Source organism: Flavobacterium sp. 20NA77.7 (assembly GCF_031326205.1).
Classification (GTDB): domain Bacteria; phylum Bacteroidota; class Bacteroidia; order Flavobacteriales; family Flavobacteriaceae; genus Flavobacterium; species Flavobacterium nakdongensis.
On record NZ_CP133721.1, the window covers coordinates 519,045 to 1,441,790 of the forward strand.

Sequence of the window (922,746 nt, forward strand, 5' to 3'; positions counted from 1 at the left end):
ATAATAACTACCTGCTTGACTAACTGTAATTGTAGGAGTTGTAGCTCCTGTAGACCATAAGTAGCTTACCGCATTAAGTGTATTTGTTACGCTTAAAGTTGAAGAAGCTGCACTAGTACAAATATAATTTGAACCTGTAATTGCAACTCTATTTGGGCCACAATCTTTATAGTTTAAGATTACATTGTCTAAGTAGTTTCCGCTACCTGGGAACATTGATGCAATTGTTTGTAATCTTACTCTAACCGAAGTTTGATTAGGACCAGTCACATAGCTGCCTGTTACTTTTTTCCAAACACCATAAACAGCTGTTACGTCAAATGTATATACGTTGCTATTGTCTGTTGGATCAGAAAGAGTAACGCGTAATTTTTCTACACCTACAGCACTTTCTCTTGCTCTATGCATAAAGCTTAGGTCCAGTGATTTGTTTGGTAATACAGCAACATCTTGGTGAATGTTTCCTCGGTTATTTGCATTTAATTCAATAAATTGGATACCGTCTGATGGAGCTGTCCAACATCCAACACAATATAAATTAGCTCCCATGATTTCAACTTTATTTCCATCGGCTGCATTTGTCCAATAAGGCATTTGTTCGAATCCATAATAACCATATTTTGATGGATTTTCAAATGAACCATTTTGTAATAAATTGTTAGTTGAAGGACAAGCAGGAGTGCAATTATTTGCATTTATTGCTAATGAAGCAGTTGCTTGACAACCATTGCTATTTGTAACTGTTACAGAATATGTTCCACTAACTGCAACAGAAATTGTAGCGGTTGTAGCACCTGTATTCCATAAATAAGAAGCTCCATTTGAAGCAGATAGCGTAGTAGTTTCTCCAAAGCAGAAAGAATTCCCTTTTGAAGAGGTAATTGACGCTGTAAAAGCGGCAGGTTCAGTTAATGTTACAGTAGTAGAAGTTGTACAACCATGAGCATCAACAATTGTGAATTCATGTGTTCCTGCTGTTAAACCTGTTTGCGCAGGAGTAATTGTATAAGGTGCAGTTCCTCCTACTACATCAATTTCAACACTTGTTGTTCCACCGTTACATAAAATTGTTCCAGCGTTAACTGTAACAAATAAAGATTTTGGCTGTGGAATATCTATTGTAGCCGTAGCTGTACATCCATTAGCATCTGTAACTGTAAAGTCATGTAATCCAGCAGATAATCCAGCTTGTTCAGGTGAAATTGTGTATGGTGCTGTTCCCCCTACAGGTGTTACTACAACATCGGTTACACCACCATTACAAGCAATTGTACCTGTAGTTGTTGTTAAACTTAAAACAGCTGGTTCAGTAATTGTAACTGAAACTGTAGCTGTACATCCGTTAGCATCAGTAACAGTAAAACTGTGTGTGCCAGCTGCTAAACCTGTTTGAGCAGGAGAAATTGTATAGGGTGCTGTTCCACCATTAGCAGAAACAGTAACATCAGTTGTTCCACCATTACAAGTAATAGTTCCAGCAGTTGCAGAAGCTGTTAATGTATCAGGTTCAGTAATTGTAACTGAAACTGTAGTTGTACATCCATTAGCATCAACAATTGTAAATTCATGTGCTCCAGCTGCTAAACCTGTTTGAGCAGGAGAAACTGTATATGGCGCTGTTCCACCAGTAGCAGAAACAGTAACATCAGTTGTTCCACCATTACAAGTAATAGTTCCAGCAGTTGCAGAAGCTGTTAAAGCTGTTCCTGTTACATCCCACGCACAAGTAGTTGTATTAAACGTTGCTGTTTCATAACAAGCTAATGTTGGTTGCTCAGGTTGTGTTCCTGTTACGTCCCATCCACAAGTAGTTGTATTAAACGTTGCTGTTTCATAACAAGCTAAAGTAGGTTGAGCAGGTTGAGTTCCTGTTACGTCCCACGCACAAGTAGATGTGTTAAACGTTGCTGTTTCATAACAAGCTAAAGTAGGTTGAGCAGGTTGTGTTCCTGTTACGTCCCACGCACAAGTAGATGTGTTAAACGTTGCCGTTTCATAACAAGCTAAAGTAGGTTGAGCAGGTTGAGTTCCTGTTACATCCCACGCACAAGTAGATGTGTTAAACGTTGCTGTTTCATAACAAGCTAAAGTAGGTTGAGCAGGTTGAGTTCCTGTTACATCCCACGCACAAGTAGTTGTATTAAACGTTGCTGTTTCATAACAAGCTAAAGTAGGTTGAGCAGGTTGTGTTCCTGTTACATCCCACGCACAAGTAGATGTGTTAAACGTTGCTGTTTGATAACATGCTAAAGTAGGTTGAGCAGGTTGAGTTCCAGTTACGTCCCACGCACAAGTAGATGTGTTAAACGTTGCTGTTTCATAACAAGCTAATGTTGGTTGCTCAGGTTGTGTTCCTGTTACGTCCCATGCACAAGTAGATGTATTAAACGTTGCTGTTTCATAACAAGCTAAAGTAGGTTGAGCAGGTTGTGTTCCTGTTACGTCCCACGCACAAGTAGATGTGTTAAACGTTGCCGTTTCATAACAAGCTAAAGTAGGTTGAGCAGGTTGAGTTCCTGTTACATCCCACGCACAAGTAGATGTGTTAAACGTTGCTGTTTCATAACAAGCTAAAGTAGGTTGAGCAGGTTGAGTTCCTGTTACATCCCATGCACAAGTAGCTGTGTTGAACGTTGCTGTTTGATAACATGCTAAAGTAGGTTGTGCTGGTTGCGTTCCAGTTACTTCCCAAGTACATGTAGCAGCATTTAACGTTGCCGTTTGATAACATGCAATTGTAGGTTGAGCTGGCGCTGCAGTTATTTTAATTGTACTTGTTGTAGTACAAGTTGGATATGAAGTATTAGGGGTATAAGTAATAGTATACGTTCCAGCCGTAGATGTCGATGGATCAATTTCACCTGTAGTAGCATCAATTGTTAATCCTGATGCACTTGTGAAAGTTCCTCCTGCAGGGCTAAATGTAGGTGTAACAGCTGCACTTGCAGAACATACTTCTGTGTTTGGATATGATAAACTTGGGTTGCACGTATAACAACCACTTAACGTAAGTACCATTGTACAAGTAGTGTTTGGACTGTTTGGACTTTGGTCACTTACAGTAAAGGTAATAGTGTGATTTCCATTTCCTAAAGTACTTAATGACGTTCCAGGAGCTGGAGATTGCGTAATAGTGAAATCACAATCGTCAAAAGCAGCAATTAACGGTCGGTAATCAGGTAAAGTACCTGAACAAGAAGACAACGTTTGATTTGGTGCACAAGCAGTAATTACTGGCGCATTGGCTTCAGTAGCACAGTTTACTGCAATTGTACATCCTGCAATAGTTGTACCACAACTTGCTGTTGCATCTGAAGTTGCTACTGCTGAATTACTTCCAGTAGTTAATGTTCCTGATAAAGAAAAGTTATTACCTGTAACTCCATCGCGATTAGCTGTTGCAGATGCTCCAGAATTAGTAACAATTACTTTTTGAGTAGTGTTGTTTAAAGTACCTGATATAAAGATGTTTCTTGCTTTAGAAGCACTAAGATTTGTTAAGTCATTAGCAAATTTACAGTTATTAATAGTTAATAACATAGCTCCGCTAGGTTGTACATAAAAATCTAAACCATTGTCAAAATTTAGAGCTGGCATATTTGAATTATCAAATAAACACGTATCAAATGTAAAAGTACCTGAAGTTCCTCTTAAAGAAAATGCAGCACCATCATTTGATGTATTAGTACTTGATTCACATAAATACCCGGTTGGATTTGTAGTAGCACAAAAGAAAGCCCCTTGAAATTTACAATTGGTAAAACTAGCAATTAGGTTTGTATCTGTACTTACAGCATAATAATGACCACCACCATTTGTACTACTTGATGAATCACCTTGAATGTAATTTCTGTTAAAACACGAGTTAGTTACGTATAATTTTCCTTGGTTTTGCGCAATGGCACCTCCGGCACGAGCCGAGTTTCCATCAAAAGAAGTGTTGTCTACAGTTACTACAGAAGTAGTTCCAGAGATTTCAATTGCTCCTCCTTTACCATCTGCATCACGCGATTGTGAAAATGCAGAATTTTTAACTTCTAAAGTACAAGAGTTTACTTTAATAGCTCCCCCCGAAGCACCATTAAATCCTGAACAACTGAAAAATAATCCGTCAAATGTAGAGCTAGATCCACTAGATAAATAAATACTTTCTCCAGTTCCACTTGATCCGTAATTCTTTTTCATTACTACATTAGTAAGTTTAAAACCGGTAACGTTTGCATTGACTAACAAGGCTTGTCCATTTCCTGTTGCAAGGAAAAAGTCATACAACTGTAAGTTTTGAATACTCACGTTGTTTGCTGCAATTGTAGCAAAACGATCATCAGTGTGGCTGGTAAAAATAGTATTTCCAGTTCCTGCGCCAATAATAGTAATGGCTTTATTTAATGTTAAGGATTTGTTACCTGTGCCTGTAAAAGTTCCTTTGTCGACATAAATAATGTCTCCAGAAGCCGCAGCTGTATATGCAGCGCCTAAAGTTAATTTTGGTGCACTAGCAGATGTTCCTGCATTGGCATTGTTACCGATTGCGGTAGTATAAATGTCTCCACTCGTGGAGTTGTCATTTACATACCACTTGGTCTGGGCTTGGAGCGTGACGCTCGCAAGCATTAGGAAAAACAAATACTTTGTTTTCCTAATCGTGTCCTTAAGACTAGTAAAAAATTGATTCATATAATAATTGTTTAAATGTTTCAAAAGTTGAATTTTTTTATTTGTTTTAAGGCGAATAATGACTATTTATTTAGTTGTGCGCGAAAGTAATTTGGATATTGTGTAATTGTTAAATATTATTTTTAAAAAATAGTAAGTCAGAATAAGTGCTTAAAAACTTACAATTGCATAATGTATTGAAAAGTAAGTTATTAAGTGTTTTGCCAAATGTAAAAAATCAATATTCAGAAAAAAATATTTTGTTAAAAAAAGATAAAACATTTTGATGTGTAGTTAAAATTCTACAAAAAAAGTATATGTTTTTTTAGGAAGTTAATTTTGAAGTTTGATATATTTGTCAAAGTAAAATTTCAGTTAAAAAAAATAATTGTAATTATCCTTTACCCAAATGAGAAATTTTTTTATTGTTAGTGTTGCTTTTATTAGCTTTTTTAGTTTTGGTTTTGAAAACTATTCAAGTTCAAGTTGTACCATACATTTAAAATCGGGAAGTTTTACGAAAGGGACAAAGGATATTAATTCAATTTTTACTTTCAAAGCTGTCTATTTTGATAAAGATAGTTATGAATTAAGAGAAGAAGCTAAAGCAGAATTGCAAAAAGTTCTTGAAGTAATGAAAGCAAATCCTTCTATAAAAATAGAAGTACGCTCACATACAGATAGTAGAAATTCTGAAGAAGAAAGTATGAAATTATCTATTCAAAGGTCATATGTTATTGTCAATTGGCTAGTAGCAAATGGAATAGAAGCAAATAGATTAATAGCAAGAGGATTCGGTAAATCCCAGCTTATAAATACATGTACTGATAGTGTTCCTTGTTCAGAAGAACAACATCAGGAAAATAGAAGAAGTGAGTTTGTTATTTCTGAAATATAAAAATAGAGATTTGGGGAAATACTCTATTGATGCTTGTAAAACTTCACTCATTTAATGACAATTATTTCTACAATTGTAACAAGCATCTAAAAAAGGGATAGGATATTTAATCCGATTCCCTTTTTTTTATTTATAACGATTAAATTGTACTTCGCTAAAGAAGTTTTACCTTTGTAAAAAAATATTCATGATGCATAAAGCAGGTTTTGTAAATATAATCGGAAATCCAAACGTAGGTAAATCAACTTTGATGAATGCTATGGTAGGCGAACGTTTGTCTATTATCACAAGTAAAGCACAAACAACACGTCATCGTATTTTTGGTATTGTAAATGATGAAAATTACCAAATCGTGTTTTCGGATACACCAGGAATTATCAAACCTGCTTACGAGTTGCAAAGTTCTATGATGGATTTTGTTAAAACTGCCTTTACGGATGCAGATATTTTAATTTATATGGTTGAAATAGGCGAAAAAGAACTTAAAGATGAAGCTTTTTTTACCAAAATTATCCATGCAAAAATTCCAGTGTTACTTCTTTTAAATAAAATTGACAAATCGAATCAGGAATTGTTAGAATCTCAAGTAGCACTTTGGAAAGAAAAAGTACCTAATGCAGAGATATTTCCCATTTCGGCATTAGAAAATTTTAATGTAGAAGAAGTTTTAAATCGAATTTTAGAATTATTACCTGTTTCACCTCCTTTTTATCCAAAAGATCAATTGACAGATAAAACCGAACGTTTTTTTGTTAATGAAACCATTAGAGAAAAAATTTTATTAAATTACGATAAGGAGATTCCGTATGCTGTGGAAGTTGAAACAGAAGAATTTAAAGAGGAAGAAACTATAATTAAAATAAAAAGTGTCATTATGGTCGAAAGAGAAACTCAAAAGGGAATCATCATAGGTCATAAAGGAAGTGCTTTAAAAAAAGTAGGTATGCAAGCACGTGCCGATTTAGAGCAGTTTTTTGCCAAACAAATTCATATTGAAATTTTTGTAAAAGTAAATAAAGATTGGCGAAATAGTTCGTTTCAACTAAGACGATTTGGTTACAATCAAAAATAAGTAATTCTTTTTTCTTCAAGCGCTAGGGTTAAATGAGGATACCACTATTCATGTTTAATTCCAAAAACTGTTAGTTGAATATGATTTCCTCGAATTTTCATTAGATAATCATAAACGAAGTATTATGTCGGAATGGGTCTCTATGGTACGTTCGGTTAAAATAGTTACGTCTAATGTACTAAAAATATTGATAATACGGGATTAAATAGTAACTTTGTACACAAGTTTAGAATAATATGAATAATATAGTTGCCATTGTTGGAAGGCCTAATGTAGGAAAATCTACTTTTTTTAATCGTTTAATACAACGAAGAGACGCTATTGTGGACTCAGTTAGTGGTGTTACTCGTGATAGAAATTATGGAAAAAGTGAATGGAATGGAAAAGAGTTTTCTGTCATTGATACGGGAGGATATATTAAGGGCTCTGATGATGTTTTTGAAGCTGAAATTAGGAAGCAAGTAGAATTGGCTATTGATGAATGCGATGCTATTATTTTTATGGTCGATGTAGAGGAAGGTATTACGCCAATGGATGCAGAAGTTGCCAAATTATTAAGAAAAGTAACTAAACCTGTTTTAATTGCAGTAAATAAGGTAGATAATTCGAAAAGAGTAGCAGATGCAGTTGAGTTTTATAACTTAGGACTTGGCGAATATTTTACAATTGGCGCAATGAATGGAAGTGGAACAGGAGACTTGTTAGACGAATTGGTAAAAGTATTACCAGAAATGCCGCCCGTTGTAGAAGAAGAAAATCCGTTACCAAGATTTGCCGTTGTAGGCCGCCCAAACGCAGGTAAATCATCCATTATTAATGCGTTAATTGGTGAGGATAGATTTGTAGTTACAGATATTGCTGGAACAACAAGAGATGCTATTGATACTACATACAACCGTTTTGGATTTGAATTTAATTTAGTTGATACTGCAGGAATAAGAAGAAAAGCCAAAGTAAAAGAAGATTTGGAATTTTACTCGGTAATGCGTTCAGTTCGTGCTATCGAGCATAGTGATGTATGTATCTTGGTTATTGATGCAACAAGAGGATTTGAAAGCCAGGATCAAAATATTTTTTGGTTAGCAGAAAAAAATAGAAAAGGAATTATAATCTTAGTTAATAAATGGGATTTAGTAGAAAAAGATACCATGACAGCTAGAGATTATGAACGTAAAATTAGAGAAGAAATAGCACCTTTTACTGATGTGCCTATTCTATTTGTATCCGCTAAAGAAAAACAACGTTTGTTAAAAGCCTTAGAGGCAGCTGTAGAGGTTTTTGAAAATAGAAAACAGCGGGTTGCTACATCAAAATTCAATGAATTAATGTTGCCTATTATAGAAGCTTATCCGCCTCCAGCATTAAAAGGAAAATATGTAAAAATAAAATATTGTATGCAATTGCCTACACCTGTGCCACAGTTTGTATTTTTTGCAAATTTGCCACAATATGTAAAAGAACCGTATAAGCGTTTTATAGAAAATAAACTGAGAGAACATTACAATTTTAGTGGTGTACCCATTGATATTTACTTTAGACAGAAATAATATAAAAAAACCGATAAGTATTTATCGGTTTTTTTTGTATTAGAACCCCTCAAGGTTTTATTTTTTTAAAAGTTTATAAACTGAACACTAAAAACTGCCAACTGATTACTAAAGCTACCAACTCCCTCCAGCACCTCCACCAGAAAAGCCGCCTCCGCCAAATCCACCACCGAAGCCTCCGCCAAATCCACCACCAGATGATGAACCGCCGCCAAAACTTCCGCCTCCACGACCCAAACTACTTAATATAATAATATCCATTAAGTCAGGACCACCCATTCCACCAGAATTGCCGCCGTTATTCCCTTTGTTTTTAGAAGCTATGATTAAAAATAAAATTACAAAAACTATTATGATTAGCATTGGAATACTACTTCCTTTATCTTTTTTTCGTTCGCCTTTGTATTTTCCAGTTAATACTTTAAAAATGGCATCAGTACCTTTGTCTAATCCATTATAATAATTTCCTGCTTTAAATTCCGGAATTATAACATTTCTAACAATTTCACCAGTCATACCGGCTACAAGTTGTACTTCGGTTCCATAACCTGGAGAAATCCAAATTTTACGATCGTTTTTTGAAAGCAAAATTACAATTCCATTATCTTTTTCAGCATCTCCAATCCCCCAAGCTTCTCCCCAATTTGGCGTTAAAGTTTGGATATTGTCTCCGTTTAAATCTTCAATTATAATAGCAACAATTTGTGTAGAAGTGGAATCAGAATATCTAACTAATTTTTCTTCTAATTGTGTTTTTTCAACGTCAGATAAAAGTTTTGCATAATCATAAACTGAAGTTTGTAAACTGGGTTTTTCAGGAATTGTAAATTGTCCTAACGAAAATTGAGAAAACAATAAAAAAGCAAAAAAGGCAATACAACTACTACTTTTTAGAATTTGGAACTTAAATTTTCGAATTTCCATATTAACCTTTTGAAATTTCATTAGACAATTCATTTGTGTCGGTTTCATCATCATATGGAAAATGTTTTTTCAATTGTATACCAGCTTCTAAAATCCCTTTAATTAAACCGTCTTTATATTGTCCAGCTTTGAATTTTTCAATCACTATATCTTTGGTAGAATTCCAAAAATCGGGTGCTACTAAATCATTAATGCCTTTATCACCAAGAATTGCAAAACTTTTTGTTTGTGTGCAAATGTAAAAAAGCACTCCATTTTTCAATTCGGTGGCATCCATATTAAGGATATGAAACACCTCTTTCGCTCTTTCCATTAAAGGTTTGGTGCTATTTTCTTCAATATGTACACGAATTTCACCCGAAGTGTTTTTTTCGGCAATCACAATCGCTGCAACAATTTCTTGTTCGTCAACTTTAGATAAAAACGCTGTGCTTTCTGGCATTATTTGAATGTTTAAACTGAATTAGAATTTTACTTTCGGAGCATTTTCTGCTCCAGCAACTGCTTTAAAGTACGCTTTTTCAGTGTAACTACCTAAAAATATATTTTGCGGCATAGCTAAAACATAACCATTATATGCTAATACGGATTCGTTAAAACGAGTTCTTGCAGTTAAAATTTGGTTTTCTGTACTCGCTAATTCATCTTGTAATTGCTTGAAATTTTCTGTTGCTCTTAATTGAGGATACGCTTCAACGCTAACTAAAAGTTTCGATAATGAACTCGTAATACCACTTTGTGCTTGATTAAATTGATCTAATTGCGCAGGAGTAATGTTTTTCGGATCGATAGTTACCGATGTAGCTTTTGCTCTTGCTTCTACAACTGCTGTTAAGGTACTTTTTTCAAAATCCGCAGCGCCTTTAACGGTATTGACTAAATTGTCAATTAAATCAAGTCTTCTTTGGTATGCGGTATTTACATTTCCCCATTCTTTTTCTGTGACTTGACTAAATAGTAACGCTTTATTTTTTACATTCATAAAGTATAAAAAGCCTAAGATAAGAATACCTACGACAACTAATACGGGAGCAAATTTTTTCATAATTTTTTATTATTTTAAGTTAATTTATTTTATTGTTAATTTTTTACTGTTTACTAATCACTGAACACTGATTACTTAATCAAAGTCCTTTTTTCAATTCTTGCAATTTATTTTTGATGCCCTCTAATTTAGTAACAATACCAAAATTATCTAGTGTTTTTTTCTTGTTTTCTTTTAAATGCACTTTTGCACCTTCAAGTGTAAACCCTCGCTCTTTAACTAAATGATAAATGAGTTGTAACGTTTGCACATCATCAGGCCTAAACATTCTATCGCCCTTTGCATTTTTCTTTGGGTTAATTTCGTCAAATTCTTTATCCCAAAAACGAATTAACGACGCATTTACATTAAACGCTTTAGCTAATTCGCCTATGCTGTAATATCTTTTTTCAGGTAAGTTTAATAACATATTATATGTTTTATTCTATAGTATTAGTCTTGTTAGTTATAAATTGTTACACAAATTTAGCATTAATCTAGTGACTGATTTTCTTGATTCGCTAATTTAGCCAAAAGTACATATTCTTTGGCAGAAATGGAACCATAATAAAAGTTAAGCGGATTGACCACTTCACCATTCTTATGAACTTCATAATGCAAATGTGGTGCTTCACTACGTCCTGTACTGCCTACATAGCCAATTATGTCACCTCGTTTTACACGTTGTCCTGCACGTACTTTGTATTTGCTTAAATGCGCATATAACGTCAAATAGCCATATCCGTGCAAAATTTCAATATGATTTCCATAACCCGAAAGTGAACCATCTGCTTTTTTTACAACACCATCGCCCGTTGCATAGATAGGCGTGCCATTTCTTGCAGAAAAGTCCATACCCTTATGAAACTTCTTAATTTTTGTAAAGGGATCGCTTCGGTACCCAAAACCTGAGGCCATTTGCTTCAAATCTTCATTTTTTACTGGTTGTATTGCAGGAATAGCCGCTAGCAATTGCTCTTTTTGTTTGGCAAGTTTTGTTATTTCATCTAAAGAAACAGATTGAATAGCAAGCGCTTTCATCAATTCATCTACTTTTTTAGAAGAAGCAATGACTAATTCACTCGTGTTAAATCCTTCCAAATCTTTATACCTATTTGCACCACCCATGCCTGATCTTCGCTCTTCTTCCTTGATAGGTGCACTGTTAAAATATACGCGATATATGTTGTTATCCCGTTCTTCAATAGCGGTTAATGCCTCGTCCATTAATGCCATTTTATTGCGCAATAATTGGTAATTTAATTGCATCGTTTCTAATTCTCTAGCCTGTAATTTCGTTTTTGGCGTTTCAAAAAATGACGTGTTAGCTAAAATGAAAAAACACAGAAAACCAAATAGGGCAGAGGCTACTAAAAATAATAATACATATCCAAATTTTTGCCCCCTTTTAGGAATAATCCTTTTAAAAGCTAATTTTTCAGAATCGTAATAAAATTTTACCTTCGCCATTACTAAAAATATACTATTTTTGTGCTCGTTACCACAAAGTAACAACTATTATACGGAAAAACTATAAAAATGTTTCAATTTTGAAGCAGATATTTAGTGAATAAAGTACTTTTAGTCCTGCTGTCCGCTATACAAGGTGCCGCTACCATCAGGGCTATACTTGCCGTATAGTATTAAAAACATAATTTGTTTGAAGGCTATACTTTAAACACATAATTTTTTAAACACATAAAAATGACATCACAAGATATCAGAAAAGCCTATTTACAATTTTTTGAAAGCAAAGGACATCTTATTGTTCCTTCTGCACCCATTGTTTTAAAAGACGACCCCACCTTGATGTTTAACAACTCAGGAATGGCGCAGTTCAAAGAATTTTTCTTAGGAAACGGAACGCCAAAGAGTCAAAGAATAGCTGATACGCAAAAATGTCTTCGTGTTTCAGGAAAACACAATGATTTAGAGGATGTAGGTTTTGATACCTATCACCATACAATGTTTGAAATGTTGGGCAACTGGTCATTTGGCGATTATTTCAAAAAAGAAGCATTAGCATGGGCATGGGAATTTTTAACAGAAGTGCTGAAGTTAGATAAAGACCGATTGTATGTTTCTGTTTTTGAAGGAAATCCTGCTGAAAATGTTCCGTTTGATCAAGAGGCATTTGATATTTGGAAACAATACGTTTCGGAAGACCGCATCATTCTTGGAAATAAAAAAGACAATTTTTGGGAAATGGGTGATCAAGGTCCGTGTGGTCCGTGTTCTGAAATTCATATTGATTTGCGTTCCGATGCTGAAAGAAATGAGGTTTCTGGAAGAAGTTTAGTCAACGCCGATCATCCGCAAGTAGTGGAAATTTGGAACAATGTATTTATGGAATTCAACCGTAAAGCTGATGGTTCGTTAGAAAAATTACCTGCACAACACGTAGATACCGGAATGGGATTTGAGCGTTTGTGTATGGCAATGCAAAACGTAACTTCTAACTATGATACCGATGTTTTCACACCGCTTATCGCGAAAGTAGAGGAAATTACAGGATTTAAATATACTTCAAACGAAGTTAAAAATATATCAGAAGAACAAAACAAAACCAACATTGCCATTCGTGTAATAGTTGACCACGTTCGTGCGGTGGCTTTCGCTATTGCCGATGGTCAATTGCCCTCTAATACTGGTGCTGGTTATGTAATTCGTAGAATTTTACGCCGTGCTATTCGTTACGGATTCACATTTTTAGGTACAAACGAACCGTTCATTAATAAATTGGTTGAGGTATTAGCCAATCAAATGGGTGAATTTTTCCCTGAAATCAAATCGCAACAACAATTGGTTACCAATGTAATTCGTGATGAAGAAGCTTCTTTCTTGAGAACATTAGAGCAAGGATTACAATTGTTAGACAAAGTAGTTGCGGAAACATCTGGAAAAGAGGTTTCTGGTGAGAAAGTATTCGAATTGTACGATACTTTTGGTTTCCCGAAAGATTTAACGGCTTTAATTTTAAAAGAAAAAGGCTATTCATTTAATGAAACTGAATTTGAAACTGAATTACAAAAACAAAAAGCCCGTTCTCGTGCGGCTTCTGAAGTAATAACTGATGACTGGATATATTTAAATCAAGGAAATGTTGACTCGAGCGGTAGTGAACAGGCGAAGCAAACGTTTGTGGGATATGACCAAACGGAAAGTGAAGTAAAAATCACTCGTATTCGTAAAGTAGATTCTAAAAAAGACGGCATTTTATACCAAATTGTTTTAGACAATACGCCTTTTTATCCAGAAGGTGGTGGACAAGTAGGAGATAAGGGAATTTTAATTAGTCGAAAGTCAAAAGTCGAAAGTCAAAAGTCAGATGAAGAGAGTCAAGAAGAAATTATTGAAATAATCGATACAAAAAAGGAAAATAATTTAATTATTCATTATTCAAAATATTTGCCTGAAGATTTGAATCAAACATTTATTGCAAAGGTAAATACCGATTTAAGAACGTCAACTTCTAAGAATCACTCGGCTACGCATTTAATGCATTTGGCTTTAAGAACTATTTTAGGAACGCATGTTGAGCAAAAAGGTTCGTTAGTAAATCCTAATTACTTACGTTTCGACTTTTCGCATTTTTCTAAAGTTTCTGATGAAGAATTACGTCAAGTAGAAGCAAGTGTCAATGCGCAAATTGAAGCCCAATTGCAATTAGTGGAGCACCGAAATATTCCAATCAAAGAAGCATTAGACAAAGGTGCAATGGCTTTATTTGGTGAAAAATATGGTGATTCTGTAAGAATGATTGAATTTGGTGACAGTAAAGAATTATGTGGAGGCATTCACGTAAAAAATAGTGCTGATATTTGGCATTTCAAAATTATTTCGGAAGGTGCTGTAGCGGCAGGTATTCGAAGAATTGAAGCCATTACAGGAGATGCTGTTAAAGATTTTTATAAAAACCAAGAAAATACCTTGTCGGAAATTAAAGAAGTTTTGAAAAATCCGCAAGATGTATTAAAATCGGTTGCTTCGTTACAAGACGATAACGCAAAATTGAAAAAACAACTAGAGCAATTAGTAAAAGAAAAAATTGAAGGATTAAAAAATACTTTAGTTGCTGAATTTCAAGAAATAAACGGAATTAATTTCATAGCCAAACAAGTTGATTTATCGATGGCTGCTACGAAAGATTTAGCACAAGCTATCGGAACTTCAAAACCAAATGCGTTTGTGGTTTTAGCTTCAATTGAAGATAATGCGCCAAATATTCACTGTTATATCGCTAAAGAATTAGTGGCAAACAAAAGTTTAAATGCTGGAACTGTTATCAGAGAATTAGGAAAATTCATTGATGGAAATGGCGGTGGACAACCGTTCTTCGCATCTGGAAAAGGGAAAAATGTAAATGGAATTAAAGAGGTATTGGAGAAAGTGGTAGATTATATCAAGTAAAGATGAAAAAAATTGTTGTTGTTTTTTTATTAGTTGTAACACTAATATCATCTTATTTTGGATACAACTATTTTAGTAGTAGAAATTTAGATTTTGATGAGGTTTCACATTATGTAATTTCTGATGATGTTTTGCCAATTCCTACAATTACGCATAGTATTACTAAATTAGAAAATCTATTAGTATATAAAGAATATCCTTATAGTTTGGATATTTCAATTCATAACGAGTTAATTAAAGTTGGATACAGGAAAAAAGAAATTGATAAAGCAAAATTTTCTAAATTAATTGAAGTTTTAGAATATGAGATTAATTTCAAGTTTGGTATTAGCAAATGTGAAACAACTTATAGAGATGTTCTAGTTTTTCAAAAAAATAAAAAAATCGTTGGCATTGTTAAAATCTGTTTTGATTGTGGCAAATATTATTCAATTGGAGAAAATCTACCCAATTTTAATTTTGAAAACTATGATCAATTGGAAAATTTGTTAGAAAAATAATTTAAACCCATAAATTTAGCTGTTTGCAATAGATAAAAACTAAAACAAGTTCAGCTTGACACAAATAGATTTTTAAATAGCCTTGCTTTTTTTGTATTACATTTGAATAAAATTGGCAAATTTTCAAATTTTCAAATTGGCACATTAATCTATGAACTTCACCACAAAAATTTCTATTCAAAAACACAACCATTCGATAACCTATGATTCTAAAATCATGTTGTTGGGCTCGTGTTTTGCAGAAAGTATGGGAAAGAAATTTGACTATTTTAAATTCCAAAATACAACGAATCCGTTTGGTATTATTTTTAATCCGATATCATTGGCCAAAATTATTGAAAGAAGTGCTCAAAAAGAATATTTTACCGAAGATGATATTTTTTTTCATAATGACTTATGGCAGTGCTATGAAGTGCATTCTGAACTTTCGCATCCAGATAAAGCAATATTTTTACATTCTTTAAACGAATTAATCAATTCGACACATACACAATTAAACGATTTAACACACCTTATCATTACCTTAGGAACATCTTGGGTTTACAGAAATATTGAAACCAATGCTATTGTTGCTAATTGTCATAAAGTGCCGCAAAAGCAGTTTACTAAAGAATTGTTGTCAATTAATCAGATTGAAGAGAGTTTAAAAAGTATTATTTCTCTAATTCAAGAAGTAAATCCAAATTGCAACTTCATTTTTACCGTTTCGCCTGTACGACACATCAAAAATGGATTTGTAGAAAATACACTTAGCAAATCCCATTTAATTACAGCATTACACAAAACAATCACCCATCACCCATTATCCATCACCTATTTCCCGTCATACGAAATCATGATGGATGAATTACGTGATTATCGCTTTTATGCCGAAGACATGTTACATCCAAGTCAAACGGCTATTGATTATATTTGGGAACAATTTAGTGATTTTGCTTTTAGTGCCGATACAAAGATACTACTTAAAGAAGTAGAGGGTATTCAAAAACGAATGGCTCACAAATCGTTTCAACCACAATCGGAGGGCCATAAACTATTTAAACAGAAATTAGCAAGTGATTGTCAATCATTACAAGCTAAATTTCCTTTTATGCAATTTGAATTATAATTTTTGCGCTAAGCTATTCCAGCCACCACCATTAATGCATTCTATTCCGTTTTGTTTTAAAATAAACGTAGCTTGACCACTTCGCATACCAGAACGACAACAAGCAATAACTGGCTTGTTTAATTTCTTAATGTCATTAATTTTAGACGAAATAAGTTGCAAAGGAATGTTTTTCGAATCTTTAATATGCCCTTCGACAAATTCTTCATACGTTCGTACATCAATAATAACAGCGCCTTTTGCTACAAAATCTGTAATTTCATTGGATTTATTTCCTAATCCTAAAATATCAAGTAACCCCATGTGTATTGTTTTTTATCAAAAATACACGGAATCTAATTAATGCAATGTAACAAAGGTTACATTTATACTAATTCTGGAAAAATAAGTTCAATTCCATTTGAAATTAGAAGGGATACTTCTGGTCTAATTTTCTTTAGATGTTCTAAATAGTGAAGTACTTTTTCGAGTAATTCATTATTGTTTTTTGTATGTGCTATCTCAGCTATTTCAACACTTAACAGCCAATCGTTACTGTGTTTTGAAGTTACTTCAGAAAATAATTGTTCTAGCGTTAGTGGAGCTGTTTTGTTCTCTCTTAAATTTCTAACATGCTGATACAATTGTTCCAATTCTTCTCTCGCTGCAGATTTTTTTTGTTTGATAGTATGACTTGAAGGCACATGGCTAATCATGTCAAAACTATTTACATCTGCAGGCCCAGCAAAGGCAGAAATTACTTCTTTACCTACGGCCATATCATAAATTCCCCATTCAGGTTGAAATAAAATAGTATTGCCTTGAGAAACAGTACAGTTTTTAAATTTGATGAGTACAATTTTCCCTTGAATATTTCGAGTTCCAGTAATAATTTCGCCCGTTACTTTAATATTTCCTTCAAATTCTAACGTAACTTGTTCGCCTTCATAAATAGCATAGGCACTTAAATCTCTGGGACTCATGTCTTCAATGGCAATATTAATGCCTTTTAGTTTTCCTATTGGAGAACCAAAACCTTCTGCGTGGTATTCCGTTCCATGACCTACAAGTTCTTTTTCACGATAGGCTAGTGCTGTTTTTCCTGTTGTTTGAACATATGCAGGTTTTCCATCATGTGCAATAACATGAGAAAAAACACCTGAAACTTGTAAGCCTGTGCTTAATTCAATTGTGCCTAAAGATTTAGAATCTATTAATTTTTGAATGCCGCTCAATCCACCTTTTCGTAAAGCCATTGAATTTGCAAATTCTTCCAATACCATACTTAATTTTGCAAAATCTGGTGTAACAAAAAGTTGCGGTTGCGGTTTAGTAATATCAAAGCTCACATCGGCAGCTTCTATTGAATAAGGTATTTTTTTTACATTATCTGTCATGCACCACGCACTTTCTCCAATAGAAGATAATAATCCAGCGCCATAAATTTTAGGGTTTTCTAATGTGCCAATTAAGCCATATTCTACGGTCCACCAATGTAAGTTTCTAATGCGAGACATCTCTGAAAGTTCGCCCATGTTATTTTGTAAAAAATCAACCTGTGCTTCTGCTTTTTGTATTTCTGTTTCAGGCGTGTCTTCCGCTTCTTTTAGTATAGATAACAAACGTATAGCTTCGTATAATTCATAATCTCTCGCTGAAGAAATAGCTTTGCAGCCGATCTCTCCAAAACGTCTTAAATATTCAGCATATTCGGGATTAGCTATAATTGGAGCGTGTCCAGCCCCTTCATGAATAATATCTGGAGCGGGTGTGTATTCTATGTGTTCTAATTGACGAATATCGCAAGCAATAACCAAAACATTATAGGCCTGAAATTCCATAAACGCATTGGGTGGAATAAAACCGTCAACAGCTACTGCAGCCCAACCAATTTCTTTTAATATTCTATTCATTCCATACATGTTTGGAATGTTGTCAATAGAAATACCTGTTTGACGTAAGCCATCAAGATAAGAATTGTGTGCTACTTTCCCCAGATAAGAAACATTTTTTCGCATGACATAGCGCCATACGGCTTGGTTTATGGGCGTATAATCTTCATAATGCTGTGGAATAATAAATTGCTTTAAATGAGCTGGTAATCTATCAATCAATGGATTACTTTCAAACTGTGCTTCCATAATGGGTTAATGTTGCGTGTTGTAAAATTACGAATTTTTCATAAAAATAAAAAATAATTACCATATTCATAATAACTCTTTTTATTTAGCTTGTTTTATTGCGTAATTAAAAGTGTCTTTTCTAAAATTAAAAAGAAAAAAGCTATTTCTGTTAACAGAAATAGCTTATAAGTAATACTTTATGTGAGGCTAATTATTTTACTTGCGGAGGATATTGCGCTAAAATTTTGTCAACAAATTCTTTGATACGCTCATCTTTTTGATTTACATCTTTGGTTAAATAACCCGTCCCTTCACCTTGCCAAACTAGTTCTTTTGTTTTAGCGTCGATAATGTCAATAAATAGAGTTCCTTCTGGTGTAGTGTAAGTTCTGTTGTAACCCATTCCCCAATAAGGATTCCAGCCCCAACCCATTCCAAAACCATAGTTTTGGTATACATCTACGCGTTCTCTTTCTTTAGTGAAAATACTAACCAAAACATCTGGAGTCTCTGATTTTGAGAATCCTTTTGTAGGCATTACTTCGTCAATAGCATTAAGAATTCGTTTTTTATCTAAATCAGAAATTTCAGCTTTATCTATACCGGCTCTTAAATAAGCATAGGTTTTATATCCATTAAAATTTGCTTTTTTATCATAATCAGCATTTACGCTAACGGAAGCACACGAGGATAAAATGAATAATCCTGCTAATGTAAGTAGTTTAATTGTTTTCATATGTTTAAATTTTAATTGTTAAATAGGTTTTCGTCAACTAAATTTGGCAATGTAACGCGTAATAAAGGTTGCGTTTCCATCGCTCTTTTAATAGCAAAAATAGCTCCTTCATTTCTCGCCCAACTTCTTCTTGATATTCCATTATTTACATCCCAAAACAACATAGATTCTAATCGTCTTGATGCTTCTTTAGTTCCATCAAGAACCATACCAAATCCACCATTAATTACTTCGCCCCAGCCTACACCACCACCATTGTGTATAGAAACCCAAGTAGCACCTCTAAAGCTATCTCCAATAACATTGTGAATAGCCATATCGGCTGTAAATCTTGAACCATCATAAATATTAGATGTTTCTCTGTATGGAGAATCAGTACCCGAGACATCATGATGGTCTCGGCCTAAAATCACAGTTCCAATTTCGCCTTTTGCAATAGCTTGATTAAAGGCTTCTGCAATTTTAATGCGACCTTCAGCATCGGCATATAAAATACGAGCTTGTGAGCCTACGACTAATTTATTTTCTTGTGCCCCTTTAATCCATTGAATGTTATCGGCCATCTGCTGTTGAATTTCGGCAGGTGCAGTTTGCATCATTTCTTCTAATACTTCACAGGCTATTTGATCTGTTTTAGCTAAATCTTCTGGTTTTCCTGAAGCACAAACCCATCGGAAAGGGCCAAATCCATAATCAAAGCACATGGGCCCCATAATGTCTTGAACATAACTAGGATATTTGAAATCTACGTTATTGGTTGCCATTACATCAGCACCCGCTCTAGAAGCTTCTAATAAAAAGGCATTTCCATAATCAAAGAAATACGTACCTTTAGCCGTGTGCTTATTTATAGCTTGGGCATGTCTTCTTAAGGTTTTTTGTACTTCTTCTTTAAATTTATCAGGATTATTTGCCATTAATTCGTTTGATTTTTCAAATGTATAGCCAATAGGGTAGTAGCCACCAGCCCAAGGGTTGTGTAAAGATGTTTGATCAGAGCCTAAATCTATATGCAAATTTTCTTGGTCAAATCGTTCCCAAACATCTACAATATTTCCTAAATAGGCTATAGAAACAATTTCTTTAGTATCAAGCGCTTTTTTTACTCTTGCAACTAATAGATTTATGTCTTCCACTATTTCGTGAATCCAGCCTTGTTCGTGTCTTATTTTTGTAATTTTCGGATTTACTTCAGCACATACTGTAACACAGCCTGCAATAGTTCCGGCTTTTGGTTGTGCACCACTCATTCCGCCTAGACCAGAGGTAACAAATAAGCCACCTTTGGGAGATTTTTTAATTTTTCGAAAACCATTTAACACTGTAATAGTAGTTCCGTGAACAATACCTTGCGGACCGATATACATATAACTTCCCGCCGTCATTTGTCCGTATTGTGAAACACCTAATGCGTTAAATTTTTCCCAATCATCGGGTTTAGAATAATTAGGAATCATCATACCGTTTGTAACAACCACTCTTGGTGCTTCTTTATGCGAAGGAAATAATCCCATAGGATGCCCCGAATACATGACCAATGTTTGTTCATCTGTCATTTCAGACAAATATTTCATCGTGAGTCTATATTGTGCCCAATTTTGAAAAACAGCTCCATTGCCACCATAGGTAATTAATTCATGCGGATGTTGCGCTACAGCATAATCCAAATTGTTTTGAATCATAAGCATAATCGCTTTTGCTTGTTCACTAGTACCTGGATAGTCTGAAATTGGCCTTGCTTTCATTTCATAATCGGGTCTGAAGCGATACATATATATGCGGCCATAATTTTCTAATTCGGTCTTAAATTCAGGAAGCAGTGTAGCATGATGCTTTGCCTCAAAATAGCGTAGCGCATTTTTAAGGGCTAATTTTTTTTCATCATCTGAAAGAATTTCTTTTCGTTTAGGCGCATGATTAATGGTTGTATCGTAAATTTTTGGTTGCGGCAGCACCGCTGGAATACCTTCTGCTATTTGTTCCTTAAATGTCATATGTGGGTGTATATTTTTTTATAAATTACTTTTTAATGGTTCCCGTTTTTTTATCAAATCCATAAGGGCAATGTTTACAACCGCTTTTACAGCAATACCCTCTTTTTAGATGATAATTAGCTGTAAAACATTTATAACCTTCCGGAGTAAAATAAAAATCTTCTCCTTCTTTTAAATTTTTTGGATCAAGTTGCTTGTTCATAGTTACAAAATTAGCAACTTTGCATCAAATTTATTTAAAAAACTCAAGAACTTTATCTTGAAATTAGTTTTATGCCTGATATTTTTAAAATAAACCTTCCTAATACAAGTGATGTCAATCTTTTTATTAAAAGAGAAGATTTAGTACATCCTATCATTTCAGGTAATAAATTTAGAAAATTAAAATATAATTTAGAAGAAGCAAAAAATCAAAGCCACCACACGTTGCTTACTTTTGGTGGGGCATTTTCAAATCATATAGTAGCGGTTGCAGGAGCAGGAAAGGAATTTGGCTTTCAGACCATAGGGATAATTAGAGGAGAAGAATTAGCCTCGAAAATAGAATATAATCCTAGCTTATCATTAGCTGCTTCATTAGGCATGCAGTTTAAATTTGTGGATAGAACCACCTATCGAAATAAGACAGATGAATTTTTTACTGCTAAATTAAGTAACGAATTTGGACCTTTTTACCTTATTCCTGAAGGAGGAACAAATAGTTTAGCTGTAAAAGGGTGTGAAGAAATTCTTTCGGATGAAACGAAAATATTTGATTATATCTGTGTAGCGGTAGGAACAGGAGGTACCATTTCAGGAATAATAAATGCTTCCCAGTTGCACCAAAAAATAATTGGATTTTCTTCTTTAAAAGGTGATTTTCTAACGAATGATATTAGTAAATTTGTATCCAAATCAAATTGGTATATAGATTGCGAATACCATTTTGGTGGGTATGGAAAAGTTTCAGATGAATTAATTTCATTTATTAATCAATTTTATCGTGAACAACAAATTCCTTTAGATCCTATATATACTGGAAAGATGATGTTTGGAGTTATGGATATGATTGAAAAAAAGCAATTTCCAAAAGGCTCTAAAATACTAGTTATACATACGGGTGGATTACAAGGAATTGAAGGGATGAATCGCAAATTGCAAGCAAGTAATAAAACAATAGTAGTGAAATGATAAAGAAAATAATTTATATACTTATAACAATAATTCTCGTAAGTTGTGGAGGGTCTAAAATTAGAACTCAAAAAACGACTTCAACAAAACCACATACTCCTACAAAACCAGTCACAAGTAGTGAAACGCCAAAATCACCAACAATAAAAACGAATGAAGCAGAGGTTTTAGTAGCTACATCTAAAGTAAAAGCTACAACAGAAGATGTTAAAAAATACATTGAAGATTTTAAAGAAATTGCAAAAAATAATATGAAGCAACACGGAATTCCGGCTAGTATTATTATGGCTCAAGGAATTTTAGAATCAGGAGCGGGTTTTGGTCGTTTGTGTATAGAAGCAAATAATCATTTTGGAATAAAATGTCATACAGATTGGACTGGTGAAACCGTTACACATGACGATGATGCTGTTGGCGAATGTTTTAGAAAATACATTCATCCTTCAGAGTCTTATAGAGATCATGCCTTGTTCTTAACAAAAAGAAAGCGATATGAATCCTTGTTTAAGCTTGATAAAGGGGATTATTATGCTTGGGCAACTGGCTTAAAACAGGCAGGGTATGCTACGGACACATTGTATCCTTCTAAATTAGTTGGAATAATAGAACGTTATGAACTATATAAATTAGATAATGAAGTTCTTGGGAGATCTTATGTTCCAAAACCAAAAGCTGAAATTATCACCCTTGATGGTGAGTATATAGTTCAAAAAGGAGATACATTATATTCTTTATCAAAAAAGTTTAATATTACAGTAGACGAATTGAAAAGATTAAATAATATTGTTGATACAGCAATCTCCATAGGTCAAAAAATAAAAATAAAGTAATATGTTATACCAAAGAAGCAGTCAATTATTTGTAGAGTCATCAAAGGTTATACCAGGAGGAGTTAATTCGCCTGTAAGAGCGTTTAAAGCAGTCGGAGGAACACCAATATTCATCAAAGAAGCAAAGGGCGCTTATTTGTATGATGAAGATGGCAATAAATACATAGATTACATCAATTCATGGGGGCCGATGATTTTAGGTCATGCACATGAGCCTGTAATTAATGCTATAACCGAACGGGCAAAAAAAGGAACTTCCTTTGGTACCCCAACGGCACTAGAAACTGAAATTGCAGCTTTGGCAGTTTCAATGGTGCCTAATATAGATAAAATACGTTTTGTTAATTCAGGAACAGAAGCTTGTATGAGTGCCATTCGATTAGCAAGAGGATATACAAAAAGAGAAAAAATAGTCAAATTTTCTGGTTGTTATCATGGTCATTCCGATTCGTTTTTAATTGCCGCAGGAAGCGGATTGAGCACATTTGGTGTGCCCAATAGTCCTGGAGTTACAGAAGGCACAGCAAAAGATACCTTACTTGCAACATATAACGATATTGAAAATGTAAAAGCGCTATTTGAAGCTAATAAAAATGAAATAGCCGCAATTATTATTGAACCTGTAGCAGGTAATATGGGGTGTGTACCTCCAAAAGAAAATTTTTTAGAGGAATTACGTGAAGTATGTACTACTAATGGAACGTTATTAATTTTTGATGAGGTAATGACAGGATTTCGTTTGGCAAAAGGAGGCGCGCAAGAAGTATTTAATGTAAAAGCTGATTTAGTTTGCTTTGGTAAAGTAATAGGAGGCGGATTGCCTGTTGGAGCATTTGCAGGGGAAGCAAAAATTATGGATTATTTATCTCCTTTAGGACCCGTTTATCAAGCAGGAACGTTGTCTGGTAATCCTTTAGCTATGGTAGCAGGTTTACAAATGCTTAAAGAAATAAATGCTGATGAAGAATTATTTACGAGATTAGAACAAAAAACAGCTTATTTAGAAAAGGGAATTCGTGAGGTTTTAGTTGCTACAAAAGTTCCTTTTACCATAAATAGAGTAGGATCTATGATTTCGGTTCATTTTGATACTAGACCAGTAGTTGATTTTGAAACAGCTAAAAATGGTGATAATGATAGGTTTAAACTGTTTTTCCATGAGTTGTTGAAAAAAGGAATTTACATTGCGCCTTCTGCTTATGAAACATGGTTCATTACAGATGCACTCACTTATGAAGATTTAGATTTTACTATACAATGTATTAAAGAAGTGTTTTAAAACTAAAAAAGCCCGATATCGGGCTTTTTTCTTATTTTCTACTTCGTTTTATTAATGCGTAAGTTTTTTCAATAACTCCGTATTTTTTTCTAACTTTTGCATCTTATCTGCAGGTAAAGTAGCTCTTAATTTCATTTCAATAATATTAGCTAATTCAGCTTTACGCTCAGTAGATAAATTATCATTCAATACAGTAAATTTGTATTCAAATAAACGTTTTAAATCTTCGGCCATTGTTCCTTCTAAAGCAACAAACTCTGTTAATGCTTTAATGTCTTTTTGTGCTTCTACTGCGGCATCTACTTTTTTAAATTCTTTATCTTGAGCGTTTGCATTGATCGTAAAAGCTAAAAATAATACAAATACACTTAGTAATTTTTTCATCTTTTTTATTTTATAGTTTTATCAAAAGTAAAAAAAAAAAGAATTAAACAAAACATTTATCATATTTTTTATTTAAATATTATAGCTATTTTTGTCATGTGAAATATTTTATTATCATAATTGCTTTATCATTTATAACAAAACCGCTAATTCCATTAGTTGATTATGTTATTAATCATGAGTATATAGCTACTGAATTGTGTGAAAATATTGCAAAACCAGAAATGCATTGTGATGGAAAATGCCATCTTAAAAAAGAATTAGCTAAAGCTGCTTCTGATGAAAAACCAATTTCCAATCAAAAATCTTCCATATCAAAACAAGAAGTAGAGCTATTATTTTGTCAGTTTGTAGATGCAATTTATTTCCGAACTTTATTTTCCACATTAAAAAATAAAATTTCAGACAGGTATCAAAATTTATACTTCCATAACTCAATTGATACTGTTTTTCACCCACCAACTATTTTAAATTTTTTGAAACAATAAGCCGTCTTTCATGATGGCTAATGCTTTGTGTTTCTAGATAATAAAATGTTCCTCTATTTAGCAATAGCTTTAGATGAGGCACATGTATTGTTATACAAAGTAGTTATGGTATTGTAAGTTACTATTACTTATTGCATTTATGTATTTTTTGCAATTTGAAAGAATAGTTATGACTAAAACATACGATAAAAAATAATTCAATTAATTTAAATTTATTAAAAATGATATTAAAACATATAAAATTTGCGGTAGTAGCATGTGCCTCATTATTCATCTTTTCTTGTTCTAAAGATGATGCAGAGGGAATTACGGGGCAAGGTAATTTAAAAGTAGAATTTGATAATATTTATGGAGGAGCAGATATTTTGCCTACTGCTACTTATACAAACAGTAATGGTGAAGTAATAAAAATAACTAGAGCACAATATATTGTAAGCAATATAGTGTTGATAAGAGAAGATGGTTCTACTTATACAGTGCCAAAAAGCCAAAGTTATTTCATTATTAATGAATTAACCGCTTCAAGTTTACTACTTAATTTGCCAAATATTCCAGCAGGAAATTATAACAAAATTAAATTTGGTATTGGTGTAGACCAAGAACAATTTAATCTTGGCGCAACAGGTCAAGGCGATTTTTTAGCTCAAGCTCAAAACGAAGGTATGATGTGGTCATGGAGTGCAGGGTATAAATTTGTTGCATTTGAAGGTAAATTTACCTCATCAACCGTCACTTCTGAAACGACCTTTATGGTGCATACCGGAAAAACAGGAACAGATTATAATTATACAGAAGTTACTTTGAATTTTCCTGATTTAGCAAAAGTAAGAACAACTATTACGCCACAAGTTCACATTATGGCCGATTTAAAGCATATTCTTGATGGCACTAACAAAGTTAGCCTAACAGAAAGTAACGCAATGGGAATGGGAGCCATGATTATGAGTGGTACAAAATTACCCTTAATTACGGGAAATTTGGTTAATATGTTTAGTGTGCATCATGTACATAATGATTAATTTCTAAAGCTATTCCTGCCATTCACTTTAAGTCCTCAGTCTTATAGAGGCTTTCTGTTACTGCCAGGGCTATAATAATTTACAAAAATGATAAAAAATATTAGTTATCTTTTAGTTTGTGCGCTGCTACTTAGTTGTGCGTCAGATTATGATGATGCAGAACAGTATCAAAATATACCCATAGATTTTCAAGTGCCCAGTAATTTTCCACCTTTGCAATATGATTTAGCAAATAACCCACTTACAGAAAAAGGGTTTGAATTGGGAAAAAAACTATTCTATGATGGTCGATTAGCCTCCGATGGTGTAGTTTCATGCGGATTCTGTCATATTCAAGCTGATGCTTTCACACATCATGGACATAGTGTAAGTCATGGTGTAGGCGATAATATGGGCACAAGAAATACGCCTCCTATTCAAAATTTGGCTTTTCAAAATATATTCATGTGGGACGGAGCAGCAGATCATTTAGATTTACAACCTATAATTCCATTTACCAGTCCAATAGAAATGAATGGTAATTTCTCAAACGCCATTGCAATGATGAAAACAGATCCTGTTTATGTCAAATTATATAAACAAGCTTTTGCAGACGGTCAAATCAATACAGAAAATATGCTAAAAGCATTAGGTCAGTTTATGGTGTTAACAGTCTCTTCTAATTCTAGATTTGATAAATATAGAAGAAATGAGCCAGGAGGAATTTTGACAAACGATGAATTACAAGGATATGCTCTTTTTAACCAAAAATGTGCTACTTGTCACGCCACAGATTTATTTACAGACAATTCGTTTAGAAATAACGGATTGCCTATAAATCCAAATGTAAATGATGTTGGAAGATATCGTGTAACAGAGCAAGTTCAGGATAGGTATAAGTTTAAAGTGCCAAGTTTACGAAATGTTGAAAAAACAGCGCCTTATATGCATGATGGTAGGTTTTATACTTTGGAAGCTGTTTTAGACCATTATTCAAATGGAGTGCAAAACACACAAAATCTCGATCCGATATTGAATACTAATTCAACATTAGGTATTTCTTTGACTCAAACTGAAAAAAATAAACTCATAGCATTTCTTAAGACTTTAACAGATAATCAATTTTTAACAAATCCTCGATTTGCAGAATATTAAAAACACATTAGATGAAAACTATTTTACTTGCTTGTTTTATTTTTTTAAACGTTCAAGCGCATGAAAAACCAAAACAGCTAACAAAAAAAATAATTAATTATGAAAAGAAAGATTTTAAATTCAATTATCTTGACTATTGCGACGCTTGTGGGTGTTCTGCAAATGGCGGAAGCATGGGATTTGGTTCTGTTGTAAGTGCTAATTTTTTTGGCGTTAGATATATTAATCAAAATTACGAAACAAATGATGGTTTATATACTAATTCACCTTGGTTAAAAGAAAAATTTAATACATACCAACTTTGGTCTAAAATACCTATCAACAAAAAAATTCAGCTTTCAACACTTATTCCTTATCATGCGCATAGAAAAGAAGTAGCTACAGGTCAAAATTCTATAAAAGGGCTCGGAGACATTACCGTAATGGGATTTTATACATTGTGGAATAAAAAGAAAGATTCCATAGGTTTATCACAAACTATACAAGTAGGAGCAGGATTAAAAATGCCCACAGGGACTTTTGATGAAACTACGGCAGGTACAGTAAATCCAAGTTTTCAATTAGGAACAGGTAGTTGGGATTACCTGTTTTCTACAGAATATGTCATAAAAAAACATGGTTTTGGATGGAGTAATTTACTAAATTATGTTATTAAGTCTACGAATGCGAATGCATATCGCTTTGGAAATCAACTAAATTATAATTCAACATGCTATTATCTTTTTGAAAAAGATAAAATGATAATAGCGCCACAAATAGGCTTAGCCGGAGAAGTTTATGCAAGTAATTATAAGCACCAAGAAAAAATCCGTAATACAAGTGGAGATGTGCTTTTTACCAAGCTTGGCGCTGAAATAGCTTACAAAGAATTTTCTGTTGGCGCTTTTTTTCAAACGCCTTTGCACCAACATTTAATGTCAGATTTAGTGAAAGCAAAAAACAGGTTGAGTATAAGCTTTAATTATAAATTATAACAAAAAAACCTCGCTCAAAATTTGGGCGAGGTTTTATATCTAAAGTCTTGTAAACAAATTTACTTAATTATTTCAATTTTTTGACTTTCTTCGTTATTTACACTGTCAAAAAAGCCTTGTTCACTCATCCATTCATCACTATAAATTTTACTCATATAACGTGATCCATGGTCTGGAAATATGACTACTACATTACTGTTTTTAGTGAATTCACCTTCCTCAGCAAATTGTTTTATTGCTTGAAAAGCAGCGCCAGAAGTATAGCCTACAAATAAACCTTCTTTTTTAGCTAATTCTCTTGCGGTATGCGCGCTGTCTTCATCAGATACTTTAGTAAACTTATCAATAACGTCAAAATCGGTTGCGGTAGGAATTAAATTTTTACCTAATCCTTCAATTCTGTAAGGGTAAATTTCAGCTGTATCAAATTCTTTAGTCTCATGGTATTTTTTTAATACTGAACCATACGCATCCACACCTAAAATTTTAATGTTTGGGTTCATTTCTTTCAGATACTTAGCCGTGCCTGAAATAGTTCCACCCGTGCCACTACATGCTACTAAATGCGTAATTTGTCCATTAGTTTGTTCCCAAATTTCAGGACCTGTAGTTTTATAATGCGCGTCTATATTTAAATCATTAAAATATTGGTTGATATAAATAGAGCCTTTCGTCTCTTCGTGCAATCTTTTGGCTACATTATAATAACTTCTTTCATCATCTGCAGAAACATGTGCGGGGCAAACATATACTTTCGCACCCATAGTGCGTAACATGTCAATTTTGTCTTTTGAGGATTTAGAGCTTACAGCAAGTATACATTCATACCCTTTAATAATACTTACCATAGCTAAACTGAATCCAGTATTGCCAGATGTTGTTTCTACAATAGTGTCTCCAGGTTTTAGAATGCCTCTTTTTTCAGCTTCTTCTATGATATAAAGTGCAATTCTATCTTTTGATGAATGTCCGGGGTTAAAAGCCTCTACTTTTGCATAAAAATTACCAACCAAACCGTCAGTAATCTTATTTAATTTTATAAGTGGCGTGTTCCCAATTAATTCGAGTATAGAATGATTTGCTTTTATTTCTTTTGCCATAAATAATCACTTATGTTAACATCGGTATGTGATGTTTTAACTACTGCAAAGGTACAAAAAAACTTGAATTACTTGTCAATTTTTTCTAAATCAAACAAAAAGGTAAACTCTTTTGCTAGTTCTTTTAATGCCTCAAAGCGTCCCGAAGCACCTCCGTGTCCAGCATCCATATTGGTGTCTAAAAATAACTGGTTTGTTCCTTTCTTCATGACTCTTAATTTTGCTACCCACTTCGCAGGTTCCCAATATTGTACTTGAGAATCATGCAAACCTGTAGAAACATACATATTAGGATATACTTGTTCTTTAACTTGGTCATAAGGAGAATAAGACAACATGTAATCATAGTATTTTTTGTCATTTGGATTTCCCCATTCATCATATTCCCCAGTTGTTAAAGGAATAGAGTCGTCTAACATTGTTGTAATTACATCTACAAAAGGAACTTGTGCAATTACACCATGGTATAACTCGGGTGACATATTAACAATAGCGCCCATTAATAATCCTCCTGCTGAACCTCCTTCGGCATATAAATGAGCAGCAGAAGTATATTTTTCGGCAATAACATGTTTTGAACAATCTATGAAATCAGTAAATGTATTTTTCTTCTTTAATAATTTTCCGTTTTCATACCATTCTCTGCCTAAATCTTCCCCTCCTCTTATGTGTGCAATCGCATAGATAAACCCTCTGTCTAACAAGCTTAATCGAGTACTTGAAAAGTATGGGTCCATAGATGCACCATAGGATCCGTAAGCATATAACAAAAACGGATTTTTACCTTCTTTTTTCATGCCTTTTCTGTATACCATTGAAATTGGAATTTTGGTACCGTCTTGAGCAGTTGCCCATATTCTTTCTTCAGCATAATTATTTTTATCAAACTTTCCGCCTAAAACAGCTTGTTCTTTCAATATCGTTTTTTCTTTAGTTCTCATGTTAAAGTCGATTACTGAAGAAGGTGTTGCCATAGATTGATAAGCAAAACGTAACACTTCAGTATTAAAATCAACATTTGTAGTCGTGTAGGCAGTATAGGTTTCGCTTTCAAAAGGTAAATAATAATCGCCTGAACCATTCCATGGCTTGATTTGTATTTTATTCAACCCATTTGAACGTTCTTCTACAACCAAATAGTCTTTAAAAATTTCAATCCCTTCTAGTAATGTTTCTTTTCTGTGAGGAATTAAATCTTTCCAATTGTCAAAGGATGTAGCCGTTTCAGGTGTTTTCATCAATTTGAAATTAGTAGCTTTATCTTTATTGGTTACAATGTAAAAGCTGTCTCCATAATGTGAAATAGAATATTCAATTCCTCTTGTTCTAACTTGAAAAATTCTAAATTTTCCATCAGGATTACTAGCTTCTAAAATTTGATATTCTGAAGTTAAGGTGCTTGATGATCCTATAACAATGTATTTTTTTGATTTTTCTTTGTAAACAAAAGTCGAAAACGTATCGTCTTGTTCATGAAAAATTAATTCATCTTCACTAGGATTTGAACCTACCTTATGTTTGTAAATTTTATCAGATCGTAACGTTTGTGCGTCTTTTCTTGTGTAAAAAAGCGTTTTGTTATCACCTGCCCAAGTAGATCCACCTGTGGTATTTTCAATTTTTACGGGTAAAATTTCTCCAGTTTCTAAGTTTTTTATTTGAATAGTGTATTGCCTTCTAGAAACTAAATCTATCCCAAAAGCCGCCCATTTGTTATCCTCGCTGATGTTGATGCCTGATAAATTAAAGTAAGATTGCCCTTTTGCCATTTCATTACAATTGAATAAAATTTCTTCAGTCGCATTTAAATTTCCTTTTTTACGGGTATAAATAGGGTAGTCTTTACCGGTTTCAAAACGTGTAATATACCAGTAACCATTATAAAAATAAGGTACAGAAGTGTCGTCTTCTTTTATTCTGCTTTTCATTTCTAAGAACAAATCTTCTTGAAATTTTTTAGTATGCTCAGTAGATTTTTGGTAATATTCGTTTTCTTTATTTAAATAATCAAGTACCTCAGGATTTTCTCGTTCGTTTAACCAATAGTAATTATCAATTCTAACATGGCCGTGTTTTTCAAGTTTTTTTGGAATAATTTTGGCTACAGGTGGTTGTATTTCGTTCATTTTAGGGTTCTTTTTTTGAGCATGAAAAGTGGTGCTAAAAAGAATAACGATTATAAAAAAATAGTTTTTCATGCTTTGTTTGTGTTTAATTAGTTCTTATTGATTCACTTTTAGTTCAAATAATTTATCCCAGTTTTTACCCGTAACAAAAACGGTTTTAGTAGCTGGGTTATAGGCAATACCATTTAAAACATCGATGTTTTCATGTTGTTTTACTTTAGTTTTTAATTCTGATAAATCTATTACCGCTTCTACAGCACCGTTCTCGGGATTGATGATGGCAAGAGCGTCTTTTTGGTAAATATTGGCCCAAATTTTACCGTCTATCCATTCCAATTCGTTAATTTGATCAATTTTAGAAGTATCCGTATATACATTTATAGAGCGAACCAATTTTTGTGTCGTTGGGTCTAAAAAATGAATGGTATTTGTACCATCACTCATGATGAGGTATTTGTCATTGTGCGTAAGTCCCCAACCTTCCATATCTTTAAAATAGGTAAAGGTTTTTTCACGTTGTAACGTTTCCGTATTATAGATAAATCCTGTTTTTTCTTGCCAGGTTAATTGATACACTTTGTTATTAAAAATCGTTAATCCTTCACCAAAATATTGAGGTTCTAACGTGCTATTTTGCGTAACGTTTCCAGTTTTATAATTTATTTTTCGCACTTTAGATTCACCTCTTTGTCCTGTACTCTCATATAAAATTCCATTATAAAATTCTAATCCTTGCGTGTAAGAGGTAAGGTCGTGTTCGTAGGTGTTTACAATCGTATAAGATAAAATTTTAGGTGTAATTTCTGAAACGAGTTCAAAAGAAGTAACACATTCATTAGGTTTTCCTTCTGTAAAAACGAGTGCTTTAATTTCTTGTGTACCAAAGGAAAGTTGATTGAGTTTGAATGTGGTTTTTTGGTTTTGCTTTACAGCTGCTATTTTAGTTTCATTTGCATAATAAACGACCGAATCAATTGCAATATTTTCCGTATTACTAATTTCTAAATCAATACTCTCGGAAGGTTTATAAATTTGTTTTAAGTTTTTAGATTCTATTGTAAATGCGTCTTTTGTTTCGCTACAATTAACAAAAAATAAGCCTAAAGTGATGACTAATAAATAATTATGTTTTTTCATTAGAGTTTTTATTTTCTACTACAATATTACAATTTATTTTTAACTAATTTTTCATTTGTAAAGATAATAAAAGATTGTATATTTGCCTCGGCAAGTCCTACACGACCAGCTCCTGCAAAATCCTCCAGGGTGGGAACACAGCAAAGGTATGTGGTTGTAGCGGTGCGATGTAGGTCGCTTGCCTTTTTTTATTTCTTCACATTTCTTAAAAATCTTATAATTTTTATCTAAATTTCACTTTTTTGGTTAGATTTGTGCATCTAAATTCAATCAAAAATGAAAAAAATCTTTGTATTAGTAGTTTCTGGAGCATTTTTTATTAGTTGCTCAACTTCAAAAACAGTTACACAAGCTCCTAAAAAGGAAGTGGATGTTGTAAAGTACATGAACACCATCAGTGAGTCAAATCTTTCTAAAAATCTATATGTTATCGCTTCTGATGAAATGGAAGGTAGAAATACGGGCGAACCAGGACAAAAAAGGGCAGGGCTTTACATTATTGATCAATACAAAGCATTAGGTATTTCTAATCCTCCAGGTTCAACAGATTTTTATCAAAAAGTGCCTTCTGAATTTATGAAAAGAGGATTTGCACCAAAGTTAAATGATTCGGAAAATATATGGGCCTTCATTCCAGGATCAGAAAAGCCAGAAGAAATAATTGTAGTTTCTGCCCATTATGACCACGTAGGAATGAAAAATGGTGACGTATTCAATGGTGCCGATGATGATGGTTCGGGTACTGTTGCGTTAATTGAAATTGCTAAAGCATTCATGGAAGCTAAAAAAGATGGTTTTTCACCTAAACGTTCTATTCTTTTTTTACATGTAACAGGTGAAGAGCATGGTTTACATGGGTCTCGATATTATTCAGAAAATCCATTATTTCCTATAAAAAATACCGTTGTTGATATTAATATTGACATGATTGGTAGACGTGATGATTTAAACGGACACAAAGAAAATGGTAAATATGTTTATGTTGTAGGTGCAGATCGTTTGAGTTCAGAATTACATACTATTAATGAAGAAGTTAATGCTAAATATGTAGGCTTAAATTTAGATTATAAATACAATGACAGAAAAGATCCGATGAATATTTACAAACGTTCAGATCATTATAATTTTGCAAATAAAGGTATACCAGCGATATTTTATTTTAATGGATTACACGAAGATTATCACAAATCTACCGATACACCAGACAAAATTGAGTATGATTTATTAGCACAACGTGCCAAATTAGCCTTTGTTCTCGCTTGGGAATTAGCGAATAGAGAAAATAGAATTGTGGTTGATAGAGACGGTAAATAATGAAGCTTTTAATTCTAAATGGTCCTAATTTAAATTTACTAGGCACTAGAGAAACTTCAATATATGGAAGTCAAGACTTCAATTCTTTTTTTGAAGAATTGAAGTCTCAATTTCCTGAAGTTGAATTAGACTATTATCAATCGAATGTTGAGGGGGAAATTATCACAAAATTACAAGAAGCTGGTTTTACTTACGATGGAATTCTATTAAATGCGGGGGCTTACACGCATACTTCTATAGGAATAGGCGATGCTATTAAAGCCATCACAGCCCCAGTTGTAGAAGTCCATATTTCTAATACATTTTCAAGAGAAACATTCAGACATCAGTCTTTTATTTCACCTCATGCAAGAGGAGTAATTATTGGTTTTGGCCTGCAGAGTTATACTTTAGCTATACAAAGTTTTTTGTAAAAACATACAACCTTTTTCACGTTTCCAAGTCTATACTATATTAACCTTAATTCTTTTGCTATGAACAAAATTTATATCTTTTTTTTACTTTTATTTTCGGTATGTACAAGTGCACAAATTAAGGGAAAAGTTACTGATAAAGAGGGAAAACCAATCGCTTTTGCAAGCGTTTCAATTGAAAAAACATATTTAGGTACTTCTACTAATGAAAACGGACTTTTTGAACTCAATTATACAAAAGAAAAGCAAGTTGTTTTAGTAGTTAAAACCTTGGGTTACAAAACAAAGAGAGAGCAAGTTGTTTTGCCAATTGCTGCCCTTACAATAGTATTAGAAGAAGAGAATAATGTAATTGAAGAAGTAATTGTTCAAAATAAAGAAAATCCAGCAAATGCTATTATTAAGAATGCAATAGCGGCAAGAAAATCTAATACTTACAAAACAGATAAATTTGAAGCTAACTTTTATTCTAGAGGACTATTTAGAGTGAAAAATATGCCAAAAAAAATATTAGGCATTGAAGTGGGCGATTTAGAAGGAAACCTAGATTCTACGGGTACAGGAATCATCTATCAATCCGAAACGGTTTCTAAAATTAGTTTTGAAAAGCCAAATAATTTAAAAGAAGAAATTATAGCAAGTAAAGTCGCAGGAGATAACAATGGTTTTAGTTTTAATACGGCACTTGATACAGATTATGATTTTTATCAAAACACGATTTCTTTTAATGTACCTATGATTTCGCCCATTGCGTCAAATGCTTTTGCATACTACAAATTTAAATTAGTGGACACGTTTTATGATGCGTATGGTAATTTTGTTACTAAAATTCAAGTAACCCCAAAAAGGGATAAAGAACCTGTTTTTGAGGGGTTTGTTTATGTTGTAGAAGATTCCTGGGCATTGTATGCTATAGATTTAGATATTAAGGGATATCGTTCACAGAATGAGTTTTTAGAGACCTTAAAATTGGTACAAAACTATAATTTTAACCCCGAAACTAAATTGTGGGTAAAAAACCTGCAATCTTTTGATTTTCAAGCTGGTTTTTTTGGTATAAAATTCAATGGAAAATTTACCCATGTATTTAGCGATTATGTGTTCAAAGAAGCTTTTGATAAAAAGACATTTTCAAGAGAAGTCGTTACAATAGCTGCGAATGCCAATAAAAAAGAGGCAACGTTTTGGGACAGCAATAGGCCTGTTCCTTTAACTGAAGAAGAATCGTCAAATTACATTAAAAAAGACAGTGTATTTAAAGTTAGAAGTTCAAAAGTATATTTAGATTCTATTGATGCTAAAACGAATAAATTTAAATTGCTAAAACTTATTACGGGCTATACCTATAAAAATTCGTTTAAAAAGTCAAGTTTTACATACCAAGGTCTTTTCAATTTGGCTTCTTTAAATTTTAACACTGTTCAGGGGTATCATATTAGTTCAGGATTTTATTTTTCAAAGTACAACGAAGAAAAACAAAAAACAACACGTATAGGAACAGATTTCGAATATGGTTTTTCTGATTTAAGATTACGTCCAACCGCTTATTTTTATCACAAATTCAATAATACAAACGATTTGTATATTCGCCTAGCAGGAGGAAATAAAGCGGCTCAATTTAATAGAGAAGAACCTATTGGGGGGATGGTAAATACGGTGAGCACTTTATTTTTTAAAAATAATTTCATGAAAGTATATGAAAAAGAATTTGCCGAAATTAGTGCGGGAAGAGAAGTTATCAATGGTATTTTTCTGAATGCTAAATTCGCCTATGAAAACAGAAAGCCGTTATTTAATACAACAGATTATACGCTTATTAAATCTAGTGACGCTTACTCTTCAAACAATCCTTTCTTGCCAAATAATGATGATGTTGCAGCAATTTCAAAACACCATTTACTGAAATTTAATGTTGGTGCAAGATTTGTTTTTGGTCAAAAATACATTACGCGCCCTGATGGAAAACTAAATATAAACGATGGCAAGTTCCCTGTGCTACAACTTAATTATGAAAAAGGTTTTTCGGGGAGTTCAAAAAATTATGCATTTGATTATGTAGAAGCCAAAGTGTCTTATGCTACGAATTTGAGTAACAAGGGCGAAATTACATCTTCAATAAAAGGCGGGAAATTTTTTAATGCTTCGGCTATTTCTTTTGTAGACTATAAACATTTTAACGGCAATCAAACACATGTTAAGCTTGATGGTAGTTTGTCTAGTTTTAATTTGTTGCCATATTATTCGCACTCCACAAATAATCAATTTGTAGAAACACATGTTTTGTATAACGACAATGGGTTTATAAGTAATAAAATACCATTAATCAATAAATTAGCTGTCAATATTGTTGGAGGATTTCATCAACTAAATCTTTCGAATTCTAAACCTTATCAAGAAGTTTCTGTAGGCTTAGATCGTTTAGGATTTGGTAAATTCAAATTATTTAGAGTAGAATACGTAAGAAGTTATCAAGGCGGATTTAGAGGAGACGGTGTTCTATTTGGTTTAAGATTCTAATTCGTTTTTGAATAGTAATAAAAAAGCTGTCTAAAAAGACAGCTTTTTTATTGAATATTAATTTAAAACTACAGTTTTACTATCTCCTTCAACTACAACTTTGGTTAAGCCATGTTTTGCTAATCCTTTCATTGCAGCATCCCATTTCTTACCACTTAAACCTGTTTTTTCTTTTAAAGTTCCTAAAGCTTGATTGTTTTCAGCTTTTAACAAACCAATGATTAATTTTTCATCCTCACTTAACTCTATTTGTTTTTTCTCTGGTCGCATTTGCGGGAAGAACAATACTTCTTGAATAGAAGCATTATTGGTTAAAAACATAATTAAACGATCCATGCCTATCCCTAAACCAGAAGTTGGAGGCATACCATATTCTAAAGCTCTTAAGAAATCTTGGTCGATAAACATAGCTTCATCATCGCCTCTTTCAGAAAGTGCTAATTGTGCTTCAAAACGTTCTCTTTGGTCAATTGGGTCATTTAATTCAGAATAAGCATTTGCAATTTCTTTTCCGCATACCATTAATTCAAAACGCTCTGTTAATTCAGGATTATCTCTGTGTGATTTGCAAAGCGGAGACATTTCTTTTGGATAATCTGTAATAAAGGTAGGTTGAATAAAATTTCCTTCACATTTTGCTCCGAAAATTTCATCAATTAATTTTCCTTTACCCATAGTATCATTTACTTCAATACCCATGGATTTAGCCGCTTCAAACAGTTCTGCTTCTGTTTTACCAGAAATGTCAAAACCAGTAAATTGTTTGATGGCATCTGTCATCGTAACACGAGCATAAGGTGCTTTAAAGTTAACTTTATGTTCTCCAAAAGTTGCTTCTGTTGTGCCATTTACTTGAATAGCACAATATTCTAATAAATTTTCAGTAAACTTCATCATCCAGTTGTAGTCTTTGTAAGCTACATATATCTCCATTGCGGTAAATTCTGGATTATGGGTTCTGTCCATTCCTTCATTACGGAAGTTTTTTGAAAATTCATATACCCCATCAAATCCGCCAACAATTAATCTTTTCAGATACAATTCATTAGCAATTCGCATATATAAAGGAATATCTAAACTATTATGATGAGTGATGAATGGTCTAGCCGAAGCACCACCAGGAATCGATTGTAATACGGGAGTTTCGACTTCCATATAACCTGCATTATTGAAAAACGAACGCATGGCATTAAATAGTTTAGTTCTTTTTACAAAAACCTCTTTTACTTGAGGGTTTACAACTAAATCGACATAACGCATTCTATAACGCAATTCAGGGTCGGTAAAGGCATCAAAAACATGACCTTGTTCATCTACCTTTGGTAAAGGTAGCGGGCGTAGCGTTTTGCTTAAAAAACTAAATGTTGAAACACGAATACATTTTGCACCAACTTGCGTAGTAAATAATTCGCCTTCTACACCTATAAAGTCACCTAAATCGGTTAATTTTTTAAAAACTTGATTATATAGGGTTTTATCTTCGCCTTCGCAAATTACATCACGGTTAAAATACAATTGTATTCTACCTTCGCTGTCTTGTAATTCTGCAAAAGAAGCTTTTCCTTGGTCACGAACACTCATTAAGCGACCTGCAACGGTTACCTTCTTGCCTTCTTCAAACTGTTCTTTAACTTGCTTTGAAGTATGAGAAACTGGATATAAGTTTGCAGGATAAGGATCTATACCCAATTGGCGTAAAGCGTTTAGCTTGTCTCTTCTAATAATTTCTTGTTCTGACAATTGCATAATTTTATTTTTAATCGCGCAAAGATAATTTATTTTGTTTCAAGTTCAAAAGTTTCAGGTTTCAAGTTTAGCTTCGCTCTGTTCGACTTCGTCTCGAGTTAGTTGTTTAATTCTAAATTCGAAAATCATTTACTTGCCCCATCATCTATCACCTAGTGCCCATACACCAACAGCCAACAGCCATGCCTAGCATTAAAAAACTATTTGTATCTTTGTAAAACTTTATTTTAATACAACTTCATTCAAAAATGAACAAAAAAGTCCAACTACAAGATTTAGGTAAAAAAGATTATAAAGAGACTTGGGATTATCAAGAAACGCTGTTCAAAGAAATTGTTGACATTAAAGTGCAGAATAGAAATGCAAACGCCAAACTCCCAACTCCCAACTTTCTGCTATACGTAGAACATCCTCATGTTTATACCTTAGGGAAAAGCGGCGATATGTCTAATTTATTGTTATCAGAAAAACAACTTCAAGAAAAGGGAGCAACATTTTACAAAATAAATAGAGGAGGAGATATAACCTATCACGGTCCTGGTCAAATAGTGGGCTATCCTATTTTAGATCTAGAAAATTTTTTTACGGACATACATAAATATTTACGTTTATTAGAAGAAGCTATCATACTTACACTAGCTGAATACGGATTAAAAACGGAACGTAGTCCCGGAGAAACAGGTGTGTGGTTTGATGTTGGTACCCCCTTTGCAAGAAAAATTTGCGCTATGGGTGTTAGAGCTTCTCGTTGGGTAACCATGCATGGGTTTGCTCTAAATGTAAATGCAAATTTAGGTTATTTTGATAATATTGTTCCTTGTGGTATAAGAGGAAAAGCTGTTACGTCTATGCATGTAGAGTTAGGTAAAGAAGTAAACGAAGACGAAGTAAAACATAAAATAGTAGCACATTTCCAACATTTGTTTCAAGCAGAAATTGTAAGTTAGTAGCAAATCGTTTTAGATGAATAATAAAGCTAATCGAAAATTAATTTGAAACTTGACCCGAGGCATAGCCGAACAGAGCGAAGCTAAACTTAAAAAAAACGATAACAAATCGTTAAGGCCTTCAACTTTCGATTTTGGACTATTCACTAATTACTAGATAAAATCTTCCAACTTAAAATTCTAAACGTAATTGTTCAGGTAATAATCTGAAACTCATACGATGGTATTTACAGGGACCATATTTAGCAATTGCTTCTCTGTGTTCTTTGGTGGGATATCCTTTGTTTTTTTTCCAATTGTACATCGGAAACTCCTCATGAATTTGATCCATATACTCATCTCTATATGTTTTTGCTAAAACAGATGCCGCTGCAATACTTAAATACTTAGCATCACCTTTAATAATGCTCGTATTAGGGATTACCTTTAAGAGTTCAATTTCATCGGTTGAAAATTGTTTACCAATTTTATTTTTCAAGCCAAGTTTAGCATTTAGTGCTCTATTTCCATCTACAATAATATATTCGGGCGTAGTTGTTAGTTTTAAAATACTTTCTTGCATCCCTTTCATAGATGCATTTAGGATATTAATTTCGTCAATTTCCTCATTATATATATGTGTAACTGCAAAGCTCAGCGCAACATTTTCAATAAGAGGCCTTAATACAAATCGCATTTTTTCTGATAGCTGTTTGGAATCATTTAGAAAATCTAAACCTTTTTCGTTTTTTAGCATAACGGCAGCAGCAGTGACAGGACCAGCCAGACACCCTCTTCCTGCTTCGTCAGTGCCGCATTCTAGTTTGTGTGTGCTATAATTAAATTTTAACATTTCATTTTTTTACAAAAATAATAATTTTCAACGCAACCTTTAACACTTTTATGTAGCTAATATATAGTTATTTCAATGAACGAAAAATTTGGTCAAAAAAAATTTAACATAAATAAATTGATAATATTCCGAAGTATTATTTGTTTATTTAAGAAATAATTAAGAAGTTTGCGGAATAACTAACTCAAATAAATTTAATATGAGATCGAAGTTCAAATGGATTTTTACGCTTTTAGTAGCGTTTACAATGCAGTTTTCTTTCGCGCAACAGAAAACTGTTACAGGTACAGTTAGCAGTGAAGGAGTAGCTTTACCGGGTGCTAGTGTTAAAGTTAAAGGTACACAACAAGGTACTACAACTGATGGTGCTGGTAAGTATTCTATCAAAGCTAAAGAAGGTGACGTTTTAGTGGTTACTTTCGTTGGTAAACCTGAGCAATCTGCTACGGTAGGTGCTTCTAATCTTATCAACTTTACATTGTCAGGTGATACTACAATTGAAGTTGTGAAAATTGAAGGTGCTTTAGGTATCAAAAAGAGAAAAGATGCAATCACATCTACTCAACAACAAATTGGTAACAAAGAGTTGACACAAGCTGTTAACCCTAATGCAATTCAAGCGTTAACTGGAAAAGTTTCTGGTTTACAAATTAATGCAAGTACAAATGGGGTAAACAAAGAGTCAAGAATTGTATTAAGAGGTAACAGATCGTTAACAGGTGATAACCAAGCGTTGATTGTTATTGATAATGCAATTTCTAACGCTACAGTATTGTCTCAATTACCTCCAGACATCATTGAAAACGTTAACGTTATCAAAGGTGCTCAAGGTTCTGCATTATATGGTGCACAAGGGGTAAACGGGGTAATCATTGTTACTACTAAAAAAGGATCTAAAAAAGAAAAATTCACTTTTGGTGTAACTTCTGCTGTAGATTTTGAATCAGTAAACTTTGTGCCTCAAAGACAAAACAAGTATGGTCAAGGATGGATTACAGATACTAACTTTGATGGTTCTGCATCTGGTATTCCAGCAGGTAACGGTTTCGTTCCTTTTGAAAATGGTGCTTGGGGACCTGCATTTAGTGACCCTACAATGCCATCAATGGTACCAGTAGGTTTACCACAAGCAAATGGTCAGTTTTTAATGACACCATGGGCTCCGATTAAAGATAACGTAAAACAATTCTTTAACACAGGTGTAACGTATCAAAACGGATTCAACTTTAATTTTGGTGGTGCAGATTCTTATGCATTTTTATCTGTAAATAGATTAAACCAAGATTTCGTTGTTAAAGGTGATAAATTAACGAGAAACTCATTCTTGTTCAAAGCAGGTAAAAAAATTGGTAAATTCAACATTGATGGAAATGTAAACTATATTTCTAGTACATCTTCAGAAACAGATGCTGATTTATACTATGACTTATTACAAACAGCTTCTAATATTCCTGTAGGTCAGTTAAACTCAGGTTTAAATGAGCATAACTGGACGGTATATTACAAATCTCCTTACTGGAAAAGAAATGCAATCAGAAATGATTACAATAACAATTTCTTAAACGGTATTGTAGCTTTAGGATACGAGTTCAATAAAAACATTAGTGTTAATTATACAGCTAACTTACAATTAAGAACTACTGAAAGTCAATCACATAATGATGGATTTACTAACATTGGTTATGAATATAACTTTGGTAGTTACACATATGGTGGTACAAATGTCTTAACATATGAAGATATGGGAGGTTCTCCAGTAACATCTAACTTCTATGCAAATCAATCAACAACTAGAAATTTCTATGGAGATTTATTAGTTAACTTTGATTATGATTTAACAAAAGACATCAATTTCAAAGCAAACATTGGTAACAACGTGCAAGATAGATATTTCCGTGTTATGACTCAAGGAGGTACTAATTTAGATATTCCAGGTTTCTACCATATCAATAACGTATTAAATCAAGATTTAGCCTCTGCTTTAGATAACAGAATGGTGCGTTCAAGAGTAGTAGCTGGTTTTGCTAACGTTGATTTATCATACAAAGATTATTTATTCTTAAATGCTACAGGACGTGTTGAGCAATCTTCAGTGATTAAAAATTCTTTCTTCTATCCATCTGTTGGGGTGTCTTTCATTCCTACTAAAGCAATTGCTGCTTTAAAAGATAATAAAGTATTGAACTATGCTAAATTAAGTGCTTCTTATACATCTGTAGGTAATGCTTCTGCTGTCGCTGCTTATGCTATTAATCCAGTAGCTACTCCAGCAACTAACTATCCTTTCGGAACGTTAAATTCATTAGCATATAATGCTTTCCCTACAGATCCTAATATCAAACCAGAGTTCGTAAATACAAAAGAGATTTCTGCTCAATTAGGATTCTTTAACGATAGAATTACTTTAGAAGGTTCTTACTATGTAGCTGATACAAAAGATTTGATTACAAATATTACAGCTTCTAGAGCTTCTGGTTTATCTACATTAAGAGGTAATGCAGGTGATTTACAGAATAAAGGATTTGAAATTGATTTAGGTGTTACACCAGTTAAAACGAATAGTTTCAAATGGGATATGAGAGCAAGTTATACACATTATAAAACTGTAGTTAAAGCTTTAGCTGCGGGTGTAGATGAGGTTAACTTACAATCTAATACATTTGTTGGTGTATTCGCAACTGTTGGTGAAGAATTTCCATTAATTAAAGGTACAGCTTTCGTAAGAGATGCAAACGGAAATGTTGTTGTTGATGGTAATGGTTTACCACAAAGAACATCTGCTTTCCAAAAATTAGGAAAAGCGACTCCAGATTACATCATTGGATTTACAAACTCTTTTGAGTATAAAGGATTCAAATTAACTGCTGTAGCAGATTTCAGAACAGGTCATTCTATCTATTCTGAAACAAAGAGAAACTTAACTTGGTCTGGACATTTAGTAGATTCTGCTGAAAATGACAGATATACAGGTTATGTATTCCCAGGTGTAACTTCTACAGGAGCTGTAAATACTACTCCAGTTAATGGTGGTGGTTATGCAGGTACATTAAACTTCTTCTCAGGAGTATATGACAGAGTAGGTGAGGCTCAAGTAATTGATGCAACAGCATTAAAAATTAGAGAATTATCATTAAGTTATTCTTTACCTAAGAAGATGATTGAAAAAACAGGATTGACTTCATTACGTGTTGGAGTTAATGCTAGAAATCCATTTGTATTCTTAGCTGATGGTAAATTTATTAAGCCTACACATGGTGGAGCTAACTTAGGTTACACAGATCCAGAGGCTAACAATTTATCTACAGGTAATAACTATTCTACATCTCAAAGTAGTGCGTTAGGTATAGCTAATATCGGTCAATACCCAACTACTAGAACATTAGGATTTAGTGTTAATTTAACATTCTAATAAATTGTATATGAAAAAAATAAAATTTTTAGCGCCAATTCTAGCTTTTGCTATGTTTTCGTGCGACCAGTATTTGGATGTAAATGAATCACCAAATAATGTGTCTTTTGATCAAATTACTCCAGATAAATTATTGCCTGGGGCACAATCTAATACATATGCGGTTCAGGTAACAACTATGAACCAATTAGGTAACGTATTTATGAACTCTTGGGCTGGTAACGTTCAGTCATTTACAGGAGGGTATGCAAAAGAGTATCAATTAAATATTGATAATGCTTTTTACAATGGTATTTGGGATGGTTTGTATAGAAATTTAATGAATTTCCAAGCAATCATTAATTATCCTAATCCTAATCATCAATATGATAACTATGTAGCTGCTGCAAAAATTTGTAAAGCACATTACATGCAGTATATTGTTGACTTGTATGGAGATGCACCGTATTCTCAAGCTTGGCAAGGTTCTGCAAATACTACGCCTACTTATGACGATGACTTTAACATCTACAAAGGCTTAATTGCTGAGTTAGAACAAGCAAGAGCTTTAATCGCTGCTGCAAATGCAAATGCTGAAGATATTGCTGAGTTTGACATTATGTTAGGTGGTGATATGGCTGAGTGGGAGAAATTTGCAAACACTATCGAATTGAGAATGTGTTTAAGAATGTCTGAAGCTACAGGTGCTGTGGCTACATATAGAGATACAAAATTAGCTGCTATTGCTGCAGGTCCTTTTGTTGATGCTAATGTAACTATTAATCCTGGTTATGATTTATCTACTGATGGTCATATGAATCCGTCATTTTTTACTTTTGCATATGATTCTGCTGGTAACTTACAATCAAATAGAACATTTATTACAATGTCTGGTCATGCATATAAGTCTTTACAGTCTTATGCTACAACTAACTGGCCAACAGGTACTACAAATTTTGAAGTTATTACTGGTTCTGGTGTTTCATATCCTAATGTAACTGATGGTCGTTCTGCAAGATTATTTACAGGAGCTCCTGGACAGCCAAGAAGAGCGGTTACTCAAGGTTCTAACCAAGTTGATGTTGGATTAAATACAGCAACTTTTCCTGGTTTACCTTGTCGTTTAGGCTTATTAGGGACATACGGTTTAAATGGTCAAGTTATCAATGGTACTTTAGATGAGTATGCTGCTGCAGATGGTTATGTAATGACTTTGTCTGAGTCTTGTTTCTTACAAGCTGAAGCGGCGGTTAGATATCCTTCTTTATTTACTGGAGCGCAAACTTTATTTAATACAGGTGTAACTTCAAGTTTTACATTGAGAAATGCTGCTATTGGTACGTATTTAACTACAATCAATACAAAACCTAACTTTGGTTTCACAGCTTCTACTACAACAGCTCAAAAATTACATGCTATCATGTATCAAAAATGGATTGCATTAATGAGTATTCACGGTATTGAATCATTTATTGATTACAACAGAACAGGATATCCATTAACTCCACTAGCTACAACAGCTACTCAAACACGTAAACCATATAGATTAATCTATCCAGTTTCTGAGTACGTAGCAAATAGTGCAAACGTTCCTTCAGTAAGTACTTCTGAGGCGTTCACTATCAATGCAAAAACTCCTTTCTGGAGACAATAATTAAAACGTAGTTTTTAATATATTTAAAAACCCCGACATTGTCGGGGTTTTTTTATTATATCTTTTCTCATTACATTTGTGCTTTAAAATTCTAGGATGAAAAAAATTGCCTTTTTATTGTTTTTTATGGTCTTTTGCGTTGAGGCACAAGAAAAAGATACCCTTTCGGTAAAAAATGTAACGGCATCTATAGAACTTTATAAATATTATAATCTTAAGAAAGATACCATTCAAATAGATACTTCTTTAACTATTCAAGATGAATATAGGTATAACTACTTGCGTAAAGATACCTATGGATTGCTACCTTTTGCAAATGAAGGTTATTTATACACCCAATTAGATTTTTCTAAAAAAAAATCAGTCATTTTGCCTCAATTTGGCTTTCAGGCAAAACACATTACCTATTTAGAAGCAGATGACATCAATTACTATTCTGTTCCCACGCCTTACACCGATATATATTTCAAAACTGTTATGCGTCAAGGGCAGAGTTTAGATGCGTTATTGTCTGTAAATACAAAGCGTAATTTAAATTTTACAATTGCTAATAAATCCATTCGTTCTATAGGAGATTATTATAATAATTTAACAAGTTCTGGTCATTTTAGATTTAGTTCAAGTTATTATACGTTAAATAAAAAATATTATCTTAATGCGCACTTTGCGGGACAAGATATATTTAATCAAGAAAATGGAGGAATTAGTAATTTAACTCAATTTGAAATTGAAAATCCAGCCTTTACACAACGTGAACGCTTAGATGTATATTTTAATGATGCCTCTTCTAAGCTTAAAGGGAATCGATTTTTCATTGATCATTTCTATAAGTTCAGAGAAGTAAATAGCTTAGTGTTTAAGCATCAATTTTCATACGAGAATAAATTTTATGAGTTTATTCAAAACACACCCGTTGCAAGATTAGGAGTCGCAACGACACAACTTATCAATAATAAGACAAGATTTAATGCTTTGTATAACAAATTTGGTGTGAGTTTTTTAACTAAAAAGTTAGGCGAGCTTCAGTTTTTTATTGATCAATACGCTACAAATACTTTTTATAATACGTCAAACGTGTTTACGCCAATTGCGTCTTTACCATCTAATCTACGCAATACAATTGTTACTTTAGGCGGACAATATGAGTTTTATCGTGCAAAGTGGCGCTTTGTTGTTTTGGCTCAAAATGGGTTGTCTTCTAAGCCTACTTCAAATTTTGAAGTTACAGCAACCTATAAAATAGATCAATACAACGCAATAACAATTAGTGGACAACAAACTAGTAAAATTCCCGACAATACTTATGTATTGAGCCAAAGTAGTTATCAAAATTTTAATTGGTATAACTCTTTTGCTAATGAAAAAATAAGTAAGCTAAATTTTGAGGCAAAAACGAAATGGCTAAATATCTCTGGACAATATTCATTATTAACGGATCATTTGTATTTTTATAATACACAAGAACGAATAGATTCTTTAATGGTTAAGCCTTTTCAATACGGAAAAACCATTCAGTATTACGCAGTAGAAATTGCAAAAGAAATTAAATATAAAAAGTTTGCTTTAGATAATAGAATAAAATTTCAGCAGGTAACGCAAGAAGATGCTATTTTAAACGTGCCTAAATTTATCATCCGTAATACGTTTTATTATACGAATGCTGTGTTTAAAAAAGCAATGCTACTTCAAATGGGAGTTACATGTAATTATTTTACAAAGTATTATGCTGATGACTATGTGCCTGTTATTGGCGAATTTTTTGTGCAAAAAACTACTAAAATAGGAGACTTTCCTTTATTAGATTTTTTTGTAAATGCACGTGTAAAACAAACGAGAATTTATTTAAAAGCGGAACATATTAATGCATTGTTTGGTAAAAATGATTACTATAACGCTCCGAATTATCCTTACAGAGATTTTAAAATTCGATTTGGATTAGAATGGAATTTCTTTAAATAATTAGCTTTGCAGAGTTAGTGTATTCCTAATAAACACATTATCTTTGTGATTTAAATTGGAAAAGTAAAAAGTAAGAACTCTGTAACTTTGGTACTCAGTAACTTTGAACTCAAAACTCTAAATTCAAAATGAAATACGCAAAAAACATATTAGAAACCATTGGAAATACACCGTTGGTAAAACTAAATAAAGTAACTGCTGAGTTAGATACACTCGTTTTGGCAAAAGTGGAAACATTTAACCCAGGAAATTCTGTGAAAGATAGAATGGCGGTCAAAATGATTGAAGATGCTGAAGCGGATGGTCGTTTACAACCTGGCGGGACAATTATTGAAGGTACTTCAGGAAATACGGGTATGGGATTGGCATTAGCAGCTATTGTAAAAGGATATAAGTTAATTTGTGTTATTTCAGATAAACAATCCAAAGAAAAAATGGATATTCTGCGTGCAGTTGGCGCAAAAGTAGTGGTTTGTCCTACCGATGTTGAACCTACCGATCCACGTTCTTATTATTCAGTATCTAAGCGCTTAGCAGAAGAAACGCCTAATGCTTGGTATGTAAATCAATATGACAATCCGAGCAATGCAATAGCGCATTATGAACAAACGGGCCCAGAAATTTGGGATCAAACAGAAGGTAAAATTACACATTTTGTAGTAGGAGTAGGTACAGGTGGAACAATCTCCGGTGTGGCAAAATATTTAAAAGAGAAAAATCCTGCAGTTAAATGTTGGGGGATAGATACTTACGGTTCTGTATTTAAAAAATACCACGAAACAGGTATATTTGATGAGAATGAAATCTATTCTTATATTACTGAAGGCATTGGTGAAGATATTTTACCAAAGAATGTAGATTTTTCACTTATAGATGGTTTTACAAAAGTAACCGATAAAGATGCAGCTGTTTTTACGAGAAAATTAGCGTTAGAAGAAGGTATTTTTGTCGGCAATTCTGCTGGAGCAGCTATTAAAGGCGTATTGCAGTTAAAAGAACATTTTAATCCAGAAGATGTAGTTGTGGTATTATTCCATGATTCGGGGAGTAGATATGTAGGTAAAATGTTTAATGACGATTGGATGCGAGAAAGAGGTTTTCTTGATGAGGAAATTACAACAGCCCAAGACTTAATTAAAGACCATAAAGATAAGCCATTAGTAATAGTTCGTACAGAAGAATTGGTTTCTCATGCTATTGAACGCTTAAAAAAATATAATATCTCTCAAATTCCAGTGATTGATACTACTGGTTTTGTAGGAAGCGTTGATGAGTCTGATTTATTTAGAAGTTATTTTGAAAATAAAGATATTGCAGAAAAACCTATCAAAGAGGTAATGGGTAAACCTTATCCAATTGTACAAGCTACTACTTCAATCGAGGAAATTTCTAAATTAATCAATAAAGATAATCAGGCCGTATTGGTAGACTTAGGTAAAGGAAAGCACCATATTGTCACTAAGCATGATATTATAAGTTCGATTAAATAAATAGCATTAGCGTATAAAATTAACAGTTGGTTTTCATTTTGGGAACCAACTTTTTTTATATTTGTACTTTATATACGCCAAAAAATAATTATACGCCATGAAAGAAGATTTTCTACATTATTTGTGGGTACACAGAAAACTGCCGTTTACCCAATTAAAAACACATCAAAATGAAACCTTAGAAATTATTCATTTTGGAAATTACCTGCAGCTTTCAGGTCCGGATATTTTTAATGCTCAAATTCGAATTTCAAATCAAAAATGGGCTGGAAATATTGAAATTCATGTAAAATCGTCAGATTGGTATTTACATCATCACGAAAATAACAAAGCGTATGATAGCATAATTCTTCATGTGGTTTGGGAACATGACGTGCCTGTATTTAGAAAAGATAATTCCGAAATTCCTACGTTAGAATTAAAAAATTGGGTTACCCAAAAAGAATTAACGTCTTATAAAAATTTAATGTTAAAAAAGTCCTGGATAAATTGTGAGGGCGAGATACATGCAGTTGATTCGTTTTATTGGGAAAATTGGAAAGAAAAATTGGTTCTCGAACGGTTGGAACGAAAAGCTATAGCAATCTCAGAAAGACTAGAAGCAACAAAAAATGACTGGGAACAAGTTTTTTTCGAATTAGTAGCTAAAAATTTTGGATTACATACAAATGGAGTTGTGTTTTTAAAAATGGCTCAGCAACTTTCTTTTCAAATTGTCCGAAAAGAGAAAACAAACCTATTGCATTTAGAGGCATTGTTTTTTGGACTAGTAAATGCTTTAGATGCAACACATGAAGACAACTATTTTAAGGAACTTCATCAAGCGTGGCATTACCTTAAATCGAAATACAAATTAAAAGAAATTATTGGAGCAGAACTTTCTTTTTTTAAGCATCGCCCCGATAACTTTCCTACCATAAGATTAGCCCAGTTAGCTATGGTCTTGTTTACTGCTGAAAATTTATTTTATGACTGCATGCATACGGGTTCAAGTGAAAAATTAAAGGAAAGCTTCAGGCATGCAACTTCGCTATATTGGCAAAACCATTATGTATTTGGAACCCCTTCGATAACAAAGAAAAAAGTAGTTACGGATTCATTTTTAGACTTAATTTTTGTAAACACCATTGTACCTATGCGGTTTTGTTATCAAAGCACGTTGCATGATATGCCTTTAGAGCAATTATTACAAGGACTGAAAGGAGTAAAAGAAGAAAAAAATTCAATCATTGAAAAGTTTAAAACATTAAAAATAGAAGTGTCTAATGCATACGATTCTCAAGCGCTTTTACAGTTAAAAAATGAATATTGTGATAAATCTAAATGTTTACAATGCGCTGTTGGTTTGAATATTTTAAAAAAGTAAGTATCTTTAACCAAAAATAAAAAGGCATACTATGTTACATTTTTTTGAAAAACACGGTTTTTTTGTAGCATCGCGACTAGCAGATAGGTTAGGAATGCGCGCCACAAATGTTCGTCTTTTTTTTGTATATATTTCATTTGTTACTATTGGAATAGGCTTTGGGTTATATCTTACCTTGGCTTTTGTATTAAAGCTTAAAGATATGATTTATACTAAGCGTAGTTCTGTTTTTGATTTGTAAAATAATGTCAAAATTTCGTTGGATTTTCACTTTTTCTAAAGGGCATTACCTAGGGCTGTTGCTATTGATTTTATTAATAACTTCAGCACAACTGGTCATTTATTTTTTACAGCATCAAAAAACGGCTTCCTGCGTGATCTTAAGTAAAGAAGAGCAAAATTGGTTAGCTGTTCAATCCGAAATAGACAGTGTTAAGTCTGCTCAAGCAGAAGAACAAGGAAAAATTTATCCATTTAATCCAAATTTCATAACCGACTATAAAGGATATAAATTAGGAATGTCCCTAACGCAACTAGATAAATTACATCAATATAGAGCACAAGATAAGTATGTAAATTCTGCAGAAGAATTTCAGAAGTTAACAGGCGTTTCTCAAGATTGGTTAAAAAAATATGCGCCCTATTTTAAGTTTCCTGATTGGGTTTCAAAGTCAAATGCTAAAAAATCTTCACATAACGAGTTTGTTCAAAATAAGACCATCAAAAAGAATACTGTAAAAGATATCAATACGGCAACCCAAGAAGATTTAGAAGCGGTATTTATGATTGGAGAAAAATTAGCGCAAAGAATTATTCTTGAAAGAACAAAACTAGGGGGCTTTGTAAGTATGGAACAGCTAACATTGATTTGGGGAATTTCTGAAGAAGCATTACAAGATATAGCTAAAAAATTTATAGTTAAAGGAAATCCTGCATTACATAAAATCGATATCAATAATGCATCTATGAAAGAATTGTCCCAATTTCCGTATTTTAATTACACTATTGCTAAGAATATAGTGACCTATAGAAGTATGCATGGAGAGATTAAAAATAGCGAAGATTTAACAAATGTTAAACAATTCCCTGTGGATAAAATAAAAATAATAACCTTATATTTGACCTTTTAAAAAATTATACAAACCTTGGTTTTATGAATTCATTGTATTTTACTGAAGAACATGAAATGTTCAGAAAAAGCTTTAGCGATTTTCTTCAGAGAGAAGTTGTTCCACATATAGAAAAATGGGAAAAGACAGGAACGATTGAGCGTTTTATTTGGAAAAAATTCGGTGAAATGGGTTTTTTTGGTATCAATTATCCTGAAGTTTATGGAGGAATGAACCTCGATTTGTTTTACACAGTTGTTTTTTTGGAAGAATTACAAAAAATTAAATCATCTGGGTTTGCTGCGGCCATGTGGGCACATGCTTATCTCGCTATGACACATTTAAATGCAGAAGGAGATGAAAGAATTAAGCAAGAATATTTAGCGCCAAGTATCGCAGGTGAAAAAATAGGAGGATTATGTATTACTGAGCCGTTTGGCGGAAGCGATGTAGCAGGAATGCGAACTACAGCGACTAAACAAGGTGATAAATATGTTATCAATGGTTCAAAAACATTCATAACAAATGGGGTATATGCAGATTATTATGTTGTGGCAGCAAAAACGTCTCCAGAATTAGGAAACAAAGGAATTAGTGTTTTTTTAGTAGATACAAATACAAAAGGAATAACTGCTACTAAATTAGATAAATTAGGTTGGAGAGCTTCAGATACTGCTGAAATTTCATTTGATAATGTAGAAGTACCGCTTCAAAATTTAATGGGTGAAGAAGGAAAAGGATTTCCATATATCATGCAACATTTTGCGTTAGAACGTTTAATTATGGCTGTTAATGCACACGCAAGAGCTGAATATGCGCTAGATTATACACTTGAATACATGTCTCACCGTGAAGCTTTTGGAACAACTATAAATAAATTTCAGGCTTTAAGACATACCTTAGTTGAGCATGCTACTGAAATAGAGCATTGTAAATTATTTAATTATGTTACTGTAGCTCGATTAAATAAAGGAGAATATGTAGTAAAAGAAGCTACAATGGCTAAACTGAAATCAACCAAAGTTGCTGATTTAGCTATATATGATTGTTTGCAAATGCTAGGCGGCTACGGTTATATGGAAGAGTATCCATTAGCTCGCTTATTAAGAGATAGTCGTTTAGGACCTATTGGTGGAGGAACTTCAGAAATCTTAAAAGAAATCTTGTCTAAAATGATTATTGACAATAAAAATTACAAGCCTGTAGTATAATTATTGAATTATCCTTTGATATTAAAAATAATTTAGTACTTTTGCAGTCCTAAAAGAGAGGAGGTGTCTAGATTATGTTAATTATACCAATTAAAGACGGAGAAAATATCGATAGAGCATTAAAGCGCTATAAAAGAAAATTTGACAAAACTGGAACTGTTCGTCAGTTAAGAGCGCGTCAAGCTTTCACGAAACCATCTGTTTCTAGAAGAGCAGAAATTCAAAAAGCACAGTATATTCAAAAATTAAAGGATTCTGTTGAAGGATAGTCTTTTTTTTTTTGATTAATAGTATAAACCGTTAGATTATAAATTGTAAATTTGTGTCTAGCGGTTTTTTTATGCGTACAAATTTTCAAGCACATCAAGAATACTTAAGAAAAGAAAAAAACTATTCTTCTCATACTGTCAAAGCATATGGTGAAGATATTCTTTCATTTCAAGATTTTTTAAACTTAAATCACGGAAGTATTTCATTGGAAGAGGTTACTTATCCTATAATAAGAACCTGGATTGTTGCGCTTTCAGATAGTCAAATGGCTGCTGTTTCTATAAATAGAAAAATGGCTTCGTTAAAATCATTCTACAAATTTTTACTAAAAACTAAACAAATCACCTTTAATCCTTTTTTAAAACACAAATCCTTAAAAACGGCTAAAAAAGTCCAAATACCATTTTCTGAAACCGAAGTGAATCAATTATTTGAAGTTTATTTTTTAGATGATGATTTTGAATCTGTTAGAAATAGATTGGTAATTGAGCTTTTTTATGCGACGGGTATAAGACGCGCAGAGTTAATTAATCTTCAAGTACATGCCGTGGATTTTTATTCAAAATCAATTAAGGTATTAGGAAAAAGAAATAAAGAACGCATTGTGCCTTTGTTAGAAACAACTATTCAGTTGTTGCAATCTTATTTGTCTCATAGACAGCAGCTTGAAAAAATAGAAAATTCTGAACTGTTAATTTTATCTAAAAAAGGAAATAAAGTAAGCGAAACATTTGTTTACAGATTAATAAATGATTACTTTAGTGGTATATCTGAAAAGGTAAAAAAAAGTCCACACGTTCTTAGGCACACGTTTGCAACCCATTTGCTAAACAATGGTGCCGATTTAAATTCAGTTAAAGAGCTGCTTGGTCATGCAAGTTTATCTTCCACTCAGATTTACACCCATAGTAGTTTGTCTGAACTAAAAAAGGTTTATCAAGATACGCATCCAAGAAACAAGTAGCTGTTGTTTAATTTAATATCTTTATAGTATTATGAAAGTAAATGTTCATGCGGTCAACTTTAATGTTGACAAAAAATTGGTAAATTTTATTGAAGAAAAAGTGATTAAATTAGAAAAGTTCTATGATAAGGTAGTGGCTTCTGATGTTTTTCTTAAGGTAGAAAATACAAGCGATAAAGAAAATAAAATTGTAGAATTAAAAATAAGTGTGCCAGGGGATGAATTTGTTGTAAAAAAGCAAAGCAAATCATTTGAAGAAGCAGCTGATTTAGCGACAGAATCTTTAGAAAGATTGTTAGTGAAACGCAAAGAAAAAGTTCGTGCACATAGCTAAAATAAAAAAAAATATAAAAAAGTTTTGATTAATAAATAAAATCCCTACATTTGCAGTCCGTTAGAAATAGCGGACTTTTTTTATTATTGCCGGTGTAGCTCAGCTGGCTAGAGCAGCTGATTTGTAATCAGCAGGTCGTGGGTTCGAGTCCCTCCATCGGCTCTTTGAAAGAGAGTGTTGTGATATTTTTGTTGAATAGTACGGCGCTTGGTGATAATAAAAATGGTTTGGGGAGATACTCAAGCGGCCAACGAGGGCAGACTGTAAATCTGCTGACTAAGTCTTCGCAGGTTCGAATCCTGCTCTCCCCACAGAAATGAATTTAGAATTCTGAATTTAGATATTTATTCTAACTTCTAAATTCTAACTTCTGATTTACACTAGCCGGTGTAGCTCAGGGGTAGAGTGCTTCCTTGGTAAGGAAGAGGTCACGGGTTCAAATCCCGTCATTGGCTCAAGTTTGAATTAATTTTTTGAACACTAATATATAACTAAGATTAAATTTTAAAGTCATGGCAAAAGAAACATTTGATCGTTCGAAGCCCCATTTAAATATTGGTACTATCGGACACGTAGACCACGGGAAAACTACGTTAACAGCTGCAATCACTAAAGTATTAGCTGATGCAGGTTTATCTGAAGCAAAATCATTTGACCAAATTGATAACGCTCCAGAAGAAAAAGAAAGAGGTATTACAATTAATACTTCACACGTTGAGTATTCAACTGCTAATCGTCACTACGCTCACGTTGACTGTCCAGGTCACGCGGATTACGTTAAGAACATGGTTACAGGTGCTGCTCAAATGGATGGTGCTATCTTAGTAGTTGCTGCTACAGATGGTCCAATGCCACAAACTCGTGAGCATATCCTTTTAGGACGTCAAGTAGGTGTGCCTAGAATGGTTGTATTCATGAATAAAGTTGACATGGTTGACGATGCTGAATTATTAGAATTAGTAGAAATGGAAATCAGAGATTTATTATCTTTCTATCAATATGATGGTGATAATGGTCCTGTTGTTCAAGGTTCTGCTTTAGGTGCATTAAACGGTGATCCAAAATGGGTTGCTACTGTAATGGAATTAATGGAAGCAGTTGATAATTGGATTGAATTACCAGCTCGTGACGTTGATAAACCATTCTTAATGCCAGTTGAAGACGTATTTACAATTACAGGTCGTGGAACTGTTGCTACAGGTCGTATCGAAACTGGAGTTGCTAATACTGGAGATCCTGTTGAAATCATTGGTATGGGGGCTGATAAATTAACTTCTACAATTACAGGAGTTGAGATGTTCCGTAAAATCCTTGACAGAGGTGAAGCTGGTGATAACGTAGGTTTATTATTAAGAGGTATTGACAAAGCTGATATCAAAAGAGGTATGGTAATCTGTAAACCAGGTTCAGTTAAACCACATGCTAAATTCAAAGCAGAGGTTTATATCTTGAAAAAAGAAGAAGGTGGTCGTCATACACCATTCCACAATAACTACCGTCCTCAGTTTTATGTACGTACAACTGACGTAACAGGTACAATTTCTTTACCAGCAGGTAGAGATATGGTTATGCCTGGAGATAACTTAACTATTGAAGTTGAATTATTAAGTGCAATTGCATTATCAGTAGGTTTACGTTTTGCTGTTCGTGAAGGTGGTAGAACTGTAGGTGCTGGTCAGGTAACTGAAATTTTAGACTAATTACAAGTTTAAATTAATATAAGAATCAGTGTCGTTTTGACGGCACTGGTTTTTTAACATACGAGCGTAGTTCAAGGGTAGAATAGTGGTCTCCAAAACCATTGATGGGGGTTCGAATCCCTCCGCTCGTGCTAAATAAAGTAAAATATCATGTTAAAATATTTTTCTGAAGCTTTCGAAGAATTAAAGTCTAATGTAACTTGGCCTGCTTGGGACGAAGTCCAAAAGTATACCATTATAGTTGCATTGTTTTCTGTTATTTTCGCTTTAGCAACATGGGGAGTTGATGTATCTTTCACTAAGATATTAAACGGTTTCTTTAATTTATTAAAAGGTTAATATACAATGGCTGATAATAATGTAAAGAAGTGGTATGTTGTAAGAGCTGTAAGTGGCCAAGAAAACAAGATTAAGTCTTATATCGAACAAGAGATTAATCGTGTTGGAATGGCTGATTATATTTCTCAAGTACTTGTGCCTACTGAAAAAGTTGTGCAAGTAAGAGATGGGAAAAAAATAGCAAAAGAAAGAGTGTATTTTCCTGGTTATGTTATGATAGAAGCTAACTTAACTGGAGAAATTCCTCATATAATAAAATCAATTACGGGTGTTATTGGATTTTTAGGTGAGACTAAAGGCGGAGACGCAGTTCCTTTAAGACAAGCTGAAGTAAACCGTATGTTAGGTAAAGTTGATGAGTTATCTGTTAAAACAGAAAACATCAACATTCCATATACTATTGGTGAAACAGTAAAAGTTATTGATGGACCTTTCAATGGATTCAATGGAACTATTGAAAAAGTAAATGAAGAAAAGCGTAAACTTGAAGTAATGGTGAAAATTTTTGGAAGAAAAACACCTTTAGAACTAAGTTTTATGCAAGTTGAAAAAGTATAATTTTCGTTACATATATAAATCACATCAATCGCTTCCAATTGATAGATGTGCTAAATTTTTTTAAAAAATGGCAAAAGAAGTTAGTAAAGTAGTTAAACTACAAGTTAAGGGAGGTGCTGCGAATCCATCGCCACCGGTTGGACCTGCTTTGGGGGCTGCTGGGGTTAACATCATGGAGTTCTGTAAGCAGTTTAATGCAAGAACACAAGATAAACCTGGCAAAGTTTTACCAGTACAAATTACTGTGTATAAAGACAAGTCTTTTGACTTTGTTGTTAAAACGCCACCTGCTGCAATTCAATTATTAGAGGCAGCAAAATTAAAGTCTGGTTCAGGTGAACCTAACCGTAAAAAGGTTGCAAGTGTTACTTGGGATCAAATTAAGACTATTGCTGAAGACAAAATGCCAGACTTAAACGCTTTTACTTTAGAAAAAGCAATGAGTATGGTTGCAGGTACAGCAAGATCTATGGGTATTACAGTAACAGGAAATGCTCCTTTTTAATCGTTAAAAAGAATTAGACATGGCAAAATTGACAAAAAAGCAAAAAGTGGCTGCATCAAAAATTGAGAAGAATAAATTATATTCTTTAAAAGAAGCTTCGGCTTTAATTAAAGAAATAGCTTCTGCAAAATTTGATGAGTCTGTTGATATCGCAGTACGTTTAGGTGTAGATCCTAGAAAAGCGAATCAAATGGTTAGAGGTGTGGTTTCATTACCTCACGGAACTGGTAAAGATGTAAGAGTGTTAGCACTTGTTACTCCTGATAAAGAAGCTGAAGCTAAAGCAGCTGGTGCAGACCACGTTGGGTTAGATGATTATCTTCAAAAAATCAAAGACGGTTGGACAGATGTTGATGTAATCATCACAATGCCTGCTGTTATGGGTAAATTAGGTCCATTAGGACGTGTTTTAGGACCAAGAGGTTTAATGCCTAATCCTAAAACAGGTACAGTAACTATGGATGTTGCTAAGGCTGTTCAAGAAGTAAAAGCTGGTAAAATTGACTTTAAAGTTGATAAAACTGGTATCGTTCATGCAGGTATAGGTAAAGTATCATTCGATGCAGATAAAATCTATGACAATGCACACGAAATTGTTCAAACATTAATCAAATTAAAACCAACTGCAGCTAAAGGTACTTATATTAAGTCTATTCACTTATCAAGTACACAAAGTCCTGCTATTGCTTTAGATCCTAAAGCAGTATAATTGGTAGTTAAAAATATTTAGTATGACTAGAGAAGAAAAAGCAATTGCTATTCAAGATTTAACTGCACAGTTAGAAGGTGTAAATGTTGTTTATTTAGCAGACATTTCAGGACTAGATGCAGATACTACCTCAAATCTAAGAAGAGCTTGTTTCAAAGCAGGTATCAAATTAGAAGTGGTAAAAAACACATTGCTAGAGAAAGCATTGGAAGCTTCGGCTACAGATTACGGTGATTTATCATCTGTTTTAAAAGGAAATACATCAATGATGATTGCTGAAACCGCAAATGGACCAGCTAAAATTATCAAAGAATTCCGTAAAAAAGGAGATAAACCAGTTTTCAAAGGAGCTTTTATTAATCAAGAAATCTATATCGGAGATAACTTATTAGATAGCTTAGTAGCTATTAAATCTAAAGAAGAAGTTATTGGCGAAATCATTGGATTACTTCAATCTCCTGCTAAACGAATCCTTTCTGCTTTATTAAATAATGCAGAAACAAAAGGTGAAGTAGCAGAATAATACAAACGCACTATAAATTATTATATTTTTTAAACACATTAAAGATAGAAAAAATGGCAGATTTAAAACAATTCGCAGAGCAATTAGTTAACTTAACAGTTAAAGAAGTTAACGAATTAGCAACAATATTAAAAGATGAGTATGGTATCGAGCCTGCTGCTGCAGCAGTAGTAGTTGCTGGAGGAGCTGGTGCTGGTGATGCTGGTGCTGCTGAACAAACAGAATTTACAGTAGTATTAAAAGATGCTGGAGCTTCTAAATTAGGAGTTGTTAAAGCAGTTAAAGAATTAACTGGTTTAGGACTTAAAGAAGCTAAAGATTTAGTTGATGCTGCTCCAACAAATGTTAAAGAAGGTGTTTCTAAAGACGAAGCAGAAGGTCTTAAGAAAGCACTTGAAGAAGCAGGAGCTGTTGTTGAGTTAAAATAAGCTAACTTATCAAAAAAAGCTAGGTTTAGACCTTGAGATTTCCTCTCAAAGGTCTAAACCATTTTGCGTATATTAAATTTTTTAATTTTACAAAAAAAGTAACCATAAACGAAGAAAGAAAATAATCTAACTTTCCTGGTTTATTTTCAAAGATGTTATGGTTATTAAAAAAGGAAGTATAATTAAGCATGTGTTTTACACAAAAAAATTACTTTTTTTAATCAAAATTTTGTCCATTGATGATTGCTAATCAGACTGAAAGAATCAATTTTGCCTCAACGAAAAATATTCCTAATTATCCAGATTTTCTTGATATACAAGTAAAATCATTTAGAGATTTTTTCCAGTTAGAAACTAAATCTGATGAGAGAGGTAACGAGGGTCTTTACAACACCTTCATGGAAAATTTTCCAATAACTGATACTAGAAATCAATTCGTTCTAGAGTTTCTAGATTATTTTATTGATCCTCCTAGATATACTATCGAAGAATGTATCGATAGAGGCTTGACGTATAGTGTGCCTCTAAAAGCACGTTTAAAATTATATTGTACAGATCCTGAACATGAAGATTTTGAAACAATAGTTCAAGATGTTTATTTAGGAACTATTCCATACATGACGCCAAGCGGAACATTTGTTATTAATGGCGCAGAACGTGTTGTAGTGTCTCAATTGCATAGATCACCTGGAGTTTTCTTCGGACAATCTTTCCATGCAAATGGAACTAAATTATATTCAGCAAGAATTATACCTTTTAAAGGTTCTTGGATTGAATTTGCAACAGATATCAATAACGTAATGTACGCGTACATTGATAGAAAGAAAAAATTACCTGTAACTACTCTTTTCAGAGCGATTGGTTTTGAAAGAGATAAAGATATTCTTGAAATTTTTGATCTTGCAGAAGAAATTAAAGTTTCAAAAACAGGAATCAAAAAATTCATCGGTAGAAGATTAGCTGCTCGTGTGTTAAATACTTGGCATGAAGATTTCGTGGATGAGGATACAGGAGAAGTAGTATCTATTGAGCGTAATGAAATTATTTTAGACCGTGATACTATCTTAGATAAAGATAATGTAGAAGAAATTTTAGAAGCGGATGTAAAATCTATTTTATTACACAAAGAGGATAATAATCAAGCAGATTTTGCTATTATCCATAATACATTGCAAAAAGACCCTACTAACTCTGAAAAAGAGGCTGTAGAACATATATATAGACAATTACGTAATGCAGAACCACCTGATGAGGAAACAGCTCGTGGTATCATCGATAAATTATTCTTCTCAGACCAACGTTACAACTTAGGTGATGTAGGTCGTTACAGAATGAATAAAAAGTTAGGCTTAGATATCCCGATGGATAAACAAGTATTAACAAAAGAAGATATTATTACGATTGTAAAATACTTAATTGAATTAATTAATTCAAAAGCAGAAATTGATGATATTGACCACTTATCGAACCGTCGCGTTAGAACTGTAGGGGAACAATTGTCAGCTCAATTTGGTGTTGGTTTAGCGCGTATGGCTCGTACAATTCGTGAAAGAATGAATGTGCGTGATAACGAAGTGTTTACACCAATCGATTTGATTAATGCAAAAACATTATCATCAGTAATTAATTCATTCTTTGGAACAAACCAGTTGTCTCAGTTTATGGATCAAACGAATCCATTAGCTGAAATTACACACAAACGTCGTTTGTCAGCTCTTGGACCTGGTGGTTTATCGAGAGAAAGAGCAGGTTTCGAGGTTCGTGACGTTCACTATACGCATTATGGTCGTTTATGTCCAATTGAAACACCTGAGGGACCAAACATTGGTTTGATTTCATCATTAGGTGTGTATGCTAAAGTAAACGGAATGGGATTCATTGAAACACCATATCGTAAAGTTGATAATGGTAAAGTGGATTTAGTTTCGGAACCAATTTATTTAAGCGCAGAAGAAGAAGAAGGTAAATTAATTGCGCAAGCAAATATTACCATGGATGCAAATGGAAAAATTACTGCAGATAAAGTAATTGCAAGAGAAGAAGGAGATTTCCCTGTAGTAGAGCCAAGTGCTGTACATTATACAGACGTTGCCCCTAATCAAATTGCATCTATTTCAGCTTCATTAATTCCATTCTTAGAGCATGATGATGCGAACCGTGCCTTGATGGGATCTAACATGATGCGTCAGGCTGTACCTCTTTTAAGACCACAAGCACCTATTGTAGGTACTGGTTTAGAAAGACAAGTTGCGTCTGATTCTAGAGTGTTAATTAATGCGGAAGGTTCTGGAGTTGTAACTTATGTTGACGCCAACATGATTACAATAAAATACGACAGAACAGAGGAAGAAAGAATGGTAAGTTTTGATGAAGACGAAAAAACATATCAATTAATCAAATTTAGAAAAACAAATCAAAGTACTACAATTAACTTAAAACCTATTGTTAGAAAAGGAGATAAAGTAGTAAAAGGTCAGGTACTTTGTGAAGGATATGCTACACAAAACGGAGAATTAGCTTTAGGTAGAAATTTACAAGTTGCCTTCATGCCTTGGAAAGGGTATAACTTTGAGGATGCAATTGTAATTTCTGAAAAAGTAGTTCGTGATGATATTTTTACCTCTATTCACGTAGATGATTATTCATTAGAAGTTAGAGATACAAAATTAGGTAATGAAGAATTAACTAATGATATCCCTAATGTTTCTGAAGAGGCTACTAAAGACCTTGATGAAAATGGTATGATCAGAATTGGTGCAGAAGTAAAACCTGGTGATATCTTAATTGGGAAAATTACACCTAAAGGAGAATCAGATCCTACACCAGAAGAAAAATTATTACGCGCTATCTTTGGAGATAAAGCAGGTGATGTTAAAGATGCGTCATTAAAAGCTTCACCTTCATTAAACGGTGTGGTTTTAGATAAAAAATTATTTGCGAAAGCAGTAAAAGATAAACGCAAACGTACTAAGGATAAAGAAGATTTAGATAAACTTGAAATGGAATTTGAAGTAAAATTCAATGAACTTAAAGACAAGTTAATCGATAAATTATTCTTAATTGTTGACGGAAAAACATCTCAAGGTGTACTTAATGATTTAGGTGAAGAAGTATTACCAAAAGGTAAAAAATTCACTAAAAAAATGCTACAAGCCGTTGAAGATTTTGCTCATTTAACAAAAGGGCAATGGACAACTGACGAGCATACAAACTCATTAATTAACGACTTAATTCACAACTATAAAATCAAATTAAATGATTTACAAGGGGTATTAAGAAGAGAGAAATTTACCATTACAGTAGGTGATGAATTACCATCAGGAATCTTAAAATTAGCTAAAGTTTATATTGCTAAAAAACGTAAGCTAAGAGTAGGGGATAAAATGGCAGGACGTCACGGAAATAAAGGTATCGTTGCAAAAATTGTACGTCAAGAAGATATGCCATTCTTAGAAGATGGAACACCAGTTGATATCGTATTGAATCCACTTGGAGTACCTTCTCGTATGAACATCGGACAAATTTATGAAACTGTTCTTGGATGGGCAGGATTAAAATTAGGGAAGAAGTTTGCTACGCCAATCTTTGACGGTGCATCACTAGATGAAATCAATGAATTTACAGATGAAGCGGGAATTCCTAGATTTGGTCATACGTATTTGTATGATGGAGGAACAGGAGAACGTTTCCATCAAGCAGCTACTGTGGGTGTAATTTATATGCTTAAATTAGGTCACATGGTAGATGATAAAATGCATGCACGTTCAATAGGTCCATACTCATTGATTACACAACAACCATTAGGTGGTAAAGCACAATTTGGTGGTCAACGTTTCGGAGAGATGGAGGTTTGGGCACTTGAAGCTTATGGTGCTTCTAGTACGCTTAGAGAGATCTTAACGGTTAAATCTGATGACGTAACAGGTAGAGCAAAAACTTACGAAGCAATCGTTAAGGGAGAAACTATGCCAGAACCAGGATTACCTGAATCATTCAATGTATTAATGCATGAATTAAAAGGTCTTGGATTAGACATTAGATTAGAAGAATAATAAAGTTTGCAGTTTCAGTCGCGGTAATCAGTTTCTGCGACTGAAAACTGAAAAACAAAACAAAAAATTTAAATAAATCGATAGTATTCATATCATGACAAAATTAAAAGATAAAAATACCGTTAAAAGATTTAACAGAATCACAATAGGTTTAGCATCACCTGAGTCAATTTTAGCTGAGTCAAGAGGTGAGGTTCTAAAACCGGAAACGATTAACTATCGTACGCACAAACCAGAGCGTGATGGCCTTTTCTGTGAAAGAATATTCGGACCTGTAAAAGACTATGAATGTGCTTGTGGAAAATATAAAAGAATTCGCTACAAAGGAATCGTTTGTGACCGTTGTGGGGTTGAAGTAACAGAAAAGAAAGTACGTAGAGATAGAGTAGGACATATTAATTTAGTTGTGCCTATCGCTCATATTTGGTATTTCCGTTCACTTCCAAATAAAATTGGTTATATATTAGGCTTACCGTCTAAAAAATTAGACATGATTATCTACTACGAAAGATATGTAGTTATTCAAGCGGGTATTGCTAAAGGTTTAGATGGTGAAACATTAAATAGATTAGATTTCTTAACAGAAGAAGAATATCTAAATATTTTGGATTCTTTACCAATGGAAAACCAATATTTAGACGATTCAGATCCAAATAAATTCATCGCTAAAATGGGTGCTGAATGTATTATGGATTTATTGTCTCGCATTGATTTAGATGAATTATCTTATTCATTACGTCATGCTGCAAACAATGAAACGTCTAAACAAAGAAAAACAGAAGCATTAAAACGTTTAAATGTTGTAGAATCATTCCGTGAGTCTAACAATAACAGAGAAAATCTTCCAGAATGGATGATTCTAAAAGTTATCCCAGTTATTCCACCTGAATTACGTCCACTTGTGCCACTTGATGGAGGACGTTTTGCTACTTCAGATTTAAATGATTTATACAGAAGAGTAATTATCCGTAACAATCGTTTAAAACGATTAATGGAAATTAAAGCCCCTGAAGTTATCTTGCGTAATGAAAAACGTATGCTTCAAGAAGCAGTAGATTCATTATTTGACAATACAAGAAAAGCATCAGCGGTAAAAACAGAATCAAACAGACCATTAAAATCTTTATCAGATTCATTAAAAGGTAAACAAGGACGTTTCCGTCAAAACTTATTAGGTAAACGTGTAGATTATTCTGCTCGTTCTGTAATTGTTGTTGGACCAGAAATGAAATTGTTTGAATGTGGTTTACCAAAAGATATGGCTGCAGAATTGTACAAACCATTCGTTATTCGTAAATTAATCGAAAGAGGAATCGTTAAAACAGTTAAGTCGGCTAAGAAAATTATTGATAAAAAAGAGCCAGTAGTATGGGATATTCTTGAAAATGTAATCAAAGGACATCCAGTATTACTAAACCGTGCTCCTACACTTCACCGTTTAGGTATTCAAGCATTCCAGCCTAAGTTAATTGAAGGAAAAGCAATCCAGTTACACCCATTAGTATGTACGGCGTTTAATGCCGATTTCGATGGTGACCAGATGGCCGTTCACTTACCATTAGGACCAGAAGCGATATTAGAAGCGCAATTATTAATGTTAGCTTCTCACAATATCTTGAATCCTGCAAATGGTGCACCTATTACAGTACCATCTCAAGACATGGTTCTTGGGTTATACTACATGACGAAAGAACGTTTGTCAACACCTGAAGTGCCTGTTAAAGGTGAAGGGTTAACGTTTTATTCTGTAGAAGAAGTACATATTGCTTTAAATGAAGGAAGACTTGATTTAAATGCAAGAGTAAAAGTACGTGCCAAAGATTTTAATGAAAACGGAGAATTAGTATACAAAATTATTCAAACTACAGCTGGTAGAGTATTATTTAATGAAGTAGTGCCTGAAGCAGCTGGATACATCAATGAAGTCTTAACTAAAAAATCGTTAAGAGATATTATTGGTAATATTTTATCTGCAACTTCAGTTCCTGAAACGGCTGCTTTCCTTGATAATATTAAGGATATGGGATACAAATTTGCCTTCAAAGGTGGATTGTCATTCTCGTTAGGGGATATCAAAGTTCCAGAAAAGAAATTTGAATTAATTGCTGATGCAAACGGACAAGTAGACGCAATTACGATGAACTATAACATGGGTCTTATTACAAACAATGAGCGTTATAATCAGGTAATTGACGTGTGGACTTCTACAAATGCACAATTAACAGAATTAGCTATGAAAAACATTAGAGAAGACCAACAAGGGTTCAACTCGGTGTATATGATGCTTGATTCTGGAGCAAGGGGTTCTAAAGAACAAATCCGTCAGTTAACAGGTATGCGTGGTTTGATGGCTAAGCCAAAAAAATCAACTGCTGCGGGTGGAGAAATTATTGAAAATCCAATTCTTTCTAACTTTAAAGAAGGATTATCGATTTTAGAATACTTTATTTCTACGCACGGTGCACGTAAAGGTCTTGCCGATACCGCTCTTAAAACTGCCGATGCAGGATATTTAACAAGAAGATTACATGACGTTTCTCAAGATGTTATTATCAATTCAGTAGATTGTGGTACATTAAGAGGTATTGAAGTTTCTGCGTTAAAGAAAAATGAGGAAATCGTTGAAACGTTAGGTGAAAGAATTTTAGGTCGTGTAGCGTTACAAGATGTAATCAATCCATTAGATTCTGAAGTATTGGTTCATGCAGGTGAGCAAATTACAGAAGCTATTGTAAAACAAATAGAAGCATCACCATTAGAAAAAGTTGAAGTACGTTCGGCCTTAACTTGTGAAGCTAAAAAAGGAATCTGTGCAAAATGTTACGGTAGAAACTTAGCTACGGGTAAAATGGCCCAAAAAGGGGAAGCAGTTGGTGTTATTGCAGCACAATCAATTGGTGAACCAGGAACTCAGTTAACCCTTCGTACATTCCACGTTGGTGGGGTTGCAGGAGGTATATCTGAAGAGTCTAGTATTGTAGCACGTTTTGCAGGTAAATTAGAAATAGAAGACCTTAAAACAGTTAAAGGGGAAGATAACGAAGGAAATACAGTTGATATTGTAATTTCTCGTTCTACAGAATTAAAATTAGTAGAACCAAAAACAGGTATCGTCTTAAATACACACAACATTCCTTATGGATCTACCATTTTTGTTAAAGACGGAGACACGTTAGAAAAAGGTGCTACGATCTGTAAATGGGACCCATATAATGGGGTAATTATTTCTGAATTTACAGGTAAAGTAGGGTACGAAGATATTGAACAAGGACAATCGTTCTTAGTTGAAATTGACGAACAAACAGGTTTCCAAGAAAAAGTAATTTCAGAAGCAAGAAATAAAAAATTAATTCCAACCTTACATATTTATGGTAAAGATGGTGAATTAATTAGATCGTATAACTTACCAGTAGGAGCGCACCTTATGGTAGATGACGGAGAAAAAATTAAAGCGGGTAAAGTTTTAGTTAAAATTCCACGTCGTTCTTCTAAAGCAGGCGATATTACCGGAGGTTTACCAAGAATTACAGAGTTGTTAGAAGCACGTAATCCTTCAAACCCAGCGGTAGTTTCTGAAATTGATGGTGTAGTTACTTTTGGAAAAGTAAAAAGAGGAAATAGAGAAATTTCTATTGAATCTAAATTTGGTGAAGTGAAGAAATATTTAGTAAAACTTTCTAACCAAATCTTAGTTCAAGAAAATGACTTTGTAAGAGCAGGTATGCCATTGTCTGATGGAGCTATTACACCAGATGATATCTTAAGAATTCAAGGACCTTCTGCTGTGCAACAGTACTTGGTAAATGAAATTCAAGAAGTATATCGTTTACAAGGGGTAAAAATCAATGACAAACACTTCGAAGTAGTGATTCGTCAAATGATGCGAAAAGTTCAAATTCAAGATCCAGGTGATACCTTATTCTTAGAAGATCAATTAGCTCATACACGTGATTTTATTGAAGAAAACGACAAGTTGTATGGTATGAAAGTAGTAGAAGACGCAGGTGATTCAGCTACATTAAAACCAGGACAAATTATTTCTCCTAGAGAATTAAGAGACGAAAATTCTTTATTAAAACGTGAAGATAAAAATTTAGTAGTAGCAAGAGATGTAGTTACGGCAACGGCAACTCCAGTACTTCAAGGTATTACTAGAGCATCGTTACAAACTAAATCATTTATTTCAGCGGCTTCGTTCCAAGAAACAACTAAAGTATTAAATGAAGCAGCAGTAGCTGGTAAAATAGATACGTTAGAAGGCTTAAAAGAAAATGTAATTGTAGGTCACAGAATCCCTGCTGGTACAGGTATGAGAGACTACGACAACATTCTTGTAGGTTCAAAAGACGAGTACAGCGAAATGATGGCTGCGAAAGAAGAATTTAATTATTAAGAGTTCTTCTTGCTATACCTATAAAAACCTAACAGATTTTTTCTGTTAGGTTTTTTTTTAATCAAAAGGTTTTAGTAATATTGTGGTAGGAGTTAAGAGTAATTAGTAATTAGTAATATGTGAAAAGTTACCTATAACCTATTAACAACTCCTAACTCATTTTTTGTGTAACTTTGTGAAACCTTCGTGATACTTTGTGATACAGCTTTAAAAGGTGTAAGGTAATAGGTAAATGGTTAAAGAAAAACATATACTTATATTCCTAATATGCCTTATATGTTTAAAAAAAATAAAAAATTATACGTTAATAGTAACCCATAACTCGTAAATAAAAAACTAAATTTATAAAATAATGGAAAACAACAATCAAGACGGACAAATTAATATAGAATTAGACGAACAAATTGCAGAAGGCATTTACTCTAATTTAGCAATAATTAACCATTCTAATACAGAGTTTGTATTAGATTTTATTAGCATTATGCCTGGGGTGCCCAAAGCAAAAGTAAAATCACGTATTGTATTAACTCCTCAACATGCCAAACGCTTACTAAAAGCACTAGGCGAAAACATCCATCGTTTTGAAGCTACACACGGTGAAATCAAAGAAGGGGAGCAACCCACCATTCCTTTAAATTTTGGACCCGCAGGACAAGCCTAACATTGAAAACTCTTTAAGAAATTAAAGAGTTTTTTATTTTTTGTTAATTATTTAGCATTATTATCTAAAATTTAGTAAAAATAAAATAAAAATGATGTAGAGGTGTTATTTATTTAAAAAAACAAATATATTTGTAAATTACATATAATAAACTAAATTAATTCTTATGATAAACAATTACGATTCGGTTGATACCCGTTTTTCCTCGGGTTCATCAACTTCTACAAAACAAGAAGACACGTCGTACACAGGTAAAAAACGAACCTGGATTTCGTTAATTACGCTGTTTGTGGCATTGTTTTCTTTTGTTTCTGTACAAGCACAGGTAACAACAAATGGTGGTTCAGGTTTAGCAACAACCTATACATCTTTAGCAAATGCTATTACTGCACTAAATGCAGCGACTATTAACGGACCTGTAGTAATTACCCTTACAGGTAATGAAACAGCACCCGTGGGAGGTTATAACATAACAGCTTCTGGTACTTCTGTGAATACAATTATTATTCAAGGTAGTACAAGTGTAATTACAGCACCAGCACAAACAAGTGGTTCTCTTGTTGATGCTATTTTCAAAATTTCAGGGGGAGATTGGATTACGATTCAAAACTTCACAATGAATGAGCGTGCATTTACACCTGTAGCAGCTGACACTACTGCTGGTACTAACACTATGACAGAATTTGGTGTAGCGTTGTTTTATGCCACTACTACTAATGGTGCGCAAAACTGTACCATTCAAAATAATACGATCACTTTAAATAGAACGTATACAAACACGTTTGGTATTTATAGTAACTCAACACACAGTGCAACTGCTGCAACTACATCAGCTACAGCTACATCTACAGCTGGTGGAAACAGTGGTTTAAAAGTATATGGAAATACAATTAGTAATGTAAATCAAGGAATTGTAGTTGTAGGACCTACAGCGGCTGCAGATTTAATTTCAGGTGTTGATATCGGGGGTTCATCAATAACAACAGGTAATACCATTTCTAATTTTGGTACAGCAGTGCAAGCTTCGTCTTATGCGAATGTATCAGGAACAATTAATGGTATTTTAATTAGAAATGTTATTGGATTTAATGTTTCATACAATACTATTACCAGTTCAAATGGTGGAGTGAATGCAGCAAGTACAACCTTAAGAGGTATTTTTATAACATCTGCTTCAAATGCTCCAACAGGTACTTTTATAAATAATATAAACAATAATACCGTAGCTTTAACGCATGGTTTTACTTCTGGAACAATTCAAGGTGTTACAGTTGAAGCTACTACAGGTACAGCAACATCAACGCAAAATATTAATAATAATAATTTTACTGCATTCGGAACTAGTGCAGCATCTACATCGGGTGCTATCACGGCTATTTCTTGTGTAATGCCTAATCTAATTACTAATATCAACAACAACACCTTTACGAATATTACTTCTAATACAACAGGTAGTTTTACGTTTATTAGTAACAGTTTTACTAGACCTGCAAATGGTACTGCTACAGTTAATAATAACTCCATTGTTACGGCTTTCAATAAAACAGGAGCTGGAGGTACCGTTACTTTTTATAATTCAAATAGTACATCACCTGTTACGGCTACTGAAACAAATACAGGTAATAATTTTTCTAATATTGCTGTAACAGGGGCAACTACAATTGCGGGGTGGGTTTCTACTGATGGTAGTACAACAAGTCCATTTGGTTCAAATAAAGTAGTAACCAATAACACTTTTAATAATATAGCTGGTGGAACTAGTCCAGTTACACTTTTAAATGTTGCATATTCTAATAATGGAAATACTGGTAATAATGTATCAGGTAACACTATTAGTAATATTTCAGCGGCATCTTCAATAACTGCACTTACTTCTGCAGGAGGAGCTCAAAATTTCTTTGGAAATACAATTTTTGGATTGAATTCTTCAGGAGCTTCAGCGGTTACAGGTATTAATATTGGAGGTGGTGCTGCAACAAATGTATATCAAAATAAAATTTACAATTTGTTGGGTACTAATGCAGGTTCAACTGTAAATGGTATTGCAATTGGTGGTGGTACAACTATTAATACGTATAATAATATTATTGGCGATTTGCGTGCAACAGCTGCAAGTGGTACCGATGTGATTAGAGGTATTAGTATTACTTCAACTACCGCTACTTCAACTCAAAAGGTTTATTACAACACAATATATTTAAATGGAACTTCATCCGGAGCTAACTTTGGTTCTTCGGGTATTTTCCATACTTATTCTGCTACAGCTACTACAGCTGCCTTAGATTTAAGAAACAACATTATTGTAAATGCATCAACTGCTAATGGAACAGGTTTAGCAGTTGCCTTTAGAAGAAGTGCTGCAACAGATTTGAATAATTATGCAAGTTCTTCAAATAACAACTTATTCTATGGAACAAGTGGTTTATTTAATAATGGAACTAATTATGCAACATTAAGTGCTTTCCAAACGTTAGTAAGTACAAGAGAAACTGCTTCTAAATTTCAAAATCCAACGTTTGCCAGTACAACAGGTTCAGATGCAACGTACTTGCACTTTTTACCAGGTGCTACTAACTTAGCTGGTTCTTATGGACAGGTAATTTCAGGATTTATTACAGATTTTGATAATGATTCTCGTGATACAACTTCTCCAGATATTGGAGCAGATGAATGGTCAAATGGTGTTATAGTTGCGCCAACTGTAACTAGTTTTGCACCAACTGTTTTATGTTTAAATGGTGGACAATCTATCACATTTACAGGTACTGGTTTTGATACTGTAACATCAATTTTATTTAACGGGCCAACAGGTGTTAATTTACCAGGTGTAGTAACAGCTAGTACTTCTACAACGTTAACGGTAACTATTCCGGTTGGAGTAGTTGATGGAGGAGTAATCATTACCAATCCAGCAGGTTCAGTAGACACTACTGGCACAGCAAATGTATTTACAACAGTTGCGCCGCCTACAATTTCGGCTACAGCAGCAACATCAACAATTTGTGCAGGGGCAAGTACTACTTTAACAGGTACTGGTGGTGTAACGTATAGCTGGTTCCCAGGAACTGGTTTATCTGCTACAACAGGTACTACTGTAACGGCTAGCCCAACAGTAACAACTACTTATACTGTAACAGGTGTTAGTGCAGAAGGTTGTTCTTCTACAGGCACGGTTACAGTAACAGTTCTTCCTGCGGCAAGTGCGATTACAATTACAAAAAATCCAGCTTCAATTTGTCAAGGTGGAATTACTACTTTAACAGCTACTGGTGGTACTGTAGATTCAAGAGCTTCTTTATATAGTTTTGCTGGATCAACAGGTACTTATACGCCTATTACAGGAACAGCAGTTTCTTCAGCTATAGGTGATGATTATGGAATTGGTAATTTACCTATAGGTTTTACATTTCCTTACAATGGTTCAACGCAAACTGTTTTTGGTGTTTCATCGAATGGAATGATTCTTCTTGGAAATACATCAGCAGCATGGACGACTGGTTTTTCTTCAAATGCATTGGCTACAACAGCAAATATAATTTCTCCTTTGTGGGATGACAACAATACAACAGGTGGAAGTGTACTATATAGTACAACTGGAACTGCACCTAACAGAGTACTTACTGTACAATGGACAGGTATGCACGTAGCTGGTACAGGTAGCTCAACTAATCCAACAATTGATATGCAGGCTTTATTATATGAAAATGGAACTATTCAATTCATATATGGAGCCCAAAGTGCAACATTATCTTCACCTACAGCCTCTATTGGAATTTCTGGAGCAATTGGTAACTACCTTAGTGTTTCACCACTTTCTCCAATTACTACATCTACTGTTTCTTCAACTACTGAAAATACAGCTGTAGTTACTGCAAATATTCCTTCAGGAACGATACTTACTTTTACAAGACCATTACAACCAGTAATGTTATGGACGCCAGCAACAAATTTATTTACTGATGCTGCGGCAACTGTACCTTATGCAGGTGAATCAACTGCGGTGGTTTATACTAAGTTAACGACTCCGGAAACTTATACGCTAACATCAACTTTAGGTACCTGTCCGGTTTCAAATACGGTTACAGTAACACCAAATTTATTACCTACAATTACTTTAGGTACAGCTGCTCCAGTATGTCTTGGAGGTTTAAGCTCATCATTGAGTTTTACTGCTACAACTGACGCACCAAATCAATATACTATTGATTTTGATGCAGCTGCCAATACTGCAGGTTTTGCAGATATTACAACATTTACCGCATTTACTACATCACCTATTGCTTTAACAGTACCAGCAAGTGCAGTAGCAGGTACGTATAATGGTACTATTTTAGTTAAAAATTCAACAACAGGTTGTGTTAGTGCAACGCCACAAGCGTTTTCAATTACAATTAATACACCAGTAGCTATTACTACGCAACCAAGTAACTCTGTTTCATTAGAAAACAGTAACGCTTCGTTTACAGTTGCAGCTACAGGTTCAGGTTTAACCTATCAATGGCAAGAAAGCACTGATAATGGTGTAACTTGGACAAATATATCAGGTGCAACAAGTGCAACCTATACGGCTGTATCAGTTACAAATGGTATGAACGGAAACCAATACAAATGTATTGTTTCTGGTGCTGCGCCTTGTACATCAGTTACATCAAATGTGGTTTCATTAACCATTAGTACAACGGCTATTACTACACAACCTACTTCTACAACTATTTGTAGTAATGGTAGTGCAACATTTACAATTGCAACTTCAGGTTCTACACCAACATACCAATGGCAATTAAGTACTAATAATGGTACTTCATGGACAGATATTTCAGGGGAAACAAACACTTCCTTGACCGTATCTGGTTTAACTGCTGCTAATTCATTACAGCAATACAGATGTGTGTTGAGCCCAGGTCCAATTTACTCTAATGCTGCAATTTTAACAATAAATGATGTTGTAGCAATTACAACACAACCAGCAGATGCTACAGTTTGTTCAAATGCTACAAATGCTACATTTACTGCAGTTGCTACAGGTACTGGTTTAACATATCAATGGCAACAAAGAGCAAATAGCTCAGGTACATGGGCAAACGTGGGTACAGGTACTACAGGTGGTACAACGGCTACATTAACGGTTACTCCTATTGCTTTAGCATTAGATGGATACCAATACCAATGTATTATTACAGGTACTGCACCATGTGTGGCGCTAACTTCAGCAACAGCTACATTAAGCGTAACTGGATTTACAGTGGCTACCTCAGCTGCGAGTATTTGTATTGGAAGTACGTTTACTTTAACGGCTACACCTACAACGAGTTCGCCTACGCTTTCTTACAGTTGGTTATGTGCTACTGTAGGAAGTGGTGCAACAACTGCTGTTACAGGAAATTCTGCAACAATTACACCTACTCAAGCAGGTACTTATGTATATACAGTAACTGCAACAGATGGTACGTGTACATTAACAACTACTCAAACAATTGTTGTTAATCCGTTACCAGTTATTACAACTGCAACAGCTAATCCAACGGTTGCTTGTGCAGGTAGTATTATAAATTTAGCAGCTACTATTAATCAAATATTACCTGGTAATTCTACTTCTTCAGGTTCTGGAACTTCATATACTTCTTCTACGAGTTATCCAACATTCTTTGGAAATTATTGGTATCAAGATTGGAATCAAATGGTATATACTGCTTCAGAATTACAAGCAATGGGTCTAAATGCAGGCAATATTACTTCTTTGACAATTAATATTGGTGCATTACCTTCACCTACTACAATTAATGGATATACTATTAGATTGGGTTCAACAACTAATAGTGCATTGACCACTTTCCAAACAACAGGTTTAACTACTGTTTATGGTCCGGTTAATTATACTGTATCGGCAACAGGTAATATTACCATTAACTTCACAACACCTTATGCTTGGGATGGAACGTCAAATATTATTGTTGATGTTAGAGGTACGGGTGCTTATGGTTCTGCTAATGCTACAACGCAATTTACTGCAACAACAGGAAATACAGTCGTTTATGCATATTCTTCTGCTTCAAATACAAGTTTTTGGACATCAAATCCTACGGCAACTGCATCTACAAGTAGACCAAATATAAGATTTGGTGGACAAATCTTGACAAATACAACATCTAATTTCACATGGTCTTGGTCTGATGGTACTTCAACGGTATTGACAAGTGCTTCAGGTACAGTTACGTTACCTAATGCTACCACAACGTATACGGTAACAGCAACTAATCCAACAACAGGGTGTACTTCTTCACAAAATGTAACAGTTACATCAAATCCATTGCCTACTGCACCTACAACTACTAACTCAACGCAATGTGGTACGCAAGTACCTTCGGCTAGTGTTGTAGATCCAAATGCATTTACTACGCCAACGTTTAAATGGTATGCAGCAGCAACAGGAGGTACAGCTTTACAATCAAGTACTTCAACGACTTATACCACTGCTATAGCTACAACTACAACTTTTTACGTTTCTGTAATCAATCCTACTACAGGATGTGAAAGTGCACGTACAGCTGTAACAGTTACAGTTAATACACCAGATGCTATAACTGCAACATCTAGTAATACTACAATTTGTTTAGGACAAAGTGTAACACTAACTGCAGCTAATAGCGCTAATACACCAGTACAAAATTATGCGTATTCTTGGTTATCAACAGCAAATAGTGGCGTAACAACTGCACAATCAGGTGCTTCTATCACAGCTACGCCAACTGCAGCTGGTACATATACTTACACCGCTTCTGCTGTAGATGGTTCTTGTCAAACAACAAATACAGTAACTGTTACGGTTTATCCGCTTCCAGTAATTACTACAGCAACTGCAACTCCAAATGTGGCTTGTGCAGGAAGTACAATTAATTTAGATGCAACTATAGTTGAGAATGTTAATGGTACTATTAATTTAGGTACTGGAGTTGCAACTTCAACATCTTCTGGAGCTAATCCATTTTATGGAGGTTATGGTGGTGTTAAAACGCAGTATTTATTAACAGCTTCAGAGCTTACAGCGTTAGGATTAGCAGCTGGAAATATTACCTCTATAGGAATTGATGTTACTTCTGCAGGGTCAACTTTAAATGGTTTTGGAGTTAACATAGATACTACATCATTAACAGCCCTAACAGCTAACATTGAAAATGTTACCAATAATGTTTATTCGGGAACATTTACTCCAACTGTAGGTATTAATACAATTACATTTAGTTCTCCATTTAATTGGGATGGAACATCAAATATTATTTTGAGTTTTTGTTGGAGTAATGCTAATACTTCTAATACAGCCTCTACTATTAAAGTAAATACTACATCATTTGTTTCGGCAAATGCTCGTTACGTAGATTCTCAATCAGCTATAAACGTTTGTGCATACACTGGTAATACTCTTCCTTCAGGTTGGAATGGAGCTGCAACATCGTTATCAACTCGTCCAAACTTCATAATTAGCGGAGTAAAAGCTACAAATGTAACATCAAGTTACAATTGGACATGGAAAATAGGAACTACTTCTGTTTTAAGTACAGCAGCAGGTACTACTGTGGTGCCAACAGGTGCTTCTACAACGTATACAGTTACTGCAACTAATCCAACTACAGGTTGTAGTGCATCACAAAATGTTACCGTATCTACCAATGTAGCACCATTAGCAATGTTCGCTATTGCACCACAAGCGTCTAGTATTTGCGTGGGAGAAACAGTAACCATGTATGCCAACCCAACAGGAGGATGTATTCCTTATACGTATTCTTGGAGTGATGGAACATCAGTTGTAGGAACAGCTTCTACATTAGCGGTAACACCAACATCTGATAAAACATATACGTTAACCATTACAGATAATGCAGGTACACAGTTAGTAAAAACTGCTACAGTAACTGTAAATAACCCTCAACCTCTTTCGGTAGTAGGTCAAACAATTTGTGCTAATAGCGCAGCGTTTACGCTTTCAGCTACGGAGTCTACTGCGGGTAATGCAATAAAATGGTATGCGGCACAAACAGGCGGTACTGCATTAGCTACGGGTAATACATTTACAACGCCTTCTATTTCGGCATCTACTACTTATTATGTGCAAGAAAATGCTTTAGATCCAGAATTAAGCGGGAACGGTTTAGATACATCAACTGTTCCAAATTCAACTGGTGCATCTGCTGAAAGAGGTTTAGTATTTACTGCGACTAAAGCATTTACGTTAGTTTCAGCTCAATACTACTCGCCAACGACTTCAGTGACAAATACGGTTACTGTAAGGTTAGTTGATCACGCTACAGGTACACAAATAGCAACTAGAACATTACCTATTGCACAAGGTACAACAGCAGATTGGTATACAATGAACCTTGGATTTGATATTCTTCCAGGAACTTATAGATTATTAGCTTCTTATTCTCAATCAGTTAATAGAAGTACTACAGGATTTACATATCCTTATGCTTTAGGTGCTTCAGGTACAATTACTTCAGGATATGATTCAGGAGTTTCGGCTACTACATATAGTTATTTCCATAACATAACCATCCAAGAGTTTTGTTCAGGAGTTCGTGTGCCAGTTACGGCTACATTGACTAACCCTACTGCTATTACATTAAGTGGTGCTTCTGCTACAATTTGTAATGGTCAAACAACTGCTACAGCAGTAACAGTTGCAACAGGTGGTTCTAATTATGATGTGTATGCTTGGTCACCTTCAACAGGTGTAATAGGAAACAGTTCTACGGGATGGACATTCAACCCAACAAGTACAACTACCTATACATTAACAGCTTCTCAGTCTGCAGGAACATGTAGTACTACAGCTACTTATGTAGTAAATGTAAATCCTATACCTACGGCATTAACAATTACACCTTCAAGCTTAGGACAATGTATTAATCAAAGTCAGAGTTTATCAGTTACGGGTGGTGCTATTGGTGTTACTGGAAAAGTAGGTGCTGGTACGTCAACAAATACAACTTCAACACCGTTCAAAGGATTTTATGGTGGGTCTAAAACGCAAGCTTTATATACAGCTGCTGAATTAACAGCACTTGGTATGGCAGCTGGACAGAAAATTAATACTATTGGATGGGTCGCTCTTTCGGGTACTCCATTAGCTTTAAATAATTTTACTGTTAATATAGGTTTTGTATCTAACACAACTTTAGGGTCTAACTTTATTAGTGGTGCAAATACAGTAGTTGTAGCACCGGCAAGTTACACTCCAACAACTGGAACGGGTAATATTGATTTTACTGTTTCACCTGGATTAACATGGGATGGTACATCAAGTTTGTTAGTTGAAACGTGTTTTAATAACAATAACGGAGGTGGATCTTCAGCTAATTCAATTTCAGTGGAGTCTTCTACAGTTGCTTCAGGATTAAATTTATACCGTTCGCAAGATAGTACAGTTGATGTATGTACAAATACAACAGCTCCTACTACAACTACAACGAGACCTAATTTAAGAATTTCAACGTTAGAAACGGCGACTACTACTTGGACTCCTGTAACAAATTTATTCCTTGATTCAGCAGCTACTATTCCTTATACTTTAGGAGGAAATGCAACTACAGTGTATGTTAAATCTGCGACGCCAGTTTCTACTACATATACTGTTACTTCTACATCCACAGCAGGCTGTACAAATAGTACTACTGTATCAGTTGATATTGTTGCATTACCTACTGTTGTAACGGTTAACCCAGCGGCTGTATGTTCGCCTAATACAGTTGATTTAACAGCTTCAGCGGTAACAAATGGTTCAAGTGCAGGTTTGACATTAACTTATTGGACAAATGCTAATGCAACAATTGCTTTAGCAAATCCAAATGCAGTAACGACTTCAGGTACCTATTATATTAAGGGAACTAATGTTAATGGATGTTCTACAGTTTCTCCAGTAACAGTTACTGTGAATCCGTTACCAGTAGTTACAACTGTAGCGCCAGCAACAGTTTGTTATCCAAATACTGTTGATTTAACAGCAGCTGCGGTAACAACTGGTTCTGCTTCAGGATTAACATTTACGTATTTTACAGATTCAGCTGCAACAACTGCTTTATCAAATCCAAATGCAGTAACAACTTCTGGTACATACTATATTAAAGGTACAAATGCAAACGGATGTTCATCAATAGCTTCAGTTGTAGTAACTATTAACGTTACAAATGTACCAACTGGTTCAGCTACACAAACATTCTGTGGCTCTGGTAATTTATCTCAATTAGTGGCTACAGGAAGTAATATTAGATGGTATAATGCAGCTACAGGTGGTACAGAGTACCCAGCTTCATTATGGTCACTTGTTGGTCTTGTAAATGGATCTACTTATTATGCTACACAAACAGTTAATGGTTGTGAAAGTGCAACAAGATTAGCGGTGACAGTGGTTGTTAATTCAATTCCAACTGCGCCTAATGCTGCAGCTCAAAGTTTCTGTAGTGCTCCATTAGTTTCTAATTTAGTTCCAAGTGGTACTGCTTATACTTGGTATGATGCAGCAACAGCTGGAAATGTTTTAAGTACAACTACGCCATTAGCTGCTGGTACATATTATGTATCTCAAACAATTAACGGTTGTGAAAGTCCAAGAACTTCAGTAACTATTACAATTTCACCAATTGCAGCGCCTACAGGTGCAGCTATACAAACTATCTTTGGCGGTGTGGCGGCTGATGCAACAATTGAAGATATTTCAGTAAGTGGTGCTGGTGTAGTTTGGTATCCAACTGCAGCTGATGCAGCAGCAGGTACAAATGCAATTGCTGCCGGAACTCAATTAGTTGATGGAACTACATATTATGCAGTTTCAGTAGTTGGTTCTTGTAGAAGTAATGCATTAGCTGTTACGGTAACTGTAACACTTGATAATAGAACATTTGATTTAGAAAACTTGAAATTCTATCCAAATCCAGTTGTGGATCAATTAACTATTGTTTACACAAAAGAGATTACTTCAATTCAAATCTATAATCTAAATGGTCAATTAGTAAAAGTGGTTCAACCAAATGCAACTAATGTTCAAGTAGATATGACTGAATTATCAACTGCTATGTATATAGTAAAAGTATATGCAGAAGATAAATCAGCAGAATTAAAAGTTTATAAAAAATAATTAATTCTTATATTAAACTAAAAGGGCTACTCATCAGTAGCCCTTTTTTTATTTTTAGTATTTTTGTATAAAACGATTTATAGTAATGATTTCAATACACCGAGTTGCACTAACAGAGTTACCCATTATCCAACATTTGGCACATGAAATTTGGCCACAAACCTATGCGGCTATTTTGTCTGTTGCACAATTAGAGTATATGTTAGCGAAGTTTTATGCATTAGATGTATTAGAAAAGCAACTGGAAAAAGGGCAACAATTTTTTCTGGCTGAAGAAAATGGTTTTCCAGTTGGGTTTTTAGCTATTGAACATGATTGTAAGGCTTCTCTGCTTACAAAAATTCATAAATTGTATGTCTTGCATTCGTGCCAAGGAAAAGGCATTGGTAAGCAGTTAATTGATTTTGCAAGTACGGAGGCAAAAGGACACAAACAAAAAGGTTTGTTTTTAAATGTAAATAAATACAATTCGGCGCAATTGTTTTATGCTAAATTGGGTTTTTCGATTATACAAGAAGAAGTTATTCCAATAGGGAATGGTTATGTAATGGATGATTATGTAATGCAATTGTTGTTTTAGTCTTGTTTGATTTTGGTGTAGTATTTTTTGATGGAAAACAAGGTAAAAAGCAACCAAAATTCTACAAGTAGTAGCTTGGATAAGCCTATAAATTCTATGGTGTATAAATAGACTGCAATCAAAATAAATAACACATTTTGAAACCCAGCAAATAAAACGCCTAGTTTGTTCTTTTTGTGATAATAATAAGTAGCTACTACGGATAGTGCAAAAATAAAAAGCAAAACTAATTGAGTAAAAAGCGTTTCCGATTTTAAACTTAAAGTGAGTAACAGTAAAGAAGAAAGAAGTAAAAATAAAAACCCTGGAAAAAAGGATAAACTATTATCGCTGTTGTTGTGTAAAGTATCAAAATGTTTTGAAAAAGGTTGTAGTTCTTCTGCTGTAAAACCTTCTCTTTTTAACAATTCAAAAGCAACTTTTTTAGAATAATTTCCTTTTAAATACTTGTTTATTTCTGTTTCAATATCTTTTTTTGGTGTCATATAATTATCTATTTCTTTTATCGTAGTTTCGAGAACCGTAGTTTGTTTTTACTCCTTTGGGAATACTTGCTTCTTCGGTCTTACTTGAAGGGGCAATAAGTTCGTTTAACTGTTTGATTTCTTCGGATGTTAAATGGCGGTATTTTCCAACAGGCACATCTAATGAAATGTTGATTATTCTAATTCTTTTTAAAGCCAAAACGTCATAGCCTAAATAATCACACATTCTACGAATTTGTCTATTTAAACCTTGCGTAAGGACAATTTTAAAAACAGTATTGCTAATGCGTGCTACGCTACATTTTCTTGTTATAGTGTCCAAAATAGGTAAGCCGTCGCCCATGCGTTGAATGAACTCGTCAGTTATGGGTTTGTCAACCGTCACAATATATTCTTTTTCGTGATTGTTTCTAGCGCGAAGAATTTTATTTACAATATCGCCATCATTCGTCATGAAAATTAATCCTTCACTAGCTTTGTCTAAACGTCCAATGGGGAATATTCGTTCCGGATAAGCAATGAAATCAATAATGTTGTCTTTCGTTTTTTGATTCGTAGTACATTCAATACCTACCGGTTTGTTAAATGCTAAATAAAGGTGTTCTTTCTGGTTGTTTGTAATTGTTTTCCCGTTTACAACAACTTCGTCACCTGGTTCAACTTTTGTGCCTAATTCTGGAATTTTGCCATTGATGGTAATGCGACCTTGTTCCAAAAGTTTATCTGCTTCTCTGCGAGAGCAAAATCCACATTCAGATAAATATTTATTAATACGTATACCTCGTTCTTCCATAGTCACAAAAGTAGTTTTTTTAGTAATTGTTTTCAAAAAAAAATCCCGAATAAATCGGGATTCTGTATCTTACATTTTAGAAAATAATTGCTCCATTTTTTGTCTTTCTTCATCTGCTAAAGCGCTATCGACTAAAATTCTTCCACTATGCTCATCCGTAATGATTTTTTTTCTACCTGCAATTTCCATTTGTGTTTGTGGTGGAATAGTGAAGAATGATCCAGCAGATGCACCTCTCTCAATAGATACAACAGCTAATCCATTTCTTACGTTAGTTCTAATTCTATCGTAAGCTTCTAATAAACGTGCTTCAATTTTTCCTCTAAATTCTTCAGACTTACTTAATAAGAAGTTTTCTTCTTTTTCAGTTTCAGACATAATATCGCTTAATTCAGCTTTTTTATGTTTCAAATGATTTTCTTTAGAAGCTAGTCTTTCTTTTGTTTCAGTAACGATAGCTTTTTTACCTTCTAAAGAAGCTTTCATTTCTTTGATATGTTTTTCAGCTAATTGAATTTCTAATTCTTGAAATTCAATTTCTTTAGATAAAGAGTTGAATTCTCTATTGTTACGAACATTCTTTTGTTGATCTGTGTATTTTTTAATTGAAGCTTTGTGGTCTTCAATATTATTTTTTTTCTCTTTGATTAAGTTGTCAATGTTTTCTAAATCTTCATTTAACTTATCTAAACGTTTTGAAAGACCAGTTACTTCGTCTTCTAAATCTTCAACTTCTAAAGGTAGTTCACCTCTCACATTTCTGATTTCATCAATTTTAGAATCAATAAGTTGTAAAGAGTATATTGCTCTTAATTTTTCTTCTACGTTTAGTTCTTTTTTGTTTGCCATGATTGTTAAAAATATTTAACCGGATTTGTATTTACTTCTGATAAAATGATTGCAAAATTAGTGATTTTTTCTTTAAGATAATCAACAATATAATTTTTTGTAAATCTTTCGCTTTCAAAGTGACCAATATCAGCTAAAAGTAATTGATTTTCAGCTTCATAAAATTGATGATATTTTAAATCAGCAGTTAAAAAAGCATCAGCACCTTCTCGAATTGCCTGTGGAATAGCAAAACTTCCGCTGCCGCCTAAAACAGCTACTTTTTTTATGGGTTTATTTAAAAATGTGCTATGTCTAATGCCTCCACATTGCATTTTTTCTTTGACTAACTGAAGAAAATCATTTTCGGATAGCGGAGTATCCAATTCACCAATCATGCCTAAACCTATATTTTGATGTTTATTTTCTAATTGGTATAATTCATAAGCCACTTCTTCATAGATGTGATTTTTGAATAATGCATTTAAAATTTTTCCTTCTAAATGTTTTTCAAAAGTGACTTCAATTTTTATTTCTTCTGATTCTACAAATTCAAATTGATTACCAAATACGGGATTACTATGTTCATTTCCCATATAAGTCCCAAGACCTTTTGTGTTAAAACTACAATTTTCATAATTGCCTATGGCACCAGCTCCAGCATTAAATAAGGCGTTTCTAACGGTATCGGCGTTTTCAAGTGGGGCATAGGTAATTAATTTGTGTATATAGTTTGTCTTTGGAATTAAAATTTTACCGGTTTTTATCCCTAAAGCGTTACAAAATAGTTTGTTTACACCTTCTGGGTGATTGTCTAGTGCAGTATGAACGGCATATATGGCGATGTTGTTTTGAATCGCTTTTACAATAGCTCGTTCTACGTAAGTAGCACCCGTAATTTTTTTTAATCCCGAAAATAAAATGGGGTGAAAGCAAACAATTAGGTTACATTTTTTAGCAATGGCTTCATCAATGACTTCTTCTAATGCGTCATGAGTGACTAAAACACCACTGATATCTTGATTTTTGTTTCCCACTAGAAGCCCTACATTGTCAAAATCTTCGGCATATCCTAGTGGTGCCATTTCTTCTAAAACGGAAAGAATATCAGTTAATTTCATGGTTTAAAATAAAAAAGTAGTGCAAATTAATCTAAATCATGACATAAAAAAATAAAAAAGTGATAAAATTTAGTAATTTCGTGCAATGAATTTAGTTAGAAAAATACTATTCCCTGTGTCCATCATTTATTGGTTAGTCACATTTATTCGAAATTGGCTATATGATAAAGGTGTTTTTAAAAGCACATCTTTTGATGTGCCAGTTATTGCTGTTGGAAATTTAAGTGTAGGTGGAACGGGAAAGACACCTCAGATAGAATATTTAATAGACTTGTTAGCAGATACGTATAAAGTTGCTGTTTTGAGTAGAGGATATAAGCGTAAATCGAAAGGGTTTGTGCTAGCTGATGAGCAGGCTACAGCAGAGTCGATTGGCGATGAACCTTTCCAGTTCTTTACTAAATTTAAAGATAAATGTTTGGTTGCTGTTGATGCGGATAGAAGAAACGCAATTAATGCTCTAATGAACTTACCTAATAAACCTGATGTTATACTATTAGATGATGCGTTTCAACATAGAAAGGTGAAAGGAGGGTTTTATATATTGTTAACGGCTTATAATGATTTATTTGTAGATGATTTTATTTTGCCCTTTGGTAATTTAAGAGAGCCTTCTTTAGGTAAAAAAAGAGCAGACATTGTTGTGGTTACAAAGTGTCCAACTAATTTAGACGGGCTACAACAACAAAATATAATAGATAAATTACAAGTTGAATGTCCTGTTTTTTTTAGCTCTATTGTGTATGATGATTTTGTTTACAACAATGTGTCAAAAATAAATGTAGAAGCCATTAAAAATGAAAGTAAATTGCTTGTTGCAGGGATTGCAAATCCAACACCTTTTTTTGATTATTTGCAGGATAAAAACGATCAACTTTTAACCTATCCTGATCATTATTTTTTTACAAAAAATGATTGTATTAAAATAGCTGAAAAAGCAACTACTAAAAAAATTGTTACAACAGAGAAAGATTTTGTAAGATTGAATGGGTTACTGCCTCAAAATCAACTGTTTTATCTTCCAATAAAATTAAAAATTCTTAAAAAATCTGATTTTGATACCGTGATTTTCAATTGTATAAATGTAAATAATTAATTAATGAATTTTTACATATAATTGAATTTTCTGATTTTTTTTGCTTTATTTTTTGTTATTTTTTTAATATTCTATAACTTTTTATTTGTAAGTAATTATTTAGCAATAACACATCTTAATGCGTATTGTTTTTGTTTATTTAATAGATTCTTCTAATTATATTTGCATGTTAATTTTTTAATCTTTTATTAGAGAGGTTAACATAATAATAATTAATAATGCGGATATTTATTATAGTTATGTTGTTATCTGTAGGCAATGTTGTTTATGGTCAACAGCTTCATCATGAGATGTTAAGTTCCCAAGGGGGCAGTTCAGTTACATCAAGTGGTTATTTAGTTCGTTATACGGTTGGTCAACAATCGGTTACGGGTACTTCTACAACAGGTTATGTTGTTCAGCAAGGTTTTCAGCAAAGTAATTGGGGAAGAATACTTTCACAGAATACAATTTCTGTTGTTACTACTGTTTATCCAAATCCGTTTGTTGATTTGGTTAAATTTTCCTTTTCAAGTTCCCCGGGTAGTACTATCGATGTTTTAGTTTTTGATATTTTAGGTCGTTTGGTTCATTCGGAGTCGGTACAAAATGATTCGAATTTAATTTCGCTAGATTTAAAAAAATTATCCAGTGCTGAATATTTAGTAAAACTATCTTCAGGAAGCTATATTCATTCAGCAAAAATTATAAAACAATGATGCAAAGAGTTATGTTGATTTTGGTTTTACTAGTAAGCCAATCTCTATTTTCACAGGAGTTATTTTTCAATTTAGGGAGTAATTCTACGGTTTACAATTACAAAAATTCCTTAGGTCAATCTAATCCTAATTTACGTTCTTCTACAGGTTCTTTTTATGAATTTGGTTATGAGTTTTTATTTGGAGGAGCAAGTTCTAGTATGGAAAGTAATTTTTCTTATGCTGCCAGTTTGACCTTAAATCAATTTAATGCAAAAGGTGGAGATTTTAATAACACGTATTCTTGGAATACGAGTTATTTAGGTATACAGAATGCTGTTTTGGGTACGGTAGTGCGTTCTTCTAAAAACACTTTTGTTGTTAAGCTTAAAGCAGGCTTGAATACAAGTACTATTGTTAAAGGGGAACAAACCCTTAACAATATGGTTTATGATATTAAGAATCATTCCGAGTTTAAAGGCTTGTTAGTACAACCTATGGGTGGAGTTGATTTACGATTAGAGCTTACCGAATCTATTTTATTAAGTGCAGGATATAATTATTCTAAAGCCTTTAATGTTTCGAATAAATCCTCGGAGAAATTAGGTTTTTCAACCCATCAAATTCAATTAGGTCTTCATTATAATATAAATTAAGAAAGAAAAGAATGAGAAAGATATATTTATTTTTAGTAGTACTGGTATCGTTTGTTGGATTTGCTCAAAATGGCATTTCCTACCAGGCATTAATAGTAAATCCTGCTGGCGAGCAATTACCAGGAGTTAATAATACAAATACCCCTTTATCAAACAAATTGGTTTGTTTACGTTTTGCTATAATTGATCATACAAATCAAATAGAATACCTAGAAACTCAGAAAGTGACTACAGATGCTTATGGTATTGTGAATTTAGTTATTGGTACAGGTCAACAAGTAGGAGGGTATGCGTCTACCTTTTCGAATGTTGTTTGGGGTAATAATCCAAAAAGTTTACGTGTTGAATTAGATGTTAATGGTATTTGTACCTATTTTACAACGATAAGTAATCAACCTTTCACCTATGTTCCTTTTGCGTATTATGCGGCCAATACTGATGTTGAAAATGCTACTACCATTAGTACAGGTTTGGTTCAATTGGCAGGAGATTTAGGCGGTGTTGGGACTACAGCTACTGCACCGATAATTTCAAATAATGCGATAACTACAGCAAAGTTAAATAATGGTGCTGTTACTCCGATAAAGATAGCTTCAGGAGCGAATAATACGGTTTTAGTTACTGATTCGACTGGGAATGTGGCTTGGATAGATAGCGCTTCGTTTGGTGCAGTTGCCGATCAAACCACGATTCAGGGAGCGGGAACAACAGCGAATCCCTTCAAAGTAAAAGATTTAGGAATCGTAACAAATAAAATTGCAGATTTAGCGGTGACTAATGCTAAATTAGCAGCAGATGCTGTAACCACTGATAAGATATTAGACGGGGAAGTTCAAACGGTTGATATTAAAAATTTAAATGTTACAACACCAAAACTTGCGGATGCTGCTGTAACTACTGAAAAAATAGCTTCAGGCGGTAACAATAAAGTATTAGTAACTGACAATTCAGGTACAGTAGCATGGATTGATAAAGATGCTTTCGGTGTAATGGCAGATCAAATTACTATTGAAGGCGCCGGTACAACAGCTAATCCATTCAAAGTAAAAGACTTAGGAATTGTAACAAATAAACTTGCAGATTTAGCAGTAACCAATGCTAAATTAGCAGCCGATGCTGTAACCACTGATAAGATATTAGATGGAGAAGTTCAAACAGCTGATATCAAAAATTTAAATGTAACTACTACTAAATTAGCTGATGCAGCAGTTACAACTTCAAAAATAGCTTCGGGTACAAATAATACCGTATTAGTTACTGACGCAACAGGTGCGGTGGCCTGGATAGATAGCGCCTCATTTGGAGCAGTTGCCGATCAGACTACGATTCAGGGAGCCGGTACAACAACTAGTCCATTCAAAGTAAAAGATTTAGGAATCGTAACAAATAAAATTGCAGATTTAGCAGTTACTAATGCTAAATTAGCAGCCGATGCTGTAACCACTGATAAGATATTAGATGGAGAAGTTCAAACAGCTGATATCAAAAATTTAAATGTAACTACTACTAAATTAGCTGATGCAGCAGTTACAACTTCAAAAATAGCTTCGGGTACAAATAATACCGTATTAGTTACTGACGCAACAGGTGCGGTGGCTTGGATAGATAGCGCTTCATTTGGAGCAGTTGCTGATATGACTTCCATTGAAGGAGCTGGTACAACTGCAAGTCCATTCAAAGTAAAAGATTTAGGGATAGTTACCAATAAAATTGCAACTGCTGCAGTAACACCGAATAAGATTGCACCAGGTTCTAATAATACTGTTTTAGTAACAGATTTTATGGGAAATGTAGCATGGATTGATAGCGGTTCTTTCGGTGCAGTTGCAGATATGACTTCTATCGAAGGTTTAGGTACTACTGCAAGTCCATTTAAAGTTAAGGATTTGGGAATAATTACCGCTAAGTTAGCCGATGGCGCAGTGGTAACTTCTAAAATAGCTAATGCTGCGGTAACTACAACAAAAATAGCTTCTGGTGGAAATAGTAAAGTACTGGTTACAGATAATACAGGTGTAGTAGCATGGATTGATGCGACAGCGTTTGGAGCAGTAGCAGATATGAATACTATAGAAGGCTCAGGAACTACAGCAAGTCCCTTTAAAGTAAAAGACTTAGGTATAATCACAGCTAAATTAGCCGATGGCGCAGTTACAACAGTTAAAATTGCAGATTTGAATGTAACGACTTCAAAAATTGCGGATGCCAACGTAACTACTGCAAAGCTTGCTGATTTAAATGTTACTACCAATAAATTAGCTAATGCAGCCGTAACCACTACAAAGATAGCTTCAGGTGGAAATAGTAAAGTACTGGTGACAGATAATACAGGTGTAGTAGCATGGATTGACGCAACAGCCTTTGGAGCAGTGGCCGACATGAGTACCATAGAAGGCGCAGGAACTTCAGCAAGCCCCTTTAAAGTAAAAGATTTAGGTATCATTACTGCTAAAATCGCTGATAATGCTGTAACAACTGACAAAATTGCGGATTTAAATGTAACAACAAATAAAGTAGCCAACAACGCCATCACCACTTCAAAGCTAGCGGATTTAAACGTAACGACTACCAAATTAGCTGATGCTGCGGTAACCACTACAAAGATTGCATCAGGAGGTAACAATAAAGTATTGGTCACAGATAACACAGGCGCAGTAGCTTGGATAGACGGTACAGCTTTTGGGGCAGTAGCAGATCAAAGCACTATAGAAGGCGCAGGAACCACTGCAAGCCCATTTAAAGTAAAAGACTTAGGAATCATCACTGCTAAACTAGCCGATGGTGCAGTAACTACAATAAAAATAGCGGATGCCAATGTAACCACCGCTAAGATAGCAGACAGTAACATAACCACCGCAAAAATAGCAGATGCCAATGTTACCAATGCCAAATTAGCTACCGATGCGGTTACTACAGGCAAAATATTAGACGGAACGATTATCGTAGATGATTTAGCAAACAACGCTGTTGAAACAGCAAAAATTAAAGATTTAAATGTAACGACTACCAAATTAGCTGATGCTGCGGTAACGACTACAAAGATTGCTTCAGGCGGAAACAACAAAGTATTAGTGACGGATAACACAGGCGCAGTTGCTTGGATAGACGGGACATCCTTTGGCGCCGTAGCAGATCAAACAACCATTGAAGGTGCAGGAACCACTGCAAGTCCATTCAAAGTAAAAGACTTAGGCATCATCACAGCTAAGTTAGCTGACAACGCTGTAACAACTATTAAGATAGCCGATGCAAATGTAACGACTGCAAAAATTGCAGACTCCAATATAACGACATCAAAAATAGCTGATGCTAATGTTACTAATGCCAAACTAGCAACTGATGCAGTTACTACCGGCAAAATATTAGACGGCACGATTATCGTAGATGATTTAGCAAACAACGCAGTTGAAACAGCAAAAATCAAAGATTTAAACGTAACCACAACCAAACTAGCCGATGCAGCTGTAACTACTACGAAAATTGCTTCAGGAGGTAACAATAAAGTATTGGTCACAGATAACACAGGCGCAGTGGCTTGGATAGACGGAACAGCTTTTGGGGCAGTAGCAGACCAAAGCACTATTGAAGGCGCAGGAACTACAGCCAGTCCATTTAAAGTAAAAGACTTAGGCATCATCACAGCTAAACTAGCAGACAATGCCGTAACTACTATTAAAATAGCTGATGCAAATGTAACCACAGCAAAAATTGCAGATTCCAATGTAACGACATCGAAAATAGCTGATGCAAACGTTACCAATGCTAAACTAGCAACTGATGCAGTTACTACAGGCAAAATATTAGACGGCACGATTATCGTAGATGATTTAGCAAACAACGCAGTTGAAACAGCAAAAATCAAAGATTTAAATGTAACCACAACTAAATTAGCCGATGCAGCCGTAACCACTACGAAGATTGCTTCAGGAGGTAACAACAAAGTATTGGTAACAGATAATACAGGCGCAGTAGCTTGGATAGACGGGACGGCCTTTGGGGCAGTAGCAGACCAAAGCACCATTGAAGGCGCAGGAACTACAGCCAGTCCATTTAAAGTAAAAGACTTAGGCATCATCACAGCTAAACTAGCAGACAATGCCGTAACTACTATTAAAATAGCTGATGCAAATGTAACCACAGCAAAAATTGCAGATTCAAATGTAACGACATCAAAAATAGCTGATGCTAATGTTACCAATGCTAAACTAGCAACTGATGCAGTTACTACAGGCAAAATATTAGACGGCACGATTATCGTAGATGATTTAGCAAACAACGCAGTTGAAACAGCCAAAATCAAAGATTTAAATGTAACCACAACCAAACTAGCCGATGCGGCTGTAACCACTACGAAGATTGCATCAGGAGGTAACAATAAAGTATTGGTCACAGATAACACAGGCGCAGTAGCTTGGATAGACGGTACAGCCTTTGGGGCAGTAGCAGACCAAAGCACTATTGAAGGCGCAGGAACTACAGCCAGTCCATTTAAAGTAAAAGACTTAGGTATTATCACTGCTAAACTAGCAGACAATGCCGTAACTACTATTAAAATCGCCGATGCAAATGTAACGACTGCAAAAATTGCAGACTCCAATATAACGACATCAAAAATAGCTGATGCAAACGTTACCAATGCTAAACTAGCAACTGATGCAGTAACTACAGCCAAAATATTAGACGGCACGATTATCGTAGATGATTTAGCGAACAACGCTGTTGAAACAGCAAAAATCAAAGATTTAAACGTAACCACAACCAAACTAGCCGATGCGGCTGTAACTACTACGAAGATTGCTTCAGGAGGTAATAATAAAGTATTGGTGACGGATAACACAGGTGCAGTGGCTTGGATAGACGGTACAGCCTTTGGGGCAGTAGCAGACCAAAGCACTATTGAAGGCGCAGGAACTACAGCAAGTCCTTTTAAAGTAAAAGACTTAGGCATCATCACAGCTAAACTAGCAGACAATGCCGTAACTACTATTAAAATAGCTGATGCAAATGTAACCACAGCAAAAATTGCAGATTCCAATATAACGACATCAAAAATAGCTGATGCAAATGTAACGACAGCCAAGATAGCCGATTCAAATGTAACAAATGCTAAATTAGCTACTGATGCTGTAACAACAGATAAAATAATTAATGCAACAATTATAAATGAAGATATTGCAGATAATACTATCACAACTGAAAAAATAGCAGGTCAAATTGCTGTTACTGAAGGCGGCACTGGGTCAGATATGAGTACAACTACTGGATATGTTAAACAAGCCAGTACGGGTGCTAGTTTTACAACTGTAACCACAATACCAGTCGCTGATGTAACGGGAGCTGTCAGAAAAGTTAACGGAACGTTGCCTAATTCTAATGGTGAGGTAACAATAAATTGGGGTACTGTCTATTCAGGTACTTTATCAAATATTGCGACGGTTGTGCCAAATCCAGCTAATGGGGATACTTATGTAATTGCAAATGATTCTTCTACAAATAATGGTAGAACATTTATATATGATGGTACAAATTGGTTAGAAGTAACTCCAAATCAAGCTGCTTTAGACGCAAGGTATTTGAGATTAACGGGCGATTCTATGCAAGGAAATATTATTATTCCTTCTAATAATAAAATCACACTAACTGATACACCAACAAATGCAACAGACGCAGCAAATAAAGCATATGTAGATGCTCAAATTGCCAATGGTGCTCCTGATGCAACAAGTGCAGTTAATGGTAAAGTAAGATTAGCAGGAGATTTAGCAGGAACAGGTTCTACGGCGGCTACTCCAATAATTTCAAACAACGCCATCACTACTTCAAAGCTAGCGGATGTAAACGTAACCACAACCAAACTAGCCGATGCGGCTGTAACTACTACGAAGATTGCATCAGGAGGTAATAATAAAGTATTGGTGACGGATAACACAGGTGCAGTGGCTTGGATAGACGGAACAGCTTTTGGGGCAGTAGCAGACCAAAGCACCATTGAAGGCGCAGGAACTACAGCCAGTCCATTTAAAGTAAAAGACTTAGGCATCATCACAGCTAAACTAGCAGACAATGCCGTAACTACTATTAAAATAGCTGATGCAAATGTAACCACAGCAAAAATTGCAGATTCAAATGTAACGACATCGAAAATAGCTGATGCAAACGTTACCAATGCTAAACTAGCAACTGATGCAGTTACTACAGGCAAAATATTAGACGGCACGATTATCGTAGATGATTTAGCAAACAACGCAGTTGAAACAGCCAAAATCAAAGATTTAAATGTAACCACAACCAAACTAGCCGATGCGGCTGTAACCACTACGAAGATTGCATCAGGAGGTAACAATAAAGTATTGGTCACAGATAACACAGGCGCAGTAGCTTGGATAGACGGTACAGCTTTTGGGGCAGTAGCAGATCAAAGCACTATAGAAGGCGCAGGAACCACTGCAAGCCCATTTAAAGTAAAAGACTTAGGAATCATCACTGCTAAACTAGCCGATGGTGCAGTAACTACAATAAAAATAGCGGATGCCAATGTAACCACCGCTAAGATAGCAGACAGTAACATAACCACCGCAAAAATAGCAGATGCCAATGTTACCAATGCCAAATTAGCTACCGATGCGGTTACTACAGGCAAAATATTAGACGGAACGATTATCGTAGATGATTTAGCAAACAACGCTGTTGAAACAGCAAAAATTAAAGATTTAAATGTAACGACTACCAAATTAGCTGATGCTGCGGTAACGACTACAAAGATTGCTTCAGGCGGAAACAACAAAGTATTAGTGACGGATAACACAGGCGCAGTTGCTTGGATAGACGGGACATCCTTTGGCGCCGTAGCAGATCAAACAACCATTGAAGGTGCAGGAACCACTGCAAGTCCATTCAAAGTAAAAGACTTAGGCATCATCACAGCTAAGTTAGCTGACAACGCTGTAACAACTATTAAGATAGCCGATGCAAATGTAACGACTGCAAAAATTGCAGACTCCAATATAACGACATCAAAAATAGCTGATGCTAATGTTACTAATGCCAAACTAGCAACTGATGCAGTTACTACCGGCAAAATATTAGACGGCACGATTATCGTAGATGATTTAGCAAACAACGCAGTTGAAACAGCAAAAATCAAAGATTTAAACGTAACCACAACCAAACTAGCCGATGCAGCTGTAACTACTACGAAAATTGCTTCAGGAGGTAACAATAAAGTATTGGTCACAGATAACACAGGCGCAGTGGCTTGGATAGACGGAACAGCTTTTGGGGCAGTAGCAGACCAAAGCACTATTGAAGGCGCAGGAACTACAGCCAGTCCATTTAAAGTAAAAGACTTAGGCATCATCACAGCTAAACTAGCAGACAATGCCGTAACTACTATTAAAATAGCTGATGCAAACGTTACCAATGCTAAACTAGCAACTGATGCAGTTACTACAGGCAAAATATTAGACGGCACGATTATCGTAGATGATTTAGCAAACAACGCAGTTGAAACAGCAAAAATCAAAGATTTAAATGTAACCACAACTAAATTAGCCGATGCAGCCGTAACCACTACGAAGATTGCTTCAGGAGGTAACAACAAAGTATTGGTAACAGATAACACAGGCGCAGTAGCTTGGATAGACGGGACGGCCTTTGGCGCCGTAGCAGATCAAACAACCATTGAAGGCGCAGGAACTACTGCAAGTCCATTCAAAGTAAAAGACTTAGGTATTATCACTGCTAAACTAGCAGACAATGCCGTAACTACTATTAAAATAGCTGATGCAAATATAACAACAGCTAAATTAGCTGACGCTTCTGTTTCAACTGCAAAAGTGATTGACGGAAATATAACTACAAGCAAATTAGCTAATGCAGCCGTAACCACTACGAAGATTGCTTCAGGAGGTAACAATAAAGTATTGGTCACAGATAATACAGGCGTAGTAGCTTGGATAGACGGCACAGCTTTTGGTGCAGTAGCAGACCAAAGCACTATAGAAGGTGCAGGAACTACAGCAAGTCCATTTAAAGTAAAAGATTTAGGTATCATCACAGCTAAGCTAGCTGACAATGCCGTAACGACTATTAAAATAGCGGATGCGAATGTAACCACAGCAAAAATTGCAGATTCAAATGTAACGACAGCAAAAATCGCCGATGCTAATGTAACAAGCGCCAAGATTGCAGATTCTAATGTAACTACGGCTAAAGTAGCCGACTTAAACATTACAACAACTAAACTAGCCGATTCAGCCGTAACTACTACGAAGATTGCATCAGGAGGTAACAATAAAGTATTGATAACAGATAACACAGGCGCAGTGGCTTGGATAGACGGTACAGCCTTTGGGGCAGTAGCAGACCAAAGCACCATTGAAGGCGCAGGAACTACAGCCAGTCCATTTAAAGTAAAAGACTTAGGCATTATTACAGCTAAACTCGCAGACAATGCGGTAACCACTATTAAAATAGCTGATGCGAATATAACAACAGCTAAACTCGCAGACGCTTCTGTGTCAACTGCAAAAGTTATTGATGGTAATATTACGACAGCTAAGTTAGCAGAGGCAAATGTGACCACTGCAAAATTAGCCGATGCTAATGTAACGACATCAAAATTAGCTGATGCATCAGTTACAACTTCAAAAATTGCGTCAGGAGGAAATAGTAAAGTTTTAGTAACGGACAACACAGGTGTAGTAACTTGGATTGATGGTAATACTTTTGGTGCCATTGCAGATATGACTACTATAGAGGGCGCTGGAACTACAGCTAGCCCATTCAAAGTAAAAGATTTAGGCATCATCACAGCTAAATTAGCTGATAACGCGGTAACTTCAGCTAAAATACTTGACGGAACAATACTTGTTGATGATTTAGCAAACAACGCAGTTGAAACAGCAAAAATTAAAGATTTAAATGTTACTACAAGTAAGCTTGCAAATGATGCTGTAACAACAGGTAAAATTTTAGATGGAACTATATTAAATGCTGATATTGCAGATAATACTATTAACACTTCAAAAATCGCAGGTCAGATTGCTGTGTCAGATGGAGGAACAGGTTCTGATATGAGTGCAACAACTGGATATGTTAAACAAGCTAGTATTGGTGCTAATTTTACAACAGTAACATCAATACCTGTAGCCGATGTAGCTGGTGCTGTAAGAAAAGTTAATGGTGGTTTACCAGATGGCAATGGAAATGTAACGGTTGATTTTGGAACAGTATCAACAGGTATTTTATCCAATATTCCTTTAGTAACAAATCCTGAGCTAACAAATGGGGACATTTATGTAGTATCAGGGGATTCAAATCCTTTGAATAATGGATTAACCTATATTTTTGATGGTTCTCAATGGCAAGAAGTAACTCCTAATCAAGCCGCATTAGACGCTCGTTATTTGAGATTGGCTGGGGATACAATGCAAGGAAATATTGTAATTCCTGCTACTAAAAAAATTACAATAACAGATGCTCCAAATACTGCAACAGATGCTGTTAATAAAGCCTATGTTGATGCGCAAATTGCTAGTGGCGCCCCAGATGCAACTACTAGTTTAAAAGGTAAAATACAATTAGGAGGAGATCTTGCAGGTACAGGTACTACAGCTGCAGCACCTATAATATCAGATAATGCAATAACAAACAATAAAATAAATTCAGACGCTGTTACTACGGATAAAATTCAAAACGGAACAATTATTGGTTCAGATTTAGCAAATGGTATTATTACTAATGCCAAATTAGCAGAAACGATAACCGTTCCAAATGGAGGGACTGGAGCAACAACACTTACGGGTTATGTAAAAGGAAACGGAACAAATGCAATGACAGCTGTTACTTCAATTCCTGTGGCAGATATTGTTGGTGCACAAACAACAGCGAATTTAGCTACTGATATTACAGCAAATACAGGTTCAAATACATTATATCCTTCAGTTGCTGCGGTAGAAAATTTTGTTGCAAATAGTGCTACACCAGATGCTACTACTTCAAGTAAAGGAAAAATAAAATTAGCAGGAGATTTAGCGGGTACCGCTGATTTACCTACGGTTCCGGCTTTAGCAACAAAAGCCCCAATTTCTTCACCGAGCTTTACAGGTGTCCCTTTAGCACCTACAGCATCAGCTGGAACTAATTCAACGCAAATTGCTACAACCGAATTTGTTACAACTGCAGTGGCAGCAGCTACAATAGCAGATGCTTCAAGTTCTGTGAAAGGTAAAATTCAATTAGCAGGTGATTTAGGAGGTTCTAATGATGCTGCAAATCCAACGATTTCAACTGGTGCAGTATCCACTTCAAAATTAGCGGATAATGCGGTTACAACTATAAAAATTACAGATGAAAATGTAACTACAATTAAAATTGCAAATGATGCCATTACTAATGCTAAACTAGCAGATAATGCAGTGCAATCTGAAAATATTGTTGATGGAAATATAACGACAGCTAAATTAGCAAATACTTCGGTTACTACTTCTAAAATTGTATCAGGTTCAAATAATACTGTTTTAGTTACAGATAACTTAGGTGCTGTGTCTTGGATTGACAGAAGTGCTTTTGGTGCAGTGGCAGATCAAATCACAATAGAAGGCGCAGGAACGACACTTTCTCCTTTTGCCGTAAAAGATGGTGCTATTACGACAGCAAAATTAGCAGATAATGCAGTTACAACAATAAAAATTAATGATGATGCTGTTACTACATCAAAAATTACTGGAAGTGCTATTACCACTGTAAAACTAGCTGATAATGCTGTAACTACAGTTAAGATTGCAAATGCTTCCATAACGAATGCTAAACTTGGTGAAATTGTTTCTGTAGAAAAAGGAGGTTCCGGTACAAATATGTCTTCTACCTCTGGGTATGTTAAGCAAGCAACTGCAGGTGCTAATTTTACAACTACATCAACAATACCAGTTGCAGATGTAACAGGAGCAGTAAGAAAAGTTAATGGTTCTAGTCCTGATGCCAATGGAAATGTAACAGTAACATTTGGAACTGTATTTACGGGTACTTTAGCGAATAGACCAACTGTAGTTTCTAGTCCTAACAATGGAGATATTTACGTGGTTTCGAGTGATTCAAATGCATTAAATAACGGTATTACATATATTTATGATGGTTCTGCATGGCAAGAAGTAACAGCGAACCAAGCTTCTTTAGATGCGCGATATTTGAAATTGGCAGGAGGAACCATGCAAGGCGATTTAGCAATTCCTACCGGAAAAGATTTAACAATTGCCGATGCACCTACAAATGCAACAGATGCTGTAAATAAAGCATACGTAGATAGTCAAATAACGGCTAATACTACGCTAGACGCAACTTCTACAGTAAAAGGAAAACTGCAATTAGCAGGAGATTTAGGTGGGACGGCTGTAGCTCCTTCAGTTATCAAATTACAAGGAACGTCAGTTAGTAGTACAGCACCGATAAATGGGCAATTGTTGCAATATGATGGTGCTAATTGGAAGCCAGTAAATGTGAATACAATTGTTAAAATGGAGACTGATGAATTTGTAGCTACTGCTGCACAAGGTTCTTTTACATTGACAGCTACTCCTATCGGAAAAATTGCTATGTATATTAATGGAGTTAGAGTTCCAAAAGCAGCAATATCAGTATCAGGAACTACTGTGACATATACAAATTCAAATAATGGAGGGTACGTAGTCTTGGCTAATGACAGAATAACATTTGATTATATTACTAATTAATATATTTGTAAAAAATACATGTTACCATATCGCCACTACTAAAAGTTAGTTTAAACTAGTATATATAGTTAAAGAGGCGATTTAATATGTTACCACTAAAAAATAAAATTTAAACATATGAAAAAAGTATTTATTTTAGTTTTATTCTTTAATTTTATTTTGGCATACGCCCAAGATAAAGTAGTCAGTAAAAATGGTAAAGAAATAGAAGTCAATAAAGATGCTTCAACAACCTCAAAGGGAGTCGTAAAATTAGCTGGTGACCTTGGCGGAACTGCTGATTTACCAACTGTCCCTGGATTAACAACAAAGCAAGATGTATTAACGTTAACAACAACGGGAACTGGAGCGGCTACGTTAACAGGATCTACTTTAAATATACCCACTCCAAGTCAGGGTTCTCCTTTTACTCTGCAAGGAACTACTACTGATGCGGGTACAGATAAAACGAGTGTGATAGATAGATCAGGTAGTATTGAAGTGAAAAGTGGTTATTTAAAGGCTATTGGAAACGGAAATACTTTTACAATAGATCCAACTGATGCTACTGGACCTAGATTAAAATTAGGGCCAGTGGCTGTTCCAAATGGTTATTTTGAATTAGGCTCGTACAATTCTATAAATAATTTTGACACTAAAACAAGAGATTTTAATTTGATGAGTACGGCTAAAAATAATGCCTTTTATTTAAAAAATGATACTGGATTTATTGGAATTGGAATAGGAAATCCACTTTCTCTTTTTTCTAATGCTGCCAGTACTACAAATTTTGTTTCCTCAAATAATTCTACCCAAAGTACAACAGGTATCTCTTGGTTAACAAATACAACGGGTTATAATACTTCTTTATATAATTCTAATAATGTAGTTGGATCAAATGGACTTCAAATAAAAGTAGCCAATACCTCAAATCAAACAATAGCTTTAGAAGTGGGACAAAATACTACATTGAGTGGTACATCAATCCCTTTGTTTAATGTATTGGGTAATGGAAATGTAGGCATTGGCACCAATACTCCAGCTACTAAATTAGAAATTACATCAGGTATATCAGGTACATCAGGATTAAGATTTACTAATTTAACTAGTGCAGCTACGCCTTCTTCAAATAGTAACTTTTTATCCTTGGACGCTTCAGGAAATGTTATTTATGCTACAAGTGGAACTACATTACCTTTAATTACTGCTAATGGAATAAATTCTGCTACAACAGAAGTAAGGGATTATAATGTGTGGGCAAACCGAGGAAATGGTTTCTATATTACTGATTCAGCTGGTGCAATTGGTAATGCCATTCCTAACAATGGTGCATGGTTTGCCTTGTCTCAAGTAGCAAATGGGTCAAATTATTTTGGGCAAACTTCTTTAAACGATCAAGGATTTTGGTTTAGAGGAGGGCCAACTTCAACTATTGTTTCAAATACATGGTTTCGAACACTTTCATTAAATGCTAATTCAAGATTTGTAGCTCAATGGGATAATACCACTAATAATACGGTTACATTGAATAATAGAGATAATGGTCCTTTGGCTTTTGCAACTAATGATTTAGAACGAATGCGAATATTAGCTAATGGAAATATAGGTATAGGAACCACAACACCCTCAGCTCAATTAGAAGTGGCTACAAACAATGCATTATCTACAATAATCAGAAGGGGCGGTACGGCAGATCTTACACCCGCTAATTTAGTTTTACAGAAGACTATGGGAGCTGATGCCGCAACGCATGGTGCTGTAACTAATGGAAATTTTGTAGGTAGAATTTTATTCAGTGCTTCAAATGGGACTACTTATCCTACAAACGGAACTGATATTGTAGGTTACACTGCCGGTTTACAATCTGCAACTAACAATGGTGGTGGAATATTGTTTAGAACGGTACCACAAAATAGCATTGCACCGTCTATAGAAAGAATGCGAATTGAACATAATGGTAATGTAGGTATCGGCACGCCAAATCCAACTACAAATTTAGATATTGTAGGTGGAATGAGTTTGAGAAATGTAGTTGGAGCTACAGGTTCTAATTATGGAATAGAGTTTAATACCAATTCAAATTCTCCTCGCATTGATTGGATATATAATGGATCGTATACGGGTTCTTTTGCGGGAGATTCTGATTTTTTCTTTCGCCTTCAAAATAGTAAGCAAGGTTCAGGAGGATTTAGGTTTATGACCAATCCAAGTGGTACTGCTTTGGAAAGATTGACTATTTTAAATAATGGAAACATTGGTATTGGGAACACTGCACCTTCTCAAAAAATGAATATTGTAGGAATCAATAATCAACCTGCTACGACGGGAACTGCATCAAATGCTATCTTGCGTATAGAAGGAAGCACTAATCATGTATTGGATTTTGGTACTTATGCTAATAGTCCATTTGGTTCATATGTTCAATCAGTCGATAAATCAAATTTAGCGACGGGCTTACCTCTTACTCTTAATCCTGTAGCGGGTAACGTAGGAATTGGGACCTCAAATCCAACCTCTAAATTAGAAGTTAATGGTGCGGCAACAAATACTACTGCATTCAATGCAGCTGCTGGCACAAGTATTGATTTTTCTAAAAGTAATTTAGCTTATACCACTGCCAGTGCAGGAGCGTTTACTTTGACAAATTTGAAAGATGGGGGAACGTATACGTTAGCAGTACAAGGTGCTACTTCGGGGACTTCTAGTTTTACAGCAACAGGTTTTACTTTTAAATCTCCAAATAATAGCGCTACAATTGCAAGTAAACACACTTTATATACTTTTATAGTAATGGGAACTACGGTTTATTATTATATGACAACCGGATTATAATAGGATATATGCAGAAAATAGTAGTTTCCTTTTTATTGTTTGTTGTTACAAATGCTTTTGGACAAATTATGGGGACACCTTATATTGTTCCACTGGCTACTTTTCAAAATAATGTTACTTTTAATTATACGGGTGCTCAACAATCATGGGTTGTTCCTTTAGATGTTACGAAGATTGGAGTTGAATTAGTAGGCGCTCAAGGTGGGGGTACAAATGCGGGTAAGGGAGGAAAAGTAACTGCTGAATTAACCGTTACGCCCGGAACTACTTTGATTTTAATTGTTGGTGGACAGCCCATAAATGCTAACGCTGTATATGGTGGAGGTGGTATAGGAGGATCAAATGGTGCAACAACTACTAGAAATGGTTTTGCTGGTGGAGGACTAGCGGGAATATATTTAACTTCTGAGAATCAAGCGAATGCATTTGCTATTGCAGGAGGTGGAGGCGGAAATTCTGGGTTAAGCGCATTGCTTGGCGGTGTGGCCGGTGCACCAAATGGTACAAGTGGAGGTCAAGGAAATTATGCAGGATATCAAGAAGGAGGAAAAGGCGCTACTCAAAGTGCAGGAGGAGCAAGAGGAGTTTCAATAGATCCAGCCACCGTGGCTTCAACTGCTGGTACAGCATTGAATGGAGGGAAAGGAGGTTCTATTAATTCTTCTACATGGACAGCTGGTGGAGGAGGTGGAGCAGGATATTTTGGCGGTGGTGGAGGAGCTGGAGGCGGATCTTCGGTAGGGGCAGGAGGAGGAGGCTCTTCTTTTGTGAGTGCTACTGCTGGTACTAATATTGTATATACCAGTGGATTTAATGTGGGTAATGGTAAAATAATTATTTTCTATTAATATGACTAAATATAAATTAATTTTTGCTTTTATATTAATTCAATTCTTAACGGCTAATAGTACCGCACAAGTAGTAGGTACGCCTTATATTATACCTGTCGACAATAGGCCTATATTGGATCAGGTTGGCTTAACCCCTTCATTTGCATTTAGTACTAGAAAATTACGTGAAGGATATACTGGGCCTGCTATTCGTTTACGTAGAGCAACTGACAATTCAGAAATCGATGTTGCTTTTGATAGCGATGGAGTAGTTAGTGGCAATAGCATAGTTACATTAGTGGTTGTTGGTAGTAGTGGCGCTGCATTAGGGCAAACCACTACTTTGTCTATTTATAAAGGAGCTAATCCTTTATATGTTACTATTTGGTATGATCAAGGAGCAAATGGCTATAACGGAATACAGGCAACGACTGCTAGGCAACCTGTGTTTGCATTAACTTCAGCGGGTGCGACTAATCAATATGCAACTTTACAGTTTACGGGTACATCTAAGCATAGTGTTGTTGTAAATAAGTCTATGAATACCTTATTGACAAGTGGAATAAGAGGTAGTGTTTTAACTATAGCAAAAGTATCAAATGGTACTTCTACTAACAACTCCTTTGGACATTCAGATGCAAATGACAATAGTATCCGTTGGTCAGCACACATGAACTGGCCAGACGGTGCAAACCAAATGTATACTGATTTAGGTTCTATGGAAGGGGTAAGAAATTTTTTAAATGATGGAACAGTAGGCCTCAATAAATATAAGCAATATTCTATAGTTAGACTTGTAAACAGCAAAATCGTTAGGGTAAGTGGAATTGATAGAAATAATACTTCACTTAGCTTAACATCAAGAACTTGGCAGGCAAATTCAACTTTTGGGGTAGGCTTAACAACGGGTTCGCTTGATACCTCGTTTGGTCAAAATGGGTTTACAGGAAATATTCCTGAGTTTATACTATATAATATTGATCTTTCATCTTCTCAATTTCAATTGTTAGAGAATAATCAAATTTCATTTTGGGGAGCAAATTAATTTTTTTGTGTGTAATTTCTTAATTAATTAATACTTTGTGTAACTATTTGATAAATAAGTGTTTAAAATTATGTAGTACATATTCTACACATCTTTATGTGGTTTTTTAATATTTTTTTTAGTTGTATTATAACTATATTTGCATTTTAATTTTTAGTCTTTAATGAATTGTTAAAGATTTACATAATTCAAACAATAAATGCGGATATTTGTTACAATTATGTTGTTAGCTTTAGGATTTAATTCTTATTGTCAACAACTTCATCATGAGATGATAAGTTCTCAAGGGGGTAGTTCAGTTACTTCTAGTGGTCATTTAGTTCGATATACGGTTGGTCAACAATCTGTTATTGGTACTTCTACGAATGGCTATGTTGTTCAGCAAGGTTTTCAGCAAAGTAATTGGGGTAGAATAGTGTCAGAGAATACAATTTCTGTTGTTACTACTGTTTATCCAAATCCGTTTGTTGATTTGGTTAAATTTTCCTTTTCAAGTTCCCCGGGTAGTACTATCGATATTTTAGTTTTTGACATTTTAGGTCGTTTGGTTCATTCGGAGTCGGTACAAAATGATTCGAATTTAATTTCGCTAGATTTAAAAAAATTATCCAGTGCTGAATATTTAGTAAAACTATCTTCAGGAAGCTATATTCATTCAGCAAAAATTATAAAACAATGATACAAAGAGTTATGTTGATTTTGGTTTTACTAGTAAGCCAATCTCTATTTTCACAGGAGTTATTTTTCAATTTAGGGAGTAATTCTACGGTTTACAATTACAAAAATTCCTTAGGTCAATCTAATCCTAATTTACGTTCTTCTACAGGTTCTTTTTATGAATTTGGTTATGAGTTTTTATTTGGAGGAGCAAGTTCTAGTATGGAAAGTAATTTTTCGTATGCTGCTAGTTTGACCTTAAATCAATTTAATGCAAAAGGCGGAGATTTTAATAACACGTATTCATGGAATACGAGTTATTTAGGTATCCAGAATGCTGTTTTGGGTACGGTAGTGCGTTCTTCTAAAAATACTTTTGTTGTTAAGCTTAAAGCAGGGTTGAATACAAGTACTATTGTTAAAGGAGAACAAACACTTAACAATGTGGTTTATGATATTAAGAATCATTCCGAGTTTAAAGGCTTGTTAATACAACCTATGGGAGGCGTTGATTTGCGATTAGAACTTACCGAAGCTATTTTATTAAGTGCAGGATATAATTATTCTAAAGCCTTTAATGTTTCGAATAAATCCTCGGAGAAATTAGGTTTTTCAACCCATCAAATTCAATTAGGTCTTCATTATAATATAAATTAAGAAAGAAAAGAAAAGAATGAGAAAGATATATTTATTTTTAATAGTACTAGTATCGTTTGTTGGATTTGCTCAAAACGGCATTTCCTATCAGGCATTAATAGTAAATCCTGCTGGAGAGCAATTACCGGGAGTTAATAATACCAATACCCCTTTATCAAACAAATTGGTTTGTTTACGTTTTGCTATAATTGATCATACAAATCAAATAGAATACCTAGAAACTCAGAAAGTGACTACAGATGCTTATGGTATTGTGAATTTAGTAATTGGTACAGGTCAACAAGTAGGAGGGTATGCGTCTACCTTTTCGAATGTTGTTTGGGGTAATAACCCAAAAAGTTTACGTGTTGAACTAGATGCGAATGGTGTTTGTACTTATTTTACAACGATAAGTAATCAACCTTTCACTTATGTTCCTTTTGCGTATTATGCAGCCAATACAGATGTTGAAAATGCTACGACCATTAGCACAGGCTTGGTTCAATTGGCAGGAGATTTAGGTGGTGTTGGTACTACAGCTACTGCACCGATAATTTCAAATAATGCGATAACTACAGCAAAGTTAAATAATGGTGCTGTTACTCCGATAAAGATAGCTTCAGGAGCAAATAATACGGTTTTAGTTACTGATTCGACTGGGAATGTAGCCTGGATAGATAGCGCCTCATTTGGTGCGGTTGCCGATCAGACTACGATTCAGGGAGCTGGGACAACAGCTAATCCCTTCAAAGTAAAAGATTTAGGAATCGTAACAAATAAAATTGCAGATTTAGCGGTGACTACGGCAAAACTTGCAAATGGAGCGGTTACTAATGCTAAAATTGGGGAAGTAATCTCTGTTCCAAATGGAGGTACGGGTGCGTCTACCTTAACAGGATATGTAAAAGGAAATGGAACAGCTGCGATGACAGCTACTTCTTCTATTCCTGTAGCAGATGTAATTGGTGCCCAAACAACAGCTAATTTATCAACAAATATAACTTCAAACACAGGATCGACAACAATGTATCCTAGTGTGTCTGCTGTTGAAACTTTTGTTGCCAATAATGCTATGCCAGACGCTACTACTACCGTAAAAGGGAAAGTGAAACTTGCAGGAGACTTAGGCGGAACAGCCGATTTGCCAACAGTTCCTGGATTAGCAAATAAAGAAAATACGATTTCTGCAGGAACTACTTCGCAATATTGGAGAGGGGATAAAACGTGGCAAACATTAGATAAAACGGCAGTTGGGTTAGGAAATGTTGATAATACCGCAGATGCTGATAAGCCAGTTTCTACAGCTGTTCAAACAGCGTTAAATGCTAAAGAAGATGCAGTAAATAAATCTACTACTACGACATTAGGAACAAGCGATGTATTGTTTCCAACGCAAAATGCAGTTAAAGTTTATGTAGATAGCCAAATTTCTAACGCTACTATTCCAGATGCTACTACTACCGTAAAAGGGAAAGTGAAACTTGCTGGAGACTTAGGCGGAACAGCCGATTTGCCAACAGTTCCTGGATTAGCAAATAAAGAAAATACGATTGCTGCAGGAACTACTTCGCAATATTGGAGAGGGGATAAAACGTGGCAAACATTAGATAAAACGGCAGTTGGGTTAGGAAATGTTGATAATACCGCTGATGCTGATAAGCCAGTTTCTACAGCTGTTCAAACAGCATTAAATGGTAAGGAAGATGCAGTAAATAAATCCACTACTACGACATTAGGAACAAGCGATGTATTATTTCCAACACAAAATGCGGTTAAAGTTTATGTAGATAGTCAAATTTCTAATGCTACTATTCCAGATGCTACTACTACCGTAAAAGGGAAAGTGAAACTTGCAGGAGACTTAGGCGGAACAGCCGATTTGCCAACAGTTCCTGGATTAGCAAATAAAGAAAATACGATTGCTGCAGGAACTACTTCGCAATATTGGAGAGGGGATAAAACGTGGCAAACATTAGATAAAACGGCAGTTGGTTTAGGAAATGTTGATAATACCGCAGATGCTGATAAGCCAGTTTCTACAGCTGTTCAAACAGCATTAAATGGTAAGGAAGATGCAGTAAATAAATCTACTACTACGACATTAGGAACAAGCGATGTATTATTTCCAACGCAAAATGCAGTTAAAACATATGTAGATACTCAAATAAATGCTAATGCTACTCCAGATGCTACTGCAACCGTAAAAGGTAAACTACAGTTAGCTGGAGATTTAGCCGGTACAGGTTCTTCTGCAGGAAGTCCAGTAATTTCAAATGCCGCAATCAATACAGTAAAAATTGCGAATGCCGCAGTTACTCCAGTAAAAATTCAACCAGGATCTAATGATTCGGTTTTAGTTACCGATGCCACTGGAAATGTTACTTGGTTAGATAAAAGTGCTTTTGGAGCTGTAGCTGATTTAACTACAATTGATGGGGTAGGTACTACAGCCAATCCTTTTAAAGTTAAAGACTTAGGAGTTGTGACTGCAAAATTAGCTAATAACGCGGTTACGACAGCTAAATTAGCAGATGATGCTGTTACGAATGCAAAAATTGGAGAAATAATTTCTGTCGAAAATGGTGGTTCAGGAGCAGATATGAGCATAACTGCAGGATATATAAAACAAACCACAACAGGAGCAAACTTTTCAACGGTTTCTTCTATTCCCGTTACTGATGTTACGGGTGCAGTTCGTTCAGTAAATGGAGTTGTACCAGCATCAGATGGTAATGTTGCAGTGATTATTGGTAGGGTTTTTACGGGTTCCCCAGTTAATCCTGATTTGGCAACATCTATCATAAATGCAAGTCCAGCGAAACAATCTTCAGATATTTATATTGTGGCTTCGACAGGTAATCCAAATAATGGACGTACATTTATTTATGACGGAACCAATTGGCTTGAAGTAGCTACCGATTTATCTACAACGGATGCACGTTATGTGAATGTGGATGGAGACACAATGGAAGGGAATTTAACAGTTCCTACAGGAACAAAAATCATAATAGCTGATGCGCCAACAGGTAGTACTGATGCCGTAAATAAAGCTTATGTTGATGGATTAGTGGCCTCTTCAGCAACACCTGACGCAACTTCTTCTGTTAAAGGAAAAATAAAACTGGCAGGAGATTTAGGAGGAACAGCTGATGCTCCCACAGTTCCAGATTTGGCGTTGAAAGCACCGTTGGAATCTCCAAGTTTAACAGGAACACCTTTAGCACCTACAGCAACACCAGGTACAAATACAACACAAATTGCAACTACTGCGTTTGTAACAGCAGCTACTTCAGGTATGCAGGAAGCAATAACATTAACAACTACGGGTACAGGTGCGGCATCATTAGTAGGTTCTACCTTAAATATACCAACACCAAATAATGGTACAGTAACCAATGTAGCAGCCTTAACTATTGGAATTTCAGGAACTGATGTTACATCAACAGTAGCAAATTCTACAACTACTCCAGTAATTACATTAAATGTACCAACGGCTTCAGCAACAAACAGAGGTGCTTTGAGTACAGCTGATTGGACCACTTTTAACAATAAAATTGGAGGTAGCGGAACTACTAATTTTGTTCCAAAATTTACAAGTTCAAATGGACTTGGTGATAGTAATATTTTTGATGATGGCACTAATGTGGGGATAGGAACTAGTTCACCAGTCAGTAAATTTGAGACTGTTGGAGATATTAAATCTAGAAACTCTGCAAATACAAATTCAATTGTACTTAACACATCTCTTTCATCTGTGGATGTGACCAGTTCAAGTAGAACTTTTAGATTTGCAAGTTATTCAGGAGCAACATACAATAGTTTAATTAATGGAACTGTGTATGCTGCGGGTCTATTAGGAACTACTCAACTATCATTGAATACTAATGGAAATCAACCAATTACATTTGCTACAAATGATTGGCTTGAGCGAATGAGAATTCAACCAACTACAGGAAATGTTGGTATAGGTACAAATGCCCCAGCTACAAGGTTGCAAGTAAATTCTTCAATCTCAACAAATACGATTAATACAGAAGGTATATTCAGAATGCAACGTCCTCAAAATCCAGGTGTAAAATGGGAAAATATTGCTCAATTTAATTTAGGAAGTTATGCTGTTACATCTGGTAATACTAATGCTACCAGTAGATTAGATTTAGCTATGAATGATGGTGATGGAGTTGCTACTAATAATGTAATGACATGGCAAGCTAATGGATATGTCGGTTTTAGCACCACTTCACCTCTTTCACTATTGTCAAATGCAGCAGCAGGAACTAATTTTGTATCATCAAATAGCGCTATACAAAGTACAAATGGAATTAGTTGGTTGACAAATAATGCTGGTTACAATACCTCGTTATATAACTCAAATAATGTAGTAGGTTCTAATGGTTTACAGGTTAAAGTTGCAAATACTTCAAACCAAACTATTGCATTTGAAGTAGGACAAAATTCATCAATAACTGGAGTTTCAACGCCATATTTTAATGTCTTAGGGAATAGCTATGTTGGTGTAGGTACAAATACACCAATTAGTACTTTTTCTAATACAGCGAATGCAATTCAAGGAACCAATTCTACAAATGCATTTAATGGAGGTTTAACCTGGTCTACTCCTGGAACTGGTTTTGTTGGGTCTTTTTATTCTCAACCTGCAACGGGTAATGGATTACAAGTTAAAATTGCAGGTAATACAAGTTCAAATAATGCATTAGAAATATCAACTGCAGCTACACAAACAGGAATGCCAACGCCATTATTCAATGTGTTAGGAAATGGTTTTGTTGGGGTAGGAAATAATTCTCCATCTGGAGTATTTGAAATAGCCACAACTAATGGTTTAAGTTCAATCATAAAAAGATATGGAAATTCAACACAAGCAGCAGCTAATTTAATTCTTCAAAAAACTTATGGATTAAGTCCAACAGCTCATGGTTCAGGAATATTAAGTACAGATTATGTGGGTAGAATCTTGTTCAGTGCCTCAAATGGGACTTCTTATCCTTTAAATGGTACAGATATTGTTGGTTATGCAGCAGGTAATCAAACTGCCACAAATAATGGAGGTGGAATTTTTTTTAGAACTGTTCCTCAAAATAGCGTAGCACAATCAATAGAGAGAATGCGTATTGATGATCAAGGAAATATAGGTATAGGTACATCAGCTCCTGTAGCACAATTACATACTACAGGTACAGTTAGATTCGATGGAGCGGGTACGCCAGGTGCTGGAAAGGTATTAACTTCAGATGCATCAGGAAACGCAACTTGGCAAAATGCAGTTGGTTCAACTACAGTATCAAATAGAACAGCTAATTTTACATTAACTTCCTCTGACAATGCCGGATTTATTGTTGTTAATAGCGCTTCATTAGTTACCGTAACCGTTCCTTCAACACTACCAGCAGGGTTTTATTGTCAAATCATTCAACAAGGAGCAGGACAGGTTCAAATAGTAGGATCTGGTGTTACTATGAATAGTGCTTTAGGTTTTTTTACTCGAGCACAAGGATCGTCTATAGGAATTATGATGTCAACTAGTACAACAGGCTTTGTGTCTGGAGATACTGGATTATAAAAAAATAAAAAAATAATAGTAAAATGAAAAAACTAATTTTAGCACTTTTTTTTCCGTTTTTTATTTCGGCGCAAATTGCTCCCGAGTTTATTCATTTGAAACCAATGTTTACTAAAACAGCTCAGTTTAGTTACACAGGAACAGATCAACAATGGGTGGTTCCCTTGGGAGTTACTCAAGTTTTTATAGATGTTTTTGGTGCACAAGGAGGCACTTCTACCTCTCCAGGAGCAGGAGGTTTAGGCGGAAAAGTTAGAGCAGTATTAAATGTTACACCTGGCGAAACACTATTTTTAATGGTTGGAGGCCAACCTACTTCAAGATTAGCAGTTTACGGAAATGGAGGAAATGGAGGTACAAATACATCTAACGTTAATAATCAGAGTATGGCAGGCGGAGGTATGTCAGGAGTATTTAGAACATCAATTAGTATGGCTAATGCTTTGTTGATTGCCGGCGGCGGCGGCGGCGGCGCGAAAGGTAGAAATGGCGGTGCTGGAGGTGGTTTGACGGGTTTGGTATCAACTGATGATGCTACTAGAGGTGGTAAAGGTGGTACACAAACTGCAGGTGGAGCAGCCGGTAGTCCATTAGATGGACAGGTTACAAATCCAACTGCGGGGCAATTAGGCCAAGGTGGCGCAGGGGGTGTAATTAATTCGGGTACTTGGAATTCCGGCGGCGGTGGCGGTGCAGGTTATTATGGCGGCGGTGGCGGTGCAGGCGGTGGAAATTATTTTAGTGGTGGTGGTGGCGGTTCATCTTGGGCACATTCATCTTGCTTTCAAATATCCACAATAGCTAATTTTAATTCTGGACATGGCAAAATTGTAATTTATTATAATTAAGAATTATCCTCATCTTTTATATCATAATAATATTGTATTTTTGATAGATAAATAATATCAATTATGTGGGATAAAGTTCAAGAATCTGTTTTTTATATTCAATCACAAACAAATTCTTTTATACCTGAGTTTGGTATAATACTTGGCTCGGGATTAGGAAATTTTGTAGAAGATATTGATGTTATTTACACAATTGATTATAAAGATATTCCTCATTTTCCTATTTCTACAGTAGAAGGTCATAAAGGGACATTAGTTTTTGGTACTATTGGTTCAAAAAAAGTTGTGGCTATGCAAGGTCGTTTTCATTTTTATGAAGGATATGATACTAAACAAATTACTTTCCCTGTTCGCGTATTAAAACATCTTGGGATTCATTTATTAATTGTTTCCAATGCTTCAGGAGGTGTTAATCCAAAATTTATAGTGGGTGATATTATGGTGCTAAAAGACCATATTAATATGATACCTGATCATCCCTTAAGAGGAACTAATGATGAACGATTTGGTCCTCGATTTGTTAACATGAGTGAACCTTATAATAGATTCTTTATTGCTAAAGCTAAAGAAATTGCTAACAGGTTATCTATAGATTTAAAAGAAGGAATTTATTTAGCCTTGCAAGGCCCAACATTTGAAACCTTAGCCGAATATAAATATGTTAAAGCTGTAGGTGCAGATTGCGTAGGTATGTCAACCGTTCCTGAAGTGATTGTAGCTCGTCATATGAATTTAGATTGTTTCGGAATTTCTGTAATTACTGATATGGGTAATGAAGAAGAAATTCAGGAAGTAAATCACAATGAAGTTTTAGAAGCTGCAAAAAAAGCTGAACCTAAAGTTAGAGCTTTGATAAAAAACTTAATTCTTGAAGCATAACTAATACACGTATGTGATTAAAAAAATGAAGCAATTACTTCATATAAATGTTCGGGTTTAAAAGGCTTTGTAACTACATCACTCATTCCAAATTCCAACAAGGTTTCTCTATTTTCATTTAAAGAAATTGCAGTCAAAGCAATTATAGGTGTATGTGCGTTAAAGGTTCTAATTTGTTCTGTTGCTTCTGTCCCATTTATACCTGGTAAATGAACATCCATTAAAACTAAATCATAATTATTTTTAGCTAATTCACTAATAGCTTCTTCTCCGTTGTCAATAATGGTGCAAATCATGCCTTTGTTTTCTAGCATTTTTTGAGTTATCATTTGGTTTATCTTATTGTCTTCAACTAATAAAACACATTTTCCATTTAAATTTTCTAAAGATTTTACGTCGTTTGAAAGGAGCGCTTCGGAAGAACTAATTGCAGATTTTTCTAAAATTAAATCAAAACAAAACACACTTCCTTGGTTTACATCGCTTTCAAGTGTAATTTCGCTACCTAATAATTCAACTATTTTCTTTACAATAGATAATCCTAGTCCAGTTCCGCCATACGTTCTATTAATTTCCACGGAGCCTTGTGTGAAGCTATCAAAAATAGTGGCAATTTTTTCTTTTGGAATTCCTATTCCATTATCCTTGATAGTAAATGCTAATTTTATATTTTCATCTCGCTCTTCAATTTGCTTTATTGTTAACCATACATCTCCGTTTTTAGTAAATTTAATAGCATTATTAATTAAATTTATTAATATTTGAGAGAGTTTTGTGGGGTCTCCAATGTAATTAGTTAAACCATTTAACTGAATGTCAGTATGAAAATTTACGTTGTTTTTGATGATGAATTCATTAAATGATTGTTTAATATTGGTCACTAATTCATTCAAATTAAAATCAATTTTTTCTACTTGTACTACATCTGATTCTAATCGGTTAATTTCAAGAATATCGTTAATGAAATTCAATAAATAGCTTCCTGAAAACTCCAAAGATTTTAAATAATTTAATTGACTTGCTCTTGGTTTTTCTTGCAAGAGTAAGTAGGTTATGCCGTTTATAGCATTAAGAGGTGTTCGTAATTCATGACTAACGGTAGACAAAAATTCCGCTCTAGCTTTTGAAGCTTGTTCGGCTTTCTCTTTTTCTTTTGTAAGTTCTTTGTTTTTGTCTTCTAAGAGTTTGAATGTATTATTTCTAATTTTATTATTTTTATATAATGAAAAACTGAGCAAGGACAATATAGCAATTAGGGCAATGCTCAAAATACTAATTAATTTTGAAAATTTCATTGATTTGAGTTGGTCTTGTTTTTCATTTTCTAATTTTTCAACTAAATCAAGTTGGCTATCATATTCTTTTTTATTTAAAAGATAATTTTCATCAGTAGCGGAGTTGCTTTTTTCTTTTAAATCATTTATTTTTCTTAAATATTGATTTGCACTTTTAAAATCGCCGTTCTTTTCACTCAAAAGAATTAATTTTTTAAGAATTTTATTTTTGATTAAAAAATTAGGATTTTTTTCTGCTAGCTCATATGCATTTTGAAAGGCGGGGTAGGCTTTTTCGTCTTCATTTTGTAAGGTATAAATTTCTCCCAATTGAAAAAAAGCTTCCACTTTTGTGTTTTCAAATTCATTATTTTGAGAAACAATGGTGTTGAAAACAGTAATGGCTTCGTCAAATTTTTTATTTGCTTTAAGTACTAATCCTTTTTGTAGTTCAACTAATAAAAAGGCATCTGAAAGCGGTAAATTATTGTAAATTTCAAATGATTTAGTAAAATATAAATTAGCTAGTTTTTGATTGTTTTTTAGTAAATAACTTTTGCCAAGTGAAAAATACGTTTTGGCTAATTTTGAATTTGAAATATTTTTCGTTTGAAAATAATTGGTGCATCTAATAAAGTAAACTAAAGCTTCTTCAGGTTTATTATTTTCTAAATAAAGAGTTCCTAAAAAATAATAAGAATCTATTTTTTTACTTTCATTTTTTGTTTTCTTAGCAAAAGAAACGGCTTTACGAGCATACTTAATTGCATTGTCAATTTGAAATTGCTCTTCAGCACTATAATTAGCTAATTCTAAATAATAGTCAATACTATCTTGTGTAACTTTCTTTTCTTGCGAGTAGCAAAATAAGGTAAGTAAATAAATAAAAATAGCCAATTTTTTCATATGTAGATAATCATTTGTTTTTCATAGGTCATATGTTATCGCTTTATCTTCATTGGTGTTTGTTTGCAACAAACTACTTGTTAGTGGCGATTTCATAGGTCAATTTGCCTGAAAACATTTAAAATAAAAATAAAAGTACAATTATTTTTTAGAAATAAAAATGATTAAATCAATTAGGCGAGAGGAATAGCCAATTTCATTGTCATACCAACCTACAATTTTAACTAAATTATCGATAACAGACGTAAGTTGCGCATCAAAAACACAGGAGTGTGTATTGCCAATAATATCTACAGAAACTATAGGGTCTTCGGTATAGGCCATGATGCCTTTTAACGATGTTGTTGTCGCTTTTTTAAATGCTGCATTAATGGTTTCAATAGAGACTTCGTTTTTTACATGGCAGGTTATGTCTGTTAACGAACCGTCTGGTACAGGAACACGTATGCCACAGCCACCTATTTTACCTTCAAGATTGGGGAATATTTTGGTTAAAGCTTTAGCTGCTCCAGTTGTGGTAGGTACAATAGATTGTGCCGCGCCTCTTGCACGTCTTAAGTCTTTATGTGGCTGGTCATGTAAACTTTGGTCGGTGGTATAAGAATGAACAGTAGTAATATAGGCTTGTTTTATACCACATAATTCGTCAATAATTTTGAGCATAGGTGCAGCATTGTTCGTTGTGCAACTTGCATTAGAAATAATACCTTCAGAACCATCTAAAATATGTTCGTTTACACCCAATACAACAGTTTTAATCACTTCATCTTCGGGGGGAGCTGATAAAATAACTTTTTTGGCTCCTGCCAAAATATGCTGCTGCGCTAATTCATACGTTTTAAATTTTCCTGTTGCCTCAATTACAATATCAACATGTAAAGTTTTCCAAGGTAAGTTTGAGATATTTTTTTCGTGATAAAACGCAAATTTTTGATTTGAAATAAGTAGGTTTTGTTCGTCAAATGAAACATCATGAGACAAGACTCCATGTATGCTGTCATATTTAACCAAATGACTCATTGTTTTTGTGTCAGCAATGTCGTTAATGGCAACAATTTCTATATTTGGATGATTCAGAAGTAATCTGAATAGATTTCTTCCAATTCTTCCAAAACCATTAATGGCTACTTTTATTTTTGTTTCAGGTTTCAAGTTTCAGATTTCAAGTTTAGCTGCGCTCCGTTTGGCTGCACCTCGGGTCAGGTTGAAAAGTTATAGTTTCCAAAATAAATTTGTTACTCACTAATTATTTTTTACTAATTACTAAAATTAATGAATATGTTTTTCAGCATGGTAAGAAGAACGAACTAAAGCACCACTTTCTACATGTCTAAAACCTAATTTTTTACCTATTTCTTCATATTTTGCAAATTGTTCGGGAGTAATAAATTCTTTTACAGGTAAATGTTTTTTACTTGGTTGTAAATATTGACCAATAGTTACAATATCTACTTTAGCAGCGGATAAGTCATGTAAGGTTTCAATTACTTCTTCTTCGGTTTCACCTAAACCAAGCATAATACCTGATTTAGTTCTGTTAATCCCTTGGTCTTTTAAATAGCGTAATACGTCTAAACTTCTTTCATATTTCGCTTGAATACGGACTTCACGTGTCAATCGTTTTACCGTTTCCATATTGTGAGAAACTACTTCGGGAGCCACATCAATAATGCGATTTAGTATTTTTTCATTTCCTTGAAAATCAGGAATTAATGTTTCCAAAGTAGTCGTTGGATTCATTCGTCTAATTGCTTTTACCGTTTCTGCCCAAATGATTGACCCCATGTCTTTTAAATCATCTCGGTCTACACTCGTTATTACAGCATGTTTAATGTTCATTATTTTTATAGAACGGGCTACTTTTTCAGGCTCTTCCCAATCAACTTCTTCGGGACGCCCAGTTTTTACACCACAAAAGCCACATGAACGGGTGCAAATATTTCCTAAAATCATAAAGGTTGCTGTGCCTTCTCCCCAACATTCACCCATATTTGGACAACTACCAGATGTGCAAATTGTGTTTAGTTTATATTTGTCAACTAATCCTCTTAATTCGGTATATTTTTGACCCGTAGGTAATTTTACGCGCAACCATTTTGGTTTAGGCTGCGGAGGAAAAACATTTTCAGACGCCATATTAAATAGTAATAATGAATGACAAAGATACAAAACGTTCAAAAAACAAATCATAAAAAAACCACAAAATGAATTCACTTTGTGGTTTATAGTAAGTACTACTAAATTTAGTCTTCTATTTCGGTTACCATTATTTTTATAGGTAGCATTTTTTCAGATCGAACAGCAATTCCATTTGATTTTCCAGGTTCCCATTTTTGTTTCATAGATTGTAAAACTCTAATGGCTTCTTTTTCTAATTTTTCATCGCCATTATTCAGCATTTTTATAGAAGAAATACTGCCGTCAGTTTCAATAATAAAAGATAATTCAATATACACATATTCTTTATTGAAATCGCTTGGAATTTTAAACTTTGAAGCCACATATTCTCTGAATTTATTAATGCCACCAGGAAACGATGCGGACTCTGAAACAATATTCATACTGCCTCCTCCGCCATTTCCTCCACCAGATGTTCCACCTGAGCTTGTAGTTATTGTTGTAAATGGATTACCTTCAGTTCCGGGTTTTTTACCATTTTCACTGCCATTAGGATTGAATGGTTCCTTTCCTGGAATTTCTACTGGCTTAGGGGTTACTATATCACTGATTCTTGGTGTGTCGTGAATATTTGGCCTTGTGTTTTTTTTAGTGTTTTTTTCTCCATGTTGCTTTTCTGTTTTAGGTTTCATTTTGCTAGGTTCCACAAATACTACTGATGGTTCTAATTTTGGACAGGCATGAATAATTGGTTCTTCATATTTAGTAGTCGAAAAAGAAACTAATCCTAATCCTGTTGCAACTAAAACGACTGCTATGCATAATGCTTTAAGTGTAGTGCGATCATTTTCTTGTCTTAATTGATACGCTCCATAGGCTTTGTTTTTTCCTTCAAAAACAACTTCTAGCCAACTGTTTTTTTCTACGTTGAAATTTGACATAATAATATAGTTTAAGGTTAATGATTAAGAATAATACAATACCTTATGAAATTATCGTGCCAAAATGCAATAAAAAGTTAAATTTAATGTAAAAAATAAAAATTTATTTTTTAGTATGGATGATTTCTGCTAATAATTTTTTAGCTCTCAGAAGTTTAATTTTGATGTTATTCAGTGGCTCATCAATATGATTTGCCATTTCTTGGTAACTCATTTCTTGGAAATATCTAAGTTGAATAACTTCTTGATAAGCAGGCTTTAATTCTTTAATGTGTTGCAGTAATTGAGATAGATTTTGCTCGGTAATGATTTTATCTTCAGCAGAAGGTGTTTCGTCTGCTATAGCATATGCATATTGATCATTTGCCTCTGAATTATCAATAAAAAGTGATGTTTTCTTCTTTCTTAGTAAATCAATATGTACGTTTTTGGCAATAGCAATTAGCCATGTATTAAAACCAAAATCAGGATTATATGTTTGTATTTTGTCAAATGCTTTGGCAAACGTTTCTATAACAATATCCTCTGTATCGGTTTCGTTTTCAGTTCGTTTAAGCATATAGCCATAGACTTCATTCCAATAATGGTCTAACAAGAAGGTAAAGGCAACTTGATCGCCTTGTTTTGCTTTTTGAATAAAAGCGCTAATATGTTCTTGTTTTAATTCCAATTTGTTTTTTTTGAAAATAAACTTGCAATGGCAATTCGAATATGTGTAAATAAAACTATAAATTCAAATAGGGGATATCCAAAAACAATGTCTTTTTCTTTTAATTTTGAAGCACCATACCCAATTACAATCCAGTTAAAAATATACCTAAAACTCAACAAAATGGTTACTACAATCCAATTGTATTGAAACGCAAGTAATACAATGGCTAAACATATAAAAAAGAACTGGGAGATGAAATGTGTGGCCAATTGAAATTGGTCAAATCCTTTATAATATTTTGCAGATGTAATTTGATCTTTCTTTAACTGCAGCCAAGACGAATAACTTGTTCTGCTATCTGAATAGGTAAAACTAGTCGTGTTTATTGTTGTATTTTCTGCTGTTGAAGCTTGATTGATAAATAGGTCATCATCACCTGTTCTAATTTTCATGTGGTCCATGAATCCTCTTACATTGAAAAATTCACTTTTTTTATAGGCTAAATTTTTACCAATTCCTTTATATGGTTTATTTATTTTAGCCCATGAAAAATATTGAATAGCAGCTAAAGCGCCATCAAAACGAATTAATTTATTTAAAAACGAACCTTTGATTTTATAATAGGAACTATAGCCTAATACAATTGTTTTTTTCACAGTAAAGTGTGCCGTCATATCTTCAATCCAATTTTCATTTTCGGGTCTGCAACTAGCATCTGTAAAAAGTAAATATTCGTATTTAGCGGCTTTAATTCCTAATGTTAAGGCATATTTTTTATTTCCCCAGAATGCTTCATTATTTTTAACTTTAACTAGTTTAATAAATGCATATTGTTTTTCATAAGCTTCTAATAGGTCTAGTGAATCATCACTTGAATCGTCATCAATCACAACTAATTCAAAATGGGGGTAATTTTGAGAAAGTAAAATAGGCAGTAGTACTTTTAAATTTTCACATTCATTTTTTGCCCAAATAATAACTGACACAGGAATTTTTTTAGGTGTGCCTGCTTGAGGTTTAGCAAATGCAAACCGACTAAAGACAAAGCCATAGTAACAAAATTGAATGCTAAAAAAAACTATAAATGCTATAAAAAGTATGCTTAATATCGTTTCCATATTCCTTACTAAAAGTTGTGCAAAGGTACTTTAATTTTGCTAAGTTTCAAATGAAAAGTAAAATGTAAAAAGTTTCAGAGTTGCAAAGTTGACTTCTAAACTGATAATTTGTAATTCCCCGCATCCCCCACCAAACATTCAGACTTAAAGTTAAAGAGTTCAAGTTTCAAAATTAAATCACATTAACTTCAGCTTCAATACTTATACCGAATTTTTCTTTTACAGTTTGTTGAATGTTCTGAGCAACCGCCCAAATTTCACTTCCAGTTGCATGGCCATAATTTACTAAAACTAATGCTTGTTTAGCATGGATGCCAGCATCGCCAAATCGTTTACCTTTAAAGCCTGCTTGTTCAATTAACCATCCTGCAGGCACTTTAACTGTAGTTTCTGAAACAGGGTAGTGTGGAATAGTTGGATAATCTAATTTTGCTTTTTCATAAATTTCTATAGGAACTACTGGGTTTTTAAAGAAGCTTCCACTGTTGCCCAATTCTTTTGGATCAGGAAGTTTACTTTGTCTAATCGCAATTACAGCGTTACTAACGTCTTGTATAGTCGGATTTATAATGCCTGTTTTTTCTAATTCTAAATCAATAGCACCATAAGAAGTGTTTATTTTGTGATTTTTTTTAGTCAATTTAAATGTTACCGTTAAAATGATGTATTTGTTTTTTAAACGGCCTTTAAAAATACTTTCTCGATAACCAAAATTACAGTCTTCTTTAGTAAAAGTTACTGTTTTTTGAGTGGCAATTTCCATTGCTTCACAAGAAACAAACGTATCTTTTATTTCAACACCATACGCACCAATATTTTGAACAGGTGTAGCACCTACATTCCCCGGAATGAGAGATAAGTTTTCAATGCCTCCAAAATTACGTTCCATGCACCAAACGACAAATTCATGCCATACTTCACCTGCTTGTCCTTTTACCCAAACAAAATCATCATTTTCATCTATAACTTCAATTCCTTTATTGTTGATATGTAGTACTAAAGCATCAATATCTTTGGTTAAGAGCATGTTGCTTCCACCAGCTAAAACAAATAATTTTTTCTGTTGATTTTCTTTTAAAATAGTAGCCAAATCAGCTTCATTTTGAATGGCTACAAATTCTTTTGCTGAGGCTTCAATGCCAAAAGTATTATACTTTTTTAAGGATTGATTTTGTATGATGTTCATGGGTTTATTGTAAAAAGTAAAAAGTAAAAAGTAAAAAGAACTATTTTTAATTTATTTCTTTTCTCAAATCTTCTTCGCTTACAAATTCGTTTTTCTTAAAGGTTTCTTTGCCATTTTTGTAAACTAAAATAACAGGCAATCCTTGATAACCTAAGTCATTAAATAACGATTTGTTTTTGTCAGCATCTATACGATAAATAATAACTTTGTTTGCCAATTCAGTATTCATTTTTTCTAAATAAGGAGCCATTTTTTTGCATGGTGCACACCATTCTGCATAAAAATCAACAACTACAATTTTATCAGAAATTAGTAATTTGGCATATTCTTCTTTAGTCATTCCTGTCCAAGCTGAATTTGTTTGAGGATTTGCTTTGCTCCATGCTAAATAGCCGCCATTTAATTCAATCACTTCTTTGAAACCTAATTCTTTAAGTTCAGAAGCTGCTCTTTTGCTTCTTCCGCCACTTAGGCAATAAACAAGAACAGGTTTTGTTTTGTCTAATTCACCCACTAATGGACGCCAAGTTTCGCTTGACAAACTAATATTTTTAGCATTAGTTATGTGACCACCTTTAAATTCATCTTCCGTTCTTACATCAATAAGCTGTATTTCTGAATTTTTTTCTAATGTAGATTTAAATTCTGCTACGTCTACACTTTTAAAATTTTGACTATTGGTACAACTTATAGATAATGTTACAACTACAGTTGCAATAATTGATTTTAAATTTTTCATCTTTTTAAATAGTAAATATCTTATAGGCTTTATGTGTTTGTTTGATTATTTCTTCTGTTCGTTCAGGATGCGTATCGGATATAAAAATTTGTCCAAATACATCATCATTAACCATGTTTACAATTTGTTGTACTCTGTATGCATCTAATTTATCAAAAATATCATCAAATAATAAAATAGGCAAGGTTTTACTTTGATTTTTTACAAATTCAAATTGCGCTAGTTTTAAAGCAATTAAAAAAGATTTTTGTTGCCCTTGAGAACCAAATTTTCTTACTGGATATTCATTTATCTCAAAACGTAAATCATCTTTGTGTATTCCGCAAGTACTAAATTGTGCTATCCTATCACGTTGTAAATGTATTTCCAAAAGCTCCTCGAGCGAGGCTTCATGTAGCTGACTTTCATATACAATGGTAACTTGTTCGGCATTTTCAGAAATAATTTCGTAGTACTTTTGAAAAATAGGTACAAATTGTTGTAAAAATGAATTTCGTCTTTCAAAAATGAGTTGACCTAAATACGAAATTTGTTCGTTGTAAATAGCCAAGTTATCTTTGTCAAATGTTTGATTAAGTGCAAAATATTTTAACAATGCATTTCTTTGCGCAACTGTTTTTTGATAATTTATAAGATGTTGTAAATAAGCAGGGTCTGATGTTGAAATGACATTGTCAATAAACTTTCTTCGCGTTTCACTACCTTCAATTATCAAATCCACATCACTTGGAGAAATAATAACTATTGGAATTAAACCAATATGTTCAGAAAACTTTTCATAGGCTTTGCCATTTCGTTTTAAAACCTTTTTTTGCCCTTTTTTAAAACTACAGACAATGTGTTCGTTTCTAAGTTCTTTGTCAAAAATACCATCAATTACAAAGAAATCTTCGCCATGTTTAATGTTTTGTGTAGCTAAAGGATTAAAGTAACTTTTTCCAATTGCCAAATGATAAATTGCATCTAGGATAGTGGTTTTGCCTACGCCATTTTTACCTACAATAGCATTAATCTTGCTTTCAAATTCAAATGAATTTTCGGCAATATTTTTATAATTAATAAGAGAAAGCGACTTTAAATACACCTTAAAATTTAATTTTTAGCATACAAATGTAAGTTCAATTTTTAAAACTTGTATATAGAATACTAAAATTGTTTAAAGTCTTTGTTTTATCCTTAAATTAAATCAATTGTATTATTTTTTTAAATAACTCGTAAAATACCCTAAAAAATTTATGCAAATTTCAATAAAAGTTATATTTTTGCACCTCTAATAAAAGTTTAGACAAATGGCAACGTATAATAAAAGAGGATTTAAGGCGGCTAAAGAGAAAGAAGCAAAAGAGCCAGCATTTGACACAACTGTTGAAGATATCAACGTTAACGAAAATGAAAGCACCACTGCAGGTGTTTTTAATGCGTTAGACGAAAAAGCAAATAAGACAGAAGAATGGGTAATTAAAAATCAAAAAGCTATTCTTACTGTTATTGGAATTTTAGCTTTTATTACTTTAGGCTACATATTATATAATAAATTTGTAGCTACACCAAAAGAAGAAGAAGCTTTCAAAGAAATGTTCCAAGCACAAACGTATTTTCAACAAGCCGTTGATGCTACGGAGAAACAAGATTCATTATATAAGTTAGCCTTAAAAGGAGGAGAAGGTAAATTAGGTTTTGAAGGTATTATTAATGAATATTCAGGTACTAAAGCAGCTAAGTTAGCAGAATATTACGCTGGAATATCATTTTTGAATTTAAAAGATTTTAATAATGCAATAAAGCATTTAGACCAGTTTACTTCATCGGATAAAGTATTAACTGCTTTAGCACTTGGAGCAAAAGGCGATGCGAATGTTGAATTAAATAAAAATGATGAAGCGCTTAAATTGTATGTAGAAGCTGCAAACTTAGACGATAACGATTTTATTACACCTAGATTTTTATTTAAAGCAGCAAACTTAGCTATCCTAGCTAATAAAAAAGAAGAAGCATTAGGATATTTGAAAACAATTAAAGAAAAGTACGAAACTTCACAAGAAGGTTATAATATTGATGCGTTAATTGCTACATTAGAACAATAATGGCTACTGAAAATAAAAATTTATCTAATTACGATAAAAACACAATCCCAAACGCGAAAGACTTTCGGTTTGGGATTGTTGTTTCAGAATGGAATGAACAAGTAACCGAAGGTCTTTTTCAAGGCGCGTATCAAGCATTAACTGATTGCGGTGCGTTGCCTGAAAACATTGTTAGATGGAATGTTCCAGGAAGTTTTGAGCTTATTTTTGGTGCCAAACAGATGCATGAGAAACTACAACTAGATGCTGTAATTGTCATAGGTTGTGTAATTAAAGGAGAGACCATGCATTTTGAGTTTGTTTGTGAAGGCGTTACACATGGAATAAAAGATTTAAATTTGAAATACACTATTCCTACAATTTTTTGTGTATTAACAGATAATACGATGCAGCAATCTATAGATAGGAGTGGAGGTAAACATGGAAATAAAGGTGTTGAGGCCGCTATCGCTGCCATAAATATGGTCGAATTAAATAAAAAATAGTTTCACAATATTTAGTGTAAAAACCTAACAGAATAAATAACTGTTAGGTTTTTTTATTTTTATGATTTTGTAAACATAAAAAGCCAATAGATTTTCACTAAATTTGTCCTATAATAAAAAATAAAGACTAATGTCTGGGATTATTCAATTATTACCTGATCATGTAGCTAATCAAATTGCAGCTGGAGAAGTCGTACAACGACCAGCCTCTGTTGTTAAGGAATTGGTTGAAAATGCCGTTGATGCAAAAGCAAGTGAGATAAAACTTGTTGTTAAAGATGCCGGAAAAACATTGATTCAGGTGATAGATAATGGAGTAGGTATGAATGTAACTGATGCACGTTTGTGCTTTGAACGACACGCTACTTCAAAAATTAAACATGCTGAAGATTTATTTGCCTTACACACTAAAGGTTTTAGAGGAGAAGCTTTAGCATCTATTGCTGCTGTAGCACATGTAGAAATGAAAACCAAGCAAGATCAGCAAGAATTAGGAACACATATTATTATTGAAGGGAGTAAATTTGTTTCTCAAGAAGTAGCTGTTGTGCCAAAAGGAACTTCATTTTTAGTTAAGAATTTATTTTTTAATATTCCGGCTCGTCGCAATTTTTTAAAGTCAGATAACATAGAGTTAAAACACATTATTGATGAATTTGAGCGTGTGGCAATGGCCCATCCGTCTATTCATTTTATAATGATAAGTAATGGATCAGAAGTCTTTAATTTACCTAGTTCTAATTACCGTCAACGTATAGTCAATATTTTTGGTGGAAAAACAAATGAAAAATTAGTTCCTGTTAATGAAGAAACAGAAATTGTCTCAGTTACTGGTTTTGTTGGTAAACCAGAATTTTCTAAGAAAACAAGATCAGAGCAGTTTTTCTTTGTCAATGATCGATTTATAAAGAGTGGGTTTTTACATCATGCTATAATGAGTGCCTATGAAGGCCTATTGAGAACCAATGATCAACCGAGTTATTTTTTATTTTTGCAAGTTCCTAGACATACCATAGATATTAACATTCATCCTACAAAAACAGAAATTAAATTTGATGATGAGCAAGCTCTCTATGCTATACTTCGTTCTACAATTAAACACAGTTTAGGTATGTTTAATGTTGTGCCAGCACTAGATTTTGAAAGAGATGCAACATTAGATACGCCGTATAATTATAAAAATAAAGAGGCAGATGTGCCAATTATTCAAGTTGATAGTACATATAACCCATTTACAGCTTCTAATGAGTCGGTAAAATCTTCAGTATATTCGCGTAATGTAAATAAGAATGAAAATAATGGCTCTTGGGAAAGTTTATACGTTGGATTAAAACGAGATACATTTGAAGTCGAAAAAAGCATATTAGAAACAGATGGTGTAATGAGTAAGTTATTTGATGAGGAAACAACAGAATCAAAATCATTACTCTATCAATTAAACCGAAAATATATAGTCAATAGTATTAAGTCAGGCTTATTGATTATTCATCAAAGTAGGGCACATCAACGTGTTTTGTATGAGCAATTTTTAACTAACATTACGTTACAACAAGCTTCTAGTCAGCAATTGTTATTTCCTTTATCATTAATTTTTGCAAAAGATGAGTTGCGTTTACTTAAAGAGTTACAACCTACATTAGAAGGAATAGGTTTTTTGTTTGAAGCAAGTAAACAAGATGCACTTATCATTTTAGGTATTCCTGCTCAAGTAACAGAATCTGAAGTAGCACCTATTTTACAGGATTTGATTTATAACCTACAGAAAGAAGTACCCGAAGATAGTTTTTCGTTAAGCGATAGTATTGCCAAATTTATGGCAAAAAGTGTAGCTGTAAAGTCGGGAAAATTATTGAACGAAACAGAATTAAGTAATTTGGTCAATGCCTTATTTGCTTGTAAAGAACCCAATTTTTCGCCTTATAATAAACCTATATTTATTACATTAACTACAGAAGATTTAGATAAAAGATTTTAACTATGTTCAATAACATGACACCAGTAGTGAAACAACTACTGATTATTAATATTGTTTGTTTTATAATGAGTCAAGTTGTGCCTCAGGCTTACGATTTATTCTCTTTATATTATTTTGAAAACAGTCAATTTAGAATTTGGCAACCCTTCACACATCTATTTATGCATTCTAAAGATAGTTTGATGCATATCTTTTTTAATATGTTTGCTTTAGTTTCATTTGGTTCGGCTTTAGAACATTTTTGGGGAGGTAAACGCTTTTTAATTTTTTATTTTGCTTGTGGTTTGGGAGCTGCAGCCTTACATATGGGTATGAATTACTATGAAATTCATCAAGTTACAGACGCTTTAGGTTTAAGCAGTCAAGATATACAAACGCTATATGCACATTCTTATCGTTCATTATTTAGTGCCGATGGGCAAATGACTAATGAAGCGGTTGTGCATATTTTAAATAAGGTTCAATGTTCTCAAGAACAATTTAATGTACTAACAAATGGATTTATTCCAGCGGTAGGTGCTTCAGGTGCTATATATGGTTTATTAGTTGCGTTTGCATTTATGTTTCCAATGGCTGAATTAGCTATGTTATTTATTCCAATTCCAATCAAAGCTAAATATTTTGTACCAGCTATTGTGCTTTTAGATTTATTTTCAGGTATAACCGGCTTTTCAATTTTTTCAGGAGGAAATATAGCACATTTTGCACATGTTGGTGGCGCAGTAACAGGATTTTTAATAATGCTACTTTGGCGAAATAGTAAATTTAATCATAGACGTTGGAATTAATATATGAACGAAATTTTTAAAGATATAAAAGAACAATACCGTTACAATGATGTTTCCCAAAAACTGATTTTTTGGAATATTGCTATTTTTATCCTTTCGTTAGCGATGTTTTTTCAATTTAAACTGGGTATTTTTAGTTTTCCTAACTATGTGGCACTAAGCTCGAATCCTGAACAATTCCGTTTTTTTCCTTGGACATTTATTTCCTATTCCTTTTTTCATGCTGATTTTTTACATTTACTCAGCAACATGTTGTTTTTGTTTTTCGCCGGACGATTATTTTTTACGTTTTTCAATGCCAATCAATTTTTAGCTACCTATTTTTTTGGCGCAATTGTTTCAGGAATTGTATATGTTTTAGTGCAACATTTTTATTTTTCTGATAATCAAATTGTTGGTGCAAGTGGCGCTGTGCTAGCTGTTTTTTTTACCGTTGTTTTTTATTCGCCCCTTTATTTGATTCGAATTCCATTAGTTGGAATCGTGAAATTATGGCATATTGGCTTCATTATCTTGTTGTTAAATGTTATTTATTTTGCCGTTGAGAACACTGGTGGACACGTGGCGCATCTCGCAGGTATTGGCTTTGGCTATCTGAATTTATTTTTATTAAATAAAGGAGTCGATTTGAGTAAATTATTTGTTTTTAAAAAGTCAAAAAAAAATACTACCTTTAAAAAAGTTTATAAAACTAAATCTAATGTTTCTGCTATTCCCCAAATCAAGGAGAAAGACATCACTCAAAAACAAATAGATGATATATTAGATAAAATTAGTAAATCGGGTTATGATAGCCTAACCAAAGAAGAGAAAGAGTTTTTATTTAAAGTGAATCAATAGAGTTGTTTAAAGGTATATCTTTGATATCAAAAATCATGTTATTTCTTAATGTTATAGTGAGTACTACAACGTTATTAGCCTATTTATTGCCTTTTTTAGCCCCTAGATGGTTTGCTTTTTTAAGTGTTTTAACCTTATTCTTACCATTTTTGTTAATTGTTAATTTATTGTTTTTTTTATTTTGGTTTATCCAATTAAAAAAATTCATTTTTGTCTCTGGTATTACACTTTTATTAGGTATTACTTTTATTAATAAGTTTTACAATTTACAAGAAACAATTTTGCCAAAAGAGGAAAGTGATTTTACAGTGATGAGCTATAATGTGCGCCTTTTTAATAAATTTAAATGGTATTCAAAGGCAAATATACCTCAGCAAATTGCCCAATTTGTTTCTGAAAAAAATCCTGATATTTTATGTGTTCAAGAATATTCTGAACTTGAAAAAACGCGTTTTTCGACCTATCCTTATAAACAGGTTTTTAAAGAAGGGAAAAATATTATTGTAGGAAATGCTATTTTTTCAAAGTATAAAATTATTAATAAAGGTAAAATTTCGTTTCCAGGATCTAGTAATAATGTTGTTTTTGCAGATATTCTAAAAGAAAAAGATACGTTACGTTTATATAGCATGCACTTACAATCCATTAAAATTAGTACAGATATTGAAGATGAAGCTATTGAAAAGATGGATGAATCTAAGTCTAAGTATATTTATAAACGCTTAAGTAACGCGTTTAAGAAACAGCAAGAACAGGCCGAATTGATAAAAAAACACTATAGAGCTTGTCCCTATAAAAAAATTGTGTGTGGTGATTTAAATAATAGCGCTTTTTCTTATGTGTATAGAGCAGTTAAAGAAACGATGCAAGATACATTTGAGACAAATGGTTCAGGATTTGGGAAAACCTATAATTTCAAGTATTATCCTGCTCGAATAGATTATATTTTGGTGGATAAAACTATGCTTGTAAAACAATTTGATACGTTTAATGATTTTTATAACAGCGACCATTTTCCGCTATTGGCTCGTCTAAATTTAAAGCATCGTAGGTAACGATTGGTTTTTTAGATAATCTACCGCATAACGACCTTCGTTAAACAATAGATCTAAAATTGACAAGTTATTTATAAAACCGTGTTTATCGTCAAAAACTTGTATGTAAGGTTCAATTTGTGTGGTATCTTTTTTTCCATTTACTAGGTTTCTAAAGTCAACAAAATCTTTATTTTCGTGATGGTATTCTGTGGTTTTATCAAATGCTAGTTGAAACCCTAGACAGTTATTTAGTATTTCCATTATTTGAAAATTTAAATCCTGCATGAAAATAGTTTTTCTTTCAAAAATAGGGCGAATGTCATCTTCAAAATATTCAAAAAATGGGGAAGTACGATAGGCAGCTTCTAACGATTTAAAATGATTTTTTTGCCAGTCAAAAGCGTATTCAATTTTTACATCCTTAAATTTTTGTCTCTCTAAAGCATGTTTAATAGGAATATTAAGCATTTGTAATCCATTTGGACTATAGATATACATTCTATTTCTATTGGACTGCTTTTGAAAGGTATCTTCCACTTCAAATTTTACACCTTCTGCCTGAACCATAGCAACGTAATGACTAATTGAAGGAAAATAAGTAGGATACAGGAGAATGTTCATTTAGAAAAATCGTTTAATATTGACAAATACAAAAAAATTAATTGTCATTTCGACGAAGGAGAAATCACATGAAATTATTCTCTTTATGATATTTCTCCTTCGTCGAAATGACAAAATGGAATAATATTAATTGTTTATTTCTTTTTCTTTCTTCTTTTTATTTCTGAAATAATCAAAAGCGTAATAGGCAATTACTAATCCAAGGAAATATTTAAAATAAGATTTTGGTTCTCCTTCACCACTAACGGTTGTAAATATACGTTCAGGTCTAAATTTATTTAATAAGCCAGGTGTATTCCAATCTATGCTCATCCAAATAAAAACAGGTTTTCCTACAATATGATCTTCTGGAACAAAGCCCCAATAGCGTGAATCTTCAGAATTGTGTCTGTTATCTCCCATCATCCAATAATAGTTTTGTTCAAAAGTATAGGAAGTGACTGGTTTACCATCAATTCTAATTTCGTTTCCATTTACTTGAAGTTTGTGGTGTTCATATTCGGTAATAATCATTTTATAGAAAGGTAAAGTTTCTGTGTTTAGCTTTACCGTTTCTCCCGCAGTAGGAATTTTTATAGGACCTAAGTTGTCCTGTGTCCAATTCTTTGTATGTGGAAAAATTCTAAAATCTTCATTTTTTTCTATAAATTTTGTGATAATTTGAAATTGATTAGGTAACTGTTTAATCAAATTAACTTTTTCAGCTGTTAAATTTAGCATGGCATATTCTAGCTTGTTAACATCAACATTTACTGTTTTTAATTTTTCAGCTTCTTCTATATCAACATCTCCAAAGGCTAGAGTAATTAAAGAGTCTTGATATGTTTTTATGAATCCACCTTTATTGTTTCTTTTAATTTCAGACAAATATTTTTGGAAATTAATATCTTCCCATAATTTTGTTTCAAACTTTACTATTTTTCTGCTTTCTGTAATGTCATTTTCAATTAAAAAATTATTCAAATTATCTGAAGAAACTTTTACAATATAATTAAACTGAGGTTTTGCTCTTTCTGGTAAGTGCACTAATTTATTGTTAACATATAAGTCGCTATTTTTAATTGTAATAACATCACCAGGTATTCCCACGCAACGTTTTACATAGTTGGATTTTTTGTCAATGGGTTTGTAATATTTAATTCCAGAATTGTCTCTAAACTTTGCAACAGTATCAACAGGCCAATTAAATACAACGATATCATTGCGTTCAATTTTTTGTAAGCCTGGCAATCTGAAATAAGGTAATTGAGGCCAACTAGAGTAGGATTTCTTCTTAATTAATGGAATAGTGTCATGTACCATTGGTGCAGCAACTGTAGTCATGGGTGTTCTTGCCCCATAATGAAACTTACTTACAAAAAGAAAATCGCCAACTAATAATGATTTTTCTAAAGATGAGGTTGGAATAACAAAAGGCTGTATAAAATAAGAATGCACTAGGGTAGCTACAATAATAGCAAAGCTCAATGATCCTAAAGTGTCAAGAGCTTTCGTAGCAGGTTTTGTGCTTCTGTTTGCTTCATAGCTAACTTGTTGGGTATAATTAACATAAGTAATGTAAAATCCTAGTGTAAGTACACCTAGCCACATGTCTTTGGTAGATTTTTTACCAAATGTGCGTAAGATTTCTATCCAAATTACAGGAAATAGCAATAGATTAATAATTGGAATAAAAATTAGTATTACCCACCATTTTGGTCGATTTATGAGTTGCATTAATGCAAATCCGTTGTATACAGGAATAAATGCTTCCCATGCTTTTTTACCCGCGACAGTGTATAATTTCCACGTAGAAATACCATGTAATGTACTAAGTATGATAATAGCTAAAATCCAACCTGTTGTTTCCATTTTTTATATCGTTTAATTGTTAAATTATCAAATTGTGTATGCTGTTTTATTTTAATTCAAGTACGTCTTTCATTGTAAAAACACCTTTTTTGCCAACTAACCATTCAGCAGCAATTACTGCGCCTAATGCAAAACCTTCCCTGTTATGTGCGGTATGTTTTATTTCTATTTGATCCACATTGCTGTCATAATAAATGCTATGTGTGCCAGGAACATTTTCAATTCTTTTGGCTGTTATAGGAATTTGTTTTTCGGTAGTAGTAGACGCCTCATTATCCCTTAAAACCCAACTGGAGTAATTTGAGTTTTCTATAATTCCATGGGCCAATGAGATTGCAGTGCCACTAGGTGCATCTAACTTTTGTGTATGATGAATTTCTTCCATGGATACATTATATTGTTTCAAGTTTGTCATCATTTTAGCTAAATAACTATTCAGTTCAAAAAAAATATTGACACCTAAACTAAAATTAGATCCATAAATAAAACTTCCATTCTTTTCGTTACATAAAGCAACCATTTTGTCATAGTCAGCTAACCAACCCGTTGTGCCGCAAACTACAGGTATTGAATTATTTAAACACTCTGAAATATTTGTTGCTGCCACACTAGGAATACTAAAATCAATAGCTAAATCAGCATTTAAAAGGCCTTCAAAAGAGCTATCACTCCCTTTTTTTAGCACAATTTGATGTCCGCGTTCTAAAGCAATTTTTTCAATTACTTTTCCCATCTTTCCGTATCCTAATAATGCAATTTTCATCTTCTATGATTTAAAACTATTGATAAGTAGTATTACAAACAAAATTGTTAATTAATTTTTTGTTAAAATTGATAGCTTAAACACAAACCTACTTCGTGTTTCTTGGTTAAGAAATTTTGATTAATTTGTGGTTTTAAGGTTAGGTCATCACTTACATTATATTGAAGTAAATGGGCATCTACATTAGCATCTATAATGTTTAAAATGTATAAACCTGCAGTAATTAAAATGGATAAGTCTCTATTTTTTTGATAAAATTTTTGACCCCTAATCACACTTTCTGTAGACAATCTGCCAAAATTTGGATCAGCTGTATTGTTTGTTCCTAGAAGTCTTGCTTTATATTCATTTCTATAACTAGTGTATTTTGTATTATTATCCACAATAAAATAAATACCTGTACCTATTGCAGCAAAGACAATGGGTATCTTCCAATATTTCTTATTATACGCTTGACCTAAACCAGGTAGAAGAGCTGAATAAAAAGCTGCTTTTGAAGGTGCTAATGGATTAATTGAATCTTTAACTTCTTTTTTTGTTGTAATTTTTAATTCATCTTTAGTCTGTGCATGAAGGGTTTGCCAACTTACGCAAAAAAATAAAATGATATGTACTAAAAATTTCACTTAAGATTGAATTAATTTAATGATTCTATTGAAATCTTCTTCGGAATGAAAAGGAATAGTAATTTTACCTTTACCATTAGAAGTAACATCAACGGCTATTTTTGCACCAAAAAAATCAGCAATTGCTTTTTTCTCTTGTACCGAAATAGCATATGATTTTGAAGCGGCTGATTTTGAAGTTTTTGGTTTTAAACTTTCTTGGTATTTTTTTACAACAGCTTCAGTTTCTCTTACAGAGAGATTTTGAGTGATAATTTTATGGTAAATGTCACTTTGAACATCTAAGTCTTCAATGTTAATTAGCGCTCTTCCGTGACCCATAGAGATGAAACCATCTCGCATGCCCGTTTGAATAATTGGGTCTAATTTTAACAAACGAAGGTAATTGGTAATAGTTGAACGTTTTTTACCCACGCGGTCACTTAATTCTTCTTGTGTAAGATTTATTTCATCAATAAGTCTTTGATACGAAATAGCAACCTCAATAGGGTCAAGATCATGACGTTGAATATTTTCAACAAGTGCCATTACTAATGATTCGTTATCGTTTGCAATTCTTACATAAGTAGGAATGGTAGCTAAACCTATCAATTTTGAAGCACGTAAACGGCGTTCTCCCGAAATAAGTTGGTATTTATTAAAATCAATTTTGCGAACCGTAATAGGTTGAATTACACCAACTTCTTTAATTGATTTTGCTAATTCTTGTAATGTTTCTTCGTTGAAATTAGTTCGCGGTTGAAACGGATTAATTTCAATCGTATTGATATCAAGTTCAATAATGTTTCCCACAACTTTATCTGCACCTTTATCTTCAACAGATTTTATGTCATTTGAAGGGTCACTCAAAAGGGCTGATAATCCTCTTCCCAGTACAGGTTTTTTTACTGCTTTTGTCATCTGTATTAATTATTTTTCTTGATAATTTCTTCTGCTAAATTAATATAATTTGAAGCACCTTTACTTGTTGCGTCATAATTTATGATACTTTCACCAAAACTTGGTGCTTCGCTTAGTTTTACATTTCTTTGAATTATAGTATCAAAAACCATATTGTTAAAATGTTTTTGTACTTCATCAACTACTTGATTTGAAAGTCTTAAGCGCGAATCATACATCGTTAATAAAAGACCTTCAATGTCTAAATTAGGATTGTGAATTTTTTGCACACTCTTAATTGTGTTTAATAATTTTCCTAACCCTTCCAAGGCAAAATATTCGCATTGAATAGGTATAACCACACTGTCTGCTGCGGTTAATGCATTTAGTGTTAATAAGCCTAAAGATGGTGCACAATCAATGATTACGTAGTCATACGCTTCTTTAATAGTTTTTAGTGCTTCTTTAAGCATGTATTCTCTATTTTCTTTATCAACTAACTCAATTTCTATGGCTACTAAATCAATATGTGCAGGAATTACAGAAACATTTGGTGCCGAACATCCTATTATGGCTTCTTCTGGTGCATTGCTATGTTCTAAAATTTGATACGTTCCAATTTCAACTTGTTCTACATCAATACCTAATCCAGAAGTAGCGTTTGCTTGTGGATCGGCATCTATTAATAATACTTTCTTTTCCAAAACACCTAATGCTGCTGCTAAATTAACAGAAGTAGTTGTTTTTCCTACACCACCTTTTTGGTTTGCAATTGCAATGATTTTACCCATTTTATTCTTAAAATTTTCGAATGGTAAAAATACAATTATTTATGGTATTCGCAACCCAAATTTATTAACAATGCGTTAAAGTCTTGTTTTCGTTTTAACTGGCCCTTTTTAAATGTATTTTTTGTAATTTTACAACAAAATTTAAGACTGTGATAGAAGAAAAAGTAATATTAGTGGATGAAAATGATTGTCCCATTGGGCTTATGAATAAACTTGAAGCACATGAAAAAGCAGTGCTTCATAGGGCTTTTTCAGTTTTTGTCTTAAATGATAAAAATGAAATCATGTTGCAGCAACGTGCACATCATAAATACCATTCACCTTTGCTTTGGACAAATACATGTTGCAGTCATCAAAGAGAAGGAGAAACAAATATACAAGCTGGAAAACGTAGGTTGCGAGAAGAAATGGGATTTGAAGTTGAATTGAAAGAAATGTTTCATTTTATTTACAAAGCTCCCTTTGATAATGGATTAACGGAACATGAATTAGACCATGTCATGATTGGTTATTCTAATGCTACACCTGATATCAATAAAGATGAAGTGGAAGATTGGAAATGGATGAGTATTGAAGCGGTAAAACAAGACATCACAAATCAACCTCAGTTATATACGGTTTGGTTTAAAATAATTTTTGAAGAATTTTATCATCATTTTGAAACCGAAATAAAATAAAGCGATTATGAATGTAACTGTAAGTAGAAAAGCCCATTTTAATGCTGCACATCGTTTGTATCGCAAAGATTGGACTATGGAGCAAAATGATGCTGTTTTTGGAAAGTGTAATAACCCAAATTTTCATGGGCACAATTATGAATTGATTGTAAGTGTTACAGGAGCAATTAATCCAGAAACGGGCTTTGTAATCGATGTAAAAGTGCTTTCAGATTTGATAAAAATTCATATTGAAGAGGCATTTGATCATAAAAATTTGAATTTAGATGTACCAGAATTTAAAGAATTAAATCCAACTGCCGAACACATAGCTGTTGTCATTTGGAATAAATTAAGAATGCATATTTCAAATGAATTGGAATTAGGGGTTGTCTTGTATGAAACACCACGAAATTTTGTAACTTATAACGGAAACTAATATGGCAATTCAAGTAGGAGATTTTTTGCCTGATTTTCAAGGTATAGATCAAAATAATCAACTTTTTGATAGTTCAAGCTTAAAAGGGAAACAGGCTGTAATTTATTTTTATCCTAAAGATCATACACCAGGTTGTACCGTACAAGCATGTAGTTTTCGTGATGCGTATCAAGATTTTCAAGATTTAGGTGCGGTTGTTGTAGGGGTAAGTAGCGATTCTGTTGCTTCGCATCAAAATTTTCAAGAAAAACACCAATTACCCTTTACACTTATTGCTGATTTGGATAAAAAAATTAGGAAATTGTTTGGCGTACCAACAGCATTTTTTGGACTATTACCAGGTCGGGTAACCTATGTTTTTGATAAAAATGGAAAAGCTATCTTTGTGTTTGATAGTATGCGTGCAAAACACCATATTGATAAAGCATTAGAAGTTTTACAAAATGAATTAAAATAAGATGAAGTTATATCCACTATCATTCACGCCCATTTTAAAAGAGCGCATTTGGGGAGGTACTAAATTACAAACAGTACTTCACAAATCTTCTTTATCTAAAAATATGGGAGAAAGTTGGGAACTATCAGCTGTTTCCGACGATATAAGTGTGGTTAATAATGGCGCTGCTAAAGGTAAAACATTAACGGAATTAATTGATTTATTTCCAGAAGAGTTATTAGGTGAAAAGGTACTATTAAAATTTGGGAAACAATTTCCTTTGTTATTTAAATTTATTGATGCTAAAGAAGATTTATCGATTCAAGTACATCCAAATGATCAGTTGGCACAGGCAAGACATAATTCTTTTGGTAAAACTGAAATGTGGTATATTATGCAAGCTGATGAAAATGCTCGTTTAATCGTAGGCTTCAATAAAGAATCAACCCAAACAGACTATCTTTCACATTTGCAAACTAATTCACTTACTGAATTATTAAAAGAATATCCCGTACAAACAGGGGATGTATTTTTTTTAGAGACAGGAACAATTCATGCGATAGGGGCAGGCATATTATTGGCAGAAATTCAGCAAACAAGCGACATTACATACCGTTTATATGATTGGGGACGAGTTGACGATAAAGGAGTTTCCAGAGAACTACATACCGATTTAGCCCTTGAAGCTATAAATTACAATACTACAAAATCTAAAATTACGTATGATAATGTTATTGAAAACAAGTCGGTTACTGTTGTAGATTCGGTTTATTTTAAAACAAATTATTTACAGTTGTCTACTTCTTATTCTTGGATAAAAAAAGAAGATGCTTTTACTGTTTTTATGTGTGTGGAAGGAAAATGTACACTTACGTATGAAGGAGAACTATTTTCTTTAGTAAAAGGTCAAACCATACTAATTCCGGCTTCTATAACACATTTTTTACTTGAAGGAAGTGCAACTTTACTTGAAATTTCAATTTAACTATTGCGGTGTCAATATATTATTCTAATTTTGCAACATAATTTTTAAAGATAAAAAAATGGCAAGCGTTAAAAACTTGAAAAAAGAGATTAACTATGTATTAGGTGACATCATCAACATAGTTTACATTTGGGAAATGACAACTACAGGAAAACCAACTGAAGCTTCAGATGCATTATTAGATGATATTATGGATACTTTTGATTCATTAATGACAAGAATTAGTGAAAAAAAGGTTGAAAATAAAAAATCACATTTCAAACAAATCCAAAAAGATTTTGAAGATGCTGCAAATCAATTTGTTGCAAAAGTAAATGCATTAAACTAAAAAAAAGTTCTTAAAAAAAACTTTTATTTTTTTGGAATATTGAAATAGGGCTGTATATTTGCACCACAATAATTGAGTTGCCGGTGTAGCTCAGCTGGCTAGAGCAGCTGATTTGTAATCAGCAGGTCGTGGGTTCGAGTCCCTCCATCGGCTCAAAAAAAGGAAAGTGAAAACTTTCCTTTTTTTATTTCTATTATTCTATACTAATCTTATAGAATTCAAGTAGTCCTTTTAGGTTGTCTGCACTAAATTTTGCTCCTTTTACTTTATTTGAAGCTAAATTAATACTAAAGTTTGTTGCGGTTTTAAAATTTGTTTTTTCTAAATTCGTTTGTTCAAAAATACTTCGGGTTAAATCGCACGAATCAAAAACAATTCCACTTACATCACTTTCAGTAAAATCAATTTCTTGCAACGTACTTTTCGAAAAAGAACAATACTTTAACTTCATTTTATAAAATGAACATAATTGTAAAGCACAATTTTCAAAAGCGGCTTCAAATAGAAATGTATTGCAATGTTCAAAATGAAGCCCAACTAATTTACATGAAGTAAATACTACTTCTTTAAAAGCTGTTAACGATAGGTTAGGGCTTGTAAATATACAATCGGTAAATTGACAATTTGAAAATTCTATTTTACTTATATCAACTTGGTTAAATTGACATCCATTAAAAATACAATTTTCATAAATGCCTTTTGCTATGGGTTGCATAGCAAAATCTATTTTGCTAAACGTTTGGTCGTAATAGGTTTGCATAGGTTATAAAAAAACTGCCCTATTAGGAGCAGTTTATTATTTTATTTTTCAATTTCTCTTCGTTCTTTAATCCACTGGGTTAGCCTTTTACCATATAAAGATTTAGCTACTTGTGGACTCATAGATTTTTGTATGGTGTCTAATAATTTCAAATTAGCATCTGGAATTTCACTTAATGCTAAGTAAGGAGCTACTTCGCTTTTTCCATTTACAACAGCAAAATTAGCTGTGTATAAGTATTTTCTAATAGTAAGTTTGTCTTTATCAGCTTTTATTTTTTCAGAAATACTTGTGTTATTTGTTTTAAGATTTTTTAATTCCTTTGCTACTAATTCTATTTTATCATTAGCAATATTGTTTTTAATTTTTTGGTATTCTTCGTATACTTTTTGATTTTTAGAACCTGTAAATCTTGCACTTGCATAAAATTCTTTTAACGTAGTTTCAAATTTCATTACGCCAGGTTCTGCAAAAAATTGTAAGGTATTGTCAATAGATTTAGTTTGTCCTCTGTCAAGAAAAATGTATAACATTTGAGGTTCTTCGAGTTGTAAATAGGTGTCAAATGATGATTTTCCCTCAAATTGAATAGTATCTAAATTGATTAAAGAAGTATCTTTTAGTTGTTGAATGTATATTTTGCCTTGTTTTAATCCATCAATGTTTCCAACTAAATGTAAATTCCCTTTTTTAGTATTTTCTTTTGAACAAGCCAATGCTAAAACAAGAATGGCCAATGCTACTATTTTTTTCATTTTTCATTTAAATTTTGATGTGCAAAGTAATAAAAAAATCCTCAAACAATAAGCTGTTTGAGGATTAGATTTTATTTAAATTATCGAAATTAGCCTTTTAACCAAGCATTTTTCAAATTTTCTTTAGATTTATCAGTTGCCATAAATCCGTCTTTTTCAGTTTTTGGTAATACAATTTTACCCGTTAAGGTTTGTTCTTTACCATCTCGACTAATTTTGACTGTAATGTTATCTCCTTCTTTAAAATCTTCACTAGCCATGATTAAATCATAAATATTATCAAAATTATAAGCTGTTCCATTTATGGCTAATATGTGATCTTCACCTTTAATGCCTAACGTGGTCATAAAGCTGTTTTCATTTACCATCGGCAATGCTATAATTTCTTTTGTGCTTTGGTCAACTCTAATATAAGGTGTTCTTTCATCTTTCAAGAATGCATTTCCAGGTACTTGAATTTTAGCATTTTTTACACCCATTTTAGCAAAGTAAAAATCGTAAGGAATTGGCGTTTCACCAGCCACATATTTCTCTAAAAAGGCACCAATTTCTGGATATGTGATTCTTGTGATAGTGGCAAATAATTCATTATCATTAAATGGTTTTTGGCTTCCAAACTCATTTGACAAATCTTGCATTAAACTTAAAATTCCTCTTTTACCACCGCTTAATTCTCTAAGTTGAATATCTAAGCACATAGCAATTAATGCCCCTTTTTGATACACATTGATGTATTGATCTTTATAAGGAGGGTTTAAAACGTTTTTACTCATTTTAGTAAAACTCATTTTGTCATTCATTGCGTTGGCTTGTTCAATTTTTCCTGCCATTCTTTTATAAAAATCTTCTTCAGATATAAGTCCTTGATTGATTTGGAATAAATTTGCAAAATATTCTGTAATACCTTCATACATCCATAAATGTTCTGACATTTTTGGACTATTATAATCAAAGAAATGAATTTCTCTAGAATGCACACTTAATGGCGTTACAATGTGAAAAAACTCATGTGAAACAACATCTTTTAGTTGTTCTTTAAGTGCTTCTAACGGCATCATTTCTGGCATAACTACTGTAGTTGAAGTAGTATGTTCTAAAGCACCAAATCCTTTAGCATCTTTACCCATTACATCAGATAAATATAATAAAATAGTATATTTTTTTGTACTATTAAATTTGCCTAAAAATCTTTTTTGTGCACGCATAAAGTTTTCCATTTCCGGAGTAATATCTGCTGCTTTATACTTGCCTTTTGGAGAATATACACTAATTACAATGTCCATGCCCTCTACATTAAACGCGGTATAATCTGGTTTTGAATACATGATTGGATGGTCAACCAATTCAGCATATCTAGATGTGTTAAATTGGTCAATTTCATTACTAGCGTTTGTGTCAATCATAGAAGTTGCTCCCCACAATGTAGCAGGATGTTTAATCTCAACCGAATAAGGTGTCTCTAAATGTCCATCAAAATACCCAACAAAGCCGTGTGTGTTTAAAACAAAATTTTCACCGGCAATTATGTTTGTACCTGCTGGAGAAAAAATATCATCTCCTTTTCCAAAACCTTCACCCGCTTCTGTGTCATAGGTGTCGTTTACCCAATAGGTTATTTTTGCAAGTGCTTTAGCATCTGAAATGGTATAAGAGTTATCATCCATTTTTGCAATTTTTAATGGATTTCCTTTTTTGTCAAATGCTTTTACGTTTTCTACAAATCGTCCATAATCATCTTCAGAATAGGTGCCTGGGACTATTTTAGGTATGTTGAATGTTATTGTTTCTGTTGTAAAAGTTGGCGGCATAATAGTAACTTGTACTTTGTCTTCTTTTACATTAACTAAATCAATACTTACTGAGACTGTTTTTTTGGGTGTTTCAGCAGCAAAAGTTGGTTTACAAGCTAAAATTAATAAAGCTAAACCGAAAGATTTAAGAATTTTTTTCATTTTTTTGATTTCAAATGTTTACTACTCATAAGTAGCAATTAGGTTGGTATTGTTACAAAAAAATCCCGAAATTTTCGGGATTATATTATTTAGTCAAATTTATTTTTAAAATAATACTTGCTGTCTAATTCATCATCGTCATCAAAGGCATTAAATTTTTGTGGTTTTGGCTTGGGTTTGCCTGCAGCAATTTTCTTTTTCCACAATTCAAAATTGTCTTTAGATAGACGTTTACGCATAATTTCAGTAACTTCACTTTCTGAAATTCCAAATTCTTCTTTAATTACTTCAAAAGGTTTTTTTTCCTCTTGAGCCATACTAACAACTCTATCTATTTCTTCGTTGTTTAGTTCTACTCTTTTACTTTTTTTCATTAGTCGAAAAGCACAATTAATGTTGGTTATAATTTGTTATATTTTAAATATAGTTCAATATTAATAAAAAAAAATAAAAAAATAAAAAATGAATATATTTTTTTCAAAAATAAAATAAGTCTAAAAAACGGTTCGAAAAGTTAGATTAATTCGTGTGTTTTTAGGTTGAGTCGCTTTGGGTAATTGATGTTTGTAATGTACTTGAGCACCTTCTTTCATAAGTAATAAACTGCCATGTTCGAGCAATATATCACATTTTATATTTTTGTTTGTAGTATGTTTAATTTGAAATTTTCTGGTTTCACCTAAACTAAGTGATGCTATTATAGGATCCTGGCCTAACTCTTTTTCGTTATCTGCATGCCACCCATTGCTATCTTTTTCATTTCTATATAAGTTTAAAAGAACTGAAGTAAATGAATGTTGCGCAATAGTTTCCACTTCTTCTTTTAGTAACCACACTAGGGGACTCCACGCTATTGGGTGCATTGTTATACCTGAATAGGAGTAGGGCTTACCTAAATTTCCATAGAGTGCGGTTAATCTGGGTTGGGCAATTTTCTTTCCAAAAATAGTAATATCGTCTTGTTGCCAAGGCGTTTCTTGAAGCAATTTTTCAAAATACAAGTCTGCTTTTTCTTGATTTAAAAAGTTAGGATAATAAATAAAGGTAGCGTCTGGTAAATCAAGATGTATGGGATCTAATGAAAATAAGGTTTCCATATAGTTTTAGTCACAAATTATTTTTTTTGAACATTCATTAATACAATAGCTATTAATATAAGTATAATACCAACCCATTGTAAAAATACTACTTGCTCATTTAATATAAAGAATGCCATTAATACGGATACTGGTAATTCTAAAGAGGAAACGATACTACCGAGTCCTATACCTGTTAATGGAAAACCAGCATTCATCAAAAGTGGAGGTATAATGGTGCCAAAAAGTGCTAAAAACAGACCGTATTCTAAAAAAATAGAATAGTTAAAAGATGTTTGTTGTGTAAATAAGGCAAACAAAAATACAATAACAGCACCACCTAAAAGCATATACAAACTTCTTTGCGCAGATGAAAGTTCAAGAGCAACTTTGTTAGCCGTAAACATAGTAGTTGTAAATGATGCTGCCGCTAATAATCCCCAAAGGATACCTTTCCAATCTATTTGTACTGTATTAGAGATTATATTAGTTGCCAATATAGTTCCAACAAGTACTATACTAACCGCAAGTATTTTTTTACTTGATGGTGCTTTTTTATCAAGAATCCATTCAAGTAGTACTCCCATCCATACGGTTTGCATAAGCAGTACAATGGCAATAGATACATTTATGTACTTTACACATAAATAATAGAAAACACTTGTCATCCCTAAAGAAGTTCCTGCTAACATTAATTGAAAAATATTTTTTCTAGAAACTACTTTAAATGTATTTCTCGCACTGTTTTTTTGAAACAAGTTTATAAGTACTATCCCAATAATACCTATGACAAATTGCGAAGTAGTTACTTCTGCCGTAGTATATCCATTTTTATAGGCTAACTTTACGAATGTAGCCAACATGCCATAACTTGTTGCGCCAAGTCCAACAAGCGTAACGCCTTTAACTAGTGAATTGTTTGTCATAATCAATTTTAAAATTTTGTAATCCAATGAAATTGTTGTTGAATTACCTTAGTTTTATTTGTGCTAATAAATTGTTTGTATGCTTCTGCAGCAGGAGATAAACTTTTGTTTTTTAAATGGATTAAATACCAGGTCGATATACTAGGTAAGTTTTTGACATTTAGTATTTTAAGTTCATTATTTAAAAGTTCATTTTTCAGACCTATAATCGGCATTATTGAAATACCAAGTTTTGCAATTACGGCTTGTTTTATCGCTTCATTAGATGCTAATTCAGTTGTTTTTTGATGCGATATTTTATTTTTTTTCAGAAAATTCTCCATTGCTTTTCTAGTAGCAGAACCTTGTTCTCTAAATAGGAGATTATAATTTTGTAATTCATCAAAATTTAGGTCATTTTTTTTAATGGAATTAGAACCAACAAAATAGAGTTTATTTTCCATTAATTCAATGCTTTCTACATCTAAATTTTCAGGTAATACTGAAACTAAGGCAAAGTCTATTTTATTTTTTTGCAGATCATCAAGCACTTGTAATCTATTTGTAACATCTAGTTTGAAATTTATTTGAGGATGTTCTTCAAAAAAATCTGTCAAAAAATAAGGCATGATATATTTACCAGTAGATACGACTGAAATATTTATATCTCCTGTTAATAGGCCTTTATAATTTTGGGTTTTGTAATTGACTAATTTTAATTCGTCAAGAATTTTTTTCGCAGATTCAGCGATTTCATAACCAAAATCAGTTATATAAATTTGTCTACCAATGGTTTCAGTAAGAGGAATATCAAACTGATCTTGAAAATTTTTTAACTGGATTGAAACAGCAGGTTGAGTTAAATTTAATTCCTCAGACGCTCTGGTGATGCTTTTTGTTTCCGTAATTTTTAAAAAAAGAATTAGTTGGTGTAGAGTATAATTCATAAATAATATTTATAATTATAATTGCAAAATTAAATAAAAATTTATAAAAACAAAGTCTTTATTTTGTAAAAATTTTTTGAATGCATCCAACATTTATTAATAGAACACTTTTTATTGCTACCAAGCATGGAAAGGAACATGCTTTAGCGCCATTATTATTAGATAAATTAGGAGTAGGAGTAGAAGTCGCATATATTGATACCGATATATTTGGAACTTTTTCTGGTGAAATTAATAGGAGTAAGTCTGTATTAGAAACATTGAGAGATAAGTGCAATAGAGCTAGGGAAATATATGGAATAGACTTAGTGCTTTCAAGTGAAGGTTCTTTTGGCCCCCATCCACAAATTGGTTTTATGCCTTGTAATGAAGAATATTTGATGTTAATAGACTTTTCTAATGATCTTGAAGTCGTAGCAAAAGTTTTTTCTATAGAGACAAATTTTTCGTCAATGATTATCAAAACACAAGAAGAATTGATAAATTTTGCAGATAAAGTTCATTTTCCGTCACATAAAATAATTATCCGAAAATCCCTAACAGATTTTACGGATATAAAAAAAGGCATTGGAAATTTTGATGATTTAATTTTTTATTTTAATGAAATTAAATCCCAACAAGGTTATGCTTATGTAGAAACAGATATGAGGGCTTTGCATAATCCATCACGAATGAAAGTGATAGAGCAAGCAGGTGAAAAATTAATAGAAAAGTTAAATAAATTTTGTCCAAATTGTTCTACACCAGGTTTTGATATCACTAAATTTGAAAAAGGATTGCCTTGTAGCTGGTGTGGAAATCCTACACAATCAATTTTATACACAATTGCTACTTGTTCTAAATGTTTATTTTTAGAAAAACATAAGTTTCCAAATGGGAAACAAGTAGAAGATCCACAATATTGTTCCTTCTGTAATCCATAAATTATTATGATAACTAAAGACATTAATTTAGTCAAAAAGTATTTAAGAGATGGAAAAAATGTAGTTATTCCTACCGAAACTGTATATGGTTTAGCTGGGTCAATATTCTCTGATGATGCTCTAAAATCTATATTTAGCATAAAGAAAAGACCATTCGAAAACCCTCTGATTGTTCATGTATCTAATAAATCTCAAATTAGAGATTTAGTTACAGAAATTCACCCCAAAATTGAATTATTAATCGATACATTTATGCCCGGACCTTTAACCGTAGTTTTGCCGAGTAATGAAAAAGTTTCGAAATATATTACAGCTGGGAAATCAACTGTTGCTGTTCGTATTCCAAATCATGAAATAACTCGAAAATTAATTGAAGAAATAGGTTTTCCTATCGCAGCGCCAAGCGCAAATCCGTTCCAACAAATTAGTCCAACAACCGCTGAACAAGTAGCGCATTATTTTTCAAACTTAGATCTCCCTATTTTAGATGGAGGTCAGTGTAACTGTGGAATAGAATCTACTATTGTAGGTATGGATAAAGATACGCCTATAATCTTCAGAAAAGGAGCAATTTCAATTGATAGAATAGAGCAATTAGTAGGTAAAGTTTTTCATCATTTGCCAAAATCTATACACATGCCTGGAATGTATAAAAAACATTATTCGCCTTTAACACCATTAAAATTAGTTAAAGAATTATCAGAATTATCACCAGAAGATATGAGTAAATATGTAGGTCTTTTGACATTCTCTGAAAGACCTATTTTATCAGGTTTTAGAAAAATTAAAGTTCTTTCTGAAACAGAAAATGAAATGGAAGCTATTAAAAATTTATACACTTATCTATTCGAACTAGATCAAGCAAAACTCGATTTGATAGTGGCAGTTAAAATTTCAATTAATTCAGAATTTGCTACATTAATTAATGAAAGATTAGAACAAGCATCAAATTAAAACTATTTTATTATGAATTTAAATTTATTAGTAGAAAACCTTACAAATCCTGCTTTATTATTTTTTGTTTTAGGATTGTTATCAGTAAGATTTAAAAGTGATTTAAAAATTCCTGAAAATTCATCGAAGTTTATTTCATTATACTTATTATTTTCAATTGGATTTAAAGGTGGTCAAGAATTGGCTCATAGTACATTTAATTTGGAAATTATTTGGGCTATAATTTTAGGATTTTTAATTGCTGTAGTAATTCCGTTATATACTTTTTTTATCTTAAAACAAAAATTAAATATAGAAAATTCTGGAGCCATAGCAGCGTCATATGGTTCGGTTAGTGCTGTTACATTTGTTACTGCAGTATCTTTTTTGGAAGCACACAAAGAAACTTTTGGAGGTCATATGGTAGCTGTTATGGCCTTAATGGAAGCACCTGCAATAATAATAGGAGTTTTATTAATAAAATTGTATGCCAAAGAGCAGAACGTGGTCTTAAGTTTTGGTTCAGTTATCAAACATGCTGTTACAAATGGAAGTGTTTTTTTAATACTAGGCAGTTTAGCAATTGGGTTTTTTGCAAATGAAAAAGAAGCTATGGGTATTAAACCTTTTACAACAGATATTTTTAAAGGTTTTCTCGCATTATTTCTGTTAGACATGGGAATAATTAGTGGTAAAAAAATTGGAGATTTAATAAAAAACGGAAAATTCACATTGATTTTTTCAATACTTATACCATTACTAAATGGTTGTGTAGTTGCTTATGTTACACAATGGTTTTTAGCTTCAACAGGAGATCGTTTTATGCTTGCAGTTTTAGCGGCAAGTGCTTCTTATATAGCTGTTCCAGCTGCAATGAAAATTGCTGTTCCAAAGGCAAATCCAGGTTTGTTTATTCCCATGGCTTTGGCGATTACTTTTCCAATTAACATTACGATTGGAATGCCAATATATTATTTGATTATAAATTAGTAGATTCTTCTAAATCTTTTAAATGAATACGAAGTGCCGTGACTGATATACTAACTTCCCAAAAAGATATACCTAAAGAAAGCAATAATGACAAAAGACTTGCCCCAAATGTATAGATACCAAAGCTGGATTTATTTAAATATAAGAGCAACATGGCAAAAACGGATAAAAATAAACTTAAAACACCAAAGAGTTGCATATAACGTATTAATGTTATCCTTAAATTCAAATTCTTTATTTCTAAAAGAATGCTTTTATTTTTATGGTCATCATAATTTTTCTTCAACCCACGAACAATTTGTGCAATCGTTAAAAAACGATTTGTATAAGCTAATAAAATTAATGAAGTGGCTGAAAAAAGTAAGGCAGGAGTTTCTAAAGATAAGTTCATGTAAGATTATTTTGTGGTTCAAATTTACAAAATATTGAGCTTTGTAATAAAAAAAAATCCTGACAGGCTTCAAAAATCTGACAGGATTAATTTGACTCTGAAATAAATTCAGAATGAAAATTTAGATTACTTCAACGTATCAAAACTTCTTTTTACAAAAGCAGTCAATTCTTCTCCTTTTAATAAACCTTGAGAAAGTTTGGCAATATCAAGAGCTTGTTTAACTAATTCTTTTTGGGCATCTTCATTGCTATTTAAAATAGAAGTAGCAAATTCAGAGTTTGTATTAACTACTAAATTATACATATCAGGCAAATTACCCATGCCAAACATGCCGCCACCACCTGTAGCACTCATTTCTTTCATTCTACGCATAAATTCTGGTTGTGTAATGATGAATGGTGAAGCATTGCTGTCTAAAGCTTCCATTTGAACTGTATAGTTTTCTTTAGGTATTACGGCTTCAATAGCCAATTTTAATTTCTCTTTTTCTTCGTCAGATAACTTTGAAATAGCTTCATCTTCTTTCTGAATTAATTTATCAATGTGATCGGCATCTACTCGCACAAAAGTTATATTTTCATTATCAGCCTCTAATTTTTGAATTAGATGAGAAACAATTGGAGAATCCAATACTAAAACTTTATAACCTTTTGCATTTGCTTCTGCAATATAACTGTGTTGGGTTTCTTTATTAGAAGCATACAGCACAACTAATTTCCCATTTTTATCGGTTTGGTTGTCTTTTAAATCTTCTTTTAATTCCGTTAACGTGTAATATTTGTCATCGGTTGTTGGATATAAAACGAAATCGCCTGCTTTTTCATAAAATTTAGGTTCAGAAAGCATGCCATATTCTAAAACAATTTTAATATCATTCCATTTTTTTTCAAAATCTTCACGATTTTCATTAAATAAAGATTTTAATTTGTCAGAAACTTTACGTGTGATATAATTTGAAATTTTCTTAACATTTCCATCAGCTTGTAAGTATGAACGCGATACGTTTAATGGAATGTCTGGCGAATCCACCACACCTTTTAACATCATCAAGAATTCAGGAACAATACCTTCAACATTATCTGTTACAAACACTTGATTTTGATACAATTGAATTTTGTCTTTTTGAATTTGTAAGTTGCTATCTAATTTTGGGAAGTATAAAATTCCTGTCAGATTAAATGGATAATCTACATTCAAATGTATGTTGAATAAAGGCTCGTCAAATTGCATTGGATACAATTCGCGATAAAAATTTTTATAATCTTCTTCTGATAAATCGTTCGGTTGTTTTGTCCAAGCAGGATTTGGATTGTTGATAATGTTATCTACATCAATGTATTCTGTTTTGTAGTCTTCACCAGCGTCTTCTGGTTTTGGTAAAGCTTCTTTTTTAGTTCCAAATTTAATTGGTACAGGCATGAATTTATTGTATTTAGTCAATAATTCACGAATTTTGGTTTCTTCTAAAAATTCTACTGAATCTTCAGCAATATGTAATATAATTTCTGTTCCTCTTTCTGTTTTGGAATGAGTTTCTAGAGTAAATTCAGGACTTCCGTCGCAAATCCAGTGTGCTGCTGGCTCATTTTTATGAGATTTTGTAATGATTTCTACTTTTTCAGCAACCATAAACGCAGAATAAAATCCTAGTCCAAAATGACCAATAATCCCTGAATCTTTGGCAGAATCTTTATATTTTTCCAGAAATTCTTCGGCACCTGAAAAAGCTACTTGATTGATGTATTTCTCTACTTCTTCAGCAGTCATACCTAAACCTTGGTCAAGAATATGCAATTTTTTAGCCTCTTTATCAATTTTTACTTCAATCATTGGATTGCCATATTCTACTTTGGCTTCACCAATACTAGTTAAATGTTTTAATTTTAAAGTAGCGTCGGTTGCATTGGATACTAATTCACGAAGAAAAATTTCGTGGTCGCTATACAAGAATTTTTTAATTAGGGGAAAGATGTTTTCTACTGAAACGTTAATTTTTCCTGTTGCCATATCTGTACTATTTTAATTTATTTTTACATCTACTTTTAGTCAAATTAAGTACCAAACTCATTAAAATGACAAATTGACATTTAGAAGTAAATTCATAAGTCTCTTTTTGTATTGGTATTATTTTTAATATATTTACCACTTAATATAAAAGAAAATTAAATGAGACAATTATTTTTAGCATTAGTATTTTCTATTGCAGCATTCGGTCAAAAAATTCAAATTAAAAAAGATAAAATACTATATGATAAGGCAGAAATTGCTGTCATAACAGAGCCGTTCAGAGATCATTATGATTTTGCAACATTAGCGGGGGAGAAAAAATTTTCAGTTGATTTTAAAGGTTTAAACGTTAATGCTTCTCAATTTTATCAATGGTTAGAAGTAACTTCTGCAGATGGTAAGCAAAAAACAGAAATACCTCACGATGTTTTAATTACGGCATTTGATGTAAAAAGAATTATCGCACACAATTTATCAGTTAAATATAACCTAATTGACGCAAATGGTATAAATGATAAGTCATTACAATCTTTTTTTGAAACTTCAAGAGAAAGTTTAAGCGATAAATATGGTAAAATTGTTGCTGCATCAAAATTTGAAGCAGATGAACAAAAAAGAAAAATTCAACAAGTTAAAAGTCAGTATAATCCACAAATTCAAAATGATAAATCAATTACCTTTTATATTAATGGAAAATTGACGATTGTAGGTAGAATGACAGCTAATCCTTATATAGTTGGTAATGGTGCTACAACCTATGTGTATGTAACCGATTTAGATGGAAATCAAGTTGCTTCATTAGCTTCTACAAAATCATTTGACAATTACGCCATTTCAACCTTTGATGGTAAAAATTATGAATATTATACGAAGAGCATGTATAGCCATACTAATTCAACTTTTTTATATGAATTTTTATGTGACTTAGTAGCTAGAGGTTATACACTAGGACATCAAGTTAGGGATGAAAAAAATAAATTATATCAAGCAAAAGTTAATTTAGCAAAAGAGAGAAGTGTAAATATCTATAAACGAAATGGTTATTTAATTGATGAAGATGGTAAGCGATTAGATGGAATCATAAGTATTAATTTTCAAATGTTAGATATTAATGAAACGGGCCAAGTATTGCCAGAAGAAACTGCAGATAAATTTGGAAAGACGGTTTCAATAACTTATTTGAATGAGAAAAAACAAGAGCGTACAAAAACATTTAAAGCTAATTCTAAAGTATATTTTTGCATAACCGATGGCGCAGCTCCTATATTTTATTATGGAATGCCAGTAAAAGGTGATTCTATGAAAAAATTACAAAACATGACAAATTTTAGTTTTGACAATTCTTATTTTTATCAATTAATTCACAAAGAAACTAAAATAATGGTACTACAAGATCCTGTTGAAACAGAAAGATATGTGTTTAAAATTCCTTCTGAAGATAAAGGGCAAATGATTGATAAAAGAAGTACGGAAGAATTAAATCCTGTTCTTGCAGATTACTTAAAAGCTTGCAAAGCTTTGGCAACAGATATCAAAGGAAATCAATTTGATTTAAAAATAGAGTCAAATTTAATTACTATTGCAAAAGAATATCAAAACTGTAAATAATAAGTAGAATATTTTCATGCTCCAAGTCACTATTCAGGAATTTGCCTACCAAGATAAGCCTATCTTAAAAGGAATTGATTTTGTTTTGAATGAAGGCGAACAAATGGCAATTATTGGCGAAAGCGGATGCGGAAAAAGTACGTTGCTAAAATTAATATATGGCTTGTATGATTGTGATTCTGGTAATATTTTTTGGAAAAATGAACAAATTTTAGGCCCAAAGTTTCACCTCATACCTGGAATGTCATTTATGAAATATTTGGCACAAGATTTTGATTTAATGCCTTATGTTACAGTTGGAGAAAATGTTGGAAAGTTTTTATCTAATTTTTATCCTGAAGCAAAACAAAAACGTATTGACGAACTTTTAGAACTCGTTGATATGTTCGAATATAAACATACAAAGGCAAAACTTTTAAGTGGAGGACAAATGCAGCGCGTTGCTCTAGCAAAAGTATTAGCACAAGAGCCAGAAGTATTACTTTTAGATGAGCCTTTTAGTCATATTGATAATTTCAGAAAAAATGCATTACGAAGAAAGATTTTTGCCTATTTAAAAAATAAAAGAATAACAACGCTCGTTGCCACACATGATAGTAATGATGTGTTATCTTTTTCTGATCAAGTAGTTGTTTTAAAAGAGGGTAAAATTGTAGTACATACAAATCCTAAAGAACTATTTCAAAACCCTAAAAATAAGTATGTTGCCTCACTTTTTGGAGATGTAAACGAAATTAGGATTGATGGAACAATACATTTAGTATATCCTCATCAATTACAAGTGGTATCAAATTCAGGATTGAGTGTAATTATAAAAAACTTCTTTTATAAAGGAAGTCATTATTTATATGAATGCTCTCATAAAGATAGTGTCATCTATTTTGAAGATGAAAAAGAGCATCAAATAGAAAGTGAGTTATATTTAGAAATTAAAAAATAGAATATGTATCATTCAAAAATATCTGGTTTAGGCTATTATGTGCCTGAAAATATAGTAACCAATGATGATTTGTCTAAAATTATAGATACTAATGACGAATGGATTCAAGAGCGCACAGGAATTCAAGAACGCCGCCATGTAATTAGAGGAGAAGATACCACCACTTCAATGGGTGTAAAAGCAGCTAAAATTGCAATTGATCGTTCGGGTGTGGCTAAGGAAGATATTGATTTTGTCATTTTTGCAACGTTAAGTCCAGATTATTATTTTCCAGGTCCAGGTGTTTTAGTACAAAGGGAATTAGGTCTACGAACAGTTGGTGCATTAGATGTTCGTAATCAATGTTCGGGATTTGTTTATGCTGTTTCTGTTGCCGACCAATACATCAAAACAGGTATGTATAAACATATTTTAGTTATTGGTTCAGAAGTACATTCAACAGGTTTAGATATGACCACAAGAGGTCGTGGCGTTTCTGTAATTTTTGGTGACGGAGCAGGGGCAGCAGTGCTTTCAAGAGAAGAAGATGTTACAAAAGGAATACTCTCAACACACTTACATTCAGAAGGGCAGTTTGCTGAGGAACTAGCTTTAATTGCACCAGGAATGGGAAAACGCTGGGTAACCGATATCATTAGAGACAACGACCCTAATGATGAAAGTTATTTTCCTTATATGAACGGACAATTTGTATTTAAAAATGCAGTAGTACGTTTTAGCGAAGTCATTAACGAAGGTTTACAAGCTAATAATTTACAAGTTTCTGATATTAATTTGTTGGTGCCACATCAGGCGAATTTGAGAATTTCACAATTCATTCAACAGAAATTTAGATTAAACGACGACCAAGTTTATAATAATATTCAAAAGTATGGAAATACAACGGCAGCATCAATTCCAATTGCATTAACAGAAGCTTGGGAACAAGGGAAAATTAAATCGGGTGATTTAGTTGTTTTGGCTGCTTTTGGTTCTGGATTTACATGGGGAAGTGTGATAATTAGATGGTAATTTTTAGAGAAAAAATATATAGATAAAAAGTAATCTAGAAGAATTTTAAAAGACAAATGGAAATTAAAAATAAGTTTTATATAGTATTTTTTAGTGTTTTATTGTTAATCTCATGTAAAAAAGAAACAAATACAGAGGTTAATAGTTCTCTTAACGATAATAAAGCTATAGTTAGTTTGAAAGATAAAGAAGAAGAAAACCATATAGTAGTTAATAAAGACAGTATTAATATGAGATCTATTTTCAATAAATTTGAGAAAAACATTAAATTAAGCACAAATGAGTATCGTTTTTTTTGTCATTATATTATAAATAATAACGATGAGTCTTTATCTGAAAACACTGGATATTTAGTATTTCAATACTTTTTGAATAATAAAAGTTATTGTAATGATTTTCAAGTTTATTTGAAAACAGAAAAAGATCAGATAAAAGATAAAGTTTTAGTTGTTTTAGTTCAGTCTATGTGTATCGATTTAGCAGATGAAAAATATGATTACTATAAACTAATAAATGATTTTTCATTTTTTAAAGAAAGTAGATTAATAAAAAAAGAACTAGAAGAGTGTGTTAGTAATTATTAAAAAGACAATAAAAAGGTAATGTTTAACCTTTGGTGCACGAAACATATAGCGAGGTAGTTGCCTGCTTTAATAAATAACTATATATGAAAAATTATATTATAATTATCGTTTTAACTACTCTATTGTTTTCTTGTAAGAAATTTAACTACAATAAAAATGATGATTTGAAATTTATTTGTGATAAACCCCCTATTCTTTTAAACATATCTGTTATTGATAGTTTGTCAAGAAATGAAAATAAACTATCTGATTTTAAGGTAAATGATAGTGTTGGTTTATACAAGGTTTTAAAAAAAGCTTTTAATTTTTATGATATTTATTATTATTCTAAAATCAATAAAAACACTTATGTAATGTTTTATTCATATGATTACTCAAAAGCTTTCTTTCTTTTATCTCTGATTGATAATAAAGTCAAGGATTTTTATGAATTGGCATACATAAGTGGAGATGGTGAAGATTTTGATTTTAAAAAATCTGTTTATAGAAATGGGGTTTTTTATTCTAGCTTTGTTGGAGGAGAAAGGACGTTTACCTCGCCAAATGATACAATAAGATATAGATTTAGGGGTACATCAAAGATTTCCATTTCTAAAGATGGCAATATAACAGAAGACACACTTCGGATTGAAAGAAATTTTTTTGAAATAAAACCAAATGAATACAGTATTGAATCAAAATATTAGGTAATGTCGTAATGTTTCAGATTTAGTGATAAACCCCGCTAGATCACGGATTCTTTCGCTTGGGAACAAGGAAAAATTAAATCGGGAGATTTGGTGGTTTTAGCTGCTTTTGGTTCTGGATTTACTTGGGGAAGTGTGATTATTAGATGGTAATACCAAATTGAAAAAGTATAAACAGAATATAGATAAAAAACGCTCTGAATTTTCAGAGCGTTTTTGCTATTTACTAATCACTAACGACTAATTACTAAAATTAAAACATTCCGCCACTTTGTGTTTCGTTTTTATCTCTTTGTTTGCGTTGCAATTCTTTATTTTTTCCGCCTCCAAAATTGTAATTGAAACCTAAATAAAATGTTCTGCTTTCCCAATGAAATTCTCCAACTTGCTTATAAGGGATGTTTCCGTCAAATCCAAAATGCATCATGTTAAACATGTCATTTAATCGAGCAGAAAGAGTTCCTTTTCCTTTTAAAATGGTATAATTTGCCCCAAAATCAATTCTATACATAGGAGTTCTGGCATATTGTAAACTTAAATCTCTACCTCTATACATTCCAAATAAGTTGAATTTAAGATTTTTAGTTGCTGAAAACGTATTGTTTAATCTAGTATTAAAAGTTGTTACGTTTACTTCTCCGTTTTCAGGTAAATTTGTAGTAAGATTAGTTACTGTTCCGCGAACTGTTTTAAAGTAAACATCTGCACTCGCATTGGTAAACCACCACTTAGTTAAACGAAGATTGGCACTAATCTCTGCACCAACCGAATGATTGTTCTTAAAATTATCAAAAGATAAAATGTTGTAATTTGGATTCGTAGCATCTGAATAGATAACTCTTGAAATTTCAGCATTAATCATTCTATAAAAAACAGCTGAAGTTATAGAACCTATTTTTGTATTTTTAGTATAATTTACTTCAAATGAATTTGTAAATTGAGGTTCTAATGCAGGATTTCCTCTAGATTCCATTTGAGGTGTACGCCATTCTCTAATAGGGTTTATTTGTCCGTTACTTGGCCTGTCAACTCTTCTCGTATAATTTAAATTGAATGTATTGTTATCATCCATTTTATACGTTAAATAAGCAGAAGGATAAATGGTAAAAATAGCATCTTTTATATCTGCATTTTGGTTATTTGCACTATTTGATGAAATTTTTACAGGATGTGCAAACAAATCATATTGCTCTGCTCTAGCACCAACTTGTGCATTAAATTTCCCGAATGATTCACTGAAATTAGCATAAATAGCATGAATGTTTCTATTAAAGTCAAACGTGTTTAAATCAGAATAGGTGTTAGAAAAATCGATGAAATTGTTTTTACCTCCTTGAATTCTACTTTCATATCCTAATTCTAATTTTGAAGTTTCAGATAATGGATTTACATAATCAATATTAAATTGACTATATGATGTTTTCCCAGAAATATCATTTGTACTTGAAACAGAATTGTCTAAAAAATGAGATAAATCCGAATTGTCTGTTACAGAATGATTAGCTTGAAATTCAATTGTTTCTCCTTTTTTCTTAAAATTATGTTTGAAATTTAAGTCATAGGTGTATGTAAAATTACCACTATTGTTCCAGTTTTTTTGATATACATCTGTATTACTTGTGTTATTAAAATAATCTACAATGGTATTAGAATCTCCTTTTCCGTCAAAGAAATTTAAATTAGTAAAAAAAGATAATGTGTTGTTGTCATTGATGTAATAATCAGCACCTAATTTTAATAAATGTGAAGTGTTTACATTAGTAAAACCAAAACTTTGATAGTTTTCTAAAGAAGGTCTTTCACTATTTACATACCCATAATTTCTGTTTTTCCCGTGATTAAATCCATAGTTAGAATAAAAATTCACTTTACCTACTTTATAATTTAAATTTAGAGATTGGTTAGTTTTTGGTGTTACCCCAAAGGTTACACCTGAGGTTAAACTACCATTAAAACCAGTTCTTGAGTTTTTATATAAAATTATATTAATGATACCACTATTACCATCTGGATTGTATTTTGCAGAAGGATTAGTAATAAGCTCTACTTGCTTGATTGATGCAGAAGGAATTTGCTGCAATAATTGTGTAGCATCAATATTTGTAGGTTTACCATCTACAAATACACGTACATTACTATTGCCACGTAAACTTAGTTCTTTTGTTTGTGGGTCAATGCTTACCGTTGGAATATTATTAAAAATCTCTGATGCTGTAGCTCCAGAAGCAATTAAATCTTTCCCCACATTTACTACTTTTCTGTCTGCTTTTTGTTCTATTGTGGAGCGCTCTTTTACAATAGTTACCCCTTCAATTTCTTTTGACTCGCTTTCTAACGTAATCGTCCCAATAGAAGCCGTTTTCTTTGTTGCGCTTAATTCAATATTTTCTACATATTTTTTATACCCTACAAAATTGATTTCTAGTACATAAGGTTTTAATTCTAAGTTTGAAAACGAAAAACTTCCATCTTCTTTAGTCATTGCGCTAGCAATAATTTGAGTTGCATTTTTAATTTTTACTGTAGAAAAACCAATACCTTCTTTGGTTTTACTATCAATAATTTTGCCTGTAACACTTCCTGATTTTTCTTGGGCAAACAAGTTGCTAATAGTTAAAAAGAGGGCAAATACTACTAATTTAATTTTCATAATTGATGTTTAAAATGTTTTGCTTTTATAAAATTCACATTGGTTAGACATATATTTCTCTTTTTTGTTACAAAACAATTTAAGTAATCATCAAAATATGTATCTTTGCACGTTTAAAAAATGAGACTATGACCCTACACCAAATTCTTACTCCACAAATTCAAAAAGCAGTTCAAGAACTGTTTTATTTATCTATTGATAAAGTTGAATTTCAGGCTACGAGGAAAGATTTTGAAGGCGATGTTACTATGGTAGTTTTTCCTTTAGTAAAAATGCTAAAAGGAAATCCAGCTGAAATAGGAACAAAAATAGGGACTTATCTAGTTGAAAATGTTTCTCAAGTAGCTAAATTTAATGTGGTTGCAGGTTTTTTAAATTTAGTAATTGCAGATGATTATTATGTGTCTTTTTTACAAACAATTAAAAACGACGAAACATTTGGTTTTGTAGCGCCAAAAGCAAATGAAAAGGCCGTTATGGTAGAATATTCTTCGCCAAACACAAATAAACCCTTGCATTTAGGTCATATTCGAAATAATTTATTAGGTTATTCGGTTGCTGAAATATTGAAAGCAGCTGGAAAAAAAGTGTATAAAACGCAAATCATTAACGATAGAGGAATCCATATTTGTAAGTCAATGTTGGCTTGGCAAAAATTTGGTAATGGTCAAACCCCTGAGTCAACAGGCTTAAAAGGAGATAAGCTGGTAGGAAACTTCTATGTGGAATTTGACAAACAATATAAAAAAGAAATTTCAGAATTAATTACACAAGGTAAAACAGAAGAAGAATCAAAAAAGCTAGCACCTTCTATTTTAGAAGCACAACAAATGCTTTTAGACTGGGAAAAGGGAAAACCTGAAGTAATTGCGCTTTGGAAAACGATGAACCAATGGGTTTATGATGGATTTGCTGAAACTTATAAAAATTTAGGTGTAGATTTTGATAGCTACTATTACGAATCGAATACGTATTTGCTTGGAAAGGAAGTTGTTCAATTTGGACTTGAAAAAGGAATATTTGAAAAAGATCCAGATGGATCCGTTTGGATTGATTTAACGGCTGATGGTTTGGATCGTAAAATTGTCCTTCGTTCAGACGGAACCTCAGTGTATATGACACAAGATATTGGAACGGCTATACAACGTGTTAAAGATTATCCAGATGTTGGAGGAATGGTATATACTGTTGGTAATGAACAAGATTATCATTTTAAAGTATTATTCTTAATCTTGAAAAAATTAGGATTTGATTGGGCCCAACATTTATATCATTTATCTTATGGAATGGTAGAATTACCTTCAGGAAAAATGAAATCTAGAGAAGGTACAGTTGTTGATGCAGATGATTTAATGCATGAGATGACTGCTACAGCACAAGCAATTTCTGAAGAATTAGGAAAATTAGACGGATATTCAGAACAAGATAAAAAAGCATTATATAAAACAATAGGATTGGGTGCACTTAAATATTATATGTTAAAAGTAGACCCTAAAAAACAAATGCTATTCAATCCTGAAGAATCTGTTGATTTTAATGGAAACACAGGGCCATTTATTCAATATACTTATGCTCGTATTCAATCTATTTTGAGAAAAGCTACTTTTGAATATAAAACGGTTGTTATTGATTCCGTTGAATTGCATGAAAAAGAAAAAGAGCTAATTAAGCAATTAGAATTTTTCCCCGAAACGATTCAACAAGCAGCGGTTCAACACAGCCCAGCTTTAGTAGCAAATTATACTTACGACTTAGTAAAAGAATTTAATTCGTTTTACCAAAACGTTTCAATTTTAGGTGAAGATGATGAGAATAAAAAAATTTTTAGAGTACAATTAGCAAATCTAGTGGGGCAAACAATTAAAAACGCATTTCGTTTATTAGGTATTGAAGTGCCTGAGCGAATGTAAAATAATCTTAGAATTTTGAATTAAGCGTATAAACTTAAGGTGTAAAATCTCAAATTTCTATATTTTGAATAATTAAAATAATGAACAATACGAATAAATCCTATTTTTTTCAATCTTGGCTAATAGTTTTAGTAGCTATTGCTTCATTTATTGGGTTTAAATCATTTTTACCCAAAAAAATATTTCCCGATTCAAAATTAGACGGAAAAAATGTAGTAGTAGATAGTTTATTACTTGAAGCGGTTTCTGAGGCTAATCAAGGAGAAGAAAAAGATACGCTTTCTAATACAACCATAAAATTCAATTCCAATCCATTAGGGGTTAAATTTCCTGATGAAAAATTTGAAAATTTTAAAGGGTATCAATATTTAATCCCGTTTTTTGAAAAATTATATCAATTAGAAACCAAAAAACAAGGGAAAGCACGTATTGCTTATTTTGGGGATTCTATGACAGATGGAGACTTGATTGTACAAGATGTACGAACTATGTTTCAGGATAAATTTGGAGGTGAAGGAGTTGGCTTTGTAAATGTCACTTCTGAATCGGCAGGCTCAAGAGGAACAATTGTTCATGAGTTTTCGCCTAATTGGAAAACACAATCTTATTTAAAAGTAAAGTCCCCAAGCCGTTCTTTTGGGGTCAACGGACATGTGTTTTTTGCAAAAGATACAGCACACGCTACTTGGGTAAAATATAAAGCATCGGGCAAAAAATATTTGACTACCTTATCTAATCCGACATTGTTTTATGGTAAGTCACCACAAAAAAATGCAAGTATTTTTTATAAAAACGGTAAAGATACAATCTTTAAAAAGCTGAGTCCAAGAGCAATATTAAATACGTTGCAAGTAGCCCCTTCAGTTAATTCATTAAAAATTAATTTTTCTAAAGCTGATTCTATTCCTTTTTATGGCTTTAATTTTGATAATGGCAAAGGTATTCATGTAGATAATTTTTCATCAAGAGGCAATTCAGGTCTGCCACTCGGAAATTTAAATAAAGATTTAATGAATGCGTTCCAACAAAAATTGGGTTACGATTTAATTATACTTCAGTTTGGAACCAATGTTTTAAATTATGGCTCATTAAATTATTCTTGGTACGAAAGAAAAATGAAAACAGTGGTCGCGCATTTGAAAGAATGTTTTCCTGGAGCTGCCATTTTAATTATTTCTACAGCAGATAAATCGACAAAATATGATTTAGAAATGAAAACAGATTCTGCAGTTGTGCCACTTTCAAGCGCTCAAAAACGTTATGCGGTTCAAGCAGAAACAGGTTTCATAAATCTGTATACACTTATGGGTGGTGATGGTTCTATGGTACAATGGGTAGAAGATGTTCCTGCAAGAGCTAATAAAGATTATACGCATTTTAATCATAGAGGTGCTAAACAAGTGGCAGGTATGATTTACAATCAATTAAATGCTGGCTATCAAGAGTATAAAAAACTGAGATCTAAAGCTATTTTAAGCCGAAATAATGCACCTGTATCTAATGAGGCACAACCTACAAATTCTTCATTACCAAAAGATACTATTAATGAATAAATGGCTAGTTTATATAGTGGTACTAAGCGGTATACTTACTGCGCAAGGTCAAGTTGATTCTACAAAACAAATATTGGACTCAATTCGGGTTGCCAAAGATTCTGTGATTGTGTCAAGTGACAGCATTGATTTTCCGTTAGATGTGTCTAATTTTGAACCTTTTAACAATGTTGTTTTAAATGAAACTGCATTGGAAATTTTTTTTCAAAAACTACTTGATTTACAGCAAAATAAACGTAAAAAAGTACGTATAGTTCATCTGGGTGATTCGCACATTCAGGCCGATTTATTTACAGCTATGATGCGAAAAAGAATGCAAAGTATTTTTGGTAATGCTGGTTTTGGATTTACATTTCCCTATAGTGTAGCTAATACGAATAATAGTGCGCCAATTCGTTATCATGCTTCAGGAGTTTCGTTTACTGCGGTAAGAAATTTATTCGCGGATACCTCTAAACCAGTTGGACTTAGTGGAATTGCGTTACAATCAAAATCTTCAAATTTTGCTATTCAGTTGCAAGTAAAAGATCCACAATACTACTTTACAAAAGTGCAACTTATTACCCCTCAAAATCAAAATTTATTCTCCCTTTCATTTGAAGAAAAAAAAGAACTAATTACAATTGCTGTACCCAAAAAAATCACACATCAAGTGAAGTCAGGCGAAGTATTGGGCAGTATTGCTGAAAAATATGGTGTTACATTAAAGCAATTAAAAAAAGCTAATAGTCTTAAGAATGATTTTATTAGAGATGGAAAACTATTAACTATACCTTCAAAACAAACTAAACCTCAATCGATTGTTAAAACGTCATATGTTCCAGTTGCTCTAGAGTCAGCGTTTATTGGCTATCAATATAAGGCGTCAAAACCTTTAGATCAAGTTACTCTAATTCCAAATGAGGGTAAATTAGATTTTGCTTTAAATGGAATTGTATTGGAAAACGATGCTGCAGGAGTGATTTATAGTGGTATTGGTGTAAATGGCGCAAAATGTAGTGATTACAATAAATTCCCTATGTTTTTTGAGCAATTACCAGTCTTAGAAGCCGATTTAGTTATTATTTCATTAGGAACGAATGAAAGTTTTGATAGGCAAGAGGCGCTAGTTTATATGAATCAACTTCAAACTATGCTAAACGCTATAAAGAATCAATTGCCTAACGCAGCTATTCTTGTTACAACACCTCCGCCGTCATTATTGCATAGAAAAGAGCAAAATAGTTATATCGAATCGTATAGTCAAACTATTCGTAATCAAGCGCAAGAAAGTCAGTATGCGGTTTGGGATTTGTTAGCTATTTTTGGAGGAAATAAAAATATTCAATTAAATACACGAATGGGTTTATTAGCAAAGGATAAAGTTCATTACTCTAAACTAGGCTATGAAAAACAAGCAGAATTGTTTTTTGAAGCTTTAATGCAATCTTTCGAATTATATAAATCAACAAAATAGATAGCATACCATGATACAAGAGTGGTTTTATAAAAATATTGGAACAATAACACCAGAACAAATTAAAAGCTGGTTCATTTTTGATGAAAAAGCACCGTTATTGTTTAATACAGGGCTTTTTTTAGGCTTGTTTTTGGTTTTTTATTTTTGGTATATCTTACTAAGAAAAGCAACTACCGTACGAATGATTTATGTTATTGCATTTTCGTTGTTTTTTTACTATAAATCAAGTGGTATTTACTTTCTTTTATTAATTGCTTCCTCTATTGTAGATTATAATTTAGGTAATTTAGTTCATCGTACCCAAAGTGAAATCAACAAAAAACTATGTTTAGCATTTAGTATAGTGCTGAATTTAGGTTTTTTAGGGTATTTTAAATACAGTAACTTTTTAGTTGAAGGAATTAATAATTTGACTGGTTCAAAATTTGCTTTTTTTGATGTTATCTTACCTGTAGGTATTTCTTTTTATACCTTTCAATCCATCAGCTACATTATTGAAGTATATCGTAAGGAGATTGAGCCTACCAAAGGATATATCGATTATCTGTTTTTTGTGTCGTTCTTTCCTCAGTTAGTCGCAGGACCAATTGTAAGAGCCAAAGATTTTTTACCACAAATTTATCAAAAACTACATGTTTCTCAAGAAGATATAAACCGTGCATTTTTATTAATTATTGGAGGTTTAATAAAGAAAACAGTCATTTCAGATTATATTTCTATTAATTTTGTTGATCGTATTTTTGATTTGCCAAATAGCTATACGGCTTTTGAAAATCTGATGGCTTCTTATGGCTATACCATTCAAATATATTGTGATTTTTCAGGATATTCTGATATGGCAATAGGCGTTGCTTTATTGTTAGGGTTTAAATTACCAACAAACTTTAGAACACCCTACCAGTCAGCTTCAATTACAGAATTTTGGCGAAGATGGCATATTTCATTATCCACCTGGTTAAAAGACTTTTTGTATATTTCTGTAGGAGGGAATAGGAAAGGAACCTTTGCAGGATTCTTATTCCCTGCTTTATTCTTTTCGGGATTACTAGCATGGGGAGCCTATTATTATGAAACAAGTGTTATACCACTTTACTTAGCAATGGCTTCAGTTCTCATTTTTTGTTGTACTTTTTTATTTTCAAAGGATAGAAACAAAACGATGTTTACTAATGTTAATTTACTTACCACAATGTTACTAGGAGGTTTATGGCATGGGGCAAGTTTACGTTTTATTATTTGGGGTGCTTTACATGGTATTGCTTTAGCCGTTCATAAAATTATTTTAGAGTTTTTCCCAAATAGAGAATCTAAAACATCATTTGCAACATCAGCGTATCGACTATTTTCTATTCTGTTAACGTTCCATTTTGTAGCTTTTTGTTGGATATTCTTCCGAGCAAAAGATTTTACTACAGCGCTACAAATTATAACTAATATTGGTAAAATTACTTTTGATTACGAACAATGGTGGGTAATTATTCAAGGCTATAAAAACGTGTTTGTTTTGATGTTTATCGGGTATTTTTGGCATTATATACCAGAAAAAGTAATGCTTGCAGTACAAAATGTTTTTGTTGCTTTACCACTAATAACAAAAGCTATCGTTTTAGGGTTTATTTTCTGGTTAGTCTATGCTACAGCTACGGCAGGCCCCCAACCCTTTATTTATTTTCAGTTTTAAATGAATGTAATAATTGTTACAATTTTTTCATTTAAATTGACTTTACTTTGCTTTATAAAGTTAGTGCTATGAAGAGATTATTAACAATTAATTGGCATTTTATGCGATTATTTAGAATGGCTATTGCCTTATTTTGTTTTTACACCGCTTTTGAACAGCGTGAATGTACTTTCGGAATATTTGGGTTGTTTTTTTTACTTCAAGCAGTATTCAATTTAGGATGTGGTTCTCGAGGTTGTAATGTTCCACTAAAAAAGAAAAATGATGAGTAAATTTAATGAATTAATCAATGGCGACAAACCTGTATTAGTTGATTTTTATGCTACTTGGTGTAGTCCATGTAAATTGCTTGCGCCTAATTTAGTTGCAGCAAAGGAAGAACTTGGCGATAAAGTTTCTATTGTAAAAATAGATGTTGATGCTAACCAAGAAGCAGCCGCTGTTTATCAAGTTCGTAGCGTTCCTACATTACTTTTGTTTAAAAACGGAAAAGTACTTTGGCGTCAATCAGGGGTTGTTGCAGCAGAAGAAATAGTCTCCATCATTAAACAAAAAATGTAGAGATATGTTTAATAAATACAGTTTAACGATACTTGGAGTTTTAATTGGTGCACTTGGTGGATACGCATATTACCATTTTGTAGGTTGTACATCAGGTACTTGTACGATTACTTCAAAACCTCTAAATAGTACTCTTTATGGGGCAGTAATGGGAGGCTTACTATTTAATTTGTTTGAAAAGAAATAGCTTTTTTATGTAACAATTATTACATGCTAATGTAACTCTTGTTACCAACAATAGATTTTTGACATTGTACTTTTGTTCGCAAATAAATTATGTACGATGAAAAAAATCAAGTTACTATTAATATTAAGTATTTTGTTTGGAGTTGGAAAACTTCAAGCGCAAGATACATTGTCCATTTCAAAAAATGAGTTGCTGCAAAAAGTCATTGAGAAAAATCTCCAAATCAAAGCAACAGAAAAAGCGTTTCAGTCAGCTCGTGCAGATTATCGTCAGTCAAACGCACTTTTTTTACCAAACATCAATGTTTCGCATACGGGAATTTCCACTACAAATCCTTTAATGGCTTTTGGTTCAAAATTAAATCAGGAAATTTTAACCGCCTCCGATTTTAATCCAGCGTTGTTAAATGACCCTGCTAAAACGCAAAACTTCGCTACTCGTATTGAAGTACAACAACCCTTAATCAATTTAGATGGTTTATACGGTCGTCAAGCGGCTAAAGCTAAAATGGATGCTTTTCAATTACAAACCGAACGTACTATAGAATATTTGAAACTAGAAGTGTCAAAAGCTTATATGCAATTGCAATTGGCTTATAAAGCGGTTTCGGTTTTAGAAAAAGCAAATTCAACAGCAAAAGGAAACTTAAAATTAGTTGAAAACTATTTCAAAAATTGCATGTTGCAAAAAACAGATTTGCTAAACGTGCAAGTTCGTGTAAATGAAATTACAAATCAATTGCAGTATGCCAAATCGAATGTGCAAAACGCATCTGAATATTTAGCGTTTCTTCTGAATGAAGATATGGCTGGAAAAACCTACAAGCCTACCGAAGCTTTAGATAACGTAATTGCCATAGAAAGTATAAATTCCACAATTTCTGATTGCAGAAAGGATATTCAAGCAATGCAAAAATCTTCGGAAGCGTACAAAAAAATGCTACAATCTTCAAAATTTGGATTCTTACCAAGATTAAATGCTTTTGGAAGTTATGAATTGTATGACCAACATGTGTTTCAAACTTCAGCAAAAGGTTATGTAGTAGGCGCACAATTATCATGGAATGTTTTTGACGGATTTAAATCTTTTGGAAAAACACAAAAAGCAAAAGCTGATTTTGAAAAAGCCGAAATTGAAACCAACCAATATAAAAAACAAAGCCAATTAGAATTGAACAAAACCAATCGCCAATTGGTAGATGCTGAAAATAAAGTGAATTTATCCAAATTAGCCTTTGAACAATCGCAAGAAGCTTTTAGAATTCGCCAAAACAGATTCGCACAAGGATTAGAAAAAACAACCGATTTATTACTAGCTGAAACGCAAATGGCACAAAAAGAATTAGAGCATTTGCAAGCTGTTTTTGAATATAACTTTACCAAACAATACTTACAATTTTTAACTAAATAATCTTCCTGCAAGGTTTTTTAACCTTGTAGGTATAAACAAACAAATAAATATGAAAAAAATAATAACAATCATCACTTTATCATCACTAATCTTAACTTCTTGTGGAAGTGATAAAAAAGAAAATGTAGCTGATTTACCTGCAATTCCAGTAAAAGTAGCTGGAAATACTGAAAATTCAAACAGCGCATATATAACAGCAAGTGGTAAAATCGAATCGGAAAATAGTGCGAATCTAAGCACAAGAATGATGGGATATGTAACCAAAGTGAATGTAAAAGTGGGACAAAATGTTTCGGCTGGACAACTTTTGGTAAGCATCAATAATACTGATTTACAAGCAAAAAAAGCACAAGTGGATGCTTCAATCACACAAGCAACTGCGGGTTATAATAATGCTAAGAAAGATTATGATCGTTTTGTGAATTTGTTTGCACAACAATCGGCTTCGCAAAAAGAATTGGACGACATGACGGCTCGCTATGAAATGGCAAAAGCAGGTTTAGAAGCAGTCAAACAAATGCGTAATGAAGTGATGGCGCAGTTTTCTTATTCAAATATTACGGCTCCCTTTTCAGGAACGGTAACCAATACTTTCGTAAAAGAAGGTGATATGGCTAATCCAGGAATGCCTTTAGTAAGTATTGAAGGCGCTTCAAGATTACAAGTAACAGCAATGGTTTCAGAAAGCGATATTTCGAATGTAAAAAATGGAATGTCGGTTAAAATCAATGTAAAATCGTTAAACAAAGAAGTTGCTGGAAAAGTATCCGAAGTGAGTTTATCCGCAAAAAACACAGGTGGACAATATTTGGTGAAAGTAACTTTGGACAAAATGGATAAACAAATTTTATCTGGAATGTTTGTCAATGTGCAATTTCCAACGGCTAAAAAAGAAGTAACTTCTGTGAAATCGGATGTAGTTATGATTCCTGAGAGCGCATTAGTAAGACAAGGTCAATTGTCAGGAATTTATACTATTGGGAATGATAATATAGCTATTTTAAGATGGTTGCGTATTGGTAAAACATTTGGCAATCAAGTAGAAGTGTTATCAGGATTAGCAGCAGACGAACAATATATCGTTTCAGCTGAAGGAAAATTATTTAACGGAGCAAAGGTTAGTGTTCAGTAATTAGTAATCAGTTTTCAGTCGCAGTTTTCAGTTTTAAGCATTGCCTTTTAAACTTTTAAACTCATAAACTTTTAAACAAATAAATATCATGCAAGAAGGTATATCAGGTAAAATAGCCAATTTTTTCATCAACTCAAAACTAACCATTTTATTAATGGTAGCGTTGATGATTATTGGTACATACAGTTCGTTCTTAATTCCAAGAGAAGAAGAACCGCAAATTAATGTTCCAATGGCCGACGTAATGGTGGGTTATCCAGGGGCAAGTCCAAGCGAAGTAGAAAGTAGAGTAATTAAACCACTTGAAAAAGTAATTTCAAACATCAAAGGAGTAGAGCACATTCACAGTATGGCAATGAACGGTCAAGCCATGATGGTGGTTCAGTTTTATGTAGGACAAAATAGTGAAGATTCCTATGTGAAATTATATGACGAATTGATGAAACATCAAAATATGTTTCCGCAAGGGGTGTATCAACCTATGGTGAAAACACGTGCTATTGATGACGTTCCTATGTTGGGATTAACGCTTTGGAGTGAAAAATATGATGATTTCCAATTGCGTCAAATTGCAGAAGAAGTTACTTCGGAAGTTGAAAAAGTAAAAGATGTTGCTATTACCAAAGAAATTGGAGGAAGAACCCGCGAATTGAAAGTGGTTTTAGACAAAGATAAAATGGCTGAAAATGGGGTAGATGCTTTAAGCATTATGCAGATGATTCAGGCCAATAACGGAAGTTCGCAATCAGGGAGTTTTGTTCAAAATGACACGGAATATTTAGTTACAACCGGTAAATTTTTAAATACTTCTGAAGATGTAGAAAATTTGGTAGTGGGTGTAAATAACAATATGCCAGTTTATTTAAAACAAGTGGCTGCTATTCAAGATGGTCCACAAACACCAAAGAATTATGTGTCTTTTGGTTACGGAAAAGCGAATGAAAAATTTGCTAAAAACAATTCTGAATATCCAGCAGTAACCATTTCTATTGCAAAAGTAAAAGGTGCCGATGCAATGAAAATTTCGGAGAAAATTCTGGATAGAGTAGAAGCCTTAAAGAAAACCATTATTCCAACAGATGTTCATGTTGAAGTTTCTCGAAATTATGGAGAAACAGCATCGCATAAAGTAGGGGAGTTGTTAATGCATTTAGGTGTCGCAATTCTTGCTGTAACAGTATTAGTAATGCTAGCTATGGGCTGGAGAGGCGGATTAGTAGTGTTTTTCTCAGTGCCATTAACGTTTGCCTTAACTTTATTTAGTTACTATTTACTGGGTTATACGTTAAACCGAATCACACTTTTTGCCTTAGTATTTGTAGTGGGTATTGTGGTGGACGACAGTATTATTATTGCCGAAAACATGCACCGCCATTTCAAGATGAAGCGACTACCATTCAAACAAGCTGCTATTTATGCAATTAATGAAGTAGGAAACCCAACAATCTTAGCAACCTTTACTGTAATTGCAGCTATTTTGCCAATGGCTTTTGTGTCGGGAATGATGGGACCTTACATGATTCCGATGCCAATTGGCGCTTCTATTGCCATGATGTTGTCATTGTTTGTAGCTTTGACCGTTACCCCTTATTTAGGGTATCATTTATTGCATGAGAAAGACGAACAAGAACACAAAGAAGAACAAGGTTTAGAAACGTCTTGGATTTATAAAATCTACAAGAAAGTTGAACAACCACTTTTAGATAATTCTAAAAAACGTAACTCAATGTTCCTTATTACGATTGTTCTTTTGTTGGGTTCCGTGTTGATGTTCTTTACGAAATCAGTAGCAGTAAAAATGTTACCATTTGACAATAAAAACGAATTTCAAGTGGTAATCGATATGCCTGAAGGAACTACTTTAGAGCGAACTGCAGCAGTTACCAAAGAAATTGCGCAATATTTGTCAACCATTCCAGAAGTGGTAGATTACCAAAACTATATCGGTGCATCTGCTCCGATAACATTTAATGGTTTGGTACGTCATTACGATATGCGTGGCGGAAGCAATATGGCAGATATTCAGGTGAATTTACTACACAAAGAAGATCGTGATTTACAAAGTCATGATATTGCAAAAATCGTTCGTCCACAGGTTCAAAAAATTGCCAAAAAATATGGTGCAAATGTTAAGATTGTTGAAGTTCCACCAGGTCCACCTGTTTTATCAACCTTAGTTGCTGAGGTGTACGGACCAAATTATAATGAGCAAATCAAAGTGGCAAATCAAGTAAAAACAATTTTAGAAACCACTTCAGATGTGGTTGATACCGACTGGATGGTAGAAGCTCCACAAGTAGAATACAAATTAGAAATAGACAGAGAAAAAGCCATGTTAAACGGAATTGCTCCGCAGCAAGTAGTTGGTAACTTAACTTATTTGTTAAGAGAAATGCCAGTTTCTAATTTGTATGATGAACGTTCAAATAATCCTGTGGGCATTACACTTTCATTAGAAGACAAAGACAAAACTTCGATTCAAGATATTCAAAATTTGAAAATCAAAGGCAGTCGTGGAAACGTAGTTCCTGTGAGCGATTTGGTAAAAGTTACCACAGATACTTTGCAAAATACGATTTATAGAAAAGACCAAAAACGTGTGGTATATGTTTTAGCTGATATGGCTGGAGCATTAGAAAGTCCGGTGTATGCGATTTTAGGAATGAATGAGAAGTTAGAAAAAATGCAATTGCCAAAAGGCTATAAAGTAAACGAATTATACATGGATACGCCATCTGATGAAAGTGATTTCACGGTGAAATGGGATGGAGAATGGCAAATTACTTTAGAAGTATTTAGAGATTTAGGAGCAGCTTTCTTAGTGGTTATCATTATCATATATATGTTGATAGTAGGTTGGTTCCAAAACTTTAAAACGCCAATTGTGATGATGGTTGCCATTCCATTATCTTTAGTTGGAATTGTATTAGGACATTGGGTTTTAGGAGCATTCTTCACCGCAACTTCATTCATTGGAATGATTGCTTTAGCAGGTGTAATGGTTCGGAATTCAGTCTTACTGATTGACTTTATCGAAATACGTTTAAATGATGGCATTCCAATGAAACAAGCGATTATTGAGGCTGGAGCAGTAAGAACAACCCCAATTCTATTAACCACTGGAGCAGTAGTAATTGGAGCATCTATCATCTTGTTTGACCCAATTTTCCAAGGATTAGCGATTTCGTTAGTAGCGGGTGCAATTGTTTCTACGTTATTGACATTAATTGTAGTTCCATTGATTTACTACATCACGGAACGCAAAAAATGGGAGAAAAATAAATAACAATCAACCTGCAAGGTTTTAAAACCTTGTAGGTTTAAAATTAAAAACAAAAATTATGATAAATAGATTAATTAGAGCAATAGCAGGAACCTTTGTTATTTTAAGTGTGCTGTTAGGAATGTATGTTAACGAAAATTGGTTTTGGTTTACAATTTTTGTGGGAGCCAATTTGTTTCAATCATCCATTACCAAGTGGTGCTTGATGGAAGATATTTTAAGAAAAGTGTTTAAAATTAAGGACTAATAAAACAATATTTTTCATAATTTTGCGTTATATAAAAAAGTAATTAAACATTAATCTTATGAAAAAAATTAAATTTTTAATCGTGTTAGTATTGATTTTTACTTTGAATGTAGCATCTATGTGTAGTGATGATAATGATTCGCCTACAAATGTTAATCAAACACAGGTTGTCAATACAGTAATTTCAGGCACATGGAGAATCACAAACTATGTTGATTCCGGTATTAATGAAACAACAAATTTTACTGGCTACAATTTTACATTTGCATCAAACAATCAGGTAACAGCTGTTGGTAATGGATTAACTGTTTCTGGTACTTGGTCTGTAACGGATTCAAATAGTAATGATGACTCTTTAAATGACTTAGATTTTAATTTGGCATTTTCTACCCCAGCAAATTTTGTCGAATTAACAGATGATTGGGATATTGTTTCAAGAACAGATACGAAGATTGAATTAAGAGATGTGAGTGGCGGAAATGGAGGAACAGATTATTTAACTTTCGAAAAAAATTAAGAAAATATTATCAATTTGGTAAAAAATAATTTTTATCTTTGGTACAAGAATTAAAATAATTTAAATATAAACATTATGAAAAAAGTATTATCAGTAGTTGCTTTAATGGCATTTTTGGTTTCTTCTGCTTCTGTAGTTGATTTCAAAGAAAAAGAGAAAAAAACGACAAAAACAGAAAAATCTTGTTGTTCAGATAAAAAAGCAGCAGACAAAAAATCTTGCTCTACTACAGAGAAAAAATCTTGTTGTTCAAAAAAATAATTAGATTTAAGATAAGTACGAAACCGTTTAAGTAATTAAACGGTTTTTTTATGCCAATAAATGGCGAAACTTACAAATCAAATTCTTAAATTTGCCCTTCATTAAATCTTAAAAAACTATGTTTGACAATCTTACCGATAAGTTAGATAAAGCATTCCATATATTAAAAGGACACGGAAAAATTACCGATGTTAATGTTGCCGATACACTTAAAGAAGTACGAAGAGCATTACTAGATGCCGATGTTAATTTTAAAATTGCAAAAGATTTTACCACAAGAGTAAAAGAAAAAGCACTTGGTCAAAATGTATTGACAACCTTACAACCAGGCCAATTAATGGTCAAGATCGTTAAGGACGAATTAACTGAATTAATGGGTGGAGAGGTTACAGGTATAAACTTAGCGGGTAATCCATCAGTTATTTTAATGTCAGGTTTACAAGGGTCAGGTAAAACGACTTTTTCTGGTAAATTAGCTAATTTCTTAAAAACAAAAAAATCAAAAAAGCCATTATTAGTAGCATGTGATATTTATCGTCCTGCAGCGATTAATCAGTTGCACGTTGTTGGCGAACAAATAGGTGTTGAGGTCTATTCAGAACCAGAAAATAAAGACGCTGTTTCTATAGCACAAAATGCTATTAAACATGCAAAAGCAAATGGGTTTAACGTTGTTATTGTCGATACAGCTGGACGTTTAGCTGTTGATGAGCAGATGATGAACGAAATTGCAAATGTGCATCAAGCTATACAACCCGATGAAACACTTTTTGTTGTAGATGCCATGACAGGTCAAGATGCTGTAAATACTGCAAAAGCATTTAATGACAGATTAAATTTTGATGGGGTTATCTTAACAAAGTTAGATGGAGATACACGAGGTGGAGCAGCTATTTCAATTAAATCCGTTGTAAATAAACCTATCAAATTCATTGGTACAGGAGAAAAAATGGATGCTATTGACGTGTTCTATCCTTCCCGTATGGCAGATCGAATTTTAGGGATGGGCGATGTGGTTTCTTTAGTAGAACGCGCCCAAGAGCAATATGACGAAGAAGAAGCCAGAAAATTACAAAAGAAAATTGCTAAAAACGAATTTGGTTTTGATGATTTCTTAGCCCAAATTCAACAAATTAAAAAAATGGGAAGCATGAAAGATTTAGTCGGCATGATTCCTGGTGCAGGTAAAGCGCTAAAAGATGTAGAGATTAACGATGATGCCTTTAAGCATGTTGAAGCCATTATTCAATCCATGACACCAAAAGAAAGAAGTAAACCTGCAATTATTGATGTAAAAAGAAAGCAACGCATTGCTAAAGGTTCGGGCAGAAAAATGGAAGAAGTAAACCAACTAATGAAACAGTTTGAACAAATGAGCAAAATGATGAAAATGATGCAAGGTGGTGCGGGAAAAAATTTAATGAAAATGATGGGCAGCATGAAAGGCATGAGCTAAAAAAAGTCTAAGGTTTAAAGGTTCAAGTTCGAATTTTTAAACCTTTTTTTATAAATCTAACTACTCGTTTCAGGTAATACACAACGATACACCTGAAACATAAAACAAAAAAAAATGCAACTACTAGACGGAAAAAAAATCTCAGACGACATCAAAAATGAAATTACTGCTGAGGTATTAAAAATGAAACAACGAGGGGAAAAAGTACCCCATTTAGCCGCAATTATTGTGGGAAATGATGGGGCAAGTTTAACCTATGTTAACAGTAAAGTTAAATCCTGCGAGCGTGTTGGTTTTGAGTCAACATTAGTTAGAATGCCAGGCACTACTTCAGAAACAGAACTGTTAAAAAAAATCGATGAATTAAATAACGATAAAAATATTGACGGTTTCATTGTGCAATTGCCGCTACCACCACAAATTGACACACAAAAAGTAATTATGGCTATTGATCCCTCTAAAGATGTAGACGGTTTTCATCCAGAAAATTTTGGAAAAATGGCCTTAGATATGAGTACGTTTATACCCGCCACGCCTTTCGGAATTTTAGAGTTATTAGAACGTTATAATGTTCAAACGCAAGGGAAGCATACCGTAGTAATTGGGAGAAGCCACATCGTAGGTCGTCCAATGAGTATTTTAATGGGAAGAAAAGGATTTCCGGGTAATTCAACTGTGACGCTAACACATACACATACTAAAAACATCAATCAAATTACGTCACAAGCAGATATTATTATTTCAGCTTTGGGTGTACCCAATTATTTAAAAGCCGAAATGATTAAAGATGATGCGGTAATTATTGATGTGGGAATTACGCGTGTACCCGATGAAACCTCAGAAAAAGGATATAAAATAGTAGGTGATGTAGATTTTGAAAATGTATCTAAAAAAGCCTCTTACATTACGCCTGTTCCAGGTGGAGTAGGGCCTATGACCATAGCAATGTTATTAAAAAACACCTTACTCGCTAGAGAAAATGGAATAAAATAAAAAAAGCCCAAAAGGGCTTTTTTTAGTAAAACGGTTACTTGCAACCAAGAATGTCAAAATTAAGTTAATATGTAGCAATATACTTGTTTAATTACAATCATTTCCTATTTTTGTTAATTAACAAAATCATAAGAACAAAAAATGAAGTTTAAAACTATTTTTTTAGGCGTTTTACTAGTAGTGGTAAGCCAGCTTTCAGCGCAAAATGCTAAAGAAGTTCTATTTAAAATTGACGACAAACCTTATTACACAGATGAGTTTATTCGTATTTATAAAAAGAATTTAGATTTAGTAAAAGACGACTCTCAAAAAGATTTAAATCATTATTTTGATTTGTTTTTAGGGTATAAATTAAAAGTAGCCAAAGCCTATAAGTTAGGGTTGCAACATGGTACAAAATACCAAAACGAACTGAATTCCTATAGAAATCAATTAGCAAAAGCGTATTTAAATGATTCAAAAGTAACTTCAAAATTAATTGAAGAAGCATATACTAGAAATTTAACGGAATTAAGAGCTTCTCATATACTTATTTCTTTTGATGAAAGCGTTAAAGGAGCGGATACCATTCCGTTTTACAATAGAGCTTTAGCGTTAAAAAATAGAATTGAAAAAGGAGAAAAATTTGAAGATGTTGCGGTTGTAGAATCTCAAGATCCTTCAGTAAAAGACAATAAAGGCGATTTAGGTTTTTTTACAGCTTTCAGAATGGTGTATCCTTTTGAATGTGCTGCTTATAAAACGCCAGTTGGTCAATTGTCAAATCCTGTTCGCACACGTTTTGGTTACCACATTATAAAAGTAACAGATAGTAGACCAAATAAAGGAGAAGTAGCTGTTGCTCATATTATGTTAGCAAAACCGGCAGACAATAATGTTGCATTACTTGAAAAAAATCAAAAGACAATAGCCGAGATTTATGCAAAAATTCAACAAGGCGAAAGTTTTGAAGCCCTTGCGGCTCAGTTTTCAGAAGATAAATCTACCGCTTCTAAAGGAGGTGTTTTGCAACGTTTTGGAGCTGGACAATTAAGCGCTGAGGAATTTGAAAACGTTGCATTTTCGCTTAAAAATAAAGGAGATATTTCACAGCCTTTCGAAACGCAATTTGGCTGGCATATTGTTAAGCTAATTGATACGTATCCCATACAGTCCTTAGATCAAATGAAAGTAGAGTTGGAAAGCAAAATTAAAAGAGATGAACGCTCATTAATCATTACCAATACATTGGCACAAAAATTAAAATCTAAATACAGTTTTGAAACGAATACTAAAGAATATAAAAATGCAGAAAAAGCAGTAACAGAAGAAATTTATAGTCAAACGTATGAATTGCCAAAAGACAAAGAAAATTTAAGAGGTGATATTGCAACTATTAATAAAACAAAAAAAATAGGAACGCCTTCTTTTATGAATTATATCAATTCCCAGCAAAAAAATAAATTGACCACTAAGCCGCTTAATAAATTGGTTGCTGAACTATATGATAAGTGGAAAGACGAACAATTGATTGCATATTATAATGAAAATTTAGAAAATGAGTTTCCAGATTTTAAATATATTATGGATGAATATAGAGATGGTTTGTTATTATTTGAATTGATGGAGCAAGAAATTTGGAATAAATCAAAATCAGATACGCTAGGTTTACAAGCTTTTTATGAATCGAACAAAGGGAATTATCAATGGAAAAAAAGATATGATGTAGCTATTTTATCTAGTACAGATGAGCAAGCTATTCAAAAAGCTTCTTCCTATTTGCAAAAAGGAAAAGATATTGACTTTATCAAACAAAAATTAAATAAAGACAATAAAGTGGTTTTGATGTCAAAATCAGGATTGTATGAGGAAGATTATGACGTGTTAAAAAAAATGACATCCGTGCAATCTGGTGTAAATCCAGTCTTTAAAGATGGTAATTATTATTTTGTGGTACAAGTCAAAAATATAAAATTGCCCGAAAACAAAACTATTAGTGAATGTAAAAGTAAATTAGTAAACGATTACCAGCAATTTTTAGAATCACATTGGGTAGATAATTTGAAAAAGGAATTTACAATTACAATTGAAAATGGGACTTTTGAAAAAGTAAAAGCCCAATTAAAGTAAATGAAGAGAGTTGTTGTTTTAGTTGGAATTATATTTTTGTTGGGTTGTGCTGAAGCATCAAAGGGAGATAATTCAGATGCTATAGCTCGAGTAAATGATGCCTATTTATATCCTGCAGATATTCAAAATTTAGTACCTGCTGGAACATCAAAAAAAGACAGCATAACTTTGGTTAAAGACTTTATTACACGATGGGCCACACAGCAACTGTTAATGAATAAAGCTGAAAAAAACGTAAATAAAACACAACAACAAGAATTTGAAGAATTAATCAACCAGTATAAAATTGATTTATATACTAAAGCGTATTTGGAAGGTCTGGTTCAAACAAAAATAGATACATTAATTACTGAGCAAGAAATAGAAACGTATTATCAAAAAAATAAAACTAATTTCAGAGCAACAGAGCCTTTGGTAAAAATGCGTTACATTAATTTAGTGAAAGGTTCGTCTAAATTTTCAGCCATAAATACTAAATTTTCGAGATTTTCAAAAAAAGATAAGCAAGATTTACAAAAACAAGCTATACAATTTAAAAGTTATGCGTTAAATGATAGTCTATGGATTGATAGCAACCAAGTGTATGAAAAGCTACCCTTTATCAATCAGGAAAATAGAGATAAATATATCGCATCAGGAATGGCTTATCAATATACTGATTCGAGTTCCGTTTGGTTAGTCAAAGTAAAAGATATGATAAATAAAAATAACATCTTACCTTTGCAATATTGTAAGCCAACAATTAAACAGATTTTATTAAATAATAGAAAAACAGATTTAATCAACAAAATTCAAAAAGAAATAACAAATGACGCCATTAAAGACAATGATTTCGAAATTTTTAAATAAGCAAAACCTTATCCTATTAATCACTCTATTTTCGTTAGTTGCGACAGCACAAAAGAAACAAAAAGTGGATGGAGTTGCTGCTGTAGTAGGTGATTTTATCGTATTAGATTCTGATATAGACTTAATGTATATAGAAATGCAATCGCAAGGTATTGACACCAAAAACATCACCAGATGTGAACTGTTAGGAAAGCAATTAGAAGATAAATTGTATGCGCATCAGGCTATTCAAGATAGTATTGTAGTAACAGATGAAGAGGTGACTAGCTTTATGAATGAGCAAATTAATTCAATGGTTGAACAAATAGGTTCTAAAGAAAAGTTATATGAATATTATAAAAAGAAAGACGAACAAGATTTTAAGGCTTACTTTTTTGATATCATTAAAATGAATAAATTAACTTCTCAAATGCAACGAAAAATTATTGATGGGGTTTCTGTAACACCAGAAGAGGTAAAACAATTTTTCAATGGCATTCCTAAAGATGAGATACCTACTATTGGCGCAGAAGTTGAAATTGCTCAGATAATTGTGAAGCCTGTCATTACTAAAGAAGATAAACAAGCTGTTATTGATAAATTGAATGGTATTAGAAAAGATATTTTGGGGGGCACATCGAGTTTTACTAGTAAAGCTGTAATTTATTCAGAAGATCCTGGATCAAGTTCAAATGGGGGGTATTACAAAATTAATAAGAAAACACAATTTGTTAAAGAATTTAAAGATGTCGCTTTTCGTTTAAATGAAGGTGAAATTTCGGAACCTTTTGAAACAGAATTTGGCTACCATATCATTCAAGTTGATAAAATTATGGGACAAGATATTGAGTTGAGACATATTGTAATTAGCCCTAAAGTATCTTCAAAAGCAGTAGCAGAAGCAAAAGAAAAAATGGAGTCTATCAGAACGAAAATTGTCAACGGAGAAATTACTTTTGAAGATGCTGCAAGGTCTTCTTCTGATGATAAAGATACCAAAAATAATGGTGGGTTATTATTGAATCCTAGAACATCAGAACCTAAATTTGAGGTTTCAAAATTAGATCCAGCCCTTTACAATCAAATTAATACACTTAATGAAGGGCAAATGACCAATGTTTTTGTAGATCAAGAACGTCAAGGTGCTAAGTTTTTCAAAATTTTAAAAGTGGTTAAAAAAACAGCAGAACACAAAGCAGATTTTTCAACAGATTATATTAAAATTAAAGAATTAGCACTTTCAGATAAGCAATATAAGACCATTGCAAAATGGACCGAAGAAAACATTGAAAAAAATTATATAAAAATCAACGGGGAATATAAAGATTGTGTATTTACAAATAATTGGTTAAAAAAACAATAACATGTCTGACGTAGCCGCTTTAGAAAAATTAGTCCAAAAACAAAAGTTATTAAAACAAGAAATTGCAAAGATTATTGTAGGACAAGACGAAGTTGTTAATCAAATTGTTTTGAGTATTTTTTCAGGAGGTCATGCTTTACTCATTGGCGTTCCTGGATTAGCCAAAACATTAATGGTAAATACAATTTCACAAGCGTTAGGATTGCATTTTAAACGCATACAGTTTACACCAGATTTAATGCCTTCTGATATTTTAGGAAGTGAAATATTAGACGAAACACGAAATTTTAAGTTTATAAAAGGACCTGTTTTTGCAAATATTATTCTAGCAGATGAAATAAATCGTACGCCCCCAAAAACACAAGCCGCTTTATTAGAAGCCATGCAGGAAAAATCAGTTACTGTAGCAGGACATCATTATAAATTAGAGCTTCCATTTTTTGTATTGGCTACACAAAATCCAATTGAACAAGAAGGGACTTATCCGCTTCCAGAAGCGCAGTTAGACCGATTTATGTTTGCTGTAAAACTTGAATATCCTTCCTTTGAAGAAGAAGTTCAGGTAGTGAAAAGCACGACAACAGAACAGAAAGTAGAAGTATTACCCTTATTTACCGCCGAGGAAATAATTGAATACCAAAATTTAATTCGAAAAATACCCGTAACAGATCATGTCATTGAATACGCGGTAAGTTTGGTTGCAAAAACCCGCCCAACGAATCCTTTAGCTACAGATTTTGTAAAAAGTTATTTAGATTGGGGAGCGGGACCAAGAGCGTCTCAAAGTTTAATATTAGCTGCTAAGGCACATGCTGCTATGAATGGAAAATATTCACCTGATATTGAAGATGTTCGAGCAGTTGCAATAGGCGTATTAAGACACAGAATAGTGAAAAATTATAGAGCTGATGCTGAAGGAATTACTGAAGAAACAATCATAGAAAATTTATTTTAATAGTCTTTATTTTAAAAATAATTCTTAATCCTAATCAATCATCGTAAGATTTTAAGGTTGATTAGGATTTTTTTATTCTTTATTCCACTAAATCAATTGTTTAATGCGTCTTTGTTTTGCCGATTTAATAAAAACAACTCGTGTTTTTTTAGGAATTCGTATTTTAAAATAAAAAAATTAACAATTCTTAAATAAACAGGTAAATTAATCTTTTTTTTTGAATTAAATTTAGTGAAATAGAATAATTACAAATAATAATTTCTTTATAACGTAAATTCATTAAAAATTTTTTAATCTCAATCGAATTCGTTAAATTTGTACCACAAAAAATAAAAACAAACTATTTAAACCTATTTATATTATGGCTTTTGATATTGAAATGATTGAAAAAGTGTATGCAAATATGGCAACTCGTGTGGATAAAGCACGTGAGTTAGTGGGACGTCCACTTACACTTTCTGAAAAGATTTTATATGCTCATTTATGGGAAGGAACACCTTCTCAAGCATTTACAAGAGGAAAAGATTATGTTGATTTTGCTCCAGATAGAGTAGCTTGTCAAGATGCTACTGCTCAAATGGCATTATTACAGTTTATGCATGCTGGAAAGTCTAAAGTTGCCGTACCTACAACAGTTCATTGTGATCACTTAATCCAGGCAAAAGTTGGTGCAAAAACAGATTTACAAGTTGCTAATTCACAATCAAAAGAAGTGTTCGATTTCTTATCGTCTGTTTCAAATAAATATGGCATCGGTTTTTGGAAACCAGGTTCTGGAATTATTCACCAAATCGTTTTAGAAAATTATGCTTTCCCAGGAGGAATGATGATTGGTACAGATTCACACACTGTAAATGCAGGTGGTTTAGGTATGTTAGCGATTGGTGTTGGTGGTGCAGACGCAGTGGATGTAATGTCTGGAATGTCATGGGAATTAAAATTTCCGAAATTGATTGGTGTTAAATTAACTGGAAAATTAAGTGGCTGGACAGCTCCAAAAGACGTTATTCTTAAAGTAGCTGATATTTTAACTGTAAAAGGTGGTACAGGTGCTATTGTAGAATATTTTGGAGAAGGAGCTGAAGCGATGTCTTGTACAGGTAAAGGAACTATTTGTAATATGGGTGCAGAAATTGGTGCAACCACATCTACATTTGGTTATGATGATTCTATGAGAAGATATTTAGCAGCAACAGGTCGTCAAGATGTTGTGAATGCAGCCGATAAAGTAGCAACTTACTTAACGGCTGACGCTGAAGTATATGCTACACCTGAGAAATACTTTGATCAATTAATAGAAATTAATTTATCAGAATTAGAACCACATATTAACGGTCCATTTACGCCAGATAGAGGAACGCCAGTTTCTAAAATGAAAGCAGAAGCAGAAGCTAATGGATGGCCGTTAAAAGTAGAATGGGGATTAATAGGTTCTTGTACAAACTCTTCCTATGAAGATATGTCAAGAGCAGCTTCAATTGTTGAGCAAGCTGTAGCACATGGAATTACACCAAAAGCTGAGTTTGGAATTAATCCAGGTTCTGAACAAATACGCTATACTATTGAACGGGATGGTATTATTGCAACATTTGAAAAAATGGGTACAAAAGTATTTACAAATGCTTGTGGACCATGTATTGGACAATGGGATAGAGAAGGAGCTGATAAAGCAGAAAAAAACACTATTGTACATTCGTTTAACCGAAATTTCTCAAAAAGAGCAGATGGAAATCCAAATACACATGCCTTTGTAACATCGCCAGAAATGGTAGCTGCATTAGCAATTTCAGGACGTTTAGATTTTAATCCAATCACAGATACTTTGTTAAATGATAAAGGAGAAGAAGTGAAATTAGTAGCGCCAAATGGTGATGAATTACCAAAAAGAGGTTTTGATGTAGAAGATGCTGGTTTTCAAGCACCGGCTGCTGACGGATCTTCTGTTCAAGTTGTTGTTTCGCCTACTTCTGAACGATTACAATTATTAGATCCTTTCCAACCATGGGATGGTGAAAATATTACAGGTGCTAAATTGTTAATTAAAGCCTTCGGAAAATGTACTACTGACCATATTTCTATGGCAGGACCTTGGTTGCGTTTCCGTGGTCATTTGGATAATATTTCTAATAATATGTTAATTGGCGCTGAAAATGCCTTTACAAGTAAAACAAATTCAGTAAAAAATCAATTAACCAATGAATATGCAGAAGTTCCTGCTGTGGCAAGAGCCTATAAAGCAGCTGGAATTCCTTCAATCGTAGTGGGAGATCATAACTACGGAGAAGGTTCTTCACGCGAACATGCAGCAATGGAGCCACGTCATTTAGGAGTGAAAGCAGTTCTTGTGAAATCTTTTGCACGTATTCATGAAACCAACTTGAAGAAACAAGGAATGTTAGCCTTAACATTTGCTAACGAAGCAGATTACGATAAAATTCAAGAAAATGACACTATTAATTTCTTAGATTTGAAAGAATTTGCTCCTGGAAAACCACTGACATTAGAATTCGTTCATGCAGATGGAACAAAAGATGTTATTATGGCTAACCATTCATATAATGAAGGGCAAATTGGTTGGTTTGTTGCAGGTTCTGCATTAAACTTAATCGCTGCTGGAAAAGCATAATTAGTTGAAATAATTAGTAAAGGCGGTTAGGTGACTAACCGCCTTTTTTTATAATATAATGTTAAATCAACCTAACAATTCTTTGTAATTTTTTATCTTGCAAAGCCTTTACATAAATCTTCCTAATATACGCGATATGAGATTGAAGTACATTTTTATTTTTTTATTTTTTATTTGTAACTATTCATTTGCACAGCAAACCCTTAAACATAAAGTAGTTAAAGGAGAATCTGTTTATACGATAGCAAAAAAATATGATGTATTAGAATCTGAAATTTTAGCTTTAAATCCACAAGCAAAAGGGCTTTTACAACTTGATATGGAATTGCGAATTCCAAAAAAATCCAAAAAGAAGGAATTAGAAAAGAAAAAATTTGTTCCAAAAGGCCCTTCACATACGATAGCGCCAGGTGAATCCCTATCAACTATTGCAGATAAATATAACATTTCCATTGAAAAGCTTCGAGATGCAAATCCACATATTGTCAATGATCAAATTCAAATGGGCGAGTTATTGGCTTTGCCTAAAGGAATAAAAAAAGAAATTCCTAAAAAAGAAAGTAAAAAAGAGGAAAAAAAGGAAGTTAAAAAAGAAGAAAAAAAGCTACTTCAAAAACAAGATATAGCTACCACTAAGCATATTATTTTGTCTGGCGAATCTTTTTATGTTATTGCAAAAAAATATCAAATTTCAATAGATGAATTACGAACTGCCAATCCGCAAATAAGTAATGATAAGCTAAAAGTAGGTGATGAGTTAACTATTCCTAGTTCAAAAGAAGTTAAACCTAAAGAAATACTTCCAAAACAAAAACTGGAATCAAAAACGGTAGTGGTAAAAAATGACTCTAATACGACAACTGTAAAACCAGTAATGGAACCCATAAAGCAAAATCGAGTAATTGAAAATAAGTCTGAGGCCATTGTTAATTCTGTGGGACAGACAAGTGTTTATGAAGATTGCGAAATATTAATTACTACACATTTAGTAACTCCAAAAGAAACTAAATTTGGAATTTCAAAGAAATACGGTCTCACTGTAAAAGAATTAGATGCACTCAACCCTAGTATTACTAAATTGATACCAGGCGAAGTATTGATAATTAAAAAGAAACAATTATCTGAAATATTGCCTCCAAATCCAACTGATTCTGAAAATCTAACCATTATCACTCCCGTGAATTATATTCCAGTTCCGCCAATGGATGCTGCAGCAGAAGAAAAAGCGAATTACTTAATTGCAAAAGCTTCAGAATATATTGGAATTAGATATAGAAGTGGAGGAACAGATCCTAAAGGTTTCGATTGTTCTGGTTTTATGTTCTATATGTTCAATCATATTGAGATGAAATTACCACATTCTTCTCAAGATCAAGCTACATTAGGTGTAAGAATAGATCCTTCTCAGGCTCAGAAAGGGGATTTAATATTCTTTAAAACTACTAGACGTGGTATAGGTCACGTGGGAATGATTACTGAAATCAATGGTGATGAAATCAAATTTATACATTCCTCTACCAATAGTGGTATTGTCATTTCTTCTACTAAAGAAGGCTATTATGCCAAACGTTTTGTACAAATTAATAGAGTGCTTTAGGTTTTGTTTTTTCCTCTATTTTTAAAATTCTTATAATCTAAAAAATTACTATATTTAGCCATAAATAAAGTAAGTATGGAAAACCAACAGGAGTTTAAGAAAGAACTTAATTTGCTAAACGCAACTAGCATTGTTGCTGGGTCAATGATAGGTTCGGGAATTTTTATTGTAACTGCAGCTATGTCAAGAGATTTAGGATCTTCGGGCTGGTTATTGTTTGCGTGGTTACTGACAGGATTACTAACAATGTCTGCTGCTTTAAGTTATGGAGAATTAGCGGGTATGATGCCTAATGCAGGTGGACAATACGTTTACATTCAACGCGCCTATGGGAAATTAGTTTCTTTTCTGTATGGTTGGACCGTATTTACGGTAATTCAAACTGGTGTTATTGCAGCTGTTGCCGTTGCATTTGCTAATTATACATCCGTATTTATTCCTCAATTGGAAACAAAGTTAGTTACTATTAGCGATGCTTTTAGTATTTCATATAAGCAAGTCATGGCTATTGTGAGTATTATATTACTCACATATATCAATACAAACGGGGTTCAAAGTGGAAAAAAAGTACAATTATTATTTACAATTGCCAAACTTTTTGCCTTATTTGCTTTAATTGTTTTAGGATTATATGTTGGACTTCAAACAGATATTTTTTCGCAAAATTTTGCACATCCTTGGGACGCTTTTAAAACAGTAGTCAATGAGCAGGGCACTACAACAATCACAGAATTATCAGGATTAGCATTAGTAGGCGCAATTGGTGCTACAATAATTAATTCTTTGTTCTCAAGTGATGCATGGAATAATGTTACTTTTATTGCTGCGGAAATTAAAGACCCTAAACGAAATATACCAAGAAGTTTATTCTTAGGAACTTTAATAGTGACAGTTATTTATTTATTAGCTAATGTTGCTTATTTAGCATTGTTGCCCATGCAAGGAACTCCTGAAGGAATAGGAGTCTTAGAAAAAGGAATTATGTTTGCAAGTGAAGACAGGGTAGGGGCTGCAGCAGCTAATGTTATTTTAGGCAATGTGGGTGTTTTTGTAATGGCAGGTCTTATTATGATTTCAACATTTGGTTGTAATAGTGGATTAATATTAGCTGGTGGTCGATTGTTTTATGCGATGAGTAAAGATGGCTTATTTTTTAAACAAGCTAGTGAATTAAATAAAAATAATGTACCAGAAAAAGCATTATGGGTACAATGTATTTGGGCTGCGGTATTATGTTTGTCTGGAAAGTACGGTGATTTATTAACATACTCCACTTTTGCCTCTCTTTTGTTTTATATTTTAACCATTTATGGGATATTTATTTTAAGAAAGAAAGAGCCTCATGCAGAACGACCATATAAGGCTTTTGGTTACCCAATTATTCCTGCGTTATATATTTTTATAACCTCATTAATTTGTATTACTTTGTTAATTTATGACACAAAGAGTACTGGATTAGGCTTACTAATTGTATTGTTGGGAATACCTGTTTATTTTTGGTCACAACATAAAAAATAAAAAAAAGACCGATTTGTTTGAATCGGTCTTTTTACTTATGTATTTAACTATTAATAATAAGTATATCTTCTTACTTTAGCAATATACTTTGCTAAACGAATTACTTGATGACTATAACCATATTCATTATCGTACCAAATATACAATACAATATTTTTTCCGTCATTAGAAACTAACGTGGCATTGCTGTCATAAATTGAAGGTTGTGCTGTGCCAACAATATCTGATGAAACCAATTCATTGTTTAACGAATATTTAATTTGCTCTACTAATTCGCCTTCTAAAGCATATTTTTTCATAATAGCGTCAACTTCTTCGCGCGATGTTGTTTTGCCTACTTCAAGGTTTAGAACAACTAAAGAACCATTTGGTACAGGTACTCTAATAGCATTTGAAGTTAATTTGCCTGCTAAACTAGGTAAAGCTTTAGCAACAGCACTTCCTGCACCGGTTTCAGTGATAACCATATTCAATGCAGCAGAACGACCTCTACGGTATTTTTTATGCATGTTGTCTACTAAATTTTGGTCATTTGTATAAGCATGTATCGTTTCGATATGTCCTTTTACAACACCAAGAGTGTCTTCAACAGCTTTTAAAACAGGCGTAATTGCATTGGTTGTACATGACGCAGCAGAATAAATAAGAACTTCATCTGGGTTGTATTCTTCATGATTTACACCATACACAATATTTGGTACACCTTTTCCAGGAGCTGTTAATAAAACTTTTTCTACGCCTTTAGATGTTAAATGACGTTTTAGAGCTTCTTCGGTTGTAAATGCTCCTGTATTGTCAATTACTAATGCGTCTTGAATGCCATATTGTGTATAATCAATTTCTTCTGGTCCATTTGCAGTAATTATGTGAACGGTTGTTCCATTTATTAGTAGGGCTTGATTTTCAACATCAGCTTGAACGGAACCTTCAAAATCTCCATGAACAGAATCATAACGGAGCAATGAAGCGCGTTTTTCTAATAACACGGCATCATTTTTATCACGTGTAACAATAGCACGTAAACGCAATTGTTGGCCTTTACCAATTTTACTCATCATTTCACGAGCTAGTAAACGACCAATACGGCCAAAGCCATATAAAACTACATCTTTTGGTTTTATTTCAGATGTGTTTTTTGCATTTTTTAATTTGTCAATTACAAAAGCTCTAGCATCATTGTATTTATTGTCTTCTAAATGATATTCGTAAGTAAGTTTTCCAATATCAATTCGTGATGGAGGTAAATCCAGGTTTTCAATTGCTCTAGCAATTTCAACCGAATCAAAAATATTAATTGGTTTTTCAACAAAAGCAACGGCATATTCGTGTAAGTTGATGATGTCACTTACATTTCTGTCAATTAATTGATTTCTAAATAATACTAGTTCGATGGATTTGTCATACCATAAATCACTGATGATTCTAACAAATTCCACGCATGCTTTTCTTCTGTCTGCTTGAAAAGCGAGTTCTTTTTCGTAAATGGTGTTGTTGTTCATGAAAATGAGTGTTGTTTATTTGGTGCAAAAGTATAGATTTCAATCGTTTTCGTAAAGGATTTTTTTATTTTTTTTATAAAAAAAATATCCAATCGTAAAGACTGGATATTGACTTGTTTATATGGTATACAATTTTATAAAATGAAACGGTATACCCGTCCGTTTTTTCCAATTATTTCATATTGGGTTTTCTGTTTTTCTTCTTTTTTTGCTAAATAAGCAGATACAGTTTCCATATTAGTAGCCAAAATACCATCTACTCGTCTAACAATGGAACCTTTTAAATATTCTGCATATTCTTGAAACTCTTCATTAGTTACCACTTTTATTTTTATCCCACTTGTAATATTAAAAGTTCTTTTATCTTCTTCTGTTACATCTTCAAATTCAATACCGTTATATTCATATTGAATTAACTCTTTTTTAGTTAGTTTTACGGGGACAACTACTAATTTACCTTCTCGCATTAAAGACACTTTTATAACATCATTAGGTCTTTTTGTATTTACAATAGCACTTAATTCGGCATTGTTAGTTACTTTTTTGTCATCAAGTTTGATAATGATGTCACCTTTTGTAATTCCTGCTTTCTGCGCTCCCGAATTTTTATTTATTTTATTTACAAAAATACCTTCAGTTTCTTTTATGCCTAATTTTTTTGAAGCCTCCGCATTTAATTCGCTTCCATCTACTCCTAAAACACCACGTTGTACATTGCCAAATTGTACTAAATCTTCAATAATTTTTTTAGTGATATTTGAAGGAACAGCAAAAGAATATCCAGCATAACTTCCTGTTGGTGAAGAAATCATCGTGTTGATGCCAATTAGTTCACCTCGAGCATTTACAAGTGCGCCGCCACTATTACCAGGATTTACAGCTGCATCTGTTTGAATGAAGGATTGTATACTTGCTTTGTCTAAATTTCTGGCTTTTGCAGACACAATTCCCGCCGTTACTGTTGAATTTAAATTATATGGATTTCCAACAGCTAATACCCATTCGCCCACTTTAATTTGATCTGAATTTCCAAAAACAATAAAAGGTAGTTTTTCATCCGCATCAATTTTTAATAATGCAATATCCATTTTTGAATCAGTACCAATTAATTTTGCTTTATAGGCTTTATTATTATTTAAAGTTACTTCAAGCTCTTTAGCATCTTTTATAACGTGATTGTTAGTAACTATATAACCATCTTCAGATATAATAACTCCTGAACCTGTTCCAATTTGTTCATATTGTTGGGTATTGTTTCTACCATAAAAAAAGGATGACCAAGGATCTGTGTAAGTAATGACAGAAACATTTTTTACGTGAACGACACTATGTACCGCTTTTTCGGCAGCGACAGTAAAATCGACACCTTCGGGGGTTAGTCCAACAGGTAGGGCATAGTCAGGCGCGCTCGTAACAATAGATTTGTTTGATTTTTCAATAAATAACTTGTATCCACCTAAAGTGAAGGCGCCACTTAGCAATGAAACTAAAAAAAGACTTTTTACGTGTTGCATATTCATCATTTCTAATTATAGTTTGAGTTGTAAATTTAATAGGTTTTTTGTTTCGTTTTAATGCTTTAACGCATGGTTAACAATCTTTAACATCATTTTAATACTTCTTGCTGTTCATAAATTTGAAATTGTTTATTTTTGTTTTTCAAATATAAAAAATGCAAGTAACTTTTTATAAATACCAAGGAACAGGAAATGATTTTATTATTATAGATAATCGTCAGCTTGATTTTCCCAAAAATGATACCAAATTAATTGCTCGTCTTTGCGACCGACGTTTTGGCATAGGTGCTGATGGTCTTATGCTGTTAGAACAACATGAATCGTATGATTTTAGAATGATTTATTATAATGCTGATGGGAGTACAAGTACTATGTGTGGTAATGGAGGCCGTTGTTTAGTGGCATTTGCTAAAAAATTAGGGCTAGTTATTTCTGAGGCACATTTTGAAGCTTCTGACGGCTATCATTATGCTAAAATAAATGGTGACACTATTGCATTACAAATGATAGATGTTACTGAAATTAAGATGAATGATACCTATCAATTTGTATATACAGGTTCGCCACATCATGTAGAATTGGTAACAAATTTGAATGATTATGATGTAAAAATGTGCGGCGCAAAAATTAGATACTCAGATTTATATGGTGCTTCTGGTAGTAATGTTAATTTTGTAGAACAAGAAAATGAAAATACATTCAAAGTGCGAACATATGAGCGTGGTGTAGAAGACGAAACCTTATCTTGTGGAACAGGAGTTACTGCCGTGGCAATTGCTATGCATCAATTGCGTAAAACTTTATCAACTAGTATTGATCTACTAGTGCCTGGTGGAAAATTACAAGTGCGTTTTTCAAAGGAAGGACAACACTATAAAAATATTTTTTTAATTGGCCCTGCTGAATTCGTTTTTGAAGGAAATATAAAACTATAGAATTATTTGTTTTTCACTTCATCTTTTTCAATAATTCCATCTTTAACGCGAATAATTCGGTGTGCATGAGCTGCAATGTCTTCTTCGTGAGTTACAAGAATTACCGTATTTCCATTCGCATGAATTTCATTGAAAAGATTCATAATTTCAACCGATGTTTTACTGTCTAAATTACCCGTAGGTTCATCGGCCAAAATGATAGAAGGTTTATTTACCAATGCTCTAGCAACGGCTACACGTTGACGTTGTCCTCCTGATAATTGATTAGGTTTGTGGTCCATTCTATCAGCTAAACCTACTTGTGTTAAAACTTCAGTAGCTCTTTTATTCCTGTCTTCTTTAGAATACCCTGCGTATACCATTGGAAGCGCTACATTCTCTAAAGCAGTTGTTCTTGGCATTAAATTAAAAGTTTGAAAAACAAATCCTATTTCTTTATTTCTAATTTCGGCTAATTCATCGTCGTGCATTTCACTAACAACTTTGCCATTTAAAATATAAGATCCAGCTGTTGGCGTGTCTAAACAACCTAAAATATTCATCAACGTTGATTTTCCAGATCCCGAAGGCCCCATTAGTGCAACATATTCACCTTTGTTTATGACTAAATCAATTCCTTTTAATACATAAACTGTTTCACTACCTAAGGGGAAATTTCGAGTAATTCCTTTAATTTCAATGATTGGTTGAGCCATAACTTTACTATTCTAGTACTAAATAAGTACATTAATATATTAAATTGTTACACTTAAATGCGTATTTTTTTTGTAAAAAGTGAAAATAATGAAGGTTTTGTTTTCAAAATGAAGTGTTCTTTTTTCTGTTCTTTACGAATAAATAGTAGTCCTAAATTAAAAGTTTCTATACTAACGGTAATACGATGGTCTGTGTGAAATTTTTTCCAAACTGCTTTGTTTTTTTTTGTTTGGTGAATATTTTCTATGAAAATACATGTTTCATTTGTACAAAGTGGTATTATTTTTTCAATTGAAAAATTTTTTAAAGAATCACCCGATACAATTAAACCATCTACTGTTGTTTTTAATTCTTGTTGGGCATCAAAACGCACACAATTCTTTAAATTTAAATAGTGTATTGTTTTTAAAATGAGTTTGTTAGTTGAAGGATAATTTGAATTTTCAAGGGGAAAGTTGGAAACATAAAAACATTTGGTTACTAAATCAAACACAAAAGGCGAATGCACTCCATGTTCGTTTTTGGAATGTAAGATGAATTTAAGGTATGATTTAATAATATGTTGCATAGTTTCACGCAAAGTCGCGAAGGCGCAATTTTTCTTGGTATCTTTGTGCCTTTCCGAGCTAAAATTATTCCATTTTACTTGATAAATCAAACCAACGTTCCTCTTTTTCTTCTAAAGATTGAATGATTTTTTGTAATTCGTTTGCTTTGGCTTCAATCTTATCATCAGAAACTTTTCCTTCGGAAAATTCTTGTTCAATTTGTTTTTTTTGATACTCTAAATCTTTAATTTCTTTTTCAATTTTTTGAAATTCTTTTTGCTCGTTAAAAGTTAAACCCGCTTTTGTTTGTTTTTCTTTCCAATTTGATTTTTCGGTACTAACCGATTGTAAAGCTTTCGGTTCAGCAGAATCCTCATACGCTCTAAAATCAGAATAGTTGCCCGGGAAATCTTCAATTTCGCCTTCTCCTCTAAATACAAATAAGTGATCCACAATTTTATCCATAAAATAGCGATCATGACTTACCACAACTAAACATCCGGGATAATCTAATAAAAAACTTTCCAATACATTCAAAGTTACAATGTCTAAATCATTTGTAGGTTCATCCAAAATTAAGAAATTTGGATTTTGTATTAAAACGGTACATAAATACAAACGTTTCAATTCCCCACCACTTAATTTTTCAACAAAATCGTATTGCTTTTTGGCATCAAATAGAAAGCGCTCTAACAATTGCGAAGCCGATATAATTTTTCCTTTTGTCAACGGAATATATTCGCCATATTCTTTGATAATATCGATTACTTTTTGTCCCGGTTTCGGATTGATGCCGCTTTGTGTATAATAGCCAATTTTAATGGTATCACCAATAATTACTTTGCCAGAATCAGGCTGTAAGGTTTGAGTTAAAATGTTTAAAAAAGTAGATTTTCCTGTACCATTTTTTCCGATAATTCCAATGCGTTCGCCTCGTTGAAAGGAATAAGAAAAATCTTTTAAAATGGTTTTTCCTGAAGTTTCTGGATGAAAGCTTTTGCTCAATTTTACCATTTCAATCACTTTACTGCCCATTCGTTCCATATTGATTTCGAGTTCCACTACATTTTCTTTTCTACGACTTTCGGCTTTTTCTTTAATTACATAAAAATCATCCTGACGTGATTTTGATTTGGTAGTTCTTGCTTTGGGTTGGCGACGCATCCATGCCAATTCTTTTACAAATAAATTTTGCGCTTTGTCGATACTCGCATTTTCAGAAGCAATTCGCTCCTCTTTCTTTTGTAAATAATAGGAGTAATTTCCTTTGTATTGGTATATTTTTCCATTGTCTAACTCTATGATTTCGTTACAAACACGTTCTAAAAAGAAACGGTCGTGCGTCACCATAAACAACGTAATATTTTCTTTGGCAAAATAATCTTCTAACCATTCAATCATCTCTAAATCTAAGTGATTTGTTGGCTCGTCTAAAATTAATAAATCAGGTTTACTAATTAAAATAATGGCTAATGACAAACGTTTTTTTTGCCCACCAGACATGTTGTTGACTTTCATTTTCAAGTCTTCCAACTTTAGTTTGTATAAAATTTGCTTGAATTGTGTTTCAAAATCCCAAGCATTATGACGATCCATATCATCAAAAGCCTTTTGATAAGCTTCTTCATCGTTTGGATTTTCTAAAGCTTTTTCATAGCGTTCTATTATTTTTAAAACTTCATTATCACTCGCAAAAATAGATTCTTCAATAGTTAATTCGTCTTGCAAATTATTGTTTTGTGATAAAAAAGCCATTTTAATTTCTTTTCTAATCACAACTTGCCCCGTGTCAGGTTCATCAAAACCATTTATTATGTTCATAATGGTTGTTTTTCCTGAACCGTTTTTTGCAATAAAAGCTATTTTTTGATCTTTATTAATTCCAAACGAAACGTTGTCAAACAACACGCGTTCGCCATAAGATTTAGAGATATTTTCGACTGATAAGTAATTCATTCTTTTAATTTAGAATTCTGAAATTAGAATTTAGAACTGCAAAAATAGTTTATTGTATTTAAAGATTATAGATTATTTCTTAACTTTGTGAAAATGCATTTTATGACTTCCAAAAAGAAAAATAGAATAGAAGAACCAACAGAGGCTTATGAAGTAACCCCGAAAAGTCAGGTTTTTACTGGTAATGATGCTTGGGACCAATTGCCAGAACAGGTTCAAAAAGCAATTGAATTGGGTGTTAAACAAGCCGATGAAGGTCATATTTTTACTCATGAAGAAGTTATGTCTAATTTGAAAAAGAAATATCCTTTTTTGAATGGAATATAAGATTGTTTGGGTTCCTTTAGCTGTTGAAACTTATATGAAAGAAATTGATTTTATATTTTTAAAATGGAATCAAAAAGAAGTTGATGATTTTGTCATGTTAGTTGATGAAAATTTAAAAAGATTATCAATTAACCCTTTAATTGGTCAAACTCACAAGAACGTTTACAAATTAGTTATTTCCAAACAAACATCTTTATTTTATAGAATTATTGAGAAGGAGAAAAAAGTTGAATTAGTGTATTTTTGGAACAACAAAAAAGATTCTCAATAAATAATGCAACTATCCGTAATCATACTCAATTACAATGTGCGCTATTTTTTAGAGCAATGCATTCTTAGTGTTCAAAAAGCATTGGAAGGTATTGATGGAGAAATTATTGTGGTTGATAATGCGTCATCAGATGACAGTTGCGAAATGATGAAAACCAAATTTCCTCACATCAAACGTATTGAAAATACAACAAATTTAGGTTTTCCAAAAGGAAATAATATCGGAGTTGTACAAGCCAAAGGTGAATACATTTGCATTTTGAATCCAGATACCGTTCTTGCGGAAGATACGTTTTCAAAAATTTTTAACTCCCAATTCGTAACTCATAATTCGCAACTCGGAATAATAGGTTGCAAACTTATAGATGGCTCAGGAAATTTTCTTCCCGAAAGTAAACGTGGCGTTCCAACTCCTTGGGTGGCATTTACAAAAATTTTTGGATTGTATAAATTATTCCCAAATTCATCTTGGTTTAATTCATATTATGCGCAACATTTGTCTGAAAACGAATCTGGAGAAGTGTCTATTTTGGTTGGTGCTTTTATGGTAATGAAACGAGAAGTATATGTCAGTCTTGGTGGTTTTGACGAAAATTGCTTTATGTATTCAGATGATATTGATTTGAGTTATTTAGCCATTAAATCAGGCAAAAAAAATTATTATTTTGCAGATACTACTATTATACATTACAAGGGAGAAAGTACAATTCGAGACGGAATGTACATGAAACGTTTCCGTGAAGCCATGCAGTTTTTCTATAAAAAACATTTTAAAAAATCATTGTTTTTTGATGTTATGATGAAAATAGGAACGGTGTTATTTAGTTTTTTTAAAAAAAATCAGCAACAAAATGAAAAAAGAAAAATTGACGAATATGTTGTTTTTTCTAGCCAACCTCATTTAAATATATTAAATGTAGAAAATGATAAAGTGATTTATAAAACTGATTTTAAGCAATTTAAAAATGACATAACAAAGAAAATTGAAGTTGTTTTTGATGTTTCATCGTATGATTTTAAATCAATTATTCATTTTATGGAGACAAATAACTTTAGGAATATCAGTTTTAAAAATTATTTTTCAGGATCTAATTATATGATAGGAAGTTTAAATTCCAACGACAAGGGAGAAGTAAAAAAAATAAAATAAATTATCATATTCTTAAAAAAAATGATAATAATTAGTATTTTTGCAATCAAATTTAAAGAACACAACGTTACGTTAAAAATATGGCAAGATTTGAATTGAAACTTCCAAAAATGGGAGAAAGTGTTGCAGAAGCAACCATTACAAATTGGTTAAAAAAAGTGGGCGAAACTATTGAAATGGATGAAGCAGTATTAGAAATTGCTACAGATAAAGTGGATAGCGAAGTGCCATCAGAAGTAGCCGGAACACTTGTCGAGATTTTATTCAATGTGGATGATGTTGTTCAAGTAGGACAAACTATTGCTATTATAGAAACAGAAGGAGTTGCTGTAGCTGCAACTGCAGAAGTTAAAGCAGAAGCTCCAGTTGCTATTGATGAAGTTGTGAAAACAGTGAATCCCGAAGCTTCGGGAGCTATTGAAACTGTAAGTCCAGCAGATTTTTCAGGTTCAGACAAATTCTTTTCGCCTTTAGTTAAAAACATAGCTAAACAAGAAGGAATTTCTTTAGCGGAATTAGAATCTATTGCTGGTTCGGGTAAAGATGGACGCATAAATAAAGAAGATTTATTAAATTATATTAAAAATAGAGGAAGTCGAACTAGTGTTCAGCCTATATTGGAAACAAAAACAATTTCAAACTTGAAACCTGAAACTTCAACAGCTCCAATATCTTTGAATGGCGGTGACGAGATTGTAGAAATGGACAGAATGCGTAAGTTGATTTCGGGTTATATGGTGGCTTCCATACAAACTTCAGCTCACGTTCAGTCGTTTATTGAAGTTGATGTTACTAACATTGTAAAATGGAGAGATAAAGTTAAAAACGCTTTCGAAAAGAGAGAAGGCGAGAAGTTAACTTTTACGCCAATTTTCATGGAAGCAGTTGCTAAAGCGTTAAAAGATTTTCCAGGAATGAATATTTCTGTTGATGGTGAGTTTATCATTAAGCGTAAAAATATTAATTTAGGAATGGCAGCAGCGTTACCAAACGGAAATTTAATTGTTCCTGTAATTAAAAATGCAGATCAGTTAAATTTAGTAGGAATGGCTAAAGCCGTAAATGATTTAGGAAATCGTGCAAAAGCGGGAAAACTAAAACCAGACGATACACAAGGCGGAACTTATACAGTAACGAATGTGGGGACTTTTGGCTCTGTATTTGGTACACCAATTATCAATCAACCCCAAGTAGGTATTTTAGCTTTAGGCGCTATCAGAAAAGTACCAGCGGTTATTGAAACTCCAGAAGGTGATTTTATCGGAATTCGTCAAAAAATGTTTTTATCACATTCTTATGATCATCGCGTTGTTGATGGAGCTTTAGGTGGTAGTTTTGTTAAACGTGTAGCCGAATATTTAGAAGCTTTTGATGTGAATAGAGATTTTTAAGAAAAAATAATAAATTAGTAAACCCGATAGTTTTTGTAAGCTATCGGGTTTTCTTATATTTGTCATTTATAAAATCACTATGGAATTAAAATTAAATCGTCCAATTTGTTTTTTTGATCTAGAAACAACAGGAATTGATGTAGGTAAAGACCGAATTGTAGAAATCGCTATTTTTAAGGTGTATCCAAACGGAACCAAAGAAAGCAAAACATGGTTAGTAAATCCTACGATACCTATTCCCGCACAAGCTACAGCTGTACACGGAATTTCTAATGAAAAAGTAGCAAATGAACCAACTTTTGCAGCGTTAGCTTCCCAAATATACAATATGATTAAAGATTCAGATTTGGCCGGATTTAATTCAGATCGTTTTGATATTCCGTTATTGGCAGAAGAAATGCTTCGTGCAGGAGTTGATTTTGATATGAAAAATCGCGTTTCTGTTGATGTACAAACTATTTTTCATAAAAAAGAAGAACGTACTTTGTCTGCCGCATTAAAATTTTATTGTGGTAAAACTTTAGAGAATGCCCACTCTGCAGAAGCGGACACAATGGCAACTTATGAAATTTTATTGGGACAATTGGAAAGATATCCTGATTTACAAAATGATATGAAAGTTTTATCTGAATTTACCACTCGAAAAAAATCTGTAGATTTTGCAGGTATGATTGTAATGAATGATAAAGGTCAAGAAATGTTTAGCTTTGGAAAATATAAAAATGTTTTAGTAGACGAGGTTTTTGATAAAGATCCAGGCTATTTCGGTTGGATTCAAAATGCCGATTTTCCGCTTTATACTAAAAAAGTATTAACAGGTTTGAAATTAAGAAGATTAAATACAAAATAGCGACTTCGAGAACCTCAGTTGCCATTTGGTTGGCTCAAGTTTTCTAAGTTAAGGGTTAGCTGAGGCTCTTGAAGCAAACTAAAAACAGAGATAAATTATACATATGAAAATCATTTGCATCGGAAGAAATTACGCAGATCATATTTCTGAATTAAATAACGAAAGACCTTCGGAGCCTGTTATATTTATGAAACCTGATACGGCTATTTTACCCAAACAGACGCCATTTGTTATACCAGCATTTAGTAATGATGTGCATCATGAAGTAGAGATTTTGGTAAAAATAGCTAAAGTAGGTAAATATATTGATGAAAAATTTGCACATAAATATTATGAAGAAATCGGTTTAGGAATTGATTTTACAGCACGTGATGTACAAACTAACTTAAAAGAAAAAGGTTTGCCTTGGGAAAAAGCTAAAGCATTTGACCATTCAGCGATTATTGGTGACTTTTTGCCGAAAAAAGAGTTACCTTCTTTAGAAAATATTAATTTTGAATTGAGAAATAACAAACAAATTGTCCAAGAAGGGAATAGTTCTTTAATGTTGTGGAAAATAGATGAATTAATTGCCTATGTTTCACAATATTTTACTTTAAAAAAAGGAGATATTATTTTTACGGGTACCCCAAAAGGTGTTGCCAAAGTTCAAGAAAAAGATGTCTTAGAAGGATTTTTAGAGGGCAAGCAAGTATTTAAAATTCAAGTGAAATAATATGGCCTTACAGTACAATCTTTCAAAGGTGTATGAAATATCAGAAAACGATAAAGAATTTGCATTACAAATATTGTCATTGTTTTTGCAAGAAGTTCCTGTTGAAATCAAGATAATAAAAGAAGCTATTGAAGACAAGCAATATGATAAAAGTTATGCCGCTGCTCATAAAATCAAACCTACTCTAGACTTATTAGGCATGGATTTGGCTTATGAAGATAATTTACTAATTATGAATTGGTCTAAAGAAGCGGGTAAAAGAAAAGAAATAAAAGATGTTTATAAATCTTTAAAAGAAAAGATTGATGCTGCTGTATTAGAAATAAAAAAAGATTTTAAGTTATAATTTAATAGATAAAAATGATTGAAATAAAACATGGTTAACGGCCATGTTTTTTATTTTTACAAAAATATGCCATATGAAATCGCCATTAACAAAAAGTTTGAGCAAGCAAGCACAGATAAATAAAAAGGCGATAACATATATGGCCTCTTACAAATAAAATTAAACATATATGAAAGCTAGCATAATAACAATAGGAGATGAAATATTAATAGGTCAAATTGTAGATACAAATTCGGCTTATATTGCTAAATCGCTAGATAAGATAGGAATTGCAACACATGAAATGGTGTCTATTTCTGATGAGAAAGATCATATTTTGCAAACGTTATATGGGCTACAAAATAAAGTCGATGTTGTTATAATTACTGGAGGCTTAGGTCCAACCAAAGATGATATTACAAAAAAAACATTTTGTGATTATTTTGATGATGTTTTAGTTGAAAATGATGCTGTTCTAGTGCATGTCAAAGATATGATAGAACGAATTTTTAACAGACCTTTGACGCAATTAAATAAAGATCAAGCCCTCGTTCCATCAAAGTGTAAGGTGCTTTTTAATGCGGTTGGTACAGCACCAGGAATGTTGATGGAGCAAGATAAAACTGTTTTTATTTCATTACCAGGCGTACCTTATGAAATGAAATATTTGATGGAAAATGAAGTGATTCCCTACTTAGTAAATAAGTTCAAAAGACCATTTATTGTGCATCAAACGATTATGACTTATGGAAGAGGAGAAAGTTTGTTAGCTGAACAAATAGAATCTTGGGAAACCAATTTACCAACGTTTATTAAATTGGCTTATTTGCCCAGTCCTGGTAGGGTAAGATTACGATTAACGGCAAGAGGAAATGATGAGTTGAAATTAAAAGAAGCTATACAAAAAGAAATTGAAAAATTAGATGATTTAATAGGAGATTGTATTGTAGGGTATGATGAAACGGAATCTATAGAAGTTGTAGTTGGTAAAAAGTTAAAAGAATTTGGACAGTCTATTGCAACAGCAGAAAGTTGTACTGGAGGAAAAATAGCCCAACAATTGACGTCAGTAGCTGGTGCTTCGGCTTATTTTAAAGGTGCTATAGTAGCGTATGAAACCAAAATGAAAGAACAGTTACTACAAGTAAATCATAAGACTATTACAGATTTTTCAGTAGTTAGTGCAGAAGTAGCTTCAGAAATGGCTGTAAATTGTAAAGAACTCATGCAATCTGATTTTGCTATAGCTACAACAGGAAATGCAGGCCCACTACAAGGCGATTCTAAAGCAAAAATTGGAACAGTATTCATAGCGATTGCCACACCTAGTAAAGTTTTTGTGGAGGAATTTGATTTTGGTCAACCCCGCGAAAAGGTTATAGATAGGGCGGTTAGCAAAGCTTTGGAAATGCTTTATAAAGAAATTTCTAAAAACTAGTAAAAAATAGTTGTATAGTATTATAAAAATTTGTTTCTTTGCACCCTGATTTTGAATAACGATAAAAAGTTTTGTAATAATGTCAAGAGTTTGTGAACTTACAGGTAAAAGAGCGATGGTTGGGAACAACGTATCGCATGCTATGAATAAAACAAAGAGAAAATTCTCTGTTAATTTAGTAAAAAAACGTTTTTACATAGCTGAAGAAGATAGATGGATAACATTGAAAATTTCTACAGCTGCATTAAAAACAATTAACAAAAATGGTATTGCTGCGGTTTTGAAACAAGCTAAAGCAAACGGATTTGTAAAATAATCTGTTAATCATTAAAAAATAATCAAGATGGCAAAGAAAGGTAATAGAATTCAAGTTATTTTAGAGTGTACAGAGCATAAAGAATCTGGTATGCCAGGAACTTCTCGTTATATCACTACTAAAAACAAAAAAAATACACCAGATAGAATGGAAATTAAAAAATTCAATCCTATCTTAAAAAGAGTAACTGTTCACAAAGAAATTAAATAATTATTAGTCATGGCAAAGAAAACCGTAGCAACTTTACAGACATCTTCTAAAAGATTAACAAAAGCTATTAAAATGGTTAAGTCTCCAAAGTCTGGTGCTTATACGTTTGTTGAAGCAGTTATGAATCCAGAAGAAGTAGATGAGTTCTTAAAAAAGAAATAATCTTAAAATAAAGATATTTAAAAAGCTATTTTCTCATGAAAATAGCTTTTTTTATTTATTTTTGTTTTTCATAATAAAGCAGAGAAAAAAATATGAATTTTTTTAAAAAAATATTTTCATCTGAAAAAAAAGAAACCTTAGATAAAGGATTGGAAATTACTAAAACCACTTTCTTTTCTAAATTAACTAAGGCGGTAGCTGGAAAATCTAAAGTTGATGATGAAGTTTTAGATAATCTAGAAGAGGTTCTTATTTCTTCAGATGTAGGAGTAGCTACTACATTAAAAATCATCGAAAGAATTGAAAAGCGAGTGGCTCAAGATAAATATTTGGGTACAGAAGAACTAAATGAAATACTAAGAGAAGAGATCGCTTCTTTATTAGCAGAAACTAATACTGGAAATGACTCTGAATTTATTGTGCCGTCAACTACTAAACCGTATGTGATTATGGTTGTAGGTGTAAATGGAGTGGGTAAGACCACCACGATTGGTAAATTAGCGCATCAATTTAAAAATGCAGGTTATAAGGTTGTATTAGGTGCCGCTGACACATTTAGAGCGGCTGCTATAGATCAATTACAAATTTGGGCAGATAGAGTAGGCGTGCCTATTGTAAAACAACAAATGGGAAGTGATCCTGCATCTGTTGCTTTTGATACATTACAATCAGCTGTTTCTCAAAATGCTGATGTAGTTATTATTGATACGGCAGGAAGGTTGCATAATAAATTAGGTTTAATGAATGAATTGTCTAAAGTAAAACGAGTAATGCAAAAAGTTGTGGAAGACGCACCACATGACGTATTATTAGTTTTAGATGGTTCAACTGGACAGAATGCATTTGAACAAGCAAAACAATTCACTGCTGCTACAGAAGTTACTAGTTTGGCTGTTACAAAATTAGATGGTACAGCTAAAGGAGGAGTAGTTATTGGAATATCAGATCAATTTCAGGTTCCAGTAAAATATATTGGAGTAGGAGAAGGGATAAAAGATTTACAAGTATTTAATAAATTTGAATTTGTTGATTCATTTTTTAACTAACCATATAATAGTATTATACAATGAATTTTTTTAAAAATATGACAAACTCAAAACTGTTAATAATAGGAATTATAGCTGCTTTATTAGCTTTTCCTTTTGATTTAGATTTTTTGAGATTTATGAAAAGTGAAAATATCTTTTTAGGGTTACGTTTAATTTCTTTTGTATTAATTTACTACGTAATCATTAAAGTAATTGAAAATAAAATTAAACCAAAGGCAAAAAAATAAATTTAATTTTACATATAAAAAAAACCAGATGATTCATCTGGTTTTTTTGTTTTATTTAATAACTCTTTTTTACTTGGCAATATTTACTACACGCGTTTCTCTAATTACTGTAACTTTAACTTGACCTGGATAAGTCATTTCGGTTTGAATTTTGTGTGAAATATCAAAAGAAAGGCTCGCTGCCATTTCATCGCTTACTTTTTCACTTTCTACAAGGACACGTAGTTCTCTACCAGCTTGAATAGCATACGCATTTTTCACTCCTTGGAACCCATAAGCAATTTCTTCTAAGTCTTTTAAACGTTGTATGTAAGAATCTAAGACCTGTCTTCTTGCGCCTGGTCTTGCTCCAGAGATAGCATCACAAACTTGAATAATAGGAGAAATTAAATATTTCATTTCAATTTCGTCGTGGTGAGCTCCAATAGCGTTACATACTTCTTCTTTTTCACCATATTTTTCTGCCCATTGCATCCCTAAAATAGCATGTGGTAATTCACTTTCTGTTTCAGGCACTTTACCAATATCGTGTAATAAACCTGCTCTCTTTGCAAGTTTTACATTTAAGCCTAGTTCAGCGGCCATTAAACCACAAAGTTTAGCCACTTCTCTTGAGTGTTGAAGTAAGTTTTGACCATAAGAAGAACGGTACTTCATTCTTCCTACTATTTTTATTAATTCAGGGTGTAATCCGTGAATTCCTAAATCAATAACGGTTCGTTTACCTACTTCTATAATTTCTTCTTCAATTTGTTTTTGCGTTTTAGCAACAACTTCTTCAATTCGCGCTGGGTGAATACGTCCATCGGTTACTAATTTATGAAGTGCTAAACGAGCAATTTCTCTTCTAACTGGATCAAAACAAGAAAGAATAATAGCTTCAGGAGTATCATCAACAATAATTTCTACACCTGTGGCTGCTTCTAAAGCTCTAATGTTTCTACCTTCTCTACCAATAATTCTCCCTTTTACATCGTCAGATTCTATATTGAATACAGAAACACAATTTTCTATTGCCTCTTCTGTTCCTACACGTTGAATCGTATTAATGATAATTTTTTTGGCTTCTTGTTGTGCAGTAAGTTTGGCTTCTTCAATAGTTTCTTGAATATGAGCCATTGCTTCTGTTTTAGCTTCCGCTTTTAAGCTTTCAATAAGTTGATTTTTTGCATCTTCAGCCGATAAACCAGAGATAGTCTCTAATTGCTCTACTTGACTTTTATGTAATTTTTCAACTTCTTGTGTTTTCTTTTCGTAGAATTCAACTTTAGTGTTATATTCTTCAATTTTTTCTTCTAAATCGTCATTGACTTTTTTAGTTTTTGCCAATTCATTGGAAATTTGAGACTCTTTGTCTCTTGTTCTCTTTTCTGCTTCTGCAATACGTTTGTCTTTAGCTAAAATCTCTTTTTCATGTTCAGATTTTAGTTCTAAAAATTTTTCTTTTGCCTGAAGCAATTTGTCTTTTTTAATTGTTTCTGCCTCTGTTTTGGCATCTTTTAATATAGAAGCGGCCTCTTTTTTTGCATTTTTTATTAAATTTGAGACATTGCTTTTTTCTAAAAATTTAGCAACTCCAAATCCACCTGCAATTCCGGCGACGATACATAAAATAATTGTTAGTGTCATAATTTAATTGTTATATATAAAAAAAGCCTACATTAGGAGTTTGAATAAACTCGTAAAAACAGGATTTGAGCTAGCGCATTGTTCAAGGATTTCCGCAAGGGAACATGCTTTAGTAATGCAGATTTACTCACTTTAATAGTTAGTGTTGAGTTTATCAAAATTATACTAATGTAGGCAGTATCTTTAGTTTATTTTTAAGAACGTATTTCTTTATTTATTTTAAGAAACTTTCGATTTTATCGTCTAATTTTTTTAATCGTTCAAAAGCATCGTCCAAATCTGTACTTTTATCTATTTGCTTTTGTTCAATTTGAGAAGCAAATTGTAAGGCGCACATGGCTAATACATCTTGCTTATCTCTTACGGCATAGCTTTCTTCAAATTTACGTATCGTAGCATCAATTTTTTTTGAAGCGGTACGTAACCCTTCTTCTTGTGAGGTTTCCACTGTTAATGGATACACCCTGTCTGCAATCGATATTTTAATTTTTAACTTTTCTGTCATTTTATTCAGAAAGTTGTGCTATACAATAATCAATCTCTCTAATTAGAGCGTTTATTTTCAGCTTGGTTTCTCGTTTATATTCTTCACTGCCTAGAAGAGAATTGGTAATTTTTAAGCTTTCAAGCTCTTGTTCTAATGTGCGAATAGTTTTTTGTTTCTCTTGCATCATCTCTTTTACAGCATTGACCTCTTGGGTTAAATCTTGATTTAACTTCTCTAAATTCTCCAATTTTTTTGATAATTTGAAGAATTTAACTTCAAGAGAATCAATTACTTTTGATAATTCACTCATTACTACCAAATTTCTTTTCTTGATTTTACAAATTTAGAATTACTAATTTAAAATTCAATGTTTTTTTAGAAAAATTTACATCTTTTTTTTAAATAAGTACTAAATGTTTAGTAATCAGCAGTATGTTTGCTTTTTATAAAGTCTACAATTAGGGTCGCTATTAATTTTCCTGTTAAATGATTGTTGTTAGAATGGTCTAAATCTGGTGCTCCTTCACAAATATGAAAATAACTTGCTTGTTCTTCTTTGCCAAAGAAATGAATGAAATGTCGGGCTTTTTCTATGCTAAACCCGCTTAATGTCATAGCACTACTGTAAATACCTGGCAACGCATCCAGATCTAATTCTATTCCAAAAGGTGTATCATTTATGAATTTTAAAGCGCTACTTAATTCTGAGGTAAAACTCTTTTCTTTTCTAACAGCAATTTCTTCGTAGGTGTTGTATTTTATGCGTTCGGTTATAGATTTAATTGTATTGAAAACGCTTTTTGAAACAAAATTTTCATGTAGTCCAAAAATGAAATATTTTTTTAAAAATCCATCTTCAAAGGCGTAAGTAAAACCATTTCCGCTATGTCTACCTTCCATAATTCTAAAATCAGTATGGGCATCAAAATTTATAGCATTAATAGGTTTTCCTTTGGCTAATGCTAATCCTTTGATATTGCCATAGGCATTGTTGTGACCGCCGCCAATAATTATTGGAATTTTTCCAGCTTTTACTACTAAGCAAATTAAATGAGAAACTTCTTTATCTATTCGCTCTACGAGTTGAAAAAGTTGTTTTCGTTCTTCTTTATTACTTGTACTTAGTTTTGAAGCAATAGCCATTTCTTCTGAAAAATCTAATTCGCCTAATGCAATTAGTTCGCTTCCTTTGCAAAATTTATTATGCTGGAAGTTTACTAAGCTTTTTAGTGCACTACTAAATGCTGAAGCTGTTCCAATTCGGCCTAAATTTGCTTTTACACCGATATCTTCGGGCAGACCTATTAGGGCAAATTTTGCTTCACAATTTTTTAAAGATTCAAAAATATCTTCATCCTTAGGTAATGTAATTATTTTTTCGCCAAATTTTACTTCACCGCTTCTGTGTTGGGTAATTTTAGCTAAATCAGTGCTACTAAATAGTTTTAATTTTTCCATAGGAGAATGTTAAATCTGTTGACAAATATACTATTTCAATAAAGAATACGTTTATATTAGTAGTAAATTTAAAATTAATTTTATTTTTGCAATTAACACAATCAAATCTAAAAAAATGAATCTATCACAATCAAATTCTAGAAACTCTGGGTTGAAAGCTATCATAGTTATTCTACTTTTATTATTGTTAGGTAGCTTGGCTTATACGTATAAGTTGCAAACAGAAACTACAGAAGCAACTACTAAGTTAACTTCTGATAAAGAAAAATTACAAGCTGAGTTAGAAGCTAAAATTGCAGAATATAACACCGCTATTGCCGATAATACGGCCTTGAAAGGGGAATTAGAAGAAGAGCAAGCAAAAATGGTTGAATTGTTAGAGAAATTAAAAAAATCTGAAGGAGATGCATCGTCATTAGCTAAATTTAGAGTTCAATTTTCACAATTAAAACGTGATATGAACAATTTAGTTGCAGAAAACAATTCTTTAAAAGAACGAAATACGAAGCTTTCAAAAGATTTAGACAGTACATCTACTGAATTAAATGTTGCTAAAACGTTAAATGATACATTAAAGAACAGTAATAGTAAATTAGCTAAAACAATTGAAAAAGGACAAAAATTAGCTTTATTAAATTTACAAATGCTGGCCGTTAAGCAAAAAAGCTCTGGAAAACAAATACCTACCGATAAAGCAAGTAAAGCAGATGTGCTAAAAGTAAGCTTTTCCATTGCTGAAAATCAAATTGCTAAAAAAGGAGATAGAACCTTTTACGTACAAATAATTGACAGTAAAAGTAATGTGTTAGGGGATAAAAAAGGTGAAAATTTGAATGGAAATTTCTTATCCTATAGTTTTTTAAAAACGATTAAGTATGAAAATAAAACTACTCAAATTCAAGAGGATTTACCTGTTAAGAATTTGAAAGAAGGTACGTTTTTTGTAAATGTATTTGATAAAGAAGGAAATGTAGTAGTTAAATCTTCATTTGATTTAAAATAATTTCCTTGGAATAACCTATAAAAAAAGGGAGCAATTTGCTCCCTTTTTTTATTCTGTTTTTGGTTTAATCTCATTAAACTTTTCATTCACTTTTTTCCAGTTGATGACATTGTAAAAAGCCTCAATGTAGTCTTTACGTTTATTTTGATATTTTAAGTAATATGCATGTTCCCATACATCTAATGCTAGTATTGGTTTTCCTTTTTGTTCGGCATTCGGCATTAATGGATTATCTTGGTTAGTAGTTGTTGTAATTGCTAATTTACCATTCGTGTCAACAATTAACCAAACCCACCCTGAGCCAAAAATTTTGTTTGCCTTTTCTGAAAATTGTTTTTTAAACTCATCAAATGAACCAAAATCTAAAGTGATTTTTTCTGCTATTTCATCAGTTGGTTCGGTAGCATTTTGACCTAAAATTTCAAAAAATAAATTATGGTTATAATATCCTCCGCCGTTATTTCTTACGTCTGAATTTTTAGGATCTAATTTTGCTAGAATTTCTTCAATGTTTTTATTTTCTAATTCAGTCCCTTTTACGGCAGCATTTAATTTGTTGCAATAATTTACATGGTGTTTCGAATAGTGAATTTCCATTGTTTTAGCATCGATGAAAGGTTCTAGTGCATTGTAAGCATAAGGTAGTGGAATCATTTGAAATGGGCCATCTGGATCTTCAGCTTTTACATCATCTGGGTCTCCAACTTGTTGTGAGACTGCTTTTTCTGGTTCGGGAATGGTTACTTCTACCAAGTCTTTATCTTTTTTGCAACCCCCAAAGGATAATAGAGATAAAAACAATATTCCTGTTTTTAGTATGTTTTTCATTTTAAGTAGTATTTAGATTCTTTACAAAATTAAAAAAAGATATACATTACTGTCTATCTTTTAACAATTGATTTATAATTTCAATGTATTTTTCTTTTGCTTCGTCAGGAGAAATGTGTTTGACTTGCATCCATGCATTTATTTTAAATGCATTTCTTAAGTCATTTGGTTCTAAACCGTAATGTGAATGTGTTATAGTTTCTGAAAGCCCTTGCTTGTAATAGCCATATAATACCAATTGAATGTCTTGAGGAACACTCTCTTTTGGTATTTTATTAGCATTTTCCAATGCTTCGTGGAATAATTCGTCTAATGTTTTTTTTGACATTAAGATAATTTTGATATGATAGTTTTATTTCCAATGGCTTTATCACCTAATTTTACTTCTATTGGAGTGCCAATGGGTAAATATAAATCTACTCTTGAACCAAATTTGATAAAACCTGCGTCTTGACCTTGTACTACGCGCATTCCTTCTTGGGCATAATTAACAATTCTACGTGCTAATGCCCCAGCAATTTGTCTATATAGAATTTCACCATATATTCTGTTGTCAATAACTACTGTCGTTCTTTCGTTTTCTTCGCTGGCTTTTGGATGCCAAGCAACCAAATATTTTCCTGGATGATATTTACTGTATTTAACTATTCCATTTGCAGCATATCTAGTAACATGTACGTTTATTGGAGACATAAATATAGAAACCATTAAGCGCTTGTCTTTAAAATATTCTGGTTCATATACTTCTTCAATAACTACAACTTTACCGTCAACGGGTGCCAAGATGTGCTTGTCACTATTGTCTGCTTTCCTTACTGGGTTTCTAAAAAATTGTAATATCAAGATTAAAAAAGCTACAATTATAAGTTGGAAAATTTTACATAATACGGGATAGGTATCATTTAAAAAATAATCAAGTATAAAAATACTGCCTGTTGAGAAAAACGTTGAAAATAAGATTATTTTAGCTCCTTCTTTATGAAACATAGTAAAAATAAATTAAATAAAATAAATATATAAAAGGTGTAACAAAAATTACACTATCTAATCGATCTAAAATGCCGCCATGGCCAGGCATAATGTTTCCACTATCTTTAATTCCAGCTTCTCTTTTGAATTTAGATTCTACTAAATCACCAATAGTACCTAATGAAGCAACTAATAGAGCTGTAATAAGCCACAAAGTTACACTAAAAAAAGTAAAATAATAACTAATTATGATTCCCGCTAAAAGAGTGAATAATAGTCCACCAATAAAGCCTTCTATCGTTTTTTTTGGTGAAACACGTTCTAATAGTTTTGTTTTACCCCACGTTTTCCCAACTAGATAAGCAAAAGTGTCATTGCACCAAATTAGAATAAATATGGAAATAACAATTTTGTATTCTGCAGGACTTTTGAAATTAGGAAGAAGAAGTAATAATATAAAAGGAAGCGTTATGTATAAAAATAAGTGACTATATGTTTTATGGTTTTGCGTAAAGGACTTGTTTTTAAATAAATTAGTAATTAACAGTAAATTATACAAAAAGCACCCAATACTTATATATGTAAATTGGATAGGAGAGGGAGGCGCTATAAAAACAGCTAAGGCTAATAAGGTGCCTAAGCCTATAAATATATAAGGGTATTTATAATTTGTCATTTTTGAAAATTCAAAAATACTCAAACACATAAAAATAGTAAAAATGATATAAAAACTAACTGACGAAAAAAGTGTGCAAAAAACTAATAGAGCTACATAAACAGCTCCTGACAGGGTTCGAGTTAAAGTTTCATTCATTTTATAAATCTTCTAGTAGGAGTAGGTAAAGATTTTTGTGACAACTTCCATAATTTAAAAAATCATCTTCTGAGGTTTTTTCAAAATATTTTATAGCCGTAATATTTGTTGGGTATTCCTTGTCATATTTAGATTTAATACTTCTTAACCCATCGCCTTTTGACATTAATATTTGACTAGTTGATGCAAAGACTACAACATTCGCAGGTAACTCGTCTATTTTAAATTGCTTTAATTGTTTTGAAGAAAAAAGAATAGAACCTTCATCTGCAATTAGATTTTCACAAGAAGTGAAGAAAAATGAAGGATTTTGAATGTCAGTAAAGTTTAGTTTGTTTTCTTCTAAAAAGTTATATAATCTACTGTCAAAACAACAAACATCCCTTTCAAACCAATCATTTTCTTCTAAAATATTTTCAAAGTTTTCGTGTACTTCATTTATGTTTACACAATATATGAATTTACCGCCATTTTCTCTGAATTTGAAAGTAAACAATTCGTCAACAGGTAATATTTCGTCTGGCAAAAATTGACTTTTATTGTCTATTTTCTCCTGATTTTCATTTTCGCTTTGAGTACCAAATATTTTTTTAAAAATATTCATGTTTTTCTTCTAAATGATTCTTAACTTCCAAATATAAAAAAATCTTAGTTCCAAAAAACATTTGAACTAAGATTTTTTCATTTTCGAACTAAATTTTATTCAATTATAGGTTCTTCTGCTATTTCGAAAGGTCTTTTTCCAAAAATATTTTCTAAATCATCTTTGAAAATCACTTCTTTTTCAATTAAAATGGAAGCTAATTCTTCTAATTTTTCTCTATTTTCTGTCAAAATTGTAATGGCTCTTTGATATTGCTCTTCAATTAGCGTTGAAATTTCACTATCAATTACCTTGGCAGTTTCTTCAGAATAAGGCTTAGAGAAATTATAATCACTTTGACCAGTAGAGTCATAATAGGTTATATTTCCTAATTTGTCATTAAGACCATAAATAGTTACCATAGCTCTTGCTTGTCTAGTTACTTTTTCTAAGTCGCTTAAAGCGCCAGTTGAAATTTTATCAAAAACTACTTTTTCTGCTGCACGACCACCCATAGTTGCGCACATCTCGTCAAGCATCTGTTCTGTTCTAACAATTTGTCTTTCCTCAGGTAAATACCATGCTGCTCCTAAACTTTGTCCTCTAGGTACTATCGTTACTTTTACTAATGGAGCCGCATATTGTAACATCCAACTTACTGTAGCGTGTCCAGCTTCATGAATGGCAATTGCACGTTTTTCTTCAGGAGTAACAATTTTGTTTTTCTTTTCTAAACCACCAACAATTCGGTCAACGGCATCCAGAAAATCTTGTTTGTTTACACCTTTTTTATCCTTTCTCGCGGCAATTAATGCTGCTTCATTACACACATTAGCAATATCTGCACCCGAAAAACCAGGAGTTTGTTTGGCTAAAAACTCAGTGTCTAATTCTTCTAATTTGGTAATGTTTTTTAAATGTACTTCAAATATTTCTTTTCGTTCTCTAATATCTGGTAAATCCACATAAATTTGTCTGTCAAAACGTCCTGCACGCATTAAGGCTTTATCTAAAACATCAGCTCTATTTGTTGCTGCCAAAACAATAACGTTGGTATCTGTACCAAAACCATCCATTTCCGTTAATAATTGATTCAGTGTATTTTCACGTTCATCATTACCACCTGAAAAATTATTTTTTCCTCTCGCTCTACCTACGGCATCAATTTCGTCAATAAATATTATGGCAGGCGCTTTTTCTTTCGCTTGTTTGAATAAATCTCTCACACGTGATGCACCCACACCTACAAACATTTCTACAAAATCAGAACCAGATAATGAAAAGAAGGGTACTCTAGCTTCGCCAGCTACTGCTTTAGCTAATAATGTTTTTCCTGTTCCTGGAGGACCTACTAGAAGTGCTCCTTTTGGAATTTTTCCACCTATACTTGTGTATTTTTCAGGGTTTTTTAAGAATTCTACAATTTCTTGAATTTCTTCTTTAGCACCTTCTAATCCTGCTACATTTTCAAATGTAACTCGTGTGTCATTTTTTTCATCAAATAATTTAGCTTTAGATTTTCCTATACTAAATATTTGTCCGCCACCGCCGGCACCGCCTCCCATTCTTCTTGACATAAAATAGAAAAACCCAATGATTAAGAATGTTGGCAGCAAGAAAGTGATAATTTCTCCCCAGTCGCTCGTTGTTTTGAAATTATAGTTTGCTAATAATTTTTTCGCCTTTGCTTCATCTAATTTTTTTTGAAACAATTCAGCGGAACCAATACTTTCAATTACGTAGTGCGGACCCGTTTTATTGGTTGATTTAAAAACACTATTTTGGTTTTTTTTAAGTTGGGGATTTGCAAGTCCTCTTTGATTCAAAACAATTTCAGCTGTTTTGTCATTATAAACCACAACTTCCTGTATCTCATTTTTTTGAACTAATTCTTCAAATTTTGAAATTGATATAGGTTCAGGAAAGCCTAATGAAAAGCTTTTATCAAAAAAATTGATGGCTAAGAAGAGTAAAATAATTAGTGTTGGAAAAAACCAAGGACCAATTTTGTATACTTTAATTTTTGGTTTATTGTTTTCTGACATAAGTGCTTAAAATTTATTTTCTAATGATGTGATTTTAGCATCACCCCAAAGACTCTCGATGTTATAATATTCTCTAATGTGTTTTTGAAATACATGAACTACAATACTTACATAATCCATTAATACCCATTCTCCATTGTCTGTTCCTTCTACGTGCCAAGGCTTATCTTTTAATTCCTTTGAAACACCTTTTTGTACCGAATTTACGATAGCATTAACTTGTGTGTTTGATGTACCATTGCAAATTACAAAATAATCACACACTCTATTGTCAATTCCTCTTAAGTCTAATATATCTATATCTAACCCTTTTACATCTTCAATTCCTTTGATTATACTTGCTAGTAAATCATCTATACTGTTATTTTTTTTTGTCATCTATTATTTTTTCGTTTTTTGCAAAGGTATCATTTTTTGTTTTTACTTTTGAAACAAAGTTAAGTACTAACAAAAAATCTTACTATGTATATTATCAAACTCAGTGCCATTGATTCAACAAATTCTTATTTAAAGGAATTGGTATCGCAAAAGACTGTGGAAAATTTGGCTGTAGTTTGGACTACTAATCAAACGAATGGGCGAGGTCAAATGGGGGCAAGTTGGATTTCTGAGCAAGATAAAAATCTAACTTTCAGTGTATTGGTTAAAGATGTTCTTAAAAATATAAACGAAGTGTTTGATTTAAATGTTTGTGTAGCTGTAACGCTTATTGAGGTGTTAAAAGAATTTAATTTACCAAAATTAGCTATAAAATGGCCAAACGACATTTTGGCAGACCAAAAAAAGATAGGAGGTGTGTTGATTGAAAATAGTATTAAAAGTGCAGGTGAATATTTGTCTATTGTTGGCATTGGCATAAATGTAAATCAAGATGATTTTTCTGGGTTACCTCAAGCATCTTCAATAAAAAATATATCAGGAATAACTGTTGATATTGAAGTGTTGTTACGTCAGTTTTTACATCAGTTTGAATTAAACTTAGTTCAATTTCAAAGTCAGGGATCTTCTTTTTTTTGGGAAAGCTACCATAAATATTTATTTAAATGTAAACAGCCTGCTGCTTTTGAAAAACAAGATGGAACTCAATTTATGGGTATCATTCGGAAAGTAACCCAAACAGGATTTCTCCAGATACAACTTGAAGATGATGCTATACAAGAATTTGAAGTTAAATCTATAAAACTACTTTTCTAACTAACATTCTACAAAGGTTTGTTAAATACACCAAAATTTCTTCTTAAATAATTACCTTTGCATTGGTTTTTAAAAAAGCAACTATACTATGTTACAAAAAATACTCGCACCGTTTTATTCTACACGTTTAATGGCCATTTTGTTTATTGTTTTTGCCGCTGCAATGGCTGCTGGAACATTTATTGAAGATGCTTACAATACTGAAACCGCTCGAATTTTAGTTTATAATGCCTGGTGGTTTGAATTAATTATGGTGTTTTTTGTGATAAACTTTTTTGGAAACATTAAAAGATATCAGTTGTATAAGAAAGAAAAATGGGCCACACTTTTATTACACCTTTCTTTTATATTTATAATTATTGGTGCATTTGTTACACGATATATTAGTTATGAAGGTATGTTGTTAGTAAGAGAAGGAGCTACTTCGAATATTGTATACTCTGACATGCCTCATATTACTGCTTTTGTTGATGGCAACTACAAAGGTGAAATGAAACGAAAAACGATTGAAAAACAAGCACTTTTTTCTAAAGCAGTAAAAAATTCGTTAACAATTTCTGATGATTTTGATGGAAAACCTTTTACCATTGACCTACAAGAATTTTTTTTAAATGCTAAACAAACGTTTAAACCAAATCCAAATGGAAAAACTTATTTGAAGTTAGTAGAAGCTAGTCAAGGAAATAGAAAAGAGCATTTTCTTTTAGATGGAGAAGTAAAAAATATTTCAAACCTATTATTTGCATTTAATAAAGCAACACCTGGCGCCATTAATATTACTGCAAAACAAGATAGCTATACTATACAAACGCCATTTGAAGGTAATTATATGCGAATGGCAGATAAAAAACAAGGAGTTGTTCAAGCGAATAGCTTGTCTGAATTACAATTCCGTTCGTTATATAATGTAGGTGGTATTCAATTTGTTTTACCAGAATTACCTGTAAAAGGAACTTTAGAATTGCAATCTGATGACAATTACAAAGATAAAAACACAGACGATGCAGTTGTTTTAAAAGTGACTTCTGAAGGAAAAGAAGAATTAGTTACGTTATTTGGTCAAAAAGGAAAACAAAGTGAGCCTAAAAGTTTTAAATTAGGTGAGTTAGAATTTACATTGCTTTATGGAAGTAAAATTCATCAATTGCCTTTTTCAATAAAATTAGATGATTTTATTGCGGAAAAATATCCAGGAACAGAAAAGAGTTACGCTTCTTTTAAAAGTAAAATTCAAATACAAGATACACAAGAGAATACAACGGTTAAAGATAGTGTATACATGAATCATGTTTTAGATTATCGCGGGTTTAGATTTTTTCAGGCAGGTTTTGATCCTGATGAACAAGGTACACATTTGTCTGTGAATCATGACTTTTGGGGAACTTGGATTACTTATATTGGTTATTTTTTATTGTACTTTGCTTTAATGGCTATACTTTTTGATAAAAATACTCGCTTTGCAGATTTAAAGAAAAAATTAGATAAAGTGAGAGGCAAAAAGAGCGCCTTAACCATGCTTTTTTTATTTTTCTCATTTGTTGGAATGGCCCAAAAACATAGTGCTATACATGCTCATGATGCTAAAGTAGTGCAAAAAATGCCGTCTTCTGAAGAAGCTTTAAAATACATTAAAAAATATAGTATTCCCGAAGAAAAAGCAGCTGAGTTTGGTAAACTAGTTATTCAAGATGAGGGAGGAAGAATGAAACCTATTAATACGTTCTCATCAGAATTACTTCGAAAAGTATCAAAGAACGATACGTTTGAAGGTTTTACTTCAGATCAAGTATTTATTTCCATGAATCAATTTCCTCAATATTGGGTGCATGTGCCTTTAATTTATTTGAAGAAGGGGAATGATAGTATTCGTAATCTTTTAGGAATAGATAAAGAAGCGAAATATGCCTCAATGATTAATTTCTTTGATGCGCAAGGCAATTATAAAATTGAAAAACAAATAGAAGAAGCTTACAAAGTGTCTATACCCAATCAGTTTCAAAAAGATTTTATAGAGGCAGATAAAAAAGTTAGATTGCTTAATCAAGCCTTGAGTGGTGAAATTTTGAAAGTGTTTCCTTTGCCAAAGGATAAAAATAATAAATGGGTTTCTTATTTAGAACTTAATCATTCCACAAATACTCCTTTAGATATTGTTAAGAATGCTTTACCCTTTTATCTGAATGAATGTGTCAACGCCACACAAACTAAAAACTATAAAGTGGTCGACCAACTTTTGAAAGGAATTAGCGATTATCAAAAGAAATTTGGCGCAAAAGTGATGTTGTCAGAGGAAAAAATCAATACAGAAATTCTGTATAATAAATATGATATTTTTAAGAAGTTATTTTCATGGTATTTATATGCAGGTGTCTTGATGTTCCTATTTGTGATTTGGAAAATATTTAGTAAAAAGAGATGGGTGGCCATAGCAACTAAAGCTTCGCATATAATTATAGGATTATTATTTTTAATGCATTTAGGAGGATTACTTATACGATGGTATATTTCGGGTCATGCACCGTGGTCTGATGCGTATGAGAGTATGATTTATGTAGCATGGGCAACAATGTTTTTTGGTTTAGCTTTTGGAAGAAAGTCTGAATTAACAGTCGCTTCAACTGCTTTTGTTACAGCCATTATCTTAATGGTAGCACATTGGAATTGGATGGATCCAGCTATCGGAAATTTACAACCTGTTTTAAATTCGTATTGGTTAATGATTCACGTAGCGGTTATTGTAGCGAGTTATGGACCTTTTACGTTAGGAATGATTTTGGGCTTAGTGGCGTTGTTTTTAATGATTTTTACCAATGCAAAAAACAAGCAAAAAATGGATTTAACCATTCAAGAAATTACTTATATTAATGAAATGGCATTGACTGTGGGACTTGTCATGTTAACAATAGGTAATTTTTTAGGGGGACAATGGGCAAATGAAAGTTGGGGACGTTATTGGGGTTGGGACCCAAAAGAAACTTGGGCATTAATTAGTATTATGGTGTATGCGTTTGTGATTCATGCACGATTTGTACCTGCTTTACGTGGTAAATGGATTTATAATGTGATGAGTGTTTTTGCTTTTGCAAGTATTTTAATGACTTATTTTGGAGTGAATTTTCACTTAAGTGGTATGCATTCTTATGCTACGGGTGAAAAACAGGCTGTAGAAATATACGTGTATATTGCTTTAGTTGTTGTTCTAATTGCAGTAATAGCTTTTTGGAAATATCAAAAATTTTATAAAAAATAAATAGTATGAGAATAGTAACATTTTTCGCGCCGCTTTTTATTGGTTTACTCGCGTGTTCGCAAACACCAAAAATGGCAATTGTTTCAGAAATTAACCATTCAAAACAAAATGAAAATACTATAATGAGCACAAATACCATTTACGATTTTAAAGTAAAAGATTTAGCTGGAGCTGAATTTGATTTTACTTCATTAAAAGGAAAAAAAATTATGATTGTAAACACGGCTTCTGAATGTGGTTTAACGCCTCAATATGAACAATTACAGACGGTTTACGAAACATATAAAGATGAAAATTTTGTTATTGTAGGTTTTCCAGCAAATAATTTTGGCGCTCAAGAACCAGGAACGAATGAACAAATAGCAACGTTTTGCAAAAAGAATTATGGTGTAACGTTTCCTATGATGGCAAAAATATCGGTTAAAGGGAATGATATGCATCCCATTTATCAATTTTTAACGCAAAAAGTTAAGAATGGATTACAGGACAGTGAAGTACAATGGAATTTCCAAAAGTATTTGATTGATGAAAACGGACATTTAGTAAAAGTAATTTCGCCAAGAACGCTCCCTAATGACGCAGAAATCATCAATTGGATTGAAGGGAAATAATATAGTGAACAGTCTCAGTCTCAGTGTTCAGTATTATGTTGACTGCGACTGAACACTGTGACTAATTTTAAAGCATTTTCTGTACAATAACGGAATGCAACCATCGATTAAATTTGTACCCTGATTCTTTAATAAACCCCACTTCTTCAAAACCATATTTTTTGTGAAAAGCAATACTATTTGTGTTTTCTGAGTCTATTACACCTATCATGGTGTGTAGTTCTTGCTGTTTAGCTACTTTGATTAATTCGGTTAATAAAACTTTACCAACGCCTATTCCTATTGCTTTTTTATGGGCATAAACAGAATGCTCAACGGTAAATTTATAGGCTTCTCTGAAACGAAATTCACTGTAAAAACCAAAACCTATTAGTTGTCCGTTTAGTGTAGCTACTAAAATGGGAAATCCTTTTTTTAATTTATCATCGAAAATGGCAAGTTGATTTTCTAGTGTCCTAGGATTATAGTCATACAAAGCGGTTGAGTGTAAAATAGCATCGTTGATGATATCTAATATTGCTGAGCAATCTTGAGTTTCATATGCTCTAACGAGAATTTCCATTTTTTAGAATAATTTTAGTTGTAAAAATAAGAAAAACCTTTTCAACTTTGTAACTTTGTCTTTCAGAATAAATAAAATGATGTATCCTAAAATTCCTTTAGCGCAAAATCTTATTGAGATATTTAAACAAAAAGGAGTCCAACATATCGTAATTTCACCAGGGTCAAGAAATGCACCTTTGACCATTGGATTTACTGCTAATCCATTTTTTAATTGTTACAGTATTGTTGACGAACGTTGTGCTGCATTTTTTGCCTTAGGAATGGCACAGCAATTACAACAACCCGTTGCTGTAGTTTGTACATCGGGTTCTGCACTATTAAATTACTACCCTGCCGTTGCGGAAGCATTTTATAGTCAAATTCCACTACTTATTGTTTCAGCAGATAGGCCGCAGAGTAAAATAGATATCGGAGACGGACAAACGATACGTCAAGAAAATGTATTTGCAAATCATTCCATATATAATGCTAATTTAAATGAAGAAGCTTCAGAAGAAAATGATTTAAAAATACAAGAAGCTATTTTTTATGCTGTTTCAAAAAAAGGGCCGGTACATATTAATGTTCCTTTTGAAGAACCTTTATATGAAACAACTGAATTTCTACATGGAGCTCCTGTTTTAGTTGATTTAATACAAAAAGAAGAAGCTTTTGTGCTTGATAAATCGTTTCAAGAGCAATGGCATTTAGCCTCAAAAAAAATGGTATTAGTTGGAGAATTAGCACCTAGTTCTATTTCTAACAAACTTATTCAAGATCTTGCTTCGGATCCCTCGGTTGTAGTACTTACAGAAAAATCATCTAATTTGCATCATGTTCAATTTATTGACAAAATTGACACATTGATTACTCCTTTAAATGAGGAAGAATTAACTATTTTAAAACCAGAAATTTTGCTCACATTTGGCGGAATGGTAGTTTCTAAACGTATCAAATCTTATTTAAGAAAGTTTCAGCCACAAGCTCATTGGCATGTAGATGAATTACGAGCATATGATACTTTTGGTGCCTTAAAAGAACATTTTGTAACACATCCAAATAGATTTTTAGCTCAATTATATGCACATCCACTAGAAAAACAATCGGATTATGCATCTATTGTTTTAGAAATTTGGAATAAAAAAGTACAAAAGCATAATACTTATTTAAAAGAAATGCCTTTTTCTGATTTTAAAGTTTTTGAGTATATAAGTAAGCATTTACCAAATCATTTTCAATTACAAGTGAGTAATAGTTCAGCTATACGTTATGTGCAACTATTAGATTTTTCTTCACTTACAAGCATATATTGTAATCGTGGTACAAGTGGTATTGACGGAAGTACTTCCACGGCTATAGGTGCCGCTGTAAAAGCGACCAGTCCCGTTTGTTTGTTAACAGGTGATATTAGTTTTTTCTATGATAGTAATGCCCTGTGGAACAATTACATACCTCGTAATTTTAAAATAATAATACTAAATAACAGTGGCGGAGGAATATTTAGAATTCTTCCAGGACATGAAGAAACAGCGACGTTTAACACATACTTTGAGACTTCACATGAATTGACCGCTGAGTATATGGCAAAAATGTATGGTTTGTCTTATTTTGAGGCTTGTGATTTTGAAACACTTGATTCCGTTTGGAATACTTTTATAGCTGAGTCAACGCCAAGTATTTTAGAAGTATTTACGCCAGAGAAAGAAAACGATAAAGTATTATTGCGTTATTTTAAAACTTTAAATTAATTAGTAGAAACAAAATTTAGTTTAGTATCGTAAATATATTTTTTTAAGTCCTCTTGAATACTTTTGTTTCCTTCATACTTTTTAAAAATAATGTTGTCAACTTTCCATCCATTATCAGGTATAAGTATGACATCTGCATAATTAGTTAATTCTTTATACGTTTTATTGTTGAACTCAACTAAGACTTTAATTTTATTTTTGAAAAGTTTTACTTCAAGAATTTTATGGTTGTAAATGCCTTCGTTTACTCGAGTAAATAAATCTCCATCCACTGTGAAAGGTTTGTCGGTAGGATAGGCGCTATTTTTAATAAGTTCAATTTCTTGTTCTTCTCTTTTTTTTGTTTTTCTAATTAAATCAATTAAGTCTCTAGACAATAATAGTGTATCCATTTTTCTAAAATCATTATCATTTTGATCATGTATTTTATAAAAATTATCGACTACTTTTGTTGCTTCTTCTTCATCAATTTTGTCGCATCCTATGCAAAAAATAAGACTAAAAAAATAAAATAGAAGTGCTGTTTTACGCATGTTAATCCTGTTGTAAATTTACCTTAACTAAGTTACTTGAAAAGGTTGGTTTTTAAATATTTACAAAGCTATTTAATTGCTTTATAATTTTAAAAAAAACAAGATTACATAAAGATGTGTAAAACAAAAATTATTTTTTTGCTTTACCGGGTTTATAAGTAAATTTTTCTACTGGATTGGTTTTTGTGTTTTTTGGTTTACCAAATTTTGGTTTAGTATTTTTTTGCGGTGTTACGTTTTTTTTCTCTGCAACTGATTTGGTATCAAACTCTTTTTTAAATTGAATTTTATTTTCCGAATGACTTTTAATTACGGCTAATGGATTTTTTGGATTTTCTTTTGTACCTCTTAAATAGATAACTAATCCATTTAAAAAGTTACGTAAAATTTGGTCACCGCATTCCACATATTTTGGATGTTCTTCATTTCTAAAAAAATTTCCAACTTCTCCTTTTGAAATTCTAAAATCGACTAATTCTAGTATTTCAGTAATTTGGTCATCACGCAGTTGTAGTGCAACACGTAGTTTTTTAAATATATCGTTATTTGTCATTTTTATTTTGTTGTCGCTTGAATTAAAAAAGCCAAAGATACGCTTTTGCAAATTGTTCACGCCATAATTTTTCATTATGTTCACCGCCTGGAATAATTACTTTTTTTGTCAACATTTTGCAGGTACATCTTTTTGTATTAACCAAATGAATAATTTCGTTACAATCCGATACCATATTTTCACTTTCATGATCACCACACATAAAATATAAATTTGCATCTAAATCTTTTGTTTTTTCAGTTAAATCAATGATTTCTTTTTTATTAATCCAAAAGGCGGGTGAAAAAACTCCAGCTTTTCCAAAAATTTCAGGATATTTTAAAATGGCATAATACGAAAGTAGACCTCCCAAGGAGCTGCCCATGATACCAGTATGATTTTTGCCAACTTTTACTGAATAATGTGAATCTATATATGGTTTTACAACCGTTACTATAAATTCTAAGTATGCATCAGCATTGCCACCACCATATTTTTCATTTTTATAGGGAGTTAATTCATTTATTCGATTAGCATTTCCGTGTTCAATACCTACTACAATAGTTTGAGCATGAAGACTATCTAATGTTTCATCAATATTCCATTCTCCTGAAAATGATTTTTTTGAATCAAATAGATTTTGTGCATCATGCATATAAAGTACGGAGAATTTTTTAGAATTGCTTTTGGAAAGTAGTGGCTTATAAATCCAAATTTTCTTGGTGATATGTAGAGATTCAGATGAAAGTGTAATGGAGTCTAACGTATGTTGCCCCAGAGCTTGCATTGAAAAAAATAAGTAAAGTAGTATAAAACAGTAAAATTTCATTAGTATATTTGGCTTTTTAAGATTATAAAATTAAGATAATAATGGATAGTCATCAAGAAAAATTAAGTTTATTACAAGAAATGATTGCTTTTGCCCTTGTAGATGGGGAGTTACACGATAATGAATATGATTTTATTGAAGTTGTTGCGCATGAATTATCCATAGATAAAGTGGCTTTATTAGAATTGTATAAAAATAAAACAGCTGTTCAAGTAATTAAAGATGAGTTTAATCGAATTTGTCAATTTTATCGTTTGGCGCTTTTAATGCAATGTGACGGCATATTGCATGAACGAGAACAGGTAAAAATAAATGAAATAGGGATTCGAATGGGACTGAATCCTTTTGCAATGAAGCGCATTTTGCATCTTATGCAAACAAATAAAAAAGGTGTTATCGATGGCCAAACCCTTTTAGCAATTTTTTCTGAACAATATAATTAAGGAGTTACAACTTTTCTTGCAATGCTTTTATTTCGTCTCTTAATTTAGCAGCTTGCATAAAATCTAGTTCTTTAGCCGCTTTTTCCATTGCTTTTCTTTTTTCTCTAATTCTTTTTTCAATTTCTGGTTTAGCTAAATATTCGGTTGGTTCCTCTGCGGCTACTTTAGGAGTATCTGAATAATTAAAACTTGCTATTTGATTCTTGCTTAAAGCATTATCAATTGACTTATTTAAAGCTTGCGGCGTTTTATTATGTTTAAAATTATAAGCAATTTGCTTTTCTCTTCGATAATTCGTTTCATCAATAGTTCGTTGCATCGAATTGGTGATTTTATCGGCATACATAATTGCTTTTCCATTTATATTTCGAGCCGCTCGACCAACAGTTTGTGTTAAGGAACGATGGCTTCTTAAAAATCCTTCTTTATCTGCATCAAGAATTGCGACTAACGATACTTCTGGTAAATCTAAACCTTCGCGAAGTAAGTTAACACCAATTAATACATCATATAATCCTTTTCGTAGGTCTTGCATAATCTCCACACGTTCTAGCGTATCTACATCAGAATGAATATAACGACAACGAATAGAAACTTTAGTCAAATATTTAGCTAATTCTTCTGCCATTCTTTTTGTAAGCGTAGTGACTAAAACACGTTCGTCTGCCTCACATCGAAGTTGAATTTCTTCAATTAAATCATCAATTTGATTGGTACTTGGTCGAACTTCAATGACGGGATCTAATAAGCCTGTGGGACGAATGACCTGTTCTACATAAACGCCTTCTGTTTTTTGCAATTCGTAATCTGCTGGTGTTGCGGAAACATAAACTACTTGATTTTGGAGTGCTTCAAATTCTTCAAATTTCAGGGGTCTATTATCCATGGCAGCAGGCAAGCGAAAGCCATATTCTACTAGGTTTTCTTTTCTGCTTCGATCCCCACCATACATAGCGTGAACTTGTGAAATCGTTACGTGGCTTTCATCTACTACCATCAAGTAATCATCTGGAAAATAATCGAGTAAGCAGAAAGGTCTTGTTCCAGCTTCACGGCCGTCTAAGTATCTTGAATAATTTTCTATTCCAGAGCAATACCCTAATTCTCGAATCATTTCCAAGTCAAAATTGGTTCGTTCTTCAAGTCTTTTGGCTTCCAAATGTTTGCCAATTTCTTTAAAATAATCTACTTGTTTTACCAAATCTTGTTGGATAGCCCAAATCGCATTTTGTAAGACATCTGGAGATGTTACAAACATATTAGCGGGATAGATATTTAATTTTTCATACCGTTCTAAGACTTGTGAAGTCTTTGCATCAAATGCTTCAATTTCTTCAATTTCATCTCCAAAAAAATGAATTCTAAACGGTTCGTCAGCATAACTAGGATAAATTTCAATAGTATCACCTTTTATTCTAAAGTTTCCAGCAGTAAATTCAGCTTCGGTTCTTGCATACAAACTTTGAACCAATCGATGTAGTAATTTTGTTCTCGAAATTTGTTGGCCATTTTCTAAACTAATGACATTTTTTTGAAATTCAACGGGATTTCCAATACCATACAAACAAGAAACAGAGGAAACAACCAATACATCTCTGCGTCCAGAAAGTAGGGCAGAGGTAGTGCTTAAACGTAATTTTTCTAATTCTTCATTAATAGATAAATCTTTTTCTATGTAGGTTCCCGTCACTGGAATAAAAGCTTCGGGTTGGTAATAGTCATAATAAGATACAAAGTATTGTACCGAATTATTAGGAAAAAACTGCTTGAATTCGGAGTATAATTGTGCGGCTAATGTTTTATTATGGGCTAAAATCAAAGTAGGTTTTTGTACTTCTTGGATAACATTAGCCATTGTAAAAGTTTTTCCAGAACCAGTAACCCCAAGTAAGGTTTGATATTTTTCACCTTCAACGATTCCTTTAGCTAATTTTTCAATAGCTTGCGGCTGGTCACCTGTAGGTTTGTAATCAGATACTACTTGGAATTTCATGGCTAATATAATTTTTCAGCTAAATACTTACCTGTTAATGATTTTTTATTTTTTGAAATTTCTTCTGGTGTGCCAAACGCGACTAAATTTCCGCCGTTTTCTCCACCTTCTGGTCCTATATCAATAATGTAATCCGCACATTTTATGAGTTCTAAGTTGTGTTCAATGACAATAATCGAATGCCCTTTTTCAATTAAGGCTTCAAAAGAAGTTAGTAATTTTTTGATATCATGAAAATGCAACCCTGTTGTAGGTTCGTCAAAAACAAATACCATTTTTTCTTTTGTTGCTCCTTTAACCAAGAATGAAGCTAATTTTATTCGTTGGGCTTCCCCACCAGACAAAGTAGAAGAAGATTGACCTAATTGTACATAGCCTAATCCTACATCTTGAAGGGGTTGTAATTTTTGTGTAATTTTAGTTTGATTATGTGTGCTAAAAAAGTGCAAAGCTTCATCAATAGTCATTTTCAATACATCATCAATGTTTTTTCCTTCGAAGGCAACTTCTAAAACTTCTTTTTTGAAACGTTTCCCGTTACATACTTCACATTCCAAATGGACATCAGCCATAAATTGCATTTCTATGGTTACTTCGCCATCACCTTTACACGTTTCACAGCGTCCGCCATCAACATTAAAAGAAAAATGTTTGGCTTGGTATCCTCTTAATTTAGAAGTAGTTTGTTTAGCATATAAATCTCTTATATCATCATACGCTTTAATATACGTAACTGGATTTGACCGAGAACTTCTTCCAATAGGATTTTGATCTACATATTCAATGTTTTTGATATGTGAAAAACTTCCTTCTAGGGTAGAAAATTGACCTGCTTTTTCGCCAATACCCGTTAATTTTTTTTGAAGTGCTGGAAACAAAATTTTCTTGACTAATGTACTTTTTCCGCTACCAGAAACACCCGTTATTACGGTTAAGCAATCTAAAGGAAAAATAACATCTATATTTTTTAAATTATTTTCTCTAGCACCTTTTATCTCGATATAATTTTTATAACTACGTCTTCTTTTTGGCACCTCAATACTTTTTCTTCCTGATAAGTAGTCTGCTGTCAACGAATCACTAGTAAGGATTTCGTTAAACGATCCTTGTGCCACTAATTGTCCGCCATGGGTTCCTGCTTCTGGCCCAATATCGATAATCATATCTGACGCTTTCATGATGTCTTCGTCGTGTTCTACTACGATAACAGTATTGCCTAATTTTTTTAGATTTTCCAAAACTGAAACTAATTTTTCAGTGTCTTTTGGGTGCAACCCAATACTTGGTTCGTCTAAAATATACATAGAACCTACCAAACTACTTCCTAACGATGTAGCTAAGTTAATACGTTGTGATTCCCCGCCTGATAAAGTAGCAGAATTTCTATTTAATGTTAGGTAATTTAAACCAACATCATTTAAAAATTCTAACCTATTCTGAATTTCTAAGAGTAAACGTTTAGCTACTTTAAAATCATATTCAGATAATTGTAAATTTTCGAAAAAAGGAATTAATTTAATAATAGGTAAGTCAACTAAATCAGAAATAGTGCTATCGCTAATTTTTATAAAGTTTGTTTCAATACGTAAGCGTTTGCCTTTACAAATAGGACATTTTGTTTTTCCTCTGTATCTTGAAAGGAGTACTCTGTTTTGAATTTTATAATTAGTAGCTTCTAGGTCTTTGAAAAAATCGTTTAGTCCTGTAAAATATTTGTTTCCTGACCAGATTAATTGTTTTTGCTCAAGGGAAAGTTCAAAATATGGTTTGTGAATAGGAAAATCAAATTTATGAGAATTGTTTACCAACTGGTCTCTGTACCAACTCATGCTTTCGCCTCGCCAAGGAAAAATCGCATTTTCATAAACAGATAAAGCAGTGTTTGGAATGACTAATTCCTCATCAATACCTATGATACTTCCATAGCCTTCACAAGAAGGACAAGCCCCATAAGGATTATTGAAGCTAAATAAATGAATATTGGGTTCTAAAAAATCGAGATTGTCTAATTGAAAATTAGTATTGAAAATGGTACGTTCATTTGATTCCACATTTTGAACATACAATTCACCTTTTCCTTCATAAAAAGCAATTTGTATAGCATCAGCAATTCGATTGTAAAATTCTTCTTCGTTTTTTACAACTATACGGTCTACAATCAATAGAATTTCTTTGTTAACCAGTGTTTTTTCCTCAATTAGCTCAAGCGTTGCTACAAAATCATCTAACCGTACCGTTTGATGGTCAATCAAAATCCTTGCAAATCCTTGCTGTAGTAGTACATTTAATTTATTGAGTAATTTTCTACCTTCTTCTAGATGAATAGGAGCAAGCAATAACCATTTAGAATCGATAGGTAATGATTGTATGTAAGTAACTACATCTGTAACGGTATGTTTTTTTACTTCAAGTCCAGAAATAGGAGAATAGGTTTTACCGATTCTTGCAAAAAGTAATTTTAGATAATCATAAATTTCAGTAGAAGTTCCGACTGTTGAACGCGCATTTGTGGTGTTTACTTTTTGTTCAATAGCAATAGCAGGAGCAATTCCTTTAATGTATTCTACTTTTGGTTTATCTAATTTTCCTAAAAATTGTCTAGCATAAGAAGATAGACTTTCTACATATCTTCTCTGACCTTCTGCATAAAGTGTGTCAAATGCTAAACTAGATTTACCAGATCCTGAAAGCCCTGTAATGACTACTAATTCATTTCTAGGAATGGCTACATCAATATTTTTTAAATTGTGTAATTGTGCTCCTTTGATTAGAATGAATTTTTTAGGATTTAAGGTTGTAATATCTTTAGGTATCATACTTTTTTTGTAAAATGAATACAAAGATAATTAATCTATATTAAGAAATTTAAAATCTTATAATTACTGCTTCAAAACTTTCAAAAATTATTCTTTTGAAAACGTTGTAGTTAGATTTTTTTAATTTTAACAACTATACAAAAGCTATACAATAGTATAATTTTTTTATTAAAATTAATTTAACTAATTGATAATCAATAGTTATATTAGTTACTTCTAAAATTTAATTTTTTTACTATTAAAAGATAAATGTATAGTTATTATATATATGTTACGAATTGTTTATGAATTTTAATCTATAATTTTACAATCGTTAACATTTAACTCATTAAATTAAATATTATGAAAAAAATTACTTTATTAATTATTGTATTGATTTCCTGCCTCGGATTTTCTCAAAATCTGGTAACAAATGGGGATTTTCAAACTGGAGTTGCAACGCCATGGACTGGAAATGCAGCAAACGTAGTTGACTTAGGTGCATCCAACTTTGTAAATCAAGCAAATATTACAGCTGCTGGTAATCCTTGGGATGTTAATTTAAGTCAAAATATTAATTTAGTAAGTGGCAAAACTTACAAATTAACATTTGATGCCTTTACAGATTCAGCTACTGGCACTAGAACGATACTTTCTGGATTAGGTCAAAATAATGCGCCCTACAATTCATCTACTTCAACGACAACGTTGACTTCTAATCTTCAAACTTTTACATATTTAATTACTATAACTTATGGTGATGCTGTAGGCGATAGAGTATTATTTGATATGGGAGCAGGCACAGGTTATGTATTTATTGATAATGTATCGGTTGTTGAAGTATTACCATTGATTCAAGATTTTGAAACACCCGTAACGTATTCAAATTTAGCTGCTTTTAGTGGTACTTCAGTTTCAGTGGTTGCTGATCCTGTTACAGGGACTTCTAACGGGCAAGTATTAAAAGGCATACAAGGTCCAGGGGGAGATATATGGCAGGGGGTTGAGTTTGTTCAAACTGCAAAAAAAGCAAAGTTGACCACAAACAAAACAATGACTGTAGATGTTTATTGTTCTCAAGCCTTTAACATATTAGCTAAAGTAGAACAAGGTGGAACAGCCCCAATTTCTGCGACTGGACAAGCATACACAACACCTGGTCAATGGCAAACGCTAACATTTAACTTTGCAGTTCCGATGGATAATACCTCGGTTGCAAACGGTGAATACCAAAAAATTATCTTTTTTGGAAATTGGAAATCAACTAATGATGGATTTAACAACCCGCTAGTTCCATTAACATTTTACATAAATAATATTAGAGCAGAAGAAACAATAATTCCAGTTACACTTCCTTTAATTCAAAATTTTGAAACTCCAAATACTTATACAAGTTTAGCATCGTTTAGTGGTTCTACTGCAACAGTAGTGAGTGATCCTGTTACAGGGGGTACTAATGGTTTAGTATTAAAAGGCGTTCAAGGGCCTGGAGGAGATATATGGCAAGGAATAGAATTTGTGCAAACTGAGAAAAAAGCAAAATTAACTACTAATAAAACAATGACTGTAGATGTATATTGTTCTCAAGCTTTTAATTTATTAGCGAAAGTAGAACAAGGTGGAACTGGTCCAAATTCTGCCAATGGGCAAGCATACACAACACCTGGTCAATGGCAAACGCTAACATTTAACTTTGCTGTACCAATGGATAATACAGCAACCGCTAATGGTGAATATCAAAAAATTATCTTTTTTGGAAACTGGAAATCAACAAATGATGGTTTTAACAGCCCATTAGTTCCATTAACCTTTTACCTTGATAATGTAAGAGCAGAAGAAGCTCCTGTAGTTCCTGTTACTGATCCGGCTCCTATGACACCGGCTCCTACACCGCCTGCAAGATTAGCTGCTGATGTTGTTTCAGCGTTCAGTGATGCTTATACCAATGAGGTAGTTTCAGCGTGGGGACCAGATTGGGGACCATTCTCTTCAACAATTGTTGATAATCCAATTGCTACAAATCCTACTAAAAAAATTAGTATGATAAGTGGAAAAACTTTTGCAGGTATTGTACTTGGTTCATATTATGATTTAACACAATTTACACATTTTCATATGGATTATTGGATACCAAGTCCTCTTTTAACTGGTCAAACAATAAGTATAAAATTATCAAATCATGCAGCTCAAAATGGAGAAACAAGCGGTATACAAACATTGCCTGTTCCACAAGGAGGTCAGTGGGTGTCATTAGATATTCCATTAGCTGATTTTGTAGCGGCATCTAATCCAGCAAATTTAGCTAGAAACTCAATAAAAGAAATTGTAATTACAGCTGCTAGAGCGGATAATCAACAGCCTCTATACATGTATTTTGATAATCTTTATTTTCATAAAAATACTACGTTAAGTAATGAAGAATTTCAACTTTCTCAAGTTAAACTATATCCAAATCCTGCCTCTAATATGTTAAATATACAATCGGCTAATACTATTCAAAGTATTGTGGTTTATAACGTTTTAGGTCAAGAGGTTTTAAATAAAGAAGTTAATAGTTTATCAACGGGAATTGATGTTTCAAGTTTTAGTAATGGAATGTATGTTGTTAAAACACTAATAGGAGGAGTAACTTCATCAACAAAATTCATTAAAGAATAATTTTAAGTCATTCAATAAAAAAAAGACTGCTATTTATGCAGTCTTTTTTTGTTTTAAATTATTAACAAGAATATTTTTGTTATCTTTAGTATCTAAATTTATTTAAAATGTATTATTTTAAAATTATTGTTACTTTTTTAATTGTATTAATTAACACCACAAATAGTTTAGCCCAGCAATTACCTCCTATTGTAAAATATTCTAAAGAAGTTTACAATGCAGGTATTCAAAATTGGATGATTTCTCAAGATAATCAACGGTTTATGTATTTTGCTAATAATGAAGGTTTATTAGAATTTAACGGTTCAAAATGGACTTTAAATCCTTCTCCAAATGAAACTATTATTCGTTCGGTCAAATGTATCAATAACAAAATTTACACAGGTGCTTTTATGGAATTTGGTTATTGGCAAAGAGCAACAAATGGAGAATTATATTATACTTCATTGAGTAACTCCATAAAATCAAAAATAAAAGATGATGAACAATTTTGGGGAATTTTCCCATTTGATAATTGGATCCTTTTTCAATCGTTGGAAAAAATTTATGCTTATAATACTAAGTCAAAGACATTCACAATTATTGAACCTAATAGTACCATAATTAAAGCTTTCAAAACATCTAATGGGATTTATTTTCAAACAAAAAATGGCTTATATGAAATAGATCAGGGTAAAAGTAAATTGTTTTTAAGTAATCAAATTATTAATCAAAATAAGTTGATAAATATTTATGAAACTCCAAATGGATTAATTTTAGTCACTCAAAAACTAGGTGTATATCAATATAAAAATGGACAACTAACTAAGTTTGTAACAGATATTGATACGCAAATTCAACAAAGTAATATTTATAGTAGTCAATTGTTATCCGATGAGAGTATTGCATTAGGATCCATTTCAAATGGTATTTTTATTATTTCAAAAGAGGGAAAAAAAATATATCATATTACCCAGAATTCAGGCTTAAGTAATAACACAGCACTTTCGTTATTTGAAGATTTAGATAAAAATTTATGGATTGGATTAGATAATGGTATTAATTGTATTAATTTAAAATCTCCTATTAATAGTTATTTAGATAATACGGGTGTTTTAGGGGCTATTTATGCTGCCGTAACTCATAACAATAAATTATATATTGGAACCAATCAAGGACTTTTTTATAAAAATTTAAATTCGGCTGACAAATTTGAGTTTGTGCCAAATACAAAAGGTCAAGTATGGTCACTATTTACTTTTCAAGATACCCTTTTTTGTGGCCATGATTCAGGTACTTATGTAGTGAATGGGGCTATTGCAAATTTAATTTTTTCAGGTTCGGGAACATGGAAATTTGAGCCGTATGGAGGGAATAACAATTATATTTTACAAGGCAATTATAATGGTATTTCAGTACTAGAAAAAAGGAATAATAAATGGGTGTTTAAAAATAAAATACAAGGTTTTGATTATTCTTCTAAACATTTTGAAATTATTGGTAAAAACGATGTTTATGTTAGTCATGAATATAAAGGGGTTTATAAATTTACTATCGATAATTTAATTTCAAAAGCTACAAATATTTTAAAATTTAAAAACCCTAAAAAGGGTAAGAATGCGTGTTTAGTTAAGTATAATAATTTTATTTATTATGCTTCAAAAGAAGGTGTTTTTAAATTAAATAATACAACTAAAACCTTTATTAAAGATAAATCTTTAAGTTCGATGTATCAAAATGATGAGTATGTTACTGGAAAAATGATTGTTGATAATTCAAATAAGCTTTGGTTTTTTACTAAAAATTATATTCATTATTACTCCTACGGAAAATTGTCTACGGAATTAAAGAAAAATAGTTTACCTATACCGTCTTCTCTAACAAATTCAATGCCCGGTTATGAAAATATTTTACAATTAGAAAATAATAAATACTTAATTGGTACTACTGATGGATTTTACATCCTAAAAAATGATGATTTTAAGTTTACTAATTATAAAGTTTCTATAATGCGAATTGCTAACACTATTGGCAATTCAAAACCTATTAATATACCTATAAACGGTGAAGTAAAATTATCCCATGATCAAAACAATCTAACATTTTATTTTACTGTTCCAGAATATGACAAATATATTAATGCTGAATATCAGTATAAATTAGACGGTTTTACTGATGAATGGAGTGAATGGTCATTTAATTCACAAGTAGTTTTTAAAAATTTGCCCGCAGGAGATTATACCTTTAGTGTAAGAGCTAAAGTTGCAAATTCAATTACAGATAATATTGCTACTTTTTCTTTTGAAATTCAAAAGCCATGGTATGCCAGTACTTTAGCTAAGTTATTATATTTTGTACTACTCATAATATTAGGTTTTTATATTCATAAATTTTATACTCAATATCATGAAAAAAGACATCAAAAAATTATTGCAGAAAATAATATTTTGTTAGAGCTTAAAGAATTAGAAAATGAGCAGAAAATAATGAAGATTAAGAATGAACAATTAATTCAAGATGTTGATAAGAAAAATAAAGAATTAGCTGTTTCTACGATGAATCTTATCAAAAAAACAGAACTTTTGAATATTATAAAAAGCGATTTAAAAAACTCATCAGATAGTACAACAAATAGAAGCATTAAATCTGTAATTACTACAATTAATAGGAACGTTAAAGAAGAAAACACTTGGAATGTATTTAAAGAGGCATTTGATAGTGCTGATAATAATTTTTTAAAGAAGGTAAAAGAAAGTCATCCAATTTTAACCCCTAATGATTTGAGGTTATGTGCGTATCTTCGATTAAATTTATCATCTAAAGAGATAGCTCCATTACTTAATATTTCAGTTCGAAGCATTGAAATAAAACGCTATCGTTTGCGTAAAAAAATGAATTTACCTCACGAAATGGGATTAGTTGAGTATTTACTAGCTATTTAGTACCTTGTTTTTTATGCGCAATAAACTATACATTACCTTAACAATTAGTATGTTGTTATCTAAGAACGTATTTTTTATTATTCAATGAAGGCTTTCTATTTAGCTAATTTTAGCTTTACAGAGGATGTTTCTGGGTTGTATATTTTTTGTAGAGGTTAATTATCATATATCGGAACAAATATTACTTTAATTTTATAAAATCAATTAAATTAAACAAGTATTCACAAAATTTAATAGTAACAAATGAAGAAAATCATTTTATTAGTTTTTTTATCTTATTCAACACTTTCCTTTTCTCAGGCAGATAAAGTAATAGTTGAAAATAGTAATTCTCGTTTTAAACTTAAAGTCAATGGAAGTGATTTTATTATAAATGGAATGAACTGGGATTATTTTCCAATTGGTACAAATTATAATTATAGTTTGTGGAAACAATCAGATGGTTTTATTCAACAAGCACTTGACCAAGAAATGAGTTTGTTGCAAAACATGGGGGTAAATACTATAAGAGTTTATACGGGTATACCAAAAAAATGGATAGAATATGTTTATAATAAGTATGGTATTTATACTATGTTAAACCATTCTTTTGGCCGATATGGATTAACTATTGATGGAAATTGGACGCCTAATACGGATTATTCTAATACAAAAACCAAAACCCTTTTATTAAAAGAAGTTGCAGAATTAGCTAATGAATATAAGGATACTAAAGGTTTATTGTTGTTTTTATTAGGTAATGAAAACAACTATGGATTGTTTTGGGATGGTGCAGAAACAGAAAATATTCCTGTTGATGAACGTAAATCTACATTACGTGCTAAAGCAATGTATAAATTGTTTAATGAAGCCTCGTTAACAATAAAATCTATTGATACGAATCATCCAGTTGCGATTTGTAATGGTGATTTATTATTTTTAAATATTGTAGCTCAAGAATGTAAAGATGTTGATGTTTTTGGAACAAATGTATATAGAGGCCAATCTTTTGGAGATTTATTTCAACGAGTTAAGCAAGAATATGGAAAACCAGTTTTATTTACAGAATTTGGTTCGGATAGTTACAATACAAATACTAATTCTGAAGATCAATTAGCGCAAGCAACCTATTTAAAACAAAATTGGAGTGAAATTTACGAAAATGCCGCAGGACTAAATAAGGCTGCAAATTGTATTGGTGGATTTACTTTTCAGTTTAGTGATGGATGGTGGAAATATGGACAAACTAAAAATTTAGAAATTCATGATGATATGGCTTCTTGGTCTAATGGAGGGTATCAATTTGATTTTGTTTCGGGCGAAAATAATATGAACGAAGAATGGTTTGGTATTTGTGCTAAAGGTAAAACTAATGCCAAAGGATTTTATGAATTGTTCCCAAGAGCATCTTATTATGTATTAAAAGAAGTGCATAAATTTAATCCACTTGAAAATGATTGTAATTTAGAAAAATTAAAAAAACATTTTAGTTCTATTAATATTATAGACGCAGTGTTAAAAGCGAGAAGTGATAAAGCATCTTTAGGTACTAGTGAAAATGAAATTTTAAAAATAAGTAATTTAAGAGCAGAATTTACAACATTTAATACTGGAGGTAGTTTATTGACAACTCCAATCCAATCGAATCCAGAAACAACATCATACCCAAATAAATTAGGTTTTGACTACATGCAATCCTATTATATAGGTGTTGAAGCAAACCCAACTTCAAACATGAAAGCAAATGTAAATGTTAACATTTTGGGGCATGTTGCAGAAAATCCAATAAATGAAATTTTTTATGAAAATAGAGGTAGAGTACAAAAATTAGTAACTGAAAATGGAACTGTTGTTCAATCAGATGTGAACAGAGTGCAAGTTTACAATGCATCCTATAGTTGGAATGAAAAACACTTTAATTTAAGAGGGTTTTATAGAACTGGTCATTACCATTGGGGTTACGAAGGAGACTTTTTTGCACTTTATCCAGAGGCAAATTATGGTCCAAATTTAGATATGTATAACGGAGAAATTTCAGGTTTTGAAATCGATGGAAAAAAAGAAATTTCAGGATTAAAAGCCGCATTTGGTCCACAACTTTGGTGGGGTGCAAATCCAGCATTTTTACTTAAGTATACTAAAAAAATTGGCAAATTTGACGCTACAGCAGTTTATCATGAAGATATAGATAAAGCCGCTGCTGCATTAACATCAATAGCTATTCCAATGCCAAAAACCAGAAGAGCTACAATTCATTTTAAATCAAGTTTTGGAAAACTTAATTTAGATTTTGGAGGTATTTGGGGCGGTCAACCACTAAATGGAAGAGTTTTTCAATTTGCAGTTCCTACTAACAACACATATACTATTTTTGATGATAAAGTGAAAAGTAGTGATAATTTTGGAGGTAAAGCAAAAATAACGTATTCAGGAGGAAGATTTAATTTCTATGCACAAGGAGCAATAATGGGATTAGTTGCGAATGGTGGTGCTGATAATACACAAACATTTACAGGTTGGAGACTAAAAGATAGTGGAAGTGGAAATCAAACAAATTTTTTAACTGGATTTACATATACAATTGGGAAATTACAAATTGCGCCAAATTTCTTATGGCAAAAACCACTAGTTGATGCAATGCCAAATGATGTAAATGCTCCTGGTAGATTAAGAAACATTCTTGATGATCCTTTTGTAGTAAGAGTAAATAGAGAAACGATTGGAGGAGAACTTTTACTTACGTATGATCCAACTCCAGCAACATGGATGTATGAATGGGACAATGATAGATCAGAGGATGCTAAATTTGCATTTAGTTCAGGATTTGTTTTTAGACATTTACCTACGACTCAAGATGCAGCAATCGGTTTTTTAAGTAATAGAACCTCTTTTGCATTTGCTAAATCTGCACCAGTACACGATTTATGGGAATCAAACACCAGAATTGTTTCAAAAATTAATTCAGAATTTGGAATGATAGCTAATGTTTATTTTGGAAATGCTCAAGCAAATGGAAGCGATACTAGATTAATTCAGCGAATGGGTGCTGATTTAAGATTAATTTACAATAAACTAAAATTAGTTTCTTCAGTAAAAGTTAACGATTGGGGCCCTTATGATTATCATAGAGATTTTAATTTAACGTATCCACTTCAATTGTCTTTTGATTTATCAACTACATTGGGTAAACCAGACTGGTTTATTTTACCAAATACTAAAATGGGAATTATGGGAATATGGCGTTCGTTAGATCAATATTCACCACGATATTTGCCTAATCAAACTGCAACAATTTATGATACAGAACCAATTATTAGTCCTGTTGGGTTTAATAAAGGTATTGAGTGGGAAATTAGAACGTACATACATATTAATATTGGTAAATAATTTAATTTATATTAAAATGAAAAAAAATAAAAATCTATTAGTAAATTCATGGTATTTACTTTTTGTAATGTTTTTTAATTTGAGCTGTGATAGAGAATTATCAGAAGATGCACAACTAGCAACATTTTCTAAAAACCCAAATGTATTCATCGATGAATTCAGCGCAGGCTTAGGTTATGGTGCATTTTCAGGTTCTAAGTATAGCGCGTTTTCTGTTGATACTCAAGTAAAATATCAAGGTACCTCATCAATGCGTTTTGATGTCCCTAATGAAGGAGATCCTGCTGGAAGTTATGCAGGAGGAGCTTTTATAGATCAAACAGGGAGAAATCTTACTGAGTACGATGCATTAACATTTTGGATTAAATCGTCACATGCAGCTTCCTTGAATGAAATTGGTTTTGGTATGGACTTTGGTCAAAATAAGTTTAGAGTTACATTAGAAAATGTAAGTATAAATACAAATTGGCAAAAGGTTATTATTCCTATACCAGACGCTTCTAAATTGACAATTGAAAAAGGAATGTTTTGGTATTCTGAAGGACCTGAGAATGGTTTAGGGTACACATTTTGGATAGACAATGTTAAATATGAAAAATTAGGAACAATTGCTCAAGGCGCTTCACTTATTTTAAATGGTTCAAACGTAACTCAAACAACGTTTGTTGGAATGGAAACTAATATAACAGGTGTAAAAGCAACATTTAATATGCCAAACGGAGTAAATCAAAATTTGACTATTAGTCCAGCATATTTGAATTTTACATCATCAAATCCAAATACCGCTACTGTTAATTCTTCAGGAGTTGTAAGTTCTATTAATGCTGGTACTTCTGTAGTTACTGCAAATTTTAATGGTGTACCTACAACAGGTAGTATGACAATTAATTGTTTAGGAACTTTTACACCAGCACCAACACCAACTAGAAATCAAGCGAATGTCATATCCGTTTTTTCAGATACTTATTCAAATATTCCAGTGAATTATTATAACGGATATTGGCAACCCTGGCAAACAACTACATCTAACGATTTTACAGTTCAAGGAAATAATGTTCTGCATTATACAAATTTTAATTTTGTAGGCATCGAATTCAGCTCACCAACTGTTAATGCTACTAATATGACACATTTACATATTGATGCATTCATACCAGGTACAATTGCGCCAGGAAGACAACTTAGAGTAAAAGTTGTAGATTTTGGGGCAAATGGTGTTTTCAGTGGTGGGGATGATACTAGTCATTCTACCACATTTACAGTGCCTACTTTAGTTTCGCAATCATGGATACCAATTGATATTCCATTCACAGCAATGTCTGGACTTTCAGGTAGAGCGCATTTAGCTCAAATCATTTTAGAAGGTGGTGATGGTTCTTCTATTTATATTGATAATGTTTATTTATACAATTAATTAAATATACTATGAAATATTTACATAATTATAAGCTAGTACTATTTGTTACATTCATTTCACTACTAATTTTTTCAAATTGTTCTACAGACGAAAAACAAACTGTTACTACGATGCATGAATTAGTTTTTCAAGATGAATTTAATACAAATGGAAGTCCAAATTCTAATTTTTGGAATTATAATATTGGAACAGGAACTAATGGTTGGGGAAACAACGAGTTACAATATTATACAAGTAGACCAGAAAATATACAAATTGTGAATGGTAATTTAAAAATTACGGCAAAGCAAGAGTTATATATGGGATCGGGTTATACTTCAGCAAGAATTTTTTCAAAAAATAAAATTGAACAAAAATACGGAAGAATTGAAGCTCGAATTAAGTTGCCTCTTGGAAAAGGTCTTTGGCCTGCATTTTGGATGCTAGGAGCAGATTCTGATATGGTTAGTTGGCCACAATGCGGCGAAATTGATATTATGGAATATTTAGGTAATAGTCCTACACAAGTTTTTGGTACTGTTCATGGACCAGGATATTCAGGTGGCCAATCAATATCAAAAACATATACATTGACAAATAGCAGATTTGATACTGAATTTCACATTTTTGGAATTGAATGGGGCGAAAATTACATCAATTATTATGTAGATAATGTTTTATACAATCAGATTACACCTGCAGATGTAACAGGTGAATGGGTATTTAACAAACCTTTTTATCTCATTTTAAATGTTGCTGTTGGTGGCAATTTACCAGGTTCGCCAAATAGCCAAACGAGTTTTCCACAATCAATGTTAGTTGATTATGTAAGAATATATAAGTAACCTACATCATAATAATTATATCTATTAAAAAATAATGAAATCTAAGTCAAATATATTATCTATACTTTTCTTATACTATATTGTTGTTGGTTGTAGTGTTTCCAAGCCTATTAAAATAAATAATAATGCAAATACAACTATTGAATTTAAAGTTGATTCAATAGTTAATATAATGACATTAGATGAAAAAATTGGCCAATTAAATCAATACAATGGGTTTTGGGATATTACTGGGCCATTGCCAAAAGACGGTCAAGCAGCACAAAAATATGATCATATTAAAAAAGGATTAGTTGGATCTATGTTAAATGTTAAAGGATTTAAAGATGTATATGCCCTTCAAAAAATAGCGGTTGAACAAACTAGATTGGGAATTCCATTACTTTTTGGTTTTGATGTGATTCATGGTTATAAAACAATTAGTCCCATTCCTTTAGCAGAAGCTGCAAGTTGGGATTTGATAGCAATAAAAAAGTCCGCTCAAATTGCTGCAGAAGAAGCAGCATCAGTAGGGATTAATTGGACATTTGCTCCTATGGTTGATATTTCTCGAGATGCCAGATGGGGTAGAGTTATGGAAGGAGCTGGAGAAGATTCCTTTCTTGGAAGTAAAATTGCTGAAGCCAGAGTTAATGGATTCCAAGGAGATTTAAAATCAACTAAAAACATTTTAGCTTGTGCAAAACATTTTGCTGGTTATGGATTTGCAGAATCTGGAAAAGATTATAATACAGTTAATGTAAGTAATGAATTATTACATAATACAATTTTACCACCCTTTAAGGCAGCTCTTAATGCAGGTGTAAAAACATTTATGAATTCATTTAATGAGTTAAATGGAATTCCAGCTACTGGAAATAGGTATTTACAACGAGATTTATTAAAAGGAGAATGGAATTTTGATGGTTTTGTAGTATCAGATTGGGGCTCAATTAACGAAATGATTGTTCATGGGTATGCAAAAGACAGTAAACACGCTGCAGAACTAGCTATTAATGCAGGTTCAGATGTAGACATGGAATCATATGCTTATGTAGAAAACTTGAAAGCATTAATAAAAGAGGGAAAAGTAAGAGAACAAACATTAAATGAGTCAGTTCGAAGAGTATTAAGGGTAAAATATGAACTTGGTTTATTTGACAATCCATACAAATATTGTAATGATTCTATTGAAAAAGTTACATTAGGTAAAACCGAATTTCAAGAAGGAGTTTTAGACATTGCAAAAAAATCAATAGTTCTATTAAAAAACGAAAACAACCTACTGCCATTAAAAAAATCAGGTCAAAAAATTGCATTAATTGGCGCTTTAGCATCTGATAAAACAAGCCCATTGGGTAGCTGGCGAATTGCAGCAGATGAAAATTCGGCCGTTTCTGTTTTAGAAGGAATGAAAAACTATCCTAATAATGAATTAAAATATGCCAAAGGCGCAGATGTTGCAATTGGGAGAACCGAATTTATGTGGGAAACACTCATAAACAACGTTGATACTTCTGGATTCAGTGAAGCAATTGAAAATGCTAAAAAAGCAGATGTTGTTATTATGGTGTTAGGTGAACATGGTTTACAATCAGGTGAAGGAAGAAGTAGAGCAGATATTGGATTGCCGGGTGTACAACAACAGTTGTTAGAGGAAGTTTATAAAGTAAATAAAAATATTGTCTTAGTTTTAACTAACGGAAGACCTTTGGCAATTCCTTGGGCTGCAACACACATTCCCGCAATTATAGAAACTTGGCATTTAGGAACGCAAAGCGGGAATGCAATTGCTCAAGTTCTTTATGGTGATTATAACCCAAGTGGTAAGTTACCAATGACTTTTCCTAGAAATGTAGGTCAAGTGCCAATTTATTATAATTATAAAAATACAGGAAGGCCAACAATGAGTGAACCAGATAGTGTTTTTTGGTCACATTACATAGATGAAAAAAACACACCGTTATTTCCATTTGGATTTGGATTAAGTTATTCAAATTTTGAATATTCAAATATTACAGCATCAAAAAATATTTTAGAATCAAATCAATTTATTGAAGTAAGTGTAATGTTAAAGAATAATAGTTCAGTTCCTGGAAGAGAAGTTGTTCAGTTATATACTAGAGATATGATTGGAAGTTTGACAAGACCCGTTAAAGAATTAAAAGGATTTGAATTAATTGATTTAGGCCCTTTTGAATCAAAAAGAGTTACGTTTAAAATTGATGAAAAAATGTTGGCTTTTTACACTGCAAATAATAAATGGGAAACAGAAGAAGGTTTGTTTAAAGTATTTATTGGAGGTAGTTCAGATGCAAAATTAGAAACAGAAATATATTTTAAAAAATGAGAATCCGTACGTCACTAATTTTTAAATATATATTTTTATGTTTCAGTTGTACAATGTATGCACAAGTGGATATTGTTTATTCAGATTTAGTTTGGTCAGATGAATTTGATGGGACAGGGGCAATTAATTCAGTAAATTGGCATCATCAGACTCAATTACCTGCAGGAGGTAATTGGTTTAATGGAGAAGAACAACATTATACCAATTTAATGTCTAATTCGTATGTTCAAAATGGAAATTTGCATATAGTTGCAAAAAAAGAAAATTTTACGGATCAAGGAATAACGAAACAGTATACCTCAGCTAGATTAAATTCAAAATTTGCATTCAAATATGGTAGGGTTGATGTCAGAGCAAAAATTCCTTTAGACCAAGGCACTTGGCCAGCAATTTGGATGTTAGGAAAAAATGTCAATGAAGACGGTGCTTTTTTTGATTCAAATTTCGGAACTACTAGTTGGCCCGCTTGTGGTGAAATAGATATAATGGAACACGGAATTACATCATCACAGCCTGTAAATTATATTCAAAGTGCCATTCATACACCTTCTTCATACGGAAGTACAGTTAATATTGGCGGAACTCTTGCTGCTGATTTAGCTAATCAATTTCATATTTATTCTATGAATTGGTCACCAAATCAAATATCGTTTCTACTTGATGGCATAGTTTTTTATACGTATAACCCATCAAATAAAAATGCTTTAAACTGGCCTTTTGATTTAGAACAATATGTATTATTAAATATTGCTATGGGAGGAGTAGCTGGGACAATAAATCCGAACTATACACAAAGTGAAATGGTAATTGATTATGTTCGAGTGTATCAAAACACTCAAGTCGACACACAACAACCTGCAGGATTTAGTGTTACAACAGGAACACTTACTAGTTCAAGTATAGAACTATTACTTAATGGATCGGATAATTCTGGTAATGTTATTTATACAATAACCTATGGGGCTAATACAGTTACAACTACTGGTACATCTGGCATTCAAAAATCTTTAGTTATACCAAATTTAAACCCCAATACAACCTATACATTTACAATAACCGCAGCCGACCAATCTGGTAATTTAGCTGCTAATAATCCTCAACAAGTAACAGCTACAACATTAGGTTTTGTAGGATGTACAGGAACAAGCTCAACAGCACAAATAGGTGCTTTTTCTACAGGATACACCTACAGTTTTGAAACAATAGGTAATTCTGTAAAAATTATTTTTCAAATGTTGGATACAGACAAAATTGGTGTAGTAGCTTATTTATGGAAACAAAACCCTTTTACAGAATACCCAATGACAAATGTTTTTGGGACAACATTTTCATATGTGCTAACTAATCAACAAATTGGTTCTTCAATAACATATGCTGTAAAGTTTGCATATGCAAACGGTATGTCTGTAACACAATACATAAGTTATACGGTAGGAAGTAATTGTGCGCTTAATCTAACTAATTTTGCTAATACAAAAATTAAATTATTTCCAAATCCCACAAATGAAATACTTAATTTTAACTCTGAAATTAATATAAATAGAGTGGAGGTGTACTCTTTATTAGGTAGTAAAATTTGTGATTGTAGTTTTACAACAGATTCAATAGATGTATCTAGCTTGTTAAATGGGGAGTATATCTTTATTATTTATGGTAGTGAAAATGAAATTATATTTTCAGATAAAATAATTATCAATTAAAAAAAATATTGATAAAAATTTAAATAAAATTTGCTTTTTCAAAATATTTAACATTATATTTGCTTATTAACTGCAAAAAACAAGGCTTATAGTATAAAAATACTTTTTAGAAATTTTATTGTCCCAAACAACTAAAAGGTATAACTATGGCTAATCATGTTCAAACTTCAGACGCAGTTTTAGTAAGAAACTATTGTAATGGCGATGAATCGGCATTGTCTATTTTAATTTCAAGACATCAAGCAAAAGTATATGGATTTATATATGCTAAAATAGGCAATCGCGATATAAGTGATGATATTTTTCAGGATACTTTCATTAAAGTAATTAAAACCTTAAAAGCAAATACGTATAATGAGGAAGGTAAATTTTTACCTTGGGTAATGCGTATTGCGCATAATTTAACAATCGATTATTTTAGACATGCAAAAAAGATGCCTTTTCAACGTGAAACTGACGAATATAGTATTTTTAACTTTATGTCAGATTCATCTTTAACTATTGAAGGTCAAATTATTGAGGGTCAAATTGAGTCAGATGTGCAAAAATTAATAGAATCTTTGCCAGAAGACCAACAAGAAGTGTTGAAATTACGCTATTATGATGATTTAAGTTTTAAAGAAATTGCAGATTTAACAGGCGTGAGTATTAATACAGCTTTAGGTAGAATGCGCTATGCTGTAATTAATTTAAGAAAAATAGTAGAGAAAAATAATATAGTTTTGACTAACTAATACAATAATATGAAAGGTGTTTCGTTATATAGTTTTAATTCAACCTATATGGCAAAACTTTACACTAAAAAAAAATCTGAAGTGCAAGACTTACTACCTAGTAAAACAACCGTAAATTTTATTTTGAGTTATTCGAAAGCTTTAAAAATGGTAAAAGTGGGTAGGCTTACCTTTGAAAATCTTTCTAATTAAAGAAAATGCCTCAAAAAAATTGAGGCATTTTATTATTTTTACTTTATTAGTTCTTTTCTTCCAATTGTTTTCGAAATAATATCCTTTTCTAAGTTCCAACCACGTGCAGGAGAATATTCGCGGCCGTACCAAATGATTTGTAAATGTAAATCATTCCAGCAGTCTTTTGGAAATATACGTTTGGCGTCTTTTTCTGTTTGTAGGACATTTTTACCATTAGACAACCCCCATCGATACATTAAACGGTGTATATGTGTGTCCACGGGAAATGCAGGAACTCCAAATGCTTGACTCATGACTACACTAGCTGTTTTGTGTCCTACTGCGGGTAACGCTTCTAATGCTTCAAAACTTTGAGGAACCTCACCATTGTATTTGTCAATTAATATACATGATAAACCATGAATTCCTTTTGATTTCATGGGTGATAATCCACATGGTCGAATAATTTCTTTAATTTCTTCCACACTCATTTTTACCATGTCATAAGGATTATCTGCTTTTGCAAAAAGTAAGGGTGTAATTTGATTTACACGCACATCTGTACATTGCGCAGACAAGAGTACAGCTATAAGTAGGGTATAAGGGTCTTTATGGTCTAAGGGTATAGGAATTTCAGGATATAATTCTTTTAACGTATTTATAACAAATGTTACTTTTTCCTTTTTATTCATTTTTCTACTTTTATTGCTTAACTTTAAACAAATTTAAACTAAAAATATGACACATTTAAAAATAGGTGATCAAGCTCCAAATTTTTCTGGAGTAGATCAAAATGGCAAAGAACATACTTTAGCGGATTATAAAGGTAAAAAATTAGTAGTCTTTTTTTATCCGAAAGCCAATACGCCAGGTTGTACGGCTGAAGCATGTGATTTAAGAGATAATTATGAGCGTTTTAAAGCGGCTAATTATGAGTTATTAGGAGTTAGTGCTGATACTATTAATGCTCAAAAAAAATTTGAGGAAAAATATAATTTCCCTTTTGCATTACTTGCCGACGAAGATAAATCAGTAATTGAAGCTTTTGGTGTTTGGGGCCCGAAAAAATTTATGGGCAAGGAATATGATGGTATTCATCGTACAACTTTTGTTATTAATGAAAATGGAGTACTAACGGATATTATTACCGATGTGAAAACAAAAGCGCATGCTGCTCAACTATTAAAATAAAAAAAAATCCCGATTATTCGGGATTTTTTTATTTATTCTGCTAATTCTTTTTCTTTTTGATAACCAAATAAATGGTCGCGTTTTATAATATCTGCTACTCCTTCTGGTAACATCTGTTCCCAACCTGGTTCGTTTTTGGTAATTTTTTTCAACACACTTCTAGAGAAAATTTCTAGAATTTTTTCATCGTATAATTTTATATCAACCACTTTGCCGTTAAACTTAAAGAATTTATACAATTCTTTCATTCGAGGATGTACTTTTAAATTATCTGAATCAATAATTGCTCCTGTTTCAGCATCTTTCATTGGATATAGATATACTTTTAAATCACGGTAAAATAATTTACCAAAAGCTTCTAGTATACCTCCTGATAAATGGCGGTAGTATTTTTCATCAAAAATATCAATCAAATTACTTACTCCCATGGCTAATCCCATTCTAGATTTAGTAAAACTTGAGAAATATTCAACCACTTTAAAATATTCTTGAAAGTTTGATATCATTACCGTTTGTCCTAATGAACACAGTAATTCTGCACGATCAAGAAAATCTCTTTCGTCAATTTCGCCTTCAGCTTTTAAGTTTGAAAGTGTAATTTCAAAAACAACAAAAGTATTTTCTTTATCTACTTTATTTTCTTGTATAAACATTTCATAAGATTGTTTATACATGTCCATATTTACTTTCGTAACAGGTCTAAAACTTCCTCTTAGTGCAAGGATGTTTTTTTTGTAAAGCACGGCGGCTGGGAGTATATTTTTGCCATCTGGGTTAAACATAACCGCATCTGTCATGCCATTTTTTACTAGTTGCAAACTCATTAAACGATTATCTACATTTGCAAAACGCGGGCCTGAGAAGTTGATGGTGTCAATCTCAAGTTGGTCTTTGTCTAAATGGTCATATAAATAACGTAATAATTTTTTAGGATCGTTATGTTTGTAAAAAGCACCATAGATTAGATTTACACCTAAAATACCTAAGGTTTCTTGCTGTAAACGAGCATCATTTTCTCTAAAACGAATATGAAGTATAATTTCGTTGTAATCTTCGTCTGGTTCGACTTGAAATTTGATTCCAACCCAACCGTGGCCTTTAAATTGTTTTGCAAAATCAATCGTTGCTACCGTATTCGCATAGCTGAAAAACATCTTATGCGGATGCTTATCTCTCTTTAGGCGTTGTTCTATTAACATTACTTCATGAGACAACATTTTACGTAAGCGACTTTCTGTTACATATCTGCCGTCATTTTCAATACCATAAATAGCATCACTAAAATCTTTATCGTAAGCAGACATCGCTTTTGCTATAGTACCTGAAGAAGCCCCAGCTCTAAAAAAGTGTCTTACAGTTTCTTGTCCTGCACCAATTTCAGCAAAAGTACCATAGATATTTTCGTTGAGGTTGATTCGAAGCGCTTTATCTTTTATTGACGGAACTTGCTCAATTTGCTTGTCTCCTCTCAATTTTATTTCAGTTGTCATTTTTTATTTTATCAAGTAAATAAATACGGGCAATTGATTAATTATGAAGCAAAGTTAATAAATAATACAGTTTTAAAAAGGCTATTTTGTTATTTTTGTAAAAATTTAACGTAGAGAAGTAAGTAAGAGCAAATTGTATAATATGGATATGTTTTTACATTTAAATAATTATAACTAGTTAACAGCATATGAAAGTTTATTTTTTAGGTACAGGTACATCTCAAGGAATTCCCGTAATAGGGAGTAAACATTCTGTTTGTTTAAGTGCTGATCCTAAAGATAAAAGGTTGCGTGTTTCTGTTTGGATTCATGATGTTGATTTTTCAATAGTCATTGATTGTGGTCCAGATTTTAGACAGCAAATGCTAACGAGTAATTGTCAGCATCTAGATGCCGTATTATTTACACATGAGCATGCTGATCATACGGCAGGATTGGATGATATTCGACCGTTTTATTTCACGCAAGGGGCTATTCCTATTTATGCCCATGAGCGTGTTTTGAAAAATTTGGTTAAACGATTTGATTACATTTTTGAAACTGAAAATAAATATCCAGGTGCACCGTCTGTTGTGCCAATTGAAGTAAAAGAAAATCAACCCTTTAGTTTAAAAAATAAGCAAATTGAGCCTATTACTGCCTTGCATGGAGATTTACAAGTTTTTGGCTATAAATTTACTGATTTTGTTTATTTAACCGATGTAAAGCAAATGGATTCATTTGAAATTGAAAAAATAAAAGGGGTTAAGCTTTTGGTTATTAATGCATTACGTTATGAGCCCCATACTACACATTTTAACATGGAGGAAGCAATAAATTTTATACATTTGGTGCAACCCAAGAAAGCTTACCTCACACATATTAGTCATTTGATGGGATTTCATGAAGAAGTTCAACAAAATTTACCCAAAAATGTGTTCTTAGCTTACGATAATTTGGAAATTGAAATTTAATTTTGACTAAATATTTACTTTTATGAAGCGAAGTTTTTTATTGTATGGATTTTTATTTTCTGTTCTCATTAATATTTTTCAATATGTGAATGCGACAAGAATATTGAACAAAAGTGAACAAGTTGTACAGCATAGTAAGAAGCAAGTCAAAATAGCTAGAGATTCAATAAAATTAGTAAATGAGCAAAACTTTTTTTCATTGGAACAAAATGAAGAGGCGCAAGATTATTTTCATCCTGCCGATTTTATGAAAGTAAAGGCTAAAGTTCAAGAAGATATAAACGAATTGAATACAGCAAAGAAGGGCAATAAATTAGTGCCTTATGAACCTATTAATGGGGCAAATTTTATTATTGATAAAGTAAATTTTTTAAATCATAGATGGCTTATTGCTAATTACTCTGACGGAACAGTTTGGGGAGAAGTATTGGTTAAGTATTTTCATAATGAAAATAAACCAACAGATTTTGAAACTATTGAAACCGTAATGTATACAAAATAAGAATGCATAAAATGAAACAAATAAGCTTACTTTTTATAGTTATTGCAAGTTTTTATTCTTGTGATTATATATTAAAATCACCATTTGGTTCAGATAATGAAATGGTAGTTTTGGATTCACTTCGCAAAAATCAAGTAATTGATGATTCAAATGAGCATGGATGTGAAATAAAAGCAGGGTATAAGTGGTCAAATTTACAACAAAAATGTATTCGTGTTTTTGAAGAAGGCTATCGTCTTACATCCGTATCAAAAGACACATTAGGGAATGCTAAAAATGCCTATTTTTTTATTCAAGAAGATAGTCTACAAGCGGAAGTCTTTTTACCAGATTCTAAGGAATCATTTATTTTAGCTCGTGAAGACAACTCCGAAAGTTTTATGTTTAAGGATTTTGAACTAAAAGCAAAAGGAGGTTATTCACTTTTATACAATAATAAAGTCCTTTTTAAACCAGCATTAGCGGTTGACAGAAAAGTTATTGAAAGTGATGAACAAGAGGAAAAGTAATTACATTTACTCCTGTTCCAACCATGTTTTAAAATCCCAAAAATTTTGAGGAGCTACACCATGACCTACAGGATATTCTTTGTAAGTAATAGTTAAACCTAATTTTTCTAAATAAGGTTGTGTTTTTCTTGCCCATTCCACTGGAATGACTTGGTCAACTGTTCCGTGAGAGGCAAAAAAGCCTAAATGATGCATCGTGTTTACATCGAAAGTATCAGGTAATAGTTGTTCATTTAAATAGCCACTTAGCGCCACAATACGTTTAATTTTTTCAGGATAATGAAAAGCTACACCATAGCTTAAAATGGCACCTTGACTAAAACCAATTAGATTTACGTCAGAGGGATTAATAGGAAATTTTTCCGTGATTTCGTTTATAAAATCAGCAATTAACTGAATAGAAGTTTTAGCTTGTTCATTATCAGAAAATTTGTTTTCATCTGCATCAAAGTTTATGGCATACCAAGCAAAACCATATCCGTCTAAATTGTATGGCGCTCTTGCCGAAATAATATAATAATTTTCAGGTAGTTGTGAAGCAAATGAAAATAAATCTTCTTCATTACTGCCATAGCCATGAAGCAAAAGTAAGGCAGGATTACTAGCTAGAATTTCTTTTGGTTCTTTGACTAAGTAGTGTAAGTTCATCTTATAAACTTTTAAATATTTTTTGTGCTAGATTTCCAATTACTGGAATTGAAATCATTTTATACTGTGTAACACTATATATACCGATACATTTTAAGGATAATGAAAGGGTCCAAGTGATGATTCTAAAAGTAGTATTATCATGTTGTAAATTCATAAAATTTAAACATAGTATAATACTTGTAATAAAAACTGCTTGTCTTAAATGAAAAGAAATGAAACTGTCTTTTTTTTCACTATTTATAGCAGCTGCTATAATTACTCCAATTATTCCAAAATATGCTACAAGAGCACCAAAAACTATTTTCTTCATTAGATTTGAATCGAATTAGTGTTAATTATCCCATAGACTTCACCTTTCATCTTTTTTCCTAACATGATAGCGTTTTTTGACAAAGACATTATATTTTTTGATTCAAAAATCCAGTGCGTATCAGGATTAAATAATGTTAATTTTGCTTTTTGACCTATTGCAATTTCAGGTTTTTCATTTAAAAATTGGTGCCCATTTGTTAATTTTTCAATACTTATTTCAAGAGGTACGACTTGATTTAAAGCGCCAAATATGCTTTCTAAACCGATGGAACCATAAGCAGATAAATCATATTCAATTCTTTTATTTTCAATATTTACAGGACAATGGTCAGAAGTAATTACGTCAATGCTTCCATCTTTGACACCTTCAATCAAAGCTAATCTATCTTGTTCACTACGAAGAGGAGGATATACCTTAGTGTCCGTATTAAAATCAGTGATTTCATTTTCGTTCAAAACTAAATTATTTATGGATACGCCACACGTTATACTTAATCCTTTTGATTTTGCTTCTCTAATCAATGCAACAGATTCAGCACAAGATATTGTAGGCACATGCATTTTACCCCCTGTATAGTTTAATATGGCTATATTTCTAGCTAACTCAACTAGTTCTGCGAGTGCAGGAATCCCTTTCATTCCTAATTTAGTACTAACAACACCTTCGTTTACAAATCCTTTTCCTTTAATATCTTTATTCATTGGAAAAGCAAAAACTAATCCGTTAAAGTCTTGTGTATATTGTAAAGCAATTTTAAGTAAATTAGCGTTTGTAAGTGATTTTTTGTAATCTCCAAAAGCAATTGCTCCGGCATTTTTCATATCAAACAATTCAGCTAATTCATTTCCTTCTGCATTTTTTGTTAAAGTTCCCACAAGGTGAAGTTGTGTAGCTTGCCCTAATCCTTTGTTTTGTATCAAATGTATTACTGCCTGATTGTCAATCGAAGGATTCGTATTAGAATGTACAAAAACATCTGTAAAACCACTTTTAGCAGCAACATGCAACCCGTTTTTTATCGTTTCTGTTGTTTCAAAACCGGGTTCGCCAAATACTACTTGCGTATCAACCCACCCAGTAGATACATGAAGATTTTCTTTTTCAATTGTTGTATAACCTTCTTTGATTGCTAAGTTTGTACCAATTTTTGATAGCACACCATCAGTAATTTCAATATCCACTTTTTGGTTATTAAATGGATTGTTTTTTTCAATGATAGTAGCGTTTTTTAGAACTATATTCATACGTTTATTTTTTTTAGCTTTTCAACTATTTTTTTAGTTTTTGGATTAGTAGTTCAGTAATTAAGAAGAGTAGCGTGGCGAGGATAAAAAATCTCCAAATTTCGGTATCAGAACGATTAGAATGTATGTCATTAAAAAATGTTGAAATTGAATTTACTTCAGTACAAGCATCAAAATAAGTTTCGTTTACGGTTTCTAAATTACTCTCAGATCGAGGATAATTAAAGCTTATATTATTTAAAATTTCTTTGTCTTTCCTTACTTGATAATTACCCGCTATTTCAGGATAATTTCCAAATGTAAGTTTTATTTTAGTGTTTAATATTTGCTGCATTGGAATAAAACTAGACGAGGCATTTGAAACCGTTAACACATTGTCTTTAGCAATAGTTTCGTTTATGCTATATGAATTAGATTCTCCAATAGTAAAGGCCGTTAGTCCTGAACTCAAATTATGTTGCCCCATGTTGAAAAAAGTAGGGACAATTAAAGGAGCATTTTGAAAATTAGTGATTTCTTTACTTAATGCTGAAGTAAACACATATAGATTTCCTATTCTATTTGTAAGATGTCCCAGAAATATTGATTTATCTTCATATTGAAGTACCGATGTAGCTGTACCAATTGTACTCCAAGAGTTGTTAACTTTTGGGTATTGAAAATTTGTTACTTTTTTTTCAAATACATTTTGGTAAATAGGATGATTATAACTGATAGTTGTTATTTTTTTTTCAGCGTTCTTTTCGTTAAATTGAAGCGTACCAAAAACTTTTAAAAAGGAATTGTAGCTAAGTTTATCGCCATTTGAGTCAGGAATAAAGATGATTATGCCTCCTTTGTCATAATAATTTTTTAATGTGGTAAGTAGAGCTGAAGATACCGACGGTAGTTCGTTTAACACTAACGCTTCTTGATTTTCAATAGCACTATACTTTAATTGTTTTACTTCAGTTTGAGTATAATTAAATTCATCTTCGGTATAAATTTTTCTTAAAAAGTTGCATTTAGCTACATTTCCTATAGCTAAAATAGAAGTTTTATTAGGCTTTGTTATACTAAAATAATAGGTGTTGTCATAGGCTAGTGATTGGTCTTCGATTTGCACATACCCATGGAAATTTGATTTCGGAATAGTAAACGAAATTTCTTTCTGTAATTTTTCCTTAGAAAGTAATGCTTTTGCTAAAAGTTTATTGCCATTATATAATGAGATAGGCAAATCATTTATGGGGTTACCAAAATATTTTAATGTAATTTTTAGCTTATAAAATTGGTCTAAAACTTCACTTATACTCACATTTTCGATAGCTGTATTTTCCTTTTTTACAGCAGTTAGCGGTTGGAAATATATATTTGAATCGGTATGTAAATTAGGGGTTAGTTTATTTTTTAAACCTACAGCATCTGAAATAAATAAGATGTCTTTTGGTACCCCGGTTTTTTTAGCTTGTATTTTAGCAATAAGACCCTGCGGATTAAAAGGGGTTGATGAATATGTTATATTTTGCAAATCGGACTGTACGCTTTTAATATCAGTATCATAAAAGGCATTGTCATTTGTTAGTATCGATAATTGTTGATTTTCGGGCGTATTTTCTAAAATTTCTTGAATAGTTCTTTTAAGTAATTCCCCTTTGTTTCCTTTAGCTTGCATAGAAAAAGAATTGTCTAGTACAATTACCAATTCGTTATTTTGTTTAGTAGCCTCTGTAGCTTTAAAATAAGGTTGAGCAAAAGCAATAATTAGGGCTGTAAGTAAGCATAAGCGTGTAGCAAGCAACAACCATTTTTTTATTTTTGAGCTCTTTCTCGTTTGAATCTCAATTTCTTTAAGTAGCGCTACATTTGTAAAATACTGTTTTTGGAATCTTCTTAATTGGAATAAATGTACCAAAATAGGCACAATTAGCAGGAATAAAAAATATAAAATTTCAGGATGTTTAAACTCCATTTTGAAAAAAGATTTTTCAAAAGTACGAAAAAATATTTTTTTATGGAATACTTTTTACAAGAAGTAATGTTTAACAACTAAATTGTAAAGTTCAAGGAACATAAATTACCTTTTTTTACGTTTTGCTGCTCGTTTTTTCTCCACAGCTCTATTTCTTGGTGCTGTTTTTCTTGGTGTTCTTTTTCCGGGACCCCCTAAATTTACTTTTTTATTTTTATCAGATTTTTCGTGAAATGCTTCTCCGCCTTCTTTTTTGGGTCTTTTCAGTAAAAACTTTACTTTTTTATGGTCCTTTTCAAACTCTAACCTGCGTTCTTCTATATGTACTTCTTCAGGGATAGGTAATATAGTAACTTCTTTTTGCATTAAGACTTCCGTTTCAATAAAATCTTCTTCTTCTTTTGGTACAATAAAACTTATGGCAATACCTTCTTTGTCTGCACGGCCGGTTCTACCAATTCGGTGTATATATTGCTCTGAAGTTTCTGGAAATTGAAGATTAATAACGTGTGTAATATCCGAAATATCTAATCCACGTGCCATTATATCTGTAGTAACAATACCACGTAATTCACCATTTTGAAATAATTCCATGGTATTTAAACGATAATTCTGCGTTTTATTAGAATGAATAGCGCCAAATTGATCTGGAAAATCTTCTTCAAGACTTTCTAGAACAAAATCAGCTAATCGTTTACTATTAACAAAAATTAAAATTCTACTGTATGCATCATCTTCTAAAAAATGTTTTAGCAGATTAATTTTTGTTAAAAAATTTGGAACATGATATACCCTTTGTTCAATTTTTTCCAAAGGTGTTCCGCTAGGTGCTAAAGATACTTCTTCGGGAAATTCAAAATATTCGTCTAGTATTTCGTCTACTTCTTCTGTCATAGTAGCAGAAAACAATATATTTTGTCTTTTAGCCTTCATCATTGATAAGATTGAGGTAAGCTGCACTCTGAAACCTAGATTAAGAATTTCGTCAAATTCGTCAATAACTAATTTTTGAACTGTATCAAATCGCAAAACATTATCTAAGGCTAAATCCATTACTCTTCCGGGTGTCCCTACTACAATATCTAAACCTTCATAGATGTTTGCTTTTTGTGTATTGATGTTTACCCCACCATATACTGCTAATGAGCGAACACTCATGTATTTTGTGAGTTTTTCAATTTCTTCATGTACTTGCACCACTAATTCGCGAGTAGGTACTAAAATTAACACTCTTGGCGTATCTATTTTTTGAAATTTCCATTGTTTTAATAGCGGTAATAAATAAGCAAATGTTTTTCCCGTTCCTGTTTGTGCAATAGCCATAACATCTCTACCCGAAAGAATTACAGGTAAAGCTTTGACTTGAATAGGAGTAGGGTGAGTGAACCCTAATTCGTCAATAGCCTTTTGTACAGAAAGAGGAAGTTGTAGATGTTCAAATATTACCATTATATAGAAATTTAGGCAAAGATAGGCATTGCTATTCTGAGAAGCAATCTTTTAGTCTGTTTCTTCATGAGTCACATAGAAGCTATCCTATTCAATTTATAAAAAAACTATCGAATTTACACGTATATTTGTTCTTTATTTTTAACAATGAATCACGAAATTATCATTACAAAAGACGGCTCCACATCTTTATTTCTTCCTGCATTAAATGAAACCTATCATTCTAGGTTTGGTGCTATACAAGAGGCTGAACATGTTTTTATCAAAAACGGTTTAGAAACGTATGTGAATAAGTGCAATGCAAATCAGGTAAACGTATTAGAAATAGGCTTTGGCACAGGTTTAAATGCTTTGATGACAATTTGTGCTGCAGAATGTCTGACAATTAGTATTAATTATGTTGCAATTGAAGCGTTTCCTGTTCCAAGTGAACTACTGAAACAGCTAAATTATCCATCCTTGTTAGAAATGAATAATCAACTTGAAAATTTTACTAAGTTGCATGCTGTTTCTTGGGAACAAAAGCATAAAATTAGTTCTTCATTTGTACTAACAAAATATCAAATGTTATTTCAAGATATTGATTTTGAAGCTACTTTTGATGTTATTTATTTTGATGCATTTGGATTTGATGTACAACCTGAATTATGGACGGAAACATTATTTGAAAAAATGTTTAAAGCATTAAGATCTAATGGGATATTGGTAACATATGCTTGCCGAACTGTAATTAAAAAAAACATGTTAGCTGTCGGTTTTGAAGTCGAAAAATTACCTGGCGCACCAGGAAAAAGGGAAATGCTAAGGGCGTTTAAAATTTAAATAAAAATTAACATTTTGTTGAATTGTATCACTAAAAAAAGAAGTAAATTAGCAGTATTAATAGATGAATTATGCCAAGACAAGTTTATTTGTATACCAAATCGATACTTGAACGAGTAAGTTTTGATGCAAAATTATTTTGCAAAGAGTTAGAGAAAGCAACTCGAATGTTGCTTCCTTATGAGATTGACCAACTAAGAGAATGGCTGCTTAGTTTTACACAAGAAAAACCCGAATTAAGGCAATGTATGGTTTACATAGAGAATTAAACAAAAATCCCCAATCATAAGATTGGGGATTTTTAGTATATAACATTGTAAATTATTATTTACCCATATTTTTCATTTCGGTTTCAATCATGTCGTAGAATTGGTCAATTTTAGGCATAATGATAATACGTGTTCTTCTGTTTTTTGCACGATTTTCAGCAGTATCATTAGTTGTTAATGGAACAAAATAACTTCTACCTGCAGGAATTAATTGTTTAGGGTTTACACCTAAATCTTTTTGTAATACACGAACAATCGAAGTTGCACGTTTAACAGATAAATCCCAATTGTCTACTAAAACAGTACTTTTAATAGGAATATTATCGGCATGACCTTCTACCATACATTCAAAATCTGGTTTGCTATTAATTACTTTAGCAACTTTAGCTAATACTGATTTTGCTTTATCTCCAACTTCGTAGCTACCTGATTTAAATAATAAATTGTCAGCAATTGAAATCATAACTACTCCTTTTTCTACATTAATATTAATGTCTGGATCGTTAATTCCAACTTCACGTTTTAAACTTGTCACTAAAGCTAATGTAACACTGTCTTTTTTTGTTAACGCATCTTGCAAACGAGAAATTTTTAAATCTTTTTCTTTTAAACTTTCTAAAGATTTCTCTAAATTTTCAGCTCCTTTCATAGTAAGAACAGTGAGCTCTTTGGAACTATTGATGAGGTTTTCATTATTTTTTTGTAAATAATCAACTTGTTTTAAAGATGCTTCTTTTTCAGCCAAACATTTGTTTAATTGAACAGTTGCACTATTTAATAAATCTTGAGTTTCTTTTTGTTTTGCTTCTAATAAACCAAATTTCTTTTTAGAAACGCAAGAACCTAATACGAAAGGAAGGGCTAGGGATAAAACTACAATTTTCTTCATTTGAATACTATTTTTTGCAAATTTACATATAAAAAATCATGCCAAAACAATATTTGGATTAAAAAATTAACATTTTAAACGCGTAAAATATTTTTTTTGCAGGATAAAATAACTCCAAATTATGTTTTTATGTAGATAATAAGTATTGAGTTGCGTTTTTTCGCGCTTATTTAAATAGATTTTTAGCAATTTATAAAATGCAAAATGGGCATTTAGTATTGCTAAAGTATGTTTTCCTCTACCTTGAACTAAAAATTGAATTCCTGCAATTCCATCTAAGCACAATCTTGAAAAAAGAATTGGAACGAGTTTGTTTTTAGGTAAATTTTTAGTGAGCATCAGTAATGAATTTCTAAAATTTAGAAATGTTTTTTTAGGATTTGCCTCATTTAATGTAGCTCCACCTACATGATATACAACTGATTTTGAAGTGTACATTGCTTTATAACCTAGATTGTAAGCACGCCAACAAAGATCAATTTCTTCTTGGTGTGCAAAAAAATCAGCATCAAAACCTTTTAACTCTTCAAAGACTCTTTTTCTAATGAATAAACAAGCTCCGGTAGCCCAAAAAATAGAAACTTCGTCATTATATTGCCCGTTATCTTCTTCTAATGTATCAAACAATCTACCTCTGCAATACGGATAGCCCAAAGCATCAATATAGCCTCCTGCTGCACCAGCATATTCAAAATGCGTTTTCTCTTTGTAGTCAAGTATTTTTGGTTGAATAATTGCTGTTTCTGGTTGATTGTCAAAAAGTTCGATGATTCGATCTAACCAATTTTCTGTAACCTCTATGTCTGAATTAACTAAAGCAAAATAGGGTTCTTCCACAGCTTTAAGTGCTTGATTGTATCCTTTTGCATAGCCATAATTATCTTTATTCTGAATTATTTTTATTGCAGGAAATTCATTTTTAAGTACATCTAGTGAATCATCAGTAGAGGCATTGTCAGCTACATAAATAGTAGCCTCATTCGAATAGCGAAGTACCGAAGGTAAAAAGGTTCGTAATAATTGCGTACCGTTCCAATTTAAAATGACTACTGCTACTTTTTTCATTAATTTAAGTTTTCTGGAAGTTCGTGTAAGAAAATATATTTTTGGTTCTCAAAATCCATTTGGCAAAAATAATGATTTAATCCATTGGTAACCATTAAATAAGAAGCTTGTAAGGTAAAATTATAACGTGCTATTTGATCAAATGTATCTTGTGTAATGGAAACGGAGGGCGCCTTACACTCTACAATTAAGAAAATAGAACCATCAGCTCTAAACACAACCAAATCATATCGTTTTTTCATTCCATTAACAGCAACTACTTTTTCAACATTTATATGTGATTTTGGATAATGTTTTTCGTGTAACAAAAAATGAATCACATGTTGCCTTACCCATTCTTCTGGAGTAAGCAAGATGAACTTTTTTCGTATTTCATCAAAAATGTAGTGTTTATTTTCACTATTTTTGAACCGAAAGGAATAGTTTGGAAAATTCAAATTTTGCATGGTCAAAAATAAAGAAATAAAATCAACTGCCAACTATTTACACTATTCTGAAAATTAAAACATGACGGACGTACTAAAAATTACCAATGACATTAAGTCTAGAAATTTTAAACCCATCTATTTTTTATGTGGGGAAGAACCTTATTATATAGACAGGATTACTGAATTTATTGAAGAAAATGTGCTTACAGAAGATGAGCGCGCTTTCAATCAGGTTGTTTTATATGGTAGAGATAGTACAATTGAAGAAATTGTAGGAACGGCAAAACGTTTTCCTATGATGGCAGACTACCAAGTTGTGGTAGTTAAAGAAGCTCAAAATTTAGCTAAAAATATGGACAAATTAGAGGCTTATGTACAAAATCCACAGCTTACAACTATTTTAGTCTTTGCCTATAGAGATAAACCAGATGCTCGAAAAAAAATATTTAAATTATTAAAAGATAAAGGCGTATGGTTTGAGAGTAAAAAATTATATGAAAATCAAGTCCCCGATTGGATAATTAAGGTATTAAAAGGGAAAAATTACGGTATTGAGCCTAAAGCAGCGGCAATGTTAGCTTCGTTTTTAGGAACAGATTTAGCCAAAATTAATAATGAATTAGAAAAATTACGCATTATTTTCCCCACAGGACATGTTTTTACGCCTAAAGACATCGAAGTTAATATTGGATTTAGTAAAGATTATAATATTTTTGAATTAAAATCTGCATTGGCATTAGGAAATCAAGTGAAAGCGTATGCCATTATCAATCATTTTTCTCAAAATCCTAAAGAGCACCCACTTGTAGTTGTTTCAAGTCAATTGTTTGCTTTTTTCTCTCAATTATTAATTTTTCATGGTCTAAAAGATAAATCAAAGGCTAATGCAGCAAAAGCGATTGGAGTAAATCCTTATTTTATAGAGGAATATTTTACAGCAGCCCGAATTTATCCCATGAAGAAAGTAAGTAGAATTGTAGAAAAACTTCGAGATATTGACGTAAAAAGTAAGGGAGTTGGTACAGTGAGTAGTTCGGATTATGATTTAATGAAAGAGTTATTGGTAACCATTTTCATGAACTAAATTTTATCACGATATTTGCCACTCAAAAACAGAAAAAAATGATGAATAAAAATACAGTATTAGGCATTGCAACGTTTATTATGCTAGTCATGGGGCTTGTTTTAGTTGGATTAGCTGTTTATCGCTATGCAGATGTAGCTGGTTGGGGGTTTGGAGCAGTTGGAATAGGATTTTTCGCTATTGCATGGGTTTTTAATGCGTTGAAAGGAAGAGTGTAATAAAATAATATACAAAATATGTCAGACGATAAGAAAGTAATATTTTCGATGTCTAGAGTAAGTAAAACGTACTCTAGTTCAAATAAAACGGTATTAAAAGATATTTATTTAAGTTTCTTTTATGGAGCCAAAATAGGTATTTTAGGTTTAAATGGTGCAGGTAAGTCATCATTATTAAAAATTATTGCTGGAGTAGATAAAAATTACCAAGGTGATGTAGTTTTTGCGCCTGGTTATACTGTTGGCTATTTAGAACAAGAGCCTCAATTAGATGAGTCTAAAACGGTAATAGAGATTGTTAGAGAAGGTGCTGCAGAAATTTTTTCACTATTAGAAGAATTTAATAAAATCAATGATGATTTTGGTTTACCTGAAGTGTATGAAGATGCCGATAAAATGCAAAAATTAATGGATCGTCAGGCTGAATTACAAGACAGAATAGATGCTTGCGGTGCTTGGGAAATTGATAATAAATTAGAAGTAGCTATGGATGCACTTCGTACACCTGAAGCAGATACACCTATTAGTGTTTTATCTGGAGGAGAAAAACGTCGTGTAGCGTTATGTCGTTTACTTTTACAACAACCAGATGTTTTGTTACTTGATGAACCAACCAACCATTTAGATGCAGAATCCGTTTTATGGTTAGAACAACATTTGCAACAATATGCAGGAACGGTAATTGCTGTAACGCACGACCGTTATTTTCTTGATAATGTTGCTGGTTGGATATTAGAATTAGATAGAGGAGAGGGTATTCCTTGGAAAGGTAATTATTCTTCATGGTTAGACCAAAAAGCGAAACGATTAGAACAGGAAGAAAAACAAGCTTCAAAACGTAGAAAAACACTTGAACGTGAGTTAGATTGGGTGCGTCAAGGAGCAAAAGGACGTCAAGCCAAACAAAAAGCACGTTTACAGAATTATGATAAGTTATTAAATGAAGATCAAAAAGAACTAGACGAAAAATTAGAAATTTATATTCCTAATGGTCCGCGTTTAGGTACAAATGTAATTGAAGCTAAAGGAGTTGCTAAAGCTTTTGGCGACAAACTTTTATATGATGATTTAAATTTTGTATTACCACAAGCCGGTATTGTGGGTATTATTGGTCCAAATGGAGCTGGAAAATCAACCATATTTAGAATGATAATGGGAGAAGAAAAACCAGATGGCGGGTCATTTACTATAGGTGATACGGTTAAAATTGCCTATGTAGATCAATCACATAAAAATATTGATGTAGAAAAATCAATTTGGGAAAACTTTTGCGATGGCCAAGAATTAATTATGATGGGAGGCCGTCAAGTTAATTCAAGAGCGTATTTGTCACGTTTCAATTTTGGTGGAAGTGACCAAAATAAAAAAGTAGCTACGCTGTCAGGAGGAGAAAGAAATCGACTTCATTTGGCTATGACATTAAAAGAGGAAGGCAATGTATTGCTGTTAGATGAGCCTACAAATGATTTAGATATTAATACCTTACGTGCGCTGGAAGAAGGATTAGAAAATTTTGCTGGTTGTGCCGTAATTATTTCTCACGATAGATGGTTTTTAGATCGAGTTTGTACCCATATTTTAGCTTTTGAAGGCGATTCTCAAGTGTATTTCTTTGAGGGTAGTTTCTCTGAATATGAAGAGAATAAGCGTAAGCGTTTAGGTAAAGAAGTTACACCAACACGTATTAAATATAAAAAATTAATTAGATAATAAAAAAGGGCCTTAAGGCCCTTTTTATTTTTCTACTAACGAGTAAGTAATTAATCCTATTGCAAGTAGTGAAAGCACAATTCCTAGATAATTCCAACGATTCATTTTTTCTTTAAAAATTAAAATTCCAACAAGACTGCCTAGTATAATTACACCCATATTCATACTTGCAAATACTGTGGAAGGACTAGTAGATAAAGCTTGATGTGCTTTGATGTAAAGAGAAATATTACCAAAGTTTAAAAGTCCCACACCAATGCCCCATGAAATTACTTGTTTGTTGAATGTTTCTTTTTGTTTGATGAGGTAATAGCCCGAAATAAAAAAAGAAATGAGAAATGCACCCGGAAAAACCAAAAATAATATTTCCGTGAATTGTAATTCTTTTAAACTGGCCACTTGTTTAAATAATATATCAATACTTCCAAAACCAAGTAAGACAAGAAGTAAGAAATACCATTTCTTGTTTGTTTCATTTTCAGTATTTTTTTTGCGATAAAAAGATAGAAAAATAGCCATAAAAGCCAAAATAACACCTATCCATTTGTAGTTGTTAAACGTTTCTTTAAGAATAAAAAACGAAAAAAAAAGAGGTAAAAATAAGGACATTCTTTGTGCAATGTCTGTTTTTACAATACCACTGTATGTAATAGCTTTAGCCTGAAATATAAATACAATGGGTAATAACAAGCATAATGAAAGGACAATACTAGTTGTTGAAAAACTTAAACCATTTTTAAGTTTTGGCTCGTATAACAATATTGTCATTACCCAAGCTACAAAATAATTAATATTTATAATTTGGTAAAAACTATATCCCATTTTTTTGGCTAATTTCAATAAAATTCCAACAGTTACGCTACAAAAAATACTTAAAATTACATAAACCATTTCGAATCGATTTTAGATGCAATAATACAAAAAAAGACTGTCTAAAAAGTCGAAAGTTTGTCATTTCGAACAAAGGGAGAAATCACACAACACTGATTATGAGATTCCTCCTGACGTCGGAATAAGAAATTAAAAGTTAATATTTTTACTTTTAGGACAGCTTAATTAGAATATTAGTTTTTGTTTTCAATCCATTTTCTGGCATTCACAAAGGCTTCCAACCACGGTGAAACTTCATCTTTTTGACCTCTATCTGGGTAATTTGCCCAATTCCAAGGGAAAGTAGAACGCTCAATATGTGGCATCATCACTAAATGACGACCCGTTGTGTCGCATAGCATCGCAGTATTATAATCCGAACCATTTGGATTGGCAGGATAGCCTTCATACCTATATTTTGCAACAATATTATATTGATTTTCTGGCATTGGCAAATTGAATTTTCCTTCACCGTGCGAAATCCAAACTCCTAAAATAGCACCTTCTAATGTAGAAAGCATTACCGAGTTGTTTTTCTGAATTTTAACCGAAGTAAAGCCACTTTCGTGTTTGTTAGAATCGTTGTGTTTCATTTTTCCGTGCACTTCGTGTTCAGGATTAATCAGTTCTAATTCCATCATTAATTGGCATCCGTTACAAATTCCTACAGAAAGTGTATCCTCTCTTTTAAAGAAGTTCTTTAAAGCGGTGTTTGCTTTTTCATTGTATAAAAAGGCACCTGCCCAACCTTTAGCAGAACCCAACACATCTGAATTAGAAAAACCACCCACAGCACCAATAAATTGAATGTCTTCTAAAGTTTCACGTCCCGAAATTAAATCGGTCATGTGAACGTCTTTTACATCAAATCCTGCTAAGAACATCGCATTTGCCATTTCTCGTTCAGAATTACTTCCTTTTTCACGAATAATGGCAGCTTTTGGTCTTGCACCAGCAGGAATTACAGGTAATTTACCATCAAATTGAGATGGAAATGTAAATTGTAATGCTTGTTTATCAAAATTCTCAAAACGTTCGTTGGCTTTTCCGTTTTTAGTTTGTTTTTGATCTAATAAATAAGATGTTTCAAACCAAGTTCTTCTGGTTTCAGTTATCGAGAAGTTAAACAAATCATTAAAATTAGTAATAGAAACTAAATCACCTTCGGTCACGGTTCCAATTTTATGTATCGTTATACCGTTAGCTTTAAATGTAGCTTCAACTTCGGCATCAGCTTGAAAAACCACTCCAATATTTTCATTGAACAAGGTTTTAATAGCATCGTTTTCACCTAATACAGTTAAATCATACGTTGCTCCTAAACCTACTTCTGCAAATGACATTTCTAATAAAGTCGTAATCAAACCACCACTACCAATATCGTGTCCGGCTTTTATTTTTCTGTCTTTAATTAACTCTTGTAAGGTGTTGAATGCTTTTTTGAAAAACGCAGCATCTTTTATAGTTGGTGTTTCAGTACCAATTTTATTTTGCGTTTGATAAAAAGAAGAACCTCCTAATTTAAAAGTATCTTGTGATAAATTGATGTAGTAAATTGCTCCGCCATTTCGTTGTAAAATAGGTTCCACTACTTTAGTAATATTCGAACAATTTCCAGCTGCCGAAATAATAACCGTTCCTGGTGCAATTACTTCGTCATTTGGATATTTTTGTTTCATCGACAAGGAATCTTTTCCTGTTGGAATATTGATTCCCAATTCAATAGCAAAATCCGAACATCCTTTTACTGCTTGATACAAACGGGCATCTTCACCTTCGTTTTTACACGCCCACATCCAGTTTGCCGATAAAGAAACCGAAGCTAAACCGTCTTTTAATGGTGCCCAAACTAAATTTGAAAGCGATTCTGCAATGGCATTTCTACTTCCTGCTACCGGATCAATTAAAGCCGAAATAGGAGCGTGCCCAATAGAAGTAGCAATTCCTTCTTTTCCTTTATAATCTAAAGCCATTACACCCACATTATTTAAAGGCAATTGTAACGGACCTGCACATTGTTGTTTGGCAACTTTTCCACCTACACAACGGTCTACTTTATTGGTTAACCAATCTTTACAAGCTACTGCTTCTAATCGTAAAACTTGATTTAAATAAGTTGGAATTTCACTTGCTTTATATTCCGAATTGCTGTAATTTCTATCTATAGTAGTATCTGTCATTATGGTTTTTGGCGAACTTCCAAAGAAGTCTTCCAAGGCATAATCCATTGGTTTTAATCCCGTTGATTTGGATTGAAATGTAAAACGATGGTCGTTGGTTACATCTCCCACTTCATACATTGGAGAGCGTTCTCTATCCGCAATGCGTTGTAACGTTTCAATGTCTTTTTGTCCAATAACCAATCCCATTCTTTCTTGCGATTCGTTTCCGATAATTTCTTTTGCAGAAAGGGTAGGATCGCCTACAGGCAATTTATCTAAATCAATTAAACCTCCTGTTTCTTCTACCAATTCCGATAAACAATTTAAATGTCCACCCGCACCGTGGTCGTGAATAGAAACTATTGGGTTGTTATCACTTTCCACCAATCCACGAATGGCATTGGCGGCACGTTTTTGCATTTCTGGATTGGAACGTTGGATGGCATTTAGTTCAATTCCTGAACCAAAAGCACCTGTATCGGCTGAAGATACTGCAGCTCCACCCATTCCAATTCTATAATTTTCACCACCCAGAATGACAATTTTATCACCTGCAGTTGGATTCTTTTTTTTCGCTTGGTCTAATTTTCCATACCCAATTCCACCTGCTTGCATGATTACTTTATCGTAACCTAATTTTCTACCATCTACAGCTGAAGTACTCGATTTGGAAACTGAGGCACTCGAAGTTTCTTCGTGTTCAAAAGTTAAAATAGAACCAGTAATTAAAGGTTGTCCAAATTTATTTCCAAAATCGGATGCACCGTTTGAGGCTTTAATTAAAATATCCATTGGTGTTTGGTAGAGCCATTCTCTTTCATTCATAGCTTTTTCCCAAGGGCGATTTTCAGCTAAACGAGAATAAGATGTCATATACACTGCTGTACCTGCTAAAGGCAACGACCCTTGTCCGCCAGCTAAACGGTCACGAATTTCTCCTCCCGAACCCGTTGCGGCTCCGTTAAAAGGCTCAACAGTTGTTGGGAAATTATGTGTTTCTGCTTTTAACGAAAGTACCGAATCAAATTCTTTTTCTTCGTAAAAATCGGGTTTGTCAGCACTTTTTGGTGCAAACTGTGTTACTTTCGGACCTTTAACAAAAGCCACATTATCTTTATAGGCTGAAACAATTTCGTTTGGATGTGTTTCAGATGTTTTTTTGATTAATTTGAATAAAGATGTCGGTTGTTCTTCACCATCAATAATAAATGTTCCGTTGAAAATTTTATGACGGCAGTGTTCTGAATTGGCTTGTGAAAAGGCAAAAATTTCAGAATCGGTTAATTTTCTTCCTAATTTAGTAGAAAGATTGTTTAAATAATCAACTTCTTCATCGCTCAATGCTAAACCTTCTGCTTTGTTGTACGATGCGATATCGTCAATTTCTAAAATAGTTTCAGGTTGAATATTAATTGTGAAAATATCTTGATGTAATTCTGTATACTTTTGAAACAACATTGGATCAAAATCATTGAAATCAATCGATACTTTTTCGAATTCTTCAATTCTGATAATTCCTGAAATACCCATATTTTGAGTAATTTCAACAGCATTAGTACTCCAAGGTGTAATCATTGCGGCACGAGGTCCAACAAAAAAATCCGCAAGTACGGATTTTTCTATTTTATGTGCGTTGCCAAAAAGCCAATTTAATTTAGAGCAATCTTCTGTCGATAAATTAGTTTGCGTTTGTATCGCAAAAATAGTGTTGGATTGGTTTCCGAAGAAATGAATCATTGTGTAGTTATTTTTAGTTCTTGGGACTGAAAAATAGTCCGTATTAGTTGTGTTGTTGTTTATAGTGCAAATTTATTTTAAAATGTTTGAACAAACAAAAAATACCTTTAAAGATACTAACAAAAAAGCTCCATTTATTAACGATGTTTTAGTTAAAAATGATGTAATTATAGGCTCCCATATCTGTTGAACCAGTTCGAGGTTTGTTCAAAATATCATTAAATGTAGAAAAAGTTGGATTTGCACTTCCCTTAGCAGCGGATTGTTCGCCAATGATGAATTCATTTGTTGGCGTGTTTTTAAAATAAGGTTTGTTTGTTGTTGAATTTGTTCCGATAATACAATTTATAAATTTAGGATTTGTAGCGAATTGATACAATGCATTAGATCCATATTGGTTGTTGCTGTCAAAAAATTTAATCAAACAATTTGTAAATTGATAATTGAAAGCCATACCATTTTTTTGCAAGGCTAAACTCAAATTAGCACTTCCGTAAAAAATACAGTTTTTAAAATTTGCTGTTTCTAAAGGTGTAGGCACATTATTAATCTTATCATCGCTCACTACCAAACACGTTTGATTTGGCGTACTCCAATAATTAGCAAAAGTACAATGTGTAAAATCATATTTCCCACCAAATGTACAGGCTAAACTAGCTTGTCCACAATTGTTAACCACCACATTTTTACCAGTAATATTTCCTGTTCGGGCAAGAATACCTACATTGGTACAATTGTAAATTTGAGTGTTTTTTAGGTCAAGAGTAGGTATATTTGTTCCGTCATTGCCTGAAATTAATAGCCCAACAGTAGCATTTTTAATCGTTAAATGGTCAAGAGTATTGTTTTTACTTCCTGGAAGAAACCAAATTGTACCCCATTGTCCTGCTACATCTCTGTACTGAGGCTCTAATCTATCGCCTTCAAAAATGACTTCATTTTCAAGCGCATCTGTGGTTGAATGGTTTCCATTGACAACTAATGAAGCATTTTCTGAAACGATTAACCCCGAATTAGCATGAAAATGTACACGCGCCCCAGCATCAACGGTTAAGGTTTGATTTCCGGGAATTTTGGCATATCCATAGATAACATAAGGTTTTGTATTTGTCCAATGTAATTCATTTCCATTTATAGGGTCAGATGTGCTTAAATTACTTCCTGTAATAGTTATTGGGTTATTGTTTGCATCTACACCCAATTGAATTTGCTCATAGGTATAATTAGCTGAGCTGCCAGAACGAGAGGGATAAATAAAATAAGCATCTTGAATTAAAGTTACCAATTCTACTTTTTGAAAGTTGGTGAAATCGCCAAATTGGATTTGATCTGTATATAAAAAATCAGCAGGATTAGCATCTGCAATCGATGAGGTCATTTCTACAAAAATAAATAAACTATCATTTGCTAGTAATTCTATATTTTCAAATTCTTTTCCAGACAATCCGTCAACCATAAGACGGTATTTTGATGCTTGTCCTTTTGCTAATCGTACTTTTGGAATGGCAATGTTTTTATTGGTTTTATTGTATACTTTTAAGGTATAGGTGCTAGATCCAATATTGGAAAATACAGTATCTAAATAAACGGTATCCTTTGAAAACGCTAAATTTCCAATAGAAGGTTCAAAGGTAAATTCACTTCTACAAGAGCTTAGTATAACTGTTGTTAAAAGAATTAGAAAAATAAAAAAATTGCGCATACGATTATTTTGTTCGGTAAATATAACGATAAAAGTAGAATTTTGGTATGTTTACATTTCAAAAACATTATTTGTAACTTTGTCAAAAAAAAAGAACATGGTATCAAAGGAAGAAATGCTACAATTATGTAATCAATGGTCTAAAAACACCTTAATGGAAACGTTAGATATTGAATATATCGATGCTGGAGAAGATTTTCTAAAAGCGCAAATGCCTGTAAATTCCCGTGTACATCAACCTATGGGATTATTACATGGTGGTGCTACAGTTGCGCTAGCAGAAAGCGTGGGTAGTGCTGCTTCATTAATGTTCATTAATCCTGAAAAACAAGAGGTTAGAGGTATCGAAATTAGCGCTAATCATGTACGCTCAAAACGTGAAGGTGTGGTATATTGTACGGCAAAAATTCTACATAAAGGAGCTAGCATTCATTTATGGGAAATTAAAATTGTTGATGAACAAGACCGTTTAATTTCATTATGTAAATTAACAAATATGATTTTATCCAGAAGACAATAATGCCCATTTTTGAGAAAATAGAACAGTGTTTAATAGCGCAAAATCCTTTTGTAGCTTATTTAAAGCCTAATGAATTAACATGCAATTTATTGGTGCAAAAAGACGCTGATTTAAAGTTGTTTTCAGGACAATCGGGATTTGTTTTTTTTCCTTTTGATAAAGGAGATAAAGTAGTTATCCCTTTTGAAGAGGCAGATTTTTCTCAAGGAATTATCGAGAAAAAACATTATAATTTAGTTTCTGATATCTCAAGCAGTCAAACGGATAAAGTCGTTTTTGAACAGTTGGTTTCAAACGGAATTGAAGCTATAAAAAAGGGTGAATTTGAGAAAGTAGTTTTATCGCGAAAAATTGTTTTAAAGAAACAACTTTCAGTTTTAGAGACCTTTCAGAATTTAATTTCGACCTATTCATCCGCTTTTCAGTATTTGTTTTTTCATCCCAAATTAGGTTTATGGATGGGAGCAACACCGGAGCAATTAGTTAAAATAAACCAGCAACAATTGGAAACGGTAGCTTTGGCAGGAACTAAATTGTATTCAGAAGAAGTAAAATGGACTCAAAAAGAAATTATAGAACAAAAAATTGTAACTGATTATATAGTTTCAAACATTGACAAAAAGGTAGAAAATATAAAAGTTTCTGGTCCAAATACAACTAAAGCAGGAAATTTAGCCCATCTTAAGTCTATAATTACGGGACAATTACCTTCAGATAATTTTGCTATGACTTTGATTGAAAATTTGCATCCAACACCTGCTGTTTGTGGAGTTCCTAAAAATGTGGCACAATCCTTTATACACAATCATGAAGGCTATGACCGAAAGTACTATACTGGATTTTTAGGTGAATACGCCATAGCAGGTTCTACAAATTTATTTGTAAATTTACGCTGTATTGAGATAGAGGAAAAGGCCGTAACTATTTACGTTGGTTGTGGGATTACTGGTGACAGCATTCCTACTAACGAATATATAGAAACAGAAAACAAATCGATGACGATGCGAAATGTTTTAGTAACAAAGTAAAAAATAAAAAGTTATGAAATCGCCATTAACAAGAAGTTTGTGCAAGCAAACACCAACAAATAAAAGCGATAACATATATGACCGCTAACAAATTAACTTTTACATATATGAAATTAGATATAGTAGCTTTTGGGGCTCATCCCGATGATGTAGAATTAGGCTGTTCAGGAACTATTGCTAAAGAAATTTCTCTTGGAAAAAAAGTAGGCATTATTGACTTAACTCGTGGCGAATTAGGTACTCGTGGTTCAAAAGAAATAAGAGAGCAAGAAGCCACTGCTGCAGCGCAACTATTAGGTATTTCTTGTAGAGAAAATTTAAATTTTAGAGATGGTTTTTTTGTAAATGACGAAGCGCACCAACTCGAAATTATTAAAAGAATTCGTAAATACAAACCAGAAATTGTATTGTGTAATGCTATTGATGACCGACATATAGATCACGGTAAAGGAAGTAAATTAGTGAGTGATGCTTGTTTTTTGGCAGGCTTAACTAAGATAGAAACGGAATTAGACGGACAAGTACAAGATGCTTGGCGCCCAAAAGTTGTGTATCATTACATACAATGGAAAACCATTGAACCTGATTTTGTGGTAGATATTACTGGTTTTATGGATAAAAAATTGGAAGCTGTTTTTGCTTACGGTTCGCAGTTTTATACTGAAAATTCTAACGAACCTGAAACACCTATTAGCTCTAAAAATTTTATTGAAAGCATTAAATACCGTGCTCAAGACCTTGGAAGACTTGCAGGCGTAGCCTATGCCGAAGGTTTTACAGTAGAAAGATATGTGACAGTCAATTCGTTAGGGGATTTGAAGTAAAAAAAAATAAAAAACCTTTGCAGGATAGTTGGAAACAATTATATTTGCACTCGCAAATGGAGCTCTGCTTCGGTTGTACAACAAATGGTGATTGTAGCTCAGTTGGTTAGAGCGTCGGATTGTGGTTCCGAAGGTCGCGGGTTCGAGACCCGTCTTTCACCCAAAGCCCTACAGCAATGTAGGGTTTTTTTGTTTTTATATGTTTTTTTCTTAGTACTTTTGTGTCTATGGCAAATTGGACGACCTATATTAATGAATATCAAAATTACCTCAAATTGGAGCGGGGTTTGTCTATAAATACCATTGAAAATTATTCTTTTGACATAGAAAAGTTGACTGCCTATTTAACTGAAAATCAAATTGATGTTTCGCCCATAACCATTACGGAAGAGCAAATACAAGGGTTTATTTATCATATTGCTTCATTGGTTAATCCTCGCTCACAATCACGCATTATTTCTGGTTTAAAAAGTTTTTTTACTTATTTGGTTTTTGAGGAATATAGAAAAGATATGCCAATGGAACTTATTGAAGTGCCTAAAACAGGTAGAAAATTACCCGATACGTTATCTACTGAAGAAATTGATTTATTAATAGGCGCTATAGATTTGACTTCTATGGAAGGCGAACGAAATAAAGCTATGTTAGAAACCTTGTACAGTTGTGGACTTCGTGTTTCAGAATTAGTAACTTTAAAAATATCCGATTTATTTTTTGAGGAAGGTTTTATAAAAATTACAGGAAAAGGAAATAAGCAACGTTTTGTACCTATTGGGTCCTCTACTCAAAAGTTTATTACTATTTATAAAGAACAAGTGAGAAGCCATATTACTATTCAAAAAGGATATGAGGACACGTTATTTTTAAACAGACGTGGCAAGCAATTGACACGTGCCATGGTGTTTACTATTATTAAAGATTTAGTCAAAAAAATAAACCTTCAAAAAAACATAAGTCCGCACACGTTTAGGCATTCTTTTGCTACGCATTTACTTGAAAACGGTGCCGATTTGCGTTCAATTCAGTTAATGTTAGGCCACGAGTCCATTACCACGACTGAAATTTACATGCATTTAGATCGTAAGCATTTGGCACAGGTCATGGAAACGTTTCATCCGAGGGGTAGTAAATAAAAAAAACACTAACGTTTTGCTAGTGTTTTTGCTTTTAAATTATGTGATTTAGCTTTGCTGAACTTACGTTTCTCTTTTGTCGAAATGACAACGAAAAATTAATCCTCTAGTAAAACTTCTAAAATACTAATTGCTGCTTCGCTAATTTTAGTTCCAGGACCAAAAACGGCTACAGCACCTGCATCAAATAAAAATTGGTAATCTTGAACAGGAATTACGCCACCCACAATGACCATTATATCATCTCGACCATATTCTTTTAATGCTGCTATCACTTGTGGTACTAAGGTTTTGTGTCCTGCGGCTAAAGAAGAAACACCTAAAATGTGAACATCGTTTTCAACAGCTTGTTTGGCAGCTTCTTGAGGCGTTTGAAATAGTGGTCCAATGTCTACATCAAAACCTACATCGGCATAGCCTGTAGCAACAACTTTTGCGCCACGATCATGGCCATCTTGTCCCATTTTTGCAATCATAATACGCGGACGACGACCTTCTTTCTTCGCGAATGCGTCGGCTAATTGTTTTGCTTTTTCAAAACTTTCGTCATTTTTTATTGCTGCACTATACACGCCACTTACTGATTTAATTTGTGCTTTATATCTGCCGAAAACAACTTCTAGTGCATCACTTATTTCTCCTAAGGTTGCTCTATTTCTTGCTGCTTCTACCGCTAAAGATAATAAATTTTCTTCACCTGTTTTAGCAGCTTGAGTTAATTTTTCTAAACATGCTTTAACTTTGGCAGTATCTCGAGAAGCTTTGATTTGTTCTAAACGTTCAATTTGTTGTTTGCGCACCATTTGGTTATCCACATCTAAAATATGTAAGGGATCTTCTTTTTCCAAACGGTATTTATTTACCCCTACAATAATATCTTGACTGCTATCAATACGTGCTTGTTTGCGTGCGGCTGCTTCTTCAATACGTAATTTTGGAATTCCGGCTTCAATGGCTTTCGTCATGCCTCCTAATTCTTCTACTTCTTGAATTAAAGCCCAAGCCTTTTCTGCAATTTCTGCGGTCAAACTTTCTACATAATAGCTTCCTGCCCAAGGGTCAACGGTTTTACAAATTTTAGTTTCTTCTTGTAAAAAGATTTGAGTATTACGAGCAATTCGAGCCGAGAAATCCGTTGGTAAGGCAATGGCTTCGTCTAAGGCATTTGTGTGAAGTGATTGTGTGCCGCCAAAAGCTGCTGCTGCCGCTTCGATTGTGGTTCGCGCTACGTTATTAAAAGGATCTTGTTCGGTTAAACTCCATCCCGAAGTTTGACAATGTGTTCGTAATGCTAGTGATTTTTCGTCTTTTGGATTGAATTGTTTCAATAGTTTTGCCCAAAGCATTCTACCGGCTCTCATTTTGGCAATTTCCATAAAATGATTCATTCCAATTGCCCAGAAAAAGGATAGGCGAGGAGCAAAGGTATCAATATCCATTCCTGCAGCTAATCCAGTGCGAATGTATTCTAAACCATCTGCCAACGTATATGCTAGCTCAATATCTGCTGTAGCTCCTGCTTCTTGCATGTGATAACCCGAAATGGATATCGAGTTAAACTTTGGCATATTTTTACTCGTATATTCGAAAATATCGGCTATAATTTTCATCGAAGGTGTGGGCGGATAGATATACGTATTACGTACCATAAATTCTTTCAGAATATCATTTTGAATGGTACCTGATAATAAATTAGGACTAACGCCTTGCTCTTCGGCTGCCACAATATAGAAAGCCATAATGGGTAAAACCGCACCATTCATAGTCATTGACACCGACATTTCATTTAATGGAATTTGGTCAAAAAGCACCTTCATGTCTTCTACTGAATCAATGGCAACACCTGCTTTTCCAACATCGCCCACCACACGTTCATGGTCAGAATCGTAACCACGGTGTGTCGCTAAATCAAACGCAACGGATAACCCTTTTTGTCCAGCAGCAAGATTTCTTCTGTAGAATGCGTTACTTTCCTCTGCGGTTGAAAATCCGGCATATTGTCGAATGGTCCAAGGTCTTCGAACGTACATAGTGGCATAGGGGCCGCGAAGATTAGGTGCAAAACCAGCTCCAAAACCAAGGTGTTCTAAATATGAGATGTCTTCTTTAGAATAAGTTGGTTTTACTTCAATATTTTCGGCAGTTGTAAATGAGTTTGGAGAAACTTCTAATTTCTGACTTTTAACTTCTACCTTTAAATGTTGTATATCTTTTCTCATGACTATTGCTCTTGAGCTAATCGTTCTTGTTCTACTTTTTCTGCCAATCGTTTTTCAATAATTGGAGTGATTAATGTTTTCCTAGCGTTTTGTTTTACGAAAGGGAATAATTCCAACTCATTTTTCATTCTGTCGTTTTGATTAGGATATTTATTTGTTCCTATTAAAACTTCTTTTCCTGTATCAAAAAGTTCTTGTTCTTTTTGTGCACTTTCGTTTATTTTTCTTTGGATAGTTCCTTCAATGAGTTGGGTAATCAAACCGCCATTTGCTTCAATATCTTTAAATAGTTCTAGTGCTTTTTCGGCCAATTGTTCGGTTAGCGTTTCAATATAATAGGCACCATCTGCAGGATTATTGACTTTATCAAAGTAACTTTCATTTTTGAGAATCAGTAATTGATTTCTTGAAATTCTATCACCAAATTCATTGTCTTTATGATAAATGGCATCGTAGGCTAAATTTGCTACTTCATCAGCTCCGCCCAAAATAGCAGCCATACATTCTGTTGTGGTGCGCAACATATTTACATTATAATCATACAATGTTTTGTTGCGTTTGGTTGGTGTTGCAATAATAGTACAATCAAAATTGTGGTTGTACTCTTTTGCTAATGTATTGAATAAGAGTCTTAAAGCTCTTAGTTTTGCAATTTCAAAGAAGTAATTTGTTCCTATTGCAACCTCAATAGTTATAGGCTGATTTAGGTTTAAAATTCGATTAAAATATTCATTTACATGTGCTAATGTATAAGCTAGTTGCTGTACACTAGTTGCACCCGCATTTTGATACGTTTGTGTATTGATGTTTATAAATCCGTTTGTTTCTTTTGAAGCGAGGATGTTTAATGCATCAAAATCATTGTTACTAGTATTAAACCAGTTACCTTCTTTAGCTAATTGACCTATTGGGTCAAGGAGTATGATGCATTTAACTTTGTTTTTGAGTGCAAATTCATTGATTTGATCACAAAAAGAAACGGATAAAAAGGGTAAATTAAAGTAATATGTTATCGACTCAAACGGTAAATTTTGCATTAACTCCGCAAGTACACAATTTTCATTTTCAATAGTAAAATAAATACTTTCTGCACCTCGCTTTAGTGTATCAAGTGCTTTTGCATTTGATTTTGCTATATCGTGCACAAATATTTTTTGCAGAATTTTAAAACTATTGGCAGATTTTGATGAAGTCATGCTGTCTTTAGTTTCATCAGCATGATAAAAAGGCTTTACTTTGATGCCATCTGGGGATTCCCATATAAGTGTTTCGTTATAATCGGCGCCTTTTAATTCAAATTGAATTTGTTGTTTCCATTGTTTTGAAGAAACGGGTTCAAATTCTGAAAAAAGTTTGTTTGTACTCATTATATATGGGTTTTGTGCAAAAAAAGTCTTAAATAGCCCTGATGGTAGCGGCATCTCCCGATTTTATGAGGGAATATAGCGAACAGCAGGACAAGTTGTCCTATTTATTTTTATTTTTGGCTTCTAGTATACTATCTTTCTCTTTTTCTTCTTCAAATTCAACGATGTAAATATCTTCACTGTCTTTTTTCATGTAATATTTTTCTCGTGCATATTTTTCGACCATATTATCATTTTTTAAGTGCTGAATTTTGATGCTATCTTTTCCAATTTCAGACTGATAATAAGCTTTATTGTCTTCTAATTCATCGATTTGTTTGTTTAACAGCCTATGTTCTAAGTAAGAATAGTTGTCTAGAAAAAGCATCCAAATAATGAAAATGACGAGTATCAAATAGTACTTGTTACTTAAAAACCGTAAAAAGGGGTATTTTTGGATAAGTAGTTGGAATTTTTTAAACATTACTTGTCAATTCTTTGATTAATAACCGCTCTAACCACATCTATAGCCACTGTATTGTATTTGTCATTTGGAATGATAATGTCTGCAAATGCTTTGGTGGGTTCAATAAATTGTTCGTGCATTGGTTTAAGTGTGCTTTGATATCTATTTAACACTTCTTCCATGTCACGTCCGCGCTCTGCAATATCTCTTTTTAATCTACGAATTAAACGTTCGTCTGAATCGGCATGTACAAATATTTTAATATCAAATAAATCTCTTAATTCTGGATTAGTAAAAATTAAAATACCCTCAACAATCATTACTTTTCGGGGATGCGTAATAATAGAATCATCGGTTCTGTTATGCGTTACGAAAGAATATACGGGTTGTTCAATAACATTTCCTGCTTTTAACTCTTTAAGATGTTGTACTAATAATTCAAAATCAATAGCTCTTGGATGGTCAAAATTAATTTTTGTACGTTCCTCATAACTTAAATTACTCGTTTCCTTGTAGTAGGAGTCTTGGGAAATAATACCTACTTCTGTTGAAGGTAATTCATTCATAATTTGGTGTACAACAGTTGTTTTGCCACTTCCAGTACCACCAGCAATTCCAATTATTAGCATATTTTACTAAATTTTATGAGAAGCAAATATAGAAATTATATTTGTTGAATTTTATCATTTCGGTGTAAAAAAAGGAATATTTTGCTAGTTTGATATAGACATAAAAAAAAGCAAAATTTAGTTTTGAATGTTTAAATATAGTTTTATATTTGCAACCTGCTTAGCTGAAAAACTATAATAATTCACTATAGCATTTGCGGGGTGTAGCGTAGCCCGGTTATCGCGCCTGGTTTGGGACCAGGAGGTCGCAGGTTCGAATCCTGCCACCCCGACAAGAAATCCTTTCCAATTTGGAAAGGATTTTTTTATTTTGGTTAACTTATGTTTTACGTTTATATTTTATATTCAAAAAAACTGGATACTTATTATGTAGGCTCTACATCTCAGACAGTAACTCAAAGGTTGCAGAAACATTTGAGCAATCACGCTGGATATACCTCAAAAGCTAAAGATTGGGAAATAGTTTATTGTGAGGAATACTCTTTAAAAACAGTTGCATTAAAGAGGGAAAATGAAATTAAGCGTTGGAAAAGTAAAATCAAAATTAAATTTTTGATTGACGGATTATCGCGTCCCGATTGAAATCGGGAAGGTCGCAGGTTCGAATCCTGCCACCCCGACAAGAAATCCTTTCCAAATTGGAAAGAATTTTTTTATTTTGGTTAACTTATGTTTTACGTTTATATTTTATATTCAAAAAAACTGGATACTTATTATGTAGGTTCTACATCTCAGACAGTAACTCAAAGGTTGCAGAAACATTTGAGCAATCACGCTGGATATACCTCAAAAGCTAAAGATTGGGAAGTAGTTTATTGTGAGGAATATTCTTTAAAAACAATTGCATTAAAAAGGGAAAATGAAATTAAGCGTTGGAAAAGTAAAATCAAAATTAAATTTTTGATTGACGGATTATCGCGTCCCGATTGAAATCGGGAAGGTCGCAGGTTCGAATCCTGCCACCCCGACAAAAAATCCTTTCCAATTTGGAAAGGATTTTTTATTTTTATTACATTCTAGTAATTACTTTGTATATTTACCCTATCTATTTATCTATTATATGAAATCAATTTTTTATTCTTTAGTATTTATTTTGCTTGTATCTTGTCAGTCTAAACCAAGTCAAGAAGATTTTACCCATTTTAATGGATATTGGGAAATAGATCAAGTTGTATTTCCTGATGGAACTAAAAAAGTATATCAGGTTAACGAATGGATAGATGTATTTGAGTTGAAAGAAAATAAAGGATGGAGACAAAAAGTGCAACCTCAAGTGGATGGTAAATTTATACAAAATGATTTGAAAGAAAGTTTACAGATTATTGATAGCAACGATTGTTATTATTTAAAGACAAAAGCTACCTATACATCTTGGATAGAAAAAATTGTTTCAGTTTCAAAAGATGCATTTACGCTAGAGAACGATGCTAAAATAAAGTATCACTACAAACGATTTGTGCCGTATGCAAAACGTAAGTAAATAATAGTTTACTATATGAAACGATTTAACGACGACTATACTATAGGGGATATCATGAAAGAGTTTATTAAAGAAAGTAAACTCGAAAAAGGGCTAGATGTGGTTCAAGTAAAAGAACTATGGGCTAGTCTTATGGGGCCCACAATCGTAAATTATACTACTCAAGTAGACTTCTATAAAAACATACTATATGTGACACTTTCTTCGGCTGTTTTAAAACAAGAATTAGCTTTAGGTAAACAAAAAATTATTGATTTAATAAATAAAGAATTACAAAAAAAATTAGTTAAAGATTTAATATTCAGATAGATAGATTTATTATTTAAATTTAATCTAAATAAATTTGTTTCTTATTTAGACTCATTATATATTTGCATTTTAATTTTAAATGAGTCTAAATAAATGAAATTAGCAGTTGTAGTAAGTATTAGTTTTTCATTTTTCGGGTATACCCAAACATCAAATTTAACTTCGTCAGATGTTTTACCCTATACACTTAATGATACCCTAAAAAAAGTTAAAATTATTGAACCGGTGATTATTCAGTCAACAGTTCAGGGAAAAACCATTACGATTGGTAAATCAGATATAAAACCTATTGATTTACCACAAAGTATTCAAGTAATTGATGGTAAAATTATTGAACAACAACAAGCTATTCGTTTGAGTGATGTGATAAAAAATGTTAATGGGGCTTATGTAGGTTCGGCTCGAGGAGGTGCCCAAGAATCGTTTTGGTCAAGAGGATATGATATGTCTGCCAATAATATGTTTAAAAACGGGTTTAGAGTAAGTAGTGGTTCGATGCCAGAAGTTGCTTCTTTAGATCAAGTAGAATTCTTAAAAGGAAGTTCGGCTTTATTGTATGGAAATGTAGCACCAGGAGGAATTTTAAATTTGGTTACCAAATCCCCCTCTTTTGCTCAAGGAGGTGCTATTTCTTTTCAAGCGGGTAGTTATGACTATTATAAACCAACAATTGATTTTTATGGTCCTTTGAGCAAATCGGTTGCTTATCGATTTGTTTCTTCTTATGAAAATTCAAAAAGTTTTAGAGATGTAGTTGCAAGAAAACGAATTTACATCAACCCGTCTGTGTTATTTAAATTAAATGAAAAAACAACTATTGTGCTTCAAGCGGATTATTTAAAGGATAATTGGACTCCCGATTTTGGAACAGCAGCTATTGGACAAGACATTGTTAACTTACCTAGAAATACTTATTTAGGCGTAAGATGGTCAAATGGGTTGACAAAACAAGCCACATTTACAAATCAAATTTCGCATCAAATTAATGCTAAATGGAAATTTAATGCGAATACATCCTATCAATATTATAGTAGATTTTGGGAAGGTACAGAACGCATTCAACCCTCTGCAAATGGTACACTTACAAGACCTTTAGGGAAAAACAATACTGATGAGACTATTTTAGCTCAGCAATTCAATTGGCAAGGGAAATTTCAAACTGGAAAAATTAAACATCAACTTTCAACAGGAGTTGATTTAGAATATGCCAAAGTAAACGTTGATACTTATGTCTTTAATCCAGTTACATATGATGTGGTATCCATTTATAATCCTACTTCTTATGAAAATGATCATGGAATTCCATCGAGTATTCAGACGAAGATTGTAACTACAAAAACAAAACGTTTTGGTGCCTATTTACAAGATTTGATGAGCTTAACTTCTAAGTTAAAAGTTTTAGCAGGGTTACGATGGTCTTGGCAAGAATCTCAAGCTACTACGTATAATTATTTGGCAAACGTGTATACACCAGGAAATGATCCCAATCCTATTCAAGATCCAAAAAGACTAGACAAGGCTTTTTCTCCAAAAATTGGATTCGTTTTTCAACCCAAAGAAAACATGTCGTTATTTGCAAGTATTGCTAATTCATTTACACCAAATACAGGAGTGGATATTTATAACAACACTTTAGCGCCTTCAATAATTGATCAATATGAAATTGGGATTAAGAAAGGATTTTGGAATACTAAATTAACTACAAATATTAACTATTATTACATTGTAAATAATAATTTAGCTCAAATAGCTGAACTAAAAGCGGATGGAACTATCAATACAAATACAAATGTAAAAGCACTTTCGGGGCAAACTGTAAGTAAAGGAATTGAACTAGATATTGTAGCTAAACCTATTATTGGTTTACAACTATTAGCAGGGTATAGTTATAACGATATGCGATATACAAAAACGAGTGGCGCAACAGGCAGTTTTATTGAAGGGGATCGATTAGTGCGAACACCACAAAATACTGCAAATTTTAGTGTGTTTTACACTATAGAAAACGGAAAATGGACAGGATTCTCTGTTGGTGCATTAGCAAGTTATACAGGAAGCAGATTAGGAGGCTGGAATAATACTAACGGGCAAACTATACCAGACCGAACAATTCCTGTAAGCGATTATACTACTATTGATGCTTCAGTAGGTTATACTTGGAATCAGTTTTCTATTTTGTGTAAAATGTCTAATATTGCAAATACATTAAATTATACGGTGCATGAAAATTACAGTATTAACCCCATTGCTCCAAGACAATTTTTAACAACGATTAAATATAAATTTTAAACATGAACGCACAAACTATCAGAACTATTCATCGAGATTTTGGTTATTTTTATTTAGGACTTATTATCTCATTTGCTTTATCAGGTATTATGATGAATCACAGAGACCATTGGCATCCAGAAAAGTACACTATTGAAAATAAATCTATTCAAGTAAAACTGCCGCATGAAGATGATTTAACTGAAAAATATGCTGAAAATTTAGCTAAAGAGATTGGAATAACAGATAAGTTAAAACGTCAAATGGTTAAAAAAGGAAATTTCAGAATGATGTTTGAAAATACTGAAGTCGAAATTGAATTGAAAACAGGTAAAGGTGAGATTACTTATTTTAAGAAAACACCAATAATTAGTCATTTAATGAAATTACATAAAAACACATCAAACTGGTGGATTTATTATTCTGATGTTTTTGGCTTATGTTTAATTACTATTGCTTTAACAGGAGCCATGATGATAACTGTGGGTAAAAATACATTTAAGAAGAGAGGTTGGAAACTTGCTTTAGCAGGAATAGTATTTCCGTTATTGTTTTTAATATTATTTGCTTAAATAACACAAAAAAAACCGCTTAATCTAAGCGGTTTTTTATTTTATTAATTTTTTAAATTAGAATTGCTCTCTTCTTGCAAAGTGGAAAGCACCCTCAATAGCTGCATTTTCATCAGAGTCAGAACCGTGAACGGCATTTTCTCCAATTGATGAAGCATATTTTTTACGAATTGTTCCTTCTGCTGCCTCTGTTGGATTTGTAGCGCCAATTAACGTTCTAAAATCTTCAACAGCATTTTCTTTTTCTAAAATGGCTGCTACAATTGGTCCTCTTGTCATGAATTCAACTAATTCGCCAAAGAAAGGTCTTTCGCTGTGAACAGCATAAAATTTCTGTGCGTCAGCTACTGTTAATTGTGTTAATTTCATTGCTACAATTCTGAAACCACCTTCAGTAATCATATTTAATATTCCACCAATGTGTCCTTTTTCAACAGCATCTGGTTTAATCATTGTAAAAGTTCTGTTCGTTGCCATAACGTTTTATGTGTTTTTTAATTTGGGTGCAAAAGTAAGCATTTTGTTTTAGGGGTAAAATTTTATCTAAAAATATTTACATAAAATTTAAAAATAGATTATTTTACAATTACTCCTTTTTTATTTATACAAGGGACTTCTACAAATGCATGCTCATTTATTGTATTGGTTCTAAATGTGTATGTTTTATCATACAGCATGTTGTCTATAAAGTAGGTAACTGCAAATTCGTTATTGAGTTGCAAAACATTGTTTTCTAAAAGTTCAATTTTTACATAGCTAAATGGTTCAACTTCTTTAAAGACGTGTCTAAAAGTACCTGTTTTGCGTTGTTCTCCATTAAGTAGACCATACGCTCTAGATACCACAATAGCCATTTCTAATTTGTGTTCACTATCGTTAATTAAATACGCATACCATGTTTGTTCCATAAAATCATCGTTCCATTCTTTAATGGCTGCTACATATACGTTTTCAACTTTAGGGATTTCAATGTCTTTTTGCATTATTTTTCTTTTTTGTAAAGCGTAGCCGTATTTGTAAATTGAATTAAATTAATTTTTGGCTCTCCATGAATATCAATTTCACATTTACCACTTGCTGATATTTCAGCGTTCATAGAAGCATTAATACTGCATTTTGTATAGCCTTCTGCAAGTAATTGTAAATTTTTAGCTGTAAATTTTTTAGCTGTAAGGTGACTGTTGTTGTATAGCCTCATCGTTGCTATTTGTGCATCTCCTTCAATTTCGGCGCGTGCTTTTTGATACAAATCAATCTTAGTTTCAGTCGCATTTACTAATGCTTTTATTTCCGCTTCTTTATCTAATTGTAATGTTATTTTTTCAGAAGTGACATTGATTTCAGCTGTGGCTTTATCATGTAAAACGAGCATAAAATCAGTTGATTTACTATTTAAAAACGACTTTGACTTATCATAATTAGTGATTTTTACTTTTTGTAAATCTAAACTTGCTAAAGCATTTATTTTCGTCTCGTTTTTCCCAATAATAGTCTTCAAACTATCGTTGTAATTAATACGGATAGCATACTTTTTTGCACTTACAACTTCTTTTGATGCGCTAATTTTTAATGATTTTCCATCAGTTATGAGTTGAACTGTTTCGTGTAAGTTATCATCGGCTTCAATTTCTACTGAAGGGGTGTTGTTTTTAACCAAAAAAACTTCAAAATTATCTCCAATTTCAAGCTGTTGGAATTCTTTAACTTCTTTTAGCGTTACAGTTACAATTTTTGAGCCTTTGATTTTTTCTTTCTGTTGAGCAAAACTTAGAAAAAAACCAAAAACAAGTAATACAAGTGCATAGTTATTTTTGTTCATCATAGTATGTTTAATAAGTACAAATATAAAAAAAAACACCAGTGATTTACTGATGTTTTCTGATATTTAAAAAATACTTTCTATGAATTGAATAACTAGTTTGACAGTAAATTCAATAATTTTTACGATGAATTGTATCATATTTATAGTATTTGAGGTAACTTATTTATACAATGTAAATGTACGATTTTTTTCTATTACATGTATTAATTACCATTAAATTTATGTTAAAATTAACGATGAGATTTTCTAACTTCAGTATTGATTATTTCTTTACCATTCACTTTTACGCTTACTTTTTCAATACTGTCTTTAATAGTTGTTGGTTTTACTACGTTTTCATTACCTAAAACTTCTCCTGAAACGGTTTCTATTTCAATATCTTTGTTTTCATCTGATGGACAATTTAAACAATCTAATTCTCCATTATTTACTTTGTATAAGTAACCTTCAGGGCCATACAAATTGTCAAAATCTGAATTATGGCCATTTAAATAATATTCTACATTTTTATTTGGAAAATAGACAATGCCTTCTGGTAAGTACAAGTAAATATGTACTTGTTGGTTTCTGAATTTGCTACTAGCTGCAGTAATAAAATAATTGTCAAGTACTAATTCTTTGTTTTTAAAACTAAAATGATACTTAATTTTTTCTGCTCTGCTATTTGCTTCATTGAAATTTTTACCTTGAGCTGTTCGTTCTACAATAATAAATGGTTGTAATTTATCGGTCTTTTTTAAATGAATATTTACGTTGTTTGAATAAATAATTTCATTTTTTGAAGAATCTTGAGTTATCATTAAATCTGTTCTGTGCTCAATATTCTTTGAAAAGAAATCATTGTTTACAAATTTAATTGCCAATGTATCTTTTGCAGAAAGAGGTAAAAATTCTTTTTTAACTGCTTTTCCATCATGACTGAGTTCGGTAGCATATTTAATTCCTATTATTGTTAAGGCTACTAATGCAAAAATCCATAAGGCTAAAAGCGTATATTTTACATAGTTTCCAATAGATTTTGTATGAGGTATTAATAATTTAAGGCCTAGCAATACAAAAAAGAATAAAGGTATGCCAAAAGAAAGCAATAACAATAAACCTTGTCCCCATAGTGGTACATCAAAATTAAATGGGGTATGAATGTTTTCTTGTAACATTACTTCAGGTAAAGAAGAAGAAAATATTAATACTACAGAGGCTATAATAATTGCGATAAAAGTAAGTGTTGAAATTAATACAATGAAAAACCCAATAGCTTTACCAATTCCTTTAAAAATCTCAGTAATTACTTCACCTGCAGTTGAACTTATTTTTTTGTGGTCTAACGTGTTTATTTTATCTGTAAATTCATTAAATCCTTCTTTGACTTTTTTCTCAATATTTGAAATATTGATGGGTTGTCCTTTCATTTCTAGTTTTTGAGTAGTTGTAATGGCTTCTGGAATTAATATCCATAGAATGATGTAGACAAAAAATCCCGTTCCGAAACCAAACAATAAAATCACCATAATAATTCTAAGCCAAAGTGGATCTACACCTAAATAATGACCTAATCCAGAAAGTACTCCTCCTACTAAAGCATTGTCTTTATCTCGGTATAATTTTTTAGAGTTATATGGGTATTCAAATGTGTTATCTGTTGAAGAAGAGGCTTGTTCATCTTCAATTTTATAATCTTCAGGTTGTCCCATAATAGTAATAATTGCTTCTACTTCTAACAGCCCAATAACTTGTTTGTTTGTTCCCAATTTTTCTTGAAACAATTCCGCAATTCTATTTTCAATGTCTTTAATGATTTCTTCTCTTCCTTCAGGAGATAAAGAACGTTTAACCGCTTGTAAATAGTTGTTTAACTTGTTGTATGCATCTTCGTCAATATGAAAGAAGAAACCGCCTAAATTTATACTAGTTGTCTTATTCATGAGTGTTTAGTTTTTAGTTGTGATTATGTTTACAGCATCAGATAATTCTTTCCAAGTGCCATTTAGTTCATTTAAAAATTCTTTACCTTCATCGGTTAGGCCATAATATTTTCTTGGTGGACCAGAGGTAGATTCTTCCCATCTATAGATAAGAAGCCCGTCATTTTTTAATCGAGTAAGTAGAGGATAAATCGTACCTTCTACAACTAACAATTTTGCGTTTTTCAAGGTGTCTAGTATTTCAGAAGTGTAAGCATCTTTTTCTTTTAATACAGAAAGAATGCAAAACTCCAAGACACCTTTTCGCATTTGTGCTTTTGTGTTTTCTATATTCATATTATAAACATGTTTTTTTAATCATTATTTTCAAAAAATGTATTACTTTTTATAATAAGTTATTTTCTTATGCAAATATATATCTAAAAACAAGTACATTGTATTACATAGTACTAATAATTAACATAATTTTAACATTTAGAATGTTTTATTTCAACCTTAATTAATTTGTATATTTACCAAAAATATAGCCTTATGACGTTAACACCTAGCAAAGTAAACCTTTTTACCTTTTTTAAATTACCTGCTGCTTTTTGGTCAGGTGTTCGTGTAAAAGTTTTAAATGAAAACGAATGTCACGTAAAAGTTAAGCATACTTGGTTTACTCAAAATCCTTTTAAATCTATGTATTTTGCTATTCAAGCAATGGGGGCCGAGTTGAGCACAGGCGCATTAGTAATGTATCATGTGAAAAAAAATGAGGGGAATATTTCTATGTTAGTGGCTCAAAATAAGGCGGTATTTACCAAAAAAGCAACTGGAAAAATAATATTTACTTGTCAACAAGGACAATTAGTAGCTGAAACAATAGAAAAAGCATTGGTCACAAAAGAAGGGCAAACAATTTGGCTTACTTCCATAGGTCAAAATGAATTAGGCGAGCAAGTTTCTGAAATGCAATTTGAATGGACCATTAAAGTGAGAGCCCACTAAATTTAACAAATGTTAAGTTTAGTTAATTTAAAATATTTCGAGTTATTTGTTTGTAATTTTGGTTAAAACAAAAAAAATGACCATTTTAATAACAGGTGCTACAGGTTTGGTAGGAACTGAACTAGTACATAATTTGCTAGCGGAAAATCATACTATACACTATTTAACGACTTCAAAACATAAATTACTTCAAGAAAAAAATTATAAAGGATTTTATTGGAATCCAACTACACAAGAAATAGATGTAAATGCTTTTGACCAAGTTGACGCAATTATACATTTAGCGGGTGCATCAGTAGCTAAAAAATGGACTTCTGCTTATAAAAATGAAATACGTACAAGCAGAATTGAATCTACGCAATTACTTTTTAAAACCTTACAAACAATTCCACATACTATAAAACAAATTATTACAGCATCCGCAATAGGTATTTACCCATCGAGTTTAGAAAAAATTTACCACGAAACGGATACTCAAGTTGAGGCTTCATTTTTAGGAGAAGTGGTTGAAAGCTGGGAAAATGAAGTAACTAAGTTTGAAACATTAGGAATTTTAGTGGTTAAAATTAGAATAGGAATTGTGTTGGCTAAAAATGGAGGGGCTTTACAGGAAATGATTAAGCCTATAAGAATGGGTTTTGGTGCGGCTTTAGGTTCAGGGAAGCAATACCAAAGTTGGATACATATTCAAGATTTAGTAGCTGTTTTTAAGTATGTTTTACTACATCATAAACAAGGTGTTTATAATGCAGTAGCACCTTATCCTATCACAAATAGTGCTTTAACTAAAGCGATTGCTAGAGGTTTAAATAAACCCCTTTTTCTTCCATCTGTACCTACATTTATACTGAAAATTTTATTGGGTGAAATGCATGTTATTGTTACGAGTAGCCAGCATGTTAGTTGTATGAAGTTATTAGATGAAGGTTTTCAGTTTAAATATGCATCAATTGATAAAGCCCTTCAACACTTACTTAAGTCATAACTAGGCTGAGTTCTAAAATTTAGAATGCCTTTTGATTTTGTTTTTTTAACTATTTTGCATTATTAATTCTGACAATGTGTCATTTTTTAAATATTGGCAATACATTTGCAGTTCACAATAAAACAAAAAATAAAAACAAAATCATGAGTCAAGACCAAGGAGAACCTATAGAAAAAGATACGATTCAAGAGCAACAACCTGTTGAACCTCAAGAAGTAGAAACACCAGAATTATCTTTAGAGGAGCAATTACAAGAGCAATTGGCACAAGAAAAAGATAAATTTTTACGTTTATTTGCAGAGTTTGAAAATTATAAAAAACGAACGACCAAAGAACGTATCGATTTATTTAAAACCGCAGGTCAAGAAGTTTTACAAGCTATGCTACCTGTTTTAGATGATTTTGATAGAGCTTGGGTCCAAATTTCACAGTCAAATGATGAAGCCTTAGTAACAGGCGTGTCATTAATTCACGATAAATTAAAAACCACTTTAGCAAGTAAAGGTTTAGAAATAGTAGAACTCAAAGCGGGCGATGAATTTAATGCCGATTTTGCAGAAGCTATTACACAAATACCAGCTCCATCTGAAGAGTTGAAAGGAAAAATAGTTGATGTAATAGAAAAAGGATATAAATTGGGAGATAAAATTATTCGTTTCCCAAAAGTAGTAATAGGCAGTTAAAAACAGAAACAGCTACCCATGAAATCGCTCATTTCATTTGATTTGCAAATTTTAATCTAAATTATTAAGCGATTACATATATGACCGCTAAAAAATAACTTTTACATATATGAAAAAAGATTTTTATGAATTATTAGGAGTAAGTAAAAATGCTTCTCCAGACGAGATTAAGAAAGCATATCGAAAAAAAGCCATAGAGTTTCACCCAGATAAGAATCCAGGAGATAAAGAAGCCGAAGAAAATTTTAAGGCGTGTGCAGAAGCTTATGAAGTATTAAGTGATTCCGATAAAAAAGCAAGATATGATCAATATGGTCATGCTGCTTTTGAAGGCGGCGGTGGAGGATATGGAGGTCATCATATGAATATGGATGATATTTTCAGTCAATTTGGGGATATTTTTGGAAGTGCTTTTGGAGGCGGAGGCTTCGGAGGTTTTGGCGGAGGCGGAGGTCAACGAAGAATGAAAGGAAGCAATTTAAGGATTAAAGTAAAATTAACACTTGAAGAAATTGCAAATGGTGTTGAGAAAAAAGTAAAAGTAAAACGTAAAGTTCAAGCACCAGGTGTTACCTATAAAACATGTTCTCCGTGTAATGGAAGTGGACAAGTTTTAAAAGTTACCAATACTATTTTAGGAAGAATGCAAACGGCAACCACTTGTCATTCTTGTCATGGAGCAGGCCAAATGATAGATTCAAAGCCTTCGCATGCCGATGCGCAAGGATTAATTACTGAAGAAGATACAGTATCCATAAAAATTCCTGCAGGTGTAGTAGATGGCATGCAATTAAAAGTGTCTGGTAAAGGAAATGAAGCGCCAGGTAAAAACAGTATTCCGGGAGATTTAATTGTAGCTATTGAAGAAATAGAACATGAGTTTTTAAAGAGAGAGGGCGAAAATTTACATTATGATTTGTATATCAGTTTTGCTGAAGCAGCTTTAGGTGTTTCTAAAGAAATAGATACAGTTTCAGGAAAAGTAAGAATAAAATTAGAAGAAGGCATACAGTCAGGGAAAATTTTACGCTTAAAAGGCAAAGGGGTTCCAAGTATCAATTCATATAGTAGCGGCGATTTATTAGTACATATTAATGTTTGGACACCAAAAGAATTAAATAAAGAACAAAAAGCATTTTTTGAAAAAATGTTAACAGATGAAAATTTTATTCCAAAACCAGAAAAATCGGATAAATCATTTTTTGAAAAAGTAAAAGATATGTTTTCTTAAATGAAAATTTTTTATACAAATATGAATTCCCATCCTTTTAAAAAAGGGTGGGTTTTTTATGTAACAATTTTTGTACATTAGTGACTAATATTTTAATTAAACATTTGTATTCATGCGCAATATATTAGAAGTAAAAAACGTGGTCAAGAAGTATGGTGAATACACCGCTTTGAACGCTATTTCTTTACAAGTACCAGAAGGTAGTATTTATGGTTTATTAGGTCCAAACGGAGCTGGAAAAACTTCATTAATTAGAATCATCAATCAAATTACGTTACCTGATTCAGGTGAAATTTTGCTTAATGGCGAAAATTTAAATCCTGACCATGTGTCTATTATCGGTTACATGCCTGAAGAAAGAGGTTTGTATAAGTCTATGAAAGTAGGAGAGCAATGCTTGTATTTAGCTCAACTAAAAGGACTTTCAAAAGCTGATGCAAAAAAACAATTAAAATATTGGTTTGAAAAATTTGAAATACAAGGTTGGTGGGACAAAAAAATTCAGGAGTTATCAAAAGGTATGGCGCAAAAAGTGCAATTTATTGTAACGGTATTACATCAGCCCAAATTGTTAATTTTAGACGAGCCATTTTCGGGATTTGACCCTGTAAATGCGAATTTAATTAAGGATGAAATTATCGAATTAAATAAAAAAGGGACATCTATTATTTTTTCTACACATCGCATGGAAAGTGTGGAAGAAATGTGTGATCATATTGCATTAATTCATCAGTCAAATAAATTGATTGAAGGAAAATTATCAGATGTTAAAAAACAATTTAGAACAAATACATTCCAAATAGGAATTCTAACAGAGAATGTTGAAGGTTTAATGCTTGCCCTAACCAAAAATTTCACAGTCGGGCAAACGGATTTCAAATCATTAAACGACGAATTAAAATTAGAAATCCAAATAGGTACACACACTACAAATGAGTTATTGCAAATTTTACTCGCGTTTGGACAAATTACTCATTTTGCTGAAAAAATTCCTAGTGTTAACGATATTTTCATTCAAACAGTTAGCGGTAATTAATAGAAAATAAAAGCAACTAATTCAGATTTAGAATTAGGTAAAAAAGATAAAAAATGAATAAATTAAATTTAATTATACAAAGAGAATTTATTGCAAAAGTGCGCAATAAATCGTTTATCGTAATGACTTTCTTAAGTCCATTATTATTTGTGGGAATGGCATTTTTGATTAGTTACTTAGCCAATATGAATAAAGATTCAGTCACTGAAATTGCTGTTTATGATAAGGCGGGTTTATTAAAAAATCATTTTAAAAGCGATAAGCATACAAAATATATTGATATTTCTACCATGCCTTTAAAAATAGCCAAGGATACAGCAAAAGCAAGTTATGAAGGATTAATTTACGTGCCAAAAGTGTCAAAAATCCAAGATTTAAAAGCAAAAGTTGAATATATTTCAGATGAAAGTCCAAGTATAGATTTTATTGAAACAATTGAAGATATTGTAGATTCAACCCTTACACAAGAAAATTTTAAAACATCAGGAATTGATACCAAAGCAATTGAGAAAGCTACTGTAAAATCTGAATTAAAACTTTCAAAATATTCTGGAGATGAAAGCCTTAAAGGATTAAACGAAATAAAAGTAGCTATTGGAGGATTTTTTGGTTATTTAATCATGATGTTTATTATCATTTATGGCAATTTTGTAATGCGTAGTGTCATTGAAGAAAAAACAAATCGTATTATAGAAATTGTCATTTCATCTGTAAAGCCCTTTCAGTTAATGATGGGAAAAATTATTGGTACATCATTAGCGGGTATATTACAGTTTTTAATTTGGGCAATTGTAGGCGGAGCATTATTTTTTATGGCTTCTTCTTATTTTGGCATGGAAATGTCTGGATCAACAGCTAAAGTGGCCGAAGCGGCTCAACAAGCGCAAAAAATGAATGTGTTGAATGACTATTTAGTTGAAATACAAAATTTGCCTATTGCAACCTTATTGAGTTGTTTTATCATTTATTTTATTGGAGGCTATTTTTTATACAGTTCTTTTTACGCGGCTATTGGGGCAGCAGTAGATTCAGAAACAGATTCGCAACAGTTTTTATTGCCTATTATCATGCCTTTAATGTTAGGTGTGTATATTGGCTTTTTTACTGTAATTAATGATCCACATGGTACAGTTGCAACTGTTTTTTCAATAATTCCCTTAACTTCGCCTATTGTTATGCTGATGCGCATTCCGTTTGGTGTACCATTTTGGCAATTAGGATTATCTGTCTTGTTGCTATTTGGAACGTTTTTTGTTGTAGTTTGGGCAGCAGCTAAAATATATAGAGTTGGTATTTTAATGCATGGTAAAAAACCAACTTGGAAAGAATTATATAAATGGTTGAAATATTAAAAAGAGTTTATCAGTTTAATAGGTCTATTATAATCCATTTAAACGAATAAACAGTTAACCTAAAAAAATGAGTAAAATCCTTATTATAGAAGACGAAGCAGCTATTCGAAGAGTATTAACTAAAATACTTACCGAAGAAAATGATTCGTATAAAGTTGAAGAAGCAGAAGATGGTTTGCAAGGTTTAGAAAAAGTCAAAAATGAAGATTATGACTTAATTCTTTGTGATATTAAAATGCCTAAAATGGATGGTGTTGAGGTGCTGGAAGCCGTTAAAAAAATCAAACCTGAGATTCCTGTGGTAATGATTTCAGGGCATGGAGATTTAGATACCGCTGTAAATACGATGAGATTAGGTGCCTATGATTATATTTCTAAACCTCCAGATTTAAATAGATTATTGAATACTGTTCGAAATGCTTTAGACAAAAAACAGTTAGTAGTAGAGAACAAAATCTTGAGAAAGAAAGTTTCTAAAAACTATGAAATGATAGGCCAGAGTGAAGCTATTTCTCACATAAAAGCAATGATTGAAAAAGTAGCTCCCACAGAGGCTAGAGTGTTAGTTACAGGATCTAATGGAACAGGAAAAGAATTAGTTGCTCACCAATTGCATCAACAAAGTAATCGCGCTGCTCAACCCATAATTGAAGTAAATTGCGCTGCTATACCTTCTGAATTAATTGAAAGTGAATTGTTTGGCCATGTAAAAGGCGCATTTACATCTGCAGTTAAAGATAGAGCAGGAAAGTTTGAAGCAGCACATGGCGGAACTATTTTCCTAGATGAAATAGGAGATATGAGTTTGCCCGCTCAAGCTAAAGTTTTAAGAGTTTTGCAAGAGAATTTGATTCAACGTGTGGGTGCCGATAAAGATATTAAGGTTGATGTTAGAGTAATTGCTGCCACAAATAAAGATTTAAAAAAAGAAATAGAAGAAGGAAGATTTCGTGAAGATTTATATCATCGATTAGCAGTAATATTAATCAAAGTTCCTGCTCTAAATGACAGAAGAGAAGATATACCAGAATTAATCCGTTATTTTTCAATAAAAATTTCTGAAGAACAAGGAATAGCGGTAAAACATTTTTCAGTCAATGCTATTTCTTTGTTACAAGAATATGATTGGACAGGAAACATAAGAGAGTTAAGAAATGTAGTAGAACGACTTATTATTTTAGGCGGAAATGAAATTTCTGAACAAGATGTAAAATTATTCGCAAGTAAATAAATTTGATAAACGGTAAAAGATAATGGGTAATTGGTTACCTATTGCCTTTTGCCCATTACCATAGAAAAAATGCAATTAAAAAAAATAAATCCACACCTTCAGCAAGCATTAGTAGAACTAGGATTAGTAGAAGCAAATGAAATCCAAGAAGAAACATTTTCCGTTATTAAAAGTGGTGCTGATGTAGTTGTTCAAGCTGAAAAAGGCACGGGAAAAACCACTACGTTAGTACTTAACGTAATTCAAAAGTTGGAAAAAGCACATCTGCTTTCACCGCGTGCCTTAGTATTTTCAGAAAATAAGGAACGTGTTTTAGAACTAGAAGAGCGCTTTAAGCAATTCGCAAAATATACCGATTTACGTATCTATGCAGTACATGATAAAAGTGATTTAGATTATGACAAAAATCAAATTTCTGTTGGAATTGACATTTTGATTGGCACTCCAACACGATTAAATGATATGTTTAGTACAGCAGGATATGATGTAAATCAATTAAAAATGTTTGTTGTTGACGATGCAGATGCAATTGCAAAAGTAAGATTAGAGGCAAAAATTAAAAGAATTTCAGACAGCATAGCTAAAACACAACGAATACTTTTCTGTGAAGTTATTTCAGAACGTGTAGAGTCTTTGGCCGACCAAATTATGGTTGAGCCACTTTTTTTTGAAATGGATTAATTAGCAATAATCATACAAAAACCGAATATAATCAATTGTCTAATTGACTAATTCAGCTATATTTGCACCTTTCAAAAATTTAGTAACTCGTTTTTATAACTTTTTACTTTTATAACTTTTTACTTCAAAATGATTACAGTTAATGATGTTGCCGTAGAATTTGGCGGAACCACTTTATTTAGTGAGGTTACTTTTGCAATTAATGAAAATGATAAAATAGCCCTCATGGGTAAAAATGGTGCAGGAAAATCAACTTTATTAAAAATAGTTGCAGGTGAAAATAAACCTACACGTGGCGGAATTTCGGCACCAAGTGATGCTGTAATAGCTTATTTACCACAGCATTTATTAACGGCCGATAATTGTACTGTTTTAGAGGAAACTTCTAAAGCGTTTGCGGATGTATTGAACATGAAAAAGGAAATAGATTCGCTTAACGAACAATTAACTACTCGTACCGATTATGAAAGTGATGCCTACATGAAATTGATAGAGCGTGTTACGGAACTTTCTGAAAAGTTTTATTCTATTGAAGAAGTAAATTATGAAGCTGAAGTAGAAAAAGTATTAAAAGGATTAGGGTTTGAAAGAGAAGATTTTACTCGTTTAACTTCTGAATTTTCAGGCGGATGGAGAATGCGAATTGAATTGGCAAAAATACTATTAAAACAACCTGATTTAATACTTCTAGATGAACCAACAAATCATTTAGACATGGAAAGTATTCAGTGGTTAGAAGATTTTCTAATTAATCAGGCTAAAGCGGTAATGGTTATTTCGCACGATAGAACGTTTGTAGATAATATTACAAATAGAACTATTGAAGTAACGATGGGCCGAATTTATGATTATAAAGCTAAATATTCCGATTATTTAGAATTGAGAAAAGATAGAAGAATACACCAACAAAAAGCCTATGATGAGCAACAAAAATTTATTGCAGAAAATCAGGCATTTATTGAGCGTTTTAGAGGAACTTTCTCCAAAACAGAGCAAGTGCAATCTAGGGTTCGTATGTTGGAAAAACTAGTCTTAGTTGAAGTTGATGAAGTGGACACATCCGCATTAAAATTAAAATTCCCACCTTCGCCACGTTCAGGTCAATACCCAGTAGTTGTTGAAGCATTAACTAAACAATATGGAGACCATGTCGTGTTTAATAATGCGAATATGGTTATTGAAAGAGGACAAAAGGTAGCCTTTGTGGGTAAAAATGGGGAAGGAAAATCAACTATGATAAAAGCTATTATGGGAGAAATCGACTATGATGGCGGGAAAATAGAGATAGGGCATAACGCTCAAATTGGATATTTTGCACAAAATCAGGCAGCATTATTAGATGGAGAATTAACCGTTTTTGATACTATTGACAGAATTGCAGTAGGAGATATTCGTACGAAAATTAAAGATATGTTAGGCGCTTTTATGTTTAAAGGCGATGACATTCAAAAGAAAGTTAAAGTACTTTCAGGGGGTGAAAAAACGCGTTTAGCAATGATAAAATTGTTACTAGAACCTGTGAACGTGTTAATTTTAGATGAGCCAACAAATCATTTAGATATGAAAACCAAAGACATTATTAAAGATGCTTTACGTGATTTTGATGGGACGTTAATTTTAGTGTCACATGACCGTGATTTCTTAGATGGTTTAGCTCAAAAAGTGTTTGAATTTGGTAATAAGCGTGTCAAAGAACATTTTGAAGACATTAAAGGCTTCTTGGCTTACAAAAAAATGGAATCCTTAAAAGAAATTGAAAAATAATATCAATCTAGACTTTCTATAAGCAGCAAATGCCCTTCTTTATGCGAAATTTGAACAATTCCATCTTCAGAAACATGATTGCTACTGCCTGTTCGAAGTCCTAATTCAAGTTCTTCATTTTGAAGCACATAAAATAAGTTTTCTGTAGTAATTCCTGTTACTTTCCCAATTGGGATTAAAGATAGAATAGTATTTTTAGTATACCATTTTGTAAATTGATTAGGGAGTAAATGGATTTTGGAATGATCATCAAAAATTACTATTTTAAGTTGCTCTCTATATTGAACAATAGTAGTTAAATTAACTAGCGTATGGTCAGCTCGTTTACCAGTCGCCCAAACTACATTTACGGCTTTATGTCCTTTTTCTATTAAAAAATCAAAGGCTTTTTCTAAATCGGTTTTGTCTTGATTGGGTGTGTGAATAATTTCTAAAGGGAATTGCTCATTCTTGTAAATATAAGGGTCAAATTCTCTATCAAAATCTCCTAAAATTACATCTATTTTTATTCCTAATTGTATAGCACGTTCTACAGCGCTGTCTAATACAATAACATAAGGCGACCATTCTAGGAGTTGGCCAAGTAATTCTTCACTACATGACGCACCATTAGCTATAATTAATGCAGGTTCTTGATCATCGCGAACAATGTGATGTGAAGACATAAATTATTTTTTACTTCAAAGTTATGAGTTGTATTTTAAGTATCCAATTTTTCAAAAAGAATTTCAATTATTGAACGGTATATTCTTTTACATCAACTTCAGACAATCTAAAATACCCTAATGCATAATCTTCAGAATTTGTAGTATTTACAATGTTGCCTTTTACTGTAGCAGGAGGCGTGCTAAAAGGACCATTGCTTAAGCCTCCTGAAACGCCAATTAAAATATTCATATAATTAAAATAGCTTTGAGAGATGCCGTGTAGCGTAAATTTTATATGTTGTCCTGTCGCTATATCTTGCCCAAAAATTAAAGAAAACATAGGATTACCATTGGTGAATTCGTCATTAAAAACACCATATAAGGGGTAAGGTCTGAAAGGAACTTGATACTGTTCTAAATAAAAGTTTGCTTCGTTTGGGTTGTCCAAAAAATTATATTTTAGTTCGATTTGATTTCCTGTAAAACCAGCATTATTACGTTGCTCCACAGTTGTAATAGTTGGCACAGCATATAATTTATCAGTAGCAGTATAGTTTTTACCATTGTAAGATACAAATAATGTATAGGTTCTATTGATTGCAGGAACAAAATTAGAACACACATATTTTCCCGTATTTGGTACTTCATTAAAAGTAAATACAGTTCCATTTGAATCAACTACGGTTACATTTGCGCCATTTGCCGCAGGAACGGTGTTAGCATAATAACTACCAGTAGTACTCAGGTAAATGGTTTGTTCATTACCTAATGTCCCTTTTTGCCATTTTAAAGAAGCATCTATAACCAGTCTTGGTTCACCAGATTCTAAATTAACATTTATCACCTCTTCACAACCTGCTAAATTGAAACAAATACAAAGTGCGACTAGATATTTTATATATGTAAACATAGTACTATTTTTTAAAATTTAAAATTATAGGTAACGCTTGGTACCATACCAAAAATTGATAATCTAACCGCTTCATTTTTTCCACTATCTGAATTTTGTCTAAAGTTAATTGCAGCAGCATTTTTTCTACCATAGACATTATAAATACTAAAAACCCATTCGCTTTTATAGGTTCTATTTTTGTTTTTTGAAGATTTAAATGTGGCTGACAAGTCTAGTCTGTGATAGGTTGGTAAATTATTTTCGTTTCTGTTTCCATACACTGGAACAGTAATTCCTTGATACTGGTATTGTCCTTTAGGAAACGTTACAGGTTGTCCTGTTTGAAGTGCAAAAATACTTCCAAAACTCCATTTTTCAGATAGTTCATAAGAAGTGGTAATGGATAAATTATGTGTTTTATCCCAACCAGTTTTGTACCATGCACCATTGTTAATTCCTATTTCGTTAGGTGTTCTACCAGCAGTTTGTTGTTCAGAGCGTGACAATGTATAAGAAATCCACCCGTTCCATTTACCTTCATTTTTTTTAGCCATAATTTCTAGACCATACGCTCTAGATTTTCCTGCCAATACCACTTGTTCAATGGCTTCATTTGCAATTAAATCGGCTCCATCAATATAATCTAAGCGGTTTTTTACTTTTTTATAAAAAGTTTCTACTTCAAGTGTATAGGCTCCATTTTTTATATTCTTGAAATAGCCAAAAGCATATTGATCTAAAATTTGAGGTTTTAAAAAAGTATCACTTGGAGCCCAAACATCTAAAGGAGTAGGGGATTGCGTGTTTGAAATTAAATGCAGGTATTGTGACATTCTATTATAACTTGCTTTAACAGATGAATGGGCTGAAAATGTATAGGCTAAAGAGATTCTTGGTTCCCAATTAGCAAATTGAGCCATAATTTCATTTTTGCCGTATGATTTGGTTCCAATAGGAGTTGCTTTTTCATAAATTTTTAATTCTTCATTATAAAAAACAGCTTGATTGTTTTGATATATATTAACTGTTTCTTGTCCTAATCGGTAAAAAAGACTATATCTTACACCATAGTTAATAGCCAATTTGTCAGTTATTTTTTGTTCGGCATCAATGTAAAATGATGGTTCTAACGCTTGCTTTTTCGCTAATTGTTTAGGATTAATACTTGAAGTGGCATCTATAGGTTCAATTTTTCCTGGATTAAATGTATAATAAACGGCATTTGCACCATAAAATAATTTTACTTTTTCAGTTAAATAATGTTTAAAGTCATATTTAAAATTATAGTTTTTGATACCGCTATCCCAATTGAAACCTATAAAGTCTAATGTAAGACCATAATAATAATCACTGTAGATAATAGACATATTTGAAAATAATTTATCTGAATATAAATGATTCCATCTTACATTTAAAACCGCATTTCCATAGGTATTTACAAACTGATTATTTAAACTAAATACGTCTCTTCCAAAATAGCCCGAAAGATATAAATTGTTATTTTCGTTTAGTTTATAATTTAATTTTGTGTTTAAATCATAAAAATAAGCTGTATTTTGGTTGTCGGTTAGTTTTAAGAATAAATGTGCGTAGCTGCTTCTTCCAGCAATTAAAAATGAACTTTTGTTTTTAACAATGGGACCTTCTGCTAAAAGTCTACTCGAAACGAGTCCAATTCCACCATTCATGTGAAATCTATTGCTGTTTCCTTCTTTTTGATAAATATCTAATACCGAAGCTACACGTCCACCGTATCTTGCAGGTATTCCACCTTTAAATAATTTTAAATCTTTGATTGCATCCGCATTAAAAACAGAGAAAAAACCAAATAAATGTGACGAATTATAAATGGTAGCCTCATCTAGTAATATTAAGTTTTGATCTGCAGCGCCACCTCTTACATTAAAACCAGACTGACCTTCTCCTGCATTGGTAACACCTGGTAATGTTAAAATTGATTTTATTATATCAACTTCTCCTAAAATGGCAGGCATTTGTTTAATTTGGGCTATAGATAACTTATTGACACTCATTTCTGGTTTGTCAATTTTTATTGATTTTGAATTAGCAGAAATAACAACTTCTTCAATTTCTTTGCTTTTTTCTTTAATTACAAATATTTTTTTAAGATTTGAACTCAATACTACTTGTTCTGAAATAGATTCATATCCGAGTGCATTAATTGCGATAGTATAGGTTCCTTTTTGAAGTGATATAGCGAAAAAGCCATATTCATTTGACTGTATAATATATTGAGCTGAACCAGTACTTATTTGCAGTGTAGCTCCAATGATAGTTTCATTGCTCTTAGCGTCAATAACTGTTCCATTTAAAGTAAACTTCTCTTGTGAATATACAGTTTGTAGCAGTAGAAAAGTTAATAATACTAGTGTTTTTTGCATTTGATTTTGTATTTGTGCAAATTTCGAATAAAAAGTTTCAAGTAAGTGTTAATTTGAGGTTAATAAAAAAGACGGCATGTAGCCGCCTTTTTAATCATGTAATTAGCTTTTATATCTTGTCAATGATACTGTTTAATGTGCTACTTGGTCTCATCGCTTCATTTAACAACGTTTCATTTGGATGGTAATAACCACCAATTGTTTGTTTTTTTCCTTGAGCCGAAATTAATTCCACATCAATTTTCGCTTCATTTGCTGTTAATTCATTTGCTATTGGTGTAAAAACAGCCTTCAATTCTTGGTTTTTATTTTGGGAGGCTAAGGCTTGAGCCCAATACAAAGCAATGTAAAAATGCGAACCTCTGTTGTCTAATTGACCTACTTTTCGAGCAGGAGATTTATCGTTTGCTAAGAATTTTTCAGTAGCTTCGTCAAGTGTTTCAGACAAAACCATAGCTTTCTCATTTTCAAGTGTTTGACCTAAGTGTTCTAAAGAAACGCCTAAAGCTAAAATTTCTCCTAATGAGTCCCAACGCAAGTACCCTTCTTCAATAAATTGTTCCACATGCTTAGGTGCTGAACCTCCAGCTCCAGTTTCAAATAAGCCACCTCCATTCATTAAGGGTACAATAGATAACATTTTAGCAGATGTGCCTAATTCTAAAATTGGAAATAAATCTGTTAAATAATCACGTAAAACGTTACCAGTAACAGAAATAGTGTCTAATCCATTTTTTAAGCGTTCTAAAGTAAATAAAGTAGCTTCAATAGGATTTAGAATTCGAATATCTAATTCGGTTGTGTCATAGTTTTGTAAATAAGCAGTAACTTTTTTGATGATTTCTCTATCATGTGCACGATTTTCGTCTAACCAAAATACTGCAGGTGTTTGTGATAAACGGGCTCTATTTACGGCAAGTTTTACCCAATCTTGTATAGGTGCATCTTTAGTTTGACACATTCTAAAAATATCTCCAGCTTCTACTTTTTGTTCCATAAACACAGTTCCATTTCCATCTGTAACTTTAACAGTACCGTTTTCTTTTAGCTGAAATGTTTTGTCATGTGAACCATATTCTTCTGCTTTTTGAGCCATAAGACCTACGTTAGGCACACTACCCATTGTTTTAGGGTCAAAAGCACCATTCTTTTTACAAAAATCAATAGTTGCTGTATATAAACCAGCATAACATCTGTCTGGGATTAATGCTTTAGTGTCTTCTGGTTTTCCTTCGGCATTCCACATTTGTCCAGAAGTTCTAATCATAGCAGGCATAGATGCATCAACAATAACATCAGATGGTATATGAAAATTAGTAATACCTTTATCAGAATTTACCATGGCAACTGCAGGTCCTTGTTGTAATGCGTTTTGTATAGCTTGTTCAACTTCACCTTGCATGGGGTGTCCTGCAATTTTTGCATATACATCGCCTAACCCATTTTTGGTATCAATATTTAATTCTTTAAATAAATCTGCATATTTTTTAAAAACATCTTCAAAATAAACTTCAACAATAGCACTAAAAATAATTGGGTCAGAAACCTTCATCATAGTTGCTTTTAAATGCACAGATAATAATATACCTTTAGCTTTTGCATCGGCAATTTCTTTTTTAGCAAATGCTTTTAGTGCTTTTAGACTCATTACTGATGAATCGATAACCTCACCAGCCTTTAAAGAGCTCGCATTTTTAAGTATAGTACTTGAACCTGAGTCAGTAACAAATTCAATTACAAATTGAGTGTCATTTTTAACCGTAACGGATTGTTCGCTTCCATAAAAATCACCATCTTGCATGTGTGCCACTTCTGTTTTTGAATCGGCAGACCAAGCTCCCATGCTGTGTGGGTTCGTTTTTGCGTAGTTTTTCACTGCTTTTGGTGCACGTCGATCAGAATTTCCTTCTCTTAGTACAGGATTCACAGCCGAACCAAGTACTTTAGCATACGTTGCTTTTATGTTTTTTTCTGTATTGTTTTGTGGATCTTCTGGATAATTAGGAACCGCATATCCTTGCGCTTGTAATTCAGAGATAGCTTCTTTTAATTGTGGAATTGAAGCTGAAATATTTGGTAACTTAATAATGTTTGCTTCAGGCGTTGTGGCTAATTGACCTAATTCAGCCAAAGCATCACTTACCTTTTGAGTGTCAGTTAAATATTCGGGAAAGTTAGCTAAAATTCTTCCTGCTAATGAAATGTCTCTTGTTTCTACATCAATTGCAGCTGTTTTTGTGAATGCTTTGATAATAGGTAAAAACGAATGTGTAGCTAGCATAGGCGCTTCATCCGTAATTGTATAAATAATTTTTGCCTTAGACATGATAGTGTTTGTTTAGTTGTAAAATTTGAAGTACAAATATAATGAATTTAACAGTTTTCAAATGAATTTAAAGGGTAGAAAATTGATAATTAGTGATTTGATAAAAAAAAGCCAAAAAAATGAAAAGTTGGTAATTTTTTTAAACTTAAATTAGTAAATAAAAAAATCCCGAACAAGTCGGGATTTTTTTATAAGTAACAAGGAAAAGATTAAGCTCTTCTTTGTTTGATTTTTGCTTTTTTACCAGTAAGGTCTCTAAAGTAGAAGATACGTGCTCTACGTACTTTACCTCTTTGGTTAACCTCAATAGATTGTAATGCTGGCATATTAATAGGGAAGATACGTTCAACACCTACTGCTCCAGACATTTTTCTAATAGTAAAAGTTTCTGTTAAACCAGTTCCTCTTTTTTGGATTACAACTCCTTTAAAGAACTGTGTTCTTGTTTTTTCACCCTCTTTAATTTCATAGTACACAGTGATAGTGTCACCAGCATTAAAGGTAGGAAAATCTTTTTTTGTTACAAATTCGCTTTGTACGAAATCAACTAAATTTGACATAGTTAAAAATCTAAAATATTAAGTCTAAGCAACATACACGTCTTTCGCCAGAGGTTGGTTAAAGTGGGTGCAAATTTACAGCTTTTTTCTAATTCTGCAAATTTAAATTACTTTGTTTTTGCAATACAGAAGAATGTTAATTCCTACTTAAATTTTTAAAAGTTCTAATTTGTAGCTTCTAACTTCCAACTTTTAAAAGTATATTTGCCCATTATTTTCAAAGTATGAAGTTCGATTTAGTTAAGAAAGATACACAAAGCCAAGCAAGAGCAGGAGTTATGACGACAGATCATGGCGTAATTGAAACACCTATCTTTATGCCTGTAGGAACAGTTGCTTCTGTAAAAGGAGTGCACCAAAGAGAATTAAAAAACGACATAAATCCTGATATTATTTTAGGTAATACCTATCATTTATATCTTAGACCTCAAACTTCAATATTAGAACAAGCAGGTGGTTTACATAAATTTATGAATTGGGATAGAAATATCTTAACAGACTCGGGCGGATACCAAGTGTATTCGTTATCTTCAAATCGAAAAATTAAGGAGGAAGGGGTGAAATTTAAATCTCATATTGATGGTTCCTACCATTTTTTTTCACCTGAAAGTGTAATGGAAATTCAACGAACAATTGGTGCAGATATTATTATGGCATTTGATGAGTGCACACCTTACCCTTGTGATTATCGATATGCACAACGTTCTATGCACATGACACATAGATGGTTAGATAGATGCATCAACCATTTAGATAAATTACCTTTTAAATATGGATACGAACAAACATTTTTCCCGATTGTTCAAGGAAGTACATATAAAGATTTACGTCAGCAATCTGCTGAATATATTGCAAATGCAGGTGCTCAAGGAAATGCTATTGGAGGATTATCTGTAGGTGAGCCTGCCGAAGAAATGTACGCCATGACGGAAGTGGTTACGGCTATTTTACCAGAAGATAAACCTAGGTATTTAATGGGAGTTGGTACTCCTATAAATATATTAGAAAATATAGCCTTAGGAATTGATATGTTTGATTGTGTTATGCCGACTAGAAATGCTAGGAACGGCATGTTGTTTACAGCATATGGGTCAATTAATATCAAAAATAAAAAATGGGAAGCTGATTTTTCGCCTATTGATGAAATGGGACATACATTTGTTGATTTAGAATACTCAAAAGCCTATTTAAGACATCTTTTTTCAGCTAACGAATTTTTAGGTAAACAAATAGCAACCATTCATAATTTAGGTTTTTACATGTGGTTAGTTCGTGAAGCTAGAAAACAAATTATAGCAGGAACGTTTAGACAATGGAAAGATAAAATGGTAGTGCAAATGAACCAACGTTTATAAATTAAGGTTTAGTAAATGAAAATATTAGATTGGTATATATTAAAACGGTATTTGATTACTTTTTCAGTAATGATAGTAATGTTCATTCCTATTGGAATCATTATTGATGTCTCTGAAAAAATTAATCGAATGATTGAAAACAAGGTGGCATTTAAAGATGTAGCCGTCTATTACGCTGGTTTTACGGTTTATTTTGCTAATTTATTATTCCCTATTTTTCTTTTTCTATCTATAATTTGGTTTACATCTAAACTAGCAAATAACTCAGAAATCATATCTATTTTGAGTTCGGGAATTTCTTTTAATAGATTCTTAAAGCCTTATTTGATAGGTGCTTCAATAATTTCACTAGGGGTGCTGTTAATGGGTTTTTTTATTTTGCCAAAAGCCAGTGAAAAATATTGGGATTTTAGATATACCTATTTAATCAAGAATCAAGAAAATATTCAATCGGCAGATATTTTTAAACAATTATCTAAAAACGAATATATTTATGTGGCCAATTTTAATGTGCTTTCAAAAACAGGCTTTGATGTAGTGTATGAAAAATTTGAAGGTAATAAATTAGCTTATAAAATTACGGCAAACCGAATGAAATATAATGAGCGCACTAAGGATTATACGTTATTTGGTTATGTGAAAAGGAATATTGGTATTCAAAATGATTCGTTCGAGAAAGTAGAACGAAAAACAATCAAATTGAATGTTACGCCAAAAGATTTAACCCCCACAATATATGTGGGAGAAACGATGAATGTATTTGAACTCTATGACTATATCAATAGAGAAAAGAGTAGAGGAAATGCAAAAGTCGATGTGTATTTAGTCGTTTTATATAAACGCTTTAGTAATCCTATTTCGGCCTTTATATTAACCATTATTGCTGTTGCGGTATCGGCTATGAAGCGTAGAGGAGGAATGGGTATAAATTTAGCAATAGGTATTAGTATTGCTTTCGCATTTATTTTCTTTGATAAAATATTTGTCAATTTAGCTGAAAAATCAAGTATTCCTCCTATTGTAGCTGTATGGCTTCCCAATGTGTTATTTGGAATATTAGCTTATTATTTGCTTAAAAATGCCAAACGATAATTTAAAACACTACCTTCATTTACACATTATTGTGTTCATTTGGGGATTTACAGCTATTTTGGGCGCCTTAATTTCCTTAGATGCTTTACCACTTGTTTGGTGGAGAATGTTACTAGCTGTTTTGTTAATTTTTATTTATATTTTCTTTAAAAAACAATCGCTGGCAATAAGACTTAGAGATATTTTGTTATTGCTGTTATCTGGTTTAATCATTGCCGTACATTGGTTTACTTTTTTTAAGGCAATTAAGATTTCCAACATATCTATTACCTTAGCTTGTTTGGCAACAGGCGCACTCTTTGCTTCTTTTTTAGAACCATTATTTTACAGGACAAAAATAGTTTGGTACGAACTTTTATTCGGTTTATTGGTACTTGTAGGTTTATATTTTGTTATAGATGCTTCCGAACCCAATTTTATTGAAAATAGTTTGCATTCCAATATTTCAAATACCATGTTAGGAGTGTTTACCGCTTTAACTTCTGCTTTTTTATCAGCATTATTTTCAGTAATAAACGGACAATTCGCAAAACGAATTCAACCTACTATTATTTCATTTTATGAACTTTTGGGAGGAGTGTTATTTTTTACACTATTTTTAGCCTTAAATGGACAATTCACAAGCTCTTTTTTTATGTTGAAAACTGAAGATTTGTTTTGGTTGTTTATTCTAGCGTCTATTTGTACCGCTTATGCGTTTATTGCTTCGGTAGGTGTAATGAAATATTTATCACCCTACACCGTAATGCTTACAATTAATTTAGAGCCTGTGTATGGAATAGCTTTAGCTGTAGCTATTTTTGAAGCCAAAGAAAAAATGGGACTGGGATTTTATGTAGGCGCAACCATTATACTTATCACCGTCATTCTGAATGGCTTAATACGAAGTAGGAAAAAAAATGAGTAGTTTTATTTTATAAAATTTATTCAAGTTACATTAAAATTATATCTTTGTAGTTACAAACAAATTAAACAAAATTACTTTTATGGAATATTTAGATTTTGAATTACCAATAAAAGAGCTTGAAGATCAGCTGGATAAATGTGTTGTGATAGGTCAAGAGTCTAGTGTTGATGTGTCAGATACATGTAAACAAATTGAAAAAAAATTAGAAGAAACGAAACGAAATATTTATAAAAATCTAACGGCTTGGCAACGTGTACAATTGTCTCGTCACCCAAGTAGACCTTATACGTTAGAGCATATTACAAATCTAACTAACGGAACTTTTTTAGAGCTTTTCGGAGACAGAGGTTTTAAAGATGACAAAGCAATGATTGGGGGGTTAGGTAAGATTAATGGACAATCCTATATGATTATTGGTCAGCAAAAAGGTATAAATACCAAGATGCGTCAATACAGAAATTTTGGAATGGCTAATCCAGAAGGGTATAGAAAAGCGTTACGTTTAATGAAAATGGCTGAAAAATTTGGCATTCCAGTAGTAACATTAATTGATACTCCCGGGGCTTATCCAGGTTTAGAAGCTGAAGAGCGTGGACAAGGAGAAGCAATTGCAAGAAATATTTTAGAAATGGTTCGCTTAAAAACACCTATTATTACTGTAATTATAGGCGAAGGAGCTTCAGGTGGTGCGTTAGGAATAGGTGTAGGTGATAGAGTATATATGTTAGAAAACACATGGTATTCTGTAATTTCACCAGAATCTTGTTCGTCTATCTTGTGGAGAAGTTGGGAATTTAAGGAACAAGCTGCTGAAGCACTTAAATTAACTTCTTATGACATGAAGAAGAATAAACTAATCGACGACATTATTCCAGAACCTCTTGGCGGTGCTCATTTTGATAGAGAAACTACTTTTAAGACGGTGGAGCAATACATTACAAAAGCCTATAACGAATTAAAAGATTTATCAACGGCTGAATTAGTAGCACAACGTATGGATAAATACAGCAAAATGGGAGAGTTTAAAGAAAAATAAAATTTAAATTTTCTATAATTAAACTATCAAATCCGAAGCTAATCACTTCGGATTTTTTTAACATATTAACAAACAAAAATAACTTGTCAACAGGTTAATTTGATAAGTAAATGATAACCCTATTTTAAAAAAGACTATATTCGCTTTATGGAAAAATCAATACAAATAAGCCCCATAAAAGTAGATAAAAGTACATTAATCAATTTAGAAAAAGGCAAACTACCACCACAAGCTGTAGATGTAGAAGAAGCGGTATTAGGAGCCATGATGATTGATAAAAAAGGTACAGATGAAGTAATTGATATACTGCATCCAGAAGCTTTTTATAAGGATGCTCATAAGTATATTTTTGAAGCAATTGTACAATTGTTTCATAACTCTCCTCCACAACCAATTGACTTATTAACAGTTTCTGCTCAATTAAAAAGAAATGGAAAATTAGAATTGGCAGGAGGCGATTTGTATCTTATTCAGTTAACACAAAAAATTGCTTCTTCCGCACACATTAATTTTCACGCAAGAATTATTCTTCAAAAATTTATCCAAAGAAGTTTAATCGGAATTTCTAGTGGTTTAATTGAAGATTGTTATGATGAAACCATGGATGTATTCGACTTATTAGACAAAGCCGAATCTAATTTATATGAAATAACACAAGGAAACCTTAAAAAAGGGTATGAAACGGCGCAGAGTTTAGTTAATCAGGCAAAACATCGAATAGAAGAAATTTCAAATAAAGAAGGACTATCTGGAATCCCAACAGGTTTTAAAAAATTAGACGAATTAACTTCTGGTTGGCAACCTTCAGATTTAATTATTATTGCAGCTCGTCCGGGTATGGGTAAAACCGCGTTTGTATTATCCATGGCTCGTAATATTGCTATAGATGGTAATGCACCGGTAGCTCTTTTTTCGCTAGAAATGTCATCTGTTCAGCTTATTACACGTTTAATTTCCAGTGAAACAGGACTTTCTTCAGAAAAATTAAGAAAAGGAAATTTAGAACCACATGAATGGGAACAATTAAATGTAAAAGTTAAAGATTTAGAAAAAGCACCTTTATACATTGACGATACACCTTCTTTGTCAATTTTTGATTTAAGAGCTAAGGCAAGACGTTTGGTTTCTCAGCATGGCATTAAACTTATTGTTATCGATTATTTACAGCTTATGTCTGCTGGTAATAGCGGTAAAGGAGGCGGTAATCGTGAACAAGAAATTTCAACTATTTCAAGAAATTTAAAAGCCTTAGCCAAGGAGTTAGAGGTTCCAGTGATTGCCCTTTCACAGCTGTCTCGAGCTGTAGAAACTCGTGGTTCTAGTAAAAGACCATTGCTGTCTGATTTACGTGAATCGGGTGCCATTGAACAAGATGCGGATATCGTTTCATTTATCTATAGACCAGAATATTATAAAATTGATACTTGGGATGATGATGAAGCTTCACCTACTACAAATCAAGCCGAATTTATTGTAGCTAAACACAGAAATGGTAGTTTGGATAACATTAGATTAAAATTCTTAGGGCAGTTTGGTAAATTTGACAACTTAGATGAATTTACATCTAATTTTGATGAAATGCCATCTAAAATGAATTTGGATGCTCAAGCTAATCCATTTGCGACACCAAATTTACCTTCTCCAAATGAAGCGTTTGGAAGCGCCATGAATTCTAGTTCCTTTGATCAAGGTGATGTGCCATTTTAATACAATTAACTAAACCTAATGTATGGTAAGAAAACTCATTTTCTTTTTAATCGTATTGTTTAGTGTCGTTGCTAAGCCTTCTTCCATTTTGCTTCCTATGGAGGCTGAAGGCCAGCAAAATCATTTAAAGGCTTATGGTATTACCTATTGGGCTTTGGCAAAATCGTATAAAGTAAATTGGCTGTTAAATTATAGAGGCGGTTCGTTTTTGCTCCCTGACTCAGATGAAATAAGAAAAGAATGCCAAATTAGAGGCGTTACTTTTGAAATTCTCTCAGATGCTAATGTGTCAAGTATATTAGAAGAAATAAATAGTCCTTCACAAAATATGGAGGCTGTTTTGTTAGAAAAAGCGCCAAAAATTGCAGTATATACGCCAAAAGGTAAACAACCCTGGGATGATGCTGTAACAATGGTGTTAACTTATGCAGAAATTCCGTACACGGAAATATATGATGAAGAAGTATTAAGTGATCAATTAGTTTTATATGAATGGTTGCATTTGCATCATGAAGATTTTACAGGTCAATATGGTAAATTTTTTGGTGCATATAGAAATGCTCCTTGGTATATAGAGCAAAAGAAGGAAGCCGAATTATTAGCTCAAAAATTGGGTTATGCTAAAGTTTCTGACGAAAAAAGAGCAGTTGCTTTAAAGATTAGAGATTATGTTATAGGAGGCGGGTTTATGTTTGCTATGTGTTCCGCCACAGATAGTTTTGACATTGCTTTGTCAGCAGAAGGAACTGATATATGTGAACCTATGTTTGATGGAGATGCGAGTGAGGCAAATTACCAGTTAAAAATTGATTATACAGCAACATTTGCCTTTAAAGACTATATCTTAGAGCGCAATCCAATGACTTATGAGTTTTCAGATATTGATACAACTTTAGAACACGGTAAGGGAGCTATGACAATGGAAAATGATTATTTTACTTTGATGGAATATTCTGCAAAATGGGACCCTATACCAACCATGTTATGTCAAAATCACACACAACTTGTAAAAGGTTTTATGGGACAAACTACCGCCTTTGATGCTCAAAAAATAAAATCAAATATATTAGTGATGGGTGAATGTAAGATTAATGGCGAAGCTCGTTATATTCACGGTACAAAAGGAAAGGGTATGTTTACCTATTATGGGGGGCATGACCCCGAAGATTACCAACATAGGGTAGGGGATGCACCCACAGTTTTAGATCTGCATCCAAATTCTCCTGGCTATCGATTAATATTAAACAATGTCTTATTCCCTGCAGCGAAGAAGAAGAAATTAAAAACTTAATCTCCACAAATATCTTGGATTATTTTTAAGTGGTGGTTGGTATGAATAAATAAAAAATCTTCTGTATTTTTTTTATTTAAATCTCCAAAATAAGGATGTGGAAAGTATGCTTGCTTCGGTAACTGTTCCCAATTTTTTAATAGGTTTTCTACATTTTCAAATGACGTTAATATGCTTTCCGATGAAATGAGCGCATCTGGCATAACATTTTTAGGGGCTTTTCCTTTTCCTCTAGGAATAGATTTAAAAATGCTTAAAATTAATATTCTATTAACGTTAAAAGTCCATTTATACTTTTTAGGTTCTGATTTAGTAATAGCTAAGACAATTTGTTCAATTGTTTTTAAACTATGTGCGATTTGCCAGCCTACAGTACTTTCAGAAACTAAATTGTTTCTTTTTTCGAGTACACCAGTATAATTTTTTAATTTGTCTAGTAAATAATTAAGTTTTTTCATGCCATAAATGTATAAAAAAAAATCCCGATAAAATCGGGATTAATATTTTGTAAGTAAGCTAAGTAAGGTTAAACGTTTATTACTTCACTTGATTAACGATAGCAGCGAATGCTTCTGGGTGGTTCATTGCTAAATCAGCTAAAACCTTACGGTTTAATTCGATATTATTAGCTTTTACTTTCCCCATAAATTGAGAATAACTCATTCCATGTAAACGAGCACCTGCGTTAATACGCATAATCCATAATGCACGGAAGTTTCTCTTTTTTTGCTTTCTATCACGGTAAGCATATTGCATTGCTTTTTCTACCGCGTTTTTAGCTACAGTCCAAACGTTTTTACGTCTTCCAAAGTATCCTTTGGCTAGCTTCAATACTTTTTTTCTTCTTGCTCTTGAAGCAACATGATTTACTGATCTTGGCATAATTTTAAATGTTTTTTGCAGTAAGGCGACTTTAGTAAGTACTTTCGACTTCTTTTGTCAGGCTCAGCCTAGCGAAGTCTGCCCACTCCAGGGTTATTAATTTGTTTTAACCAAAAAACAAAAGGTATTATTTAATACACAATTGTTCTTTAACGCTTCTCTCGTCTGTTTTATGAACTAAACCAGCATGAGTTAAAGCTAATTTACGCTTTTTAGATTTTTTTGTCAAAATATGACTCTTAAAAGCGTGCTTTCTTTTGATTTTTCCAGAGCCAGTCACTTTAAAGCGTTTCTTAGCACTAGATTTCGTTTTCATTTTAGGCATCTTTTCCTAGGTATTTATACTTAACTTACTTACTGTCTTTGTGAGCTTGCGATGCAATCTCATTATATTTTCCTCTTATTTTTTCTTTTTAGGAGCAATGTACATAATCATACGTTTTCCTTCAAGCACAGGCATGGCCTCAACTTTACCAAATTCCTCTAAATCTTGCGCTAAACGCAATAATAAAATCTGTCCTTGCTCTTTATAAATAATCGAACGCCCTTTAAAGAATACAAAAGCCTTTAATTTAGCTCCGTCTTGTAGAAATTTAACGGCATTTTTCTTTTTAAATTCATAATCATGCTCATCAGTTTGAGGACCAAAACGAATCTCTTTAACTGTAATTTGAGTTGATTTTGCTTTTAGTTCTTTGTCACGTCTCTTTTGTTCATAAAGAAACTTTCCGTAATCAATAATCTTACAAACTGGTGGTTCAGCGTTAGGAGAAATTTCTACTAAATCTAGTTCAAATTCATCAGCTAATTTCATAGCGTCTAAAATTTTGTAAATTCCTGGCTCTACGTTGTCACCAACTAGACGTACTTCTTGTACACGAATATTAGTATTTATTCTGTGCAAGTCTTTTTTCTCTACTCGAGGTTGATAACCTCTGTTGTTTCTTATTGCTATGGCTTTATAATTTTATACCTAAATGAATAGGCGGATTAAACTTAAAATTGTTTTAATGTTTTTTGTATTTCATCATTTACTAATGAAGCAAATTGCTCAATTGTCATTGTTTCATTAGATTTTCCAGCATCACCATGTCGTCTAACAGAAATTGTGCCATTTTTTTCTTCTTCTTCCCCTACAATCAACATAAATGGAAGTTTTTTAACTTCTGCTTCTCTAATTTTTTTACCGATTGTTTCGTTTCGGTTATCAATTAGGGCGCGAATTTCGTGATTTTCTAGCAAATCTAAAACTTTTTTTGCATAATTTTCATATTTCTCACTCAAAGATAATATAATTGCTTGTTCTGGCATTAACCAAATCGGGAAATTTCCACCTGTATGTTCTAATAAAATAGCGATAAAACGTTCCATTGATCCAAAAGGTGCTCTGTGAATCATTACAGGTCTGTGTAATTCGTTGTCACTACCTTTGTAATGAAGATCAAATCGTTCGGGTAAATTATAATCGACTTGAATTGTACCAAGTTGCCAACTTCTTCCTAAGGCATCTTTTACCATAAAATCAAGTTTCGGACCATAAAAAGCTGCCTCACCCGCTTCTATAACATAATTAAGGCCTTTGTCTCTTGCTGCACTGATAATCGCATTTTCTGCTTTTTCCCAGTTTTCAACACTACCTATATATTTATCTGGATTGTTTAGATCTCTTACAGAAACTTGTGCAGTAAAATTTTCAAAACCTAAAGATCCAAATACATATAATACTAAATCAATTACATTTTTAAATTCAGCGTCTAATTGATCAGGTGTACAAAAAATATGTGCATCATCTTGCGTAAAACCTCTTACTCGAGTAAGTCCGTGTAATTCACCAGATTGCTCATATCTATATACAGTTCCAAATTCAGCATAACGTTTTGGTAAATCTTTATAAGACCAAGGTTTGGCATTGTATATTTCACAGTGATGTGGACAATTCATTGGTTTTAATAAAAATTCTTCGCCTTCGGCTGGTGTGTGAATAGGTTGAAAACTATCAGCGCCATATTTTGCATAATGTCCAGAAGTAACATACAATTCTTTTTGACCAATATGTGGTGTTACAACTTGCTCGTAACCTGCTTTTTTCTGTGCTTTTTTCAAAAATTGTTCTAGTCTATCACGCAAAGCAGCTCCTTTTGGTAACCATAAAGGTAAACCTTGACCTACCCGTTGCGAAAAATGAAACAATTCTAATTCTTTACCTAATTTTCTATGGTCTCTTCTCTTTGCTTCTTCCAGTAATTCTAGGTAATCTGTTAAATCTTTTTGCTTTGGAAAAGAAATACCATATACACGAGTAAGTTGCTTGTTCTTTTCATCGCCTCTCCAATAGGCCCCTGCCACAGATAAAATTTTCATCGCTTTAATGATGCCTGTGTTTGGAATATGACCGCCACGACATAAATCAAAGAAGTTTGAATGATCACAAAATGTAATTGTTCCGTCTTCTAAGTTTGAAATCAATTCGGTTTTATACTCATTGTGTTTATAAATTTCTAACGCTTCGGCTTTTGAAACCGGACGCATTTTAAATTCATGTTTCTCTCTCGAAATTTCTAAAACGCGATCTTCAATTTTTTTAAAATCCGCATCTGTAATTCGTTGTTCGTCAAAATCAACATCATAGTAAAACCCATTATCAATAGCTGGTCCTAAGGTTAATTTTATACCAGGATAAAGTTCTTCTAAGGCTTGCGCCATTACGTGCGATGTAGAGTGCCAGAAAGCTTTTTTGCCTTCCGTATCATTCCAAGTATATAACACAAGATTACCATCTGTGGTTAATTCGGTCGTCGTTTCAATTGTTGTAGCATTGTATGATGCTGAAATTACATTTCTAGCTAATCCTTCGCTAATACTTTTAGCAACATCCATAGGAGTAACACCTTGTGCAAACTCCTTAACCGAACCATCGGGTAAAGTAACTTTAATCATTAGTATAAATTTTGAAGTGCAAATATAGAACAAACCAATATTTAATACAATATATATATAGGTATAAAATTTTCAACCAGCTATTCCCGTGTTTCACTGTAGTTGTCCTTTGTTAAAAAAAGTCACACTAGCTTTTGCAAGCGCTTCTTTGGTCGCGTTGCAAGCGCGGTGTTCCTATTTTTTTAACACATGCCAAGCTGCCGTTTCATCCGGGGCTATAGAAGGAGTTAGGAGTTTGGAGTTTGGAGTATGGAGTAAGTAGTCAAGTTCGGCTTCGTAATTCTTAATTAGCTACATGTATAGTACTTCATTTTCAAATTATCTTATTTTCAAATCTTCAAATTCGTAATTCGTAATTCATAATTCGTAATTCCCATCACCCATTACCTAACTCCCATTCCCCATCCCCTAGTATTTGTAACTCGTTGTAAGTTATTGATTTATAAAAAACATAAAAAAAAGATGTTTAGTAATTAGGAAAAGATGTTTAGTATTGTTTATCTTTGCCGTCCTTTAGAAACGGGATGGTTATAAAGTTTAGTTCTTATAATAAATTGATTAGAAACGAGTTGTAATTTTTTTCAAAAAAAAGCGCAAAAAGTTTTGGAGGTTATAAAATAAGTGCTACTTTTGCACCCGCTAACACAGAGAATGGTATTTGAAGTGTTAGATAAAAGAGAATAAAAAGTTCATAGACATATTGGATTGACAGCATACAAAAAGAGAGAGTAAGACTTTTTTGAGTATACGAATTAGACCTAGCAAAAAAAAGAGATATCGTCGATAATATTTAAATGGTTTTATATCATTTATAACAAACTACGATGAAGAGTTTGATCCTGGCTCAGGATGAACGCTAGCGGCAGGCCTAACACATGCAAGTCGAGGGGTAGAGTTAGCTTGCTAACTTAAGACCGGCGCACGGGTGCGTAACGCGTATGCAATCTACCTTGTACAGAGGGATAGCCCAGAGAAATTTGGATTAATACCTCATAGTATCTTCGAGAGGCATCTCTTGATTATTAAAGTTCCAACGGTACAAGATGAGCATGCGTCCCATTAGCTAGTTGGTATGGTAACGGCATACCAAGGCTATGATGGGTAGGGGTCCTGAGAGGGAGATCCCCCACACTGGTACTGAGACACGGACCAGACTCCTACGGGAGGCAGCAGTGAGGAATATTGGTCAATGGGCGAGAGCCTGAACCAGCCATGCCGCGTGCAGGAAGACGGTCCTATGGATTGTAAACTGCTTTTATACAGGAAGAAACCCTCCCACGTGTGGGAGCTTGACGGTACTGTATGAATAAGCATCGGCTAACTCCGTGCCAGCAGCCGCGGTAATACGGAGGATGCGAGCGTTATCCGGAATCATTGGGTTTAAAGGGTCCGTAGGCGGTTTAATAAGTCAGTGGTGAAATCTGGTCGCTCAACGATCAAACTGCCATTGATACTGTTAGACTTGAATAATTGTGAAGTAACTAGAATATGTAGTGTAGCGGTGAAATGCTTAGATATTACATGGAATACCAATTGCGAAGGCAGGTTACTAACAATTTATTGACGCTGATGGACGAAAGCGTGGGGAGCGAACAGGATTAGATACCCTGGTAGTCCACGCCGTAAACGATGGATACTAGCTGTTCGGAGTAATCTGAGTGGCTAAGCGAAAGTGATAAGTATCCCACCTGGGGAGTACGCACGCAAGTGTGAAACTCAAAGGAATTGACGGGGGCCCGCACAAGCGGTGGAGCATGTGGTTTAATTCGATGATACGCGAGGAACCTTACCAGGGCTTAAATGGGAGACGACAGTTTGGGAAACCAGATTTTCTTCGGACGTCTTTCAAGGTGCTGCATGGTTGTCGTCAGCTCGTGCCGTGAGGTGTCAGGTTAAGTCCTATAACGAGCGCAACCCCTGTCGTTAGTTGCCAGCGAGTCATGTCGGGAACTCTAACGAGACTGCCGGTGTAAACCGTGAGGAAGGTGGGGATGACGTCAAATCATCACGGCCCTTACGTCCTGGGCCACACACGTGCTACAATGGCCAGTACAGAGAGCAGCCACTTAGCGATAAGGAGCGAATCTTCAAAACTGGTCTCAGTTCGGATTGGAGTCTGCAACTCGACTCTATGAAGCTGGAATCGCTAGTAATCGGATATCAGCCATGATCCGGTGAATACGTTCCCGGGCCTTGTACACACCGCCCGTCAAGCCATGGAAGCTGGGGGTACCTGAAGTCGGTGACCGTAAGGAGCTGCCTAGGGTAAAACTAGTAACTGGGGCTAAGTCGTAACAAGGTAGCCGTACCGGAAGGTGCGGCTGGAACACCTCCTTTCTAGAGACATAAGATATCTTATGTTAGGTTAAAGTTGTAAAAAGAAGGGGTTTTACTCTTGCTGTTAATTCAAAGAAATAAGTTTAAGATACAGAGTCTCGTAGCTCAGCTGGTTAGAGTACTACACTGATAATGTAGGGGTCGGCAGTTCGAGTCTGCCCGGGACTACTTTTTTAATTGATAATTGGTAATTACAATTCACAATTAAAAAAAAGCTGTTATTCTTAAATAAAAGGAAATTCTGGAAGTTGGGATTCATAATTCGTAATTCTGAATTCATAATTCTGAATTCAAATTGGGGGATTAGCTCAGCTGGCTAGAGCGCCTGCCTTGCACGCAGGAGGTCATCGGTTCGACTCCGATATTCTCCACTATTCTGGTGAATAGTAAAGAGTAAATAGTAATTAGCCTTGTGCTAATCACTAATTACTAGTAACTAATTACTAAGAAAAAAGTTCATTGACATATTGAGATACAATACATTTAAAAAGTAGAAAGACACAGTATATTGTTTTTAGGACAGTATATACAAAATAAAAAGAAAGCAATAAGCAAAATAAGGGCGTATGGGGGATGCCTAGGCTCTCAGAGGCGAAGAAGGACGTGATAAGCTGCGATAAGTTACGGGGATTGGCACACACGAATTGATCCGTAAATTTCCGAATGGGGCAACCCACCATGTTGAAGACATGGTACTCCGATAGGAGGGTAAACCCGCTGAACTGAAACATCTAAGTAGGCGGAGGAGAAGAAAACAAAAGTGATTCCGTAAGTAGTGGCGAGCGAACGCGGAATAGCCCAAACCAGAGTTGTTACGGCAATTCTGGGGTTGTAGGACCACGTCATTTTATGCAAAGAGAATTAGAATAACCTGGAAAGGTTAACCATAGAGGGTGATAGTCCTGTATAAGTAATCGATGTAATAAATAGTGGTATCCTGAGTAGGGCGGGGCACGTGAAACCCTGTCTGAATCTGGCGGGACCATCCGCTAAGGCTAAATACTCCTGAGAGACCGATAGTGAACCAGTACCGTGAGGGAAAGGTGAAAAGAACCGTGAATAACGGAGTGAAATAGATCCTGAAACCATACGCCTACAAGCGGTCGGAGCCCTTTTGTGGGGTGACGGCGTGCCTTTTGCATAATGAGCCTACGAGTTACCGTTGCTGGCAAGGATAAGTGGTTAAGTCATGGATCCGTAGCGAAAGCGAGTCTGAATAGGGCGCTATAGTCAGTAATGGTAGACGCGAAACCGTGTGATCTACCCATGGGCAGGATGAAGCTGTGGTAACACATAGTGGAGGTCCGAACCGGTTGACGTTGAAAAGTCTTCGGATGACCTGTGGGTAGGGGTGAAAGGCCAATCAAACTCGGAAATAGCTCGTACTCCCCGAAATGCATTTAGGTGCAGCGCTGGCTTAAGTTATATAGAGGTAGAGCTACTGATTGGATGCGGGGGCTTCACCGCCTACCAATTCCTGACAAACTCCGAATGCTATATAATGTTTACCAGCAGTGAGGGCATGGGTGCTAAGGTCCATGTCCGAGAGGGAAAGAACCCAGACCATCAGCTAAGGTCCCCAAATGTATGCTAAGTTGAAAAAACGAGGTTTGTCTGCCCAGACAGCTAGGATGTTGGCTTGGAAGCAGCCATTCATTTAAAGAGTGCGTAACAGCTCACTAGTCGAGCGGACGAGCATGGATAATAATCGGGCATAAGCATACTACCGAAGCTATGGATTTTGTAGCAATACAAAGTGGTAGGGGAGCATTCTAAACTGGGTTGAAGGTGATCTGTGAGGGTTGCTGGACTGTTTAGAAAAGCAAATGTAGGCATAAGTAACGATAATGCGGGCGAGAAACCCGCACACCGAAAAACTAAGGTTTCCGCAGCTATGCTAATCAGCTGCGGGTTAGTCGGGTCCTAAGGCGAACCCGAAAGGGACAGTCGATGGCCAACGGGTTAATATTCCCGTACTACTGTTAATTGTGATGGGGTGACGGAGTGATGAAAGTACCGCGAACTGACGGAATAGTTCGTTGAAGCACCTAGCTATAGGCTCTATAGGCAAATCCGTAGAGTTTGGTGAAATGCGATAGTACACGGAGGCTTCGGCCAAAGTGATAGTGTACCTAAGGGCTTCCAAGAAAAACCTCTAAACTTAGATTAACAGTACCCGTACCGTAAACCGACACAGGTAGTTGAGGAGAGAATCCTAAGGTGCTCGAGAGATTCATGGCTAAGGAATTAGGCAAAATAGACCCGTAACTTCGGGAGAAGGGTCGCCCCGAGCAATCGGGGCCGCAGTGAAGAGGTCCAGGCGACTGTTTATCAAAAACACAGGGCTCTGCAAAATCGTAAGATGAAGTATAGGGCCTGACACCTGCCCGGTGCTGGAAGGTTAAGAGGAGATGTTATCTTCGGAGAAGCATTGAATTGAAGCCCCAGTAAACGGCGGCCGTAACTATAACGGTCCTAAGGTAGCGAAATTCCTTGTCGGGTAAGTTCCGACCTGCACGAATGGTGTAACGATCTGGACACTGTCTCAGCCATGAGCTCGGTGAAATTGTAGTATCGGTGAAGATGCCGATTACCCGCAGTGGGACGAAAAGACCCTGTGCACCTTTACTATAGCTTAGTATTGACCTTGGACACGTGATGTGTAGGATAGGTGGGAGACTATGAAGCGGCTTCGCTAGGAGTTGTGGAGTCATTGTTGAAATACCACCCTTTGCTTGTCTGAGGCCTAACCCCGCGTTGTGGGGGACATTGCTTGGTGGGTAGTTTGACTGGGGTGGTCGCCTCCAAAAGAGTAACGGAGGCTTCTAAAGGTTCCCTCAGCACGCTTGGTAACCGTGCGTAGAGTGCAATGGCATAAGGGAGCTTGACTGAGAGACATACAGGTCGATCAGGTACGAAAGTAGAGCATAGTGATCCGGTGGTTCCGCATGGAAGGGCCATCGCTCAAAGGATAAAAGGTACGCCGGGGATAACAGGCTGATCTCCCCCAAGAGCTCATATCGACGGGGGGGTTTGGCACCTCGATGTCGGCTCGTCACATCCTGGGGCTGGAGAAGGTCCCAAGGGTTGGGCTGTTCGCCCATTAAAGTGGCACGCGAGCTGGGTTCAGAACGTCGTGAGACAGTTCGGTCTCTATCTACTGTGGGCGTTAGAAATTTGAGTGGATCTGACTCTAGTACGAGAGGACCGAGTTGGACGAACCTCTAGTGTATCAGTTGTCCCGCCAGGGGCACCGCTGAGTAGCTACGTTCGGAAGGGATAAGCGCTGAAAGCATATAAGCGCGAAACCCACCACAAGATGAGATTTCTTTTAAGGGTCGTGGAAGATGACCACGTTGATAGGCTATAGATGTAAAGGCAGTAATGTCATAGTCGAGTAGTACTAATAACCCGTTAGCTTATTGTACAAGTCTCCCGATAGCAATATCGGGAGCGAATTCTTTTTTTAAATGTTTTTATCTCAGTATGTTACGATATTAGTCTCGTTACAAACGAGACAGTGAAAAGTAACTAGTAACAAGTAGTGATTAGCCAAAAGCTAATTACGAATCACTAAGTGCTTATCACTTAAAATTTAAGGTGGTTATTGCGTCGGGGCTCACCTCTTCCCATTCCGAACAGAGAAGTTAAGCCCGATTGCGCCAATGGTACTGCATCACTGTGGGAGAGTAGGTCGCCGCCTTTTTTTAGAAAGCCTGTCTATAAACTAGACAGGCTTTTTTGTTTTGTAGAAGCAACAAAAAAGTGGTATTTAAATTTTTATATATTTTGAACGACAACTAAAAAATAAACCTCTTTAGGTCTCTGAGTTTATCAAAGAGAAAAGAGATTGAGTTTTATGTTTTTTGGAATTTAATTTAAAAAAATGGTAGTTCTGCAACAGTTACCGATAACAACGGTAGGTCTTTATAAATTTAATATCTCGTTTAAACGATTAAACTTAGCATTTAAAATTTCCACTTTCCAATTTCCATCAACACATTTCAAATTAAAGTTTTCTTTGTCAGTTAACGTCAACCAATTTATATTTAGATTTTCTTCTTTATATAAATTTACAAAGCCATCTTCTGTTGCATCGAATTCCACTTCTCCATCTTGTAGTAAATGATATTTTAAATACCAATACTCGGCAGAAAATTCTGTTGACCATTCTGTAAATGGATCAATATCGAAATCTTCAACGATATATAAATTACAAAATTTCTCATTCAAAGTTTTGATGAAATTCAGTGAAGTAAATTCTTTTTGGATCGTATGTTTTGTTGTCATTTATTTTTTTGGTGTAGTTCTGAAAGGTTTACCGTTAACGTTTCGCGGCTTCAAGAAGTGGCGATGAACCAAGACCAAGCCTTTACAAATATAACCAAAACTTTTAATTAAAAACCTTTCCAATTTCTAATAAATCCCGTGCCTCGCCATTTCTTGAAACCGCTGTTATAAGCCGTTTTTATTATGAAGACCAGTCTGAGATTTTATAATGAATCCATTTATTTTTTTTCCATTTATAAATGTAAGATCCACCGCCATTAAGGTAATTTATATCTACTAAAAACATTTTTTTGTCTCTTGAAAAGATTGGAACACTTATTCTATAGAAATATTTTTCCCCAAATTTCTTTTGGTAATTAATTATAAAACTTGATTTGATATCTTTTGCATTTTGATCAATCATATTTTTTAGCAAGTCTGAAGATATTAATTTTTTAAACTTAATGGAATCTTGAAGTAGCTTAAAATTTTTCCACTGGTTCACTTGAGTATTGATAAAAGAAAAATCTCCAAAATAGATTGAATCGATTCTTTTTTTTATACTTGGATTTTCATTAATACAAGACGGCTCTAATAATTTATCAGCTAAGTATGGATATTGGTTTCCTTCCATGACTTCAGTTCTCATCATGTTTTCAAAAACCATATTAATAGCAAAATATAAATCTTTCTCAGCAACTTTGTGAGATGATTCTTTTTTTGAATCACTTTTTTTATTTGAGCAAGAAATTACTAGAAATATAAAAATAAATTGAGCGATTTTCTTCATACGATTGTTGTTTCAAAATGGCTTATAACTTGTATATATACGCATGTTTCATGTAGAAACGATTATAACCATTTGTAAATATATAAAAAATATGAATTGAATTGCAAAATTTCTATCATAGCCCCGATGGAAGCAAACTACCGTGTAGTGCGAACAGCGGGAGAATATTTGTATAAAAATATAAATGCCTGCTCCATAAATTGAAACAGGCATTTATATGTAAAATAGGGTAATTAAATTCTTTTTAATTGTTGTTTTAGCATTACAATTTGGTCTTTTAACATGTTGTGTTTGTCCAATTTAGTGGCTTCTTTCAATAGTTTTTCAGCTTCTATTTTCTTTCTTCTTGAAGCGGCAATCCCTGCCAATTGTAGTTTTGCTAAGGCTAAATCTTGATCCATGCTTAAGCCTAATTCTACCGCTTTTTTAAAGTATTTTTCTGCAGCGTTTAAATTGGTTTGTGATACCATTAATCCGTTTAGGTAGTTGTAATACCCTTGTTGTTTTCTAACTAAAGCTCCTTCAGGATTTTTAATTTTGTCAAGGTACTTCTTAGCTCCTTCAAAATTTTGTTTTCTTAATTGCAAAAATGCTAAGATAATTAGTTCGTTTTTAAAGTAGAATAATATGAAAATACTACTCAATAAAAGCAAAAAAATACCATTACCTATTTCGTTATCTACAAATTGATAAATAGCATATGCTATAATGGCAATTGCCACGAATAATTTTATATTTTTATTAAACATAATAAATAAATTAGTCTTGCAAAGGTAATAAAATCTATTAAAAATATTTTTAAAAAAGTTCTTGTAAATGAAAAAAGTCTTTGTATATTTGCACTCGGTTTTCAGGATATGAATTCCTTTATGTTTTATTATAGATTTTAAAAAATACTAGCAATGAGTAAAAGAACGTTTCAACCATCAAAAAGAAAAAGAAGAAATAAGCACGGTTTCATGGATAGAATGGCTTCTGCTAATGGAAGAAAAGTGCTTGCTCGTAGAAGAGCTAAAGGAAGACATAAATTAACTGTTTCTTGTGAACCAAGACACAAAAAATAATGTTTAGCTTAAACAATATATCAGCCGTTACTTTTATTAGTAACGGCTTTTTTTTAAACTGTTTATAAAATTTGATAAGTTTTAAAGTTCGTTTTAATGCAAACTTTTGAAAATTAGTAATTTTATATTCACAATAGAACTACAACCCACAACAAAACAACAATACAATGCCAAAAGACACTTCTATCAAATCGGTTTTAATTATTGGTTCAGGGCCTATCGTTATTGGACAGGCGTGTGAATTTGACTATGCGGGTTCGCAATCGGCTCGTTCATTAAGAGAGGAAGGAATTGAAGTAATCTTAATCAATTCAAATCCAGCAACTATCATGACCGACCCTTCTATGGCCGATCATGTTTACTTGAAGCCATTGACTACAAAATCAATCATTGAAATTCTAAAAGCACATCCACAGATTGATGCCGTTTTGCCTACAATGGGCGGACAAACCGCACTTAATTTAGCCATTGAAGCCGAAGAAAAAGGGATTTGGAAAGACTTTGGTGTTCGTTTAATAGGTGTAGATATCAACGCTATTAATATTACTGAAGACCGAGAAAAATTTAAAGTATTATTAAATAAAATTGGTATTCCTCAAGCGCCTGCAAAAACGGCCAATTCATTCCTGCAAGGTAAAGAAATTGAACAAGAATTTGGTTTTCCATTAGTTATTCGTCCTTCCTTTACATTGGGAGGAACAGGTGCTGCAATCGTGTATAAAAAAGAAGATTTTGATGGTGCATTAACTTATGGATTAGAAGCTTCTCCTATACATGAAGTCTTGATTGACAAGGCATTAATGGGTTGGAAAGAATATGAGTTAGAATTGTTACGCGATAAAAACGATAATGTAGTTATTATTTGTACCATTGAAAATATGGATCCAATGGGAATCCATACAGGTGATTCTATTACGGTGGCGCCAGCTATGACTTTATCCGATACGACGTTCCAAAAAATGCGTGATATGGCCATTTTAATGATGCGCTCTATCGGAAATTTTGCTGGGGGTTGTAATGTGCAGTTTGCGGTTTCACCAGATGATAAAGAAGACATTGTAGCCATCGAAATCAATCCTCGTGTGTCGCGTTCTTCGGCTTTAGCTTCAAAAGCAACGGGTTACCCAATTGCTAAGATTGCTACGAAATTAGCGCTAGGATACAACTTAGATGAATTACAAAATCAAATTACAAAATCGACTTCAGCATTGTTTGAACCCACATTGGATTATGTAATTGTAAAAATACCTCGTTGGAATTTTGATAAATTTGAGGGTTCAGACCGTACGTTAGGGCTTCAAATGAAATCGGTAGGGGAAGTAATGGGGATTGGTCGTTCGTTCCAAGAAGCGCTTCATAAAGCCACACAATCGTTAGAAATTAAACGCAATGGGTTAGGAGCCGATGGTAAAGGCTATAAAAACTACGAACAAATTATCGATAAATTAACTTTTGCGAGTTGGGATAGAGTATTTGTCATTTACGATGCCATTGCTATGGGAATTCCATTGAGTCGCATTCATGAGATTACTAAAATTGACATGTGGTTCTTGAAACAATATGAAGAGTTGTTTCATTTAGAGCGCGAAATTTCAAATTATAAAGTAGATACACTTCCAAGGGAATTGCTTTTAGAAGCGAAACAAAAAGGATACGGTGACCGACAAATTGCACACATGATGGGGTGTTTAGAAAGTCAGGTATATAAATTACGTGAAGAGCAAAACATTAAGCGTGTCTATAAATTAGTGGATACGTGTGCGGCTGAGTTTAAAGCGGTAACGCCTTATTTTTATTCCACGTTTGAAGCCGAAATCGAAAAAGCAGACGGAACCAAATACGTGCACAATGAAAGTATTGTTACCGATAAGAAAAAAGTAGTCGTTTTAGGTTCTGGACCAAATAGAATTGGACAAGGAATTGAGTTTGACTATTCGTGTGTGCATGGGGTTTTAGCCGCAAAAGAATGTGGCTATGAAACCATCATGATTAACTGTAATCCAGAAACGGTTTCTACCGATTTTGATACGGCAGATAAATTGTATTTTGAACCTGTTTTTTGGGAACATATTTACGACATTATTCAACACGAGAAACCAGAAGGCGTTATTGTACAGTTAGGTGGTCAAACTGCGTTAAAACTAGCCGAGAAATTAGCTAAATATGGCATTAAAATACTAGGAACTTCGTTTGATGCGTTGGATTTAGCCGAAGATAGAGGCCGTTTTTCAGATTTGTTAACGCAATTAAACATTCCGTTTCCTAAGTTTGGAATTGCTGAAAGCGCAGAAGAGGCGAGTACCTTAGCGGATAGTTTAGACTTCCCATTGTTAGTGCGTCCTTCGTATGTGTTGGGCGGACAAGGCATGAAGATTGTCATTAACAAACAAGAATTAGAAGAACACGTTATTGACTTGTTAAAATCAATTCCTGGAAATAAATTGTTGCTAGACCATTATTTAGATGGTGCTATTGAAGCTGAAGCTGATGCCATTTGCGATGCCGATGGCAATGTTTACATTATAGGAATCATGGAGCATATTGAGCCTTGTGGGGTGCATTCTGGAGATAGTAATGCAACATTGCCGCCGTTTAACTTGGGCGAATTTGTGATGCAACAAATTAAAGACCATACGGAAAAAATTGCGAGAGCTTTGCAAACCGTAGGCTTAATCAATATTCAATTTGCGATAAAAGATGATGTTGTGTACATCATTGAGGCCAACCCAAGAGCCTCGCGTACCGTGCCGTTTATAGCTAAAGCCTATGGCGAACCGTATGTAAATTATGCTACTAAAGTAATGCTAGGACACAATAAAGTAACTGATTTTGTGTATAACCCGCAGTTAAAAGGCTATGCCATTAAGCAACCGGTGTTCTCCTTTAGTAAGTTTCCTAATGTAAACAAAGCCTTAGGCCCAGAAATGAAATCTACAGGAGAAAGCATCTTGTTTATAGATGATTTAAAAGACGATCAATTCTATGACTTGTACTCACGACGAAAAATGTACTTAACGAAGTAATACTAAAAATCCCAATCATTTGATTGGGATTTTGTTTATACTTTAAAAATGGCGAGTAGCCATAAATAGCTTTTTTTGTTTAACGTTCAGGCGCTTGGCGAGGTTGCGAACTTCGGAACCGATTATTTTATTTTATCCGTTCGGCGTAAAGCCTCGGGTCTATCAAAGATAAAATTTCTTGCGAGAAATAAACGTGTATTTAATACAAAATTCGCACACGAGCGAAGCGACTGCCGAAGGAATCTTGCCAAACGCCTGTTGTATGCAGGTTTTTTATTCATCTTGCTTAATATACCATGTTTTAGCTTTTTTTCTAGTATCCCAAAAACAAGTTATTTTTTCAGTTTCTAGCTTTCCATTTTCTTTAATAATTATCAGTTTATTATTTTTAATTAGAAAGAGAAGATTAGGTAAACTTCTATTTTGTCCACCAGATAAAAGTGACTTTATCGCATTTTGGGTTTCAGTAATTCTTTTAGGATTTTCATCACTTGCTAATACCAAACTATCTTTTATGAAATTAGTTTTCTTATCTATAACAGTTAATGTATCAAAAACTTTTACAATTTCTAGTTTTAAAGTGTCATTTGATATTTTCCACTTTCCAATTGTCCAACTTGCAGCTAAGTCAAATCGCCAAGTGTGTTTAAAATTATTATTCTCAAGAAGTTCTAATTTATTTCCAAAAGCATCTTTGTAAATTCCAATTGATTTATTTTGAGAAAAACAAATAGAGGAGAAAAGTAAGATTAAATATTTTAGTTTCATTTTAAGTTCAGTTTTTTAAACTTGCATACAACTTGTATATATGCGCTACTTTGTAGCGTATATTCAAATATACTATTTTTTATTCCTACAATTCATCAAATGGACTTTTATTTGTTGAATACTTTTTGTGCTTACATGAGTATAAATTTCAGTAGTTTTACTGCTATTATGCCCTAATAATTCTTGAATATACTCCTCGCTCCCGCGCGAATCCTTTACATTATTTGGAAAATTTAACTGCTCTGTCTTTAATTTCGTTCCGGCTTAGTGCCATAGGGATTAATTTTGTTCTATGCTCAAACCTAAAAAAAAATAGCGAGCCTTACAATATGGTCTTTTGAAATGTAAAAAATTATTTTAATACAAGGTGTCTTTACCTTACACTTAGGTACGATTTGCGCCAATTATTTAAGGCTTTCAAAGAATTTTTAGCTCAAAAACGGGTATCTAACACTATTTTTTATGCTTTTTCGTCAAAAATTAGTCGTTTTTTTGAGTGTTCTTAGTTTGAATTTCAGATTAATTTCGTTGTTTTTCCTTTTTAAATTTTGTTGGTGCTTTTTTTCAGTTTGTCAGGTCGAGTTTTTCAACTCAACAGGTTGAGTTTTTCAGTTCGACAGGTCGGATTTTTTCAAAAAAAGTGCAAAAAAAAGCACCGAGAAATCGGTGCTTTAGTATTTTTAAGAAAGTGGTATTACATACCGCCCATTTCTTCTTGTAGTTGTTCTTGTGTAACTTTTTTATAGTCATTTGGCACTTGGAAAGCATCAGTAGCCACTTCTGTTTTAAATTCTGTTGCTTTAACAATGGTTTTGCCTTGTGGTGTTGTTATTGTCATCTCCATTGGAAAACCTTCTAATTTTACTTTTGAGTTAGGCGAAGCGTTTTGAGCTTGAGCAATTAATTCTGTTACATAGAAAACGTTAGTACTTCCATCTTCCATTTTAATTTCGGCTTTATGACATTTGTAACCCGCTATTTCTTTCACATCTTTTTTATCATAAGTAATAGAAATGGCATTTTCTAAATTGCTTAAATTAGCCCCGGGTGTATTTGTTAATTGTTCTTCTGGTAAATTTATTAGTTCAAATTTTTTCCCCATCATATTCATTAGCATTCTTGTGTCTTTTGGACTGTTAACAGGTGCAATTGTTTTTATATTCATCATTCCACCCATCATAACAATTTCTGTAGCTTGATTGGTTCCATCAAAACAAACTTTTATAATGCTGTTTCCCATTGCGGCAGCTTCTTCGTTGTCAGGCAACTCCATTTCATACGATACCGTTCCTTTTGTTATTGCTTTTGCTTCAGCAGTTTTTTTAGTTTTTTGCGCAAACGATCCTAGTGAGGCAAAAAGAGTAATAGCTAGAGCTATTGTTTTTAAGTTTTTCATATGTTTAAAATTTATTTTTTAAAAATATAAAATTTTTCTTAAATCCAATCTGTTTTTAATTATATAATTCACATAATTGTTTTATTTACTTTAAGTGCGCCTTGTTTCTTATCTAAAAATGTATATTTGTCATAGATGTTTTTTCTTAAGTATTTAGTATGTAAAAAGTTATAAATTGTTTCTAAAGGGTTTATTTTATAACTAATACTTGTAAAATTCTAAAATTAGAATTAATTTTGTACGAAATGATTTAAAAAAAACGTTCTATTTTTAGTTTTTTTGGTAGTGTTAAGCTATATAAGCGACTAAAAAGATGTAGTTTTAATACGTATTCTTATTATTTGAATAGAAGCAAATAAACTTTTTTTCTAATAAAAAGGTAAAAAAAGTAAATCATATTATTTTTACAATATAATTTAAGGAGCAACTATGAAAGCAATTGTTTTACTACTAATAGTTACTTTTTTTCAGTCTTCTGCACAAAACCGAATTTTTGAGATAGCTCGAACGGGTTCTGTGGAAGAGTTGCTAATAGAAGTTAAGAAAGACAGTTTTTGTGTTCAATTAGTGAATGAAAAAGGTTATACGCCATTATTACTTGCAGTGTATAGAGGGAATTATAAAGTAGCAGAAAAACTAATTGAATTAGGTGCTGATGTAAATTTTGTTTCTGAAAGTGGTACTATATTGATGGCTGCTATATTTAAAGTAGATGAGGAAATGTTTAGGTTAATTCTCCATTCAAATGCTGATATAAATTTGCAAGATAAACAAGGAAATACGCCATTAATGTTTGCGGTTACTGTTGGAAATGAAGATTTTGTGAATGAGTTGCTTAAACGCAATGCAAACAAAAATATACAAAACAAAGAAGGGCAAACAGCTTTTATGTTAGCAGTTCAAACATCAAATGAGAAAATTATTAATCTACTTAAATAATCAAATACTTACACAAATTATGAAAAGAAAATTACTTATTTTATTAGGGGCATTTTTTATGTTTAATGCAAATGCCCAAACTACTTCTACAGGAGTAACTACTTTAGGAAGTACAGGAATGACGCTTAAAATTGATACGGATGCAACGAATGTAACGTTGACATTAACAGGGTCGAGTACTTCCTTTTTAGCCGTAGGTTTTGGTGGTACATCAATGTCTGCCGTTACCGATATGTTTATTTGGAACTCTACCAGCAACAGAGATTATACGCCTTCTGGTGGTCAATCAGCGCCTTCTGCAGATGCAAGTCAAAGTTGGACCGTTTCTTCAGATGTAGTTTCTGGTTCAACAAGAACAGTTGTTGCTACACGACCATTAGCTTCTATAGGAGATTACACATTTACGAATACAGCAGTAAGTATTCCTATTATTTTTGCAAAAGGTACTTCAACTAGTATAGCTCAACATGCAGGTAATACATCGGCTAGAGGTTCTTTAACGTTAAATTCTGTGTTGTCAAATGATGGTTTTGTTTTAGAGCGTACTACTTCAGTATATCCTAATCCATCAAATGGTAATTTTAAAATAACATCTAGTCAAGTTATTGATGAAGTTGCGGTATATTCCATCACAGGAAAATTAGTTAGAGTTCTTAAATCAACTACGAATGAATCAGAGTTTCAACTAAATTTGTCAGATATGGAAAAAGGGGTTTATTTAGTAGAAATAACTTCTCAGTCACAAAAAATTTGGAGAAAAATTGCTATTGAATAATTTTAATAGGAATAAATAGTAAATTTGTAAAGTCTCATTAATGAGACTTTTTTTATGGCACTATTTAAAAGAATAAATAAGAAAGCGAAAGCGGAAGATAATACAGGTTTTGGTAGTAATGCTAATAACTATGGTGGTCGTTTTTTGAATAAAAATGGTAACCCTAATGTCCAAAAAATAGGAATTGGTTTTTTTGACAGTATCAGTTGGTACCACACGATGTTGAAAATTCCAAGATGGAAATTCTTTTTTATCATTTTGTTGTTTTATTTTATTGTAAATTTATTTTTCGCAACCATATATTCTCTTATTGGTGTAGAACATTTGATAGGTATTACATCAACCACACGTATAGAAAAATTTGGACAAGCATTTTTTTTTAGTATTCAAACATTTACTACTGTAGGATATGGACACATTAGTCCGTCTGGTTTTGCTACTAGCTTTGTAGCATCCGTAGAAGCGTTGTTAGGATTGCTAAGTTTTGCCATAGCAACAGGATTGTTTTATGGTCGTTTTAGTAAGCCTAAAGCGTTTTTGTTGTTTTCTACTCATGCTATTATTGCACCTTACAAAGAAGGCAGGGCATTTATGATTCGTATGGTGCCTCATAAAAATGCGAATTTAACAGATGCCGAAGCAAAGATTACACTAGGAATTAGTACAGAAGAAAATGGGGTGGTGGCTAATAAGTTTTACAATTTAAATTTAGAAATAGAAAAAATTAGTGCACTTACGTTGAGTTGGACTTTGGTGCATCCTATTACAGAGGACAGTCCGCTTTATGGCTTGCAACAAGAAGATTTTCAACAAGCGACAGGTGAATTTATTGTGTTTATTAAAGCATTTGATGATATGTTTAGTAGCACGGTAGTAAAACGGACTTCCTATACCTTTGATGAAGTGGTATATGGCGCTCAGTTTGTATCTATGTTTTATAAGAACGCTACCAATTCTAAGACAATCTTAGATATTTCAAGGCTTAATCTAACAGAAAAGGTTACTCTATAAAAAAAGAGCTTCATTATGAAGCTCTTTTTAGTTGTTTATATTAATTTTTCTTGATAAAGCGTTCGGTTAGTTTGGTACCTTCCCTTGTTTCTATCGTAAGCATATAGATGCCATCGCTTAGATCTTTTACATTTATTTCTGTTGCATTAGCAGCTATTGTTTTAACTAGAGTTCCGTTAACGGCATATATTTTTAATGAAGAAATTTCAATGTTTTCTTGATTATCAATATATAAAATGTCTGTCGCAGGGTTGGGATAAATTTTTATAGCTTGTGTGCTAAAATTTGGTGTGTGCAGTGCAAAACTACCTTCTACAACATTTAATGTTTGATTAATTGCTGGATTATTAATAATGTCAACTACTCCCGATGGCCATTTAATAATAACCTGACTGATTTGTGTTGCCGTTCCTATACCGAAGTGCGCATTTAATGAACTCATGTATTTAAATCCTTCACCACTTCTGATGTCTCTTATTTGTTTTCCCCATGTTCCAATGATTTCTACTCGTGCGCCAATTCCGTTTCGGTTACTTTGAATACCTTGTAGGGTTACTTTTATCCAATTGTTGCCATTTGGTACAGCAAGTTTTAATGTATTACCACTTTGAAAGTCTAAAAAACCATCATTGTTTAAGTCTCCTACTGCACACACAGTAAGTCCACTGAAGGGTACAGGTGCAAAAACATTGTTTCCTTGATTAAACATGATTTTATTACCTCCTCCAAGCACGTCAACTTTACCGTCATTGTCAAAATCATAAGCAATATTGTCAATGTTTGTAGCTGTATTTGTGTCCCAACCAGAGCCTGTGGTAATGTTTGTATAGGCTTCTTCAGAATTATTTGTAGTATCCAAATTGTTTTTGAAAAATTTATGCGTTCCTGCACTTGCTGTGATGATGATATCCATGTCAGCATCATTATCAAAATCTGCAATCGCAGAAGACCAAGTTTGAATAGGGGTAATGTTTATTCCTGCTATTGCCGAAATATTTGTATAGGTGCCATTGCCATCGTTTCGATATAGTTCGCAAGGTGGACCTGAACATTTTGAAACAAAAACATCAGGATCACCATCGTTATCAAAATCTGTAAATAAGGTAGCATAGTTACCAGTTGTTGTTGCTACACTCATTGAGCTTAGTGTAACGGTAGATTGATAAAAAGTTAACCCTCCTGATCCATTATTTAAATAATAACAACTTGGTGCAATATCATGACAAACAAAAATGTCTAAATTACCATCATTATTTAAATCTGTAAAATTAGTTCTTTGTGAGAAAATATATTGCCCAGGTACGCTAGCAGAATAGCTAGTTCCTGTATTATTAGAAGTAATAATTGAGGCACCACTTCCATTGCCTAAAACTAAATCATTAAATCCATCTTTATTGTAATCTCCTGCAGCCATACTCCAGTTAGGTAATAAAACTGCTGTTGTAGGTGCAGTAAATGTAAAAGGAAAGTCGGTATAGGTAAATGTACCAGGTGTATTCCCTTGAAAATGCACTCTCATGTTTGTTGCATTAACACCTACAATATCATCTTTGTTATCACCATTCATATCAACCACACATATATTATACGAACTATTAATTGTAGAAATAGTTTGAGTTGTATAGGTTATAGGTGTTGGAGGAATGATAATTGTACTTTCGGTTAATTCAAATGAGAAACCAGTGTTTGTAGTAGTTGATAACCATCGATTATCCCATGCAATGTAATAGGTTGTTCCGGCAGTTACACTAAATGTTGCTATAGAAGAATAATTGGCACCAGAATCATCATCCCCATTGTAACAAGTTAATGTGCTACATGTTCCTGTATAGACATGAAAACGAGTGTCTTTTCTAGGTGTATTAGCTGCAATATCTGATGATATTGTAACAGTATAATTTTGAGTGGGAGTATAACTATACCACTCTCCAGCTGGAATATTTGCAACTGGAATATCACCGTTTACAGCACAAACCGGAGTAGGTATTTGCGTACCGTTTATAACGCCAACCGCATATGTGCCAGCAGTTATGGGTAGTGCGGTTGAGCAAGTGTCTTGTGCTTGTGTTTTTGTAGAATAGATTATTCCAAGAAGAAATAAGAGTACTAATTTTTTCATAATATTTTTTTAGTTGCAAGGAGTTAAAGAATTGATCCATTGTTCTACAAGTTGTACACCTTCTGTATGAATTAAGGTTCTGCCATGTAAAGGCATTCTATATGCTTCATCGGTGGTGTTTAATCTATAATAAAGCATAGATCTATTGATGTTACCTGGAGTTACAAGTTTAGAAAGTGCAGGAGCAAAGTTTTGCATATCTTGTGTATCTACACAAACTCCCATATTTGTCAAGTTGTTGTTTGTTTCTGCAAAAGCTAAACGTAAAGGTCTATAATCACAGTGTCCGTGGTCTTTATGACAATGGGCACAATTAATATCAAAATAAGAACGCATTCTTTTAGATAGCGGTTTACTCGTATCAGTATAATTTACCGTAGTATTGTCTTCTGATGGTATCGAACAATTGTCTAATATGCCTAATTCCATCCATTTCGTTAATTGATTGGCTGTAACATTTCCATAATTCAATGGTTTGTTCAAGTTTTGTGGTTTGATGCCTATTGGTGTATTAACTTGCACATATACGCCATTTATATTGTTTTTTGTTTTATGGCAAACAATACATTGCGCTTCATTAGGAATTCTATAGTCAACATTTTTTAAATTATTGTTTTCATCACGCCATGAAATACTTTTTGTACTTCCGTTCAAATCTAAAAATGCTTCATTTTGTTCATCATTCCATACATAATCAGCAAAAATCCATCCCGTAGATTTTCTAATCATGAGTCTGGTTTCAATAATTCTTGTGGTATTTGCGGGTTGAACGTTGTCGTAATAAAAAGTTTTTATAATTGCAGAACCCACAGGAAGTTCTAAAATTTCGCCATCACTGCTATAAGTTGCTTTTGTACCTTTTGGCATCCAAACAAATCGTTTTTTATGTGCATAATCGGTAAATAATGTCGCAATAGGTTCATAAGGAATAACATCAAGCGAAGGGATTTGATTTTTCATTTCACCTTCAAAAAAATGGTAATCAGATAGTTTTTGATAGGGAACTGTCAATAGGTTAACGCTTACCGGTGATATTACTTCGTACTCGTCGTCTTGGTCTTTTGAACAAGATGCTATCTGTAGTAATAATGACGTTAAAATTAAAAAGGGGAAAAGTATTTTTTTAATCATATTATAATTTTTTATAATACGAATATACTAAAAAAACTAAAAAAATGTTAAAAAATTAACTAAATATAAAAAAAGCTGTTACAATGCTAGGATTACATTATAATTTTTTAAATTTTCAATTGCCTGAGGAGAGCTGTAGTCAAGTATTTTTTCCTGATCTTGTAACTTTTTTTTTTGATTTACACGCTCTACACCTTCATAAAAACGTCTAACTTCTTGAAGATTTGATAGAATTAATTTTGGAACGGCTACATTATTCCCTTTATCGTCTTTGGCTACCATGGTGAAGTAACTCGAGTTTGTATGTTTCTCTTTTCCTGTTTGAATGTTTTGAGATGTTACTCTAATTCCAACAATCATTGAAGTCTGACCCACATAATTAACAGAAGCTTTTAACGTTACTAATTCACCTATTTCTACAGGATTTAAAAAATTCACAGTATCTACCGAAGCGGTTACACAATAACACCCCGAATATTTGGATGCACAGGCAAAAGCAATTTGATCCATTAAACTCAATAAATAGCCGCCGTGTATTTTTCCACTAAAATTTGAATGTGAGGGCAACATTAATTGACTCATCGTTATTTTTGATGCTGCGACTGTGTTTGTATATTCCATTTATTCTTCGTTTAGAAGTTCTTGTTCGTTTTGTGCGCGTTTTAAGATAGTATCTGGCAAATTTTTCTTAGCCTTTGCACCCATTTTTTTGAGTCGTTCTACACTAGTAATTAAATTGCCTTTTCCTTCGGTAAGTTTGTTCATAGCATTGCTGTATTCCACTTTGGCTTCATCCATTTTTTTGCCAATTTTTATCAAATCACCAATAAAACCTTCAAATTTATCGTATAATGCACCTGCTTGACGTGCTATTTCTAAAGCGTTTTCTTGTTGTTTCTGATTGGTCCACATGCTGTCTATAGTTCGTAATGTGGCTAATAGTGTGGAAGGCGTAACAATTACAATGTTTTTTTCAAAAGCTTTATTGTAAAGCGAAGTATCTTCATTTAAAGCAATAGCAAAAGCCGATTCTATAGGAATAAAAAGTAATACAAAATCTGGGCTTTCCATTTTGTATAAGTCTTGGTAATTTTTAGTACTCAGTTGTTCTACGTGTCTGTTTATCGATATAATATGTTCTTTTAAATAAGAAGCTTTTTGTGTACTATCTTCTTCATTAATATAGCGTTCATAAGCGGTAAGAGTCACTTTAGAGTCTACAATCATTTTTTTACCATCAGGTAGATTGATAATGACATCGGGAAATACTCTTGTTCCTTCGTCAGACGTGTGACTTTGTTGCACAAAATATTCTCTGTCTTTTTCTAAGCCTGATTTTTCTAAAACGCGTTCTAAAATCAATTCACCCCAGTTTCCTTGCATTTTGCTATCGCCTTTTAATGCTTTAGTTAAATTAATGGTTTCTTTACTCATTTGTTCGTTCATCTCTTTCAAACCTGTAATTTGTTGACGTAAAGCCGCGTGATAATCGATACTTTCTTTATGTGTGTCTTCTACCTTTTTTTCAAAATGTTGAATTTTTTCTTGAAGAGGAGATAATATGTTTTTTAAATTTTCTTTGTTTTGTTCTGTAAATTTAGAAGTCTTTTCCTCTAAAATTTTGTTGGCCAAATTTTCAAATTCTTTCGTGAATTTTTCTTGTAGTTCATTAAGTTCTTGCTTTTGTTCTTTTGTGCGTTCCAACAAATTGTCAAAATCATTTTCTTTTTTAGCTAATAAAATAGCCAACTCTTCTTTATCTGACTGCAGTTTTGTCGCGTGTTCACTCTTTTTTTCTAAGGTAAGTTTAAGTTCTGCAAGTTGGTTGTTTTGAACAGATAATTGTGTCTCAAGACTTTGAATTGAAGCTTGATTTTGTGTTTTTTGAATACTTTTACCTAGGAAAAAACCAACAAGTAGCGAAATAAAAATGGCTGCGATTAAAATAAGAGAAGTTGTCATAGTATATAAATTTGAATCGTAAATTTAAGGAATAAATTGTATTAAAAAAATCCAAATTATAAATTATTACTTAACTATAAATTTTCCGTATTGTTTGTTGAATTCAATGGAACTATCATTAAAAAGTTGGTCAAAAACGCCTTGTTCTATTAGATTGCAGGGCAAGTCTTGATACGTCTTACTGCTTGTCATTACAATCATTTCATCGCTTAATTGAATAGCTAAGTCGATATCGTGTGTAGAAAACAGAATACATTTATTGGTTTCGTGTGCTAATTTCTGTAACAAACGAAATACGCTAACTTTATGCAAGAGGTCTAAATGTGTAGTAGGTTCGTCTAAAATAATAATAGGCGTGTCTTGCGCTAGCGCTCTTGCTATTAATACTTTTTGAAGTTGCCCGTCGCTAATTTCAATATGCTTTTTATGAATTAAATGTTCAATTTCGGTCATTTCAATAGCTTTGTTTATTTGAAAATAGTCTTCTTCTGTTAAGGTGCCAATCCAATTTGTGTAAGGTTGTCTGCCTAGCGCAATCAGCTCCCATACAGTTAAGTTGCTAGCTGTGATTTTATCTGTTAAAACAATACTTATATTTTTAGACAAGTAATTGAATTCCAATTTTTTTAATTCTTTTTCATGAAGTAAAACTTTACCTTTTAAAGGCGGTTGAATTCCTGTCAATGTGCGTAGTAAAGTGGATTTTCCAATACCGTTTTCTCCAATTAAAGTAACCAATTTTCCTTCGGTCAAATTTAAATGTAAACCTGATGCAATGTTTTTTTTTTCTTTCTTTGAAGTAAAACCAATTTCTAAATCTATGGTTTCTAGTATGTATTTTTTTTGTTCCATAATCTACGCCTAAAATCCCTTTTTTCTAATTAATAGCCAAATTACCATAGGTGCACCAACAATTGATGTGATAGCATTTATGGGTAACGTAAAATTTTGCCCAGGCATTTGAGAAACAACATCGCAAAAAAGCATGATAGAGCTACCTATTAGTATTGTAGCAAGGTACAACACTTTGTGATTACTAGTTTGAAAATAGAGTTTTGCAATATGAGGTACAGCTAATCCAACAAAGGCTATAGGACCTACAAATGCAGTAATACTACCTGCTAAAATTCCTGTAGCTAAGAAAATAATTGTGCGCTCTTTTTTGATGTTAACCCCTAAACTCTGTGCGTAATTTTCCCCTAGTAAAAGCGCATCAAGTGCTTTTATGGCTCGTATGCTTAAAACTAATCCCAATCCAACAGAAAGACTTAAAAGCATGATTTGACTCCACGATAAATTTCCTATGCTGCCCAATGACCAAAAGGTATAGCGCTGTAATTGTTCGGCTGTACTAAAATAAGTAAGTACGCTAACTAATGCGCCTGTAAAACTACTAAACATGAGTCCAATAATTAAAACCGACATGGTATCTTTAAGTTTTTTTGCAGCTATAAAAATTAGAAATAAGACTAATAAGCTCCCCAAGCATGAAGCAACTACTAAGCTTCCACTAGAAACTAATGCCTCCGAAAAAAGTGGAGGAAGGAATCCTGCACCTAATAGAACAAGCGCCACGCCCAAACTTGATCCCGAACTAAGTCCTAATACATAAGGACCCGCAAGGGGGTTTCTAAATAGGGTTTGCATCATAAGTCCAGAAATTGACAAGCCTGCTCCCACAAGCAATGCAGTTATAGCTTTGGGCAACCTAAAATTCAAAATGATAAATTCCCAGGTGTCTTTTACATCAGCCGTAGTACCTATAAGGGTTTTGTAAATAGCTTGTAAGGGAATTGTAACTTGCCCCAAACTAATATTAATAAGCAAAAGCACCACGAGTACTAGGGTTAATACTATGAATTTTGGGGTATGTTTTTTAGCTTCCAATTTTAATTTAACTTTTGAAAAAAATATAAGGTATGATTAGGTAACAAGTCTGGATGTAAAATTTTCACTAAATCTTTCAATACGATGTCGGGTCTGTTAGGAGCCAATTCATAGTAAATAACTCCACCTGTTTTTCCTTTTTTGGCACTAAATGTATAAATGTTTTTTGTTTTATACGCTTTAAATTTAGTATAATTTTCAGAAGCTTTTGCTAAATCAGCTAACGATGTAAATTGGCCTGGACCAATCCAAAAATCAGCATTCAGTCCTTTTTCAATTACTTCTTCAAAGCTTAAGGCTAAACTTCCTGTCCCTTTTGTTTGTTGCAATAAATAATTTCCTCCTGCATTGGCTAAAAATTGCGCACCCCAACTTTCGCCTTGTGGCAAATACCATTTATCTTCATATAAGGCTCCTGCTAAAATGCTAGGTTTTTGAGCACTATTTTTAACTAAAGAAAGGGTAGTGGTATACTCGTGTTCAATGTTTTTAAATAGTGAATTTGCCAAAGTTTGTTTGTCGAATAAAGCACCAAAAAGTTTAATCCACTCTGCCTTACCTAATGGAGACTGTTCATTCCAATCACCATTTAAAACAACTTTAAGCCCGCTTTTTTGAAGATTATCTAACGTGGGATTCGAGTTGTCTATTCCATAACCTATAATTACTTCAGGTTGCATATCAATAAGTGCTTCCGTATTAAGGGATTGATTAGAACCTAGTTCTTTTATTTTTTTTTCTTCTATTCTTGCTCTAACTTTTTCTGAAGAAATGTAATTTAAATTTGGAAAACCTATTAATTTCTCGGTTACATCTAACATTTCAAGAGAAGGAATATGTGTAGTAGAAGTCACCACAATATTCTTTATAGGTATTTGAATGTGTTGAAATTGTTTTAAGCTATCGGGAATAATGCTATTTTTTTTATGTAATACATACGTAAATGTCTTGTTTGAATTAGGCCAAGGGTTAGAAACCGTTACTATTGAAAAGTCGTCATAATTTTTTAATGAAAATCCTGTAGCGTGTTTTACCTCGTTTGTTGTGCTGTTTTTCTTAATTGGCGGCTTGCTATTTTGGCACCCCATAAAAGAAAAGAGTAGTATTGAAAGCAATAGGTTGATAAACAGTTTCATGACAAGAATTTATTTATGCAAATGTAAAACTTAACTTTAGTAAATGGGAATTTTTTGTTTTTTAATTTAAAAATTAGCGTACTTTTGTTCATGAATTGTGGTTCGGAGTTTGTTTTTTCAAACTTTGATTAAAAGGGAATCAGGTGTAATACCTGAGCTGTACCCGCAACTGTAAGCTATAACGCTTGTTATTATCTACAAAACCACTGTTGTTAATTTAGAATTCTGAATTTAGAAAATGTCTAATTTCTAGTTTCTAACTTTCGATGGGAAGGTCAATAACAAGACGCAAGCCAGGAGACCTGCCTCATTCGTTGCATACAAACTTTCGGGAAAAAAGGTTTGAGTATGGGTAAATTCTATACTTTTCTCCCATTTTTTTAATTTTTAAACTAAAAAAATGAACAAAAAACAAGTACGATTAACAGCGTTATTTGCGTTGGTAACAGGTGTTGCTATTGCGCAAGAACAACCATCAATCGCTATTGATGAAATTGTTGTGTCAGACACAAAATTTGCACAACCCAAAGAAAAATCCGGTAAAATTATTGAAGTGCTTTCGGCAAAAGACTTGGAAGCCAAAAAAGGACAAAATTTAGCCGCTGTGTTGAGTCAACTCGCAGGTGTCGAAATTAATGGAAATCAATCCTTTGGAGGAAAAAATCTAGGGTATTACATTCGAGGAGGGCGCAACCGTCAAACTGCAATTTATATTGATGGGGTTCCCGTAACCGATGCGTCAGGAATTAATTTAGAATATGATCTTCGTTTGATTCCAGTCGAGCAAATTGAAAAAATTGAAGTTATGAAAGGTGCTTCTAGTACATTATATGGTACAGGTGCGGCAACAGGAGTTATCAACATTACATTGAAAAAGGCTTCACAGACTAGTTTTGCGGGTAATGCCTATGTAAATTTAGGAACACAAAACACGTCCGAAACATCAAAAATAAGCGCACAAGATATGAGTCAAGGGTTTTCAATTAATGGTACAGCTCATAAAATTTCTTATTTAACTACACTTAACCGATTGGAAACAAAAGGAATGTCTGAAGCCGCAGGAGAAAATTTTGAAGAAGATATGTTTTCTCGTGTCAATGTGCTACAAAAAATAGGGTATAAAATAAATAATCGTTTACAACTTGAATTTTTTGGCAATTATGACCGTATCAAAAATACGTTTGATAATTCTTTTGATGGTACGATTGCACATTCAGATGATATTAATAACGCTAGTTTGTCAGAGCAGTTTAGAGTTGGTTTTTTACCCCGATACAAATACACGAATGGCGAATTTATCATTCATGCTGGGGCGTCTACTATAGATAGAACGGTAGCTATGTCTAATTCTTGGTCAGGCGGTATTGATAGTTTTATATATGCAGGCAGAACAGCTTCTATTGATGCTTACAATACCTATACACTGAATAAAAAATGGCACTTCGTAGTAGGAACGCAATATCAATATTTTGATATGTCGCAAAAAGACACTTATACAGATGTTTCTAGAGAAGGAGCCAAGTTTACCTTAGTCGATCCGTATGCTACGGTTGTGTTTAATTCAGATTTTGGTCTGAATTTGAATGTAGGTTCACGCTTAAATACGCATAGTGCCTATGGCAATCAAGTAGTTTATAACGTAAATCCTAGTTTTAGGTTTAAAAACATTCCTTTAAAGTTGTTAACTTCTTACAGTACTGCTTTTATTACGCCAAGTTTATATCAATTATACGGACCGTATGGCAATATAGCTTTAACACCTGAAAAAAACGCAACGGCTGAGGTAGGTTTTGAATCGTATTTTTTATCTAAAAAGTTACAAATTAATGCAGTAGGATTTTATAGAGATGAGCAAAATACAATTGGATTTTACTATAATCCAACGACCTTTCAATCTTCTTACATTAATATCGAGGGAAACTATAATGCAAAAGGTGTTGAAATAACTGCACGCTATCCATTATCAAAAAAAATAACCATACAAGGGAATTATACATTTAATCAGGTTCAAAAGCCTTTGAATAGATTAATTCCAAAACATAAAGCAAATGTGGATGTGAAATATGTGTTTGAAAAAGGAGCACTTAATTTGCAATATCAATTTGTAGACAAGCGTGAAGACATGTATTATGATGCTGCGATTTGGACTTCTCAAAACGTTAGTTTGGCAGCTTACCAATTGGTAAATGCCACTTATTCCTATGATTTATTGCCTAATCGCTTACAAGTATTTGCGGCAGTTACGAATCTGTTAAATGCAAATTTTCAAGAAGTAATTGGTTACAATACAAGAGGTAGAAATTTTAAAATAGGCTTAACCGTTTTGTTTTAATAATTGGTAATGCGTTAATTTGGATTAGGTTTTGGTGTGTGTTTGCCAAAACCTTTTCTTTTTGTAACAAATTAATTTTTTTGTAGTCTTATAGTTTGGAATAGATTTTGATTTACGATAGTTAAAACAAATAAATAAATTTTACATAATATGAAAAAAATAATCTTATTACTCGCGATGTTTGTTTCGTCATTGATGGTGGGGCAAAACGAATTTGAAAAGTTTGAATCAAAAGAAGGTGTTGAAAGCATCATTGTTACTCAAAAAATGTTTGATTTGATGAGTAAAGTAAAAGTAGATGCTAAAGATAAAGAAGCACAACAGTACTTGAATTTATTGAAAAAACTTGACAATTTAGCGGCTTATTATACGTCAAATTCAAAATTAGGAGGTGAATTAAATTCATCTGTAACCACTTATTTAAAAAATAATTCATTAGACTTAATTTCAACAACTACACAAGAAGGTAATGCTGTTAAGGTTTATGGTAAATCTGACGCAAATCAAGCAAATGTAAAAGAATTATTAGTTGTAGTAAATGGGGATTTTAAAGGTATTAAAACATCTGTATTGTCTGTAAAAGGTGATTTCCCTATAAGTGATATTGCCATGCTTGTGAAAAAGCTAAACATTCCTGTTGCCGATGTATTAAGTAAATTGGGTGCCAAGTAACATGAAGAATTTTTTTATTTTACTTTTAGTACTAGGCTTAACGAGCTGCGAAGAGAAAACTTCGTTGCAAAAGTATTTTGTTAAAAGCGCTGAGAATAAAAATTTTATTGCGGTAGATGTATCTTCATCGCTATTTAATATTGATACTAAAAAATTAACTCCTTCAGAAAAGGAAGCCTTAGCCTCTTTTGATAAAGTAAATGTAATAGCATTTAAAAAAGATGGTAAAAACAACGCGGCATACCACAAGGAAATGCAAGAAGTAAAAACATTACTAAAAGATACGGTTTTTCAACCCTTGATTAAGCTAAATGGGAAAGGTAAAAACGCTTCTATCATGGTTGTTGATAATGCGGGTACTATAGATGAGCTGGTCTTGTTTGGTAATAAAAACGATTTAGGTTTTACCGTAGTACGTGTGCTAGGAAACGATATGAAACCCGAAAACGCTATGGAATTTTTGAAGCTCTTACAAAAGTCATCTATTAATATAGAGCAATTACAACCTGTTTTAAATATCGTTGCAACTAAAAAGGAAACAAAACAAAAGTAGTTTTTGAATTGTAAAGCTTATCTAATGATAGGCTTTTTTGTTTTAAAAAAATCGATTATTAGCTATTCAAATTTTACTGTATTAAAAAAAACAAACTGCCTTTAAATCTTCTGAAAATTGGGGATAAGAGAGGTTGAGTTTTATGTTTTTTTGGAAATTTTTTAATAAAATGTGAGGTTGTTTAACAGTTATAGCTGTTGGATGTTCATTTAAATTATTATAGTCCCTTTTTTGATAAATGTTATTTCAGCGTTTTCTATAAATTCTGTTAGATTTGTTTTTTCGTTCGCTTTCATATTCTGTAATTCAAAATACCATTCAGTTGGATTCGCCATTCCTTTTCTGTATATCCAAATTAAGAATCGTTTAGTTTGGTAATTTGGATTAAGTAATTTTAGTTCATCAAAATTTCCAATAGTTAAAGAATCCGTTCTAGTCATATTATAAAAAATTCTTTCATTTTCTGTCATTTTTTCCAATTCAATTTTCGTCTTTACTTCGGCAATTTGGGTTCCAGTTACAATATTTGGATAAAAAATTCCCTTTGTAAAGATTAGTTTAAATTCATTTTTTAAGTCTGGAATAATTAAAGTTTTTTCATCATATTTAATTGTTGTTTCATTTTCGATTGTTATTTTTCCGCCAAACTTTTCATAAGTTGTTTTTAAATACTCTTTTTCAAAAACATTTTTTGCAAATTGATATTTAGTTTGGTTAAGGTTTTCACTTTGACTAAACATAGTTCCAAACGAGAACAATACAATAATAAAATTCAGTATTTTTTTCATGTTTTCTTTCTTTTTTAGTTCTCTGGATAAATAACGTCTAATTTGATTATATGCACATGTTTCGTGTCCAAACGATTATAATTAGTTGTAAATATATTAAATTTTATAAACTAAAAATGCCTGCTCCATAAAGTGAAACAGGCACGTTTTATTTTTACAATAAGGTTATATGTTATGCGTTTTTATAATGTTTCCATGGAAATAGTAACATCCCAAAACATTCGCCATCTTCTTTGCCAATGTGTTTGTGGTGCATTTTGTGCGCGCGTCTTAAGGCACGTGCATATTTATGATTAGCATTTCTAAACAATTTAAATCGCTGATGAATGAAAATGTCGTGCACCATAAAATAGGTAAAACCATATGCGAAAATACCTAATCCAATGGCTAAACCTATTTCTAAAATATTATTTTGCCAAAGTAAGAAAAATATAATGCTCACAACGGCATAAAAAATAAAAAAAGCATCATTTCGTTCAAACCAAGAATCGTGGTCTTTTTTATGATGATCGGCGTGTAATACCCATAAAAATCCATGCATAATGAATTTATGCGTAAACCAAGCCATAAATTCCATCATAAAAAAAGTTGCAAAAAAGACAGCAATATATATCCACATAGTTAGTTAATTTTAAAGCAAATTTAATCTAAATTTCACATAACATCTCGCAAGAAGCTCCACTTTTTGATAATCAGGAACTCTAATACGTGTATTTTTAATTTCGGTAGAAGGTGTCGCTTTTAATCTTTTTAGTAAGCGTTTGTAATATCTGTAAGCGGTATAAACACCAAATCGCGCTTCGATAGGCAGTTCTTTAATAGCTTCATAAGCGGCATTAAAATCAGCTTCAATGTCGTCTATGATTTCTTTTTTAGAAAATTCGTCTAAATGAGTAACATTTGTATTAGGAAAATAACTTCTATTTAATTCCTCAAAATCGGCTTTTAAATCGCGTAAAAAATTAACTTTTTGAAATGCCGAACCTAATCGCATGGCACCATCTTTCAGTTCGTTATATTTGTTTTCGTCACCATTTACAAAAACTTTTAAACACATAAGCCCTACTACATCGGCACTTCCATAAATGTATTCTTGGTATTCCTCTCTAGTATTATAGATTTCTTGATGTAAATCTTGACGCATACTTTTCATAAAAGCTGCAATTAATTCATAAGGAATATTGTATTTATTTACTGTGTTTTGGAACGAGTTTAAAATAGGATTAAGGCTTATTTTTGTAGTAATAGCTTCGTTTAAATCGACTTCAAACTTATCTAATAAAACTTGTTTGTCATAGCCATGAAAACTATCAACGATTTCGTCTGCAAAACGCACAAATCCGTAAATATTATAAATGTCTTGTCTTATTGAAGGACCAAGCATTTTTACAGCAGATGAAAAAGAAGTGCTGTATGCTTTTGTTACGTTTACACTACAGGTAAAAGAAACGGTGTCAAATAATGCTTTCATTTATTCGTATTTTTTGATAAGGTTAGCAACTAATTTTCCTGAAATTAATGACGGCGGAACACCAGGTCCAGGCACAGTTAATTGTCCGGTGAAATATAAATTTTGCACTTTTGAGCTTTTTAATTTTGGTCTTAAAAATGCGGTTTGTAATAGAGTGTTCGCCAATCCGTATGCATTACCTTTATAAGAATTGTATTGTTCTTTAAAATCATTGACACAGAAAGATTCTTTAAAGATAATATTATTTCTTACATTTTGATTAGTAATGTGTTCAAATCTTGAAATTATTTTTTCAAAGTACAATTCTCTTAACTCAGGAGTGTCTTCTAAATCTGTGGCTAATGGAATTAAAAATATAGCCGCTTCTTTTCCTTCAGGTGCCACATGTTCATCTGTTATGGAGGGAAAACTGGCGTAAAAAAGAGGTTCGTTTGGCCATTTTGGCGTATCATATATTTCTTTAGCGTGTAATTCAAAGTCGGTGTCAAAAAATAATGTGTGATGTGCTACATTTTTCATTTTTTTATCAAAACCAACATAAAATAATAGGGAAGAAGGGGCAAATGTTTTTTTGTCCCAATAGGCTTCAGAATATTGTCGTTGATTTTCAGGTAATAAAGTTTCGGTAAAGTGATAATCTGCACCAGACACTATGATGTCTGCAAATCTTCGTTCACCATTTACTTGTAAACCAATAGCAAATCCATCTTCACTAAGTATTTTTTCTACATTTTGATTGGTTTCAATTTTTACACCTAATTCTAGCGCTAATTTTCCAATACCTTCAATAACACTATACATGCCGTTTTTTGGATGCCAAGTACCTAGCCCAAAATCGGCATAATTCATAAAGCTATAAAAAGAAGGAGTATTGCTTGGTTTTGCACCTAAAAATAATACTGGAAATTCTAAGGCTTGAACAAGTTTTTTGTTTTTAAATTTTTTGCGAACGTCTTTTGAAATGGTACTAAAAAATTGATTTACGCGTTTGGCTGTTTCCAGTGTAATTAATTCGGTAATTGATTCTCCGGGTCTGTACACTAAATCTTTGATGGCTATATCATAATTTGACTTGGCCGTTGCCATAAATTTTTCTAATTTTTTTCCAGCACCTTTTTCAATTTGCTCAAATGTGGTAATGATTTCATTCAAATTATCTGAAATTTCTAAGGCATCGTTTTGATCAAAGAAAATTTTATATCCAGGTGCCAACTTTAATAGCGTGTAATACTCTTCAGGGGTTTTGTTAAAATCAGCAAAAAAACGTTCAAAAACATCGGGCATCCAATACCAAGTCGGACCTATGTCAAAGGTAAAACCATCTTTTTTTAGTTGACGGGCTCTTCCACCAATAGTTTCGTTTTTTTCAAAAACAGTAACATTGTGTCCTGCTTTGGCTAAGTAACAAGCGGCAGCAAGAGATGAAAAACCTGAACCGATGATGTGAATGTTTTTTTTCATTTGTAATTTTTAAAAATTAAATTTCATTTAAAAAATGTGCAATTTCTGGGTATACTTTTATTTTAGCATCTGAAAAGTTTGTTAAATATTCTGTTCTACGTCCAAAAACTAATAATTCGTTTTTCTCATTAGTTAATGCCTTAGCCTTGAACTCTTTTAAATAATCAATTATATTATCTTCCTCGGGCGTTACAGTTAGATACGTTACAAATGTAACTGATTTAAAATGGTTGTTTAATTCTGCAACATCTTCTATGGGTAAACTTCTACCAAGATAAATTACGTGATTTCCTCTGGAAACGATTTCATAATGAAGGAATAATAAGCCTAAATCATGAATTTCATTTTCGGGTAAAAATAACACATATACATTTTCAGATGTATCTAAATTATTTGATACATGCTTCTCAATATTTACAAGGATTTTATGTTTTATTAAATAGGAAATGAAGTGTTCGTGAGAAGGTGAAATGGTATTGGTAGTCCATAAAATCCCAATTTCTTCCAATAAAGGAATAAACGTTTCTAGAAAAACAACACCAAAATCTTTTTCACTTAATAACTCATCATAAGTATTGAGAAATAATTGTTGGTCAAAATTTAGCATTGCCATTTTAAAGGCGCTAAGCGCATGGTTGTTTGCTGTTTTTTCATTTTGTACTTTACGTACATAGTTTTCGATTTCTATTGTTGATAATTTTGAAATTCTTGAAATTTTGTATCCAAATTTGGTCAGCAAAACGACATTTAATAATTTTTGAAGATTTTGAATGTCATATAATCGTATGTTTGTATCGGTACGCATAGGCTCTAAAAGATTGTACCTTTTTTCCCAAATGCGAATTGTATGTGCCTTTATTCCAGATAAATTTTCTAAATCTTTAATACTAAATGTAGTTTTAATATTGTTCATCTTTTTTATTCAAAGTTTAAACAAAAATAACAAAAAAAATTGATTAAAGAAGTAAAAGTTAAAATAAATAAAAAAGGTGTGCATTGCACACCTTGAAAGTGACCATGATCAGATTCGAACTGACACGCTTTGCAGCACCACCCCCTCAAGATGGCGAGTCTACCAATTTCTCCACATGGCCTTAAAACAAAAAAAGTTAAGCGATTGCTTAACTTTATTAAGTGACCTGGCTGGGATTCGAACCCAGGACCCCATCATTAAAAGTGATGTGCTCTACCAGCTGAGCTACCAAGTCGTAGCAATGATTGAAATGATTAAAAAAAGTGACCTGGCTGGGATTCGAACCCAGGACCCCATCATTAAAAGTGATGTGCTCTACCAGCTGAGCTACCAAGTCTTTCAATCATTTCCTGATTGCGGGTGCAAATATACTATCTTAAATTTATTTTACAATTATAAATTTTGATTTTTTTTTGAAAAAAATATAATCTATTAATTTTTAGGCTTTTACTCGTATTTGTAATCTAATTTAATTGAAAAACATTAGTTAATTTTAGCTATATTTGACCCTTAATTTATACTTTATGAAGATTGTCTTAGTGGGTTATATGGGTGCGGGAAAAACAGCTATTGGGAAAATTTTGGCTGAAAAAATGAACTTGCCTTTCTTTGATTTAGATCAACTTATTGAAAATGAAGAAAAAAATACTATTGCTGCAATTTTTGACAAAAAAGGAGAATTGTATTTTAGAAAATTAGAGCGAAAGTGCTTAGAAAATTTTTTACAGGTACAGCAAAATTATATTTTAGCATTAGGAGGAGGTACGCCTTGTTACTTTGATAATTTTAAGTTGTATCAAGCAGATGACATTACTTCAATTTATTTGAAAGCTAACCTTACTACTTTGGTTTCGAGACTTTATTTTAATTTACAAAATCGTCCGTTATTGCAAAATTTGGATAAAGAAGCGTTAACAGAATTTGTTGCAAAACATCTATTTGAAAGAAATAGCTATTACAATCAGGTAATTCTTGTTCAACCTACTGATGAAAATTCTATTCAAGAAATAAGTGAAATATTATTCAACCAATTAACTTAAATACACATAAGAATTATTTTCTTCAAACACAACTTGTACATGTTCTTGCAGAGAAGTTGATAAAGAAAGTCCTTTAAAATCAGCTTTGACTGGAAAATTTTTATGGTTGCGATCTATTAATACAGCCGTTTTAAATTTTTTCAAAGGAACGTTTAAAAAATGTCTAATACTATATATTAAAGTGGCGCCAGAATTAAGTACGTCATCAACTAAAACTAAATTTTTATTGGTATATTCTTTTTCCGAAAGACTCGTGATAATAGTTGCTGCAGGATTTTGTTTATTGATTTGAACTTCACAAAGCGTAATTTTTATGTCACTAATTTGCTTAAGCTCTTCGCTAACTTTCTGAGCAAAAAGGAAACCACTATTTGAAATACCTGCAATAACTAGCTCATTTTCATCTGAAAACGTTTCATAGATTTGATAAGCAATTCGTCTTGTTTTATGTACGATTTCTTGGTGAGTTAAAATAATATTATTAGTCATAGTGGTGTTATTTTTTTTCAAAAATAAAAAACAATTCTCTATTTGAACGAGGTTTTATTGAGTTATAACAATTTTCTAATATTTTAATTGTAAAATAGTCATTGAATAAATCAATATATTCCTCTTTTGAACCACCAAAAGGAGGGCCTTCTAGTGTAAGTTCGAAGTTAAAGAGTAAGCCAATTATTTTTCCATTTGGTTTTAGTAATTCTAGCATTTTTGTAACATAGTTTCTTCTTAAAGTAGGATCTAATGCACAAAAAAAAGTTTGTTCAATTATTAAATCGTATTGGCCGTTGTGTTCAAAAAAATCTTGATGAATTAAATGTCTTTTTTCAATTTCATTTCTTTCTAAAATAGTGTCAAGAGGCTTTTGAGCGATATCCATGACATAGGTGTCTTTAAAGCCCTTATTTAGTAAGTAATCAAATTCATATCCATTGCCAGCACCCGGAATGAGAATACTTATATTTTTGTTTGTCAGTTGGTCTATATACGTTTGTAAGGGAGTTGAAACGACGCCAATATCCCACCCGGTTTCGTTTTCCGTATATCTATTTTCCCAATATGATTTATTCAATAGTGTCATTTTCGTCCGTCGTATAATCGTCTAATTCTCTTCTGTCTTTTTTTGTTGGCCTTCCAGTTCCTTTAGCTCTATAAAATTCTTTAGTAAGTTTGAGTAGTTCTAAATGTGCAAATGCTTCTTCAGGAGTTTCATCTTTTCGAAACATATCTACCAATTTAGGCCCCACTCTATTAGAAGGGATATCTAATATAGTGAGTTGATAATTAATTTGGTCTTTTCGAAGTACAATTTTATCTGTTGCATAGACTTCTCTTGAGGCTTTTGCAACTTGCCCATTAACGGACACGTGTCCTTTTTTTATAGCATCCGCAGCTAGTCCTCTAGTTTTAAAATATCTCATACACCATAAATACTTGTCAATTCGCATAGAAATCAAAAATCAATGTTAATATTTATGCAAAAATAAATGAAAATCGTATCTTGCGCCTTAATATTTATAAATAAAATTGTAAAAATGAAATTGAATTACAAGTTTCTTGCATTAGTGCCGCTTTTGTTTTTGTTAGTTGGGTGTCCAAAGGACGATTCAACTACTATAGAAATTAGACCTTTTGCTGAAGTATATGCTGAAGATTTAGCTGAGATTGAGACATTTATGCAAACACATACTATGAGTGTGGACGCAGATTATAATGTAACAGTTACTGAAATTACAGCTACAAATCCAGGAACACCAATTAAAGATAGAACCGATTTGCAGTTTAAAACGATTACCCAAAATGATATTAATTATAAATTATATTATATAAAACTGAGAGAAGGAGTTGGAGAAAATCCCACACGTTTAGATTCAGTGTATAGTTCGTATAAAGGTTTTAAGTCAGATTTAACAGTTTTTGATGCAGCTTCAAATCCAGTCTGGTTTCAGTTAGGCGATGTAATTCAAGGATGGCAAGAAATTTTTCCTGAATTTAAAACAGGTACGTATGTTGCCAATGGAGATGGAACAGTTACCTATAACAACTTTGGAGCAGGAATAGTATTTATTCCTTCTGCGTTGGCGTATTATAGTTCGTCAATAGGTAATATAGGTACATATACGCCACTAATTTTTTCATTTAAATTGATGAGGCAGCGGTATAAAGACCACGATGGCGATAAAATTTATTCTAAAGATGAATACGGTTCTGTTCCAACAAATGTTTCTACTGCATTAGATACTGATGGAGATGGACTACCAGATTATAAAGATTATGATGATGATAATGATGGAAAGTTAACCAAAAAAGAATTATGGGACGCCAACTCGGATGTAGATACAAAAGGTTATTTCATTTTTGCTAATATTAAAGATTGTAATAATGCGTTTTTAGGACCTAAAAGGCATCTCACTACAAATTGTCAATAATTTATAATCCCGATTCATTCGGGATTTTTTTATTAAAATAATTTTCTCATATTTTATATATTTGTCTCGTTAAATAAAAACACATGAATCAATTACAATCTATCATAGAAACAGCATGGGATAATCGTGCTTTATTACAAGAACAAACTACTCAAGATTCCATACGAGAAGTAATAGCTTTATTAGATGCAGGAACGTTAAGAGTTGCTGAGCCTGTAGCAAATGGTTGGCAGGTCAACGAATGGGTAAAAAAAGCAGTGGTAATGTATTTTCCTATTCAAAAAATGGAAACTTGGGAATCAGGTATTTTTGAATATCATGATAAAATGTTATTAAAAACAGGTTATGCTGAAAAAGGAATTCGTGTAGTACCAAATGCCGTTGCACGTTTTGGTGCTTATATTTCTAGTGGCGTTATTTTGATGCCAAGTTATGTAAATATTGGAGCTTATGTTGATGAGGGAACAATGGTTGATACATGGGCAACTGTAGGTAGCTGTGCACAAATTGGAAAACATGTGCATTTATCAGGAGGAGTAGGCATTGGTGGTGTATTAGAACCTTTACAAGCTGCTCCCGTAATTATTGAAGATGGAGCATTTATAGGTTCTAGATGTATTGTAGTGGAAGGTGTTAGAGTAGAAAAAGAAGCTGTTTTAGGTGCAAATGTGGTGTTGACAGGTTCTACTAAAATAATCGATGTAACGGGTAATGAGCCAATAGAATATAAAGGAATTGTACCCGCTCGATCTGTAGTAATTCCAGGGAGTTATACTAAAAAATTTGCAGCAGGTGAGTATCAAGTACCTTGTGCGCTTATTATTGGTAAGAGAAAACCATCTACTGATTTGAAAACATCTCTAAACGATGCCTTGCGAGAATATAATGTAGCCGTATAATGAATATTGGTTTTGAAGCAAAAAGAGTTTTTCATAATAAAACTGGATTAGGAAATTACAGTAGGGATTTAATTCGAATTTTAGCAAAATTCTATCCTGAAAACAACTATTTTCTTTACAATCCAAAAGAGGCATCTCAAACGCTTTTTGTTTCACAATCAACGAATTGTATAGAAAAACTACCACGCACCTCATTTTATCAAAAATTTTATAATTTGTGGCGTCAACGAGGAATTATTGCTGATTTAAAAAAAGACAACACTAGATTATTTCATGGACTTTCAGGAGAATTACCCAGCGGACTTAAAGAAAATGGAATCAAATCGGTTGTTACAATTCATGATTTAATTTTTTTGAGATACCCTCATTTGTATTCTTTTTTTGATCGAAAAATTCATTATTATAAATTTAAAAAAGCAGCTAAACAAGCTGATGTAATTATAGCCATTAGTGAACAAACTAAAATAGATATCATTAATTTTTTAGGAGTTGATGCCTCTAAAATAAAAGTAATTTATCAAGGATGTCATGCCGCATTTAAAGAGATTTATTCAACAGACCAGCGCAATGAAGTAGTAAAAAAATATCAATTACCCGAAAAATTTATCTTAAATGTGGGGACACTTGAAGAACGAAAAAATGCGTTGACTCTCGTAAAAGCAATAAAAGATTTAGATACACAATTAGTATTAGTAGGTAAGGAGACATCCTATTCGTCACAAATACATCATTTTATTAAACAGCATCACTTAGCCGAACGTGTGCATTTTTTAAAAGGATTAACCATACAAGAACTAGCAATAGTATATCAATGTGCTTCCGTTTTTGTGTATCCTTCTATTTTTGAAGGATTTGGTATTCCTATACTTGAAGCATTGTATTCAAAAGTACCTGTAATTACAAATAAGTATGGCGTTTTTCCCGAAGCTGCTGGTCCAAATTCATGCTATATAGAACCTTTTGATGTATCGGATTTACATGCAAAAATTAAACTCATTCTTTTAGACACTAGTTTAGCCAATGAAATGAAAGAAAAAGGCTTTGAATTTGCTCAAAAATTTAATGATGACGCAATAGCCCAAAAACTAATGACTGTTTATAACGATTTGTTGTGATGTAATTCTTTTAAATAGGCATATTTTAGGTAACTGCTAAATGCACTAAACATACTCCACGTAAACCCTTGGTAACCATTTAAAAAATTTCTTTGTAAAAAATAAACTTTAATAAAATCAAACGGAAATTTAAATAAGATTTTTAACAGGCTTGATTTTTTGTTTTTTTCATAGAATAATTCTCCACTAAGTAGCGCATATTTTATTTGCTTTTGAATAGCAATGTCAAAATCAAATACTGTATAATGTAACATTTCATTTTTTAAATAGCCTAATTTGCCATCAACTACAATAGTTTCATGTACTTTATTGGGCGTGAATTTTCCGCATTTTTTATTAAAAAATCGAAGTATAGGTTTTTTATGTTCTGATCCGTATGTAAAAATTGTATTTAAAAAAACATGTGTTCTTGGGATATAATAGCCTTTATATTCATTATCTAAATTCAAATTTTTGATTTCGTCTATTAACTCATCCGAAAGCACTTCATCTGCATCTAAAGAAAGCACCCAATCATTTGCTGTTTGGTCGAGCGCAAATTGTTTTTGTGTGCCAAAATTTTCAAACGCATGCTGTATTACTTTTGCACCAAAAGATTCACAAATAGCTGCCGTATCATCTGTACTGCCCGAATCAATGACAAGTATTTCATCGGCCCATCGTAGTTTTTCTAAGCATTTTGCAATGATTTTTTCTTCGTTATAGGTAATGATTGAGATGGATATTTTTTTCTTCATTTCTAGATAATTATTTTTTAATAATTCCTTTATCTATATAGGTAACTTGATGCTTTTTATTGTATTTTCGAATAGCATTATTGTGCGCCCAATTTTCTTTAGTTGCATAGCTTCTTTCATGATCTAAATGAACACAGATGGCGCTGTATCTAATTTGCTTGGCTAATATACCATAATTAAACAATCGTTCGCCTAGTTCTCTGTCTAAGCCACCATATTTCATTTCTTCATTAAATCCATTCACGGCTAAAATATCGGACTTGTAACACGAAGAATTGTGTCCATTAAATGTTTTTTTAGTAGGAGTAATCCAATTCATGAATGCACCAAAAAATCCATTTTGAGTCAATTTAGTAAGTTTGAAGCTAAATTCTAATCCATTGTTTAATAGCCATTTTGGTTTAAAACAATCATTATTATGAATCGTTTCCTTAGTTATTTTTTGTGACGTAATAAGGGGTAATTTAAAATAACCTCCAGATAAAAAATAACCCATTTCTTTATTTCTTATATGTTGGGCTACAAAGTCTTTGCGAGGAATGCAATCACCATCCGAAAAAATGAGATACTCACAGCTGCTTTCTATAATGGCTTTGTTTAATATTTTAGATTTTTGAAATCCATTGTCTTCTTGCCAAACGTGTTTAATATCTAAAGAGTATTCTTTAGCAATAGATTCAACAACATTTTTCGTTTTTTCTGAAGAACCATCATCTGCAATAATAAGTTCAAACGCTTTTTCAGTTTGATTACTATAACCTATAAGGACTTTTTGTAACCATTCTTCCGCGTTGTAAGTAGTCAGTATTACAGATGCTTTTTTCAAATTAATCTAATTGATGCTTTTCTAGAAAAGATTTAAATGTTCCAAAAGGAACTTTTTTTTCTTTTAGCCAAGATATAAAATTATCTATTCTTTTAGTCATTTCGTCTCCAGAATTTTTGGAAACATACCTAGGAAAATTATAGGCCTCTTTATTGTTTAGGTTTGTAAATTCCCACGGATGAAAATAGATATTTAAATAGCCGTCTACTTTGTATGTCCAACTAGCAATACGTTTGTATAACCATAAAGGCAAATTATGAAAAGACAACCAAAATAATGGAAATCGCACAATTGGACTCACTGATGCAGGAATTTGCCATACCCCATCTTGTTTAAAATATGTTCTGGGTTTGTCAAAATTATTATATCTTCCAGGTAAAAAAGTTGGATTAATTGATGAGTTATATGTATAGCCAGCTAAAAATATTTCATTTTCATTTACGGGTTGCATACGAGGCATTCTAAAACCAACAACATTGGTTTGTGCTAATTCTTCAAGTTTTTTCTTTGAATTAACTAGGTCTATAACATTAAATGAACTATGGTAGTAGGTGTGAGAGGCTAGTTCGTGGCCTTCATCAACAATTCTTTTTAATAATTCAGGTATATGCATGGCAAAAGTTGCCGTAGAAAAAAACGTTGCTTTCACGTTGTGTTTCTTTAAAAGGTCTAATATAATTTCTGTACCTCTAGCCGAAACATCTATTTGATTTTCAAATGTAATGTCTTTTCCATATTCAAATGGCATGTCAAACTCTTCAATGTCAAAGCTTAAAAGTATCATTTGTAATTGGAGTTTTTAATTAAGTAATTAGGTCTTCCTTTTGATTGCATAAATAATTTACCAATATACATACCAATAATTCCTAAGACGATTAAATTTAATCCTCCAAAAAAGACAATTGTAGTAATGACTGATGCCCATCCTGAAATTACATGACCAAAGTACAAGCTGTAAAAGACATAAACTAAGAAAAAGAGAATGGCAAATGCAGATAATCCCATTCCTAAAAATATGGCTAAATATAATGGACGAGTACTAAATGAGGTAATACCTTGAATGGCAAAACGTATCATTTTAGTCAGGGTATATTTACTTTCGCCAGAAAACCTTGCGTGAGGTTTGTAATTAATGGCGTATTGATTGAATCCTACCCAATTGATAAGTCCTCTAATAAATAATTCATTTTCAGTAAAATCAGAGAATATTTCAGCCACTTTTTGATCAATTAACCTAAAATCAGCTGTCCCGGGTTCAAATTTCACTTCTGAAAGTTGATTCATCAAGCCATAAAACATCTTTGAACTTTTGTTTTTAAAATAAGATAATGACGCGTCTTCTTCTCTTATTGTATATACGACGTCATAACCCTCTTCCCATTTTGCTATTAATTCAGGAATTAATTGAGGAGGATGTTGTAAATCTCCATCCATAGAAATAATAGCGTCTGAATTTGATTTTGCCAAATCAATACCTGCTTTTAATGCATTTTGATGGCCAAAATTTCTAGATAATTCTACATAATACACATTATCTTGTTGTGAAGCAATTTCTTTTAATTTTGAAACGGTTTCATCTTTACTTCCATCATCAACAAAAATGATTTTAAAGGAATAAGGAAGAGCAGTAATTGTTTCATTTAACGATGCTAAAAGCTTGTCTATATTAGAAGCTTCATTATAAGAGGGAATTACTATGCTAATGTTTTTTTTCATTACGAAGTAGTTAAGGGTTGTTTTGAAAATCGTGTTGTTAGTAATTCATAACTAATTTTAAACCAAATTAAAACGCAAGGTAACGCTTTTAATGCATAAGGTTTTATATAATTTTCTCGAATAAATTTTGGAAATAAATCCGATGGTGACAGACTTGTTAATAGCAACGCAAAAATTAAAAGAGCCCAATCCCATTTAGAAATAGGAGTTTCTTTAATGACAAACCAAATAGCTACACCAACAAATGCGATAATATATGTTGGGCTTTCTGAACCAGAACTAAATAATACTGTAAATAAAAGTACAGATGCTAAAATTAACAACCTAAAATTAGTATTGTTAAATAAAGAATAACGCAAATAAGGTAATCCAAATAGAACTAATCCAGGTACAATAAAAAATAAATTTGATACACTTGGCTCATTTAATATTCGTTTTACCATTCCCATAATAGAAATATCTTGCATAGAATTAAAACTCGCGTTTTCATTATTTTTTTCTACAAGTCTAGCAAACCATTCTCCATAACTATTTAGGATAAATTCGGGTGAAGAAATAAGCATGGGTAGTACAAATAAAATAATTGACCAAATAGCTAATGAAGTTATAAATTTTAATTTATTTTTTGAAAAGAAAAAGAAGGCAAGCCCTACTATTCCATATAATTTAATAAAAGTGCCTAGCACAATACAAAATGCAGCCCAAATTTCTTTTTCTTCCTCAATAAAGACAAAACTTAAAATAATAAACGAAGTCATTATTGGGTTAAACTGAAAACCAAGAATAGTCGTTAAAAATTCATGCACACAAATCCAAAGAATCCAATTTATTTTTTGAGAATCTACAGGAATTTTAGAGATTGCATAAATAAGTAATATACCATTAAATACATTCCATACTAACATACCAACAGCGTCTGGAAGTATAGCAAATGGAGCTATAAATAAGCTAAATATAGGGCCATAATGATTGTGGTCAAAATACAACTCGGGGTAAGTAGCATACAATGATTTTTGTTCAATTGTATGGTAAAAAACGTGTTTGAAAATCAAATAATTATTGTATCCTTCTATCAAAAATTGTTTAATAGCGGTTATTATGCTAATGGCTAACCAAATGCCTATAATTAATTTTCTATTTTTTAAAAAACTTAAATTCATATTCTAATTTATATTTTAAAGTTTTTAAGTTTCTTTTTTCTCAAAAATTTTTTTTGAAATTTAGAAGTGTAATACCACATTTTTTCAAACACTTCATTTTCGTTTTTTTGATATAATTTAGCATATTCTTTGCTAATCAGCTGAACCATTTCCTTACTAGGCGTTATTTTGCTTAAATTTTTCATTCTTAGGTCAAAATCTATTTTTTGATGAAATTTCATTCTATTTAAATCAATTAAATAAAACTGACAATTTTGATTCTCATCAATTTTAATAAGTGTATTTCCAGGCGAATGATCTAAAAACTCTATCCCATTTTCATGCATAGCAAAACAAAAATGCGCAAATTGTTTGAGGATAAATTCAATTTTTGATAGTTCTTGATGAAATAAATCTTTGAACACATAATCGGCTTGGATGTGTTCACAAACGTAATAGCTGTCTAAAATTCTGTAAAAATTAGAATGCTCATAATAGGCTATAGGTTCAGGAGTGCCAATTCCTTTTTGGGTTAAAATTTTAGCATAATCAAACGAGCGTTTTGCTTTTGAAGGTCTAAAAAATTTATAGATAATACCGTTAATAAAAATGGGAATTCTAAAAGATTTAATGGCTACTTCCTTTCCATTGTAAGCAAAAATTTTAATTTTATTTCTTTTACCTTCAACTAAAAGTGTACCTTGGTTTTCAAAGTTTTTTAAAATAGCTTGTAATTCGTTATCCATTTTTTTAAATTGAATTACAAATGTAATTTAAAAACTTTATAAAATAATAAATATCTTTGTCCTTTATCTATTAGAAATGCCACAAAAAATTTGTATTATTAGTTTTGATCATTGGGATTATGACCATCATATAGTTACTGCTTTACAAAAAAAAGGCATTGATAGTTTTCATATAAAAATTGGACAGTTTAAACATAAAAATCTTTGGGCACGTATTCATAATAGTTTAAGTAAAATCTTTCTGAACAAAAATCCTAAATTAATTAAAAGACAAGAGTACATAATTGAAACCTTAAAATTAAGAGGAATTCAAGATCAAATACTTGTGCTTAATCCTGAATTAATTGATTTAGCTTATCACAAACAAATTAAAGGTTATACTAAAAAATATATGGCCTATTTATATGACAGTATGGCCAGATGTTCAATTTCACATTTGTTAGATGGTATTTTTGATGAAATTTATTCTTTTGATAAGGAAGATATTCAAAACTATGGTTTTAAACCTACTACAAATTATAATTATATAGAAAAAATACAAAAATCTGCTCCAAGTGATATAAAAAATGATGTATTATATATTGCCTCATTTGATAAACGTATTTCTAATCTATTTGCTTTACAAACGTATTTTGACCAACTTAAAAAATCGTATCAATTTATTATTATTGGAAAAAAAACAACCTTGTATAAATGGAAACATATTTTTTCATCTCAATTAAAAAAAATTGATTTAAGAAGAAACAGAGTCAATCAAAAAGAGATGCACACATATTATAAACAAACCCAAGTTGTCATTGATTTAGTAAGAACTAACCAAACGGGATTAAGCTTTCGAATTTTTGAAGCCATGGCATTTGAAAAGAAAGTTATTACGACAAATAGAAATGTTGTGACATACGATTTCTATAATCCAAATAATATTAGGGTTATTGATGAACATAATTTAATTATTGAAGCACGTTTTTTTGAAACGTCTTATCAATCTTTACCTGACGAAATATATTCATATTATACGTTAAGCGCTTGGGTAGATCGAATTTTTAATTTGAAATAAATGAAAGTATCTGTAGCACTTTGCACCTATAATGGCGAAAACTATTTGAACGAGCAAATAGATTCTATCCTCAATCAAACTAGAAAAGTAGATGAAATTGTTGTATGTGATGATAGATCTACAGATAGCACATTTGAAATTTTAGAAGTCTATGCAAAAAGTTATCCTGATGTATTTAAAGTAGTTAAAAACGAAACCACGCTACGTAGTGTGAAAAATTTTGAAAAAGCCATTTCACTTTGCACAGGTGATGTTATTTTTCTGTCTGATCAAGATGACAGTTGGGTACCCGAAAAAGTAGCTAATATTATTCGCTTTTTTGAAGCAAATCCTACCATTAATGTTGTTGCTACAAATGGCTATTGTATGGATGAAAATTCCGATATTTCTGCTAAATATGCTTTTTGGGACGTGCCTTATTTGTTGGAAAACGAAGGCATACTATTTCAGTATGCGAAGTTAATTTCTTGTGTTTCTAACATTGCTACAGGCGCTTCTATGGCTATACGAAAAGAAATAGTTAAAGATTGTTTACCTTTTCCAGAAATAAAAAACTTTCATCATGATGAATGGATGGCTATTATTGCTTGTAAAAGTGAAAGTTTTAGAATGCTTCCAGAAAAATATTTTAACTATAGAATACATAGCTCCCAACAAGTAGGAGGTGTTTTTCATGCATATACACCAAAAACTAAAAAAATGCTAGTTGAAGTTTTTGACATATCTAATTTTTCAATTAGCTTTTCAAATGCTAAAAAGAAATTAAAACGCTACACTATAGCCCATCAACGAAATGTGTTATTAGCGAAGTATGTAAGTCCTTATCAAGATTATTTCAAGATAATAGTTGCAGAAAATGAAACGTTATATAACGAACTAAAAAAAGCGATGTTACAACATTATCCTATAAAAGCTAGAGTATTATTTTTGACTGACAAGTGGTTTAATAAACGACAATTAATACGTTCTACTTAAAATCAATATTTCCTAAATAATAATTCTCAATATTAGATTCTAAACGTTCTAAACTGTATATGCTCTTGGCTCTTTGTATAAGGTCATTGTTTAAGTTGTCATACTCTTTTTCATTGTCTAATTTTTTTATAGTATCAATAATTCCTTCCATCAATGCATCATAAGATGGAAAAACGGTACGAGCATCTTCAAATTGATAATTAAAAAATATGGGATTTTTTACTGCAAAAGAAATACTACCCGAAAACAGAGGTTCAATAAAATAACCGTCTAAACCTTCTCCAAAAGTAATGGCAAATTTTGCCTTACCAATAAGTGATTTATACGTGTCATATTTCATATCCCTAATAGTGATTAATTTGTAAAGAGGAAGTTCTGTTTTTAATTTAGTTACAATATCTTCACGTGTTAGTTCTGTTGGATATATTTTTTTTTCAATTTCATCTGGTGACAAAACAATTATGTTTTCTTTTTCAGAATAGTGAGAATAAGCATATGGAGTAGGGCTTAGCCAAGGTGAAAATAGATGTAACGGAATATTATATTGATTTCTTTTGTCGAGTGTAGCATACTTTTCATGCGCTACGGTCATTGTAATACTTGCCGTTAGTTGTTTTAAATCTTCAACATACTTTGCGTCAGGCATGTAAAAATCATTTTGATTTAGAATATTAATCTTAATGTTTTTACAGTTTTTTAACCATTCATTAAAAGCACTTTTTTGACCAATTGTGTTGACTAAATCTTTAATGAAAATTTCCGGAATATGAATTTCTAGTGTATCTAAAGTAGGGTAAAGATTTTTAATTTCCTCAAAATTAAAAATTACTAAATCATTCTTAAAACGATGATATTTTGCAAATTTTTCTTTAAAATGAGGTAGAAAACTCGCAAAAACATCACTTTTATGTAGTTTTTCAAATTTTTTAATACTGTCAAAAATGGTACAAATCGATAAGATTCCGCCGCTTATAAAATTAAAATCATTGGGTACAAAAAATAATATTAACTTATCTTTAGCGATGTAATTCTTTTGTATATAGTCTGATTTTTGTTTTTTAGCAAGTAACCGATAATACCTTTTATTAAATTTACGTTCTATTGTTTGTAAAAAATTCATTTATTGACTAATTAATTAGTAATTTTAGACCCGATAAAATATTTTCAAAGATAGACAAATAGATGATTAACGTAACAAAAACTTTTTTACCTGAAAAGAAGAAGTTTCAGCAAATATTAGACAGAGCATGGGATAAAGTGTGGTTAACAAACAGGGGAGAACTCACTTTGGAATTGGAAGAAAAAATCCAAAAAAAGTACGCCACAACAAATATGCTCATCACAAATAACGGTACCATTCCTATTCAAATAGCGCTTAAATTATTAGGAAATCAAGGAGAAATTATTACCACACCATTTTCGTATGTTGCTACCACTTCAGCTATCATTTGGGAATATTGTAAGCCTGTATTTGTTGATATTCATCCAGAATTTCTAACTATAGATGAAACTAAAATTGAAGCGGCTATAACATCAAAGACAACGGCTATTTTAGCCACACATGTTTTTGGAAATCCATGTGAGGTGGAAGCTATTGAACACATTGCTAAAAAACATAATTTAAAAGTAATTTATGATGCAGCACATTGTTTTGGAGTAGTATATAAAAATAAATCTATATTTAATTATGGCGATGTAAGTACCTGTAGTTTTCATGCTACTAAAGTCTTTCATACAGGAGAAGGTGGCGCTATTTTTTGTAAAGATGAAGCCTTATTTCACCAACTTTTTTATAGTCATAATTTTGGACATAATGGACCATTAGCTTTTCATGGTGTTGGAATAAATGCAAAAATATCTGAACTTCAATCGGCGATGGGATTAGCGGTTTTTGATGAAATGGATTATATTTTTGAAGAACGAAAGAAAGTAACAGACTATTATCTAAAAACACTGGATTTTTCAAAATTAACGTCTATTAAAATTAGACCACAAACAGATTGGAATTACAGTTATTTTCCTATTATTTTTGAATCTGAGAAGGTTTTGTTGCATGTTGAGAAACAATTAAAAAATGAAAACATTACCCCTAGAAGATATTTTTATCCTTCTTTAAATACAGTTTCCTTTGTTGAAAAAATGGATATGCCTATTTCAGAGTCAATTGCATCAAGAATACTTTGTTTGCCTTTGTATGTAGGATTAAAAGAACACGATTTAGAAAGAATTTCAACTATAATTAATACTTCATTATTATGTTAATAATTGGTGCTAAAGGTTTTGCTAAAGAAGTTTTAGAAATTTTTAAGCAAAAAAGTGAATTAGACAATCTATATTTCTATGATGATGTAAATGACGATATGGGCAATATTCTCTACGGTACATTTCCGGTATTAAAATCATTGGAAGAAGCACAAAAATTATTTTTAGAAATAGATCCGCGTTTTACAATAGGTATAGGAAATCCTATTTTAAGATATAAATTATATAAAAAATTTGAAGAAATAGGAGGTAAATTCACTTCAGTTATTAGTCCTTTTGCTCATATAGGAAGCTATGGAAATACCATAGAAGAAGGTTCTAATATTATGACAAATGCTATACTAACAAATGATATTCATGTGGGTAAAGGAGGATTAATTAATTTATCTTGTACAGTTGGACACGATGTGTTAATTGATGATTTTGTAGAACTTTGTCCAGATGTAAATATATCGGGAAATTGTAAAATTGGAAAGTTTACATTTATTGGAACTAATAGCACAATTCTACCTACTATTGAAATTGGATCAAATGTAATTGTAGCAGCTGGATCAGTTGTTACTAGAAACATTCCTGATAATTGTATGGTAGCAGGAATTCCAGCTGTTATAAAAAAAGAATTACCACCAATAGAATAAGTATATGGACATTAATAAAGAAGTACATCATGCCTTTGAGGTAATCGCTAACGGAGGTATAATATTGTATCCAACAGATACCGTTTGGGGAATTGGTTGTGATGCTACGAATGAAGAAGCCATTAAGAAAATTTATGCTTTAAAACAACGTGAAGAAAGTAAAAGCATGATTGTACTTATGAATGGCGAAAAAATGATGTATAATGTATTTAAAGACATACCGGATGTAGCGTGGGAAATTATAGATTATTCAGAAAAACCCACAACACTAATTTTAGATAAACCTAGAAATGTGGCGCCAAACATTATTGCAGAAGACAATACATTAGCCATTAGAATAGTTGCGGAACCCTTTTGTTTTAAACTAATGGAGCGTATGAAAAAACCATTAGTATCCACTTCGGCAAATATTTCTGGACAACCTACACCAAAAACATTTAAAGAAATAAGTCCTGAAATTATAAAAGGTGTAGACTATGTAGTAAATTTGCACCACGATAAAATTTGCAAAAATCCTTCTACAATTATCAAATTAGGTTTAGATAGTCAAGTAAAAGTGATTAGAAAATAATTTCGTTTTGAGCGTAAAGTATTCAACAACTTGAAACTTGAAACTTGAAACTTGAAACAAAAAGCATGAATTACAAACAACATTTAGAATATACTATTTTTAAAATTATTTCACAAGCGGCTCAAGAACTTAACTTGGAATGTTATGTGATTGGTGGTTTTGTTCGAGATGTTTTGTTGGAACGAAATCATAAAAAAGACATCGATATAGTCGCTGTTGGGAGCGGAATAGAGTTGGCTTTAAAAGTTTCTGAATTAATTCCATTTCACCCTAAAGTTCAAGTTTTTAAAAACTACGGCACAGCGATGTTGCGTTACAACGATATGGATATAGAATTTGTGGGCGCCAGAAAAGAATCGTATACACATGATAGCAGAAATCCCCGAGTAGAAAATGGAACGTTAAAAGACGATCAAGAACGAAGAGATTTTACCATAAATGCCTTAGCTTTTTCATTAAATGGTAACGATTTTGGAGATTTACTTGATCCGTTTAACGGGGTAGAAGATTTAAAAAATAAAATAATAAAAACGCCTTTAAATCCAGATATTACCTATTCTGACGATCCACTACGTATGATGCGTGCTATTCGATTTGCCACCCAATTGAATTTCGAAATTGAAACGGAATCGTTAGAAGCAATTACCAAAAATAAAGAACGAATTTCCATTATTTCTGAAGAACGAATAGTAGATGAATTACATAAAATAATAGCTTCAGATAAACCGTCAATTGGCTTTTTACATTTGTATCAAACAGGTTTATTAGATACTATTTTACCCGAGTTAACAGCTTTAAATAATGTAGAAGAAGTAGAAGGGCACACCCATAAAAATAATTTTTACCATACGTTAGAAGTTGTAGATAATATTTGTATAAATACGGATGATGTTTGGTTGCGTTGGGCCGCATTGTTACACGACATTGGCAAAGCACCCACAAAAAAATTCAATAAAAAACAAGGATGGACTTTTCATGGTCATGAATTTTTAGGGGGAAAAATGGTCAAAAAAATATTTGAACGCTTACACATGCCGTTAAATCAAAAGATGAAATTTGTACAAAAGATGGTTATGATGAGTTCTCGTCCTATAGTAATTGCTGAAGACATTGTAACAGATAGTGCTGTTCGTCGGTTGGTATTTGATGCAGGTGCAGACATTGAAAGTTTAATGACCTTATGCAAGGCAGATATCACAACAAAAAACCCAAAGAAATTTCAAAAGTACCATCATAATTTTGACATAGTCAAACAAAAAATTGTTGAGGTTGAAGAAAAAGACCGTGTTCGTGTTTTTCAACCACCTATTTCTGGCGAAGAAATTATGGAATTATTTAACTTAAAACCTTGTAGAGAAATTGGTATTTTAAAAGAAGCCGTGAAAGAAGCCATTTTAGAAGGCGAAATCCAGAATGAGTATGAAGCAGCAAAAGAGTTTGTATTGAATAAGGCTTTAGGAATGGGATTAGAAAAAGTAGCAGAGTAGCATAGTTTAAAGTAGTACAGTAGCAAAGTAACAGAGTAGTAGAGTTTAGAGTGGCAAAGTAGTAAAGTGGCTGAGTGGCAAAGTAAAACTCTGAAACTAAAAAAAAAACTCTGAAACCAAAAACTAAAAAAATGAAAACATTTAGAGATTTACTTATTTGGCAGAAAGCGATGACTTTAGTTACTAATTGTTATTCTATATCGGCAGATTTTCCTAATGAGGAACAATTTGGACTTACTTCTCAAATAAGAAGATGTTCCATCTCAATTCCAAGTAATATATCAGAAGGTTTTGGAAGAGGAACAAATAGAGATTATTATAGATTTTTAACTTTTTCTCTAGGCTCACTTTTCGAATTTCAAACACAAGTTGAAATCGCATATAACTTAAACTATATTTCTTTAGAAAATTTTAATAAACTTTATGAAGATAGCCGAGAACTTGAACGAATGTTAACTTCTTTTATGAGTAAAATAAAACAAACTCTATAACTCAGTAACTTTGTAACTTAGCAACTTTGTAACATAATAAATGAAATGAAAAAATATTTTCTTACATCAGCAAAAACAGCTTTAGTTTTAGTGTATATGGTTATTATTGCAGGAGCAGTTGTTAGAATGACAGGTTCGGGTATGGGCTGTCCAGATTGGCCAAAATGTTTTGGGTATTACATTCCGCCAACAGAACAAAAGGAACTTGAATTTACACCAAATAAAGCGTATGACAAAGGTCAAGTCATAATTAAAGATGAAAGATTACTTGTAGCAAAATCTGATTTTACGGCTACTTCTTCTTTTTTTGCAAGTAATTGGGAGGCTTATACTAAACACGATTATGCTATTTTTAATCCGTCGCATACGTGGGTTGAATACATCAATAGGCTAGTAGGAGCCTTAGCAGGATTAGCTTGTTTACTCACTTTTATGCTGTCTTTTTCATTCTGGAAAGAGAACAAGAAAATAATATTCTATTCTTTTTTTATTTGTTTCCTAATGGGTTTTCAGGCCTGGCTGGGTAAAACGGTTGTAGATTCTGTGTTGAGCCCTTATAAGATAACTACTCATATGTTAGTCGCTTTGATTATTGTCGCTTTTCAGTTGTGTCTAATTGCATCAGTTTCTACTACAAACACCATTTTACTTAAAGATTCTAAATTTAAATTGGTTTTGTATGTAGTTTTAGGTTTTACCTTGTTACAAGTTATACTAGGAACACAAGTAAGAGAGGCTATAGATCATCTTGTAGAATCTGGATTGCCAAAAATATTTTGGTTAGAAAGCCCAACACTATCTTTTTACTTTCACAGAAGTTTTTCTATTGTGATTTTATTAGCTAATTTGTATTTGTTTTTGCGAAACAGAAGATTACAATTAGGTGTTCAAAAACTAGACTGGGTACTACGTATTTTACTTTTAGAAATACTTTCTGGAGTTATTATGAGTTACTTACATTTTCCATTTGGAAGCCAAACCGCTCATTTGGTTTTAGCATCACTACTGTTTGGTGTTCAGTTTTATATTCTACTACAAACTACAAAGTTCACCCAATCCAAGTCTTAAATTCACTAACTCTTTCTCGGGCAACAATAACTTCATCGTCTTTGTAAGTAGGTAAAATGATTTTTAATCTTGAATTGGTGTACACTTGAATTTCCTTAATCGCTTTCATTGGAACAATAAACTTTCTATTGATGCGGTAGAATTCTTTCGGATTAATTTCAGTTTCTAACACTTCTAAAGTTGAGTCTATTAAATAATCTCTATTGTCTAAAGTGTGCATATACGTGCCTTTATTTTCACTGTAAAAACATTCAATCTCATCAATAGCAATTACTTTTATTTGTTGTCCAATTTTCACTGAAAATCGCTTTTTATATTCTTTTTCCGCTGGATTGACTAATAGGCGTTTTATGGCTTCAAAATCTAAATTTGAAATCGTCCCGAAGTTTCGGGATTGAAATTGATTGTTGAATTTTGAAATGGCTGTTGAAAGTTCGTCTTCGTCAATTGGTTTTAGTAAATAATCAATACTATTGAGTTTAAAAGCACGCAACGCATATTCGTGATAAGCGGTGGTAAAAATAACTGCACTTTTTATGTGTTGCTGCGCTTTGTCAAAGTATTCAAATAGTTCAAACGAAAGTCCATCTGATAATTGAATATCCAAAAAAATCAAATCAGGATGCGGATTATTTTGAAACCAAACTATTGATTCCTCCACAGAATGTAGCAATGTATGCACTTGCAAGCCTAATTTTCCAATTTTACGCTGTAATAATCGAGCTGCTGGCTTTTCGTCTTCGATGATGATGATGTTCAGTCCCCTAACCACCGAAGGGGGAATGTTTTCGTTTTGCATAATTTCTAAATTTTCAAATTGACACATTTTCAAATTGACACATTATATTACTCCCATTTATTCGCTTTTTCTTTCTCCATCAACTCTTTAATTTTGCGTTCTTCCCAATCTTTGCCTAAAATAAAATAAGGTAAAAATGTTGACAATGCGTGCGCTAACAAACCAATTCCCCAAAAGAAAGCTGTCATGAAATTCTTAAACTGAAAATAGCTTTCGCCTTGCTCTAAATTTTTGACATTAAGAAAAAATATCAATATATTTATAAAAATATAAACAATTGAGTGTGTATAAAAGCCTTTAAGTTTTTTAACTCTTTTTAAAGCTTCTTGATATTTGATTTCGTCTTGTGTATTCATGATTTCATGTTATTAATTGGAATACTATTATTCCCATTTTGTTTGTTTCTCCTTTTCCATTATTTCTGTTATTTTTTTATCTTCCCAATCTTTCCCAAAAAAAGGAATGATATTGAAAACACCAACAGCATGGAAAAACAAACCTATTCCCCATCCTAACATTGGCCAATAAAACCAAATGTGTTCTGGTGAAAATCGAAAATTGATAAAACACAAAAAAGAAATTATAAGAATGTAACTAGCTAAATGACTGTAAAAACCTTTGAGTTCTTTCACTCTTTTTTTTGCATTTTCATATTTTTTTAAATCGAATTGATTTGTTTCCATAATTATTTCCATGTTTTTAAGTTATTGTTCTCTTTGTTCATAAATTCGTTTATTTTTCGCTCTTCCCAAGATTTACTATATCCAAAAGTTTCCAATGCATGAAAAGTTAATCCCATTCCCCAACCTAACATGGGGAACCAAAACCACTGAAAATTTGAAGTATTCAAATTAATCAAAATTAAAATTGGAATCACAGTACAATAAGAAATTAAATTACCATAAAATCCTCTTAATTGTTCTACTTTATCTTTTGCCCGTTTATAAGCTAAATTTTCATTGAATATATTTTGTGTTTCCATAACTGAAATTTGTTTGGTTAATATAGGTAGGCTTATTTTAAATTCCTTTTCATTTTCTTCTACTATGACTTTACGATGGGTTAGTATGGCATATCGATTTACAATGTTTTCTAATCCAACACCTTTTCGGTCTGTCAATACTTCTTTCTTTTGTAAATTATTGGACACAACTAACGCACCATTTTCAACACTAATTTTAATATGAAGCGGTTTAGTTTCGCTTACAACATTATGTTTGATGCAATTTTCAAGCAATAATTGTAAGGATAATGGAACTACTTTTGCTTCATCGTTCTCAATTTTTTCAGGAATTTCAAAAGTGATACTGTTCTCAAATCGCATTAAAAGTAAATTCATATAGGTTTTGGCAAAGGTTAATTCTTCGGTTACCGAAACCAGTTCTTTGTCTTTTTGTTCTAAAACATAACGATATACTTTTGATAAGGAAGTAGTAAATTTTTGTGCTGCAATTGGATTTTCTTCTATTAGCGAACTCAACACATTTAGACTATTGAATAAAAAATGAGGATCAATTTGATTCTTTAAACTTTCAAACTGTGCCGAAGCTGTTCCGGCTATGATTTTTTGTTGGTTCACTTTGTTTTCTTGATACGCTTTATAAAAGTAAAACGCATGAAAAGCTAGGGTTACAAAAAACGTAATAATTATGGTTACTACATAATTTGCCATGGTTTCATTTTGAATGAATACCTCAAAACGTTCTCCTTCAATAAGTACATCTTCTACAATTCGAAGTAAAAAAATAATAAAAACTGAAATTACAAAAGAGCTAACAAAACCAATACTGATTCTTTTTTTTGAAAAACGATCCATTTCAAAAATAGTATCTAAATACATGAATAAAAAAGCATTGCCAAAGTAAAGCGAAAAACCATAAAGCATGGTGTAGCCAAAATTAATGGCTAAATTTTTATTCAGCTCTATTGTAATTCCTGTTACCCATTTAATTAATACTAATACTATAAAGATAGAAACGGTTATAAGAAAGGCTCTCGGTATTTCTTTAAATAATTTATGTAGCATAACGACAATTTGATATAAAATTAGTTAAAAATTAAGTAACCTCATAATGAGTAAAACGAGTAATGTAATTAGTTTAATCATAAATAGGTTTATTTCTTTTTCTTTAACAAAATTCTACATAAAAAAAAACATAGAAAATTTTATCTAACCGAAATGTCAAATACTAGGGATAAACTGTAATGGAGTAATGAAATTTAAAAAAGGAGTAGTTGATATTACAAGATGTGTCTGTTGATTCTTTCTACTGTTAATCTAGCCATTAAATAACTTAAGGTTGATTCTGCACCTTGATTGAGATTAACATTGTGTTCTTCTATACCATCATAGCAGCCTCCTGTACAAGGGTTGTAAACAATTTGATGTAAATGGTTACGACCTAAAAACCACTCAAACGCAAGGTTTAATTTACTTAGATACTCATTATTGTTAAACACAACATAAAATAGTTCTAAAGTCATTATGGTATAGGCAACATCGATTGGCTGTTCACCACCCACGATGGGGTTATTAATCTTATCTTTTATATACCATCCTTTATTTGATATCACCTTTATTGTGTCTGCTATAAATAATTTGGAGAGTAAAAAATCAAAACTTTCTATTGCAATTTTTTTATAGGTCATGTCGTTAGTGCTCAGGTAAGCAAAGAGCATTGCTTCTGGTAAAAGGCTATTAGCATACGTTAAGTAATTTTCATACCATTTCCAGTCATCGGTTGTCTCGTGTTTATACATCTGTACTAATCGATTTGCAAAGAGTTTAAGGAGTGAAAGATTTTCTTTTTTGTTTTGGTAATACAATCCTTTAATTATAAAAGCCATTGCTCGGGTAGAATGAATTTTATCTAAGTTTGTTATCGCAATTTGTAATAAATTTTCAGCTTCATTAGAAAATTCAAGGGGTAGTTTCTCTTTTAAAGCGCATACATATCCTAATGCCCAAATAGCTCTTCCTGTACTGTCTTCTAGATTTTCTGAAAAATTTTGGTAAGTGAATTCCTTTTTACCATTACTATAGTTTAGAAATGAACCGTTGGGTTGTAAGCAAAATTTAATAAAGTTTAAATAGATTTTTAGTAAGCCAATCTCAGTTGGTTGTTGCTCTAATTCATAATACTGGCAAATTGCAATTAATGCTCTAGAATTATCGTCTAGCGTATAGCCTGATTTTAGATCTGGAGTAGAAATTTTAGCAAATTGTATCATTCCTATGTTTGTGGTCATTCTTTTAATATGATCCAAATTGATACTAGGTATTTTATAAGTCAATTGGAAAACATTACCAGTTAACGCTTCAAAAAGTAAGGCATGGGCAATGGCTGAATTTTCCCAAGCCGTTGATGCCATTTTTTGCAAACTATTTGAAGAAATTTTAGTTCTTAGTTTTTCATTTTCAAGCAATGAAATGACGGCTTTTGCTAATTGTGTACTATTTTCAAAATCAATGATTATTCCATTATTATCGTTTAATACTTCTTTAGCGTGAGGAATGGGTGTAGAAATAACAGGACAACCGCAACTTAGTGCATAGGAAAATGTTCCGCTCACAGCCTGATTAGGATCTTTAGAAGTAAATAAATAAATATCTGAAAGCTGAAGATATTCTAATAGTTTGGGCAATTTTAAATATTCATTAATAAATAAAACATGCTTTTCTAGGTTTAAAGAAATTACTTTTTCTTCTAGCATGTTTCGGTATTTTTCTCCTTCTTCTTTTACGATAGAAGGATGCGTTTTACCTAGTACAATAAACAGCACTTCTGGGTGTACTTTTATAATTGTAGGTAAAGCTTCTAATGTAGTTTCAATACTTTTACTTTTCCCTAATAAACCAAAAGTAGAAAGTATTCTTCTATTTGAAAGCAGATATTGTTCCTTAATTTTTTTTAGTCCTAAGGGCGGTACTAAATGCGTTCCGTGAGGTATTACCTTAATTTTATTTGAAGAAACATTATATTGTTGAATTAAAATAGTGGCTGCATTTTCCGTCATAACGAGTATTGTAGTAGCAACAAGTGACATTTCTGTTACTTTGGCCTTCAGCTCATCGCTTGGATGAGGTATTACTGTATGAAAAGCAAAAATGATAGGCTTAGAGATACTAGTATAAAAGAGTTTAAATTCGGTTTCTTTTTTAACAAAAAAACCAAACTCATGTTGTATAATGACAAGTTTAGTATTTTTATCTTTATTTATTTGAAATGCAGTTTTTATAAACGAATTGCGACAATCCGTATCTAAAATATATTTTGGTTTTTGCGCATAAACATGCTGTTCAGTGTATGATTCTAATGCACAAATAGTAGGGGTAAAAGAAGTTCCAAATTGTTCATCTAATGCGTTAATTAAGTCTTGTGAATAAGTTGCTATACCACATTCTCTTGGAGGAAAAGTTGTGACAAAAAGAATTTCAGTTAACGTATTTTCTGATTTTGTTAACGTGCTGTATTCATTAGATTTTTGTGTTTCTTGAGCTTCTTTAAATTTAAATTTATTTGCCGAACCATATACGATAATTTTTGTTTCCATGCACGTTGTTATTTGTTTGATGTCAATTCATTTAAAAGTTCATTAATACTAAGAGAAGCTACTGCAATTCTTTCGTCGGCAGCCCCATAGTATATATAAAGCGTATCATTTTCTAAAATTGCTCCTGTTGGAAAACAAACATTATTGACCTCACCTTTAAGTTCCCATTCTTTTTCTGGAAAGAATAAAGGGTAGGGCAGTCGGGCTAGTTCCTTTTCTGGATTATTTAAGTCAAGCAAGGCGGCACAAGCTGAGTATACATAGCCTTTTACAGTGTCATGTACCCCATGATAAATAATTAACCAACCCGCATCCGTTTCGATAGGAGGACACCCACTACCTATATAACTTACTTCGTGTTCGTATTTAGGTGTCAAAACGACATGCTCGTCAAAATGGATAAAATAATTTTGCCAAAAAGCTATTGTTAAATTTTCTAATTTTTCAATGGCTACTACAATTTGAATATCGGGCTTTATACGATGAAGAAAACAAAATTTGTTTTTAATTTTTCTTGGAAAAAAAATTAGATTTTTATCCCAGATAAGAATTTTTATATCTTGTTTTTCAACGGTTTTTTGATAATCGTTATAGCGTATATATTTTTCATTTATTGTTCCTTCTGATTCTGTAAAATGTATGAACTCTTCGTAGGTAATTTGGGGCACAATTATTCCCTGTTTTTCCCAATGTATTAAATCTGTAGAAGTTGCTAAGGCACCTAGTGCATTAATGCCATTAAAAGCGGTATAGGATAAATAAAATACATCTTCAATTTTTACAATTCGCGGATCTTCTAAACCCTGCAATTCATATTCATATTGGGGGAAAAGAAGAGGATAGTCGTTACGATTTTCTATGACCATAGGCGAACTAAGCTTACAGTATCCAATAGTAGAATAATTGTTTTTTGTTACCGCTCGGTAGAATAAATGAATGGTATTACTATCCTTAATTACTGCTGGATTTAAGACACCTTTGTTTTCAAAATTATTATCGGTTTTATGGAGTAAAATCCCAAGTTTGTTTACTGTTATCATTTACTTATAAGTCTAAGTTCTTGATGTTTTTTTTATCTTGTTTTTTTAAGGTTTTCTGTGCCTTTTTTTCTTTTTGAGTTTTGGAAGGAGCTGTTTTATCAGATTTTGATTTACCTTCTCTTTGTTTTACCATTATTAATACGTTTTATGATGAATAAATTTTACTCTTCGTAGCCATTTTTGATTACTGTAGTAATCATTTTAAATTGTTCATTAGCGTTGAAACTATGTTTGCTATGGGCCGGAATAATTATGCCTTCTCCTAATTTTAATGAAATATTTTTGCCATCAATTAGTACTTCTGCTGTTCCATCAATAATTTGAACATACATATCGAAAGGGCTTGTTTTTTCTCCTAATTCTTCACCACTATCCATTGAAGTAGCGGTTATATTCCCAGTGGTTTTTTTTATATTAGTTTTACTCACTATTGCATGTGGAACATATTCAATTATTTCAATTATAATATGTGGGGTTGATTTTTCTAGTTGTTGATTGGTATTCATTTTTTTTTTTACCTTTATTTTAAACCTTCAGGTAACTAATGATAGTATCTGAAGGTTTTGCTTTGTTTTTAAATTTTGAAGCCAACAGTGAATTGCAACCACTGGTTTTTATATCTTGGAGTTGTAGACGAACCATTTTGATTGTTAGTTTGAAAGTCCCAACCCGCTCTACTTGAAAATACAAATGCATTATAATTTATGTCAAATCCTAATACAAAACCCATGATATTTTTTCGAATATTTTCGTTTTGAAATTCTTGTTCCTGTACGGTACTATTATTTCCAAATGTATACGTGTTTTTTTCCTTAAATAAGTATGAAAACTGTGGGCCAGTAACAAGTGTAAGAAAAGGAGCAGGTTTAATTTGTAATAGTAGTGGAACGTCTAAGTAAGTTGTTGTTCTTGTAAAAGAATAAGGGAATCCTACTAACGTACCAGAACCTTTAAAGCCTTTTTGAGAAATTAATAGTTCAGGTTGAATGCCTAGAAATTTACCTATGGGAATTCCTGCAAAAGCACCTAATGCTAATCCTAATTTTGGATCAGCTACAAAATCGTTGCCTTCTTCATCCCAAACATTTGAAACATTAACACCTGCTTTTATGCCAATAGTTAATTTTTCACGATTATCCTCGATTTGTGCATGTAATGTACATATAGCACTTATCAACAATACACCTGTAATAAATATTTTCTTTTTCATAATTTGTTTGTTTTAAATTGAACTTCCTCTGATTATTTTTATTAGTATTGCTATAACTGCTAACACTAATAATATATGTATAATGTTGCCGGCATTAAAAGCAAAATAATTGATTGCCCATATAATAACTAAAATTACTGCAACTACATATAATAGGTTACTAAATATATTATTTGGTTTACTCATTTTTTATTCTAAAAAATTTAATTGCATTACCTAATTTTTTCATATCATGATTAAAATGATATTTAAAATTTTCCCAATTCGTTTTATTATCCGTCTTGAAATCAGCTATTTTCATTTTCAAGTCGGAATTTTTATTGTTTAATTTTGAAATTTTCTTTTCAAACTTCTTTTTTTCTTCCTTTTTTAGAGTTGAAACACGTAATTTAAACGCCACTAAACTTTTTTCGTTTGAAGCAATTTCTTCCGATTTAGTTTTTCTGAATTCTTCCATTTCTAATTTGTAGTTCTTGTTTTCATCTTCAAGATTTTTGATTCTTAGGCTATTTGATTCTTTTTCTTGAAACCTTTTTTTGTGTGAAGTTGAGCAGCCTACAACTAATAAGCCAATTAATAGAATAGCTGCAACATTAATTTTGTATTTGTGCATTTTTGTATAAATTAGTACTGTAACTTAATTATTACAACTATGCAAAGTTGATACAATTAAGATCAATATATTTATACAATAAAAAGTCATTTTTGTATAATTAAAAGTTAAAGAGTGTCAGTTTATATATCTTCTAAGTTAGTTCTGTTTTTTTTTGAAAGTGTTTTGAAGAAAGATGGCGTTAACCCTGTAATTTGTTTAAATTGCTTGGATAAATGTGCGACACTACTATAATTCATTTTGTACGAAATTTCAGTAATGTTTAGTTCGTCATAAATAAGTAATTCTTTAATTTTTTCTATTTTATGTAGAATAATAAAATGTTCAATAGTAATACCTTTTGTTTCCGAGAAAATTTCTGCCATTTTATGATAATCTTGTTGCATTTTTTCCTGAAGAAGGGTAGAAAAATTCACATTGGGTATTTCGTCAGAATAATGAACCATTTCTACGATAATAGCAATAATTTTTTCAATTAGAATTGCTTTTTTATCATCCATTACTTTTAATCCTGATTTACGTAATTCACTTTTAAGTTCTTCTTTAGTGCTTTCAGAAATAGATTTAACTAATACAATTTCGCCTAATTCAACAGATTTATAGGCAATATTCATCTTTTCCAATACTGATTTTACCATCATTTTACAACGAAGACTTACCATGTGTTGAATAAATATTTTCATTTTTATTTTTTAAGTGAAACGTATTAAATCTGAGCTATAAAACAAGAAAAGGTACTGATGCAGGGCTTACATAACAAAAATTGTAAAAGTAGTATAGATGTGGAGTGTAGGTAATATAGAAAAGGTTTTTAGTGTAAAATATTGATTTTGGGACATTATTTTTACTAGTAATTACAAAGGTAATTAAAAATTAGCAGGTAAAAACTGGATAATGTTTTTTTAACATTTAAATGGGAGGATATAACTTTATGGGTTAAAATTAAATAAACGAAAATTTTATTTAACGCTTATTTTTTCTTTTTGAAAGCACATAGAGTAGTATAAACATAACAAGTTGTAGTAGCAGTACACTAAAAGAATAAAAAAGAACAACTAGTGCACTTCCATATTTAAAATGGTGGGGATCTGTAAAAAGGAACAAATTGAAGACTAACCCAACTATTACTGCGAAAAGTTTGACCCTTTTATAAGAAGTAGTACACCATAGATGTACGATAAACCAGGTGTAAAACACACCGTATAAGAAGTAGAGTAGGGCAAAATCACTGTCAATGGGTAGCATGGGGTTATGTTATTTTGTTTACTTGTTTTTTACTTAATGCAAGTATAAATAAAATAAGTAAAGAAATTAAGGTAAGAAAGAATAGAAAACCTAATATCACTAGCATAAAATATAAACTATACTCATTCAAGTTTTTTTGGAGACCAAGTAAGACGTTAAATAAAAAATAGTGTGTCATAATCGTTAGACAACAGAAATCTAGAAAAGTTTAATGACTAAATTAACTAATGAATTTTTATGATGCTTAGCAGCTTATAACAATAGTGATGATTTATTAGTGATTAGTTGAAGGAGAAAACTTGTTAAATAAAATTCTGAACAGAATAAACGATTTGTAATTGCTGCTAACTGTTGTGCCTGTTGCAAAACTCAAATATACAAAAAATTGCATAAAAACGGGATAATTTGTATGTTTATTCATGGAAGAAAAAAATACACCACAGTTTATTTTTTAAATAGGGAAGTGCTTTGCTTTTGTAAAAACGGTCTATCAAGACTTCATATTTTCAAATTTAAGCGCCCGAAATTTTAGAATTTTGTTCAGGAACTAAAAAATAAACCTCTTTAGGTCTCTGAGTTTATCGAAGAGAAAAGAGGCTTGTTTTTATGTTTTTGTAAATTGTTTTGAGAAAATGATAGTTGTGCAACAGTTACGCCTGTTAGTGGCTGTGATTTTCGTTCCAATCTAGTTTCGTTATTTTATTTTCTTTTATAATTAAAACTGAGATTTCTCTTTCCAATCCAGTGCCGTAATGATCAAGGTTTATTAAAGTATATTCTCCATATTGAGAAGTAATTGGATTATGTGTGTACAAATCACTAAAAAATAATGGATTTACGATTTCTATTTCATTATTTTTTATTTCAGCTATAAATGTCAAATTTGATAGATTTACAATGAATAGTTCTTTGTTTTTCCATCTAAAAAGCGAAAATATTTGAACGCCATATAAATCTAATTTTTTCTCAAAAGCATTTGATTTGTCGGTATATCCTAGAGCTTCTCCTTTAACTCTAGTGTTTATTTCAGTATCTTTAGCTAATGTTAATTTTCTAGGGTTATTAATTATTTTTATTTCCGACGAGCCACTTCCATGACCCAATTCTGCAAGAACTTCATATCCATTATTATTTTTTATTACTGAATTAGTACAAGTTGATTCTGTAAAGAACGTTTTTGAGGTTGATTTTTCGTAAAAATAAACTGTTCCTCCCCATTCTCCATGACAATCTCCATAAACAATAAATTCATCGTCTTCAAATAGTCTTGGTTGACTCTTTAGAGGAAAACTGTCTTTAGATTTTATCCATTTATTACCATTCCATAAATAAATTGAATTATTTGATAATCCTCCTAACTGATTATCAATTATCCAATGATATTTAAATTTTTTAGTATTTAATTTATTTTCGAGATTTGTATCTCGATCAAAATTATCAAGTTTAAAGCAAGCGAATTTTCCGTTTTCAAAAAGTGAGACAAGTGAGTTCTGATATATTACAGAGAATGATTTTGGAAAATTTTTGATATTATCTATTTCATCTTCAGCTTCTTCAAATTTGTTAGAGAAGTATGGATTCTTAACGATAATATGAGTTGTATCAAATTCTATAAAGCTATTGCTTACAGAAACATTGAATTTTTCTTTATAGGGACTTTTATATAAACTATCTTGTGTTATTATAGTTTTATTCCAGCTTTGTTTTTGAAAATGTTCCAAAAGTTTTTTTTCAAAATTCTGTTGATTGTTTTGAGAACAAACCGAAATGAAAAATCCTAAAAATAATAAAATGTTGAAGTGTTTTCTCATCATTGTCTCTTTGGTATAATAATTTTCTGTTTTGCACAGTTTTTTCATCATTGCCACTAACTTGTATATATGCTCAGTTTTTTGCTTTTTTGTTGAGCAAAGCTTACTGTTTTTGGTTAGCTATGCTCAACTATTGTTGCGTATTATTTTTTTATAAATCATCAAAAGGACTTTTAATTTGTTGAATGTTTTTAGTACTCACATGCGTGTAAATTTCAGTAGTTTTACTACTATTATGTCCTAATAATTCTTATATATATCTTAAATCGCTTCCACTTTCTAATAAGTGAGTGGCATAGCTATGTCGTAGCCAATGTAATGTAATAGGTTTTTTTATTGTGGCTAATTTAATACTTTTTTCAATACTTCCTCTAAACTTCTAGCAGAATATTGCGTATTTTTTTCTTGTCCTTCAAAAAGATAAATTTTTGGGCTGTATTGTTATTTTAGGAAGGTTCAGGTGTTTTGATACTCCATAGATAGTGTATGGATAGTGTATGGATAGTGTATGCAAAAGTAGTTGTTACCAAATTGAAGTTATAGGTTCTGTTTTTTAAAGAGAAAAAAATTAACTATTATTTAATTCAGTTACTCTTCCACAAATTCCAAAATATCACCTGGCTGGCAGGCAAGAGCGTTGCAAAGTAATTGAAGTGTGCTAAAACGTATGGCCTTCGCTTTACCTGTCTTTAGGTTAGATAAATTAGCCAGTGTAATACCAACTTTTTCTGAGAGTTCGTTTAAAGACATCTTTCGTTTAGCCATCATGACATCTAAATTTACTATTATTCTCATACACTAAATTGTTAATTCGTTTTCTTCTTGTAGTTCAATACCACGCTTAAAAATGTGTGCAAGGACTAAAAGGACAACTCCCATAAACAACCACACATCAGCACCGCCAAATTTTAATTCTTCCAAACTTGGCATAGGTATATCTTGTGCAAGTAACCAGTTAGTATAATTGGCTCCCCATAAAGAGAATAGACCTATTCCAAAGGTTATATACATAAAGTTAAATATAAAACGACATACATCTTTATTGAAAGGTTGTGCCAAACTTAATTTTTTATCGTACAACAATTTAACAATTAAGTAAAACAATAAGGCTTTTAAACCTGTTGCAATGATCATTAAACTTGTAATGCTAACAAAATGAGAGGTGCTGTTTTTTAGCAAAGTCGCTAAATTAGTTTCCTTCCAAAAGTGCTGTGCTCCTTCAGGATTAATAAATAAAGAGAAAAAGGTGTTAAAAATAAAACCGCCTAATTCTATACAAATTCCGATAAAGATAATCCAAGCTAATGCATATATTATTTTTAGGATGTGCTGGGTAGTAATTTTAATTTCCATCTGTGCGTGTTTTTAAAATTTCCATCAAAATTACTAAATATTTATTGTTTATCAATAAAAATATATTATTTTTTGATAATTTTTTTATATTAGTTAATATAATTATATAAAAACACCTTTACTAAGTGTCAGTACACCAGTTACTAAAATTAGTATAAGAACGCTATTTTTAAATTGATTTTCGGTAAGTAAGGATAAGATTTGTTTGCCGATGTAGGTACCAATAAAACTTACGACAAGTAGAATAGGGATTAGGTATAAATCATGTTGATGAACAAACCCATTTGCCATATAAACAATACTTCTACTAGCATCTATACCTAAATCAATTACAGCAGAAGTTGCAATAAATACACTGGATTTTAAATGATAAGAAGCTAAAACGACACCTCGAATAGTACCTCCTGTGCCAAGTATACCTGCTAAAAAACCTGAAAGAGCACCACCAATAATAGCTGTAGTGCGTGTAGGATTGAGTTTTAAATTTCTAAAAATGAGTAGAGTTAGGCTAATTAAAATTAGAAATATAGCTAACGATTTTTCTAACAAATCACTTGTGATATACTTACTTAGCCATGCACCTATGCTTACAAAAACAATGGCAGAAAAGCCCATTCGTATAATGAGTTTTTTGTTAAAGCCTTCTCTAAAAAAAAAGATTTTTGAAATATTACTACTTAAGTGAAATAATGCTGTTATACCCAAAACTGAATGAAAATCAAAAAAATAGCTAGCAATTGGTACAAATAGCATTGAAGAACCAAAGCCACCAACGGTCCCAATTATCTCAGCTAGTAATGCGAGAAGAATAAAATAAATAAGAAACTCCAAAACAATATAGATTTCTAAGTAAATATAGTAATTTATATCGAGTTAATTTAATAAATTTTTTAGTATTGATGCAACAGGCAAAATAGCTTTAGTATGAGCAATACTTGGACCAGCTACCCAAACCGTTTTATAGGTAACCTCTTTAGCTGCTTTTTCTGTGGCTTTCATGCCTATATAAAAACGAACCATTTTTACCCACTTTTTTAAACGTTTGCTTTTGTTTAAAAAACGTTCAATCCAAGGCTGTTTTGTGCCTACTTTTTGCACATAGGGTGTATTGATTACCGTACAAGGAGTACCAGAAATACGTTCGGTTACAACAATATCTGAATCTGTATAGGTTACACATGCCTGTTTATACTCTTCTGAAACGTCAGCTTCTAAAGAAGCTATAAACGGACTACCCACAGAAACACCTACGGCTCCATAGCTCAACATTTCGTCTAATTCTGCTTTACAGCCTACACCTCCAGCAGAAATAATAGGGAGGGAGATAGCGATGCTTAATTCTTTAAGTAGGGCTTCAGGCGATAAATTACCTCGATGACCGCCCGCTTCATTGTTTACGGCTATAACCGCATCAGCACCTAGTTGTTCAACTTTTTTAGCAAAAGCTAAATCGGTAACATCACAAAAGACTTTAATGCCGGCTTGGTGTGCTTGTTTTATTGTTTCTTCCGGACTTCCTAATGAAGTAATAATAAAATCTACTTTTTCTTCACAAAGTACGCGCAGTTGCTCTTTGTATTTAATATTGGATTTATTAACAATTAAATTGAAGCCAAAACTTCCTCCTGGTACTTTGTTTGCTTTTAATGTTGCTATGGCTGTTTTTAGTTCGTCTAGTGTTCTGTAGTTTAGAGCGGGAATACAACCCGCTACACCATTTTTCATCCCTTCTATCACCATTTTAGTATTAGATACTAAAAACATTGGCGCCATTATGATGGGGTGGGTAATACCTAATAAATCGTGTAGGTTTTGTTTTTTCATTGTACAGAATAATTTTACCAAATATACTAAAAAATGCTATGCATGCATATATAATAAGTATTATTTTTTAGGGTCAAATCTTCGGGTTTCAGGATTGAATTTATAACGATTTGACTGCGTTTTATTGGAAAGAATGACATCATTTTCTTTGGTTAAAGAAAAATCGAAGCCTTCTCGTCTTGTTTTTTCTTGGGTTTCTGAAGTGGTTTTGTTTTTGTCTAAAAATACGGTTTCTTTAATTTTACTTGTTTTTTGAATATTGCCTAGAATTTTAACTTTGGTAGATGAAAATTCCCAAATTTCATTAGAAGTTACAATAGTTTCTTCTTTCTTCAATTTGGTCTCAATTTTTATATTTTCAACATAGCTAAAATGATACAGTTTTACGCCACTTATAGTGAAACTCGTAATTTTTAGTTGGGTTGGAAATTGAGTTTTGTCTGAAGTAGTTAATTCTTTGAGTACTACTTTTTCTTTTTTATCATCAAACTGAATATAGGCTACTAATTTATTTTTTCCTCCTTCGGAACTAATTTCAGCGGTTATGTTTTCATAACTGGCAAGGGGAGGAAGAGGTGCTGCTTTTTTCTTTTGACTAAAAACCAGGCAACTAAGCAAACTAAAAACGAAAATCAGACACTTTTTTAACATAAAAAACAGATTAAATTTGGTTTTACCAATATACAATTTATTTTCAAATAAAAAAACCGAGCTAATTTCTTAACTCGGTTTTCTTACAAAAACTAAATTACTTATTTAAACTATTCTTTTTGAGACTGAACAGCTAAATTGTAAATTACTAATCCAAAACCAATTTTGTTTATGGCATCAGCAATGTTGTAGGCGATATCTACGCTACCTTTTCCTAATATACTTGTATACCAGCCATCAGTACCTAACATGTATCCTAATGGATAGATTGCCCAACCTACTAATACGAACCAGCATAAAATTTTGTGTGATTTTAATACATTTCCTCCAGCAGCAGTTGCAAGTTTAGATGCAGAGCCTAGCCAAATTTCATATACAATAATGAAGTAAGCAATACCTGAAATACCACCCCATAATGCAGCTGATTCAGAGAATACAGTTTCTCCTAAATAACCTGTTACAAGCATAATTACAGATAAAGCAATCATTTTCCATAATAAATCTGTTTTTGCTCCAGCTACTTTTAAAATTAAATAGAATTCAACACACATTAATGGCACTGTTAAAATCCAATCTACGTATCTAAAAAATGTTGGAGATTCACCTACTACAGCCCAATATTCTTTCATGTAAAAATAATGTACTGCAGCAATGAATGTAATTAAACCTGAAACGAGTACCGAGGTACGCCATTTTTTGTCAAATTGGTTTAACGAAAGAAAGAAAAATGCAGACGCAGCCATCATTGCCATGCATCCTACAAAAAATGTAAACCCGATGTAATCATCTGGTAGCATTTTTGAAATTAATACTAAATTTTTCATAGTTTTTTGGTTTTTAATTAAAAAAAATGTTAATTTGTTTAATCAAAATTAAAAAACATTAAACAATAAACCAAATAAATGTTTAATTTTTTTAAAAAAACAATAAACAAAAATGAAAAATTACGTCAAATTACCTATCGTATTGAGTTTCTTTGGGTTATGGATTTCTACTTTTTTTTCTGAGGAAAGCCAAGTGTACATAGGCTTTGGCCTTATTTTTACGTTTGGTATTTTACACGGTTCTAATGATTTATTGATAATCAATAAGTTAGATAAAAAAAATAGTAAAATAAATTATTTTAGACCTCTTTTTTTGTATGTTTTGTTCATTTCTATCATTTTAGCTCTCAATTTTCTTGTTCCAAAATCAATTTTTTTGCTATTTATTTTAGTGAGTGGTTTTCATTTTGGTGAGCAACATTTACAACATTTAAATTTGAACTCCACTAAAGTAATAAGATACTTATTTTATATGATTTATGGGTTAGTAGTAATTAGCATGCTTTTATTTCTAAAAAAGCAAATTGTACACCCCATAATTATAGATCTTATTCATGTTTTTTTCCAGTTGTCGTTGTTTTTATATTTATTTATATTTTCGGCTACTTGTTTTATATTGATGTCTATTTATTTCATAATAACTTCTAAACTAAAGGTTCAACTCCTATTTACCGAATTATTTTATTTAGTAATACTGGCAGTAATTTTTAATCACTCAAGTTTAATATGGGGTTTTACGATTTATTTTGTAATATGGCATAGTGTGCCCTCTATGATTCATCAAATACAGTATTTATATGGTAGTTTTACTATGTTTAATTTTATTATGTATTGTAAAAGCGCCTTGATTTATTGGTTAATTGCTTTAATCGGTTTGTTTGTTTTTTATTATCTTTTCAAAGATTTAAAAATGTTTAATACGTTGTTTTTCTCTTTTTTATCGGTAGTGACCTTTCCACATGTATTTGTAATTATAAATATGTTTAACTCAATAAAAAAACCGAGCTAATTGCTTAACTCGGTTTTTTATTTTTAGTTGTTCTGAATTATTTTACTTCTTCAAAGTCAACGTCTTGTGTAGCGTCTCCATTTGTGTCAGCAGTAGGCTCGCCTTGTGCGGCACCTTGTTCTTCAGCTTGTGCTTTATAAAGTTCTTCTGAAGCGTTTTTCCACGCCTCATTAATTTGATCTAAAGCAGGTTGAATTGTAGCAATATCTTTTGCTTCATATGCTTTTTTCAATTCTTCTAAAGCCGAAATAATAGCGGTTTTATTTCCTTCAGAAAGTTTATCACCAAATTCGGTTAATTGTTTTTCTGTTTGGAAAATCATACTGTCCGCTTCATTTAATTTGCCAGCTTTTTCCATCGCTGCTTTATCTGCTTCTGCATTCATTTCAGCTTCTTTCTTCATTTTTTCAATTTCTTCTGGTGTTAATCCAGATGAAGCCTCAATTCTAATATCGTGAGATTTTCCAGTTCCTTTATCTGTAGCTGATACTTTAATGATACCATTAGCATCTATATCAAAAGTTACTTCAATTTGAGGAACACCTCTTTGTGCTGGTGGAATACCATCTAAGTGAAAACGACCGATAGTTTTATTATCATTAGCCATTGGACGCTCACCTTGTAGTACATGAATCTCAACAGATGGTTGGTTGTCTGCAGCAGTAGAGAATACTTGCGATTTTTTTGTTGGGATAGTTGTGTTGGATTCAATTAATTTTGTCATTACACCACCCATTGTTTCAATACCTAGCGAAAGAGGTGTTACGTCTAATAATAACACGTCTTTTACATCTCCTGTAAGAACACCACCTTGAATGGCAGCGCCAATAGCCACGACTTCGTCTGGATTAACTCCTTTTGAAGGTTTTTTGCCAAAGAATTTTTCTACTTCTTCTTGAATTACAGGAATACGTGTAGAACCTCCAACTAAGATTACCTCATCAATATCAGAAGTTGCTAATCCAGCGTCTTTTAAGGCTTTTGCCACAGGATCCATAGAACGTTTTACCAACTCATGGGCCAATTGTTCAAATTTAGCACGCGTTAAAGTTTGAACTAAGTGTTTTGGACCTGATGCAGTAGCTGTAACGTATGGTAAGTTAATTTCTGTTTGTGCAGAAGATGATAATTCAATTTTTGCTTTTTCAGCTGCTTCTTTTAAACGTTGTAGCGCCATAGGATCTTTACGTAAATCTACACCTTCAGCACTATTAAACTCATTAGCTAACCAGTCAATAATCACTTGGTCAAAATCGTCACCTCCTAAGTGGGTATCACCATTTGTTGAAAGTACTTCAAATACCCCGTCTCCTAATTCAAGAATAGAAATATCAAATGTACCACCACCAAGGTCATAAACGGCAATTTTTTGATCTTTTCCGCCTTTGTCTAATCCATAAGCTAAAGCTGCTGCTGTGGGCTCATTTATGATACGCATTACTTCTAATCCTGCAATTTGACCCGCTTCTTTTGTAGCTTGTCTCTGTGCGTCATTAAAGTAAGCAGGTACGGTAATAACCGCTTGTGTAACGGTAGTTCCTAAATAATCTTCAGCCGTTTTCTTCATTTTTTGAAGCGTCATGGCTGATAATTCTTGTGGTGTATATAAACGACCATCAATATCTACACGAGGCGTATCGTTATCTCCTTTAACTACTTTATACGCTACTGTTGAAGCTTCTTTAGCGCTTTCAGAGTATTTGTTACCCATAAAACGTTTAATAGAAGCTATTGTTTTTGTAGGATTTGTTACTGCTTGTCTTTTTGCAGGATCACCTACTTTAATTTCACCACCTTCCACAAATGCGATAACGGATGGTGTGGTTCTTTTTCCTTCTGCGTTTGCAATTACTACAGGCTCTCCACCTTCCATCACTGCCACACAAGAATTTGTTGTACCTAAGTCAATTCCAATAATTTTACTCATAATCTTTATTTACTTTATTGTGTATGTTTTGTTTCGTTTTTTTTAAACTTGTTTGCTATAAGTCAAGTTTTATGCCATTAGTTCTTTTGTGTGTTTTTTGGCAGAAATATAAAAATAGCACTGACAGATTGACATTTTTAAGACATTTTTACTTTTATTTCCTACGAATAATTTAGTCTGAATACATTAAATCGTATCTTTGTCCCATAATACAAAATATATGACCTTTCAAGATTTAAATCTACACCGCAATATTGTTGAAGTACTTAAAGAAGAAAACTACATTGCACCCACACCCATACAAGAACAAGCTATTCCAATTATTTTAGAAGGACACGATTTAGTAGGTTGTGCGCAAACGGGCACAGGAAAAACGGCTGCATTTGCCATTCCAATTTTAAATTATTTACACCCTATTGTTGGGTCTAAAAATAAACGTAAGACACTACGAACCCTTATATTAGCACCAACCCGTGAATTAGCACATCAAATTTTGGATAGTTTTAATACCTACGGTAAGTACATGACAACGAAAGCGATGGTAATTTATGGTGGTGTAAATCAAGTGCCTCAGGTGCAACAATTAAAAGAAGGGGTAGATGTATTGATTGCTACTCCCGGCCGATTACTTGATTTACATAAACAAGGGCATATCGATTTAAATCATTTGCATCATGTGGTTATTGATGAGGCAGACCAAATGCTAGATATGGGGTTTATCAATGATGTAAAAAAAATAATCAAATTAACTCCAGAAAATAGACAAACACTTTTGTTTTCAGCTACGATGCCAGTGGCTATAAGAGAATTAGCAGATGCATTTTTGACTAAACCAAAATTTGTTTCGGTAACGCCTGTTTCAAGTACAGCTGAAAAAGTAAATCAGAAAGTATATTTTGTTCAAAAGGAAGATAAAAGAAAATTATTAATTCATTTGTTGCAAAATGAAAACTATGCGAATGCTTTGGTTTTTGTTCGTACCAAACATAGTGCAGACAATGTGGTAAAAGCACTTAAAAAGCATGAAATTTCAGCGGCTGCCATTCATGGCGATAAATCGCAATCGGCTCGATTACGAGTTTTAGATGAATTTAAAACCAAACAAATTTCTATATTAGTGGCTACCGATATTGCGGCTAGAGGAATTGATATTGATTTATTGCCTTATGTGATTAATTTTGATATTCCAAATATTCCTGAAACCTATGTGCATCGTATCGGAAGAACGGGTAGAGCCGGAAATGAAGGTTTGGCCATTTCTTTTTGTGGAAAAGACGAATTGGCATATTGGAAAGACATTGAAAAACTTACCCGTCAGCAAATAAAAGTCGTTAAAGACAATCCGTTTCCATTTAGAGAATTTACGGAAGAAGAAAAAGCAGCGAAACAAAACGACAGAAGAAATCCTAGAAAGCAAAATCAACAAAAACCTAATGGATCAAATCCTTCCAAGAAAAAAAAGAGAAGGTATTAGGTTGTTTTGTTAGCCATAGGAGTTTTAAAGTTAGCTACGCTTTGGTAGGCTGTGTTTCGGGTGAATTTTAGATATTTCTACTTTTCTTCAACTAAAAAAACTACTTTTAAATTCTAAATTCTAAATTCTAAATTCTAAATTTGCATGATAACGTTTTAGGTATGGAATGTATTTCAGTTTTTGATATGTTGAAAATAGGTGTGGGGCCTTCAAGTTCTCATACATTGGGTCCTTGGCGTGCTGCCGAACGTTTTTTGGCAAAACTTAGAGAGCAAGGAGTTATAGATACTATCAATAGTGTCAACGTAGATTTGTATGGTTCATTATCTTTAACGGGTAAAGGGCATGCCACAGATTTGGCCGTTATGTTAGGTTTAAGTGGTGCTGATCCAGAATATATACCTGTTGAAAGTATAGACGTAATTATTTCGGCTATCAAAAATAAGAATGAAATCTTTTTAGGTAACGAAATTATTATTCCTTTTCATGCAGATAAGGATATCGTTTTTCATCGTAATTTTTTACCTTTTCATGCAAATGGTTTGCGTTTTACGGCCATAACAGATACGAATGAGTATACGGAAACCTATTATTCAATAGGAGGTGGATTTGTGGTTCAGGAAGATGAGAATGATGCTGCTGAAAAACTAAAATGTGCTTTTCCGTTCCCGGTGGATAAAGCAACAGAATTATTGGCTTACTGTGAAAAAGAGAACAAGAAAATATCTGAAATTGTTTTAGCTAATGAGTTGTCTATGCGTTCAGAAGATCAGGTACATAACGAATTACTCCGTATTTGGGATACCATGCTCGAATGTATGTACATAGGTTGTCACACTGAAGGCACGCTTCCGGGTGGCTTAAATGTAAGAAGACGGGCTTATGATATGCATAAGAATTTAATTGGTGTCTTGCCTTATGAAGATCCCTATTCTTGGCTTCAAATCATTAGACAAACAGAAGTAAAGTTTCGTCAAATTTTAAAATGGGTTTCTTGTTTTGCTTTGGCAGTAAACGAAGTTAATGCTTCATTAGGGAGAGTAGTAACGGCACCAACAAATGGAAGTGCGGGAGTGATACCAGCGGTGTTGATGTATTATATGGTGATAGAAAATCATGAAGCAGACGAAACTCATATCAAACAATTTTTATTAGTAGCAGGTGAAGTAGGTAGTATCTTTAAAAAAGGGGCTACGATTTCAGCAGCAATGGGGGGGTGTCAAGCGGAAATCGGCGTGTCGAGTGCTATGGCGGCTGCAGCTTTGTGTGAAGTAATGGGTGGTACGCCCGATCAAGTATTGATGGCTGCCGAAATTGCCATGGAGCACCATCTTGGACTCACTTGCGACCCTATAGGTGGTTTAGTACAGATACCTTGTATAGAACGCAATACAATGGGTGCCATTAAAGCAATTAATGCGGCAGAATTAGCTTTAGAAACCGATGCTAAAAATGCTAAAGTTCCCTTAGATAAAGTCGTTAATACCATGTGGGAAACCGCAAAAGATATGAACTCAAAATACAAGGAAACTTCTGAAGGTGGCCTCGCTGTAGGAGTAGGTCTAGCAGATTGTTAAGTAGTATTAAATTTAGTAAAATTTACCATGAAAAAAAATCTATTTGTTTTATTTTATACGTTGATTATTATAGCTGTTGGTCATGCTCAAAAAAAACAAGCTCTTCAACCAAATGGCTATGTGATTTCTATTGCTGCTAAAAATATACAAAACGAAAAATTGCTGTTGTATATGCAATATGGTACCTCAAAAAAACAAATTGTTACGGATAGTACTGTAATAAAAACGAATGATCAAAAAATTGAGTTTAAAGAAGATAAAAAAATAATTGGAGCCATCTATTTTTTCAAATTAGCTTCACAATCAAATCCCATAGAATTAGCAATTGATAATGGTGCTCGTTTTTCAATCACAATAAACGATAAAAATATTGATAATCTACAAGTTAATAATAATGAGTTAAATAAAGACTTTATTAATTTTCAAAGACAAAACAAGACTACTTCAATAGACGTAAAGACCGCTGCTCGAACAGTTTTAATTCAAAAATATCCAACTTCTATTTTAAATTTATATTTGGCAATTGAAAATAAAATAGTTGCGCCAATTCCTACTACTGATATCGAAAAGATAGCGTATAGAGATGCCTATTTTAATTTTATGAAGCGCGATGATAAAAGGGTTTATTTGTTGCCAAATATTAATAAATTTTTATACAGATACATTCAAATTTTACCCGTAACTAATGAAAATTACATAGCTAATATTGATGTGGCTTTAAAAGGTTTAGATTGTAATTCTAAAAGTTATCCTGTATTTGCTAAGTACTTTTTATCAAACTTAACTTTTTTTGAATCTAAAAATTTAGAAAAGGCTTATAACCATTTGTATACCAATTATGTGAAAGATAATCCGTGTAAGTCATTTACTAATTCAGATTTGAATTCGTATAGTAATCGATTTGATACCAATCAAAAAGTGCCTATGGGTGCTACAATTCCTGATGCAGAGTTTATTACGAAGGATAGTGTTGCTTACAGTCTTTCAAAAATATATACCGAAAACGATTATACCTTTATTGCTTTCTATAGCCCGTCATGTCCTCATTGTGAAGAAAAAATGCCTCAAGTTGCTGCTTATTTCAACACGGCTACAAAACGATTACCAAACAAGAAAATCCAATTAGTAGCGATTCTTAATGATGTAATTGAAGAGAAATGGCAGTCTTTTATAATAGCTAAAAACTTAACGAATGTACTAAATCTGAAATCTACCGACGCGACACGCAAGTACCAACAAGATTTAAATGCGTTTTCCAATCCGTCTTACTATTTAGTAGATAAAACAGGCACTGTGCTTTTAAAATCATTTAATACGCAGGCATTGAATGAACTCATGCAGAATTAGTTGTTAGTGATTAGTGACTAGTAATTAGTGAATGTTAATGGGAGTGGTTAGTCTCAGTCTCAGTGGTTAGTGTTAAAAGTTTCAGGTTTAGCTTCGCTCAGTTCGGCTTCGCCTCGGGTCAAGTTTCAGGTTTCAAGTTCTAACTCCAAATCCCAAATCGTATTTTTTTTGGTTATTGGTAATAGGTTATGGGAAATGGGTGTCTTTTTACAGTATACTGTATTCATTCCTCCGTCTCTTCGAGTAGCGTAGCGTATCGAGAAGCAAACTTTTAGTTTTCAGTCATAGTCACAGTTTTCGGTTATTAGTGAAAAGTTGTAACTCCTAACTCCCAACTCTCAAATTCGTTGCGTTCCTTGCGGTTAAGCATCGTTTTGCTCTGTTTGGCATTAAAAGCTATAGCTGAGTGTGGTTAGCCAATACAAATTGTTTTTTTTGGTACTGTTAGCTAAGACGTTTTCTGTAGCGTGGTACCATTTTCCTTCGGTGCGTAATTTAATTTTTTTACTAAATGAATAATCAACGTTAATACTGTTGCCGATGGTTTTAAAAGGCACCAATAAAATCGATTGAATCAGAACGTTTTCTCTGTCTTGGTAATATTCTAAACGATGTGCCACAGCCCATTTACTAGTTACTTGGTATTGATTAATGACAACTGGACTCAACCATGTTGCAAACCCTGAACTGGCATATCTTTTTTGCCAACCTATATCAAAACCTATTTGTGTTTTAAATGAATCGTTCCATGTTTTATCTAGGTAAAAATTAGAAAAAATTCGTGTTACATAATTTTCATTAACTTGAATATCACCTATGAATGTACTCCAATTGTATAACGTGTTTTTTGAAGGTTTGAATTGTACTTGGCTGCCAAAATTTGGAAGCTTATTTACTGAGCTTGAAATGGTTTGCCAACCATTGGATAGCATTATGGCCAAAAACCATTTTTCGTTAAATTGGTGGTTAAATTTAACTCCAGTCATGTAATAAGGTGAGTTTTCAGCTAATAAAGAACGAGAAGCTGTTAAATTTGTAGCTGATGTTGCTGTTTCAAAACCTATGTAACTTGGTAAAATACCAACTTCAATAGATGATTTAGTACTGAGTGTTACACCTATTGAAGCTTCATTTAGCCATTGCTGTGCTTTAGGATAATTAGTTTTAGCATATGTCCCTGTTTGAATGGCTATTTTAGCATAAAAATTGCGATAGGTTAGTTGTGTTTTGAGTAAGGCTAAATTAATTTTAGCATTTGATTTTGTGGTATGATTATATAGAAAAGGCTCTATTTTAGTCTCGTTTCCAGCGTGTGTTGCCGTGTTGTAATACGCATCAACATAGCCTGAGAAGTCAAGTGAAATCTTAGAATTTAAACTGTCTTTTTCTTGAGAAAAAAGGAAAATATTACTAGAAAAGAAAATTCCTAAAAAGAGATGTTTCATTTTATAAAAGTATTAAAGTTTTGTCATCATAAAAATAAATTTCAATTATATCTTTATGATTTATAATTAGCTCAACCCCCTTAAAATCAAAAATGTTAGTTATGATGATTTCTGAGTTATCAGTTTGTTTTATTACCCATTTTGAGACAAAATTAGAACTTCCATGAAAAAATCCACAAATAACACCTATAATTTCTGAAGAATTTTTCAATTTGATTTTAATATTTAAATTAGATAGCGTACTTAATTTGTCATAGATAATTTTTGATTTATCTAGTTTCATAATTATCTCTTTTTAATTCAATATTACTTATTGGTTGATAAATTAGAGGTGCATGTTCTATTATAACATCACTTTTATCAAGCCCAAATGCTTTTTCATCACTAATACTAAGATTTTTAAGATGTTTATAACCATTTAATAATAAACTATCAATTACTTTAAATTCATTCTCAACTGATAAATATTTTTCGATCACAACAAATTTAAAATCAGGTTCAGAATTGTATTTAGTAGAACCATCTGGGCGAATGTGTAAATTCAATTCTTTATTTGCCACTAATTCTTGAACTATTTTTTTGAAATACAATTCGGTTTTAGGCTGAATTCTAAACCCAACATTAATATTAACTTTTATAACTTTGTCATCAATTAATTCTGAGACATTATAGTTTAATGTGTAAGGTTCATTAGTTCTGTTTAAATGTAAAAACCAATAAACATCTGCTCTTTTCGGTTTTTTAGAGAAAATAGATTTAATAATTTTTTCTTCTATTTGGTGTCTTCTATCTGCTTTTGTAAGATAAATTAAATGAGTTGCGAATTTCGGTATTCCATCATCTTCACTCAACTCGGCTAATTGATTACTATATTTACCTAATTCAGTAAATTTTGTAAATCTATTGTGTATATTTCTGGCATTATACCAAACGTACATAATCATAAAAATTCCTAATTCAAAAAACAAAAACATCCATCTCTCTTTGATTTTTGCTACGTTAGCAATGAAAAATGATGATTCTACTATTGCAAATAATCCTACAATTAAGAACACGGCATATTTATTCCATTTTAATCTAAATCTTAAGAAATAACCTAATAATAAAGTTGTCATCATCATAGTTATGGTTATTGAAAACCCATATGCGGCTTCCATATGTTCTGAAGAGCGGAAATATAAAATCATTAATACACAACCAAACCATAGCACATTATTTACACTAGGAATATAAATTTGACCTTTTAATTCAGAAGGTTGACGCACTGCAACTCTTGGCCAAAAGTTTAAATTTATAGCTTCATTAATTAAAGTATAACTTCCACTAATTAAAGCTTGGGAAGCAATTACAGTAGCCAAAGTAGCTATGATAATACTAGGCAGTAAAAACCAAGAAGGTATTATTTCAAAAAAAGGATTTCTACCATTTAAAAAATCTTCGTTTTGGTGCATTAACCAAGCTGCTTGACCTAAATAAGCAGTAACTAAACTTATTTTTACAAAAATCCAGCTAATTCTAATGTTTTTTATACCACAATGACCCAAATCAGAATATAAAGCTTCAGCTCCTGTTGTACAAAGGAAAACAGAACCTAATAGCCAAAAACCTTTTGGATATTGAGTTAGCATTTCATACGCATATTTTGGACTTAAAGCTTTTAAAATATCTGGATGCAGTAAAATTTGACTAAAACCAGCAATTAAAAGCATACTAAACCAAACCATCATTATAGGACCAAAAAACTTACCAATTGTTTGTGTGCCAAAGCGTTGAAAAAAGAAAAGTAAGGACAAAATAACGACAACTAAGCTTACAACTACATTATTTCCAGCAACGATAATGTCTTGTAAACCATTCACCATTCCTAGACCTTCAACGGCTGATGCAACAGAAATAGGAGGTGTAATAATTCCGTCAGCTAGAAGGGTTGTAGCTCCTAATACAGCAGGAATTACTAATTTTTTACCATATCTTTTCACTAATGCATACAATGAAAAAATTCCACCTTCACCATTGTTATCGCCTTTTAATGTTAACCAAATGTATTTTACAGAAGTTTGTAAAATCAGTGTCCAAAATATAGCAGAAAGTCCACCATAAACTAAAACTTCATCAATTTTTCTTGTTCCAATAACCGCTTTTAATGCGTACAACGGACTGGTACCTATATCTCCATAAATAATTCCTAATGCGACTAGTAAGGTTGCTGCTGTTACTTTGTTTGTTGTACCGATTTTTGTTTCCATATTTTTATTTCTAATTTATGGTACAAAGTTCGGAGCAATCTTATTGGTAAAATATAAAGAATGATTACTCTAGTGTAAAGAAAATATAAAGATTTATTGAAATCTATAACCTACGCCACTTTCGGTAATTATATGTTCCGGTGCATTTGGGTTATCTTCAATTTTTTTACGAAGTGTGCCAACAAAAACTCTTAAGTATTGTGTTTCCGTTTGTGCGCCAACACCCCAAATTTCTTTTAAAATGTATTGATGCGTTAAAACACGCCCTTCATTTTTTACAAATAAGGATAACAAATTAAATTCTGTGGCCGTTAATTTAATTATTTCATTATTTTTTTTAACAGTATGTGATAATAAATCAATACAAATAGATCCAAATTGATAAGTAGTTTCTGTATTTTCAATAGTGCTTCTTCTTACAGATGCTCTAATTCTTGCCATTAGCTCGGCATTCCTAAATGGTTTTGTTAGATAATCAGTAGCGCCATTGTCTAATGCTTTTACAATATCTTCTTCTTGATTTAATACAGATAATATAATAATTGATTTGTTGTACCAAGTTCGTAGTTCTTTCAAAACTTCGTGGCCACTTTTATCTGGCAAACCTAAATCTAAAATTATAACCTCTGGAGTATGATTAGCGGCTAATAAGATGCCTTGCTTACCATTATCAGATTGAATCACTTTATAATCGTTACTTTCAAGTGTAATTTCTAAAAGTTTTCTAATTTGTGGTTCGTCGTCAATTATAAGAATATCAGCTTTACTCATTTTTTAAATTATTAATAAAAGTAGTTTCTACTGGTATAAAGATATCAAATTTTAATCCGTTAGGATTGTTGTTTTTCACATCAATTTTTCCATTTAATGCATCAACAAAACCTTTTACAATAGACAAACCTAAACCCGTTCCACCTGTTATGGTTTGTGGTACTCTAAAAAATTTATCAAAAATATATGGCAAGTGTTCACTAGGTATTCCTTTTCCAAAATCTTGAAAAGTTAAAATAAGGTCGTTATTCGAATAATTTGATCCTATTATTATTTTTTTATCTTCAGTGGTATAAAGCAAAGCATTTTTAATGATATTTATTGCAATTTGTTCCAAAAAACCAACATCCATTTTACAAATAGGTAAGGTATCATTGAATTGAAAATTAATTCTTGCGTTATTTTGAAAATTATTTTTAATAATTCGATAAAATTCTTCGTTAACATCACACCATTCTAGTTTAGGTTTTAAAGTTCCAGACTCTAATCTGCTCATATTTAGTAAGTTTTCGACTTGATAGTTGAGCTTTAAACCAGCAACAGCTATTTCGTTTAATAATAAGACTCTATTTTCATTACTAAGTTTGCCTTCTAATTCTTGCAATGTATCAACCGATCCAATTATAGCCGAAATTGGAGTTTTTAACTCATGAGATAAGGAATTCAATAAAGTATTATACAATTTCAATGTTTTTTCTTTTTCTTCTTTTTCTAATGCTTTTTTTTCTATTTTCTTTAGTTTGAATAATAAGACACTATTAATTAAGGCAACAATGAAATACATTATAAACATCAGTATATCTTCTGGATTGCTAATATGAAAAGTAAATATTGGCGGGATAAACAAAAAATTCCAAATAATTGCACTTAGAATTGCAGATAAAATCGTTGGCATAATATCAAATACCATTGCATGTGAGGATACTAATAATAGTAATAGTAATGCAATTATTTTATAATTTAAATAGTCAACAAGAAAAAAAAGGATACAAACAACCATAAGTATAGAAATGGCTACATATATGTATTGTTTTAGTTTATTCATTTTTCTATAATTTATATTTTTATCTTACATTATCAATTCGTAAAACTCCCAAATCGTAAATCCTAATTAATGCTAGGTTTTGAGAAATGGCTGTCTTTGTCCAGTATACAGTATTTGGTTGTTAGTAATATTCAAATTTTCAAATTCACACATCAACTCATTATTAATTCTCAATTGTAAATTATTAGCTGTATCACAAAGTTTCAAAAAGTTACCACAAAAGATACAAAATTAAATATCAATTACCTATTATCAATTCTCCATTACTTTTTCTTCCTGCGTGTGTCTATCAAATGCACAATTTTCCATTGATTATTTTCTAAAATCAAGGTAAAAGCATTTACGCCACCATGGCTATATGTTCCATTTATGTAAAATTCATAAGGTGTCCAAACGTGTGCCATGCTGCCATCAATTTTAACTTCAAAATTAAGTAAACGCTCCTCAAATTTGATATTCTCAGGAATTTTTGTCATCGATTTAAAAAAATCTGTTGCTTTTTCCTCTATTAATTTTGTACCTTTTGTACTTTCATTAATCGATTGCAACAACATTTTTTCATGACAAAAGTTTTTCATTTTGATGGTATCTTTTGCGTGAAATCCTTCAAAAAATGTTTGTATTGTTGCTTTAACTTTGGCTTCTTGAGCGTGCATCGAAACGCTTATCAAACATAATCCTAGTACAATAATTTTTTTCATCATAATAAATATTCATTATACAAAATAAGTAGTTTTTTTAGAATTATTGTTACATTCCATAACTTTATCTTAATTTTGCTTCTTAAATTTTTCGGATAATCATTAGAAAACAAATTTCTGATTTCTGATTTCTAATTCTTAATAAAATGTCTGTAGCAAAAAACGATTACAAAAGAATCACGACCAAGTCTTTAGTTGACATGAAACGTAAAGGAGAAAAAATTTCTATGCTCACGGCTTATGACTATACAATGGCTAAAATTGTTGATACTGCTGGAGTTGATGTTATTTTAGTGGGTGATTCTGCTAGTAATGTGATGGCAGGACATGAAACGACATTACCTATCACATTAGATCAAATGATTTATCATGCTGCTGCAGTAGTGCGTGCTGCTGAACGCGCTTTAGTGGTGGTAGATTTGCCTTTTGGAACCTATCAATCTGATTCAAAAGAAGCCTTACGTTCATCAATACGTATTATGAAAGAGAGTGGAGGACATGCCGTAAAATTAGAAGGTGGAAGTGAGATTTCGGGTTCAATAAAAAAAATATTAAATGCAGGTATACCTGTTATGGGACATCTGGGATTAACACCACAATCTATATATAAATTTGGAACGTATACTGTTCGTGCTAAAGAAGATGCTGAAGCAGAAAAATTAATTGAAGATGCAAAATTATTAGAACAACTTGGTTGTTTTGCTCTGGTGCTTGAAAAAATACCTGCCGATTTAGCGACTCGTGTTGCACAAAGTATTTCAATTCCTGTAATTGGTATTGGTGCAGGTGCTGGCGTAGACGGACAAGTATTAGTGTTGCACGATATGGTGGGTATGACCCACGAATTTAGCCCTCGATTTTTACGTCGTTATATGAATTTATTTGAAGATATGACTAAAGCTATTGGAAATTATGTTACAGATGTTAAATCTAAGGACTTTCCAAATGCGAGTGAACAGTATTGATTGAGGTGACGGGTAATTAGTAATTGGTAATTAGTAATTGGTAATTGGTAATGGGTGATTGGTAATGGGTGATGGGTGATGGGTGATGGATGAAAAGGAAGTATCTATTCATAAACATTCAGAACTAAAAATCGAATAAGTAATATAGAATGAAAATAGTATCTACATCAACTAATTTAAACATACTTTTTGAGGATAATCATTTGATTGTTATCAATAAACGTGTGGGCGATTTAGTTCAAGGAGATCAAACAGGTGATGCTTCTCTGGTCGATATTATTAAAGAATATATTAAAGTCAAATACAATAAGCCAGGTGCGGTTTTTTTAGGAGTAGTACATCGATTAGACCGTCCCACGTCTGGTGTTGTGGTGTTTGCAAAAACATCTAAAGCGCTCACTCGACTGAATGAAACATTTAAGAATAGAGAAACACAAAAAACCTATTGGGCTATAGTTAAAAATAGACCTCCACAACAACAAGATACACTTATTCATTACATTAAACGTAATCCTAAAAATAATACTTCGAAAGCGCATATTCACGAAGTGCCTGATAGTAAAAAAGCGAGTTTGGATTATAAAATTATTCAAGAATTAACAAGTTATTTTGCACTTGAAGTGGATTTGCATACAGGGCGTCATCATCAAATTAGGGCACAATTAGCGGCTATAGGTTGCCCTATAAAGGGTGACTTAAAATATGGTTTTGATCGAAGTAACCCAGATGGAGGCATACACTTGCATGCACGACAGTTGGTATTAATACATCCTGTAACCAAAGAAAATATGGTGTTTACTGCACCTACACCTGACGAAACCTTGTGGAATTTACTTTGATTTTTTAGCATAAGTTTGTGATAGAAATACTAATATTATTTTGTATTTTTGGCATTTAAAACTAAAAAAATGGCAACAGTAACTTTGGGTGGAAACCCTACACATACAAATGGCACATTACCTACTATAGGAAGTCCAGCTCCAGCATTTCAATTAATTGATACCAATTTAGCAACAGTACACTTAGCAGATTTTGCAGGACAAAATGTTATTTTAAATATTTTTCCAAGTATAGATACACCCACTTGTGCTACTTCCGTGCGTACATTTAATACGTTAGCATCTCAATTGCCAAATACAAAAGTACTATGTATTTCTAGAGATTTACCTTTTGCTCAAAAACGTTTTTGTGGAAGCGAAGGCTTAGAAAATGTAATTAACCTATCTGATTTTCAAGAAGCAAGTTTTGGAAAAGCGTATGGAGTTTTGTTAACCGATGGGAAATTAGCAGGTTTACATGCAAGAGCAATCGTGGTTATTAATGGAGCAGGAGAAGTGGTACACACTGAGTTAGTAGCTGAAATAGCTAACGAACCTAACTATGAAGCAGCACTAAAATCGTTATAAAAAGGATACAGGTTTTTATGAAACAAGATAATCAATTTATTTCAGGAAGAATTAAAAGTGTAAAATTTGCAGTTCTTGGCGCAATTAAATTAATTACTACCGAACACAGTGTAATGGTTCAATCTTCGTTAGCTGTATTCATGACAGGAGCGGGATTTTATTTTTCTATTTCACGTGAAGAATGGATGATACAAATCTTAGCCTTTGGGCTTGTATTAGGTATCGAAGGATTGAATACTGCTGTAGAGAAAATAGCTGATTTCATTCATCCAGATTACCACGAACGCATCGGTTTTATTAAAGATATAGCTGCAGGAGCTGTGTTTTTCGCAGCATTGAGCGCTATGGCTATTGGTGCCTTAATTTATCTTCCTAAAATTTTATAAATTATACTAAATGACAAAGAAAGAATCAACATCAACTCCCATATTAAAAACGAGTAGAGGACAAAAATTTGTTTTTGGTGTATTCCTCATACTTACAGCATTGGTTTTGCTGTTATCGTTTATATCCTATTACGTGTCAGGTGCTAATGATCAAAGTCAAGTAGCACAAGTAGCAGATAGAACGGTAGCCGTAGAAAATTGGCTAGGTAAAGCGGGTGCATGGCTTGCGCAAATGATTGTTTACCAAGGTTTTGGTGTGGCTTCGTTTTTGTTTGTGAAAATTATCTTTATGTTCGGGGCGTATTTGGTAGTTGATTTGCCTTTAGCTAAATTAAGAAAGTCATTGTTCTGGGATTTATTCCTTGTCTTAACTATTTCAATTCTATTTGGCTTACTTTGGGATGTGATGCCTTTTATGTCTGGAGTGGTGGGGTATGAAATCAATAGCTTTATTTCAGATTATATAGGAACTATTGGAACTGTATTATTATTAATATTAAATGTTGTTATTTTCTTAATCTTTAAACTAAAAGTAGATCCTGATAAAGTAAAAGACTTTTTAGAAAGAGATGCTACATCTGACCTTGAAGCAGTAGAAATAAAAGATGAAACTACTGATGAAGTAGTTGTAAATGAGGAAGATGAGCCTAAGAAAGTAACTCCAATTGTACCTAGTACAACGCCTATTATTGAGGAAGAAGAAGACGATTCTTGGAAAGAAATAAGAAAGATAGAACAACCTGAAACAACTTCTTTTCAAGTAGATAAAGAAGCGTTAAAACCAACTATTTTAAACACTTCTGAACCGCATTTGCCAAAGGAAGTCCTGACGCCCCCAATCTCTAAGCAACCTGAAATCATAACCACTAACGATTCTAATTTTGTTATTGAAAAACCAGAAGAAGAAGATGTTGTAGAAGCCAGTCTAGCGCAGAAATTAGTTCAAGATTTTGGCGAATTTGATCCTACTTTAGAGTTGTCAAATTACCAGTTTCCGTCTATTGAATTGTTAAAAGAATACAGCGGAAGTGGCATTACCATTAATCAAACGGAGTTAGAAGAAAATAAAAACAGAATTTTAGAAACGCTTCGCAATTATAAAATTGATATTGCGCAAATTAAAGCTACGGTAGGGCCTACGGTTACGTTATATGAAATCGTACCCGAAGCAGGTATTCGAATTTCTAAAATTAAAAGTTTAGAAGATGATATTGCCTTATCCTTATCCGCATTAGGAATACGTATTATTGCGCCTATTCCTGGAAAAGGAACTATTGGTATAGAAGTGCCAAATGCCAATCCGTCAATGGTATCGATGAAAGGGGTTATTGCTTCCCCTAAGTTTCAACAGGCAGAAATGGAATTGCCTATTGCGTTAGGAAAAACAATTTCAAACGAAACCTTTGTAGTCGATTTAGCAAAAATGCCACACTTGTTAATGGCAGGTGCTACAGGACAAGGAAAATCGGTAGGTTTAAATGCGGTGTTGACTTCTATTTTATATAAAAAACATCCTGCTGAGGTAAAATTTGTATTGGTCGATCCAAAGAAGGTGGAGTTGACATTATTTAATAAAATTGAGCGACATTACTTGGCTAAATTGCCCGATACAAGCGATGCCATCATTACAGATAACGCTAAAGTAATCAATACGTTAAATTCGTTGTGTATAGAAATGGACAACCGTTACAACTTATTAAAAGATGCCTCGGTTAGAAACATTAAAGAGTACAATGAGAAGTTTAAAAATAGACGATTAAATCCTGAAAATGGTCATCGCTTTTTGCCGTACATTATTTTAGTAGTCGATGAGTTTGCCGATTTAATTATGACAGCGGGTAAAGAAGTAGAAACACCTATTGCACGTTTGGCTCAGTTGGCACGTGCTATTGGTATTCACTTGATTATTGCTACACAACGACCGTCGGTAAATGTTATTACGGGTATAATTAAGGCCAATTTCCCTGCTCGTATTGCCTTTAGAGTAACTTCTAAAATAGATTCACGTACCATTCTTGATAGTCAAGGAGCAGACCAATTAATTGGTCGAGGAGATTTATTGTATACGCAAGGAAATGATTTAGTGCGTGTGCAATGTGCTTTTGTAGATACACCAGAAGTAGAAAAGATTTGTGATTTTATTGGTGCCCAAAAAGCCTATCCTAATGCGTATTTATTACCAGAGTATGTAGGTGAAGAAAGTGGCATCAATCTTGATATAGATATTTCAGAACGCGATTCATTGTTTAGAGAAGCTGCCGAAGTAGTGGTAACCGCACAACAAGGTTCGGCATCGTTAATTCAACGTAAATTAAAATTAGGATACAACCGTGCCGGTAGGTTAATTGACCAATTAGAAGCAGCAGGTATTGTGGGCTCTTTTGAAGGCAGTAAAGCCAGAGCGGTATTGATCCCAGATTTAGTAGCTTTGGAACAATTTTTTGCCAACGAACAACATAATTTATAGTCCCATTACATGAAACAATTTTTAAAAATGAGTGTGCTAGCGCTTTGCTTAGTTGTTAGTGCACAAGCTCAAGAGAAAAATAAAGCTAAAGCCTTATTAGACCAGATGGTTGCTAAAACGAAATCCTATAAAAATGTAGTGATTGATTTTAAATATTCCATTTACAACGCTAAAGAAAAGATAAATCAAGAAAGTAAAGGAAATGTAGCGATGGAAGGCAACAAATATGTGTTAAATTTTATGGGTGTGACCAAACTATTTGACGGAAAAAAAGTATATACCATTGTTCCAGAAGATGAAGAGGTAACCATTTCAAATCACGATGATAGTGACGCCAATTCAGTAACACCACAAAAAATATTTTCGTTCTTTCAAAAAGGATTCAAATACACGATGGATATTACACAAAAGGTTGGAGGTAAAACCATTCAATATGTGAAACTTACGCCGACTAGTGGTAAAGACCAACGCAAAGAAATTTTAGTTGGTATTGATACCAAAACAAAACACATTTACACCCTTATAGAAACAGGAAAAAATGGCACAAAGACTACACTTACTGTAAACACCTTTAAGTTTAATCAGCCGCTGTCTAAAACGCATTTTACGTTTGTACAAAGTAAGTATCCTAATTATTACATTAATAAAGCTGATTAGTACGCGTGAAAATATTAGATAGATATATTTTAAAATCCTTCTTGATGACTTTTGCTTCGGTGTTTGTCATCTTGTTTTTTATTTTCATTTTACAAAGTATTTGGCTTTTCATTGCCGAATTAGCAGGTAAAGATTTAGATTTTATTACCATTGTTAAATTCGTGTTGTATTTCTGTCCAACGATGGTACCTTTGGTTCTGCCGCTTTCCATATTATTGGCTTCTATCATGACCTTCGGTAGTATGGCCGAAAATTATGAATTTGCAGCGATGAAATCGGGTGGAATTTCACTAAAACGTGCTATGCGTGTATTGGTTTATTGCACTACTGTAATGAGTATTATTGCTTTTTTATTTGCCAATAATATTATTCCAGAGGCGCAATACCGTTTTATTAATTTGCGCAAAACTATTTTGCAAACGTCACCCGCTATGGCCATAGGAGAGGGGCAATTTAATAAAATAGGAAATACCTTTAATATTAAGGTAGAAAAGAAAACAGGGGAGAATGGCGAATTTCTAGAAGATGTTACCCTTCACGTAAAGAAGAAAGACTATGCGCCTGTAACGACAGTTATTAAAGCTAAAAAAGGCGTATTGAAAAGTGATAAATCCACCAATTTATTGCAATTAGATTTGTTTGAGGGGTATTATTATGAGGATATTCCTTCGCAAAAATATGAAGACAGAGAGCGTTTTCCGTTTGCCAAAAGTAGTTTTAAAAAATACACCATCAATATTGATTTGGCCACTTTAAATGGAACTTCGCAAGACGGTGGTGAAATCGTGAATGCGCACAACATGCTTTCTATGCGTGAGTTGAAATACACCATTGATTCTTTGCAAACCAATTACAATAAAGACGTAGTTTCATATAGTGAAAACTTAGACCAAAAGTCTATGCCCTACATGAGTTATGTTCCTGCAGAGGCATTTCCTGCACCAGTGAAGAAAGAAAATGTGTTTGATAAAGACTTGCTTTCTGTGTTTCCTCCAGATCGTCAGGCAACGATTAGAGAACAAGCTAAAGGATTGGTGGGAAATAACATCTTTTCGCTTGACGGGTATCAATTTGATTTAACCGTTAAAAAGAATAACCTTAACGATTATTGGGTCTCTTTTTATGAGAAATTAGTAGTAGCATATGCTTGTTTACTTATGTTTTTTATAGGTGCCCCACTTGGTGCTATTATCAGAAAAGGGGGGTTAGGTCTACCTATAGTATTTGCCATTATTATTTTCATAACATTTAATTTTGCCAATACATTTGGGAAAAAGTTAGCTGGACAAGATGCTATGCATCCATTGATAGGTGCTGCTGCAGGGGCAATAATTTTAACTCCTTTAGCCATATTTTTAACCTACAGAGCCACAAATGACATAGGCGTAATGATGAGTTTTGACGGCATTACCCGACCGTTTAAATACGTGTATAACAAACTAACAAACAACAACACACAAGAAGATGAACACTAAGGTAGTTTTGAACACTATAGAAGAGGCGATAGAAGACATTCGTCAAGGGAAAGTGATTATAGTGGTAGATGATGAAGACCGGGAGAATGAAGGTGATTTTTTAGCTGCTGCTGATAAGGTAACGCCTGAAATGATTAATTTTATGGCTACTCATGGCAAGGGGCTTATTTGTGTCCCGTTGACCGAATCGAGATGTAAGGAGTTAGAACTGCACACGATGGTATCTAACAATACTGATAATATGGAAACGGCATTTACGGTTTCTGTAGATTTAAAAGGCAATGGAGTTACTACCGGTATTTCGGCTTCTGATAGAGCGAAGACCGTAGCTGCTTTAGTAGATCCTGAAACCAAACCGTATGAGCTGGGACGTCCTGGGCATATTTTTCCTTTGATTGCAAAACAAGGGGGAGTATTGCGTCGTACTGGGCATACCGAAGCGGCGATTGATTTTGCTCGCTTGGCTGGTTTTTCTCCTGCTGGGGTGATTTGCGAAATTATGAATGAAGATGGAACGATGGCGCGTTTGCCAGAGTTGGCTGAGGTGGCTAAAAAGTTTGATTTGAAATTGGTTTCTATTGAAGATTTGGTGGCTTACCGCATGCAGCACGACAGTTTGATTAAGAAGAAAGAAGATTTTGAATTGACAACCCGTTTTGGAACGTTTAGGTTGCGTGCGTATTTACAAGTGACCAATAAACAGGTTCATATAGCGCTGACCAAAGGCAGCTGGAGTAAAGGTGAAGAAGTGGTAACGCGTATCAATTCTACGCAGATTACTAATGATATATTGGGTAATTTGCTTGACAATACCAATAAAAAAGTTGCTGCTGTATTTAAAAAGATAGCAGATTTAGACAAGGCTGCGGTTATTTTTATCAATCAAGAAATGCAATCTACGGAATTGTTAGATCGTTTAGCGGCCTTGCGTAGCGCACAAGAGGAGGGAACGCAAGAAGTGCCAAAGATTAAGATAGACAGTAAAGATTTTGGTATAGGTGCCCAAATTTTACACGATATAGACATTACGAAGATCAAATTAATGACTAATACCTTTCAGGCAAAGCGTGTGGGTATGATAGGGTATGGGCTTGAAATTACCGATTATATCCAATTCTAGGAGCGTAGGCCGTGTGGGTTTAGAAAAAAAATAAGGGCATCAGTATTTGATTTTCAAAACATTAAAAAAAAGTTCTGTTTTTTTTAAGTAAAATGTTTTTTAATATCAAAAAGCTTTCTATATTTGCACTCGCATTACGCAAGTAGTGCCCGACTTATTGGAGAAATGGCAGAGTGGTCGAATGCGGCAGTCTTGAAAACTGTTGACTGTAACAGGTCCGGGGGTTCGAATCCCTCTTTCTCCGCAACAAAACCCGAAACGATTGTTTCGGGTTTTTTTATTTTCAAAAACGTCAAAAGTTTGCTTTTGTAAGTGTATTGAAAATAAAAAAATAAAAGACGGTTTAGCCGTCGTTTAGGTTTTATTGCATGGCTCACCTCTCTGAAAACAACGCAGTTAATCCCATCTATTTCAAAAACGTCAAAAGTTTGCTTTTGTAAGTGTATTGAAAATAAAAAAATAAAAGACAGTTTAGCCGTCGTTTAGGTTATGTTACAAGGCTCACCTATCTGGGAACAACGGAGTTGATTCTGTAAAGTGATACTGTATCACTTTGAAATACGAAAAATTTTACAGCGATAAGGTAACACTCTTTCTATGGAAGTATATTAGCAAACTTTTTAGTATTTTTTGCTTACCGAGAATTTTTCAAATAGACTTGTATTTTTTGATTTCTTAATTAGAGTGTATCTAAATTGCACATATTCATGTGTAATATTTTAATCAAACAATTGTTAATTACGTTAATTAAAGTAGATTTGCAAAATTTTAATTATGAAATCTATACTATTCTTTCTAGTCACTTTATTGTCTAATATCTCTTTTGCACAATTAAAAATTTCTAGTGGTACACAATTTACTTTAGTTGATGGAGGTGTTTTAACGGTTAATGAACCTTTGGTAAACAATGGAACTATGTCATTAAATTCAGGAAGGCTTTTGGTTTCTTCTAATTTCACTAATCAAGGAACTTTACAAGCTACTAATTCAACAATTGAAATAATTGGTGGAAATATTCAAAGTTTTACATTTCAAAATAATGACATTGTTAAAAGATTAGAATTGAATAAAACAAACAATACAGCCACAGTTTCAGGAGGAGTATTAACAATTACTGATAGATTTAAATCTATTTCAGGTACTTTGGATGCAGCTGAAAAAATGATTCTTAAAAGTACAAGTACTAAAACAGCAATTGTTGAGCAATCATCAGGAGGAACAGTAAATAATATTGTTGTTGAGCGCTATATTCCTGCTAAAAGAGCATACAGAATTTTAAGTTCTCCAGTTACATCTACAACTTCCATTCTTTACAATTGGCAAGAAAATCAAAATAATACAAGTTCATTATATGCAAATAATTCAAATATAGTGGCTGGATTTGGTACACATATTACAGGTTCTACTACAGGTGCTAATGGTTTTGATGCCACGCAATCTGGAAATCCATCGTTGTTTTTATATAATAATACATCTCAAAATTGGAATTCAATACCAAATACTGCTTCTACTACACTTACAGCGGGTAGTGCTTATAGATTAATGGTCAGAGGAGATCGTTCTATAGACATGAATACCAATACACCTAATCCTACACCTACTGTTTTAAGATCTAGAGGAACATTACAAATAGGAAATTATACCGCAACTAGCTTAAATACTTTAGCAGATACATTTAATTTAATTGGTAATCCTTATCAAAGTGCGGTAGATATAAAAGCAGTTTTACTTAATAGCACAAATGTAAATCCTAATTTTTATTATGTTTGGGATCCTAAAATTGGAGGAACAAATGGTAGAGGTGGTTATGTTACATATTCTTTTTTAACGAATACAAATAACGTTAATGGTTCGGCAGTAGATGCATACTTGCAACCTATGCAAGCATGTTTTGTTAAGACATTATCAAATGGTGCTGCAAGCGTTAATTTTCAAGAAAGCAATAAGTATTTACCAACTAATGAAAATATATATAGAACGTCTAATTCTACCCTTCCTATTTTACATTTAAATTTATTTAATGCAATTGTTACTTCACCAGATGAAACAGCTCTTGACGGGATTATGCTTCTATTTGGGAATCAATTTTCAAATGAGTTAGATGCTAATGATGCAGGAAAGCTAATGAATTTAGATGAAAATTTTTCAGTTTTAGTGTCAAATTCAAAATGCAGTATTGCCTCTTTTGATATGCCTAATCTATATACGGTTTATCCGTTAAATCTAAGTAATTACAGAGGTCAGAACTATGTTTTTAAAGCAAAATTAGAAAATTATCATGGACTAACGCCTTATTTATATGATCAGTATTTAGGAACATATACGCAACTTGAAAATAATACGACTTATTCTTTTAATATTGATTCTAATCAAATTGCTTCAACTGATGCCTCAAGATTTAAACTCGTTTTTCAATCTAATATTACAGTTAATAATAATTTAGAAAACTTAGTAAATATTTATCCTAATCCTTCAAATACAGGATCATTTGTTTGTAGTTTTGATTCACAATTGAAAAATGTTAAGATTGAAGTGTTTAATCAATTAGGTCAAAAAATAGAACTAAACCAAACTAAAACAATAACAAATCAAATTGAATGTATGCTAACCAACTCTATACAAAGAGGAATTTATCATGTAAAAATTTCAAGTGATACTGGTGCAACAATAGTAAAAAAATGGATAGTAAATTAAATATTAATATTAAATACAATAAGATGAAAAAAATTTCTATAGTCACGTTATTATGTTCAGCTGCAATTTTTGCTCAAGTAGGTGTGGGAACCAATACCCCTAATGCTTCGGCTATGCTAGATGTTACCTCAACAAGTAAAGGTTTTTTACAACCTAGAGTTGCTTTGACAGGTACTTCAGATGCAACTACAATTGCGTCTCCAGCTGCTGGATTAATGATATATAATACGGCAACTGCCGGATCAGGTGCAACTGCTGTTACACCAGGAGTTTATTATTATAGTGGATCTGCTTGGCAACGAGTAACTAATCAAGCTGAATTGGCTGCAGCTACTGCTTCTACTACTACATTTGTAAATGGCAATTTAGGTACACCTTTTATGGGTGGTGCTCAATGGATTGCACCAGGATCTACTTCTTCAAAAACTTGTAATGCAACTATAACATTACCTCCTGGAAAGTGGGAAGTAAAAATGAATATTACTTGTAAAATGACTCAATATGATACTAATTGGGGAATACCTATGAATTTGTCAATGTCTTACTGGTTGCAAGATAGTAATACCCCTGATCCATTAAATTATTCACAACCATGTAATCCAACATTAATAACTTCTGATGTACTTTTTTCTGGAGCAGGTATGATAACTAAACCAATCGCGGGAACAGGTTCATTAGGTAGTGAGCATGAAGGTTCTTTTTTTATAAATAATACTTCTTCGGGAAATAAAACATATTATTTATTTTTTCATGAATCAGGTATCGCAGATACGGAAAATTTCAACGGATTTGAACCTTTTTATGCTCAGTTAGGTGGTACAACATGGAAATCTAATCGCTTTTACGCTACAAAAATCAACTAATTCAATATATGTAGATGAAAATGAAATGTAAATATTGTCTGGTTGTTTTATTTCTTATGATAAATACGTTTATCTATGCACAAGCACCATATTTTAATGATGATGTTCAAGATGTACCTGTAAATCAGTATTTGTATATCTTCCTTATAATAGGGCTTGGATTAGGATATTATTTTCTAAAACGTAAAAAAGCTATTAAATAATAAATTCAAATGAATTCAATGCCCCAACTATTGGGGCATTTTTTTTTGATACTTTAAAAATTGATAAAGTAAGGTATAATACACTGTTTAAAACTAAAAAGATTGATAGTCAAATATATAGATTAAATAATTTGGGTTTTAAATATAAAAACACTGTTAAAAACATTGCCCTAATGTGAATAAGTTTGTCCTTTAACAATTCAAAATTATTATAATCTTTGCAAAAGCAGTAAGGCATATTTAACGTGTACTTAGCTACAATTTTTATATTAATTTTAATACTTTAAAATTTATGAGTATCAAGTTTAAAGTTCTTCCAAAGAAGAACCCGCAGGACATTACAGCGCCTGAGAAGTTTTATGCAACTTCGGTGGCAAACGGTGAAACCACTTTAGAGTCGTTAGCGGAAATGATAGCTTATCAGTGTACGTTAACCGACACTGATTGTTATGCTGTTTTACGTTCACTAGAACGCAATATGCTGATGGAACTTAGCCAAGGACGTATTGTGAAATTAGGTCACGTAGGTACGTTTCAAGTAAGCATTAGTGCTGCGGGTCAAAATTTTGAAGAGGATGTTACAGCAACGGACATCAAGAAAAGTCGCATTTTGTTTCGTCCAGCTAAAAAGCTGAAACAAATGTTAGGTACCTTAAGTTACCAAAAAGCGAACTAGTTACCCGCTATTGAGACTAAGTCTCTTTTGAAAGCCTCGAACGTTCCCGCGTTCGGGGCTTTTTTTTGCATAAAAAACACTTCCAATTTGACCGGTGCAGTTGAAAAACTCGACCTGACGAATTGAAAAACTCGACCTGACGAACTGATTTTTTTGCTTAAAGAAAAAAATGGGAGGAAATGAGTAAAAAAAACGAAAAAAAGAGTACCAAAAACAGCACTATTTTAAACAAAAAAGCATAAAAAAAGCTCAAAAAAATGGAGCTAGTTACCCGTTTTTGAGCTAAATTTCTTTCGAAAGCCTCGACTAGTTCCCGCTAATCGTATCGAAATGATGGTGTAAATATAGGCGTTTTTCTATTCATACTAAAATAATTTTCTACAAAAAATTGAATTATACACTAAATCATGTGTATTGTAATTGTTGATTTTTTTTAGTAGGTTTGAAACAAATACTTTTTTAAATCCAGCATGAGTAAAACTACCGTAAAAGCCGATATTAATTTTGAACAAGAACTTTGGAAAGCCGCCAACGAATTGCGTGGCGCAGTAGCTGAAAATCAATACAAAGACTATGTGTTGCCGATGATTTTCTTAAAGCACATGTCAGAGCGATATGAAATGCGAAGAGAAGAATTGACGGCTTTAATACACGACAAAAATTCCAATTATTTTACGACAGATGAAGCAGAAATCAACTATGTGTTGGAAGATGCGGATGAATATTTATCTAAAAATGTCTATATCATTCCCAAAGAAGCCACTTGGGAATACTTAAAAGCCAATGCCGAACAAGACAACATAAAAGTAATTATAGATGATGCTTTTGATGTGTTAGATGCTACTTTGGCAAAGTTTAGACCCGATTTAAAAGGGATTTTACCACGTATTTTTGTAAAAAGCCAATTGACAGCTCGCCAAGTGGGTGGACTGATTAATTTGCTTTCTAATCCTAAGTTATCGCAAAAGGAAAACCCTGAAAGCGATGTACTAGGGCGTGTGTATGAATACTACATTGGTAAGTTTGCTTTGGCAGAAGGTTCTGGTGCAGGGCAGTTTTTTACGCCTGGCAGTATCGTGCGTTTGATGGTAGAAATGATTGAACCCTATGAAGGTAAAATCTTTGATGCCGCTTGTGGTAGTGGCGGTATGTTTGTGCAATCTTTGAAGTTTTTAGAAAGCCATGGTGGCGACAAACGTAACATTGCTATTTACGGACAAGAACGTTATGATGGCACGCTGCGTTTGTGCAAAATGAACTTAGCCTTGCGTGATTTATCTTTTGATGTTCGTTTGGGCGACTCTTTATTGAACGACCAGTTTCCTGATTTAAAAGCCGATTACATTATTGTGAACCCACCTTTTAACGTGAGCCAATGGCACCCTGAAGACTTACCCGAAAACGACCCACGTTTATTTGGACCCAAAGAAGAGTTTACTACCGATGGTAATGCCAACTTTATGTGGATGCAAACCTTTTGGAGCCATTTGAGCAACAAAGGAACAGCGAGTGTGGTAATGGCAAACGGCGCCATGACCTCCAATAACAAGGGCGAGAAAAACGTGCGTGAGTTTATGGTAAATAACAGTATGATTGATTGTATTGTACGTTTACCCGATAAATTGTTTTTAACTACGGGTATACCTGCGTGTATATTTATATTAAGTAAAAACCGAGATGGTAAAGACGGAATACACCGTGAACGTACAAACGAAATCCTTTTTATAGATACTAGTAAAATGGGTACTATGGAAAGCCGAAAACTACGTGTGTTTACTGATGCTGATATTGAAAAAGTTGCCCAAACCTACCATGCTTGGCGGACTTCGAGAGCCTCAGCCGCCAAATACGAAAACATAGACGGCTACTGCTACGCTGCCACTTTAGAAGAAGTACAAAAACAAGACTACAAACTAACCCCTGGTATTTATGTAGGCACCGAAGAAGTAGAAGACGACGGTATTTTGTTTGAAGACAAAATGGCAAGTTTACAAGCTATTTTACAAGAACAGTTTGCTAGAGGGAATGAGTTACAGCAAAAGATTATAGAAAACTTTAATAAAATTTAATTTATGCCTAGAAATTTTAATTTAGGATTTTATATCAAACAAGAGCATATATCAAAAGCTGTAGACTTGTTGAGTTTGCAATTATCTCAGACAAACCCTTTATATAATGTTTCAGATTTATCTATTTACAAAAATGATACAACTCCAATTGAAATTGAAAAGTTTTATCAGGAATATGTAAAAAGAGATGCGTTTTATTATTTTCAAAATAAATTTTTCTCACTAAGTTACTATAATATTCAAAGAGCTTATAAGATAAGAGAATTTCATTTTCTTTCTAAAGATTTACTTGTAATGTATTATTCTCTAGGTTTTTATATTTATGAATTATTAGAAAAGTATATTAATGACATAATTGAATTATCTTCAAAAAAATCTTTTAAAACATTTTATGGCGGAAGAATAAATTTTGAAAATCCTAATAATTCAAATATTTTTTACTATCAAGACTATCAAGAATTTTTAAAACTAAAAGAAAAATACACAGAGCCAGTTGAAGGTAAGATTAAATATGTAATTTCATTAGATATTAAAACATTTTTTTATAGTATTGATCATCAACTTTTATTAGAAATTATTGATAGGAAATCCAATCCAACATCTAAGAAAAAGAATAATTATGATGATTACTCTAAAGAAGCTATAGAGTTTTTTTTTAAATTTATAATGGCAGATACAAAAGGTTTACCAGTATCATCTCAAAACATTTTTTCAAGTTTTTTAAGTTCAATTTATTTATCTGATTTTGATGAGTTCATAGTTGATAATTTTTTAAATAATGAGAAGTTTAAATATTTAAGATATGTTGATGATTTTTATTTAATTTTTGAAGAAGATTCTGAAAGGAATACAAGAGAAATTAGAGAAGAAATCTATACAATTGAGAATAAAATAGCTGATTTTTTAATTGATAAATTAAAACTTTCAGTAAGTACATCAAAATCAGACCGTACTATTATTAAAGATATAAATGATCAAATTGATTTTTTAAAATTAACTGGTTTTGAAAGTCCTTTTGAACAAGAGTTTGATGAAGATTTTTTAAATGATTCTATTTTAAAAATAGATATTGAAAATAAAAAAGCACCAGAAATATTTGATAATTGTATTGATATACTTGTCTCATTAAAACAACAAACCAATCAATTATCTCAGCTTGAAATTGATAATAAAGATTCTGCTTTTTTAAATTACATTTTGATTCACAAAGAATGTTTGAATTATTCAAAAAGTAAAGAAGCGATTAATAAAATTATAGAATCCCAAATATTTAGTGATTTTGAATGTTTAGACTTCATATTAATAAAAAACAAGGTAATACTTCATTTATTAACAATTGATAAGGAAATAAGATTAAGTTTCTTTGAATCTTTAAAGAACTCTTTTTCAAATAATAATAGTATTACTCAAAAAGTTTCGGTTTTAGATAAATTTTTGCATCAAATACAATTTTTAATTGGTCAACTTAAAGATGCTAAAAAAGAAGAATTAGAAAAAGAGTATGCTTATTTTATCTCTGAATCAAGGAAAATACTTTCTAATTTGATTCAATTAGAAAATAAATATTTTTCAATTTTATTCAAGAGTATTGGTGATTCATTTCAACTTAATAATTTCAGACCAATTTATGATTCTGCTTTTTTATCAGATGATAATTGTGTGGCATTAATACAACAAATCAAACAAAGAGTTGTTGGTGAAAAATTAGGTTTTTATAATGTATGTTTTAATCATTTTTTAAATGAGTTTCAATATTTTTTTGAAATTAAACATATGGACTCTAAGGAAGTAACTTCTTTAGAAATTAAAAACAAAATGAATGATTTAGGTCACAAATTAGCGGAAGTAAAATTCATAACTGATTTTTTTGAAAGAAGAAACCAAAATTCAATTTCTCATACAAATAAGCCAGATATTGGTTTTTGGGGAGTAAGCAAACAAGAATATTTACATTACAATGAAAACTTGTTACCTATTATTGAAAAAATATATTTATCATAAAATACAATAAATGTCAAACAACTGGAAAACATATAAACTCGGAGATATTGCTAACTTTTCATATGGGAAAATGCCCAAAAAAGAACTTTTAGGAAAAGGGATTTATCCAACTTATTCAGGATATAAATATCAGTACAAATATTCAGAATATAATTGCAGTAAAGGTGATATTATTATTGTTGCTAGAGGTGTTGGTGGTACAGGTGACGTAAAGATTGTGAAAGAGAATTGTTTTTTGACTAATCTTTCTATAAAAATTGATTTAAATCAAAAAAATGTAGAAAATAAGTTTTTTTACTATAATTATTTTTTGAATACATTAAGATATTTAGACAGTGGTTCAGCACAATCTCAAATAACAATTAATGATTTAAATAAATTAGAGATTAAACTTCCACCACTCCAAGAACAAAAATCTATCGCCGCCATCCTTTCCACCATCGACGACAAAATCGAAAACAACCTAGCCATCAACAAAACCTTAGAAGAAATGGCTATGGCATTATACAAACACTGGTTTGTTGATTTTGGTCCGTTTCAAGACGGTGAATTTGTAGAAAGCGAGTTAGGAAGGATTCCTAAGGGTTGGGAGGTGAAGAGTGTATATGACATTGCGAATTATGTCAATGGAGCTGCTTTTAAACCAAGTGAGCTTGTCGATGAAGGAAAATATGTTATTAAGATTTCTGAGTTAAATGGTGGCATAACAAAAAACACTGGTAAATCAACCAAAGAAGTTAAACAAGAACAAATTATAAATAATGGTTCGGTTTTATTTTCATGGTCTGCTACACTTGATATTTTTCTTTGGGATAAAGGAGAAGCTTTATTAAATCAACATATTTTTAATGTATTACCTAATGGTAGTTTATCAATTGAAACTCTTTATTTTTTATTAAAAAATATTATTGCTCATTTTAAAGCTATTGCCGCTGATAGAGCAACAACAATGGGACATATTAAATTAAGTCATCTAAAAGAAACTTTTTTAGCTATTCCAAATGAAATTCACAAACAAGAATTTCAAAAAATAATTGAGCCAATTTTTAATCAAATTTTAGAAAATCTAACCGAAAACCAAACCCTAACCCAATTGCGCGATACCTTATTGCCTAAGTTAATTAGTGGTGAGGTGCGGTTGAAGGAGTTTAGGGAATCAATTACGAATTAAAAATTACGAATTATGAATGTGTTAAGCTATTTAACATAATTCGTAATTCATCATTCATAATTATATATGACAACAGAAGCCAAAATAGAACAAGCTACCATCGATTGGTTAACCGATTTAGGGTATAGCCACATACACGGCACTACGTTTACGTTTCCAGAAAACGAAGTGGTAGATAAAACTACGTTGTTAGCGTTTATACAACAACAGCATCCGCATTTGCCTGCGGAGTTGTATCCGTTAATTGTGGCGGAGTTTGTAAACAATAAAGGCGCTGATTTGTTGTATCGCAACCGTGATTTTCATTTAAAACTAACCAAAGGGTTAGATTACGAATATCAAGACGCTAACGGTAACGAAAAAGCCGTTCACGTGTATCCTATAGATTTTCAAAACCCTGAAAACAATACTTTTTGGGTAGTGAATCAATTGAGTATTAAAGGCAAAAACAAACGCCGTCCTGATGTGATTGTGTATGTAAATGGTTTACCTTTAATCGTTTTTGAATTAAAAAATTGGTTTGATGAAAATACCAATTTACAAGAAGCATTCAATCAAATCCAACATTACACCAAAGATATTCCGTTGTTGTTTGAATACAATGTAGCCACTATAGTAAGCGATGGTAACGAAGCCCAACACGGTATGTTCAACGCTTCCAACGAATGGTATGCGGCTTGGAAAAGTATAAACGGGACTACCATAGTAGAAGACGATTTTCAGATGCATACCTTGTTATTCGGTTTGTTTCCAAAAGAACGCTTACTGAATTACATTAAAAACTTTGTCTTTTTTGAAGACCACAATGGGACACTGATTAAAAAAGGCGCAAAATACCACCAATTCTTTGGGGTGAACTTTGCAGTTGAAGCCGCTAAAAAAGCCATTCGTCCTTATGGCGATGGGCGTATTGGGGTCATTTGGCACACACAAGGAAGCGGAAAAAGTATTTCGATGGCGATTTACGCAGGTATCTTACGAAGCTTACCCGAATTAAAAAATCCAACCATCGTAGTACAAGTAGATAGAAGTGATTTGGATTTTCAATTGTATGAAAACTTTGTATTAGCTAAAGACTTAGTAGGCGATGTACAACATGCCGATTCTACCGATGATTTAAGACGTTTGCTTTCTACAGGAAGTGGTGGCGTTATTTTTACCACAATTGAAAAGTTCCGTTTGAAATCAAGTAATGAAGATTCTTTAGGAGAATTAGAACATCCCATTTTATCGGAACGTGAAAACATCATTGTCATGGCTGATGAAGCCCACCGAACGCAATATGGTTTGTTAGATGGTTTTGCTTCTAATTTGCGTAAAGCCTTACCTAATGCTTCGTTTATAGGATTCACAGGAACGCCAGTAGATAGCAAAGATGCCGATACGCAAGAAGTGTTTGGAGAAACCATTCACGTGTACGACATCAAACAAGCCGTAGATGATAAAGCAACAGTTCCTATTTATTACGAACCCCGTTTAGCCAAGTTGCATTTAGCGAATGAAAATTTAGATTCGGATGTAGATTTACTAACTTGGGAACAAGAAGATAGTGGCAACTTAAAATGGGCTGCTTTAGAAGATGCCGCAGGTTCACAAGAACGTGTAGAAAAGATTGCTAAAGATATATTGAGTCATTTTACTAAGCGTACCGAAACCTTACCAGGAAAAGCTATGATTGTGTGTATGAGCCGAAGAAATAGCGTGAAAATGTATGAGGCTTTATCGCAATTAGAAGGCTGTCCTGAAATTGCGGTGGTAATGACAGGAAATATTTCTAAAGACCCAGTAGCATGGAATCCGCATATTAGAACACAAGAAGCTACCGAAGCGTTAAAGAAACGTTTTAGAAATCCGAAAGACCCGTTGCAAATTGTTATTGTTCGTGATATGTGGTTAACAGGATTTGATGCGCCTTGTGTGCATACGATGTATGTAGATAAGATTATGAAAGGGCATAATCTAATGCAAGCCATTACCAGAACCAACCGTGTATTTAAAGATAAACCTTCGGGAGTTATTGTAGATTACATCGGTATTGGCGACCAATTAAGAAAAGCAACCGATAAATATACAGGTGGCGGTGGAAAAGGAGAACCTACCATTGATATGGAACAGGCTTTAAATATGTTCTTCAATCAAGTGGAAGCTTGTAAAAATATGTTACCCGAGACTATTGATTACAGTCAGTGGAAAGCTTTACGTGAAAGTGATAAAATGTTGTTGGTAAAACAAGCTTTAAACGCTTTATTGAAATATGATGAAGTTGCCGACCAATTTATGATGGAAGAAAAGAAATTGACTGGTTTGTTATCCATTGTAAAATCGCAACCCGAAATTCAGGAATTTGCCATTGATATTTTGTTTTCGCAACACGTTTCAAAAGCCATACGAAATGCTAAAACGGTAAAAGGAAATGGTAGAGCCACTCAAAACGAAATCAAGGAATTGATTAGTAGAAGTATTGAATCGGATGATATTATTGATGTATTTGCCATGGCAGGTATTGAGAAAGCCGATATTTCTATTTTAGATGAGCAATTCTTATTGGGCGTTAAAAAAGATAAAGACAGCATTGCCATTAAGATTGAGCTTTTAAAGAATATTTTGAAAGACGAAATTAGAATGCGTTTGCCTCAGAATATTAAAAAATACACATCGCTAAAAGAAGAATTAGAAAAAGTCATTGACCGTTACCACGCCAATGCAATTGATTCGTACACCACAATTGCAGAATTAGTAGAACGTGCTAAGGAAATGCAAGACGAAGACAAACGTAAATCGGAATTAGGTTTGTCGGATGAAGAGTTAGCGTTCTATGATATTTTAGCGGCAAAAAAAGACATCATCAACGAAGCGGGTCCTATTCAAGACGTGGTTCACAACGTAGTAAAAGCCGTAAAAAGCAACCTACAAATCGACTGGACAAACAAAGAAGATGCTAAGGCAGCAATCAGACTAGCCGTTAAAAAAGAGTTGCGTGGGAAAGTAAGTATTTTAGAATTAAATGCTATTCTTCAAGAAATCATGGAACAAGCAGAAGGACAGTATAAAGAGTGGAGGGCTTAGAAAAAACATGAAAAAGATAATAGCCAATACTAATGAAATTACCTTATATTGTTTTCTTGGAGAAGCATTGTTAAAAATTCAAATAGTAGAACAAGCTTTAAGTTATTCAATTACTATTAAAATGAATCCTGACGAAACAAAAGAAAAAGCTGATGCGTTTTTAAAAAAACAGCAGCGTTATACTTTAGGTACCGCAATTAAAATTGCAATAGAAAAGAAATTTTTTGATTCGGATATTGAAAAGGAGTTAAGTACTTTTATAGAGCAAAGAAATTGGTTGGTTCACAATGTATTAATTGGAAATGAAGAAGATTTCAACTCGGGAAAAATAAAAGAAGCGTTATTTCAAAAAATTAAATCTATTTCGGATAAAGCAGAAAGTATTCAATATTTAATTGAGAATGATATAATAGAGTTTTGTTCTTCTAAAGGACAAGATATGTCAAAGATTAAAGAATTACTACAATTACAAGAAAAAGGAATAAGAGTTAGTAACTAACATTATTTTTTTCAAATCTTCGCCGCTCGTGTGCGAAACGAAGTTTAGTGGAGTGAAACAGTGGCTTCGACAAGCTCAGCCACCGTTTTGAGAAGTCAGCCATCATTTCCTGTTGTTGCCTGAGGGACTCGAAGGCAACAACAGAGCACTCGAAGCCACCATTTAATTGATTAATTATGAAAGGATACATGTACATACTTTTATGTTCTGATGGTAGTTATTATACGGGTAGTACTATAGATTTAGAACGAAGATTAGAACAGCATCAAAATGGTGAGGGGGCTAATCATACCAAGAAGCGCTTACCTGTTACTCTTTTATATTATGAAGAATATTCTAGAATAGACGAGGCATTTTATCGAGAAAAACAAGTTCAGGGCTGGAGCAGAAAAAAGAAAGAATCCCTAATTGAAGGTAAAAGTGATTTGTTGCCTGAACTAGCAAAAGCATATAGGGATTTGAGAAAATAGTGGCTTCGAGAGCCTCAGCCACCCTTTCGAGTCCCGAAGAATCGTGATCAGCCACCGTTTACTGTTGTTGCCTTCGAGTACCTCAGGCAACAGTAATAGGCACTCGAAGGCAACAACAAGAGGTTATCGTTTGTCATTTCGACCTACGGGAGAAATCTTATAACGAGAGTAAAGGATGCGATTTAGCTTCGCTGAACTTACGTTTCTCCTGCGTAGAAATGACAAAAAAACATAACGCTTGTCAACCTGAACTTGTTTCAGGTTCTAATGAGATACAGGCTCGAGCAAAGAAAATAGGCGAAGCAAAAGAGTTTAAGAATGTTGAGCTCTTTCTTCAACTGGACTGAAAAGAATAGTAAAATCAATCAGAAAACCAGTCCATAGCGGTCGTGATAATAAAGATATGCTAGGTAATATTCTTTCATTAAAACCGTAAAAAAATAATTCCTTATGTAATTTATTATTATGATATAGTTTATACTGCATATATAATGTCAGGTAAATCATGGAAAAAACTTGACATTTAAAATAAAATCTTTATATTTGTTCCTGAATATGAAAGTAACAGATAAAATAACAGCTAAAATAAATCGAATAGATACAGGAGATGTATTCGGATATGATACACTTGGATTGACTTCAAATGAAATTATTGCTGGTGCTAAAGCATTAAGTCGATTAGTTGATAAAGGAGTTATAAAAAGAGCTAGAAAAGGTTTTTACTATAAGCCAAAAGTTACGGTATTTGGCGAACAAAAACCTAGAGAAGATGTTTTACTTTCGCTTTATTTGTTTGAGAAAAACAAACAAGTTGCCTATATTACTGGAACGAAATTGTATAATAGATTAGGTTTAACTACACAAGTCCCTAGTTCTATACGAGTGGCTTCATTAGACAAGCAAATTAAAGGTAAAGCAGGTAATATTGTGATTAAGCCAGCAAAAAGTTATGTGAAAGTAACTGCCGATACTGTAAAATATTTGGAACTATTGGATGTTATTAAAGATTTGAATACTATTCCAGACTTACAAAAAAGTGATGGACTTGTTTATTTAAAAAAAGTGATTTATAACTTCGAAGCCACAGAATTAAAAAAATTAATTACTTATGGTGTTGCTTATCCGCCAAAAGTTAGAGCTTTGCTTGGCGCGCTTTTGGAAGCAATGAATGTTAACACAACCAACCTTTCTTTATTGAAAAAATCGATAAATCCCTCAAGTAGTTATCAGTATGGAATTACTCCTAAAATGCTTTCGACTGTTAACTCTTGGAATATAGTATGATGAATTTACATTTAGATAAAAACAACTTTGAAGGTGCTATTGTAGCTGCTGCAAACTATTTTGGAATACCTGAGATTTTTATTGAAAAAGATTATTGGATTACATATGCATTGCATCAATTTTTTCATTCAGAAGTAAAAAAATTGATTGTTTTTAAAGGTGGTACTTCATTATCAAAATGCTATAATGTAATTCAACGATTTTCGGAAGATATTGATATTGTTGTTGTAAAAAATGATAGCGATAGCGGAAATGCTTTGAAAGAAAGATTAAAAGATGTTACTAATGTAATTGATAAATCTATCCTAGAAGTTGTACCAGATGACCCAAATACAAATAAAAAAGGTAGTATTAGAAAGATAATTTATTCTTTTCCGAAAGTTGGTGTAAAGGGAACTTATGGCGAAGTGAGAGAAAATATAGCATTGGAAGTTTCTCATGTGGGTAATACTGAACCCAATCATGTCAAAAAAATTGGAACATTGATTGCCGATTATATTAAAACAACTCCATCGACTGAATTAATAGCTCAATTTGGATTAGAAGATTTTGAAGTTAGAGCATTAGCTGTTGAACGTACTTTATGTGAGAAGATAATTAGTTTAGTTCGATTTTCATATACAGAAAATCCACTTGAAGATTTAGCTAATAAAGTTCGTCATACTTATGATTTAACGCTGTTAATGAAGTTTGATAACATCAAGGACTTTGTTAATTCCGCTTTATTTGACACCATGTTGCTACAAGTTGCTAAAGATGATGACAAAGCAATACCTAACGATAAAAATTGGTTGTACAACCACCCGATGAATGCGCTAATTTTTAGTAAAACTGAGATGGTTTGGAATACTTTGAAAAAGGTTTACTCTAGCTCAAAATTCAATGAACTCCTTATTGGTAAAATAAAGCCGCCCACAGAAAATGAGGTTTTTGAAACTTTAGTATTTCTTTCTAAACGAATAGAAGAAATTGAGTGGGATATTAAAGAGTAAATAGTAGAAAATAACATTCTATTTTCTACTATAAAACATAATTAGCATGTACTTATATTGGTACTACTATTAAAAAAGAAGACGCAATTTACGATATACTCACAAGAAGATGAATTGTTTGCTATGGCTGGATTGTATACAACCGCGCTAGTTGCTGACCAGCCGTATCATTCTTTTACGATGGTTACAACGCAGGCCACAGATATTATGACTTACATTCACAATACTAAAAACCGTATGCCTGTTGTTTTGCAAAAAGGGGCAGAGGCAGCTTGGTTAGATGCTTCAATACCTGTTTCGGAATTTAAAGATAATTATCAAGCTAAATTGGTGGGGTTTTGAGTGTTTATTGCTGCGCAGCAAATTCTTTACACTAAAATAAAGTAATAGTACTTGATTTAGTTTTTGTATTAAACTTTTTTTTATTTTTACTATCTAATTGGTTTTTAATCCCCTACATTTTATTATGAGTGTAAACAAATCACGAAGACAGTTATTTAAAAATCTATTTCTACCTCATTCAGTTAGTGAAGATCCCTTGTTTAAAAAATATAAGCGTAAAAATTATCGCGGTAGGCGTTTTCAGTCGAGTACTAGTAATGAAGTAGATAGGATAGGAGCTATTACGAGTGGTTTGACGCCCTATTCGGGTGCATGGAATACTTCTAATGTGCTTCATCTTCTTCGTAGAACACAATTTGGGATTACCTATTCAGATGTAAGCGGTTTAGCAAGTTTAGGCATGCAAGCTGCAGTGAATACACTTTTGAATATCCCCGTTTCAACTATTACACCACCTGTGAATTATTATCAAAATATTTTTGCTGATGAAGGTAATATAAGTTATGGTAGTGATTGGACCCAACATGCATTTAATTCAAATACGGTTGGAAGTACTACCAATTTATACCGAATGAATGGCGTTTCCTATTGGAACATTGGATTAGGATTAAATCAGTCGTTGACAATAAGAGAGAAAATGACTTGGTTTTGGTACCATTTGATTCCAGTAGATTTTGGTACGATTAGAGCATCACAAAATGCATATTGTGCAACAAATTCGGCACGTATATCGTATGAATACCTGCAAAATTTTAGAACCAATGCTTTGGGTAATTTTAAGACTTTAATTCGCTCTATTGCTACGCAACCCGCTATGATGTATTATTTAAATAATCAAGCAAATACAACTACGGCACCTGATGAAAATTTTGCTAGAGAAATAATGGAATTATTTACTTTAGGAAAAGATCCATTAAGTCAGTTCACGGAATCTGATGTTGTTGCTGCGGCAAAAGTTTTAACAGGATGGCGGGTTCAAAATTTAAATACTCATCCTACAACCACCTCTTTTGTTTCTTCAATACATGATACTAGTACCAAAACATTTTCATCCTTTTTTAACAATGCTACAATTACAAACAATGGTAGTGCCGAATTAGACGCTTTCATTGATTTGCTCTTTTCAAAGTCACAAGTAGTTTCGGAGTATATTTGCAGAAGATTGTATCGTTATTTTGTTTATTATGATATTGATGCTAATATTGAAGCCAATGTTATTGTTCCTTTAGCCCAACATTTTGTGGCTCATAATTGGGAAATTGCGCCCGTATTAGATAAGTTATTTAAGAGTCAGCATTTTTATGATATGGCAAATTATGGTGTTTGTATTAAATCGCCTTTTGATTTGGTTTTAGGTAGTTTGCGTACGTTTAATATTAACTGTAATGTAGCTAATCCTTTAAATTTCCAAGCTCAATATTATGTTTGGGCATCATTACATTCAACTTATTTAGCGCCTATGGATCAAACTATGGGTGCCGTTCCAAATGTAGCAGGATGGCCAGCTTATTATCAGAATCCGAATTTTCATGAATATTGGATCAATTCAAACACAATTCAGAAACGCGCTGCCTTTATAGATGCAATTTTTAATGGTTATACCTTAACATATAATGGATTGTCGACTAGGATTGAAGTTGATGTAATTGCATGGGTTTCTCAATTTTCACCTACAATTGTAGCTGATCCAGACGCATTAGTGAATGAATGTATTGCATATTTACTTCCGGTAGATTTAAGTGCCAGTGTGAAATCTAATTTAAAAACACAAAATTTATTATCGAATCAAACTAATAATAGTTATTGGACTACAGCATGGTTAAATTACACTGGAAATCCATCAAATGCGTCTTTTACGTCTATTGTTAAATCTAGATTGAAAAGTTTACTCGTAGCGATTACACAATTAGCAGAATATCAACTTATGTAAGTATATGAAATCGCCATTAACAACAAGTTTGCGTAAGCAATCACCAATAAATAAAAGTGATAACATATATGTCCACTAACTAATTAACTTTTATGAAAAGAAGAGCATTTATAAAGACTGCAGCATTAGCATCAACTCCTTTACTTTTAAGAGGATTTCCTGTTGTTGCTTCATCAGAACTAGATAGTTATGCACTTGACAGAATGGCTGCTGCTGCGGTTAATTGTGGAAGAATATTGGTTATCATTCAACAAAATGGAGGAAATGATGGTTTAAATACTGTTTTTCCATTAGATCAATGGAGTAATTTATTTAATGCTAGGTCCAATATTTTAATGAATCAATCTAGTGTTTTATCATTAAATGCAAATGATACCACAGGTTTGCATCCGGCAATGGGAGAGATGAGAAATTTGTATAATGATGGTAAAATGATGATTGTACAAGGTGTTTCGTATCCTAATCCTAATTATAGTCATTTTAGGGCAACAGATATTTGGTTTACAGCCTCCGGAAGTAATCAAACTCTTGATAGTGGCTGGCTGGGAAGAGCTTTAGATATTAAATATCCGAATTATCCTATGGCCTATCCATCTGCTGAGATGCCCGATCCATTAGCTATACAAATAGGTTCAGTTTTACCTTTTTCTCTACAAGGACCAAATATGAATATGGGTTATAGTGCCCCTGATCCGTCCACATTATTAAATGTAATCAACGGAATTACAGATCCTGCACCGAATTCTGATTATGGTCATGAATTGTCATTTTTACGCTTAATGAAAGATCAAAGTAATGTTTATAGAAGTGCAATTCAAACCGCTTATGCTGTTCCTTTAAATTCAGGAGTTACTTATCCAAGTGCTAACAAACTTGCTGATCAATTAAAAATAGTAGCACGATTGATTAATGGAGGGTTGCAAACACCTGTATATATTGTTAATCATCCAAGAACTCATGATACACATGAAAATCAGGTTGATAGTTTAGATAAAACACAAGGCGCACAAGCTATAAATTTGACTTTATTGTCACAAGCCATTGGTGCCTTTCAACAAGAAATTAGTTTCATAGGTAAAGAAGAAAAAGTAACTGGAATGACTTTTAGTGAATTTGGAAGACGCATTAAAAGTAATGCAAGTATGGGTACTGACCACGGATCAGGCGCTCCTGTTATCTTTTTTGGTGGTGCATTAAACACGAGTCCTTCCATGGTTGCTAATACTACTTATCCTGTTCCGGGCATGATAGGTAATTCGCCAGTTTTACCTACTAATGCTACAGTTTCTAATCAAGTTCCTATGCAATTTGATTACCGTCAGTTGTATACAACTGTAATGCAGGATTGGTTGTGTATGTCAGAAGACGAAGCTAATCAAGTACTGGGTGGCAATTATGTTAAATTACCTATTTTTAATCCTACTTTAATTAATTCCATAACTTTTGATGAAAACGATGCTATTCAAGTGGTTTTGTTTCCTAATCCTTCAACGGATGGTATAGTGAATTTAAAATTTGCGGATCCTGTTAAGTCTTCAATTCAGTTTACAATTTATTCATTGAATGGTAGTTTAATTGAAAACGTGATTCTTTATGTAAACGAAACTTTAGCAACATTATCATTAGGACATTTAGCTGCTGGTACTTATATATTGGCTATTGATTGGAATGGTAAAATGGTTTATAAGAAATTTATTTTGCAATAAAGAATTTTATTACTTATGGGTAATGGCTTCTCGATACGCTCCGCTACTCGAAGGGACGGGGAGTTTATAATTAAGAATTAAGAATTACGATTGAATAAGGAATGATGATCCTTCGACAGGCTCAGGATACTACATTACTATTCACTTTACGATTGAACACGGAATAACGAATGTTGAAGGGGGTGAGTCTCAGTCTCAGTGTTAAAAGTTTCAGGTTTCAAGTTTAGCTTCGCTCCGTTCGGCTTCGCCTCGGGTCAGGTTTAGCTTCGTTCTGTTCCGCTTCGTCTCGGGTCAAGTTGTAACACCTAACACCTAACACCTAACACCTAACACCTAATACCTAACACCTAATACCTAACACGTAATTCGTAATTGATATTGGGTTGCTGGTAAAAAATATGTATGTTTGTATAGTATTACATTAGAACTACTATATGCTATTTAACTCCATAGCGTTTGCTTGTTTTTTGCCTGTTATTTTTGTGCTGTATTGGTTTGTAACTGCGCGAAAATTAATGGTGCAAAATGCTATGCTGGTGGTGGCAAGTTACTTTTTTTATGCGTGCTGGGATTGGCGGTTTTTGTTTTTATTACTGTTTTCTACGGCATTAGATTACATTTCTGGGTTACAAATGAGTACTTCTAAAAATGAAGTAACTAAAAAATTTTGGTTTGTGTTAAGTATTGTTGTAAACCTTGGTTTTTTAGGAGTTATCAAATATTATGATTTTTTTGCAACTTCGTTCGTGAGTTTATTTCATTCCTTTGGAATTTCCCTTACTATACAAACGCTGCATATTATCCTACCCGTGGGGATTTCGTTTTATACGTTTCACGGACTTTCTTATATCATTGATTGTTATAAAAACAGAATAGAGCCCGAACGTAACCTTGTAAATTATGCTTTATTTGTGAGTTTTTTTCCATTGTTAGTAGCAGGGCCTATAGAACGTGCTACGCATTTATTGCCTCAATTGAAAAAGCCTCGTATATTTAAGTACGACCAAGCCGTTTTAGGATTGCAGCAAATGCTTTGGGGGTTGTTTAAAAAGATTGTTATTGCCGACCAATGTGCTGTTATTGTTCAGGATATATTTACACATACAGAAGTATATTCGGGGAGTACGTTATTTGTAGGAGCGGTATTTTTTGCTTTTCAAATATATGGTGATTTTTCAGGCTATTCAGATATAGCGCTGGGAGTGGCTAAATTATTTGGTATAGATTTATTAAAAAACTTTAATTACCCTTATTTTTCAAGAGATATTGCTGAATTTTGGCGAAGATGGCACATTTCACTTTCATCTTGGTTTAAAGACTATGTGTATGTTCCGTTAGGAGGAAATAGAGGAACACAGTGGCAAACGGCACGTAATGTGTTGGTTATTTTTATAATCAGTGGTTTTTGGCATGGAGCCAATTGGACTTTTATATGTTGGGGATTGTTACATGCGTTGTATATTTTGCCTTCTATTTTACATCGCACTCATAAAAATTTTTCTGAAATAGTTGCTGAAGGATCAGTTTTTCCATCGCTTCGTGAATTAATTCAAATGGGAATCACGTTTGTATGGGTTACACTAGCTTGGATTTTTTTTAGAGCCGAGAATGTTACACAAGCTTTTCAAATTATAGAAACTGTATTTTCACATTCGTTTTTTCAAATACCTGAATTCAATGGAAAGTGGCATGCTTTGACAACTCTTTTATGGATTTTAGTCTGTATGAGTCTGGAATGGTGGAATAGAAAACATGATTTTGGTTTAGTTCAATTAGGTTCGGTAAAATACAGAACCATTCGATGGAGTGTTTATTATGTAATCCTTTTTTTAATTGTTTATTTTGCGGGTGCACCCCAACAATTTATTTATTTTCAGTTTTAGTATGAAGCGTTTTGGTTTACATAATGTTTGGTTTATGCTTCCAGTGTGTTTTATTGCTGTGGTACTAGAATTTGCATTGCGCAATATTCCAAATGATTATAAGGTAAAACACCATTATTTGGATGCGCATGCAGAAGAAGTAGAAGTATTGTTTTTAGGAAGTTCGCATATGTATTATGGTGTGAATCCTGCGTTTATTTCTAAAAATAGTTTTAATGCCGCTTATGTGTCTCAATCTATCGATTTTGATTTAGCGATACTAAAAAAGTATGAAAAACAATTGAAGAAACTACACTATCTTGTTGTTCCAGTAGATTATTTTACGTTGTATAATTCTTTAGAACTAAGTGATGAGTCTTGGCGAATAAAAAATTATGCGTTGTATTATGAATTGGATAATTTGCCTTTCAAATATCATTTTGAACTAATAAATGGGAAGTTTGAATTTGCCGTTAAACGTTTGGCTTATTATTTTAAATCTGAAACGCCAATTACCTGTAATGAACTTGGTTTTGGAACGGCTTATAAAGCATACAAAAGTTTGGAGTTAGTAGAGAATGGTAAATTAGCTGCTAAAAGGCATACGGCTGCCAAAAATAAATCTAATCAAAAATTGCAAAATGTTTTGCATAAGTTCGTAGAATTTACGGAACAGAATCAAATTAAGTTAGTTTTAGTTACATGTCCAGCTTATTCATCCTATACAAATCATTTAAAAAAGGCGCAACTTCATGAAATGTACAAGGTTATTTGTGACGCTCAAAAAGGACATTCAAATGTGTTGTATTTTGATTTTTTAAAGCACAAAAGCTTTAATGCTTCAGATTTTTTTGATGGAGACCACCTAAATGATAGAGGCGCCAAGAAGTTTTCGTTGTTATTGAATGCGATTTGGGAACAGTAAGGAATAAAGATTGCTTTGAAAATTTTCACTATCTCAACAAATTTATACGTATTAAAGATTAGTTTATGGATAGTCAATAGGTTTTTTGTAGTTTTACACAAAATTAGTTTTATGGGGAAAAGTAATTTGAGAGATTCAAAAGTTTGTGAAAATTGTGGGGCTTCTGTAGCTGTTCGTTTTTGTTCTACTTGTGGGCAAGAGAATAAACCAACGAAACAATCATTTCATTATTTGTTTACACATTTTTTAGAAGATTTAACGCATTATGATAATGGCTTTTGGAAGTCTCTTAAATTTCTTTTATACAAACCTTTTGAACTGACTCATACTTATTTAAAAGGGAAAAGAAAAATGTTTGTACCTCCCGTTAAATTATTCATTTTTATCAATTTTTTGACCTTTCTTATTTTTGGTCTGTTGCCAAGTGACTCTCCAGAAAAAGTTAGAATTGGTGTAATAGATACGGATAATGAAAAAAAAATAGAGAATGCTAATACTTCAAAACTAGAGGGTGTATCAGAACTAATTGTTGAATATAATCCTGAGTTACTTAAAAAGTATACTATACATGAAATAGGTGAAAAGTTTATTGAAAATGTTAAACATTATTTTCCTAAAGTATTGTTTCTATATTTACCATTTTTTGCCTTTGTTCTTTGGCTATTTCATAATAAAAAAAAATGGTGGTATTTTGAGCATGGTGTATATACATTGCATTTTTTTTCATCAATATTGTTGCTGTTATCGATAAACGCAATAGTAACGTTTGTATTTGACGAATTGAATTTATCAATTTTAAGCGGACTTTTTGCATTCCTAACATTCTTGTATATAGTTTATGTGTTTTTTCATTCACATCATCTCATGTATTTACAATCAAGATGGGTTTCTCATAGTAAAGCAGTAGTGATTTTGTTCATTAACTTTTTTATTATGATTTTTTTAATGTTGTCGTTATTTTGGTTTTCATTTATAATGTTGTAACGTTTATGTCTAAAGTTGTTTTAATTACAGGAGGTTCATCCGGGATAGGTAGAATGGTTGGTGTGTTTTTACATGAAAAAGGGTATAAGGTTTATGGGACAAGTAGAATGCCTGATGCGGTTCTTGATTCACCGTTTCCTTTAGTGGCTTTAGATGTACGTAATGTAAATTCTATACAAACTTGTGTGGCAAATGTAATTGCTGAAGCAGGTACTATTGATGTGTTAATCAATAATGCTGGGGTTGGTATTACTGGTCCGTTAGAAGAAATTCCGATAGAAGCTATAAAAGATAATTTTGAAACCAATTTATTTGGTCCTATTGAAATGATAAAAGCTGTGTTGCCTTTTATGCGTGAGCAACAAAGCGGTTTAATTATTAACGTTACTTCAATTGCAGGTTATATGGGATTGCCATTTAGAAGTGTATATTCTTCTTCTAAAGGAGCCTTGGAAGTCCTTACTGAAGCTATTCGAATGGAAGTAAAACCATTTGGAATTGATATAACTAATGTGGCTCCAGGTGATTTTGCCACCGATATTGCTTCCAGACGATTTCATGCGCCAGTTGTAAAAGGTTCGCCCTATGAAACAGTCTATGCAGCACAATTAGATAAGTTGAATGCACATGTTTCTATTGGCAGTGATCCAATAGAAATGGCTGTAGCTATTTATCAAATAATCAAAACAAAAAATCCAAAAATTCATTATAAAGTAGGCGCATTTATGCAAAAATTTTCAATTGTTTTAAAACGTATTTTGCCTGATACCGTTTATGAAAAAATGTTGATGAATCATTATGGCTTGAAGTAGGGATTAGTTATTAGTTATTAGTGATGGGTAATGGGTAATGGGTAATGGGAGTTTTCAGTCTCAGTGGTTAGTATTAAAAGTTTAGCTTCGCTCTGTTCGGCTTCGCCTCGGGTCAGGTTTCAAGTTTAGCTTCGCTCCGTTCGGCTTCGCCTCGGGTCAAGTTGTAACTCCTAACTCTAAACTCGTAAATCCCAAATCGTAATTGGTGATTAGTTAATAGTTGTAACTCCCAACTCCTAACTTCTTTTCCAATTAGTAAATTAAATATTTTATAGATGTGAAAATTTCAATTGTTAGTTGTAATTAGATTTCTTACTTTTGTAACACAATTAATCCTGAGCTTGTCGAAGGACAAAACAACACACAACACATAAATTAAACTCACATGAAATTTTTTATTGACACAGCAAATTTAGCTGAAATTAAAGAAGCACAAGCTTTAGGTGTATTAGATGGTGTAACTACTAATCCGTCATTAATGGCTAAAGAAGGTATTACAGGTAAAAATAATATCTTGAAACATTATGTAGACATTTGTAATATAGTAGAAGGCGACGTAAGTGCTGAGGTAATTGCTACTGATTATGAAGGTATGATTAAAGAAGGGGAAGAGTTAGCAGAATTACATGAACAAATTGTAGTTAAAATTCCTATGACAAAAGACGGCATCAGAGCATGTAAATATTTTTCTGATAACGACATAAAAACAAATGTAACTTTAGTTTTCTCAGCAGGACAAGCTTTATTAGCGGCCAAAGCTGGTGCTACCTATGTATCGCCGTTTTTAGGTAGATTAGATGATATTTCAACTGACGGATTGAATTTGATTGATGAAATTCGATTGATTTATGATAATTATGCATTTGATACGCAAATATTAGCTGCTTCTGTGCGTCATACGATGCATGTAGTTAATTGTGCAAAAATAGGAGCAGATGTTATGACAGGACCTTTGTCGTCAATCTTGGGGTTATTAAAACATCCCTTAACCGATAGTGGATTGGCTCAGTTTTTAGCCGATTATGCTAAAGGCAATAAGTAAAAAATAGCACTATGTTAAAATAATAAAAGCCAGAATTAATTCTGGCTTTTTTCGTATTTAAGAGTTAGAAATTTAATCTTTTAGTTGGTCTTCAAAATTAACATCAAACAAACTTACAAATGCATTTTTAATAGTGCCGTTTGCATTAATAATCATCGTTCTATGGATTTTATTAATGATCCATTTTTCTTTAAGTTCTTCAAAATTTGAAGTGTGTAATTCAAATGCAGGTTCAAAAGTATGCTTGTTTAATTCGGTTTGCCAATCGTTTGTGTTTTCATCTACATTGATAGCTACAAATTGATAGGTTGGATATTTAGCCTTTAATTCGGCTATTTTCTTGTGTGCAAAAACGGCATGTGATTCAGATTCTTTTGTCCAAAAAAACAATACGGTTTTTTGCTTTATAGCTGATGGTAAAAGTACTTTATTACCTTTTGTATCTGTAAGTGTTAGCTCTGGTAATTTGGCATGTTCGTGTAATTTATGAATTTTTTTTGCGGTAGCCATGATTTGTTTTTTCAATTTTTCATCGGTGGCTATTTTAGCATATAAATTAAAAAATTTAGTATTGTTTTCTGTGCATTGGTCAGACAACAAATACATATTCGCAATATTGTTAACGACTAAATTTTTAACATGGTTGTTTTTTATTAATTTATCTGCGATTTCTAACTTAAGGATATTATTTTTCAAAGACATTTCATCGTCCATTGTTTTAGATTGTGTTAACACCATATTGTTTAGTAAAGCGGTTACATAATTTACAAAGGGCGAATAGTTAACTAATGCTGATTCGTTCAAATCTATTGCTTTTCGGTAATTGTAGTAATCAGCAGGTAGCTTGTTTTTTATGGTGTTACCCGTTCTAAATTCATGGGCAATAGGATAGACTTCTTTTTTATATGCGTTATTTAATTCTACACTAGCCAATGCTAATTTATCAAATTCGGCACCCCATTTTATAAATGCTTTTCGTTTTAAGTATAATGATTTTGCTTTATTGTAACTGTTTTTGCAACTTTTCTCAAAATATGTTACATTTTTTTCATAGGCTTCAAACAGGGCATTTCTATCTGCTTCATTTTGAAGGTATAATTCCATTAAAAAATTGTTTTTTTCATCACCCCGTCCACAAAAAACGAGTGAATTGTCAAAGTCATTTGCGTTTAATTGAATAAGTAAGCTATCGTTTTTTTCAAAATAAACATACTGGTATTCGGGTTCATTTTTGAAGCTATAAAGTCCTGGAGTTAATGAATCAAATTTGTGAAAAAAGCGGTTGTTTTTATCTAAATGAAAAGTGTCAATAACTTGATCTCCTTTCATGAAAATCAAATAGTTGTTTTTTGGATTTTCTATTTCGCCGCCAAAATACGCAGTGTAATCTTCTTGGTTAAATTGATCTTTACAAGAGAATAGGGTTACACCCAATATTGACACTAAAAAATATATAAAATAAGAGTATTTTTTTTGCATAGATTTTTGTTAATACGGAAACAAATATATTGGATAACCTTATTCACTATTGTTAATGTAGCGTTAAAAAACAATTCTTTAGATTGTAATTAGATGTAAATGATGAATTGGCTTAAAAAATAACGCAATTAGTCAATCGTTTTTGTTACTTTTGCCACAATTTTAAAAGAATACGATACAATGCTTACAATTTCAAATTTATCCGTTCAATTTGGTAAAAGAATTTTATTTGATGAGGTGAATACCACATTCACTCAAGGAAATTGCTATGGAATTATTGGTGCTAACGGTGCTGGTAAATCTACTTTTATGAAAATTATAGCTGGAGAAATGGATCCTACGTCAGGTAGAGTTATTTTAGAACCTGGGAAACGTATGTCAGTTTTAAACCAAAACCACAATATGTTTGATGAGCATACGGTTTTAGAGACTGTTTTGATAGGAAACAAAGTATTGCATGCTATTAAACAAGAAATGGACGCGTTATATCTTGATTATACAGATGAAAATGCAGAACGTATAGGTGAATTGCAATTGCAGTTTGATGAAATGAACGGCTGGAATGCAGAAAGTGATGCCGCTACGTTGTTGTCAAATTTAGAAATAGGTCCCGAATTTCATTATACCTTAATGGGTGAAATGGATGGAAAATTAAAAGTACGTGTATTATTAGCGCAGGCATTATTTGGTAATCCAGATGTATTGATTATGGATGAGCCAACAAATGACTTGGATTTTGAAACGATTGGTTGGTTAGAAAATTTCCTTGCAAACTATGAAAATACCGTTTTAGTTGTATCGCATGACCGTCACTTTTTAGACGCAGTTTGTACTCATATTTCTGATATTGATTTTGGAAAAATAACGCATTACTCAGGAAATTATACGTTTTGGTATGAATCTTCACAATTAGCTGCCCGTCAACGTGCTCAACAGAACAAAAAAGCGGAAGAAAAGAAAGCTGAATTAGAAGAGTTTATTCGTCGTTTTAGCGCCAACGTAGCCAAATCTAAACAAGCTACTTCACGTAAAAAAATGATTGAAAAATTAAACTTAGAAGAAATTAAGCCTTCAAGTAGAAGATATCCCGCTATTATTTTTGACCAAGATAGAGAAGCAGGTGACCAAATATTAAATGTACAAAACTTAAGTGCATCAATTGATGGAGAAGTTTTATTCACAAAAGTTGATTTAAATATGGCAAAAGGCGATAAAGTTGTTGTTTTTTCAAAAGATTCTAGAGCAACAACTGCTTTTTATGAAATTTTAAATGATAAAATTAAAGCTGACTCAGGTACAGTAGAGTGGGGTATTACTACTACGCAGTCTTACTTACCTGTTGAAAATCATGAATTTTTTACAAGCGATTTAAATTTAGTAGATTGGTTACGCCAATGGGCTAAAACAGAAGAAGAACGTGATGAAGTATATGTGCGTGGCTTTTTAGGAAAAATGATTTTTTCGGGAGAGGAAGCGTTGAAAAAATGTAATGTATTGTCGGGTGGAGAAAAAGTGCGTTGTATGTTATCTCGTATGATGATGATAAGAGCGAATGTGTTGATGCTTGATGAGCCAACAAATCACTTGGACTTAGAGTCTATTACTGCATTTAATAACTCCTTGAAGAATTTTAAAGGATCAGTATTATTTACCACACATGACCACGAGTTTGCTCAAACGGTTGGAAATAGAATCGTTGAATTAACTCCAAAGGGTGTAATTGATAGATACATGACTTTTGATGAATATTTAGAAGATGAAAAAATTAAAGAATTAAGAGCGCAAATGTATGCTTAATGGGTGATAGGTGATGGGTAATTGGTAATGGGTAATTGGTAATGGGAGTTTTCAGTCTCAGTCTCAGTTGGGAGTAATTAGTATATTGTTATTTCTGAATTCTAAACTCGTAAATCCCAAATCGTAATTTGTAAAAAGTGATTAGTGATTAGTGAAAAGTAATAACTCTTCATACTCTAAGCTCTAAACTCTAAACTCTAAACTCCCAAATCGTAATTCGTAATTGTTTTTGCAATGGGATTTTTTTATTCTTCTAATAAATCGGGTCGTCTTGTTTTAGTATGTTCGTACGCTTTTTGTTCGCGCCATTTTTCAATTTCAGGAAAATTACCACTTAATAAAATATCAGGGACACTAAGCCCTTTATAATTTGCTGGTCTAGTATATATAGGATGTGATAACAAATTATCCTGAAAACTATCTGTTAATGCTGAAGTTTCATCACTAAGTACACCTGGAATCAAACGAATAATGGCATCGCAAAATACGATAGCTCCAATTTCACCCCCGCTCAATACATAATCACCTATAGATATTTCTTTTGTAATGTGTAAATCACGTACACGTTGATCAACACCTTTATAATGCCCACATAAAATGATAATGTTTCCTAATAGGGACAAACTGTTTGCCATTTTTTGATGAAGCGTTTCTCCGTCTGGTGTCATGTAAATGATTTCGTCATACTTTCTTTCATTTTTAAGTTTAGAAATACATAAATCAATTGGTTCAACACTCATAACCATACCTGCACCACCGCCAAATTGGTAATCGTCTACATTTTTGTGTTTATTCGTACTATAGTCACGAAGGTTGTGGAAATGAACTTCTACCAACTCTTTTTGAATGGCACGTTTCATGATAGAACCTTCAAAAGGGCTTCGCATTAATTCTGGTAAAACGGTAATAATATCTATTCGCATGAGGCAAAGATAATAGATTATTTTTTAGTAGCCGATAACGAATACACCATTGGAATCTTATTTTTCAAATGCTTGATTCGGAATTTATTTGGTTCAAATTCTTCTGTTTTATTAAAACAATTGTATGGCGAATAATCAAATTCATTGAAGGAGTTCAGTTTTAATCCGTTAGTAATTAACGCATTTAATAGTTCCGATGTAGGATGGTTCCATGTAATGGTTTGTGCAGAAATTTCGGCGTATCTATCTGCGTAGGTACCTGATTCATCTTCAATAATTTCTTCAGTATTAAAATAATTGTAAAAAACTTCTTTAAAATCATTATCAAACATCCATACTATTGGATGAAAATCAGCCATAATAAATTTTCCATTTGGTTTTAAGAAATGAGAAATTACTTTAGCCCATTTGTCAAGATTAGGAAACCAACCAATCGTGCCATAACTGGTAAAAACAATATCGAATTTTTCATCCAAATGATTTTGTAACTCATAAATATCACAACAAATAAAAGTCGCGTCTAACTTCAATTGTTTGTTGATTTCTTTTGCTTTTTCAATTGCTTTGTCTGAAAAATCTACTCCGGTTGCCAAAGCGCCTAATCTTGAAAAACTCATTGTATCTTGCCCAAAATGACATTGTAAGTGCAATATTTTTTTACCTTTAACATCACCAAGTAAATCCAGTTCAATTGAATTTAAGGTTGATTTTCCTCTTAGAAAACCTTCCATATCATAAAAATCAGAGTTTATATGAACTTCTACTTTATTGTTCCAAGTTTCTTTGTTGACTTTTATGTAATCTTTTGTTTTCATGGTATTAATTTTTGTATATCAAATCTACTATTTATTTTGTAATTTTGCACTTTAAAATTAAAATTCATAACAATGGAAAACGGAATATACGCTAGATTTAATACCGCAAAAGGATCTATTTTAGTAAAATTAACTTATGATAAAACTCCTGGAACAGTGGGTAACTTTGTTGGATTGGCTGAAGGACAATTAGAAAATAATGCACATCCTATGGGAAAACCTTATTATAATGGAATGAAGTTTCACAGAGTTATTCCTGATTTTATGATACAAGGCGGATGTCCTCAAGGAACTGGGGTTGGTGGTCCTGGGTATCAGTTTGATGATGAATTTCATCCAGAATTGAAACATGATATTCCTGGTGTATTGTCAATGGCAAATGCAGGTCCCGGAACAAATGGTTCTCAATTCTTTATCACGCATGTGGAAACACCATGGTTGGATGGAAAACATACGGTTTTTGGTCATGTTGTAGAAGGACAAGATATTGTTGATGCGGTTGCACAAGGTGATATAATAGAAGCTATAGAAATTGTTCGAGTAGGTGATGCCGCTCAAAAATGGAATGCTATTGAAGCGTTTAGGACTTTTGAAGGTTCTAGAGAAAAACGATTAGCAGAGGAAAAAGAAAGAGCTGAACAAGCTTTAGAAAAATTAGCTGCTGGATTTCAAAAAACAGAAAGCGGGTTGCGTTACCAAATTATACAAAAGGGTAGTGGAAAACAAGCTGAAAAAGGTAAAAAAGTATCTGTTCATTATCAAGGCGCTTTAGATAACGGAATGGTGTTTGATTCATCATATAAAAGAAAAGAGCCTATAGACTTTACATTAGGTATTGGACAAGTTATTGAAGGATGGGATGAAGGTATTGCTTTACTTCAAGTAGGAGATAAAGCTCGTTTTGTTATCCCTTCTTATTTAGGTTATGGATCTAGAGGTGCTGGTGGTGTTATTCCTCCAGATGCAACTTTGGTTTTTGATGTTGAGTTGATGGATGTGAAGTAAGGTTAAAGGTAATGGGTAATGGGTGATGGGTGATGGGTAATGGGTAATGAAAGTTAGTACGCTTTTATTGTTTCAAAATCAAAATAATTCAATAATACAAACTAATCCTAGGGCAATTGTCTTAGGATTTTTTTATGTATTGTATGTGTAGTTTGAAAAAAAAGTGTAAGTTTGAATTCAATCATAAATTAAAACCATGCAAGTAAAGTATTTAGTAGCCAGTTTAGCCTTAGTAGTAACAATAGGTTGTGCCACAAAACAACAAGTGACAGAAGTCCCTAAACAACAATCGATTCAAGTTGCGGGAATACCTTTGAGTGAAGGTCAATATTTATATGAGTCAAAATGTGGAAGCTGTCATGAATTACACAGTCCTTCAAAATTTAAGACTGAAGAATGGAAGCCTATACTTTTAGATATGCAAAAGAAAGCAAAAATTACTGACGCACAACGAGAGCAAATTTTTGAGTATTTAATAAAATAAATAGCACACATAAATACTCATGAATCTAAGAAGTGAATTGTAAGTGTATTGACTTCTTAGATTTTTTTAGAATCATATCCATACACTATATGAAAAATAGGTATTACATATTCTTTTTCTTTTTCTCTTTTTTTGGGCATGCCCAAATCTCAGGAGTGCCTCATTGTGGATATGATTTTACGTCTTATATAGTTGTCAATGCACATGAGGCAGAGGCTAAGTTAAATCCGAAGGAGTTACAGATTTCTCTGGTGGATATAGAAGGTAAGGAAGTTGTTAATACGAATAATTCGCTTAGTTTAATTAATACGAATGCGCCATTATTTTTTATTCAAAATTACCAAATAACGCTTGCTGATGGGCAGGTAAAATGGTATTTTCCGTATGCTACCGATCAATATTTTTTAGTTGTTCGAAATACAATTACAATAGAAGATTTTCAGGTAAAAATAGAAGATAAAAAAGGAATTTATCAAACTGAAATTATTCCCTTAAGCAGTTTGAATCTTTACATTTTATGTAGTACAGAAGCAGAAAAGCAATCTCGTTCTTTTGGTCCAAAAACTTCTAATCAAATGGTAGAAGTAGTGTTAAAAAAGCGCTAAATTATTTTGTTGAATCTTTTGCTACTGCCGTGCTGTCTTGTTGTGCTTTTTTACGAGACGACTTCATAACAACTGGAATATATATTTCGGTAACCCATTCTGATGGGATAGCTACTTCTGGTAAGGCTTTTTTATATTCGCCAATATATATGGAATTTTCATCTTCTGCATATTTGCTCGTCGCAATATAATTTTTAACTTTATTCCAAGCTTTTTTCATATGTGAGTAGTCACCCTTAAGCGTTGTTTTTATCGCTAAAAATTCGTTGAAATGATTGCCTTGCATTTCGCTTTCAGGAGTGGTCATGATTTCGTCTTGAACAGGTACGCACATAGCATACTTTATTTTAGTTCCCAAAGGCGCACCATTAAAAATGACAAAAGGTTCGCCTAATGTTTTGATATTGTTGTTCTTGATGAATTCTTTCATTGTTTTTAATAATGCTTTGGATTTTTTAGGAAAATCTTTAACAGCACAAGAATCTTTTTGTTCTATGTAGTTTCGTCCCATTTGACGCACTAATCCATGAACGGTAATTTTATAGTTACCCACTTCATGTACTAAATAGTCTTCAATTTTTAATAAACTATTTTCAATAGCTTCCCCCGCATAATTGGTAATTCCTCCACTTAAAACAGAAAATATTTTTTCTTTAAAGCTTAATGTTCCTTTAATAACTACCTTAATTAATGTCCCTTCGTTAATCTTGCTAAATTTCCAATGTATGGTTTCTTTATTTTCATCTTTAAGATAAACTTGAGTAATGGAATCTTTTTCTGCATAGATTGTATTCATAAGGGCATTATTCCACTTAACATAAGATTTTTTACCAATTGTATTTGCAGAAAATTTATAATCAACAGCTTCCTCTGTTTCAAATTGTTGCCAATCTTTCCAGTTGCTATAATCGTTTACATATTCAAAAACTTGTGCCACAGGAAGTTTAATTTCTTTTGTTTTAGTTACTTCATAAGTAGCTGGCTGTGTGGCTACAAATACCACAAAGGCTAGAAGAAAAAGTAAAAATAACAAAAATAAATATTGTAAAATTTTCATGTGTGCACTAATTTAGAACCGACTTTTAATTTTTAATTACAGTTTTTATTGCAACTAAAAAGGCAATGAATAAAATAAAACCTAAAAGAATCCATTTGATACCTTTATAATGTTGTTTGTGTATGGAAATATCTTTTTTATACATTACGAAAATAGTAAGTATAAAAGAGATGGCAAAAAGTATAGCAAATATAGTTTGACCTTTTGAAAACATGTTAATAAAATTTAAAAACAAAGTTACATAATTGATTATATAAACTATAATTTTAAGCATTAAAAAATAAGAAAATTATGCAAAAACAATTAGACGCAGTTACGTTATTTCATACATCATTTGGATTAGGAGTGAGTTCTGAAATAAAAGGAACATTAGGAGAGGGTAAAAATCTCTTACGTTATAACTTAATGAAAGAAGAAAATGAGGAATATTTAGAGGCAGTTCAAAATAATGATGTGGTTGAAATTGCTGATGCTTTAGGTGATATGTTGTATATTTTGTGTGGCACTATTTTAGAACATGGATTACAACATAAAATTGAAGAAGTGTTTGATGAAATTCAGCGTAGTAATATGAGTAAACTAGGCGCAGATGGAAAACCTATTTATCGTGAAGATGGTAAAGTAATGAAAGGACCTAATTATTTTAAACCTAACTTTGAAGAAATACTAAAATAAAAAAGTTGCCTTAGCTAATAAGGCAACTTGTGTAGTAGTAATTCAATAGCAAAATTCAATTCTAAATTTATACTTTAACAGTCCAGCCAAAAGTATCTTCGGCGTCTTTAGTTTGTATGGCTGTTAATTTAGTTTTTATGTCTTGTGCAAAAGAGGTTTCTAATTTTGGCAGTTCATAATAGGTGCCTTGGTACGAAAAACCAGCAATGGGATTAATGACTGCTGCGGTTCCTGCTCCGAATATTTCCTTTAGCGATCCCTCTTTAGCTGCATGTACCAATTCTTCCACAAGTACCGAACGTACTTCTACTTCAATATTTTCCCTTTTTGCTAAATCAATCACAGATTTTCTAGTTACACCATCAAGAATACGTTCGCTAGTAGGTGCAGTAAGTAACGTGTCATTAATTCTAAAAAACACATTCATGGTACCTGCCTCTTCTAATTTCGTATGCGTGGCATCGTCGGTCCAAATGATTTGTTGAAACCCTTCATCATTTGCTAATTTAGTTGGATAAAATTGTGCAGAATAATTTCCAGCCGCTTTTGCAGCTCCAATTCCTCCATTAGCTGCTCTACTATAATGTTCGGCAATAATTACTTTAACTTCTCCCGAATAATAAGACTTAGCAGGCGATAAAATAATCATAAACCTGTATTGGGTGGAAGGTTGTGCAATGACACCGCTTCCTGTAGCAATCATAAACGGTCTTATGTATAACGAACTTCCGTTTTCATGTTTAACCCAAGCCTTATCTAAATTTATTAAAGTTTTTAATCCGTCTATAAATACAAACTCAGGAACTTCTGGCATTGCTAATCGTGTAGCACTTTTGTTAAAACGTTCAAAATTTTGATCAGGTCTAAATAACCAAACGTCATTTGCTGCGTCTTTATAGGCTTTCATGCCTTCAAAAATAGCTTGTCCGTAATGAAATACTTTTGCAGAAGGATCTATTAAGAAAGGTTCGTAGGGTTTAATTTCAGGTTGTTGCCAAGCGCCATTTTTAAAATCGCAGATGAGCATATGGTCTGTAAAAATAGAACCGAAAGTTAGGTTTTCAAAATCTACTTCATTTATTTTAGAAGTTAGACTTTGTGTAATTTTAATGTCGCTTATGGTGTTCATTGTTTAAAATTTGTAACCCATTGTTAAACAGGTTAACACATAATTTGGCAAAATTAGTGAAAAAATGTCTCTATATGAAATCAACATTAAATAATTATTAACACATTTAGCCTTTAAAATGTGACAAAAATGATTAGATTTGTATAGTATAAATTAATCCTTTGATATGAAAAAAAGACTTCTACTGGCTACTTTACTTGTAGCAATTGGCGCATGTAATTCAAAAAAAAATACCAACACAGAAACTAAATCGTATGCTGTATTTGGTGATAGTATTCAAGCCGAAAAAGCTTTAACAGCCGAAACAATGTTGGCAAAATATAAAACCTTACAAAAGGGAGACACACTTTCAATAAAGTTTACTACCACCATTAATGAAATATGTCAAAATAAAGGATGCTGGATGACTTTAGACTTAGGAAATAAAGAACATGCATTTGTGAAATTTAAAGACTATGGCTTTTTTGTACCAATGAATGCGCAAAAAAGAGAAGTTGTTGTAGAAGGAAAAGCATTTATAGAAGAAACTCCTGTTGCCGAATTAAAACATTATGCTGAAGATGAAGGAAAATCTAAAGTCGCTATAGATAGTATTGTGGCTCCTAAAATAGAATATAAGTTTTTAGCACATGGGGTTTTAATTGCAAAGTAAATGAGAAGTATTTTTTTAGTTGTAGTGGTTTTATTTTTTAGTTGTAATTCAAATAAAACAGAAGAATCTTGTGAAAAGCCTAACGAAGAGTTTCAAATGTATGAAGTTTCAGAAATGGCCGCTTTGATGGAACAAATGTATGTGGAAAATACACGTTTAAAAGAGCGCATTGAAAAGAAAGATACACTGGGTCAATTTCCAACGTATTTTTTAAACATTGAAAAGGCAAAATTTACAAAGGGGAAGGAGCGAGATACTTTTTTTAATGAACAGACACAATTGTTTTTGAAAGCACAGTCTGAAATTTATACGGCAAAAGATACAAAAGCAGCTTATAATGCTATGGTTGACCAATGTATTGCTTGCCATGAAGTAAAATGCGGCGGACCTATTATGCGAATCAAAAAATTGTATATTAAGTAAAAAGGGTAATAGGTGATGGGTAATAGGTAATTGGAAACGTTACTTTTAAATCAATTTCTTAATTACTCTCAATTTATGTGTATGACGACCGGTGTCTACATTGTAAATGCCTAAATGGTCTATTCTATCAATACGAACTTTGCCTGAAGCATGAATGATGTAGTTATTTTCCATCATGATGCCTACATGGATAATATTACCTTCTTCATTATCAAAAAATGCCAAATCACCCGGTTCACTTTCTTCAATAAAACTTAGCGCTTCTCCTTGTGTGGCTTGCTGAGAAGCGTCTCTTAAAAGTTTGTGTCCATTGAGTTTATAAACCATTTGGGTAAAGCCTGAGCAGTCAATACCAAAAGGCGTTTTACCTCCCCATAAATAAGGTGCGTTTAAATATAAAAACGCCGATTTAATTAATTCACTTTTAGGTTTTACTCCATTTAACTGAGTGCCTTCAAATTGGTAATTTTGTGTATTGATTTCAGTATTTGCTAAGAAACGAACATCGCTTCCAAGTGGAATAGGAATAAGATTGTTGTTGTTATAGGCTATAAAATCAATCAATTCACCATTTAATTGATAAGGTAGGTTTTCAAGTAGGTTATATTGTTTTTCGGTTAGAGGTTGGAATTGTTTACTGTCAATCCAACCTTCATATTGGTCAAAAGCCGTACATATTTTTAACCATTTTGGAGTTTGTTCCAAAATAGAAAAGGAATCGCCAAAGAGTAATTGTGAAACAATCTCACTTTTATCACTGGCTTCCGCTCGAATAGGCACAATAGCTAAATTACAAATACCGAACATTTATAAGCTTTTTATTTTATTAATTAAGCTTTTTCAATAACAATTGCAGAGGCACCACCACCACCATTGCAAATTGCTGCTGCGCCTAATTTGGCGTTGTTTTGTTGCAATACGTGAAGTAAGGTTACAATAATTCTAGCACCAGAACAGCCTAGAGGATGACCTAAAGAAACTGCTCCTCCATTTACATTTATTTTGTCATTAGAAAGACCTAAAATTTTTGCATTGGCTAATCCTACTACAGAAAATGCTTCGTTAAATTCGAAGAAATCAATATCAGAAATAGCTAAGCCAGCTTTGTCTAAAGCCTTTGGAAGTGCTTTAGCTGGGGCTGTAGTAAACCATTTTGGCTCTTGTGCAGCATCGGCATAAGATTTTATGTAGGCTAATGGTGTAAGACCTAATTCATTTGCTTTTTCTTCACTCATTAATACTAATGCAGCGGCACCATCATTAATAGTTGAAGCATTTGCAGCCGTTACGGTTCCTTCTTTAGTAAAAACAGGTGCTAAAGCAGGAATTTTATCTAATTTTACATTAGTGAATTCTTCATCTTTGGTAACAAGAATCGGCTCTCCTTTTCTTTGAGGTACTTCCACTGGAACAATCTCTGTATTAAATTTACCAGCTTCCCATGCAGCAGCAGCACGGTGATAAGATTGAATAGCAAAATTATCTTGGTCTTCTCTTGTGATATTATATTCTGTTGCACATAAATCAGCACATACTCCCATTGCATTGTTGTCATACGCATCGGTTAAACCATCTTTTTGCATACCATCAATTAGCGATGTTGGTCCAAATTTCACTCCATTTCTTAAATGTACGTAGTGTGGAATTAAACTCATGTTCTCCATACCGCCCGCCACTACAATTTGTGCGTCGCCAGCTAAAATAGCTTGTGCGCCTTGCATGACAGCTTTCATTCCGCTAGCACATACTTTATTTATCGTAGTACAAGCTACTTCATTTGAAAGACCAGCAAATAATGCCGCTTGACGTGCAGGTGCTTGTCCATTACCTGCCTGAACAACATTTCCCATTAATACTTCGTCAACTAATGCAGGATCTAAATTTATTTTATGTAAAGCACCTTTAATAGCTGCTGCTCCTAATTTTGTGGCAGGCACACTTGATAAAGCGCCCATAAAACTTCCAATAGGTGTTCTAACAGCCGATACAATAACTACTTTTTTGCTCATTTTAATTATGTTTTATTTTTGCGAAAGTAATTAATTAATGTGTAATAGTAAAGTAAAAAAGGATATTTGACATATAATTGTACATTATATATTTGAAAACTTAAATAAATGAAAGATTACCTTGTGTTGTATATAGTTGATATATAGTGTATTTATGAAATAATGCTAAAAAAAAAGTAAAAAGTGTTGGAATTATTATAATGTTATGCTACATTTGCAACCGCAAAAAAAGTTAAGTTCTTTATACTAAAAACAATAGGAGAGGTGCCGGAGTGGTAACGGAGCAGATTGCTAATCTGTCATCGGGTAACCGATGCCAGGGTTCGAGTCCCTGTCTCTCCGCTTTTTTGTTTTCGGGGTGTAGCGTAGCCCGGTTATCGCGCCTGGTTTGGGACCAGGAGGTCGCAGGTTCGAATCCTGCCACCCCGACAATTTTCAACCGTATTTAGTTGAAATAAAAAATAATGGTCTCGTAGCTCAGCTGGATAGAGCAACTGCCTTCTAAGCAGTAGGTCTCAGGTTCGAATCCTGACGGGATCACAAAAAGCCTAGCATTTGCTAGGCTTTTTTGTTAGATATTAATTCAAGTTAAATACAGAGAGTACAGGAAGAGCATTGGAATTAAAGTCCCATAATGCTTGGTTTTCCCAAGAAGAACCATTTGTGGCAGTAGGTCCTCTGAATGCAATCCACTCTGCTCCCCAATAGCAATATCCCAAACCATTTGAACTTTGTTTCATGATGTTGTGAATAGCCGTTAAAAAATCTTTTTGACCTATTTCAGTCGCTGGATAGGCGTTAATTAATTGATTTTGAAGACCTACAATATTATTTGTATAGTCATTATAATTCAGTGTAAATGGGTAAGCTGTTTCTGCAATCAGTACTTTTTTATTATATGTTTGTCCTAATTGATTGATTGTGGTTTGTAGATTATCTAAACTTTGGCCGTGCCAAATAGGGTAATAGGAGAGTCCTATGTAATCGTAATTAAGATTATTAACTTTATTGAAAAAATAATCAGCTCCGGTAAGCCCTGCATAATGCAACATGATTTTAGTTGTATTAGATTTTTGCCTTACACTAGTAATGGCAGTATTTACTAATTCTAAGTATTGCGTTTCGTTACTTGATATTTTTCCTTCAGGCCAAAGCATTCCATCATTTGTTTCGTTACCAATTTGGATAATATCGGGATTAATTTCATCCATGATTTGAGAAGTGTAGGCAGAAACGGCATTACGTAAATTAGTGAAATTCATATTTTGCCAACTTGCTGGCTTGGTTTGCGCACTAGGATCTGCCCATGTGTCGGAATAATGAACAGTTAGCCATATTTTTAGTCCTAATTGTCTACATCGATTACTTAGCGTTTTTACTTCTGCTAATCCAGAATGTAAGTCGGAAGGAGTGTGCCAAAGGCGTAATCTAATTGTATTACATCCTGAATTTTTAAGTGTAAGTAGTGGGTCTTGTATTTGATTATTGTTTTTATATAGCCCATTTTCACTTTCAATTAATGGTAAAAATGACATATCAGCAGCTTTAAAAAAAAGATTGGGTATAGTTGTATTTGTCTCTTCATTGTTCGATGAACAGGAATATAAAATTGAAAAAAGAATACTACATATAACTTTATGCATACTGTATTTTATTTAGAGTTCTAATAAAAATCAAATATATACTTTCTAATTTAATTGTTTAAAAAAAAAGCTATTTCAATTAAGAAATAGCTTTTAAAAACGTTTTATACTTGTAGCTGTTTACCAAGCCAAATTAATTTTTAATTCAAATTCGTCATTAATAGTCTTGTCTCCTAAATCAGTGAAAAAACTACCTGAACCATATTTAATGTCATATTTTGTACGGTCAATTTTAACTACAGTAGATGCAGTATTACCATTGATAACAATGTCAAAAGTAACTGGTTTAGTAATGCCTTTGATAGTTAAATCTGCCGTTACTGTGTAGTTAGTTTTGTTTTTTGTGCTGATGTTTTTGAATACTAAAGTAGCAGTTTTGAATTTATCAACACCAAAGAAATCTTCAGCTTTTAAATGTCCGTCTAATTTTTCTTTCCATTCTCCTTTTAAATCAGTTGTATTAATAGTTGTCATGTCAACTGTGAACGAACCGCCTTTTAAGTAACCATTTTTGAATGTTAAGTTTCCTTCTTTGAAATCAATAGTTCCTGAATGTTCACCAGTTACTTTTTTACCTGTCCAGTTGATTGTACTTTTAGAAACATTGATTTTTTTTGTTTGTGCTGTAGCTGAAAAAGTCACTAAAGCTACAAGTGCTAATGCAATTGATTTTAAATTTCTCATGATTAAAATATTTAGTTATTAAATTGTTTCAAATAATTCGGTTTCTGGTTTTCTTACTTTTGCTAAATGCTGTAATTGATCTTCTTCATGTCTGTAGCCAATTGTTGCTACTAATGACGCATTTAATCCTTTAGCAGATAAACCAAGAATGTCATTGTATTTTTGAGCTTCAAATCCTTCCATTGGTGTAACATCAATTTTTAATTCTGCTGCGGCACATAATAAGTTTCCTAATGCAAGATAGGTTTGTTTGGAAGTCCAAATATTCATTTGATCTTCAGGCATGTTTAAAATTGCATTTTTCATAAATGTTTTGTATCCGTCTAAAGCTTCAATAGGAATATTTCTTGTGTTTGCTGTATTTTCAAAAAAAGCATCAATATAAGCTTCGTCGATTTTTGATATATTGGCAAAAACTAATAAATGCGAAGCTTCTACAATTTGAGATTGCCCCCAAGAAGCTGTTTGTAATTGTGTTCTTAGTTCTGGATTTTCAACAATCAGTACTTTATAAGGTTGTAAACCATAAGCAGAAGCCGCTAATTGAATTGCTTTTTTTAAGGTTTGTAAGTCTGAATTGGATACTTTTTTAGAAGTGTCAAATTTTTTTGTGGCATAACGCCAATTTTGATGTTCGATAAATGTGCTCATAGTTTATATTAATTTCTGTATTTTTCTAATAATGTATTTAAAATAGTTAATTCTTCAAGGGTTAGTTTTTTACCTAAATTGCTTTCAAAAGTTTCTACAATTGGGTCTAGCAGTGTCAAAATGTCAAGTCCTTTTTGTGTAATAGTAACTTCCATTTTTCGTTTGTTAGCAGGGCAAACATTTCTATGTACCATTTCTTTAGCAACTAATTTATCAACCAGGCGAGTGGTGTTACTTGTTTTGGCAATCATACGTTCTTGTATAACGCACATATTCGCGGGCTTTCCTTTTTGTCCTCTTACAATTCGTAATACATTGTACTGCTCAGAAGATAAGTCATGCTTTTTTAACAATTCACTAAATTTATCATACACAACATGTTGTGTGTAAATTAGATTTAGAATTGTTTTCTTTTCTAATGGAATTTCCGAATTCGATTTGATGATTTCTTCAATTTTCATTTTCATCATATTTGTAGGTACAAATGTATGTATAATTTTTTATTTGTATATACAAATGTTATTAATTTTTTGTTAAATTTTTTATATCTTATTTCTTATTGTAAATTTGAGCAAAATTATACACTATGGACGTTAATCAAAAAGAGTGGTGGTCATCTTATTTAGCAACGGAAGATGCTGTTATTGTAGATGTTAGAACAGAAGAAGAATGTGCTAATGGGACTATTCCTGGATCTATAAATTTAGATATTTATAAAGGACAAGGATTTATCTATATGTTAGAAGAACTAAATCCTTCTAAAACTTATTTTGTGTATTGCCATGCGGGCGGAAGAAGTGCACAAGCTTGTGGCATCATGCGTCAGCTAGGATTTGAAAAAGTGTATAATCTAGTTGGAGGCATTTCTCAATGGGAAGGTCCTGTTGAATAAAAGTTAATACTATAATTTGGATGAAAAATATTAAACACAGCTTATTTTATGTTTTTGTAGTAGGGCTGTTTTCTGTTTTAATTTATTGGACCATTGATAATGGAAAATCATTAGAAAAGGGAAGGTATTTAAAAACAGTGACTTCTACTAATTCAGATTGGCAAGAGTTTATACATTCTTTGCATCATAATATTACACATCCGCTCGCTATTTTATTAGCCCAAATTGTTACTATTATTTTTGTAGCTCGTCTTTTTGGTTGGATATGCAAAAAAATAGGTCAACCTATGGTAATAGGTGAAATTCTTGCAGGGATTGTTTTAGGTCCTTCTTTCTTTGGGCATTATTTTCATGCGTATTCGTCTTTATTGTTTCCAGATTCGTCTCTGGATAATCTGAAATTTTTAAGCCAAATAGGTTTAATATTTTTCATGTATGTTGTGGGTATGGAATTGGATTTAAAAGTATTAAAAAATAAAGCGCAAGAGGCTGTTGTAATCAGTCATGCTAGTATAATTATTCCATTTACCTTAGGTTTATTATTAGCCTACACTATCTATACCCAGTATGCTCCTCCTGGTGTCGCTTTTTTATCCTTTGGATTGTTTTTAGGTATTGCTATGAGTATTACGGCCTTTCCAGTATTGGCGCGTATCGTTCAAGAAAGAGGTTTAAATAAAACACGAATTGGAGCTATGGTAATTACCTGTGCTGCAGCCGATGATATTACAGCTTGGTGTATTTTAGCAGGTGTAATTGCTATTGTAAAAGCAGGGTCAATTACCAGCTCGTTGTATATAATTGTGCTGTCATTTATTTATGTGGTAGCTATGTTCAAGTTGGTCAAGCCTTTCTTAAAACGAATTGGAAATTTATTTGACTCACAAGAAAAAATTACAAAACCGGTTGTAGCAATTTTCTTTTTAACATTATTAATATCATCCTATTTAACTGAAGTTATAGGTATTCATGCCCTTTTTGGTGCTTTTGTAGCGGGTGTAATTATGCCAGAAAACATGAAATTTAGAGCCATCTTTATTGAAAAGATAGAAGATGTATCTTTAGTTGTGTTATTGCCTTTGTTTTTTGTATTTACAGGTTTACGTACAGAAATTGGTCTATTGAATAATATAGAATTATGGAAAGTATGTGGGTTGATTATTGCTGTTGCTGTAATTGGTAAGTTTCTAGGTAGTACATTAACCGCTAAGTTTGTAGGGCAAAATTGGCGCGATAGCTTAACAATAGGGGCTTTAATGAATACAAGAGGTTTAATGGAACTTGTTGTATTAAACATTGGATATGATTTAGGTGTCTTGACTAAGGAAGTATTTGCTATGATGGTTATTATGGCTTTAGCTACCACTTTTATGACGGGTCCAGCCCTGAATTTAATCGATTTTATATTTAAACGCAGAAAAAATATAGTACCACAAGAAGCGTTGAACAATGCGTATAAAGTGCTGCTTTCTTTTGAGAATCCTGAGGAAGGAAAAACGTTAATAAAAGTAGCCTCTAATTTTATGTCTACCAAAGAAGAAAAACAAGCCGTTACTGCCATGTATATTTCTTCTACAAATGAAATCAATCCGTATAAGATTGAAGAGTATGAAAAAGAAAGCTTTAAACCTGTATTAAAGGAAGCAGAAAAAACAAATACTAAAGTAACTACACTTTTCAAAGCGTCAAGAGATATTGATGCCGATGTTGTTGATGTGGCCAATAAAGGAGCTTTTGATTTTGTAATTATTAATATAGGTGCATCTATTTTTGAAGGTACCGTTTTAGGTAAAATTTTAGGTATTACATCTAAGATTATTAATCCTGAAAATTTATTAAATACATTTACAGGAAAAGAAAAATTATTTGAAAGTAATTATTTTGACGATAAAACACAGGCAATCATTTCTAAAACAGAGGCGCCCTTAGGTGTTTTTGTAGACAAAAATCTAACAAAAACTGAAAACATATCGGTTATTTTATTCAATAAAGAAGATCAATTTTTGTTAGAATATGTGAAACGTCTTAAGAAAAATTCGACAGCTAAAATTTCTATTTTTGATACTTATGAAGTAATGAACGATAACAACAAGGTGGTTCATGAGAATGTAAAAGTAGTTCACTCGTCAAAATTAGAAAAAGACTTTTTAAAAGAACAAGACTTGTTGATTTTGAGTATGGACAGTTGGAAAAAACTAATAGATACTCGTAGTGTGTGGTTAAATAATACCCCATCGCTATTAATAATAAAACCTTAATTTACATGTTGCAAATTGGCACTTATCATACCTTAAAAACTGCGAGAGCAACAAAAGTGGGTCTTTTTTTAGTTAACGAAACGGAAGAAGTATTGTTACCCAATAAATATGTACCAGCTGAATATCATATAGGTGATGATTTAACTGTTTTCATCTATTTAGATCATGAAGAACGTCCCGTTGCTACGACACTTAAGCCTTATATTACACTTAATGAATTTGCTGTATTAAAAGTAAATTATACCAATAGTTTTGGTGCATTTTTAGATTGGGGTTTAGAAAAAGATTTGTTTGTTCCTTTCAAAGAGCAAGCCCGTCCAATGGAAAAAGACAAACGTTATGTGGTGTTTCTTTATTTAGATGAAAAAACAAACCGCTTAGTAGCGTCTAGTAAAATAAATCAGTTTTTAGAGCAAGAAGAAATCGATTTAATGGTTAATCAAGAAGTGAATTTAATGGTTTCACACATCACAGATGCGGGAATTAACGTTATTATTAATGGTTTGTATAAAGGGTTAGCTTATAAAAACGAAGTGTATGAAACTGTTTCACCAGGATATAAAACAAAAGGATATATAAAACAAATTAGACCAGATGGTAAAATTGATGTTTCCTTTCAAAAACTTGGTTTTGAAGTTATAGACGATTCTGCAAAGCACGTTCTACAAGCCTTAAAAGATAATAAAGGTTTTCTAAAATTGACAGATAATAGTCATCCAGAGGAAATAAAAACGGTTTTGAAGATGAGTAAAAAAACCTTCAAAAAAGCTATTGGTAGTTTGTATAAACAAAAACAAATTGATTTAAAAGCAGACGGAATTTATTTACTTTAATTATTCGCCGCCACTCCCTTCATCACTATTGTCTAATTTTACAGGATAATTTCCAAATAAGGCTAGGAATTTCTTGGTTTGATAAGTTCTATAGGACATTTTGTTGGATAAGCAAATAATGGTTAAACTGTCGTTTTTCATGGTAATATATGACGAAGTGTTTCCGTGCCACCATCCGTTATGATACGTTAATGTAGGCGCCTCTTTCCATTCTCTTAGACGAATTCCTAAACCATAATTTTTTTCACCTTTCGATTCATAACTATAGCCTTTGTATATTTCTTTTTGTAATGCTTTGCTGTAAAAATTTTCAGAATATGTGGCCAAATCAAATTTTAATAAATCGCGAGGTGTAGAATAAATATTTTTATCGCCATACACTAAATCTAAATGGTCAAATGCTAAACGCATTCTATTGGCTTTATAAGTTTGGCTTACCGTGTCATGATGTTTTTCATAATCAAAAACAAAGGTGTTTTTCATTCCTAAAGGTTTGAAAAGTAATTCTTGCATCGCTTCATGATAACGCATGCCTGAAACTTTTTCTATTATTAATGCTAATAAAGCGTAATTGGTGTTGCAATATGAAAAACGTGTACCAGGTTTAGATTCTAAATGAATTTTACCTGAATTGATTAAGTTTAATATGTCTTGATTGGTAATTCGTTTTTTTCGGTCCCATTTTACATCTGTTTCAATAAAATAACCATAATGTCTTAATCCACTACGGTGATTTAATAACATTCTAACTGTAATATCGTCAAAATAAAAATGGTCTAAATATTTAGAAACTTTATCGTCTAGTGCTATTTTTTCTGCATCAACCATTCGTAAAATAACAGAAGCAGTTAAGACTTTACTTACTGATGCGATGTGTAAGGGTTTGTTTTTATGAATAGAATCTTTTCGCTCTATATAAGCTAACCCTTGATAGTTTTCGTATAAAATTTTACCGTTTTTGGCTACTAAAAATGAACCAAAATAATCTTTATTTCCAATAAGTTTTTTATAGTAAAAAGCAATGTCGTTTTTCTTCTTAGCTACATAATTGGCATCTAGCGGATTGAAAGTAACAAAGAAGTCGCTATCACTGTTTTGAGTATTGTTGTTTAATGAAAACGTTTTACTGTTACTTTTATCGTTGCAAGACACTAATAAAAAAAGAAGCGGCAGATAGTATAGTTTAAATTTCATTATTTTAGTACTTCTGTAAGGGGATTATATTTTTAAATTCGGTCACAAAAATATCTTTTTTTTTCGGAGAAATAAATAGTACATTAAATTTATTATCACAACTTATTAACCATTTTTATATAAGGTGTTTCATTCAGTTTTGTTTTTTAATGTCTTAAAATTAAACTAAATTTGTAACAGAAAAATTAAATCTCAGTAAAATAATTCATTTATGAGTACGATAGCATGGAAAACAGTCAAAGAATTTGACGACATAACCTATAAAAAATGTAATGGTGTAGCCCGAATTGCTTTCAATAGACCCGATGTTAGAAATGCATTCAGACCCAAAACTACTTCAGAATTATTAGATGCTTTTAAAGACGCACACGAAGATACATCTATAGGTGTGGTTTTATTGTCAGCAGAAGGCCCTTCTACTAAAGACGGTATATGGTCTTTTTGTAGTGGTGGTGATCAAAAAGCAAGAGGAAAGCAAGGTTACGTTGGCGAAGATGGTTACCATCGTTTAAATATTTTAGAAGTTCAACGTTTAATTCGTTTTATGCCAAAGGCAGTTATTGCGGTTGTTCCGGGTTGGGCTGTTGGTGGAGGTCATTCCTTACATGTGGTTTGTGATTTAACGTTAGCCAGTAAAGAACATGCTATTTTTAAACAAACAGATGCAGATGTAACTAGTTTTGATGGCGGCTATGGTTCGGCGTATTTAGCTAAAATGGTAGGGCAAAAGAAAGCAAGAGAAATTTTCTTTTTAGGAAGAAATTACTCGGCACAAGAAGCTTATGAAATGGGTATGGTAAACGCTGTTATTCCTCATGAGGAACTAGAAAACACAGCGTATGAATGGGCGCAAGAGATTTTGGCTAAATCACCTATTTCTATTAAGATGTTAAAATTTGCAATGAATTTAACCGATGATGGTATGGTGGGGCAGCAAGTTTTTGCAGGTGAAGCAACTCGTTTGGCTTATATGAGTGATGAAGCAATTGAAGGCAGAAATGCCTTTTTGGAAAAACGTAAACCTAATTTTGAGAAAAAGTATATTCCATAAGTGGTAATGGATGATAAGTGATGGGTAATTGGTTAAAGATAAAATAAAACCTGAAACAAAAATAATAAAAATGAAAAACTGGATTCAAGCGGCACGATTGCGAACATTGCCTCTTTCAATTTCTGGAATTATTGTTGGCAGCGCTTATGCGTATTACCAAAACCAATTTGACTGGAAAATTTTTGTTTTAGCAGTAGCGACTACATTATCCTTTCAAATTTTATCCAATTTTGCAAATGATTATGGCGATGGGATAAAGGGGACTGATGAAAATAGAATAGGCGAAAAGCGTTTAGTGGCTTCTGGAGAAGTTTCGGCTTTACAAATGAAAAAAGCAGTTCAAATTATGGGTATAGTGTCATTCGTTTTTGCTTTGGTACTCATTTATATTTCTTTTGGTAAAGCTAATTTTTTATATTCTTTAGTGTTTTTACTTCTTGGAATTGCTTCAATTGTTGCGGCTATAAAATATACAGTGGGTAAAAAAGCCTATGGATATAGTGGTTTGGGTGATGTTTTTGTTTTTATTTTTTTTGGCTTAGTAGCTGTTTTAGGAAGTAATTTTTTATATACTAAAACATTAGATTGGAGATTAACGTTACCCGCAGTTTCTATTGGGTTACTTGCCACAGCGGTACTCAATTTAAATAACATGCGCGATATTGAAAACGATAAAAAAGCAGGTAAAAATACGTTGGTAGTTAAAATGGGATTAAAATGGGCAAAGACGTATCAAGAAGTAATTTTAGCATCTGGAATGGTTTGTTTCATGGTTTTTGCTCTATTGCTTAACACTTCTCTTACTCCTGTATTGATTGTTAATATACCAATAATTAAACATATGGGTAAAGTTCGAAAAGCTGAAAAATATGAAGATTTTGAACCCGAACTCAAAAAAGTAGCCTTAAGCACTTTTGCATTAAGTATTTTATTTTGGATAACTATAGTCTTTCTGAACTAATTACTTTTTAATAATCACTTTTTACTAAAATAAAAACTATGAAAATAACATTTTACGGACATGCATGTGTTGGAATTCAAGTAAACGGCGTACATATTTTAGTTGATCCCTTTATTACAGGAAATCCTAAAGCGACGCAAATCGATAGTAATACCTTAGAAGCCGATTATATTTTGGTTACACATGCGCATCAAGATCATATTTTAGATGTTGAAGCCATTGCAAAACGCACAGACGCAGTCATCGTTTCAAATTATGAAATTGCCTCTTATTTTGGTAACAAAGGATTAAATTACCATCCAATGAATCATGGCGGAAGTTGGGAATTTGAATTTGGTACGGTAAAATATGTCAATGCTATTCATACTTCATCTTTTCCTGATGGAAGTTACGGCGGGCAACCGGGTGGATTTGTAATTGAAGGTGAGCATAAAAACATTTATATTGCAGGAGATACAGCATTAAGTATGGATATGAAATTAATTCCTTTGCGCACGCAATTAGATTTAGCCGTTTTGCCGATAGGAAATAATTTCACAATGGGTGTTGATGACGCTATTATTGCTTCTGATTTTGTGGCTTGTGACAAAGTATTAGGGTATCACTTTGATACTTTTGGATACATTGAAATTTCTCATGAAGAAGCCAAACGTAAGTTCTTTGAGAAAGGAAAAGATTTAATGCTATTAGCAATTGGTGAAAGCATTGATTTATAACTATTGGTACCAAATTTGCTAATACACATTAAAACTATTTACATGATTAATAAGCTAGTTGCACTATTATTTTTAACTGCCTTTTTTTCCTACGCTCAGCAAGATGGGTTTTGGGATAAAGAACGTGCATTTACAAAAGAAATTAAACTTGGTTCAGGAAACCGAGTAGTAGTTAAAATTGATGATTTACCTGAAGGAGCATCAGAATTTGTGTATCGCATTAGTTTGATAGATGAAAATAGCAAAATAACCAACAGTTTAGCCTCTGTTTTAAAAATGATTCCCGATCCCACAGGAATAAGCCAAGGAACAGCAGGTGCAATAACGTTAACCAATTCATTTTCTGGTGATGATACGTGTTTGTTTGGTATTTTTACATCTGAAAAAAGCAGCAATCAATTTTTAGTCGATGGTAAGTTTGATAAAGCTTGTTATGCCATTAAAGAGCCCGTTAACAAAGACAGTAAGGTAATTTCCATTAAAAACACGAAATGTTTTGATAATGCACCCCATCTTTGGTTTGCTTTCGAAAATAAAAATTGGGTATTATCAACTAAAATTGTTTTAGAGGTTGTGGCATGGGTTGATGTTAAAGCAAGTCGTGGTTGGAATTTAGAAACAAAAAAAGAACTAATTTCAATTGGAAAAAAACTAGAATGGTACAAAAAATCGCCAAATCAAGATGTCTTTTTAGCACAATTCATTACAATTTTTACAGAAAAATATAAATTTTCAGAGTTTCAACAATTAATACCTATTGAAAAAATAAAAGCAATAAAGGAAGTTCAGGAAATTGCTTTAAAGAAATCGAATCAATATGAAAGTTATTTGAATACCATTCGAGTAGATGCAGTTAAGTTGTACAATGAAAATAAAGTAGATAAAGCGATTTCAAAAATTCATGATGAAATTATTTTTAATAAAGCTGCTACTGCTGTCGATTATGGTTTATTGGGGCATTTTTATTTGTTTTCAAAACAATTTACTAAAGCAGAGGAATATTTAAATAAAGCGATAGCATTAGAAAAAACAGATTTAACACATCAGTTAAATTTAGCGCATGTGTATGTATTTACAGACCGTGTCTCGGAGGCAAAAGACATACATAATCAATTTAAAACACAAAATATAACTTCACAAGTAAGTTGGGTAAATCAAACTAAATCTGATTTTTCTGAATTTGAAAAGAAAGGTTTTCCAACGGCTAATTTTAAAAAAATAATACGAATTCTTGAATAAATAGCAATAACAATGGCAATAGCAATGCAATAGTAATGAAAGCAACCTACAGAAAACACATTTTGCAGTTTAAAAGACCAAGTGGCACCTCGCGGGGTGTTATGACTGAAAAAGAAACATGGTTTTTGATTCTCGAGGCTAACGGCAAAAGAGGTATAGGGGAGTGTGGCTTGTTGCGTGGCTTGTCTATTGACGATCGCCCAGAGTATGAAGAAAAACTACAATGGGTTTGTGAAAATATTCATTTAGGAAAAGACAGCCTTTGGGAAGCCTTAAAAGAATTTCCTTCGATTCAATTTGGGGTAGAAATGGCATTTTTATCTTTAGAAAGTGAAACACCGTTTCTTTTGTTTCCGTCTGCGTTTACAAAGGGTGAACAAGCTATTTCTATAAATGGTTTGGTGTGGATGGGTGAGCCTGAATTCATGAAAACACAAATTGAAGAAAAATTATCTGACGGATTTAAATGTATAAAATTGAAAATAGGGGCCATAGATTTTCAACAGGAGTTAGATTTATTGGCTTTTATTCGATCCCATTTTGATGAAAAAATCATAGAGTTACGTGTAGATGCAAACGGAGCTTTTACTGAAAGTGAAGCGTTACATAAGCTGAATCAATTAGCTGTATATAAATTACATAGCATAGAACAGCCCATTCAAAAAGGTCAAGAAAAAATAATGGCTAAGCTGTGTAAACAAACCCCTTTTCCTATTGCTTTAGATGAAGAGTTAATAGGTGTTTTTGAGTATGACGAAAAAGTAAAATTATTAGACACTATTCAACCCCATTATATTATTTTGAAGCCTAGTTTGATAGGAGGGATAAAAGGTAGTTTAGAATGGATAGCGCTAGCTGAAGAACGAAACATAGGTTGGTGGATTACTTCTGCGTTAGAAAGTAATATAGGTTTAAATGCTATTGCACAATTTACGTTTACCTTAAATAATATGATGCCTCAAGGTTTAGGAACGGGTGGATTGTACACTAATAATTTTACATGTCCTTTAGTCATAAAACAAGGACAATTATGGTATGATTTCAGTGAGATATGGGAGGTTGATCAATTAGCATTTTAGTAAATCTTTTTTACTACTCCGTGATTCTTTGTGTTTTCTTAGTGTAACTTTGTGTTATAAATTATAAATTATAAATTACGATTTACGTTTTAGGAATTACAAATAAGTAATAACAAATTGGGAATTACGAAATTTTAAAATGCTTTATACAACTGAGTACAGAACACTGAAAGTAGGTTTACAATTTATGCATATTACCCGCTAAGGTTTCAATGAAATTTGAAATAGGCCCTTTAACCATCATGGCCATCATGGCATTAAATTCACCTTCAAAAAATAATTGTACGGCACAAGATTCATCTGTTAAGGTATCAATTGTAGCGGTTAATGAAAAAGGTAATTTATCACTTGCAGCACCTAATTTTACTAACGAATTTGGCGTTTGTTCTTTTAAACGTAATTTTATTTCTGGCATGCCTTTTAATCCAAAAATAAAATCTGTAGGAGCTGTTACTTCAAATTTTGCAATGTTTTCAGGCATTAATTTTTCATACTGTTTTACATCAATTAATGCATTAAATATATATGATGCAGATTTTTCTACCGTTACTTTTTTACTTTCTAAATTCATGTTTTTTTTGTTAGATGTTAGATGTTCGTTGTTCGTTGTTCGTTGTTCGTTGTTCGTTGTTGGGTTTATTTACCAATTACCCATTACCCTTTATTAGCTGTATCACAGAGTTTCACAAAGTTTCCACAAAAGACACAAAATTAAATATTAATTATCCATTATCAACTCCCCATTCAGCTGGATTAGCATTCCAAGCTTGCAATGTTTCTAATTCATTTTCAGATACGTATTTTTTATCTATCGCTTTTTGGAGTAAGTTATCGTAATTACTTAATGTATAGACATCTAAATTAGCTTCTTTTATTTTCTCTTCAGAAATAGGAAACCCGTATGTAAATATAGCAGCCATTCCCTTAACAATTGCCCCTTCATTACGTAAAGCTTCAACAGCTAATAAGCTGCTTCCGCCTGTAGAAATCAAATCTTCTACTACAACTACGTTTTGTCCTTTTTGTAAAAAACCTTCAACTTGGTTTTGTCTGCCGTGTTTTTTTGGTTCAGGTCTTACGTAAACAAAAGGCAATCCCATGGCTTCGGCTACTAAAATTCCAATGCCAATAGCGCCTGTTGCTACACCTGCGATCACGTCTGGTTTGCCAAATTTCGCTTCAATTTGTTTCACGAATTCATCTCTTACATAATTTCTAACGGCTGGAAATGAAAGGATTACGCGGTTGTCGCAATAAATGGGTGACTTCCAACCAGAAGCCCATGTAAAAGGATTTTTAGAATTCAGTTTAATTGCGTTTATTTGTAAAAGCAATTCTGCGGTTTGCTGTGCTGTATTAGTATTAAATATCATAGTGCAAATGTATAAAGTTTTTGTGAACGACAAACCACTTTTTTTAACAAATAAGGTGGAGAAGGAGACAAATTTTAGAATTTATTTATTGGAAACAGTAAATATTAGAAAAGTGATTTCTGAACTATTTTTAAATAAAATAGATAGTGCGCTTTTGTATCATCCAGATGAAAAATTGATTTTAAAGACATTAAAATCAAAAATGCCTGTTGCTAAAGCGGGTGGAGGATTGGTGTACAATAAAAAAGGTGAGGTGTTGTTTATTTTTAGAAATGGTAAATGGGATTTGCCAAAAGGAGGTATTGAAAAAAATGAAGAAATTGAAGATACAGCTATCAGAGAAGTCGAAGAAGAAACTGGGGTAAAAGGCTTAAAAATTATAGATAAATTACAAAAAACGTATCACATTTTTAAACGTAACGGGCGCTATAAACTCAAAATTACATATTGGTTTAAAATGCAAACCAATTTTACAGGACCAACTTGTCCGCAAGAAAAAGAAGGCATCTCAAAAGCGGTTTGGTTAAAACCCTCAGAAATTGAAGCCGCTTTAGGAAATTCTTATGAAAATATTAAATTGTTGTTTGAAAGTGAGAAAGTGGTATAGTTTTTTTAGAAAAATGACAAATAAAGAAATTGAAAATGCAATTTCAAAAGTAGAAGGAATTGTGAAGGTATGACTGTCAATGAGCGACTTTATCATTCAGGTCTAATGGATGAATTTGATTTAGCCCTGAAGAACAACAAAGACAAAGCAAAATTAATTCTTGAACTTTTGAAAGTAGATAAATTATCAATTGATAAAATAGTAAAATAAGATATTTAATAAAATCAATATTCTTTACTCTATATTCTATATTCTATATTCTATATTCTATATTCTATTCCAAAACCCTATAAACAGGATATCGCATAAACTCTTTTTCAAAGTATTTTGAATGTTTGTACACCCAATATAATTGGTCGTTGCCATTTTCTGCGAAAGCTTTGTCGGTTTGTTTTTTTGTTTCGAATTCTTGTTTTAAAGTTGGGTTTTCCTCTAAAATTTGTTTGGCTACATCTTCAAAAACATAACTGGAATACCCTTCTTTTTGTTGCAAAATCGTATCGAAAAAATTCCAATTAAAATAGGAATCAACCGCTTCTGGTTCAAGGGTTTCTAATAAATATTTTATGCCTAATTGATTGGTTGAAATTTTATAGTCACCGGCTCTAAATTCCATTTTCTCTATATTTTTTGTTACGGTGGTATTATAATGTCCGTAATGCCCTTCGTACGCATTTTTTCCTGTTTGATAAGTGGCAATTGTATAGATTTCTACTTCAAAACTTTCATTTTGAGTAATAGGTGTCATTTCAATAGCGTTCAATTTTAATAATTCAATAATTTGCCATTGGCTTTGAGGCACCACATAATATTTCGGTATTGTCACAAATTTCGTTGGTTTATAGTTTCCGTAAAAAGGGATTTTCTTTGTAAATGGTTTATTTCTATCATAAAACAATCTGTCTTTTCCAGATAGTTCACTTGGTTTATAACCGCCTTCATATCCTTTAAAATCAATATAAGACACTTTTGTGGAATCAATTTCCCAATGCAATGGATATTGATTTCCAACTTTATATTCTTCTAAATTGGCTTTTCTTACTTGTTTTATTTTTTCCCAATTTGTATCAGTATAATTAATTGCTGTAACCATAAATTCATAAGTCGTTTTCACTCTATCTTTATATGGCTTTAACATATGTGTTTCAGGTACAAAACCTAAGGTATTAAATAAAGTAGTGTAACCAGTAGCATAACGTGGTGTATCGGTAAATTGTTCGTATCCTAAATCAGGTTTTGCACCGTGAATGTTGACATACGGAATCACGTCAATTTTCTTTTTCTGCATGTCTTTTACCATTTCTGGATACATTTCATTTTTGAAAAAGTTGCCTAATTTCTCACCTAATCGTTCGTGTTGTGTGGCAATACAAGTGAAAGTATATTGATAATCGGCGCCATTTGAAACATGATTATCTAAAAACACATCGGGTTGTACAAGATGAAATAAGGCTTGAAAACTTCTGGAATTTCGGGTGTCCGATTTAATAAAATCTCTATTTAAGTCATAGTTTCGGCCATTACCTCTAAAACCGTATGCTTCAGGACCATTCTGATTTGCTCGAGAATATGAATTTCTGTTCAGCATACCGTCAATATTGTATACAGGTATAGCAGCAACTAATGTGTTTTTTGGAATAGCAATTTTTTGTAAAGCTAAATCACGAAACAAAATCATAGTCGCATCAATACCATCAGGCTCGCCTGGGTGAATGCCGTTATTAATAAGTATTTTTGCTTTTTGCTTTGTATAGTCAAAATTTTTGGCAGCCGAAAACAAAATAAGATGCAATGGTTTGCCGCTGTCGGTAATTCCCATTTCCTGAAATGTAATGGTTTCAAATGCAGCATCTAATTTTTTATAAAAAGCAATGCATTCTTCATAGGTTGCAGATTGATTTCCATTTCCGTTTTCAAAAGTAGTATTCCAATTTTGTTGTGCGAAACAAAACGCAGTGCTTACAAAGCAAAAAAGGTATTTGAACATAATTTTATTTTTTTAATACTGAAGCAGGAACTAATCCAGAAATATCGCCACCATTTCTAAGCACATCTCTAACAATACTTGAAGATATAAATGAAGTTTTAGCAGCTGTAAGCAAGAAAACAGTTTCTATTTTAGATAAAGTTTGATTAGTATGTGCAATAGCTTTTTCAAATTCAAAATCTGCTGGATTTCTGAGTCCTCGTAAAATAAAATCAGCTTTTTCTTTTTTACATAAATCTATAGTTAAGCCAGAATATGTAATAACTTTTACTTTTGTTTCACCTTTAAATGCTTCTTCAATGAATTGTTTTCGGTCTTCCAAGTTAAACATGTATTTTTTATCAGCATTAACACCAATGGCTACAATTACTTCATCAAATAATGAAACGCCTCTTTTAATGATGTCAAAATGTCCGTTTGTTATAGGGTCAAAAGAACCTGGAAATACAGCTTTTTTCATTTTTAAATTCGTTAAATATTATTTTTCCCAAATGGGTTTTCTGTCCAAAGCTAATTTTATTTCATTATCTAATAAATCGGCAAAATTCATACCAGCAAATGCCGCTTGTTGCGGAAATATACTTTGTGGACTTAGCCCAGGATTGGTATTGATTTCAATAAAATGAGGAATACCATCCATAATGATGAAATCGGTTCTAGAAAATCCTTGCATCCCTAATGAATCATATACTTTAATAGCCGTTTCCTTGACAAGTTGTTCTACTTCAACTGAAATACGTGCAGGAGTTATTTCTTCAGATTTTCCTAAATATTTCGCTTCATAATCAAAAAAAGCATTTTTAGGTATTATTTCTGTAATTCCTAATACAGTTGTAACGCCTTTGTATTTTAAAACACCAACAGAAATTTCGGTTCCTTTTAAATAAGATTCCAATAAAATGTCTTTATCTTCCGCAAAAGCAAAAGCTAATGCTTTATCAAATTCGCTAGGGTTTTGTACCATAGATACACCTAAACTACTCCCAGATTGATTTGGTTTCACAAAAAAAGGTAAGCCCAATTCTGCCATTACATCATCAACATGAATAGGCATGCCTTCTGTTAAATAAATCGATTTTGCTCGTGGAATATTAAATTTACTTAGTACGGATAATGTATCGCGTTTATTAAACGTTAGACTGCTCTGATAGAAGTTGCAACCTGTATAGGGTAAATTTACAAGTTCCCAATAGGCTTGCATGTGTCCGTCTTCGCCAGGTGTACCATGAATCGTGTTTACTACTACATCAAAAGTTATTTTTTGGTCATCAATAGTAACTGAAAAATCGGCACGATTTATGTCGTATTTTTTATCATTTAAAAGCACATTCCAAGAATCGGATACTATATGTACTTCATAAATATGGTATTTGGTTTTATCAAGGTGATTTAAGATTAATTGGCCACTTCTCAAAGAAATGACTGATTCATCTGAATATCCGCCCATTACAACGGCTATGTTCCTCATACTATTCTAAATTTTGGTGTAACAAATTTATTATATTTTGTGGACTAGTAAACAATAAATTTGAAAATAAATTATTTTAGCGGTTCATACGTTAAAAAATAGTACAACAATAAAGAAAATCATTACTTTTGCTAAAATTTATTTCTATGAGTTTAAAAAGATTTTTAACCAGTTCTGCCTTTTTTAAAAATTTAGTTGTAGCACTAGTAATCGTAATCGTATTTTTATTTGCTATCGTTAAGTTTCTTGATTTTAGTACCAATCACGGGGAAGAAATAAACGTACCAGATATTACTAAAATGAAACTTGAAGTAGCAGAAGAAAAGTTAGATGAAGAGGGTTTAGAAGTTTTTTTATTAGACACGGTTGATTTTAAACCTGAATTTCCACCTTATACAATTGTTGAACAGGATCCACGTCCAGGTTCTAAAGTAAAAGATGGAAGAAAAATATATGTAAAATTAAACGCGGGTGGATTTTCAACCGTTACTTTACCTGATTTAATTAATAAAACGTTCCGTCAAGCCGCTAATACAATTAGAACATTAGGTTTACAAGAAGGAAAGTTAAAATACGTACCAAACATTGCTAAAGATGTCGTTTTAGAAATACATCAGAATGGTAAAAAATTAAAAGCAGGAGATAAAATACTTAAAAACTCTACCATTGATTTTGTATTAGGAGATGGAAAAGAATTGTTTTCAGATGAAAATGATTCGATTCCAAGTCAAGAACAAGATTCCATAGAATAATGATGCAAAATTTTGTTGAACCACAAGACTTTGATGATGACTTATATGAGCATCATCGGTTTGAAGTAGCTAAAGGGCAACAGACCTTAAGAATCGATAAGTTTTTAATGAATGTTATCGAAAATACAACCCGAAATAAAATTCAAAAAGCAGCAGATTCTGGTTTTATTTTTGTTAATGATATACCCGTAAAATCGAATTATAAGGTAAAACCGAATGATGTCGTTCGAGTGCTTTTAGAACATCCACCTTACGAACATTTATTAAAAGGTGAAAACATACCTATTGATATTGTTTATGAAGACGATCAAGTGCTTGTTGTGAATAAACCAGCGGGTATGGTTGTGCATCCAGGACACGGAAATTATTCAGGAACATTGGTTAATGCATTGGCTTATCATTTTGATAATTTACCCATGAACAGTAGTGAACGTCCAGGATTAGTTCACCGAATAGATAAAGATACTTCAGGATTATTAGTAGTGGCTAAAACAGAATTAGCAATGGCTCATTTAACCCAACAATTTGCTGATAAAACTTCAGAAAGAGAATATGTGGCTATTGTTTGGGGAAATATTGAAGAAGAGGAAGGTACTATAGAAGGAAATATAGATAGACACAATACAAATCGTATGCAAATGGCTGTTTTTCCTGATGGTGAAAAAGGGAAACCAGCCGTTACACATTATAAAGTTTTGGAACGTTTAGGTTATGTTACCGTGGTTTCCTGTCAATTAGAAACAGGTCGTACGCATCAAATTAGAGTGCATATGAAATACATCGGACACACACTTTTTAATGATGAGCGTTATGGGGGTGACCAAATTTTGAAAGGCACTACATTTACAAAATATAAACAGTTTGTTGAAAATTGTTTTAAAGTTTTACCACGACAAGCACTTCATGCGAAAACATTAGGTTTTGAACACCCAACAACAGGTGAGTTTTTACGTTTTACTTCGGAGATTCCTTCAGATATTCAAGTATGTATTGAAAAATGGCGTAATTACTCCAAAGCAGTTCAATTGAATGAAGAATAATTAATTTATATGGATTACCAATCCTAATCCTCCTTGTCTGCCATTGTAAAAAGGAGTAATCATAGTTGTTGTTTTGGAATTAGATTTGAATATTTTTTCTGTAATGAAAGGATGTATCCAATAGGCCATTTTTGTACTTAAAATACCTATTCCAGCTCCCATAACAACATCTGAAAACCAGTGTCTTTGATTGTACATTCTGAAAAAACCTGTAGCTGTAGCAACTGCATAGCCTGATATTCCATACCAAATATTAACATCCTTATATTCTTGATATAAAAATTCAGCTCCTGCAAAAGCATTTGCGGTATGACCTGAAGGAAAAGAGTTGTTAGCGCTTCCATCTGGACGTTCAATTTTTGTGACTGATTTTAAAGTTAAAACCGATGTTGAAAGGATTAAATAAGACGTTGCCAAAATGATACTTCTGTCTTTAAACTTATTTTTTCCTTGAATTCCTATTAAATTTAATCCGTATACAGTTGCAGCAGGTGTATATTGAAAAAAATCATCAATAGTTAATCGCTTGTCAATATGTTCAGCTAATTCTTCTTTCGTATCATAATTCAATGTTTTTAAATAATCACTTTCTAAAGATACTATACCATACGTAATAAATGCAGCGGGTACAACAAGCTGTTTATAATTAAATTTTAGATTTTTATCCTTTATAATTGTTAAGCTATCTTTTGATTTTAATACTTGCGAGAATATTAGTATTGGAGCTATAATCAAACCAATTAATATTGTTTTTTTATACATACTGATGGATTATTTTCTTTGCAAAGCAAGTTGTATTTGGGAGTTGTTTTTATATATTTCGTAGCAAAATTAAGTATAAAAAAGAAATTCCTAAAAAATACTTTTTGATTTCGCTTTTTTTTTAATTATTCCTTAAATTGCATCACTTTTTAAAGCAAAATCAGAACATGGAAAACGTACAACCCTACCAACCTAAAAACAAAGTTAGAATTGTAACCGCAGCTTCGTTATTTGACGGACATGATGCGGCAATCAATATCATGCGTAGAATTATTCAAGCAACAGGTGTTGAAGTAATTCATTTAGGACATGATAGAAGTGTAGAAGAAGTTGTAAATACGGCTATTCAAGAAGATGCAAATGCAATTGCAATGACTTCTTATCAAGGAGGGCATAACGAATACTTTAAATATATGTATGATTTGCTTCAAGAAAAAGGAGCAGGGCATATCAAAATATTTGGTGGTGGTGGAGGTGTAATTCTTCCTTCAGAAATTGAAGAGTTGCATGCGTATGGTATAACCAAAATTTATTCTCCAGACGATGGCCGTGCTATGGGGTTACAAGGCATGATTAATGACTTGGTTCAGAAAGCTGACAGCCCCCTAACCCCCGAAGGGGGAATGGTAGGAGCAAATCCTAGTGAGAATCAAAAAAGATTAGAAGAAAAAAATGTAAATACAATTTCTCGTTTAATATCATTAGCCGAAAATTATCCAGATGATTTTCATAAGCTATTTCAAGCACCCCTTTCGGGGGCGGGGGTGGCTTCAGTCCCAGTTTTGGGAATTACGGGAACAGGAGGTGCAGGAAAATCCTCTTTAGTGGATGAATTAGTACGTCGTTTCTTAATTGATTTCCCAGAAAAAACGATTGGTTTAATTTCAGTTGATCCATCAAAACGTAAAACAGGTGGTGCGTTATTAGGTGACAGAATACGTATGAATGCGATTAATAACTCTCGCGTTTATATGCGTTCGTTAGCTACGCGTCAGTCTAATTTAGCATTATCGAAATATGTAGCAGAAGCCATTCAAGTGTTAAAAGCTGCTAAATATGATTTAATCATTCTAGAAACATCAGGAATTGGGCAATCGGACACAGAAATCCTTGATCATTCAGATGTTTCATTGTATGTAATGACACCTGAATTTGGTGCTGCAACACAATTAGAGAAAATCGATATGTTAGATTTTGCGGATTTAGTAGCTTTGAATAAATTTGACAAACGAGGTGCTTTAGATGCCATTCGTGATGTAAAAAAACAATACCAACGCAATCATAATCTCTGGGATGTTGATGCAGATACCATGCCTGTTTTTGGAACTATAGCTTCACAATTTAATGATCCAGGAATGAATACCTTATACAAGGCTATAATGGACAAAATCGTGGAAAAAACCGCTGGAAATTTAAAATCTACATTTGAAATTACGCGTGAAATGAGTGAGAAAATTTACGTAATTCCTCCTCACAGAACACGTTATTTATCTGAAATTGCAGAAAATAATAGAAAATACGACGAAACCGCTTTAACGCAAGTAGAAGTAGCTCAAAAATTATATGGTATTTTTAAAACTATTGAGTCGGTTAATGGTAATTTACCTCAAATTGACAAGGCTGGAATTATTGAAAGCTCTTTAAAAATAAATGATACTAATGAAGATTTTTTAAGATTATTATTGAAAGAATTTGACCGAGTAAAAATGAATTTAGATCCTTACAATTGGGAAATTCTTTTGACTTGGGAAGAAAAAGTCAATAAATATAAAAATCCTGTATATTCGTTTAAAGTTCGTGATAAAGAAATTAAAATAGATACACATACTGAATCTCTTTCACATTCTCAAATTCCAAAAGTAGCATTGCCAAAATACCAAGCTTGGGGCGATATTTTAAAATGGAATTTACAAGAAAATGTTCCTGGGGAATTTCCTTTTGCATCAGGACTATATCCATTTAAACGTGAAGGTGAAGATCCAACGCGAATGTTTGCAGGAGAAGGAGGGCCAGAACGAACGAACCGTCGTTTTCATTATGTGTCTTTGGGAATGCCTGCAAAACGTCTATCAACAGCATTCGACTCGGTAACCCTTTACGGAAATGACCCAGACCATAGACCTGATATTTATGGTAAAATTGGAAATGCTGGGGTTTCGATTTGTTGTTTAGATGACGCAAAAAAATTATACTCAGGTTTCGATTTGAGTCACCAAGCCACTTCAGTTTCTATGACAATTAATGGTCCAGCACCAATGTTGTTAGGTTTCTTCATGAATGCAGCAATTGATCAAAATTGTGAAAAATATATCAAAGAAAACGGTTTAGAATACGAAGTTGAGAAAAAGAAAATAGAATTGTATGATAAACAAGGCTTAGAGCGTCCAAGATATAATGGTGAATTGCCTGAAGGAAATAATGGATTAGGGCTGTTATTATTAGGTGTAACTGGTGATCAAGTTTTACCAGCCGACGTATATACAAAAATAAAAGCTGAAACGTTAGCACAAGTTCGTGGCACCGTTCAAGCGGATATTTTAAAAGAAGATCAAGCACAAAACACCTGTATTTTCTCTACCGAGTTCGCTTTGCGTTTGATGGGTGATGTACAAGAATATTTTATTAAGCAAAATGTACGTAACTTCTATTCCGTATCGATTTCTGGTTATCATATAGCAGAAGCAGGAGCAAATCCAATCACTCAATTAGCATTTACCTTGGCTAATGGTTTCACTTATGTGGAATATTATTTGAGTAGAGGAATGAATATCAATGATTTTGGTCCGAATTTATCGTTCTTCTTTTCAAACGGAATTGACCCTGAATATGCGGTTATTGGTCGTGTAGCACGAAAAATTTGGGCAAAAGCCATGAAAAATAAATATGGAGCTAATGAAAGAGCACAAATGTTGAAATACCATATTCAAACTTCAGGACGTTCATTACATGCACAAGAAATTGATTTCAACGATATTCGTACGACTTTACAAGCTTTATATGCCATTTACGACAACTGTAATTCTTTACATACCAATGCGTATGACGAGGCTATTACTACACCTACAGAAGAATCTGTGCGTCGTGCTATGGCTATTCAGCTAATTATCAATAAAGAATTAGGATTAGCTAAAAATGAAAACCCAATACAAGGTTCGTTTATTATTGAAGAATTAACGGATTTAGTTGAGCAAGCCGTTTTAGCTGAATTTGATAGAATTACAGAAAGAGGAGGGGTATTAGGTGCTATGGAAACCATGTATCAACGTTCTAAAATTCAAGAAGAATCATTGTATTATGAAACATTAAAACATACGGGCGAATTTCCTATAATTGGTGTAAATACATTTTTGAGTTCGAAAGGTTCGCCAACGATTGTTCCTGCTGAAGTAATACGTGCAACGGAAGAAGAAAAACAATTTCAAATTCAAACGTTAACGAATTTACACAAGACAAAAGTAACAGAAATTACTCAACATATAGAGGCAATACAAAGCGCTGCTATTGCAAATCAAAATATTTTTGAAAAATTGATGGATGCCGCTAAAGTATGTTCATTAGGACAAATTACGAGTGCATTATTTGAAGTGGGAGGGCAATACCGACGCAATATGTAGTATTCTTATTTGTTTTTATACAAATCTAAAAGTGTAATTGCACCTACAAAAGGTGAAATTTCGTGTTGCGCCACTTTGTGTTTGATTTCTTCCAGATGAGTGGCAACGTTTGGATGCTGATAAAATTGGCCTTTTAATTGCTCATTTATTGTTTCAAGCATCCAATATTGGTTTTGTTCTTCGCGTTTGTGATTAAAAAAATGGTTGCTTTTTGTGTAAGTGATATACTCCATTATGAGTTGCCAAATTTCAGAAATTCCGTCTTTTGTTAATGCGCTACAAGTTGTAACTTGAGGTTGCCACCCCGATGGTTTTGGTGGAAAAAAATGTAAAGCACGATTAAATTCGACTTTAGCTAAAAATGCTTTTTTTACATTGTCACCATCAGCTTTATTAATAACTACCGCATCTGCCATTTCCATGATGCCTCGTTTAATTCCTTGTAATTCATCACCCGCTCCTGCAATTTTTAATAAAAGGAAGAAATCTACCATACTATGAACAGCTGTTTCACTTTGGCCTACACCTACGGTTTCAATAATTATAGTGTCAAAACCACAGGCTTCACACAAAATTATTGCCTCTCTAGTTTTTCTTGCTACACCACCTAAACTAGCACCAGAAGCACTCGGTCTAATAAAGGCATGTTCATCTTTAACTAATTCTTCCATGCGTGTTTTATCGCCTAGTATACTTCCATGAGAAACTGAACTACTTGGGTCGATGGCTAAAATTGCAACTTTTTTTCCTAATGAGGTTAAGTGTTTGCCAAAAGCTTCAATAAAAGTGCTTTTTCCTACGCCAGGTACGCCAGTAATTCCTATACGGATAGACTGATTTGCATAAGGCAAGCAACCTTTTATGACTTCATTTGCTTTAGGTAAATGTTCTGGATTTGTACTTTCAATTAAAGTAATCGCTCGGCTCAAAGCTACTTTATCACCTGCAAGAATTTTTGCAATTAATTCGCTTTCAGACAGCTTGTGTTTCCTGCGTTCTTGAATTTCTTTGGCAACTTTATTACTCAAAAAATCAGTAGCAGAAACACCTGCTACTTCATTTAATGCCGATATGTTTTTTTTTGGTGCCAAAAACAAATATTTTTGTAAAAATAGTAATTTATTATTTACTTTTGAACTTATTCCTGTATTTGGTTTTTTAATTAATTGAATGCGTTTCAGGACTTATTATGTGATTTATGATTAATACAAACACCTTACTATTACAAAACTTACAACAAATTGTTGGTCATGAATTTGTTTTTTATGATACCGATACGTTACTTCAATACGGTCATGATGAAACGGAAGATTATTCCTTTCCACCAAATTTTTTAGTGAAACCGAGAACTACACAAGAAATTGCTGCCATTGTAAAATTGGCAAATGAATATGCTATTCCGCTTGTGCCCATTGGTGGACAAACAGGGTTGAGTGGAGGAGCTTTAGCAATTCATGGAGGTATTGGTTTGTCTATGGAACGATTAAATAAAATTCTTCATGTAGATGAAAATAATTTACAAGTTACAACTGAACCTGCTGTCATTACTCAAGTGCTTCGAGACGCAGTTGCAGAAAAAGGATTGTTTTATCCTGTAGATCCAAGTAGTATGGGAAGTTGTTTTATTGGAGGAAATATCGCTGAAAATTCGGGAGGAGCAAGAGCGGTTAAATATGGTGTTACAAAAGATTATGTACTTAATTTAGAAGTTGTTTTGCCTACGGGTGAAATTATTTGGACAGGAGCCAATACATTAAAAAATTCAACGGGTTATAATTTAACTCAATTAATGGTAGGGAGTGAAGGTACGTTGGGTATAGTTACCAAAATAGTATTGAAGCTTTTACCTTTAAATAAGTATAACATGTTATTATTAGTCCCTTTTTATAAAGCAGAAGAAGCTTGTGAGGCTGTATCGGCTATATTTAGAGCGGGTATTGTGCCGAGTGCTTTAGAATTTATGGAACGCGATGCAATTGATTGGGCAGTAAAATATATTGAGGGAATAAGTATTGTTATTCAACCTGAACATCAAGCGCATTTGCTTATAGAAGTAGATGGAAATTATCCAGAGATATTAATGCTTGAGGCTGAAAAAATACTTGAAGTAGTTGAACAATTTTCTATCGACGAGGTGTTGTTTGCTGATACCGAAGAACAAAAAAATGCCATATGGAAAATGCGAAGAGGTGTCGCTGAGGCTGTTAAAGCAAATTCTATATATAAAGAAGAAGACACTGTTGTACCTAGATATGAATTGCCTAAATTATTGAAAGGTATAAAAAAAATTGGTGCAAAATATGGCTTTCAATCTGTGTGTTATGGACATGCAGGAGATGGAAATTTACATGTAAATATTATTAAAGGAACACTTTCAGATACTGCTTGGCAAAATGAAGTACCGAAAGGAATTAAAGAAATTTTTGAATTGACCGTAGCTTTAAAAGGTACAATTTCTGGCGAACATGGGATTGGGTATGTACAAAAAAACTACTTACCCATAGCTATGCAACCTAAACAAATAGATGTTTTAAGAAATATTAAAAAAGTATTTGATCCCAAAAACATTTTAAATCCAGGTAAAATTTTACCAGACTAAAAAAAAATGATTCCCAAAAGGAATCATTTTTTTTTTAATTTAAGCCAAGTTGTTTTATAATATCTTCACTTAATAACATACTCAACATGGCTTTATCCTTTTCTAAGGTAATGAATTTCCATATGTTTTTTGTTGAATCATCTGCAACAGCCAAAACATCAACACGCAAAGTAGCATAAAATGATTTTGTTTTGTCATCATACGTCACATCTGATGCACCTGTGTTTTCTTTTAACATATCTACAATCATCTCTTCTGAACCTGCAATGTCAGTTTTAAATGATAACTTCATTTTATTATTATGACTAAACTTGCAAAATACTTGCTTGTCAATTTTTTTTATTTCCCCAAAACTAAATTTTGGATCAATTTTTTCTAATTTGATACTCATTTGATCATTTTCAAACATATTTGTCATCATTTCCAGCATTTGGTCTTTTGATGCTATGTCGAATACTTTAGGATAGGTAAAATCCATCATTTTTTCAAAATCTAATGATATCGAATAATCTAACATTTTTTGAGATTCAGATTTTAATGATGCTAAGTCTTGAGCAAAACCAATAATACTTAATAAAGTAATTAATAATGTAAATTTAAATTTCATGGGTAAAAAAATTAAGTTAGTATTTGACTTATTCTAGATTTTGCATCAAAATTGTAGATGAAAAAAAGAAAAACCAGATAAATATTTTGTGAATATACAATAATTTATTTTTTTAGCAAAGTAGCGTCAGCATTTTTAAAAGTAGGAGGTAAATGATTGATATTTGCTATTCTTTTTTTATTTAACTTTAAAACAATATCATGTTCTATAGTAAATAATAATGCCGACATGAATGGATTATTCATATAAGGAACAAGTTCGTTTTCTAAAGTATCAAGAGGCATTATCTTTTCAATTTCTTGTAAACCTTCATTATAAATTTTAAAAATAACAGAAGCTTGTAGTGTTTGGTCAATAATTTTTGTACGTACAAAAATGTTTTGTAGTTCGGGTTTACCTATTGTTTTAGCTAACGTTAATTTGGCAAACGTTTTATTTTTAATACTTTCTTGTACTAAAGAAAAAAAGTGTGAATAGGTGTCCGTGTTCATGTTAAGTTTAAAGTAAAGGTAATGGAATTCAATGCACTAAGGTAATGCTTTTTTCAATGTTTGGTATAGTATTCGATTAGATTTCGTTTTTGCTGAATAATATATTTTTTCGTGATCTTTTGTTTCTATCAAAAGAATAGGTTTTTGATTGGAATTAAGCAAAAGTTTTACTTTTTCCCCTATTTGGGTTCTGAAATATCCCTTTTTTACCGTCTCAAGTGCAAAACCATTTGTTTTATGTGCCATTGGAGGTAATTCATTTACCAAGTATACTGCAAGAATATCTTGTTTTTGAAGTGTTGCACCATATGAACCTGTTAGTTCTATTTTTGTTGCACTAGTATGTAGTTCATTTTCTTTTAACGTTTCTTGAAAGCCATATAGAATACCAATAATTAAAGCTAATAAGCCCGTCATTACCGCATATAGTAGTATTCTTTGTTTAGTAGAGGTTGAATGTGAATATTTTTTATTACTTATCCAAATAAAATACGTATAAGCTAAAATAGGATAAATTCCCATAAATAATCCGCTAATATCTGCATCTATGAAATAATAAATAACTAAACCAATACTACATAATGAGGTGCCTAAAAAAATATGGAATTTTTTGAAAAAAGGAATATAACCCCTAATATCAAATTGTTTTCTTTCTTCTTCAGACATCGTGTTGTAACCAGATAATAAATAGGAAGCATTTTCTTCTGTTACCAAGAATCCAATACCTGTAAGTAGTATACTAATGAATAGAATAGGGAAGAGCATGATTAATTTATTTTAGAATATTAAATTAGTAAATATCTGAAAATTAAAAATCCCCAACGAATATGTTGAGGATTTTAATATTTGGAATTTTTACTCGTTAACTAAAACCCATTCACCTTTTGCTAATAAAGGTTCCGCTTTTTTGTATTTCATAGTTTCACTTTTGCCACTCATTACATGTTTAATCGTTACATTGTCGTTACGATTAATTTTTGGTTGGTCACGTGTAATTGTTTCTGTTACCGCTGGACGTTGTGGCGTGTTAGTTTCTCCATTATTTTTATTACCACCACCAAAGTCTTCTTTAGATTCTATATACTGTTCTTGTTTGCTATCATGTGCTTCTTGAATCGTATTTGCATTTTGTGAAGGTAAATTTCCTTTAAACAAGAAAGAAATTACATCTCTATTTACTTGCTCAAGCATGGCTTTAAACAAGTTAAATGCTTCAAACTTGTAAATTAATAAAGGATCTTTTTGTTCGTGCACCGCTAATTGAACAGATTGTTTCAATTCGTCCATTTTTCTTAGGTGTTTTTTCCAAGATTCATCAACGATAGCCAATGTAATATTTTTTTCAAAATCTGTGATTAAAGATTTTCCTGCTGTTTGATAGGCCTTGTTTAAATCAGTTACCACATTTAATGTTTTAATCCCGTCGGTAAACGGAACAACTATACGTTCATATTGTCCATTGTTATTTTCGTAAACATCTTTGATTACTGGAAAAGCTTGGTGCGCATCTCGTTGTACTTTTTCTTCATAATAGTTATAAGCTGCTTTATAAGCTACGGCAACTATTTGTGCTGGATTTAATTTAAGAAAATCTGCTTCTGATACGGGCGAACTGATAGAAAGTGTTTTAATTAATTGGAATTCAAATCCTTTATAATCATTAACAGCTTTTGTGTTTTCTACAATTACTTCACAAGTATCATAAATCATGTTTACAATATCAACTTTAAGACGCTCTCCTTCTAAAGCATGTCGACGACGTTTATAAACAACTTCACGTTGTGCATTCATAACATCATCATATTCTAATAAACGTTTACGTACACCAAAGTTGTTCTCTTCTACACGTTTTTGTGCTCTTTCAATAGATTTGGTCATCATGGAATGTTGAATTACTTCGCCTTCTTTTAATCCCATTCTATCCATTACTTTGGCCACTCTTTCAGAACCAAATAAACGCATCAAGTTGTCTTCTAAAGATACATAAAATTGAGAACTTCCCACATCTCCTTGACGTCCTGAACGCCCTCTTAACTGACGGTCAACTCGACGAGAATCGTGACGTTCTGTACCTATAATAGCCAAACCACCTGCTTGTCTAACTTCTTCAGAAATTTTAATATCTGTCCCACGCCCTGCCATGTTTGTAGCAATCGTAACAACTCCTGGTTTTCCTGCTTCCGCAACAATTTCGGCTTCGCTTTTGTGCATTTTTGCATTCAATACATTGTGAGCAATACCACGCATTTTAAGCATTCGACTTAATAATTCCGATATTTCAACTGAAGTAGTACCAATTAATACAGGTCTTCCAGCTTGCGATAATTGAACTACATCTTCAATAACCGCATTGAATTTTTCGCGTACCGAACGGTAAATTAAATCGTCGCGATCTAAGCGAGAAATAGGTTTGTTTGTTGGAATTTCTACTACATCTAATTTGTAAATCTCCCAAAATTCACCTGCTTCAGTAACAGCAGTACCGGTCATTCCACCTAGTTTGCTATACATACGGAAATAATTTTGTAAAGTTATCGTAGCAAAGGTTTGAGTAGCTGCTTCAATTTTTACATTTTCTTTCGCTTCAATAGCTTGGTGTAACCCGTCTGAATATCGACGGCCATCCATGATACGCCCTGTTTGTTCATCTACAATTAATACTTTGTTATCCATGATAACGTATTCTGTATCTTTTTCAAATAGGGTATAAGCTTTTAATAATTGTGTTAGGGTGTGAATGCGTTCAGATTTTACTGAAAAATCTCTGAATAAAGCTTCTTTTAATTCGCCTTCAGCTTCTATAGCAAGATTTTGTTTTTCAATCGAAGCAATTTCCATACCAATATCTGGCAATACAAAGAAATTAGCATCTGTGTCTTGAGAAAGAAACTTGATTCCGTTATCTGTTAATTCAACTTGATTATTTTTTTCTTCAATCACAAAATATAACGCTTCATCAATTTTATGCATTTCTCTACTATTGTCTTGCATATATTGATTTTCTGTTTTTTGCAAAACTTGTTTCACCCCTTCTTCAGAAAGGAATTTAATTAAAGCTTTATTTTTTGGTAAAGCGCGGTAGGTTCTTAATAAATAGAATCCGCCTTCTTTTGTGTTTCCTTCTTTTAATAATCGTTTAGCTTCTGTTAAGCAATCTGTTGCAATTTTCTTTTGAAGGTTAAATAAGTTTTCCACTTTGGGCTTTAGCTCTAAAAATTCATGTCGATCACCATCTACAACTGGACCCGATATAATTAAAGGTGTACGAGCATCATCAATTAATACAGAATCGACCTCATCCACAATGGCATAATTATGTTTGCGTTGCACTAAATCTTCAGGTGCATGCGCCATATTGTCTCTTAAGTAATCAAAACCAAATTCATTGTTTGTACCATAGGTAACATCAGCTTCATAAGCTTTTCTTCGTTCTGGTGTATTTGGTTGATGGTTATCAATGCAATCTACTGTTAAACCGTGGAATTCAAATAATGGTGCTTTCCATGTGCTATCTCGACGAGCTAGATAATCATTAACAGTTACTAAATGAACACCATTACCGGTTAGTGCATTTAAATAAATAGGTAAGGTAGCAACCAGTGTTTTACCTTCTCCGGTTTGCATTTCGGCTATTTTTCCTTGATGTAAAACAATACCTCCTATCAACTGCACATCATAGTGAATCATGTCCCAAGTAATTGCTTTTCCTGCTGCGTCCCATGAATTTGCCCAAACAGCATTATCTCCTTCAATTTTTATATAGGGTTTTGTAGCCGATAATTCTCTATCTTTTGGTGTAGCAATAACAGTAATAGAAGTATTTTCTTTAAAACGGCGTGCTGTTTCTTTCACTACAGCAAAAGCTTCTGGAAGAATATCAGCTAATGCTTTTTCTGAAACTTCATAGGCTTCTTTTTCTAGTTTATCAATGTCTAGATAAATAGTTTCACGAGCATCAATATCTTGGGTATTTTCAGCTTCAGTTTTTAAAGTAGCTATTTGTGCATCTTGATGCGCACGAGCCTCTTTTATTTTTTCTTTAAAATAATTAGTTTTTGCTCTTAATTCATCGTGAGAAAGTTGCTGTAATGCATTTTCAAATGATTTAATTTTAGTAACAAGCGGTTGAATGGCTTTGATGTCGTTGGCAGACTTATCTCCAACAAATATTTTTAATATCGAATTAACTATACTCATAATTTGTTATTTAGTGCACCTTATTGGTGTTCGTTTGCAAAGATAACCAAAAAAAAAGCCTCTTGGAAGAGACTTTTTAGTTGTGTTATTATTTTTTTTAATATTCATCCTCGTTCCAAAGATAATCTTCGTCAGTTGGATAATCAGGCCAAATCTCTTCCATTGATTCATAGATTTCACCTTCATCTTCTATTGACTGTAAATTTTCAACCACTTCTAATGGTGCTCCAGTTCTAATAGCATAGTCGATCAATTCATCTTTAGTAGCTGGCCAAGGCGCATCGCTCAAATAAGATGCTAATTCTAACGTCCAATACATCTTTTATAGATTTTTAATTTATGCAAAAATAATTTTTAAACTCAAAAAGGCAAGTTTTTTTTAAACTTTTTTTTAAATTTTTTAAGAACGTAATTTTTTAGGTCTCAGACGTTTAATTTTTAACAAATCGCCGCCTTTATATTTATATGCTTTACTTTTAAATTAGGATTTTTTTGGAATCCACTTTTTTTCCTCTGCTTGTAGATCATAGGACAACTTTCGTGCCAATACAAATAAATAATCTGAAAGACGATTTAAATAACTTAGAACAGTTTCTTCAAGTGCTTCAACTTCATTTAGATACGTGGCTAAACGTTCAGCTCTACGACACACACAACGAGTTATATGACAATATGACACAGTGGTGTGACCTCCAGGTAAAACAAAATGCGTCATTGGTGGTAAAGCTGTATCCATTTCATCAATTTCTTTTTCAAGCAAATGAATATCTTCGGTAGAGATTCTATTTATTGTTAAACGAGGTTGTCCATTTTTTAAAACTTCTTTCTCGGGAGGAGTAGCCATAATAGCACCAATTGTAAATAAACGATCTTGAATTTCTAAAAGAACTTCTTTATAATGGTTTTCTATTTCTTGATCTCTAAGTAAGCCAATGTGCGAATTTAGTTCATCAATAGTACCATAACTTTCAATTCGTATGTGATGTTTAGGAACTCGAGTACCACCAAATAAAGATGTTAACCCAGTGTCACCTGTTTTTGTATATATTTTCATTTTTTTTCTCTCTAAATTAATTACTTTTTTTGCTTTTGTATGGATATAAAAATTCCTGCTGTTAAAGCAATTGCTATAAATCCTAATGACATCCATTCTGGAAATTTAATATAATGTACTAAAAGCATTTTAACTCCAACAAATGTTAGAATGGCAATTAGGCTGTATTCTATATAGCTGAATTTTTCTAACATATTGGCCAGAAAGAAATACATGGAACGGAGTCCTAATATGGCGAATATATTTGAACTAAAAACAATAAATGGGTCTGCGGTAATAGCTAAAATAGCGGGTACACTATCTATGGCAAATAGTACATCCATTAATTCAATTACAAGTAAAGCAATAAAAAGAGGTGTTACGTAATTAATTCCGTGTTCTCTAATAAAAAATTTCTGTCCGTGTATTTCGTGTTTAATAGGGAAAATTTTACCAATAAGTTTATAGACTTTTGAATGTTGTGGGTCAAATTCTTCTTCTTCCTTTTTGACTAACATTTTTAATGCAGTAAATACTAAAAAAGCACCAAAAACATAAGTAATCCAGTTAAATTGATTGATTAATGCTACGCCTAAAAAAATCATTAAACCTCTGAATACTATTGCGCCTAATATACCCCAAAACAGTACGCGGTGTTGAAATTTTTGTGGTATTTTAAAAGAAGCAAAAATGATGGCTATTACAAAAATATTATCTGCACTTAACGAAAGTTCAATTAGGTATCCTGTGATATATTTTATAGACGCATCATAAGGACTTAAATGTGTGGAATTTTCAATGTATTGGTGTTTGTATAAAAGATATAATATACCAGAAAATAAAAATGAAAGTGTCACCCAAAGTAAGGTCCATTTTGAAGCTTCTTTAGAGCTAATTATATGAGGGTTTTTGTTGAAAACTCCTAAATCTAAGGCTAAAAAAACAGCTATGGCACATAAAAAAACAATCCAAACAGTCATAAATTAATCAATTTTTTACAAACTTACATATATTTTTTTAGTTCTGTTGCTATAAATTATTTTTAATGATTTTAGAAATAGGTAGGTATCCAATGTGTAATTGGTCTTTAAATGAGTTATTAGTTCTCTCGATTTTGATTTGGTATTTATTCTTAAATATAGGATGTAAAACATCTTTAATTTTAAAAATATCGTCAACATCTATTCCGTGGTTGTCGTCAATATGAGATTCAGCTCCCTTAAAAGAATGGCTTTCATAAAAATCTGTTTTTTTTATTTGCTTGATTGCTTCAGAAGTTGAAGTAGCTACAAGTAGTTCTTTGTAATGAAACTCTTCAAAAGAATTTTGTAAATAACCACCTAAATTCAAAAAAAATAAATTAGTATTATTCGTTACAGCTTTTTCTTTTTGTTCAATAGAGATTGAATAAGCACCCACTTGAGTTACTTTTCTCCAACAATCAATGTGAAATTTACCTTCGCATTCTGGCCAGAAAGCTTCCATATAAGGTATCATTTCATGTAAAGAGGCTCCTATTCCAAAAAATATATCGTGTTGCTCTGTAAGTCTGTTTTTTGGTGTACATCCTATTAAAATCATGTATAAATTAAGGGTGTTTTCTTTCATATATTAAAATTATTTTCACATACCCCTAAAAAAAATAGGGGTAAGATTATTTTATATTATTTTTTTTGTATTTTTGTATCGTAAAATTAAAGGTATAATTTTAAAAACACAACTTTATGTCAACATTTCGTTTTCAAGCTTTAAGAAAGGCAACCGACAGAAAACCAGTTCATGTAGAAGAATTGGCAAAAAAATCTGAAATTTTTGGTTCTAATGTCTTCAATGACAAATCTATGCGTCAATTTTTAACTCCAGAAGCCTATAAAGCGGTTAAAGCTGCAGCAGATGGTGTAAAAATCGATCGTAAAATTGCTGATTATATTGCATTAGGAATGAAAGAATGGGCATTGTCAAAAGGTGTAACACATTATACTCACTGGTTTCAGCCGTTAACAGGAACAACTGCAGAAAAACACGATGCTTTTTTTGAAACGTTTCCTGATGGAAGTGATCCAGTTGAAAAATTTGGTGGAAGTCAATTAGTACAACAAGAACCAGATGCTTCTTCTTTTCCAAATGGAGGTATCAGAAACACCTTTGAAGCAAGAGGATATACCGCTTGGGATCCTACATCGCCTGCCTTTATCTTTGGTACGACTTTATGTATTCCAACCGTTTTCGTTTCCTATACAGGTGAAGCTTTAGACAACAAAACACCTTTATTAAGAGCTTTAAACGCTATTGATGCTGCAGCAATTGATGTAGCTAAATATTTTGATAAAAATGTAAAAAGAGTTACACCAACATTAGGTTGGGAACAAGAATATTTCCTAGTAGATTCGGCTTTAGCCAATTCTCGTCCTGATTTATTAGCTACAGGTCGAACTTTATTAGGACACACTGCAGCTAAAGGGCAACAATTAGACGATCATTATTTTGGTTCGATTCCTACTCGTGTTTTAACCTATATGCGTGATTTAGAAAACGAATGTATGTTATTAGGAATTCCGGTTAAAACGCGTCATAACGAAGTAGCACCTAACCAATTTGAATTAGCGCCTATTTTTGAAGAAATCAACTTAGCGGTTGATCACAATTCCTTATTAATGGATGTGATGCAAAAAGTTGCAGAGCGTCATGATTTTAAAGTATTATTTCACGAAAAGCCATTCAAAGGCGTAAACGGTTCAGGGAAACACAACAACTGGTCATTAGCTACCGATACAGGTATTAACTTATTGAGTCCGGGAAAAACTCCAATGAGCAACTTACAATTCTTGACTTTCTTTATTAATACAATTAAAGCGGTTCATGATAACGAAGAATTGTTAAGAGCATCCATTGCTTCGGCAAGTAACGATCACCGTTTAGGAGCAAACGAAGCGCCACCTGCGATTATTTCAGTATTCATTGGTCAACAATTGACTAAAGTATTAGCTGAATTAGAAGGGGTGTCTAACGGAAAATTATCGCCAGAAGAAAAAACCGATTTAAAATTAAACGTGGTAGGTAAATTACCAGACGTTTTATTAGACAATACCGACAGAAACAGAACGTCACCATTTGCCTTCACCGGAAACAAATTTGAGTTTAGAGCTGTAGGTTCTTCTGCAAACTGTGCGGTTTCAATGACAACGTTAAACACGATTGTGGCAAAACAATTGAAAGACTTCAAAAAAGAAGTAGATACGTTAATTGAGAAAAAAGATTTAAAGAAAGACGAGGCTATTTTCAATGTCTTGAGAGAATACATCAAACAAACAAAAGCAATTCTTTTTGAAGGCGACGGATACAGCGAAGCATGGGAAAAAGAAGCTAAAAAACGTGGATTAAGCAACCATAAAACCACACCTCAAGCGTTAAAAGCAAAAGTGTCTAAAAAAGCAATTGCAATGTTTGGAGAAATGGGCGTTATGAACCATGTTGAAGTAGAAGCACGTTATGAAATTGAACTAGAAGAATACGTGAAAAAAATCCAAATTGAAGGAAGGGTTTTAGGCGATATTGCTCGTAATCATGTGGTTCCAACAGCGATTCGTTACCAAAATGTATTGATTGAAAACGTAAAAGGATTGAAAGAAATCTTTGGAAAAGACTTTGAGAAAATTGCTAAAGAACAAATTTCATTAATCAAAGAAATTTCGGAACACATTGAAGGGATCAATACTAAAGTGGAAGCCATGACCGAAGAGCGTAAAAAAGCAAACACTTTAACAAATACCGAGAAAATGGCAGCTGCATATTGCGATAAAGTAAAACCCTACTTCGAAGAAATTCGTTACCACGCTGACAAATTAGAATTGTTAGTAGACGATGAACTTTGGACTTTAACAAAATACAGAGAATTGTTATTTACGAAGTAATAAAAATAGAAATCCCAATCAAACGATTGGGATTTTTTTGTTTATACTTTTGAAATGGCGAGTAGCCATATGCATCTATTTAACGTTCCCACGCTTGGCGTCAGTTGCGAACTTCGAAACTGATTATTTTCTATTAAAGATAATATTTCTTGCGAAATGTGAACGTGAATTTACCACAAAATTCGCAATTGCGCCAAATGTGTGTTAGTGGTTCGGCATTTTTTTATATTTTTTTTTGTTCAATGAAATCAACTAACTCAATTTTTGCTCCAAGTGCTAATGAGATTTTAGAAAGGATATCCATACCAACAGAATAACGTCCTTGTTCAATGCGACTAAGATTAGCTGCATCTATATTCGCAATTTGAGCAAGCGTTTTTGCTTCAATATTTTTTTCTTTCCGCAATTCACGGATTTTTGCTCCTATTCTTACTCTTTCTTGATGAAGTAAAATTCTCTCATCGTCTTTGTCACCTTTTCCGCCATTAATTCCAATTCCTTCGTAATAATTCATTTGTATCCAAACCCAATATTGTATACTCATACCTGTGCTGTATCCCATATTATCTTCATAATATTTTTGGAAATAATATGCTAATCTTTCAGCATATTGTTGTTGGTCTGTTTTTGGAGTTGGAAAATAAGTGTTCCAAGTGAATTTTTCTCCGTCTTGTGCAATGACTTCAATAGTAGAGTCATCTACAAATCTTGCTTGTATCATAATTTTTGTTGCCGTATTTATGGTGTTGCCGCCACTTTTAAAAGTTATTTGGTAAAGGTAAAAATAATTTTATAATTGGCAAATTTGCCAATTATAAAATTTAATAGATTCGGACAACTAATCTACTTTTTTCTTCAGTATTCCATTGTACTTGCCATGCCCTGCCATCTATTTGGTCAAGTAAAATGAAATTATATATGTTCGTTGTTGGGTAAAGAAAAAATCTACCATTACTCTCATTCTCTTTGCTAACAAGAGAAATGTCAGATAGTGAATACTCAAAGCTGTCGTTTGTTCCAGTTCCCCATTGTACATGCGACATCTGTCCATTTCGTGTATTTAATTTAATAAATGTGTATTTATTTTTTGTAGCAAAGAGTCGATAAACAACAGCACTATCTGTAGAAATATTTTGAATAGGAGTTTCTGATGTTGTGTTTTGAGCAAATGAATTCGTTGCAAATAGAATAAAAAATAATGTAAATAATTTTGCTTTCATATTGTCTGTTTTGTTATGTGTTTTATTTTATAGTAAGGTAGTTTATGCTGACCGCCAACTTGTTTATATGCTCAGTTTTTTGCTATTTAGTTGAGCAAAGCTAGTCATTTTGGTTAGATATGCTCAACTAGGGTTACACTTTTTACTTTTTCAAAGCTACTAAAATATTTTAAAATAATATATTTAAGCACTGTTTTTTATGAAGTAATAAATATATTTGTTGTTATTTCGTAAAAAGTAAAAAATGAAGGTTGTATTTTCAATACTATTGTTTGGTTTCGGGTTTGGCGCCTTTTCGCAAGATCACGTTACGTTTTATTTCGATTCAGATAAATTTGAATTGAATAAAACAGAATTAGCAAAACTTTCAACATGGATTTTGACAAACAAAACATCTAAAATCCTAGCAATCAGTGCTTCTACAGATGAAGTGGGTAGTACAGGTTATAATGATACCTTATCTCAAAAACGTGTGGGCTTTATTTATGAAAAAGTAAAAGGTCAACTGGCTATACGTGCTGATTTTAAAACGATAAGTTTGGGTGAAAAAGGAGCAAAATCAAAAAACAAAGCATTGAATAGGTATGCAACTATTTTTTTTCTTACACAAAAAGAATTAGCTAAAGAAGCAGAAATTTTAAAAGGAAAAGTAAAAGAAGAGCAACCTGTAGTAACTGAAAAAGGAGATTTAATCCCTATTGAAGAAGTAGATATGCATTTTCCTCCTGATGCAAATTTAGAAGAAAAAATTATACTTTCACGACCAGGAACGTTAATTGTTTTGCCAGAAATTCAGTTTTATAAAAATTCATTTGGTATTATGCCTTCATCAAAGCGTTCAATTGACGAATTATTGTATGTAATGGACAAATATCCAAATTTACGAATTGAAATTCAAGGTCATATTTGTTGTGTAAGTGCAGATATTAAGAATTTATCCTTAGAGCGCGCAAAACAAGTAAGACGTGTTTTAGTGGCTAATCGCATTCAGCAGCATAGAATTGTAGTTAAAGGATTTGGTGTGTCCAAACCAAAATTTGCAATTCCAGAAGCTAATGAAGAACAAGCCGCTGCAAATAGAAGAGTTGAGATAATGATTTTACAGAAATAAATAGTTTTTTAGCCATTAAATTTTATTTGGCTAAGATTTGCAAAATGACTAATTGAAAATTGGCTCATTCTCTAATTATTTATATCTTTGCCAAACACAACAAACAACAACACAATAAATGAGTTCTGAAACGAGCCAACGCTACAATTTACGAGGTGTTTCAGCATCAAAAGAAGATGTACACCAAGCTATAAAAAACATTGATAAAGGGTTGTTTCCAAAAGCCTTTTGTAAAATTATTCCTGATTATTTGACTAATGATGAAGACTATTGTATTATCATGCATGCCGATGGAGCGGGTACAAAATCTTCTTTAGCGTATATGTATTGGAAAGAAACGGGTGATATTTCCGTATGGAAAGGCATAGCACAAGACGCGTTAATTATGAATATTGACGATTTATTGTGTGTAGGGGCAACCGATAATATTTTATTGTCTTCTACTATCGGAAGAAATAAAAATCTAATTCCAGCCGAGGTAATTTCGGCAATCATCAACGGAACAGAAGAATTAATTGCCGAGTTAAAAAAACACGGTGTTACCATTCATTCAACTGGAGGCGAAACGGCTGATGTGGGCGATTTAGTTCGTACTATTATTGTTGATTCTACGGTAACCGCTCGTATGAAACGTGCCGATGTAATTGATAATGCGAATATTCAAGCAGGAGATGTAATTGTAGGATTGGCTTCTTTTGGTCAAGCTACTTATGAAACCGAATACAATGGCGGAATGGGAAGTAATGGCTTAACATCTGCGCGTCATGATGTTTTTGCGAAGTATTTGGCTGAGAAATATCCAGAAAGTTTTGATGTAGCTGTTCCAAACGAATTGGTGTATTCGGGTCAAACCCAATTGACAGATGCAGTTGAAAATAGTCCAATTGACGCTGGAAAATTAGTACTTTCTCCCACCAGAACGTACGCGCCAGTTATTAAAAAAATACTATCTAAATACAATTCAAATCAAATTCACGGAATGGTGCATTGTAGTGGAGGTGCACAGACAAAAGTGCTTCACTTTGTAGGTAACGTTCACGTAATTAAAGATAATTTATTTCCAGTACCACCGTTATTTCAATTGATTCAAGAACAATCTAAAACCGATTGGAAAGAAATGTATCAGGTGTTCAATTGCGGACATCGAATGGAAATTTATGTACCAACTGAAATTGCAGAAGATATCATCGAAATTTCAAAATCATTTAATATCGATGCACAAATTGTAGGACGAGTAGAGCAATCAGAAAATAAAAAGCTAACTATAGTTTCGGAATACGGAACGTTTGAATATTAATATTATAGTGATTAGTGAAGAGTAATTAGTAATTAGTTTCTATTCTTAGTCAAAAAATAAAATAAAACACACAACTGAGTTATAAGTTTTTTTTCGTAAAGTTTTTAACTTCCGACTTCTAACTTCTAACTTCTAACTTTAAAATAATGAACAACGTATTAATTTTAGATTTCGGATCACAATACACGCAATTAATTGCTCGAAGAGTAAGAGAATTAAATATTTTCTGTGAAATTTTCCCTTTTGATAAAATTCCTGCCGATTTATCATCTTACAAAGCCGTAATTTTAGGCGGAAGTCCATGTTCTGTTCGTTCAGAAGACGCTTTGCACCCAGATTTATCTCAAATTAGAGGTAAAAAACCGTTATTAGCGGTATGTTATGGTGCACAATATTTAGCCCATTTTTCAGGTGGAGAAGTGGCGGCATCAGCTACTCGAGAATACGGAAGAGCAAATCTTTCATTTATCAAAGAAAACGAAGTATTTTTAGAAGGTGTTTCAGACAATAGCCAAGTATGGATGAGTCATTCCGATTCCATCAAAAAATTACCAGCAAATGGTGTTAAAATAGCCAGTACAAAAGACGTTGAAAATGCGGCATATAAAATTGAAGGTGAGACTACTTACGCCATTCAATTTCATCCAGAAGTGTATCATTCTACAGATGGAAAACAAATGTTAGAAAACTTTTTAGTTAAAATTGCAAAAGTGGAACAAACTTTCACGCCAAATGCATTTGTTGAAGAAGTAATTGCTGATATGAAAGCCAAAATTGGTGACGATAAAGTAGTGTTAGGATTATCTGGCGGAGTTGATTCTACAGTTGCGGCGGTAATTTTAAACAAAGCAATAGGTAGTAATTTATATTGCATTTTTGTAAATAACGGATTATTACGTAAAAACGAATTCCAAAATGTATTAGATCAATACAAAGGAATGGGATTAAATGTTAAAGGTGTTGATGCTTCTCAGCGTTTTTATGACGCTTTAGAAGGTCTTGATGATCCTGAAGCGAAGCGTAAAGCTATTGGACGTGTTTTTATTGAAGTTTTTGATGATGAAGCACACTTGTTAACCGATGTTAAATGGTTAGGTCAAGGTACTATTTATCCCGATGTAATTGAATCGGTTTCAGCTACAGGCGGACCTTCAGCAACGATTAAATCACATCATAATGTGGGTGGATTGCCTGATTTTATGAAATTGCAAGTGGTCGAACCTTTACGAATGTTATTCAAAGATGAAGTGCGTAGAGTAGGCGCAACATTAGGAATTGACCCTGAATTATTAGGACGTCATCCGTTTCCTGGACCAGGATTAGCAATTCGTATTTTGGGTGATATTACACCAGAAAAAGTAGCTATTTTGCAAGAAGTAGATGCGGTATTCATTAACGGATTAAAAGAACACGGTTTATATGATAAAGTATGGCAAGCAGGAGCAATCTTGTTGCCTGTAAATAGTGTAGGTGTAATGGGAGATGAGCGTACGTATGAAAAAGTAGTAGCATTACGCGCTGTAGAATCTACAGACGGAATGACAGCAGATTGGGTGCATTTGCCGTATGAGTTTTTAATGAAAATATCGAATGAAATAATCAATAATGTTCGTGGTGTAAACCGAGTGGTGTATGATATTAGTTCAAAACCACCTGCAACCATTGAATGGGAATAAATATAATCCGCGGGATGTAATTATTAAAAACGTCCGTTCGAGTGTTTTTTGTGAAATAAAATGGAACAAAAAATGTATCGAGAACTGTTTTTAATGAAATTTTACTTGTTCTGTCATCCTTAGCAAAGACGAAGGAAGATTTTATTTCTAAAATGACTCGACTGACGTAAAATATTCATCAAAAACTAATTACACCCAAAGGATTAAATATAATATTATAAAATGAAGAATATTTGGGTACTAATTTTTTGTTTGAGTTTCTTTTGTGTTTTGGGACAGAAGAATGCTACACATGTTGTGGTAAAAGGTGAAACGTTATATGCTATTGCCAAGAAATATCAAATTACACCCGAGGATATTATAAAAAACAATCCTGATGCAGTCAATGGAATTAAGGAAAATCAAACGTTACTAATTCCTAGTAAAAATGGTTTGCCTTCTACTATTGTAACTACTGCAAATGACACAACATATGTTGTTCAAAAAGGAGAAACGTTGTATGCCATTTCGAAAAGATTTGGAATTAGCGTTGACACTATTTTAGCTAAAAATCCTAGTATCAAAGATACCTTGTCTGAAGGTGTACAATTAGTTTTGCCTACCAAAAAAAGTGCATTGCCTTTGGATTTATCATCTGAAAAAAATGTTGATTTGTTAGCCTCTGCAAATAAATCGAAACAGAGAAATTTAGTTTTATTAATGCCATTTAATATTAATAGAATTGAAAACGATTCTACTAAAACTAAAACAGAATATCTTAAAACAGATAAATTTTTAAATATTACCCTAGATTTTTACGCTGGCGCTTTACAAGCTATAGATTCAGCTAAAACATTAGGACTGCCAATTTCTGTAAAAGTGTACGATGCGGAGTCGTCTAAATATTCCTCAAATGTGGCGGCTATTATAAAAAATAATGATTTTTCAAATGTGGATGCAGTGATTGGGCCTTTTACTAATGCTTTTGTTGAAACAGCAGGGCAATTATTGGAATCGTACAATGTACCCATTATTTCACCTTTAATGAAAGAAACTGGAAAAGGTGGTGCTAATGTATTCTATGCAATGCCTTCAGAAGAAATGCAACGAGAAGCCTCATTTACGTATATGTATTCAAAATCAGACGTTATTTTTGCTATTCATGCGACAGGCAAAACGCCTTTAAGTACCTATATTAAAACAAATCAAAAAGAGGTAATTCAATATTATTTTAATGACAAAGGTGTTTTTGATTTTACATCATTTAAGGCTCAGTTAAAAAAAGGTAAAAAGAATTTTGTGATTTTAGATTCAGATAAAATTATGCAAGTGCTTTCTGTGGTAAATAATTTAGTGAAATTTAAAAAAGAATTTGACATTCAATTAGTTATTTTTGATCATACCGATGCTTTAGATTTTGAAGATGTTAAAGTTAAAAATTTGGCTTATCTGAAAATGCTTTATCCTTCAGCGTTAAGAGAAAATGAATCAATTGAAGCGAATTATTTTGCTACTTCGTTTAGAAAAGAAAATAAAATAGCGCCAAATCAATATGCAACACGCGGTTTTGATGTTACCTTTGATACTATTTTAAGAATGTGTCAAGAAGAAGGCTTTATCAATTCGGCTCAGACGCAAGTTTCTGAACAAATAGAAAGTAAATTTAAGTATGTAAACAATGCCAATACGGCTGTTTATATGATGTATTATAATGATGATTTAACAATAAAACAAGCACAATAATGGCAACATCAAAAGTAACTTATTTAGGTGATTTACGTACATCTTCAATTCATTTGCAATCGGGTTCAGAAATTATTTCGGATGCACCGCTAGACAATAATGGGAAAGGAGAAGCTTTTTCTCCAACCGACACTGTTGCTAATGGATTGGCTAGTTGCATGTTTACCGTTATGGGAATTAAAGCTAGAGAAATGAATGTTGATTTTTCAGGTTCCACGGCTGAAGTAACTAAAATTATGGGAACAGAACCCCGCAGAATTACCGAAATCCATGTAACGTTTAATTTTTCCATCAATCCCGACGAAAAAACAAAAACTATTTTGGAGAGAACCGCAATGACTTGTCCTGTATTTTACAGTTTGCATCCCGATATTGAAAAGGAAATAGTTTTTAATTGGAAATAGTTTTTATAAATTTTTAAATCATGGGATATAAAAAAGTTTGTTTGAATTGCAAAAAAGCATTTAGTCAAGGTACGAATTTTGAAATGTTATATGATTCAAATTGCCCTGATTGTGGTGAGAAAATGTTTCAAGTAAATCAAAAATTCAAACCTCCAAGAAAGTCGGATGATAAGCAATGGTTTGTTGTTAAATTTTTGATTGAAAATGGTTTTAGATATCAAAGTATCTACCAGACTATTAATGATGAAGTAATAAAAGTTGCTTATCCTTTGAAAATGTCAGAAGCAAAAGATTTTATAATTACCTATGATAATCAAAAAATAACTTGATTTTTTTTGATTATGGATTATATTTCTTAAAATTATAAAATTTTTTTCTTTCAACTATCCTCTAAAAAAAAATGACCAACCAAGAACTCCTCATCAAACTAGCCCATACTCAAATGCCTTTTGGTAAATATGAAGGACGTTTTCTTATTGATTTACCAGAGTATTATGTGGTTTGGTATGCCAATAAAGGTTTTCCAAAAGGACAATTAGGCGAACAATTAAAACTAGTTTATGAACTTAAACTAAATGGGTTAGAAGAATTGATTCGAAACATCCGTAAAAACTTTCCCAAAAAAAAATAAATTGTTTACAATTTAATTACAAAATTGATACATCGACTAATTGTCACATTGACTAATTAATATTATCTTTGCTCGTTTTTATAAATTATTACAACTTTCATCCTGAGCTTGTCGAAGGAAACAACACAACTAATACAAACAACACACAATGAATCAAACCAAATATATTTTTGTTACAGGTGGTGTAACCTCTTCGCTAGGAAAAGGTATTATTGCAGCATCTTTAGCTAAATTATTACAAGCACGCGGCTACCGCACTACCATTCAAAAATTTGACCCGTATATCAATGTTGATCCAGGTACTTTAAATCCTTATGAACATGGAGAATGTTATGTAACGGATGACGGCGCAGAAACCGATTTAGATTTAGGTCATTATGAGCGATTTTTAAATGTGCCTACTTCGCAAGCAAATAACGTTACTACAGGACGTATTTATTTGTCGGTAATTGAGAAGGAAAGACGTGGAGAATTTCTAGGAAAAACAGTTCAGGTGGTGCCTCATATTACTAACGAAATTAAAGAACGCATGCAATTGCTTGGTCAAACTGGTGATTATGATATTGTAATTACTGAAATTGGCGGAACTGTAGGAGACATTGAATCATTACCTTATATTGAATCGGTACGACAGTTATTGTGGGAATTAGGAGAAGAAAATGGTATTGTAATTCATTTAACTTTAGTTCCTTATCTGGCTGCTGCAGGCGAATTAAAAACAAAACCTACGCAACATTCTGTTAAGACTTTGATGGAAAGTGGTATTAAAGCTGATATTTTAGTGTGTAGAACTGAACATGAGTTGTCCGCCGAATTAAAACAAAAATTAGCATTGTTTTGTAATGTAAAAAAAGAAGCAGTTATACAATCTATAGACGCTTCAACTATATATGATGTGCCTAATTTAATGCTTGAAGAAGGATTAGACAAAGTAGCACTTAAAAAATTAAACTTATCAGAAAAAGCGTCGCCTGATTTAGCACAATGGAATGAATTTTTACAAAAACATAAAAATCCGAAGCACAAAGTTAATGTAGGTTTAGTGGGTAAATATGTCGAATTACAAGATTCTTATAAATCTATTTTAGAGGCATTTATTCATGCAGGCGCAGCGTTAGAAACAAAAGTAAATGTTATAAGTATTCATTCGGAATATATTGATAAAACGAATGTAGCTGAAAAACTCAAAGGATTAGATGCGGTTTTAGTAGCGCCAGGATTTGGTGAGCGTGGTATTGAAGGAAAAATAGAAACTGTAAAATATGCGCGTGAAAATAACTTACCATTTCTAGGTATTTGCTTAGGCATGCAAATGGCAGTTATTGAATTTGCACGTAATATTTTAGGATTAACAGATGCAAATTCAACCGAGATGAATCCTACAACATCTGCACCTGTTATTAGTTTAATGGATGATCAAAAAAACATAACAGACAAAGGAGGAACCATGCGTTTAGGTGCTTGGAAATGCCAATTAAAAGAGCATACATTAGCACAAAAATTATATTCTAAAACCGATATTTTAGAAAGACATCGTCACCGTTATGAATTTAATGGAGCCTATTTAAATCAAATGGAAGAAGCAGGTTTAATTGCATCAGGTTTAAATCCAGATACAGGTTTGGTTGAAGTGGTAGAATTAGCTAATCATCCTTTCTTTATAGGTGTTCAATACCATCCAGAATATAAAAGTACAGTTATTAATCCTCATCCTTTATTTTTAGGATTAGTGGCTGCTTCAGTATTAAAATAATAAGTTTAAAAAAAATAACGTAATTTGGTCGCAAATTAAAGTTTGTTAATAAAATAAAAATGGAAGAAAAAAAGTTTGATTTTAAATCATTTATTGGATTTACACTAATCTTTGGAATATTAATGTGGATGATGTATTCTAATCAACCCACAAAAGAAGAACAAGCTAAAAAAGCTAAAGAAGAAAACGCACAAAAAGAAGTTAAACCAACGAGTGCAACTTCCACGATTCAAGAAAAGCCAATTGTAACAGATACTGTTGCTCAAGCAGCAATTCAATCAAAATTAGGCGCTTTTGCTTATTCAGCAACATTACCATCAGCAAAAGATACAGTTACGGTATTAGAAAATGATGTGTTGTTACTTAAAATTTCAAATAAAGGTGGATACATCAAAGAAGCTTTAATAAAAGGTTTTGAATCCATTAAAAAAGATTCTAAACAAGCTGTAGAATTAATAAAAAATAACAATTCTCAATTAAATTTAGTTTTAACAACTAAAGATAGCAGAGTATTACATTCTAAAGAATTGTATTTTACACCAAAATTAACTAAAGAAGGAGCAAATCAAGTTTTGACGATGCAACTAAAAACGGGTGAAAATCAATTTTTAGAATACCGTTATGTTATGAAGCCTAACGAATATATGTTAGATTTCGCAATTCGTACACAAGGATTAGAAAATGTTTTAAATACATCAAAACCGCTTGATTTAGAATGGCAGTTAAAAACATATAGAAACGAAAAAAGCGTTTCATATGAAAACCGCTATACAGAATTAGTATATGAATATGAAGGGCGAAAAGATGATTATTTAAATGCAGCTAAAGATGGTGAAGAAACAGCTGAAGATGTGAGTTATATTGCTTTCAAACAGCATTTATTTACCTCTATATTATTAACAGATACACATTTTAAAACGGTACAATTAAAATCTGATAATTTAGTTGATGATCAAAATAAAGACACCATTTTTACAAAAGAATTCAATGCAAAAATGCCGCTTGAATTTAAAAATGGAAATTTAGCATATAATATGAACATGTATTATGGTCCTGCTAAATATGAAATTTTAAATGGATATAACAAAAACCTAGATGAAGTAATGCCGCTCGGTTGGGGAATATTCGGTTGGATAAACCGTTATATTTTCATTCCAGTATTTGGTTTTATATCTGGATTTTTACCTTTTGGATTAGCTATTATTTTCTTTACTATTTTAGTGAGAATAGTTATGTCTCCTGTTACCTATAAATCGTATTTGTCTCAGGCAAAAATGAAAGTGCTTCGACCAGAGATAACTGAAATTAATGAAAAACACAAATCAAATCCTTTAAAAAGACAACAGGAAACAATGGCGTTGTATTCTAAAGCAGGTGTAAACCCTATGGCAGGTTGTTTGCCAGCTTTAATGCAATTGCCTGTATTTTATGCGTTATTCCAGTTCTTCCCGTCTATGTTTGATTTAAGACAAAAAAGTTTCTTATGGGCAGACGATTTATCGTCTTATGACGCTATACTTTCATGGAAAGAGCACATTCCAGTCGTTTCATTTTTAACTGGAAATCATATCAGTTTATTTGCTGTTTTAGCTGCTATTGCAATTTTCTTCTATATGAAAATGACTACGGGAGATCAAGCTATGCAAGCACCACCACAAGAAGGTATGCCAGATATGAGCAAAATAATGAAAGTGATGATTTATATCTCTCCCTTAATGATGTTGTTCTTCTTTAATAGTTATGCCTCTGGATTGTCTTTGTATTATTTTATTTCAAATGCAATCACAATTGGTATCATGTTAGTGATTAAAAATTATATTGTAAAAGAAGATAAAATTCACGCCCAAATTCAAGAAAATAAATCGAAACCGAAAACAGAATCGAAATTTCAAAAGAAAATGCGTGAAATGATGGAGCAGGCAGAGGCGCAGAAGGCAGCTAATAAAAATAAAAAATAAATTTTAAACCTGTTCTTTCGGACAGGTTTTTTTAGTACTAAATGTAAAGTTTTTATACTTTTACATAGTTAAATAAAATTAGTGAATAGTATTTTTTCAAATAAGTTTATAAATGAAATCGCCATTAACAACTAGTTTGCGTAAGCAAACACCTATGAAGATAGGCGATACCATATGACCAATGAAAAAAAATAATTATCTACATATGAAAAAAATATATCTTTTAATAGGGATTATATGCACAGCAATAACTCAGTTACACGCCCAGGAAACGAGTAATCAATTAGATGATAAAGGATTGCGACATGGTATTTGGAAAGGGTATCATGAAGGTTCGAAACGTTTGCGTTATGAAGGCACATTTGAGCATGGTAAAGAAAAAGGAATTTTTAAATATTATGACGATACTAAAGCGGCCTCTCTAATTGCTACTCGGGATTTCTCGAAAGGAGATGGTTCTTGCTATATTACTTTTTTTGATCAAAAAGGATTTAAAGTAAGTGAAGGTTTACTTGTAAATAAAGTTTATGAAGGCGAATGGAAGTATTACCATAGAGAATCAAAAGAGTTAATGACGCAAGAGTTCTATAACTCAGGAAAACTTTCTGGTTGGCGAAAAGTGTTTTTTAAAAACACAAAACTAGCTGAAGAAGTTTTTTATACAGAAGGTAAAAAAAATGGACTTGCAAAAATATATTCTGAAGCAGGAAATCTTATAGAAGCATTAACATATAAAAATGATCTTTTAGAAGGAACAGCAACTTATTATGATGGACAAGGCATTAAACTATATGAAGGGCAATATAAAAAAGGCGTGAGGGTAGGAATGTGGAAATTTTATGAAAATGATAAGGTGCTTAAAGAAGTGAAAGCCCGAAATTTTTCTAAAGAGTTAATCAAATTTGAAGAAAAGCGAATGAAAGTAATAGAAAAAGCCACTAAAAACATAGAAAAAAAAGAATAATGAAGCGAGTAGTAGTAGGACTTTCTGGGGGAGTAGATTCCAGTGTAGCAGCTTATTTGTTGAAAGAGCAGGGATATGAAGTCATTGGCCTTTTTATGAAAAATTGGCACGATGATTCTGTTACTATTTCAAATGAATGCCCATGGCTTGAAGATAGTAATGACGCCCTTTTAGTTGCTGAAAAATTAGGTATTCCTTTTCAAACCGTTGACCTTTCAGAACAGTACAAAGAACGTATTGTGGATTATATGTTTAATGAATATGAAAAAGGTCGCACACCTAATCCTGATGTACTATGCAATAGAGAAATAAAGTTTGATGTTTTTATGAAAATAGCTTTATCTCTAGGAGCTGATTATGTAGCTACGGGACATTATTGCAGAAAAAACACATTGCAACTTGAAGGTCAAGAAATACACCAATTACTTGCGGGAAAAGATATAAATAAAGACCAATCGTATTTTTTGTGTCAATTGTCTCAACAGCAATTAGCAAAAGCATTATTTCCAATAGGTGAATTAACGAAACCAGAAGTAAGAGAAATTGCAGCAAAAGCAGATTTAATTACAGCTAAAAAGAAAGACTCACAAGGATTATGTTTTATTGGTAAAGTTAGATTACCCGAATTTTTACAACAAAAATTGCAGCCTAAAGAAGGATTAATTATAGAGATTCCTGAAAACGCAGCTATTTATCAAGAACCTCAACCTGTACATGCTAATTTTGAAGCCCAATTAGCTTACGAATCTGCAAACAAAATATATGCAGAAACATTGGGAATTGTTAAAGCAAAACATCAAGGTGCACAGTATTTTACTAAAGGCCAACGTAAAGGTTTAAATGTAGGAGGTACTAAAGAACCTTTATTTGTCATTGAAACAGATGTTGAAAAGAATATAATTTACACGGGACAGGGTAGTCAACATCCAGGTTTATTTAAACAAACATTATTCATTTCAAATGATGAAGTTCATTGGGTAAGAGAAGATTTAAGATTAGCTTCACATCAAAGTCGTGTTGTAAAAGCAAGAATAAGATACCGTCAAACTTTGCAACCAGCTACTTTATATCAATTTGAGAAAGGAATGTATGTAAGATTTGACGAGCCACAATCGGCTATAACTGAAGGTCAGTTTGTTGTATGGTATGAAAATGAAGAACTACTAGGTAGTGGCGTTATTTCTTAAAATTCCCTATATTTGATAAAAATTGACACTATGAAGAAAAATTATTTTTTAGTATTCATTTTTATATTTCAATTCAGTTTTTCTCAAATTGAAGATGCTTGGGTATATTTTAATGATAAACCGAGTGCAAATTCATTTTTAGGAAATCCTCTATCTATGCTAACCCAAAGAGCATTAGATAGAAGAGCAGCTCAAAATATTTCTTTAGATATTACAGATGTTCCTGTAGAACAATCTTACATTACACAAATAACAGCTGTTCCAGGAATTACTGTAATGGCTAAATCAAAATGGCTAAATGCTCTTCATATACGTGGGACTCAAGCTTCTATTCAGTCGTTAACAAATTTGACTTTTGTTTCACATGTGCGATATGCAAATCATGCTTTAAATCCTACCGGCCGAGTTGTTTCAGCTCAAAATAATAGTTCAAGTGCAAAAAACTGGAATGTACAAGTAAATTACAACTACGGAACATCAGCTAATCAAATAGAAATGCTAAATGGTCATTTATTGCACCAACAAAATTATACTGGCCAAGGTAAAATAATCGCAATATTAGATTCGGGATTTACTGGCGTTGATACTGCTGCGCCTTTCCAAAGTTTGCTTACAAATAATCAAATTTTAGGAGGATATAATTTTCCAGATGCCAATTCAAATTATTTTACACGTCATAATCATGGTACTATGGTGCTTTCCTGTATGGGAGGAAATGTAAACGGACAGCTAGTAGGTACAGCACCTGATGCTAACTATTATTTATTTATTACAGAAGATGTAAATTCAGAAAATCCAGTGGAAGAATCCTATTGGGTAGAAGCTGCAGAATTAGCCGATTATTATGGTGCAGATGTTATTAATTCATCATTAGGTTATTTTGAATATGATAATCCAAACTATTCCTATCAATATGCAGACATGACAGGAATAAAAACATTTGCAGCCAGAGGAGCTAATATGGCTTTTCAAAAAGGTATAGTAGTTGTTATAAGCGCAGGTAATTCTGGTGCTACATCAAATCCTCATATAGGTACACCTGCAGATGCTATAGGTGTCTTAACGATTGGCGCTGTAGATAGTAACGAAGCCTATGCTTATTTTAGTTCCATAGGGCCATCTTATGATAATAGGGTAAAACCAGATGTGTGTGCAAAAGGTTTAAATGCAACTATTAGTACAACTACGGGTTCTATAGTAACGGGAAGTGGAACTTCATTTTCAAGCCCCATTATGGCTGGAATGGTAGCGTCTTTTTGGTCAGCTGTTCCTAACTTAACAGCAGCTCAAGTGGTTCAGTTTGTTAAGCAATCAGCAGATCAATATAATAGCCCAACACCTCAAAAAGGCTACGGTATTCCAGATTTTCAATTGGCCTTAAACAATGCTATGAATATGGAAATAATAGAAATTTCAAATGATTTTTATATTTACCCAAATCCAACAACTGACTTAGTTTTCTTTCATATCGAAGACGCTTCTGATAAAGGAACAATTTCTGTTTATAATGTAATGGGACAATTAATTTCTATTAAAGAATTTGAAAGGTCTTATAATGCATTTATTGATGTGGAAGATTTTAAAACAGGGGTTTATTATTATACATTAGATGCAAAAAAATCCCATAAAGGAAAAATAATTAAAAAATAGTGAATAGAATAACTCAATTATTTGGAATAAAATACCCTATCATTCAGGGAGGAATGATTTGGAATAGCGGTTACAAATTAGCAAGTGCTGTAAGTAATGCAGGTGGGTTAGGATTAATAGGAGCAGGGTCTATGTATCCAGATGTCTTACGTGAGCACATACAAAAATGTAAAAAAGCAACTAATAAACCATTTGGGGTTAATGTTCCGATGCTATATCCAAATGTGGAAGAAGTAATGCAAATACTCGTAGAGGAACAAGTTAAAATCGTATTTACTTCCGCAGGAAATCCAAAGACTTGGACACCTTTTCTTAAAGAGCATGGCATTACAGTTGTACATGTGGTAAGTAGCTCAAAATTTGCTTTAAAAGCACAAGAAGCTGGAGTAGATGCTGTTGTTGCCGAAGGGTTTGAAGCAGGAGGTCATAATGGAAGAGAAGAAACAACAACATTGACTTTAATTCCTATGGTAAAAGAGAATATTGAAATACCCTTAATTGCAGCAGGAGGAATTGCAACAGGAAGAGGTATGTTGGCTGCAATGATTTTAGGTGCCGACGGGGTACAAATGGGAAGTCGTTTTGCAGCTTCAACAGAGTCAAGTGCTCACGAGGCATTTAAAAAAACAATAATTGAGACGAATGAAGGAGATACGTTAGTTACATTAAAAGAATTGGCACCCGTGCGATTGATAAAAAATAAATTTTTCAATGATGTGCAAAATGCCTATGCTAATTGTGCATCTATAGAAGATTTAAAACACTTATTAGGAAGGGCAAGAGCCAAAAAAGGAATGTTTGAAGGTGATTTAGTGGAAGGCGAGCTTGAAATAGGTCAAATTGCGGGACTTATTCATGACATACAACCTGTAGCGGTCTTAATAGAAAATATTATGGCTGAATTTGAATTAGCCAAAGCTTCAATACATAATTATAATTTTTAATTTTAATGACACCAATGAAAAAAATAATTTTAGCCTTATTTGTGATTTTTCTTTCACAAGTTGCAGTTGCTCAGACTTATAAATTCAAAACTACAGGTTTTTCTGTTTCAGAGAAAACTAAAAAAGGTTGGTCAGAATGGACTAAAACTCAACCGACAGAATTATTCATTAATTTAGATAGAGACAAGAATCGTTTTGTTGTTTATTCTGAAATTATTCAACTGTATAATATTTATAAATATGAAGATAGAGTTGAAACAGCAACTGGTTTTTCAAATAAATATTATTGTGTAGATAATGAAGGATTAGATACAGTAATTACAGTCGTTACTCCCAAAGAAAAAGCAACTTTAAAGCAAATTTACATTGCTAATGATGAAATGATGATTCAGTATGATTTAATTTATTTAGGCGAAAACAAATAAAAATTGCGTTATTCTGTTTCAAAATATATTCAAAATGTAGCTGTTTTCAAAAAACAACTTATGCATTGGGCAAATCAATTTGATACATGCATCTGTTTAGATAGTAATAGAGAACAAAATTTAAACCAGTTGTATGCTTCATATGATTTGGTAGTTGCAGTAGATGCATTTACGTCTATTCAAACCGATTATGAAAAAGCATTTGAAGAATTGCATATTTATCAATCCATAACAAAAGATTGGTTGTTTGGTTATCTTTCCTATGATTTAAAAAATGATATTGAAGAACTCGCTTCAACAAATTTTGACGGTTTACAATTTCCCGAATTGTTTTTCTTTCAACCTAAGAAAATTTTTTTAGTAAAAGGAAATGAGGTAGAAATGTTGTATTTAAATATGTGCGATGATGAATTAGAATCGGATTTTGAAGAGATTTCAAATTTTCAGACTGATTCATTAATGGATAAAAATAATACATCTTTAGAAATTAAACCTCGAATTTCTAAAGATGTCTATCTAGAGAAAACGGCTAAAATGCTACAATACATTCAAGAAGGTAAGGTGTATGAGGCTAATTATTGTATGGAATTTTATGCTGAAAAGGCTACCATTAATCCATTAGCGGTGTATTATAAATTAAATGAAATTTCTTTTCCTCCATTTGCAGTATATTTTAAGAAGCATCAGCATTTTGTAGCTTCTGCTTCGCCCGAACGTTATGTAAAGAAAAAAGGAACTAAAATTATATCTCAACCTATAAAAGGAACGGCCAAAAGAAGTACAAATGTCGAAGAAGACGAACGCTTAAAAGAAAATTTAAGTAAGAATAGTAAAGAATGTTCAGAAAACATAATGATTGTTGATTTAGTGCGAAACGATTTGTCACAAACCGCTACAAAAGGTAGTGTCGTAGTTGAAGAGCTTTGTAAGGTATTTACATACAAACAAGTCCATCAAATGATTTCAACAATCGTTTCAGAAGTGAGTTCGCAAACCGCACCCGTAGAAATTTTACGCACAACCTTTCCAATGGGTAGCATGACAGGGGCTCCAAAAATTGCCGCAATGCAGTTTATAGAGGAATTAGAAGAAAATAAAAGAGGTTTGTACAGTGGAGCCATTGGCTATTTTACACCAAAAGGAAACTTTGATTTTAATGTGGTAATTCGAAGTATTTTGTACAATGCTAACAATCAGTATTTATCGTTTTCTGTTGGGAGTGCTATAACTTCTCAGGCTATTCCAGAAATGGAGTATGAAGAATGTATGCTTAAAGCTAAGGCATTATTTGAAGTTTTAAATTAATAACATGATAAACGCTGTACATAAACATATCAAATCTAATCTGCCTTTTTTAATGAAAAGTAAATTGTTACTGGCTGTAAGTGGAGGGTTAGACAGTATGGTTTTGTTAGCTATCATGCAGCAGTTAAAATTGAATATAAGTGTAGCACATTGTAATTTTAGTTTAAGAGGAGAAGAGAGCGATGCAGATGAAGAATTCGTAAAACATCAAGCAAATAGTCTAAAAATAGCTTGTTTTAGTAAACGGTTTGACACTGAAAAGTATGCCCATACAACTAAAAAATCTATACAAGTAGCAGCGCGTGAGTTACGTTATCAATGGTTTCAAGAACTTGCTTTAAAACATGGATATGATTTTGTTTTAACGGCTCATCATTTAGATGATCAAGTGGAAACTTTTTTGATTAACTTTACTCGAGGTACAGGTTTAGAGGGTTTAACAGGGATAAATGAAGTAAATGGTATTGTTGTAAGGCCCCTTTTGCCTTATTCTAGAGAAGAATTAACGGCTTATGCTATTCATAATGCTATTTCTTGGAGAGAAGACAGTAGTAATTCATCAGATAAATACCTTAGGAATAGAGTAAGGCATCAAGTAATTCCAATTTTAAAAGAACTAAATCCTAGCTTTTTAAACGCATTTAAACAAACCATTTCACATTTAAGAGAAGCCGAAAATGCAATCGATAAAATTTCAAGTTTTTATTTCGATAAAGCTATAAAAAATACAGAAAATCAGTTAATTATAAATATTTTAGAATTAAAAAAAATACCAAATTATTCTTTTTATTTGTACCAATGGTTAAAAAAATATGGTTTTAAAGCTTGGAACGATATTGCAGAATTAGTAGAAGCTCAATCAGGAAAACAAATTTTTTCCTCCACACATGTGTTGCTGAAAAATAGAACCGAATTAATTGTTGCTAGAATAGAGCCATCAAGTTCTGAAACGTATGCTATAAATACCATTGATTCAAGTGTGAATTTTCCGTTAAAATTAGTCTTGTGTAACCAAAGTAACATACCTACATTAGATAAGAACACTATATTTGTAAATGCAGACGTACTTCAATTTCCTTTAACAATTAGAAAGTGGGAAGAAGGAGATTATTTTTATCCTTCAGGAATGCAAGGAAAAAAGAAAGTAAGTAAGTATTTTAAAGATGAAAAGTTATCCTTGTTTGAAAAACAATCTATTTGGATTTTAGAGAGTAATAGTCAAATAGTATGGATAATTGGTCACAGAGCAGATGCACGATTTATGTCAAAAAATGAAACTATAAATACAATTAAAATAACCTATAATAATGAGAAAAGTATTTAGTATAATAGCCTTAGTAGTTGTTTTATTTGGAACAGCCCAAATTGTAGAGCCAGTAAAATGGTCTGCAAAAGTAGTCAAACTATCAGAAAGTGAATTTGACTTAATTACATCTGCAACAATTGAGGAGGGTTGGCATTTATACTCACAATTCACACCTGATGGTGGCGCAAGACCGTTGATTTTTAATTATAAAAATCAGAAAGGAAATTATCAATTAATCGGAAAAACAAAAGAAAGTAAATACAAAAAGACCTTTAATGAGATATTTGAAATTGATGAGTATTATTTTATAGGTTCTGCAACATTTACACAACGTATAAAAGTTATAAATACGAAATTAAAAAATATTGTTGTTTTTGCAGAAGGTCAAGCTTGTATAGAAGGTAAATGTGTACCTACAGAAACTAATTTACAATTTTCATTACCTATAGAGGCAACAAATACAGTTGCTACTACTGAAACAGTAGTTCCAGATTCTAGTACTTCCACTTCTAATCAACGTATTGAAGTAAAATCAACAAAAAAAACAGCTACTAATCAGTCGCATACACCTGAGAAAAATAAAAGTTTATGGACAATTTTTATTTTGTCTTTATTAGGAGGATTTGCAGCTATTTTGATGCCTTGTATTTTTCCAATGATTCCTATGACGGTAAGCTTTTTTACAAAACAAAGTAAATCAAGAGCTGAAGGTATAAGAAATGCTATATTATATGGTTTATCTATTATACTCATCTATGTCCTACTTGGTTCTGTAATTACAGCTGTTTTTGGTCCAGAAGCATTAAATGAATTGTCGACTAGCGCTACATTTAATATTATTTTCTTTGGGCTTTTAGTTGTTTTTGCCTTATCTTTTTTAGGTGCTTTTGAAATTGTTTTACCTAGTTCATGGGCTACAAGAATTGACTCTAAAGCGGACAAAGGGGGAATAATAGGTATTGTTTTCATGGCGTTAGCCTTAGCTGTTGTTTCGTTTTCTTGTACAGGACCTATTGTAGGGACGTTATTAGTTGAATCTTCTAGAAATGGAGGGATGGCACCTATAGTAGGAATGTTTGGTTTTTCATTAGCCATTGCATTGCCATTTATGTTGTTTGCTATGTTTCCAGGATGGTTAAATTCAATGCCAAAATCGGGTGGATGGCTAAATACCGTAAAAGTTTCATTAGGTTTCTTAGAGTTAGCCTTTGCGTTTAAATTTTTATCAAATGCCGATTTAGCCTATCAAAAACATTGGCTAGAAAGAGAATTGTTTATCGCCATTTGGATTGCTATTTTTACCGCTTGGGCCTTGTATTTATTTGGAAAATATATGTTACCGCACGATTATGAAAAAGCAGATAAAATAGGGGTAGGAAGACTAACGATGGCCATAATTGTAACAGCTTTTACAGTTTACATGATACCAGGATTATGGGGAGCACCTTTAAAAATTTTAAGTGGCTTAACTCCTCCTTCAACATACAGTGAAATCCCACAAGGCATCAATGGTACTACTCAAAATACTTCAAAATCAGATTTACCTGAACATGCGCATCTAGGACCTCATGGAATCATTGCCTTTGAAGATTATGAAGAAGGATTAGCCTATGCCCAAAAAGTAAACAAACCTATTTTGTTAGATTTTACGGGAGATAATTGTGCAAATTGCAGATTAATGGAAGATAAAGTTTGGTCAAAGCCTGAAATTTTACCGCTAATTAAAAATGAATTAGTTCTAATTTCATTGTATTGTGACAGAAAAGTTCATTTACCAAAAGATAAGCAATACATTTCTAAAACTACTGGAAAAGAAGTTATTACAATAGGTAATAAATGGACTGATTTTCAAATTACAAGGTATGCTAGTAATGCCCAACCTTTATATGTAATTTTAAATGCTAAAGGTGAAGATGTGTCAAAACCAATTGCTTATACTACTGATGTTCAAGAATATAAAAAATGGTTGGAAGACGGAATTACCTTAGCTAATAAAAAATAGATTTTTAAATTGAAATTAAAAAGACCTAACAATAATTTACTGTTAGGTCTTTTCTTTAATCTTCATCTTCTATTTTTTATTTTTTATTTAATTCATATTTCATTTGTTCAATGTATTTAATAAATCGAGAATCTTTATCAATACTTGTTTTTTTAATCCATTGATTGAATTTTTCAATATTTTTTTGACGGAAATATTCTCCTAGAATGTTGAATGCATTTTCGCCATTATAAGTTTTATCTGTAATTTCATTGATGATTTTATCATAAGTATTAATAGCATCTTCTAATTGTCCATTATGAATTTGAGCATATAATAATTCTTTATAGATATAAGCACTTGTAGGGGCTTCTACAAGTGCTGATTTTAAAATTACTATAGCTTTTTCAAAGTTACTTAAACAATTATATGAGAAGCCTAATTCAACTTTTAAATCTTTAAAATTCGGATTAATTTTGTAGGCTTTTTCAAGAAAAGTTAAAGCTGTTTGACATTCATTCCACCCATTATACATATATCCCCATTTATATAATCTTTCAATTGAATTTTCATTCGTTTTGTAAAATTTAAGCCATTCTGGGACTGCTTCAATTTGTAAGTCTTTGTAAAATGATTCTGGAACAATACTAACTTTAACACTATTTGGTTGTAAGCGATATTTCATTGCACCTTTAATATCTTTTTTTTCCAATATTATTTTACCATTGGCATCTATTTTAAAAGAACCAGAATAATCCAAAGTTAATCCAGCCTGTTCATCAATATAAATAAATCCAAAGCTATGGTAACCTAAAGAATCAGAAGTAAATGCAACCCATTTATCTTCACATTCGGTGAATTTTTTATTAAAAATTAGTTTGTCTTGTGAAGAAGCAAATAAACTAATAAATAAAAAAAAAGTTAAAAATTGTGATTTCATTTTTATATAATTTCTATAAATTTATAAAATATTGTGAAATTAAAAAAGTTATTTTTAATTTATTTTCTTACATTTGTACCCGTATAAGCCAATAAAAATTTATAAGCCATGTTAGTAAAAGTCTTCGGTAGCGCCGTTTTTGGTGTAGATGCCACAACCATTACTGTAGAAGTAAATATTGATAAAGGAATTGGATACCATTTAGTTGGACTGCCAGATTCTGCCATCAAAGAGAGCAGTTATAGAATTGCTGCCGCCCTAAAAAATAATCAGTACGAACTTCCCGGAAAAAAAATAACCATTAATATGGCTCCTGCCGATTTACGTAAGGAAGGTTCTGCTTATGATCTTACGTTGGCTATTGGTATTTTAGCGGCGTCAGGTCAAATTCAGCCCGATAAAGTGGGTCAATATATCATTATGGGAGAGTTGTCGCTTGATGGTGGTTTGCAACCTATTAAAGGTGCATTGTCAATTGCCATTAAAGCTAAAGAAGAAGGATTTACAGGAATTATTTTGCCTTTTCAAAACGTAAAAGAAGCTGCTATTGTGGAAGGGTTAGATGTCTATGGTGTAGAAAATGTACTTCAAGTAATTGATTTTTTTGAAGATAAAGGAAATTTAACTCCAACACGAATAGATACGCAAGCAGAATTTACAAAAACACTAGATTTTTCAGAGTTTGATTTTTCTGATGTTAAAGGCCAAGAAGGTATTAAGCGTTGTATGGAAATTGCTGCAGCAGGTGGACACAATATTATATTAATTGGGCCACCGGGAGCAGGAAAAACAATGTTAGCTAAACGTTTGCCAAGCATATTGCCACCTATGTCTATGCAAGAGGCATTAGAGACAACTAAAATTCATTCTGTAGCAGGTAAAATTAAAGATACGGGCTTACTAACGCAAAGACCTTTTCGTTCTCCACATCATACAGCCTCAAGTGTTTCATTAGTTGGTGGGGGAAGTTATCCGCAACCAGGAGAAATTTCATTGGCACATAACGGTGTATTATTTTTGGATGAATTGCCCGAATTTAAACGAGAAGTGTTAGAAGTTATGCGCCAACCTTTAGAAGATAGAGAAGTAACAATTTCAAGAGCTAAATTTACGATTACTTATCCTTCTTCTTTTATGTTAGTAGCGAGTATGAATCCAAGCCCTGGTGGATATTTTAATGACCCAAATGCTCCCGTTTCAACATCTCCCATGGAAATGCAACGTTATTTAAGCAAGATTTCAGGGCCTTTATTGGATCGTATTGATATTCATATTGAGGTAACTCCAGTTCCTTTTGAAAAATTATCTGATACAAGAAAAGCAGAATGCAGTACTGAAATCAGGAAGCGGGTAACATTAGCTAGAGCTATTCAAACAGCACGTTTTGAAAACTACCAACATATCCATTATAATGCACAAATGAGTAGTAAATTAATTCGAGAATTTTGTGCTTTAGATGATGTTTCTCTTCAATTATTGAAAACCGCAATGGAGCGTTTGAATTTATCCGCACGAGCGTATGATAGAATATTAAAAGTATCGAGAACCATTGCAGATTTAGAAGGATCACTTTCTATTGCTTCTCACCATATTGCAGAAGCCATTCAGTATAGAAGTTTAGATAGAGAAGGTTGGTTAGGATAAAAAAAAGCCCAATCATATTGGGCTTATGACTTTATACTACTTAATTTCTTTTAAAATTACTTTACCCGTATTGTTTTTATCAATGACTAGTAAGGCTAAAGGGCGAGAAGTATACGTTTGTTTAGTTCCTTTACTTATTTTGTAAGAAACGATTATGTCTCCCATGGAACCCAGTGCTACTCCTGTAATTTCAATTGATGTGTTGTAATTTGTTGCTTCTTTTGAAATAGCAATTACAGTTTGTTTGGTAAAGTCAATGGAGGTTGGTTTTCCGTTCGTACCCATAACTGTTGCAGCGCCAAAATAGGAATCAAATTCTTTTTGAGATGTAATTTTGGTTTTTACTTTTTTAACTGTATTCTTAATGAAATAATTATGTAGTTGTACATAATCAATTTTACCTAATATTGGAGGTGTAGGCGTTGTATTTTCTTCATTTGTTTTAGCATCTAAAAAGTTTTCAGATGCTTTAAAAATTTTATATTTAACGATAAAATTAGCTGGAACATAAACTATAATAGGAAGCTTACTATTGTATGCTATAATTTGTGAAGGCATATGTATGAATTTTTTAGTTAATTCATTATTCATGCAACCCATTAATGTTGATGTCATTTTTCCTTCTGATTTTACCTGATAATATGTATAACCCCAGCCTTCAAGGTTGTTTTCTTGAATAGTGCCCAATAATGTATGATAATTGCAATCTACTGTTGCTTCTATTCCTATAAATAATTCTACTTTAAAATTTACTTCATTACTTTCCGTAGGAAGTTCTATATATACTTGCTTATATCCTGATTCAGGCTTGGGAAACATTTCTAAATTAGTTTTGTCATTCCCTTCTTGGGCTTTTAGTAAAGATGTAAGTAATAAACCACATGCTAAAATAAGTTTCATAGTTAACTTCATTCTTTTGTGCATAAAAATTATTTTGCGAATGTATTAAAAATACGTCTTACAAAAAGTACTTACACATCATTATGTATTGAAATTTTTTTAGAAAAACCGTGGTGAAACTACACGAGTGGGTTTAAAAATTTCGTATCTCAAAAATACTTCGTGAGAACCTTTGTTGAAATGCGATAATCGTGTGGTTTCTTGATCATATCCATAGCCTAAAAACCAACTAGTTGAAATTTGGAACCCAATTAAACCACTTACGGCAGACCCCATTCTGTAAGAACCTCCTATAGTTAACTTATCTTGTATTAAAAAATTAGCATTAATATCTAATTGAAAAGGAGCGCCTTCCGTCACTTTAAATAAAAAGGACGGCTTAAATTTTAAAGTGGGGTTGATGGTAAAAATATATCCTGCTAAAAAATAATAATGAATTGATTTTTTATTAATTGAAATTTCATTATCAGTATAGTATTTGGTTTTAATGAAATTAGGAACAGAGAATCCAGTAAAAAAACTATCTGAATAATAATAAATACCAGCACCTATATTGGGTGATATTTTTCTATTTAAATTTTGAAATTCTGGATCATTTTGCTGAAATATATTTAATTTGTTTGCATCTAAACTATAAAAGTTAGCACTTGTTTTTAAACCAAATGCCAATCTTGAGGTTGTACTAAATTGTATATTATAAGCCATATCTGCAGAAACTACATTTTCTGTTGTGGCACCAATATTGTCATTTGAAAATGAAAGTCCAATTCCTATCTGATTTTTGAATAGCCCGCTATTCAAAGCAACTACATTTGTAATAGGTGCACCATCTTGACCTAACCATTGATTTCTATGAAGCAGGAATATAGATGTAGTTTCTCTGCTTCCTGCATATGCAGGATTAATGGCTACAGTATTATACATGTATTGTGTGAACTGAGAGTCTTGTTGAGCAAAACTTATCACTCCAAACAAGCAACATGTAATATATAGACCATATTTCAGCATAAAATTTCAATAAAATTACATCAAACGTACATAATTTTTATTAAAGTGAGATATAAAAATTAAGATATAAGAATTTATTAGAGCTAAAATAAATAATTTTTGTAAATTTAATTTTTACAAATTGGTACGCTATGAAAAACTTAATTTTAATTCGTCACGGAAAATCAAGTTGGGAAGCACCGCTTAGTGATATAGACCGACCTTTGTCTGCAAAAGGCATAAAAGACGCCTTGTATATTTCATCGGAAATTCTTTCAATTTTACCCAAAAAATATTTAGTTTGGAGTAGTATTGCCAAAAGAACACAAGAAACATCCTATATTTTTGCCCAAAACATGCAATTTCCAATAGAAAATATTATTTTTCGGAATGATTTATATACCTTTGATGTCAGTCAGTTAACAAAAATAATTAAAACTTGTGATACGAATATTGATAACTTAATTGTTTTTGGTCATAATGATGCAATTACTAATTTTGTAAATCAATTTGGTAATAATAAAATAGAGCATGTTCCTACATCAGGATTAATTCATATTCAATTTGAAACAACTTGTTGGCAAAAAATAAAAAAAGGAAAAATTGTAAATTTATTTTTTCCTAAAAAAATAGAGCGATACAAATAAGCATGAATACATACATTGATAGAGAAAAAAGTTGGTTGACTTTTAATGCAAGAGTTTTACAAGAAGCAGCAGATCAAACAGTTCCGTTATTAGATAGATTACGATTTTTAGGTATTTTTTCAAATAATTTAGATGAATTTTTTAGAGTTCGGTATGCTGCAATTAGACGAATGAGTCTAGAAGGCATTGACACTAAACCCATTCTGGGAGCAATTACTGCAGACCAATTACTTAAAGATATTACAGAAATTGTTATTGAACAACAATCTGAAAGTTTGCGCATTCTAAACGATATAGAAAAAAAGCTTGAAAAACAATGCATTTATATCATTAATGAAAAGGAAATTAATAAGGAACAAGAAGTCTTTATTAAAGATTTTTTCTATCAAAAAGTAAGTCCAGCGTTAGTAACAATTATGTTAAATGACTTGCGAGAATTTCCACTTATAAAAGATACTTCGGGTTATTTAGCTGTTAAATTAGCGATGAAACCGAGTTCCAATTCATTGGTCTCAAAGATATTGAGTCCAAAAGAAGTTCGTTATGCTATTGTAGAAATCCCCAAGACAATTAATCGTTTTGTTGTTTTACCTTCAACTAATGAAAAGCAATATATCATTTTATTAGATGATGTAATTCGTTATAATCTACACACTATTTTCAATATTTTTGACTATGAAAGTATTTCGGCTCATATGATTAAAATTACGCGCGATGCACAATTAGAATTTGATAGTGATTTAAGTAAAAGTTTTATCGAAAAAATTTCTGATAGTGTAAAAGAACGTAGAGTAGGAGAACCCGTGCGTTTTGTGTATGATCAAGATATTGAAAAAGACACATTAGATTTTTTCTTAACACGTATGAAAATTGACAGTTCGGATTCTATTATTCCTGGCGGACGTTATCATAATAGACGTGATTATATGGATTTTCCAAATTTAGGAAGATATGATTTGTTATATAAACAAAATGTAGCTTTACCCGTACCAGGATTAGACTTAGATGGTAGTTTATTAAAACGAATAAGTGAAAAAGATTATATTTTACACGCGCCCTATCAGTCATTTTCTTATGTAATTCGATTTTTGCGTGAAGCTGCGCTAGATCCAAAAGTGCAATCCATTAAAATTACGTTGTATCGATTAGCAAGTAATTCTCAAATTGTAAGTTCATTAATTAATGCAGCTAAAAACGGCAAAAAAGTTACTGTACAAATTGAACTTCAAGCTCGTTTTGATGAAGTAAGTAACATACTTTATGCCCAACAAATGCAAGAAGAAGGTATCCAACTTATTTTTGGTGTGAAAGGATTAAAAGTACATAGCAAATTATGTGTGGTGGAACGTGTTGAAAATGAGGTTGTAAAACGATATGGTTTTATTTCAACAGGTAATTTTAATGAAAATTCAGCGAAAATATATACCGATGTAACCCTATTTACCAGCGACAATAGAATTTTAAAAGATGCTTCAAAAGTTTTTGAATTTTTTGAAGTGAACTATAGAGTTCACCGTTACAAGCATTTAATTGTTTCTCCTCATTATTCTCGTGCGCGTTTTGTAAAGTTAATTGATAAAGAAATAAAAAACGCTTTAGAGGGCAAACAAGCCTATATCAAGCTAAAAATGAACAGCTTGTCTGATTATAAAATGATTGATAAATTATATGAAGCAAGTAAAGCAGGAGTAAAGGTTCAATTAGTAATTAGAGGTATTTGTTGTTTAATTCCAGGGGTAAAAGGGATGAGTGATAATATTCAAGCGATTAGTATCGTGGATAATTATCTTGAACATGCTCGGGTGTATATTTTTTGTAATGATAATGATCCTGAAATTTATATTTCCTCGGCAGATTTTATGACTCGTAATTTAGATGCAAGAGTTGAAGTTACTTGTCCGATATATGATGAAGAAATTAAAAAGGATTTATTAGATACATTTGAAATTAGTTGGAAAGCGAATGTAAAAGCAAGATTACATTCCGACAAATTTGATAATAAATATAGAGTTCGGACAGAAAATGAACGCGTTTTTAGAGCGCAACAAGAAATGTATATCCATTATCAAAATCAACTCGAAGTTATTTCAGAAATAGTATAGATAGATGATTCAAATTAAGAAATATGCCGCAATTGATATTGGTTCTAATGCTATGCGTTTATTAATTACCAATATTGTAGAACAAAAAGATAAAGCTACTCAATTTAATAAAAGCGCATTAATTCGTGTACCTATCCGTTTAGGGCAAGACGCTTTTACTGTTGGAGAAATTTCTGAAGAAAATATTGATAGAATGGTTGATGCCATGAAAGCGTTTAAATTATTAATGAAAGTGTATAAGGTAGAACGTTATATGGCATGTGCAACATCTGCTATGCGTGAAGCGTATAATGGTAAAGATGTAGTAGATATTGTTTTACAAAAGTCTGATATAAAAATTGATATTATTGATGGTAAAAAAGAAGCTGCAATTATTACTGCATCTGATTTACACCAATTTATAAAAACAAATGAAAATTATTTATATGTAGATGTAGGCGGTGGAAGTACAGAGTTTTCGTTGTTTTCAAATGGAAAATTAGTGGTGTCAAAATCATTTAAAAATGGAACGGTTCGTTTGTTAAATAATATGGTAAATGAGGTAGTGTGGCAAGAAATAGAAAAATGGATTAAAACACATACCGAAGGAATTGAAAATATTATTTTAATTGGTTCCGGAGGAAATATAAATAAAACATTCAAACTTTCAGGAAAATCCCAAGACAAACCCTTGTCATACAAATATTTAAAGAATCAATTTGATTATTTAAACGGATTAACATACGAGCAACGTATTGCAGAATTAGGGCTAAATCAAGATAGAGCAGACGTAATTATTCCTGCATTAACTATCTATCTTTGTGCTATGAGATGGAGTGGAGCAAAGCATATTTATGTGCCGAAAATTGGTTTGTCTGATGGCATTGTAAAAGCAATGTATTACAATACTATTTAATTAAAATCCGAAACATGGTAAGGCTTCAATAAAGAATTGTTCGGGCATAAAGCTTTTTTTAATAATTTCAGAATCTATTTTAGAAGTTAAAACAAAAGATAAATTTCCAATTTCCGATTCAATTCGAAACAACATCACTTTTTCGGTTTTTAAATACTCAAAATTTTCTTTCGTAAAATTGAAATAACCATTGAGTATTCGTATGTTGTTTTTGTTTACAGCATCATACGTTATCTCGTTACAAGATTCTTCTGAAACAGAGTTAATTAGCTTTACTTGTTTGCCGTTATTTAATTCCAAATATACTTTTGTGTTCTTGTCAATACAATATGGATTTAAAAAATCTTTACTTTTTTGTATGTATTGAAAATTTAAACCTAAAACACCATCTATTTCATACAATTTAAAAGAAAGTAAACTAGTTGTTCCTCCAAAAATATTTTCGTTCATAATTTTTTCTGGAAGCACTTTGACAGATGTAGTGTCGGTTACATCATTAATTTCAAAATCACAATTTTTAGTTTGAGCAAAGCTAAAATGAGTGAAACAGACTAAAAAGATAACTAGTATTTTTTTCATATATGTAAAATTTATTTTTAGGCAATTATATATCTGTATTTTTTTATTTAGTGGGGCTAAATTTTGCTGCAAAGTAAAACAATTTTTTCGTCATTTAGATTGGTTGTAAAAAAAGCATATACATTTCCACCGTCATTAATTTTATATTTTCCTCTAATTTCTTCTACAGACAAAGGAAAGTTACGGGTAGTAATATTCATTTTTTTACCTTGTAACTGTTTTTTAATCTCATTTTTAGTAAAAGGTATTTGTTGGTCAATAATAAATCGCCTTCCTGGAAAATCAATTAGCTTATCGTTTGTAAAAAGGTGAGAATGCGAATGTAACTTTGTTACAGGATAGGTAGTACACAAGTAATTTGCTCCTCCCGATTTTAGAATAGCTGCATTGGGTTCGTATATAAATAGTTTAGGTAACGAATAGGTTAGCTGTTCTTCACTGTTTAATATAAAAGAAAGAGTGTCTGTCTTTTTATCATGTAGGTTATTTGCGCTAACAGAAATTTCTTTGTCATAATTTTTTTCAAGTACCCATAAGAGTTCTTTTACCTCATTTTCCAAGGCAACCACATGAATAGATTTAACGTTTTTTAATTCTTTTAATCCCGCGGCAATATCCAGTATTGGTGCTGTTTTTAGGAGTATCTGATTTGTTTTTTCAAAATAAAAAGCTAAATTTTCAGGAACATTTGGCAAACAATCTTTGAGCATGAACACCTTTCCTTTGCTGTCACTTCTTCTACTTGGATCAATATATATCCAATCAAATTTCTCAGTATAATTTTTTAAAAAAAGGGCGCTATCACCTATAATACATTTAATATTACTTTTGTTAAGTTTTTTGTAATTATAAGCCACGATTTCAGATAAATCCTGATTTTTTTCACAATGAAAAACAGTTGTAACGTGTTCACTGAAATAGTAACAATCTACTCCAAATCCACCGGTTAAATCTGCTAAAACTTCTCCCTTTACTAAAGAAGCTTTATATTTAGCGGTGCTTTCAGATGACGATTGTTCTATGGAAAGGCTTGATGGATAATATATATTTTCGTTCTGAAACCAAGTAGGTAATTTATTTTTAGCTTTATTTTTAGATACAATTTGAGTTAGAATTTCCTTCCATTCCACTTCAGGAAATGGATTTTTTGAAAGGGCTAATTTGGCAATATTACTCTGCAAAGAATTAGTAATAAATTCTTGTATTTCCTTAGATAGTAGGCCTACAATCATTTTAGTGCTGCTGTTAATACTTGTATAAATTTATTTTTTGGAAAAAATTCTTTTAAAATAAATTTAATTGAAGTGTATAAAGGAATAGCCACAATCATACCCGTAATACCTAGTAAACTACCAGAAATTAAGATTACAATAAAAACTTCTAAGGGATGTGAATTAGTACTTTTTGAAGCAATAATAGGTTGACTAATATTGTTATCTATTACTTGAACAAAAATATATCCTAAACTTACATAGAGCGTTGTGGGCAATGTGACAGAACTAAAGTCTTGTGTGATACCATTTGTCATTGTTAAAAAAGCAGTCATTAGTAATGCAATAATGGGTCCTATGTAAGGAATAATGTTAAGTATAGCTCCTAAAAAAGCAATAATTAAAGCGTTTTCAATACCAAAGCAAAGTAAAACAATAAAATAAAGGATAAAAACAACTAGAAGTTGTAAAACTAATCCAATTGCATACCGAGCAAGCATGTTTTTTATTTTAAGTAATGAAGCTAAGATTTGCCAACGGTGATTTTTGGGAAGAACAGCTTTTAAATTTCTCAATAATAAATCTTGATCTTTCATTAAGAAAAAGGTAATAAAAAAGGTTGAAAAAAGCCCCATGCTAAAGTTACCTATTGAACCAATGATGGTGTTTAATATATCAGTAATGAAACTGAAATTAAATGATTTAGATAATTTTTGAAAATCGATATATTTTTTATAGTCTATCGAATAAGATTGCAGCCAATTGTCAATTTGTGAAATAAAAACATGGTAATTTTTTTGTAGGGCATTCAAATCAAGTAAGGCTAATTTTTGACTCTGTGTCATTATTAAAGGTACAAACAATAATAAAATACCAATGATAATAATTGTGAAGAATAATAAAGCGGAAATGATGGCTAATGTGGATGAAAATTTTAGTTTTTTTTGTAGAAATTTCGCGATAGGTTGTGCGATAAAGCTCAATAAAATAGCACAAATACAATAGGTGAGTATTGCTGAAATTAAATAAAGAATATAAAATCCTCCAGCTACAGCTAGTAATATAAAAAGTGTACGTAATAGTGCTTTTGAAATTTCTTTAGAAATCATATTTTTCCGTTTTTAAATCAACATCATTTTAGTAGAAAAGATGTACAGTTAATTAATTTTTAAATACGTAATTGATAATATTTGCACCCATTTTAAGCGCTGTCTCTCTCACAGAAATCGGGTCGCCATGCACTTCTTGATTTTCCCAACCATCTCCTAAATCACATTCATACGTATATAAAAGTACTAATCTATTTTCAATAAATATGCCAAAAGCTTGAGGTTGTTTATTATCGTGTTCATGAATTTTAGGTAATCCATTCGGAAAGGAATAAGGCCCTTGAAAAATGGGATGGCTTTTAGGAATTTCAGTTAAAGATGCCTCAGGAAAAATTTTTTTAATTTCTTTTCGAATGTATTCGTCCATTCCGTAATTGTCATCAATATGCAAAAAACCTCCCGCTGATAAGTAGTTTTTTAAATTTACAACATCGCTAGCACTAAAAACCACATTACCATGACCTGTCATATGAACAAAAGGATATAAGAACAATTCAGCACTTCCGGGTTCAACAGTTGCTATTTTTTGATTGAGTTTTGTAGTAATGTTTTGGTTACAATATTTAACTAAATTAGGTAAAGAGGTAGGATTAGCGTACCAATCACCACCACCAGAATATTTTAACAAAGCAATATCTTGAGAAAATGCCAAGTTTGAAAAAATATACATCCCTAATACTATAAGTTTATTCATTTGTCAGTGCAATTGTATGACAAGCCACTAAAGCAGCTGTTTCTGTTCGTAATCTTGTGTTTCCCAAAGATACAGGAATAAATTTATTTTGTAGGGCCAATTCAATTTCTTTAACAGAAAAATCACCCTCGGGGCCAATTAAAATTAAAACGTTAGTATTTTTTTGCAATTCGGTTTTAAATGATTTTTTGTCTGTTTCTTCACAATGTGCTATAAATTTTTGCCCTTCAAAATCTTTCTTAATGAATTGAGAAAAAGTTACAGGTTCATTAATTTTTGGTAAATAATATTGGTTAGATTGTTTTAAAGCTGATTGAATAATTTTCTCAGCTCGATCAATTTTATAAACTTTTCTTTCAGAATGATCACAAATTATAGGTGTAATTTCGTGTATGCCTATTTCAGTTGCTTTTTCTAAAAACCATTCCATCCTATCGTTCATTTTTGTAGGTGCAATAGCAAGATGGCTATAGAACGAAGTAGGTTCAATAAAGGTTTCTTTTAAAATTTTTATTTCACACTTTTTTTCAGAAGCCAATATAATTTCAGATTCAAATAAAAATCCTAAACCATTAGTAATAAATATTTTATCACCATCTTTTTTACGTAAAACTTTAATTATATGTTTGCTTTCTTCTCTGTCGAAAATGAAAGTTATAGCACCTTGTTTGATGTCTAAATTATAGAATAATTGCATACGTTAAAATTCAATTCTAGCTTTTGAAACGACTTGATGGGAAGAAAAATTTTCTTCTAAATAATTATAATACCCTACAATTCCTATCATAGCAGCATTATCGGTTGTATATTCAAATTTAGGAATAAATGTTTTCCATCCATATTTTTTCTCAGCTTCTTTTAATGTAAAACGAATACCAGAATTAGCAGAAACACCTCCTCCTATGGCAATTTGGGTTATTCCCGTTTCATTTACAGCTAATTTTAATTTATCCATTAATATTTCAATAATTGTATGCTGAATGGAAGCACAAATATCTGCTTTATTTTCTTCAATAAAATTCGGATTTAGTGCTACGTTTTTTTGAATAAAATATAAAATTTGAGTTTTTAAACCACTGAAACTAAAGTTTAATCCATCAACTTTAGGTTTAGTAAATAAAAATGCTTTCGGGTTTCCTTCTTGGGCATACTTATCTATTAAAGGTCCACCAGGATAAGGTAATCCCAGTATTTTTGCACTTTTATCAAAAGCTTCCCCTACAGCGTCATCAGTTGTTTCACCAATTATTTCTAAATCAAAAAAACTAGATACTTTTACAATTTGTGTATGTCCGCCCGAAATAGTTAAGGCTAAAAATGGAAATGTAGGTTTTTCATATCCTTCTTCATCTATAAAGTGAGCTAAAATATGTGCTTTCATATGGTTTACAGCAATAAGAGGAATTTGTAAACCTTGACTCAGCGATTTCGCAAAACTTCCTCCAACTAGCAATGAACCCATAAGTCCAGGGCCTTGTGTAAAAGCGATTGCATGTAAATCATCTTTCGTAATACCAGCTTTTGTGAGCGCTACATCAACCACAGGAACTATGTTTTGTTGATGCGCTCTTGATGCTAATTCGGGAACAACTCCTCCGTATGCCTCATGTACGCTTTGTCTGGCAACTATATTTGCTAAAACTTTATCGTAGCATAATACAGCAGCAGAAGTATCGTCACAAGAACTTTCAATAGCTAAAATGTATGTTTTTTTATCTTTCATTAGTGTTAGGCATGAAATTTGGTTCCCAATATTGTGAATGTCCTACAAAATTGCTTATTTTTGTTGCTAATAGCAAGAAAAATGACATTCTTTTTTTAAAATAAAAATAAATACACATCAAAAAAGTTAGAAAAATAGTCTTTAGATTCTTATTTGGCGTATTATTGCTACTAGTTACAGCAGCAATTTTACTGTCATTACCTGTTGTACAAACGAAATTAGGAAGCTATGCAACTAACGCATTAAAAGAAGATTTTGGTGTAAATATTACTATTAAGCGAGTGGCTATTACTCCTTTTGGTGGTGTGAAGTTAAATGATATTCAAATTACAGATCATCGCCAAGATACGTTGGCACATATTGATAGATTGCAAACTTCAATTTTAAGTTTTTCAAAATTATATAATAGCGGGCATCCTTATTTTGGCGACTTAAGACTTGATGGCTTAAATTTTAAAATTATACAATATAAAGGGGAACGTGATACGAATTTAGATCGTTTTGTAGCTGCTTTTGACGATGGAAAGCCTTCTTCGGGAAAATTTCGATTGAAAGCTAATTCTATTTATCTTAAAACCAGCCGATTTAGATATATTGATGCTAATTTAAAGGATACTCGAGTTGTTGATTTTAAAAATCTAAACGGTCAATTAGACGATTTTTTTGTTAAAGGAGCTAATGTGACTGCGTATGCTTATAAACTTTCATTTAAAGATCATAGAGGTATTGAAGTAAAAAATTTAACTACAGATTTTACCTATACAAAGAAGAATATTTTGTTAAATGAATTAGAGTTAGTTACGGCTCATTCTTCATTTAAAGGGCGAACTGAATTGCTCTATAACAGAAAAGATTTTTCTGATTTTAACAATAAAGTTATTTTTGATTTGCAAATCCATGAAGGTAAAATTTCTTCAAATGACTTAAATTGTTTTTATCCAGAATTTGGTAAAAATCAACTGTTTTTTATTGATTCACATGTTATAGGAACGCTCAATAATTTAGCGTTTCATAATTTAAAAGTAATGGATTTTAATGGAAATGAGATTGTAGGAGAAATCAAATTAGTAAACAGTTTTGGTAAATCACATCAAAAATTTTCATTAAATGGAAAGTTTGATAGACTTTCCACTAGTCGACAAGGACTTGCAAAAGTAATGCCTTCATTATTGGGAAAAAAATTACCCGAAAATTTTAAAAATTTTGGAAACATACTGCTTTCAGGTGAATTTTTTCTAACAAAAAAACAAGTAATCGCTGATATAACTTTACTCTCTAAAGTAGGACAAGCAACGGCCGATTTTACTTTGAACGGCTTAGATGTTATTGATCAAGCAACATATAAAGGTGAATTTACATTAAATCAATTTAATTTAGGGGTATTATTTGCTACTCCAACCTTCGGACTAGCAAGTTTACACGCAAAAATTGATGGAAGAGGATTTACAAAAAAATATTTGAACACAACGTTCACGGGTAACGCACAAAAATTCACCTTTAATGGGTATGCTTATTCAAATATCGAATTAGATGGTTTGTTTAAAATGCCTTATTTTAAGGGTGACATTAGTTGTAATGATCCAAACCTTAAGATGATTTTTAATGGTTTAATAGATTTGAGTAAAACGAAAAAAGAATATGATTTTACTACTCAAATAGCGTATGCAAATTTGAAAAAAATTAATTGGTATAAAAAAGATGAACTATCAGAATTTTCAGGAGAAATTTCAGTAAAAGCGAAAGGAAACAGTTTAGACGATTTAATAGGACAGGCATCAATAAACAATATTACGTATAAAAATTCAAAATCAACCTATTATTTTGATGAAGCAACTTTATTCTCAACATTTGATAGTAATAATGTGAGAACCGTTTCATTGGTTTCATCGGATATGATAAATGGTCAAGTAGTAGGTAAATATAAAGTACAAGAAATTAATAAAATTGTTGAAAACGCTGTAGGAAGTTTATATGCAAATTATTCGCCTCATAAACTACAAAAAAATCAATATTTAGACTTTGATATTACCATTCATAGTAAGATTGTGGAACTATTTTTTCCTGATATTCATGTTGCTGAAAATACTTTTGTAAAAGGTAAAATTAATGCAACTGACGGATTGTTTAAGTTTGATTTTAAATCACCATTAATTGATGTATATGGTACTAAATTCAACAAAATAAGCGTAGCTATTAACAATAAAAACCCGTTATACAATACATATATTACGTTAGATAGTATCAATTCGGAAATGTATAAGATTTCTGATTTTAATTTAATTAATGTTACCATGAACGATACCTTATTTCTTCGTTCAGAGTTTAAAGGAGGACCAAAAGGAGAAGATCGTTTTGATATAAATGTATTTCACACGATTGATAAAAATAAAAATTCAGTTGTTGGTTTCAAAAAATCAGATATAACGTTTAAAAAATCCCAATGGTACATTAACGAAAATGATACCGATGATAACGCTATTATTTTTGACAAGAAATTTCAAAATTTTGAATTTAATAAATTAACCTTATCTCATAATAATCAATTTATTGATTTTAGTGGTGTAATGAAAGATTCAACCTATAAAGATTTGAGTTTGAATTTTAAAGATGTAGATATTGCAAAAATTACTCCCGAATTGGAGAATCTTTCTTTTGGTGGTCAAGTAAATGGTAAGATTACCTATAAACAAATAAAAACTTTATTTGAGCCTACTACTGATTTACGTGTTAAAGATTTAGTGATTAATAATACACCGTTAGGTAATTTAGATGTAAAAGTTTCAGGAGATGAAAGCTTGCGAAAATTTAATGTCAATGCAAATTTAAATTACCAAGATAGTGAAACATTTTTTACCACAGGAATTGTAGAATTTGTTAATAAAAAACCTATTTTATCTCTTGATGCAGGTTTTCGAAATTTAAACATTGCACCTCTGGGAGGATTTTTAAAAGGAATTTTAGAAAATGTGAGAGGAGAGGCTTCTGGAAGTGCTAATATTGTAGGATCACTTGAAAATCCTGACATTAATGGTGCTATTTATTTAAATAAAGCAGGTTTAAAAGTACCTTATTTAAACGTAGATTATGATTTTGAAAAAAATGCAATCATTGGAATTACGGAAGATAAATTTTTGTTTAAAAATATTAATCTTATCGACGTAGCAGAAAAAACACGTGGTGTATTAAGTGGTACTATATCTCATAAAAAATTAGAAGATTGGGATATGGATTTAAAAATAAATTCAGATAGATTACTCGTTTTAGACACAAAAGATTCTGAAGATGCCTATTACTTTGGAAAAGCATTTTTTAATGGATATGGAACAATTGAAGGTCCAGTAAATGCTTTAGTAATAGAAGCTAACGGTTCCTCTGCTAAAGGAACGAGCTTAAAAATACCTGTAAATGAATCAGAAACTATTGGTGATAATTCATACGTTCATTTTGTTACGCGAGAAGAAAAATTTGGAACAAAGAAAGCTAAGAAAGAAACAAAAACCTATAAAGGAATAGATTTAAATTTTAATTTTGATATTACCACTGATGCAGAAATAGAAGTTATTTTAAATAGAGAAACAGGACATGCTATGAAAGGTAAAGGACTGGGTTCTTTAAACATGAATATTAATACCTTAGGGAAATTTAATATGGTGGGGGATTTCCAAGTGATAGAAGGTAAATATTTATTTAGATATGGAAATTTATTTGATAAAAACTTTAGTGTTAAAAAAGGAGGAACCATACGATGGGATGGAGATCCAATGTCAGCTATATTAGATTTAGAAGCCGTTTACACTACTCAGGCTAACCCCGGTGTATTAATTGAAAGTGCATCTGTTAATAAAAAAATACCAACAGAAGTAGTCATTGCTATAACAGGAGATTTGAGTAACCCACAATCCGACTTTACTATTAATTTCCCTACGGTACAATCTTCTTTAAAGAGTGAAATTGATTACCGCTTACAAGACAAAGATTTTAGACAACGTCAAGCTTTTGGTTTATTAGCTACGGGAAGTTTTGTAGCAGCTACAAACACATCATGGTACGGGTCATTTTTAGAAACTGCTAAAGGTCTGTTTGGAGAAGTGCTTTCTGATGGGGAAAACAAATTACAATTTGGTGTAGACTATCAAGTAGGAGATAAGCAAAGAGCTATATCAGATAGAGCTTTAGTTACCCTTAATACACAAATCAACGATAAATTAAGTATTAATGGGAATGTAGGAGTTCCTGTTGGTGGCGTAAATCAATCCTACGTAGTGGGTAATGTAGAAGTAGAGTTAAAACTTAATGAAGACGGTAGTTTAACAGCGCATGTTTTTAACAAAGAGAATGATATCAATTATTTAGCTACAGGTCAAAATACGGGTTATACACAGGGTATTGGACTTTCTTATAGTGTAGATTTTGATGATTTTAAATCATTGTTGCATGAATTATTTAGATCTCAAAAGAAAAACAAGAAAACAACAAACAAATCAGAAGATCATTTGCCAGACTCTGAAATATCGCCAGATATGATTAATTTTATTGAGGAGACGCGTAAACGTCAAATTAATGAAGAGAAAAAGAAAACCCCTCCGCAAATTGTTCCAGAAATTGATTAAGACTTTTGTTATTTTTAATTTTTTGAATTATTTATCAACGAAATCGTTTGAAAATGAGAATTTAATAAAATAAATTACATTTAATAATAAAATTACTAAAATCCTTTTATAATTTTACAAAATATATAATAAGATATGACAACATCTATCAAAAAAATTGGCGTTTTAACATCTGGTGGAGATGCACCAGGTATGAATGCCGCTATTAGAGCTGTAGTAAGGGCTTGTGCGTTTTATAACGTAGAATGTGTGGGTATTTATAGAGGTTATCAAGGAATGATTGAAGGTGATTTTAAAGAGATGGGACCCCGTGCAGTTAAAAATATTATAAACAAAGGAGGTACTGTACTAAAATCTGCCCGTTCAAAAGAATTTATGACAACGGAAGGAAGACAGAAAGCCCATGCCAATTTGAAAGAAAATGGAATTGATGCTCTAGTTGTTATCGGTGGTGATGGGTCCTTTACAGGAGCAGAAATATTTAATTCAGAATATAAATTTCCTGTGATTGGAATTCCTGGAACTATTGATAATGATATTTTTGGTACTAGTCATACTTTAGGTTACGATACAGCTTTAAATACTGTCGTAGAAGCCATTGATAAAATTAGAGATACGGCTAATTCTCATAATCGTTTATTTTTTGTTGAAGTTATGGGCAGAGACGCAGGTCATATTGCCTTAAATGCAGGAATAGGTGCTGGTGCCGAAGAAATTTTAATCCCTGAAGAAAATTTAGGTTTAGATCGTCTAATTGATTCGTTACGTAAAAGTAAAGAATCTGGAAAAACATCTTCTATTGTTGTCGTAGCTGAAGGTGATAAAATAGGTAAAAATGTCTTTGAATTAAAAGATTATGTAGAAGAAAACATGCCTGAATATGATGTAAGAGTATCTGTTTTAGGTCATATGCAAAGAGGTGGAACGCCTTCATGCTTTGATCGGGTTTTAGCCTCAAGATTAGGTGTCAAAGCAGTAGAAACTTTATTAGAAGGGAAAACAAATTTAATGGTAGGCTTATTACAAGATAAAGTCACTTTAACACCATTAGAACAAGCTATAAAAGGGCAGTCAAGAGTTGATGCTGAATTAGTAAAAGTATCTGATATCATTTCAATATAAAAATAAAAATAACTAAAAAATAATAATCTCAACAAATAAATAATATGTCAAAATTACAGTTAGGAATTAACGGTTTCGGTAGAATTGGAAGAATAGTTTTTAGAGAAACATTTAACAGAGATAATGTAGAAGTAGTCGCTATTAATGATTTATTAGATGTAGATCATTTGGCTTATTTATTAAAATATGATTCAGTTCATGGTCAATTTAAAGGTAAAGTTGAAGTTAAAGACGGGAAATTATATGTAAATGATAAACACATTCGTGTTACAGCAGAAAGAGATCCAAGTTTAATTAAATGGGACGCTGTGAATGTTGATGTTGTAGCAGAATGTACGGGTATATTTACTACTTTAGAAACTGCTCAATCACACATTAAAGGTGGCGCTAAAAAAGTAGTTATTTCTGCTCCATCAGCTGACGCACCTATGTTTGTAATGGGTGTAAATCACACTAAAGTAACAGCCAATGATACAATTGTATCAAATGCATCTTGTACAACAAACTGTTTGGCTCCTTTAGCTAAAGTTATACATGATAACTTTGGAATAGTAGAAGGATTAATGACTACTGTTCATGCTACCACTTCAACTCAAATGACTTGTGATGGGCCTTCAAAGAAAGATTGGAGAGGTGGACGTGCAGCTTCATGTAATATTATTCCATCTTCTACGGGTGCAGCTAAAGCAGTGGGTCAAGTTATTCCAGAATTAAATGGTAAACTTACAGGAATGTCAATGCGTGTACCTACTGTAGATGTTTCTGTAGTTGATTTAACTGTTAAAGTTGCTAAAGAAACTTCGTATGATGAAATTATGAATGTATTGAAGAATGCTTCTGAAAATGAATTAAAAGGAATTTTAGGCTATACTGAAGATTTAGTTGTATCTCAAGATTTTGTATCTGATACTAGAACTTCAATAGTTGATGCTAAAGCAGGAATTGGCTTAAATAGTACATTCTTTAAATTAGTTTCTTGGTATGATAATGAATATGGTTATTCATCAAAATTAATTGATTTAGCAGTACATATCAATTCGATTAAATAAATCTAGTAGCATGAAATTACTTGTAGATAGTGGTTCCACTAAAGCAGACTGGATTGCCATAGATGATAATGGTAAAGTTCTTTTTACCACACAATCTTTAGGTTTAAATCCTGAAGTGTTGACGAAAGAAGAAATCATATCTCGTTTAGAAGATAAATTTGATATTTCTCATAATAAGGCAAAAACGACACATTTGTATTTCTATGGAGCAGGTTGTGGTACGGACAGAATGAAAAATTTCTTAACTACTGTTTTTGAAGCCTATTTTACAAATGCAAAAGTTTCGGTTTATGAAGATACTTATGCAGCAGTATATGCTACAACACCCAAAAATGAACAAGCAATTGTGTGTATTTTAGGAACAGGTTCAAACTGTAGTTATTTTGATGGAACTGTTTTGCATCAAAAAGTACAATCATTAGGTTATATTGCTATGGATGATTGTAGTGGTAATCGTTTTGGGCGTCATTTAATTAGAGGATATTATTTCAATAAAATGCCTCAAAATTTGGCCTTAGAATTTGAAAAAGAGTTTGATGTGGAGCCTGATGCTGTAAAGCAAAACTTGTATAAAGAACCTAATCCAAATGCTTATTTAGCTACATTTGCCGAATTTTTAATAAGACACAAAGACGATGCTTTTTGTCAAGCGTTTATTAAAGAAGAAATGGTTTCTTTTGTAGAAAATTATATTATGCAATATGAAAATTGTAAAGAAGTACCTGTCCATTTTGTTGGTTCGATAGCGTTTTATTTAAAAGATGAATTAGAAAAAACATTAAATGAATACGGAATTAAATTAGGCAATGTACTAAGAAGACCTATTGATGGTTTGATAGAATACCACATTCTAAATAAATAGTTAGCCGAATTAAATGGTTTATTAACCCTTTGTAAGTAATTGATTATTTACAAAGGGTTTTTTCTTTAAAATTCAGTATTTTTGTTATTCAATAAAAATGAATATGCTACGAACTAAAATTTTTAAAAACTTTTTTGAGAGCGAAAAAATAGGAGGATTAATTTTAATTTTGTGTACAATAATCTCTTTACTAGTAGCTAATTCATCTTTTGGTACTAGTTATCATCATTTTTGGGCGGCTCCTGTTTTTGGCCAAACTCTAGAATATTGGATAAATGATGGACTCATGACTGTTTTTTTCTTACTTATTGGTTTAGAATTAGAACGTGAAATCTATCAAGGTGAATTATCAAATATAAAAGATGCTTTATTGCCCATTTTTGCAGCAATAGGAGGTATGTTAATTCCCGCAGGAATTTATTTGTTTTTTAATTGGGGTACAATTACACAATCTGGTGCTGGAATACCTATGGCTACAGATATAGCTTTTGCATTAGGTGTGTTATCTTTATTAGGAAATAGGGTGCCCGTATCGTTAAAAATATTTTTGACAGCTTTAGCAGTAATAGATGATTTAGGTGCCATTTTGGTTATCGCATTTTTTTACACTAAAACAATACTCTGGACAAATTTACTAATTGCACTAGCACTATTTATAGGCTTATTTATTTTAGGAAAATATTTTAAAGTTAGAAATTTAATTCCATATTTAATAGGAGGTGTTGCAATGTGGTATTTCATGTTGCATTCAGGTATTCATGCCACTATTACAGGTGTACTTTTAGCTTTTGCTATACCTTTTGGAAAGGGAGAAAAAAAATCAACTTCTTATATATTGCAACATGCATTACATAAACCTGTGGCTTTTGTAATACTTCCCATTTTTGCATTAGCAAATACAGCTATAGCGTTTAATGGTAATATAGAAGAAATTCTAGTTGCTACATCTAGTATTGGTATTGCATTAGGTTTGATTATTGGTAAGCCACTAGGAATATTTTTACTGACACTTGTCGCTGTTAAACTTCGATTTTGTAGATTACCAGAAGGGTTAAATTGGAAAACTATTGTTGGAGTAGGATTTTTAGGAGGTATTGGCTTTACAATGTCTATTTTTATTACGTTATTGGCTTTTGAAAATGAAATGCTTATTACTCATGCAAAATTAATCATTATGTTAGCGTCATTACTGGCAGGTAGTTTGGGATATGTCTTTTTAAAAATAGTATTAAAAAATAAACCCGTTGATAACAATGAATAAGAAATTTGAAATCGCTGTAATCGCTCATGATGGCAAAAAAGCAGATTTGGTTCAGTTTTTAAATAAGAACAGTGCAATACTCCATCAAGAAAACATTAAAATAATCGCCACAGGTACAACAGGCGGTAAAGCTGAAGCTGCTGGAATCAAAGTTAAAAAAATGTTGAGTGGTCCTTTAGGTGGTGACGCACAGATTGCGGCTAGAGTAGCAGAAGGAAAATGTAAAATGGTGCTATTCTTTAAAGACCCTATGAGTAGTCACCCACATGAGCCAGATATTAATATGCTTATTCGTATTTGTGACGTGCATAATGTACCACTTGCGACCAATGAAGCCACTGCTCAACTTTTATTAAATGCATTAACGTTAGATTAATTTTTTGTTTTTTTAGCGTACCAAAGGGTAAAAAAATAAATAGTGAGAAAAGGTAAAGCACTAGTTATTATTTTTATTTTTTGCGTTAAAAGTCCCACTAAAAAGAAAACAAACAAAAGAATAAAAATAGCAGAAGCTCCACTTATAATTAATACTTTTTTTGGATTACTTACGAGTAAACAATAAATTAATAAAAATTGTCCTAGTAGCGGTAAGAGTATTAACGGATGTGAAAAAGCAGTTGTATTTTCTTTAGCTATAGTCAACAACTCATACTCCATTTGAAATATGAACATCGATTGTTGATTACCCCATTCTGTATAGCCAATTAATGAAGTTAGTACTAAAAGTAAGACTAGTATTTTTAATTTATTCGTCTTCTTCCTCATCATTTTCATATTCAAAGAATGAAAAAGCAGTACCACCATACGTTCGAACGAATGAAAAATAGCCTAAATGATCTAATTTTGTATCTTTTGAATGTTCAACTATTAACATACCCACTTCATCTAATAATTCATTTTCAAATGTCAATTGAACAATTTTTTCAAAATCTTTTTGTTCTAAATGATAGGGAGGGTCAGCAAAAATAAGATCATACGTACTATTGTTTTTTTCTAAAAACTTAAATACATCACTTTTTATAGCTGTTATATCAAAATCTAATTCATTTGCTATTTTTTTAATATAGTTTACACAGCCAAAATCTGCATCAATACACAAAATAGGAGCGGAGCCTCTTGAGGCAAACTCGTAGCTAATATTTCCTGTACCCGCGAATAAATCTAATATTTTTAATTCCGAAAAATTAAAATGGTTATTTAATATGTTGAATAAGGCTTCTTTAGCCATATCTGTTGTAGGTCTTACAGGTAGGTTTTTAGGCGCTTGTAATCTTCTTCCTTTAAATTTTCCAGAAATTATTCTCATGAATGGAATAGTATAAAATGCTTTAATAATTCCTTTTCGGTAGTGCCAAAAGCATGGGTTAAATGCGTAACATCAAGAATAGAACAGTTTCTAATATACTTGTAAGCAATTTTAAAATAACTACTTTCTGTATCTATTTCACCTATAAATTGTAAAGGAACGGCTTCTGGATTTAGTTGTAATTGTTCGTAAGTAAACAACACATAATAAATAAAATCTTCTAAAGTTTTATAGGTAAACGTATTAAAAAGTAAAAGTTGTTGGTTTTTTGTTACAACAATTTCAAATCTATCTTTTTGAAAATGAACCCAGACTTGTTTGTAATCTTTGTTTTTTGAAAAGTCTAATGCCTTTTTTACAAAAATAGAATTATAATTTTTAAAATCAAAGGTATCATAATGATCTAATAGGTAGTTGTTTATAGCCGTGTAAGGAATAAAAACATTATTTAATTCATACGTATCTAAATAGTCGTAAGCAAAATAATCTGTTTCAAATACTTTAGAATTATATTGTAAATAACTTCCCAACTGCAAAGGATCAAATAGAGAGGTAGGAACAAATGTATTTAGATTAGAGTTGTGTACAACTACAATTTCATCATATTTTTCAGCAAGAATAGGATGCTCTACAAAAATTTTCCAAAAAGCTTCTTCCATGACTTCATTCACATTTACTTCAAAACTTTTATGTGTAACAATTTTATTGCTAACTAAGTCTGTTACGCAAAAAGACAATGCATGAGGAGCAACCTCAAAACTTAACTTTTTGTATGTTTTTTGTGTAATATCTGAATGCATGAATAGGGTTTATGATACAAATTTACATTTTTTGTTGAAATATGCTATCATTTTAGCAGAATTATAAAGAGCTTTACTATCTTTGAAAGGCAAATATCAACTATGTCACCAGCACAATTCTTTCGTTTAGTACTTGAAAAATTTCCCTTTGAGCCCACTGCGCCTCAAGCTGTTTTTTTTGAAAAAGTAGCACATTATTTGCTAGCCACAAAACAAGATGAATTATTTGTTTTAAAAGGTTTTGCAGGGACAGGAAAAACAACAGTTATATCTGCATTAGTTAATCATCTTCAATATATTAATCAAAAATATGTTTTATTAGCACCGACAGGTCGTGCGGCGAAAGTAATGGCGAGTTATGCCGAAAAACAAGCGTATACCATACACAAACGCATCTACTTTCCAAAAAAAAATAAAAATGGCGGAATGGGATTTGTTTTACAAGCAAACAAATTTAAAAATACTGTTTTTATTGTGGATGAAGCATCTATGATAGGTGATTCACAATCGGAAAATACTATGTATGTAAACGGTTCGCTTTTAGATGATTTATTGTTTTATGTTGATGCGGGGCAAAATTGCAAATTAATTTTAGTGGGTGATACTGCCCAATTACCACCTATTCAATCCGATGTGAGTCCTGCCTTAAATAGTGATTCATTGGCCTTACATTACAATAAGAATATCATTGAAATCGAATTGGATGAAGTCATGCGTCAAGCCGAAAAATCGGGAATTTTATATAATGCAACCGAATTAAGAGGATTGTTAAAACTTAACTTTTTTACAGATTTTCAATTTAAAATAAAAGGATTCAACGATATTGTTAGGCTTCAAGATGGGTATGATATTGAAGATGCTATACATCAAGCGTATGCTAATTTTAGCATAGAAGATACAGCGTTTATTGTGCGTTCAAATAAAAGAGCCAATCAATATAATCAGCAAATTAGGTCAAAAATATTAGGAAAAGAAAGTGAACTTGCTACAGGTGATTTTTTGATGGTAGTTAAAAATAATTATTTTTGGCTTAAGGAAACTTCTGAAGCGGGATTTATTGCAAATGGAGATATTATTGAAGTTTTAGCCATTCGTTCAATTAAGGAATTATATGGTTTCAAATTTGCAGGCGTGACCATTAGAATGGTAGATTATCCAAATGAATTACCTTTTGAAACTTTACTATTATTAGATACTTTAACTAGCGAATCACCTTCTTTAACGTATGAAGAATCAAATAAGTTATACCAAGAAGTACTTCAAGACTATGAAGAGGAACGCCAGCAATATAGAAAATTATTAAAAGTGAAGTCAAACCCTTATTTTAATGCCTTACAGGTTAAATTTTCATATGCTATTACATGTCATAAATCGCAAGGGGGACAATGGTGTACTGTATTTATAGAACAGCCGTATCTTCCAGATGGTATAGACAGAGAATATGTTAGATGGTTATACACAGCGGTTACACGTGCTCAAAACAAATTGTATTTAATAGGTTTTAAAGATGATTTTTTTGAAAGTTAAAACAAAAATGTAAGTTTGTATAAATAAAATTTTATATATGAAAATAATAGCTGTTATTCCTGCTCGTTATGCCTCTACCAGATTTCCTGCAAAATTAATGCAAGATTTAGGTGGTAAAACAGTTATTTTAAGAACTTATGAAGCGGCTATAGCCACAGCTCTTTTTGATGATGTTTTTGTGGTTACTGATTCGGAAGTGATTTATGATGAAATAGTTAATCATGGTGGAAAGGCAATCAGAAGTCAAAAAAATCACGAAAGTGGTAGCGATAGAATTGCCGAAGCAGTTGAAAATATGGATGTTGACATTGTGGTAAATGTACAAGGAGATGAGCCATTTATTGACAAAAAACCGTTAGAACAATTACTAGCTATTTTTAAAGAAGATGTATCTAAACAAGTAGATTTAGCCTCTTTAATGTATCAAATTACTACTAAAGAAGAAATAAACAATCCGAATAATGTAAAAGTTATTGTAGATCAAAAAGGATTTGCCTTATATTTCTCAAGAGCTGTTATTCCTTTCCCACGGGAAGAAAACGTAGGAGTGCGTTACATGAAACATATCGGGATATATGCTTTTAGAAAAGAAGCTTTATTAGATTTTTATAAATTACCCATGTTGTCTTTAGAAGCTTCAGAAAAACTAGAACAATTACGCTATTTAGAGTATGGCAAACGTATTAAAATGGTAGAAACCAGCCATGTAAGTATAGGTATTGATACACCTGAAGATTTAGAAAAGGCAAAAGCATTTTTAATTAGTTAAATCTAAGTTAAGAAATAAATATTTTCTCTGTTTTAAGATTGTTTTTGGTAACTTGTTTACAAACCCAAATCTATACATTGTTATGAAAGCAATTTTAAAACAAGTTCTAGTTAAAACCATTCTAAGAAATAAAAAACCTGAAAATCTAAGAACGAACAATTTTTCAGAATATCAATTTGCTAAGGCTTACCGAATCTTATTAATTGTTATGAAACGTGCTGGAAAAGATTTTTTCTTAGTTGCGCTTGGTATTTTATCTGCTGCCTTTGGATTTAAAGGTTTTTTATTGACTAATAATTTTATTGATGGCGGTGCAACAGGTATTTCTTTGTTAATTTCAGCTTTAACACGTATTCCATTACCGCTATTAATTCTTTTAGTTAATATTCCTTTTGTAATTCTTGGATATAAAGTTGTAGGTAAAATATTTGCTATTAAAACAGCTTTAGCCATAACAGGTTTATCAGTATGTTTAGCAACACTAACATTTCCCAATGTAACAAATGATAATTTATTAGTAGCTGTTTTTGGTGGTTTTTTTCTTGGAGCAGGAATTGGCTTTGCGGTAAGAGGTGGTGCTGTAATTGATGGAACAGAAGTATTGGCAATTTATTTAAGTAAAAAATTTGGTACCACTATTGGAGATATAATAATTTTAATAAATGTAATAATTTTTTCAACTGCAGCCTATTTTTTGGGCATGGAAATAGCATTGTATTCTATGATAACTTATTTGTCGGCATCAAAAACACTAGACTTTATTGTAGAAGGTATTGATGAGTACATTGGGGTAACTATTATTGCTTCAAATAGTGTAGAAATTAGAAGAATGATAATAGAAACGATGGGACGGGGTGTAACGGTTTATAGCGGAAAAAAAGGATATGGAAAAAAAGGAGAGACAAAAAACACTGAAATTATTTATACAGTAATTACACGATTAGAGATAAATCGACTAAATATCGAAATTGAAAAAATAGAACCAGATGCTTTTATAGTAATGAATAGTGTGAAAGATACAAAGGGAGGTATGATTAAAAAGCGTCCTTTGCATTAAAAAGAATTTATAGCCAATAAATCATTGTGTTTTTCGACATTTTTTAAATGTATTATCTCATATCTATCTTTAGTGAAATAGGATTTATATTGATTTAAAAACTTTTCTTTTTCATCAGCTTGTAGCATCGTGTTAAAAAGAATATAGCCCATTTTATCAAGAGCACTTTGGCAATCTTCCACAAATGATTTTTCAAATAGAAAGGCGGGCATTTTATCATCATTAAAAACATCTATGATGATTAAATCAAATTTTTCTGTAGAATCGTGAATAAATTGTTGCGCATCGGCAATAATACAATTGAAATTTTCAATTTTATTTAACCCAAAATAAACATTTGCAATTTGTAAAATATTGGCATCTATTTCAACTCCTGTGATTTTCTTTGTATAATTAAATTCATTTACTAATGTTTTTGCCACGCTTCCACCTGCAACGCCTAAAAGGAGTATATTATTCATTTGCTGAATTCTTTCTTTACCTATCAAAAGAAGCCCTTTTCGTAAAACTTTTTGTAAAGCACCGTACGAGTAATTAGTACGTTTGCTGTCTAATAGTAATTTCCCATTATATAGTGTTACTTCAAGAACGTTACTTGTAGTCGAATTTTCTTTGTGCAACACAATAGGATAGAGGTAACTTAGAATTTTTTTTATCATAATAGAGAAACTTTGTAAATATAAATTAAATTTGCCAACATATAAATACCTTATGAAACAAAAAATATATCAGTTCATTTTTTTTAAGTTAATGGGTTGGAAACAAGAAGGAAGTTTTGATAAAACTCTAAAAAAGTGTGTTTTTATTGTGGTGCCGCATACAAGTTGGTACGATTTTATAATAGGTGTTTTTACAAGAGGTGTTTTAGGTATTGAAATCAACTGGGTAGGAAAGAAGGAATTGTTTGTTTGGCCATTTAAGTATTATTTTTCATGGATGGGTGGTGCGCCTTTGAACCGACAAAAAAATGAAAACAAAGTTGACTCTATTGCTAAAATTTTTAAAACCAAAAATACATTTCGATTAGCTATTGCACCAGAGGGAACTCGTAAAAAAGTTACACAATGGCGATCAGGATTTTATTATATAGCCCTTCAGGCACAGGTGCCTATAGTTCCAGTAGCTTTTGACTGGGGAACAAAAACGATTAAAGTATTTCAGCCATTTCATCCTTCTGGTAATTTCAATGAAGATATTAAAATACTCGAGAAACTTTATTCAGGTACTGTAGGTAAAAAGAAAGAATATAGTTTTATTCCTAACTAATTTTATTATTTTTCTGTGTAACTTTTAAACGTACCATCTTTATAAAAAACAATAATTTTTTCAATTTCACTAGTAGGAGATACTTGCTCTAAAATGGGCGTATTTGATTTTTTTTGAAATTTATTTTCAACTACTCGATTTTCTTCCTCTATTCTATTTTCATCGAACAGATTAATTTGTTCGGGTATATTTTTATTTTCTGCTTTTATTTCGGTTGAATTTGACGATTGTGATTTACTTGTATTAGGAAATACACCCACACCATTTAAAAACCACAGTAAATCAATTTCGGGAAACTGTTCTAAAACTTTAAGAATAAAATCTAAGCTTGGTTTATTTCTCCCAGAGAGTAGGTGAGAAATACTAGATCGTTGCACATTAATCTTATCGGCAAATGAAGAGGCTGTTAATCCATAATACTCTAATACATGTTCTAAGCGTTTGATGAAATCTTCTGTATTCATAATTAAAATAATATTAAATTAACTTATTTACAAATGTAACATAATTAAAATAATTATAGATGATAGTTTCTGTTTTTAACATAATTAAAAAGAATTAAATCTAAACATAGTAGTTAATTAAAGTAATTTAATTAACTGAAAATAAATATATTAAAATAATAACAGTACACGTATTTACTTTTGTAACTAATTTAATCATTCAAGTGTTTACAAATGTATCAATTCAAAGAAATTTCAATGTTTACATTTGTAAATAGATTTGTTTTTACATTTGTAACATGGAAAATAATTTACAACTAGCTACAGCTAATTTATATTCTAAGTGTAAAGGTCGTTACCTCACTCTTGAAACTATTCAAACATTTTGTGCTGGTTTATCAACAAAATTCGTCATTGAAATCATTGGGAATTCAGTTTTGAATCAACCTATAGTTGCTGTAAAGTTTGGAAATGGACCACGTAAAATCCTTATTTGGTCTCAAATGCACGGTAATGAAGCAACCTCAACAAAAGGATTATTAGATTATTTGAATTACTTAAATACTGATGTTAATGCCTATACTACTCTTTCCAATCAGTTTACGGTAGTGGTGGTTCCTCTTCTTAATCCAGATGGAGCAAAGCAATACACTAGAGAAAATGCAAATGGTGTGGATCTAAATAGGGATGCTTTTGAATGCACACAGCCCGAGAGTATCGTTTTGCGAAATCTAGTTCATCAATTTCAGCCTGATTATTGTTTTAATCTTCATGACCAACGTACGTTATTTGGTTTGCTAGAATCAAAAAAACCTGCGACTATTTCGTTTTTAACTGCTGCATATGATGAGTCAAGACTATTTAATGCAACTCGCGAATCTGCGGCTAAAGTGATAGTTGCTATGCATCAAGAATTAGAGCGTTATATACCAGGTCAAGTAGGAAGATTTGACGATTCATTTAACATTAATTGTACGGGAGATTATTTTACCTCTAAAGAAATTCCTACTATTTTGTTTGAAGCAGGGCATTTTCAAGACGATTATGATAGAGAAGAGGTTAGGAAATTTGTATTTATTTCATTAAAAACAGCTTTTTATTGCATATACGAAAACGTTGTAGTAAACAATATTATTGAAAAATATTTGGATATTTATGAAAATAACAAATGTTTTGCTGATATAATTTTTAAAAATGTTAAAATTATTGAGAATAATGTAGAAAAAATCATTAACTTTGCCGTTAACTACAAAGAAGTACTTTTTGATAATTCTGTAATTTTTGAAGCAAGAATAATAGAATTTGATAGTAATAGTTGTTTTATGGGGCATAAAGAGATTGATGCTAAAGAAAAACTATTTAAAGCTTCTTATGGAGGTATCCCCAAAGTTGGCGAAAAAGCTGATTTTTACTTGGCAAATATTGAATTTGTCAATGGAGAGGCTAAATAAAATAACATTTTAAATAGATAATTATGAGTAAGTTTCGTTTAGATGAAGTAGATCATCAAATTTTAGACATGTTGATTGACAATACGAGAATCCCCTTTACTGATATTGCAAAAAAATTATTGATTTCTGCAGGTACGGTACATGTAAGAGTAAAAAAAATGGAAGATGCAGGAATTATTCAAGGTTCATCATTAACACTTGATTATGAAAAGCTTGGCTATTCTTTTATTGCGTATGTAGGTGTGTTTTTGCAAAGTACTTCACAAACAAAATTTGTATTGGAGCGTATCAATGAAATACCATTTGTTACTGTTGCTTCTGTAACAACGGGTAAGTTTAATATTTTTTGTAAAATAAGAGCAAGGGATACAAGTCATGCAAAAGAAGTTATTTTCCAAATTGACGATATCGACGGCGTATATAGAACAGAAACTATGATTTCGTTAGAAGAAAGTATTAACGATAAAAAACGTTTGATGCACACGATTTTTAAAGAACTATAATTACAAAAGCCTCATAAGAGGCTTTTTTTTATCTTTTTAGTGATGGAAAATTTACAAGAAAATGAATATGTTTCCTACCAAATGAATTATATTAAATTGGTAGAAGAAGGAAATATTGTAAAAGGATTAATTGAACAAAAGGAAAAAATGATTCTTTTTTTTAATTCAATTCCTGTTTTTAAACAAACATTTTGTTATGAAAAGGGTAAATGGACTATAAAAGATATTCTTTTACATTTAATTGATGCAGAACGAATTTTTGCATATCGAGCTTTACGTATTGCTAGAAACGATTCAACTGCTTTATCTGGGTTTGATGAAAATGAGTATGTGATTACTGCAAATGCAAATGAACGAGAATTTGAGAGCTTATTAAACGAGTATGTTGCTGTTAGAAATGCTACAATAAGTCTTTTTACTAATTTTTCAGAATCTGATTTATTAAAAACAGGAATTGCTTCAAATGCAAGTATATCTGTTAGAGGAATTGGATATTGTATTTTAGGACATGAATTACATCATAGAAATATTATTTTAGAACGTTATTTATAAATATATAAAAAAGGAAATCATTTTGATTTCCTTTTTTATATATTATTAATCTTCACCAGCATCACCATCTGGGTCAATATCAATTTTTTCTTCTTCTTCCTCTTCTTCTTCCGAAGCGTCATCTTCAATTTCTAATTCTTTTAATGCGTCTAAACTTTCTTCTGGTGCATCAAAATCGTCATCTTCATCATAATTTTCAATACGATCAGATAATTTAGTGCTTACTTTTACTAAATAAATAGTATCAATTGTTCGCACTTCAACAGCTTCAACTGTCTCATTTTTAGCGTTTTTAAAGCGGATAATATCTGAATCGTCATATCCGTCAGGAAACTTTTCAACCAGTAGGCTTAAAATCTCATTTGTTAATTTGGCGTAATCTACAATTACTCTTTTCATTTGGGTTATGCTTAATCAAGTTTAGTTCGTCAAATGTAATATTGAAAAATTAAAAATCAAATTTTTTTCTTTTTATTTTTTTTAGTAATTACCACCCTAAAATATAAGCAAAAATTAGAGGTGCGACAATTGTAGCATCAGATTCTACAATAAACTTTGGTGTATGAATATCTAATTTTCCCCACGTAATCTTTTCGTTTGGCACAGCACCGGAATACGAACCGTAACTTGTTGTTGAGTCTGAAATTTGACAGAAATAACTCCAAAAAGGCACATCATGCATTTCCATATCTTGATATAACATCGGCACCACACAAATAGGGAAGTCCCCAGCAATTCCTCCTCCAATTTGGAAGAAACCAATGCCTTTTCCTTCGCAGTTTTTTGTATACCAATCTGCTAACCACATCATGTATTCAACACCACTTTTCATAGTTGTAGGTTTAAATTCACCTTTAATACAATACGAAGCAAAAATATTACCCATTGTACTGTCTTCCCAACCTGGAACAACTATAGGTAAATTCTTTTCGGCAGCGGCAACCATCCATGAGTCAGCAGGATCAATTTCATAATATTGTTTTAATACGCCTGAATTAATCATTTGGTACATAAATTCATGTGGAAAATAACGCTCTCCTTTTGAGTCTGCATTGTTCCAAATATCAAATAAATGCGTTTGTAATCTTCTAAAAGCTTCTTCTTCTGGAATACAAGTATCCGTCACACGATTGTAATGATTTTCTAATAAATCCCATTCTTCTTGTGGGCTCAAATCTCTGTAATTTGGTACTCTTTTATAAGAATTATGAGCAACTAAGTTCATAATATCTTCTTCTAAATTTGCACCTGTACAAGAAATAATATGAATTTTATCTTGACGAATCATTTCAGCTAATGATTTACCTAACTCAGCCGTACTCATAGCTCCAGCCAATGTAACCATCATTTTACCATTGTCTAACAAATGTTCTTCATATCCTTTTGCAGCATCAACTAACGCTGCCGCATTAAAATGTAAATAATGTTTTTCTACAAATTGACTAATTGGCCCTTTATTCATGTTTTTTTATTTAAAATGTTATGTAGTTTTAGTTACTACTTTTTATCTTCTTTCTTTTTATTATAACCTAATATTTCTAAAACGTCTTCTGCTTTTTGCTGTTCTGAAAAAATTTCTGTAGCAAAAATCCCGTTTTTATCTTTATCAATTAATATATGTTTAGGTTGTGGTAAAATACAATGGCTTAATCCGCCAAATCCACCTATTGTTTCTTGGTATGCACCAGTATTAAAAAATCCAATATACAATGGTTTTTCTTTGTTATATTTAGGTAAATATACCGCATTCATATGTTGCTCAGAGTTGTAATAATCGTCGCCATCACATGTTAATCCACCTAATAAAACACGTTCATACGTATCGTTCCATCTATTAACTGCCATCATAACAAAACGCTTGTTAATAGCCCAAGTATCGGGTAAAGTGGTAATAAATGAAGAGTCAATCATGTTCCAATTTTCTCTATCATTTTGCTTTTTTTGATACAAAACTTGATAAATAGCGCCACCTGCTTCACCTACCGTAAATGAACCAAATTCTGTAAAAATATGAGGTACATCCACTTCTGCATCATCACAAGCAATCTTGATTTGATTTAAAATTTCATCAACCATATATTGGTAATCATAATCAAATGCTAATGAATTTTTAATAGGAAAGCCACCGCCTATATTCAAGCTATCTAGAGTAGGACATTCCTTTTTTAAAGCAATATATACCTTCATACACTTTAGCAATTCATTCCAATAGTAAGCCGTATCACGAATACCTGCATTGATAAAAAAGTGAAGCATTTTCAATTCCACTTTTTTGTTTTCAGCGATTTGTTTACGGTAAAAAGGAACAATGTCTTTGTAACCAATTCCTAATCGAGAGGTATAGAACTCAAATTTAGGCTCTTCTTCTGCCGCAATTCTAATTCCAATTTTAAATTTGCCGTCAATTTGCTCTTGTAATAAATCTAATTCTTCAAAGTTATCAATAACAGGAATGGTGTTTTTGTGGCCATTATTAATTAATCGAGCAATATTTGTAACATACTGATCACGTTTAAAACCATTGCAAACAACAAATGTATTCTTGTTGATTTTTCCTTCTTCCATTAACTTTTCAACAATATTAATATCAAATGCCGAAGAAGTTTCAATATGAATATTATTTTTCAGTGCTTCATTTAACACGAACTCGAAATGAGAACTTTTTGTACAATAACAATAAAAATATTTAGCTTCATAGCCATGCTTTTCCATCGAATTTCTAAACCACATTTTGGCCTTATTGATATTCTGTGAAATTTTTGGCAAATAGGTAAACTTCAATGGTGTACCATATTCTTCTACTAATTTCATTAAATCAATTCCATGAAATTGAAGCGCATCTTTATTTAATGTAAATTCTTCTTGAGGAAAATAAAACGTTTGATTAATTAAATCATAATATTTTGTATTCATTTCTGTCTTTTTTGAGTTTGTAATTCTGTTTGTTATTGGGGACTAAAACAAGTACCTTTCTCAAACTCTAATATTAGCATAGATGATTAATAATTTTTCATTGTATGCTTTAGAAATCGTAAATAAATCTGCATCATAAGAATGAAATGATGTGCGGCAAGTACTCGTTTCTTTACAAGCACTTAATTTCACCTTTTTGTGAATAAAACTATAGATTTTAGTTACTATTTTCATGGGGTGCAAATTTAACAAATATTATTACTTTTAAACAATACTTTTTGTCAAAAATTAGGATTTATAATAATCTGTAAATGCTTCATAAATAAGTGTGTTATCAACATTTTGATTACTAATTGCTTTTCCAATTTTATTTAATAAAACAAATTGGATGGTTCCGTGCTCATTTTTTTTATCGTATTGCAAGAGTTGAATGATTTTTTCAATATCATTTGCACTGAAATGAACGGTTTCAAATACATCTGATAAAAAATAGTTAATTTCTAAATATTCCTCTTTACTTAATAAATTTAATTTCCATGAAATATAGCTTTCTAGTATCATTCCACTAGCAATAGCTTCCCCATGTAACAATTGTTTTGAATTTTCTTTTTCGAGAAAACAACTTTCGATGGCATGACCTAACGTGTGTCCAAAGTTTAATATTTTTCGTAATCCTTTTTCATACATATCTTCAGCAATCACATCGATTTTTAATTGAATAGATTGTTTAATAAGACGGTATAAATCATTTGTAGATAAAGAACTTAAATCTTTTAATTTATTCCAATAGGCTTTATCTAAAATGAGTCCGTGTTTAAACATTTCTGCTAGTCCTGAACGCATTTGTCTACTGTCTAAAGTATGTAAAAACTCCGAATGAATGAGTATACATTTGGGAGCAACTATACAGCCTACTTGATTTTTTAACGCTCCTAAGTCTATTCCATTTTTTCCACCTATTGCGGCGTCAACCATAGCTAATAATGTTGTAGGCACATGAATAAAATCGATTCCTCTTTTAAATGTAGAAGCTACAAAACCGCCTAAATCTGTGAGTACACCGCCACCTAGATTGATTAATACACTTTTCCTATCAGCACCTAATTCAATCATAACTTCCCACAATTCTACACATGTTTTTATGTTTTTTTGTTCTTCTCCCGCTTCAATTTCTATTATTTCAATTTCTACATTAGTAGCTAAATTACTTAAAAACAAAGGCAAACACTGTTCATTAGTATGATTATCAACTAAAATAAAAATCTTAGAATAGTTTGTAGGCGTAAGTAATTGTTGAAGATATTCATAACCATTTGAGTCAAAATATATTGCTGTGTCTATTGCATGTATTGCATCCATTGTTGTGTGATATAATGTACAAAATAAATTAAAAATATTTAAATATCATTACTTCATTAAGTATATTTGCATACCCAATGAAAATCATGGTTATGGAAAAAATATTTAATAATACTGAAAATGCTTTTGCGCTTAAATCTGATGCTGAATTAAATAGGGCTTATTTGCTTTTCAAAATGATCGGCAATCCTTCTTTAGTAAAGGTAGGAACGGCATTGACTAATTTTGCACTAGGCTTTCATTTACCTGTAGAAGGTCTTATTCGAAAAACAGTATTTGATCATTTTTGTGGAGGTGTAAACGAGCAAGATTGCCTTAAAGTAGTAGATAAAATGTACGGAAAAGGGGTTTCTTCTGTATTAGATTATTCGGTTGAAGGAAAGGAAGAAGAAATGCAGTTTGATGCTGCATTAGCAATGACAATCAGAACTATAGATTTTGCGAATGAAAGTAAGGCTATTCCTTTTGCAGTATTTAAACCTACTGGCTTTGGAAGAATTGATTTGTATGAAAAAGTGGGTGCAAAAACGTCATTGACAGCTGTTGAACAAGAAGAGTGGAGTAGAGTGCGTACGCGATTTCAAAAAGTTTGTCAATATGCATTTGATAAAGATGTGAAATTACTAATTGATGCTGAGGAGTCATGGATGCAAGATGCTGCTGATGAATTGGTTGAGGAAATGATGATGCAATTTAATAAAGAAAAAGCTCTTATTTTCAATACTTTACAAATGTATCGTTGGGATCGATTAGATTATTTAAAAGCGTTGCATGAAAGAGCTATTGCAAATCAATTTCATATAGGTATGAAACTAGTTCGTGGTGCTTATATGGAAAAAGAAGCGCAACATGCTTTAGCAAAAGGCTATGCAAATCCAATTTGCGCTTCTAAACAAGCCACAGATGACAATTTTAACGCAGCTGTTGCTTATATGATGGAACATATAGCCACTATGGCAATATTTGTAGGAACGCACAATGAAGAAAGTTCATACCTTGTTATGGAATTAATGGCTAAAAAAGGATTATCTAAAAACGATTCTCGAATTTGGTTTGGTCAATTATATGGTATGAGTGATAATATAAGTTACAATTTAGCAGCATATGGCTATAATATTGCTAAATATTTACCTTTTGGTCCTGTAAGAGATGTGATGCCTTATTTAATAAGAAGAGCACAAGAGAATACTTCGGTGGCTGGTCAAACGGGAAGGGAATTATCTTTAATTATTTCGGAAAGAGCAAGAAGAAAAAATAAAAAAGACTAAGAGAGTATCTTAGTCTTTTTTTTCGTTATACTTCACAATAGTCCAAAAATTTAGATTGAATGGTAGGTGATGGAATCATACAAACTTCTTTTTTACCATACCATTTATACCTGTTTTTGGCTACATATTCATAAACCATATCCTTAACTAAACTAGGTAAAATATTAAAGAGTATGAATCCTTTTAAAGGTGTGTTTAGTTGCTTCAAGATTTTAAAAATAGCTTCAGATTTTATATAATAAGCGTTTCCAGGTTCAACTAAAATAATGCTATCTATACTCGAATTAATTCCTAATTGTTTCACAATTTCTTGTCCAATTTCACTCTGTAGCGCAGCAAAACGAAAAATATCTTTTACATCATATTTAATGATAAAATTGACTTTTTCATTACAGTAATTACAAACTCCGTCAAACAATATTATTTTTTTATCTTTAGGAAGTTCCATAGTTAAATTAACCCTTACATATTAATTTTTTAAACCTGTTGAACCCACTCTAATTCTTCTAAAGCAACTTTTGAGGTAAAAATACCATAATTTACAGTTGCTTTGTTTTTTTCAATTTTATCAATGGTTCCAATAGATTTTCCGTCTTTCATGCGCACTCTGTCACCAATTTTCAAAGTTACTTTTGGTTTGTTTTCTTCTTCCTTTAAAGCTTTCAGTTTTTGAACTTTTTTATCTTTTCGTATGGCTTCAACTTTAACGGTAACTTCTTTAACTGTTTCTTTTTCAATAACTTCCTTTTGCTTTTTTTCTTTGGCTGATATTTTTTTTCGTTTTGAATTTTCAATTTCAACCATTTTTAAAAAATCACCAATTAACGTTTTTTTGTCTTTATTGTTAAAATATTTTTCTGAAATATCATCTATTTTTTGACCAATATAAATTAATCGTTGATTCGCATCATATAATTCTTGATAACGCTCTAATTTTTCTTGAATTTTGGCATTAATTTTTTCCATTTTTTGCCCCTCTTCTCTTGCTTTTGACTCTTCTTCTTTGAGTGTCAATGCTGTTTTTTCCATTTTAGAACGTTCTTTTTGTAACGTAGCAATGGTTTTATCAAAACGTACTTTAGTATTCTCAATTTTCTTTTTAGCTCTGTTGATGAGCCCGTAAGGGATGCCGTTTTTTTGAGCTACCTCAAACGTAAATGAACTTCCAGGTTGTCCCAGATGCAACTTAAACATTGGTTCCAGAGATTTTTCATCAAACAGCATATTTGCATTGCTTGCAAAAGGAAGTTCGTTTGCTAAAATTTTTAAATTCGTATAATGTGTGGTAATAATTCCGAATGCCTCTCTATGGTAAAATTCTTCTAAAAAAGTTTCGGCAAGGGCACCACCTAATTCAGGATCAGAACCTGTTCCAAATTCATCAATAAGAAATAACGTTTTTGAATTACACTTTTTTAAGAAATAATTCATGTTTTTCAACCGGTAACTATAGGTGCTTAAATGATTTTCAATAGACTGATTATCACCAATATCTGTTAAAATTCGATCAAACAAAAACGTTTCACTTCTTTCATGTACTGGAATTAACATTCCGCATTGTAGCATTAGTTGTAACAAACCAATTGTTTTTAATGAAATGGTTTTTCCTCCCGCATTTGGTCCAGAAATAACTATTATTCTATTGGTATTGGTTAATTCAATAGTTTGTGGAAAAGTGGCTCTTCCTTCCGCTTTATTTGTGCTATATAGAATGGGATGATATGCTTCCCTAAAAAACAAACGTTTTTCGGTATTGATTTTAGGTAAAACGCCTTGTATGCTTTTTGCATATTTTGCTTTCGCTGCAATCACATCAATAGCTGTTAGAAATTCTTGATATTGAATAAGTAAAGGAGTATAGGGTCTTAATTGTGCACTTAGTCGTCGTAAAATTTTAATAATTTCTTCACGCTCTTCATATTCTAAATTATTTAATTCTCTAGAATATTTTAAGGTTGCTTCAGGTTCAATATAAGCAATGCTTCCTGTTTTGGAATTACCTAAAATAGTACCTTTTACTTTTTTACGATACATAGCTGAAACCGCTAAAACTCTTTTGTTATCTACTATCGTTTCTCTAATTTCGTCTAAATAACCTAACGCATTATAGTGCGACAAAGCCATACCAAAACTTTGATTGATTTTTCCTCGAACTAATTGGATTGATCTTCTGATATTTACTAAATCAGGTGATGCATCATTTTTTATTTCGCCATACTTATCCATTACTTCGTCAATTACTCTAGAAATAGCAGTTGTAAATTCGATTTGACTAGATTTTTCAAATAAATTTGGGTAATAGTCTTTAAATTTTTTAAGGTAAAGTAGATATTGATTAGTGGTTAAGCTTAATTGGCTGATTTTTCGAATACTTTGTAATTCTAAAAAACTATCTTCAATTGCCAGTAATTTTATATCCGTAGTAAGTGTTTCAAATCCGTGATTTGGAAGTGCATTATTGTTTGAAAACGAAGCTAAATATTCATTAGTATAGGCTAATTCAGCAAAAAGCGCTTCTTTTTCTTTGATGGGTTCAATTGCCATTGCCTTTTCATACCCTAATTCCGTATTGCATTTTTCAGCAATAGTTACTAGAATGGTTTGAAATTCTAAATCTTTTAATGTTTTTTCGGTTATAGCAATCATTTTTTGTTTTAAAAGCTAACAAATTTACAAAGTAATTATCTTTGTAAAAAATATATTTCATGGAAGTCCCATTAAATGCATCTTGGAAGCAACTTTTACAAGCAGAATTTGAAAAACCTTATTTTGAAAAATTAATGACGTTCATACTGGTGGAATACACTCATAACAGATGTTATCCGCCTAAAGAATTGATTTTTTCCGCCTTAAATAATTGTAATTTTGAAGATATAAAGGTTGTCATTTTAGGACAAGATCCTTATCATGGTTTAGGTCAAGCAAATGGATTGTGTTTTTCAGTTAATGACGGTATTTCATTTCCTCCATCATTAGTCAATATATTTAAAGAATTAGAAGCTGATTTAACTATTCCAATAGCTATTTCAGGAAATTTAGAACGTTGGGCAAAACAAGGCATATTAATGCTAAATGCAACATTGACTGTTAGGGAAGGAGAAGCAGGCAGTCATCAAAACAAAGGTTGGGAAGAATTTACAGATGCGATTATCAAGAAAATAAATGATGAGAAAGAAGGGGTTATCTTTTTACTTTGGGGAGGTTTTGCCAAAAAGAAAGGTGCATATATAAATAAAGAAAAGCACCATGTGTTAGAAAGTGGTCATCCTTCACCATTAAGCGCAAACAGAGGATTGTGGTTTGGTAATAAACATTTTAGTCAAGTTAATGCCTTATTAAAAAAGAAAGGGTTAAAACGTATTGAGTGGTAGTTAGTTTAATTGTAATATTCCTAATATTTCTTCACCCAAGAAAGGACCACCTGGATAGTGCGCAGTATAATCCATATTAAGCCAAATGTATCCATTTTCTTCTCTATGTATAAATAATACTTTTCCATTTGTTAATTGAGGAAAGAGTTCTTTTTTAATAATAAAAACAACTTGTTCAAGGTCACTTGCTTTTCCAATAAGTAATTCGGGATACATGTGTTTACCTGTATGAATTAATCGCATAGTGCCACCAATGGCTTTTATTGTTGAGGCCATCAAAATTGCATGATCATCACAATCACCTGAAAAATAAGTTAAACTTTCACTACCTTTAGCGAAATATTCGTCTGTTATGGGGTCATTTACATAATTCCATCTTGCGTTAATTTCCTTGAAAACGGCAAAATACTGAATAAATTTTCTGTTTTCAGGTTGGTGTTTTGCCTCTAATTTAAAATGCTTATTTACACAATACAAAGCAAAGTTCCTTACTTTTGGATTTAAATAATCTACGCTTTCTAAAACCCGATTTTTATTTGGGAATGGGAGTAATGTATTGATTTTAACAGCTTCTTTTTCATAATTATCATCTGCATTATAAACAATGATTTTATACGAATTTAATACTTTAAAAAAAGTGTAATTACCTTCAAGTGCTGCTATAATAAATATGATTAAATATATTGTAATTAAGTATATTATATATTTTGAGAATAATTTAATACATCCAATAAACAGACCAAACAGCAATAAAAAAACAAATGCTTTATCATAAGGAATTTCCCATTCAAAATTCAGTATGTTTTTTCTAGTGTATACAAAAACGGGCAACGTAACTAAAAATGCTAATACAATAACAATTGTATTTATCAAAATCTTTCGTTGATAAATAAACTTTTGAATTTTAGTAATACTATTTAGTAGATTTTGCATTGTTTTTGTCTGTTTTTATAGTGTTTCCTATATCTTTATATTAAAGAATAGTTACTACAAAACAACTTCTTTATATTCTTTTTTAGATTTTATTAGAGCCAAATCAAATAATTGATTTTGTATGGCTTCAAATGTAAGTTTGTCTAATTTATTTTGTGACCAATGAGTGTGATGTAACCATGCTTGTACATCTTCAATTTTTAAATCATAACGTGTAGCTAATGTTCTATCAATACTGGGTATTTGTTTAAATTCTTCTGTAGTAGTATTAATAATATCAAGTATTTGATTCATTACAAACGCAGATTGAGATAAAAATTCATTTCGTCCTGCAATAACAAAACACGGCCACGGCGTAGGGAATTCTGCAACTCTATTGAAAATAGCTGTATCAACTAATGGTTTTGTCATAAATTTTTCCCACATGAAATAGGAAGCTTCTCCTTCTGACAACGCTTTGATAGCACCTTCAATGGTATTAACTACTTTAAATTTTAAGTTGGCAAGATCCCATCCTTTTGATTTTGCATGTATGAGACTCATTAAATGTGATCCTGAACCAAATCTACTAATAGCAATTACTTCATTTTCAAGTTCGTTAACAGAAGTGAAATTGGAATTAACCGAAGTATGTATACCCCAAATTAAAGGTGATTCGACATATTTTTGAAGTATGGAGCTTGGATTTTCATCAGAAATTGATTTAATAATTCCTTCGGAAAGTAAAATTGCTAAATCTACTTCACCTTCTTTTAACATCTCACACATTTTTCCAGTTCCTTCTGGTACATCAATCCATTGTAAATCTATACCAACTTCTTCAAATTCACCATTTTCAATACATAGGTGCCAAGGTAAATTGAAATGTTCTGGTACACCTGCTATTTTAACTGTTTTCATATTTTAGGTATAAGGTTTTGGGTAATGGCTTTAAGGATTTTGTGATTTACTTTTATATTTTTTACTTTCTAATTGCCACCATTTCCATGTAATGCCATCTTTATCGGGATAATCTTCCATGAAAACCATACCGCATTTACTTAAAACTCTATTTGAAGCTCCATTTTCAGCATGTGTATAGGCATTTATTATGTTTATGTTCATTTGATTAAAACCATAGTCTAACCAAAATTTAGTAGCTTCAGTAGCATAACCTTTGTTCCAATGATTTTCAGCTAAACGGTAACCATAATCATAAAAATTTGTATTTCCGTTTTCTACATGATCATTTACAAATTTGATTCCAGTCCAGCCAATGAATTCGCTTGTTTCTTTTAAAATTGTTGCAAAACGACCAATGCCATTTTCTTTATATTGTCTTTGAACATATTCAATAACTTTTAAGCTTTCGTCAATTTCAACTTCTGGTTTTTGCCAAAGATATCGATGCACATTTGGATTTTTATTCAATTCAAATAGTGCTTCTGCATCCGTTAATTCTAAGGGACGATAGAGTAGGCGTTCGCTTTCGAGTATTACATTCATTTATTTATTCAACTATTTTATTTAAAGTGTAAGCAATTAAATCATCTACAGCTTTGTAAGGATCTTCACTAAAAGTTCCAGTTGCACGATTAGCAATAATAGCATTTAACGATAAACAGTTGTGTCCTAATAATTTTCCTAAACCATAAATTGCACCTGTTTCCATTTCTAAATTTGTCATTCTAATTCCATTATAATTGAAACGATCCATTTTGTTGTTTAATTCTGAATCTTGAATTCCTAATCGTATCACGCGCCCTTGAGGCCCGTAAAAACCTCCAGCCGTTCCTGTAAATCCTTTAAAAACAGTACTGCTTTCAAACTTTTTTTCTAATAATTTACTACCTGAAATCACATAAGGTCGCCCTTTTTTCATGTCCCAATTCGTTTGCTGAATAAAAGCTTCTTCTATTTCGGTTTCCGAAATTGTATCAATTAAATAGGATCGAAGCATATTGTCTAATCCTAATCCATATTGGCTCATTACAATACTATCACAAGGAATATCAGCTTGCAATGATCCTGAAGTGCCAATACGAACGATACTCAATGAAGTCAATTCTTTTTTAATGGTTCTAGTATCTAAATCAACATTAACCAAGGCATCAAGTTCATTCATTACGATGTCAATATTATCTGGACCAATACCTGTTGAAATTACGGTTATTCGTTTGCCTTTGTATATTCCTGTTTGTGTTTTGAATTCACGTTTTTGTTTAGTACATTCAATACTGTCAAAATGTTTTGTAATCTTTTCCACACGATCTTGATCGCCAACGAAAATAATGTTTTGCGAAATATCTTCTGGGTGTAAATTTAAATGGTAAACACTACCATCTGGATTTATTATTAATTCTGATGCTGCTATCATTTGTTTTTTAGTTTAAAGTTTAGCTTCGCTCTGTTCGGATTCGCCTCGGGTCAGGTTTCAGCTTATTAACTTCGAACGGGAAACGTGAAACAAATTTATCCACCTACTCGTTTTGTTTTAAAGCCTTTATCTTGTAAAAATTTCATAATCTTGTCACGATAATCACCTTGAATGATGATTTCTCCATCTTTAAAAGAGCCTCCTACGGCTAGTTTACTTTTAATTTTTTTCGCTAGAATTTTAAAATCTTCGTCTTCACCTTCATAACCCGAAATTATAGTGGTAGGCTTTCCTTTTCTTTTTTCATATTTACAAAGAATGGGTTCTTTTTGAATAAATAATTCATGAGGTGTCTCATCTATTTGTTCAGGTTCATTGGAAATTTCATGATCTGGAAAAAGCTTTTTTAATTGTTCTTGTAAGTCCATATTTTAGCTCACGGATAAAACGGATTCGCTTTAAGCGAAGCGCGAATTAATACTGATTTTTTTTGTTCTTTCTTTTGTTTTCGTATATTTTTCTTTTGAATTCAGGTTTTTTTCCAAAATTCAATAATAAACCAATTTCGCAATCAGTTCCTCTTAAATAATTGATTAATTGATTTTCAAACTCATCAACAATATAATCGGCTGCTTTTAGTTCTAATATTATTATATCATTTACAATTATATCAGCATAATAATCGCCAACATTTTCTCCTTTGTAATAAACTTTAATTTTCTTATTAGGAATTGCTTCAAGTCCTTTATTTTTTAACTCAATTAGTAAGGCATTTTGATAAACTTTTTCAAGGAAACCATAACCTAATTCGTTGTAAACTTCGTAAAAAGTTTTTAAAATTAACGATGTTAAATCTTGATGTAATAAGTGCATATATTCTTTCTATATGGTTTAAATCTTTTTTCATCTGCGTTTTACGAAGTAAATCCGTTTCATTCGCGTGCTAATATGGCTTGTAAATCTAAATCTTTAAATAAAAATCCCAAATTCCAAAACATCCATAAAACAGACAAATTGGAACTTGGAATTTATTTTAATTGTTTATTATTTCTTTATCAATCCTAATTCAACTAATCGTTCATTTAAAAATTCACCCGCTGTAATGTCTTCATATAATTTCGGATTGTTTTCGTCAATACATTCTGGCAAACAATCTAATTTCATGTCGCTTACTGGGTGCATGAAGAAAGGAATCGAATATCTTGAAGTTCCCCATAATTCTCTAGGTGGATTTACCACTTGATGAATGGTTGACTTTAATTTATTATTGGTATGACGAGATAACATATCGCCAACGTTAATCATTAATTCATCAGGTTGTGCCATAGCGTCAATCCAATCACCATTATGATTTTGAACTTGTAACCCTTTACCTTGTGCGCCCATTAATAAAGTAATTAAATTAATATCGCCATGTGCTGCAGCTCTTACCGCACCATCTTTTGGTTCATCTGTAATAGGAGGGTAGTGTATTGGTCTTAAAATGCTATTTCCATCTTTAATGTATTTGTCAAAATAAAACTCATCTAAACCAATATATAAAGCTAAAGCTCTTAACACATATACACCTGTTTTTTCAAGCATTTGGTACGCTTCTTTACCTGTGTCATTGAAACTTGGTAATTCAGTAACAACAACATTTTCAGGATATTCTCCAGCCCATTTTGAATCGTCATTTACATACTGGCCAAAGTGCCAAAACTCTTTTAAATCTCCCGCAGAACGCCCTTTTGCATGCTCTTTACCGAAAGAAACATATCCTCTTTGACCTCCAATTCCTGGAATTTCGTACTTGGATTTAACTTCTAAAGGTAAATTGAAAAAATTTCGCACTTCGGCATATAAATTTTCAACTAATTGATCATCTAAAAAATGACCTTTTAATGCTACAAAGCCTATTTCTTCATAAGCTTTACCGATTTCATTTACAAATTTTTGTTTGCGTATCGGATCATCCGATAGGAAATCACGCAAGTCTACACTTGGAATTTTTTGCATTGAAATTAATTTTGTTAATAACTACAAAAGTTGTTACACCTTTGTTTTACAAATGTATTGAATTAATTTAAAATATAAAAGGGTATAGTTATTAACAATTATGAAAATCGACTAAACTCTTTTATAACAAAAGTTAACCAAAATGTTATTTTTTAGTAATTTTGAAAAAAATTAAAATACGTTGTGATGATTTTTGAGCGAAAGAATTTAAGTAATGAACAATTAATTGATTTATATAAAAAATTAATCAAGCCGAGATTAATTGAAGAAAAGATGCTCATCTTACTAAGACAAGGTAAAGTATCTAAGTGGTTTTCAGGAATTGGTCAAGAAGCTATTGCTGTGGGAATCACTGCTGCTTTAGATCAAGATGAATATATATTGCCTATGCATAGAAATTTAGGCGTGTTCACTACGCGAGAAATTCCGCTACATAAATTATTTTCACAATGGCAAGGCAAAAAATCAGGTTTTACAAAGGGTAGAGATAGAAGTTTTCATTTTGGCACACAAGAATATAAAATTATTGGCATGATTTCGCATTTAGGCCCTCAAATGGGAGTGGCTGACGGAATAGCATTAGCAAATAAATTGAAACAAAATGGAAAAGTAACAGCAGTATTTACTGGCGAAGGAGCTACTTCTGAAGGTGATTTTCATGAAGCTCTTAATATTGCTGCCGTTTGGGATTTACCTGTTTTATTTGTAATTGAAAATAATGGATATGGATTGTCTACTCCCACAAACGAACAATATCGATGTGAAAATTTAGCAGATAAAGGTGTAGGATATGGAATGGAAAGCCATATTGTTGATGGAAATAATATTTTAGAGGTATATCATAAAATCAATGAACTAAAAGTATCGTTAAAAGAAAAGCCAAGACCAATTTTACTTGAATTTAAAACGTTTAGAATGCGCGGTCATGAAGAGGCGAGTGGTACAAAATATGTTCCTCAAGAATTAATGGACGTATGGGCTGAAAAAGATCCAATAGAAAATTTCAAAAACTATTTACAGCTAACAAACGTACTATCTGATGAATTGGATGTTGAAATAAAAAATGCGATAAAAAAAGAAATAGACGAAAATTGGGCTATTACCCAAGCCGAACCTGAATTAGTTGCTTCTGTTGAAGAAGAATTAGGAGATGTTTATAAACCCTATACCTTTGAACACTTTGAACCTTCTGAAGATCAAAAATCAATTCGATTTATAGACGCAATAACTGAAGCTTTAAAAGAATCCATGCAACGCCATGATAATTTAGTTATTATGGGGCAAGATGTAGCTGAATATGGAGGTGCTTTTAAAATAACAGAAGGATTTGTAGAAAAATTTGGCAAAGAACGTGTTAGAAATACACCAATTTGTGAAAGCGCAGTGGTATCTGCTGCTAACGGTTTGTCAATTAATGGATTTAAAGCAATCGTAGAAATGCAATTTGCAGACTTTGTATCTACGGGTTTTAATCCAATTGTTAATTTATTAGCGAAACAACATTACCGTTGGGGTGAACAAGCAGATGTTGTTGTGCGTATGCCTTGTGGTGGCGGAACACAAGCAGGGCCTTTTCATTCACAAACAAATGAGGCTTGGTTTACTAAAACTCCCGGGCTAAAAGTGGTATATCCTGCTTTTCCTTATGATGCAAAAGGCTTGTTAAATACAGCGATTAATGATCCAAATCCTGTTATGTATTTTGAACATAAACAATTGTACAGAAGCATTAATCAAGAAGTACCTACAAATTATTATACTATTCCATTTGGGAAAGCAAGTTTATTAAAAGAAGGAAATGATGTCACTGTTATTTCGTTTGGTGCTGGTGTGCATTGGGCACTTGAAGTCCTTAATAAAAACGTTTCAATTAAAGCTGATTTACTCGATTTAAGAAGTTTACAACCTTTAGATTGGGAAGCAATTTATGCATCTGTTAAAAAGACAAATAAAGTTATCATTTTGCAAGAAGATACATTGTTTGGAGGTATTGCAAGCGATATTGCGGCTACTATAATGGAAAATTGTTTTGAGTATTTAGACGCACCTGTTAAAAGAGTAGGGAGTTTAGAAAGCGCTATACCATTTATGAAAGTATTAGAAGATCAATATTTACCAAAAGCACGATTTGAATCTGAATTACTTGCGTTAGTAAACTATTAATCCTATACATCGAATACTTGAAATGAAAAATTTAGACATTTGTTAAAATGTTTAAAAAAATACTATATTCATAATAATTCATCATTTTTTTTTAATTTAATAAAATTTAAAGAAATAAAAAATATGAATATTATTTTTATATATTTGCTAAAATAATATATTTATGCAAATTATATATATATGGATATTTTAAGTTGCCCAAAATGCCAAAACAACAATATTGTTAAAAGCGGTATTATCAAAGAAAGACAAAGATTTTTGTGTAAATCTTGCAATTACTATTTCACAGTTAACAAGTTAGGAAAGAAGATAGATGATTACTACGTTACTAAAGCGTTGCAGTTATATCTTGAAGGTTTAAGTTTTAGAGAAATAGAACGTATTATAGGTGTTTCTCATGTTTCTATTAGTAACTGGGTGAAAGAATTTAAAATAAAAAAACCACCACACCCTAATTACCATCCAACCTATAAAATATTTAACCATTTAGAGTTAGTGGAATTCTTAAAAAACAAAGAAAGGTTGTCTGGTGCAGGTATGATTATTACTGAATTAGGTGATAAATTCATGCTCATTAAATGGGAACGATTTAAAGATTAACTATAGTAGTTAACAAAAATATATATTACAATTTTTTTCATACTATTTTTTTTAGAATTTGGTCGAACAAAATCAAATTACTAATCAATTATTTGAAATTATGAAAAAAATTTTAATGTACTGTTTTTTAGCAGCTTCATTTACAGGGGTTGCACAAACAACCACTACTACAACTGCTGCGCCTCCTGCAGCGAAAGAATGGGATGTTAGCCTTTATGGTTTCATCAGAACAGATTATATTTGGGACACTAGAAAATCTGCTCAAGTAAGAGAATACAACCTTAATTTATATCCTCTAGATGTTGCACTAGATGCAAATGGAAAAGATATGAATGCTGTTGGGCAATCAAATTTCTTATCGGTTGTTTCTAGATTAGGTGTAAAAGTAAAAGGTCCAGACGTATGGGGTGCTAAAATGAGCGGAACATTAGAAGGTGATTTTTTCGGAAATACAGAATCTTCTATTGGATTACTTCGATTAAGACATGCTTATGTTTCTATGGATTGGTCTAAAACATCTTTAACGATGGGGCAAACTTGGTATCCAACTTTTATTCCTGAAGTATTTCCTGGAGTAGCAAACTTTAGTACTGGAATTATGTTTAACCCTTTCGGTTGGGCATCTCAAGTTAAATTAAAACAAAACTTCACAAAAGAATTCTCATTTGCATTTACAGCTTATAAAGAAAGAGAATTTACAACTACAGGACCTGGTACTCAAAATGCAGCTTCAATTAACTCATCCATTCCAAGCTTAAATGGGGTATTTCAATTTAAAGGTAAAAATCTTTTACTTGGTGCAGGTTTAGAATATAAATCATTACAGCCTCTAACTCAAAATGCAACTAATACTTTGGTAACAACTGAAAAAGTGAATAGTTCTACTTTATTTGGATATGCAAAATATGCAAATGATAAATTCTCTATTAAAGCTTACGGAATTTCAGGTGGAAATTTATACAATTTAGTAATGTTAGGAGGATTTACAGCTTCAACAACTAATGGTATTCAAACATATGATCCTACAAAAACAACTTCATTTTGGGTAGATATTGCTAGTAATGGTAAATCAGTAGCGCCAGGTTTATTCTTTGGAACTACAAAAAACAACGGTTCTGACAAAGCGGGTTCTGTTGCATATATAAGAGGTATTAACACTACGGGTTCAAGAGTTGTTGATAATGTATGGAGAGTTTCTGGAAGAGTTGATTTCAAAAAGAACAAATTTAGAGTTACACCAGAGTTAGAATTAACAAGTGCAACTTGGGGAGATGCTGATGCATATGGTAAAGCAACTACAAACTTAAAAGACGTGAGTAATTTTAGAGCGATGGTTTCTTGTGTTTACTCATTTTAATTATTAATAAACTAAAAACTAAATAAATTATGAGCGACAAAAAAACAACAGGGATTTGGAAAGTAATTTCTGCATCCTCAATGGGTACAATGATCGAGTGGTATGACTTCTATATTTTTGGAAGTTTAGCTGTGGTATTAGCGGATAAATTTTTTCCAAAAGACAATCCAACAGCGGCATTTTTATCAACTTTAGCAACATTTGCTGCAGGTTTCGTTGTGAGACCATTCGGAGCATTATTCTTCGGAAGATTAGGTGACTTAATTGGGCGTAAATATACGTTCATGGTAACTTTACTATTAATGGGTGGAGCTACTTTCTTGATTGGCTGTATTCCTAGCTATGAAACAATTGGATTCTTAGCACCTTTATTAGTATTAGTATTAAGGTTATTACAAGGATTAGCTCTTGGAGGTGAATATGGTGGTGCTGCTACATACGTTGCCGAACACGCGCCTAAAGGTGAAAAAGGATATTGGACAGCATGGATTCAAACAACAGCTACTGTTGGTTTATTCATTTCATTAATGGTAATTTTATTAACTAAAACAGTTTTATCAAAAGAATCTTTTGATGAGTGGGGTTGGAGAGTACCATTTTGGGTTTCAATTTTAATGGTATATGTATCTGTTTTAATTAGAAAAAACATGCATGAATCTCCTGAATTTGCAAAAGCAAAAGCAGAAGGAAAAACAGCAACAAACCCATTAAAAGAAAGCTTTGGTAACAAATACAACTTAAAATTTGTTTTATTAGCCTTATTTGGTGCTACAATGGGACAAGGTGTAGTTTGGTACACTGGACAATTCTACGCTATGAACTTCTTAAAAACAGTTCAATGTATTGATGCTACACAAGTAGATACTTTATTAGGTATTGCTTTAGTTTTAGGTACGCCATTCTTTATCTTCTTTGGTTGGTTAAGTGATAAAGTAGGTAGAAAAGTAATTATGATGGGAGGTATGTTAGTTGCTATATTATTATACAGACCTATTTACAAACAAATGTATCAAACTACAGATTTAGCTTTAAAAACTGAAATCGTTGAAAAAACTAAAATGGTTCCTTCAATGAAAGAAGTAGAAGGGACTAAAATTGACTCTATTTACACAACTACAAAAGAATTTACGGACGGTACAACTGTGGAAGAAATTAAAACAATCCACATGGAAGATGGCAAAGTGATGCTTGACGATAAAGGAAAAGATAAAATTGAAAATAAGGTAACTAAGAAAATCAACAGATCAGATATGACATTCTTAATTTTCTTAATCTTTATCCAAGTTATTTTTGTAACTATGGTTTATGGGCCAATTGCTGCGTTCTTAGTAGAAATGTTCCCAGTAAAAATTAGATATACATCCATGTCGTTACCATATCACGTAGGAAATGGTATATTTGGTGGATTATTGCCAGCTATTTCAACTTATTTTGTTACAAATGCAAAAGATGCGGGTAACCCAGAATTCTACTTAGAAGGACTTTGGTATCCAATTATTATTGCAGGTGTTTCATTTGTAATTGGAATGATATATATTGATAGAAAAATTAACACGTTACACGAATAATATTATACATTATGAACTCAATTAAAAAATATTTAGGAATAGTATGGATTCTATTAGCTGTAGCTGTAGCATACTATAGTATCGATATCTTTGGAGGAAAATTAACTTCAGGAAAACAAGAAGATTTAGTATTCGGAATTATTATTTTCTTTGTCTTATTGCCTTTAGTAGTATCAGGATTGTTAATCTTTGGCTACTATGCTGTAACAGATGAATATGAAGATTAATTCTTTAGCATAAAATCTAAGTTAAAGCCCTTACTGTGTAAGGGCTTTTTTTAGCTATAATAAATTAGCAAATTCAATTTTAGTGTTTCGGAAAAATAACTTATTTTTAGGGAAATTAATTTTACTAAAACCTAGCATTTGGAAAGATGAAAAAAAGACACCAGCAAAAATTGATTGTTTTATCTTTTATTCTATTAATAGGGTTTAATTTGCCTATCTTATTATTATTTGACAAAGGCGGTTTTGTATTTGGCATGCCCGTTATTTATTTATATATCCTTTCTATTTGGTTGTTTTCAATTATTTTGTCTTATGTAATCTTAAAACGATATTATGAATAGTTTTATTCTTATATTAATATTGCTAGCCTATTTAGGTTTTTTGTTTTATGTAGCACATTGGGCTGAAAAAAAGGCAAATATCAAATGGATTAATAATCCGTATGTGTATTCTTTGTCTTTGGCTGTGTATTGCACGGCATGGACCTATTACGGTAGTATAGGTGTAGCAGCAAAATCTGGATTAGGTTATTTACCCATATATTTAGGGCCAGTAATTGTTATACCTGCATGGATTATTATATTAAAAAAAATTATACGTATTTCAAGAGCTAATAAAATATCGAGTGTAGCCGATTTTATTTCGCTTCGATATGGAAATAGTAGATTTTTAGGCGCTATTGTAACAGTGGTATGTTTAATAGGAATATTGCCTTATATTGCTCTACAACTTAAAGCCATTTCAGAAACTTTTCATATCGTTTCTGAAACAGAAACAAGCAAAAATATATTCGATGACACCACTACATATGTGGCTATTGCTTTGGCAATGTTTGCCTCTTACTACGGTTCTAGATATGTAGATGCATCTGAAAAACGAAAAGGAATTGTTACCGCAGTAGCTACAGAGAGTGTATTGAAATTATTTTTTTTCATTTTAATCGGAATATATGTGACCTATTATGTTTTTGATGGGTTTGATGATATCTACACTAAAGCCTCATTATTACCCAAGTTTGCTGAAAAAAACAAAATTGGAGGCTTATCTGAAGGCATGAATTGGTTCTTTTTATGTGTTTTATCCCTATTTTCCATTTTCTTATTACCTAGACAATTTCAAGTTTCTGTGGTAGAAAATAACAGAGAACGACATTTAAAAACAGCTATTTGGTTATTCCCTTTATATTTATTGCTAATTAATATTTTTGTTTATCCTATTGCGTGGGGAGGTAATATTTTATTTAAAAACACGAATGTAAACGCAGATACTTATTCGCTACTTATACCCCAACTGTTTAATAATCAAGTGCTAACTGTACTTGTTTTTTTAGGTGGATTTTCGGCAGCTATCTCCATGATTATTGTAGCTTGTATTAGCTTATCTACAATGTTAAGTAACAACTTATTAATCCCGTATACTTTTCTTGGTAAGTTGAGTAGTGAAGATCAATCAATCAATAATCAGAAGATTATAAACATTAGAAAAGTGGGCATTTTTATTTTAATTATTCTCTCTTATTTAATTTATCGTTTTTTTGCCCTTGATTATAGTTTAGTTTCTATTGGCTTAATTTCATTTGTTATTATTGCACAATTGGCACCTGCTTTTTTTGGTGCAATATTTTGGAGAAGAGGGTCGCGTCAAGGTGCTATTTGGGGAATTATTATAGGCTTTATTATTTGTACATATACCTTACTCATTCCTTATGCCATAGGTCTTTCAGTTAAAGGAAATACATTTATCAATGATGGACTATTTGGCTGCTCGTTTTTAAAACCATTTCAATTATTTGGCTTAGATTATTTGCAACCTGTACCACATGCTTTTTTTTGGAGTATGTTATTTAACGCTGTCGTTTATTTTGGTGTATCGGTAAGTTTTAAAGGCAATTATCGCGAACGTAATTATGCCGAAATGTATATTGACATTGATAAATATAGTACAAATCATGAAAGTGCTTTTGTGTGGAAAGGAACAGCATATACAAGTGATATTGAAGAAGTTTTAGTAAAGTTTTTAGGAAAAGAGCGTACGAAAAGGGCAATGACCATTTTTAATTTAAAATATAAAGTAGATGCAGATGCAGAATTAGCAGATGCTCGTTTGGTTAAATTTGCTGAAAATTTATTAACAGGACATATTGGTACGGCTTCGGCAAAAATTTTAATATCAAGCGTGGTTCAAGAAGAAAAAGTTACTTTGAATGAAGTTTTAAAAATTTTAGAAGAATCAAATGAAAATATTCTAATCAATAAAAAATTAACTGAAACGTCAAATGAATTAAAAAAGATGACAAGTAAGTTGCAAGAAGCCAACGAAACACTAGTAGTAAAAGACAAACAAAAAGACGAATTTTTAGATACGGTTACGCACGAATTAAGAACTCCTATTACAGCTATTAGAGCGGCAAGTGAAATACTTTTTGAAGATGATGAAATACCTGAGGAAATGAAAAAACAATTTCTTCAAAATATCATATCAGAATCAGATAGATTGAATAGATTGATAGATAAAATTCTCGATTTAGAAAAATTTGAAACAGGTAAACAAACCATTTATCCAAGTAGAAATAATTTGTATGAAACCATAGATAAAACCATAGAACCGCTTCAACAATTAATTCGAAATAAAAACATTACAGTATATCTAGAAAACACAAAAGATTGTTATGCTTATTATGACGAAGATCGTATCATTCAAGTCATTACTAATTTAATTTCAAATTCTATTAAATTTTGCCCTGAAGAAAATGGATTAATTACCGTGCAAGTAATTGATAAAGGGGGTTTTGTATTAACTTCCATCCAAGACAACGGCAAAGGCATACATAAAAAAGATTTTGAAGCCATATTTGATAAATTTTATCAATCTGATAATCAAAATATAAAAAAACCAGTGGGAAGTGGGTTAGGACTAGCCATTACGAAACAAATTATTGAACACCACAAAGGAAAAATTTGGGTAGAAAATTGTGAATCGGGAGGCGCCTGTTTTTATTTCACGTTACCTAAAAAAGAGTAGAAATTAGCTATTAAAATTTTACATATGAAAAAGATACTAATTGTTGATGATGAACCAAATATCATTATGTCATTAGAATATACTTTTAAGAAAAGTAACTTCAAAGTATTTATTGCCAGAGATGGACAAGAAGCATTAGATATTCTAGAAACAGAAACACCTGATGCTATTATATTAGATGTAATGATGCCAAATGTTGATGGGTATGCTACAATAACCCAGATTAAGAAAAATGAAAAGTTAACTCATACTAAAATCGTTTTCTTATCAGCAAAAAATAAAGAAAGTGATATTGAAAAAGGATTGAGTTTAGGAGCAAATGCCTATATGACAAAACCCTTTTCAATAAAAAAGCTAGTTGAAAAAATTAATGAATTACTTGAAAAATAATATTTTTAAATGAATTATAACGAACTCTATACACAAAGTCTTTCAAACTCTGAAACCTTTTGGAAAGAACAAGCTCATGCCTTAGAATGGTTTTCAAGACCAACTACTATTGTTTCAAAAAACAGCAATAATTATCCCGTTTGGTTTGAAGATGGCGAATTAAATATTTGTTATTTAGCTATTGACAAACATATACAAGACGGTTTTGGAGATGAAATTGCTCTCATTTATGATTCTCCTGTTACACAAACGATAAAAAGATATACGTTTAGTGAGGTTAAATCAGAAGTTGCTAAACTAGCTGGCGGATTAGTTTCTTTAGGATTAACAAAAGGAGACACCGCCGTAATTTATATGCCTATGATTCCACAAGCTGCCTTTGCCATGTTGGCCTGTGCAAGAATTGGTGTAACACATTCAGTAGTTTTTGGTGGTTTTGCACCTCATGAATTAGCTATCCGAATAGATGATTGTAAACCAAAGGTAATACTAACGGCATCTTCTGGAATTGAAATTGAACGTTTAATCGCCTATAAACCATTGGTTGATGAAGCTATCGAATTAGCCAATCACAAACCACAAAATGTTGTTATTTTAAATCGAAAATTAGGCGCAAAAATACCATTTAAAAAATACGACATCGATTATGATGCATTAGTCTATGGGTCAGAAGAAGTTTCTTGTGTACCTGTTGCTTCAACACATCCTTTATACATTTTATATACTTCTGGAACCACAGGAAAACCAAAAGGAATAGTACGCGATACAGGAGGATATGCCACAGCATTAAAATTTTCAATGCAACACATATATGGCGCTCAACCCGGTGAGGTTTTTTGGGCAGCTTCCGATGTGGGGTGGGTAGTAGGACATAGCTATATTGTGTATGGACCTTTATTAAACCGAAATACAACTATCGTTTTTGAAGGTAAACCTATAAAAACTCCAGATGCTTCTACATTTTGGCGCATTATTGCTGAACACCAAGTGCGTGTTATGTTTACAGCTCCTACAGCTATTAGAGCTATTAAAAAAGAAGATCCTAACGGTGATTTTATTAAACAATATGATTTATCTTGTTTGAAAACGCAATTTTTAGCAGGCGAACGTTGTGATGTAGCGACTTTAGAATGGTATAACGAACATATACCTGTTCCTGCTATTGACCATTGGTGGCAAACTGAATCGGGTTGGCCAATGATTGCTAATATGATGGGGGTAGAATACTTACCTGTAAAACCAGGTTCTGCAGGTAAAGCTGTGACAGGATATGATATACGAATATTTGGTGAAAACGGTAAAGAATTAGGTCCAAATGAAGAAGGATACGTAGTGATAAAATTACCTTTACCACCAGGCACATTAATGGATTTATGGAATGATAGTGAACGTTTCAAAGCGGGTTATTTAACTAAATTTGATGGCTATTATTTTTCTGGTGATGGTGGATATAAAGATGATGAAGGCTATATCTATATAACGGGTAGGGTCGATGATGTAATCAATGTGGCGGGTCACAGACTATCAACCGCAGAAATGGAAGAAATTGTAGCATCACATCAAGCGGTTGCAGAATGTGCTGTTGTAGGAGCAAATGATGATTTGAAAGGTCAAATTCCATTAGCATTTGTGGTAACTAAAGCAGGTATAGAGATGGAACACTTTCTACTTGAACAAGAAATTGTAAAATTAGTCCGTGAACAAATAGGTGCTGTGGCAAGTTTGCGAAATGTAGTAATTGTGCAGCGTTTACCAAAAACACGTTCGGGTAAAATTTTGAGAAAACTTATTCGAAGTATTGCTGATCAAACGGAATTTCAAATCCCTTCAACTATTGATGATGAGGCTATTATAGAAGAAATTTCTAATAGTCTAGCCTTATACGGATATTTTAAAAAATAAATAAAAACGTTAGTCGGAAGGAGTAATACATTTTTCCATGTATATCAATTTAGTGCAATTTTTAAAAAAGCAATGTTTTCTTTCCTTATATTTACACTATTAAAAAAAATTAACAAAATGAGTTATTATAAAGTTAAAGATTTAGAAAATTACTTCAAAATGTATAAAAAGTCGGTACGCGAACCAAGAAAATTTTGGGATCGTATTGCTGATGAAAATTTTGTATGGTACCAAAAATGGGATAAAGTTTTTGAAGTTGACATGCAAGAAGCACAATTTAAGTGGTTTTTAAATGCAAAAGTTAATATTACAAAAAACTGTATAGATAGACATTTAGCAAAAAGAGGAGATAAAACGGCTATCATTTTTGAACCTAATAATCCTGGTGAGCCTGCACAACATATAAGTTACAATGAATTATATGTTCGCGTTTCAAAAATGGCTAATGTTTTACGTGAATTAGGAATTAAAAAAGGAGATAGAGTGTGCATTTATCTTCCAATGATTCCAGATTTAGCCGTTGCAGTTTTAGCTTGTGCTAGAATTGGCGCTATTCACTCGGTTGTATTTGCTGGTTTTTCCGCTGGAGCATTAGAAGCACGTATTAATGATAGTGATTGTAAAATGGTAATTACTTCTGATGGAGGATATAGAGGAGATAAAACCATTAATTTAAAAGGAATTGTTGACGAAGCACTTGAAAAATGCCCTTGTGTAGAACAAGTTCTTGTGGTTAAACGAACAAATGAAGAAGTAGCCATGAAAGAAGGAAGAGACATTTGGGCTCAACCTTTATTAGAAAAGGCTTTAGATAATAATGTAGCAGAAATAATGGACGCAGAAGATCCGTTATTTATTTTGTATACCTCTGGTTCAACAGGTAAACCAAAAGGAATGGTACATACCACTGCTGGATATATGGTTTATACAGCTTACACATTTAAAAATGTATTTAATTACGAAGAAAATGACGTGTATTGGTGTACAGCAGATATTGGTTGGATTACAGGACACTCTTATATTTTATACGGACCCTTATTAAATGGTGCAACAACCGTAATTTTTGAAGGTGTACCTTCTTATCCAGATTTTAGTCGTTTCTGGGAAGTAATTGAAAAACATAATGTAAATCAATTCTATACAGCCCCAACAGCCATTAGAGCTTTGGCAAAAGAAAGTTTAGATTATGTGCAAAAATTCCCTTTGAGTAGTTTAAAAGTGATTGGATCTGTAGGAGAGCCTATTAATGAAGAGGCATGGCATTGGTATAATGACCATGTAGGAGGAAAAAGATGTCCTGTTGTGGATACATGGTGGCAAACGGAAACAGGTGGAATTATGATTTCTCCATTACCGTTTATTACTCCAACAAAGCCTACGTATGCCTCATTACCATTGCCAGGAATTCAACCTGTTTTAATGGACGAACTAAGAAATGAAATAGAAGGCAATCAAGTTACGGGTAGTTTGTGTATTAAATTCCCTTGGCCGTCAATTGCTAGAACAATATGGGGTGACCATCAACGTTATAAAGAAACTTATTTTACCGCTTTTCCAGGTAAGTATTTTACAGGAGATGGTGCATTAAGAGATGAAGTGGGGTATTATAGAATTACAGGAAGGGTAGATGATGTTATTATTGTTTCTGGACATAATTTGGGTACAGCACCAATTGAAGACTCTATCAATGAGCATCCAGCAGTGGCAGAAAGTGCTATTGTAGGTTTCCCACATGATATTAAAGGAAATGCTTTATATGGTTATGTAATTTTAAAAGAAAGTGGTGAGAGCAGAAACCATGATAATTTAAGAAAAGAAATTAATCAATTAATTTCTGATCAAGTTGGACCAATTGCAAAATTAGATAAAATACAATTTGTAAGTGGTTTGCCTAAAACACGATCTGGTAAAATTATGAGAAGAATATTAAGAAAAATTGCTGAAGGGGATTATTCAAACTTTGGCGACATATCGACATTACTAAATCCTGAAATTGTTGAAGAAATAAAAGAAGGAAAAATTTAGTTTTATTTTTTATTGGTTATGTTAAAAAAAGCCTATTTCATTGAGATAGGCTTTTTTTATTACTGAATACCTAATTTTTCTTTCAGTTTTAAAAATAAAATGGCAATAGAATACGCATCATCAGACACTGAATTACGCTCACTTATTGAAATTTTTAACTGTTTGCTCATGTCTTCAAGTGAATAGGGCGTATCATTCGTGTCAACCCATTTATTAAACATGGCTTCAATATCAAATGCTTCATTTTTTAGTTTACCTAGTTTCATTCTATGCAAGCATTCGTTTATCATTTCAATATCAAAATTTATACGATGCCCTATAAGAACCGCATTATCCAAATAACCTAATAAATTAATTAGGGCTTGTTCTTCTGAGAGTTTATCAAATTTGCTAACGGTAATAAACTCGTTTGCTAATTCATCTGTTTTTTCTTTTCCATGCTGAATGAATAGCTCAAAAGAATCTTTAATTAGAATTCTATTACCTACAACAGAAGTAGCGGCAATGCCCATAATAACATCTTTTTCAGTATCTAACCCTGATGTTTCCATACTAATAACTACATATTTAGTAGCTTTTCTTTTGAAAGAATCATTGTATTTTTTCCAAAATTCAGGATATTCTTTATTAAATAAATTGGTTAGCATAACTTATGAAAATCGGGTTAATTGGTATTTTTCTTTTATTAAATCAATAATTTCATCAATGACTTGAAGCGATTTTTTCAATTCCTCTTTGTCTATTTTACTTAGTTTGGAAGGATTAATATAGCTTCCATCATTATCATTTAGCACGCCTTCATTCGTTCTCAGTCGCACTAATTCCATATAGTTTTCAGCGAAATCAAGGTATTTTTCTTTATTTTTCACATCAATCATAGCCATTTGTTTAAAACGTAAGTAAGTATTTGAAACTCCTTTTAAATTATGACTTAACGCAAAAATACGAGCAGCATCAACAAAAAATTGAATACCTTTTAGCTTAATATTAAATAAATCTTTATGAACACCGTGTTCTTCTACAGCAAATTTTTTGAAGAAGGTGAGGGGTTGCGGTGTTTTTAATAATTGGTTACCCATATAATCAAAGAATAGTTTATTATTGCTAAAACTCTGATAAATAGCAATTTCTAAGGCATCTTTAATTTTTGTTTCACCATAAATATATTCATAATCAAAGAAAATACCACTAAAATCGCTCATGTTTTCACCTGGTGTTTTAATCCAATTGGTGTATAGGTTGGTAAAATCTGAAAGTGATTTACACCATTTAATATTGCTAGCTAAATGTTCATTTGGGCAGGGTTTGTAACCTAGCGTTTCCATTTTTTGAATAACGGATTTTGCTAATTGTACAAAATAAAACTTAACATCTCTATGTTTATCAGGAGCTACGTCTTCATAAATTAACATATTATCTTGATCACTTAAGACAAGTTGTTCTTTCCTTGCCTGACTTCCGAGTGCTAACCAAACGAAGCGAGCAGGAGGTGCTCCTAATGACTCTAGTGCTAATTTTATACATTGCTGAATTATAGAATGTAATATTTCGCCAGCGGTATTTGCAATATGAGGAATTGGAATATTTTTTGTAAATGAATTTTGAATAACAAAAAGATACTTTGAATGAATGTATTTAATTTCATCAAAATTTTTCGCATTTCTAATTTCATCAATCAGCACACCAGGATTATTGGATTGTGATTTAATAATATCTCGCTCTGAAATTATGCCTTTAATGCGGGTATTTTCAGAACCATCTTCTGTTACACATAGATGTGACGCATCATTTTTTAATAACAATAATTGTGCTTCAGCAACAGAAATAGCAGCATCTACAATAACAAAATTAGTTTGCATTAATTGTGTAATATCTGCATCTAATTGAATGAGGCCAAACGCAATTTTTTTCCTAAAATCAGCATCCGTAACTAGGCCAATAATACGTGCGTTATTAGTAACTATTGCACAAGATTTTTGTAGTTCTACCATTTTCTTAGCAACTAATGAAATAGTAGCAGTAGTAGGTACTAACAAAGGTTCTTTGTCATATTCCAACTCTTGAAAATAGGAAAAATCAGTAGTTTCAGTGTCCGAAGTGGACTCTGAAACTGCTTTTATATTTTGATAATTTTCTCCTTTAGATTTTGCCTGATGTGAAAAACTTTCTAAGAAATAGTCTAATACAGAAGCATATTTTGTTAATAAAGGTTTGAAAAGTGCAATAGGAATAGCATAAACAATAGCATCCTCGTTAGCAATTGCATTTAAAGCATAATTATTTTTAGCAAAGAAAGGTCTTAATCCAAAAATAGAACCTAAATAACATTTTGAAATTAAAGTTTCTTGTGCATCAATTATCTTAGTCAAATGAATAACCCCAGAATTGACAATATAAAAATTAGCATGCAATTCGTCATTTATTTTAAAAAGACGTTTATTTTTTTCTAAATAAATAATTTCGCTGTGTGATGCAATTTCAAACAAATCAGCATAATCAACATTTTTAAAAGGCTCATACTGTTTAAGAAAGTCTACAATATTTTCTGCAAAAGTATTCTTCATAATAGGTGTGTGGAATAGTACATCAAATGTACAATTAATTTAAAAACTATATATATGCTAGAAGTAAATTTTATATTTTACATAATGTATATTATAATTCAAAAAACTATAATAGAAATAATAAATAAGTTGTTTATCCGTAAATATTGAATTATTTTTGCGTCTTAAAAATAACACATTTTGAAAAATAAAACTGCCCTTGCCCTCGTTCAAAAAATTCAAAAAGAATTAACAGCTAAAAAATTTGGTTGCGAAACAATTATTGAAACTTTAAAAGAATTACGAACCATTTCATTAGGAGAAAAAAATCCTGTGTTAACAAAAGCCTTGAGATTGGCTTATGAACATTTAGAAAATCAAAAAGCTTTCTACATTGGAATTCCAGCAGACGAAACTTCTGAAGATGAAATTACTTCTTTTAATTTTTCAAAAGAAAATGATTTAGAAAGTTTAGCTTATTTTATTGCGCTTACACAAGACGCTACAAAAGCAAATAATTTATTAGATTTAAAAGAATACAATAAAGCATTCTTAGCATATTAATTCTATTTTACATAATAATATTGCTGCTATTTTAACAGTAATTTAGCTATCCAAAATTGTTTTAATTGTGTAAGTACTACTACTTTTGTTGTAACTTAAATGAGTTATTATGCTTAAATCTTTTAAATACACAGCCCTTTCTGAAGGTGTTTCTTTTTTAGTTTTACTAGTAAATATGTTAGTTATTCAGCCACTGAATGTTGACTTATACAAATTACTATTAAAGCCCATTGGTATGGCACATGGTATCTTATTTATACTTTACATTGTATTAGCCTTCTTACTTAAAGAAGATAAAAAATGGAATTTCAAAGATCTTAGTGTTATTATTTTGGCCTCTTTTCTTCCTTTTGGAACATTTTACATTGATGCAAAATATTTAAAATAATTTGTATATGAAAGTATTTGATATTGCTGAACCCCTTTTAAAAAATGTTAACCCTACTCTAGCGTTATATGCTAATTTAGTGGTTAATTTACTTGTTTTAGCTATCATTGCGTATGTATTAGATTATGTTTTCAAAAAAGTATTAATCGTTATTTTAGCCCTTATTGCTATTCGAACAAAGTCAAGTTTTGATGATTTTTTGGTTGCAAATAAAACAGCTAAGTACATTGCACATCTAGTTCCGCTTTATTATATATACAAAAAAGTCCCTATAGTTTTAGATAAATTTGTCTATTGGGAAGCATTTTTTGGCAAACTAGTAAAGTTTAATATTATTGTACTTTCCATTCTTATTATACGAAGTATTTTCAATTCCCTTAAGGATTATTTAAAAGAACAACCAAAATATAAAGATAAACCTATAGACAGCTATATCCAAGTCATTATGATAATGATGTGGGTATATGGTGCAATTTCTTTTATTTTAATCCTATTTGATACTACAAAAGGTACACTATTAACTGCTTTTGGTTCAGTTTCGGCCATTATTATCTTAGTATTTAGAGATACTATTTTAGGATTTGTAGCAAGTATTCAAGTCACTGTCAATGATATGGTTAGAATTGGAGATTGGATTACAGTAGATAAATATGGCGCTGATGGTGATGTAGAAGAAATCAACTTAGCTACAGTAAAAGTTCGTAATTTTGATAACACTACTTCTACTATTCCTACCTATAGCTTAATTTCAGATAGTTTTAGAAATTGGAGAGGGATGATTAATTCTGATGGTAGAAGAATTAAACGACATATTTTAATTAAAGGGAATTCTGTTCGCTTTTTAAAAGATGAGGACATTCAAAGATTAAAACAAATTAGTTTAATTACCAACTATTTAGATAAACGTCAACACGATATTGACAAATTTAATCAAAGTCATAATATAGACAAAAGCTTGCAGATAAACGGTAGAAACCTAACTAATTTAGGGGTTTTTAGAAAATACATCCAGCAATATATTTTGTCTCACCCAGGCATTAATAAAGATATGTTATTGATGGTTCGTTATTTACAACCAACTGAAAAAGGGATTCCGCTTGAAGTGTACTGTTTTAGTAATGATAAAGTATGGGAAAACTACGAATACATTATGTCTGATATTTTTGATCATATTGTGGCATCTATTGGTTATTTTGATTTAGAACTTTTTGAATTACAACCTTCAAAAAATAATTAATTTAAATTTTAATTACTTTATTAATTATTTCTTCATGATCAAAAGCTAAATCAGGTAAATTATTGATAAAAAACCATTTAACTTCTTTAGCATCATCTAAAGGTTTAATATCTTGTTGACTAGTTAATTGTGCGCTAAACGCTATAGAAACCATATGTCCGCGCGGATCTCTACCTGGTTTTCCAAAAGCACCAATTTGAATAACTTCACTCACAGTCACATTTGTTTCTTCTTTCAGTTCACGTTTGGCCGCCTCCTCTAAGTCTTCGTTTTCATCTACAAAACCACCAGGCAACGCCCAACAGTCTTTAAAAGGGTTGTTTTTTCGTTTAATTAATAAAATTTCATTACGATTTTCATTGAAAACCACCACATCAACAGTTAGGAAAATTTTTGAAATATATTTTGTCATTGATTTTTTTTGTAAATTTAAAACAAAAAAATGAGTGCTAGAGAAGAATGGTTAAACCAATTTAAATCAATGCCTTTTGGTAATGAATTAGCCTCTTCGTTACCGGAGGAAAAGTTTCAAAACCAAACACTTAGACCTATATTAAAGTGGCAAAATGAACTATTACTAGAAGTTTTTAGAAATTATGCAAGTAAGCAAAAAGGTGTATTTTTTTCACTCTCTCCAGAAAAAAAAGAAGCCTATATAGAAAATGTTATCCAAAAAGACATTAAGTTTAGAAACACGATAAAAGGTATCGTTATTGGTTTATTTAGTTTAGAAGAATTTCAAGATTATATAAAAAATTCATCAAACTTAAACAAAAGAATGATGAATTTAGTTATTGAGCGTTTAAAAAGCCAGAGTATGGTTATATAAGTGAATAGCTGCTATATTAATATAAACTTTCACCATTTAAATCAGTAGTCAACACATCGCTCATGTAGTCAAAAAACGGACGCATAGCACAAAATGTTTGAATAACTTCTTCGCTGAAATTAGGTGATAAAACTTCTTTATTTGTAAAATTTCTAGTTAACAAAAATTGTTTCTTTCGAATAAGTGCTATCGCTTCATGAGTTTTATCAAATCCTTTTGGAGCAGTTTTCAACTCCTCACCTTTCAAACAAGAAAAATAAGTAACAAAAGTATCAGCGGAAATAATAGCATTTAATTCGGAGGCGTCTAATTCAATTTCTTTTCTTATTCGAAATAAATCATCTGCATTTGGTGCCCAAAATCCACCACCAACAAAACTTGCATTGTTTTCTATATGTAAATACATACCGCCTCGTAACAAGGGTTTTGTTCTACTAAATCCCACCGAAAAATGATTTTTATAAGGCGATTTATCTTTTGAAAAACGCACATCTCTATAAATTCTAAAAATTTGCATTTTCTCAATACTATCTACCTGCTCTAATTTTGAATAAATGCTTTCAAAAAAAGATTTAGCTTTTTGTTCTTGAAGCTGGAATTGTTTTTTATTCGCGGCAAACCATTCTCGATTATTATTTGCTTGTAAGTCATTTAAAAAATCAAATAGTTCTTGGTCTAACATCAACTTAGTCATCATGTTCTTCAGATTCTATTGCAGGTGTTGTGGCTTGATTAGCTCTAATTTCAGTGTGACGAATTTCTCCACCAGAAGTCCCCACAGTTTTTGCCACTACAGCACTTCCCACAGCACAAACTAACGTACAAACAGCAACTATTTGATTCCATGATTTATTTTTTAAGCTGGCAAATAGTCCAGCTAATGAAAATAGCCCCGTAGCATACATTAATAGTGCAAATTTTTCTGCAATTTCTTCATGCTCATGTATGATTTGATGACCAACATTTGGAAGTTCTTCAACCAACTCCTCTGCTCCTTCTCCAGTAAACATACTAGCAAATGTAAAAAGAGAACTTGTGAGTAAAACAACATAAGCAACTCGTTTAATAATTTCATTTTTAAAGCCAAAACCAACTACTAAAATTGCAATTCCAAAAATACCACCAATAAGTGGAAAATGGTTTACCACCATGTGTAAATGTGCGTCATTCATACTTATTTAGATTAAAATTTATATCTTTACTCCCTAATACTATTTCATTCCATGAAAACTATCTTAAAGCATTATCTAGTCTATAAAAACATCGCTTTATTCTATTTAATTATAGGATTTATTACCAGAATTGTATTGTTAATACATCCCATTACACAAAGCAATTTTTCATTTATAGACTATGTAAAGATATTCATTTTTGGATTACTTTCAGACTTTTTTATTTTCATTTTCATTGGAAGTTTGCTTTGGTTGTATTTATTATTTCTTTCCAATTCAAAATTTAAAAAACCGTACGGCTACTATATTTTTTCATTTTTTATACTTTTATTCGTTTACATTTTGTCTGGAAAAAGTATATTATCTGAATACGGAGGCGTTTTACCTGAAATTGGACTGGCATTCGTAGGACTTAAAACCCTATTTTTTGGATTGCTTTTATTTGTAGAAAAATATCGAGGAAAAATTAGACTTGCTTTATTTTCAGTTACCCTATTTTTATTTGTTCTTCTCATTATTCAAAATGCGGTAAGCGAATTTTTCTTTTGGAATGAATTTGGGGTTCGTTTTAATTTCATAGCCGTAGATTACTTGGTTTACACCAACACTGTAATTGGCAATATAATGGAGTCATATCCTGTTGTTCCTTTATTTACAGGTGTAGGTATATTGGCAATAGGTACTACCTATTTTATTGTAAAACATTCAAAGTCATATTTAGCAAATTTACCAGATTTTAGTAGTAAACTTAAAATTTCTCTAATGCAAATAGGGTTGATTTGTGTTGCGGTTTTTAGCATTCCTTTTTTAGCTAAACAAGAAAATACAAATAATATATTTACAAATGAACTGCAAAGCAATGGAACTTATAAATTTTATTTGGCTTTCAAAAATAGCGAATTAGATTTTATAAAATTTTATGACACATTACCAGAAAATGAGCTGAAAAAATATACCACTTATCAATACAACCATACTTCAACTACACAAGGTAATGAAATGCATAAAAATGTGGTTTTAATTACGGTTGAAAGTTTAAGTGCTGAGTTTATGAAATGTTATGGAAATCAAGAAAACATTACACCTTTTTTAGATGAATTAGCTCAAAAAAGCTTGTTTTTCACTAATTTATATGCCACAGGTAATAGAACCGTTAGAGGGCTAGAAGCCGTTACTTTGTGCTTACCTCCTACTCCTGGAGAAAGCATTGTAAAACGCCTTGATAACAAAAACAAATTTAGCACAGGAAGTATCTTTAAAGAGAAGGGCTATCAAGTTAAGTTTTTGTATGGTGGAGATGCCTTCTTTGATAATATGAAAGATTTTTTTGGAGGAAACGGGTACGATGTAGTTGATAAAGCAAATTTTGCAGCTAATGAAGTAAGTTTTTCAAATATTTGGGGAGTCTGTGATGAAGATATGGCTAAAAAAGCAATCCAAGTAATGAATAAAGAGCATAAAACCGGAAAACCATTTTTTAATCATTGGATGACTGTAAGTAATCATAGACCATTTACCTATCCAGAAGGAAAAATTGACATTCCATCCGATTCAAAATCAAGAAGTGGTGGTGTAAAATATACTGATTTTGCATTAAAACAATTTTTTGCCATGGCCGAAAAGCAGCCTTGGTTTAAAAATACGGTTTTTGTTATCGTTGCAGATCATTGTGCATCAAGTTCAGGAAAAACAGAACTTCCTGTTGATAAATATAGAATTCCCGCCTTCATATATGCACCAGGATTTATCAAGCCTCAACAATGCCATACGTTGATGTCACAAATAGATTTAATGCCTACCGCAATGAGTTTGCTTAACTTCAATTATACCTCTAAATTTTTTGGAGAAAATGTATTTAGTCCTTTGTATCAACCAAGAGCGTTTATTGCAACCTATCAGGATTTAGGGTATATAAAAGAAAATCATTTAACAATTATTTCTCCTGTAAAAAAAATAAAACAATTTGAAATAATGCCTAAGACTTCAAATCCATTTGAACTCTATTTCAATGAAAAGTTACTTACTTCACCAAATGAAAAACTAAAAAAAGAAACAATTGCGTATTATCAAACGGCAACTTCTTTATTAAAAGCAAAGAAATATCAAGTAACTAAAAAATAAATTTTATAGTAATCCTTTGTATTTTCTATAAAACCATTCCGTTGCTAGTGATACAGCTAATATGATTAGAAGTGTTACCCAATCAATTAGTGGTGTTTTTTTAATGATTTCTTTTTCCGTTGGAAGAAAGACTGACGGATCTAATAATTTTTTAATAAGTTGTTCAATTTGATTTGGGTAAAACGTTTGACCATTTGTTTTGGTAGCTAATGCATTTAATTTTACCACATCGGGATTAGTAAATTGCTTCTCTACATCAAAATCAAGCACTTCAAAGCTGCTTGAATAACTTGCACCTGAAGTATTTTCTTTAACAGTAAAAGAATAATTTCCATGCTCTAATCCATCAAATTCTACTATGTTGCCTTGATTTGAAGATGAAAAATTATATTTTTTTACGGCATTCGTTCGAGAATTTTTTAATTCAATAGTTAAATTAGCCTCTTTATTTAATTCATAATTTTTATTAAAATACTGTGCTTCAATAACGATTGTTTCACCTGAATTATAAAATTGTTCGTGTGTAACTAGCAAGTTTTTCTTGTAAGAATTAGTCGATAAATAATGAATAATTTTATTCATAAATAAATCAAAATCTTCAAATGATTTTTTGAACAAATAACTTTCTAAGCGCCATTTCCAAATATTTTCACCCAGTAAATAAGCCGATCTTTTAGTGTTATTTTCAGAAAAAGTAAGTATCGGATTTTCAAAAGAAACACCATTAACAGAAGACTTTATCATTGTTTCTACTTGATTTTTAGCAATTATTTTACCAAATTTATGAGTTAGAGGGGGCAATTGAGAAAATGCAATATCTTCTTGTGCAAACAATTGAAAACTAGATTGATAATTTGCAGTAAAATTTTCTGTTTGAGGTGTCATTTTAAATTGCAAATCATTTTGAATTTGATTCACAAAGTTGAAATCTGTTGAAATACCTGTAATAATAAAAGTATTAATTTGCTGCTTTACATTGGCATCAATAATAACTTTAAAAGCCGAAGTAGGCTGGTATAAAATCAATAAATCAATATTTTTTAAATCACTGATTTCTTTAGATTTATATATCTTTACCTTACGTTGTGCGTTAGATTCAATAGCCCGCTTAATTGCACCTAAATCGGGATGAGTAATATCAGAAACTAAAGCTATTTCTTTTTGTTGATTCAACACTTCTACAGCAAAGTTTTTAACGTTATTATAGGTGTTCTTTTCTTTATAAGTGGAAGAAAGTATGGCTTTATACTTTTGCAAACCTATTTTATTGGCTTCAACAAGAATCTCTAGCGAGACTGTTTTCTTTGTTTTAGAAAATGCAACTGTTTGATTGAAAACTTTATTTTTTTCTTTTTGAATACTGAAAGTAGCCGTACAAGGTTTAGTACCGTTGTATTGTAAAAAGACTTCTACTGGAAATTTATTTTTCAGAAAAGCATATTTATTCACATTTAACCGACTTATTTTCAAATCAAAATTTGAAGTTGTATCGCCAAGTACTATTGGAAAAACGCGCGCTGTTTCTTGAAAACTATATTCATAATCATTACCAATTGTTTGATTTCCATCAGAGAGTAATACTATTGGCAATTCGTTATGTTTGTATAATTGTTTTAAATTCTGAGCAGCCAAATCAATATTTGATTGTTTTCCCTCAAAATCAATGGGTTTATCTAACCCAAAATCTTTATCGAAAAGATATTTTTGAACAGCAAATTTTTCACTTATTTCCTTATTCGTTAAAATTTTATCCAATACATTTAGCGCTGTTTTATTTGACTTTAATTCTTTTATTGAACTTGAATTATCAATTAAAAGGGCTAACGGTGTTTTAGATAGTTCCGTAGTTTTTCGAGTAAATGTTGGATTAATTAATAATACTAATAAACATAGAATTGAAAAAAAACGTAATAGAGCCAATATCCAGTTTGATTTTAACTGTGTATTGGCTCTAAATAGATAATGATAAAATGACAAACTAGCAGCAATAAGTACTGATAAAAAAAGTAAAAAAATTGTGCTTGAAGTCATTGTTTAGTAATACTTACTTGTTAGCTGTGGTATAGTTGTTTTTTTTTAAGTTAACATTCCACCATCAACATTTAATACTTGTCCTGTAACATAAGCGCTCATATCAGAAGCTAAAAACACACAAACATTCGCAATATCTTCTGGTGAACCGCCTCGCTTTAAAGGAATAGATTCTCTCCAACCTTTAACAACATCTTCATTTAATTTTGCAGTCATTTCAGTTTCTATAAATCCTGGAGCAATAGCATTGCAACGGATATTTCTTGAACCTAATTCAAGTGCGATTGATTTTGTAAATCCAATCATACCTGCTTTAGATGCTGCATAATTAGCTTGACCAGCATTGCCTTTAACACCTACAACGCTACTCATGTTTATGATAGATCCTATTCTATTTTTTAACATGATTTTTTGCACTGCTTTTGTCATATTAAATACAGACTTAAGATTGATTTCAATTACAGCATCAAAATCTTCTTCAGACATTCTCATTAATAAATTATCTTTTGTTACTCCTGCATTATTAATTAAAATATCAACGGTACCAAAATCAGTTATAACATCATCTACTAATTTTTGTGCTTCATCAAAATTTGCAGCATTAGATTGATACCCTTTGGCATTTACCCCTAATTTTTTCAATTCATTTTCTAAAGCCATTGCCGATTCTACAGATGAGCTATATGTAAAAGCTACATGAGCACCATGTTGCGCAAATATTTCGGCAATTCCTTTACCAATACCTCTACTAGCACCAGTTATTATGGCTACTTTTCCTTCTAATAATTTCATAATTAACTATTTAAAAAAACGATTATCAATTTTATATAATCATCAAATATAATAATATTTTAAAGTCATTAAACCTTTTTATTTTTTTTTTGTCTAAACTTGTAAATTAAAACCAAAATCTATGAAAAAACAAAATTTACTATTAGCCTTATTTTCATCTTTTTTATTTATTTCTTGTAATAAAGATGATAATTATGAAACCCTCCCGACCGATTCTTATCCAAATGTAATTGCAACCTTTGGAACTAATTTGGATTTAAATAATTTACAAAATTATGCGAATCAAACAGTACCCGCTTATATAACAAAAGACAATTCAAATGGGAATGTAATTACTGATAAAGCAGCAACGTTAGGTCGTGTTTTATTTTATGACAAGAAATTATCAACAAGTAACACCATTGCTTGCGCAAGTTGCCACAAACAAGCATTAGCCTTTGGTGATGATGCTATTGCTAGTCAAGGAGTAAATGCAACAACCGGGAGACATTCTATGCGTTTAGTTAATAACCGTTTTGCAACAGAACTTAAGTATTTTTGGGATGAACGCGCAGCCAATTTAGAAACACAAACTACTATGCCAATTAAAGACCATGGAGAAATGGGTTATAGTGGCTTAAATGGAGACCAGTCTTTTTCAGATTTAATAGTTAAATTAAGTGCAATTGGTTACTACAAAGAACTTTTTAAATTTGTTTATGGAACAGAAACAATTACTGAAGCTAGAATTCAAAATGCATTAGCACAATTCATTAGAAGTATTCAATCTTTTGATTCAAAATATGATGTAGGTCGTGCAACTGCACCTAATGACGGTGCGCCATTTGCAAATTTCACAGCACAAGAAAATCAAGGTAAAAATTTATTTTTAACTCCACCTACATTTAATGCAAATGGTTCAAGAACTGGAGGAGGTTTAGGTTGTGCTGGCTGTCATAGAGCACCAGAGTTTGATATTGATCCATTAACAAAAAACAACGGCATTATAGGTGTCATTGGCTCAGCAGGAACTATAGATGTTACAAATACAAAAGCGCCATCTTTGAGAGATCTAATTAATCCGTCGGGAACACTTAATGGAAGATTAATGCATACGGCTAATTTCACCTCTCTACAACAAGCTATTGGCCATTATGGAAACATTAACATCGCTCCAGGAAATACAAATTTAGATCCTAGATTAACTCCAGGAGGCATAGGTCAGCAATTAAATTTAACAAATACAGAAGTTCAGGCTGTTGTAGCTTTTTTACAGACATTGACAGGAACAAATGTTTATACAAATACAAAATGGTCTAATCCTTTTCCTAATTAATTAGACAATAAAATAGTTATATAAGAAAAGTCCCGATATATCGGGACTTTTTTATTTTTAAAAAGCAACATTCCACTTAGGAAGACAATTATTTTCTTCAAAGAACAATTGAAGTATTTGTGCTTCAACAAAAGTAGGAATGCTTTTATTTTTTACATTAAATGTTTCAAACCAATGTACTTCTAATGCTGTTATTTCTTCTTTTTTCATTTGCGTTGGCCATGAAAATTTTCTGGCAGATTTTTTAAATTGACTACCATTCACAATTTTATCAAAAAGACCTCCGTTTTTAGCTTTTAAATCTCCGTTATTTTGCACAGTTCCTGTTGAACCAACCATTAGTAACGTTTTTTCTTCTCCTTTTACATCAAACACTAAAAATATACCTGCACCTAATTCTGGAGCATTACAAACTTGATCTAACTGATCGTCTGTAGTGTAATTGAAATGATTTGTACTTTTAAATTTTTTTAACTCTTTATACATATAGTTTATTAAATTAAAAACTCCATCTAGTGTAAAACCGATGGAGCTTTATGATTTGTATTGGATACTTAATGTATCTGTTGATTATCCTAATATTTCTTTTACTTTTTTACCAATTTCTGCAGGTGAATCCACTACATAAATACCATTTTCTTTCATGATACGTTTTTTAGCTTCTGCAGTATCATCTGCACCACCTACAATAGCGCCAGCATGACCCATAGTTCTTCCTTTAGGGGCAGTTTCTCCAGCAATAAATCCTACAACTGGTTTTCTGTTACCATCAGCTTTAATCCATTTTGCAGCATCAGCTTCTAATTGACCTCCAATTTCACCAATCATAATGATTAATTCTGTTTCTGGATCATTCATTAATAGTTCAACTGCTTCTTTTGTAGTTGTTCCAATAATTGGGTCACCACCAATACCAATAGCTGTTGTAATTCCAAAACCTTGACGAACAACTTGATCTGCAGCCTCATAGGTTAATGTACCCGATTTTGAAACAATACCTACTTTACCTTTTTTGAAAACAAAACCTGGCATAATACCTACTTTTGCTTCTTCTGGAGTGATTACTCCTGGACAGTTAGGGCCAACTAATCTACAATCTTTTTCTTTTATAAAATCATAAGCTTTAATCATATCAGCTACAGGAATTCCTTCAGTGATACAAATAATTACTTTAATACCCGCATCAGCAGCTTCCATAATAGCATCAGCAGCAAATGCTGGTGGAACAAAGATAATTGACGTATCTGCTCCTGCTTTATCAACAGCATCTTTAACAGTATTAAAAACAGGACGATCTAAATGTGTTGAACCGCCTTTTCCTGGTGTTACACCACCTACAACGTTTGTTCCATATTCAATCATTTGTGAGGCATGAAATGTACCTTCACTTCCTGTAAAACCTTGAACAATTATTTTTGAATTTTTATTTACTAAAACACTCATGATGTTATTTATTTTTTAAATGCGTAGCAAAAGTAAGTTTTTTGGTAGAAATAATTGAATTTTTTCAGACCTTTTTTTAAATAGTTTTGCTAAATTAATATCCTTATTTTAATTTCTCAATTAGACCAGGTATCCTCTTAATATTAGCTAATTGTTTTAATTTTTCTCGTGATTCTTCAATTGGGGTACCAAAATACGTTTTTCCACCTTCAATTGACTTGGTAACACCTGTTTGACCTAACACTACGGCTTTTTCCCCTATTGTTATACCACTTGTAGTACCTACTTGACCCCATAATGTTACTTCGTCCTCTACAATTACACAACCCGCTATTCCTGTTTGTGCTGCAATTAAACATTTTTTTCCAATACGAGTATCGTGGCCTATATGCACTTGGTTATCAATTTTTGTTCCTTCGCCTATAGTTGTATCTCCTGTAACGCCTTTATCTATTGTACATAATGCACCTATCCCCACATTATCTTCTATTACTACTCTACCGTTAGATAACAATTGATCAAAGCCTTCAGCACGCTTTTTATAATAAAAAGCATCGGCACCAAGTATAGTTCCTGAATGAATAATTACATTATCACCTATGATGGAATGATCATATATGGTTACATTGGCATGAATGATACAATTTTTTCCAATTGACACCTGATTTCCAATGAAACAATTTGGTTGTATTACCGTTCCTTCGCCAATTTTAGCTGTAGCAGCAATAGCTACACTACTACTTGTAAATGGTCGGAAATAAGTAGTTAGCACATTAAAGTCTCTAAAAGGATCGTCAGAAATTAATAAGGCTTTTCCCTCTGGACATGCTACTTCTTTATTAATTAAAACAATGGTAGCAGCAGATTGTAAGGCTTTCTCATAATATTTTGGATGATCAACAAATACAATGTCGCCTGGTTCTACCACATGAATTTCATTCATGCCTAAAACAGGAAAATCATCAGCTCCTATAAATTTAGAATTGATGATTTCTGCAATTTGTCTTAACGTATATACTTTGTTAAATTTCATTTTTTCTTAGTTATTAGTGAATCATACACAGTGAATTTCTAGTTAAAATATAAATTCACTAGTTACTAAGTACGTTAACTATACTCTTTCCATGTATTTTCCAGTAGCCGTGTCGATTTTAATTTTATCTCCTTCATTAATAAACAAAGGCACGTTTACTGATGCACCTGTTTCTACTGTTGCAGGTTTTGTGGCATTAGTTGCTGTATTTCCTTTTACACCAGGTTCTGCATAAGTAACTTCAAGAATTATACTTGGTGGCATATCAACCGCAATAGGCATATCTGTTTCAGTATTAATTTGAACCATTACATTAGTTCCTTCCTTTAATAAATCAGGAGCATCTAATACATCTCTATTTAATGTAATTTGTTCAAAAGATTCGGTATTCATGAAATGAAAATCCACTCCTTCATTATACAAATATTGGAATGTATGTGTTTCTACACGAATTACATCAATTTTATGTCCTGCAGAAAATGTATTATCTAATACTTTTCCATTTGTTAAAGATTTTAATTTAGTTCTTACAAAAGCTGGTCCTTTTCCTGGTTTTACATGTAAAAACTCTATAATTTTATAAATATCGTGGTTAAATTTTATACATAACCCGTTTTTAATATCTGCTGTTGTAGCCATAATGGTTTATTTATTTTTATTTTAATTTTAATTTATAATGCACTTCCTGTATACCCTTTCATAATACCACGTGAGGAATTTCTAATGAAATGGATAATATCATCACGTTCAGGTGTAGCCTCCATTTCTGCTTCAATAATGCTCAACGCTTGAGTAGTATTATAATTTTTTTGATATAAGGTTCTATATATGTCTTGAATCTCTCTAATTTTTTCGGTAGTAAATCCTCTTCTTCTTAATCCGACTGAATTAATGCCCACATAAGAAAGAGGTTCTTTTGCAGCTTTAGTAAAAGGAGGGACATCTTTTCTAACTAAACTTCCACCAGATATCATTGCATGGTCACCAATAGAAATAAATTGATGTACAGCTGCAAGGCCACCTATAACTGCAAAATTACCTACCGTTACATGACCCGCTAATGCTACTCCATTAACAATAATAGCATTGTTTCCAATATGGCAATCGTGAGCAATATGTGCTGTAGCCATAATTAAACAATTATTTCCAATAACAGTTTTACCAGAAGCAACAGTTCCCCTATTTATGGTAACACATTCACGAATAGTAGTATTATCTCCTATGATAGCTAACGAATCTTCTCCTCCAAATTTCAAATCCTGTGGCACTGCAGAAATTACTGATCCTGGAAAAATATTACAATTTTTACCAATTCGAGCGCCTTCCATGATAGTTACATTTGAGCCTATCCATGTTCCCTCTCCAATTTCAACATTATTATGTATCGTTGTAAAAGGATCAATCACTACGTTTCTAGCTACTTTTGCTCCGGGATGTATATATGCTAATGGTTGATTCATAATTTAATCGTTTTTTACTTTTACTATTTGCGCCATCAGTTCTGCCTCTGAAACTAACTTTCCATTTGCATAAGCATAAGCTTGCATGTGACAAACGCCTCTTCGAATAGGAGAAATTAAATCACATTTAAAAATTAAGGTATCGCCTGGCAATACTTTACTTTTAAATTTAACGTTATCAATTTTCATAAAATACGTTAAATAATTTTCAGGATCTGGAACTGTACTTAAAATTAGCACACCACCAGTTTGCGCCATAGCTTCAACTTGTAATACTCCTGGCATAACTGGCGCTCCAGGAAAATGTCCTACAAAGAAAGGTTCGTTCATTGTTACATTTTTCAACCCTACCACGTGTGTATCCGATAATTCTAATATTTTGTCCACTAATAAAAATGGCGGACGATGTGGTAACAGATTCATAATACCATGAATATCTAAATGAGGCTCTTTATTTAAATCGTATGTAGGAACCTGATTGCGTTCTTCAATTTTAATAATTTTAGCAATTTTCTTAGCAAATTGTGTATTGACAAAATGTCCTGGTTTATTTGCAATTACCTTTCCTTGAATTTTTGTTCCAATTAGAGCTAAGTCACCTATAACGTCTAATAATTTATGTCGAGCAGCTTCATTTGGATAATGTAGTGTAAGATTATCTAAAATACCATTTGGTTTAACGGAAATTTTATCTTTATTGAACGCTTTTTTAAGATTTTCCATTGTTTCCTCTGAAATTTCTTTGTCAACATAAACAATTGCATTATTTAAGTCACCCCCTTTTATTAAACCGTTATTTAAAAGCGCCTCTAATTCGTGTAAAAAACTAAATGTTCTACAATCTGCAATTTCTGTTTTAAATTCAGACAAGCTTTTCATTGTTGCATTTTGGGTTCCTAGTACTTTAGTTCCAAAATCAACCATAGCTGTTACACAATATTGTTCACTAGGGATAACCGTAATTTCACTTCCTGTGGCTTCGTCAGTATAAGAAATCACATCTTTTACAACATATACTTTTCGAGGTGCGTCTTGTTCAACAATACCTACTTTTTCTATAGCTTCAACAAAATATTTTGATGAACCATCCATTATTGGTAATTCAGATGCGTTAAGTTCAATTATTATATTGTCAATATCACAACCAATTACCGCAGCTAAAACATGCTCAGGCGTTTGAATCATTACACCTAATTTTTCCAAATTAGTACCACGTTGTGTATTTACAACATAAGTTGCATCTGCTTCTATAACAGGCTGTCCTTCTAAGTCCATTCTCACAAATGTAATTCCATTGTTAATAGGAGCTGGTTTAAAAGACATAGTCACTTCTTGACCCGTATGTAATCCTACACCTGTTAATGAAATTTCTTTTCCAATGGTAGTTTGCTTCACCATAGTTTACTTTATATTATTTTTTTTTATATCTTCAATTTCTCTAACAATCTTAGGTAAATTTTTAAAATGCACATAAGATTTGCTAAAATCACCATACCCGAATGCTGGCGTTCCCTGAACAGTTTCACCATCTTTTAGTGATTTACCTACTCCAGATTGTGCTTGTATTTTAACACCATTACCAATAGTAATATGCCCCACAATACCCACTTGTCCGCCAATCATACAATTTTTACCAATTTTTGTTGAACCTGCTATGGCAGTTTGTGCAGCTATAACAGTATGTGCGCCTATTTCTACGTTGTGTGCCACTTGAATTTGATTATCCAATTTTACACCCGTTCTTATAATTGTAGAACCTAAAGTAGCTCTGTCTACTGTGGCGCAAGATCCGATTTCTACATCGTCTTCAATAATTACGTTGCCAATTTGTGGAACTTTTTTATAACTTCCATCTTCTTGTGGCGCAAAACCAAAACCATCAGCGCCTACTATAGTGCCTGAATGGATTGTAACACGCGAACCAATAACTGTTTCGGAGTAAATGCGAACGCCTGCAAAAAAGACGCAATCATCGCCTATTTCTACATTATCGCCAATAAAACAATTGGGATAAATTTTCACATTGTTACCAATTTTTACATTTTGGCCAATGTAACTGAAACTTCCCAAATATAAATCTGATCCATGAGTAACTCCTTCCGAAATAACAGAAGGCTGTTCTATACCCGATTTCATTAACTTAATTTGATTGTAATATTCTAATAATTTAGAAAATGATTGGTACGCATCTTCTACTTTTATTAAAGTTGCCTTGATGGGTTGTTCGGGTTGAAAAGATTTATTTACTATAGCAATAGTTGCATTTGTAGTGTAAATATAATTTACATATTTAGGATTAGCTAAGAAAGTTAAAGAACCTTCCGTTCCCTCTTCTATTTTGGCTAATTTATATACTTCGGCATTAGGATTTCCAATAATTTCTCCTTCTAAAATACCTGCTATTTGTTGCGCTGTAAATTTCATTGGTGCAAAAATAATAAAATAAAATGAATACCTACATTTAATCGATGAGTTTTGGGTAACAAATAAAATATTTTGTCACGGGTTTTGACAAGGCTTTCAAATGCATTTGATCAGACGCTTCAACGATATCCTCAACACTACCGTCTTTTTTCAAGATACTAATAGGTTCGCTCGATTTACTGTAAGCTTCATTTTTTAACTTCCCTTTGAAAACAAAATAAGCAACTTCTTTTTCGGTAATCCCAAATTGTTTGCTGTATTTGTTTTTTAAACCTAAATATTTGTCTTTGTTTATTTTGTCATCATTTAATTCAATTTTTAATAGATGTCTGTTGATAATCATTTTACATAAATTTGACAACACAAAATCGTCATGAAACTGCCATTGTTTTATAGCACCCATAACATCATAATCATCTAAATTTGAAAATTTATCTAACACATCTTTATCAATTTCAGAAGTGCTTAATTGATTTTCCATAAAATACAACAAGAAAGGACTGCCAAAAAGTGTACTCTCTTTTTGTATAAGTTCTTTTGCTCTTTTTAAAATTTTGGTCAAAATTAATTCTGCTACTACACTTGTTTTATGTAAATAAGCCTGCCAATACATTAATCTTCGTGCCATAAGAAATTTTTCAATAGAATAAATTCCTTTTTCCTCCATAACCAATACATCGTCTTTCACATTTAGCATTTGAATAAGACGCTCGCTATTGATATTTCCTTCATTCACACCTGAATAGAAACTATCTCTTTTAAGATAATCCATTCTGTCCATATCTAATTGACTGGAAATAAGTTGAAGCATAAATTTTCTAGGATATTCTCCTTTAAAAATTTGAATTGCTAAAGCTAATTGCCCGTTAAATTCTTTGTTCAATTGCTCCATAAAAAGCAACGATAAGGTTTCATGATGCACTTCAACCACACTATGTTCTAAGGCATGACTAAAGGGACCGTGGCCTATATCATGTAACAAAATAGTAATGTATAATGCATTTTCTTCTTCCTCAGAAATCAAAACTCCTTTAAAACGTAACGTTTGGACCGCTTTTTGCATGATATGCATACAACCTAAGGCATGATGAAAACGGGTGTGATGAGCGCCAGGATAAACCAAATAAGACAATCCCATTTGCGCTATTCTTCGTAATCGTTGAAAGTAAGGATGCTGAATGAGGTCGTAAAGTAACGTATTTGGTATGGTAATAAATCCGTAAATAGGATCATTTAGTATTTTTAATTTATTGATTTGGCTCACAAGTATTCATTTTGAAAAACAAATATAAAGAAAAAGACCTTTAAAATAAAGTAAAGTGAGCTGTAAAAATGAAATATAAAACATTTAAACAATTTTTAAGAAAAATAACGTTTACTATAAGTAACTTGCAACTAAATTATAAAGCACATGAGTAACATAAAAATCCTTTGGGTTGACGACGAAATAGACTTATTGAAGCCGCACATTCTTTTCTTAGAACAAAAAAATTACTCCGTTACCACATGTAATAATGGACAAGATGCTATTGATTTATTTAAAGAAACCAATTTTGACATTGTTTTTTTAGATGAAAATATGCCTGGTCTTTCAGGGTTAGAAACGCTTTCTGAGATGAAAGAATTTAAATCCTCTACCCCTATTATCATGATTACTAAAAGTGAAGAAGAATATATTATGGAAGAAGCAATTGGTAGTAAAATTGCTGATTATTTAATAAAACCTGTTAATCCTAATCAAATACTATTAAGTTTAAAAAAGAATTTAGATCATTCGAGATTAGTTTCTGAAAAAACAACGTTAGATTACCAAAAAGAATTCAGAAAAATTGCGATGGAATTAGCTCAGGTAAACAACTATGAAGATTGGGTAGAATTATATAAAAAATTGATTTACTGGGAAATTGAATTAGAAAATATTGAAGATCAAAATATGATTTCGATATTAGAAAGTCAAAAGAACGAAGCAAATGTTCAATTTGGCAAATTCATTGAACGAAATTATGAAGATTGGTTTGAACCCAATGCAGATAAACCCATATTATCACACCAATTATTTGGTGAGCTAGTAGCTCCTGAATTACGTAAAAAAGAACAACCTATTCTATTTGTTGTTATTGATAACTTACGCTATGATCAATGGAAAGTGTTTGAAAGTTTAGTTTTGAACCATTATAAACCCGAAAAAGAAGTAAGTTATTTTTCTATTTTACCTACAGCTACACAATATGCTAGAAATGCCATTTTCTCAGGATTATTGCCTGCAGATATGGAAAAAAAATACCCGCAATATTGGAAAAATGATACAGATGAAGGCGGGAAAAACATGCACGAAGCTGAATTTTTAACCGAACAATTAAAACGCTTAGGACTTTCTGTTAAACAAGAGTACTACAAAATTGTAAATCAGCGTGATGGACGAAAATTAGTAGACAATTTCAAATCTTTAAAGACGAATGATCTTACCACCATTGTATACAATTTTGTAGACATGTTGTCACATTCAAAAACAGAAATGGAAGTCGTTAAAGAATTGGCATCAAACGACAAAGCTTACCGTTCGTTAACATTGAGCTGGTTTAAAAATTCACCTCTTTTAGAACTTATACAATTGGCACAACAAAACGGCTTTAAATTAATTATCACAACTGACCACGGTACAATAAATTGTAAAAATCCGTCAAAAGTTATTGGTGATAAAAACACAAGTTTAAATTTACGTTATAAAACAGGACGAAGTTTATCCTATGAAGATAAAGACGTTTTTGCAGTTAAAGATCCTAAAAAAATTGGCCTACCTTCTATAAACATGACAAGTTCTTTTATCTTTGCAAAGAATGATTATTTCTTAGCTTATGTTAACAATTTCAATCACTATGTTAGCTATTATCGAAATACCTACCAGCACGGCGGAATTTCATTAGAAGAAATGATTATTCCATGTATTGTTTTAAATCCAAAGTAGAATTGGTAAAAAGTTAAGAATATTAGGTACAAGCCAATAACCCTGAACATTATCCCCACAAAAATGAAAAAAACATTTAGTTTAGAAGAAATAAATACGATTGCAAAAGAAATATTAGCTACGCCCAACTTAAAAAAAGTAATTACGTTTCACGCACAAATGGGCGCAGGAAAAACAACATTAATAAAGGAATTAGCTAAAGAATTAGGCGTTATCGGTACATCTAGCAGCCCTACATTTGCCTTGGTTAATGAATATGAAACACAAACAAATGAAGTTGTATATCATTTTGATTTGTACCGCATTAAAGATGAATTAGAAGCATATGATATGGGAATAGATGAGTATTTTTATTCAGACAATTGGTGTTTTATTGAATGGCCTGAAAAAATCCCTCATCTCATTCCGTTAGACCACGCTTCAATTCAAATTCAAGTTTTACCCAACGGAAAAAGGGAATTGGTTTTAAAAAATGACTAAGTGCTTTTATTGTTTTACAAAAAAAATAGCTAACTTGCTTCAAAATTAAGAATAATCATGGCAATTTACAGTCCTTTTTCGGCCAAAGAACTTGTTCCTCAAGAAGAAAAATTAGAAGTAGCTAAACATAAAAGTCAGCTTTTTATTGGTATTCCCAAAGAAACATCTTACCAAGAAAGAAGAATTTGTTTAACGCCTGATGCTGTGAGTTCATTAGTTAGTCATGGCCATCGTGTTATGGTTGAAGCAGGAGCTGGAATACATTCTAGTTTTTCTGATGCTGATTATTCACAAGCAGGTGCCGAAGTTACTAACGACACAAAAAAAGTTTTTAGTTGCCCGATTATTTTAAAAGTAGAACCACCTACTTTAGAAGAAATTTCATGGATGAATCTGGAAGCTATATTGATTTCTGCTATTCAACTTAAAACACAAAAGAAAGCCTATTTTGAAGCGTTGAATGCTAAAAAAATTACGGCTTTAGCTTTTGAATTTATAAAAGATGATGATGGTTCTTATCCTGCAGTAAAATCATTAAGTGAAATCGCTGGAACGGCTTCTGTTCTTATTGCTGCCGAATTAATGATTAACAACCATGATGGAAAAGGATTATTGTTTGGTAATATTACTGGTGTTCCACCTACAGAGGTAGTAATTTTGGGCGCAGGTACAGTTGCAGAATATGCCGTAAGAACAGCTATCAGTTTGGGTGCCAATGTAAAAGTATTTGACAATTCCATAACCAAATTAAGACGTTTACAAAACGCGTTGAATCAGCGTATTTTCACTTCCACGATTCATGACAAAGCCTTACTAAAAGCACTGAGACGTTGTGATGTAGCGATTGGCGCTATGCGTGGCAAAAACCGAACACCTATAGTTGTTACCGAAACGATGGTAGAATACATGAAAAAAGGTGCTGTTATTGTAGATGTAAGCATTGATTCTGGAGGTTGTTTTGAAACATCTGAAATCACAACACATGAGCAGCCCACGTTTATAAAAAACAATGTGATTCATTATTGTGTTCCTAATATTCCTTCTCGCTATTCTAAAACGGCAAGTTTATCTATAAGCAACATCCTATCTCCAATTTTAATAAATATAGCAGATGATGGTGGTATTGAAACTGCTATACGATGTGATATGGGATTAAAACACGGCATATACAGTTATCATGGCATACTAACGAATAAACCTATTGCAGATTGGTTTGATTTGGATCATAGAGATATTAATTTATTAGTTTTTTAATTTCTATTTTTAAGTATATTTGCAAAAAAAAGTATGTCCTTACGTTATAAATTAGCCTTTTATATTTTTGGGTTAACCATTGGGTTTTATTTTGTTGGAGAATTTTTAAGTGCAAAAGCAGCTTCACGAGGTGTTTATTTTTGTTATTTTCCTAATTGCAGAGTTTTAAAAGACATTAGAAGCAAGCCTTTTCAAACGAGTAAACAAGTGAATGACTTACTCGCTAAAAAGGTAACTACGTTGAAAGAAATTGATCAAGCTATTTTAAATGGTGATGTAGATTTTTCTAAAAGTAACCTACCTTATAAGAAAGGCAAAAAATACGTTATTGAATCGCAATTAGCTGCTAGTAAAAATGTTACATTTATTGTAATCAATTATAGCAATAGGGTACTTTTAGAAGAAGTAAAAATAAATTAACTTTTTCTTTAAAAATACTTGTAGAAATAAAAAACAAATGTATATTTGCACTCGCATTACACTAATGTAGGGCATTTATTGGGGCGATTAGCTCAGCTGGTTCAGAGCACCTCGTTTACACCGAGGGGGTCGGGGGTTCGAACCCCTCATCGCCCACAAAGTCCTTAGAAATAAGGACTTTTTTTATACTCCTAGATTTTGTTATATACCTTTATAGGTTTACATCCTCTACAGCTTTATAAAAGACACGTTTTATAATGGTTTTACTTCTAATCTAGAAGAAAGATTAATTCGACACAATCAAAATAATAAAGGTTTCACTGGTAATTTTAATGATTGGACAATCGTTTATACTGAAAATTATTCTTCAAAAGAAGAATCTGTTAAAAGAGAAACAAATCAAATCTTGGAAAAATCGAAAAATTTTGAATTTCTAGAGTTAAGTTTTAATGGATAAATTCATTTCCAAAAATAAATTTTCAGAATAGAAACCAAAACTGCCTGACTTTTACTAAAACAAATTGTTTTTCTATTTAATCTTTTAAGAGCAGTTCTCAACGTTAGATTTTTCCTTTCAATATGATTTGTACCAAATCTCTTTACCGAATGCATTCTCTCGTCAATTAAAAATTTATAATTCTTTAATCTGTCTGTGCATATTTTTTTTGCTTCGGAAAGGATTAATGTTTCCACAACACGTCTTAAAGTTTTATTGGTTCGCTTACCAACATTAAAACTTACTATATTTTTTGATTCTTTTTCCAGAGCATAGACTAACCATATATAATTTCGCTTACTTCTAATGTAAGTGTACATTTCATCAACTTCGTACGTTTTTCCTTTACTGATAAGGGGCTGATGTGTGTTTTTAGCAATTGTAATTATTCTCTTTAATAAAGTTGTAGTTGATATTTTTAAAATTCTTGCCGTGCTTCTTATTCCAAGGCCTTCTTTTGTAAATTGAATTATGCTTTTGTTTACCCAATGATTATAGGCTTTATAAGTATAAAAATCAATGAATCTCTTTTTGCATGATTTACAAATAAACTGTTGTTTCTTGTTCCCAGTAAAACCATTTTTTATAATTTGATTTGAACTACAACAAGGACAAATTTTGCTATCACTAAATCTGCAACACGAGGTGTCATTTTTTTCCATTTTATTTGATTTAAGCCCTTTAAACATAAAAAAAGATGAACTACATAGCCCATCTTTTTTACAATTATTTTTGATTTTTATTGATTATCAACTCATTAAACACCTTAAAAGTGTTCATCACTAAATCTGTTACATTACCGCTTTTGATAAATAATAATAAACCCCAAACGATTGTTTGGGGTTGGGTGGGTGTTATTGTAATAAAATGTCAAAAAGAATAGCCGAGACTTACTCCAAAGGAAAGCATACTTTTTGTTACTGGGTTATCTTTTAAAATAAATACTGGGTAAGCTTGAGCTACTATACCATCCTTTGTCATAAACCTATAACCAATACTTATAGAAAAATCAGATTCAAATTCTTTATAAACTTCACTTGAACTATATACAAAATTTTGACTAAAAAGAGCAGAATAGCCTAAACCTAATTGAGCAAAATGCTTTTTTCCATATAATACTGAAAAAACAAAAGGTACAGTTGTAACGCCTTTAAAATATTCACCGTGAAAATCATAACCTGGTTTTCTTCCTACTCCAGTACGGAATGAATAAATTAATTTCTCATTACCTGATAAAAATAATCGCTCGTAATTAACTGCTAGAAAACTATCCGAGTGCCCAAAGACTTCTAATGTAAAAACATTTTTCCTATCTAATATATCATTTCTTTGAGATAAAACTAATTGGTAACTAATAAGAAAAATGGTTATTAATATTTTTTTCATGTCTATTTGGCTTTACATCCTATTTTATCTATTATGTCATCGATTTGATTATTTCCAAGTAATTTGCTCTTTAAATAACAAGTACAAGCTTTTTCTTTTTCTCCTATTGCTTCATAAACTTGACCTTGATAAGATAGTATTAATAAATCATCTGGATTAAATTCTAAAGATTTATTAAAATCTTGTATGGCTAAATCATCCCCAGCTGCGCAAAGTCTCCCGACTTTGAGCTACTTTTGACTTATATATTTATCGAAAGAAGAAGGTTTTAACACATCAACTTTTGGTATTTCTAACAATTCTATTTCAATAATTCCAGTTCCATTAACATAATTACTTGCGCTAGAATAAATATAATCTTCAATATTTGAAACTATTCCTGCACGTACTGGATTCATGTGAATATAATCTAATTTCGACCACAAAAAATGCTCTGTATAAATCTCTTCTGCATGATTTCCATATTGCCAAAATTGATAATTTTTTATTTCTTGAATGAGTTTCTGTTGCTGATTTAAACCTTTCTAACATCCATTCTCTTCTACTCTCAGGTTCGGTTTGTATTTTGTTTAAAATTGTTTTAGCAGAAAATTTTTTAAAATCTCGCAATAAATTAGAAAGTTCAGCAGTATTAGATTGTATTATCATGTGAATATGATTACTCATAATAACATATCCATATAAAATCATTCCCTTGTTTTTTATACAATAATCCAAACATTCAATTATACAATCTCTATAATTCTTTCTTGAAAAAACATCTATCCAATCTACTACAGTAGTTGTTACAAAATGTGCTTTCTCTTGCTCTCTTATAATATATCCTTCTTTCATGGCGTGTAAATAATTTTATCAAATATAATCAAACTCAATACTTTTTAATAAAAAAAATACAAAATTAATACTGTAACTTTTTATTTAGTATTAGCTCAAAGTCGGGAGACTTTGCACAGCGGGGAGTTTATGCCATTTTCAATGAACTTTTACAAATAAACAAAAAAACCACTTCAATATGAAGTGGTTTTTTTGTTTATGTCGAAAGCTTCTTAATTCTTAATTATTTTTTTAGTTTCTTTGGCAGTAGCTGTTTCTATAGTTAACATATACACGCCATTTGAAAGTGTTGTTAAATCTAATTGAGCTGTAAAGCCATTTACGATTTTTATTACACGTCCATTTACATCTACTAATTGCATGCTTTTTACTTCAGCATTGTTTGCTGTATCTATATGTAAAATACCTGTAGTTGGGTTTGGAAATAAAGAAACATATGTAGGGTCTACATTAAATGAATTTATTCCTAATAAGCTATCAGCAGCAGTTGCTTTTACAGTTATATTGTCAAATACCATTGTTGCTGCAGCTGTATTTACAGCAGTGGTAGTTCCTCCTGCAACTGCAATTACATCAACTTCAAAAGGGTCAGTAGCTATTGCAGCTCCCGTTAATGCTAATCCAGTTGTTGCTATTCCTGGTCCTTTGATACGTACTTGACCTGTTGTTTTATTATAAGATACACCTATTCTGCTCACTTGACTTGCAGGTAAAATAATTCCTGGAGCTGCGGCAAGTCTCCAACTGTAATTTGCTGTAGTTGTTCCTGAAGTAGAATAACAAACTAAATATAATTCTCCTGTTGATGCATTAACAGCAAATCCAGCTAAAACTTTAGTATAAGTACTATCATATACATAAACTCCCATTAAATTTTGCGATGTACTCAATGCTCCTGGGTTGATATCTGCCTCAATTTCAATAATATTATTACCTGTGGTTCTAGCAGCCCATGCAGTATTAACCCCGTCTTTCCATATAAAACGACTACCTTTATCTCCATTAGGCCCTACAACCTGTAGCGCGTTTGACCCTCCAGACGTAACAATTTGAGCATTTGTGTAGGCCGCATTTGTTGAAGTTGTTGGTGCTGTTCCATTTGAAGCGGCTAAGTACCATCCACCTTGTCCAGCTGCTGTTGAAGTTGCAACATTTCCAAGCGTTAATGTATTAAAATCTTCTGTTTGCAAGGTTTGTGCCGATACAAAAGTTGCGACTAAAAGTGTAAAAAGTAAAGTTTTTTTCATAAAATATTGTTTTTGAGTTGTTTACAAATGTAAGTATTATTTTTTATCATTTATATTTTTTAACAAATAATTGTCTGCAAGTACTAAAGCAGCTAAAGCTTCAACAATAGGAACAGCTCTAGGAACTACGCATGCATCATGCCTGCCTTTTCCTTGTTGCATTTCTAATTTTCCATCTGATGTTAACACCTCTTGTTCTTGCAATAAAGTAGCTACTGGCTTAAATGCAACTTTAAAATAAATATCCATTCCATTAGAAATTCCTCCTTGTATGCCTCCCGAAAAATTTGTTTGTGTGGTACCGTCTTCATTGAACAAATCATTATGTTGACTTCCTTTAAGCGTAGCAGCTTGAAATCCTGATCCATACTCAAATCCTTTAACCGCATTAATAGACAACATCGCTTTTCCTAAATCGGCTTGGAGTTTGTTAAAAACAGGTTCTCCTAGTCCAACAGGTACATTTTGAATGATACAAGTTATTGTTCCTCCTACTGTATCGCCTTGTTTTTTAATTTCTCTAATTAATTCTTCCATTTGCTGGGCTGTAGCCGCATCTGGACATCGCACGTCGTTAGCTTCAATTGTAGTCAAATCTAAAGAAGTATATGGTTTATTGAGTTCTATATTCCCTACAGATGAAACATATGCCTTTATGTTGATGTTTGAAATGAATTGTTTTGCTACGGCTCCTGCTACCACCCAATTCACAGTTTCTCGTGCTGAACTCCTTCCGCCTCCATTATAATCTCTAATGCCATATTTTTGTTGGTACACATAATCTGCATGACTGGGTCTATAGGTGTCTTTTAAATGTGTATAATCACTTGATTTAAAATTAGTATTTGGAACCAAAAAACCAATTGGAGTACCAGTTGTTATGCCTTCAAAAATCCCAGATAAAAATTGCACTTCATCTTTTTCATTTCGTGCAGTAACTAATTTAGACTGCCCTGGACGTCTTCTATCTAACTCATTTTGAATAGCATCCAAGTCTAATTTAATTCCTGACGGACAGCCGTCTATAATTCCGCCATAGGCTACACCATGTGATTCTCCAAAAGTTGTTAATCTAAAAAGTGTTCCAATTGTATTTGACATAAATTGAATTTAAATTGTTTTTTTATATATTAGCAAAGTTAATTAATGTTTACTAATAAATAACAATATAGAATCCATGAAAACCCTTATCTACTTTTTTAGCTTATTTTTAGTATGTATTTCATGTTCTAATAGTGATGTTTCGGATGGAGGAGGAAATACACCAGAACTTGTTTTTACTATTCCAATGAATACAGGAAATTGGTGGACTTATAATGTAGTAGGAAATGGCACTACTACCAGAGATTCTTTATACGTTTCGGGCGATACATTAATTACACCTTATACCTACAAAAAATTTAAAGCTAAAAATAATTTAGCAACTGGTTTTTACTCTTCGTCACTAAAAAACAATGCTGTGCGAAAAGAAAACAACACTCTTTTTTTAACAGGAAGTTTAACAATCAATCAATTACAGGCATTACCAATTAGTTTTGTTTTAGATTTACAAAACTTTATAATTTTTAAAAGTAGCGCTGCAACAAATGAAACGTTAAGCACTAAAACAGGATCTTTTCAGCAAACAGTTAATAATAATCCACTAACTATTGATTATACTTTAACCTCATTAGGCGGGGAATCTTTTGCAACATTTAACTCTCCAAACGGCACTAATTATACAGATGTAAAAACCACCAAAATAGTATTAAATTTAAAAATTACGAGCACACAAATTATTGCTGGATTACCATTTACTATTACCTATTTGCAACCCCAAGATGTGATGACTTCTACGCTTTATATTGCTAAAAACAAAGGTATGGTATATTCCAATACAGACACTAACTATACAGTAGCGCAAGCAGTGGCTACACAATTAGGTATTCCATCAACAAACACACAAAATCAAAAGGAATATCTACATACCTATAATGTTAATTAATTCGTAAAATGATTCTGTCTTATTTAAATAGTCTATTTTTGTATTAAATTAAAAAAACATGAAAAAAGTACTTATTTTATCTTTGTTTGTTCTTGGTTGTGTATTTACTGCTCAAGCACAAAATTTTTCTAAAAACGCAATAGGTTTTAGATTAGGTGACAATGATGGTTTTGGTGGTGAAATCTCTTATCAAAGAGGTATTACTAGTAAAAATCGTGTAGAAGTTGACTTAGGTTGGCGAAATAGTAAACAAGTTGATGCGGTTAAGTTAGCTGGTTTATACCAATGGGTATGGAATATTGACAATGGGCTTAATTGGTATGCTGGAGCTGGTGGTGGATTAGGTAATTGGTCTTCAAACGGAACAAATGATGCCTTTCTTTTTGTAGCTGGAAATATAGGTGTTGAGTATAATTTTGATTTTCCATTGCAATTATCTTTAGATTTAAGACCAGAAATTTATTTATCAGATGGGGTAAGTGATGATTTTGGTCCAGATATAGCACTGGGAATTCGATACAGATTTTAATAAATAAGAGCCGTTAATTAACGGCTCTTATTATTTTACTACTATTTCTTTTCCTTTGGGGATGACTATAAATACATACGGCGCTGTTAATACGTTTGCTACTAAATCGCCTTTAGCAGGTATGATTTCTGTTATTGTTAATTCAATTTTAGTATCTGTAACAAAAAAATTTTCAACTTTAACATCAAAACCACTTGAAGGTTTTTCTCCCATAAAATAAGCAACTAAATTATGTTTTTTGAAATCTATATTTAATATTGTTTCATAATCTGTTACAGGTATAGCTAATTCTGTAATGAGATTTGTAAAAGCTTCGTTTGTAGTAATAATTCGAGTTTGTTTTGTTTTAATTGTTCCTTGCTGATTTTTATATACAATAGAATATAGCTGTTCAGTATTTTTTTGAGCGCTTTCTTTAGTTGAAGCAACAGGCAAACTTGTTTTACACGAATATGTAAATAAAATTAAAAAAACACTTAATATTCTAAATTGTGGTTTCATTTTTTAGATTTTGTAAGTTGAATAGCTTGGTTGTATAAATCTTCATAGAGAGGCATAATTGTACTAATATCATATTTTTTAGCTACTTGAAATGCCGATTCTTTAAATTGATGTAAAACGGCATCATCTTTTAAAATCTTAATGGCATTTTTACTCATTTCATCTATATCCCCTACATTACTTAAATAGCCCGACACGCCTTCTTTATTTACTTCAGGAATACCTCCTGAATTACTTGAAATAACAGGAACTTTAAACGCCATTGCTTCAAGAGCAGCAAGGCCAAAACTTTCTGTTTCAGAAGGCAACAAAAACAAATCTGAATATTTTAAAATTTGTTCTATATCGTTACTATTTCCAAAGAAAATTACTTTATCTGAAATACCTAATTCATCACATAATTTTTCGGCATGTATTTTTTCTGGACCTTCCCCTACCATCATTAATTTAGAAGGGATTTCTTTTTGAATTCTATAAAAGGTTTGAATTACATCCGGAATTCTTTTAACTTTTCTAAAATTAGATATATGCGTTATAATACGTTCATTTGAATTTGCTAAAACAGAACGTTGACAAACTTGACTTGTATCACTATGTTTATTTTCGTCAATCTCTATAAAATTTGGAATAACATGAATATCTTTTTTAATATCAAATAAACGATATGTATCCTCCTTTAAACTATGAGATACACTAGTAACAAAGTCTGATTGGTTTATGCTAAATGTAACCGCTGTTTTATAAAATGGATGATTGCCTACTAAGGTAATATCTGTTCCATGTAATGTCGTAATCATAGGAATAAAGATACCATCTTCTTCTAGCATTTTTTTTGCCATATACCCTGCATAGGCATGAGGAATAGCATAATGTACGTGCAAAACGTCAATTTGATGTAATTTTGCCATATCGACCAGCTTACTTGATAAAGCTAGTTCATAAGGTTGGTAATGAAAAAGGGGGTAATTGGGCACATTTACTTCATGAAAATGTATGCTAGGATTCAGCAAAGAAAGACGTACAGGTTGTTTATAGGTAATGAAATGAATTTCATGTCCTTTTTTTGCCAACTCTAAACCTAATTCAGTTGCCACTACTCCACTCCCACCAAACGTGGGATAACATACAATTGCAATTTTCATTTTATCTATTTTTTTAGTGCTTTTTCGTATTGAGCAATCCAATCAGCGACACTTACTTTTTTTACTAATTTACCAAGTAATTCAAGAGGTATTTCTTCCAATTTTTTAAAACGTACACAACTTTTCCCCATGTCTAATTTTTGCTTGGAATAAGTTGGATATTCAGCCACAAACCAATCATACAAACCTTTATCCATATACAAAGCCATATGATAAAAATTAATGCTGTTTTTTTGTGAGGCAAATGTTATAAATGGCAACGGTAATTTAGGATTACAATGATACCCATTAGGATAAATACTATGTGGCACATAATACCCTATCATTCCGTAGCTCATTCCTTCTTCAAAACCTTCAGGCAAATTTTCTATTATAATCTTTCTAATATTTTCAATAAAAGGACGTCTCTCTTCTGGTACAGAAGCTATATATTCTTCAACTGTAGTTGCATTTGATGTCATATTATTCAATAATTGATTCGTATATAATTTGTTGAATTTTTTCTCTAATACTTAATTTAGATAACTTGTTCACATCTGCATTTGGAAATGTTCTATTAGATAAAAAAACATACACAATTTCTTTTTCTGGGTCTGCCCAAGCCATAGTTCCTGTAAATCCTGTATGCCCAAAACTTGTCATGGATACACAACCGCAAGTAGGACCTTCGTTACCTAATTGTGGTTTATCAAAGCCTACGCCTCTTCTATTACCATCTTTACAAAAGTAGCACGTATTAAAATCATTAAAGGTTTTTTCAGAAAAGTAGTCATGATCGCCATAGGTTCCTTTCTGTAAATAAAGTTGCATCATTTTTGCTACATCGATAGCACTTGAAAAAAGTCCTGCATGCCCACTAACCCCACCTTGCATTGCTGCCGCCATATCATGAACGTAGCCTTGAAGGGTTTGGTATCTAAAATAGGTGTCAATTTCTGTTGGTGCAATTCGTGTAACTTCAAATTTTTGTAAAGGATTATATGTCATGGTGGTAGCACCTAATGAAGAATAAAAATTTTCATCTGCAAGCACATCTAATTTTTTATGTAATGCGTGTTCTAAATATTCTTTCAAAAGGATAAATGAAAAATCACTGTATTTATATTGTTTTGAAGGCAATAAGGGTGATTTCGCAATTAAATTAAGTATCGTATCATTATACGCTTTTCTTAAATATAAATTCCACGCCACTTTCGTCGGAAATTCTTCAGAATAACTTGTTCTATAATATAATGAATCAGGTCTTTTTAAAGAATCTAATGTTGCTTTATAAAAAGGAATCCAAGGTTGAAATCTAGCTTGATGAGTTAGCATATCTAAAACAGTTGCATTTGCTTTATTTGTATTTTCAAACCGAGGTAACATTTCACATAAACGAGTATCAAAACTTATTCTTCTTTTATCATATTGTTTCATGAATACAGGTAATGTAGCTAATACTTTTGTTAATGACGCAACATCATATATATCCGTATTTTTAACCTTTTGAATTGTATCATACGTATGGTAACCAAATGATTTTTGATAAATTATTTGTCCTTTTCTAGCGACAAGTACCTGTAAACCTGGCGTTGTTTTCTGAGTTATAGCATAATTAGCAAGGGTTTCAATTTGGGCTAATTTTTTTGAATCCATGCCTACATTTTCAGGGATATTATAGCCTAATCTTTTAATTTCATTAATTACAATTCCTTCGTTAACTAAAAAATTATCTTTAATAGAAACGGGTAATTTACCTTTAGCGGTTTTGGCACCAAAAATAATTTCGGCAACTATGGTTTGCACCATATCTGTATTTTGATACGCCTGAATAACTGTTTCTGTATGATGAAAATTTGGGAATTTTAATAAGGAATACGGCTTAGTAAAAAAAGCTAAAATAGTTTCATTTTCCTTAGAAATTTTATCAATCCAGTTGAGTTCTCTAAAAGTAAGTTCATTTTTTCGCCATGCTCCATCTGGCTTGTGATAGCCAATAATGACTTTAGAATAATTTGCTAAATCTAATAAGGCTGTATCTAAATCAAAGGCAGTAATTTCTGTAACTGAAGCATATTCTTTTAATTTAGTTAAAAAAGTATCATTAGCACCATCGCCTAATTTTACATAAGCTATTTTCTCTTTTTCTAATTTATGAATAGGAATAATTTTTGATTCATTTTTTAATACTGTAACTGCATTTTCAAATAATTGATAGTTCAATGCGTCATAGGAAACATCATTTAAATCTGAATATAAGTTTACTAAATCAATAGCCTTATAATTATGTAAGCCCGCTCTGTATTTATAGGTTAATATTTTTTTTACCGAATGCGCTAAACGTTCTTCTGAAAAAACATTTGCTTGATACGCTTGATTAAATTTTTCTATGGCTTTGGGTACATTTTCAGCAAACAACATGACATCATTTCCTGCCAGAAAGGCTTCTAAATCAACATCGCCAGGTTGCTTAAAATTACTAGCGCCCTTCATATTTAGTGCATCTGTAAAAATAAGCCCTTCAAATTTTAGTTCATTTTTAAGAATATTTGTCACCACGTGATAAGATAAAGAAGTAGGATATCCTTCGCGCGGCTCTATACTTGGCACATTTAAGTGCGCCACCATTACACTAGCCAAACCATTTTTAATGAGTTCTTTATAGGGGTACAATTCAACATCATCTAATCGGGCTTTATCAAATTTAACTACAGGTAAGGTATGGTGCGAATCGGTTTCGGTATCGCCATGACCTGGAAAATGTTTGGCGGTTGCAAAAACACCATTCTCTTGTAAACCTTTCATGTAAGCGAGTGCCCGTTTGGTAACATTTTCTTTATCTTCACCAAATGAACGATTTCCTATAATTGGATTGCTAGGATTTGTATTAATATCTACTACAGGGCCAAATGTAAAATGTACGCCTAACCTTTTCGCTTGTTTAGCCATTTGCATTCCCATTTTTTCAATCAATTTCATATCTTGGACAGCTCCAAGTGTCATGTTCCATGGATATTTTACAGTAGAATCTAAACGCATACTAAACCCCCATTCAGCATCATTGCCAATGAGTAAAGGAATTTTTGACTGAGATTGAAATCTATTGGTTAATTTAGCTTGTCTTACTGGACCACCTTGAAAAAAAATTAAACCACCAATTTTATATTGACTAATTAATTTTTCTAAGTCTTGAGCATGGGTTTCATTTTTGTTTGAATAAGCAGCAACCATAAATAATTGTCCTACTTTTTCATCAAATGTTAGTGAGTTATATATGCTATCAACCCAAATAGGTTCTGGTTGTATTTTCTTGTTAGTTTGTGAAAAAACAAATTGAATTAATACTAAAAAAAATAAAATATATAGGCGTTTCATTTGTGTTGTTTTATCAAATAAAAAATCATCAAAAGTAATTTACTCTTGATGATTTCAAAGTTAAGTATTTTTTTAGAAAAATCTACTATGCCAACTTTCACTTGCTGGCACTTCCCAAAATTCTTCCCATTCACCTTTTGTATTTACCAAATTATTAAATACAATCGTATGTTCGGAAACGGCTTTTTCTTTTGCCATTTTTTTAAAATCTAGTAATGATTTATGCGCTATATGTTCGCCACTTCTATATGTTACATTCATTTTATCTAATAGCTCTATGACAAATTGTTGCTCTAACTGTTGAATAAAATGAACAGAGGCATCAATAGAACATCCAGTAGCTTGCTGAACTTCTTGATTTACAGCGAAGATTATGAATCTATTATACTTAATTACAAAAGAAGCCGCTAAAGAAGTGCCGTGTGCAGCCCAATTTTCTATAAAATCTTGACATTTAGAAGTAATACTTTCTACTTCATCATCAGTTAGTTTTCTATTAGATTGATAAATCCAAATCTTTGCGTCTTCGGGTAATTCTTCAAAAGGTATATACATTATAGTTTTTTTATGTCGGAAATTACTTTTACGGTTACAAATCGGTTTAATTTTACATCAAAAAGTTCCGCATCAAAATAAGAAACTTGTACTTTATCATTTTGCTTTAATACTTGGTCTAAAATTAAAAATGAATTTTCAAAATTATTAATTAAAGCCATTTGATTTATCTTTCCTGAAGATTCTTTTACTGTTATATAATAAAATCCATCTGTTTTAGATCCTTGATAAACACCTGTAATTGTTATGTCGTCATCAGGTTCTTCGGTATTTACTGTTGTTGAATCTAACACTAAATCATCTTCAGATTCATCATTAAGTGTGTTTTTTCTATAGCTTTTGCCTAATGTTAAAATGATATCTGGACAATCTTTAATCATTTTCATTCCAACTTCCATTCCAAAAGTTTCCATTTGTTTAGAATCTGAAAAATCTAATCTCTTATTCTTTGGAAATTCATTTGAAAATTTCGTATAAGATTGCATAATACATAAACCTAATTCGACTTGTAATTTATCTACATCTGATGATTTAAGATCAATATTTTTCTTATTGATACATTCACAAGTTTCTTTACTTACTTTATCCATATAGGTTTGTCCAAACATCATAGTGGACAATAATAGAAAGAAGATTATATTTTTTAACATATTATAAATCTTGTGCATTAGCAATTAATTCGGCAATATCATAAACCTGTGCTTTATCTTCGTTGTGAGTATGCTTTACTCCGTCGGTTAGCATCGTATTACAAAATGGACAACCCGCTGCAATTATTTCTGCTTTAGTAGCTAAGGCATCTTCTGTTCGTTCTATATTGATGTCTTTAGTTCCTTTTTCAGGTTCTTTAAACATTTGAGCACCACCTGCTCCACAACAAAGTCCATTAGCACGTGAACGTTTCATTTCAACTAATTCTGCGTCTAATTTTTGAATTAATTCTCTTGGTGCTTCATAGATGTTGTTTGCTCTTCCTAAGTAACAAGGATCATGGAAAGTAATTTTTTTACCTTTAAATTGTCCACCTTCAATAGTTAATTTTCCTTCATCTAACAACGATTTTAAAAATGCTGTATGATGTACAACTTCATATTTTCCACCTAATTCTGGATACTCATTTTTAAGAGTATTGAAACAATGCGGACAAGCCGTCACTATTTTTTTTACTTCATAAGCGTTCATAACTTCAATATTCATAAGCGCTTGCATTTGAAATAAAAATTCGTTTCCAGCTCTTTTTGCAGGATCACCTGTACAACTTTCTTCGGTGCCTAAAACAGCAAACGAAACTTGAGCACGATTTAAAAGTTTTACAAAAGCTTTAGTGATTTTTTTAGCTCTATCATCAAAACTACCTGAACATCCTACCCAAAACAACACGTCTGGATGTTTGCCTTGCGCCATCATTTCGACCATAGTAGGTACTATTATATTTTCAGACATAGATTATATTTTAAATATGTTAGTTTTTTATCCTTGATGTTCTTCGTCATCAAAAACTTGAATGGTAACTTCTTTATCTACTAAATCAGTAAATTTTCCGTTATATCTTGTTGCTTTTACTAAATGATTATCAATCCAATGGTAATTACCTCCTCTTGGTTTTCCCATTAACATACCATGATATTTAAACCCATGATTTTGCAACCATGCTTCAGTAACTGCTCTGTGTGCTTCTGTACGTGATGTAAAAAAGTAAATAATATGTCCTTCATCATACCATTTATTAAGTGTTACTAATGCATCAGGATAAACGCCTGCAGTTACCATTCTTTCTGGCTCTTCATTTGGAATATCATCACAAATAGTTCCATCAATATCAATTAAATAATTTTTTATTCCTTCAGGCAAAATTGGACTTAACTGTTCTCCATTTATAGATAAGGCTTGCAATTTCCCATCGATTTCTTCTGCTTTCATTATATGTATTTTAGTTGTGTATTAGGATTCGTTTGCCCAATTCAATCTATCTTGTTGATTGTATTGCCAAGGCGCACCATTATTTTCAATATTAGTCATGACCGTATTTAATTCCATCGGTGCGGCACTTTGTTCCATAACTAAATAGCGTCGCATATCAATTATTATTGAAAGTGGACTTATACTTACTGGGCATTCCTCCACACAAGCGTTACACGATGTACATGCCCATAATTCTTCAGGGGTAATGTAATCATTGAGTAGCGATTTTCCGTCTGGGACAAAAATGCCTTTATTTGCGTCAATATTTTTTCCAACTTCTTCTAATCTATCACGCGTATCCATCATGATTTTTCGAGGCGATAATTTTTTACCCGTATTATTTGCAGGGCATGAAGACGTACAACGACCGCATTCTGTGCATGTATATGCATTTAATAATTGGACCCAATTTAAATCTTGCACATCACTTGCACCAAATTTAGCTGAAGCTGATTCAGGATTTGCAGGTGCAGCAAATGGATCGGCAGTAGGGTCTAACATTAATTTCACTTCATTAGTAACACTTGCTAAATTATCTAATTTACCCTTAGCATTTAAATCGGCAAAAAATGTATTTGGGAACGCTAAAATGATGTGTAAATGTTTTGAAAAATATAAGTAATTTAAAAAAATTAAAATTCCGATAATATGTAACCACCATGCTATATTTTCTACAATTTCGATAGCTGTAATGGAGAATGAATTGAAAAAAGGATGAATATATTGCGAAATAATGTTTCCATTTTCGGCTTGTTGAAAATGAATATCTGTTGCATTCATAATTAGGAACAAGGACATTAAAACCACTTCAAAATACAAAATAGTATTTGCATCTTTACTGGCATATCCTTTTAATTCTGAATTAGTAAAACGGTTAACTTTAATAACATTTCTTCTTATCCAAAATACAAAAACGGCTACTAATACTAATACGGCTAAAATTTCAAATGAGCCAATTAGAAAACCATACAGACTTCCTAAACCTGAAAATATTCTGTGTGTTCCAAAAAGACCATCAATAACAATTTCTAGTAATTCTAAATTGATGATAATAAACCCAATATACACTATTAAATGTAAAAGTGCTGGAATGGGACGAGAAAACATTTTTTTCTGCCCTAAAGCAATTAAGAACATGTTTTTCCATCTCGCAGAAGAATTATCTGAGCGATTAATAGCTGTTCCTAATTTTATATTTCTAATAATTTTTTTTACATTTTTAACGAAATACCCCACTCCTATGGCGAGTATACAAGCAAAAATAATATTGGGTAAAAAATTCATAGATTTCTATTTAGTTGTTTGCTCCTTAATTTTTGTGCTTGATTCATTTGGCACAATGTATGGTTTATTTTTCTTTCCAAAAAAAGAAACATTGATATAACGTGTTGGGTTCAATCTCAAATCTTGTAATAATAATTCTAATTCTTTTGCTGTTTTAGTTACATTAACATATAATGCATCGTCTTTCATAAGTTTACCCATTGAGCCTTTTCCTTGTTCAACATCTTGTAAAACGCCATTAACGTTTGTTAACGTTTTCTCTAAATTTTTAACTGTGGAAGCTAAATTTGCTTTGGCTAAAGAATCTGAAATTTTAGTTAGGTTAGCGGCTGTTTTTTCAAAATTAGTAAATGTAGCATTTAGCTTTGATTTATTTGATGTAACTAGCTCATTTGCGTTTTTAGCTACTTGACTAAACTCATCTAAAGTTTGTTGTAAAGAGGCAATACTTAATCTAAGATTAGCTTGAGTAGATTTATCTAGGGTAGAATTTACACCTTCAAAAAGTTGATTAGCGTTATCTAATAATTTTTCAACTTTTACTTTCAACGGCTCCATTTGTATGGCTAGTTCATCGGCTAAACCTAATTTATTTGCTGCTTTTAACGTATCTCCTGAAACCGCATAGTTTTTATCGGCAAAATTTACAATAATGGCAATTTCTCTACCTCCTACAATGCCCATTCCTTGAATTTCGGCTAAACTAGATTTTGTAATTTGAACTTGTTCGTTAGTAATTGCCATTTCAACAAGCATTTTGCCGTTTTCAAGCACATCAATTTTATTAATTTTTCCAATTATTAATCCGTTAACTGTAACTGGAGAAGAAGGCGCCAAACCAGCCACATTATCATACACCACATACAATTTTGTAGTAGTATCAAATAAATTTTTTCCTTTTAAAAAACTAAATCCCCAATAGAATAATACTATTGATAAAATAACTAATACGGCAACTTTTAACTCTCTTGTAACTTTCAATGTAAGGTTGTTTTATTTTACAAAAATACTAATATTTATTTGATGGCTTCGCTTATACTTATTTTTTTACCATTTTTTGTAGCTACAATAAATGCGGAAGAATATCCTTTCGCTTGAGCTTCTTTTAATAATTCTTTTGCGGCCTTATGTTCATTTGCTGTGCCATAAAAATATTTATATAAGGTATTTTCTTTTTCTACTGTTATAGACTTTAAACCTTTAAAATTAGAAGGGATGGTTTCTAGTTTTTTTGTGCTAGTAGCAATTTGAACCGAAAAAACAACTGCATCGTGAGATACTGTTTTTTCAGCTGGAGCAACTTCTTTTTTAATTGGTTCTTCTTTTTTAACTTCTTCTTTTTTCTCTATTTTTTCAACTTCCTTTTTAGGTGTTTCTGAAGTAAATGATTCTTTTTTATAGCTCAGTACAGCAGTGGAAATGGCTTCGGCTAATTTATCTTGACCATTTTCTGAATTTAAAAATGCGCCTTCGGTCTTATGAGATACAAACCCCATTTCTACTAAAATTCTAGGCATAGTTATCTTTCTTAACACTAAAAAACCAGCTTGCTTTACCCCTCTATTCTTATTTCCTGTATATTTAATAAAGGCTTCTTGAATTTTACTAGCGATAGCAATGCTTTGTTCTAAATTTTCTTCTTGTTGAATTGATAACCCCATAACTGATTCAGGCTTATTAGGGTCAAATCCATCGTATTTTATTTTGTAGTTTTTTTCTAGAGTAACAACGGCATTTTCTTTCTTTGCAACCTCTAAATTAGCTGCATTTCGAGTGATACCCATTACAAAGGTTTCATTTCCATCTGCTGTTTGATTTGCATTTGCATTACAGTGGACAGATATAAACAAATGCCCTTTTGACTTATTTGCAATGTTAGCTCTTTCATCAAGTTCTACGAAAACATCAGTATTTCTAGTATAAATAACTTCAATATCTGCTTCTTTTTCTAATATAGCACCAATTTTCAAAACTGTCTTTAATGCTATATTTTTTTCAATATTTCCATGGTAGGTTGCGCCATAGTCTTTACCGCCATGGCCAGCATCTAAAACAACTTTAAACTTTTTGTTTTGTGCCCAAGTAAAAACTGTAGAAAGCAAGACACATGCTAGTATGACATTCCTTTTCTTACCCATATTATTCTTTATCTTCTACCATAAAAGCAGTGTTAAAACCTTTTGTTTTAGCTTCAGCGAGTAATTTTTTACATTCTTCAGCACTCGAAGCGTTCCCGTAAAAATATTTATATGCATTGCCTTCTTGTTTCATAGTTACGTTTAGTAAACCTTTGAAATTAGCAGGTACTAAATCTAATTTTGTGGTACTATATCCTATTTGCACTCTGTATTTTTTTTGATCATCAACTTGAGGTTGCACATCTAAAGGAATAGTTTTTACCGTATCGACAATAGGTACAATTTCAGGCTTGGTTTCTTCTATAATAATAGGTGTAAGTACTTTTGGTTCAAACAATGGAGTTTCTGTTCCTAATAATTGATTTTTATATTTAAGAATTGCCAAAGCTATAACTTGAGCAAAATTTTGTCTTCCTTCTTTAGAATTTAAATACTTGGATTCTTTATAATTAGATAAAAATCCTAACTCAATAAGTACTCCTGGCATAACGGTAGCATCTAACACCCATAAAGGTTGTTGATGCATGCCTAAATCTTTTCGTGTTAGTGTGTTTTTAAATTGGTTTTGTATTTCACTTGCAAATTCAATACTTTGTAATAATGTTTCTTCTTGTAAAATTTTTAAACCTATTTGCGTACTCGGATTATTTGGGTCAAAACCTTTATAATTTTTCTTATAATCATCTTCTTGAAAAATTACGGCATTTTCAGTTTTAGCAATTTCAAAATTCATATTAGAACGCGAAAGTCCCATTACTAATGTCATTGAGCCAGAAGGATTTGGAGAAACAGAAGAATTACAATGTATCGAAACGAATAAATTAGCACCAAAATCATTTGCTATTTTTGCTCTATCACGTAAAGGAATAAAGACATCTGTAGTTCGCGTATACTTGACATCAAAATCAGAATAATTTTTTAATAGTTCGCCTATTTGTAATACTACATCTAGAGCAATTTCTTTTTCTACGCAACCATTTTTATTTGCGCCAGGATCTTTACCTCCATGTCCTGCATCTAAAACTAATTTAAATTTTCCTTCTTGCGAAAATGAAAGAGAGGATATGGTTAGTATAAGTACTATTAAAATTTTCTTCATGTTTTTAAATAAGTTATAATTTTACTAATTAAATAAAATTTAACAAAAAATATACGTAAGTTTGACACCGCAAAAATCGAACCATTTTTTACAAAAATAGTATATATACATTTGAGTACAAAGTTAATTCATATCGTTTTTTTTATTTTTTTTCTAAGTGCTGGGAATTCAGAAATTTATTCACAAACTAAAAAGAATACAGACAGTGTTACAGTAGATGTGAAATCGCTTGTAAAATCTAAGGACACGGTTAAAAATGATAGTGTAAAAAATAAAAAAGTCTTCTTAGAAGGTATTGTAAAAAGAAAAGCTAAAGACTATGAAAAACTTGACCAAAAGAAAAAGAAACTTACACTTTATAATGAAGCCGAATTACGTTACCAAGACTACGAAATTAAATCTGGGATTATTGTTTTAGATTATGAAAAGAATGAAATCTATGCAGGAAGACTAAAAGATAGCACGGGGAAGTATTACCAATATCCTTATTTTAAGCAAGGGCAAAATATTATTGAACCCGATTCTATTAGATATAATACCAAAACAGGAAAGGCTAAGATTTGGAATTCTAAAACCAAACAAGGCGAAATGAATATTTTAGCCGAAATATCAAAACGAGAAAATGATTCCGTAATTTTCTTTAAAAAAGCTCGATTTACCACTTCAGAAAACAAAGAAGATCCTGAGTATTATTTTTTATCCTACAAAGCGAAATTAGTGCCTGGAAAGAAATTTGTTTCCGGGTTAACACACATGTTCATTGCCAATGTTCCCACCCCTATAGGTGTGCCTTTTGCCTTTTTTCCAATGACCGACAAAAATACTTCAGGAGTTATAATGCCTGCACCGGGTCAAAGTAACAACAGAGGGTTCTTTTTACAAAATGGTGGATATTATTTTGCTTTAAGTGACTATTATGACCTAGCGCTATTAGGCGATTATTATACAAATGGTAGTTATGCATTAAGAGCAGAATCAATGTATAATAAAAAATATAAATTTGGCGGTAATGTACAATTTAGATACGAAAATCAAATAACAGGAGAAAGAGGATTCTCTGATTATTCCAAAACAAATTTATACAATATTCAATGGTCTCATACACAGGATGCAAAAGCTTCTGCTAATTCTAGATTCTCTGCATCGGTAAACTTTGGAAGTAGTAAATATTTTAGACAATCTATTAATATTATTAATGTAGGTTCTAATTTAAACAATACAATGAGTTCCTCTGTGAGTTATTCAAAAACAATACCTATTGTGCCATTAATTAATTTCTCTGTATCTGTTACGCATAGCCAAAACACAAATACAGGCGATGTAAATATGACTTTACCAACATTTAATGCAAGTGTAGATAGAATTTTTCCTTTTGCAAAAGCAGATGCTATTAAAAAAGGTTTTTTTCAAAATATTAATTTTCAATATAATTTAAGAGGTGAAAATCGAGTAAAAACAAAAGAAGAATTTTTGTTTAAATCGGAAATGTTCAATGATGCATTAGCGGGTATTTCACATACAATCCCATTGACTACAAATTTTAAAATATTTAAATATTTTAGTGTTTCAACAAATGCAAATTACAGCGAAAGTTGGGTTTTTAATACTATAAATAAATATTACAATAGCACAACTAATAAAGTAGAAACTGTTCGTATAAATGGTTTTGATTCTTACAGAACATATAATTTTGGAGCAAGTTTAGGAACCACTATTTATGGAACGTATACATTTAAAGAAACAAACAAAATTCAAGCAATACGACATATTATGCGGCCAAATATCTCGTATGGATATACACCAAGTTTTAACCAATACTATGACACATACTTAGATCAAAATGGAAATCAAGTTGATTTTAGCCGTTTTGAAGGTTCTATTTTAGGAGCGCCTGGAAATGCAATTGCAAATGCAATTGGTTTTTCATTAAATAACTCTTTAGAAGCTAAAGTTCTTGACAAAGAAAATAAAAAAGGAGAATCAAAAAAGATTATGTTATTAAACCAATTTAATTTTTCTACAAATTATAATTTTGCAGGGGATAAATTTAAATTAGCTCCTATTCGATTTGTTGGTGGAACACAATTATTTGAAAACAAATTGAATGTTAATTTTGGAGCTACTTTTGATCCATATGCTATTGATGAAAATGGCGTAAAAATAAATGAATACAGCATTTCAAATGGTGGAGCACTTCTTAGAATGACCAGCTCAAACTTAACGCTTAGTTATAATATATCGAGTAATGATTTTGACAAAACTAAAAAGGACAAAACAGAAAAACAAAATGTTCAAAATGGAGGAAGAAGTGACGATTTATTTGGTAGAGGAACTGATTTAAGCAACAACAACGAAACGTTATTTGATAAAAAAAATCAAGGCAGAGCAAACCAATCTGAATTATACAAATTTAAGATTCCATGGGATTTACGCTTGGCTTATTCCCTAACCTATTCAAACGATAAAAAGGAAAGACAAATTACCACTAATTCCTTAATGGTTTCTGGTAATTTAGATCTTGCAGTAAGATGGAAATTAGGATTTTCTTCTGGATATGACTTTGCTCGAAATGGACTTTCTTTTACCCAACTTAGATTTGAGAGAGATTTAGAAAGCTGGAAAATGAACTTTAGTATTGTTCCTGTAGGTGTCTATTCGTACTGGAATTTCTTCATTGGGGTTAAATCATCTATGCTTAGCGATATTAAATGGGAAAAACGAAAAATTCCTGATGCACGTTTACGATAAATCAAAATATATTAACCTACACAAAAATGAAAAAAATAATTTTTACAGAAAAAGCTCCTGCACCAATTGGTCCTTATAATCAAGCTGTTCTAGTTGGAAACACCTTGTATACATCAGGGCAAATTGCAATTAATCCTGCGACAGGTTTACTTGTATTAGACTCCATTGAAGAAGAAACTAAAATGGTAATGGAAAATTTAAAGGCTGTTTTAGAAGCAGCTGACATGACGTTTGAAAATGCTATAAAAGTTTCAATATTTATTAGCGACATGTCTAATTTTGCTAAAATAAATGCAGTATATGGCAGTTATTTTTCTGAAGCAACTGCACCTGCTCGTGAAACGGTTGAGGTAGCTTGTTTACCAAAAAATGTAAATGTGGAAATTTCAATGTTGGCTATAAAATAAACTAAGGCGCTAAACGCTCTATTTTCCAATTATACCCTTCCTGAAGTTCATATCGAATTCTATCATGAAGTCTATTGGCTCTTCCCTGCCAAAATTCAACAGATATTGGTCTTACTAAAAATCCACCCCAATTTTCTGGTCGTTTAATTTTGGATCCTGATACTTCTTTTTCTAAGTTTTTTAATTTTTCATCTAGATATTCTCTTGATGGAATTACTTCACTTTGATTCGAAACAATTGCACCCAACTTACTGCCTTCTGGACGAGAATTAAAATAATTATCTGAAACTTGTGCTGTTGTTTTCTCAGCTATTCCTTTAATTATTACCTGACGTTCTAATATCGGCCAAAAGAAAGAAATACAAACATTTGGGTGCTGCAAAATAGCTTTTCCTTTCTCTGAATTATAATTAGTGTAAAATATAAAACCTTCTTCATTGAATTTTTTAAGCAGTACTACCCTACTTTTTGGAAATCCATCCAAACCCATAGACGACACTGTCATAGCGTTAACTTCTCCCTTTTCTTGTTCTTCCGCTTCATAAAACCATTTATGAAACAATTGAATCGCATCACCAGGAATGGTGTTTTCTAATAATTCGCTCTTTTCGTATGATTTTCTATAGTTTGATAAATCTTTCATTTTTTATAAGTAAAGGGAAAGGTGTAAGGTTGTTATTCTTTATTTAAAATTCGAATTCCAATCCATCGTCTGCAAGTAAGACGTTATCAAATATTTCTTGGGCTTCTTTTTTAAATAGCTCAATATCACCATAGCGAGTAGAATAATGTCCTAATAGTAAATGTTTAACGGCTGCTAATTTAGCAATTTTTGCCGCTTGTTTAGCAGTACTATGCATTGTTTTTTCAGCCAAGTCAATTTCGTTCTCTAAAAATGTTGATTCATGATATAAAACAGTAGTATTCGTAAGTAACGGAACTATTTTCTCTGAATACATAGTGTCAGAACAAAACGCATAACTTTTGGGTGCAGATGGTTCGAAAGTTAATAAATCATTAGGAATTTGTTGACCATTTTCCAAAGTAATTGCCCCACCTTGCTTAATTTTGTTATAATATACTTTATCAATATCATAATTAAGAATAGCATTGATGTTTAAAGGTCGTTCCGTAACCTTTTCTTCAAACAGAAAACCATTAGTATAAACTCTATGCTGTAATGGAATTGTTGAAACTTTAACTTTATCATCTTCAAAAACTACTTCAGATGCTGTAGCTTTTAATTCATGAAAATACAAACCATAACTTGTATAAGCATTTCCTAATTTTAACAGTAATAAAATAGCTTCTTTAATTCCTTTTGGACCATAAATATGCAAATCTTTTTCCCTGCCCAATAACATAAAAGTAGAAATTAAGCCAATTAAACCAAAAAAATGATCACCATGCAAATGAGAAATAAATATGTGTTCAATACGTGAAAATTTTATTTTATGTTTTCGCAATTGCACTTGTGTTCCTTCTCCACAGTCTATTAAGAACATATGATTTTTAATCTCTAAAACTTGCGATGTAGGATTGGTAATAGTTCTTGGTGTAGCGGCATAACAGCCCAATATTTTTATTTTCAATTTTTTCTGGTATTGGGTAATGGGTTTTGGGTAATGGGTTAAAAACTTCTAACTCACTTCTTTCAACACCCTTCTAAATTAAAATCCTAAATCGCGTTCAATTTCTTCCATTTCAATAATATCATGCGCTTCTAAAACAGAAGGTACTACTTGTAAAGCAGCAGGCACTTTATTAAAATCAATTTCTGAAGCCACAATAATCAATGATTTACTATTTTCTTTGTGTAATTTTGTTAATTCTGTAAATTCTTTTAATGCATTGATTGACATGTTTTTATCATGCGTTATATCAAGTATTAAATTATACTTTTTGAACGTTGAATATTGAGAAATTAATTTTTCAATAAACTGACTTATACTGCTCTCAGTATCTTTTACTATTGTTGTATGACCCTTTTGTTCAACTTTCATAATTACCTTTTTTAGGTCTAATTTTTTATTTTACTTGCTAGCAAATAAATCACTGCCATTCTTATAGCTACACCATTTTCCACTTGGTTCAAAATTACAGAATGTTTACCATCCGCTACGTCAGTTGTAATTTCTACCCCTCTATTAATCGGCCCCGGATGCATGATAACAATATCTTTATTCAACTCGTTTAACAATTCATTTGTTAAACCAAATTGTTGTGTATATTCTCTTGTTGATGGAAAATAACTCACATCTAAACGTTCATTTTGAATACGCAACATATTTGCTACATCACACCATTCCAATGCCTTTTTTAAATTAGACTCTACTTTAACATTCAGTGAATCTATATATTTAGGAATTAATGTTTTTGGCCCACAAACGCGTACTTCTGCGCCTTGCATTTGTAGTGCAAAAATATTTGATAGCGCTACTCTTGAGTGTAAAATATCACCCACTATTAGTACTTTTTTACCTGCTACATCACCTAATTGTTCTCTAATTGTATAACTATCTAATAATGCTTGTGTAGGATGTTCATGTGCGCCATCACCTGCATTGACAATACTTGCGTTCACATGTTTAGCTAAAAAATGAGAAGCTCCTGGCGAACTATGACGCATAACTACCATATCCACTTTCATTGCTAAAATATTGTTTACAGTGTCAATTAATGTTTCGCCTTTTTTAACCGATGATTGTGCCGATGAAAAACTTATCACGTCTGCAGATAAACGTTTTTGAGCTAATTCAAATGATAATTTTGTTCGGGTACTATTCTCAAAAAAAATATTAGCAATTGTAATATCTCTTAAAGAAGGAACTTTTTTAATGGGTCTATTGATGACTTCTTTAAAATGGTCTGCGGTTTCAAAAATCAATTGAATATCGCTTTCTTGTAAATATTTTATTCCTAATAAATGATTGACGCTTAATTCTTTCATTGTTGTTGTGTTGTTTTTTGTCAATTCTACTTTTATTCTATATAGACAGCATCTTCTCCGTCTTTTTCAAACCATTTTACTTTTACTTTTTCATCATTAATAGCATCTACTTGTCTACCTCGGTAATCAGGTTGAATAGGTAAATCTCTACTGAATCTTCTGTCTATTAACGTTAGTAATTCAATAGATTTTGGTCTACCAAAGGATTGTATAGCAGTTAAAGCTGCACGAATACTTCTTCCTGTATAAAGTACATCATCAATAAACACTACCTTCTTATCTTCAACTAAAAAATCAATTTGTGTGCGATTAGCTTCCAAAACTTTTTCCGTTCGTCTAAAATCATCTCTAAAAAAAGTAATATCTAGTAACCCTAATTTTAGATTAGAAACCGCATATTCGTCACGTAATATTTTTGCTATTCGTTCAGCTAAAAAAGACCCTCTGGGTTGTATGCCTATTAATATGGTATTTGAAAAATCTAAGTGGTTTTCAATTAACTGACAAGCTAATCGATGCAGAATGATATTGACTTCTTTTGATGTAAGCAATATTTTTTGACTCATAGTTCGTGTTGTTGGGTGTGTAAAAGTACGTATTTTTTTTCAAATGTATTACAATTGCATTAACTCTTTGTATAGTCTATGCGTGGGTAATCCAACTACATTAGCATAAGATCCTTCAATTTTTTCAATTCCAATTAAACCAATCCATTCTTGTATACCATATGAACCTGCTTTATCATAGGGATGGTAGGTGTCTAAATAGTACTCTATTTCATCCGATGTTAAGGCCTTAAATGTTACGCTAGTAATTTCATGAAACACTTTAGTGAAAGACAAGTTCATCAAACAAACAGATGTAATTACTTGATGGGTTTTTCCTGCCATACAAGTCAACATTTCAAAAGCATCTTTTCTGTCTTTTGGTTTACCTAAAGCTGTTTCTTCTAACCACACAAGCGTATCGCTAGTAACCAGTAAATCGTTTGAATCTAAACATGTTTTGAATGCATTTGCTTTTAATTCCGCCAAATAATCGGTAATTTCTGCAGCTTGTAAATGAGACGGATACACTTCTTCTACCTCTTTCAATTGAATACTAAAATCAATATCCATTTCTTTAAAAAAAAGTTGCCTTCTTGGTGAACCAGAAGCTAATATGATATTGTATTTTTTTAGTTTTTCCTTAAGCATTTTTAATTCTTTTTAATGACGATAACCCACTAATACTATTACACTTAAAGATAGCATCGTAGTAACACTAACAACTTTTAAAATTTTTTCCAATAAAATAAAATCGCGCTGTGTGTTTGCTTGAAAAGATCTTAGTATAAAAAACAGTAATGGAGCAATCATTAATAAAATAACGTACCCAATAACATAAGGCATATATGCTAAATTAGTTATCAAATAATATACAATAAAAGCAAGCAATATTAAAATGAGTGAAGACACTAATAAGAGGGCTTTTTTTGTGCCAAATGAAGTTGCTACAGTAGTCAGTTCATATTGAGAATCTCCATCTTTATTTTTAATTGTTTTTAAAATTTCTTGGGCAAAAAACAATAAAAAAATCATGATGGCATAATCTACAATAATAGAAAAAAGATTCATTATCAAAGTTTCATTACCTTTATAAACAGTAGGAAATAAATTAAAAAAGCCTATAACCAATAAATTAATTGCCATTAGTAAAGCAACTATACCATTACCTATTATTGGTATTTGTTTTAGACCATTAGAATACACATAATATAAAGCCGAACAAATAATAAAAATGGCAGCATAAGAAGGTCTTTCTACTACTCTACTTAGATAAAAACCAATACCAACTCCAACAATATTTAAACCAAAATACCAATTATAAGCTGTTTTTTCAGAAAAATAGGTGCCAATATACACTTGGTTTGGTCGGTTAATTGCATCTACTTCTACATCAAATATATCATTGATAATAAAACCACCCGCCGCTATACATAAAGAAGCGACTACTAATAGCGCATATTGCCAGTTAGCCAAAGCTTGAACGGTAGCATAATCTAAAAAAGTATATTTTAAAATAAGTTGAACAAGCGCAATAAAAGTCAATTGTTCAATTCGAATTAATTTTAAAAAATTTTTCATTTGTTATTTAATTAATTTAAAAAAACTTCGCGTTAAAATCGTCCATCCATTTACCTTGTACTTTCAGCACTTGCTCAATCACATCGCGTACAGCACCTTTACCACCATTTTTATGCGAAATGTATTTGCTAATTTCTTTTATTTCTGGAGACGCATCTTGCGGACATGTGGGTAAACCTACTTTTTGCATCACTAAATAATCTGGAATGTCATCGCCCATATACAATACTTCTTCAGGTTTAATTTCATAGCCATCACAAAATTCATAAAATTTTTCAACTTTATCTGAAACACCTAAATGCACTGAATTTATTCCTAAATTTTGCAATCTAACACGTACCCCTTCATTACTTCCGCCCGAAATAATGCATACCGGATACCCTTTATCAATGGCTGCTTTCATCGCATATCCATCTTTGATATTCATATGACGTAATAATTGTCCATCTTCGGCTACGTGAACCGTACCATCTGTTAGTACGCCATCAACATCAAAAACAAATGCTTTGATGTCATTCATAATTTCTTTATAACTTTTTGACATGATGTTGAATAGATTGAGTCATGAATTGATAGAGTGTTTTATACTCTGAATTGGTTAAAAATTCTAAATGCGCTTGTATTGTTTTTTCGTCACCTCTAAAAGCGGGTCCAGTTTGTGCATCTTTTGGTGCTAAATTTTGAATTTTATCCGCTGTTTCTGTTATCAAAGGTTTTACAATTTCAAAAGGTATGGCGTTATCCTCACAAATGGCTGCTCCAATCTGATACAAATGATTTGTAAAATTACAAACAAATACGGCTGCAACGTGCAATGCTTTTCTTTGTTCTGAAGAAATTAAATACACCTTAGGAGTAAGTAAAGAGGCTATTTTTTGTAATATGTTTTCATCTTCCTTTTGATTCGTTTCAATACAAATTGGCACAACTGAAAAATCGATTTGTTTCTCTTTTGAAAAAGTTTGCAACGGATAAAAAACCCCTTTTCTCTCAAAAGGTAATACATCTATTGAAGTGGTACCCGAAGTGTGAACTATTAGTTTATTTTTAAAGGAAATTTTTGAAGCTACTTCAGCAATAGCATCATCTGAAACACTAATAATATAAAGATCTGCTTCTTTTAAATATTGCCAATTTGAAATTTGAACGGCTAACGGAATTGCAGATGATTGCGTTCGAGCAAACACCTGAATAATTTCTACATCTGAAGCACCTGAAAATGCATTATACAAATGTGTAGCTACATTTCCTGAACCTATTAGCACTATTTTAATCATACGGCGAATTTAGTAAATTAAACCTCTTTGAGCAAAAGAAATAGATTTTGTTTATAAATGCCTGCAACAAATCTATACTAATGAGCTTGTAAATGGTATTTCTTTTTTTACTTTTGATATGTTTTTAACCATTTAAAAATTAATTTTAGAAAAAATAATTAAACACATGAAAATCGTTATATCGCCTGCAAAATCTTTAAATTTTGAAAAGAATGTACCTACAACTGCATATTCTGAAGCGAGTTTTTTGAAAGAAGCAACTACAATACAAAAAGTAGTAAAGAAACAATCTCCAAAAAAATTAATGGCGTTAATGAATATTTCTGAAAAATTAGCTGAATTAAATTGGGAACGAAATCAAAATTGGGCCCTACCTTTCACACCAGAAAATGCACGACAAGCTGTATTTGCATTTGATGGAGATGTATATACTGGGCTAGATGCTTACACCCTTTCTGAAGATAAATTTCCAATACTTCAAGATAAAGTTAGAATTCTTTCAGGCCTATATGGCTTATTAAAACCTTTAGATTTAATTCAAGCCTATCGCTTGGAAATGGGAACTTCTTTAGCTATTGGCTCCAAAAAAAATCTATATGAATTTTGGAAAAAAACAATAACTAAAACGTTAAATGAAGAATTAAAACCTAACGAACTGTTTATAAACTTAGCAAGTAATGAATATTTTAGTGCAATTGATTCAAAAACACTAAAGGCAACTATAATCACACCAGAATTTAAAGATTATAAAGATGGTAAACTAAAAATGATTAGTTTTTTTGCAAAAAAAGCACGTGGTTTAATGGTTAGATACATTATAGATACAAATGTAGATACAATTGAAGATTTAAAAGGTTTCAACTATGAGGGTTATGCATTTGATGCTAATTTATCTGCAGAAAATAAACTGGTTTTTACAAGATAATTTTCTACATTTACAAAAATTAACATTAAAATCAAGCAATTATGAAAAAATTACTATTTATACTTGGCATAGTTTTACTTTCTTCGTTTATTTCTTATAATAAAAAATCATTTGAAGTTAAAATTGAAATTGTTAGAAACAAAGTTCAACTTACTCCATCAAGTGGTTTTAATTTTTCGTTAATGGCATTTACAAAAAAATCTGTTTATTTAAACGAAAGTGGAATGATTGATTTAAAAAATAGTGAAGAAGTAAAAAATTCGGATTTCATTTTTAAATTAACTAAAAAAAAGAATACCATTTTATTAGAAGGGATAAAAAATACAAATTGGAAAGATATAGCTTTTAAAAAAGATGCCATTATTAATGAAAGTGGAATAAAATAATCTTAATTATTTAACCAGTTTTCAATCATTTTTTTTCCATGCGTTGTCATGATACTTTCGGGATGAAACTGCACGCCTCTAACATTTAATTCTCTATGTTTCAAAGACATTATAGCCCCCTGACTATCTATCGAAGTAATTGCTAAAACTTCAGGAAGACTTGTTTTATCTACTACCCAAGAATGGTAACGTCCCACAATAAATTGACGTGGAATACCTTCAAATATATAATCTTCATTACATTGTTCAATTTCAGAAGCTACACCATGAAAAACGTGCTGTAAGTTAAGCAAGGTTCCACCAAAAACTTCAGCAATAGCTTGTAAGCCCAAACAGACACCAAATATATCTTTTGAAGAAGAATAAGTTGTAATTACTTGCTTTAACAAACCTGCATCACTTGGCAAACCAGGACCTGGAGATAACATTATTTTAGTAAATTTTTCTAATTCTTCTATTTCAAATGCATCATTTCTAAACACGGTAACTTCTGCCCCTAAATCTTCTAAATAATGTACTAAATTATAGGTAAAACTATCATAATTATCAATCAGCGCTACTTTCATTTCCATTTTTTTTCAAACTTACATATTTTTTTTAAACCATATAATAATTAACTAATAATCTCCATAATCGTTTTGATTTTTATAATTTTGGTGTCAAACTAAAATAGTATGCAAAAATTAGTTAACATTGGAGATAACGTATTGGTATTAGACGATTCACTTGAAGGAAAAGTAGTTGGCTTTAATGCTGCGTATGTACAAATTGAAACGCTTGATGGTTTTGTATTAGAATATTTACCTAACGAGCTTGTCACGATTACTAAGAATGCTCCTGAACTAAATTTTAATAGAAGTATTGATTTGGTTTTAGCGGAAAAAGAACCTGCAAAAAAGAAAGGAGCGCCCTTAGTTCGCTATTCTAAAAAAGAGCAGCCTATTTTTGAAGTCGATTTACATTTAGAAAAAATTATTGCAAAAGCATCTAAAAATTTAACTAATTTTGATAAACTTACCATCCAATTGGATGAAGCAAAACGTGCTTTAGATTTTGCTATTTCAAAGCGTTATTCTAAGGTGGTTTTGATACATGGTATTGGTGAAGGTGTATTAAAATCAGAACTAGAATATTTGGTTAAACGGTATGAAAACATCAGCATACAGGAAGCTAATTACAGTAAATACGGACTGGGAGCAATGGAATTATATATTAAACAGAATTGATAATTATTGTATTACTACATGGGAAAAATATATTTAGATAACGCAGCTACTACCCCACTACGAAAAGAAGTAATTCATACCATGCTAGAAGTGCTAGAGCAAGATTTTGGAAACCCTTCCTCTACACATTCTTTTGGGAGAAGCGCCAAAACGATTATTGAATCGGCTCGAAAAACTATTGCACACTACTTAAACTGTTCGTCTCAAGAAATCATTTTTACGAGTAACGCTACTGAAGCTACCAATTGGATTTTATCCGAATTGATAAAAAACCATAACATTAAACGAATTGTTACCAGCAAATTAGAACATCATGCTACTTTATACACGTGTCAAAAATTAGCAAAAGAATATCAAATAGAACTAGAATATATCCCCGTTTTACCTTCAGGTAATTTAGATTTAAATTACTTGGAAAATACATTGGAAAAATCAATCAAAACAGTTGTAAGTTTGATGCATGTTAATAACGAAATAGGAACCCAACTAGATATTGAAAAGGTCAACCTCCTTTGCAAAAAAAATCAAGTTCTTTTTCATTGTGATACAGTGCAAACAATGGGAAAACTAAAAATTGATTTACAACAAACCGCTCTTGATTTTGCAGTAGCAAGTGCACATAAATTTCATGGACCTAAGGGGATTGGCTTTGCATATATAAACAAAAATATTTCTTTGCAACCTTTATTAGTTGGTGGTGAACAAGAAAAAGGATTACGTGCGGGAACCGAAGCTACACATCAAATTGCGGGGATGGCTAAAGCATTTGAATTGGCACATATTGAATTAGACGAACATAAAAAATATATTTCTGAAATAAAAAACTACTGTGTAAGCGAATTAGAGCAAAGTTTCGAAGGTATTAGAATAAATGGAGAGGATACTTTTTATAACATACTCAATATAAACCTACCTTTTTCTGAAGATAAAACTGCTATGTTATTATTCCATTTAGATTTAAAAGGAATTGCAGTATCTAGAGGCAGTGCGTGCCAAAGTGGAAGTCCAAAACCATCTCATGTATTAGCTGAGTTCTTGTCACACGAAGAATTAAAAAAACCATCAATACGTATATCTTTTAGTCATTTCAACACAAAAGAAGATATTGATGGTTTTATTAATGCTTTAAAAAGCATATAAATTATTTAGACCAAGCAGTAATACTATCTGTATTTTGCTTTATATAATCTTGATTGTTAGCTTTTGTAGCTCCTTCCAACGAAATTTTAGCAGAATCTATGGCGCCTTTTTTATCGCCTAATTTAAACTGAATTAAAGATTTTAATCTATAATACCAAAAAGGGACTTCTACTTCTTTCGTGGTATTTATAGCTTTATTAACCCACTCTAATGCTTTAACTAAGTCATTATTTGTTTGGTAATAATATTGTGCACAGGTAAAATAATCATTTGCAGTAGGACCACTTAATACCTGTTCAATAGTTTTTAAAACCACTTTTTGAGTTGGTACTTCAATTCGTAAAGAAACCATTGTTTTCTCCCAAGACAAATCGAGTGTTGCAGAATCAGTTGTGACATTATTTATTGAAATAGTAAAAGTTTCAATAGATTTTGAAAGCGATTCAGGCGAAACAGTTACACGTAAAGCTACATTTGCTTCATCCCATACTTCTGGCAATCCCCAATTTGTAGTTTCTTTATAAAAAATAAAATCCCACGAATCGGCTCTTGGAGTAGTAAATAATGCATATTTTCCTTTTAACAAAGGCTTATTTGCAATCAGTACATCTTCAGAAAATATAATAGTTGTATTTTCATTTGCTCCTGTTCGCCAGTTTTTTCCAAACGGAACTAATTCTCCATACACTAACCTTCCCTTTGCACTTGGGCGAGAATAAGAAACAGAAACAGTTGTTAATCCTACTACTTGCTCAATTTTTGAAACGGGACTAGCTTGTGGTATTTTAATTTGACCGAAACTAGTAAATGATACCAAGACCATTACTAATACTATAATTTTTTTCATAAAGTTATTGTTGGATTAAAACACAAAATTAGTATTTTAAACAATACAAACATATACGTGAAAAATATTATTGTTTAACTTTTTATAATATTTATTAAACATTTTAGTATATTTGTAAACTTAAAGAATCATAAATAAAAGTTATTAATACTAAATTTTCTTACCATAAATGAAGATCTATAGATTACAAACCACACAAAAATTACCTATAACAAAAGAGCAAGCTTGGGAATTTCTTTCTAGTCCAAAAAACTTAAAAACCATTACGCCAGACTATATGAGTTTTGATATTTTATGTGGGGCAGACAGAAAAATGTTTCCAGGACAAATAATACAATACATAGTAACACCTATTTTTGGTATAAAAGCGAAATGGATTACTGAGATTACACATGTTGTAGAAGGCGACTATTTTGTAGACGAACAACGTTTTGGACCTTATTCGTTTTGGCATCACAAGCATTTTATTAAAGAAATTGAAGGCGGAGTGGAAATGGAAGATATTATTGACTACAAAGTACCTTTTGGCCTTTTGGGGCGACTTGTACATCCTTTTCTAGTAAAACCTAAATTAGAAGAGATATTTATTTATAGAAGAAGAAAATTATACGAACTTTTTGGAGAATTACATTAATGACAATTTTTTGGTTTAGAAGAGATTTACGATTAGAAGATAACGCAGCGCTTTTTCATGCACTTAATGAAAATGATGCGGTGCTTCCTATTTTTATTTTTGACACTTCTATTTTAACAAACTTAGATAAAAATGATGCTCGAGTAACTTTTATTTGGCAACAACTACATGCGATTCAAGAAGCTTTACAGAAAATAAATAAAAATTTAGCTGTTTTTTATGGCGAACCGATTTCTGTTTTTAAAGAACTTATTGCAGCACATTCCATTTCGTCTGTGTATTGCAATCATGATTATGAGCCAGCAGCACGAAAAAGAGATAAATCAATCAATGATTTATTACAATCTAAGGGAATACTTTTTAAAACATGCAAAGACCAAGTCATTTTTGAGAAATCTGAAATTGTAAAAGACGACGGAAGTCCGTATGTTGTATACACACCTTATTCAAAAAAATGGAAAGCTAGTTACAGAGAAAAGAACTATTTGCCTTATCCTTCAGAAGATTTAGTACATAAATTATGTAAGCATCAATATCCTTTTTTATCACTTGAAGCGATTGGATTTGAAGCTACTAAAATAGTATTGCCTCAATTTGATATTTCAACTCAATTGGTAGAAAATTACGAGAAAACTAGAAATTTTCCTGCATTAAATGGCACATCTTTACTAGGTATTCATTTGCGTTTTGGTACGATTAGCATTCGAAAACTGGCGCACTTTGCTTCTGGATTTGCAAACGAAACTTTTCTAAACGAATTGATTTGGCGTGAATTTTTTATGCAAATTCTTTGGCATTTCCCACATACAATTACCAAGAGTTTTAAACCAAAATATGATGCTATTGAATGGAACAATGACGAAATAGCATTTCAAATGTGGTGCGAAGGAAAAACAGGTTATCCTATTGTTGATGCAGGCATGCGAGAGTTAAACGCTACGGGGCATATGCACAATAGAGTACGTATGATAGTAGCTAGCTTTTTGTGTAAACATCTATTAATTGATTGGAAATGGGGCGAGACCTATTTTGCTTCAAAACTATTAGATTATGAACAAGCCAGCAATGTGGGTAATTGGCAATGGGCCGCAGGCAGTGGTGTAGATGCCGCGCCTTATTTTAGAATATTTAATCCTGCAGAGCAAATAAAAAAATTTGATAAAGATTATGCCTACATTAAAAAATGGGTGCCTGAATGGAACACATCCGTTTACCCACAGCCTATTGTAGATCATAAATTAGCAAGAATAAAATGCCTAGAAACGTATAAAAAAGCGGTAGGTTAAAAATTAATTTTTAAGTCATCAAATTTATCTACAACTAAATCAGCTAATTCATATTGCTGTTTTTTAGAATTTATACTTCTGTATCCCACACAAAATAAACCAGCCGCTTTTGCAGCTAGTATTCCATTTGTACTGTCTTCTATAACAAGACACTCATCTTTTGTCACGCCTGATAATAGTGCAGCTTCTTCAAATATAGCTGGATGAGGTTTAGATTGAGGAAAATCTTCTCCAGAAACGATATGTGTAAAATAGCGATGCAAATTAAATCTAGTAAATACTCTGTCAATAGTTACTTTAGCGGAAGATGAAGCCAGAATTAATTGTTTTCCCTCATTAAATAACTGTTCAATTAACTTTTCGACTCCTTCAAGTAAAAACAAATCTTTTTTAGTGTCAAATGCATTATTAAATAAGTTTCGTTTAGTTATAACCAGCTCATCTAAAGGGATTTGAATTTCAAAGTGATTGATTAATTTTTGATATACGTTTTTGGTTGAATTTCCTGTAAATGTAGCGTACATTTCATCCGAAACTTGAATTCCTAATTGTTTAAAATGTTGCTGATAAGCATAATAATGAACAGGTTCAGTATCTACTATTACGCCATCCATATCAAAAATTACGGTTTGAATCATCTCTCTTTATATTTCAAGCAAACTTACATAATTTCATATTTTATTCCTATTCATTAAACCTTTTTAAGTATCTTTAGTCAAATAATTCAAAAAGAAATTTGTGGAGCAAGAAAAGCAATTCATAGCAGATTTATGTCACCCAAAGACACAACAAGCAGCCTTTAAAAAGTTAGTGCAAGAGTATCAAAAACCTTTGTATTATCATATCAGGGCTATTGTTTTGAATCATGATGACACTGATGATGTATTGCAAAACACATTTATAAAAGTATTTGCCAACATTCAGCAATTTAAAGGCGAAAGCAAATTGTATTCTTGGATGTATAGAATTGCTACCAATGAGGCCTTGTCTTTTATACAGCAACGAGCTAAAAAACAAGGTATATCGAATGAAGAATTACAATCAAAAGCGATACAGAAATTAGAAAGTGACGTATATTTTGAAGGTGAAGCTATCCAACTAAAATTACAAAAAGCAATTGCTCTTTTACCTGAAAAACAACAATTAGTATTTAAAATGAAATATTTTCAAGAAATGAAATATGAATACATGAGTGAAATTCTAGAAACAAGTGTAGGTGCTTTAAAAGCAAGTTACCACCATGCCGTAAAAAAAATTGAAGAATATTTAAAACAAGATTAAACTTTTTTAATAAACTGCTATCTAATTATAAAATCCCCAATAACAAAGAAATGAAACAAAACTCACAACATATAAAGCAAGGATTCAAAATACCAGACAATTATTTTGAGACTTTTTCAACTAGATTAGAGGCTAAATTAGATACTGATTCTATTCTAGAGTATGCACCTTCCACAGCTGGTTTTAATGTTCCTGATGCATATTTTACAGATTTTGAAACACGTTTATACAGTAAATTACAGCCGAAAGAAACACCCATTTTTAAATTGTCAGTTAACAAATATTGGGTTTCAGGCATAGCTGCATTGTTTCTATTATCTATTATGTTACCCATTTTTTATCATACTCAAGAAGTAAAACAAACTAACGAAGCAGCTAAAGAGTATTTAGAGATTCATGCCGATGAACTATCAACTTATGAAGTGGGTATTTTATTACAAGATTCAGAAATAGAAGATCTAGAAAACGAATTGATTTACAACAACATATAAATTATTAATTAAAATTTAAATTTACATATATGAAAACCAAATTTTTATACTTATTCCTGTTTTTATTTATTGCAAATTGGGGATTTTCTCAAGATTTTAAAGAGAAAAAAGAAAAAATTAGAGGCTTGAAAATTGCATTTATCTCTCAAAAATTAAACTTAACTCCTGAAGAAGCTGAAAAATTTTGGCCAGTCTATAACAAGTACGATACTAAAATAATGGACTTGAAAGAAGGCCAAATGAAATTGCGATTAAAGAAAAAAGAGTTAACAGACGAAGAAGCACTTAAGCAAATTGAAGAAGCCGAACAAGCTGAAGCTGAAATCATGGCCTTAAAGAAAAAAATGCGCACAGAATTAATACCAATTATTGGTGCAGATAAAGTAGTCGCTTTAGAACGTGCCGAACAAGAATTTCATAGAAAATTATTGAATAAATTAAAAGATCGAAAAGGTCCACCTTCACCACCTAGAGATTAATTTAAGGTTAGTTTAGTTACCTTGTTTTTTCCTGCTAAAAACAAGGTCTTAGAATCCTTGATGCGTAACGTATAATAATCGTTATCATCAAGGATTTTTTTCCATGTAACACCAAAATCTTTTGAAAAATACACCCCTGAAGTACCACACACAAATAACTCATTCCCTTTTTTTCTAGGGACAAATTGCACACATGATGCATATCCAAAAGCTTCCTTATTTGCAACTAACTTCCATGTTTTTCCACCATCAAAAGTAATAGCTTTATTTGCTTCATTATTTTGCTGGTCTTCATAGTTACCACCTACAAGCATGCCTACTTTAGAATCATAAAAATCCATGGAAAATGCGCCTGTCATTTGTTTTCCCTGTATTATTGGTGTGTCAAAAACGTTCCATGTTTTACCTTTATCAATACTTTTAAAAAGTCTAGATTTTTTCCCGCCTGATACTATAAATATCGTATTATCAATTAATTTAACATTGGTATTACTTGCTGCAAATGCTGCTTCACCTTCCATAACTTCAGGCAATTGCTCACATGGAATTTTTTGCCACTCTGCCCCCCCATTTGTAGTGACTAAAACAGACAAACAAGTAGACGTAGGATCTCCTATTGCAGCACCAAAACCTTTTGCATCAATATACATACTATCATAAAACACCTTTTCATTTTTTTCTGAATAATAGTTTTTTTGTACTCCTAAATTCGACAGGCCAACTATTTGTGCGGGATTGGCAACATTTAACACATAAAATGTAGTATTGTAAAATGAAGCACTTCTCAATTCAGCTTCTGTAAATTGATTTTTATATATCGCTTTTTCATTTCTCTCAAAATTAATCCAACCCATTTTACCAGCACTCCCAGCAAACCATAAAGTATCATTTTGAACATGAATAGCTCGAATACTTGTCTTTTCCAAAACTACAGTTTGTGCGTTTTTAACCAGTTGTAAGGGTTTACATGAAATTACCACTAACAACAAAAAATAAATAATTTTCATATATGTAAAATTTTATTTGTAAAAGATCATATATGTTATCGCCTTTTTATTTATCTGTGTTTATCTCACAATTTTGTTGTTCTCCTTCGTGTTCGATGATTTTCAATTGCTTGCACAAACTTTTTATTAATGGCGATTTCATAAAATAATAAGTATAGTACGGCTAATATACAGAAAATTAAAATAACTCTTTATTCCATTATCTTAGACTATATTTCATTATCTTTGCCAGCATTTTTTATTATACTCATGAGATTTCACAGAAACATAAGTTTTGCGGTTATTGACGCATTATTAGCTATTTTTAACGAAAAAGAATATGCTGACAAAGTAGTCGCAAGGGCATTAAAATTAGATAAACGCTGGGGAAGCAACGATAGAAAATTTGTTGCAGAAACTATTTATGATATTGTTAGATGGAAGCGTTTATATGCTGAAATTGCCGAAGCTAAAGAACCTTTTACTAGAGATTATGTATGGCGTTTGTTTGCTATTTGGGCGGTTTTAAGAGGACATACACTCCCCGACTGGAAATATTTTGAACAAACTCCTGTAAGAAGAATTAAAGGAAAATTTGATGAATTATCAAAAAATAGAAGTGTTAGAGAATCTATTCCAGATTGGATGGATGAAATTTGCAGTAAAGAATTAGGGGATGACATTTGGGAAAAAGAAATTAAAGCCCAGAACGAACAAGCTCGAGTTATTTTACGTGTAAATACATTAAAAACAACACCACAAAAATTACAAGAGCTTCTTAATACGTTAGATATTGAAACCGAAACCTTGAAAGAATATCCAGATGCACTAATTTTAAAAGAACGTGCAAATGTTTTCATGACAGATGCCTTTAAAAATGGTTTATTTGAAGTACAAGATGCCTCGTCACAATTAGTGGCTCGATTTTTAGATATTCAACCAGGAATGCGTGTTGTTGATGCATGTGCGGGCGCAGGAGGTAAAACTTTACATATTGCAAGTTTACTTGAAAATAAAGGCCAAATTATTGCCATGGACTTATATGAAAGTAAATTAAAACAATTGAAATTACGCGCCAAAAGAAATGGAGTACACAATATTGATTGTAGGGTAATAGAAAGCACTAAAACAATTAAAAAACTTCACGAAAAAGCAGATAGAGTTCTTATTGATGCACCTTGTAGCGGATTGGGTGTATTAAAAAGAAACCCTGATAGCAAATGGAAATTACAACCTGAATTTATTGAAAATATAAAAAAAACACAACAAGAAGTTCTTGAAAATTATTCTAAAATAGTAAAACCAGGAGGTAAACTTGTCTATGCCACTTGTAGTATTCTACCTTCTGAAAATCAAGAGCAAGTAGAAAAATTTTTAACAACAGAAATGGGAAAAAAATTTATATTTGTTGAAGACAAAAAGGTCTTAGCTCATGAATCAGGATTTGATGGATTCTATATGGCTTTATTAGAACGAAAAAAATAATTAGTTTATACAATGAAAAAAATTACTTTTACAATTATTGCTTTGCATTTAACTTTACTTGTTTTAGGTCAAAGTGGTGCACCCGCAAATCCTTATTATAATGGATTTAACTGGACACTTACGGGTACGGCTTTAAAAAATGCATTAGCCAATAAAATAACTACTACACATACAAAATTTTTAACTTATTCTGAAGATTGGAATGCCTCACAAGCTACGGACTTGAACCCAACCAATTCTAATAATGTGTTATTAGTATATGGATTTAGTGCTAATACTTGTCCAACTTCTACTTCAGACGACAACGATCACAGAGAAAGAAATTTAAACAGTAATGGCGGGGCTAATAGTTGTGAATGGAACAGAGAACACGTATATGCAAAATCATTAGGTACACCTGTTTTAGTTGATGGAGCCTTAACTTCCGCAGATAGTGATGCTGGAGAAGACGCACATCATATTCGTTCTGCAGATGTAGATAGAAATGCCAACAGAGGAAATTCAAAATTTGCTGCAGGAACTGGTAATTCAGGAAATGTAACAGGTGGTTGGTATCCTGGTGATGAATGGAAAGGTGATGTAGCCAGAATGATGATGTATATGTACCTAAGATATGGTTCGCAGTGTTTACCCATCAATGTAGGAACAGGTGCTACTGTAGCTAGTGACAGCAATATGCTTCAACTTTTTCTTCAATGGAATGCAGATGATCCTGTTTCGCAATATGAAGACAACAGAAATACCTATCATGGAAATTCAAGTAATGCTTATGCACAAGGCAACAGAAATCCTTTTATAGATAATCCATATTTAGCTACTTTAATTTGGGGAGGACCTATTGCACAAGATAGATGGAACTTCTTATCTGCGCAAAACTATTTAAATTCTGAAATGGTAGCCATTTATCCAAACCCAACTAATAATGGAATAGTTTCGATAGAAACAACAGAAGCTATATTAAATGTAAGGATAATGACCATACATGGACAAGTAATTAGAGAAATTGAAAAACCATTATTTATAGAAAATATTTTTGAAATCACTAATTTGACCCAAGGTTTTTATCTTATTGAATTAAGAAATAATAAAGGTACATTAACAAAAAAAATAGTTGTTAATTAATTACACATTATATAAAATAAAAAAAGCGACCAATTAAAATTGGTCGCTTTTTTTGTGCATATTATAATTCGGTTTAATCATTCATCGAAATCAAAAACTCTTCGTTATTTCGTGTACCTTTAATTCTAGACTCAATGAATTCCATCGATTCAACAGGGTTCATATCTGCTAAATATTTTCTTAAAATCCACATGCGTTGAATTGTTTTTTCATCTAGTAATAAATCATCTCTTCTTGTGCTTGATGATACTAAATCAATAGCTGGGAAGATTCGTTTATTTGCAATTCTTCTATCTAATTGTAATTCCATGTTACCTGTACCTTTGAATTCTTCAAAGATAACTTCATCCATTTTAGAACCTGTTTCTGTTAATGCAGTTGCAATAATACTCAACGAACCACCATTTTCAATATTTCGAGCCGCACCAAAGAAACGTTTTGGTTTTTGTAATGCATTCGCATCAACACCGCCGCTTAACACCTTACCTGATGCTGGTTGCACTGTATTATAAGCTCTTGCTAAACGAGTTATTGAATCTAATAAAATAACCACATCATGTCCGCATTCAACTAAACGTTTTGCTTTTTCTAATACAATATTTGCTACTTTAACATGTCGTTCTGCGGGTTCATCAAAAGTAGATGCGATTACTTCTGCTCGAACTGAACGTTGCATATCGGTTACCTCTTCTGGTCGCTCATCAATAAGCAAAACAATCATATATACTTCAGGATGGTTTGCAGCTATAGAATTTGCAATATCTTTAAGCAACATCGTTTTACCCGTCTTTGGTTGTGCAACAATCATAGCGCGTTGACCTTTACCAATAGGTGCAAATAAATCAATTATGCGGGTTGAGATAGCTTTACTCCTATCGGCCAAATTTAATTTTTCATCTGGAAATAAAGGTGTTAAATGTTCAAAAGCAATTCTGTCACGAACAACTTGAGGATCATGACCATTAATTTTTAAAACTTTTACCAAAGGAAAGAATTTTTCCCCCTCTTTTGGAGGACGCACAACTCCTTTAACCGTATCACCTGTTTTTAAACCAAATAATCTAATTTGTGATTGTGATAAATAAATATCATCCGGAGAAGCTAAATAATTATAATCTGAAGAACGAAGGAAGCCATATCCGTCTGGCATCATTTCTAAAACACCTTCACTTTCAATAATTCCATCAAACTCAAAGTCATTATCTCTATAATTAGGTTTTTGATTTGGATTATTCTTTTTAAAATTAGGGTTCTTTTTAAAATTACCCCCATTTCGTTCTTGTGGTTCTCCCTCTTCTGACTTTGAAATTTGGCTGTCATCACCTATTTTATTGGAAATTACACCTGTGTTTTGAGGTTTACTGTCTTCTTTAAAAACAATTTCTTCCTGAGCTGCTTTTTGAATCACTTCAGATTTTTTAATGCGCTTTCTAGGCTCATTGGCTACTTTTTTCTCTGAAGAGTGATCTGTTTGCGTTTCTTCTTGTATGTTTTTTTTAGGCGTTATCTTTTCAGAACTATTCACCTTTTTAGGTTTTTCAACTACTTCAGCTGCATTTTGAACTTCTAAAATTTGTTGAATTAACGCTTCTTTTTTTAAGGTTTTGAATTTTTGAATGTTTGCAACTTTGGCTATTTCTTGCAAATCAGAGAGTTTCATCTCTTTTAACGTGTTATTATCAAACATGAATTTGGTGTTGAGATTTTTTAATCTTTACTTTTATTAAAAATTGTGTGAGATTTTTTTGATTTTAAAGTGTCGTAGAATGAAGTACTTACGATTTTCTGATGCAATAATACAAATATTTTAGCATAAAACAATAGTTTTTTAAAAAAAGAAGCGTTATTTTTGTTCCTATAATTAAAATATATGTTACAACGCATTCAATCGGTATATTTATTCATTAGCTTAATCGTAGCAAGTGTATTACCCTTGTTTTTTAATTTATGGATAACAACAACTAAGAAAGCCGTTTTTGCTTTTGATAATTTAGTATATACTAGCCTTTTTGGAACTAGTGCTTTATTAGCTTTAATTAGTATTTTTAGTTATAAAAACAGACAAAATCAATTTGTTATAAACAGATTGAACATGATATTAAACTTTATTTTAATAGGATTGTTAGTATATCATTCACTAACTTTATCCGGAGAGGCAACAGTCTCGGAGAAGGGTATTGGGATGTTTCTTCCAATTTTTTCTATCGTTTTTCTAGCATTGGCAAACAAGGCTATTAAAAAGGACGAAGATCTCGTAAAATCTGTGGATAGAATACGATAAACCTATCATCTTAGTTTATTTAGTGCGTAATGAAAATCCGAACCTAGGTTCGGATTTTTTTTATTAACTCTTTAGCATAATTACCTCTTCCCTATTTCAACAACTTCTAAATTTTGAATTTTTTTCCCATCAATTTCAAAACGCAACATGGTTCGTATTTGATGAAAACCATGAATTCCAGCAGCACCAGGATTCATATGTAATAAATTTAATTTTTTATCAAATTGTACTTTTAAAATATGAGAATGTCCACAAATAAATAGTTTAGGCGGATTTTTAGTGATTTCAGTTTGGACTGCAGCACTATATTTTCCTGGGTAACCACCTATATGAGTAATCCACACCTCTACTCCTTCACAAAAAAATCGATTGTGCAATGGAAATTCTAAACGCGCTTCATGATTATCAATATTCCCATAAACGGCTCGTAAAGTTTTATATTTTTTAATAGTATCAGTTACAATTAAATCGCCAATATCTCCGGCATGCCATACTTCATCAGCTAATTTTACATATTTTAAAATCGTATCGTCAATATGACTGTGTGTATCTGACAGAAGCAATATTTTTTTCATATAATAAGAGTTTCTAAGTTACAGAGTAACTAAGCTGCAAAGTTGACAAAAAAATATAGTATATTGTTTATTTTTAAGAAAACATTGAATATAATAATTCAAATTCTTAGTAACTTTGCAACTCAGAAATTTAGAAACTTAACTATACTTGAGATATTTCATTGAATTTGCCTATAACGGAAAAAATTATTTTGGTTTTCAAATACAACCAGATGCTATATCTGTACAAGAAATTCTCAACACAGCTTTACATACATTACTTCGAGAATCTATAGAAATTGTTGGTGCGGGAAGAACCGACAGCGGCGTACATGCCACACAAATGTTTGCTCATTTTGACAGTTCAATTATTCCCGATAAAAAACAATTTATTCACCGCTTAAATTCATTTTTACCAAAAGACATTGTCATTTATAATATGCATGAAGTTTCAACTACAGCACATGCTCGTTTTGATGCTACATCTAGAACATACGAATACCATATTCACACCTATAAAAATCCTTTTATGCATGAAGGAAGTTGGTATGTACATCAGCCACTAAACATACAATTAATGAATGAAGCGGCTAAAATTTTACTTGAATATGAAGATTTTGAATGTTTTTCAAAAGTACATACCGATGTCAAAACATTTATATGTAAAATTACAGAAGCGTATTGGACACAAGAAGATACAAAACTAAAATTTACCATTACAGCAGATCGTTTTTTAAGAAATATGGTTCGGGCTATAGTAGGAACCTTGATTAATATTGGTTTAGAAAAAATAACACTAACTGATTTTAGAAAAATAATTGAAAGTAAAAACAGAAGTCAAGCTGGGTTTTCAGTTCCTGCTCACGGATTATATTTAGTACGCGTTAACTATCCATATATTAATAACTAAAAAGTTGAAGAAAACATCCTCATTTAATAAAGTATTACAGTATGCTACACCCTACACTAGCAAATTATTTTTTGTTGGATTTTGGGCTTTATTCTTAGCAATAGTTGCGGCATTACGGCCACTTTTATTAAATTTAACCATAGACAATTATTTCATTTCTGCCAAAAAAGAAACAAATAGTATTCAACAACAATTTGAATCTTTTATGCACTACTTTTTTGAAGGAAATACTTCGAAAGAAAATTTAGAATTATTGGTAGTAATCATGTTTGTAATTTTACTGCTCGAAGTAATTGCACAATTTTATTTTGTTTATATGGCGAGTTGGCTTGGACAAGATATAGTGAAAGACATTCGTGAAAAACTTTTTACGCATTTATCGCGCTTCAAAATGAAATATTTTGACAATGAACCTGTTGGAAAACTCATTACACGTTGTGTTTCTGATATGGAAAACATTGCTAGTATTTTTAGTCAAGGGCTGTTCATGATTGTTAGCGATGTTTTAAAAATGCTAATTGTTCTAGGTTTTATGCTCATTATTAATTGGAAAATTACATGCATTGTTCTGCTTATTATGCCCGTTATTTTACTAGCAACAAATATATTTAACAGAAAAATGAAAGTTGCTTTTAACGAAGTAAGAAATGAAGTTGCTAATCTTAATACTTTCATACAAGAGCGATTAACAGGTATGAAAATTGTTCAATTGTTTAACAGAGAAAAAATTGAATTAGAAAAGTTCAAAGAAATTAATGAAAAACACAATAAAGCGTGGTTAAAAAATATTTTATACAATAGTATCTTCTTCCCTATTGCAGATATCATTTCCAGTATTACCTTAGGATTAGTAGTTTATTTTGGCGCCTTGTTTATTTTAAATGGTGATACACAAACAAGTGTAGGGCAATTAATTTCATTTAACATGTACATTGCGATGTTATACAATCCGTTGCGTCAAATTGCAGACAAATTTAATGTCATGCAAATGGGAATTGTAGCCGCAGACAGAGTATTTGAAGTTATGGAAACCAATGTAGAAGTTCAAGATTTTGGCACCATACAAGCAAAAAAATTAAAAGGGAACATTCAGCTAGAAAATGTGCATTTTAGTTACATTGCAGGGGAAGAAATAGTAAAAGGAATTTCACTTCAAGTGGAACATGGTAAAACGGTTGCAATTGTAGGAGCAACTGGAGCAGGAAAATCAACAATTATTAATTTAATTAATCGTTTTTATGAAATTGATAGTGGCACTATAAGTATAGATGAAATTCCTGTACATAACTACACTTTATCTTCTTTACGAAAAGAAATAGCAATTGTATTGCAAGACGTTTTTCTCTTTGCAGACACTATTTTAAATAATATTACACTTTTTGATTCTTCTATATCAGAAGAAAAAGTACAAGACGCAGCAAAAAAAATTGGCATTCATGATTTTATTATGAGCTTACCCAATGGCTATCATTATGATGTAAAAGAACGAGGGGTAATGCTTTCCTCTGGACAACGTCAATTAATTGCTTTTTTACGCGCTTACATAAGCAATCCGAGTATTTTAATTTTAGACGAAGCCACTTCATCTATTGACAGCCATGCAGAAGAATTATTACAGAAAGCTACACAAACGCTAACAAAAGATAGAACATCAATAATTATTGCACACCGCTTAACAACCATCATCAATGCGGATAAAATTATTGTAATGGATAAAGGGAAAATTGTAGAACAAGGCACACATGATGATTTGCTACAAATTTCGAATGGTTTTTATAAAAAATTATATGATTCACAATTTGTTACCGAAATTTAACATTGTGTTCTATTATAAAAATAAAAATTAGTAATTTCGCATCACATAACAATCAACGTAGAAAAATAGAACAAAATGAAATACGACATTATCGTTTTAGGAAGTGGACCAGGTGGCTATGTAACTGCCATTCGTGCTTCACAATTAGGATTTAAAGTAGCTGTTATCGAAAAAGAAAATTTAGGTGGTATATGCTTAAATTGGGGATGTATTCCAACAAAAGCTTTACTAAAATCGGCACAAGTTTTTGATTATCTAAAACATGCAGAAGAGTATGGCCTAAAAGTAGCTAATGTTGATAAAGATTTTAATGCGGTTATTGCACGCTCAAGAAATGTTGCAGGAGACATGAGTAAAGGGGTTCAATTTTTAATGAAGAAAAATAAAATTGATGTTATTGATGGTTTTGGAAAAATAAAAACGGGCAAAAAAGTAGATGTAACTGGTGCCGATGGAAAAGTTACTGAATACACGGCAGATAATATAATTATTGCTACTGGAGCACGTTCTAGAGAATTACCAAATTTACCTCAAGACGGTAAAAAAGTTATTGGATACCGCCAAGCTATGACTTTAGCGGAGCAACCTAAAAAATTAATCGTTGTAGGTTCTGGTGCTATTGGTGTTGAATTTGCACATTTTTATAACGCTATGGGAACAGAAGTAACTATAGTTGAATTTATGCCAACTATTGTTCCTGTTGAAGATGAAGATATTTCAAAACAATTTGAGCGTTCATTGAAAAAAGCGGGAATCAACATCATGACTAATGCATCTGTTGAAAAAGTAGACACTTCGGGTAAAGGAGTAAAAGCAACTGTTAAAACAGCTAAAGGTGAAGAAATTATCGAAGCGGATGTTTTACTATCAGCTGTTGGTATCAAATCAAATATTGAAAACATAGGTCTAGAAGAAGTAGGAATCGCAACTGATAGAGATAAAATTTTAGTCAATTCATTTTACCAAACAAACGTACCTGGTTATTATGCTATTGGTGATGTAGTTCCAGGACAAGCGTTAGCGCACGTTGCTTCGGCTGAAGGTATTTTATGTGTAGAAAAAATTGCAGGTTTACACGTTGAACCTTTAGATTATGGAAATATTCCTGGTTGTACCTATGCAACACCTGAAATTGCATCGGTAGGATTAACTGAAAAAGCGGCAAAAGAAAAAGGATACGAATTAAAAATTGGTAAATTTCCATTTTCAGCATCTGGAAAAGCAAAAGCGTCTGGCACACCTGATGGTTTTGTAAAAGTTATTTTTGATGCTAAATATGGTGAATGGCTTGGCTGTCACATGATTGGTGCTGGTGTTACAGATATGATTGCAGAAGCAGTTGTAGCACGTAAATTAGAAACTACAGGTCATGAGATTTTAAAAGCAGTTCACCCTCACCCTACGATGAGTGAAGCGGTAATGGAAGCAGTCGCTGCTGCTTATGATGAAGTGATTCATATATAATAAAAATACACCATTAAAAAATCCGACTTAGTGTTAAGTCGGATTTTTTTTATGTAAACTAGTTTAATACTAAAAATAATACTAGATTTGAAACTGTTATATAAAAGCCCATTAAAATTTAATATATTATAATTACTTTCCTTATGCAAAGAATACTATACATCTTACTTGTTATTTTGTTTTCAAATTATAATTTTAGTCAAACCAACTACGAGAAGTTTAAAAAATTATATAAAGAAAACGATACTACAAAAATAAAAACATTATTTGCCGAATGGGAAAAATCTAATCCGAATGATCCCGAATTTTACACTTCTGCTTTTAATTTTTATTATTCAAAAAGTAAACAAGAAATTTTATCACTTCAAAACGAAAAACCTAAAGAAGAAGGCTTTCAATTAAAAGATAGTACAGGAAATGTAGCTGGATTTTTAACTTCTAAAATTGGATACAATCCTGAAATGTTAGACAAAGCAATGTTTTATATTAATAAAGGTATTGAGAAATTTCCAAACAGACTAGACATAAGATTTGGAAAATGTTACGTATTAGGACAACTTGAAGAATATGAAGCCTTTACCAATACAATCATTGAAACTATTGAATATTCAAGGATTAACAATAATAATTGGTTGTGGACAGAAGATAAAAAACAAGAAAATGCAGAAATTTTCATGTTAGATGCCATACAAGCCTATTTAGTCCAACTTTATAATACGGAAGACGATAATTTGCTTTCAAATATGATACAAATTGGAGAAATTACATTAAAATATTACCCAAAAAACATTGAAATATTATCAACTACTGCCGTGGCATTGATGCTTACGAAGAAGTATGACAGAGCTATTGATTATCTAAAACAAGGAGAAAAACTAAATCCAAAAGATTATATTGTTTTAAATAATATAGCTCAAGCCTATAAAATGAAAGGTGATACAAAAAATGCAATACAATATTATGAACTAACAGAAAAATATGGCGATGAAAAAGCCAAACAGCAAGCAAAAGAAAACTTACTAGAATTAAAAAAATAAAAAAAATCCGATTTGAAATTTCAAATCGGATTTTTTTATGACAATACTACTATATCCCTGCAATAGTTTTTAACTCATTTACAAAGCGTAGTGCTAATCCATCTGCATCGTTTTGCGTAGATGCCTCCGTATAAATTCGAATAATAGGTTCTGTGTTTGATTTTCTTAAATGAACCCATTCATTGGCAAAATCTATTTTCACCCCATCAATTGTAGATAGTGAGCTTGTTGAACTATCATTTTTATAAGTCGCTGTTAACGTTTCTAAAATGGCATCTACATCTAGTTGCGGTGTTAATTCAATTTTGTTTTTACTCATAAAATAGTGCGGATAACTTGCACGTAATTCGGCAACCGTTTTATCTTGTCCCGCCAAATAGGTTAAAAACAACGCTACGCCAACCAAACTATCTCTACCATAATGTAATTCTGGATAAATAATTCCTCCATTTCCTTCACCACCAATTATGGCGTTGGTTTTTTTCATTAATTCTACTACATTCACTTCACCAACGGCACTGGCTTGATAGCTTCCATTATGCTTTTCGGTTATATCTCTTAACGCACGAGACGAAGATAAGTTTGATACTGTATTACCTGGTGTTTTACTTAGCACATAATCAGCAACTGCAACCAAAGTATATTCTTCACCAAACATTTCGCCATCATTAGATATAAACGCTAAACGGTCAACATCAGGATCTACAACAATTCCAAAATCAGCTTGTTCTGCTACAACTAAATTACAAATATCTGTCAAATGTTCTTTTAAAGGTTCTGGATTATGAGGAAAATGTCCATTGGGCTCACAATATAATTTTACAACTTCAACACCCATTTCTTCAAGTAATTTAGGAATAATAATACCTCCTGAAGAATTTACGCCATCTACAACTACCTTGTATTTTTTTGCTTTTACCACATCACTATTTACTAAAGGTAACGCCAACACTTCATCGATATGAATATCCATATATGAATCGTTAACAAACACCTCACCTAGTGTATCAACATCTACAAAATCAAAAGCTTCTGCATCTGCAATTTCTAATATTTGAGCGCCTTCTGCCCCACTTAAAAATTCGCCTTTAGCATTTAATAATTTTAAGGCGTTCCATTGTTTAGGATTATGAGAAGCGGTTAAAATAATACCACCATCTGCATTTTCTAGAGGTACTGCTACTTCAACAGTTGGAGTTGTAGACAAACCTAAATCAACAACATCTATACCTAAGCCAACGAGTGTATTGACAACTAAATTATGAATCATAGGACCTGAAATTCGAGCATCGCGGCCTATTACTACTTTTAACTTTCGATTAACTTGAATACTATTTTTTAAAAAAGTTCCATAGGCCGAGGCAAATTTTACTGCATCAACTGGAGTTAAATTATCTCCTACTTTACCGCCTATTGTACCTCTAATACCTGAAATTGATTTTATTAATGTCATATTTTATTTTAAATATATAATGCTAATTAGTTTAAGCAAAGATAAAAAGGAAAACCTTGATTATACCAAAAACTCCCAAAGAATTTTATATATTTACGGAGATTGAAAAAAAAATGAATTTAGATTTTTAATTACCTTGAATTATTTAGCACACATTTACTTATCTGGTGATAATGATTTTATCAAAATTGGCAACTTCATGGCAGACAGCGTGAAAGGAAGTCAATTTAAGAGCTATGAAAATGAAATTCAAAAAGGTATTCTTTTACATCGATTTATTGATTCATTTACAGATTTTCATCCTGTTTACAGAAAAAGCAAACATAGACTCCACGAAAAATACGGACATTATTCAGGTGTAATTATGGACATTTTCTATGATCATTTTTTAGCAAAAAACTGGACTTTATTTTCAACTATTTCACTGCATCTGTATAGTCAAAATTTTTATGATTTAGTAACTTTGCATTTTGACAAACTCACCGAAAAAACACAAAAAATGCTACCTTATATGATTCAGCATAATTGGCTAGCGTCTTATGCAACAATTGAAGGTATTGAAACCATATTAATGCAAATGGATTATAGAACAAAATACAAAGGAAATATGAGTCACGCTACACACGAGCTAAAGTTGTTTTATAATGAATTTGAAACTGAGTTTTTTATTTTTTTTACCGAATTAATAAACATGTGCAAACAAAAAACAAATGAATTGCATGAACTTTTGTAACGAACTTACTATTGCACTTCGTCAAATAGCATCGCCTGAAGATGCAATTTCTATGCGTGCTTACATGAAAGAAAATTTTTATTATTTAGGTGTTAAAACAGAAGCTCGTCGACACGTATTAAAAGAACTTATAGCTATACATGTTGATGAAGTAAAATCAAATTATAGAACCATCACGCTAGAATTATTTCAGCAACCTTACCGAGAATTGCATCAATGTGGAATTGATTTACTGTTGCAGTTTAGTAAAAAAGATTGGCAAGAAAGCGACAATGTATTATTAGAAAAGTTATTACTAACTAATTCTTGGTGGGATAGCGTTGACACACTGGCTAAATATGGTGTGGGAGCATATTTAGTAAAATTTCCTGAAAAAAAACACAGTCTAATTGAAAACTTTTCTAATTCTGATTCCATGTGGTTGCAGCGCACAGCCATTATTTTTCAACTAGGATATAAATCAAAGACGGACTTTGACTTATTAAAAGCTGAATGTTTAAAACACAGTCAATCAAATGAATTTTTTATTCAAAAAGCGATCGGTTGGGCTTTACGAGAATATGGCGCTGTAAATCCGAATGGTGTAATTGAATTTGTAAACACTGCTTCTTTTAAACCTTTAAGTAGAAAAGAAGCACTACGTAAACTAATAAAATAGTACCTTTGTTCTATGAGTTTGTTTTCAGGAATTGTAAAAAAAATTGAATCTTTTTTATTTAGTATAAAACGCTTGGTAGAACCCAGACAGTTTATCTATATATCTTCTGTTCTTGTGGGTATTTCTGCAGCTTTAGCGGTAATTGTATTGAAGTCATTTGCGCATTGGGTGTTCAAATCTTCTCAATATTTCGACAGTTTGGTTCATCTCCCTTTCAGCAACAGTACGTTACCTATTATTGGTATACTACTAACCGTTTTAGTTATTAAAAAAGTTTTGAAAGGCAAAATTGATAAAGGAACATCACAAATAATGTATGCCGTTGCTAAAACAAGAAGCGTTATGCCACCTAAACAAATGTATGCACAAATCATTACCAGTTCATTAACTGTAGGCATGGGTGGCAGCGCAGGATTAGAATCACCCATTACGATTACTGGTGCGGCTTTTGGTAGCAATTATGCCTTAAATTATAGATTAAGTTATAAAGACAGAACGTTATTATTAGCATGTGGTGTAGCTGCTGGTGTAGCTGCCGCCTTTAATGCACCTATTGCAGGCGTATTATTTGCTATTGAAGTAGTGTTGGCAGAAATCAGTTTAGCGGCTTTTACCCCACTTATTATTAGTGCTGCAACAGGAGCAATCATTTCAACAATTGTTTTAAAAGAAGACATTTTATTTAGTTTTAAACATTTATATAGTTTTAACTACCACAATATTCCCTATTACATACTTTTAGGTATACTAGCAGGTTTTGTTTCTATTCATTATGCTAGAAGTTTTAGAAAAGTAGAACACTTTTTTTCTAAGCGAAAAACAAACAGTTTCAGAAGGGCTTTATTTGGATCTGTTTTTTTAGGATTATTAATTTTTGTGTTTCCTACGCTTTTTGGTGAGGGCTACGAAAGCATTAAAATACTCGCCGATAATCACCCGGAGCACCTTGTCGAAAATTCTATTTTTGAACGATTTAGTGAACAAAAGTGGGTATTATTGGTCTTTATAAGTGCTACTATGCTTATTAAAGTTTTTGCAACGGGAATAACTTTAGGTGCTGGTGGAAATGGCGGAAATTTTGCTCCTTCACTTTTTGTAGGTTCGTATTTAGGTTTTTCAGTAGCGTATTTATGCAATATTATAGGAATCGCGAAATTACCTATTGGAAATTTTACACTAGTAGGAATGGCAGGTATTTTAAGTGGTTTATTTCATGCCCCGCTTACCGCCATTTTCTTAATTGCAGAAATAACAGGTGGTTATGAATTAATTGTTCCTTTAATGCTCGTTTCTTCAATAAGTTTTGCAATTTCTAAACGATTTGAACCTTATTCATTTGACATAAAGCATTTAGCTGACAAAGGAGAAGTTTTTACGGATGATAAAGATAAAAACATTTTACAATCTATAGACTTTAAAAAATTGATTAACAATAACTTTAGCCCTGTTACCGAATCTAAAACTTTAGAAGCATTAATTGAAAAAATTGCTACTTCTGACGATGTTATTTTCCCCGTTTTAAATGACGACACAAAGCTAATTGGGCTAATTTATTTAGATGACATTCGTCCAATCATATTTTCTGCCTTTAAAGTAAAATTTACTTCCATTACCGAAGTTATGCAACCCGTAAAAGACAGTATCGCATTTGAAGAAACTATAGAAACCATTATGAATAAGTTTGAAACATCTCAGCAATCTATTTTACCCGTTTTAAAAAATGGAATATTTATTGGTTTCTTATCCAAAGCTGCCATTTTAGAAAAATACCGAGAGCAGTTGAAAGAATTGGTAATTGAATAATTTTTTATACATTTGATAATCAACTAACAAACTCAAATTATGAAAAAATTATTTTTAAACAATGGAGCTAGTATTAATTTAGATTTTGGTTTACTACTTATCCGATTGATGATTGGCGCTTTAATGGCATTTTATGGCTACGAAAAACTAATACATTTTAACGAAATGGCTGCTTCTGATTTTTGGAGTAAAAACATCAGCTTTTTAGGAATGAGTGGAGCTGTACCTTTATCCTTAACCATTTTTGCAGAATTATTTTGTAGTTTATTACTAATTGTAGGTTTATTTTCTCGCTTTAGCCTATTAGTTTTAGGGTTTTGTATGGCTTACATTTTCTTAGTGGTATTTCCGATGCAAATACTTTCCAAAGGAGATAATGGATTTGAATTTAATTCAGCATTTACCTATTTTATTATATATATGGGCTTGCTTTTCACGGGTGTAGGCAAATATAGTTTAGATGCCAAAATGTTTAGTAAATAGCAAGACTACCATTCCTGGTAATTAAGTATTGATTTTCAAATCTTAAATTACAATAAAAAAAGCGACATCACTGTCGCTTTTTTATTTATACTCTTACAATATCTGCACCTAATGCTCGTAATCGTTCGTCTATGCGTTCGTATCCACGATCAATTTGCTCAATATTTTGTATCGTACTTGTTCCTTTTGCAGAAAGGGCAGCAATTAACAACGATATCCCAGCTCGAATGTCTGGTGAAGACATAATTGTCGCTTTCAATTGTGATTCAAAATTATGTCCCATTACCACTGCTCTGTGAGGGTCGCACAACATGATTTTTGCACCCATATCAATTAGTTTATCTACAAAGAACAGACGACTTTCAAACATTTTTTGATGAATAAGCACATCGCCTTTTGCTTGTGTAGCTACTACTAAGATAATACTCAATAAATCAGGTGTAAAACCAGGCCATGGTGCATCTGAAACGGTTAAAATAGATCCATCAATATCTGTTTTTACTTCATAACCATTAGTATGAGCAGGAATATAAATATCGTCTCCTTTTTGCTCTAAAGTAATTCCTAATTTTCTAAAAACATTTGGGATTTGCCCTAAGTTTTCCCAACTAACATCTTTAATTGTTATTTCGCTCTTAGTCATAGCTGCTAAACCTATCCAAGAACCAATTTCAATCATATCAGGTAAAATTCTATGCTCACAACCTCCCAATGCTTCAACACCTTCGATAGTTAATAAATTTGAGCCTACTCCTGTGATTTTAGCACCCATTGCATTTAGCATTTTACACAATTGTTGTAAATAAGGCTCACAGGCAGCATTATAAATTGTTGTTGTACCTTCTGCTAATACAGCCGCCATAACAATGTTTGCAGTTCCTGTTACCGAAGCTTCATCTAAAAGCATATAAGCACCTTTTAAACGCCCTTTATTTTCAACACCATAAAAATGGTCTTCTCTGTTGTATCTAAATTTTGCACCTAAATTGATAAATCCTTCAAAATGGGTATCTAAACGACGTCTTCCAATTTTGTCACCACCCGGTTTTGGAATAAATCCTTTTCCAAATCTTGCTAACAATGGACCTACTATCATGATAGAGCCACGTAAACTTCCACCTTCTTTTTTAAAGGCTTCTGTTTCTAAATAACCCACATTTACATCATCAGCTTGAAACGTATAATCGCCAGGTCCGTTCTTCTGAATTTTAACACCTAAATTTCCTAATAATGTAATTAGTTTGTTTACATCAATAATATCAGGAATGTTAGTTACTCTAACTTTTTCTGACGTCAACAATACAGGACATAACACCTGTAACGCTTCGTTTTTTGCACCTTGTGGTTGAACGATACCTTTTAACGGTTTGCCACCTTCAATTTTAAAAGTTCCCATTTAGCTGTTTTTTCTATTGTTATTTTTTTGATTCTGATTTTTATTCTGCTTAAAATTCTTATTTGAATTAGAATGATTTGGGGTTTTCTGATTCTTATTGGTAAAGAATTGTGTTTTATTAGATTGTTTTTTGTTTACCTTAATTAAATTCTGAGAGGTAGATAATTCTTCATCTGATTTTAATAAATTAATTTTTCCATCAGACAACTCATATAAATGTTCAAAAATGACATCATCGGTAACAGTTTCTTTGTTCCAACTCAAATAACATTTTTTCATATGATTAGCAATTACAATGATTAGCGCATTTTTCAATTCGCCATCTTCCCATTTACATGCTACATTAATCATATACTTAATATTATTCCCGTAAAATCTGTACTTTGGAAAATTTTGAGGATAACCTAAACGTTCAGGTTTTAAGGCAATTACCTCTTTTGTAGGAATGGGATATGGGGAATCAACATCCATTTTGAAATTAGACATGATAAATAACTGATCCCATAATTTATGTTGAAAATCGGGTACATCTCTCAAATGAGGATTAAGCGTTCCTAACACAGTAATAATATACCTAGCACCTTTATTGCGCTCTTCTCTATCTTTAATATCTGTTACTTGGTCAATTAATTTTTGTATATGTCTGCCGTATTCAGGGATAATTAAATGTTCCCTTTGCGAATTATATTCTAAAAATTCAACGGCTTCTTCTTTGGTGTATGTCATATTATATTATAGTGAAATAATTCCTTCTATGGTGGCTAACTCTTGATATTTTGCAATTACTTGGGTTGGATTTTCCATTACAACTTGTATGGAAACACTTGTATATTTGCCTGTTTTTGATGCATGCGTTTGAATTACTGCACCCATATTATCAAAAGCAATTTCAATTTTATCAATTTTATCTTTACTTGTTGGTACAATAAATTTATACAAATATTCTGAAGGCCAAGAAGTTGAATCTTCTAATTCATCTTTAAGTCTTACGTAAAAATCTGCTGTTTTTTTATCCATTTCTAACTGCCTATAAAACTACAAATATACATTTATATACCATTAATTAAAAATATTAGTAATTAAGAATTTTAAAAGAAGGAATTAATTTCAAAAAAATAGTATTTTTGAACTTTTTAGACGAAAAATGAATAAACAAATAATACTACTCATCGGCGGACCAAGTTCTGGTAAAACAACACTAATTAATCATCTTGAAGAAGAAGGTTATATTTGTTACCCCGAAATCTCAAGAGAAGTAACTTTAAAAGCTCGAGAAAAAGGTATTGACCATCTGTTTTTAGAAGACCCCTTACTTTTTAGCGAACTTTTGCTAGAAGGCAGAATTAATCAATTTGAACAAGCAAATAAAGAAGCTCAAACGGTTTTTATAGATAGAGGAATTCCTGATGTTGTGGCTTATATGGATTTTATAGGCGATACCTATTCAGAAAAGTTTAATGAGGCTTGTATCAAATATAAATATGATAAAGTATTTTTATTACCGCCTTGGGAAGAAATCTACACCAGTGATACTGTGCGTTATGAAAGCTATGAAGAAGCCATGCAAATTCATGATTTTTTAGTAAACACCTATAGTAGATATGGGTATGACTTAATTGAGGTACCAAAAGTTTCAGTAGAAAATAGATACCAATTTATTATTGATCATTTGTAATATTTTTCATTTTGATGGATAGTGCGTTAAGCGTTTTAAAAAAACATTGGGGTTTTGATACATTCAGAAGTCCGCAAGAAGCTATTATTCAAAATGTTTTAGAAGGCAATGACACGTTTGCTCTTTTGCCAACCGGCGGTGGAAAATCGATTTGTTATCAAATCCCTGCGATACTAAGACCTGGAATTGCCTTAGTGATTTCTCCTTTAGTTGCTTTAATGAAAGACCAAGTTGAAAATCTAAAAAATAAAGACATTAAAGCCATTGCCTTAACAGGTGGTATTTCATTTGAAGAAACAAGCAATTTATTAGACAATTGTCAGTTTGGAAATTATAAATTGCTTTATGTTTCGCCAGAACGTTTACAACAAGAATGGGTATTAGACCGTATTAAAGAATTAGATATCAATTTAATAGCCATTGACGAAGCGCATTGTATTAGTCAATGGGGTCATGATTTTCGACCTGCTTATCTAAAAATTGGTATACTAAAATCTTTTTTTAATGTACCCTTTATTGCATTAACCGCTACAGCAACACCACGCGTACAAGAAGATATTTGTAATTTATTAGCCCTTAAAAATCCAACGGTATTTAAAAAATCATTTGCTAGAGAAAATCTTGGGTATCATGTTATCTATACGGAAGATAAAACCAGTAAATTGAAGCAAATTTTTGATAAAAATCCGCAACCTGCTATAATTTACGTACGAAACAGAAAAGCTTGTTTAGAAATAAGCAATCAGTTAAATCAATTAGGCTATCGAAGTACCTATTATCATGGTGGATTACTTCCAAAAGAAAAAGACAAAAACATGAAACTTTGGCTAGACGAAAAAGCCCTAATCATAGTTGCTACAAACGCTTTCGGAATGGGAATTGATAAGCCAAATGTAAAAACAGTTATTCATTTACAAGTACCTGAAAACATTGAAAATTATTACCAAGAAGCCGGTAGAGCAGGAAGAAATGGTCAAAAGTCTTTTGCTATACTCCTCACCCATCAATTTGATATTAAACTTACAAAAGAGCAATTTATAAGTGTATTACCAGATAAAGCTTTTCTAAAAAAAGTATATCAATGTTTAACTAATTTTTTTCAAATTGCCTATGGTGAAGGTACAACAGAAAACTATGTTTTTAATTTACATCAGTTTTGCACAAAGTACCAATTAGCCATTCAACCCACCTTTGCTTCAATACAATTTTTAGACCGTCAAGGAATAGTAACCTTTAGTAATGAAAATAATGATAAAGTTAAAATACAATTTTTAATTCCAAGCAAAGAAGTTATTCGCTATTGTAGTTTACATACCAAAGATCAAGCAATAATTGAAACATTACTTAGAACTTATCCCGGTATTTTTGAACAAGTTATTGCCGTTAATACCGCACAAATAGCTTCAAAATCTAATCATACGGAAGAACAAGTTGTGCAACTTTTACAAAAATTAGCACAACAAGAAGTCATTTCACTTCAACTCGTTACCCATGATAGTAAATTAATTTTTAATGAACCACGAGAAGATGATTACACGATTAATAGGGTTCAGAAGTTTTTGATTCAACAGAACGAACAAAAAATTGCCCAATTTTCTGCCATGCTAAATTTTGTGTTTGATACAAAGACATGTAAATCAGTTTTAATTTCAAATTATTTTGGAGAAACTGACGCTACAGATTGTGGGATGTGTTCTACCTGCATGAAAAATAAAAAAAAAGACACAAAAGTTACATATGATAGAGTTATAGAAATTTTACGTTTTGGACCTTTATCTTCGCAAGAACTACAAAGAAAAACAGATTTATCTTCAGAAGACCTTATCTTTGCACTACAATATTTATTAGACAATACTAGTATTCGTTTAAACGAAAATAAAAAATACGAATTAATTTAATGGAAGCATTACGAATTGTTTTTATGGGAACCCCAGATTTTGCTGTGGGCATATTAGATGAAATTTACACATCAGGATATAATGTAGTAGCTGTAATAACCGCACCAGACAAACCTGCTGGTAGAGGACAAAAAGTTTCTGTAAGTGCGGTAAAAACCTATGCCTTAGAAAAAAATCTTGCTTTATTACAACCGACTAATTTAAAAGACGAACAATTTTTAGCTGAATTAGCAAGCTATAATGCAAATTTACAAGTGGTTGTAGCGTTTAGAATGCTTCCAGAAGCAGTATGGAAAATGCCAAAATACGGTACATTTAACCTTCATGCGTCTTTATTACCACAATATAGAGGAGCTGCACCTATCAATTGGGCGTTAATAAATGGAGAAAAAGAAACAGGTGTAACTACTTTTTTTATAGATGATAAAATAGACACTGGTGCCATTATATTAAATAAAACGACACCCATTCATCCGGATGAAAACGCTGGAAACTTACACGACAGGTTACAATCTATTGGAAGTGAAGTTGTTATTGAAACGTTAGAACGTATTGCGCAAGGGAATGTTACCACTACACTTCAAACTGAAACTGCTGACTTAAAAACCGCATACAAACTAAACAAAGACAACTGTAAAATCAATTGGGATAACCCAGGATTAAGTATTCATAATCACATTAGAGGTCTATCACCCTATCCAGCAGCATGGACATTTATAAAAGATGGCGAAAACGAATGGAATGTAAAAATTTATGAAGCTAGGTTTAGATCAGAAACGCATACATTACCTTTATACCAAATACATGCAACAAAAAAAGAATTATCTATTATAGTAAAAGACGGCTACATTGATATTCTGAGTTTACAATTTCCAGGTAAAAAAAGAATGCTTACGCACGAATTACTAAATGGAATTCAGTTAAGCGCTAAAGCCTTTGTTTTATAGCAATCACCACAAAAACACGCCCATTTTAGCTGACTTTATTAACAATTGCACTTATTTATTAACATTTTCAACGAAAATACTTGTAAATACTTGCGTAGTTTAATAGTTCATATAAATTTGTCATAGTAAAATTAAGTTTAACCCAATTAATACATTAATTATGAACAAATCAGAATTAATCGATGCAATGGCAGCTTCTGCTGGAATTACAAAAGCAGCTGCTAAATTAGCTTTAGAATCATTTTTATCTAGCGTAGAAGGAACTTTGAAAAAAGGTGGAAGAGTTTCTTTAGTAGGTTTTGGATCTTGGTCAGTTTCTAAAAGAGCTGCTAGAGATGGTAGAAATCCACAAACTGGAAAAACTATCAAAATTGCTGCTAAAAATGTAGTAAAATTCAAAGCTGGTGCTGAATTAGAAGGATCAGTAAACAAATAATATTTGAAAGTGATTTCATTTATAATTGAAAACCTCTCTTCGGAGAGGTTTTTTTATGTAAAAAATTATTTCTTCCCTTTTGTCGTATCAATTTATTTTATACTTTTCAATATTGTTTTCAAAATAGTACTATATGAAACTTAAAAAAGGATGCTTACTACTAGCCGAACCATCAATTTTAGATGATATTTCATTTAACCGAGCGGTTATTTTACTTTCTGAACACAATGACGATGGAAGCGTAGGATTTATTATCAATAAGCCTTTACAACACACTATTCAAGAGCTTATCCCCGAAATAAATGCGCAGTTTATTGTGTATAATGGTGGTCCTGTAGGGCAAGAAAATTTATATTTTATACATACTATACCACACCTAATTCCTGATAGCATTGAAATTGCAGCTGGTATATATTGGGGTGGCGATTTTGAAGTAACCAAAGTGCTTATCAATCAAGGGTTAATTACAAAAGAGAACATTCGATTCTTTTTAGGTTATACAGGTTGGGAATACCTACAACTAGAAACAGAAATGGAGCAAAATGCTTGGCTCTGTCTTCCTAACGAATTAGGTTCTAATTTAATTGCGAAAAGCAGCCAACATTTTTGGAAAAATAAAATGCAAGAATTAGGGGGTGATTATTTACTATTTTCTAATGCTCCCGAAAACCCTGCACTTAATTAATACTTTCGTTTAATTGATGTGTTAAAGCTACTGCAAATGTATTTTCGTATTCTTTTTTTCGGTATTTAGTAATAGGTTGAATACCCATAATCACATTTGACAAAAATAATTCATCAGCTTTTTGAAGTTCAAAAGGAGAGATAGAGCGTTCTTCAAATTCAATAGTAGTATCTGCTTTTAGTAATTTTATCACCTGCTTTCTTAATACACCATTAATACAACCATCACTAATAGGTGGTGTGCACACTTTAGATCCTATTTTCATAAAGACATTACCTTGAATGGCTTCAACAATATTTTTATCTTCATTGATTAATAAACAATTTTGATAGTAATTTTCTTTAGCAAAAATTCCAGCTAAAGTATGTACCATTTTATTTGTTGTTTTAAGCGTTGCTAATAAATGCTTGGTTACATGAAAATCTTTATACAATTCTACTTCATAAGGTTTTGCATTGATTTGATATTTTTCATCTGTCAAAGGTAATGCCGAAATAATAAAGCTTGCTGCATTTGTATCTGGTGTATAAAATCCATTAGCATCTCTAAACACTGTGCAACGAATTCTATAGGCTGGACTTTTTTCTAAGTGTTGCACTAACAACATAATTTGCTCTTCAAAATATTCCATAGTAAAATTCATAGGAATATCCATTCTACAAATACGCATCGCAGCCATTAATCGAAGATAATGTTCTTCTAAAAATAAAATAGATTGGGTAACACGTAGTGTTTCAAAAACCGCATCACCATATAGAAAACCGCGATTCGTTTCTACAACTACCTCACTTGATTGTTTAATACTTCCGTTATAATTAACCATAAAAAATCCCGATAAAAATCGGGACAAATATACATTTTTAATTTTATTATACTGAACCTATCACGTGCTTTAAATCTGAAACAAGGTTTTCCCATAATAATTTTGCTTCTAACAATTCTTCTTCTTCAGCAAAATCGGTAACAATTAATGAAACATCTTGTGTAATTTCATCAACTTGGATTCTAATTTCAAAATAATACTCGGTATCATTTTCATTTTCATCTAGCCATCTAAATTTCACTTTCTCGCCTGATTTTTTTGAAGCTAATTTGGCTTTTTCCACAGAATCATCCCAAATAAACGAATAAATTTCGCCGCGTGAGTTAACATTTTCTGCAAACCATTCTGATAATCCTGAGGGAGTAATAATGTATTGATATAATAATTGTGGCGAAGAATGTATGGGAAATTCTAATTCGTATTTTATTTTTTGCTTCATTATAGCTGGATTTAGGGAATACAAACAACCTTTTAGCATTTCTAGTTACTTCACTATGAAAAGGTTATCTTCATGTATTTGTTGTAAATAATTTTTTAGCAAAATATAAAAAAAAGTTGTACGATACCTATAAATTTTAAAATATTTTTCAACATAAAAAGTTACTGCTATTTTTTAGTATTATTTTTTTGGAAAGTATCGAATTAGTTATATATTTGCACCCGCATTGAAAGATGCAAGACCACTATTTGGCGAGGTAGCTCAGTCGGTTAGAGCGCAGGATTCATAACCCTGAGGTCACGGGTTCAACTCCCGTCTTCGCTACAAACAAAAACCCTTACTTTTTCAAGTAAGGGTTTTTTAGTTTTATAATAAAACATTTTGTATTATTTAAATGTACAAAAAAAAGCTACAAAAAGCAGCTCTTTTTTCTATTATGTATATAATATTAAGCTAAAACCGCTTTTAAATCGCCATTCATAGCTCTTACTGCATCTGCTGATTTAGCAAACAACACTTTTTCAGCATCGTTTAATTGAATATCAACAATTTCTTCAATTCCATTTTTACCAATAATACAAGGCACACCTAAACAAATATCAGATTGTCCATACTCCCCTTCTAAAAACACAGAACAAGGAATCATTTTCTTTTGGTCGTTTAAAATACTGTCTACTAAATACGCTACAGAAGCACCTGGAGCATACCATGCAGAAGTACCTAATAATCCTGTTAATGTAGCACCCCCTACCATAGTATCAGCAGCTACTTTATCTAAAGCATCTTGTGATAAGAAATTAGAAACTGGTGAACCGTTGTAAGAAGCTAAACGCGTTAATGGAATCATAGTTGTATCTCCATGACCACCTATAACCATCCCTTGCACATCATTACTTGGTCTTTGCAATGCCTGAGATAAATAATATTTAAAACGTGAGCTGTCTAATGCACCTCCCATTCCTATAATTCTATTTTTTGGTAAACCTGTTGCTTTTAATGTTAAATACGTCATTGTATCCATAGGATTTGAAACTACAACAATAATAGCATCTGGCGAAAATTTCAATACATTATCAGCTACTGTTTTTACAATACCTGCATTAATACCAATAAGCTCTTCACGAGTCATTCCTGGTTTTCTAGGAATACCAGAAGTAATAACCACTACGTTTGAATTAGCGGTTTTTGAATAATCATTTGTGCTACCAGAAACTCTTGTATTGAATCCTGTTGTAGTTGCACACTGCATAATGTCCATGGCTTTACCTTCTGCAAAACCTTCTTTGATGTCTAGTAACACCACTTCGCTAGCAATTCCTCTATAAGAAATCACATCAGCACAAGTAGCTCCTACGTTACCAGCTCCTACTATAGTTACTTTCATTTTGTATATGAATTAAATAAATTGATGTTTTATGCTACAAAAATACAGAATAAATTATTGATTTTTAGTAAATGTATATTTATTTCACAATAATTTTTTTTGTGGTTTGTTTTTCCTGACTACTCAGCTTTACAAAATATATACCTGCTTCTAAATCAAGTGGTAATCGTTGATTTTGTTCTATTGTAGTTTGGTAAACGAATTGTCCTGTCAAAGTAGTGATTTGCACATGTGTAGCTGTTGCAATCCCTTCAATTTGAATGTAATCTGTTGTAGGGTTAGGAAATACTTTTAGCTGTTCATTTTCAATAGTTGTAATCGCTAAAGCAGATGACCAAGGTTGGCCATAATTTGAACCAAATACATAACTCACTAATGACGGATAATCAATAAACGGATTTCTATTGTGTTGCCAAGTGTAAACATAATTGTTTCGATTCATTTCATAATCATCTCTTGGATCTTGTGTGTGCCATGCAAGCAAGGCTGCTAAATCACCTATATTTCCCGAAGGATTGGTACCGTTATATTCGCTTGGATCGCCATTCACAACATTTAAAGCATTAAAACGTACCGCCATATAAAATAGCGCTCTTGCTACATCGCCTTTCCATGAACCTTGCGTAGTTGTGGGTCCTGCATACACCGTTGAAGAATTAACTAAACCATAGTTTTTATTATTTCTTGACGAATTTTCTTGTCCGTTTTCAGCACGAATATGGTGCGCATCAGAAACACCGTCAACAGTACTTGACGCACTCGTTGTTGTCCATACATTAATACCATCGGCTGTATCATTTGAAGCGGCTTGAAACCCTCCTCTCGATTGACAAAAAATATGCTCTCTATTCCATTTTCCTACTATGCTATTGCCTTGTTGTTGATCAATTTTAGACATTGGTTGTTCAATATACATACACCAAACTTGTGAACCATTAGCTGGGTTTTGATCAGCAGTTTTCAATATTTCCCAAATATCAGCATAACTATGTAAATGCACTACAGCAGGATTCGCTATAATATCTTGAATCGCTTGTCGCAATGCGGTACCAGACAATCCTTCTAATGAAGCATAATAATTTGTAGGTGCCGTACTCGACACTGTGTTATAAGTTGGATTTAATGGTGTGCCAAAATTCAAAACCACATAATCATTATCTGCCACTCTTCGTAATATCGAATTAGTTGTAGGCACAATATCTGTTGGCAAACCAGAAATCATCAAAACAAATTCTTCATCTCCTTCATCAATTGTATCATCTGTTAATGTCAGTGTTGTAGAAGCTGATGAACTGCCCGCAGCAATACTTAAAGATGTTGTTCCTGAAAAATCAGCCGAAGTGAAAGTTCCATTCGTCAATGCTATAGAAAATGTTGTAGTTGATGCAACTGGATTAGTTAGTGTAAAGTTAATTAAGATTTGTTGTCCCTCTGTGTAAGACGCAGCATTTAAAACAGTGGTCAAATAATTCAACACAATTCCACTCCCATCATTATTCATACCTGGTGTAGGCGCCTTAACTTCAAAGGTACCATCTGCTTTTCTTTGTATCGAATGATTGGCGGCATTAGATGTAGCATTTTCATTAATACAAGTAGTCAAATTTAAAATAGTCATTAAAGCTGATGGCTGTGTAGTAGCTGCATTAGAATAAGCAATAGCATGCGCTAAATTTGTCGCAGTTGCTGCTGTATTTGTTGGAAAATCTGTTGCATTTCCTAAATAAAGCGCAATTGCATCAGGACCATTTTGCAAGGTTGTTTCTGGTAAATCCAATGTTGGAGTTGGGGAAACTTGAGAATTTCCAATTAAAAAATTTCCATTAATATCTGTAGTATAACCATCTAAGTCGATAGCATAATAACTTAACGTACCCGAATAAGGAGATGTACTTCCAGCATTAAAAAACACTAATACATAGCCATTTAAACTAGTATTTGGATTTGTAGAATGCAATTCGATAAATTCTTTAACATCTGTTGAGGGTGTGTCAGGATCAATTTCATTAATATACACTTGACTATAGCCAAGAGATGCTACTAAAAATGTTACTAAGTAAAGTATTTTCATATAAAAGGGAATTGAATACAAAAATACGTATTAATATTTATACAACGGGTACTATTTAATTTATTTAAACCAATAGATAGTGAATAAATAAAAATTGAAATATTCCTTATTTTTTAAATATAAGTCAATAAAACTTTATTTTACTGAAATAATCTCATTAAAATAAGCATTAAACCACATATAATTCACAAAAATAAAATTTATTTATCTACTTTACAGCAATTTAATTAAATTTGTACCAAAGGATAGTCAATATAGAATAAAATGGCAAAAACAGAAACTTTAACATTTGAAGATTTTAAAAAAGAGGTTTTAAACGATTTTAAGATAGCAAGTATCAGCCGAGAATGTAGTTTATTAGGACGTAAAGAAGTACTAACTGGTAAGGCTAAATTTGGAATTTTTGGTGATGGAAAAGAAGTGCCTCAATTAGCTATGGCAAAAGCATTTCAAAATGGAGATTTTCGTTCAGGATATTACCGTGATCAAACCTTTATGATGGCTATTGGTTCGTTATCTATTGAACAGTTTTTTGCAGGACTTTATGGGCATCCTGATTTAGATTTTGACCCAATGAGTGCAGGACGTCAAATGGGAGGTCATTTTGCTACTCATTCCCTAGACGAAAAAGGCAATTGGAAAAATTTAACCCTACAAAAAAACTCAAGTGCAGACATATCACCTACTGCTGGTCAAATGCCTAGACTTTTAGGATTAGCACAAGCTTCTAAAATTTATAGAAATGTTGCCGAAATTCCTACTGAAAATAACTTTTCAAATAATGGAAATGAGGTAGCATGGGGAACTATAGGAAATGCATCAACTTCTGAAGGATTATTTTTTGAAACTATCAATGCTGCTGGCGTACTTCAAGTTCCCATGGTAATGAGCGTCTGGGACGATGAATATGGAATTTCCGTTCATGCTAAATACCAAACGACCAAAGAAAATATTTCTGAAATTTTAAAAGGATTTCAACGCGACGAACATGGAAAAGGTTACGAAATTTTTAGAGTAAAAGGTTGGGATTACCCTACCCTAGTTTCAACCTATCAAAAAGCCAGTGAAATAGCAAGAATAGAACACGTACCCGTATTAATTCACGTGCAAGAATTAACACAACCTCAAGGACATTCTACTTCGGGTTCACACGAACGATATAAAAATACAGAACGATTAGCTTGGGAAACAGAATATGATTGTATTGTTCAATTGAAAAAATGGATGGTAGCTAATAATATCGCTACAGTTGAAGAAATTGAGACAATTGAAAAAGCGAGCAAAAAAGAGGTATTAGAAGGAAAAAAAACAGCTTGGAATAACTTTACAACTGCCATTAAAAATGATGTTGTAGAAGCGGTTACTATTCTAAATCAAGTAGCTCAAAACTCTGAAAATAAAGTTTTTATAGAAAAACACATCTCAGATTTAACTTCTATTAAAGAACCTATTAGAAAAGACATTTTAGTTACAGTAAGAAAAGTGCTTCGGTTACTTTCTGATGATGCACGAATGGTTCTTTCCAATTGGATTACACTTTATACTGCTAAAATACAGCCAAAATATAGCGCCAATTTATATTCTGAATCACAACATGCCGTTTCACATGCAAATGAAGTAGTGCCTGTATACAACGAAAAAGCTGAAGAAGTTGATGCCCGTTTAGTGTTAAGAGATAATTTTGATGCCTTATTTGCTAAATATCCAGAAACCCTAATTTTTGGTGAAGATTCAGGAACCATTGGTGATGTTAATCAAGGTTTAGAAGGTATGCAAGAAAAATATGGCATACATCGAGTAGCTGATGCAGGCATTAGAGAAGCAACTATTTTAGGACAAGGTATAGGCATGGCAATGAGAGGGTTACGCCCTATTGCTGAAATTCAATATTTAGACTACTTATTGTATGCTATTCAAATTATGAGCGATGATTTAGCTACATTACAATACCGAACACATGGTCGTCAAAAAGCACCATTAATTATCAGAACTCGTGGTCATAGATTAGAAGGAATTTGGCATTCAGGTTCACCAATGGGAATGATAATTAATGCCATTCGTGGTATCCATGTTTTGGTCCCAAGAAATATGACAAAAGCTGCTGGATTTTACAATACCTTACTGGAATTTGATGAACCTGCACTTGTTATTGAATGCTTAAATGGGTATAGATTAAAAGAAAAATTACCTACTAACTTAGGTGAATTCAAAACACCTATTGGAAAAGTAGAAACCATTCTTTCTGGAAAAGACATTACAGTTGTATCTTATGGTTCAACTTTACGTATTATCGAACAAGCTGCAAAAGAATTAGCTGAAATAGGAATTGAAATTGAATTGATTGATATTCAATCGTTACTTCCTTTTGACACAACAAAAGACATCGTAAAATCTGTAGCAAAAACAAATCGCTTATTAGTTATCGACGAAGATGTACCTGGTGGAGCAAGTGCCTATATATTGCAAGAAATAATAGAGAATCAGCAAGCTTATTATCATTTAGATAGTGCACCGCAAACATTAACCGCAAAAGCACATAGACCGGCTTATGGAACAGACGGAGATTACTTCTCTAAACCGAGCATAGAAGATGTTTATGAGAAAATATACGAAATGATGCATGAAGCTTTTCCTGCTAAATTCCCAAAATTATATTAAAATGGTTTAAAAATAAAAGATAAATGATTTAAGTTCTAAAGCATCTAGCTTCAAATATCAAATAATAAAAACATGTCAACTACATATATAGGTTACCATTTTACAATTGAACCCAAAGAATTAGGTTCAGAGATATTAATTGCTGAATTAGGCGAAACACCTTTTGAAAGTTTTATTGAAACCGAAACAGGAATTTCAGCCTACATTCAAAAAGAACTTTGGAATGATGATATTTTAGAGGATATTTATATTCTACAAAATACTGAATTTAAAATAAGTTACACGTTTGAAGAAATTGCGCAAGTAAATTGGAATGAAGAATGGGAAAAGAACTTCTCTCCTATTGATGTAGATGGAGTTTGTCACGTTAGAGCGCCTTTTCATCCAGCAACTAATACCAAATATGAAATCGTAATTGAACCAAAAATGAGTTTTGGAACAGGACATCATGAAACTACCCATATGATGATTCAACATTTACTGGAACTAGATTTAGAAAATAAAAAAACAATTGATATGGGTTGTGGTACAGCTATTTTGGCTATTTTAGCAGAAATGAAAGGAGCTAAACCTATCGAAGCTATTGATATTGATAATTGGTGCTATTTAAATTCTATTGAGAATGCTGAACGTAATAATTGCAAACATATTTCCGTTTATGAAGGCGACGCTAGTATATTAAATCAAGGTCAAAAATATGATGTTTTTATTGCAAATATTAACAGAAACATTTTATTAAATGATATAGCAATCTATGTAACTTGCATGAATCAGGGAGCTATATTATTATTAAGTGGTTTCTACACAGAAGATATTTCGGCTATTCAAGCATGTTGTGAAGCATTAGGTTTAACCTATATCAATAAAAAAGAACGAAATAATTGGGTAAGTTTACGATTTATTAAACAATAATAAAATGTACATTAGAAAACTTATAAATACATTAGAACAAGTTGAAGAAGAAATTGCGTTAGAAGAATCTATTGGTTTAAACAACGAAATAGTTTTATTTAACGATGATGTAAATACGTTTGATCATGTAATTGAAACACTAGTGTATGTTTGCGAACACACTTGGGAACAAGCCGAACAATGTGCAATTCTAGTGCACTACAAAGGAAAATGCACTGTTAAAACGGGAGAACTAGAAAAACTAAAACCCATCTGTTCTGCTCTTTTAGAAGCAGGTTTAAGTGCTGAAATTATATAAAAAAAGTCCATTAAAGGACTTTTTTTATGATGTTATTTTACCAATAGCACAACTTACCATTGACTTTGCTTTTGAACCTAAAGAGTTCGCTTCACCATCTTCTGGATAACCTAATTTTGCTAAGGTTTCTTTTACTAACTCTAAAGAATGTTCGACTGTATAATCAAAAGTTACAGACGCGTCTTCTATACCTATTGTAACATCAGAAATATCATCAAGAGCGCTTAAATTTTTAGTGATAGTATTTGCACAACCACCACATTTTAAATTTTGTATATGAACTGTTGTTTTCATTTTGTATTGTTTAATACACAAATTTACAAATAGTTTTTCTGATTTTGTGTAACATATATCACTTTAACACACTATTAATGAGGAAGCTTATCTTTTAAAATTCCATATGCATAAGTACCTAACAACGCGCCTATTAGAATAATAAAAACAGATAAAATACCTGTCCCTAATAAAATAAAAATAGGACCTGGACAACAACCTACAATTCCCCAACCTAACCCAAACATGACACCTCCTACTATGTATCTAAAAAACACTCTATCTTTATCTGCTATTTGTATAGGTTTGCCTTCACTACTTTTTAAAGCCTTTTTCTTTATAAAATAAATTCCTGTTACACCTGTTAAAATAGCTGTTATAATAATTCCATACATATGAAAGGATTGAAAATAAAACATTTCATAAATACGATACCAAGAAATGGCTTCGGCTTTTGTTAATACCACACCAAAAACAAATCCAACTATAAAAAATTTAATTAATTTCATTTTTCTTTTTTTAACTAGTTAAATAATAAAGGAATTATATAATGAGCCGCTATTAGTCCACCTATAAAAAATCCAATTACTGCAATTAAGGAAGGAATTTGCAAATTACTTAATCCTGAAATAGCATGTCCCGATGTACAGCCGCCCGCATAAGGCGTGCCAAAACCAATTAAAAATCCACCTAAAAGCACGATTAAAAAACCTTTCACTGAAAATAAAGTATCCAAACTAAAAATAGCATCGGGCACTAATTTGCCCTGAGGTGCATCAATATGTAATTGTTGTAATTGATTAAGCGTTTTCGGATTGAGTTGTACCACTTCTGAAGTATCCATCATAAAATGATACGCAAAAAAACCGCCTGCAATAGCACCTAAAACAATAGCCAAATTCCAACGTTGTTCTTTCCAATCAAAATCAAAATAAGAACTTTGCTTCTTAGCAGGAGTCATACTACATAATGTCCTTAAATTAGAGGACATCCCAAAGGTTTTTCCAAAATAAGTCAAAACTAACATAATGATTCCTATGACGAATCCAGAAATAGACCAATGCCAAGTACCAAATATTACATTCATATTTATTATTTTTGTACAAAGTTATTAATTCAAAATGTCTTTTGTAACATTTGTTATGAAGAATTAAAATCAAAAAAGAAAATGACAAAATTAAAACTAGAAATCTATTGGGGATTTTATCTCGCATTTACGTTTATAGTATGGATGCAAGTGGAACGTTGGTTAGGGTTTCATACAGATAAAATCATTTTTCAGCCTATTTTTTCTTCCTTACTGTTTATCCCATTAACCTTTTTATATTGGAGAGCCTTATTTTTAAAAAAGCAAAATGATTATAAAAATACCATCACTTTTCAGCAATCCTTTATTTCTAGTTTACTAATAACAGGCGTTTTTGCTCTTTTTTTGCCTATAGCGCTTTATTTTTCATTGAAATATATTTCACCTGATTTGCTTCAAAACTTTATTGCTAAAACCATGCAAAGTGGAAAAATTTCGTTAGCCGAAGCACAATCCTATTACAACTTTAAAAGTCTACTATTAATGAATTATTCTACATTATTGCCAATTGGTATAATTATTGGATATGTTATTTCAAAAAAAAATGCAACTAAAAAATAATATCATGACAACTCCATCTAAACTATATTTTAGTAAAAATATAATAGCCGCAGTAGCTTTAATACTATTTATTTCATGTATAAGTACCAAATCTACCATTCAAAATATTGACAATACTGCAGTATTACCAAAACTATACGAAAATGCTTTTATCATTGAAGAATATGCTAATGATAGCAAATATGGTTTTAATGAAAATTACCCAATTAATCTTGGTTTTTACAAAAACGAAAACTCCAATACTACTAATATAAAACGTTTTTTTAATGGACTAACCTCTAAATCAGGAGAAACATTAAGTTATAAAAAAATAGGTACTTGTTGTCCTTACCCTTCAAAAAATAATGGCGTTGGTGCTGGTACACTCGACATCTATGAAGTAAGTGTGGAAGGAAAGACCGATAAATGGTTAGTATATATAAATATTTACGAAAAAGGGAAAATTCTTTGTCCAAATGGGTTTGAGATAAAAAAACGAATTATGTAACTTTTATTTCATTTCCTTTTGATGCAATTATATTATCTTTGCATTTGAAAAAAATCATTCGATGAATTTAACTAACATTCCACAAATTAAACACACCAATAGTGGTAATTTTTTCGTATTAGCTGGTCCTTGTGCTATTGAAGGCGAAGAAATGGCAATGCGTATCGCAGATAAATTAGTCACTATTACTAATAAATTAGAAATTCCATATGTATTTAAAGGGTCTTTCAAAAAAGCAAATCGTTCAAGAGTAGACAGTTTTACAGGAATAGGTGATGAAAATGCTTTAAAAATTCTTGAAAAAGTATCTAAAACATTTGGAGTGCCTACCGTAACAGACATCCACACAAATGAAGACGCTGAGATGGCCGCGGCCTATGTAGATATATTGCAAATACCTGCTTTCTTAGTAAGACAAACAGACCTCGTTGTTGCCGCTGCAAAAACGGGTAAAACAGTCAATCTAAAAAAAGGACAATTTATGAGTCCTGAAAGTATGAAACATGCCGCAAAAAAAGTGTTAGACTGCAACAATGAAAACTTTATGATTACAGATAGAGGAACAATGTTTGGCTACCAAGACATGATTGTTGATTTCAGAGGAATTCCTACTATGCAACAATTTGGCACTACAGTTCTAGACGTAACACATTCACTGCAACAACCTAATCAAACTAGTGGTGTTACTGGTGGTCGTCCTGATATGATTGAAACTATTGCTAAAGCAGGAATAGCTGTTGGTGTTGACGGAATTTTTATTGAAACACATTTTGATCCAGCAAATGCTAAAAGCGATGGAGCAAACATGTTACATTTAGACTATTTCGAAGGATTAATGACGCGTTTAGTAGCCATCAGAAAAACAATTAATCAATTTTAATTTTTACCATTTCAATACTTACATGAAACACCCATTTCTACTGGTTGTACTCACTTTTTGTGTATTTACAAAGTACGCCTTTTCGCAAGAAACAAAAACTCCAGAAAAATACACGGCACATAATAAAGGTAAATTCTATATTTTCTGGGGAGGAAATAGAGAAAGTTATACCAAATCTGACATTCATTTTACCGGCCAAAATTATGATTTCACAGTATACGATGCAATTGCTGATGACAAGCCAAAAGGATGGCATGTAGATTATATTAATCCAGGTAGAATTACCATTCCACAAACTAATTTTAGAATGGGCTACTTTATTTCTGATCATTATAATATTTCCATTGGTTTAGATCATATGAAATATGTTATGAGGCAAAATCAAATAGCAAATGTAAGTGGCTATGTAAATTTACCTTCAACAGATCCAGGTTCTATTTATAATGGCGTTTATAATAACACTCCCTTTGATTTTAGCACTAATTACAATCCTGATGACAATGCTACTCCTCCTCCATTTTTAACTTTTGAGCATACAGATGGGTTAAATTATATCAATTCAGAAATTTCAAGAGTTGACGACATATCAAATCTATTTAAACTTAGAAATACAGATAAATTTCAAGTCAATCTTACAGAAGGTTTTGGGGGCGGTATTTTATATCCAAAAACAAATTCACGTTTAATGGGTAAAGAACGACACGATGATTTTCATGTGGCAGGATATGGTATTTCAGCTAAAGTAGGTTTAAACTTCACGTTTTTCAAACATTTCTTTATTCAAACAGAACTTAAAGGCGGTTATATTAACATGAATAGCATTCAAACCACGTATCAAGAAGATATAGATAAAGCTTCACAACATTTTTGGTTTTTACAACGAATTATTAGTATTGGAGGTATTTTTAAACTTTAAATGTATCAAATTATTTATTTAAAATTATTTAAAACGTGATAAACATAATTTATCACGTTTTTTTATTACAAAGTTTTGTAGTTTAAAAATAAATTTTAACTTTGCGTTTCAAAGTACTTTAAAATGGAAAACGAAAAATATTTAAACGACATTTCCGAAATCAAAAATTTGATGAATAAATCATCACGTTTTATTTCATTAAGCGGTTTATCCGGAATATTAGCAGGGATTTATGCATTGGTTGGTGCTTTGTTAGCCTATAAAACTGTCTCTCTTGATATTTCTAATTTTGATTTAAATATTTCAGAAACAGCGATAATTCGATTACTTATTATTGCTTCATCGGTATTAGGATTATCAATTGTAACTGGTATATTATTAAGCATCAGTAAAGCCAAGAAAAGCAATGAAAATATATGGAACACCGCCTCTAAAAGATTAGTTATCAATTTTATGATTCCCTTAGCAACTGGGGGATTTTTCATAATCTTTTTAATTGAAAAAAACATATTTGGGCTAATTGCTCCATTAACTTTAATATTCTACGGATTAGCTTGTGTAAATGCAAGCAAATATACGTTAGGTGATGTGCGCTATTTAGGAATTACAATGATTATTTTAGGTATATTATCAACATGGTTTATAGGTTATGGATTATTATTTTGGGCTTTAGGTTTTGGAGTATGTCATATTTTATATGGAAGTTTGATGTATTTTAAATACGAGAGAAAATAAAGTAACTTAAATGAAATTGCTTCGTACCTCAATGTAACTATGCTGAACATCATTCAAAATATCAATAAAGCCTTTGATCACCGAATTCGTTTGGGGATTATGTCGATATTAATGGTGAATGAATATGCAGATTTTAATATGTTGAAAGAACTTTTAGGTGTAACTGATGGTAATCTAGCTTCGCATACAAAAGCATTAGAATTAGAAAATTATATTCAAATTGAGAAACAGTTTATAGGTAAAAAACCAAATACTAAATATAGTGCCACTAAAGTAGGAAGAATCGCCTTTACTTCACATATTGATGCACTAGAAAAATTAATTAAAAAAAGCTAAATATTTTTTTTATTTAAACACTTTGAATTTCAAAGTACTTTACGATTATTTATTAAATTAAACCTAATTAACAATGGAAAATCAAACAGAAAACAAATCATTCTTTAAATCATCAACCGCTAAAATGATAATGGTTGGCATGCTTACTTTTGCATTACTAATTCCTCTATTTTTTGTACAGGATTTAATAACTGAACGAAGTATTAGACAAAAAGAAGTTATAACAGAAACAACTTCAAAATGGGGAGGTAACATTTATTTGTATGGACCTATTATAAAAATTCCTTATAAAAATTCAATTTCAGGAAAATCAAATTATGCCTATTTTTTTCCAGAAGATCTTAAAACTTTTATTGAGACCAAAATGGAAAAACCTTTAGAAAGAGGTATTTATAAATCTAACGTTTTTTCTGCAAAAATGAATTTTAAAGGCTCTTTTTCGGAACCAAATTTTCAAACGCAAAATATTCCAGAGGCGAATATATATTGGGATCAAGCTAAAGTTATCATTCAAACAACAAATTTAAAAAGCCTCAAAGATGAAGTTAAAATAAAACTTGGAAATGAAAATCTTAAATTTGAGCCTGTAAATTCAACTATTAATGCTACTAGTGAAACATTAGAATCAACTACCTTCAACTACAAATTACTACCTGCTACATGTTCGTTCAATTTTGATATTTCATTCAACGGTAGTAATCAAATCAAAATAGTTCCGGTAGGAAAAATAACTGAAACCAAAATTACATCTGATTGGAATTCTCCAAATTTTAATGGCAACTTCTCTCCTATTTCTAGAGAAATTAATGAGAATGGATTTAAAGCATATTGGAAAATTCTACATTTTAATAGACCCTTTGCTCAATACTATTTTGAATCATTACCAGATTTATCTAATTATGCTTTTGCTACAGACTTCATAACACCTGTTGATGAATATCAACAAAACGAGCGAGTTAGCAAATATGGCTTTTTAGTGATTGGATTAACATTCCTAATCTTTTTTTTAATTCAAACAATTAGTAAAATTAACATTCATATTTTTCAATATTCAATGATAGGAATTGCTTTAATAATGTTCTACACTTTATTGATTTCAATTACTGAGCACAGTAGTTTTACATTTGCTTATGTTATTTCGGCTATTGCAGTAATTGGATTAATTTCGTTGTATTCGATATCCATTTTAAAAAATAAAAAATTTCCGCTATTTATTGGTATTTCGCTAACCGTTTTATACACATTTATTTTCGTAATTATTCAATTAGAAGATTATGCATTGTTAGTGGGTAGCATAGGATTATTTACCATTTTAGCAGCCGTTATGTACTTTTCACGCAAGATTGAGTGGAGTAAATAAAAATAAAAACTCCGTCAGAAATTTAATTCTAATTCTGGCGGAGTTTTATACTTTCTGCATTTATCTTTTTATTTTGTATTTTAGAAATACAAAGTAATTTCACACTTGGGCTTCGAGAACCTCAACCCCAATCGAGAACCTAAACTTACGTTTATTCGTTGGAATTTAATGACTGCCTTCCGCTTCAATAGCATCGACATCAATATTCTGTTTCTTTAACAGTCCTTTTACTAAAACAGCAAATAACGTTAAATAAACAAAACAAATTACCGCTACAATGTACGATTGATGAATCCCAATTATATCTGATAATTTACCCTGAATAGGCGGAATAATTCCTCCACCTAAAATCATCATTACTAAAAATGCTGAGCCTTGTGATGTATATTTTCCTAATCCAATAATTGATAAACTAAAAATTGATGGCCACATAATACTACACGCTAAACCACCTGCTAAAAAGGCATAGATAGCTACAATCCCTGTGCTAAACAGACCAATTAACATGGCAAGAACTCCAAAGGTTCCAAAAATAGTTAGTGTTCGTGCTGGCTTATCCTTACTTAAAAAGAAAGCAATAATTTGAGCAAGAACACAAACCACATAATAATACAAAGGCTTCATGTCTTTTCCAGAGAGCATATTTACACCTAAAATAACTCCAAAAGCAAGTAATGGAATTATAATTAATGCAATTGTTTTTTTAATGCCTTGTAAATTAAAAACAGTAATTGCGCCAGCCCAACGACCAATCATTAAACTACCCCAATACATAGAAATGTAAGGTGCAATATCCGAAGATTGTAAGCTACCAAATTCTTTTAATTTTAATAATTCACCTAAATTGCTACCAATAGCTACTTCTACTCCCACATAAACAAAAATAGCTAACATTCCTAAAACTAATTGTGGATATTGCATTGCTCCCCAACCTTCCGCTTTCTTATTAGCCGATGCATAAGAAAACAATAAGCCTCCTATAACAACAAGTAATGCTCCAGAAAGCCAAAGCATTCTCGTTTTTTCAAGAGGTTCTTTTAATGATTTTATTTCTGCTTTTTTAACTATAATTATTTTTTCAAAAGACAGTAATGGATTGTTAATAGTTTTAGCTGCTTTCTCAAATACTTTAATTTCTTTCTCTAATTTTTCAATTTTTAAAGCAGCGTCACTTTTATAACTTTGAAAAATAGGTGTAAACATTACTGCTAGTAATACAGTCATAATTACCAATGTTCGCAAGGCTTTATTTGCCTTTTCCATTAGTTCATTAGAAATTCCACTAGGTACTTTTTTAGAAAAAAAGAATAAAGCCGCTGCAGCCACAAATAACAATCCAACTCCTATATAGAGTAACACCACTTTATTTAATTCTAATGCCTTAATTTGCTCATCAGAAATAGATGCAGCTGAACCAAACAAAGCTAATGCAACTACTATAGGCCCAATTGTAGTTCCAAATGAATTAATACCACCACCTAGATTTACACGACTTGCTCCTGTTTTTGGATCACCTAATAAAATAGCAAAAGGATTAGCGGCGGTTTGCTGTAATGAAAAGCCTAAAGCCACTATAAACAAGCCCATCAACATACCTGCATAAATACTTGCTTCTACAGCAACAATCATAGCTCCAGCTCCCAAAGCAGAAAACAACAAGCCATAAACAATACTTTTTTTGTAACCCCAAGAGCCTACAATATCTTTTCCCGAACTATTTCCTAGTGCAAATAAAAGCAATGCACCTACATAATACGCAGTATAGAACGCAAAATCAACTAATTGAGATTGAAATTGGTCTAACGAAAAATAACTTTTACAAAAAGGAATAAAAATACTATTCCCTGCGGCAATAAATCCCCAAAAGAAAAATACTGTAATTAGTGTGTACAATGCAGGATAATTAGTTTGTTGGTTTGATTTCATAAATTAATTTAGTTTGGTTAGTATTTGTATTATGCTTTCAAATTTATAATAATATTTTAATAAAAAAAGAGTTGTATAGTTTTTGTAGCATCTCAAAACAGATTGAAAACAAAAAAAATCCTGTAAAAACAGGATTCAAAAGGTATATGGATTACTACTAGCCCAGATGGAAGTGGCATCTTTTTTAGGTACTAAAAAAAATAAAACGGACAGCTGGATATATGGTTAACAGATACTATACAAGCCATTAATGCTTCAAAAAAAACTACTCTTTACCGTCTACATAATCTTGTAAATAAGCAAAACGAGGAGTTAATTTTCCGTTTTCAGTAATTTTAGCTCTTTCCAAAATTCCGTCTGCATCGTTATTGTAAAAAGCGGGGATTACATGCTGTAAAAACATGTCTCCAAAGCCTTCACTGGCATCTCGAGGTAATTCACAAGGTAAATTATCCACCGCCATTACTACAACGGCTCCCGGATGAAAAACATCTACTTCTTTATGTTCGCTTGGTAAATAACCATACAATGGTTCGGCTATTGTACTTGCTCTAAGTGTACAAGCTACGGGACCGTCAATATCACAAGAAATATCGGCTACCACTTTTAATTTGCATTTTGGAGAAGCTAACATTTCTTTTGTTAGAATAATTGGGGCACCATTACCATAAAAATGACCTGCCATAAAAATATCAGACACTTCTGAAAAACGCTCAAAATTTGAAACATAAGCCTCTGGATGGTGATAAAAATCATTTTTAACTAACGTTTGACCATCCTCTCTTTTGTTATAATCTAAAACATCAATAAAAGTATAAACCGGTTGAGTAAATGTTTTAGTCAAATAATCTTCTACCGAAACTTGTTTTACTTTCATGGCGTCTAACATTTCTTTAGCGCCATGAGCTACTTTACCAGTACCTGTTAAAACTATTTTGATATTTGGATAAATCTGTCTTTTTAGTTGCTGTATTAGCGCCTCTTGATTGGGTAACGTTTCTGCTTTTGGTAAATTAAATAAATCAAACTTAATTCCAAAAGCTCTTATACCATTATAAGCACCTACAATTCCTGCATAACGACCAAAACCAATTAATCGATTATTTGCAGCATTAACAACAGTTTCATGGTCATATAATTCAATATTTTTTGCTAGAACAGCTTGCAATAATTTTCTATTATACGGTTGTTTTTTAATTGTATGTGAAAAGAAAAAGTATTTTTTATTTGGAAGTAACGCCTCAACAGGAACTTCTTTTACACCAAGCAATACATCGCATGATGCTAAATTTTCAGCAATTTGAAAGCCTAATTGTTTATATTCCTCATCTTTAAAAACTCTAATTGAAGAGGCTTCTATACTAAAATCTGCTAATGGAAATTTAGTCTTGAATTCTAGAAGTTTTTCTGGTGAAAATACAACTCGTCGGTCTGGTGGATTCTTACGTTCTTTTAGTATTCCAAATTTCATATTTAGGGTCTTTTAAGTTACAAATATAACATTTTTGCGATTTAGATGTTATGTTTTTACTACTGATTCAAAAAAATCATTATCAAATTAACACAAGAATTTTAAAATAATATTAAAAGTAGTACATTTGGCATCTATTTTGCTATCTATGCATTACATAAAAGGGGTCGACTGGTTTTGACAGCGAGTGGCATTGACAAGTAAGCATGTCGAGCATTGTATTTTTGGCTCGTAAATATCAAGAATACACACTTATAAACGGCGAAAATAATTACGCTTTAGCTGCTTAATCTGAATCATAGTAAGATTTGCCTAGTTCCGACAAGGTCGGAAAGCTAGATTTTCCTCAACAGCCTTGGTTTATGGCGTTTGATTTAGGAGAACCGTAAAAGTAGACCTAGAAATGGTAATGCTTTAAATCCATTTTGACACTGATAAAGCTAAGCAAAAAGTGGCTGTTTTTGGTCTGGCTTTTTGTCGAAAATTTAATCAAAAACTAAACATGTAGAAAGCTTATTGATGGCTTGTTTGGACGAGAGTTCGATTCTCTCCGACTCCACCCAAGAGGACAAATCCAATTTTTCAAGGATTTGTCCTCTATTTTTTTCTGCTAACTCATTGTCTTTCAGTAGCATTTCAAACAAAAAGTCATTCATTTTAAGAGTACGACATTTTTGATTGTGAAAATATAACCTAGCAGGAAAAACAGTGGTCAATAATTGTTGTTTTCCCACTGTATCAGTGGTCTTATAATAGTTCGACATATTTTTGAACATATTGGAGTTTGAAGCCACCCATTTTTTAAAAGCAAGATCTGTTTCAATTGTCCCAGAGGAAAAGTCAGAAGAAATAATATCGCATTCAAATTCCGTTAAAGTTTTTTTTACAAACTTCAAATGCTGTCCTTTTCGTTATGTTGAAACTTTTACTCTTCATTTTTATTGTTGTCGGTTAGTAATTGCACTGTCGTCATAGAATAGCCGATAACGTTTTGCAGCTACCCGAAGGTGGCGTTTTAGAAGCACATCACTGTCAACCATGCACAAACTTTGATAGAAGCACAAGGCTTGATTTGACCACTGAACCGCCACTTTTGGGTAGGTGCTGTTATAGGGCGTTTTTAACTTTCGGATTCTTCATTGTCATTATCAAAAAGTTGTCTATTAAGCATATATTCTTGTTGGAATCTATTCATATATTCTCTATAATCTTCTCTGTGATATCTAATTATCATCAATCCATTTCTCATATCAGCAAGAGCATCAAAAATTATATTTTTTGTTTCAGAAGGTAGACTATTAAATGCTTCAAATTCTTGTGATAATTCATCAATATATTCAGAACCAAATCGTACTTCATAAAATGTATTGTCATTTTTAACTAATAAAGTTCTGAATCTTAAATGTCTATTTAAATTAGGAACTATACTGTCCAAATCAATTACAGAATTTATTCCTACAATGTCCTGCATGAAATCAGCCCAACTAATTGTCGTATTAAGTATCGAACTGTAGTCAGGTAATCGCATATTTCTTAAAAAGTCCACAAGTCTCCTAAAACGAACAACACCTCTTGCAACATCTCTTTCATTTGTACTGCCTATACTAGTCAAGATTGCAGTTTTAAGGTCTTCAAATTGATTAGATAACAAATCAATCCTTTTGAATTCCAATTGTTTGTTTCTGCTTTCGTTTAATAATTTTTGAAATAATCCTGCCCACTGTTTTTTTAATGCTTCATCAATATCTTCAAATTTTGAAAATGTATTAATACTATTTCCTCTAGTTCGATGTCTTAAAAAGTTAATGAATTCAAATATAAATTCTGCTGTTTCTGGCTTCTCTATTGAAGGAAATTCAATATCCTTCAAAATTGATTTGTTTTTATTCTTTTCATACAATTCGTGGTCATTCCATAATCTGCTATCGATAAATGTAAAAATAGGAATTTCAATTTCGACAGCTTTTAATACTTCAAGTTGGGTAACTGAAATATTTTCTTTCTTTTTTAAATGTTCAACACTTTTTGATTTTTCTAACAAGGCGTCAAAATCGACTTTTGAAATTGCTTCTGGAATTGCTTTTCCTCCAAATCTAGAGCCAACAAGTAAAATAATTATATCGCATGTTGCAATCTCTTCTATACAGGAAGTATGAGTATGAATTCGAGGGTCATATAAAACATCATTATAATCACTCATTATTGGTTCATATCCCATTGATGTTAGGAAATTTCGTAGTTGTCCTCTTATGGGTCCAAGGTCAAAACATGTGGAAGAGACGAATACTCTTAATGATGCCATATATTTCTTATTTTGATGTTATTTTTTAAATGCCCTATAACTTGTATATATACGAAACTTTCTGACTACTAACATACCTTATTGGCAAGATAGGCGAAAGTTTGTTATGATTATATTTCACTTTTTTATCATTTTAGCGTCTTAAAATCTCAATATTTTTCAAAAATAATTTTCTTGTTTTATAGTTACTATACGAAAATTGATGTTACTTATCTACAATTAGCATTTTTTGTTTTTTTCAAATCTAAATTTTTATTTGAAAGTGAACAATACGCATAAAGATGTTATAAATCAATAAAAACAAAAGTAGTAGGTTAAAAATTTAAACCATTGCGTAATATTACTTAATATACTTAAAAGGAGCACAATATTGTACTCCTTTTAAAGGTTTAATTTAAAATTGTTATTGATTTTCAGATTATTAGTTCGTAAAAAAGTAGGTATCACTAAATCTGAAACACTACCGATTGTATTAATCCTAGTTAGAAATAGACACTAATTTAATTTTTAATTCTTAAATAGGTTTTTATTACCTTCTATGAATCTATATTTAAAAAACCATTGTATTTTTGAAAGTTTAGTAGGCTTTGAATTTATGTCAAAACCAGCATACCAATCAGAATCAATTTGGATATAATATCCCCAACCTATTGCATATTTTACTTTTGAATTTTCATAGATTTTTGATATATCATCATTTATTTTAAATCCTTCAATTTTAAAATTTGGGTCAACGGTCGAAATATAAACAAGGGTATTATCATTATTAATCCCTAATGTAAAATAATTATTGTTATATAAATATGTAACTGAGTTTACCAATGCTCCAGAAGGAATTAATATTTTGGAGTTACCTTTCATATTTTGCTCTATTTTTGAACCAATATTAATACCTTTTTGTGCTTTACAAGAAAATAAACAAAACAGTATTAAAATTAAAAATATTCTATTCATAATAATTTATTTTTTATCCTTGTGGTATTATTTTAGCCAGTTTTTTAATTTGCTCATCCGATACAACTTTATCAGGAGTTTCTTTTCTTAATATTTTTGCATCTGTGGCTTGAGGCCAAGCTTCTGTTGCTTTATCAGTATGATTTTCAATTTCTACTCCTCCTTGACCATAAACCATCATACCCTCAGCTGTTCCATCAGTCTTAGTTACAGTCATTGAATGTGCACTATCTTCACCTTCTTTATAAACTACTTTATCACCGACTTCAGAACATTCAACAGTTTGTTCAGTATATCCATCTCCTTTAACTAATGAAGATACTTGGTCATTATTCAGCCAATATTTACCGTCAGTAAATGTAGTTCCGTGACAATTTGTATCAAAACCAGCATCCATACTGTTATTTTTAAAAACTTCAATTGGAGTGCCATCGTCTGCAAAAACATACCCTTTTTCCATAACAGCACTACTTCCTGAAGGATGATTCGCTGTTATTTGTTCACCTTTAGTAACATAAACAATATTACCATCTTTATCCCTTTGAATTGGGTCAACTCTATTTTCAGGTGCCATTCCATCAGGGTCAGTAAAACGCAAAGGATTATTAAAACAATAGTTGTACGGTGAAAACCTTCTCATTTTCTCCGCAAGCGGGTCAACATTCATCCATCTACCTAAAGCCGCATCATAATTTCTTGCACCGTAATCGTACATGTTAAGCCCTAACTCCTCTTGTAATTCTTTACCGTTGTATTTATAATTGTAACTTACGTTAGCAACCGCAGGTAATGGCACTAATGCTACACCTGTACCCGGATAATGGTTAAAATCTAAATGGTCAACATTATAATTTTGATGCTTCATCCCAAACGGGTAGTAATGATTTTCCTCTAGTATCTTAAGAACGTTATTTTGTTGTGGGTCTTTTGCAAAACTTACGCGTACATTGCCTAAATGGTCGGTGTAGTTAAACACATAATTAAACGCACCCAATCCATTTAACTGTAATGGTTTTGTATAATGCACATACCCCTCTGCATGTGGAAAAAACTGTAAAGTAGCATTCTTGTATTGAAAACCACTTAAATAGTCTGTCGTGATATTGGTGTTGCTTACAATGTCTTTAACAAACTTTTGCAGTTTTTGTCCAGCCGCATTGTAAAGATAAGAAATTAATCCATTAGTTGTACCTTCAAAAACAATATTTGTGGGCAATTTTTGCTATCACTAAATCTGCAACACGAGGTGTCATTTTTTTCCATTTTATTTGATTTAAGCCATTAAATAACCTAAAAAGGAGCACAATATTGTACTCCTTTTAAAGGTTTAATTTAAAATTGTTATTGATTTTCAGATCATTAGTTCATAAAAAAGTAAGTATCACTAAATCTGAAACATTACCCAACTAAAAAATATTATATTTCTAGCTACTGTTTTAGTGTTATGTTAAGTTTGTGAGTTAGACAATTTGCTAATTTGGGACGTTACTTTAATATTTTTTTATCTTATTTCTTTACCAAAGTAATATCTATAAAGATTCCAATATTGATTAATTTTTGAATCAGGATAACCTGTGTAATAAGATGTGAAATTAGTAACTTCTTTTGTTTTAAAATCAGTGACTTTCATTTTTTTGACTAATTTATCATTGACTTCACTAATTTCAATTTCATTAATTTGAAAAATATTTTTATTATCTTTTAATTTATCAAATGTAATATCTGGAGAAGGACTAATATCATACTTATAAAACTCTACTTCTCTTATTAATTTTTTACTAAAATTAATTTCTGATATTCTACAAAAATCTGGTTTATTATTATCATAAGTTAAATGAAATTTCATCCCAATACCATTTTTTAAATAAAAAGTTTCTTTTACTTTTATGTTAGGGTCATCCTCATTATATTCCTGATAATTTATATAATAATCTTCATTTTTTGAAAAAACATTATTAAAATTAACATTTGAATTTTCAAAAAAATTTACGGATAAAGTAATTTTATCTTTTCCATTAACCACATTTATTACTCCGTCTTTTACTTTACTATCTACAGCATCTCTACCTTGATAATTTATAAAATCAAAATCTTTAAAACGCATAGTTTTTTGTACAAAAATATTATTATTTTTCACACAAGAAAAACAAGAAAGTAAAAGGAAATATTTAAATAATTTCATAATTTTTAATTGTAAGAATTAGTAACCCCATTTCCGTCTGTTCCGGAATTTAAAATTAAATTTTTTATAACTGTAGGAGCACTATTAGCGGGACTAGCTTTTAGCCATTCTCCTCTAAGCTTTACAGCATTGTCATTATTTTTATTAGACCACCATGCGTCAAATGCATTTGTTTTTAAAGTTATTCCAAATACACCAGATGGACTCCAACTTCTATTTGCATAAACAGTAGCACCCCATAAATTTGATAAACCTTGAACAAATTTACTAGATAAATCTAAATCTTTTCCACCTCCTAAATGACAAGCTAACAAATATACTGATGTACCTTGAAAATACTTATTTAATACAGAAGTATTTTTATAATTAAACGAATTGACAGCATCATATCCAATCTTAAATTGAGGTGTGTCATATCGTCCATGACTATCAATTATAAATGAGTTAAAACCAAATCCTTCACTTGAAATTTTTTCTAAAGAATCAGCTAAATCATTCCAACCAGAAGTATTAGAATTTGTATCAAAACTCTTTGACGGTAAGTCAATTGTTCTCAATGTTGAATACCCAAACAATTCAGTTAATATCTTTTCGGTTTTAACAACTTCTTTTTTAGAATTATCAAGAGCATCACCTTTTTTACCTTTCCCAGCAACAAATATATCTAACTTTTTACTATTCCTTTTACCACTATTATGTCTATTAAAACTAGACATAAAAGCTGCTATTTCCCCAGAATCACTAGTACTCCACCCACCTGCAATTTCTTCCCATAAACCTGTAGGGTCACTAAATAATGTTGGTGAATTAAAGCCAAAACGATATGGTGATAAACTATGTGCTTGTTCTGCCATAGGGTCAATAACAACAAACCTTCCAATAGCCATATCATAATTACGGAAATCCATTGCTGTCCAGTTAAGCCCCAGCTCCTCTTGCAGCTCTTTACCGTTATACTTATACTTATACGTAGGCGGTATTGTATTAATAGGCTTCAGTTTAAACACTTCAGCTTCTTTTATATATGCCAACCTATCGCTATTGTAATTCGTGTGTTTTAACCCAAATGGATAGTAATGATTCTCCTCTAGTATCTTAAGAACGTTGGTTGCAGGGTCCTTGCCATAACTTACTCTAATGTTACCCAAATGGTCTGTGTAGTTAAACACATAACTATAAATACCTGAGCCTCTTCCCGCTGGTGGGGTATATTTTACATAGCCCTCCGCATGTGGAAAAAACTCTAAATTTGTATTTAAGTATTGGTAACCATTTACATAATCTGTTATAGCATTTGTGGTGGCATCAACTACTTTTTTTTGTAGTTTTTGACCAGCCGCATTGTAAAGATAAGAAATGTTTCCATTAGTTGTACCTTCAAAAACAATATTTGTGGGTAAATTTAAATGATTGTATACAATACTAGTTATACTTTTATTTGCATCAGCTATCATGTTGCCGTTTGCGTCATAGCTGTAATCATCTGTTTGGTCGTTTACTCCATCACAATCGCCTGTGTTTATATCTGAGGTTTCATTAAACCCTTGTGGGCTATTGCTTAAATCAAGAACCTTTACCAATAAATTAGAATTATTAGCATCGTAAGTGTATTTCAAATCATCAATTAAATTTGCACTTACCATACCATCTGAATCTAAATCACCATATCTAGTTAATGTTTGAATATTGCCATTCTTGTCATAACTCATGCGCTCTGCATAATTGTTGGGTGTAGAAGTAAGACCTGGTTTGCTATAATCTGCGTTTAATAATCTGTTTAAATCATCATAGCTGTAAGCGTATTTACGCTTTACATTATCGGCACTTGTTTTCCATAAGGTTTCTGTGATGTTGCCATTAAACAAGCCTGTACTTTCATCTTCCTTTTGGTCGTAATTTATTTTAAATGAAAACAAATCATTGCCCATGTTATTTACATCATTAATTGTCTTTAACCAGCCCCTAATGTTATATGAGTAATCTACCTTTTGCAAAGGTTGGGCTCCTGTTAGGTCTGTACCGCCAATGTTTTTGCTTAGCAACTGCCCTAGTTCATCATACGTGTTCTGCGTAAGCAACTGTTCGGGGTCTGCATTGATTTGATGTACGTGTTTGGTTATTCTATCTTGTGGGGAATACTCAAACCTATCTTTAGTAACTAATTCCGTTGAAGTTGCATAATATTTATGTTTGGTAACCGTATATAAGGTTTTACCTGCCCAATCTAGTTTGGTATCTACTTGGGTGTAGCCTCCTAAAAAGTTTTTGGTGTAGGCTCTCACGGGTCTATATCTGGTATCGTATAGCGTGTAGCTGGTTTCGTTTGTTGTAGTGCTTACATTGTCTAGCACACGTACCCAAGCTCCTGTTGCTAGTCCTTTTAGGTTTGTACTTTGTATGCTTTGCTCTTCTACTAGCGAAGGGATAGTAGGTGCATTTGGATAATCGTAGTTATCATAATACGTTACGGTAAGTAATTTAAAGTCTGTTGGAAAAACCGTGTTGGTGTATTTCGTGGCTACAGCATCAATGGTAACTGTAGCTGTTGCTTTGCTCTCTGATAAATTTGTATTAGCGTCTAGAGCTGTTTGCAAGTTGTTTCTGTCTTGGCTTGTAGCCACAGCCGTGCCGTTGTACCAGCCTGTATATACAGGTCTGTTAAAAACATCATATTTTGTAAGCATCCATCCTTTATCCGTATCGCCTCCTCCCCATGGGTTATAAGCTGGTCCTGTGGCAACTACGCGGTCTAGTTTATCATATACGATATACTCCCATTGCTTACCTGGTAGTTTCTTTTCTACTAAACGGTTTCTGTAGTCATATTTGTACTGGTAACATAGATTATCTAGTATCGTTTGGTCAATTGTACCACTAACTGCTGGGGGAATAACATAGGTTAAATTGCCATAGACATCATAGACATAATACGTTTCATGTGGGTCGTTATTGTTATAAGTACGTTTTAAAACTACCCTCCCCTCTTTGTCTTTGTATTCCTCTGTGCGTCCTACGTTACTTGTTTCTCCTGGTGAATTCTCATCATACGTGATGGTCTTGTATAGTTGGTTTGCCTCATAAAAATTATAATCTGTAAATGAAATAGCATACAATTTAGTATCTTGATTCCACTCTGTCTTTGCAAACAAACGTCTAACATCATTTTCTAAATTAGTTTGGTAAGCAAATTTTATCTCTCTACCACTTCCCATAGCCCAAGGGTTTCCTGGCGCTGCTTGTTTAAAAACTCTACTCAGCGGAGAGGCCTCTAACAGTTTCTCTGCATAGGGGTTTTGGGTGCCTCCGTTGTAGCTAGTATAAAAACTATACACAGCTGTAGCGGCACTGCCATTGTAATTTAAACTGGTGTTTTGACTCGCATAGGGTAAAAATTCTTTGGTTTGTCTTCCATAAACATCATACTCCATATGGGTCACAATATCTTTTCCTGTATTTGACTGCCCATGCGCTACTTGTTGGATGGGTCTGCCTAGACCATCAAAATACGTTACTTGGGTTGTTGCTTGAGATACAGATGGTGTAGCAATAGCCGAAACTGTTGGCTGTTTGTATGTCTTGGTTTTTACCCAGTTCTGGTCTGGGCTTTGTGAGAAAACTAATAAAGGAAATAATACAAAAACTAAAAGCTTATAGGTATGAATAGGAGATGTACATATACATAATAATTCTCTTGAAAATAATAACTTCATAATTTAAAATTTGGGGAAAATTATGAAATCTTTAATCTGTAGGATTGAGTAAAATTACGCAATTTTTATATACACTAATCAATAAAACTCTTTCTAGATAATTAACAAATAAACTGTTGTTTCTTGTTACCAGTAAATCCATTTTTTATAACATGATTTGAATTACAGCTTGGGCAATTTTTGCTATCACTAAATCTGAAACACGAGGTGTGATTTTTTCCATTTTATTTGATTTAAGCCATTATATAACCTAAAAAGGAGCACAATATTGTACTCCTTTTAAAGGTTTAATTTAAAATTGTTATTGATTTTCAGATCATTAGTTCGTAAAAAAGTAGGTATCACTAAATCTGAAACACTACCGATACACAACCTTTTAGTTATAAAAAATAAAACCACCTCAGTTACGAAGTGGTTTTGATTTGTTTACTATATACATATAGATTTTATATATAAATTTAACAAATAACCTCATTAAAAAAATATTGTTTTAAATAGAATAAGAATAGAGAACATATATTAGACAACCTAATAAAATCATTTCTCACTACCATCATAATTATAATCATTCTCAGTCCAACCAATTAAAACTTCTTCCATCCAATCAAGAAAATCAGAATTACAAGTTTCAACTTCATTTAATTGATAATCTACATCCCATTGCCAAAATACAATTGGGCATGAATCATTACCTTCTTTTTTTGACAAATCTAAACAATAATGATTCCCCATACCATCAGGAGAGAAAGGAAAATATTCTAATGGCATTGGGTTATTAACTTCAAAATGTTCAAATTGATAAACTTTATCTAAAGAGGACTTTCCAAAATCCATACCTAAACCAAGTATTTCAACACCACATAAAAAAATTCCATTATGTTTTTTTAACAAATAAACAAAATCATTTGGTAAATTTATCGAAATATTCGACTGTAATATTTCCAATCTATCATCTGCAATAGCTTTACCTAACTGTAAGATATTAGGGGAAAATTTATATAGTCTTTCTAAAATATTATCAACTTTATTCATAAATATTTAATTATCAGGATATTCTTTCTTCCAATATCTTTCTCTTTGTCTATTAAATTTCGCTCTTTCTTCTTTTGTTAATGGTTTTTGACCAGCTGGATGATTTTTTCTATAATTTCCTTTGCCCCTATGATCTTCTGGATGCATCTCTCTAAAAGGCCCATTTGCATTTTGACCTTCATGATGTATTTCAACTGGCATTCCGTCTTTTTTAAATGTTGGTGCACGACCAGGTGTTGCAGGAGGATTTAACGAATCTCTATCAACCTTATTTTCTTCAGGTATATGAATATCATCATCATTAACATTAGCACTAGTATCATTATTAGCATCACCATTCATCATGTTTCGCATACCATTCAGCACTTCATCACCATAAGTAAGTACAGCTACAGCAGTTACCGCTGTCATCAAAAGCTCTCCAAAAGGTGTTGGTTCAACGAGTGATACAGTCCAACACGTTGCTAGTGCGGCAGAAGCAGTAGAAGTTGATGAATTATTCTCAATAGATGCTGGCGAAACAACTACGTCATCAATGATATTATCAACACCTTTAGTTAAGGAAATCCATTCACCTGTTGCTCTTATCCAAGTACCATTTGAATCAGTCCAAATCATTTTATTCAAAGCACTCGTGCCATTCAAGTTTGAAGGTGGATCTGCTGCTGACATACCATCAGGGTCAATGTAACGTAATGGATTATTATAACAATAAGTAAAAGTACTCCATCTTCTTGAGGTTTCCGCTAGTGGGTCAATATTCATCCATCTACCTAACGCCGCATCATAATTCCTTGCACCATAGTCGTACATGTTAAGCCCCAGCTCATCTTGCAGCTCTTTACCGTTGTATTTATACTTGTACGTAGGCGGTATTGTATTGATAGGCTTCAATTTAAATACCTCGGCTTCTTTTATATATGCTAACCTATCGCTGTTGTAATTCTTGTGCTTTAACCCAAATGGGTAGTAATGATTCTCCTCTAGTATCTTAAGAACGTTGGTTGCAGGGTCTTTGCCATAACTTACTCTAATGTTACCCAAATGGTCTGTGTAGTTAAACACATAACTGTAAATACCTAAACCTCTTCCCGTTGGTGGTGTATATTTTACATACCCTTCTGCATGAACAAAAAACTCTAATTTTGTATTTAGGTATTGGTAACCATTTACATAATCCGTTACATCATTTGTGGTGGCATTAACTACTTTTTTTTGTAGTTTTTGACCTAATGCATTGTAAAGATAAGAAATTTCTCCATTAGTTGTACCTTCAAAAGTTATTTTTTTGGGTAAGTTTAAATGGTTGTATATAATACTGCTTATACCCTTATTCGCATCAGCTATCATGTTGCCGTTTGCGTCATAGCTGTAGTCGTCTGTTTGGTCGTTTACTCCATCACAATCGCCTGTGTTTATATCTGAGGTTTCATTAAACCCTTGTGGACTATTGCTTAAATCGATAACTTTGACTAATAAATTTGCATTATTAGCATCGTAAGTGTATTTCAAATCATCAATTAAATTTGCACTTACCATACCATCTGAATCTAAATCACCATATCTAGTTAATGTTTGAATATTGCCATTCTTGTCATAACTCATGCTCTCTGCATAATTGTTGGGTGTAGAAGTAAGACCTGGTTTGCTATAATCTGCGTTTAATAATCTGTTTAAATCATCATAGCTGTAGGCGTATTTACGCTTTACATTATCGGCACTTGTCTTCCATAAAGTTTCTGTGATGTTGCCATTAAACAAGCCTGCGCTTTCATCTTCCTTTTGGTCGTAATTTATTTTAAATGAAAACAAATCATTGCCCATGTTATTTACATCATTAATTGTCTTTAACCAGCCCCTAATGTTATATGAGTAATCTACCTTTTGCAAAGGCTGTACTCCTGTTAGGTCTGTACCGCCTATGTTTTTGCTTAGCAACTGCCCTAGTTCATCATACGTGTTCAGCGTAAGTAACTGTTCAGGGTCTGCATTGATTTGATGTACGTGTTTGGTTATTCTATCTTGTGGGGAATACTCAAACCTATCTCTAGTAACTAATTCGGTAGAGGTAGCATAATATTTATGTTTGGTAAGTGTATATAAGGTTTTACCTGCCCAATCTAGTTTGGTATCTACTTGGGTGTAGCCTCCTAAAAAGTTTTTGGTGTAGGCTCTCACGGGTCTATATCTGGTATCGTATAGCGTGTAGCTGGTTTCGTTTGTTGTAGTGCTTACATTGTCTAGCACACGTACCCACGTACCTGTTGCTAGTCCTTTTAGGTTTGTACCTTGTATGCTTTGTTCTTCTACTTGTGAAGGGATAGTAGGTGCATTTGGATAATCGTAGTTGTCATAATACGTTACGGAAAGTAATTTAAAGTCTGTTGGAAAAACCGTGTTGGTGTATTTCGTGGCTACAGCATCAATGGTAACTGTAGCTGTTGCTTTGCTCTCTGATAAATTTGTATTAGCGTCTAGAGCTGTTTGCAAGTTGTTTCTGTCTTGGCTTGTAGCCACAGCCGTGCCGTTGTACCAGCCTGTATATACAGGTCTGTTAAAAACATCATATTTTGTAAGCATCCATCCTTTATCCGTATCGCCTCCTCCCCATGGGTTATAAGCTGGTCCTGTGGCAACTACGCGGTCTAGTTTATCATATACGATATACTCCCATTGCTTACCTGGTAGTTTCTTTTCTACTAAACGGTTTCTGTAGTCATATTTGTACTGGTAACATAGATTATCTAGTATCGTTTGGTCAATTGTACCACTAACTGCTGGGGGAATAACATAGGTTAAATTGCCATAGACATCATAGACATAATACGTTTCATGTGGGTCGTTATTGTTATAAGTACGTTTTAAAACTACCCTCCCCTCTTTGTCTTTGTATTCCTCTGTGCGTCCTACGTTACTTGTTTCTCCTGGTGAATTCTCATCATACGTGATGGTCTTGTATAGTTGGTTTGCCTCATAAAAATTATAATCTGTAAATGAAATAGCATACAATTTAGTATCTTGATTCCACTCTGTCTTTGCAAACAAACGTCTAACATCATTTTCTAAATTAGTTTGGTAAGCAAATTTTATCTCTCTACCACTTCCCATAGCCCAAGGGTTTCCAGGTGCTGCTTGTTTAAAAACTCTACTCAGCGGAGAGGCCTCTAACAGTTTCTCTGCATAGGGGTTTTGGGTGCCTCCGTTATAGCTAGTATAAAAACTATACACAGCTGTAGCGGCACTGCCATTATAGTTTAAACTGGTGTTTTGACTCGCATAGGGTAAAAATTCTTTGGTTTGTCTTCCATAGGCATCATACTCCATATGGGTCACAATATCTTTTCCTGTATTTGACTGCCCATGTGCTACTTGTTGGATGGGTCTGCCTAGACCATCAAAATACGTTACTTGGGTGGACGCTTGAGATACAGATGGAGTTGCATAAGCAGTACCCGTAGGTTGCTTGTAAACCTTTGTTTTTACCCAGTTCTGGTCTGGGCTTTGTGCTAGTGCAACAATTGGGATACTCAATAGTATATATAGTATTTTCTTCATCTTGCTTTAGTTTTTGTAATGGTACTCATTTTCAGAAAGTATATTGCCCTCTTTGTCTTTGACAAATTGTAGTCTATTAAAACTATCATAATGATAGGTTTGTTTATCCCCTTTTGGGTCTGTGGCTGTACTAATTCCAATTAATGGTTTGTGGGTATAGGTTGAAACCATCGCATTTGGTAAAGCTGTACGTAAATTATTTAATGCTGTACTGAGTGCATTTTCATCTGTACCGTTAGAAAGCGTTTGTAAATTTGCTTCATATTGTTGCACTTGTGCATAGGTTGCGTTCTCAATTTTTGCAATGGGCAAGGATTTATTGTATCCATAAATCATAACTATGCTCGGGCTATTATTTTGACTAAATTCCAGTATGTTTCCTATATCATCATATTTATTAATAATAGCAATATTTTGAATATCATTTTGACCTTTTTGGATTAAGAAATTTACAGGCTTTATTTTATTGTTTGTAATTCCATTTTTTTCATAACTCTTATTAAATGTTTTAATATGTTGACCATTTTTTGTTGTTAATTCTTTTACTGTTTCACCCATTACATTATTAATAAACGAATATTCATACATATAAGGTTCAGATAAGTTTTCATGAGAGTATATATAAGTAGTAGATTCAGTAACTTCATCAGAATTAAATTTAGTCTCCATTTTTAGATACCTTCTTGGAGAATAGGAAAAAGTGGTTAAATTTTCAATCGGATTTCCATTTAAATATAAAACTTCTTTTACACTGCTTAGTTTTGAATCATATGCGTAAATAGGATAAGCCCCTAATAAATAACAACTAATAAAAGTTTGAGGATTAAAATAACAATAATAGTTACATTTATTAGAATCCCAAGACTGACTACCTGACCCAAATAAAAATTCAATCGGCATTGATTTAAGACCTAAGCTTTTTAATTTGATTCCATACTCAATATCAGATATATAAAAGTTGTACGTATAAAATGTCTCTTTTTGTAAAATATTTAAATTGTTTTTTACTGTCTCTTTTAAAATGTTTCCATTTTGATTATTAGTATTACTATCATACAATGATGGTAATGTAAAATTTTCCGAACAAAACCAAGGAATAAGTGGCTTGTTATAAAATTCTTTTTCTATTGCTCCATTATTAATACTGTCAACTATTTTTCTTGTTACTTTAGAATATCCAACATTATCCGAAAAATTAAATCCATCACTTGAAATAAAACTATCATTGCTTAATGCATTATAAGCAATTGAAAAAAGTTGAGAAGAACACCAATCCGGTGGATTACAATTTGTTGCATATGCATTTGGAACCCTTCCATATTTATATTGATTATTTGATCGAGTTAATCGTTTTGGCAATAAAGCTTTTCCTTCTTCATAAAACAATTGTTCTGTTATTAAATTACCTCTACCATCATTTAGAATTTTCTTTTTTAATCGCAATCCATTACCATATCGTAAAGTTTGGTCAAATACAATATCAAAAAAGAAATTAGTTGCACTGTTTAATTCATAATCAAACTCAACACTTCCACCAGATGGATAAATTACTTTTTTTAGAATATTTGCTTTGCAATATGAAATATCTGGATTCATATTATTTGAAGTTACAAAACCTAAATCATTAAATCCAGGATAAATATCTACCATATTAGGTAACAAAGAGGTATTTGTTAATTTTCCATTTGCATACCCCCAATAATCTCTAGCAAAAGAATTTTTTTCTGGTAATAGATTTTGTTCATATTCAAACACATAATCTTTTTCTTCATAAGTATTTACTGAAGTTAATTGTAATCGAGTTTTTAGATGTGCTTCATTGAATAAAGTCCAATAGAAAACAATATTATATTTACTGTTCACTGGATTATTAGCACTAAGAAAATAATCATAATTAAATTTAATCTGTTTTACAAGCGTGTTATTTAGGTCTTTAACATAAATGTTATCTAATTTAAAAAAATTATTATCACTTCTTGTACTTGTATTAAATTCAATCTTACCTGAATCAAAAATAATGTTCGAAATAACTTTATGTCCTTTTGTAATGTTTAATGATTTAGCAGTATTTGTTACGATTCCATTTGAAGTAAGAATTAAATTATCTAAATCCATATTGAAAAAAGAATTGCCATTAACTGATAAATAATTTAAAATACTATAGTAAAAAGGAGTAAAACCTTGGTCGAAATTCATTCCTGTATTTTTATTTTGTCTTTGGGCTATTTGAGTGATATGATTAATATCTCCTTTATTATCATAATTTAATGTAATTAACTGATTATTATAATTTTGAATTTTAGTTAAAAACCAATTTCTATTAGTTATGAATTGTGTTCCTGTACCATCAATATTAAACACTTCCTCTTTCTCTTCAAAAAAATATAAATTACCTTTATCATCTGTAATTTTTATACCCATTGCTGTTTTTTCTGCTTTATACGTTAAATTATTTAAAATTTTAAATTTTACAATACCCAATACATCATTTGGAGAATATAAATCAGTAACTGTTGTCATTTTTAGTTGCTGACCAGGAAGATTTACAATAAAATAATCCGGTTCTGAATCATATACATAGTTAACAATATCTTCTTTTCTTTGTGAAACACCATTATAAAACGATAGCTCATAAAATGATTTTTTAACTCCATTTTGTATTTCAGGTGCTATAATTGGAGAAGTTATTGAACCATTAGTATAATTAGATACATCTACTGAATATTGATTTATATTTTGCTGATCTGAAACAAATGGTGTATATGTTTTAAAATAATCAGGTCTTATAAATCTCCTTTCAACACTTAAATCATCAAAATCATTAACCATTTGAACTATAGTAGGCAGCGTTAAATTCCATCCAAGTCCAACCCAACTAGCTTCTTCTGTAACTTTTATACCGTTTGAACTTGTGTATTTTAAAGTGATTGGAATTTCAATATCATTGTTTTTTAAATTATATAATTCAATTTCATAATGATTTGAACCTGTATATTCATCAATCTTTACCTCTCCTTGCTTAAGAAAATTGTATGTGTTTGGAGTTAACGGTGCTTTAGGAAAATTTGATAAGTATTTCTGATAACTTTCTTGGTTTTGTGAAAAACAAGAAAAAATAATTATTTGAAAAATAAAAATATAATACTTCCTCATAACTTAATCTTTTATAATTTTTACTGAATGTTTCTCTATGTTGGTATGTACTTCTACAATGTAGATGCCTGATGGATAATTAGTAAGCTCTACGGGTAAGGTTCTGCTACCTGAAAGGGTAAATTGTTGCAATAATCTACCGTTAATGTCAAATAACGACGCTGTACCTTCTTGATATTCATAGCCTATTAATACGTTTGTAAACGTAATTGCAGGATTTGGTGCTGCTTCTAGTGGCAATTTAATTTTTTCAGGTTTCTGTTTGTCTTTTACTTTTACAATCCAAAAATCTGCACCACCAATACTACTTTGTTTATCTCTTGATGTAGCGCCATTTGATGTACCTGCTAATAAATACCCTCCATCTCGTGTTTCAAACAACTTTCGTAATACTTCTTCTCCTTTACTTCCAATAGTTTGTGTCCAAAGTTCTTCTCCCTTTGCATTTATTTTTAAAGCGATATAATCGTTAATGCCTTCCTTGTCTGCTTTTTTAATTTTTGTTGTGGTTGGCTCGTTTTGTTCCGACTGGGCATAACCACCAATCAAATAAGAACCGTCTTTGTTTTCTACTATTGACGTTAAAACATCTTTACTGCCATAATCATAGGTTTCTTGCCATTCTAGGTTTTTATCTTTGTCAAATTTTAATAACCAAAAATCACTGCCGTTTTTACTCGATTTTGTTTTACTACTTGATGTGCCTGAATTAGAATTACCTCCTACCATAAAGCCACCATCAGCTGTCAGTTGTAGAGCAAATAAATTATCATCCGCTTCTGCTCCAAGGGTTTGTTGCCAAAGTAATTGTCCTTGACTATTTAATTCTACCAGCCAAAAATCACCCAATCCATAGGCATCTTGTGTTTTATCTCCTGACTGAGGAGAATTAGAATAGCCTCCAGCTAAAATATTTCCGTTAGCTAATACCACTATATCTTTTAATTCATCTACATAACTTCCTCCCAATGTTTTTTGCCATTCAATTTTTCCATCACTTTTTAATTTAACAATCCAAAAATCTAAATTGCCTCGTGTATCTTCAGATTTGCCAAAAACATCAAGCAGACCCATATCATTTTTTTCTGTTTTGTATGAAGCTGATGTACCACCTATAACATAACCTCCATCTTTGGTTTGACAAATAGTCTGTAATTTCTCTTGACCACTACCGCCAATAGTTTGTTGCCATAGTTCATTCCCTTTGGCATCTAATTTTAGTATCCAAAAATCGTCATGTCCTTTGGCATCTGCTTTCTTATCAAATCCTTTGTTTGAATTAGACGTTCCTGCTAGTATGAAGCCTCCATCTGTGGTTAACTTCACACTGTACAGCATATCTACACCTGCACCGCCAAAACTTTTTTGCCAGTCGAGTTTGCCTTTTTCATTCATCTTCCAAAGCCAATAATCCAAATCGCCTTTGTTTATGGCTTCTTTATTACCCGTCTTCCCAGAAATAGAACTTCCAGCTAAAATAAAGCCATAGTCTGGGGTAGGTTGCGCATCTAACAGATACTCTGCATGTTTGCCTCCTAAGGATTTTTCCCAAAGGATTTCTTGAGCGAAGGAATTGACAAATAGCAAGAGACTTAAAATCAAAAATTTTGTTTGGTGTTTCATATATATGTAATGTATAATTAAGTTGGGCAATATAGGAGGTCTTATTTTTAAAACGTTGCGTAATTTTACTCAATTTGCAATAAAAATACATGTCCATTTTTAGACATAGTACACGTAAATTGATACAAGTATTCTAAAATTGCTATTATTTTAAAAATCGCAAAAGAGACCGTTTCAAACGTAGTATTTTATTTATATAAAAACAATACGCATTAAAATGTGTTAAATTATAATTTATTGATTTTCAATGATATAAAAAACATTTAGATTTAAGCTTTAGAAGAATTGAGTGAAGATTCTAACAAAATAAAGACTCAAAATTTTATACAATTTTTGTATTTAAAGACGATTAGAACGGTTAAATAAAATTATTCTATACTTAATCTTTTTTTAAGCATTTTTTTTAATAATGGAAGAAAAATGGAAGTATTTTGATGAAAAACATACAGAAATGTGTATAATGTATTTCAAATTAATTATACAATAAAATCAAGTAAACAAGGAAAATAGCAAAAAATAATTGCTTTTAATAGAAAATCTTTAGTTTTTTTTATTTTTACTCTTCAATAAAATTCTGAATAAATTTTAAAATTTGATTTGAAGTTAAATCAATATCGCCCACAGTCGTACCAAAAGCCTTTTTTCATTTTTTTTGAAGAAGGTTCTCGGTTCAAAAGTTCGAAGATAAATCTTCTATTTTCACAAAAAACCCTGTAAAATATTTATTTCACAGGGTTTTTAATTATTAATATTGATAATTTAAACAAGTAAAGACATTAATAATTCTTTTTTGTTTAAGTATTGGTACTCAAAACCTTTAGCTGTCATTTTTTCTTTAATTTTGTTAATGGTAATTGCCTCTTTGACTTCAACTCCTACTACTACGGGGCCTACTTCCCTATTATTTTTTTTAATGAATTGAAAATAAGTTATGTCGTCATGTTCTGTTAAAACATCATTGACAAACTCTTTTAATGCACCTGGTCGTTGCGGAAATTGAACAATAAAATAATGTTTTAATCCTTCATATAATAACGAGCGTTCTTTAATTTCTTCTGTTCGCTCTATATCATTATTACTTCCGCTAACAATACAAATTATATTTTTATCTATAATTTTTTCTCTATACAAATCTAAAGCGGCAATTGTTAATGCGCCAGCGGGTTCCACAACCAATGCTTCTTCATTATATAATTTTAAAATAGTTGTACATACTTTTCCTTCAGGTACTATTAAAATTTCATGAAGATAGTCTTTGCAAATTTCGAAATTTAATTTTCCCACTTGCTTTACTGCTGCTCCATCAACAAATCTATCAATTTTTTGGAGTTGAATGGGTTTCTTATTCTCAATAGCTGCTTTCATTGAGGGTGCACCTAGAGGTTCAACACCTATAATTTTAGTAATTGGACTTAAAACTTTAAAGACACTTATTATGCCTGCTACTAATCCACCACCGCCAATAGGAACAAATACATAGTCTATGGGATCTTTAAAAGAATCTAAAATTTCTAATGCAGTTGTACCTTGTCCAGCAATTACGTGTTCATCATCAAAGGGATGAATAAACAACATGCCGCTTGCCTGACAATCTACTAATGCGGCATTATACGCATCATCAAACGTATCTCCTTCCAAAACAATTTCTACAAAAGATTTTCCAAATAATTGTACTTGTTTAATCTTTTGCTTTGGTGTTGTTTTTGGCATAAAAATTTTTCCTTTTATACCTAATAATTGACAAGAATAGGCAACTCCCTGTGCATGGTTTCCGGCACTTGCACACACAATGCCTCGTTGTGAATCTTTTGCATGTAAAGATTGTATTTTATTAAACGCTCCTCGTATTTTATAGGATCTAACTACTTGTAAATCTTCACGTTTCAAAAAAACATTAGCTTTATATTCGCTTGATAAATTTACATTAAGCAATAAAGGGGTTGGCGAAATAACTTTTCTTAGATTTTCTTTTGCTTCTAACGTTTTATTAAATAAGTTCATTATTACAATTTTGGTCGCAATTTTCTAACTGCGGCACCTGCCTTCCAAAGCTCTGATTCTCTAATTTCAGCTAATTCTACATCTAATTTTTCTCTATAATCTGGGCTACTACCTTCTATAATTACTCTTGTTGCTTCTCTACCCGAAGCTACTTCTTCATATAATTGTTCGAAAATTGGCTTGGCTGCTTGCTTGAATTTACCTTTCCAATCCAAAGCTCCTCGTTGTGCGGTTACAGAAGTATTGGCAAACATCCAATCCATACCGTTCTCTGCAACTAGAGGCATTAAACTTTGCGTTAGTTCTTCAACTGTTTCATTAAAAGCTTCCGAAGGTGAATGCCCATTTGACCGAAGTACTTCATATTGCGCTTCAAACATCCCAGCTAATGCGCCCATTAATATGCCTCGTTCACCTGTTAAATCTGAATACACTTCTTTTCTAAAATCTGTTTCAAATAAATATCCCGAACCCACACCAATACCTAAAGCTATCGCTTTCTCATAGGCTCTACCTGTAGCATTTTGATACACAGCTATACTTGAATTGACACCTTCACCTTTTAAAAACAATCTTCTTAAAGAAGTACCCGATCCTTTTGGTGCAACTAAAATTACATCTACATCTGCGGGTGGTATAATATTTGTTTGCTCGTTAAATATTATTCCAAAACCATGAGAAAAATAAAGTGTTTTACCTGCTGTTAAGGATTTTTTGACTTGTTGCCAAGCATCAATTTGGCCTGCATCTGATAATAAATATTGAATAATTGTTGCATTATCACAAGCTTCTTCTATCTCAAATAAAGTTTCTCCTTCAATCCAACCATCAGCGATTGCTTTCTTCCAACTTTTTCCTCCTTTTCGCTGTCCAATTATTACATTGAAACCATTATCTCTCAAGTTTAACGATTGCCCTGGACCTTGTACACCATAACCGATAATTGCTATCGTTTCATATTTTAGGGTATCAATTGCTTTTTCTAAAGGAAATTCTTCTCTTGTAATAACGGTTTCTTGAACTCCGCCAAAATTTATCTTTGCCATTTTATATTAATTTACATTTGAAATATTTGTTGTTTTTGATCTAAATATTGATTTGTTATGGGTTGCCCTTTCGGATTATTATTTTCCATTTCTACTATCATTTTATGTATGCCATGGCTTTCTTTATTTATGGCCACTCGAGAACTTTTCACAAATTCAATTAAGCCATACTTAGTAAGTTTTTGTAATACGTTATGAATTTCTTCTTCTTGTCCCGTTACTTCAAAAACAGTGTAATCGTCTCTTATAACAATTGCTTTTGCTCCATATTCTCTTAACAAGCGTTCTACTTTTACTTCTTTCATAATAACGGGTGTAGAGACTTTATATAGCGCTATTTGTTGCCAAATTATTTCATCATTTGTATTACAAAACACTTTAAAAACATCAATAATTTTTTCTAACTGACAGACTAAGTTTTTTACTACCGAAGGAGTTTCTATAACAACTATTGTGAATCTATATATATTCTCTACCTCGCTTGGAGAAGTATTTAAACTCTCTAAACTAATTTTTCTCCTGGAGAACATAATGGCTATTTTATTAATTAAACCAATATGATTTTCTGTGTAAATTGTTAATGTAAATTCTTGTTTCATTATATATCTTTTTTACGTAAAACAATATCTGCAACTCCTTTACCTTGAGGAACCATTGGAAACACATTGTCTTCATGAATAACTGCTATTTCCAATAAGTAAGCTTCACTATGATTTAACATTTCTTGTAAGGCGGTTCGCAACTCTTTTCGTTCACTTATTTGTTTTCCTTTTATATTGTATCCTTTAGCTACTTGAACGAAATTTGGGCTTTGAATATCTGTAAAAGAATAGCGTTTTTCATGGAATAATTCTTGCCATTGACGAACCATTCCTAAAAAGCTATTGTTTAATATAATAATTTTCACATCAGGTTTAAACTGCATTATAGTACCTAATTCTTGAATGTTCATTTGTACACCTCCATCGCCTATTATGGCAATAACCATTCGTTCAGGTGCGCCATATTTTGCACCAATTGCAGCAGGTAAAGCAAATCCCATGGTACCTAACCCTCCACTAGTTATATTGCTCCTAGTTGTGGTTTGTTCTGCATAACGACAAGCAATCATTTGATGTTGACCTACATCACTCACTATAATGGCATTACCTTTAGTTAATTCATTTAAAACTTGAATTACTTCTCCCATTGTTATACCGCCCATTTGGGGAAATAATTCGTTATGTATAAGCGCATCATATTCAATACTTTTCTTTCTTTCAAACTCAGTTAACCAATCTTCATTATATAAATTTGACACTAAGTCTGTAAGCAAAGGCAATGACTCTTTACAATCTCCCCAAATTGCAATGGTAGAATCAACATTTTTATCAATTTCCGAAGGATCAATATCTAAATGAATAACTTTAGCTTGTTTAGCATATTTATCTAATCTTCCAGTAACTCTATCATCAAATCGCATACCTATAGCTATAAGAACATCACATTCATTTGTTAAATAATTAGGACCATAATTTCCATGCATACCTAACATTCCAACAGCTAACGGATGATTTGTGGGTATTGCTCCTTTCCCCATAATTGTCCATGCAGCAGGAATAATTGCTTTCTCAATAAAATCTTGCAACTCTTTTTCGGCATTACCTAAAATTACTCCTTGACCAAAAATTACAAATGGTTTTTTTGCTTTGTTTATAACAGAAATAGCCTGTTGTATTGCCTCTACCCTTATTTCTGGTTTGGGTTTATAGCTCCTTATGCACTTACAAAAATTATACCCTTGATAATCAAATAATTGTAACTGCGCATTTTTAGTAATATCTATTAGTACAGGCCCAGGTCTTCCACTTTTTGCAATATAAAAAGCCTTAGCTAAAACTTCTGGAATTTCAGTTGCATCTGTTACTTGATAATTCCATTTAGTTATAGGTGTGGTAATATTTATTATATCTGTTTCCTGAAATGCATCTGTTCCTAATAAATGAGCAAAAACCTGACCCGTAATACAAACTAACGGCGTGGAATCAATCATAGCATCCGCTAAACCCGTAACTAAATTTGTTGCGCCTGGACCGCTTGTAGCAAATACAACTCCAGTTTTTCCACTTACTCTAGCAAATCCTTGTGCAGCATGAATGGCGCCTTGTTCATGTCTTACTAAGATGTGATTAATTTCTTTTTTATAATCAAACAAGGCATCATAAATTGGCATAATAGCGCCTCCAGGATAACCAAATATAGTAGCACAACCTTCTTGCATTAGTGCATCAATAACCGCTTCACTACCCGAATATTGCCTTATTTCATTTGTAATTAACTTACTTCTTTTCTCTTTTGTCTCCATTTTTTAATTCTTCTATTCATCTGTAATACATCCTTTTGATGCATCCGTAACACATTTAGCATATTTTAGTAACACACCCTGATTAATATTCAAGACAGGTTGAATACGATTTTTTTTTCTTTTATCTAATTCCCTTTCAGAAACTAAAAGTTCAATCCTGTTTTTACTAATATCAATTTCAATACTATCATTATCTTCTACTAATGCAATTGTGCCACCATCAAATGCTTCAGGAGTGATATGACCCACTACAAAACCATGCGTTCCGCCACTAAATCTGCCGTCTGTTATTAAAGCAACAGACTTACCTAATCCTGCACCTATAATAGCTGAGGTAGGTTTTAACATTTCTGGCATTCCTGGACCGCCTTTAGGTCCCACATAACGGATTACTACAACATCACCCGATGTAATTTTTTTTGCTTCAATACCTCTTATTAATTCTTTTTCACCATTAAAAACTCTTGCAGGTCCTTTAAAAAAAACACCTTCTTTTCCAGTGATTTTGGCTACAGATCCTTTTTCTGCTAAGTTGCCATACAAAATTTGAATATGCCCAGAAGTCTTTATTGGTTCTTCTATCTGTTTAATGATATTTTGGGTTTCAAAATTTATTTCTTCAATGTTTTTTAAATTTTCAGCGAGTGTATTTCCTGTAACGGTTAGACAATCATCATGTAACAAACCTTTTCGTACTAAATATTTTAATACTGCAGGTAGTCCACCATGTTGATGTAAATTTTGCATTAAGTAATTTCCACCAGGCTTAAAATCAGCAATTAATGGGGTTTTATTACTTATTCTTTGAAAATCGTCTTGAGTAATAGTAATACCAACACTATGTGCCATAGCAATAATATGTAATACTGCATTTGTACTTCCTCCTAGAGCTATTAAAACTGTAATAGCATTCTCAAAAGCATCAAAAGTCATAATGTCTTTAGGACAAATATTTTTTTGAAGTAGATTATGTACATAAAAAGCAATTGATTCACATTCATTAATTTTCTCATGACTTAAAGCAGGGTTTGAACTAGAATAAGGCAAGCTCATTCCTAAGGCTTCAATCGCAATTGCCATAGTATTAGCTGTATACATTCCGCCACAAGCTCCAGCTCCAGGACAAGCATTTTTGATAATGGACTTATACTCTTCTTCCTCTATTTTTCCTGCTATTTTTTCTCCTAAAGCTTCAAAAGCAGAAACAATATTCAATTCTTTATCGTGATATTTTCCCGGCGCAATAGTACCACCATATACCATAATTGAAGGTCTATTAAGTCTTCCCATTGCTATTAAGGAACCTGGCATATTTTTATCGCATCCAGGTACAGCAATTAAAGCATCATAATAATGTCCGGCGACTACACTTTCTATACTATCGGCTATGAGTTCTCTACTTACTAAAGAATACCGCATACCCTCAGTACCATTCGTAATTCCGTCACTAATTCCTATGGTATTAAAAATTAAACCAACCATATCATTACGATTTACTTCTTTTTTTATCAATGCTGACAAATGATTTAAATGCATATTACATGTATTGCCATCATAACCCATTGATGCAATTCCTACAAAAGGTTGGTTTAATTTTTCTTCCGTAAGACCTATTCCATAAAGCATTGCTTGTGCGGCGGGTTGCGTAGGGTCTTGTGTTAGTATACTACTGTATCTATTTAGTGTCATTATATAAATACGTTTTGAAATTCATTTTGAACAACTCGTATTTTATAACTTTTTTGAATGTATGCACCAATACTTTCTTCCCATGCTAAAGGAAAAATATGTTCGTTAAAACTTCTTAAACCTATAACTTCAGCAGCTGTTCCACAGAAAAAGGCACTTTCTGCTTGAAAAATTTCTTCTGGTAAAAACAACTTTTCAATTACCTCAAACCCTAACTCTTTAGCAATTTCAAATACTGTAGCTCTTGTTATTCCAGCTAAAATATTGCCTAAAGGTGGGGTGAATAATTTACCATCTTTTTCAATGAAAAAATTTGCTCCTGGTCCTTCCGCAATAAACCCATTGCTGTCTGTAAGTAATGCTTCATCAAATCCTCTTGATTTTGCTTCAGTAGTTGCTAATATACTATTTGTGTAATGTCCTACCACCTTAGCCTGAACATAGCAAGACAAAGGATTAGGACGTTGGTAAGAAGAAAGCATTACTTTCAACAGTTTATCTCCTAAATAATTTCCCCATTCCCAAGCCATTATTACTAAATTAACATCTGCCGTTGGACTTAATGACATATTTTCCCCCAAATAAACCAAGGGTCGGATATACGCATTTTTTAAATTATTTATACGGAGTAAATCATAGGTTATTTTTTCTAAATCCTTTACGGGAATATCAAAATTGATGTGCATTTTTCTAGCTGAATAATGCAAACGCTCATAGTGTTCTTTTGATTTAAAAATTCTTGTACCATCTGGTGTATCATATGCTCGAATTCCTTCAAAAACTCCGTTTCCATAATGCATAGTCTGATTGTACAAATTAACATTTACTTCTTTGGCTTTTACAAAATTTCCATTCCAATAAATAATGGTGTTTTCATTAAAATACATATACCCTATTTTTATCGTTTTAAACTAAAATGTGATTTAAATAATTTTCTTTGTTGTTTCTCAGTATATTCAACTGTAAACCAATAATCCGTTGATGGCAATTGCTGCCCTATATACGTTCCATCCCAACCTATTCCTGGAGGAAATAATTGTTTTATTAATTTTCCATATCTGTCAAAAATGTATAAAACCGCATTATCCTCACTTTGGAAACCATTAATATTCCATGTATCATTATATCCGTCACCATTCGGGGTGAAAAATTTAGGGTAATTAATAACTCTAACTGTTTGGTTTAAATCTGTACAGCCTTCCTGGTCTATTACATGTATTTCATGTAAACCTTCTTCAACGTTGTAAAAAACATTGCTCTCCTGATAGGCTCCATTATCTAATTGATACATTAAATTTCCATTACCTAATACATTTACATTAACTGTAATTGTAGGGTTATCTGCAAATGCTTCAGACACTGTAATATCCATTGATGTAGCAGGTGTTATTGGAAACACAAGAGCTGTTGCTTGACCTTCACAATTCGTTTGAACATTTTTTACTTTTACTAAATAAGTGCCTGGCTGAGTGACTACTAAAGAAGCATCAGAACCAACAATTAAATTTCCATTTAAAAACCATGAAAATTGATAATCAATAGTGTTCAAACCTGTATTTAATTCATAAGTGCCAAAGGGAATTCCGGAAATAGAAACACATATTGGTCCGTTTATTAAAACAGGCTTAGGTAATGGATTAACAAATACTTTATATTGCTTTGGAATTCCTATACAACCATTTAAACTCGGAGTAACTTCATATATAACATAACCTTGTAAATCTCCCACAGTAGTCAATATTTGCTGTATAACACCTCCTGTACCATTACTATAGCCAATTACTTGGTTAGCATCAATTACCTGCCAACTAAATTGTGTGCCAACAATAGAAGCTGCTACAGTGATATTAGTACTTTCACCGCTGCATATGTATTGAGGAATTAATGTCCCGATAATTTCAGGTTTTGGATTTACAGTTATTGTTATTGATTTAGGTATACCCATACACCCATTTAACGAAGGAGTAATAAGATATGTTACTGTTCCTGAAGTTATAGGACTTGTCGCTAATAAAATTTGATTTATTGACTGACCAGATCCCGACAAAGCTCCAGTTACCCCCACTTGTGAGGTAACTGTCCAACTATATTGTGTTGCTGCAATAGTGCTTGTAAACGATATATTTACCATTTCACCTGAACATATAGGATTTTGGGCAGCTGTAATTGTAAACGTTGGAATTGGATTTACTGTTAATGGTATTTCTACTGAATTTCCTATACATCCATTTACTGAAGGTGTAACTAAATAAGTAACAAAGCCTTGATTTAAATTATTTAGCAATGCTAATTGTTGTGAAATTGTAGAACCAGTGCCTGAAACTATAAAACTAGTTCCAGTAGATAAATTTGACGAAACAACATTCCATGTAAAAGTTGTATTGGGTTGATTACTACTTAATAATATTGATGATGTAGCACCATTACAATAAGATAAATTACCAGAAAAAGTTATTTGTGGCGAATTATTCACTGTAATAGTCATTGTAGCTGTTGTAGCACATTGACCTGAATCGGGCGTAAAGGTGTACGTTGTAGTTGTTGTGTTGTTTAGCACGGGTGACCAACTTCCTGTGATACTATTGTTTGAAGTCGTTGGTAATGCAGATAACGTTGCACCTGAACAGATTGCTGCTACTTGTGTGAATGTTGGTGTAACATTCGGATTTACGGTAATAGTCATTGTGGCCGTTGTAGCACATTGACCTGAATCGGGCGTAAAGGTATACGTTGTAGTGGTTGTGTTGTTTAGCACGGGTGACCAACTTCCTGTGATACCATTGTTTGAAGTCGTTGGCAATGCCGTTAACGTAGCGCCTGAACAGATTGCTGCCACTTGTGTGAATGTTGGTGTAACATTCGGATTTACAGTAATAGTCATTGTAGCTGTTGTAGTACATTGACCTGAATCGGGCGTAAAGGTATACGTAGTGGTTGTTGTGTTGTTTAGCGCGGGTAACCAGCTTCCTGTGATACCATTGCTTGAAGTCGTAGGCAATGCCGTTAATGTAGCGCCTGAACAGATTGCAGCAACTTGTGTGAATGTTGGTGTAACATTCGGATTCACTGTAATAGTCATTGTGGCCGTTGTAGCACATTGACCCGAATCTGGAGTAAAGGTATACGTAGTGGTTGTTGTGTTGTTTAGCGCGGGTAACCAGCTTCCTGTGATACCATTGCTTGAAGTCGTTGGCAGTGCCGTTAACGTAGTGCCTGAACAGATTGCTGCCACTTGTGTGAATGTTGGTGTAACATTCAGATTCACTGTAATAGTCATTGTGGCCGTTGTAGCACATTGACCTGAAGTTGGCGTAAAGGTGTACGTAGTGGTTGTTGTGTTGTTTAGCGCGGGTAACCAGCTTCCTGTGATACCATTATTTGAAGTCGTTGGCAATGCCGTTAACGTAGTGCCTGAACAGATTGCACCCACTTGTGTGAATGTCGGTGTAACATTCGGATTCACTGTAATAGTCATTGTGGCCGTTGTAGCACATTGACCTGAAGTTGGCGTAAAGGTGTACGTAGTGGTTGTTGTATTGTTTAGCGCCGGTGACCAACTTCCTGTGATACCATTGTTTGACGTTGTTGGTAATGCCGTTAACGTAGTGCCTGAACAGATTGCACCCACTTGTGAGAATGTCGGTGTAACATTCGGATTCACTGTAATAGTCATTGTGGCAGTTGTGGCACATTGACCCGTAGTTGGCGTAAAGGTATACGTAGTGGTTGTTGTGTTGTTTAGCGCGGGTAACCAGCTTCCTGTGATACCATTATTTGAAGTCGTTGGCAATGCCGTTAACGTAGTGCCTGAACAGATTGCACCCACTTGTGTGAATGTCGGTGTAATATTCGGATTCACTGTAATAGTCATTGTGGCCGTTGTAGCACATTGACCTGAAGTTGGCGTAAAGGTGTACGTAGTGGTTGTTGTATTGTTTAGCGCCGGTGACCAACTTCCTGTGATACCATTGTTTGACGTTGTTGGTAATGCCGTTAACGTAGTGCCTGAACAGATTGCACCCACTTGTGTGAATGTCGGTGTAACATTCGGATTTACAGTAATAGTCATTGTAGCTGTTGTAGCACATTGACCTGAAGTTGGCGTAAAGGTATAGGTTGTAGTTGTTGTGTTGTTTAGAGCCGGTGACCAATTTCCTGTGATACCATTGTTTGAAGTCGTAGGCAATGACATTAATGTAGCGCCTGAACAGATTGCTGCCACTTGTGTGAATGTTGGTGTAACATTCGGATTTACAGTAACATCAACTTTAACCCTTGAACTTTCACAACCAGCTAAAGTTTGTGTAACCCAATAAGATGTATTTGATGTTAAAATTGGTGTAGTGAATGGGTTTCCTGTAAATATTGTAGTTCCTCCAGTAGCTGTGGAATACCAACTTACTGTTGCTCCAGTAGAAATACTTCCAGCTGTTAATGATGCGGTTGAACCAGAACAAATAGTAAAATTTGAAACAGTTGGATTACTTGTACCCGTTACTGTAACTTGCATTGTTTTAGTTCCAGTACAACCAAAACCATTATTCCAAGAATAAGTAATTGTATGAGTTCCAACACCAGCTAATGAAGGATTAAAACAACCATATCCACTACCAATGTAATCTGAAGCTTGACCAACTTTAACATTGGAAACACCAGGTCCTGAAAAAACAGCTGTACCTTTTATTGAATTTGGCGGAAGTGAAATTTGCATTCCTGAAGAAAATACTCCCGAGAAAAGTATAGTAGCAGTTGCATTATCAGAAACGGTTACAGTGCTACCTGTTGCAAAATCAGTTCCATTTAAAGTAATAACATAAGCATAAGTTGGCACACAATAAGTAATAATTTTTTGAGTACCTACATTGACTGGGGCGGAAGAACCTTCTTTTATCAAGATACTTGAATAAGAAATATTTCCATTTCCATCACTAATTGTAAAACCAGGCTGTATATAAGTTCCAACTTGAGTAATTGTTTTTGCTTTTAAACCATAACAAGTATTATTACAACTTGTTAAATTTGATGCAGTAGGAATAGTGGTTTGCCAAGCAAAGTCAACAGTTGGGACAGTTACTGTAACGGTTTTAGTTCTTGTCAACGTACAATTATTTGGTGCTGCTAAACCATTATTCCAAGTATAAGTGATTGTATGTGTCCCTGGTCCGGCTAATGAAGGATTAAAAAAACCAATTCCTCTATCATTCGTATAATCATCAAGACCTGTTGGATCAAAACCGTTGCTAACACCAGGACCTGAATAAGTAGCTGTTCCCTGAGGAATAATTATGTTAGAAGCAGCTGATTCTGCACCAGAAACGATTGTCCAAATACCTGAAGCGACTGTTACACCTGAAATTACATCCATAATTATATAATTATAAGTTCCAGATGCTGTATTCGTTTTATCTAATTTATAATATTGTCCAGGAGAAGGTCTTAAAAAATAGTTGTTTGAAATTCCATTTGCAGGTACTGTTAATACTTCAGCTAAAGTATTGTTACCAGCGTCATATCTATTTAAAACAAGATTATTAAGATTTCCTGATGTTGCTGTTATTGTTATTTTTAGAGCAGGAAAAGGGAGTCCTCCATCATAAACAGTTGGATAAGTAACTGGCCCTAAATAAACACCTGTGTCAGAACACGCAAAAGTTGTTCCAGTATGAATTGTAGATGTTGTATCGTCATCATACATTTGAATTTGATAATCTTGACACGTAATAGAGGGTATAACAGTATAGTAACCTAAACCTTGTAAGTCTACTGTTGTACATAAAGCTGATGAGGTTACATTTAATGTGAAACATAATATATAATTACCTGAAGCCAATCCATCCCATTCAGGATTAAATCCACTTGTTACAGATGATGCATTTGTTCTATTGGGAACAATAGCAGCTCCGCTACAATTACTCGCGGGTTTCAATTGATATGTAATAACTTCTTCCGAAGCCGAAGCACAACCAGAAGGACTTAATGAGGATAATTGTTTAAAACCTAAAATTGAAGTTCCTACAGGAACTGTTACCGGAACACAAATCGTTATGTTTTGACCTGGTAAGAGTGTTGGTGTTGCCAATTGATCACCAGCAGTATTCAGCGCGGTGGTAATTCCTGTTTGTCCTAATGCTGCTGTTGTTGTCTGTATAGAAACTACAGGACAAGTCGCATTTGCACATGTTGAACATGTTGAATTAGTTATGGTAATAGAAGTAGTAGCAACACCGCAAGAAGTTGGAACTGATATTGTATATGTTCCGGGTGAACTTGTATTTGGAGTTACTGCTCCAGTAGTTGAATTAATAGTTAAACCTGACGGTGTAGCAGAATAATTACCTGTCACTGGACCATTTGTGACATTAATTGTTTGAATAGTTGTATTTGTATTTGAAATAGTAGTTAGTGGGTAAGCAATGGAAGTAGTAGAACCTGTTGTTACATTTATTGTAATATCTTCAAAACAAGAAGAAACACCATCTGTTATTGTTGCTCTATAATTGGTCGTCACTGTAGGAGATACAATTGTAGAAATAGTAGCACTTGTTGTTGTAGCAATTACAGTATTGGTTGATAAATCTGTTATAGTTAACGTTACAGGTTTGTTTCTAATAATTTTAACATCATCTATACCCCAACTGTCCTGACTCCCTGTAGTTGATTGATGCTGATACCATCTAAATTTTGTATTTGTTGTTTGAGCAGCAAGTGGAATAGGAAAGGTTGTTTTGTTCCAATTATAAACATAAGTACCCGCGCCAATATTAGCAGAAGCATTTAAATTGCTTTCCACACTGGGAAACATCAATTTCATATTCACCCAACTCAAACCATTATCAGTTGAATATTGGACATATATTCCCTCTTTGTCGTCATTAGCTTCACAACCATTTCCTCCATTATCATCTGATGCAGCTCTAAAATCAAAAGATATAACTCCTCCATTACTTACATCAAAAGCATTTGATTCCAAAATTCTAGGAGCGGCAACATTTTGCATCCAAGCAAATATTGAATTATCTGATTTATTTGTATTATAACCATTATTGGGTTGACACGATAAAACAGATACGAACGCAACACCCCCTGGTGTTGCATTCCAACCTGTGCCAATTACACCTGTATTAAAAGTATTATCCAAAGCACTTGCTCCAATTGTACCTGTGGCTGTAAGTGTAACACTTTGAGAAGGGCAAATTGTAGTTTTATCAGCTACTAAATCTATTGTACATCCCGAAACTGAATTATTAAATACAGTTACCAAACCTTCCCATCCCGTAGATTGAGAAGCACTTAAATTAGTAAACCTAAAAGTTAATGCACCAGTTATATTATTAGCACAAAAAACACCTGGTTTTAATTCCGCTTGCACAACACCACCTAGAGCGGGTTGCCCAGTGTTAAAAGGACTTCCTGTAGCGTTGTAAGCTAAACTATAATTTCCTTTTAAACTCCCTATATTTGTTGAAGAAACTGAAGTACCATCAAAAATATCTAAGGCTTCAAAAGAACTAAATGAAGTAAAATCTACGCAAACTGATTTTCCAGAAGGTGGCATAAGTGTTATTGTGTAACTTGTATTCCCATCATTTCCCAAAAGACCTCCTGCATCATAAAATGTCTCACCTCCTGTAACATTAACTATACCACCCTGACTTATAAAAATATTCTGTGCTACTAAAAAAGATGGCATTAAAAACACAATAATGCTAATACATAATTTAATTGTTATAGTAAATTTTGCTGTAATCATAAGTTCTTCAGTAGATATTTATTAATGAAATTATTATATAGTTGAGTAGTTAGTGAGTCAAATTTAAAAATAACTTAATGTCATATTTATAAAAAAATAGCTACTTTTTGGAAGTCAGATAGCATCTTTTAATTTAAAAAAAGAGTCTAGGCTTCATAATAAAAGAAGCCTAGACAATTAGTGTAAGTTACAAACTACTATAACCATAAGAAAAAAACCTTTTATATACACTAATTTTAATTTTCTCTGTTTAAATAAACCCAGCCTGTTTTTGCAACTCCATTTGCAAAATAAATAACATAATAATAGGTTGCTGAAGGTAATTCTTGACCTCTGTTGGTATAACCATTCCACTCATTTCTATAATTTTCTCGGTTATAAACTTCTATTCCATATCGATTAAAAATTTCAACTTTAGTAGGATTTAAATTAGATAAATCCCAATAGTCATTCAATCCATCCCCATTAGGAGAAATACCTTTAGGAATATCACAATAAATACCATCTATTGAAATATTTTTATTTGTAAAGCATGTAGATAATGAAGCTCTCACTTCATAAGTAGATGCCTCATTAATTAAAATAGTAGTTCCACTTCCTAATAAATCACCATTAGAATCGTACCAATTGTAAATAACATTTGCCTGAATTGGAGTAACAAATAATTCAAAATTAGTTCCATTACAATGTGAATTAATTTCAAAATTATTTATTATTATTTCTGTAACAGTAACTGTAGCAGTAGCTGAACCTGTACAGGGACTTGTTGCCGATACCGTGTATATGTACGTGCCTGCTCCTGCTAAGGTCGGTGACCAACTACCACCTGATTGAGGGGAACCCCCTAAGGCTGCAAACAATTGACTTGAAGTAACAGTAGCTCCTGAACAAATCGTTACACTACCATTGCTTCCAGCGTTTGGTACGGATTGCTCGGTAACAGTAACTGTAGCCGTAGCAGAACCTGTACAAGGACTCGTTGCCGATACGGTGTACGTATACGTGCCTGCTCCTGCTAAGGTCGGTGACCAAGTACCACCTGATTGAGGGGAACCCCCTAAGGCTGCAAACAATTGACTTGAAGTAACAGTAGCTCCTGAACAAATCGTTACACTACCATTGCTTCCAGCGTTTGGTGCGGATTGCTCGGTAACAGTAACTGTAGCTGTAGCTGAACCTGTACAAGGACTCGTTGCCGATACGGTGTACGTGTACGTGCCTGCTCCTGCTAAGGTCGGTGACCAACTACCACCTGATTGAGGGGAACCCCCTAAGGCTGCAAACAATTGGGTAGTAGTTAGTGTAGCACCTGAACAAATTGTTAAACTGCCATTGCTCCCAGCGTTTGGTGCTGCTTGCTCGGTAACAGTAACTGTAGCAGTAGCTGAACCTGTACATGGACTCGTTGCCGATACCGTGTATATGTACGTGCCTGCTCCTGCTAAGGTCGGTGACCAACTACCACCTGATTGAGGGGAACCCCCTAAGGCTGCAAACAATTGACTTGAAGTAACAGTAGCTCCTGAACAAATCGTTACACTACCATTGCTTCCAGCGTTTGGTACGGATTGCTCGGTAACAGTAACTGTAGCCGTAGCAGAACCTGTACAAGGACTCGTTGCCGATACGGTGTACGTGTACGTGCCTGCTCCTGCTAAGGTCGGTGACCAACTACCACCTGATTGAGGGGAACCCCCTAAGGCGCCAAACAATTGGGTAGTAGTTAGTGTAGCACCTGAACAAATTGTTAAACTGCCATTGCTCCCAGCGTTTGGTGCTGCTTGCTCGGTAACAGTAACTGTAGCAGTAGCTGAACCTGTACATGGACTCGTTGCCGATACCGTGTATATGTACGTGCCTGCTCCTGCTAAGGTCGGTGACCAACTACCACCTGATTGAGGGGAACCCCCTAAGGCTGCAAACAATTGACTTGAAGTAACAGTAGCTCCTGAACAAATCGTTACACTACCATTGCTTCCAGCGTTTGGTGCGGATTGCTCGGTAACAGTAACTGTAGCTGTAGCGGAACCTGTACATGGACTCGTTGCCGATATGGTGTACGTATACGTGCCTGCTCCTGCTAAGGTCGGTGACCAACTACCACCTGATTGAGGGGAACCCCCTAAGGCGCCAAACAATTGGGTAGTAGTTAGTGTAGCACCTGAACAAATTGTTAAACTGCCATTGCTCCCAGCGTTTGGTGCTGCTTGAACTGTAACAGTAACTGTAGCTGTAGCAGAACCTGTACATGGACTCGTTGCCGATATGGTGTACGTATACGTGCCTGCTCCTGCTAATGCCGGTGACCAAGTACCACCTGATTGAGGGGAACCCCCTAAGGCTGCAAACAATTGACTTGAAGTAACAGTAGCTCCTGAACAAATCGTTACACTACCATTGCTTCCAGCGTTTGGTGCGGATTGCTCGGTAACAGTAACTGTAGCTGTAGCGGAACCTGTACATGGACTCGTTGCCGATACGGTGTACGTATACGTGCCTGCTCCTGCTAAGGTCGGTGACCAACTACCACCTGATTGAGGGGAACCCCCTAAGGCTGCAAACAATTGACTTGAAGTAACAGTAGCTCCTGAACAAATTATTACACTGCCATTGCTTCCAGCGTTTGGTACGGATTGCTCGGTAACAGTAACTGTAGCCGTAGCAGAACCTGTACATGGACTCGTTGCCGATACGGTGTACGTATACGTGCCTGCTCCTGCTAAGGTCGGTGACCAACTACCACCTGATTGAGGGGAACCCCCTAAGGCTGCAAACAATTGACTTGAAGTAACAGTAGCTCCTGAACAAATCGTTACACTACCATTGCTTCCAGCGTTTGGTGCGGATTGCTCGGTAACAGTAACTGTAGCTGTAGCGGAACCTGTACATGGACTCGTTGCCGATATGGTGTACGTATACGTGCCTGCTCCTGCTAAGGTCGGTGACCAACTACCACCTGATTGAGGGGAACCCCCTAAGGCGCCAAACAATTGGGTAGTAGTTAGTGTAGCACCTGAACAAATTGTTAAACTGCCATTGCTCCCAGCGTTTGGTGCTGCTTGAACTGTAACAGTAACTGTAGCTGTAGCAGAACCTGTACATGGACTCGTTGCCGATATGGTGTACGTATACGTGCCTGCTCCTGCTAATGCCGGTGACCAAGTACCACCTGATTGAGGGGAACCCCCTAAGGCTGCAAACAATTGACTTGAAGTAACAGTAGCTCCTGAACAAATCGTTACACTACCATTGCTTCCAGCGTTTGGTGCGGATTGCTCGGTAACAGTAACTGTAGCTGTAGCGGAACCTGTACATGGACTCGTTGCCGATACGGTGTACGTATACGTGCCTGCTCCTGCTAAGGTCGGTGACCAACTACCACCTGATTGAGGGGAACCCCCTAAGGCTGCAAACAATTGACTTGAAGTAACAGTAGCTCCTGAACAAATTATTACACTGCCATTGCTTCCAGCGTTTGGTGCTGCTTGAACTGTAACAGTAACTGTAGCAGTGGCTGAACCTGTACAGGGACTTGTTGCCGATACCGTGTATGTGTACGTGCCTGCTCCTGCTAAGGTCGGTGACCAACTACCACCAGATTGAGGGGAACCCCCTAAGGCTGTAAACAATTGACTTGAAGTAACAGTAGCACCTGAACAAATCGTTACACTACCATTGCTCCCAGCGTTTGGTGCGGCAACTATAGTTATATTAAAAGTCGCAGTACAAGAAGGATCTGCGGTATTGGGAGTATAGGTAACCGTATAAGTCCCTACTGTACTCGAAGAAGGAGTTATAATTCCTGTTGAAGGATTTATGGTTAAACCTGTTGTACTAGAAAAAGTACCTCCTGATGGACTAAAAGTTGGTGTTTGAGTTCCTGCTGATTTACAAACCGAAGTATTTGAATAACTTAAAGAAGCACTACAAGTAACACAACCAGAAAGAGTAAGTATCATTGTACACGTAGCATCTGGGCTATTTGGACTTTGATCACTAACAGTAAAAGTAATTGTGTGAGTTCCATTTCCTAGCGAACTCAAAAGTGTTCCTGGTGCGGGTGATTGAACTATTGCTACACTACAATCATCAAAAACTGAAAGTAATGGACGATAATCTGGTAAAGTTCCTGTACAAGAAGATAAGGTTTGATTAGGTGCGCAAGAAATAATAATAGGTGCATTTGTTTCGGTAGTACAATTTACAACTGTTGTACATCCTGCAAAACCAGAAATGCAACTTACCGTTGTTGATGCAGATTGAGCTAAATCATTTCCGCTGGGAGCACTTCCGGTATTTAAAGCGTAAGAATAATTATTTCCGAATATTCCATCTTGATTAGCCGTGGTTTGTTTTGAACCTGAATTAGAAACGATAAATTCCGTTGAAGTTAAGTCTTCATTCCAAATATTAACCGCATCACTTCCTCCAGTTCCTGTTCCACCCCACATATCATTTGCAAATTTACAATTCGTGATGGCTACACTAATAGTGCCTGATTTATCTAAATAAAAATCCAGACCGTTATCAAAATTTGCATTAGGTTGATTTGAGTTATTAAAATCACATGTATCAAAAGTAAAATTACCTGCAGCTCCCCTAATTGAAATGGAATTCCCATCATTTGAAGTGTTTGAACTAAACTGGCAAGGATACTCAGTAGGGTTAGTACTTGCACAAAAAAACGCACCTTCAAATTTACAATTAGTGAAAGAAGCTGAGGTAATAGTTCCTGTGGAATAATAGTGTCCGCCTCCATTGGTATTCCCTGAAGAATCTCCTTGACAGTAATTTCTATTGAAACAAGAATTGGTAACAACTAATATTCCTTTTACTTGACTTATAGCTCCACCTGCTTTCGCAGAATTACCAATAAATGTGGTTTTATCAATAGAGACATTTGGGTTGGTACCCAATATTTGAATAGCACCTCCAAATCCGTCTGAATTTCGAGATTGACTGAAAACCGAGTTTTTTAAAACTAATGTTGAACCATCAACTTTTATAGCACCCCCTGAAGATCCATTAAATCCAGAACAACTAAAAAATAATCCATTAAATGTTGAACTTGAACCAGAAGATAAATAAATACTTTCTCCATTCGAACTGTCCCCATAATTATTTTTAACAACAACATTAGTCAACTCAAAACCAACAATATTTGTATTTACTAAAATAACTTGACCAATTCCTGTTGTTCCTGCAAGAAAAAAATCAAATAGCTGTAAGCCTTGAATGTGAACATTATTCACGGATATGGCAGCAAATCTATCGTCTGTATGGCTGGTAAAAATAGTATTTACAGAACCCGCACCAATAATAGTTACAGATTTATTTATAGTTAAACTTTTATTACCCGCTCCTGTATAAGTGCCAGAATCTACATAAATAGTATCTCCATTAGAAGCCGCTGTCAATGCAGCATTAAGCGTTAAAAATGGATTTGCTGTAGTTCCTGTTCCGGAAGCAGTTCCAATCGCAGTACAATAAATATCTCCAGTAGTTGAAGTATTATTTACATACAAATTTGTTGCATTAGCTTTTGTAAAACTAACCATTACCCCTAATAGTATTAGTCTTACACTAATGAAATTGTAAATTTTCATCATGTTAAGTAGAATTAATTGTATAAAAATTAGTATCCCAAAAATATTTATCCTTTACATACCTTATATTTTAAAAAAATATTTTTTTTGCAGTTCAGTTTGCTTTAATTTCAAACACAAAAACCAACTTATTTTCCAAAAGAAGTGGTTTAAAGTGATTTTATGTATTTTCTAACCACTTTATCTTTTAGTTGTTTTTGGAACTCAGAAACCAAAACCAGCTTTACAAATATTCACATTAATTTTAGATAATCATTAAAAAAATATCAAAATACACATCAAAATATGTATTTTTATACGACTTTTTAGGTAATTATATTACAATATCGTAATTTAAATTTTTCGCTTTTTTGATGATTCATGATAATTATCATTTTTACTATCTACTTGAAAGGGTATTTTTGGATAAAATTTTATAATGGTATCACTGATTCAAAAATATAATGTACCTGGGCCTCGTTATACGAGTTACCCAACTGTGCCTTATTGGAATGAATCGTTATTCAATTTAGATACTTGGAAAAAGTCTGTACAAGAGACATTTAAAGTATCAAATAATACAGAAGGAATAAGTCTTTATATTAATTTACCATTCTGCGAAAGTTTATGTACATTTTGTGGTTGCAATAAAAGAATTACTAAGCGTCACGAAGTAGAAACACCCTATATAAAAGCCTTACTTAAAGAATGGCAATTGTATTGTGACTTATTTAATCAAAAACCGATTATTAAAGAAATTCATTTAGGCGGAGGTACACCTACATTTTTTTCTAGTGAAAATTTGGAATTATTAATCAATGGTATTTTTGATTTAGCAACTAAAGCTAATAGGCATGAGTTTAGTTTTGAAGGACATCCAAACAATACAACTAAAGAACATTTACAAATACTTTATAACTTAGGATTTAGACGTGTTTCATTTGGAGTACAAGATTACAGTTTAGCTGTTCAAAAAGCTATTCATCGCATTCAACCCTATCAAAATGTAGCTAAAGTATCTTTTTGGGCAAAAGAAATTGGTTACACTTCCATTGGGCATGATTTGGTTTTTGGATTACCGTTTCAAGATGTAACGGGAATTAAAGATACTATTTTAAAAACGAAAGCACTATTGCCAGACCGAATTTCATTTTATAGTTACGCACATGTGCCTTGGATTAAAGGAAATGGACAACGTGGTTTTCATGATGAAGATTTACCTCAAGATGATAAAAAAAGAGCTATTTACGAAGAAGGGAAAAAACTACTAGTAGAAATTGGATATAGTGAAATAGGTATGGACCATTTTGCACTTAAAACTGATTCGATGTATGAAGCATTCCAAACTAATAAATTACATCGCAATTTTATGGGCTACACAGCCTCAAAAACAGATTTAATGATAGGTCTTGGCGTGTCATCAATTAGCGATAGTTGGACCAGTTTTGCTCAAAATGAAAAATCATTGGAAGCTTATTATGCTAAATTAAAATTGAATGAATTACCTGTTTTTAGAGGGCATCATTTAACAGAAAAAGACATTAAAATAAGAAAACATATCTTAAATTTAATGTGTCATTTTGAAACTTCATGGAATCAAAAAACAATGCAGTTTGATGAACTTGATGATGTTTTAGAACACTTAAAAGAAATGGAATTTGACGGGCTTATAAGCAAAGAAATGAATACACTTTATGTAACTGAAAAAGGAAAAGCTTTTGTTAGAAATATTTGTATGGCATTTGACCTCAAACTTCTTGAAAAAGAACCAACTACCCAATTATTTTCAATGACAATTTAATGGCAGTTTGCTTCTTGTTGTACATGTAAACTCATCGTGTTTGGTGAAAGATAAGGAATTGCCATTCCTGCACCTCTAAGGATAAACAAGACCCCAATCAATACCAAAATAACAGGAATAATCTTTTGAATTTTCTGAAAATTAATTTTTGTAAATTGCGTTAATTGAGTAACCAAAATTAATAAAGGAATAGTTCCGATACCATACAACATCATATAGCCAATACTAGAAATAAAATTTGGCATTGCCAATGCACCAAATAAGGCTGCATATACCATTCCACAAGGTAAAAAACCATTAAGTAAACCGATGATAAATAAAGCCTTAAAAGACTTTCTGTTAAATTGTTTTCCTAATGTGCTTTTAATTTTTGAAAGTAGTTTATATACAGGTTTTGAAAAATTAAATTTCGCAAATTTTCGTTCAGGCACCACCGCAATACTAATCATAATTATCCCTACTAGAATGGATAATTTTTGTTGAAATCCTGCCATAAAAAAACCTCGTCCCAGCAATCCAAACAAAACTCCCAAACTTGCATAAGCTGTCATTCTACCTACATGATAGGTCATCATTTGCACAACTCGTTTAGCGGGATTGGTTTTATCTACAGGTAACATGAGCGCAATTGGTCCACACATAGCCACACAATGTAAACTGCTTATTAATCCAAAAAAAAATGCTGAAAATAACATATCAAATTTTACTAATTATGGGCTAAACTATAGAAAATTAAAAATAAATGGTTTCTTTATTTAAATATTTTTTAGCTTCATAGTCCCAATCTACAGCAATTTCCCAAAGACCGCCTACCAGTTTGTTTTTAGGTATGAGCATTATTGGACCTGATAAAGAAATCTTTGTTTCAAAATCCAATTTCTGGTTAGACGGTCGATATAAGGAAATTGTTCCGTTTATCATTGTAGCATCAAAATGTTTAGGAAAAACAATTTCAATTCCTTCCTCTGTTTTTTGAATACTTAGTTTTTCAACTAAATGATTGGCATTGTTTTGTTTATCAATATTATCCTGTACATTTTTTTCTTGCTTATAATAGTCTTTCACTACCAATTCATTGTCATAAGCTGAGTTCGTTTGAAGCTTTAGTACAAAAAATAGAATAAAACTCATAAAACTTAAAAAACCTAGTACTATTCCTGTTCCCCAATTTAATTTCATATCCATTTATTTTTAGTTATTCATTATCTTAATTAAATGCTCGTGGTCCTAAAAAATTAGTCGTAACTGTTTCAATTACTTTAGTCCCTTCTTTGACTTCAATATTGATTTTAGTATTATCACTTTCTAATACTACCGCAGGAATTTCAACAAATAACGTACCCTGTGTTAAACCTGCTTTGGTTACTTTCAACTTTTCATGCCCTACTACTTTTAGTATCCCTTTCGGATTTACTAACGTAAATGTAATGTTGTTTAAATCTATCGTTGATTTATTAATTATTTTAAAGGTATAGACATTACTGATGTTTTTCCCTTTTTCTTCATACAATTGCCCCGGAAGTCTTAATATGGTAGTATCTACATCTGTTCGTAAAAGAAGCATTGAAAACATAACAATTAATAAGACACTTAAAACACCTATATACCCTTTCATTCGTAGGGTCAGTTTAAAAGGTTCTTTTTTCACAATCTCATCTTCACTTGCATAACGAATTAACCCTTTTTCGAAACCTACTTTTTCCATCATAGTATCACATTCATCAATACATGCGGTACAATTTGTACATTCTAATTGTGTACCATTTCTGATATCGATACCTGTTGGGCATACATTCACACATAAATGGCAATCGATACAATCTCCAAACCCCGCAGCAGTACGATCTTCATTTTTCTTTATTTTTGCTCTTCCTGTTTTACCTTCACCCCTAACATGATCATACGCTACAACAATTGTTTTAGTATCTAACAGTACGCCTTGTAATCTTCCATAAGGGCAAGCTATAATACACACTTGTTCTCTAAACCATGTGAAAACAAAATAGAAAACTCCCGTAAAAATTAATAAAGCCACTAATGTGCTTACATTAGACATAGGGCCTTCTTCTACCATTAATAAAAGTTTATCACTACTAATTAAATAAGCCAAAAATACGTTAGCAATACCAAAAGAAATCAAAAAGAAAATAAACCATTTGATTGTTTTTTTTCTAATTTTTTCAGCATTCCATTCTTGATGATCTAATTTTATTTGTGCCCCTCTATCACCTTCAATCCAATATTCGATTCTTCTAAATACCATTTCCATGAAAATCGTTTGGGGACAAAACCAACCACAAAAAACACGTCCAAAAGCTACTGTAAATAATGTTAATCCTACTACCCCTGAAATCATAATGACTACAAAAAGATAAAAATCTTGTGGCCAAAATGGAAAACTAAAAATATTGAATCGTCTTTCTAATACATTAAATAATAAAAACTGATTACCGTTAATTTTAATAAATGGACTTGCAATTAAAAAAAATAGCAAAAAATAGCTTACTATTTTTCTTCTATTATAAAATTTTCCAACTGGTTTTTTAGGAAAAATAAAATTACGTTTACCTTCTTTGTCTATCGTAGCGATGGTATCTCTAAAATTATCATTTGGTAAATTTGACATAGCAATTTGAGTTTAAAAAAGGGTTTTGATAAGTCAAAACCCTTTTACTTTAATTTATTTTTTAGCAGTAGAATCAACTACAACTGTAGCGGTTTTATCGGCTGATGGGACTGTGGCTTCATCTTTCCATTCTTTTGCTTCTGGTTCTACAGGTTTTGCATCTTTAGGATTTGTGCCTTGTAAAGACAACACATAACTTGCAATTTTTTGAATTTGAGTAGGTTTAATTTGATCTTTCCATGGAATCATACCTTTACCTGGTCGTCCACCTTCCATAATTGTATTAAAGACATTTTTTATACCTCCACCGTTAATCCAGAATTTATCTGTTAAATTTGGTCCGATTGCACCTCCTGCATCTGCTTTATGACAAGCCACACAATTTGCATCAAATAAAGTTTTACCTTCTGCAATTGCTGATGCATCTGTTAACAACGTAACCTTATCTTTATCCATAACATCTGGTGCCGTTTTCATATATTCTTCCACAGCTTTATCGGCAACTTGCATCTCTGTTGCAAATTCTTGATCTTGGTTATATTCGTCCATAATATGGAAACGAACTAAATAAACCAAAGCAAAAATTATGGTACCATAAAATAAGCCTACCCACCAAGGCGGTAATACATTATCTAACTCTTTAATACCGTCATAATCATGATCTAATAATACATCTGCTTCTTCATGAATTGATTTTGAAGCTGTAAATTTATTCATCCATCTCTTGAATGCTTCCTGCTGTGCAATAGGTTTAGTTTGTTCTAAATCATATTGAACTTTTTCTTCAGGCGATAACAAATGATACGAAACCTTTTCAACCGAATTAAGTACAACTTCAATAGCAATTAACAAAAAGATAAATACTATGTGAAAAAGTGCTACAATAGGATATTTAATAAATGCAGGTCGATCTCCTGAATCAATAAAGTATTCCAAAACCGCAAACATGATTGCGTATAACAATGGAATTCTAACATATATTGGAATTAATTTTCTCATCTTATTAATTTTTAATCGTTAAAAGGTAATTCGCTCATTGTCTTTATTTTATCCTTGCTGTAAGTCATTGCGTAAATAAAATAAGACACAAAAACAAGGAAAAAAATACTTAGAGATATGATGGGATAGATACTTACCCCATCAATACCTTCCATATTATGTTTTACAAATTTTAACATAGTTGCTATTTTTTAACTTTAATATCTGTTCCTAATCGTTGTAAGTAAGCAATCAACGCCACAATTTCTCTGTCTTTCATTGGTACAAATTTCTCGCCTGTCATTTTTGCTTTTTCTTTACTAGCCTCATAAGCTTTTACAAACTTAGGATCTCCTTTTAACCCTTCTTCAATTTCAGTAGATTGTTTTTCAATATGTTGTAGTGCATTTGCAATATCTGCGTCTGTATAAGGTACTCCTAACTTGGCCATTACACTCATTTTTTTCTGAACATCTGAATGGTCCATCGTTTTATTATCAAATAACCATTTATATGCAGGCATTATAGAACCCGTTGATGTAGCTTGTGGGCTCCACATGTGGTTAAAATGCCAGTTGTGATTATATTTCCCTCCTACTCGCATCAAATCTGGACCAGTACGTTTAGAACCCCATAGAAACGGATGATCATATACATATTCACCTGATTTTGAGTAGTCTCCATAACGTTTTACTTCAGAACGGAATGGTCTTACTAATTGTGAGTGACAATTATTACAACCTTCACGGATGTATAAATCTCTACCCTCTAATTCAAGTGGTGTGTACGGTTTAACAGAAGTAATCGTTGGAATATTTGATTTTACAATTAACATGGGTACTATTTGGATTAAGCCTCCAATAGCTACTGCAATCGTTGTTAAAATTGTAAATTGTACTGGTTTTCTTTCTAACCAAGCATGTAATTTTTCATTTCTTAATCTTGAACTAGAAATAGTAGCTAATGCTGGTGCTTGTGCTTCTTCATCTTCTACTTTTTCACCTGTTAATACGGTTTTTATTACATTATACACCCCTACCAATACACCAATTAAATATAAGGTTCCTCCGATGGCACGCATAGCATACATTGGCATAATTTGGGTTACCGTTTCCATAAATTGTGGATATACTAGTGTTCCATCAGCATTAAATTGCTTCCACATTTCTGCTTGCGTAAATCCAGCTACATACATTGGTAATGCATATAAAATTATACCTAACGTACCAATCCAAAAATGGAAATTAGCTAATTTTTGAGAGAATAATTTTGTTTTTGTAATTCTTGGAATAATCCAATAAATCATACCAAATGTTATGAAACCATTCCAAGCTAATGCTCCAACGTGCACGTGAGCTACTACCCAATCCGTAAAGTGTGCAATTGCATTAACATTTTTTAGTGACAACATGGGTCCTTCAAAAGTAGCCATACCATAACCTGTAATACCTACTACAAAGAATTTTAAAACAGCATCTGTTCGGACTTTATCCCAAGCCCCTCTTAAAGTTAATAATCCATTAATCATACCTCCCCAAGAAGGCGCAATTAACATAATTGAGAACACAACACCTAAATTTTGTGCCCAATCTGGCAATGTTGAATATAATAAATGGTGTGGTCCTGCCCAAATATATAAGAAGATTAAAGACCAAAAGTGAATAATAGATAATCTATAAGAATAAATAGGTCTGTTAGCTGCTTTTGGCAAGAAATAATACATCAAACCAAGGAAAGGTGTGGTTAAGAAAAAGGCTACTGCATTATGTCCGTACCACCATTGCACCAAGGCATCTTGTACCCCTGCATAAACAGAATAACTTTTTGTTAAGGATACGGGAATTTCTAAACTATTAACAATATGTAATAATGCAACTGCTACAAACGTAGCAATATAGAACCAAACCGCTACATAAATGTGACGCTCTCTCCTTTTGATAATGGTTCCAATCATATTGATACCAAATGCAACCCAAACTAATGCAATAGCAATATCAAAAGGCCATTCTAACTCAGCATATTCTTTTGAAGTAGTAATTCCTAAAGGTAATGTAATTGCCGCTCCAGCAATAATTATTTGCCAACCCCAAAAGTTTACTTGACTCAAAAAATCACTAAACATTCTGGCTTTTAAAAGACGCTGTAAAGAGTAATATACCCCAGCAAAAACCGCATTACCTACAAATGCAAATATAACAGCATTAGTATGTAAAGGTCTTAATCTTCCGTAACTTAACCATGGAATACCATCAGTTAAATTAGGAAATAAATAAAATAAAGCAACAAGTAGTCCTACTAGCATACCAACTACTCCAAAAAGCAAAGAGGCATAAATAAAGTTTCGAACGGTCTTATTGTCATAGCGAAATTGTTGTACATCCATAGTTATTAATATTTAGTTTTTGTTTTTGTTCGTTAGTTCGTCGTCAAATAACATACGCACAGAAGGCGTATAATCATCGTCGTATTGACCATTTTTAACCGATAAAATAAAGATGATCAAAAACACTATTGCTATGATTATACTTACGGTTATTAAAAAATAAATGACACTCATACCTAATTTTTTAACAAAGTTAGCCTTACCCTATTTTAATAAATATGACATTTATCATATATGCTGTTTTTTAATAATTTTTCGAGCAAAAAAGTTGGTCATTATAGTTACAAAACTTACAATTGTAATAGCGCTCATAGGCATAATAACAGCCGCAAACAAAGGGGATAATTTTCCAGTTAATGCAAAAGTTAATCCTACTAAATTATACAGTAAGGATAATACAAAACTCATGTAAATTGTTCGCATTGCCTTTTTTGAATAATCTAAAAATAAGAAAAGCTTAGAAAACTGCGAAGCATCCATTATTCCATCACAAGCGGGGGAAAAAACATTTACGTTTTCAGAAATAGCAATTCCAACATCACTTTGTACCAAAGCTCCTGCATCATTTAATCCGTCTCCTATCATCATCACACTACATCCAATATCTTGTAATTGCTTGATGTAAGCTAATTTATGTTCTGGCTTTTGATTAAACTTAAAAATGGTATTTGAAGGTAAAATGTGTTGCAAATAGTTTTTTTCACCATCATTATCGCCACTTAATACATGAACTTGATAATCATGTGTAACCAATTCGTTGAACACTCGTTCTAATCCGTCTCTATATTGATGATTAAATAAATAATACCCTTTAAATTCATTATTAATTGCAATATTTACTTTGGTTTGCTTCAATGATTCTTCCCTATTATTTATACCTAAAAGTGATTCTGAACCAATTTTTAATTCACAATCAGAAATCGTAGCTATAATTCCTTTCCCAACAATTTCTTCGAATTTTTCAGGAGATTCAGAAATACCTATTTGTGGTAAAAAATCATATAATTTTCTACTTAAAGGATGGTTTGAATTTCGAATGCAACTTCTTACGCATTGTTCTTCTAATTCAGTTAATGGTTTACCAACAAACTCTATTTTCGTTTTAATTGAAGAGGTAATAGTGCCTGTTTTATCAAAAACAACCGTATTTATTTTTGCCATTTGCTCAATAACCATAGCATTCTTTAAATACATTTTTCGATTTCCCATAATACGCAAAACATTACCTAGCGTAAATGGAGCTGTTAATGCCAATGCACAAGGACATGCTACAATTAAAACAGCTGTGAAAACATTAAAAGCAATATACGTGTTTATGAATAACCAAAAAATAAGTGCTCCAAAAGCTAATAGTAATAAAGCTGGTGTAAAATACTGAGAAACCTTATCTGTTATAGATTTATGTTTTTGGTTTATCTTTTTCTGAAAAACATCATTACTCCACAATTGTGTTAAATAACTTTGAGAAACAGAAAACAGCACTTCCATTTCTATTACGCCCCCTATTTGTTTACCGCCTGCAAAAAGTTTATCGCCCGATTTTTTAGCTATAGGCTCTGCCTCACCGGTTACAAAACTATAATCTAAAGAGGTAGATGGAGAAATTAAAATTCCGTCTACAGGTATTAATTCTTGATTGCGAATCAAAAGTCTATCACCTTTTTCTACATCGTAAATTTGACAGGGAATTTCATTATTTTCTTTATCAATCTTGGTAACTGCAATAGGAAAATAGGATTTATAATCGCGTTCAAACGAAAGAAAATCATATGTTTTTTGTTGAAATAATTTACCTAATAACATAAAAAATATGAGTCCAGCTAAACTATCAAAAAATCCTTGACCATAATCAAATAGAATGTCAACCGTACTTCGAATAAACATAACAATAATCCCTAAAGCAATAGGAATATCAATATTTAATATTCCCGAACGAATACTTTTATAAGCAGACACGTAATAGCCACTTGCAGCATAAATAAATGTTGGCAAAGACAATAAAAAAATTAAACCCCTAAAAAAAGGTCGGTACTGATTGATCCAAAATTCTTCTACTTCAAAGTATTCTGGAAATGAAAGCAACATGATATTTCCAAAACTAAAAAAAGCAACACCAAGCTTATAAATTAAACTTCTGTCAACTACTTTTTTTCCTGTTTCATAATTATCTAAACTGATATAAGGTTCATACCCAATAGTTGCTAATAAATAAACAATATCCTTTAAATTAGTTTCTTTAGGATTATAGGTAATACGAACTTTTTTCTGCGTAAAATTTACTTGAGAAGTAACTATACCTTCTTGAAGTTTTTGTAAATTTTCCAAAATCCAAATGCATGAACTACAATGAATATGAGGTATGTACAATGAAACGATATGTGTGTTAGTTTCTTCAAATTCAAGAAGTTTTGAACAAATTTCTTCATCATTTAAAAAATCATATTTTCCTTTAATATCTTGTGGTGTTGCTCCAGGAGCAGTTTCAAAATCATAATAACAGGTGAGATCATTTATCGTAAAAATCTCATACACGGTCTTACACCCTACACAACAAAATGATTTACTGTCATATAGAATTTCTTCCCTTGGGGTATACTCTTTACCACAATGAAAGCAATTTTTTGTATCCATACTAATGCTCTTTTACCTGTGACAAAGGTTACACATTGTTAATAATTAAAATATGATATTTGTCATGCGTTTCATAAATTTGTACAAGAAATAGTGTTTTATGAGTAAATGTGAGCAATGTATTGTAAGAGAGCTTAGTTCCCTAAAAGCCCTAAATAAAGATGAGCTATTAAAGATGGCTGATTGTAAAACGTCTTATGTGGTCAAAAAAGGAGACCCTCTATTTGAAGAAGGAGAAAGTTTACACGGTGTATACTGTGTGAAAGATGGCATTGCTAAAATGACTAAGTTAAGTGCAAATGGTAAAGACCAAATCATTAAGTTAGTTAAAAAAGGAGAATTATTAGGACAGCGTTCTTTAATTAGTGAAGAAGCTGCTAATTTAAGTGCAGTAGCCATAGAAGATATGGAAGTTTGCTTTATACCAAAATCAGAAGTGTTACAGTTCTTCAATGAAAATAATAAATTTTCAATGGAATTGATGAAAACCATTTGTGGCGACTTAAAAGAAGCTGATGATCACATGGTAGATATGGCACAAAAAACGGTAAAACAACGATTAGCAGCAACGTTACTTCAATTAGAAAAAGAATTTGGCAAAAATGAAGACGGTAGTTTACACATTCAACTTTCTAGAGAAGAAATTGCAGGAATGATAGGTACGGCTACAGAAAGTTGTATCCGGTTATTATCTGATTTAAATAAAGAAGGATTAATAGAAATTAACGGTAAAAAAATCATTCTTGTGGATAAAAATGGTTTACAACGCTTGAGTTAGAATAAAGTTATTTTAAAATCTCAATTCGTAACGCTCGCAAGAAATCTTCACCAGCAGGTAATAAATGTATACCTTCTTTTTCTTCAATATTCCCGTTATGTGTAATCGTATCTGCTAAGCCACACCAAGGTTCAATACATAAAAACGGTGCGTTTACTTTTGTCCAAAAAGCGATATAAGGAAAAAATTCATAGGTAACTTTTAGCAGCGGTACGTCTAAATGCTGTAATACTACTTCGTTAGATGTTAAGTTTTTAAATACCAAAGCATCTTTTTCAAAATAATTGTATTGCAAAGGCAAATACCCGTTTTCACTTTCTAGAGCAGTAACTTTATTTACAAATGCTTCGTTTTCTAGATGATGTGTTATTAAAACATCAGGTTGATTAAATTGCAAACTATAATCCGAAATATCTCCATCAATAGCAAAGGCTGGATGAGCTCCAATCGAAAAGGGCATGACTACATCTGATACATTTCGAACAAAATATTCAATCACAAGCTCACTATCTACTAATGTGTAGGCAACATATAATTTAAAATCAAAGGGATAGTTTTCTTTTGTTTTCTCGTTTGATTCTAATTCAAACACTACCTGATGGGCTGCTTTTTGTTCGTAGTTAAATTCAAAATTACGAGCAAATCCATGACGTGGCAAATAATAGGTTTTACCTTCATACGTATAACTGTCATTTCGCAAACGACCTACAATAGGAAACAATACTGGAGATGTTTTGTCCCAATAATTTTTATCCACTTCCCAGATATAATTGACATTATTTTTAACAAGCGAAACTAATTCTGCTCCTAGAGTATTGATAGTTGCTGTAAGTGTATTATTTGTTAGTGTTAGTAGCATACTAATAGTTTAATAATTTTGGTTAATAGTTTTATAAGGATATATAAATGAAAATGTAGGACTAGTATATCATTTTACTTTTCCCTTAAAAATTCTCTTTTTAATAATCCATAATGTACGGCATCCCAAAATTTGCCTCCAAAATAACCATTTTCTCTAAAATGACCTTCTTTTTTAAAACCATTTTTTTCCAATACTCGTGCCGAAGCAATATGCTCTGGATCAATAACTGCTTCAATAGAATGAAATTGAACCACATCAAAAGCGAAGTGGAGTAAGGTTGCAACAGCTTCTGTTACATACCCTTTTCCATCAAATTGGGGTAAAATCATATACCCTATTTCGGTGCGATAATTTTCAGGCTGTGTGCGATAAAACCCCATAAACCCAATAAAATTACCCGTTTCTTTTTCACAAACCGCCCAGTTAATGTCGGTATTTTCTTCCACCTTTGCATTCATCATTAAAATCATATCTAATGCTTGTTCTTCCGTTTCCAATACTGGTCGTGGAATATATTTCATCCGTTCAGGATTACTTCGTAAACGAAAAACTTCTTTGGCATCTGTTTCTTTTAACTTTCTAAAAAGTAATCGTTCAGAAACCAACTCAGGAAAAGGATTATAATTTAGTTGTAACATGTTTTTTATGAGTTAAAGGTGTTAGGTAATAAAATTTATCATTGAAATTTGTTATAGCTTTGTCTTGGGCACGACTACAAAACAACAAAGCTAAAATAGCGCCAATTGTTGCCAACAACATATCTGACTGGGTGTCCCAAATATAGCCTTGCGTACCTAAGAAAGCATCTCCTCCTTCTCCTGTGCAAATAGAGACCCACCATTCTATCCATTCATAAGCTGCACTAATAGCTAAGCAAATAGAAACGATTATAAAATTAAAATAGGCTTTATTCGCAATTACATTTTTACGAATAAACAACTCCCGAACAAGTAAAGCAGGCACAAATCCTTGCGCAAAATGACCCACTTTGTCATAATTATTTCGCGTTTGATCAAAAGTTTCCTTAATCCAATCGAATAAAGGCACCTCAGCGTAGGTATAGTGCCCTCCAATAAATAAAATTATACAATGTAAAAGTATAAAAAAGTAAGTGAAATTTGTGAATGAAAATTTCTTATAGGTTAATGCTAAAATTACAAAACCAACAATTGCTGGAATTACTTCTAAAAACCAAGTGAAATATTCTTTGGGGTGAATAGCTGAAAGTACTAATCCTAGAAAAAACAATACTATATATTTCTTTACCATTTCTTAAGTTTAATTAATAAAAAACATCATATCCATAACGAAATATCATGATGACAACAACAACTAAAAATAATTTTCGAATAAACTGATTCCCTTTTAAAATCGCCATTCTGGTTCCAATTATACTTCCTGACATATTAGATACCGCCATAATAATTGCAATTTCTAATATATAATTTCCTTGCGAAAGAAATACGTAAAGTGCCGAAACATTGGTAATACAATTAATTACCTTTGCATACGCAGAAGCTTCTAAAAATTCAAAACCTAAAAGAGCTACAAATCCTAACACTAAAAAACTTCCTGTTCCTGGACCCAAAAAACCATCATAAAAACCAATAATAATACCCAATAAAAATCCAAGTATATACTTTTTTTTATCGGATAATACTTTTGTAGAATAAGTACCAAAATCTTTCTTTTTAAACGTATAAATGGCAATAGCAATTAACATAAAAAAGATAAAAGGTTTTAGAATATTCACATCGATTCGACTCACTAATTTGGCACCGATAAAAGAAAAAATAAAAGAACTAAATGCAGTAATGAATAATAAGTGCCAATTGAACTTTACTCGTTTTGCATATTGAACAGCTGCTATAGAAGTGCCTGAAAGTCCAGCTATTTTGTTAGTCCCAAAAGCAGTTGGAATACTTGAATTTGGAAATAAAATCATAAAAGCAGGAAACTGTATTAATCCGCCACCGCCTATAACTGCATCAATAAACCCAGCGAAAAGCGAGGCAAAAGCAATAATTATTAAAATAGAAATATCGTGTTGGGCAAAAAGTTCAAGTAAATTCATTCGTAAGTAAAAAATAAACCGACTAGTTGAAAGTAGTCGGTTTTATAAAATTATAGCTTATTTTTTCTTCAATATAGCAGCACTAATTAGTGCAAAAATTGCTCCAATAGGAAAAATTTCCATGTACGTAAGTAAAATTACTCCTATTGGCGATTTATACATTTCTTTATACTGTGCCATTTCGGCTTTTTTAGCTACCAATTCTTCTGGTGGAGTTTGTTTTAAAGCCAAATCACAATAATATTCCATAAAATTTGGAAAAAAATTATAATAAATAATTTGCCAAACTAAAACATATATTGTAGAAGTAATAAAAATAATACCCAATCCAGATAAAAATGCTTTACCAAATGGTATTATTCCGTTATTTTCGTTTCTTAGTTTTATAACACCTAAGACAATGAAAATGTAAGCTAAAATCATGGTAAACATACCAATAAACATACCTACCGTTTCTCCAGGATTCAACTTTAAATACAAAGTTATAGAAGACATAACCATAGAAGCGGCAATACCACCTAAGATTCCATACTTTAAAATAATTTTATTCATAAATTTAATTTTAAATTAATAATTATCATCTCCCGAAATTACCATTTTGAATGGAAGATCATAATATATGGAGACGGAAATATTATTTTTTCTAGCAGGACAAAAAACAATACTCTTTTGAATTTGTTCAAAAGCTTTTATTACTAATAAATCATAAAAAATACCGCCAGTTGATTTTGGAAAATTAATAAATTCTAATTTTCCTTCTTTATCGATTATAAAAGATAATGTAACAGCTAAATTCAGCGTTTTTTCCAAATAGACATCTGAAATTAAATTTGAAATAGTTGTAGAAAACCTTGATCTTATAATATTTACAAAACATTTATTTTCATCAAAAGGAGACAATCCTTTATCTTTACAATTCTGATGTGTTGGAAATAAAATTTCGTTATTTTCTGTATATCTTTCACAAACTTCTTTTGGTAAAGCATCGACTGAATTGGGACTATGGATTCGGTCAATACTAACACGTAAATATTTATTTCTTTTCAAATAGAGTTCATTCAACAAATTATTATCTTCTTGAAATACTATCTTTAATTCATTTATTATGTTTAATTCATTATTACTATTTAAACTTAAATAAAGGTTGTTTTTATATTTTGAGTAATCATCATATAATACTTCAATGTTTTTATAAAACTGATAGTTAGAATAATTTGAAATTTTTATGATGGTATCTTTATCTATCGTATAATTTGTATGCTGTATAATAAAGTCTTTTATTTCCTTTACTTTATCAATATAAACAGTAAAATTTTTTCGTTGTTCATCTGTTTTCAACTGCTTATAAATTGTTTCCGATTCTTGAGCAATTGAAAAAGTAACCATTAAAAGAAAAAAAAATATTTTAGGCATCATCAAAAATTTTAACCAAATATACTAAAAAAACCTAGTCCACATTACTGCAAACTAGGTTTTCACACTAAAAACTAACTAAACTATTTATTCATGTGCAACTAATTAACTGTTTTTTAAAGGTCAGTATAGCCTATTTTCATTGGTTTTACATACAAACGATTTAGTTTAAGGCGATTTCATACTGAAAACTTACGCCTGATTTCTAAACGCCAAATGGTTATCAAAACAATCTAAAATGATAAAACTATCTGTCTTTATTAGTCCTCCGAGAATTTCTTTAGACAATTGATTCAATACTTCTCTTTGAATGACACGTTTTACAGGTCGTGCTCCATATTCTGTATCATATCCTTTAAGGGCTAAATAATCAATTGCTTCAGGTGTGGCTTCTAACGTAATATGCTGTTGGGCCAACATTTTGGTTACACTTTTCAGTTGAAGTCCTACAATTTCTTTAATATTTGCCTTAGTTAATGGTGTAAAGAGAACAATCTCATCAATTCTATTGATAAACTCAGGTCGCACGGTTTGTTTTAGCATAGCTACTACTTCAATCTTAGCAGCTTCAGAGGCATCTTCAATACTTCCTTTCAAATTATCAAATTTTTCTTGAATAATGGCACTTCCTATGTTTGAAGTCATTATAATTATTGTGTTTTTAAAATCAGCCACTCGACCTTTGTTATCTGTTAGTCTTCCTTCATCTAATACCTGTAATAGAATATTAAATGTATCTGGATGTGCTTTTTCTATTTCATCTAACAAGACCACAGAATAAGGTCTTCTTCTTACTGCTTCTGTTAATTGCCCGCCTTCATCATAGCCTACATATCCTGGAGGGGCTCCTACAAGTCTGCTTACACTATGACGTTCTTGGTATTCACTCATATCGATACGTGTCATAGCATTTTCATCATCAAACAAATAGGATGCTAACGCCTTTGCTAATTCTGTTTTTCCTACACCAGTTGTGCCTAAAAACAAGAAGGAACCGATTGGTTTTTTAACATCTTGTAAACCAGCTCTACTTCTTCTTACTGCGTCAGAAATAGCCTCAATAGCCTCCTCTTGTCCCACTACTCGCTTATGTAATTCTGCTTCTAAGTTTAATAATTTTTCACGCTCGCTTTGTAGCATCTTAGTAACAGGGATACCTGTCCATTTTGCTACAACCTCTGCAATATCATCATGGGTTACTTCTTCTTTAATTAAGGAAGTTCCTTGTTGATTAGTGATTAATTCTTGCTGAAAAACTTCTAATTTTTCTTGTGCTTCTTTAATCTTACCATAGCGGATTTCAGCTACTTTACCATAATCGCCTTCACGTTCTGCACGCTCGGCTTCTGCTTTAAAATCTTCAATTTGTTGTTTTGTACTCTGAATATTTTCTACCACATCTTTTTCCGATTTCCATTTGGCAAAAATTTCATTGCGTTGCTCTTTTAATTCTGATAATTCAATATGCAATATTTTTAATTTCACCTCATCTTGTTCTCTTTTTATTGCTTCAATTTCGATTTCTAATTGCATTATTTTTCTATCTAAAACATCTAATTCTTCGGGTTTAGAATTAATTTCCATACGCAATTTAGAAGCTGCTTCGTCCATTAAATCAATTGCTTTATCGGGTAAAAATCGATTGGTAATGTAACGTTGTGATAATTCTACAGCGGCAATAATAGCATCGTCTTTAATTCTAACCTTATGATGGGTTTCATAATTACCCTTAATACCGCGTAAAATTGAAATAGCACTTTCTGTATCGGGCTCTTCAACCATTACTTTTTGAAAACGTCGCTCTAAGGCTTTGTCTTTCTCAAAATACTTTTGATACTCATCTAAGGTTGTGGCGCCAATAGCTCTCAATTCGCCTCGTGCTAAAGCGGGTTTCAAAATATTTGCCGCATCCATAGCGCCTTCTCCTCCACCTGCACCTACTAATGTATGAATTTCATCTATAAATAAAACCACTTCTCCAGAACCAGAAGTTACTTCTTTCACAACCGATTTTAATCGTTCCTCAAATTCACCTTTATACTTTGCCCCTGCAATTAAGGCACCCATATCTAAAGAATAGACGATTTTATCTTTTAAATTCTCGGGAACATCTCCATCAACAATTCTGTGAGCTAAACCTTCAGCAATAGCTGTTTTTCCTACACCTGGCTCACCTATAAGCATCGGGTTATTTTTAGTTCTTCGTGTTAATATTTGCAATACCCGTCTTATTTCTTCATCACGACCTATTACAGGATCTAACTTACCTGTACGGGCTAATTCATTTAAATTCTTCGCATATTTATTTAATGCATTATACGTTTCTTCAGCAGATGCCGAAGTTACACGTTCCCCTTTTCGTAATTCTGTAATAGCACTTTGCAAACCTTTCTCTGTTACGCTCTGATCTTTTAAGATTTGGGCTACTCTACTTTTTGATTTTAAAATGGCTAAAAAGATATGTTCAATGGAAACAAATTCATCATTCATTTTCTTAGCTAAAATTTCAGCTTCATTTAAAGTTGCTCCAGCTTCTCTTGACAGCATAATTTCACCACCAGAAACTTTTGGAAAACTCTGTAACGTACTTTCCAATACTTTCTTAAATAAATCAAGGTTTACATTTAACTTCTTTAATAAATAGGGCGTTACATTTTCATCAACTTCTAAAATACCTTTAAAAATATGCTCATTTTCTAGTTGTTGATGACCAAAACCTTGCGCAATTTGTTGGGCTTGTTGCAAGGCTTCTTGTGATTTAATGGTTAAGTTTTTAAAATTCATATTGTATGTTGTTTTTTGTTAAAGTTATGTACTTTTGTAATGGATTGAACAATAAGTATTCCAACACACTAATCACGACAAAATGTCTGAAAAACAAAAGATTAGCCTTAGTTTTAAGTCAATTTGTCTTTAACTTTAACTTTTATGGGATTTTTTGATTCTATTTTCGGAAAAAATGACAATGAAACAAGTAGTACCTTTTCTTGGAACCTGCTAACTCATGTAGCGCAACTAAATGATGAAGTAATCCCTGCTTCCTATAACAAACCTGTACTTCTATTTAAGCATAGCACAAGATGTATTATTAGCCGTACAGCTTTAAATCAGTTTGAACGCAATTATGCGTTTGATACTGCGTTTGATTTATATTATCTAGACTTAATAAGTTACAGAGCGGTTTCTAATGCAATTGCAAGCCTGTTTGAAGTAATACATCAATCGCCACAAATTTTAGTAATCAAAGATGGAACATGTGTGTACAGTGCTTCACATGAAAATATTGATGCTACTATATTAGAACGATTTATCTAATTACTATTTTCTAAATTTATTTCGAATTAAGATTGATTTTAATTTATTTTTCAAATCTTCACCAGAGTCATACACCATTTGTTCGCTTGTAGGAAATGGAATAGCTCTTCTGTCAAAATAAGAATAATAATCTGTCTCACAAGCACGTTTATCTCCATTATAATTGGCGTAAATATAATTAAAAACATATTCACTACTTAGTGGAAAAGTATCTATAAGTTGTGTGGTACGTTGGTCAATAAAATCAACTTTAGCCGTAACTTGACACGATTTAAATTGGGTAAATTCAAAAATTGAAATTGAAACCGTTTTCATATTATCTACGAGTACATTGTTCCCATTTTGATCTTTTACATTGTTTCCATTAGCATCTAAAAGAGGCTTAGTTCCGTCTTTAACTTGTTTTTCTTTCGTAAACTGTTTTTCTTTTACTTGTTCAGGCGAAAGTGTAATGGCTCTGAATGTTATAACTAACGAAAAATCATAAGTAATACTTGACTGTTTTTTAGAATGATAAACGGTCCATTTATCATTTAAACCTAACGTTCCAAAATCTAGCAAATCATCTTGTAAACGGGAAGGAATAATCATTTGTGTGTCATTTTTTGTAGATACATAGACAAAATCAGTGCCTTTAAATTGCGCCTCGTCTATCAATTTTCGCACGTCTAAGTAATTAGGGTTCAATTGATCTAAATAAATCAAATCATCATAAGCTTCTCTACAGTCTAGTTTATTAGAAGAAGTTAGTAGTTTTTTAGCATTTTGATATAAATAACTCGTAAATTTTGTTTTACTGGCTAGCAATTCATCTGTATAATCTTTAAAAGGAAAAATAGCATTTCTGTTTTCTTTTAACAACTTTAAGGTTAAAAGTGGCTTTATTTTTTCCTGACGTTTCATCAATTGTTTATACAAATCATAAATACGTTCATAGTTTGAAGAATTATTTTCTTTAATTAATAACTGAATGGAAGCTTCATCTCTTTCTTTAGCTTTTGCAAATGATTCTTCAAGCAAATACACATAATCTTGATTGCTCTTACTATTTTTATTTGTTCGTAAACCTTCAATAGCTCTATCTATAGCACCATCATAATCACCAGAGCTAAGCATTGATTGCGTTTGTTTTACACCACAGGCAGAAATAAATAATAAACTTAATCCTAAAATAATTTTATGCATAATGGTATGATTTAACAAGTGTGATAATTTTATGTTTATTTTAAATTTTTAAATTTTTAAATTTTTATATCAATAGCTGGTAATAACTTACTCGAAACTTCTCCAAATCCAATACGCAACCCTTCATTTTGACAATACCCTCTAATAATAACCGTATCGTTATCATTTATAAATTTACGCTCAGTACCATCTTTCATTTTTAAAGGTTTTTGTCCTCCCCAAGTAAGTTCTAACATAGAACCAAAAGAATCTTCAGTAGGACCAGAAATAGTACCGCTACCCATCATATCTCCCGAATTAACACGACAACCATTTACAGTATGATGTGCTAATTGCTGACTCATCGTCCAATACATATATTTAAAATTACTTCTAGAAACTATAGTTTCTTCTGTAGTTTCAGGTTTTATAGCAACTTCTAAGTTAATATCAAAAGCATGATTTCCTGTTTGCTTTAAATAGGGTAATGGTTCTGGACTTTGCTCGGGAGAAGCACATCTAAATGGTTCTAACGCATCCATAGTTACAATCCAAGGTGAAATGCTTGAAGCAAAATTTTTTGCTAAAAAAGGCCCAAGTGGAACATACTCCCATTTTTGAATATCTCTAGCCGACCAATCATTAAACAATACCATTCCAAAAATATAATCTTCTGCATCTTTTACCGATACTGGCTCCCCCATCAAATTAGCATCAGTAGTAATAAAGGCAGTTTCTAATTCAAAATCAACCAACTTAGAAGGACCAAAAACAGGTTGTGTTTCGCCATTTGGTAAGGTTTGTCCATACGGTCTATGCACAGGAATACCACTTGGCACAATTGTAGAACTTCTACCGTGATAGCCTACAGGAATATGAAGCCAATTTGGCAATAAAGCATTTTCAGGATCTCTAAACATTTTACCTACATTGGTTGCATGTTCTTTACTACTATAAAAATCAGTATAATCGCCTATTTGTACAGGCAATAACATTTCTACATCGGCTATATTAAAAATAACAATGTCCTTATGTGATGCATTATCTCTTAAAACAGGATTAGAATCTAAAAAAATATCTGATAAACGATTACGTACCAAACGCCATGTTTTTTTTCCATCAGAGATAAAATCATTTAGCGTGTCTTGCATAAACATATCGTCTGTCAGCTCAATGCCTTCAAAATAACCTAATTGTTGTAACGCTCCCATATCAATCGCATAGTCGCCTATTCGTGTTCCTATCGTAATGACATCATCTTTTGTAATAAACACTCCAAATGGAATATTTTGTATTGGAAAATCACTATTTTCTGATACGTGTAACCAAGACGTTCTGCTTGGATCATTGGCATAATTTGGCATATGTAGGTCGAATTAATTCGTTAATAAATTTGCAATCAAAAATAAGCTATCCATTCTATTTACCAAACATTTTTTGTATTTTTGGGCAAATTTTAATAAAAATCATAAAGATGCAACGCGACGAACAACTATTCGACCTTATTTTAGATGAGCAAGACAGACAAATTCACGGAATTGAGTTAATTGCTTCAGAAAATTTTGTAAGTGACCAAGTAATGGAAGCTGCAGGTTCTTGTTTAACGAATAAATATGCTGAAGGATACCCTGGTAAACGTTACTATGGTGGTTGTGAAGTAGTAGATATTGTAGAACAAATTGCTATTGACAGAGCCAAAGCTTTATTTGGTGCCGAATATGTAAACGTACAACCCCACTCAGGTTCTCAGGCTAACACCGCAGTTTTTGCTGCCTGCTTACAACCTGGCGATAAAATATTAGGTTTTGATTTAGCACACGGTGGACATTTAACGCACGGTTCGCCGGTTAACTTTTCAGGAAAATTATACAAACCTTCTTTCTATGGCGTAGAACAAGAAACGGGACGATTAAACTACGATAAAATTCAAGAAATAGCTTTAGCAGAAAAGCCAAAAATGATTATTGCAGGTGCATCAGCCTATTCACGTGATATGGATTTTAAACGCTTTAGAGAAATTGCTGATTCGGTAGGCGCTTTGTTATTAGCAGATATTTCACACCCAGCTGGATTGATTGCTAAAGGCTTATTAAACGATCCTATACCGCATTGTCATATTGTAACCACCACTACACACAAAACATTACGTGGCCCTAGAGGGGGTATGATTATGATGGGTAAAGATTTTGAAAACCCTTGGGGATTAACCACTCCAAAAGGCGAAATCAGAATGATGTCACATATTTTAGACATGGCGGTTTTTCCAGGAAACCAAGGCGGACCTTTAATGCATATCATAGCAGCTAAAGCAGTAGCTTTTGGTGAATGTTTAACAGATGAATTTTTCCGTTATGCGTTGCAAGTACAAAAAAATGCACAAGCAATGGCAGAAGCATTTGTAAAAAGAGGGTATAATTTGATTTCTGGTGGTACAGACAACCACATGATGTTGATTGACTTAAGAAACAAAAACATTACAGGTAAAGAAGCGGAAAATGCATTAGTAAAAGCGGAAATCACGGTAAACAAAAACATGGTTCCTTTTGACGATAAGTCGCCTTTCGTTACATCGGGTATTCGTGTGGGTACACCTGCTATTACAACAAGAGGTTTAGTAGAATCCGATATGGAAACAGTAGTAGCCTTAATTGACAAAGTCATTATGCATCATACGGATGAAGCGGTGTTAGAACAAGTAGCTGACGAAGTAAATGAATTAATGGGCGAAAGACCTATTTTCACTTTTTAATTGTTAATTTAATACAACAAAATGATCAAAAAAATAGCACTATTTTCGTTAACTCTTACTGCTTTACTTAGTGCAGCACAAGAACGAAACTTAAAAAATATAAAAAAACTAACTTTTGGGGGCGATAATGCCGAAGCCTACTTTAGCCCTGATGGTAAAAATTTAACGTTACAAGTAACCAATAAACAATTTGGCGTAGCATGTGACCAAATTTATTCTTTAGACTTAACAAAATCTATCAGTGGGTTTCAAGATTTACAATTAGTTTCTACGGGAAAAGGTCGTACTACTTGTTCTTATTTTATGCCCGACGGAAAACACATCATTTATGCTTCCACTCACGGTGCAGATCATGCATGCCCTGCTCCACCCAAACCAAAAGACGGAAAATACCTTTGGGCAATTTATCCTGAATTTGACATTTATATGGCAGATAAGACAGGAACCATTGTAAAACAATTAACAAACACACCAGGCTATGATGCAGAAGCAGTTGTTTCGCCCGATGGTAAAAAAATTGCGTTTACAAGTATTAGAAGTGGCGATTTAGAAATCTACACGATGGATATTGATGGTAGCAATGTAAAACAAGTTACTTTCGGTTTAGGATATGATGGGGGTTGTTTCTTTTCGCACGATAGTAAAAAACTAGTATTCCGTTCATCTAGACCAAAAACACCTGAAGCGATTAAAGACTATAAAGATTTACTAGCCGAAAATTTAGTAGCTCCTACTGAAATGGAAATCTACACTTGTAACATAGACGGTAGTGATTTAAAACAAATTACACATTTAGGCAAAGCCAATTGGGCACCTTTCTTTCACCCATCAGATAAGAAAATTATTTTTTCATCTAACCATCATGCTGTAAAAGGTTATGATTTCCAATTGTATATGATAAATATAGATGGAACGGGTTTAAAACAAATAACTTGGGAAAGCGAATTTAATGCCTTTCCTATGTTTTCTCTCGATGGAAAAAAACTTGTTTTTTCGAGCAACAGACAAGGTGCACCGAGAGAAACAAACGTATTTATTGCAGACTGGGTAGATACAGACGAAGCAGAAGATGTGCAAACCACTAACATGAAAAAACACATCAGTTACTTGGCTTCTGATAAGTTAGAAGGAAGATTAACGGGATCTAAAGGAGAAAAATTAGCAGCAGATTATTTAGAAAAAGAATTTAAAAAATTAGGGTTAAAACCTTATGACAATACGTTTGTGCAACCTTTTACATATATGTACAGAACAAATCCTCATGATACCATTTCAAAAGGTGACGCAATTACGGGACACAATGTAGTTGCATACTTAGATAATGGAGCAAAGAACACAATTGTGTTAGGTGCGCATTATGATCATTTAGGATTTAATGAACATAACAACTCTACAAAGGCGAACTCAAAAGGTGAAATACATAACGGCGCAGACGATAATGCTTCTGGAGTTGCTGGCGTATTAGAATTAGCCCGTATGTATTCACAAAACAGCACTAAAGAAAATGTGAATTTTGTATTTGCTTTATTTTCTGGCGAAGAAGATGGGTTAATGGGTTCTAAACATCTTGCAGCTACACTTAAAGATAAAGTACCTCATGTTTCTGCAATGATTAATATGGACATGATAGGTCGTTTAGACGAAAAGAAAAGTTTAGTTGTAGGCGGAACAGGCACTTCTCCTCTATTTCCAGATGTAATAGAAAAAAATAAACCTGCTGGATTTAGCATTACACAAGAAACTGGTGGTGTAGGCCCTTCAGATCATACCTCTTTTTACTTAAAAGATATTCCCGTTTTGTTTTTCTTTACAGGCACACACAACGATTACCATAAACCAAGTGACGACGAAGAAAAAATTAATTACTATGGTATTACAAACATTATTGGTTATGTAGCTCGTGTAGTGAACGAATTAGCGACTCAAGAAACTATTGCATTTACAAAAACAAAAATAAATGCTGAGAAAAAAGTACCAAAATACAAAGTTACTTTAGGTATCATGCCTGATTATGCAGAACATGGCGACGGCTTACATGTAGATGGTGTAACTGAAAACAGACCTGCACAAGTCGCTGGTATAAAAGAAGGCGACATTATTACAAAAATAGGCGATTGTACTATTAAAGAAGTTTATGGCTATATGGATTGTTTAGCAAAAATCAATACTGGCGAAACCAAAATAGTTACATTTATACGAGAAGGCAAAACGATGACGGTGAATGTAACGTTTTAATAAACAAGTTTAAAATGCAAAAAGCCTCCAAATTGGAGGCTTTTTTATAGAAGATTGTTGCCTTTGAGAACCTGTTGCCTTCGAGAGCCTCAGGCAACAATAATAAAGGTGGCTGAGGCTCTCGAAGCTACTATTTCTCTATATCCCTATATGCTTTTGCTAGTTCAGGTAGCAATTCTATTTTACCTTCAATTAGGGCTTCTTTCTTTTTTCTACTCCAGCCTGAACTTGTTTTTCTCTGTAAAATGCCTGGTCTATTCTAGAATATTCTTCATAATACAAAAGAGTAACCGGTAAACGCTTTTTGGTATGATTAGAACCCTCACCATTTTGATGCTGTTCTAATCTTCGTTCTAAGTCTATTGTACTCCCTGTGTAATAACTACCATCAGCACATAAAAGTATGTACATGTATCCTTTCATATTTAGTAATCAATTAAATGGTGGCTTCGAGTGCCTCAGCCACCATATCAAATTTTCATTAGAACCACTTTAACCGTTGTCTGAGGCTCTCGAAGGCAAAAGGTCATGAGGATGTTGCCTTCGAGTGCCTCAGGCAACAACAACAAGGTGGCTGAGACTCTCGAAGCCACCATCATTCCTTCAAAAAACCATATTCATAGACCTTTGATTTAATCTTATGCTCCAATCAATTCCATGTAGTGAGCATCATCGCTTTTATCGTTCATGCGGTCTTTATCTTTAATGTCTTGAAAGTATTTTCATATTTTGTTAACTTATTTTCAAACCTACAAAAATTCTGTGAGCAGTACAATACGCATTTTCAGGTGGGTTTTATGTCTTTTTTTTTGCTCATTTTTTCATTATACAAAAAAAAGAATTCGTCAGGTCGAGTTAAACAATTGCACCTGTCAAATTTAAAGTTCATACTAAACAATTAAAAAATACTAAAAACAAAAAAACGCTCAAGCAAGCTTGGCGTTTTTTAATATTTTAGTATTTATTCGTGACCTCGACAGGATTCAAACCTGTAACCTTCTGAGCCGTAATCAGATGCGCTATTCAGTTGCGCCACGAGGCCTTATTTGAAGGTGCAAATATAGAAATTAATTGCTTATGCACAAATGTTTTCTTAAAAAAATATTACTTCTGTTTAGCATCTAAGGCACGTGTAGTAATATAATAACGCCAAGCAATAATGGCTTTTTTCCATTTTGGAGCTTTGGCTAAATCTAATCGTTGTTTCGTAAAACTTGGTAACAGGGCCTTGTTAATCTGGGCTAAAATTTTGTACATAAATAAAATAGGCTGCTCGAAAAACTAAAATTAGGTTCCAAGCAGCCGTTTAGTAAGATTATTTCTTTGTTTTAGGTTTGTCTTTTTGTAAATCTGACTTCAACTTTTCTAAGTCTGATTTTGTTTGCTGAATCTCTGCTTTCAATCGCTCTAATTCTTCTTTTGAAGCATCTCCCGATTTAAAATGTTTTTCAATTTTAATTTTGCTGTCTTTCTTTAATTGTTCTAAATCGTCTGCACTGCCTTGACTAGAGAAATTCTTTTCAGAAAAAATCATGGTGTTTCCATTTCCGTCTGAGTATTTTTTAGTAACCGTTCCATCCTCTTCTACCTTTTCCTCTTCTAATTTCATATCTGGATTTTCGTTTAACATTTTACCATCTTTAAAAATAAATGATTTAGAAAAACGCTTATTTGGTAAGGAGTCATTTAAAAAATCGCCTTTCAATTTTTCTAAATCGCCAAAATCCGAACCATTAAACTCACCTTGCATAAACATTTTATTGCCGTCCATTAAGTTTTTGAATACGTCATTATTAAAATTATTAAACATGGTATCATCATCAAACATTTTAGTGCCATTCCACACAAAGGAATCATTAAATCCGCCTGAATTTCCTCTATTTATATTGACAAATCCTTTACCTTTTGCATCATAATTTTTAGTAATAATGATATTTTTAATAGGCGTTTCATCAGCTACATTATAGGTTCCTGAATTTCCATCTTGATCTTTGTACGTTATTTTAATAGCTGTAATTTCTTTTTTATCATTTCGCTTTACTCCCGAAAAAGATACCTCAAAATCATACTTTTTTGCATCTATTTCATCTTGTTTTAATTGCGCCTCTGTCATTGTTTTATCAATACGCAACTCAAAACTATTATTTTTCCTTGTTGGCAATTTTGACAAATCGTTTTGTGCAAATACAAATAAAGGAAATGCAAATACTAAAAATCCTTTTACTAAAAGTGCTTTCATATTCAATTATTTTTTTGATTACTATTTATATTTCAAAAATAAAATTCTTTTGGAGACCAAAAATATAAAAAATTGTTAATTAACTATTTCTTAAGTTTTTCTATCTGCATCAAACGTAGTGCCCAAATACCCAAAAGTGTACCCGTCAATCCTAGAAAACCCATAAAAAACCAATTGGCTTGATAACCAAAACGTGCTATTATGGTAAATCCTAATTTTGAACTTAATATGTGAGCCAAACTATAGCTCATTGTGAAAATAGCCATATAGCGACCTTGTTGATGTTTAGGCGCTCTGCTCATGGCAAAACTATTAGAAAACGGAAACGAAAACATCTCGGCAACCGTCATAAATAACATCATTATGATTAAAATACCTGCCCAGGTATTCACTAATAGTAAAAACAAACTGATGGTCATTAACAAACAACCCCATATAATGACTTTTAATTTATTAAAGTGATGCTTTTCAATATAACTAACCAATGGCATTTCTAGAAAGAACACAAGTACGCCATTTAGCGTAAGCAACAATCCTGTTTGAAATTCGGTCAATTGAAACTGCTCTCTATGATAAATAGGAACTGTTGTGAATAACTGAAAAAACATGATGCCTACAAGCAATGTTGAGGCTAAAAATATCCAATATATTTTATCTTTAAATACTGATTCAATTAATACTTCTCCTGGATGCTCTTTGTCTAAATAGGTAGATTTTTTCTTTTCTTTTACGGTAACCCAAAAGATTAAAATTGCAATAATACACGTTATTCCATCTACCCAAAAAAGTCCTTGATACCCAACACCCATAATAATTAATCCGCCAAATGCGGGGCCTGCTGCAAAACCTAGATTAATGGCCAACCGAACTAAAGTAAGGGCGCGTGTTCTATTTTCTGGTTTAGCATATGCTCCCAAAGACACAAACATAGCAGGACGAAACATATCTGCAATTACCATTAAAACTAATATGCTAACACATAACCATTCAAATGTTTTAACATATTGCAGCACAAAAAACAACAATCCACTAACCAATAAACTGAATATCATTATCTTATAAAAACCTATCGTGTCAGATAATTTTCCGCCTAACCAGGAACCAATCATGGAACCTGTGCCAAAAAACACCATTACAGTTCCTACTTGCGCATACGTGAAATGTAAATCTTCATGCAAGTATTTTGATAAAAAGGGTAATACCATGGTTCCCGCACGATTAATAAAAGTAATTAACGTGAGTATCCAGATTTCTCTTGAAAATCCTCTAAAATTGTTTAGGTATTGTTGAAAGGCTTTTTGTATCATATAAACTAAAGTGATGCAAATTTACAAAAAGGAAGAAGAAGATAAGTAAGAAATATAAATTACTCGTCGGCTGAAATTATTAAAAACGTCAGTTCGAGTGTTTTTTGTGTAATAAAACGGAACAAAACTTCTCGATACGCTTCACACTCGAAGTTACGTGTATCGAGAAACGTTTTTAATGAAATTTTTCTTGTTCTGTCATTCTGAGCAAAGTCGAAGTGCATTTTTTCCCCTAAGCATCGGGATAAAAACACTCGAACTGACGAAAAATTATTAAAAAAATAATTACATCAAACGTGTAATATTATAATATATTTGTATAAATTTTGTTGCAAAATGTACTTTATTAATCTACACACACATACTTTTGAACATCCTGATTCGGTGTGGGCAGTATGCAACCAATATCCGCATGAATTTCAAGTAAACAGTGCCTATTATTCCATAGGTATTCACCCTTGGAATATAGATGAAAATCGAATAGAAAGCGATTTAAAAATTATTAAACAAAAACTTTCAAATAACAAATGTATTGCATTAGGAGAGTGCGGATTAGATAAAAAAATAAAAACTGAATTAACCACGCAAATTCGTGTTTTTGAAGCGCAGCTCGAACTGGTTAAACAAACCACAAAACCAATAATTATTCACTGTGTAAGTGCTTTTGACGAACTCATCGCAAGTAAGAAAAAAATAGGTCTCACCAATACGTTTATCATACATGGTTTTTCTAAAAACATTCAAGTTGCAACTCAATTACTCAAACAAGATTGCTATCTGTCTTTTGGCAAACATTTATTACACAATCCAAAAGTGGCAAATGTTTTTACTTCCATTCCCACTGAAAAAATTTTCTTAGAAACAGATTCTAGTACTCAAAATATTGAAGAAGTTTATATTTTTGCAGCAAAATGTAAAAATATAAGTGTAGAACAATTAAAAGCAATTGTTTGGAATAATTTTCAAACCGTTTTTAATACAGCAAAATAAAGTATGGCTAAGTGGCAAGAAAGAGCAGCATTATTATTTAAAGAAGAAGGTTTAAACAAATTACAAAACGCAAATGTACTTGTAGTTGGCTTAGGAGGCGTGGGTTCTTTTGCGGCCGAATTTTTAGCTCGTGCAGGCGTAGGAAATATGACCATTGTAGATGGAGATATTGTAGACATTACAAATATAAATAGGCAACTACCCGCCTTACACAGTACTGTAGGTGTGCCAAAAGTTAAAATCGTAGGCGACAGATTATTAGATATTAATCCTGAATTGAATTTAACACGTATTGAAGAATTTATTTCTCCAGAACGCGCCTTCGAAATCGTTACTCCTACCTATGATTATGTACTAGATTGTATTGATAGTTTAACACCAAAAATCAACTTGATTTTGGCCGCTAAACGTAAACGCATAAAGGTTATTAGCAACATGGGAGCTGGCGGCAAATATGATGTAAAAAAAGTAATGGTAAAAGACATTAGTAAAACTGATGTGTGTCCATTAGCAAAAAACATGAGAAAAAGACTTAAAAAAGAAGGCATTAACAAAGGAGTTAAAGCTGTTTTTTCTGTTGAACATCCCGATACCACAAGCATCAAAACAACAGATGGAAAAAATTATAAAAAATCGTTTTACGGCACAAATAGCTGGATGCCTGCCCTATTTGGTTTACATGCTGCAGAAACCGTTGTAAAAGAATTATTAAAAAAATAGGCTACAGCCTTACTTTAATTTAAAAAAAAATCACATCCTAATTAGTATGTGATTTTTTTATTATTTGGTATAGCTAAACAATTACCTTTTTAGCAAGATAAGCTAGTACATTAGTCTCAATACGTTCCTGTATATTTGTAATATCGGCTTTTACAAATGCTTCACCAATGATGTTTTCATATAATTCAATGTACCGTTCAGAAACGGTTTCGATATACTCATCCGACATGTTTGGTATTTGCTGTCCTTCTTTGCCTTGAAAACCGTTTTCAATTAACCATCTTCTAACAAATTCTTTAGACAATTGCTTTTGCTCTTCATTAGCATTTTGCCTTTCTTGATAGCCTTCAGCATAAAAATAGCGTGAAGAATCGGGTGTGTGAATTTCATCAATCAACACAATTTGACCGTCTTTGGTTTTACCAAACTCATATTTAGTATCCACTAAAATTAAGCCCCGAGAAGCTGCAATTTCAGTTCCTCTTTGATATAATGCTCGAGTATATTTTTCTAAAAAGATATAATCTTCTTCAGAAACTATTCCTTTTGCTAATATTGCTTCACGAGAAATATCTTCGTCGTGCGAACCGTTGGCTGCTTTGGTTGTTGGCGTAATTATTGGCGTTGGAAATTGATCATTTTCTTTTAATCCTTCGGGCATTTCAACACCACAAAGTATTCTTTTTCCAGCTGCATATTCACGAGCTGCATGTCCAGATAAATACCCCCGAATTACCATTTCTACTTTAAACGGCTCACATAAATACCCAACAGCGACATTCGGATCGGGTGTTGCTACTAACCAATTTGGCACAATATCTGAAGTCAATTCCATGAACTTCGTTGCAATTTGATTTAAGATTTGTCCTTTATAAGGAATTCCTTTGGGTAAAACCACATCAAAAGCTGAAAGTCGGTCGGTAGCAACCATTACTAATAAGTCATCGTTGATGTTGTACACTTCCCTAACCTTTCCTCTGTAAACCGATTTTTGATTCGGAAAATTAAAATTTGTAGTTGTAATTGTATTCATTGTGTTGTTGTTTTGCCCTTCGACAAGCTCAGGATTAATTGTGTGGCAAAAGTAAACTATTTATTTTCTTTCAAAAAAGATTTCATAAAAAAGGGAATCGAATTCGACCTCTTTAAAATTAAAATTTTACTTATTAATTAGTTAAAATCATCTCATCACCTCTTTTTTGCGAACATGGAAGAAAAAATCTTTTTGGTAAACCTTTTTCAAAGTTTATTGAAAAATTATTTCTCAAATCACAATCTTTAGTTTTAGACCAGCAAATGTATTTATTATTTTTAATTTCAGCTGGCAAATCTTCTGGCATTCCAACATTGTAGTTTCCTAAAAATTTATTATTCAAGTTGTAAATTTTAATATTGCTTGTTCCATGACAAGTGCTTGCTACTGAGTAAACAAAAAAAGAACTTAAAACTTTGTATTGCTTACCATTGTTGGTTTTTATAACACCTAAATATTTAATTTTAGTCTTATTACAACCTTTCTTATTTGTTAAATCGTAAGTATACTCCTTTCCTATTTTCCCATTTTTTAGAGCTAATAATTCAAGTTTGTGAAATTTTTCAAACTCTGATTCAATTTTGTATTTGTTTGAAAATGAAAACAAAAATAAGGTCAAAACAAACAAGATCGATTTAAATATTATTCTCATAAAAATTTTTAATTTAGTCGTTGTTTTCGATGCTTTTATAGGCATCAATAATTTTTTTAACTAATTTATGACGCACAATGTCTTTATCGTCTAAATAAATAATACCGATACCTTCTACATCTTTAAGCACTAACAAAGCTTCTTTTAAACCAGAAATGGTTCTTCGTGGCAAATCTACTTGGCCGGGATCACCTGTAATGATAAACTTTGCATTTTTACCCATACGTGTCAAAAACATTTTCATTTGTGAATGGGTGGTGTTTTGGGCTTCATCTAAAATAACAAAGGCATGATCTAGTGTTCTACCACGCATAAAAGCTAAAGGAGCAATTTGAATAATCCCTTTTAAGATATAATCTTCTAAGGTTTGATGCGGAATCATATCGCGCAAGGCATCGTATAGAGGTTGCATGTACGGATCTAATTTTTCTTTCATATCACCCGGTAAAAAGCCTAAATTTTCACCTGCTTCTACAGCAGGTCGAGTTAAAATAATGCGTTTCACCTGTTTTTCTTTTAAAGCTTTAACTGCCAATGCTACACCTGTGTACGTTTTTCCTGTTCCTGCAGGTCCCACAGCAAAAACCATATCTTTTTTATGTACAAAATCAACTAATTTTTGTTGGTTAGGTGTCATGGCTTTAATTAATTTTCCGCCAACACCATGAACCAAAATTTTATCTCTATCGTGCATCTCCCCTGTTTGTTGCGCGTCGCCTTCAATTACACGCATGATCACATTATCATCAATTTGATTAAAACGGGTAAAATGAATCATTAACCTACGAAATCGGGTTTCAAATTCATCTAAAATTTCCTCTTCGCCAAACGCTTTTAAGGTGGTGCCTCGGGCTACAATTTTTAACTTTGGATAGTATTTTTTTATGGTTTCTAAGTGACTGTCGTGAGTACCCCAAAATTCTTTAGGTGCTATGTTTTCTAATTCAATAATTCGCTCGTTCAAAGGCAATAGGTTTAATAATTTAATATCTCAAAAAAAAGTATAACTTTGTATCAATCAAAAATACTAAAAACAACGTATCGTTTTTAAATAAGTTATAAACATTATAATGTCAATAATTACGCTTATTACTGATTATGGATGGAAAGACCACTTTGTGGGCATTCTTAAAGGTAAACTTTACTCTCATTTTCCCGAAGGTACTATCGTAGACATTTCTCACAGCGTAGATAAATTTAATCTATTTGAAGCAAACTATTTACTTGATGCATCCTACAATCACTTTCCAAAAGGAAGTGTACATATTATGACTGTTGACGCTGCGCAAACCAACGAAAACAAGCATATTGCCTTATTACATGATGGCCATTTTTTTGTAGGTGCTGACAATGGTGTTTTTGGTAATTTGCTAAAAAAAATAAAGCCAGAAAAAATTGTAGAAATCACTATTCATGATAGATTACATGAAAAAGCAACTGATTTAGATGTTTTTGCTATGGTGGCTACACATTTAGCAAAAGGTGGTTCCTTAAATGTTATTGGAAAAGAAATCTCTTCATTAAAAAAATTAGCCGAATTAAATCCTATTATTGATGAACAAGCAACTTCAATCAAAGGGAATGTAATCTATATTGATGATTTTGGAAATTGTGTCACAAATATTTCGAAAAAACTAATTGACGATACTGCTAAAGGTCGAAAATATACTATTCGATTTTCAAATAAAAGAATCGAAAATATTAAAAAACATTATGCCGATTTTAAAAATACAGATAGCGCTTCATTAAAAAATCAAGAAGGAAACAATATAGCTATTTTTAATGAAAATGATCTTTTAGAAATTGCTATTTATAGAAGTAATCCACACTCTGTTGGCTCTGCTTCTTCTCTACTCGGTTTGCGATTTAGAGATGTAGTAACTGTTGAATTTGAGTAAGGAGTAATAAACAATAACCAACACTAAATTATGTTTGTACGAATTGTAAAAATGCGGTTTCAAGAAGATAAAATAACTGCTTTCTTAGAAAATTTTGAACAAGTGAAACATCATATCAGAGGATTTGAAGGCAATCAATTTTTAGAGTTATATCAGGACAAAAACGATAAACGTACCTTTTTCACTTACAGCTATTGGAATAATGAAGAAAGTTTAGAAAACTATCGTGACTCAGATTTATTCAAAGAAGTTTGGACTTATACTAAAGCCTTATTTAGTGATAAACCTGAAGCGTGGAGTGTAGGTAAAGTAGTTTCTTTACCATAAAGTTTCAAGTTTCAAGATATTCAATTACTTTTGCCTAAAACTAAACAATTAGTACACGTTTTTAACGTTATTTATTATATGAAAGCACTTTTATTACGTGAAATAAAATCATTCTTTGGCTCACCCATTGGCTATTTAGTAATTGCCATATTTCTTTTATTAAATGGATTGTTTCTGTGGGTATTTGAAGGCGAATTTAATATCTTAAATTCAGGATTTGCAGATATGAGTCCGTTTTTCAAGTTAGTCCCTTGGATTTTTATTTTTCTTATTCCTGCAGTAACTATGAAAAGTTTTTCAGATGAAAAGAAACAAGGTACGTTAGAAATCCTGTTTACCAAACCTTTAAGTTTATGGGAAATTGTAAATGGAAAATTTTTAGGAGCGGTATTGCTAATTCTTATCGCTATTATTCCTACTTTAGTATATGTACTTATTGTAATGAATTTTACGGCTGTTCAAAGTGATTTTGACTTAGGAAGCACTATTGGCTCTTATTTTGGCTTACTCTTTTTAATAGGTGCTTATTGTGCCATTGGTGTATTTTCTTCTACCCTTTCCGATAATCAAATTGTTGCTTTTATTGTAGCGGTATTTATTTGTTTTTTCTTTTATTTTGGATTTGATGGCATAGCAAACTTTTTTGGGACGTTTAATTCATTTGTCGCCTCATTTGGCATGGACTATCACTTTAAAAGCATGAGTCGAGGGGTTATAGATACCAGAGATATTATTTATTTTTGCAGCATTACGTTGTTATTTTTAGCAGGAACTGTTTACCAACTTAAATCTTTGAAATCCTAATGAAAGTAGCTAAACAACAACACTTGAAACAGTTAGGCCTCCTTACTTTCGGTTTATTTATTATAAACGTAGCCAGTCATTATATCTTTAAACGTATTGATTTAACACAAGATCAACGTTACACGCTTTCTGAAACAACAAAAAAAATTATTGATGGTGTAGATAGTCCATTGATTATTGATGTTTTTTTAGAAGGAAATTTCCCTGGGGAGTTTAAAAAACTTCAAAGCGAAACCCGCCAATTACTAGAAGAATTTTCAGCATACAATTCTAATATTTCATTTCAATTTGTCAATCCTATTGAGAAAGAAGAAGAACGCATTGAGACCATGAAAAAGTTCTATGACAAAGGAATGATGCCCATAAATGTAACTGTAGAAGATAAAGGAAAACAAACGCAAGAAGTAGTTTTTCCTTGGGCAGTTGCAAACTATGGAGAAAAAGGAACGAAAGTACAGTTACTTAAAAATATGATGGGGGCAACTACCGAACAAAAAGTAGTGAGTTCGGTACAACATTTAGAATATGCCTTTGCAGATGCCATTAATAAAATAGCAACAGAAAAACAGAAAAAAATAGCGGTAATTAAAGGAAACGGTGAACTAGACGACGTGTTCATTGCTGATTTCTTAAAGTCAGTTCGTGAGAATTATTACATCGGTCCTATTACATTAGACTCCGTTGCTTCACAGCCTAATCAAACCTTAAAAGCTTTAAATGTGTATGATTTAGCTATCATTGCTAAGCCAACAGAAAAATTCACTGATGCAGAAAAACAAGTATTGGATCAATTTATTATGAAAGGCGGAAAAACCCTTTGGCTTGTTGATGCAGTTACGGCAGAAGTGGATAGTTTATACAATCCTTCTGGTGCAAGTTTGGCGGTTACACGAGATTTAAACTTAACCGACATGTTTTTTAAATATGGTTTTAGAATAAATCCACAAGTGATTAAGGACGAACAAGGTACACCCATTGTTTTATATTCTGGTAATCAAGGTAGCGAATCACAAAAAGAACAATATGTATGGAAGTTTGCTCCATTTGTATATGCCTCATCAAGCAACCCCATTGTAAAAAATATTGAAGGAGTAAAATTTGATTTTTGTTCGCCTATAGAACTCTTAAAAAACGATTTAAAGAAAACAGTTTTATTAGAAACTTCTCAATTTTCTAAGACTATTGGCACACCTTATCCCTTTAGTTTAGAAATGGTAACCGAAGAAACTTCTCCAAAAGAGTATACAACTGGAGGTTTTATTCCTGTAAGCGTATTACTAGAAGGGACATTTACTTCCATGTATAAAAACAGAGTATTACCTTTTAAAGATGGTGCTTTTAAAACACAAAGTGTACCTACAAAAATGATTGTTATTTCTGATGGAGACGTTATAAAAAATCAAATTGACCAAGGCGCACCTTTAGAATTAGGCTTTGATAAATGGTCTAATTTTATGTTTGGTAACAAAGAATTTTTGCTAAACAGCGTAAATTACCTTTTAGACGACAATGGACTTATTAACATTAGAAGTAAAGAAGTACGTCTTCCTATGCTTGACAAAGAAAAAGTACACGAAAATTATTCACGTACGCAAATGCTAACTGTGGCATTACCAATAGTTATATTAGGCCTATTTGGTTTCGTATTTACGTACTTAAGAAAGAAAAAATATCAGCGGTAGTTGTTAATAACTATTTTTTTTAAATACTCTGTAAACAAATATATTTGTGAAGTCTAAATAAATGATGATGATGAATTTTATAGTATCTAGCTCTTACCTTTTAAAACAATTACAAGTTTTAGGAAGTGTAATCAATTCAAATAACACGTTACCAATTCTTGATAATTTCTTATTTGAATTAGACAATAATCAATTAAAAGTTTCTGCTTCTGATTTAGAGACCACTATGTCGGCTACATTAGAAATTGAATCTAACAGTACAGGAAGTGTTGCTATTCCTGCAAAATTGTTATTAGACATTTTGAAAACGTTTCCTGAGCAACCGCTAACATTTACAGTTGAAGAAAACAACACCGTAGAAATTAGTTCAAATTCAGGAAAATATGCTATTGCGTATGCTGCAGGAGAAGAATTTCCAAAAGCAGTTACCTTAGAAGAACCTTCTTCTACTGTAATTCCTGCTGAAGTGTTAGCTACAGCTATTGGTAAAACCATTTTTGCTACAGGAAATGATGATTTACGTCCTGTAATGAGTGGTGTATTTTTCCAATTTTCAACAGAAGGCTTAATATTTGTAGCTACAGATGCTCACAAATTAGTAAAATATGCTCGCACTGATGTAAAAGCATCACAATCGGCAGAATTTATTATGCCAAAAAAACCTTTAAATATCTTAAAAGGTATTTTAGCGGTATCAGATGCTGAAGTTAAAGTAGAATATAACGATTCAAATGCGACGTTCTCATTTGAAAATTACATCTTAACGTGTCGCTTAATTGATGGAAAATATCCAAATTATGAAGCTGTTATTCCAAAAGAAAATCCGAATAAATTAATTATTGGTCGTAACCAATTTTTAAACTCTGTACGTCGTGTGGCTATTTTTGCAAATAAAACAACGCACCAAATTCGTTTGAAAATTGCTGGAACAGAATTAAATATTTCGGCGGAAGATATTGATTACTCAAACAAAGCTGACGAACGCTTAACTTGTGATTATCATGGAGATGATATGCAAATTGGTTTCAATTCGCGTTTCTTACAAGAAATGTTAAATAATTTGAGTAGCGATGAAATTCAACTGGAAATGTCCTTACCAAACAGAGCGGGTATCCTTACTCCTATTGATGGATTAGACGAAGGCGAAACTGTGACTATGTTAGTCATGCCAGTTATGTTAAACAGCTAAAAAAACACAATTAGATATACTATCTAATACCAACTATAACTAACTAAAAACTACTACCCAAAAAACCACTGAGCTAATGCGAAAGTGGTTTTTTTATTTTGTTTACTCACAAAGAATCCTAAAAAAACTTCTAACTTCTAGCTTCTAACTTCTGACTTTGATTTATCTTTGTACCCTAAATTTCAGATTATGATTTCACAAGAAACCATTGTTGCTTTAGCTACTCCATCTGGAGCAGGTGCCATTGCAGTTATTCGCTTATCAGGGAAAGATGCCATTGCTCTTGCGGCAGAAGTTTTTCAATCGGTTTCAGGAAAAAGTATCGCTACACAAAAAACACACACCATCCATTTGGGTCATATTGTAGATCAAGGTAAAGTGTATGACCAAGTGTTACTTTCTCTATTTAAAGGACCTAATTCTTATACAGGGGAAAATGTAGTTGAAATTTCATGTCACGGTTCTACTTTTATTCAACAACAAATTATTCAATTATTGCTTCGCAAAGGAGCAAGAATGGCTCAGGCTGGCGAATTTACGTTACGTGCCTTTTTAAACGCTAAACTAGACTTATCGCAAGCCGAAGCTGTAGCCGACTTAATTGCTTCAGATAACGAGGCCAGTCACCAAATTGCGATGCAACAAATGCGTGGTGGATTTAGTAATCAGATTGCCAAATTACGAGAAGAATTACTCAACTTTGCTTCATTAATTGAACTAGAACTTGACTTTGCCGAAGAAGATGTAGAATTTGCCGACAGAACTGCTTTTTATCAATTACTCGAACGCATTGAATTTGTATTGAAACGATTAATTGACAGTTTTGCTGTGGGCAATGTTATTAAAAACGGAATTCCTGTGGCTATTGTAGGTGAACCCAACGTTGGGAAATCAACCCTTTTAAATGCTTTACTGAATGAAGAGCGTGCCATCGTTTCTGATATTGCGGGAACAACGCGCGACACCATTGAAGATGAATTAGTAATTGAAGGTATAGGCTTTCGATTTATTGATACTGCAGGCATTAGAGAAACTAAAGATGTGGTAGAAAGCATTGGGATTCAAAAAACGTTTGAAAAAATTGAACAAGCGCAAGTCGTTTTATTTTTAATTGATAGTTTACAATTGATAATTGAAAATGAAAATAAGTTTAAAATTGAAATTGAAAAAATTAAGAATAAATTTCCTCAAAAACCGCTTGTAATGATTATCAATAAAATAGATTTTTTAAACGAAGAACAACGCGTGCTTCTTTTAGAAAAATTATCCATTATTAATTATCCATTATCCATTACTATTTCCGCTAAACAGAAAGTTGGTATTGACGAACTTAAAAATACGCTTCTTTCTTTTGTAAATACAGGTGCACTCAGAAACAACGAAACCATTGTAACCAATACACGTCATTACGATTCGCTATTAAAAGCCTTGGAAGAAATTCAAAAGGTGAAATGGGGACTAGACAGTCATTTATCTTCTGATTTAATTGCTATTGATATCAAACAAGCTTTATACTACTTTGGCGAAATTACAGGCGAAGTTACTAACGATGAGCTCCTTGGAAATATTTTTGCAAATTTCTGTATCGGGAAATAAAACCACTTTCCTTTGATTTTCTTTTTGTTCTTTTACTTTCTCGCCTTTGACACAAATAACCATTATTTAGAATACTAAAAAACAAGTAAATACCAACACTAACAAGATAAAAACCAATTAAAACCTGTATTTACCTGCATAAAAATCAACAATAATTACAAACTTATATTATTTATTACTCCGCTATGCAAAATTAGTTGGACTTGCGTAGCGAGTTTATATTGAATTTCAAAAGTCTAGCAATATTTTTGCAATATGTAAACAAAAATGTTTACATTTGTATTATGAAAACCTATTTAGAAAAATATAAAGGAATACATCCTGGTATAATTTTGGATCGCGAATTTAAAAAAAGAGCCCTTCAACAACGTCCTTTTGCCTTATCTATAGGTGAATATCCGCAAACATTGAATGCTATTACTAAGGGTAAACGAAAACTAAATACAGCATTGGCATTAAAGATTGAAGAGAAACTAGGTTTAGAAGAAGGAACTTTAGCACTACTCCAAACTTATTTTGATATAAATGAAGAGAAAAGTAAATTAAAACAAAGTTCTCCTAACCTATCAAAATTAAGAAAATCATTATTTTGGGATACAGATATTAATAAAATAGACTGGTCAAAACAATACAGAGCCGTTATTCAACGTATATTTGAAAGAGGTAATGAAACCGAAAGAAAAGAAATAATTAGTTTCTACGGACAAGAAAAGATAAAAAATGCTTTGAACCAAAATAATTTACCATATACCATATACAATAAGTAAAATGTTATATTTCAATACTGTAAACGAACTTCTTAAAAGCAGTTTGTTAAAATTAATGGAAGCCGAAGAATTTTCTAAATTCAGATTGGTTGGTGGAACTGCATTAAGTTTACAAATAGGACATAGAGAATCCATTGATATTGATTTATTTAGTGATATAGAATATGGTACACTAAACTTTAATGAGATTGAAGATTTTTTGAAAAGCAATTTTAAGTATGTTGATTTTTTAGATGTACCGTCTGCAATGGGAAAAGCTTATTTTATTGGAGAAAACAAAGACAATACAGTAAAATTAGATATATTTTACACGGATACTTATATCCAACCATTTATAGAAGAAGATGGTATCAGAATGGCTACTATTGAGGAAATTATCGCAATGAAAGTTGATGTTATTCAAAGAGGTGGTCGAAAAAAAGACTTCTGGGATTTACATGCTTTACTAGACTCTTATAGTATTAAGCAAATGATGGACTTTCACGAGCAACGATATCCATATACACATGATAAAGATTTGATTATTCAAAATTTCACTAATTTTGACCAAGCAGATGATGATTTTGACCCAATTTGCTTCAAAGGGAAATACTGGGAATTTATAAAAGAGGATTTTGAAGAAAAATTTAAAAATAATTTTTAATCATTATTTACTTAATTTCTTACACCCCAAGTACACCTCTACCATTTCAAAACCTTACCCATAAAGAGAAATTAGATATTGTATTAAATAATTTACTTAAAAACTAAAATACTCCAAACAGGAATGTGATCTGAAATTTTTCGAGCCTCTTTCAGCGAAGCAAAGGAGGTATAAAACGGAATTACTCCTTTTGCTGAACAATTTATTTTTGATGATGTATAAAAAATATTGTCATATTCTGAAGCTAAACAATCATTATTTTTACACTTTTGCCTCAAGCTTGTTTTTTGATTTGTAAATACAGGTTTATACCCCATTTTCTTTAACGGATTAAAAACGGTATGTGATTGTGAACAATTAAAATCACCTAAAAAAACTAAATTTAATTTGGGATACAAGGCAGGGAAAAATTTAAAGTATTTAATTTCTGAAGCTGGATTTTTCTTCTTTGACACCGCATGAAAAGAAACCAATGTAAAGCTTTTTTTTCCATATTGAAACGTACTCATAAAGGGTTCTCGGTCAATTTCTTTTTGATAGTTCTGGTCGAGCCAACTGTTACCTATTCGCTTCACTTTTGCTGTTTTCCAAATAAACGCATACCGCTCCTTACTTGCTTTAGTTATACTTGTAGTAGGATTACTAATAGCATAATCCCACTTTGCTCCTTTAGTTTGCAGTATAGCTACTAATTTTGAAACCGCTTGCGCCCCACCTTCTCCTGCTACTACCTCTTGGATAGCTATAACATCATATTTAGACAAAGTCAAAGCCATAAATTTTAATTCACTTTCTGATTTTGATTTACCTAAATTCATAATGTTCCAGCTACAAATACTGACTTGAGCAGCGAGTAACTGAACGAAGAAAAAACAACTAATAAAATAACTAATTTTTGATTTTTTCATTTATCTAATTTTTCAATAGTATAAAATGCTTTAACTAAATCTATTTTTTTATTTTACATATGTAAATCACAAAAATACTATTTACTTTCATATTCAATAAAGACATCTAAATTTTATACAGCAAATAATAAACGTTTGCAAATAAATAAATTTCCGTACAGTTATCAATACAACACCATACGGAAATTTAAAAAAATTATTAGAAAAATAATACATTAATCTTTAAGTTGTAACCCAAAAATATAATTATTTACTGTAGCAATACTAGATGTAAAAACACTTGAAGCAGGAGTAACATCTACTCCTATAATTGAAGTTTGATTAGTACTTGGTAAATAAGTGTTTATATAATAAAATTCTGTTGTATAATCATAGGCAGATGACAAACGATCATATGTTGGATTATTTCCTGTAACATTTGCTAAAACCATTGTACTAGTCGTGCTGGTTACTTTTAATAAATCATTTGTAGTGTCACGTTTTACTACAAAGAAAGTATTACCATCTATAACTTCTAAACCATCATACTTGAAAGTACCTGAAGCATTTACCGGTAAATTAGAATTCAGAACTAATAGTGTAGATGCAGTAATATTTGTATCGTATGACAGTAAACTTCCGCCTACAATAAAATATAAAACGCCTGATTTTGATGTCATATTTGATATATATCCTGTATAATTTACAGACCCTACGTGTCTAGGAGTAAACGAACTCAATTGAGTCATAGAAACAGGATCAAATTCTTTTAAATAATTATTTACAATCATAAACAATCTAGTTCCTACAAATTCCATAGCCTGAATATTGCTTATTGTGAAAACTGTAGGTGCCGCAGGAATCGTTGTTGATAAATCATAACGTACAACTCTTTCGTCTGTAGAAACTAAATATATTTGATTTAGTTTATTGTATGCGGAAGATTGATGTACGGTTACATGTGTAGTTAATTCTCCATTAAAAGTATCAGTCCGCTTGAACGTAGGAAGTGACATACCTGGAGGTTCTATGTTTAAATTCCAAATATTACAATCTCCAGCAGGTGTATTTGCATTAGTTGATTCTATAGCAATATATTCAAAAGTTGGCGTAACAGGGGGTGAACCAGGATTAGTACAACCCGCAATAAATAGTGTAGAAAAGACACAACTACAAATTTGTATATGTCTTTTAAATTTAGAATGTGTTTTTTTCATAATAATCATTTTTTTGTTACTCAAAAACTATATCAATATAAGGCAGTCCCCAATTTGTAGCTGTGTTTGCATTTTGGTATAAACTCGAACCCGTAATTTTAATTCTACCATTTGAAAATGGAAGAGAAGTTAAAGGCCCTCCTGTTGCTGTAACAAGCATTCTACCTATTGTAGAAGTAATATAAGGCGTAACAGAACTCCAATTTGTTTGAATTCTTTTTACACAGTATTGACGTCCTGGATACACTGGAATTGAAGAAGGAAATGCTCTATATTGTGTAGCAGTTGATGAAAATGTGGTGTTAACTGAACCTAACAATATATTATTTGAAACATCCCATACTTCAATAAGATACGGAACTGTACTTAATGTGGGCTGACTTTGATAACCCACACTGCAAATAGATTCATTATGTAATACTTCAAATGTATATGAATGTACTTCGCTATCATATGTTACATGATTTACATACAATGGATTTGTCAAAGTTTGAGTATACAATTGATCAAATGGCGAATTATTGGTATCGCATGTTACAGGAAGTGGATCTGGATCTAGGTCATGAGAACATGAAAAAATGAAAAGACCAGTAGTTAGGGTCAAAAATGTCAGAAGAATAAAAAAATTGTGCTTTTTCATAATGTAAATAATTTAAATTTGAACTAATTTAGCTACAAATAATAGCTGTACAAATATTAAATTATTTTTACATCAAAAAATCCCTAAATATAAGGATGCTATATTTTTATTTTTTTATAATAATAGGCAATAGCTTCACCTAAAGATGAAATGTGAAGTTTTTCATATATATGTTTAGTATGTGTATTTACTGTAGTATAGCTTATGTCAAGTTTGCTCGCTACCATTTTATAACTCAGTCCTTCCGCTAAAAGAGCTAATACTTCATTTTCTTTTGGGCTTAAACAATTTTCAGACTCAACAGGAATAAAAAAATCAAGAACTTTTTGAGCAATTGCTGGATTCATAGAAGCACCTCCTTGATATACCTCTTCAATAGCTTGTAAAATACGCTGCGGACTATCATTTTTTAAAATATAACCACTAGCTCCATTTTTAATACTTGTAAATATTTTATCACTATCATCATAAGCTGTTTGTATTAATACTTTTACTTCTGGATGTTTAAATTTTATTTGTTTAAGCCCCTCAATACCATCAACTTCAGGCATATTAATATCCATTAAAACTACATCTGGATAAAAATAATCCATTTCATCAATTACATTCATACAATTCATTGCTTCTCCTACTACTTTAATATTAGTATTAAGGTGTAACAATGCCTTTAAACTATCTCGACGTTCAGCACTATCATCATATATAAAAATTCGTATTTGCATATCCAAATTTATGTTTTATATTAATTGAATTAATCCCTAAATGTAGGGATGGGTAATGTTGCCAAAATAGTTGTCCCTTTTAAATGACTTGAAATTATTTGAATTTCTCCTTTTAATTCCAGTATGCGTTTTTTCATGTTTGAAATTCCATTACCTCTTATCTCATCTACATTAAATCCGATTCCATTATCAATAATTTGAATCTCTATTTTATGCTCAATAATATGTAAACTAATCTTTATTTGAGATGCTTGGCTATATTTTGCCGCATTATTAATAGCCTCTTTTACAAATAAAACAATATTTTTTCTATTAGTAATATCTGTGATTAATTCATTTAATTCATTGTCAATAGCAAGAGCATATTCAATATCTGTTGCCCCTAAAATATCGTTAGCAAAATTTCTAATACGTGTACTTATAGTCATAAACTCTTCATTATTGGGTTTCATACTCCAAATAATATCTCCTATTTTATCGGCCAAATTTTTAGATTGATTTTCAATTTTGTGTAATACTTTTTTAGCTTCAATCGGGTCATGAACAATAAGTTGGTTAGCCACTGCACTATTTATTTGTAAACTACTCAATGTTGCACCTATATCATCATGTAAATCAGCTGTAATTTTGGAACGTTGCATTTCTAAAGCTAATTGTTGTTTGAAATGTATTTTTTGTTTTTCTAATTTCTTCTGATTATACCACCAAAAAACAGCTCCTATTAGTATAGAAGCAATTAAAATCCAAAAAGAAACTGCGTGATAAAAAGGAGCAGAAATCGTAATCCGTAAAGTTTTTTGAACTAATTCTTGATTTGTAAATTTGTCATAAGTACCTAATTCTAATGTATAGATATTTGGCGCTAGATTACTAAAATTAATAGCAGAACCATTCGTAAGATAATTCCATTTTTTACCATTTTCTTTAATTCTAAATATTAACTGTCTTGTAGATGCGGCTGCTAAATCTTTTACATACGCAAAAATTGAAATATTATTTTCATCATAGTTTAGATTAAGAGTAGTTAGTGTATTTACGTTATGCGTTTTAGAAGCCAAAAGCTTATTATTAATTAATATTTCGTCAATATAAACTTCTGGTTTATAATTTGATTTTCGATACAACGGGGGGTTAAAATAATTTAGTCCCGAAATACCCCCAAAAAATAATGTTCCATCAGATGCTTTATAAAATGACCTGTTATTAAAATCCCAATTCTGAATTCCGTCATTTTTATCAAAATTGATAACTTGAAAAGATTGCCAATTTATACTGCTTATTCCTCTTTGATGGCTACAATATGCCGATCCTTTGTCGTCAAGTAATAATCCATAAATATATGTACCAGCTAAACCATTATTAGCATTAAATATTTTAATAATTTTAAAATTTTGATCCAATAAATAAACGCCTTGATTTGTGCCCACCCAATACCTCTTATGTAAAACATCTTTTTGAATGTAAAAAGTTTGAATTCCAGGTAATATTTTAGTTTTTAATTTAAACGTACCGTCAGGTAGTAAATCAAAAAGCAACATGTCGTTATTTAAAAAACTGAAGGCAATTTGATTTTGGTCTAGTACATTAATTTTAAAAAAATTAATTTGCTTGGTGAGTTTTATTTGTTCAAATCTTTTTTCTTCAGGTATGAACCAAAAAAGTCCTTTTGAAAAAGTACACAATATTTTACCGTTTTTTAAAACCTGAAAATCTTGTTCTTGTCCAAATTCTTTTAAATTTTGAATTTGAATTTTTTTAGAGGTCTCTATTTTTTGATTTAAAAAATATAATTCATAAATTTTTGAATTATTTTTTTTATAAATATTAAAAACCCAAATTCCTTTACGTTTATAGTCTGATGCAAAATCAAATCCGACAGAGTTTTTGTTTAAATCAGAGTTTATAATTTTTTTTTCATTTGTGTTCTTATCAAATACTAGCATTATATTATAGTCACTGCCTGTTAGTGGAATAATAATTTTTTTATTGTCAATTTCTCCAAATCGACCTACGCTTTTATTCAATAAAAAGTTAAATTTTGAACTTTCATTCGGAAATTTATTTAATAATTTAGGTGTAAAGTCTAAAATTTTTTGACCTTTACCATCATCGCACATCCACAACCTATTATCTTTATCAAATCCAAAACAATATGATAAAATAAAATCATCATTTTTAATATTTGGAAAAACTATAATTTTTTTAGTCTTTTTATTTAACATTTTAAGATTAAAATTATCTTTAAAAACTATTGCGTTAGTATTCGCTTTTATATGAAGTATTTTACCTAAAACATTAGAGATGTATGATTTTTTACGGGATTTTAAATTGTACTTTAATATTCCGTTTTGTAGCCCTAGATATAAGCAATCCTCAGAAATATCATAGGATGAAGCATAATAACTCTCTTTTTTCTTTATTTTATTGTCTCTTAAAGGATATGAATACTTAAGAGTACGTGTATTTAATTCTATTATTTCATTATCTCCAATAAACCAAATATTTTTTCGTTTATCCATAAAAGGATAATGATTATAAAAAATGTTTTCTTGTAATTCATAAATATGTATAGATATGATAGGTTTTGTTTTTAATTTACCTTTATAGCTTATTTTTTTAGTCTTAATATCATAGGTCGCTAATTGATATTGTCTGTTAAAGCACCATACTTTGTTATCGATGTAGGCAATGGGCATAGCAATATCATCAATCGAATTTTTAAAAATCTTTTGTAACGTGAAACGATCTTGTTCTCTATCATATATATACAAACCTCTTACACTCCCAATGTAAATATTAGAATTTTTATCTTCACAGAAACCATATCCTTGTTGTAAATTGGGGCAATTGGAAAAATATTTGTCTAAATTATATACTTTTACCTTTTTTCCATCAAAACGATTTAAAGCATCATTACATGTAATCCACATAAAACCTTTACTATCCTCAAATCTAAAATAATTAGACCCTTGAGAAAGCCCATCATCCTGAGACAATCTTGTAACCGCAAAATTTGAAATGTCCTGCGCGTAAGCAAAAGACAAAATAGTCACTAATATATATATAGTAAACGCTTTTTTATACATTTGAGAATTGGTTACTAAATAGCTGTTAAAACAATACTAATTATTCTCAAATATATGAACTAAAACAGCAGAATTTAACTGTAAATTCCTACATAAAAATGTGTAAAAAAAGATGTGGATTTAATAAAAAACACCATCTACATAGAACCAACACCCCTCTTGAAAACAAAAACTAGATTTTTCATAATGCTCTTGAGGATATCCTTTGTGGTCAAAATAATACGCTTTAAAAGTTACCGTTGTTTCAGTAAAGTCTACTACGTCTAATTTTACCCAAGTATTTTGCGCCGCCCAAGCTAAAATAGCCTTTTTTGAAGTAAACCTACGCGATAAAGGCGCAGTGGTATCAAATAAATAACTGGCTGCATGTAATGTATATGCTGTATAACGGGAACGCATTAAACATTCAGCAGTAGGCACTTGTTTTTCTTTATTAATATAAGGTAGACAACACGTTTCTAATGAGTGTAAACTTCCACAGGGACAATTAGTCATTTGCTGATGCATTTTTTTGATTCCATTGTACTAAAATAGCTTTCTTCTTCTCTAATGTTGTTTGTTTTTTAGCTTGCTTATTTTTCTTTTTTTGGTCTACTTCCTTTTTGTGAGCCAATCTATTTGTTTCATTACGTCTTCCCATTTATTTCTTGTATAAGTTGAAAAACAGTTGAATTTGTGGTAATCAATTTATCTAGCAATAGTTGCTTGGCTACGTCATAATCATAAACAGTACAATGTTTCTTCCAATCGTCGTGTTGTAATATCTGAGTAATTTTTTGAAGACGCTTAGCAGTTTCATTGGCCGTTCTACATAATTGCCCTGAATAAGAAGGGTCGTTTTTATGATAAAAAGTTGCGGTTTGCTTTACCCAATCAATTGTGATGTAAAATAATTTTTCATGTTCGTTATTGGGTTGAAAATCAACCCATCGCGCATACCCGCAAGCTTGTTGCTGATTGTGATATGATGTATTTGCAATCAAACGCCATCTGCAATTTGCAGCTCTTCCCCAGTGGGTAGAAATACGAAACACTCCTTCTTCAGTAAAATAATACTTACTTCCCGATGCACTCGTATAATCGGGGTTAGTCTTAGGCAAAGTATCTAATGCTACTTGCTGAAAGAGGCAATACGTTTTTTTATGAAAAGTATAGCGCGTGTACATTTTAAAATTCGCCTAATTTCAAATTCCAAACATTCTTTGAAGTGGAACCAAACGTTTTTATCATCGGGAAAAAATATACTTTTTGGGTAATAAATAACTCCTTGTTTTCTGTGGGCGACTGTAAACTAATCGCATACATAAATAAGAAATAAGTTGATGTCACTTCTTTTTTAATGAATTTATCAAAAACCAGTACTGTTTTTTGCTGTTTATAGTTCGTTAACCAAGTGTTTAGGGTATTTTTTGTAGATGTCGCTTCTAAAATATTTGTCACTTGCAAATCATCGGACAGAAACAAATCTTGAATAGATTCATCAATAGCACCTTGAAATTCCTGAGTCGCTTCTGCCTGTTTGTATAACGCTAAATAACTGTAAAAATCAACTATTTTTTGTGCAGCTTGGTCTTGATAAGCCAATATAGCGGCAGGACTAAATTGGGCTTGCATCCCTTGCAATGCTAGTTTTTTCTCGCTTTTTTCTAAGGTTTTAGCACTTACCTCTTCTTTTACAGAAGATGTGTTTTGTGTATACCCAAAAAGCGAAACAAGTACTAACAAATATATGGTCTTACTCTTCATGTGCTATTCTTAAAAATGATATTTTATTTGATGAATCTAGTTGCACACTAACAATCTTCATTTTTTTTAATGAAGGTGTAGGTACAATTAATTTTTTTGAAAACTCGTTTTTATTAAAATATTCTGCGCCTAAATCATTAGGCAGTAAAACAATTACTTCTAAATCATCTGATAGAATTTTTTGCAATTGTTCTTTTCTTGTTTGCCAATCTTTTATATCGCTTTTCATAAAAGCTTTCAGCATTAAAGCATAATCATTTGGTTTTAATTCTATAGCGGTAATTGGGTTATTTGGACTAATAATTACCTGTTTTTTTTCATAAAATGGACTTCTGACAACCACTTTTGTTGGCACTGTAATTTCATTTGCTGCTTGATTCAAATCAATAGGTCTTTCAATAGAATCTTCAATTACATAAGCTTTTACATCTTGCTTTGAAATACTGTCTTTTGTGTAACTATTTTGCAATTGAATACTGTTGTGTTTTCGGCTAAATACTATCCACGTTAAACACAAACCTATTATAAGAGCAATACCAATTAGTCCTAAAACAACATTCTTTTTCTGTATTTTTTTTGGCAGAATATCCCTTTTCTCTTCGACCGTACTACTTATGGGTATGGCCTTAAATTTATAGGCATCCCACTGTGTTTCCTCTATGTAAGCACACAAAATATCTAACATGTCTTTTCTTGGCAATTTTACATTCACTTCAGGTTTTAAATGGGTATAAATCCATTTTTCACTAACCGTTTGTTTTGTTTTTTGCTGAATGTCGTCAATAAGATTTAGAATATCTTGAGAGCTAAAATTTTTCCAATTTCCTGTGTAAAAAGGATAGCTTTTTTGGTATTGTTCCAAAACAATATTTTTTAATTGGTAAAACAATTCTAGTTCAGTCATAAATAGATGGCGAAAGTAAATTATTAGTTTTTATATGTACTGTAAAACCACTGTAAAAGTACTAAAAAAACTTTACAATCAATTGACAGGCATTTTACCAAAAACAAATATCCGCACCCCATTAAGTTTGCCTTGTAAAACTTTAAAAAAACAAACAGTATGAAAACACAAAAAATCCATTTAGTAGCGTTACTTGTAATCAGTCAATTTACATTTGCTCAACATTCTGCCAATTACAACAGCGCAGAAGCTCAAGAAAAAAAAATGAGCGGAAATTACAATTATCAAAACCCGAATGCCTACCAAAATCCAGTGGTAAACACCATTCAAACATCTTATAGTACTGATCAAGAAATGGTTATAACTATAAAGGGGATTTATAATGAAAAAGCAACGAGTCAACGTGCCGTTTTTAGTGTATTACAAGTAGGTAAAACAGCCGAAGAAGTAACTACATTAATGGACGATCGTATTCAAACAGTTATGAATGAACTAAAACTATTTAATCCGGAAATTGAAGTTATTTCAGACATGATTTCCTTTATTCCTACGTATGATTTTGAGGTGCAAAAGAAAATTTTTAATCCTAAAACATACAACGAAAAACCATCTGGATTTGAACTTAAAAAGAACTTAATTATTAAATATAAAAACACAAATGACTTAAACAAAATAATGACTCTTTGTGCCAAACAAGAAATTTATGATTTGGCAAAAGTAGATTATGTAACCTCAAATTTAGATCACATAAGAGATGTATTGCAAGCAAAAGCATCTGAAGAATATAAACAAATGTTAACCAATTATTCTGCTATAATGAATATGGATTTATTCAAAAAAGAAAAAACATTAGTAGAAGGATATAATACGATTTACCCAATGGAGAGTTACAAATCGTATACAGCCTATAGTCAAGCCGCCATAAATTTTTCTCCCGATTCAGAAGTAAATTCAATTAAAAAGAACAGCACACAATTTTATGACGGCGCACTAGCAAAGTCGCATACTTTTGTGGTGAATGCAGATATTACCGAACCTACCATTCAACTATTTTATGATTTGACTATTCGAATTAAATTAAGAGAAGACCAATTACCTAAAAATACAATTATTAGAAATAACAGGTATTATATTATTACTGCCGCGGGAGACATTAAACCATTAGCCTTGTAAAAAAAGCCCCAAATTTGGGGCTTTTTTTATTCCTGAGATTTTTGTAACTTTAGTAACATTTTTTTAAGAGAATAAAGAATTATCTTTACAGAAATTTTTAGTAAACTAGTTACTAAAAAAATTAAACACTGAAAATAGAGAACGTTATAAAATGAAAGAAATCTTAGAACAATCCTATGGATTTATCTTTGAAGAAGAACTGCTTGAAGCTATACTTAAAGTAGCCCAATTCAAAAGTTTCAAAGCAGATGATTACCTTATAGAAATTGGCGATGCGATTCAATCGATGCCCTTACTTATTGAAGGAGCTATCAAAATTTTACGAGAAGATGAAAATGGTGATGAGTTTCTATTGTATTTCTTAGAGCGTGGCGATACCTGTGCGATGACAATGACCTGTTGCATGGGAAATCACAAAAGTAAAATTAGAGCCATTGCAGAAACAGACGGCAGTATGTTAATGCTTCCTGTTGAAAAAATGGAAGAATGGTTAACTAAATATAGAACGTGGCGTAATTTTGTTTTGGAAAGTTATAACATTCGTTTAAACGAAATGCTAGAAGCTATTGATACTTTAGCATTTAAAAATTTAGATGAGCGCATTTTCAAATACCTTTCTGACAAAGTAAAAGTACTAGGCACAACTGAAATTACAAATACACATCAAGAAATTGCTTCAGAATTACACACCTCTAGAGTAGTAGTTTCGCGCTTGTTAAAAGGATTAGAACTCAACGGAAAAATTAAACTTCATAGAAATAAGATTGAAGTTTTACAGTATTAAAAAAGGAATACGATTATGAAAGTAGAACAAATTTATACAGGCTGTATTGCGCATGCCGCCTATTATATCGAAAATAATGGCGAAGTAGCTATTTTTGACCCGTTACGCGAAGTCGAACCCTACTTAGAACGTGCACAAAAAGACGATGCAAAAATCAAATTTATATTTGAAACGCATTTTCATGCTGATTTTGTTTCAGGACATTTAGATTTAGCTCAAAAAACAGGTGCAAAAATAGTTTATGGTCCAACAGCTCAACCTAATTTTGAAGCTATTGTAGCTACAGACGGGCAAGAATTTAAAATTGGTAACTATACCATTAAAGCCATTCACACACCAGGGCATACACTAGAAAGCACGTGTTACTTACTTATAGACGAACACAACAAAGCGCATGGTATCATTACAGGGGATACTTTATTTATTGGCGATGTTGGCCGACCAGACTTGGCACAAAAATTGGTTGAAAATTTAACTGAAGATGTATTGGCTGGTTATTTATATGATTCGTTACGAACTAAAATTATGCCCTTATCTGATGACTTAATTGTTTATCCAAATCATGGTGCTGGTAGTGCTTGTGGTAAAAACATGAGTAAAGAAACAACTGATACATTAGGCAACCAAAAAAAGGTAAACTATGCCCTACGAGCTGATATGAGCAAAGAAGAATTCAAAAAAGAATTATTAGATGGGCTTACCCCTCCTCCGGCCTATTTTCCTCAAAATGTATTGCTAAACATACAAGGGTATGAAAGTTTAGAAAAAGTAGTAGCAAAAGGAAATATTCCGCTTTCTCCCGAAGCTTTTAAAGCTATGGCACTGCAAACCGAAGCGGTTGTATTAGATGTAAGGCATGAAGATGATTTTAGCACGGAACATATTCCTTCTTCCATATTTATTGGCTTACACGGACAGTTTGCACCTTGGGTGGGGGCTTTAATAAGAGATGTAAAACAACCTATCCTATTAATTGCAACAGAAAGCAAAGAAGAAGAAGCTATTAAAAGACTTTCTCGCGTGGGGTTTGACAACACCTTAGGCTATTTAGATGGCGGAATTGAGGCTTGGAAAAAAGCTGGTTTTGAAACAGACCACTTACTTTCTGTTACACCAGAAGAATTTGCTGTAAATTACAAAAGCAAACCTATAATTGATGCACGTAGAAAAGGTGAATTTGAAGCAGAACATGTAGAAGGCGCAGTTAATATTCCTTTGGACTATGTGAATGAACATCTTAAAGAAATACCTCAAGAAACAACCTATTATTTACATTGTGCAGGAGGTTATCGTTCAGTAATAATGGCGTCTATTTTAAAGGCACGAGGCTATCATAATATGATAAATGTGCAAAAAGGTATGGCTGGAATTAGAAACACTACAACCTCGCTAACCGCATTTGTTTGCCCAAATAGTTAGTTAGCCTATTGTGTAAGACATATTTTTACATACATTTGCACGCATTAAAATATTATTCCCAAAAAAGGGATCTTAAAAATTAGTAAAAAAATAAAATGAAAAAATTAGTAGTAGTATTAGTAGCCTTACTTTTCGTTTCTTGTAATAAATTTTCAATAGAAGGAACAGCAACGGGCATTAAAGATGGAACAAAAGTGTATTTAGAAGGTTCTGGAGAAATGGGACCTATGCCAATAGATACTGTTGAAGTTAAAGATGGAAAATTTGAATTTGAAGGAAAATCAGAACTTCCAGAAATTGGTTTCATTAGTATTGATGGTGTAATAGACCCGCAATTTCAAACACGAAAAATGGTACCATTAATTATAGAAAAAGGGAGTGTTGAGGTTGTTTTTAATAAAGATGAAATTCAAAAATCTCAAATTTCTGGAACTACTAATAATGATAAATTTGCTGAATACAACAAAAAAGCAGATGTAATTTATAAAAAATTACAAGCTTTTCAAACGGCAAATCAAGAAGCGATGATTGCGGCTCAAAAAAGTAAAGATGAAGCTACAATAAAAAAACTTCAAACACAATATTTAGCTATCGTTGATGAAATGGACAAGCAATCTGTAGATTTTGTTAAAAATAATCCTGATGCGTTTTTATCGGTACTGCTTTTAGAAAACTTTATTAGTAGAGGCAAATTACCTACTAGCGAAGTAAAAAGTTATTTTGACAAATTAGATTCAAGTTTGTTAGCTACTAAAAGTGCTAAAAACACCAAGAAAATGATTGATGCCAAATTAAAAAATGAAAAAGGACAACAAGCACAAGATTTTTCTGCTAAAACACCAGATGGTAAAACCGTTTCATTAAAACAAGTTTTAGGAAAAGTAACTATTATTGATTTTTGGGCATCTTGGTGTGAACCTTGTAGAAAAGAAAATCCAAGTGTAGTGGCTTTATATAATGAATTACATGCAAAAGGATTAAACATTATAGGCGTTTCTATGGATGATGATGTGGCAAAATGGAAAGAAGCTATTGCAAAAGACAAATTAACTTGGACTCAAGTTTCTACGTTAAAAGGTTTTCAGGTGGATCCTATTGCAAAACAATATAATGTAAATCAAATACCTTCTACTTTCATTCTTGATGCAAAAGGAAATATTGTTGCAAAAGATTTGAGAGGAGACGAGTTAAAAGCAAAAGTAGTAGAGCTATTAAGCAAATAAGTAAAATTTATTTACTCCATTATAAAAAAAATCTCCTTATGGAGATTTTTTTTTATTCATTTACAAGGAGTTAGAATTTAAACTTGAAAATACTTAAAAAAAGATTGGGAACATTTAAAAACAATAGTATATTTGCACGCACATTAAGGCTGGGGAGATACTCAAGCGGCCAACGAGGGCAGACTGTAAATCTGCTGACTAAGTCTTCGCAGGTTCGAATCCTGCTCTCCCCACAAAAGCACTTCTAACGAGGTGCTTTTTTTATTTTTATTTATTACAAACTTGATAGGAGCAGTGACGGTGTAATTAAAATATCAATCACAAATACTATTTAAACATCAGTTTATTAAATATTTATTTAATTCATTTATAACATCTTCACTATCAGGACTTGGGGCATTTTTATTTACAAGTCTTCCCTTTTTATCAAAAATCATATATCGAGGTATAGATTTTAGTTGCATTTCCTTATAAAACATTGCATTAGGATAATTTAAAGCCAATAAATTATTTTCGTTTAAAGAAAGACCTTCACTTTTTGAAGCGTTTTGCCATTTTTCAAAATCATTATCAATTGAAATATAAAGAAACACAATATTTTTATTTTTATATTTATCTTGAAGTTTTTTGGAATCAGACATTGATGCCCTGCAAGGGGCGCACCAACTTGCCCAGAAATCAATAAAAACAACTTTGCCAACAAACTTCTTTTTTATATTTTCAAAATCCATTTTGTCTTTTTTATTTCCTAAAAAATATAAGTTCTTAGTGATACTTTTTATATCAGTATAATCAATAAGGAACTTTTCTTTTAAATCATTAATCAAGCTTTGATTACTAATATTATTTTTTAACTTTAAAAAATAATTATTGATATCAGTTTGTGAAGAATATTGTGCTAATTCTTGAAAATATGTATATAAAAGAAAGTCTTTGTTCTCTTTTTGAATTTCTTTATAAAGCAAAACATTATCAAATTGTTTTTTACTATCATAACTTGAACCACTACCTAGTTTGATAAGAACTGGCTTGTATATTGAATTAAAATTGTCAATAATAATATTTCTATTATAATAGAGTGATAAATCTAATTGGTCATTTAATTTATTCACATGATTATTAGAAAGTGAATTAAGTTGAGCATTTAAACCATCAAGATAAATTTTATAACTAAAATCAGAGATTTTATGAAGTAGATGTATTGAATCTAATTTTTTCTTTTTTAAATTAGTTAAGTCTATTTTTTCCTTCCTTGCTAACTGATTTTCTTTTTCTGATCTAAATCTTTTATTATTAAAAAAAAAATCAATGTCGTCTTCAATAATTTTCGATTTTAAATTTAAATCTTTGAAAAAGTTTAACTCTTCAAAAGTCACATCTCTATTTTTTATAAAACATATTGGTGCATCATTTTCATATTCAAAAACTACAATATCACCAGGTTTGAAATTATATAATGAACTAAAATGATAATGATAACCATGTGAAAATATTATATCTTTATGAGTGTAAATTTTAATGGTATCATTCTTTCTGTAGTTATTTTTTTGTATTTGATGACTTCTAAAATCACCAACTATATTATAATTAATATGATTTAAGCGTACCGACTTAGCACCATTATTACTTACTAATGTATCTTTTTTGAAAGTTCTTTCTTTAAAAATTATTGTAATAATTGAATCAATTTTAATTTCATTTTTAACAGATACTATATTCTCATTATTACATGATATATAGACAATAAATGATAAACATATAAATAATAGTATTTTTTTCATCTTTGTTTTTTTAATTCTCAATCGCTTAATTTCGGTTAAGATTATAAGAATTGTTAGAAATTTTTTTTAAAAAATTATAAATCTAATTTATTAACAAATGTTAACTATTTTGATTTAAAATCAGTTATTATTTTTTTATAATTTAAACTATCTTTTAATGAAGGTGCATTAACCATTACTACTTCATTTTCTTTGTTTAATATAACATATCTTGGTATTTGCTTTACATTTAAATAATCTGCGATAGAAAACTTTGTTTTATTTATTAAATATTGATTTTTTTGAATGTTATAATTTTCTAATTGAGAAATACGCTTTATCCAATCACTTTTATTTTCATCAATTGACATATAAATGATAGTAACATTATTATTAATTAAGTAATTTCTAAATTGATTAGTTTCTTTTAGATCGCTTACACAAGGAGCGCACCAACTTGCCCAAAAATCAATAACTTTTATTGCGTTTTTTTCCAAATTTAAAACTTCATCAATGGTATGTACATTACTATTTGTATCAATAACAGTTGAATTTAAAATCTCAACAGGAAGTTTAAATTTAAATGTTTTTAAATTTTCAGAAACTTTTTTCAATAAACTAATGTATGTTTCATTTTTTATCATTTTAGAATATTTAGTTATTGAATCTATTAGAGTTTCAGTTAAAGCTGGATTCAAATTATTAAAAAAGTCAATTAGCGTTTTTGTTATGGCATATTCTTTTACATTTCCATCTAATTTTTTTTCAATAAAATTTAATTGAAACATTAATAATTCTTTAGAATATTCAACCTTATTACTTTTAACAATTGAAATATAACTCACATACTTCATCAATGCTAGATTATAACAAATATCATCTTGTAAGTTCTTATGAATAAAAAAATCAATTTTAATATCACTCAAATAAGTAGGATTTTCAATAATCTGTTTTTTAGGAATTAATATCCAATTTAAATATTCAAAGAACAATACCTTTTTAAATCGACTAAAAAAAGCATCAGAAACTATATTATTTTTACAATACTTTTCCAAAAATAATATTTTCTTATTGTATATATTAAAACAATCTTTTTTAAATTTAGTGAGTTTCATCTCAGGTAAATATATAGGGTATTTAATCCCAGCTTGTAATAATTGACCATAAAAATTATAATACTTAGCATTTTTTCCTTTGAAAATTAAAAAATTATTAACAGTTTTAAAAGTTATCTCATCACCGGGTGTTACATATATAGTTAGAGGAATAGTTTGTGGTGAAGTACTATAAATTCTAAAAATTTTTGAATTTTTAATATTGACTTTAAAACTTAACTCTTTTTTAGCTTCCCTTGAAAATCTAGAAAACCCAATAAATTCATTTTCAGCATCATCTAATACGATACTTTTTGTTAATGTATCATTTTTTTCTAAAATAAAATCAGCAGTCAAATCCTTTGTTTCTATAGAAAATAAAGATTGTAAAATAAATAAAGAGACAATAAAACTAAAGTATATAATTTTCATATATTTCCATTAAAAAAATGACCTCAAAATTGCTTTTAAGTTTAATTATTCATTTCTATAACGTAAATCTATGAAAATATTATATATTTTACTATGTAGTATAATGAAAAACTAGCAACTACTGAAAGTTACTGCTTTTTGATTCATTAATTAAATTTTTTATGTAAAAGGATTCGCGCAATAGGTAATCTTTTTTTATAAACATTTTATATACACTATCCATACACTATCCATACACTATCTATGGAGTATCTATACACCTGAACCTTCTTAAAATAACAATACATATTTATTAATTATGTTTTTGAAGGAAAAAAATACGCAATATTCTGCTAGAAGTATAGAGGAAGTAATACTATCATTTTTAATTAGAAAGTGGAACCGACATACGATTTATTCAAGATTTATTAGGTCATAGCAGTCCGAAGACCACAATGATTTACACTCATGTAACAAACGATAGTTTGAAAAAAATAAAAAATCCTTTTGATGTGTAAGTTTTTTAATCTAAATTTGAAATGCTTAATAAAAATAAGCGAAATAAAAGTAAGCAAAACTTTCGCCAATCTTGCCAATTTGGAATAAAAGTAGTTTGAAAGTTTCGCATATATACAAGTTATAGGCAACCGTAAGACACAACAACAATGACATTAACACAAGAACATTTGGACTTTGAAAAATTCAGCCGACAATTAATCGGACTGACCATTTTGAAGGTTGAATATTCTGAAATCATTTATGAGCCGACAAATCCACAACCATATTACCCGACACAATTCCCAAATCTTGACTCGGTTGACTTCTCAATATTTTTCCATACAGACAAAGACAAATTGGTAGAGATTTATTGGGATGGTAAATTTTTTCAATTTGGAATTGGAATTAAAATAAACGAGCTATCTGACTTTTCTGGAAACATAAAATGGGATGTTTCAACTAACGATCTTTGGAAAAAGTTTATTGGGACAACAATTTCTGACATTCACACTACTTGGGAAACTGTTACGATAAAAGAAGAAGGGTCTGGCAAGACAGAAAGTTTTACTTATCCGCAGGACATAAAAATTACTTTTTCAAACGACAAGAATATATTTATAAGTGCGGCTGGTTTTTTAAATCAAGGTGACAAGGAAGTTTACGGAATGCTTGACAATTTAACGGTGACAGACAACGAGGAATTAGCAAGACAAGTAAAAATGATAAATTAACAAATGACAAGAACGGCAGCCTATAACACGGGTTTTGCGTCAGGCGGGCTGACGTGTAAACTTGGAGCTTTGTGCTTCTAATAAACTTTAATAATAAATTGAAACTTTGTGGTCCGAAACCCGCCCGAACGCAAAGCCCGAAAACGTTAGAGCGAAAGGGCGAACCCTCTCGCTCTAACCAGCGCCCCTTCGCCTAACTAGCGCTTTGAAAAATCCAAAGCACTTCGCAAAGCGCCGCTGGTTAGCAGTAATCCCACAAAAATGACCACATATGAGATTAAAATTCATAATATTATCAGTAATGTTTTTATCGAAATTGAGTTCACAAACTAAATTCAAAGTTGAACAAAAAGAAACTGAAACTTGGAGAAATGTTTATTCACTTATTGATGAAAAAAATAACTTAATAAAAGTATTAGATTCGTCAAAATATTACATAACATTCAATTTTGATAATTATGGATATTTTGCGGTTTTTGGCAAGAAAGGAAATCCTGGTTGGACTGCAATTGATGCAAAAGAAAATATATTGTTTCAAGTTTATAATACAAGTTTTGGAGAACCAAGTCCAGATTATTTAATTGAAAATAAAATTAGAATAATTGATGACGAAAATAAAATTGGATTTGCAAACGAAAAAGGTCAAATAGTTATAAAACCTCAATTTGAAATTGTGACTTCATTTCATAATGGAAAAGCAATAATTGGAGAAAAGTGTAAAAAAGTTCCTTGGAAAGAACACGCAAAAGAAGAAGATTGCCAACACTACTCTATTGTTTGCGAAAATTTCGGATATATAAATGAAAAAGGAGAAATTTTAAAACTTGGAAATTATACGTTTGAAGAAATAAAGAAAGAAATTGATTGGAAAGCAGACGAAAGAGAATAAAAAGTACTACAGCTAACAGGCGTTTGGCAAGATTCCTGTGGCAGTCGCTGCGCTCGTGTGCGAATTTTGTAGTAAATTCACGTTTATTTCTCGCAAGAAATTTTATCTTTGATAGAAAATAATTCGTTCCCAATTTCACTACAAACTGATAGCTGCGGAACGTTTCAACTAAAAAATCCCAATCAAATGATTGGGATTTTTAGTTATTTTAAGTTCGCTAAACTCTGCTCAATCATGGCAATCTTTGCTAAAGCATCTGCTTCTTTTTTGCGTTCATTTGCAATTACTTGCTCTGGAGCGCCTGCTACAAATTTTTCATTAGATAATTTAGCTTGAACTGATTTTAAGAAACCTTTACTATAATTTAATTCTTCATTTAATTTAGAAATTTCCGCTTCAATATCAATAGCACCAGTTATAGGAATAAAATACTCATTTGATTTTACACGATAAGATAAGGCTGCTTCTACTTTTGTAGTCACATATTCAATAGCGGTAACATTGCCTAATTTTTGAATTATCGAATCAAAATAAACAGATGCTTTTTCATTATTTAGTACTTTTAATTCGATGGCGTCTTTAAAGGATATGTTTTTATCTTTTCTAATTGTGCGAATTCCTGAGATAACTTCTGTAGCAAAATCAAAATCAGAAATAATTTTTTCATTATACGGTTTTGATTCAGGCCATGATGCAATAATTAAGGCTTGTTCTGGTGTTCTTTCCGCAATATGTTGCCAAATTTCTTCTGTTAAAAATGGCATAAACGGATGCAATAATTTTAAATTAGCCTCAAGCATTTCAATGGCTTTAGTAAATGTTGTTTGGTCTATCGGTTGTTGATAACCTGGCTTAATCATCTCTAAAAACCAAGAGCAGAAATCATCCCAAACCAATTTATAAATTGCCATTAAGGAATCTGAAATTCTGTATTTATCAAAATTAGATTCTATTTCGGCAAGTGTTTTTTGTAATTTGGCTTCATACCATTCTATAGCTACTTTTGAAGCTTCGGGCTGTGGCATATCGGCTACCTCCCACCCTTTAATTAATCTAAACGCATTCCAAATTTTAGTAGCAAAACCTTTTCCTTGGTTACACAGTTCTTCATCAAATAAAATATCATTTCCTGCAGAAGCACTTAATAACAGACCAACACGAACACCATCTGCACCAAATTTTTCGATAAGTCCAAGAGGTTCTGGAGAATTTCCTAATGATTTAGACATTTTTCGCCCTTGTTTGTCTCGTACTAAACCCGTTAGATATACATTACTAAACGGTTTTTCACCTGCATATTCATATCCTGCAATAATCATTCGAGCTACCCAGAAAAATAAAATATCTGGACCAGTTACTAAATCATTTGTAGGATAGTAATATTTAAATTCTTCATTATCGGGCTGCATAATTCCTCCAAAAACTGCCATTGGCCATAACCAAGAAGAAAACCAAGTATCTAGCGCATCGGCATCCTGAGTAAGGTTGTCTGTTGTCAGTTGAGGGTTGTTGGTTCTCTGTTTTGCTAATTCAAGAGCATCTTCAATGGTCTCAGCTACCACAAAATCTTCTTTTCCGTCGCCATAATAGTAGGCCGGAATTTGTTGTCCCCACCACAATTGACGCGAAATATTCCAATCTCTAATATTATTTAGCCAATGTGCATAGGTATTATTGAAACGGTTTGGATGCAATTTAATTTCATCTGATTCTAAAACCGCTTTAATGGCTGGTTTTACCAAATCTTCCATTTTTAGAAACCATTGATCCGATAAACGAGGTTCAATTACGGCTTTCGTTCGTTCTGAAGTTCCTACATTATTCGTATAATTTTCGACTTTCACTAACGCACCAATGCTTTCTAATTCTTTTTCAATAGCTGCACGCACTACAAAACGATCTTGACCTTCATAATGCAAGCCAAACGAATTTAATGTAGCATCTTCGTTAAATATATCGATAATTTCTAGTCCGTGTTTATCTCCTAAATTTTTATCATTAACATCGTGAGCCGGAGTTACTTTTAAACATCCTGTTCCAAATTCTCTATCCACATATTCATCAAAAATAATTGGAATCACACGGTTACAAATAGGTACAATAGCTTTTTTACCTTTCAAATGAAAATAACGCTCATCTTCAGGATGAATACAAATAGCAGTATCGCCTAAAATGGTTTCTGGACGTGTTGTAGCAATGGTAACAAACTCTGAACTTCCTTCAATTTGATATCTTAAATGATATAATTTTCCTTGTCGCTCTTCATAGATTACTTCTTCATCTGACAATGTAGTTTTGGCTTCTGGATCCCAATTTACCATTCTGTACCCGCGATAAATTAGGCCTTTATTATATAAATCAACAAAAGAACGAATTACCGAAGCCGACATATCTGGGTCCATTGTAAATTTTGTACGATCCCAATCACATGAACAACCCAATTGTTTTAATTGTTCTAAGATAGTTCCACCATATTTTTCAGTCCAATCCCAAGCATGTTTCAAAAATTCTTCTCTAGATAAATCATTTTTATTGATACCTTCAGCTTTTAATTTTGCCACTACTTTTGCTTCCGTTGCAATAGAGGCATGGTCAGTTCCTGGCACCCAACATGCATTAAACCCTTTTAAACGCGCACGTCTAATCAACACATCTTGAATGGTATTATTAAGCATGTGGCCCATGTGTAATACACCTGTAACATTTGGCGGTGGAATTACTATTGTATAAGGCGTACGATGGTCTGGTTTAGAATGAAAATAGTTGTTTTTCATCCAATAGTCGTACCATTTTCTTTCAACTGCTTTGGCTTCAAATTGTGCGGGTATCATATGCTAATTTAAGTTTTACTATTTAGTAATTCCACAAATTGTAGAATGTAAAAGATACTATTAAACTATTAGTGTGCAAAATGCAATATTGGAATAGTTTTTGTAGTATTTCATGCAAAAATAGGCATATCGAGAGAATAAAAAAAATGTATTTTCTATTTGTTTGTTCTTGAAAAAAAAATTACTTTTACTAAACTCAAATTTTACACAAATGAAAAAGTTACTATTTAGCATAACCTTATTTTTATGTGGAATCCTATCGTATGGTCAAAATGGTCCTAAAATAGAATTCAAAGAAGAAACCATTAATTATGGTACGGTTACCAAAGGAGAAGATAGTGGCAAAAGAGTATTTGAATTTACAAATACGGGCAATGAACCCTTACTTATAAGCGATGCTAAAAGCAGTTGTGGTTGCACGGTTCCAAGTTATCCAAAAGAGCCTATTGCACCAGGAGCTACTGGTACAATTGAAGTGCAATACAACATGAATCCAGGTCCTATAAGTAAAACAATTACAATTACTACAAATGCAATTAATAAAGAAAATGGCATGGTTGCCCTTCGAATAAAAGGAAATGTGATTGTAAAAGAAGAAAAAAGTGTACTCGAAAAGAAAAAAGAAGGTCCAAGAATTTAAAATACAATCCCGGGTTTATTCTTGGGATTTTTTTTATATTTCGGTTTCTAAGTATAAAAAATAGGTTAGTAATTGACCCTCACGCTCAACTTTTAATTCTATCATTTGTCCATCATTCGTCTCGAAAATAGACATTAATTGATCTAAAGTATAGTTTATAGCTTTACGCTTATTTACTGAAATAATCTTATCTCCTTTTACAATTCCAGCTCTATATGCAGGTGAATTTATTCGAACAAAAGCAACTTCAAAACCAGGTTTAAACACATAATTAAATCTAAACTTAGAATCCTCAAAAATAATTTCATTTACATTAATCGCATTTGAAGGCGTATCAATTCTAATTTTTTCTTCTATAACATCTAAACCTCCATGTTGAATTTTTATACCTGCCATATTATATAAAAACGGTTCATAGAAATTCCTATTGGGTTTTAAATAAATTTTTTCATGAGGATAATCAAATAAAAGTGTAAATCGTTTTAAGAGTTCTCCGCCTATCGAGCCATCTCTATCAGCAAAAAAATTTTTAAAAGAAAAAGCTAACGAATCAGGAAATGAAACTATAGGCTTATCTATTAAAAAATCATTGATTTTTATCGTTGAATACCTTGCTCTCTTTCCAAAAATTTCTCCACCTAGCCCTACGCCTAAAAAATCATAAATGGTTGTAATCTGTTCTAATTCTATGGGTTTATTTAATAACCATAACCCGTCTGAAAGCCCTGTGTCTAATAACAATTCCAATTGTTGTTGAAACTTATTTTCAATATTCAACTGTATAGGCAAATAAGGTTTGCCATCTTTTAGTCGGAAATCTATTTGTTTAAAATCCGTTTTATTTAATTTACGAGGTTCACTTTGATACATGATTACTCTTTTAGTAACATAATTAATTTCTACTATATTGTTTTTAAAAAAATCTGTTCCTAAAATACCATGAATAGGGATATTGATGTTAGAAGTAAGTTCATAACTATCATGCAACAACAATACAATAGTTGCCTCTTTAAAATATAAATTTTTAAATTTGATTTCGTTGTTTTTTGATACATAAGCATCTAACGGCTCTGCTACGCCAGGTCCTGTAATTTTTATTTTTGTAATATAGGAAAAAGCGATACTATCTTGCTCTTGAAAACCAAAAATAAGATTTGAATTCGATCCTGTATCTAAAACTAAATTTAGCTTAGTTCCATTAACTTCGGGATGCACAATAACCATGTTGTTTATTAAATCAAAAGGAATGCTTACTTTTTCTTTGTTTTTCAAAAACACCCAACTGCTCTGAGCATACATAGAAAAACAACTAAATACTAGTAATAGAAAATTAAAAAAGCGACTCATAATAACAAAAGTTTTACTAAAAATACAAAATAGATAGGAGTACTAAAACTTTTTAGCTGTATTTTCTAATTTAAAACTATATTTTTTGCAAATTTGCATACCAAAAAAGATAAAACCATGCCAAAAATTTCAAACAAAGGGCATCAAATGCCTGAATCACCTATTAGAAAATTAGTTCCTTATGCAGAAGGCGCTAAAAAAAGAGGTGTAAAAGTATATCATTTAAACATTGGACAACCTGATATTAAGACTCCCGAAGTTGCTTTACAAGCGGTTAAAAATTTTGATATTAAGGTTTTGGAGTATAGTCACAGTGCAGGTTTTGAAAGTTATAGAAATAAGCTTTCTGCTTATTATAAAACACATACCTTACCTGTAGAACCACAAGATATTATTATAACAACGGGTGGTTCAGAAGCACTTATGTTTGCCTTAGGCTCAACATTAGATCAAGGTGATGAAGTTATTATTCCAGAGCCCTTTTATGCCAATTACAACGGCTTTGCTACAGCCAGTGGTGTAACTGTTGTTCCTGTAATCAGTGGTATTGAAACGGGGTTTGCCTTACCTCCTATTGAAGCATTTGAAGCGCTGATTACACCTAAAACAAAAGCCATTTTGATTTGTAATCCTGGAAATCCAACAGGTTATTTATATTCTAAAGAAGAAATTGAAAAACTAGCTGAAATTGTAAAAAAACATGATTTGTTTTTAATTGCAGATGAAGTGTACAGAGAGTTTGCTTATGATGGTTTACAACACCATTCCGTATTAAACATTACTGGTTTAGAACAACACGCTATCATGATTGATTCGGTATCTAAACGATATAGTATGTGTGGTGCTAGAATTGGTTGTATTGTATCTAAAAACAAAGAACTAATGGCAACTGCTATGAAATTTGCTCAAGCACGATTAAGCCCACCTACTTACGCTCAAGTAGCTAGTGAAGCAGCCTTAGACACACCTCAAAGTTATTTTGATGAAGTAATTACCGAATATAAAGACCGAAGAGATACATTGATTGCAGAAATGCAAAAAATTGAAGGTGTAACCATTGCTACTCCAAAAGGTGCTTTCTATTGCATTGCTAAATTGCCTGTAAAAAATGCAGATGATTTTGCACAATGGCTATTGGAATCGTATGATTTTAATGGAGAAACTGTTATGGTTGCACCTGCTGCTGGATTTTACTCTACTCCAGGTGTAGGATTAGATGAAGTACGAATAGCTTATGTATTAAAAAAAGAAGATTTGATTAAATCTGTAGCAATTTTAAAAGAAGCACTAGAAGTTTACCCTAACTAAATACTAAAAAAAACGTCCCAACTCATTGGGACGTTTTTTTTATTTCAATTTACTTTTATAATATTTTCTGAGTTTTTCTAATTTGGGCGCAATTACCATTTGACAATACCCCTGCTCTTTATTCTGATTGTAATAATTTTGATGGTAATCCTCTGCTAAATAAAAGACAGTAGCTTGTTTGACTTCAGTTACAATAGGATTGGCGTATAATTTTTCTTTTTCAATCCATTCGATATAACGCGCTGCTTGTTGTTTTTGTTCTTCGGTATGATAAAAAATTGAACTTCTGTATTGTGTTCCTACATCTGCTCCTTGCCTATTTAAGGTAGTTGGGTCGTGTGTAGCAAAGAAAATTTCCAATAAATCTTCATAAGCTACCTCATTTGGGTTATACGAAATCTGAATTGCTTCGGCATGTCCTGTAGTGCCATTACATACTTCTCTGTAAGCAGGATTTTTAATAAAACCACCCGTGTAACCCGATACCACTTTTTCTACACCTTTAACATCTAAAAAAATTGCTTCGGTACACCAGAAACAACCTCCCGCAAAAGTGGCAATTTGTAAACTATCATTCATTGTTTCTACATTTTTTTGAATGGGATGATTTGATGGTTTCATTTCTTTGCTATTACAGGAAAGACTTAAAAAAACCAGCAGTGAAAATACAATATTTTGCATCGTTTTTTTTCAAATTTACTACAATTAAATACAAGACGGTGTATTTTAACTAATCTTTTAGATTTGTTTCTAATTTTTGTTTTTTATTTGTTACTTTGTAGAAATTGAACGTATGATTAAAGCAGAAAACATCAATAAATATTATGGTTCTTTACATGTACTCAAAAATGTAAGCCTAGAAATAAACAAAGGTGAAATTATTGCTATTGTTGGTCCTTCAGGTGCAGGAAAAACAACCTTACTGCAACTATTAGGCACGCTTGACAGTCCATCAAAAGAAGCGCAATCAACGAGTTTACTTTCTATTAATAACCAAAATGTTTTTGAACTTAACGAAAAAGCATTAGCCCAATTTAGAAACTTAAATTTAGGATTTATTTTTCAATTTCATCAATTACTACCCGAGTTCACCGCTCTGGAAAATGTTTGCATTCCAGGTTTTATTGCAAAAAAATCAAAAGCAGAAGTTGAAAAAGAAGCCATTAGATTATTAACCTATTTGGGCTTAGAAGATCGTATGCATCATAAACCAAACGAACTTTCTGGCGGACAACAGCAACGCGTAGCTGTAGCTAGAGCTTTGATTAACAATCCTGCTGTTATTTTTGCAGATGAACCTTCTGGTAACCTTGACCATAGTTCGGCGGAAAACTTACATGAATTATTTTTTAAACTTAGAGCTGAATTTGGGCAAACGTTTGTCATTGTTACACACAACGAAGAGTTGGCCAATATGGCAGATCGAAAATTAGTTATGATTGATGGTGTTTTGCAAAATTCATAAAAATGACACCAGAAGAATTAAAAGATTTTTTAGACCAAAAAGTTATTCAGTACAACACACTTGATTTCATTGATTCAGATCCTATACAGATTCCACATTTATTTAGTCAAAAAGAAGATATTGAAATAGCAGGTTTTTTAGCCGCAACAATTGCTTGGGGAAATAGAAAAATGATAATTTCGAATTCGCATAAACTCATGCAAATTATGGGAAATTCTCCCTATGATTTTGTAATGAATCATAAAGAAATCCATTTAGAGAAATTATCAAATTTTGTACATCGTACCTTTAATGCTGCTGATGCCGTTACTTTTATAAAAGCGTTACAACATCTTTACAAGAATAATCCCGATTTAGAAAGTGTATTTTATAAACATATTGAAACTAATTCGACTCAGAAAAGCATATCCGAATTTAAGAAAACCTTTTTTGAAATCCCGCATTTGACAAGAACACAAAAACACATATCAGATCCACAAAATGGTTCGGCGGCGAAAAGAATTAACATGTATTTACGATGGATGGTTAGAAAAGATGCAGCGGGTGTTGACTTAGGGATTTGGAATTCTATTCCAACCTCTGCTCTTTCTTGCCCATTAGATGTACATTCAGGGAACGTAGCCCGAAAATTAGGATTATTATCTCGTAAGCAAAATGATGCTAAAGCTTTACTTGAATTGGATACTAATTTGAGAAAATTAGACGCCAATGACCCTGTAAAATATGATTATGCCTTGTTTGGATTAGGGGTATTTGAAGGGTTTTAGTTTTCATAAAACTATTTTTTTGTTTTAAATAATTTTATTTATTAAACATTAAATTACATAAAACAAAACGAGGAGCATAAAGTATTATAATTTACACCTATTAAACAAAAACGGCTGTTAATAAAATACAGATTTCTCTTAATCGAATTGTTTACCTTGATGAAAATAAAAAACTTGAAGAATAATTTTTAAACCACAAAAAAGGTGTATATATTTGATGGTATTTATTAGTCAGTGGCTATTTTGCCTAAAATTACGCAAAAATGAAGAAATCATACAAAATATTAATTACTGTAATCGTAATCATTTCATTAAGTTTATTCTTTAAAGGGAGAATATCAGGACAAAAATTTGATAGCGAAAAATGGAAATATTCTAATCTTAATTCGGAAGAAAATTGGAATTTAAGATGGAGTATGATGAATAGTTTGCGGAATAATTATGAATTGAAAGGAAAAACAAAATCCGAAATTATTGGCTTGTTAGGAAAACCTGACGCTGAAGTTAGAAACGAAATGTCATATTCTCTGGGTTATACTGGATTTGGAATAAATACTGGAACATTAATAATTCGTTTAGATGAAAATGGAATTGTAGAAAATCTAAATGTTCACCAAGGATAATGAATAAAATATTTGAAATAATAACTGAAATTGTTGGTTGGATTCAAATTGTTTTGTCGCCTACTCTACTTGGAATTGGCTTCGGTTTTGGAATTTATTACTATTTTCCAAACCAAAATGGAATGATATTCGGAATTATTGTATCGATTATTGGGCTTGTCTTTGGACTAATTTGGGCAACCAAAAAATTAAAGACAACAGGAACAATTCATTTTTTATCAAGAATTAGTACAACTCTAGAATTGGACAACGTAGAAAAAACAGAAAATGGAAAAACAGAAAAGTAGAACAATGAAAAAAATCATTTTAATAAAATCATTACTATTCGGAATACTATATTTTTTGTTTTCGACAAGTCTAGATTATACAGATTTGTTTAAAGTTCCATTTATTATTTTAATGCAATTTTTACCTGGAATAACTTTTCCAATTTCGGCAGTGAATTATATAAAATTAAAAACTACTCCCATAAAAGTTATTGTTCACATCCTATTTTCAGTTATAATTTATTACTCAAATGTCTGGCTTTACTCATATCAAAATGATTTTAAATTAAGTCCAATATTTGCTGGATTATTAGGTTCTTTATTATTTCTTGTAATGTCTAAATATATTTTAAAACTTAATACCAAATGGAATGAGATAATAATTAGTAGCTTATTGAGTGGAATTGTATTTTTACCTATTGTAATTTTTGAAGGAATTGGAATTTCTATTGGATTAGCGATTTTACTTTGGACACTTCTGAATGGAGTAATAATGTATAAATCTCAAAAAAACATTTAAGCTAACTGCGGTAACTGTTGTACAACACCTTATTCTCAAAACAATTTGCAAAAAGTTCCTTCGCATGATAGTTTTAAGTTAGATTCAATGTTGTTACGATTAAACTTTTTACTAAATCTCTGCCTTTAGAAATATATGAAAAGTTACCATACATCCATTCGCACAAGAAAACTTATAAAATGCTATCTTTTGTGGAGAATACCGGATTCGAACCGGTCGCCTCTACGCTGCCAGCGTAGCGCTCTAGCCAAATGAGCTAATCCCCCTTTTTTTGATTTAAAATAAATATCCCGACCTAAGTCGGGATAAATATATAAAATAAATTGGAATCTATTAAGATAATGCCGCTTTTACTTGGTCAGCCGCTTCTTGGAATTGAACAGCAGATAAGATTGGCATACCTGAATTATCAATTAATTCTTTCGCTAACTCTGCATTTGTACCTTGTAAACGTACAATGATAGGCACTTTAATAGCATCGCCCATGTTTTTATAAGCATCAACTACTCCTTGTGCTACTCTATCGCAACGTACAATCCCACCAAAAATATTAATTAAAATAGCTTTTACATTTGGATCTTTTAAGATAATACGGAATGCTGTTTCTACACGTTTTGCATCGGCAGTACCCCCTACGTCTAAGAAATTTGCTGGTTCAAAACCTGCATACTTAATTAAGTCCATAGTAGCCATTGCTAAACCAGCACCATTAACCATACATCCCACCGTTCCATCAAGATCTACATAATTTAAACCTGCTTCTTTAGCTTCTACTTCAATGGCTCTTTCTTCTGTAATGTCTCTCATTTCAGCTAAATCTGCATGACGGTATAGCGCATTATCATCTAAAGTCACTTTAGCATCAACAGCCATTATTTTATTATCAGAAGTTTTTAATACTGGATTAATTTCAAACATAGAAGAATCAGAACCAATATAAGCCTTGTATAATGCATCAACAAATTTTACCATTTCTTTGAACGCATCGCCCGACAAACCTAAGTTAAAAGCAATTCTTCGTGCTTGAAACCCTTGTAAACCAACTGAAGGATCAATTTCTTCTGTAAAAATTAAATGAGGAGTATGTTCAGCCACTTCTTCAATATCCATTCCACCTTCTGTAGAATACATAATCATATTACGACCTTTACCTCTATTTAACAATACAGACATGTAAAACTCTTTTGTTTCAGATTCACCTGGATAGTATACATCTTCAGCAACTAAAACTTTGTGAACGCGTTTACCAGTTGGAGGTGTTTGAGGTGTAATTAAATCCATACCAATAATTTGACCTGCAATTTCTTTAACTTGGTCTAAATTTTTAGCTAATTTCACACCGCCACCTTTACCTCTTCCACCTGCATGGATTTGAGCTTTGATAACATGCCAACCCGTTCCTGTTTCTGCAGTTAACTGTTTCGCTTTTTCAACTGCTTCTTCAGCATTGTTTGCTACATAACCACGTTGTATACGTACTCCGTAGCTTGCTAATATACTTTTACCTTGATATTCGTGTAAATTCATAATATGTAAGAGTTAATCTTGTTTTAAAAAGTGCCACAAAAATAACAAAGTAATTTCTAACAGACTAATATTTAAACATATTTTTAGGTAATTTGGTATAGTTATTAGTAAATTAAAATGTATTTTTATAACATTTTGTTGTGTTTTGTTAATTTTTGTTATTTATTTTTTAAAACCCCAATTAGCGTTGTAAGTTTGCAAAAAAAAATAAAAATCATGCAACAACAAGAATTGCTTTCGCTAGCAAATGAATATAGCACCCCACTGTATGTATATGACGCAAACAAAATAATCAGTCAATATGCACGTTTAACAAAAGCTTTCAGCAAAGTTGAACGATTTAAAATTCATTATGCTGTAAAAGCCTTATCCAATGTTTCTATTCTAAAATTAATGCAAAAACAAGGATGTGGTTTAGATACTGTATCGATTCAAGAAGTGCAATTAGGACTTCATGCTGGATTTGATCCAAAAGACATTATTTATACACCAAACGGTGTTTCTATACAAGAATTGGAAGAGGTAGCACAATTAGGTGTACAAATAAATATTGACAATTTATCTATTTTGGAGCAATTTGGTGCAAAACATCCAACCACACCAGTTTGCATCCGAATTAATCCACATGTAATGGCTGGTGGAAATGCCAATATTTCGGTAGGACATATTGATAGTAAATTTGGTATTTCTATACATCAATTACCTCATTTACTTCGAATAATAGAAAATACAGGTATGCATATAAACGGTATTCACATGCATACAGGTTCCGACATATTAGACGTAGATGTTTTTTTATATGCCGCCGAAATTTTATTTGAAACCGCAAAACATTTCAAGGAGCTCGATTTTATTGATTTTGGTAGCGGGTTTAAGGTACCCTATAAAAAAGGTGATATTGAAACCAATGTAGAAGAATTTGGAAGAAAATTAACGAAACGATTTTTAGCTTTTGAAAAAGAATATGGACGTACACTTACATTAGCTTTTGAACCAGGAAAATTCTTGGTAAGTGAAGCAGGTTATTTCTTAGCAAAAGTAAATGTAGTGAAACAAACCACTTCAACTGTTTTTGCGGGAGTTGATACTGGATTCAATCATTTAATTAGACCGATGTTATACGGAGCGCAACATCATATTGAGAACATTTCAAATCCTAAAGGAAAAGAACGCTACTATTCGGTAGTAGGCTATATTTGTGAAACGGATACATTTGCTAACAACAGACGCATTCAAGAAATTCATGAAGGCGATATCTTATGTTTCAAAAATGCGGGTGCTTATTGTTTCTCGATGGCATCAAACTACAATTCTCGACTAAAACCTGCAGAAGTACTTTGGAAAGAAGGAAAAGGTTATTTAATTCGTGAGCGCGAAACGTTTGATGATATTTTGAAAAATCAAGTGATGGTTGAAATTTAGAATTTATTTTTTGTGTTTAATTTTACGAATAACGCTCATCTAAAATTAGATGAGCGTTATTATTTTATTTTGTTAAAACTTCCTCTAAAACCTGACTCTCTGTTCCATTAGGCATGGTTATTTTGAGTTTCTGTGCCAATGTTGGTGCTATTTGAGTAATATATTTTTTAGCAAAACTTTCTCCTTTAGAAATATTCCATCCATAAAAAAGTATAGGAACATGTGTGTCATATGAATAAGGTGAGCCATGCGTTGTTCCGGTTGAAGAGTATTCCACATAACCAGGTTTGAATAACAGGATTAGCTCTCCATTTTGTTTGATATCATATCCTCTTGCAATAGCTTGTAAATACATATCTGTAGAAGATGATTGTTGAATCTGTTCTTCCGTATATACATTTTTTATATAGTCTTGTGTCAATAAAAAGTTTTTTATCCCATTTTTTACAACCTGAATGTCTAATGCTTTTTGTTTTGCTTTAGTTTTATCAATAAAAATGTTATAATTTGAATAATTCAGTAGTAAATTTTCACCAAACGTTTGCTCCGTATATTCTTTAATCGCTTGTTCTATATTTTTAGAATTCAAATTAGTTACATTGTATTTATTGTCTTTAAGATAGGTAACATTTTCTGCTCCTGCATGATCTGCTGTTAAAAAGACTAAATAATTACCTTTACCTACTGTTTTATCTAAATAAGTCAAGAAATCGGCAATCGTTTCATCTAATCGCAAATAAGTATCTTGTAGTTCAATAGAACGTGGTCCTAAAACATGACCAATATAATCTGTAGAAGAAAAACTAACGGCTAAAAAGTCTGTTATATTATCTTTGCCAAGATTTTCATTTTCAATGGCTTTTTTAGCAAAATCGACTAACAAATTATTCCCATACGGGCTTGTTCGTAATACTCCTGCATCATTAGCTTCATACATTTCCTTTAAATTATAAGGAAAGAAAGGCGTTTTCTTAAATAATTTTCCTTCATAAGGATTGTTATCTGTTAAACTCTCATTATAGGTTTCCTTTGGCTTAAGTAAATCCCAACCTTTATCTATGTATTTTAAATAATTTTTTTCTGCATTAAACTGTATTGCCCATTTTGGTAATTCTTTCCCATAATATGTACTTGAAACAAATTCTCCTGTTTTACTGTACCAAAACGCCCAGTCCGCAAAATGTCCTGCAGGTAAAATAGCTCCCCTATCCTTAATACTAATACCTATTACCTTGCCTGCAAAATTTGTAGCTAATTTTAATTCATCTGTTATTGTGGTAGCTTGCAAATTTTTTGGTGACATTTTACCTTCGCTTTCCACACCATTACCTAGTAAGGTAACCGCTTCATCATTTGTACAATATAGTTCTTTACCTGTGGCTTTATTAAACCACTCGTTCCCTACAACACCATGAACTGAAGGAGTTGTACCTGTATAAACCGACGCATGTCCTGGAGCTGTATAAGTAGGCATGTAATTATAATGCGCATTATGAAACGTATAGCCTTGATTCATGAGTCGCTTAAAGCCATTTTCCAAAAAATCATTTGAAAAACGATATAAGTATTCCATTTTCATTTGATCAACAACTATTCCAACAACCAATTTTGGTCTTTCTTGAGCTAAACCTACTACAGATAAAAGGCAAATAACAAGTAATCGTTTCATGTACGTTTAATTTAAATGTAAATTATATTCTCTATTTTTTTGTAAAAGTAGTAAAAGATTTTTATAAAAATTTTTATTTAATCAAAAAAATGACTAATTTTGTCATGTTAATAAAAGTCAATTTTATTGTTAGCATTTTTGTACATAACAAATAACATAACGATTTCTTTATATGACACTGCAAATCTAATATTATACCTATGAAAAATTTATTACGAAACCGTCGCATTGAAAAAAAATTAAAAACCAAAGATGTTGCACAAGCACTTGGTATCGATCAGGCATTGATTAGTAAATTTGAAAATGGCACTAGAAAACCAACCAAAGAACATCTGTTTAAGCTTGCCGAAATTTTAGACATTGCTTATGAAACTCTACTTGTTGCATGGTTAAAAGACAAAATCTATGCAGAAATTGGCACCGATCAATTTGTATATGAAGCTATTTTGCAAGTAAAAGAAGAAATGGCCTTTTATGCTTCTTTTAAGCGTGCGCCCCTATCAAAAAAATTAGAGCGTATTTTAAAAGAAATTGATACCTTTAAAAATGAATTGAATCAATTTAGAAAATATGATAGTTTTAGAATTACGCAAGCTTTGGAATTAGAATACACGTTTGAAAGTAACAAAATAGAAGGAAATACTTTAACTTTAAAAGAAACAGATTTAATTGTGAATGAAGGGTTAACTATTTCGGGAAAAAGTATGCGTGAACATCTAGAAGCAATAAATCATCAAGAGGCAATTGCTTACATTAAAGAGTTAATGGATAAAAACACCGCTATTAATGAACGTGAAATTTTATGCATTCACAATTTAATATTAAGAGGAATTTATCCAGAAGACGCAGGAAAATACAGAAAAGTTCAAGTGATGATAAAAGGAAGTTCGCACATGCCGCCGCAACCTTTTTTAGTAGCAAAAGAAATGGAAGAATTGTTTATTTGGTATCAAACTAATAAAAACAATTTGCACCCTGTAATTTTGGCTGCAGAAATGCACGAAAGATTAGTAACCATTCATCCTTTTATAGATGGAAATGGCAGAACTTCTAGGTTGTTAATGAATTTGATTTTATTGCAACACGGCTATGTAATTGCAAATATAAAAGGCACACATGAAAGTAGAATGAGCTACTACAACGCCTTAGAAGCGTGTCAAGTTGAAAACAATAAAGAACATTTTTTATTGTTGATCGCTCAAACAGAAAAAGAATGTTTGGAAAGATATCTTTCGATAATTAAACCTAATTAATCCCGAACTATCGGGATTAATTTTTATTTTCTAATAACGGAACAAATTTAAAATCTCCAAATTCTTGTTTTTCAAATTGTTTCTCATTTTTTCTAACTAATAAAGTCATTATTTGTTCGTTCTCCCCCACAGGAATCACTAACCTTCCACCTATTTTTAGTTGTGCCATTAATGGCTGAGGAATAAATGGCGCACCAGCTGTTACAATAATATTATCAAACGGTGCAGCATCGGGTAATCCTTTATAGCCATCTCCAAACACAAACTTTTTTGGGTTATACCCTAATTTAGGCAACAATAATTGAGCTTTTTTAAATAACTTATTTTGCCGTTCAATAGTATATACACTTGCACCTAATAAACAAAGTACCGCTGTTTGATACCCGCTACCAGTACCTATTTCTAATACTTTATCACCTTTTTTAATATCTAAAAGTTGGGTTTGAAAAGCTACCGTAAACGGTTGTGAAATAGTTTGATCGGCGCCTATCGGAAATGCTTTATCTTGATAGGCAAAATTTTCAAAACTAGAATCTAAAAATAAATGTCGGGGTACTTTTGAAATAGCTTCTAATACATTTTTATCGGTAATACCTTTATCTTCCAACTGTTTTACGAGCTGATTTCTAAGTCCTTGATGTTTATTTGTATCTTTCAATTTGGGTAAAAATTTATTTCGTAAAATTAGCTTTTAAAAAAACAAAAAGCAAATTCCAAATTTCAAATAATACAACTTTACTATATCATTTGAATTTGGATTTTCAATATTGGAATTTATGTAATAATTAGTACTTTTGATAAAATTTTTATCTATGCTAAAAATAGGCGTTTTAGGTGCTGGTCACTTAGGAAAAATACATTTACGATTATTAAATCAATCTGACAAATATGAATTAATTGGTTTCTACGATGCTTTTGAAGAAAATGCTACTAAAGTTGCTGCCGAATTTGGTTATAAAAAATTTGATTCTATCGCTGAATTAATAGCTGCTGTGGATGTAGTAGATATTGTTACACCTACGTTACAACATTTTGAGTGTGCACAACTAGCCATTGAAGCGGGAAAACATATATTTATTGAAAAACCAATTGCCACAACAGTTGAAGAAGCAGAAAATATAATGGCGCTAGCGCAGAAGTATAATGTTAAAGGCCAAGTGGGACATGTGGAACGTTTTAATCCAGCTTTTACAGCTGTGAAGGACAAAATCAATAAACCGATGTTTATAGAAACGCATCGCTTGGCAGAATTTAACCCACGTGGTACCGATGTTCCTGTGGTTTTAGATTTAATGATTCACGATATTGATGCGATTTTAAGCGTTGTAAAATCGAAAGTAAAAACAGTTAACGCCAGTAGCGTTGCAGTAATTTCAGATTCTCCAGACATTACCAATGCTCGTTTAGAATTTGAAAATGGTTGTGTAGCGAACATAACAGCGAGTAGAATTTCTATGAAAAATATGCGTAAATCACGTTTCTTTCAAAAAGACGCTTACATTTCTGTAGACTATTTAGATAAAATTTGCGAAGTGGTTCGTATGCAAGACGCACCAGAAATTCCCGGCGATTTTGATATGATTTTACAAAATGCAGAAGGTGTGAAAAAACAAATTTATTTCGACAATCCAAATGTAAATCCAAACAACGCCATTTTAGACGAATTGGAATCATTTGCAGATGCTATAAATAATGATACCACTCCAATTGTAACTTTAGAAGATGGAACAGAAGCATTACGTGTTGCATATATGATTATAGATTCTATGGGAAAATAATTTTCTATAACTTGAAACCTTAAACTTGAAACAAAATACATAATGAAACAAATAGCCGTAATAGGATCAGGAACAATGGGCAACGGAATTGCTCATACTTTTGCACAAGCAGGATTTACCGTAAAATTAATTGATATTTCTGAGAAATCATTAGAAAAAGGAATGGCAACTATTGCCGCTAACTTAGACAGAATGGTTACTAAAGGAAGTATCACAGAAGAAGACAAACACAAAACCATTTCAAATATTATCACTTATACGGATATTAAAGATGGCGTTGTGGGTTGCGATTTGGTTGTTGAAGCTGCTACTGAAAATGTAACGCTAAAAATGAATATCTTTAAGCAATTAAGTGATATTTGCGACCATAATGTTATTTTAGCATCTAATACGTCTTCTATTTCAATTACTCAAATTGGCGCTCAAGTAGTTCACCCAGAGCGAGTTATTGGAATGCATTTTATGAATCCAGTGCCGATTATGAAATTAGTTGAAATCATCCGTGGCTACTCTACTTCTGATGAAGTGACTAAAATTATTATGGATTTATCGGTAAAATTAGGTAAAACGCCAACAGAAGTAAACGATTATCCAGGTTTCGTAGCCAACAGAATTTTAATGCCTATGATTAACGAGTCGATTGAAACTTTATATAATGGTGTGGCGGGCGTGTCTGAAATTGATACCGTTATGAAATTAGGAATGGCACATCCAATGGGACCGTTGCAATTAGCTGATTTTATAGGACTTGACGTTTGTTTGTCTATCCTAAACGTAATGTACGACGGATTTAAAAACCCTAAATATGCACCTTGTCCGTTGTTAGTAAATATGGTAATGGCAGGGAAATTAGGCGTTAAATCTGGTGAAGGATTCTATGATTATTCAGAAAGTAAAAAAGCAGAGAAAATTGCAAAGCAATTTATAAAGTAAACAGTCACAGTTTTCAGTCACAGTTAAATCTGAAGACTGAGACTGAGACTGAGACTGATAACTAAATAAAAATGGCAAAAATAACCCCTTTTAAAGCAGTTCGTCCATCGGCAGATAAAGTCGCATTGGTAACTTGCAGAACGTATGATGATTATAGTTCTGCAGAACTTGCGGCTTGGTTGAGTTTTAATCCGTATTCGTTTTTGCATGTGATACACCCTGCATATGCTCATGCACAAAAAATTACGCTTGACAAACGTTTTAAAGGTGTTTTGCATAAATATCAAGACTTCAAAGAGGAGGAAGTTTTAATCAATGAAGAACAACCCGTTTTTTACATATATGAAATTCAATCTAAAGGTCATGTATTTACAGGCATTATTGCTGGCGCATCTATAGACGATTACCAAAAAGGACACATCAAAAAACACGAAGATACCTTACAATATCGAGTAGAATTGTTTAAAGATTATTTACATCAAACGGGTTTTAATACAGAACCCGTTTTAATTACTTATCCAGAAAGTGTAGCTATCAATACATTTATTGGGTTGCAAAAAAAACACGATCCTATTTATTCGTTTGCCACTCCAAATAAAGAAAAACATACCTTGTGGAAAATTGATACGCAATCAGAAATAGATTGGTTACAAGAACATTTTGAAAACATTCCGAATTTATATATTGCCGATGGTCATCACCGTTCGGCTTCTGCAGAGTTGTTGTTTGAACAAGATAAACATTTAGGCAACAAAAACCTAAATTATTTTATGAGTTTTTTAATTGCCGAAAGCAATGTAAAAATTTATGAATTTAATAGAATTATTCGTGATTTAAATGGTTTATCAAAAGATGATTTCATAACTAAATTATCGGATAATTTTATCATCAAACCAAAAGATCAAGAATTGTGGAAACCACAAAATAAATTTGAATTTGGAATGTATTTAGATGGCAGTTTTTATGCGTTGTTTTATAAACAATCTCAAAAAGCGACTTCTGTTTTAGAAAATTTAGATGCACAAATTTTATACGATACGGTTTTACATCCCTTATTAGGCATTGAAGATTTACGTAACGACGAACGCATTGATTACATTCCAGGAAAACAAAGTGTTTCTGTTATTAAAGATTTAGTGGATGAAGGCGAATACGAAGTGGGTTTTATGCTTTACCCTACTAATATGTCAGAAATTAAAACCATTGCCGACAAAAATTTAATTATGCCTCCAAAATCAACCTACATTGAACCAAAGTTTAGAAGTGGTTTGGTGGTTTATGAATTGTAATTGATTTGGGAGTAAAAAAAATAAACACAATTTTGTCCTTTAGACGAAGGAGAAATCACATAAAAAAGAATAAAATGGCTGTAGATAATCCATCAATAATAGATTTCATAAGCATAACTCCCGAAAATGAAGTTCAATTAACAATTTCGGATCATTTAAAGTGGGATGATGAGAATCACTTTTTACATCTTCAAAATAAAATAAATTCCTATTTAGAAATTGTTGAGAATAATCAGATTTATAAAATTTATCCTGAAGCAACAGGAAAACAAATAGTCATTAATATTGTATTAAAATACAAACCAAATAAAGATGCTAAAGATTTTTTGAATGAAATTGCCATTTTTTTAAAGTCAAACAATTTTAATTTTGATTATTCAGTAATAAAATAGAATACAATGTCAATCCAACAAAACCTCACCGAAATAAAATACCAACTTCCAGCTCACGTGACTTTGGTTGCGGTTTCAAAAACCAAACCTGTTTCAGATTTAATGGAAGCCTACAATGCAGGTCAGCGCGTTTTTGGAGAAAATTATGTACAAGAATTAGTTGAAAAACATGCAGCACTTCCTAAAGATATTGAATGGCATTTTATTGGTCATTTACAATCAAGAAAAGTAAAGTTAATTGCTCCGTTTGTATCTTTAATTCATGGAGTTGACAGCTTTAAATTATTACAAGAAATTAATAAACAAGCCAAAAAACACAATAGAGTAATTGATTGTTTATTACAAATTCATATCGCGGAAGAAGAAACCAAATTTGGATTAGATGAAGAAGAACTAAATCACATTTTAACTTCTGATGATTTTAAAAGTTTAGAAAACATAAAGATTGTTGGTTTAATGGGAATGGCAACCTTCACTGAAAATCAAAACCAAATTGAAAAAGAATTCAGCCATTTGAAAACAATTTATGATAAACTCAAAACTCAAAACTCTGAACTCAAAACGCTCTCTATGGGAATGTCTGGCGATTATCAACTTGCAATTTCGTGCGGTAGCACAATGGTTCGAATTGGAAGTAGTATCTTTGGCAATAGAAATTATCAATAAGGCAATTTATCAATGTGCCAATTAACTGAAAACTGAGACTGAACACTGAACACTATTTTGTACGCAATACTCGACATAGAAACTACTGGTGGTCAATACAACGAAGAAGGTATTACCGAAATTGCTATTTATAAATTTGATGGCCATGAGGTTGTGGATCAATTTATTAGTTTGGTGAATCCAGAAAAACCCATTCAACCTTTTGTGGTAAAATTGACGGGTATTAACAATGCCATGTTACGCAGTGCTCCAAAATTTTATGAAGTTGCAAAACGCATTATTGAAATCACTGAAGGAACCATTGTTGTAGCGCATAACGCCAGTTTCGATTACCGAATTTTACAAACTGAATTCAGACGTTTGGGTTATGATTTCAAAAAACAAACGCTTTGTACGGTGGAACTTTCCAAAAAACTAATTCCCGATCAGGCTTCTTATAGTTTAGGAAAATTAGTTCGTGCTTTGGGAATTCCAATGGCAGACAGACACAGAGCAAGCGGAGATGCTTTGGCAACTGTAAAGCTGTTCAAAATGCTCTTGGCAAAAGATGTAGAAAAAGAGATTTTAAAAAGTTTTGTCAAAACCGAAATTAAATCGGGAATGTCGCCAAAATTATTAGACATTGTTGAAAATTTACCATCAAAAACAGGGATTTATTACATTCATAATGAAAATGGAGATTTAATTTACATTGGCAAAAGCAAAAACATTAAAAAGCGCGTCAATCAACATTTCACAGGTTCAAATAGTAAAAGCAAAAAAATACAACGGGATGTATTTGCTATTACTTTTGAAGAAACAGGTAGCGAATTAATTGCACTATTAAAAGAAAGTGAAGAAATTAAAATCAATAAGCCTATTTACAATCGAGCGCAACGAAAAACAATTTTTCAATATGCCTTGTATGCTCATAAAAATAAGGAAGGCTATATGGCTTTAACCGTTGAAAAAGCTGATGGTCGCAAAAAAGAAATCACTTCTTTTACCACATTGCAAGAAGGTAAAAATGTACTGTTTAAAATAACAGAAAAATATAACCTTTGTCAAAAAGTAAACGGCTTGTATGATACCCAAAACGGCTGTTTTCAATATAAAATAAGTGCATGTAACGGCGCTTGCTTAGGTAAAGAAAATGCGGATGATTATAATGAAAGGGTTTTCGATTTTCTTGAAGAAAATGCTTTTGAAAACAATAATATGATTGTAGTAGATAAAGGCCGTAGTTTTGAAGAACGAAGTGCTGTTTTGATTGAAAATGGTGTTTACAAAGGCTATTGTTTTTTTGATTTAAATTACCAAATAACCAATGTAAATGTTCTTAAAAACATCATTATTGCGATGCAACACAATCGTGATGTAAAAACGATTATTCAAAGTTATTTGCGCAAAAATAAAGTTACTAAAATAATTACGTTTTAGCATTGAACTACCTCATCACTATAATAGGCCCCACCGCTATAGGAAAAACGTCCTTAAGTATTGCTTTGGCACAACATTTTGGTTGCGCTATTCTTTCATGCGATAGCCGGCAATTTTTTAAAGAAATGAAAATTGGCACCGCAGTTCCAAGTGAGGAGGAATTAGTTGCTGCGCCACATCATTTTATACAAAATAAATCTATATTTGAGTCGTATTCAGTGGGTGATTTTGAACAAGAAGCCCTGACTAAATTGGACGAATTGTTTCAAAAAAATAACGTTCAAGTCATGGTAGGAGGTTCTGGCTTATATGTAGATGCGGTATTGAAAGGGTTTGATGAGTTTCCAGAAATTGATCCTTCGGTAAGAGCTGAAATAAACAGCAAATACGATGCATTGGGAATTAACTATTTGCAGGAACAATTAAACACATTAGATTCAGATTATTTTCAAAAATTGCAAACTGAAAATCCGCAAACCTTACAAAATCCACAACGGATGAAACGTTTTGTAGAAGTTTGTATGGGAACAAGAAAACCCTACTCAAGTTTTATTGGCAAACGAAAAAACACAAGAAACTTCACGTCTATTATCATTGGATTAGAAGCAGATAGAGAAATCATGTATGACAGAATCAATCAGCGTGTAGAAATAATGCTCAACGAAGGACTTTTAACTGAAGCAAATGCATTGTATCCAAACAAAGAATTGAATGCTTTACAAACCGTTGGTTACAGAGAATTGTTTGATTATTTTGATGGAAAAACCACTTTTGAATTCGCTATCGAACAAATAAAAATGAACACCCGACGTTTTGCAAAACGGCAAATGACTTGGTTTAAACGAACCGAAAATGCCACATGGTTTGATTATGCTATTGATAGAACAGAAATTTTTAAGCATATAGAAAAACAGCTTAAAAAGTAATTCGCTCAATAGCTTCCAGTACATAATCATGCATTACTTGTTTGTAATCTAGGTGTGTTACAAAACGAAGTTTACCTTGCCCCATATCACTGATATAAATGTTTTTTTCTTTCAGTTTTTGCATGAGTTGAGTTGGTGTTATTGGCGCTTTAACGGTAAAAATAACAATATTTGTTTCAACAGGTTCCACATTATCTGTCCACGGCATTCGTGTTAATAGCTGGGCTATATCTTTAGCTTTTTTGTGGTCTTCTTCTAACCTAGAAATATGATGCTGTAAGGCATACATTCCTGCTGCTGCTAAATATCCAGATTGTCGCATACCGCCTCCAAATAATTTTCGTACACGCATGGCTTTCTTTATAGCTTCTTTAGAACCTATCAATACAGAACCTACGGGTGCACCTAAGCCTTTAGATAAACACACAGAAATGGTATCAAACAATTCTCCATAGGCTTTTGGATGTTGTTTTTTAGCTACTAAAGCATTCCACAATCGTGCACCATCTAAATGGTATTTTAAGTTATTTTGTTGGCAAATCTCTTTAATTTTCACCAATTCTTCAAAATCATAACAAGCACCTCCTCCTTTATTTGTGGTATTCTCAATACAAACTAAACTTGTTTTAGCCAAATGTATATTTTCTGGATCATTGATAGCTGCAGCTACTTGTTCAGCCGTAATCATACCTCTAGTCCCATCTAGTAAATGACAGCTCACACCACTATTAAATGCAGCGCCACCCCCTTCATATAAAAACACATGTGCCCATTTGTCACAAATTAATTCATCTCCAGGTTGCGTATTAATTTTTATAGCCACCTGATTAGCCATTGTTCCAGAGGGAAAAAACAAAGCTGCCTCTTTACCAAACAAATCGGCTAGTGTTTCTTCAAGCTCGTTTACAGTAGGATCTTGCTTAAATACATCGTCTCCTACTTTGGCCTTAAACATGAATTGTAACATGTCGGGAGTAGGCTTAGTAACCGTATCACTAAATAAATTAATTTCCATAAATAAAATGAATAGCGTATTTTTGTTTGGTAAAACTACAAAAAAATGATAAATATTGAACAAATAAAGGTCATTAATGATCGCCTGGTTGCGTTAAGGAGGTATCTTTGACGTTGATGCCAAATTAATTGAAATTGCAAACGAAGAAGAAAAAACGTTTGCTCCTGATTTTTGGAACAATGCAAAACAAGCGGAAATCATTGTAAGAAACCTTCGCTCAAAGAAAAAATGGGTAGATGATTATACAAGATGCGCTGATTTAGCTGAAGAACTCCAACTTTTATTTGAATTTTATAAAGAAGGTGATGCCTCTGAAGAAGACGTAGATATGCATTACCAACAAACCTTACTAGCCATTGAAGATCTTGAATTTAGAAACATGCTTTCTGATGAAGGAGATAATCTTAGTGCGGTCTTGCAAATTACCGCTGGAGCTGGCGGTACAGAGAGTTGTGATTGGGCTAGTATGCTGATGCGCATGTATTTGATGTGGGCTGAAAAACAAGGCTATAAAATCAAAGAACTAAACTTTCAAGAAGGTGATGTAGCTGGTGTAAAAACAGTTACCTTAGAAATTGAAGGTGATTTTGCTTTTGGTTATTTAAAAGGGGAAAATGGTGTACATCGATTAGTGCGCATTTCGCCTTTTGATAGTAATGCAAAAAGACATACTTCTTTTGTTTCTGTATATGTATATCCATTAGTAGACGATACTATTGAAATTGAAATTAGTCCTGCCGATATTGAAATTACTACAGCTCGTTCTAGTGGTGCGGGTGGACAAAATGTGAACAAAGTAGAAACTAAAGTACAATTAGTACACAAACCTACTGGTATACAAATTCAATGTTCAGAAACCCGTTCGCAACACGACAATAGAGAACGAGCAATGCAAATGCTTCGTTCGCAATTATATGAAATTGAGTTGAAAAAACGTTTAGCGCAGCGTGCAGATATTGAAGCCAGTAAAATGAAAATTGAATGGGGTTCTCAAATTCGAAACTATGTAATGCACCCTTATAAATTAGTTAAAGACGTGCGAAGTGGATTTGAATCAACAGATGTAGATGCAGTTATGAATGGCGAATTAGACGGTTTCTTAAAAGCCTATTTAATGATGATGGGACAAAAAGAAGAATAGTAAAGACATAAAAAAAACTGGACCTGTCGAGTTGAAGAACTTAACAGGTCGAGTTTAAAAATTTGACAATTCAAATTGAATTATTGCTTAGGATTTAATGCTTTTTCAATTCTTGACACTAAATCTTGAAGGTGAAACTTACTTAATCTATCTGAAGTAGTTGCACTAGCTGCTTTTAATTGCGCTTTTAATTCAACCAATTGACCTCTAGCAATAGATGGAATATCTGTATCAATTACACTGATTCTTTTTCCGTCAAAATTACCTACTGCATTTTTATCAGATGCAACGAGATCAATTAATCTACTCACCATTACTTTTTGAAGATTTCTTCTGTAGATATCAATTGTTGCATTCGTTTTTAATTCAGAAAAAATACCTTTTCTCAAATCTGAAATCAATTCATCAACTGAGTAATTTGCTTTACTTAATGAAGAGGTTTCAATCAATCGTACTAATCGATCATTTGACAATAAACTTGACAATGTAGCATCTTGAATGCTCTTAATAGCATCAACACCTACATCTGCTTTAATTTTAGAAATAATAGCTTGGTTGAGTAACCATGTTGGTGTTTTAAACAATTGTTCATTTAAAAAAGCAATAGCTTCGTTTTGAATAGCAGAAGGCGTTACTTCGTATGCACTTCCTGCCATATCATAGGTTTTTGGATTTTCATACACACCACCAACATTTTTGGTAACATGTCCCATATAACGTCTGTACTGCCCCACTAACGAATTGTACAAACCTTCTAACTCTGAATAATCTTCACCAGATTCTTTTGACCAATCAATTAAATTAGGTAAAATTCTTTTTAAATTTTTAATACCATATTCAGAAGCTTTCATCGCATTATCCCCTAAATCTTCCGTTTGGTATCTTGGATCATATGGGTTCGTTTCTGTACCAAACCACAAACGTCTGTTTTGATACGCATCTTTAGTCATTTCATTAAGTAGTGCTTTTTCTATTTTTTCATCAGCAGCATCTTTAAAATAAGAATACCCCCATTTAATAGCCCATTTGTCATAATCGCCAATTCTTGGGAATAAATCTTTTACACCATCTTCAGGTTGTGCTACATAATTAAAACGTGCATAATCCATGATTGAAGAAGTATGTCCGTTTTGTTTTTGGAAAGCAGGATCTCTTAATTTTTCTACAGGTGTAGCATTACTAGCTCCCATATTGTGACGTAAACCAAGTGTGTGACCCACTTCGTGAGCGGCAACAAAACGGATTAATTCACCCATTAACTTATCATCGAATTTTTTATGTCTCGCTTGTGGATCTACAGCAGCCGTTTGTATCAAATACCAATCACGTAATAAACTCATAATATTGTGATACCAACCAATATGACTTTCTAAAATTTCTCCAGTTCTAGGATCGTGTACATTTGGACCATACGCATTTTGAATTTCTGCTGCAAAATATCTTAAAACTGAAAAACGAGCATCTTCTAAACTCATTGTTGGGTCGTTTTCTGGCCAATATTCTCCGCGGATGGCATTTTTCCAACCTGCAAATTCAAATGCTTCTTGCCAATCATCAATCCCTTGTTTTATAAATGGTTTCCATTTATCTGGGGTAGCTGGATCTAAGTAATAAACAATTGGTTTTTTAGGTTCAATTAATTCACCTCTTTTTTGTCTTTCGGCATCTTCAAGAGATTTAGGCTCTAAACGCCATCTTACAGCAAACACATCTGTATCTGATTTATGTGAATCTTCTTCAAACACATCATAACTGTTTGCAAAATACCCTACTCTTTTGTCAAATGCTCTTTTTCGCATTGGGTTTTCTGGCAATAAAATCATTGAGGTATTTAACTCAACGGTTACTACTCCAGCGTCTAATCCTGCAGGAAAGTCAACGCCTATTTTTGGCATTGGATTTCTAGAAATTTGAGGGGGTACAGTAGAAAACGTTTTAGTAGTTCTAATCTCTGTATTAATTGGGAAGCTTTTCACAAATTGAATAAACGATTTATCCTTTTGAAACGCTTGAATACTTAATAATTGCTTATTTATTGGATTTAAGGAAAAAATCTGAACATCAGCATCAAATGTAGGATTCATATCTACTACATATCCTATGTTGTTTTTTCCTGAAGCATCTTTTTTATAAGCTAAAATATCATAACTAGCAATAATAGGATCTGCGCTCGAATTTTTTACTGCTTTCGTAATAGGTTTATCTTCATTTGGTGTAGTAATCACATAGGTTACTGAACGCAATAATAAGGTGTTATTTATTCCTTTTTCAAATCGAACTACTTGTCTATTTACCTCTTCACCACCAAAAATTCCACCACCTGCTGGTGTTTTAGAATAACGTGTTATGGTCATGATTTCTTTGCCTAACAATTGGTCTGAAATTTCATAAAGATATTTATCATCTACTTTATGTACATCTAGCAACCCTTTTTGCGTTACCGCAGTAGAGTCAATTACCTTATTATAAGGTTTTGGTTCTTTCTTAGCATCTGGCTTTTTAGCTTCAGCTGTTGGCGTACCCGATGGTTTCTTTTGTGTGTCTTTTTTTTGAGCGTTAATTTCGGCACTCATAAAGACTAACCCACAACTTAAAATAATGGATAATTTGTTTAGCTTCATAGTTATTAGTTAATAAATTAATTACTAGTATAAGTGTGCAAAATACATTTTTGTTACAAATAAAAGTACACTTTTTATAAAATTTTAACTCGCGTTACTAATAGAGCTAAAAAAAGCGACCTAAGTCGCTTTGTATTATTCTTTTTTAGTGGATTTAAATAATTTTGAGAAATCAATATTATAAGTTAAAGCTACTTGTAACGTATGATTGTTTTCTTTATGCACACCGTCTGATTTTTCAATAAATTGGTTCATATATCCTACTTGTACGTTAGTATCTTTAGTAAAGCGCCAACCCAGTGCTAAGTATAATCGGTTTTGATCAAAAATATTTGCGGGTACATTTTTTCCAAAATTGACAAATATTTCATCTGCAGCTACAAAAAACAAAGTATTATCTTTCATTTCAGATTTTGTCAACGGCACTTGAACTCTAAATCTATAACGAGCTCTTTGCCTGTATTTCCAATATCCCTCTGAAGGATCATCATATCTTAAATAATTTGGAGCTGTATCTGTACCAAAGTTTTTTACCGAAGCAATCCATCTTTGCTCTAAACGAAATCTACTATCAAAATGGAAGCGATTAATATGCTCATGTTTAATAATGAATTGCTCCCATGCGCGTTGTTCATTAAATTTATAATTATTGTATTTGGCTGGTATTTCATCTGCAAAATCTCCATAGGCAAATGTTTCAATGTATGACCAACCTGCAGAAACAGTTAATTGCTTTGTTAGATTATAATCTAAACCTAATCTAATTTGATGTTGCATCGGTTTAGAAAATTCATCATTACGTCTAAATTGGTATTCTGTATGTAATCCCCATTTATCAGTTAATTTATGATTACCTGTATAAAAAATCCAGCCATTAGATTGGTCTGCTTTAGGATTAATTTGAGCGAATAACATAGAGGATGTTAAAAAAACAAATAAATTAAGATAAACTAATTTTTTCATTGCGTTTTAATTTGTGTTGTTAAGAAATAGTTGTGTTAGTATTTAGTTTTGGCAAAATTAATGTTAAGTACTTGTGCTAATCTATTTTTAATATTAAATAATCTTTATGAATTAATACTTAAATTTACAATTTCTTAACATACAGAAATAAAAAAATCCCGAATAAATCGGGATTTTAAGATATGTAATAAATAATTATATAAATAACTTAAATATATAATAGAACACAGCTGCTATCAATGCCGAAACTGGTATTGTTAAAATCCATGCCCATAATAAGTTAATGGTTACTCCCCATCTTACAGCACTTAAACGCTTTGTTGCACCTACTCCAATGATAGAACCCGTAATGGTATGGGTTGTAGAAACCGGAACTCCCATTTGCGAAACGGTAAATAAGGTTAATGCACCTGCCGTTTCAGAACAAACTCCTTCTAAAGGCGTTACTTTTGTAATTTTAGATCCCATCGTTTTCACAATTTTCCATCCACCCATCAAGGTACCTAATCCTATCATTAAATAACATCCAAAAGCAATTAAGAAACTCATAGTATCTTTGGTTACTTTAGTTTCCACTTTATGTCCTTCTAGCAGTTTCCCTTTTTCATCCACATATTTCTTAAATATTTTAGAAAATCTATACTTAGGATTAATATGTTTGTCATTAAAGATAACTTCATTAGTTACAACATCTTTCACATCTTTTTTATCTGAATAAACTTCTAGCTTAGTCAAAGCCTTAGATGCTTTACCAAAATCATCGGCCTTACTACTATTTTCCTTAATAAGATGTTGAATAAATGGATTCGTTTTGGCTACTTTAGGATTTAGTTTTTCATCTTCAAAAATTTTCTCACCCGTCGTAACATCAATAATATTTTTACCATCTAAATACAACGTATCTTTTCCAAAAACACCTACAGATGGTTTAAATTTCTTTACTTTTCCTTCATCATTGGTATATTTAACTTGAAGAATTTCTGTCACATGTAAATAATCCTTTAAGAAATCTGGTGTATGTGTGTCAGTCGTAGTTCTATATGAATTTGCATATACAATACAAGCCGCACAGATAATACCCATTACTTTTTGTGAATCTGCTCCACCATGTCCTAATGAAAAGGCTGCCGAAGAAAGTAATTGTAACTTTTTATACATATTTCCTTCTTTAGTATGTGAAGGCCTTTTACCATTGATGATTTCATAACCAAAATAAACCAAAATAAAGAAACCTAATAATACACCAATAATCCAAATCATGATTGGTTTAATATCCAACGTATCTTTCAACGCATACGTAGTATATACTGTTGCTACAGATGCTAAAATGGAAATAGTTATTTTCTTGTAAAAATTACGTTGAATCGTAACCATTGCAATAAAAAAGGATATTATTCCCCCTATCACTGGAGCTAGAAATATAAACAAAACTGTTTTTAAAATTTCTTCTGAATTTAGAACCCCAAAACCTGCATGTGCTACTGCGGCACCTCCAAAACCTCCAATTAAGGTATGTGATGATGAAGAAGGAATACCTAGCCACCAAGTCAATAAATTCCATGCTGTTGCAGCTAATAATCCAGCTAATATTACCCATAAGTTAATAACCGAACTATCAACTGTTTTTGCTACCGTATTTCCTACGCTCATGTCAAAAACCCAATAAGCAACAAAGTTGAAGAAGGCAGCCCAAACCACTGCTTGTGTTGGAGATAATACTTTTGTAGATACAACTGTTGCTATTGAATTAGCTGCATCATGAAAGCCATTAACCAAATCAAACAATAAAGCAATTACTATAATTACTATTAATAATGTAAACATAATTTCTTAGAATTATTCGATTAAGAATGTTTAACTGCCACTGCTTCTAATACACGTGCAACTGATTTACATTTATCTGTTGCTTTATCTAATGAAGCTAATACTTCTTTGTATTTAATAATATTTTTAACGTCTGTTTCGTTTTCAAATATATCAGCTACTGCTTTTTCAAAAACAGAATCAGATTTTCTATCTAATTTATTGATTTTTTTAACTGAATCAAAAACTGCTTTAAAATTTTTCATATCCTTCAAATCTTTTACAGATTTAGAGATATGATGACAAGCTTCTAAATTAATTTCTGTAATCTTACGAATAGATTTAGTAATTTTCTCTACTTGATACATTCGTATTCTATTTGAAGCTTCTTGTAAATTGCTTGAAACATCATCAATAGTTGACATTAAAGCATGAATATCTTCTCTATCAAAAGGTGTAATGAAGTTTTTACTTAATTCAATGTTCATTTTATGAGAAATATTCTCAATAGACTCCGCTAACTCATCAACTTTTTTGTAATAAGCATCTCTGTCCCCTTTTGAGGCATTAACAGCTTCGTGAAGCGTTTCAGAAAGTTTAGTTAGCTTGTTAGTTGCTTGCTCAAATAAAGGAAAAAACGTTTTATCCTTTGGAGAGAAAAAATTTAAAATGTTTTTTAAAGCCATTGCGTTTAGTTGTTAAAATTTTGAGCAAATGTAACAGCGCAATGTTAAGTTAATGTTAAGTAATTAACAAAAGAAGATTAACTATTAAATAATTATTAACATTTTGTGAAGAAAAAAAAGCAGACCTGTAAGCCGGATTCTGTATCCCGTTTTGTGAACGAGACCCTTATCATTTATCTGGTCGCGATATTACTATCGAGATCTAGCTGCCTACCCCTCAGCAACGAACGAGTAGCTCTTACCTGCTGGTATACATGGCATTTCACCGCATAGAGTTTACCTGGTTTCACTACAGCCTTACCTGTACATTCTTTCTGTTGCACTTGTCCTCTTCCGATGTATCGGAATGACGGGCGTTACCCGCTATGCTACTCTGTGGTGTCCGGACTTTCCTCTCTATAACATAGAGCGATAAGGCGGTCTGCCCCACAAAAGTAATGTAATTTTATGAATTTTAGTTACTTTAATTTTGAAGCTATTTTTTTATTTATCAATTTCTGCAATCCTATCGTAGTTCTATCTTTTAACATAAAACACGCTGAGTGTCTCAAAGTTTTACAAAGCATATTAGAATAAATTTACAACCCTAAACCTTAAAACCAAACAAGTATTTCGATAAAACTATTGACTATTAATTTTTTTACCTCTATATTTGCTTCACAATAGCACCTATGGAACAATTCATCGTATCTGCGCGTAAATACAGACCCCAAACATTTAAAGATGTTATTGGCCAACAGGCTATTACCAATACGCTAGAACACGCTATTGCAAACAATCATTTGGCTCAAGCGCTTTTATTTACTGGACCCAGAGGTGTTGGTAAAACAACTTGCGCCAGAATTTTAGCCCGTAAAATAAACCAAATCGGTTATGACGATCCTAATGAGGATTTCTCATTTAACGTATTTGAATTAGATGCAGCATCCAACAATGGTGTTGATGACATCAGAAGTATTATTGACCAGGTAAGAATACCTCCACAAACCGGTAATTATAAAGTATATATCATTGATGAGGTACACATGCTTTCACAAGCAGCTTTTAATGCCTTTTTAAAAACATTAGAAGAACCTCCTAAGCATGCTATATTTATTTTAGCCACTACAGAAAAACACAAAATTCTTCCTACTATATTGTCGCGTTGTCAAATATTTGATTTTAAACGAATCACGGTAAATGACACCAAAGAATATCTTATGGATATTGCACAAAATCAAGGTGTACAATATGAAGAAGAGGCTTTACGTATCATTTCTCAAAAAGCAGATGGTGCCATGCGCGATGCCTTATCTATTTTTGACCGAGTGGTTTCTTTTTGTGGCAATAACTTAACACGTCAGGCAGTAGCAGAAAACCTAAATGTACTGGATTATGACTACTACATTTCTATAACAGACTTATTAGTAGAAAATAAAATTCCAGAGGTGCTATTAGCATACAATGACATTTTAGCGAAAGGCTTTGATGGCCATCATTTTATTGCTGGTTTAGCGTCACATTTTAGAGATTTATTGGTTTGTAAAAATCCAGCGACTTTATCTTTACTTGAAGTAAGCGAACAAGTACAAGCTTTATTTAAAACACAAGCCGAAAAAGCTTCGCATGAATTTTTATTAGAAGGAATCGAACTCGCTAATGCTTGTGATTTAAAATATAAAACCAGCCAAAATCAACGACTTTTTGTAGAATTAACTTTAATGCAATTGGCTTCATTAACACATGACGCCGAAAAAAAAAAGCTAAATTCTATATAGCGCCTGCCCATTATTTTAATTCACAAAATCAACCTGAAAAAACAGTTAATACAGTTGTTCAAACAATTGAAAATCAAGAAGAAAAACCCCTTGAAACTCAACCTATAGTTGAAGTAGAATCTACACCAAAAGAAACACCTAGCGAACCGCAAATGCCAGCAGCTAGTGCTACGGAAAACGGAGAAACAAAACGTAAAATTTCACCCCTTTCGCTTTCTGGATTAAAAGCTATAAAAGAAATTGAACGCCAACAAAAACCTGAAACATTTGAACCTGGCGAACATCCCGTTGAACCGTTCACCCAAGAAGAATTAGAAGAACAATGGATTAGTTTTGGGCAAATTTTAGAGCAACGTGGCAAAAAGATTTTGCTTTCCTACATGACTTTAAGTAAACCCATTAAAATGGGCAACAATATATTATTAGAATTTCCTAACGAAGGTTCAAAACACGATTTTGAAAATCATTACAATGAATTAATCAATCATTTAAAAACCAACCTTCGAAATTTTGAAATTAAAATTAAAATTACTGTAATAGAAACCTTTAAACCTAAAGTTCACTATACAAGCGAAGAAAAATTTAACCATTTCAAGGAGTTAAATCCTTTGATTGAGCAATTTAGAAATACGTTTGAATTAGATTTATAAAACCCCTCTCCTATGGATATTAATTTCAATAAAAACGAAGACCACAACAAACTTCTTGTTTCAGAAATGCTAAACAAATTTGCTAAAGTAAAACTTGGCGGTGGTACAAAACGTATTGAAAAATTACATGCCGAAGGAAAAATGACGGCACGTGAACGCATTGATTATCTATTAGACTCAAAAACAAAAAGCATTGAAATTGGCGCGTTTGTTGGCGAAGGCATGTATGAAGAACACGGCGGATGCCCTTCTGGCGGTGTAGTTGTAAAGATAGGTTACATTAAAGGAAAACAATGCATAGTAGTTGCTAATGACGCTACCGTAAAAGCTGGCGCATGGTTTCCAATTACAGGTAAGAAAAACTTAAGAGCGCAAGAAATTGCCATCGAAAATCGCTTACCTATTATCTATTTAGTGGATTCTGCCGGGGTCTATTTACCTCTACAAGACGAAATTTTCCCAGACAAAGAACATTTTGGGCGTATATTTAGAAATAACGCCATTATGAGCAGTATGGGTATTACACAAATTGCTGCTGTTATGGGTAGTTGTGTAGCAGGTGGTGCATACTTGCCTATTATGAGCGATGAAGCCTTAATTGTAGACAAAACAGGCAGTATTTTTTTAGCAGGTAGCTATTTAGTAAAAGCGGCAATTGGCGAAAACATAGACAACGAAACCTTAGGGGGCGCAACCACGCATTGCGAAATTTCTGGCGTAACAGACTTTAAAGCAAAAGACGACAAAGATGCCTTAGACCGCATTAAAAGTATTGTGAGCAAAATGGGCGACTTTGATAAAGCGGGCTACAACCGAGAAAAACCGATACAACCCACACTTAACCCTGCTGATATTTACGGAATTTTACCAAAATCAAGAGCAGAGCAATACGATATGATGGAAATCATTAAACGTTTAGTTGACGATTCTTTATTTGATGAATATAAAGCAGGTTACGGACAAACATTAATTACTGGCTATGCTCGTATTGATGGCTGGGCTGTTGGAATAGTAGCTAATCAACGTTTGGTTTCTAAAACTAAAAAAGGTGAAATACAATTTGGCGGGGTGATCTATTCTGATTCTGCAGATAAAGCCACCCGATTTATTGCCAATTGCAACCAAAAGAAAATACCATTAGTTTTTTTACAAGATGTTACCGGTTTTATGGTAGGGAGCAAATCTGAGCATGGCGGCATTATAAAAGACGGCGCAAAAATGGTAAATGCCGTAGCCAATTCTGTAGTGCCAAAATTTACGGTAGTCATAGGCAATTCGTATGGCGCGGGTAATTATGCCATGTGTGGTAAGGCTTATGATCCTCGACTAATTTTTGCGTGGCCTAGTGCCGAACTAGCCGTTATGGGCGGGACACAAGCAGCCAAAGTATTGATGCAAATTGAAGCGGCTTCTTTAAAAGCAAAAGGAGAAGTCATAGATGCTACTAAAGAACAAGAACTATTTGACAGAATTAAAGCAAAATATGACGCGCAAGTATCGCCTTATTATGCTGCGGCGCGTTTGTGGACAGATGCCATCATAGACCCGTTAGATACACGCACATGGATTTCTATGGGTATTGAAGCGGCAAACCACGCCCCTATTGAAAAGAAATTTAATTTAGGTGTACTGCAAGTTTAACTATTCTACTTTATAATTTATATCAGCCTGTTTTAGTTTTTGGAGCAGGCTTTTTTGTTTTTATTTGTATCAAAACTTCTTTTTGACCGCCTATAAAAGCTACTTTATCTGGTGTATATTTTTAATTACTGTACAGCAATTAAACAATTCCCCTAGGAAAACTATTTAATTGTCCTAGGGAAAATATATTGTTCCCCTAAGGGAAATGAAAATTAGAAAAAGTTAACTTAAAATACATCTATTACTAAATTAAAAAACAGTACTAATCATATACGGTTTAAAAATATTTAGTAGATTTGAAAAAAGTAAAACAATAGTTGAGCATAGCTACCCAGAAATAACTAGCTTTGCTCAACTAAATAGCAAAAAACTGAGCATATAAATGAGTTATATGCAATTTTATAAAACCACGAGACATTGACAATACCATTTGAGCCGACAATCTTTGGGACTAAAATTAATGTCCACCTAATCTTAGAATATCTTGCATTCTTTACTGCATTCAGGTATTATATTAGTTTGCGTAAACTGACAACTGACCAAATATCAAATAGAAACAGACTTTCAATTATACTCGGTGCAATTGTCGGAGCTTTTTTAGGTTCCAGACTAATTGGTTTTTTGGAAAATCCAATGATTACTTTCAACTCAAATAACATAGTTCAATTATTAAACACAAAATCTATAATGGGTGGGCTGTTTGGAGGGCTAATTGGTGTTGAGACTTCAAAAAAAATAATTAATGAAAGACATTCTTCTGGCGACCTGTTCACTTTCCCTATTATCGTCGGTATAATAATCGGACGCATCGGTTGCTTTTTAAGCGGTATTAAAGAATTTACTTACGGAAATGAAACTGGTTTTATTACTGGAATAGACTTAGGAGACGGATTATCGAGACATCCAACCTCTTTGTATGAAATCATTTTTCTGATTTTGTTATTCATTTTATTAAAGAAAATTACTTTTTATACAAATAAAGAAAGTGGATTATTATTTAAGATTTTCATGATTTCATACTTTGGATTTCGGTTCATGATCGAGTTTCTTAAACCAAACATTTTTTATGTTTTAGGATTAAGCAGTATTCAATTACTTTGTGTAACATGTTGGATATATTACATTCCGACTTTTAAAAAAATAATGAAAAATGCCTACTAGAAAATATACATATTACGACTATACAATTAGTTTGTGTCCTGAATGTTTAAAGCGGATTGATGCTAAAATTATTTTTGAAAACAAAAACGTTTACATGTTAAAAAGGTGTCCTGAACATGGTAATTCCAAAGTGCTAATTGCAGACGATATAGAATATTACAAAAATATCAGAAACTATAACAAGCCATCAGAAACACCTTATAAGTTCAATACAAAAACTCATTATGGTTGTCCGTATGATTGTGGACTTTGTCCAGACCATGAACAACATTCCTGCCTTACAATTATTGAAATTACCGACAGATGTAATTTAACTTGTCCAACTTGTTATGCTGGTTCTTCGCCAACACATGGAAGACATAGAACATTTGAAGAGGTCAAAACAATGTTAGATACAATTGTTGAAAATGAAAAGGAACCAGACGTTGTTCAAATAAGCGGAGGCGAGCCAACACTTCACCCCAATTTTTTTGAAATTCTAGACTATGCTAAAACATTGCCCATTAAACACATTATGGTCAATACAAATGGTCTTGAAATCGCCAAAGATTTTGAATTTGCCAAACGTTTGAAAAGTTACTCACCTGATTTTGAAATTTATTTGCAATTTGATTCTTTTAGAGAGGAAGCATTGGTTTCATTACGTGGAGCAAATTTGAAAAAAATTAGAGAAAAGGCAATTCAAAACCTAAATGAATTAAATCTATCAACAACACTAGTAGTTACATTACAAAAAGGACTTAATGACGATGAAATAGGTCAAATAATTGACTATGCTCTTAAACAAAAATGTGTAAGAGGTGTAACTTTTCAACCAACACAAATTGCTGGAAGGCTTGATAACTTTAATCATGAAACTGACAGAATTACACTTACCGAAGTCCGCAGAAAAATATTAGAACAGTCAGAAATATTTACTTCTGACGATTTGATTCCAGTACCTTGTAATCCTGACGCTTTAGTAATGGGTTATGTTTTAAAGTTAGAAGGAAATAATATCCCACTGACAAGATACATCAATCCGACTGACTTACTTGACAATAGTAAAAATACAATTGTATATGAGCAAGACGAAGAACTTCATCGCAAAATGTTTGAAATATTCAGCACTGGAACATCTACAGACAAAGCATCATCTAAATTACATAGTTTACTTTGTTGCCTCCCTTTTGTTGAAGCACCAAATCTTAGTTACGACAACTTGTTTAGAATTATAATTATGCAATTTATTGACGCCCACAATTTTGATGTTAGGGCAATAAAGAAATCATGTGTTCACATCGTTAATAAAGACAATCAGATTATTCCATTTGAGACAATGAATTTGTTTTATCGGGATGACAAAAAAGAATATTTAGAAAAACTTAAATCACAATCAATTTAAACTTTTGACAAATGGATGGAATACTATCATTAATAATAATTATTTATCTTGTTTGCCACAGCCCGGCAATAATTATGCTTATCATTGGTTTAACAAGACTAAAATCAAGACCTGAAAATGCAAAGAAATTATTAATCGCAGCAGGAATCTATTTTCTAATTGGTGGCGGAATTTGTGGAGCATTATTAACTTAGACAATGAGAAAAACTGCATATAACACGGGTTTGGCAAAAGTGGCGGTTCAGTGCTCCGCAGACACTTTTGTGGTTAATCAAAGTTTGGTTCTCCGCATCAACATTTGTGGTAAAAATCGCAACCTCGCAAAGCGCCAAACGTTAGCATCACTCTACAACTGTTATAGTTTTGCTAAAAATTTGAGTAACTCTTTGTAGTTGCGTAATTTTAAATAAAAAATGAAAAATGCTTTTTATCTTTTACTCTGTATAGTGTGTGTTTCGTGCCAAAGCCAAACAACACAAGTTAAAACAGTGAAAGAAACACCTACACCACAACACGTACAAAATAAAGACAGTATGAAATTTGAAATTACAAAAACACCTGCTGAGTGGAAAGCACAACTTTCTGAAGAAGCCTATGCCGTTTTAAGAGAAAAAGCAACTGAGCGTCCATTTACGGGTACTTATGACAAACATTTTGAAAAAGGTATGTATGTATGTGCCGGCTGTGAAAATCCTTTATTTTCCTCAGATACAAAATTTGATTCGCACTGCGGTTGGCCATCTTTTGATGCAGCCCTAAAAGGTTCGGTGATTTATGAAAAAGACAACAGCTACGGCATGCAACGTGTAGAAGTAATGTGTGCTAAATGCGGTGGCCATCTAGGCCATGTTTTTGATGACGGCCCAGAAGAAACTACGGGCATGCGTTTTTGTACCAATTCGGTTTCTATAAAATTTATCCCTAAAAAATAAACCACATACAGCTAATTTTAGTACTTTTAGGGCACAAATAACAACAGATGCGCATACTATTAGTAGGGGAATTTAGTCGGTTACACAACTCGCTCAAAATGGGTCTTGTGGCGGCTGGCCATGAAGTTGTACTTATAAACAACGGCGATAGTTTTAAAAACTATCCTACTGATATTTCTATTAAGGCCACTTTTTTTAAATCTAAACTAGGCCGTATTCCACGTCAAATTTGGTTTCGGTTGTTTGGTTTTGACTTGGCACTTTTAGAGCATGGCCTTCGATTGTGGTGGCATTTACCTAAACTTGAGGATTTTGATGTGGTGCAACTTATTAACGAAAAACCAATACAAACTTGTCCCCGCTTAGAATTGTATTTGCTAAAAAAATTGTTTCGATGCAATAAAAATGTATTTTTACTTTCTTGTGGTGTAGATTATAGCAACATGCAACATCATTTACAACAAAAAGAACGTTACTCGTTGCTTACGCCTTATTTTGAAAACAAAATACTAGTAAGTAAGCAATATGATTATATGTTTGAGTTTACAACCCCGAGACACAAAAAAATTCATGATTTTATCTACAGCCATAGCAAAGGCGTTATTGCAGGTGATTTAGATTATGTTAAACCTATTCAAAACAATCCGAAGTATTTAGGACTTATTCCTTATCCTGTCGTGTTGCCAGAAAATCCAAAAGCCGTAACGGTAGCAGACAAAGTTGTTATTTTTTTAGGCGTCAATTCTGGAAATAGTTTTACGAAAGGAATTCCGCTCTTTGAAACCGCATTAGTACGTTTAAAAGAAAAATATAAAGACCAAATTAGTATTTTACAAACAACAGATGTGCCTTATGCTATGTATCAAGAAAGCTACCAAAAAGCACAAGTCATTCTAGACCAAGTGTATGCTTTTGATCAAGGGTATAATGCGTTGGAAGCAATGGCAAAAGGCAAAGTGGTTTTTACAGGTGCCGAAACAGAATTTTTAAAACACTATAACTTACAACCTAATGAAGTTGCAATCAATGCGCTACCTGATGTTGAGGCTCTAGTTAAAGGACTTTCTTTTCTTATTGAACACCCTGAAGAAATAGAACGCATAAGCAAAAATGCAATTACTTTTGTTGAAAAAGTGCATGATGCAAATAAAGTTGCAAAAATGTATGTGGAAAAATGGAAAGCGGCTATTTCGTAAATAGTTTTTTCAAATCAACTCGTTGCTGTAACGCACGATAGGAATACACTACAGAAAAAACAACTAAAACACCTACAAAATAGTGATATTGTGGCAAAAAGAACAATGCTAATGCGGCACCCATTCCTAAATTTACATTCACAATAATTAATTTCTTCAATGCGCTTTCAAATTCAAATGCATAGGATTTGTTAACCACAAAATAAACATATAAAGCATAGATTGCATAATGTAGCACATAGGCCATTCCTAAGCCTTCCAACCCAAAATAATGATAGAACAATATAGAAAGTGTGACATTTAAAAAATCGCCCAACAGTTCTTGTTTAAAAAATTGCTTTTTATTTCCTTTGGCTAATATTATATACCCTAAAGGCATGGTAATGGCTTTTAAGATTACAGAAAGTAAAGCAAATTTTAAAATAGAAAATGCAGGTAAAAAAGAGTGAGAATAAAATAATTCAATCACATAAGGACCCGTAAGATATAAAAATAAGACGGCAGGCGTTATAACGATAAGTGCGATTTCCATTTGCTTATTGACTAAACTTTTAACAGCACTATTATCATCGTTTATTGTTGCTAATTTTGGATAAAAGTCATATGACATCGCTTGAAAAACCAAACCCAAATAATTAACTAAAATAACATTTCCTACTTCATAAAGCCCCACTATTGCTGTAGAATGAAAGGTTTGTGTTAAAAATAATTTAATGAGTAAAAAGCAAATTTGTCCAAAAATTAAATTTATAGACATAAAAAAGCCTAGCTGCATTAATGGCGAAGCCATAATTTTTAATTCTTTTAAAGACAATACATTAAATTGCCATGTATAGTTTCGGGTAAATAAATAAGCTAAAACGAGTTGGACTAGCGCTCCATAAATCACCACCCAAATAACACCTTCTGTTCTAAAAAAGTAATACAACGGAACACTACCTAAAGCTGTAAAAAAGGAGACTGCTAAGTTAAAAATCGCTAGGGTTTTAATTTGATTTACTCCTTGCAAAATGGCAACATAAACATTTGAAATGCTTGTAAAAACAAAATATAAAATTAACAACCAATACCACGAAAAAGGCAATGAGGTAGTAAAAATAATTTTATTAAAAAAAAGACCAAACAGCACCGAAACTAAGGCACCTAACACGCCTATACCTATGGCAAGTTGAAAAAGTAAATTAACTGTTGTAGCAAAGGTCGTTTCTTTTTTTATTGCTATTTCTCTTGTGGCGGTTTTTAAAAACTCAAAACTTGTAAGCGCTAAAATAATTTGTAAAACATTTTGAAGGAGTGCCACCAAGCCCATACCAATAGGACCTAAAAACAAGGCGACTAATTTAGAAGAAACAGCAAAAACAACCATTTTTAAGAGTTGTACAAACCCGAAAATGCCTGTTGCTTTAAGTATTGAATGATGTGAATGCTGTTCTTCCATATTAATCGATATGACAACCAATGTCGATATATTGTTTCCTAAAATTATGATACCATTTTTTCCAATTAGTTGGTGCAATTGATTCCTTTGATGCGAGTAAATCTAGCACTGCGGCTGATGAAAAATCTTTAGGCAACGATGCTAAACTATCAAATTTATCCTGAAACCAAGCTTCATTTAATAGTAAATTAAATTGATTCATATCCATTGCTTCAGCATAATGCTCTTTATACTGATTTGTGGCAGAAGAAATAAACCCTGTTTTCACTACTTCTTGCGGCAATCGAGCTACCGTATAACTTCCTTTAGAAGCCTGCCATTTTTTTACTGCATTAAATAATTGCAAGCCTTCACTTACTTCATTTTTATGGTTTTGCCACATGGCTAAAAAATAGTTTTTTTCAAAAATCATTCCCGCTACTGAATATAAGGTGTAGTAAGCAATACGTTTTTTTTCTGAATGAATACCAAGTAAATTAAGTATTCTTTTAATTTTAAAACGGTAAAAACGATAAAAAATAAAATCATACAACCAGGGAAGTGTAGTGTATAATTTTGGCTCCAAAATAACTAAATTTGGTGTCGGTATTTCTCTTTTATGTTGAATTAAATTAGGATTGCCTAACCAAAATAATTTAGTCATTACAACATTATTCTCACGCATTTCTTTTTCGATAGTGGTCAAACTAATAGCTTGAGTAAACCACATATCATCTTCGAGTAAAACAAAATAATCAGATACGCTTTGTGCCGTAGCAACCCATAAATCAATGGGTACTTTATATTCATGCACAGGAATACCTTGGGTTACTTTTTCTTGCTTGTCTTGATAAAATGCAGATGTAAGAATTTTAATTTGAGGGAATTTGGTTTGAATTTTTGCTAAATAAGGCTCTGGGGTACCGTCATCCAACACATACACCTCACCAGCTAAATCAGTTACATAGGTATAAAGCGTGTGCAAACAACGTTCTAAATAATAGGGTCTATTAAACGATTTAATTATAACGTCCATGCCGATGTTTTTTGAATTACATAGGTAACTTCGTCCTCTGTCATTACAGGGCTTATAGGTAAACTCAATACTTCTTGATGTAATTTTTCAGTAATAGGAAACGATAAATCATTCCAAGCTTCATATGCTTTTTGCTTGTGTGGAGGTATTGGATAATGAATTAAAGTTTCTATTCCTTGTGTCTTCAAATAGCTTTGTAAGGCCTCTCTATGGGGTGTTCTAATGACAAATAAATGAAAAACATGAGGCGTTTGTATGTCCCATTGCGGCAATTGAATCAAGGTATTTTTAATTTCATTAGTATAGCGTTTTGCAATGGCTTGTCTGCGTAAATTATCTTGTTGTAAAAAAGGTAGTTTAATGCTTAAAAATAAGGCTTGTATTTCATCTAATCGCGAATTTACCCCTTGTATTTCATGAACATATTTTACAGCAGAACCGTAGTTTCGTAATTTAAAAAGTAATTCAGCTAATACTTCATCATTCGTAGTAATAGCACCTCCATCGCCTAAACAACCCAAATTTTTACCTGGATAAAAACTAAACGCTTTAGGATGTGAGGACGTTTCATTAATACCGTGTGATTGCGCACAGTCTTCCACTATTAAAAGATTATGTTGATGAGCCAAACTTTCAATTTCGGCAATATTTGCTAATCTACCATACAAATGCACAACTAAAATAGCTTTCGTTTTAGATGTAATTTTATCTTGTAATAAAGAGGTGTCTAATAAGAATGTTTGTTCGTTAGGATCCACTAAAACAGGAACTAAACCTATTTCAGTTAAAGCTAAAATAGAAGCGATATACGTATGTGCAGAAACTAAAACCTCATCGCCTTTTTGTAATTTTCCTAAAGCAACATAGCCTTTAAAAATAAGCGATAGTGCATCTAACCCATTTCCTACTCCAATACAAAATTGATCTTGATTGAATGCTGCAAATTGTTGTTCGAAATGTTGTACTTGTTCGCCTAAAATATAACGTCCTTTTGAAAAAAACGTATGCAATTGTGTTTGAAACGCTGTCTCAAATCGTTGATTTATTTTATGTAAGTCTAAAAATTTAATCATGATTAAAGGAGTACTTCATTACAATTTATATGTTTATTTGTTGCTATAGCATATACTTCCTGAACAACGGTTCGCGCCCCAAAGCTTTCTTTCCAATAATGTAGGCCTTGATTTAATTTTCTTCCTGCCCATTCATTAGAAATTCCAAAATCAAAAAACTTTTTGGTTGTAAAAACTTCTGTTAGCAAGTAATGATGTAAAAAATCTAAGCTACCTAACTCATTTTTAGTGGAATTTGATGCAATATATTGTGAATGAGCTACAAAATCTGACTCAAAAATAGTTGTACCCGCAACCAATTGATTTTGAAAATAGACATTAAACTGTCTAATTTGGTTTGGGAACTTAGCTTTCAAATACGTAATTTCTTCTAGCGAATGAACCGGTTCTTTTTTATGTTTTTCGGCTAAATTTGGAAGTAATATTTCATTCCAAAACGCATCAAAACTGCCTGTTTCTTTTACTATTAAACCATGTTTAACACCTCTATTCACCCCTTCCATTCTGTTTTTTAGAATACTAAAATCAGTTGATAAATCAATGACTGCTAAGGTATCTGTTTTAAGTAATTTGGCATCAGCTAAAAAGCAACAATAGTTCAATTCTTCCGATGGAAAAGAAGTATAAATAGTCGGTATTATTTTTACTTGGATACTTTGAATGCCTATCGATTCATAAAAAGCTAAAACGGCTTGAAAAACAGCTATAAATTTATCAAGACGAATAGCATAATCAACTACTATTCCGCCATACGTTAAACCTTGATGTGAATAAATTAGTTGGTCTACTTTATTTGCAGGAAATAAGGCAATTAATTTTTCATCTTGAAAAACCAACAACGAATAATCTTCAAAGCGATTTTGGTGATATTGCATAAAATCACGATGAAATAAAAACGTAGCATTTTTGGAGTGGGCTACAAAATCGTTCCATTGCTGATAATAATCTGACGTGTATTTTATAATTTTAATACGTTCCATTCTTAAAAACTTTGGAAAATTAGTAAAAAAACTTACTTTAGTAAAATATTATTGCGTATTTATACAATTATGTTTAAAAAAATTATTCCGTTTATCTTTTTTTTCAACTTCATTTGGGGTCAAAACATTACGTTGTACCATCAATTTAACGGAAGATATGACTTTACATTTGTAGGCAATACGTTGAATCCCTCTGAGAATTCGTTTCAAACAAGCCCTTCCGTATTTACAACTTCATCAGCTTCATTAAATTTAGGTAGTGGCGATGTAATTGAAAAAGCGTATTTATATTGGGCAGGCTGTGGAACGGGGGATTTTGATGTAAAATTAAACGGCACAGACATAACCGCTTCGAGAACCTTTACCAATATACTTAATCAAGGATTTGTCTTTAATTTTTTTAGTGCATTTGCCGATGTTACCTCTTTAGTCCAAACACAAGGTAATGGTACCTATACCCTTTCCGACTTAGATGTTTCTTCTTTTATTAATTTTCACTTTCAAAATAAAACAAATTTTGCAGGTTGGGCTATTGTTGTAGTTTACAAAAACACGAACTTACCACTTAATCAATTAAATGTGTATGACGGTTTACAAGTGGTTTCACAATTGCAAAACAACCTCGATGTGCCATTAAACGCCTTAAATGTAATTGACAATCAAAATGCTAAAATTGGCTTTATAGCTTGGGAAGGCGATTCAGGTTTAGCCGTAAATGAAACCCTTAGGATAAATGGAAACATCATTAGCAACCCTCCCTTAAATCCTGCCAACAATGCATTTAACGGAACTAACTCTGTTACAAATTCGAATACCCTATACAATATGGACTTGGACATATATAGTATTCAAAATAACATCAATATAGGTGATACTTCAGCATTAATTCAACTTACTTCTGGTCAAGATTATGTGATGATCAATACAATTGTTACAAAATTAAATAGTCAACTGCCCGATGCCACCATTCAAATCACTGACAACACGCTTACTTGCAACTCTAGAACAATTTCTATTGACTATGAAGTATTTAACACGAATTGCACCAATTTTTTACCAGCTCAAACACCCATTACCTTTTACGCAAATGGTATAGCTGTTGGAACTACTTATACCCAAAATAATATTCCAATAGATGGATCAGAGACAGGAATAATTACACTTACAATTCCTGCTTCTATTCCTCTGCAATTTAATTTAGTAGCTGTTGTGGACGATACAGGAAACCATATAGGAATCGTAACCGAAATTTTAGAAAACAACAACTCATTTACCTACCCTATTACACTACTAACCTCACCCCAGTTTAACCCACTTGAAGATTTAGTTTCTTGTAATCTTGGATTCACTAGAGGATATTTTGATTTTTCAGAATATGAAGATTTGGTAAAAGTGAATGCAACCGATACAGTTTCTTTTTATGAAACAGAAAATGATGCCTTAGTTGGTACTAATTCTATTTCAAATTTCACCTTCTACGAAGCGCAAACAACTCCAAAAATCATTTGGATTAGACTGAATAATGCCACTAACTGTTATTCAATTACATCTTTTATTCTCAAAACTAAAAATTGTCCTCCTGAAATATTTAATGCCGTTTCTCCAAATAATGATGAATTAAACGAAACGTTCTACATTTCAGGTTTACGCAATATTTTTGTGAATTTTAAATTAGAAATATACAACCGTTGGGGAAAACTAATTTGGACTGGCAACCAAAATAAACCCGATTGGGATGGAAGAATAGAAAATGGTGTAGGAAGTGATTTAGCTCCAGGCGGTACCTATTTTTACATTTTATACCTTAACGATCCTGATTATCCAAATGCAATAAATGGCTCACTTTTATTAAAAAGATAATAAAGCATTCTTAAAATTCATATATTTATCGCAACATTAAAAAAATTAACCTGTAACAATTAAAATACAAATCGATGAAAGTATTGAAATTAGTATTCGTTTTAGTCTGTTTTCAACATGCACTCGCACAAGATTACTTTCCAAAAAACGAAGGTGTAAAACAAACATTTAAAAGTTATATAGCACTAACCCATGCCACTATTTATAGTTCTTCCACGCAAAAAATAGAAAACGCAACACTCTTACTGAAAGATGATAAAATCATTGATATTGGTACAGCTATCACATTGCCAAAAGACACAAAAATTATAGATGTAACGGGTAAATTTATTTATGCCTCATTTATCGATTTATATTCTGAATTTGGTATAAACAAACAACAGAAAAAAAGCAATTCAGGACCTGCACCACAATACAATTCTGAACGCAATGGTTATTATTGGAATGACCATATACGAGCAGATTTTAATGCCTATCAAAATTTGGCTTATGATGATAAAACCGCTAAAGAACTTAGAGAAATTGGTTTTGGTACTGTACTTAGTCATTTAAACGATGGTGTTGTAGCGGGAACTGGAGTATTGTGGACATTAAATGATAATGAAAGTAATGCAACACGTATCGTAAATAAGAAAATTTCACAACATTTCACATTTAACAGAAGTAGTTACTCAAATCAGTCCTACCCTTCATCTTTAATGGGAAGCATGGCATTATTACGTCAATTTTATCATGATGCAGACTGGTATGCAAAAGGTGGCTCTAAAACTAAAGATTTTACGTTAGAAGCCTTTAATGAAAATAAAACTTTACTTCAAATATTTAATGCCGGGGATAAATTAAATGCTTTACGAGCAGCTAAAATAGGAGACGAATTTACGATAAAGTATATTATTAAAGGAAGTGGCAACGAATTTGAACGCATTAATGAAATTAAAAAAACAAATGCAAATTTCATTATTCCAATTAAATTTCCAGAAGCTTATGACGTTTCTGATCCTAATTTAGCTTTACAAGTAGCTCTTGGTGATATGCGCTTTTGGAATCAAGCACCTTACAACTTAAAACTATTAAACGACAATGGCATTTCATTTAGTATTACAAGTGCCGATTTAAAAAGCCCTAAAGACTTTTTAACCAATTTACGCAAAGCCGTTTCATTGGGCTTACCTAAAGAAAAAGCTTTAGCGGCTTTAACAGAAATTCCTGCAAATTGGGCCAAACAAACCCTTTTAGGCAGTTTGAAGAAAGGAAATTTAGCTAATTTCATCATAACTTCAGGCGACTTATTTGATGAAAAAACAACAGTAATTGAAAACTGGGTTCAAGGCAATAGATATGCTATTGAGAAAATTAATCCTTTAGAAATAAAAGGGGCGTATGAACTTACAATTACATCTTCTGAAGGAAAAAATACATATGATTTTACAATTGAAGGCGACACAAATAAACCAGATGCTAAAATTTCGCAAGGGAGTTTAGTATATGGTACTAAAATTTCATACACAGAACCTTGGGTAACGCTTGTTATTAAATCAAAAGACACAATAAGCAATAAATTCATAAGACTAACTGGAATCAAAAACGAGATAGGCTTATCTGGAAAAGCTATTTTAGAAAATGGTTTAGAAGGAATTTGGGAAGCAACACCTAAAAAAGTTGAAAACAAAAAAGAAGAAGCCAAAAAAGACACCAATCAATTAACAACTAAGTTTTTCGAATTAACCTATCCAAACATTGCTTTTGGAAATGTTCAAAAACCAAAACAAGAAACACTTTTATTTAAAAACGCTACCGTTTGGACAGGCGAAAAAGAAGGAATACTACAAGAAACAGATGTTCTTATTGAAAATGGAAAGATTACCAAAATTGGTAAAAATCTAGTGACCAATGCACGAATTATTGATGCAACAGGCAAACATTTAACCGCAGGAATTATAGACGAGCATTCGCATATTGCTATTTCTAACGGGGTGAATGAAGGTGGGCAAAATTCTTCTGCTGAAGTAACCATTGAAGACGTTATAAATTCTGAAGACAGCAATATATATAGAAATCTAGCTGGAGGCGTTACGTCGGCTAATTTATTACACGGCTCAGCAAACCCAATTGGTGGTCGTGCCGCATTTATCAAATTAAAATGGGGCTATGCACCTGAAGAAATGCTGGTTAAAGACGCGCCTAAATACATCAAATTTGCATTAGGTGAAAATGTAAAACAATCCAATTGGGGCGACTATGCACGTTTGCGATTCCCGCAATCAAGAATGGGAGTTGAACAAGTCTATGAAGATTATTTTTCAAGAGCTATAGCTTATCAAAAAGAATGGGCTGATTATAAAACTAAAAAAACAAAAACAATTCCAAGATTTGACATTGAGCTTGAAGTATTGGCACAAATTCTAAATAAAAAACGTTTCATCACTTGCCATTCCTATGTGCAATCTGAAATCAATATGTTAATGAAAGTGGCAAATAAATATGGCTTTCAAATCAAAACTTTTACACATATTTTAGAAGGATATAAATTAGCTGATAAAATGGCTGCACATGGTGTGGGTGGCTCTACATTTGCCGACTGGTGGGCTTACAAATTTGAAGTAAATGATGCCATACCTCATAATGCCGCTTTAATGAATAAAGAGGGAGTAACGGTTTCTATTAATTCAGATGATGCAGAAATGTCACGCCGATTAAACCAAGAAGCTGCTAAAACAGTAAAATATGGTAACATTTCTGAAGAAACCGCTTGGAATTTTGTGACCTTAAACCCAGCAAAATTATTACAAGTAGATGATCGTGTAGGTAGTATTAAAGTGGGTAAAGATGCTGATGTGGTACTTTGGTCAACTAATCCTTTATCCATTTATGCAAAAGCTGAAAAAACAGTTATAGAAGGGATTGTGTTTTATGACATCGAACAAGAAGCAAGTAAAAATGAAGCCGTTCAAAAAGAAAGAAATGAATTAATTAATTTAATGCTTGACGCAAAAAATAAAGGATTAAAAACACAAGAACCTAAGAAAAAATCAACAGGGCATTACCATTGTGATACCTTAGGCGACAGATGCAAAGAAACGCATTATAAATACAATTAATACTAAAATACAGCTATGAAATCGCCATTAACAAAAATTTTGCGCAAACAAACACAGATAAATAAAAAGGCGATAACATATATGACCTCTTACAAATAAAATTTTACATATATGAAAAAAATAATTTTCTTTCTAAATATACTTACTGCACTAGGATTTGCTCAGCAAACCCCAGCACCTAAGCAAACAAAAAGCATCTTAATAATGGGCGGCACAGCCCATTTAGGCAATGGAAAAATTCAAGAAAATGCCTTAATTTCTATTCAAAATGGAAAAATCATGTATGTGGCAGATGGAACATTAGCGAAACCTGCTAAACACGATTTAGTTATTGAAGCAAATGGTAAACATATATATCCGGGCTTTATTGCTCCCAATTCAACCCTAGGACTTGTAGAAATTGATGCCGTGAGAGCTTCCGATGATGAAAGCGAAGTCGGAAGTTTTAATCCACATATACGAAGTATTATTGCTTACAATACAGAATCTAAAGTAACCGAAACGGCAAGACCTAATGGCGTTTTATTGGCACAAATCACCCCAAGAGGTGGAAGAATTGCGGGTACGTCCTCTATCGTTCAGTTAGACGCTTGGAATTGGGAAGATGCTGTTATAAAAGAAAATGACGGCATTCATATGCGTTGGCCAAATAGTTATGCTCGTTTAGGCTGGTGGGCCGAGCCAGGTGGTATTGAGCCAAATAAAAAATATGCAGAACAAGTAAAAGAAATACAAGACTTTTTTGATAATGCATATGCTTATTTACAATCAAACAAAGAGGTAAAAGATATTCCTTATGAAGCCATGAACGGTTTACAAGACGGAACAAAAACATTGTTTGTTACTGCAAATGGCGAAAAAGAAATACAAGATATTTTACTATTTAAAAAGAAAAATAATATACAAAAAGTTGTACTTGTTGGTGGATACTATGCATACAAAGTAGCCGATTTACTTAAAGAAGCAAACGTAAGTGTTTTGCTAAGACGAATTCATGATTTACCTATGTCTGAAGACGAAGATGTAAATTTACCTTATAAAAACGCATCATTATTAATGCAAAAAAATGTATTAGTAGGATTAGAAAACTCAGGAGACATGGAACGCATGCAAGTAAGAAACATTCCTTTTTATGCCGGTAGTTGTGCTGCTTGGGGAATGTCTAAAGAAGATGCGCTAAAACTAATTACTTCAAACACCGCTAAAATACTTGGTATAGATGACTCATATGGGACATTAGAAACCGGAAAAAGCGCTACCCTATTTATATCTGCTGGAGATGCATTGGATATGAAGACCAATTTAATTACACACGCCTTTATAGATGGTAGACAAATTAGCTTGGAAAGTCATCAAACTGAATTGTATAAAAGATATAAAGAAAAGTATGAGAGTCAAGAAGTGAAAAGTGACGAGAAAAAATAAATACAAATAATTAAATATTCTTATATGAACAAAATTACTAAATTACTAAATATTTTAAGAGTATTAATTATTATGTGGCTTTTTGAAACTTTATTTGCAGCTTTAATATACTCTATAAGTTATTTTCTTTTCAGTAATTATTATTCTATAGAGCTTATCTTTTTTTTAAATGTAATGCGTGTAATCTATTATTATTGGCTTCTAATAATAATTTATTTTTTTATAGAAATTTACAATGTAAGATTTTTTACAATTACAAATTCATCTGTTTTTATTTTCATATCAATTATTTTAAGTTTAATTTTTGATGTTTGGGACTTATTTATTGACTATTCATTTTTTTGTAATTTAATAGCTATAGCAATGACACCGTTTTTATTAAGTAGATTAGATAAATTATTACCCTCCAACCTTAACATTTTTAAGTGATGTAATATATTTATTTTATCTTTGAAACTATTATTTCAAGCAACTTAGTCACTCACAATGAAACAAATATCTTCCGTTCAAAACCCTTTCATCAAACAATTAATTCAATTGCAAGACAAAGCCAAAGTAAGAAAACAATTGGGCTTATTTGTAATTGAAGGGCAGCGTGAAATTGAATTAGCTATAAAAGGTGGTTACGAAGTAGAAACATTACTTTTTTGTCCAGAATTATCAGGAAAAGCTGAAAAGCTGAAAATTCAAATAGCTGAAGATCTGAAAATTGAAGTTTCTAAAGACGTGTATCAAAAAATTGCCTATCGCGATACAACCGAAGGAATTATCGCCATTGCTAAATCAAAACCCTTACAATTATCCGATTTAAAAGTAGGCAAAAACCCATTGATTTTAGTCGCAGAAGGATTAGAAAAACCAGGAAATCTAGGCGCTTTATTACGAACAGCCGATGCAGCTAATATTGATGCCGTTATTATTGCCAATCCAAAATCGGATATGTATAATCCAAATATTGTACGTTCGAGTGTAGGGTGTCTGTTTACACGTCAAATTGCAGTCGCCACTTCAGAAGAAGCGATCGCTTTTTTAAAAGAAAACAATATCAATATTTATTGTGCCACCTTACAAGATTCAGCCACGTATCACACACAAAATTATAACGAATCTAGCGCTTTAGTCGTTGGAACAGAAGCCACAGGAATTACCGAAATTTGGCGACAAAACGCCACTAAAAATATCAACATTCCCATGCAAGGCGTTATTGACTCGATGAACGTTTCGGTAGCGGCTGCCATTTTAGTATTCGAAGCTAAAAGACAGCGTGGATTTTAAAAACAAAAAACCTGAAACCTGAAACTTGAAACCTGAAACCTGAAACTTGAAACAAAAAATAAACAAATGAAAAAAACACTTTTAATAGCCTTATTGACTTCATTCACAGCGTTTTCACAAATAACCGAAAAGCAAATTGATGAAGTGGCAGAAAATACACTAAAAGCATTTAACGTTCCAGGAGTTGCGGTTGCGGTTGTAAAAGACGGTAAAATCATTCATAGTAAAGGATACGGAGTAAAATCCATACTTAAAAAAGATAAAGTAGATGGAAACACCCTTTTTGGAGTAGCTTCAAATAGTAAAGCATTTACAACTGCTGCCATAGCCATGCTAGTTGACGAAGGTAAAATGAATTGGGATGATAAAGTAAGTAAATACTTGCCTAATTTTAAAATGTATACCGACTATGTTACAAATGAATTTACTGTACGCGACTTGGTTACACACAGAAGTGGTCTTGGATTAGGTGCAGGTGATTTAATGATTTGGCCTGATGGGGGAAATTTTAAACCTAAAGACATTATTGAAAATTTACAATACCTAAAACCCGTTTCATCTTTTAGAACTAAATATGATTATGATAATTTGTTATATATCGTAGCAGGTGAAGTTATAGAAAAAGTAAGTGGTTTGTCATGGTGTGATTTTATAGAAACAAAAATCATGAAACCTTTAGAAATGAATACTAGTGCTGGTTCTTTTGTTCGTTTAAAAGATACCACAAATATTGTTGATCCTCATGTGCCAACAGACGGAAAACTAAAAGTTATTTCACGATATAAAAATCAATCATTTGATGCTGCTGCTGGAATTTATTCTTCTGTAAACGACATGAGTAAATGGATGATTATGCAATTGCAACAAGGAAAATATGGTTCTGAAAAACAATTCAGACTTTTTTCAGAAGCACAACATAATGAAATGTGGCAGTTACAAACCATTATTCCTGCAAAAACCAGAGAACCCTATTTTACACATTTTTCAGGTTATGGATTAGGTTGGTTTTTAAGTGATGTTAAAGGGTATAAACAAGTTACACATACTGGCGGATTAGAAGGAATTGTAACGCAAGTAACGCTCCTTCCCGAATTAAACTTAGGCATTGTTGTACTAACCAATCAGCAATCGGGTGCCGCTTTTAATGCCATTACAAATACTATTAAAGATGCTTTTTTAAAGATAGAGTACAAAGATTATGTAACAATGTATAGCCAAAGAGAAAAAGACAACGTTGCAAAAGCAGACAAAGTAACGACAGAAGTTTGGGCAAAAATTGAAGAAAATAAAAAAAACAAAGTAAAAATTGAAGCTAAAAATTTCACGGGAACTTATAAAGATAATTGGTTTGGAAACATCATCATTTCTGAGAAAAAAGGAAAAATGTATTTTAATTCAGAACGTTCGCCGCAATTGGCTGGTGAAATTTTCTTTTACAAGGACAATACATTTGCCGTAAAATGGTTCAATCGTAGTTTTAATGCCGATGCTTTAATTACGTTTTCAGATAATAATAGAAACATCAAAATGGCAGCAATTTCTGAATTAACTGATTTTAGTTATGATTTTCAAGATTTGGATTTCACTAAACAATAATTTAAAGGGATTAGTAAATTTTTTTGATATCTAAATATTAAATAGTATTTTTATGTGCCACAAAATTTGATTATGACTGAGATTGATTTAGAAGCAGAAAATAAAGCTATTGCTCAAGAATACAAAGAATTATTACGAATTAGTTATCAAACATTAACTGATGAAGATAAAAAACTAATTCGAAAGGCATTTGATGTAGCCGTAGATGCGCATAAAGAACAGCGTAGAAAGTCTGGGGAAGCCTATATTTTTCATCCTATAGCTGTGGCTAAAATAGTAGCTTCGCAAATAGGTCTAGGCGCAACCGCTATTGCAGCTGCACTCATGCATGATGTTGTGGAAGATACCGAAATCACAATTGCAGACATAGAAAAAATGTTTAATCCTAAAATTGCACAAATTGTCGAAGGATTAACAAAAATTCCAAGAATAAAAAAAGATCAAGAAATTTCGCTACAAGCAGAAAATTTCAGAAAAATGCTCTTAACGCTTCATGACGATGTGCGTGTTATTCTAATAAAAATTGCCGATAGATTGCACAATATGCAAACGATGGAAGGCATGGCCGATTACAAACAAGCTAAAATTGCTTCGGAAACATTATACATTTATGCTCCCCTAGCCCATCGTTTAGGCCTGTACAACATTAAAACACAATTAGAAGATTTAAGTTTAAAATACACCGAGCCTGAAGTATACACCTCTATTGTTAGTAAAATTAAAGAAACTAAAGAAGAACAAGACGCATATATTCAATCCATATCCGAAATTTTAAGTAATTCTTTAAAAGAAGAAGGCATTGAATTTATCATTAAAGGCCGTCCAAAATCGATTTATTCTATTAGACGAAAAATGAAAGTTCAAGGCGTTACTTTTGATGAAGTTTACGACAAATTTGCACTTCGTATTATTTACAAATCTAATGAACATGATGAAAAATTCTTAGCTTGGAAAATTTATTCTGTCATTACAGACCATTACCGTCCTAGTCCTAGCCGTTTAAGAGATTGGATTTCTTCTCCAAAATCCTCTGGCTACGAAGCACTTCACGTGACAGTGATGGGGCCAAAAGGGCGTTGGGTAGAAATTCAAGTGCGTAGCGAGCGTATGGACGAAGTCGCAGAAAAAGGCTATGCTGCACACTACAAATATAAAAATGGTGAATCATCTGAAGAACATGGCTTAGAACTTTGGCTAAACCAGCTAAAAGAAGCTTTAGAAAATGCAAATACAAATGCGGTCGATTTTGTTGAAGATTTCAAACTCAACTTATATGCTAAAGAAATCTATGTATTTACACCAAAAGGAGAAATTAAATCGCTTCCAAAAGGAGCTACTTCATTAGATTTTGCGTTTAGCATTCACTCTGAAATAGGTGTAAAAACAAGAGGAACAAAAGTAAATGGCAAGTTAGTTCCTCTAAATCATGTACTTAACAGCGGTGATCAAGTAGAAATAATTACGTCTCCAAATCAAAAACCAAACGCTCAATGGCTTGACTATGTAACCACTTCCCGTGCTAAAACCAAGATTAAAAATGTATTAAACGAAAACATTAAAAAAATTGGCGAAGACGGAAAAGAAGTATTGGTTAGAAAATTGAAACACTTAAAAATCAATTTTAACGAACAAACACTAAACGAATTAGTTAATTATTTTAAACTACAAACAAGTTTAGATTTATTTTACCGAGTGGGTATAGGTGCCATAAACAATCAACAATTAAGAGATTTTGCTGCATTAAAGAGTAATACATTAGTTAACTTTTTCAAAAAAACTATTACCCGTAAATCATCCATAGATGAGGATAAAATTCAAAAAAATGAAATCAGTAAAAAGTATGATTTATTAGTTTTTGGTGCAGAACAGGACAAACTAGACTACAAACTTTCGCCTTGCTGTAATCCTATTCCTGGTGATACCGTTTTTGGTTTTGTTACCATAAACGAGGGCATAAAAGTTCACAAAACAGATTGTCCAAATGCCATTAGCATGCAATCAAATTTTGCGTACCGAATTATTGCGGCAAAATGGATTGATTCTAGCCAAGAAGATTTTAAAGCTACATTGAAAATTACAGGTATGGATATTTTAGGTTTGACAAATGAACTTACAAAAGTCATTTCAAATCAAATGCATGTCAACATTCAAAGCATCAGCCTAAGTTCGGAAGCGGGTATATTTTATGGTCAAGTTACTGTTGTCGTACAAAATAATACCATTTTGAAAAAATTAATTGAAAACATAAAAAAAGTAGATGGTATTGACAAAGTAACTCGGGTATACCAAGCCTAATAGTTTGTTAGAATATTGTTGAAAAAAACTAATAACTTCATTCTGTAAACTTCTAATATTACGTTACCTTTGTAATTATTACATTTATTCCAAATGGAAAACAATCAAAATCAAGAAATTGTAAAAAATGTTTTTACAAAGTACTTAGAAGAAAAAGGTCATAGAAAAACCCCTGAACGCTATGCCATTCTTCAGGAAATATATGAAAATCAAGAACATTTTGATATTGAATCATTATATATCAAAATGAAAAATAAAAACTACCGTGTAAGTAGGGCTACGCTTTACAATACCATTGAATTACTTTTAGATTGTAAACTTGTAAGAAGGCATCAGTTTGGGCAAAATCAAGCCCATTATGAGAAATCTTATTTTGACAAACAACACGACCATATTATCTTAACGGATACAGGGGAAGTAATTGAATTTTGCGATCCTCGCATTCAACAGATTAAACAAACTATGGAAGAACTTTTTGGTATCAAAATTGACACCCATTCGCTTTATTTCTATGGTACAAAAAATAAAAACTAGCAAATAAATCATAAACAACAAACAACAACAGCATGACTGTAGACTTACTACTTGGATTACAATGGGGTGACGAAGGAAAAGGAAAAATCGTCGATGTACTAACTTCAAAATATGACATTATTGCCCGATTTCAAGGCGGACCCAATGCAGGACACACTTTAGAATTTGACGGCATCAAACACGTATTACGAACTATTCCTTCTGGAATATTTCATAAAAACAATGTGAATATTATTGGAAATGGTGTCGTTATGGACCCTGTAGTTTTCCAAAAAGAAATAGAAGGACTTCAAAAATTTAACATCGACATTCAGTCTAAATTACTTTTATCAAGAAAAGCACATTTAATTTTGCCTACGCATCGCCTATTAGACGCTGCCTCTGAAGTCGCAAAAGGAAAAGCAAAAATTGGTTCAACGCTTAAAGGAATTGGACCAACATATATGGATAAAACAGGTAGAAATGGATTGCGAATTGGCGATATTGAATTAGCCGATTTTCAAGAAAGATACCGTTCTTTAGCCGATAAACATGAAGCCATGATAAAATTCTATGACGTAGATTTACAATACAATTTACGTGAAATGGAAGATGAATTTTTTACGGCTGTTGAAGAATTGAAAAAACTAACTTTTATAGATTCTGAAGAATTCTTAAACAAATCTCTTAAAGAAGGAAAAACCATTTTAGCCGAAGGCGCTCAAGGCTCTTTATTGGATGTAGACTTTGGAACCTATCCTTTTGTTACTTCTTCAAATACAACAGCAGCTGGAGCCTGTACAGGTTTGGGTATTGCACCTAATCGTGTGAAACAAGTTTTTGGTATTTTCAAAGCGTATACAACTCGTGTAGGAAGCGGACCATTCCCTACAGAACTTTTTGACGAAGACGGACAAACCATGGCTAAAGTAGGTAACGAATTTGGTTCTGTTACAGGGCGTGCAAGACGTTGTGGTTGGTTAGACTTAGTAGCTTTAAAATATGCCGTTCAAATCAATGGTGTAACCGAATTATACATGATGAAAGGCGATGTGCTTTCTGGATTTTCAAAATTACAAGTTTGTACCGCTTACAACTATAACGGCGAAATCCTAAAACATTTCCCATACAATATTGAACCCGAAAATGTGGAACCTATTTATACAGAAATGAAAGGATGGCAAGCCGATTTAACAGGTATGACAACGTATGATGAATTACCAACAGAACTAAAAGCCTACATCGAATTCATTGAAAAAGAATTAGAAGTGCCCATTAAAGTAGTATCTGTAGGTCCCGATAGAAAACAAACTATTACACGATAATTCAAAAATCCCACCATGTGTGGGATTTTTAATTTATAAAAAAATCTTAAGAAAAATTGCTTTTACAACATTTTCTTTAAATTTGAACAAAATTTACCATTTTGAAAAAGTACATACTTAACCTATTTAGTCTTTTATTCTTTGGAATAAGCTTTTCACAAGGTGTTATTCTAGAGAAAGAAGTTCTAAATTCAACTCCCGTAGCACCTAATAGTAATCCTAATGCTATTAAAATTTTACATTCTGATTTTATTGATAAAAATCAAGTAGAAATACCAGGTGCCATTATTTTTACAGGTAATGTACAAGTGGAACACAAAGGGGTATTGATTAATTGTAATAAAGCCTATCATTTTACGGATGAAGATTATGTAAAAGCCTTTGGAAATGTACGATTAAGCCAAGGCGATAGTATCGTCATGACGAGTCGCTATGCCGAATATAATGGAAAAACACAATTTGCCTTTGCCACTGGAGATGTAAATATGCGCTCACCCGATTCACATTTAGTAACAGATACTGTTTTTTTTGACCGAAGTATTCAACAAGCCTTTTACAGAAGTTATGGAACCATTTATAACAAAGAAAACGTTTTAAAGAGTAAATCTGGCAGGTACTATGTCGATCAAAAAAAATACACCTTTAAAACAGCCGTAACCGTAACTAATCCACAATGCGTTATAAAAACAAACAACTTGGATTTTTATGATAATTCAGGTCATGCTTATGTGTTTGGGCCTTCTACAATTACCAGTAAAAACGATGTAATTTACACCGAAAATGGTTTTTATGATACTAAAAATGATGTAGGTAAATTAAAAGACAAATCCAATATAACCTATAACAATAGAAAAATAGAAGGCGACATTATAGACTATGACCGCAAAAAGAATTTTTCTAAAGCTACCAATAATGTTAAAATTACAGACACTGTCAATAATTTAATTGCAAGAGGTCATTATGCCGAAGTTTATCGAAACATAGGAGGTGTAAAAAAAGATTCCATGTTTATTACTAAACATGCATTAGTTTCCACATTAATAGATAAAAAAAGTAAAGATTCTTTACATCTACACGGTAAAAAAATACTAATAACCGGACCTGCTGAAGATCGGACGATAAGAGCTTTCAACAATGTTAGATTTTACAAGTCAGATATGAGTGGGAAATGTGATTCTATTCATTCAAACAATAAAACGGCATTAACAAAACTTATTGGAAAACCTGTAATTTGGAACAATTCAAATCAAATGACAGGGGATGAAATTCATTTAATAGGCAACAACAAAACCGAACAATTGGATTCAATCAAAGTCCTTAACAATGCCTTTTTAGTAGAAAAAGACACCATAGGAACAGGCTATAATCAAGTAAAAGGCCAATTTCTGTATGGCAAAGTAAAAGACAATAAACTCTACGAAGTAGATATCATAAAAAATACGGAAAAAATCTACTATATGTATGATGAAAATAACGATTTAGTAGGTATAGACAAAGGTGTTTCAAGTAGTATAAACATGAAACTAGAGAATAATAAAATTGTCGAATTAACTTCATTTAAAAAAATTGAAAGTGATACATATCCCGACAAAGAATATCCCGAAAATGCTAGGAAATTAAGAGGCTTTATTTGGCGAATAGATGAAAAAATAAACACAAAAGATGATCTATTTCCAGAAGACGAAAAAGCAGTAGATGCCAAAATAAAGGAAGATACTTCTAAAAAAGAGAAAGAAACCGTAAAACCTATGAAGGTTTTAAAAGAAACCAAAGAATACGGTAAAAAAAGTAGTGAAAAAGACCAAAATACAAAAGTAAAAAGTAAAAAGTAAAAAGTGATTCATATATTTCGTAACTCGTAATTAAAAACAATGTTAAACGATTTTTTCACCTATCAAGCGCAAACATCACCACATCCATTAGCTATGGAAATTTCTCATGCTAAAGGAAGCTACATTTATGACACAGATGGCAACCGTTATTTAGATTTTGTAGCAGGTGTATCGGCTTGTAGCTTAGGACATCAACATCCAAGAGTAAATGAAGCCATAAAAAATCAGTTAGACAAATATTCGCACGTGATGGTATATGGTGAATATGCTCAACACCCCGCTACGGAATTTTGTAAGCTATTGGCGCAACATATGCCCTATCCCTTAACGAAAACCTATTTAGTTAATTCAGGAACAGAGGCAACAGAAGGCGCCTTAAAATTAGCGCGCAGGGTAACGGGCAGAAGCCAATTAATCTCTTGTTTTAATGCCTATCATGGTAATACGATGGGCAGTATGAGTGTGATGGGTTTTGAAGAACGCAAACAAATATTTAGACCTTTAATTCCCGATGTTGATTTTATTACCTTCAACAATGAAGCAGACATAGAAAAAATTACAACTAAGACAGCGGGTATAATTTTAGAATCTATTCAAGGTGGTGCAGGATTCATTCAACCTGAAAATGATTTTTTAAAAAAAATAAGACAACGCTGTGACGAAGTAGGCGCTATCATGATACTAGACGAAATTCAACCGGGATTTGGTCGTACAGGAAAACTTTTCGGATTTGAAAATTATGATGTCATTCCAGATGTAGTGGTTATGGGGAAAGGCATGGGTGGCGGCATGCCTGTAGGGGCATTTACAGCCTCCGAAAAAATGATGGATTTACTAAGTCATGATCCAAAACTTGGACACATTACTACCTTTGGCGGACATCCTGTCATTGCGGCTGCCTGTTTAGCTACCCTTCAAGAGGTAACCGAAACCAATTTAATGGCAGAAACGTTAGAAAAAGAACAATTAGTTAGAAAGTTACTACAGCATCCGTTAATCAAAGAAATACGAGGCAGAGGCTTAATGCTTGCCGCCATGACTGATAGTCCAGAAATCACAAACGAAGTCATTTTACGTTGTCACAAGAGAGGTTTAATCTTATTTTGGCTGCTTTTTGAAGGATGCGCCATTAGAATCACTCCTCCGCTTACCGTTTCAAATGAAGAAATTGAAGAAGGTTGCACTTTACTACTAGATGTGCTCAATGAAGTACAAGAAGAGCTAAAACGGTAATCATTCTTGCCTTTTTTTAGCTATTCCTTTGTTAATTAAATTGTTCAAAACAAATAATTGGCAAGGAAATTGCGCAACATTAAATAGTTACTTTTAGTACTATTAATACTAAACTCGAATTGCTATGAATATGAGTCATGATGAAGAAGAAAATAGCCTGTCACTTTCGAAGTTTGAATCAATGCTAAAGACCAATAAAGTTTTTTTCTTTGACTCAGAAGAATTTGAAGACATTATCCTGCATTATATGGATACAGGTCGAATGAATTTAGCAAAAAAAGCGTTAAAACTAGGGTTAGAACAACATCCAAAATCGTCTGGGTTAAAATTAGTTCAGGTAGAAATGCTGATTTATGAAGATAAACTAGATCAAGCAGAAAAACTATTAAATGACTTATATGCCTTAGAACCCACTAACGAAGAAATCTTTATTCAAAGAGCTAATATTTGTTCGAAAAGAGACCAACATGATAAAGCCATTGAAAATTTAACTCTTGCTTTAAAATATACAGATGATGAAGCAGATGTATATTCTATGATAGGCATGGAATATTTATTCATGGACAATTTAGAATTAGCCAAAGAAAATTTTATCAAATGTTTAGAACAAGATGATGAAGATTATTCGGCACTTTATAATGTGGTATATTGTTTTGATTTCTTAGATCAAAATGCTGAAGCAATCGTATATTTAGAAAAATTCATCAATCATAACCCATACAGCGAAGTGGCTTGGCATCAGTTAGGTCGCCAATATTATGCCTTAAAAAATTATGAAAAAGCCGTTTGGGCATTTGATTATGCTTGTTTAATTGATGAAGGTTTTTTAGGTGCTTATCTAGAAAAAGCAAAATCACTTGAAAAATTAGAACGCTATCAAGAGGCTATAGAATGTTATACGATTACAATGGAATTAGACGATCCTACCTCGTATAGTTTATTGCGCATTGGTAAGTGTTTTGAAAAATTAGGCAATACAGAAGAAGCGTTAAACTTTTATTTAAAAACAGTACACGAAGATCCTTTATTAGATAAAGCTTGGATTGCCTTAACAGATTTTTACATTCGTCAAAAAAATTACCAAAAAGCATTGTATTATGTCAACAAAGCATTAGGAATTGATAACGACAATCCGTTATATTGGCGAAGATATGCGAACATTAACCAATTTTTAAGCTTCTTTGAAGAAGCCGAAGTGGGTTACCGAAAAGCCTTCGAAAACGGGGATGTTGAATTAGATAATTTCTTATGTTGGAGTGACGTACTTTATATTTTAGGCGAAACGGAAGGTGCTATTGAAATACTAACTCAAGCTAAGGAATTGTATGCAAACGAAAGTGAAATTTTATACAGATTAGTTGGATTGAACAGTACACTTTTAAATGAAGAAGTAGCTGAAAAAGAATTACTTGAAGCCGTGCAAATAGACCACCATAAAAATTACATCTTAAAAGATTTGTTTCCATTTGTGTGGAAAAACGAACGCATACAAGCAATATTAACAAATTATAAGCCTTAAATACACTCCTTTTTATGGAATTTATTGATTTTTTATTGCATTTTTTAAAAGACCCTTTAAGCGTCATCAACGAGTTAATTGAACAGTATAATACCCTTATATATTTTATTTTATTTTTAGTTGTTTTTGTAGAAACGGGTTTCGTTATCATGCCTCTATTGCCTGGCGATTCTATGTTATTTGCTATTGGGGTTATTGCCGCAACAACTGGAAAACTAAGTATAGCCATTTTGATACCCTTACTCATTTTTGCTGCCTTATTAGGCGATAATTTAAATTACTTTGTAGGGCATAAATTTGGTGAACTCATCAAAGAAAAAAAGAAAATACTTTTTCTTAAAAAAGAATACATTACAAAAACCGAAGCTTTTTTTGAAAAAAATGGCGGAAAAGCAGTAATCTTAGCCCGTTTTGTTCCCATTATTAGAACAATTGCCCCTTTTGTAGCAGGAGCGGGAAGCATGAAATATAAAACCTATATTCTCAATTGCATACTTGGTGCATGTATTTGGGTTACAAGTATTACGTTTTTAGGCTACTTTTTAGGCCAAATAGAAATCGTGAAAAACAATTTTGAAAAAGTCGTGTTAGGTATCGTTTTACTTTCTATTTTACCTATTTTTGTTAAACTCTTTCAAACAAAATTTAACAAAAAGTAATTACTAAAATGTCTAAAAAAGTTAAAAAACAAAGGCAATTTGGACTTATAGCAAAAGAAAGCAGCCATTCTTTTTCTAAAAAATATTTTACCGAAAAATTTACTCAAAATTTTTTTGAAAATTGTGATTATGAAAATTATGATTTGCTAACCATCGATAAATTTCCCGAATTACTAGCAACTACTAAAGGACTTGTAGGGTTAAATGTTACGATACCTTATAAAGAAGCCATTATTCCGTTTTTAGACAAAATAGATAAAAAAGCACAAAAAATAGGCGCCGTAAATTGCGTCACTATTTCAAAAAATAAAAAAACCAAAGGCTACAATACCGATTATTATGGTTTTAAAAAAGCACTTAAACCTTTACTAAAAAAACACCACAAACGCGCCTTAATTTTAGGAACAGGTGGCGCTAGTAAAGCCGTAGCTTTTGCCTTAAGAAAACTTGCAATAGAATATGACTTTGTCAGTAGAAACCCTAACGAATTTCAATTTGGATACAACGAATTAGATGCAACTGTTTTTACTGATTATCAAATTATTATTAATACCACTCCCCTAGGCACCTTTCCTAACATGAAAGAATGTCCGTTGTTACCTTATGAACTGTTTACCGACCAACACATTGCTTTTGACTTAGTGTATAATCCGGAACAAACGTACTTTTTAAAACAAGCCAAAGCACAGGGTGCAAAAATTAAAAATGGCTATGATATGCTTGTCTTTCAGGCAGAAAAAGCATGGAAAATTTGGAACAAATAAGTTTTTATAGCTAAAAACAAGCATTTTCTTTGAATTTACATGAGGCTTTAGTATCTTCGAACCTTTAAAAACATAAAACTTTTCTAAAATGTTAGAAGAAACGAATGATAACCTGCCAATGGCAGACGGACAAACTGAAACAGAGTCTACTGAAAATGGAACGGCACTTTCTGCACAAGAAATTATAGATAATCACTTAGCAGAAGCTAGTGAAGAAGGCTCGCTTATTGAGACACATGAAATTCCTCAAAAAGACTATGAATCACTTTCTATGGAAGCTATAGTTGAAGAACTAGCCGAATTAGTAAGTCATGAAAATATTATGGTTGTAAAAAACCATATTGAGGACATCAAAAAATCTTTTTTAGGTAAATACCACCAATTCATAGATGAAAAAAGAGCTGCTTTTTATACAGAAAATGAAGCAAGTGTAGAATTTGATTATCATTTTCCATTGAAATCAAAATTTGACCAACTATATGACACCTATAAAGCAAAACGCACCAAACATTTTAATCAAATACAAAACCAATTAAAAGATAATTACGCTACACGAACAACATTAATTGAAGAGTTAAAAACGCTTATTGATACCGGTGAAACAAGCATGTCTGACATGTTTAAAAAATTTAATGAAATTAGAGAGCGTTGGAAAAATGCAGGAGCCATTCCTAAAGATAAATACAATTTATTATGGAATAATTACCATTTTCATACAGATCGTTTTTATGAATTGGTGCATTTAGATAAAGAAATACGTGATGCTGATTTTAAAAACAATTTAGATCAAAAAGTAGCCATTATTGAAAAGGCAAAAGCCTTACTTGCTGAAACAGATTTAACGAAAGCTTTCCGTGAATTGCAAGTATTGCACAAAGTATGGAAAGAAGAAGTAGGTCCTGTAGATAAAGAACATCGTGAAAAAATTTGGATTGAATTTAGCGAAGTAACCAAGCAAATGCACGACAAACGTGAAGCTATGTTTGCACAAGCTAGAGAAAAAGAACAAGACAACCTTACGGCAAAAAACAATGTAATTGCACAACTTACCGCTTTAGCCGAAGAAAAAGTAGCAGCTCATGGCGATTGGCAAAAACAAATTACAAAAATGGAAGCATTGCGTCAAGATTTCTTTGCGATAGGCCGTGTTCCTGCAGAAGTTTCAGAGGCAACTTGGCACAATTTTAAAGTAGCTGTTAAAGCATTTAATTCTAATAAAAATGCTTTTTATAAAGACATTAAAAACGAACAACAACAAAATTTAGATAAAAAATTAGCTTTACTTGAAAAAGCCAAAGCACATGCAATTTCTGATGATTTTGATGCTACCACGCCTATCATGAAACAAATTCAAGAAGATTGGCGTAAGATAGGCCATGTGCCCCGCAAGCATTCTGATGAGATATGGGCAACATTTAAGGGTATTTGCAACACCTATTTTGACCGTTTACACGAATCTAGAAAAGAAGAAATACAAGTGGAAGTAGAAGCTTTTGAAAAGAAAAAAGCCTACTTAGAAACCTTGAAATCTTTTGAGTTAGTGGGCGACCACAAAACCGACTTAGACGCTATAAAAGCACATATTGCTGCTTGGAAAGAGCTAGGTAAAGTGCCGCAAAACAGACGTCATATTGAAGGTAAATTCAATAAAATTCTTGATGCTTTATTTGAAAAATTGAGTTTGTCTAAGAAAGATTCAGAAATGATGCGTTTTTCAAACAAACTTGATAAATTAGCTGAAGGCAATGATCAACGTGCTATTGTAAACGAGCAATTATTTATTAGAAGAAAAATTGATGAGTTACAAGCTGAAATTTTTCAATTGGAAAACAACATCCAGTTTATTTCAAATGCTAAAGGCGACAACCCGTTTGTAAAAGAAGTGCATAAAAGCATTGAACGCCACAAAGAAGATTTAAACATGTGGAAAGAAAAACTGAAAAAGTTAAATACGTTAGTATAATAAAAAAGCACCGAAAAATCGGTGCTTTTTTTATTTTTGTAAAACTCAAACCGAAACATTTTACATACACTATCCATACACTATCCATACACTATCTATGGAGTATCTATACACCTGAACCTTCTTAAAATAACAATACAGATTTATTAATTATGTTTTTGAAGGAAAAAAATACGCAATATTCTGCTAGAAGTATAGAGGAAGTAATACTATCATTTTTAATTAGAAAGTGAAACCGACAAACGATTTATTCAAGAATTATTAGGACATAGCAGTCCGAAAACCACAATGATTTACACTCATGTAACAAACGATAGTTTAAAAAAATAAAAAATCCTTTTGATGTGTAAGTTTTTTAATCTAAATTTGAAATGCTTAATAAAAATAAGCGAAATAAAAGTAAGCAAAACTTTCGCCAATCTTGCCAATTTGGAATAAAAGTAGTTTGAAAGTTTCGCATATAAACGAGTTGGCAGCAATAAATCTAAAAACGTGCAGAAAATAGAATCTCCAAAAATTAACGAATGGTTAGAAAATGCTATAAAATGGCAAAATGTCTCACGTCCATTGAAAATTTCTAATTTCCTTCCAAAATTTGACAATTACGTAGGTTTAACTTGGAAACTTGGTATAATTGAAAATTTTCCTTTTAATGATTTTATCCAAAATGCAAAATCAGAAACAGAAATAAAAAACAATAGAGAGATTTGGCATCATTATCCTGAAATATTTAATGAAGATTCTGAAACTGGATTTGTAGAAATTGCAACAGAAGAGATCTTTCGAAAATTCAAAATTCCTTACCATGATTACAAAAATGATGGAAAATTACCATGGAACACTAGAGCAATAAGAATTTTAGAAGGCAAAATCAAAGAAACCTTATCTTTTATATTGGAAAAAATTCCTGAAAATGAAAATCTCATCATGTATTGGGAAGATAATTACAGATACAATATTGAAGATAATTTATTCAATATTTCTAGAGAAGATTACTTAAAAGAAATGCAGGATACAAGATTTGATGCAAGCATATATTTATATCCAGAAAGTAAAAATTGGTGCTTAGTTAATCTTGAAGATTTAGGATTTAACATTTTGGCGTTTAATGACGTTATAAAATCACAAATGGAATTCTTAACACAAGTAGAAAATTTTAAACTGACTGAAGAAAGCGAACTGTTTGAAAATTAATTTTTACTGCTGCCAACAGCCGTAACTGTTGCACAACTATCATTTTCTCAAAACAATTTACAAAAACATAAAAACAAGCCTCTTTTCTCTTCGATAAACTCAGAGACCAAAAGAGGTTTATTTTTATAAATGTAATTCAAAATTCTAATATTTTGAAGGCTTAAATTGAGTTATTGTTGTCTTAAAAAGCTTGTTTTGAAAAAAAAAGCACTTCCCTATTTAGAGAATAAACTGTGTAATAAAATTTTTCTTTCCTTGCATGAATAAATTTACAAATTAATCTTCAATTATGTAATTTTTTGTATATTTGAGTTGTGCAACAAGCACAACGGTTTGGCTCCAGTGGCGAGGTTTCGTGTTCCAAAGACAGTTTTGTGGTTAATGGAACATTAGTTTTTCATATCAGGTTTTGTGGTAAAAGTCCCGCCTTTCGGGTAGCTGCAAATCGTTGTGCGACATTTTGGCTGAACGAAACGAAAAATCAAATTTTATGAAAAAATATAACTATTTGCTGCTTATTTTAATTGTTATTTTTACTTTTTCATGTAAAAGTAATTACAAGCCAATATTCAATAATTTAAATGAATTTGAAATATCAGAAGGTTATAGTTTTATTTCTCAAATAGAAACAAAAAGAAAAGTAGAAGAAATTTCTAAGTTAGATTTAAATAAAGGTGAGGAATACAGAATTAATAAAACTATAATATTCATTGACACAACAAAAACATACGCTTCAACTAGACGAAACTATAAAGATTTTGCAAAACAAATTAATATAGACGATGTGCAACTTCTTCATTTACTAAAAACTTTTGACAAAATGAACGTGAGTGAATATTATGACAATGGCGATTTTTTATTATTTCCAGTTGAAAAATATGCTTTATCTAAACAGAACGGATACATTTTCGAAATAGATACTGAAATAAAAATTGGAGACATTTTGAATGTTAAAAATGGATACGTTTACGGAAATAAGATAATTATAACAAAAAGAATTGATTCCAAATGGTGTCAGTATGAAAGCTTAAATTAAAAAAATTAGTAACCAAACATACCAAAATGAAAAAAATGAAGTATATTTTTTTAATGACAATAAGTTTTGCGTTTTATAACTGTGCTTCAACACAAAATCAATCCACTAATGATGGAAGCTCCATGGAAAAAGCACTAAAAGTAAAAAGTATTGAGCAAGAATATAAAATTGCAAGCGAGAAATGTAGTGATTGCAAAATGAAGAATCAAAGACTTATTTTCAATGATAAAGATAAACCTTTTGATGTATTAACCTATATTAAACCAAACGGAGAAGAAGTAAAATATTATTTTGATATTTCAAGCTTCTACGGGAATTTTTAAATCTAACTGCTACAGTGGTTTGCTTCAATATCGAAGGCTTAATCTTTATTGTGTTTCCTTAAGAAATGGGTTAGCTACTTTTCTCTTCTATTTAGTTAAATAGAGCACCAACAAACCACCACTGCGCAAGCCTAAAACGTTTTAAAATATCTATGTCTTATCATAAATTGACTAAAAAAAATAAGCTCATGAAGAAAAGAATATTTTTAATTTTTGTATTTGCAACACTTTTTTCCTGTAAGCAAGCTAGTACACTAGAAACTTTTGAAATAGAAACTGTACATACGGTAAGAAAATATGAGTATGCTGATGCTAGGGGTAAACGTGTACTTATAGAAAACAGTTTATCAAGAGGCGGATCATACGTTGGCCCGAATGGTGAGGAATATTCTAAAATTATGTTTTGGACTAGAATAATCAATGACACAGATAAACCATTAGAATTGAATATTGACCTTCCTATACATTCCTATGAAGTTCCTACTTTACCTGGTAAATACTATAAAATATTTATTCCGTCAGATACAATGACTCTTGAAAAAGAACCCTTACAAGACTATGGTATGAAAGATTGTAAATCTTTTTTAGACACCAATATTCACAAACCTTCACATCTAAAAAGAACTATTACCCCTTCAGAATCGACTGGTTTTTATGTAATATTACTTTTTGAAAAAGGTGTATCTGGTCCAAGTCGCACAGGTCTCTACCTAAAGGGGCAAAATCTTTATTACAAAGTTACACGCTACACGGGTAAACAAGGAATTACATTTGTTGACGAAAAAGAAATTAATTGTGGAAGTATTAATTTGAAAAATTTGGTGCGAAAGAAATAAAACAAAGCCAGAACTCATGTTCTGACTTTGTTGTTGTATTGTAGTTTATTATTCTAAAACAAAGGAGACCGAAACTTTTGAAACAATTTCAATTTCTCCAATAGCAAGTGTTTCTCTTGGTTGAGTGGCTTCGCTATCAGCCACAAATCCTTTAGCCATAAAAACAGGTTGCGGATAATACGTTTGTGAATTATCAGAAATTACTATAGCTTTTCCAACTTTTTGTCCGCCCAAAACAGAAACATAATCTTCTGCTTTTTTCTTAGCATTGAGTATAGCATTTTTTCTAGCTTCTGTTTCATATAATTCCGTTTTAGATGATTTAAACACTACGCCATTAATTTGGTTGATACCTGTTTCCATAACATCCATCATAAAAGCATTGTATCTTGTTATATCATGTAGCGTTACACTAACCGTTTGTTCTGAAGTATACGTATGTTTTTTATTTTCATCATCATAATTTTTATACAAACTCATTTGAGTTGTTTGATAATCTTTTGAAGGAATATTAAATTTTTTGATATATTGAAGTACCTTTTCAATGGTACTATCATTTTGAGTTTTAACTTCTTTAGGATCTTTTCCCGAATGTTGTACGCCTAATTGAATAACCACAATATCTGGAATTACATTAATTTTTCCTTCACCGCTGACAGAAATTTGAGGTGTAGCTTTTTGAATTTCTTGAGCTGAAGCGACAAATGTTGCAACTAAAGCTACGAATAGGGCAATGCGTTTCATAGTATTTTAGATTAAAAATTTTACTACAAATAGACATTCAAGAATTGTGCCAATATTACATTTTTTTATATCGAAGCAATACAAACAACACCATAATAGGTAAACACATTAAGCCTAAAAATAAAGGCTTTTCTACTAAGAGAGTAGGAAACAATACTACAGTTAACAATAAACCTGCGATAGCGCCACCAAAATGGGCGGTGTGCCCTATGTTGTCAAAACGCCCTCTCATACCATATACCGAATAGAACAAATACAAAATACCAAAAACATAACCTGGCATAGGAATAGGCATATAAATAGTCATAGAAGGATTAAGCAATATGGCACAATAAATAACCCCTGAAACTCCTCCAGATGCACCAATAGCCGAATAATAAGGTTCGTTTTTATGTATATAATAGGTGAAAACACTACCTAATAGCATACTGCCAAAATAAAGCAACGCTAATTGAAATGGGGTGAAAAACCCACTTAAAAAAGTACTAAAACTATAAAAGCTGAGCATGTTAAACGCCAAATGCATGACATCTGCATGAAGGAAACCCGATGAAAACAACCTGTATTGCTGTCCATGTTGTATAGCAGAAATATTAAATTTATATTTCTCAAAAAAAGCAGGATCATTAAATCCTTTTATACTTACTGCTAATGTGGCAAGCAACACGAGTGTAGTAAACGAAAATAGCATACAACTTGTTCTTTAGTTTTTTTGTTTCAAAGGTATTATAATAAACCTTCGAAAATAGTATATTTGTAAAAAATTAAGCATGCAATTTATCATTTATATCCTCATTTACCCCATACTTTGGCTGATTTCTATATTGCCATTTCCTATTTTTTATGCATTTTCAGATGTGGTATGCTTTTTAGTTTATAGAATCATTGGCTACCGTAAAAAAACCGTTAGATACAATATTGCCTTAGCCTTACCTCATTTATCTAAAAAAGAACAACGCGCAGTAGAACGTAAATTCTACAGCCATATGTGTGATTTATTTTTGGAAATGATTAAAACACTAACCTTATCAAAAAAAGCCATACAAAGGCATTTTGTTTTTACAAATATTGATTTGTACCACGAATATGAGGCTAAAAACAAAAGTATTGTTATTTTATATGGTCATTATGCTAGTTGGGAATGGTCGACCTCTATAGGATTACAAGCAAAATTTAGAGGAATAGGAATCTATAAAAAAATTAAAAACAAATACTTTGACAAATTAGTACAACATATTCGTTCACGCTACAATGCGGAATTGGTAGATACTAAAAATACGATTCGAGTTGTAACCGAAAATCAACGTAAAGGATTAAAAGCGGTTTATGGTTTTATTAGCGATCAAAATCCTAAACCACAAAAAGCGCTACTATGGGATAATTTTATGGGCTATAAAGTTCCTATCCACACAGGTGGCGAAGTATTAGCAAGAAAATTAGATATGAATATCATCTACTTGAAAATAGAAAAAGTAGCGCGAGGAAAATATGAAGCTACTTTTGTACCTCTTTGTGACGAAGTAAAAGAAACACCAGAATTTGAAATCACTAAACGATTTTTACGTGAGGTAGAAAAACAAATTTTAGAAAAACCTGAATACTATTTTTGGACACATAAACGCTGGAAATACAAACAAGAGTAATACTTTTATTATTCAAACCAGCTCTGAACCATCTTTTCTTCTGCGTGCGTAGCATGAATATGTATAAACTCATTTGTTTTTGGGTTGTACTCGTACTCTTTTTTCCAAATTTCATGAAATGCCGCTAATTCAATAATTGCATTGCAAACGTATGCTATTTCGGAATTGGTAGTTGTAGGATGAATGGACATTCTTATCCACCCTGGTTTTCGTTCTAAATCTCCCGACGTAATACTACATGTAATTTCATTTGAAGTTTCTTGATCTACATGCAATAAATAATGGCCATACGTTCCTGCGCAACTACAACCTCCTCTAGTTTGAATTCCAAAACGATCATTTAATAACTTTACTCCTAAATTATAATGTAAATTATCAATGTAAAAAGAAATGACACCTAGTCTATTTTTATGTTGTTGGGCTAATATGTTGATATTGGATACGGTTCCTAATCGTTCAAAAATGTAAGCTACTAGTTCATGTTCGCGGTCTAGAATGTTTTGAACACCCATTTTTTCTTTAAGCTGAATAGCTAAGGCTGTTTTCATTACTTGTAAAAACCCTGGAGTACCTCCGTCTTCCCTGTCTTCAATATTATCGATATATTTGTGTTCTCCCCATGGATTTGTCCAACTCACTGTTCCGCCCCCTGGACAATCAGGCACATTATTTTTGTATAAATTTTTATTAAAAATTAAAACCCCAGAAGTTCCAGGTCCGCCTAAAAATTTATGTGGCGAAAAAAATATCGCATCTAAATAGGCTTCAGCATCTTGTGGGTGCATATCAATGGTTACATAAGGACCTGAGCAGGCAAAATCTACAAAACACACGCCACCATATTGATGCATAATTTTTGCTACTTCATAATAGGGTGTCTGTATTCCTGTAACATTAGAACAAGAAGTAATTGAAGCAATTTTAAAGCTTCTATTTTTATGTTTTTCAACTAATTCTCTTAAATTTTCTATAGAAAATAATCCGTCTTCCGTAGCAGGAACTACCACCACATCTGCAATGGTTTCTAACCAAGATGTTTGATTGGAATGGTGTTCCATGTGTGAAATAAAAACAATAGGCCTTACTTCATCTGGAATAGCTGTATATTCTTTTAAATTTTCAGCAATTCGAAGCCCTAAAATACGTTGCAATTTATTAACAACTCCTGTCATTCCTGTGCCATCAGTAATTAAAACGTCATTTTCATTCGCGTTTACATGTTGTTTAATAATATGACGGGCTTGATGATAAGCCATAGTCATAGCGGTTCCTGTTACTGATGTTTCGGTATGTGTATTTGCCACAAAAGGACCAAACGAGTGAATCATTTTTTCTTCTATGGGCCCATACAATCTTCCACTTGCAGTCCAATCGGTATATACAATTTTTTGTTCTCCATAAGGCGATTCAAAAATTTGATTTACACCAATAATATTTTTTCTAAAATTAGTAAAATATTGTTCTAATGGGGTGGTAGTAGTGGGATTCATATTACTATTATTTGCTCTCAAAGATACAGTATTTTGTTAGTTATTTTCAAAATTTTTATTTCGTTTTTTATTAGTAACTTTGAAGTATTGAAAATATCCATTCAAATGAAAAGCCCAAAATTTGACACTTTATTTACGCAATCCTTAGTTGCCGATTCTGTTATTGAAAATTATATCAGAAGTGTTCCTAATGCGCATTTTTCATTTGTTACACCAAAAAAAGTAATGGCTCCAAAACTGTTACATATAGCTACTGAAACAGCTGATATATTAGGTTTAGATTCTGCTTTTTTAACCTCTGAAACGTTTAAAAATATTTTTTCGGGCAATGAGATTGGCACTAATTCAAAACCCTATGCTATGAATTATGCAGGGCATCAATTTGGGCAATGGGCAGGGCAATTAGGTGATGGTAGAGCTATCAATTTAGGTGAAATAAACGGTTGGGCTGTTCAATTAAAGGGCGCTGGTCCCACACCCTACTCTAGAAGAGGCGATGGTTTTGCCGTTTTGCGTTCTTCAATCAGAGAGCATTTATGCAGCGAAGCCATGTATCATCTGGGCGTTCCTACTACGCGTTCATTAGCCTTACTAGAAACAGGAGAACAAGTGGTAAGAGACGTACTTTACGACGGTAATCCTGCTTTAGAAAAAGGAGCAATTGTTTGTCGGGTGGCACCTTCGTTTATTCGTTTTGGCAACTTCGAATTATTTAGTGCCCAAAATGATTTGGAAAATTTAAAAAAACTGACTGATTTTGTTATTTCTACTTATTTTTCGGCTATTACGGACAATGGTAAAACCAAATACTTGCAGTTTTTTAAACACGTTTGTAAATCTACCCAACAACTCATAATAGAATGGCAACGGGTAGGTTTTGTGCACGGTGTAATGAATACAGATAATATGTCTATTCATGGAATAACTATAGATTATGGTCCTTACGGATGGCTTGATGATTACAATCTAGATTGGACGCCTAACACAACAGACCATCAACACAAGCGGTATCGTTTTGGAAATCAAGGTGATATTGCTTTATGGAATTTGTACCAATTAGCCAATGCCTTATACCCACTTATAGAAGATGCCGCAGCCTTGGAAACTATTTTACATGATTTTGCCACAAGCTATTCATTGGCTTATACAAAAATGATGTGTCAAAAATTAGGTTTAGCTGAAATTTTAGAAAACGATGAAGATTTAGTAAACCAACTTACTTCTAATTTAGCTTTACAAGAAACCGACATGACTATTTTCTTTCGTTTGTTAAGTACTATTCGTCAAGAAGAAACGGCTAAGGAAGCGTATGATAAAATTACACCTTCTTTTTATAATTTAGAGCAAACAACTGAAAACACGCTCAAAAAATGGCACACTTGGTTTGTAAATTACCTGAATCGTTTGCAAATAAATAAAGTAACGGATACGCATAGAAAAAAAACTATGAATAAGGTTAACCCAAAATATGTATTGCGCAATTACATGGCTCAACTTGCCATTGAGGAAGCTGAAAAAGGAAATTTAGACCTGTTAAATGAATTACATGAGTTGCTCAAAAAACCTTATGACGAACAACCAGAATATGAAAAATGGTTTGTTAAAAGACCTGATTGGGCACATACAAAAATTGGGTGTTCAATGTTGAGTTGTAGTTCTTAATTTTTAAAAGTATAGCTTAAGTGTATTAAATATGTTGATAAAAAAATTACATTTTGAAATTGATATTGAAGCTGCACCCGCAAAAATATGGGAGGCTTTATGGGATAAACAAAATTATTCTATTTGGTGTAATGAGTTTTGTGAAGGTACGTATTATCAATCTAATTTTAATAAAGGAGATCGTATTCATTTTTTAACCCCTAACGGAGAAGGCATGTATGCCGATATTGAAGAAAAAATTGAAAATGAATATATTGCTTTTTGTCATATTGGTGAATTAAAAAACTTCGAAGAACAATCGTTAGATGATCAGAGTTTACAATGGACAGAAGCAATTGAAGATTATCGAATTATAACTAAAGAAAATTATTGTACACTTGTAGTTACTATTGACACTCTGGAAATTTATATCGATTATTTTTCAACTCAATTTCCTAAAGGGCTTGAAAAAGTTAAAGAACTAGCCGAAAATAAATAAATGTTTATTAGTATACTCTCTTATTTTAGTTTCTACACCTGGGAATTTTAGCTATTATATAATTTCCTGACTTGTCTATTTTAGATCAGTAAATTAAAAATAATAAAATGCAAAAGGAGAAAGGTCTTTTTTTGACCGTGTAGCCTTATAATTGTAGTATTGCAATCATGAACAAAAAATGCATTAAAATACAATGCGTTAGTCCCAGACTATTCACTAATCACTAATTTTACTCCTTTCTATATTTCTTTGTTTCTTCAAATATATGCTCTAAAATTTTGGCATCTTCCTCAGTAAAAGCTACATGACGACGACTCATCACAATTTTTGCCGTTTCAAAGGCTTTATTTGTCATATAAGTTGTAAAACCAGAAGCCCCTCCCCAACTGAAACTTGGCACAAAATTTCTTGGAAACCCACTACCAAAAATATTAGTGCTAACTCCTACAACTGTACCTGTATTAAACATTGTATTGATACCGCATTTACTATGATCGCCCATCATTAATCCACAAAACTGTAGGCCTGTTTTCTCAAAACGCTCCGATTCATAACTCCACAGCTTTACCTCTTCATAATTATTTTTTAAATTGGAGTTATTACTGTCTGCTCCAATGTTACACCATTCACCTAAAACTGAATTCCCCAAGAACCCATCGTGTCCTTTATTAGAGTAGGCAAACAAAACCGAATTATTGATTTCGCCTCCAACTCTACAATGCGGACCTACTGTAGTAGCGCCATAAATTTTAGTCCCTAATTTTACTTGAGCTTCTTCGCATAATGCAAATGGCCCTCGAATTACTGAACCTTCCATAATTTCGGCATTTTTACCAATATAAATAGGCCCCGTAGAAGCATTAAGAGTAACAAATTCTAATTTTGCCCCTTCTTCAATAAAAACATTTTCAGGCGCAATCACATTAACCGATTTTGGTATAGATTGGGAAAAACAATCTTGCGTAAGCAATTCAAAATCTTCACGAATGGCTGCATCATTTTTTTGAAAAATATCCCAGGTGTTTTCTATTCTAATACACTCGTCTGCATAATCAAAAATGTGAAATAATTCAAAATCAACTTCTTGTCCTTCTTTAGCATAAAAAGCAATTACTTCATCATCATAAAAAACAGCTTGATTTTCCTCTAGGTTTCTCACCATTTCGGCTAATACCCTATTTGGCAAAAACGAAGCATTAATCATAATATTATCTTCTAATTCTACCATTGGGAATTTTTCAGACAAATATTCTTCTGTGATTGTTGTAGTGGTATAACCTAAGTATTTTTCCCATTTTTCTCTAATGGTTAAAATACCTACTCTAATATCTGCAACAGGACGAGTAAAAGTAAATGGCAATAAGGCATTGCGTACATTTCCATCAAAAAGAATATAATTCATGACAGCTGGTTTTCTAGATTAATATAGGTTCAAAGTTACTTTTTTTCAGGGATATACAAACAAAAAAGCCTCGAAATTTCGAGGCTTTTGATATTTTGAATTCCAATTATTTTTGGAATTTAGCATATTTGTTTTTGAATTTATCAATACGACCTGCTGTATCAATAAGTTTAGATTTACCTGTGTAAAAAGGATGAGACGTTCTAGAAATCTCCATTTTGTAAACTGGATACTCTACACCATCAACGGTGATTGTTTCTTTAGTTTCTACAGTAGATTTTGTGATGAATACATCTTCATTAGACATGTCTTTAAAAGCTACTAGTCTATAATTTTCTGGGTGAATACCTTTTTTCATTTTTGTAAATCTTTTAATTGATGATTATAACTCGTTTCGCGGCTTTTAACTCTAAAAGGTGTAAACGCCTTATAACCTTTTGTTAAACTTGTTTATTTATTCAGGGTGCAAATATACTACTTATTTACTTCTGTGCAAATTATATAGACTAAAAAAAATATGACTTATTTTTGTTTTACACTTTTTCTATAATGAGAAGGTGTTTGCTTTTTTTTAGTTGCAAAAACGCGATTAAAATAACTTTGATTTTCAAAACCTGTTTCAAAAACAATTTCACTGATTGTCATTTCAGTAAGCTCAAGCAACCGGCATGCTTCATTTATACGAATTTCATTTACATAATCTGAAAAAGTAATTCCTGTGGCTTTTTTAAAAAATTTACAAAAATTACTTTCTGTTTGATGAATTAATTCAGCAACTTGTTTTAAGGTAATTTTGCTATTAAAATTATGCTGAATATACAAACATACCTTATTAATTCTATTTTCATTTTTTTTGGAAACAATGGTATGAAATGAGTTAGGAGAAATTAGCCTGTATGCTACTTTTGATAAATCATTAAGTAATGCTATCAAATTAATTATTTTTTCAAATCCATTTGAGGAAAGGACTATCTCCATTTTGTTAACAATCTCATTTGTCGATTTAAAATTTAAACCCATAGCAGAATCCTTAAGCATTTTGTACATATATTCCGATTCTTCATATGCTAATAAGGAATGTATCATTTCACTTGAAAATTGGATAACTATGGCTTCTGAATGTTCTTGTTGATTTGATTTTCCTGTCCAAGTATGGGGTAAATTACTACCTAATAAAACCAAATCCCCTTCCTTAAAATATTCATAGGTATTGCCAACTATCCTATATCCACTTCCCTTTACAATATAAGTCAATTCATATTCTGGATGGTAATGCCATTTGAATTCAAAATAAGGCACTTGATAGGTATAGGCAAAAAAACTAGCCCTACCCTTTTTTATTTTAATATCTTCTAAAATCGCTTTCATTATAGTATATAGTAAATTTTGTTGTGAAAAAAGTTACAACTATTCAATATAGTATTAAAATTAGACAAAATAAGACAAAACTAACCATTTATACAACTATATATTTGTAAAAAACTATTGATTATAAATTATAAAACCCTATGTCAAGTATTCCTAAACAAATAGCAGAACAACTTAATGAAAATTACACCTTGAATCAAGAGCAAATTGATTTTTATGCTTCAAATAAGTTTATTAAATTAAAGAATGTTTTGGATAAGGAAACAGTAGCCTATTTCAACACAATACTTACCGAGCAAGTTGCACTATTGAATACTGAAAAAAAGGCTATAGAAGAACGAAGCACTTATGGAAAAGCATTTCTACAATTATTCAATTTATGGGCAGTAAATCCAATCATTAAGGAATTGGTATTTAGTAAACGAATTGCAAAAATTGCATCAGAGCTCATGCAAGTGAACGGTGTAAGATTATACCACGATCAAGCCTTGTTTAAAGAAGCGGGAGGTGGCATTACACCTTGGCACGCCGATCAATACTATTGGCCATTACATTCAGACAAAACAATTACCGCTTGGATTCCCTTACAAGCTACTCCACTTGAAATGGGACCATTAGAATTTAGTGCAGGAAGCCACACAATAGTTGAAGGTCGTGAATTAGAAATTGGCGATGAAAGTGAACAATTTATTGATAAAAAACTCAAAGTTACCGATTTTAAACACGTGATTGAACCGTTTGATATTGGCGAAATAAGTTTTCATTCAGGATGGGTTTTCCATAGAGCGGGTGCAAATATTACAAATGATATGCGAAAAGTGATGACTATTATTTATATGGAAAAAGACATGAAGCTTAAACAACCCGAAAATAAAAACCAAGAAAACGATTGGCATACTTGGTGCCCAGGTGCAAAAGTGGGTGAAATCATTAATTCGCCTATTAATCCTGTATTATATGCTGAATAATGTGGAAATCAAATACATATGTACCTTTTGGGGTTGTGAACATCTTTCAGCAAAACAATTTCTATCAAATGTGGTGGAAAATGGCTATGATGGTGTAGAAATTAATTTTCCTGATGACGAACATTTTATTGCGGAATTTAATGGTGAATTAGAATGCATAAGAAATACTGTAAATCCTAATTTTATTTTCATAGCCCAACAGGTGCTCCCTAATAAAAAAGAAACAGTTAACGAATATATTGATAGAATTACACAACGTTTACAATTTTTAGTGAATTGCAAACCAAATTATATCAATTCACATACGGGTAAAGATTTTTTTGAATTTAGCGACAATTGTAAGCTTCTAGAACAATGTGAAGAAATCGAAAAAAAGACAGGCATACCTATTTGGCATGAAATCCATAGGGGTCGATTTTCATTTCATTTAAAGACGTTGCTTCAATATCTTGAAATTTATCCAAATCTTAAATTAATTGCCGATTTTTCTCATTTTTGTGTGGTTTCGGAAAGTGATTTACACGATCAATACGATTTGCTTTCTAAAATATACCCAAATATTAAACACATTCATGCACGTATTGGTTTTGAACAAAGTCCACAAGTAAACAATCCGTTTGCACCAGAATGGAAAACCTATTTAGAGCAGTATTTAAATTGGTGGAAAGAAATTATAGCTATTCAAAAGAATAAAAAAAGTGCAATTTGCACCATTACGCCAGAGTTTGGTCCTTTTCCCTATATGGCCCAAGAACCATTTACTAAGAAACCGCTTTCTAATCAATGGGAAATAAACCTTCAAATGAAAAACTATTTACAACAAAATCTTTAAACCATATGGCTAAAAATAACAAATACTACATTCTTTTTATCGCATTAAGCGCCGCATTGGGTGGCTTATTATTTGGATATGATACAGCTGTTATATCTGGTGCTATCGGAAATTTAACCGAATTTTTTCATTTATCGCCTGTTGAAACAGGTTGGGCAATTTCTAGCGCATTGGTGGGTTGTTTAATTGGTGCTTTTTTCTCCGATTTTTTAAGTGATACGTTTGGACGAAAAGTAACCATGTTTATTACAGCGATACTTTTTATTCTAAATTCTGTCGGAACGGCCTTCCCTACTTCGTTTACGATGTTTGTACTATTTCGTATTGTTGGTGGAATTGGTGTTGGAATTGCCTCTATGGTTGTACCCATGTATATTGCTGAAATTGCTCCGCCTAAACGACGCGGCGCCTTAGTAGGAAATTATCAATTGGCTATTGTAATTGGAATTGTGGTGGTATATTTTGTAAATTACTTTATCGCATTACAGGGTGATGCCAATTGGAATTTGAATATCGGCTGGCGATGGATGTTTGGCTCTGAAATTATTCCTTCGCTCCTATTTCTAATTTTTATTTTTCTAATTCCAGAAAGTCCTAGATGGTTATTTCATAAAGGCGAAACCAGCAAAGCCATTGCAGTTCTTCAAAAATTAAATACGGCTGAAGAGGTAGCTCAAGTTCAATCTGAAATTGAAAATTCATTACATCAAGAAGATAAAAATCAGTGGAAACATTTAGGTAGTTCAATGTTTAAAAAAGCACTTTTTGTAGGTATCGGACTTTCTATTTTACAGCAATTAACCGGAATTAATGCCATTTTGTATTATGCTCCAGAAATCTTTAAAAGCCTAGGAAGCTCTACCGATGTTTCGCTACTAGAAACAAGCATTTTAGGTGTTGTGAATTTAATTTTCACTCTGTTTGCCATTAAATTAGTAGATAAAATGGGTAGAAAACCACTGCTTTACATCGGTTCTATTGGTATGACTATTGCCTTAGCTGCCGTTGGTCTTTTCATTTATTTTGATGCTGTTGGAAATTGGGTGTTACCTTTCTTACTGCTATTTATGGGCGCTTTTAGTATTTCTTGGGGTCCAATCGTATGGGTATTATTATCTGAAATTTTCCCTACTAAAATAAGAAGTTTAGCTTTGGCAATTAGTGTTTTCATTCAATGGGTGGCAAATTTTATAGTAACTCAATTTTTTCCTACTTTAGTTGAAAACCAATGGTTGAAAGATCATTTTAATGGTGCATTTCCATTTTACTTGTTTTCTGTAATTTGCTTATTTTCATTATTTTTTGTTTGGAAAAAAGTGCCTGAAACCAAGAATAAAACCCTCGAACAAATGGATACTTTATGGAAATAAAAAAAACCTTTTATTGTGTAGTGTTTTTGCTTACTATTTTAAGTGTAAATGCTCAAAACAATGCCAAGTTTGTAAATACTTTTATAGGAACTGATGGTACAGGTCATACGTTTCCAGGCCCTTCTATGCCTTTTGGAATGGTGCAACCGGGACCTGACAATTCAATTGAAGGTTGGAACCACACGAGCGGCTATCAGTACAAAGATACGTTACTTTTAGGTTTTTCACAAATGCGCTTTAGTGGCACAGGAATTGGCGAAATGGGTAATATCCTTTTATTACCATTCAATCAAAATAAAATAAAATACAAAAATAGTTATCATAAAGACTCAGAAAAAGCAAGTATTGGTTATTACACTTTAACTAAGAAAGATGGTATTAAAGTAGAATTAACGTGTTCAGAAAGAGTTGCTTTTCATAAATATACTTATCCTGACAAACAAGCGCAATTGTTGTTGGATTTTCAACACGGTATTCAATTTTTAAACGATAGTTTGGTGTTAGAGAATGATATTAAAATTGAAAATAATACAACGATTTCAGGGTATTGTAAAACCAAAGGATGGGTAACCAAAAAATATTTTTTTACGATACATTTTGAAACTCCTTTTTCAGAAATACAAGAGCTTCCGAAAGGTAAAAAGCAAAATGCACCCATATTTAAAATTGGTTTTGATTTAGCTGATAATAAAATTTTACAAACAAAGATTGCATTATCTACTGTTAGTATTGAAGGTGCACAATTGAACTTGAAATCTGAGATACCGCATTGGAATTTTGAAAAAGTAAAACTAAATGCCGAGAAAGTTTGGAATGATTATCTCAACCGAATTGACATCGAAGCACCTCAAAAACAAAAAGAAATCTTCTATACTTCGCTATACCATTTATTATTACAACCCTCAAATATTGCCGATGCAGATGGTAACTATCGCGGCGCTAATGATGCAATCAATAATGCACCAAATAAGGAATACTTCTCTACTTTATCTATTTGGGATATTTACAGAGGTGCTTTTCCTTTGTTGCAAATTATTGCGCCTGAAAAAATTGATGGTATCATAAACACCTTATTATTGCATCATAAAGCCGCTGGATTTTTACCTATTTGGACGGCTTGGGGACAAGATAATTATTGTATGATAGGCAATCACGCAATATCGATGATTTTATCGGCTTATACCAATGGTTTTAAGGGTTTTGACAAAGACGAAGCACTCAAAGCCATGATTGAAACTTCAACCAAAAGTCACATTAATTCCGATTGGGAATTGTATAATCAATATGGCTATTATCCCTTTGATAAATTAGATAATGAAGCGGTTTCAAGAACGTTAGAAAGTGGCTATGACGATTGGTGTGTAGCGGAAATGGCTGAGAATTTAAACGATAAAATAAATCAAGTTTCCTTTAAAAAAAGAGCCCATTATTATAAAAATCTATTTGATGCGAATACCAATTTATTTCGAGGAAAAGATACCAATGGCAATTGGAGAAGGCCATTTGACCCTTTGACAGCTACCTCACCCATGAACAATCCAGGCGATTATACCGAAGCAAATGCTTGGCAATACTTTTGGACTCCAACGCAATATGATGTAGAGGGTATGAAAAATCTATTGGGAGGAAAAAAGGAATTCACCAAAAAACTAAATGATTTTTTCACCATTGAAAGTGTCAATCCAAATAAATTTTTAGGACAAGAAGCCATGATTGGTCAATATGCACATGGTAACGAACCGAGTCATCATATTGTTTACTTATATGCTTTTTCAGATACACCAAAAGTGGGACAAAAATACATTCATAAAATCATCAACGAATTTCACAACAATACACCAGATGGAATGATAGGTAACGACGATTGCGGTCAAATGTCGGCTTGGTATATTTTATCTACATTAGGGTTTTATCCTGTAAATCCAGCAAATGGCGAATTTGTTTTGGGTGTGCCTCAAGTTAAAAACGCTACAATCCATCTAAAAAATAATAAAAAATTTACCATAAGTACATCTAATTTTTCTGAAGAGAATAGTTATTCAAACACTCAAAAACTAAACAATATAGAATTAAGTAAACCAATTATAAACTATTCGGATATTATAAATGGCGGAACACTTAATTTTCAAATGACAAATCAAAACTAATTATGAGAAATATTCATAAAACACTACTAATTTTCACTTTATTCACTTTGACATTACATGGTCAAAACCAAAATAAAGTGGCTGAAAAATATCAAATACTACCTTTTGGGAGCATCAAGCCAACCGGATGGCTGAAGACACAAATGCAAAAAGATGTTGATGGATTTGTGGGTAATTTGGATAAATTGGTGCCTGACTTAATCAATGACCCAATTTACAGTACTGGTAGATTGCATAAAAACAGTACGGTTAAAGATTTAGGGAACAATAAAGAAGGTGATGCTGAAGGCAGCGAACAATACAAATGGTGGAACAGCGAAACACAATCCAATTGGTGGGATGGGTACATTAGAAATGTAATCCTATTGAATGACAAAGCAGGACTTAAAAAAGTGGAACAATATGTTCAAAAAGTTTTGAAATCGCAAGATGAAGATGGCTATATTGGTATTTACGATAAAGAATTACGGTATAATTTCAATTCAGAAAATGGCGAGTTATGGTCAAAAGCTACTATGTATCGAGGTTTACTAGCGTATTATGAGTATTCAAAAGATAAAAAAGTATGGAATGCCTTAGTTAAAGCTGTGGATAATGTAATGATAAATTATCCAATAGGTAAATCAAGTCCGTTTGAATCAGGCAAAGCTTTTAATGGTGGTGTTTCACACGGATTAACGTTTACCGATGTTTTAGATAAAATGTATCAAATCACAGGCAATATAAAATATGCAGACTATGCCCTATTTTTATTTTTAGATTTTAGCAAAACCTATCAATCCGAAAAAGATGTGCAATTGAACAATATTTTAAATCCAAATTACAAGCTACAATCGCATGGTGTGCATACCTACGAGCATTTACGTCCTTTAATTGTAGCTGCTTACGCCTCAAACAATAGTGAATTACAAAAAGCACTAGAAATTTATATTCGAAGAATTGAACAAGCTACAACACTAACAGGTGGGGCTATTGGCGATGAATGGATTGCCGAAAGAACTGCAGATGCAACTCATACAGGTTATGAATATTGTTCGTTACATGAATTATTAGACAGTTATACCGTTTTATTACAAAAGCAAGGAAATCCTAAAACGGCAGAAATCATAGAGACTATTTTCTACAATGCAGCTCAAGGTTCTAGAAACCCGAATCATTCTTGTATTGCTTATCTAAAGACCGATAATTCGTTTGAAATGATGGGTACAAAAAATGGTGAAGTGGAGCCTAACCGCAATCAAACCAGATACAAATATTCACCTGCACATCAAGATGTAGCGGTTTGTTGCAATCCCAATGCGGGTAGAATTACTCCTTATTTCATTGAAAAATCATGGCTAAAAGAAAACGAAAACATGCTTGTAAATGTACTTTTAATGCCTAATTCTGTAGAAACAAAAATTCAAAATCAATTTATTAAAATAGAAACTATTACGGAATATCCTTATGAGAATACATTTACCTTCAAGATTTCAAATCCTAATTTTGTGCAACCTATAATCAAAATTAGAAAACCAGCATGGGCTAGTAAAGTTATAACTAATGAAAGCTATGTTTTGGAAAATGATTTCATAGTTATTGATAGAAAATTTGGAAATGAGGATAAAATTCAAATTGAATTTAAAACCGAAATTCAAATTAAAGAAGATGCAAATCAAGAGAAATATTTTAGCTACGGCGCATTGTTTTATGCGAAACCCATTGAAGCTATTGAGCAAAGAGGAAAATCGTATTTCACTCATTTTGATGATTTAACCTATAAGCCAATTAATATCAATCGTTTTGAATTTATTGAGGATAATCAAGCTACTTTCAATAATGGTCAGATCATTTTGAAAGCAAAAAATAAAACCACTAATCAATTAGAAAACATTACGCTTATCCCATTTGGCAAAACCATTTTAAGACAAGTTAGTTTTTAGTAAATCTAAATTATTTATCATATTATTATAAAATAACTTCTATCCTTGTAACAAATTAACCCAACGATAGACAGATATAAATAAATGCAACCGTATGTACCACTATAGTATTGCCTTATTTTTTTGTGCCCTAATTAGTTATGCACAAACCTTTACCAAAAAAGATTCTTTGCAAGGTGGGCTTCGTGAAGAACGCACCTGTTTTGATGTGTTGCGTTATGATTTAGACCTTACCCTAAATCCACAAGAACGTTTTTTAAGTGGTAGTACTACCATTTCGTTTAAACTAGATGATGATTCCCAAGTAATTCAACTCGATTTATTTGACAATATGGCTATTGACAACATGGTTTTAGATGCCAAAACTAAAGTAACGTTTACCCGAGAATACAATGCTATTTTTATCAAATTTGCTAAAAAATTACAAAAAGGCTCGTTACACCAACTAAAAATTGACTATTCAGGCAATCCACATGTAGCTAAAAATGCACCTTGGGATGGTGGTTTTGTGTTTTCTTCAGATACCTCAGGAAAACCCTGGATTGGAGTAGCCGTTCAAGGTACAGGGGCAAGTTTATGGTATCCATGCAAAGACACTCAAACAGACGAACCCGATAATGGTGCTTCTATAAAAGTGGCTGTACCTGATGGTTTAATGAATGTTTCTAACGGCCGTTTTCTAGGAAGTACAAAAGTTAAAAATGGTTATACGCGTTGGGATTGGGAAGTAAAAAACCCCATTAACAATTATGACATTACGTTAAATGTTGGTGATTATGTTCATATTCATGATAATCATAAGGGACTCGACTTAGATTACTATGTGCTTCGCGAAAATGAAGCTAAAGCAAAAATGCACTTTGACAATGATGTTAAACCCATGATGGATTGCTTTCAATCTAAATTTGGCATCTATCCGTTCTTTGAGGACGGGTACAAATTAGTAGAAACCCCTTATTTAGGAATGGAACATCAAAGTGCTGTAGCCTATGGAAACAAGTATAAAAAAGGGTACATGGGCTATGACTTATCAGGAACTGGTGCAGGTATGTTCTTTGATTATATAACCATTCATGAAACAGGACACGAATGGTTTGGAAATAGCATAACTAGTAAAGACATTGCCGATATGTGGATTCATGAAGGATTTACTACCTATACAGAAACCGTATTTATTGAATGTACTAAAGGCTATGATGAAGCTTTAAAATATGTTAATGGTCAAGCCAAAAGCGTAAGAAATGATCGTCCTATTATTGGAAAATTTGGCGTAAATCATGAAGGTAGTGGCGACATGTATTATAAAGGAGCTTTGATGTTAAATACAATTAGACACATCCTGAACGACGATGTAAAATGGTGGAAATTACTACGTGATTATTCCGAAACCTACAAAAAACAAATCATTGATACTAAAACTGTAATTGATTTTTTTAATAAAGAAAGTGGTCTAGACCTAACTCCTGTATTCATGCAATACCTTACAACTACAAAAATACCTCGTTTGGTACTTCATAAAAATAGTGCTAATTTAGAATACAGTTGGGAAAATACACTTCCAGAATTTTCTATGCCTATAGATATAACTATTCAAGGAAAAACGATGCGTATCTACCCTACTACTGCCATAAAAGAGCTAGCTGTTGATAATGGAGTAACACTTCAAGACATTGATGTAGCAACCAAACGTTTTTACATTAAAGTGAGTAAAAAAGAGTAATCGATACTAGCGACTAATTAATTCTAGGGTTTTAGGTCTATTTATTTTTTGTGTAGGTGTCTCAATAAATGTTGGAACAAAATAAACCGCTTTTGGTTTTTGATAAGCTGTTAAAGCTTCAAAAACCGAATTATCTAATTCAAAAGGTGCAGATTCAAGAACTAAAATAACTTTTTCGCCTAATAATTCATCGGGTTGTGCAGCTATAAAAAAGCGTGAAGTGATATAGGCACTTAAAGTATCTTCAAGCTCTTCAGGAAAAATTTTTATGCCCCCTGAATTAATTACATTATCCCAGCGTCCTTTTAATTTAAATTGGGTAGGTGAACATACTTCCACAACATCATTGGTCACTATAGCTTCTTCCGAAATAAAGGGAGCATGAATAACTAAGCAATTTCGTTCATCAACGGTTATTTTCACGTGAGGTAATAAAGAAAAATTAGATTCTCCTACTCGCTTAACCGCTATATGTGTAATAGTTTCTGTCATGCCATACGTTTCATAAATTTGAGTGGGAAGTTGTGCTAATTTTGAAACCAATTCGGGCTGCAATTTTGCACCACCAATAAGCAACGTTTTTATCTTTGATAAATCAGACAGCGATTGTGCCACTTGCAGAGGTACCATTGCTGCAAAATCATATGACTTAGTCAATGTTTGCAAAGGCATAGTTGAAGGTTCTATTACATCTATATGCATGCCTATTTGCAGCGCCCTTACCAGCATCATTTTGCCCGCTATATACTGAGCAGATAAACAAAGTAAAGCGGTATCTTTTGGTTGTAAATGGAAATAACTTGCCGTTGCTTCTGCCGAAGCTTTCATAGCACTTTTTGACAAATATATTTTTTTTGGTTTACCAGTAGAACCAGAAGTTGTAACCATAAGATGCGTTTCATTATTCAACCAATCTAAAAGAAAATTACCTATCTCTTTTTCATACAACATCCCTTCTTTTGACCATTGTAAAGCTAAAGCAAGCAACTCTAATAGGCCATAAGACTGTCCGTTTAGTTTAAAATCGGGATGAATGAATGCAGACATAACTATTCCGTTTCAATGGTTTGTAGTGAGCCAAATAACTTTTGATCCCAATTTTTCCATTTGTATTTTTTTGAAAAAATCAGCAACAATAGGGGATAAATTAATACAACAGGCACAACAATTTGCAAAGCTACTTGAGGCTCAGAAACGTCTTTAAATAATGAATTTGTTTGAAAAGCAGACCAGTCGGAAGTAAGTAACAATGCTCCAATTAAATTATTAGCTGCATGAAAACCTAGTGCTAACTCTAAGCCTTCATCCATTAATGTAAGTATTCCTAAAAACAAGCCTGTGCCTATGTAATACAACATAATTATGAACCCCATTTTTTCTACTTCTGGATTGGCTGCATGCATCAATCCAAATAAAACAGATGTGACTATTAATGGCACCCATCTTGTTTGAGTGGCCAACCCCAAGCCTTGTAATAGGTGGGCTCTGAATAAATATTCTTCAAAAGAAGTTTGAAGTGGAATAAAAATAACGGCTAAAAGTAAAAAAACAAAAAAAGGAAAGGGTTTAAAATTCCAAACAAAATCTTGAGGCATTAGCCAAAAGGAAATTAAAGTGGAAACTACAGTAAATATACCCCATACACTAAATGAAAAAAAGACACGACGCCAATCTATTTTGGTTCTTGAAGTCGTCAATAATCTAATGGAATTATTTTGTACATGTCTATTGTACAGTAATAAACCTAGTAAAAATATAGCAAAGGGTACAATAAGCAACATAAATGTAACATTCTCCCCAAAATTTTTAATATAATCTTGCATGAGTTTAGCTGTATCTAAATTTGCGGTACTCATATAGTTATAAATCATTAACCCTAAAAACCCAAATGGAATAGGAAGATATAACACTAATTTTGGTTTATATTTTTGTAATTGTTCAATATACATGCTTACTTATTTAGAGGTCTAAATTACAATTATTATTTTTGTAAAAAAAATATCATGCTAACCATCTATCACAATAATCGTTGTTCAAAATCAAGAGAAGGTGTTTGTTTTTTAGAATCGTTAAATCAGCCTTTCGAAATAATAAATTATTTTGAAACTCCATTTACCATTGAATCACTCACAGAAGTCATTGGCAAATTGAATTGTAAACCTATTGAATTAGTGCGGACAAAAGAAAAAGAATGGATTTCTAATTTTAAAGAAAAATCAATGACTGACAAGGAAATCATTAAAGCTATGGTTGACTTTCCAAGACTAATTGAAAGACCGATTGTTATGACAAACAATAAAGCTGTAATTGCCCGTCCAGCAGAAAAAATAAATACGCTATTATAATTTCTTTAACACACAATTAGCTAAAATACACATTAAAGAATGTATATTTGGCGCATTAAAATACATAACATGTTATCAAAAAAAATAATTAGTCTTGTTACCCTTTTATTTTGTACCACATTACTGGCACAAACTTCTTTCAAAAAAGCGGTTGTAACAGGTAAAGTAATTGACAAAACAACTTCCAAACCGATGGAGTTTGTTACACTTTCGGCCTATAAGTCTGACACAAACAAATTAATTACAGGAACAGCAACAGACGGTAATGGTAATTTTTCATTAGAAGTAACTAACGGCATTTATAATATTAAGTTTGAATATATGGGGTATAAAACTAATACCCTAAATCAGCAAAATATTGCAGGCGACACAAATTTGGGCAATATTTTGCTTGAAGAAGATGCAAAGGAAATTGAAGTCGTTGAAATTAGAGCAGAAAAAACAACTGTTGAAATTAAACTAGACAAAAAAGTATATAACTTAGGAAAAGACCTAATGGTTAAAGGAGGAACAGTAAGTGATGTATTAGACAATATTCCTTCTGTAACTGTTGATGTTGAAGGAACAATAAGCCTAAGAGGAAATGAAAATGTAAAAGTATTAATTGACGGAAAACCATCTAATGCAATTAGTATTAATGATGCCTTAAAAATGTTACCAGCAGATGCCGTAGATAAAGTGGAAGTAATTACAAATCCTTCAGCACGTTATGACGCAGAAGGAGGAGCAGGAATCTTAAATATTGTCTTAAAAAAAGGAAAAATAAAAGGTTTTAATGGAACTTTAATTGCGACTACAGGTATTCCAGACAATCATGGAATAAATGGAACTTTAAATTACAAAACAGGTAAAATCAACCTATTTACTATACAAGGGTATACCTATAAAAGTAATCCGGGCTTTTCTGATGTAGAAACAAAATATTTAAACCCAGACAATTCTGCAAATAGATATATTGACGAAAACAGAGACAATTCAAGAATCAATAAAGGCTATAATGGTGGTTTTGGATTAGATTGGTTTATTGACAAATCTACCACCTGGACAAATGGATTTAATTATAGAAAAAACAAGGGAACTAATGAAGAAGATGTAGATTACTATAATTATGATGCCAATAGAATATATACTTTTTACAGAAACAGATTAAATCTTGAAAAGCAACTTGAAGATAACATCGAGTTTAATTCTAATTTTATTAAAAACTTTAAAAAATCTGGTCACAAATTAACAGCTGACGTATCCATTTCAGAAAGTAAAAATTTTAGCAATTCCGTTATCTATGATAATTCTACCCTTTCTTCAACTACAACAATTGATGACACTAAGAATAATCAAAAACAAAAGAGAACATTAATCCAAACAGATTATGTGTTTCCTATAAATGATGTTTTTCAACTTGAAGCAGGCTATAGAGGAAATTTTCTAAATCAAAACACAGATTATGCTGTACTTAATAATGGCGTAATTAATACCTCTTTTACAAATGTATTAGAATATATTGAACATGTAAATGCCTTGTATACTCAAATGGGTATTAAAGTAAACAAATTAAGTATGTTATATGGTTTACGTTTTGAAGATTCAAATATAGAAATCAACCAATTAACGTCTTCACAATTTAAAACCAAAAAATATACTAATTTTTTCCCAAGCGCGTTCTTTACTTATGAGTTAGGTGATGATACTAATTTATCCTTAAATTATAGTAAAAGAATTAATCGTCCACGTGGAAGACAAATTAATCCGTTTAGCACGTATTCGAGTAACATTAATCTCTTTAGAGGAAATCCAGATTTAAATCCTTCACTAACTGATGCGGTAGACTTGGGATTCCTTAAAAAAATGGGAAAAATAACACTAAGCACATCCGTTTATTATAACTATACTAAAAATTCGGCTCAACATGTACGTTATGTAGAAGGTTTAAACGAAAATGGCATTCCTATTACTACCATGAGTTTTGTAAACATTGGAGAAGAAAATAGATCTGGGTTTGAGTTCACATTAAATTATATACCCTATAAATGGTGGAAGTTAAATAGTAATTTAAATGTATTTAGAACCGAAACTAAAGGTAATTTTTCATATACTTATGTAGATAATACAAATACAAGTATTACTAAAACACAAAACCTTGACAACACTGCATCAAGTTGGTTTACAAGATTAAATTCCAAAATCACGTTTCCAAATAAAATTGATTGGCAAACCAACGTAACCTACAATGGTTCTCAACGAACAGCACAAGGCATGGTTAAAGGCATTTTTGCTATGAATTTAGCCTTTAGTAAAGACATCATGAAAGATAAAGCCACTATTTCTTTAAATGTAAATGATGTATTTAATTCTAGAATTAGACGTATGCAAACGTATATTCCAGGTCAAATTGATTCAGATACTGCAATGCAATGGCGTGTGAGACAAATTACTCTTTCATTTACATACCGCTTCAACAAACAGAAAAATGAAAAAGAAAAAATGCCAAAACGAGAAGATGACGGTGGAGGTGAATTTTAAAAATATAAAAAATCCCGATAAGTACTTATCGGGATTTTTATTTAGTGAACGTAAACTATTGCTCTTGCTCAGCTAATTTTTTCTCTCTTCTCTCTTTTAGCAATTCAATGATAGCTCCTCCAACCCAATATTGAACGAAACCTACCAAGAAAAACATTAACCAAAAACCTATAGTTAAAATGGTTAAGAAAAGAATGAAACCTAAATACTGTTGAAATTCAAACATGTTTTCCGGAAATTATTTTGTGAATTCTGTTCAAAGGTAAGCCATATATTTTTTTTTGCAAATCTAAAATTGATTTTTTTTAAATTATTTTTAACAATTTATCCTTATTTTTGAAATACAATATTCTCCTTACTAATATCGTTATTATTTTGCTAAGTAAAATAAGAAAATATGTAAACGCCATACCTATCAAGTTATATGAGCAAACGGCTATAAAGATAAGGCGATACAAATAACAAATTAAAAGCAAATAATTACCTATCTATGAAAAACATTTTTTTGAAAGTATCCTTATTTTTCATTGGCTTACAAACCATACAGGGTCAAGATCATTTTTTGGGCATTACTACTTCAAAACGAGGTGGATTACTAAATGCTACGTTAAATCCAGCCGAATTATCAAATATGAACATGCTTATAGATGTAAATATTTACAATATGAGTCTAACTTTTTCTAACAACAAACTTTCTTTTAATGACTTAGTAAATGGAAGTAATTTAGAATCTAAATTTTTTGAAGGTAACGAACCTACAAATGCTAGAATTGATGGATTAATAATTGGACCAGGAGTCGCTTTTAAATTAGGTAGATGGAGTTATGCAGTTTCTACACAAGCTTCAATTAAAGCAAACTTAATAGACATTAACACAAGTTTAGGAAATGCTATACAAAGTGGTAGTTTTACGAGTGCCTTACCTAATTTAGTTTTGTCCAAAGAAAATCAACGTATAAATGCTACCACATGGGGTGAACTTGATTTTAGTGTAGCTAGAAAAATCATTGAATTAGGTCGTCACAAAATTGCTGGGGGAGCAACAGTGAAAGTGCTTTTCCCAGGGGCTTATGCTAATTTTGGAGCTTCTAACTTCTCGGGTACAATTACAAATGTAGGCGGAAATTATATTGTAACAAACGCTAACGCAGCTATTAACCTATCATATTCAAGCATATTAGGAAATGACTTTAACAATTCTTCAAATTTCACAAACTTTTTTAACCAAGGCATTAATGGTATTGCGGCAGATTTAGGAGTAACCTATTCTTTTAAAGATAAAGACTCAAAAAACATCCTATTGCACGCAGGGCTTTCTATAAAAAACATTGGTAGTATGAATTTTAAAACAGACCATAACACATCTATTGATTATACACTAAACATTAGTGGCACACAAAGTCTAAATTTAAGTCAGTTTGAAAATATAAATAGTTTCCAAGAATTAGAACAGCAGCTAGCAACAGGTCAAAATGCACAATTATTTCAAAAAACAACAAGTTCGTCTGCTTTTAAAGTAAAAATGCCAACAACAGTTAACTTATATGCAGATTTAAAAATATTAAGTAAATTTTACATAACAGGAATTGTAAATCAAAAAATTATTGATGAAAGTGAAAATACTCAAATAACTACTCAAAATACATACACACTAATTCCAAGATTCTCAATTAAAACATTTGAAGTTTTTATACCTTTAACACAAAATGAAATATCAAAATTCACAACTGGTATTGGAATACGTGTAGGTGGGTTTTACATAGGATCAAATTCTATTATTTCTACCGCTATGAACAATTCTAAACAAGCTGATGCTTATTTCGGATTTAGATTTGGTATTTAAAGTATTATTTTAAGAATCAATAACATAGATATAACATTTAATTAACACCCTCATTCAATAAATTAGTGCAACTTTGTATCAGAAATAGTTAGTATTTCAATATTGGTTAGGGTTAGTTTTTAGTTAAGAAAACAACTAAGCGAAAGTTTAGTTGTTTTTTTATAGCGTATTGTGTAGTACTTTAAAATAGTCAAATGCTTTTACGAGTCTTGTTCCGTGCCAAGAAAAATATTCCCCATCAACAAAAACGGTTCGAGCGTGATGGGTATGTCGCCCCAATTCAAAAGCATGTTCGTCTGCAAACGGAAATGGTTCTGAAGACAACAGTACCAACTCGGGATCACCTTGAATGCGCATTTTTTGAATAATTACTTCAGGATAACGTCCTTCATACTTGGGATTGAAATCGTATATATTTTCAAACTTATTCAACTTCAACATTTCATTAATATATGTTTCTCCTGCTGCTACCATATAAGGGTTTGCCCAAATAAAATAGGCCACTTTTTGAGCTGATTTAGATTTAATAAATTCGTAAAAATCATTTAATCCAAAAGTTATCTTTTGAATCCATTTTTGCGCATCAGTACGTTTATTAAATAAATTTCCAAAATCTCGTATGACTTGAATACTATCTTCAATTGTAAGCACATCTGTAACCCACACCGGGCAAATTTCTTTTAATTGCGCTACAATCTCTAGTGTATTTTCTTCTTTATTAGCAATAATGATATCGGGTTGTAAGGCTTTTATTTTAGCTACATTTACTTGTTTGGTACCACCTATAATTGTCTTTGTAGCTTTTAAATGAAAGGGATGTACACAAAATTTGGTTACTCCCACAAGCTCATCTTCTAAACCTAAATCAAATAATGTTTCTGTTTGTGAAGGCACTAAAGAAACAATACGAGAAGGGGTATGTTCAAATGTATGTGTCGTGCCTAGTTGATCTATAAATTGCTTCACGTTTTGTTAATTTTAAGGTATTAATGAAGCCATTTCTTGTTGCAATTTTACAGCTTCTTCCCTAGCCTTTTCAGCAAAATCAACATCTGCAGAAGCATAAATAATACCTCGAGACGAATTAATTAATAAACCAACATTTTCATTCATACCGTATTTACACACTTCAGATAAACTTCCACCTTGTGCACCAACTCCAGGAACTAGCAAAAAGCTATCGGGTACAATTTTTCTAATTTCAGTAAAAAATTCAGCCTTAGTGGCGCCCACTACATACATTAGATTATGACTGTTTTTCCATGTCTTAGAAGTCTCTAAAACAGTTTTATAGATTTCCTTTCCATTCACTTGCAACGTTTGAAAATCAAACGCGCCTTCATTTGACGTTAATGCCAACAAAATAGTATGCTTATTCTCAAAGGCTAAAAAAGGCTCTACAGAATCTTTTCCCATATAAGGTGCTACTGTAACTGAGTCAAAGGCTAAATCATCAAAAAAAGCCTTCGCATACATGGAAGAAGTGTTTCCGATATCGCCTCGTTTTGCATCAGCAATAGTAAATATTTCAGGGTAATTTTGATTGATATAGGCAATTGTTCTTTCCAAAGACTGCCATCCTTTTATACCATAGGCTTCATAAAACGCAGTATTTGGCTTATAGGCTACACATACATCATGTGTGGCCTCTATAATGGCTTTATTAAACTCAAAAATGGGATCTTCAGTGATTCGTAAATGTGATGGAATTTTCTCTATATCCACATCTAAACCTATACAAAGAAAAGATTTTTTTGAAAAAATTTGAGAAATGAGTTGTTGCGTTGTCATAGACAATTATTTGTTGCCAAAATTAAGTAAAAAAATCATTTATACCTCTTTAATCTTCTAAATTTTCATTAAAGGAAGACGGCAACAATTGAGGGATAAATTTAATTAATAGCGGCAACAATAAGCTGCCACCTGGAAGTAAAAAAATAGTAAGCGAAGGTACACTTTTACAAATATCAAGCAGCTGTTTTTTTACTTTTTTTTTTTCTTCATAGGTCAATTCGGTTGCTGTTGATTTGCCTAATAACTTAACCAACTCTTTACTCTCTGAAAGTTCTTTTACCAATCTTTTTTTGTTTCGAATAATCAACTTCGAAATCATGTCTTGTGCATTGTTGTAAAAATGCTTTACAGGATGATTTGTATTAAAAAAAGGAAGATTATTTTTATAGTTTAAAATAAATTTATGTAATTGATTATCATTTTTTTGAATGTAATCATCTAAATTAAAACTAGATATTAAATCATTCATATAAATTTGCTCATCTCTATCCTGAATTTCATCACTCCAAAGTGCCATTTGCGCCATATCTAACAAATACATTCGCTGCAATAGTGTATCATGTATAATCGTGTCAACTATCACATTATACAAGGCTAACTCATCTGAGCTTTTGGTGTAACGCAATGAGTTTTCAAACAATTTAACTAGTAAATCATCATAAGTGGTTTTATTCTTTTTCACTTGCAACGAAGCTAAAATTAAGGTCATGCACTTCTGCTCCATTTCTTTAAAAAACTTCAATTCAATAGCCCCATTTGTTAGAAAACGATCAAAAGCTAAAACGTCAATAAACAACATGGCATTTGTTACAATATGCGAAAAACTCTTTGCCACGACATTCACATTACTTTGAATGCGATCATCAATTATACTTTCTAATTTTTGAGACACATGACTCTCTGGCAAAATAGCATGTAGAAAACTAAATTTTGACTTGGAAATTTTAGTATAAAACAGGATTAATTCGGATTCAAATTCAGTAAAATCTGAGGTTGGCTTTCGTAATTTATACAAGCAAAACAAAGCGGTTAAAAAAGCTACTTTTGTTTTTTCTACCGTGTCCCAGTGCGAATCATCGATGGAAGCACTTACATGATAATCAACCACATACCCATATATTAACCCGCTTTGTTGACACGCCGAAAAATAACTTAAATCATCTGTATAAAGCTGTAAATCTTCACTATATTGCTGTGAAAATTTTGCTATCCATCCGGGTATTGAAGGGTTAATGTGCATACAGAACTATCGAATATTTTTCTTCATAATTAAGCAAAAGACTCATGAATTTGCTATAACTTTCCATCCCGTCTTTTTGTTTGTTCATCTTTAAAAAATGATCGTAAAAGTAGGCAAAAAAATCATTTATAATCGTTTGATGTTGTTGCCAAAATAGTTTATTTTCATTAAAATTTTGTAAAACGCCTTCGTTAAGTTGGTTCTTGTAACGCTTACTACTCCCCTTTTTCATTAATTCTAAATGATACAAACAATAAGTCACAGCAAATGTACTTGCCGAATACTTAAAATATAAATCCTTATGATGCCAAGCTGCCATAAACCCTATAAAATTGCACTCGTTTTCTGAGGCATAACCCAGCTGATGAGCCATTTCGTGACAAATAGTTATTGGGGAAGTGTATTTAGGTTTTAACGAATTGACTTGAGCTTCATTGGTAAACGGATTTAAATAACCACCAAACCCCATATAGCTCAAGGGATAACTAAACAACGAAGACTTCACACTTGTATGTGTATATCGCGGTAATTTTACAGTTTGGGGCATTGCTTCATATCCTAGAATTGCTTTGGCATACATTTCATTTTCTGTATAATCATACTGCACTTTAGTAGCGGCATCCTGAGTCAAGGCTGTTTGCAGCGCATTAGTTTGTTGTACCATTTTATGCGTAAATCGTTCTAATTGCGTAAACGAATACGTGGATTTAAGTTGCATCTTCTTATGCAAAGGAATTCTGTAATAGTTTAACCCCCAAAGTAAATGAAACAAAAAATACAATACCGACACGAACGAAAGTACTTTTAGCAGATGTTGTTTCCAATTTTTAAAAAATCCAATACGGTTTTTCCACCACCATTTTGCTATTAAAAATAGAAGCAACATGTAACACAAATCCCCAATAGAAAAGGGGAACCACCCCAACAACAAACGTTCTAAACTGGAAATTATAGAATACATACCATTACTGTAATTCGCCTCAACTACTTCAGGAAAACAAGCCAACACTTGAACCAAAAGAATTTGAATCAGTAAGAAAACAGGTAGAATAAAACGCTTCTTCACAAAATCAGTTTTAAATATGTAAATATAATTAGAAATTCATTTACTAAAGTAATTATACTTTGTAACTTTGTCATCTTAAAACATAAAACGTTAAACCTGAAATAAAAACAATGAGCCAAGAAGTTAGAAACTTAGAACCCAAAGCCCTTTGGAATAAATTTGCCGATTTAAACGCCGTGCCTCGTCCTTCAAAAAAAGAAGAACGTATAATTGCTTTTATGCTTGATTTTGGTCAAAAATTAGGTTTAGAAACCTTAAAAGATGAAGTAGGCAACGTAATCATCAAAAAACCAGCCACAGCGGGTATGGAAAATAGAAAAACCATTGTTATGCAATCGCATTTAGATATGGTACATCAAAAAAATAACGACACCTTGTTTGATTTTGACACACAAGGAATCGAAATGTATGTAGATGGCGATTGGGTGCGTGCTAAAGGCACTACACTAGGAGCCGATAATGGTTTAGGAGTAGCTACCATTATGGCAATATTAGAAAGCACAAATATTCCTCACCCAGCCATTGAAGCTTTGTTTACCATAGATGAAGAAACAGGTATGACGGGTGCAATGGGCTTAAAAGGAGGCTTACTAGACGGACAAATTCTTTTAAACTTAGACACTGAAGAAGACGACGAAATTGACATAGGTTGCGCAGGTGGTTTAGACGTTACGGCAGTAGCCGAATATGATGAAGAAGATGTAGCTTCAAATTCTATTGGATATACCATCACTGTGAAAGGATTAAATGGCGGACACAGTGGCATGGACATTGATAAAGGACTAGGCAATGCAAACAAAATCATGAACCGCATTCTATTTAATGCGTATGAAGATTTTGGCTTACAAATAAGCACCATAAACGGTGGAAGTTTACGCAATGCTATTCCTAGAGAAAGCGTGGCACATGTAGCTGTTGCCGAATTGTATGATGCCGCTTTTAATGTAGATATACAACAAACCATTGAAGAAATTAAAAAAGAATTTGCTACAACTGAGCAAAACTTAGACATACAAATTGAAAAAACAACTGTTCCTGCCAAGGTAATGCCTGCAGCGGCACAATTCTTTTTAACACGCGCTTTATACACAGCACATAATGGTGTTTATCGAATGAGTGCGGATTTTGATAATTTAGTAGAAACTTCTAATAATATTGCTAAAGTAACTGTTGGTGGCGGAACTGTTCGAATTGAAAACTTAACACGATCTTCCGTTGAAACATCTAAGTTTGACTTAGCAAACGCCTTACGTGCAGCGTATGAATTAATGGGCTGTGAAGTAACGTTTTCTGGCAGCTATCCAGGATGGACACCTAACCCAAAATCTGAAATTTTAGATGTACTAACTGCTATTTATGAAAAACAAAATGGCACTAAACCGCACGTAGTAGCATGTCATGCCGGTTTAGAATGTGGTATTTTAGGAACAAATTACCCAGGAATGGATATGATTTCTTTTGGACCAACCATTAAAGGCGCACACAGCCCCGACGAAAGAGCGAGTATTAGTTCGGCTCAAAAATATTGGAAGTTTGTTTTGGAAATTTTACAAAACATACCCCTAAACTAATTTTTAACTATACACATGCCTGTTTCAGTTTTTGGAGCAGGCATTTTTATTTTTATACAAATCATGTCCCGCTGTTCGCACTACATGGTAGTTGGCTACCATCGGGGCTAGAATAAAAATTGTGTAGTGCAAATGAGTTTTTTGTTAGTGTACTCCTCTCCTTTCATTTTTCACAAAAAAAATGTACATTTGCACCACAAAATAAAGACCTATGTTAGACCGATTACAGTATGTAAAACAACGTTTTGATGAAATTTCAGATTTAATTATTCAACCTGATGTTATTGCTGATCAAAAACGTTATGTACAGTTAAACAAAGAATACAAAGACTTAAAAGCACTTGTTGAAAAACGAGACGAATATATCAATATAGTTGGAAATATTGAAGAAGCTAAAGAAATCATTGCTGATGGCTCTGACGCTGAAATGGTGGAAATGGCTAAAATGCAATTGGACGAAGCCCAAACACGTTTACCGCAATTGGAGGAAGAAATCAAATTCATGTTGATACCTAAAGACCCAGAAGACGCTAAAAATGTTATGGTTGAAATTAGAGCAGGAACAGGTGGCGACGAAGCTTCTATTTTTGCAGGGGACTTATACCGAATGTACACTAAATATTGTGATGCTAAAGGTTGGCGAACATCTGTTGTAGACATGAACGAAGGAACTTCTGGAGGATTTAAAGAAGTTATTTTTGAAGTAACGGGTGAAGATGTATATGGTACCTTAAAATATGAAGCGGGAGTGCATCGTGTACAACGTGTTCCTCAAACCGAAACACAAGGTCGTGTGCATACCTCAGCCGCAACAGTAATGGTATTGCCAGAAGCAGAAGAATTTGACGTACAAATTGACATGAATGATGTTAGGGTAGATTTTTTCTGTTCGTCTGGACCTGGTGGACAATCAGTAAATACTACAAAATCTGCGGTGCGTTTAACCCATATCCCAACAGGATTAGTAGCGCAATGTCAGGATCAAAAATCACAGCATAAAAACAAAGATAAAGCATTAGAAGTATTGCGTTCGCGTTTATATGAACAAGAATTGGCTAAGAAAGAAGCAGAAGATGCTACTAAACGTACTTCGCAAGTAAGCAGTGGTGACCGTTCGGCTAAAATTAGAACCTATAACTATGCACAAGGAAGAATTACCGACCATAGAATTGGCTTAAGTATTTTTGATTTAGATGGCTTTATGAACGGTAACCTTCACAAAATGATTGATGAATTACAATTAGTAGCCAATACCGAAAAATTAAAAGAAAGTGAAGTATTTTAATTAAGTTAAAGGTATAAGTTGATATGTAAAGACAACTTTTGCTTTTTACTTTTAAAAAACAAATAACACATTATGACAATAACACAATTGTACTACGTACTAGCCGTAGCTGAATATAAAAACTTTACACTTGCCGCAGACAAATGTTTTGTTACACAGCCTACGTTAAGTATGCAAATTCAAAAGCTTGAAGAAGAACTAGATATTCAAATTTTTGATAGAACAAAAAAACCAATTGGGTTAACTGATGTGGGTGAAAAAATTGTAGTGCAAGCAAAAAACATTGTTAATGAAGCGAACCGTATTAAAGATATTGTTGACCAACAAAAGGGTTACATAGGTGGCGATTTTAAAGTGGGTATTATTCCTACCGTAATGCCTACCCTATTACCTATGTTTTTAACAACGTTTATTAAAAAGTATCCAAAAGTAAATGTAATCATTGAAGAATTAACGACCAATGAAATCATTAACAAATTAAAAAACGGACATTTAGATTGTGCTATTGCTGCTACACCTCTAGACGAGGAAAAGCTTAAAGAAATTGTTTTATACTACGAGCCTTTTGTGGCCTATGTTCCTGAAAATAGTTCGAATAGTGCCAAAAAAGAAATAGAAGTTACAGATTTAGACAGTGAAAAAATATTATTGTTACAAGACGGACATTGTTTTAGAAATAGCATTTTAAATTTATGTAAAGCGTCTAATTTACATCAAGACCAACATTTTCATTTAGAAAGTGGTAGTTTTGAAACATTAATTAAATTATCTGACGAAGGATTAGGCACTACACTACTCCCTTATTTACACACCTTAGATTTAAATGAAAAAAACAAAAAGAAATTAAAATCTTTTGTTAACCCAAAACCTGCACGTGAAGTGAGTTTAATTTTTCCAAAAAACGAATTGAAAATTCACATTATTGATGCGCTACGCACTACTATTCAAGGAGTTGTAAGAGGAGCTATTGCATTTAGTGATGTAGAGATTATTAGCCCGAAATAAATACAATTTGGGATTTACGATTTAGGCTTTTTGAATTTAAACATTTGTAGATTGCCATATACTGAAAACTTACTTCTCGATATGCTGCACTACTCGAAGTGACGAGGAATTTGGGATTTACGATTTATTTAGATTTTTAAATCACATTCACATCACCTTTACCTTCTCTAATTACTTCTGGTTCATTGCCTGTTAAATCAATGATGGTTGAGGGGATATTTTCACCATAGCCGCCATCAATGACAACATCCACTTTATTTTGCCATTTTTCAAAGATTAATTCAGGATCGGTTGAGTATTCAATAACCTCATCTTCATCGTGTATAGAAGAAGAAACTATAGGATTACCAAGTTGCTCCACAATTTGACGCACAATAGTATTGTTGGGCACCCGAATACCTACCGTTTTTTTCTTCCTAAATTCCTTTGGCAAATCATTATTTCCTGGCAAAATAAAAGTATAAGGACCTGGTAATGCACGCTTTAAAATTTTAAACGTAGGTGTATCAATTTGCTTTACATAATCGGAAAGGTTGCTTAAACTTGAACAAACAAAAGAAAAATTAGCTTTTTCAAGTTTAATTCCTTTTAATTTTGCTAATCGTTCCAATGCACGAGAATTGGTAATATCACAACCTAATCCATAAACGGTATCCGTTGGATAAATCACTAATCCGCCATTTTTAAGCACATTCACTACTTTTTTAATAGTGGCTTCACTGGGATTCTCTTCGTATATTTTTATGAATTCTGACATCTAATTTTTAATAAAATAAAATTCTAAATCACTATTTAGTGAAATTTTTGGATTTAAGCCTAAAAAATCTGTGACAATATTTGTATGGTAGACTGCTTTACCGTATTGATCAGAATATTTAAATAAAATTTCATTTGAAAAAATTCCCGAATGAACCACCTCATATTTTCCATTACCCCAAGTTTCACTGTTAAAAGTTCCGTTTGAATTAATTATTAACTTTTCACCAAATTCTGAAGGACCTTCTAAAATTGTAATTTTATTATTACTATAATAAGTTCCAACCATTATTTGTGGAATAAAAAATGATATTATTAATCTGTAAAAAAACAAAGTAATAATAATTAGTATTAATAGCTTTTTATTTTTCATTATAAAAATATTTACCCAATAACATTTAACTTTGCAAATCGCAATAACAACTTTTTCAAGCCTCCTACATCAAAACGAATTTCTGCTTTTCTATCAGCGCCTACACCTTCTAAATTCACTATTTCACCTTTTCCAAAACGTTCATGCATCACAATGTTTCCAATAACTAAATTACTATCCACTGAACTGCTTTTTGCATTAGAACCACTACTACTCATTGGTTTCAACCTTCTAATACTCGCAGAAGAAATAGGTTCTTGACTTGAAATATAGGCTGGTGGTGTACCGCCAATAGGTTTAGATAAACGCAATTTTGATTTGTCAATTTCTCCGAAAATATCAATATCCATCATCGGCTTATAACGATATGATGTATCCATAGGGTTCAAGAAGTCTAAATACTTTTCCTCTATTTCCTCAATGAATCGAGAAGGCTCACTGTCTACTAATTTACCCCATCGGTATCTTGATTGTGCATAGGTTAAATAGGCCTGATGTTCGGCACGGGTTAGCGCTACATAAAACAATCTTCGCTCCTCTTCCAATTCACTTCTTGTATTTAAACTCATTGCACTCGGAAAAAGATCTTCTTCCATGCCTACAATAAACACATGAGGAAATTCTAACCCTTTTGCCAAGTGAATCGTCATTAAAGCTACCCTATCGTCATCACCTGTGTCTTTGTCTAAATCTGTTGCTAAAGCGACATCTTCTAAAAATTCGGACAAAGAACCTCTGGCGCCGTCTATTTCCTTTTGTCCTTCGGTAAAATCTTTTATACCATTTAGCAACTCTTCAATATTCTCAATTTTAGCAATTCCTTCAGGTGTGCCGTCTTTTTTTAATTCTTGAACTAGTCCTGTTTTTTTAGTAACATGATCTGTCAAATAAAACGCATCTTGATTTTCATTAATTACCTGAAAACTTTGAATCATAGTAACAAAGTCTTGTAATCGTTGTTTCGTTCCTGCGTTTAATTTTAGGTCTATTTTGTCAATATGTTGCATGACTTCAAAAATAGAACGCTTATAATGATTTGCTGCTACGGTTAATTTTTCGACAGTCGTATCTCCAATTCCACGGGCGGGGTAATTAATGACACGAACTAAAGCTTCTTCATCTTTTGGATTAATGACTAATCTTAAATAAGCTAAGACATCTTTGATTTCTTTACGCTGGTAAAAAGATAAACCGCCATAAATACGATAAGGGATATCTCTCTTTCGCAACGCATCTTCCATGGCTCTTGATTGTGCATTGGTACGATATAAAATAGCAAAATGATTGTTCGGCAATTGATTTTGCATTTTTTGTTCAAATATGGTAGCTGCGACAAATCTTCCTTCTTCACCATCTGTTACACTACGATGTACTTTAATTTTTGGTCCATCATCATTTGAAGTCCAAACTATTTTATCTAACTTCGTTTTGTTTTTATCAATAACATTATTGGCAGCTTCTACAATATTTTTACTTGAACGGTAATTTTGTTCTAATCGATAGGTTTGTACACCATCATAATCTTTTTGAAAATTTAAGATATTATTGATGTTTGCTCCTCTAAAAGCATAAATACTTTGTGCATCATCGCCTACTACGCATATATTTTGAAAACGATCCGATAACGCTTTTACTATTAAATACTGTGAATGATTGGTGTCTTGGTACTCATCTACTAAAATATATCTAAAACGATCTTGATATTTGGCTAATACGTCTGGAAAACGATTTAATAGTTCATTAGTTTTTAAAAGCAAATCATCAAAATCCATAGCCCCAGATTTAAAACAGCGATCTACATAATTTTGATAAATTTCGCCCATACGCGGCTTTTTACTCATGGCATCAGCCTCTTGTAATTCAGGGTTATTGAAGTAAGCGCGAACCGTTATTAATGAATTTTTATATTGAGAAATGCGACCTAGAATTTGCTTTGGCTTATAGACATCTTTATCTAATTGCATTTCTTTTATGATTTGCCCTAATAAACGTACTGAATCTTGTGTGTCATATATGGTAAAATTTGAAGGATAGCCTAAGCGTTCTGCTTCAATACGCAATATTTTTGCAAAAACAGAGTGAAAAGTTCCCATCCATAAATTTTTAGCTTCATTACTCCCCACAATGCTTGCAATACGATTTTTCATTTCTCGTGCTGCTTTATTGGTAAATGTTAAAGCCAAAATATTAAATGCATCAACACCTAAACTCATTAAATAAGCTATACGCATGGTAAGCACACGTGTTTTGCCTGAACCTGCTCCTGCAATGACAATCATAGGACCGTCTTTTTGCAGAACAGGAGCGCGCTGCGCCTCATTTAACTGATCAATGTATTTTTGCATGATTACTTGTATCTAGCTTACAAAAATACATTACTAACTAGTTATGAGCAACGTAAAAAACGGAATTTTTAGCTATTTTATTAACATCCTAAAAATTATTGTGGCTTACAAACATATTTTGTACTTTGCACCTTTAAATTTGATATATATGGCATTGGAAGATAAAATTTTAGAGATTGTAACTTATACATTACCCTCTTTAATTACTGGAGGAGTCGCTTTTGTACTATTACAAAAGTTTTTTTATAATGAAGAACAAAAACGAAAATTTGAATTGTTACGTGAAAATCAGAAACAAGCCTTACCTATTCGTTTACAAGCTTATGAACGCATGGTGTTATTTTTAGAACGTATCAACCCTATAAATTTGATGATGCGTGTAGAACCTACAACTCTTGATGCGCCAAGTTATGCTGCGTTATTGATTCACGCTATACAAACTGAATATGACCATAACATTTCTCAACAAATCTATATTACGCATGACTGTTGGGAAGTTATAATGAAAGCTAAAAACAGTGTGATAGCACAAATACGTACTTTTTCCCTAGAAGAGAATTGCCAAACAGGTGAAGAACTTCGCACAATACTACTCACAGAATTGACTCAAACAGAATCGGCAAGTGCTGTTGCTATTGGCTTTATTAAAGAAGAATTGAAACGCGTATTTTAATTGTTTTCTTTTAAAAATTTCAAATATAACGTTTGCATAGCTAAAGATGCATTTTCGGCAAGTTGTGCTACTTTTTGTCTATAAGTTGCATCGTGTAACAAAGCCCTAATTTTGGTTCTCGCAAATAACGTAAACTGCCATTTATGATGTACTGTTGCTTTAAATAACAATTCTATTACACGTTCGTCATTAGGAGCCAATCGCAATAAAACTTCCAATGCATTTTGACGCACACTACTTTCATTAGTAACATCTGCATATGTAAGCAATTCGTTAAAAAAAACATCCTTTTCTGATGCATTATATGCCTTAGACCTATATGCCAATTGTAACCAAGTTGTTCTAAAACTTTTATCGTTTAATCCAATAATTTTATCTGTTTGCTTTAAATACGTTCCCGATTCATTTGGGAATGAGTTACACAAACGGAAAAGAGCTAACTCTTTTGTTCGATAAGAAGGGTCTAACAATAACGTTTCAAATACGATTTTATTTTCAAGTGGCACAATTTCAGTGGTTTCTGCAATAGCTTGACGTACTTCCCAACCTTGATTCATACCTAAAGCTATTAAATCTTTTTTAGCAGCATAAGGCACTGATTCTAATTTGTAAAAAACGAGTTGCTTAGCCGGAAAATAAACATTTGATTGAAGAATTTCAGCATAAAACTGTAAATCTACTTTCTTTTTAGACAGTTCTAATAAAGTTTTTAGTGCTTCATTTTTGAATAAATAACGCTTTGCTATTTCCATATCAAAATCTGCACTTTCTAACCATTTTTTACGAAAATCATCTACATTGTAAAGCGGAGCAATTTTATGTATCCCGTCTAAAAAATCTTCAGTAGTAGCATTTTTAAACTGATGTTTTTTCAAGTATCGTTTAACTGCCTTTTGAAATTTTTTCGGGCCAATATCTTCTCGCAATATATGTAAAGCCCAAGCCCCTTTTTTATAATAAGACAAGGCACTCGCTTTTTCACTTAAAATAGGAATTGTATCTGTTGCTGAAGCTCTTTTCAGTTGTGTAGCATAGTCATACAATTCATTGTAAAAATAATCTTCTCCAAAAATATGTCTTTCCGCTAATAAGGCATAATACGTTGCAAAACCTTCTTGTAACCAATGGTGTTTACCTGATTGAGCCGTAACTAAATCTCCAAACCATTGATGTGCCAACTCATGCGCGTTTACATTGCAATAATTTCGATCATTAAATCCAATGCTGTCAACTACAAAATCTTGTGCAAAGATCGTTGAAGTCGTATTTTCCATTCCTGCATACAAAAAATCTCTTACGGGTACTTGACGGTAAATTTTCCAAGGATACTTCACACCTATTTCTTGTTCTAAAAAATCAAATATTGGTTTGGAATATCTATATGTAGGTTCAAATTTTGCATAATCACTTTGGCATACATAAAACTCTAAGGGTGTACCCGATTTACTTCTCGTGACTTGCTTAACAAAATCACCAATTGTAAGCATTACCAAATAAGAAGACATGGGCTTATTCATTAAATATTGATAAGAGAGTTGTTGTACACCTCTACTCCAACTAATTTGCGTTTTATAATCTTTAACGATTCCATTTGATAAAACAACAGGATTAAAACTTGATTTGACTATATTTTGAAAGTCATTAATCTCAAGATTAAATAGCAATTTTTCATTTACATCATCAAAACTGGGCAACCAATGACTGGTATATTTTCCTTGACCTTGAGTCCAAATTTGGTAATCGCTAACGTCTCCAATAAAATATAAAGTTTGTTTTGGAATTGCTTTATAATGAAATTGCAGGGTATTCTTTCCTTTTGTAAAACCTTCAAAAAGTACGAGCTGTTTAGACGTGTTTAGATACATTACCTCCTTGCCATTAATTTGAACATCCGTAAAATTCATTTGCTTAGCATCTATTTTTATCGAATCAATAGAAGAAAGAACTTTGAAATCAAATTGTACATAACCGGTTATAGATTTTTCTTCAAAATTTGGATATAAAGAAGCAGTACAAGTCAAAAAATCAACATATTTTGTTTGTTGCGAAAAAGTTATAATGGAAAAAAGAAGAAATATATAGCGCATAAAATGAAATTTGATAAAAACAAAGATACACAGAGATTTTCAAAATTTCGAAATTAAAACTATCTTCGCTAAGTGAGAAAATCACTAATAACTGAATATGAATTTACTAGAAACTCCTATAGAATATCTTAAAGGCGTTGGTCCTCAACGAGGTGATTTGTTACGCAAGGAACTTTCTATTCATAAATATGGGGATTTACTTAACCTTTACCCGAATCGGTATATTGACAGAACGCGATATTACAAAATAAACCAACTTACCAATAGCAATTCTGAAGTTCAAATTGTGGGTAAAATCATCCATATAAAAACTGTAGAACAAGGAAAAGGAAAATCTAGATTAGTGGCAACATTTGTGGATGAAACTGGACAAATGGAATTAGTTTGGTTTCAAGGACAAAAATGGATTAGAGAAAGCTTAAAACTGAATGTGGTATATGTTATTTTTGGAAAAGTAACCCAATTTGGCGCGACTTTCAACATGGCGCATCCCGAACTTGAACTACTTGAAACACACAAATCGAGTTTGCGAAGTGCTATGCAGCCTGTATATCCAAGTACAGAAAAATTAACAAACAAAGGAATCAACAGCAGAGTGATTTCTAAATTAATGCAACAATTATTTTTAGAAACACAAGCATTGTTCTCAGAAACTTTACCTCAAAGTTTAATTGACGAATTAAAATTAATTCCGAAAAATGCTGCCTTATTCAATATACACTTTCCTAAAAGTCAAGATTTACTTGCCAAAGCCCAATTTAGGTTAAAATTTGAAGAATTATTTTTTATTCAATTACAACTTATAAGTAAAAATTTAATTCGAAAACATAAAATAAAAGGGCAACCATTTGAAAAAGTAGGTACTAATTTTACTAACTTCTACAACAATCATTTACCGTTTGAACTTACAAATGCACAAAAAAAAGTTTTAAAAGAAATCAGAAATGATCTAGGCAGTCATGCGCAAATGAATCGATTGTTACAAGGCGATGTTGGAAGTGGTAAAACGATTGTAGCGCTAATGTGCATGCTTTTAGCAAAAGATAACGGCTTTCAAAGTTGCTTAATGGCTCCAACTGAAATTTTAGCTACCCAGCATTATAATGGGTTAATTGAACTTCTTAATAATGAAAATAAAAGTCTGAATATCAATATAAAACTACTTACTGGTTCAACAAAAACTTCAGATAGAAAACTACTGCATGAAGAATTAGAAAACGGTACATTAGATATTCTAATTGGCACACATGCCGTACTTGAAGATAAAGTACAATTTCAAAATTTAGGTTTAGCAATTATAGATGAACAACATCGATTTGGTGTGGAACAACGAAGTAAATTGTGGAGAAAAGCCTCTATTCCACCTCACGTTTTAGTAATGACCGCTACGCCCATTCCTCGAACACTCGCAATGAGTTTGTATGGCGACTTGGATATTTCAGTCATTGATGAATTACCTCCTGGCAGAAAACCCATTCAAACCGTACACCGTTATGATAGCCATCGGTTACAAGTATGGAAGTTTTTAAAAGATGAAATCGCAAAAGGCCGTCAAATTTACATTGTATATCCCTTAATTCAAGAATCGGAGAAAATGGATTTTAAAGACTTAATGGATGGTTATGAAAGTATTTCTAGAGATTTTCCGCTTCCTACTTATTCCGTTTCAATGGTACATGGTAAAATGAAACCCGCAGATAAAGAGGCAGAAATGAAGCGGTTTGCTGAAGGAAAAACTAACATTATGATTGCTACCACGGTTATTGAAGTGGGTGTAAATGTACCCAATGCAAGTGTGATGGTTATTGAAAGTGCCGAAAGATTTGGCTTATCGCAATTACATCAGTTAAGAGGGCGTGTAGGTCGTGGAGCTGATCAAAGTTATTGTATATTAATGACTGGATTTAAATTAAGTGAGGATACCAAAACCCGACTTGAAACCATGGTACGAACAAACGACGGGTTTGAAATTGCAGAAGTAGATTTAAAATTGCGTGGCCCTGGAGACATTATGGGAACGCAACAAAGCGGCGTACTTAACTTACAGATTGCCGACTTGGTAAAAGACCGAGATATACTTCAAGTCGCACGCCATATAGCTATTCGCATTTTAAAAGAAGACCCTAGTATGAGCAAACCTGAACATGTAAAAATGAAGGAAGTTTTTATTGAATTAACCAAGAAGAAAAACATTTGGAATTATATTAGTTAATTGATAAATAATACCGAAAAAAAATATATATTTTTTCAAGTGTTAAAAAAATCTTAAAACACAAATAATCGCCTGTAATAAATTATTTTTGAGGCATAATATATCCCTAATTTCAGAAACCATTTTTATGAATCGCAAATCCATCTTCATTAGTTTATTTATAATAGTTTTAGGCAGTTTAATCACGTACCGTGTTGTTAAAAATAGCGCTCAAAACGATAAAAGTGGTAAAAACGACAAAAAACCACCTATGAAAGTTACAGGAATGCTCATTAAACCCGAAAATTTCACTAATACTTTAGCGTTATCAGGCTCGATTGAAGCTAACGAACAAATTAATTTACATAGTGAAGTGTCTGGAATTGTAACAACAATTGGATTTAAAGAAGGAAGTTTAGTGCAAAAAGGGCAACTTTTAGTAAAAATTGACGACACAGAATTGCGAGCACAATTACGACAAGCAAGAACTAAACAGAATTTAGCAAGTGAAAATGCCCGTCGTGCGAAACTATTACTAGAAAAAGAAGCCATAAGCCAAGAAGAATTTGATATGGCTACTGCTGATTATAGAAGTATGAAAGCACAAACACAAGTTATTCAGGCCCAACTGGCCAAAACTTCTATCATAGCACCTTTTACGGGAAAAATAGGCCTTCGAACTATTTCCCCTGGAACTTATATTACTCCTACTACAGAAATTGCAAGCCTTGTCAATTCAAACGTAGTGAAAATTGTATTTTCAATTCCTGAAAAATATGCTAATGATTTAAAATTAAACACCGAAATTACTTGTAGTGTACCCAATAGCACCGAATCATTCACAGCTAAAATATATGCTATAGAACCTAGTATAGAAACCAACACAAGAACGTTGAAAATAAAGGCACAAGCAGCTAACTCTAATGGAAAATTACTTCCTGGTACTTTTGCAAAAGTAACTCTGCCAATTAAAAATATTCAAAATGCAATACGAATTCCATCAGAAAGTATTGTTGCTGTACAAGAAGGAAAAAAAGTTTTCATTGCTAACCATGGTAAAGCTAAAGAAATACACATAGAAACCTTAACGCGAACCGACAAAGATGTTATTGTTACATCGGGCTTAAAAGCAGGAGATACTTTACTAACAACAGGTATCATGTCATTAAAAAATGAAGCCGAGATTAAAGTGAAAGTTAAATAAAATGTACGAATTACGAGTTTTACATCGTAAATCCAAAATCATAAATCGTAAATTCAAATGAGTTTATCAACTTTAAGTATAAAAAGGCCCGTATTTACCATTGTGGTAAATTTAACTATTATTCTTTTTGGAATCATTGGGTATTCTTACCTTGGCGTAAGAGAATTTCCATCTATAGATCCCGCACAAATTTCTGTTCGAACCAATTATACAGGTGCCAATGCAGACATAATTGAATCACAAATAACCGAACCTTTAGAAAAAGCAATTAACTCTATTGATGGTATTCGAAATATAACTTCTTCTAGTAACCAAGGAAGTAGTACAATTACTATTGAATTTAAATTAGAAAAAGATTTAGAAGAAGCAGCAAATGATGTTCGTGATAAAGTAGCACAAGCCGTTCGAAGTTTACCACAAGATATCGATGCGCCACCCGTTGTGGCTAAAGCAGATGCTGATTCTGATCCAATTATAACAATGACCGTACAAAGCGACTCAAAAAATGCTTTGGATTTAAGTGATTATGCCGAAAATGTTATTGCAGAACGTTTACAAACCATTCCTGGCGTAAGTAGTATTCAAATTTGGGGTCAAAAACGTTATGCGATGCGTCTGTGGCTCGACCCAATAAAATTAGCTTCTTATGGTGTAACAGTAAGCGAAGTAAGAAATGCACTTCAAAAACAAAATATTGAATTGCCTTCAGGAAAATTAACAGGTGCTAATACAGAACTTACTGTTAAAACCTTAGGCAACTTAACCTCTGAAAAAGAGTTTAATAACATTATAATTCTTTCGGAAGGAGAAAAAACGGTACGTTTAAGCGATATAGGAACGGCAACTCTAGAAGCGGAAAATTTGGAAACCAAATTAAGCGCAAATGGACAACCTATGGTAGGCTTAGCCATTATTCCCCGACCAGGGTCTAACTATTTAGACATTGCAGATGAATTTTATAAACAATACAATCAATTACAAAAAGATTTACCTAAAGATATTCAACTAAATATCGCTTTAGATAACACCCTTTTTATCAAAAAGTCAGTTGTTGAAGTTGCTGAAACATTGCTTATTTCCATTATTTTAGTTATCCTAATCATATTCTTATTCTTTAGAGATTGGGCTATTGCCTTCCGACCATTAATTGACATTCCTGTTTCCTTAATTGCTACATTTTTTATCATGTATCTATGTGGCTTTTCAATTAATGTATTAACCTTATTAGCTATTGTGCTAGCGACAGGATTAGTAGTTGATGATGGAATTGTTGTTACGGAAAATATATTTAAAAAAGTAGAAGAAGGCCTGTCTCCTATTCAAGCTGCCATTAAAGGGTCCAATGAAATCTTTTTTGCTGTCATTTCTATTTCTATCACATTAGCTGCAGTTTTCTTGCCTATTGTGTTTTTAGAAGGATTTGTCGGTCGTTTATTTAGAGAATTCGGAATCGTAATTGGAGCCGCAGTATTAATTTCTGCATTTGTTTCCTTAACCTTAACGCCTATGTTAAACGCCTATTTGATGAAAGAAGGCGGACATAAGCGTACTAAATTTTATGATTTTACAGAACCTTATTTTATTCAACTAAATGATGGATACAAAAATGCGTTAGAGCGTTTTATGTTAAAAAAATGGTGGAGTTATCCTATCGTTTTAATCTGTTTTGGTTTAATTATTTTGTTCTTTACCATTTTACCTAAAGAAACGGCTCCATATGATGACAGAAGTTTAGTCATTGCCAGTATTACTGCACCTGAAGGAGCTTCCTATGAATATACAGACCGATTTATGCAAGAATTAGGGCAACTAATTAATGACTCTATTCCTGAAAAGAAAATTGTTTTAGTTGTTACTGCTCCCGGCTTCTTAACGTCATCAGTAAATACAGGACGTGTGCGTTTAGCTTTAAAAAATCCAGAAGAAAGAAATACATCTCAAAAAGAAATAGCAGAAAAACTAACAAAATGGGGTAAAAAATTCTCACAAGCTAAAGTAAATTTTTCAGAACAGCCCACTATCGCAGTAAATAAAAGAGGTGGCATGCCTATTCAGTATATTATTCAAGCTCCTAATTTTGAAAAACTTCGGGAAAAAATTCCTCAATTTATGGAATTAGCAAATCAAAATGAGACGTTTTCAAATGTAGATGTGAACTTAAAATTTAACAAGCCAGAAATTAATATCACTATTGACAGGGAAAAAGCGCAAAGTCTAGGTATTTCAGTTATGGATATTGCGCAAACACTGCAATTATCTTTAAGCGGACAACGATTTGGCTATTTTATGAGAAATGGTAAACAGTACCAAATAATTGGTCAGTTTGAAGACATGGACAGAGCAGACCCATTAGATGTTACTTCTATGTTCGTAAAAAATAACAAAGGACAATTAATACAATTAGACAATGTAGTATCCGTTGAAGAACAAAGTAATCCACCACAACTTTATCACAACAACAGATACATGTCGGCAACAGTTTTTGCTGGATTAGCACCTGGAAAAAGTATTAATGATGGTATTAATGCAATGAATGAAATTAAAGATAAAGTGCTTGATGCTAGTTTTACAACCGATTTAGGCGGAGAATCCAGAGATTTTGTAGAAAGTAGCTCCAATACAGCCTTTGCATTTGGGTTAGCCTTACTATTAATCTATTTGATATTAGCCGCACAATTTGAAAGCTTTATTGACCCACTTATAATAATTTTAACTGTGCCAATGGCAGTTGCTGGAGCCTTATTCTCGTTATGGTTATTTGGACAAACATGGAATATATTTAGTCAAATTGGCACCATCATGCTTATTGGTTTGGTTACTAAAAATGGAATTTTAATTGTAGAATTTGCCAATCAATTACGTACACAAGGCAAACCAAAATATGAAGCCATAATTGAAGCTTCAACTTCTCGATTACGTCCTATTTTAATGACCAGTTTAGCCATTGCACTCGGTGCCTTACCTATTGCTTTGTCATTGGGTGCGGCATCGATGAGTAGAATGGGTATGGGGGTTGTTATTGTAGGAGGAACGTTGTTTTCTTTACTTTTAACCCTATTTGTAATTCCAGCATTTTATTTGATGTGGTCCAAAATAAAACCAAAACGTCCTGAATTTGATACAATCAGTTGAAAAAAAATTATGAAGAAAATTATACTATATTTCTTTTGTTTGTGCTGTTATACAATAACAGCTCAAGAACTATTAACGTTAGAACAAGCAGTAACAATAGCCTTGGAAAATAATTATGCCATTAAAATTGCTAAAAATGAAGCTAAAGTGGGTGAAATAAATAATGCTATTGGAAATGCTGGTATGTTACCAAATGTAAGCGCAACTTTCACTAAAAACAATAGTATATTAAATACAACCCAAACACAATCAGGCGGTACCGAACGAACCTTAGATGGTGCTAAAAACATGAATATGACCTATGGCGTAGGCTTAGATTGGACTCTTTTTGATGGTATGCGCATGTTTGCACGTAAAGAGCGATTTGAAAATCTAGAAAAACAAGGTGAAGCAAATTTAAAACGAATCATTTTTACAAAAATTAGTACTATATATCAATTGTATTATGACTTAGTTCAACAACAAAACCAACTAAAAGCAGTAGATACAGCAATTGTCATTTCTAAAGAAAGAGTTACATTATTAAAAAATAAATTTAGTATTGGAAAAGTATCTAAATTAGAAGTTCTAAATAGTGAAGTAGACTTACAAGCTGATGAAAGTTTAAAAATTCAATTACAAAACAATTATCAAGCAACTAAAATAAAACTCAATGAATTGCTTGCTCGCGACTTAAAACTAGATTTTTATGTTGCCAATGAATTTACATATGACAAGTCCTGGAATTATGAAGAATTACAAGCACAAGCAGAAAAGCAAAATCCAGAATTACAAGCACAAATAATTGCTAAAAAACTCGCTGATATTAATTTAAAAGAAATAAAAGGGACACGATATCCAACCATACGTGTAACTTCTGGCTATAACTTTACACGAAGTGAAGCCTCTTTAGGATTTGTTACACAATCTACAGGTAATGGCTTTGTATATGGCATTAATGCTTCATTACCTCTTTTTAATGGTAACAATCAAAATCGAAATGAAAAAACAGCAAAATTAATTATCGAAAATGCACAATTTGCTTTAGAACAACTCAAACAAACTATCAAAATGCAATTGACAATTGCTTTTGAAAATTACCAAGCACAATTAAAATTAGTTAATTTAGAGGAGAAAAATGTAACATTAGCTAAACAAAACTTAGACATTACCCTTGCTAAATATAAAATTGGAACCCTTACTCCTATTGAGTTACGAACTGCACAGCAAAATTATGTAGATGTATTAGTTCGTTTTAGTAACGCACAATACCTTACGAAAATAGCCGAAATCAATTTGAAAGAATTAGCAGGAATAATAAATTGGCAATAAAATGCTATTTAATTATTTTTTACTACTTTAGATAAAAATTTTAAATAAATTTTATGAAAAACACATCTATTTTTTTTATAGCACTACTAACATCATTGCTATTTACTAGCTGTACCAAAAAATCTTTATCAGAAAACAATTATTATACCCTTTCAACAGACAGCATCCAAACAGGAGGCGTTAAGGTGATTCCTATCACCACACCAAAAGGCACGTTCAACGTATGGACGAAACGCATTGGAAACAATCCAAAAGTGAAAGTTTTACTTTTAAATGGTGGTCCTGGTGCTACACACGAATATTTTGAGTGCTTTGAAAACTTCTTACCTGCCGAAGGCATCGAATTCATATACTACGATCAATTGGGTTGTGGCAATTCAGACAATCCAAACGATGTAGCCATGTGGGACTTAGCACGCTATGTAGAAGAAGTAGAACAAGTACGTGTTGCTTTAGGTTTAGATGAAAATAATTTCTACTTACTAGGTCATTCGTGGGGCGGCATTTTAGCCATGGAATACAGTCTAAAATACCAAAAACACATGAAAGGACTCATCATTTCAAACATGATGTCAAGCTGCCCAGAATATGGAAAATATGCCGACGAAGTATTAGCTAAGCAAATGAATCCAGCTGTACTAGCCGAAATTGAAAAAATTGAAGCGGCTATAGATTTTACTAATCCACGCTACATGGAATTATTACTTCCTAATTTCTACGAAAAACATATTCTACGTTTTCCTGCAAAAGATTGGCCAGAGCCTGTCAATCGTTCGTTTGCCAAAATGAATAATTCGTTATATGTAACCATGCAAGGACCTAGTGAATTTGGAATTTCAGGAAAACTAGAAAAATGGGACCGCAAAAATGATTTAAAAAAAATCAACATTCCTACATTAGTTATTGGAGCTAAACACGATACTATGGATCCAAAACATATGGAAGCGATGTCAAAACTGGTTCAAAAAGGTACCTATCTGTATTGCGAAAAAGGAAGCCATATGGCAATGTATGATGATCAAAAAACGTATTTCAACGGACTAATTTCGTTCTTGAAAAAATAAGTATTTACGAAAGTCGAAAGTCGAAAGTTACAAAGTAAAAAGTGAAGAGTGATAATTTTAAATTACGATATACAATTAACGAATTTTCAAATTAAGCACCGTCACTTCGAGTAGCGAAGCGTATCGAGAAGCCATTACCCATTTCACATCGCCTTCGTCACTTCGAGTAGCGAAGCATATCGAGAAGCCATCAACCATCAACCATCAACCATCAACCATCAACCATTACCCATTACCCATTACCCATTACCCATTACCCATTACCCATTTCACATCGCCTTCGTCCCTTCGAGTAGCGAAGCGTATCGAGAACCTCTTATTGTTGCCTTCGAGTGCCTCAGGCAACAACAGGAAACGGTGGCTGACTTCTCTAAACGGTGGCTGACTTCTCTAAACGGTGGCTGAGGCTCTCGAAGCCACTGTTTCACTCCACTGAACTTCGTTTCGCGCACGAGCTTGGCTCAAAGTCGGGAGACTTTGCGCAGCTGGGTTATACAATTAAAATTCTCCTTTGACACTTCTTCTCTTAATTTCTTCAATAAGTCTTTTAGTAAATGTTTTACCTTTTACTGTTAAGATATACAAATCTTTATTTAATGTTTTGCCTGCTTCAAAATCATAAGTCACAAAATCTTTTTCAATTAATTTTTTTATAATAATTTTCAAAGAATTATCACTTTTATCTAAAATATTTGAAATTTTTTGTAAACTTATAGCAGTATTTATAGAATTTAATGCATCAAGAACCAAAAATTCTTCAACAGAAAATGACTTTAATCTATTTAATTCTATAGAATTTAATTTCTCACGTATTTCTTCATTTGAAACAGTTACTTCACATACACCGATTTGATTATTATCCATACAATCAGGACAGCGCATTTTATACCTTTTAAGAGTTGGTAACATTTCATATGGGAATTCGTGACCATTTTGACATTTAATGAGTTGAGTTTTATTAAAATATTCTGATATTAAAACATTCATATTAAATAAAGGGTGACTAAAGTATTTCATGATTTTTTCATTTTTAGCTCTCAAAAAATTTAAACCATGTTTTTTACAAAGACCATAATCTAAAGAATAAACAACAGATAATTGTTTATGATTATCATTAACCTTGTTATATGTTGTCAAAAAACCATTTAACTCTAAATTATCCAATAAATATGATATTTCTTCATTTATAATAAAATGATTAGTTGGTTTTCCAGTTAATGTTCTAGAACGTAAAGTTTTATAATTGTTTATTTGCCTATTTATTATATTATTTAATAACTCAAATTGTAACTCATTTGATAATTTGTCATTAAAAGGCTTTGATACATATTGATTTGCAAGAAAATATTTTAGTGTTACCTCATTAAAATACCTATTTGAAGCCTTTTCAATAGCTTCTCTTGTAATTTTTGTATTATGAATTAAACAAGATTCATAGCAGTAGGATAATATATATCCTATTTTTCTGGGATTATTGAATGAAACACTAAATAATAAATCATAAAGATCATCTAATTTTATATCGAAGAATCTTTCCCAATTATTTTCAGGAAAAAAAATCTCAAGTCTTTTTTTAATTAATCTTTTTGTGTAATCGAGTGCTAACATTTCCATTTTATTAATATCAGCCTGTTTTTCAAATGTATAAAAAGCATCAAAAAATTCTAGAGATATCTCATCAATTTTTCCATTATCTAACTTTCCATAATAAAATCTGTTTGGATAAACTGCTATTTTAAATTTCACAAAATCTTCTGAAAGATTGTTCAATGGAGCAATAAACCATTCAACAAAAATTTTTTGCGCATTTTCATCTATTTCTGAAAAATCATCTAAAAAAATATATAAATGATCAATATCCAAAATATCCTTTATAGCTTTAAGTTTGCTTATAAGACTTTTTTTAACATCTAAATATGTAATCAGTGTTTTCTCAAATTGTGATTTTAAATTTTCACTTGTTGAATTTTTATCTGAAATTTCAATACCTGGTGTTTCTGATAATTTTATATTAAGTCCAAAATCTTCAGTAATATTTGAACTTTTTTCAATTTTATAAGAGTTAATTAAAGAACCATCTATTTGTTTTATTACATCATTAATGGAATTCTCAATTGCATCAAGTTGTTCATTAATTTGTAAAATTTGATTATGATCATAGCCAAGTATTTTTTGAAAAATTGATGCATCAATAAAATCGTTTAATTGATTCTTTGTTTCAATTATAATTTCTTTAATTAAATTACTATAAATAAGATATTTATTTAATTCAGGTCCAAGAGATTTTACATCTTCAGGAATATCTGGAGTAGAATTATCAAATAAAGTTTTTACATCAATATATATAGAAATACACTTCTTGTTAGAAATTAAATCCTTTTGAGACTTTTTAAATATGGTCGATTTTCCAGTTCCTTTTCTACCTACAAGAATGGTTGTTCTAGGTAAATTTAGTTTTGTAATTATTCCATTATTAGGTAATAAATCGGTATAAATATCATCTATATCCTTTTTTTGAATATAATCTTCTAATCTATTTTTTCTTACTAGTTTTAATGATTCTGCAAATTCAAGAAATCTTTTATTATCTGACATTGTATTTTTAATTTATTATTAAATTGTATATTAATTCATAGACATTTTCAATCAACTAACTCCCCTCCACATCCCTATCTATTCACTCTTTATTATTTTGCCTAAGGAGTTCATGAAACCTTTAGGTTCAACGTAGTTAATCAAAATCGAGAGGTTTTATTTTTCTATTTACGATTCTTCTACGATTTTGATTTCCTCCTCACTCAACCCATACAACGCATACACCATAAAATCTATCTCACGTTCTAAAGCTGAAGTATCTGCTGCTGAGTTGTCTTTTTTGAGCGAAAGGATTTCTTGGACTTTATTAATTAAATCTTCATTATTTGTATCACAAAGAGGTGAATTTCTCAAATAGATAGGTTTTATTTCATAATCAAGAAATCTAACTGAATAAATCCAATTAAATAACTTTGAATTTAAAACGCCTAATAATCCTTCTAAACTATTATTTTCTTTAGAAATAATATTAGATAATCTATTTAAATTATAACAACTATCATAATCAATAGTTGAAATTATTCTTTGTTTCATTGAAATATTTCTAGTCCTAACAACTAAAATTTTTGGTCTACTCAAAAACTTTTCATCAGGTAGGGTTCTGCCTAATTTGCCTTTACTTTTTACAAATTCTTTATCATACATTATAAAACCCGTAGTTCGTACCTTTCCATATTTTTGAGGTATTCCAGTACCTGGAACCATTGGATGGTATTTTTCATTGATTTTAATTTCTGAAGTAAGTTCTTCTTTAATATAACCAGTATTAATTCCTACACCAAAATCATATTTAGTTTCAATAAGAGGAAAGTTTTTAAAAAGTCTATCAATAATATCATATTCTTTACCTTCCAATAAATAGTCAAATACAAATCCATCATTTTTTAAAAATCTTGATTGTTCTATTGACTTTGAATTTGAATTAAAAATATCTTTAGGTTCTTCAGGCGTTTTAATTTCAATCAAATTACTCTCAGATTTAACTTTCTTTAAAATATAAACTACTGAATCAACAGTTGCTTCATCAAAAACATTTGGTCCCAAAGGAATTAATTGTATTATTTCAGAATTACTAATAATAAATTCCCTTGTTTGTGAAAATGAATTTTGTAACAAAAAGGAAGAATTTGTAATGAATGAATGAAATGAATTAGGCTTTTGTATTTTTAATGAAAGCTCAATAAAAAATTTGTATAAATCAAAATTTCCACTTGTAGCAAAGAAATTAGTTTTAAAATAATTTTTGTAACCATCAAAATCCGCATTTCTGTAAACATATGGTGGATTCCCAATCACCACATCAAAACCGACAAAATCGCCTTCATCGTTTAATACTTCAGGAAACTCAAAGCGCCATTCAAAAGCATTCTCATATATTTTGTTGTTTTTTATTTCTTCAAGTTGGGTTTCTATTTTCTCAATTTTATCCGCTAAATCTTTCTTCGCTTTTTGCTCGGCTTTGGTAAGTTGGGTTTCAAAAAGTTGGGCACTGTCAAACTTTACATTAAACTCGTATTTCAGTTTTTGCAACTCTTTAATCTCTTTGCCGTTTTGGTTAATTTCGGTTCTAAAATTGGTTTTTATTTCGGCAATCAGCGTTTCCATATCGCGCTTTTGCTCTTTACTTTCGGCATTGCGGTATTGGTCAACGGCTCTTTTGTAATCCTCAATTTTTAACTTGCTTTTCTTTAAGGCTTCTTTCAAATCGGCATCTAATCCAAAACGAGCAATCAACGAGTTTCCGCATTTTATGTTAATGTCAATGTTGGGTAGTGTTTCAAGCTCACCACCCCGTCCTTCGGACACCCCTCTAAAGGAGGGGAATTTATAATAGGCATTTTTAAGCAGTTCAATCCACAAACGCAAACGGCATATTTTAACGGAGTTCGGGTTAATATCTACGCCAAATAAACAGTTTTCAATAATGGTTTGCTTTTCATGAAACAAGGTTTCTTGTACCCGTTGGCTTTCTTTACTTTTTGGGTTATAAGTAAACGGTAAACCATCTTCATCGGTCACAATTAACTCATCGTTTACAATATCTACTTGATATTCTTTCAAGCGTTTACCTTCGCGGTCAACTAATACTTTTAAATCGTGCTTAATAGCAATCATTTCATTCAGCGCCGAAACCAAAAAGTGTCCAGAACCCACCGCAGGGTCGCATATTTTTACGCTGTTAATTATAGCATTGGCCTCTTTGGTGTCTTCAATCTTGTTGTATAACACATCAAAGTCTTCGCAATTCCACCCTTTGGTTTCATTAAACTTTTGCACCACCGCACGGCGAATGGTTTCCTTACACATGTACATCGTAATGAAACTTGGCGTGTAAAACGAACCGTCTTTATAGCCATTAATCTTTTCAAAAATCAAGCCCAATACCGAGGCATTGATTAAGGTTTTGTTGTCTTCTTGTATTTCTTCGCTGCCTTCACTCGCAAAATCATAAGCATCTAAAAAGTCAAAGAAATAGTCAATAGCTTTGTGAGTACCCGTTAGTTTTTTACCATTGGCATCTTTCAACACCGTACCGCTCACAATAGGCAATTGAATATCATCCTCTAATCCGGAAATAAACAAGGTTTGATGTTCTAATTCGGTAGGCTCAAACAACGAACTATTCAAATAAGGCACTTTGGCAAATAACGTTTTTACGCGTTCGTTACGCTCTTCAGGTTTCTTGGCTAATACCATGAAGAACAACGCGTTCAAATTGTCGTAATCGTGCAGTAATCCTTTGTGTAAAAACGCATAACTTTTGTCGCCCTTGTGATAACTAATCAATTGAGCCTCTAATAATTTCAAAAACAAAATACGATTGACCCACGTAATGCATAACTCTAAACCAACAGTAAACAAGCGTTCTTCGTGCGTGTCGCCATATTGTTTTACATTGGGTAAACGGGATAATTTATCCAAACTATCCAATTGGTTAATCACGTTTTCCAATAAAGAACCGGCATTTCGCTGTCCAGCTTTAGGGCGTTCAATTAACTTCTTCCCTCCTTCTTTGGTTTCGGTTAACCCAATTAAATGCAATAATTCGTTATAAAAATTTTTATCTAAGGAATTACTATCATTGGCAAACGATAATTTTAATAAATGCTCTGGCGAAAGTAATTTGTATAAGACAATTAATTTCGCATCATCAAGTTTGTCTTCATTTCTTAAAATTTTGTCATACGAAGCCAAATCAAAATACGTATATTCTAATTTGTCTAGTACAGTTTCAATATAAGGTTTGGCAATTTCTTTGTAGAAAAAATCAGTATTCTTTCCAGAAAGTTTACCTTCTTCAAAGTCTTGAAATTGTTTAACTAAGTTTTTATTTTGAGCAAATAGTTTATCAAATAGTTGAGCATCAAAAATGAACCATTCGTTAACATTGGTCGCTACTACATGTTTTACTTCTAAATTTTTATGAGTGATACGCTCTCGCAAGAAATACAACACCATTTCTTGCAAGGCTTTGCTATTGATGTTCTTTTGCGTTGGCATTTCAGCCTTATTGGATGGACTTTTCGCTTCAATTATAACACCAACATTGCTCTTCGCCTCTTTACCAATATGAATCACTAAATCGTTTCGCCCTTTTGTATTGATAAAATGATTGGGAGAATAATAGGTGTTTTTCAAGAAATCGGAAATCAAGTTTTTATGAAACTCCTCCGACTCTTTTTCTTTGATACTGTCTAACAGGAGCATCAAATTCTGTTTAAACAACTCAATTCCAGAACGATTGGGTTTAATTTTAAGAAAGGCTTTGTTTAAGGCCTTGCGTGGTTGTATGAGCATATAAATAATACGTTTTCAATAGTTCCAAACCTACTAAAAAAAATCAACAATCACAATACGCATGATTTAGTGTAAAAAAAAACTCCCTACCATACAGCAGGGAGTTTTGTACTTACAATATAGAGAACACTATCTATATAGGCTAAGACACTAAAAATTAAATCACGGTAATACTACCTAAATACAAGCTGGTGGCAAATAGTTTTTCATCGGCAGCTACAAAAGTCGCCCATACCTGCACTTCGGCACCGTCTAAATAACTAGGCATGGCTAAAGCAGCTGCTTCATCAGCACGCTCACCCGCGGCTAAACTATACACTACCGCCTTAGTCGCTGGGTCATACACCACCAGCACCAGTTGGTCATTGGCAAGTGCTTCGCCTTGTTCACTGTTATCGGTCCAAGTCACCGAAATAGCACCTGCTGCAACATCCAGTGTAGCGTCTTCCATACCGGTTAAATCACCTCGGCTAATCAACACCTTTGAATAATCCCATTCATAGTCAGGATCGTTAAACACCAAGGCTTCTCGCATTAAATAGGACATCGCCTGATTTCTGCGGGTTTTAATGCCCGAGTCACTACCATAATAGCGTTTAATTACCGGTTGAACACCGCCTAAAAAGTCATTTACCATAGCAAACTTTTGCCGTTGCTGTTGTTGCAACGCAGATGCCACACGATTACTTTTTTTAGGTAAACTACGCATTACCTCTTTACCGCGCCATGATGCGCCCACTACTGGCCCTACTTTGCCAGAAAATGCACCTAAGATGCCCTTGTTGTATGTACCCATACTCTTTTAACATTTAAAAATTAATAAAATAAAGTTGTATTGTTTTGCGCGCTCATTCAACGGTACAAATATAAAATAGAAAATTCGTACAATTGACAAAACATTTTTACAACTACTTGTTTTACAATGTTTTAAATAGTATTAACACATTTTGATTGGATTCGAATACTACTGACAACTATTACCTATAATTGACAACTTTTGACTGGTTCTGACAGGTTTAATTGGGGTATAAAAAGGGGTTTTGTTCGAATTTAGTTCGATATTCCTTCGATACCCTATTGCAAAAAAGGTACCTTAATCGAAGAAACTACGAAGGAATACCAAATAAAACCCTAGGAAAAACTAAAAAAAAGGCACAAAAAAAGCTACCCAATACTGGATAGCTTTCAATCGTACATAATGAAACAACTACTATTGCTGATTCATTGCCTTATGGATCATATTTTTGATACTAATTTTTGGGTAAAGATATTTACCTCCAATTTTTATAAAGGCAATTAATTTTTGTTTGCGATACCGGTAGAGTGTACTCTCCGATATTTTCAAAAGGTGCATTACATTATGACTCTCATAAAATTCATGGGCATTTGCATCGTCAAGTTTGTTCATAGGCAATTTAAGTATATTAAATTATGAATTTGGGGGGTTTCTTGGCTTGTACTATTTTGTTTTACAAAGTTTGCAATTTGTAATCATAAATAAAAAAATACTTATTCACATTACGGCTATGTTTTTAACAACATAGAAAAATGTATTACGAAAAAAAATAATTATATCTATTTGATTTTCAATGTGTTACAAATCATATAACTTTAGTATGTTCTACCGTAAAAGCACTGGGATTTTTTGTTTATTAAACTGATAATAAAGCGTTTATACTTAGTTACTCACTACAAATGCATTACCTAATCGCAGTAAGAATTAGTTACAACCATCAACCAACAACCAACAACCATCAACCAACAACCATCCACTGAGACTTCCCATTCCCATTTACTAAACTATTTTCTTATGAACAATTTCAAACTGTCTTTTTTATGTAATTAAACTTTGCGAATGTTTTTTTTGTATTTTTATAAGAAACTAAATAGATAATTATGAGAACTGTTACTATTGATGCCATAACCGAAAAGTTGAAAAATACACCAAGTTCTATTTTAGAAAAAATTTGGGGATATGCCGATGCCTTATTAGAAAACAACGAACTTACTTATATGCTTACTGAAGAACAAAAAGGACATTTATTAAAGCAAAATGATGTACCACTAAATCAATGTATGGATGCCGAAGAAGTATATCAACAAGTAAAGCAAAAATATGAGTTATAAAATTGTAATTACTTCTGATGCAATTGAAAACATTGAAAACACTCTCTTAGTTTTGAACTAAATCAGTCCACTTTTTGCTGACGATTTACAAGCACAATTATTGCAACTGATAGCATTATTTTATCATTGAAAAGCAATTCCTTAACTATCTATAAAAAAATAAGCGACTCACTAGTCGCTTATTTTTTTAATCTATTCGTTTCAAATCAAAATTTGCTGTTTCAGATATTTTCATTGGAAATTGTTCGATGACTACAGATCCTGGGTCTAAACCAAATGCTTTCTCCTCAGACAAGCCTAATTTTTTCAAAATATCATAGCCATCTAAAACTAATTTTTCATAGAACGGAAGTGCATTATCATAAGACATTAATTTTTCAATCAATACAAATCGGAAATCTCCATCTATGTGATGGTTGTGTAATGAAGTGTATCTGCTGGTAATATCAATTTCTCCTCTTGCTTGCATGTCTTCAACAACTTGTTTAAACATTTTATTAATTTTTGGAGCAACCCTAAATCCAAGTCTAAAATCAACACGTATAACATCATCATGAATAAATTCACAAACTCTGTATTCCATTGTATACGGCTCATCAACAACATGAACATGGGCAAACCAATAAATATCAGCGCGTTTTGGATTATTATTTATTATTGAATGTATAATTTTTGCTTCAATTTCATATCTATTATCTGCACTGGTTAAATACACCAAATTAGTGGCATATTTTGAAACAGTAGTATCTCTACTCAAGTCTTCCAATACGGGTAAATATTGTTCTAATTTGACAAATTCAACAAAACGATTTCTAATTTTTCTAGCAAAAAACCAAATTAGCATGGTTATAAATAAAATACTAGCAATTATTAACGTTATAAAACCACCTTCGTGAAACTTACCTAAACTTGAGTATAAAAATGCTCCTTCAATAACTATATATGTGGCTACAATTACGGTTATAAAAATTTTGTTATAACGTTTTATTATCATGTAGTAATTTAACAGCGTTGTAGTCATTAACATCGTCAATACAATTGCTAAACCGTAAGCCGCCTCCATATATTTTGCCTCTTTAAAATACAATACAATAAAAATACAACCTACCCATAATAACCAATTTATTGATGGAATATACAATTGTCCTTTTAAATCTGTAGGGTATTTAATTTTTACTTTAGGCCAAAAATTTAATCGAACGGCTTCATTAATCAACGTAAACGAACCACTAATTAAAGCTTGAGAAGCAACGATAGCTGCTGTAGTTGCAATACCAATACCTATTGGCACAAACCAAGTAGGCATAATACCGAAAAACGGATTCGTAATTCCTGCTTCGGCTAAGGTGCTTCCTTCATGATTGATTAACCACGCTCCTTGACCTAAATAATTTAAAATCAATGTTATTTTAACAAAAATCCAACTGATTCGGATATTATCTTTTCCACAATGACCTAAATCCGAATATAAAGCTTCTGCCCCTGTTGTACAAAGAAATACAGCACCTAAATATACAATACCCCCTTGTGTAGATAAAAGTTTGTACGCATAATAAGGATTTAATGAACTTAAAATATCCAAATTAGCAAACATTTGAACCACACCTAAAAAACCTAACATTCCGAACCAAAGTAACATAACTGGGCCGAAAAATTTACCTATAAACTTAGTCCCAAATTGTTGAATAGCAAATAGTAAGGTCAAAATTACAATAACAATAGGCATGGTTTCAATATCGGGATTCAATGTTTTTAATCCTTCAATTGCAGAAGAAACTGAAATAGGCGGGGTTATAATTCCATCTGCTAAAAGTGTACAACCTCCTATAATTGCAGGAAATAGCAACCACTTAACTTTAGTTTTTCTAATTAATGCATACAACGAAAAAATACCTCCCTCACCGTTATTATCGGCACGAAGTGTAATAATTACATATTTAATCGTTGTTTGTAAAGTTAACGTCCAAAAGATACAAGAGATAGCACCTTTAATAACATCCGAGTTAATTGCTTTAGAACCAATAATTGCGTTGAGAACATAAAGCGGAGAAGTTCCAATATCTCCATAAATAATTCCTAGTGTAACTAGTAATCCAGCTGCAGAAAGTTTATGCAGTGAATGGTTATTTTTTTCCATTTTAAAATTATAAAACAAGATGCAAAATTACAAAAAGCAATCGTTCCAAATTCATTTAGAGCTAAAAATATTTAAAATATCCTCTAAATTAAAAAATACTAACCCAAAAATAACTTCCAAATTATTCCAAATTCCTTATATTTGCGTGCTTAAAAAAGAATAAAAAATGCGTATATCCTACAATTGGTTAAAACAATTTATTAAAATCGACTGGAAATCAGAAGAAGTATCAGCCTTATTAACAGATTTAGGTTTAGAAGTTGAAGCTGTAGATGCCTTTGAAAGCATTCCTGGTGGACTTCAAGGTATTGTTGTTGGGCATGTGTTAACTTGCGAAAAACACCCTGACGCGGATAAATTAAAAATTACAACTGTTGATTTAGGCGACGGAAACGCACCCGTACAAATTGTGTGTGGCGCAAGTAATGTAGCAGCAGGGCAAAAAGTACCTGTAGCAACAATTGGAACCAAATTGTTTGATAAAGAAGGGAACGCATTTGAAATTAAAAAAGGTAAAATAAGAGGTCAAGAAAGTCATGGGATGATTTGTGCCGAAGACGAAATAGGTCTTGGAGATAGTCATGACGGCATTATGATTTTGGCTGATGATTTACAACCAGGAACGCCTGCTAGTAAAGTATTCAATATAGAAGTAGATGAAGTATTTGAAATTGGCCTAACTCCAAATCGTGCTGACGCAATGAGCCACATGGGTGTTGCCCGTGATTTAAGAGCGGGATTAAGCCAAACTAATGTCAACACAGAATTAATCACACCTTCGGTAAGTAAGTTCAAAATTGACAAAAGAACCCTAAAAATTGATGTTAAAGTTGACGATGCTAAATTAGCTCCTCGCTATGCTGGTGTTACAATTTCTGGTGTTTCTGTTAAACCCTCACCTACTTGGTTACAAAATAGATTAAAAGCTATTGGGTTAACCCCAAAAAACAATATTGTAGATGTTACTAATTACGTATTACACGAGCTAGGACAACCTCTACATGCTTTTGATGCAGCAAAAATAAAAGGCAATAAAATTACCGTTAAAACCGTGACGGCGGGAACTAAATTTACCACCCTCGACGGAACGGAACGCACACTACATGAAGAAGATTTAATGATTTGTGATGAAAATGGTCCAATGTGTATGGCAGGTGTATTTGGCGGTATAGATTCAGGAGTTTCAGAAACTACAAATGCTATATTTTTAGAAAGTGCGTATTTTAATCCTGTTGCTATTCGTAAATCTGCAAAAAGACACACACTCAGTACAGATGCTTCGTTTAGATTTGAAAGAGGAATTGATCCCGAGATTACAGTATATGCCTTAAAAAGAGCAGCGCTTCTTATACAAGAAGTTGCAGGCGGAGAAGTTACGTCAGACATTATAGACATTTATCCGAAAAAAATTGAAGATTTTAAAGTGTTCTTGACCTTTGATAAAGTATATAAATTAATTGGAGAAGAACTTAAAAAAGAAACCATAAAAAAAGTACTAGCTTCTCTTGATATTAAAGTAAATAGTATTTCTGACGCAGGCTTAGGTTTAAGTATTCCTTCTTACCGTGTGGATGTTCAACGAGAAGTAGATGTTATTGAAGAAATTCTAAGGGTGTATGGTTACAACAGCATTAAAATACCTAATAAAATTAATGCTTCTGTTTCAAATTCAGGACGTACCGAAGAATTCAAAGTACAAAACATCATTGCTAATCAATTATGTAGTTTAGGTTTTCATGAAATGATGGCTAACTCGCTTACTACTTCTAACTATATTGGTTTATCTGAACAAGTAAAAGAAGAAGAAACTGTAGCTATGTTAAACCCGTTGAGTAGTGATTTATCTGTTCTAAGACAATCGTTATTGTTTTCGGCATTAGAAGCATTGTCTTATAATATTAATCGAAGAAATACCGATTTAAAACTATTTGAATTTGGGAAAACCTATCATAAAATCGAAGGTATTTACACAGAGAAAAAACACCTTACCCTTTCTATGACAGGAAACACAGCCGCTGAAAACTGGAATGCACCTCAAAAAGCAAGTGATTTCTTTATATTTAAAGGAATGGTTATGGCAGTTTTAGCTAAACTTAATTTAGATAAAAAAGTAAAGACAGTTCCTGTAAGTCACGATATTTTTAGTGAAGGTATTGGTTTAGCTATTGGTACCGAAATCATTATTGAATTAGGTATGATTAAGAAAACAGTAGTAAAGCATTTTGACATCAAACAGCATGTGTTTTTTGCTGACTTTAATTGGGACGCGATTCAAAAATACGTTTCAAACAAAATCAAACTTACAGAAATACCAAAATTCCCAGAAGTAAGAAGAGATTTAGCTCTTTTAGTAGACAGTTCTATTACTTTTGAACAGTGTTATACAATTGCTAAACAAACTGAAAAAGGGCTGTTAAAAGAAATTAATTTATTTGATGTATATGAAGGTAAAAACTTACCCGAAGGTAAAAAATCTTATGCATTAAGCTTTATTTTACAAGACAATTCAAAAACGTTAACCGACGTACAAATTGATAAAATTATGTCTAAACTACTCAATAATTTTGAAACACAGTTAGGCGCTACTTTGAGAAGTTAAAAATTAGAGTATAATCTATAAAAATTACAGATACCCCTTCTTTCATGTTGGGGTATTTTTATATGTAAAAAGTAGTGATTAAGCCGCTAACACGCGAAGTATAGACCTGGGTGAAACGGTTACCATGTAAAAGTGTAACACAGGAATAGTAGTGAGTAAATCTTTAAGGTAGTTCTCTTAAATAAAAAATCCCAACCAGTACTGATTGGGATTTTTAGTATGTTTAGGATATAAAAATTATTCTCCTTTATCCATTCTAGCTTTTAATTCAGCTAATGCATCAATATCACCTAAAGTAGATTTTTCTGCATTGTTTGAAGAAGTTGCTACGTTGTTAGACTCTGCAGACTTAACGTTTTTCTCTTCTTCTTCTCTAAAGATAGCTGTATGAGAAGCTACAATTCTTTTGAATTCTTTGTTAAATTCGATAACTTTAAATTCAATTGTATCTCCTTTTTTCAATTTTTTACCATCTTCTTTTTCTAAGTGACGTGTTGGTACAAAACCTTGAACGTTATCACCAAAATCAACAGTTGCACCTTTATCAACCATTTCAGTTACTGTTCCAGTGTGGATTGTTCCTACTGCAAAAGCTGCTTCATGTTTGTCCCAAGGATTTTCAGTTGTTTGTTTGTGACCTAAAGATAATTTTCTACCTTCAACGTCTAATTCTAATACAACAACATCTAATTTATCACCTACGTTAACAAATTCTGATGGATGTTTGATTTTCTTAGTCCAAGATAAATCTGAGATATACACTAAACCGTCAATTCCTTCTTCTAACTCAACAAAAATACCAAAGTTAGTAAAGTTTCTAACAATTCCTGTGTGTTTAGAACCTACTGGATATTTAGAAGTGATATCAGTCCATGGATCAGTAGTCATTTGTTTGATACCTAAAGACATTTTTCTATCTTCTCTATCTAACGTTAAAATTACTGCCTCAACTACATCTCCTACTTTAACAAAATCTTGAGCACTTCTTAAATGCGTTGACCAAGACATTTCAGAAACGTGGATTAAACCTTCAACACCTTCTGCTACTTCAATGAAAGCACCATAATCTGCTAAAACTACCACTTTTCCTTTAACTTTATCACCTACTTTTAAGTTAGCATCTAAAGCATCCCATGGGTGAGCGTTTAATTGTTTTAAACCTAATTGAATTCTTGTTTTCTCATCATCAAAGTCTAAGATAACAACGTTTAATTTTTGGTCTAATTCTAATACTTCACTTGGGTGATTGATACGAGACCAAGATAAATCTGTAATATGAATTAATCCATCTACACCACCTAAGTCAATGAACACACCATAAGAAGTAATGTTTTTAACTACACCTTCTAATACTTGTCCTTTTTCTAATTGACCAATGATTTCTTTTTTCTGAACCTCGATATCTGCTTCGATAAGTGCTTTGTGCGAAACAACAACGTTTTTGAACTCATGGTTAATTTTAACCACTTTGAATTCCATCGTTTTGTTTACATATTGATCGTAATCACGGATAGGTTTCACATCAATTTGTGAACCTGGTAAGAATGCTTCAATACCGAATACATCTACAATCATACCACCTTTAGTTCTACATTTAACAAAACCATTAACGATTTCTCCAGTTTCGTTAGCTGCGATAACTCTATCCCATGCTTTGATTGTTCTTGCTTTTTTGTGAGATAATACTAATTGACCTGATTTATCTTCTCTTACGTCAATTAATACTTCTACTTTGTCCCCAACTTTTAAGTTAGGATTGTAACGAAATTCATTTAAAGAAATAGCTCCTTCAGATTTTGCGTTGATATCAACGATTGCATCTCTGTCAGTTACTCTAACTACTACACCTTCTACAACTTCTTCGTCTCCTGTAGAAATGAAAGTTTTAGATACTAATTCTTCAAATTCTTGAAGATTTTTCTCATCAATTGGATCAATTCCTTCTGCATAATTATGCCAGTTAAAATCCGCTAAAAAATCTTGTTGTTCTTTGTTTAATTCAGCCATGCTGATAAAAATTTTGTATGCCGTGTTTGTTTGCGTTTTTTCTACAGATTAAAACAACAGCAGTGTTTTTACTTAATTATTTGATTGCCAATTGAAAACGCTACTCTGTCAAAAGGTGTGCAAAGATAATAATTTTTTATAAAATACAACTATTTTATAGGGAAATAATTGAAAAACGAAGGGTACAAAAATCTATAAAAACATGAACCTTAGAAGATTTCGGAATTACCTGTTAGGAGTTGGGAGTATAGGTTATACTATTCACTATTCACTATTCACTATTTACTATTCACTATTTACTCCCAGCTAGCTTCTCATTGACCATTTTCATTACCAATTCAAATTGTTCTTGTTTGGTCATAACTGAATTATCGATCTCGATAGCATCATCAGCTTTAACAAGAGGAGAATCTTCTCGATGTGTATCAATATAATCGCGTTCTTCTACATTTTGCAAGACTTCTTCAAAGGTAACGCGCTGTCCTTTTTCGAGTAATTCATCAAAACGACGTTGCGCTCTTGTTTTAGCACTAGCTGTCATGAATAATTTTAGTTCAGCATCTGGAAAAACAACTGTTCCGATATCTCTACCGTCCATCACAATCCCTTTTTCTTTTCCCATTTGCTGTTGCTGTTCTACCAATTTGGCTCGTACCTCAGAAACTTCAGCCACTTTACTTACCAAACGTGAAACCTCAATAGTTCGAATGGCTTTTTCTACGTTTTCGCCATTCACATACATTTCCGCAAAACCTAATGCTGAGTTAAATTTAAAATGTAAGGAAATATTTTGCAAATGAGTAATTAATTCCGATTTATTTAAATGAGATTCCGAAACCCAATCGTGTTGCATAGCAAAATACGTTATACCACGATACATAGCTCCCGTATCTACATATACATACCCTAAAGCTGCAGCTAATTGCTTTGCTAATGTACTTTTCCCTGTTGATGAATAACCATCTATTGCTATGGTAATTTTATTCATGTTTTTATTTTATTAGTTATGAAAAACTGACTTTGTGAAATATAATTAAGTCAGTAATTCATCCTTTTACTTTTTACTTTTTACTTTTTACTTTTTACTAATTCAAATCAATCATCAATCCAAACATACTTGTATTAGCAGCAAGTGTATATTTAGCATACGAATAATCAAAGCGTACTTTATTAAAGCGTAAACTAAACCCTGCTGAAACACCACTAAAATTTCTTTGGTCTATTATATTCAATTCTTGTCCTCTTCTAAAATTATAACCTAATCTTATATTGAATGCTTTTTCAGGAAATAATTCGGCACCAAGAATAACATGTCGTAAGGTATTGTTAAAAAAAGAAACTTGCTCTTCTTTAGTTGAACCATCTAACGAACCTTGTGCTCTATTTGGATTGGCAAAAGCAATATTCCATTGTTGCAAATTTTCAAACGTAACATGCCATCTAATAGGTACATTTTCCATTAATTGAGAAATTCCCGCATCAATTTCAAAGGGTAACTTTTCTCGCACGGCATCATAAGGTTTAATTTGGTACCCAATATTTCTAAAGGTTAAGCCGAAATTAATATCATTTTTTTCATCGATATACAATAGGCCAATATCTGTTGCCGCTCCAAAAGAATTATAGCGCTCTAACGTAGAAGTAATTAATTTTAAATTAGCGCCTACATGTAAGTTTGTCCACGGAATATTATAGGCATAACCAATAGACAAAGCACCTTCTGAACCACTAAAGGCACCCGTTTGGTTACCCAACTCATCGTAGCCATCAAAATTGCCGTAATTTACATAATTTACCCCTACATGTAAGGTTTGCACATGCCTGTCCCATGTATAAGCGTATGAAGCGGTGCCATAGGCTATTTCACCATAATACTTACTGTAATTTGTAGCTAGATGGTTACCCATTTTAGGATTAATGGTAGCTGGATTAAAATTAGCCTGATTGACATCATAATCCATAATCGTAACCGTTTTACCCCCCATAGCTGCTTGACGAGGCGATTGCACTAAGTTAAGAAACTGGTACACAGATTGTCCGCCTATTTGAGCGCAAACAGGACTTACTACAAACCATAAAAACACACCTATTTTCTTTAACATCTTTACATTCCTACGTTAATAACGTAAATGCGAAGATAAAATTATAAATCAGAATGAGAAAATTTAGTTGAACGGAATCTTAATTAGTTATAAACAAAAAGGCTAACGATATCGTTAGCCTTTTTGTTTATTTAGTTTCTTTCTTAAAGTTAAAATCTATAGCATCTTTTACTTTTTGATGAGTTATAGCTACATCAATTACTTCCTTCATGGTATCGACATAATGAAAGGTAAGTCCTTCAATATAAGAAGCCTTAATTTCTTCAATGTCTCTCTTATTCTCTTTACACAAAATAATTTCTTTAATATTAGCTCGCTTAGCGGCTAGTATTTTTTCTTTAATACCACCCACGGGTAACACTTTTCCTCTCAAGGTAATTTCACCTGTCATGGCAATAGATTTTTTTACGCGTTTTTGGGTAAAGCTAGAAACCATTGACGTAAGCATTGCAATACCTGCACTTGGACCATCTTTTGGCGTTGCTCCTTCTGGGACGTGAATGTGAATGTTATAATTTTGAAGTACTTCTGAATCAATCCCAAGCAATTTTGAATTGGCTTTTATATATTCCAGGGCAATGGTAACAGATTCTTTCATTACTGTACCCAAATTTCCTGTCATGGTCATACCGCCTTTTCCTTTGGACACAATTGACTCAATGAATAAAATATCTCCACCAACAGAAGTCCAAGCTAAACCTGTAACCACACCTGCTGTATCATTATTTTCATATTTATCACGTTCTAAACGCGGTGATTTTAATACTTCAATAATATCGGCATCAGTAACTTTAACGTTGTACGGCTCTTCCATCGCTACAGATTTGGCAGCATGACGTACCATTTCAGCTATTTTCTTATCCAAACCACGAACACCAGATTCACGGGTGTAACCAACTACAATTTTTTCCAATTGTTTTTTTCCAATTTGCAAATCTTTGCTTGTTAAACCGTGTTCTTTTAATTGTTTAGGCAACAAATAATTTTTAGCAATTTCAATTTTTTCTTCAATCGTATAACCTGTCATGTTTATGATTTCCATTCGATCTCTCAAAGCGGGTTGAATGGTTGACAAACTATTTGACGTGGCAATGAACATCACTTTTGATAAATCATATCCTAATTCTAAGAAATTGTCGTGAAACGAATTGTTTTGCTCAGGGTCTAAAACTTCAAGCAAAGCCGAAGAAGGATCTCCATTATGACTCATTGATAACTTATCAATTTCGTCCAACACAAAAACAGGATTTGAAGTTTTTGCTTTTTTAATACTTTGAATAATTCGCCCTGGCATAGCACCAATATACGTTTTACGATGTCCTCTTATTTCTGCCTCATCACGCAATCCTCCTAATGAAATGCGCACATATTCTCTACCTAATGCTTCTGCAATAGATTTACCAATTGAAGTTTTACCCACTCCTGGAGGTCCATATAAACACAAAATAGGTGACTTCATATCATTTCGCAATTTCAAAACTGCCAAATGTTCTATGATACGCTTTTTAACATCTTCTAACCCAAAATGGTCTCTATCTAAAATTTGTTGGGCATGTTTTAAATCAAATTTGTCTTTTGAAAACTCATTCCATGGTAATTCTAAAAATAAATCTAAGTAATTACGTTGGATTCCAAAATCTGGTGAATTAGGATTGGTACGTTGTAATTTTGACAATTCCTTTTCAAAATACTCAGCTACTTTATTGTCCCATTTTTTAGTTTTCGCTTTTTTGCGCATTTCTTCTATTTCAGCTTCGTGCGAAACACCTCCCAGTTCTTCTTGGATTGTTTTCATTTGTTGCTGTAGGAAATATTCGCGTTGTTGTTGATCTAAATCAAAGCGAACTTTAGATTGAATATCGTTTCTAATTTCGAGTTTTTGCAACTCTAAATTCATGTATTTCAATGTTTCTAAAGCACGTTCTTTTAAATCAATAATAGATAGTAAACGTTGCTTTTCTTCTAAATTTAAATTCATGTTAGAAGAAACAAAGTTGACTAAAAACGGACTGCTTTCAATATTTTTAATAGCAAAAGTAGCCTCGGTAGGAATATTTGGACTTTCCTTAATAATTTGGATAGACAATTCTTTAATAGAATCAATGATGGTTTCAAATTCTTCATCATTTTTCTTAGGTCTTGTCTCCTTATATTCTTTTATAGTTGCTTTAAAATAAGGTTCTTCTTGAGTAAAGTTATCTATTTCAAAACGTTTTTTACCTTGTAATATTATGGTTACGTTACCGTCGGGCATTTTTAATACACGCATAATTTTGGCAACCGTACCAATATGATACACGTCATTAGGTGTTGGATCTTCAATATTTTCATCTATTTGAGCCACTACCCCAATAACTTTTGAGCCTGCATTAGCTTCATTAATTAATTTAATAGACTTGTCCCTTCCTGCAGTAATTGGGATAACAACACCAGGAAACAATACCGTATTTCTAAGAGGTAAAATAGGCAAATCGGAAGGCAAGGCTTCATTATTCATTTCTTCTTCATCTTCAGGTGTCATTAAAGGAATTAAATCAGCTTCATTATCAATTTCTTGTAGTGACAAATTGTCAAGCGTTAGTATTTTATGATTTGGCATAGTTATAAATAAGTCATTATGTCATTAAAAAAGGATTATTCCCTTTAAATTTCTACTGAAATGCGAGTATAATGTAATCGCTAGTTGTTATTTTTAGAAGGAATTCCCCACGTTATAGTCAAGTATTGTGCCATAGTTAAACACTTAATGCGTTTCTTTTTGATTTTGTAAAAGCTTATACAACAAGAAAGCGCCTAAAGCAAAGAACAGAATTAAAAATAAAATAGCATTTTGCATTTTACCTGTAATATCAGCAATGAAACCATAGGTAAACATACCTATTACAATACCTATTTTTTCCGAAACATCGTAAAAACTAAAAAAAGAGGTCGTATCAACCACATCATTAGGTATTAATTTTGAATACGTCGAACGTGATAAAGATTGAATACCTCCCATTATTAAACCCACGCAACAAGCAGCAATATAAAAATCCATAGGTGTAGAAATAAAATAAGCATCAATACAAATCAGTATCCACAATATATTAAGAACGAATAACACCTTAATGTTTCCAAAATAAGTTGAAGCTTTACTTGTAAGATAGGCTCCCAAAACTGCAATCAATTGAATAAGTAATATACTGCCTATTAATCCTGAAGTTCGTGCAGATGGGCTACCCCAATCTACTTCTTTCTCCCCAAAATAAGCCGCAATAATCATAATAGTTTGTACGGCCATACTATACACAAAAAATGCCCGCAAATAGCGTTTCAATACAGCAAGCGTTTGAATATGTTTCCATACTTTTTGCAATTCTCTAAAACCTTTAAACACAATATCTTTATGTATTTTTTTACCTGTCTTTTGATTGGGTAAATAATAATACGTGTATTGACTAAATCCCAGCCACCAAATACCTACTAATACAAACGAATACTTCATCATTTGCATTTTTGAATCATCAGGCACAAGCATTACCATAGCCAAATTAATTACTAATAAAATAACACTGCCCACATAGCCCAAACTGTAACCCCTTGCCGAAATACTATCTTGCTTTTCTTTAAGTGCTATATCGGGTAAATAGGAATTATAAAACACTAAACTTCCCCAATACCCAATCAAGGCTAATGTGTAACAACACAACCCAAAATACAAATTATGTAAATCAAAAAAATAGAGCAACATACATGAAGCAGCTCCTAAGTAGCAAAAAAATTTCATAAAAAACATCTTATTACCCATATAATCTGCTATACCAGAAAGCAAAGGCGACATAAAGGCAATAACTATAAATCCGAAAGCTGTAACATAACTAATGATGGTTTCTCCTGATTTTTGGCTTCCAAAAAAGGAAATCGTTTCTATATTTTTTTGTCTAAATAATTGACCAAAAAACAGCGGAAAAATAGATGAGGATATTACTAATGCATACACAGAATTTGCCCAGTCATAAAACGCCCAAGCCCATAGCACTTTTGAATTCCCTTTTTTTATTGCCAGCATAATTTTCTTTTTAAAATAAAAAATCCCGATAAAATCGGGACTAAATATACTATTTTTTAAGAACTAATTAAATGTTACACCAAATTTAGCCGCTTCCGCTTTTGCTTGAGGTAATAACGCTTGTAATTCTTTGATTCGCGTTTCATTGCTTGGATGCGTAGATAAAAATTCGGGTGGCGTTTTACCCTCTGATAAAGCAGACATTCGTTCCCATAGTTTCACCGCATTGTCAGGATTGTAACCTGCAATAGCCATAAGAGTAAGCCCAATCATATCTGCTTCACTTTCATGTGCCCGACTAAAGGGTAGTATACCACCTACAGTGGAAGCAGCTCCATACGCTTGCATGGCTTCATTTTGATATTTAGGTGCATATTTTTCGGCGGCTAAAGCTGCCCCAACCGCACCTACTTGTTGCAATAAACCAGCACTCATACGTTGTTGTCCATGATTGGCTAATGCATGTGCTACTTCATGCCCCATAACTGCCGCGATACCCGCGTCATCTTTACAAACAGGTAAAATTCCTGTATAGAATACAATTTTTCCTCCTGGCATACACCACGCATTCAACTCTTTACTTTCTACTAAATTGTATTCCCACTTGTACTCATTTAAATAAGTAGGATACCCATTTGCGGTCAAATATTTTTCAGCAGCAGCTTTAATTTTCATCCCTATTGTTTCTATTCTTTTAGCATCAGTAGTTCCTTTGATTACTTTATTTTCAGCTAAAAACTGAGAATATTGCTGAAAGGCTGATGGGAATAATTGATTATTGGGTACAAATGCCATCGTTTTTTTTCCAGTAAAGGGATTTTTCGCACAACTCATTGCGAGTACAACTACAAATAATCCTATTTTATAACTTAACTTCATAACGTATGTTTTAGCATTAAAAATTGTAAATTTAACATTATTACCTACAAAATCCGTACCATTAGCGGTATAATTTTCCTAAATTTGTAAAAAAATTAATATGTCGAAAAATAAACATAAAGATCAAATCAAAATTCCGTTTTTTATTATTCTGATTGCCAAAATATTATATTTTTTCTCAATCAAATGGGCTGAAAAATTTGCCCGAAAATTATTTATCACACCTATAAAGCACAAAGCCCCAAAAAGAGAACATCACATGGAGGCAACTGCTCTACAAACAAGATTATTTATTAAAAGCATTCAAAAAGAAATTGTTGTATATGAATACGGACAAGCTACTAAAAAAGTATTATTAATTCACGGATGGTCTGGCAGAGGTACACAATTGGTTAAAATTGCAGATGAATTAATAAGCCTTGGTTTTTCAACGGTTAGTTTTGATGCGCCAGCCCATGGAAAATCGGGAACTAAAACAACTATCATGCTTGAATTTATTAGTAGCATACTTGAACTGGAAAAGAAATATGGTCCGTTTGAATTTGCTGTAGCACACTCACTAGGCGCCATGTCTTTATTAAACGCAGTTAAACAAGGTTTTCAAATTAAAAAAGGTGTGCTTATAGGTAGTGGTAATAGTGTTGATAAAATTGTAGCTGATTTTATTTCAAAATTAAAACTTCCTGCAAAAGTAGGCGAACAAATGAAACGCGAATTTGAGAAAAAATACCACGCCAAAATGGAAGACTATGCAGGATACATAGCCGCTAAAGAGGTAAAAACACCTATGCTTGTTATTCATGACAAACAGGATTATGAAGTGCCTGTAGATGCTGCGTATGGAATTGCCGAAAATTTAGAAAACCACCAACTTATCATTACCGAAGGATTAGGACACAGAAAAATATTGGGCGATGCAAAAGTTATTCAACATATTACGTCTTTTTTAGTTAATAACTAAAGGTAAATTCCTTTTCAAAAACAAACTATTCATCTTATTTTTGCAAAAAAAACAACATGACACAACAAATTTCGTACTTAGAAGACTTGACTACACAAGTTAGAAGAGACATTTTAAGAATGGTACACGCTGTAAATTCAGGTCATCCTGGAGGCTCATTAGGCTGTGCCGAATTTTTAGTAACGTTATACCAACACCTGATGGATCGAAAAGAAGGTTTTGATATGAACGGAACAAATGAAGATATTTTCTTTTTATCAAATGGGCACATCTCCCCTGTTTTTTACAGTGTATTAGCAAGAAGTGGTTATTTTTCTGTTGCCGAATTGGCTACCTTTAGAAAATTGAACACCCGTTTACAAGGTCACCCTACCACGCATGAAGGCTTAGAAGGCATTCGCATGGCGTCAGGTTCTCTTGGACAAGGTTTGTCAGTTGCTATAGGGGCTGCGCAGGCTAAAAAACTAAATAAAGACAACCATCTTGTATATGTATTAACGGGTGATGGCGAATTACAAGAAGGACAAAACTGGGAAGCCATTATGTATGCTTCTGCAAAAAATATAGACAATCTAATAGCTGTTGTAGATTATAACGGACAACAAATTGATGGAGCTACAAAAGATGTCGTTTCACTAGGTAACGTAAGAGCAAAATTTGAAGCCTTTGATTGGGACGTTTTAGAAATAAAAGAAGGCAATCAAATTGCGGCAATTATTGAGGGAATGACTCAGGCTAAAGCAAAAACAGGAAAAAGAAAACCTGTTTGCGTATTGTTACACACGGTTATGGGACATGGGGTTGATTTTATGATGCATACACATGCATGGCATGGAAAAGCGCCTAATGACGAACAATTAGCAAATGCTTTAGCGCAAAATCCTGAAACTTTAGGTGATTATTAACTAGTAATTAGTGATTAGTGATTAGTAAAAAGTAATTAGTGAAAAGTGATTAGGTATTGTTAATCAAGTGCTCAAAAAAGTAGAGTTAAACTTGACCCGAGGCAAAGCCGAACGGAGCGAAGCTAAACTCTTAAACTCTTAAACTTGACCCGAGGCGTAGCCGAACGGAGCGAAGCTAAACTTTGAAACTCTTAAACTTGACCCGAGGCGTAGCCGAACGGAGCGAAGCTAAACTTTGAAACTTTGAAACTCTAAAACAACACAACATGAAAAAATACGAAAATACAGGAAGTAAAGATACCCGTTCAGGATTTGGTGCAGGAATGACCGAATTAGGACAACAGAACGAAAACGTCGTAGCATTATGTGCCGACTTAATTGGTTCTTTGAAATTTGACGATTTCAAAAAAAATCATCCAGAACGTTTTTTCCAAATTGGAATTGCAGAAGCTAATATGATAGGAATCGCTGCTGGTTTAACTATAGGAGGTAAAATTCCGTTTACAGGAACATTTGCAAACTTCTCTACAGGGAGAGTGTATGACCAAATTCGTCAATCTGTAGCCTATTCAGATAAAAATGTAAAAATTTGTGCTTCTCACGCTGGGTTAACCTTAGGCGAAGACGGAGCTACACACCAAATCTTAGAAGATATAGGTTTGATGAAAATGTTACCTGGCATGACTGTCATTAATACCTGCGATTACAACCAAACGAAAGCAGCAACTATTGCATTAGCTGCTCATCACGGCCCTGCTTATTTGCGTTTTGGTCGTCCGGTAGTGCCTAACTTTATGCCTGCTGACGAACCTTTCGTAATTGGAAAAGCCATTGTCTTACAAGAAGGAACAGATGTAACGATACTAGCAACAGGCCATTTAGTATGGGAAGCGCTTATTGCTGCAGAGGCACTAGAAGCAAAAGGAATTTCGGCTGAAGTAATTAATATTCACACGATTAAACCAATAGATGAAGAAGCGATTTTAAAATCAGTGAAGAAAACGGGTTGTGTAGTTACGGCCGAAGAACATAACATCATTGGTGGTTTAGGTGAAAGTGTTTCTAGAACATTAATTCAACATCATTTAGTGCCACAAGAATTTGTTGCGGTAAACGACAGCTTTGGAGAAAGCGGAACGCCAGACCAATTAATGGAAAAATACGGGTTAAACAGCGCTGCCATCATTGAAAAAGCAGAAAAAGTAATCAAAAGAAAGTAATTTTTTGTATCATTGATAAACAAATGCCTGTTTCATTTTATGAGCAGGCATTTTTATTTGCTTTGCCAATACCTTTTACATACACTATCCATACACTATCCATACACTATCTATACATCATCTATCTAGTAGCTCTTTATCAACAAGCTATTAATCATCTATAACACTAAAATTTACTACCCTATAAAAACAAAAAGCATTCAACAAATTAAAAGCCCATTTGATGATTTATAAGATTTTTTATAAATTTACAATTGAAATTATGTATGATGGTTATCATAGATAAAGTAATACAAAAAAAAAAAAAATGAGCGAAGAAAGAGAATTTAGAGTAATTATTCCAGAAGAAGAATATCAAATTATAGAATTTAGACAAAAAGGGTTGCTAGGAATTGGAGTTGTAAATTTAAATTTGGTAAAATTTGAACCTAAGAAAGTATTTTCTTGGCATTGCTCAATTATGATTGACTTTGAAAACTTTATTGAAAATGGAATGCCAACAAATGAAGATGTTTTGAAAGCGGAAAAGTTTGAAGATTATTTAGATAAAAATATAAAAGGTGAAAATAAAGAAAAGCCAAATGCATTATTTTTAGGAAGAATTACGTGGAATAAAACTAGAGAATTAACTTGGAGAGTTTTTGATCCAGAACTAACAAATGGATTCCTGAATAAAATCATTGAAGAAAAAAATTATCCGTTTCAATTTGACTACAGAATTGACGATGATGAAGAATGGAAACTTGCAGATTGGCAATTGAAAAACATAATGAAAGAATAAAGTACTACTGCTAACAGCGGTTTCTAGCAATGGCTAGTTCAGTACTATTCCGAAAATTCTCCGAATTTTCTAAAATAAGTTTATATTTGTTATGGCTTGGTGTTGGCTCACGCCACTACTTGTAGCCGCGAAACGTTAGCAGAAAGTTTAGAAAATATTTGCATAAAATCAAAAACAAATGAAAAATATATTTCTATTAGTTTTTTTAGCTTTCTTTATTGGTTGTGAAAAAGAACCAAAATCAAATTCGGACCTAACAGAGTTTCAAAAGAAATTTATTAATCTATAGTATAGCGTTGAGACTTCAGCTAAAAGTAGTTTACGCTATAGTTGATTAACTGTATAACTTACGTTTTTCTTTACGAAAAAATAGTATCTTTGCATTCTCAATTTTTTGACAACGATTTCATCAATTGAGCTTGCTTATGGAAAACACAAAAAAAGTTGCCTTCTACACCTTAGGGTGCAAATTAAATTTCTCTGAAACCTCTACCATTGCCAGAGATTTTCAAAACGAAGGTTTTGAACGTGTCGATTTTGAAGAACCGGCAGATATCTATGTCATTAATACGTGTTCGGTTACCGAAAATGCAGACAAACAATTTAAACAAGTAGTCAAAAAAGCGTTGCAACGCAATCAAAAAGCCTTTGTGGCTGCGGTAGGTTGTTATGCCCAACTTAAGCCTGAAGAACTCGCTGCAGTAGACGGTGTGGATTTAGTATTGGGGGCTACCGAAAAATTTAAAATTACAGACTACATCAACGATTTATCAAAAAATGAACAAGGCGAAGTGCACTCTTGCGAAATTGAAGATGCCGATTTTTATGTTGGCAGTTATTCCATAGGCGACCGCACACGAGCTTTTCTTAAAGTACAAGACGGTTGCGACTACAAATGCACCTATTGTACCATTCCGCTAGCGCGAGGCATTTCAAGAAGTGATGCACTAGAAAATGTATTGAAAAACGCAAAAGAAATTTCGGCTCAAAACATCAAAGAAATCGTACTTACGGGCGTAAATATAGGCGATTATGGCAAAGGTGAATTTGGCAACAAAAAACACGAGCATACTTTTTTAGAACTCGTACAAGCCTTAGACAACGTAGAAGGAATAGAGCGTTTGCGCATTTCGTCTATTGAGCCTAATTTGCTTAAAAATGAAACCATTGCGTTTGTGGCACAAAGTAAAACATTTGTTCCGCATTTTCACATTCCGCTACAATCAGGAAGCAACGACATTTTAAAGAAAATGAAGCGTCGTTACCTGCGCGAATTGTATGTAGATCGTGTAAATCAAATTAGAGAAGTAATGCCTCATGCGTGCATAGGGGTTGATGTTATTGTAGGTTTCCCAGGTGAAACCGATGCTCATTTTTTAGAAACCTATCATTTTTTACACGAATTAGACATTTCTTATTTACATGTTTTTACGTACTCAGAACGAGACAATACGGAAGCTATTAGTATGGAAGGCGTTGTGCCCATGAATGTCAGAAGTAAACGCAGTAAAATGCTACGCGGGTTATCTGTAAAAAAACGCAGGGCTTTTTATGAAAGTCAAATTGGCACGACAAGAACCGTATTATTTGAAGGCGAAAATAAAGAAGGCTATATTTATGGGTTTACAGAAAACTACGTAAAAATTAAAACACCTTGGAATCCAGAATTAGTAAATACACTACACCAAGTTACCTTAACTCACATAGATGAAGACGGAAGTGTGCGTGTAGGATTTATTAACTAATTATATTTTAATTCCTGGAGGTAATAGCGAATGGTATTTTTTATTTTTTCTGAAAAAAGATACCATTTTAGGATGTGTAGGCACTACCTTAAACTTTCGTTCCTCCACATGTTCAAGTACTTCAGAAACGAATTGTTGTATTGCCTCATCTGATTCTTGTTCGGGTGCACAAAGCTTAGTTAAGAATATTTTTCGTTCTTGAATAGCGTATTCAATCGTGAGTAATCCTTTTTCAGTAGTAATTTCAAATTGTCTTAGCAATTCATTGTCTTTGATGGTTGCCATGGTATTGTGTTCTGGTTAATTTAGGACAAAAAAATAGCTTTGTAAGAGCTCTAATTTTTGGCAAATTTACAATTTCTTAACATTCGTGTCAAGTGTAAACAATAGATTATCAAAAATTTACATGTTAATTTAAATAAGCTAACTTTAATTTAAACACAAAACACCTCTAAATTCTAATAAAAAACACTATCTTTAAATCACTAAAAAATAGTATGCTAAAATGTCCATTATTCACGTGTATTTTGTTCCAGGGTTAGGAGCTAGTAGTAGCATTTTTGAACATATAAAATTACCTACGGCGCTATTTGAAATGCATTGTATTGAATGGTTGCAACCTATACAAAACGAAACGTTAGTAGACTATGCACAACGAATGAGTGCTTTTGTAACGGAGCCTAACTGCATTTTAGTTGGCGTATCATTTGGAGGGATACTAGTACAAGAAATGGCACAATTTGTTCAACCGAAAAAAGTGGTTATTATTTCAAGTATAAAAAGTAACCAAGAATTGCCCGCTGTTATGCAAATGGCTCGAAAAACTCTTTTTTACAAAATACTCCCTACCCGATTATTAGGAAAAATTCCTGTTTTAGCAAGTTATGTTAAGGGAAGAAATGTTTTAGCCAAAAGCATGCAGCTATATAAAAAATATTTATCCATGCATGATACCTATTATCTAGACTGGTCTATTAAACAAATTTTATATTGGAATCGTTCCGAAGCTAATCCAGAGGTTATACATATTCACGGAGAATTTGACGGGGTTTTTCCCATTAAATATTGCAATCCTACTGTTGTTGTAAAAGGTGGCACACACATTATGATTATTAACAAATACAAATGGTTTAATTCACATTTGCCACAATTACTTTTAGAATAATGTTGTATATTAGCCCTTCATTTAATTAACTAGTAATATGAAATGGAATAGATTTACTGTTGGTGCGTTTTTTTTAATGGCATGTGGTATTTTAATTTTCGCTACATCTATTAGTAATTATACTTACAGAAGTCACGTAGATTATCCACTTGATATGGATTTTTCGGGTGAAAAAGTTCCTACCTCATTAGCCGATGTAAAAGAACGTTTAGATAGAGAAATGGCAGTAAATATTAATTTAAACGCCTCTACTTCCCTATTATTAAAACGAGCTAATAAAGTTTTCCCAATTATTGAACCTATCCTAGCGCAAAATAACATTCCCGATGATTTTAAATATTTAGCTGTTATTGAAAGTGGGCTAGTCAATGCCGTGTCTCCATCGGGAGCTAAAGGGGTGTGGCAATTTATGCCCGAAACAGCAAAAGAAATAGGACTTGAAGTTACTGAACAAATCGACGAACGCTATCACATTGAAAAAGCTACGCAAGCAGCTTGTAATTATTTAAAAAAAGCTAAAGAAAAATTTGGCTCGTGGACTATGGCCGCCGCTTCATATAACGGTGGAATAGCTGGGTTACAAAAACAAATTGATTTTCAAAAATCAAACGATTACTATGATTTGTGGCTTTCTGATGAAACTTCGCGTTATGTGTTTAGAATTTTAGCGCTAAAAGAAATCATGAAAAACCCTGAAAAATATGGGTATGCTATTCCCGAAAAAGCCTTGTATCCAAAACTAGCTACTAAAAAAATAGTAGTTGATAGCAGTGTAACCGATTTAGCGTCATTTGCCATTCAACAAGGTATTAATTATAAAATATTGAAAACACATAACCCTTGGTTACGTGATAAAAAACTAGATAATCCTTCTAAAAAACAATATGAATTGCATATTCCAACAGAAGGTTATTTAAGAAAATAAAAACTATATACACGTGAAAGCAATGATGAGTTTACAAACAATTTTATCTTTAGTGCTAATCGGAATATTAGCAGGAATACTGAGTGGCCTTGTAGGTGTAGGTGGTGGTGTTATTATGGTACCCCTACTCGTTTTGTTATTTGGTATGAGCCAACATCAAGCACAAGGCACAAGTTTAGCCGTATTGGCAGTGCCCGTTACAGCCGTAGCGGTATATAATTATTATAACGAAGGACATATTAACATTAAATATGCATTGGTTATTGCTGTTTTCTTTGTTGCGGGCAGTATAATAGGAAGCAAATTTGCATTAGGATTAGATCAAAGAACATTAAAAAAGATATTTGCCGTAATTTTACTTATTATTGCGGGAAAAATGCTTTGGGATAAATAAACAAGCCTTTGGAACGTCAAAAAATAGTCATTTCAGGTATCAATATGGTGGAAGGAGGTATTTATACTATTCTCCATAATGCCTTACAAGAACTATCAAAATACAGTAAAGAAGTTCCTCTAGAGATTATTGCGTTTGTACCTAAAAAATCAGGTTTAGAATTTCCAAACATTCAACTTATTGAAATTCCAAAATCTAAGAAATCTTGGTGGTATAGGTTATACTACGAGTATATTTATTTCTACAAAATTTCTAAAAAAATACAACCCGACATTTGGCTTTCACTACATGATACCACGCCACGTGTAGTCGCAAAAAAACGTTTTGTGTATTGCCATCATCCTACAACCTTTTACAAACCTACATGGAACGATTGGAAATTTGATTATAAAATTGGACTATTTTCCTTACTCTATGATTGGGTATTTAAAATCAATATAAAAAAAAACCAGACCGTTTTTGTGCAACAACATTGGATTAAAGCTGTTTTTACAAAACGATTTGGAATTTCTAATGTCGTAGTTGCCCAACCTCAATTTTCTACATTGAGTTCGACTAAAAACACGATTTTTGAAGCGGGAAAGATTCATTTTTTGTACCCAAGTTTTCCAAGAAGTTTTAAAAATTTTGAAGTTATTTTTGAAGCCATTCAATTATTAGATTCAAAAACAAAAGAACAATGTCAATTTCATTTTACATTGGAAAAAAATAAATCTAAATACGGTGATTATCTGTTAGATAAATATGGAAAAATGGAACATTGTTTTTTTTATCCATATAGAAATTATACAGAAATGCAATCATTGTATTACAGCATGGATTGTTTACTATTTCCTTCAAAAATTGAAACTTGGGGCTTACCCATTTCAGAAGCAAAGCAGTTTAACAAACCTTTATTTTTAGCTAATGAACCGTATGCAAAAGAAACATGTGGTACTTATGAAAAGGTTTCTTTTTTTAATGTTGACGATGCTAAAAAATTAGCCCAACTTATTACTGATTTTACAAATAAAAACCTTATTTTTGAAGGAAATAGTGCTCCAAATACTACTGAAAAATCACTTAAAAACTGGAAAGAATTATTTGATTACATCTTAAAAAGGTAAGGCTATGGCGTTTTTTTCAGTAATTATTCCTTTATATAACAAGGAAGCCTACATTCAGCAAACTATCGATAGTATTTTGAATCAATCGTTTACGGATTTTGAATTGATTATTGTTGATGATGCTAGTACAGATGATAGCTTAGTACTTGCAAAAAAATACACCTCTGAAAAAATAATTTTTATTGAACATGCTAAAAACAAAGGTTTAGCAGCAACAAGAAACACAGGAATTAAACAAGCTTCGTCTTCATACATTACTTTTTTAGACGCAGACGACTACTGGAAACCTAATTTTCTTCAAACCATACATGAATTAATTACTGGTTTTCCTGAAGCCCGAATATTTGCCACAAACTATGAAGAAAGTTGGAAAGAGAACACTCGTATTCCTCATAATTGTGCGGCTAAATTAGGAAAGAATTTTAAGGGTTATATTGATTTTTTTTCCTTAAATTTAGGACAAGGTATTTATTGTCATGGTAGTGTTTGTTTTCACAAAGAAGTATATGAAAAAATAGGATTGTACAATGAACACATTGAATTTTCAGAAGACATAGACTTAAACATTCGGGCTAATTTTCATTTTAAATTAGCTTACAGCGCAAAAAGAGAAATGCGTTATGCCATGGCAATTTCAAATCAAATTACTAGAAATTCTATTTTAAACAAAAGCATTCCAGATTATTCGTTATATGCAAATTGGGAAAAACATTCGATTACGTTTAAAAAATATTTAGATTTTGAACGCTATGTATTGGCTAAAAAATTAAAAAAATCTAAAGATCATAGATGGAAAAGAATAGCGAAACAAATTAAGTTAAAAAACATAAATTGGAAGCAAAGACTACTTTTACAAGCGCCCGTTTTTGTGTATACTATTGTTGATTCACTAAAGTATTTGTTACTAAAATTTGGTATAAAAGCAACTACTTATTAAGTTGGGATTCTTTGAATTCTTTATAATTTCGAATGTAGTCTTTTTCATCATATGCTTCAGAAGCTAGAACCAAACAAACCGCTCCAGACGAAAAATTTTCGAGCTCTCTCCACCTATTATTTTCAATTAGAAGTCCTCTGTCAGGTCTATTCAATGTAATGGTTTGTTTACTTTTACCATCTTTTACTACAACATCAAAACTCCCTGAAATTGCGATTAAGACTTGTTTCAATTTTTTATGTGCATGCCCGCCTCTTTTGGCACCACTTGGCACATCAAACAAGTAATACACACGCTTAATTTCAAAAGGAATGGTATCGTTTTCTAAAACACCTATATTCCCTTTAGTATTCGTTATTTTTGGTATGTCAATGAATTGTATTTGCATTGTTATGACTTTCTAAATAAATGTTCCCATTGTTTTCCGATTTCAGTAGTATCAAACTTCCGAACACTTAGTTTTGCATTTGATTTACAATGTAAATATAAGGTTTTATCTTCAAATAGTGTATTCAAAGCTTGAACTAAAGCTTGGGTATCTTGATTTTTTACTAATAATCCATTTTCAAAATTATGTATTATTTCACTCGGCCCTGATAGATAATTATAAGAAATAACTGGTGTTCCACACGCTAAAGATTCTAAAATTGACATGGGTAATCCTTCATATTTACTTGTTGAAACTGTAAATAGAGCCTTAGCATAATATGCAAAAGGATTCGTAATATGGCCTTCAAAACTTATTTTATCTGTTAAGCCTAACTTTTGGACTAACTCTTGAAAAGTAGTTTTTAATTTTCCTTCACCCAATAAACACAATTTAACGTTGTTTTTTGGTAAAACTGATGCGGCATAGGCTTTAATTAACACATCAAATTGCTTAATATTTTCATGCATACTTCCTACCGCTAAAATAAAAAGACCTTTATTTTCAATTGGTTCTTGGGACTTCAAAAAAATATTCTCAACATGTAATGGATTGTAAATCGTAGTAACTTTGTCTATTGTATAGTCTTGGCGCAGTAATTTTTCAATCTCATGCGCAACTGTTATAAATCTGGTTTGCTTAGGATATAATAATTTTGCTGCTATTTTTGAACTTGGAAAATAAGAGGACAAATGATAACTATGAATCGTTTGAATATAATTTTTATATACAAAACGGTGTAAAATAAATTCTTGCCAATAGAATTCTTTAGTTCTAAAATCAATAATAAAATTAAACTTTTGTTTTTTTAAGTAAGATGCTAGAACTGTGAAGCGTTTATATCTACTCCACAAACTATTTTTGACATCTTTTAACGTTTCTAAATGCAATACGTTACCCGCATGTTCATACACAATTTTTCCAGAAAAAACAACGTGATGCACTTCATACCCTTGCGCATAAAAATATTTTGACAATTCAGCAGCAACACGTTCTGCCCCACCATCGGAAAGGGTTACGGTTACTAAACATATTTTTATTTTTGTTGCCAAAGGATTCAAAGCAATGCTAATTTTAACAAATATAAAAATAATCAAGTAACTAAAGTGATTATAGGTATTTTTTAGAATTAATTGTATCTTTGAATTTGTTAATTTTCATGTAATATGACATTCATAAAGACCACTGAACAATCTTCAAAATATGAGTATTTAGAGCACATGTCTGTTCAAGAATTGCTATCTAATATCAATAAAGAAGACCAAACTGTTCCGCTCGCCGTTGAAAAAGCCCTACCACAAATAGAAGCCTTAGTACAAGAAATTGTTACCAAAATGAAAATTGGCGGCAGGTTATTTTATATAGGGGCTGGCACTTCCGGCAGATTAGGAATTGTAGATGCATCTGAATGTCCGCCGACTTTTGGTGTACCGTTTGATATGGTTATTGGACTAATTGCAGGTGGAGATGAAGCCATTAGAAAAGCTGTTGAATTTGCAGAAGACGATACAGAGCAAGCCTGGAAAGATTTGCAAAAATGGAATATAACCGAAAATGATGTGGTTATAGGTATTGCTGCTTCTGGAACTACACCTTATGTGCTAGGTGGATTAGAAAAATGTAACGCAAATCATATAATTACTGGAGGAATAACCTGTAATGCTGGGAGTCCTTTAGCCTTAACCGCTACCTACCCTATTGAAGTAGTTGTGGGCCCTGAATTTGTTACAGGAAGTAGCCGAATGAAAGCAGGAACTGCTCAAAAGCTTGTCTTAAACATGATTTCAACAGCAACTATGATTCAATTAGGAAAAGTTAAAGGGAATAAAATGGTCGATATGCAATTGAGTAACGTAAAATTAATTGATAGAGGTGTGCGTATGATTATGAGTGAAATCCCTGTTAGTTATGACGAAGCAGCTGCGCTTTTAAACGAATTTGGGCAAGTAAGAGCAGCTATTAACCATTATAATTCAAACCTATGACCAATAAAACCATTTTAATGAAGGGAGTAAAATATTTATCAGGCTCCCTCCCGCTTTTATTTTTAGGACCTGTATTTATTAATAGTTGTTTTAAAAATCAAGGTCATCCATTATACCCTTACCTTTTGGTATTGGCTATTTTAATTTGTGTGTATGCAGTTTACCTAGGATTTAAAGGTGTAAAAACAATTGTTAGCAGCATGTTTGATAAACATTAATTACCTAAAAATTTATTCATCTAAACCTAAAGAAAATTGAAAAAAATACTATACTTACTCCTTTTACTAACAATAATTTCTTGTTATGAACAAGAGCGAAATTGTATCGCATTCAAAACAGGAAAATTTACTTCTGAAACAACAGTTGAAGGTAAAAAATACAGCTCTACTTTTGAGCGTAATGATAGCATCCAAATAGAAAATTTTGCCAATAAAATAGACACTTTCACTATTCGATGGATAAATGATTGTGAATATATTTTAGAAAATGTAAGACCTACAAATAGAGAAGAAAAAAAAGCAGTTCACGTTAAAATATTGAATAGCAAAAATTTAACCTATAATTTTGAATATTCTTTTGTAGGCGATGTCAAAAAACAACGCGGAACTGTAACAAAAACAAAGTAGTTACGTATAATTAATTATCATAAATAATATAAATATTAAATGGAACTTTTATCAAACCCAAATGCTTGGATAGCCCTTCTAACTTTAACTTTTTTAGAAATTATATTAGGAATTGACAACATTGTTTTTTTATCAATTGTGTCAGGTAAATTAAAAGCAGAAGAACAACCCAAAGCACGAAGAATAGGTTTATTATTGGCAATGGTCTTTAGAATTATTCTATTATTTGGAATAACATGGGTTATGAGCCTTAAGGATTCTTTTTTTGACTTTGATTGGAGTATTGTTTCAGGAGGCATATCAGGTCAAAGTTTGATTGTGTTTGGTGGCGGTTTGTTTTTACTTTATAAATCTGTTTCTGAAATTCATCATAAATTAGAAGGAGAAGAAGAAGGTAATTCTGGAAAATCAAGTAATACCTTAGTTTCAGCTATCATTCAAATTGCATTACTAAATATTGTTTTTTCATTTGATAGTATATTAACTGCTGTTGGTTTAGTAAGTGCTGCAGAGCCGCCTATTGGTTTTGGTGCTACAGGAGCATTAGAAATTATGATTGCGGCAATTATTATTTCAATTGTTATTATGTTAATTTTTGCAGGTCCTGTAAGTAAGTTTGTAAATGAACATCCTACTATTCAAATACTAGGACTTTCATTTTTAATATTGATTGGTGTTATGCTATTAGCAGAAGGTTCTCATTTAGCATCTATAAAATTCTTTGGTGAAAACGAAGTACATAGTATCCCTAAAGGCTATCTTTATTTTGCTATTTTCTTTTCATTATTTGTTGAATTTTTAAACTTAAAAATGAAAAAGAATACAAAACCTGTTAAGTTACACAATAATACTATTTTAGACGAAAAATTAAAAGATGAAGATTTTATGAATTAATTTCTGATTTACTACATACAAAAAAGCCCTTCATGTGAAGGGCTTTTTTTTACTCTAAACTCAATGTGATTTGTCCGTCGTCATCAAGTTGAATATCTATATCTTCAAAAGAAGGCGTTTCTGAATCTAAATTTTCAGTTGAAACTTCTTCCTCTTCAATAAGTTCTTCAAACGGTAAGGGATCTAACAAATTGATTTGTTTAACCTTATCTGTAGTTAATTGATTACCCAATGCTTTAATTCCTTTTACAGCAATAAATTCTTCTAAATTAACCAATTGATTTTCTTTTTGAACGCCTTTAACTTTTGCAAAAATTACCTCAGCCATAGGTTTCCAATCTGTTGAAACAATTTCTAGTTGAGACTTTTCGTGTTCGGTAATAAATATTTCTTCTTTATTTTCATTTTCCACTAAAAATCGTTTAATGAAATAGCGTTCTTTTTCTCCATCATAATAGATTGCCGAAATGGGTTTATTACTATTCCATTTTTCCAATACAATCATGTCTTCCTCAAAGTGTGTGGTTAACTCTGGGATGATGGTTTTCAATTTTCCTGATTGATTAATAATAAGTAATCTATCATTTGGCTTAAATTCGCCTAACAACTCTCCTCTTCCATCGACATTTAAGCGCTGAACCGTATCGTCAAACCAAATTTTACGTGGGCGTAATGTTGAAATACCTTTTTCTTTTAACTCTATTTTTTTAATTGGGTATTTAGTAACCGTATTTCCTTTTGATGCTCTACCTTTAATCATGATTTCGGCAAAATCCATATCCCACTTCAATTTTTTCACACTGCCCACTTGACGTAGCAATATCGTAATTACTTCGGCTTCACCATTTGGATTTGCGGAAAAATAAAGTACTTGCGACCCTGGCTTTTCTTGTGTTAAATCATATTCTTTGTCACGGGTAACTCCAGAAACATTGAATCGTTTTATATATGACGGTCCGGATTTTCCATCACGATAAATCATATTGTAAATGGTACGTTTGTCATTCTTATCAAAAACGGCAATATGAATAATGTCTTTACCTATGAATTTTTTATCATCTACTTTCGTGACTAACATTTTTCCATCACGTAAAAACACGATTACATCATCAATATCCGAGCAATCGGCTACATACTCATCTTTCTTTAAACTGGTGCCAATGAATCCTTCTTCTCTGTTGACATACAATTTTGTATTTCTCAAAACTACTTTAGTAGCTTCTATAGTATCAAAATTTCTTAACTCTGTTAAACGCTCACGACCTTTACCATATTTTTCTTTTAAACGCGTAAAATAATCAATCGCAAAATCAATAATATTTGCTAAATGATGCTTTACTTCCTCCATTTCTGCTTCTAATTTAGCAATACCTTCATCTGCTTTATCTGAATCAAAACGTGTAATACGAATCATAGGAATTTGCGTTAATTTTTGCAAATCTTCATCAACAATATCTCGAAGTAGTACTTTTTTAAATGGCTCAAAGCTTTTATACATGTATTCAAACAAGGCTTCTTTATCTGCATATAGTTTGAAGTCTATGTACATTTCTTCACGAATGAATATTTTTTCCAAATTAGCGAAATGCCATTTGGTTTCCAATTCCTCTAATTGTATTTCTAATTCACGCTTTAAAATCCCAACGGTTCTATTTGTTGATAGCTTAAGCATATCATTAACGCCTATGAATAAAGGTCTATTACAATTTTCAATTACACAACCTAAAGGCGCAACTGATAATTCGCAATCTGTGAAAGCATACAACGCATCAATCATTTTATCGGGAGAAACTCCAGGATACAAATGAATTAGAATTTCAACTTCTGCTGCCGTATTATCTTCAATTTTTTTAACCTTTATTTTACCTTTTTCATTTGCTTTTAGAATACTATCAATTAATTTTGAAGTATCTGTTGAAAATGGAATTTGAGTAATTACTAAGGTTTGTTTGTCCAATTGAGAAATTTTTGCCCGTACACGCACTCTACCGCCGCGCATACCTTCATTATAATTTGACACATCTGCTATACCCGCTGTTGGAAAATCTGGATATAAGGTAAAAGGTTTGCCTTTTAATATTTTAATAGATGCGTCTATTAATTCATTAAAATTATGTGGCAATATTTTTGTTGACAATCCAACGGCAATTCCTTCACCTCCTTGTGCTAAAAGCATGGGAAATTTTACAGGCAAATGAATAGGTTCATTTTTTCGACCGTCATAGCTCAATTGCCATTCTGTTACTTTTGGCGAAAACAAGACTTCTAGAGCAAACTTGCTTAAACGCGCTTCGATATAACGTGGTGCAGCCGCACCATCGCCTGTTAAAATATTACCCCAGTTCCCTTGACAATCAATTAATAAATCCTTTTGACCAATGTTTACCATGGCATCACCAATACTGGCATCGCCATGCGGATGATACTGCATAGTATGTCCTATTACATTAGCAACTTTATTGTATCGTCCATCATCTAACTCCTTCATAGAATGCATAATACGTCTTTGAACAGGTTTAAAACCATCTTCAATAGCTGGTACAGCACGCTCTAAGATTACATAAGATGCATAATCTAAAAACCAATCTTTATACATTCCCGTTACTTTTGTAATGGAATCTGAATGGTCTATAGCTTCTTGATTTTCAGGAATGAAATCGTGTTGCTCTTCTGAATTTATAGGTTGATTTTCTTCACTCATTTTTTAGTTGTCAGTATTAAGTTGACAGTTATATTTTCAATAATTCTTCCGCTGTATCCAATTCTACTTTCAAGTTATTGATAATAAAGTCTTGTCGGTCTGGGGTGTTTTTACCCATGTAAAATTCTAATAATTTTTCTATTGACATGGCTTTATCTAACATAACAGGGTCTAATCGAATATCTTGTCCGATGAAGTGTTTGAATTCATCAGGCGAAATTTCTCCTAATCCTTTAAAACGTGTAATTTCTGGCTTAGGTTTTAACTTTTCAATGGCATTTACACGCTCTTCTTCACTGTAACAATAAATGGTTTCTTTTTTATTTCGTACACGGAATAATGGGGTTTGTAAAATGTACAAATGCCCTTCTTTAATTAACTCTGGAAAAAACTGTAAAAAGAATGTAATTAATAACAAACGAATATGCATACCATCCACGTCGGCATCTGTTGCAATTACTATATTATTGTACCTTAAATTTTCGTAGTCCTCTTCAATATCTAATGCTGCTTGCAATAAATTAAATTCTTCATTCTCATACACAATTTTTTTAGACATTCCATACGAATTCAAAGGCTTTCCACGAAGTGAAAAAACCGCTTGTGTATTCACATCTCGTGACTTCGTAATAGAACCCGAAGCCGAATCTCCCTCGGTGATAAATAAAGTACTTTCTAAATATCTTGGATTTTTAATGTCTGGTAAATGCACCCTACAATCACGCAGTTTTTTGTTGTGCAAGCTCGATTTTTTTGCACGTTCTTTTGCTAATTTTCGAATACCTGATAATTCTTTACGTTCACGCTCTGCTTGTAGAATTTTTTTCAATAAAGCATCTGCAACCTCAGGATTTTTATGCAAAAAATTATCTAACTTCGTTTTAATAAAATCATTAACAAACGTACGCACAGAAACACCGCCTGGCCCCATTTCTGTAGACCCTAGTTTTGTTTTTGTTTGTGATTCAAATACAGGTTCTTCTACTTTAACAGCAATAGCAGCTACTATAGATTTTCGAATGTCTGAGGCTTCAAAGTTTTTGTTATAAAATTCTTTTAACGTACGTACAACTCCTTCTCTAAATGCACCTAAATGTGTACCTCCTTGTGTAGTATTTTGTCCGTTAACAAATGAATAGTATTCCTCAGAATATTGTGATTTACTATGCGTAATAGCAATTTCAATATCATCACTTTCTAAATGTATAATTGGATACACTCTGTCTTCATCAGCAATATTTTCATTTAATAAATCTTTTAAACCGTCTTCAGAATAAAATTTATCTCCATTGTAATAAAGCGTCAGACCTCGATTTAAATACGTGTAGTTTTTCAACATTTTTTCCACGTATTCATTACGATACTTATAATTTTTAAAAATAGTTTCGTCTGCAACAAAAGAAACCTTAGTTCCTCTTCGTTTGGTACTTTCTACAATATCTTCTTCTTGTGTAAGCAAACCTGCTGAAAATTCGGCTGCTTTTTGTTGATTATCTCTAACCGATTCTACTCTAAAATAAGTAGATAGTGCATTTACTGCTTTGGTACCTACTCCATTTAAACCAATTGATTTCTTGAATGCTTTGGAATCATATTTACCCCCCGTATTCATTTTAGAAACCACATCCACTACTTTTCCTAATGGAATGCCTCGGCCATAATCACGAACGGTAACCAATCTGTCTTTTATGGTCACTTCAATGGTTTTTCCTGCGCCCATGGCAAACTCATCAATACAGTTGTCTAACACCTCTTTTAAAAGGATATAAATACCATCATCTGGGGTAGACCCATCACCTAATTTACCAATGTACATTCCGGGACGAATACGGATATGCTCTTGCCAATCGAGTGATCGAATATTGTCTTCAGTATACTGACTTTGATTTAATTCTTCTTGCATAGATTCAATTATGAAAATTAACTACATGCTCTTTGGTTAATGCTTACATGACACACCTCGAGACTGCTAATATAAAGTATTTCAAAAGAAAATAAAAGCGTTAAAAAAAGAAGTTATTGACAAAGTTATGTATAAAAAAACCGTTACTTAACTGTAACGGTTTTTCTATTTTCTTTACTCTATTTTCTTTGACTATACATTAAATCTAAAATGCATTACATCACCATCTTTTACAATATACTCTTTACCTTCAACACGAAGTTTTCCTGCTTCTTTTACTTTTGCTTCTGAACCATAATTTGAAAAATCTTCAAAGGCAATTACTTCAGCGCGTATGAATCCTTTTTCAAAATCAGTATGGATTACTCCAGCTGCTTTTGGTGCTGTATCTCCTACATTAATGGTCCAAGCACGAACTTCTTTAACACCTGCTGTAAAATAGGTTTGTAAGTTTAATAATTTATAGGCTGCACGAATTAACACTGCAGATCCTGGTTCTGTTAAACCTAAATCTTGTAAAAACAATTGACGTTCTTCGTAACTCTCTAACTCATTAATATCTGCTTCTGCACCAACAGAAAGTACAATCACTTCTGCTTGTTCATCTTTTACTAATTCACGTACTTGCTCTACATATGTATTTCCGTTTATTGCCGAAGCTTCATCAACGTTACATACATATAAAACTGGTTTGGCTGTAATCAACTGAAAACTTTCAAACAACTCTTCTTCTTCGTTAGATTGCGGAACAACAGTACGGGCAGATTTTGCTTGCATTAATGCTTCTCTAATTCTATCTAAAAGTGCTTTTTCAATTTGAGCTTCTTTATTGCCTGTTTTTGCTGCACGATTTGCTTTTTCCAACCTTTTATCAACCGTTTCTAAATCTTTTAACTGTAGCTCAATATCTATAGTTTCCTTATCTCTAATTGGGTTTACATTTCCGTCTACGTGTACAATATTATCATTGTCGAAACAACGCAATACGTGAATAATAGCGTTACATTCTCTAATATTACCTAAGAACTGATTTCCTAATCCTTCGCCTTTACTAGCCCCTTTAACTAATCCTGCAATATCAACAATATCAACCGTTGCCATTTGTACGCGCTCTGGATTTACTAATTCCTCTAAACGAGAAATACGTGGGTCTGGCACATTAACTACACCTATATTTGGTTCAATTGTACAAAATGGAAAATTAGCACTTTGTGCTTTTGCGTTAGATAAACAATTAAATAACGTTGACTTTCCTACGTTTGGTAATCCTACAATTCCTGCTTTCATAAGCCCCTAAATCCCCAAAGGGGACTTGAATTAAAAGTTAATATAATTTTTAAAGTGTGCAAATATACTTCTATTAATTGAAAAAAATAATAAAATGAAAAAAGTCAAAAAAAAATCCCGAATTAAATCGGGAGTTGTTTTTATTCATTATGTAAGAATGCTTGTCTATTTAAAAGTGTTTCCTCACTTTCAACATGGTCATCGTCTGGTACACAACAATCAACTGGACATACAGCAGCACATTGTGGTTCTTCATGAAATCCTTTACATTCTGTACATTTACCAGGCACAATATAATACACATCATCAGAAAGAGGTGTTTGTGCAGCGTCAGCATCAACTTCAGTTCCGTCAGGTAAAATAATTTTACCACTTAATTTAGTTCCATCTTTATAGCGCCAATCATCAGCTCCTTCATAAATTGCGGTATTAGGACATTCTGGCTCACAAGCGCCACAATTTATACATTCATCTGTTATTTTAATTGCCATATCTTAAAAGTTAGAAGTTAGCTATTAGAATTAAGAAGTTTTAAAAAAATGTACTTAATTAGTCTAACTATTTGATTATTTTTGTGCAAAATTACAATGTAAACCACATATATACAAGTTACAAATGTTACAAAGTGAAATAAAATCATGTTTTGTTGAATTAGGTAAGTTCTTAGCCCAATTTTCTGAAACCAAAAATGAAAGAAATCATCTTGTGTTGCACAACGATTTATTTTTTGACAAGATGGTTGATTTGATTCATTTGTCGCAATCACACAACAATTGGTTTACACCAGAAAATGTTTATTTTTCCATAGCTTCTTGGGCAGAGGCACTAACGGAAGAAAACCTAAACAAATGGCTTACTAAATACACAAATCAATTACCCCATACACCAAAAAATATTGGACTAATCCTAGCTGGAAATATTCCTTTAGTTGGTTTTCATGATTTAATTTGTGTTTTAATTTCGGGAAATAATTTTTTAGTTAAAACATCGAGTAAAGACGATTATTTAATTAAATTTTTGGCCAACTATTTACTTGCTTTAGACAACCGATTTAATGAAAAAATAACATTTGTTGAAGGTAAATTAGAAGGATTTGATGCCGTAATTGCAACAGGAAGCAATAATACAGCTCGTTATTTTGACTATTATTTTGGTAATAAACCGAATATAATAAGAAAAAACAGAAATTCAGTTGCTGTATTAACAGGTAATGAAACACCTGAAGAATTAGAAGCTTTAGGAGAAGATATTTTCCGTTATTTTGGGTTAGGCTGTAGAAATGTTTCTAAACTATTTGTTCCAATAGGCTATAATTTTGATCATTTTTTTAAAGGTATTTTTCCCCACAAAGAAATTATTAATTATGAAAAATATGCGAATAATTATGACTATAACAAAGCCGTTTATTTAATGAGTTTGTACCCAATTTTAGACAATGGTTTTTTAACAATTAAAGAAGATACAAGTTATACATCCACTATTTCTTCTGTTTTTTATGAATACTATTCTTCTACAGATGAAGTAATAAAACGAATTAATCAAGATAAAAACATATTACAATGTGTGGTTTCAAATGGATGTATTCCTACTTCTATTCCATTTGGTCAAACACAGCGACCAAATCTTTGGGATTATGCAGATAATGTAGATACGCTTCAATTTTTATTTGAATTACATTCATAAATTCTTAAAAAATACCCCTAACTAAAACGATATTGTTAAAAAACACGGATAATTATTACCAAATAATTACTTATTTTTTCCTTATTAATATCGAAATTTGCACAAAAAAAAACACACCTATATTCAACCATACATAACAAATGAAAAAACATAATTATAGTGCAGGACCTTGCATTTTACCTCAAGAAGTATTTGAAAAATCGGCGCAAGCTGTTTTAGATTTTAACAACTCTGGTTTATCTATTCTTGAAATTTCGCACAGAAGTAAAGATTTTGTTGCTGTAATGGAAGAAGCACGAGCGTTAGTACTTGAACTTTTAGGTTTGGAAGGAAAAGGATACCAAGCGCTGTTTTTACATGGGGGAGCAAGTTTAGAATTTTTAATGGTACCTTACAATTTAATGCGTGAAAATGGAAAAGCAGCGTATTTAGATACTGGAACTTGGGCAAATAGTGCAATTAAAGAGGCAAAACATTTTGGAGAAACCCTACTTGTGGGTTCGTCAAAAGAAGAAAACTATAGTTATATTCCAAAAGACTATCTTATTCCTTCAGATGTAGATTATTTTCATTGTACAAGCAACAATACAATTTTTGGCACACAAATGAAGACATTTCCACAAACAAATGTTCCGTTAGTTTGTGATATGAGTTCAGATATTTTTTCACGCAAGTTAGATTTTTCTCAATTTGACTTAATTTATGCAGGCGCACAAAAAAACATGGGTCCAGCAGGTGTGACTTTAGTAGTTGTAAAAGAAGAAATACTTGGTAAAACGGGTAGAACCATTCCAAATATGCTAAATTACCAACAACACATCGCGAAAGAGAGCATGTATAATACACCACCTGTTTTTCCTACCTATGTATCCTTATTAACGCTTCAATGGTTAAAAAATAAAGGTGGAATAGCTGCCATTGAAAAAGTAAATGAAACAAAAGCCAAATTATTATACACTGAAATAGATCGCAATCCATTATTCAAAGGAGCAGCAGCAAAAGAAGACAGAAGCTTTATGAATGCTACTTTTTTATTAGAAAACCCAGCCCATCAAGAAACATTTGATGCATTATGGAAAGCTGCTGGAATTTCTGGCTTAAACGGACATCGTTCGGTTGGTGGGTATCGTGCTTCGATGTACAATGCGCTTCCGTTAGAAAGTGTTCAGGTTTTAGTAGATGTAATGCAAGATTTAGAGAGTAAAGTTTAGTGAATAGTGAGTAGAAAATAGATTAAAAAAATAAAAATAAAATGAAAGTTTTAGCAAACGACGGTATTTCAAAAAGTGGCATTCAAGCACTAGAAAAAAATGGATTTGAAGTAATCACTACCAAAGTAGCACAAGAACAAGTTGCCAATTTTATTAATGCACACGATGTAAAAGTGCTTTTAGTAAGAAGTGCAACTAAAGTTAGAAAAGACATCATTGATGCTTGTCCGGGATTAAAAATCATAGGCCGTGGTGGTGTAGGAATGGATAATATTGATGTAGACTATGCTAAAAACAAAGGATTACATGTAATTAACACACCTGCGTCTTCTTCTGAAAGTGTAGCTGAATTGGTTTTTGCTCATTTATTCACTGGGGTTCGTTTTTTACAAGACGCCAATAGAAACATGCCACTAGAGGGTGATACTAACTTTGACGCACTTAAAAAAGCATATGCAAACGGAACCGAATTAAGGGGTAAAACTATCGGAATAATTGGTTTTGGGCGTATTGGTCAAGCCGTAGCTAAGATGGCCTTAGGATTAGGTATGAAAGTACTAGCGAGTGATAAATTCATTAAAGAAGCAACAATTCAAGTTGATTTTTTTGATGGACAAAACCTATCTTTTAACATTCCTACTATTGACATAGCACTTTTACTTAAAGAAGCTGATTTTATTACCTTACATGTTCCCGCTCAAAAAGAGTATACTATAGGAAATAAAGAGCTGGATTTAATGAAACAAGGCGCAGGATTAATTAATTGCGCCCGTGGAGGAGTTGTTGATGAAGTAGCTTTAATAGATGCTTTAGAAAATAACAAACTTGCCTTTGCAGGATTGGATGTTTTTGAAAATGAGCCTTCACCAGAAATTCGAATTTTAATGCATCCTAAAATATCTTTAACACCTCATATTGGCGCTGCTACACTAGAAGCACAAGACCGTATAGGAACTGAATTAGCGCATCAAATTAGCAATCTATTAAAACAATAATTAAAAAGCACTGATTCTGTCAGTGCTTTTTTTTATCTTTATACCCTCAATACTAAAGAGACATTTGCCTACTATGTCAAAATTTAAGGAATTAAAATCACGCTGGAATATTAAAAGTAATTTTCAGTTTTTTATCATTTTTTGCGTTTTTGCAATTACAGGTTCGACTGCAGCCGTGATTGCAAAACCTATTTTGGGAGTTATTGGCATTACAAAAGAAAGTGTTTCATTATGGGTGTATTACCCCTTATATATCTTAATTATATATCCATTCTACAAAATTCTTTTATTATTTTACGGAGCCCTATTTGGTCAACTACCTTTTTTTTGGAACATTGCAAAAAAATTATTCCTAAAAATGGGTTTCAAATTTTTAGTTGTTTTTATTGAGAAAAACACAAAACTGGGACAGTAAAAGCTATGTTTTATTAGCTTAAAAATTGTATTTTTGCAAAAATCCACGGGAAAACAAACCATGCAAAAATCAGAAGACAAAATTGAAATCATTGGTGCACGAGCACATAATCTAAAAAACATTGATGTTTCTATTCCAAGAGAACAATTAGTAGTTATAACTGGCCTTTCTGGTTCTGGAAAATCTTCATTGGCTTTTGATACCATTTATGCGGAAGGACAACGCAGGTACATAGAAACTTTTTCTGCTTATGCACGTCAATTTTTAGGCGGATTAGAACGTCCTGACGTGGATAAAATTGACGGCTTATCTCCTGTGATTGCTATTGAGCAAAAAACAACCAATAAAAGCCCTCGTTCTACTGTTGGAACCATTACAGAAATATATGATTTTCTTCGTTTATTATATGCAAGAGCAGCCGATGCGTATAGCTATAATACGGGAGAAAAAATGATATCCTATTCGGATGAGCAAATTAAAACCTTAATTTTTGAGGAGTTTAATGACCAACGAATAAATGTTTTAGCTCCTGTGGTACGTTCTAGAAAAGGGCATTATAGAGAGTTATTTGAACAAATAGCAAAACAAGGGTTTGTAAAAGTTAGAATTGATGGCGTCATAAAAGATATTGAATATGGCATGAAAGTGGATCGATACAAAACACATGACATCGAGATTGTGATTGACAGAATTGCCATAAAAAATGACGAGGAAACGGATAAACGCATTACAGAAAGTATCAAAATAGCGATGCATCATGGCGATGATAGTATGATGATTGTTACCCAAGATCAAGACGAAGTGCGCTATTACAGTCGAAGTTTAATGTGTCCTACGAGTGGTATTTCTTATCCAAATCCAGAGCCTAATAACTTTTCGTTTAACTCTCCAAAAGGAGCTTGTCCTGATTGTAACGGATTAGGTGTCGTTAACGAAATCAATTTACAAAAAATAATTCCTAATCCTTCCTTATCGATTAAAAATGGTGGTTTTGCTCCGTTAGGTGAATATAAAAGCTCATGGATTTTTAAACAGTTAGAAATCATTGGCGAAAAATTTGGTTTCAAATTAACTGACAGCATCAGTCAAATTCCTGCAGAGGCAATGGAAATGATATTGTATGGAGGAAATGATAAATTTTCGGTTGTATCTAAAGTAATGGGAATTACAAAAGAATATAAAATTGATTTTGAAGGAATTTCAAATTTTATCAAGAATCAATTTGAACAGTCTGATTCACAAAGCATTAAAAGATGGGCAAAAGAATTCATGGACGAAAATGAATGTGGAGCTTGTCAGGGAACTCGATTAAAAAAAGAAGCTTTATATTTCAAAATCAACGAAAAAAGTATTGGTGATTTAGTACAATTAGACATTGTGGAATTAGCTTCTTGGTTTACAGCATTGCCTTCTCATCTTTCGGAAAAACAACGTGTAATTGCCACCGAGATACTCAAAGAAATCAATGCTAGAATACAATTTTTATTAGATGTTGGCTTAGATTACCTAAATTTAAATAGAAGTTCCAAAACGTTATCTGGAGGTGAAGCACAACGGATTCGATTGGCTACACAAATTGGCTCACAATTAGTGGGTGTATTATACATTTTAGATGAACCAAGCATTGGGTTACACCAAAGAGACAATGAACGATTAATCAAATCATTAGAAAGTTTACGAGATATTGGCAACTCGGTGTTAGTTGTTGAACACGACAAAGACATGATAGAACGTGCCGATTATGTCATTGATATTGGTCCAAAAGCAGGTAAATTTGGTGGACAAATCATTAGCCAAGGAACACCAAAAGAACTTTTAAAAGAAAATACCATTACGGCACAATACCTGAATGGGACAATGAAAATTGAAGTACCCAAAATTCGCCGTAGTGGCAATGGAAAATGCATTAAACTAACAGGAGCAACAGGAAATAATTTAAAAAATGTTTCGGTAGAATTTCCATTAAGTACCATGATTTGCGTTACAGGTGTTTCTGGAAGTGGAAAATCTACTTTAATAAATGAAACCCTCTATCCTATTTTAAACACGCATTTTTACAATGCAGTCAAAAAGCCACAACCTTATAAAAAAATTGAAGGATTAGCACATATTGATAAAGTCATTGATATTGACCAAAGCCCTATTGGAAGAACGCCAAGAAGTAATCCAGCAACTTATACCGATGTGTTTTCAGAAATTAGAAGCTTATTTACACAAACACCCGAAGCACAGATTAGAGGATATAAACCTGGAAGATTTAGTTTTAATGTAACTGGAGGCCGCTGCGAAACCTGTGAAGGAAGTGGTGTGAGAACTATAGAAATGAGCTTTTTACCCGATGTGTATGTAGAATGTGAAACCTGTCAAGGAAAGCGTTTTAACAGAGAAACATTAGAAATTAGATACAAAGGCAAATCCATTTCAGACATTCTAAACATGACTGTGGACGAAGCCGTTGATTTTTTTGAAAACATTCCCAAAATATATCGAAAAATAAAAACCATTCAAGATGTTGGTTTAGGTTACATTACGTTGGGACAACAAAGTACCACGCTTTCTGGTGGAGAAGCGCAGCGCATTAAATTAGCTACCGAATTGTCTAAAAAAGATACGGGAAATACCTTTTATATTTTAGACGAACCAACAACCGGCTTACACTTTGAAGACATACGAATACTGATGGATGTTATCCAAAAATTAGTAGATAAAGGAAATACCGTAGTAATCATTGAACACAATTTAGACGTAATCAAACTGGCCGATTACATCATTGATATAGGCCCTGAAGGTGGTAAAGGAGGTGGCAAAGTTGTTTGTTGTGGTACCCCTGAAAGCATTGTAAAAAATAAAGAAAGTCATACAGCAAAATTTTTGAAAAAAGAATTATCTTAGTAGGCTGTTTAAAAATTTAATACAACAAAATATGGCATTAGAGCAATACGAAAACGAAGATCACAGAATTCAAGAAAAATTTAAACAAAAAACTTGGAACGAAATTCGATCAAATGATTCATGGGCAATTTTTAAAATCATGTCCGAATTTGTGAATGGTTATGAGTCAATGGGTAAAATAGGTCCTTGCGTATCTATATTTGGATCTGCTAGAACAAAACCTGAAGACAACTATTATTTGTTAGCCGAAAAAATTGCATACAAAATCAGTAAAGCTGGCTATGGTGTAATTACTGGTGGTGGCCCTGGTATTATGGAGGCTGGTAATAAAGGTGCTCATTTTGGTGGTGGAACATCAGTGGGACTTAACATTGAATTGCCTTTTGAGCAACACTTTAATCCTTACATAGACAGAGATAAAAACCTAAATTTTGATTATTTCTTTGTAAGAAAAGTAATGTTTGTAAAATATTCACAAGGTTTTGTTGTGATGCCTGGTGGTTTTGGAACGTTAGACGAACTATTTGAAGCCATTACCTTAATTCAAACTAAAAAAATTGCCAAATTCCCTATTATATTAGTAGGTCGCGAGTTTTGGTCAGGTCTTATGGAATGGGTTCAAAAAGTAATTATTGATAAATTTCACAATGCAAGCCCAGAAGACATGCATTTATTTAAAATTGTGGATACCGAAGACGAGGTAGTAGAAGCCTTAGATACGTTTTACAAAAAATATAACTTATCGCCTAATTTCTAAACCGTTTAGAATAATCTTATAACAACCTGTTTCATTTATTTGGGGCAGGTTTTTTGTTTTAAATATTTTCTTATATTTGAAATTAATACAAGCGTTTGTAACCATTTGTACACGGAACATGCGTATATAAACGAGTTAGCGGTAATAATATGACGACACAACCGAAACATAATATAACAACCGAAAGGGCGACTGACTTACTAAAAGACGGACAACCATTGACTGACTTTTACATTGACGGAGAACTAAAAATTGAAACGTCTGATACTTGGGACAAAGAAGTGGTATTTGAAAATTGTATTATAGAATATTTTTCTGGTAGTGTTACGCAGTTTGACAAACCAGTAAGACTGAAAAACTGCCACTTCAAAAAATGCCAATTTGTATTCACTTACTTTTTAGGCGGACTGACAATAGACAATTGCACTTTTGACAACTACTTGGACTTTCAAGCAGGCGGACACAACAAGACAGGAAATCCAGTAATCTTAACTAACAA

At 32.3% G+C, this 922,746-nt stretch carries 808 protein-coding genes, 21 tRNA genes, 3 rRNA genes, 4 other RNA genes, 3 pseudogenes and 1 riboswitch (2 of these 840 running past the window's edge); of the genes and pseudogenes, 457 read left to right on the plus strand and 382 right to left on the minus strand.

Annotated features, from left to right (window positions below; genetic code table 11):
• A protein-coding gene (locus tag RF683_RS02225; protein ID WP_309532598.1) for a DUF642 domain-containing protein crosses the window boundary here: on the minus strand, nt 1–4,677 show its 5' portion. Its footprint begins 1,296 nt before the window's first position; 4,677 of the gene's 5,973 nt are visible here — the first part of the coding sequence; its start codon is at nt 4,675–4,677; its stop codon lies beyond the left edge, outside the window.
• Nucleotides 4,678–5,065: 388 nt separating this feature from the next.
• Between RF683_RS02225 and RF683_RS02230 the strand changes: the two genes are divergently transcribed.
• From RF683_RS02230 to der, 3 genes are all read left to right on the plus strand, one after another.
• Nucleotides 5,066–5,554, plus strand: a complete 489-nt coding sequence (locus RF683_RS02230; RefSeq protein ID WP_309532599.1) for an OmpA family protein — start codon at nt 5,066–5,068, stop codon at nt 5,552–5,554.
• A 187-nt stretch (nt 5,555–5,741) separates the two neighbouring features.
• Complete coding sequence (era, locus tag RF683_RS02235; protein ID WP_309532600.1) at nt 5,742–6,626, plus strand: GTPase Era; 885 nt, start codon at nt 5,742–5,744, stop codon at nt 6,624–6,626.
• A 236-nt stretch (nt 6,627–6,862) separates the two neighbouring features.
• Complete coding sequence (gene der, locus RF683_RS02240) at nt 6,863–8,173, plus strand: ribosome biogenesis GTPase Der (protein WP_309532601.1); 1,311 nt, start codon at nt 6,863–6,865, stop codon at nt 8,171–8,173.
• Between the two features lie 114 nt (nt 8,174–8,287).
• On the opposite strand, the gene RF683_RS02245 is transcribed toward der, so the two are convergent.
• From RF683_RS02245 to RF683_RS02265, 5 genes are all read right to left on the minus strand, one after another.
• Nucleotides 8,288–9,118 (minus strand): TPM domain-containing protein, encoded by an 831-nt coding sequence (locus RF683_RS02245; protein ID WP_309532602.1) that lies wholly within the window; start codon nt 9,116–9,118, stop codon nt 8,288–8,290.
• A complete protein-coding gene (locus RF683_RS02250; RefSeq protein ID WP_309532603.1) occupies nt 9,099–9,539 on the minus strand; it encodes a TPM domain-containing protein in 441 nt (146 codons plus the stop codon). Before RF683_RS02250 ends, RF683_RS02245 begins: the two co-directional genes overlap by 20 nt.
• Before the next feature lie 21 nt (nt 9,540–9,560).
• Entirely contained in the window at nt 9,561–10,142 is a 582-nt protein-coding gene (locus tag RF683_RS02255) for a LemA family protein (RefSeq protein WP_309532604.1), read from the minus strand.
• Nucleotides 10,143–10,221: 79 nt separating this feature from the next.
• On the minus strand, nt 10,222–10,551 hold the full coding sequence (locus RF683_RS02260) for a MerR family transcriptional regulator (protein WP_309532605.1): 330 nt from the start codon (nt 10,549–10,551) through the stop codon (nt 10,222–10,224).
• A 62-nt stretch (nt 10,552–10,613) separates the two neighbouring features.
• The gene (locus RF683_RS02265) at nt 10,614–11,591 is read right to left on the minus strand and encodes a M23 family metallopeptidase (RefSeq protein WP_309532606.1); all 978 of its coding nucleotides are present in this window, start codon (nt 11,589–11,591) and stop codon (nt 10,614–10,616) included.
• A gap of 234 nt (nt 11,592–11,825) precedes the next feature.
• Here RF683_RS02265 and alaS point away from each other — a divergent pair, with 234 nt between their 5' ends.
• From alaS to RF683_RS02280, 3 genes are all read left to right on the plus strand, one after another.
• Complete coding sequence (gene alaS / locus RF683_RS02270) at nt 11,826–14,531, plus strand: alanine--tRNA ligase (RefSeq protein ID WP_309532607.1); 2,706 nt, start codon at nt 11,826–11,828, stop codon at nt 14,529–14,531.
• 2 nt (nt 14,532–14,533) lie between these two features.
• Nucleotides 14,534–15,031, plus strand: a complete 498-nt coding sequence (locus tag RF683_RS02275; RefSeq protein ID WP_309532608.1) for a hypothetical protein — start codon at nt 14,534–14,536, stop codon at nt 15,029–15,031.
• A gap of 151 nt (nt 15,032–15,182) precedes the next feature.
• A complete protein-coding gene (locus RF683_RS02280) occupies nt 15,183–16,139 on the plus strand; it encodes a GSCFA domain-containing protein (RefSeq protein ID WP_309532609.1) in 957 nt (318 codons plus the stop codon).
• Here the strand turns inward: RF683_RS02280 and RF683_RS02285 are convergent.
• The 5 genes from RF683_RS02285 to RF683_RS02305 all read right to left on the minus strand — a co-directional run bounded on the left by RF683_RS02285 (nt 16,134) and on the right by RF683_RS02305 (nt 21,173).
• Nucleotides 16,134–16,442, minus strand: a complete 309-nt coding sequence (locus tag RF683_RS02285; RefSeq protein WP_309532610.1) for a rhodanese-like domain-containing protein — start codon at nt 16,440–16,442, stop codon at nt 16,134–16,136. The genes RF683_RS02280 and RF683_RS02285 overlap by 6 nt on opposite strands.
• A 62-nt stretch (nt 16,443–16,504) precedes the next feature.
• Complete coding sequence (locus RF683_RS02290) at nt 16,505–18,259, minus strand: aromatic amino acid hydroxylase (protein WP_309532611.1); 1,755 nt, start codon at nt 18,257–18,259, stop codon at nt 16,505–16,507.
• Nucleotides 18,260–18,452: 193 nt separating this feature from the next.
• A complete protein-coding gene (locus RF683_RS02295; RefSeq protein ID WP_309532612.1) occupies nt 18,453–18,977 on the minus strand; it encodes a DUF4136 domain-containing protein in 525 nt (174 codons plus the stop codon).
• An 11-nt stretch (nt 18,978–18,988) separates the two neighbouring features.
• Complete coding sequence (locus RF683_RS02300) at nt 18,989–20,971, minus strand: urocanate hydratase (RefSeq protein WP_309532613.1); 1,983 nt, start codon at nt 20,969–20,971, stop codon at nt 18,989–18,991.
• Between the two features lie 25 nt (nt 20,972–20,996).
• Nucleotides 20,997–21,173 carry a DUF5522 domain-containing protein gene (locus tag RF683_RS02305; protein WP_309532614.1) on the minus strand — a complete coding sequence of 59 codons (177 nt, stop codon included), beginning with the start codon at nt 21,171–21,173 and terminating at the stop codon, nt 20,997–20,999.
• A 71-nt stretch (nt 21,174–21,244) separates the two neighbouring features.
• Here RF683_RS02305 and RF683_RS02310 point away from each other — a divergent pair, with 71 nt between their 5' ends.
• From RF683_RS02310 to hemL, 3 genes are read left to right on the plus strand one after another with little or no spacing between them, the layout of a single operon-like run.
• Nucleotides 21,245–22,141, plus strand: coding sequence for a 1-aminocyclopropane-1-carboxylate deaminase/D-cysteine desulfhydrase (locus tag RF683_RS02310; RefSeq protein WP_309532615.1), 897 nt, complete (start codon nt 21,245–21,247; stop codon nt 22,139–22,141).
• On the plus strand, nt 22,138–22,971 hold the full coding sequence (locus RF683_RS02315) for a glucosaminidase domain-containing protein (protein ID WP_309532616.1): 834 nt from the start codon (nt 22,138–22,140) through the stop codon (nt 22,969–22,971). Before RF683_RS02310 ends, RF683_RS02315 begins: the two co-directional genes overlap by 4 nt.
• A 1-nt stretch (nt 22,972) precedes the next feature.
• Nucleotides 22,973–24,250: a glutamate-1-semialdehyde 2,1-aminomutase gene (gene hemL, locus RF683_RS02320; RefSeq protein ID WP_309532617.1), complete on the plus strand. Its 1,278-nt coding sequence runs from the start codon at nt 22,973–22,975 to the stop codon at nt 24,248–24,250.
• Between the two features lie 51 nt (nt 24,251–24,301).
• On the opposite strand, the gene RF683_RS02325 is transcribed toward hemL, so the two are convergent.
• A complete protein-coding gene (locus RF683_RS02325) occupies nt 24,302–24,634 on the minus strand; it encodes a hypothetical protein (protein WP_309532618.1) in 333 nt (110 codons plus the stop codon).
• A 98-nt stretch (nt 24,635–24,732) separates the two neighbouring features.
• On the opposite strand from RF683_RS02325, the gene RF683_RS02330 reads away from it, so the two are divergent.
• The 4 genes from RF683_RS02330 (at nt 24,733) to RF683_RS02345 (ending at nt 28,249) form a co-directional block, all read left to right on the plus strand.
• Nucleotides 24,733–25,122 (plus strand): hypothetical protein, encoded by a 390-nt coding sequence (locus RF683_RS02330; RefSeq protein ID WP_309532619.1) that lies wholly within the window; start codon nt 24,733–24,735, stop codon nt 25,120–25,122.
• Nucleotides 25,123–25,343: 221 nt separating this feature from the next.
• Complete coding sequence (locus RF683_RS02335; RefSeq protein WP_309532620.1) at nt 25,344–26,141, plus strand: MbnP family protein; 798 nt, start codon at nt 25,344–25,346, stop codon at nt 26,139–26,141.
• Nucleotides 26,142–26,228: 87 nt separating this feature from the next.
• Nucleotides 26,229–27,275, plus strand: a complete 1,047-nt coding sequence (locus RF683_RS02340) for a cytochrome-c peroxidase (RefSeq protein WP_309532621.1) — start codon at nt 26,229–26,231, stop codon at nt 27,273–27,275.
• Nucleotides 27,276–27,286: 11 nt separating this feature from the next.
• On the plus strand, nt 27,287–28,249 hold the full coding sequence (locus tag RF683_RS02345; protein ID WP_309532622.1) for a transporter: 963 nt from the start codon (nt 27,287–27,289) through the stop codon (nt 28,247–28,249).
• Nucleotides 28,250–28,308: 59 nt separating this feature from the next.
• Here RF683_RS02345 and RF683_RS02350 read toward each other — a convergent pair whose 3' ends face one another.
• From RF683_RS02350 to RF683_RS02360, 3 genes are all read right to left on the minus strand, one after another.
• Nucleotides 28,309–29,349, minus strand: coding sequence for a PLP-dependent cysteine synthase family protein (locus tag RF683_RS02350; RefSeq protein WP_309532623.1), 1,041 nt, complete (start codon nt 29,347–29,349; stop codon nt 28,309–28,311).
• 68 nt (nt 29,350–29,417) lie between these two features.
• On the minus strand, nt 29,418–31,475 hold the full coding sequence (locus tag RF683_RS02355) for a S9 family peptidase (protein ID WP_309532624.1): 2,058 nt from the start codon (nt 31,473–31,475) through the stop codon (nt 29,418–29,420).
• Between the two features lie 96 nt (nt 31,476–31,571).
• On the minus strand, nt 31,572–32,612 hold the full coding sequence (locus RF683_RS02360; protein WP_309532625.1) for a glutaminyl-peptide cyclotransferase: 1,041 nt from the start codon (nt 32,610–32,612) through the stop codon (nt 31,572–31,574).
• 88 nt (nt 32,613–32,700) lie between these two features.
• Here RF683_RS02360 and ffs point away from each other — a divergent pair.
• The 4 genes from ffs (at nt 32,701) to RF683_RS02380 (ending at nt 36,856) form a co-directional block, all read left to right on the plus strand.
• An RNA gene (gene ffs, locus RF683_RS02365) (signal recognition particle sRNA small type) lies at nt 32,701–32,798 on the plus strand.
• Between the two features lie 90 nt (nt 32,799–32,888).
• On the plus strand, nt 32,889–33,926 hold the full coding sequence (locus tag RF683_RS02370; RefSeq protein ID WP_309532626.1) for a M28 family metallopeptidase: 1,038 nt from the start codon (nt 32,889–32,891) through the stop codon (nt 33,924–33,926).
• Nucleotides 33,926–34,339 (plus strand): type II 3-dehydroquinate dehydratase, encoded by a 414-nt coding sequence (locus RF683_RS02375; protein ID WP_309532627.1) that lies wholly within the window; start codon nt 33,926–33,928, stop codon nt 34,337–34,339. The genes RF683_RS02370 and RF683_RS02375 overlap by 1 nt, the downstream gene beginning before the upstream one ends.
• A gap of 60 nt (nt 34,340–34,399) precedes the next feature.
• Nucleotides 34,400–36,856, plus strand: a complete 2,457-nt coding sequence (locus tag RF683_RS02380; protein WP_309532628.1) for a DUF5686 and carboxypeptidase regulatory-like domain-containing protein — start codon at nt 34,400–34,402, stop codon at nt 36,854–36,856.
• Nucleotides 36,857–36,913: 57 nt separating this feature from the next.
• Here RF683_RS02380 and lysS read toward each other — a convergent pair whose 3' ends face one another.
• Nucleotides 36,914–38,602 (minus strand): lysine--tRNA ligase, encoded by a 1,689-nt coding sequence (lysS, locus tag RF683_RS02385; protein ID WP_309532629.1) that lies wholly within the window; start codon nt 38,600–38,602, stop codon nt 36,914–36,916.
• 248 nt (nt 38,603–38,850) lie between these two features.
• On the opposite strand from lysS, the gene lipB reads away from it, so the two are divergent.
• Complete coding sequence (gene lipB / locus RF683_RS02390; protein ID WP_309532630.1) at nt 38,851–39,549, plus strand: lipoyl(octanoyl) transferase LipB; 699 nt, start codon at nt 38,851–38,853, stop codon at nt 39,547–39,549.
• Between the two features lie 172 nt (nt 39,550–39,721).
• Here lipB and RF683_RS02395 read toward each other — a convergent pair whose 3' ends face one another.
• A complete protein-coding gene (locus RF683_RS02395) occupies nt 39,722–40,381 on the minus strand; it encodes a ribonuclease HII (RefSeq protein WP_309532631.1) in 660 nt (219 codons plus the stop codon).
• Between the two features lie 199 nt (nt 40,382–40,580).
• Here RF683_RS02395 and RF683_RS02400 point away from each other — a divergent pair, with 199 nt between their 5' ends.
• From RF683_RS02400 to RF683_RS02530, 27 genes are all read left to right on the plus strand, one after another.
• Entirely contained in the window at nt 40,581–43,790 is a 3,210-nt protein-coding gene (locus tag RF683_RS02400) for a SusC/RagA family TonB-linked outer membrane protein (RefSeq protein WP_309532632.1), read from the plus strand.
• Nucleotides 43,791–43,800: 10 nt separating this feature from the next.
• A complete protein-coding gene (locus RF683_RS02405) occupies nt 43,801–45,423 on the plus strand; it encodes a SusD/RagB family nutrient-binding outer membrane lipoprotein (protein ID WP_309532633.1) in 1,623 nt (540 codons plus the stop codon).
• A gap of 96 nt (nt 45,424–45,519) precedes the next feature.
• Nucleotides 45,520–47,382: a putative porin gene (locus RF683_RS02410; RefSeq protein ID WP_309532634.1), complete on the plus strand. Its 1,863-nt coding sequence runs from the start codon at nt 45,520–45,522 to the stop codon at nt 47,380–47,382.
• A gap of 128 nt (nt 47,383–47,510) precedes the next feature.
• Nucleotides 47,511–48,872: a pyridoxal-phosphate dependent enzyme gene (locus tag RF683_RS02415; RefSeq protein ID WP_309532635.1), complete on the plus strand. Its 1,362-nt coding sequence runs from the start codon at nt 47,511–47,513 to the stop codon at nt 48,870–48,872.
• A gap of 97 nt (nt 48,873–48,969) precedes the next feature.
• The gene (locus tag RF683_RS02420; protein WP_309532636.1) at nt 48,970–50,238 is read left to right on the plus strand and encodes a DUF2851 family protein; all 1,269 of its coding nucleotides are present in this window, start codon (nt 48,970–48,972) and stop codon (nt 50,236–50,238) included.
• 31 nt (nt 50,239–50,269) lie between these two features.
• Complete coding sequence (locus tag RF683_RS02425) at nt 50,270–50,479, plus strand: PspC domain-containing protein (protein WP_309532637.1); 210 nt, start codon at nt 50,270–50,272, stop codon at nt 50,477–50,479.
• Between the two features lie 4 nt (nt 50,480–50,483).
• Nucleotides 50,484–51,368 carry a ComEA family DNA-binding protein gene (locus RF683_RS02430; RefSeq protein WP_309532638.1) on the plus strand — a complete coding sequence of 295 codons (885 nt, stop codon included), beginning with the start codon at nt 50,484–50,486 and terminating at the stop codon, nt 51,366–51,368.
• 23 nt (nt 51,369–51,391) lie between these two features.
• Nucleotides 51,392–52,558 carry an acyl-CoA dehydrogenase family protein gene (locus RF683_RS02435; RefSeq protein ID WP_309532639.1) on the plus strand — a complete coding sequence of 389 codons (1,167 nt, stop codon included), beginning with the start codon at nt 51,392–51,394 and terminating at the stop codon, nt 52,556–52,558.
• Between the two features lie 74 nt (nt 52,559–52,632).
• Nucleotides 52,633–52,827: a 30S ribosomal protein S21 gene (gene rpsU / locus RF683_RS02440; protein ID WP_309532640.1), complete on the plus strand. Its 195-nt coding sequence runs from the start codon at nt 52,633–52,635 to the stop codon at nt 52,825–52,827.
• A gap of 71 nt (nt 52,828–52,898) precedes the next feature.
• Nucleotides 52,899–53,792, plus strand: a complete 894-nt coding sequence (locus RF683_RS02445) for a tyrosine-type recombinase/integrase (protein WP_309532641.1) — start codon at nt 52,899–52,901, stop codon at nt 53,790–53,792.
• A 31-nt stretch (nt 53,793–53,823) separates the two neighbouring features.
• Entirely contained in the window at nt 53,824–54,126 is a 303-nt protein-coding gene (gene hpf, locus RF683_RS02450; RefSeq protein ID WP_298656436.1) for a ribosome hibernation-promoting factor, HPF/YfiA family, read from the plus strand.
• A gap of 88 nt (nt 54,127–54,214) precedes the next feature.
• Nucleotides 54,215–54,288: transfer RNA gene (locus tag RF683_RS02455), tRNA-Thr, on the plus strand.
• Between the two features lie 67 nt (nt 54,289–54,355).
• Nucleotides 54,356–54,437, plus strand: a tRNA-Tyr gene (locus tag RF683_RS02460).
• Between the two features lie 72 nt (nt 54,438–54,509).
• Nucleotides 54,510–54,581: transfer RNA gene (locus tag RF683_RS02465), tRNA-Thr, on the plus strand.
• Between the two features lie 57 nt (nt 54,582–54,638).
• The gene (gene tuf, locus RF683_RS02470; protein ID WP_298655819.1) at nt 54,639–55,826 is read left to right on the plus strand and encodes an elongation factor Tu; all 1,188 of its coding nucleotides are present in this window, start codon (nt 54,639–54,641) and stop codon (nt 55,824–55,826) included.
• Between the two features lie 60 nt (nt 55,827–55,886).
• A tRNA-Trp gene (locus RF683_RS02475) sits at nt 55,887–55,957 on the plus strand.
• A 19-nt stretch (nt 55,958–55,976) separates the two neighbouring features.
• The gene (secE, locus tag RF683_RS02480) at nt 55,977–56,165 is read left to right on the plus strand and encodes a preprotein translocase subunit SecE (RefSeq protein WP_291274365.1); all 189 of its coding nucleotides are present in this window, start codon (nt 55,977–55,979) and stop codon (nt 56,163–56,165) included.
• Nucleotides 56,166–56,171: 6 nt separating this feature from the next.
• A complete protein-coding gene (nusG, locus tag RF683_RS02485; RefSeq protein WP_298655812.1) occupies nt 56,172–56,723 on the plus strand; it encodes a transcription termination/antitermination protein NusG in 552 nt (183 codons plus the stop codon).
• 67 nt (nt 56,724–56,790) lie between these two features.
• A complete protein-coding gene (gene rplK / locus RF683_RS02490; protein WP_298655809.1) occupies nt 56,791–57,228 on the plus strand; it encodes a 50S ribosomal protein L11 in 438 nt (145 codons plus the stop codon).
• 19 nt (nt 57,229–57,247) lie between these two features.
• A complete protein-coding gene (gene rplA / locus RF683_RS02495; protein ID WP_298655806.1) occupies nt 57,248–57,937 on the plus strand; it encodes a 50S ribosomal protein L1 in 690 nt (229 codons plus the stop codon).
• A 22-nt stretch (nt 57,938–57,959) separates the two neighbouring features.
• Complete coding sequence (rplJ, locus tag RF683_RS02500; protein WP_298655803.1) at nt 57,960–58,460, plus strand: 50S ribosomal protein L10; 501 nt, start codon at nt 57,960–57,962, stop codon at nt 58,458–58,460.
• 53 nt (nt 58,461–58,513) lie between these two features.
• Nucleotides 58,514–58,888: a 50S ribosomal protein L7/L12 gene (gene rplL / locus RF683_RS02505; RefSeq protein WP_309532642.1), complete on the plus strand. Its 375-nt coding sequence runs from the start codon at nt 58,514–58,516 to the stop codon at nt 58,886–58,888.
• A gap of 239 nt (nt 58,889–59,127) precedes the next feature.
• Nucleotides 59,128–62,940 (plus strand): DNA-directed RNA polymerase subunit beta, encoded by a 3,813-nt coding sequence (rpoB, locus tag RF683_RS02510; RefSeq protein ID WP_309532643.1) that lies wholly within the window; start codon nt 59,128–59,130, stop codon nt 62,938–62,940.
• Between the two features lie 94 nt (nt 62,941–63,034).
• Nucleotides 63,035–67,333 carry a DNA-directed RNA polymerase subunit beta' gene (gene rpoC / locus RF683_RS02515; RefSeq protein ID WP_309532644.1) on the plus strand — a complete coding sequence of 1,433 codons (4,299 nt, stop codon included), beginning with the start codon at nt 63,035–63,037 and terminating at the stop codon, nt 67,331–67,333.
• A 352-nt stretch (nt 67,334–67,685) separates the two neighbouring features.
• Complete coding sequence (locus RF683_RS02520; RefSeq protein ID WP_309532645.1) at nt 67,686–67,994, plus strand: DUF3467 domain-containing protein; 309 nt, start codon at nt 67,686–67,688, stop codon at nt 67,992–67,994.
• 166 nt (nt 67,995–68,160) lie between these two features.
• Complete coding sequence (locus RF683_RS02525) at nt 68,161–79,122, plus strand: Ig-like domain-containing protein (RefSeq protein ID WP_309532646.1); 10,962 nt, start codon at nt 68,161–68,163, stop codon at nt 79,120–79,122.
• An 85-nt stretch (nt 79,123–79,207) separates the two neighbouring features.
• Nucleotides 79,208–79,702, plus strand: a complete 495-nt coding sequence (locus tag RF683_RS02530) for a GNAT family N-acetyltransferase (protein WP_309532647.1) — start codon at nt 79,208–79,210, stop codon at nt 79,700–79,702.
• Here RF683_RS02530 and RF683_RS02535 read toward each other — a convergent pair.
• The 4 genes from RF683_RS02535 to RF683_RS02550 all read right to left on the minus strand — a co-directional run bounded on the left by RF683_RS02535 (nt 79,699) and on the right by RF683_RS02550 (nt 82,929).
• Complete coding sequence (locus tag RF683_RS02535; RefSeq protein WP_309532648.1) at nt 79,699–80,187, minus strand: hypothetical protein; 489 nt, start codon at nt 80,185–80,187, stop codon at nt 79,699–79,701. The two genes, RF683_RS02530 and RF683_RS02535, sit on opposite strands and share 4 nt — an antisense overlap.
• Before the next feature lie 4 nt (nt 80,188–80,191).
• Entirely contained in the window at nt 80,192–80,980 is a 789-nt protein-coding gene (gene rluF, locus RF683_RS02540; protein WP_309532649.1) for a 23S rRNA pseudouridine(2604) synthase RluF, read from the minus strand.
• Between the two features lie 69 nt (nt 80,981–81,049).
• Nucleotides 81,050–81,829: a zinc ribbon domain-containing protein gene (locus RF683_RS02545; protein ID WP_298656455.1), complete on the minus strand. Its 780-nt coding sequence runs from the start codon at nt 81,827–81,829 to the stop codon at nt 81,050–81,052.
• A 5-nt stretch (nt 81,830–81,834) separates the two neighbouring features.
• Nucleotides 81,835–82,929, minus strand: a complete 1,095-nt coding sequence (locus RF683_RS02550; RefSeq protein ID WP_309532650.1) for a Nif3-like dinuclear metal center hexameric protein — start codon at nt 82,927–82,929, stop codon at nt 81,835–81,837.
• A gap of 85 nt (nt 82,930–83,014) precedes the next feature.
• Between RF683_RS02550 and lpxK the strand changes: the two genes are divergently transcribed.
• The 12 genes from lpxK to RF683_RS02610 all read left to right on the plus strand — a co-directional run bounded on the left by lpxK (nt 83,015) and on the right by RF683_RS02610 (nt 110,374).
• Complete coding sequence (gene lpxK, locus RF683_RS02555) at nt 83,015–84,025, plus strand: tetraacyldisaccharide 4'-kinase (RefSeq protein WP_309532651.1); 1,011 nt, start codon at nt 83,015–83,017, stop codon at nt 84,023–84,025.
• A gap of 218 nt (nt 84,026–84,243) precedes the next feature.
• Nucleotides 84,244–84,723: a T9SS type A sorting domain-containing protein gene (locus RF683_RS02560; protein ID WP_309532652.1), complete on the plus strand. Its 480-nt coding sequence runs from the start codon at nt 84,244–84,246 to the stop codon at nt 84,721–84,723.
• Nucleotides 84,720–85,358, plus strand: coding sequence for a hypothetical protein (locus tag RF683_RS02565; protein ID WP_309532653.1), 639 nt, complete (start codon nt 84,720–84,722; stop codon nt 85,356–85,358). Before RF683_RS02560 ends, RF683_RS02565 begins: the two co-directional genes overlap by 4 nt.
• A gap of 11 nt (nt 85,359–85,369) precedes the next feature.
• Nucleotides 85,370–97,087, plus strand: coding sequence for a hypothetical protein (locus RF683_RS02570; protein ID WP_309532654.1), 11,718 nt, complete (start codon nt 85,370–85,372; stop codon nt 97,085–97,087).
• Between the two features lie 117 nt (nt 97,088–97,204).
• Nucleotides 97,205–99,898 carry a beta strand repeat-containing protein gene (locus tag RF683_RS02575; RefSeq protein WP_309532655.1) on the plus strand — a complete coding sequence of 898 codons (2,694 nt, stop codon included), beginning with the start codon at nt 97,205–97,207 and terminating at the stop codon, nt 99,896–99,898.
• A gap of 8 nt (nt 99,899–99,906) precedes the next feature.
• Nucleotides 99,907–100,746, plus strand: a complete 840-nt coding sequence (locus tag RF683_RS02580) for a glycine-rich protein (protein ID WP_309532656.1) — start codon at nt 99,907–99,909, stop codon at nt 100,744–100,746.
• A 1-nt stretch (nt 100,747) separates the two neighbouring features.
• Nucleotides 100,748–101,773 carry a hypothetical protein gene (locus RF683_RS02585; RefSeq protein ID WP_309532657.1) on the plus strand — a complete coding sequence of 342 codons (1,026 nt, stop codon included), beginning with the start codon at nt 100,748–100,750 and terminating at the stop codon, nt 101,771–101,773.
• Between the two features lie 199 nt (nt 101,774–101,972).
• Nucleotides 101,973–102,452, plus strand: a complete 480-nt coding sequence (locus RF683_RS02590; RefSeq protein ID WP_309532658.1) for a T9SS type A sorting domain-containing protein — start codon at nt 101,973–101,975, stop codon at nt 102,450–102,452.
• Nucleotides 102,449–103,087 (plus strand): hypothetical protein, encoded by a 639-nt coding sequence (locus tag RF683_RS02595; protein ID WP_309532659.1) that lies wholly within the window; start codon nt 102,449–102,451, stop codon nt 103,085–103,087. The genes RF683_RS02590 and RF683_RS02595 overlap by 4 nt, the downstream gene beginning before the upstream one ends.
• Before the next feature lie 16 nt (nt 103,088–103,103).
• Nucleotides 103,104–108,647 (plus strand): beta strand repeat-containing protein, encoded by a 5,544-nt coding sequence (locus tag RF683_RS02600; RefSeq protein WP_309532660.1) that lies wholly within the window; start codon nt 103,104–103,106, stop codon nt 108,645–108,647.
• Nucleotides 108,648–108,670: 23 nt separating this feature from the next.
• Nucleotides 108,671–109,495 (plus strand): glycine-rich protein, encoded by an 825-nt coding sequence (locus RF683_RS02605; RefSeq protein WP_309532661.1) that lies wholly within the window; start codon nt 108,671–108,673, stop codon nt 109,493–109,495.
• Nucleotides 109,496–109,558: 63 nt separating this feature from the next.
• Nucleotides 109,559–110,374, plus strand: coding sequence for a purine-nucleoside phosphorylase (locus RF683_RS02610; RefSeq protein ID WP_309532662.1), 816 nt, complete (start codon nt 109,559–109,561; stop codon nt 110,372–110,374).
• Nucleotides 110,375–110,391: 17 nt separating this feature from the next.
• Here the strand turns inward: RF683_RS02610 and RF683_RS02615 are convergent, their stop codons facing one another.
• The 9 genes from RF683_RS02615 to recF all read right to left on the minus strand — a co-directional run bounded on the left by RF683_RS02615 (nt 110,392) and on the right by recF (nt 120,392).
• A complete protein-coding gene (locus RF683_RS02615) occupies nt 110,392–112,554 on the minus strand; it encodes a tetratricopeptide repeat-containing hybrid sensor histidine kinase/response regulator (RefSeq protein ID WP_309532663.1) in 2,163 nt (720 codons plus the stop codon).
• Nucleotides 112,555–112,695: 141 nt separating this feature from the next.
• Nucleotides 112,696–113,706: a type I glyceraldehyde-3-phosphate dehydrogenase gene (gene gap / locus RF683_RS02620; RefSeq protein ID WP_309532664.1), complete on the minus strand. Its 1,011-nt coding sequence runs from the start codon at nt 113,704–113,706 to the stop codon at nt 112,696–112,698.
• Nucleotides 113,707–113,823: 117 nt separating this feature from the next.
• Nucleotides 113,824–114,690, minus strand: a complete 867-nt coding sequence (gene lipA / locus RF683_RS02625; protein WP_309532665.1) for a lipoyl synthase — start codon at nt 114,688–114,690, stop codon at nt 113,824–113,826.
• A gap of 107 nt (nt 114,691–114,797) precedes the next feature.
• Nucleotides 114,798–115,613, minus strand: a complete 816-nt coding sequence (locus RF683_RS02630; protein WP_309532666.1) for an energy transducer TonB — start codon at nt 115,611–115,613, stop codon at nt 114,798–114,800.
• A 103-nt stretch (nt 115,614–115,716) separates the two neighbouring features.
• On the minus strand, nt 115,717–116,283 hold the full coding sequence (locus tag RF683_RS02635; RefSeq protein WP_309532667.1) for an RNA polymerase sigma factor: 567 nt from the start codon (nt 116,281–116,283) through the stop codon (nt 115,717–115,719).
• The gene (locus RF683_RS02640) at nt 116,274–117,383 is read right to left on the minus strand and encodes a glycosyltransferase (RefSeq protein WP_309532668.1); all 1,110 of its coding nucleotides are present in this window, start codon (nt 117,381–117,383) and stop codon (nt 116,274–116,276) included. The genes RF683_RS02635 and RF683_RS02640 overlap by 10 nt, the downstream gene beginning before the upstream one ends.
• A 172-nt stretch (nt 117,384–117,555) precedes the next feature.
• Entirely contained in the window at nt 117,556–118,569 is a 1,014-nt protein-coding gene (murB, locus tag RF683_RS02645) for a UDP-N-acetylmuramate dehydrogenase (protein ID WP_309532669.1), read from the minus strand.
• A gap of 46 nt (nt 118,570–118,615) precedes the next feature.
• The gene (locus RF683_RS02650; RefSeq protein WP_309532670.1) at nt 118,616–119,308 is read right to left on the minus strand and encodes a thioredoxin domain-containing protein; all 693 of its coding nucleotides are present in this window, start codon (nt 119,306–119,308) and stop codon (nt 118,616–118,618) included.
• 4 nt (nt 119,309–119,312) lie between these two features.
• Nucleotides 119,313–120,392 carry a DNA replication/repair protein RecF gene (recF, locus tag RF683_RS02655; RefSeq protein ID WP_309532671.1) on the minus strand — a complete coding sequence of 360 codons (1,080 nt, stop codon included), beginning with the start codon at nt 120,390–120,392 and terminating at the stop codon, nt 119,313–119,315.
• A 205-nt stretch (nt 120,393–120,597) separates the two neighbouring features.
• Here recF and RF683_RS02660 point away from each other — a divergent pair, with 205 nt between their 5' ends.
• From RF683_RS02660 to RF683_RS02685, 6 genes are all read left to right on the plus strand, one after another.
• Nucleotides 120,598–121,392 carry a tetratricopeptide repeat protein gene (locus RF683_RS02660; protein WP_309532672.1) on the plus strand — a complete coding sequence of 265 codons (795 nt, stop codon included), beginning with the start codon at nt 120,598–120,600 and terminating at the stop codon, nt 121,390–121,392.
• Nucleotides 121,392–121,877, plus strand: coding sequence for a 6,7-dimethyl-8-ribityllumazine synthase (ribH, locus tag RF683_RS02665; RefSeq protein WP_309532673.1), 486 nt, complete (start codon nt 121,392–121,394; stop codon nt 121,875–121,877). The genes RF683_RS02660 and ribH overlap by 1 nt, the downstream gene beginning before the upstream one ends.
• 130 nt (nt 121,878–122,007) lie before the next feature.
• Entirely contained in the window at nt 122,008–123,852 is a 1,845-nt protein-coding gene (gene mutL, locus RF683_RS02670; protein WP_309532674.1) for a DNA mismatch repair endonuclease MutL, read from the plus strand.
• Between the two features lie 2 nt (nt 123,853–123,854).
• Complete coding sequence (locus RF683_RS02675) at nt 123,855–124,640, plus strand: rhomboid family intramembrane serine protease (protein WP_309532675.1); 786 nt, start codon at nt 123,855–123,857, stop codon at nt 124,638–124,640.
• A 3-nt stretch (nt 124,641–124,643) separates the two neighbouring features.
• On the plus strand, nt 124,644–125,480 hold the full coding sequence (locus tag RF683_RS02680; RefSeq protein ID WP_309532676.1) for a rhomboid family intramembrane serine protease: 837 nt from the start codon (nt 124,644–124,646) through the stop codon (nt 125,478–125,480).
• A 35-nt stretch (nt 125,481–125,515) separates the two neighbouring features.
• Nucleotides 125,516–126,535 carry an endonuclease/exonuclease/phosphatase family protein gene (locus RF683_RS02685; RefSeq protein WP_309532677.1) on the plus strand — a complete coding sequence of 340 codons (1,020 nt, stop codon included), beginning with the start codon at nt 125,516–125,518 and terminating at the stop codon, nt 126,533–126,535.
• Here RF683_RS02685 and RF683_RS02690 read toward each other — a convergent pair.
• The 6 genes from RF683_RS02690 to RF683_RS02715 all read right to left on the minus strand — a co-directional run bounded on the left by RF683_RS02690 (nt 126,518) and on the right by RF683_RS02715 (nt 132,048).
• Complete coding sequence (locus RF683_RS02690) at nt 126,518–127,138, minus strand: WbqC family protein (RefSeq protein ID WP_309532678.1); 621 nt, start codon at nt 127,136–127,138, stop codon at nt 126,518–126,520. The two genes, RF683_RS02685 and RF683_RS02690, sit on opposite strands and share 18 nt — an antisense overlap.
• A 126-nt stretch (nt 127,139–127,264) precedes the next feature.
• On the minus strand, nt 127,265–128,989 hold the full coding sequence (gene lepB / locus RF683_RS02695) for a signal peptidase I (protein WP_309532679.1): 1,725 nt from the start codon (nt 128,987–128,989) through the stop codon (nt 127,265–127,267).
• Between the two features lie 46 nt (nt 128,990–129,035).
• A complete protein-coding gene (dapB, locus tag RF683_RS02700; protein ID WP_309532680.1) occupies nt 129,036–129,752 on the minus strand; it encodes a 4-hydroxy-tetrahydrodipicolinate reductase in 717 nt (238 codons plus the stop codon).
• Nucleotides 129,753–129,814: 62 nt separating this feature from the next.
• Nucleotides 129,815–130,378 (minus strand): DUF5683 domain-containing protein, encoded by a 564-nt coding sequence (locus RF683_RS02705; RefSeq protein ID WP_309532681.1) that lies wholly within the window; start codon nt 130,376–130,378, stop codon nt 129,815–129,817.
• Nucleotides 130,379–131,278, minus strand: coding sequence for a ParB/RepB/Spo0J family partition protein (locus tag RF683_RS02710; protein WP_309532682.1), 900 nt, complete (start codon nt 131,276–131,278; stop codon nt 130,379–130,381).
• Between the two features lie 5 nt (nt 131,279–131,283).
• On the minus strand, nt 131,284–132,048 hold the full coding sequence (locus RF683_RS02715) for a ParA family protein (protein WP_298660240.1): 765 nt from the start codon (nt 132,046–132,048) through the stop codon (nt 131,284–131,286).
• A gap of 149 nt (nt 132,049–132,197) precedes the next feature.
• Here RF683_RS02715 and idi point away from each other — a divergent pair, with 149 nt between their 5' ends.
• The 6 genes from idi (at nt 132,198) to RF683_RS02745 (ending at nt 135,045) form a co-directional block, all read left to right on the plus strand.
• Entirely contained in the window at nt 132,198–132,725 is a 528-nt protein-coding gene (gene idi / locus RF683_RS02720; protein WP_309532683.1) for an isopentenyl-diphosphate Delta-isomerase, read from the plus strand.
• A gap of 7 nt (nt 132,726–132,732) precedes the next feature.
• The gene (locus RF683_RS02725) at nt 132,733–133,143 is read left to right on the plus strand and encodes a 6-pyruvoyl trahydropterin synthase family protein (protein WP_309532684.1); all 411 of its coding nucleotides are present in this window, start codon (nt 132,733–132,735) and stop codon (nt 133,141–133,143) included.
• Nucleotide 133,144: 1 nt separating this feature from the next.
• A complete protein-coding gene (locus tag RF683_RS02730) occupies nt 133,145–133,600 on the plus strand; it encodes a peroxiredoxin (RefSeq protein WP_309532685.1) in 456 nt (151 codons plus the stop codon).
• Nucleotide 133,601: 1 nt separating this feature from the next.
• A complete protein-coding gene (locus RF683_RS02735) occupies nt 133,602–134,564 on the plus strand; it encodes a type I phosphomannose isomerase catalytic subunit (protein ID WP_309532686.1) in 963 nt (320 codons plus the stop codon).
• 58 nt (nt 134,565–134,622) lie between these two features.
• Nucleotides 134,623–134,892, plus strand: a complete 270-nt coding sequence (locus RF683_RS02740) for a hypothetical protein (protein ID WP_309532687.1) — start codon at nt 134,623–134,625, stop codon at nt 134,890–134,892.
• Nucleotides 134,893–134,971: 79 nt separating this feature from the next.
• Nucleotides 134,972–135,045, plus strand: a tRNA-Thr gene (locus tag RF683_RS02745).
• A gap of 40 nt (nt 135,046–135,085) precedes the next feature.
• Here the strand turns inward: RF683_RS02745 and RF683_RS02750 are convergent.
• From RF683_RS02750 to RF683_RS02780, 7 genes are all read right to left on the minus strand, one after another.
• Entirely contained in the window at nt 135,086–135,652 is a 567-nt protein-coding gene (locus RF683_RS02750; protein WP_309532688.1) for a pentapeptide repeat-containing protein, read from the minus strand.
• Between the two features lie 41 nt (nt 135,653–135,693).
• The gene (locus RF683_RS02755; protein ID WP_309532689.1) at nt 135,694–136,407 is read right to left on the minus strand and encodes a DUF4369 domain-containing protein; all 714 of its coding nucleotides are present in this window, start codon (nt 136,405–136,407) and stop codon (nt 135,694–135,696) included.
• Nucleotides 136,408–136,496: 89 nt separating this feature from the next.
• The gene (locus RF683_RS02760; protein WP_309532690.1) at nt 136,497–138,359 is read right to left on the minus strand and encodes a M61 family metallopeptidase; all 1,863 of its coding nucleotides are present in this window, start codon (nt 138,357–138,359) and stop codon (nt 136,497–136,499) included.
• A gap of 89 nt (nt 138,360–138,448) precedes the next feature.
• Nucleotides 138,449–138,733, minus strand: coding sequence for a TIGR03643 family protein (locus RF683_RS02765; protein ID WP_309532691.1), 285 nt, complete (start codon nt 138,731–138,733; stop codon nt 138,449–138,451).
• Nucleotides 138,734–138,853: 120 nt separating this feature from the next.
• Nucleotides 138,854–139,456, minus strand: coding sequence for an alpha-ketoglutarate-dependent dioxygenase AlkB family protein (locus RF683_RS02770; RefSeq protein ID WP_309532693.1), 603 nt, complete (start codon nt 139,454–139,456; stop codon nt 138,854–138,856).
• Nucleotides 139,457–139,473: 17 nt separating this feature from the next.
• Complete coding sequence (locus RF683_RS02775; RefSeq protein WP_309532694.1) at nt 139,474–140,361, minus strand: EamA family transporter; 888 nt, start codon at nt 140,359–140,361, stop codon at nt 139,474–139,476.
• Nucleotides 140,362–140,369: 8 nt separating this feature from the next.
• Nucleotides 140,370–141,287, minus strand: a complete 918-nt coding sequence (locus RF683_RS02780; RefSeq protein WP_309532695.1) for a LysR family transcriptional regulator — start codon at nt 141,285–141,287, stop codon at nt 140,370–140,372.
• Between the two features lie 80 nt (nt 141,288–141,367).
• Here RF683_RS02780 and RF683_RS02785 point away from each other — a divergent pair, with 80 nt between their 5' ends.
• From RF683_RS02785 to RF683_RS02795, 3 genes are read left to right on the plus strand one after another with little or no spacing between them, the layout of a single operon-like run.
• On the plus strand, nt 141,368–142,210 hold the full coding sequence (locus RF683_RS02785) for a DUF6671 family protein (protein ID WP_309532696.1): 843 nt from the start codon (nt 141,368–141,370) through the stop codon (nt 142,208–142,210).
• Between the two features lie 6 nt (nt 142,211–142,216).
• Nucleotides 142,217–143,164, plus strand: a complete 948-nt coding sequence (locus RF683_RS02790; RefSeq protein ID WP_309532697.1) for an L-threonylcarbamoyladenylate synthase — start codon at nt 142,217–142,219, stop codon at nt 143,162–143,164.
• A gap of 12 nt (nt 143,165–143,176) precedes the next feature.
• Nucleotides 143,177–144,133 (plus strand): sodium-dependent bicarbonate transport family permease, encoded by a 957-nt coding sequence (locus tag RF683_RS02795; RefSeq protein WP_309532698.1) that lies wholly within the window; start codon nt 143,177–143,179, stop codon nt 144,131–144,133.
• Here RF683_RS02795 and RF683_RS02800 read toward each other — a convergent pair.
• Both RF683_RS02800 and htpG read right to left on the minus strand, forming a co-directional pair.
• Entirely contained in the window at nt 144,123–144,524 is a 402-nt protein-coding gene (locus RF683_RS02800; protein WP_309532699.1) for a DUF2721 domain-containing protein, read from the minus strand. The two genes, RF683_RS02795 and RF683_RS02800, sit on opposite strands and share 11 nt — an antisense overlap.
• A gap of 126 nt (nt 144,525–144,650) precedes the next feature.
• Nucleotides 144,651–146,534 carry a molecular chaperone HtpG gene (gene htpG / locus RF683_RS02805; protein ID WP_309532700.1) on the minus strand — a complete coding sequence of 628 codons (1,884 nt, stop codon included), beginning with the start codon at nt 146,532–146,534 and terminating at the stop codon, nt 144,651–144,653.
• A 159-nt stretch (nt 146,535–146,693) separates the two neighbouring features.
• Between htpG and RF683_RS02810 the strand changes: the two genes are divergently transcribed.
• The 6 genes and pseudogenes from RF683_RS02810 to RF683_RS02835 form a co-directional block, all read left to right on the plus strand.
• Nucleotides 146,694–148,142, plus strand: a complete 1,449-nt coding sequence (locus RF683_RS02810; RefSeq protein WP_309532701.1) for a hypothetical protein — start codon at nt 146,694–146,696, stop codon at nt 148,140–148,142.
• A 16-nt stretch (nt 148,143–148,158) separates the two neighbouring features.
• Complete coding sequence (locus RF683_RS02815; RefSeq protein ID WP_309532702.1) at nt 148,159–149,082, plus strand: ABC transporter ATP-binding protein; 924 nt, start codon at nt 148,159–148,161, stop codon at nt 149,080–149,082.
• A gap of 3 nt (nt 149,083–149,085) precedes the next feature.
• Nucleotides 149,086–150,093 carry a 3-oxoacyl-ACP synthase III family protein gene (locus tag RF683_RS02820; RefSeq protein WP_309532703.1) on the plus strand — a complete coding sequence of 336 codons (1,008 nt, stop codon included), beginning with the start codon at nt 149,086–149,088 and terminating at the stop codon, nt 150,091–150,093.
• A 56-nt stretch (nt 150,094–150,149) separates the two neighbouring features.
• Nucleotides 150,150–150,677, plus strand: a complete 528-nt coding sequence (locus tag RF683_RS02825; protein WP_309532704.1) for a hypothetical protein — start codon at nt 150,150–150,152, stop codon at nt 150,675–150,677.
• Between the two features lie 83 nt (nt 150,678–150,760).
• Nucleotides 150,761–151,363, plus strand: a complete 603-nt coding sequence (locus RF683_RS02830) for a hypothetical protein (RefSeq protein ID WP_309532705.1) — start codon at nt 150,761–150,763, stop codon at nt 151,361–151,363.
• A gap of 57 nt (nt 151,364–151,420) precedes the next feature.
• Nucleotides 151,421–151,516 (plus strand): annotated as a pseudogene (locus tag RF683_RS02835) (3-oxoacyl-[acyl-carrier-protein] synthase III C-terminal domain-containing protein); the annotation flags it as partial.
• A gap of 100 nt (nt 151,517–151,616) precedes the next feature.
• Here the strand turns inward: RF683_RS02835 and RF683_RS02840 are convergent.
• Nucleotides 151,617–154,013: a TonB-dependent receptor gene (locus tag RF683_RS02840; RefSeq protein ID WP_309532706.1), complete on the minus strand. Its 2,397-nt coding sequence runs from the start codon at nt 154,011–154,013 to the stop codon at nt 151,617–151,619.
• A 128-nt stretch (nt 154,014–154,141) separates the two neighbouring features.
• On the opposite strand from RF683_RS02840, the gene argS reads away from it, so the two are divergent.
• From argS to RF683_RS02950, 22 genes are all read left to right on the plus strand, one after another.
• Nucleotides 154,142–155,923 carry an arginine--tRNA ligase gene (gene argS, locus RF683_RS02845; RefSeq protein WP_309532707.1) on the plus strand — a complete coding sequence of 594 codons (1,782 nt, stop codon included), beginning with the start codon at nt 154,142–154,144 and terminating at the stop codon, nt 155,921–155,923.
• An 80-nt stretch (nt 155,924–156,003) separates the two neighbouring features.
• Nucleotides 156,004–157,476, plus strand: a complete 1,473-nt coding sequence (locus tag RF683_RS02850) for an SGNH/GDSL hydrolase family protein (protein ID WP_309532708.1) — start codon at nt 156,004–156,006, stop codon at nt 157,474–157,476.
• Entirely contained in the window at nt 157,469–158,932 is a 1,464-nt protein-coding gene (locus tag RF683_RS02855; protein ID WP_309532709.1) for a GDSL-type esterase/lipase family protein, read from the plus strand. Before RF683_RS02850 ends, RF683_RS02855 begins: the two co-directional genes overlap by 8 nt.
• A gap of 10 nt (nt 158,933–158,942) precedes the next feature.
• Nucleotides 158,943–160,616 carry an MBOAT family O-acyltransferase gene (locus tag RF683_RS02860; RefSeq protein WP_309532710.1) on the plus strand — a complete coding sequence of 558 codons (1,674 nt, stop codon included), beginning with the start codon at nt 158,943–158,945 and terminating at the stop codon, nt 160,614–160,616.
• Nucleotides 160,617–160,684: 68 nt separating this feature from the next.
• Nucleotides 160,685–160,888, plus strand: coding sequence for a hypothetical protein (locus RF683_RS02865; RefSeq protein ID WP_309532711.1), 204 nt, complete (start codon nt 160,685–160,687; stop codon nt 160,886–160,888).
• The gene (trxA, locus tag RF683_RS02870) at nt 160,878–161,177 is read left to right on the plus strand and encodes a thioredoxin (RefSeq protein ID WP_309532712.1); all 300 of its coding nucleotides are present in this window, start codon (nt 160,878–160,880) and stop codon (nt 161,175–161,177) included. Before RF683_RS02865 ends, trxA begins: the two co-directional genes overlap by 11 nt.
• Before the next feature lie 4 nt (nt 161,178–161,181).
• A complete protein-coding gene (locus RF683_RS02875) occupies nt 161,182–161,364 on the plus strand; it encodes a DUF6132 family protein (RefSeq protein WP_309532713.1) in 183 nt (60 codons plus the stop codon).
• A gap of 96 nt (nt 161,365–161,460) precedes the next feature.
• Nucleotides 161,461–162,774 carry a TolC family protein gene (locus RF683_RS02880; protein ID WP_309532714.1) on the plus strand — a complete coding sequence of 438 codons (1,314 nt, stop codon included), beginning with the start codon at nt 161,461–161,463 and terminating at the stop codon, nt 162,772–162,774.
• A gap of 49 nt (nt 162,775–162,823) precedes the next feature.
• The gene (locus tag RF683_RS02885; RefSeq protein ID WP_309532715.1) at nt 162,824–163,906 is read left to right on the plus strand and encodes an efflux RND transporter periplasmic adaptor subunit; all 1,083 of its coding nucleotides are present in this window, start codon (nt 162,824–162,826) and stop codon (nt 163,904–163,906) included.
• 88 nt (nt 163,907–163,994) lie between these two features.
• Nucleotides 163,995–167,192: an efflux RND transporter permease subunit gene (locus RF683_RS02890; RefSeq protein ID WP_309532716.1), complete on the plus strand. Its 3,198-nt coding sequence runs from the start codon at nt 163,995–163,997 to the stop codon at nt 167,190–167,192.
• 55 nt (nt 167,193–167,247) lie between these two features.
• Entirely contained in the window at nt 167,248–167,436 is a 189-nt protein-coding gene (locus RF683_RS02895) for a YgaP family membrane protein (RefSeq protein WP_309532718.1), read from the plus strand.
• 58 nt (nt 167,437–167,494) lie between these two features.
• Nucleotides 167,495–167,953 (plus strand): hypothetical protein, encoded by a 459-nt coding sequence (locus tag RF683_RS02900; protein WP_309532719.1) that lies wholly within the window; start codon nt 167,495–167,497, stop codon nt 167,951–167,953.
• 75 nt (nt 167,954–168,028) lie between these two features.
• Entirely contained in the window at nt 168,029–168,214 is a 186-nt protein-coding gene (locus tag RF683_RS02905) for a hypothetical protein (protein ID WP_309532720.1), read from the plus strand.
• A gap of 118 nt (nt 168,215–168,332) precedes the next feature.
• A complete protein-coding gene (gene ffh, locus RF683_RS02910) occupies nt 168,333–169,670 on the plus strand; it encodes a signal recognition particle protein (RefSeq protein ID WP_309532721.1) in 1,338 nt (445 codons plus the stop codon).
• A gap of 114 nt (nt 169,671–169,784) precedes the next feature.
• Nucleotides 169,785–170,663, plus strand: coding sequence for a bifunctional 5,10-methylenetetrahydrofolate dehydrogenase/5,10-methenyltetrahydrofolate cyclohydrolase (locus RF683_RS02915; protein WP_309532722.1), 879 nt, complete (start codon nt 169,785–169,787; stop codon nt 170,661–170,663).
• Between the two features lie 141 nt (nt 170,664–170,804).
• Nucleotides 170,805–172,772, plus strand: a complete 1,968-nt coding sequence (locus RF683_RS02920; protein ID WP_309532723.1) for a peptidylprolyl isomerase — start codon at nt 170,805–170,807, stop codon at nt 172,770–172,772.
• On the plus strand, nt 172,773–173,621 hold the full coding sequence (locus RF683_RS02925) for a hypothetical protein (protein ID WP_309532724.1): 849 nt from the start codon (nt 172,773–172,775) through the stop codon (nt 173,619–173,621).
• Nucleotides 173,599–174,963 carry a peptidylprolyl isomerase gene (locus RF683_RS02930; protein WP_309532726.1) on the plus strand — a complete coding sequence of 455 codons (1,365 nt, stop codon included), beginning with the start codon at nt 173,599–173,601 and terminating at the stop codon, nt 174,961–174,963. Before RF683_RS02925 ends, RF683_RS02930 begins: the two co-directional genes overlap by 23 nt.
• A gap of 1 nt (nt 174,964) precedes the next feature.
• The gene (locus RF683_RS02935; protein WP_309532727.1) at nt 174,965–175,918 is read left to right on the plus strand and encodes an AAA family ATPase; all 954 of its coding nucleotides are present in this window, start codon (nt 174,965–174,967) and stop codon (nt 175,916–175,918) included.
• Between the two features lie 361 nt (nt 175,919–176,279).
• On the plus strand, nt 176,280–178,544 hold the full coding sequence (locus RF683_RS02940) for an aconitate hydratase (RefSeq protein ID WP_309532728.1): 2,265 nt from the start codon (nt 176,280–176,282) through the stop codon (nt 178,542–178,544).
• A 136-nt stretch (nt 178,545–178,680) separates the two neighbouring features.
• Nucleotides 178,681–180,141: a LysM peptidoglycan-binding domain-containing protein gene (locus tag RF683_RS02945; RefSeq protein ID WP_309532729.1), complete on the plus strand. Its 1,461-nt coding sequence runs from the start codon at nt 178,681–178,683 to the stop codon at nt 180,139–180,141.
• Nucleotides 180,142–180,216: 75 nt separating this feature from the next.
• Nucleotides 180,217–181,659, plus strand: a complete 1,443-nt coding sequence (locus tag RF683_RS02950; protein ID WP_309532730.1) for an APC family permease — start codon at nt 180,217–180,219, stop codon at nt 181,657–181,659.
• Nucleotides 181,660–181,709: 50 nt separating this feature from the next.
• Here RF683_RS02950 and RF683_RS02955 read toward each other — a convergent pair whose 3' ends face one another.
• Together RF683_RS02955 and RF683_RS02960 are read right to left on the minus strand one after the other, a co-directional pair.
• Nucleotides 181,710–183,158, minus strand: coding sequence for a glyceraldehyde-3-phosphate dehydrogenase (locus tag RF683_RS02955; protein ID WP_309532731.1), 1,449 nt, complete (start codon nt 183,156–183,158; stop codon nt 181,710–181,712).
• A gap of 134 nt (nt 183,159–183,292) precedes the next feature.
• On the minus strand, nt 183,293–184,672 hold the full coding sequence (locus RF683_RS02960; protein WP_309532732.1) for a trypsin-like peptidase domain-containing protein: 1,380 nt from the start codon (nt 184,670–184,672) through the stop codon (nt 183,293–183,295).
• A gap of 158 nt (nt 184,673–184,830) precedes the next feature.
• On the opposite strand from RF683_RS02960, the gene dapF reads away from it, so the two are divergent.
• The gene (gene dapF / locus RF683_RS02965) at nt 184,831–185,610 is read left to right on the plus strand and encodes a diaminopimelate epimerase (RefSeq protein WP_309532733.1); all 780 of its coding nucleotides are present in this window, start codon (nt 184,831–184,833) and stop codon (nt 185,608–185,610) included.
• 2 nt (nt 185,611–185,612) lie between these two features.
• Here the strand turns inward: dapF and RF683_RS02970 are convergent, their stop codons facing one another.
• The 3 genes from RF683_RS02970 to RF683_RS02980 form a co-directional block, all read right to left on the minus strand.
• The gene (locus RF683_RS02970; protein WP_309532734.1) at nt 185,613–186,305 is read right to left on the minus strand and encodes an ABC transporter ATP-binding protein; all 693 of its coding nucleotides are present in this window, start codon (nt 186,303–186,305) and stop codon (nt 185,613–185,615) included.
• 53 nt (nt 186,306–186,358) lie between these two features.
• The gene (locus RF683_RS02975; protein WP_309532735.1) at nt 186,359–186,874 is read right to left on the minus strand and encodes a hypothetical protein; all 516 of its coding nucleotides are present in this window, start codon (nt 186,872–186,874) and stop codon (nt 186,359–186,361) included.
• A gap of 64 nt (nt 186,875–186,938) precedes the next feature.
• A complete protein-coding gene (locus RF683_RS02980) occupies nt 186,939–188,810 on the minus strand; it encodes an ABC-F family ATP-binding cassette domain-containing protein (RefSeq protein WP_309532736.1) in 1,872 nt (623 codons plus the stop codon).
• Nucleotides 188,811–188,912: 102 nt separating this feature from the next.
• Here RF683_RS02980 and RF683_RS02985 point away from each other — a divergent pair, with 102 nt between their 5' ends.
• From RF683_RS02985 to RF683_RS03045, 13 genes are all read left to right on the plus strand, one after another.
• Nucleotides 188,913–189,137: a hypothetical protein gene (locus tag RF683_RS02985; protein ID WP_309532737.1), complete on the plus strand. Its 225-nt coding sequence runs from the start codon at nt 188,913–188,915 to the stop codon at nt 189,135–189,137.
• Nucleotides 189,127–189,408: a type II toxin-antitoxin system RelE/ParE family toxin gene (locus tag RF683_RS02990; protein WP_309532738.1), complete on the plus strand. Its 282-nt coding sequence runs from the start codon at nt 189,127–189,129 to the stop codon at nt 189,406–189,408. The genes RF683_RS02985 and RF683_RS02990 overlap by 11 nt, the downstream gene beginning before the upstream one ends.
• A 3-nt stretch (nt 189,409–189,411) precedes the next feature.
• Nucleotides 189,412–190,557, plus strand: coding sequence for a glycosyltransferase family 2 protein (locus RF683_RS02995; RefSeq protein ID WP_309532739.1), 1,146 nt, complete (start codon nt 189,412–189,414; stop codon nt 190,555–190,557).
• An 80-nt stretch (nt 190,558–190,637) separates the two neighbouring features.
• Nucleotides 190,638–191,948 carry a dihydrolipoamide acetyltransferase family protein gene (locus RF683_RS03000; protein ID WP_309532740.1) on the plus strand — a complete coding sequence of 437 codons (1,311 nt, stop codon included), beginning with the start codon at nt 190,638–190,640 and terminating at the stop codon, nt 191,946–191,948.
• Between the two features lie 79 nt (nt 191,949–192,027).
• Nucleotides 192,028–192,798 carry a 3'-5' exonuclease gene (locus tag RF683_RS03005; protein WP_309532741.1) on the plus strand — a complete coding sequence of 257 codons (771 nt, stop codon included), beginning with the start codon at nt 192,028–192,030 and terminating at the stop codon, nt 192,796–192,798.
• Nucleotides 192,799–192,901: 103 nt separating this feature from the next.
• Nucleotides 192,902–193,513, plus strand: coding sequence for a fumarylacetoacetate hydrolase family protein (locus RF683_RS03010; RefSeq protein ID WP_309532742.1), 612 nt, complete (start codon nt 192,902–192,904; stop codon nt 193,511–193,513).
• Nucleotide 193,514: 1 nt separating this feature from the next.
• The gene (locus RF683_RS03015) at nt 193,515–193,859 is read left to right on the plus strand and encodes an Hpt domain-containing protein (protein WP_309532743.1); all 345 of its coding nucleotides are present in this window, start codon (nt 193,515–193,517) and stop codon (nt 193,857–193,859) included.
• Nucleotides 193,860–194,028: 169 nt separating this feature from the next.
• Nucleotides 194,029–195,276 carry a CinA family nicotinamide mononucleotide deamidase-related protein gene (locus RF683_RS03020; protein WP_309532744.1) on the plus strand — a complete coding sequence of 416 codons (1,248 nt, stop codon included), beginning with the start codon at nt 194,029–194,031 and terminating at the stop codon, nt 195,274–195,276.
• A gap of 79 nt (nt 195,277–195,355) precedes the next feature.
• Nucleotides 195,356–195,592: a 50S ribosomal protein L28 gene (gene rpmB, locus RF683_RS03025; protein ID WP_298656101.1), complete on the plus strand. Its 237-nt coding sequence runs from the start codon at nt 195,356–195,358 to the stop codon at nt 195,590–195,592.
• A gap of 27 nt (nt 195,593–195,619) precedes the next feature.
• Nucleotides 195,620–195,802 (plus strand): 50S ribosomal protein L33, encoded by a 183-nt coding sequence (gene rpmG / locus RF683_RS03030; protein WP_091466730.1) that lies wholly within the window; start codon nt 195,620–195,622, stop codon nt 195,800–195,802.
• A gap of 9 nt (nt 195,803–195,811) precedes the next feature.
• Nucleotides 195,812–195,964: a DUF4295 domain-containing protein gene (locus tag RF683_RS03035; protein WP_298656093.1), complete on the plus strand. Its 153-nt coding sequence runs from the start codon at nt 195,812–195,814 to the stop codon at nt 195,962–195,964.
• 92 nt (nt 195,965–196,056) lie between these two features.
• On the plus strand, nt 196,057–197,010 hold the full coding sequence (gene ftsY / locus RF683_RS03040; RefSeq protein WP_298656089.1) for a signal recognition particle-docking protein FtsY: 954 nt from the start codon (nt 196,057–196,059) through the stop codon (nt 197,008–197,010).
• A 38-nt stretch (nt 197,011–197,048) separates the two neighbouring features.
• A complete protein-coding gene (locus tag RF683_RS03045) occupies nt 197,049–197,240 on the plus strand; it encodes a hypothetical protein (protein ID WP_309532745.1) in 192 nt (63 codons plus the stop codon).
• A 69-nt stretch (nt 197,241–197,309) separates the two neighbouring features.
• Here the strand turns inward: RF683_RS03045 and rny are convergent, their stop codons facing one another.
• The 5 genes from rny to RF683_RS03070 all read right to left on the minus strand — a co-directional run bounded on the left by rny (nt 197,310) and on the right by RF683_RS03070 (nt 200,814).
• Nucleotides 197,310–198,869 (minus strand): ribonuclease Y, encoded by a 1,560-nt coding sequence (rny, locus tag RF683_RS03050; RefSeq protein ID WP_298656083.1) that lies wholly within the window; start codon nt 198,867–198,869, stop codon nt 197,310–197,312.
• A 46-nt stretch (nt 198,870–198,915) separates the two neighbouring features.
• Nucleotides 198,916–199,020, minus strand: a non-coding RNA gene (gene ssrS / locus RF683_RS03055) — 6S RNA.
• Between the two features lie 63 nt (nt 199,021–199,083).
• Nucleotides 199,084–199,374: a cell division protein ZapA gene (locus RF683_RS03060; protein ID WP_309532746.1), complete on the minus strand. Its 291-nt coding sequence runs from the start codon at nt 199,372–199,374 to the stop codon at nt 199,084–199,086.
• Between the two features lies 1 nt (nt 199,375).
• Nucleotides 199,376–199,666, minus strand: a complete 291-nt coding sequence (locus tag RF683_RS03065) for a hypothetical protein (RefSeq protein ID WP_298656664.1) — start codon at nt 199,664–199,666, stop codon at nt 199,376–199,378.
• Nucleotides 199,667–199,773: 107 nt separating this feature from the next.
• Nucleotides 199,774–200,814, minus strand: a complete 1,041-nt coding sequence (locus tag RF683_RS03070) for a formimidoylglutamase (protein ID WP_309532747.1) — start codon at nt 200,812–200,814, stop codon at nt 199,774–199,776.
• A gap of 115 nt (nt 200,815–200,929) precedes the next feature.
• Between RF683_RS03070 and RF683_RS03075 the strand changes: the two genes are divergently transcribed.
• On the plus strand, nt 200,930–201,817 hold the full coding sequence (locus RF683_RS03075; RefSeq protein ID WP_309532748.1) for a hypothetical protein: 888 nt from the start codon (nt 200,930–200,932) through the stop codon (nt 201,815–201,817).
• Between the two features lie 48 nt (nt 201,818–201,865).
• On the opposite strand, the gene RF683_RS03080 is transcribed toward RF683_RS03075, so the two are convergent.
• The 7 genes from RF683_RS03080 to rsfS all read right to left on the minus strand — a co-directional run bounded on the left by RF683_RS03080 (nt 201,866) and on the right by rsfS (nt 207,434).
• Nucleotides 201,866–202,645: a superoxide dismutase gene (locus RF683_RS03080; protein WP_309532749.1), complete on the minus strand. Its 780-nt coding sequence runs from the start codon at nt 202,643–202,645 to the stop codon at nt 201,866–201,868.
• 46 nt (nt 202,646–202,691) lie between these two features.
• The gene (locus RF683_RS03085; protein ID WP_309532750.1) at nt 202,692–202,973 is read right to left on the minus strand and encodes an acyl-CoA-binding protein; all 282 of its coding nucleotides are present in this window, start codon (nt 202,971–202,973) and stop codon (nt 202,692–202,694) included.
• Nucleotides 202,973–203,632 carry a phosphatidylserine decarboxylase family protein gene (locus tag RF683_RS03090; RefSeq protein ID WP_309532751.1) on the minus strand — a complete coding sequence of 220 codons (660 nt, stop codon included), beginning with the start codon at nt 203,630–203,632 and terminating at the stop codon, nt 202,973–202,975. The genes RF683_RS03085 and RF683_RS03090 overlap by 1 nt, the downstream gene beginning before the upstream one ends.
• Nucleotides 203,622–204,428 carry a phosphatidate cytidylyltransferase gene (locus tag RF683_RS03095; RefSeq protein ID WP_309532752.1) on the minus strand — a complete coding sequence of 269 codons (807 nt, stop codon included), beginning with the start codon at nt 204,426–204,428 and terminating at the stop codon, nt 203,622–203,624. The genes RF683_RS03090 and RF683_RS03095 overlap by 11 nt, the downstream gene beginning before the upstream one ends.
• 1 nt (nt 204,429) lies before the next feature.
• Nucleotides 204,430–205,032 carry a lactate utilization protein B/C gene (locus tag RF683_RS03100; RefSeq protein WP_309532753.1) on the minus strand — a complete coding sequence of 201 codons (603 nt, stop codon included), beginning with the start codon at nt 205,030–205,032 and terminating at the stop codon, nt 204,430–204,432.
• 95 nt (nt 205,033–205,127) lie between these two features.
• Nucleotides 205,128–207,056, minus strand: coding sequence for an ATP-dependent zinc metalloprotease FtsH (ftsH, locus tag RF683_RS03105; RefSeq protein ID WP_309532754.1), 1,929 nt, complete (start codon nt 207,054–207,056; stop codon nt 205,128–205,130).
• A gap of 6 nt (nt 207,057–207,062) precedes the next feature.
• Nucleotides 207,063–207,434 (minus strand): ribosome silencing factor, encoded by a 372-nt coding sequence (gene rsfS, locus RF683_RS03110; protein WP_309532755.1) that lies wholly within the window; start codon nt 207,432–207,434, stop codon nt 207,063–207,065.
• A gap of 84 nt (nt 207,435–207,518) precedes the next feature.
• On the opposite strand from rsfS, the gene RF683_RS03115 reads away from it, so the two are divergent.
• The 3 genes from RF683_RS03115 (at nt 207,519) to RF683_RS03125 (ending at nt 212,111) form a co-directional block, all read left to right on the plus strand.
• A complete protein-coding gene (locus RF683_RS03115; RefSeq protein WP_309532756.1) occupies nt 207,519–208,250 on the plus strand; it encodes a biotin--[acetyl-CoA-carboxylase] ligase in 732 nt (243 codons plus the stop codon).
• An 88-nt stretch (nt 208,251–208,338) separates the two neighbouring features.
• Nucleotides 208,339–211,500 (plus strand): cytochrome c biogenesis protein CcsA, encoded by a 3,162-nt coding sequence (gene ccsA / locus RF683_RS03120; protein ID WP_309532757.1) that lies wholly within the window; start codon nt 208,339–208,341, stop codon nt 211,498–211,500.
• Nucleotides 211,501–211,571: 71 nt separating this feature from the next.
• Nucleotides 211,572–212,111 carry a glutathione peroxidase gene (locus RF683_RS03125; RefSeq protein ID WP_408733692.1) on the plus strand — a complete coding sequence of 180 codons (540 nt, stop codon included), beginning with the start codon at nt 211,572–211,574 and terminating at the stop codon, nt 212,109–212,111.
• Nucleotides 212,112–212,178: 67 nt separating this feature from the next.
• Here the strand turns inward: RF683_RS03125 and RF683_RS03130 are convergent, their stop codons facing one another.
• Nucleotides 212,179–212,673 (minus strand): GNAT family N-acetyltransferase, encoded by a 495-nt coding sequence (locus RF683_RS03130; protein WP_309532760.1) that lies wholly within the window; start codon nt 212,671–212,673, stop codon nt 212,179–212,181.
• Nucleotides 212,674–212,749: 76 nt separating this feature from the next.
• Between RF683_RS03130 and menD the strand changes: the two genes are divergently transcribed.
• On the plus strand, nt 212,750–214,402 hold the full coding sequence (menD, locus tag RF683_RS03135; RefSeq protein ID WP_309532761.1) for a 2-succinyl-5-enolpyruvyl-6-hydroxy-3-cyclohexene-1-carboxylic-acid synthase: 1,653 nt from the start codon (nt 212,750–212,752) through the stop codon (nt 214,400–214,402).
• Here menD and RF683_RS03140 read toward each other — a convergent pair.
• From RF683_RS03140 to RF683_RS03150, 3 genes are all read right to left on the minus strand, one after another.
• On the minus strand, nt 214,399–214,935 hold the full coding sequence (locus tag RF683_RS03140) for a hypothetical protein (RefSeq protein WP_309532762.1): 537 nt from the start codon (nt 214,933–214,935) through the stop codon (nt 214,399–214,401). The genes menD and RF683_RS03140 overlap by 4 nt on opposite strands.
• Before the next feature lie 130 nt (nt 214,936–215,065).
• Nucleotides 215,066–215,488 (minus strand): DUF1456 family protein, encoded by a 423-nt coding sequence (locus RF683_RS03145; protein WP_309532763.1) that lies wholly within the window; start codon nt 215,486–215,488, stop codon nt 215,066–215,068.
• A 22-nt stretch (nt 215,489–215,510) separates the two neighbouring features.
• Nucleotides 215,511–216,296 carry an alpha/beta hydrolase gene (locus tag RF683_RS03150; protein WP_309532764.1) on the minus strand — a complete coding sequence of 262 codons (786 nt, stop codon included), beginning with the start codon at nt 216,294–216,296 and terminating at the stop codon, nt 215,511–215,513.
• Nucleotides 216,297–216,337: 41 nt separating this feature from the next.
• Between RF683_RS03150 and RF683_RS03155 the strand changes: the two genes are divergently transcribed.
• A complete protein-coding gene (locus tag RF683_RS03155) occupies nt 216,338–216,739 on the plus strand; it encodes a TerB family tellurite resistance protein (RefSeq protein ID WP_298655073.1) in 402 nt (133 codons plus the stop codon).
• A gap of 4 nt (nt 216,740–216,743) precedes the next feature.
• Here RF683_RS03155 and uvrB read toward each other — a convergent pair whose 3' ends face one another.
• The gene (uvrB, locus tag RF683_RS03160; protein WP_309532765.1) at nt 216,744–218,732 is read right to left on the minus strand and encodes an excinuclease ABC subunit UvrB; all 1,989 of its coding nucleotides are present in this window, start codon (nt 218,730–218,732) and stop codon (nt 216,744–216,746) included.
• Nucleotides 218,733–218,734: 2 nt separating this feature from the next.
• Entirely contained in the window at nt 218,735–221,548 is a 2,814-nt protein-coding gene (gene uvrA / locus RF683_RS03165) for an excinuclease ABC subunit UvrA (RefSeq protein ID WP_309532766.1), read from the minus strand.
• A gap of 342 nt (nt 221,549–221,890) precedes the next feature.
• Between uvrA (RF683_RS03165) and RF683_RS03170 the strand changes: the two genes are divergently transcribed.
• The 9 genes from RF683_RS03170 to RF683_RS03210 all read left to right on the plus strand — a co-directional run bounded on the left by RF683_RS03170 (nt 221,891) and on the right by RF683_RS03210 (nt 237,668).
• The gene (locus RF683_RS03170; protein WP_309532767.1) at nt 221,891–224,185 is read left to right on the plus strand and encodes a T9SS type A sorting domain-containing protein; all 2,295 of its coding nucleotides are present in this window, start codon (nt 221,891–221,893) and stop codon (nt 224,183–224,185) included.
• A 107-nt stretch (nt 224,186–224,292) separates the two neighbouring features.
• On the plus strand, nt 224,293–227,106 hold the full coding sequence (locus RF683_RS03175) for a helix-turn-helix and ligand-binding sensor domain-containing protein (RefSeq protein WP_309532768.1): 2,814 nt from the start codon (nt 224,293–224,295) through the stop codon (nt 227,104–227,106).
• A 243-nt stretch (nt 227,107–227,349) separates the two neighbouring features.
• Nucleotides 227,350–230,472, plus strand: coding sequence for a glycoside hydrolase 5 family protein (locus tag RF683_RS03180; RefSeq protein WP_309532769.1), 3,123 nt, complete (start codon nt 227,350–227,352; stop codon nt 230,470–230,472).
• Nucleotides 230,473–230,488: 16 nt separating this feature from the next.
• Nucleotides 230,489–231,886 carry a glycosyl hydrolase family 16 gene (locus RF683_RS03185; RefSeq protein WP_309532770.1) on the plus strand — a complete coding sequence of 466 codons (1,398 nt, stop codon included), beginning with the start codon at nt 230,489–230,491 and terminating at the stop codon, nt 231,884–231,886.
• A gap of 11 nt (nt 231,887–231,897) precedes the next feature.
• Nucleotides 231,898–232,713 (plus strand): glycoside hydrolase family 16 protein, encoded by an 816-nt coding sequence (locus tag RF683_RS03190; protein WP_309532771.1) that lies wholly within the window; start codon nt 231,898–231,900, stop codon nt 232,711–232,713.
• A gap of 34 nt (nt 232,714–232,747) precedes the next feature.
• Nucleotides 232,748–235,042, plus strand: a complete 2,295-nt coding sequence (bglX, locus tag RF683_RS03195; protein WP_309532772.1) for a beta-glucosidase BglX — start codon at nt 232,748–232,750, stop codon at nt 235,040–235,042.
• Between the two features lie 53 nt (nt 235,043–235,095).
• The gene (locus RF683_RS03200) at nt 235,096–236,742 is read left to right on the plus strand and encodes a family 16 glycosylhydrolase (RefSeq protein WP_309532773.1); all 1,647 of its coding nucleotides are present in this window, start codon (nt 235,096–235,098) and stop codon (nt 236,740–236,742) included.
• Between the two features lie 146 nt (nt 236,743–236,888).
• Nucleotides 236,889–237,476, plus strand: a complete 588-nt coding sequence (locus RF683_RS03205; RefSeq protein ID WP_309532774.1) for an RNA polymerase sigma factor — start codon at nt 236,889–236,891, stop codon at nt 237,474–237,476.
• A 48-nt stretch (nt 237,477–237,524) separates the two neighbouring features.
• Entirely contained in the window at nt 237,525–237,668 is a 144-nt protein-coding gene (locus tag RF683_RS03210) for a hypothetical protein (protein ID WP_309532775.1), read from the plus strand.
• Between the two features lie 38 nt (nt 237,669–237,706).
• Here RF683_RS03210 and RF683_RS03215 read toward each other — a convergent pair whose 3' ends face one another.
• Entirely contained in the window at nt 237,707–238,342 is a 636-nt protein-coding gene (locus RF683_RS03215; RefSeq protein WP_309532776.1) for an endonuclease III domain-containing protein, read from the minus strand.
• A 46-nt stretch (nt 238,343–238,388) separates the two neighbouring features.
• Between RF683_RS03215 and bcp the strand changes: the two genes are divergently transcribed.
• On the plus strand, nt 238,389–238,841 hold the full coding sequence (gene bcp / locus RF683_RS03220; protein WP_309532777.1) for a thioredoxin-dependent thiol peroxidase: 453 nt from the start codon (nt 238,389–238,391) through the stop codon (nt 238,839–238,841).
• Nucleotides 238,842–238,873: 32 nt separating this feature from the next.
• Here the strand turns inward: bcp and RF683_RS03225 are convergent, their stop codons facing one another.
• Nucleotides 238,874–240,331 (minus strand): TonB-dependent receptor, encoded by a 1,458-nt coding sequence (locus RF683_RS03225; protein ID WP_309532778.1) that lies wholly within the window; start codon nt 240,329–240,331, stop codon nt 238,874–238,876.
• Nucleotides 240,332–240,519: 188 nt separating this feature from the next.
• On the opposite strand from RF683_RS03225, the gene RF683_RS03230 reads away from it, so the two are divergent.
• Genes RF683_RS03230 through RF683_RS03240 form a run of 3 tightly spaced genes read left to right on the plus strand, consistent with a single transcriptional unit; the run spans nt 240,520 to nt 242,295 of the window.
• A complete protein-coding gene (locus tag RF683_RS03230) occupies nt 240,520–241,284 on the plus strand; it encodes an MBL fold metallo-hydrolase (RefSeq protein ID WP_309532779.1) in 765 nt (254 codons plus the stop codon).
• Nucleotides 241,285–241,306: 22 nt separating this feature from the next.
• Nucleotides 241,307–241,786, plus strand: a complete 480-nt coding sequence (locus RF683_RS03235) for a hydrolase (protein ID WP_309532780.1) — start codon at nt 241,307–241,309, stop codon at nt 241,784–241,786.
• Between the two features lie 11 nt (nt 241,787–241,797).
• Nucleotides 241,798–242,295, plus strand: a complete 498-nt coding sequence (locus RF683_RS03240; protein WP_309532781.1) for a hypothetical protein — start codon at nt 241,798–241,800, stop codon at nt 242,293–242,295.
• A 6-nt stretch (nt 242,296–242,301) separates the two neighbouring features.
• Here RF683_RS03240 and RF683_RS03245 read toward each other — a convergent pair whose 3' ends face one another.
• The 5 genes from RF683_RS03245 to RF683_RS03265 form a co-directional block, all read right to left on the minus strand.
• Nucleotides 242,302–242,943, minus strand: coding sequence for an alpha/beta hydrolase (locus RF683_RS03245; RefSeq protein WP_309532782.1), 642 nt, complete (start codon nt 242,941–242,943; stop codon nt 242,302–242,304).
• A 1-nt stretch (nt 242,944) separates the two neighbouring features.
• Entirely contained in the window at nt 242,945–243,256 is a 312-nt protein-coding gene (locus RF683_RS03250) for a hypothetical protein (RefSeq protein ID WP_309532783.1), read from the minus strand.
• Complete coding sequence (locus RF683_RS03255; RefSeq protein WP_309532784.1) at nt 243,256–244,503, minus strand: dihydroorotase; 1,248 nt, start codon at nt 244,501–244,503, stop codon at nt 243,256–243,258. The genes RF683_RS03250 and RF683_RS03255 overlap by 1 nt, the downstream gene beginning before the upstream one ends.
• A 25-nt stretch (nt 244,504–244,528) precedes the next feature.
• A complete protein-coding gene (locus RF683_RS03260; protein ID WP_309532785.1) occupies nt 244,529–246,454 on the minus strand; it encodes a BatA domain-containing protein in 1,926 nt (641 codons plus the stop codon).
• A 105-nt stretch (nt 246,455–246,559) separates the two neighbouring features.
• Complete coding sequence (locus RF683_RS03265; RefSeq protein ID WP_309532786.1) at nt 246,560–247,903, minus strand: DEAD/DEAH box helicase; 1,344 nt, start codon at nt 247,901–247,903, stop codon at nt 246,560–246,562.
• Nucleotides 247,904–248,050: 147 nt separating this feature from the next.
• On the opposite strand from RF683_RS03265, the gene mnmD reads away from it, so the two are divergent.
• Both mnmD and RF683_RS03275 read left to right on the plus strand, forming a co-directional pair.
• Nucleotides 248,051–248,725 (plus strand): tRNA (5-methylaminomethyl-2-thiouridine)(34)-methyltransferase MnmC2, encoded by a 675-nt coding sequence (mnmD, locus tag RF683_RS03270; protein ID WP_309532787.1) that lies wholly within the window; start codon nt 248,051–248,053, stop codon nt 248,723–248,725.
• A 71-nt stretch (nt 248,726–248,796) separates the two neighbouring features.
• A complete protein-coding gene (locus tag RF683_RS03275) occupies nt 248,797–248,994 on the plus strand; it encodes a hypothetical protein (RefSeq protein WP_309532788.1) in 198 nt (65 codons plus the stop codon).
• A gap of 55 nt (nt 248,995–249,049) precedes the next feature.
• Here RF683_RS03275 and RF683_RS03280 read toward each other — a convergent pair whose 3' ends face one another.
• The 3 genes from RF683_RS03280 to RF683_RS03290 all read right to left on the minus strand — a co-directional run bounded on the left by RF683_RS03280 (nt 249,050) and on the right by RF683_RS03290 (nt 251,394).
• The gene (locus RF683_RS03280) at nt 249,050–249,883 is read right to left on the minus strand and encodes an OmpA/MotB family protein (protein ID WP_309532789.1); all 834 of its coding nucleotides are present in this window, start codon (nt 249,881–249,883) and stop codon (nt 249,050–249,052) included.
• A gap of 66 nt (nt 249,884–249,949) precedes the next feature.
• Nucleotides 249,950–250,948: a glycosyltransferase family 2 protein gene (locus RF683_RS03285; protein WP_309532790.1), complete on the minus strand. Its 999-nt coding sequence runs from the start codon at nt 250,946–250,948 to the stop codon at nt 249,950–249,952.
• A complete protein-coding gene (locus tag RF683_RS03290) occupies nt 250,948–251,394 on the minus strand; it encodes a type I restriction enzyme HsdR N-terminal domain-containing protein (protein WP_309532791.1) in 447 nt (148 codons plus the stop codon). The genes RF683_RS03285 and RF683_RS03290 overlap by 1 nt, the downstream gene beginning before the upstream one ends.
• Before the next feature lie 61 nt (nt 251,395–251,455).
• Here RF683_RS03290 and holA point away from each other — a divergent pair, with 61 nt between their 5' ends.
• From holA to ettA, 3 genes are read left to right on the plus strand one after another with little or no spacing between them, the layout of a single operon-like run.
• Nucleotides 251,456–252,460 carry a DNA polymerase III subunit delta gene (gene holA / locus RF683_RS03295; protein WP_309532792.1) on the plus strand — a complete coding sequence of 335 codons (1,005 nt, stop codon included), beginning with the start codon at nt 251,456–251,458 and terminating at the stop codon, nt 252,458–252,460.
• Between the two features lie 41 nt (nt 252,461–252,501).
• Entirely contained in the window at nt 252,502–252,678 is a 177-nt protein-coding gene (locus tag RF683_RS03300; RefSeq protein WP_309533144.1) for a CAL67264 family membrane protein, read from the plus strand.
• 18 nt (nt 252,679–252,696) lie between these two features.
• Nucleotides 252,697–254,388 carry an energy-dependent translational throttle protein EttA gene (gene ettA / locus RF683_RS03305; protein WP_309532793.1) on the plus strand — a complete coding sequence of 564 codons (1,692 nt, stop codon included), beginning with the start codon at nt 252,697–252,699 and terminating at the stop codon, nt 254,386–254,388.
• Nucleotides 254,389–254,412: 24 nt separating this feature from the next.
• Here ettA and RF683_RS03310 read toward each other — a convergent pair whose 3' ends face one another.
• The 3 genes from RF683_RS03310 to RF683_RS03320 all read right to left on the minus strand — a co-directional run bounded on the left by RF683_RS03310 (nt 254,413) and on the right by RF683_RS03320 (nt 260,859).
• Complete coding sequence (locus tag RF683_RS03310; protein ID WP_309532794.1) at nt 254,413–255,279, minus strand: EamA family transporter; 867 nt, start codon at nt 255,277–255,279, stop codon at nt 254,413–254,415.
• A gap of 173 nt (nt 255,280–255,452) precedes the next feature.
• Entirely contained in the window at nt 255,453–259,157 is a 3,705-nt protein-coding gene (purL, locus tag RF683_RS03315) for a phosphoribosylformylglycinamidine synthase (RefSeq protein ID WP_309532796.1), read from the minus strand.
• Between the two features lie 148 nt (nt 259,158–259,305).
• Nucleotides 259,306–260,859, minus strand: coding sequence for a hypothetical protein (locus RF683_RS03320; RefSeq protein WP_309532797.1), 1,554 nt, complete (start codon nt 260,857–260,859; stop codon nt 259,306–259,308).
• Nucleotides 260,860–260,956: 97 nt separating this feature from the next.
• On the opposite strand from RF683_RS03320, the gene RF683_RS03325 reads away from it, so the two are divergent.
• The 5 genes from RF683_RS03325 to xerD all read left to right on the plus strand — a co-directional run bounded on the left by RF683_RS03325 (nt 260,957) and on the right by xerD (nt 264,364).
• On the plus strand, nt 260,957–261,379 hold the full coding sequence (locus tag RF683_RS03325) for a PaaI family thioesterase (protein ID WP_309532798.1): 423 nt from the start codon (nt 260,957–260,959) through the stop codon (nt 261,377–261,379).
• Entirely contained in the window at nt 261,379–262,407 is a 1,029-nt protein-coding gene (locus RF683_RS03330) for an isochorismate synthase (RefSeq protein ID WP_309532799.1), read from the plus strand. The genes RF683_RS03325 and RF683_RS03330 overlap by 1 nt, the downstream gene beginning before the upstream one ends.
• A 107-nt stretch (nt 262,408–262,514) precedes the next feature.
• The gene (bshB1, locus tag RF683_RS03335) at nt 262,515–263,231 is read left to right on the plus strand and encodes a bacillithiol biosynthesis deacetylase BshB1 (protein ID WP_309532800.1); all 717 of its coding nucleotides are present in this window, start codon (nt 262,515–262,517) and stop codon (nt 263,229–263,231) included.
• An 86-nt stretch (nt 263,232–263,317) separates the two neighbouring features.
• Nucleotides 263,318–263,393 (plus strand) — tRNA-His (locus RF683_RS03340).
• Between the two features lie 65 nt (nt 263,394–263,458).
• Complete coding sequence (xerD, locus tag RF683_RS03345; protein WP_309532801.1) at nt 263,459–264,364, plus strand: site-specific tyrosine recombinase XerD; 906 nt, start codon at nt 263,459–263,461, stop codon at nt 264,362–264,364.
• A 98-nt stretch (nt 264,365–264,462) separates the two neighbouring features.
• Here the strand turns inward: xerD and scpA are convergent, their stop codons facing one another.
• The 4 genes from scpA to udk form a co-directional block, all read right to left on the minus strand.
• A complete protein-coding gene (scpA, locus tag RF683_RS03350) occupies nt 264,463–266,583 on the minus strand; it encodes a methylmalonyl-CoA mutase (RefSeq protein ID WP_309532802.1) in 2,121 nt (706 codons plus the stop codon).
• Nucleotides 266,584–266,585: 2 nt separating this feature from the next.
• Entirely contained in the window at nt 266,586–267,950 is a 1,365-nt protein-coding gene (locus RF683_RS03355; protein ID WP_309532803.1) for a methylmalonyl-CoA mutase subunit beta, read from the minus strand.
• 100 nt (nt 267,951–268,050) lie between these two features.
• The gene (locus RF683_RS03360) at nt 268,051–268,413 is read right to left on the minus strand and encodes an FtsB family cell division protein (protein ID WP_309532804.1); all 363 of its coding nucleotides are present in this window, start codon (nt 268,411–268,413) and stop codon (nt 268,051–268,053) included.
• Nucleotides 268,413–269,024, minus strand: coding sequence for a uridine kinase (udk, locus tag RF683_RS03365; protein WP_298658246.1), 612 nt, complete (start codon nt 269,022–269,024; stop codon nt 268,413–268,415). Before udk ends, RF683_RS03360 begins: the two co-directional genes overlap by 1 nt.
• 197 nt (nt 269,025–269,221) lie before the next feature.
• Here udk and RF683_RS03370 point away from each other — a divergent pair.
• From RF683_RS03370 to RF683_RS03400, 7 genes are all read left to right on the plus strand, one after another.
• Nucleotides 269,222–269,296, plus strand: a tRNA-Pro gene (locus RF683_RS03370).
• 49 nt (nt 269,297–269,345) lie between these two features.
• Nucleotides 269,346–269,606: a GIY-YIG nuclease family protein gene (locus RF683_RS03375; RefSeq protein WP_309532805.1), complete on the plus strand. Its 261-nt coding sequence runs from the start codon at nt 269,346–269,348 to the stop codon at nt 269,604–269,606.
• Nucleotides 269,607–269,693: 87 nt separating this feature from the next.
• Nucleotides 269,694–269,954, plus strand: coding sequence for a GIY-YIG nuclease family protein (locus RF683_RS03380; RefSeq protein ID WP_309532806.1), 261 nt, complete (start codon nt 269,694–269,696; stop codon nt 269,952–269,954).
• Between the two features lie 130 nt (nt 269,955–270,084).
• Nucleotides 270,085–270,504 (plus strand): hypothetical protein, encoded by a 420-nt coding sequence (locus tag RF683_RS03385; protein ID WP_309532807.1) that lies wholly within the window; start codon nt 270,085–270,087, stop codon nt 270,502–270,504.
• A 15-nt stretch (nt 270,505–270,519) separates the two neighbouring features.
• A complete protein-coding gene (locus tag RF683_RS03390) occupies nt 270,520–270,813 on the plus strand; it encodes a DciA family protein (protein WP_309532808.1) in 294 nt (97 codons plus the stop codon).
• Between the two features lie 93 nt (nt 270,814–270,906).
• A complete protein-coding gene (locus RF683_RS03395) occupies nt 270,907–273,102 on the plus strand; it encodes a TonB-dependent siderophore receptor (protein ID WP_309532809.1) in 2,196 nt (731 codons plus the stop codon).
• Nucleotides 273,103–273,104: 2 nt separating this feature from the next.
• Nucleotides 273,105–273,653: a PepSY-associated TM helix domain-containing protein gene (locus RF683_RS03400; protein WP_309532810.1), complete on the plus strand. Its 549-nt coding sequence runs from the start codon at nt 273,105–273,107 to the stop codon at nt 273,651–273,653.
• Nucleotides 273,654–273,710: 57 nt separating this feature from the next.
• Here the strand turns inward: RF683_RS03400 and RF683_RS03405 are convergent, their stop codons facing one another.
• From RF683_RS03405 to RF683_RS03425, 5 genes are all read right to left on the minus strand, one after another.
• Nucleotides 273,711–274,130, minus strand: coding sequence for a nucleoside-diphosphate kinase (locus RF683_RS03405; RefSeq protein ID WP_309532811.1), 420 nt, complete (start codon nt 274,128–274,130; stop codon nt 273,711–273,713).
• A gap of 98 nt (nt 274,131–274,228) precedes the next feature.
• Nucleotides 274,229–274,636 carry a hypothetical protein gene (locus RF683_RS03410; RefSeq protein ID WP_309532812.1) on the minus strand — a complete coding sequence of 136 codons (408 nt, stop codon included), beginning with the start codon at nt 274,634–274,636 and terminating at the stop codon, nt 274,229–274,231.
• Complete coding sequence (locus RF683_RS03415) at nt 274,636–275,472, minus strand: GIN domain-containing protein (protein WP_309532813.1); 837 nt, start codon at nt 275,470–275,472, stop codon at nt 274,636–274,638. The genes RF683_RS03410 and RF683_RS03415 overlap by 1 nt, the downstream gene beginning before the upstream one ends.
• A 233-nt stretch (nt 275,473–275,705) precedes the next feature.
• Complete coding sequence (locus RF683_RS03420; RefSeq protein ID WP_309532814.1) at nt 275,706–277,397, minus strand: PspC domain-containing protein; 1,692 nt, start codon at nt 277,395–277,397, stop codon at nt 275,706–275,708.
• Between the two features lie 6 nt (nt 277,398–277,403).
• Complete coding sequence (locus tag RF683_RS03425) at nt 277,404–277,733, minus strand: PadR family transcriptional regulator (RefSeq protein ID WP_309532815.1); 330 nt, start codon at nt 277,731–277,733, stop codon at nt 277,404–277,406.
• A gap of 195 nt (nt 277,734–277,928) precedes the next feature.
• On the opposite strand from RF683_RS03425, the gene RF683_RS03430 reads away from it, so the two are divergent.
• From RF683_RS03430 to RF683_RS03470, 9 genes are all read left to right on the plus strand, one after another.
• The gene (locus RF683_RS03430) at nt 277,929–278,387 is read left to right on the plus strand and encodes a DUF4442 domain-containing protein (protein WP_309532816.1); all 459 of its coding nucleotides are present in this window, start codon (nt 277,929–277,931) and stop codon (nt 278,385–278,387) included.
• A 76-nt stretch (nt 278,388–278,463) separates the two neighbouring features.
• Nucleotides 278,464–279,372 carry a TIGR01777 family oxidoreductase gene (locus RF683_RS03435; protein WP_309532817.1) on the plus strand — a complete coding sequence of 303 codons (909 nt, stop codon included), beginning with the start codon at nt 278,464–278,466 and terminating at the stop codon, nt 279,370–279,372.
• Nucleotides 279,373–279,515: 143 nt separating this feature from the next.
• Nucleotides 279,516–280,055, plus strand: coding sequence for a nucleotide exchange factor GrpE (locus RF683_RS03440; RefSeq protein WP_309532818.1), 540 nt, complete (start codon nt 279,516–279,518; stop codon nt 280,053–280,055).
• Nucleotides 280,056–280,164: 109 nt separating this feature from the next.
• Nucleotides 280,165–281,286 (plus strand): molecular chaperone DnaJ, encoded by a 1,122-nt coding sequence (gene dnaJ, locus RF683_RS03445; protein ID WP_309532819.1) that lies wholly within the window; start codon nt 280,165–280,167, stop codon nt 281,284–281,286.
• Nucleotides 281,287–281,398: 112 nt separating this feature from the next.
• On the plus strand, nt 281,399–282,322 hold the full coding sequence (locus RF683_RS03450) for an ABC transporter ATP-binding protein (protein WP_309532820.1): 924 nt from the start codon (nt 281,399–281,401) through the stop codon (nt 282,320–282,322).
• A 53-nt stretch (nt 282,323–282,375) separates the two neighbouring features.
• The gene (locus tag RF683_RS03455) at nt 282,376–283,674 is read left to right on the plus strand and encodes an ABC transporter permease (protein WP_309532821.1); all 1,299 of its coding nucleotides are present in this window, start codon (nt 282,376–282,378) and stop codon (nt 283,672–283,674) included.
• Between the two features lie 67 nt (nt 283,675–283,741).
• Nucleotides 283,742–284,905, plus strand: a complete 1,164-nt coding sequence (locus RF683_RS03460) for a sigma-54-dependent transcriptional regulator (protein ID WP_309532822.1) — start codon at nt 283,742–283,744, stop codon at nt 284,903–284,905.
• 69 nt (nt 284,906–284,974) lie between these two features.
• Nucleotides 284,975–285,586 carry a DEAD/DEAH box helicase gene (locus RF683_RS03465; protein ID WP_309532823.1) on the plus strand — a complete coding sequence of 204 codons (612 nt, stop codon included), beginning with the start codon at nt 284,975–284,977 and terminating at the stop codon, nt 285,584–285,586.
• Between the two features lie 129 nt (nt 285,587–285,715).
• Complete coding sequence (locus RF683_RS03470) at nt 285,716–287,350, plus strand: ABC-F family ATP-binding cassette domain-containing protein (RefSeq protein WP_309532824.1); 1,635 nt, start codon at nt 285,716–285,718, stop codon at nt 287,348–287,350.
• A gap of 2 nt (nt 287,351–287,352) precedes the next feature.
• On the opposite strand, the gene RF683_RS03475 is transcribed toward RF683_RS03470, so the two are convergent.
• The 5 genes from RF683_RS03475 to rplS all read right to left on the minus strand — a co-directional run bounded on the left by RF683_RS03475 (nt 287,353) and on the right by rplS (nt 294,177).
• Entirely contained in the window at nt 287,353–288,015 is a 663-nt protein-coding gene (locus tag RF683_RS03475) for a thiamine diphosphokinase (protein WP_309532825.1), read from the minus strand.
• Nucleotides 288,016–288,082: 67 nt separating this feature from the next.
• Nucleotides 288,083–288,907: a DUF4249 domain-containing protein gene (locus RF683_RS03480; protein WP_309532826.1), complete on the minus strand. Its 825-nt coding sequence runs from the start codon at nt 288,905–288,907 to the stop codon at nt 288,083–288,085.
• A gap of 11 nt (nt 288,908–288,918) precedes the next feature.
• Nucleotides 288,919–291,291, minus strand: coding sequence for a TonB-dependent receptor (locus tag RF683_RS03485; RefSeq protein WP_309532827.1), 2,373 nt, complete (start codon nt 291,289–291,291; stop codon nt 288,919–288,921).
• Nucleotides 291,292–291,400: 109 nt separating this feature from the next.
• Nucleotides 291,401–293,620 (minus strand): NADP-dependent isocitrate dehydrogenase, encoded by a 2,220-nt coding sequence (locus RF683_RS03490; RefSeq protein WP_309533145.1) that lies wholly within the window; start codon nt 293,618–293,620, stop codon nt 291,401–291,403.
• Between the two features lie 206 nt (nt 293,621–293,826).
• Nucleotides 293,827–294,177: a 50S ribosomal protein L19 gene (gene rplS, locus RF683_RS03495; RefSeq protein WP_298657840.1), complete on the minus strand. Its 351-nt coding sequence runs from the start codon at nt 294,175–294,177 to the stop codon at nt 293,827–293,829.
• A 224-nt stretch (nt 294,178–294,401) separates the two neighbouring features.
• Between rplS and tgt the strand changes: the two genes are divergently transcribed.
• From tgt to RF683_RS03525, 6 genes are all read left to right on the plus strand, one after another.
• The gene (tgt, locus tag RF683_RS03500; RefSeq protein ID WP_309532828.1) at nt 294,402–295,532 is read left to right on the plus strand and encodes a tRNA guanosine(34) transglycosylase Tgt; all 1,131 of its coding nucleotides are present in this window, start codon (nt 294,402–294,404) and stop codon (nt 295,530–295,532) included.
• 15 nt (nt 295,533–295,547) lie between these two features.
• Nucleotides 295,548–296,624 carry an LptF/LptG family permease gene (locus RF683_RS03505; RefSeq protein WP_309532829.1) on the plus strand — a complete coding sequence of 359 codons (1,077 nt, stop codon included), beginning with the start codon at nt 295,548–295,550 and terminating at the stop codon, nt 296,622–296,624.
• Nucleotides 296,611–297,531 (plus strand): DMT family transporter, encoded by a 921-nt coding sequence (locus RF683_RS03510; protein WP_309532830.1) that lies wholly within the window; start codon nt 296,611–296,613, stop codon nt 297,529–297,531. Before RF683_RS03505 ends, RF683_RS03510 begins: the two co-directional genes overlap by 14 nt.
• 79 nt (nt 297,532–297,610) lie before the next feature.
• Complete coding sequence (locus RF683_RS03515) at nt 297,611–298,567, plus strand: acetyl-CoA carboxylase carboxyltransferase subunit alpha (protein ID WP_309532831.1); 957 nt, start codon at nt 297,611–297,613, stop codon at nt 298,565–298,567.
• Between the two features lie 147 nt (nt 298,568–298,714).
• Complete coding sequence (dnaB, locus tag RF683_RS03520; protein WP_298657825.1) at nt 298,715–300,274, plus strand: replicative DNA helicase; 1,560 nt, start codon at nt 298,715–298,717, stop codon at nt 300,272–300,274.
• A 22-nt stretch (nt 300,275–300,296) separates the two neighbouring features.
• Nucleotides 300,297–301,565: an asparagine synthetase B gene (locus tag RF683_RS03525; RefSeq protein ID WP_309532832.1), complete on the plus strand. Its 1,269-nt coding sequence runs from the start codon at nt 300,297–300,299 to the stop codon at nt 301,563–301,565.
• Here RF683_RS03525 and RF683_RS03530 read toward each other — a convergent pair.
• The 5 genes from RF683_RS03530 to thrS form a co-directional block, all read right to left on the minus strand.
• On the minus strand, nt 301,562–302,023 hold the full coding sequence (locus RF683_RS03530) for a DUF1569 domain-containing protein (protein WP_309532833.1): 462 nt from the start codon (nt 302,021–302,023) through the stop codon (nt 301,562–301,564). The two genes, RF683_RS03525 and RF683_RS03530, sit on opposite strands and share 4 nt — an antisense overlap.
• 79 nt (nt 302,024–302,102) lie before the next feature.
• On the minus strand, nt 302,103–302,447 hold the full coding sequence (gene rplT / locus RF683_RS03535; RefSeq protein ID WP_298657816.1) for a 50S ribosomal protein L20: 345 nt from the start codon (nt 302,445–302,447) through the stop codon (nt 302,103–302,105).
• Nucleotides 302,448–302,574: 127 nt separating this feature from the next.
• Nucleotides 302,575–302,772, minus strand: a complete 198-nt coding sequence (gene rpmI, locus RF683_RS03540; protein ID WP_298657813.1) for a 50S ribosomal protein L35 — start codon at nt 302,770–302,772, stop codon at nt 302,575–302,577.
• Between the two features lie 75 nt (nt 302,773–302,847).
• Nucleotides 302,848–303,351, minus strand: coding sequence for a translation initiation factor IF-3 (gene infC, locus RF683_RS03545; protein ID WP_298657809.1), 504 nt, complete (start codon nt 303,349–303,351; stop codon nt 302,848–302,850).
• A 92-nt stretch (nt 303,352–303,443) separates the two neighbouring features.
• A complete protein-coding gene (thrS, locus tag RF683_RS03550; RefSeq protein WP_309532834.1) occupies nt 303,444–305,384 on the minus strand; it encodes a threonine--tRNA ligase in 1,941 nt (646 codons plus the stop codon).
• A gap of 821 nt (nt 305,385–306,205) precedes the next feature.
• Here thrS and RF683_RS03555 point away from each other — a divergent pair.
• From RF683_RS03555 to rrf, 5 genes are all read left to right on the plus strand, one after another.
• A 16S ribosomal RNA gene (locus RF683_RS03555) occupies nt 306,206–307,721 on the plus strand.
• Between the two features lie 94 nt (nt 307,722–307,815).
• Nucleotides 307,816–307,889, plus strand: a tRNA-Ile gene (locus RF683_RS03560).
• 129 nt (nt 307,890–308,018) lie between these two features.
• Nucleotides 308,019–308,092 (plus strand) — tRNA-Ala (locus tag RF683_RS03565).
• A 174-nt stretch (nt 308,093–308,266) separates the two neighbouring features.
• Nucleotides 308,267–311,148: ribosomal RNA gene (locus RF683_RS03570) — 23S ribosomal RNA — on the plus strand.
• A 169-nt stretch (nt 311,149–311,317) separates the two neighbouring features.
• A 5S ribosomal RNA gene (gene rrf / locus RF683_RS03575) occupies nt 311,318–311,427 on the plus strand.
• The 16S, 23S and 5S rRNA genes sit together here with 2 tRNA genes alongside, the layout of an rRNA operon.
• A gap of 221 nt (nt 311,428–311,648) precedes the next feature.
• On the opposite strand, the gene RF683_RS03580 is transcribed toward rrf, so the two are convergent.
• From RF683_RS03580 to RF683_RS03590, 3 genes are all read right to left on the minus strand, one after another.
• Nucleotides 311,649–312,011: a hypothetical protein gene (locus RF683_RS03580; RefSeq protein WP_309532835.1), complete on the minus strand. Its 363-nt coding sequence runs from the start codon at nt 312,009–312,011 to the stop codon at nt 311,649–311,651.
• Between the two features lie 181 nt (nt 312,012–312,192).
• On the minus strand, nt 312,193–312,780 hold the full coding sequence (locus RF683_RS03585) for a hypothetical protein (protein ID WP_309532836.1): 588 nt from the start codon (nt 312,778–312,780) through the stop codon (nt 312,193–312,195).
• A gap of 233 nt (nt 312,781–313,013) precedes the next feature.
• Entirely contained in the window at nt 313,014–313,529 is a 516-nt protein-coding gene (locus RF683_RS03590; RefSeq protein WP_309532837.1) for a tetratricopeptide repeat protein, read from the minus strand.
• Between the two features lie 153 nt (nt 313,530–313,682).
• Here RF683_RS03590 and rpmH point away from each other — a divergent pair, with 153 nt between their 5' ends.
• Complete coding sequence (gene rpmH, locus RF683_RS03595; RefSeq protein ID WP_007136275.1) at nt 313,683–313,844, plus strand: 50S ribosomal protein L34; 162 nt, start codon at nt 313,683–313,685, stop codon at nt 313,842–313,844.
• A gap of 167 nt (nt 313,845–314,011) precedes the next feature.
• Nucleotides 314,012–316,867: a carbamoyl-phosphate synthase large subunit gene (gene carB / locus RF683_RS03600; protein WP_309532838.1), complete on the plus strand. Its 2,856-nt coding sequence runs from the start codon at nt 314,012–314,014 to the stop codon at nt 316,865–316,867.
• A 273-nt stretch (nt 316,868–317,140) separates the two neighbouring features.
• On the opposite strand, the gene RF683_RS03605 is transcribed toward carB, so the two are convergent.
• Nucleotides 317,141–317,635, minus strand: coding sequence for a hypothetical protein (locus tag RF683_RS03605; protein WP_309532839.1), 495 nt, complete (start codon nt 317,633–317,635; stop codon nt 317,141–317,143).
• Between the two features lie 694 nt (nt 317,636–318,329).
• Nucleotides 318,330–319,031 carry a hypothetical protein gene (locus RF683_RS03615; protein ID WP_309532840.1) on the minus strand — a complete coding sequence of 234 codons (702 nt, stop codon included), beginning with the start codon at nt 319,029–319,031 and terminating at the stop codon, nt 318,330–318,332.
• 429 nt (nt 319,032–319,460) lie between these two features.
• Here RF683_RS03615 and RF683_RS03620 point away from each other — a divergent pair, with 429 nt between their 5' ends.
• Genes RF683_RS03620 through RF683_RS03630 form a run of 3 tightly spaced genes read left to right on the plus strand, consistent with a single transcriptional unit; the run spans nt 319,461 to nt 321,756 of the window.
• On the plus strand, nt 319,461–319,970 hold the full coding sequence (locus tag RF683_RS03620) for an ankyrin repeat domain-containing protein (RefSeq protein WP_309532841.1): 510 nt from the start codon (nt 319,461–319,463) through the stop codon (nt 319,968–319,970).
• A 19-nt stretch (nt 319,971–319,989) separates the two neighbouring features.
• On the plus strand, nt 319,990–320,745 hold the full coding sequence (locus RF683_RS03625) for a T9SS type A sorting domain-containing protein (protein WP_309532842.1): 756 nt from the start codon (nt 319,990–319,992) through the stop codon (nt 320,743–320,745).
• Nucleotides 320,746–320,799: 54 nt separating this feature from the next.
• Nucleotides 320,800–321,756 (plus strand): ion channel, encoded by a 957-nt coding sequence (locus tag RF683_RS03630; RefSeq protein ID WP_309532843.1) that lies wholly within the window; start codon nt 320,800–320,802, stop codon nt 321,754–321,756.
• Nucleotides 321,757–321,796: 40 nt separating this feature from the next.
• Here the strand turns inward: RF683_RS03630 and RF683_RS03635 are convergent, their stop codons facing one another.
• The 7 genes from RF683_RS03635 to RF683_RS03665 form a co-directional block, all read right to left on the minus strand.
• Nucleotides 321,797–323,875, minus strand: a complete 2,079-nt coding sequence (locus RF683_RS03635) for an FG-GAP-like repeat-containing protein (RefSeq protein ID WP_309532844.1) — start codon at nt 323,873–323,875, stop codon at nt 321,797–321,799.
• Between the two features lie 9 nt (nt 323,876–323,884).
• Nucleotides 323,885–325,006, minus strand: coding sequence for a hypothetical protein (locus RF683_RS03640; RefSeq protein WP_309532845.1), 1,122 nt, complete (start codon nt 325,004–325,006; stop codon nt 323,885–323,887).
• A 78-nt stretch (nt 325,007–325,084) separates the two neighbouring features.
• Nucleotides 325,085–325,627: an acyl-CoA thioesterase gene (locus tag RF683_RS03645; RefSeq protein ID WP_309532846.1), complete on the minus strand. Its 543-nt coding sequence runs from the start codon at nt 325,625–325,627 to the stop codon at nt 325,085–325,087.
• Nucleotides 325,628–326,968 (minus strand): DNA recombination protein RmuC, encoded by a 1,341-nt coding sequence (gene rmuC, locus RF683_RS03650; protein WP_309532847.1) that lies wholly within the window; start codon nt 326,966–326,968, stop codon nt 325,628–325,630.
• A gap of 66 nt (nt 326,969–327,034) precedes the next feature.
• Nucleotides 327,035–327,820 (minus strand): ABC transporter ATP-binding protein, encoded by a 786-nt coding sequence (locus tag RF683_RS03655; RefSeq protein WP_309532848.1) that lies wholly within the window; start codon nt 327,818–327,820, stop codon nt 327,035–327,037.
• Between the two features lie 9 nt (nt 327,821–327,829).
• A complete protein-coding gene (locus RF683_RS03660; RefSeq protein ID WP_309532849.1) occupies nt 327,830–328,855 on the minus strand; it encodes an iron ABC transporter permease in 1,026 nt (341 codons plus the stop codon).
• 2 nt (nt 328,856–328,857) lie between these two features.
• The gene (locus RF683_RS03665) at nt 328,858–329,991 is read right to left on the minus strand and encodes an ABC transporter substrate-binding protein (RefSeq protein WP_309532850.1); all 1,134 of its coding nucleotides are present in this window, start codon (nt 329,989–329,991) and stop codon (nt 328,858–328,860) included.
• Nucleotides 329,992–330,072: 81 nt separating this feature from the next.
• Nucleotides 330,073–330,315, plus strand: a riboswitch (cobalamin riboswitch).
• A gap of 76 nt (nt 330,316–330,391) precedes the next feature.
• Here RF683_RS03665 and RF683_RS03670 point away from each other — a divergent pair.
• The 3 genes from RF683_RS03670 to RF683_RS03680 all read left to right on the plus strand — a co-directional run bounded on the left by RF683_RS03670 (nt 330,392) and on the right by RF683_RS03680 (nt 333,548).
• The gene (locus RF683_RS03670; RefSeq protein WP_309532851.1) at nt 330,392–332,323 is read left to right on the plus strand and encodes a TonB-dependent receptor plug domain-containing protein; all 1,932 of its coding nucleotides are present in this window, start codon (nt 330,392–330,394) and stop codon (nt 332,321–332,323) included.
• Between the two features lie 150 nt (nt 332,324–332,473).
• Nucleotides 332,474–332,995, plus strand: coding sequence for a DUF4252 domain-containing protein (locus RF683_RS03675; RefSeq protein ID WP_309532852.1), 522 nt, complete (start codon nt 332,474–332,476; stop codon nt 332,993–332,995).
• Nucleotide 332,996: 1 nt separating this feature from the next.
• Nucleotides 332,997–333,548 carry a DUF4252 domain-containing protein gene (locus RF683_RS03680; protein WP_309532853.1) on the plus strand — a complete coding sequence of 184 codons (552 nt, stop codon included), beginning with the start codon at nt 332,997–332,999 and terminating at the stop codon, nt 333,546–333,548.
• Between the two features lie 209 nt (nt 333,549–333,757).
• Here the strand turns inward: RF683_RS03680 and RF683_RS03685 are convergent, their stop codons facing one another.
• From RF683_RS03685 to RF683_RS03720, 8 genes are all read right to left on the minus strand, one after another.
• A complete protein-coding gene (locus tag RF683_RS03685) occupies nt 333,758–334,336 on the minus strand; it encodes a hypothetical protein (protein WP_309532854.1) in 579 nt (192 codons plus the stop codon).
• A 172-nt stretch (nt 334,337–334,508) separates the two neighbouring features.
• The gene (locus RF683_RS03690; protein WP_298657270.1) at nt 334,509–334,955 is read right to left on the minus strand and encodes a sterol desaturase family protein; all 447 of its coding nucleotides are present in this window, start codon (nt 334,953–334,955) and stop codon (nt 334,509–334,511) included.
• Between the two features lie 12 nt (nt 334,956–334,967).
• Nucleotides 334,968–335,807: a phytoene/squalene synthase family protein gene (locus RF683_RS03695; protein WP_309532855.1), complete on the minus strand. Its 840-nt coding sequence runs from the start codon at nt 335,805–335,807 to the stop codon at nt 334,968–334,970.
• Complete coding sequence (locus RF683_RS03700; protein ID WP_309532856.1) at nt 335,808–337,268, minus strand: phytoene desaturase family protein; 1,461 nt, start codon at nt 337,266–337,268, stop codon at nt 335,808–335,810. It lies immediately after the preceding gene.
• A gap of 16 nt (nt 337,269–337,284) precedes the next feature.
• Entirely contained in the window at nt 337,285–338,181 is an 897-nt protein-coding gene (locus RF683_RS03705; protein WP_309532857.1) for a MerR family transcriptional regulator, read from the minus strand.
• A gap of 99 nt (nt 338,182–338,280) precedes the next feature.
• Nucleotides 338,281–338,362 (minus strand) — tRNA-Leu (locus RF683_RS03710).
• A 41-nt stretch (nt 338,363–338,403) separates the two neighbouring features.
• A tRNA-Lys gene (locus RF683_RS03715) sits at nt 338,404–338,476 on the minus strand.
• A gap of 29 nt (nt 338,477–338,505) precedes the next feature.
• Nucleotides 338,506–338,578, minus strand: a tRNA-Lys gene (locus RF683_RS03720).
• 187 nt (nt 338,579–338,765) lie between these two features.
• Here RF683_RS03720 and RF683_RS03725 point away from each other — a divergent pair.
• A complete protein-coding gene (locus tag RF683_RS03725) occupies nt 338,766–339,281 on the plus strand; it encodes a shikimate kinase (protein WP_309532858.1) in 516 nt (171 codons plus the stop codon).
• Here RF683_RS03725 and RF683_RS03730 read toward each other — a convergent pair.
• From RF683_RS03730 to RF683_RS03740, 3 genes are read right to left on the minus strand one after another with little or no spacing between them, the layout of a single operon-like run.
• Nucleotides 339,273–339,770: a phosphoribosyltransferase family protein gene (locus RF683_RS03730; RefSeq protein ID WP_309532859.1), complete on the minus strand. Its 498-nt coding sequence runs from the start codon at nt 339,768–339,770 to the stop codon at nt 339,273–339,275. The two genes, RF683_RS03725 and RF683_RS03730, sit on opposite strands and share 9 nt — an antisense overlap.
• 7 nt (nt 339,771–339,777) lie before the next feature.
• The gene (locus RF683_RS03735; protein ID WP_309532860.1) at nt 339,778–340,359 is read right to left on the minus strand and encodes a methyltransferase domain-containing protein; all 582 of its coding nucleotides are present in this window, start codon (nt 340,357–340,359) and stop codon (nt 339,778–339,780) included.
• Nucleotides 340,343–340,726 carry an RNA-binding S4 domain-containing protein gene (locus RF683_RS03740; protein WP_309533146.1) on the minus strand — a complete coding sequence of 128 codons (384 nt, stop codon included), beginning with the start codon at nt 340,724–340,726 and terminating at the stop codon, nt 340,343–340,345. The genes RF683_RS03735 and RF683_RS03740 overlap by 17 nt, the downstream gene beginning before the upstream one ends.
• A gap of 87 nt (nt 340,727–340,813) precedes the next feature.
• Between RF683_RS03740 and RF683_RS03745 the strand changes: the two genes are divergently transcribed.
• From RF683_RS03745 to RF683_RS03755, 3 genes are all read left to right on the plus strand, one after another.
• The gene (locus tag RF683_RS03745; RefSeq protein WP_309532861.1) at nt 340,814–341,707 is read left to right on the plus strand and encodes an FKBP-type peptidyl-prolyl cis-trans isomerase; all 894 of its coding nucleotides are present in this window, start codon (nt 340,814–340,816) and stop codon (nt 341,705–341,707) included.
• Between the two features lie 83 nt (nt 341,708–341,790).
• Nucleotides 341,791–342,606 carry a 2,3,4,5-tetrahydropyridine-2,6-dicarboxylate N-succinyltransferase gene (locus RF683_RS03750; protein WP_309532862.1) on the plus strand — a complete coding sequence of 272 codons (816 nt, stop codon included), beginning with the start codon at nt 341,791–341,793 and terminating at the stop codon, nt 342,604–342,606.
• The gene (locus tag RF683_RS03755; RefSeq protein WP_309532863.1) at nt 342,606–343,721 is read left to right on the plus strand and encodes a glycosyltransferase family 4 protein; all 1,116 of its coding nucleotides are present in this window, start codon (nt 342,606–342,608) and stop codon (nt 343,719–343,721) included. Before RF683_RS03750 ends, RF683_RS03755 begins: the two co-directional genes overlap by 1 nt.
• Here the strand turns inward: RF683_RS03755 and RF683_RS03760 are convergent.
• From RF683_RS03760 to RF683_RS03785, 6 genes are read right to left on the minus strand one after another with little or no spacing between them, the layout of a single operon-like run.
• A complete protein-coding gene (locus tag RF683_RS03760) occupies nt 343,703–344,458 on the minus strand; it encodes a glycosyltransferase family 2 protein (RefSeq protein WP_309532864.1) in 756 nt (251 codons plus the stop codon). The two genes, RF683_RS03755 and RF683_RS03760, sit on opposite strands and share 19 nt — an antisense overlap.
• A 10-nt stretch (nt 344,459–344,468) precedes the next feature.
• Nucleotides 344,469–345,284, minus strand: a complete 816-nt coding sequence (locus RF683_RS03765; protein WP_309532865.1) for a glycosyltransferase family 2 protein — start codon at nt 345,282–345,284, stop codon at nt 344,469–344,471.
• Nucleotide 345,285: 1 nt separating this feature from the next.
• Nucleotides 345,286–346,068 (minus strand): polysaccharide deacetylase family protein, encoded by a 783-nt coding sequence (locus RF683_RS03770; protein ID WP_309532866.1) that lies wholly within the window; start codon nt 346,066–346,068, stop codon nt 345,286–345,288.
• Nucleotides 346,065–347,000: a glycosyltransferase family 2 protein gene (locus tag RF683_RS03775; RefSeq protein WP_309532867.1), complete on the minus strand. Its 936-nt coding sequence runs from the start codon at nt 346,998–347,000 to the stop codon at nt 346,065–346,067. Before RF683_RS03775 ends, RF683_RS03770 begins: the two co-directional genes overlap by 4 nt.
• Nucleotides 347,000–348,160 (minus strand): glycosyltransferase family 87 protein, encoded by a 1,161-nt coding sequence (locus RF683_RS03780; protein WP_309532868.1) that lies wholly within the window; start codon nt 348,158–348,160, stop codon nt 347,000–347,002. Before RF683_RS03780 ends, RF683_RS03775 begins: the two co-directional genes overlap by 1 nt.
• Before the next feature lie 8 nt (nt 348,161–348,168).
• On the minus strand, nt 348,169–348,885 hold the full coding sequence (locus tag RF683_RS03785; protein ID WP_309532869.1) for a lipopolysaccharide kinase InaA family protein: 717 nt from the start codon (nt 348,883–348,885) through the stop codon (nt 348,169–348,171).
• Nucleotides 348,886–348,961: 76 nt separating this feature from the next.
• On the opposite strand from RF683_RS03785, the gene RF683_RS03790 reads away from it, so the two are divergent.
• Nucleotides 348,962–349,942 (plus strand): WaaS/CpsH family glycosyltransferase, encoded by a 981-nt coding sequence (locus RF683_RS03790; RefSeq protein WP_309532870.1) that lies wholly within the window; start codon nt 348,962–348,964, stop codon nt 349,940–349,942.
• On the plus strand, nt 349,943–350,917 hold the full coding sequence (locus tag RF683_RS03795; protein WP_309532871.1) for a glycosyltransferase family 2 protein: 975 nt from the start codon (nt 349,943–349,945) through the stop codon (nt 350,915–350,917).
• Here RF683_RS03795 and RF683_RS03800 read toward each other — a convergent pair.
• On the minus strand, nt 350,910–352,037 hold the full coding sequence (locus RF683_RS03800) for a hypothetical protein (protein WP_309532872.1): 1,128 nt from the start codon (nt 352,035–352,037) through the stop codon (nt 350,910–350,912). The two genes, RF683_RS03795 and RF683_RS03800, sit on opposite strands and share 8 nt — an antisense overlap.
• A gap of 62 nt (nt 352,038–352,099) precedes the next feature.
• Here RF683_RS03800 and RF683_RS03805 point away from each other — a divergent pair, with 62 nt between their 5' ends.
• The 6 genes from RF683_RS03805 to RF683_RS03830 all read left to right on the plus strand — a co-directional run bounded on the left by RF683_RS03805 (nt 352,100) and on the right by RF683_RS03830 (nt 357,434).
• Complete coding sequence (locus tag RF683_RS03805) at nt 352,100–353,179, plus strand: DegT/DnrJ/EryC1/StrS family aminotransferase (RefSeq protein ID WP_309532873.1); 1,080 nt, start codon at nt 352,100–352,102, stop codon at nt 353,177–353,179.
• Nucleotides 353,173–353,817 (plus strand): acetyltransferase, encoded by a 645-nt coding sequence (locus tag RF683_RS03810; RefSeq protein WP_309532874.1) that lies wholly within the window; start codon nt 353,173–353,175, stop codon nt 353,815–353,817. The genes RF683_RS03805 and RF683_RS03810 overlap by 7 nt, the downstream gene beginning before the upstream one ends.
• Before the next feature lie 4 nt (nt 353,818–353,821).
• Nucleotides 353,822–354,388: an L-threonylcarbamoyladenylate synthase gene (locus RF683_RS03815; RefSeq protein WP_309532875.1), complete on the plus strand. Its 567-nt coding sequence runs from the start codon at nt 353,822–353,824 to the stop codon at nt 354,386–354,388.
• Between the two features lie 65 nt (nt 354,389–354,453).
• Nucleotides 354,454–355,875, plus strand: coding sequence for a CCA tRNA nucleotidyltransferase (locus tag RF683_RS03820; RefSeq protein ID WP_309532876.1), 1,422 nt, complete (start codon nt 354,454–354,456; stop codon nt 355,873–355,875).
• 131 nt (nt 355,876–356,006) lie between these two features.
• Nucleotides 356,007–356,366: a four helix bundle protein gene (locus RF683_RS03825; protein WP_309532877.1), complete on the plus strand. Its 360-nt coding sequence runs from the start codon at nt 356,007–356,009 to the stop codon at nt 356,364–356,366.
• A gap of 45 nt (nt 356,367–356,411) precedes the next feature.
• Complete coding sequence (locus RF683_RS03830) at nt 356,412–357,434, plus strand: COX15/CtaA family protein (RefSeq protein ID WP_309532878.1); 1,023 nt, start codon at nt 356,412–356,414, stop codon at nt 357,432–357,434.
• Here the strand turns inward: RF683_RS03830 and RF683_RS03835 are convergent.
• From RF683_RS03835 to RF683_RS03925, 20 genes are all read right to left on the minus strand, one after another.
• Nucleotides 357,415–358,194, minus strand: coding sequence for a LytR/AlgR family response regulator transcription factor (locus tag RF683_RS03835; protein WP_309533148.1), 780 nt, complete (start codon nt 358,192–358,194; stop codon nt 357,415–357,417). The two genes, RF683_RS03830 and RF683_RS03835, sit on opposite strands and share 20 nt — an antisense overlap.
• An 86-nt stretch (nt 358,195–358,280) precedes the next feature.
• The gene (locus RF683_RS03840; protein WP_309532879.1) at nt 358,281–358,589 is read right to left on the minus strand and encodes a 2TM domain-containing protein; all 309 of its coding nucleotides are present in this window, start codon (nt 358,587–358,589) and stop codon (nt 358,281–358,283) included.
• A gap of 27 nt (nt 358,590–358,616) precedes the next feature.
• Nucleotides 358,617–358,928 (minus strand): 2TM domain-containing protein, encoded by a 312-nt coding sequence (locus RF683_RS03845; RefSeq protein ID WP_309532880.1) that lies wholly within the window; start codon nt 358,926–358,928, stop codon nt 358,617–358,619.
• Nucleotides 358,919–360,259 (minus strand): 2TM domain-containing protein, encoded by a 1,341-nt coding sequence (locus RF683_RS03850; protein WP_309532881.1) that lies wholly within the window; start codon nt 360,257–360,259, stop codon nt 358,919–358,921. The genes RF683_RS03845 and RF683_RS03850 overlap by 10 nt, the downstream gene beginning before the upstream one ends.
• Nucleotides 360,260–360,474: 215 nt before the next feature.
• A complete protein-coding gene (locus RF683_RS03855; RefSeq protein WP_309532882.1) occupies nt 360,475–362,787 on the minus strand; it encodes a glycosyltransferase in 2,313 nt (770 codons plus the stop codon).
• Between the two features lie 8 nt (nt 362,788–362,795).
• Complete coding sequence (locus tag RF683_RS03860) at nt 362,796–363,827, minus strand: glycoside hydrolase family 130 protein (RefSeq protein ID WP_309532883.1); 1,032 nt, start codon at nt 363,825–363,827, stop codon at nt 362,796–362,798.
• A gap of 4 nt (nt 363,828–363,831) precedes the next feature.
• Complete coding sequence (locus RF683_RS03865) at nt 363,832–363,960, minus strand: hypothetical protein (protein ID WP_309532884.1); 129 nt, start codon at nt 363,958–363,960, stop codon at nt 363,832–363,834.
• A gap of 28 nt (nt 363,961–363,988) precedes the next feature.
• The gene (locus RF683_RS03870) at nt 363,989–364,333 is read right to left on the minus strand and encodes a cupin domain-containing protein (RefSeq protein ID WP_309532885.1); all 345 of its coding nucleotides are present in this window, start codon (nt 364,331–364,333) and stop codon (nt 363,989–363,991) included.
• Between the two features lie 68 nt (nt 364,334–364,401).
• Nucleotides 364,402–365,037: a porin family protein gene (locus tag RF683_RS03875; protein WP_309532886.1), complete on the minus strand. Its 636-nt coding sequence runs from the start codon at nt 365,035–365,037 to the stop codon at nt 364,402–364,404.
• A 12-nt stretch (nt 365,038–365,049) separates the two neighbouring features.
• Nucleotides 365,050–365,223 carry a lmo0937 family membrane protein gene (locus RF683_RS03880; protein ID WP_309532887.1) on the minus strand — a complete coding sequence of 58 codons (174 nt, stop codon included), beginning with the start codon at nt 365,221–365,223 and terminating at the stop codon, nt 365,050–365,052.
• Nucleotides 365,216–365,650 carry a hypothetical protein gene (locus RF683_RS03885; protein WP_309532888.1) on the minus strand — a complete coding sequence of 145 codons (435 nt, stop codon included), beginning with the start codon at nt 365,648–365,650 and terminating at the stop codon, nt 365,216–365,218. Before RF683_RS03885 ends, RF683_RS03880 begins: the two co-directional genes overlap by 8 nt.
• Nucleotides 365,651–365,772: 122 nt before the next feature.
• Complete coding sequence (locus RF683_RS03890; RefSeq protein WP_309532889.1) at nt 365,773–366,333, minus strand: helix-turn-helix domain-containing protein; 561 nt, start codon at nt 366,331–366,333, stop codon at nt 365,773–365,775.
• 1,221 nt (nt 366,334–367,554) lie between these two features.
• A complete protein-coding gene (locus RF683_RS03895) occupies nt 367,555–368,757 on the minus strand; it encodes a hypothetical protein (protein ID WP_309532890.1) in 1,203 nt (400 codons plus the stop codon).
• A 199-nt stretch (nt 368,758–368,956) separates the two neighbouring features.
• Nucleotides 368,957–369,070 (minus strand): tyrosine-type recombinase/integrase, encoded by a 114-nt coding sequence (locus tag RF683_RS10270; RefSeq protein WP_408733693.1) that lies wholly within the window; start codon nt 369,068–369,070, stop codon nt 368,957–368,959.
• Nucleotides 369,071–369,294: 224 nt separating this feature from the next.
• Nucleotides 369,295–369,501: a helix-turn-helix domain-containing protein gene (locus tag RF683_RS03900; RefSeq protein WP_309532891.1), complete on the minus strand. Its 207-nt coding sequence runs from the start codon at nt 369,499–369,501 to the stop codon at nt 369,295–369,297.
• A gap of 3 nt (nt 369,502–369,504) precedes the next feature.
• Entirely contained in the window at nt 369,505–370,059 is a 555-nt protein-coding gene (locus tag RF683_RS03905) for a DUF2975 domain-containing protein (protein WP_309532892.1), read from the minus strand.
• Between the two features lie 102 nt (nt 370,060–370,161).
• On the minus strand, nt 370,162–370,890 hold the full coding sequence (locus tag RF683_RS03910; RefSeq protein ID WP_309532893.1) for a sulfite exporter TauE/SafE family protein: 729 nt from the start codon (nt 370,888–370,890) through the stop codon (nt 370,162–370,164).
• 42 nt (nt 370,891–370,932) lie between these two features.
• Nucleotides 370,933–371,883 carry an NAD(P)H-dependent flavin oxidoreductase gene (locus RF683_RS03915; RefSeq protein ID WP_309532894.1) on the minus strand — a complete coding sequence of 317 codons (951 nt, stop codon included), beginning with the start codon at nt 371,881–371,883 and terminating at the stop codon, nt 370,933–370,935.
• 60 nt (nt 371,884–371,943) lie between these two features.
• Complete coding sequence (locus RF683_RS03920) at nt 371,944–372,534, minus strand: hypothetical protein (protein ID WP_309532895.1); 591 nt, start codon at nt 372,532–372,534, stop codon at nt 371,944–371,946.
• 110 nt (nt 372,535–372,644) lie between these two features.
• Entirely contained in the window at nt 372,645–373,358 is a 714-nt protein-coding gene (locus RF683_RS03925; RefSeq protein ID WP_309532896.1) for a bacteriorhodopsin-like, read from the minus strand.
• A 112-nt stretch (nt 373,359–373,470) separates the two neighbouring features.
• On the opposite strand from RF683_RS03925, the gene RF683_RS10275 reads away from it, so the two are divergent.
• On the plus strand, nt 373,471–374,367 hold the full coding sequence (locus tag RF683_RS10275) for a Brp/Blh family beta-carotene 15,15'-dioxygenase (RefSeq protein ID WP_408733689.1): 897 nt from the start codon (nt 373,471–373,473) through the stop codon (nt 374,365–374,367).
• A gap of 37 nt (nt 374,368–374,404) precedes the next feature.
• On the opposite strand, the gene dnaK is transcribed toward RF683_RS10275, so the two are convergent.
• The gene (gene dnaK / locus RF683_RS03930) at nt 374,405–376,294 is read right to left on the minus strand and encodes a molecular chaperone DnaK (RefSeq protein WP_309532897.1); all 1,890 of its coding nucleotides are present in this window, start codon (nt 376,292–376,294) and stop codon (nt 374,405–374,407) included.
• A gap of 220 nt (nt 376,295–376,514) precedes the next feature.
• Here dnaK and RF683_RS03935 point away from each other — a divergent pair, with 220 nt between their 5' ends.
• The 3 genes from RF683_RS03935 to RF683_RS03945 all read left to right on the plus strand — a co-directional run bounded on the left by RF683_RS03935 (nt 376,515) and on the right by RF683_RS03945 (nt 380,692).
• Entirely contained in the window at nt 376,515–377,768 is a 1,254-nt protein-coding gene (locus RF683_RS03935) for a DEAD/DEAH box helicase (protein WP_309532898.1), read from the plus strand.
• A 161-nt stretch (nt 377,769–377,929) separates the two neighbouring features.
• The gene (locus tag RF683_RS03940) at nt 377,930–379,345 is read left to right on the plus strand and encodes an L-serine ammonia-lyase (protein ID WP_309532899.1); all 1,416 of its coding nucleotides are present in this window, start codon (nt 377,930–377,932) and stop codon (nt 379,343–379,345) included.
• 27 nt (nt 379,346–379,372) lie between these two features.
• On the plus strand, nt 379,373–380,692 hold the full coding sequence (locus RF683_RS03945) for a TlpA family protein disulfide reductase (RefSeq protein WP_309532900.1): 1,320 nt from the start codon (nt 379,373–379,375) through the stop codon (nt 380,690–380,692).
• 389 nt (nt 380,693–381,081) lie between these two features.
• Here the strand turns inward: RF683_RS03945 and RF683_RS03950 are convergent, their stop codons facing one another.
• From RF683_RS03950 to RF683_RS03975, 6 genes are all read right to left on the minus strand, one after another.
• Nucleotides 381,082–382,137, minus strand: a complete 1,056-nt coding sequence (locus RF683_RS03950) for an outer membrane beta-barrel protein (protein WP_309532901.1) — start codon at nt 382,135–382,137, stop codon at nt 381,082–381,084.
• Nucleotide 382,138: 1 nt separating this feature from the next.
• Entirely contained in the window at nt 382,139–382,420 is a 282-nt protein-coding gene (locus RF683_RS03955; RefSeq protein ID WP_309532902.1) for a hypothetical protein, read from the minus strand.
• Nucleotides 382,407–384,383 carry a KUP/HAK/KT family potassium transporter gene (locus RF683_RS03960; protein ID WP_309532903.1) on the minus strand — a complete coding sequence of 659 codons (1,977 nt, stop codon included), beginning with the start codon at nt 384,381–384,383 and terminating at the stop codon, nt 382,407–382,409. Before RF683_RS03960 ends, RF683_RS03955 begins: the two co-directional genes overlap by 14 nt.
• Before the next feature lie 93 nt (nt 384,384–384,476).
• A complete protein-coding gene (locus RF683_RS03965; protein WP_309532904.1) occupies nt 384,477–385,154 on the minus strand; it encodes a response regulator transcription factor in 678 nt (225 codons plus the stop codon).
• The gene (locus tag RF683_RS03970; RefSeq protein ID WP_309532905.1) at nt 385,147–386,199 is read right to left on the minus strand and encodes a sensor histidine kinase; all 1,053 of its coding nucleotides are present in this window, start codon (nt 386,197–386,199) and stop codon (nt 385,147–385,149) included. Before RF683_RS03970 ends, RF683_RS03965 begins: the two co-directional genes overlap by 8 nt.
• Before the next feature lie 263 nt (nt 386,200–386,462).
• Nucleotides 386,463–386,900 carry a nuclear transport factor 2 family protein gene (locus RF683_RS03975; protein ID WP_309532906.1) on the minus strand — a complete coding sequence of 146 codons (438 nt, stop codon included), beginning with the start codon at nt 386,898–386,900 and terminating at the stop codon, nt 386,463–386,465.
• Nucleotides 386,901–387,046: 146 nt separating this feature from the next.
• On the opposite strand from RF683_RS03975, the gene panB reads away from it, so the two are divergent.
• From panB to fsa, 28 genes are all read left to right on the plus strand, one after another.
• Entirely contained in the window at nt 387,047–387,865 is an 819-nt protein-coding gene (panB, locus tag RF683_RS03980; protein ID WP_309532907.1) for a 3-methyl-2-oxobutanoate hydroxymethyltransferase, read from the plus strand.
• 149 nt (nt 387,866–388,014) lie between these two features.
• Nucleotides 388,015–388,704, plus strand: coding sequence for an RluA family pseudouridine synthase (locus RF683_RS03985; protein ID WP_309532908.1), 690 nt, complete (start codon nt 388,015–388,017; stop codon nt 388,702–388,704).
• 69 nt (nt 388,705–388,773) lie between these two features.
• Nucleotides 388,774–389,271, plus strand: coding sequence for a thiol peroxidase (gene tpx, locus RF683_RS03990; protein WP_309532909.1), 498 nt, complete (start codon nt 388,774–388,776; stop codon nt 389,269–389,271).
• 17 nt (nt 389,272–389,288) lie between these two features.
• A complete protein-coding gene (locus tag RF683_RS03995; RefSeq protein WP_309532910.1) occupies nt 389,289–389,657 on the plus strand; it encodes a diacylglycerol kinase family protein in 369 nt (122 codons plus the stop codon).
• Nucleotides 389,658–389,667: 10 nt separating this feature from the next.
• The gene (locus RF683_RS04000) at nt 389,668–392,124 is read left to right on the plus strand and encodes a DNA translocase FtsK (protein ID WP_309532911.1); all 2,457 of its coding nucleotides are present in this window, start codon (nt 389,668–389,670) and stop codon (nt 392,122–392,124) included.
• Between the two features lie 9 nt (nt 392,125–392,133).
• Nucleotides 392,134–392,781 (plus strand): outer membrane lipoprotein periplasmic chaperone LolA1, encoded by a 648-nt coding sequence (locus RF683_RS04005; RefSeq protein WP_309532912.1) that lies wholly within the window; start codon nt 392,134–392,136, stop codon nt 392,779–392,781.
• A gap of 44 nt (nt 392,782–392,825) precedes the next feature.
• Nucleotides 392,826–394,256 carry an LptF/LptG family permease gene (locus tag RF683_RS04010; RefSeq protein WP_309532913.1) on the plus strand — a complete coding sequence of 477 codons (1,431 nt, stop codon included), beginning with the start codon at nt 392,826–392,828 and terminating at the stop codon, nt 394,254–394,256.
• Nucleotides 394,246–395,376, plus strand: coding sequence for a 3,4-dihydroxy-2-butanone-4-phosphate synthase (gene ribB, locus RF683_RS04015; RefSeq protein ID WP_309532914.1), 1,131 nt, complete (start codon nt 394,246–394,248; stop codon nt 395,374–395,376). The genes RF683_RS04010 and ribB overlap by 11 nt, the downstream gene beginning before the upstream one ends.
• Before the next feature lie 159 nt (nt 395,377–395,535).
• Nucleotides 395,536–395,620, plus strand: a tRNA-Ser gene (locus tag RF683_RS04020).
• Nucleotides 395,621–396,150: 530 nt separating this feature from the next.
• Nucleotides 396,151–398,070, plus strand: coding sequence for a T9SS type A sorting domain-containing protein (locus RF683_RS04025; RefSeq protein WP_309532915.1), 1,920 nt, complete (start codon nt 396,151–396,153; stop codon nt 398,068–398,070).
• 23 nt (nt 398,071–398,093) lie between these two features.
• Nucleotides 398,094–398,933: a hypothetical protein gene (locus RF683_RS04030; RefSeq protein WP_309532916.1), complete on the plus strand. Its 840-nt coding sequence runs from the start codon at nt 398,094–398,096 to the stop codon at nt 398,931–398,933.
• A gap of 495 nt (nt 398,934–399,428) precedes the next feature.
• A complete protein-coding gene (locus RF683_RS04035; protein ID WP_309532917.1) occupies nt 399,429–399,812 on the plus strand; it encodes an HU family DNA-binding protein in 384 nt (127 codons plus the stop codon).
• 470 nt (nt 399,813–400,282) lie between these two features.
• Nucleotides 400,283–401,881: a type I restriction-modification system subunit M gene (locus RF683_RS04040; protein ID WP_309532918.1), complete on the plus strand. Its 1,599-nt coding sequence runs from the start codon at nt 400,283–400,285 to the stop codon at nt 401,879–401,881.
• Between the two features lie 3 nt (nt 401,882–401,884).
• Complete coding sequence (locus RF683_RS04045) at nt 401,885–403,882, plus strand: reverse transcriptase domain-containing protein (RefSeq protein WP_309532919.1); 1,998 nt, start codon at nt 401,885–401,887, stop codon at nt 403,880–403,882.
• Nucleotides 403,883–403,892: 10 nt separating this feature from the next.
• Nucleotides 403,893–405,053: a restriction endonuclease subunit S gene (locus tag RF683_RS04050; protein ID WP_309532920.1), complete on the plus strand. Its 1,161-nt coding sequence runs from the start codon at nt 403,893–403,895 to the stop codon at nt 405,051–405,053.
• 66 nt (nt 405,054–405,119) lie between these two features.
• Nucleotides 405,120–408,119 carry a type I restriction endonuclease subunit R gene (locus RF683_RS04055; protein ID WP_309532921.1) on the plus strand — a complete coding sequence of 1,000 codons (3,000 nt, stop codon included), beginning with the start codon at nt 405,120–405,122 and terminating at the stop codon, nt 408,117–408,119.
• Nucleotides 408,120–408,126: 7 nt separating this feature from the next.
• Nucleotides 408,127–408,618, plus strand: a complete 492-nt coding sequence (locus RF683_RS04060) for a hypothetical protein (RefSeq protein WP_309532922.1) — start codon at nt 408,127–408,129, stop codon at nt 408,616–408,618.
• A gap of 176 nt (nt 408,619–408,794) precedes the next feature.
• Nucleotides 408,795–409,088, plus strand: coding sequence for a GIY-YIG nuclease family protein (locus RF683_RS04065; protein ID WP_309532923.1), 294 nt, complete (start codon nt 408,795–408,797; stop codon nt 409,086–409,088).
• Between the two features lie 555 nt (nt 409,089–409,643).
• The gene (locus RF683_RS04070; protein ID WP_309532924.1) at nt 409,644–410,372 is read left to right on the plus strand and encodes a DUF6088 family protein; all 729 of its coding nucleotides are present in this window, start codon (nt 409,644–409,646) and stop codon (nt 410,370–410,372) included.
• Complete coding sequence (locus RF683_RS04075; RefSeq protein ID WP_309532925.1) at nt 410,369–411,364, plus strand: nucleotidyl transferase AbiEii/AbiGii toxin family protein; 996 nt, start codon at nt 410,369–410,371, stop codon at nt 411,362–411,364. The genes RF683_RS04070 and RF683_RS04075 overlap by 4 nt, the downstream gene beginning before the upstream one ends.
• 57 nt (nt 411,365–411,421) lie before the next feature.
• Nucleotides 411,422–411,706 (plus strand): SOS response-associated peptidase family protein, encoded by a 285-nt coding sequence (locus RF683_RS04080; RefSeq protein WP_309532926.1) that lies wholly within the window; start codon nt 411,422–411,424, stop codon nt 411,704–411,706.
• A gap of 124 nt (nt 411,707–411,830) precedes the next feature.
• The gene (locus RF683_RS04085) at nt 411,831–413,636 is read left to right on the plus strand and encodes a DUF1800 domain-containing protein (RefSeq protein ID WP_309532927.1); all 1,806 of its coding nucleotides are present in this window, start codon (nt 411,831–411,833) and stop codon (nt 413,634–413,636) included.
• Between the two features lie 92 nt (nt 413,637–413,728).
• Complete coding sequence (locus tag RF683_RS04090) at nt 413,729–415,342, plus strand: DUF1501 domain-containing protein (protein WP_309532928.1); 1,614 nt, start codon at nt 413,729–413,731, stop codon at nt 415,340–415,342.
• Between the two features lie 434 nt (nt 415,343–415,776).
• Complete coding sequence (locus RF683_RS04095) at nt 415,777–417,225, plus strand: MBOAT family O-acyltransferase (protein WP_309532929.1); 1,449 nt, start codon at nt 415,777–415,779, stop codon at nt 417,223–417,225.
• A 34-nt stretch (nt 417,226–417,259) separates the two neighbouring features.
• A complete protein-coding gene (locus RF683_RS04100; RefSeq protein WP_309532930.1) occupies nt 417,260–418,129 on the plus strand; it encodes a hypothetical protein in 870 nt (289 codons plus the stop codon).
• 111 nt (nt 418,130–418,240) lie between these two features.
• Nucleotides 418,241–419,113, plus strand: a complete 873-nt coding sequence (locus tag RF683_RS04105; protein ID WP_309532931.1) for a DUF3667 domain-containing protein — start codon at nt 418,241–418,243, stop codon at nt 419,111–419,113.
• Nucleotides 419,114–419,118: 5 nt separating this feature from the next.
• Nucleotides 419,119–419,925: an SDR family oxidoreductase gene (locus RF683_RS04110; RefSeq protein WP_309532932.1), complete on the plus strand. Its 807-nt coding sequence runs from the start codon at nt 419,119–419,121 to the stop codon at nt 419,923–419,925.
• A gap of 385 nt (nt 419,926–420,310) precedes the next feature.
• Nucleotides 420,311–420,967, plus strand: a complete 657-nt coding sequence (fsa, locus tag RF683_RS04115) for a fructose-6-phosphate aldolase (RefSeq protein ID WP_309532933.1) — start codon at nt 420,311–420,313, stop codon at nt 420,965–420,967.
• 72 nt (nt 420,968–421,039) lie between these two features.
• Here fsa and RF683_RS04120 read toward each other — a convergent pair whose 3' ends face one another.
• Complete coding sequence (locus RF683_RS04120) at nt 421,040–422,446, minus strand: TlpA family protein disulfide reductase (protein ID WP_309532934.1); 1,407 nt, start codon at nt 422,444–422,446, stop codon at nt 421,040–421,042.
• 180 nt (nt 422,447–422,626) lie between these two features.
• Here RF683_RS04120 and RF683_RS04125 point away from each other — a divergent pair, with 180 nt between their 5' ends.
• Complete coding sequence (locus RF683_RS04125; protein ID WP_309532935.1) at nt 422,627–424,243, plus strand: ABC-F family ATP-binding cassette domain-containing protein; 1,617 nt, start codon at nt 422,627–422,629, stop codon at nt 424,241–424,243.
• A 245-nt stretch (nt 424,244–424,488) separates the two neighbouring features.
• On the opposite strand, the gene trmD is transcribed toward RF683_RS04125, so the two are convergent.
• Together trmD and RF683_RS04135 are read right to left on the minus strand one after the other, a co-directional pair.
• Nucleotides 424,489–425,166, minus strand: coding sequence for a tRNA (guanosine(37)-N1)-methyltransferase TrmD (gene trmD, locus RF683_RS04130; RefSeq protein ID WP_309532936.1), 678 nt, complete (start codon nt 425,164–425,166; stop codon nt 424,489–424,491).
• A gap of 17 nt (nt 425,167–425,183) precedes the next feature.
• Nucleotides 425,184–425,981, minus strand: a complete 798-nt coding sequence (locus RF683_RS04135; RefSeq protein ID WP_309532937.1) for a class I SAM-dependent methyltransferase — start codon at nt 425,979–425,981, stop codon at nt 425,184–425,186.
• A gap of 72 nt (nt 425,982–426,053) precedes the next feature.
• Here RF683_RS04135 and RF683_RS04140 point away from each other — a divergent pair, with 72 nt between their 5' ends.
• The 3 genes from RF683_RS04140 to RF683_RS04150 all read left to right on the plus strand — a co-directional run bounded on the left by RF683_RS04140 (nt 426,054) and on the right by RF683_RS04150 (nt 428,075).
• Nucleotides 426,054–426,986: a peptidylprolyl isomerase gene (locus RF683_RS04140; protein ID WP_309532938.1), complete on the plus strand. Its 933-nt coding sequence runs from the start codon at nt 426,054–426,056 to the stop codon at nt 426,984–426,986.
• A gap of 196 nt (nt 426,987–427,182) precedes the next feature.
• Complete coding sequence (locus RF683_RS04145) at nt 427,183–427,470, plus strand: c-type cytochrome (protein ID WP_309532939.1); 288 nt, start codon at nt 427,183–427,185, stop codon at nt 427,468–427,470.
• 89 nt (nt 427,471–427,559) lie between these two features.
• Nucleotides 427,560–428,075 (plus strand): hypothetical protein, encoded by a 516-nt coding sequence (locus tag RF683_RS04150; protein ID WP_309532940.1) that lies wholly within the window; start codon nt 427,560–427,562, stop codon nt 428,073–428,075.
• 1 nt (nt 428,076) lies between these two features.
• On the opposite strand, the gene RF683_RS04155 is transcribed toward RF683_RS04150, so the two are convergent.
• Nucleotides 428,077–429,132 carry a hypothetical protein gene (locus tag RF683_RS04155; RefSeq protein ID WP_309532941.1) on the minus strand — a complete coding sequence of 352 codons (1,056 nt, stop codon included), beginning with the start codon at nt 429,130–429,132 and terminating at the stop codon, nt 428,077–428,079.
• A gap of 291 nt (nt 429,133–429,423) precedes the next feature.
• Here RF683_RS04155 and RF683_RS04160 point away from each other — a divergent pair, with 291 nt between their 5' ends.
• The gene (locus RF683_RS04160; protein WP_298655155.1) at nt 429,424–429,807 is read left to right on the plus strand and encodes a nucleoside triphosphate pyrophosphohydrolase family protein; all 384 of its coding nucleotides are present in this window, start codon (nt 429,424–429,426) and stop codon (nt 429,805–429,807) included.
• A 67-nt stretch (nt 429,808–429,874) separates the two neighbouring features.
• On the opposite strand, the gene RF683_RS04165 is transcribed toward RF683_RS04160, so the two are convergent.
• Nucleotides 429,875–430,936: a branched-chain amino acid aminotransferase gene (locus RF683_RS04165; protein WP_309532942.1), complete on the minus strand. Its 1,062-nt coding sequence runs from the start codon at nt 430,934–430,936 to the stop codon at nt 429,875–429,877.
• 166 nt (nt 430,937–431,102) lie between these two features.
• Between RF683_RS04165 and RF683_RS04170 the strand changes: the two genes are divergently transcribed.
• Both RF683_RS04170 and RF683_RS04175 read left to right on the plus strand, forming a co-directional pair.
• On the plus strand, nt 431,103–431,588 hold the full coding sequence (locus RF683_RS04170) for a DUF4920 domain-containing protein (RefSeq protein WP_309532943.1): 486 nt from the start codon (nt 431,103–431,105) through the stop codon (nt 431,586–431,588).
• The gene (locus tag RF683_RS04175) at nt 431,589–432,011 is read left to right on the plus strand and encodes a hypothetical protein (RefSeq protein WP_309532944.1); all 423 of its coding nucleotides are present in this window, start codon (nt 431,589–431,591) and stop codon (nt 432,009–432,011) included.
• Nucleotides 432,012–432,056: 45 nt separating this feature from the next.
• Here the strand turns inward: RF683_RS04175 and RF683_RS04180 are convergent, their stop codons facing one another.
• Entirely contained in the window at nt 432,057–432,818 is a 762-nt protein-coding gene (locus tag RF683_RS04180; protein ID WP_309532945.1) for a C40 family peptidase, read from the minus strand.
• 23 nt (nt 432,819–432,841) lie between these two features.
• On the minus strand, nt 432,842–434,020 hold the full coding sequence (locus tag RF683_RS04185; RefSeq protein ID WP_309532946.1) for an acetyl-CoA C-acyltransferase: 1,179 nt from the start codon (nt 434,018–434,020) through the stop codon (nt 432,842–432,844).
• Between the two features lie 258 nt (nt 434,021–434,278).
• Here RF683_RS04185 and RF683_RS04190 point away from each other — a divergent pair.
• From RF683_RS04190 to RF683_RS04200, 3 genes are all read left to right on the plus strand, one after another.
• Nucleotides 434,279–434,362: transfer RNA gene (locus RF683_RS04190), tRNA-Ser, on the plus strand.
• A gap of 12 nt (nt 434,363–434,374) precedes the next feature.
• Nucleotides 434,375–434,449, plus strand: a tRNA-Pro gene (locus RF683_RS04195).
• 37 nt (nt 434,450–434,486) lie between these two features.
• Nucleotides 434,487–434,560, plus strand: a tRNA-Arg gene (locus RF683_RS04200).
• A 38-nt stretch (nt 434,561–434,598) separates the two neighbouring features.
• On the opposite strand, the gene RF683_RS04205 is transcribed toward RF683_RS04200, so the two are convergent.
• The 4 genes from RF683_RS04205 to RF683_RS04220 form a co-directional block, all read right to left on the minus strand.
• Entirely contained in the window at nt 434,599–435,555 is a 957-nt protein-coding gene (locus tag RF683_RS04205) for a glycoside hydrolase family 53 protein (protein WP_309532947.1), read from the minus strand.
• A gap of 228 nt (nt 435,556–435,783) precedes the next feature.
• Nucleotides 435,784–436,347 carry a YceI family protein gene (locus RF683_RS04210; RefSeq protein ID WP_309532948.1) on the minus strand — a complete coding sequence of 188 codons (564 nt, stop codon included), beginning with the start codon at nt 436,345–436,347 and terminating at the stop codon, nt 435,784–435,786.
• 18 nt (nt 436,348–436,365) lie between these two features.
• The gene (locus RF683_RS04215) at nt 436,366–436,998 is read right to left on the minus strand and encodes an NAD(P)H-dependent oxidoreductase (protein WP_309532949.1); all 633 of its coding nucleotides are present in this window, start codon (nt 436,996–436,998) and stop codon (nt 436,366–436,368) included.
• Nucleotides 436,999–437,006: 8 nt separating this feature from the next.
• The gene (locus RF683_RS04220) at nt 437,007–437,459 is read right to left on the minus strand and encodes a MarR family winged helix-turn-helix transcriptional regulator (protein WP_309532950.1); all 453 of its coding nucleotides are present in this window, start codon (nt 437,457–437,459) and stop codon (nt 437,007–437,009) included.
• A 125-nt stretch (nt 437,460–437,584) separates the two neighbouring features.
• On the opposite strand from RF683_RS04220, the gene RF683_RS04225 reads away from it, so the two are divergent.
• The 3 genes from RF683_RS04225 to RF683_RS04235 are packed head-to-tail and all read left to right on the plus strand — an operon-like array spanning nt 437,585 to nt 440,981.
• Nucleotides 437,585–437,890, plus strand: a complete 306-nt coding sequence (locus RF683_RS04225; RefSeq protein ID WP_298657424.1) for a rhodanese-like domain-containing protein — start codon at nt 437,585–437,587, stop codon at nt 437,888–437,890.
• 20 nt (nt 437,891–437,910) lie between these two features.
• Complete coding sequence (locus RF683_RS04230; protein ID WP_309532951.1) at nt 437,911–440,148, plus strand: cation:proton antiporter; 2,238 nt, start codon at nt 437,911–437,913, stop codon at nt 440,146–440,148.
• A gap of 5 nt (nt 440,149–440,153) precedes the next feature.
• On the plus strand, nt 440,154–440,981 hold the full coding sequence (locus RF683_RS04235; RefSeq protein ID WP_309532952.1) for a CvfB family protein: 828 nt from the start codon (nt 440,154–440,156) through the stop codon (nt 440,979–440,981).
• On the opposite strand, the gene RF683_RS04240 is transcribed toward RF683_RS04235, so the two are convergent.
• Nucleotides 440,982–442,175 (minus strand): serine hydrolase domain-containing protein, encoded by a 1,194-nt coding sequence (locus RF683_RS04240; RefSeq protein WP_309532953.1) that lies wholly within the window; start codon nt 442,173–442,175, stop codon nt 440,982–440,984.
• A gap of 211 nt (nt 442,176–442,386) precedes the next feature.
• Here RF683_RS04240 and RF683_RS04245 point away from each other — a divergent pair, with 211 nt between their 5' ends.
• The 5 genes from RF683_RS04245 to RF683_RS04265 all read left to right on the plus strand — a co-directional run bounded on the left by RF683_RS04245 (nt 442,387) and on the right by RF683_RS04265 (nt 447,221).
• Nucleotides 442,387–443,226, plus strand: coding sequence for a 1,4-dihydroxy-2-naphthoyl-CoA synthase (locus RF683_RS04245; protein ID WP_309532954.1), 840 nt, complete (start codon nt 442,387–442,389; stop codon nt 443,224–443,226).
• A gap of 70 nt (nt 443,227–443,296) precedes the next feature.
• Nucleotides 443,297–444,187 (plus strand): 1,4-dihydroxy-2-naphthoate octaprenyltransferase, encoded by an 891-nt coding sequence (gene menA / locus RF683_RS04250; RefSeq protein WP_309532955.1) that lies wholly within the window; start codon nt 443,297–443,299, stop codon nt 444,185–444,187.
• A gap of 38 nt (nt 444,188–444,225) precedes the next feature.
• Nucleotides 444,226–444,903: a metal-dependent hydrolase gene (locus RF683_RS04255; RefSeq protein WP_309532956.1), complete on the plus strand. Its 678-nt coding sequence runs from the start codon at nt 444,226–444,228 to the stop codon at nt 444,901–444,903.
• Nucleotides 444,904–444,945: 42 nt separating this feature from the next.
• Nucleotides 444,946–446,142 (plus strand): tetratricopeptide repeat protein, encoded by a 1,197-nt coding sequence (locus RF683_RS04260; RefSeq protein ID WP_309532957.1) that lies wholly within the window; start codon nt 444,946–444,948, stop codon nt 446,140–446,142.
• A 35-nt stretch (nt 446,143–446,177) separates the two neighbouring features.
• Nucleotides 446,178–447,221, plus strand: a complete 1,044-nt coding sequence (locus RF683_RS04265; RefSeq protein ID WP_309532958.1) for an o-succinylbenzoate synthase — start codon at nt 446,178–446,180, stop codon at nt 447,219–447,221.
• Nucleotides 447,222–447,399: 178 nt separating this feature from the next.
• Here the strand turns inward: RF683_RS04265 and RF683_RS04270 are convergent, their stop codons facing one another.
• Entirely contained in the window at nt 447,400–447,792 is a 393-nt protein-coding gene (locus tag RF683_RS04270; RefSeq protein WP_309532959.1) for an SRPBCC family protein, read from the minus strand.
• A gap of 151 nt (nt 447,793–447,943) precedes the next feature.
• Nucleotides 447,944–448,594: an orotate phosphoribosyltransferase gene (gene pyrE / locus RF683_RS04275; protein ID WP_309532960.1), complete on the minus strand. Its 651-nt coding sequence runs from the start codon at nt 448,592–448,594 to the stop codon at nt 447,944–447,946.
• A 7-nt stretch (nt 448,595–448,601) separates the two neighbouring features.
• Between pyrE and RF683_RS04280 the strand changes: the two genes are divergently transcribed.
• Together RF683_RS04280 and RF683_RS04285 are read left to right on the plus strand one after the other, a co-directional pair.
• Nucleotides 448,602–449,201, plus strand: coding sequence for an NUDIX hydrolase (locus RF683_RS04280; protein ID WP_309532961.1), 600 nt, complete (start codon nt 448,602–448,604; stop codon nt 449,199–449,201).
• 69 nt (nt 449,202–449,270) lie between these two features.
• Entirely contained in the window at nt 449,271–449,411 is a 141-nt protein-coding gene (locus tag RF683_RS04285; RefSeq protein ID WP_309532962.1) for a hypothetical protein, read from the plus strand.
• A 64-nt stretch (nt 449,412–449,475) separates the two neighbouring features.
• Here the strand turns inward: RF683_RS04285 and RF683_RS04290 are convergent, their stop codons facing one another.
• From RF683_RS04290 to RF683_RS04300, 3 genes are read right to left on the minus strand one after another with little or no spacing between them, the layout of a single operon-like run.
• Complete coding sequence (locus RF683_RS04290; protein WP_309532963.1) at nt 449,476–451,188, minus strand: M14 family metallopeptidase; 1,713 nt, start codon at nt 451,186–451,188, stop codon at nt 449,476–449,478.
• A gap of 4 nt (nt 451,189–451,192) precedes the next feature.
• The gene (gene coaD / locus RF683_RS04295; RefSeq protein ID WP_309532964.1) at nt 451,193–451,648 is read right to left on the minus strand and encodes a pantetheine-phosphate adenylyltransferase; all 456 of its coding nucleotides are present in this window, start codon (nt 451,646–451,648) and stop codon (nt 451,193–451,195) included.
• Between the two features lie 18 nt (nt 451,649–451,666).
• Nucleotides 451,667–452,656 carry a D-alanine--D-alanine ligase gene (locus tag RF683_RS04300; RefSeq protein WP_309532965.1) on the minus strand — a complete coding sequence of 330 codons (990 nt, stop codon included), beginning with the start codon at nt 452,654–452,656 and terminating at the stop codon, nt 451,667–451,669.
• A gap of 146 nt (nt 452,657–452,802) precedes the next feature.
• Here RF683_RS04300 and RF683_RS04305 point away from each other — a divergent pair, with 146 nt between their 5' ends.
• Both RF683_RS04305 and RF683_RS04310 read left to right on the plus strand, forming a co-directional pair.
• Nucleotides 452,803–453,408, plus strand: a complete 606-nt coding sequence (locus tag RF683_RS04305) for a PASTA domain-containing protein (protein WP_309532966.1) — start codon at nt 452,803–452,805, stop codon at nt 453,406–453,408.
• 2 nt (nt 453,409–453,410) lie between these two features.
• Complete coding sequence (locus RF683_RS04310) at nt 453,411–454,448, plus strand: RluA family pseudouridine synthase (protein ID WP_309533149.1); 1,038 nt, start codon at nt 453,411–453,413, stop codon at nt 454,446–454,448.
• Here RF683_RS04310 and RF683_RS04315 read toward each other — a convergent pair whose 3' ends face one another.
• Nucleotides 454,449–455,210, minus strand: a complete 762-nt coding sequence (locus RF683_RS04315) for a phosphatase PAP2 family protein (protein ID WP_309532967.1) — start codon at nt 455,208–455,210, stop codon at nt 454,449–454,451.
• Nucleotides 455,211–455,377: 167 nt separating this feature from the next.
• Here RF683_RS04315 and RF683_RS04320 point away from each other — a divergent pair, with 167 nt between their 5' ends.
• Complete coding sequence (locus RF683_RS04320; protein WP_309532968.1) at nt 455,378–458,824, plus strand: methylmalonyl-CoA mutase family protein; 3,447 nt, start codon at nt 455,378–455,380, stop codon at nt 458,822–458,824.
• A gap of 5 nt (nt 458,825–458,829) precedes the next feature.
• Here the strand turns inward: RF683_RS04320 and meaB are convergent, their stop codons facing one another.
• Entirely contained in the window at nt 458,830–459,915 is a 1,086-nt protein-coding gene (gene meaB / locus RF683_RS04325; RefSeq protein WP_309532969.1) for a methylmalonyl Co-A mutase-associated GTPase MeaB, read from the minus strand.
• A 107-nt stretch (nt 459,916–460,022) separates the two neighbouring features.
• Here meaB and RF683_RS04330 point away from each other — a divergent pair, with 107 nt between their 5' ends.
• Nucleotides 460,023–461,423 carry an FAD-binding oxidoreductase gene (locus RF683_RS04330; RefSeq protein WP_309532970.1) on the plus strand — a complete coding sequence of 467 codons (1,401 nt, stop codon included), beginning with the start codon at nt 460,023–460,025 and terminating at the stop codon, nt 461,421–461,423.
• 34 nt (nt 461,424–461,457) lie between these two features.
• Here the strand turns inward: RF683_RS04330 and RF683_RS04335 are convergent, their stop codons facing one another.
• The 8 genes from RF683_RS04335 to RF683_RS04370 form a co-directional block, all read right to left on the minus strand.
• Nucleotides 461,458–462,030, minus strand: coding sequence for a hypothetical protein (locus RF683_RS04335; RefSeq protein ID WP_309532971.1), 573 nt, complete (start codon nt 462,028–462,030; stop codon nt 461,458–461,460).
• 104 nt (nt 462,031–462,134) lie between these two features.
• Entirely contained in the window at nt 462,135–462,521 is a 387-nt protein-coding gene (locus RF683_RS04340; protein WP_309532972.1) for a hypothetical protein, read from the minus strand.
• 36 nt (nt 462,522–462,557) lie between these two features.
• Complete coding sequence (locus tag RF683_RS04345; RefSeq protein ID WP_309532973.1) at nt 462,558–463,286, minus strand: DUF3784 domain-containing protein; 729 nt, start codon at nt 463,284–463,286, stop codon at nt 462,558–462,560.
• Nucleotides 463,287–463,376: 90 nt separating this feature from the next.
• Complete coding sequence (gene secA, locus RF683_RS04350) at nt 463,377–466,718, minus strand: preprotein translocase subunit SecA (protein ID WP_309532974.1); 3,342 nt, start codon at nt 466,716–466,718, stop codon at nt 463,377–463,379.
• 97 nt (nt 466,719–466,815) lie between these two features.
• On the minus strand, nt 466,816–467,037 hold the full coding sequence (locus tag RF683_RS04355; protein WP_002986941.1) for a DUF2795 domain-containing protein: 222 nt from the start codon (nt 467,035–467,037) through the stop codon (nt 466,816–466,818).
• A 162-nt stretch (nt 467,038–467,199) separates the two neighbouring features.
• Complete coding sequence (locus RF683_RS04360) at nt 467,200–467,772, minus strand: cob(I)yrinic acid a,c-diamide adenosyltransferase (protein WP_309532975.1); 573 nt, start codon at nt 467,770–467,772, stop codon at nt 467,200–467,202.
• 20 nt (nt 467,773–467,792) lie between these two features.
• Nucleotides 467,793–468,731: a TerC family protein gene (locus RF683_RS04365; RefSeq protein WP_309532976.1), complete on the minus strand. Its 939-nt coding sequence runs from the start codon at nt 468,729–468,731 to the stop codon at nt 467,793–467,795.
• Between the two features lie 49 nt (nt 468,732–468,780).
• Nucleotides 468,781–469,359, minus strand: a complete 579-nt coding sequence (locus RF683_RS04370) for a DUF1543 domain-containing protein (protein ID WP_309532977.1) — start codon at nt 469,357–469,359, stop codon at nt 468,781–468,783.
• 116 nt (nt 469,360–469,475) lie between these two features.
• Here RF683_RS04370 and RF683_RS04375 point away from each other — a divergent pair, with 116 nt between their 5' ends.
• Nucleotides 469,476–471,662 carry a glutamine synthetase III family protein gene (locus RF683_RS04375; protein WP_309532978.1) on the plus strand — a complete coding sequence of 729 codons (2,187 nt, stop codon included), beginning with the start codon at nt 469,476–469,478 and terminating at the stop codon, nt 471,660–471,662.
• A 223-nt stretch (nt 471,663–471,885) separates the two neighbouring features.
• On the opposite strand, the gene RF683_RS04380 is transcribed toward RF683_RS04375, so the two are convergent.
• Nucleotides 471,886–472,383 (minus strand): helix-turn-helix domain-containing protein, encoded by a 498-nt coding sequence (locus RF683_RS04380; protein ID WP_309532979.1) that lies wholly within the window; start codon nt 472,381–472,383, stop codon nt 471,886–471,888.
• Nucleotides 472,384–472,483: 100 nt separating this feature from the next.
• Nucleotides 472,484–472,882: a hypothetical protein gene (locus tag RF683_RS04385; protein WP_309532980.1), complete on the minus strand. Its 399-nt coding sequence runs from the start codon at nt 472,880–472,882 to the stop codon at nt 472,484–472,486.
• A gap of 244 nt (nt 472,883–473,126) precedes the next feature.
• On the opposite strand from RF683_RS04385, the gene RF683_RS04390 reads away from it, so the two are divergent.
• From RF683_RS04390 to RF683_RS04470, 17 genes are all read left to right on the plus strand, one after another.
• Complete coding sequence (locus tag RF683_RS04390) at nt 473,127–473,993, plus strand: OmpA family protein (protein ID WP_309532981.1); 867 nt, start codon at nt 473,127–473,129, stop codon at nt 473,991–473,993.
• 118 nt (nt 473,994–474,111) lie between these two features.
• Nucleotides 474,112–475,290, plus strand: a complete 1,179-nt coding sequence (locus RF683_RS04395; protein ID WP_309532982.1) for an AIR synthase related protein — start codon at nt 474,112–474,114, stop codon at nt 475,288–475,290.
• 143 nt (nt 475,291–475,433) lie between these two features.
• Nucleotides 475,434–476,966 carry a glutamine-hydrolyzing GMP synthase gene (gene guaA / locus RF683_RS04400; protein WP_309533150.1) on the plus strand — a complete coding sequence of 511 codons (1,533 nt, stop codon included), beginning with the start codon at nt 475,434–475,436 and terminating at the stop codon, nt 476,964–476,966.
• A 222-nt stretch (nt 476,967–477,188) separates the two neighbouring features.
• The gene (locus tag RF683_RS04405) at nt 477,189–478,688 is read left to right on the plus strand and encodes a LysM peptidoglycan-binding domain-containing protein (protein ID WP_309532983.1); all 1,500 of its coding nucleotides are present in this window, start codon (nt 477,189–477,191) and stop codon (nt 478,686–478,688) included.
• Nucleotides 478,688–479,092 carry an OsmC family protein gene (locus RF683_RS04410; RefSeq protein ID WP_309532984.1) on the plus strand — a complete coding sequence of 135 codons (405 nt, stop codon included), beginning with the start codon at nt 478,688–478,690 and terminating at the stop codon, nt 479,090–479,092. Before RF683_RS04405 ends, RF683_RS04410 begins: the two co-directional genes overlap by 1 nt.
• A gap of 20 nt (nt 479,093–479,112) precedes the next feature.
• Nucleotides 479,113–479,421 (plus strand): hypothetical protein, encoded by a 309-nt coding sequence (locus RF683_RS04415; RefSeq protein ID WP_309532985.1) that lies wholly within the window; start codon nt 479,113–479,115, stop codon nt 479,419–479,421.
• Between the two features lie 71 nt (nt 479,422–479,492).
• Nucleotides 479,493–479,723: a DUF3820 family protein gene (locus RF683_RS04420; RefSeq protein WP_309532986.1), complete on the plus strand. Its 231-nt coding sequence runs from the start codon at nt 479,493–479,495 to the stop codon at nt 479,721–479,723.
• Between the two features lie 148 nt (nt 479,724–479,871).
• On the plus strand, nt 479,872–481,476 hold the full coding sequence (locus RF683_RS04425) for a CTP synthase (RefSeq protein ID WP_309532987.1): 1,605 nt from the start codon (nt 479,872–479,874) through the stop codon (nt 481,474–481,476).
• A gap of 59 nt (nt 481,477–481,535) precedes the next feature.
• On the plus strand, nt 481,536–483,434 hold the full coding sequence (gene yidC, locus RF683_RS04430; RefSeq protein WP_309532988.1) for a membrane protein insertase YidC: 1,899 nt from the start codon (nt 481,536–481,538) through the stop codon (nt 483,432–483,434).
• A gap of 205 nt (nt 483,435–483,639) precedes the next feature.
• On the plus strand, nt 483,640–484,398 hold the full coding sequence (locus tag RF683_RS04435; protein WP_309532989.1) for a toxin-antitoxin system YwqK family antitoxin: 759 nt from the start codon (nt 483,640–483,642) through the stop codon (nt 484,396–484,398).
• Nucleotides 484,398–485,585, plus strand: coding sequence for a tRNA 2-thiouridine(34) synthase MnmA (gene mnmA, locus RF683_RS04440; protein ID WP_309532990.1), 1,188 nt, complete (start codon nt 484,398–484,400; stop codon nt 485,583–485,585). Before RF683_RS04435 ends, mnmA begins: the two co-directional genes overlap by 1 nt.
• A gap of 30 nt (nt 485,586–485,615) precedes the next feature.
• Nucleotides 485,616–487,235 (plus strand): S8 family serine peptidase, encoded by a 1,620-nt coding sequence (locus RF683_RS04445; protein WP_309532991.1) that lies wholly within the window; start codon nt 485,616–485,618, stop codon nt 487,233–487,235.
• Nucleotides 487,235–488,179 carry an NAD(P)H-dependent flavin oxidoreductase gene (locus tag RF683_RS04450; RefSeq protein WP_309532992.1) on the plus strand — a complete coding sequence of 315 codons (945 nt, stop codon included), beginning with the start codon at nt 487,235–487,237 and terminating at the stop codon, nt 488,177–488,179. Before RF683_RS04445 ends, RF683_RS04450 begins: the two co-directional genes overlap by 1 nt.
• Before the next feature lie 14 nt (nt 488,180–488,193).
• A complete protein-coding gene (locus RF683_RS04455) occupies nt 488,194–488,604 on the plus strand; it encodes a hypothetical protein (protein WP_309532993.1) in 411 nt (136 codons plus the stop codon).
• A gap of 3 nt (nt 488,605–488,607) precedes the next feature.
• On the plus strand, nt 488,608–489,909 hold the full coding sequence (locus RF683_RS04460) for an anthranilate synthase component I family protein (RefSeq protein WP_309532994.1): 1,302 nt from the start codon (nt 488,608–488,610) through the stop codon (nt 489,907–489,909).
• A gap of 4 nt (nt 489,910–489,913) precedes the next feature.
• Entirely contained in the window at nt 489,914–491,233 is a 1,320-nt protein-coding gene (gene tilS, locus RF683_RS04465; protein ID WP_309532995.1) for a tRNA lysidine(34) synthetase TilS, read from the plus strand.
• Nucleotides 491,217–493,217, plus strand: a complete 2,001-nt coding sequence (locus tag RF683_RS04470) for a protein-disulfide reductase DsbD family protein (protein ID WP_309532996.1) — start codon at nt 491,217–491,219, stop codon at nt 493,215–493,217. Before tilS ends, RF683_RS04470 begins: the two co-directional genes overlap by 17 nt.
• 76 nt (nt 493,218–493,293) lie before the next feature.
• Here RF683_RS04470 and RF683_RS04475 read toward each other — a convergent pair whose 3' ends face one another.
• On the minus strand, nt 493,294–494,136 hold the full coding sequence (locus tag RF683_RS04475; RefSeq protein WP_309532997.1) for a tetratricopeptide repeat protein: 843 nt from the start codon (nt 494,134–494,136) through the stop codon (nt 493,294–493,296).
• A gap of 108 nt (nt 494,137–494,244) precedes the next feature.
• On the opposite strand from RF683_RS04475, the gene RF683_RS04480 reads away from it, so the two are divergent.
• Nucleotides 494,245–495,780, plus strand: coding sequence for a YifB family Mg chelatase-like AAA ATPase (locus RF683_RS04480; protein ID WP_309532998.1), 1,536 nt, complete (start codon nt 494,245–494,247; stop codon nt 495,778–495,780).
• Nucleotides 495,781–495,816: 36 nt separating this feature from the next.
• Here RF683_RS04480 and RF683_RS04485 read toward each other — a convergent pair whose 3' ends face one another.
• Both RF683_RS04485 and RF683_RS04490 read right to left on the minus strand, forming a co-directional pair.
• Entirely contained in the window at nt 495,817–496,680 is an 864-nt protein-coding gene (locus RF683_RS04485) for an ecotin family protein (RefSeq protein WP_309532999.1), read from the minus strand.
• Between the two features lie 99 nt (nt 496,681–496,779).
• On the minus strand, nt 496,780–497,688 hold the full coding sequence (locus tag RF683_RS04490) for a PorP/SprF family type IX secretion system membrane protein (protein WP_309533000.1): 909 nt from the start codon (nt 497,686–497,688) through the stop codon (nt 496,780–496,782).
• Nucleotides 497,689–497,819: 131 nt separating this feature from the next.
• Between RF683_RS04490 and RF683_RS04495 the strand changes: the two genes are divergently transcribed.
• Genes RF683_RS04495 through RF683_RS04505 form a run of 3 tightly spaced genes read left to right on the plus strand, consistent with a single transcriptional unit; the run spans nt 497,820 to nt 501,311 of the window.
• The gene (locus tag RF683_RS04495; RefSeq protein ID WP_309533001.1) at nt 497,820–498,314 is read left to right on the plus strand and encodes a SixA phosphatase family protein; all 495 of its coding nucleotides are present in this window, start codon (nt 497,820–497,822) and stop codon (nt 498,312–498,314) included.
• A 2-nt stretch (nt 498,315–498,316) separates the two neighbouring features.
• On the plus strand, nt 498,317–500,416 hold the full coding sequence (ppk1, locus tag RF683_RS04500) for a polyphosphate kinase 1 (RefSeq protein WP_309533002.1): 2,100 nt from the start codon (nt 498,317–498,319) through the stop codon (nt 500,414–500,416).
• A gap of 4 nt (nt 500,417–500,420) precedes the next feature.
• Nucleotides 500,421–501,311 (plus strand): Ppx/GppA phosphatase family protein, encoded by an 891-nt coding sequence (locus RF683_RS04505; protein ID WP_309533003.1) that lies wholly within the window; start codon nt 500,421–500,423, stop codon nt 501,309–501,311.
• Here RF683_RS04505 and RF683_RS04510 read toward each other — a convergent pair whose 3' ends face one another.
• The 6 genes from RF683_RS04510 to tsaD are packed head-to-tail and all read right to left on the minus strand — an operon-like array spanning nt 501,312 to nt 506,627.
• Complete coding sequence (locus tag RF683_RS04510; protein ID WP_309533004.1) at nt 501,312–501,890, minus strand: hypothetical protein; 579 nt, start codon at nt 501,888–501,890, stop codon at nt 501,312–501,314. It abuts the gene before it with no gap.
• A gap of 56 nt (nt 501,891–501,946) precedes the next feature.
• A complete protein-coding gene (locus RF683_RS04515) occupies nt 501,947–503,122 on the minus strand; it encodes a THUMP-like domain-containing protein (RefSeq protein ID WP_309533005.1) in 1,176 nt (391 codons plus the stop codon).
• On the minus strand, nt 503,119–504,210 hold the full coding sequence (locus RF683_RS04520) for an AI-2E family transporter (protein ID WP_309533006.1): 1,092 nt from the start codon (nt 504,208–504,210) through the stop codon (nt 503,119–503,121). The genes RF683_RS04515 and RF683_RS04520 overlap by 4 nt, the downstream gene beginning before the upstream one ends.
• A gap of 52 nt (nt 504,211–504,262) precedes the next feature.
• A complete protein-coding gene (locus RF683_RS04525; protein ID WP_309533007.1) occupies nt 504,263–504,904 on the minus strand; it encodes a DUF4159 domain-containing protein in 642 nt (213 codons plus the stop codon).
• On the minus strand, nt 504,897–505,601 hold the full coding sequence (locus tag RF683_RS04530) for a 16S rRNA (uracil(1498)-N(3))-methyltransferase (protein ID WP_309533008.1): 705 nt from the start codon (nt 505,599–505,601) through the stop codon (nt 504,897–504,899). Before RF683_RS04530 ends, RF683_RS04525 begins: the two co-directional genes overlap by 8 nt.
• Before the next feature lie 3 nt (nt 505,602–505,604).
• Nucleotides 505,605–506,627 carry a tRNA (adenosine(37)-N6)-threonylcarbamoyltransferase complex transferase subunit TsaD gene (gene tsaD, locus RF683_RS04535; RefSeq protein WP_309533009.1) on the minus strand — a complete coding sequence of 341 codons (1,023 nt, stop codon included), beginning with the start codon at nt 506,625–506,627 and terminating at the stop codon, nt 505,605–505,607.
• A gap of 164 nt (nt 506,628–506,791) precedes the next feature.
• Between tsaD and RF683_RS04540 the strand changes: the two genes are divergently transcribed.
• The 6 genes from RF683_RS04540 to RF683_RS04565 all read left to right on the plus strand — a co-directional run bounded on the left by RF683_RS04540 (nt 506,792) and on the right by RF683_RS04565 (nt 515,907).
• On the plus strand, nt 506,792–511,237 hold the full coding sequence (locus RF683_RS04540; RefSeq protein ID WP_309533010.1) for a translocation/assembly module TamB domain-containing protein: 4,446 nt from the start codon (nt 506,792–506,794) through the stop codon (nt 511,235–511,237).
• A 135-nt stretch (nt 511,238–511,372) separates the two neighbouring features.
• A complete protein-coding gene (gene pfkA / locus RF683_RS04545; protein WP_309533011.1) occupies nt 511,373–512,359 on the plus strand; it encodes a 6-phosphofructokinase in 987 nt (328 codons plus the stop codon).
• A gap of 44 nt (nt 512,360–512,403) precedes the next feature.
• Nucleotides 512,404–513,408 carry a type I glyceraldehyde-3-phosphate dehydrogenase gene (gene gap / locus RF683_RS04550; protein ID WP_298660479.1) on the plus strand — a complete coding sequence of 335 codons (1,005 nt, stop codon included), beginning with the start codon at nt 512,404–512,406 and terminating at the stop codon, nt 513,406–513,408.
• 10 nt (nt 513,409–513,418) lie between these two features.
• Nucleotides 513,419–514,270, plus strand: a complete 852-nt coding sequence (locus RF683_RS04555) for an N-acetylglucosamine kinase (RefSeq protein ID WP_298660477.1) — start codon at nt 513,419–513,421, stop codon at nt 514,268–514,270.
• 103 nt (nt 514,271–514,373) lie between these two features.
• Complete coding sequence (gene nhaA / locus RF683_RS04560; RefSeq protein ID WP_309533151.1) at nt 514,374–515,531, plus strand: Na+/H+ antiporter NhaA; 1,158 nt, start codon at nt 514,374–514,376, stop codon at nt 515,529–515,531.
• Nucleotides 515,524–515,907: a methylglyoxal synthase gene (locus RF683_RS04565; protein WP_298660485.1), complete on the plus strand. Its 384-nt coding sequence runs from the start codon at nt 515,524–515,526 to the stop codon at nt 515,905–515,907. Before nhaA ends, RF683_RS04565 begins: the two co-directional genes overlap by 8 nt.
• On the opposite strand, the gene RF683_RS04570 is transcribed toward RF683_RS04565, so the two are convergent.
• From RF683_RS04570 to RF683_RS04580, 3 genes are read right to left on the minus strand one after another with little or no spacing between them, the layout of a single operon-like run.
• Nucleotides 515,904–516,296 carry a hypothetical protein gene (locus RF683_RS04570; protein ID WP_309533012.1) on the minus strand — a complete coding sequence of 131 codons (393 nt, stop codon included), beginning with the start codon at nt 516,294–516,296 and terminating at the stop codon, nt 515,904–515,906. The two genes, RF683_RS04565 and RF683_RS04570, sit on opposite strands and share 4 nt — an antisense overlap.
• Complete coding sequence (rsmD, locus tag RF683_RS04575; RefSeq protein WP_309533013.1) at nt 516,277–516,837, minus strand: 16S rRNA (guanine(966)-N(2))-methyltransferase RsmD; 561 nt, start codon at nt 516,835–516,837, stop codon at nt 516,277–516,279. Before rsmD ends, RF683_RS04570 begins: the two co-directional genes overlap by 20 nt.
• The gene (locus RF683_RS04580; protein ID WP_309533014.1) at nt 516,834–517,637 is read right to left on the minus strand and encodes a DUF3822 family protein; all 804 of its coding nucleotides are present in this window, start codon (nt 517,635–517,637) and stop codon (nt 516,834–516,836) included. The genes rsmD and RF683_RS04580 overlap by 4 nt, the downstream gene beginning before the upstream one ends.
• Before the next feature lie 102 nt (nt 517,638–517,739).
• On the opposite strand from RF683_RS04580, the gene RF683_RS04585 reads away from it, so the two are divergent.
• From RF683_RS04585 to RF683_RS04595, 3 genes are all read left to right on the plus strand, one after another.
• Entirely contained in the window at nt 517,740–519,164 is a 1,425-nt protein-coding gene (locus RF683_RS04585; RefSeq protein ID WP_309533015.1) for an ATP-dependent DNA helicase, read from the plus strand.
• A 37-nt stretch (nt 519,165–519,201) separates the two neighbouring features.
• On the plus strand, nt 519,202–519,933 hold the full coding sequence (gene kdsB, locus RF683_RS04590; protein ID WP_309533016.1) for a 3-deoxy-manno-octulosonate cytidylyltransferase: 732 nt from the start codon (nt 519,202–519,204) through the stop codon (nt 519,931–519,933).
• Nucleotides 519,934–520,015: 82 nt separating this feature from the next.
• On the plus strand, nt 520,016–520,990 hold the full coding sequence (locus tag RF683_RS04595) for a YitT family protein (protein ID WP_309533017.1): 975 nt from the start codon (nt 520,016–520,018) through the stop codon (nt 520,988–520,990).
• Here RF683_RS04595 and RF683_RS04600 read toward each other — a convergent pair.
• On the minus strand, nt 520,987–521,649 hold the full coding sequence (locus RF683_RS04600; protein WP_309533018.1) for a spermidine synthase: 663 nt from the start codon (nt 521,647–521,649) through the stop codon (nt 520,987–520,989). The genes RF683_RS04595 and RF683_RS04600 overlap by 4 nt on opposite strands.
• A 52-nt stretch (nt 521,650–521,701) precedes the next feature.
• Here RF683_RS04600 and RF683_RS04605 point away from each other — a divergent pair, with 52 nt between their 5' ends.
• Nucleotides 521,702–522,256, plus strand: a complete 555-nt coding sequence (locus RF683_RS04605) for a 1-acyl-sn-glycerol-3-phosphate acyltransferase (protein WP_309533019.1) — start codon at nt 521,702–521,704, stop codon at nt 522,254–522,256.
• Nucleotides 522,257–522,261: 5 nt separating this feature from the next.
• Here the strand turns inward: RF683_RS04605 and RF683_RS04610 are convergent, their stop codons facing one another.
• Nucleotides 522,262–522,723: a helix-turn-helix domain-containing protein gene (locus tag RF683_RS04610; protein ID WP_408733694.1), complete on the minus strand. Its 462-nt coding sequence runs from the start codon at nt 522,721–522,723 to the stop codon at nt 522,262–522,264.
• Nucleotides 522,724–522,998: 275 nt separating this feature from the next.
• Here RF683_RS04610 and RF683_RS04615 point away from each other — a divergent pair, with 275 nt between their 5' ends.
• Genes RF683_RS04615 through RF683_RS04625 form a run of 3 tightly spaced genes read left to right on the plus strand, consistent with a single transcriptional unit; the run spans nt 522,999 to nt 525,205 of the window.
• Complete coding sequence (locus RF683_RS04615; RefSeq protein ID WP_309533021.1) at nt 522,999–524,150, plus strand: M14 family zinc carboxypeptidase; 1,152 nt, start codon at nt 522,999–523,001, stop codon at nt 524,148–524,150.
• A gap of 23 nt (nt 524,151–524,173) precedes the next feature.
• Nucleotides 524,174–524,653: an Lrp/AsnC family transcriptional regulator gene (locus tag RF683_RS04620; RefSeq protein ID WP_309533022.1), complete on the plus strand. Its 480-nt coding sequence runs from the start codon at nt 524,174–524,176 to the stop codon at nt 524,651–524,653.
• A 42-nt stretch (nt 524,654–524,695) separates the two neighbouring features.
• Entirely contained in the window at nt 524,696–525,205 is a 510-nt protein-coding gene (locus RF683_RS04625; RefSeq protein WP_309533023.1) for a DinB family protein, read from the plus strand.
• A 45-nt stretch (nt 525,206–525,250) separates the two neighbouring features.
• Here RF683_RS04625 and RF683_RS04630 read toward each other — a convergent pair whose 3' ends face one another.
• From RF683_RS04630 to aroB, 5 genes are all read right to left on the minus strand, one after another.
• Entirely contained in the window at nt 525,251–525,604 is a 354-nt protein-coding gene (locus RF683_RS04630) for a hypothetical protein (protein ID WP_309533024.1), read from the minus strand.
• An 88-nt stretch (nt 525,605–525,692) separates the two neighbouring features.
• The gene (locus RF683_RS04635) at nt 525,693–526,667 is read right to left on the minus strand and encodes a deoxyhypusine synthase family protein (RefSeq protein ID WP_309533025.1); all 975 of its coding nucleotides are present in this window, start codon (nt 526,665–526,667) and stop codon (nt 525,693–525,695) included.
• A 35-nt stretch (nt 526,668–526,702) separates the two neighbouring features.
• Nucleotides 526,703–528,118 (minus strand): arginine decarboxylase, encoded by a 1,416-nt coding sequence (locus RF683_RS04640; RefSeq protein WP_309533026.1) that lies wholly within the window; start codon nt 528,116–528,118, stop codon nt 526,703–526,705.
• A gap of 60 nt (nt 528,119–528,178) precedes the next feature.
• Nucleotides 528,179–528,352 carry a hypothetical protein gene (locus tag RF683_RS04645; RefSeq protein WP_309533027.1) on the minus strand — a complete coding sequence of 58 codons (174 nt, stop codon included), beginning with the start codon at nt 528,350–528,352 and terminating at the stop codon, nt 528,179–528,181.
• Between the two features lie 54 nt (nt 528,353–528,406).
• A complete protein-coding gene (aroB, locus tag RF683_RS04650) occupies nt 528,407–529,477 on the minus strand; it encodes a 3-dehydroquinate synthase (RefSeq protein ID WP_309533028.1) in 1,071 nt (356 codons plus the stop codon).
• Nucleotides 529,478–529,569: 92 nt separating this feature from the next.
• Here aroB and RF683_RS04655 point away from each other — a divergent pair, with 92 nt between their 5' ends.
• Nucleotides 529,570–530,745, plus strand: a complete 1,176-nt coding sequence (locus RF683_RS04655; RefSeq protein ID WP_309533029.1) for a proline dehydrogenase family protein — start codon at nt 529,570–529,572, stop codon at nt 530,743–530,745.
• Nucleotides 530,746–530,770: 25 nt separating this feature from the next.
• Here RF683_RS04655 and RF683_RS04660 read toward each other — a convergent pair whose 3' ends face one another.
• Entirely contained in the window at nt 530,771–531,193 is a 423-nt protein-coding gene (locus RF683_RS04660; protein ID WP_309533030.1) for a thiol-disulfide oxidoreductase DCC family protein, read from the minus strand.
• A 29-nt stretch (nt 531,194–531,222) separates the two neighbouring features.
• Nucleotides 531,223–533,391, minus strand: coding sequence for an endonuclease MutS2 (locus tag RF683_RS04665; RefSeq protein ID WP_309533031.1), 2,169 nt, complete (start codon nt 533,389–533,391; stop codon nt 531,223–531,225).
• 59 nt (nt 533,392–533,450) lie between these two features.
• Between RF683_RS04665 and ung the strand changes: the two genes are divergently transcribed.
• A complete protein-coding gene (gene ung, locus RF683_RS04670; RefSeq protein ID WP_309533032.1) occupies nt 533,451–534,116 on the plus strand; it encodes a uracil-DNA glycosylase in 666 nt (221 codons plus the stop codon).
• On the opposite strand, the gene RF683_RS04675 is transcribed toward ung, so the two are convergent.
• The 7 genes from RF683_RS04675 to RF683_RS04705 all read right to left on the minus strand — a co-directional run bounded on the left by RF683_RS04675 (nt 534,117) and on the right by RF683_RS04705 (nt 539,403).
• Nucleotides 534,117–535,049, minus strand: a complete 933-nt coding sequence (locus RF683_RS04675; protein ID WP_309533033.1) for a transglutaminase — start codon at nt 535,047–535,049, stop codon at nt 534,117–534,119.
• A 54-nt stretch (nt 535,050–535,103) separates the two neighbouring features.
• On the minus strand, nt 535,104–535,949 hold the full coding sequence (locus tag RF683_RS04680; protein ID WP_309533034.1) for a substrate-binding domain-containing protein: 846 nt from the start codon (nt 535,947–535,949) through the stop codon (nt 535,104–535,106).
• 30 nt (nt 535,950–535,979) lie between these two features.
• Nucleotides 535,980–536,534 (minus strand): GNAT family N-acetyltransferase, encoded by a 555-nt coding sequence (locus RF683_RS04685; RefSeq protein ID WP_309533035.1) that lies wholly within the window; start codon nt 536,532–536,534, stop codon nt 535,980–535,982.
• Nucleotides 536,535–536,538: 4 nt separating this feature from the next.
• Complete coding sequence (locus RF683_RS04690) at nt 536,539–537,405, minus strand: nucleoside phosphorylase (protein ID WP_309533036.1); 867 nt, start codon at nt 537,403–537,405, stop codon at nt 536,539–536,541.
• Between the two features lie 95 nt (nt 537,406–537,500).
• Complete coding sequence (locus RF683_RS04695) at nt 537,501–537,833, minus strand: translation initiation factor (RefSeq protein ID WP_309533037.1); 333 nt, start codon at nt 537,831–537,833, stop codon at nt 537,501–537,503.
• A 46-nt stretch (nt 537,834–537,879) separates the two neighbouring features.
• The gene (locus RF683_RS04700; protein ID WP_309533038.1) at nt 537,880–538,278 is read right to left on the minus strand and encodes a GxxExxY protein; all 399 of its coding nucleotides are present in this window, start codon (nt 538,276–538,278) and stop codon (nt 537,880–537,882) included.
• Nucleotides 538,279–538,449: 171 nt separating this feature from the next.
• On the minus strand, nt 538,450–539,403 hold the full coding sequence (locus RF683_RS04705; RefSeq protein WP_309533039.1) for an isopenicillin N synthase family dioxygenase: 954 nt from the start codon (nt 539,401–539,403) through the stop codon (nt 538,450–538,452).
• Nucleotides 539,404–539,589: 186 nt separating this feature from the next.
• On the opposite strand from RF683_RS04705, the gene RF683_RS04710 reads away from it, so the two are divergent.
• The 10 genes from RF683_RS04710 to acs all read left to right on the plus strand — a co-directional run bounded on the left by RF683_RS04710 (nt 539,590) and on the right by acs (nt 552,656).
• On the plus strand, nt 539,590–541,566 hold the full coding sequence (locus tag RF683_RS04710) for an alpha-ketoacid dehydrogenase subunit alpha/beta (protein ID WP_309533040.1): 1,977 nt from the start codon (nt 539,590–539,592) through the stop codon (nt 541,564–541,566).
• Nucleotides 541,567–541,746: 180 nt separating this feature from the next.
• Nucleotides 541,747–542,166, plus strand: coding sequence for an IS1/IS1595 family N-terminal zinc-binding domain-containing protein (locus RF683_RS04715; RefSeq protein ID WP_309533041.1), 420 nt, complete (start codon nt 541,747–541,749; stop codon nt 542,164–542,166).
• Nucleotides 542,167–542,266: 100 nt separating this feature from the next.
• The gene (locus RF683_RS04720) at nt 542,267–543,523 is read left to right on the plus strand and encodes a DcaP family trimeric outer membrane transporter (protein WP_309533042.1); all 1,257 of its coding nucleotides are present in this window, start codon (nt 542,267–542,269) and stop codon (nt 543,521–543,523) included.
• 29 nt (nt 543,524–543,552) lie between these two features.
• Nucleotides 543,553–545,091, plus strand: coding sequence for an MFS transporter (locus tag RF683_RS04725; protein ID WP_309533043.1), 1,539 nt, complete (start codon nt 543,553–543,555; stop codon nt 545,089–545,091).
• A gap of 11 nt (nt 545,092–545,102) precedes the next feature.
• Entirely contained in the window at nt 545,103–545,318 is a 216-nt protein-coding gene (locus tag RF683_RS04730; RefSeq protein ID WP_309533044.1) for a DUF6814 family protein, read from the plus strand.
• Nucleotides 545,319–545,464: 146 nt separating this feature from the next.
• On the plus strand, nt 545,465–545,659 hold the full coding sequence (locus RF683_RS04735) for a hypothetical protein (protein WP_309533045.1): 195 nt from the start codon (nt 545,465–545,467) through the stop codon (nt 545,657–545,659).
• Nucleotides 545,652–548,339, plus strand: coding sequence for a sodium:solute symporter family transporter (locus tag RF683_RS04740; protein WP_309533046.1), 2,688 nt, complete (start codon nt 545,652–545,654; stop codon nt 548,337–548,339). Before RF683_RS04735 ends, RF683_RS04740 begins: the two co-directional genes overlap by 8 nt.
• 24 nt (nt 548,340–548,363) lie before the next feature.
• Entirely contained in the window at nt 548,364–548,729 is a 366-nt protein-coding gene (locus RF683_RS04745) for a response regulator transcription factor (protein WP_309533047.1), read from the plus strand.
• 9 nt (nt 548,730–548,738) lie between these two features.
• The gene (locus tag RF683_RS04750; RefSeq protein ID WP_309533048.1) at nt 548,739–550,631 is read left to right on the plus strand and encodes an acetate--CoA ligase; all 1,893 of its coding nucleotides are present in this window, start codon (nt 548,739–548,741) and stop codon (nt 550,629–550,631) included.
• Nucleotides 550,632–550,748: 117 nt separating this feature from the next.
• Nucleotides 550,749–552,656: an acetate--CoA ligase gene (gene acs / locus RF683_RS04755; protein ID WP_309533049.1), complete on the plus strand. Its 1,908-nt coding sequence runs from the start codon at nt 550,749–550,751 to the stop codon at nt 552,654–552,656.
• Between the two features lie 59 nt (nt 552,657–552,715).
• Here the strand turns inward: acs and RF683_RS04760 are convergent, their stop codons facing one another.
• A complete protein-coding gene (locus RF683_RS04760; RefSeq protein WP_309533050.1) occupies nt 552,716–553,303 on the minus strand; it encodes a 3'-5' exonuclease in 588 nt (195 codons plus the stop codon).
• A 3-nt stretch (nt 553,304–553,306) separates the two neighbouring features.
• Nucleotides 553,307–555,220 (minus strand): DUF294 nucleotidyltransferase-like domain-containing protein, encoded by a 1,914-nt coding sequence (locus RF683_RS04765; protein ID WP_309533051.1) that lies wholly within the window; start codon nt 555,218–555,220, stop codon nt 553,307–553,309.
• Nucleotides 555,221–555,400: 180 nt separating this feature from the next.
• Between RF683_RS04765 and RF683_RS04770 the strand changes: the two genes are divergently transcribed.
• The 3 genes from RF683_RS04770 (at nt 555,401) to RF683_RS04780 (ending at nt 557,388) form a co-directional block, all read left to right on the plus strand.
• A complete protein-coding gene (locus RF683_RS04770) occupies nt 555,401–555,763 on the plus strand; it encodes a hypothetical protein (RefSeq protein ID WP_309533052.1) in 363 nt (120 codons plus the stop codon).
• Nucleotides 555,764–555,872: 109 nt separating this feature from the next.
• On the plus strand, nt 555,873–556,151 hold the full coding sequence (locus RF683_RS04775; protein ID WP_309533053.1) for a DUF3817 domain-containing protein: 279 nt from the start codon (nt 555,873–555,875) through the stop codon (nt 556,149–556,151).
• Nucleotides 556,152–556,158: 7 nt separating this feature from the next.
• Nucleotides 556,159–557,388, plus strand: a complete 1,230-nt coding sequence (locus RF683_RS04780; RefSeq protein ID WP_309533054.1) for a mechanosensitive ion channel family protein — start codon at nt 556,159–556,161, stop codon at nt 557,386–557,388.
• Nucleotide 557,389: 1 nt separating this feature from the next.
• Here RF683_RS04780 and RF683_RS04785 read toward each other — a convergent pair whose 3' ends face one another.
• The gene (locus RF683_RS04785; RefSeq protein WP_309533055.1) at nt 557,390–557,800 is read right to left on the minus strand and encodes an NUDIX hydrolase; all 411 of its coding nucleotides are present in this window, start codon (nt 557,798–557,800) and stop codon (nt 557,390–557,392) included.
• A 30-nt stretch (nt 557,801–557,830) separates the two neighbouring features.
• Here RF683_RS04785 and RF683_RS04790 point away from each other — a divergent pair, with 30 nt between their 5' ends.
• Entirely contained in the window at nt 557,831–558,217 is a 387-nt protein-coding gene (locus tag RF683_RS04790; protein WP_408733690.1) for a glyoxalase, read from the plus strand.
• 16 nt (nt 558,218–558,233) lie between these two features.
• Here the strand turns inward: RF683_RS04790 and RF683_RS04795 are convergent, their stop codons facing one another.
• Together RF683_RS04795 and RF683_RS04800 are read right to left on the minus strand one after the other, a co-directional pair.
• On the minus strand, nt 558,234–558,911 hold the full coding sequence (locus RF683_RS04795) for a DUF2461 domain-containing protein (protein ID WP_408733695.1): 678 nt from the start codon (nt 558,909–558,911) through the stop codon (nt 558,234–558,236).
• Complete coding sequence (locus tag RF683_RS04800) at nt 558,904–559,389, minus strand: DUF2231 domain-containing protein (protein WP_309533057.1); 486 nt, start codon at nt 559,387–559,389, stop codon at nt 558,904–558,906. Before RF683_RS04800 ends, RF683_RS04795 begins: the two co-directional genes overlap by 8 nt.
• Nucleotides 559,390–559,440: 51 nt before the next feature.
• On the opposite strand from RF683_RS04800, the gene RF683_RS04805 reads away from it, so the two are divergent.
• Entirely contained in the window at nt 559,441–561,510 is a 2,070-nt protein-coding gene (locus RF683_RS04805) for an LTA synthase family protein (RefSeq protein WP_309533058.1), read from the plus strand.
• A 3-nt stretch (nt 561,511–561,513) separates the two neighbouring features.
• Here the strand turns inward: RF683_RS04805 and RF683_RS04810 are convergent, their stop codons facing one another.
• A complete protein-coding gene (locus RF683_RS04810; RefSeq protein ID WP_309533059.1) occupies nt 561,514–563,541 on the minus strand; it encodes a hypothetical protein in 2,028 nt (675 codons plus the stop codon).
• 45 nt (nt 563,542–563,586) lie between these two features.
• A complete protein-coding gene (gene fabG, locus RF683_RS04815; protein ID WP_309533060.1) occupies nt 563,587–564,333 on the minus strand; it encodes a 3-oxoacyl-[acyl-carrier-protein] reductase in 747 nt (248 codons plus the stop codon).
• A 121-nt stretch (nt 564,334–564,454) separates the two neighbouring features.
• On the opposite strand from fabG, the gene RF683_RS04820 reads away from it, so the two are divergent.
• The gene (locus RF683_RS04820) at nt 564,455–565,648 is read left to right on the plus strand and encodes a cytochrome-c peroxidase (RefSeq protein WP_309533061.1); all 1,194 of its coding nucleotides are present in this window, start codon (nt 564,455–564,457) and stop codon (nt 565,646–565,648) included.
• A gap of 57 nt (nt 565,649–565,705) precedes the next feature.
• Here RF683_RS04820 and RF683_RS04825 read toward each other — a convergent pair whose 3' ends face one another.
• The 8 genes from RF683_RS04825 to RF683_RS04860 form a co-directional block, all read right to left on the minus strand.
• On the minus strand, nt 565,706–566,134 hold the full coding sequence (locus RF683_RS04825) for a hypothetical protein (RefSeq protein WP_309533062.1): 429 nt from the start codon (nt 566,132–566,134) through the stop codon (nt 565,706–565,708).
• Between the two features lie 84 nt (nt 566,135–566,218).
• Nucleotides 566,219–567,091: a succinate--CoA ligase subunit alpha gene (gene sucD / locus RF683_RS04830; RefSeq protein WP_309533063.1), complete on the minus strand. Its 873-nt coding sequence runs from the start codon at nt 567,089–567,091 to the stop codon at nt 566,219–566,221.
• Nucleotides 567,092–567,194: 103 nt separating this feature from the next.
• Nucleotides 567,195–568,124, minus strand: coding sequence for a UDP-3-O-(3-hydroxymyristoyl)glucosamine N-acyltransferase (locus tag RF683_RS04835; RefSeq protein WP_309533064.1), 930 nt, complete (start codon nt 568,122–568,124; stop codon nt 567,195–567,197).
• A 78-nt stretch (nt 568,125–568,202) separates the two neighbouring features.
• Entirely contained in the window at nt 568,203–568,763 is a 561-nt protein-coding gene (gene efp / locus RF683_RS04840) for an elongation factor P (RefSeq protein ID WP_298656643.1), read from the minus strand.
• A 32-nt stretch (nt 568,764–568,795) separates the two neighbouring features.
• Entirely contained in the window at nt 568,796–569,584 is a 789-nt protein-coding gene (lpxA, locus tag RF683_RS04845) for an acyl-ACP--UDP-N-acetylglucosamine O-acyltransferase (RefSeq protein WP_309533065.1), read from the minus strand.
• A gap of 3 nt (nt 569,585–569,587) precedes the next feature.
• Nucleotides 569,588–570,982 carry a bifunctional UDP-3-O-[3-hydroxymyristoyl] N-acetylglucosamine deacetylase/3-hydroxyacyl-ACP dehydratase gene (locus tag RF683_RS04850; RefSeq protein WP_309533066.1) on the minus strand — a complete coding sequence of 465 codons (1,395 nt, stop codon included), beginning with the start codon at nt 570,980–570,982 and terminating at the stop codon, nt 569,588–569,590.
• A 3-nt stretch (nt 570,983–570,985) separates the two neighbouring features.
• Nucleotides 570,986–572,008 (minus strand): UDP-3-O-(3-hydroxymyristoyl)glucosamine N-acyltransferase, encoded by a 1,023-nt coding sequence (lpxD, locus tag RF683_RS04855; RefSeq protein WP_309533067.1) that lies wholly within the window; start codon nt 572,006–572,008, stop codon nt 570,986–570,988.
• 37 nt (nt 572,009–572,045) lie between these two features.
• Nucleotides 572,046–573,272, minus strand: a complete 1,227-nt coding sequence (locus tag RF683_RS04860) for an HD domain-containing protein (RefSeq protein ID WP_309533068.1) — start codon at nt 573,270–573,272, stop codon at nt 572,046–572,048.
• A gap of 147 nt (nt 573,273–573,419) precedes the next feature.
• Here RF683_RS04860 and porX point away from each other — a divergent pair, with 147 nt between their 5' ends.
• The 6 genes from porX (at nt 573,420) to RF683_RS10280 (ending at nt 577,584) form a co-directional block, all read left to right on the plus strand.
• Nucleotides 573,420–574,973, plus strand: a complete 1,554-nt coding sequence (porX, locus tag RF683_RS04865) for a T9SS response regulator signal transducer PorX (protein WP_309533069.1) — start codon at nt 573,420–573,422, stop codon at nt 574,971–574,973.
• A 63-nt stretch (nt 574,974–575,036) separates the two neighbouring features.
• The gene (gene tsaE / locus RF683_RS04870) at nt 575,037–575,453 is read left to right on the plus strand and encodes a tRNA (adenosine(37)-N6)-threonylcarbamoyltransferase complex ATPase subunit type 1 TsaE (protein WP_309533070.1); all 417 of its coding nucleotides are present in this window, start codon (nt 575,037–575,039) and stop codon (nt 575,451–575,453) included.
• Nucleotides 575,454–575,510: 57 nt separating this feature from the next.
• Nucleotides 575,511–576,707: an alanine dehydrogenase gene (locus RF683_RS04875; RefSeq protein ID WP_309533071.1), complete on the plus strand. Its 1,197-nt coding sequence runs from the start codon at nt 575,511–575,513 to the stop codon at nt 576,705–576,707.
• A 33-nt stretch (nt 576,708–576,740) separates the two neighbouring features.
• The gene (locus tag RF683_RS04880) at nt 576,741–577,127 is read left to right on the plus strand and encodes a DUF4258 domain-containing protein (RefSeq protein ID WP_309533072.1); all 387 of its coding nucleotides are present in this window, start codon (nt 576,741–576,743) and stop codon (nt 577,125–577,127) included.
• 81 nt (nt 577,128–577,208) lie between these two features.
• A tRNA-Val gene (locus tag RF683_RS04885) sits at nt 577,209–577,283 on the plus strand.
• A gap of 82 nt (nt 577,284–577,365) precedes the next feature.
• A complete protein-coding gene (locus tag RF683_RS10280; protein WP_408733696.1) occupies nt 577,366–577,584 on the plus strand; it encodes a GIY-YIG nuclease family protein in 219 nt (72 codons plus the stop codon).
• A gap of 2 nt (nt 577,585–577,586) precedes the next feature.
• On the opposite strand, the gene RF683_RS04890 is transcribed toward RF683_RS10280, so the two are convergent.
• The 6 genes from RF683_RS04890 to aroC all read right to left on the minus strand — a co-directional run bounded on the left by RF683_RS04890 (nt 577,587) and on the right by aroC (nt 582,191).
• Nucleotides 577,587–578,285, minus strand: coding sequence for an IS1 family transposase (locus tag RF683_RS04890; RefSeq protein WP_309533073.1), 699 nt, complete (start codon nt 578,283–578,285; stop codon nt 577,587–577,589).
• Nucleotides 578,286–578,493: 208 nt separating this feature from the next.
• The gene (locus tag RF683_RS04895) at nt 578,494–579,009 is read right to left on the minus strand and encodes a hypothetical protein (RefSeq protein WP_309533074.1); all 516 of its coding nucleotides are present in this window, start codon (nt 579,007–579,009) and stop codon (nt 578,494–578,496) included.
• Between the two features lie 230 nt (nt 579,010–579,239).
• Nucleotides 579,240–579,407 carry a hypothetical protein gene (locus tag RF683_RS04900; protein WP_309533075.1) on the minus strand — a complete coding sequence of 56 codons (168 nt, stop codon included), beginning with the start codon at nt 579,405–579,407 and terminating at the stop codon, nt 579,240–579,242.
• The gene (locus tag RF683_RS04905) at nt 579,370–579,843 is read right to left on the minus strand and encodes a transposase (RefSeq protein WP_309533076.1); all 474 of its coding nucleotides are present in this window, start codon (nt 579,841–579,843) and stop codon (nt 579,370–579,372) included. The genes RF683_RS04900 and RF683_RS04905 overlap by 38 nt, the downstream gene beginning before the upstream one ends.
• Before the next feature lie 212 nt (nt 579,844–580,055).
• Nucleotides 580,056–581,090, minus strand: a complete 1,035-nt coding sequence (locus RF683_RS04910) for a T9SS type A sorting domain-containing protein (protein ID WP_309533077.1) — start codon at nt 581,088–581,090, stop codon at nt 580,056–580,058.
• Between the two features lie 36 nt (nt 581,091–581,126).
• Nucleotides 581,127–582,191 carry a chorismate synthase gene (gene aroC / locus RF683_RS04915; RefSeq protein ID WP_309533078.1) on the minus strand — a complete coding sequence of 355 codons (1,065 nt, stop codon included), beginning with the start codon at nt 582,189–582,191 and terminating at the stop codon, nt 581,127–581,129.
• 76 nt (nt 582,192–582,267) lie between these two features.
• Here aroC and RF683_RS04920 point away from each other — a divergent pair, with 76 nt between their 5' ends.
• Both RF683_RS04920 and RF683_RS04925 read left to right on the plus strand, forming a co-directional pair.
• Complete coding sequence (locus RF683_RS04920) at nt 582,268–583,074, plus strand: hypothetical protein (protein ID WP_309533079.1); 807 nt, start codon at nt 582,268–582,270, stop codon at nt 583,072–583,074.
• A gap of 58 nt (nt 583,075–583,132) precedes the next feature.
• Complete coding sequence (locus tag RF683_RS04925; RefSeq protein ID WP_309533080.1) at nt 583,133–583,603, plus strand: hypothetical protein; 471 nt, start codon at nt 583,133–583,135, stop codon at nt 583,601–583,603.
• A 30-nt stretch (nt 583,604–583,633) separates the two neighbouring features.
• On the opposite strand, the gene RF683_RS04930 is transcribed toward RF683_RS04925, so the two are convergent.
• From RF683_RS04930 to RF683_RS04985, 12 genes are all read right to left on the minus strand, one after another.
• Entirely contained in the window at nt 583,634–584,104 is a 471-nt protein-coding gene (locus RF683_RS04930) for a protease complex subunit PrcB family protein (RefSeq protein WP_309533081.1), read from the minus strand.
• Nucleotides 584,101–585,246: an N-acetyl-alpha-D-glucosaminyl L-malate synthase BshA gene (gene bshA, locus RF683_RS04935; RefSeq protein ID WP_309533082.1), complete on the minus strand. Its 1,146-nt coding sequence runs from the start codon at nt 585,244–585,246 to the stop codon at nt 584,101–584,103. Before bshA ends, RF683_RS04930 begins: the two co-directional genes overlap by 4 nt.
• Nucleotides 585,247–585,251: 5 nt before the next feature.
• On the minus strand, nt 585,252–585,707 hold the full coding sequence (locus RF683_RS04940; protein WP_309533083.1) for a DUF1801 domain-containing protein: 456 nt from the start codon (nt 585,705–585,707) through the stop codon (nt 585,252–585,254).
• Between the two features lies 1 nt (nt 585,708).
• Entirely contained in the window at nt 585,709–588,600 is a 2,892-nt protein-coding gene (locus tag RF683_RS04945; protein ID WP_309533084.1) for a glycoside hydrolase family 3 N-terminal domain-containing protein, read from the minus strand.
• 72 nt (nt 588,601–588,672) lie between these two features.
• On the minus strand, nt 588,673–589,155 hold the full coding sequence (locus RF683_RS04950; RefSeq protein WP_309533085.1) for an ABC transporter ATPase: 483 nt from the start codon (nt 589,153–589,155) through the stop codon (nt 588,673–588,675).
• A complete protein-coding gene (locus RF683_RS04955) occupies nt 589,155–589,766 on the minus strand; it encodes a hypothetical protein (protein WP_309533086.1) in 612 nt (203 codons plus the stop codon). Before RF683_RS04955 ends, RF683_RS04950 begins: the two co-directional genes overlap by 1 nt.
• Nucleotides 589,767–589,806: 40 nt before the next feature.
• Nucleotides 589,807–590,598, minus strand: a complete 792-nt coding sequence (locus tag RF683_RS04960; RefSeq protein ID WP_309533087.1) for a (Fe-S)-binding protein — start codon at nt 590,596–590,598, stop codon at nt 589,807–589,809.
• 27 nt (nt 590,599–590,625) lie between these two features.
• Entirely contained in the window at nt 590,626–591,075 is a 450-nt protein-coding gene (locus tag RF683_RS04965) for an LNS2 domain-containing protein (RefSeq protein ID WP_309533088.1), read from the minus strand.
• Between the two features lie 21 nt (nt 591,076–591,096).
• On the minus strand, nt 591,097–592,401 hold the full coding sequence (locus RF683_RS04970) for a (Fe-S)-binding protein (protein ID WP_309533089.1): 1,305 nt from the start codon (nt 592,399–592,401) through the stop codon (nt 591,097–591,099).
• 6 nt (nt 592,402–592,407) lie between these two features.
• Entirely contained in the window at nt 592,408–593,382 is a 975-nt protein-coding gene (locus tag RF683_RS04975) for an MlaD family protein (protein WP_309533090.1), read from the minus strand.
• A 35-nt stretch (nt 593,383–593,417) separates the two neighbouring features.
• Entirely contained in the window at nt 593,418–594,539 is a 1,122-nt protein-coding gene (locus RF683_RS04980; protein ID WP_309533091.1) for an N-acetylmuramoyl-L-alanine amidase family protein, read from the minus strand.
• 1 nt (nt 594,540) lies between these two features.
• On the minus strand, nt 594,541–595,638 hold the full coding sequence (locus RF683_RS04985) for an N-acetylmuramoyl-L-alanine amidase family protein (protein WP_309533092.1): 1,098 nt from the start codon (nt 595,636–595,638) through the stop codon (nt 594,541–594,543).
• 111 nt (nt 595,639–595,749) lie between these two features.
• Between RF683_RS04985 and RF683_RS04990 the strand changes: the two genes are divergently transcribed.
• Both RF683_RS04990 and RF683_RS04995 read left to right on the plus strand, forming a co-directional pair.
• The gene (locus RF683_RS04990; RefSeq protein ID WP_309533093.1) at nt 595,750–598,386 is read left to right on the plus strand and encodes a putative LPS assembly protein LptD; all 2,637 of its coding nucleotides are present in this window, start codon (nt 595,750–595,752) and stop codon (nt 598,384–598,386) included.
• A gap of 26 nt (nt 598,387–598,412) precedes the next feature.
• On the plus strand, nt 598,413–598,793 hold the full coding sequence (locus tag RF683_RS04995; RefSeq protein WP_309533094.1) for a Rid family detoxifying hydrolase: 381 nt from the start codon (nt 598,413–598,415) through the stop codon (nt 598,791–598,793).
• Nucleotide 598,794: 1 nt separating this feature from the next.
• Here RF683_RS04995 and pdxH read toward each other — a convergent pair whose 3' ends face one another.
• The 9 genes from pdxH to RF683_RS05040 form a co-directional block, all read right to left on the minus strand.
• Nucleotides 598,795–599,436 (minus strand): pyridoxamine 5'-phosphate oxidase, encoded by a 642-nt coding sequence (pdxH, locus tag RF683_RS05000; RefSeq protein WP_309533095.1) that lies wholly within the window; start codon nt 599,434–599,436, stop codon nt 598,795–598,797.
• A 43-nt stretch (nt 599,437–599,479) separates the two neighbouring features.
• Nucleotides 599,480–600,385 (minus strand): ribonuclease Z, encoded by a 906-nt coding sequence (locus tag RF683_RS05005; RefSeq protein WP_309533096.1) that lies wholly within the window; start codon nt 600,383–600,385, stop codon nt 599,480–599,482.
• 78 nt (nt 600,386–600,463) lie between these two features.
• Nucleotides 600,464–600,796: a ribonuclease Z gene (locus tag RF683_RS05010; RefSeq protein WP_309533097.1), complete on the minus strand. Its 333-nt coding sequence runs from the start codon at nt 600,794–600,796 to the stop codon at nt 600,464–600,466.
• 17 nt (nt 600,797–600,813) lie between these two features.
• Nucleotides 600,814–601,743 carry an aspartate carbamoyltransferase catalytic subunit gene (locus tag RF683_RS05015; RefSeq protein WP_309533098.1) on the minus strand — a complete coding sequence of 310 codons (930 nt, stop codon included), beginning with the start codon at nt 601,741–601,743 and terminating at the stop codon, nt 600,814–600,816.
• Nucleotides 601,744–601,775: 32 nt separating this feature from the next.
• Nucleotides 601,776–602,309 carry a bifunctional pyr operon transcriptional regulator/uracil phosphoribosyltransferase PyrR gene (gene pyrR / locus RF683_RS05020; RefSeq protein ID WP_309533099.1) on the minus strand — a complete coding sequence of 178 codons (534 nt, stop codon included), beginning with the start codon at nt 602,307–602,309 and terminating at the stop codon, nt 601,776–601,778.
• Between the two features lie 48 nt (nt 602,310–602,357).
• Nucleotides 602,358–602,939, minus strand: a complete 582-nt coding sequence (locus RF683_RS05025) for a Maf-like protein (protein WP_309533100.1) — start codon at nt 602,937–602,939, stop codon at nt 602,358–602,360.
• Nucleotides 602,940–602,951: 12 nt separating this feature from the next.
• Nucleotides 602,952–603,869, minus strand: a complete 918-nt coding sequence (locus RF683_RS05030) for a geranylgeranylglycerol-phosphate geranylgeranyltransferase (protein WP_309533101.1) — start codon at nt 603,867–603,869, stop codon at nt 602,952–602,954.
• Nucleotides 603,870–603,885: 16 nt separating this feature from the next.
• Nucleotides 603,886–604,413 (minus strand): KdsC family phosphatase, encoded by a 528-nt coding sequence (locus RF683_RS05035; RefSeq protein WP_309533102.1) that lies wholly within the window; start codon nt 604,411–604,413, stop codon nt 603,886–603,888.
• Nucleotides 604,397–605,146: a Rossmann-like and DUF2520 domain-containing protein gene (locus RF683_RS05040; protein WP_309533103.1), complete on the minus strand. Its 750-nt coding sequence runs from the start codon at nt 605,144–605,146 to the stop codon at nt 604,397–604,399. Before RF683_RS05040 ends, RF683_RS05035 begins: the two co-directional genes overlap by 17 nt.
• A 166-nt stretch (nt 605,147–605,312) precedes the next feature.
• Here RF683_RS05040 and yaaA point away from each other — a divergent pair, with 166 nt between their 5' ends.
• Together yaaA and RF683_RS05050 are read left to right on the plus strand one after the other, a co-directional pair.
• Nucleotides 605,313–606,071 carry a peroxide stress protein YaaA gene (gene yaaA, locus RF683_RS05045; RefSeq protein ID WP_309533104.1) on the plus strand — a complete coding sequence of 253 codons (759 nt, stop codon included), beginning with the start codon at nt 605,313–605,315 and terminating at the stop codon, nt 606,069–606,071.
• 41 nt (nt 606,072–606,112) lie between these two features.
• Nucleotides 606,113–606,457, plus strand: a complete 345-nt coding sequence (locus RF683_RS05050; RefSeq protein ID WP_309533105.1) for a hypothetical protein — start codon at nt 606,113–606,115, stop codon at nt 606,455–606,457.
• A gap of 2 nt (nt 606,458–606,459) precedes the next feature.
• Here the strand turns inward: RF683_RS05050 and RF683_RS05055 are convergent, their stop codons facing one another.
• Complete coding sequence (locus RF683_RS05055) at nt 606,460–607,023, minus strand: anthranilate synthase component II (RefSeq protein WP_309533153.1); 564 nt, start codon at nt 607,021–607,023, stop codon at nt 606,460–606,462.
• Between the two features lie 108 nt (nt 607,024–607,131).
• Between RF683_RS05055 and RF683_RS05060 the strand changes: the two genes are divergently transcribed.
• Entirely contained in the window at nt 607,132–607,683 is a 552-nt protein-coding gene (locus RF683_RS05060; protein ID WP_309533106.1) for a Smr/MutS family protein, read from the plus strand.
• Between the two features lie 18 nt (nt 607,684–607,701).
• Nucleotides 607,702–608,823, plus strand: a complete 1,122-nt coding sequence (locus RF683_RS05065) for a cysteine desulfurase family protein (RefSeq protein WP_309533107.1) — start codon at nt 607,702–607,704, stop codon at nt 608,821–608,823.
• Nucleotide 608,824: 1 nt separating this feature from the next.
• Here the strand turns inward: RF683_RS05065 and RF683_RS05070 are convergent, their stop codons facing one another.
• Nucleotides 608,825–609,670: a DUF2911 domain-containing protein gene (locus RF683_RS05070; protein ID WP_309533108.1), complete on the minus strand. Its 846-nt coding sequence runs from the start codon at nt 609,668–609,670 to the stop codon at nt 608,825–608,827.
• A 169-nt stretch (nt 609,671–609,839) separates the two neighbouring features.
• Between RF683_RS05070 and RF683_RS05075 the strand changes: the two genes are divergently transcribed.
• Both RF683_RS05075 and RF683_RS05080 read left to right on the plus strand, forming a co-directional pair.
• The gene (locus RF683_RS05075) at nt 609,840–610,304 is read left to right on the plus strand and encodes an SRPBCC family protein (protein WP_298660549.1); all 465 of its coding nucleotides are present in this window, start codon (nt 609,840–609,842) and stop codon (nt 610,302–610,304) included.
• Nucleotides 610,304–611,590 (plus strand): cryptochrome/photolyase family protein, encoded by a 1,287-nt coding sequence (locus RF683_RS05080; protein ID WP_309533109.1) that lies wholly within the window; start codon nt 610,304–610,306, stop codon nt 611,588–611,590. Before RF683_RS05075 ends, RF683_RS05080 begins: the two co-directional genes overlap by 1 nt.
• Here the strand turns inward: RF683_RS05080 and RF683_RS05085 are convergent.
• Nucleotides 611,587–612,228: an HAD family hydrolase gene (locus RF683_RS05085; RefSeq protein WP_309533110.1), complete on the minus strand. Its 642-nt coding sequence runs from the start codon at nt 612,226–612,228 to the stop codon at nt 611,587–611,589. The two genes, RF683_RS05080 and RF683_RS05085, sit on opposite strands and share 4 nt — an antisense overlap.
• A gap of 100 nt (nt 612,229–612,328) precedes the next feature.
• Between RF683_RS05085 and RF683_RS05090 the strand changes: the two genes are divergently transcribed.
• Genes RF683_RS05090 through RF683_RS05100 form a run of 3 tightly spaced genes read left to right on the plus strand, consistent with a single transcriptional unit; the run spans nt 612,329 to nt 613,841 of the window.
• Nucleotides 612,329–612,871, plus strand: coding sequence for an RNA polymerase sigma factor (locus RF683_RS05090; RefSeq protein WP_309533111.1), 543 nt, complete (start codon nt 612,329–612,331; stop codon nt 612,869–612,871).
• Nucleotides 612,872–612,921: 50 nt separating this feature from the next.
• Nucleotides 612,922–613,362: a hypothetical protein gene (locus tag RF683_RS05095; RefSeq protein WP_309533112.1), complete on the plus strand. Its 441-nt coding sequence runs from the start codon at nt 612,922–612,924 to the stop codon at nt 613,360–613,362.
• A 29-nt stretch (nt 613,363–613,391) separates the two neighbouring features.
• Nucleotides 613,392–613,841 (plus strand): sensor of ECF-type sigma factor, encoded by a 450-nt coding sequence (locus RF683_RS05100; RefSeq protein WP_309533113.1) that lies wholly within the window; start codon nt 613,392–613,394, stop codon nt 613,839–613,841.
• On the opposite strand, the gene RF683_RS05105 is transcribed toward RF683_RS05100, so the two are convergent.
• Nucleotides 613,838–614,848, minus strand: coding sequence for a WD40/YVTN/BNR-like repeat-containing protein (locus tag RF683_RS05105; protein ID WP_309533114.1), 1,011 nt, complete (start codon nt 614,846–614,848; stop codon nt 613,838–613,840). The genes RF683_RS05100 and RF683_RS05105 overlap by 4 nt on opposite strands.
• Nucleotides 614,849–615,097: 249 nt before the next feature.
• On the opposite strand from RF683_RS05105, the gene RF683_RS05110 reads away from it, so the two are divergent.
• Nucleotides 615,098–616,312, plus strand: coding sequence for an RsmB/NOP family class I SAM-dependent RNA methyltransferase (locus RF683_RS05110; protein ID WP_309533115.1), 1,215 nt, complete (start codon nt 615,098–615,100; stop codon nt 616,310–616,312).
• A 12-nt stretch (nt 616,313–616,324) separates the two neighbouring features.
• Nucleotides 616,325–617,434, plus strand: a complete 1,110-nt coding sequence (locus RF683_RS05115) for an endonuclease (protein WP_309533116.1) — start codon at nt 616,325–616,327, stop codon at nt 617,432–617,434.
• A gap of 73 nt (nt 617,435–617,507) precedes the next feature.
• Here RF683_RS05115 and rho read toward each other — a convergent pair whose 3' ends face one another.
• Entirely contained in the window at nt 617,508–619,121 is a 1,614-nt protein-coding gene (gene rho, locus RF683_RS05120; protein ID WP_309533117.1) for a transcription termination factor Rho, read from the minus strand.
• A 183-nt stretch (nt 619,122–619,304) separates the two neighbouring features.
• Between rho and RF683_RS05125 the strand changes: the two genes are divergently transcribed.
• Nucleotides 619,305–619,715 carry a DUF4293 domain-containing protein gene (locus RF683_RS05125; RefSeq protein ID WP_309533118.1) on the plus strand — a complete coding sequence of 137 codons (411 nt, stop codon included), beginning with the start codon at nt 619,305–619,307 and terminating at the stop codon, nt 619,713–619,715.
• 80 nt (nt 619,716–619,795) lie between these two features.
• Here the strand turns inward: RF683_RS05125 and RF683_RS05130 are convergent, their stop codons facing one another.
• Nucleotides 619,796–620,290, minus strand: a complete 495-nt coding sequence (locus tag RF683_RS05130) for a metallophosphoesterase family protein (protein ID WP_309533119.1) — start codon at nt 620,288–620,290, stop codon at nt 619,796–619,798.
• 148 nt (nt 620,291–620,438) lie between these two features.
• Between RF683_RS05130 and truA the strand changes: the two genes are divergently transcribed.
• The 4 genes from truA to RF683_RS05150 all read left to right on the plus strand — a co-directional run bounded on the left by truA (nt 620,439) and on the right by RF683_RS05150 (nt 625,496).
• Nucleotides 620,439–621,179: a tRNA pseudouridine(38-40) synthase TruA gene (gene truA, locus RF683_RS05135; protein ID WP_309533120.1), complete on the plus strand. Its 741-nt coding sequence runs from the start codon at nt 620,439–620,441 to the stop codon at nt 621,177–621,179.
• Nucleotides 621,172–622,995: an ABC transporter ATP-binding protein gene (locus RF683_RS05140; RefSeq protein ID WP_408733697.1), complete on the plus strand. Its 1,824-nt coding sequence runs from the start codon at nt 621,172–621,174 to the stop codon at nt 622,993–622,995. The genes truA and RF683_RS05140 overlap by 8 nt, the downstream gene beginning before the upstream one ends.
• 75 nt (nt 622,996–623,070) lie before the next feature.
• The gene (lpdA, locus tag RF683_RS05145) at nt 623,071–624,459 is read left to right on the plus strand and encodes a dihydrolipoyl dehydrogenase (protein WP_309533122.1); all 1,389 of its coding nucleotides are present in this window, start codon (nt 623,071–623,073) and stop codon (nt 624,457–624,459) included.
• A 143-nt stretch (nt 624,460–624,602) separates the two neighbouring features.
• Nucleotides 624,603–625,496 (plus strand): tetratricopeptide repeat protein, encoded by an 894-nt coding sequence (locus tag RF683_RS05150; protein ID WP_309533123.1) that lies wholly within the window; start codon nt 624,603–624,605, stop codon nt 625,494–625,496.
• A gap of 49 nt (nt 625,497–625,545) precedes the next feature.
• On the opposite strand, the gene glmM is transcribed toward RF683_RS05150, so the two are convergent.
• Nucleotides 625,546–626,949 carry a phosphoglucosamine mutase gene (gene glmM / locus RF683_RS05155; RefSeq protein WP_309533124.1) on the minus strand — a complete coding sequence of 468 codons (1,404 nt, stop codon included), beginning with the start codon at nt 626,947–626,949 and terminating at the stop codon, nt 625,546–625,548.
• Between the two features lie 136 nt (nt 626,950–627,085).
• Between glmM and RF683_RS05160 the strand changes: the two genes are divergently transcribed.
• Genes RF683_RS05160 through RF683_RS05175 form a run of 4 tightly spaced genes read left to right on the plus strand, consistent with a single transcriptional unit; the run spans nt 627,086 to nt 630,626 of the window.
• Nucleotides 627,086–627,682 carry an acyl carrier protein phosphodiesterase gene (locus tag RF683_RS05160; RefSeq protein ID WP_309533125.1) on the plus strand — a complete coding sequence of 199 codons (597 nt, stop codon included), beginning with the start codon at nt 627,086–627,088 and terminating at the stop codon, nt 627,680–627,682.
• Nucleotides 627,669–628,340 (plus strand): DNA alkylation repair protein, encoded by a 672-nt coding sequence (locus RF683_RS05165; RefSeq protein WP_309533126.1) that lies wholly within the window; start codon nt 627,669–627,671, stop codon nt 628,338–628,340. The genes RF683_RS05160 and RF683_RS05165 overlap by 14 nt, the downstream gene beginning before the upstream one ends.
• Before the next feature lie 12 nt (nt 628,341–628,352).
• Entirely contained in the window at nt 628,353–630,143 is a 1,791-nt protein-coding gene (locus tag RF683_RS05170; RefSeq protein ID WP_309533127.1) for a chloride channel protein, read from the plus strand.
• Between the two features lie 39 nt (nt 630,144–630,182).
• A complete protein-coding gene (locus RF683_RS05175; protein ID WP_309533128.1) occupies nt 630,183–630,626 on the plus strand; it encodes a DoxX family protein in 444 nt (147 codons plus the stop codon).
• Between the two features lie 85 nt (nt 630,627–630,711).
• On the opposite strand, the gene murA is transcribed toward RF683_RS05175, so the two are convergent.
• From murA to RF683_RS05190, 3 genes are read right to left on the minus strand one after another with little or no spacing between them, the layout of a single operon-like run.
• Nucleotides 630,712–632,022: a UDP-N-acetylglucosamine 1-carboxyvinyltransferase gene (gene murA / locus RF683_RS05180; protein WP_309533129.1), complete on the minus strand. Its 1,311-nt coding sequence runs from the start codon at nt 632,020–632,022 to the stop codon at nt 630,712–630,714.
• A complete protein-coding gene (locus tag RF683_RS05185) occupies nt 632,023–632,748 on the minus strand; it encodes a DUF4290 domain-containing protein (RefSeq protein WP_309533130.1) in 726 nt (241 codons plus the stop codon).
• A gap of 6 nt (nt 632,749–632,754) precedes the next feature.
• A complete protein-coding gene (locus RF683_RS05190) occupies nt 632,755–633,039 on the minus strand; it encodes a DUF493 family protein (protein ID WP_309533131.1) in 285 nt (94 codons plus the stop codon).
• A gap of 127 nt (nt 633,040–633,166) precedes the next feature.
• Here RF683_RS05190 and RF683_RS05195 point away from each other — a divergent pair, with 127 nt between their 5' ends.
• From RF683_RS05195 to RF683_RS05215, 5 genes are all read left to right on the plus strand, one after another.
• Complete coding sequence (locus RF683_RS05195) at nt 633,167–633,697, plus strand: AAA family ATPase (RefSeq protein ID WP_309533132.1); 531 nt, start codon at nt 633,167–633,169, stop codon at nt 633,695–633,697.
• Between the two features lie 14 nt (nt 633,698–633,711).
• Nucleotides 633,712–635,595 carry a RecQ family ATP-dependent DNA helicase gene (locus RF683_RS05200; protein ID WP_309533133.1) on the plus strand — a complete coding sequence of 628 codons (1,884 nt, stop codon included), beginning with the start codon at nt 633,712–633,714 and terminating at the stop codon, nt 635,593–635,595.
• Nucleotides 635,595–636,542 carry a methionyl-tRNA formyltransferase gene (fmt, locus tag RF683_RS05205; RefSeq protein WP_309533134.1) on the plus strand — a complete coding sequence of 316 codons (948 nt, stop codon included), beginning with the start codon at nt 635,595–635,597 and terminating at the stop codon, nt 636,540–636,542. Before RF683_RS05200 ends, fmt begins: the two co-directional genes overlap by 1 nt.
• Nucleotides 636,543–636,702: 160 nt before the next feature.
• The gene (locus RF683_RS05210) at nt 636,703–636,978 is read left to right on the plus strand and encodes an HU family DNA-binding protein (RefSeq protein ID WP_309533135.1); all 276 of its coding nucleotides are present in this window, start codon (nt 636,703–636,705) and stop codon (nt 636,976–636,978) included.
• 133 nt (nt 636,979–637,111) lie between these two features.
• Complete coding sequence (locus RF683_RS05215) at nt 637,112–637,663, plus strand: YqgE/AlgH family protein (protein ID WP_309533136.1); 552 nt, start codon at nt 637,112–637,114, stop codon at nt 637,661–637,663.
• Here RF683_RS05215 and RF683_RS05220 read toward each other — a convergent pair.
• Nucleotides 637,656–638,486 (minus strand): aminotransferase class IV, encoded by an 831-nt coding sequence (locus tag RF683_RS05220; RefSeq protein ID WP_309533137.1) that lies wholly within the window; start codon nt 638,484–638,486, stop codon nt 637,656–637,658. The two genes, RF683_RS05215 and RF683_RS05220, sit on opposite strands and share 8 nt — an antisense overlap.
• A gap of 46 nt (nt 638,487–638,532) precedes the next feature.
• Entirely contained in the window at nt 638,533–638,925 is a 393-nt protein-coding gene (locus tag RF683_RS05225; protein ID WP_309533138.1) for an START-like domain-containing protein, read from the minus strand.
• A gap of 250 nt (nt 638,926–639,175) precedes the next feature.
• Between RF683_RS05225 and RF683_RS05230 the strand changes: the two genes are divergently transcribed.
• A tRNA-Met gene (locus RF683_RS05230) sits at nt 639,176–639,249 on the plus strand.
• Nucleotides 639,250–639,373: 124 nt separating this feature from the next.
• Here the strand turns inward: RF683_RS05230 and RF683_RS05235 are convergent.
• Both RF683_RS05235 and RF683_RS05240 read right to left on the minus strand, forming a co-directional pair.
• A complete protein-coding gene (locus tag RF683_RS05235) occupies nt 639,374–640,309 on the minus strand; it encodes a malate dehydrogenase (RefSeq protein ID WP_309533139.1) in 936 nt (311 codons plus the stop codon).
• Nucleotides 640,310–640,388: 79 nt separating this feature from the next.
• On the minus strand, nt 640,389–642,380 hold the full coding sequence (locus tag RF683_RS05240) for an endonuclease (protein WP_309533140.1): 1,992 nt from the start codon (nt 642,378–642,380) through the stop codon (nt 640,389–640,391).
• Nucleotides 642,381–642,644: 264 nt separating this feature from the next.
• On the opposite strand from RF683_RS05240, the gene RF683_RS05245 reads away from it, so the two are divergent.
• The 3 genes from RF683_RS05245 (at nt 642,645) to RF683_RS05255 (ending at nt 646,248) form a co-directional block, all read left to right on the plus strand.
• On the plus strand, nt 642,645–645,038 hold the full coding sequence (locus RF683_RS05245) for an alpha-ketoacid dehydrogenase subunit alpha/beta (protein WP_309533141.1): 2,394 nt from the start codon (nt 642,645–642,647) through the stop codon (nt 645,036–645,038).
• Between the two features lie 72 nt (nt 645,039–645,110).
• On the plus strand, nt 645,111–645,950 hold the full coding sequence (gene prmA, locus RF683_RS05250) for a 50S ribosomal protein L11 methyltransferase (RefSeq protein ID WP_309533142.1): 840 nt from the start codon (nt 645,111–645,113) through the stop codon (nt 645,948–645,950).
• A 4-nt stretch (nt 645,951–645,954) separates the two neighbouring features.
• Nucleotides 645,955–646,248: an ATP-dependent Clp protease adaptor ClpS gene (locus RF683_RS05255; protein ID WP_408733691.1), complete on the plus strand. Its 294-nt coding sequence runs from the start codon at nt 645,955–645,957 to the stop codon at nt 646,246–646,248.
• A gap of 24 nt (nt 646,249–646,272) precedes the next feature.
• Here RF683_RS05255 and RF683_RS05260 read toward each other — a convergent pair whose 3' ends face one another.
• From RF683_RS05260 to RF683_RS05270, 3 genes are all read right to left on the minus strand, one after another.
• Nucleotides 646,273–646,542: a heavy-metal-associated domain-containing protein gene (locus RF683_RS05260; protein ID WP_309533143.1), complete on the minus strand. Its 270-nt coding sequence runs from the start codon at nt 646,540–646,542 to the stop codon at nt 646,273–646,275.
• Between the two features lie 74 nt (nt 646,543–646,616).
• Entirely contained in the window at nt 646,617–647,030 is a 414-nt protein-coding gene (locus RF683_RS05265) for a DUF6691 family protein (protein ID WP_309531296.1), read from the minus strand.
• Between the two features lie 14 nt (nt 647,031–647,044).
• Nucleotides 647,045–647,608 carry a YeeE/YedE family protein gene (locus tag RF683_RS05270; RefSeq protein ID WP_309531297.1) on the minus strand — a complete coding sequence of 188 codons (564 nt, stop codon included), beginning with the start codon at nt 647,606–647,608 and terminating at the stop codon, nt 647,045–647,047.
• Nucleotides 647,609–647,689: 81 nt separating this feature from the next.
• Here RF683_RS05270 and RF683_RS05275 point away from each other — a divergent pair, with 81 nt between their 5' ends.
• From RF683_RS05275 to creD, 7 genes are all read left to right on the plus strand, one after another.
• The gene (locus tag RF683_RS05275) at nt 647,690–648,169 is read left to right on the plus strand and encodes a DUF4199 domain-containing protein (RefSeq protein ID WP_309531298.1); all 480 of its coding nucleotides are present in this window, start codon (nt 647,690–647,692) and stop codon (nt 648,167–648,169) included.
• Complete coding sequence (locus RF683_RS05280; RefSeq protein WP_309531299.1) at nt 648,153–648,656, plus strand: 2-dehydro-3-deoxyphosphooctonate aldolase; 504 nt, start codon at nt 648,153–648,155, stop codon at nt 648,654–648,656. The genes RF683_RS05275 and RF683_RS05280 overlap by 17 nt, the downstream gene beginning before the upstream one ends.
• A 61-nt stretch (nt 648,657–648,717) precedes the next feature.
• Entirely contained in the window at nt 648,718–649,536 is an 819-nt protein-coding gene (gene kdsA / locus RF683_RS05285; protein WP_309531300.1) for a 3-deoxy-8-phosphooctulonate synthase, read from the plus strand.
• A 22-nt stretch (nt 649,537–649,558) separates the two neighbouring features.
• Nucleotides 649,559–650,452 (plus strand): hypothetical protein, encoded by an 894-nt coding sequence (locus RF683_RS05290; RefSeq protein ID WP_309531301.1) that lies wholly within the window; start codon nt 649,559–649,561, stop codon nt 650,450–650,452.
• A 123-nt stretch (nt 650,453–650,575) separates the two neighbouring features.
• Complete coding sequence (locus tag RF683_RS05295; protein ID WP_309531302.1) at nt 650,576–651,187, plus strand: hypothetical protein; 612 nt, start codon at nt 650,576–650,578, stop codon at nt 651,185–651,187.
• A gap of 39 nt (nt 651,188–651,226) precedes the next feature.
• The gene (locus RF683_RS05300) at nt 651,227–651,523 is read left to right on the plus strand and encodes a winged helix-turn-helix domain-containing protein (protein WP_309531303.1); all 297 of its coding nucleotides are present in this window, start codon (nt 651,227–651,229) and stop codon (nt 651,521–651,523) included.
• A gap of 73 nt (nt 651,524–651,596) precedes the next feature.
• On the plus strand, nt 651,597–652,883 hold the full coding sequence (gene creD / locus RF683_RS05305) for a cell envelope integrity protein CreD (RefSeq protein WP_309531304.1): 1,287 nt from the start codon (nt 651,597–651,599) through the stop codon (nt 652,881–652,883).
• Between the two features lie 165 nt (nt 652,884–653,048).
• Here the strand turns inward: creD and RF683_RS05310 are convergent, their stop codons facing one another.
• Together RF683_RS05310 and RF683_RS05315 are read right to left on the minus strand one after the other, a co-directional pair.
• Nucleotides 653,049–654,809: an MFS transporter gene (locus RF683_RS05310; RefSeq protein ID WP_309531305.1), complete on the minus strand. Its 1,761-nt coding sequence runs from the start codon at nt 654,807–654,809 to the stop codon at nt 653,049–653,051.
• 265 nt (nt 654,810–655,074) lie between these two features.
• Nucleotides 655,075–656,280, minus strand: a complete 1,206-nt coding sequence (locus RF683_RS05315; RefSeq protein ID WP_309531306.1) for an NAD(P)-dependent oxidoreductase — start codon at nt 656,278–656,280, stop codon at nt 655,075–655,077.
• Nucleotides 656,281–656,443: 163 nt separating this feature from the next.
• Between RF683_RS05315 and ssrA the strand changes: the two genes are divergently transcribed.
• Nucleotides 656,444–656,842: a transfer-messenger RNA gene (gene ssrA / locus RF683_RS05320) on the plus strand.
• Nucleotides 656,843–657,400: 558 nt separating this feature from the next.
• On the opposite strand, the gene RF683_RS05325 is transcribed toward ssrA, so the two are convergent.
• The 18 genes from RF683_RS05325 to RF683_RS05405 form a co-directional block, all read right to left on the minus strand.
• Nucleotides 657,401–658,582, minus strand: a complete 1,182-nt coding sequence (locus tag RF683_RS05325; protein WP_309531307.1) for a DUF4062 domain-containing protein — start codon at nt 658,580–658,582, stop codon at nt 657,401–657,403.
• Nucleotides 658,583–659,089: 507 nt separating this feature from the next.
• Nucleotides 659,090–659,536: a hypothetical protein gene (locus RF683_RS05330; protein ID WP_309531308.1), complete on the minus strand. Its 447-nt coding sequence runs from the start codon at nt 659,534–659,536 to the stop codon at nt 659,090–659,092.
• 13 nt (nt 659,537–659,549) lie between these two features.
• The gene (locus tag RF683_RS05335; RefSeq protein WP_309531309.1) at nt 659,550–660,752 is read right to left on the minus strand and encodes an RHS repeat domain-containing protein; all 1,203 of its coding nucleotides are present in this window, start codon (nt 660,750–660,752) and stop codon (nt 659,550–659,552) included.
• A 285-nt stretch (nt 660,753–661,037) separates the two neighbouring features.
• Nucleotides 661,038–661,718 (minus strand): hypothetical protein, encoded by a 681-nt coding sequence (locus RF683_RS05340; protein WP_309531310.1) that lies wholly within the window; start codon nt 661,716–661,718, stop codon nt 661,038–661,040.
• Between the two features lie 5 nt (nt 661,719–661,723).
• Nucleotides 661,724–665,428: a DUF6443 domain-containing protein gene (locus tag RF683_RS05345; protein ID WP_309531311.1), complete on the minus strand. Its 3,705-nt coding sequence runs from the start codon at nt 665,426–665,428 to the stop codon at nt 661,724–661,726.
• A gap of 101 nt (nt 665,429–665,529) precedes the next feature.
• Nucleotides 665,530–665,577: a hypothetical protein gene (locus RF683_RS10305; RefSeq protein WP_456305790.1), complete on the minus strand. Its 48-nt coding sequence runs from the start codon at nt 665,575–665,577 to the stop codon at nt 665,530–665,532.
• A gap of 388 nt (nt 665,578–665,965) precedes the next feature.
• The gene (locus RF683_RS05350; RefSeq protein ID WP_309531312.1) at nt 665,966–666,460 is read right to left on the minus strand and encodes an SMI1/KNR4 family protein; all 495 of its coding nucleotides are present in this window, start codon (nt 666,458–666,460) and stop codon (nt 665,966–665,968) included.
• 6 nt (nt 666,461–666,466) lie between these two features.
• Entirely contained in the window at nt 666,467–670,015 is a 3,549-nt protein-coding gene (locus tag RF683_RS05355) for a DUF6443 domain-containing protein (RefSeq protein WP_309531313.1), read from the minus strand.
• Between the two features lie 6 nt (nt 670,016–670,021).
• Nucleotides 670,022–673,168 (minus strand): hypothetical protein, encoded by a 3,147-nt coding sequence (locus RF683_RS05360; RefSeq protein ID WP_309531314.1) that lies wholly within the window; start codon nt 673,166–673,168, stop codon nt 670,022–670,024.
• 3 nt (nt 673,169–673,171) lie between these two features.
• Nucleotides 673,172–674,791 (minus strand): T9SS type A sorting domain-containing protein, encoded by a 1,620-nt coding sequence (locus RF683_RS05365; protein WP_309531315.1) that lies wholly within the window; start codon nt 674,789–674,791, stop codon nt 673,172–673,174.
• A 759-nt stretch (nt 674,792–675,550) separates the two neighbouring features.
• Nucleotides 675,551–676,792, minus strand: a complete 1,242-nt coding sequence (gene ilvA / locus RF683_RS05370) for a threonine ammonia-lyase IlvA (RefSeq protein WP_309531316.1) — start codon at nt 676,790–676,792, stop codon at nt 675,551–675,553.
• Nucleotides 676,793–676,794: 2 nt separating this feature from the next.
• A complete protein-coding gene (gene ilvC / locus RF683_RS05375; RefSeq protein WP_309531317.1) occupies nt 676,795–677,838 on the minus strand; it encodes a ketol-acid reductoisomerase in 1,044 nt (347 codons plus the stop codon).
• 11 nt (nt 677,839–677,849) lie between these two features.
• On the minus strand, nt 677,850–678,437 hold the full coding sequence (gene ilvN / locus RF683_RS05380; protein ID WP_309531318.1) for an acetolactate synthase small subunit: 588 nt from the start codon (nt 678,435–678,437) through the stop codon (nt 677,850–677,852).
• Nucleotides 678,437–680,182: a biosynthetic-type acetolactate synthase large subunit gene (ilvB, locus tag RF683_RS05385; protein ID WP_309531319.1), complete on the minus strand. Its 1,746-nt coding sequence runs from the start codon at nt 680,180–680,182 to the stop codon at nt 678,437–678,439. The genes ilvN and ilvB overlap by 1 nt, the downstream gene beginning before the upstream one ends.
• Before the next feature lie 12 nt (nt 680,183–680,194).
• Nucleotides 680,195–681,871 carry a dihydroxy-acid dehydratase gene (gene ilvD, locus RF683_RS05390; RefSeq protein WP_309531320.1) on the minus strand — a complete coding sequence of 559 codons (1,677 nt, stop codon included), beginning with the start codon at nt 681,869–681,871 and terminating at the stop codon, nt 680,195–680,197.
• The gene (locus RF683_RS05395; protein ID WP_309531321.1) at nt 681,871–682,758 is read right to left on the minus strand and encodes a branched-chain amino acid transaminase; all 888 of its coding nucleotides are present in this window, start codon (nt 682,756–682,758) and stop codon (nt 681,871–681,873) included. The genes ilvD and RF683_RS05395 overlap by 1 nt, the downstream gene beginning before the upstream one ends.
• Nucleotides 682,759–682,769: 11 nt before the next feature.
• Entirely contained in the window at nt 682,770–689,621 is a 6,852-nt protein-coding gene (locus RF683_RS05400) for a T9SS type B sorting domain-containing protein (protein ID WP_309531322.1), read from the minus strand.
• A 236-nt stretch (nt 689,622–689,857) separates the two neighbouring features.
• Nucleotides 689,858–695,230: a T9SS type B sorting domain-containing protein gene (locus tag RF683_RS05405; RefSeq protein WP_309531323.1), complete on the minus strand. Its 5,373-nt coding sequence runs from the start codon at nt 695,228–695,230 to the stop codon at nt 689,858–689,860.
• 412 nt (nt 695,231–695,642) lie between these two features.
• Between RF683_RS05405 and hemN the strand changes: the two genes are divergently transcribed.
• On the plus strand, nt 695,643–697,007 hold the full coding sequence (gene hemN, locus RF683_RS05410; protein ID WP_309533154.1) for an oxygen-independent coproporphyrinogen III oxidase: 1,365 nt from the start codon (nt 695,643–695,645) through the stop codon (nt 697,005–697,007).
• On the opposite strand, the gene RF683_RS05415 is transcribed toward hemN, so the two are convergent.
• From RF683_RS05415 to RF683_RS05445, 7 genes are all read right to left on the minus strand, one after another.
• On the minus strand, nt 697,004–697,702 hold the full coding sequence (locus RF683_RS05415; RefSeq protein WP_309531324.1) for a sulfite exporter TauE/SafE family protein: 699 nt from the start codon (nt 697,700–697,702) through the stop codon (nt 697,004–697,006). The genes hemN and RF683_RS05415 overlap by 4 nt on opposite strands.
• A gap of 37 nt (nt 697,703–697,739) precedes the next feature.
• Nucleotides 697,740–698,186, minus strand: coding sequence for a FixH family protein (locus tag RF683_RS05420; RefSeq protein ID WP_309531325.1), 447 nt, complete (start codon nt 698,184–698,186; stop codon nt 697,740–697,742).
• Between the two features lie 28 nt (nt 698,187–698,214).
• Nucleotides 698,215–699,633, minus strand: a complete 1,419-nt coding sequence (gene ccoG, locus RF683_RS05425) for a cytochrome c oxidase accessory protein CcoG (RefSeq protein ID WP_309531326.1) — start codon at nt 699,631–699,633, stop codon at nt 698,215–698,217.
• A gap of 54 nt (nt 699,634–699,687) precedes the next feature.
• On the minus strand, nt 699,688–700,632 hold the full coding sequence (locus RF683_RS05430; protein ID WP_309531327.1) for a cbb3-type cytochrome c oxidase N-terminal domain-containing protein: 945 nt from the start codon (nt 700,630–700,632) through the stop codon (nt 699,688–699,690).
• 184 nt (nt 700,633–700,816) lie between these two features.
• Nucleotides 700,817–702,994 carry a cytochrome-c oxidase, cbb3-type subunit I gene (ccoN, locus tag RF683_RS05435; protein WP_309531328.1) on the minus strand — a complete coding sequence of 726 codons (2,178 nt, stop codon included), beginning with the start codon at nt 702,992–702,994 and terminating at the stop codon, nt 700,817–700,819.
• 12 nt (nt 702,995–703,006) lie between these two features.
• A complete protein-coding gene (gene ccoS / locus RF683_RS05440; RefSeq protein WP_309531329.1) occupies nt 703,007–703,168 on the minus strand; it encodes a cbb3-type cytochrome oxidase assembly protein CcoS in 162 nt (53 codons plus the stop codon).
• 54 nt (nt 703,169–703,222) lie between these two features.
• On the minus strand, nt 703,223–705,625 hold the full coding sequence (locus RF683_RS05445; protein WP_309531330.1) for a heavy metal translocating P-type ATPase: 2,403 nt from the start codon (nt 705,623–705,625) through the stop codon (nt 703,223–703,225).
• 100 nt (nt 705,626–705,725) lie between these two features.
• Between RF683_RS05445 and RF683_RS05450 the strand changes: the two genes are divergently transcribed.
• On the plus strand, nt 705,726–706,403 hold the full coding sequence (locus RF683_RS05450) for a Crp/Fnr family transcriptional regulator (protein WP_309531331.1): 678 nt from the start codon (nt 705,726–705,728) through the stop codon (nt 706,401–706,403).
• A gap of 7 nt (nt 706,404–706,410) precedes the next feature.
• Here the strand turns inward: RF683_RS05450 and RF683_RS05455 are convergent, their stop codons facing one another.
• The 7 genes from RF683_RS05455 to clpB all read right to left on the minus strand — a co-directional run bounded on the left by RF683_RS05455 (nt 706,411) and on the right by clpB (nt 713,536).
• Entirely contained in the window at nt 706,411–707,262 is an 852-nt protein-coding gene (locus tag RF683_RS05455) for an aldose 1-epimerase family protein (RefSeq protein WP_309531332.1), read from the minus strand.
• A gap of 74 nt (nt 707,263–707,336) precedes the next feature.
• Nucleotides 707,337–707,903 carry a GNAT family N-acetyltransferase gene (locus RF683_RS05460; RefSeq protein WP_309531333.1) on the minus strand — a complete coding sequence of 189 codons (567 nt, stop codon included), beginning with the start codon at nt 707,901–707,903 and terminating at the stop codon, nt 707,337–707,339.
• Entirely contained in the window at nt 707,884–708,534 is a 651-nt protein-coding gene (locus RF683_RS05465; RefSeq protein ID WP_309531334.1) for a DUF2238 domain-containing protein, read from the minus strand. The genes RF683_RS05460 and RF683_RS05465 overlap by 20 nt, the downstream gene beginning before the upstream one ends.
• Nucleotides 708,535–708,547: 13 nt before the next feature.
• Nucleotides 708,548–709,339, minus strand: coding sequence for a sulfite exporter TauE/SafE family protein (locus RF683_RS05470; protein ID WP_309531335.1), 792 nt, complete (start codon nt 709,337–709,339; stop codon nt 708,548–708,550).
• 57 nt (nt 709,340–709,396) lie between these two features.
• The gene (locus RF683_RS05475; RefSeq protein ID WP_309531336.1) at nt 709,397–709,891 is read right to left on the minus strand and encodes a DUF4199 domain-containing protein; all 495 of its coding nucleotides are present in this window, start codon (nt 709,889–709,891) and stop codon (nt 709,397–709,399) included.
• Nucleotides 709,892–709,906: 15 nt separating this feature from the next.
• A complete protein-coding gene (locus RF683_RS05480; RefSeq protein WP_309531337.1) occupies nt 709,907–710,752 on the minus strand; it encodes a hypothetical protein in 846 nt (281 codons plus the stop codon).
• A gap of 192 nt (nt 710,753–710,944) precedes the next feature.
• Entirely contained in the window at nt 710,945–713,536 is a 2,592-nt protein-coding gene (clpB, locus tag RF683_RS05485; RefSeq protein WP_309531338.1) for an ATP-dependent chaperone ClpB, read from the minus strand.
• Between the two features lie 144 nt (nt 713,537–713,680).
• Between clpB and ytxJ the strand changes: the two genes are divergently transcribed.
• Nucleotides 713,681–714,067, plus strand: a complete 387-nt coding sequence (gene ytxJ / locus RF683_RS05490) for a bacillithiol system redox-active protein YtxJ (protein ID WP_309531339.1) — start codon at nt 713,681–713,683, stop codon at nt 714,065–714,067.
• Nucleotides 714,068–714,070: 3 nt separating this feature from the next.
• Here the strand turns inward: ytxJ and RF683_RS05495 are convergent, their stop codons facing one another.
• Together RF683_RS05495 and fahA are read right to left on the minus strand one after the other, a co-directional pair.
• Entirely contained in the window at nt 714,071–715,252 is a 1,182-nt protein-coding gene (locus RF683_RS05495) for a hypothetical protein (RefSeq protein ID WP_309531340.1), read from the minus strand.
• A gap of 56 nt (nt 715,253–715,308) precedes the next feature.
• The gene (gene fahA / locus RF683_RS05500) at nt 715,309–716,595 is read right to left on the minus strand and encodes a fumarylacetoacetase (protein WP_309531341.1); all 1,287 of its coding nucleotides are present in this window, start codon (nt 716,593–716,595) and stop codon (nt 715,309–715,311) included.
• 110 nt (nt 716,596–716,705) lie between these two features.
• Here fahA and glyA point away from each other — a divergent pair, with 110 nt between their 5' ends.
• Both glyA and RF683_RS05510 read left to right on the plus strand, forming a co-directional pair.
• On the plus strand, nt 716,706–717,980 hold the full coding sequence (gene glyA, locus RF683_RS05505) for a serine hydroxymethyltransferase (protein WP_309531342.1): 1,275 nt from the start codon (nt 716,706–716,708) through the stop codon (nt 717,978–717,980).
• 21 nt (nt 717,981–718,001) lie between these two features.
• Nucleotides 718,002–720,215 (plus strand): M20/M25/M40 family metallo-hydrolase, encoded by a 2,214-nt coding sequence (locus RF683_RS05510; RefSeq protein ID WP_309531343.1) that lies wholly within the window; start codon nt 718,002–718,004, stop codon nt 720,213–720,215.
• A gap of 192 nt (nt 720,216–720,407) precedes the next feature.
• Here the strand turns inward: RF683_RS05510 and RF683_RS05515 are convergent, their stop codons facing one another.
• The 5 genes from RF683_RS05515 to RF683_RS05535 all read right to left on the minus strand — a co-directional run bounded on the left by RF683_RS05515 (nt 720,408) and on the right by RF683_RS05535 (nt 723,761).
• Nucleotides 720,408–720,626, minus strand: coding sequence for a GIY-YIG nuclease family protein (locus RF683_RS05515; RefSeq protein ID WP_309531344.1), 219 nt, complete (start codon nt 720,624–720,626; stop codon nt 720,408–720,410).
• 557 nt (nt 720,627–721,183) lie between these two features.
• A tRNA-Arg gene (locus RF683_RS05520) sits at nt 721,184–721,257 on the minus strand.
• 62 nt (nt 721,258–721,319) lie between these two features.
• Nucleotides 721,320–721,472: an SsrA-binding protein gene (locus tag RF683_RS05525; protein ID WP_309531345.1), complete on the minus strand. Its 153-nt coding sequence runs from the start codon at nt 721,470–721,472 to the stop codon at nt 721,320–721,322.
• 58 nt (nt 721,473–721,530) lie between these two features.
• Nucleotides 721,531–722,454: a BAR domain-containing protein gene (locus RF683_RS05530; RefSeq protein ID WP_309531346.1), complete on the minus strand. Its 924-nt coding sequence runs from the start codon at nt 722,452–722,454 to the stop codon at nt 721,531–721,533.
• Nucleotides 722,455–722,537: 83 nt separating this feature from the next.
• The gene (locus tag RF683_RS05535; protein WP_309531347.1) at nt 722,538–723,761 is read right to left on the minus strand and encodes an MDR family MFS transporter; all 1,224 of its coding nucleotides are present in this window, start codon (nt 723,759–723,761) and stop codon (nt 722,538–722,540) included.
• A 336-nt stretch (nt 723,762–724,097) separates the two neighbouring features.
• Between RF683_RS05535 and RF683_RS05540 the strand changes: the two genes are divergently transcribed.
• Complete coding sequence (locus tag RF683_RS05540) at nt 724,098–724,751, plus strand: TatD family hydrolase (protein WP_309531348.1); 654 nt, start codon at nt 724,098–724,100, stop codon at nt 724,749–724,751.
• 3 nt (nt 724,752–724,754) lie between these two features.
• Entirely contained in the window at nt 724,755–725,471 is a 717-nt protein-coding gene (locus RF683_RS05545) for a tRNA threonylcarbamoyladenosine dehydratase (protein WP_309531349.1), read from the plus strand.
• A gap of 73 nt (nt 725,472–725,544) precedes the next feature.
• Here the strand turns inward: RF683_RS05545 and RF683_RS05550 are convergent, their stop codons facing one another.
• From RF683_RS05550 to RF683_RS05560, 3 genes are all read right to left on the minus strand, one after another.
• Nucleotides 725,545–726,504 carry a phosphoribosylaminoimidazolesuccinocarboxamide synthase gene (locus tag RF683_RS05550; protein ID WP_309531350.1) on the minus strand — a complete coding sequence of 320 codons (960 nt, stop codon included), beginning with the start codon at nt 726,502–726,504 and terminating at the stop codon, nt 725,545–725,547.
• Nucleotides 726,505–726,637: 133 nt separating this feature from the next.
• Nucleotides 726,638–727,201, minus strand: a complete 564-nt coding sequence (locus RF683_RS05555; protein ID WP_309531351.1) for a hypothetical protein — start codon at nt 727,199–727,201, stop codon at nt 726,638–726,640.
• Entirely contained in the window at nt 727,170–728,120 is a 951-nt protein-coding gene (locus RF683_RS05560) for a PhoH family protein (protein ID WP_309531352.1), read from the minus strand. Before RF683_RS05560 ends, RF683_RS05555 begins: the two co-directional genes overlap by 32 nt.
• Before the next feature lie 106 nt (nt 728,121–728,226).
• Here RF683_RS05560 and RF683_RS05565 point away from each other — a divergent pair, with 106 nt between their 5' ends.
• The 8 genes from RF683_RS05565 (at nt 728,227) to RF683_RS05600 (ending at nt 736,062) form a co-directional block, all read left to right on the plus strand.
• Nucleotides 728,227–729,054, plus strand: a complete 828-nt coding sequence (locus tag RF683_RS05565; protein ID WP_309531353.1) for an SAM hydrolase/SAM-dependent halogenase family protein — start codon at nt 728,227–728,229, stop codon at nt 729,052–729,054.
• A gap of 30 nt (nt 729,055–729,084) precedes the next feature.
• On the plus strand, nt 729,085–729,381 hold the full coding sequence (locus RF683_RS05570) for a putative quinol monooxygenase (protein WP_309531354.1): 297 nt from the start codon (nt 729,085–729,087) through the stop codon (nt 729,379–729,381).
• A gap of 78 nt (nt 729,382–729,459) precedes the next feature.
• Nucleotides 729,460–730,185: a gliding motility-associated ABC transporter permease subunit GldF gene (gldF, locus tag RF683_RS05575; protein WP_309531355.1), complete on the plus strand. Its 726-nt coding sequence runs from the start codon at nt 729,460–729,462 to the stop codon at nt 730,183–730,185.
• On the plus strand, nt 730,185–731,867 hold the full coding sequence (gene gldG / locus RF683_RS05580; RefSeq protein WP_309531356.1) for a gliding motility-associated ABC transporter substrate-binding protein GldG: 1,683 nt from the start codon (nt 730,185–730,187) through the stop codon (nt 731,865–731,867). Before gldF ends, gldG begins: the two co-directional genes overlap by 1 nt.
• A 70-nt stretch (nt 731,868–731,937) precedes the next feature.
• On the plus strand, nt 731,938–733,056 hold the full coding sequence (dnaN, locus tag RF683_RS05585) for a DNA polymerase III subunit beta (protein ID WP_298658509.1): 1,119 nt from the start codon (nt 731,938–731,940) through the stop codon (nt 733,054–733,056).
• 189 nt (nt 733,057–733,245) lie between these two features.
• The gene (gene mnmE, locus RF683_RS05590) at nt 733,246–734,652 is read left to right on the plus strand and encodes a tRNA uridine-5-carboxymethylaminomethyl(34) synthesis GTPase MnmE (RefSeq protein ID WP_309531357.1); all 1,407 of its coding nucleotides are present in this window, start codon (nt 733,246–733,248) and stop codon (nt 734,650–734,652) included.
• Between the two features lie 284 nt (nt 734,653–734,936).
• Nucleotides 734,937–735,419, plus strand: a complete 483-nt coding sequence (locus tag RF683_RS05595; RefSeq protein WP_309531358.1) for a helix-turn-helix transcriptional regulator — start codon at nt 734,937–734,939, stop codon at nt 735,417–735,419.
• A gap of 1 nt (nt 735,420) precedes the next feature.
• A complete protein-coding gene (locus RF683_RS05600) occupies nt 735,421–736,062 on the plus strand; it encodes a nucleotidyl transferase AbiEii/AbiGii toxin family protein (protein WP_309531359.1) in 642 nt (213 codons plus the stop codon).
• 92 nt (nt 736,063–736,154) lie between these two features.
• Here RF683_RS05600 and RF683_RS05605 read toward each other — a convergent pair whose 3' ends face one another.
• The 10 genes from RF683_RS05605 to RF683_RS05650 form a co-directional block, all read right to left on the minus strand.
• Nucleotides 736,155–736,970 carry an endonuclease/exonuclease/phosphatase family protein gene (locus RF683_RS05605; protein ID WP_309531360.1) on the minus strand — a complete coding sequence of 272 codons (816 nt, stop codon included), beginning with the start codon at nt 736,968–736,970 and terminating at the stop codon, nt 736,155–736,157.
• 215 nt (nt 736,971–737,185) lie between these two features.
• Complete coding sequence (locus RF683_RS05610; protein WP_309531361.1) at nt 737,186–738,166, minus strand: hypothetical protein; 981 nt, start codon at nt 738,164–738,166, stop codon at nt 737,186–737,188.
• A gap of 16 nt (nt 738,167–738,182) precedes the next feature.
• Nucleotides 738,183–738,806 (minus strand): hypothetical protein, encoded by a 624-nt coding sequence (locus RF683_RS05615; protein WP_309531362.1) that lies wholly within the window; start codon nt 738,804–738,806, stop codon nt 738,183–738,185.
• Between the two features lie 98 nt (nt 738,807–738,904).
• Entirely contained in the window at nt 738,905–739,528 is a 624-nt protein-coding gene (locus RF683_RS05620; protein WP_309531363.1) for a response regulator transcription factor, read from the minus strand.
• 29 nt (nt 739,529–739,557) lie between these two features.
• A complete protein-coding gene (locus RF683_RS05625; RefSeq protein WP_309531364.1) occupies nt 739,558–742,614 on the minus strand; it encodes a sensor histidine kinase in 3,057 nt (1,018 codons plus the stop codon).
• Nucleotides 742,615–742,734: 120 nt separating this feature from the next.
• Nucleotides 742,735–743,109, minus strand: a complete 375-nt coding sequence (locus RF683_RS05630) for a YchJ family protein (RefSeq protein WP_309531365.1) — start codon at nt 743,107–743,109, stop codon at nt 742,735–742,737.
• A complete protein-coding gene (locus tag RF683_RS05635) occupies nt 743,102–743,254 on the minus strand; it encodes a hypothetical protein (RefSeq protein WP_309531366.1) in 153 nt (50 codons plus the stop codon). The genes RF683_RS05630 and RF683_RS05635 overlap by 8 nt, the downstream gene beginning before the upstream one ends.
• Nucleotides 743,241–743,780: a hypothetical protein gene (locus tag RF683_RS05640; RefSeq protein WP_309531367.1), complete on the minus strand. Its 540-nt coding sequence runs from the start codon at nt 743,778–743,780 to the stop codon at nt 743,241–743,243. The genes RF683_RS05635 and RF683_RS05640 overlap by 14 nt, the downstream gene beginning before the upstream one ends.
• A gap of 1 nt (nt 743,781) precedes the next feature.
• Nucleotides 743,782–744,360 carry a hypothetical protein gene (locus RF683_RS05645; RefSeq protein WP_309531368.1) on the minus strand — a complete coding sequence of 193 codons (579 nt, stop codon included), beginning with the start codon at nt 744,358–744,360 and terminating at the stop codon, nt 743,782–743,784.
• Nucleotides 744,350–745,264: a hypothetical protein gene (locus RF683_RS05650; RefSeq protein WP_309531369.1), complete on the minus strand. Its 915-nt coding sequence runs from the start codon at nt 745,262–745,264 to the stop codon at nt 744,350–744,352. Before RF683_RS05650 ends, RF683_RS05645 begins: the two co-directional genes overlap by 11 nt.
• Before the next feature lie 159 nt (nt 745,265–745,423).
• On the opposite strand from RF683_RS05650, the gene RF683_RS05655 reads away from it, so the two are divergent.
• The 5 genes from RF683_RS05655 (at nt 745,424) to RF683_RS05675 (ending at nt 750,096) form a co-directional block, all read left to right on the plus strand.
• Complete coding sequence (locus RF683_RS05655; protein WP_309531370.1) at nt 745,424–746,437, plus strand: SIMPL domain-containing protein; 1,014 nt, start codon at nt 745,424–745,426, stop codon at nt 746,435–746,437.
• 151 nt (nt 746,438–746,588) lie between these two features.
• The gene (locus RF683_RS05660; protein WP_309531371.1) at nt 746,589–747,221 is read left to right on the plus strand and encodes a Crp/Fnr family transcriptional regulator; all 633 of its coding nucleotides are present in this window, start codon (nt 746,589–746,591) and stop codon (nt 747,219–747,221) included.
• Nucleotides 747,222–747,236: 15 nt separating this feature from the next.
• On the plus strand, nt 747,237–748,640 hold the full coding sequence (locus RF683_RS05665; protein ID WP_309531372.1) for an MBL fold metallo-hydrolase: 1,404 nt from the start codon (nt 747,237–747,239) through the stop codon (nt 748,638–748,640).
• 95 nt (nt 748,641–748,735) lie between these two features.
• Nucleotides 748,736–749,863, plus strand: a complete 1,128-nt coding sequence (locus tag RF683_RS05670) for a TlpA disulfide reductase family protein (RefSeq protein ID WP_309531373.1) — start codon at nt 748,736–748,738, stop codon at nt 749,861–749,863.
• Between the two features lie 151 nt (nt 749,864–750,014).
• Nucleotides 750,015–750,096: transfer RNA gene (locus tag RF683_RS05675), tRNA-Tyr, on the plus strand.
• A gap of 105 nt (nt 750,097–750,201) precedes the next feature.
• Here RF683_RS05675 and RF683_RS05680 read toward each other — a convergent pair.
• Together RF683_RS05680 and RF683_RS05685 are read right to left on the minus strand one after the other, a co-directional pair.
• Nucleotides 750,202–751,644: a TlpA family protein disulfide reductase gene (locus RF683_RS05680; RefSeq protein WP_309531374.1), complete on the minus strand. Its 1,443-nt coding sequence runs from the start codon at nt 751,642–751,644 to the stop codon at nt 750,202–750,204.
• Between the two features lie 104 nt (nt 751,645–751,748).
• A complete protein-coding gene (locus tag RF683_RS05685; protein WP_309531375.1) occupies nt 751,749–753,149 on the minus strand; it encodes a thioredoxin-like domain-containing protein in 1,401 nt (466 codons plus the stop codon).
• A 368-nt stretch (nt 753,150–753,517) separates the two neighbouring features.
• On the opposite strand from RF683_RS05685, the pseudogene RF683_RS05690 reads away from it, so the two are divergent.
• From RF683_RS05690 to RF683_RS05700, 3 genes and pseudogenes are all read left to right on the plus strand, one after another.
• Nucleotides 753,518–753,646: pseudogene (locus tag RF683_RS05690) on the plus strand (tyrosine-type recombinase/integrase); the annotation flags it as partial.
• Nucleotides 753,647–753,793: 147 nt separating this feature from the next.
• A complete protein-coding gene (locus tag RF683_RS05695; RefSeq protein ID WP_309531376.1) occupies nt 753,794–754,357 on the plus strand; it encodes a hypothetical protein in 564 nt (187 codons plus the stop codon).
• Nucleotides 754,358–754,628: 271 nt separating this feature from the next.
• On the plus strand, nt 754,629–755,246 hold the full coding sequence (locus RF683_RS05700; RefSeq protein WP_309531377.1) for a WG repeat-containing protein: 618 nt from the start codon (nt 754,629–754,631) through the stop codon (nt 755,244–755,246).
• Nucleotides 755,247–755,449: 203 nt separating this feature from the next.
• On the opposite strand, the gene RF683_RS05705 is transcribed toward RF683_RS05700, so the two are convergent.
• Nucleotides 755,450–758,077 carry a valine--tRNA ligase gene (locus tag RF683_RS05705; RefSeq protein WP_309531378.1) on the minus strand — a complete coding sequence of 876 codons (2,628 nt, stop codon included), beginning with the start codon at nt 758,075–758,077 and terminating at the stop codon, nt 755,450–755,452.
• 211 nt (nt 758,078–758,288) lie between these two features.
• Between RF683_RS05705 and RF683_RS05710 the strand changes: the two genes are divergently transcribed.
• On the plus strand, nt 758,289–758,717 hold the full coding sequence (locus RF683_RS05710; protein WP_309531379.1) for a DUF1573 domain-containing protein: 429 nt from the start codon (nt 758,289–758,291) through the stop codon (nt 758,715–758,717).
• Nucleotides 758,718–758,750: 33 nt separating this feature from the next.
• Here RF683_RS05710 and RF683_RS05715 read toward each other — a convergent pair whose 3' ends face one another.
• Entirely contained in the window at nt 758,751–760,064 is a 1,314-nt protein-coding gene (locus RF683_RS05715) for a PDZ domain-containing protein (RefSeq protein ID WP_309531380.1), read from the minus strand.
• 117 nt (nt 760,065–760,181) lie between these two features.
• Between RF683_RS05715 and RF683_RS05720 the strand changes: the two genes are divergently transcribed.
• Nucleotides 760,182–761,372 carry a pyridoxal phosphate-dependent aminotransferase gene (locus RF683_RS05720; RefSeq protein ID WP_309531381.1) on the plus strand — a complete coding sequence of 397 codons (1,191 nt, stop codon included), beginning with the start codon at nt 760,182–760,184 and terminating at the stop codon, nt 761,370–761,372.
• 39 nt (nt 761,373–761,411) lie between these two features.
• On the opposite strand, the gene msrA is transcribed toward RF683_RS05720, so the two are convergent.
• The gene (gene msrA, locus RF683_RS05725) at nt 761,412–761,993 is read right to left on the minus strand and encodes a peptide-methionine (S)-S-oxide reductase MsrA (protein WP_309531382.1); all 582 of its coding nucleotides are present in this window, start codon (nt 761,991–761,993) and stop codon (nt 761,412–761,414) included.
• Between the two features lie 172 nt (nt 761,994–762,165).
• On the opposite strand from msrA, the gene RF683_RS05730 reads away from it, so the two are divergent.
• The 5 genes from RF683_RS05730 to RF683_RS05750 all read left to right on the plus strand — a co-directional run bounded on the left by RF683_RS05730 (nt 762,166) and on the right by RF683_RS05750 (nt 765,013).
• A complete protein-coding gene (locus tag RF683_RS05730) occupies nt 762,166–762,837 on the plus strand; it encodes an ABC transporter ATP-binding protein (RefSeq protein ID WP_309531383.1) in 672 nt (223 codons plus the stop codon).
• Nucleotides 762,838–762,839: 2 nt separating this feature from the next.
• On the plus strand, nt 762,840–763,604 hold the full coding sequence (locus RF683_RS05735) for a TIGR02757 family protein (protein WP_309531384.1): 765 nt from the start codon (nt 762,840–762,842) through the stop codon (nt 763,602–763,604).
• A gap of 263 nt (nt 763,605–763,867) precedes the next feature.
• Entirely contained in the window at nt 763,868–764,227 is a 360-nt protein-coding gene (locus tag RF683_RS05740; RefSeq protein ID WP_309531385.1) for a hypothetical protein, read from the plus strand.
• Entirely contained in the window at nt 764,227–764,514 is a 288-nt protein-coding gene (locus tag RF683_RS05745; RefSeq protein WP_309531386.1) for a hypothetical protein, read from the plus strand. The genes RF683_RS05740 and RF683_RS05745 overlap by 1 nt, the downstream gene beginning before the upstream one ends.
• Before the next feature lie 4 nt (nt 764,515–764,518).
• Nucleotides 764,519–765,013 carry a hypothetical protein gene (locus tag RF683_RS05750; protein ID WP_309531387.1) on the plus strand — a complete coding sequence of 165 codons (495 nt, stop codon included), beginning with the start codon at nt 764,519–764,521 and terminating at the stop codon, nt 765,011–765,013.
• 192 nt (nt 765,014–765,205) lie between these two features.
• On the opposite strand, the gene RF683_RS05755 is transcribed toward RF683_RS05750, so the two are convergent.
• Nucleotides 765,206–765,279, minus strand: a tRNA-Ala gene (locus RF683_RS05755).
• A gap of 67 nt (nt 765,280–765,346) precedes the next feature.
• On the minus strand, nt 765,347–766,540 hold the full coding sequence (gene sucC / locus RF683_RS05760) for an ADP-forming succinate--CoA ligase subunit beta (RefSeq protein ID WP_309531388.1): 1,194 nt from the start codon (nt 766,538–766,540) through the stop codon (nt 765,347–765,349).
• A gap of 216 nt (nt 766,541–766,756) precedes the next feature.
• Between sucC and lysA the strand changes: the two genes are divergently transcribed.
• Entirely contained in the window at nt 766,757–767,962 is a 1,206-nt protein-coding gene (gene lysA, locus RF683_RS05765; protein WP_309531389.1) for a diaminopimelate decarboxylase, read from the plus strand.
• Nucleotides 767,963–768,026: 64 nt separating this feature from the next.
• Here the strand turns inward: lysA and pafA are convergent, their stop codons facing one another.
• Entirely contained in the window at nt 768,027–769,631 is a 1,605-nt protein-coding gene (gene pafA / locus RF683_RS05770; protein ID WP_309531390.1) for an alkaline phosphatase PafA, read from the minus strand.
• Nucleotides 769,632–769,831: 200 nt separating this feature from the next.
• Between pafA and RF683_RS05775 the strand changes: the two genes are divergently transcribed.
• Nucleotides 769,832–770,884 (plus strand): Fic family protein, encoded by a 1,053-nt coding sequence (locus tag RF683_RS05775; RefSeq protein WP_309531391.1) that lies wholly within the window; start codon nt 769,832–769,834, stop codon nt 770,882–770,884.
• A 16-nt stretch (nt 770,885–770,900) separates the two neighbouring features.
• Here RF683_RS05775 and RF683_RS05780 read toward each other — a convergent pair whose 3' ends face one another.
• Entirely contained in the window at nt 770,901–771,542 is a 642-nt protein-coding gene (locus RF683_RS05780) for a protein-L-isoaspartate(D-aspartate) O-methyltransferase (RefSeq protein WP_309531392.1), read from the minus strand.
• Nucleotides 771,543–771,696: 154 nt separating this feature from the next.
• Between RF683_RS05780 and RF683_RS05785 the strand changes: the two genes are divergently transcribed.
• The 7 genes from RF683_RS05785 (at nt 771,697) to miaA (ending at nt 778,287) form a co-directional block, all read left to right on the plus strand.
• Nucleotides 771,697–772,662, plus strand: coding sequence for a Gfo/Idh/MocA family protein (locus tag RF683_RS05785; protein ID WP_309531393.1), 966 nt, complete (start codon nt 771,697–771,699; stop codon nt 772,660–772,662).
• Nucleotides 772,663–772,704: 42 nt separating this feature from the next.
• A complete protein-coding gene (locus tag RF683_RS05790) occupies nt 772,705–773,595 on the plus strand; it encodes a 3-hydroxyacyl-CoA dehydrogenase family protein (protein WP_309531394.1) in 891 nt (296 codons plus the stop codon).
• A gap of 71 nt (nt 773,596–773,666) precedes the next feature.
• On the plus strand, nt 773,667–774,884 hold the full coding sequence (locus RF683_RS05795) for a DUF1015 domain-containing protein (RefSeq protein WP_309531395.1): 1,218 nt from the start codon (nt 773,667–773,669) through the stop codon (nt 774,882–774,884).
• Nucleotides 774,885–774,958: 74 nt separating this feature from the next.
• The gene (locus RF683_RS05800; protein ID WP_309531396.1) at nt 774,959–775,276 is read left to right on the plus strand and encodes a DUF6572 domain-containing protein; all 318 of its coding nucleotides are present in this window, start codon (nt 774,959–774,961) and stop codon (nt 775,274–775,276) included.
• 6 nt (nt 775,277–775,282) lie between these two features.
• Nucleotides 775,283–775,942: a YggS family pyridoxal phosphate-dependent enzyme gene (locus tag RF683_RS05805; RefSeq protein ID WP_309531397.1), complete on the plus strand. Its 660-nt coding sequence runs from the start codon at nt 775,283–775,285 to the stop codon at nt 775,940–775,942.
• Nucleotides 775,943–775,999: 57 nt separating this feature from the next.
• Nucleotides 776,000–777,361, plus strand: a complete 1,362-nt coding sequence (locus tag RF683_RS05810) for an exonuclease domain-containing protein (RefSeq protein WP_309531398.1) — start codon at nt 776,000–776,002, stop codon at nt 777,359–777,361.
• Between the two features lie 2 nt (nt 777,362–777,363).
• Nucleotides 777,364–778,287, plus strand: coding sequence for a tRNA (adenosine(37)-N6)-dimethylallyltransferase MiaA (gene miaA, locus RF683_RS05815; protein WP_309531399.1), 924 nt, complete (start codon nt 777,364–777,366; stop codon nt 778,285–778,287).
• On the opposite strand, the gene RF683_RS05820 is transcribed toward miaA, so the two are convergent.
• Nucleotides 778,277–779,302 carry a threonine aldolase family protein gene (locus RF683_RS05820; RefSeq protein ID WP_309531400.1) on the minus strand — a complete coding sequence of 342 codons (1,026 nt, stop codon included), beginning with the start codon at nt 779,300–779,302 and terminating at the stop codon, nt 778,277–778,279. The genes miaA and RF683_RS05820 overlap by 11 nt on opposite strands.
• Before the next feature lie 45 nt (nt 779,303–779,347).
• Between RF683_RS05820 and prfB the strand changes: the two genes are divergently transcribed.
• A protein-coding gene (gene prfB, locus RF683_RS05825; RefSeq protein WP_309531401.1) for a peptide chain release factor 2 occupies nt 779,348–780,443 on the plus strand; the annotation gives its coding sequence in 2 pieces (ribosomal slippage) (nt 779,348–779,410 and nt 779,412–780,443; 1,095 coding nt in all).
• A gap of 80 nt (nt 780,444–780,523) precedes the next feature.
• Here the strand turns inward: prfB and RF683_RS05830 are convergent.
• From RF683_RS05830 to rnpB, 5 genes are all read right to left on the minus strand, one after another.
• Nucleotides 780,524–783,064, minus strand: coding sequence for a zinc-dependent metalloprotease (locus RF683_RS05830; RefSeq protein WP_309531402.1), 2,541 nt, complete (start codon nt 783,062–783,064; stop codon nt 780,524–780,526).
• Between the two features lie 135 nt (nt 783,065–783,199).
• Nucleotides 783,200–784,027 carry a DUF2490 domain-containing protein gene (locus RF683_RS05835; RefSeq protein ID WP_309531403.1) on the minus strand — a complete coding sequence of 276 codons (828 nt, stop codon included), beginning with the start codon at nt 784,025–784,027 and terminating at the stop codon, nt 783,200–783,202.
• A 195-nt stretch (nt 784,028–784,222) separates the two neighbouring features.
• A complete protein-coding gene (locus tag RF683_RS05840; RefSeq protein ID WP_309531404.1) occupies nt 784,223–785,851 on the minus strand; it encodes an inorganic phosphate transporter in 1,629 nt (542 codons plus the stop codon).
• A 20-nt stretch (nt 785,852–785,871) separates the two neighbouring features.
• Nucleotides 785,872–786,516 carry a DUF47 domain-containing protein gene (locus tag RF683_RS05845; RefSeq protein WP_309531405.1) on the minus strand — a complete coding sequence of 215 codons (645 nt, stop codon included), beginning with the start codon at nt 786,514–786,516 and terminating at the stop codon, nt 785,872–785,874.
• Nucleotides 786,517–786,628: 112 nt separating this feature from the next.
• Nucleotides 786,629–786,944, minus strand: an RNA gene (gene rnpB / locus RF683_RS05850) — RNase P RNA component class A.
• Between the two features lie 243 nt (nt 786,945–787,187).
• Between rnpB and dnaX the strand changes: the two genes are divergently transcribed.
• The 8 genes from dnaX (at nt 787,188) to RF683_RS05890 (ending at nt 795,237) form a co-directional block, all read left to right on the plus strand.
• A complete protein-coding gene (dnaX, locus tag RF683_RS05855) occupies nt 787,188–788,273 on the plus strand; it encodes a DNA polymerase III subunit gamma/tau (RefSeq protein ID WP_309531406.1) in 1,086 nt (361 codons plus the stop codon).
• 152 nt (nt 788,274–788,425) lie between these two features.
• On the plus strand, nt 788,426–788,923 hold the full coding sequence (locus RF683_RS05860; protein WP_309531407.1) for a DNA polymerase III: 498 nt from the start codon (nt 788,426–788,428) through the stop codon (nt 788,921–788,923).
• Between the two features lie 12 nt (nt 788,924–788,935).
• Complete coding sequence (locus RF683_RS05865) at nt 788,936–790,564, plus strand: acyl-CoA carboxylase subunit beta (RefSeq protein ID WP_309531408.1); 1,629 nt, start codon at nt 788,936–788,938, stop codon at nt 790,562–790,564.
• A 417-nt stretch (nt 790,565–790,981) separates the two neighbouring features.
• On the plus strand, nt 790,982–791,725 hold the full coding sequence (locus tag RF683_RS05870) for a prolipoprotein diacylglyceryl transferase family protein (RefSeq protein WP_309531409.1): 744 nt from the start codon (nt 790,982–790,984) through the stop codon (nt 791,723–791,725).
• Nucleotides 791,715–793,109, plus strand: coding sequence for a radical SAM protein (locus RF683_RS05875; RefSeq protein ID WP_309531410.1), 1,395 nt, complete (start codon nt 791,715–791,717; stop codon nt 793,107–793,109). Before RF683_RS05870 ends, RF683_RS05875 begins: the two co-directional genes overlap by 11 nt.
• 11 nt (nt 793,110–793,120) lie before the next feature.
• Entirely contained in the window at nt 793,121–793,303 is a 183-nt protein-coding gene (locus tag RF683_RS05880; protein ID WP_309531411.1) for a hypothetical protein, read from the plus strand.
• Nucleotides 793,304–793,642: 339 nt separating this feature from the next.
• Complete coding sequence (gene msrB, locus RF683_RS05885) at nt 793,643–794,041, plus strand: peptide-methionine (R)-S-oxide reductase MsrB (RefSeq protein WP_309533155.1); 399 nt, start codon at nt 793,643–793,645, stop codon at nt 794,039–794,041.
• A gap of 47 nt (nt 794,042–794,088) precedes the next feature.
• Nucleotides 794,089–795,237 carry a glycosyltransferase gene (locus tag RF683_RS05890; protein WP_309531412.1) on the plus strand — a complete coding sequence of 383 codons (1,149 nt, stop codon included), beginning with the start codon at nt 794,089–794,091 and terminating at the stop codon, nt 795,235–795,237.
• Here RF683_RS05890 and RF683_RS05895 read toward each other — a convergent pair.
• Genes RF683_RS05895 through RF683_RS05910 form a run of 4 tightly spaced genes read right to left on the minus strand, consistent with a single transcriptional unit; the run spans nt 795,227 to nt 799,743 of the window.
• Nucleotides 795,227–796,675 carry an oligosaccharide flippase family protein gene (locus RF683_RS05895; protein ID WP_309531413.1) on the minus strand — a complete coding sequence of 483 codons (1,449 nt, stop codon included), beginning with the start codon at nt 796,673–796,675 and terminating at the stop codon, nt 795,227–795,229. The genes RF683_RS05890 and RF683_RS05895 overlap by 11 nt on opposite strands.
• Nucleotide 796,676: 1 nt before the next feature.
• Nucleotides 796,677–797,690, minus strand: a complete 1,014-nt coding sequence (locus RF683_RS05900; protein WP_309531414.1) for a glycosyltransferase family 2 protein — start codon at nt 797,688–797,690, stop codon at nt 796,677–796,679.
• Nucleotides 797,678–798,763, minus strand: coding sequence for a DegT/DnrJ/EryC1/StrS family aminotransferase (locus RF683_RS05905; RefSeq protein WP_309531415.1), 1,086 nt, complete (start codon nt 798,761–798,763; stop codon nt 797,678–797,680). The genes RF683_RS05900 and RF683_RS05905 overlap by 13 nt, the downstream gene beginning before the upstream one ends.
• 2 nt (nt 798,764–798,765) lie before the next feature.
• On the minus strand, nt 798,766–799,743 hold the full coding sequence (locus tag RF683_RS05910) for a GNAT family N-acetyltransferase (RefSeq protein ID WP_309531416.1): 978 nt from the start codon (nt 799,741–799,743) through the stop codon (nt 798,766–798,768).
• A gap of 69 nt (nt 799,744–799,812) precedes the next feature.
• Between RF683_RS05910 and RF683_RS05915 the strand changes: the two genes are divergently transcribed.
• From RF683_RS05915 to RF683_RS06005, 19 genes and pseudogenes are all read left to right on the plus strand, one after another.
• On the plus strand, nt 799,813–801,603 hold the full coding sequence (locus RF683_RS05915) for a T9SS type B sorting domain-containing protein (RefSeq protein ID WP_309531417.1): 1,791 nt from the start codon (nt 799,813–799,815) through the stop codon (nt 801,601–801,603).
• Between the two features lie 74 nt (nt 801,604–801,677).
• The gene (locus RF683_RS05920) at nt 801,678–804,701 is read left to right on the plus strand and encodes an amidohydrolase family protein (protein ID WP_309531418.1); all 3,024 of its coding nucleotides are present in this window, start codon (nt 801,678–801,680) and stop codon (nt 804,699–804,701) included.
• 111 nt (nt 804,702–804,812) lie between these two features.
• Entirely contained in the window at nt 804,813–806,126 is a 1,314-nt protein-coding gene (locus tag RF683_RS05925) for an amidohydrolase family protein (protein WP_309531419.1), read from the plus strand.
• A 486-nt stretch (nt 806,127–806,612) separates the two neighbouring features.
• A complete protein-coding gene (locus RF683_RS05930; RefSeq protein ID WP_309531420.1) occupies nt 806,613–807,401 on the plus strand; it encodes a TrmH family RNA methyltransferase in 789 nt (262 codons plus the stop codon).
• 66 nt (nt 807,402–807,467) lie between these two features.
• On the plus strand, nt 807,468–808,997 hold the full coding sequence (locus tag RF683_RS05935; protein ID WP_309531421.1) for a serine hydrolase: 1,530 nt from the start codon (nt 807,468–807,470) through the stop codon (nt 808,995–808,997).
• A gap of 72 nt (nt 808,998–809,069) precedes the next feature.
• A complete protein-coding gene (locus RF683_RS05940; RefSeq protein ID WP_309531422.1) occupies nt 809,070–811,292 on the plus strand; it encodes a RelA/SpoT family protein in 2,223 nt (740 codons plus the stop codon).
• A 93-nt stretch (nt 811,293–811,385) separates the two neighbouring features.
• A complete protein-coding gene (locus RF683_RS05945; protein ID WP_309531423.1) occupies nt 811,386–811,826 on the plus strand; it encodes a Fur family transcriptional regulator in 441 nt (146 codons plus the stop codon).
• A 32-nt stretch (nt 811,827–811,858) separates the two neighbouring features.
• Entirely contained in the window at nt 811,859–813,130 is a 1,272-nt protein-coding gene (locus RF683_RS05950) for an adenylosuccinate synthase (protein ID WP_309531424.1), read from the plus strand.
• A gap of 101 nt (nt 813,131–813,231) precedes the next feature.
• Complete coding sequence (locus RF683_RS05955; RefSeq protein WP_309531425.1) at nt 813,232–814,962, plus strand: OstA-like protein; 1,731 nt, start codon at nt 813,232–813,234, stop codon at nt 814,960–814,962.
• A 39-nt stretch (nt 814,963–815,001) separates the two neighbouring features.
• Nucleotides 815,002–816,195 (plus strand): aspartate aminotransferase family protein, encoded by a 1,194-nt coding sequence (locus tag RF683_RS05960; protein WP_309531426.1) that lies wholly within the window; start codon nt 815,002–815,004, stop codon nt 816,193–816,195.
• A 124-nt stretch (nt 816,196–816,319) separates the two neighbouring features.
• A complete protein-coding gene (locus tag RF683_RS05965; protein WP_309531427.1) occupies nt 816,320–817,714 on the plus strand; it encodes a tetratricopeptide repeat protein in 1,395 nt (464 codons plus the stop codon).
• A gap of 14 nt (nt 817,715–817,728) precedes the next feature.
• Nucleotides 817,729–818,373 carry a VTT domain-containing protein gene (locus RF683_RS05970; protein WP_309531428.1) on the plus strand — a complete coding sequence of 215 codons (645 nt, stop codon included), beginning with the start codon at nt 817,729–817,731 and terminating at the stop codon, nt 818,371–818,373.
• Between the two features lie 8 nt (nt 818,374–818,381).
• Nucleotides 818,382–819,137 (plus strand): shikimate dehydrogenase family protein, encoded by a 756-nt coding sequence (locus RF683_RS05975; protein ID WP_309531429.1) that lies wholly within the window; start codon nt 818,382–818,384, stop codon nt 819,135–819,137.
• An 88-nt stretch (nt 819,138–819,225) separates the two neighbouring features.
• Nucleotides 819,226–821,100 carry a DUF349 domain-containing protein gene (locus tag RF683_RS05980; protein WP_309531430.1) on the plus strand — a complete coding sequence of 625 codons (1,875 nt, stop codon included), beginning with the start codon at nt 819,226–819,228 and terminating at the stop codon, nt 821,098–821,100.
• Nucleotides 821,101–821,322: 222 nt separating this feature from the next.
• Nucleotides 821,323–821,450: pseudogene (locus RF683_RS05985) on the plus strand (tyrosine-type recombinase/integrase); the annotation flags it as partial.
• 142 nt (nt 821,451–821,592) lie between these two features.
• Nucleotides 821,593–822,294: a hypothetical protein gene (locus RF683_RS05990; protein ID WP_309531431.1), complete on the plus strand. Its 702-nt coding sequence runs from the start codon at nt 821,593–821,595 to the stop codon at nt 822,292–822,294.
• 490 nt (nt 822,295–822,784) lie between these two features.
• Complete coding sequence (locus RF683_RS05995) at nt 822,785–823,330, plus strand: hypothetical protein (RefSeq protein WP_309531432.1); 546 nt, start codon at nt 822,785–822,787, stop codon at nt 823,328–823,330.
• Between the two features lie 35 nt (nt 823,331–823,365).
• On the plus strand, nt 823,366–823,653 hold the full coding sequence (locus RF683_RS06000) for a hypothetical protein (RefSeq protein ID WP_309531433.1): 288 nt from the start codon (nt 823,366–823,368) through the stop codon (nt 823,651–823,653).
• A gap of 188 nt (nt 823,654–823,841) precedes the next feature.
• Complete coding sequence (locus tag RF683_RS06005; RefSeq protein WP_309531434.1) at nt 823,842–824,489, plus strand: hypothetical protein; 648 nt, start codon at nt 823,842–823,844, stop codon at nt 824,487–824,489.
• 48 nt (nt 824,490–824,537) lie between these two features.
• Here the strand turns inward: RF683_RS06005 and RF683_RS06010 are convergent, their stop codons facing one another.
• Nucleotides 824,538–825,233: an SIMPL domain-containing protein gene (locus RF683_RS06010; RefSeq protein WP_309531435.1), complete on the minus strand. Its 696-nt coding sequence runs from the start codon at nt 825,231–825,233 to the stop codon at nt 824,538–824,540.
• A gap of 55 nt (nt 825,234–825,288) precedes the next feature.
• A complete protein-coding gene (locus tag RF683_RS06015; protein WP_309531436.1) occupies nt 825,289–825,924 on the minus strand; it encodes a rhomboid family intramembrane serine protease in 636 nt (211 codons plus the stop codon).
• Nucleotides 825,925–826,003: 79 nt separating this feature from the next.
• On the opposite strand from RF683_RS06015, the gene RF683_RS06020 reads away from it, so the two are divergent.
• Complete coding sequence (locus RF683_RS06020) at nt 826,004–826,876, plus strand: lysophospholipid acyltransferase family protein (protein ID WP_309531437.1); 873 nt, start codon at nt 826,004–826,006, stop codon at nt 826,874–826,876.
• A gap of 8 nt (nt 826,877–826,884) precedes the next feature.
• Here the strand turns inward: RF683_RS06020 and RF683_RS06025 are convergent, their stop codons facing one another.
• The gene (locus RF683_RS06025; RefSeq protein WP_309531438.1) at nt 826,885–828,366 is read right to left on the minus strand and encodes an aminotransferase class V-fold PLP-dependent enzyme; all 1,482 of its coding nucleotides are present in this window, start codon (nt 828,364–828,366) and stop codon (nt 826,885–826,887) included.
• Between the two features lie 105 nt (nt 828,367–828,471).
• Between RF683_RS06025 and RF683_RS06030 the strand changes: the two genes are divergently transcribed.
• On the plus strand, nt 828,472–830,028 hold the full coding sequence (locus tag RF683_RS06030) for a protein adenylyltransferase SelO (protein WP_309531439.1): 1,557 nt from the start codon (nt 828,472–828,474) through the stop codon (nt 830,026–830,028).
• Between the two features lie 31 nt (nt 830,029–830,059).
• A complete protein-coding gene (locus RF683_RS06035; RefSeq protein WP_309531440.1) occupies nt 830,060–830,506 on the plus strand; it encodes an SRPBCC family protein in 447 nt (148 codons plus the stop codon).
• A 229-nt stretch (nt 830,507–830,735) separates the two neighbouring features.
• Here the strand turns inward: RF683_RS06035 and RF683_RS06040 are convergent, their stop codons facing one another.
• The 3 genes from RF683_RS06040 to RF683_RS06050 all read right to left on the minus strand — a co-directional run bounded on the left by RF683_RS06040 (nt 830,736) and on the right by RF683_RS06050 (nt 833,276).
• The gene (locus RF683_RS06040) at nt 830,736–831,908 is read right to left on the minus strand and encodes a GlmU family protein (protein WP_309531441.1); all 1,173 of its coding nucleotides are present in this window, start codon (nt 831,906–831,908) and stop codon (nt 830,736–830,738) included.
• 106 nt (nt 831,909–832,014) lie between these two features.
• Complete coding sequence (locus RF683_RS06045) at nt 832,015–832,266, minus strand: type B 50S ribosomal protein L31 (RefSeq protein WP_309531442.1); 252 nt, start codon at nt 832,264–832,266, stop codon at nt 832,015–832,017.
• Between the two features lie 164 nt (nt 832,267–832,430).
• Entirely contained in the window at nt 832,431–833,276 is an 846-nt protein-coding gene (locus RF683_RS06050; protein WP_309531443.1) for an AraC family transcriptional regulator, read from the minus strand.
• Between the two features lie 140 nt (nt 833,277–833,416).
• On the opposite strand from RF683_RS06050, the gene RF683_RS06055 reads away from it, so the two are divergent.
• From RF683_RS06055 to RF683_RS06080, 6 genes are all read left to right on the plus strand, one after another.
• The gene (locus RF683_RS06055; RefSeq protein WP_309531444.1) at nt 833,417–834,244 is read left to right on the plus strand and encodes a phytanoyl-CoA dioxygenase family protein; all 828 of its coding nucleotides are present in this window, start codon (nt 833,417–833,419) and stop codon (nt 834,242–834,244) included.
• Complete coding sequence (locus RF683_RS06060; protein ID WP_309531445.1) at nt 834,234–835,076, plus strand: sugar phosphate isomerase/epimerase family protein; 843 nt, start codon at nt 834,234–834,236, stop codon at nt 835,074–835,076. Before RF683_RS06055 ends, RF683_RS06060 begins: the two co-directional genes overlap by 11 nt.
• Nucleotides 835,077–835,081: 5 nt before the next feature.
• Complete coding sequence (locus tag RF683_RS06065) at nt 835,082–836,446, plus strand: sugar porter family MFS transporter (RefSeq protein ID WP_309531446.1); 1,365 nt, start codon at nt 835,082–835,084, stop codon at nt 836,444–836,446.
• The gene (locus RF683_RS06070) at nt 836,437–838,593 is read left to right on the plus strand and encodes a GH92 family glycosyl hydrolase (protein ID WP_309531447.1); all 2,157 of its coding nucleotides are present in this window, start codon (nt 836,437–836,439) and stop codon (nt 838,591–838,593) included. Before RF683_RS06065 ends, RF683_RS06070 begins: the two co-directional genes overlap by 10 nt.
• A gap of 2 nt (nt 838,594–838,595) precedes the next feature.
• Nucleotides 838,596–840,515 (plus strand): beta-L-arabinofuranosidase domain-containing protein, encoded by a 1,920-nt coding sequence (locus tag RF683_RS06075; RefSeq protein WP_309531448.1) that lies wholly within the window; start codon nt 838,596–838,598, stop codon nt 840,513–840,515.
• 94 nt (nt 840,516–840,609) lie between these two features.
• A complete protein-coding gene (locus tag RF683_RS06080; protein ID WP_309531449.1) occupies nt 840,610–842,235 on the plus strand; it encodes a M1 family metallopeptidase in 1,626 nt (541 codons plus the stop codon).
• A gap of 6 nt (nt 842,236–842,241) precedes the next feature.
• Here RF683_RS06080 and RF683_RS06085 read toward each other — a convergent pair whose 3' ends face one another.
• Both RF683_RS06085 and RF683_RS06090 read right to left on the minus strand, forming a co-directional pair.
• Nucleotides 842,242–843,282 carry an AMP-binding protein gene (locus RF683_RS06085; RefSeq protein ID WP_309531450.1) on the minus strand — a complete coding sequence of 347 codons (1,041 nt, stop codon included), beginning with the start codon at nt 843,280–843,282 and terminating at the stop codon, nt 842,242–842,244.
• 2 nt (nt 843,283–843,284) lie between these two features.
• Nucleotides 843,285–844,184 (minus strand): CPBP family intramembrane glutamic endopeptidase, encoded by a 900-nt coding sequence (locus RF683_RS06090; RefSeq protein WP_309531451.1) that lies wholly within the window; start codon nt 844,182–844,184, stop codon nt 843,285–843,287.
• Between the two features lie 54 nt (nt 844,185–844,238).
• On the opposite strand from RF683_RS06090, the gene RF683_RS06095 reads away from it, so the two are divergent.
• Nucleotides 844,239–844,580 carry an ArsC/Spx/MgsR family protein gene (locus tag RF683_RS06095; protein ID WP_309531452.1) on the plus strand — a complete coding sequence of 114 codons (342 nt, stop codon included), beginning with the start codon at nt 844,239–844,241 and terminating at the stop codon, nt 844,578–844,580.
• Between the two features lie 69 nt (nt 844,581–844,649).
• Nucleotides 844,650–847,100: a TonB-dependent receptor gene (locus RF683_RS06100; RefSeq protein WP_309531453.1), complete on the plus strand. Its 2,451-nt coding sequence runs from the start codon at nt 844,650–844,652 to the stop codon at nt 847,098–847,100.
• A 55-nt stretch (nt 847,101–847,155) separates the two neighbouring features.
• Here the strand turns inward: RF683_RS06100 and RF683_RS06105 are convergent, their stop codons facing one another.
• Nucleotides 847,156–847,326 (minus strand): hypothetical protein, encoded by a 171-nt coding sequence (locus RF683_RS06105; RefSeq protein ID WP_298656974.1) that lies wholly within the window; start codon nt 847,324–847,326, stop codon nt 847,156–847,158.
• A gap of 264 nt (nt 847,327–847,590) precedes the next feature.
• Between RF683_RS06105 and RF683_RS06110 the strand changes: the two genes are divergently transcribed.
• Complete coding sequence (locus RF683_RS06110; RefSeq protein ID WP_309531454.1) at nt 847,591–848,943, plus strand: hypothetical protein; 1,353 nt, start codon at nt 847,591–847,593, stop codon at nt 848,941–848,943.
• Nucleotides 848,944–849,102: 159 nt separating this feature from the next.
• On the opposite strand, the gene RF683_RS06115 is transcribed toward RF683_RS06110, so the two are convergent.
• The 4 genes from RF683_RS06115 to RF683_RS06130 are packed head-to-tail and all read right to left on the minus strand — an operon-like array spanning nt 849,103 to nt 853,043.
• Nucleotides 849,103–849,909 carry an ABC transporter substrate-binding protein gene (locus RF683_RS06115; protein ID WP_309531455.1) on the minus strand — a complete coding sequence of 269 codons (807 nt, stop codon included), beginning with the start codon at nt 849,907–849,909 and terminating at the stop codon, nt 849,103–849,105.
• Nucleotides 849,910–849,921: 12 nt separating this feature from the next.
• The gene (gene pyrF, locus RF683_RS06120) at nt 849,922–850,734 is read right to left on the minus strand and encodes an orotidine-5'-phosphate decarboxylase (protein WP_309531456.1); all 813 of its coding nucleotides are present in this window, start codon (nt 850,732–850,734) and stop codon (nt 849,922–849,924) included.
• Between the two features lie 49 nt (nt 850,735–850,783).
• Nucleotides 850,784–851,977, minus strand: a complete 1,194-nt coding sequence (locus tag RF683_RS06125; RefSeq protein ID WP_309531457.1) for an LETM1-related biofilm-associated protein — start codon at nt 851,975–851,977, stop codon at nt 850,784–850,786.
• On the minus strand, nt 851,967–853,043 hold the full coding sequence (locus RF683_RS06130) for a DUF3810 domain-containing protein (protein ID WP_309531458.1): 1,077 nt from the start codon (nt 853,041–853,043) through the stop codon (nt 851,967–851,969). Before RF683_RS06130 ends, RF683_RS06125 begins: the two co-directional genes overlap by 11 nt.
• A gap of 110 nt (nt 853,044–853,153) precedes the next feature.
• Here RF683_RS06130 and RF683_RS06135 point away from each other — a divergent pair, with 110 nt between their 5' ends.
• The 3 genes from RF683_RS06135 to RF683_RS06145 all read left to right on the plus strand — a co-directional run bounded on the left by RF683_RS06135 (nt 853,154) and on the right by RF683_RS06145 (nt 856,904).
• Complete coding sequence (locus RF683_RS06135; protein ID WP_309531459.1) at nt 853,154–854,614, plus strand: aminoacyl-histidine dipeptidase; 1,461 nt, start codon at nt 853,154–853,156, stop codon at nt 854,612–854,614.
• Between the two features lie 211 nt (nt 854,615–854,825).
• Nucleotides 854,826–855,899: a peptide chain release factor 1 gene (prfA, locus tag RF683_RS06140; protein WP_309531460.1), complete on the plus strand. Its 1,074-nt coding sequence runs from the start codon at nt 854,826–854,828 to the stop codon at nt 855,897–855,899.
• Between the two features lie 72 nt (nt 855,900–855,971).
• A complete protein-coding gene (locus RF683_RS06145; RefSeq protein WP_309531461.1) occupies nt 855,972–856,904 on the plus strand; it encodes a LysR substrate-binding domain-containing protein in 933 nt (310 codons plus the stop codon).
• Nucleotides 856,905–857,040: 136 nt separating this feature from the next.
• Here RF683_RS06145 and RF683_RS06150 read toward each other — a convergent pair whose 3' ends face one another.
• Genes RF683_RS06150 through RF683_RS06160 form a run of 3 tightly spaced genes read right to left on the minus strand, consistent with a single transcriptional unit; the run spans nt 857,041 to nt 860,378 of the window.
• Nucleotides 857,041–857,661: an L-threonylcarbamoyladenylate synthase gene (locus RF683_RS06150; protein WP_309531462.1), complete on the minus strand. Its 621-nt coding sequence runs from the start codon at nt 857,659–857,661 to the stop codon at nt 857,041–857,043.
• Complete coding sequence (locus RF683_RS06155) at nt 857,662–858,033, minus strand: hypothetical protein (RefSeq protein ID WP_309531463.1); 372 nt, start codon at nt 858,031–858,033, stop codon at nt 857,662–857,664.
• An 11-nt stretch (nt 858,034–858,044) separates the two neighbouring features.
• On the minus strand, nt 858,045–860,378 hold the full coding sequence (locus RF683_RS06160) for an ATP-dependent helicase (RefSeq protein ID WP_309531464.1): 2,334 nt from the start codon (nt 860,376–860,378) through the stop codon (nt 858,045–858,047).
• A gap of 43 nt (nt 860,379–860,421) precedes the next feature.
• On the opposite strand from RF683_RS06160, the gene RF683_RS06165 reads away from it, so the two are divergent.
• Entirely contained in the window at nt 860,422–861,051 is a 630-nt protein-coding gene (locus RF683_RS06165; protein WP_309531465.1) for a DUF7935 family protein, read from the plus strand.
• Here RF683_RS06165 and RF683_RS06170 read toward each other — a convergent pair.
• Entirely contained in the window at nt 861,048–863,138 is a 2,091-nt protein-coding gene (locus tag RF683_RS06170) for a M1 family metallopeptidase (RefSeq protein ID WP_309531466.1), read from the minus strand. The two genes, RF683_RS06165 and RF683_RS06170, sit on opposite strands and share 4 nt — an antisense overlap.
• A 91-nt stretch (nt 863,139–863,229) precedes the next feature.
• Here RF683_RS06170 and recG point away from each other — a divergent pair, with 91 nt between their 5' ends.
• The 5 genes from recG (at nt 863,230) to RF683_RS06195 (ending at nt 872,040) form a co-directional block, all read left to right on the plus strand.
• Complete coding sequence (gene recG, locus RF683_RS06175; RefSeq protein ID WP_309533156.1) at nt 863,230–865,350, plus strand: ATP-dependent DNA helicase RecG; 2,121 nt, start codon at nt 863,230–863,232, stop codon at nt 865,348–865,350.
• Nucleotides 865,351–865,477: 127 nt separating this feature from the next.
• Nucleotides 865,478–866,533: an efflux RND transporter periplasmic adaptor subunit gene (locus tag RF683_RS06180; protein ID WP_309531467.1), complete on the plus strand. Its 1,056-nt coding sequence runs from the start codon at nt 865,478–865,480 to the stop codon at nt 866,531–866,533.
• 57 nt (nt 866,534–866,590) lie between these two features.
• Nucleotides 866,591–869,665 (plus strand): efflux RND transporter permease subunit, encoded by a 3,075-nt coding sequence (locus RF683_RS06185; protein ID WP_309531468.1) that lies wholly within the window; start codon nt 866,591–866,593, stop codon nt 869,663–869,665.
• 9 nt (nt 869,666–869,674) lie between these two features.
• On the plus strand, nt 869,675–870,976 hold the full coding sequence (locus RF683_RS06190) for a TolC family protein (RefSeq protein WP_309531469.1): 1,302 nt from the start codon (nt 869,675–869,677) through the stop codon (nt 870,974–870,976).
• A 53-nt stretch (nt 870,977–871,029) separates the two neighbouring features.
• Nucleotides 871,030–872,040, plus strand: coding sequence for a proline iminopeptidase-family hydrolase (locus tag RF683_RS06195; protein WP_309531470.1), 1,011 nt, complete (start codon nt 871,030–871,032; stop codon nt 872,038–872,040).
• A 498-nt stretch (nt 872,041–872,538) separates the two neighbouring features.
• On the opposite strand, the gene RF683_RS06200 is transcribed toward RF683_RS06195, so the two are convergent.
• From RF683_RS06200 to RF683_RS10285, 4 genes are all read right to left on the minus strand, one after another.
• Nucleotides 872,539–874,635, minus strand: coding sequence for a hypothetical protein (locus RF683_RS06200; protein ID WP_309531471.1), 2,097 nt, complete (start codon nt 874,633–874,635; stop codon nt 872,539–872,541).
• A gap of 168 nt (nt 874,636–874,803) precedes the next feature.
• Nucleotides 874,804–878,433, minus strand: a complete 3,630-nt coding sequence (locus tag RF683_RS06205; protein ID WP_309531472.1) for a DUF7149 domain-containing protein — start codon at nt 878,431–878,433, stop codon at nt 874,804–874,806.
• 157 nt (nt 878,434–878,590) lie between these two features.
• The gene (locus RF683_RS06210) at nt 878,591–879,229 is read right to left on the minus strand and encodes a DUF6266 family protein (RefSeq protein WP_309531473.1); all 639 of its coding nucleotides are present in this window, start codon (nt 879,227–879,229) and stop codon (nt 878,591–878,593) included.
• A 414-nt stretch (nt 879,230–879,643) separates the two neighbouring features.
• Complete coding sequence (locus RF683_RS10285) at nt 879,644–879,841, minus strand: helix-turn-helix domain-containing protein (RefSeq protein WP_408733677.1); 198 nt, start codon at nt 879,839–879,841, stop codon at nt 879,644–879,646.
• Nucleotides 879,842–880,329: 488 nt separating this feature from the next.
• On the opposite strand from RF683_RS10285, the gene RF683_RS06215 reads away from it, so the two are divergent.
• Complete coding sequence (locus RF683_RS06215; RefSeq protein WP_309531474.1) at nt 880,330–880,560, plus strand: hypothetical protein; 231 nt, start codon at nt 880,330–880,332, stop codon at nt 880,558–880,560.
• Between the two features lie 187 nt (nt 880,561–880,747).
• On the opposite strand, the gene RF683_RS06220 is transcribed toward RF683_RS06215, so the two are convergent.
• Nucleotides 880,748–882,697 (minus strand): KUP/HAK/KT family potassium transporter, encoded by a 1,950-nt coding sequence (locus RF683_RS06220; RefSeq protein ID WP_309531475.1) that lies wholly within the window; start codon nt 882,695–882,697, stop codon nt 880,748–880,750.
• Between the two features lie 166 nt (nt 882,698–882,863).
• On the opposite strand from RF683_RS06220, the gene pheT reads away from it, so the two are divergent.
• Nucleotides 882,864–885,296 carry a phenylalanine--tRNA ligase subunit beta gene (gene pheT, locus RF683_RS06225; protein ID WP_309531476.1) on the plus strand — a complete coding sequence of 811 codons (2,433 nt, stop codon included), beginning with the start codon at nt 882,864–882,866 and terminating at the stop codon, nt 885,294–885,296.
• Between the two features lie 237 nt (nt 885,297–885,533).
• Here pheT and rpsA read toward each other — a convergent pair whose 3' ends face one another.
• The 6 genes from rpsA to RF683_RS06255 form a co-directional block, all read right to left on the minus strand.
• Complete coding sequence (gene rpsA, locus RF683_RS06230) at nt 885,534–887,303, minus strand: 30S ribosomal protein S1 (RefSeq protein ID WP_309531477.1); 1,770 nt, start codon at nt 887,301–887,303, stop codon at nt 885,534–885,536.
• A 292-nt stretch (nt 887,304–887,595) separates the two neighbouring features.
• On the minus strand, nt 887,596–888,291 hold the full coding sequence (gene cmk, locus RF683_RS06235) for a (d)CMP kinase (protein ID WP_309531478.1): 696 nt from the start codon (nt 888,289–888,291) through the stop codon (nt 887,596–887,598).
• Nucleotides 888,292–888,388: 97 nt separating this feature from the next.
• The gene (gene porQ, locus RF683_RS06240; protein ID WP_309531479.1) at nt 888,389–889,405 is read right to left on the minus strand and encodes a type IX secretion system protein PorQ; all 1,017 of its coding nucleotides are present in this window, start codon (nt 889,403–889,405) and stop codon (nt 888,389–888,391) included.
• A 127-nt stretch (nt 889,406–889,532) separates the two neighbouring features.
• On the minus strand, nt 889,533–892,004 hold the full coding sequence (lon, locus tag RF683_RS06245) for an endopeptidase La (protein WP_309531480.1): 2,472 nt from the start codon (nt 892,002–892,004) through the stop codon (nt 889,533–889,535).
• 144 nt (nt 892,005–892,148) lie between these two features.
• Complete coding sequence (locus RF683_RS06250) at nt 892,149–893,453, minus strand: MFS transporter (protein WP_309531481.1); 1,305 nt, start codon at nt 893,451–893,453, stop codon at nt 892,149–892,151.
• 63 nt (nt 893,454–893,516) lie between these two features.
• Nucleotides 893,517–894,332: a M48 family metallopeptidase gene (locus RF683_RS06255; RefSeq protein ID WP_309531482.1), complete on the minus strand. Its 816-nt coding sequence runs from the start codon at nt 894,330–894,332 to the stop codon at nt 893,517–893,519.
• Nucleotides 894,333–894,432: 100 nt separating this feature from the next.
• Between RF683_RS06255 and RF683_RS06260 the strand changes: the two genes are divergently transcribed.
• The 5 genes from RF683_RS06260 (at nt 894,433) to mtaB (ending at nt 899,944) form a co-directional block, all read left to right on the plus strand.
• Nucleotides 894,433–895,293: an alpha/beta fold hydrolase gene (locus RF683_RS06260; protein WP_309531483.1), complete on the plus strand. Its 861-nt coding sequence runs from the start codon at nt 894,433–894,435 to the stop codon at nt 895,291–895,293.
• A gap of 56 nt (nt 895,294–895,349) precedes the next feature.
• Nucleotides 895,350–896,198 (plus strand): transketolase, encoded by an 849-nt coding sequence (locus RF683_RS06265; protein WP_309531484.1) that lies wholly within the window; start codon nt 895,350–895,352, stop codon nt 896,196–896,198.
• 266 nt (nt 896,199–896,464) lie between these two features.
• Nucleotides 896,465–897,418 (plus strand): transketolase family protein, encoded by a 954-nt coding sequence (locus RF683_RS06270; RefSeq protein ID WP_309531485.1) that lies wholly within the window; start codon nt 896,465–896,467, stop codon nt 897,416–897,418.
• Nucleotides 897,419–897,725: 307 nt separating this feature from the next.
• On the plus strand, nt 897,726–898,199 hold the full coding sequence (locus tag RF683_RS06275; RefSeq protein ID WP_309531486.1) for a DUF695 domain-containing protein: 474 nt from the start codon (nt 897,726–897,728) through the stop codon (nt 898,197–898,199).
• 425 nt (nt 898,200–898,624) lie between these two features.
• Nucleotides 898,625–899,944 (plus strand): tRNA (N(6)-L-threonylcarbamoyladenosine(37)-C(2))-methylthiotransferase MtaB, encoded by a 1,320-nt coding sequence (gene mtaB, locus RF683_RS06280; protein WP_309531487.1) that lies wholly within the window; start codon nt 898,625–898,627, stop codon nt 899,942–899,944.
• Here mtaB and RF683_RS06285 read toward each other — a convergent pair whose 3' ends face one another.
• Nucleotides 899,945–900,229, minus strand: a complete 285-nt coding sequence (locus tag RF683_RS06285; protein WP_298655406.1) for a GNAT family protein — start codon at nt 900,227–900,229, stop codon at nt 899,945–899,947.
• A gap of 220 nt (nt 900,230–900,449) precedes the next feature.
• Here RF683_RS06285 and RF683_RS06290 point away from each other — a divergent pair, with 220 nt between their 5' ends.
• From RF683_RS06290 to RF683_RS06310, 5 genes are all read left to right on the plus strand, one after another.
• Nucleotides 900,450–901,109 (plus strand): alpha/beta hydrolase family protein, encoded by a 660-nt coding sequence (locus tag RF683_RS06290; protein ID WP_309531488.1) that lies wholly within the window; start codon nt 900,450–900,452, stop codon nt 901,107–901,109.
• Between the two features lie 76 nt (nt 901,110–901,185).
• Nucleotides 901,186–902,034, plus strand: coding sequence for a lytic transglycosylase domain-containing protein (locus tag RF683_RS06295; RefSeq protein ID WP_309533157.1), 849 nt, complete (start codon nt 901,186–901,188; stop codon nt 902,032–902,034).
• Nucleotides 902,035–902,059: 25 nt separating this feature from the next.
• Nucleotides 902,060–902,428: a sulfite exporter TauE/SafE family protein gene (locus RF683_RS06300; protein ID WP_309533158.1), complete on the plus strand. Its 369-nt coding sequence runs from the start codon at nt 902,060–902,062 to the stop codon at nt 902,426–902,428.
• Nucleotides 902,429–902,436: 8 nt separating this feature from the next.
• Nucleotides 902,437–903,534 (plus strand): glycosyltransferase, encoded by a 1,098-nt coding sequence (locus RF683_RS06305; RefSeq protein ID WP_309531489.1) that lies wholly within the window; start codon nt 902,437–902,439, stop codon nt 903,532–903,534.
• A gap of 4 nt (nt 903,535–903,538) precedes the next feature.
• The gene (locus tag RF683_RS06310) at nt 903,539–904,471 is read left to right on the plus strand and encodes a glycosyltransferase family 2 protein (protein WP_309531490.1); all 933 of its coding nucleotides are present in this window, start codon (nt 903,539–903,541) and stop codon (nt 904,469–904,471) included.
• Here RF683_RS06310 and RF683_RS06315 read toward each other — a convergent pair.
• Together RF683_RS06315 and RF683_RS06320 are read right to left on the minus strand one after the other, a co-directional pair.
• Nucleotides 904,461–904,859, minus strand: coding sequence for a sugar 3,4-ketoisomerase (locus RF683_RS06315; protein WP_309531491.1), 399 nt, complete (start codon nt 904,857–904,859; stop codon nt 904,461–904,463). The two genes, RF683_RS06310 and RF683_RS06315, sit on opposite strands and share 11 nt — an antisense overlap.
• Nucleotides 904,860–904,861: 2 nt before the next feature.
• Nucleotides 904,862–905,995, minus strand: a complete 1,134-nt coding sequence (locus tag RF683_RS06320) for a glycosyltransferase (protein WP_309531492.1) — start codon at nt 905,993–905,995, stop codon at nt 904,862–904,864.
• A 69-nt stretch (nt 905,996–906,064) separates the two neighbouring features.
• Between RF683_RS06320 and murQ the strand changes: the two genes are divergently transcribed.
• From murQ to RF683_RS06340, 4 genes are read left to right on the plus strand one after another with little or no spacing between them, the layout of a single operon-like run.
• On the plus strand, nt 906,065–906,883 hold the full coding sequence (gene murQ, locus RF683_RS06325) for an N-acetylmuramic acid 6-phosphate etherase (RefSeq protein ID WP_309531493.1): 819 nt from the start codon (nt 906,065–906,067) through the stop codon (nt 906,881–906,883).
• Nucleotides 906,880–907,101 (plus strand): DUF6095 family protein, encoded by a 222-nt coding sequence (locus RF683_RS06330; protein ID WP_309531494.1) that lies wholly within the window; start codon nt 906,880–906,882, stop codon nt 907,099–907,101. The genes murQ and RF683_RS06330 overlap by 4 nt, the downstream gene beginning before the upstream one ends.
• Before the next feature lie 36 nt (nt 907,102–907,137).
• Nucleotides 907,138–907,509, plus strand: coding sequence for a DNA topoisomerase IV (locus RF683_RS06335; protein ID WP_309531495.1), 372 nt, complete (start codon nt 907,138–907,140; stop codon nt 907,507–907,509).
• Between the two features lie 39 nt (nt 907,510–907,548).
• The gene (locus tag RF683_RS06340) at nt 907,549–908,403 is read left to right on the plus strand and encodes a TerC family protein (protein WP_309531496.1); all 855 of its coding nucleotides are present in this window, start codon (nt 907,549–907,551) and stop codon (nt 908,401–908,403) included.
• Between the two features lie 49 nt (nt 908,404–908,452).
• On the opposite strand, the gene RF683_RS06345 is transcribed toward RF683_RS06340, so the two are convergent.
• From RF683_RS06345 to RF683_RS06360, 4 genes are all read right to left on the minus strand, one after another.
• Nucleotides 908,453–911,104 (minus strand): DNA gyrase/topoisomerase IV subunit A, encoded by a 2,652-nt coding sequence (locus RF683_RS06345; protein ID WP_309531497.1) that lies wholly within the window; start codon nt 911,102–911,104, stop codon nt 908,453–908,455.
• 28 nt (nt 911,105–911,132) lie between these two features.
• A complete protein-coding gene (locus RF683_RS06350) occupies nt 911,133–913,007 on the minus strand; it encodes a DNA topoisomerase IV subunit B (protein ID WP_309531498.1) in 1,875 nt (624 codons plus the stop codon).
• 192 nt (nt 913,008–913,199) lie between these two features.
• A complete protein-coding gene (ychF, locus tag RF683_RS06355; protein ID WP_309531499.1) occupies nt 913,200–914,294 on the minus strand; it encodes a redox-regulated ATPase YchF in 1,095 nt (364 codons plus the stop codon).
• A gap of 140 nt (nt 914,295–914,434) precedes the next feature.
• Nucleotides 914,435–914,785, minus strand: coding sequence for a 4Fe-4S dicluster domain-containing protein (locus RF683_RS06360; protein ID WP_309531500.1), 351 nt, complete (start codon nt 914,783–914,785; stop codon nt 914,435–914,437).
• A 124-nt stretch (nt 914,786–914,909) separates the two neighbouring features.
• Here RF683_RS06360 and RF683_RS06365 point away from each other — a divergent pair, with 124 nt between their 5' ends.
• The 7 genes from RF683_RS06365 to RF683_RS06395 all read left to right on the plus strand — a co-directional run.
• Nucleotides 914,910–915,977, plus strand: coding sequence for an acyl-CoA reductase (locus tag RF683_RS06365; RefSeq protein ID WP_309531501.1), 1,068 nt, complete (start codon nt 914,910–914,912; stop codon nt 915,975–915,977).
• A gap of 140 nt (nt 915,978–916,117) precedes the next feature.
• Nucleotides 916,118–917,188 carry a 3-phosphoserine/phosphohydroxythreonine transaminase gene (gene serC, locus RF683_RS06370; RefSeq protein ID WP_309531502.1) on the plus strand — a complete coding sequence of 357 codons (1,071 nt, stop codon included), beginning with the start codon at nt 916,118–916,120 and terminating at the stop codon, nt 917,186–917,188.
• 41 nt (nt 917,189–917,229) lie between these two features.
• The gene (locus RF683_RS06375) at nt 917,230–918,183 is read left to right on the plus strand and encodes a D-2-hydroxyacid dehydrogenase (RefSeq protein ID WP_309531503.1); all 954 of its coding nucleotides are present in this window, start codon (nt 917,230–917,232) and stop codon (nt 918,181–918,183) included.
• A 73-nt stretch (nt 918,184–918,256) separates the two neighbouring features.
• Nucleotides 918,257–918,598, plus strand: a complete 342-nt coding sequence (locus RF683_RS06380; protein WP_309531504.1) for a DUF6787 family protein — start codon at nt 918,257–918,259, stop codon at nt 918,596–918,598.
• 60 nt (nt 918,599–918,658) lie between these two features.
• Complete coding sequence (gene uvrA / locus RF683_RS06385; protein WP_309533159.1) at nt 918,659–921,490, plus strand: excinuclease ABC subunit UvrA; 2,832 nt, start codon at nt 918,659–918,661, stop codon at nt 921,488–921,490.
• Nucleotides 921,491–921,521: 31 nt separating this feature from the next.
• On the plus strand, nt 921,522–922,247 hold the full coding sequence (locus tag RF683_RS06390; protein ID WP_309531506.1) for an LOG family protein: 726 nt from the start codon (nt 921,522–921,524) through the stop codon (nt 922,245–922,247).
• 149 nt (nt 922,248–922,396) lie between these two features.
• Nucleotides 922,397–922,746, plus strand: the 5' portion of a protein-coding gene (locus RF683_RS06395; RefSeq protein WP_309531507.1) for a hypothetical protein. Its footprint extends 196 nt past the window's final position; only the first 350 of its 546 coding nucleotides appear in the window; it begins with the start codon at nt 922,397–922,399; its stop codon lies beyond the right edge, outside the window.

Coding starts and splice junctions, on each gene's coding strand:
- RF683_RS02925 (WP_309532724.1), top strand. CDS start 172,773: ATGAAGAGAGTTGTTGTTTTAGTTGGAATTATATTTTTGTTGGGTTGT.
- uvrA (WP_309532766.1), bottom strand. CDS start 221,548: ATGATACCTAAAGATATTACAACCTTAAATCCTAAAAAATTCATTCTA.
- RF683_RS03900 (WP_309532891.1), bottom strand. CDS start 369,501: ATGAGAATAATAGTAAATTTAGATGTCATGATGGCTAAACGAAAGATG.
- clpB (WP_309531338.1), bottom strand. CDS start 713,536: ATGAATTTTAAAAACTTAACCATTAAATCACAAGAAGCCTTGCAACAA.
- RF683_RS06040 (WP_309531441.1), bottom strand. CDS start 831,908: ATGAATTATATTCTTTTTGATGGAAATGTACGCAATGCCTTATTGCCA.
- RF683_RS03435 (WP_309532817.1), top strand. CDS start 278,464: ATGACCATTTTAATAACAGGTGCTACAGGTTTGGTAGGAACTGAACTA.
- RF683_RS05270 (WP_309531297.1), bottom strand. CDS start 647,608: ATGAATGTAATATTTGGTACTTGGCATTGGTCTATTTCTGGATTCGTC.
- RF683_RS04380 (WP_309532979.1), bottom strand. CDS start 472,383: ATGATACAAGCAAGATTTGTAGATGACTCTACTATTGAAGTCATTGCA.
- RF683_RS02815 (WP_309532702.1), top strand. CDS start 148,159: ATGCTCCAAGTCACTATTCAGGAATTTGCCTACCAAGATAAGCCTATC.
- RF683_RS05975 (WP_309531429.1), top strand. CDS start 818,382: ATGTCTAAAAAAGTTAAAAAACAAAGGCAATTTGGACTTATAGCAAAA.
- RF683_RS03015 (WP_309532743.1), top strand. CDS start 193,515: ATGGCCTTACAGTACAATCTTTCAAAGGTGTATGAAATATCAGAAAAC.
- RF683_RS03125 (WP_408733692.1), top strand. CDS start 211,572: ATGGCAATTGTTTCAGAAATTAACCATTCAAAACAAAATGAAAATACT.
- ychF (WP_309531499.1), bottom strand. CDS start 914,294: ATGAAAGCAGGAATTGTAGGATTACCAAACGTAGGAAAGTCAACGTTA.
- mnmA (WP_309532990.1), top strand. CDS start 484,398: ATGAAGCGAGTAGTAGTAGGACTTTCTGGGGGAGTAGATTCCAGTGTA.
- RF683_RS06145 (WP_309531461.1), top strand. CDS start 855,972: ATGACAATAACACAATTGTACTACGTACTAGCCGTAGCTGAATATAAA.
- acs (WP_309533049.1), top strand. CDS start 550,749: ATGAGTTATTATAAAGTTAAAGATTTAGAAAATTACTTCAAAATGTAT.
- RF683_RS03620 (WP_309532841.1), top strand. CDS start 319,461: ATGAAAGCAATTGTTTTACTACTAATAGTTACTTTTTTTCAGTCTTCT.
- RF683_RS05665 (WP_309531372.1), top strand. CDS start 747,237: ATGAAAGTAGAACAAATTTATACAGGCTGTATTGCGCATGCCGCCTAT.
- RF683_RS05210 (WP_309533135.1), top strand. CDS start 636,703: ATGAACAAATCAGAATTAATCGATGCAATGGCAGCTTCTGCTGGAATT.
- RF683_RS05525 (WP_309531345.1), bottom strand. CDS start 721,472: ATGTACAAAATTTTAGCCCAGATTAACAAGGCCCTGTTACCAAGTTTT.
- RF683_RS06000 (WP_309531433.1), top strand. CDS start 823,366: ATGAAGTATATTTTTTTAATGACAATAAGTTTTGCGTTTTATAACTGT.
- RF683_RS02990 (WP_309532738.1), top strand. CDS start 189,127: ATGGAATATAAGATTGTTTGGGTTCCTTTAGCTGTTGAAACTTATATG.
- RF683_RS04580 (WP_309533014.1), bottom strand. CDS start 517,637: ATGCATTCAGATATTACACAAAAAACATACAAAAAGTTAAGTTTTGAG.
- RF683_RS02630 (WP_309532666.1), bottom strand. CDS start 115,613: ATGTCAAATTTCAACGTAGAAAAAAACAGTTGGCTAGAAGTTGTTTTT.
- RF683_RS05315 (WP_309531306.1), bottom strand. CDS start 656,280: ATGAAATTTGGAATACTAAAAGAACGTAAGAATCCACCAGACCGACGA.
- RF683_RS02770 (WP_309532693.1), bottom strand. CDS start 139,456: ATGGAAACCTTATTTTCATTAGATCCCATACATCTTGATTTACCAGAC.
- RF683_RS02850 (WP_309532708.1), top strand. CDS start 156,004: ATGAACAATACGAATAAATCCTATTTTTTTCAATCTTGGCTAATAGTT.
- RF683_RS04365 (WP_309532976.1), bottom strand. CDS start 468,731: ATGACTGTTTGGATTGTTTTTTTATGTGCCATAGCTGTTTTTTTAGCC.
- RF683_RS03430 (WP_309532816.1), top strand. CDS start 277,929: ATGACGTTAACACCTAGCAAAGTAAACCTTTTTACCTTTTTTAAATTA.
- RF683_RS05185 (WP_309533130.1), bottom strand. CDS start 632,748: ATGACATACACCAAAGAAGAAGCCGTTGAATTTTTAGAATATAATTCG.
- RF683_RS10275 (WP_408733689.1), top strand. CDS start 373,471: ATGAAAAATTACGTCAAATTACCTATCGTATTGAGTTTCTTTGGGTTA.
- RF683_RS03920 (WP_309532895.1), bottom strand. CDS start 372,534: ATGTTAAAAAAGTGTCTGATTTTCGTTTTTAGTTTGCTTAGTTGCCTG.
- RF683_RS06080 (WP_309531449.1), top strand. CDS start 840,610: ATGTACCACTATAGTATTGCCTTATTTTTTTGTGCCCTAATTAGTTAT.
- RF683_RS02735 (WP_309532686.1), top strand. CDS start 133,602: ATGAAGTTATATCCACTATCATTCACGCCCATTTTAAAAGAGCGCATT.
- pfkA (WP_309533011.1), top strand. CDS start 511,373: ATGACAACATCTATCAAAAAAATTGGCGTTTTAACATCTGGTGGAGAT.
- RF683_RS06195 (WP_309531470.1), top strand. CDS start 871,030: ATGAAAAACACATCTATTTTTTTTATAGCACTACTAACATCATTGCTA.
- tpx (WP_309532909.1), top strand. CDS start 388,774: ATGGCAACAGTAACTTTGGGTGGAAACCCTACACATACAAATGGCACA.
- RF683_RS02250 (WP_309532603.1), bottom strand. CDS start 9,539: ATGCCAGAAAGCACAGCGTTTTTATCTAAAGTTGACGAACAAGAAATT.
- RF683_RS04355 (WP_002986941.1), bottom strand. CDS start 467,037: ATGTATTGGACGTTAGAATTAGCATCTTATTTGAGCGATGCGCCTTGG.
- RF683_RS04040 (WP_309532918.1), top strand. CDS start 400,283: ATGAGTAAAACTACCGTAAAAGCCGATATTAATTTTGAACAAGAACTT.
- RF683_RS02305 (WP_309532614.1), bottom strand. CDS start 21,173: ATGAACAAGCAACTTGATCCAAAAAATTTAAAAGAAGGAGAAGATTTT.
- RF683_RS04620 (WP_309533022.1), top strand. CDS start 524,174: ATGAGTAAGTTTCGTTTAGATGAAGTAGATCATCAAATTTTAGACATG.
- RF683_RS05860 (WP_309531407.1), top strand. CDS start 788,426: ATGCCAGCAGCTAGTGCTACGGAAAACGGAGAAACAAAACGTAAAATT.
- RF683_RS04490 (WP_309533000.1), bottom strand. CDS start 497,688: ATGCTGAAATATGGTCTATATATTACATGTTGCTTGTTTGGAGTGATA.
- RF683_RS05405 (WP_309531323.1), bottom strand. CDS start 695,230: ATGATGAAAATTTACAATTTCATTAGTGTAAGACTAATACTATTAGGG.
- rpmG (WP_091466730.1), top strand. CDS start 195,620: ATGGCAAAGAAAGGTAATAGAATTCAAGTTATTTTAGAGTGTACAGAG.
- cmk (WP_309531478.1), bottom strand. CDS start 888,291: ATGAATAAAATTACCATAGCAATAGATGGTTATTCATCAACAGGGAAA.
- RF683_RS02950 (WP_309532730.1), top strand. CDS start 180,217: ATGGAAAACCAACAGGAGTTTAAGAAAGAACTTAATTTGCTAAACGCA.
- RF683_RS05415 (WP_309531324.1), bottom strand. CDS start 697,702: ATGTTATTTTCAGCATTTTTTTTTGGATTAATAAGCAGTTTACATTGT.
- lpxK (WP_309532651.1), top strand. CDS start 83,015: ATGAATTTAGTTAGAAAAATACTATTCCCTGTGTCCATCATTTATTGG.
- RF683_RS02260 (WP_309532605.1), bottom strand. CDS start 10,551: ATGTTATTAAACTTACCTGAAAAAAGATATTACAGCATAGGCGAATTA.
- RF683_RS06360 (WP_309531500.1), bottom strand. CDS start 914,785: ATGGCAATTAAAATAACAGATGAATGTATAAATTGTGGCGCTTGTGAG.
- bshA (WP_309533082.1), bottom strand. CDS start 585,246: ATGAAAATTGCAATTGTATGTTATCCCACGTTTGGTGGGAGTGGAGTA.
- RF683_RS05125 (WP_309533118.1), top strand. CDS start 619,305: ATGTTACAACGCATTCAATCGGTATATTTATTCATTAGCTTAATCGTA.
- RF683_RS03080 (WP_309532749.1), bottom strand. CDS start 202,645: ATGAAAAACATACTAAAAACAGGAATATTGTTTTTATCTCTATTATCC.
- RF683_RS03475 (WP_309532825.1), bottom strand. CDS start 288,015: ATGTCTTCACATCACATTGTTCGCGATGATCAAGAACCTGCATTAATT.
- RF683_RS04415 (WP_309532985.1), top strand. CDS start 479,113: ATGGGATATAAAAAAGTTTGTTTGAATTGCAAAAAAGCATTTAGTCAA.
- RF683_RS04930 (WP_309533081.1), bottom strand. CDS start 584,104: ATGAAACCACAATTTAGAATATTAAGTGTTTTTTTAATTTTATTTACA.
- RF683_RS03130 (WP_309532760.1), bottom strand. CDS start 212,673: ATGGAAATTCTCGTTAGAGCATATGAAACTCAAGATTGCTCAGCAATA.
- gldG (WP_309531356.1), top strand. CDS start 730,185: ATGAAAGTAGCTAAACAACAACACTTGAAACAGTTAGGCCTCCTTACT.
- porQ (WP_309531479.1), bottom strand. CDS start 889,405: ATGTTAAAGAAAATAGGTGTGTTTTTATGGTTTGTAGTAAGTCCTGTT.
- lysS (WP_309532629.1), bottom strand. CDS start 38,602: ATGCAATTGTCAGAACAAGAAATTATTAGAAGAGACAAGCTAAACGCT.
- RF683_RS02335 (WP_309532620.1), top strand. CDS start 25,344: ATGATATTAAAACATATAAAATTTGCGGTAGTAGCATGTGCCTCATTA.
- RF683_RS05890 (WP_309531412.1), top strand. CDS start 794,089: ATGCGCATACTATTAGTAGGGGAATTTAGTCGGTTACACAACTCGCTC.
- RF683_RS02230 (WP_309532599.1), top strand. CDS start 5,066: ATGAGAAATTTTTTTATTGTTAGTGTTGCTTTTATTAGCTTTTTTAGT.
- RF683_RS02650 (WP_309532670.1), bottom strand. CDS start 119,308: ATGAAAAATTTAAAATCAATTATTGCAACTGTAGTTGTAACATTATCT.
- RF683_RS03415 (WP_309532813.1), bottom strand. CDS start 275,472: ATGAACAAAAATAACTATGCACTTGTATTACTTGTTTTTGGTTTTTTT.
- RF683_RS04405 (WP_309532983.1), top strand. CDS start 477,189: ATGAAGAATATTTGGGTACTAATTTTTTGTTTGAGTTTCTTTTGTGTT.
- RF683_RS06285 (WP_298655406.1), bottom strand. CDS start 900,229: ATGGCAACCATCAAAGACAATGAATTGCTAAGACAATTTGAAATTACT.
- RF683_RS03685 (WP_309532854.1), bottom strand. CDS start 334,336: ATGAAAAAAATACTGAATTTTATTATTGTATTGTTCTCGTTTGGAACT.
- RF683_RS06020 (WP_309531437.1), top strand. CDS start 826,004: ATGCAATTTATCATTTATATCCTCATTTACCCCATACTTTGGCTGATT.
- RF683_RS05475 (WP_309531336.1), bottom strand. CDS start 709,891: ATGAATAAAATTATTTTAAAGTATGGAATCTTAGGTGGTATTGCCGCT.
- RF683_RS03905 (WP_309532892.1), bottom strand. CDS start 370,059: ATGGAAATTAAAATTACTACCCAGCACATCCTAAAAATAATATATGCA.
- RF683_RS10285 (WP_408733677.1), bottom strand. CDS start 879,841: ATGAACAAACTTGACGATGCAAATGCCCATGAATTTTATGAGAGTCAT.
- RF683_RS05480 (WP_309531337.1), bottom strand. CDS start 710,752: ATGCCTAAAATATTTTTTTTTCTTTTAATGGTTACTTTTTCAATTGCT.
- RF683_RS06265 (WP_309531484.1), top strand. CDS start 895,350: ATGACACAACAAATTTCGTACTTAGAAGACTTGACTACACAAGTTAGA.
- RF683_RS02570 (WP_309532654.1), top strand. CDS start 85,370: ATGAGAAAGATATATTTATTTTTAGTAGTACTGGTATCGTTTGTTGGA.
- RF683_RS03175 (WP_309532768.1), top strand. CDS start 224,293: ATGTATTATTTTAAAATTATTGTTACTTTTTTAATTGTATTAATTAAC.
- RF683_RS04050 (WP_309532920.1), top strand. CDS start 403,893: ATGTCAAACAACTGGAAAACATATAAACTCGGAGATATTGCTAACTTT.
- RF683_RS03675 (WP_309532852.1), top strand. CDS start 332,474: ATGAAAAAAATAATCTTATTACTCGCGATGTTTGTTTCGTCATTGATG.
- secA (WP_309532974.1), bottom strand. CDS start 466,718: ATGAGTATAGTTAATTCGATATTAAAAATATTTGTTGGAGATAAGTCT.
- RF683_RS03260 (WP_309532785.1), bottom strand. CDS start 246,454: ATGGAGTTTAAACATCCTGAAATTTTATATTTTTTATTCCTGCTAATT.
- RF683_RS04515 (WP_309533005.1), bottom strand. CDS start 503,122: ATGATTGTAGGCCTACTATCTAAGGAAATACAAGAATTTATTACTAAT.
- RF683_RS02935 (WP_309532727.1), top strand. CDS start 174,965: ATGTCTGACGTAGCCGCTTTAGAAAAATTAGTCCAAAAACAAAAGTTA.
- RF683_RS04385 (WP_309532980.1), bottom strand. CDS start 472,882: ATGAAAGCAAAATTATTTACATTATTTTTTATTCTATTTGCAACGAAT.
- RF683_RS03455 (WP_309532821.1), top strand. CDS start 282,376: ATGAATAAATTAAATTTAATTATACAAAGAGAATTTATTGCAAAAGTG.
- RF683_RS04960 (WP_309533087.1), bottom strand. CDS start 590,598: ATGTCTGAAAATATAATAGTACCTACTATGGTCGAAATGATGGCGCAA.
- tilS (WP_309532995.1), top strand. CDS start 489,914: ATGATAAACGCTGTACATAAACATATCAAATCTAATCTGCCTTTTTTA.
- RF683_RS05680 (WP_309531374.1), bottom strand. CDS start 751,644: ATGAAAAAAATACTATTATTTATATGTTTATCATTTATTGTCTATATA.
- RF683_RS06200 (WP_309531471.1), bottom strand. CDS start 874,635: ATGTCAGATAATAAAAGATTTCTTGAATTTGCAGAATCATTAAAACTA.
- RF683_RS05945 (WP_309531423.1), top strand. CDS start 811,386: ATGGAAAACAATCAAAATCAAGAAATTGTAAAAAATGTTTTTACAAAG.
- RF683_RS04150 (WP_309532940.1), top strand. CDS start 427,560: ATGAAAAATAGGTATTACATATTCTTTTTCTTTTTCTCTTTTTTTGGG.
- RF683_RS02755 (WP_309532689.1), bottom strand. CDS start 136,407: ATGAAAAAAATAGTAGCATTGGCCATTCTTGTTTTAGCATTGGCTTGT.
- ilvA (WP_309531316.1), bottom strand. CDS start 676,792: ATGAACTTATTTAATAAAACGTTAGAAGCAAAAGAAAATCTAAGAAAA.
- RF683_RS02295 (WP_309532612.1), bottom strand. CDS start 18,977: ATGAAAACAATTAAACTACTTACATTAGCAGGATTATTCATTTTATCC.
- RF683_RS04335 (WP_309532971.1), bottom strand. CDS start 462,030: ATGAAATTTAAATTTACATTATTAATTACTTTATTAAGTATTATTGGT.
- RF683_RS04880 (WP_309533072.1), top strand. CDS start 576,741: ATGTCCTTACGTTATAAATTAGCCTTTTATATTTTTGGGTTAACCATT.
- RF683_RS02640 (WP_309532668.1), bottom strand. CDS start 117,383: ATGGAAACGATATTAAGCATACTTTTTATAGCATTTATAGTTTTTTTT.
- RF683_RS05540 (WP_309531348.1), top strand. CDS start 724,098: ATGTACTTTATTAATCTACACACACATACTTTTGAACATCCTGATTCG.
- RF683_RS06340 (WP_309531496.1), top strand. CDS start 907,549: ATGGAACTTTTATCAAACCCAAATGCTTGGATAGCCCTTCTAACTTTA.
- RF683_RS05220 (WP_309533137.1), bottom strand. CDS start 638,486: ATGGTTAATTATAACGGAAGTATTAAACAATCAAGTGAGGTAGTTGTA.
- RF683_RS04955 (WP_309533086.1), bottom strand. CDS start 589,766: ATGATGTTTGGACAAACCTATATGGATAAAGTAAGTAAAGAAACTTGT.
- RF683_RS03590 (WP_309532837.1), bottom strand. CDS start 313,529: ATGTTTAATAAAAATATAAAATTATTCGTGGCAATTGCCATTATAGCA.
- RF683_RS03725 (WP_309532858.1), top strand. CDS start 338,766: ATGAAGATTGTCTTAGTGGGTTATATGGGTGCGGGAAAAACAGCTATT.
- RF683_RS04900 (WP_309533075.1), bottom strand. CDS start 579,407: ATGAATCCAGTACGTGCAGGAATAGTTTCAAATATTGAAGATTATATT.
- RF683_RS06150 (WP_309531462.1), bottom strand. CDS start 857,661: ATGTCAGAATTCATAAAAATATACGAAGAGAATCCCAGTGAAGCCACT.
- RF683_RS03735 (WP_309532860.1), bottom strand. CDS start 340,359: ATGACACTATTGAATAAATCATATTGGGAAAATAGATATACGGAAAAC.
- RF683_RS04245 (WP_309532954.1), top strand. CDS start 442,387: ATGAGTACGATAGCATGGAAAACAGTCAAAGAATTTGACGACATAACC.
- RF683_RS05710 (WP_309531379.1), top strand. CDS start 758,289: ATGAAAAAGTTACTATTTAGCATAACCTTATTTTTATGTGGAATCCTA.
- RF683_RS04675 (WP_309533033.1), bottom strand. CDS start 535,049: ATGCAAAATCTACTAAATAGTATTACTAAAATTCAAAAGTTTATTTAT.
- msrB (WP_309533155.1), top strand. CDS start 793,643: ATGAAATTTGAAATTACAAAAACACCTGCTGAGTGGAAAGCACAACTT.
- RF683_RS03510 (WP_309532830.1), top strand. CDS start 296,611: ATGCCAAACGATAATTTAAAACACTACCTTCATTTACACATTATTGTG.
- RF683_RS02840 (WP_309532706.1), bottom strand. CDS start 154,013: ATGAAAATTAAATTAGTAGTATTTGCCCTCTTTTTAACTATTAGCAAC.
- RF683_RS06005 (WP_309531434.1), top strand. CDS start 823,842: ATGAAGAAAAGAATATTTTTAATTTTTGTATTTGCAACACTTTTTTCC.
- RF683_RS03785 (WP_309532869.1), bottom strand. CDS start 348,885: ATGGATAACGAATTACAAGCTATTTTAAAAAACTTTGAAAACCAAGGT.
- ilvB (WP_309531319.1), bottom strand. CDS start 680,182: ATGGAGACAAAAGAGAAAAGAAGTAAGTTAATTACAAATGAAATAAGG.
- RF683_RS04825 (WP_309533062.1), bottom strand. CDS start 566,134: ATGTATAAAGAGTTAAAAAAATTTAAAAGTACAAATCATTTCAATTAC.
- RF683_RS03205 (WP_309532774.1), top strand. CDS start 236,889: ATGGCTAATCATGTTCAAACTTCAGACGCAGTTTTAGTAAGAAACTAT.
- RF683_RS02340 (WP_309532621.1), top strand. CDS start 26,229: ATGATAAAAAATATTAGTTATCTTTTAGTTTGTGCGCTGCTACTTAGT.
- RF683_RS02590 (WP_309532658.1), top strand. CDS start 101,973: ATGCGGATATTTGTTACAATTATGTTGTTAGCTTTAGGATTTAATTCT.
- RF683_RS03325 (WP_309532798.1), top strand. CDS start 260,957: ATGGTATCAAAGGAAGAAATGCTACAATTATGTAATCAATGGTCTAAA.
- RF683_RS04910 (WP_309533077.1), bottom strand. CDS start 581,090: ATGAAAAAAACTTTACTTTTTACACTTTTAGTCGCAACTTTTGTATCG.
- RF683_RS04725 (WP_309533043.1), top strand. CDS start 543,553: ATGAGCGACAAAAAAACAACAGGGATTTGGAAAGTAATTTCTGCATCC.
- RF683_RS03190 (WP_309532771.1), top strand. CDS start 231,898: ATGAAATATTTACATAATTATAAGCTAGTACTATTTGTTACATTCATT.
- RF683_RS05290 (WP_309531301.1), top strand. CDS start 649,559: ATGAAACACCCATTTCTACTGGTTGTACTCACTTTTTGTGTATTTACA.
- RF683_RS03695 (WP_309532855.1), bottom strand. CDS start 335,807: ATGAAAGCATTATTTGACACCGTTTCTTTTACCTGTAGTGTAAACGTA.
- RF683_RS04765 (WP_309533051.1), bottom strand. CDS start 555,220: ATGAAGAATACTTTTGCAGAAAATATTGTAGACTTTCTTAAACAGTAT.
- RF683_RS05820 (WP_309531400.1), bottom strand. CDS start 779,302: ATGGAAATTAATTTATTTAGTGATACGGTTACTAAGCCTACTCCCGAC.
- RF683_RS02530 (WP_309532647.1), top strand. CDS start 79,208: ATGATTTCAATACACCGAGTTGCACTAACAGAGTTACCCATTATCCAA.
- RF683_RS05400 (WP_309531322.1), bottom strand. CDS start 689,621: ATGATTACAGCAAAATTTACTATAACAATTAAATTATGTATTAGCATT.
- RF683_RS03505 (WP_309532829.1), top strand. CDS start 295,548: ATGAAAATATTAGATTGGTATATATTAAAACGGTATTTGATTACTTTT.
- RF683_RS04160 (WP_298655155.1), top strand. CDS start 429,424: ATGCAAAAACAATTAGACGCAGTTACGTTATTTCATACATCATTTGGA.
- RF683_RS04215 (WP_309532949.1), bottom strand. CDS start 436,998: ATGAGCACATTTATCGAACATCAAAATTGGCGTTATGCCACAAAAAAA.
- RF683_RS04395 (WP_309532982.1), top strand. CDS start 474,112: ATGAGTTCTGAAACGAGCCAACGCTACAATTTACGAGGTGTTTCAGCA.
- RF683_RS03200 (WP_309532773.1), top strand. CDS start 235,096: ATGTATGCACAAGTGGATATTGTTTATTCAGATTTAGTTTGGTCAGAT.
- RF683_RS06100 (WP_309531453.1), top strand. CDS start 844,650: ATGTTATCAAAAAAAATAATTAGTCTTGTTACCCTTTTATTTTGTACC.
- RF683_RS03450 (WP_309532820.1), top strand. CDS start 281,399: ATGCGCAATATATTAGAAGTAAAAAACGTGGTCAAGAAGTATGGTGAA.
- RF683_RS05650 (WP_309531369.1), bottom strand. CDS start 745,264: ATGACTGAACTAGAATTGTTTTACCAATTAAAAAATATTGTTTTGGAA.
- RF683_RS03945 (WP_309532900.1), top strand. CDS start 379,373: ATGAAAAAAAATCTATTTGTTTTATTTTATACGTTGATTATTATAGCT.
- RF683_RS02545 (WP_298656455.1), bottom strand. CDS start 81,829: ATGGCAAACAAAAAAGAACTAAACGTAGAAGAAAAATTAAGAGCAATA.
- RF683_RS05705 (WP_309531378.1), bottom strand. CDS start 758,077: ATGATACCCGCACAATTTGAAGCCAAAGCAGTTGAAAGAAAATGGTAC.
- RF683_RS03010 (WP_309532742.1), top strand. CDS start 192,902: ATGAAAATCATTTGCATCGGAAGAAATTACGCAGATCATATTTCTGAA.
- murQ (WP_309531493.1), top strand. CDS start 906,065: ATGACATTCATAAAGACCACTGAACAATCTTCAAAATATGAGTATTTA.
- RF683_RS03410 (WP_309532812.1), bottom strand. CDS start 274,636: ATGCAAAAAGACATTGAAATCCCTAAAGTTGAAAACGTATATGTAGCA.
- trmD (WP_309532936.1), bottom strand. CDS start 425,166: ATGCGAATAGATATTATTACCGTTTTACCAGAATTAATGCGAAGCCCT.
- RF683_RS05630 (WP_309531365.1), bottom strand. CDS start 743,109: ATGACTAATTGTCCCTGTGGAAGTTTACACTCATTAGAAACGTGTTGT.
- RF683_RS05915 (WP_309531417.1), top strand. CDS start 799,813: ATGTTTAAAAAAATTATTCCGTTTATCTTTTTTTTCAACTTCATTTGG.
- RF683_RS02780 (WP_309532695.1), bottom strand. CDS start 141,287: ATGAATTATACTCTACACCAACTAATTCTTTTTTTAAAAATTACGGAA.
- dnaJ (WP_309532819.1), top strand. CDS start 280,165: ATGAAAAAAGATTTTTATGAATTATTAGGAGTAAGTAAAAATGCTTCT.
- RF683_RS03855 (WP_309532882.1), bottom strand. CDS start 362,787: ATGGAAACAAAAATTATCGTATATGGTTCGGCAAATAAATTTAAATTT.
- RF683_RS03480 (WP_309532826.1), bottom strand. CDS start 288,907: ATGTTTACATATATAAAATATCTAGTCGCACTTTGTATTTGTTTCAAT.
- RF683_RS04290 (WP_309532963.1), bottom strand. CDS start 451,188: ATGTTCAAATACCTTTTTTGCTTTGTAAGCACTGCGTTTTGTTTCGCA.
- RF683_RS03440 (WP_309532818.1), top strand. CDS start 279,516: ATGAGTCAAGACCAAGGAGAACCTATAGAAAAAGATACGATTCAAGAG.
- RF683_RS03960 (WP_309532903.1), bottom strand. CDS start 384,383: ATGGAAACAAAAATCGGTACAACAAACAAAGTAACAGCAGCAACCTTA.
- RF683_RS05130 (WP_309533119.1), bottom strand. CDS start 620,290: ATGAAAAAAATATTGCTTCTGTCAGATACACACAGTCATATTGACGAT.
- RF683_RS05075 (WP_298660549.1), top strand. CDS start 609,840: ATGAAGATCTATAGATTACAAACCACACAAAAATTACCTATAACAAAA.
- RF683_RS04280 (WP_309532961.1), top strand. CDS start 448,602: ATGTATAAAGTTTTTGTGAACGACAAACCACTTTTTTTAACAAATAAG.
- RF683_RS05555 (WP_309531351.1), bottom strand. CDS start 727,201: ATGCCTATAAAAGCATCGAAAACAACGACTAAATTAAAAATTTTTATG.
- RF683_RS05200 (WP_309533133.1), top strand. CDS start 633,712: ATGGATAGTGCGTTAAGCGTTTTAAAAAAACATTGGGGTTTTGATACA.
- RF683_RS03000 (WP_309532740.1), top strand. CDS start 190,638: ATGGCAAGATTTGAATTGAAACTTCCAAAAATGGGAGAAAGTGTTGCA.
- RF683_RS06290 (WP_309531488.1), top strand. CDS start 900,450: ATGTCCATTATTCACGTGTATTTTGTTCCAGGGTTAGGAGCTAGTAGT.
- RF683_RS02685 (WP_309532677.1), top strand. CDS start 125,516: ATGTTATTTCTTAATGTTATAGTGAGTACTACAACGTTATTAGCCTAT.
- RF683_RS05865 (WP_309531408.1), top strand. CDS start 788,936: ATGGATATTAATTTCAATAAAAACGAAGACCACAACAAACTTCTTGTT.
- RF683_RS03285 (WP_309532790.1), bottom strand. CDS start 250,948: ATGAAAAAAGTAGCAGTAGTCATTTTAAATTGGAACGGTACGCAATTA.
- RF683_RS03665 (WP_309532850.1), bottom strand. CDS start 329,991: ATGAAACTGTTTATCAACCTATTGCTTTCAATACTACTCTTTTCTTTT.
- yidC (WP_309532988.1), top strand. CDS start 481,536: ATGGAAGAAAAAAAGTTTGATTTTAAATCATTTATTGGATTTACACTA.
- RF683_RS04690 (WP_309533036.1), bottom strand. CDS start 537,405: ATGATAGCAGCATCAGAATTAATAATAAATCCAGATGGTAGTGTTTAC.
- RF683_RS02945 (WP_309532729.1), top strand. CDS start 178,681: ATGAGATTGAAGTACATTTTTATTTTTTTATTTTTTATTTGTAACTAT.
- RF683_RS02915 (WP_309532722.1), top strand. CDS start 169,785: ATGCAACTACTAGACGGAAAAAAAATCTCAGACGACATCAAAAATGAA.
- RF683_RS02690 (WP_309532678.1), bottom strand. CDS start 127,138: ATGAACATTCTCCTGTATCCTACTTATTTTCCTTCAATTAGTCATTAC.
- RF683_RS05995 (WP_309531432.1), top strand. CDS start 822,785: ATGAAAAAATATAACTATTTGCTGCTTATTTTAATTGTTATTTTTACT.
- RF683_RS05845 (WP_309531405.1), bottom strand. CDS start 786,516: ATGGCTTTAAAAAACATTTTAAATTTTTTCTCTCCAAAGGATAAAACG.
- RF683_RS04470 (WP_309532996.1), top strand. CDS start 491,217: ATGAGAAAAGTATTTAGTATAATAGCCTTAGTAGTTGTTTTATTTGGA.
- pdxH (WP_309533095.1), bottom strand. CDS start 599,436: ATGAAAGATTTATCAAACTATAGAAAATCATACGAAAAGAGCGAATTA.
- RF683_RS04270 (WP_309532959.1), bottom strand. CDS start 447,792: ATGAATTTAGAAAGTAAAAAAGTAACGGTAGAAAAATCTGCATCATAT.
- RF683_RS03380 (WP_309532806.1), top strand. CDS start 269,694: ATGTTTTACGTTTATATTTTATATTCAAAAAAACTGGATACTTATTAT.
- glmM (WP_309533124.1), bottom strand. CDS start 626,949: ATGACATTAATAAAATCAATTTCAGGTATTAGAGGTACAATAGGCGGT.
- RF683_RS02435 (WP_309532639.1), top strand. CDS start 51,392: ATGAATTCATTGTATTTTACTGAAGAACATGAAATGTTCAGAAAAAGC.
- htpG (WP_309532700.1), bottom strand. CDS start 146,534: ATGGCAACAGGAAAAATTAACGTTTCAGTAGAAAACATCTTTCCCCTA.
- glyA (WP_309531342.1), top strand. CDS start 716,706: ATGCAACGCGACGAACAACTATTCGACCTTATTTTAGATGAGCAAGAC.
- RF683_RS05360 (WP_309531314.1), bottom strand. CDS start 673,168: ATGAGGAAGTATTATATTTTTATTTTTCAAATAATTATTTTTTCTTGT.
- RF683_RS02930 (WP_309532726.1), top strand. CDS start 173,599: ATGATTTCGAAATTTTTAAATAAGCAAAACCTTATCCTATTAATCACT.
- RF683_RS05025 (WP_309533100.1), bottom strand. CDS start 602,939: ATGCTTAAGGAAAAACTAAAAAAATACAATATCATATTAGCTTCTGGT.
- RF683_RS02255 (WP_309532604.1), bottom strand. CDS start 10,142: ATGAAAAAATTTGCTCCCGTATTAGTTGTCGTAGGTATTCTTATCTTA.
- RF683_RS05055 (WP_309533153.1), bottom strand. CDS start 607,023: ATGAAAGTAGCGCTGATTGATAATTATGATAGTTTTACCTATAATTTA.
- RF683_RS04010 (WP_309532913.1), top strand. CDS start 392,826: ATGACTTTTGCTTCGGTGTTTGTCATCTTGTTTTTTATTTTCATTTTA.
- pyrR (WP_309533099.1), bottom strand. CDS start 602,309: ATGAGTCAAAAAATATTGCTTACATCAAAAGAAGTCAATATCATTCTG.
- RF683_RS05880 (WP_309531411.1), top strand. CDS start 793,121: ATGGATGGAATACTATCATTAATAATAATTATTTATCTTGTTTGCCAC.
- RF683_RS02580 (WP_309532656.1), top strand. CDS start 99,907: ATGCAGAAAATAGTAGTTTCCTTTTTATTGTTTGTTGTTACAAATGCT.
- argS (WP_309532707.1), top strand. CDS start 154,142: ATGACCCTACACCAAATTCTTACTCCACAAATTCAAAAAGCAGTTCAA.
- RF683_RS04480 (WP_309532998.1), top strand. CDS start 494,245: ATGTTAGTAAAAGTCTTCGGTAGCGCCGTTTTTGGTGTAGATGCCACA.
- RF683_RS04300 (WP_309532965.1), bottom strand. CDS start 452,656: ATGAGGAACATAGCCGTTGTAATGGGCGGATATTCAGATGAATCAGTC.
- RF683_RS04780 (WP_309533054.1), top strand. CDS start 556,159: ATGAAAGTATTTGATATTGCTGAACCCCTTTTAAAAAATGTTAACCCT.
- RF683_RS02600 (WP_309532660.1), top strand. CDS start 103,104: ATGAGAAAGATATATTTATTTTTAATAGTACTAGTATCGTTTGTTGGA.
- RF683_RS03225 (WP_309532778.1), bottom strand. CDS start 240,331: ATGACAACTGAAATAAAATTGAGAGGAGACAAGCAAATTGAGCAAGTT.
- RF683_RS05515 (WP_309531344.1), bottom strand. CDS start 720,626: ATGTACATACTTTTATGTGCTGATGGTAGTTATTACACAGGGAGTACA.
- RF683_RS06185 (WP_309531468.1), top strand. CDS start 866,591: ATGAGTTTATCAACTTTAAGTATAAAAAGGCCCGTATTTACCATTGTG.
- RF683_RS04745 (WP_309533047.1), top strand. CDS start 548,364: ATGAAAAAGATACTAATTGTTGATGATGAACCAAATATCATTATGTCA.
- alaS (WP_309532607.1), top strand. CDS start 11,826: ATGACATCACAAGATATCAGAAAAGCCTATTTACAATTTTTTGAAAGC.
- RF683_RS03420 (WP_309532814.1), bottom strand. CDS start 277,397: ATGAATAAGACAACTAGTATAAATTTAGGCGGTTTCTTCTTTCATATT.
- RF683_RS02375 (WP_309532627.1), top strand. CDS start 33,926: ATGAAGCTTTTAATTCTAAATGGTCCTAATTTAAATTTACTAGGCACT.
- RF683_RS02415 (WP_309532635.1), top strand. CDS start 47,511: ATGAAATACGCAAAAAACATATTAGAAACCATTGGAAATACACCGTTG.
- RF683_RS03985 (WP_309532908.1), top strand. CDS start 388,015: ATGAAAATAGTATCTACATCAACTAATTTAAACATACTTTTTGAGGAT.
- scpA (WP_309532802.1), bottom strand. CDS start 266,583: ATGAGAAAAGATATACAACATTTAAAGGTAGAAGTTAAAAGTCAGAAA.
- RF683_RS04145 (WP_309532939.1), top strand. CDS start 427,183: ATGCAAGTAAAGTATTTAGTAGCCAGTTTAGCCTTAGTAGTAACAATA.
- RF683_RS02730 (WP_309532685.1), top strand. CDS start 133,145: ATGGCAATTCAAGTAGGAGATTTTTTGCCTGATTTTCAAGGTATAGAT.
- RF683_RS02420 (WP_309532636.1), top strand. CDS start 48,970: ATGAAAGAAGATTTTCTACATTATTTGTGGGTACACAGAAAACTGCCG.
- rmuC (WP_309532847.1), bottom strand. CDS start 326,968: ATGACAACTTCTCTTATTTTAATCGCAGCCATTTTTATTTCGCTACTT.
- RF683_RS03745 (WP_309532861.1), top strand. CDS start 340,814: ATGAAATTGAATTACAAGTTTCTTGCATTAGTGCCGCTTTTGTTTTTG.
- ffh (WP_309532721.1), top strand. CDS start 168,333: ATGTTTGACAATCTTACCGATAAGTTAGATAAAGCATTCCATATATTA.
- RF683_RS06095 (WP_309531452.1), top strand. CDS start 844,239: ATGCTAACCATCTATCACAATAATCGTTGTTCAAAATCAAGAGAAGGT.
- RF683_RS02430 (WP_309532638.1), top strand. CDS start 50,484: ATGTCAAAATTTCGTTGGATTTTCACTTTTTCTAAAGGGCATTACCTA.
- RF683_RS05240 (WP_309533140.1), bottom strand. CDS start 642,380: ATGAAAATACTTTACTTAGTAACATTTTTAGTAGCATCTCTTGGCTAT.
- RF683_RS03730 (WP_309532859.1), bottom strand. CDS start 339,770: ATGACTAATAATATTATTTTAACTCACCAAGAAATCGTACATAAAACA.
- dapB (WP_309532680.1), bottom strand. CDS start 129,752: ATGAAAATTGCATTATTAGGATACGGAAAGATGGGAAAAGTAATTGAA.
- RF683_RS04980 (WP_309533091.1), bottom strand. CDS start 594,539: ATGGGTAAGAAAAGGAATGTCATACTAGCATGTGTCTTGCTTTCTACA.
- RF683_RS03775 (WP_309532867.1), bottom strand. CDS start 347,000: ATGAAAAAAAACATTAGCATAGTAATTCCCTCTTATAATGAAGCTTCT.
- uvrA (WP_309533159.1), top strand. CDS start 918,659: ATGCAAAAATCAGAAGACAAAATTGAAATCATTGGTGCACGAGCACAT.
- menA (WP_309532955.1), top strand. CDS start 443,297: ATGAAAAACTGGATTCAAGCGGCACGATTGCGAACATTGCCTCTTTCA.
- RF683_RS05195 (WP_309533132.1), top strand. CDS start 633,167: ATGAATAAACAAATAATACTACTCATCGGCGGACCAAGTTCTGGTAAA.
- RF683_RS03630 (WP_309532843.1), top strand. CDS start 320,800: ATGGCACTATTTAAAAGAATAAATAAGAAAGCGAAAGCGGAAGATAAT.
- RF683_RS05620 (WP_309531363.1), bottom strand. CDS start 739,528: ATGCAAATACGAATTTTTATATATGATGATAGTGCTGAACGTCGAGAT.
- hemL (WP_309532617.1), top strand. CDS start 22,973: ATGTTATACCAAAGAAGCAGTCAATTATTTGTAGAGTCATCAAAGGTT.
- RF683_RS05750 (WP_309531387.1), top strand. CDS start 764,519: ATGAAAAAAATCATTTTAATAAAATCATTACTATTCGGAATACTATAT.
- RF683_RS05150 (WP_309533123.1), top strand. CDS start 624,603: ATGCAAAGAATACTATACATCTTACTTGTTATTTTGTTTTCAAATTAT.
- RF683_RS06205 (WP_309531472.1), bottom strand. CDS start 878,433: ATGCTCATACAACCACGCAAGGCCTTAAACAAAGCCTTTCTTAAAATT.
- RF683_RS04645 (WP_309533027.1), bottom strand. CDS start 528,352: ATGAAAATAGTAACTAAAATCTATAGTTTTATTCACAAAAAGGTGAAA.
- RF683_RS04730 (WP_309533044.1), top strand. CDS start 545,103: ATGAACTCAATTAAAAAATATTTAGGAATAGTATGGATTCTATTAGCT.
- RF683_RS04835 (WP_309533064.1), bottom strand. CDS start 568,124: ATGAAATTTAACAAAGTATATACGTTAAGACAAATTGCAGAAATCATC.
- holA (WP_309532792.1), top strand. CDS start 251,456: ATGACGGACGTACTAAAAATTACCAATGACATTAAGTCTAGAAATTTT.
- RF683_RS03360 (WP_309532804.1), bottom strand. CDS start 268,413: ATGTTTAAAAAATTCCAACTACTTATCCAAAAATACCCCTTTTTACGG.
- prfA (WP_309531460.1), top strand. CDS start 854,826: ATGTTAGACCGATTACAGTATGTAAAACAACGTTTTGATGAAATTTCA.
- RF683_RS03605 (WP_309532839.1), bottom strand. CDS start 317,635: ATGAAACTAAAATATTTAATCTTACTTTTCTCCTCTATTTGTTTTTCT.
- RF683_RS05345 (WP_309531311.1), bottom strand. CDS start 665,428: ATGAAGTTATTATTTTCAAGAGAATTATTATGTATATGTACATCTCCT.
- RF683_RS03975 (WP_309532906.1), bottom strand. CDS start 386,900: ATGAAAAAAATTATTGTACTAGGATTATGTTTGATAAGCGTTTCGATG.
- RF683_RS06060 (WP_309531445.1), top strand. CDS start 834,234: ATGCTGAATAATGTGGAAATCAAATACATATGTACCTTTTGGGGTTGT.
- murB (WP_309532669.1), bottom strand. CDS start 118,569: ATGAACATCATACAAAATCAATCCTTAAAAAAGTATAATACTTTTGGC.
- RF683_RS05960 (WP_309531426.1), top strand. CDS start 815,002: ATGTTAAACGATTTTTTCACCTATCAAGCGCAAACATCACCACATCCA.
- RF683_RS06330 (WP_309531494.1), top strand. CDS start 906,880: ATGACCAATAAAACCATTTTAATGAAGGGAGTAAAATATTTATCAGGC.
- RF683_RS06260 (WP_309531483.1), top strand. CDS start 894,433: ATGTCGAAAAATAAACATAAAGATCAAATCAAAATTCCGTTTTTTATT.
- RF683_RS04025 (WP_309532915.1), top strand. CDS start 396,151: ATGAAATCTATACTATTCTTTCTAGTCACTTTATTGTCTAATATCTCT.
- RF683_RS06160 (WP_309531464.1), bottom strand. CDS start 860,378: ATGCAAAAATACATTGATCAGTTAAATGAGGCGCAGCGCGCTCCTGTT.
- mnmE (WP_309531357.1), top strand. CDS start 733,246: ATGATTTCACAAGAAACCATTGTTGCTTTAGCTACTCCATCTGGAGCA.
- rpoB (WP_309532643.1), top strand. CDS start 59,128: ATGATTGCTAATCAGACTGAAAGAATCAATTTTGCCTCAACGAAAAAT.
- kdsB (WP_309533016.1), top strand. CDS start 519,202: ATGAAAATAATAGCTGTTATTCCTGCTCGTTATGCCTCTACCAGATTT.
- RF683_RS05720 (WP_309531381.1), top strand. CDS start 760,182: ATGCCAAAAATTTCAAACAAAGGGCATCAAATGCCTGAATCACCTATT.
- RF683_RS03180 (WP_309532769.1), top strand. CDS start 227,350: ATGAAGAAAATCATTTTATTAGTTTTTTTATCTTATTCAACACTTTCC.
- RF683_RS04255 (WP_309532956.1), top strand. CDS start 444,226: ATGAAAATAACATTTTACGGACATGCATGTGTTGGAATTCAAGTAAAC.
- RF683_RS03065 (WP_298656664.1), bottom strand. CDS start 199,666: ATGAGTGAATTATCAAAAGTAATTGATTCTCTTGAAGTTAAATTCTTC.
- RF683_RS03395 (WP_309532809.1), top strand. CDS start 270,907: ATGAAATTAGCAGTTGTAGTAAGTATTAGTTTTTCATTTTTCGGGTAT.
- RF683_RS03955 (WP_309532902.1), bottom strand. CDS start 382,420: ATGAAACTAGATAAATCAAAAATTATCTATGACAAATTAAGTACGCTA.
- ung (WP_309533032.1), top strand. CDS start 533,451: ATGGAAGTCCCATTAAATGCATCTTGGAAGCAACTTTTACAAGCAGAA.
- RF683_RS02400 (WP_309532632.1), top strand. CDS start 40,581: ATGAGATCGAAGTTCAAATGGATTTTTACGCTTTTAGTAGCGTTTACA.
- bcp (WP_309532777.1), top strand. CDS start 238,389: ATGACACATTTAAAAATAGGTGATCAAGCTCCAAATTTTTCTGGAGTA.
- RF683_RS04060 (WP_309532922.1), top strand. CDS start 408,127: ATGAAAAAGATAATAGCCAATACTAATGAAATTACCTTATATTGTTTT.
- RF683_RS03805 (WP_309532873.1), top strand. CDS start 352,100: ATGATTAACGTAACAAAAACTTTTTTACCTGAAAAGAAGAAGTTTCAG.
- RF683_RS04170 (WP_309532943.1), top strand. CDS start 431,103: ATGAAAAAAAGACTTCTACTGGCTACTTTACTTGTAGCAATTGGCGCA.
- fsa (WP_309532933.1), top strand. CDS start 420,311: ATGAAATTTTTTATTGACACAGCAAATTTAGCTGAAATTAAAGAAGCA.
- RF683_RS04585 (WP_309533015.1), top strand. CDS start 517,740: ATGTCACCAGCACAATTCTTTCGTTTAGTACTTGAAAAATTTCCCTTT.
- lepB (WP_309532679.1), bottom strand. CDS start 128,989: ATGGAAACAACAGGTTGGATTTTAGCTATTATCATACTTAGTACATTA.
- RF683_RS04565 (WP_298660485.1), top strand. CDS start 515,524: ATGAATAAGAAATTTGAAATCGCTGTAATCGCTCATGATGGCAAAAAA.
- RF683_RS05280 (WP_309531299.1), top strand. CDS start 648,153: ATGCAACTAAAAAATAATATCATGACAACTCCATCTAAACTATATTTT.
- uvrB (WP_309532765.1), bottom strand. CDS start 218,732: ATGAAATTCCAAGTAGTATCTGATTACAAACCTACAGGTGACCAGCCG.
- RF683_RS04680 (WP_309533034.1), bottom strand. CDS start 535,949: ATGAAAACAGTTAAAATAGCAGGTGTACCAGAACATTTCAATTTACCT.
- RF683_RS06050 (WP_309531443.1), bottom strand. CDS start 833,276: ATGAAAGCGATTTTAGAAGATATTAAAATAAAAAAGGGTAGGGCTAGT.
- RF683_RS02785 (WP_309532696.1), top strand. CDS start 141,368: ATGCATCCAACATTTATTAATAGAACACTTTTTATTGCTACCAAGCAT.
- RF683_RS03425 (WP_309532815.1), bottom strand. CDS start 277,733: ATGAATATAGAAAACACAAAAGCACAAATGCGAAAAGGTGTCTTGGAG.
- tgt (WP_309532828.1), top strand. CDS start 294,402: ATGAAGTTCGATTTAGTTAAGAAAGATACACAAAGCCAAGCAAGAGCA.
- RF683_RS06030 (WP_309531439.1), top strand. CDS start 828,472: ATGAAAAGCCCAAAATTTGACACTTTATTTACGCAATCCTTAGTTGCC.
- RF683_RS03235 (WP_309532780.1), top strand. CDS start 241,307: ATGAAGCGAAGTTTTTTATTGTATGGATTTTTATTTTCTGTTCTCATT.
- RF683_RS05325 (WP_309531307.1), bottom strand. CDS start 658,582: ATGGCATCATTAAGAGTATTCGTCTCTTCCACATGTTTTGACCTTGGA.
- RF683_RS02955 (WP_309532731.1), bottom strand. CDS start 183,158: ATGAACAACAACACCATTTACGAAAAAGAACTCGCTTTTCAAGCAGAC.
- RF683_RS05275 (WP_309531298.1), top strand. CDS start 647,690: ATGACAAAATTAAAACTAGAAATCTATTGGGGATTTTATCTCGCATTT.
- RF683_RS02285 (WP_309532610.1), bottom strand. CDS start 16,442: ATGGGGTTACTTGATATTTTAGGATTAGGAAATAAATCCAATGAAATT.
- RF683_RS04370 (WP_309532977.1), bottom strand. CDS start 469,359: ATGAAAGAAAACACCCTTAATTTATACATGATTTTAATAGGATGTACA.
- RF683_RS04775 (WP_309533053.1), top strand. CDS start 555,873: ATGCTTAAATCTTTTAAATACACAGCCCTTTCTGAAGGTGTTTCTTTT.
- pyrF (WP_309531456.1), bottom strand. CDS start 850,734: ATGACAACGCAACAACTCATTTCTCAAATTTTTTCAAAAAAATCTTTT.
- RF683_RS06010 (WP_309531435.1), bottom strand. CDS start 825,233: ATGAAACGCATTGCCCTATTCGTAGCTTTAGTTGCAACATTTGTCGCT.
- RF683_RS02940 (WP_309532728.1), top strand. CDS start 176,280: ATGGCTTTTGATATTGAAATGATTGAAAAAGTGTATGCAAATATGGCA.
- RF683_RS03375 (WP_309532805.1), top strand. CDS start 269,346: ATGTTTTACGTTTATATTTTATATTCAAAAAAACTGGATACTTATTAT.
- RF683_RS02410 (WP_309532634.1), top strand. CDS start 45,520: ATGAAAAAAATTGCCTTTTTATTGTTTTTTATGGTCTTTTGCGTTGAG.
- RF683_RS02445 (WP_309532641.1), top strand. CDS start 52,899: ATGCGTACAAATTTTCAAGCACATCAAGAATACTTAAGAAAAGAAAAA.
- RF683_RS04970 (WP_309533089.1), bottom strand. CDS start 592,401: ATGAATTTTTTACCCAATATTATTTTTGCTTGTATACTCGCCATAGGA.
- RF683_RS03705 (WP_309532857.1), bottom strand. CDS start 338,181: ATGAACAATATTAAAACTACATTTAGTATTAAAGATTTAGAAAATTTA.
- rplS (WP_298657840.1), bottom strand. CDS start 294,177: ATGTCAAATTTAGTTGATTTCGTACAAAGCGAATTTGTAACAAAAAAA.
- RF683_RS05175 (WP_309533128.1), top strand. CDS start 630,183: ATGAAAAAATTATTTTTAAACAATGGAGCTAGTATTAATTTAGATTTT.
- RF683_RS05450 (WP_309531331.1), top strand. CDS start 705,726: ATGAGTAAATGTGAGCAATGTATTGTAAGAGAGCTTAGTTCCCTAAAA.
- RF683_RS04165 (WP_309532942.1), bottom strand. CDS start 430,936: ATGAACACCATAAGCGACATTAAAATTACACAAAGTCTAACTTCTAAA.
- RF683_RS02280 (WP_309532609.1), top strand. CDS start 15,183: ATGAACTTCACCACAAAAATTTCTATTCAAAAACACAACCATTCGATA.
- RF683_RS03035 (WP_298656093.1), top strand. CDS start 195,812: ATGGCAAAGAAAACCGTAGCAACTTTACAGACATCTTCTAAAAGATTA.
- RF683_RS04945 (WP_309533084.1), bottom strand. CDS start 588,600: ATGAAACGCCTATATATTTTATTTTTTTTAGTATTAATTCAATTTGTT.
- RF683_RS05840 (WP_309531404.1), bottom strand. CDS start 785,851: ATGTTTACATTATTAATAGTAATTATAGTAATTGCTTTATTGTTTGAT.
- RF683_RS03240 (WP_309532781.1), top strand. CDS start 241,798: ATGAAACAAATAAGCTTACTTTTTATAGTTATTGCAAGTTTTTATTCT.
- RF683_RS04425 (WP_309532987.1), top strand. CDS start 479,872: ATGAATCAAACCAAATATATTTTTGTTACAGGTGGTGTAACCTCTTCG.
- RF683_RS02520 (WP_309532645.1), top strand. CDS start 67,686: ATGGAAAACAACAATCAAGACGGACAAATTAATATAGAATTAGACGAA.
- RF683_RS02715 (WP_298660240.1), bottom strand. CDS start 132,048: ATGGGTAAAATCATTGCAATTGCAAACCAAAAAGGTGGTGTAGGAAAA.
- RF683_RS04135 (WP_309532937.1), bottom strand. CDS start 425,981: ATGAAAACAAAAGATTACATAAAAGTCAACAAAGAAACTTGGAACAAT.
- RF683_RS02880 (WP_309532714.1), top strand. CDS start 161,461: ATGAAAAAAATCAAGTTACTATTAATATTAAGTATTTTGTTTGGAGTT.
- RF683_RS04070 (WP_309532924.1), top strand. CDS start 409,644: ATGAAAGTAACAGATAAAATAACAGCTAAAATAAATCGAATAGATACA.
- RF683_RS05470 (WP_309531335.1), bottom strand. CDS start 709,339: ATGAATTTACTTGAACTTTTTGCCCAACACGATATTTCTATTTTAATA.
- RF683_RS04705 (WP_309533039.1), bottom strand. CDS start 539,403: ATGCAAAAAATTCCAAGTGTAGACTTGCGTGATTTCCTATCGGATGAT.
- ccoS (WP_309531329.1), bottom strand. CDS start 703,168: ATGAGTGTCATTTATTTTTTAATAACCGTAAGTATAATCATAGCAATA.
- RF683_RS06255 (WP_309531482.1), bottom strand. CDS start 894,332: ATGAAGTTAAGTTATAAAATAGGATTATTTGTAGTTGTACTCGCAATG.
- RF683_RS04940 (WP_309533083.1), bottom strand. CDS start 585,707: ATGACATCAAATGCAACTACAGTTGAAGAATATATAGCTTCTGTACCA.
- RF683_RS05655 (WP_309531370.1), top strand. CDS start 745,424: ATGAAAACACAAAAAATCCATTTAGTAGCGTTACTTGTAATCAGTCAA.
- RF683_RS03890 (WP_309532889.1), bottom strand. CDS start 366,333: ATGAAAATATTTATTCAACACATGGTAAGTCTTCGTTGTAAAATGATG.
- RF683_RS03020 (WP_309532744.1), top strand. CDS start 194,029: ATGAAAGCTAGCATAATAACAATAGGAGATGAAATATTAATAGGTCAA.
- RF683_RS04055 (WP_309532921.1), top strand. CDS start 405,120: ATGACAACAGAAGCCAAAATAGAACAAGCTACCATCGATTGGTTAACC.
- RF683_RS03100 (WP_309532753.1), bottom strand. CDS start 205,032: ATGAATATTTTTAAAAAAATATTTGGTACTCAAAGCGAAAATGAAAAT.
- RF683_RS02660 (WP_309532672.1), top strand. CDS start 120,598: ATGGCAACGTATAATAAAAGAGGATTTAAGGCGGCTAAAGAGAAAGAA.
- RF683_RS04420 (WP_309532986.1), top strand. CDS start 479,493: ATGACCAACCAAGAACTCCTCATCAAACTAGCCCATACTCAAATGCCT.
- lipB (WP_309532630.1), top strand. CDS start 38,851: ATGAACAAAAAAGTCCAACTACAAGATTTAGGTAAAAAAGATTATAAA.
- RF683_RS05080 (WP_309533109.1), top strand. CDS start 610,304: ATGACAATTTTTTGGTTTAGAAGAGATTTACGATTAGAAGATAACGCA.
- RF683_RS05070 (WP_309533108.1), bottom strand. CDS start 609,670: ATGAAAAAAATTATAGTATTAGTAATGGTCTTGGTATCATTTACTAGT.
- RF683_RS06220 (WP_309531475.1), bottom strand. CDS start 882,697: ATGGAAAAAAATAACCATTCACTGCATAAACTTTCTGCAGCTGGATTA.
- RF683_RS04655 (WP_309533029.1), top strand. CDS start 529,570: ATGGAAAAAATATTTAATAATACTGAAAATGCTTTTGCGCTTAAATCT.
- RF683_RS05065 (WP_309533107.1), top strand. CDS start 607,702: ATGGGAAAAATATATTTAGATAACGCAGCTACTACCCCACTACGAAAA.
- RF683_RS04140 (WP_309532938.1), top strand. CDS start 426,054: ATGGAAAACGGAATATACGCTAGATTTAATACCGCAAAAGGATCTATT.
- RF683_RS03940 (WP_309532899.1), top strand. CDS start 377,930: ATGGAATGTATTTCAGTTTTTGATATGTTGAAAATAGGTGTGGGGCCT.
- RF683_RS05100 (WP_309533113.1), top strand. CDS start 613,392: ATGAAAACCAAATTTTTATACTTATTCCTGTTTTTATTTATTGCAAAT.
- rplA (WP_298655806.1), top strand. CDS start 57,248: ATGGCAAAATTGACAAAAAAGCAAAAAGTGGCTGCATCAAAAATTGAG.
- RF683_RS04005 (WP_309532912.1), top strand. CDS start 392,134: ATGAAACAATTTTTAAAAATGAGTGTGCTAGCGCTTTGCTTAGTTGTT.
- RF683_RS04495 (WP_309533001.1), top strand. CDS start 497,820: ATGAAAAACTTAATTTTAATTCGTCACGGAAAATCAAGTTGGGAAGCA.
- rpmH (WP_007136275.1), top strand. CDS start 313,683: ATGAGTAAAAGAACGTTTCAACCATCAAAAAGAAAAAGAAGAAATAAG.
- RF683_RS04090 (WP_309532928.1), top strand. CDS start 413,729: ATGAAAAGAAGAGCATTTATAAAGACTGCAGCATTAGCATCAACTCCT.
- rplJ (WP_298655803.1), top strand. CDS start 57,960: ATGACTAGAGAAGAAAAAGCAATTGCTATTCAAGATTTAACTGCACAG.
- RF683_RS05920 (WP_309531418.1), top strand. CDS start 801,678: ATGAAAGTATTGAAATTAGTATTCGTTTTAGTCTGTTTTCAACATGCA.
- RF683_RS05350 (WP_309531312.1), bottom strand. CDS start 666,460: ATGAATAAAGTTGATAATATTTTAGAAAGACTATATAAATTTTCCCCT.
- lon (WP_309531480.1), bottom strand. CDS start 892,004: ATGCCAAATCATAAAATACTAACGCTTGACAATTTGTCACTACAAGAA.
- tuf (WP_298655819.1), top strand. CDS start 54,639: ATGGCAAAAGAAACATTTGATCGTTCGAAGCCCCATTTAAATATTGGT.
- RF683_RS04310 (WP_309533149.1), top strand. CDS start 453,411: ATGCAAAATTTTGTTGAACCACAAGACTTTGATGATGACTTATATGAG.
- RF683_RS05530 (WP_309531346.1), bottom strand. CDS start 722,454: ATGAAAGCACTTTTAGTAAAAGGATTTTTAGTATTTGCATTTCCTTTA.
- RF683_RS03640 (WP_309532845.1), bottom strand. CDS start 325,006: ATGATTAAAAAAATACTTTTCCCCTTTTTAATTTTAACGTCATTATTA.
- gap (WP_298660479.1), top strand. CDS start 512,404: ATGTCAAAATTACAGTTAGGAATTAACGGTTTCGGTAGAATTGGAAGA.
- ftsY (WP_298656089.1), top strand. CDS start 196,057: ATGAATTTTTTTAAAAAAATATTTTCATCTGAAAAAAAAGAAACCTTA.
- RF683_RS04615 (WP_309533021.1), top strand. CDS start 522,999: ATGGAAAATAATTTACAACTAGCTACAGCTAATTTATATTCTAAGTGT.
- bglX (WP_309532772.1), top strand. CDS start 232,748: ATGAAATCTAAGTCAAATATATTATCTATACTTTTCTTATACTATATT.
- RF683_RS05740 (WP_309531385.1), top strand. CDS start 763,868: ATGAAGAAATCATACAAAATATTAATTACTGTAATCGTAATCATTTCA.
- RF683_RS02765 (WP_309532691.1), bottom strand. CDS start 138,733: ATGAAAAAAAGTAAAAGAGTAGAACTAAACAACGAAGAAATAGATAGA.
- RF683_RS05615 (WP_309531362.1), bottom strand. CDS start 738,806: ATGAAAAAGCACAATTTTTTTATTCTTCTGACATTTTTGACCCTAACT.
- RF683_RS05330 (WP_309531308.1), bottom strand. CDS start 659,536: ATGAATAGAATATTTTTAATTTTAATACTGTTTTGTTTATTTTCTTGT.
- ytxJ (WP_309531339.1), top strand. CDS start 713,681: ATGGGATTTTTTGATTCTATTTTCGGAAAAAATGACAATGAAACAAGT.
- RF683_RS03690 (WP_298657270.1), bottom strand. CDS start 334,955: ATGTGGATATATATTGCTGTCTTTTTTGCAACTTTTTTTATGATGGAA.
- RF683_RS06350 (WP_309531498.1), bottom strand. CDS start 913,007: ATGCAAGAAGAATTAAATCAAAGTCAGTATACTGAAGACAATATTCGA.
- RF683_RS03145 (WP_309532763.1), bottom strand. CDS start 215,488: ATGACAAATAACGATATATTTAAAAAACTACGTGTTGCACTACAACTG.
- RF683_RS02550 (WP_309532650.1), bottom strand. CDS start 82,929: ATGAAATTAACTGATATTCTTTCCGTTTTAGAAGAAATGGCACCACTA.
- RF683_RS05105 (WP_309533114.1), bottom strand. CDS start 614,848: ATGAAAATTATTTATTTTTTGTTGTTAGTGGTAATTTCATGTAAACCC.
- RF683_RS04045 (WP_309532919.1), top strand. CDS start 401,885: ATGCCTAGAAATTTTAATTTAGGATTTTATATCAAACAAGAGCATATA.
- RF683_RS04750 (WP_309533048.1), top strand. CDS start 548,739: ATGAATTATAACGAACTCTATACACAAAGTCTTTCAAACTCTGAAACC.
- RF683_RS03300 (WP_309533144.1), top strand. CDS start 252,502: ATGAATAAAAATACAGTATTAGGCATTGCAACGTTTATTATGCTAGTC.
- RF683_RS04230 (WP_309532951.1), top strand. CDS start 437,911: ATGAAAAATATTAAACACAGCTTATTTTATGTTTTTGTAGTAGGGCTG.
- RF683_RS02885 (WP_309532715.1), top strand. CDS start 162,824: ATGAAAAAAATAATAACAATCATCACTTTATCATCACTAATCTTAACT.
- carB (WP_309532838.1), top strand. CDS start 314,012: ATGCCAAAAGACACTTCTATCAAATCGGTTTTAATTATTGGTTCAGGG.
- RF683_RS04340 (WP_309532972.1), bottom strand. CDS start 462,521: ATGAACACGGACACCTATTCACACTTTTTTTCTTTAGTACAAGAAAGT.
- RF683_RS04240 (WP_309532953.1), bottom strand. CDS start 442,175: ATGAAATTTAAACTATACTATCTGCCGCTTCTTTTTTTATTAGTGTCT.
- RF683_RS03090 (WP_309532751.1), bottom strand. CDS start 203,632: ATGTTTCATAAAGAAGGAGCTAAAATAATCTTATTTTCAACGTTTTTC.
- RF683_RS02980 (WP_309532736.1), bottom strand. CDS start 188,810: ATGAATTACTTATCAGTCGAAAATATCTCTAAATCTTATGGCGAACGC.
- nusG (WP_298655812.1), top strand. CDS start 56,172: ATGGCTGATAATAATGTAAAGAAGTGGTATGTTGTAAGAGCTGTAAGT.
- RF683_RS04890 (WP_309533073.1), bottom strand. CDS start 578,285: ATGGAAAAAAATGACACCTCGTGTTGCAGATTTAGTGATAGCAAAATT.
- RF683_RS03680 (WP_309532853.1), top strand. CDS start 332,997: ATGAAGAATTTTTTTATTTTACTTTTAGTACTAGGCTTAACGAGCTGC.
- RF683_RS05830 (WP_309531402.1), bottom strand. CDS start 783,064: ATGAAGCTAAACAAATTATCCATTATTTTAAGTTGTGGGTTAGTCTTT.
- RF683_RS04085 (WP_309532927.1), top strand. CDS start 411,831: ATGAGTGTAAACAAATCACGAAGACAGTTATTTAAAAATCTATTTCTA.
- RF683_RS04260 (WP_309532957.1), top strand. CDS start 444,946: ATGATTAATAAGCTAGTTGCACTATTATTTTTAACTGCCTTTTTTTCC.
- RF683_RS05685 (WP_309531375.1), bottom strand. CDS start 753,149: ATGAAAATTATATACTTTAGTTTTATTGTCTCTTTATTTATTTTACAA.
- RF683_RS02865 (WP_309532711.1), top strand. CDS start 160,685: ATGAAGAGATTATTAACAATTAATTGGCATTTTATGCGATTATTTAGA.
- rpsA (WP_309531477.1), bottom strand. CDS start 887,303: ATGGCTGAATTAAACAAAGAACAACAAGATTTTTTAGCGGATTTTAAC.
- RF683_RS04320 (WP_309532968.1), top strand. CDS start 455,378: ATGGAAAACGTACAACCCTACCAACCTAAAAACAAAGTTAGAATTGTA.
- RF683_RS04520 (WP_309533006.1), bottom strand. CDS start 504,210: ATGATTTCTAAAGAAATTTCAAAAGCACTATTACGTACACTTTTTATA.
- mnmD (WP_309532787.1), top strand. CDS start 248,051: ATGAATCACGAAATTATCATTACAAAAGACGGCTCCACATCTTTATTT.
- RF683_RS05115 (WP_309533116.1), top strand. CDS start 616,325: ATGAAAAAAATTACTTTTACAATTATTGCTTTGCATTTAACTTTACTT.
- RF683_RS02605 (WP_309532661.1), top strand. CDS start 108,671: ATGAAAAAACTAATTTTAGCACTTTTTTTTCCGTTTTTTATTTCGGCG.
- RF683_RS03825 (WP_309532877.1), top strand. CDS start 356,007: ATGAAAACATTTAGAGATTTACTTATTTGGCAGAAAGCGATGACTTTA.
- RF683_RS04305 (WP_309532966.1), top strand. CDS start 452,803: ATGAGTTTAAAAAGATTTTTAACCAGTTCTGCCTTTTTTAAAAATTTA.
- RF683_RS03870 (WP_309532885.1), bottom strand. CDS start 364,333: ATGAATACCAATCAACAACTAGAAAAATCAACCCCACATATTATAATT.
- RF683_RS04875 (WP_309533071.1), top strand. CDS start 575,511: ATGGCAATTTACAGTCCTTTTTCGGCCAAAGAACTTGTTCCTCAAGAA.
- RF683_RS03860 (WP_309532883.1), bottom strand. CDS start 363,827: ATGATAACAGTAAACAAACTTGGGATTTTACTCCATAAAACCGATAAT.
- RF683_RS03250 (WP_309532783.1), bottom strand. CDS start 243,256: ATGAAGAAAATAGTTTTTGGTGCTCTTGTAGCATATTTTGGAATAATT.
- rplT (WP_298657816.1), bottom strand. CDS start 302,447: ATGCCAAGATCAGTAAATCATGTTGCTTCAAGAGCAAGAAGAAAAAAA.
- rpmB (WP_298656101.1), top strand. CDS start 195,356: ATGTCAAGAGTTTGTGAACTTACAGGTAAAAGAGCGATGGTTGGGAAC.
- RF683_RS04065 (WP_309532923.1), top strand. CDS start 408,795: ATGAAAGGATACATGTACATACTTTTATGTTCTGATGGTAGTTATTAT.
- ettA (WP_309532793.1), top strand. CDS start 252,697: ATGTCAGACGATAAGAAAGTAATATTTTCGATGTCTAGAGTAAGTAAA.
- RF683_RS04435 (WP_309532989.1), top strand. CDS start 483,640: ATGAAAAAAATATATCTTTTAATAGGGATTATATGCACAGCAATAACT.
- rpoC (WP_309532644.1), top strand. CDS start 63,035: ATGACAAAATTAAAAGATAAAAATACCGTTAAAAGATTTAACAGAATC.
- RF683_RS04035 (WP_309532917.1), top strand. CDS start 399,429: ATGAGTATCAAGTTTAAAGTTCTTCCAAAGAAGAACCCGCAGGACATT.
- RF683_RS03880 (WP_309532887.1), bottom strand. CDS start 365,223: ATGAGTAAACCAAATAATATATTTAGTAACCTATTATATGTAGTTGCA.
- RF683_RS04210 (WP_309532948.1), bottom strand. CDS start 436,347: ATGAGAAATTTAAAATCAATTGCATTAGCACTTGTAGCTTTAGTGACT.
- RF683_RS04530 (WP_309533008.1), bottom strand. CDS start 505,601: ATGCAATTATTCTATAATTTAGACATCAAACAAGGTGCTATAACTTTC.
- RF683_RS03170 (WP_309532767.1), top strand. CDS start 221,891: ATGAAAAAAATTACTTTATTAATTATTGTATTGATTTCCTGCCTCGGA.
- RF683_RS03740 (WP_309533146.1), bottom strand. CDS start 340,726: ATGCGAATTGACAAGTATTTATGGTGTATGAGATATTTTAAAACTAGA.
- RF683_RS04905 (WP_309533076.1), bottom strand. CDS start 579,843: ATGAAAGAAGGATATATTATAAGAGAGCAAGAGAAAGCACATTTTGTA.
- RF683_RS05245 (WP_309533141.1), top strand. CDS start 642,645: ATGGCAAAAACAGAAACTTTAACATTTGAAGATTTTAAAAAAGAGGTT.
- RF683_RS05610 (WP_309531361.1), bottom strand. CDS start 738,166: ATGAAAAAAACACATTCTAAATTTAAAAGACATATACAAATTTGTAGT.
- RF683_RS03635 (WP_309532844.1), bottom strand. CDS start 323,875: ATGAAAAAATTAGTACTCTTATTTCTTCTTGGAATAATCTATTCTACA.
- RF683_RS02370 (WP_309532626.1), top strand. CDS start 32,889: ATGAAAAAAATCTTTGTATTAGTAGTTTCTGGAGCATTTTTTATTAGT.
- RF683_RS05445 (WP_309531330.1), bottom strand. CDS start 705,625: ATGGATACAAAAAATTGCTTTCATTGTGGTAAAGAGTATACCCCAAGG.
- RF683_RS04155 (WP_309532941.1), bottom strand. CDS start 429,132: ATGAAAATTTTACAATATTTATTTTTGTTATTTTTACTTTTTCTTCTA.
- RF683_RS03915 (WP_309532894.1), bottom strand. CDS start 371,883: ATGAAAAAACAAAACCTACACGATTTATTAGGTATTACCCACCCCATC.
- RF683_RS04965 (WP_309533088.1), bottom strand. CDS start 591,075: ATGAAAGCAGAAGAAATCGATGGGAAATTGCAAGCCTTATCTATAAAT.
- RF683_RS05465 (WP_309531334.1), bottom strand. CDS start 708,534: ATGGTAAAGAAATATATAGTATTGTTTTTTCTAGGATTAGTACTTTCA.
- ribH (WP_309532673.1), top strand. CDS start 121,392: ATGGCTACTGAAAATAAAAATTTATCTAATTACGATAAAAACACAATC.
- RF683_RS02900 (WP_309532719.1), top strand. CDS start 167,495: ATGAAAAAAATTAAATTTTTAATCGTGTTAGTATTGATTTTTACTTTG.
- RF683_RS02610 (WP_309532662.1), top strand. CDS start 109,559: ATGTGGGATAAAGTTCAAGAATCTGTTTTTTATATTCAATCACAAACA.
- mtaB (WP_309531487.1), top strand. CDS start 898,625: ATGGAAAACACAAAAAAAGTTGCCTTCTACACCTTAGGGTGCAAATTA.
- RF683_RS03935 (WP_309532898.1), top strand. CDS start 376,515: ATGACCTTTCAAGATTTAAATCTACACCGCAATATTGTTGAAGTACTT.
- RF683_RS03085 (WP_309532750.1), bottom strand. CDS start 202,973: ATGTCAAAAAAAACATTAGACGAATTATTCCACGAAGCATTGGAAAAT.
- RF683_RS03255 (WP_309532784.1), bottom strand. CDS start 244,503: ATGAATATAGTTCTAAAAAACGCTACTATCATTGAAAAAAACAATCCA.
- RF683_RS03215 (WP_309532776.1), bottom strand. CDS start 238,342: ATGAATAAAAAGGAAAAAGTAACATTTGTTATAAATACGTTAAAAGAA.
- RF683_RS05935 (WP_309531421.1), top strand. CDS start 807,468: ATGAAAAAAACACTTTTAATAGCCTTATTGACTTCATTCACAGCGTTT.
- RF683_RS04720 (WP_309533042.1), top strand. CDS start 542,267: ATGAAAAAAATTTTAATGTACTGTTTTTTAGCAGCTTCATTTACAGGG.
- RF683_RS03525 (WP_309532832.1), top strand. CDS start 300,297: ATGGTAAGAAAACTCATTTTCTTTTTAATCGTATTGTTTAGTGTCGTT.
- RF683_RS06190 (WP_309531469.1), top strand. CDS start 869,675: ATGAAGAAAATTATACTATATTTCTTTTGTTTGTGCTGTTATACAATA.
- RF683_RS04390 (WP_309532981.1), top strand. CDS start 473,127: ATGAAGGTTGTATTTTCAATACTATTGTTTGGTTTCGGGTTTGGCGCC.
- RF683_RS06295 (WP_309533157.1), top strand. CDS start 901,186: ATGGCATGTGGTATTTTAATTTTCGCTACATCTATTAGTAATTATACT.
- RF683_RS03460 (WP_309532822.1), top strand. CDS start 283,742: ATGAGTAAAATCCTTATTATAGAAGACGAAGCAGCTATTCGAAGAGTA.
- RF683_RS05545 (WP_309531349.1), top strand. CDS start 724,755: ATGGCTAAGTGGCAAGAAAGAGCAGCATTATTATTTAAAGAAGAAGGT.
- RF683_RS02565 (WP_309532653.1), top strand. CDS start 84,720: ATGATGCAAAGAGTTATGTTGATTTTGGTTTTACTAGTAAGCCAATCT.
- RF683_RS05730 (WP_309531383.1), top strand. CDS start 762,166: ATGATTAAAGCAGAAAACATCAATAAATATTATGGTTCTTTACATGTA.
- RF683_RS05455 (WP_309531332.1), bottom strand. CDS start 707,262: ATGCTACTAACACTAACAAATAATACACTTACAGCAACTATCAATACT.
- RF683_RS03895 (WP_309532890.1), bottom strand. CDS start 368,757: ATGATGAAAAAACTGTGCAAAACAGAAAATTATTATACCAAAGAGACA.
- RF683_RS04265 (WP_309532958.1), top strand. CDS start 446,178: ATGAAAGCAACCTACAGAAAACACATTTTGCAGTTTAAAAGACCAAGT.
- rny (WP_298656083.1), bottom strand. CDS start 198,869: ATGACACTAACAATTATTTTATGTATCGTCGCCGGAATTGCAGGTGGA.
- RF683_RS06070 (WP_309531447.1), top strand. CDS start 836,437: ATGGAAATAAAAAAAACCTTTTATTGTGTAGTGTTTTTGCTTACTATT.
- RF683_RS05030 (WP_309533101.1), bottom strand. CDS start 603,869: ATGAAAAATTTTTTAAAATTAATTCGAATTGAACAATTGACTTTTATT.
- RF683_RS05600 (WP_309531359.1), top strand. CDS start 735,421: ATGTTATATTTCAATACTGTAAACGAACTTCTTAAAAGCAGTTTGTTA.
- RF683_RS04995 (WP_309533094.1), top strand. CDS start 598,413: ATGAAAAAAATAATTTTTACAGAAAAAGCTCCTGCACCAATTGGTCCT.
- RF683_RS03770 (WP_309532866.1), bottom strand. CDS start 346,068: ATGATACTTTTAAGCTTTGACATTGAAGAGTTTGACATGCCATTTGAA.
- ccoG (WP_309531326.1), bottom strand. CDS start 699,633: ATGTCAAATTTACCAAATGATAATTTTAGAGATACCATCGCTACGATA.
- RF683_RS05535 (WP_309531347.1), bottom strand. CDS start 723,761: ATGATACAAAAAGCCTTTCAACAATACCTAAACAATTTTAGAGGATTT.
- RF683_RS04485 (WP_309532999.1), bottom strand. CDS start 496,680: ATGAAACTTATTTTAGCATGTGGTTTATTACTTACATCTTTACTAAAA.
- RF683_RS04850 (WP_309533066.1), bottom strand. CDS start 570,982: ATGGTGAAGCAAACTACCATTGGAAAAGAAATTTCATTAACAGGTGTA.
- RF683_RS04695 (WP_309533037.1), bottom strand. CDS start 537,833: ATGGACTTACAAGAACAATTAAAAAAGCTTTTTCCAGATCATGAAATT.
- RF683_RS02290 (WP_309532611.1), bottom strand. CDS start 18,259: ATGGAAGCACAGTTTGAAAGTAATCCATTGATTGATAGATTACCAGCT.
- RF683_RS02405 (WP_309532633.1), top strand. CDS start 43,801: ATGAAAAAAATAAAATTTTTAGCGCCAATTCTAGCTTTTGCTATGTTT.
- RF683_RS02795 (WP_309532698.1), top strand. CDS start 143,177: ATGAATTTAAATTTATTAGTAGAAAACCTTACAAATCCTGCTTTATTA.
- RF683_RS04220 (WP_309532950.1), bottom strand. CDS start 437,459: ATGAAAATTGAAGAAATCATCAAATCGAATTCGGAAATTCCATTAGAA.
- RF683_RS03245 (WP_309532782.1), bottom strand. CDS start 242,943: ATGAACTTACACTACTTAGTCAAAGAACCAAAAGAAATTCTAGCTAGT.
- RF683_RS03750 (WP_309532862.1), top strand. CDS start 341,791: ATGAATCAATTACAATCTATCATAGAAACAGCATGGGATAATCGTGCT.
- serC (WP_309531502.1), top strand. CDS start 916,118: ATGAAAAAACATAATTATAGTGCAGGACCTTGCATTTTACCTCAAGAA.
- rluF (WP_309532649.1), bottom strand. CDS start 80,980: ATGGAAGAACGAGGTATACGTATTAATAAATATTTATCTGAATGTGGA.
- RF683_RS05895 (WP_309531413.1), bottom strand. CDS start 796,675: ATGGAAGAACAGCATTCACATCATTCAATACTTAAAGCAACAGGCATT.
- RF683_RS04665 (WP_309533031.1), bottom strand. CDS start 533,391: ATGATTGCTATAACCGAAAAAACATTAAAAGATTTAGAATTTCAAACC.
- RF683_RS06215 (WP_309531474.1), top strand. CDS start 880,330: ATGAGAACTGTTACTATTGATGCCATAACCGAAAAGTTGAAAAATACA.
- dapF (WP_309532733.1), top strand. CDS start 184,831: ATGCAAGTAACTTTTTATAAATACCAAGGAACAGGAAATGATTTTATT.
- RF683_RS03655 (WP_309532848.1), bottom strand. CDS start 327,820: ATGGAACAAAAAAAATACATACTAGAAACCATAGATTTAGAAATTGGT.
- RF683_RS02425 (WP_309532637.1), top strand. CDS start 50,270: ATGTTACATTTTTTTGAAAAACACGGTTTTTTTGTAGCATCGCGACTA.
- RF683_RS02960 (WP_309532732.1), bottom strand. CDS start 184,672: ATGCAACACGTAAAAAGTCTTTTTTTAGTTTCATTGCTAAGTGGCGCC.
- rplK (WP_298655809.1), top strand. CDS start 56,791: ATGGCAAAAGAAGTTAGTAAAGTAGTTAAACTACAAGTTAAGGGAGGT.
- RF683_RS05625 (WP_309531364.1), bottom strand. CDS start 742,614: ATGTATAAAAAAGCGTTTACTATATATATATTAGTGACTATTTTGTCT.
- RF683_RS06315 (WP_309531491.1), bottom strand. CDS start 904,859: ATGCAAATACAATTCATTGACATACCAAAAATAACGAATACTAAAGGG.
- der (WP_309532601.1), top strand. CDS start 6,863: ATGAATAATATAGTTGCCATTGTTGGAAGGCCTAATGTAGGAAAATCT.
- RF683_RS05930 (WP_309531420.1), top strand. CDS start 806,613: ATGAAACAAATATCTTCCGTTCAAAACCCTTTCATCAAACAATTAATT.
- RF683_RS03290 (WP_309532791.1), bottom strand. CDS start 251,394: ATGCAAAATTTGAATTTTCCAAACTATTCCTTTCGGTTCAAAAATAGT.
- bshB1 (WP_309532800.1), top strand. CDS start 262,515: ATGAAATTAGATATAGTAGCTTTTGGGGCTCATCCCGATGATGTAGAA.
- RF683_RS05265 (WP_309531296.1), bottom strand. CDS start 647,030: ATGAAATTAATTAAATTTTTTATAGTTGGATTTGTTTTTGGTGTGGTA.
- ilvC (WP_309531317.1), bottom strand. CDS start 677,838: ATGGCAAAGATAAATTTTGGCGGAGTTCAAGAAACCGTTATTACAAGA.
- RF683_RS06300 (WP_309533158.1), top strand. CDS start 902,060: ATGAGTTTACAAACAATTTTATCTTTAGTGCTAATCGGAATATTAGCA.
- RF683_RS04330 (WP_309532970.1), top strand. CDS start 460,023: ATGATTAATACAAACACCTTACTATTACAAAACTTACAACAAATTGTT.
- RF683_RS04510 (WP_309533004.1), bottom strand. CDS start 501,890: ATGAAAAAAATACTAGTTATCTTTTTAGTCTGTTTCACTCATTTTAGC.
- RF683_RS05060 (WP_309533106.1), top strand. CDS start 607,132: ATGCAAAAATTAGTTAACATTGGAGATAACGTATTGGTATTAGACGAT.
- lpdA (WP_309533122.1), top strand. CDS start 623,071: ATGAAATACGACATTATCGTTTTAGGAAGTGGACCAGGTGGCTATGTA.
- RF683_RS04285 (WP_309532962.1), top strand. CDS start 449,271: ATGACTGTCAATGAGCGACTTTATCATTCAGGTCTAATGGATGAATTT.
- RF683_RS04095 (WP_309532929.1), top strand. CDS start 415,777: ATGCTATTTAACTCCATAGCGTTTGCTTGTTTTTTGCCTGTTATTTTT.
- RF683_RS03320 (WP_309532797.1), bottom strand. CDS start 260,859: ATGCGCAATTTTTTTATTTTTCTAATTCTTTTAACAACAGTTATACTA.
- RF683_RS04205 (WP_309532947.1), bottom strand. CDS start 435,555: ATGTCATTTTTACCATTAATTGAAAGTGAAAATGGGCTATATAAAAAC.
- porX (WP_309533069.1), top strand. CDS start 573,420: ATGAGTAACATAAAAATCCTTTGGGTTGACGACGAAATAGACTTATTG.
- RF683_RS03210 (WP_309532775.1), top strand. CDS start 237,525: ATGGCAAAACTTTACACTAAAAAAAAATCTGAAGTGCAAGACTTACTA.
- RF683_RS04105 (WP_309532931.1), top strand. CDS start 418,241: ATGGGGAAAAGTAATTTGAGAGATTCAAAAGTTTGTGAAAATTGTGGG.
- RF683_RS05550 (WP_309531350.1), bottom strand. CDS start 726,504: ATGAATACAATTACAACTACAAATTTTAATTTTCCGAATCAAAAATCG.
- RF683_RS04985 (WP_309533092.1), bottom strand. CDS start 595,638: ATGAAGAAAATTTTAATAGTACTTATACTAACCATATCCTCTCTTTCA.
- trxA (WP_309532712.1), top strand. CDS start 160,878: ATGATGAGTAAATTTAATGAATTAATCAATGGCGACAAACCTGTATTA.
- RF683_RS05215 (WP_309533136.1), top strand. CDS start 637,112: ATGAAACTTAAAAAAGGATGCTTACTACTAGCCGAACCATCAATTTTA.
- RF683_RS04820 (WP_309533061.1), top strand. CDS start 564,455: ATGAAAAAACAAAATTTACTATTAGCCTTATTTTCATCTTTTTTATTT.
- RF683_RS03615 (WP_309532840.1), bottom strand. CDS start 319,031: ATGAAAAACTTAAAAACAATAGCTCTAGCTATTACTCTTTTTGCCTCA.
- RF683_RS03265 (WP_309532786.1), bottom strand. CDS start 247,903: ATGGTAATATTTGAACATCTACAACTTCCTCTTTCTGTACAAAAGGCT.
- RF683_RS04000 (WP_309532911.1), top strand. CDS start 389,668: ATGACAAAGAAAGAATCAACATCAACTCCCATATTAAAAACGAGTAGA.
- RF683_RS04120 (WP_309532934.1), bottom strand. CDS start 422,446: ATGCAAAAAAAATACTCTTATTTTATATATTTTTTAGTGTCAATATTG.
- RF683_RS04790 (WP_408733690.1), top strand. CDS start 557,831: ATGAGTGCTAGAGAAGAATGGTTAAACCAATTTAAATCAATGCCTTTT.
- RF683_RS05700 (WP_309531377.1), top strand. CDS start 754,629: ATGAGATTAAAATTCATAATATTATCAGTAATGTTTTTATCGAAATTG.
- RF683_RS06180 (WP_309531467.1), top strand. CDS start 865,478: ATGAATCGCAAATCCATCTTCATTAGTTTATTTATAATAGTTTTAGGC.
- RF683_RS05365 (WP_309531315.1), bottom strand. CDS start 674,791: ATGAAACACCAAACAAAATTTTTGATTTTAAGTCTCTTGCTATTTGTC.
- RF683_RS06045 (WP_309531442.1), bottom strand. CDS start 832,266: ATGAAAAAAGGTATTCACCCAGAAAATTATAGACTAGTAGCTTTTAAA.
- RF683_RS02855 (WP_309532709.1), top strand. CDS start 157,469: ATGAATAAATGGCTAGTTTATATAGTGGTACTAAGCGGTATACTTACT.
- RF683_RS05310 (WP_309531305.1), bottom strand. CDS start 654,809: ATGAAATCAAACCAACAAACTAATTATCCTGCATTGTACACACTAATT.
- RF683_RS04760 (WP_309533050.1), bottom strand. CDS start 553,303: ATGCTAACCAATTTATTTAATAAAGAATATCCTGAATTTTGGAAAAAA.
- RF683_RS04125 (WP_309532935.1), top strand. CDS start 422,627: ATGCTTACAATTTCAAATTTATCCGTTCAATTTGGTAAAAGAATTTTA.
- RF683_RS02890 (WP_309532716.1), top strand. CDS start 163,995: ATGCAAGAAGGTATATCAGGTAAAATAGCCAATTTTTTCATCAACTCA.
- RF683_RS03185 (WP_309532770.1), top strand. CDS start 230,489: ATGAAAAAAAATAAAAATCTATTAGTAAATTCATGGTATTTACTTTTT.
- RF683_RS05495 (WP_309531340.1), bottom strand. CDS start 715,252: ATGCATAAAATTATTTTAGGATTAAGTTTATTATTTATTTCTGCCTGT.
- murA (WP_309533129.1), bottom strand. CDS start 632,022: ATGGGAACTTTTAAAATTGAAGGTGGCAAACCGTTAAAAGGTATCGTT.
- RF683_RS05670 (WP_309531373.1), top strand. CDS start 748,736: ATGAAAAAATTAGTAGTAGTATTAGTAGCCTTACTTTTCGTTTCTTGT.
- RF683_RS04525 (WP_309533007.1), bottom strand. CDS start 504,904: ATGAATAAACTTATAGTATTAGGGATGTATATTTTTTCAAACTTGGCA.
- RF683_RS04360 (WP_309532975.1), bottom strand. CDS start 467,772: ATGAAAATATATACAAAAACAGGTGACACTGGGTTAACATCTTTATTT.
- RF683_RS05905 (WP_309531415.1), bottom strand. CDS start 798,763: ATGATTAAATTTTTAGACTTACATAAAATAAATCAACGATTTGAGACA.
- RF683_RS05565 (WP_309531353.1), top strand. CDS start 728,227: ATGTCAATAATTACGCTTATTACTGATTATGGATGGAAAGACCACTTT.
- RF683_RS03790 (WP_309532870.1), top strand. CDS start 348,962: ATGCCACAAAAAATTTGTATTATTAGTTTTGATCATTGGGATTATGAC.
- RF683_RS05950 (WP_309531424.1), top strand. CDS start 811,859: ATGACTGTAGACTTACTACTTGGATTACAATGGGGTGACGAAGGAAAA.
- RF683_RS03755 (WP_309532863.1), top strand. CDS start 342,606: ATGAATATTGGTTTTGAAGCAAAAAGAGTTTTTCATAATAAAACTGGA.
- RF683_RS05745 (WP_309531386.1), top strand. CDS start 764,227: ATGAATAAAATATTTGAAATAATAACTGAAATTGTTGGTTGGATTCAA.
- RF683_RS04570 (WP_309533012.1), bottom strand. CDS start 516,296: ATGAGGAAGAAGACGAATAAATTAAAAATACTAGTCTTACTTTTAGTA.
- RF683_RS02310 (WP_309532615.1), top strand. CDS start 21,245: ATGCCTGATATTTTTAAAATAAACCTTCCTAATACAAGTGATGTCAAT.
- RF683_RS04800 (WP_309533057.1), bottom strand. CDS start 559,389: ATGAATGACGCACATTTACACATGGTGGTAAACCATTTTCCACTTATT.
- RF683_RS02985 (WP_309532737.1), top strand. CDS start 188,913: ATGACTTCCAAAAAGAAAAATAGAATAGAAGAACCAACAGAGGCTTAT.
- RF683_RS03330 (WP_309532799.1), top strand. CDS start 261,379: ATGCCCATTTTTGAGAAAATAGAACAGTGTTTAATAGCGCAAAATCCT.
- RF683_RS05260 (WP_309533143.1), bottom strand. CDS start 646,542: ATGAAAACAACAGTTCATATACAAAATTTAAAATGTGGTGGTTGTGCA.
- RF683_RS02905 (WP_309532720.1), top strand. CDS start 168,029: ATGAAAAAAGTATTATCAGTAGTTGCTTTAATGGCATTTTTGGTTTCT.
- RF683_RS04685 (WP_309533035.1), bottom strand. CDS start 536,534: ATGAATGTAATACTCGAAAGCGAACGCCTACTCTATCGTCCCTTAGAA.
- RF683_RS05110 (WP_309533115.1), top strand. CDS start 615,098: ATGAGATTTCACAGAAACATAAGTTTTGCGGTTATTGACGCATTATTA.
- RF683_RS05040 (WP_309533103.1), bottom strand. CDS start 605,146: ATGATTAAAATAGTGCTAATAGGTTCAGGAAATGTAGCTACACATTTG.
- RF683_RS04030 (WP_309532916.1), top strand. CDS start 398,094: ATGAAAAAAATTTCTATAGTCACGTTATTATGTTCAGCTGCAATTTTT.
- lysA (WP_309531389.1), top strand. CDS start 766,757: ATGCAACAACAAGAATTGCTTTCGCTAGCAAATGAATATAGCACCCCA.
- RF683_RS05980 (WP_309531430.1), top strand. CDS start 819,226: ATGTTAGAAGAAACGAATGATAACCTGCCAATGGCAGACGGACAAACT.
- RF683_RS03060 (WP_309532746.1), bottom strand. CDS start 199,374: ATGACAGAAAAGTTAAAAATTAAAATATCGATTGCAGACAGGGTGTAT.
- RF683_RS04735 (WP_309533045.1), top strand. CDS start 545,465: ATGAAAAAAAGACACCAGCAAAAATTGATTGTTTTATCTTTTATTCTA.
- RF683_RS06250 (WP_309531481.1), bottom strand. CDS start 893,453: ATGCTGGCAATAAAAAAAGGGAATTCAAAAGTGCTATGGGCTTGGGCG.
- tsaD (WP_309533009.1), bottom strand. CDS start 506,627: ATGAAAGATAAAAAAACATACATTTTAGCTATTGAAAGTTCTTGTGAC.
- fmt (WP_309533134.1), top strand. CDS start 635,595: ATGGAAGCATTACGAATTGTTTTTATGGGAACCCCAGATTTTGCTGTG.
- xerD (WP_309532801.1), top strand. CDS start 263,459: ATGGCAAATTGGACGACCTATATTAATGAATATCAAAATTACCTCAAA.
- RF683_RS05085 (WP_309533110.1), bottom strand. CDS start 612,228: ATGATTCAAACCGTAATTTTTGATATGGATGGCGTAATAGTAGATACT.
- yaaA (WP_309533104.1), top strand. CDS start 605,313: ATGAAAATCGTTATATCGCCTGCAAAATCTTTAAATTTTGAAAAGAAT.
- RF683_RS04740 (WP_309533046.1), top strand. CDS start 545,652: ATGAATAGTTTTATTCTTATATTAATATTGCTAGCCTATTTAGGTTTT.
- RF683_RS03140 (WP_309532762.1), bottom strand. CDS start 214,935: ATGCGTAAAACAGCACTTCTATTTTATTTTTTTAGTCTTATTTTTTGC.
- RF683_RS05695 (WP_309531376.1), top strand. CDS start 753,794: ATGACATTAACACAAGAACATTTGGACTTTGAAAAATTCAGCCGACAA.
- RF683_RS03625 (WP_309532842.1), top strand. CDS start 319,990: ATGAAAAGAAAATTACTTATTTTATTAGGGGCATTTTTTATGTTTAAT.
- RF683_RS03875 (WP_309532886.1), bottom strand. CDS start 365,037: ATGAAAAAGAAAATATTTATTACAGGTGTATTGTTGATAAGTGCTATA.
- RF683_RS03840 (WP_309532879.1), bottom strand. CDS start 358,589: ATGAATACACAAGACGAAATCAAATATCAAGAAGCTTTAAAAAGAGTT.
- RF683_RS04895 (WP_309533074.1), bottom strand. CDS start 579,009: ATGAAAAAAATATTAATAACCATTTTTCTTATTAGTTACCAATTAGTT.
- RF683_RS03515 (WP_309532831.1), top strand. CDS start 297,611: ATGGAATATTTAGATTTTGAATTACCAATAAAAGAGCTTGAAGATCAG.
- RF683_RS04475 (WP_309532997.1), bottom strand. CDS start 494,136: ATGAAATCACAATTTTTAACTTTTTTTTTATTTATTAGTTTATTTGCT.
- RF683_RS04640 (WP_309533026.1), bottom strand. CDS start 528,118: ATGAATACAAAATATTATGATTTAATTAATCAAACGTTTTATTTTCCT.
- RF683_RS06125 (WP_309531457.1), bottom strand. CDS start 851,977: ATGCACATTAACCCTTCAATACCCGGATGGATAGCAAAATTTTCACAG.
- RF683_RS03580 (WP_309532835.1), bottom strand. CDS start 312,011: ATGACAACAAAACATACGATCCAAAAAGAATTTACTTCACTGAATTTC.
- RF683_RS05170 (WP_309533127.1), top strand. CDS start 628,353: ATGAGTTTGTTTTCAGGAATTGTAAAAAAAATTGAATCTTTTTTATTT.
- RF683_RS02750 (WP_309532688.1), bottom strand. CDS start 135,652: ATGCAAACCTATTACGACCAAACGTTTAGCAAAATAGATTTTGCTATG.
- RF683_RS03355 (WP_309532803.1), bottom strand. CDS start 267,950: ATGAGTACAAACAAACTTTTTTCAGAATTTGAACCCGTTTCTTCAAAA.
- RF683_RS02380 (WP_309532628.1), top strand. CDS start 34,400: ATGAACAAAATTTATATCTTTTTTTTACTTTTATTTTCGGTATGTACA.
- RF683_RS03150 (WP_309532764.1), bottom strand. CDS start 216,296: ATGAAATTTTACTGTTTTATACTACTTTACTTATTTTTTTCAATGCAA.
- RF683_RS03275 (WP_309532788.1), top strand. CDS start 248,797: ATGCCAAGACAAGTTTATTTGTATACCAAATCGATACTTGAACGAGTA.
- RF683_RS02725 (WP_309532684.1), top strand. CDS start 132,733: ATGAATGTAACTGTAAGTAGAAAAGCCCATTTTAATGCTGCACATCGT.
- RF683_RS05050 (WP_309533105.1), top strand. CDS start 606,113: ATGAAAAAATTACTATTTATACTTGGCATAGTTTTACTTTCTTCGTTT.
- RF683_RS05875 (WP_309531410.1), top strand. CDS start 791,715: ATGCCTACTAGAAAATATACATATTACGACTATACAATTAGTTTGTGT.
- RF683_RS02535 (WP_309532648.1), bottom strand. CDS start 80,187: ATGACACCAAAAAAAGATATTGAAACAGAAATAAACAAGTATTTAAAA.
- RF683_RS03470 (WP_309532824.1), top strand. CDS start 285,716: ATGATTACAGTTAATGATGTTGCCGTAGAATTTGGCGGAACCACTTTA.
- RF683_RS03965 (WP_309532904.1), bottom strand. CDS start 385,154: ATGAGTAAAGCTGATATTCTTATAATTGACGACGAACCACAAATTAGA.
- rplL (WP_309532642.1), top strand. CDS start 58,514: ATGGCAGATTTAAAACAATTCGCAGAGCAATTAGTTAACTTAACAGTT.
- RF683_RS02265 (WP_309532606.1), bottom strand. CDS start 11,591: ATGGCGAAGGTAAAATTTTATTACGATTCTGAAAAATTAGCTTTTAAA.
- RF683_RS02975 (WP_309532735.1), bottom strand. CDS start 186,874: ATGCAACATATTATTAAATCATACCTTAAATTCATCTTACATTCCAAA.
- RF683_RS03700 (WP_309532856.1), bottom strand. CDS start 337,268: ATGAAAAAAAACATTCACATCATCGGTTCAGGTTTTTCATCTCTTGCT.
- RF683_RS05510 (WP_309531343.1), top strand. CDS start 718,002: ATGATCAAAAAAATAGCACTATTTTCGTTAACTCTTACTGCTTTACTT.
- lpxA (WP_309533065.1), bottom strand. CDS start 569,584: ATGAATCAACCATTAGCATATATACATCCCGGAGCAAAAGTAGCTAGA.
- rho (WP_309533117.1), bottom strand. CDS start 619,121: ATGTTTGATAATAACACGTTAAAAGAGATGAAACTCTCTGATTTGCAA.
- RF683_RS05235 (WP_309533139.1), bottom strand. CDS start 640,309: ATGAAAGTAACTATAGTAGGAGCTGGTAACGTAGGAGCTACTTGTGCT.
- fabG (WP_309533060.1), bottom strand. CDS start 564,333: ATGAAATTATTAGAAGGAAAAGTAGCCATAATAACTGGTGCTAGTAGA.
- RF683_RS02245 (WP_309532602.1), bottom strand. CDS start 9,118: ATGAAATTTCAAAAGGTTAATATGGAAATTCGAAAATTTAAGTTCCAA.
- RF683_RS02675 (WP_309532675.1), top strand. CDS start 123,855: ATGTTCAATAACATGACACCAGTAGTGAAACAACTACTGATTATTAAT.
- RF683_RS06210 (WP_309531473.1), bottom strand. CDS start 879,229: ATGGGTACATACAACAAGGGCATCTTAGGTGCATTTTCTGGCAAAGTA.
- ribB (WP_309532914.1), top strand. CDS start 394,246: ATGAACACTAAGGTAGTTTTGAACACTATAGAAGAGGCGATAGAAGAC.
- RF683_RS03075 (WP_309532748.1), top strand. CDS start 200,930: ATGAATCTATCACAATCAAATTCTAGAAACTCTGGGTTGAAAGCTATC.
- RF683_RS03995 (WP_309532910.1), top strand. CDS start 389,289: ATGAAACAAGATAATCAATTTATTTCAGGAAGAATTAAAAGTGTAAAA.
- RF683_RS03385 (WP_309532807.1), top strand. CDS start 270,085: ATGAAATCAATTTTTTATTCTTTAGTATTTATTTTGCTTGTATCTTGT.
- RF683_RS05595 (WP_309531358.1), top strand. CDS start 734,937: ATGAAAACCTATTTAGAAAAATATAAAGGAATACATCCTGGTATAATT.
- RF683_RS03670 (WP_309532851.1), top strand. CDS start 330,392: ATGAACAAAAAACAAGTACGATTAACAGCGTTATTTGCGTTGGTAACA.
- RF683_RS03885 (WP_309532888.1), bottom strand. CDS start 365,650: ATGCACAAATACAAAATTAATGTTGCAGCTATTCTATTAATTGGCTTA.
- dnaK (WP_309532897.1), bottom strand. CDS start 376,294: ATGAGTAAAATTATTGGAATTGACTTAGGTACAACAAATTCTTGTGTG.
- RF683_RS03850 (WP_309532881.1), bottom strand. CDS start 360,259: ATGCTACATAAATTATTTAAAGAAATACCGAGAGCCTTTCTTATAACC.
- RF683_RS05965 (WP_309531427.1), top strand. CDS start 816,320: ATGAATATGAGTCATGATGAAGAAGAAAATAGCCTGTCACTTTCGAAG.
- RF683_RS05970 (WP_309531428.1), top strand. CDS start 817,729: ATGGAATTTATTGATTTTTTATTGCATTTTTTAAAAGACCCTTTAAGC.
- panB (WP_309532907.1), top strand. CDS start 387,047: ATGTCTGTAGCAAAAAACGATTACAAAAGAATCACGACCAAGTCTTTA.
- RF683_RS05355 (WP_309531313.1), bottom strand. CDS start 670,015: ATGAAGAAAATACTATATATACTATTGAGTATCCCAATTGTTGCACTA.
- RF683_RS02820 (WP_309532703.1), top strand. CDS start 149,086: ATGTATCATTCAAAAATATCTGGTTTAGGCTATTATGTGCCTGAAAAT.
- RF683_RS05420 (WP_309531325.1), bottom strand. CDS start 698,186: ATGAAATTAAATTGGGGAACAGGAATAGTACTAGGTTTTTTAAGTTTT.
- RF683_RS03970 (WP_309532905.1), bottom strand. CDS start 386,199: ATGAATAAACTAAAACAATACATATATGTAGCCATTTCTATACTTATG.
- RF683_RS04710 (WP_309533040.1), top strand. CDS start 539,590: ATGATTTTTGAGCGAAAGAATTTAAGTAATGAACAATTAATTGATTTA.
- dnaB (WP_298657825.1), top strand. CDS start 298,715: ATGGAAAAATCAATACAAATAAGCCCCATAAAAGTAGATAAAAGTACA.
- RF683_RS04315 (WP_309532967.1), bottom strand. CDS start 455,210: ATGTATAAAAAAACAATATTAATTGGTTTGATTATAGCTCCAATACTA.
- RF683_RS06085 (WP_309531450.1), bottom strand. CDS start 843,282: ATGTCTGCATTCATTCATCCCGATTTTAAACTAAACGGACAGTCTTAT.
- RF683_RS05460 (WP_309531333.1), bottom strand. CDS start 707,903: ATGTTACAACTAAATTATAATCCTTTTCCTGAGTTGGTTTCTGAACGA.
- RF683_RS04920 (WP_309533079.1), top strand. CDS start 582,268: ATGAAAACCCTTATCTACTTTTTTAGCTTATTTTTAGTATGTATTTCA.
- RF683_RS02275 (WP_309532608.1), top strand. CDS start 14,534: ATGAAAAAAATTGTTGTTGTTTTTTTATTAGTTGTAACACTAATATCA.
- RF683_RS05570 (WP_309531354.1), top strand. CDS start 729,085: ATGTTTGTACGAATTGTAAAAATGCGGTTTCAAGAAGATAAAATAACT.
- RF683_RS04555 (WP_298660477.1), top strand. CDS start 513,419: ATGAAATTACTTGTAGATAGTGGTTCCACTAAAGCAGACTGGATTGCC.
- lpxD (WP_309533067.1), bottom strand. CDS start 572,008: ATGAAATTTACAGCGCAACAAATAGCAGGTATTTTAGAAGGAGAAATT.
- RF683_RS02575 (WP_309532655.1), top strand. CDS start 97,205: ATGAAAAAAGTATTTATTTTAGTTTTATTCTTTAATTTTATTTTGGCA.
- RF683_RS03310 (WP_309532794.1), bottom strand. CDS start 255,279: ATGGTTTATGTAATTTTAAGTATTTTTTGTAGCGTAACTGTTGGAATT.
- RF683_RS02800 (WP_309532699.1), bottom strand. CDS start 144,524: ATGAACTTATCTTTAGAAACTCCTGCCTTACTTTTTTCAGCCACTTCA.
- hpf (WP_298656436.1), top strand. CDS start 53,824: ATGAAAGTAAATGTTCATGCGGTCAACTTTAATGTTGACAAAAAATTG.
- RF683_RS03585 (WP_309532836.1), bottom strand. CDS start 312,780: ATGAAGAAAATCGCTCAATTTATTTTTATATTTCTAGTAATTTCTTGC.
- RF683_RS05035 (WP_309533102.1), bottom strand. CDS start 604,413: ATGTCAAAAAGTTATAAAGAAATTATGAATGACATCAAAGCATTTGTT.
- pheT (WP_309531476.1), top strand. CDS start 882,864: ATGCGTATATCCTACAATTGGTTAAAACAATTTATTAAAATCGACTGG.
- RF683_RS06310 (WP_309531490.1), top strand. CDS start 903,539: ATGGCGTTTTTTTCAGTAATTATTCCTTTATATAACAAGGAAGCCTAC.
- RF683_RS06345 (WP_309531497.1), bottom strand. CDS start 911,104: ATGAGTGAAGAAAATCAACCTATAAATTCAGAAGAGCAACACGATTTC.
- RF683_RS02810 (WP_309532701.1), top strand. CDS start 146,694: ATGAGACAATTATTTTTAGCATTAGTATTTTCTATTGCAGCATTCGGT.
- RF683_RS02790 (WP_309532697.1), top strand. CDS start 142,217: ATGATAACTAAAGACATTAATTTAGTCAAAAAGTATTTAAGAGATGGA.
- RF683_RS06275 (WP_309531486.1), top strand. CDS start 897,726: ATGAGCGAAGAAAGAGAATTTAGAGTAATTATTCCAGAAGAAGAATAT.
- RF683_RS02895 (WP_309532718.1), top strand. CDS start 167,248: ATGATAAATAGATTAATTAGAGCAATAGCAGGAACCTTTGTTATTTTA.
- RF683_RS02360 (WP_309532625.1), bottom strand. CDS start 32,612: ATGAAAAAACATAATTATTTATTAGTCATCACTTTAGGCTTATTTTTT.
- RF683_RS05735 (WP_309531384.1), top strand. CDS start 762,840: ATGACACCAGAAGAATTAAAAGATTTTTTAGACCAAAAAGTTATTCAG.
- RF683_RS03795 (WP_309532871.1), top strand. CDS start 349,943: ATGAAAGTATCTGTAGCACTTTGCACCTATAATGGCGAAAACTATTTG.
- RF683_RS05940 (WP_309531422.1), top strand. CDS start 809,070: ATGACTGAGATTGATTTAGAAGCAGAAAATAAAGCTATTGCTCAAGAA.
- RF683_RS05640 (WP_309531367.1), bottom strand. CDS start 743,780: ATGTACACGCGCTATACTTTTCATAAAAAAACGTATTGCCTCTTTCAG.
- RF683_RS04505 (WP_309533003.1), top strand. CDS start 500,421: ATGATTCAAATTAAGAAATATGCCGCAATTGATATTGGTTCTAATGCT.
- ftsH (WP_309532754.1), bottom strand. CDS start 207,056: ATGTCAGAAAACAATAAACCAAAAATTAAAGTATACAAAATTGGTCCT.
- menD (WP_309532761.1), top strand. CDS start 212,750: ATGATGTATCCTAAAATTCCTTTAGCGCAAAATCTTATTGAGATATTT.
- pafA (WP_309531390.1), bottom strand. CDS start 769,631: ATGAAACGATTACTTGTTATTTGCCTTTTATCTGTAGTAGGTTTAGCT.
- RF683_RS06155 (WP_309531463.1), bottom strand. CDS start 858,033: ATGAAAAATAAAAAGCTATTAATACTAATTATTATTACTTTGTTTTTT.
- RF683_RS03865 (WP_309532884.1), bottom strand. CDS start 363,960: ATGGTAAAACAAAGAGAAGGTAAATCAAAATCTGATAAAACAGCTCCT.
- RF683_RS03005 (WP_309532741.1), top strand. CDS start 192,028: ATGGAATTAAAATTAAATCGTCCAATTTGTTTTTTTGATCTAGAAACA.
- ilvN (WP_309531318.1), bottom strand. CDS start 678,437: ATGAAACAAGAATTTACATTAACAATTTACACAGAAAATCATATTGGT.
- RF683_RS02875 (WP_309532713.1), top strand. CDS start 161,182: ATGTTTAATAAATACAGTTTAACGATACTTGGAGTTTTAATTGGTGCA.
- RF683_RS04175 (WP_309532944.1), top strand. CDS start 431,589: ATGAGAAGTATTTTTTTAGTTGTAGTGGTTTTATTTTTTAGTTGTAAT.
- RF683_RS02525 (WP_309532646.1), top strand. CDS start 68,161: ATGATAAACAATTACGATTCGGTTGATACCCGTTTTTCCTCGGGTTCA.
- RF683_RS04225 (WP_298657424.1), top strand. CDS start 437,585: ATGGACGTTAATCAAAAAGAGTGGTGGTCATCTTATTTAGCAACGGAA.
- RF683_RS05635 (WP_309531366.1), bottom strand. CDS start 743,254: ATGGGAAGACGTAATGAAACAAATAGATTGGCTCACAAAAAGGAAGTA.
- RF683_RS03465 (WP_309532823.1), top strand. CDS start 284,975: ATGCAATTAAAAAAAATAAATCCACACCTTCAGCAAGCATTAGTAGAA.
- RF683_RS03815 (WP_309532875.1), top strand. CDS start 353,822: ATGGACATTAATAAAGAAGTACATCATGCCTTTGAGGTAATCGCTAAC.
- RF683_RS04600 (WP_309533018.1), bottom strand. CDS start 521,649: ATGATAAAAAAAATTCTAAGTTACCTCTATCCTATTGTGTTGCACAAA.
- RF683_RS05010 (WP_309533097.1), bottom strand. CDS start 600,796: ATGAAAGTTGAACAAAAGGGTCATACAACAATAGTAAAAGATACTGAG.
- RF683_RS04635 (WP_309533025.1), bottom strand. CDS start 526,667: ATGAATAAAGGGCCAATTAGTCAATTTGTAGAAAAACATTATTTACAT.
- RF683_RS04445 (WP_309532991.1), top strand. CDS start 485,616: ATGAAGAAAAATTATTTTTTAGTATTCATTTTTATATTTCAATTCAGT.
- mutL (WP_309532674.1), top strand. CDS start 122,008: ATGTCTGGGATTATTCAATTATTACCTGATCATGTAGCTAATCAAATT.
- purL (WP_309532796.1), bottom strand. CDS start 259,157: ATGATTCATTTCTTCGGAAACCAATCCAACACTATTTTTGCGATACAA.
- RF683_RS03760 (WP_309532864.1), bottom strand. CDS start 344,458: ATGAAGAAAAAAATATCCATCTCAATCATTACCTATAACGAAGAAAAA.
- RF683_RS05165 (WP_309533126.1), top strand. CDS start 627,669: ATGAACTTTTGTAACGAACTTACTATTGCACTTCGTCAAATAGCATCG.
- rsmD (WP_309533013.1), bottom strand. CDS start 516,837: ATGAGAATAATTTCTGGAAAATTTAAAGGAAGAAGATTACAAGCGCCT.
- RF683_RS05395 (WP_309531321.1), bottom strand. CDS start 682,758: ATGTATTTTAATGAAAACACCATTATTTATTGGAATGGAAATTTTGTA.
- RF683_RS02825 (WP_309532704.1), top strand. CDS start 150,150: ATGGAAATTAAAAATAAGTTTTATATAGTATTTTTTAGTGTTTTATTG.
- dnaN (WP_298658509.1), top strand. CDS start 731,938: ATGAATTTTATAGTATCTAGCTCTTACCTTTTAAAACAATTACAAGTT.
- RF683_RS05015 (WP_309533098.1), bottom strand. CDS start 601,743: ATGAAAGAATTAAGCGTCAATCATTTATTAGGAATAAAATATTTACAA.
- RF683_RS05605 (WP_309531360.1), bottom strand. CDS start 736,970: ATGAAAAAATCAAAAATTAGTTATTTTATTAGTTGTTTTTTCTTCGTT.
- RF683_RS02995 (WP_309532739.1), top strand. CDS start 189,412: ATGCAACTATCCGTAATCATACTCAATTACAATGTGCGCTATTTTTTA.
- kdsA (WP_309531300.1), top strand. CDS start 648,718: ATGAATTTAACTAACATTCCACAAATTAAACACACCAATAGTGGTAAT.
- RF683_RS04795 (WP_408733695.1), bottom strand. CDS start 558,911: ATGACTAAGTTGATGTTAGACCAAGAACTATTTGATTTTTTAAATGAC.
- RF683_RS06075 (WP_309531448.1), top strand. CDS start 838,596: ATGAGAAATATTCATAAAACACTACTAATTTTCACTTTATTCACTTTG.
- RF683_RS05910 (WP_309531416.1), bottom strand. CDS start 799,743: ATGGAACGTATTAAAATTATAAAATACACGTCAGATTATTATCAGCAA.
- RF683_RS04950 (WP_309533085.1), bottom strand. CDS start 589,155: ATGTATATACCTTTTGAAGAATTACCCGAAGACGCAAAGATTTGGATT.
- secE (WP_291274365.1), top strand. CDS start 55,977: ATGTTAAAATATTTTTCTGAAGCTTTCGAAGAATTAAAGTCTAATGTA.
- RF683_RS06165 (WP_309531465.1), top strand. CDS start 860,422: ATGAGCAACGTAAAAAACGGAATTTTTAGCTATTTTATTAACATCCTA.
- aroC (WP_309533078.1), bottom strand. CDS start 582,191: ATGTCAAATACAATTGGAACACTTTTTAGATTAACAACTTTTGGAGAA.
- RF683_RS02860 (WP_309532710.1), top strand. CDS start 158,943: ATGATACAAGAGTGGTTTTATAAAAATATTGGAACAATAACACCAGAA.
- RF683_RS05835 (WP_309531403.1), bottom strand. CDS start 784,027: ATGAAAAAATTAGTTTATCTTAATTTATTTGTTTTTTTAACATCCTCT.
- RF683_RS03045 (WP_309532745.1), top strand. CDS start 197,049: ATGACAAACTCAAAACTGTTAATAATAGGAATTATAGCTGCTTTATTA.
- RF683_RS06015 (WP_309531436.1), bottom strand. CDS start 825,924: ATGCTATTTTCGTTTACTACACTCGTGTTGCTTGCCACATTAGCAGTA.
- era (WP_309532600.1), top strand. CDS start 5,742: ATGATGCATAAAGCAGGTTTTGTAAATATAATCGGAAATCCAAACGTA.
- RF683_RS05300 (WP_309531303.1), top strand. CDS start 651,227: ATGCTGAACATCATTCAAAATATCAATAAAGCCTTTGATCACCGAATT.
- RF683_RS04660 (WP_309533030.1), bottom strand. CDS start 531,193: ATGGAACTTCCTAAAGATAAAAAAATAATATTGTTTGACGGAGTTTGT.
- RF683_RS03405 (WP_309532811.1), bottom strand. CDS start 274,130: ATGGCAACGAACAGAACTTTTACAATGATTAAACCAGATGCTGTTGAA.
- RF683_RS04595 (WP_309533017.1), top strand. CDS start 520,016: ATGAAAGCAATTTTAAAACAAGTTCTAGTTAAAACCATTCTAAGAAAT.
- RF683_RS03950 (WP_309532901.1), bottom strand. CDS start 382,137: ATGAAACATCTCTTTTTAGGAATTTTCTTTTCTAGTAATATTTTCCTT.
- ccsA (WP_309532757.1), top strand. CDS start 208,339: ATGTTACAAAAAATACTCGCACCGTTTTATTCTACACGTTTAATGGCC.
- RF683_RS02560 (WP_309532652.1), top strand. CDS start 84,244: ATGCGGATATTTATTATAGTTATGTTGTTATCTGTAGGCAATGTTGTT.
- RF683_RS05805 (WP_309531397.1), top strand. CDS start 775,283: ATGTCAATCCAACAAAACCTCACCGAAATAAAATACCAACTTCCAGCT.
- RF683_RS06375 (WP_309531503.1), top strand. CDS start 917,230: ATGAAAGTTTTAGCAAACGACGGTATTTCAAAAAGTGGCATTCAAGCA.
- RF683_RS06390 (WP_309531506.1), top strand. CDS start 921,522: ATGGCATTAGAGCAATACGAAAACGAAGATCACAGAATTCAAGAAAAA.
- RF683_RS03810 (WP_309532874.1), top strand. CDS start 353,173: ATGTTAATAATTGGTGCTAAAGGTTTTGCTAAAGAAGTTTTAGAAATT.
- nhaA (WP_309533151.1), top strand. CDS start 514,374: ATGCTACGAACTAAAATTTTTAAAAACTTTTTTGAGAGCGAAAAAATA.
- RF683_RS04345 (WP_309532973.1), bottom strand. CDS start 463,286: ATGCTCTTCCCTATTCTATTCATTAGTATACTACTTACAGGTATTGGA.
- RF683_RS04715 (WP_309533041.1), top strand. CDS start 541,747: ATGGATATTTTAAGTTGCCCAAAATGCCAAAACAACAATATTGTTAAA.
- dnaX (WP_309531406.1), top strand. CDS start 787,188: ATGGAACAATTCATCGTATCTGCGCGTAAATACAGACCCCAAACATTT.
- fahA (WP_309531341.1), bottom strand. CDS start 716,595: ATGCCAAATTATGCCAATGATCCAAGCAGAACGTCTTGGTTACACGTA.
- RF683_RS04785 (WP_309533055.1), bottom strand. CDS start 557,800: ATGACAAAATATATTTCAAAAATTTTCCTAACTGTTGATGTGGTGGTT.
- RF683_RS04180 (WP_309532945.1), bottom strand. CDS start 432,818: ATGTTCGGTATTTGTAATTTAGCTATTGTGCCTATTCGAGCGGAAGCC.
- RF683_RS04185 (WP_309532946.1), bottom strand. CDS start 434,020: ATGAGCAAAAAAGTAGTTATTGTATCGGCTGTTAGAACACCTATTGGA.
- RF683_RS02345 (WP_309532622.1), top strand. CDS start 27,287: ATGAAAACTATTTTACTTGCTTGTTTTATTTTTTTAAACGTTCAAGCG.
- RF683_RS05225 (WP_309533138.1), bottom strand. CDS start 638,925: ATGAAGCAAAAAATAAAATACGAATTAGAATTTCCCATACATTCTTCG.
- RF683_RS04805 (WP_309533058.1), top strand. CDS start 559,441: ATGAAAACTATCTTAAAGCATTATCTAGTCTATAAAAACATCGCTTTA.
- sucD (WP_309533063.1), bottom strand. CDS start 567,091: ATGAGTGTTTTAGTAAATAAAAATTCAAAAATAATTGTTCAAGGTTTT.
- RF683_RS02830 (WP_309532705.1), top strand. CDS start 150,761: ATGAAAAATTATATTATAATTATCGTTTTAACTACTCTATTGTTTTCT.
- RF683_RS03095 (WP_309532752.1), bottom strand. CDS start 204,428: ATGAATGAAACTTTAACTCGAACCCTGTCAGGAGCTGTTTATGTAGCT.
- RF683_RS06105 (WP_298656974.1), bottom strand. CDS start 847,326: ATGTTTGAATTTCAACAGTATTTAGGTTTCATTCTTTTCTTAACCATT.
- RF683_RS02395 (WP_309532631.1), bottom strand. CDS start 40,381: ATGTTAAAATTTAATTATAGCACACACAAACTAGAATGCGGCACTGAC.
- lipA (WP_309532665.1), bottom strand. CDS start 114,690: ATGGCGTCTGAAAATGTTTTTCCTCCGCAGCCTAAACCAAAATGGTTG.
- sucC (WP_309531388.1), bottom strand. CDS start 766,540: ATGAATTTACACGAATATCAAGGTAAAAGTATATTAGCAAGCTACGGA.
- RF683_RS05715 (WP_309531380.1), bottom strand. CDS start 760,064: ATGAGTCGCTTTTTTAATTTTCTATTACTAGTATTTAGTTGTTTTTCT.
- RF683_RS06025 (WP_309531438.1), bottom strand. CDS start 828,366: ATGAATCCCACTACTACCACCCCATTAGAACAATATTTTACTAATTTT.
- RF683_RS05255 (WP_408733691.1), top strand. CDS start 645,955: ATGTACATTAGAAAACTTATAAATACATTAGAACAAGTTGAAGAAGAA.
- RF683_RS03230 (WP_309532779.1), top strand. CDS start 240,520: ATGAAAGTTTATTTTTTAGGTACAGGTACATCTCAAGGAATTCCCGTA.
- RF683_RS02325 (WP_309532618.1), bottom strand. CDS start 24,634: ATGAAAAAATTACTAAGTGTATTTGTATTATTTTTAGCTTTTACGATC.
- RF683_RS03800 (WP_309532872.1), bottom strand. CDS start 352,037: ATGAATTTTTTACAAACAATAGAACGTAAATTTAATAAAAGGTATTAT.
- RF683_RS03115 (WP_309532756.1), top strand. CDS start 207,519: ATGTATATTATCAAACTCAGTGCCATTGATTCAACAAATTCTTATTTA.
- RF683_RS03390 (WP_309532808.1), top strand. CDS start 270,520: ATGAAACGATTTAACGACGACTATACTATAGGGGATATCATGAAAGAG.
- RF683_RS02300 (WP_309532613.1), bottom strand. CDS start 20,971: ATGACATTTAAGGAACAAATAGCAGAAGGTATTCCAGCGGTGCTGCCG.
- RF683_RS02920 (WP_309532723.1), top strand. CDS start 170,805: ATGAAGTTTAAAACTATTTTTTTAGGCGTTTTACTAGTAGTGGTAAGC.
- RF683_RS05340 (WP_309531310.1), bottom strand. CDS start 661,718: ATGAAATTATTTAAATATTTCCTTTTACTTTCTTGTTTTTCTTGTGTG.
- tsaE (WP_309533070.1), top strand. CDS start 575,037: ATGAAAAAAACATTTAGTTTAGAAGAAATAAATACGATTGCAAAAGAA.
- RF683_RS02740 (WP_309532687.1), top strand. CDS start 134,623: ATGGCAAGCGTTAAAAACTTGAAAAAAGAGATTAACTATGTATTAGGT.
- prmA (WP_309533142.1), top strand. CDS start 645,111: ATGTCAACTACATATATAGGTTACCATTTTACAATTGAACCCAAAGAA.
- gldF (WP_309531355.1), top strand. CDS start 729,460: ATGAAAGCACTTTTATTACGTGAAATAAAATCATTCTTTGGCTCACCC.
- udk (WP_298658246.1), bottom strand. CDS start 269,024: ATGCTAATAATTGGAATTGCTGGTGGTACTGGAAGTGGCAAAACAACT.
- rsfS (WP_309532755.1), bottom strand. CDS start 207,434: ATGACAAAAAAAAATAACAGTATAGATGATTTACTAGCAAGTATAATC.
- RF683_RS02585 (WP_309532657.1), top strand. CDS start 100,748: ATGACTAAATATAAATTAATTTTTGCTTTTATATTAATTCAATTCTTA.
- RF683_RS02760 (WP_309532690.1), bottom strand. CDS start 138,359: ATGAAAAAAATTCTTAAATCTTTCGGTTTAGCTTTATTAATTTTAGCT.
- ilvD (WP_309531320.1), bottom strand. CDS start 681,871: ATGACACTAAATAGATACAGTAGTATACTAACACAAGACCCTACGCAA.
- RF683_RS05925 (WP_309531419.1), top strand. CDS start 804,813: ATGAAAAAAATAATTTTCTTTCTAAATATACTTACTGCACTAGGATTT.
- rpsU (WP_309532640.1), top strand. CDS start 52,633: ATGTTAATTATACCAATTAAAGACGGAGAAAATATCGATAGAGCATTA.
- RF683_RS05660 (WP_309531371.1), top strand. CDS start 746,589: ATGAAAGAAATCTTAGAACAATCCTATGGATTTATCTTTGAAGAAGAA.
- RF683_RS05800 (WP_309531396.1), top strand. CDS start 774,959: ATGGCTGTAGATAATCCATCAATAATAGATTTCATAAGCATAACTCCC.
- creD (WP_309531304.1), top strand. CDS start 651,597: ATGGAAAATCAAACAGAAAACAAATCATTCTTTAAATCATCAACCGCT.
- RF683_RS02970 (WP_309532734.1), bottom strand. CDS start 186,305: ATGGCTCAACCAATCATTGAAATTAAAGGAATTACTCGAAATTTCCCC.
- RF683_RS06055 (WP_309531444.1), top strand. CDS start 833,417: ATGTCAAGTATTCCTAAACAAATAGCAGAACAACTTAATGAAAATTAC.
- ccoN (WP_309531328.1), bottom strand. CDS start 702,994: ATGGATGTACAACAATTTCGCTATGACAATAAGACCGTTCGAAACTTT.
- RF683_RS05795 (WP_309531395.1), top strand. CDS start 773,667: ATGGCAAAAATAACCCCTTTTAAAGCAGTTCGTCCATCGGCAGATAAA.
- RF683_RS05785 (WP_309531393.1), top strand. CDS start 771,697: ATGCTAAAAATAGGCGTTTTAGGTGCTGGTCACTTAGGAAAAATACAT.
- RF683_RS06270 (WP_309531485.1), top strand. CDS start 896,465: ATGAAAAAATACGAAAATACAGGAAGTAAAGATACCCGTTCAGGATTT.
- RF683_RS02355 (WP_309532624.1), bottom strand. CDS start 31,475: ATGAACGAAATACAACCACCTGTAGCCAAAATTATTCCAAAAAAACTT.
- RF683_RS05190 (WP_309533131.1), bottom strand. CDS start 633,039: ATGGATAAAAAAACAGCAGATTTTTACGTAAGACTTAAAGATGAATTA.
- RF683_RS04075 (WP_309532925.1), top strand. CDS start 410,369: ATGATGAATTTACATTTAGATAAAAACAACTTTGAAGGTGCTATTGTA.
- RF683_RS04455 (WP_309532993.1), top strand. CDS start 488,194: ATGAAAAAAATAATTTTAGCCTTATTTGTGATTTTTCTTTCACAAGTT.
- RF683_RS06110 (WP_309531454.1), top strand. CDS start 847,591: ATGAAAAACATTTTTTTGAAAGTATCCTTATTTTTCATTGGCTTACAA.
- RF683_RS02615 (WP_309532663.1), bottom strand. CDS start 112,554: ATGAAAAAATTGGCTATTTTTATTTATTTACTTACCTTATTTTGCTAC.
- RF683_RS04625 (WP_309533023.1), top strand. CDS start 524,696: ATGGAAAATTTACAAGAAAATGAATATGTTTCCTACCAAATGAATTAT.
- RF683_RS05295 (WP_309531302.1), top strand. CDS start 650,576: ATGGAAAACGAAAAATATTTAAACGACATTTCCGAAATCAAAAATTTG.
- RF683_RS02595 (WP_309532659.1), top strand. CDS start 102,449: ATGATACAAAGAGTTATGTTGATTTTGGTTTTACTAGTAAGCCAATCT.
- RF683_RS04410 (WP_309532984.1), top strand. CDS start 478,688: ATGGCAACATCAAAAGTAACTTATTTAGGTGATTTACGTACATCTTCA.
- RF683_RS02350 (WP_309532623.1), bottom strand. CDS start 29,349: ATGGCAAAAGAAATAAAAGCAAATCATTCTATACTCGAATTAATTGGG.
- RF683_RS05790 (WP_309531394.1), top strand. CDS start 772,705: ATGAAACAAATAGCCGTAATAGGATCAGGAACAATGGGCAACGGAATT.
- RF683_RS04810 (WP_309533059.1), bottom strand. CDS start 563,541: ATGACTTCAAGCACAATTTTTTTACTTTTTTTATCAGTACTTATTGCT.
- RF683_RS03780 (WP_309532868.1), bottom strand. CDS start 348,160: ATGAATTTAAGTTTTTTAAAAAATAGAAAATTAATTATAGGCATTTGG.
- RF683_RS04110 (WP_309532932.1), top strand. CDS start 419,119: ATGTCTAAAGTTGTTTTAATTACAGGAGGTTCATCCGGGATAGGTAGA.
- RF683_RS02315 (WP_309532616.1), top strand. CDS start 22,138: ATGATAAAGAAAATAATTTATATACTTATAACAATAATTCTCGTAAGT.
- RF683_RS03280 (WP_309532789.1), bottom strand. CDS start 249,883: ATGAAGAAAATTGTAGTTTTATCCCTAGCCCTTCCTTTCGTATTAGGT.
- RF683_RS06365 (WP_309531501.1), top strand. CDS start 914,910: ATGTTACAAAGTGAAATAAAATCATGTTTTGTTGAATTAGGTAAGTTC.
- RF683_RS02775 (WP_309532694.1), bottom strand. CDS start 140,361: ATGACAAACAATTCACTAGTTAAAGGCGTTACGCTTGTTGGACTTGGC.
- RF683_RS03820 (WP_309532876.1), top strand. CDS start 354,454: ATGAATTACAAACAACATTTAGAATATACTATTTTTAAAATTATTTCA.
- RF683_RS03070 (WP_309532747.1), bottom strand. CDS start 200,814: ATGGAAAAATTAAAACTATTTAGTAGCACTGATTTAGCTAAAATTACC.
- coaD (WP_309532964.1), bottom strand. CDS start 451,648: ATGAAAAAAGCTGTATTTCCAGGTTCTTTTGACCCTATAACAAACGGA.
- RF683_RS05900 (WP_309531414.1), bottom strand. CDS start 797,690: ATGGACGTTATAATTAAATCGTTTAATAGACCCTATTATTTAGAACGT.
- RF683_RS03845 (WP_309532880.1), bottom strand. CDS start 358,928: ATGGAAATAATTATGGAAACAAATCAATTCGATTTAAAAAAATATGAA.
- RF683_RS06065 (WP_309531446.1), top strand. CDS start 835,082: ATGGCTAAAAATAACAAATACTACATTCTTTTTATCGCATTAAGCGCC.
- RF683_RS02680 (WP_309532676.1), top strand. CDS start 124,644: ATGAACGAAATTTTTAAAGATATAAAAGAACAATACCGTTACAATGAT.
- aroB (WP_309533028.1), bottom strand. CDS start 529,477: ATGGATGCAATACATGCAATAGACACAGCAATATATTTTGACTCAAAT.
- efp (WP_298656643.1), bottom strand. CDS start 568,763: ATGGCTACAACAGCAGATATTAAAAACGGGTTATGTATAAAATTTAAC.
- rpmI (WP_298657813.1), bottom strand. CDS start 302,772: ATGCCTAAAATGAAAACGAAATCTAGTGCTAAGAAACGCTTTAAAGTG.
- RF683_RS04100 (WP_309532930.1), top strand. CDS start 417,260: ATGCTTCCAGTGTGTTTTATTGCTGTGGTACTAGAATTTGCATTGCGC.
- msrA (WP_309531382.1), bottom strand. CDS start 761,993: ATGAAACCATCAAATCATCCCATTCAAAAAAATGTAGAAACAATGAAT.
- pyrE (WP_309532960.1), bottom strand. CDS start 448,594: ATGATATTTAATACTAATACAGCACAGCAAACCGCAGAATTGCTTTTA.
- RF683_RS04630 (WP_309533024.1), bottom strand. CDS start 525,604: ATGAAAAGAGTAATTGTAGATTACGCCAAATTAACAAATGAGATTTTA.
- RF683_RS06035 (WP_309531440.1), top strand. CDS start 830,060: ATGTTGATAAAAAAATTACATTTTGAAATTGATATTGAAGCTGCACCC.
- RF683_RS05430 (WP_309531327.1), bottom strand. CDS start 700,632: ATGAGAAAATTAATTCCAATATATGTTAGAATTCCATTGTTATACGCA.
- RF683_RS03645 (WP_309532846.1), bottom strand. CDS start 325,627: ATGGAATATACAAACACAGTCGCAGCATCAAAAATAACGATGAGTCAA.
- RF683_RS04235 (WP_309532952.1), top strand. CDS start 440,154: ATGTTGCAAATTGGCACTTATCATACCTTAAAAACTGCGAGAGCAACA.
- RF683_RS02710 (WP_309532682.1), bottom strand. CDS start 131,278: ATGACAAAAGCAGTAAAAAAACCTGTACTGGGAAGAGGATTATCAGCC.
- RF683_RS04925 (WP_309533080.1), top strand. CDS start 583,133: ATGAAAAAAGTACTTATTTTATCTTTGTTTGTTCTTGGTTGTGTATTT.
- RF683_RS06380 (WP_309531504.1), top strand. CDS start 918,257: ATGTCAAAATTTAAGGAATTAAAATCACGCTGGAATATTAAAAGTAAT.
- RF683_RS03155 (WP_298655073.1), top strand. CDS start 216,338: ATGGATAGTCATCAAGAAAAATTAAGTTTATTACAAGAAATGATTGCT.
- RF683_RS05095 (WP_309533112.1), top strand. CDS start 612,922: ATGAAACAAAACTCACAACATATAAAGCAAGGATTCAAAATACCAGAC.
- RF683_RS03830 (WP_309532878.1), top strand. CDS start 356,412: ATGAAAAAATATTTTCTTACATCAGCAAAAACAGCTTTAGTTTTAGTG.
- RF683_RS04375 (WP_309532978.1), top strand. CDS start 469,476: ATGTCAACATTTCGTTTTCAAGCTTTAAGAAAGGCAACCGACAGAAAA.
- RF683_RS06135 (WP_309531459.1), top strand. CDS start 853,154: ATGAGCCAAGAAGTTAGAAACTTAGAACCCAAAGCCCTTTGGAATAAA.
- RF683_RS03925 (WP_309532896.1), bottom strand. CDS start 373,358: ATGAAAAATTTAGTATTAATTTCAAAAATGCTACCAGATGATTACATC.
- RF683_RS06090 (WP_309531451.1), bottom strand. CDS start 844,184: ATGTATATTGAACAATTACAAAAATATAAACCAAAATTAGTGTTATAT.
- RF683_RS06170 (WP_309531466.1), bottom strand. CDS start 863,138: ATGCGCTATATATTTCTTCTTTTTTCCATTATAACTTTTTCGCAACAA.
- thrS (WP_309532834.1), bottom strand. CDS start 305,384: ATGATTAAAGTTACTTTACCCGATGGTTCGGTTAAGGAGTTTGCACAA.
- RF683_RS05775 (WP_309531391.1), top strand. CDS start 769,832: ATGAAAAATTTATTACGAAACCGTCGCATTGAAAAAAAATTAAAAACC.
- RF683_RS04700 (WP_309533038.1), bottom strand. CDS start 538,278: ATGCACTTATTACATCAAGATTTAACATCGTTAATTTTAAAAACTTTT.
- RF683_RS03530 (WP_309532833.1), bottom strand. CDS start 302,023: ATGAAAAAACTTAATTATTTACTAGACAAATTAAAAAATTATACTGGT.
- ppk1 (WP_309533002.1), top strand. CDS start 498,317: ATGAATACATACATTGATAGAGAAAAAAGTTGGTTGACTTTTAATGCA.
- RF683_RS05645 (WP_309531368.1), bottom strand. CDS start 744,360: ATGAAGAGTAAGACCATATATTTGTTAGTACTTGTTTCGCTTTTTGGG.
- RF683_RS03485 (WP_309532827.1), bottom strand. CDS start 291,291: ATGCAAAAAACACTAGTATTATTAACTTTTCTACTGCTACAAACTGTA.
- RF683_RS03400 (WP_309532810.1), top strand. CDS start 273,105: ATGAACGCACAAACTATCAGAACTATTCATCGAGATTTTGGTTATTTT.
- RF683_RS04605 (WP_309533019.1), top strand. CDS start 521,702: ATGAAACAAAAAATATATCAGTTCATTTTTTTTAAGTTAATGGGTTGG.